Source organism: Halostella litorea (assembly GCF_004785955.1).
GTDB lineage: Archaea > Halobacteriota > Halobacteria > Halobacteriales > Natronoarchaeaceae > Halostella > Halostella litorea.
Genome location: NZ_SJER01000001.1, coordinates 1 through 876,968, shown reverse-complemented (window position 1 = coordinate 876,968; position 876,968 = coordinate 1). Strand labels below are relative to the sequence as shown.

Annotated in this window: 901 protein-coding genes, 14 tRNA genes and 10 pseudogenes (1 of these 925 running past the window's edge); 478 read left to right on the top strand and 447 right to left on the bottom strand. The window is 68.1% G+C overall.

The window, feature by feature from the left end; genetic code table 11:
• From EYW40_RS10030 to EYW40_RS10015, 4 genes are all read right to left on the bottom strand, one after another.
• Positions 1 to 258, bottom strand: the 5' portion of a protein-coding gene (locus EYW40_RS10030; protein WP_202614493.1) for a site-2 protease family protein. 846 nt of this gene lie to the left of the window's left edge; 258 of the gene's 1,104 nt are visible here — the first part of the coding sequence; it begins with the start codon at positions 256 to 258; its stop codon lies off the left edge, out of view.
• 92 nt (positions 259 to 350) lie between these two features.
• Positions 351 to 605: a DUF7123 family protein gene (locus EYW40_RS10025; protein ID WP_135821467.1), complete on the bottom strand. Its 255-nt coding sequence runs from the start codon at positions 603 to 605 to the stop codon at positions 351 to 353.
• A 237-nt stretch (positions 606 to 842) separates the two neighbouring features.
• The gene (locus tag EYW40_RS10020; RefSeq protein ID WP_135821466.1) at positions 843 to 1,670 is read right to left on the bottom strand and encodes a molybdopterin synthase; all 828 of its coding nucleotides are present in this window, start codon (positions 1,668 to 1,670) and stop codon (positions 843 to 845) included.
• A gap of 40 nt (positions 1,671 to 1,710) precedes the next feature.
• On the bottom strand, positions 1,711 to 3,114 hold the full coding sequence (locus EYW40_RS10015; protein ID WP_135821465.1) for a hypothetical protein: 1,404 nt from the start codon (positions 3,112 to 3,114) through the stop codon (positions 1,711 to 1,713).
• Between the two features lie 164 nt (positions 3,115 to 3,278).
• Between EYW40_RS10015 and pyrH the strand changes: the two genes are divergently transcribed.
• The 3 genes from pyrH (at position 3,279) to EYW40_RS10000 (ending at position 7,511) form a co-directional block, all read left to right on the top strand.
• Complete coding sequence (pyrH, locus tag EYW40_RS10010; protein WP_135821464.1) at positions 3,279 to 3,998, top strand: UMP kinase; 720 nt, start codon at positions 3,279 to 3,281, stop codon at positions 3,996 to 3,998.
• Positions 3,995 to 5,641, top strand: a complete 1,647-nt coding sequence (lysS, locus tag EYW40_RS10005) for a lysine--tRNA ligase (protein WP_135821463.1) — start codon at positions 3,995 to 3,997, stop codon at positions 5,639 to 5,641. Before pyrH ends, lysS begins: the two co-directional genes overlap by 4 nt.
• 88 nt (positions 5,642 to 5,729) lie before the next feature.
• On the top strand, positions 5,730 to 7,511 hold the full coding sequence (locus tag EYW40_RS10000; protein ID WP_135821462.1) for a site-2 protease family protein: 1,782 nt from the start codon (positions 5,730 to 5,732) through the stop codon (positions 7,509 to 7,511).
• Between the two features lie 42 nt (positions 7,512 to 7,553).
• Here the strand turns inward: EYW40_RS10000 and EYW40_RS09995 are convergent, their stop codons facing one another.
• Positions 7,554 to 8,072, bottom strand: coding sequence for a PadR family transcriptional regulator (locus EYW40_RS09995; protein ID WP_135821461.1), 519 nt, complete (start codon positions 8,070 to 8,072; stop codon positions 7,554 to 7,556).
• A gap of 63 nt (positions 8,073 to 8,135) precedes the next feature.
• Positions 8,136 to 8,456 carry a hypothetical protein gene (locus tag EYW40_RS09990; protein WP_135821460.1) on the bottom strand — a complete coding sequence of 107 codons (321 nt, stop codon included), beginning with the start codon at positions 8,454 to 8,456 and terminating at the stop codon, positions 8,136 to 8,138.
• Between the two features lie 118 nt (positions 8,457 to 8,574).
• Between EYW40_RS09990 and EYW40_RS09985 the strand changes: the two genes are divergently transcribed.
• Positions 8,575 to 10,326 carry a heme-binding protein gene (locus EYW40_RS09985; protein ID WP_135821459.1) on the top strand — a complete coding sequence of 584 codons (1,752 nt, stop codon included), beginning with the start codon at positions 8,575 to 8,577 and terminating at the stop codon, positions 10,324 to 10,326.
• A 56-nt stretch (positions 10,327 to 10,382) separates the two neighbouring features.
• Here EYW40_RS09985 and EYW40_RS09980 read toward each other — a convergent pair whose 3' ends face one another.
• The 6 genes from EYW40_RS09980 to EYW40_RS09955 all read right to left on the bottom strand — a co-directional run bounded on the left by EYW40_RS09980 (position 10,383) and on the right by EYW40_RS09955 (position 15,665).
• Positions 10,383 to 11,285, bottom strand: coding sequence for an ABC transporter ATP-binding protein (locus tag EYW40_RS09980; protein WP_135821458.1), 903 nt, complete (start codon positions 11,283 to 11,285; stop codon positions 10,383 to 10,385).
• A complete protein-coding gene (locus tag EYW40_RS09975) occupies positions 11,282 to 12,178 on the bottom strand; it encodes an ABC transporter permease (RefSeq protein WP_161973192.1) in 897 nt (298 codons plus the stop codon). The genes EYW40_RS09980 and EYW40_RS09975 overlap by 4 nt, the downstream gene beginning before the upstream one ends.
• Positions 12,179 to 12,444: 266 nt before the next feature.
• Positions 12,445 to 13,506, bottom strand: coding sequence for a PAS domain-containing sensor histidine kinase (locus EYW40_RS09970; protein WP_161973191.1), 1,062 nt, complete (start codon positions 13,504 to 13,506; stop codon positions 12,445 to 12,447).
• Positions 13,507 to 13,548: 42 nt separating this feature from the next.
• Positions 13,549 to 14,064 (bottom strand): HVO_2922 family protein, encoded by a 516-nt coding sequence (locus EYW40_RS09965; protein ID WP_237560588.1) that lies wholly within the window; start codon positions 14,062 to 14,064, stop codon positions 13,549 to 13,551.
• Positions 14,065 to 14,206: 142 nt separating this feature from the next.
• Positions 14,207 to 15,265, bottom strand: a complete 1,059-nt coding sequence (locus tag EYW40_RS09960) for an aldo/keto reductase (RefSeq protein WP_135821454.1) — start codon at positions 15,263 to 15,265, stop codon at positions 14,207 to 14,209.
• Positions 15,266 to 15,335: 70 nt separating this feature from the next.
• Complete coding sequence (locus tag EYW40_RS09955) at positions 15,336 to 15,665, bottom strand: winged helix-turn-helix domain-containing protein (protein WP_135821453.1); 330 nt, start codon at positions 15,663 to 15,665, stop codon at positions 15,336 to 15,338.
• Between the two features lie 132 nt (positions 15,666 to 15,797).
• Between EYW40_RS09955 and EYW40_RS09950 the strand changes: the two genes are divergently transcribed.
• Positions 15,798 to 16,697: an acyltransferase gene (locus EYW40_RS09950; RefSeq protein WP_135821452.1), complete on the top strand. Its 900-nt coding sequence runs from the start codon at positions 15,798 to 15,800 to the stop codon at positions 16,695 to 16,697.
• Between the two features lie 13 nt (positions 16,698 to 16,710).
• Here EYW40_RS09950 and EYW40_RS09945 read toward each other — a convergent pair whose 3' ends face one another.
• On the bottom strand, positions 16,711 to 18,030 hold the full coding sequence (locus tag EYW40_RS09945) for an aryl-sulfate sulfotransferase (RefSeq protein WP_135821451.1): 1,320 nt from the start codon (positions 18,028 to 18,030) through the stop codon (positions 16,711 to 16,713).
• Positions 18,031 to 18,113: 83 nt separating this feature from the next.
• Here EYW40_RS09945 and EYW40_RS09940 point away from each other — a divergent pair, with 83 nt between their 5' ends.
• Together EYW40_RS09940 and EYW40_RS09935 are read left to right on the top strand one after the other, a co-directional pair.
• Positions 18,114 to 18,434, top strand: a complete 321-nt coding sequence (locus tag EYW40_RS09940) for a DUF7577 domain-containing protein (RefSeq protein WP_135821450.1) — start codon at positions 18,114 to 18,116, stop codon at positions 18,432 to 18,434.
• A 64-nt stretch (positions 18,435 to 18,498) separates the two neighbouring features.
• Positions 18,499 to 19,215 (top strand): Nmad3 family putative nucleotide modification protein, encoded by a 717-nt coding sequence (locus EYW40_RS09935; RefSeq protein WP_135821449.1) that lies wholly within the window; start codon positions 18,499 to 18,501, stop codon positions 19,213 to 19,215.
• Positions 19,216 to 19,285: 70 nt separating this feature from the next.
• Here the strand turns inward: EYW40_RS09935 and EYW40_RS09930 are convergent, their stop codons facing one another.
• Positions 19,286 to 20,215 (bottom strand): ROK family protein, encoded by a 930-nt coding sequence (locus EYW40_RS09930; protein WP_135821448.1) that lies wholly within the window; start codon positions 20,213 to 20,215, stop codon positions 19,286 to 19,288.
• A 166-nt stretch (positions 20,216 to 20,381) separates the two neighbouring features.
• On the opposite strand from EYW40_RS09930, the gene EYW40_RS09925 reads away from it, so the two are divergent.
• On the top strand, positions 20,382 to 22,172 hold the full coding sequence (locus tag EYW40_RS09925; RefSeq protein WP_135821447.1) for a PAS domain S-box protein: 1,791 nt from the start codon (positions 20,382 to 20,384) through the stop codon (positions 22,170 to 22,172).
• 232 nt (positions 22,173 to 22,404) lie between these two features.
• On the opposite strand, the gene EYW40_RS09920 is transcribed toward EYW40_RS09925, so the two are convergent.
• Positions 22,405 to 22,475, bottom strand: a tRNA-Gly gene (locus EYW40_RS09920).
• A 194-nt stretch (positions 22,476 to 22,669) separates the two neighbouring features.
• Between EYW40_RS09920 and EYW40_RS09915 the strand changes: the two genes are divergently transcribed.
• Complete coding sequence (locus tag EYW40_RS09915; RefSeq protein WP_135821446.1) at positions 22,670 to 23,467, top strand: NAD+ synthase; 798 nt, start codon at positions 22,670 to 22,672, stop codon at positions 23,465 to 23,467.
• Between the two features lie 36 nt (positions 23,468 to 23,503).
• On the opposite strand, the gene EYW40_RS09910 is transcribed toward EYW40_RS09915, so the two are convergent.
• Positions 23,504 to 24,103 (bottom strand): YbdD/YjiX family protein, encoded by a 600-nt coding sequence (locus EYW40_RS09910; RefSeq protein WP_135821445.1) that lies wholly within the window; start codon positions 24,101 to 24,103, stop codon positions 23,504 to 23,506.
• A 25-nt stretch (positions 24,104 to 24,128) separates the two neighbouring features.
• Positions 24,129 to 24,815 (bottom strand): enoyl-CoA hydratase/isomerase family protein, encoded by a 687-nt coding sequence (locus EYW40_RS09905; protein ID WP_135821444.1) that lies wholly within the window; start codon positions 24,813 to 24,815, stop codon positions 24,129 to 24,131.
• A gap of 60 nt (positions 24,816 to 24,875) precedes the next feature.
• Here EYW40_RS09905 and EYW40_RS09900 point away from each other — a divergent pair, with 60 nt between their 5' ends.
• Together EYW40_RS09900 and EYW40_RS09895 are read left to right on the top strand one after the other, a co-directional pair.
• Complete coding sequence (locus EYW40_RS09900) at positions 24,876 to 25,547, top strand: DUF7114 family protein (RefSeq protein ID WP_135821443.1); 672 nt, start codon at positions 24,876 to 24,878, stop codon at positions 25,545 to 25,547.
• A 61-nt stretch (positions 25,548 to 25,608) separates the two neighbouring features.
• Positions 25,609 to 25,680 (top strand) — tRNA-Thr (locus EYW40_RS09895).
• Between the two features lie 393 nt (positions 25,681 to 26,073).
• Here EYW40_RS09895 and EYW40_RS09890 read toward each other — a convergent pair.
• Positions 26,074 to 26,847: an NAD(P)-binding domain-containing protein gene (locus EYW40_RS09890; RefSeq protein ID WP_135821442.1), complete on the bottom strand. Its 774-nt coding sequence runs from the start codon at positions 26,845 to 26,847 to the stop codon at positions 26,074 to 26,076.
• Positions 26,848 to 27,062: 215 nt separating this feature from the next.
• Here EYW40_RS09890 and EYW40_RS09885 point away from each other — a divergent pair, with 215 nt between their 5' ends.
• Together EYW40_RS09885 and EYW40_RS09875 are read left to right on the top strand one after the other, a co-directional pair.
• Complete coding sequence (locus tag EYW40_RS09885) at positions 27,063 to 27,422, top strand: winged helix-turn-helix transcriptional regulator (RefSeq protein ID WP_135821441.1); 360 nt, start codon at positions 27,063 to 27,065, stop codon at positions 27,420 to 27,422.
• Between the two features lie 694 nt (positions 27,423 to 28,116).
• A complete protein-coding gene (locus tag EYW40_RS09875; protein WP_135821440.1) occupies positions 28,117 to 28,872 on the top strand; it encodes a DUF4145 domain-containing protein in 756 nt (251 codons plus the stop codon).
• A 158-nt stretch (positions 28,873 to 29,030) separates the two neighbouring features.
• Here EYW40_RS09875 and EYW40_RS09870 read toward each other — a convergent pair whose 3' ends face one another.
• From EYW40_RS09870 to EYW40_RS09840, 7 genes are all read right to left on the bottom strand, one after another.
• A complete protein-coding gene (locus EYW40_RS09870) occupies positions 29,031 to 30,038 on the bottom strand; it encodes a DUF7972 family membrane protein (RefSeq protein WP_135821439.1) in 1,008 nt (335 codons plus the stop codon).
• 320 nt (positions 30,039 to 30,358) lie between these two features.
• Complete coding sequence (locus EYW40_RS09865; RefSeq protein WP_135821438.1) at positions 30,359 to 30,646, bottom strand: 4a-hydroxytetrahydrobiopterin dehydratase; 288 nt, start codon at positions 30,644 to 30,646, stop codon at positions 30,359 to 30,361.
• Positions 30,647 to 30,694: 48 nt separating this feature from the next.
• A complete protein-coding gene (gene hemA / locus EYW40_RS09860; protein ID WP_135821437.1) occupies positions 30,695 to 32,059 on the bottom strand; it encodes a glutamyl-tRNA reductase in 1,365 nt (454 codons plus the stop codon).
• Entirely contained in the window at positions 32,059 to 32,715 is a 657-nt protein-coding gene (locus EYW40_RS09855) for a precorrin-2 dehydrogenase/sirohydrochlorin ferrochelatase family protein (RefSeq protein ID WP_135821436.1), read from the bottom strand. The genes hemA and EYW40_RS09855 overlap by 1 nt, the downstream gene beginning before the upstream one ends.
• A gap of 12 nt (positions 32,716 to 32,727) precedes the next feature.
• The gene (gene ahbB, locus EYW40_RS09850; protein ID WP_135821435.1) at positions 32,728 to 33,792 is read right to left on the bottom strand and encodes a siroheme decarboxylase subunit beta; all 1,065 of its coding nucleotides are present in this window, start codon (positions 33,790 to 33,792) and stop codon (positions 32,728 to 32,730) included.
• An 83-nt stretch (positions 33,793 to 33,875) separates the two neighbouring features.
• On the bottom strand, positions 33,876 to 34,274 hold the full coding sequence (locus EYW40_RS09845) for a DUF5778 family protein (protein ID WP_135821434.1): 399 nt from the start codon (positions 34,272 to 34,274) through the stop codon (positions 33,876 to 33,878).
• Between the two features lie 182 nt (positions 34,275 to 34,456).
• Complete coding sequence (locus tag EYW40_RS09840) at positions 34,457 to 34,651, bottom strand: cold-shock protein (protein WP_121817324.1); 195 nt, start codon at positions 34,649 to 34,651, stop codon at positions 34,457 to 34,459.
• A 134-nt stretch (positions 34,652 to 34,785) separates the two neighbouring features.
• On the opposite strand from EYW40_RS09840, the gene uppS reads away from it, so the two are divergent.
• Complete coding sequence (uppS, locus tag EYW40_RS09835) at positions 34,786 to 35,733, top strand: polyprenyl diphosphate synthase (protein WP_135821433.1); 948 nt, start codon at positions 34,786 to 34,788, stop codon at positions 35,731 to 35,733.
• A gap of 31 nt (positions 35,734 to 35,764) precedes the next feature.
• Here the strand turns inward: uppS and EYW40_RS09830 are convergent, their stop codons facing one another.
• The gene (locus EYW40_RS09830; protein WP_135821432.1) at positions 35,765 to 36,373 is read right to left on the bottom strand and encodes an undecaprenyl diphosphate synthase family protein; all 609 of its coding nucleotides are present in this window, start codon (positions 36,371 to 36,373) and stop codon (positions 35,765 to 35,767) included.
• Positions 36,374 to 36,475: 102 nt separating this feature from the next.
• On the opposite strand from EYW40_RS09830, the gene EYW40_RS09825 reads away from it, so the two are divergent.
• Together EYW40_RS09825 and EYW40_RS09820 are read left to right on the top strand one after the other, a co-directional pair.
• Positions 36,476 to 37,816 (top strand): DUF92 domain-containing protein, encoded by a 1,341-nt coding sequence (locus EYW40_RS09825; protein ID WP_135821431.1) that lies wholly within the window; start codon positions 36,476 to 36,478, stop codon positions 37,814 to 37,816.
• Positions 37,813 to 38,259: a GNAT family N-acetyltransferase gene (locus EYW40_RS09820; RefSeq protein ID WP_135821430.1), complete on the top strand. Its 447-nt coding sequence runs from the start codon at positions 37,813 to 37,815 to the stop codon at positions 38,257 to 38,259. The genes EYW40_RS09825 and EYW40_RS09820 overlap by 4 nt, the downstream gene beginning before the upstream one ends.
• Before the next feature lie 96 nt (positions 38,260 to 38,355).
• Here EYW40_RS09820 and dnaG read toward each other — a convergent pair whose 3' ends face one another.
• From dnaG to thiC, 3 genes are all read right to left on the bottom strand, one after another.
• The gene (dnaG, locus tag EYW40_RS09815; RefSeq protein ID WP_135821429.1) at positions 38,356 to 39,723 is read right to left on the bottom strand and encodes a DNA primase DnaG; all 1,368 of its coding nucleotides are present in this window, start codon (positions 39,721 to 39,723) and stop codon (positions 38,356 to 38,358) included.
• Positions 39,724 to 39,827: 104 nt separating this feature from the next.
• On the bottom strand, positions 39,828 to 40,547 hold the full coding sequence (locus tag EYW40_RS09810; RefSeq protein WP_135821428.1) for a sugar phosphate isomerase/epimerase family protein: 720 nt from the start codon (positions 40,545 to 40,547) through the stop codon (positions 39,828 to 39,830).
• Between the two features lie 47 nt (positions 40,548 to 40,594).
• Entirely contained in the window at positions 40,595 to 42,025 is a 1,431-nt protein-coding gene (gene thiC, locus EYW40_RS09805) for a phosphomethylpyrimidine synthase ThiC (protein WP_135821427.1), read from the bottom strand.
• A gap of 155 nt (positions 42,026 to 42,180) precedes the next feature.
• Between thiC and EYW40_RS09800 the strand changes: the two genes are divergently transcribed.
• Positions 42,181 to 42,393 carry a DUF3311 domain-containing protein gene (locus EYW40_RS09800; protein WP_135821426.1) on the top strand — a complete coding sequence of 71 codons (213 nt, stop codon included), beginning with the start codon at positions 42,181 to 42,183 and terminating at the stop codon, positions 42,391 to 42,393.
• The gene (locus EYW40_RS09795; protein ID WP_135821425.1) at positions 42,390 to 43,862 is read left to right on the top strand and encodes a sodium:solute symporter family protein; all 1,473 of its coding nucleotides are present in this window, start codon (positions 42,390 to 42,392) and stop codon (positions 43,860 to 43,862) included. The genes EYW40_RS09800 and EYW40_RS09795 overlap by 4 nt, the downstream gene beginning before the upstream one ends.
• Positions 43,863 to 43,922: 60 nt before the next feature.
• On the opposite strand, the gene EYW40_RS09790 is transcribed toward EYW40_RS09795, so the two are convergent.
• Entirely contained in the window at positions 43,923 to 44,174 is a 252-nt protein-coding gene (locus EYW40_RS09790) for a DUF7127 family protein (protein ID WP_135821424.1), read from the bottom strand.
• 114 nt (positions 44,175 to 44,288) lie between these two features.
• On the opposite strand from EYW40_RS09790, the gene EYW40_RS09785 reads away from it, so the two are divergent.
• Positions 44,289 to 45,194 carry an HFX_2341 family transcriptional regulator gene (locus EYW40_RS09785; RefSeq protein WP_135821423.1) on the top strand — a complete coding sequence of 302 codons (906 nt, stop codon included), beginning with the start codon at positions 44,289 to 44,291 and terminating at the stop codon, positions 45,192 to 45,194.
• A gap of 27 nt (positions 45,195 to 45,221) precedes the next feature.
• Here EYW40_RS09785 and EYW40_RS09780 read toward each other — a convergent pair whose 3' ends face one another.
• Positions 45,222 to 47,825, bottom strand: a complete 2,604-nt coding sequence (locus EYW40_RS09780; protein ID WP_135821422.1) for an efflux RND transporter permease subunit — start codon at positions 47,823 to 47,825, stop codon at positions 45,222 to 45,224.
• A 72-nt stretch (positions 47,826 to 47,897) separates the two neighbouring features.
• Here EYW40_RS09780 and EYW40_RS09775 point away from each other — a divergent pair, with 72 nt between their 5' ends.
• Both EYW40_RS09775 and EYW40_RS09770 read left to right on the top strand, forming a co-directional pair.
• Entirely contained in the window at positions 47,898 to 48,536 is a 639-nt protein-coding gene (locus EYW40_RS09775) for a DUF8102 family protein (RefSeq protein WP_135821421.1), read from the top strand.
• A gap of 199 nt (positions 48,537 to 48,735) precedes the next feature.
• Positions 48,736 to 51,378, top strand: a complete 2,643-nt coding sequence (locus EYW40_RS09770) for a valine--tRNA ligase (RefSeq protein WP_135821420.1) — start codon at positions 48,736 to 48,738, stop codon at positions 51,376 to 51,378.
• Positions 51,379 to 51,392: 14 nt separating this feature from the next.
• On the opposite strand, the gene EYW40_RS09765 is transcribed toward EYW40_RS09770, so the two are convergent.
• Positions 51,393 to 52,112, bottom strand: a complete 720-nt coding sequence (locus EYW40_RS09765; RefSeq protein ID WP_135821419.1) for a DUF1405 domain-containing protein — start codon at positions 52,110 to 52,112, stop codon at positions 51,393 to 51,395.
• Between the two features lie 104 nt (positions 52,113 to 52,216).
• On the opposite strand from EYW40_RS09765, the gene pdxS reads away from it, so the two are divergent.
• Positions 52,217 to 53,125 (top strand): pyridoxal 5'-phosphate synthase lyase subunit PdxS, encoded by a 909-nt coding sequence (gene pdxS / locus EYW40_RS09760; RefSeq protein ID WP_135821418.1) that lies wholly within the window; start codon positions 52,217 to 52,219, stop codon positions 53,123 to 53,125.
• Here pdxS and EYW40_RS09755 read toward each other — a convergent pair.
• On the bottom strand, positions 53,122 to 53,469 hold the full coding sequence (locus EYW40_RS09755; RefSeq protein WP_135821417.1) for a hypothetical protein: 348 nt from the start codon (positions 53,467 to 53,469) through the stop codon (positions 53,122 to 53,124). The two genes, pdxS and EYW40_RS09755, sit on opposite strands and share 4 nt — an antisense overlap.
• A complete protein-coding gene (locus EYW40_RS09750; RefSeq protein ID WP_135821416.1) occupies positions 53,459 to 54,343 on the bottom strand; it encodes a homoserine kinase in 885 nt (294 codons plus the stop codon). Before EYW40_RS09750 ends, EYW40_RS09755 begins: the two co-directional genes overlap by 11 nt.
• 89 nt (positions 54,344 to 54,432) lie before the next feature.
• On the opposite strand from EYW40_RS09750, the gene EYW40_RS09745 reads away from it, so the two are divergent.
• Both EYW40_RS09745 and EYW40_RS09740 read left to right on the top strand, forming a co-directional pair.
• Positions 54,433 to 55,770 (top strand): NAD(P)/FAD-dependent oxidoreductase, encoded by a 1,338-nt coding sequence (locus EYW40_RS09745; protein WP_135821415.1) that lies wholly within the window; start codon positions 54,433 to 54,435, stop codon positions 55,768 to 55,770.
• Positions 55,771 to 55,842: 72 nt separating this feature from the next.
• Positions 55,843 to 57,663, top strand: a complete 1,821-nt coding sequence (locus tag EYW40_RS09740; RefSeq protein WP_135821414.1) for a formate/nitrite transporter family protein — start codon at positions 55,843 to 55,845, stop codon at positions 57,661 to 57,663.
• Positions 57,664 to 57,676: 13 nt separating this feature from the next.
• Here the strand turns inward: EYW40_RS09740 and EYW40_RS09735 are convergent, their stop codons facing one another.
• Entirely contained in the window at positions 57,677 to 58,255 is a 579-nt protein-coding gene (locus EYW40_RS09735; protein WP_135821413.1) for a DUF6149 family protein, read from the bottom strand.
• A 116-nt stretch (positions 58,256 to 58,371) separates the two neighbouring features.
• Between EYW40_RS09735 and EYW40_RS09730 the strand changes: the two genes are divergently transcribed.
• The 13 genes from EYW40_RS09730 (at position 58,372) to EYW40_RS09670 (ending at position 72,731) form a co-directional block, all read left to right on the top strand.
• The gene (locus tag EYW40_RS09730; protein WP_135821412.1) at positions 58,372 to 59,616 is read left to right on the top strand and encodes an NAD(P)/FAD-dependent oxidoreductase; all 1,245 of its coding nucleotides are present in this window, start codon (positions 58,372 to 58,374) and stop codon (positions 59,614 to 59,616) included.
• A 111-nt stretch (positions 59,617 to 59,727) separates the two neighbouring features.
• Positions 59,728 to 59,970: a DUF7979 domain-containing protein gene (locus EYW40_RS09725; RefSeq protein ID WP_135821411.1), complete on the top strand. Its 243-nt coding sequence runs from the start codon at positions 59,728 to 59,730 to the stop codon at positions 59,968 to 59,970.
• A 146-nt stretch (positions 59,971 to 60,116) separates the two neighbouring features.
• Positions 60,117 to 60,533, top strand: a complete 417-nt coding sequence (locus tag EYW40_RS09720; protein WP_135821410.1) for a DUF7124 domain-containing protein — start codon at positions 60,117 to 60,119, stop codon at positions 60,531 to 60,533.
• A gap of 1 nt (position 60,534) precedes the next feature.
• Complete coding sequence (locus tag EYW40_RS09715) at positions 60,535 to 61,311, top strand: DUF7847 domain-containing protein (protein WP_135821409.1); 777 nt, start codon at positions 60,535 to 60,537, stop codon at positions 61,309 to 61,311.
• A 47-nt stretch (positions 61,312 to 61,358) separates the two neighbouring features.
• Positions 61,359 to 61,625, top strand: a complete 267-nt coding sequence (locus tag EYW40_RS09710; RefSeq protein ID WP_135821408.1) for a hypothetical protein — start codon at positions 61,359 to 61,361, stop codon at positions 61,623 to 61,625.
• 43 nt (positions 61,626 to 61,668) lie between these two features.
• Positions 61,669 to 62,202, top strand: coding sequence for a DUF5815 family protein (locus EYW40_RS09705; RefSeq protein ID WP_135821407.1), 534 nt, complete (start codon positions 61,669 to 61,671; stop codon positions 62,200 to 62,202).
• Positions 62,203 to 62,291: 89 nt separating this feature from the next.
• Positions 62,292 to 62,516, top strand: a complete 225-nt coding sequence (locus EYW40_RS09700; protein WP_135821406.1) for a hypothetical protein — start codon at positions 62,292 to 62,294, stop codon at positions 62,514 to 62,516.
• 119 nt (positions 62,517 to 62,635) lie between these two features.
• The gene (locus EYW40_RS09695; RefSeq protein ID WP_135821405.1) at positions 62,636 to 64,225 is read left to right on the top strand and encodes a BGTF surface domain-containing protein; all 1,590 of its coding nucleotides are present in this window, start codon (positions 62,636 to 62,638) and stop codon (positions 64,223 to 64,225) included.
• Positions 64,226 to 64,286: 61 nt separating this feature from the next.
• Positions 64,287 to 66,023 carry a DUF7978 family protein gene (locus EYW40_RS09690; protein ID WP_135821404.1) on the top strand — a complete coding sequence of 579 codons (1,737 nt, stop codon included), beginning with the start codon at positions 64,287 to 64,289 and terminating at the stop codon, positions 66,021 to 66,023.
• 157 nt (positions 66,024 to 66,180) lie between these two features.
• The gene (gene carB, locus EYW40_RS09685; protein ID WP_135821403.1) at positions 66,181 to 69,426 is read left to right on the top strand and encodes a carbamoyl-phosphate synthase large subunit; all 3,246 of its coding nucleotides are present in this window, start codon (positions 66,181 to 66,183) and stop codon (positions 69,424 to 69,426) included.
• Positions 69,427 to 69,512: 86 nt separating this feature from the next.
• Entirely contained in the window at positions 69,513 to 70,637 is a 1,125-nt protein-coding gene (locus EYW40_RS09680) for a FecCD family ABC transporter permease (RefSeq protein ID WP_135821402.1), read from the top strand.
• Positions 70,637 to 71,509 carry an ABC transporter ATP-binding protein gene (locus tag EYW40_RS09675; protein WP_135821401.1) on the top strand — a complete coding sequence of 291 codons (873 nt, stop codon included), beginning with the start codon at positions 70,637 to 70,639 and terminating at the stop codon, positions 71,507 to 71,509. Before EYW40_RS09680 ends, EYW40_RS09675 begins: the two co-directional genes overlap by 1 nt.
• 52 nt (positions 71,510 to 71,561) lie before the next feature.
• Complete coding sequence (locus EYW40_RS09670) at positions 71,562 to 72,731, top strand: ABC transporter substrate-binding protein (RefSeq protein WP_135821400.1); 1,170 nt, start codon at positions 71,562 to 71,564, stop codon at positions 72,729 to 72,731.
• 1 nt (position 72,732) lies between these two features.
• Here EYW40_RS09670 and EYW40_RS19610 read toward each other — a convergent pair whose 3' ends face one another.
• Both EYW40_RS19610 and carA read right to left on the bottom strand, forming a co-directional pair.
• Positions 72,733 to 72,876 (bottom strand): hypothetical protein, encoded by a 144-nt coding sequence (locus tag EYW40_RS19610; protein ID WP_161973190.1) that lies wholly within the window; start codon positions 72,874 to 72,876, stop codon positions 72,733 to 72,735.
• A gap of 341 nt (positions 72,877 to 73,217) precedes the next feature.
• The gene (carA, locus tag EYW40_RS09665) at positions 73,218 to 74,300 is read right to left on the bottom strand and encodes a glutamine-hydrolyzing carbamoyl-phosphate synthase small subunit (RefSeq protein ID WP_135821399.1); all 1,083 of its coding nucleotides are present in this window, start codon (positions 74,298 to 74,300) and stop codon (positions 73,218 to 73,220) included.
• A 105-nt stretch (positions 74,301 to 74,405) separates the two neighbouring features.
• On the opposite strand from carA, the gene EYW40_RS09660 reads away from it, so the two are divergent.
• Entirely contained in the window at positions 74,406 to 74,819 is a 414-nt protein-coding gene (locus tag EYW40_RS09660; protein WP_135821398.1) for an Lrp/AsnC family transcriptional regulator, read from the top strand.
• On the opposite strand, the gene EYW40_RS09655 is transcribed toward EYW40_RS09660, so the two are convergent.
• Complete coding sequence (locus tag EYW40_RS09655; RefSeq protein WP_135821397.1) at positions 74,816 to 75,526, bottom strand: CehA/McbA family metallohydrolase; 711 nt, start codon at positions 75,524 to 75,526, stop codon at positions 74,816 to 74,818. The two genes, EYW40_RS09660 and EYW40_RS09655, sit on opposite strands and share 4 nt — an antisense overlap.
• Positions 75,527 to 75,627: 101 nt before the next feature.
• Here EYW40_RS09655 and EYW40_RS09650 point away from each other — a divergent pair, with 101 nt between their 5' ends.
• From EYW40_RS09650 to EYW40_RS09635, 4 genes are all read left to right on the top strand, one after another.
• Positions 75,628 to 76,551, top strand: a complete 924-nt coding sequence (locus EYW40_RS09650) for a diacylglycerol/lipid kinase family protein (protein WP_237560587.1) — start codon at positions 75,628 to 75,630, stop codon at positions 76,549 to 76,551.
• A 39-nt stretch (positions 76,552 to 76,590) separates the two neighbouring features.
• Positions 76,591 to 77,160, top strand: coding sequence for an NUDIX hydrolase (locus EYW40_RS09645; RefSeq protein ID WP_135821395.1), 570 nt, complete (start codon positions 76,591 to 76,593; stop codon positions 77,158 to 77,160).
• Between the two features lie 161 nt (positions 77,161 to 77,321).
• Positions 77,322 to 77,642, top strand: a complete 321-nt coding sequence (locus EYW40_RS09640; protein ID WP_135821394.1) for a DUF7853 family protein — start codon at positions 77,322 to 77,324, stop codon at positions 77,640 to 77,642.
• Between the two features lie 344 nt (positions 77,643 to 77,986).
• Positions 77,987 to 80,368: a DUF7282 domain-containing protein gene (locus EYW40_RS09635; RefSeq protein WP_135821393.1), complete on the top strand. Its 2,382-nt coding sequence runs from the start codon at positions 77,987 to 77,989 to the stop codon at positions 80,366 to 80,368.
• Between the two features lie 12 nt (positions 80,369 to 80,380).
• Here the strand turns inward: EYW40_RS09635 and EYW40_RS09630 are convergent, their stop codons facing one another.
• Together EYW40_RS09630 and EYW40_RS09625 are read right to left on the bottom strand one after the other, a co-directional pair.
• Entirely contained in the window at positions 80,381 to 80,641 is a 261-nt protein-coding gene (locus EYW40_RS09630; RefSeq protein ID WP_135821392.1) for a DUF7977 family protein, read from the bottom strand.
• The gene (locus tag EYW40_RS09625) at positions 80,631 to 81,671 is read right to left on the bottom strand and encodes a zinc-binding dehydrogenase (protein WP_135821391.1); all 1,041 of its coding nucleotides are present in this window, start codon (positions 81,669 to 81,671) and stop codon (positions 80,631 to 80,633) included. The genes EYW40_RS09630 and EYW40_RS09625 overlap by 11 nt, the downstream gene beginning before the upstream one ends.
• 264 nt (positions 81,672 to 81,935) lie before the next feature.
• Between EYW40_RS09625 and EYW40_RS20190 the strand changes: the two genes are divergently transcribed.
• The gene (locus tag EYW40_RS20190) at positions 81,936 to 82,580 is read left to right on the top strand and encodes a MogA/MoaB family molybdenum cofactor biosynthesis protein (RefSeq protein ID WP_135822052.1); all 645 of its coding nucleotides are present in this window, start codon (positions 81,936 to 81,938) and stop codon (positions 82,578 to 82,580) included.
• Between the two features lie 34 nt (positions 82,581 to 82,614).
• Here the strand turns inward: EYW40_RS20190 and EYW40_RS09615 are convergent, their stop codons facing one another.
• The gene (locus tag EYW40_RS09615) at positions 82,615 to 82,932 is read right to left on the bottom strand and encodes a cupin domain-containing protein (protein ID WP_135821390.1); all 318 of its coding nucleotides are present in this window, start codon (positions 82,930 to 82,932) and stop codon (positions 82,615 to 82,617) included.
• 339 nt (positions 82,933 to 83,271) lie between these two features.
• Between EYW40_RS09615 and EYW40_RS09610 the strand changes: the two genes are divergently transcribed.
• Both EYW40_RS09610 and EYW40_RS09605 read left to right on the top strand, forming a co-directional pair.
• On the top strand, positions 83,272 to 84,228 hold the full coding sequence (locus tag EYW40_RS09610; protein WP_135821389.1) for a WD40/YVTN/BNR-like repeat-containing protein: 957 nt from the start codon (positions 83,272 to 83,274) through the stop codon (positions 84,226 to 84,228).
• 220 nt (positions 84,229 to 84,448) lie between these two features.
• Entirely contained in the window at positions 84,449 to 84,721 is a 273-nt protein-coding gene (locus tag EYW40_RS09605) for a HalOD1 output domain-containing protein (protein WP_135821388.1), read from the top strand.
• Between the two features lie 3 nt (positions 84,722 to 84,724).
• Here the strand turns inward: EYW40_RS09605 and EYW40_RS09600 are convergent, their stop codons facing one another.
• From EYW40_RS09600 to EYW40_RS09580, 5 genes are all read right to left on the bottom strand, one after another.
• Positions 84,725 to 85,051: a DUF7126 family protein gene (locus EYW40_RS09600; protein ID WP_135821387.1), complete on the bottom strand. Its 327-nt coding sequence runs from the start codon at positions 85,049 to 85,051 to the stop codon at positions 84,725 to 84,727.
• Between the two features lie 46 nt (positions 85,052 to 85,097).
• Positions 85,098 to 85,841: a GIDE domain-containing protein gene (locus EYW40_RS09595; RefSeq protein ID WP_135821386.1), complete on the bottom strand. Its 744-nt coding sequence runs from the start codon at positions 85,839 to 85,841 to the stop codon at positions 85,098 to 85,100.
• Positions 85,842 to 85,961: 120 nt separating this feature from the next.
• Complete coding sequence (gene guaA / locus EYW40_RS09590; RefSeq protein ID WP_135821385.1) at positions 85,962 to 86,879, bottom strand: glutamine-hydrolyzing GMP synthase; 918 nt, start codon at positions 86,877 to 86,879, stop codon at positions 85,962 to 85,964.
• A complete protein-coding gene (locus tag EYW40_RS09585; RefSeq protein ID WP_135821384.1) occupies positions 86,879 to 88,564 on the bottom strand; it encodes a CTP synthase in 1,686 nt (561 codons plus the stop codon). Before EYW40_RS09585 ends, guaA begins: the two co-directional genes overlap by 1 nt.
• Positions 88,565 to 88,650: 86 nt before the next feature.
• Entirely contained in the window at positions 88,651 to 89,247 is a 597-nt protein-coding gene (locus tag EYW40_RS09580; protein WP_135821383.1) for a CocE/NonD family hydrolase, read from the bottom strand.
• Positions 89,248 to 89,301: 54 nt separating this feature from the next.
• On the opposite strand from EYW40_RS09580, the gene EYW40_RS09575 reads away from it, so the two are divergent.
• Positions 89,302 to 90,159 (top strand): PspA/IM30 family protein, encoded by an 858-nt coding sequence (locus EYW40_RS09575; RefSeq protein WP_135821382.1) that lies wholly within the window; start codon positions 89,302 to 89,304, stop codon positions 90,157 to 90,159.
• Between the two features lie 9 nt (positions 90,160 to 90,168).
• On the opposite strand, the gene EYW40_RS09570 is transcribed toward EYW40_RS09575, so the two are convergent.
• A complete protein-coding gene (locus EYW40_RS09570; RefSeq protein WP_135821381.1) occupies positions 90,169 to 91,197 on the bottom strand; it encodes a DUF7972 family membrane protein in 1,029 nt (342 codons plus the stop codon).
• 76 nt (positions 91,198 to 91,273) lie between these two features.
• Here EYW40_RS09570 and EYW40_RS09565 point away from each other — a divergent pair, with 76 nt between their 5' ends.
• The 4 genes from EYW40_RS09565 to EYW40_RS09550 are packed head-to-tail and all read left to right on the top strand — an operon-like array spanning position 91,274 to position 94,162.
• Positions 91,274 to 91,459, top strand: coding sequence for a hypothetical protein (locus tag EYW40_RS09565; protein WP_135821380.1), 186 nt, complete (start codon positions 91,274 to 91,276; stop codon positions 91,457 to 91,459).
• 56 nt (positions 91,460 to 91,515) lie between these two features.
• Positions 91,516 to 93,099 (top strand): threonyl-tRNA synthetase editing domain-containing protein, encoded by a 1,584-nt coding sequence (locus EYW40_RS09560; RefSeq protein ID WP_135821379.1) that lies wholly within the window; start codon positions 91,516 to 91,518, stop codon positions 93,097 to 93,099.
• A gap of 38 nt (positions 93,100 to 93,137) precedes the next feature.
• Positions 93,138 to 93,821, top strand: a complete 684-nt coding sequence (locus EYW40_RS09555; protein ID WP_135821378.1) for a helix-turn-helix domain-containing protein — start codon at positions 93,138 to 93,140, stop codon at positions 93,819 to 93,821.
• A 38-nt stretch (positions 93,822 to 93,859) separates the two neighbouring features.
• A complete protein-coding gene (locus EYW40_RS09550) occupies positions 93,860 to 94,162 on the top strand; it encodes a HalOD1 output domain-containing protein (RefSeq protein ID WP_161973189.1) in 303 nt (100 codons plus the stop codon).
• Here the strand turns inward: EYW40_RS09550 and EYW40_RS09545 are convergent, their stop codons facing one another.
• The 4 genes from EYW40_RS09545 to EYW40_RS09530 all read right to left on the bottom strand — a co-directional run bounded on the left by EYW40_RS09545 (position 94,163) and on the right by EYW40_RS09530 (position 97,612).
• Complete coding sequence (locus EYW40_RS09545; protein WP_135821377.1) at positions 94,163 to 95,203, bottom strand: dipeptide epimerase; 1,041 nt, start codon at positions 95,201 to 95,203, stop codon at positions 94,163 to 94,165.
• Complete coding sequence (locus EYW40_RS09540) at positions 95,200 to 96,213, bottom strand: N-acetyltransferase DgcN family protein (RefSeq protein WP_135821376.1); 1,014 nt, start codon at positions 96,211 to 96,213, stop codon at positions 95,200 to 95,202. Before EYW40_RS09540 ends, EYW40_RS09545 begins: the two co-directional genes overlap by 4 nt.
• Positions 96,214 to 96,268: 55 nt before the next feature.
• Positions 96,269 to 97,159, bottom strand: coding sequence for a Vms1/Ankzf1 family peptidyl-tRNA hydrolase (locus EYW40_RS09535; protein WP_135821375.1), 891 nt, complete (start codon positions 97,157 to 97,159; stop codon positions 96,269 to 96,271).
• 96 nt (positions 97,160 to 97,255) lie between these two features.
• Positions 97,256 to 97,612 carry a DUF5802 family protein gene (locus tag EYW40_RS09530; protein ID WP_135822050.1) on the bottom strand — a complete coding sequence of 119 codons (357 nt, stop codon included), beginning with the start codon at positions 97,610 to 97,612 and terminating at the stop codon, positions 97,256 to 97,258.
• A gap of 253 nt (positions 97,613 to 97,865) precedes the next feature.
• Here EYW40_RS09530 and EYW40_RS09525 point away from each other — a divergent pair, with 253 nt between their 5' ends.
• Both EYW40_RS09525 and EYW40_RS09520 read left to right on the top strand, forming a co-directional pair.
• Positions 97,866 to 98,747, top strand: coding sequence for a hypothetical protein (locus tag EYW40_RS09525; RefSeq protein ID WP_135821374.1), 882 nt, complete (start codon positions 97,866 to 97,868; stop codon positions 98,745 to 98,747).
• Positions 98,748 to 98,788: 41 nt separating this feature from the next.
• A complete protein-coding gene (locus EYW40_RS09520) occupies positions 98,789 to 99,460 on the top strand; it encodes a metalloregulator ArsR/SmtB family transcription factor (RefSeq protein ID WP_135821373.1) in 672 nt (223 codons plus the stop codon).
• Here the strand turns inward: EYW40_RS09520 and EYW40_RS09515 are convergent.
• Both EYW40_RS09515 and EYW40_RS09510 read right to left on the bottom strand, forming a co-directional pair.
• A complete protein-coding gene (locus EYW40_RS09515) occupies positions 99,457 to 99,936 on the bottom strand; it encodes an EscU/YscU/HrcU family type III secretion system export apparatus switch protein (RefSeq protein ID WP_135821372.1) in 480 nt (159 codons plus the stop codon). The two genes, EYW40_RS09520 and EYW40_RS09515, sit on opposite strands and share 4 nt — an antisense overlap.
• Positions 99,937 to 99,979: 43 nt before the next feature.
• Positions 99,980 to 100,501: a hypothetical protein gene (locus EYW40_RS09510; RefSeq protein ID WP_135821371.1), complete on the bottom strand. Its 522-nt coding sequence runs from the start codon at positions 100,499 to 100,501 to the stop codon at positions 99,980 to 99,982.
• 147 nt (positions 100,502 to 100,648) lie between these two features.
• Here EYW40_RS09510 and gatD point away from each other — a divergent pair, with 147 nt between their 5' ends.
• Both gatD and EYW40_RS09500 read left to right on the top strand, forming a co-directional pair.
• Positions 100,649 to 101,899: a Glu-tRNA(Gln) amidotransferase subunit GatD gene (gene gatD / locus EYW40_RS09505; protein ID WP_135821370.1), complete on the top strand. Its 1,251-nt coding sequence runs from the start codon at positions 100,649 to 100,651 to the stop codon at positions 101,897 to 101,899.
• Positions 101,890 to 102,810, top strand: a complete 921-nt coding sequence (locus EYW40_RS09500; RefSeq protein WP_135821369.1) for a GNAT family N-acetyltransferase — start codon at positions 101,890 to 101,892, stop codon at positions 102,808 to 102,810. Before gatD ends, EYW40_RS09500 begins: the two co-directional genes overlap by 10 nt.
• A 23-nt stretch (positions 102,811 to 102,833) precedes the next feature.
• Here the strand turns inward: EYW40_RS09500 and EYW40_RS09495 are convergent, their stop codons facing one another.
• The 3 genes from EYW40_RS09495 to EYW40_RS09485 are packed head-to-tail and all read right to left on the bottom strand — an operon-like array spanning position 102,834 to position 105,540.
• Entirely contained in the window at positions 102,834 to 103,109 is a 276-nt protein-coding gene (locus EYW40_RS09495; RefSeq protein ID WP_135821368.1) for a ubiquitin-like small modifier protein 1, read from the bottom strand.
• A 20-nt stretch (positions 103,110 to 103,129) separates the two neighbouring features.
• A complete protein-coding gene (locus tag EYW40_RS09490; protein ID WP_135821367.1) occupies positions 103,130 to 104,278 on the bottom strand; it encodes a DUF8167 domain-containing protein in 1,149 nt (382 codons plus the stop codon).
• Positions 104,275 to 105,540 carry a potassium channel family protein gene (locus EYW40_RS09485; protein WP_135821366.1) on the bottom strand — a complete coding sequence of 422 codons (1,266 nt, stop codon included), beginning with the start codon at positions 105,538 to 105,540 and terminating at the stop codon, positions 104,275 to 104,277. The genes EYW40_RS09490 and EYW40_RS09485 overlap by 4 nt, the downstream gene beginning before the upstream one ends.
• 117 nt (positions 105,541 to 105,657) lie before the next feature.
• On the opposite strand from EYW40_RS09485, the gene EYW40_RS09480 reads away from it, so the two are divergent.
• A complete protein-coding gene (locus EYW40_RS09480) occupies positions 105,658 to 106,812 on the top strand; it encodes an NAD-binding protein (RefSeq protein WP_135821365.1) in 1,155 nt (384 codons plus the stop codon).
• 7 nt (positions 106,813 to 106,819) lie between these two features.
• On the opposite strand, the gene EYW40_RS09475 is transcribed toward EYW40_RS09480, so the two are convergent.
• The 5 genes from EYW40_RS09475 to EYW40_RS09455 all read right to left on the bottom strand — a co-directional run bounded on the left by EYW40_RS09475 (position 106,820) and on the right by EYW40_RS09455 (position 111,351).
• Complete coding sequence (locus tag EYW40_RS09475) at positions 106,820 to 108,175, bottom strand: HPP family protein (protein WP_135821364.1); 1,356 nt, start codon at positions 108,173 to 108,175, stop codon at positions 106,820 to 106,822.
• A gap of 44 nt (positions 108,176 to 108,219) precedes the next feature.
• Entirely contained in the window at positions 108,220 to 109,218 is a 999-nt protein-coding gene (locus tag EYW40_RS09470; RefSeq protein ID WP_135821363.1) for an AI-2E family transporter, read from the bottom strand.
• A 98-nt stretch (positions 109,219 to 109,316) separates the two neighbouring features.
• Positions 109,317 to 110,042: a guanosine phosphorylase gene (locus tag EYW40_RS09465; RefSeq protein ID WP_135821362.1), complete on the bottom strand. Its 726-nt coding sequence runs from the start codon at positions 110,040 to 110,042 to the stop codon at positions 109,317 to 109,319.
• Between the two features lie 51 nt (positions 110,043 to 110,093).
• Positions 110,094 to 110,399, bottom strand: coding sequence for a HalOD1 output domain-containing protein (locus tag EYW40_RS09460; protein WP_135821361.1), 306 nt, complete (start codon positions 110,397 to 110,399; stop codon positions 110,094 to 110,096).
• A gap of 127 nt (positions 110,400 to 110,526) precedes the next feature.
• Positions 110,527 to 111,351 carry a DUF63 family protein gene (locus tag EYW40_RS09455; RefSeq protein WP_135821360.1) on the bottom strand — a complete coding sequence of 275 codons (825 nt, stop codon included), beginning with the start codon at positions 111,349 to 111,351 and terminating at the stop codon, positions 110,527 to 110,529.
• Positions 111,352 to 111,469: 118 nt separating this feature from the next.
• On the opposite strand from EYW40_RS09455, the gene deoC reads away from it, so the two are divergent.
• Complete coding sequence (gene deoC, locus EYW40_RS09450) at positions 111,470 to 112,105, top strand: deoxyribose-phosphate aldolase (RefSeq protein ID WP_135821359.1); 636 nt, start codon at positions 111,470 to 111,472, stop codon at positions 112,103 to 112,105.
• Positions 112,106 to 112,117: 12 nt separating this feature from the next.
• On the opposite strand, the gene EYW40_RS09445 is transcribed toward deoC, so the two are convergent.
• Entirely contained in the window at positions 112,118 to 114,082 is a 1,965-nt protein-coding gene (locus EYW40_RS09445) for a PGF-CTERM sorting domain-containing protein (protein ID WP_135821358.1), read from the bottom strand.
• Positions 114,083 to 114,268: 186 nt separating this feature from the next.
• On the opposite strand from EYW40_RS09445, the gene EYW40_RS09440 reads away from it, so the two are divergent.
• Positions 114,269 to 115,552 carry a tRNA (N(6)-L-threonylcarbamoyladenosine(37)-C(2))-methylthiotransferase gene (locus tag EYW40_RS09440; RefSeq protein ID WP_135821357.1) on the top strand — a complete coding sequence of 428 codons (1,284 nt, stop codon included), beginning with the start codon at positions 114,269 to 114,271 and terminating at the stop codon, positions 115,550 to 115,552.
• Positions 115,553 to 115,578: 26 nt separating this feature from the next.
• Here EYW40_RS09440 and EYW40_RS09435 read toward each other — a convergent pair whose 3' ends face one another.
• The 3 genes from EYW40_RS09435 to EYW40_RS09425 all read right to left on the bottom strand — a co-directional run bounded on the left by EYW40_RS09435 (position 115,579) and on the right by EYW40_RS09425 (position 118,076).
• The gene (locus EYW40_RS09435) at positions 115,579 to 116,466 is read right to left on the bottom strand and encodes a mechanosensitive ion channel family protein (RefSeq protein ID WP_135821356.1); all 888 of its coding nucleotides are present in this window, start codon (positions 116,464 to 116,466) and stop codon (positions 115,579 to 115,581) included.
• 76 nt (positions 116,467 to 116,542) lie between these two features.
• On the bottom strand, positions 116,543 to 117,469 hold the full coding sequence (locus EYW40_RS09430; protein WP_135821355.1) for a cation diffusion facilitator family transporter: 927 nt from the start codon (positions 117,467 to 117,469) through the stop codon (positions 116,543 to 116,545).
• 61 nt (positions 117,470 to 117,530) lie between these two features.
• On the bottom strand, positions 117,531 to 118,076 hold the full coding sequence (locus EYW40_RS09425; protein WP_135821354.1) for an HIT family protein: 546 nt from the start codon (positions 118,074 to 118,076) through the stop codon (positions 117,531 to 117,533).
• A gap of 299 nt (positions 118,077 to 118,375) precedes the next feature.
• On the opposite strand from EYW40_RS09425, the gene EYW40_RS09420 reads away from it, so the two are divergent.
• Positions 118,376 to 118,576: a DUF7835 family putative zinc beta-ribbon protein gene (locus EYW40_RS09420; RefSeq protein ID WP_135821353.1), complete on the top strand. Its 201-nt coding sequence runs from the start codon at positions 118,376 to 118,378 to the stop codon at positions 118,574 to 118,576.
• On the opposite strand, the gene map is transcribed toward EYW40_RS09420, so the two are convergent.
• Positions 118,573 to 119,469, bottom strand: coding sequence for a type II methionyl aminopeptidase (gene map / locus EYW40_RS09415; protein WP_135821352.1), 897 nt, complete (start codon positions 119,467 to 119,469; stop codon positions 118,573 to 118,575). The genes EYW40_RS09420 and map overlap by 4 nt on opposite strands.
• Positions 119,470 to 119,850: 381 nt before the next feature.
• Between map and EYW40_RS09410 the strand changes: the two genes are divergently transcribed.
• Positions 119,851 to 122,334, top strand: coding sequence for a midas domain-containing protein (locus tag EYW40_RS09410; protein WP_135821351.1), 2,484 nt, complete (start codon positions 119,851 to 119,853; stop codon positions 122,332 to 122,334).
• A gap of 12 nt (positions 122,335 to 122,346) precedes the next feature.
• Here the strand turns inward: EYW40_RS09410 and EYW40_RS09405 are convergent, their stop codons facing one another.
• Positions 122,347 to 123,228, bottom strand: a complete 882-nt coding sequence (locus tag EYW40_RS09405) for an isoaspartyl peptidase/L-asparaginase (RefSeq protein ID WP_135821350.1) — start codon at positions 123,226 to 123,228, stop codon at positions 122,347 to 122,349.
• A gap of 104 nt (positions 123,229 to 123,332) precedes the next feature.
• On the opposite strand from EYW40_RS09405, the gene EYW40_RS09400 reads away from it, so the two are divergent.
• The 3 genes from EYW40_RS09400 (at position 123,333) to EYW40_RS09390 (ending at position 125,991) form a co-directional block, all read left to right on the top strand.
• Positions 123,333 to 124,022 (top strand): hypothetical protein, encoded by a 690-nt coding sequence (locus EYW40_RS09400; protein ID WP_310732452.1) that lies wholly within the window; start codon positions 123,333 to 123,335, stop codon positions 124,020 to 124,022.
• A gap of 115 nt (positions 124,023 to 124,137) precedes the next feature.
• Complete coding sequence (gene icd / locus EYW40_RS09395; protein ID WP_135821349.1) at positions 124,138 to 125,415, top strand: NADP-dependent isocitrate dehydrogenase; 1,278 nt, start codon at positions 124,138 to 124,140, stop codon at positions 125,413 to 125,415.
• A 114-nt stretch (positions 125,416 to 125,529) separates the two neighbouring features.
• The gene (locus EYW40_RS09390) at positions 125,530 to 125,991 is read left to right on the top strand and encodes a GNAT family N-acetyltransferase (protein ID WP_135821348.1); all 462 of its coding nucleotides are present in this window, start codon (positions 125,530 to 125,532) and stop codon (positions 125,989 to 125,991) included.
• 55 nt (positions 125,992 to 126,046) lie between these two features.
• Here the strand turns inward: EYW40_RS09390 and EYW40_RS09385 are convergent, their stop codons facing one another.
• Positions 126,047 to 127,459 carry a PAS domain-containing protein gene (locus EYW40_RS09385; protein WP_135821347.1) on the bottom strand — a complete coding sequence of 471 codons (1,413 nt, stop codon included), beginning with the start codon at positions 127,457 to 127,459 and terminating at the stop codon, positions 126,047 to 126,049.
• 105 nt (positions 127,460 to 127,564) lie between these two features.
• The gene (locus EYW40_RS09380) at positions 127,565 to 127,903 is read right to left on the bottom strand and encodes a cupin domain-containing protein (RefSeq protein WP_135821346.1); all 339 of its coding nucleotides are present in this window, start codon (positions 127,901 to 127,903) and stop codon (positions 127,565 to 127,567) included.
• A 102-nt stretch (positions 127,904 to 128,005) separates the two neighbouring features.
• On the opposite strand from EYW40_RS09380, the gene EYW40_RS09375 reads away from it, so the two are divergent.
• Positions 128,006 to 128,530, top strand: a complete 525-nt coding sequence (locus EYW40_RS09375; RefSeq protein ID WP_135821345.1) for a DUF5817 domain-containing protein — start codon at positions 128,006 to 128,008, stop codon at positions 128,528 to 128,530.
• Position 128,531: 1 nt separating this feature from the next.
• Positions 128,532 to 128,888: a hypothetical protein gene (locus EYW40_RS09370; protein WP_135821344.1), complete on the top strand. Its 357-nt coding sequence runs from the start codon at positions 128,532 to 128,534 to the stop codon at positions 128,886 to 128,888.
• Positions 128,889 to 129,212: 324 nt separating this feature from the next.
• On the opposite strand, the gene hmgA is transcribed toward EYW40_RS09370, so the two are convergent.
• The gene (gene hmgA / locus EYW40_RS09365) at positions 129,213 to 130,427 is read right to left on the bottom strand and encodes a hydroxymethylglutaryl-CoA reductase (NADPH) (protein ID WP_135821343.1); all 1,215 of its coding nucleotides are present in this window, start codon (positions 130,425 to 130,427) and stop codon (positions 129,213 to 129,215) included.
• A gap of 54 nt (positions 130,428 to 130,481) precedes the next feature.
• Positions 130,482 to 131,012, bottom strand: a complete 531-nt coding sequence (locus tag EYW40_RS09360; protein ID WP_135821342.1) for a GbsR/MarR family transcriptional regulator — start codon at positions 131,010 to 131,012, stop codon at positions 130,482 to 130,484.
• A gap of 63 nt (positions 131,013 to 131,075) precedes the next feature.
• Between EYW40_RS09360 and EYW40_RS09355 the strand changes: the two genes are divergently transcribed.
• The 7 genes from EYW40_RS09355 (at position 131,076) to nadC (ending at position 138,650) form a co-directional block, all read left to right on the top strand.
• Positions 131,076 to 131,831 carry an ABC transporter ATP-binding protein gene (locus EYW40_RS09355; protein WP_135821341.1) on the top strand — a complete coding sequence of 252 codons (756 nt, stop codon included), beginning with the start codon at positions 131,076 to 131,078 and terminating at the stop codon, positions 131,829 to 131,831.
• The gene (locus tag EYW40_RS09345) at positions 131,824 to 132,600 is read left to right on the top strand and encodes an ABC transporter permease (RefSeq protein ID WP_161973188.1); all 777 of its coding nucleotides are present in this window, start codon (positions 131,824 to 131,826) and stop codon (positions 132,598 to 132,600) included. The genes EYW40_RS09355 and EYW40_RS09345 overlap by 8 nt, the downstream gene beginning before the upstream one ends.
• Positions 132,597 to 133,331, top strand: a complete 735-nt coding sequence (locus tag EYW40_RS09340; protein WP_135821338.1) for an ABC transporter permease — start codon at positions 132,597 to 132,599, stop codon at positions 133,329 to 133,331. The genes EYW40_RS09345 and EYW40_RS09340 overlap by 4 nt, the downstream gene beginning before the upstream one ends.
• 69 nt (positions 133,332 to 133,400) lie before the next feature.
• On the top strand, positions 133,401 to 134,951 hold the full coding sequence (locus tag EYW40_RS09335; protein ID WP_135821337.1) for an amidohydrolase: 1,551 nt from the start codon (positions 133,401 to 133,403) through the stop codon (positions 134,949 to 134,951).
• A gap of 248 nt (positions 134,952 to 135,199) precedes the next feature.
• Complete coding sequence (gene nadA, locus EYW40_RS09330) at positions 135,200 to 136,327, top strand: quinolinate synthase NadA (RefSeq protein ID WP_202614527.1); 1,128 nt, start codon at positions 135,200 to 135,202, stop codon at positions 136,325 to 136,327.
• Positions 136,324 to 137,829 (top strand): L-aspartate oxidase, encoded by a 1,506-nt coding sequence (locus tag EYW40_RS09325; RefSeq protein WP_135821335.1) that lies wholly within the window; start codon positions 136,324 to 136,326, stop codon positions 137,827 to 137,829. Before nadA ends, EYW40_RS09325 begins: the two co-directional genes overlap by 4 nt.
• Positions 137,830 to 137,831: 2 nt before the next feature.
• A complete protein-coding gene (gene nadC, locus EYW40_RS09320) occupies positions 137,832 to 138,650 on the top strand; it encodes a carboxylating nicotinate-nucleotide diphosphorylase (RefSeq protein ID WP_135821334.1) in 819 nt (272 codons plus the stop codon).
• 10 nt (positions 138,651 to 138,660) lie between these two features.
• Here nadC and gpmI read toward each other — a convergent pair whose 3' ends face one another.
• On the bottom strand, positions 138,661 to 140,220 hold the full coding sequence (gpmI, locus tag EYW40_RS09315) for a 2,3-bisphosphoglycerate-independent phosphoglycerate mutase (protein ID WP_135821333.1): 1,560 nt from the start codon (positions 140,218 to 140,220) through the stop codon (positions 138,661 to 138,663).
• Positions 140,221 to 140,449: 229 nt separating this feature from the next.
• On the opposite strand from gpmI, the gene EYW40_RS09310 reads away from it, so the two are divergent.
• The 5 genes from EYW40_RS09310 to EYW40_RS09290 all read left to right on the top strand — a co-directional run bounded on the left by EYW40_RS09310 (position 140,450) and on the right by EYW40_RS09290 (position 146,783).
• A complete protein-coding gene (locus EYW40_RS09310) occupies positions 140,450 to 141,529 on the top strand; it encodes a BMP family lipoprotein (RefSeq protein WP_135821332.1) in 1,080 nt (359 codons plus the stop codon).
• Between the two features lie 90 nt (positions 141,530 to 141,619).
• Positions 141,620 to 143,173 carry an ABC transporter ATP-binding protein gene (locus tag EYW40_RS09305; protein WP_135821331.1) on the top strand — a complete coding sequence of 518 codons (1,554 nt, stop codon included), beginning with the start codon at positions 141,620 to 141,622 and terminating at the stop codon, positions 143,171 to 143,173.
• Positions 143,170 to 144,402 carry an ABC transporter permease gene (locus tag EYW40_RS09300; protein ID WP_135821330.1) on the top strand — a complete coding sequence of 411 codons (1,233 nt, stop codon included), beginning with the start codon at positions 143,170 to 143,172 and terminating at the stop codon, positions 144,400 to 144,402. Before EYW40_RS09305 ends, EYW40_RS09300 begins: the two co-directional genes overlap by 4 nt.
• Positions 144,395 to 145,453 carry an ABC transporter permease gene (locus EYW40_RS09295; protein ID WP_135821329.1) on the top strand — a complete coding sequence of 353 codons (1,059 nt, stop codon included), beginning with the start codon at positions 144,395 to 144,397 and terminating at the stop codon, positions 145,451 to 145,453. Before EYW40_RS09300 ends, EYW40_RS09295 begins: the two co-directional genes overlap by 8 nt.
• Before the next feature lie 91 nt (positions 145,454 to 145,544).
• Positions 145,545 to 146,783 (top strand): DNA double-strand break repair nuclease NurA, encoded by a 1,239-nt coding sequence (locus EYW40_RS09290; RefSeq protein WP_135821328.1) that lies wholly within the window; start codon positions 145,545 to 145,547, stop codon positions 146,781 to 146,783.
• Between the two features lie 34 nt (positions 146,784 to 146,817).
• Here the strand turns inward: EYW40_RS09290 and EYW40_RS19975 are convergent, their stop codons facing one another.
• On the bottom strand, positions 146,818 to 150,264 hold the full coding sequence (locus EYW40_RS19975) for a PAS domain S-box protein (protein WP_202614490.1): 3,447 nt from the start codon (positions 150,262 to 150,264) through the stop codon (positions 146,818 to 146,820).
• A gap of 241 nt (positions 150,265 to 150,505) precedes the next feature.
• On the opposite strand from EYW40_RS19975, the gene EYW40_RS09270 reads away from it, so the two are divergent.
• Positions 150,506 to 150,835, top strand: a complete 330-nt coding sequence (locus EYW40_RS09270; RefSeq protein ID WP_135821327.1) for a DUF7344 domain-containing protein — start codon at positions 150,506 to 150,508, stop codon at positions 150,833 to 150,835.
• Between the two features lie 51 nt (positions 150,836 to 150,886).
• Here the strand turns inward: EYW40_RS09270 and EYW40_RS09265 are convergent, their stop codons facing one another.
• Entirely contained in the window at positions 150,887 to 151,231 is a 345-nt protein-coding gene (locus tag EYW40_RS09265) for a DUF7113 family protein (protein WP_135821326.1), read from the bottom strand.
• Between the two features lie 99 nt (positions 151,232 to 151,330).
• On the opposite strand from EYW40_RS09265, the gene EYW40_RS09260 reads away from it, so the two are divergent.
• Positions 151,331 to 153,193 (top strand): ATP-binding protein, encoded by a 1,863-nt coding sequence (locus EYW40_RS09260; protein WP_135821325.1) that lies wholly within the window; start codon positions 151,331 to 151,333, stop codon positions 153,191 to 153,193.
• Positions 153,194 to 153,297: 104 nt separating this feature from the next.
• On the top strand, positions 153,298 to 153,726 hold the full coding sequence (locus EYW40_RS09255) for a universal stress protein (protein ID WP_135821324.1): 429 nt from the start codon (positions 153,298 to 153,300) through the stop codon (positions 153,724 to 153,726).
• 18 nt (positions 153,727 to 153,744) lie between these two features.
• Here the strand turns inward: EYW40_RS09255 and EYW40_RS09250 are convergent, their stop codons facing one another.
• From EYW40_RS09250 to pepF, 3 genes are all read right to left on the bottom strand, one after another.
• On the bottom strand, positions 153,745 to 153,996 hold the full coding sequence (locus EYW40_RS09250; protein WP_135821323.1) for an amphi-Trp domain-containing protein: 252 nt from the start codon (positions 153,994 to 153,996) through the stop codon (positions 153,745 to 153,747).
• 151 nt (positions 153,997 to 154,147) lie between these two features.
• Positions 154,148 to 155,386, bottom strand: coding sequence for a proteasome-activating nucleotidase Pan2 (gene pan2, locus EYW40_RS09245; RefSeq protein WP_135821322.1), 1,239 nt, complete (start codon positions 155,384 to 155,386; stop codon positions 154,148 to 154,150).
• A gap of 121 nt (positions 155,387 to 155,507) precedes the next feature.
• A complete protein-coding gene (gene pepF / locus EYW40_RS09240; RefSeq protein ID WP_135821321.1) occupies positions 155,508 to 157,298 on the bottom strand; it encodes an oligoendopeptidase F in 1,791 nt (596 codons plus the stop codon).
• 107 nt (positions 157,299 to 157,405) lie between these two features.
• On the opposite strand from pepF, the gene EYW40_RS09235 reads away from it, so the two are divergent.
• On the top strand, positions 157,406 to 158,779 hold the full coding sequence (locus EYW40_RS09235) for an outer membrane protein assembly factor BamB family protein (RefSeq protein ID WP_135821320.1): 1,374 nt from the start codon (positions 157,406 to 157,408) through the stop codon (positions 158,777 to 158,779).
• On the opposite strand, the gene truA is transcribed toward EYW40_RS09235, so the two are convergent.
• From truA to EYW40_RS09195, 8 genes are all read right to left on the bottom strand, one after another.
• Positions 158,768 to 159,568 (bottom strand): tRNA pseudouridine(38-40) synthase TruA, encoded by an 801-nt coding sequence (truA, locus tag EYW40_RS09230; RefSeq protein WP_135821319.1) that lies wholly within the window; start codon positions 159,566 to 159,568, stop codon positions 158,768 to 158,770. The genes EYW40_RS09235 and truA overlap by 12 nt on opposite strands.
• Positions 159,568 to 159,993 carry an SHOCT domain-containing protein gene (locus tag EYW40_RS09225; RefSeq protein ID WP_135821318.1) on the bottom strand — a complete coding sequence of 142 codons (426 nt, stop codon included), beginning with the start codon at positions 159,991 to 159,993 and terminating at the stop codon, positions 159,568 to 159,570. Before EYW40_RS09225 ends, truA begins: the two co-directional genes overlap by 1 nt.
• A gap of 150 nt (positions 159,994 to 160,143) precedes the next feature.
• Positions 160,144 to 161,448 carry a histidine--tRNA ligase gene (hisS, locus tag EYW40_RS09220; protein ID WP_135821317.1) on the bottom strand — a complete coding sequence of 435 codons (1,305 nt, stop codon included), beginning with the start codon at positions 161,446 to 161,448 and terminating at the stop codon, positions 160,144 to 160,146.
• Between the two features lie 60 nt (positions 161,449 to 161,508).
• Positions 161,509 to 162,102, bottom strand: a complete 594-nt coding sequence (locus EYW40_RS09215) for a DUF7411 family protein (RefSeq protein WP_135821316.1) — start codon at positions 162,100 to 162,102, stop codon at positions 161,509 to 161,511.
• Position 162,103: 1 nt separating this feature from the next.
• Entirely contained in the window at positions 162,104 to 162,454 is a 351-nt protein-coding gene (locus EYW40_RS09210) for a DNA-binding protein (protein WP_135821315.1), read from the bottom strand.
• 77 nt (positions 162,455 to 162,531) lie between these two features.
• Positions 162,532 to 162,789 carry a DUF8006 family protein gene (locus EYW40_RS09205; protein WP_135821314.1) on the bottom strand — a complete coding sequence of 86 codons (258 nt, stop codon included), beginning with the start codon at positions 162,787 to 162,789 and terminating at the stop codon, positions 162,532 to 162,534.
• Between the two features lie 40 nt (positions 162,790 to 162,829).
• Entirely contained in the window at positions 162,830 to 163,033 is a 204-nt protein-coding gene (locus tag EYW40_RS09200; RefSeq protein WP_135821313.1) for a DUF7996 family protein, read from the bottom strand.
• A gap of 186 nt (positions 163,034 to 163,219) precedes the next feature.
• Positions 163,220 to 163,687 (bottom strand): pyridoxamine 5'-phosphate oxidase family protein, encoded by a 468-nt coding sequence (locus EYW40_RS09195; RefSeq protein ID WP_135821312.1) that lies wholly within the window; start codon positions 163,685 to 163,687, stop codon positions 163,220 to 163,222.
• Between the two features lie 206 nt (positions 163,688 to 163,893).
• On the opposite strand from EYW40_RS09195, the gene EYW40_RS09190 reads away from it, so the two are divergent.
• The 7 genes from EYW40_RS09190 (at position 163,894) to EYW40_RS20390 (ending at position 169,693) form a co-directional block, all read left to right on the top strand.
• On the top strand, positions 163,894 to 165,009 hold the full coding sequence (locus tag EYW40_RS09190) for a GNAT family N-acetyltransferase (protein ID WP_135821311.1): 1,116 nt from the start codon (positions 163,894 to 163,896) through the stop codon (positions 165,007 to 165,009).
• A 26-nt stretch (positions 165,010 to 165,035) separates the two neighbouring features.
• Complete coding sequence (locus EYW40_RS09185; RefSeq protein WP_135821310.1) at positions 165,036 to 166,247, top strand: ATP-binding protein; 1,212 nt, start codon at positions 165,036 to 165,038, stop codon at positions 166,245 to 166,247.
• A complete protein-coding gene (locus EYW40_RS09180) occupies positions 166,244 to 167,503 on the top strand; it encodes an antibiotic ABC transporter permease (protein WP_237560586.1) in 1,260 nt (419 codons plus the stop codon). The genes EYW40_RS09185 and EYW40_RS09180 overlap by 4 nt, the downstream gene beginning before the upstream one ends.
• Before the next feature lie 70 nt (positions 167,504 to 167,573).
• Positions 167,574 to 167,891, top strand: coding sequence for a DUF8000 family membrane protein (locus tag EYW40_RS09175; RefSeq protein WP_135821309.1), 318 nt, complete (start codon positions 167,574 to 167,576; stop codon positions 167,889 to 167,891).
• 631 nt (positions 167,892 to 168,522) lie between these two features.
• Positions 168,523 to 168,915 carry a type IV pilin domain-containing protein gene (locus tag EYW40_RS09170; protein ID WP_135821308.1) on the top strand — a complete coding sequence of 131 codons (393 nt, stop codon included), beginning with the start codon at positions 168,523 to 168,525 and terminating at the stop codon, positions 168,913 to 168,915.
• Positions 168,912 to 169,304, top strand: a complete 393-nt coding sequence (locus tag EYW40_RS09165) for a type IV pilin domain-containing protein (RefSeq protein ID WP_135821307.1) — start codon at positions 168,912 to 168,914, stop codon at positions 169,302 to 169,304. The genes EYW40_RS09170 and EYW40_RS09165 overlap by 4 nt, the downstream gene beginning before the upstream one ends.
• A gap of 65 nt (positions 169,305 to 169,369) precedes the next feature.
• Entirely contained in the window at positions 169,370 to 169,693 is a 324-nt protein-coding gene (locus EYW40_RS20390) for a type IV pilin N-terminal domain-containing protein (protein ID WP_375137151.1), read from the top strand.
• A 25-nt stretch (positions 169,694 to 169,718) separates the two neighbouring features.
• Here EYW40_RS20390 and EYW40_RS19605 read toward each other — a convergent pair whose 3' ends face one another.
• The 5 genes from EYW40_RS19605 to EYW40_RS09140 all read right to left on the bottom strand — a co-directional run bounded on the left by EYW40_RS19605 (position 169,719) and on the right by EYW40_RS09140 (position 171,301).
• A complete protein-coding gene (locus tag EYW40_RS19605) occupies positions 169,719 to 169,880 on the bottom strand; it encodes a hypothetical protein (RefSeq protein WP_161973187.1) in 162 nt (53 codons plus the stop codon).
• 72 nt (positions 169,881 to 169,952) lie between these two features.
• Positions 169,953 to 170,210, bottom strand: a complete 258-nt coding sequence (locus tag EYW40_RS09155; RefSeq protein WP_135821305.1) for a DUF7386 family protein — start codon at positions 170,208 to 170,210, stop codon at positions 169,953 to 169,955.
• A gap of 67 nt (positions 170,211 to 170,277) precedes the next feature.
• Complete coding sequence (locus tag EYW40_RS09150; RefSeq protein ID WP_202614489.1) at positions 170,278 to 170,487, bottom strand: DUF7563 family protein; 210 nt, start codon at positions 170,485 to 170,487, stop codon at positions 170,278 to 170,280.
• A 171-nt stretch (positions 170,488 to 170,658) separates the two neighbouring features.
• Positions 170,659 to 170,732, bottom strand: a tRNA-Ile gene (locus tag EYW40_RS09145).
• A gap of 71 nt (positions 170,733 to 170,803) precedes the next feature.
• Positions 170,804 to 171,301, bottom strand: a complete 498-nt coding sequence (locus EYW40_RS09140) for an FxsA family protein (protein WP_135821303.1) — start codon at positions 171,299 to 171,301, stop codon at positions 170,804 to 170,806.
• A 99-nt stretch (positions 171,302 to 171,400) separates the two neighbouring features.
• Here EYW40_RS09140 and EYW40_RS09135 point away from each other — a divergent pair, with 99 nt between their 5' ends.
• Together EYW40_RS09135 and EYW40_RS09130 are read left to right on the top strand one after the other, a co-directional pair.
• Positions 171,401 to 173,068 carry a DUF255 domain-containing protein gene (locus EYW40_RS09135; RefSeq protein WP_135821302.1) on the top strand — a complete coding sequence of 556 codons (1,668 nt, stop codon included), beginning with the start codon at positions 171,401 to 171,403 and terminating at the stop codon, positions 173,066 to 173,068.
• Between the two features lie 82 nt (positions 173,069 to 173,150).
• The gene (locus EYW40_RS09130) at positions 173,151 to 173,954 is read left to right on the top strand and encodes a TrmB family transcriptional regulator (RefSeq protein WP_135821301.1); all 804 of its coding nucleotides are present in this window, start codon (positions 173,151 to 173,153) and stop codon (positions 173,952 to 173,954) included.
• A gap of 367 nt (positions 173,955 to 174,321) precedes the next feature.
• Here EYW40_RS09130 and mptA read toward each other — a convergent pair whose 3' ends face one another.
• Both mptA and EYW40_RS09120 read right to left on the bottom strand, forming a co-directional pair.
• Positions 174,322 to 175,263, bottom strand: coding sequence for a GTP cyclohydrolase MptA (gene mptA / locus EYW40_RS09125; protein ID WP_135821300.1), 942 nt, complete (start codon positions 175,261 to 175,263; stop codon positions 174,322 to 174,324).
• Positions 175,264 to 175,335: 72 nt separating this feature from the next.
• Positions 175,336 to 176,160 (bottom strand): NAD(+)/NADH kinase, encoded by an 825-nt coding sequence (locus tag EYW40_RS09120; RefSeq protein WP_135821299.1) that lies wholly within the window; start codon positions 176,158 to 176,160, stop codon positions 175,336 to 175,338.
• A 191-nt stretch (positions 176,161 to 176,351) separates the two neighbouring features.
• On the opposite strand from EYW40_RS09120, the gene EYW40_RS09115 reads away from it, so the two are divergent.
• From EYW40_RS09115 to EYW40_RS09105, 3 genes are all read left to right on the top strand, one after another.
• Entirely contained in the window at positions 176,352 to 177,530 is a 1,179-nt protein-coding gene (locus EYW40_RS09115; RefSeq protein WP_375137155.1) for a KaiC domain-containing protein, read from the top strand.
• 66 nt (positions 177,531 to 177,596) lie between these two features.
• Positions 177,597 to 178,073 carry a pyruvoyl-dependent arginine decarboxylase gene (locus tag EYW40_RS09110; RefSeq protein ID WP_135821297.1) on the top strand — a complete coding sequence of 159 codons (477 nt, stop codon included), beginning with the start codon at positions 177,597 to 177,599 and terminating at the stop codon, positions 178,071 to 178,073.
• A 61-nt stretch (positions 178,074 to 178,134) separates the two neighbouring features.
• Positions 178,135 to 178,530 carry a DUF5811 family protein gene (locus EYW40_RS09105; protein WP_135821296.1) on the top strand — a complete coding sequence of 132 codons (396 nt, stop codon included), beginning with the start codon at positions 178,135 to 178,137 and terminating at the stop codon, positions 178,528 to 178,530.
• Between the two features lie 210 nt (positions 178,531 to 178,740).
• Here the strand turns inward: EYW40_RS09105 and EYW40_RS09100 are convergent, their stop codons facing one another.
• Together EYW40_RS09100 and infB are read right to left on the bottom strand one after the other, a co-directional pair.
• Positions 178,741 to 179,415 carry an alpha/beta hydrolase gene (locus tag EYW40_RS09100; RefSeq protein ID WP_135821295.1) on the bottom strand — a complete coding sequence of 225 codons (675 nt, stop codon included), beginning with the start codon at positions 179,413 to 179,415 and terminating at the stop codon, positions 178,741 to 178,743.
• A 246-nt stretch (positions 179,416 to 179,661) separates the two neighbouring features.
• Positions 179,662 to 181,464, bottom strand: a complete 1,803-nt coding sequence (infB, locus tag EYW40_RS09095; protein WP_135821294.1) for a translation initiation factor IF-2 — start codon at positions 181,462 to 181,464, stop codon at positions 179,662 to 179,664.
• A 169-nt stretch (positions 181,465 to 181,633) separates the two neighbouring features.
• On the opposite strand from infB, the gene EYW40_RS19970 reads away from it, so the two are divergent.
• From EYW40_RS19970 to EYW40_RS09080, 3 genes are all read left to right on the top strand, one after another.
• Positions 181,634 to 181,816 carry a hypothetical protein gene (locus EYW40_RS19970; protein ID WP_135821293.1) on the top strand — a complete coding sequence of 61 codons (183 nt, stop codon included), beginning with the start codon at positions 181,634 to 181,636 and terminating at the stop codon, positions 181,814 to 181,816.
• Positions 181,817 to 181,877: 61 nt separating this feature from the next.
• Positions 181,878 to 182,123 (top strand): PRC-barrel domain-containing protein, encoded by a 246-nt coding sequence (locus EYW40_RS09085; RefSeq protein WP_135821292.1) that lies wholly within the window; start codon positions 181,878 to 181,880, stop codon positions 182,121 to 182,123.
• Positions 182,124 to 182,588, top strand: coding sequence for an NOB1 family endonuclease (locus EYW40_RS09080; protein ID WP_135821291.1), 465 nt, complete (start codon positions 182,124 to 182,126; stop codon positions 182,586 to 182,588).
• A 4-nt stretch (positions 182,589 to 182,592) separates the two neighbouring features.
• Here the strand turns inward: EYW40_RS09080 and EYW40_RS09075 are convergent, their stop codons facing one another.
• The 3 genes from EYW40_RS09075 to EYW40_RS09065 all read right to left on the bottom strand — a co-directional run bounded on the left by EYW40_RS09075 (position 182,593) and on the right by EYW40_RS09065 (position 185,378).
• Positions 182,593 to 182,739 (bottom strand): CopG family transcriptional regulator, encoded by a 147-nt coding sequence (locus tag EYW40_RS09075; protein WP_135821290.1) that lies wholly within the window; start codon positions 182,737 to 182,739, stop codon positions 182,593 to 182,595.
• A 109-nt stretch (positions 182,740 to 182,848) separates the two neighbouring features.
• Entirely contained in the window at positions 182,849 to 184,006 is a 1,158-nt protein-coding gene (locus tag EYW40_RS09070; protein WP_135821289.1) for a CPBP family intramembrane glutamic endopeptidase, read from the bottom strand.
• A gap of 79 nt (positions 184,007 to 184,085) precedes the next feature.
• A complete protein-coding gene (locus tag EYW40_RS09065; RefSeq protein WP_135821288.1) occupies positions 184,086 to 185,378 on the bottom strand; it encodes a glucose-6-phosphate isomerase in 1,293 nt (430 codons plus the stop codon).
• Between the two features lie 93 nt (positions 185,379 to 185,471).
• On the opposite strand from EYW40_RS09065, the gene EYW40_RS09060 reads away from it, so the two are divergent.
• Positions 185,472 to 186,017, top strand: a complete 546-nt coding sequence (locus tag EYW40_RS09060) for a DUF8056 family protein (RefSeq protein WP_135821287.1) — start codon at positions 185,472 to 185,474, stop codon at positions 186,015 to 186,017.
• Between the two features lie 31 nt (positions 186,018 to 186,048).
• Complete coding sequence (locus EYW40_RS09055) at positions 186,049 to 186,525, top strand: DUF5812 family protein (RefSeq protein WP_135821286.1); 477 nt, start codon at positions 186,049 to 186,051, stop codon at positions 186,523 to 186,525.
• A gap of 30 nt (positions 186,526 to 186,555) precedes the next feature.
• On the opposite strand, the gene EYW40_RS09050 is transcribed toward EYW40_RS09055, so the two are convergent.
• Complete coding sequence (locus tag EYW40_RS09050) at positions 186,556 to 186,870, bottom strand: DUF7968 family protein (protein WP_135821285.1); 315 nt, start codon at positions 186,868 to 186,870, stop codon at positions 186,556 to 186,558.
• A 119-nt stretch (positions 186,871 to 186,989) separates the two neighbouring features.
• Between EYW40_RS09050 and secF the strand changes: the two genes are divergently transcribed.
• Complete coding sequence (gene secF, locus EYW40_RS09045; protein WP_135821284.1) at positions 186,990 to 187,859, top strand: protein translocase subunit SecF; 870 nt, start codon at positions 186,990 to 186,992, stop codon at positions 187,857 to 187,859.
• Positions 187,856 to 189,415 carry a preprotein translocase subunit SecD gene (locus EYW40_RS09040; RefSeq protein ID WP_135821283.1) on the top strand — a complete coding sequence of 520 codons (1,560 nt, stop codon included), beginning with the start codon at positions 187,856 to 187,858 and terminating at the stop codon, positions 189,413 to 189,415. The genes secF and EYW40_RS09040 overlap by 4 nt, the downstream gene beginning before the upstream one ends.
• Here EYW40_RS09040 and rnhB read toward each other — a convergent pair.
• On the bottom strand, positions 189,412 to 190,059 hold the full coding sequence (gene rnhB / locus EYW40_RS09035) for a ribonuclease HII (RefSeq protein ID WP_135821282.1): 648 nt from the start codon (positions 190,057 to 190,059) through the stop codon (positions 189,412 to 189,414). The two genes, EYW40_RS09040 and rnhB, sit on opposite strands and share 4 nt — an antisense overlap.
• 373 nt (positions 190,060 to 190,432) lie before the next feature.
• Between rnhB and EYW40_RS09030 the strand changes: the two genes are divergently transcribed.
• Positions 190,433 to 191,251: a hypothetical protein gene (locus EYW40_RS09030; RefSeq protein ID WP_135821281.1), complete on the top strand. Its 819-nt coding sequence runs from the start codon at positions 190,433 to 190,435 to the stop codon at positions 191,249 to 191,251.
• A gap of 52 nt (positions 191,252 to 191,303) precedes the next feature.
• On the opposite strand, the gene EYW40_RS09025 is transcribed toward EYW40_RS09030, so the two are convergent.
• Both EYW40_RS09025 and EYW40_RS09020 read right to left on the bottom strand, forming a co-directional pair.
• Positions 191,304 to 192,617 carry a tRNA pseudouridine(54/55) synthase Pus10 gene (locus EYW40_RS09025; protein WP_135821280.1) on the bottom strand — a complete coding sequence of 438 codons (1,314 nt, stop codon included), beginning with the start codon at positions 192,615 to 192,617 and terminating at the stop codon, positions 191,304 to 191,306.
• 55 nt (positions 192,618 to 192,672) lie between these two features.
• Positions 192,673 to 193,002 (bottom strand): DUF8000 family membrane protein, encoded by a 330-nt coding sequence (locus EYW40_RS09020; RefSeq protein WP_135821279.1) that lies wholly within the window; start codon positions 193,000 to 193,002, stop codon positions 192,673 to 192,675.
• Positions 193,003 to 193,093: 91 nt separating this feature from the next.
• Between EYW40_RS09020 and trmY the strand changes: the two genes are divergently transcribed.
• Positions 193,094 to 193,690 carry a tRNA (pseudouridine(54)-N(1))-methyltransferase TrmY gene (gene trmY, locus EYW40_RS09015; protein ID WP_135821278.1) on the top strand — a complete coding sequence of 199 codons (597 nt, stop codon included), beginning with the start codon at positions 193,094 to 193,096 and terminating at the stop codon, positions 193,688 to 193,690.
• Positions 193,691 to 193,778: 88 nt separating this feature from the next.
• Positions 193,779 to 193,851: transfer RNA gene (locus tag EYW40_RS09010), tRNA-Pro, on the top strand.
• A 323-nt stretch (positions 193,852 to 194,174) separates the two neighbouring features.
• On the opposite strand, the gene EYW40_RS09005 is transcribed toward EYW40_RS09010, so the two are convergent.
• The 3 genes from EYW40_RS09005 to EYW40_RS08995 form a co-directional block, all read right to left on the bottom strand.
• Positions 194,175 to 194,831, bottom strand: coding sequence for a hypothetical protein (locus tag EYW40_RS09005; RefSeq protein WP_135821277.1), 657 nt, complete (start codon positions 194,829 to 194,831; stop codon positions 194,175 to 194,177).
• Positions 194,828 to 195,139 (bottom strand): hypothetical protein, encoded by a 312-nt coding sequence (locus EYW40_RS09000; RefSeq protein ID WP_135821276.1) that lies wholly within the window; start codon positions 195,137 to 195,139, stop codon positions 194,828 to 194,830. Before EYW40_RS09000 ends, EYW40_RS09005 begins: the two co-directional genes overlap by 4 nt.
• A 366-nt stretch (positions 195,140 to 195,505) precedes the next feature.
• A complete protein-coding gene (locus tag EYW40_RS08995) occupies positions 195,506 to 196,291 on the bottom strand; it encodes a helix-turn-helix transcriptional regulator (RefSeq protein WP_135821275.1) in 786 nt (261 codons plus the stop codon).
• Positions 196,292 to 196,537: 246 nt separating this feature from the next.
• Here EYW40_RS08995 and EYW40_RS08990 point away from each other — a divergent pair, with 246 nt between their 5' ends.
• Complete coding sequence (locus tag EYW40_RS08990; RefSeq protein WP_161973186.1) at positions 196,538 to 198,226, top strand: PKD domain-containing protein; 1,689 nt, start codon at positions 196,538 to 196,540, stop codon at positions 198,224 to 198,226.
• A gap of 356 nt (positions 198,227 to 198,582) precedes the next feature.
• On the opposite strand, the gene EYW40_RS08985 is transcribed toward EYW40_RS08990, so the two are convergent.
• From EYW40_RS08985 to EYW40_RS08965, 5 genes are all read right to left on the bottom strand, one after another.
• Positions 198,583 to 198,906 carry a sensor histidine kinase gene (locus EYW40_RS08985; protein ID WP_375137150.1) on the bottom strand — a complete coding sequence of 108 codons (324 nt, stop codon included), beginning with the start codon at positions 198,904 to 198,906 and terminating at the stop codon, positions 198,583 to 198,585.
• 500 nt (positions 198,907 to 199,406) lie between these two features.
• Positions 199,407 to 200,228, bottom strand: coding sequence for an IS5 family transposase (locus EYW40_RS08980; RefSeq protein ID WP_135820873.1), 822 nt, complete (start codon positions 200,226 to 200,228; stop codon positions 199,407 to 199,409).
• A 41-nt stretch (positions 200,229 to 200,269) separates the two neighbouring features.
• Positions 200,270 to 202,513, bottom strand: a complete 2,244-nt coding sequence (locus tag EYW40_RS08975) for a PAS domain S-box protein (protein ID WP_135821272.1) — start codon at positions 202,511 to 202,513, stop codon at positions 200,270 to 200,272.
• 353 nt (positions 202,514 to 202,866) lie between these two features.
• Positions 202,867 to 203,130, bottom strand: a complete 264-nt coding sequence (locus EYW40_RS08970) for a DUF7386 family protein (RefSeq protein ID WP_135821271.1) — start codon at positions 203,128 to 203,130, stop codon at positions 202,867 to 202,869.
• Between the two features lie 389 nt (positions 203,131 to 203,519).
• Positions 203,520 to 204,206, bottom strand: a complete 687-nt coding sequence (locus EYW40_RS08965; protein ID WP_135821270.1) for a hypothetical protein — start codon at positions 204,204 to 204,206, stop codon at positions 203,520 to 203,522.
• 188 nt (positions 204,207 to 204,394) lie between these two features.
• On the opposite strand from EYW40_RS08965, the gene EYW40_RS08960 reads away from it, so the two are divergent.
• A complete protein-coding gene (locus EYW40_RS08960; RefSeq protein WP_135821269.1) occupies positions 204,395 to 204,982 on the top strand; it encodes a DUF8102 family protein in 588 nt (195 codons plus the stop codon).
• Positions 204,983 to 205,103: 121 nt separating this feature from the next.
• On the opposite strand, the gene EYW40_RS08955 is transcribed toward EYW40_RS08960, so the two are convergent.
• The 9 genes from EYW40_RS08955 to EYW40_RS08910 all read right to left on the bottom strand — a co-directional run bounded on the left by EYW40_RS08955 (position 205,104) and on the right by EYW40_RS08910 (position 222,364).
• Entirely contained in the window at positions 205,104 to 208,070 is a 2,967-nt protein-coding gene (locus EYW40_RS08955) for a DEAD/DEAH box helicase (protein WP_135821268.1), read from the bottom strand.
• Positions 208,063 to 212,190, bottom strand: a complete 4,128-nt coding sequence (locus tag EYW40_RS08950; protein ID WP_135821267.1) for an Eco57I restriction-modification methylase domain-containing protein — start codon at positions 212,188 to 212,190, stop codon at positions 208,063 to 208,065. The genes EYW40_RS08955 and EYW40_RS08950 overlap by 8 nt, the downstream gene beginning before the upstream one ends.
• Before the next feature lie 3 nt (positions 212,191 to 212,193).
• Entirely contained in the window at positions 212,194 to 212,385 is a 192-nt protein-coding gene (locus tag EYW40_RS08945) for a hypothetical protein (RefSeq protein ID WP_135821266.1), read from the bottom strand.
• A 1,352-nt stretch (positions 212,386 to 213,737) separates the two neighbouring features.
• On the bottom strand, positions 213,738 to 214,457 hold the full coding sequence (locus EYW40_RS08935) for a recombinase family protein (RefSeq protein WP_135821264.1): 720 nt from the start codon (positions 214,455 to 214,457) through the stop codon (positions 213,738 to 213,740).
• Positions 214,458 to 214,953: 496 nt separating this feature from the next.
• Positions 214,954 to 216,396, bottom strand: coding sequence for an SIR2 family NAD-dependent protein deacylase (locus EYW40_RS08930; RefSeq protein ID WP_121820580.1), 1,443 nt, complete (start codon positions 216,394 to 216,396; stop codon positions 214,954 to 214,956).
• 381 nt (positions 216,397 to 216,777) lie between these two features.
• Entirely contained in the window at positions 216,778 to 217,191 is a 414-nt protein-coding gene (locus EYW40_RS08925; protein WP_135821263.1) for a hypothetical protein, read from the bottom strand.
• Between the two features lie 234 nt (positions 217,192 to 217,425).
• Positions 217,426 to 218,778, bottom strand: coding sequence for a hypothetical protein (locus EYW40_RS19965; RefSeq protein WP_135821262.1), 1,353 nt, complete (start codon positions 218,776 to 218,778; stop codon positions 217,426 to 217,428).
• A complete protein-coding gene (locus tag EYW40_RS08915) occupies positions 218,778 to 221,201 on the bottom strand; it encodes a UvrD-helicase domain-containing protein (protein WP_135821261.1) in 2,424 nt (807 codons plus the stop codon). Before EYW40_RS08915 ends, EYW40_RS19965 begins: the two co-directional genes overlap by 1 nt.
• Positions 221,201 to 222,364, bottom strand: coding sequence for a hypothetical protein (locus tag EYW40_RS08910; RefSeq protein ID WP_135821260.1), 1,164 nt, complete (start codon positions 222,362 to 222,364; stop codon positions 221,201 to 221,203). The genes EYW40_RS08915 and EYW40_RS08910 overlap by 1 nt, the downstream gene beginning before the upstream one ends.
• A 361-nt stretch (positions 222,365 to 222,725) precedes the next feature.
• Here EYW40_RS08910 and EYW40_RS08905 point away from each other — a divergent pair, with 361 nt between their 5' ends.
• The gene (locus tag EYW40_RS08905; protein WP_135821259.1) at positions 222,726 to 223,007 is read left to right on the top strand and encodes a hypothetical protein; all 282 of its coding nucleotides are present in this window, start codon (positions 222,726 to 222,728) and stop codon (positions 223,005 to 223,007) included.
• Between the two features lie 1,143 nt (positions 223,008 to 224,150).
• Complete coding sequence (locus EYW40_RS08900) at positions 224,151 to 224,906, top strand: hypothetical protein (RefSeq protein ID WP_135821258.1); 756 nt, start codon at positions 224,151 to 224,153, stop codon at positions 224,904 to 224,906.
• A 29-nt stretch (positions 224,907 to 224,935) separates the two neighbouring features.
• Here the strand turns inward: EYW40_RS08900 and EYW40_RS08895 are convergent, their stop codons facing one another.
• Both EYW40_RS08895 and tatA read right to left on the bottom strand, forming a co-directional pair.
• On the bottom strand, positions 224,936 to 225,964 hold the full coding sequence (locus EYW40_RS08895; RefSeq protein ID WP_135821257.1) for a tyrosine-type recombinase/integrase: 1,029 nt from the start codon (positions 225,962 to 225,964) through the stop codon (positions 224,936 to 224,938).
• Between the two features lie 378 nt (positions 225,965 to 226,342).
• A complete protein-coding gene (gene tatA / locus EYW40_RS08890) occupies positions 226,343 to 226,567 on the bottom strand; it encodes a twin-arginine translocase TatA/TatE family subunit (protein ID WP_135821256.1) in 225 nt (74 codons plus the stop codon).
• 140 nt (positions 226,568 to 226,707) lie between these two features.
• Here tatA and EYW40_RS08885 point away from each other — a divergent pair, with 140 nt between their 5' ends.
• A complete protein-coding gene (locus tag EYW40_RS08885; protein WP_135821255.1) occupies positions 226,708 to 227,103 on the top strand; it encodes a PD-(D/E)XK family putative nuclease in 396 nt (131 codons plus the stop codon).
• Positions 227,104 to 227,229: 126 nt separating this feature from the next.
• On the opposite strand, the gene EYW40_RS08880 is transcribed toward EYW40_RS08885, so the two are convergent.
• From EYW40_RS08880 to EYW40_RS08850, 7 genes are all read right to left on the bottom strand, one after another.
• Positions 227,230 to 228,564: a hypothetical protein gene (locus EYW40_RS08880; RefSeq protein ID WP_202614488.1), complete on the bottom strand. Its 1,335-nt coding sequence runs from the start codon at positions 228,562 to 228,564 to the stop codon at positions 227,230 to 227,232.
• Positions 228,561 to 229,361, bottom strand: coding sequence for a hypothetical protein (locus tag EYW40_RS08875; RefSeq protein ID WP_135821254.1), 801 nt, complete (start codon positions 229,359 to 229,361; stop codon positions 228,561 to 228,563). Before EYW40_RS08875 ends, EYW40_RS08880 begins: the two co-directional genes overlap by 4 nt.
• A gap of 1 nt (position 229,362) precedes the next feature.
• Entirely contained in the window at positions 229,363 to 229,971 is a 609-nt protein-coding gene (locus EYW40_RS08870) for a DUF8063 family protein (protein ID WP_135821253.1), read from the bottom strand.
• A 56-nt stretch (positions 229,972 to 230,027) separates the two neighbouring features.
• Positions 230,028 to 230,297, bottom strand: a complete 270-nt coding sequence (locus EYW40_RS08865; protein ID WP_135821252.1) for a hypothetical protein — start codon at positions 230,295 to 230,297, stop codon at positions 230,028 to 230,030.
• 6 nt (positions 230,298 to 230,303) lie between these two features.
• Positions 230,304 to 232,595, bottom strand: a complete 2,292-nt coding sequence (locus tag EYW40_RS08860; RefSeq protein ID WP_135821251.1) for an Env/VP5 family phage fusion protein — start codon at positions 232,593 to 232,595, stop codon at positions 230,304 to 230,306.
• 29 nt (positions 232,596 to 232,624) lie between these two features.
• Positions 232,625 to 232,843, bottom strand: coding sequence for a hypothetical protein (locus tag EYW40_RS08855; protein ID WP_135821250.1), 219 nt, complete (start codon positions 232,841 to 232,843; stop codon positions 232,625 to 232,627).
• Positions 232,844 to 232,980: 137 nt separating this feature from the next.
• On the bottom strand, positions 232,981 to 234,477 hold the full coding sequence (locus tag EYW40_RS08850) for a carboxypeptidase-like regulatory domain-containing protein (RefSeq protein ID WP_135821249.1): 1,497 nt from the start codon (positions 234,475 to 234,477) through the stop codon (positions 232,981 to 232,983).
• A 103-nt stretch (positions 234,478 to 234,580) separates the two neighbouring features.
• Here EYW40_RS08850 and EYW40_RS19960 point away from each other — a divergent pair, with 103 nt between their 5' ends.
• The gene (locus EYW40_RS19960) at positions 234,581 to 234,904 is read left to right on the top strand and encodes a hypothetical protein (protein ID WP_135821248.1); all 324 of its coding nucleotides are present in this window, start codon (positions 234,581 to 234,583) and stop codon (positions 234,902 to 234,904) included.
• Positions 234,905 to 235,142: 238 nt separating this feature from the next.
• On the opposite strand, the gene EYW40_RS08840 is transcribed toward EYW40_RS19960, so the two are convergent.
• The 5 genes from EYW40_RS08840 to EYW40_RS08825 form a co-directional block, all read right to left on the bottom strand.
• Positions 235,143 to 235,745 carry a hypothetical protein gene (locus tag EYW40_RS08840; RefSeq protein ID WP_135821247.1) on the bottom strand — a complete coding sequence of 201 codons (603 nt, stop codon included), beginning with the start codon at positions 235,743 to 235,745 and terminating at the stop codon, positions 235,143 to 235,145.
• The gene (locus tag EYW40_RS19600) at positions 235,742 to 235,891 is read right to left on the bottom strand and encodes a hypothetical protein (protein WP_161973185.1); all 150 of its coding nucleotides are present in this window, start codon (positions 235,889 to 235,891) and stop codon (positions 235,742 to 235,744) included. The genes EYW40_RS08840 and EYW40_RS19600 overlap by 4 nt, the downstream gene beginning before the upstream one ends.
• Positions 235,888 to 236,082 carry a hypothetical protein gene (locus tag EYW40_RS08835; RefSeq protein ID WP_135821246.1) on the bottom strand — a complete coding sequence of 65 codons (195 nt, stop codon included), beginning with the start codon at positions 236,080 to 236,082 and terminating at the stop codon, positions 235,888 to 235,890. The genes EYW40_RS19600 and EYW40_RS08835 overlap by 4 nt, the downstream gene beginning before the upstream one ends.
• 133 nt (positions 236,083 to 236,215) lie before the next feature.
• Positions 236,216 to 236,545: a hypothetical protein gene (locus EYW40_RS08830; protein WP_135821245.1), complete on the bottom strand. Its 330-nt coding sequence runs from the start codon at positions 236,543 to 236,545 to the stop codon at positions 236,216 to 236,218.
• Positions 236,542 to 237,498, bottom strand: coding sequence for a hypothetical protein (locus EYW40_RS08825; protein WP_135821244.1), 957 nt, complete (start codon positions 237,496 to 237,498; stop codon positions 236,542 to 236,544). The genes EYW40_RS08830 and EYW40_RS08825 overlap by 4 nt, the downstream gene beginning before the upstream one ends.
• Before the next feature lie 150 nt (positions 237,499 to 237,648).
• On the opposite strand from EYW40_RS08825, the gene EYW40_RS08820 reads away from it, so the two are divergent.
• The 5 genes from EYW40_RS08820 to EYW40_RS20310 are packed head-to-tail and all read left to right on the top strand — an operon-like array spanning position 237,649 to position 238,974.
• Entirely contained in the window at positions 237,649 to 237,954 is a 306-nt protein-coding gene (locus tag EYW40_RS08820; RefSeq protein ID WP_135821243.1) for a helix-turn-helix domain-containing protein, read from the top strand.
• Positions 237,951 to 238,232: a hypothetical protein gene (locus EYW40_RS08815; protein WP_135821242.1), complete on the top strand. Its 282-nt coding sequence runs from the start codon at positions 237,951 to 237,953 to the stop codon at positions 238,230 to 238,232. Before EYW40_RS08820 ends, EYW40_RS08815 begins: the two co-directional genes overlap by 4 nt.
• Positions 238,233 to 238,247: 15 nt before the next feature.
• Entirely contained in the window at positions 238,248 to 238,391 is a 144-nt protein-coding gene (locus EYW40_RS19595; RefSeq protein ID WP_161973184.1) for a hypothetical protein, read from the top strand.
• Positions 238,388 to 238,852: a hypothetical protein gene (locus tag EYW40_RS08810; protein ID WP_135821241.1), complete on the top strand. Its 465-nt coding sequence runs from the start codon at positions 238,388 to 238,390 to the stop codon at positions 238,850 to 238,852. The genes EYW40_RS19595 and EYW40_RS08810 overlap by 4 nt, the downstream gene beginning before the upstream one ends.
• A complete protein-coding gene (locus EYW40_RS20310) occupies positions 238,849 to 238,974 on the top strand; it encodes a hypothetical protein (protein ID WP_259370028.1) in 126 nt (41 codons plus the stop codon). Before EYW40_RS08810 ends, EYW40_RS20310 begins: the two co-directional genes overlap by 4 nt.
• Positions 238,975 to 239,024: 50 nt before the next feature.
• Here the strand turns inward: EYW40_RS20310 and EYW40_RS08805 are convergent, their stop codons facing one another.
• From EYW40_RS08805 to EYW40_RS08795, 3 genes are all read right to left on the bottom strand, one after another.
• A complete protein-coding gene (locus tag EYW40_RS08805) occupies positions 239,025 to 239,234 on the bottom strand; it encodes a hypothetical protein (protein WP_135821240.1) in 210 nt (69 codons plus the stop codon).
• Positions 239,231 to 239,455 carry a hypothetical protein gene (locus tag EYW40_RS08800; RefSeq protein ID WP_135821239.1) on the bottom strand — a complete coding sequence of 75 codons (225 nt, stop codon included), beginning with the start codon at positions 239,453 to 239,455 and terminating at the stop codon, positions 239,231 to 239,233. Before EYW40_RS08800 ends, EYW40_RS08805 begins: the two co-directional genes overlap by 4 nt.
• A gap of 105 nt (positions 239,456 to 239,560) precedes the next feature.
• On the bottom strand, positions 239,561 to 239,842 hold the full coding sequence (locus EYW40_RS08795) for a hypothetical protein (RefSeq protein ID WP_135821238.1): 282 nt from the start codon (positions 239,840 to 239,842) through the stop codon (positions 239,561 to 239,563).
• Positions 239,843 to 240,820: 978 nt separating this feature from the next.
• Here EYW40_RS08795 and EYW40_RS08790 point away from each other — a divergent pair.
• Complete coding sequence (locus EYW40_RS08790; RefSeq protein ID WP_135821237.1) at positions 240,821 to 241,729, top strand: hypothetical protein; 909 nt, start codon at positions 240,821 to 240,823, stop codon at positions 241,727 to 241,729.
• Positions 241,730 to 242,055: 326 nt separating this feature from the next.
• Here EYW40_RS08790 and EYW40_RS08785 read toward each other — a convergent pair whose 3' ends face one another.
• Positions 242,056 to 242,613: a restriction endonuclease gene (locus EYW40_RS08785; protein ID WP_135821236.1), complete on the bottom strand. Its 558-nt coding sequence runs from the start codon at positions 242,611 to 242,613 to the stop codon at positions 242,056 to 242,058.
• 676 nt (positions 242,614 to 243,289) lie between these two features.
• Between EYW40_RS08785 and EYW40_RS08780 the strand changes: the two genes are divergently transcribed.
• On the top strand, positions 243,290 to 243,478 hold the full coding sequence (locus EYW40_RS08780) for a hypothetical protein (protein WP_135821235.1): 189 nt from the start codon (positions 243,290 to 243,292) through the stop codon (positions 243,476 to 243,478).
• A complete protein-coding gene (locus EYW40_RS08775; RefSeq protein ID WP_135821234.1) occupies positions 243,475 to 243,660 on the top strand; it encodes a hypothetical protein in 186 nt (61 codons plus the stop codon). The genes EYW40_RS08780 and EYW40_RS08775 overlap by 4 nt, the downstream gene beginning before the upstream one ends.
• A 4-nt stretch (positions 243,661 to 243,664) precedes the next feature.
• Here the strand turns inward: EYW40_RS08775 and EYW40_RS19955 are convergent, their stop codons facing one another.
• The 3 genes from EYW40_RS19955 to EYW40_RS08760 all read right to left on the bottom strand — a co-directional run bounded on the left by EYW40_RS19955 (position 243,665) and on the right by EYW40_RS08760 (position 245,616).
• The gene (locus tag EYW40_RS19955) at positions 243,665 to 243,988 is read right to left on the bottom strand and encodes a hypothetical protein (RefSeq protein WP_135821233.1); all 324 of its coding nucleotides are present in this window, start codon (positions 243,986 to 243,988) and stop codon (positions 243,665 to 243,667) included.
• A 49-nt stretch (positions 243,989 to 244,037) separates the two neighbouring features.
• Positions 244,038 to 244,670 carry a site-specific integrase gene (locus EYW40_RS08765; RefSeq protein ID WP_135821232.1) on the bottom strand — a complete coding sequence of 211 codons (633 nt, stop codon included), beginning with the start codon at positions 244,668 to 244,670 and terminating at the stop codon, positions 244,038 to 244,040.
• A gap of 166 nt (positions 244,671 to 244,836) precedes the next feature.
• Positions 244,837 to 245,616 carry a hypothetical protein gene (locus EYW40_RS08760; protein ID WP_135821231.1) on the bottom strand — a complete coding sequence of 260 codons (780 nt, stop codon included), beginning with the start codon at positions 245,614 to 245,616 and terminating at the stop codon, positions 244,837 to 244,839.
• 144 nt (positions 245,617 to 245,760) lie between these two features.
• Between EYW40_RS08760 and EYW40_RS08755 the strand changes: the two genes are divergently transcribed.
• From EYW40_RS08755 to EYW40_RS08740, 4 genes are all read left to right on the top strand, one after another.
• Entirely contained in the window at positions 245,761 to 245,991 is a 231-nt protein-coding gene (locus EYW40_RS08755) for a hypothetical protein (protein ID WP_135821230.1), read from the top strand.
• The gene (locus tag EYW40_RS08750) at positions 245,992 to 246,885 is read left to right on the top strand and encodes a ParB/RepB/Spo0J family partition protein (RefSeq protein WP_135821229.1); all 894 of its coding nucleotides are present in this window, start codon (positions 245,992 to 245,994) and stop codon (positions 246,883 to 246,885) included.
• A 65-nt stretch (positions 246,886 to 246,950) separates the two neighbouring features.
• Positions 246,951 to 247,835, top strand: coding sequence for a hypothetical protein (locus EYW40_RS08745; RefSeq protein ID WP_135821228.1), 885 nt, complete (start codon positions 246,951 to 246,953; stop codon positions 247,833 to 247,835).
• Between the two features lie 4 nt (positions 247,836 to 247,839).
• Entirely contained in the window at positions 247,840 to 248,694 is an 855-nt protein-coding gene (locus EYW40_RS08740; protein WP_135821227.1) for a ParB/RepB/Spo0J family partition protein, read from the top strand.
• Here EYW40_RS08740 and EYW40_RS08735 read toward each other — a convergent pair.
• The 4 genes from EYW40_RS08735 to EYW40_RS19950 form a co-directional block, all read right to left on the bottom strand.
• Positions 248,678 to 249,670: a DNA-methyltransferase gene (locus EYW40_RS08735; protein WP_135821226.1), complete on the bottom strand. Its 993-nt coding sequence runs from the start codon at positions 249,668 to 249,670 to the stop codon at positions 248,678 to 248,680. The genes EYW40_RS08740 and EYW40_RS08735 overlap by 17 nt on opposite strands.
• A gap of 82 nt (positions 249,671 to 249,752) precedes the next feature.
• Positions 249,753 to 250,781 (bottom strand): tyrosine-type recombinase/integrase, encoded by a 1,029-nt coding sequence (locus tag EYW40_RS08730; protein WP_135821225.1) that lies wholly within the window; start codon positions 250,779 to 250,781, stop codon positions 249,753 to 249,755.
• Between the two features lie 429 nt (positions 250,782 to 251,210).
• Positions 251,211 to 252,230 (bottom strand): DUF7961 domain-containing protein, encoded by a 1,020-nt coding sequence (locus tag EYW40_RS08725; RefSeq protein WP_135821224.1) that lies wholly within the window; start codon positions 252,228 to 252,230, stop codon positions 251,211 to 251,213.
• A 72-nt stretch (positions 252,231 to 252,302) separates the two neighbouring features.
• Complete coding sequence (locus EYW40_RS19950) at positions 252,303 to 253,337, bottom strand: sensor histidine kinase (protein WP_202614487.1); 1,035 nt, start codon at positions 253,335 to 253,337, stop codon at positions 252,303 to 252,305.
• A gap of 224 nt (positions 253,338 to 253,561) precedes the next feature.
• Here EYW40_RS19950 and EYW40_RS08715 point away from each other — a divergent pair, with 224 nt between their 5' ends.
• The gene (locus EYW40_RS08715) at positions 253,562 to 254,095 is read left to right on the top strand and encodes a P-loop nucleotide/nucleoside kinase family protein (protein ID WP_135821223.1); all 534 of its coding nucleotides are present in this window, start codon (positions 253,562 to 253,564) and stop codon (positions 254,093 to 254,095) included.
• 64 nt (positions 254,096 to 254,159) lie between these two features.
• Here the strand turns inward: EYW40_RS08715 and EYW40_RS20305 are convergent, their stop codons facing one another.
• The gene (locus EYW40_RS20305; protein WP_259370027.1) at positions 254,160 to 254,288 is read right to left on the bottom strand and encodes a hypothetical protein; all 129 of its coding nucleotides are present in this window, start codon (positions 254,286 to 254,288) and stop codon (positions 254,160 to 254,162) included.
• Positions 254,289 to 254,379: 91 nt separating this feature from the next.
• Here EYW40_RS20305 and EYW40_RS08710 point away from each other — a divergent pair, with 91 nt between their 5' ends.
• The gene (locus tag EYW40_RS08710) at positions 254,380 to 254,940 is read left to right on the top strand and encodes an NUDIX domain-containing protein (RefSeq protein WP_135821222.1); all 561 of its coding nucleotides are present in this window, start codon (positions 254,380 to 254,382) and stop codon (positions 254,938 to 254,940) included.
• A gap of 29 nt (positions 254,941 to 254,969) precedes the next feature.
• On the opposite strand, the gene EYW40_RS08705 is transcribed toward EYW40_RS08710, so the two are convergent.
• Entirely contained in the window at positions 254,970 to 255,794 is an 825-nt protein-coding gene (locus EYW40_RS08705) for a hypothetical protein (protein WP_202614486.1), read from the bottom strand.
• Positions 255,795 to 255,874: 80 nt separating this feature from the next.
• Here EYW40_RS08705 and EYW40_RS08700 point away from each other — a divergent pair, with 80 nt between their 5' ends.
• Together EYW40_RS08700 and tgtA are read left to right on the top strand one after the other, a co-directional pair.
• A complete protein-coding gene (locus EYW40_RS08700; protein WP_135821221.1) occupies positions 255,875 to 256,519 on the top strand; it encodes a helix-turn-helix domain-containing protein in 645 nt (214 codons plus the stop codon).
• A 69-nt stretch (positions 256,520 to 256,588) separates the two neighbouring features.
• Positions 256,589 to 258,061 (top strand): tRNA guanosine(15) transglycosylase TgtA, encoded by a 1,473-nt coding sequence (gene tgtA, locus EYW40_RS08695; protein ID WP_135821220.1) that lies wholly within the window; start codon positions 256,589 to 256,591, stop codon positions 258,059 to 258,061.
• A gap of 45 nt (positions 258,062 to 258,106) precedes the next feature.
• Here the strand turns inward: tgtA and EYW40_RS08690 are convergent, their stop codons facing one another.
• Positions 258,107 to 259,990 (bottom strand): ABC transporter ATP-binding protein, encoded by a 1,884-nt coding sequence (locus EYW40_RS08690; RefSeq protein ID WP_135821219.1) that lies wholly within the window; start codon positions 259,988 to 259,990, stop codon positions 258,107 to 258,109.
• Positions 259,991 to 260,104: 114 nt separating this feature from the next.
• On the opposite strand from EYW40_RS08690, the gene arcS reads away from it, so the two are divergent.
• A complete protein-coding gene (gene arcS / locus EYW40_RS08685; protein ID WP_135821218.1) occupies positions 260,105 to 261,901 on the top strand; it encodes an archaeosine synthase subunit alpha in 1,797 nt (598 codons plus the stop codon).
• Here arcS and EYW40_RS08680 read toward each other — a convergent pair whose 3' ends face one another.
• A complete protein-coding gene (locus EYW40_RS08680; protein ID WP_135821217.1) occupies positions 261,902 to 262,387 on the bottom strand; it encodes a hypothetical protein in 486 nt (161 codons plus the stop codon).
• Positions 262,388 to 262,668: 281 nt separating this feature from the next.
• Between EYW40_RS08680 and EYW40_RS08675 the strand changes: the two genes are divergently transcribed.
• From EYW40_RS08675 to EYW40_RS08665, 4 genes and pseudogenes are all read left to right on the top strand, one after another.
• Entirely contained in the window at positions 262,669 to 263,055 is a 387-nt protein-coding gene (locus EYW40_RS08675) for a DUF7971 family protein (RefSeq protein ID WP_135821216.1), read from the top strand.
• A gap of 94 nt (positions 263,056 to 263,149) precedes the next feature.
• Positions 263,150 to 263,428: pseudogene (locus tag EYW40_RS19945) on the top strand (ubiquitin-like small modifier protein 1); the annotation flags it as partial.
• Positions 263,405 to 263,689, top strand: coding sequence for a MoaD-like domain-containing protein (locus EYW40_RS20385; protein ID WP_202614525.1), 285 nt, complete (start codon positions 263,405 to 263,407; stop codon positions 263,687 to 263,689). The pseudogene EYW40_RS19945 and the gene EYW40_RS20385, both read left to right, overlap by 24 nt.
• Complete coding sequence (locus EYW40_RS08665; RefSeq protein WP_135821214.1) at positions 263,686 to 264,069, top strand: DUF8048 family protein; 384 nt, start codon at positions 263,686 to 263,688, stop codon at positions 264,067 to 264,069. Before EYW40_RS20385 ends, EYW40_RS08665 begins: the two co-directional genes overlap by 4 nt.
• Positions 264,070 to 264,215: 146 nt before the next feature.
• On the opposite strand, the gene EYW40_RS08660 is transcribed toward EYW40_RS08665, so the two are convergent.
• Positions 264,216 to 266,147 (bottom strand): aldehyde ferredoxin oxidoreductase family protein, encoded by a 1,932-nt coding sequence (locus EYW40_RS08660; protein WP_135821213.1) that lies wholly within the window; start codon positions 266,145 to 266,147, stop codon positions 264,216 to 264,218.
• A gap of 129 nt (positions 266,148 to 266,276) precedes the next feature.
• Between EYW40_RS08660 and EYW40_RS08655 the strand changes: the two genes are divergently transcribed.
• Positions 266,277 to 266,702, top strand: a complete 426-nt coding sequence (locus EYW40_RS08655) for a VanZ family protein (protein WP_202614485.1) — start codon at positions 266,277 to 266,279, stop codon at positions 266,700 to 266,702.
• 29 nt (positions 266,703 to 266,731) lie between these two features.
• On the opposite strand, the gene EYW40_RS08650 is transcribed toward EYW40_RS08655, so the two are convergent.
• Positions 266,732 to 267,595, bottom strand: coding sequence for a class I SAM-dependent methyltransferase (locus EYW40_RS08650; protein ID WP_135821212.1), 864 nt, complete (start codon positions 267,593 to 267,595; stop codon positions 266,732 to 266,734).
• Between the two features lie 109 nt (positions 267,596 to 267,704).
• Here EYW40_RS08650 and EYW40_RS08645 point away from each other — a divergent pair, with 109 nt between their 5' ends.
• On the top strand, positions 267,705 to 268,775 hold the full coding sequence (locus EYW40_RS08645) for an archaeosine biosynthesis radical SAM protein RaSEA (RefSeq protein ID WP_135821211.1): 1,071 nt from the start codon (positions 267,705 to 267,707) through the stop codon (positions 268,773 to 268,775).
• Positions 268,776 to 268,800: 25 nt separating this feature from the next.
• On the opposite strand, the gene purQ is transcribed toward EYW40_RS08645, so the two are convergent.
• Positions 268,801 to 269,487, bottom strand: coding sequence for a phosphoribosylformylglycinamidine synthase I (purQ, locus tag EYW40_RS08640; RefSeq protein WP_135821210.1), 687 nt, complete (start codon positions 269,485 to 269,487; stop codon positions 268,801 to 268,803).
• 53 nt (positions 269,488 to 269,540) lie between these two features.
• Positions 269,541 to 269,792, bottom strand: coding sequence for a phosphoribosylformylglycinamidine synthase subunit PurS (gene purS / locus EYW40_RS08635; RefSeq protein ID WP_135821209.1), 252 nt, complete (start codon positions 269,790 to 269,792; stop codon positions 269,541 to 269,543).
• A 159-nt stretch (positions 269,793 to 269,951) separates the two neighbouring features.
• Here purS and EYW40_RS08630 point away from each other — a divergent pair, with 159 nt between their 5' ends.
• Positions 269,952 to 270,932, top strand: coding sequence for a formyltetrahydrofolate deformylase (locus tag EYW40_RS08630; protein ID WP_135822044.1), 981 nt, complete (start codon positions 269,952 to 269,954; stop codon positions 270,930 to 270,932).
• 142 nt (positions 270,933 to 271,074) lie between these two features.
• Here EYW40_RS08630 and EYW40_RS08625 read toward each other — a convergent pair whose 3' ends face one another.
• Both EYW40_RS08625 and EYW40_RS08620 read right to left on the bottom strand, forming a co-directional pair.
• Positions 271,075 to 271,257, bottom strand: coding sequence for a DUF7576 family protein (locus tag EYW40_RS08625; RefSeq protein WP_135821208.1), 183 nt, complete (start codon positions 271,255 to 271,257; stop codon positions 271,075 to 271,077).
• Positions 271,258 to 271,333: 76 nt separating this feature from the next.
• Positions 271,334 to 272,359, bottom strand: a complete 1,026-nt coding sequence (locus EYW40_RS08620; protein WP_135821207.1) for a phosphoribosylaminoimidazolesuccinocarboxamide synthase — start codon at positions 272,357 to 272,359, stop codon at positions 271,334 to 271,336.
• Between the two features lie 195 nt (positions 272,360 to 272,554).
• On the opposite strand from EYW40_RS08620, the gene EYW40_RS08615 reads away from it, so the two are divergent.
• The 3 genes from EYW40_RS08615 (at position 272,555) to EYW40_RS08605 (ending at position 276,284) form a co-directional block, all read left to right on the top strand.
• Positions 272,555 to 274,096 (top strand): zinc ribbon domain-containing protein, encoded by a 1,542-nt coding sequence (locus EYW40_RS08615; RefSeq protein ID WP_161973183.1) that lies wholly within the window; start codon positions 272,555 to 272,557, stop codon positions 274,094 to 274,096.
• A gap of 54 nt (positions 274,097 to 274,150) precedes the next feature.
• Positions 274,151 to 275,527 (top strand): 7,8-didemethyl-8-hydroxy-5-deazariboflavin synthase subunit CofH, encoded by a 1,377-nt coding sequence (cofH, locus tag EYW40_RS08610; protein ID WP_135821205.1) that lies wholly within the window; start codon positions 274,151 to 274,153, stop codon positions 275,525 to 275,527.
• Positions 275,528 to 275,597: 70 nt separating this feature from the next.
• Positions 275,598 to 276,284, top strand: a complete 687-nt coding sequence (locus EYW40_RS08605) for a helix-turn-helix domain-containing protein (RefSeq protein WP_135821204.1) — start codon at positions 275,598 to 275,600, stop codon at positions 276,282 to 276,284.
• Positions 276,285 to 276,311: 27 nt separating this feature from the next.
• Here the strand turns inward: EYW40_RS08605 and EYW40_RS08600 are convergent, their stop codons facing one another.
• The 6 genes from EYW40_RS08600 to EYW40_RS08575 all read right to left on the bottom strand — a co-directional run bounded on the left by EYW40_RS08600 (position 276,312) and on the right by EYW40_RS08575 (position 282,350).
• Positions 276,312 to 277,361, bottom strand: a complete 1,050-nt coding sequence (locus tag EYW40_RS08600; RefSeq protein WP_135821203.1) for a complex I subunit 1/NuoH family protein — start codon at positions 277,359 to 277,361, stop codon at positions 276,312 to 276,314.
• Between the two features lie 71 nt (positions 277,362 to 277,432).
• Positions 277,433 to 278,578 (bottom strand): 7,8-didemethyl-8-hydroxy-5-deazariboflavin synthase subunit CofG, encoded by a 1,146-nt coding sequence (gene cofG / locus EYW40_RS08595; protein ID WP_135821202.1) that lies wholly within the window; start codon positions 278,576 to 278,578, stop codon positions 277,433 to 277,435.
• A 76-nt stretch (positions 278,579 to 278,654) separates the two neighbouring features.
• The gene (gene cofC / locus EYW40_RS08590) at positions 278,655 to 279,263 is read right to left on the bottom strand and encodes a 2-phospho-L-lactate guanylyltransferase (protein ID WP_135821201.1); all 609 of its coding nucleotides are present in this window, start codon (positions 279,261 to 279,263) and stop codon (positions 278,655 to 278,657) included.
• A gap of 37 nt (positions 279,264 to 279,300) precedes the next feature.
• Positions 279,301 to 280,122: a DUF4398 domain-containing protein gene (locus EYW40_RS08585; protein ID WP_135821200.1), complete on the bottom strand. Its 822-nt coding sequence runs from the start codon at positions 280,120 to 280,122 to the stop codon at positions 279,301 to 279,303.
• Positions 280,091 to 281,266 carry a tubulin/FtsZ family protein gene (locus EYW40_RS08580; RefSeq protein ID WP_135821199.1) on the bottom strand — a complete coding sequence of 392 codons (1,176 nt, stop codon included), beginning with the start codon at positions 281,264 to 281,266 and terminating at the stop codon, positions 280,091 to 280,093. The genes EYW40_RS08585 and EYW40_RS08580 overlap by 32 nt, the downstream gene beginning before the upstream one ends.
• Before the next feature lie 196 nt (positions 281,267 to 281,462).
• A complete protein-coding gene (locus tag EYW40_RS08575) occupies positions 281,463 to 282,350 on the bottom strand; it encodes a complex I NDUFA9 subunit family protein (protein ID WP_135821198.1) in 888 nt (295 codons plus the stop codon).
• 122 nt (positions 282,351 to 282,472) lie between these two features.
• Here EYW40_RS08575 and tmk point away from each other — a divergent pair, with 122 nt between their 5' ends.
• A complete protein-coding gene (tmk, locus tag EYW40_RS08570) occupies positions 282,473 to 283,060 on the top strand; it encodes a dTMP kinase (RefSeq protein WP_135821197.1) in 588 nt (195 codons plus the stop codon).
• A 13-nt stretch (positions 283,061 to 283,073) separates the two neighbouring features.
• On the opposite strand, the gene EYW40_RS08565 is transcribed toward tmk, so the two are convergent.
• The gene (locus tag EYW40_RS08565) at positions 283,074 to 283,397 is read right to left on the bottom strand and encodes a DUF7991 family protein (RefSeq protein WP_135821196.1); all 324 of its coding nucleotides are present in this window, start codon (positions 283,395 to 283,397) and stop codon (positions 283,074 to 283,076) included.
• A gap of 71 nt (positions 283,398 to 283,468) precedes the next feature.
• On the opposite strand from EYW40_RS08565, the gene pdhA reads away from it, so the two are divergent.
• Positions 283,469 to 284,497 carry a pyruvate dehydrogenase (acetyl-transferring) E1 component subunit alpha gene (gene pdhA, locus EYW40_RS08560; RefSeq protein ID WP_135821195.1) on the top strand — a complete coding sequence of 343 codons (1,029 nt, stop codon included), beginning with the start codon at positions 283,469 to 283,471 and terminating at the stop codon, positions 284,495 to 284,497.
• 12 nt (positions 284,498 to 284,509) lie between these two features.
• Here the strand turns inward: pdhA and EYW40_RS08555 are convergent, their stop codons facing one another.
• Complete coding sequence (locus EYW40_RS08555) at positions 284,510 to 284,740, bottom strand: Lrp/AsnC family transcriptional regulator (RefSeq protein ID WP_135821194.1); 231 nt, start codon at positions 284,738 to 284,740, stop codon at positions 284,510 to 284,512.
• A 92-nt stretch (positions 284,741 to 284,832) separates the two neighbouring features.
• On the opposite strand from EYW40_RS08555, the gene EYW40_RS08550 reads away from it, so the two are divergent.
• Together EYW40_RS08550 and EYW40_RS08545 are read left to right on the top strand one after the other, a co-directional pair.
• The gene (locus EYW40_RS08550) at positions 284,833 to 285,516 is read left to right on the top strand and encodes a potassium channel family protein (protein WP_135821193.1); all 684 of its coding nucleotides are present in this window, start codon (positions 284,833 to 284,835) and stop codon (positions 285,514 to 285,516) included.
• Between the two features lies 1 nt (position 285,517).
• Positions 285,518 to 285,748: an Lrp/AsnC family transcriptional regulator gene (locus tag EYW40_RS08545; RefSeq protein ID WP_135821192.1), complete on the top strand. Its 231-nt coding sequence runs from the start codon at positions 285,518 to 285,520 to the stop codon at positions 285,746 to 285,748.
• Positions 285,749 to 285,810: 62 nt separating this feature from the next.
• Here the strand turns inward: EYW40_RS08545 and EYW40_RS08540 are convergent, their stop codons facing one another.
• From EYW40_RS08540 to EYW40_RS08500, 9 genes are all read right to left on the bottom strand, one after another.
• Positions 285,811 to 286,338: a DUF5813 family protein gene (locus tag EYW40_RS08540; protein WP_135821191.1), complete on the bottom strand. Its 528-nt coding sequence runs from the start codon at positions 286,336 to 286,338 to the stop codon at positions 285,811 to 285,813.
• A gap of 38 nt (positions 286,339 to 286,376) precedes the next feature.
• Entirely contained in the window at positions 286,377 to 286,787 is a 411-nt protein-coding gene (locus EYW40_RS08535; protein WP_135821190.1) for a hypothetical protein, read from the bottom strand.
• 218 nt (positions 286,788 to 287,005) lie between these two features.
• Positions 287,006 to 287,090 (bottom strand) — tRNA-Leu (locus EYW40_RS08530).
• Positions 287,091 to 287,137: 47 nt separating this feature from the next.
• Entirely contained in the window at positions 287,138 to 287,473 is a 336-nt protein-coding gene (locus EYW40_RS08525; protein ID WP_135821189.1) for a ferredoxin, read from the bottom strand.
• Positions 287,474 to 287,506: 33 nt separating this feature from the next.
• Positions 287,507 to 287,812 carry a metal transporter gene (locus EYW40_RS08520; RefSeq protein WP_135821188.1) on the bottom strand — a complete coding sequence of 102 codons (306 nt, stop codon included), beginning with the start codon at positions 287,810 to 287,812 and terminating at the stop codon, positions 287,507 to 287,509.
• Positions 287,809 to 288,447, bottom strand: a complete 639-nt coding sequence (locus tag EYW40_RS08515; protein WP_135821187.1) for an energy-coupling factor ABC transporter permease — start codon at positions 288,445 to 288,447, stop codon at positions 287,809 to 287,811. Before EYW40_RS08515 ends, EYW40_RS08520 begins: the two co-directional genes overlap by 4 nt.
• A 94-nt stretch (positions 288,448 to 288,541) precedes the next feature.
• Positions 288,542 to 289,675 (bottom strand): outer membrane protein assembly factor BamB family protein, encoded by a 1,134-nt coding sequence (locus tag EYW40_RS08510; protein ID WP_135821186.1) that lies wholly within the window; start codon positions 289,673 to 289,675, stop codon positions 288,542 to 288,544.
• Entirely contained in the window at positions 289,672 to 290,700 is a 1,029-nt protein-coding gene (locus EYW40_RS08505; RefSeq protein WP_237560585.1) for a M48 family metalloprotease, read from the bottom strand. Before EYW40_RS08505 ends, EYW40_RS08510 begins: the two co-directional genes overlap by 4 nt.
• A gap of 271 nt (positions 290,701 to 290,971) precedes the next feature.
• Entirely contained in the window at positions 290,972 to 291,805 is an 834-nt protein-coding gene (locus tag EYW40_RS08500) for a hypothetical protein (protein WP_135821184.1), read from the bottom strand.
• Positions 291,806 to 292,112: 307 nt separating this feature from the next.
• Between EYW40_RS08500 and EYW40_RS08495 the strand changes: the two genes are divergently transcribed.
• Complete coding sequence (locus EYW40_RS08495; RefSeq protein WP_135821183.1) at positions 292,113 to 292,919, top strand: helix-turn-helix transcriptional regulator; 807 nt, start codon at positions 292,113 to 292,115, stop codon at positions 292,917 to 292,919.
• A gap of 39 nt (positions 292,920 to 292,958) precedes the next feature.
• On the opposite strand, the gene EYW40_RS08490 is transcribed toward EYW40_RS08495, so the two are convergent.
• The 3 genes from EYW40_RS08490 to EYW40_RS08480 form a co-directional block, all read right to left on the bottom strand.
• Complete coding sequence (locus EYW40_RS08490; protein WP_135821182.1) at positions 292,959 to 293,501, bottom strand: peptidylprolyl isomerase; 543 nt, start codon at positions 293,499 to 293,501, stop codon at positions 292,959 to 292,961.
• 67 nt (positions 293,502 to 293,568) lie between these two features.
• Positions 293,569 to 294,999 (bottom strand): outer membrane protein assembly factor BamB family protein, encoded by a 1,431-nt coding sequence (locus EYW40_RS08485; RefSeq protein ID WP_135821181.1) that lies wholly within the window; start codon positions 294,997 to 294,999, stop codon positions 293,569 to 293,571.
• A 77-nt stretch (positions 295,000 to 295,076) separates the two neighbouring features.
• Entirely contained in the window at positions 295,077 to 295,583 is a 507-nt protein-coding gene (locus tag EYW40_RS08480) for a hypothetical protein (RefSeq protein WP_135821180.1), read from the bottom strand.
• A gap of 83 nt (positions 295,584 to 295,666) precedes the next feature.
• Here EYW40_RS08480 and EYW40_RS08475 point away from each other — a divergent pair, with 83 nt between their 5' ends.
• Entirely contained in the window at positions 295,667 to 296,644 is a 978-nt protein-coding gene (locus EYW40_RS08475; protein ID WP_135821179.1) for a succinylglutamate desuccinylase/aspartoacylase family protein, read from the top strand.
• Positions 296,645 to 296,657: 13 nt separating this feature from the next.
• Here the strand turns inward: EYW40_RS08475 and EYW40_RS08470 are convergent, their stop codons facing one another.
• Both EYW40_RS08470 and EYW40_RS08465 read right to left on the bottom strand, forming a co-directional pair.
• Entirely contained in the window at positions 296,658 to 297,743 is a 1,086-nt protein-coding gene (locus EYW40_RS08470; RefSeq protein ID WP_135821178.1) for an anthranilate phosphoribosyltransferase, read from the bottom strand.
• 84 nt (positions 297,744 to 297,827) lie between these two features.
• Complete coding sequence (locus tag EYW40_RS08465; RefSeq protein ID WP_135821177.1) at positions 297,828 to 298,709, bottom strand: SDR family NAD(P)-dependent oxidoreductase; 882 nt, start codon at positions 298,707 to 298,709, stop codon at positions 297,828 to 297,830.
• A gap of 92 nt (positions 298,710 to 298,801) precedes the next feature.
• Between EYW40_RS08465 and ahbB (EYW40_RS08460) the strand changes: the two genes are divergently transcribed.
• Positions 298,802 to 299,833, top strand: a complete 1,032-nt coding sequence (ahbB, locus tag EYW40_RS08460; protein WP_135821176.1) for a siroheme decarboxylase subunit beta — start codon at positions 298,802 to 298,804, stop codon at positions 299,831 to 299,833.
• Here ahbB (EYW40_RS08460) and EYW40_RS08455 read toward each other — a convergent pair.
• A complete protein-coding gene (locus EYW40_RS08455) occupies positions 299,830 to 300,969 on the bottom strand; it encodes a thiolase family protein (RefSeq protein WP_135821175.1) in 1,140 nt (379 codons plus the stop codon). The genes ahbB (EYW40_RS08460) and EYW40_RS08455 overlap by 4 nt on opposite strands.
• A gap of 150 nt (positions 300,970 to 301,119) precedes the next feature.
• Between EYW40_RS08455 and EYW40_RS08450 the strand changes: the two genes are divergently transcribed.
• The 5 genes from EYW40_RS08450 (at position 301,120) to EYW40_RS08430 (ending at position 306,236) form a co-directional block, all read left to right on the top strand.
• Positions 301,120 to 302,931: a flippase activity-associated protein Agl23 gene (locus tag EYW40_RS08450; RefSeq protein WP_135821174.1), complete on the top strand. Its 1,812-nt coding sequence runs from the start codon at positions 301,120 to 301,122 to the stop codon at positions 302,929 to 302,931.
• Between the two features lie 83 nt (positions 302,932 to 303,014).
• Complete coding sequence (locus EYW40_RS08445; protein WP_135821173.1) at positions 303,015 to 304,361, top strand: ATP-binding protein; 1,347 nt, start codon at positions 303,015 to 303,017, stop codon at positions 304,359 to 304,361.
• Entirely contained in the window at positions 304,361 to 305,185 is an 825-nt protein-coding gene (locus EYW40_RS08440; protein ID WP_135821172.1) for an MBL fold metallo-hydrolase, read from the top strand. Before EYW40_RS08445 ends, EYW40_RS08440 begins: the two co-directional genes overlap by 1 nt.
• Positions 305,182 to 305,370 carry a hypothetical protein gene (locus tag EYW40_RS08435; RefSeq protein WP_135821171.1) on the top strand — a complete coding sequence of 63 codons (189 nt, stop codon included), beginning with the start codon at positions 305,182 to 305,184 and terminating at the stop codon, positions 305,368 to 305,370. Before EYW40_RS08440 ends, EYW40_RS08435 begins: the two co-directional genes overlap by 4 nt.
• 74 nt (positions 305,371 to 305,444) lie before the next feature.
• A complete protein-coding gene (locus EYW40_RS08430; RefSeq protein ID WP_135821170.1) occupies positions 305,445 to 306,236 on the top strand; it encodes a DUF7537 family lipoprotein in 792 nt (263 codons plus the stop codon).
• A gap of 51 nt (positions 306,237 to 306,287) precedes the next feature.
• On the opposite strand, the gene EYW40_RS08425 is transcribed toward EYW40_RS08430, so the two are convergent.
• The 3 genes from EYW40_RS08425 to EYW40_RS08415 all read right to left on the bottom strand — a co-directional run bounded on the left by EYW40_RS08425 (position 306,288) and on the right by EYW40_RS08415 (position 308,691).
• On the bottom strand, positions 306,288 to 307,250 hold the full coding sequence (locus EYW40_RS08425; RefSeq protein WP_135821169.1) for a DUF5787 family protein: 963 nt from the start codon (positions 307,248 to 307,250) through the stop codon (positions 306,288 to 306,290).
• A gap of 68 nt (positions 307,251 to 307,318) precedes the next feature.
• Entirely contained in the window at positions 307,319 to 307,597 is a 279-nt protein-coding gene (locus EYW40_RS19590) for a hypothetical protein (protein WP_161973182.1), read from the bottom strand.
• A gap of 134 nt (positions 307,598 to 307,731) precedes the next feature.
• Positions 307,732 to 308,691, bottom strand: coding sequence for a winged helix-turn-helix domain-containing protein (locus EYW40_RS08415; RefSeq protein ID WP_135821168.1), 960 nt, complete (start codon positions 308,689 to 308,691; stop codon positions 307,732 to 307,734).
• Positions 308,692 to 308,922: 231 nt separating this feature from the next.
• Here EYW40_RS08415 and EYW40_RS08410 point away from each other — a divergent pair, with 231 nt between their 5' ends.
• The 12 genes from EYW40_RS08410 to hpt all read left to right on the top strand — a co-directional run bounded on the left by EYW40_RS08410 (position 308,923) and on the right by hpt (position 316,174).
• Positions 308,923 to 310,161: a translation initiation factor IF-2 subunit gamma gene (locus EYW40_RS08410; RefSeq protein ID WP_135821167.1), complete on the top strand. Its 1,239-nt coding sequence runs from the start codon at positions 308,923 to 308,925 to the stop codon at positions 310,159 to 310,161.
• A complete protein-coding gene (locus tag EYW40_RS08405; protein ID WP_135821166.1) occupies positions 310,162 to 310,545 on the top strand; it encodes a PIN domain-containing protein in 384 nt (127 codons plus the stop codon).
• Between the two features lie 2 nt (positions 310,546 to 310,547).
• Positions 310,548 to 311,117, top strand: coding sequence for a DNA-directed RNA polymerase (locus EYW40_RS08400; RefSeq protein WP_135821165.1), 570 nt, complete (start codon positions 310,548 to 310,550; stop codon positions 311,115 to 311,117).
• A gap of 2 nt (positions 311,118 to 311,119) precedes the next feature.
• Positions 311,120 to 311,317, top strand: a complete 198-nt coding sequence (spt4, locus tag EYW40_RS08395; RefSeq protein WP_135821164.1) for a transcription elongation factor subunit Spt4 — start codon at positions 311,120 to 311,122, stop codon at positions 311,315 to 311,317.
• 1 nt (position 311,318) lies between these two features.
• A complete protein-coding gene (locus tag EYW40_RS08390) occupies positions 311,319 to 311,867 on the top strand; it encodes a GTP-dependent dephospho-CoA kinase family protein (protein ID WP_135821163.1) in 549 nt (182 codons plus the stop codon).
• 97 nt (positions 311,868 to 311,964) lie between these two features.
• The gene (locus EYW40_RS19585) at positions 311,965 to 312,126 is read left to right on the top strand and encodes a hypothetical protein (RefSeq protein WP_161973181.1); all 162 of its coding nucleotides are present in this window, start codon (positions 311,965 to 311,967) and stop codon (positions 312,124 to 312,126) included.
• Between the two features lie 168 nt (positions 312,127 to 312,294).
• Positions 312,295 to 312,609: a 30S ribosomal protein S24e gene (locus tag EYW40_RS08385; protein ID WP_135821162.1), complete on the top strand. Its 315-nt coding sequence runs from the start codon at positions 312,295 to 312,297 to the stop codon at positions 312,607 to 312,609.
• Between the two features lies 1 nt (position 312,610).
• Positions 312,611 to 312,745: a 30S ribosomal protein S27ae gene (locus tag EYW40_RS08380; protein WP_135821161.1), complete on the top strand. Its 135-nt coding sequence runs from the start codon at positions 312,611 to 312,613 to the stop codon at positions 312,743 to 312,745.
• A gap of 59 nt (positions 312,746 to 312,804) precedes the next feature.
• The gene (locus EYW40_RS08375) at positions 312,805 to 314,388 is read left to right on the top strand and encodes a bifunctional N(6)-L-threonylcarbamoyladenine synthase/serine/threonine protein kinase (RefSeq protein ID WP_135821160.1); all 1,584 of its coding nucleotides are present in this window, start codon (positions 312,805 to 312,807) and stop codon (positions 314,386 to 314,388) included.
• 71 nt (positions 314,389 to 314,459) lie between these two features.
• Positions 314,460 to 314,729 carry a DUF5808 domain-containing protein gene (locus tag EYW40_RS08370; RefSeq protein ID WP_135821159.1) on the top strand — a complete coding sequence of 90 codons (270 nt, stop codon included), beginning with the start codon at positions 314,460 to 314,462 and terminating at the stop codon, positions 314,727 to 314,729.
• A gap of 261 nt (positions 314,730 to 314,990) precedes the next feature.
• Positions 314,991 to 315,524, top strand: a complete 534-nt coding sequence (locus EYW40_RS08365) for an XTP/dITP diphosphatase (RefSeq protein ID WP_135821158.1) — start codon at positions 314,991 to 314,993, stop codon at positions 315,522 to 315,524.
• Positions 315,525 to 315,577: 53 nt separating this feature from the next.
• Entirely contained in the window at positions 315,578 to 316,174 is a 597-nt protein-coding gene (gene hpt, locus EYW40_RS08360; RefSeq protein WP_135821157.1) for a hypoxanthine/guanine phosphoribosyltransferase, read from the top strand.
• On the opposite strand, the gene EYW40_RS08355 is transcribed toward hpt, so the two are convergent.
• The 5 genes from EYW40_RS08355 to EYW40_RS08335 form a co-directional block, all read right to left on the bottom strand.
• Positions 316,171 to 316,641 (bottom strand): DUF7384 family protein, encoded by a 471-nt coding sequence (locus EYW40_RS08355; RefSeq protein ID WP_135821156.1) that lies wholly within the window; start codon positions 316,639 to 316,641, stop codon positions 316,171 to 316,173. The genes hpt and EYW40_RS08355 overlap by 4 nt on opposite strands.
• Positions 316,642 to 316,772: 131 nt before the next feature.
• Positions 316,773 to 317,855, bottom strand: a complete 1,083-nt coding sequence (locus EYW40_RS08350) for a putative sulfate/molybdate transporter (RefSeq protein WP_135821155.1) — start codon at positions 317,853 to 317,855, stop codon at positions 316,773 to 316,775.
• Positions 317,856 to 317,953: 98 nt separating this feature from the next.
• Complete coding sequence (locus EYW40_RS08345) at positions 317,954 to 318,811, bottom strand: dihydrodipicolinate synthase family protein (RefSeq protein ID WP_135821154.1); 858 nt, start codon at positions 318,809 to 318,811, stop codon at positions 317,954 to 317,956.
• A 221-nt stretch (positions 318,812 to 319,032) separates the two neighbouring features.
• A complete protein-coding gene (locus EYW40_RS08340) occupies positions 319,033 to 319,692 on the bottom strand; it encodes a potassium channel family protein (protein ID WP_135821153.1) in 660 nt (219 codons plus the stop codon).
• Between the two features lie 40 nt (positions 319,693 to 319,732).
• Positions 319,733 to 320,275: a thermonuclease family protein gene (locus tag EYW40_RS08335; RefSeq protein WP_135821152.1), complete on the bottom strand. Its 543-nt coding sequence runs from the start codon at positions 320,273 to 320,275 to the stop codon at positions 319,733 to 319,735.
• A gap of 195 nt (positions 320,276 to 320,470) precedes the next feature.
• On the opposite strand from EYW40_RS08335, the gene EYW40_RS08330 reads away from it, so the two are divergent.
• Entirely contained in the window at positions 320,471 to 320,881 is a 411-nt protein-coding gene (locus EYW40_RS08330) for a hypothetical protein (protein WP_135821151.1), read from the top strand.
• Positions 320,882 to 320,928: 47 nt separating this feature from the next.
• On the opposite strand, the gene EYW40_RS08325 is transcribed toward EYW40_RS08330, so the two are convergent.
• On the bottom strand, positions 320,929 to 322,380 hold the full coding sequence (locus EYW40_RS08325; protein ID WP_135821150.1) for an Hvo_1808 family surface protein: 1,452 nt from the start codon (positions 322,378 to 322,380) through the stop codon (positions 320,929 to 320,931).
• A gap of 56 nt (positions 322,381 to 322,436) precedes the next feature.
• Positions 322,437 to 323,234 (bottom strand): helix-turn-helix transcriptional regulator, encoded by a 798-nt coding sequence (locus tag EYW40_RS08320; RefSeq protein WP_135821149.1) that lies wholly within the window; start codon positions 323,232 to 323,234, stop codon positions 322,437 to 322,439.
• Between the two features lie 124 nt (positions 323,235 to 323,358).
• On the opposite strand from EYW40_RS08320, the gene EYW40_RS08315 reads away from it, so the two are divergent.
• The gene (locus EYW40_RS08315) at positions 323,359 to 323,982 is read left to right on the top strand and encodes an HAD family hydrolase (protein WP_135821148.1); all 624 of its coding nucleotides are present in this window, start codon (positions 323,359 to 323,361) and stop codon (positions 323,980 to 323,982) included.
• Here the strand turns inward: EYW40_RS08315 and EYW40_RS08310 are convergent.
• Positions 323,952 to 325,877: a molybdopterin biosynthesis protein gene (locus EYW40_RS08310; RefSeq protein WP_135821147.1), complete on the bottom strand. Its 1,926-nt coding sequence runs from the start codon at positions 325,875 to 325,877 to the stop codon at positions 323,952 to 323,954. The genes EYW40_RS08315 and EYW40_RS08310 overlap by 31 nt on opposite strands.
• 197 nt (positions 325,878 to 326,074) lie before the next feature.
• Positions 326,075 to 326,449 carry a 30S ribosomal protein S8e gene (locus EYW40_RS08305; protein WP_135821146.1) on the bottom strand — a complete coding sequence of 125 codons (375 nt, stop codon included), beginning with the start codon at positions 326,447 to 326,449 and terminating at the stop codon, positions 326,075 to 326,077.
• Positions 326,450 to 326,542: 93 nt separating this feature from the next.
• On the opposite strand from EYW40_RS08305, the gene EYW40_RS08300 reads away from it, so the two are divergent.
• Both EYW40_RS08300 and EYW40_RS08295 read left to right on the top strand, forming a co-directional pair.
• Positions 326,543 to 326,992, top strand: coding sequence for a DUF2240 family protein (locus EYW40_RS08300; RefSeq protein ID WP_135821145.1), 450 nt, complete (start codon positions 326,543 to 326,545; stop codon positions 326,990 to 326,992).
• Between the two features lie 104 nt (positions 326,993 to 327,096).
• The gene (locus EYW40_RS08295) at positions 327,097 to 327,540 is read left to right on the top strand and encodes a DUF7993 family protein (RefSeq protein ID WP_135821144.1); all 444 of its coding nucleotides are present in this window, start codon (positions 327,097 to 327,099) and stop codon (positions 327,538 to 327,540) included.
• Here EYW40_RS08295 and EYW40_RS08290 read toward each other — a convergent pair.
• Complete coding sequence (locus tag EYW40_RS08290) at positions 327,537 to 328,196, bottom strand: HAD family hydrolase (RefSeq protein ID WP_135821143.1); 660 nt, start codon at positions 328,194 to 328,196, stop codon at positions 327,537 to 327,539. The genes EYW40_RS08295 and EYW40_RS08290 overlap by 4 nt on opposite strands.
• A gap of 113 nt (positions 328,197 to 328,309) precedes the next feature.
• On the opposite strand from EYW40_RS08290, the gene pyrF reads away from it, so the two are divergent.
• From pyrF to EYW40_RS08275, 3 genes are all read left to right on the top strand, one after another.
• Positions 328,310 to 329,140, top strand: a complete 831-nt coding sequence (pyrF, locus tag EYW40_RS08285; protein WP_135821142.1) for an orotidine-5'-phosphate decarboxylase — start codon at positions 328,310 to 328,312, stop codon at positions 329,138 to 329,140.
• A gap of 93 nt (positions 329,141 to 329,233) precedes the next feature.
• A complete protein-coding gene (locus EYW40_RS08280) occupies positions 329,234 to 329,581 on the top strand; it encodes a hypothetical protein (protein ID WP_135821141.1) in 348 nt (115 codons plus the stop codon).
• Positions 329,582 to 329,629: 48 nt separating this feature from the next.
• A complete protein-coding gene (locus tag EYW40_RS08275; protein WP_135821140.1) occupies positions 329,630 to 330,799 on the top strand; it encodes an alpha-hydroxy-acid oxidizing protein in 1,170 nt (389 codons plus the stop codon).
• On the opposite strand, the gene EYW40_RS19935 is transcribed toward EYW40_RS08275, so the two are convergent.
• The gene (locus EYW40_RS19935; RefSeq protein ID WP_202614484.1) at positions 330,796 to 330,954 is read right to left on the bottom strand and encodes a hypothetical protein; all 159 of its coding nucleotides are present in this window, start codon (positions 330,952 to 330,954) and stop codon (positions 330,796 to 330,798) included. The two genes, EYW40_RS08275 and EYW40_RS19935, sit on opposite strands and share 4 nt — an antisense overlap.
• 119 nt (positions 330,955 to 331,073) lie before the next feature.
• On the opposite strand from EYW40_RS19935, the gene EYW40_RS08270 reads away from it, so the two are divergent.
• Together EYW40_RS08270 and EYW40_RS08265 are read left to right on the top strand one after the other, a co-directional pair.
• On the top strand, positions 331,074 to 331,652 hold the full coding sequence (locus EYW40_RS08270; protein WP_237560584.1) for a J domain-containing protein: 579 nt from the start codon (positions 331,074 to 331,076) through the stop codon (positions 331,650 to 331,652).
• 60 nt (positions 331,653 to 331,712) lie between these two features.
• The gene (locus EYW40_RS08265) at positions 331,713 to 333,314 is read left to right on the top strand and encodes a GTPBP1 family GTP-binding protein (RefSeq protein WP_135821139.1); all 1,602 of its coding nucleotides are present in this window, start codon (positions 331,713 to 331,715) and stop codon (positions 333,312 to 333,314) included.
• 27 nt (positions 333,315 to 333,341) lie between these two features.
• On the opposite strand, the gene EYW40_RS08260 is transcribed toward EYW40_RS08265, so the two are convergent.
• Complete coding sequence (locus EYW40_RS08260) at positions 333,342 to 333,995, bottom strand: helix-turn-helix domain-containing protein (RefSeq protein WP_135821138.1); 654 nt, start codon at positions 333,993 to 333,995, stop codon at positions 333,342 to 333,344.
• An 85-nt stretch (positions 333,996 to 334,080) separates the two neighbouring features.
• Here EYW40_RS08260 and EYW40_RS08255 point away from each other — a divergent pair, with 85 nt between their 5' ends.
• The 3 genes from EYW40_RS08255 to EYW40_RS08245 are packed head-to-tail and all read left to right on the top strand — an operon-like array spanning position 334,081 to position 336,476.
• On the top strand, positions 334,081 to 335,064 hold the full coding sequence (locus EYW40_RS08255) for an NAD-dependent epimerase/dehydratase family protein (protein WP_135821137.1): 984 nt from the start codon (positions 334,081 to 334,083) through the stop codon (positions 335,062 to 335,064).
• Positions 335,052 to 335,483 carry a hypothetical protein gene (locus EYW40_RS08250; protein ID WP_135821136.1) on the top strand — a complete coding sequence of 144 codons (432 nt, stop codon included), beginning with the start codon at positions 335,052 to 335,054 and terminating at the stop codon, positions 335,481 to 335,483. The genes EYW40_RS08255 and EYW40_RS08250 overlap by 13 nt, the downstream gene beginning before the upstream one ends.
• A 48-nt stretch (positions 335,484 to 335,531) precedes the next feature.
• Positions 335,532 to 336,476: a M48 family metalloprotease gene (locus EYW40_RS08245; RefSeq protein ID WP_202614483.1), complete on the top strand. Its 945-nt coding sequence runs from the start codon at positions 335,532 to 335,534 to the stop codon at positions 336,474 to 336,476.
• Between the two features lie 10 nt (positions 336,477 to 336,486).
• On the opposite strand, the gene EYW40_RS08240 is transcribed toward EYW40_RS08245, so the two are convergent.
• The 3 genes from EYW40_RS08240 to mch are packed head-to-tail and all read right to left on the bottom strand — an operon-like array spanning position 336,487 to position 338,615.
• Positions 336,487 to 337,158 carry an HAD family hydrolase gene (locus tag EYW40_RS08240; protein WP_135821135.1) on the bottom strand — a complete coding sequence of 224 codons (672 nt, stop codon included), beginning with the start codon at positions 337,156 to 337,158 and terminating at the stop codon, positions 336,487 to 336,489.
• 31 nt (positions 337,159 to 337,189) lie between these two features.
• A complete protein-coding gene (locus EYW40_RS08235) occupies positions 337,190 to 337,672 on the bottom strand; it encodes a double winged helix-containing putative transcriptional regulator (RefSeq protein WP_202614482.1) in 483 nt (160 codons plus the stop codon).
• A gap of 10 nt (positions 337,673 to 337,682) precedes the next feature.
• A complete protein-coding gene (gene mch / locus EYW40_RS08230; RefSeq protein ID WP_135821134.1) occupies positions 337,683 to 338,615 on the bottom strand; it encodes a methenyltetrahydromethanopterin cyclohydrolase in 933 nt (310 codons plus the stop codon).
• Positions 338,616 to 338,712: 97 nt separating this feature from the next.
• On the opposite strand from mch, the gene EYW40_RS08225 reads away from it, so the two are divergent.
• Positions 338,713 to 339,708 (top strand): arsenic resistance protein, encoded by a 996-nt coding sequence (locus EYW40_RS08225; RefSeq protein WP_135821133.1) that lies wholly within the window; start codon positions 338,713 to 338,715, stop codon positions 339,706 to 339,708.
• Positions 339,709 to 339,719: 11 nt separating this feature from the next.
• Here the strand turns inward: EYW40_RS08225 and EYW40_RS08220 are convergent, their stop codons facing one another.
• A complete protein-coding gene (locus tag EYW40_RS08220; protein WP_135821132.1) occupies positions 339,720 to 340,028 on the bottom strand; it encodes a thiamine-binding protein in 309 nt (102 codons plus the stop codon).
• A 140-nt stretch (positions 340,029 to 340,168) separates the two neighbouring features.
• Between EYW40_RS08220 and EYW40_RS08215 the strand changes: the two genes are divergently transcribed.
• Positions 340,169 to 341,572 (top strand): PAS domain-containing sensor histidine kinase, encoded by a 1,404-nt coding sequence (locus tag EYW40_RS08215; RefSeq protein ID WP_135821131.1) that lies wholly within the window; start codon positions 340,169 to 340,171, stop codon positions 341,570 to 341,572.
• Between the two features lie 517 nt (positions 341,573 to 342,089).
• Here EYW40_RS08215 and EYW40_RS08210 read toward each other — a convergent pair.
• The 4 genes from EYW40_RS08210 to EYW40_RS08195 all read right to left on the bottom strand — a co-directional run bounded on the left by EYW40_RS08210 (position 342,090) and on the right by EYW40_RS08195 (position 343,943).
• Positions 342,090 to 342,160, bottom strand: a tRNA-Gly gene (locus tag EYW40_RS08210).
• A 55-nt stretch (positions 342,161 to 342,215) separates the two neighbouring features.
• On the bottom strand, positions 342,216 to 342,605 hold the full coding sequence (locus EYW40_RS08205; protein WP_135821130.1) for a DUF7994 family protein: 390 nt from the start codon (positions 342,603 to 342,605) through the stop codon (positions 342,216 to 342,218).
• Positions 342,606 to 342,770: 165 nt separating this feature from the next.
• Positions 342,771 to 343,481 (bottom strand): class I SAM-dependent methyltransferase, encoded by a 711-nt coding sequence (locus EYW40_RS08200; protein WP_135821129.1) that lies wholly within the window; start codon positions 343,479 to 343,481, stop codon positions 342,771 to 342,773.
• A gap of 391 nt (positions 343,482 to 343,872) precedes the next feature.
• A tRNA-Gly gene (locus tag EYW40_RS08195) sits at positions 343,873 to 343,943 on the bottom strand.
• Positions 343,944 to 344,165: 222 nt separating this feature from the next.
• On the opposite strand from EYW40_RS08195, the gene EYW40_RS08190 reads away from it, so the two are divergent.
• Genes EYW40_RS08190 through secY form a run of 25 tightly spaced genes read left to right on the top strand, consistent with a single transcriptional unit; the run spans position 344,166 to position 358,455 of the window.
• A complete protein-coding gene (locus EYW40_RS08190; protein ID WP_135821128.1) occupies positions 344,166 to 345,074 on the top strand; it encodes a putative RNA uridine N3 methyltransferase in 909 nt (302 codons plus the stop codon).
• Between the two features lie 7 nt (positions 345,075 to 345,081).
• Entirely contained in the window at positions 345,082 to 346,098 is a 1,017-nt protein-coding gene (locus EYW40_RS08185) for a 50S ribosomal protein L3 (RefSeq protein ID WP_135821127.1), read from the top strand.
• Between the two features lie 3 nt (positions 346,099 to 346,101).
• A complete protein-coding gene (gene rpl4p / locus EYW40_RS08180; protein ID WP_135821126.1) occupies positions 346,102 to 346,854 on the top strand; it encodes a 50S ribosomal protein L4 in 753 nt (250 codons plus the stop codon).
• The gene (locus tag EYW40_RS08175) at positions 346,851 to 347,108 is read left to right on the top strand and encodes a 50S ribosomal protein L23 (protein WP_135821125.1); all 258 of its coding nucleotides are present in this window, start codon (positions 346,851 to 346,853) and stop codon (positions 347,106 to 347,108) included. Before rpl4p ends, EYW40_RS08175 begins: the two co-directional genes overlap by 4 nt.
• A 2-nt stretch (positions 347,109 to 347,110) precedes the next feature.
• Positions 347,111 to 347,833, top strand: a complete 723-nt coding sequence (locus EYW40_RS08170) for a 50S ribosomal protein L2 (protein WP_135821124.1) — start codon at positions 347,111 to 347,113, stop codon at positions 347,831 to 347,833.
• Positions 347,833 to 348,258 (top strand): 30S ribosomal protein S19, encoded by a 426-nt coding sequence (locus EYW40_RS08165; protein WP_135821123.1) that lies wholly within the window; start codon positions 347,833 to 347,835, stop codon positions 348,256 to 348,258. The genes EYW40_RS08170 and EYW40_RS08165 overlap by 1 nt, the downstream gene beginning before the upstream one ends.
• 7 nt (positions 348,259 to 348,265) lie before the next feature.
• A complete protein-coding gene (locus EYW40_RS08160) occupies positions 348,266 to 348,730 on the top strand; it encodes a 50S ribosomal protein L22 (RefSeq protein WP_135821122.1) in 465 nt (154 codons plus the stop codon).
• Positions 348,730 to 349,659, top strand: coding sequence for a 30S ribosomal protein S3 (locus EYW40_RS08155; RefSeq protein ID WP_135821121.1), 930 nt, complete (start codon positions 348,730 to 348,732; stop codon positions 349,657 to 349,659). The genes EYW40_RS08160 and EYW40_RS08155 overlap by 1 nt, the downstream gene beginning before the upstream one ends.
• On the top strand, positions 349,659 to 349,865 hold the full coding sequence (gene rpmC / locus EYW40_RS08150) for a 50S ribosomal protein L29 (protein ID WP_135821120.1): 207 nt from the start codon (positions 349,659 to 349,661) through the stop codon (positions 349,863 to 349,865). The genes EYW40_RS08155 and rpmC overlap by 1 nt, the downstream gene beginning before the upstream one ends.
• Before the next feature lie 3 nt (positions 349,866 to 349,868).
• A complete protein-coding gene (locus tag EYW40_RS08145; RefSeq protein WP_135821119.1) occupies positions 349,869 to 350,294 on the top strand; it encodes a ribonuclease P protein component 1 in 426 nt (141 codons plus the stop codon).
• Complete coding sequence (locus tag EYW40_RS08140) at positions 350,285 to 350,620, top strand: 30S ribosomal protein S17 (RefSeq protein WP_121822474.1); 336 nt, start codon at positions 350,285 to 350,287, stop codon at positions 350,618 to 350,620. Before EYW40_RS08145 ends, EYW40_RS08140 begins: the two co-directional genes overlap by 10 nt.
• The gene (locus EYW40_RS08135) at positions 350,620 to 351,018 is read left to right on the top strand and encodes a 50S ribosomal protein L14 (RefSeq protein WP_135821118.1); all 399 of its coding nucleotides are present in this window, start codon (positions 350,620 to 350,622) and stop codon (positions 351,016 to 351,018) included. The genes EYW40_RS08140 and EYW40_RS08135 overlap by 1 nt, the downstream gene beginning before the upstream one ends.
• Positions 351,015 to 351,371: a 50S ribosomal protein L24 gene (gene rplX, locus EYW40_RS08130; protein ID WP_135821117.1), complete on the top strand. Its 357-nt coding sequence runs from the start codon at positions 351,015 to 351,017 to the stop codon at positions 351,369 to 351,371. Before EYW40_RS08135 ends, rplX begins: the two co-directional genes overlap by 4 nt.
• On the top strand, positions 351,368 to 352,072 hold the full coding sequence (locus EYW40_RS08125; RefSeq protein WP_135821116.1) for a 30S ribosomal protein S4e: 705 nt from the start codon (positions 351,368 to 351,370) through the stop codon (positions 352,070 to 352,072). Before rplX ends, EYW40_RS08125 begins: the two co-directional genes overlap by 4 nt.
• Positions 352,069 to 352,596: a 50S ribosomal protein L5 gene (locus EYW40_RS08120; protein WP_135821115.1), complete on the top strand. Its 528-nt coding sequence runs from the start codon at positions 352,069 to 352,071 to the stop codon at positions 352,594 to 352,596. Before EYW40_RS08125 ends, EYW40_RS08120 begins: the two co-directional genes overlap by 4 nt.
• Positions 352,593 to 352,775 carry a 30S ribosomal protein S14 gene (locus EYW40_RS08115; RefSeq protein WP_135821114.1) on the top strand — a complete coding sequence of 61 codons (183 nt, stop codon included), beginning with the start codon at positions 352,593 to 352,595 and terminating at the stop codon, positions 352,773 to 352,775. The genes EYW40_RS08120 and EYW40_RS08115 overlap by 4 nt, the downstream gene beginning before the upstream one ends.
• A 2-nt stretch (positions 352,776 to 352,777) precedes the next feature.
• The gene (locus tag EYW40_RS08110; protein ID WP_135821113.1) at positions 352,778 to 353,170 is read left to right on the top strand and encodes a 30S ribosomal protein S8; all 393 of its coding nucleotides are present in this window, start codon (positions 352,778 to 352,780) and stop codon (positions 353,168 to 353,170) included.
• Between the two features lie 2 nt (positions 353,171 to 353,172).
• Positions 353,173 to 353,709 (top strand): 50S ribosomal protein L6, encoded by a 537-nt coding sequence (locus tag EYW40_RS08105; RefSeq protein ID WP_135821112.1) that lies wholly within the window; start codon positions 353,173 to 353,175, stop codon positions 353,707 to 353,709.
• Positions 353,710 to 354,417: a 50S ribosomal protein L32e gene (locus EYW40_RS08100; protein ID WP_135821111.1), complete on the top strand. Its 708-nt coding sequence runs from the start codon at positions 353,710 to 353,712 to the stop codon at positions 354,415 to 354,417. It abuts the gene before it with no gap.
• On the top strand, positions 354,410 to 354,859 hold the full coding sequence (locus tag EYW40_RS08095; RefSeq protein ID WP_135821110.1) for a 50S ribosomal protein L19e: 450 nt from the start codon (positions 354,410 to 354,412) through the stop codon (positions 354,857 to 354,859). The genes EYW40_RS08100 and EYW40_RS08095 overlap by 8 nt, the downstream gene beginning before the upstream one ends.
• Entirely contained in the window at positions 354,859 to 355,410 is a 552-nt protein-coding gene (locus tag EYW40_RS08090; RefSeq protein ID WP_135821109.1) for a 50S ribosomal protein L18, read from the top strand. The genes EYW40_RS08095 and EYW40_RS08090 overlap by 1 nt, the downstream gene beginning before the upstream one ends.
• Positions 355,407 to 356,057 carry a 30S ribosomal protein S5 gene (locus tag EYW40_RS08085; protein ID WP_135821108.1) on the top strand — a complete coding sequence of 217 codons (651 nt, stop codon included), beginning with the start codon at positions 355,407 to 355,409 and terminating at the stop codon, positions 356,055 to 356,057. The genes EYW40_RS08090 and EYW40_RS08085 overlap by 4 nt, the downstream gene beginning before the upstream one ends.
• The gene (gene rpmD / locus EYW40_RS08080; protein WP_135822040.1) at positions 356,057 to 356,521 is read left to right on the top strand and encodes a 50S ribosomal protein L30; all 465 of its coding nucleotides are present in this window, start codon (positions 356,057 to 356,059) and stop codon (positions 356,519 to 356,521) included. Before EYW40_RS08085 ends, rpmD begins: the two co-directional genes overlap by 1 nt.
• A gap of 2 nt (positions 356,522 to 356,523) precedes the next feature.
• Positions 356,524 to 357,012 carry an uL15m family ribosomal protein gene (locus EYW40_RS08075; RefSeq protein WP_135821107.1) on the top strand — a complete coding sequence of 163 codons (489 nt, stop codon included), beginning with the start codon at positions 356,524 to 356,526 and terminating at the stop codon, positions 357,010 to 357,012.
• 3 nt (positions 357,013 to 357,015) lie between these two features.
• Entirely contained in the window at positions 357,016 to 358,455 is a 1,440-nt protein-coding gene (gene secY, locus EYW40_RS08070) for a preprotein translocase subunit SecY (protein WP_135821106.1), read from the top strand.
• Positions 358,456 to 358,653: 198 nt separating this feature from the next.
• On the opposite strand, the gene EYW40_RS08065 is transcribed toward secY, so the two are convergent.
• From EYW40_RS08065 to EYW40_RS08050, 4 genes are all read right to left on the bottom strand, one after another.
• Entirely contained in the window at positions 358,654 to 360,003 is a 1,350-nt protein-coding gene (locus EYW40_RS08065) for an MFS transporter (protein WP_135821105.1), read from the bottom strand.
• Between the two features lie 137 nt (positions 360,004 to 360,140).
• Positions 360,141 to 360,335, bottom strand: a complete 195-nt coding sequence (locus EYW40_RS08060; protein ID WP_202614481.1) for a DUF1328 domain-containing protein — start codon at positions 360,333 to 360,335, stop codon at positions 360,141 to 360,143.
• Between the two features lie 102 nt (positions 360,336 to 360,437).
• Positions 360,438 to 362,678, bottom strand: coding sequence for an amino acid permease (locus EYW40_RS08055; RefSeq protein WP_135821104.1), 2,241 nt, complete (start codon positions 362,676 to 362,678; stop codon positions 360,438 to 360,440).
• A gap of 148 nt (positions 362,679 to 362,826) precedes the next feature.
• Positions 362,827 to 363,210 carry a DUF7975 family protein gene (locus EYW40_RS08050; protein WP_135821103.1) on the bottom strand — a complete coding sequence of 128 codons (384 nt, stop codon included), beginning with the start codon at positions 363,208 to 363,210 and terminating at the stop codon, positions 362,827 to 362,829.
• Between the two features lie 115 nt (positions 363,211 to 363,325).
• Between EYW40_RS08050 and EYW40_RS08045 the strand changes: the two genes are divergently transcribed.
• The 4 genes from EYW40_RS08045 (at position 363,326) to EYW40_RS08030 (ending at position 366,501) form a co-directional block, all read left to right on the top strand.
• Positions 363,326 to 363,973, top strand: coding sequence for an adenylate kinase (locus tag EYW40_RS08045; protein WP_135821102.1), 648 nt, complete (start codon positions 363,326 to 363,328; stop codon positions 363,971 to 363,973).
• A gap of 104 nt (positions 363,974 to 364,077) precedes the next feature.
• Positions 364,078 to 364,980: a DUF106 domain-containing protein gene (locus EYW40_RS08040; RefSeq protein ID WP_135821101.1), complete on the top strand. Its 903-nt coding sequence runs from the start codon at positions 364,078 to 364,080 to the stop codon at positions 364,978 to 364,980.
• A gap of 43 nt (positions 364,981 to 365,023) precedes the next feature.
• Positions 365,024 to 365,602: a (d)CMP kinase gene (gene cmk, locus EYW40_RS08035; RefSeq protein WP_135821100.1), complete on the top strand. Its 579-nt coding sequence runs from the start codon at positions 365,024 to 365,026 to the stop codon at positions 365,600 to 365,602.
• Positions 365,602 to 366,501, top strand: coding sequence for an RNA-guided pseudouridylation complex pseudouridine synthase subunit Cbf5 (locus tag EYW40_RS08030; protein WP_135821099.1), 900 nt, complete (start codon positions 365,602 to 365,604; stop codon positions 366,499 to 366,501). The genes cmk and EYW40_RS08030 overlap by 1 nt, the downstream gene beginning before the upstream one ends.
• Before the next feature lie 62 nt (positions 366,502 to 366,563).
• On the opposite strand, the gene EYW40_RS08025 is transcribed toward EYW40_RS08030, so the two are convergent.
• Positions 366,564 to 366,977, bottom strand: coding sequence for a MaoC family dehydratase (locus EYW40_RS08025; RefSeq protein ID WP_135821098.1), 414 nt, complete (start codon positions 366,975 to 366,977; stop codon positions 366,564 to 366,566).
• A gap of 88 nt (positions 366,978 to 367,065) precedes the next feature.
• Between EYW40_RS08025 and EYW40_RS08020 the strand changes: the two genes are divergently transcribed.
• The 25 genes from EYW40_RS08020 to EYW40_RS07915 all read left to right on the top strand — a co-directional run bounded on the left by EYW40_RS08020 (position 367,066) and on the right by EYW40_RS07915 (position 386,494).
• Positions 367,066 to 367,866, top strand: coding sequence for an alpha/beta fold hydrolase (locus tag EYW40_RS08020; protein WP_135821097.1), 801 nt, complete (start codon positions 367,066 to 367,068; stop codon positions 367,864 to 367,866).
• Complete coding sequence (locus tag EYW40_RS08015) at positions 367,866 to 369,491, top strand: AMP-binding protein (RefSeq protein WP_135821096.1); 1,626 nt, start codon at positions 367,866 to 367,868, stop codon at positions 369,489 to 369,491. Before EYW40_RS08020 ends, EYW40_RS08015 begins: the two co-directional genes overlap by 1 nt.
• Positions 369,492 to 369,515: 24 nt before the next feature.
• Complete coding sequence (locus EYW40_RS08010; protein ID WP_135821095.1) at positions 369,516 to 370,217, top strand: helix-turn-helix domain-containing protein; 702 nt, start codon at positions 369,516 to 369,518, stop codon at positions 370,215 to 370,217.
• 61 nt (positions 370,218 to 370,278) lie between these two features.
• On the top strand, positions 370,279 to 371,466 hold the full coding sequence (locus tag EYW40_RS08005) for a thiolase domain-containing protein (RefSeq protein WP_135821094.1): 1,188 nt from the start codon (positions 370,279 to 370,281) through the stop codon (positions 371,464 to 371,466).
• Positions 371,463 to 371,837, top strand: coding sequence for a Zn-ribbon domain-containing OB-fold protein (locus EYW40_RS08000; protein WP_135821093.1), 375 nt, complete (start codon positions 371,463 to 371,465; stop codon positions 371,835 to 371,837). Before EYW40_RS08005 ends, EYW40_RS08000 begins: the two co-directional genes overlap by 4 nt.
• Positions 371,838 to 371,929: 92 nt before the next feature.
• Complete coding sequence (locus tag EYW40_RS07995; protein ID WP_135821092.1) at positions 371,930 to 372,775, top strand: SDR family oxidoreductase; 846 nt, start codon at positions 371,930 to 371,932, stop codon at positions 372,773 to 372,775.
• 112 nt (positions 372,776 to 372,887) lie between these two features.
• The gene (locus tag EYW40_RS07990; RefSeq protein ID WP_135821091.1) at positions 372,888 to 374,234 is read left to right on the top strand and encodes an ABC transporter substrate-binding protein; all 1,347 of its coding nucleotides are present in this window, start codon (positions 372,888 to 372,890) and stop codon (positions 374,232 to 374,234) included.
• Positions 374,234 to 375,046, top strand: coding sequence for an ABC transporter ATP-binding protein (locus EYW40_RS07985; RefSeq protein WP_135821090.1), 813 nt, complete (start codon positions 374,234 to 374,236; stop codon positions 375,044 to 375,046). The genes EYW40_RS07990 and EYW40_RS07985 overlap by 1 nt, the downstream gene beginning before the upstream one ends.
• The gene (locus EYW40_RS07980) at positions 375,043 to 375,750 is read left to right on the top strand and encodes an ABC transporter ATP-binding protein (protein WP_135821089.1); all 708 of its coding nucleotides are present in this window, start codon (positions 375,043 to 375,045) and stop codon (positions 375,748 to 375,750) included. Before EYW40_RS07985 ends, EYW40_RS07980 begins: the two co-directional genes overlap by 4 nt.
• The gene (locus EYW40_RS07975; protein ID WP_135821088.1) at positions 375,747 to 376,751 is read left to right on the top strand and encodes a branched-chain amino acid ABC transporter permease; all 1,005 of its coding nucleotides are present in this window, start codon (positions 375,747 to 375,749) and stop codon (positions 376,749 to 376,751) included. The genes EYW40_RS07980 and EYW40_RS07975 overlap by 4 nt, the downstream gene beginning before the upstream one ends.
• A gap of 208 nt (positions 376,752 to 376,959) precedes the next feature.
• Positions 376,960 to 378,162, top strand: coding sequence for a branched-chain amino acid ABC transporter permease (locus tag EYW40_RS07970; RefSeq protein ID WP_375137148.1), 1,203 nt, complete (start codon positions 376,960 to 376,962; stop codon positions 378,160 to 378,162).
• Positions 378,159 to 379,178, top strand: coding sequence for a 3-oxoacyl-ACP synthase (locus EYW40_RS07965; protein ID WP_135821086.1), 1,020 nt, complete (start codon positions 378,159 to 378,161; stop codon positions 379,176 to 379,178). The genes EYW40_RS07970 and EYW40_RS07965 overlap by 4 nt, the downstream gene beginning before the upstream one ends.
• Before the next feature lie 41 nt (positions 379,179 to 379,219).
• Positions 379,220 to 379,290, top strand: a tRNA-Pro gene (locus EYW40_RS07960).
• Between the two features lie 79 nt (positions 379,291 to 379,369).
• Positions 379,370 to 379,558: a hypothetical protein gene (locus EYW40_RS07955; protein WP_135821085.1), complete on the top strand. Its 189-nt coding sequence runs from the start codon at positions 379,370 to 379,372 to the stop codon at positions 379,556 to 379,558.
• Positions 379,555 to 379,947: a hypothetical protein gene (locus EYW40_RS07950; RefSeq protein WP_135821084.1), complete on the top strand. Its 393-nt coding sequence runs from the start codon at positions 379,555 to 379,557 to the stop codon at positions 379,945 to 379,947. The genes EYW40_RS07955 and EYW40_RS07950 overlap by 4 nt, the downstream gene beginning before the upstream one ends.
• 44 nt (positions 379,948 to 379,991) lie before the next feature.
• Positions 379,992 to 380,165: a hypothetical protein gene (locus EYW40_RS19930; protein WP_202614480.1), complete on the top strand. Its 174-nt coding sequence runs from the start codon at positions 379,992 to 379,994 to the stop codon at positions 380,163 to 380,165.
• A 198-nt stretch (positions 380,166 to 380,363) separates the two neighbouring features.
• On the top strand, positions 380,364 to 380,873 hold the full coding sequence (locus tag EYW40_RS07945) for a hypothetical protein (protein ID WP_135821083.1): 510 nt from the start codon (positions 380,364 to 380,366) through the stop codon (positions 380,871 to 380,873).
• 1 nt (position 380,874) lies between these two features.
• Positions 380,875 to 381,036: a DUF7563 family protein gene (locus EYW40_RS20505; RefSeq protein ID WP_449271849.1), complete on the top strand. Its 162-nt coding sequence runs from the start codon at positions 380,875 to 380,877 to the stop codon at positions 381,034 to 381,036.
• A gap of 48 nt (positions 381,037 to 381,084) precedes the next feature.
• A complete protein-coding gene (locus EYW40_RS07940) occupies positions 381,085 to 381,516 on the top strand; it encodes a DUF8023 family protein (RefSeq protein ID WP_135821082.1) in 432 nt (143 codons plus the stop codon).
• 24 nt (positions 381,517 to 381,540) lie between these two features.
• Positions 381,541 to 381,663 (top strand): hypothetical protein, encoded by a 123-nt coding sequence (locus tag EYW40_RS20300; RefSeq protein WP_259370026.1) that lies wholly within the window; start codon positions 381,541 to 381,543, stop codon positions 381,661 to 381,663.
• Complete coding sequence (locus EYW40_RS07935) at positions 381,664 to 383,427, top strand: Env/VP5 family phage fusion protein (protein ID WP_135821081.1); 1,764 nt, start codon at positions 381,664 to 381,666, stop codon at positions 383,425 to 383,427.
• Between the two features lie 80 nt (positions 383,428 to 383,507).
• Positions 383,508 to 383,990 carry a DUF8063 family protein gene (locus tag EYW40_RS07930; RefSeq protein ID WP_135821080.1) on the top strand — a complete coding sequence of 161 codons (483 nt, stop codon included), beginning with the start codon at positions 383,508 to 383,510 and terminating at the stop codon, positions 383,988 to 383,990.
• Complete coding sequence (locus EYW40_RS07925; RefSeq protein ID WP_135821079.1) at positions 383,987 to 384,787, top strand: hypothetical protein; 801 nt, start codon at positions 383,987 to 383,989, stop codon at positions 384,785 to 384,787. The genes EYW40_RS07930 and EYW40_RS07925 overlap by 4 nt, the downstream gene beginning before the upstream one ends.
• Entirely contained in the window at positions 384,784 to 385,953 is a 1,170-nt protein-coding gene (locus EYW40_RS07920) for a P-loop NTPase family protein (RefSeq protein WP_135821078.1), read from the top strand. Before EYW40_RS07925 ends, EYW40_RS07920 begins: the two co-directional genes overlap by 4 nt.
• A gap of 154 nt (positions 385,954 to 386,107) precedes the next feature.
• Positions 386,108 to 386,494, top strand: a complete 387-nt coding sequence (locus EYW40_RS07915) for a PD-(D/E)XK family putative nuclease (RefSeq protein WP_135821077.1) — start codon at positions 386,108 to 386,110, stop codon at positions 386,492 to 386,494.
• Positions 386,495 to 386,522: 28 nt separating this feature from the next.
• Here the strand turns inward: EYW40_RS07915 and EYW40_RS07910 are convergent, their stop codons facing one another.
• The 4 genes from EYW40_RS07910 to EYW40_RS07900 all read right to left on the bottom strand — a co-directional run bounded on the left by EYW40_RS07910 (position 386,523) and on the right by EYW40_RS07900 (position 388,291).
• The gene (locus tag EYW40_RS07910; RefSeq protein ID WP_135821076.1) at positions 386,523 to 387,224 is read right to left on the bottom strand and encodes a hypothetical protein; all 702 of its coding nucleotides are present in this window, start codon (positions 387,222 to 387,224) and stop codon (positions 386,523 to 386,525) included.
• 111 nt (positions 387,225 to 387,335) lie between these two features.
• Entirely contained in the window at positions 387,336 to 387,725 is a 390-nt protein-coding gene (locus EYW40_RS07905; RefSeq protein ID WP_135821075.1) for a PIN domain-containing protein, read from the bottom strand.
• On the bottom strand, positions 387,722 to 387,874 hold the full coding sequence (locus EYW40_RS19925) for a hypothetical protein (protein ID WP_202614479.1): 153 nt from the start codon (positions 387,872 to 387,874) through the stop codon (positions 387,722 to 387,724). Before EYW40_RS19925 ends, EYW40_RS07905 begins: the two co-directional genes overlap by 4 nt.
• A gap of 96 nt (positions 387,875 to 387,970) precedes the next feature.
• A complete protein-coding gene (locus EYW40_RS07900) occupies positions 387,971 to 388,291 on the bottom strand; it encodes a hypothetical protein (protein ID WP_135821074.1) in 321 nt (106 codons plus the stop codon).
• A 228-nt stretch (positions 388,292 to 388,519) separates the two neighbouring features.
• On the opposite strand from EYW40_RS07900, the gene EYW40_RS07895 reads away from it, so the two are divergent.
• Complete coding sequence (locus EYW40_RS07895) at positions 388,520 to 389,125, top strand: tyrosine-type recombinase/integrase (protein ID WP_135821073.1); 606 nt, start codon at positions 388,520 to 388,522, stop codon at positions 389,123 to 389,125.
• A 103-nt stretch (positions 389,126 to 389,228) separates the two neighbouring features.
• Entirely contained in the window at positions 389,229 to 389,510 is a 282-nt protein-coding gene (locus EYW40_RS07890) for a HalOD1 output domain-containing protein (protein ID WP_135821072.1), read from the top strand.
• Between the two features lie 131 nt (positions 389,511 to 389,641).
• Here EYW40_RS07890 and EYW40_RS07885 read toward each other — a convergent pair whose 3' ends face one another.
• Both EYW40_RS07885 and EYW40_RS07875 read right to left on the bottom strand, forming a co-directional pair.
• Positions 389,642 to 389,974: a DUF7344 domain-containing protein gene (locus EYW40_RS07885; protein ID WP_135821071.1), complete on the bottom strand. Its 333-nt coding sequence runs from the start codon at positions 389,972 to 389,974 to the stop codon at positions 389,642 to 389,644.
• Positions 389,975 to 390,502: 528 nt separating this feature from the next.
• Positions 390,503 to 390,814, bottom strand: coding sequence for a helix-turn-helix domain-containing protein (locus EYW40_RS07875; RefSeq protein ID WP_135821070.1), 312 nt, complete (start codon positions 390,812 to 390,814; stop codon positions 390,503 to 390,505).
• Between the two features lie 298 nt (positions 390,815 to 391,112).
• On the opposite strand from EYW40_RS07875, the gene EYW40_RS19580 reads away from it, so the two are divergent.
• Genes EYW40_RS19580 through EYW40_RS07860 form a run of 5 tightly spaced genes read left to right on the top strand, consistent with a single transcriptional unit; the run spans position 391,113 to position 395,068 of the window.
• Positions 391,113 to 391,991: a hypothetical protein gene (locus tag EYW40_RS19580; protein WP_161973180.1), complete on the top strand. Its 879-nt coding sequence runs from the start codon at positions 391,113 to 391,115 to the stop codon at positions 391,989 to 391,991.
• The gene (locus EYW40_RS19575) at positions 391,988 to 392,236 is read left to right on the top strand and encodes a hypothetical protein (RefSeq protein WP_161973179.1); all 249 of its coding nucleotides are present in this window, start codon (positions 391,988 to 391,990) and stop codon (positions 392,234 to 392,236) included. Before EYW40_RS19580 ends, EYW40_RS19575 begins: the two co-directional genes overlap by 4 nt.
• Positions 392,233 to 393,138 (top strand): beta clamp domain-containing protein, encoded by a 906-nt coding sequence (locus tag EYW40_RS07870; RefSeq protein WP_161973178.1) that lies wholly within the window; start codon positions 392,233 to 392,235, stop codon positions 393,136 to 393,138. The genes EYW40_RS19575 and EYW40_RS07870 overlap by 4 nt, the downstream gene beginning before the upstream one ends.
• The gene (locus EYW40_RS07865; RefSeq protein WP_237560582.1) at positions 393,135 to 393,974 is read left to right on the top strand and encodes a DNA adenine methylase; all 840 of its coding nucleotides are present in this window, start codon (positions 393,135 to 393,137) and stop codon (positions 393,972 to 393,974) included. The genes EYW40_RS07870 and EYW40_RS07865 overlap by 4 nt, the downstream gene beginning before the upstream one ends.
• Positions 393,956 to 395,068, top strand: a complete 1,113-nt coding sequence (locus EYW40_RS07860) for a tyrosine-type recombinase/integrase (RefSeq protein ID WP_237560581.1) — start codon at positions 393,956 to 393,958, stop codon at positions 395,066 to 395,068. The genes EYW40_RS07865 and EYW40_RS07860 overlap by 19 nt, the downstream gene beginning before the upstream one ends.
• 264 nt (positions 395,069 to 395,332) lie before the next feature.
• On the opposite strand, the gene EYW40_RS19570 is transcribed toward EYW40_RS07860, so the two are convergent.
• The 4 genes from EYW40_RS19570 to EYW40_RS07850 all read right to left on the bottom strand — a co-directional run bounded on the left by EYW40_RS19570 (position 395,333) and on the right by EYW40_RS07850 (position 397,002).
• On the bottom strand, positions 395,333 to 395,485 hold the full coding sequence (locus tag EYW40_RS19570) for a hypothetical protein (protein ID WP_161973177.1): 153 nt from the start codon (positions 395,483 to 395,485) through the stop codon (positions 395,333 to 395,335).
• Between the two features lie 163 nt (positions 395,486 to 395,648).
• Entirely contained in the window at positions 395,649 to 395,972 is a 324-nt protein-coding gene (locus EYW40_RS07855) for a hypothetical protein (RefSeq protein ID WP_135821068.1), read from the bottom strand.
• A 155-nt stretch (positions 395,973 to 396,127) separates the two neighbouring features.
• The gene (locus EYW40_RS20295) at positions 396,128 to 396,259 is read right to left on the bottom strand and encodes a hypothetical protein (RefSeq protein ID WP_259370025.1); all 132 of its coding nucleotides are present in this window, start codon (positions 396,257 to 396,259) and stop codon (positions 396,128 to 396,130) included.
• Between the two features lie 98 nt (positions 396,260 to 396,357).
• Entirely contained in the window at positions 396,358 to 397,002 is a 645-nt protein-coding gene (locus tag EYW40_RS07850; RefSeq protein WP_135822035.1) for a bifunctional 4-hydroxy-2-oxoglutarate aldolase/2-dehydro-3-deoxy-phosphogluconate aldolase, read from the bottom strand.
• A 146-nt stretch (positions 397,003 to 397,148) separates the two neighbouring features.
• Between EYW40_RS07850 and EYW40_RS07845 the strand changes: the two genes are divergently transcribed.
• A complete protein-coding gene (locus EYW40_RS07845) occupies positions 397,149 to 398,066 on the top strand; it encodes a metallophosphoesterase family protein (protein ID WP_135821067.1) in 918 nt (305 codons plus the stop codon).
• A 7-nt stretch (positions 398,067 to 398,073) separates the two neighbouring features.
• On the opposite strand, the gene ilvD is transcribed toward EYW40_RS07845, so the two are convergent.
• Positions 398,074 to 399,828: a dihydroxy-acid dehydratase gene (gene ilvD / locus EYW40_RS07840; protein WP_135821066.1), complete on the bottom strand. Its 1,755-nt coding sequence runs from the start codon at positions 399,826 to 399,828 to the stop codon at positions 398,074 to 398,076.
• Between the two features lie 156 nt (positions 399,829 to 399,984).
• On the opposite strand from ilvD, the gene EYW40_RS07835 reads away from it, so the two are divergent.
• The 8 genes from EYW40_RS07835 to EYW40_RS07800 all read left to right on the top strand — a co-directional run bounded on the left by EYW40_RS07835 (position 399,985) and on the right by EYW40_RS07800 (position 408,113).
• Positions 399,985 to 400,989 (top strand): beta-ribofuranosylaminobenzene 5'-phosphate synthase family protein, encoded by a 1,005-nt coding sequence (locus EYW40_RS07835; protein ID WP_135821065.1) that lies wholly within the window; start codon positions 399,985 to 399,987, stop codon positions 400,987 to 400,989.
• Between the two features lie 43 nt (positions 400,990 to 401,032).
• Positions 401,033 to 401,869 carry an RAD55 family ATPase gene (locus EYW40_RS07830; protein WP_135821064.1) on the top strand — a complete coding sequence of 279 codons (837 nt, stop codon included), beginning with the start codon at positions 401,033 to 401,035 and terminating at the stop codon, positions 401,867 to 401,869.
• A gap of 79 nt (positions 401,870 to 401,948) precedes the next feature.
• On the top strand, positions 401,949 to 402,854 hold the full coding sequence (locus EYW40_RS07825) for a hypothetical protein (protein ID WP_135821063.1): 906 nt from the start codon (positions 401,949 to 401,951) through the stop codon (positions 402,852 to 402,854).
• Positions 402,851 to 403,459, top strand: coding sequence for a DUF8135 domain-containing protein (locus EYW40_RS07820; protein ID WP_135821062.1), 609 nt, complete (start codon positions 402,851 to 402,853; stop codon positions 403,457 to 403,459). Before EYW40_RS07825 ends, EYW40_RS07820 begins: the two co-directional genes overlap by 4 nt.
• Positions 403,460 to 403,497: 38 nt before the next feature.
• Entirely contained in the window at positions 403,498 to 403,821 is a 324-nt protein-coding gene (locus EYW40_RS07815) for a transcription factor S (RefSeq protein ID WP_135821061.1), read from the top strand.
• Between the two features lie 91 nt (positions 403,822 to 403,912).
• Positions 403,913 to 406,603 carry a phosphoenolpyruvate carboxylase gene (ppc, locus tag EYW40_RS07810; protein ID WP_135821060.1) on the top strand — a complete coding sequence of 897 codons (2,691 nt, stop codon included), beginning with the start codon at positions 403,913 to 403,915 and terminating at the stop codon, positions 406,601 to 406,603.
• A 99-nt stretch (positions 406,604 to 406,702) separates the two neighbouring features.
• Entirely contained in the window at positions 406,703 to 407,542 is an 840-nt protein-coding gene (locus tag EYW40_RS07805; RefSeq protein WP_135821059.1) for a hypothetical protein, read from the top strand.
• Between the two features lie 52 nt (positions 407,543 to 407,594).
• Positions 407,595 to 408,113: a hypothetical protein gene (locus tag EYW40_RS07800; RefSeq protein ID WP_135821058.1), complete on the top strand. Its 519-nt coding sequence runs from the start codon at positions 407,595 to 407,597 to the stop codon at positions 408,111 to 408,113.
• A gap of 34 nt (positions 408,114 to 408,147) precedes the next feature.
• On the opposite strand, the gene EYW40_RS07795 is transcribed toward EYW40_RS07800, so the two are convergent.
• Together EYW40_RS07795 and EYW40_RS07790 are read right to left on the bottom strand one after the other, a co-directional pair.
• On the bottom strand, positions 408,148 to 409,023 hold the full coding sequence (locus EYW40_RS07795) for a ZIP family metal transporter (protein ID WP_135821057.1): 876 nt from the start codon (positions 409,021 to 409,023) through the stop codon (positions 408,148 to 408,150).
• A gap of 39 nt (positions 409,024 to 409,062) precedes the next feature.
• Positions 409,063 to 409,758, bottom strand: coding sequence for an SDR family NAD(P)-dependent oxidoreductase (locus tag EYW40_RS07790; RefSeq protein ID WP_135821056.1), 696 nt, complete (start codon positions 409,756 to 409,758; stop codon positions 409,063 to 409,065).
• Positions 409,759 to 409,838: 80 nt separating this feature from the next.
• Between EYW40_RS07790 and EYW40_RS07785 the strand changes: the two genes are divergently transcribed.
• Genes EYW40_RS07785 through cruF form a run of 3 tightly spaced genes read left to right on the top strand, consistent with a single transcriptional unit; the run spans position 409,839 to position 413,060 of the window.
• Entirely contained in the window at positions 409,839 to 411,392 is a 1,554-nt protein-coding gene (locus EYW40_RS07785) for a phytoene desaturase family protein (RefSeq protein WP_135821055.1), read from the top strand.
• On the top strand, positions 411,389 to 412,228 hold the full coding sequence (locus EYW40_RS07780) for a prenyltransferase (RefSeq protein ID WP_135821054.1): 840 nt from the start codon (positions 411,389 to 411,391) through the stop codon (positions 412,226 to 412,228). The genes EYW40_RS07785 and EYW40_RS07780 overlap by 4 nt, the downstream gene beginning before the upstream one ends.
• Positions 412,221 to 413,060 (top strand): bisanhydrobacterioruberin hydratase, encoded by an 840-nt coding sequence (cruF, locus tag EYW40_RS07775; protein ID WP_135821053.1) that lies wholly within the window; start codon positions 412,221 to 412,223, stop codon positions 413,058 to 413,060. The genes EYW40_RS07780 and cruF overlap by 8 nt, the downstream gene beginning before the upstream one ends.
• Positions 413,061 to 413,091: 31 nt before the next feature.
• On the opposite strand, the gene EYW40_RS07770 is transcribed toward cruF, so the two are convergent.
• Positions 413,092 to 414,045 carry a phytoene/squalene synthase family protein gene (locus tag EYW40_RS07770; RefSeq protein WP_135821052.1) on the bottom strand — a complete coding sequence of 318 codons (954 nt, stop codon included), beginning with the start codon at positions 414,043 to 414,045 and terminating at the stop codon, positions 413,092 to 413,094.
• A 292-nt stretch (positions 414,046 to 414,337) separates the two neighbouring features.
• Here EYW40_RS07770 and EYW40_RS07765 point away from each other — a divergent pair, with 292 nt between their 5' ends.
• Together EYW40_RS07765 and EYW40_RS07760 are read left to right on the top strand one after the other, a co-directional pair.
• Positions 414,338 to 414,757: a universal stress protein gene (locus EYW40_RS07765; protein WP_135821051.1), complete on the top strand. Its 420-nt coding sequence runs from the start codon at positions 414,338 to 414,340 to the stop codon at positions 414,755 to 414,757.
• A 68-nt stretch (positions 414,758 to 414,825) separates the two neighbouring features.
• Entirely contained in the window at positions 414,826 to 415,200 is a 375-nt protein-coding gene (locus EYW40_RS07760) for a universal stress protein (protein WP_135821050.1), read from the top strand.
• On the opposite strand, the gene EYW40_RS07755 is transcribed toward EYW40_RS07760, so the two are convergent.
• Complete coding sequence (locus tag EYW40_RS07755) at positions 415,197 to 416,117, bottom strand: hypothetical protein (RefSeq protein WP_135821049.1); 921 nt, start codon at positions 416,115 to 416,117, stop codon at positions 415,197 to 415,199. The genes EYW40_RS07760 and EYW40_RS07755 overlap by 4 nt on opposite strands.
• Before the next feature lie 117 nt (positions 416,118 to 416,234).
• A complete protein-coding gene (locus EYW40_RS07750) occupies positions 416,235 to 417,524 on the bottom strand; it encodes an ornithine cyclodeaminase family domain (protein ID WP_135821048.1) in 1,290 nt (429 codons plus the stop codon).
• A 123-nt stretch (positions 417,525 to 417,647) separates the two neighbouring features.
• Between EYW40_RS07750 and EYW40_RS07745 the strand changes: the two genes are divergently transcribed.
• Positions 417,648 to 418,928, top strand: coding sequence for a carboxypeptidase-like regulatory domain-containing protein (locus EYW40_RS07745; protein ID WP_135821047.1), 1,281 nt, complete (start codon positions 417,648 to 417,650; stop codon positions 418,926 to 418,928).
• Between the two features lie 9 nt (positions 418,929 to 418,937).
• Here EYW40_RS07745 and EYW40_RS07740 read toward each other — a convergent pair whose 3' ends face one another.
• Positions 418,938 to 419,375, bottom strand: a complete 438-nt coding sequence (locus EYW40_RS07740) for a universal stress protein (RefSeq protein WP_135821046.1) — start codon at positions 419,373 to 419,375, stop codon at positions 418,938 to 418,940.
• Positions 419,376 to 419,503: 128 nt separating this feature from the next.
• On the opposite strand from EYW40_RS07740, the gene EYW40_RS07735 reads away from it, so the two are divergent.
• From EYW40_RS07735 to EYW40_RS07725, 3 genes are all read left to right on the top strand, one after another.
• Positions 419,504 to 419,950, top strand: a complete 447-nt coding sequence (locus EYW40_RS07735) for a hypothetical protein (protein ID WP_135821045.1) — start codon at positions 419,504 to 419,506, stop codon at positions 419,948 to 419,950.
• Between the two features lie 88 nt (positions 419,951 to 420,038).
• A complete protein-coding gene (locus EYW40_RS07730) occupies positions 420,039 to 420,773 on the top strand; it encodes a hypothetical protein (protein WP_135821044.1) in 735 nt (244 codons plus the stop codon).
• A gap of 109 nt (positions 420,774 to 420,882) precedes the next feature.
• Positions 420,883 to 422,076, top strand: a complete 1,194-nt coding sequence (locus tag EYW40_RS07725) for a redox-regulated ATPase YchF (protein ID WP_135821043.1) — start codon at positions 420,883 to 420,885, stop codon at positions 422,074 to 422,076.
• A gap of 1 nt (position 422,077) precedes the next feature.
• Here EYW40_RS07725 and EYW40_RS07720 read toward each other — a convergent pair whose 3' ends face one another.
• From EYW40_RS07720 to EYW40_RS07690, 7 genes are all read right to left on the bottom strand, one after another.
• Positions 422,078 to 422,206: a phosphohydrolase gene (locus EYW40_RS07720; RefSeq protein ID WP_135821042.1), complete on the bottom strand. Its 129-nt coding sequence runs from the start codon at positions 422,204 to 422,206 to the stop codon at positions 422,078 to 422,080.
• A 90-nt stretch (positions 422,207 to 422,296) separates the two neighbouring features.
• Positions 422,297 to 424,273, bottom strand: a complete 1,977-nt coding sequence (locus tag EYW40_RS07715) for a hypothetical protein (RefSeq protein WP_135821041.1) — start codon at positions 424,271 to 424,273, stop codon at positions 422,297 to 422,299.
• Positions 424,260 to 425,066: an alpha/beta fold hydrolase gene (locus EYW40_RS07710; RefSeq protein ID WP_135821040.1), complete on the bottom strand. Its 807-nt coding sequence runs from the start codon at positions 425,064 to 425,066 to the stop codon at positions 424,260 to 424,262. Before EYW40_RS07710 ends, EYW40_RS07715 begins: the two co-directional genes overlap by 14 nt.
• A gap of 26 nt (positions 425,067 to 425,092) precedes the next feature.
• Complete coding sequence (locus EYW40_RS07705) at positions 425,093 to 426,415, bottom strand: twin-arginine translocation signal domain-containing protein (RefSeq protein ID WP_135821039.1); 1,323 nt, start codon at positions 426,413 to 426,415, stop codon at positions 425,093 to 425,095.
• Entirely contained in the window at positions 426,412 to 426,981 is a 570-nt protein-coding gene (locus EYW40_RS07700; protein WP_135821038.1) for a hypothetical protein, read from the bottom strand. The genes EYW40_RS07705 and EYW40_RS07700 overlap by 4 nt, the downstream gene beginning before the upstream one ends.
• A gap of 125 nt (positions 426,982 to 427,106) precedes the next feature.
• On the bottom strand, positions 427,107 to 429,032 hold the full coding sequence (locus tag EYW40_RS07695; RefSeq protein ID WP_202614478.1) for an ABC transporter ATP-binding protein: 1,926 nt from the start codon (positions 429,030 to 429,032) through the stop codon (positions 427,107 to 427,109).
• A 191-nt stretch (positions 429,033 to 429,223) separates the two neighbouring features.
• The gene (locus tag EYW40_RS07690) at positions 429,224 to 429,847 is read right to left on the bottom strand and encodes a VOC family protein (RefSeq protein ID WP_135821037.1); all 624 of its coding nucleotides are present in this window, start codon (positions 429,845 to 429,847) and stop codon (positions 429,224 to 429,226) included.
• Between the two features lie 157 nt (positions 429,848 to 430,004).
• Here EYW40_RS07690 and EYW40_RS07685 point away from each other — a divergent pair, with 157 nt between their 5' ends.
• On the top strand, positions 430,005 to 430,289 hold the full coding sequence (locus tag EYW40_RS07685) for a translation initiation factor eIF-1A (RefSeq protein WP_121822402.1): 285 nt from the start codon (positions 430,005 to 430,007) through the stop codon (positions 430,287 to 430,289).
• Between the two features lie 558 nt (positions 430,290 to 430,847).
• Here EYW40_RS07685 and EYW40_RS07680 read toward each other — a convergent pair.
• A pseudogene (locus EYW40_RS07680) lies at positions 430,848 to 431,807 on the bottom strand (twin-arginine translocation signal domain-containing protein); the annotation flags it as partial.
• 219 nt (positions 431,808 to 432,026) lie between these two features.
• On the opposite strand from EYW40_RS07680, the gene EYW40_RS07675 reads away from it, so the two are divergent.
• Both EYW40_RS07675 and EYW40_RS07670 read left to right on the top strand, forming a co-directional pair.
• Positions 432,027 to 433,022 (top strand): nucleoside hydrolase, encoded by a 996-nt coding sequence (locus EYW40_RS07675; protein ID WP_135821035.1) that lies wholly within the window; start codon positions 432,027 to 432,029, stop codon positions 433,020 to 433,022.
• 92 nt (positions 433,023 to 433,114) lie between these two features.
• Positions 433,115 to 434,365 (top strand): zinc metalloprotease, encoded by a 1,251-nt coding sequence (locus EYW40_RS07670; RefSeq protein ID WP_135821034.1) that lies wholly within the window; start codon positions 433,115 to 433,117, stop codon positions 434,363 to 434,365.
• 52 nt (positions 434,366 to 434,417) lie between these two features.
• Here the strand turns inward: EYW40_RS07670 and EYW40_RS07665 are convergent, their stop codons facing one another.
• Positions 434,418 to 435,461, bottom strand: coding sequence for a DUF7972 family membrane protein (locus EYW40_RS07665; protein WP_202614477.1), 1,044 nt, complete (start codon positions 435,459 to 435,461; stop codon positions 434,418 to 434,420).
• Positions 435,462 to 435,721: 260 nt separating this feature from the next.
• Between EYW40_RS07665 and EYW40_RS07660 the strand changes: the two genes are divergently transcribed.
• Complete coding sequence (locus EYW40_RS07660; protein ID WP_135821033.1) at positions 435,722 to 436,450, top strand: GIY-YIG domain-containing protein; 729 nt, start codon at positions 435,722 to 435,724, stop codon at positions 436,448 to 436,450.
• Between the two features lie 480 nt (positions 436,451 to 436,930).
• Positions 436,931 to 438,616: a glycoside hydrolase 5 family protein gene (locus tag EYW40_RS07655; protein ID WP_161973176.1), complete on the top strand. Its 1,686-nt coding sequence runs from the start codon at positions 436,931 to 436,933 to the stop codon at positions 438,614 to 438,616.
• 631 nt (positions 438,617 to 439,247) lie between these two features.
• Here EYW40_RS07655 and EYW40_RS07650 read toward each other — a convergent pair.
• Positions 439,248 to 439,433 carry a hypothetical protein gene (locus EYW40_RS07650; protein ID WP_135821031.1) on the bottom strand — a complete coding sequence of 62 codons (186 nt, stop codon included), beginning with the start codon at positions 439,431 to 439,433 and terminating at the stop codon, positions 439,248 to 439,250.
• Positions 439,434 to 439,632: 199 nt separating this feature from the next.
• Here EYW40_RS07650 and EYW40_RS07645 point away from each other — a divergent pair, with 199 nt between their 5' ends.
• Positions 439,633 to 440,304: a glycosyltransferase family 2 protein gene (locus EYW40_RS07645; RefSeq protein WP_135821030.1), complete on the top strand. Its 672-nt coding sequence runs from the start codon at positions 439,633 to 439,635 to the stop codon at positions 440,302 to 440,304.
• Here EYW40_RS07645 and EYW40_RS07640 read toward each other — a convergent pair.
• Both EYW40_RS07640 and EYW40_RS07635 read right to left on the bottom strand, forming a co-directional pair.
• Entirely contained in the window at positions 440,298 to 440,684 is a 387-nt protein-coding gene (locus EYW40_RS07640) for a DUF4112 domain-containing protein (RefSeq protein WP_135821029.1), read from the bottom strand. The two genes, EYW40_RS07645 and EYW40_RS07640, sit on opposite strands and share 7 nt — an antisense overlap.
• 95 nt (positions 440,685 to 440,779) lie before the next feature.
• Positions 440,780 to 441,790 carry a deoxyhypusine synthase gene (locus tag EYW40_RS07635; protein ID WP_135821028.1) on the bottom strand — a complete coding sequence of 337 codons (1,011 nt, stop codon included), beginning with the start codon at positions 441,788 to 441,790 and terminating at the stop codon, positions 440,780 to 440,782.
• Positions 441,791 to 441,934: 144 nt separating this feature from the next.
• On the opposite strand from EYW40_RS07635, the gene EYW40_RS07630 reads away from it, so the two are divergent.
• A complete protein-coding gene (locus tag EYW40_RS07630; RefSeq protein ID WP_135821027.1) occupies positions 441,935 to 443,509 on the top strand; it encodes a bacterio-opsin activator domain-containing protein in 1,575 nt (524 codons plus the stop codon).
• Positions 443,448 to 443,846, top strand: coding sequence for a HalOD1 output domain-containing protein (locus EYW40_RS20445; RefSeq protein WP_161973210.1), 399 nt, complete (start codon positions 443,448 to 443,450; stop codon positions 443,844 to 443,846). The genes EYW40_RS07630 and EYW40_RS20445 overlap by 62 nt, the downstream gene beginning before the upstream one ends.
• Before the next feature lie 68 nt (positions 443,847 to 443,914).
• On the opposite strand, the gene EYW40_RS07620 is transcribed toward EYW40_RS20445, so the two are convergent.
• From EYW40_RS07620 to EYW40_RS07610, 4 genes are read right to left on the bottom strand one after another with little or no spacing between them, the layout of a single operon-like run.
• The gene (locus tag EYW40_RS07620) at positions 443,915 to 444,682 is read right to left on the bottom strand and encodes a Nif3-like dinuclear metal center hexameric protein (protein ID WP_135821025.1); all 768 of its coding nucleotides are present in this window, start codon (positions 444,680 to 444,682) and stop codon (positions 443,915 to 443,917) included.
• Between the two features lie 57 nt (positions 444,683 to 444,739).
• The gene (locus tag EYW40_RS19560; RefSeq protein WP_161973175.1) at positions 444,740 to 445,642 is read right to left on the bottom strand and encodes a hypothetical protein; all 903 of its coding nucleotides are present in this window, start codon (positions 445,640 to 445,642) and stop codon (positions 444,740 to 444,742) included.
• A 38-nt stretch (positions 445,643 to 445,680) separates the two neighbouring features.
• Positions 445,681 to 446,478 carry an agmatinase gene (speB, locus tag EYW40_RS07615; protein WP_135821024.1) on the bottom strand — a complete coding sequence of 266 codons (798 nt, stop codon included), beginning with the start codon at positions 446,476 to 446,478 and terminating at the stop codon, positions 445,681 to 445,683.
• Positions 446,478 to 446,855, bottom strand: a complete 378-nt coding sequence (locus tag EYW40_RS07610; protein ID WP_135821023.1) for a translation initiation factor IF-5A — start codon at positions 446,853 to 446,855, stop codon at positions 446,478 to 446,480. Before EYW40_RS07610 ends, speB begins: the two co-directional genes overlap by 1 nt.
• A 399-nt stretch (positions 446,856 to 447,254) precedes the next feature.
• Here EYW40_RS07610 and EYW40_RS07605 point away from each other — a divergent pair, with 399 nt between their 5' ends.
• Positions 447,255 to 447,746, top strand: a complete 492-nt coding sequence (locus EYW40_RS07605; protein ID WP_375137154.1) for a hypothetical protein — start codon at positions 447,255 to 447,257, stop codon at positions 447,744 to 447,746.
• Positions 447,747 to 447,806: 60 nt separating this feature from the next.
• On the opposite strand, the gene EYW40_RS07600 is transcribed toward EYW40_RS07605, so the two are convergent.
• The 5 genes from EYW40_RS07600 to EYW40_RS07580 form a co-directional block, all read right to left on the bottom strand.
• The gene (locus tag EYW40_RS07600; RefSeq protein WP_135821021.1) at positions 447,807 to 449,318 is read right to left on the bottom strand and encodes an aldehyde dehydrogenase family protein; all 1,512 of its coding nucleotides are present in this window, start codon (positions 449,316 to 449,318) and stop codon (positions 447,807 to 447,809) included.
• A gap of 114 nt (positions 449,319 to 449,432) precedes the next feature.
• A complete protein-coding gene (locus EYW40_RS07595; RefSeq protein WP_135821020.1) occupies positions 449,433 to 450,503 on the bottom strand; it encodes an aminotransferase class I/II-fold pyridoxal phosphate-dependent enzyme in 1,071 nt (356 codons plus the stop codon).
• Between the two features lie 58 nt (positions 450,504 to 450,561).
• Positions 450,562 to 452,244, bottom strand: a complete 1,683-nt coding sequence (locus EYW40_RS07590) for an ABC1 kinase family protein (RefSeq protein WP_135821019.1) — start codon at positions 452,242 to 452,244, stop codon at positions 450,562 to 450,564.
• A gap of 6 nt (positions 452,245 to 452,250) precedes the next feature.
• Positions 452,251 to 452,610, bottom strand: coding sequence for an Hsp20/alpha crystallin family protein (locus EYW40_RS07585; RefSeq protein ID WP_135821018.1), 360 nt, complete (start codon positions 452,608 to 452,610; stop codon positions 452,251 to 452,253).
• A gap of 42 nt (positions 452,611 to 452,652) precedes the next feature.
• Complete coding sequence (locus EYW40_RS07580) at positions 452,653 to 453,420, bottom strand: E3 ubiquitin ligase (protein ID WP_135821017.1); 768 nt, start codon at positions 453,418 to 453,420, stop codon at positions 452,653 to 452,655.
• Positions 453,421 to 453,572: 152 nt separating this feature from the next.
• Between EYW40_RS07580 and EYW40_RS07575 the strand changes: the two genes are divergently transcribed.
• Both EYW40_RS07575 and EYW40_RS07570 read left to right on the top strand, forming a co-directional pair.
• The gene (locus tag EYW40_RS07575) at positions 453,573 to 455,177 is read left to right on the top strand and encodes an FG-GAP repeat protein (RefSeq protein ID WP_135821016.1); all 1,605 of its coding nucleotides are present in this window, start codon (positions 453,573 to 453,575) and stop codon (positions 455,175 to 455,177) included.
• A gap of 39 nt (positions 455,178 to 455,216) precedes the next feature.
• The gene (locus EYW40_RS07570) at positions 455,217 to 456,428 is read left to right on the top strand and encodes a molybdopterin molybdotransferase MoeA (protein WP_135821015.1); all 1,212 of its coding nucleotides are present in this window, start codon (positions 455,217 to 455,219) and stop codon (positions 456,426 to 456,428) included.
• A gap of 43 nt (positions 456,429 to 456,471) precedes the next feature.
• Here EYW40_RS07570 and EYW40_RS07565 read toward each other — a convergent pair whose 3' ends face one another.
• A complete protein-coding gene (locus EYW40_RS07565; RefSeq protein WP_135821014.1) occupies positions 456,472 to 457,467 on the bottom strand; it encodes a phosphate signaling complex PhoU family protein in 996 nt (331 codons plus the stop codon).
• Between the two features lie 295 nt (positions 457,468 to 457,762).
• Between EYW40_RS07565 and EYW40_RS07560 the strand changes: the two genes are divergently transcribed.
• The 5 genes from EYW40_RS07560 to phoU are packed head-to-tail and all read left to right on the top strand — an operon-like array spanning position 457,763 to position 462,138.
• Positions 457,763 to 458,737: a PstS family phosphate ABC transporter substrate-binding protein gene (locus EYW40_RS07560; RefSeq protein ID WP_135821013.1), complete on the top strand. Its 975-nt coding sequence runs from the start codon at positions 457,763 to 457,765 to the stop codon at positions 458,735 to 458,737.
• Between the two features lie 43 nt (positions 458,738 to 458,780).
• The gene (gene pstC / locus EYW40_RS07555; RefSeq protein ID WP_135821012.1) at positions 458,781 to 459,716 is read left to right on the top strand and encodes a phosphate ABC transporter permease subunit PstC; all 936 of its coding nucleotides are present in this window, start codon (positions 458,781 to 458,783) and stop codon (positions 459,714 to 459,716) included.
• Positions 459,716 to 460,591, top strand: a complete 876-nt coding sequence (gene pstA, locus EYW40_RS07550; protein WP_135821011.1) for a phosphate ABC transporter permease PstA — start codon at positions 459,716 to 459,718, stop codon at positions 460,589 to 460,591. Before pstC ends, pstA begins: the two co-directional genes overlap by 1 nt.
• The gene (gene pstB / locus EYW40_RS07545; RefSeq protein ID WP_135821010.1) at positions 460,588 to 461,454 is read left to right on the top strand and encodes a phosphate ABC transporter ATP-binding protein PstB; all 867 of its coding nucleotides are present in this window, start codon (positions 460,588 to 460,590) and stop codon (positions 461,452 to 461,454) included. Before pstA ends, pstB begins: the two co-directional genes overlap by 4 nt.
• 6 nt (positions 461,455 to 461,460) lie before the next feature.
• Positions 461,461 to 462,138 (top strand): phosphate signaling complex protein PhoU, encoded by a 678-nt coding sequence (gene phoU, locus EYW40_RS07540; protein WP_135821009.1) that lies wholly within the window; start codon positions 461,461 to 461,463, stop codon positions 462,136 to 462,138.
• Here the strand turns inward: phoU and EYW40_RS07535 are convergent.
• A complete protein-coding gene (locus EYW40_RS07535) occupies positions 462,132 to 462,716 on the bottom strand; it encodes a transcriptional regulator (protein WP_135821008.1) in 585 nt (194 codons plus the stop codon). The two genes, phoU and EYW40_RS07535, sit on opposite strands and share 7 nt — an antisense overlap.
• Positions 462,717 to 462,808: 92 nt before the next feature.
• On the opposite strand from EYW40_RS07535, the gene EYW40_RS07530 reads away from it, so the two are divergent.
• Positions 462,809 to 463,162: a DUF7344 domain-containing protein gene (locus EYW40_RS07530; RefSeq protein WP_135821007.1), complete on the top strand. Its 354-nt coding sequence runs from the start codon at positions 462,809 to 462,811 to the stop codon at positions 463,160 to 463,162.
• On the opposite strand, the gene EYW40_RS07525 is transcribed toward EYW40_RS07530, so the two are convergent.
• Positions 463,159 to 463,785, bottom strand: coding sequence for an RNA 2'-phosphotransferase (locus EYW40_RS07525; RefSeq protein WP_135821006.1), 627 nt, complete (start codon positions 463,783 to 463,785; stop codon positions 463,159 to 463,161). The genes EYW40_RS07530 and EYW40_RS07525 overlap by 4 nt on opposite strands.
• 94 nt (positions 463,786 to 463,879) lie before the next feature.
• Here EYW40_RS07525 and EYW40_RS07520 point away from each other — a divergent pair, with 94 nt between their 5' ends.
• The 3 genes from EYW40_RS07520 to EYW40_RS07510 all read left to right on the top strand — a co-directional run bounded on the left by EYW40_RS07520 (position 463,880) and on the right by EYW40_RS07510 (position 465,156).
• Positions 463,880 to 464,089, top strand: a complete 210-nt coding sequence (locus EYW40_RS07520) for a DUF7340 domain-containing protein (protein WP_135821005.1) — start codon at positions 463,880 to 463,882, stop codon at positions 464,087 to 464,089.
• A gap of 39 nt (positions 464,090 to 464,128) precedes the next feature.
• Positions 464,129 to 464,614: a dual specificity protein phosphatase family protein gene (locus tag EYW40_RS07515; RefSeq protein WP_135821004.1), complete on the top strand. Its 486-nt coding sequence runs from the start codon at positions 464,129 to 464,131 to the stop codon at positions 464,612 to 464,614.
• 77 nt (positions 464,615 to 464,691) lie between these two features.
• On the top strand, positions 464,692 to 465,156 hold the full coding sequence (locus EYW40_RS07510) for a hypothetical protein (RefSeq protein ID WP_135821003.1): 465 nt from the start codon (positions 464,692 to 464,694) through the stop codon (positions 465,154 to 465,156).
• A gap of 38 nt (positions 465,157 to 465,194) precedes the next feature.
• Here EYW40_RS07510 and EYW40_RS07505 read toward each other — a convergent pair.
• Positions 465,195 to 465,345 (bottom strand) — tRNA-Met (locus tag EYW40_RS07505).
• Positions 465,346 to 465,449: 104 nt separating this feature from the next.
• Here EYW40_RS07505 and EYW40_RS07500 point away from each other — a divergent pair.
• Complete coding sequence (locus tag EYW40_RS07500; protein WP_135821002.1) at positions 465,450 to 466,469, top strand: DUF7115 domain-containing protein; 1,020 nt, start codon at positions 465,450 to 465,452, stop codon at positions 466,467 to 466,469.
• Positions 466,470 to 466,499: 30 nt separating this feature from the next.
• Here the strand turns inward: EYW40_RS07500 and EYW40_RS07495 are convergent, their stop codons facing one another.
• Positions 466,500 to 466,853 (bottom strand): DUF5830 family protein, encoded by a 354-nt coding sequence (locus EYW40_RS07495; RefSeq protein WP_135821001.1) that lies wholly within the window; start codon positions 466,851 to 466,853, stop codon positions 466,500 to 466,502.
• A 113-nt stretch (positions 466,854 to 466,966) separates the two neighbouring features.
• On the opposite strand from EYW40_RS07495, the gene EYW40_RS07490 reads away from it, so the two are divergent.
• Complete coding sequence (locus EYW40_RS07490; RefSeq protein ID WP_135821000.1) at positions 466,967 to 467,623, top strand: TVP38/TMEM64 family protein; 657 nt, start codon at positions 466,967 to 466,969, stop codon at positions 467,621 to 467,623.
• A 9-nt stretch (positions 467,624 to 467,632) separates the two neighbouring features.
• Here EYW40_RS07490 and EYW40_RS20290 read toward each other — a convergent pair whose 3' ends face one another.
• Positions 467,633 to 467,767, bottom strand: a complete 135-nt coding sequence (locus EYW40_RS20290; RefSeq protein WP_259370024.1) for an HVO_2523 family zinc finger protein — start codon at positions 467,765 to 467,767, stop codon at positions 467,633 to 467,635.
• Positions 467,768 to 467,859: 92 nt separating this feature from the next.
• A complete protein-coding gene (locus EYW40_RS07485) occupies positions 467,860 to 471,003 on the bottom strand; it encodes an adenosylcobalamin-dependent ribonucleoside-diphosphate reductase (RefSeq protein ID WP_135820999.1) in 3,144 nt (1,047 codons plus the stop codon).
• A 418-nt stretch (positions 471,004 to 471,421) separates the two neighbouring features.
• Between EYW40_RS07485 and EYW40_RS07480 the strand changes: the two genes are divergently transcribed.
• Entirely contained in the window at positions 471,422 to 471,619 is a 198-nt protein-coding gene (locus EYW40_RS07480; RefSeq protein WP_135820998.1) for a DUF8029 family protein, read from the top strand.
• Positions 471,620 to 471,671: 52 nt separating this feature from the next.
• Here EYW40_RS07480 and trpG read toward each other — a convergent pair whose 3' ends face one another.
• From trpG to trpD, 4 genes are read right to left on the bottom strand one after another with little or no spacing between them, the layout of a single operon-like run.
• Positions 471,672 to 472,304, bottom strand: coding sequence for an anthranilate synthase component II (trpG, locus tag EYW40_RS07475; RefSeq protein ID WP_135820997.1), 633 nt, complete (start codon positions 472,302 to 472,304; stop codon positions 471,672 to 471,674).
• On the bottom strand, positions 472,301 to 473,938 hold the full coding sequence (gene trpE, locus EYW40_RS07470) for an anthranilate synthase component I (RefSeq protein ID WP_135820996.1): 1,638 nt from the start codon (positions 473,936 to 473,938) through the stop codon (positions 472,301 to 472,303). Before trpE ends, trpG begins: the two co-directional genes overlap by 4 nt.
• Complete coding sequence (locus EYW40_RS07465; RefSeq protein ID WP_135820995.1) at positions 473,935 to 474,591, bottom strand: phosphoribosylanthranilate isomerase; 657 nt, start codon at positions 474,589 to 474,591, stop codon at positions 473,935 to 473,937. Before EYW40_RS07465 ends, trpE begins: the two co-directional genes overlap by 4 nt.
• Complete coding sequence (gene trpD / locus EYW40_RS07460) at positions 474,588 to 475,592, bottom strand: anthranilate phosphoribosyltransferase (protein WP_135820994.1); 1,005 nt, start codon at positions 475,590 to 475,592, stop codon at positions 474,588 to 474,590. The genes EYW40_RS07465 and trpD overlap by 4 nt, the downstream gene beginning before the upstream one ends.
• Positions 475,593 to 475,754: 162 nt before the next feature.
• Between trpD and EYW40_RS07455 the strand changes: the two genes are divergently transcribed.
• Both EYW40_RS07455 and EYW40_RS07450 read left to right on the top strand, forming a co-directional pair.
• Positions 475,755 to 475,829, top strand: a tRNA-Val gene (locus EYW40_RS07455).
• A gap of 397 nt (positions 475,830 to 476,226) precedes the next feature.
• Complete coding sequence (locus EYW40_RS07450; protein WP_237560579.1) at positions 476,227 to 476,463, top strand: hypothetical protein; 237 nt, start codon at positions 476,227 to 476,229, stop codon at positions 476,461 to 476,463.
• A gap of 51 nt (positions 476,464 to 476,514) precedes the next feature.
• On the opposite strand, the gene EYW40_RS07445 is transcribed toward EYW40_RS07450, so the two are convergent.
• The 5 genes from EYW40_RS07445 to EYW40_RS07425 are packed head-to-tail and all read right to left on the bottom strand — an operon-like array spanning position 476,515 to position 479,832.
• A complete protein-coding gene (locus EYW40_RS07445) occupies positions 476,515 to 477,180 on the bottom strand; it encodes a DUF7546 family protein (protein WP_135820992.1) in 666 nt (221 codons plus the stop codon).
• A gap of 2 nt (positions 477,181 to 477,182) precedes the next feature.
• On the bottom strand, positions 477,183 to 477,374 hold the full coding sequence (locus EYW40_RS07440; RefSeq protein WP_135820991.1) for a CbaC protein: 192 nt from the start codon (positions 477,372 to 477,374) through the stop codon (positions 477,183 to 477,185).
• A complete protein-coding gene (locus EYW40_RS07435) occupies positions 477,371 to 479,083 on the bottom strand; it encodes a b(o/a)3-type cytochrome-c oxidase subunit 1 (protein ID WP_135820990.1) in 1,713 nt (570 codons plus the stop codon). The genes EYW40_RS07440 and EYW40_RS07435 overlap by 4 nt, the downstream gene beginning before the upstream one ends.
• Before the next feature lies 1 nt (position 479,084).
• Positions 479,085 to 479,600, bottom strand: a complete 516-nt coding sequence (locus tag EYW40_RS07430) for a cytochrome c oxidase subunit II (protein WP_135820989.1) — start codon at positions 479,598 to 479,600, stop codon at positions 479,085 to 479,087.
• Position 479,601: 1 nt separating this feature from the next.
• Positions 479,602 to 479,832 carry a hypothetical protein gene (locus EYW40_RS07425; RefSeq protein ID WP_202614474.1) on the bottom strand — a complete coding sequence of 77 codons (231 nt, stop codon included), beginning with the start codon at positions 479,830 to 479,832 and terminating at the stop codon, positions 479,602 to 479,604.
• Between the two features lie 170 nt (positions 479,833 to 480,002).
• Between EYW40_RS07425 and EYW40_RS07420 the strand changes: the two genes are divergently transcribed.
• The 5 genes from EYW40_RS07420 (at position 480,003) to EYW40_RS07400 (ending at position 486,998) form a co-directional block, all read left to right on the top strand.
• Positions 480,003 to 480,170, top strand: a complete 168-nt coding sequence (locus EYW40_RS07420; RefSeq protein WP_237560578.1) for a DUF8131 family protein — start codon at positions 480,003 to 480,005, stop codon at positions 480,168 to 480,170.
• A 32-nt stretch (positions 480,171 to 480,202) separates the two neighbouring features.
• Positions 480,203 to 480,988, top strand: coding sequence for a sulfite exporter TauE/SafE family protein (locus tag EYW40_RS07415; RefSeq protein WP_237560577.1), 786 nt, complete (start codon positions 480,203 to 480,205; stop codon positions 480,986 to 480,988).
• Positions 480,985 to 483,354: a heavy metal translocating P-type ATPase gene (locus EYW40_RS07410; RefSeq protein ID WP_135820986.1), complete on the top strand. Its 2,370-nt coding sequence runs from the start codon at positions 480,985 to 480,987 to the stop codon at positions 483,352 to 483,354. The genes EYW40_RS07415 and EYW40_RS07410 overlap by 4 nt, the downstream gene beginning before the upstream one ends.
• A 122-nt stretch (positions 483,355 to 483,476) precedes the next feature.
• Complete coding sequence (locus EYW40_RS07405) at positions 483,477 to 484,043, top strand: NAD(P)/FAD-dependent oxidoreductase (RefSeq protein WP_202614472.1); 567 nt, start codon at positions 483,477 to 483,479, stop codon at positions 484,041 to 484,043.
• Positions 484,044 to 484,145: 102 nt separating this feature from the next.
• The gene (locus EYW40_RS07400) at positions 484,146 to 486,998 is read left to right on the top strand and encodes a bacterio-opsin activator domain-containing protein (protein WP_135820984.1); all 2,853 of its coding nucleotides are present in this window, start codon (positions 484,146 to 484,148) and stop codon (positions 486,996 to 486,998) included.
• A gap of 25 nt (positions 486,999 to 487,023) precedes the next feature.
• Here the strand turns inward: EYW40_RS07400 and EYW40_RS07395 are convergent, their stop codons facing one another.
• A complete protein-coding gene (locus tag EYW40_RS07395) occupies positions 487,024 to 487,335 on the bottom strand; it encodes a lycopene cyclase domain-containing protein (protein ID WP_135820983.1) in 312 nt (103 codons plus the stop codon).
• A gap of 97 nt (positions 487,336 to 487,432) precedes the next feature.
• Here EYW40_RS07395 and EYW40_RS07390 point away from each other — a divergent pair, with 97 nt between their 5' ends.
• Complete coding sequence (locus tag EYW40_RS07390) at positions 487,433 to 488,593, top strand: CBS domain-containing protein (protein WP_135822031.1); 1,161 nt, start codon at positions 487,433 to 487,435, stop codon at positions 488,591 to 488,593.
• 63 nt (positions 488,594 to 488,656) lie between these two features.
• Here the strand turns inward: EYW40_RS07390 and radB are convergent, their stop codons facing one another.
• Positions 488,657 to 489,358, bottom strand: a complete 702-nt coding sequence (gene radB, locus EYW40_RS07385; RefSeq protein WP_135820982.1) for a DNA repair and recombination protein RadB — start codon at positions 489,356 to 489,358, stop codon at positions 488,657 to 488,659.
• Positions 489,359 to 489,486: 128 nt separating this feature from the next.
• Between radB and EYW40_RS07380 the strand changes: the two genes are divergently transcribed.
• Together EYW40_RS07380 and EYW40_RS07375 are read left to right on the top strand one after the other, a co-directional pair.
• Complete coding sequence (locus EYW40_RS07380) at positions 489,487 to 490,227, top strand: hypothetical protein (RefSeq protein WP_135820981.1); 741 nt, start codon at positions 489,487 to 489,489, stop codon at positions 490,225 to 490,227.
• Between the two features lie 193 nt (positions 490,228 to 490,420).
• Complete coding sequence (locus tag EYW40_RS07375) at positions 490,421 to 491,242, top strand: manganese catalase family protein (RefSeq protein WP_135820980.1); 822 nt, start codon at positions 490,421 to 490,423, stop codon at positions 491,240 to 491,242.
• Here the strand turns inward: EYW40_RS07375 and larC are convergent, their stop codons facing one another.
• Positions 491,243 to 492,649 carry a nickel pincer cofactor biosynthesis protein LarC gene (gene larC, locus EYW40_RS07370; protein WP_135820979.1) on the bottom strand — a complete coding sequence of 469 codons (1,407 nt, stop codon included), beginning with the start codon at positions 492,647 to 492,649 and terminating at the stop codon, positions 491,243 to 491,245. It abuts the gene before it with no gap.
• A 189-nt stretch (positions 492,650 to 492,838) separates the two neighbouring features.
• Here larC and EYW40_RS07365 point away from each other — a divergent pair, with 189 nt between their 5' ends.
• The 3 genes from EYW40_RS07365 (at position 492,839) to EYW40_RS07355 (ending at position 497,151) form a co-directional block, all read left to right on the top strand.
• Positions 492,839 to 495,064 carry a CDC48 family AAA ATPase gene (locus EYW40_RS07365; protein ID WP_135820978.1) on the top strand — a complete coding sequence of 742 codons (2,226 nt, stop codon included), beginning with the start codon at positions 492,839 to 492,841 and terminating at the stop codon, positions 495,062 to 495,064.
• Positions 495,065 to 495,144: 80 nt separating this feature from the next.
• Positions 495,145 to 496,749 carry a CARDB domain-containing protein gene (locus tag EYW40_RS07360; RefSeq protein WP_135820977.1) on the top strand — a complete coding sequence of 535 codons (1,605 nt, stop codon included), beginning with the start codon at positions 495,145 to 495,147 and terminating at the stop codon, positions 496,747 to 496,749.
• Between the two features lie 135 nt (positions 496,750 to 496,884).
• Positions 496,885 to 497,151 (top strand): DUF8028 family protein, encoded by a 267-nt coding sequence (locus tag EYW40_RS07355; protein WP_135820976.1) that lies wholly within the window; start codon positions 496,885 to 496,887, stop codon positions 497,149 to 497,151.
• 35 nt (positions 497,152 to 497,186) lie between these two features.
• Here EYW40_RS07355 and EYW40_RS07350 read toward each other — a convergent pair whose 3' ends face one another.
• Positions 497,187 to 498,113 carry a DMT family transporter gene (locus tag EYW40_RS07350; protein WP_135820975.1) on the bottom strand — a complete coding sequence of 309 codons (927 nt, stop codon included), beginning with the start codon at positions 498,111 to 498,113 and terminating at the stop codon, positions 497,187 to 497,189.
• A gap of 158 nt (positions 498,114 to 498,271) precedes the next feature.
• Between EYW40_RS07350 and EYW40_RS07345 the strand changes: the two genes are divergently transcribed.
• A complete protein-coding gene (locus EYW40_RS07345; protein ID WP_135820974.1) occupies positions 498,272 to 498,916 on the top strand; it encodes a ribonuclease H family protein in 645 nt (214 codons plus the stop codon).
• A gap of 85 nt (positions 498,917 to 499,001) precedes the next feature.
• The gene (locus EYW40_RS07340) at positions 499,002 to 499,217 is read left to right on the top strand and encodes a hypothetical protein (protein ID WP_135820973.1); all 216 of its coding nucleotides are present in this window, start codon (positions 499,002 to 499,004) and stop codon (positions 499,215 to 499,217) included.
• A gap of 21 nt (positions 499,218 to 499,238) precedes the next feature.
• Here EYW40_RS07340 and EYW40_RS07335 read toward each other — a convergent pair whose 3' ends face one another.
• The 3 genes from EYW40_RS07335 to EYW40_RS07325 form a co-directional block, all read right to left on the bottom strand.
• The gene (locus tag EYW40_RS07335; RefSeq protein ID WP_135820972.1) at positions 499,239 to 499,754 is read right to left on the bottom strand and encodes a GNAT family N-acetyltransferase; all 516 of its coding nucleotides are present in this window, start codon (positions 499,752 to 499,754) and stop codon (positions 499,239 to 499,241) included.
• Positions 499,755 to 499,854: 100 nt separating this feature from the next.
• A complete protein-coding gene (locus tag EYW40_RS07330) occupies positions 499,855 to 502,113 on the bottom strand; it encodes an NADP-dependent malic enzyme (protein WP_135820971.1) in 2,259 nt (752 codons plus the stop codon).
• A gap of 66 nt (positions 502,114 to 502,179) precedes the next feature.
• Positions 502,180 to 503,256 (bottom strand): M24 family metallopeptidase, encoded by a 1,077-nt coding sequence (locus tag EYW40_RS07325; RefSeq protein ID WP_135820970.1) that lies wholly within the window; start codon positions 503,254 to 503,256, stop codon positions 502,180 to 502,182.
• A 129-nt stretch (positions 503,257 to 503,385) separates the two neighbouring features.
• On the opposite strand from EYW40_RS07325, the gene EYW40_RS07320 reads away from it, so the two are divergent.
• A complete protein-coding gene (locus EYW40_RS07320; protein WP_135820969.1) occupies positions 503,386 to 504,465 on the top strand; it encodes a COX15/CtaA family protein in 1,080 nt (359 codons plus the stop codon).
• A gap of 218 nt (positions 504,466 to 504,683) precedes the next feature.
• Here EYW40_RS07320 and EYW40_RS07315 read toward each other — a convergent pair whose 3' ends face one another.
• From EYW40_RS07315 to EYW40_RS07305, 3 genes are read right to left on the bottom strand one after another with little or no spacing between them, the layout of a single operon-like run.
• Complete coding sequence (locus tag EYW40_RS07315) at positions 504,684 to 506,135, bottom strand: replication factor C large subunit (protein ID WP_135820968.1); 1,452 nt, start codon at positions 506,133 to 506,135, stop codon at positions 504,684 to 504,686.
• Positions 506,136 to 506,178: 43 nt separating this feature from the next.
• A complete protein-coding gene (locus tag EYW40_RS07310) occupies positions 506,179 to 506,553 on the bottom strand; it encodes a PIN domain-containing protein (protein ID WP_135820967.1) in 375 nt (124 codons plus the stop codon).
• The gene (locus tag EYW40_RS07305) at positions 506,554 to 506,784 is read right to left on the bottom strand and encodes an AbrB/MazE/SpoVT family DNA-binding domain-containing protein (RefSeq protein ID WP_135820966.1); all 231 of its coding nucleotides are present in this window, start codon (positions 506,782 to 506,784) and stop codon (positions 506,554 to 506,556) included. It lies immediately after the preceding gene.
• 144 nt (positions 506,785 to 506,928) lie between these two features.
• On the opposite strand from EYW40_RS07305, the gene EYW40_RS07300 reads away from it, so the two are divergent.
• On the top strand, positions 506,929 to 507,675 hold the full coding sequence (locus EYW40_RS07300; protein ID WP_135820965.1) for a competence/damage-inducible protein A: 747 nt from the start codon (positions 506,929 to 506,931) through the stop codon (positions 507,673 to 507,675).
• Positions 507,676 to 507,898: 223 nt separating this feature from the next.
• On the top strand, positions 507,899 to 508,543 hold the full coding sequence (locus EYW40_RS07295; protein ID WP_135820964.1) for a GNAT family N-acetyltransferase: 645 nt from the start codon (positions 507,899 to 507,901) through the stop codon (positions 508,541 to 508,543).
• Positions 508,544 to 508,553: 10 nt separating this feature from the next.
• Here EYW40_RS07295 and EYW40_RS07290 read toward each other — a convergent pair whose 3' ends face one another.
• Together EYW40_RS07290 and EYW40_RS07285 are read right to left on the bottom strand one after the other, a co-directional pair.
• Positions 508,554 to 509,042, bottom strand: coding sequence for a GNAT family N-acetyltransferase (locus tag EYW40_RS07290; protein WP_135820963.1), 489 nt, complete (start codon positions 509,040 to 509,042; stop codon positions 508,554 to 508,556).
• Positions 509,043 to 509,119: 77 nt separating this feature from the next.
• Positions 509,120 to 509,764 (bottom strand): metal-dependent hydrolase, encoded by a 645-nt coding sequence (locus EYW40_RS07285; RefSeq protein ID WP_135820962.1) that lies wholly within the window; start codon positions 509,762 to 509,764, stop codon positions 509,120 to 509,122.
• 104 nt (positions 509,765 to 509,868) lie between these two features.
• On the opposite strand from EYW40_RS07285, the gene EYW40_RS07280 reads away from it, so the two are divergent.
• Positions 509,869 to 510,582, top strand: coding sequence for a helix-turn-helix domain-containing protein (locus EYW40_RS07280; protein WP_135820961.1), 714 nt, complete (start codon positions 509,869 to 509,871; stop codon positions 510,580 to 510,582).
• A gap of 70 nt (positions 510,583 to 510,652) precedes the next feature.
• Here the strand turns inward: EYW40_RS07280 and EYW40_RS19920 are convergent, their stop codons facing one another.
• The 9 genes from EYW40_RS19920 to EYW40_RS07235 all read right to left on the bottom strand — a co-directional run bounded on the left by EYW40_RS19920 (position 510,653) and on the right by EYW40_RS07235 (position 522,779).
• Positions 510,653 to 510,859, bottom strand: coding sequence for a hypothetical protein (locus EYW40_RS19920; protein ID WP_135820960.1), 207 nt, complete (start codon positions 510,857 to 510,859; stop codon positions 510,653 to 510,655).
• Positions 510,860 to 510,978: 119 nt separating this feature from the next.
• Complete coding sequence (locus EYW40_RS07270; protein ID WP_135820959.1) at positions 510,979 to 511,185, bottom strand: helix-turn-helix transcriptional regulator; 207 nt, start codon at positions 511,183 to 511,185, stop codon at positions 510,979 to 510,981.
• Between the two features lies 1 nt (position 511,186).
• The gene (locus tag EYW40_RS07265; RefSeq protein WP_135820958.1) at positions 511,187 to 511,576 is read right to left on the bottom strand and encodes a hypothetical protein; all 390 of its coding nucleotides are present in this window, start codon (positions 511,574 to 511,576) and stop codon (positions 511,187 to 511,189) included.
• A gap of 291 nt (positions 511,577 to 511,867) precedes the next feature.
• Positions 511,868 to 514,912 carry an outer membrane protein assembly factor BamB family protein gene (locus EYW40_RS07260; protein ID WP_135820957.1) on the bottom strand — a complete coding sequence of 1,015 codons (3,045 nt, stop codon included), beginning with the start codon at positions 514,910 to 514,912 and terminating at the stop codon, positions 511,868 to 511,870.
• Between the two features lie 215 nt (positions 514,913 to 515,127).
• Entirely contained in the window at positions 515,128 to 516,465 is a 1,338-nt protein-coding gene (gene hmgB / locus EYW40_RS07255; RefSeq protein WP_135820956.1) for a hydroxymethylglutaryl-CoA synthase, read from the bottom strand.
• 62 nt (positions 516,466 to 516,527) lie between these two features.
• Positions 516,528 to 520,550 (bottom strand): PKD domain-containing protein, encoded by a 4,023-nt coding sequence (locus EYW40_RS07250; protein WP_135820955.1) that lies wholly within the window; start codon positions 520,548 to 520,550, stop codon positions 516,528 to 516,530.
• A gap of 141 nt (positions 520,551 to 520,691) precedes the next feature.
• Entirely contained in the window at positions 520,692 to 521,273 is a 582-nt protein-coding gene (locus tag EYW40_RS07245; RefSeq protein ID WP_135820954.1) for a DUF2150 family protein, read from the bottom strand.
• 124 nt (positions 521,274 to 521,397) lie between these two features.
• The gene (locus tag EYW40_RS07240; protein WP_135820953.1) at positions 521,398 to 522,249 is read right to left on the bottom strand and encodes a TatD family hydrolase; all 852 of its coding nucleotides are present in this window, start codon (positions 522,247 to 522,249) and stop codon (positions 521,398 to 521,400) included.
• Positions 522,250 to 522,329: 80 nt separating this feature from the next.
• Positions 522,330 to 522,779: an NYN domain-containing protein gene (locus EYW40_RS07235; RefSeq protein ID WP_135820952.1), complete on the bottom strand. Its 450-nt coding sequence runs from the start codon at positions 522,777 to 522,779 to the stop codon at positions 522,330 to 522,332.
• Positions 522,780 to 523,047: 268 nt separating this feature from the next.
• Between EYW40_RS07235 and EYW40_RS07230 the strand changes: the two genes are divergently transcribed.
• The 3 genes from EYW40_RS07230 (at position 523,048) to gcvH (ending at position 526,355) form a co-directional block, all read left to right on the top strand.
• Positions 523,048 to 524,652 carry a S8 family serine peptidase gene (locus tag EYW40_RS07230; RefSeq protein ID WP_135820951.1) on the top strand — a complete coding sequence of 535 codons (1,605 nt, stop codon included), beginning with the start codon at positions 523,048 to 523,050 and terminating at the stop codon, positions 524,650 to 524,652.
• Positions 524,653 to 524,838: 186 nt separating this feature from the next.
• Positions 524,839 to 525,975, top strand: a complete 1,137-nt coding sequence (gcvT, locus tag EYW40_RS07225; RefSeq protein ID WP_135820950.1) for a glycine cleavage system aminomethyltransferase GcvT — start codon at positions 524,839 to 524,841, stop codon at positions 525,973 to 525,975.
• Entirely contained in the window at positions 525,972 to 526,355 is a 384-nt protein-coding gene (gene gcvH / locus EYW40_RS07220; RefSeq protein WP_135820949.1) for a glycine cleavage system protein GcvH, read from the top strand. Before gcvT ends, gcvH begins: the two co-directional genes overlap by 4 nt.
• A 21-nt stretch (positions 526,356 to 526,376) precedes the next feature.
• Here gcvH and EYW40_RS07215 read toward each other — a convergent pair whose 3' ends face one another.
• The gene (locus EYW40_RS07215; RefSeq protein WP_135820948.1) at positions 526,377 to 527,195 is read right to left on the bottom strand and encodes a TrmB family transcriptional regulator; all 819 of its coding nucleotides are present in this window, start codon (positions 527,193 to 527,195) and stop codon (positions 526,377 to 526,379) included.
• 460 nt (positions 527,196 to 527,655) lie between these two features.
• Between EYW40_RS07215 and EYW40_RS07210 the strand changes: the two genes are divergently transcribed.
• Positions 527,656 to 527,952, top strand: a complete 297-nt coding sequence (locus EYW40_RS07210) for a HalOD1 output domain-containing protein (RefSeq protein WP_135820947.1) — start codon at positions 527,656 to 527,658, stop codon at positions 527,950 to 527,952.
• A 21-nt stretch (positions 527,953 to 527,973) separates the two neighbouring features.
• Here the strand turns inward: EYW40_RS07210 and EYW40_RS07205 are convergent, their stop codons facing one another.
• A complete protein-coding gene (locus EYW40_RS07205; RefSeq protein ID WP_135820946.1) occupies positions 527,974 to 528,300 on the bottom strand; it encodes a DUF7344 domain-containing protein in 327 nt (108 codons plus the stop codon).
• 232 nt (positions 528,301 to 528,532) lie between these two features.
• On the opposite strand from EYW40_RS07205, the gene gcvPA reads away from it, so the two are divergent.
• Genes gcvPA through EYW40_RS07190 form a run of 3 tightly spaced genes read left to right on the top strand, consistent with a single transcriptional unit; the run spans position 528,533 to position 531,574 of the window.
• Positions 528,533 to 529,870, top strand: coding sequence for an aminomethyl-transferring glycine dehydrogenase subunit GcvPA (gcvPA, locus tag EYW40_RS07200; protein WP_135820945.1), 1,338 nt, complete (start codon positions 528,533 to 528,535; stop codon positions 529,868 to 529,870).
• Positions 529,867 to 531,291: an aminomethyl-transferring glycine dehydrogenase subunit GcvPB gene (gcvPB, locus tag EYW40_RS07195; RefSeq protein ID WP_135820944.1), complete on the top strand. Its 1,425-nt coding sequence runs from the start codon at positions 529,867 to 529,869 to the stop codon at positions 531,289 to 531,291. The genes gcvPA and gcvPB overlap by 4 nt, the downstream gene beginning before the upstream one ends.
• 37 nt (positions 531,292 to 531,328) lie before the next feature.
• The gene (locus EYW40_RS07190) at positions 531,329 to 531,574 is read left to right on the top strand and encodes a DUF8075 family protein (protein ID WP_135820943.1); all 246 of its coding nucleotides are present in this window, start codon (positions 531,329 to 531,331) and stop codon (positions 531,572 to 531,574) included.
• 714 nt (positions 531,575 to 532,288) lie between these two features.
• Here the strand turns inward: EYW40_RS07190 and EYW40_RS19915 are convergent.
• Positions 532,289 to 532,465 (bottom strand): DUF7838 family putative zinc beta-ribbon protein, encoded by a 177-nt coding sequence (locus tag EYW40_RS19915; protein ID WP_202614471.1) that lies wholly within the window; start codon positions 532,463 to 532,465, stop codon positions 532,289 to 532,291.
• Positions 532,466 to 532,595: 130 nt separating this feature from the next.
• Between EYW40_RS19915 and EYW40_RS07185 the strand changes: the two genes are divergently transcribed.
• Together EYW40_RS07185 and EYW40_RS07180 are read left to right on the top strand one after the other, a co-directional pair.
• Entirely contained in the window at positions 532,596 to 532,994 is a 399-nt protein-coding gene (locus EYW40_RS07185) for a hypothetical protein (RefSeq protein WP_135820942.1), read from the top strand.
• A gap of 81 nt (positions 532,995 to 533,075) precedes the next feature.
• Positions 533,076 to 533,609, top strand: coding sequence for a cob(I)yrinic acid a,c-diamide adenosyltransferase (locus tag EYW40_RS07180; RefSeq protein WP_135820941.1), 534 nt, complete (start codon positions 533,076 to 533,078; stop codon positions 533,607 to 533,609).
• Between the two features lie 10 nt (positions 533,610 to 533,619).
• On the opposite strand, the gene EYW40_RS07175 is transcribed toward EYW40_RS07180, so the two are convergent.
• Positions 533,620 to 535,344 (bottom strand): adenine deaminase C-terminal domain-containing protein, encoded by a 1,725-nt coding sequence (locus tag EYW40_RS07175; protein WP_135820940.1) that lies wholly within the window; start codon positions 535,342 to 535,344, stop codon positions 533,620 to 533,622.
• Entirely contained in the window at positions 535,341 to 536,288 is a 948-nt protein-coding gene (locus EYW40_RS07170) for an MBL fold metallo-hydrolase (protein WP_135820939.1), read from the bottom strand. The genes EYW40_RS07175 and EYW40_RS07170 overlap by 4 nt, the downstream gene beginning before the upstream one ends.
• 343 nt (positions 536,289 to 536,631) lie before the next feature.
• Between EYW40_RS07170 and EYW40_RS07165 the strand changes: the two genes are divergently transcribed.
• Positions 536,632 to 536,886, top strand: a complete 255-nt coding sequence (locus EYW40_RS07165; protein ID WP_135820938.1) for a DUF7553 family protein — start codon at positions 536,632 to 536,634, stop codon at positions 536,884 to 536,886.
• Between the two features lie 42 nt (positions 536,887 to 536,928).
• Positions 536,929 to 537,003, top strand: a tRNA-Val gene (locus EYW40_RS07160).
• A gap of 35 nt (positions 537,004 to 537,038) precedes the next feature.
• Here EYW40_RS07160 and EYW40_RS07155 read toward each other — a convergent pair.
• Positions 537,039 to 537,788 (bottom strand): DUF8102 family protein, encoded by a 750-nt coding sequence (locus EYW40_RS07155; protein ID WP_135820937.1) that lies wholly within the window; start codon positions 537,786 to 537,788, stop codon positions 537,039 to 537,041.
• A 228-nt stretch (positions 537,789 to 538,016) separates the two neighbouring features.
• Between EYW40_RS07155 and EYW40_RS20380 the strand changes: the two are divergent.
• The 3 genes and pseudogenes from EYW40_RS20380 to EYW40_RS07145 form a co-directional block, all read left to right on the top strand.
• A pseudogene (locus EYW40_RS20380) lies at positions 538,017 to 538,445 on the top strand (ABC transporter ATP-binding protein); the annotation flags it as partial.
• Between the two features lie 176 nt (positions 538,446 to 538,621).
• Positions 538,622 to 538,960: an ATP-binding protein DrrA1-3 family domain-containing protein gene (locus tag EYW40_RS20375; RefSeq protein WP_310732455.1), complete on the top strand. Its 339-nt coding sequence runs from the start codon at positions 538,622 to 538,624 to the stop codon at positions 538,958 to 538,960.
• Between the two features lie 2 nt (positions 538,961 to 538,962).
• Positions 538,963 to 539,811, top strand: coding sequence for an ABC transporter permease subunit (locus tag EYW40_RS07145; RefSeq protein ID WP_135820936.1), 849 nt, complete (start codon positions 538,963 to 538,965; stop codon positions 539,809 to 539,811).
• A 10-nt stretch (positions 539,812 to 539,821) separates the two neighbouring features.
• Here the strand turns inward: EYW40_RS07145 and EYW40_RS07140 are convergent, their stop codons facing one another.
• Together EYW40_RS07140 and EYW40_RS07135 are read right to left on the bottom strand one after the other, a co-directional pair.
• The gene (locus EYW40_RS07140) at positions 539,822 to 540,127 is read right to left on the bottom strand and encodes a DUF7521 family protein (RefSeq protein ID WP_135820935.1); all 306 of its coding nucleotides are present in this window, start codon (positions 540,125 to 540,127) and stop codon (positions 539,822 to 539,824) included.
• Positions 540,120 to 540,467, bottom strand: a complete 348-nt coding sequence (locus EYW40_RS07135) for a winged helix-turn-helix domain-containing protein (RefSeq protein ID WP_237560576.1) — start codon at positions 540,465 to 540,467, stop codon at positions 540,120 to 540,122. The genes EYW40_RS07140 and EYW40_RS07135 overlap by 8 nt, the downstream gene beginning before the upstream one ends.
• A 99-nt stretch (positions 540,468 to 540,566) precedes the next feature.
• On the opposite strand from EYW40_RS07135, the gene EYW40_RS07130 reads away from it, so the two are divergent.
• The 3 genes from EYW40_RS07130 to EYW40_RS07120 all read left to right on the top strand — a co-directional run bounded on the left by EYW40_RS07130 (position 540,567) and on the right by EYW40_RS07120 (position 542,735).
• A complete protein-coding gene (locus EYW40_RS07130) occupies positions 540,567 to 540,887 on the top strand; it encodes a DUF3784 domain-containing protein (RefSeq protein ID WP_135820934.1) in 321 nt (106 codons plus the stop codon).
• The gene (locus EYW40_RS07125; protein WP_135820933.1) at positions 540,884 to 542,395 is read left to right on the top strand and encodes an alpha/beta hydrolase; all 1,512 of its coding nucleotides are present in this window, start codon (positions 540,884 to 540,886) and stop codon (positions 542,393 to 542,395) included. Before EYW40_RS07130 ends, EYW40_RS07125 begins: the two co-directional genes overlap by 4 nt.
• 139 nt (positions 542,396 to 542,534) lie before the next feature.
• Entirely contained in the window at positions 542,535 to 542,735 is a 201-nt protein-coding gene (locus EYW40_RS07120) for a DUF8149 family protein (protein WP_135820932.1), read from the top strand.
• Positions 542,736 to 542,778: 43 nt separating this feature from the next.
• On the opposite strand, the gene EYW40_RS07115 is transcribed toward EYW40_RS07120, so the two are convergent.
• A complete protein-coding gene (locus tag EYW40_RS07115) occupies positions 542,779 to 544,464 on the bottom strand; it encodes a thiamine pyrophosphate-binding protein (protein ID WP_135820931.1) in 1,686 nt (561 codons plus the stop codon).
• A gap of 57 nt (positions 544,465 to 544,521) precedes the next feature.
• Complete coding sequence (locus EYW40_RS07110) at positions 544,522 to 544,995, bottom strand: metal-dependent hydrolase (RefSeq protein ID WP_202614470.1); 474 nt, start codon at positions 544,993 to 544,995, stop codon at positions 544,522 to 544,524.
• A 91-nt stretch (positions 544,996 to 545,086) separates the two neighbouring features.
• Here EYW40_RS07110 and EYW40_RS07105 point away from each other — a divergent pair, with 91 nt between their 5' ends.
• The 8 genes from EYW40_RS07105 (at position 545,087) to EYW40_RS07075 (ending at position 552,833) form a co-directional block, all read left to right on the top strand.
• The gene (locus tag EYW40_RS07105) at positions 545,087 to 546,589 is read left to right on the top strand and encodes a ribonuclease H-like domain-containing protein (protein WP_135820930.1); all 1,503 of its coding nucleotides are present in this window, start codon (positions 545,087 to 545,089) and stop codon (positions 546,587 to 546,589) included.
• Positions 546,590 to 549,001 carry a DEAD/DEAH box helicase gene (locus EYW40_RS07100; protein WP_135820929.1) on the top strand — a complete coding sequence of 804 codons (2,412 nt, stop codon included), beginning with the start codon at positions 546,590 to 546,592 and terminating at the stop codon, positions 548,999 to 549,001. It begins immediately after the preceding gene.
• Positions 549,002 to 549,082: 81 nt separating this feature from the next.
• A complete protein-coding gene (locus tag EYW40_RS07095; RefSeq protein WP_135820928.1) occupies positions 549,083 to 549,283 on the top strand; it encodes a hypothetical protein in 201 nt (66 codons plus the stop codon).
• Between the two features lie 55 nt (positions 549,284 to 549,338).
• Positions 549,339 to 549,773, top strand: coding sequence for an Ig-like domain-containing protein (locus tag EYW40_RS07090; protein WP_135820927.1), 435 nt, complete (start codon positions 549,339 to 549,341; stop codon positions 549,771 to 549,773).
• Positions 549,774 to 549,847: 74 nt separating this feature from the next.
• The gene (locus EYW40_RS19555; protein WP_161973174.1) at positions 549,848 to 550,012 is read left to right on the top strand and encodes a hypothetical protein; all 165 of its coding nucleotides are present in this window, start codon (positions 549,848 to 549,850) and stop codon (positions 550,010 to 550,012) included.
• Positions 550,013 to 550,113: 101 nt separating this feature from the next.
• Complete coding sequence (folP, locus tag EYW40_RS07085) at positions 550,114 to 551,253, top strand: dihydropteroate synthase (RefSeq protein WP_135820926.1); 1,140 nt, start codon at positions 550,114 to 550,116, stop codon at positions 551,251 to 551,253.
• A 134-nt stretch (positions 551,254 to 551,387) separates the two neighbouring features.
• Positions 551,388 to 552,074 (top strand): 6-hydroxymethylpterin diphosphokinase MptE-like protein, encoded by a 687-nt coding sequence (locus EYW40_RS07080; RefSeq protein WP_135820925.1) that lies wholly within the window; start codon positions 551,388 to 551,390, stop codon positions 552,072 to 552,074.
• Positions 552,075 to 552,143: 69 nt separating this feature from the next.
• A complete protein-coding gene (locus EYW40_RS07075) occupies positions 552,144 to 552,833 on the top strand; it encodes a hypothetical protein (RefSeq protein WP_135820924.1) in 690 nt (229 codons plus the stop codon).
• Positions 552,834 to 552,865: 32 nt separating this feature from the next.
• On the opposite strand, the gene EYW40_RS07070 is transcribed toward EYW40_RS07075, so the two are convergent.
• Positions 552,866 to 553,840, bottom strand: coding sequence for a quinone oxidoreductase family protein (locus EYW40_RS07070; RefSeq protein ID WP_135820923.1), 975 nt, complete (start codon positions 553,838 to 553,840; stop codon positions 552,866 to 552,868).
• A gap of 82 nt (positions 553,841 to 553,922) precedes the next feature.
• Positions 553,923 to 554,645: a TraB/GumN family protein gene (locus tag EYW40_RS07065; protein WP_135820922.1), complete on the bottom strand. Its 723-nt coding sequence runs from the start codon at positions 554,643 to 554,645 to the stop codon at positions 553,923 to 553,925.
• A gap of 255 nt (positions 554,646 to 554,900) precedes the next feature.
• Here EYW40_RS07065 and EYW40_RS07060 point away from each other — a divergent pair, with 255 nt between their 5' ends.
• The gene (locus EYW40_RS07060) at positions 554,901 to 555,143 is read left to right on the top strand and encodes a PRC-barrel domain containing protein (RefSeq protein WP_135820921.1); all 243 of its coding nucleotides are present in this window, start codon (positions 554,901 to 554,903) and stop codon (positions 555,141 to 555,143) included.
• Positions 555,144 to 555,160: 17 nt separating this feature from the next.
• Here EYW40_RS07060 and EYW40_RS07055 read toward each other — a convergent pair whose 3' ends face one another.
• Both EYW40_RS07055 and EYW40_RS07050 read right to left on the bottom strand, forming a co-directional pair.
• Positions 555,161 to 556,165, bottom strand: a complete 1,005-nt coding sequence (locus EYW40_RS07055; protein WP_135820920.1) for a TIGR04024 family LLM class F420-dependent oxidoreductase — start codon at positions 556,163 to 556,165, stop codon at positions 555,161 to 555,163.
• Positions 556,162 to 556,938, bottom strand: coding sequence for an SDR family NAD(P)-dependent oxidoreductase (locus tag EYW40_RS07050; RefSeq protein WP_135820919.1), 777 nt, complete (start codon positions 556,936 to 556,938; stop codon positions 556,162 to 556,164). The genes EYW40_RS07055 and EYW40_RS07050 overlap by 4 nt, the downstream gene beginning before the upstream one ends.
• 125 nt (positions 556,939 to 557,063) lie before the next feature.
• On the opposite strand from EYW40_RS07050, the gene EYW40_RS07045 reads away from it, so the two are divergent.
• The 7 genes from EYW40_RS07045 to EYW40_RS07015 all read left to right on the top strand — a co-directional run bounded on the left by EYW40_RS07045 (position 557,064) and on the right by EYW40_RS07015 (position 562,868).
• Positions 557,064 to 558,125 carry a phosphotransferase family protein gene (locus tag EYW40_RS07045; protein ID WP_135820918.1) on the top strand — a complete coding sequence of 354 codons (1,062 nt, stop codon included), beginning with the start codon at positions 557,064 to 557,066 and terminating at the stop codon, positions 558,123 to 558,125.
• Between the two features lie 73 nt (positions 558,126 to 558,198).
• On the top strand, positions 558,199 to 559,614 hold the full coding sequence (locus EYW40_RS07040; protein WP_135820917.1) for a cryptochrome/photolyase family protein: 1,416 nt from the start codon (positions 558,199 to 558,201) through the stop codon (positions 559,612 to 559,614).
• Positions 559,615 to 559,688: 74 nt separating this feature from the next.
• The gene (locus tag EYW40_RS07035) at positions 559,689 to 560,339 is read left to right on the top strand and encodes a hypothetical protein (RefSeq protein ID WP_135820916.1); all 651 of its coding nucleotides are present in this window, start codon (positions 559,689 to 559,691) and stop codon (positions 560,337 to 560,339) included.
• Positions 560,340 to 560,461: 122 nt separating this feature from the next.
• Positions 560,462 to 561,064, top strand: coding sequence for a superoxide dismutase (gene sod, locus EYW40_RS07030; protein ID WP_135820915.1), 603 nt, complete (start codon positions 560,462 to 560,464; stop codon positions 561,062 to 561,064).
• A 309-nt stretch (positions 561,065 to 561,373) separates the two neighbouring features.
• Positions 561,374 to 561,637, top strand: a complete 264-nt coding sequence (locus tag EYW40_RS07025) for a DUF5827 family protein (protein ID WP_135820914.1) — start codon at positions 561,374 to 561,376, stop codon at positions 561,635 to 561,637.
• On the top strand, positions 561,634 to 562,452 hold the full coding sequence (locus EYW40_RS07020) for an ATPase (protein ID WP_135820913.1): 819 nt from the start codon (positions 561,634 to 561,636) through the stop codon (positions 562,450 to 562,452). Before EYW40_RS07025 ends, EYW40_RS07020 begins: the two co-directional genes overlap by 4 nt.
• A 116-nt stretch (positions 562,453 to 562,568) precedes the next feature.
• Positions 562,569 to 562,868, top strand: coding sequence for a DdfA family disk-determining factor (locus tag EYW40_RS07015; protein ID WP_135820912.1), 300 nt, complete (start codon positions 562,569 to 562,571; stop codon positions 562,866 to 562,868).
• A gap of 46 nt (positions 562,869 to 562,914) precedes the next feature.
• Here EYW40_RS07015 and EYW40_RS07010 read toward each other — a convergent pair whose 3' ends face one another.
• Positions 562,915 to 563,496, bottom strand: coding sequence for an MBL fold metallo-hydrolase (locus EYW40_RS07010; protein WP_135820911.1), 582 nt, complete (start codon positions 563,494 to 563,496; stop codon positions 562,915 to 562,917).
• 135 nt (positions 563,497 to 563,631) lie between these two features.
• Between EYW40_RS07010 and thyX the strand changes: the two genes are divergently transcribed.
• The 3 genes from thyX to EYW40_RS06995 all read left to right on the top strand — a co-directional run bounded on the left by thyX (position 563,632) and on the right by EYW40_RS06995 (position 567,182).
• Positions 563,632 to 564,375, top strand: coding sequence for an FAD-dependent thymidylate synthase (thyX, locus tag EYW40_RS07005; protein WP_135820910.1), 744 nt, complete (start codon positions 563,632 to 563,634; stop codon positions 564,373 to 564,375).
• A 102-nt stretch (positions 564,376 to 564,477) separates the two neighbouring features.
• Positions 564,478 to 565,731, top strand: a complete 1,254-nt coding sequence (locus tag EYW40_RS07000; RefSeq protein ID WP_135820909.1) for a helix-turn-helix transcriptional regulator — start codon at positions 564,478 to 564,480, stop codon at positions 565,729 to 565,731.
• A 338-nt stretch (positions 565,732 to 566,069) separates the two neighbouring features.
• Positions 566,070 to 567,182, top strand: a complete 1,113-nt coding sequence (locus EYW40_RS06995) for a tyrosine-type recombinase/integrase (RefSeq protein ID WP_135820908.1) — start codon at positions 566,070 to 566,072, stop codon at positions 567,180 to 567,182.
• A gap of 37 nt (positions 567,183 to 567,219) precedes the next feature.
• Here EYW40_RS06995 and EYW40_RS06990 read toward each other — a convergent pair whose 3' ends face one another.
• Together EYW40_RS06990 and EYW40_RS06985 are read right to left on the bottom strand one after the other, a co-directional pair.
• Positions 567,220 to 567,621: a hypothetical protein gene (locus tag EYW40_RS06990; RefSeq protein WP_135820907.1), complete on the bottom strand. Its 402-nt coding sequence runs from the start codon at positions 567,619 to 567,621 to the stop codon at positions 567,220 to 567,222.
• 347 nt (positions 567,622 to 567,968) lie between these two features.
• Positions 567,969 to 568,199, bottom strand: coding sequence for an ABC transporter substrate-binding protein (locus EYW40_RS06985; protein WP_135820906.1), 231 nt, complete (start codon positions 568,197 to 568,199; stop codon positions 567,969 to 567,971).
• A gap of 423 nt (positions 568,200 to 568,622) precedes the next feature.
• On the opposite strand from EYW40_RS06985, the gene EYW40_RS06980 reads away from it, so the two are divergent.
• The 3 genes from EYW40_RS06980 to trxA all read left to right on the top strand — a co-directional run bounded on the left by EYW40_RS06980 (position 568,623) and on the right by trxA (position 569,755).
• Positions 568,623 to 568,697 (top strand) — tRNA-Glu (locus EYW40_RS06980).
• Positions 568,698 to 568,877: 180 nt separating this feature from the next.
• Positions 568,878 to 569,282, top strand: coding sequence for a helix-turn-helix domain-containing protein (locus tag EYW40_RS06975; protein ID WP_135820905.1), 405 nt, complete (start codon positions 568,878 to 568,880; stop codon positions 569,280 to 569,282).
• Positions 569,283 to 569,398: 116 nt separating this feature from the next.
• Positions 569,399 to 569,755 carry a thioredoxin gene (trxA, locus tag EYW40_RS06970; protein WP_135820904.1) on the top strand — a complete coding sequence of 119 codons (357 nt, stop codon included), beginning with the start codon at positions 569,399 to 569,401 and terminating at the stop codon, positions 569,753 to 569,755.
• 59 nt (positions 569,756 to 569,814) lie between these two features.
• On the opposite strand, the gene EYW40_RS06965 is transcribed toward trxA, so the two are convergent.
• Positions 569,815 to 570,477, bottom strand: coding sequence for an alpha/beta hydrolase (locus tag EYW40_RS06965; RefSeq protein WP_135820903.1), 663 nt, complete (start codon positions 570,475 to 570,477; stop codon positions 569,815 to 569,817).
• Entirely contained in the window at positions 570,477 to 571,421 is a 945-nt protein-coding gene (locus EYW40_RS06960) for a VOC family protein (RefSeq protein ID WP_135820902.1), read from the bottom strand. The genes EYW40_RS06965 and EYW40_RS06960 overlap by 1 nt, the downstream gene beginning before the upstream one ends.
• 151 nt (positions 571,422 to 571,572) lie before the next feature.
• On the opposite strand from EYW40_RS06960, the gene EYW40_RS06955 reads away from it, so the two are divergent.
• Entirely contained in the window at positions 571,573 to 573,228 is a 1,656-nt protein-coding gene (locus EYW40_RS06955) for a glycoside hydrolase 5 family protein (RefSeq protein ID WP_135820901.1), read from the top strand.
• A 73-nt stretch (positions 573,229 to 573,301) separates the two neighbouring features.
• On the opposite strand, the gene EYW40_RS06950 is transcribed toward EYW40_RS06955, so the two are convergent.
• Positions 573,302 to 574,144 carry a class 1 fructose-bisphosphatase gene (locus EYW40_RS06950; protein ID WP_135820900.1) on the bottom strand — a complete coding sequence of 281 codons (843 nt, stop codon included), beginning with the start codon at positions 574,142 to 574,144 and terminating at the stop codon, positions 573,302 to 573,304.
• 231 nt (positions 574,145 to 574,375) lie between these two features.
• Positions 574,376 to 574,825: a universal stress protein gene (locus EYW40_RS06945; protein ID WP_135820899.1), complete on the bottom strand. Its 450-nt coding sequence runs from the start codon at positions 574,823 to 574,825 to the stop codon at positions 574,376 to 574,378.
• 166 nt (positions 574,826 to 574,991) lie between these two features.
• Here EYW40_RS06945 and EYW40_RS06940 point away from each other — a divergent pair, with 166 nt between their 5' ends.
• Positions 574,992 to 575,327: a putative quinol monooxygenase gene (locus EYW40_RS06940; RefSeq protein ID WP_135820898.1), complete on the top strand. Its 336-nt coding sequence runs from the start codon at positions 574,992 to 574,994 to the stop codon at positions 575,325 to 575,327.
• 69 nt (positions 575,328 to 575,396) lie between these two features.
• On the opposite strand, the gene EYW40_RS06935 is transcribed toward EYW40_RS06940, so the two are convergent.
• On the bottom strand, positions 575,397 to 576,041 hold the full coding sequence (locus EYW40_RS06935; protein WP_237560575.1) for a GNAT family N-acetyltransferase: 645 nt from the start codon (positions 576,039 to 576,041) through the stop codon (positions 575,397 to 575,399).
• A gap of 185 nt (positions 576,042 to 576,226) precedes the next feature.
• Between EYW40_RS06935 and EYW40_RS06930 the strand changes: the two genes are divergently transcribed.
• Together EYW40_RS06930 and EYW40_RS06925 are read left to right on the top strand one after the other, a co-directional pair.
• Positions 576,227 to 576,460: an ion channel gene (locus EYW40_RS06930; protein WP_202614469.1), complete on the top strand. Its 234-nt coding sequence runs from the start codon at positions 576,227 to 576,229 to the stop codon at positions 576,458 to 576,460.
• 291 nt (positions 576,461 to 576,751) lie between these two features.
• On the top strand, positions 576,752 to 577,297 hold the full coding sequence (locus tag EYW40_RS06925) for an NUDIX domain-containing protein (RefSeq protein ID WP_135820896.1): 546 nt from the start codon (positions 576,752 to 576,754) through the stop codon (positions 577,295 to 577,297).
• On the opposite strand, the gene EYW40_RS06920 is transcribed toward EYW40_RS06925, so the two are convergent.
• Positions 577,278 to 578,237 (bottom strand): winged helix-turn-helix domain-containing protein, encoded by a 960-nt coding sequence (locus EYW40_RS06920; RefSeq protein WP_135820895.1) that lies wholly within the window; start codon positions 578,235 to 578,237, stop codon positions 577,278 to 577,280. The genes EYW40_RS06925 and EYW40_RS06920 overlap by 20 nt on opposite strands.
• Before the next feature lie 181 nt (positions 578,238 to 578,418).
• Between EYW40_RS06920 and EYW40_RS06915 the strand changes: the two genes are divergently transcribed.
• Positions 578,419 to 579,186: a class I SAM-dependent methyltransferase gene (locus EYW40_RS06915; protein ID WP_135820894.1), complete on the top strand. Its 768-nt coding sequence runs from the start codon at positions 578,419 to 578,421 to the stop codon at positions 579,184 to 579,186.
• A gap of 92 nt (positions 579,187 to 579,278) precedes the next feature.
• Entirely contained in the window at positions 579,279 to 580,556 is a 1,278-nt protein-coding gene (locus EYW40_RS06910; RefSeq protein WP_135820893.1) for an MFS transporter, read from the top strand.
• A 120-nt stretch (positions 580,557 to 580,676) separates the two neighbouring features.
• Here EYW40_RS06910 and EYW40_RS06905 read toward each other — a convergent pair whose 3' ends face one another.
• Positions 580,677 to 581,120, bottom strand: a complete 444-nt coding sequence (locus tag EYW40_RS06905; RefSeq protein WP_135820892.1) for an NUDIX hydrolase — start codon at positions 581,118 to 581,120, stop codon at positions 580,677 to 580,679.
• A gap of 321 nt (positions 581,121 to 581,441) precedes the next feature.
• Complete coding sequence (locus EYW40_RS19550; RefSeq protein WP_161973173.1) at positions 581,442 to 581,606, bottom strand: hypothetical protein; 165 nt, start codon at positions 581,604 to 581,606, stop codon at positions 581,442 to 581,444.
• 24 nt (positions 581,607 to 581,630) lie between these two features.
• Here EYW40_RS19550 and EYW40_RS06900 point away from each other — a divergent pair, with 24 nt between their 5' ends.
• The 6 genes from EYW40_RS06900 (at position 581,631) to EYW40_RS20440 (ending at position 587,378) form a co-directional block, all read left to right on the top strand.
• A complete protein-coding gene (locus tag EYW40_RS06900; protein ID WP_135820891.1) occupies positions 581,631 to 581,936 on the top strand; it encodes a putative quinol monooxygenase in 306 nt (101 codons plus the stop codon).
• Between the two features lie 2 nt (positions 581,937 to 581,938).
• The gene (locus EYW40_RS19545) at positions 581,939 to 582,094 is read left to right on the top strand and encodes a hypothetical protein (protein WP_161973172.1); all 156 of its coding nucleotides are present in this window, start codon (positions 581,939 to 581,941) and stop codon (positions 582,092 to 582,094) included.
• 2 nt (positions 582,095 to 582,096) lie between these two features.
• A complete protein-coding gene (locus tag EYW40_RS06895) occupies positions 582,097 to 583,737 on the top strand; it encodes a SufS family cysteine desulfurase (protein WP_135820890.1) in 1,641 nt (546 codons plus the stop codon).
• A 1,078-nt stretch (positions 583,738 to 584,815) separates the two neighbouring features.
• Positions 584,816 to 586,204 (top strand): phage NrS-1 polymerase family protein, encoded by a 1,389-nt coding sequence (locus EYW40_RS06890; protein ID WP_135820889.1) that lies wholly within the window; start codon positions 584,816 to 584,818, stop codon positions 586,202 to 586,204.
• Between the two features lie 172 nt (positions 586,205 to 586,376).
• The gene (locus EYW40_RS06885) at positions 586,377 to 586,919 is read left to right on the top strand and encodes a DUF7342 family protein (protein ID WP_135820888.1); all 543 of its coding nucleotides are present in this window, start codon (positions 586,377 to 586,379) and stop codon (positions 586,917 to 586,919) included.
• A gap of 3 nt (positions 586,920 to 586,922) precedes the next feature.
• On the top strand, positions 586,923 to 587,378 hold the full coding sequence (locus EYW40_RS20440) for a hypothetical protein (RefSeq protein ID WP_135820887.1): 456 nt from the start codon (positions 586,923 to 586,925) through the stop codon (positions 587,376 to 587,378).
• A gap of 163 nt (positions 587,379 to 587,541) precedes the next feature.
• Here the strand turns inward: EYW40_RS20440 and EYW40_RS06875 are convergent, their stop codons facing one another.
• A complete protein-coding gene (locus EYW40_RS06875; RefSeq protein WP_202614468.1) occupies positions 587,542 to 591,429 on the bottom strand; it encodes an ATP-binding protein in 3,888 nt (1,295 codons plus the stop codon).
• Positions 591,430 to 591,615: 186 nt separating this feature from the next.
• Here EYW40_RS06875 and EYW40_RS06870 point away from each other — a divergent pair, with 186 nt between their 5' ends.
• Complete coding sequence (locus EYW40_RS06870; RefSeq protein ID WP_135820886.1) at positions 591,616 to 591,900, top strand: AbrB/MazE/SpoVT family DNA-binding domain-containing protein; 285 nt, start codon at positions 591,616 to 591,618, stop codon at positions 591,898 to 591,900.
• On the top strand, positions 591,893 to 592,360 hold the full coding sequence (locus EYW40_RS06865) for a type II toxin-antitoxin system VapC family toxin (RefSeq protein WP_135820885.1): 468 nt from the start codon (positions 591,893 to 591,895) through the stop codon (positions 592,358 to 592,360). Before EYW40_RS06870 ends, EYW40_RS06865 begins: the two co-directional genes overlap by 8 nt.
• A 730-nt stretch (positions 592,361 to 593,090) precedes the next feature.
• On the opposite strand, the gene EYW40_RS19540 is transcribed toward EYW40_RS06865, so the two are convergent.
• On the bottom strand, positions 593,091 to 593,579 hold the full coding sequence (locus tag EYW40_RS19540) for a hypothetical protein (RefSeq protein ID WP_161973171.1): 489 nt from the start codon (positions 593,577 to 593,579) through the stop codon (positions 593,091 to 593,093).
• Between the two features lie 588 nt (positions 593,580 to 594,167).
• On the opposite strand from EYW40_RS19540, the gene EYW40_RS06855 reads away from it, so the two are divergent.
• A complete protein-coding gene (locus EYW40_RS06855) occupies positions 594,168 to 595,628 on the top strand; it encodes a glycosyltransferase family 39 protein (RefSeq protein WP_161973170.1) in 1,461 nt (486 codons plus the stop codon).
• A 109-nt stretch (positions 595,629 to 595,737) separates the two neighbouring features.
• On the opposite strand, the gene EYW40_RS06850 is transcribed toward EYW40_RS06855, so the two are convergent.
• The 3 genes and pseudogenes from EYW40_RS06850 to EYW40_RS06840 all read right to left on the bottom strand — a co-directional run bounded on the left by EYW40_RS06850 (position 595,738) and on the right by EYW40_RS06840 (position 599,059).
• Positions 595,738 to 596,598, bottom strand: a complete 861-nt coding sequence (locus EYW40_RS06850) for an FkbM family methyltransferase (protein ID WP_135820882.1) — start codon at positions 596,596 to 596,598, stop codon at positions 595,738 to 595,740.
• Between the two features lie 139 nt (positions 596,599 to 596,737).
• A complete protein-coding gene (locus tag EYW40_RS06845; protein WP_135820881.1) occupies positions 596,738 to 597,880 on the bottom strand; it encodes a hypothetical protein in 1,143 nt (380 codons plus the stop codon).
• Positions 597,881 to 598,021: 141 nt separating this feature from the next.
• A pseudogene (locus EYW40_RS06840) lies at positions 598,022 to 599,059 on the bottom strand (PAS domain-containing sensor histidine kinase).
• Positions 599,060 to 599,709: 650 nt separating this feature from the next.
• Here EYW40_RS06840 and EYW40_RS06830 point away from each other — a divergent pair.
• Positions 599,710 to 600,336 (top strand): SprT-like domain-containing protein, encoded by a 627-nt coding sequence (locus EYW40_RS06830; RefSeq protein ID WP_135820879.1) that lies wholly within the window; start codon positions 599,710 to 599,712, stop codon positions 600,334 to 600,336.
• Positions 600,337 to 600,371: 35 nt separating this feature from the next.
• Here the strand turns inward: EYW40_RS06830 and EYW40_RS06825 are convergent, their stop codons facing one another.
• Entirely contained in the window at positions 600,372 to 600,773 is a 402-nt protein-coding gene (locus EYW40_RS06825) for a hypothetical protein (protein ID WP_135820878.1), read from the bottom strand.
• Positions 600,774 to 600,778: 5 nt separating this feature from the next.
• Positions 600,779 to 600,952: a DUF7837 family putative zinc-binding protein gene (locus EYW40_RS19910; protein ID WP_202614538.1), complete on the bottom strand. Its 174-nt coding sequence runs from the start codon at positions 600,950 to 600,952 to the stop codon at positions 600,779 to 600,781.
• A 171-nt stretch (positions 600,953 to 601,123) separates the two neighbouring features.
• Here EYW40_RS19910 and EYW40_RS06820 point away from each other — a divergent pair, with 171 nt between their 5' ends.
• Positions 601,124 to 601,678: a type II toxin-antitoxin system death-on-curing family toxin gene (locus EYW40_RS06820; protein ID WP_135820877.1), complete on the top strand. Its 555-nt coding sequence runs from the start codon at positions 601,124 to 601,126 to the stop codon at positions 601,676 to 601,678.
• 2 nt (positions 601,679 to 601,680) lie between these two features.
• The gene (locus EYW40_RS19905; protein ID WP_202614466.1) at positions 601,681 to 601,818 is read left to right on the top strand and encodes a hypothetical protein; all 138 of its coding nucleotides are present in this window, start codon (positions 601,681 to 601,683) and stop codon (positions 601,816 to 601,818) included.
• Positions 601,819 to 601,926: 108 nt separating this feature from the next.
• On the opposite strand, the gene EYW40_RS20435 is transcribed toward EYW40_RS19905, so the two are convergent.
• Both EYW40_RS20435 and EYW40_RS06810 read right to left on the bottom strand, forming a co-directional pair.
• Positions 601,927 to 602,376, bottom strand: coding sequence for a toxin-antitoxin system TumE family protein (locus EYW40_RS20435; RefSeq protein WP_135820876.1), 450 nt, complete (start codon positions 602,374 to 602,376; stop codon positions 601,927 to 601,929).
• A complete protein-coding gene (locus tag EYW40_RS06810; protein WP_135820875.1) occupies positions 602,377 to 602,904 on the bottom strand; it encodes a DUF7342 family protein in 528 nt (175 codons plus the stop codon).
• Between the two features lie 77 nt (positions 602,905 to 602,981).
• Between EYW40_RS06810 and EYW40_RS20430 the strand changes: the two are divergent.
• The 3 genes and pseudogenes from EYW40_RS20430 to EYW40_RS06795 all read left to right on the top strand — a co-directional run.
• Positions 602,982 to 603,164, top strand: a pseudogene (locus EYW40_RS20430) (ArsR family transcriptional regulator); the annotation flags it as partial.
• An 83-nt stretch (positions 603,165 to 603,247) separates the two neighbouring features.
• A complete protein-coding gene (locus EYW40_RS06800) occupies positions 603,248 to 603,523 on the top strand; it encodes a hypothetical protein (RefSeq protein ID WP_135820874.1) in 276 nt (91 codons plus the stop codon).
• Positions 603,520 to 603,961: pseudogene (locus EYW40_RS06795) on the top strand (type II toxin-antitoxin system VapC family toxin). Before EYW40_RS06800 ends, EYW40_RS06795 begins: the two are co-directional and overlap by 4 nt.
• 1,021 nt (positions 603,962 to 604,982) lie before the next feature.
• Here the strand turns inward: EYW40_RS06795 and EYW40_RS06790 are convergent.
• Positions 604,983 to 605,804 (bottom strand): IS5 family transposase, encoded by an 822-nt coding sequence (locus EYW40_RS06790; RefSeq protein ID WP_135820873.1) that lies wholly within the window; start codon positions 605,802 to 605,804, stop codon positions 604,983 to 604,985.
• Positions 605,805 to 605,867: 63 nt separating this feature from the next.
• On the opposite strand from EYW40_RS06790, the gene EYW40_RS06785 reads away from it, so the two are divergent.
• Both EYW40_RS06785 and EYW40_RS06780 read left to right on the top strand, forming a co-directional pair.
• Entirely contained in the window at positions 605,868 to 606,737 is an 870-nt protein-coding gene (locus tag EYW40_RS06785; RefSeq protein WP_202614464.1) for a DNA-binding protein, read from the top strand.
• 195 nt (positions 606,738 to 606,932) lie between these two features.
• Positions 606,933 to 607,199: a hypothetical protein gene (locus EYW40_RS06780; RefSeq protein WP_135820872.1), complete on the top strand. Its 267-nt coding sequence runs from the start codon at positions 606,933 to 606,935 to the stop codon at positions 607,197 to 607,199.
• 7 nt (positions 607,200 to 607,206) lie between these two features.
• Here EYW40_RS06780 and EYW40_RS06775 read toward each other — a convergent pair whose 3' ends face one another.
• Positions 607,207 to 607,644, bottom strand: coding sequence for a toxin-antitoxin system TumE family protein (locus EYW40_RS06775; RefSeq protein ID WP_135820871.1), 438 nt, complete (start codon positions 607,642 to 607,644; stop codon positions 607,207 to 607,209).
• 7 nt (positions 607,645 to 607,651) lie between these two features.
• Positions 607,652 to 608,185 carry a DUF7342 family protein gene (locus tag EYW40_RS06770; protein WP_135820870.1) on the bottom strand — a complete coding sequence of 178 codons (534 nt, stop codon included), beginning with the start codon at positions 608,183 to 608,185 and terminating at the stop codon, positions 607,652 to 607,654.
• A 365-nt stretch (positions 608,186 to 608,550) separates the two neighbouring features.
• On the opposite strand from EYW40_RS06770, the gene EYW40_RS06765 reads away from it, so the two are divergent.
• Together EYW40_RS06765 and EYW40_RS06760 are read left to right on the top strand one after the other, a co-directional pair.
• Positions 608,551 to 609,000, top strand: a complete 450-nt coding sequence (locus EYW40_RS06765) for an SWIM zinc finger family protein (protein WP_135820869.1) — start codon at positions 608,551 to 608,553, stop codon at positions 608,998 to 609,000.
• A 198-nt stretch (positions 609,001 to 609,198) separates the two neighbouring features.
• Complete coding sequence (locus EYW40_RS06760; RefSeq protein ID WP_135820868.1) at positions 609,199 to 610,149, top strand: transcription initiation factor IIB; 951 nt, start codon at positions 609,199 to 609,201, stop codon at positions 610,147 to 610,149.
• Positions 610,150 to 610,407: 258 nt separating this feature from the next.
• Here the strand turns inward: EYW40_RS06760 and EYW40_RS06755 are convergent, their stop codons facing one another.
• From EYW40_RS06755 to EYW40_RS06725, 7 genes are all read right to left on the bottom strand, one after another.
• Positions 610,408 to 611,187 (bottom strand): sulfite exporter TauE/SafE family protein, encoded by a 780-nt coding sequence (locus EYW40_RS06755; protein ID WP_135820867.1) that lies wholly within the window; start codon positions 611,185 to 611,187, stop codon positions 610,408 to 610,410.
• 70 nt (positions 611,188 to 611,257) lie between these two features.
• Positions 611,258 to 612,550, bottom strand: a complete 1,293-nt coding sequence (locus EYW40_RS06750) for a hypothetical protein (RefSeq protein ID WP_135820866.1) — start codon at positions 612,548 to 612,550, stop codon at positions 611,258 to 611,260.
• 106 nt (positions 612,551 to 612,656) lie between these two features.
• The gene (locus EYW40_RS06745) at positions 612,657 to 613,445 is read right to left on the bottom strand and encodes a sulfite exporter TauE/SafE family protein (RefSeq protein WP_135820865.1); all 789 of its coding nucleotides are present in this window, start codon (positions 613,443 to 613,445) and stop codon (positions 612,657 to 612,659) included.
• Between the two features lie 78 nt (positions 613,446 to 613,523).
• Positions 613,524 to 614,909 (bottom strand): TIGR00366 family protein, encoded by a 1,386-nt coding sequence (locus EYW40_RS06740; RefSeq protein WP_135820864.1) that lies wholly within the window; start codon positions 614,907 to 614,909, stop codon positions 613,524 to 613,526.
• Positions 614,910 to 614,922: 13 nt separating this feature from the next.
• A complete protein-coding gene (locus EYW40_RS06735) occupies positions 614,923 to 616,335 on the bottom strand; it encodes a short-chain fatty acid transporter (RefSeq protein WP_135820863.1) in 1,413 nt (470 codons plus the stop codon).
• 237 nt (positions 616,336 to 616,572) lie between these two features.
• Entirely contained in the window at positions 616,573 to 617,355 is a 783-nt protein-coding gene (locus EYW40_RS06730; protein ID WP_135820862.1) for an IclR family transcriptional regulator, read from the bottom strand.
• An 871-nt stretch (positions 617,356 to 618,226) separates the two neighbouring features.
• Positions 618,227 to 618,493, bottom strand: coding sequence for a hypothetical protein (locus EYW40_RS06725; RefSeq protein ID WP_135820861.1), 267 nt, complete (start codon positions 618,491 to 618,493; stop codon positions 618,227 to 618,229).
• A 305-nt stretch (positions 618,494 to 618,798) separates the two neighbouring features.
• Between EYW40_RS06725 and EYW40_RS06720 the strand changes: the two genes are divergently transcribed.
• The 6 genes from EYW40_RS06720 to EYW40_RS06695 all read left to right on the top strand — a co-directional run bounded on the left by EYW40_RS06720 (position 618,799) and on the right by EYW40_RS06695 (position 627,140).
• Positions 618,799 to 619,128 (top strand): hypothetical protein, encoded by a 330-nt coding sequence (locus EYW40_RS06720; protein ID WP_237560572.1) that lies wholly within the window; start codon positions 618,799 to 618,801, stop codon positions 619,126 to 619,128.
• Between the two features lie 59 nt (positions 619,129 to 619,187).
• Positions 619,188 to 620,897 carry a DUF8186 domain-containing protein gene (locus EYW40_RS06715; protein WP_135820859.1) on the top strand — a complete coding sequence of 570 codons (1,710 nt, stop codon included), beginning with the start codon at positions 619,188 to 619,190 and terminating at the stop codon, positions 620,895 to 620,897.
• The gene (locus EYW40_RS06710; protein ID WP_135820858.1) at positions 620,898 to 622,229 is read left to right on the top strand and encodes a TrbL/VirB6 family protein; all 1,332 of its coding nucleotides are present in this window, start codon (positions 620,898 to 620,900) and stop codon (positions 622,227 to 622,229) included.
• Complete coding sequence (locus tag EYW40_RS06705) at positions 622,226 to 623,272, top strand: TraC-like domain-containing protein (protein WP_135820857.1); 1,047 nt, start codon at positions 622,226 to 622,228, stop codon at positions 623,270 to 623,272. Before EYW40_RS06710 ends, EYW40_RS06705 begins: the two co-directional genes overlap by 4 nt.
• Entirely contained in the window at positions 623,269 to 625,260 is a 1,992-nt protein-coding gene (locus EYW40_RS06700; protein WP_237560571.1) for a VirB4 family type IV secretion system protein, read from the top strand. Before EYW40_RS06705 ends, EYW40_RS06700 begins: the two co-directional genes overlap by 4 nt.
• Before the next feature lie 1,106 nt (positions 625,261 to 626,366).
• The gene (locus EYW40_RS06695) at positions 626,367 to 627,140 is read left to right on the top strand and encodes a polysaccharide deacetylase family protein (protein ID WP_202614463.1); all 774 of its coding nucleotides are present in this window, start codon (positions 626,367 to 626,369) and stop codon (positions 627,138 to 627,140) included.
• 152 nt (positions 627,141 to 627,292) lie between these two features.
• Here the strand turns inward: EYW40_RS06695 and EYW40_RS06690 are convergent, their stop codons facing one another.
• Positions 627,293 to 628,450, bottom strand: coding sequence for a glycosyltransferase family 4 protein (locus EYW40_RS06690; RefSeq protein WP_202614462.1), 1,158 nt, complete (start codon positions 628,448 to 628,450; stop codon positions 627,293 to 627,295).
• Positions 628,451 to 628,477: 27 nt separating this feature from the next.
• The gene (locus EYW40_RS06685) at positions 628,478 to 629,914 is read right to left on the bottom strand and encodes a sulfatase family protein (RefSeq protein WP_135820856.1); all 1,437 of its coding nucleotides are present in this window, start codon (positions 629,912 to 629,914) and stop codon (positions 628,478 to 628,480) included.
• Positions 629,915 to 630,113: 199 nt separating this feature from the next.
• On the opposite strand from EYW40_RS06685, the pseudogene EYW40_RS06680 reads away from it, so the two are divergent.
• Positions 630,114 to 630,845 (top strand): annotated as a pseudogene (locus EYW40_RS06680) (IS6 family transposase).
• A 295-nt stretch (positions 630,846 to 631,140) separates the two neighbouring features.
• Here the strand turns inward: EYW40_RS06680 and EYW40_RS06675 are convergent.
• Both EYW40_RS06675 and EYW40_RS06670 read right to left on the bottom strand, forming a co-directional pair.
• Positions 631,141 to 631,281 (bottom strand): annotated as a pseudogene (locus EYW40_RS06675) (IS5/IS1182 family transposase); the annotation flags it as partial.
• Positions 631,282 to 631,339: 58 nt separating this feature from the next.
• The gene (locus EYW40_RS06670; protein ID WP_161973169.1) at positions 631,340 to 632,509 is read right to left on the bottom strand and encodes a glycosyltransferase family 4 protein; all 1,170 of its coding nucleotides are present in this window, start codon (positions 632,507 to 632,509) and stop codon (positions 631,340 to 631,342) included.
• Positions 632,510 to 632,619: 110 nt separating this feature from the next.
• On the opposite strand from EYW40_RS06670, the pseudogene EYW40_RS20170 reads away from it, so the two are divergent.
• The 3 genes and pseudogenes from EYW40_RS20170 to EYW40_RS06660 form a co-directional block, all read left to right on the top strand.
• Positions 632,620 to 632,904, top strand: a pseudogene (locus tag EYW40_RS20170) (IS6 family transposase); the annotation flags it as partial.
• A 567-nt stretch (positions 632,905 to 633,471) separates the two neighbouring features.
• Complete coding sequence (locus EYW40_RS06665; protein ID WP_135820854.1) at positions 633,472 to 634,866, top strand: hypothetical protein; 1,395 nt, start codon at positions 633,472 to 633,474, stop codon at positions 634,864 to 634,866.
• Between the two features lie 4 nt (positions 634,867 to 634,870).
• Complete coding sequence (locus EYW40_RS06660; protein WP_135820853.1) at positions 634,871 to 636,028, top strand: glycosyltransferase; 1,158 nt, start codon at positions 634,871 to 634,873, stop codon at positions 636,026 to 636,028.
• A 152-nt stretch (positions 636,029 to 636,180) separates the two neighbouring features.
• Here the strand turns inward: EYW40_RS06660 and EYW40_RS06655 are convergent, their stop codons facing one another.
• Positions 636,181 to 637,665 (bottom strand): oligosaccharide flippase family protein, encoded by a 1,485-nt coding sequence (locus EYW40_RS06655; RefSeq protein WP_135820852.1) that lies wholly within the window; start codon positions 637,663 to 637,665, stop codon positions 636,181 to 636,183.
• 321 nt (positions 637,666 to 637,986) lie between these two features.
• Between EYW40_RS06655 and wecB the strand changes: the two genes are divergently transcribed.
• Both wecB and EYW40_RS06645 read left to right on the top strand, forming a co-directional pair.
• Positions 637,987 to 639,084, top strand: coding sequence for a non-hydrolyzing UDP-N-acetylglucosamine 2-epimerase (wecB, locus tag EYW40_RS06650; protein ID WP_135820851.1), 1,098 nt, complete (start codon positions 637,987 to 637,989; stop codon positions 639,082 to 639,084).
• Between the two features lie 338 nt (positions 639,085 to 639,422).
• Entirely contained in the window at positions 639,423 to 640,259 is an 837-nt protein-coding gene (locus tag EYW40_RS06645) for a glycosyltransferase (RefSeq protein ID WP_135820850.1), read from the top strand.
• Between the two features lie 257 nt (positions 640,260 to 640,516).
• On the opposite strand, the gene EYW40_RS06640 is transcribed toward EYW40_RS06645, so the two are convergent.
• From EYW40_RS06640 to EYW40_RS06630, 3 genes are all read right to left on the bottom strand, one after another.
• Complete coding sequence (locus EYW40_RS06640) at positions 640,517 to 641,923, bottom strand: sugar transferase (protein WP_135820849.1); 1,407 nt, start codon at positions 641,921 to 641,923, stop codon at positions 640,517 to 640,519.
• A gap of 253 nt (positions 641,924 to 642,176) precedes the next feature.
• Positions 642,177 to 643,325, bottom strand: a complete 1,149-nt coding sequence (locus EYW40_RS06635) for an MBL fold metallo-hydrolase (RefSeq protein ID WP_135820848.1) — start codon at positions 643,323 to 643,325, stop codon at positions 642,177 to 642,179.
• Between the two features lie 69 nt (positions 643,326 to 643,394).
• Positions 643,395 to 645,446, bottom strand: coding sequence for a copper-translocating P-type ATPase (locus tag EYW40_RS06630; protein ID WP_135822023.1), 2,052 nt, complete (start codon positions 645,444 to 645,446; stop codon positions 643,395 to 643,397).
• Between the two features lie 467 nt (positions 645,447 to 645,913).
• Here EYW40_RS06630 and EYW40_RS06625 point away from each other — a divergent pair, with 467 nt between their 5' ends.
• Both EYW40_RS06625 and EYW40_RS06620 read left to right on the top strand, forming a co-directional pair.
• A complete protein-coding gene (locus EYW40_RS06625) occupies positions 645,914 to 646,270 on the top strand; it encodes an SHOCT domain-containing protein (RefSeq protein WP_135820847.1) in 357 nt (118 codons plus the stop codon).
• A gap of 29 nt (positions 646,271 to 646,299) precedes the next feature.
• Positions 646,300 to 646,938, top strand: coding sequence for a hypothetical protein (locus EYW40_RS06620; RefSeq protein WP_237560570.1), 639 nt, complete (start codon positions 646,300 to 646,302; stop codon positions 646,936 to 646,938).
• Positions 646,939 to 646,981: 43 nt separating this feature from the next.
• Here EYW40_RS06620 and EYW40_RS06615 read toward each other — a convergent pair whose 3' ends face one another.
• From EYW40_RS06615 to EYW40_RS06585, 7 genes are all read right to left on the bottom strand, one after another.
• Positions 646,982 to 647,539 (bottom strand): metal-dependent hydrolase, encoded by a 558-nt coding sequence (locus tag EYW40_RS06615; RefSeq protein WP_135820846.1) that lies wholly within the window; start codon positions 647,537 to 647,539, stop codon positions 646,982 to 646,984.
• Positions 647,540 to 647,648: 109 nt separating this feature from the next.
• A complete protein-coding gene (locus tag EYW40_RS06610; protein WP_259370023.1) occupies positions 647,649 to 648,221 on the bottom strand; it encodes a redoxin domain-containing protein in 573 nt (190 codons plus the stop codon).
• Positions 648,222 to 648,366: 145 nt separating this feature from the next.
• Entirely contained in the window at positions 648,367 to 648,945 is a 579-nt protein-coding gene (locus EYW40_RS06605) for a TorD/DmsD family molecular chaperone (protein WP_135820844.1), read from the bottom strand.
• Positions 648,938 to 650,254 carry an NrfD/PsrC family molybdoenzyme membrane anchor subunit gene (nrfD, locus tag EYW40_RS06600; protein ID WP_135820843.1) on the bottom strand — a complete coding sequence of 439 codons (1,317 nt, stop codon included), beginning with the start codon at positions 650,252 to 650,254 and terminating at the stop codon, positions 648,938 to 648,940. The genes EYW40_RS06605 and nrfD overlap by 8 nt, the downstream gene beginning before the upstream one ends.
• Positions 650,254 to 651,033 (bottom strand): sulfate reduction electron transfer complex DsrMKJOP subunit DsrO, encoded by a 780-nt coding sequence (gene dsrO, locus EYW40_RS06595; protein ID WP_135820842.1) that lies wholly within the window; start codon positions 651,031 to 651,033, stop codon positions 650,254 to 650,256. The genes nrfD and dsrO overlap by 1 nt, the downstream gene beginning before the upstream one ends.
• 2 nt (positions 651,034 to 651,035) lie before the next feature.
• The gene (locus EYW40_RS06590; protein WP_135820841.1) at positions 651,036 to 653,528 is read right to left on the bottom strand and encodes a molybdopterin-containing oxidoreductase family protein; all 2,493 of its coding nucleotides are present in this window, start codon (positions 653,526 to 653,528) and stop codon (positions 651,036 to 651,038) included.
• Positions 653,521 to 653,757: a 4Fe-4S ferredoxin N-terminal domain-containing protein gene (locus EYW40_RS06585; RefSeq protein ID WP_135820840.1), complete on the bottom strand. Its 237-nt coding sequence runs from the start codon at positions 653,755 to 653,757 to the stop codon at positions 653,521 to 653,523. The genes EYW40_RS06590 and EYW40_RS06585 overlap by 8 nt, the downstream gene beginning before the upstream one ends.
• Positions 653,758 to 654,026: 269 nt before the next feature.
• On the opposite strand from EYW40_RS06585, the gene EYW40_RS06580 reads away from it, so the two are divergent.
• A complete protein-coding gene (locus tag EYW40_RS06580) occupies positions 654,027 to 654,632 on the top strand; it encodes a nitroreductase family protein (RefSeq protein WP_135820839.1) in 606 nt (201 codons plus the stop codon).
• Between the two features lie 14 nt (positions 654,633 to 654,646).
• On the opposite strand, the gene EYW40_RS06575 is transcribed toward EYW40_RS06580, so the two are convergent.
• From EYW40_RS06575 to EYW40_RS06565, 3 genes are all read right to left on the bottom strand, one after another.
• Positions 654,647 to 655,702, bottom strand: coding sequence for a sensor histidine kinase (locus EYW40_RS06575; protein ID WP_135820838.1), 1,056 nt, complete (start codon positions 655,700 to 655,702; stop codon positions 654,647 to 654,649).
• Between the two features lie 9 nt (positions 655,703 to 655,711).
• Positions 655,712 to 656,380, bottom strand: coding sequence for a histidine kinase N-terminal 7TM domain-containing protein (locus EYW40_RS06570; protein ID WP_135820837.1), 669 nt, complete (start codon positions 656,378 to 656,380; stop codon positions 655,712 to 655,714).
• Positions 656,381 to 656,481: 101 nt separating this feature from the next.
• Positions 656,482 to 657,003, bottom strand: coding sequence for a DUF8173 domain-containing protein (locus EYW40_RS06565; RefSeq protein ID WP_135820836.1), 522 nt, complete (start codon positions 657,001 to 657,003; stop codon positions 656,482 to 656,484).
• Between the two features lie 154 nt (positions 657,004 to 657,157).
• Between EYW40_RS06565 and EYW40_RS06560 the strand changes: the two genes are divergently transcribed.
• On the top strand, positions 657,158 to 658,042 hold the full coding sequence (locus EYW40_RS06560; RefSeq protein ID WP_135820835.1) for a DUF4097 family beta strand repeat-containing protein: 885 nt from the start codon (positions 657,158 to 657,160) through the stop codon (positions 658,040 to 658,042).
• A gap of 4 nt (positions 658,043 to 658,046) precedes the next feature.
• Here the strand turns inward: EYW40_RS06560 and EYW40_RS06555 are convergent, their stop codons facing one another.
• The 4 genes from EYW40_RS06555 to EYW40_RS06540 form a co-directional block, all read right to left on the bottom strand.
• A complete protein-coding gene (locus EYW40_RS06555) occupies positions 658,047 to 658,523 on the bottom strand; it encodes a cupin domain-containing protein (RefSeq protein ID WP_135820834.1) in 477 nt (158 codons plus the stop codon).
• A 78-nt stretch (positions 658,524 to 658,601) separates the two neighbouring features.
• Positions 658,602 to 659,234 (bottom strand): zinc ribbon domain-containing protein, encoded by a 633-nt coding sequence (locus tag EYW40_RS19535; protein ID WP_161973168.1) that lies wholly within the window; start codon positions 659,232 to 659,234, stop codon positions 658,602 to 658,604.
• Between the two features lie 86 nt (positions 659,235 to 659,320).
• A complete protein-coding gene (locus EYW40_RS06545) occupies positions 659,321 to 660,016 on the bottom strand; it encodes a zinc ribbon domain-containing protein (protein ID WP_135820832.1) in 696 nt (231 codons plus the stop codon).
• A gap of 111 nt (positions 660,017 to 660,127) precedes the next feature.
• A complete protein-coding gene (locus EYW40_RS06540; protein WP_135820831.1) occupies positions 660,128 to 661,966 on the bottom strand; it encodes an acetyl-CoA carboxylase biotin carboxylase subunit in 1,839 nt (612 codons plus the stop codon).
• Between the two features lie 200 nt (positions 661,967 to 662,166).
• On the opposite strand from EYW40_RS06540, the gene EYW40_RS06535 reads away from it, so the two are divergent.
• The 3 genes from EYW40_RS06535 to EYW40_RS06525 all read left to right on the top strand — a co-directional run bounded on the left by EYW40_RS06535 (position 662,167) and on the right by EYW40_RS06525 (position 665,343).
• The gene (locus tag EYW40_RS06535; RefSeq protein ID WP_135820830.1) at positions 662,167 to 662,646 is read left to right on the top strand and encodes a VOC family protein; all 480 of its coding nucleotides are present in this window, start codon (positions 662,167 to 662,169) and stop codon (positions 662,644 to 662,646) included.
• Positions 662,647 to 662,843: 197 nt separating this feature from the next.
• Positions 662,844 to 664,454, top strand: coding sequence for a long-chain-fatty-acid--CoA ligase (locus EYW40_RS06530; RefSeq protein WP_135820829.1), 1,611 nt, complete (start codon positions 662,844 to 662,846; stop codon positions 664,452 to 664,454).
• Between the two features lies 1 nt (position 664,455).
• Positions 664,456 to 665,343 (top strand): haloalkane dehalogenase, encoded by an 888-nt coding sequence (locus EYW40_RS06525; protein ID WP_135820828.1) that lies wholly within the window; start codon positions 664,456 to 664,458, stop codon positions 665,341 to 665,343.
• A 31-nt stretch (positions 665,344 to 665,374) separates the two neighbouring features.
• On the opposite strand, the gene EYW40_RS06520 is transcribed toward EYW40_RS06525, so the two are convergent.
• Genes EYW40_RS06520 through EYW40_RS06510 form a run of 3 tightly spaced genes read right to left on the bottom strand, consistent with a single transcriptional unit; the run spans position 665,375 to position 669,038 of the window.
• Positions 665,375 to 665,896 carry a Zn-ribbon domain-containing OB-fold protein gene (locus EYW40_RS06520; RefSeq protein WP_135820827.1) on the bottom strand — a complete coding sequence of 174 codons (522 nt, stop codon included), beginning with the start codon at positions 665,894 to 665,896 and terminating at the stop codon, positions 665,375 to 665,377.
• Entirely contained in the window at positions 665,893 to 667,089 is a 1,197-nt protein-coding gene (locus EYW40_RS06515) for a thiolase C-terminal domain-containing protein (protein ID WP_135820826.1), read from the bottom strand. The genes EYW40_RS06520 and EYW40_RS06515 overlap by 4 nt, the downstream gene beginning before the upstream one ends.
• 2 nt (positions 667,090 to 667,091) lie before the next feature.
• On the bottom strand, positions 667,092 to 669,038 hold the full coding sequence (locus EYW40_RS06510; protein ID WP_135820825.1) for a 3-hydroxyacyl-CoA dehydrogenase/enoyl-CoA hydratase family protein: 1,947 nt from the start codon (positions 669,036 to 669,038) through the stop codon (positions 667,092 to 667,094).
• Positions 669,039 to 669,369: 331 nt separating this feature from the next.
• Between EYW40_RS06510 and EYW40_RS06505 the strand changes: the two genes are divergently transcribed.
• The 5 genes from EYW40_RS06505 to EYW40_RS06485 are packed head-to-tail and all read left to right on the top strand — an operon-like array spanning position 669,370 to position 674,321.
• Positions 669,370 to 670,617 (top strand): ABC transporter substrate-binding protein, encoded by a 1,248-nt coding sequence (locus EYW40_RS06505; RefSeq protein WP_135820824.1) that lies wholly within the window; start codon positions 669,370 to 669,372, stop codon positions 670,615 to 670,617.
• A complete protein-coding gene (locus EYW40_RS06500; protein ID WP_202614460.1) occupies positions 670,605 to 671,645 on the top strand; it encodes a branched-chain amino acid ABC transporter permease in 1,041 nt (346 codons plus the stop codon). The genes EYW40_RS06505 and EYW40_RS06500 overlap by 13 nt, the downstream gene beginning before the upstream one ends.
• Positions 671,642 to 672,769 carry a branched-chain amino acid ABC transporter permease gene (locus EYW40_RS06495; protein ID WP_135820823.1) on the top strand — a complete coding sequence of 376 codons (1,128 nt, stop codon included), beginning with the start codon at positions 671,642 to 671,644 and terminating at the stop codon, positions 672,767 to 672,769. The genes EYW40_RS06500 and EYW40_RS06495 overlap by 4 nt, the downstream gene beginning before the upstream one ends.
• 41 nt (positions 672,770 to 672,810) lie before the next feature.
• A complete protein-coding gene (locus EYW40_RS06490) occupies positions 672,811 to 673,617 on the top strand; it encodes an ABC transporter ATP-binding protein (protein WP_135820822.1) in 807 nt (268 codons plus the stop codon).
• Positions 673,614 to 674,321 (top strand): ABC transporter ATP-binding protein, encoded by a 708-nt coding sequence (locus EYW40_RS06485; protein ID WP_135820821.1) that lies wholly within the window; start codon positions 673,614 to 673,616, stop codon positions 674,319 to 674,321. Before EYW40_RS06490 ends, EYW40_RS06485 begins: the two co-directional genes overlap by 4 nt.
• 173 nt (positions 674,322 to 674,494) lie before the next feature.
• Here EYW40_RS06485 and EYW40_RS06480 read toward each other — a convergent pair whose 3' ends face one another.
• A complete protein-coding gene (locus EYW40_RS06480; protein ID WP_135820820.1) occupies positions 674,495 to 675,016 on the bottom strand; it encodes a winged helix-turn-helix domain-containing protein in 522 nt (173 codons plus the stop codon).
• 270 nt (positions 675,017 to 675,286) lie between these two features.
• Positions 675,287 to 675,946: a helix-turn-helix domain-containing protein gene (locus EYW40_RS06475; protein WP_135820819.1), complete on the bottom strand. Its 660-nt coding sequence runs from the start codon at positions 675,944 to 675,946 to the stop codon at positions 675,287 to 675,289.
• Positions 675,947 to 676,051: 105 nt separating this feature from the next.
• Here EYW40_RS06475 and EYW40_RS06470 point away from each other — a divergent pair, with 105 nt between their 5' ends.
• Positions 676,052 to 677,455 (top strand): cytochrome P450, encoded by a 1,404-nt coding sequence (locus EYW40_RS06470; RefSeq protein WP_135820818.1) that lies wholly within the window; start codon positions 676,052 to 676,054, stop codon positions 677,453 to 677,455.
• Positions 677,456 to 677,591: 136 nt separating this feature from the next.
• Here EYW40_RS06470 and EYW40_RS06465 read toward each other — a convergent pair whose 3' ends face one another.
• Positions 677,592 to 677,798: a cold-shock protein gene (locus tag EYW40_RS06465; protein WP_135820817.1), complete on the bottom strand. Its 207-nt coding sequence runs from the start codon at positions 677,796 to 677,798 to the stop codon at positions 677,592 to 677,594.
• A gap of 172 nt (positions 677,799 to 677,970) precedes the next feature.
• Here EYW40_RS06465 and EYW40_RS06460 point away from each other — a divergent pair, with 172 nt between their 5' ends.
• Positions 677,971 to 678,240 (top strand): DUF7571 family protein, encoded by a 270-nt coding sequence (locus EYW40_RS06460; protein ID WP_135820816.1) that lies wholly within the window; start codon positions 677,971 to 677,973, stop codon positions 678,238 to 678,240.
• A 178-nt stretch (positions 678,241 to 678,418) separates the two neighbouring features.
• Here EYW40_RS06460 and EYW40_RS06455 read toward each other — a convergent pair whose 3' ends face one another.
• The 7 genes from EYW40_RS06455 to EYW40_RS06425 all read right to left on the bottom strand — a co-directional run bounded on the left by EYW40_RS06455 (position 678,419) and on the right by EYW40_RS06425 (position 685,366).
• Entirely contained in the window at positions 678,419 to 678,739 is a 321-nt protein-coding gene (locus tag EYW40_RS06455; protein ID WP_135820815.1) for a DUF8022 family protein, read from the bottom strand.
• Positions 678,720 to 680,264, bottom strand: a complete 1,545-nt coding sequence (locus tag EYW40_RS06450; RefSeq protein WP_135820814.1) for an acyl-CoA carboxylase subunit beta — start codon at positions 680,262 to 680,264, stop codon at positions 678,720 to 678,722. The genes EYW40_RS06455 and EYW40_RS06450 overlap by 20 nt, the downstream gene beginning before the upstream one ends.
• A 99-nt stretch (positions 680,265 to 680,363) precedes the next feature.
• A complete protein-coding gene (locus EYW40_RS06445; protein WP_135820813.1) occupies positions 680,364 to 681,764 on the bottom strand; it encodes a sodium-dependent transporter in 1,401 nt (466 codons plus the stop codon).
• A gap of 105 nt (positions 681,765 to 681,869) precedes the next feature.
• Entirely contained in the window at positions 681,870 to 682,094 is a 225-nt protein-coding gene (locus EYW40_RS06440) for a DUF7130 family rubredoxin-like protein (protein WP_135820812.1), read from the bottom strand.
• Between the two features lie 100 nt (positions 682,095 to 682,194).
• Complete coding sequence (locus EYW40_RS06435; protein WP_135820811.1) at positions 682,195 to 683,538, bottom strand: sodium-dependent transporter; 1,344 nt, start codon at positions 683,536 to 683,538, stop codon at positions 682,195 to 682,197.
• Positions 683,539 to 683,652: 114 nt separating this feature from the next.
• Positions 683,653 to 684,363, bottom strand: coding sequence for an SDR family oxidoreductase (locus tag EYW40_RS06430; protein WP_135820810.1), 711 nt, complete (start codon positions 684,361 to 684,363; stop codon positions 683,653 to 683,655).
• Positions 684,364 to 684,409: 46 nt separating this feature from the next.
• A complete protein-coding gene (locus tag EYW40_RS06425) occupies positions 684,410 to 685,366 on the bottom strand; it encodes an NADPH:quinone reductase (protein ID WP_135820809.1) in 957 nt (318 codons plus the stop codon).
• Positions 685,367 to 685,476: 110 nt separating this feature from the next.
• Here EYW40_RS06425 and EYW40_RS06420 point away from each other — a divergent pair, with 110 nt between their 5' ends.
• Positions 685,477 to 686,130: an SdpI family protein gene (locus EYW40_RS06420; RefSeq protein WP_135820808.1), complete on the top strand. Its 654-nt coding sequence runs from the start codon at positions 685,477 to 685,479 to the stop codon at positions 686,128 to 686,130.
• A 36-nt stretch (positions 686,131 to 686,166) separates the two neighbouring features.
• Entirely contained in the window at positions 686,167 to 686,844 is a 678-nt protein-coding gene (locus EYW40_RS06415; RefSeq protein WP_135820807.1) for a glycerophosphodiester phosphodiesterase, read from the top strand.
• A gap of 21 nt (positions 686,845 to 686,865) precedes the next feature.
• On the opposite strand, the gene EYW40_RS06410 is transcribed toward EYW40_RS06415, so the two are convergent.
• The 8 genes from EYW40_RS06410 to EYW40_RS06375 form a co-directional block, all read right to left on the bottom strand.
• Entirely contained in the window at positions 686,866 to 688,365 is a 1,500-nt protein-coding gene (locus tag EYW40_RS06410) for an HVO_2922 family protein (RefSeq protein WP_135820806.1), read from the bottom strand.
• Positions 688,366 to 688,455: 90 nt separating this feature from the next.
• Positions 688,456 to 688,845 (bottom strand): secondary thiamine-phosphate synthase enzyme YjbQ, encoded by a 390-nt coding sequence (locus EYW40_RS06405; protein WP_135820805.1) that lies wholly within the window; start codon positions 688,843 to 688,845, stop codon positions 688,456 to 688,458.
• Positions 688,846 to 688,872: 27 nt separating this feature from the next.
• A complete protein-coding gene (locus EYW40_RS06400) occupies positions 688,873 to 689,511 on the bottom strand; it encodes a hypothetical protein (protein ID WP_135820804.1) in 639 nt (212 codons plus the stop codon).
• A complete protein-coding gene (locus tag EYW40_RS06395) occupies positions 689,508 to 690,146 on the bottom strand; it encodes a twin-arginine translocation signal domain-containing protein (protein ID WP_135820803.1) in 639 nt (212 codons plus the stop codon). The genes EYW40_RS06400 and EYW40_RS06395 overlap by 4 nt, the downstream gene beginning before the upstream one ends.
• Positions 690,147 to 690,327: 181 nt before the next feature.
• The gene (locus EYW40_RS06390) at positions 690,328 to 692,325 is read right to left on the bottom strand and encodes a SpoVR family protein (protein ID WP_135820802.1); all 1,998 of its coding nucleotides are present in this window, start codon (positions 692,323 to 692,325) and stop codon (positions 690,328 to 690,330) included.
• A 31-nt stretch (positions 692,326 to 692,356) separates the two neighbouring features.
• The gene (locus EYW40_RS06385) at positions 692,357 to 693,664 is read right to left on the bottom strand and encodes a YeaH/YhbH family protein (protein WP_135820801.1); all 1,308 of its coding nucleotides are present in this window, start codon (positions 693,662 to 693,664) and stop codon (positions 692,357 to 692,359) included.
• Positions 693,655 to 695,934, bottom strand: coding sequence for a PrkA family serine protein kinase (locus tag EYW40_RS06380; protein WP_135820800.1), 2,280 nt, complete (start codon positions 695,932 to 695,934; stop codon positions 693,655 to 693,657). Before EYW40_RS06380 ends, EYW40_RS06385 begins: the two co-directional genes overlap by 10 nt.
• The gene (locus EYW40_RS06375) at positions 695,934 to 698,006 is read right to left on the bottom strand and encodes a PrkA family serine protein kinase (RefSeq protein WP_135820799.1); all 2,073 of its coding nucleotides are present in this window, start codon (positions 698,004 to 698,006) and stop codon (positions 695,934 to 695,936) included. The genes EYW40_RS06380 and EYW40_RS06375 overlap by 1 nt, the downstream gene beginning before the upstream one ends.
• A 587-nt stretch (positions 698,007 to 698,593) precedes the next feature.
• Here EYW40_RS06375 and EYW40_RS06370 point away from each other — a divergent pair.
• Genes EYW40_RS06370 through EYW40_RS06360 form a run of 3 tightly spaced genes read left to right on the top strand, consistent with a single transcriptional unit; the run spans position 698,594 to position 700,418 of the window.
• A complete protein-coding gene (locus tag EYW40_RS06370) occupies positions 698,594 to 698,983 on the top strand; it encodes a DUF5820 family protein (RefSeq protein ID WP_135820798.1) in 390 nt (129 codons plus the stop codon).
• A 25-nt stretch (positions 698,984 to 699,008) separates the two neighbouring features.
• Entirely contained in the window at positions 699,009 to 699,455 is a 447-nt protein-coding gene (locus EYW40_RS06365) for a UPF0179 family protein (protein ID WP_135820797.1), read from the top strand.
• Between the two features lie 60 nt (positions 699,456 to 699,515).
• Positions 699,516 to 700,418 carry a hypothetical protein gene (locus EYW40_RS06360; RefSeq protein ID WP_135820796.1) on the top strand — a complete coding sequence of 301 codons (903 nt, stop codon included), beginning with the start codon at positions 699,516 to 699,518 and terminating at the stop codon, positions 700,416 to 700,418.
• A gap of 67 nt (positions 700,419 to 700,485) precedes the next feature.
• Here EYW40_RS06360 and EYW40_RS06355 read toward each other — a convergent pair whose 3' ends face one another.
• Positions 700,486 to 701,286 (bottom strand): M14 family metallopeptidase, encoded by an 801-nt coding sequence (locus EYW40_RS06355; protein WP_135820795.1) that lies wholly within the window; start codon positions 701,284 to 701,286, stop codon positions 700,486 to 700,488.
• Between the two features lie 171 nt (positions 701,287 to 701,457).
• Between EYW40_RS06355 and EYW40_RS06350 the strand changes: the two genes are divergently transcribed.
• Positions 701,458 to 702,057 carry a DUF5789 family protein gene (locus tag EYW40_RS06350; protein ID WP_135820794.1) on the top strand — a complete coding sequence of 200 codons (600 nt, stop codon included), beginning with the start codon at positions 701,458 to 701,460 and terminating at the stop codon, positions 702,055 to 702,057.
• 16 nt (positions 702,058 to 702,073) lie between these two features.
• Here the strand turns inward: EYW40_RS06350 and EYW40_RS06345 are convergent, their stop codons facing one another.
• Complete coding sequence (locus EYW40_RS06345) at positions 702,074 to 702,553, bottom strand: DUF309 domain-containing protein (protein ID WP_135820793.1); 480 nt, start codon at positions 702,551 to 702,553, stop codon at positions 702,074 to 702,076.
• A gap of 110 nt (positions 702,554 to 702,663) precedes the next feature.
• On the opposite strand from EYW40_RS06345, the gene EYW40_RS06340 reads away from it, so the two are divergent.
• Entirely contained in the window at positions 702,664 to 703,365 is a 702-nt protein-coding gene (locus EYW40_RS06340; RefSeq protein ID WP_135820792.1) for an HAD family hydrolase, read from the top strand.
• A gap of 3 nt (positions 703,366 to 703,368) precedes the next feature.
• Here EYW40_RS06340 and EYW40_RS06335 read toward each other — a convergent pair whose 3' ends face one another.
• Positions 703,369 to 703,716, bottom strand: a complete 348-nt coding sequence (locus EYW40_RS06335) for a four-helix bundle copper-binding protein (RefSeq protein ID WP_135820791.1) — start codon at positions 703,714 to 703,716, stop codon at positions 703,369 to 703,371.
• A 187-nt stretch (positions 703,717 to 703,903) separates the two neighbouring features.
• Positions 703,904 to 707,635, bottom strand: coding sequence for an Eco57I restriction-modification methylase domain-containing protein (locus EYW40_RS06330; RefSeq protein ID WP_135820790.1), 3,732 nt, complete (start codon positions 707,633 to 707,635; stop codon positions 703,904 to 703,906).
• 102 nt (positions 707,636 to 707,737) lie between these two features.
• Between EYW40_RS06330 and EYW40_RS06325 the strand changes: the two genes are divergently transcribed.
• A tRNA-Leu gene (locus tag EYW40_RS06325) sits at positions 707,738 to 707,821 on the top strand.
• A 100-nt stretch (positions 707,822 to 707,921) separates the two neighbouring features.
• Here the strand turns inward: EYW40_RS06325 and EYW40_RS06320 are convergent.
• Positions 707,922 to 710,288 carry an ABC transporter substrate-binding protein gene (locus tag EYW40_RS06320; RefSeq protein ID WP_135820789.1) on the bottom strand — a complete coding sequence of 789 codons (2,367 nt, stop codon included), beginning with the start codon at positions 710,286 to 710,288 and terminating at the stop codon, positions 707,922 to 707,924.
• A gap of 48 nt (positions 710,289 to 710,336) precedes the next feature.
• Positions 710,337 to 711,092 (bottom strand): ribonuclease H-like domain-containing protein, encoded by a 756-nt coding sequence (locus EYW40_RS06315; RefSeq protein WP_135820788.1) that lies wholly within the window; start codon positions 711,090 to 711,092, stop codon positions 710,337 to 710,339.
• A gap of 133 nt (positions 711,093 to 711,225) precedes the next feature.
• On the opposite strand from EYW40_RS06315, the gene EYW40_RS06310 reads away from it, so the two are divergent.
• The 3 genes from EYW40_RS06310 to EYW40_RS06300 all read left to right on the top strand — a co-directional run bounded on the left by EYW40_RS06310 (position 711,226) and on the right by EYW40_RS06300 (position 713,397).
• Positions 711,226 to 711,606, top strand: a complete 381-nt coding sequence (locus EYW40_RS06310; protein WP_135820787.1) for a DUF7522 family protein — start codon at positions 711,226 to 711,228, stop codon at positions 711,604 to 711,606.
• Between the two features lie 117 nt (positions 711,607 to 711,723).
• On the top strand, positions 711,724 to 712,176 hold the full coding sequence (locus EYW40_RS06305; RefSeq protein WP_135820786.1) for an Lrp/AsnC family transcriptional regulator: 453 nt from the start codon (positions 711,724 to 711,726) through the stop codon (positions 712,174 to 712,176).
• Between the two features lie 57 nt (positions 712,177 to 712,233).
• The gene (locus EYW40_RS06300; protein WP_135820785.1) at positions 712,234 to 713,397 is read left to right on the top strand and encodes a DUF63 family protein; all 1,164 of its coding nucleotides are present in this window, start codon (positions 712,234 to 712,236) and stop codon (positions 713,395 to 713,397) included.
• Here EYW40_RS06300 and EYW40_RS19900 read toward each other — a convergent pair.
• The 5 genes from EYW40_RS19900 to EYW40_RS06275 form a co-directional block, all read right to left on the bottom strand.
• Complete coding sequence (locus EYW40_RS19900; RefSeq protein ID WP_135820784.1) at positions 713,323 to 713,559, bottom strand: hypothetical protein; 237 nt, start codon at positions 713,557 to 713,559, stop codon at positions 713,323 to 713,325. The genes EYW40_RS06300 and EYW40_RS19900 overlap by 75 nt on opposite strands.
• Positions 713,560 to 713,686: 127 nt before the next feature.
• The gene (locus EYW40_RS06290; RefSeq protein WP_135820783.1) at positions 713,687 to 715,402 is read right to left on the bottom strand and encodes a YcaO-like family protein; all 1,716 of its coding nucleotides are present in this window, start codon (positions 715,400 to 715,402) and stop codon (positions 713,687 to 713,689) included.
• 51 nt (positions 715,403 to 715,453) lie between these two features.
• Positions 715,454 to 716,821 (bottom strand): hemolysin family protein, encoded by a 1,368-nt coding sequence (locus EYW40_RS06285; RefSeq protein ID WP_135820782.1) that lies wholly within the window; start codon positions 716,819 to 716,821, stop codon positions 715,454 to 715,456.
• Positions 716,822 to 716,984: 163 nt separating this feature from the next.
• Positions 716,985 to 717,803 (bottom strand): transcriptional regulator TbsP, encoded by an 819-nt coding sequence (gene tbsP, locus EYW40_RS06280; RefSeq protein ID WP_135820781.1) that lies wholly within the window; start codon positions 717,801 to 717,803, stop codon positions 716,985 to 716,987.
• A gap of 165 nt (positions 717,804 to 717,968) precedes the next feature.
• Positions 717,969 to 720,020: a hypothetical protein gene (locus EYW40_RS06275; RefSeq protein WP_135820780.1), complete on the bottom strand. Its 2,052-nt coding sequence runs from the start codon at positions 720,018 to 720,020 to the stop codon at positions 717,969 to 717,971.
• A gap of 127 nt (positions 720,021 to 720,147) precedes the next feature.
• Here EYW40_RS06275 and glyA point away from each other — a divergent pair, with 127 nt between their 5' ends.
• Both glyA and EYW40_RS06265 read left to right on the top strand, forming a co-directional pair.
• On the top strand, positions 720,148 to 721,395 hold the full coding sequence (glyA, locus tag EYW40_RS06270; RefSeq protein ID WP_135820779.1) for a serine hydroxymethyltransferase: 1,248 nt from the start codon (positions 720,148 to 720,150) through the stop codon (positions 721,393 to 721,395).
• A 135-nt stretch (positions 721,396 to 721,530) separates the two neighbouring features.
• Positions 721,531 to 722,424, top strand: coding sequence for a bifunctional methylenetetrahydrofolate dehydrogenase/methenyltetrahydrofolate cyclohydrolase (locus EYW40_RS06265; protein ID WP_135820778.1), 894 nt, complete (start codon positions 721,531 to 721,533; stop codon positions 722,422 to 722,424).
• A 13-nt stretch (positions 722,425 to 722,437) separates the two neighbouring features.
• Here the strand turns inward: EYW40_RS06265 and EYW40_RS06260 are convergent, their stop codons facing one another.
• Positions 722,438 to 723,148 carry a DUF7117 family protein gene (locus EYW40_RS06260; protein ID WP_135820777.1) on the bottom strand — a complete coding sequence of 237 codons (711 nt, stop codon included), beginning with the start codon at positions 723,146 to 723,148 and terminating at the stop codon, positions 722,438 to 722,440.
• A 238-nt stretch (positions 723,149 to 723,386) separates the two neighbouring features.
• Between EYW40_RS06260 and EYW40_RS06255 the strand changes: the two genes are divergently transcribed.
• Together EYW40_RS06255 and EYW40_RS19895 are read left to right on the top strand one after the other, a co-directional pair.
• A complete protein-coding gene (locus EYW40_RS06255) occupies positions 723,387 to 723,731 on the top strand; it encodes a DUF7528 family protein (protein WP_135820776.1) in 345 nt (114 codons plus the stop codon).
• A gap of 37 nt (positions 723,732 to 723,768) precedes the next feature.
• On the top strand, positions 723,769 to 723,915 hold the full coding sequence (locus EYW40_RS19895) for a hypothetical protein (RefSeq protein ID WP_202614459.1): 147 nt from the start codon (positions 723,769 to 723,771) through the stop codon (positions 723,913 to 723,915).
• Positions 723,916 to 724,096: 181 nt separating this feature from the next.
• On the opposite strand, the gene EYW40_RS06250 is transcribed toward EYW40_RS19895, so the two are convergent.
• On the bottom strand, positions 724,097 to 724,375 hold the full coding sequence (locus tag EYW40_RS06250) for an amphi-Trp domain-containing protein (protein WP_135820775.1): 279 nt from the start codon (positions 724,373 to 724,375) through the stop codon (positions 724,097 to 724,099).
• 206 nt (positions 724,376 to 724,581) lie between these two features.
• Here EYW40_RS06250 and EYW40_RS06245 point away from each other — a divergent pair, with 206 nt between their 5' ends.
• From EYW40_RS06245 to EYW40_RS06235, 3 genes are all read left to right on the top strand, one after another.
• Positions 724,582 to 724,857, top strand: a complete 276-nt coding sequence (locus EYW40_RS06245; RefSeq protein ID WP_135820774.1) for a PadR family transcriptional regulator — start codon at positions 724,582 to 724,584, stop codon at positions 724,855 to 724,857.
• 149 nt (positions 724,858 to 725,006) lie between these two features.
• A complete protein-coding gene (locus tag EYW40_RS06240) occupies positions 725,007 to 726,281 on the top strand; it encodes an MgtC/SapB family protein (RefSeq protein ID WP_135820773.1) in 1,275 nt (424 codons plus the stop codon).
• A gap of 54 nt (positions 726,282 to 726,335) precedes the next feature.
• Positions 726,336 to 727,712, top strand: coding sequence for an aminotransferase class III-fold pyridoxal phosphate-dependent enzyme (locus EYW40_RS06235; RefSeq protein ID WP_135820772.1), 1,377 nt, complete (start codon positions 726,336 to 726,338; stop codon positions 727,710 to 727,712).
• 40 nt (positions 727,713 to 727,752) lie between these two features.
• On the opposite strand, the gene EYW40_RS06230 is transcribed toward EYW40_RS06235, so the two are convergent.
• Together EYW40_RS06230 and EYW40_RS06225 are read right to left on the bottom strand one after the other, a co-directional pair.
• A complete protein-coding gene (locus EYW40_RS06230) occupies positions 727,753 to 728,088 on the bottom strand; it encodes a hypothetical protein (protein ID WP_135820771.1) in 336 nt (111 codons plus the stop codon).
• Between the two features lie 36 nt (positions 728,089 to 728,124).
• Positions 728,125 to 728,451: a ribbon-helix-helix protein gene (locus EYW40_RS06225; protein ID WP_135820770.1), complete on the bottom strand. Its 327-nt coding sequence runs from the start codon at positions 728,449 to 728,451 to the stop codon at positions 728,125 to 728,127.
• Between the two features lie 152 nt (positions 728,452 to 728,603).
• Here EYW40_RS06225 and EYW40_RS06220 point away from each other — a divergent pair, with 152 nt between their 5' ends.
• The 8 genes from EYW40_RS06220 (at position 728,604) to EYW40_RS06185 (ending at position 736,906) form a co-directional block, all read left to right on the top strand.
• Positions 728,604 to 730,943: a hybrid sensor histidine kinase/response regulator gene (locus EYW40_RS06220; RefSeq protein ID WP_135820769.1), complete on the top strand. Its 2,340-nt coding sequence runs from the start codon at positions 728,604 to 728,606 to the stop codon at positions 730,941 to 730,943.
• 71 nt (positions 730,944 to 731,014) lie between these two features.
• Positions 731,015 to 731,935 carry an HhH-GPD family protein gene (locus tag EYW40_RS06215; protein ID WP_135820768.1) on the top strand — a complete coding sequence of 307 codons (921 nt, stop codon included), beginning with the start codon at positions 731,015 to 731,017 and terminating at the stop codon, positions 731,933 to 731,935.
• Between the two features lie 71 nt (positions 731,936 to 732,006).
• Positions 732,007 to 732,714 (top strand): TIGR00266 family protein, encoded by a 708-nt coding sequence (locus tag EYW40_RS06210; RefSeq protein ID WP_135820767.1) that lies wholly within the window; start codon positions 732,007 to 732,009, stop codon positions 732,712 to 732,714.
• A gap of 51 nt (positions 732,715 to 732,765) precedes the next feature.
• Entirely contained in the window at positions 732,766 to 733,350 is a 585-nt protein-coding gene (locus EYW40_RS06205) for an NADPH-dependent FMN reductase (RefSeq protein ID WP_135820766.1), read from the top strand.
• Between the two features lie 125 nt (positions 733,351 to 733,475).
• Positions 733,476 to 734,078 (top strand): YIP1 family protein, encoded by a 603-nt coding sequence (locus EYW40_RS06200; protein WP_135820765.1) that lies wholly within the window; start codon positions 733,476 to 733,478, stop codon positions 734,076 to 734,078.
• Positions 734,079 to 734,148: 70 nt separating this feature from the next.
• Positions 734,149 to 734,772, top strand: coding sequence for a TetR/AcrR family transcriptional regulator (locus tag EYW40_RS06195; RefSeq protein ID WP_135820764.1), 624 nt, complete (start codon positions 734,149 to 734,151; stop codon positions 734,770 to 734,772).
• A complete protein-coding gene (locus EYW40_RS06190; protein WP_135820763.1) occupies positions 734,765 to 736,243 on the top strand; it encodes an MATE family efflux transporter in 1,479 nt (492 codons plus the stop codon). Before EYW40_RS06195 ends, EYW40_RS06190 begins: the two co-directional genes overlap by 8 nt.
• 102 nt (positions 736,244 to 736,345) lie before the next feature.
• The gene (locus tag EYW40_RS06185) at positions 736,346 to 736,906 is read left to right on the top strand and encodes a class I SAM-dependent methyltransferase (protein WP_135820762.1); all 561 of its coding nucleotides are present in this window, start codon (positions 736,346 to 736,348) and stop codon (positions 736,904 to 736,906) included.
• Positions 736,907 to 736,927: 21 nt separating this feature from the next.
• Here EYW40_RS06185 and EYW40_RS06180 read toward each other — a convergent pair whose 3' ends face one another.
• From EYW40_RS06180 to EYW40_RS20165, 4 genes are all read right to left on the bottom strand, one after another.
• The gene (locus tag EYW40_RS06180) at positions 736,928 to 738,040 is read right to left on the bottom strand and encodes an aminotransferase class V-fold PLP-dependent enzyme (protein ID WP_135820761.1); all 1,113 of its coding nucleotides are present in this window, start codon (positions 738,038 to 738,040) and stop codon (positions 736,928 to 736,930) included.
• A gap of 131 nt (positions 738,041 to 738,171) precedes the next feature.
• On the bottom strand, positions 738,172 to 738,855 hold the full coding sequence (locus tag EYW40_RS06175) for a hypothetical protein (protein WP_135820760.1): 684 nt from the start codon (positions 738,853 to 738,855) through the stop codon (positions 738,172 to 738,174).
• Positions 738,848 to 739,126 carry a sulfurtransferase TusA family protein gene (locus tag EYW40_RS06170; RefSeq protein ID WP_135820759.1) on the bottom strand — a complete coding sequence of 93 codons (279 nt, stop codon included), beginning with the start codon at positions 739,124 to 739,126 and terminating at the stop codon, positions 738,848 to 738,850. Before EYW40_RS06170 ends, EYW40_RS06175 begins: the two co-directional genes overlap by 8 nt.
• Entirely contained in the window at positions 739,123 to 740,073 is a 951-nt protein-coding gene (locus EYW40_RS20165) for a hypothetical protein (RefSeq protein WP_135820758.1), read from the bottom strand. Before EYW40_RS20165 ends, EYW40_RS06170 begins: the two co-directional genes overlap by 4 nt.
• Positions 740,074 to 740,230: 157 nt before the next feature.
• Between EYW40_RS20165 and EYW40_RS06160 the strand changes: the two genes are divergently transcribed.
• The 5 genes from EYW40_RS06160 (at position 740,231) to EYW40_RS06140 (ending at position 745,337) form a co-directional block, all read left to right on the top strand.
• Entirely contained in the window at positions 740,231 to 741,091 is an 861-nt protein-coding gene (locus EYW40_RS06160) for a hypothetical protein (protein WP_135820757.1), read from the top strand.
• A 78-nt stretch (positions 741,092 to 741,169) separates the two neighbouring features.
• Positions 741,170 to 742,930, top strand: a complete 1,761-nt coding sequence (locus EYW40_RS06155; RefSeq protein WP_237560568.1) for a cbb3-type cytochrome c oxidase subunit I — start codon at positions 741,170 to 741,172, stop codon at positions 742,928 to 742,930.
• Positions 742,931 to 742,982: 52 nt separating this feature from the next.
• Positions 742,983 to 743,534 (top strand): DUF8114 family protein, encoded by a 552-nt coding sequence (locus EYW40_RS06150; protein WP_135820756.1) that lies wholly within the window; start codon positions 742,983 to 742,985, stop codon positions 743,532 to 743,534.
• Entirely contained in the window at positions 743,531 to 744,256 is a 726-nt protein-coding gene (locus tag EYW40_RS06145) for an RNA methyltransferase (RefSeq protein WP_135820755.1), read from the top strand. Before EYW40_RS06150 ends, EYW40_RS06145 begins: the two co-directional genes overlap by 4 nt.
• Before the next feature lie 55 nt (positions 744,257 to 744,311).
• Positions 744,312 to 745,337 (top strand): hypothetical protein, encoded by a 1,026-nt coding sequence (locus EYW40_RS06140; protein WP_135820754.1) that lies wholly within the window; start codon positions 744,312 to 744,314, stop codon positions 745,335 to 745,337.
• On the opposite strand, the gene gatE is transcribed toward EYW40_RS06140, so the two are convergent.
• From gatE to EYW40_RS06125, 3 genes are read right to left on the bottom strand one after another with little or no spacing between them, the layout of a single operon-like run.
• Complete coding sequence (gene gatE, locus EYW40_RS06135; protein ID WP_135820753.1) at positions 745,338 to 747,206, bottom strand: Glu-tRNA(Gln) amidotransferase subunit GatE; 1,869 nt, start codon at positions 747,204 to 747,206, stop codon at positions 745,338 to 745,340. It abuts the gene before it with no gap.
• Between the two features lie 36 nt (positions 747,207 to 747,242).
• Positions 747,243 to 748,946, bottom strand: coding sequence for a PH domain-containing protein (locus EYW40_RS06130; RefSeq protein WP_135820752.1), 1,704 nt, complete (start codon positions 748,944 to 748,946; stop codon positions 747,243 to 747,245).
• Between the two features lie 12 nt (positions 748,947 to 748,958).
• On the bottom strand, positions 748,959 to 749,450 hold the full coding sequence (locus EYW40_RS06125) for a PH domain-containing protein (protein WP_135820751.1): 492 nt from the start codon (positions 749,448 to 749,450) through the stop codon (positions 748,959 to 748,961).
• A gap of 104 nt (positions 749,451 to 749,554) precedes the next feature.
• On the opposite strand from EYW40_RS06125, the gene EYW40_RS06120 reads away from it, so the two are divergent.
• A complete protein-coding gene (locus EYW40_RS06120) occupies positions 749,555 to 750,319 on the top strand; it encodes a GNAT family N-acetyltransferase (protein ID WP_135820750.1) in 765 nt (254 codons plus the stop codon).
• Here the strand turns inward: EYW40_RS06120 and EYW40_RS06115 are convergent.
• Together EYW40_RS06115 and EYW40_RS06110 are read right to left on the bottom strand one after the other, a co-directional pair.
• The gene (locus EYW40_RS06115) at positions 750,314 to 750,544 is read right to left on the bottom strand and encodes an HVO_2901 family zinc finger protein (RefSeq protein WP_135820749.1); all 231 of its coding nucleotides are present in this window, start codon (positions 750,542 to 750,544) and stop codon (positions 750,314 to 750,316) included. The genes EYW40_RS06120 and EYW40_RS06115 overlap by 6 nt on opposite strands.
• Positions 750,545 to 750,660: 116 nt before the next feature.
• A complete protein-coding gene (locus EYW40_RS06110) occupies positions 750,661 to 752,070 on the bottom strand; it encodes a class II fumarate hydratase (RefSeq protein ID WP_135820748.1) in 1,410 nt (469 codons plus the stop codon).
• Positions 752,071 to 752,325: 255 nt separating this feature from the next.
• Between EYW40_RS06110 and EYW40_RS06105 the strand changes: the two genes are divergently transcribed.
• From EYW40_RS06105 to EYW40_RS06090, 4 genes are read left to right on the top strand one after another with little or no spacing between them, the layout of a single operon-like run.
• Entirely contained in the window at positions 752,326 to 753,639 is a 1,314-nt protein-coding gene (locus tag EYW40_RS06105) for an ABC transporter substrate-binding protein (RefSeq protein WP_135820747.1), read from the top strand.
• 18 nt (positions 753,640 to 753,657) lie between these two features.
• Positions 753,658 to 754,641, top strand: a complete 984-nt coding sequence (locus tag EYW40_RS06100; protein ID WP_135820746.1) for a carbohydrate ABC transporter permease — start codon at positions 753,658 to 753,660, stop codon at positions 754,639 to 754,641.
• Positions 754,638 to 755,558, top strand: coding sequence for a carbohydrate ABC transporter permease (locus tag EYW40_RS06095; protein WP_135820745.1), 921 nt, complete (start codon positions 754,638 to 754,640; stop codon positions 755,556 to 755,558). Before EYW40_RS06100 ends, EYW40_RS06095 begins: the two co-directional genes overlap by 4 nt.
• A 32-nt stretch (positions 755,559 to 755,590) precedes the next feature.
• Positions 755,591 to 756,736, top strand: coding sequence for an ABC transporter ATP-binding protein (locus EYW40_RS06090; protein ID WP_135820744.1), 1,146 nt, complete (start codon positions 755,591 to 755,593; stop codon positions 756,734 to 756,736).
• Here the strand turns inward: EYW40_RS06090 and fen are convergent.
• From fen to EYW40_RS06070, 4 genes are all read right to left on the bottom strand, one after another.
• Positions 756,733 to 757,713, bottom strand: coding sequence for a flap endonuclease-1 (gene fen / locus EYW40_RS06085; RefSeq protein WP_135820743.1), 981 nt, complete (start codon positions 757,711 to 757,713; stop codon positions 756,733 to 756,735). The genes EYW40_RS06090 and fen overlap by 4 nt on opposite strands.
• Positions 757,714 to 757,823: 110 nt before the next feature.
• Complete coding sequence (locus EYW40_RS06080) at positions 757,824 to 758,582, bottom strand: VOC family protein (RefSeq protein ID WP_135820742.1); 759 nt, start codon at positions 758,580 to 758,582, stop codon at positions 757,824 to 757,826.
• Positions 758,583 to 758,673: 91 nt separating this feature from the next.
• Positions 758,674 to 759,111: a TIGR04206 family protein gene (locus EYW40_RS06075; RefSeq protein ID WP_135820741.1), complete on the bottom strand. Its 438-nt coding sequence runs from the start codon at positions 759,109 to 759,111 to the stop codon at positions 758,674 to 758,676.
• The gene (locus tag EYW40_RS06070) at positions 759,108 to 760,217 is read right to left on the bottom strand and encodes an OBG GTPase family GTP-binding protein (RefSeq protein WP_135820740.1); all 1,110 of its coding nucleotides are present in this window, start codon (positions 760,215 to 760,217) and stop codon (positions 759,108 to 759,110) included. The genes EYW40_RS06075 and EYW40_RS06070 overlap by 4 nt, the downstream gene beginning before the upstream one ends.
• Before the next feature lie 148 nt (positions 760,218 to 760,365).
• Here EYW40_RS06070 and EYW40_RS06065 point away from each other — a divergent pair, with 148 nt between their 5' ends.
• A complete protein-coding gene (locus tag EYW40_RS06065) occupies positions 760,366 to 760,575 on the top strand; it encodes a VNG_1110C family protein (RefSeq protein ID WP_135820739.1) in 210 nt (69 codons plus the stop codon).
• A gap of 24 nt (positions 760,576 to 760,599) precedes the next feature.
• Here the strand turns inward: EYW40_RS06065 and EYW40_RS06060 are convergent, their stop codons facing one another.
• From EYW40_RS06060 to glpK, 4 genes are all read right to left on the bottom strand, one after another.
• Positions 760,600 to 760,860 (bottom strand): hypothetical protein, encoded by a 261-nt coding sequence (locus tag EYW40_RS06060; protein WP_135820738.1) that lies wholly within the window; start codon positions 760,858 to 760,860, stop codon positions 760,600 to 760,602.
• 59 nt (positions 760,861 to 760,919) lie between these two features.
• Positions 760,920 to 761,594, bottom strand: a complete 675-nt coding sequence (locus tag EYW40_RS06055; protein WP_135820737.1) for a phosphoglycolate phosphatase — start codon at positions 761,592 to 761,594, stop codon at positions 760,920 to 760,922.
• An 85-nt stretch (positions 761,595 to 761,679) separates the two neighbouring features.
• Positions 761,680 to 762,738 (bottom strand): DUF7973 family transport facilitator, encoded by a 1,059-nt coding sequence (locus EYW40_RS06050; protein WP_135822020.1) that lies wholly within the window; start codon positions 762,736 to 762,738, stop codon positions 761,680 to 761,682.
• Between the two features lie 14 nt (positions 762,739 to 762,752).
• Entirely contained in the window at positions 762,753 to 764,294 is a 1,542-nt protein-coding gene (gene glpK / locus EYW40_RS06045; RefSeq protein WP_135820736.1) for a glycerol kinase GlpK, read from the bottom strand.
• A gap of 243 nt (positions 764,295 to 764,537) precedes the next feature.
• Between glpK and glpA the strand changes: the two genes are divergently transcribed.
• The 5 genes from glpA to EYW40_RS06020 all read left to right on the top strand — a co-directional run bounded on the left by glpA (position 764,538) and on the right by EYW40_RS06020 (position 770,822).
• Positions 764,538 to 766,268, top strand: a complete 1,731-nt coding sequence (glpA, locus tag EYW40_RS06040; protein ID WP_135820735.1) for an anaerobic glycerol-3-phosphate dehydrogenase subunit GlpA — start codon at positions 764,538 to 764,540, stop codon at positions 766,266 to 766,268.
• Positions 766,258 to 767,571 (top strand): glycerol-3-phosphate dehydrogenase subunit GlpB, encoded by a 1,314-nt coding sequence (glpB, locus tag EYW40_RS06035; RefSeq protein ID WP_135820734.1) that lies wholly within the window; start codon positions 766,258 to 766,260, stop codon positions 767,569 to 767,571. Before glpA ends, glpB begins: the two co-directional genes overlap by 11 nt.
• Positions 767,568 to 768,905, top strand: a complete 1,338-nt coding sequence (locus EYW40_RS06030) for an anaerobic glycerol-3-phosphate dehydrogenase subunit C (RefSeq protein WP_135820733.1) — start codon at positions 767,568 to 767,570, stop codon at positions 768,903 to 768,905. The genes glpB and EYW40_RS06030 overlap by 4 nt, the downstream gene beginning before the upstream one ends.
• A gap of 9 nt (positions 768,906 to 768,914) precedes the next feature.
• Positions 768,915 to 770,063: a Cdc6/Cdc18 family protein gene (locus EYW40_RS06025; RefSeq protein WP_135820732.1), complete on the top strand. Its 1,149-nt coding sequence runs from the start codon at positions 768,915 to 768,917 to the stop codon at positions 770,061 to 770,063.
• A gap of 69 nt (positions 770,064 to 770,132) precedes the next feature.
• Positions 770,133 to 770,822 (top strand): hypothetical protein, encoded by a 690-nt coding sequence (locus EYW40_RS06020; protein ID WP_135820731.1) that lies wholly within the window; start codon positions 770,133 to 770,135, stop codon positions 770,820 to 770,822.
• Positions 770,823 to 770,938: 116 nt separating this feature from the next.
• On the opposite strand, the gene EYW40_RS06015 is transcribed toward EYW40_RS06020, so the two are convergent.
• The 3 genes from EYW40_RS06015 to EYW40_RS06005 form a co-directional block, all read right to left on the bottom strand.
• Positions 770,939 to 771,682 (bottom strand): zinc ribbon domain-containing protein, encoded by a 744-nt coding sequence (locus EYW40_RS06015; protein WP_135820730.1) that lies wholly within the window; start codon positions 771,680 to 771,682, stop codon positions 770,939 to 770,941.
• A 179-nt stretch (positions 771,683 to 771,861) separates the two neighbouring features.
• Positions 771,862 to 772,803: a DUF368 domain-containing protein gene (locus EYW40_RS06010; RefSeq protein ID WP_135820729.1), complete on the bottom strand. Its 942-nt coding sequence runs from the start codon at positions 772,801 to 772,803 to the stop codon at positions 771,862 to 771,864.
• A 5-nt stretch (positions 772,804 to 772,808) separates the two neighbouring features.
• Positions 772,809 to 775,760 carry an oligosaccharyl transferase, archaeosortase A system-associated gene (locus tag EYW40_RS06005; protein ID WP_135820728.1) on the bottom strand — a complete coding sequence of 984 codons (2,952 nt, stop codon included), beginning with the start codon at positions 775,758 to 775,760 and terminating at the stop codon, positions 772,809 to 772,811.
• Between the two features lie 135 nt (positions 775,761 to 775,895).
• On the opposite strand from EYW40_RS06005, the gene aglG reads away from it, so the two are divergent.
• Together aglG and EYW40_RS05995 are read left to right on the top strand one after the other, a co-directional pair.
• Complete coding sequence (gene aglG / locus EYW40_RS06000) at positions 775,896 to 776,813, top strand: glucosyl-dolichyl phosphate glucuronosyltransferase (protein WP_135820727.1); 918 nt, start codon at positions 775,896 to 775,898, stop codon at positions 776,811 to 776,813.
• Positions 776,807 to 778,012: a glycosyltransferase family 4 protein gene (locus EYW40_RS05995; RefSeq protein WP_135820726.1), complete on the top strand. Its 1,206-nt coding sequence runs from the start codon at positions 776,807 to 776,809 to the stop codon at positions 778,010 to 778,012. Before aglG ends, EYW40_RS05995 begins: the two co-directional genes overlap by 7 nt.
• A 25-nt stretch (positions 778,013 to 778,037) precedes the next feature.
• Here the strand turns inward: EYW40_RS05995 and EYW40_RS05990 are convergent, their stop codons facing one another.
• The 5 genes from EYW40_RS05990 to EYW40_RS05970 are packed head-to-tail and all read right to left on the bottom strand — an operon-like array spanning position 778,038 to position 784,322.
• A complete protein-coding gene (locus tag EYW40_RS05990) occupies positions 778,038 to 779,453 on the bottom strand; it encodes a lipopolysaccharide biosynthesis protein (protein WP_135820725.1) in 1,416 nt (471 codons plus the stop codon).
• Positions 779,453 to 780,841: a sulfatase gene (locus EYW40_RS05985; RefSeq protein ID WP_135820724.1), complete on the bottom strand. Its 1,389-nt coding sequence runs from the start codon at positions 780,839 to 780,841 to the stop codon at positions 779,453 to 779,455. The genes EYW40_RS05990 and EYW40_RS05985 overlap by 1 nt, the downstream gene beginning before the upstream one ends.
• A gap of 58 nt (positions 780,842 to 780,899) precedes the next feature.
• On the bottom strand, positions 780,900 to 782,441 hold the full coding sequence (locus EYW40_RS05980; RefSeq protein WP_135820723.1) for an alkaline phosphatase family protein: 1,542 nt from the start codon (positions 782,439 to 782,441) through the stop codon (positions 780,900 to 780,902).
• A 41-nt stretch (positions 782,442 to 782,482) separates the two neighbouring features.
• Positions 782,483 to 783,508 carry a lysylphosphatidylglycerol synthase transmembrane domain-containing protein gene (locus EYW40_RS05975; protein WP_161973167.1) on the bottom strand — a complete coding sequence of 342 codons (1,026 nt, stop codon included), beginning with the start codon at positions 783,506 to 783,508 and terminating at the stop codon, positions 782,483 to 782,485.
• A complete protein-coding gene (locus tag EYW40_RS05970) occupies positions 783,501 to 784,322 on the bottom strand; it encodes a polysaccharide deacetylase family protein (protein ID WP_135820721.1) in 822 nt (273 codons plus the stop codon). The genes EYW40_RS05975 and EYW40_RS05970 overlap by 8 nt, the downstream gene beginning before the upstream one ends.
• A gap of 89 nt (positions 784,323 to 784,411) precedes the next feature.
• On the opposite strand from EYW40_RS05970, the gene EYW40_RS05965 reads away from it, so the two are divergent.
• Together EYW40_RS05965 and EYW40_RS05960 are read left to right on the top strand one after the other, a co-directional pair.
• Positions 784,412 to 785,482: a DUF2304 family protein gene (locus EYW40_RS05965; protein ID WP_135820720.1), complete on the top strand. Its 1,071-nt coding sequence runs from the start codon at positions 784,412 to 784,414 to the stop codon at positions 785,480 to 785,482.
• A 48-nt stretch (positions 785,483 to 785,530) separates the two neighbouring features.
• Positions 785,531 to 786,640, top strand: coding sequence for a sulfatase-like hydrolase/transferase (locus EYW40_RS05960; protein WP_135820719.1), 1,110 nt, complete (start codon positions 785,531 to 785,533; stop codon positions 786,638 to 786,640).
• Positions 786,641 to 786,688: 48 nt separating this feature from the next.
• Here the strand turns inward: EYW40_RS05960 and EYW40_RS05955 are convergent, their stop codons facing one another.
• Both EYW40_RS05955 and EYW40_RS05950 read right to left on the bottom strand, forming a co-directional pair.
• Entirely contained in the window at positions 786,689 to 788,452 is a 1,764-nt protein-coding gene (locus tag EYW40_RS05955; protein WP_161973166.1) for an ArnT family glycosyltransferase, read from the bottom strand.
• 22 nt (positions 788,453 to 788,474) lie between these two features.
• Positions 788,475 to 789,890, bottom strand: a complete 1,416-nt coding sequence (locus EYW40_RS05950; RefSeq protein ID WP_135820717.1) for an oligosaccharide flippase family protein — start codon at positions 789,888 to 789,890, stop codon at positions 788,475 to 788,477.
• Positions 789,891 to 790,233: 343 nt separating this feature from the next.
• Between EYW40_RS05950 and aglF the strand changes: the two genes are divergently transcribed.
• The 3 genes from aglF to aglM are packed head-to-tail and all read left to right on the top strand — an operon-like array spanning position 790,234 to position 793,297.
• Complete coding sequence (gene aglF / locus EYW40_RS05945; protein ID WP_135820716.1) at positions 790,234 to 790,986, top strand: UTP--glucose-1-phosphate uridylyltransferase AglF; 753 nt, start codon at positions 790,234 to 790,236, stop codon at positions 790,984 to 790,986.
• A gap of 47 nt (positions 790,987 to 791,033) precedes the next feature.
• On the top strand, positions 791,034 to 792,017 hold the full coding sequence (locus EYW40_RS05940) for a GDP-mannose 4,6-dehydratase (RefSeq protein WP_135820715.1): 984 nt from the start codon (positions 791,034 to 791,036) through the stop codon (positions 792,015 to 792,017).
• Positions 792,014 to 793,297, top strand: a complete 1,284-nt coding sequence (aglM, locus tag EYW40_RS05935) for a UDP-glucose 6-dehydrogenase AglM (protein WP_135822019.1) — start codon at positions 792,014 to 792,016, stop codon at positions 793,295 to 793,297. The genes EYW40_RS05940 and aglM overlap by 4 nt, the downstream gene beginning before the upstream one ends.
• A 37-nt stretch (positions 793,298 to 793,334) precedes the next feature.
• Here aglM and glmS read toward each other — a convergent pair whose 3' ends face one another.
• The 7 genes from glmS to EYW40_RS05900 form a co-directional block, all read right to left on the bottom strand.
• The gene (gene glmS, locus EYW40_RS05930; RefSeq protein WP_135820714.1) at positions 793,335 to 795,131 is read right to left on the bottom strand and encodes a glutamine--fructose-6-phosphate transaminase (isomerizing); all 1,797 of its coding nucleotides are present in this window, start codon (positions 795,129 to 795,131) and stop codon (positions 793,335 to 793,337) included.
• A 1-nt stretch (position 795,132) separates the two neighbouring features.
• Positions 795,133 to 796,305: a sugar phosphate nucleotidyltransferase gene (locus EYW40_RS05925; RefSeq protein ID WP_135820713.1), complete on the bottom strand. Its 1,173-nt coding sequence runs from the start codon at positions 796,303 to 796,305 to the stop codon at positions 795,133 to 795,135.
• A complete protein-coding gene (glmU, locus tag EYW40_RS05920) occupies positions 796,302 to 797,534 on the bottom strand; it encodes a bifunctional sugar-1-phosphate nucleotidylyltransferase/acetyltransferase (RefSeq protein WP_135820712.1) in 1,233 nt (410 codons plus the stop codon). Before glmU ends, EYW40_RS05925 begins: the two co-directional genes overlap by 4 nt.
• On the bottom strand, positions 797,531 to 798,487 hold the full coding sequence (locus tag EYW40_RS05915) for an NAD-dependent epimerase/dehydratase family protein (RefSeq protein WP_237560566.1): 957 nt from the start codon (positions 798,485 to 798,487) through the stop codon (positions 797,531 to 797,533). The genes glmU and EYW40_RS05915 overlap by 4 nt, the downstream gene beginning before the upstream one ends.
• A complete protein-coding gene (locus EYW40_RS05910) occupies positions 798,484 to 799,410 on the bottom strand; it encodes an NAD-dependent epimerase/dehydratase family protein (RefSeq protein ID WP_135820711.1) in 927 nt (308 codons plus the stop codon). Before EYW40_RS05910 ends, EYW40_RS05915 begins: the two co-directional genes overlap by 4 nt.
• Positions 799,406 to 800,545, bottom strand: a complete 1,140-nt coding sequence (locus tag EYW40_RS05905; protein WP_135820710.1) for an NAD-dependent epimerase/dehydratase family protein — start codon at positions 800,543 to 800,545, stop codon at positions 799,406 to 799,408. Before EYW40_RS05905 ends, EYW40_RS05910 begins: the two co-directional genes overlap by 5 nt.
• 128 nt (positions 800,546 to 800,673) lie before the next feature.
• Positions 800,674 to 801,522, bottom strand: coding sequence for a TrmB family transcriptional regulator (locus EYW40_RS05900; protein WP_135820709.1), 849 nt, complete (start codon positions 801,520 to 801,522; stop codon positions 800,674 to 800,676).
• A 132-nt stretch (positions 801,523 to 801,654) separates the two neighbouring features.
• Between EYW40_RS05900 and EYW40_RS20285 the strand changes: the two genes are divergently transcribed.
• The gene (locus EYW40_RS20285) at positions 801,655 to 801,789 is read left to right on the top strand and encodes a hypothetical protein (protein ID WP_259370022.1); all 135 of its coding nucleotides are present in this window, start codon (positions 801,655 to 801,657) and stop codon (positions 801,787 to 801,789) included.
• A gap of 107 nt (positions 801,790 to 801,896) precedes the next feature.
• Positions 801,897 to 802,928 carry an S-layer glycoprotein N-glycosyltransferase AglJ gene (gene aglJ, locus EYW40_RS05895; protein WP_135820708.1) on the top strand — a complete coding sequence of 344 codons (1,032 nt, stop codon included), beginning with the start codon at positions 801,897 to 801,899 and terminating at the stop codon, positions 802,926 to 802,928.
• 6 nt (positions 802,929 to 802,934) lie between these two features.
• Here aglJ and EYW40_RS05890 read toward each other — a convergent pair whose 3' ends face one another.
• A complete protein-coding gene (locus EYW40_RS05890) occupies positions 802,935 to 803,258 on the bottom strand; it encodes a hypothetical protein (protein ID WP_135820707.1) in 324 nt (107 codons plus the stop codon).
• Between the two features lie 93 nt (positions 803,259 to 803,351).
• On the opposite strand from EYW40_RS05890, the gene EYW40_RS05885 reads away from it, so the two are divergent.
• Complete coding sequence (locus EYW40_RS05885) at positions 803,352 to 803,561, top strand: ribbon-helix-helix domain-containing protein (protein WP_135820706.1); 210 nt, start codon at positions 803,352 to 803,354, stop codon at positions 803,559 to 803,561.
• A 30-nt stretch (positions 803,562 to 803,591) separates the two neighbouring features.
• Here EYW40_RS05885 and EYW40_RS05880 read toward each other — a convergent pair whose 3' ends face one another.
• Positions 803,592 to 804,005: a JAB/MPN domain protein-containing protein gene (locus EYW40_RS05880; protein ID WP_135820705.1), complete on the bottom strand. Its 414-nt coding sequence runs from the start codon at positions 804,003 to 804,005 to the stop codon at positions 803,592 to 803,594.
• A 342-nt stretch (positions 804,006 to 804,347) separates the two neighbouring features.
• Between EYW40_RS05880 and EYW40_RS05875 the strand changes: the two genes are divergently transcribed.
• The 5 genes from EYW40_RS05875 (at position 804,348) to EYW40_RS19885 (ending at position 809,458) form a co-directional block, all read left to right on the top strand.
• The gene (locus EYW40_RS05875) at positions 804,348 to 805,166 is read left to right on the top strand and encodes an undecaprenyl-diphosphate phosphatase (protein WP_135820704.1); all 819 of its coding nucleotides are present in this window, start codon (positions 804,348 to 804,350) and stop codon (positions 805,164 to 805,166) included.
• A 54-nt stretch (positions 805,167 to 805,220) separates the two neighbouring features.
• On the top strand, positions 805,221 to 805,760 hold the full coding sequence (locus EYW40_RS05870; protein ID WP_135820703.1) for an OB-like fold-containing membrane protein: 540 nt from the start codon (positions 805,221 to 805,223) through the stop codon (positions 805,758 to 805,760).
• Positions 805,753 to 806,244: a hypothetical protein gene (locus EYW40_RS05865; protein WP_135820702.1), complete on the top strand. Its 492-nt coding sequence runs from the start codon at positions 805,753 to 805,755 to the stop codon at positions 806,242 to 806,244. Before EYW40_RS05870 ends, EYW40_RS05865 begins: the two co-directional genes overlap by 8 nt.
• 93 nt (positions 806,245 to 806,337) lie before the next feature.
• On the top strand, positions 806,338 to 808,779 hold the full coding sequence (locus EYW40_RS05860) for an STT3 domain-containing protein (protein ID WP_135820701.1): 2,442 nt from the start codon (positions 806,338 to 806,340) through the stop codon (positions 808,777 to 808,779).
• 253 nt (positions 808,780 to 809,032) lie between these two features.
• Positions 809,033 to 809,458 (top strand): hypothetical protein, encoded by a 426-nt coding sequence (locus tag EYW40_RS19885; protein WP_135820700.1) that lies wholly within the window; start codon positions 809,033 to 809,035, stop codon positions 809,456 to 809,458.
• 9 nt (positions 809,459 to 809,467) lie between these two features.
• Here the strand turns inward: EYW40_RS19885 and EYW40_RS05850 are convergent, their stop codons facing one another.
• Positions 809,468 to 810,151, bottom strand: a complete 684-nt coding sequence (locus EYW40_RS05850) for a hypothetical protein (protein WP_135820699.1) — start codon at positions 810,149 to 810,151, stop codon at positions 809,468 to 809,470.
• Between the two features lie 104 nt (positions 810,152 to 810,255).
• Between EYW40_RS05850 and EYW40_RS05845 the strand changes: the two genes are divergently transcribed.
• Together EYW40_RS05845 and EYW40_RS05840 are read left to right on the top strand one after the other, a co-directional pair.
• The gene (locus EYW40_RS05845) at positions 810,256 to 810,936 is read left to right on the top strand and encodes a VOC family protein (RefSeq protein WP_135820698.1); all 681 of its coding nucleotides are present in this window, start codon (positions 810,256 to 810,258) and stop codon (positions 810,934 to 810,936) included.
• A gap of 126 nt (positions 810,937 to 811,062) precedes the next feature.
• Positions 811,063 to 811,920, top strand: coding sequence for an MBL fold metallo-hydrolase (locus tag EYW40_RS05840; protein WP_135820697.1), 858 nt, complete (start codon positions 811,063 to 811,065; stop codon positions 811,918 to 811,920).
• 280 nt (positions 811,921 to 812,200) lie between these two features.
• On the opposite strand, the gene EYW40_RS05835 is transcribed toward EYW40_RS05840, so the two are convergent.
• The 3 genes from EYW40_RS05835 to EYW40_RS05825 all read right to left on the bottom strand — a co-directional run bounded on the left by EYW40_RS05835 (position 812,201) and on the right by EYW40_RS05825 (position 815,157).
• Positions 812,201 to 813,433 (bottom strand): Cdc6/Cdc18 family protein, encoded by a 1,233-nt coding sequence (locus EYW40_RS05835; RefSeq protein WP_135820696.1) that lies wholly within the window; start codon positions 813,431 to 813,433, stop codon positions 812,201 to 812,203.
• Between the two features lie 859 nt (positions 813,434 to 814,292).
• A complete protein-coding gene (locus EYW40_RS05830) occupies positions 814,293 to 814,592 on the bottom strand; it encodes a DUF5779 family protein (RefSeq protein WP_135820695.1) in 300 nt (99 codons plus the stop codon).
• A gap of 109 nt (positions 814,593 to 814,701) precedes the next feature.
• Positions 814,702 to 815,157 (bottom strand): ferritin-like domain-containing protein, encoded by a 456-nt coding sequence (locus tag EYW40_RS05825; RefSeq protein WP_135820694.1) that lies wholly within the window; start codon positions 815,155 to 815,157, stop codon positions 814,702 to 814,704.
• A gap of 353 nt (positions 815,158 to 815,510) precedes the next feature.
• Here EYW40_RS05825 and EYW40_RS05820 point away from each other — a divergent pair, with 353 nt between their 5' ends.
• The 7 genes from EYW40_RS05820 (at position 815,511) to leuD (ending at position 823,054) form a co-directional block, all read left to right on the top strand.
• Positions 815,511 to 816,803 carry a LeuA family protein gene (locus tag EYW40_RS05820; RefSeq protein ID WP_135820693.1) on the top strand — a complete coding sequence of 431 codons (1,293 nt, stop codon included), beginning with the start codon at positions 815,511 to 815,513 and terminating at the stop codon, positions 816,801 to 816,803.
• A 505-nt stretch (positions 816,804 to 817,308) separates the two neighbouring features.
• On the top strand, positions 817,309 to 819,099 hold the full coding sequence (gene ilvB / locus EYW40_RS05815) for a biosynthetic-type acetolactate synthase large subunit (protein WP_135820692.1): 1,791 nt from the start codon (positions 817,309 to 817,311) through the stop codon (positions 819,097 to 819,099).
• A gap of 13 nt (positions 819,100 to 819,112) precedes the next feature.
• Entirely contained in the window at positions 819,113 to 819,703 is a 591-nt protein-coding gene (gene ilvN, locus EYW40_RS05810; protein ID WP_135820691.1) for an acetolactate synthase small subunit, read from the top strand.
• Positions 819,704 to 819,731: 28 nt separating this feature from the next.
• Complete coding sequence (ilvC, locus tag EYW40_RS05805) at positions 819,732 to 820,787, top strand: ketol-acid reductoisomerase (protein ID WP_135820690.1); 1,056 nt, start codon at positions 819,732 to 819,734, stop codon at positions 820,785 to 820,787.
• Positions 820,780 to 821,016 (top strand): DUF7989 family protein, encoded by a 237-nt coding sequence (locus tag EYW40_RS05800; protein ID WP_135820689.1) that lies wholly within the window; start codon positions 820,780 to 820,782, stop codon positions 821,014 to 821,016. Before ilvC ends, EYW40_RS05800 begins: the two co-directional genes overlap by 8 nt.
• Positions 821,013 to 822,431, top strand: coding sequence for a 3-isopropylmalate dehydratase large subunit (leuC, locus tag EYW40_RS05795; protein WP_135820688.1), 1,419 nt, complete (start codon positions 821,013 to 821,015; stop codon positions 822,429 to 822,431). The genes EYW40_RS05800 and leuC overlap by 4 nt, the downstream gene beginning before the upstream one ends.
• Positions 822,428 to 823,054, top strand: coding sequence for a 3-isopropylmalate dehydratase small subunit (leuD, locus tag EYW40_RS05790; protein WP_135820687.1), 627 nt, complete (start codon positions 822,428 to 822,430; stop codon positions 823,052 to 823,054). The genes leuC and leuD overlap by 4 nt, the downstream gene beginning before the upstream one ends.
• A gap of 125 nt (positions 823,055 to 823,179) precedes the next feature.
• Here leuD and EYW40_RS05785 read toward each other — a convergent pair whose 3' ends face one another.
• Together EYW40_RS05785 and EYW40_RS05780 are read right to left on the bottom strand one after the other, a co-directional pair.
• Positions 823,180 to 824,418 carry an acyl-CoA thioester hydrolase/BAAT C-terminal domain-containing protein gene (locus tag EYW40_RS05785; protein ID WP_135820686.1) on the bottom strand — a complete coding sequence of 413 codons (1,239 nt, stop codon included), beginning with the start codon at positions 824,416 to 824,418 and terminating at the stop codon, positions 823,180 to 823,182.
• Between the two features lie 60 nt (positions 824,419 to 824,478).
• A complete protein-coding gene (locus EYW40_RS05780) occupies positions 824,479 to 825,042 on the bottom strand; it encodes an NUDIX domain-containing protein (protein WP_135820685.1) in 564 nt (187 codons plus the stop codon).
• A gap of 351 nt (positions 825,043 to 825,393) precedes the next feature.
• Between EYW40_RS05780 and EYW40_RS05775 the strand changes: the two genes are divergently transcribed.
• The 3 genes and pseudogenes from EYW40_RS05775 to EYW40_RS19880 all read left to right on the top strand — a co-directional run bounded on the left by EYW40_RS05775 (position 825,394) and on the right by EYW40_RS19880 (position 826,882).
• On the top strand, positions 825,394 to 826,374 hold the full coding sequence (locus tag EYW40_RS05775) for an isocitrate/isopropylmalate family dehydrogenase (RefSeq protein ID WP_135820684.1): 981 nt from the start codon (positions 825,394 to 825,396) through the stop codon (positions 826,372 to 826,374).
• 79 nt (positions 826,375 to 826,453) lie between these two features.
• Positions 826,454 to 826,648, top strand: a pseudogene (locus tag EYW40_RS05770) (Sec-independent protein translocase subunit TatA/TatB); the annotation flags it as partial.
• 87 nt (positions 826,649 to 826,735) lie between these two features.
• A complete protein-coding gene (locus tag EYW40_RS19880) occupies positions 826,736 to 826,882 on the top strand; it encodes a DUF7557 family protein (RefSeq protein ID WP_202614458.1) in 147 nt (48 codons plus the stop codon).
• 45 nt (positions 826,883 to 826,927) lie between these two features.
• On the opposite strand, the gene EYW40_RS05765 is transcribed toward EYW40_RS19880, so the two are convergent.
• The 3 genes from EYW40_RS05765 to EYW40_RS05755 all read right to left on the bottom strand — a co-directional run bounded on the left by EYW40_RS05765 (position 826,928) and on the right by EYW40_RS05755 (position 828,685).
• On the bottom strand, positions 826,928 to 827,386 hold the full coding sequence (locus EYW40_RS05765; protein ID WP_135820682.1) for a DUF5799 family protein: 459 nt from the start codon (positions 827,384 to 827,386) through the stop codon (positions 826,928 to 826,930).
• 54 nt (positions 827,387 to 827,440) lie between these two features.
• On the bottom strand, positions 827,441 to 827,824 hold the full coding sequence (locus EYW40_RS05760) for an OsmC family protein (protein WP_135820681.1): 384 nt from the start codon (positions 827,822 to 827,824) through the stop codon (positions 827,441 to 827,443).
• Between the two features lie 129 nt (positions 827,825 to 827,953).
• On the bottom strand, positions 827,954 to 828,685 hold the full coding sequence (locus EYW40_RS05755) for a metal-dependent hydrolase (protein WP_135820680.1): 732 nt from the start codon (positions 828,683 to 828,685) through the stop codon (positions 827,954 to 827,956).
• Positions 828,686 to 828,769: 84 nt separating this feature from the next.
• Here EYW40_RS05755 and EYW40_RS05750 point away from each other — a divergent pair, with 84 nt between their 5' ends.
• Positions 828,770 to 829,033, top strand: a complete 264-nt coding sequence (locus EYW40_RS05750) for a hypothetical protein (protein ID WP_135820679.1) — start codon at positions 828,770 to 828,772, stop codon at positions 829,031 to 829,033.
• A 114-nt stretch (positions 829,034 to 829,147) separates the two neighbouring features.
• Positions 829,148 to 831,244, top strand: coding sequence for a DHH family phosphoesterase (locus tag EYW40_RS05745; RefSeq protein ID WP_135820678.1), 2,097 nt, complete (start codon positions 829,148 to 829,150; stop codon positions 831,242 to 831,244).
• A gap of 5 nt (positions 831,245 to 831,249) precedes the next feature.
• On the opposite strand, the gene EYW40_RS05740 is transcribed toward EYW40_RS05745, so the two are convergent.
• Positions 831,250 to 832,965: a histidine kinase N-terminal 7TM domain-containing protein gene (locus tag EYW40_RS05740; RefSeq protein ID WP_161973165.1), complete on the bottom strand. Its 1,716-nt coding sequence runs from the start codon at positions 832,963 to 832,965 to the stop codon at positions 831,250 to 831,252.
• A 148-nt stretch (positions 832,966 to 833,113) separates the two neighbouring features.
• Here EYW40_RS05740 and EYW40_RS05735 point away from each other — a divergent pair, with 148 nt between their 5' ends.
• Positions 833,114 to 834,766 (top strand): tRNA uridine(34) 5-carboxymethylaminomethyl modification radical SAM/GNAT enzyme Elp3, encoded by a 1,653-nt coding sequence (locus EYW40_RS05735; protein WP_135820676.1) that lies wholly within the window; start codon positions 833,114 to 833,116, stop codon positions 834,764 to 834,766.
• A 49-nt stretch (positions 834,767 to 834,815) separates the two neighbouring features.
• Here the strand turns inward: EYW40_RS05735 and EYW40_RS05730 are convergent, their stop codons facing one another.
• Positions 834,816 to 835,130 (bottom strand): HalOD1 output domain-containing protein, encoded by a 315-nt coding sequence (locus EYW40_RS05730; protein WP_135820675.1) that lies wholly within the window; start codon positions 835,128 to 835,130, stop codon positions 834,816 to 834,818.
• A gap of 235 nt (positions 835,131 to 835,365) precedes the next feature.
• Between EYW40_RS05730 and rqcH the strand changes: the two genes are divergently transcribed.
• The 3 genes from rqcH (at position 835,366) to EYW40_RS05715 (ending at position 839,415) form a co-directional block, all read left to right on the top strand.
• Positions 835,366 to 837,465: a ribosome rescue protein RqcH gene (rqcH, locus tag EYW40_RS05725; protein ID WP_135820674.1), complete on the top strand. Its 2,100-nt coding sequence runs from the start codon at positions 835,366 to 835,368 to the stop codon at positions 837,463 to 837,465.
• 19 nt (positions 837,466 to 837,484) lie between these two features.
• Positions 837,485 to 838,210 (top strand): DUF4013 domain-containing protein, encoded by a 726-nt coding sequence (locus EYW40_RS05720; protein ID WP_135820673.1) that lies wholly within the window; start codon positions 837,485 to 837,487, stop codon positions 838,208 to 838,210.
• Between the two features lie 119 nt (positions 838,211 to 838,329).
• Complete coding sequence (locus EYW40_RS05715) at positions 838,330 to 839,415, top strand: mRNA surveillance protein pelota (protein ID WP_135820672.1); 1,086 nt, start codon at positions 838,330 to 838,332, stop codon at positions 839,413 to 839,415.
• A 21-nt stretch (positions 839,416 to 839,436) separates the two neighbouring features.
• On the opposite strand, the gene EYW40_RS05710 is transcribed toward EYW40_RS05715, so the two are convergent.
• The 3 genes from EYW40_RS05710 to EYW40_RS05700 all read right to left on the bottom strand — a co-directional run bounded on the left by EYW40_RS05710 (position 839,437) and on the right by EYW40_RS05700 (position 844,781).
• Positions 839,437 to 840,204 (bottom strand): TrmB family transcriptional regulator, encoded by a 768-nt coding sequence (locus tag EYW40_RS05710; RefSeq protein WP_135820671.1) that lies wholly within the window; start codon positions 840,202 to 840,204, stop codon positions 839,437 to 839,439.
• Positions 840,205 to 843,921 (bottom strand): efflux RND transporter permease subunit, encoded by a 3,717-nt coding sequence (locus tag EYW40_RS05705; protein WP_135820670.1) that lies wholly within the window; start codon positions 843,919 to 843,921, stop codon positions 840,205 to 840,207.
• Positions 843,922 to 844,040: 119 nt separating this feature from the next.
• Positions 844,041 to 844,781: an MBL fold metallo-hydrolase gene (locus tag EYW40_RS05700; RefSeq protein WP_135820669.1), complete on the bottom strand. Its 741-nt coding sequence runs from the start codon at positions 844,779 to 844,781 to the stop codon at positions 844,041 to 844,043.
• A 102-nt stretch (positions 844,782 to 844,883) separates the two neighbouring features.
• On the opposite strand from EYW40_RS05700, the gene EYW40_RS05695 reads away from it, so the two are divergent.
• Both EYW40_RS05695 and EYW40_RS05690 read left to right on the top strand, forming a co-directional pair.
• Entirely contained in the window at positions 844,884 to 847,685 is a 2,802-nt protein-coding gene (locus EYW40_RS05695) for an ATP-dependent helicase (RefSeq protein WP_135820668.1), read from the top strand.
• Positions 847,686 to 847,805: 120 nt separating this feature from the next.
• Positions 847,806 to 848,435 carry a beta-class carbonic anhydrase gene (locus tag EYW40_RS05690; protein WP_135820667.1) on the top strand — a complete coding sequence of 210 codons (630 nt, stop codon included), beginning with the start codon at positions 847,806 to 847,808 and terminating at the stop codon, positions 848,433 to 848,435.
• 18 nt (positions 848,436 to 848,453) lie between these two features.
• Here the strand turns inward: EYW40_RS05690 and EYW40_RS05685 are convergent, their stop codons facing one another.
• A complete protein-coding gene (locus EYW40_RS05685; RefSeq protein WP_135820666.1) occupies positions 848,454 to 849,677 on the bottom strand; it encodes a lactate racemase domain-containing protein in 1,224 nt (407 codons plus the stop codon).
• 81 nt (positions 849,678 to 849,758) lie between these two features.
• Between EYW40_RS05685 and EYW40_RS05680 the strand changes: the two genes are divergently transcribed.
• Positions 849,759 to 850,478, top strand: a complete 720-nt coding sequence (locus tag EYW40_RS05680; protein ID WP_135820665.1) for a YqjF family protein — start codon at positions 849,759 to 849,761, stop codon at positions 850,476 to 850,478.
• A gap of 47 nt (positions 850,479 to 850,525) precedes the next feature.
• On the opposite strand, the gene EYW40_RS05675 is transcribed toward EYW40_RS05680, so the two are convergent.
• A complete protein-coding gene (locus EYW40_RS05675) occupies positions 850,526 to 853,174 on the bottom strand; it encodes an AAA domain-containing protein (RefSeq protein WP_135820664.1) in 2,649 nt (882 codons plus the stop codon).
• Between the two features lie 116 nt (positions 853,175 to 853,290).
• Between EYW40_RS05675 and EYW40_RS05670 the strand changes: the two genes are divergently transcribed.
• From EYW40_RS05670 to EYW40_RS05660, 3 genes are read left to right on the top strand one after another with little or no spacing between them, the layout of a single operon-like run.
• A complete protein-coding gene (locus tag EYW40_RS05670) occupies positions 853,291 to 853,842 on the top strand; it encodes a hypothetical protein (RefSeq protein WP_135820663.1) in 552 nt (183 codons plus the stop codon).
• 31 nt (positions 853,843 to 853,873) lie between these two features.
• Positions 853,874 to 854,266 carry a nuclear transport factor 2 family protein gene (locus tag EYW40_RS05665; RefSeq protein ID WP_135820662.1) on the top strand — a complete coding sequence of 131 codons (393 nt, stop codon included), beginning with the start codon at positions 853,874 to 853,876 and terminating at the stop codon, positions 854,264 to 854,266.
• A 1-nt stretch (position 854,267) separates the two neighbouring features.
• On the top strand, positions 854,268 to 854,471 hold the full coding sequence (locus EYW40_RS05660) for a hypothetical protein (protein ID WP_135822017.1): 204 nt from the start codon (positions 854,268 to 854,270) through the stop codon (positions 854,469 to 854,471).
• 36 nt (positions 854,472 to 854,507) lie between these two features.
• Here EYW40_RS05660 and EYW40_RS05655 read toward each other — a convergent pair whose 3' ends face one another.
• The 4 genes from EYW40_RS05655 to EYW40_RS05640 form a co-directional block, all read right to left on the bottom strand.
• Positions 854,508 to 855,527, bottom strand: coding sequence for a threonine ammonia-lyase (locus tag EYW40_RS05655; protein ID WP_135820661.1), 1,020 nt, complete (start codon positions 855,525 to 855,527; stop codon positions 854,508 to 854,510).
• 31 nt (positions 855,528 to 855,558) lie between these two features.
• Positions 855,559 to 856,182, bottom strand: coding sequence for a class I SAM-dependent methyltransferase (locus EYW40_RS05650; RefSeq protein ID WP_135820660.1), 624 nt, complete (start codon positions 856,180 to 856,182; stop codon positions 855,559 to 855,561).
• 88 nt (positions 856,183 to 856,270) lie between these two features.
• Positions 856,271 to 857,227 carry a zinc-dependent metalloprotease gene (locus EYW40_RS05645; RefSeq protein WP_135820659.1) on the bottom strand — a complete coding sequence of 319 codons (957 nt, stop codon included), beginning with the start codon at positions 857,225 to 857,227 and terminating at the stop codon, positions 856,271 to 856,273.
• 70 nt (positions 857,228 to 857,297) lie between these two features.
• Positions 857,298 to 857,570 (bottom strand): hypothetical protein, encoded by a 273-nt coding sequence (locus tag EYW40_RS05640; protein ID WP_135820658.1) that lies wholly within the window; start codon positions 857,568 to 857,570, stop codon positions 857,298 to 857,300.
• Positions 857,571 to 857,667: 97 nt separating this feature from the next.
• On the opposite strand from EYW40_RS05640, the gene EYW40_RS05635 reads away from it, so the two are divergent.
• From EYW40_RS05635 to purF, 4 genes are all read left to right on the top strand, one after another.
• On the top strand, positions 857,668 to 858,717 hold the full coding sequence (locus EYW40_RS05635; protein WP_135820657.1) for a M20/M25/M40 family metallo-hydrolase: 1,050 nt from the start codon (positions 857,668 to 857,670) through the stop codon (positions 858,715 to 858,717).
• Between the two features lie 57 nt (positions 858,718 to 858,774).
• A complete protein-coding gene (locus EYW40_RS05630) occupies positions 858,775 to 858,960 on the top strand; it encodes an LSM domain-containing protein (protein WP_135820656.1) in 186 nt (61 codons plus the stop codon).
• Complete coding sequence (locus EYW40_RS05625) at positions 858,957 to 859,130, top strand: 50S ribosomal protein L37e (protein ID WP_135820655.1); 174 nt, start codon at positions 858,957 to 858,959, stop codon at positions 859,128 to 859,130. Before EYW40_RS05630 ends, EYW40_RS05625 begins: the two co-directional genes overlap by 4 nt.
• A gap of 272 nt (positions 859,131 to 859,402) precedes the next feature.
• Positions 859,403 to 860,842, top strand: coding sequence for an amidophosphoribosyltransferase (purF, locus tag EYW40_RS05620; protein WP_135822016.1), 1,440 nt, complete (start codon positions 859,403 to 859,405; stop codon positions 860,840 to 860,842).
• Positions 860,843 to 860,857: 15 nt separating this feature from the next.
• Here purF and EYW40_RS05615 read toward each other — a convergent pair whose 3' ends face one another.
• Entirely contained in the window at positions 860,858 to 861,418 is a 561-nt protein-coding gene (locus EYW40_RS05615) for a DUF420 domain-containing protein (RefSeq protein ID WP_135820654.1), read from the bottom strand.
• A 171-nt stretch (positions 861,419 to 861,589) separates the two neighbouring features.
• Between EYW40_RS05615 and EYW40_RS19875 the strand changes: the two genes are divergently transcribed.
• Complete coding sequence (locus EYW40_RS19875) at positions 861,590 to 861,727, top strand: DUF7503 family protein (RefSeq protein WP_202614457.1); 138 nt, start codon at positions 861,590 to 861,592, stop codon at positions 861,725 to 861,727.
• On the opposite strand, the gene EYW40_RS05610 is transcribed toward EYW40_RS19875, so the two are convergent.
• Complete coding sequence (locus EYW40_RS05610; RefSeq protein ID WP_135820653.1) at positions 861,728 to 863,839, bottom strand: hypothetical protein; 2,112 nt, start codon at positions 863,837 to 863,839, stop codon at positions 861,728 to 861,730. It abuts the gene before it with no gap.
• A 223-nt stretch (positions 863,840 to 864,062) separates the two neighbouring features.
• A tRNA-Leu gene (locus tag EYW40_RS05605) sits at positions 864,063 to 864,147 on the bottom strand.
• A 144-nt stretch (positions 864,148 to 864,291) separates the two neighbouring features.
• Between EYW40_RS05605 and EYW40_RS05600 the strand changes: the two genes are divergently transcribed.
• From EYW40_RS05600 to EYW40_RS05585, 4 genes are all read left to right on the top strand, one after another.
• Positions 864,292 to 864,801: a helix-turn-helix domain-containing protein gene (locus EYW40_RS05600; RefSeq protein WP_135820652.1), complete on the top strand. Its 510-nt coding sequence runs from the start codon at positions 864,292 to 864,294 to the stop codon at positions 864,799 to 864,801.
• Between the two features lie 68 nt (positions 864,802 to 864,869).
• Positions 864,870 to 866,069 carry an alanyl-tRNA editing protein gene (locus EYW40_RS05595; RefSeq protein ID WP_135820651.1) on the top strand — a complete coding sequence of 400 codons (1,200 nt, stop codon included), beginning with the start codon at positions 864,870 to 864,872 and terminating at the stop codon, positions 866,067 to 866,069.
• A gap of 259 nt (positions 866,070 to 866,328) precedes the next feature.
• Entirely contained in the window at positions 866,329 to 867,138 is an 810-nt protein-coding gene (locus tag EYW40_RS05590; RefSeq protein WP_135820650.1) for a helix-turn-helix transcriptional regulator, read from the top strand.
• 36 nt (positions 867,139 to 867,174) lie between these two features.
• Entirely contained in the window at positions 867,175 to 868,302 is a 1,128-nt protein-coding gene (locus EYW40_RS05585) for an acyl-CoA dehydrogenase family protein (protein ID WP_135820649.1), read from the top strand.
• Here EYW40_RS05585 and cysE read toward each other — a convergent pair.
• Positions 868,299 to 868,841: a serine O-acetyltransferase gene (gene cysE / locus EYW40_RS05580; RefSeq protein WP_135820648.1), complete on the bottom strand. Its 543-nt coding sequence runs from the start codon at positions 868,839 to 868,841 to the stop codon at positions 868,299 to 868,301. The two genes, EYW40_RS05585 and cysE, sit on opposite strands and share 4 nt — an antisense overlap.
• A gap of 218 nt (positions 868,842 to 869,059) precedes the next feature.
• On the opposite strand from cysE, the gene EYW40_RS05575 reads away from it, so the two are divergent.
• A complete protein-coding gene (locus EYW40_RS05575) occupies positions 869,060 to 869,614 on the top strand; it encodes an HAD family hydrolase (protein WP_135820647.1) in 555 nt (184 codons plus the stop codon).
• On the opposite strand, the gene EYW40_RS05570 is transcribed toward EYW40_RS05575, so the two are convergent.
• Together EYW40_RS05570 and EYW40_RS05565 are read right to left on the bottom strand one after the other, a co-directional pair.
• Positions 869,607 to 869,852 (bottom strand): DUF5822 domain-containing protein, encoded by a 246-nt coding sequence (locus EYW40_RS05570; RefSeq protein WP_135820646.1) that lies wholly within the window; start codon positions 869,850 to 869,852, stop codon positions 869,607 to 869,609. The two genes, EYW40_RS05575 and EYW40_RS05570, sit on opposite strands and share 8 nt — an antisense overlap.
• Before the next feature lie 56 nt (positions 869,853 to 869,908).
• A complete protein-coding gene (locus EYW40_RS05565; protein WP_135820645.1) occupies positions 869,909 to 870,139 on the bottom strand; it encodes a DUF6199 family natural product biosynthesis protein in 231 nt (76 codons plus the stop codon).
• Between the two features lie 143 nt (positions 870,140 to 870,282).
• Between EYW40_RS05565 and panB the strand changes: the two genes are divergently transcribed.
• Complete coding sequence (gene panB / locus EYW40_RS05560; protein WP_135820644.1) at positions 870,283 to 871,092, top strand: 3-methyl-2-oxobutanoate hydroxymethyltransferase; 810 nt, start codon at positions 870,283 to 870,285, stop codon at positions 871,090 to 871,092.
• 12 nt (positions 871,093 to 871,104) lie between these two features.
• Here the strand turns inward: panB and EYW40_RS05555 are convergent, their stop codons facing one another.
• On the bottom strand, positions 871,105 to 871,881 hold the full coding sequence (locus tag EYW40_RS05555) for an alpha/beta fold hydrolase (protein WP_135820643.1): 777 nt from the start codon (positions 871,879 to 871,881) through the stop codon (positions 871,105 to 871,107).
• A gap of 157 nt (positions 871,882 to 872,038) precedes the next feature.
• Here EYW40_RS05555 and EYW40_RS05550 point away from each other — a divergent pair, with 157 nt between their 5' ends.
• Both EYW40_RS05550 and EYW40_RS05545 read left to right on the top strand, forming a co-directional pair.
• On the top strand, positions 872,039 to 872,293 hold the full coding sequence (locus EYW40_RS05550; protein ID WP_135820642.1) for an Hsp20/alpha crystallin family protein: 255 nt from the start codon (positions 872,039 to 872,041) through the stop codon (positions 872,291 to 872,293).
• A complete protein-coding gene (locus EYW40_RS05545; RefSeq protein ID WP_135820641.1) occupies positions 872,290 to 874,557 on the top strand; it encodes a CDC48 family AAA ATPase in 2,268 nt (755 codons plus the stop codon). The genes EYW40_RS05550 and EYW40_RS05545 overlap by 4 nt, the downstream gene beginning before the upstream one ends.
• Positions 874,558 to 874,576: 19 nt before the next feature.
• Here EYW40_RS05545 and EYW40_RS05540 read toward each other — a convergent pair whose 3' ends face one another.
• The 3 genes from EYW40_RS05540 to EYW40_RS19870 form a co-directional block, all read right to left on the bottom strand.
• The gene (locus EYW40_RS05540) at positions 874,577 to 876,061 is read right to left on the bottom strand and encodes a hypothetical protein (RefSeq protein ID WP_135820640.1); all 1,485 of its coding nucleotides are present in this window, start codon (positions 876,059 to 876,061) and stop codon (positions 874,577 to 874,579) included.
• A 55-nt stretch (positions 876,062 to 876,116) separates the two neighbouring features.
• On the bottom strand, positions 876,117 to 876,575 hold the full coding sequence (bcp, locus tag EYW40_RS05535; protein ID WP_135820639.1) for a thioredoxin-dependent thiol peroxidase: 459 nt from the start codon (positions 876,573 to 876,575) through the stop codon (positions 876,117 to 876,119).
• A gap of 39 nt (positions 876,576 to 876,614) precedes the next feature.
• Positions 876,615 to 876,968 (bottom strand): DNA replication complex subunit Gins51 (locus EYW40_RS19870; protein WP_449271848.1); only part of this gene is annotated, 354 nt, incomplete at its 5' end.

Genomic DNA, 876,968 nt, shown 5'->3' with positions numbered 1-876,968 from the left:
CGTCCACGGGATCCCGTCGATGCCGACGTCGACCGGCTCCGCGACGAGCACGTACTCGCCGGTCCGCCGGGCCAACTGTACCTCGTACCCGCGCTCGCGGAACCGCGGCCACACCCGCTGCATCAACTCGTCGGCCGGCACCGTTGGGTCGCCGAAGTAGACCAGCCGGTCGCCGTCGGTGCGAACCTCGTAGACCCGGAAGAAGGCGTCGAACGCATCGACGGGGGGACCGGCGTCCGGGTCGTCGATCTCCGCCATTGGCATGCGTACGGTTCCAAGGGTGATAAACCCAATGACGGCGGGGGTTTCGGGCGGTTACGCGGACGTTCGTGTCGGCGGTGCGTCGCGGCTCAGGCGGGCTCGACGCGCCAGGTCGTCGCGCTCGTGTACGACCACTTCTCGACCTCGAGGTCGGTCGCGGACTCGCTCAGCTTCACCATCAGCGCGCCGATCTCCTTGGGCGAGAGGTCGACCTCGTCCGCGATGAACTTGCTCTTGAAGTACAGTTCCCCGTCCTTTGCCTTCCGGCTGAGGAACTGCTTGAGACGCTGTTCCTTGCTCTCGGTCGAGGGCTCCTCACTGGAGGGCTGTGTGGTAGCGCTCATGTGTTGTCGCCTCGCTCACCCCTTGTACCGGGGATATGTTATAAAGGAAGGATGCTTAGGCCTGTTTCGGACGCTTTTAGCCCAATACACGGGTTTTGCGGGATTTCATCCGCGAACCGGACTTTTCACGACGTCCTTAGAACGACGCAGACGTTTTAAAACCGATTCTGGTGTATTATTTCCACCAACGGGAGACTGTGGTTCTCACTCCGGTGAGCGGCGGTTCGCCGGCCCGGATCACCGCTGGTGCACCCAGAACTCGTCCTCCACAGTCACTTCCTTCTTGAATATCGGCACGTCCTCCTTGAGGCGATCGATGCCGTCCTCGACCGTCTCGAACGCCTCCGCGCGGTGGCCGGCCAGCACGACGACGAAGACGATGTCCTCGCCGTACTCGATCACGCCGGTCCGGTGGTACATGAGCACCTCGTGGACGCCGTCGCGGGCCTCCAACTCCGACCGCAGCGCCCGCAGGCGCTCCTCTACGACGCCCTCGTACTTCTCGAACTCCAAGGCCTTCGTGGGTTCGTCGTCGTCGTGTTCCTTCGCCCGCACGCGGCCGGTGAACGTCGCTATCGCGCCGGCCTTCTTGGCGTCGGGCGACCGCTTCGCCGCGGCGACGAGCGAACGGAGCGACTCGTACGGCTCGACGTCCTCCACGGCCGAGATGACGGCGTCCGTGTCCACGTCGGCGGCCGTCTCCCCGACGGCAAGCGTTTCCCCGCCGTTGTCCCGGCCGCCGAGTACCACCTGGGGCAGGGCGGCGCTGCTGAACCCCTCGACGACCGCGTAGTCGTGCTCCGCGGCCAGTTCGTCGAGGGTCCCGGCGAGCCCCCGGGCGTCGCCGGTCGCGAACCAGATGCCATCGTCGGTGAGCCCGTGGGTTTCGGCCGCGCCGGCCGCGCGGTGGCGCGCGGTGTCCGTCCCCTCGGTGTCCACGTCCGGTTCGTGGGTCAGATGCTTGACCGTCGCGACCGGTCCGCGCTCCGACAGCCGGGCCACCAGCCGCTCGACCAGCGTGGTCTTGCCCGTGTCGGAGGGTCCGACGACCCCGACTACCTTCATATCGCTCCCTCGGTCGCCCTCCCGCTTGTACCCTTCGGCGTCACCGGCGCGCGGCCGCGGCCAGCGCCAGTAACGCCGCGACGGCGGCGAGGATACCGAACCCGCCGAGGCCGCCACCGTCGGACGCGTCGCTGGCCGTCGTCTCCGCCCGTTCGACCCGGACCGTCGCCCGCTCCCCGTTCACGACCGCCCGGTACGTTCCCGGGGCGACGATCCGTCTGACGAACTCGACCGTCCGGTTCCCGCCAGCCTCGACGGTCACGTTCCGCACGGCGACCGACTCGCCGAACAGCCGGAGCGTGACCGCGACCGACTCCGCGCTCGACCGCTCGTTGACGACCGCCGCGCGGACCGCGACCGCCTCGCCCGACTCGACCGTCGTGCGGTTGACCGACACGTCCGTCACCCCGACGGTCGGGTCCGTCGCGGCGTCCCCCTCGGTCGCCCCGTCGCCGCCCGCGTCGTCGGCCGTCTCGGACGGGGCTCCGTCGCCGTCCGCCGCGTCGGCGCTCCCGTTCGTCTCGTTCGACTGGCTCCCGACCGCGGCGTCGTCCCCCTCCCGGCCCACACCGAGGTCCGTTTCCTCCGACTCCTCCGCCGAACTTCCGCCGTTCGAGTCTCCGTCGTTCAACTCCGACTGGCCCCCCGCGTCCCGGTCGGGACCGCCGCCGGACGTCGCCCCGTCGTCCGCACCGGTTGCCGCGTCGTTCCCGTCGCCGGCCGACGTCCCGGCGTCCCGCTCGTCGTCGCTCCCGGGAGCGCTGTCCCCTCCGTCGCTGCCGCCGGGGTCGCTGTCGACGCTGTCGGTACCGCCGCCGTCCACATCGCGGTTCGGGTCGTCCGCATCGTCGCCGTCGCCGGAACCGCCGCTTTCCCCGTCATCGGACCCGCTGTCGCGTCCCCCCTCGGATCGACCGTCGCCCTCGTTCGGCGGGACCGCGTTCCCCGGACCGCGGTCCGTTTCGTCGGCGTCCCGCGGTCCGTCGTCCGGCGGGCCGGGGTCGTCCAGCCCGGCGTCCGCGGGCGGTCCCGCGTCCTCGGGCGGTCCGGCGCTGTCGGGAGCGCCGCTGTCCGCCGGCGGCCCGGCGTCGTCCGGCGGTCCACGCTGTCCGTCGTCCGGGTCGTCCTCGTCGTCTTCACCGTCCAGGTCGTCATCATCGTCGACGTCAGGGTCGTCGTCGGGGTCGTCTCGATCATCGTCATCTTCCCGGTCATCATCGTCGGCGTCACGGTCGTCAGCATCCTCCCTGTCGTCGCTGTCGTCGTCTTCGGGGTCGTCGTCCTCGTCGTCTTCGTCGTCCCGGTCGGCGTCTCTGCCCCCTTCATCATCATCGTCGTCCTCCTGAGCGAACGCGCCGCTTCCGACGCCGTCGGCGGCGACCGCCGGGACTGCGGCCGCACCGACCAGGAGCACACACAGCAGCAACGCGGCGTTCCGTCCCATCGAGCTACCGGCACTCACGACCCGGCGGGGGATTGTAATGACCGGCCCACGACGGGAAACCCGCGCTTTACTCCCTCACGGCGGCGACAGGAGCGCCCCGGGGCAGCGTTCTTGCCCCGGAGTTGGCAACCCTTAAGAGCGCGACCGGGCTACTCGGCGGTAGCATGAAAGTGGTCGTTTCTATCGGCGGAAGCGTGCTCGCGCCCGACCTCGGGGCCGAGCGGGTCAGCGAGCACGCCGCCGTCATCGAGTCGCTGGCCGACGACGGGTGTTCGGTCGGCGCGGTGGTCGGCGGTGGCGGTGTCGCCCGGGAGTACATCGGGACGGCGCGGGACCTGGGCGCAAACGAGATACAGCTAGACCAGATCGGCATCGACGTGACGCGGCTGAACGCGCGCCTGCTCATCGCGGCGCTGGGCGAGGACGCCGTGCCGGCCCCGGCCGAGGACTACGAGGAGGCCGGCGAGGCGATGCGCCGCGGCGACGTCTGCGTGATGGGCGGCGTGACGCCGGCCCAGACGACCGACGCCGTCAGCGCGGCGCTCGCCGAGTACGTCAACGCCGACCTGCTCGTGTACGCGACGAGCGTCCCCGGCGTGTTCAGCGCCGACCCGAACGAGACCGACGACGCGAAGCGGTTCGACCAACTGTCGGCCGGCGAACTCGTCGACGTGATCGCCGACCTCGACATGAACGCGGGCAGTTCCGCGCCGGTCGACCTGCTCGCCGCGAAGATCATCGAGCGCTCGGGCGTCCGGACGGTCGTCCTCGACGGCACCGACCCGTCCCGGATCGCCGACGCGGTCCGCTACGGCGACCACGACGGGACCGACGTGGTCCCGAAGGGCGCGGGCGACGAGCCGACGTACTGGGCGGACGGATGAGCGACGCGCGCGACCCGTACACGCTGCAGGACGCGGAAGGCCGACACGCGTTCTGGGCCGACGCGGTGGCCGACGAGATAGAAGAGCGGGAGCCCGACGAGCCGATCGTCGTCAAGGGCGGCATCTCGCCCTCGGGCGTGCCCCACTTGGGCAACGTCAACGAGATCATGCGGGGCTACGTCGTCGCCGAGGCGCTCCGCGAGCGCGGCCACGAGGTCCGGCAGGTGTTCACCGCCGACGACCGCGACCCGCTCCGGAAACTTCCCCGGACGCTGGCCGACCTCGACGGGAACCTCGTCGACCTTGGGGAGGTCGACGCCGGCGCGCTCGGCCGCAACCTCGGGAAGCCGTACACCGACATCCCGGACCCGTTCGGCTGCTGTGACTCCTACGGCGACCACTTCTCGTCGCTGATCGCCGAGAGCGCGGACCTGCTCGACGTCCCGCTCGACGTCGTGTCGAACACCGAGATGTACGAGTCCGGCGAGTTCGAGGACGCCACCCGCACCGTCCTCGACCGCGCGGACCGCGCCCGCGAGGTGCTCGGAAAGTACCAGGACAAGGTCGACGGGGAGTACGTCCCGTTCAACCCGATCTGTGCCGACTGCGGGAAGATCACCGAGACGGTGACCGCGGTCGACGTCGAGGCGGGCACCGTCGACTACGTCTGCACCGACATGGAGGCCGGCGACCGGACGATCGAGGGCTGCAGTCACGAGGGCACCGCCACGTTCCGCGAGGGGAAGCTCCCCTGGCGGTTCGAGTGGCCCGCCCAGTGGCGGATCCTCGGCGTCGACTTCGAGCCGTTCGGCAAGGACCACGCGGAGGGCTCCTGGCCCAGCGGCGAGGAGATCGCCCGTGAGGTGTTCGAGTTCGAGCCGCCCGTACCGATGACCTACGAGTGGTTCACCCTGAACGGCGAGCCGTTCTCCTCCTCCGAGGGCAACGTGGTCCTCGTCTCGGACGTGCTGGAGCTGCTCGAACCCGAGGTGCTCCGGTACTTCTTCACCAAGGACCCGACGACCGCCCGCGACTTCGACGTCGAGCGGCTGGACCAGCTGGTCGACGAGTTCGACGCCGTCGAGGCGGCGTACTTCGGCGAGGGCGACGCCGACGAGGACGAGCGCGCGTTCGCCGAGCGCGCCTACCCCATCGCCGTCGATGAGGTCCGCGAGGATCGGATCCGCCTGCCGTACACGTTCGCGGCGGTGCTCGGCATGACCGACGACCCCGACCTGCGTGAGGAGATCGCCCGCCGCGAGGGGCACATCCCGGACAACGCGTCCGAGGCTGCCGTCGAGGACGCGCTGGCCCGCGTCGAGCGCGCCCGCAACTGGGCGCGCCGCACGGACAACGCGTTCAACTACGAACTCAAGCGCCGCGAGATGCCGGACGTCAAGATAGACGACGCGACCGCCGCCGCGCTCGACGACCTCGCGGACTTCGTCGAGCGCGAGGACGACCCCGAGGCGATCCAGGGCGAGATCTACGAGACGGCCAAGCGCCACGACATCCCGGTCGGCGACTTCTTCTCGGTCGGCTACCGGCTGTTCTTCGACGAGGACCAGGGGCCCAAGCTCGGACCGTTCCTGGCGAAACTGGACCGGACGTTCGTGCTGGAGCGGCTCCGCCGCGAGCGGTGACCGCCCCGAATCACGGGGGAACCGCCCCGCCCGCCGGCGACTCGCGGAAACCAAACCCATTTGACTCGGCCGCCCCTGCGCTGTGGTAATGAGTACGCTGACGTGGGTGCTCGCCGGCATCGTCGCCTACTGGCTCGCGGTGTTGCTGGCCCGCCGCCGCGGCCTGCTCCCCGACTACGTCGGCACGCAGGGGCCCATCATGACCCTCCACACGAAGCGCGGTCGCGACTTCCTCAACTGGGCGGCCGGTCCCAAGCGGTTCTGGCGCGCCTGGTCGAACTTCGGGGTCGGCATCGCCCTCGTGTTGATGGTCGGCTCGTTCCTGTTCCTGCTGTTCGGCGCGCTGACGGCGCTCCAGCAAACGGAGACGACCGCGGCCAACCAGCCCCGGAACGTGCTGGTCATCCCGGGCGTCAACGACTTCCTGCCACTGGCCGTCGCCCCGGAGATCATCACCGGGCTGGCGGTCGGCCTGATCGTCCACGAGGGCGGGCACGGCCTGCTCTGTCGCGTCGAGGACATCGAGATAGACTCGATGGGACTGGCACTCCTGGCGGTGATCCCGGTCGGCGCGTTCGTCGACCCGGACGAGGAGAGCCAGCGCGAGGTCGACCGCGGCGGCCGGACGCGGATGTTCGCCGCCGGCGTCACCAACAACTTCGCGGTGACGATCCTCGCGTTCGCGCTCCTCTTTGGCCCCGTGATCGGCTCCATCGGCGTCGCCTCCGGCGCGGCCGTGGGCGGGAGCCTTCAGGGGTCGCCGGCGAAGGCGGCCGGCATCGACTACGGCGACCGCATCACGGCCGTCGAGGGCCAGCCGATCGAGTCCAACGGCGACCTCTCGGCGGTCCTCGACAACGAGAGCGCCCGCGAGGTGTCCGTCGAGGTCAACGGCGATGAGACCCGGACGGTCAACCGCTCGGTGCTCGTCACCGGCGTCGTCCCCGACGGGCCGGTCGACGTCGACCGCGGCGCGACGATACTGGCGGTGAACGGCACCGAGGTACACACGGAGCGGGCGTTCGACGAGGCCGTCGCCGAGCGCGAGGTGGTCCGCGCGACCGTCGAGGAGAACGGCACCGTCCGGAACGTCACGTTCCCGGTCGGCGCGTACGTCCACGTCGCGGACACGGGGCCGCTCCCCGAGACCGAGGCCAGCCCCGGCGACGAACTCGTCGTCGTCCGGATGAACGGCGAGCGGGTCACCTCCCTGTCGGACCTGAGCGACCTGCTCGACGACACCGCGCCCGGCGACGAGGCCCGGATCGTCGCCTACCGCGGCGGCGAGCGCGTGACGTACGAGTTCACGCTCGGCGAGCACCCCCGCGACGACGTCGGCTTCGTCGGCATCACGCGCCAGGCCACCGGGACGACCGGCCTCACGGTCAGCGACTTCGGCATCCGGGAGTACCCGGCCGGGCAGTACCTCGGGCTGCTCGGCGGCGAGGGCGACACGCCCGACCTGCTCGGCCCGGTCGGCTCCTTCTTCGGCAAGATCGTCGTCACGCTGTTCCTGCCGCTTGGGTCGCTTGCCGGCTTCGCGTTCCCCTTCGCGGGCTTTACCTCGCCGGTGACGAACTTCTACGTCGTGGAGGGGCCGCTCGCCTTCCTCGGCGGCGGCGTGTTCGGCCTCGCGAACGTGCTGTTCTGGACCGGCTGGATCAACGTCCAACTGGGCTTTTTCAACTGCATCCCGGCGTTCCCGCTCGACGGCGGCCGGATCCTCCGGACCAGCACGGAGGCCATCGTCTCCCGGCTCCCCTTCGACTCGACGCACGAACTCACCCGGACGGTGACGACGACGGTGGGGATGACGATGTTCGTCGCCTTCCTGCTGCTGGTGTTCGGGCCGCAGCTCATGTCGGGGTAGGCGGGTCGGTCGGCGACCCGGCGCGGCCCCCTCGCCGCGCGCTCACTCCTCGGTGAGCCCGTGGCGCTCGTCGAACTCCTCCGGCGTCTCCTCGATGCGGTCGAAGTCGTCGAAGTAGTGCTCGTGGTGGCGGATCATCTGCTCGACGATCCACGCGCTGAACTCCTCGTCGAACTGCCAGGCGTTCTCGACGTTCGGCACCTCGAACCGCTCGTCGGTGGCGAAGCCGACGTACACGTGGTAGAACCCGAGGATCACGTCGGCGAACTCCTTTGCCTTCTCGGCGCTCTCGGCGCGTTTCTCGACCAGTTCGTCGCGGCCGTCGTCGGTGAGTTCGAAGTACTTCCGGTCGGGTTCGTCCTCGCGTTCGATGCGCTCGGCCCACCCCTTCTCCTCGAACTTGTAGAGGATGGGGTAGACGGAGCCGTACGACGGCTCCCAGTGGCCGCCGCTGATCTCCTCTATCTCCTTCAGTATCTCGTACCCGTACCGTGGCTTCTCGGCCAGCAGTTCGAGCACGACGTACGAGATCAGGCCTTTCGGCGGACCGCTCTTCCGCATTGGCGTGGACTTTCCGGGGTGTCGGTGAAAGGGTTTCGGTCGCCCACGCCGCGCGTCGGGCGATCAGCCGTCGTCCGGCGGCGTTCGCCGGGACTCGTCGTCAGTCCCGTCGCCGCCCCCGCCCTCGTCGTCGGCCAACTGCAGCGCCCGCCGGACGACGTACAGGAGGACGACGCCGCTGCCGACCGCGAGGACGAACTGCGTCGCCAGGACGAACAGGCCGGCGACGGCCGTCGGAGCGGCGAGCGCTGCGAGCGCGAACGGCACCAGTGCGACGCCGCCGACGAGGGTGACGAGTTTGGCGATCGGGACCGCCTCGTACATCACGCGGTCCAGGTCGAGGTCGCCGGTTTCGGGGTCGATGAACGGCGGTGTGGAGGGCATCGGCCGACGGTTCCGTTCGCTGGCACATCAGCTTTGTCACCTGCCGCGATCGCCTACCGCCGCGACGGGCCGACGCGCGAACGGTAAGGTCCTTACTGCAGGCGTCACAACTCCCGCTATGGCACAACGGGACCCGCCGCCGACCGAAGAGGGCTGGTACGTGTTCCACGACCTCCGCACGATCGACTGGGACGCCTGGCGCGAGGCGACCGCCAGGGAGCGGGAACGCGCCGTCGAGGAGGGCGTCGACTACCTGGAGTCGGTCACGGGCGTCGACGACGACGAGGGCGACTCCGCCGTCTTCAGCGTCGTCGGCCACAAGGCCGACCTCATGGTCGTCCACCTGCGGCCGACGCTAGACGACATGAACGCCCTCGAACGGCGCTTCGAGGGGACCGCGTTCGCCGAGTTCACCGAGCGCGCGACCTCGTATGTCTCCGTGACGGAGGCGTCGGGCTACACCGAGCGGGCCCGGGACTACTTCGACGGCGAGGTCGACGAGGACTCCAGCCTCGCACAGTACATCCAAGCCCGGCTCCACCCCGACCTCCCCGACGGGGGCTACGTCTGCTTCTACCCGATGAGCAAGCGCCGCGACCCCGAGTACAACTGGTACGACCTCCCGTTCGACGAGCGCGCCGAACACATGGACCGCCACGGCGACATCGGCCGGAGCTACGGCGGCAAGGTGTCCCAGATCATCTCCGGCAGCGTCGGCCTCGACGACTGGGAGTGGGGCATCACGCTGTTCGGCGACGACCTCACCGACGTGAAGGACCTGCTGTACGAGATGCGATTCGACCCCTCGTCGTCGAAGTTCGCCGAGTTCGGTCAGTTCTACGTCGGCCGGCAGTTCCCGCCGGCTGACCTGGAGGCCCTGCTCGCCGGCGAGCCGGTGCCGACCGACGAGGACGCGGGGGGCGACGACGCCGCGGGCGACTCGGCCGTCGCCGCCGAACTCGACGCGCTCGGCGTGGACGTCGACGCGCCCGCGGGGGCACACGGCCTCGTCCTCCGCTCGGACGCCGACGCCGAGGCCGTCCGCGAGGAGGTCGACGGCCTCCGTGGCAACTTCGAGCACTACGACACCCACGTGCTGACCGAGGTCCGCGAGGACGACGACGGCACGGCCATCGTCTCCGTCTGGGAGACCGGGAGCGCCGCCGACACCGCCCGGGGCTTCCTCGAGGAGCTTCCGGGCGTGACCGGGGCGACGGCCGGGCCCCTCGGTGAGGGGGCCGACGACGGCGACGGCGACGAGGCGACCACGGCGGAGGAGGAAGCCGCGGGGATCCGCGACGAACTCGCGGACCACGACATCTACGCCGGCAAGCCCCACGGCGAGGACGTGTACGCGCTGACGCTGTACTCCGAGGCCGACCCCGAGGAGCTACAGGCCGAGGTCGACGACCTCTCTGACGGGTTCGACCGCTACGACACCCACGTCAAGACGGCCGTCTACGAGGCCGAGGGCACGAACGCGGCCGTCGCCTCCATCTGGGAGACCGAGAGCGCCGCCGACACCGCGAGCGACTTCCTCGCTGACCTGCCCGGCATCGTCCGGCAGGCCGGTGACGACGGCGACGACGCGTTCGGCACGATGGGGATGTTCTACACCGTCAAGCCGGAGCACCGCGAGGAGTTCGTCGAGAAGTTCGGGACGGTCGGCGACGTGCTCGCCGAGATGGACGGCCACCGCGAGACCCACCTCTACGCCAACCGCGAGGACGAGAACGACATGTTCATCGCCTCGCGCTGGGACTCGAAGGAGGACGCGATGGAGTTCTTCCGCAGCGACGCGTTCGGCGACACCGTCGACTGGGGCCGCGACGTGCTCGCCGACCGGCCGCGCCACGTATTCCTGGCGTAGCGGCGCTGCCGGGGGCGCAAACGGACGCTGCACTCTCGTTCAACGCTCCGGCCGGTTCACCGTCGATCGGGTTCGGTATCCACGGTGTAGTACGCGAACACGTCGTCAAGCGTGGGATCGACCGACCGAACCCGGTCCGTACCGAGCATCTTCTGGACTTGCGTCCGGACATCTCCCCGCGTCCGGACGACGACCGTATCCTCGCGCCGTCCGACACCGGTCACTGCGTCGAGAGTAGCCACTCGTTCCGCCTCGGCGGCGGAAACGGTCGTTTCCACCGTCAGCACCGTCTCGACCGGCGCCGCCGACACGAGTTCGTTTGGGGTTCCGGTCGCTCGTAGGGTCCCGTCGACCAGCACGCCGATGCGGTCGCTACCCTCCTCGATCAGTCGCAGGCCGTGACTGGACAGCAGGACGCCCGTTCCGGCGTTTGCCTCCTCGCGGATGATCGACTGGAACCGCCGCCGACCGTTGGGGTCGATACCTGCGAACGGTTCGTCAAGGAGCAGCAGTTCCGGCTCCCCGACCAACGCCATCGCGAGCGCAACCCGTTGGGTCATCCCACGGGAGAAGTCGTCCACGTACTGGCTTCCGTTGCCGTCGAGACCAACCCGTTCGAGCAGTCGGGCCGGGTCGTCGTCGGCTCCCTTCGCGTCGATCGCGTACTCGACGTGCTGGCGGGCGGTTAGCCCGTCGAGTGCATCCAACCCTTGTGGTAGGATCCCGATGTCGTGATGTACGTCGTCGACCTCGTTCTGCGGGTCCATCCCGAGAACGCGAACGGTCCCGTCGCCCGGTCGGGTGTAGCTTGCCAGTACGTCGATGAGTGTCGTCTTTCCGGCACCGTTCGGTCCCACGAGCGCGAACACTTCCCCCGGCTGAACGGAGAGCGAGATGTCACGGAGCGCAGTAACGGAGTCGAACTGCTTGCTGAGACCGGTGATCCGAACGACCGTCATAGGTCCACCTGCTGAAACCGCCGGGTTGCGATACCGAGCGATACGAGAAGCCCTCCGACCAGAACCACGATGCCGACGGCTTGTGAGAGGTAGAGCGGTACGCTGTCGAACGTCGGACCGGCAACGTACACGTCAGCATACACTGCGTCGATCGAGGGATGGAGCTTCCGGACGACGATATCGTACTGCCCCGGTGCGTTGCCAATATCGTAGATCCAGTTCGTCACGAGATAGTACGCGCTCCGCGGGTCGAGTCGCCGGAAGAGGAACAACAGTCCGTTCGCCGGAGGGTCGAGCGGACTTGCCGCAATCCCAGTGAGCAGGGTGTACACTCGGGAAACGAGCGGTCGCCAGAACAGGGTCACGACGAGCACGAGGAGCATCGCCAGCGTCGCACGGAGCGACGACGAGACGACCGCGGAGATGGCGACGCCGATCCCGACACAGAGACACACGTAGAGCCAGGAGACGAGAGCGAAGCCGACCAGCCGGAGCGGCGACGGGAGCCCGTACGTGACGCTGCCGGCTACCGTGACGACTCCAATACAGACACCGACGACGGCGAGGAACGGAACCGTGAGACCGGCAACTTTACCGAGCAAAATGTCCCGTCTCGTGTGTGGCATCGCCGCCGTGAGCCTGATCGCCCCGGTCGTCCGTTCGTCGATAACGGCCCTGTGGCCGAGTATCAACCCCCCGATCAGGACGCTGTTTCCAATAGCTCCCTGCAAAGCCAGGACGGCCGCATCCGGACCAACAACCGCTGGAATCGGTTCGCGTATTCCCCGAAATCCGGAACTCGCCCAGAAAAACAGGAGGACAGCGATCCCCCACACTCCGAGGGTTCGGACACGAACGTACGCTTCGCGGCGAGCGAGTGGAACCCACGTCATGTGCACCCGGTTCGGCATCTGCTATACAGGCATGGCTGATTTGGGAATGATGTCTCCTGCTTGCTGTTATGACTGAGTATTCGGTGTCGTCGAGTGGATAGGTACGACACTGACCCAACCGTAAGCGGGGAGTTGATCATCATGTTCATCACTGTCTCCAAAAGCGAAATGTTTTTCCATAATAAGATTGAAAAAATATAAAATACTGTGTGATTAATATCCGTCGTCCTTATCTATAATACTGGAGTCACCATCCGAGAAGGTGTTCAGTCGGCGGCGAGTGGGAGCGCCACGGTGAACACGCTCCCCTCGGGTTGGTCGTCCGCCACCCATATCTCGCCGTCGTACCCCTCCACCAGCGTCCGGGCGAGGTACAGTCCGAGCCCCGTCCCCGGGCTCTCCAGTCCCTTCTCGCCGCGACCGAAGATGACGTCCTTCCGGGCGTCGGGGACCGACGGGCCGTTGTCCGCGACGCGCACGACGACGTCCTCGTCGACCTCGACGCGCACCTCGATCTCCGGCATGTCCGCGTCGTTGTGGATCACGGCGTTCTGGAGGAGGTTGTGAAACACCGATTCGAGCATGTCGTCGGCGTTGACGCGGGCCTCCTGCCCGATCCCGTAGATGGTGATCGCTACCCCGTCGTGTCTGGTTCGGACCGTCTCGACGGCCGACCGGACCACGTTGGGCACCGACACCGGACGGTGTTCGGGGCCGTCCTCCAGCATCGTCTTCGTGAGGTCCCTGGCGGTCGTCGTCAGTCCGATCGCCTCCTGCACCGAGAGGCGGATGTCGTCGAGGTGTTCCTCCCCGCCGTCGTCGACGTGGTCCTCCAGCAGTTCGGTCCGGCCGCGGACGATCTGCATCTCGTTGCGGAGGTCGTGGCGGACGACCTGGTTCAGCATCTCCAGTTTCTCCCGCTTTCGCTCCTGTTCCTGTCGCCGCCGCCGTTGCTCGGTGATGTCGCGGACGAACCCGCCGACGTTGACGACCTCGCCGTCCTCGCGGATCGGCTCGCCGTACGCCCACACCCACCGCCCGTAGTCCTCGCCCGGGTTGACCCGGTACTGCAGTTCCGAGGATGTCCCGTCGCTCAACTCCGCCATCGACTCCCGGACGCGGTCGCGGTCCTCGGGGTGGATGCCGGCGAGGAAGTCGGTCGGGTCCTCGTACACCGCCTCCCTCGACTGCCCCCAGATGTCCTCGTACGCGGCGCTGACGTACTGCGCCTCGGTCCAGTCGGCCGAGGCGAGAAAGATGCAGTCGGGGCTATTCTGTCCGAGGCGTTCGAGCAGGTGTTTCGCCTCGACGGGGTCCAGTTCTTCCATGTTCGCCATTACCACGGTTGGAATAAATATCCGGCGACGCCCTCACTCCGGGACCAGTTCCACCTCGCCGCCGGCGGCGTTCGCCTTCACGCTCCGGAGGCCGCGCTCGGCGCTTTGCTTCGAGGAGTAGCCCTGCCCGCCGTCCGCGATGACGTTCCCGTTGTCGTGGCGGAGCCGCCACCGCCAGTCGCCGGCTCTGTCGCGGTACAGTTCGAACCGCGCCTTCGACTCGGCGACGGTGGGTTGCTCGTCCGAGAGCGGGTCCTCCGGGAACGGTGTCCCGTCCCCCTCGGCCGCCTCCGTCGTCCTCGTGGCGCTCCCGGCCAGGTCGACGCGCTCGACTGCGCGGTCGACCGCCGGCGGCGATTCGCTCTCGTCTCCGACGGCCTCGTCGACTGCGGTGGCAACGGCGTCGGCGTCGACCCGCAACACGCCCTCGACGCCCGGGGCCGAGAGGTCCGCCGTCGCGGTACCGTTCCCCTCCGACGCCAGTTCGAACTCGCTCCCGTCGACCGTGACCTCCAGCGTCGCCGTGACCGTGACGGTGTCGTCACCCATGCGTCCTACGACATCGGCAGCGGGGTTAACCGTTCGGCCACCGCGAAGTGAAAGTGAAGATCCGGGCGTCAGCCATGCCGGCATCTAGCGGTTTCGATCGGAAACGGAGGGGTTCGGTTCGGCGTGCCGGTGGGGGTTCCGCTCAGTCCCCGGCGCTCACCTTCTCCACGTCGGCTTCCGCGATGTCCTCGCCGTCGACCGACGACCGGAGGGCGTCCATCCCGTCGTCGCGGTCGATCCCGAAGTTGTCCTCGTGGAGGTCGGCGACGCGGGCCATCTCCTCGTCGCTCATCGCCGGCGTGTCGGGCGCGGCCGCCCACTCGTCGATGTCGTCGGTCGTGCGGAACGTCGGCGTCACGCTTGCGACTTCGTCGTGGCCGAGCAGCCACTGGATGGCGGCCTGGCCCATCGTGCGCTCGCCTTTCCGTTCGAGGAACCGCAGCGCGTCGACTTTCTCCCAGCCCGTCTCGTACCACTCGTCGGGGCGGTAGGCGCGGTGGTCGCCCTCCTCCAGTTCGGTCTCGGGCGTGACCTGCTCGTTCAGCAGGCCCGAGGAGTGGGGGACGCGGGCGAGCAGGCTCGTGTCGGCGTCCAGTTCGCGGATCGTGTCGAGGAAGTGCTGGCCCGGGGCCTGTTCGAGGACGTTGAACACGACCTGCACGGCGTCGAACTCCTCCTCGATCGCGCGGTCGCCCTCGGCGAGCCAGCCGATGGAGGGGCCGAGCGCCCAGCCGACGGCGTCGACGACGTCCTCCTCGCGGAGTTCGTCCAGGGTCTCCAGCACGTCGCGGTCGACCTCGTCGACATTCGCGTTGTGGAGCATCAGCAGGTCGAGACGTTCCATCCCGAGGCGGTCGAGGCTGCGGTCGACGGCGGTGCGGATCCACTCGCCGTCCATCCGCTTCGGCAGTTCGCCGTGGCCGGCCTGCGGGTTGTTGTAGAAGTCGTAGCCGACCTTCGTGCCGAGGGTCACCTCGTCGCGGCGGTCGCGGAGCGCCCGGCCGATCAGCTCCTCGCTGTCGCCGTGGCCGTACACGTCGCCGGTGTCGAAGAACGTGACGCCGGCGTCGAGCGCGTGGTGGACCATCTCTATCGCCTGCTCCTCGCTCCGGTCGCCCCACCAGTCGGAGCCGACGACCCACGCGCCGAACCCGACCTCGCTGACCTCGACGTCCGTATCGCCCAGCGTGCGGTAGTTCATGCACGCCCCTTCGGAGCGCGGCCACTTAGCGGGTGCGGATCCGTCGCCGGACCGCGGCACCCGCCGGACGCTACACCCGGTCGAACAGTTCGTCGTGGAGCCGCCGCAGGGCGGCGACCGCGTCGTCGCCCTCGTCGAGGCGGTACGTCGGCCCGCCGTCGATTTCGTCGGTCTCGACGACCAGCCCCTGGCTCCGCAGGCTGGCGACGTGGTCCTCGACGGCCGACTCCTCGACGCCGGTGATGCGGGCTATCTCGTTCGGCGAGAAGTCCGTCGGGGGCTCCGTCTCCGCCGAAAGCAAGGCGACGACGACCCGGGTCCGCGGGTGGTCGCCGAAGGCCGTCACCAGCGGGTCGTACTCCGCGAACCCCTCCGGTCCGTCCGCGTCGTCGGTTCCCATGGTCGGCCGACGACGCCGGCGACCATAAGCGGCGGGCGTCGGTTCGCCACGGGGCGGGCCGTCCCCGCGCCCTCTGGTGCCGACCGCACACATCCGAACCCATTTCAACGCGGCGCGCCAATCGAGGTGTCAATGACGAAGCGACACGTCTCCCTTCCGGCGGAGGCGGACGAGGGGGTCACGGCGTTCATCGAGGAGGTCGACGAGCGGCTGTCCGGCGACGAGGACACCTGCGCCGTCGTACAGGACGTGCTGGTCGACCTCTACGGGGACCGCGAGGCGTACGACCGCTGGCAGGCCGGAAAGCCCGTCTCCAACGCCGAGCGCGTGCGCCTCCAGGGGTACGACCCCTGCAACGCGACGCTGGAGTCGGAGTACTACGCCGAGAAGGACGAGGACCGCTTCGAGCGCTCGAAGCACCTCCAGTGGCTCTGGCGGCAGTTCGACGCGACGCCGATGGCCGACAACGTCGAGTTCGCGCTGCGGTTCCGCCGGATGCTCGCCGACCACCTGTTCGACGACTGCGGGGAGAACTGCCGCTTCTTCAAGGGGATCACGTTCACCTACGGCCACAACATCTCCGTCGGCGACAACGTCGTCGTCCACGACGACGTCCACCTCGACGACCGCGGGAAGCTCACGATAGGCGACCGCGTCTCGATAAGCGACGGCGTCCACGTGTACAGCCACGACCACGACGTGGTCGACCAGACCGAGGTGCACAACTACCACACCGTCATCGAGGACGACGCCCGGGTCACCTACGACGCGATGGTCCGGGCGGGCAACCGGATCGGCCGGAACGCCGTCGTCGGCGCGCGCGGCGTCGTCCAATCCGACGTGCCCGCCCACCACATCGCGGTCGGGATGCCGGCGAAAAGCATCAAGGTAAAGCCCGGCTGGGAGGACGTCGCGGCCCCGGTCGAGGGGGCAAACGAGAACCGCCAGGCGGAGCGCCGCATCGAGTACGACCTCGACGACGGGATCGACGCCTTCGACGAGTTCGACCGGGACCTGTCGCCGCCGAACTGAGGGAGCAGCCGACTCAGCGGGCGTAGCGCCGCCAGCCGACCCGGACGCCCAGCACCGCGAAGTCGACGACGATGGCGAGCGACGCGAGCGCGCCCGCCGACAGCGTCACCAGGTGCGGCCAGCCGATCCAGTTCGGGAGGACGAACCGCGCCCAGGCCTCGACCTGCGCCGCCGTCTCCAGCAGCGTCGACCGGCTCTCGGTTCGGTTCTGCAGCCGCGTCCCGGGCACCGTCTCGCCGCCCTCCTCCGGCACGGAGAGCCGGTCCGCCGAGTACGGCATCGCCACCCCGCCGTACTCCCAGACCACGTCCCCCTCGCGGTCGACCTCTATCACCCGGTTGTTGAACGTGTCGACGATCAGCGTGTTGCCGTTCGGGAGGCGGTCGGCGTCGCGGGGCCACAGCAGCAGGTCGCTCCCGCCGTACTCCCACACCTTCGTGCCGTTGTCCACGTCGTACTCGACGACGCGGTCGTTCTCGCTGTCGGCGACGAGCATCGTTCCCCACTCCTCCAGCCGGCGGGGGTTGTGCTGCTCGTGCATCGTCCCGTGGTCGCCCGGGCGGCCGACCACGTCGACGATTTCGTTCGTTTCGGGGTCGACCTCGATGACGGCGTCGAAGTTGCGGATCGAGAGCTGGAAATTGCCGTTCTCCAGCCGGTCGATGTCGTTCATGTGGGTCCAGTCCGACTCGGGGCCCCCCTTCGCCGGGCCGCCGTACTCCTCGCGGAACGCCGAGCCCTCGCCCAGGTGTTCGGACGCGTTCCACTGCCACGTGATCGTCCCGTTTTCCGCGACGGCGAACGCGCGGTTCTCGCCCATGTCGATGACCGCCGTCTCGCCGTTCTCCAGGCGGTCGACGTCGTGGACCTCGTGGTGGCTGACGAACTCGTCGTACCAGGTGTAGCGCCAGACGACCTCCTTCTCGTCGGTGGTCAGGCTGTCGCCGTCGATCTCCAGCACGCGGTTGTGGACGCACTCGTCGGAGCGCACGCGGAGCGCGTCGGCGGGACACTCCGACGGGGGGAGCTTCGTGGCGACCGCGACGAGCAGGTTGCCGTTGTCCAGCATCTCGGAGTCGAACACCCGCGAGTTCGGCGGGTCGTACACCCACACGCGCTCGCCGTCGGGCGTCACCTCCATGGCCTTCCCGTCGTAGTCGCTCCCGTAGCTCTGGACGCTGATCAGCGTGTTGCCCGGGTACTGCTCGTCGGGGGTCGTCACCGTCGCCTCGCCGGGGCCGCTCCGGTCGGCGAGGGCGACCTGCAGACCGAACAGCGCGGTCAGCGCCAGCACGACCGCGGAGAGGGCCAGCACGCGCGTCCGTCGGTCCATACCCGCGAGTGTCCCGGGGTCGGCCTAACTCTGACGGTCCGCCAGCGGGAACACACAAGTATCCACGTCACGTAGTACCACACGTGAACGTTCCAGGGTGGGCGCTTGCGTACGCGGGGGTGTCCGTGCTCGTCTACCTGGTCCTCTACTACTACCTGCGGGGGGACGACGACGAGTCGGCCCGCGGCCCGCTCTCCGAGGAGAACGGCGGCGACTACTCGGCGGGAGCGCCGGTCGGGCCCGAGGGCGGCGACCCCGGACGGGACCGGCCCGACCCGCACCGAATGGCGCGAGGGGGCGACGGCGACGGCCGGCGCTGTCCGCACTGCGGGGCCCGCAACGACCCCGACCCGACGTACACGTACTGCCACCGCTGCGTCGAGCGCCTCGGCATGGCCCAGTGACGGACCGCCGGTCCGGCCACCGGCCGACGCGCCGCTTTTGTCGGCCCCCTCCGTACTTGGGCGTATGCCAAGCGCAGTCGCGATAAACGTCGGCGCGAACACGACGCTCCCCGGCTTCCGGGGACCGGTGTTCCCCGACGGCTCCTTCGAGTACATCCCCATCCCGGAGCGCGAACCCGCCGGCGAGCAGTTGCCGACGTACGCCGACCTGGACCTGACGACCGACGTGCCCGCCGACGTGCGCGACGCCGCGGTCCACCTTGACCCGGAGTTCGCCGAGTACCCCGAGTGCGAGGCCTACACCTACGGCGACGACCACGCCGTCAAGGCCGGGCCGCTCTCCGAACTCGCGGCCGGCGACTACGCGCTGTTCTACGCGACGCTGTCGACCGCCGGCGACCCCGCCGACTGGGCCGCGCCGGAGTGGGGCGCGTACCTGATCGGCGTGTTCCGCCTCGACCGCGACCCCGTGACCGACTACGCCGCGCTCGCCCCCGCCGACCGCGGCCGGTTCGCGAACAACGCCCACGTCAAGCGCGAGACGGTCGACGCCGCGGTCCTCCTCTCGGGCGACCCCGACGGCTCGCGGCTGCTCGACCGCGCGGTGCCGCTGTCGAGCCGGACGGCCGGCGCGGACCCGAACCGGATCGTCACCGACCTCTCCGCCGACTCGGGGAAGGGGCCGTGGTGGCGGCGGCCGCTCCGGTTCGACGAGCCGGTGACCGCCGAACTGCTCGACGTGGTCGAGTCGGGGACGGTCGACCGCTGTTTCGCGGACTGACGGGCCTGACCGTGCCGCCGGCTCGCCGTCGACGCGGAAGCCGCTGACCCGCCGACCAGCCGCAGCGGCGTCACTCCTCGCTCGCCCGGTTTTCCTCCCGGACCGCCTCGCGCGCCGCTTCCGCCGCGCCGCGGAGTTCGAGGTTCGCGTCCGGCGACGCCGTCTCGACCCGCGGCGCGCCGGTGACGCAGTAGTCGTCGAGCGCGACCGGGTCGGCCAGCCGCGGGTCGTCGTCGTACGCGAGTAGCTCCGACTGGTTCGCCGCGACGCCGCCACCTGCCACGACGACGTCGAGGGCAAACAGGTCCGTGACGGTGCCGATCCCCGCGGCGTTGATCCGCTTGAGCCGGGCGTAGTAGTCGCGGGCGACCGGGTCGCCGTCGTCGACGGCCGCGAAGAACGCCTCGGCGTCCCCGTCGCCCGTCAGGATCGTCTCGCGGTCCTCCCCGTCGAGCCACTCCGCGATGCGCTCGGGGATCCGGTCGCCGGCGGCGTACCCCTCCCATGGGTTCCGGACGCCGTCGTGGACGACGTCCCCGTCCCAGCCGAGGTTGACGAACCCGCCCTCCGCGCCGCGGATCAGCCGGCCGCGGTGGAGGACGCCCAGCCCGATCCCGGTGCTTATCGTGAGGTACGCGGCGTTCTCGTCGGCGCCCACGTCGCCCCGGGCGAGCAGTCCGAGCGCGCTCGCGTCGCCGTCGTTCTCCGCCGCGAGCGGGGCGTCCAGCCGCTCCGCTATCGGCCGCAGGTCCCAGCCGTCGCCGTCCCAGTTCGACGCCGCGTCGACCGTCGTCCGGTCGTCGCCGAGGATGCCCGCGACCGCGACCCCGACGGCGTCGACGGGGCCGTCGAACTCGGCCGCGAGCAGGTCGGCGAGCGCCGCCGGCGACCCCACGTCGGCCGTGGGGGAGCGCCACGGCTCGCCGCGGAGCCCCGACTCGTCCGCGTACGCCCCTCTGACCCACGTGCCGCCGACGTCGACCGCAGCCACTCGGACCATGTGCCACGACGGGGACCGCGGCAAGTAAAGTCTCCGCGAGCGATGCGGTCGCAGCGAGCCGTGCGGATACGGTGGCTCGTGGTCCCCCCTCGGCGGCCCGCCCGATCCGGGTTTCGTGTCCGTCTCCGGCACCTGATATTATACCCGATGAACGTCTTTGGGGGGTATGGGAAGTCCGATTCGGGTCCTCCACGTTGACGACGACCCCGCGTTCGTTGACTTGGTCGCCACGTTTCTCGAACGGGAGAGCGACCTGACGGTGGTCTCGGAGACGAGCGCGGCGGACGGGCTCGAAACGTTCGAACGGGCGGACGTCGAATGCGTCGTGAGCGACTACGACATGCCGCGGACTGACGGTCTGGAGTTCCTGCAGGGGGTCCGCGAGCGGGACCCGGACGTGCCGTTCGTTCTGTTCACCGGCAAGGGGAGCGAGGAGATAGCGAGCGAGGCGATATCGGCGGGTGTCACCGATTACATGCAGAAGGGAGGCGGGACGGACCAGTACACCGTGCTCGCGAACCGGGTCCGGAACGCCGCGCGCCAGTACCGGTCGCAGAGACAGGCCGAGCAGATGCAACAGCGGCTGGAGGAGGTGGCAGAGAGCACCACGGACTGTATCTGGATGTTCACCAGCGACTGGGACGACCTCCTGTTCGTCTCCGGCTACGAGGACGTGTGGGGTCGTCCATCCGAGGCGATACGGGAGAACCCGGAGGACTTCCTGCGGGGCGTCCACCCCGACGACCGCGAGTTCGTCAGGGGGATAATGGAGGACCTGTCGGACGGGGAGTCCATCGACGCCGTCTACAGGATAACGCGGGGCGACGACGAGACCGGCTGGGTTTGGGTGAAGGGGGAGCCGGTGCTGGACGACGACGGGAGCGTCGTCCGCGTCGTCGGCTTCACCCGGGACGTCACCGAGCGCAAGCGTCGCGAGCGAACGCTCCAGGAGGAGCGGGAGTTCATCGAGCAGGCGATAAACGCGCTCGACGACGTGTTCTACGTCGTCGGCACGGACGGCACGCTCCGGCGCTGGAACGACAGCCTGGAGGCGACAACGGGCTACGACGGGTCGGAGATAGCCGAGATGGACGTCGTCGAGTTCTTCGCCGAGGACCACCGGGCCCGGATCTCCGACGCGGTCCGGGAGTCGTTCGACGGCGGCGAGGTCACCGTCGAGGCGGAGTTCGAGACCGCACGGGGCAGGCGGATCCCCCACGAGTTTACCGGTGCCCGGCTGACCGACCCCGAGGGCGAACTGATCGGGCTCGTGGGCGTGGGCCGGGACATCTCCGAGCGGAAGGAGCGGGAACGGGAACTGAAGCGACAGAACGAGCGGTTCGACGAGCTCGCCGGCGTCATCTCGCACGACCTGGAGACGCCGATCCAGACGGTCCGGGGACGCTTGGAACTGGCCGCTGAGACGGGCGACCCCGCCCAGATCGACGAGGCGCTGGACGCGCTGCAGCGCGTGGACGAACTCAGGGAGGACATCGTCGACATGGTGCGCTCGCGGGAGGTCGTCGGGGAGACCGAAACCGTCGAGGTGGCGGAGACCGCGCGGTCGGCCTGGCGAGCGGTCACCGTCCGGTCCGACGCGTCGCTGGAGGTCGAAGATACGGTGCGGCTGGACGCCGACCCCGACGCACTACGCCGCCTGCTACAGAACCTGCTGTCGAACTCCGTCGAACACGCCTCCGGGGCCGTGTCGATCAGAATCGGGGCGCTCGACCACGGGTTCTACCTGGCGGATTCCGGTTCGGGCATCCCCGAGGAACACCGCGAAGACGTGTTCACTCCGGGGTTCACCACGAAAGCCGGCGGGAGCGGGATGGGCATGGCGAGCGTTCGGCAGATCCTCGACGCCCACGGGTGGCGGATCGAGGTCACGGACAGCGAGGCGCTGGGCGGGGTCAGGTTCGAGGTGCTGGCACAGGACGGCAACGAGACGAACTAGTCGCCGCTTGCTCGCTTCGGGCGGCGATTTCACTGCTCACGTCCGTTCGCAGTAGAAATGCGCCGGCCGGGATTCCCGCGAGCGCAGCGAGCGGGAAGTCGGGCGGCAAAGGACCGCAGGGAGTGCGCCGGCCGGGAATTGAACCCGACTGCGAACGTTTCGCTACCGCTCACGTTCGCGTGGTTCAATACCCGCAGACGCATTCGCTCCTCGCGTCCGCTCGTCGCAGAAATGCGCCGGCCGGGAATTGAACCCGGGCTATGAGCTTGGGAAGCTCATGTCCTACCACTAGACCACCGGCGCTCGCTTCGATCGCCCCGGGGCTCGCAAACCCGACGGGTTCGCGCACCACCGGCGCTTGCCCCCAACTTCCCCGTCGGCACACTTGAACGTAGCGCTTCGATCCGCACGCCGCGGCCGCCGCGGCGGCGTGAACGCACGTCCACTTCTGCGGCGTGACAGGTGGCTATTAGGACCGCCGGCCCCTATGGGTATCCATGATCGATCTCCGATTCTCGGAGTCGGAACTGGAGGCCCGGCGGGAGAACATCACGTCGTTCATCGCCGACACCGTCGACGCGGCGGGCGCTGACGGCGCGGTGCTGGGGCTGTCCGGCGGCGTCGACAGCTCGCTGGTCGCACATCTGACCGTCGAGGCGCTTGGCACCGACGCGCTGTACGGGCTCGTCATGCCGGGGACGGTGAGCAGCGAGGACAACATGAGCGACGCCGAGCGCGTCGCCGAGAAGCTCGGCATCGAGTACGGCGTGGTCGAGATCGAACCCATCGTCGACAGCCTCCTCGAGGCGTACCCCGACGCGGCCGGCGACGAGGTCGCGGTCGGGAACAGCCGGGCGCGTACCCGGGCCGTGCTGAACTACCTCGTCGCGAACCACGAGAACCGGATCGTGCTGGGGACGGGGAACCGAAGCGAGGCGATGGCCGGGTACTACACGAAGTACGGCGACGGGGCCGTCGACTGCCACCCGATCGGCAACCTCTACAAGGCGCAGGTGCGCCAGCTCGCCACCGCGGTCGGCGTCCCGGAGGGGATCGTGACGAAGCCGCCGACGGCCGGCCTGTGGAAGGACCAGACCGACGAGGGCGAGATGGGCGTGGGCTACGACACGCTCGACGCGATCCTGGCGCTGCATATCGAGGGGCCGCTGTCGGCCGACGCGACCCAGCGGGAGCTGGACGTCGAGGCCGAAACGGTCGAACGCGTCGAGGAACTGCACCGGGCGAGCGCGCACAAGCGGTCGATGCCGCCCGCGCCGGACGAACCGGAGGTGTAGGGACCACGCCGGAGCCGGCGGCACCGGACGGCTCCGTCACTCCGTCGTGACGATCACTCGGACCTGGTCGCCCTGCTCCAGGACGTACTGCTTGGGGTCGACCGACTCGCCGTTTACCGTCACCGTGACGTTCGTCCCCTCGTCACCGTCCTCGTAGGTCGTCCCGTCGAACGTCACCGAACTCCCGGTCACCTCGATACCGAGCGTCGCGAGGCCGTACTCCAGGGTCACGTCCTCGCCGTGGACGTGCCAGCGATCGCCGTTGCCCCTCTCGTAGTGGAAGAAGTCGTCCTGCAGCTGGTACTGGTCCCGGCTGAAGTCGAGCGTCTGCCCGTCGATGGTGACGTTCATCGTCCCGTGGTAGTGGACGCTGCCCTGGGAGTGGGGCGTGATCTGGGCGTCGGCGCTCGGGCCGCCGCCGGCGAGCAGGACGTACGCGAGCGCGGCGGCGACCAGCACGCCGACGGCGGCCACGCCGACCACCGCCAGCGTCGGGATCCCTCCGTCCCCGCCGTCGAGTTCGTCGACCCGCCGCCGCTCGATGCGGGTCAGGTCGTCGGGGTGTTCGTCCCGGAGGTGCCGGAGGTAGGCGTCCTCCTCCTCGAACGACGCCCCGCAGTGGTCGCACTCGTCCATGGTTCCCGTCAGGGACAAGGCGTACCTAACCCTTGCGACTCCGGCGGTCGGCGGCGAGGTCGGCGAACGCCGCGGCCTCCCGCTCCTCGCGGGTCTCGGGGTCGGCGTCGTCCCGCAACCGCTCCTTGACGACCGACAGCGCCGCGGGGTCGTTGTCGGCGATCTGCTCGGCGACCGCCCGCGGGTCCTCGACCACGCGGGAGACGAGGCCCATCCGGCGCGCCTCCGCGGCGTCGACGACCCGACCGGAGAGCGCGAGATCCATCGCCTCGCCCTCGCCGACGACGCGGGGGAGGCGGACGGTCCCGCCCCACGCGCCGAACAGGCCGAACTCGACGCCCGGCTCGGCGAACGTCGCGGCCGGCGTCGCCACGCGGAGATCGCAGGCCAGCGCCAGTTCCAGCCCGCCGCCGCGGGCCGCCCCGTCGACCCCCGCGACGACGACGCTGTCGCTCTCGGCGATCGCGGTCGCTGTCCGCTGGCCGCGGCGGGCCAGATCCGCCGCGGCGTCGCCGTCCAGCCCGTCGACCACGTCCAGGTCCGCGCCGGCACAGAACGCCTCGCCGGCTCCGCGGAGGGAAACGACGGACGTCTCGGCGTCGGCGACCGCCGCTCGCAGCGCGTCCAGCCCGGCCGGCGTGAGGGCGTTTCGCCGCTCCGGGCGGGCGAGCGTGACGGTGGTGATCCGCCCGTCGGCAGCCGCTTCGATCATGGGCCAGCGTGGGGGCTCGTTTCCAAAGGTCTTTGCCCCTGCCACCGCTAGCTTCGCCCGATGGAAGAGGCCGCCACGTGCCGGCGCGCGGCCCGCGAGGCGGTCCGGGACATCGAGCCCGACCGCCTCCGGACCGTCATCGACGACCTGCTCGCCGACGCCTCGATGGCTCCCGGCGCGCTCGCCCTGTTGAGCGCCCGCGGCGCCGACGAGGGCGTCGAACTCGACAGCGTCGCCGACCGCGCCGCCGGCGTCCAGCTGATCTACGACGGTCTCAGGCTCACCCGGTCGCTCTCCCACGGCGAACCGTGGGCCGACCGCGAGGACCACACCGACCCGAACCTCGACGTGCTCGCCGCGGACGTACTGGTCGCCCGCGGCTTCTACCTGCTCGCCCGGACCGAGGCCGCCGAGAAGGCCGTCGAGACCGTACAGGCGTTCGGCCGGGACCAGACCGCCCGCCGGGCACCCGGAGCCGACACCGTTGCACTCGACGGCTCGCTCGAACGCAACGTCCTCGAACTGGCGGTCACCGCCGGCGCGACGGCCGTCGGCGTCGTCCCCTCGGCCGCCGCGCTGGAGACCGCGTCGTCGCTGTTCGAGGGCCGCGAACCGCCGCTCCCGCCCGCCGAGGACGCGCTCCCCGGCTCCCCGGGCGACCTCGGCATCGGCGCGACCGCGACCGAACGCGGCGGCTCCGACGGCGTCCCGCAGTCGGCCTCGGATCGGTGACGGCGGCGGGACGAATCGAAACGCCTAAAGACAAACCCGGACAAGGAAGGGACGCGAACGCGCCTGGGTAGCTTAGCGGTAAAGCGCGTCCTTGGTAAGGACGAGAGCCCGGGTTCAAATCCCGGCCTAGGCTCTTTCTGCCGTACACTCCTTGTACGCACACTTTACGGAATTATTCGTCCCGAACACAACACGGTCAAAATAGCCTCGTCTCACTAAATAGAGGCTGTCTCGCTGTCCTGCGATTCGTTTAACTGTCAGGACACACAAACAAACTCGCAGACTGCGGCGGGTTAGACCCAAAATTGACCGGGGGCGCATCCCTCAGGGACACACCTGATTTCGCTAATTCGCACTCACAGAGGAATGAGTGAAGCGTAGTCAGGAATGTGATAGAACATCCCTCGATGCGGTGATCAACTGCTAACTACAGGAGAAGATGTTCCCGGAGCCGCTATTCATCTTTCTGATGGTTGTCAGAAATGGGGGAGTGATCAGTAACTATCGGGAGCTGTAACTGGTACTCTCACTCAAGGTATTGACTAATGAGTTGCTCCGACCCCTGTTGAAGCTGTTCCGAAAGCGATTCCTCACTCATATCCAGTTCATCGGCCAGCTCTTGAACCGTGATTTCTTGCGAGGGGTCGTAATAGCCGTGTTCATACGCAGCCACGGTCGTTTGGAGTGCTGCTAACCGTGTCCGAGCCTCGCTCGCCGTCATCGGTTCGGTATAGATGGGCGACCCCGGCTCTATGTGGCGGCCCCCCTCAGTAAGTGGGCCTGCGTCCACGGGAGCGAAGCCAATATCTTTGATGAGGCCTGCCACGACCTCCTTCGCTTCCTCATCATCTCCCGCGAGAAAGATCGCAAGCCGGTCATCTAAATCGGCATCTGGCCGTTGTCCGTCCCGGAGCGTCTCCCAATACGTCTCATTGAATGCCTTGACGACGCGGGAGTCTTCGAGATGGTTTGCGATGGTATCCGTATGTGTCTCCGCTAAGTCCATCATTCCATCCCGTGCCGGGTAGTAGTTTGCCGCACTGATCACGATTTTGCCGCTAAGGGCGTCCGCAGGGAGGGATTCATACGCACTGAAGGGAATTGCCTCCATGGCGATGTCTCCAAAGTCGGCGGCCTCGGAGACTGTGCCTGCTTGCGCGTTCGGGCCAAGTTCGTCAACAAGGTCGGTGAGTGTTTCTGGCCCCCGAGAATTACTGATTATGACTTCATTCCCTGCGTCAACGAAGTGCTGAGCGACTGTTCCTCCAATATTGCCTGCGCCGATAATTCCAATTTTCATCGAAGGTTTCTCGTTCGAGTCCTACGAGCGGCGGTGTGAAAAGCGACCAAGTTAGAAATGTGGTTGCTACTACCGAGGGTGGAAGTGAGGGGCTGAATCACCAGCTCGCTCTCTTGAATTAGACCTTGAGATACGTGGCTGGCTTCACCTGAGAGTCCACGGTTGTGGATGCTCGTTTCCGGAACAACCATTACTACGAATTCCGTAGTGATTGTATGAGCAAGTCTGGTGTAAATCAGGAGCCAACACGGAGTACAGCGGTTGATGAGAGTACGCTCTTTTCACTTCTCGGACGGGCACATACCTTAGCAATCCTCAACGAGTTCGTCACCAAAGACGGGCAGTCAATTCGTTTCGGCGAACTTCAAGACACGCTCGAACTGTCGCCGAATACACTCTCCCGACGACTTGACGAACTTGTCGAAGCTGAGTTCCTTGAACGGACACAGCACGACGAGATTCCCCCACGAGTGGAATACGAGGAAACGGAGATGGTAGACGATCTCGCCCCCGTTTTTCAGGAATTAGAGACATGGATGGAACGGCATGGTTCAGATCAACTGGAGTGTTTCTGAGAATCAATAGTTCCCACAGCCGTTAGCTGAAACCTGTTCGGAAGTCAATAATGATGGAGTCGCACACCTACTTATCGGATGTTTCAGTCGAAAAGGCATCAAACTAATAGAATTTCAGTAGAGCCACTCGCCTCGATGAAAGGAGCTATTCAGCTGAACCACTCGACCCCACACAATTCTGATGTGACGAGTAGGGCAACGCTCACCCGAACACGTTTGTCGATTTCTTGCGTCCACAGACGGCATACGGGGCCGAATACCCAATTCTTTTATAAGTAGAGTTGCTAATAGAGAGATGAGAAGCACGCAAAGTGGGAATTCGCGGCAAAGGTAGCCGCTTTCAGGGCCGAAGGCCACCTCGGTAAAGCAAGTCCTTGGTAAGGACGAGAGCCCGGGTTCAAATCCCGGCCTAGGCTTACGCCTGCGGTACAGACTGTAATTCGCAGATAGCGTCTTTCTTATCTAGTATTCCCCCGATCAGCAACGAGAGTCTTATCCCTCTCACAGAGTATTTTGCCGGTGATAGTTGATTGAACATTCACCCTTCCGCTCGGTTGATGCACTCTCAGTGACTGCGCTTCCCAAAGTTCTCCGTTATCTGGACCGGTTAGTATGGATGGCTAGTGAGAAGTTTGAACCAAGCCGCTAAAATTGACATGGATGTTTTTTAATATCCATCTCATCTGGCAGGATAATGAGTGGAGACGCGGGGAAGGTAGACCGACTAAGTGAGGAGACTAATGAGTTAGTGTCGGAGATTGAGGAAATAAATAGCATTCTGTACGACCTTGCTCAGAATTCGACTTCGCGCGGCAAAATCAAAACGGACCGTGTAGACTGGGGGACAGTTGACCGAGTAGATAAGCAATATGAGGTTTGGTACAATCGGGCCTTCACGCTTGTCTCAGAGTATCTTCCTGAGAGGAAAACCGACTTCAAAAGCGCGTATTCAGATATGGATGAACTCATCCATTTTGATGGGATGGAATACACAAAGGCGGACAAATACTGCGGGATTCTACGCCGAATTATTTCTCGCCAAAAGAATCTTCTGCTCTCTATTCCACCGAAGTTGGAAACGACACGGCTGAAAGTACGAAGGGGAATTTCGGATGAAATCCTTTTAGAAGAACTGTATCAGGCCAAAGAACTGTGGGACGACGACAATATCAGAGCTGCTGGCGTAGTTACAGGCGTGGCATTAGAACGCCATCTTCTGACTCTCTGTGAGTTGACCGAGCAGGACCTTGATTATAGCCACTCCGACGGGATACGCTCTCTTGCTGAAACACTATATAATGCCAGTCAAATCACGGATACTAAGAAAAGTCAATTAGAATATCTTGCTGACATTCGTAATGATTGCGCCCATGCAAATGAGAAAGAACCAGATAGGCGGGAAGTTGAACGACTAATCAAACAGTCAGAGGATATCATTCAGGAGAGTTGACTTTCTCTGTGGTCGTACGAAAATGGACAGCAATCCTTCTCATGCAAACGCTTGCAACTCTGTGATTGATTCCTAATTTAGACTTTCCTCAAGATGTACTCCTGCCGTCGTCCCGCCTTTTGCGCGTTGGTACCCAACCCGTTTTCCTGCCGGACCGTTCAGGACTGGATGATGAACGGCCCGGCGCCGGCGGTTCGTCGGGCCACCGTCGCCACCCGGAGCATGTACGCGGTCAGCACGAGGAACGGGGCCAGCGCGATCGTCATCGAGAGGCTCACGAACGTCAACAGCGGCGGCAGGCCAAAGACCCAGACGTCCGGCAGGAGGCCGGCGTTGATCGCGAGGATCGTCGACGCCGTCACCACGATCGCCGGCAGCGAGACGACCAACAGCGTCCGCGAAAGCTCCGAGATCTCCAGCGTGTAGTACAGCGTTTTGAAGTACTCCCGACCGGTGGCGAACAGCTCCAGCGCTTCGATCAGGTTGTCGAAATGCTCCTTCCGACTCTCGGGGATGTCGTCTTCGTACTTCGAAGTGATCTCGCGGGACTGGTTTACCATCGGGCCGTAGTCCGTCTCCAGCCCGCGCCACAGGACGCCGAACCTGCCGTTGCCGCCATCGCTGATCGATCTTTCGAGGTGGTCGGTGGTCTCGATGATCCGATCGATGTACTTCTGAACGTCCTCGTCGCTGTCCTCGGTGTCGGCCGCTAGCTCGTTTGCCTCCTGTCGGATGGTTTCGGCCATCGCGTTGAGGAAGCTGTTCGGATCCGTCGGACTCACCTCGGTCCCCGTGGTCCGACCGACCCTGTCCCGGAACTGCATCATGCCCTCGACGCGGTCCTCCTGCGTGTCGATGTGGGTGATATCGTAGGAGAGAACGATCGAATTGATCGAGACGACGATAGACACCAGGAGGATGATCCCGCTCAGGAAGCTGTTGAGTACCGTCTGGACGGCCTGGGTTTCGGTGAGAATCAGGCTCATTTTGAAGGTCCACAGCGACCCGATACCGATGATCGAGACGAGCGTCATCGTGAGGAGCGCCCCGGTGACGGCGTAGCGGTTTCCTTCGAGCAGCAGCCATCGGGTCAGGTCGATCCCGCCATCACTGGTTGGGATGGGGAACCAGCTCCGCCAGCTCTCGATGTAATCCGGGACGGTCATGCTGTTCGGCGGCGAGGCACGTTTTGAACGCTTCCGGATCGGCCGAATTCGAACATACGATGACTATGACGGTGAGAAACTTGAACAATGAGTGTGTCCGTTCTTATATCTCGGTTTACGGACCTCTCGACGGGGTTAGAACTGGACGGGGAGTGTAAGAACGCCACAGGGGAACTGGTTATACCGTCAACGCCCTTCGGAAGGACGAGCGCCCGGGGTCGAATCCGGCCTCTGCTTCCTTCGCTTCGCCGAACCGGCCCGTACACCGCTCCGACCGCGATGTTTCGCCGTTTCCCGACGGACGCGGGGACTTTCCGACCTCACCCCTCGTGACCGGACTCGGACTCGACCAGCTCCGCCATGTGGACGTCCTGGTCGGTGATCCCACCTTCCTCGTGACTGGTGAAGCGGACCTCGACCTCCTCGTAGCCGATGCGGATCTCGGGGTGGTGGAACTCGGCCTCGGCTATCTCGCCGACGAGCTGGGCGAAGTTGACGCCCCGGAGGTAGTCGTCGAACTCGTAGGTGCGAACGATCTCGTCGTCCTCGCGGTGCCACTCGTCGGGGATCTGTGCCTCGACCTCGTCGTCGGAAAGCAGGTCCGCCATGCCCGGAGTAACCGAACCCAGCGTCAAAACGGTTGTCCCCTCGGCCGCTCAGTCGTCGTCGAGGGTGCCGATCGGGGGGTCAACGGTCCGCTCCTCGGGGAACTCGTCCGGCAGTTCGCCGGCCATCGCGTCGGCGACCGCCGCCGGCGGGCCGTCCATCTCGCCCCCGAACTCGGGGTCGAACAGCTGGAGGGCGGTGTGGATCGTCGTCCAGTCGTCCTCGGCGGCGGCCTCCCGGAGGCTCCGCGTCGGCGCGGCGAGCAACTGGCCGACGAGCGCGTCGGCCAGCGACTCGACTATCTCCCGCTGTTCGGCCGAGAGGTCGCCCTCGCCGGCGGCCTCCAGCCGGGACACCGCCGTCGACACCTCGCGGGACTTCACCCGCTCGGCGCTCTCGTACATGGCGGCGATGACCTCGTCCGCGCGCTTGCGCTTGTACTGGTCGAGCAGGCGGTCGAACTCCTCGTCTATCATCGCCTCGACGCGGTCGGCGGCCGCCCGGCGCTGCTGTCGCGTCTCGTCGGTCACCGTCTCCAGCGCGTCGAGGTCGTACACCGCGACGTCGTCGACGTCGCCGGCCGCCGGCGCGACGTCGCGGGGCTGTGCGAGGTCGACGACGACCGTCTCGCCGGCGTCGTCTAGGTCGGCCGCGTCGAGCACCCGGTCCTCGCCGGCGGTCGCCGTGACGACCACGTCGGCGCGGGCCGCCGCCGCGGAGACGGCGGGCAGCGCGATGGCCCGCGCGTCGGCGTCGACCTCCTTGGCGACGTGTTCGGCGTGGGGAACGGTGCGGTTGGCGACGATGATCTCCGGCGCGCCGTGGGCCGCCAGCGAGCGGGCCGAGAGCGTCCCCATCTCGCCCGCACCGACGACGAGCACCGTCGCGGTCGACAGGTCCGTCTCCCCGTCTGCGAGGCGGGCCGCGGCGGTGCCAAGCGACACCGCGCCCTCGTTTATCCCCGTCTCCGTGCGGACGCGCTCGCCGACGTGGATCGCCTTCGTCACGGCGTCCTCCAGCATCGGGCCGATGCCGCCCGCGCCGCGGGCCTCCTCGTAGGCGGTGCGGATCTGGCCCAGGATCTGGTCCTCGCCGAGCACGAGCGATTCGAGGCCGGCGGCGACCCGGAGGAGGTGTCGCAGGCTGTCCTCGTGGTCCAAGTCGACGACGGCGTCGTCGGGGACGCCGGCGAGGAACTCGTCGAGGACGGCCCGCCCGGTCGCCGGGTCGTCCGTGACGACGTACGCCTCGACGCGGTTGCACGTCTGGAGGGCGAACGCCTCCGAGACGCCGTCCCGGCGCACCAGGTCGGCGACGACCGTCGGCTGGTCCCGGCCGCTCGCCTCCGCGAGCGTGTCGACGTCCGCGTGCTCGTGCGAGACGCTCGAACCCGCGATAACGCCGTCGCTAGGCATCACGATGTATCACCCGTTGGGTCCGTTTCGTCGTTGATCACGTCCCGAGCCACTTGGCGAGCGTTGGTGTCCCCCCTACGTAAACCCTTCCAAACGGCCGACGAATCAACGACGGCCCGGACCGCGTCGCGGCGCTCGGCCGGGGGGACGCCCGCCGCCCGTAGCTCCTCGCGGAACTCGGCGGTCAGGTCGGCCATCTCGCCGGCACCGTCGACCTCCCGCTCGATCCGCTCGCGGAGGTGCTTGCTCAGCGCCGGCGCGGTCCCGCCCGTCGCGACGGCGGCGACGACGGGGTCGTCCCGGACCGTCGCGGGCACGACGACGCTCCCGACGTCGCGGCCGCCGTGGCGGTCGGTCCGGTTGACCAGCGCGCCGGCGTCCCGGGCGGCCTCGGCGGCCGCCGCGTTGACGGCCTCGTCGTCGGTCGCGGCGACGACCAGCGCCGGGTCGACCCGGTCGACCCACGCCCGGACGTCGTCGGGAGCGGGGGCCGCCCGGACCCGCTCCGCGCCGGCGAAGTCGCGGGCCACGAACTCGGGGCTCACGACGACGACGCTGGCCTCGCGGGCGAACCGGCGGGCCTTCCGCGCGCCGACGGGGCCGCCGCCGAACACGAGCACGGTCGCGCCGGAGAAGTCGTGGAGTAGCGGTATCATGTGGTATCGGGGTTACTCGCTCGTGTTCGCGGTCGCGCGCTCCTCGATGCGGATGCCCGTCTTCTTGAGAATGCGCGTCGAGAACAGCGTGTCCCAGTCGTCCTCGCCCACGTCCCAGAACTCGGCCATCCGGTCCCGGACCTGCTCGATCCGGCGCTCGCTCTCCGCCTCGCTGCGGCCGTGGGTCATCGCGAAGAAGTTGTACGGCCAGACGCCCTCGTGGCGCGGCCGCCGGTAGCAGTGCGTGACGAACGGGAGTGCGGCGATCTCGGGGCCGACCTCGTCGACGACGTCGTCGGGCACGTCCCACACCGTCATCCCGTTCTCGGTGTAGCCGAGCGCGTAGTGGGTCGGGATGACGCCGACCCGCCGGATCTTCCCCTCCGCGTCGAACCGCTTGATCGTCTCCAGCACCCAGTCGACGTCCGCGCCCAGCGTCTCGGCGACGTCGCGGTACGGCGTCGCGCTGACGGGGAGGCCGTCCTGTACCTCGACCACGAGGTCGCGCTCGGCGGGCGTCAGCGTCTCCGCGTCGGTCGGCGTCACGTCCGGCCCCAGGTCGGAGAGGTCGACGTCGCCCTCGGGGATCGGCCCGTCGACGTGGAACTTCGCCTCGACGCGGAACTCCCGCCGCTTGGGGAGGTTGTACGTCTCCTGGCCCGTCTCGGCCTCGATCTCGGCCAGCACCTCGTCGACGCGGCCCTCGTCGGCGACCGAGACGACGAACCACATGTTGAGGTGGGGGTGTTCGCGCTCGTAGTTGTGGGCCACCTCGCGGTGGGCGTTGACCGTCTCCGCGACCGCCTCGTACCGGTCCTCGGGCGCGTGCATCGCCACCAGCGTCGCCGCCCCGCCGATCTCCTGGGCGTTGATCAGCGGGCCGAACCGCGTCAGTATGCCGCGCTCGTCGAGGTCCCGGACCCGCGCCAGCAGTTCGTCGGCGTCCAGGTCGACGCCCCGCTCCCGCAGCGCCGCGGCCGCCGGCTCGAACGGGTCCCAGACGACGGGGAAGCCGCCCTGAAAGGCGTTGACGACGGCGCGGTCCCGCTCGTCCAGGTCGAGGTCCGTCTCGCTCATGGTCGGAACTGGGAACCGGGCGCGTATAAGCGATGCGAGGCAGCCCCGGCCGGGCGACGGCTCCGCCCCGGTTTACGGCCGGGTCAGTCCCCGCGGACGCCCGTCACGTCGAACCCCTCCTCGCGGACGTCGTCGAGGATCGCCTCGTGGTCGGCGCTCGCCTCGTAGTAAAACACCACGTCGTACGTCCCCTCGCGCAGGAGCTGCTGGCACTCCCAGACGAACTCGTCGCCGTCCAGCGTGCGCCCCTGGTGCTGGTTCGACGCGAACTCGGGGTCGTCGGAGCCGGAGTAGACGTACGTGTCCGCGTCGGTCGCGTGCTCGGCGATGATCTCCCCGACGTCGATCGTTGCCTGCGTCATCGCGATGTCGTCCTGTGACTCGATGCCGGTGTGGACGACCGCGCCGTTGAGTTCGATCTCGCCGGGTTCGAGCAGCTGTTTCGTCCGCCGGTACAGGTCGTCGTCCAGAGCTTCGGCCATTGTCCGAACCGACGGCTCGGGGTCCCTTATGTTACTTGCTTCGTCGCCGCTGTCGCGTCGCTCGCGGCGTCGAAAGAATGAAGAAACGATGCACGGGCGGACTGCGAGAGGGTCACCCCCCGTAGATGCGCGTCACCGCACCGCCTGACAGCGCCCGGATTCGTGTGGGCTTCGTAGCCGGTTTACAGACGCTCGAGGTTCGTCGCGCGCGGGCCCTTGTCGGCCTGCTCGATGTCGAACTCGACCTCCTGCCCCTCCTCGAGGTCAGGACCGCCGACGTCCTCCATGTGGAAGAACACGTCCTCCTCGGAGTCGTCGCTGTCAATGAAACCGTAACCGCCCGTGTCGTTGAAGAAGTCAACCGTACCTTTCGCCATTGCAACTCTCCAGAATCGCCGCGTGCATATAAGCCATGCGACTCGGCCCGACGAGCGCTCGCCCCGCCGGCGCCACCGCGGGGAGAGGTGACACACAAGACACATGGTGACCGACATAGTGGTCGTATTTGAGCATGCTGTCCCGCCTCCGCGAGCGCGTCGACGCCGCCTACGAGCGGCTGCTGGAGCGCGAGATATCCGGGACGCCGTCCCACGTCGCCGTCATCCAGGACGGCAACCGCCGGTACGCCGAAAAGCGGGGCGGCGACGCCCACGACGGCCACCGCGCCGGCGCGCAGACGACCGAACAGATCCTCGACTGGTGCGGGGAGCTCGGCATCGACGAGCTCACGCTGTACACCTTCTCGACCGAGAACTTCAACCGCCCCGCCGAGGAGCGGGAGGCGCTGTTCGACCTGCTGGTGGAGAAGCTGTACGACTTCGCCGACGCCGACCGCATCCACGACGAGGGCGTCTGTATCCGCGCGCTCGGCGACGTCGACCGGCTGCCGGAGCGCGTGCGGGAGGCGGTCGCGTACGCGGAGGACCGGACCCGCGGCTACGACGGCTTCGTCCTGAACATCGCGCTGGCCTACGGCGGCCGCGCCGAACTGCTGTCGGCCGCCCGGAGCGTCGCCGCGGACGTCGACGCCGGCGAACTCGACCCCGACGACGTCGACGTGGAGACCGTCGAGGAGCGCCTGTACGACCGCCCGGTCCGCGACGTGGACCTCATCATCCGCCCCGGCGGCGACGAGCGCACCAGCAACTTCCTCCCGTGGCACGCGAACGGCAACGAGGCCGCGGTGTACTTCTGTGCCCCCTACTGGCCGGAGTTCTCCCGCGTCGACTTCCTCCGGGGGATCCGGACGTACGAACACCGCGAGCGCTCGTGGCGGCGCACGCGTGCGCGCCGCGGCCTCGCGCTCCTGCGGGCGCTGGGCGGCGTCGAACTCGACGAGGCCCGCAGCGTCGTCCGCCGATTCCGCGACTCCCTGCCGAGCGGCGAGCGCTCGACCGCCGACGAGATAGCCGCCGACGAACTCGCCGTCGAGGACGACGAGGTCAGGGCGGCCGACTGACGCCTCGGGGTACCGTCCCAGTCGTCGCCCTCTATCGCCCGAACCGCCTGTTCCGCTCGCCGAACTCCCGGAGCGCCCGCAGGTAGTCGCGCTTCCGGAAGTCCCGCCAGTTCACGTCGGTGAAGTACAGTTCCGAGTAGACGGACTGCCAGATCATGAAATCGGAGAGGCGTTCGGCCCCGGTCTTGATCACGAGGTCGGGTTCCTCGGGGAAGACGAGGCGGTCCTCGATGTCCGCGGCCTCGATCTCCGACGGGGAGAGGTCGCCCGCGTCGACCTCCTCGGCCAGCCCGCGCACGGCGTGCGTGAACTCGTGTTTCCCGCCGAGGCCGATGCTCACCTGTATCGGCGCGTCGGCCGGCTCGTCGTCGGCCGGGCCGCGGACGTCGACGGGACGGGGGGCGTCGATGTCGTCGAACTGCCGCTTCAGCGTCGGGACGGCGGCCTCGTCGAGGACGCTGACGGGCACGGTGACGCGCTCGGCCCCGTACTCGAACGCCCAGGCGAAGGCGTCCTCCAGCGTGTCGTAGGCGCCCTGCTCCAGCAGGTCGCGCTCGGTGATGACGACGGCGACGTGGTCGGGCCGCTCGTAGTCGGCCGTCCGGAGGCGAGCGGCGAGATACCGGTCGTACAGTCCCACGCCACGACGTTGCCGGCCGGCCGCCTAAAGCTCACGGGTCGACGCCGTCGCCCGTTGCCTTCGGGAAGGTTAAGTGACCAACCTACAAACGGACGCGGTAGCGTGACATCGACAGTCCGGCGAGCGGGCGGGTTCGCGGCCGTGGGCAGCCTCGCGCTGGCCGCGCCCCTGCTCGGGACGGCGGCCGCGCTCCCGTTCGCGGCCGTCGCGGCCGTCGCCGCCGTCGTCGACGACGGCCCGCTGTTCGAACTGTTCGCACGGCCGGGCGACCGCGAGGACGGGCGGCTCAACGGCCTGCTCGGCTTCTCGCTCGCCGCGACCGGCCTCGGGATCCTCTCGGCGGTCACCGCGATCCCGGCGCTCGCGTTCGTCGGGGCGGTGCTCTGCCTGAGCTACGGCAACCTCGGGGCGCGGGTCGTCCACCGCCGCTGGCCCGACCCCTTCGCCGACGCGGTCGGCTTCGTCGTCGCCGGCACCGCCGGCGCGGCCGGCGGGGTCGTCGCGGCGGCGGCGCTCGGCGGGACCCCGTCGCCGACGCCGCCTACCGTCGCCTTCCTCGCCGCCAGCGCCGCGCTGCTCGGCGGCCTGCTCCGGGCGGTCTTCTTCGAGCGCGACGACCCGCTCGTCCTCCTGTCGGTCGGCCTGCTGCTGTGGTTCCTTCAGACGCTGACCGACCCCGTGACGGCGACGGAGGTCGGCGTCGCCATCGCCGTGACGGTCGCGGTCGGCTACGCGTCGTACGCCCTCGACACCGCGTCGGTGTCGGGGATGCTCTCGGGCGTCTTTCTCGGCCTGCTGACGGTCGTGCTCGGCGGCATCGGCTGGTTCGCCGTCATCATCGCCTTCTTCGGGGTCGGCGGCCTCTCGACGAAGTTCCGGTACGAGGAGAAGGAACAGCGGGGCGTCGCCGAGGAGAACGAGGGCGCACGCGGGAGCGCAAACGTGTTCAGCAACGCCACCGTGGCGCTGGCGGCCGTCCTCGGCTACGCCGCCGCGCCGGTCGAGTTCACCGTCGCCGGCGGGCTCCGGGTCGAGGGGCTCGTTTTCCTGTACGCGTTCGCCGGCTCCGTCTCGACCGCGATGAGCGACACCCTCTCCAGCGAGATCGGCGGCGTGTTCGACCGCCCGCGGCTGATCACGACGCTCGAGACGGTCGAACCCGGCACCGACGGCGGCGTCACCTGGCAGGGCGAGGTGGCCGGCTTCGCCGGCGCGTCGCTGATCGCGCTCATCGCCGTCGCCCTGTTCGACGCGGTCGGCACCGCCGGCGGCGGCGTCGTCCTGCTCGCCGGCGTCGCGGGGATGACCGTCGACAGCCTGCTGGGCGCGACGATCGAGGGCGGCCGGCTCGGCAACCAGGGGGTCAACTTCTTGGCGACGCTCTCGGGCGCCGTCGTCGGCGCGGGGATGGCCGTCGTCGCCGGCGTTCCGGGGATCGCGTGATCCGCCCGGTGTCCCCCGACGACCTGCCCGCGCTCCTCGCGCTCCAGTCCCTCCTGCCCGAGTCCTCGCCGCCGCTGTTGACGACGGTCATCGACGGCCCCGGCGTCGTCCTCGTCTCGGTCCCGGCCGACCCCGCGGCGGCCGCGAACGCGACCGCGACCCCGGTCGGGTACGTCCTCGCGACGACGGGGTCGGACCCGGCCCACGTCGCGGAACTGGTCGTCGCGCCGGCGTATCGCCGACAGGGGCGGGGGCGGCGGCTCCTCGCCGCCGCGCTCGCGCGGCTGCGGGACGCGGGGTGCGACGTCGCCGAGATCGCCGTCGAGCCGGACAACGATGCGGCGCGCGACCTGTACGCCGAGTTCGGCTTCGAGCAACGCGAACGGGTCGAGGACCACTACGACGGCGGCGGGGCGGCGCTCCTGCTCCGGCGGTCGCTGTGAGCGTCGGGGTCGCAGTAATAGCCGTTGCGCGTCGCCGTCACAGTACGTAGCCGCGCGCATTGCCGCCGGCGGTGCCCGGGAGGGCAGGCCGCGCGGTTACAGCGCGACGTCGGCGGCCGCGTGGACGCGGACGCCGGTGGGGCGTTTCGTGAACTCGCCCAGTTCGCGGCCGACGACGGTGTCGACGCCGCGGTCGGCCGCCACGTCCGCGACCTTCTGCGTGACGACGCCGTCGACGACGACGGCGTCGGGCACCCGCTCGGCCCCGTCGATGGCGTCCCGGGCCTCGTCGGCCGGCGCTTCGGCGAGAACTGCGGCGTCGCCGTCCAGCAGGCGAACGACGCCCAGTCCTCCGTCGATCACGGCTGCGATGTGGTCCCGGAGCGTTTCCGGGCCGGCGTCCTCGTCGCCCGCCGACTCGGCGGCTTCCGTCGGGGCCGTTGCCTCGGCGGGCTCCGTGGCCGCGCTTTCCGGCTCCGCCGTGGCGCTCTCGTCCGCCGCGCCGCGTCGGAGCGGCTCGGCGGCGTCCGCGGCGTCCGACCCGACGCCATCCGGCGAGTCGGGGGTCGCGGGCGACGGGGCGCTCCCCGGCCCCTCGTCGGCCGGCGGGGAGGGCGACCGGCTGCCGTCGGTGGCGACGGCCTCGCCGGGGTCGGCCCGGTTCGCGACCGAGCCGTACGGCGTCTTCTCGCGGAGGGCGGCGAAGACCTCCTCCCGGGAGAGGTCCTCGACGCACTTCCCCTCGGGGGCGAAGGCGACGTAGTCGACGTCGCCGACCTGCGCCAGTTCGCGCAGGATGAGGTGGCCGCCGCGGTCCCCGTCGAGGAAGGCGGTGACCGTCCGGTCGGCCGTGAGTTCGCCGACGGCCTCGGGAACGTCCGTCCCCTCGACCGCGACGGCGTTTTTGATGCCGTAGCGCAGCAGCGTCAGCACGTCCGCCCGCCCCTCGACGACGACGACGGCGTCGCTCTCGGCGACGTTGGGGCCGGCGGGCTGGCCCTCGTACTCCGTGATGTCGGCGACGCGGATGCTCCCCCTGACCTCGTCGAGTATCTCCTCGCTGGTCATCACCCCGTCGTCGAACGACTCGCGGAGCAGCTCCTGGGCGCGCTCGACGACCCAGCGGCGCTTGGCCGCGCGCACGTCCTCGATGTCGGTGACTTCGAGTTCGGCCTTGCACGGTCCGATGCGGGAGAGGGTCTCCAGGGCGGCCGCGAGCGTCGCCGTCTCGACCTTGTCGAGGCTCGTCGCGATGGTGGCCGTCCCGGTCGACCGGCCGTTCTCGCTACGTATCTCTACCTCGATGCGGCCGACCTTCGAGGACTGCTGGAGCCCGCGGAGGTCGAGCTCGTCGCCGAGGAGGCCTTCGGTCTGCCCGTAGATGGCGCCGACGACGTCACTCCGCTCTACCACCCCGTCGGCGGAGACGTCTGCGTGGATGAGATATTTGGCTGTATCGTCCATTGGTGATCTGCCCGGATGTCGGGCTGGATTGGGATGCCATGAGTATCCATGGACCGCGTATAATTCGCGGTCGACGCTTCAAATAGTTGTCGTCGTTTCCGGCGCTAACGAAAGTCAGCGAGCGTCCCCGCGCCGCGTGACAGCGCCGACAGCGGGTCCGCGGGGTCGTCGTGTTCGTACACCAGCCACTCGACGCCGGCGTCCCGGGCCGCGGCCACGCAGCCGTCGACGTCGAGGTCGCCCTCGCCGAGCGCGACCGGCGTCCCCGTCGCCGCGTCCACGTCCTTCAGGTGGACCAGCGGGACGGTGCCGAGCCGGGAGAGCAGGGCGGCGGGGTCCTGGCCCGCGGCGAGCGCCCAGCCCAGGTCCAGTTCGACGGCCACGGTGTCGCCGAGCTTCTCGACCAGCAGGTCGAACGCGGTCCCGTCGCCGAGGTCGGTGAACTCGTGGTCGTGGTTGTGGTAGGCGAGCCGCAGGCCGCGGTCGGCGAGCGCGTCCCCGGCGGCGGTGAGCCGGCTGGCGGTCGCCTCGACCGCCCGCTCGGACTCGAAGTCGGACTCGTCGAGGTAGGGTACGACGACCGTGTTACAGCCCGCGGCGTCGCAGGTGGCGGCGACCGACTGGACGTCGGCCTCCAGCGCCTCGATATCGACGTGGGCGGCGGCGGCCGACAGCCCGGCGTCGGCGAGCGCCCCCTGAACGTCGCCGCCGGGCGCGTCCGCGAACTCGACGCCGTCGAGGGCCGTGTCGCCGACGCGGTCGAGGAGGGCCGGGGTCGACTCGTCGACGTGACGGAGCGTGTGCAGCTGAATGGCCGTCTGCATAGCAACGGCGTCGGACGCGGGCGGCAAATAACCACGGCCCGACCGCGTCAGTCGTCGGTTTCCGGTGCGTGACGCTCGTCGCCGTCCGTCGCCGCGGGCGGGTCGTCGACGTCGTGGAACCCGACCGGCGGCAGGTTCGCCTCGGCCGCCGGCGAGTCCGCGAGGTCGGTGTCGTCCGCGATCGACGCCATCTCGCCGTCGGCGTCCCTGGCGTCCTGGTCGATCCGCATCGAGCAGAACTCGACGCCGCACATCGAGCAAAAGCGCGCCTCCTTGTAGTTGTCGCCGGGGAGGGTCTGGTCGTGGTACTCGCGGGCGCGCTCGGGGTCCAGCGAGAGTTCGAACTGCTCGGACCAGTCGAACTCGTAGCGGGCCTCCGAGAGCGCGTCGTCCCAGTCGCGGGCCCCCTCGCGGCCGTTCGCCACGTCGGCGGCGTGGGCGGCGATGCGGTAGGCGGCCAGCCCGTCGCGCACGTCCTCGCGCTTGGGGAGGCCGAGGTGCTCCTTGGGCGTGACGTAACACAGCATTGCCGCGCCGGCCCGGGCGGCCTCCGTCGCGCCGATGGCGCTGGTGATGTGGTCGTAGCCCGGCGCGATGTCGGTCACGAGCGGGCCGAGCACGTAGAACGGCGCGCCGTCGCAGACCTCCTGCTGGCGGCGGACGTTGTCGGCCACCTCGTCCATCGGGACGTGGCCCGGCCCCTCGACCATCACCTGCACGCCGCGGTCCTGGGCGGTCCGGGTGAGTTCGCCGAGCGTCTCCAGTTCGGCGAACTGGGCCTCGTCGCTCGCGTCGGCGAGACAGCCCGGCCGCAGGCCGTCGCCGAGGCTGAACGTCACGTCGTGCTCGGCGAATATCTCGCAGATCGCCTCGAACTCCGTGTAGAGGGGGTTCTGCTCGCCGTTCTCCTCCATCCACTGGGCGAGCAGCGACCCGCCCCGCGAGACGATCCCGGTCTTCCGGCCGTCGGTCAGCGGGAGGTGTTCCATGAGCACCCCTGCGTGGACCGTCATGTAGTCGACGCCCTGCTCGGCCTGCTTCTCGATGACGTCCAGCAGGAGGTCGGGCGTCAGGTCCGCGACGTCGTCGACCGCCGTGACCGCCTCGTAGATCGGGACGGTGCCGACGGGCACCGGCGAGCGCGCGAGGTTCGCCTCGCGGATCCGGTCGAGGTCACCGCCCGTGCTCAGGTCCATCACGGTGTCCGCGCCGTGGTGGACGGCCGCGTGGAGCTTCTCCAGTTCGCCCTCGACGTCGCTCGTCGTCTCGCTGTTGCCGATGTTGGCGTTGACCTTCGTCGCGAACTCGCGCCCGATGATCATCGGGTCGAGCCGGTCGTGGTGCTCGTTGTTGGGGATCACCGCCTGCCCCTCGGCGACCTGTTCGCGGACGAACTCGGGGTCGACGTTCTCGCGTTCGGCGACTCGCTCCATGGCGTCGGTGACGACCCCGTCCCGCGCTCGACGTAGCTGCGTCATAATAACCCAGTTGTACCACTAGGTAATAAAATTCGGGGATGGTCCGCTGGGAGTCAACTGTACGCTCCAACCGCCACGTTTGAAGAAAAATCCTGTTCGGAACGACCATGCGAAAGACAACGTTTATTGGTGGCGGGGTATGAACGACGATAGACATGGTATCGAGGGCCGAGCGGTACGGCTGGGCGGGGGTGTTTCTCACCCTCGTCGCGCTCGCGATCCCCTGGTTCCTGTGGGGAAACAGCACCGTCGTCGCCGGGCTCCCGGTGTGGGTCTGGTGGCACGTCGGCTGGCTCGTGCTGTCCTCGCTGGCGTTCGCGCTGTTCGCCGACCGCGCGTGGGGCGTCTGGGTGGGTGATCCGGCGTGAGCACGGCGCTCCAGCTCGGCATCGTCGCCGGCTACCTGCTGATCGCGCTCGGCGTCGGCCTGTTCGCCTACCGGCTCACCGACCGGACGGCCGAGGACTACTACCTCGCCAGCCGCACGCTCGGCACCGTCGTATTGCTGTTCACGACGTTCGCGACGCTGCTGTCGGCGTTCACGTTCTTCGCCGGGCCGAACATCGCGTACGGCAACGGCCCCGAGTGGATCCTCGTGATGGGGCTGATGGACGGCGTGCTGTTCGGGATCCTCTGGTACGTGATCGGCTACAAGCAGTGGCTCGTCGGGCGCGCCCGCGGCTACGTCACGCTCGGCGAGATGCTGGGCGACCGCTTCGGGTCGCGGACGCTGCGCGGCCTCGTCGCCGGCGTCAGCCTGTTCTGGCTGTTCCCGTACGTGATGCTCCAGCAGGTCGGCGCGGGCACCGCGCTGGCGGCGTTGACCGACGGCGCGGTGTCGTACGCCGCGGGTGCCGGCATCATCACCGCGTTCATGATCGCCTACGTCGTCCTCGCGGGGATGCGCGGCATCGCTTGGACGGACACGCTTCAGGGCGTGTTCATGCTGACGGTCGTGTGGGCGGCGACGCTGTGGGTGCTGTCGGCGGTCGGCGGGGTGGGCGAGGCGACCGGCGCGCTCGCCGCGAACGAGCCCGGTTTCCTCTCGCTCGGCGGGGGGCTCTACTCGCCCGAGTGGATGATATCGCAGGCGGTCACCATCGCGTTCGGGGTGACGATGTTCCCGCAGGTGAACCAGCGCTTCTTCGTGGCGCGCTCGGAGGCCGTGCTCAAGCGCTCGTTCGCGCTGTGGCCCGTGCTCGTCATCCTGCTGTTCGTCCCCGCGTTCATGCTCGGCGCGTGGGCGGCCGGCCTCGGCGTCGCCATGCCGGAGAGCGGCAATATCCTGCCGGCGCTCCTGACCGAGTACACGCCCGGCTGGTTCGCCGCGCTGGTGGTCGCCGGCGCGATGGCCGCGATGATGAGTTCCTCGGACTCGATGCTGCTATCGGGGTCCTCCTATTTCACCCGCGACCTCTACCGCCCGTTCGCCGGCGGCGACGTCGACGAGCGCAGGGAGGACCTGATCGCCCGCGTCGGCGTCGTCGCCTTCGCGGTCGCGGCCTTCCTCGTCAGCCTGACGCGGCCGGCCACGCTGTTTGCCATCGGCGACGCCGCGTTCAGCGGCTTCGCCCAACTGGCGCTGCCGGTCGCCGTCGCGCTGTACTGGCGGCGGACGACCCGGACGGGGATCGCCGCCGGGATTCTCGGGAGCCAGGGGTTCTACGCGCTCCACCTGTTCTGGATCGGCACCAGCCCCGCCGCCTACGGCGGCTGGACCGCCGGCGTCGTCGGCATGGTCGTCGGCCTCGTCCTGACGGTGGGCGTCTCTGCGGTCACGGCCGCCGCGCCCGACGAGGACGAGAGCGTCTACTTCGGCAGCGCGGGCGCGGACTGACCGCGGTCGCCCCGCGCCGAGGGCCATTTGCGTGCCTTCCCCCCGACCCCGAACCGGGGCCTACCGCTCGGCCCTGATCGTGAGGACGCCGCCGTTGGTCGTGACCTCGTCGGCGTCCGGCGGCACGTCGAACTCGTACTGCGCGTCGTCCACCACGACGATTGCCGTCCCCCCGACGACGTCGACCGACGGCTCCCCGGCGGCCGGACCGAAGTCGACGGCGACGACGCTCTCCCCGTCGTACTCCCGTTCGGCGATCGTCACCGCTTCCCGTTCCCCGGCGACGCTTTCGAGTTCTGACGGCGTTTTCATGTCCCGGCCTTGCCGCTCCACAGGGGTAAGGGGCGGGCCTAATCACCGGGGTAGCCGGGCCGCGACCGGTTCCGAGTCTGACCGTTTTTATACCTCACGGGCGACTGTCCGGGTATGCAGACCCACATCGTCCCGGTCGGCTTCGACTACGACCGGCTGATCGCGCCGCTGGTGCGCGACCAGTTGGACGTCGACCACGTCATCCTGCTGGAGGGGGCGGTCGGGAGCGAGGCGAACGTCGAGTACTCCCGGAACCTCTCCGAGAAGCTCGAGAAGGACTTCCGCAACCTGCTGGGCGCGTCGACCGAGCGGTTCGTCATCGAGGACGTGTACGACTACGACGCCGCGTTCACGCAGGCGTACGACCTGATCAACGCCGAACTGGACGACGGCAACGAGGTGTGGGTCAACGTCAGCGCGATGCCCCGCACCGTCAGCTTCGCGTTCGCGACGGCGGCCCACTCGATCATGGTCGAGCGGGAGGGCGACCGCGACCAGATCCACACCTACTACACGGTCCCCGAGAAGTACCTCGAAACCGAACTGGCCGAGGAGCTCCGGAAGCAGATCGACCTGCTCTCGGACGCCGGCGGGGGCGGGATGGACGACGAGCGCGTCGCCGAGCGCCTGGAGAGCGCCCGGGAACTGCTCGCGGAGTTCGACGAGCGCGGCACGACGATCGGCGCGAAGGAGATAGACGGCGACCACATCGTCGAACTGCCGGTCGCCTCGTTCTCGAACGTGAAGCCGTTCGAGGAGCTGATCCTCTACAAGCTCGGCGAGCACGGCGAGTTCGAGTCCGTCTCCGAACTGGCGGAGGCGCTGGCCGCCGAGTTGAACGAGGAGTACACCGACAGCTTCCGCTCGAAGGTGATCTACAACGTCGACCGCCTCGGCCCCGGCGGGAAGGGGTACATCGAGCAGGAGGCCGGCGGGAAGTCCTACCGGACGCGGCTCTCCCGCATCGGGGAGCTGTGGGTGAACTCCCACTCCGACGGCGGGGACGGGTTGGGCGAGTAACCGGCCGGAACGGCGGCCGTCGGCCGGTCAGGCGAACCGCGCCAGCGCCCGCTCCCGGAGGATGAGCAGGCAGGGCAGCACCGTCAGGCAGGCGATGAACGCGTAGACGATGGACAGCCCGGTCACGATGCCGAAGCGCTGGAGCGGCGGCGCGAGCGCGAGCGAGAGGACGCCGAAGCCGGCGGCGGTCGTCGCGGCGCTGCCCAGCAGCGCGCCGCCGGTGCCGGTCACCGCCGCCGACAGCGCGTCGGCGAACTCGTCGCGTCGCTTCCGCTCCTCGACGACGCGTTCGCCGAGGTGGATGCTGTAGTCGACGCCCAGCCCGATGGCGAGACTGGTGATCACCGCCGTTTCGCTGTTGAACGCGATGCCGAACGCCCGCATCGTCCCGAGCAGCCACGCCAGCGCGACCAGCACGGGGACGAGCGTGACGACGCCCAGGCCGGGCGCGCCGTGTCGCCGCCAGTACAGCGCCGTCAGGAACGCGAGGACGACGAGAAGCGTTACGGCGAACGCCTCCACCAGCGTCTCCAGCAGCGCGTCCTGCAGGACCGCGGTGGTCACCGGGCCGCCGGTCGCGACCGCCGTCACCGGCGCGTCCGACGCGACCGCGGCCGCGAACGCCCGTACGTCCCCGGCGACGGTCTGGGCGGCGGCGTCGCCCTGCACCCCGACGACGAGGCGCGCGGAGGCGTACTCGCCGCCGTCTGTCCGGGCGAGGTGCTCGGCGGCCCGGTCGGGCGCGGCGTCGTAGAGGAGGTCGTACACCGCGGCCACGTCCCGGTCGGGCAGGCCGTCGCCGTCGGCGTCCCGCTCGCCGACGGCTGCCGCGACGGTGTCGTTCTCGGCGGCCACCTCGCGGAGCAGCGTGTGGGGTCCCTCGACCGCGGCCGTCCCGTCCGAGCGGACGACGACCGCCCCGCCCCGCTCGGGGTCGTTCGTCGCGGCGTCCAGCGAACGCAGGGTTGCGGGGTCGGTCACGTTCCCGCGTAACAGCACCTGCGCCTCCGACCCCTGGCCGCGCTGGCGGAAGTTGTCGCCGAGGTAGGCGGCGTGCTCGCGCACGTCGTAGTCGCCGGGCGCGAGCGGGCCGGGCAGGGAGTCGGCCCACGCCGGCGCGTCCTCCGGCAGGAAGTCTGCCCGGTTGAACTCCGTGTCGATGCCGGTCGCGCCGTACGCCCCGGCCGAGGCCAGCAGGAGCGAGAGGACGACGACCCCGACCGGCGCGCGCCGCGCGAGCGCCACGGCTCCCGAGAGCCCGCGGTTGATCGGCCCGGCTTCGAGGCCGACCGCGGGTTTGCGGCGCTCGAAGCCTAGGCGGTCGAACGCGTTCTCCACGCCCAGTTTGACCGCGGGCACCAGCGCGCCGAACACGACGAACGTGGCGAGGATGCCGCCGGCCGACAGCACGGCGAAGTCCCGGATCGCGGCCAGCGGGCTGACGTAGTTCGAGAGGAAGCCGATGCCCGTCGAGAACGTCGCCGCGCCGAGCGCGAAGACGACGCCGGCGACGCCGAGCCGCGTCGCCTGGGCGGGGGACCGGCGGCCGACCGCGTCGTCGTCGGCCCGGAGCGTCCCCTCGCGGGCCTCGCGGTAGCGCATCACGACGTGCAGCGAGTAGTCGATGGACAGCCCGATCAGCAGGAACGGGACGGCGATCAGCAACTGGCTCGACGGGACGCCGAGCCACCCTTGGATCCCCGCGAGCCACGCCAGAACCGTGGCGATGCCGAACACGCCGACGAGCACGTCCGCGACGTCGCGGTAGGCGACGCCCAGCACCAGCAGGACGAGCACGAGCGCGACGGGCGTGATGATCGCGAAGCTGTCGCCGACCGCCCGCGACGACGCGTCGTCGGTGATCCCCTGCCCGAACGCGAAGGCGTCGTCGAACCGCTCCTCGACGAGCGACTCGATCGCCAACTGGGCGTCGTAGGCGGCCGTCGGGTCCGCGTCCGGGCCGCTGTCGTCGGCCTGGAACACGAACGTGATCCGCGCGTCGGCGGTCGTCGCGCCGGGCCGGTACGACGACGGCAGGAACTGGTACGGGTCGCCGCCGGGCGTCTCCGCGTCGGGGTCAAGCACCCGGCCGACGAGGGCCTCGACCTCGCTCGCGTTACGCGATTCGAGGGCGGCGACCTGCTCGTCCAGCGTCGGGGCGGTCGGTCGCTGCTGGCCGGCGGCGGACGCGTTCCCGCTACTCCCGCCGGGCGGGCCGCCGGTCGCGTTCCCGCCGGCACTCCGGTCCTCGTAGTACGCGGCCGTCGCGATCACGTTTTCCAGGCCGACGGTCCCCTGCTCCTCGCGGAGCGTCGGGCCGACGGTGTCGTTCGCCCGCAGGTCCCGCTGGAGGCGGAGGCTCGAAAGCAGGGAATCCCGCGAGAGGACGTTCCCGTCGCGCACGACCACCTGCGTCACGACGGCGTCGTCGCTCGGGTAGTCGGCCTCGATCTCCTCCAACGCCGCCCGCTCCGGCGTGTCGGTCTCGAACTGGCCGATGCCGCCGTCCGCCGTCTCGCCGACGACCGCCCCGGCGGCGACGACGGCGGTCAGGAGGAGTACCGCGACGGCGACGAGGCGGTAGCGGTCGGCGAGGAAGGCGGCGTACCGGTCGGCGAGTCCGTCGGTCATCGTCCGTCGCTGCGGCCCGTGCATTCATATAGGTTCGGCAGGAACGAGCTACTGTATAATCCGATATCGATTATGAACACCGACACGGACCGGGACCGCGGGGTCCTGACGACGGCCGACCGCGAGTACCTCCTCGGGGAGCGGGAGCTGAGCCACGCGCAGTCCGAGCGCAACGCGGAGGCGCGCATCCGGCGGCGGATCGAGAACGGGATCCTCGATTTCGACCTGCTCACGCATTATCTCGACGGGTCTGACCGGCGGCAGGTGTTCGACGGCGCGACGGACGACGAGGCGCTGATCGACGGGCTGACGGCGATGCTCTCCTTCGCGTACATCGGCCTCAAGGAGCAGGGCGTCGACTTCGAGCGCGTCCTCGAACCGGCCGTCCGCGGGGCCGAGACGGCGTACGCCGTCGACCAACTCGCCGCCAACGTCGACGTGACGGTGACGTTCGAAGTCGAGACGGAGGTCGAGTCCTCGCTGGACGGCGTCGAGGCGCGGCTCGACGAGGGCACGCCGGTCGCGCCGCGGGAGCTGTTCTCGCTGGTGATGGAGCGGGAGACCGACCTCGCCGGCTACGACCGGATCACGCTCCGCGTCGAGGACGGCGCGGCCGACGAGAACGACCACGTCGACCGGCTGGCGGACTACCTCGACGCCGACGTGCGGTTCCCGACGGATTCGCTGGCCGTGCTCTCCTGGTCGGAATGACGTAAGCGTTAAATCCGAACGGGGAGCACAGTTACGACGATGAGCCGGAACGGCGCAGTCGGCCGGCGGTTCGCCGCCGCTGCGGGAGTACGTGTAGGGGCGTCCTAGCCCCACCTACCCACTTCTTCGTCCGGCGACGCAGCGCCCACAGCGCCACTGCGAGGAACCGACCGGTACAGACGACAGCGACACCCCACACATGAGCGCAGACACCGAACCCCGAGACCGCCTCGACGGCGACTACGACGCCGAGGCGACCGAATCGAAGTGGCAGGAGCACTGGGTCGAAAACGACACGTACGCCTACGAGGGCGACGCGGAGACGGACCCCAACACCGTCTACTCCATCGACACCCCCCCACCGACCGTGTCCGGGAGCCTCCACATGGGCCACATGTACGGCCAGGCTCTCCAGGACTTCGCCGCCCGGTTCCACCGGATGCACGACGGCGACGCGATGTTCCCGTTCGGCTACGACGACAACGGGATCGCCTCCGAACGGCTCACCGAGCAGGAACTGGGCATCCGCCATGGCGAGTACTCCCGCCGGGAGTTCCAGGAGAAGTGCCGCGAGGTGTGCCGCGAGTACGAGGCCGAGTTCACCGAGAAGATGCAGGGCCTCGGGATCTCGATCGACTGGAACCGGACGTACAAGACGATCAGCCCGGAGGTCCAGCGGACCTCCCAGCTGTCCTTCCTCGACCTCTACGAGCAGGGCCGCGAGTACCGCAAGCAGGCCCCCGCGATCTGGTGTCCCGACTGCGAGACGGCCATCTCGCAGGTCGAACAGGAGGACGCCGAGCGCCACACCCACTTCAACGACGTGCGGTTCGACCTGACGGAGCCGACCGAGAGCGGCCGGGACTCGTTCGTCATCGGGACGACCCGCCCCGAACTGCTTCCGGCCTGCGTCGCCGTCTTCGTCCACCCGGACGACGACGAGAACCGGGAGCTGATCGGGCGGGAGGCCGAGGTGCCGCTGTTCGGCCACAGCGTCCCGATCATCGAGGACGACCGCGTCGACCTGGAGACGGGGACGGGCGTCGTCATGTGCTGTACGTTCGGCGACCAGAACGACATCGAGTGGTACCAGGCTCACGACCTCCCCCTGCGCGTCGCCATCGACGAGTCCGCGACGATGACCGACCTCGCCGGCGACTACGAGGGCATGAGCACCCACGAGGCCCGCGAGGCCATCGCCGAGGACCTCGACGAGGCTGGCCACCTCGTCGACCGCGAGGAGCACACCCACACCGTGCAGGTCCACGAGCGCTGCGAGACCGACGTCGAGTTCCGCGTCTCCGAGCAGTGGTACGTCGAGATACTCGACCACAAGGAGGAGTACCTGGAGGCCGGCCGCGAGATGGACTGGTACCCCGAGAAGATGTTCACGCGGTACGAACACTGGATCGAGGGGCTGGAGTGGGACTGGCTCATCTCGCGCCAGCGCGACTCCGGCATCCCGTTCCCGGTGTGGTACTGCGAGGACTGCGGCGAGGAGGTCGTCGCGGACCGTGAGGCCCTGCCCGTCGACCCGCTCGCGGACGACCCGCCGGTCGACGCCTGCCCCGAGTGTGGACACGATTCGTTCGAGCCGGAGGACGACGTGTTCGACACGTGGGCGACCTCCAGCCTGACGCCGCTGATCAACGCCGGCTGGGACCCCGAGACGCTCGGCGACGGTGACCTCGCCGCCGGCGACCTCGACCATCCCGAACTGTACCCGTTCGACCTGCGCCCGCAGGCCCACGACATCATCAGCTTCTGGCTGTTCCACACGGTCGTCAAGTGCTACGAGCACACCGGCGAGGTGCCGTTCGACACCGTCATGATCCACGGCCACGTGCTGGACGAGAACCGCGAGAAGATGTCCAAGTCCAAGGGCAACATCGTCGCGCCGAAGGACGTCGTCGCCGAGTACCCCGTCGACGCCATCCGCTACTGGGCGGCCTCGACGGCGGTCGGCGACGACTTCCCCTTCCTCGACAAGGACATCGTCGCCGGCGAGAAGCTGCTCCGGAAGCTCTGGAACGCCTCGAAGCTCGTCGACCAGCTCACCCCCGAGACCGTCGACGAGCCGGCCGAGTTAGACCCCATCGACGAGTGGATCCTCGCGGAACTCGACGCGGTCGTCGAGGACCTGACCGACCACTTCGAGGCGTACGAGTTCGCGAAGGCCCGCGACCGCCTGCGGACGTTCTTCTGGAACACGTTCTGCGACGACTACCTCGAAATCGCGAAGAACCGCGACACCGACTCGACGGCGTACGCGCTCCGGACGGCCCACCGGACGTTCTGCAAGCTGTTCGCCCCGCTGCTTCCCCACGTCACCGAGGAGCTGTGGCGGGCGATGCACGGCGACGACAGCGTCCACACGACCGACTGGCCCGAACCGCGCGGCTACGAGGCCGACCTCGCCGCCGGCGAGACGGCGATGGAGGTCGTCTCCGCGCTCCGCAAGTACAAGACGGAACACCAGCTCGCGCTCAACGCCGACGTCGACGCGGTCGAGGTGTACGGCGACCTGGGCGGCATGGCCGACGCCGTCGCCGAGGTGATGCACGTCGGGAAACTGGAGACGTTCGACGCCGAGCCCGACACCACCACTGAGATCACCAGCATCGACCTGGACTACTCCACCGTCGGCCCGCAGTACGGCGAGAAGGTCGGCGACATCGACGCCGCCATCGAGGCCGGCGAGTTCGAGGTCGCCGACGACGGCCTGCGCGTCGCCGGCGAGACGCTCGGCCCCGACCTGTTCGAGGTCGAGCGCGAGCGCACCTACTCCGGCGAGGGCGAGATGATCGAGACGGAGTCTGCGGTCGTCGTCGTGCGGAACTGAGCGGCGGGCCGTTTTCAGGGCCCTTGTTCGAGTTCGAGCTTCTTCACCCGCGTCGCGAGCGCCAGGAACGTCGCCAGCAGCGTCAGCACGACTGCGCCGGCGGCAGCGTACTCGTGGGCGGGCGAAGTGTGGACGACGGCGCTGCCGGTCAGGTCCTCGGCGGGGACGAACGTGTGGTGGGGCGTCCCGACGATGGGGACGAAGTAGTCGACCACGTCGTTGAACCCGTACCACAGCAGGGCGACGGCGACGCCACCGACCCGGAAGTCCGCGATGCGGTAGAGGACGAATCCCTGGACGACCATCGCCAGGTGGCTCCAGAACAGGAAGTTGTACATCGCGGGGTGGAGGTAGGAGAAGTCGGACTTGAACACGAGCAGGACGTACGGCGTCCAGAGCCCGAGCTTGAGACAGCCGAAGAAGGCGAGCGCGGTGAGCCACTCGCGCTGGCGGCCGAGCTTCCACGAGGCGACGGCGGCGGCGATAAACAGCGTCGCCACGGGGCTGTCGGGGACGAACGGCCACATCGCGGTCGGCTCGGTCGCCAGTTGACCGGTTATCAGCGACCCCGAGAGCATGAGCGGGTCGAAACCGTAGTACCAGAAGCCGAAGGCGGTGCCGAGCAGGTTGATGGCGACCACGATCCACGCGAGTCGGAGGCCAAGGTCCTCCAGCTTCCGCGGGACGGGCGCGACGTACCGCGGCAGCGACGGCCGCGCCGGGAGCGTTGACATCGACGGTGACCACGGAGGGCGGGCGCAAAACCGTAGCGGTTTCGGCACGAACGAGGGGGGCCGGAAAGGACAGCGGTAAGTGCGACCGGTCCGAACGGTTTGCCATGGCCGAAGAGACCGATCTGGAGGAGCTCAAACGCGGGACGGAACTGGTCAAGCGGGGCTTCGCCCGCATGCAGAAAGGCGGCGTCATCATGGACGTCGTCAACCGCGAACAGGCCCGGATCGCCGAGGACGCCGGCGCGGTGGCGGTGATGGCTCTGGAGGCCGTCCCGGCCGACATCCGCAAGCGCGGCGGCGTCGCCCGCATGCCCGACCCCGTCGACGTCGAAGCGATCATCGACGAGGTGTCGATCCCCGTCATGGGCAAGTCCCGGATCGGCCACACGAAGGAGGCCCAGATCCTGGAGTCGATCGGCGTCGACATGATAGACGAGAGCGAGGTGCTGACGCCCGCCGACGACCGCTACCACATCGACAAGCGCGAGTTCACCTCGCCGTTCGTCTGCGGCGCGCGCAACCTCGGCGAGGCGCTGCGCCGCATCGACGAGGGCGCGGCGATGATCCGCACCAAGGGCGAGGCCGGCACCGGCGACGTCAACCAGGCCGTCCACCACCAGCGCAACATCAAGGGCTCGATCCGCAAGCTCGAGGGGATGAGCTACCAGGAGCGCGAGAAGTGGGCCCGCGAGCACGAAGCGCCCGCCGACCTCGTCCACGAGACGGCCGACCAGGGCCGACTGCCGGTCGTCAACTTCGCCGCCGGCGGCATCGCGACGCCTGCGGACGCCGCCCTGATGATGCACCACGGCTGCGACGGCATCTTCGTCGGCAGCGGCATCTTCGGCGCGGAGGACCCCGAGGCGATGGGCGAGGCCATCGTGCAGGCGACGAACAACTGGGACGACCCCGCCGAACTCGCCGAGATCAGCAAGGACATCGGCAGCGGCATGCGCGGCGACGCCAACGCCGACCTCCCCGAGGAGGAGAAGCTCCAGGACCGCGGCGTCTAGGCCGCCGACCGCCGCTTTTCCACGGTCGCCGCGACCAGCAGCGTCAGGTAGCCACAGACCCCGCCGAGCAGCGCCCACAGCGCCCAAGCGGGGGCGAACGGGCCGACGGCGACGGCCGCCGCGCCGCCGACGAGCGTCGCGCCCCAGCGCACTCGCGGGCGCTCCCAGAGCCGCCGCACCCGCTCGCGGTGCCGGAGCAGAAGGGCCTCCAGCAGCGCCGCGCCGACGGCTCCGGCGGCGACGGCTACGGGAGCAAGCGCGGCGTCACGGCGCGCGAGGAGGACGGCGAGAACGGCACCGACGGCCAGCGCAGAGAGCGCGTCGGCCGCCCGGTCACGGGTCACGGAACAGTTCCGCGCCGTCGGCGATCCGGGTCCGGTAGGCGCGGCTGTCGATGCCGGCGTCGTCGAACGCCTCGACCATCGCGGCGGCGACGCGGCGGCGGCCGTCGTCGTGGCAGGCGGCGATGACGCCCGGCCCGGCCCCGCTGACGGTGACGCCGGTCGCGCCGGCGTCGAGCGCGGCGTCGCGGACGGCGTCGTAGCCTTCGATGAGCGCGGCGCGGGCGGGGGTGACGATGTCGTCCTCCATCCCCACGCCGACGAGGGCGGGGTCGTCGCGGGCCATGCCGATCGTGAGCGTGGCGGCGCGGCCGACGGTGTCGACCACGTCCTCCACGTCGGCGGATTCGGGGACGACGCGGCGGGCGTCGCGGGTCGAGACGACGATGTCGGGGAGACAGACGACGAGGGGCACGTCGGCGTCGATCTGCGCGACGCCGTCGCCGCGGGCGACGGTGAAGCCGCCGAGCAGGGCGGGCGCGACGTTGTCCTCGTGGGCCTCGCCGGACACCAGCGCCTCGCCCTCTGCGGCGACGGGCACGAGTTCCTCCCGGGTGAGGCCGCGGTCGTACAGTTCGTTCAGGGCCAGCGCCGCGCCCGCGGCGCTGGCGGCCGAGGAGCCGAGTCCCGACGCGGGCCGGACGCCCTTGTCGATGCGGATCCGGGCGGGGGCGTCGAGCGCCTCCGCGACGGCCCCGGCGGTGTTTTTCTCCGGGTCCTCCGGGATGAACTCGCTGCCGGCCCCCGTGACCTCGATGGTCGTCTCCGACGCGCGCTCGACGCGGATCACGTCCGCGGGGCGGTCTAGCGCGGCCCCGAACACGTCGAAGCCGCTCCCGAGGTTCGCGCTGGTCGCGGGAGCGCGGACGGTGAGCATGCCAGTCAGTTACCTGACCCCACGCAAAAAGGTAGCGAACCCGCGGCTCCATGGAAAGACCCATCCCGGGCACGGCCGAACCCCCCGCCATGATCGGCATCGTTGGCGGCGGGATCGCCGGGCTCGCGGCGGCTCACCGCCTGCAGGAGCGCGGCCGCGAGGTGCAGGTGTTCGAGGCGAGCGACGCGCTGGGCGGCCTCGCGGCGACGTACGAGACGGCCGGTGACCCGATAGAGCGCTACTACCACCACCTCTCGAAGTCCGAGGAGACCATCGTCGAGGTGATCGAGGAACTCGGCCTCGGCGACCGCCTGGAGTGGCGCTACTCCACGACGGCGAACTACGTCGACGGCGTCGTCCACCCGCTGGACAAGCCCTGGGAGATACTCGCCTTTCCCCACCTCTCGCTGTACGACACGTTCCGGCTCGGCCTCCTGACGATGGACGTCGACGTGCGGGGCGGCGTCCCGAAGTTCGACACGTACGAGCGCCTAGAGGACTTCGAGGACGTGCCCATCCGGGAGTTCGTCGTCGAGCACACGACCGAGGGCGTGTACGAGAACTTCTTCGAGCCGCTTTTGGACGCGAAGTTCGGCGACCGCAAGGACGACGTCAGCGCCGCCTGGCTGCTCGGCCGGATCAAGTTCCGCGGCGAGCGGGACCTGCTCCGCGGCGAAATCCTGGGCTACCTCGACGGCGGCTTCGGCGTCCTGCTGGACGCCATGGTCGACGACGTCGGTCGGGAGAACATCACGACGGGCGCGCGGGTCACCGACCTCGGGATGGCGGACGGAACCGTCGAGACGCTGACCGCCGAGACGGCCGACGGCGTCGAGACTCACGACGTCGACGGCGTCGTCGTCGCGGCGATGCCGAACGTGCTGGAGTCGCTCTCGGGCTACGAGTGCGACATCGATTTCCAGGCGACGGTCTGCTCGGTGATATCGATGGAGGAGCCGCTGCTCGACACGTACTGGCTCAACGTCGCCGACGACGCGCCCTTTGGCGCGCTCATCGAGCACACGAACTTCGTCGAACCCGAGCGGTACGGCGGCGAACACCTGCTGTACGTCGCCCGCTACGTGCAGGACCCCTCGGAGGAGATCTGGGGGCTGGACGACGACGCCGTCGAGGAGCGGTGGTTCGAGGGGATCGAGTCGCTGTTCCCCGAGTTCGACCGCGACGCGGTCAACTGGGTCCGCACGTCGCGTAACCCCCGCACTGCGCCGGTGTACGAGCGGGGCTACCTCGACATGGTGATCCCGTACGACCTCGGCGACGAGGTGGCCGACGGGCTGTACTACGCGGGGATGGCGAGCCGCGCTCAGTACCCCGAGCGCAGCCTCAACGGCGGCATCGTCGCCGGGTTCGAGGCGGCCGACCGCGCCGCCGAGCGCCCGCGGACCGAGACGCCCGCGCGGCGCTGACGGCTCCGAAACCCGGCCGGCCACGATACGGGTCACCCAAACGTTTAGTTCCGCCGTACGAGGGTTCGGGGTATGGACGATCCCGAACGCGAACTCGACCCCCCGGAGGGCGAGGAGGCGGTACGCGAGGCGGTCGAACGGTCCCGGAGCGGCGCGCCGGCGGTCGGACGCGTCGTCCGCGACCGCTTCTCGTCGGACGAGGTGTTCCAGCGGATCGTCGCGGCCGCCGACGAGGAGATCACGGCGGGGAACCGCGAACTGTTCTTCGGCGGGCTGGCCGCGGGCTTTGCGATCACGATCACGTTCCTGCTGTACGTCTCCCTGTACGCCTCCACGGGCGGTGACCCGGTCCTCAGCGCCATGCTGTACCCGCTCGGGTTCGTCTACATCATCATCGGCGGCTACCAGCTGTACACCGAGCAGACGCTCCCGCCGGTCGCGCTGACGCTGGAGCGGCTGGCGAGCGTCCCGGCGCTGTTGCGCAACTGGGGGGTCGTGCTCGCCGGGAACTTCACCGGCGGCGCGCTCGGCGCGGCGGCGCTCGCGTTCGGCGGCGTGCTGTCGCCGGAGGCGGCCACCGCGGCGGCGAGCATCGCCCAGAAGGGGATCGACACGGGCTGGTGGCCCCTGTTCTCGAAGGCCGCCTTCGCCGGGCTGATCGTCGCCGGCGTCGTCTGGGTGGAGTACGCCGCCCGCGACACCATCTCCCGGCTCGTCGTCGTCTACATCGCGTTCCTCTCGATCCCGATCGGCGGCCTCTTTCACTCGGTCGTCTCGTTCACCGAGATGATCTACCTGGTGTATCTCGGCGACCTGTCGCCGGTGGTCGGCATGACCGAGTTCGTCCTCCCGGTGTTGCTCGGCAACACCCTGGGCGGGGTCGTGCTCGTCACCGCCGTCAACTACTTCCAGACGACCGAGGAGCGCCTCGAATCGGCCCGCTTCGAGGGCGCGGACCGCCAGCTCTCCGTCGGCGAGTGGCTGTTCGGGGACCTGGTCGGGCGCTCCTACGTCCCGCTCGTCGACACCGCCGAACGGATCGCCGACGACGAGAACGGCCCGTACCGCGTCGTCGTGCCCATCTCGAACCCGCGGACGGAGACGCGGCTCGTCGAGTTCGCCTGCCGGCTCGCCAGCGACCGCGAGGACGCGGTCGTCGACGTCGTCCACGTCGTCCAAAAGCCCGCGCGGACGTACGGCGTCGGCCAGACCCAGCGGATCGTCGACGAGTCCGAGTCGCTGCTCGCGGACGTCGGGGGGACGGTCGGCGACTACGACGTCGACTGGCGGACGTCGACGGTCATCACTCACCGCTCGTTCGAGGAGGTGTTCGGCATCGCCGACCGCAAGCGCGCCGACCTGGTCGTGATGGGCTGGGGCGAGGACGGGCTGTGGGACGCCGCGCGGGCCGACCGGCCGATCGGCGAGCTGACGAACCAGCTCCCCTGTGACTTCCTCGTGCTCAAGGACCGCGATCTGGACCCGTCGCGGGTGCTCTTGCCCGTCGTGGACGGCCCGAACGCCGACCTGAACGGGGAGGTCGCCCGCGCGCTGCGCGCCCGAACCGGGGCCGAGGTGTCGCTGCTCCACGTCGTCGACGGTCCGGACGAGCGCGACGCCGGCGAGCGGTTCCTCGCGGACTGGGCGGCCGAGCACGGCCTCGACGACGCGCCGCGGACGGTGTACGAGGGCGGCGACGTCGAGGCGGTCATCGAGCGCGAGGCTGTCGACCACACGCTGTTGCTGGTCGGGGCGACCGAGCGCGGCCTGCTGTCGCGGCTCGTGCGGGGGTCGCTCCACTACGACATCGTCGGAAACGTCGACTGCTCCGTGCTGCTGGCCGAGCGGCCGACCGCGCGGAGCTTCCGGGAGCGGCTGTTCGGCCGCCGGTAGCCGACAGCCGGCGCTACTCGTCGACGCCGGGGGCCTTGCTCACGTCCACGTCGCCCGGCTCGTCGCGGCCGCCGACGACGAGGTTCCCCTCGCCGTCCTCGACGTACACGTCGTCGGCGAACCCGCCCTCCGCGTGGGGGTGTTCGGGGTCGTCAAGCTTCTCCGGCGTCGACGGCGCGTCGGGGATCCCCGCGGCCGGGAAGAAGTCGCCGAGCGGGTCGTCGATGGTGATCCCGTGGCGGTCGAAGAAGTCGGCGTGGCGGTCGTAGTGGTCGGTCAGTTCGTCGCTCGGGAACTCCATCATCTCCGTCCAGCCGTGGTTGTAGAAGTCGAAGTTGGCCTGCACGTGGGTGATCTCGCGGGCCTTGGCCTCGGTGAAGCCGGCGTCCAGCGCGGCGACGTACGTGTCGAACGTGGCGTCGAAGAAGGCGTCGAGGTGCTCGCGGCGCTCCTCGCGGCGGTCCTCGTCGGCCCGGTCGAGGAAGACGGACGTGTGGAGGTCGACCAGCTTGCTCCGCACGACGCCGCCGACGACCGGCGTCGTGAGCGACTTCTTGGCGGCCCAGTGGCGGACGTTCTGCCGGATCTTCATACGGGTCGCTTGGGCCGGGAGCCTATTGAACCCCGTGACGACGCCAGCCCGCCCCGGCGGGGGCGGAACGAGCGAGATAGCAATCCACTTCAACCCCCGTTCCGAAGTAGGCGAGCATGGACCAGTCGTACGTCATCATCGGTGACGGCATCGCGGGCAGTTCCGCGGCCGAGACGATCCGGGAGGAGGCCCCGGAGGCGTCGATCACCGTCATCACCGATGAAGGAGAAGCCCTGTACAACCGCATTCTCATCAAGGAGTTCGCCAAGGGGAAGCTCCCGGAAGCCCCCATCTCCATCCACGAGGAGGACTGGTACGCCGAGCGCGACATCGACCTCGAACTGAACACGCACGTCACGGAGATCGCCCCAGACGCCCACGAGGTCCACACCCACGACGGCGACGTTCACGAGTACGACAAACTGCTCGTCGCGACGGGCGGCACGCCGACGCAGCTGCCGGTCGAGAACAGCGACGCCGACGGGATCCACCACTTCTGGACGTTCCAGGACGCCCGGCGGATCGCCGAGCACGCCGAGGAGGCCGAGACGGGCGCGGTCGTCGGGGCCGGCCTGCTGGGCATCGACCTCGCGGCGATCTGCGGCGCACAGGACATCGACGCCAACTACTTCATGCGCGGCAACCGCTGGTGGCGCTACGCCCTCTCGGAGGAGGGCGCGGAGATCATCCACGAGGGGCTGCGCGAGGTGGGCGTGACGCCCGTCTTCGAGAGCGGCGTCGACCGCTTCGTCACGGACGACGACGGCCACGTCACCGCGACCGTGACGCCGGACGGCGAGGAGCACGACAGCGACTTCGTCGGCGTCGCCATCGGGCTGGACTTCAACACCGAGGTCCTGCGCGGCACCGGCGTCGAACTGGACGACGGCGTCGTCGTCGACGAGTACATGCAGACCGACGTCGACGACATCTACGCGGCGGGCGACCTGACACGCTTCTACGACACGATCCTCAACGAGCACGGCCAGAACGGCTCGTGGGGCAGCGCGAAAGAGCAGGGCCAGGTCGCCGCCAAGAACATGGTCGCCGACGACGAGGCCGAGGCGTTCCGCTGGGTCTCCTCGTACTCCATCACGCACTTCGACTTCCCGTTCCTCTCCTTCGGCCACCCGACGATCGGCGACGACCACGTCGAGCGCAAGTACAGCGACACCGAGTGGCGGCGGCTGGCGCTGAAAGACGGCAAGATCGTCGGCGGCGTCCTCATCGGCGACCTGGCCCCCCAGAGCGCGTTCAAGAAGCTCGTCCGCGAGGAGCGCGACGTGAGCGGCCAGACCGACGTGTTGCTGGAGAAGGAAGTCGACCTCGACAAGCTCGACGCGCCCGCACAGGAGCAGTAAGCGCACCGCCGGAGCCGACTTTTTCCCGCGACCGACCCCCGTCGCGTCCCAGCGAGACTCGCCGACATGGGAACGTTTATCACTAGCCGTGACATTCGTTGGCACGCAACGATGGCTGGTTCCTCGACCTCCGACGCCTACACGCGACACCTCAGAGTACGACACACGGACTCCGTGCCGGCGGACGCCCGGGTCCGCCACGTCGACGAACTGTCCGACGACGCCCAGCAGCGGCTGTTCTCGGTCGTCGGCGGCGACGCGACCGGCGCGCGCCTCGACGGGGCGACCGCCGGGGAGTTCGACGACGGCGACGTGGTCGTGTTCACCGGCTACTACGAGGTCGACCTGGCCTGAGACGGAGCGCCCGACCCGTTTTCCCGCGTATCCACGTCCCGGAGCGGTCGCGCCGGCCGTGACCGACAGCGGTCCGCACGGCAGGCCGTCGCCGCCGCGCCCCGGAGACCGAAGGCGTTTTGCACGCGCCACGCCGACGGACACCCATGGATGGCGGCGGAGACGGCGAGATGACCCTCGCGTTCGAACTCGCGGCACTGCAGGAGCTGGCGGACCCGTCGGCCGTGTTCGACGGGGCGCGCCGGTGGAGCAAGTACGTCGGCGTCGTCTCGGAGAAGCCGACCTACGTCGTCACGAACTTCACGCGCAAGGAGCGCATCAGACAGGACTTCTTCTCCGGGCCGCGCGGGAAAGCCGAGAGCTTGGAGAGCGTGCGCGACCAGTTCGACACCGACCGACACGTGTTCGTCGGCACGAGCGACGCGGACCGCGACCTGGCCGACGAGGTCGGCTGGGAGTACCTCCCGGTCGAGGAGGCCGCCGAGGCCGCCGAGTGGGAGCTGGCCGACGAGGCCGAGGAGACGGCGGACGACGACGGGCACGAGCGCGACGACTGGCCGTAGGATGAACGTCCTCGAGACGCTCCGGGACGGCTACGCCCGCGCAGGCTCCCCCACGGGCGTCGCGCTGACCGGCCTCGCCTTCCTCTTCCAGCTCGCGAGCACGGTGGGCCTCCAGAGCCAGCCGGCCGAGGCCACCGCCGCGCTCCGGGAGCAGTTCCCCGAACTCGCGCCGCCGGCCGACGGGCCGCTCGCGCTCCCCCTGTCGGCGGGCGGGGCGTCGGCGCTGTCGCTGCTGGCGACGCTCGGGACGGTCGCCGTGTTCGTCGTCGGCTTCCGGCTGCTGTCGACCGACGGGGTGCCCGCCCCCGGCACGGTGACGCGGAACCTCGGGCGCGCGATACTGCACGGGCTGGCCGGCTACCTCCTCCTGCTCGTCCTGCTCGCGGTCGGGACCGCGCTGTTCGTCCTCCCCGGGCTGTTCGCCCTGGTCAGCTTCGCCTTCTTCGTCGGCTTCGTCGCGCTGGAGGACGAGGGCGTCGTGAGCGCGTACCGCCACAGCTGGGAGCTCGCCGGCGGCCGCCGGCTCCGGATCGGTCTGCTGTTTCTCGGCCTCGCGCTCGCGGCCCTGCTGTTTACCGCCGTCGCCGGGATGGCGCTGTCCCCGCTGCTCGGCGTCTCCGAACTGGGCTGGTGGCTCGGCAACGTCGCGGCCAGCGCCGTCGTCCTCGTCTACGCGGTGGCGGTGCTGTCGGCGGGGTTCGAGCGGCTCCGCGACGACGCGGCGACGGCCGAGGCCGACGACGAGTTCGCCGACATCGACGACGAACTGCTCCCCTGACGCGGGCCGCCCCCAAGGTTTTGGTGGACGCGACCGTTTCGCAGACCATGACGGACGAACACACGTCGGTCGACGTGGAGGTCGAGGTCGAAGTGGACGGCGACGAACTGGAGATCGAGGCCGGCGAGGCGACGACGGCCGAGGCGGAACTGGAGACCGACGCCGTCGAGATCGAGGTCGAGGTGGAGGTCGAACGCGAGGGCGACGAGGAGGAGGACGAGGAAGAAGAGGAAGAGGAGGAAGAGGAAGAGGAGGAAGAGGAAGCGGCTGAAGACGCGGACGAGGACCCCGAGACGGCGGGGTCCGACGCCTGACCGAGTCGGGGCGCTTTTAGGCCTGACCGCCCAACCCGCGGGCATGGCAGAACCGCGCGTGCCGGGCGAGGCCGGCGGCGACGTCGAGCTTCCCTGCGGCGAGAGCGTCCGGCTCGCCGACCTCGACATGGGGCTGCGGGAGTTCGACTGCGCCTGTGGCGACAGCCACGCCGTCGTGATGGACGTCCACCCGCCGTCGCGGTTCTTTCCGGAGTTCCTCGTGGAGATCCTCCGGGAGACCGTCGAGACCGCCGACGACCTCGGGGAGTTCGGCACGGCCCACCTGATGGGGATCGTCATGGAGGAGTTCCCCGAGTCGGTCGTCAGCGAGGACCTCTCGGAGAACGGGTCGGTCGGCTACTCGCTGCTGTGGGTGACCGACTTCGACTCCCGGCGGCTCCACGAGATAGCGGTCGAACTCGTCGTCGAACTGATGGAACACGCCGTCAGCCACGCCGAGAACGACGACGCGATGACCGCCTTCGAGGAGCAGATGCTCGACTTCGACGTGTCGGAGTTCGTCGACCAGTACCGCGAGCGCCGGGACTTCGCCGACGAACACGACACGGCGGTCTGAGCGGGCCGGCGGCCCCGGCACCGGGCGCGTGGCGGCGTCCGCCGCGCGTCCGACGATCTTTTATTATGAACCCCGTCGAACCCCGGCGTATGCGCTCTCGGGGGGAGACGGAGCGACTCAGGGCGGTGCTCGACGAACTGGACCCGGCGGAGCCGCTGACCGCCGGCGAGATACGCGACCTGCTTGCGGCCCGCGGCGTGGACGTGGACAGCGCCCACCGCGTCGCCACGGACCTCGGCCGGTTGGCCGACCGCGGCGACGTCGACGTGATCCGCGACCGGCCGTACCGGTACCGACTCGACGACCGGCGGTAGGCACCCGTCGACCCGTCCCCGCTCCGACGGGGGGGCCGGAAGACGGGTCGCGCGGGATGTTCCGGCGACGTTTCGGCGGTCAGATAGTTTTAAGCGTCCGACGACGGATCCACGGAGACGTGACAAGGTCTTCACACACGGTCGTCGGGGTCGCGGTGCTGCTCGCGCTCGCGGCGGTCGCGGGCCCGGGCGTCTCCCTCGCGGACGGCGCGGCACCGGACGCGTCGTTCGGGAACAAAGTCGTCACGGAACAGCGCGGTGACGTCGCCGTCGTCACCGTCTTCCTGCAGGACACGAACGCGGCGACGCTGACAGTCGGGTCCCAGGAGGTCTACTACGAGACGCAGGTCCGGGTCCGGGACGGCGACGGCGACGGCCGGGTCCGGGTGCGCATCAACCTCCACCACGCGAACGGGTGGACCGGCGCGTCGGCGAACGAGGTGTACAGCGCCGCCGACGGGAGCGACTCTGTCGACGCCACGCGGCGCACCGAGTCGCTCGACTCGCCGCTGGACGCTGGGGACTACGGGATGGAACTGTCAATCGACGGTAGCCCGACGGACGTCGGCACCCTGCGGCTCGAAGGCCGCTCGACCGGCCCGTCGGACACGTTCGTCGCGCCGTCGGACGTCGACCCGAGCGACAGACAGGCGGTGCTCAGCAGCGCGACCCAGCGGGAGGAGGTCGCGCGGGAGGACCTCGTCGTCGTCGGGGTCCAGGCGAGCGGCGTGTTCGGCTACGTCGACAGCGCCGACGACCTCGCGGACGGGACGCAGGGGGTCTCCCTCGAGATCGTCCAGGCCAACCCGCCGGCGAACCAGGGGGCAAAGCGGATCCCCATCTCCGAGGGGACCGTCCACGCGTTCCCCGAGAACGACCTGCTCCTGTTCGCCGTCGACACCTCCGCGTCGGACGTCGCGCCGGACGAGGAGTACGAGTCCCGCTTCGTCGTGACCGACGACAACCCGTACACGGACAGCACCCAGACGTCGAGCACGACCTTTACCGTCCGCGAGCGGACCGCCTGGTTCCCGGACTCGCCGATACGGGTCGAGCCGGAACGGGGCCAGACGATCCGGGGTGCCTCGACGGTCGCGCCGGGCACGGAACTCACCCTGCGGCTGGAGAGCCAGGACGACCTCGACCCGTTCATCAAGGACCCGACGGTGACCGTCGGCAGCGACGGCCAGTTCTCGACCGCGGTCGACTTCAGCAGCCACGACTCGGGCACCGAGTTCACCGCCGTCGTCCTGGAGAACGACGAGGAGGTGAGCGGGACGGTCGACGGCGTCATCGAGGGCGGCGACGTGTCGACGACGACCACTGCACCACGGACGCCGACGCCCGCCACGACGACGCGGGTCCAGACGCCGACCACGACGGCGCGGCCGACCACGACGACCGCGGCCCCGCGGACCACCACCAGAGTCACGGAGACGCCGACGAGCGTGTCGGAGACGACGCGCCCGACGGACATGCCGGGGACGACGGTGTCGCCGGAGTCGTCGACGCGGTGGCCGACGGCGACCGTCGCGGACACCCAGTTCACGGCGGTCAACACGACGACGACCACCGGGTCGCCGGCGGACGGCGGGTTCAACGGGACCGGCAACGTCTCGTTCGCCTCGGGCGGTCAACCCGGCTTCACCGGCCTGCTGGCCGGCGCGGCGCTGTTGCTCGTCCTCGCGCTGAGCCGCCGGCGGGAGTGACCCGAAACCCGCGCGTCCGCGGGTGCTAACCTTTATAGTGCGAGTATGTCGATCAGTTGGCATGGAATACTGTCCGGAGTGTGGAACGGAGGCGCGAACCGACGTGACGTACTGCCCGGGCTGCGGGACGGATCTCACTGAGTACCGGCAGTGGTCGCCGTCGGCCGACGCCGCCCCCGACGACGGCGGGACGGCGGACGACGGGCCGGCCACGGACCGCAGCACGGGCGACGAGGGCGACACCGACCCCGCGGGGGAGCCGTCGCCGGCCGAGGGGGAGCCGGCGGCGTCGGGCGGGGAGGCGTCCGCGTCCGAACCGGCGTCGGCCGGGCCCGAGACCGGGGTGGACGACCGGGGAGCGGCGCGGCAGGGGGTACGCGACGACGCGCCCGCGGGGGAGCCCGTCGACGGCGGGGACGGCGATACCGCTCCGCCCCGCGGCGGGAGCGACGCTCCGCCCGGTGACGCCACGGGCACCGCTCCGCCCCGCGACACAACGAGCAACGCCCCGCCGCGCGACGCCGACCAGCCCGACGCGCCCGCCGAACGGGGCCACGAAGCCGGAGGCGGCGGTCCGCGCGAGGGGTCGACCGAGGGCGGTTCGGCCGGCGGTCGCGCGGCCGGTGCGGACCAGCCACAGGGCGGCACGCGGCGGAACCCGAACCGGCCCGCGGCGGACCGCGGGCGCGACCCGGAACCACAGGGCGGCCGCGATCCGGAACCACAGGGCGGCCGCGACCGCCGCGGGCAACCCCGGGACCGACAGTCCGGCCGGGAGCGGCAGCCCGGGGCCGGCCAGCCGGGCGGCCGGGGCGGACGGCCCGAACAGGGGGCGAACGCCGGGTCGAACGCGCGGCGCGACCAGCCCGCCCCCCAGGGCGGCCGGCAGGGTGGGCGCGGCGGCCAGCAGGCCCCGAACGCCGCGGGCGGGCAGCCGACCGGCGGCGGTCGCCGTGACGGGCCGCCGGCCGGCCGGCAGGCGGCCGAGCCAGCCGGCGGCGTCGCCGGCGGGCAGGGCGGCGCGAATCAGTGGCAGGGCGAGACGGCGGGCGGGGCAGCCCCCCAGCAGGGGGCGCCCGTCGACACCGGCCCGTCGCTCGCCGACCAGGTCAAGGCGCTGCCGTTCGGCCGGAGCGCGGCGGTCGGCGCGGGGCTGTACGTCCTCACCTACGCCGTCACCTATCTCGCCTTCCTCGCCGACGTGCTCGTGATAAACGGGTCGAAACACGACCTGTCGATGTCGAACCTGATGCCGCTCTCCCCGGTCGAGAACGCCTCGGCCAGCATGTGGCAGTTCGCCGGCTGGCTGCTCTACGAGGGGCAGATGGTGACCATCGAGCGCACGCGCGTCGTCGAGACCCCGGAGGGCCAGCAGTCGACGACGGAGGCGATATCGCTGTTCGACCCGGCGTACTGGACGCGGTTCGGGTTCGGCGAACAGATCGTCACGCCGCTGCTGTACACGGCGGTCCCCGTCGTCGTGTTGGTGGTCGGCGGCGCGCTGTTCGTCCGCTTCCAGAGCGGCCGGGGCGACCCGGACGCCCCCGGCGGCGCGCTGCTGGGCGCGAGCCTCGTCGTCGGCTACACCGCCCTGGCCGCCGTCGGGGCGGTGCTCGTCTCGGCGACCGGCGGCGACTTCGAGTCCGCCGCGACGGTCGAACTCACCACCAGCCCGGTGCTGCCGGAAGCGGTCGCCCTGTCGGCCGGCTTCGCCGTCGTCGCGGCGGCGGTCGGCGGGGCTGTCGCGAGTTCGCTCGGCGGCGACGGCGGCCAGCAAGCGGCCGAAGCGCGGCCGTAGCCGCTCCCGGGTCCTTTTCCGGCGTTCTTTCAGTTCGGCAGATACGTCTCGGGGGGTCTTCGCAATCGTTGCGGCGTTCGAAATTCGAAATCCAGTTTCGCTCCTCGTAATTCATCGTGGGGCTTATTACGATGTGCGAACTTCGGACGGGTAACGCATGAGCCACGGGGAACCCGAAGACAGGACGATACTTCTCATCGGAAGCGGGCCGATCCAGATCGGACAGGCCGCGGAGTTCGACTACTCCGGCGCGCAGGCGTGTCGCGCCCTGCAGGAGGAGGGCGCGCGAGTCGTCCTCGTGAACTCGAACCCGGCGACGATCATGACCGACCCGGAGATGGCCGACGAGGTGTACATCGAGCCGATCACGACGGAGGCCATCGCCGAGATCATCCGGAAGGAACAGCCCGACGGCGTCATCGCCGGGCTGGGCGGTCAGACCGGGCTGAACGTCACCGCCGAACTCGCGGAGGAGGGCGTCCTCGACGAGCACGACGTCGAGATCATGGGGACGCCGCTCGACACCATCTACGCCACCGAGGACCGCGAACTGTTCCGCCAGCGGATGCACGACCTGGGCGAGCCGGTCCCCCAGTCGACGACGATAGCGCTCGACGACGGCGAGGCGGTCACCGACCTCGCGGAGGAGGCCCTGCGGGACCGCGTCGACGAGGCGGTCGAGTCGGTCGGCGGCCTCCCGGTCATCGCCCGCACGACGTACACGCTGGGCGGGTCGGGCTCCGGCGTCGTCGACGACATCGAGGAGCTGTACGAGCGCGTCCGGAAGGGGCTGCGCCTCTCGCGGAACAGCGAGGTGCTCATCACCGAGTCCATCGAGGGCTGGGTCGAACTGGAGTACGAGGTGATGCGGGACGCCGACGACTCCTGTATCATCATCTGCAACATGGAGAACATCGACCCGATGGGCATCCACACGGGGGAGTCCACGGTCGTCACGCCCTCGCAGGTCATCCCGGACGAGGGCCACCAGGACATGCGCGACGTCGCGCTGAAGGTCATCCGCGACCTGGAGATCCACGGCGGCTGTAACATCCAGTTCGCGTGGCGCGACGACGGCACCCCCGGCGGCGAGTACCGCGTCGTCGAGGTCAACCCCCGCGTCTCCCGCTCGTCGGCGCTGGCCTCGAAGGCGACGGGCTACCCGATCGCCCGCGTGACCGCGAAGGTCGCCCTGGGCAAGCGCCTCCACGAGATCGACAACGAGATCACCGGCGAGACGACCGCCGCCTTCGAGCCCGCCATCGACTACATCGTCACGAAGGTGCCCCGGTGGCCCATCGACAAGTTCGACGACGTCGACTTCGAACTGACGACGGCGATGAAATCGACCGGCGAGGCGATGGCGATCGGCCGCACCTTCGAGGAGAGCCTGCTCAAGGCGCTTCGCTCCTCCGAGTACTCGCCGGACGTCGACTGGGACGCGGTCGACGACGACACCCTGGAGGAACACTACCTCGAACGGCCGTCGCCCGACCGCCCGTACGCCATCTTCGAGGCGTTCGAGCGCGGGTACGACGTCGACGAGGTCGTCGACCTGACGGGGATCTACGAGTGGTACGTCGAGCGCTTCGCGAACGTCGCCGACGCGGCCGTCGCGGCCCAGGACGGCGAGTTCGGCGAGGCCGCCGAACTCGGCTTCACGAACGGGCAGGTCGCCGCGGGCATCGACTCCAGCGAGGCCTCGGAGCTGCCGCGGGCCGACGGCGGCGAGATAGACGCCGTCGAGTCCGCCGCGCCCGACCGCTCGTTCAAGCAGGTCGACACCTGTGCGGGCGAGTTCGAGGCGTCTACCCCGTACTACTACTCTGCCCGCGAGCCCGCCGCCAGCGGCGTCGCGACGGGGTACGACGAACTGCAGGTCGACACGGACGCCGAGAGCGTCGTCGTGGTCGGCGGCGGCCCGATCCGCATCGGGCAGGGCGTCGAGTTCGACTACTGCTCGGTCCACGCGGTCCGCGCGCTGCGCGAGCAGGGGATCGACGCCCACGTCGTCAACAACAACCCCGAGACCGTCTCCACGGACTACGACACCTCCGACGGCCTGTTCTTCGAGCCGATCACCGCCGAGGAGGTCGCCGACGTCGTCGAGGCGACCGGGGCCGACGGCGTGATGGTCCAGTTCGGCGGGCAGACGTCCGTCAACGTCGGCGAGCCGCTGGCCGACGAGCTGGCGCGCCGCGGCCTCGACTGCGAGATCATGGGCACCGGCGTCGAGGCGATGGACCTCGCCGAGGACCGCGACCGGTTCAACGAGCTGATGGACGACCTCGGCATCGCCCAGCCGGATGGCGGCTCCGCCACCAGCAAGGAGGGCGCGCTGGAGCTCGCCCACGACATCGGCTACCCCGTGCTCGTGCGCCCGTCGTACGTGCTCGGCGGCCGCGCGATGGACGTCGTCTACGACGACGAGGAACTGGAGGAGTACATCGAGGAGGCCGTCCGGGTCAGCCCGGACAAGCCGATCCTCGTCGACGACTTCCTCGCCGGCGCGATCGAACTCGACGTCGACGCCGTGGCCGACGGCGAGGACGTGGTCATCGGCGGCGTGATGGAACACATCGAGAGCGCGGGCGTCCACTCCGGCGACTCCGCCTGCATGATCCCGCCGCGCTCGCTCGACGACGACACGATGACCCGCGTCCGCGACGTGACCGAGGAAATCGCGACCGCGCTCGACACCGTCGGGCTGCTCAACGTCCAGCTCGCCGTGACGGGCGTCCACGAGCCCGATGAGGACGTCGAGGTGTACGTGCTGGAGGCGAACCCGCGCTCCTCCCGCACCGTCCCGTTCGTCTCGAAGGCGACCGGCGTCCCGATCGCCAAGCTCGCCGCGAAGGTGATGGCCGGCGCGTCGCTCTCGGACCTGGGCGTCCAGGAGCAGGTGCCCGAGCGGACGAGCGTGAAGGAGGTCGTCCTGCCGTTCGACCGCCTGCCGGGCAGCGACCCGCGCCTCGGCCCCGAGATGAAGTCGACGGGCGAGGTGATGGGCACGGCGTCGACGTTCGGCAAGGCCTACGACAAGGCCCAGGACTCCACCGGCAAGCCGATCCCCCGGGAGGGGACCGCCGTTGTCGACCTCTCGGCCGACGAGTTCCCCGACCCCGACACGGAGGCGGGCGAGGCGCTCGTCGAGGGGTACACCGAGCACTTCGACCTCTCGGAGGCGGTCGACCTCGTCTCGGCCGCGCAGGCCGGCGAGATAGACCTCATCGTCTCCCGCAAGCGCGAACTGCTGGAGGTGGCCGTCGAGGAGGAGATCACGTACTTCTCGACGGAGGCCAGCGCCCGCGCGGCCCTGGAGGCGCTCGACGCGGCCGACGAACCGCTCGACGTCGCGCCCGTCGACGAGCGCCCGAAGGCGGCCCGCAACTGGGGCGAGTGACGTAGCCCGCCGCAGGCTTCCGTTCTCCCCGGCCCTGCCGCCGGATCGTAACTACTATCCCGGTGATTAGGCTAACCTAAAACAACATGGGTAGCTCGGAGGCCGTTGCGGCGCGTTCCTCGACTGAGAGCCGGCAGGGGTGGTACAGCCGGACGCTCGTCCTGTTCTGTCTCACTTGTCTCGCCCTCACCGTCGCCGGCGGGCTGGCGCAGGTGAGCTTCGGGACGTACTCGATGACGATCGGCCAGGCGTGGCGCACGGTGTTCGACCCCGGCGTCGTGTTCAACCTCGACGCGTGGAACGCGTTCCTCTTCGGGGCCGAGGCCCCCGAGATGTCGACGCGGAGCGTCGTCGTCTGGAACCTCCGGCTCCCCCGGGTGTTCGTCGGCATGATCGCCGGCGCGGCGCTCGCCGTCTCGGGCGCCATCTTCCAGGCGGTCACGCGCAACGAACTGGCGAGCCCGTTCGTGCTCGGCGTGAGCTCCGGGGCCGGCTTCGCGGTGTTGCTGACGCTGGTCGTGTTCAGCGGGCTCGCGCCGTACCTGCCGTTCCTCGCGGCCGGCGGCGGGGCGCTCGCGTTCTTGGTCGTGTACGCCATCGCGTGGCAGGGCGGGACCAGCCCCGTGCGGCTCGTCCTCGCGGGCGTGATCGTCAACATGGTGTTCCAGTCGCTCCAGCGCGCGATGTTTTTCTTCGCCGACGACCTGGGCGTCGTCCAGACGGCGATCGCCTGGACGACGGGGTCGCTCACCGGCACGGGCTGGGAGGAGGTGCGGATCGCCATCCTGCCGGCCCTCATCGCCATCGTCGTGGCGCTCGCCGGCGCCCGACAGCTCAACGTCCTGCTGCTCGGCGAGCGGACGGCCCAGTCGCTGGGCATGCGCGTCGAGCGCGTCCGGTTCCTGCTCTCGGCCGTCGCCATCCTCGCGGCCAGCGCCGCCATCGCCGTGGCCGGCATCGTCGGCTTCTTCGGCCTCGTCGTGCCACACATCGTGCGGAACGTCGTCGGGAGCGACTACCGCCGGCTGATGGTCGGCTGCCTGTTCGCCGGGCCGGCGCTGATGGTCGTCGCCGACGTGGGCGCGCGGCTGTTCTTCCCGGTCGTGATGAACACGCCGAGGCAGGTGCCGGTGGGCGTCGTCACCGGCCTGGTCGGCGGGCCGTACTTCCTGTACCTGATGCGGAAACAACAGTCGATGGGTGAACTCTGATGCCAACCACGAACGTGGACGCGCGGGCGGACGAACCGGACCACGAGCCGATCACCGACGGCGACGGCGCGGTCGTCGACAGCGCCCTCGTCGGCGACGGGCTCGAACTGAGTTACCCGACGAGCGACGGCACCGTCGTCGACTGCGCCCGCCTCGACATCCCGGAGGGGGCCGTCACCGCGCTCGTGGGGCCGAACGGCAGCGGCAAGAGCACGCTCCTGAAGGCGCTCTCGGACCACCTCACACCGGACGCCGGGACGGTGCGGATCCGCGGCCGGGATCTGGACTCCTTCGGGAAGAAGGAACTCGCCCGGGAAATGGGCGTGCTCTCCCAGGAGAACGACCCGGTCGACGGGATCACCGTCGAGGACCTGGCGTACCACGGGCGCTACCCGCACCGGGGCTTTTTCGACGACGTCTCGGAAGCCGACCGCGAGGCGGTCGAACGCGCGCTGGATCTGGCCGGCGTCGACCACCTCCGGGACGCCGAACTGGGGCAGCTGAGCGGCGGGCAAAAGCAGCTGGCCTGGATCGCGATGGTGCTCGCCCAGGAGACGGACGTCCTGTTGCTCGACGAGCCGACGACCTTCCTCGACCTGTACCACCAGTTCCGCGTGCTGGAGACCGTACGCCAGCTCAACGAGCGCCAGGACGTCACCGTCGCCGTCGTGCTCCACGACATCGCCCAGGCCGCCCGGTTCGCGGACTACCTGGTGGCGATGCGCGACGGCGAACTGTACGACTGGGGCCCCCCGGAGGAGGTCGTGACCGAACAACTGCTCGCGGACGTGTTCGGCGTCGAGGCGACCGTCGAGCACGAGCCGGAACTGCAGGTCCTCCCCCACCACGCGCTGCCCGACGAGAGCGAGTGAATCCGGTCGGGGTTCCGGAACGCTTATGATGTTTTAGGCCGGCCTAAAAAATATGCCAGACGGACGGCGCACGACGAGACGGAACGTCCTCAGAACGACCGCCGCGGCCGCCGGCGTGGGTGCGGTCGCCGGCTGTACGTCCTACGGCGGCTCGGACGAGGAGACGGACGACGGCGGCGACGGCAACGCTTCGAACGACGGGGACTCGGACGACGGATCGAGCGGACCGTACTCCGTGACGATGGAGCCGGTCGGCACCGTCGAGTTCGACGGCGTCCCCGAGACATGGGTCGCCAACAACGGGAGCTGGGCCGACATGGGCGTCGCGCTCGGGCGCGAGCCGCCGGAGGCGGTCTGGCTGCCGAGCCGGTACCACACCCAGTACTACGACGAGATCCCCGGTGTCAGCCCCGACAAGAGCGGCATGGTTCGGCTGTCCGACGACGGCGTCGACCCCGAGAAGTTCTACGAGATCGACGCCGACGTCCACGTCATCGACCCGAACTTCCTGACCGGCCGGTGGTCGGACAGCTGGAGCATGGACGACGTCGAGGAGGTCGAGCGGGTCACGGGCGGCCCCTTCTTCGGCAACAGCATCTTCTCGACGGGCTACGCGTGGCACGAGGACTACCCGTACCTCTCGCTGTACGAGGCGTTCGGGAAGCTCGCGGAGGTGTTCCAGCGGACCGACCGGTACGAGGCGTTCGTCGACCTCCACGACGAGTTCCAGTCGACCCTCGACGACGTCGTCCCGCCCGAGGGCGAGCGCCCGGCGGTCGCGATCATGTGGGCGGCCGGCAACGACCCCGACGAGTTCTCGCCGTACCTCATCGGCGAGGGGACGAGCTTCAAGCAGTGGCGCGACCTGCAGGTCCGCGACGCGTTCGCCGAGACCGACGTGCGGGACTTCCACGAGACCCGGGGCAGAGTCGACTACGAGACGCTGCTCGACATCGACCCCGAGATCATCATGTTCCGCGGCCACGAGGCCCAGACCCGCGAGGAGTTCCGGAACACCCTCGTCGCCAACATGGAGAGCAACGACACCGCAAAGCAACTGACCGCCGTCCAGAACGGCGACGTCTACCGCGGCGGCCCGCTCTACCAGGGGCCGATCACGAACCTCGTCGTCACCGAGCGCGCCGCCCAGCAGGTGTACGGCGTCGAGGAGGAACTGTTCGACCGCGAGCGGGTCGCCGACATCGTCGCCGGCGACGTGTAGCTCAGTACGCCTCGGACTCCTCGACCGGACCCCAGATCACGAACTCGTCGCACTCCGGACACTGGAGCGGCGGCATCTCGTGGACGCTCCCGGCCAACTGTCTGTTGTCGACGACGATGCCGCAGTTCCCGCACTGTTTCGCCATGGGATCGCCAGGTAGCCCGGCGGCTTAGTCCGAGCTTATCGTTGCGCGTCGTTCGGACAGTTTCGGACCGTTCCAGCCGCTTTACGGCCGAAACAGTCGTCGTCGGGCACCGGATCCCGCCCCCGCGCTGGCGACTGCTGGCCGGACGCGTTGCTGGGAGTGTGTCAGAAGGGCGGCGTCGTCGGCCGATCCCAGCCGACGACCGCAGTCTCCCGATGAAACGCTCACCGTCGGACCGAGAGTCCGACGAGCCCACGCTCGCGTCGCTCGCGTGGACGACCGATCAGTCGTCGACCAATCTCAGCCGACGACCGCAGTCTCGCGATGGAACGCTCGACCGATCAGTCGTCGGCTGGAGCCGCCGTCGTCCGGCTCTCCGTCAGCCCCAGCACGTCGTCGAAGAAGTCCAGCGAGTCGTTCGGTCCGGGGTTGGCCTCGGGGTGGTACTGGCGGGTGATGACGCCGAGTTCGTCGCTGTCGAGGCCCTCCGGCGTGTCGTCGTTGACGTTGATCTGCGTCACGTCGAGGACGTCGCCGGGGTCGCCGACCGTGTACCCGTGGTTCTGCGTGGTCATCACCACGCGGTTCGTCTTCAGGTCGCGGACGGGCTGGTTGACGCCGCGGTGGCCGAAGTCCATCTTCTCCGTCGTGCCGCCGAGCGCGCGGGCGACGACCTGCTGGCCGAGGCAGATGCCGGCGATGGGCACCTCGCCGACGAGGGTGTCGACGAGTTCCTCGGCGGCCTCGAAGTTCGCCGGGTCGCCGGGGCCGTTCGAGATGAAGAGGAGATCCGGGTCGACGGCTGCGACGTCGGACTCGGTCGCGTCGTACGGTAGGACGTGGACGTCCGCGCCGCGGGCGACTAGCGAGTCGACGATGGAGCCCTTCGCGCCGCAGTCGACCAAGGCGACGTCGGCGTCGGCGTACGTGCCGTCGGGGTCGCCCTCGTGGACGGTGGGCTCGGCGACGCTGACCTGCGCGCCGATGTCCTCGTGTTCGCTCATGGCCTTGCAGGCCTCCAGTTCGGCCAGCGCGTCCTCCTCGGTCACGTCGTCGCCGACGGCGATGCCGCACTTCATCGCGCCGCCCTCGCGGATGTCGGTCACGAGGTCGCGCGTGTCGATGTGGTCGACCGCGGGGACGCCCTCATCGGCGAGCCACTCGGCGACGTCGTCGGTGAGTTCGCGGGCGACGACGGCTCGGGGGTGGACGCGGTCGGACTCGAAGCGGTCCTCCCGCACGCCGTAGTTCCCGATCAGGGGGTAGGAGAAGGTGAGCACCTGCTCCTCGTAGGAGGGGTCGGTCAGGCTCTCCTCGTACCCGGTGTACGCTGTCGTAAAGACCAGTTCGCCGCGGCTCGTTCCGGGAGCACGGCCACGCGCCGCGACCACGTGCCCGCCCTCGAGCGCTACGTAGGCGTCCATCGTTACGAACTACGTATAGCTCGGCGGTCTATAAACCTTGCTTTCGAAGCGAAGTTACGAATTTCGAAATCGTCAAGTTCCCCCCGCTGGTAGCGTCGCATCTCGATGGACGACCTCGACCAGCAGATCCTGAACATCCTCCGACGGGACGCGCGAACGGCGTACACCGAGATCGCCGACCGGGTCGGAACCTCGGAGGGGACCGTGCGGAACCGCGTCGAACGAATGACCGAGGAGGGGATAATCGAGCGGTTCACCGTCACGACCCGGACGGGCAACGTGAAGGCGATGATAGAGGTGAGCGTCGCGGTCGACGTCGACACCACCGCCGTCTCCGACCGGATGGCCGAGTGGGAGGAGGTCGACTTCGTCTGGCAGGTCAGCGGCGAGGAGGACGTGGTGCTCGTCGTCGACGCCTCGGACACGCAGGGCGTGAACGAACTGATCACGCAGGCCCGCGAACTGGAGGACGTCCAGAGCACGAAGACGCGGCTGATCCTCGACGAGAAACTGGGTTAGCGCTCGCCCTCGCCGGGCGGCGTGCCGACGCCGGGGGTCGCCCAGTCCGGCCGGTCCAGATACCCCTTCCACTCGTGGATCCGCCGGTAGGCAGGCCGGAGCAGCCCGTTTGGGAAGCCGCTGCTCACGTGCGCCTCGACGCGGCCGTCGCGGATCGCCGCGACCACGCTCTCCGGGGTGAGTTCGTCGGCGTCGACGGTGGTGAACGCCCGCCCGACCTCGAAGGGGTAGTGGGCGTCGCTCCCGCCGGTCATCGGCAGGTCGTGGCCCCGCGCGAGGTGTTCGACCCACGGCCGGGTGCGGGGGTGCTTGCCGTTTATCTCGATGGCGTCGAACGGCGCGTCGACGTCCCGGACCGTGCTGTTGCGGTAGGGGTGTGCGATGACCGCGGCGCAGTCGCGCTCGTGGGCCAGCGCGACCGTCTCCTCCGGCGTCAGCGTCCCCGGAGCGGTGTTCCGGGGCGGGTCGGGGCCGACGACGAGCACGTGGCCCCGCGTCGTCGTCACCTCAATGCCGGGCACCACCACGAAGTCGTCGGGCGTCTCGAACGTGCGGTAGTAGTCGTGGTTCGTCGTGGCGAGGCCGTGCAGGCCGCGCCGCCTCGCCGCCCAGACGAGCAGCCGGAACCCCGCCGGGTCGTACGCCTCGCCGAGGCGCGGCCGGCCGTGGAAAAAGCGGGTGTGGGCGTGGAGGTCGATGGCGAACACGCTCGGCGTACCACGGCGACGGCCTTATGCGTCGCCCTCCGGGGCGGCGTCCACCCGGCCAGTTTTGCCCCTCGCCCGCGTCGTTCGACCGGGGGATACCAGTGAGCAACACGACGACCGGGGACGACGAGCGTCGCGTCCTCGTCCTGAACCCGGAGAGCGGCAGCGGGGACCACGCGCCGGAGGTCCACGGCCGGGCGAACGACCACGGGTTCGAGGTGCGCGAGACGGCCGCGGCCGGCGACGCCGTCGAGTTCGCCCGGGAGGCGGCCGTGTCGGGCGCGGACCTGGTCGCCGCGGCGGGCGGCGACGGGACGCTGAACGAGGTCGTTCGGGGGATCGACCGGGCCGAAGCGCTCGACGACGTGACGTTTGGCGTCGTCCCGTCCGGGACGGGCAACAACTTCGCGGGCAACGTCGGGATCCGCGGGATCCGCCACGCCTTCGAGGTGATCGAGTCCGGCGAGCGGCGGACGATAGACCTCGGCTACGCGAACGGCCAGGCGTTTCTCAACTCCTGTGTCGGCGGGCTGACGGCGGACGCGAGCGCCAACACCAGTTCCGAGCTGAAAGAGCGCCTCGGGATCGTCGCCTACGTCGTCAACACGCTGCGGACCGCCGCGGCGTTCGAGGGCATGCCGCTGCACGTCGAGACGAGCGACGAAATCGCCGAGACGTGGCGGGGCGACGCGCTGATCGTGTTGATCGGCAACTGCCGCCGCGCCCCGGAGGGCGACGCCCGGACGCAGGCCAACGTCGAGGACGGCCTGCTGGAGGTGACGATCGTCGAGGAGGCGCCGACCGGCGACCTCGCCCGGGACGCCCTCGTCCATCGCCTCTTCGGGGCCGATTCGACGGGGACGGTCAAGCTTCGCACCCCATCGCTTTCCGTCACCACCCGCGGCGACGAGATCAACTACAGCCTCGACGGCGAGATGATCGCGGCGACCGACCTCCGGGTCGACACGGCGCGCCGGGCGCTCCGACTCCCCGTGGGCGAGGCCTACGAACCCGACCCGGACTGATCCGAAGAGGGTATGGGAGCCCCGGCCGATCCCTGTGCTATGAGTGCCGACGACGGGTCCGCCGAGGGCCTGACGCACGAGAACGCGGGGCAGGACGTGATCGCCGTCGACGCCGACGACAACGCCGAGGGACTCGTCAACCGGCTGGAGGCACACACCGGCGACGGGATCCGCCACCGTGCCTTCACCGCGCTCGTCTTCGACGAGGACGGTAACATCCTGCTCGCCCAGCGCAGCCCGGACAAGCGACTCTGGGACACCCACTGGGACGGCACCGTCGCCTCCCACCCCGTCGAGGGACAGACCCAGAAGGAGGCGACCCGCCAGCGCCTGGAGGAGGAACTCGGCGTCACCCCCGACCAGTACGACGACCTGCACCTGACGGACAAGTTCGAGTACAAGCGCTACTACGAGAACGCCGGCGTCGAGCACGAGGTGTGTGCCGTCCTCCAGTTGACGCTGACCGACACGACGCTCGACCCGGACGCCGAGGAGGTCGCCGGCCTGATGTGGGTCCCCTACGAGCGCCTCCACCGGAACCCGCAGTGGTACCGCCAGCTCCGCCTCTGTCCCTGGTTCGAGATCGCCATGCGCCGCGACGTGGAATAGTCTGGAAGAACGTTCGGGTTTGAACGCTCCTCTCGGTCGTGTGGTCGGTTGAAAGCCGGTAAACTGCGTCGAATTCTCCAAAAAACACCCGAAACTACCCGAAACATTCAGTTCTATGGCAAGGATTGATACGTAGCGAGCACGTAGCCGTATCCGAGCCAATGACCGAGACGACGGCGGACGCCTGTGCCGGAACGCTCGACCTCACCCGGTCGGAACAGTGGGTCCTCCACCACGCGATGCTGCGGGAACTCGAAGCGGCGGCCGACGACGGCGAGACGGAGCCGTGGTGGGCGATCGCCGTCCTCGAACAGGTCGAGTCCCAGGGCACCCTGTCGCTGACGTGCTTCGAGGCGTGGCGGGTCAAGCGGTCGCTCCGGACGTACGCGGACGACGCGCCCGCCCGCGACGTCGACGCGGCCGAGGACGTCGCCGGCCGGCTGTCGGCGGCCTACGAGTCCCCGCCGCTGGCGGCGCCGTGACCGTGTGACCCCCGGAGCGGCGTTCACCCGCACTTACGCCGACACCGCCGGTTCGCTGACGGGTCCGCCGGGAGACAGGCAGCCACGGCGACAGGCGGGCGCGCCGACGGGTATCGCGCCTGAGAACAGAAACCCGACCGTAGCCCCGTAACGGCGAATTTCCGCCGCTGGACGCCCACGAGCGTCGATCCGGCACGCTCGAACGCCCCGTCTCCCTCCGCCGCGGCCGGCAGGTACCGATCCGGTCAAGCCGTTGTCAGGGTTACCGCCGCGTTTCCGCCGCGAGCGGCGCTCTGAACGTTCTGGGGCGTTTATCCCCGGCGTCGTGGTGCGAAACGGCGTCGATGAGAGTAACAACAGGTGCATTCAGCACGGTGTTCGTCGCGGTTCTGATGGTGCTGTCCGGCGGGGTAGCCGCCGTGGCAGCGTCGGACGTGACGACACAGGAAGCGACGACGGACGTATCGATCGACGACCAGACGACTACGGGTAACTCCGCCACCGCCCAGCTCACCGCCCCCGAGGGCGGGTACGTGGTCCTCCACGAGGGATCGCTCGACGGGCCGGTGATCGGCGTCTCCGAGTACGCCGAGTCCGACGAACCCCGGAGCGTCGACGTACGGCTCCGGGAGCCCGTCGACGGCTCCACCGACGTCGTCGCGGTCGTCCACGAGGACTCCAACGACAACCAGGAGTTCGACTCCGCCGAGGACCGTCGGTACCGGACCGACGACGGCGAGTTCGTCACCGACAACGCGACGCTGACCGCGCAGGGTGACGGGGGGCCGAACGAGAACGCCGCCGGGACCGGACAGGACGCGGCGACGGACAACGACACGGCGACGGACAACGACACGACGTTCGGCGACGGTGACGACGTGATGGGGAACGCGACCGACGACAACGTCACGGCCGGCGACCTGTCCGTCGGCGAGACGGGGAACGCCACCGTCGTGTTCATGATGGTCCAGAACCTGACGGTGGAGAACGTCGAGAACCTCACCGTCGAGAACGTCGTCGTCGTGACCGACGCGGACAACCTGACCAACCGGACCGGCGGGATGGACGACGGGCCCGAGGACAACGGGACCGACGACGAGAACGTCTCCGACGACGAGGGCGACGCCGCCCCCACGGCCAACGTCACCTTCGAGAACCAGACGAGCAACGGCACGTCGGTGACCGTCGAATCGGTCAACACCAGCGAGGGCGGCTTCGTCGCGATTCACGACGCCTCGTTGCTCGACGGCAACGTAGTCGGTAGCGTGGTCGGCGTCTCGGAGTACGTCGAACCCGGCGAGCAGGAGAACCTGACGGTCGACCTGTTCGACGTCCCGGGCGCTGACTTCGGTCAGGACGAACTGAGCGGGAACCAGACGTTGATCGCGATGCCGCATCTGGACACGAACGGCAACGAGACGTACGACTTCGTCGCCACGAACGCGTCGGAAGACGGCCCGTACGTGAACGAAACGGGCAGTCCGGTTGTCGACGATGCCTCCGTGACCGTCGAAGCTGAGGCGGACGACGGGAACGAGACCGAGGCGGACGACGGGAATGAGACCGAGGCGGAGCCGAACGCGACGGTGAGCTTCGAGAACCAGACGAGCAACGGCACGTCGGTGACCGTCGACTCGGTCAACACCAGCGAGGGTGGCTTCGTCGCGATTCACGACGCCTCGTTGCTTGACGGCAACGTGATCGGCAGCGTGATCGGCGTCTCGGAGTACGTCGAACCCGGCGAGGAGGAGAACCTGACGGTCGAACTGTTCGACGTGCCGGGAGCCGACTTCGGACAGGACGAACTGTCGGAAAACGGGACGCTGATCGCGATGCCGCACTTGGACACGAACGACAACGAGACGTACGACTTCGTCGCTACGAACGGGACCGCGGACGGCCCGTACGTGAACGACACGGGTAGTCCGGTCGTCGACGACGCCTCCGTGACCGTCGAATCCGAAGGGATGGTCGACGGGAACGAGACCGAGGCGGAGCCGAACGCGACGGTGAACTTCGAGAACCAGAGCACCGACGGCGCGACGGTGACCGTCGAATCGGTGAACACCAGCGACGGCGGCTTCGTCGCCATCCACGACGCCTCGTTGCTCGACGGCAACGTGATCGGCAGCGTGGTCGGCGTCTCGGAGTACGTCGAACCCGGCGAGGAGGAGACCGACCTCGAAATCGACCTGTTCGAGGTCCCGGGCGCTAACTTCACGGAAGACGAACTCGACGAGAACGGGACGCTGATCGCGATGCCGCATCTGGACACGAACGGCAACGAGACGTACGACTTCGTCGCCACGAACGCGTCGGAAGACGGCCCGTACGTGAACGACACGGGGAGCCCGGTCGTCGACGACGCCTTCGTGACCATCGAAGCTGCGGACGAGCCCGGTGACGACGACGCCGCGCCGGACGACGATGGCGTCGTCGACGGGAACGCGACCGATGACAACGCCACTGACGAGAACGTCACCGACGACGAACCCGTCACCGGTGACGACAACCTCACTGACGATGATAACGTAACCGACGGCGAGAACGTCACTGACGACGGGGACGTCGTCGACGGCGACAACGTGACCGACGACGGCGGCGTGACGGACGACAACGTCACCGACGACGGGAACGGGACGGACGACGGGAACGGAACGGACGGTCCGGCGGTGACCCTGATCGACGTCGCGTTCGACCGGGTCGCGGCTGGCCTGTTCGCGTAGCTCACGCCGGTCTCATTTTTCGCTGCCGCGGACCGCGGCCCAGACGGCCGTCGCCCCGAGCAGGAACGCCGGGATGAGGGGGAGTATCAGGAACGCGACCCGGAACGGGAGCGCGGGCGGCCGCCAGAGGACGAGCGCGGGCACCACCAGAAAGCAGAGGACGATGACCCCGACCAGCGTCCAGCCTCGCCAGTCGAACTCGCGGTCCACGGCGTCCTCGCTCGTCGCGGTGCCGTCCGGGTCGTGGACGTAGCCGCCCTCGTCAGAGCTCACTGTCGGGAATTACGACTACCTTCCCAAAGCCCTCACGGTTCTCCAGCATCTCGTGGGCGCGAGCCGTTTCGCTCATCGGCAGGACCGCCCGCGTCCGCGGCTCGAACGTGCCGTCCCAGACGAGTTCCAGCACGTCGTCGACCTGTCCGGGCGTCGCCATCGTCGACCCGATCACCTGGAGCTGGTTCCAGAAGATGCGATTGATATCGGTCTCGGGGCTCGGGCCGGTCGTCGCCCCGCAGGTGAGCAGGCGGCCGCCCTTCGCGAGGCTCGCGAGCGAGTCGGTCCACGTCGCCGCGCCGACGTGGTCGACGACGACGTCGACGCCGCGTTTGCCGGTCAGTTCCCGGACGCGCTCGGCGAAGTTCTCGGCCTCGTAGTCGATGACGTGGTCCGCGCCGCAGTCGCGGGCGTGTTCGAGCTTCTCGTCGCTGCTACCCGTCGCGTACACGGTCGCGCCGGCGTGGTCGGCGATCTGGACCGCCGCGTGACCGACGCCGCCGCTCGCGCCCAGCACGAGCACGTCCTCGCCGGCGGTCACGTCGCCGCGGTCCATCAGCATCCGCCAGGCGGTCTGGAACACCAGCGGCGCGGCCGCCGCCGTCTCCCAGTCGACGCCCTCGGGGACGGGGACGAGGTTCTTCGCGGGGACCGCCGCGTACTCGCTGTGGACGCCGCGGGTGTGCTCGCCGATGACGCCGAAGCGGACGCACATCGACGGGTCGCCGTCGCGGCAGTACTCGCACTCCCCGCAGTACGACCCGGCCGCGAGCGCGACGCGGTCGCCGGGCTCGAACCGCGAGACGCGGTCGCCCACCGCCTCCACGACGCCCGCACCGTCGCTGCCCGGCACGTGGGGCATCTCCAGGTCGATGTGGGGCAGCCCGCGGCGCGTCCACACGTCGAGGTGGTTGAGCGCGCCGGCCTTCACGTCGACCAGCACCTCGTCGGCCGCCGGGTCGGGGTCCGGGAACTCGCCGTACTCGATGACGTCGGTGTCGCCGTGGTCCGTGAACTTGACGGCCTGCATGCCCGGAACGTCGGCGAGCGCGGGCAAAAAGACGACGAAAGACCACGATAGTTCCGGGGGAGACTTTTGTGGCCGCCGCCGGAACGGACGGATATGGTCGACTTCCAGTCACGCGACACGCGGCGGGGGCTAGACGAGGAGGACGAGGGGGACGGCGAGGGGGAGAGCGAGGACCCCGATTCGGCGGCCGAGCCGGAAGACTCCGGCGAGGAGGCGGCCCCGGACGAGCGGGCGGCGTCGGACGCCTCGGCGGACGACCCCGCCGTGACGGAGGCCGACGCCGACGACGGCGCGGCGGCGGAGCGCGACGGTCCGGCCGACAACGGCCACGACCACGGCGGTTCACACGGCTCCGGGGGCGACGCCCACGACGACCACACACACGTGGCTGGCGAGGACCACGCCCACGACGACCACCACCACCACGACGTCGACTCGCTCGGGGTGGCGGTGGTCACGGTCTCCTCGTCGCGGACGCTGTCGGACGACCCCGCGGGCGACACGATCACCGCGACGATGGAGGCCGCGGACGACGAGGTGGTCACCCGCGAACTGATCCCCGACGACTACGACCGCATCGAGGGGACGCTCGACAACCTCGTCGGCCGCGAGGACGTGGACGTGGTGGTGACGACCGGCGGCACCGGCGTCACGCCGGACGACGTGACGATAGAGGCCGCGAAGCGCCTGTTCGACAAGGAACTGCCGGGCTTCGGCGAACTGTTCCGCCTGCTCTCCTACGACGAGATCGGGACGAAGGTGGTCGCCACGCGGGCGACCGCCGGCATCGTCGACGGCGTCCCGGTGTTCTGTCTCCCCGGGAGCGAGAACGCCGCGCTGCTCGGCGCGGAGGCGATCATCTCGGAGCAGGCGGGCCACATCGCCGGCCTGGCGAAGCGTGACGAGTAGCCGGCGCTGTCCGCACCCGTCCGCTGCGCGTCGGTCACCCCGGCATCGGACAGAGGCTGGCGGTCAGCACCGCGACGTCGTCGCCGTCGTTGCGCGCGCCGTGGGCGACCCCACGTTCGTGGAGGACGACCCCCGGCGCGGCGACCTCCTCCTCGTCGCCGTCCTGCAGTACGGTCACGGTCCCCTCGACGACGTGGAAGACGTTGGTCGAGTCGGCGTGTTCGTGCGGGTCCAGTTTCGCCCCGGGGCCCAGGGCGAACGCCTTCACGAGCACGTCGTCGGCGACGACGACCTCCCCGTCGACGACTTCGCCGGGGGAAGGGTCGAGGTCCGGATAGCGGTCGAGCGACATGGCACGGGGTACGGCGTCGTCAGGAATAGTGGTGTCGGCCCGCGGGCGGGGAGCGCTGGCCCGGCGTGCGGCGTTCGATCCGGGGGTCCGGGATCGGTCTCTCCCAACCGCGACGACGTCGCCCGTCGTTCGCCGACACTCACATAAATTATCTTATTAGAATTGAATCGGACGATAACCCCGATTTCACCGGGTATAAAATTTCTCTCGCGGCTTTCAACTCGGGGAGACTACCTAACATAACGGAGGTTATGTCTTTTGAACTCGGGTAAAACGGGTTAATTCCGGCTAACTACGTCTTGGCTTTAATATATCCCCGTCCCATGCTCCGAGTGCGTCATGTTCGACTCCAACCCGACCCGACGAACGATGTTGAAGGCGATCGGTGGAACAGCCGCGGTTGCGGCCGTGCCCGCAAGCGTGCAGGCGAGCGCGGACGGCTGGACCGTCGTCGAGACGCCGACCGGATCCGCGCTGCACGGCGTCGAAGTGACTACGAACGGCTACTACGCCGTCGGCGAGGGGGGGATCGTCCTCCGCCGCGCCCCCGAGGGCTGGGAGAAGGTCCTCGACGGCGGCCCCACAGGCAACGGTAACAGCCTCTTTGGCTCCGACACGACGGACTACGGCTCCGCGCTGTGGTTCGTGGGCGCGAGCGGCGCGATCGGCGAGTACAACGTCAACACCGGCAACCTGCAGGACCACTCCGCGCCCAACGACAACACGAACAACTACAACGACGTCGCGGTCACCGGCGAGGGTGGCGCGGCGAACGTGTACGTCGCCGGCGACTCCGGGAAGATCTACTACAGCTTCGAGAACGGCAAGAGCCAGACCTGGGAGTACGTCACGCCCGGCAGCGGCTCGGCGATCCAGGCGATCGACTTCCACGACGTGCGCTCCGGGCACGCCGTCGACACGAACGGGCGCGTGTTCGAGACGACCGACGGCGTGACGTGGGAGCCGATCGGCCTGCAGGACGCCAACGTCAACTTCTACGGCGTCGACAGCGACGGGACCGACGACGTGTGGGTCTCCGGCGGCGGCGGCATGGTGTTCCACTACGACGGCGCGCAGTGGACCCCGACCGACACGGGCGACGCCGGCCTGAAGGACGTCGAGGTCGCGGCCGACGACGCGAGCGGCCTCACCGTCGGCGGCGGCGGCAAGGTGTACGAGTACGACGGCGAGAAGTGGGCGGCCGTCGACGCGCCGACCGGGTCGAACCTGAACGCCGTCCTCGAGAGCCGGACCGACATCGCCGTCGGTGCGGGCGGCACCGTCCTCGAACGGTGACGTAGCGGTCCCGACGACTGCAGGTCCCGACTCCGTCGTCCCCGGCTCCCGGCATCGTCCGCCGGACTCGGAGGCACCCCACGCCGGGAGCCGACCATGTTTTCATCCCGTTTTCGACGCGTCCGTTCCGAACCGCGTAGCCGCGTCCCTCGGCGGGCTGACCGGTCGCACGACGGGGAGGTCCGAACAACTATTTTCCGTCCCGTTCCGAACCCGGTAGATGGTAGACCACCAGGAGAGTGCGATCGTCCGGGAGGAGCTAGAAACGGACCGCGAGAACCCAGCGGTGGAGATAGCCGAGATAATCGCGGACATGGAGGACAAGGACCACGGGGATCTGACGACCATCTACAGCTGTATCGACCACATGATCGACCACATCTTCTCGGAGCCGCCCGCCCCCGAAGCGCAGTTGAAAGTCGAGTTCAGCTACGAGGGGTACCGCATCACCGTCGAACAGGACGGCCACGCGGAGTTCGTCAAGACGACGTAGCGGTCAGGCCGCCCCGGCCAGTTCCTCTGCGATGGCGTCGGGCCCGAGCAGGTCGGGGTCCACCGCGAAGTCGACCTGCCCGCTTGCGAACTCGGGCAGGGAGTCGCGCGAGTAGACGACGACCCGGAGGTCGTCGGTGAGGTCCCTGGCGATGGGGACGGCGGTCGCCTGTCCGACGTCCGTGAGGACGAACAGGTCGGCGTCGACGATCCCGGCCTCCTCCAGCGCGGGGCGGGTCGCGACGCCGTCGATCCGGGTCACGGCGACGCCCTCTGCTTCGAGTGCGGGGACGATGTCGTCCGCGTCGGAGCCGGCGAAGACAGCGTTCATGGACGACCGGACGTGCCCGGGGGATTTGTGTCTTCCCCGTTCGGCGTCAGGCCACCCAGAGGTACGCCAGCGGCACCAGCCCCACGAGCGCCAGCACCGCGCCGACGACGTAGCCGGCGACGCCGTAGGACTCCGACTCGGCTATCTCCTCCGGGGACGCGTCCGCGACGACGAACTCGCCTTCGTCGCCGGGGCCGAGCGCGACGCCGTTTTCCGTCTTCACGGGGGTACCCATCGCGGTGACGCGCTCGCCCACTTCGATGACGCCCTGCCGGTAGGCGCGGTGTTCGTCCGGGGCGGCGTCGACCGCGTCCGTCTCCGCCAGCCACCGCCGGACCGACTCGGGCGGGCGCTCCCCCGGTTCGGACTCGAACAGTTCCCGGTCGATCTTCACGCCCTCGCCGCCGTCGGGGAACGCCACCTCGACGCTACCGGTGCCGTCGTCGACCGCGAACGGGACGACGTCGAAGTCGCCGTACACCACGTCCCAGTCCGTCCCCGCCTTCTCGCCCACCTGACGGGCCGAGCGCTCCTCCACGCTCGTGAGGACGGCCACGCCGCTCGCGTCGAGCATCGCGGCCGGCAGCGTGTCGTCGCCGAGCGCCCGGGCGGTCCCTTGGACCTGCCTGTAGCCGTCCCCCGGCCGAAGCTCCTCGACGGCGGCCGGTTCGGCTCCGGCCACCGTCGCCGCGCTGCTCCGTCCGGCGTGTGTCTTGTACACCATCGCGACGCCGATGGCGAGGAACATGGCCGGAACGAGCGAGATGGCGAGTCGTCCGACGAGCGCCACGGTCAGCCCGCCCCCGTCGTATCAGCCGCGTTTACGTATCGGTCCACGGTCATGTGTGCGACTATCATGGAAACCCCGCCGGAAATAGCTTGTCGCCGTTCGAGCGGCGCTGGGACGGCGCTACTCGTACTCGATGGTCGCGGGCGGCTTGTGGGTCACGTCGTAGACGACGCGCGCGACGTTCTCGTGGGAGCCGGTGATCCGCGACTGGATGCGCTGGAGCGTCTCCCAGTCAATCTCCTGTGCGCGGGCGGTCATCCCGTCGCGGGACTCGACCGAGCGCACCGAGACGACCCAGCCGTGGACGCGGTTGTCGCCCTTGACGCCCGTCGCCTTGCCGATGACGGCCGCAAGCGCCTGCCAGGGTTCGTACTCCTCCAGTTCCTCCTCGACGACGTGGTTGGCCTCGCGGGCGACCGTCAGTTTCTCCTCGGTCACCTCGCCGATGATCCGCACGGCGAGGCCCGGGCCGGGGAACGGCATGCGCTCGGAGACGACCTCCTCCAGGTCCAGCGCGCGGGCGACCTCGCGGACCTCGTCCTTGTACAGGTCCCGCATCGGCTCGACGATCCCCTCGAAGTCGACGACTTCGGGGAGGCCGCCGACGTTGTGGTGGGACTTGATCGTCCCCTCGCTCTCGATGCGGTCGGGGTAGATCGTCCCCTGGACGAGGTAGTCGGCGTCGACCTCGCGGGCGACCGTCTCGAACTCCCGGATGAACTGCTCGCCGATGACGTGGCGCTTCTCCTCGGGGTCCGTGACGCCCGCCAACTCGTCGAGAAAGCGGTCCCGGGCGTCGACGACCCGCAGGGAGTCCATGTAGTCGAACGTCTCGCGGATCCCGTCGGTCTCGCCTTTCCGCATCAGGCCGGTGTCGACGTAGACGGGGGTGAGCCGGTCGCCAAGCGCCTCGTAGGCCAGCGCGGCGGCCGTCGAGGAGTCGACCCCGCCCGACAGCGCGATGACGGCGTTCTCGTCGCCGACCGCCTCGCCGATCTCGGCGACCTTCTCGTCGATGAACTCCTCGGCGTCGACCATCAGGCCTCCACCCCCTTCACCTCGGCCGCGTCGTCCGCGCCGTCGATCCCGGCGAGTTCCATCGCCGTCTCGACGAGGCCGACGAACGGCGGCGACGCGCGGTCCGGCCGCGAGCGGAACTCGGGGTGGAACTGCGTCCCGAGGAAGTACGGGTGGCCGTCGAGTTCGAGGATCTCCATCCGGTTGCCGGCCCGCCCCGAGAACACGAGGTCGGTCTCGGCGAAGTCCTCGAAGTAGTTCGGATTCACCTCGTAGCGGTGGCGGTGGCGCTCCGTACAGGAGGAGCCGCCGTACACCTCCTCGGCGAGCGTGCCGGGGGTGATGTCGGTCTGGTGTGCGCCCAGTCGCATCGTCCCGCCCATGTCCGACACCTCGTACTGCTCGGGCAGGATGTCGATGACGGGGTTCGACGTCCCGTCGTCCATCTCGGCGCTGTGGGCGTCCTCGTAGCCGAGTACGTTCCGGGCCATCTCGACGACGGCCATCTGGAAGCCCAGACAGAGCCCGAGGAAGGGGACGTCGTTCTCGCGGGCGTAGCGGATGGCGCTGATCTTCCCCTCCGTCCCGCGGGAGCCGAAGCCGCCGGGGACGACGATCCCGTCGGCGGCTTCGAGGCGCTCGCGGTGTTTCCCGCCGTCCGCCACGTCGACCATCTCGTCCGCGTCGACCCACTGGACGTTCACGTTGACGCCTTTCGCCAGCCCGGCGTGTTTCAGCGCCTCGTTGACCGACATGTACGCGTCCTCCAGGTCGTACTTCCCGACCAGCGCGATGTCGACCTCGTCCTCGCGCTCCCGGGTGACGAGCTCGCGCCACTCGTTGTCCCGCTCGGCCTCCGGGATCGCGCGGTCGGCGAGGCCCAGTTCCTGCATCACGTACTCGTCGAGGCCCTCCTCCTCGACCATCAGCGGGACGTGGTAGATGTCCTCGACGTCCGGGTTCGAGAAGACGGCGTCGGTCGGCACGTCACAGAACAGGGCGATCTTCTCCTTCGTGTGCGGTTCGAGTTTGTCGTCGGCGCGGCCGACCAGGATGTCGGGCTGGAGCCCGATGGAGCGAAGCTCCTTCACGCTGTGCTGGGTCGGCTTGGTCTTCTGCTCGCCGTTTTTCGAGTACGGGACGAGCGTGACGTGGGTAAAGAGGATGTCGTCGTCCTCCTCCTCGTGGGCGAACTGGCGGAGCGCCTCCAGGTACGGCATCCCCTCGATGTCGCCGACGGTGCCGCCGACCTCGATGAGACAGACGTCGGTGCCCTCGGCGGCCTCGCGGATCCGGCGCTTGATGTCGTTGGTGATGTGCGGGATGATCTGGACGGTCTTACCCAGGTAGTCGCCGGCCCGCTCCTTCTCGATGACGTGCTGGTAGGTCTTGCCGGTCGTGATGTTGTGGTCGAACGTCATGTCCTCGTCGAGGAACCGCTCGTAGTTCCCCAGGTCGAGGTCGACCTCCCCGCCGTCCTTGAGGACGTACACCTCCCCGTGCTGGTACGGGTTCATCGTCCCGGCGTCGACGTTGAGGTACGGGTCTATCTTCACCGCGGTCACGTCGAACCCGGCGTTCTTGAGCAACCGGCCGGTGCTCGCGGCGGTGATCCCCTTGCCGAGCCCGGACATCACGCCCCCCGTGACGAAGATGAACTTGTTCCCCAGTGTGGGGTCGTATTCGGATTCAGGATCGGTCGGCATACCGATCGTCCGCAACCCCGATTCAAAACGATTTCGGAGCGCGCCACGCCCGGGACGCGGTCGCAAGCCGGCGCGAGGAAACCGCCCTACAGCTCCGGCGCGAGAAAGTCCGCGACGAGGGTTGCGATCCGGCCGTGTTTCCCGACGAAGAAGTGGTCGGCCGACAGTTCGACCACGTCGCCGCCGCGCTCGCGGGCGGCCGCGACGACCGGCCCCGGGTCGGCCGTGTCGTCGCGCGTCCCGTAGACGACCTGCGCGGGGCAGTCGAGGGCCGCCATCGCGGCCGCGGCGTCGAGGTCGTCGGCCAGCCGCGACGCGGGCGCGAGCGTCGAGACGGCGCGCACCTCGCGGTCGACCGACGCCGCCGCCAGCAGCGCCATCGCGCCGCCGAAGCTGTAGCCGAACAGCGCGACGCGCTCGTAGCGGTCGGCGGCCCAGCGGACCGCGTTGCGCGCGTCCTCGCGCTCGCCGTACCCCTCGTCCCAGTCGCCGTAGTCGAACCGGAGGCAAGCGACGCCCCGCTCGGCGAGTTCGTCGCTCACCGCGGTCAGGCGGGGGTCGCCGCGGTGCCCCCGGTGCTGGGGGTGGGGCGGGCAGGCGACGACGCAGGCTGTCGCCTCGCCGCCGTCCGGCTCGTCGAGCGTCGCGCGCACGTCCCGGCCGCCGGGCACGAGGGCGTCCATATCGGCCAGTTGACGGGGTTGGGATTTTAAGGTCGCGGTCCCGTAACAGGGGGTATGGGAATACTCTCGCGGGCCTCCTACGTCATCCGGTCGAAGGTAAACGCGGTGCTCAACCGCGCCGAGGACCCGACGGAGACGCTCGACTACTCCTACGAGCAGCTACGTGACGAGCTACAGGACGTGAAACGCGGGATCGCCGACCTGACGACCCAGAAGAAGCGCCTGGAGATGCAAAAGCGCCGGCTGGAGGAGAACGTCGACAAGCACAACGAGCAGGCCCGCGAGGCCGTCCGGCAGGACCGCGACGACCTCGCGCGCCGGGCCCTGGAGAAGAAGAAGGCGAAGATGACCCAGATCGAGGAGCTGGAGAACCAGATCGCCGACCTCCAGCGGACCCAGGACAACCTCGTCGAGAAGAAGGAGACGCTCCAGCAACGCATCGAGGAGTTCCGCACCAAGAAGGAGACGATGAAGGCGCGCTACGAGGCCGCCGAGGCCAGCGCCCGCGTCTCCGAGGCGATGACCGGCGCGGGCGACGAGATGGAGGACGTGGGCCGGGCCATCGAGCGCGCGGAGGACCGGACCCAGGAGATGGAGGCCCGCTCGGCCGCGATGGACGAGCTACAGGACGAGGGGGTGTTCGAGGACGCCCTCTCGGACAAGGACCAGCTCGACCGCGAACTGGAGGAGGTACGGACGACCGGCGAGGTCGACGCCGAACTCGACACGCTGAAAGCCGAGATGGACGCCGAGGAGGCCGCCGGCGACGCCGACGCGAGCGACGCCGAGGGGGCGAGCGAAACCGAAGAGGACGTCGAGTTCGAGACCGAGGGCGGCGGCGAGGTCGACGTGGACGTCGACGAGTCGGAGGTCGAGGCGGAACTGGAGGACATCAAAAGCGAGGAGGGGTAGCCGCCCCGGCTAATCGACGTCAGTCGTCTCCGACCGGTCGGTTTCCCGCAGGATGAACGAGCCGATGGCGAGGGTCCGCTTTGCGGTCGTGGCGATCCGGAGCACGAACGACACGAGGACCAGGAACGGAAACAGGGCGACGGTCGTCGCGCCGGAGACGACCAGGACGATGTTGTCGACCCCGAGCGTCGCGCCGGGGAACGACGTCGCGTCGAGGTACAGCAGCGACGAGAGCGTCACGGCCAGCGCCGGGACGGCCGCGTAGATGATCGCCCGCGAGAGGTTCACGAGTTCCCACTGGAAGTACAGCGTCTTCACGTGCTCCCTCGCCGGGCCGAACAGCGTCAGCACGTCCAGCAGGTCCTCGGCGGCCTCGCCGGTCGCCCGGTCGAACTCGTCGCCATGCGTCCGCCGGATCCGGTTCAGGTCGTAGATCTTCCACGAGTAGTTGTAGTCCAGCGCGGCGTCTATCACGTCGAACGTGCCGAACTCCGCGCCCTCCAGACGGTCGGACACCGCGTCGGCGTTCTCGACGAGGTCGTCGACGTACCGCGCGACCCGGCCGTGGGCCTCCCCGGACCCTGCCGATACCTGCCGTTCGAACGCCTCCGCCCGGCTTTTCGTTGCCTCGACCAGCGCCTGCAGGAACGACGCGGGCTCCGGCGGCGGCGCGGCCCCGATGACGTCCCCCACGTCGCCGCGGAAGTCCATCGCGCCCTGCATTCGGTTCCGCTGGTCGCCCAGCGGGCCGAGTTCCTGGGACAGCACCACCTGGTTGATCGTGACGACCAGCGTCACGCCCGTGATGATCGAGGTGGTCAGCGCCTGGAACGCGGTGTCGGCCGGGTCGGTCTGTCGCATGCTCGCCCTGAGCGGCGACGCGTCGAGGGTCCCCAGCACGACGAGGACGACGAACACCGCCGCCGCGAGCGCCCCGACGATCACCCAGCGGTTGAGATGCATCAGCGCCCGGAGCCTGATCGCGCTCTCCCCCGCTCGCTCGCTCATCCTGTTCGCGGGCGAGGACTCGTCGGCCATGGCCGGCGTACGACGGCCCGCCTGAAATGGCTACGCCGCCCGGACCGCTAAGTCGGTCGGCGTGGGGCACACCGCCATGCCGGACGCTCGCCACGAGTACGCCACCGAGGTGGTGTCGCTCTACCCGAACTCGCTGGACGCCGACCGGTTCGACCGCCTGCTGAACGACCGCGCGGCCGACGGCTGGGCGCTGGACCGGACGTTCGTCGTCGACTCGTCGACGGTGGTGTTCGTCTTCCGCAGGCCGCCCGCGGAGGCGTAGCGGCGCGGTCCGCCCGCCGTCGGCACCCTTTTGCCCGCCGGACGGGTTGCTCGACTATGCGACTGCTGTACGCCCACGCGGACCGCGCGGCGTTCGAGTCGACGCGCGAGGCGGGCGACGGGGCGGCCCGCGACGACGCGGGCGACGAACTGGCCGACTGCGTCGCGGCGTTCGTCGCCGTCGAACCCGGCGACGCCGCGGCCCCGGACGCCGTCGCGGCCGACGCGGCCGACGAACTCCGGTCCGCCGTGGACCGCCTCGGCGTCGACCGGATCGCCGTCAGCCCGTGTCCGGCCCTGGTCGACGACCCGGCCGACGACGGGGCCGCCGCGACGCTGCTTGACGCCCTCGTCGCCCCGCTCTCGGACTACGAGGTCCTGCGGGCCCCCGTCGGGGGCGTCGCCGGCGAGGTGGCCTGGCGCGGCCACCCGCTCGCGGTCGGCAGCCTGCGGACCGGGCCGGGCGACGGCTCCCCCCGCCCCCCGAGCGACCGGACCGTCGTCACGCCGGCGGGCGAGCGGCGACCGATCGACGCGGCCGCCGACGCGACCCGGGCCGTCGCGGCCGCAGACCGTCCCGGGTCGGCCGCGGCCCCGCCGGGCGAGGACCGCCTGCGCGACTTGGGGTTCGTCGCCGGCGGGGAAGGTGAGGCGGACGCCGACCGGACGTGGCTCCCGCGGGGCGCGTTCGTCGCCGACACGCTGGCCGACTACGCAGACGACCTGCTGGCCGAGGCTGGCGCGGTGCCCGTGGCGACAAGCGGGAATGACGGACGGGGCGCGGCCGGCCGCGCCGCGGCGTCGGCGGGCGACCTCGACGGTTCGGACCTCCCCCTCCGCGTCCGCGAGCGTCGAGGGGCGTCCCCGGCCGCGACGCCGGAGATGACTGTCGTGGCTGCCGACGCGGCGGGCGCGCGGACGGCGTTCGAGCGCGCGGCGACGCTGGCCCGGGACGCTGTCGCCGAGATGGGGGTCGACGCCGTCCCGGTGGTCCGCCACGTAGAGGGGGCGGACGCGGTCCCGCCCGAGGCCGTCGCCGCCGCACTCGGCACGCCGGTGCTCGCGGAGACGCTCCCGCTCCGCCCCGGCCGCTGGTCGGTCGCGCTCGACTTCGTCGTCACCGTCGACGGGCGGGCCGTACGGACCGCCGGCGTCAGGTACGACCCGCCGCGGGCGGCGTCGGCGGACGACGCCGGCGCGCCGTCGCGGCCGGCCGTCCGGTGTTCGCCCGTCGGCCCGCTCGACGCCGCGGTCCGCGCGCTGGCCGCCGGCGACGGCCCCCCGACGTGGCTCGCGCCGACGCAGGTGCGACTCGTCCCCGTCGACCCCGGCCGCGTCGACCGCTGTGAAGCGGCCGTGTCGGCGCTCGCGGAGGCTGGCGTGCGGGCGGACGTCGACGACCGCGAGGCGACCGTCGGCGAGCGCCTCGCGCTGGCCGAGCGCGAGGCGGTCCCGTACTACGCCGTCGTCGGCGACCGGGAAGCCGACGGCGACGCGCTCCCCGTGACCGAGCGGGCCACCGGCCGCGAGACGGCGATGACCGTCGCGGCGCTGGCAGCGGCCGTCGGCGAGGCGACGGCGGGACACCCCTCGCGGCGGCGGCCGCTGCCGGCGCGACTGGGCGACCGGCCGCTGCCGTAGCGACCGCCGTATTTGTCGGTCGCAGCCGTAGGGGACGCATGACAGTCATCGCTGATCTGCGAGTGCCCCCAGCGGAGTTCGTGCTCGCGCACTCGCTGCACTCCGTCGACGATGCGCAGGTCGAGGTGGAGCGCGTCGCGGCGACCGGCGAGGACCACGTGACGCCGTACTTCTGGGTGACCGCGGACGACCTGGACGCGTTCGACGAGGCGCTCCGGGAGGACGGCACGGCGCGGGACCCGCACCTGTTGGAGGACAACGAGCGCGAGCGCCTCTACCGGGTGGACTGGCACGCGCCGGAACACGGGGTGGTCTACGCCATCGCGGAGTCGCTGGCGACCCTGCTGAACGCGTCGGCGGACGAGGAGTGGCACGTCCGGTTGCTGTTTCCCGACGGCGAGGCCCTCTCGACGTTCCACGAGTACGCACAGCGCTGTGGCCTCGCGTTCGACGCCGACCGCCTCTACCGCCCGGGCGACCCCGCGGAGTTCGAACAGTACGGCGTCACCGCCGACCAGCGCGAGGCGCTGCTCGCCGCCCTCCGGGCGGGCTACTTCGCCGTCCCGCGTGAGTCGAACCTCGCGGCCGTGGCGGCGGAACTGGGCATCTCCGACACCGCGCTGTCGACCCGGCTCCGCCGCGGGTACGCGAACCTCGTCCGCGCGACGATCGCCCAGGGGGAGGGGCAGGGGGACTTAAACAGCGTGAATACTCACGGGTAGGCCATACCAACGCGGCGGCCGTACCGACGCCGGGTGGCATGACCGTGAAACGACAGGCGACGAACCGAGGGCGAGGGGAGGATGACCCGGACGAACCGGCAAGCACGGAGCGAGCGCGGATAGGCGACCCGGAGAGCTACGAGACGGCGAGCGCGGCGGTCGTCGCGGCGCTCGCCGAGGCACGGAACGTCGACCCGACGGACCTGCCGCCGCTGTTCGACTGGGTCGACCCGGACGCGCTGGACAGCGTCGTGCGGGCCGCGACGGTACGGTTCCGGTACGCCGAACTGCTGGTGACCGCGTCGGCGGACGCGGTCGTGGTCCGGGACCCCGCCGACTGATCACCGCTCGACCGCGCCGGTCCCCGGGCGGGCGAGGGCGGCGAGGTCGATCACGCCGTCGGGCAGCGACACGCCGTCGAACGGGTCCCGGTCGAGCAGCAGCGAGCCGTCAAGATCCGCGTAGTCGAGCAGCGGCGCGAGGTGGGCGGCCGCCGCGATGGAGGCGTTGCTCTCGACCATGCAGCCGAGCATCACCTCCAGCCCGTGGACGCGTGCGGCGTGGATCATCCGCCGCGCCTCGGCGAGGCCGCCGCATTTCATCAGCTTGATCGTGACGATGTCGGTCCGGTCGGCGACCCGCGGCACGTCGTCGGGCGTCACGCAGGACTCGTCGGCGGCGACCGGCAGCGCCGACCGCTCGTGGACGAACCGCAAGCCCTCCGGGTTCTCGGCCGGCACCGGCTGTTCGATAAACTCCACGCCGTAGTCGGCGAGGGTCTCGGACATCCGCACGGCCTCGCGGGGCGTCCACGCCTCGTTGGCGTCGACGCGGATCCGCGCGTCGGGGGCCGCCGAGCGTACCGCGTCGACGACCGCCTCGTCGCGGTCGGTGCCGAGTTTCACCTTCAGCACCCCGTGGCCGGCGTCGACAGCGTCGGCCGCCTTCTCGCGCATCCGGTCGGGGTCGTCCAGCCCGACGGTGAAGGAGGTGCGGACGGTCCGCTCCGGGTCCAGCCCCCAGTACCGGTACAGCGGCAGGTCCGCGCGCTTGGCGACGAGGTCGTGGAGGGCGACGCTGACGGCACAGCGCGCGGCGGGGTTGTCCCGCACGACCTCCCGCATGCGGCGTTCGATCCGGCGGAGCTGGTGGGGGTCCCCGACCTCCTCGACGACCGCGAGCAGGTCCGGGAGGACCGCCTCGACGGTGTCGGCGGTCTCGCCGTAGTGCCTGGCGGGGGCCGCGCCGCCGACGCCGACGCGGCCGTCGCCGTCCTCGACCCGGACGACCACGTTCTCCGAGACGGTCTGCGTGCCGCGGGCGATGGTAAAGGGCGTCTCCAGCGGCAGTTCAAGCCGCTCGAACGAGGTCGAGAGCGTCACAGCACCGCCTCCAGCACGAGGTCGGGGTCGAACCGGACGAGGTCCGCGACCGGCAGGTCGAGCGCGTCGCCGTACTCACGGACGGCCTCGCGGGCGTCGTCGTCGCCGTCGACGTCCATCGTGTTCAGCGCGCCGGCGACGACGGCCGACCCGTGGACCGGCGCGGCCAGCGACTCGTAGCGCTCGACGTACGACGGCAGCGGCGGGAGCGTGAACTCCTCGTAGCCGTGGATGACGTCGCGGCCGGCGCGGTGACACAGCACCATCGCGTCCGGCATCGCGCCGTGGAGGATGCCGCAGGTCACCGCGGAGTACGCCGGGTGGACGATGCTCGCCTGCCCCTCGACGAACAGGTAGTCGTGCTCGTCGCCCCTCTCGACTATCATCTCCTCGACCGCACCGGCGGTGAAGTCGCTCACCACGCGGTCGACCGGGTTCCCCCACCCCTCGATCATGATCCCGGTCTGGCCCGTCGGGATCACGGCGGCGTCGTGGCCGCGCTCGCGGGCCGCCGCGGCCAGTTCCATCGTCGCGGTCATCTTCCCGACCGAGCAGTCCGTGCCGACGGTGAGGATCACCTCGGCGTCCACCTCGCGGGCGACGCCCTCGGCGACGGACAGGTCGTCGCGTGGCCGCCGCACGTCCCAGATATCACAGCCGTGCTCGGCGGCGAGGGAGGCGAACTCGTCGTCCTCGGCGAGGAAGTCGTGGAGCCCCGAGATCACGTCACAGCCACGTTCCAGGGCGGCGCGGACGTCCGGCCGCCAGGACTCGACGAACTCGCCGCCGATCGGCGCGATCCCGATCAGCAGCGCGTCGACCGCGCCGACGTCGTCCATCGACGCGACGATGGGCGCGTCCGGCACGTCGGCGACGTGGTCGGCGACGCGTTCGCCCGCCCGGTCGCGGTCGAGGACGGCGGCGACGTCGTCGTCGCCGTACCGCATGACGCCGAGCGCCGTCTTGGCGCGCTCGGGGAACTTCCCGTGGGCGAGGATCGCGATAGCCATGCCCGGATCAAGGACAGGGGCCGTCATAAGCGCGGCGCGCTCGGCAATTTGGGCGCTACAGCCGGTACAGCGTCGTCGTCCAGAAGTCGTAGAACGCCTCGTCCAGCGCGTCCTCGGGGTCGCCGGTCGCATCCACGGCGGCGGTCGCCGCCGCCTCGGCGTCGACGTCGTCCAGCACGGTGTGCTCGCCCACGAGTATCAGCCGGTCGGCGTCGCGGTCGGCGAGCGCCGCCTCGCAGCGCTCGACGTGCTCGGCGACCTGCTCGTCCCGCCGGCGCTCGAAGCGGGCCTGCGAGAAGCCGCCCTTCGAGTGGCTCCCCTTCACGTCGCTCTCGAACGCCGTCGTCGCGGTGCGCTCGCGGCCGTCGTACTCGCCCAGCGCGAACAGATCCGAGCGGACGAGCGCGAACGCGAACTCGCCGGTCGGCAGGAACCACTCCCGCTCGACCCGGAAGCCGTCGTCCCACGCCGCGAAGGCGGCCGGCGCGACCGGCGGCGCGAGCGCGGCGCTCACGAGGCCGGCGTCGTCGGTCACCGCGAGGCAGGGGCTGGCCCGGTCGACCAGCGCGGCGCGGTCGCCGAACGCCTCGCGGACGGCCGCCGGTACCTCGTCGCCGACCATCGCCGTCATCGCGCCCTCCTCGCCGGCGTCGACGCTGTCGAGGCGGTCGAGCACGGCGGCGAGGCGGTCGCCACGAAGCTCCTCGACGCCGCGGAACTCGGCGGCCGCCGCGTCGCCGTCGCCGGCCCGCTCGACGCGGTCCTCCAGTTCGGCGATCCGGTCCTCCAGCCGGTTCACCCGCTGTTCGGCGTCCTGCCGGGCGCTGACCGCGTCGGCGCGGCGCTCGGATTCGGCCTCCAGCCGTCGCTCAAGGTGGCGCTTTTCCTCCTCTAGCTCGTCGATGCGGTCCTTCAGCGCCGCCCGACCCAGCAGCTCGTCGAGCATCAGCAGGGACGGGGCGGCGCGGTCACTTCTAAGTTCCGACGAGTGGCGGCGGTGCCGGGCGCGGCCGGACCGCGGCGCGGCCCGCTTTCCCCGGCCTCAGGTGTTGTCCGGTCGGCCGTCGCCCCCCGAGAGCCGCAACAGCTGGGAGGCGCGGTCGGCTTTCGCCAGCAGCACCTCGCGGAGCGCCGGCGGGTCGCGGACGCCGTCGCCGAGGAGCGTTTCGGGGACGGCGAGCGTGTCCGACGGGACGCCCTCCTCCGCGTGGACCGGGAAGTGTCGGTTCCCGAGTTTCATTACGAGCGGTGTGTCGAGGCGCTCGATCCCCTCGCCGCTCGCGTACAACTGCTCGTTGACGCGCTCGTGTTGCGCTCGCTGCATGACTGCGCGCTCCCCGTCGAACGGCTCGACGTAGAGCCGCCCGAAGTAGTAGCCGCTGGAGAACTCCTCGAACATGCTGTGCAATAACATGACATGCTCCCGGCGACAATAAGCCTTCGCCCTAGGGCTTTTGTCGACCGCAATCCGTCCGGGTCGGTCCGAGCGGACCGCCGATCCACCACAGTCGGGCCAGCTCCCGGCGATCCGAATCGAAGGGGAGAGCGGGCGCTTTGAACGCAGCGAACGGTTTTCAGCCAGTTTACCGACCGCGTTGAACGGAGCGAACGAAGGTCCGGCTTTTTACCTTCGGCCCGACAGGGATCGCGTAATGACCGACAGCCGAACGCCGGCGGTCGCCCTCCTCTCCCTGGTCGCGGTCCTCGTCGCGCTCCCGGTCGCCGGCGCGGCGGCCGCGGACGGCGGTGCGACGGCCGCCGGGGACGCCGGTGTGCAAGCGAACAACAGCAGTTCGATGGGCGCGGAGATATCGGCGTTCATGCAGTCGAGCGCCTCGGAGGCCGACGGATCGGTCGAGGACGGGATGTTCGAGGCGCGGTACGACAACGGGAGCGACCGGGCCGCGCTCGTGCGAAACCGAACGGACCGGCTCCGGAGCGAACTCGACCGGCTCCGCGCGGAGAAGCGGGCGCTGCGGGCCGAGAAGGGCAATATGAGCCGGCTGGAGTATCAGGCGCGGATGAGCCGCCTCGTCGGCGAGGTCCGGTCGCTGGAGCGCTCGGCGAACCGGACCGAGCCGCTGGCCGAGTCCGCCGGCGTGAACCGGAGCGCGCTCGCCGAGATACGGGCGAACGCCTCGGCGATGTCCGGCCAGGAGGTCTCCGCGCTCGCACGGACGCTGGCCGTCGTCCCGGACCACGTCGAGCGCGGCCCGCCGGGGAACCGGACCGCCGGGCCGCCCGACGACCGCGGCGGAGCGGGGAACGGGCCGGGAGCTGACGGGAACGGGACTCGGGGACCGCCCGACGACCGCGGGTCCGACGGCGAGGGTGCTGGCGGGCCGCCGGACGACCGCGGGGCGGGCCGGGACGACGGCACGGGGCAGAACGGAACCGCCGACGGCGGGGACGACGTCGACGGCGGCGACGACGGGGATGGCAGCGACGGCGGGAACGGATCCGGCGGGAACGGCGGCGAGCGCGGGAACGGCAACGGCGGCGGTCCCGCGGCGGCCTCCGAGCCCCTGAGGTAAGCAGTCACCCTTTTTACCGCTCGCCGCGAAGCTTCTATCGAATGGATTCTGCCGCGCTGCTGGACCTGCTCGGCAACGAGAACCGCAGGCGCATCCTGCGGCTGCTCGCCCGCAAGCCCTGCTACGTCACCGAGATAAGCGAATACCTCGGCGTCAGCCCGAAGGCGGTCATCGAGCACCTCCGGAAGCTCGAGGAGGCGGGGTTGGTCGAGAGCCACACCGACGACCAGCGGCGCAAGTACTTCCACATCGCGCGGAACCTCCGGCTCGAAGTGAACGTCTCGCCGTACGGCTTCGGGACGAAAAGCGCCTATCCGGCGAGCCGGAGCCTCGACATCACGACCTGGCGCTACCTCTCGCTCGACGTCGACCCCGCCGACGACCCCGACCCGGCCGAGGCCGACGCGGACCCCGAGGAACTGGCGGCGTCGCTGGCCCGGCTGGAGGAACTGGAAAACGAGCTCTCGATGGCTCAGCGGTGGGTACAGGGCCGGATGACCGACCTGCTCGACAGCATCGCCGAGGCGACCGACGAGGAGGTAAACAGCCGGCTCTCGGCGGACGTGCTCCGGGCGCTCGCCGAGCGGCCCCACACGGTCGGCGAACTCGCCGAGGCGGTCGACGCGTCGCCGGAACTGGTCGAGCGGACGCTGGCGGCGATGGCCGACGGCGACTTCGTCCGGCGGACGGGCGACGGCTGGACGCTCGCCTAGAGGTCCCGCGTCAGCCCGTCCCGCAGGTCGCGGCCGAAGTAGACGCCGAGTACGCCGGCCAGCCCGCCGACGACGGCGCTGACGGCGACCAGCGGGACGCCGACGCCGGCGAGCGTCAGGAGGGCGTTCCGGAGCAGCGACGCGCCGCCGCCGACCGCGACGCCGGCCAGCCCGACCTCCGCGTACCGCCGCTCGGAACTCGCCAGCCCGACGGCGAAGGCGACGGCGAACATGCCCAGCGCCCGTCCGAAGAAGGGGATCGTCGCGCCGCCGCCGACCAGCCCGACCGCGAGCAGGACGGCCGACACGAGGAAGGTGCCCGGGTCGAACCAGCGCTCCAGCCCCGAGGCGTCGCCCTCGGGTTCGGTTTCGGCGCTCGACCCGGAGCGGAGGCTCCCGCTGTCGAAGGCGTCGTCGAGCGACTCGTCGACCGTCTCGTCGCTCGACCGGGTGAGCTGGTCCGTGCGCTCGCTCATGGCCGCAGGTAGGGCGGCGACCGGCAAGGTCTTTTCCCCGGGATCAGACCGGGATCAGTACGTACAGCGCGGGGACGAGGAGGGCGACCGCCAGCCCGTACACCGCGGCCGAGACGGTCCACTGGAGCCGGATGCTCCCCGCGCGCTCGGCGTAGTCGGCGAGGCGGCCGGGACCGACCCGCGGCAGGACGACAGCGCCGAACAGGATAGTCACGAAGGCGGCCGCGCCCACCCCGGCGGCGAGCCGCGAGACCGACACCCAGCCGAAGACGAGCAGTTCGACGCCGCGGAGCCCCGCGGTGGCGACGAGGGCGAGTTCGATCCCGATGGCGACGAGGATGCCCGCGAGGTAGTGGACCGTGTGGCCGGCGACGGGGACGACGCTCTCGGGCACGTCCGGCCAGACCGCCGCGAGCGCTATCTCCTTGGGGACCTCGCCCTCCGGGAGCGCGCTCATCGGGAAGTTCGCCACCGCGGCGGCCCCGAACCCCGCCAGCACGGCGACGGCGAGCCTCACCGGCACCGGCCTGAGTTCGGCTCCGGCGGCGTGTGCGACGACGCTCATGCCCGAGCGGAGCGGCGCTCGACGCATAAAGTCACCGAGACGCCAAGCGGCCAGCACGGCGCGTCCCCAGGCGCGCCACCGCCGACCCGGACTGGGCCGCCCGCGAACGCAACGCTTGAAGTGTCCCGGGCCGAACCCACGGCCAAGATGAACGCAGGCGACCGCGTCCGCGTCGAACGCGCGGACCAGACCCACGAGGGCGTGTTGCTCCCCTCCACGACGGCCGACCACCTCGTCGTGAAGTTAGACGGGGGGTACAACGTCGGGATCGAGCGCGAGGACGCCGACGTCGAGGTCGTAGAGTCCGACGCCCACGAGATCGAGGAGGGCGACGACGGCGACGCCTCGGCCGTGGAGTTCGACGAGGACCTCCCGACGGTGTCGCTGATAAGCACCGGCGGCACCATCGCCTCGACCGTCGACTACCGCACGGGCGCGGTGACCGCCCAGTTCGACGCCGAGGACGTGCTTCGGGCCGTTCCGGACCTGGCGGGGCTGGCGAACTACCGCGGCCGGGTCGTCGCCAACATCCTCTCGGAGAACATGACGCCGGACGTGTGGCGCGACCTCGCCGAGGCCGTCCGCGAGGAGATAGAGGCCGGCGCGGACGGCGTCGTCGTGATGCACGGCACGGACACGATGCAGTACAGCGCGTCGGCGCTCTCGTTCATGCTCGACACGCCGGTCCCGGTCGTGTTCACGGGGAGCCAGCGCTCGGCCGACCGGCCGTCCTCGGACAACGTGATGAACGCCGTCTGCGCGGTCGAGGCCGCCAAGAGCGACGCCGCCGAGGTGATGGTCTGCATGCACGCCTCCGAGAGCGACGACGTCTGCGCGCTCCACCGCGGCACCCGGGTGCGGAAGAACCACACCTCCCGCCGGGACGCCTTCGAGACGGTCGGCGCGAAGCCCCTCGGCGAGGTCGACTACGAGGTCGGCGAGACCCCCGACGTCTCCTTCCGCCGCGACTACGCCGAGCGCGGCGCGACGGAGCTCTCGATCGCCCCCGACCTGAACCCCGACGTGGAACTGCTGAAGTTCGCGCCCGGGATGGACCCGGCGTTCCTCGACGTGGCCGAGGGGGCCGACGGCCTCGTGATCGAGGGCACCGGGCTCGGCCACGTCCACACCGACCTCATCCCGCGGATCGAGGCGCTGGTCGACGACGGGACGACCGTCGTCATGACCAGCCAGTGCATCGAGGGGCGGGTCTGTGACCGCGTGTACGACACCGGCCGCGACCTGCTGGACGCCGGCGTCGTCGAGGCCGGCGACACGCTCCCCGGCACCGCCGTGGTGAAGCTGATGTGGGCGCTGGAGAACGCCGCCGACCCCGAGACGGCGATGGCCGAACCGGTCGCCGGCGAACTCACCGAGCGGTCGGTGCCATGGGAGTGAGCGGGGTCGAACTGCGCCCGGCGACGGCCGACGACTACGACGACGTGGTCGCGTTCACCGAGGGGACGTGGGCCGACCGCGGCCGGAGCGACTACATCCCGCGGATCTACCACGACTGGATCGAGGGGCCGGACGGCGGCGAACGCCGGCGCACGCTCGTCGGCGTCGTCGACGGCGACGTCGTCGGGATCGCCCAGGCGGTCATGCTCTCCGAGCACGAGGCGTGGTGTCAGGGGATGCGCGTCGACCCCGACTACCGCGGCGAGCGGGTCGGCGAGGCGGTCACCTACGGCCTGTTCGACTGGGCGCGCGAGCGGGGCGCGGCCGTCGCCCGCAACATGGTGTTCTCGTGGAACGTCGCCGGCCTCGGCCACTCCCGCGCGATGGGGTTCGCGCCGGCGACGGAGTTCCGGTGGGCACACCCCGAACCGGACGCGGACGCCGAGCCGGCGGCGACCGTCACGGGCGACCCGGACGCCGCGTGGTCGTACTGGGCGGACAGCGACGCCCGGGACCACCTGCGGGGGCTGGCGCTCTCCATGGACGAGACGTGGGCGACGCGGGAGCTGACCCGCGGCCTGCTCCGCCGTGCGGCCGACGAGACGGCGACGTTCGCGGTGCAGGACGGCGGCACGCGCGGGATGGCCTACCGCGTGCGCGACTACGAGCGCGAGAACGAGGACGGCGAACTCGAACACCGCGCCGAGTACGGCGTCGGCGCGTGGGACGACCTCGACGCCTGCCGCGACGTGCTGGCCGCGGTCCGGCGGGACGCCGGCGAACTGGGCGCCGACCACGTCCGCGTGCTGGTGCCCGAGACGGCCCGGCACGTCAGCGACGTGGCGGCGACCCGGACGCGGGTCTCCGACGAGCCGGACTTCGTGATGGCGGCCGACCTCACCGACCGCTGACCCGCGACCGTCCTTCCGCCGGGCTACCCGCCGCTGACCGGCGGGAACAGCGCGAGTTCGTCGCCCGCCTCCAGGCGCTCCTCCAGCCCGTCGCCCTCCACGAGCACGTTCGTCCCGTTGCGGAGGACGTTGATGTGGTCCCGGAGCTCGCCGTCGTCGGTCAGCACGCGCTCGGCCAGCGCCGGGCGGTCGGCGAGCAGCGCGTCCAGCGCCTCGCCCACGGTGTCTGCGCCCTCGTCGACGGGGATCTCCTTCGTCCCGGCGTGCTCGGCGAGGTCCGCGAACAGTTTCCACTGCATGGGTGACGCTCGCCCTCGCGTCAGGAAGTAACTTCCGCCTCGGGGGGCTCGACCGCCGCCTCGAACCGGCGCAGGTCGGCGGGGCGGGCGACCACGAACACCGTCTCGCCCGCCGCGAGGGTGCGGCTCCGGGGGGGCAGCGCCTCGACGCGCCCGTCGGCGCTCGTCACCGCGGCGACCGTCACCGCGAGCGCGCCGACGGGCTGGCCGACGATCGGGCTGCCCTCGGCGACCGTCGCGCCGGCCATCGTCTCCGGGGCGGCCCGCAGCAGCGACGCGAACTCGCGGTCCGCCGACGGCTCCGCGGGCAGCGTCACGAGGCGGTAGGTCGCGTCGGGGTCGACGGCGCGGGCGCTGGCCTCGTCCAGCGCCAGCGTGGCGACGTCCCCGACGGCGGCGCGCAGTTCGCCGGTCGCCACCCGCTTGGGCTCTCCGCCGTCCCGCCACACCTCGACGATGTCGCCGGGCGAGGCCGAAAAGGCGGGGTCCGCGCGGACCGCGACGGCCGCGGAGCCGGGGGCCAACGTCGGCCCGAGCCCCGCCGCGCGGCTGCCCAGCGCGAGGTAGTCGACGGTGCCGTCGGCCTCGACCCCGAGGTCGATGTGGCCGACCCCGTAGTCGTCCCGGAGCCGCGCCCGGATCCGGTCCTCAAGCTCCGCGACGGTGAGCCGGCGCGGGAAGAGGAGGACGGTGCCGGCGACCTCCGCCTTCGTCGTGTCGGGCACCGGGTCGTAGCCGTCGATGTCCTGGACCTCCTCGGGGAGTTCGACCCGGACGACCCGGCCGGCGGCCCGCACCAGCTGGCTCACCTCGCGGTCCACGTCGCGCGCGCCGGTGACCGAAAGCGCGTCCGCCGCCAGGCGGTCGCCCCCGCGTCGGCCGAGGTCCGACGCGATCCCGCCGACCACGAACGCGACGACCGTGAACGCGGCCACCTCCGGGTCGAGCAGGTCCGACCGGCCAACGATCGCCTCCCGCAGCGCGGCGTCGGTGTTGAGCCACGCGCCGATCACGGTGATCCCGATCAGTATCGCCAGGCCGTCCGGCACCCCCTCGCGGCCGTACCAGCGGTAGCCGAAGGCGACGAGCCCGGCCAGCGCGCCGGCGAGGACTGCGAACAGCAGGATCTGCGCGCCGGCGGCCGCGACCGCCCCGAGGGCGACGTTCATCGGGCCGCCCCCTCGAAGCGGTCGAGCGCGTCGGCCGCCCCCGCGACGAACAGTTCGTCGCCGGCCGAAAGCGTCGCGGTCCCCTCGGGCGAGAACGCCCAGCCGTCGGTCCCGTCCGGCGCCCGGCCGTCGCCGGCCCGGTCGACCGCCAGCACGGCGACGGCGTCGGCCTCGCGGCCGTTCGCCTCGCCGACCGTCAGGCCGTCGAGGTCGCTCCCGGCCGCGACGGTGAGCCGGCGGATGCGCTTGCCCGCCCGCCGCAGCAGCGAGACGAGTTCGTACTCGCGGCGGACGCCCCGCGAGAGGACGACCACGCGGCCGCGGTCGACCCGCAGCAGCGCCGACGCCCGCGCCTTCGGGACGGCGAGCGTGACCCGCCCTTCGCCGCCAGTCGTCGTCGGGGCGGCCGGCTCGACGTCCGCGTCCGCGGCCGCCTCGTCGGTCCCGCCGTCGGTCGCGACGTCCCCGTTGCCGCCCGCGGGCGGGGCTTTCGGGGCCGACCCCGGGTCCGACTTCGCGCTGAGGACCGTCCCCTCGACCCGCGCCCCGTCGGTCAGGACGCGCACCCGGTCGCCGCGGGCGATCCCCGTCGGGACGAGCGCGGCGACGGAGACGGCGCGGTGGCCCGCCGGCACCCGCCGCGAGAGCCCGCCGCTCGCTGGCGCGGCGCTTATCGTCGCCCGGCCGCGGGAGTCTATCGACGCCGTCGCGTCGGCCAGGTCGTGCTCCGAGCGGAGCCGCTCGGCCAGCCGGCGTTCGATCTCCTCGACCGGCAGGTCGGCCGGGAAGCGCCACGACCCCTGCCGGATCGCCGCCCGCACGTCCTCCGGGAGCGGCGGGTACCCCTCGACTTCACCGACCGGTCCGGCGGCCGTGACCGTCACCTGGCCGATGCCGCCGACGAACTCCACCACGTCCATCGAGAGCGTGGTGCGGCCGAGCGAGCCCAGCGAGAACCGCTTGGGCAGCGTCGCGCCGAGTTTGTCGCCCTGGCTGTGGGCGTACAGCGACAGCATCATCACGACTGTGACGGCGACGATCAGCCGCGGCGACTGCTGGATCGACGGGTCGATGAGGCCAAGCAGGCCGCCGTTGACGCCGGCGACAGCGACCCCGAGGACGACGACCCCGAGCCCCGGCAGCGTGACGCCGGTGAAGTACTTGAACACGAACCCGAGAACGCCGGAGATGAGCGCCGGGAAGATGCCGGTGAGCAGGCCGAGGTAGATGCCGAGAAGAACTTCGACGGGCAGCGATGCCATGGGCCGTGATCGAATGCGAGCGATAAACCAGTTGCCCTCGACGACACGCTCGGCCGGTACGCGGGCCACACCCGACACCGACGGCCTTTTTTCGGGACGCCGCGAGGATTGACCCGCATGGACGTCAGCCGGGACCGTATCGGCGTGCGGACGACGGTGTGGCTAGTGATGGCCGTCGCGGTGCTGTCGGTCGTCACCGGGATCGCCAACATCACCGACACGACGGTGGTGTTCGGCCCGTTCGCCGACCGGATCCCGCCGGAGATACAGCGCCTCGCCGGCTTCACCGGCGCGCTGACCGGCTTCCTGATGCTCGCGAGCGCGCTGGGCCTGCGCCGCGGGCTCCGGGCCGCCTGGTACACCACGGTGGTCCTGCTGCCGGTGACCGCGGGGCAGGGGCTCGCCCAGTCGAGCGAACTGTCGTTCCCGCTGGTCGTCCTCTCGGCGCTCGCGCTCCCGGTCGTCCTCCTCAACCACCGCCGGTTCGACCGCGAGGTGTCGCTGTCGACGCCACAACTCGCCTCCGGCCTGGCCCTGTCGGGCGTGCTGGTGTACGGCACCGTCGGGTCGTACGCGCTCCGCGAGGAGTTCGACGGCGTCTCCACCGCGCTCGACGCGTTCTACTACACCATCGTCACCGCCAGCACCGTCGGCTACGGCGACGTGACGGCGACCTCCCAGCAGGCGAAGCTGTTCTCCATCTCCGTCGTCGTGCTGGGCACCGCGAGCTTCGCCATCGCGCTGGGCGCGCTGCTCGGCCCCGCGATCGAAGCACGACTCACCAAGGCACTCGGAAAGATGACAGAATCAGAGCTCGAACTCCTCGAAAACCACGTGCTCGTCCTCGGGTACGGCGACCTGACCGAACCGCTGCTGAGCGAACTCGCGTCCAGCGACGTCGAGTTCGTCGTCGTCGCGCCGAAGTCCGAACGGGTCGACGGCCTGCGCGAGCGGGGTTTTCTCGTGATCGCCGGCGACCCGAGCGACGACGAGACGCTCCAGCGGGCACAGCTCGAAGACGCCCGCGCCATCGTCGCGGCGACGAACAACGACGCCGAGGACGCGCTCAGCGTCCTCTCCGCCCGGGAACTGCGCCCCGACGGCCGCATCGTCGCGGCCGCCACCGACCGCGAGAACGTCGAGAAGCTCCGCCGGGCGGGCGCGGACGTGGTCATCAGCCCCGCCTCCATCGGCGGCCACCTGCTGATGCAGTCCGCGCTCGGCGAGGACGACAGCGAGGCGATAGCCAACCGGCTGCTGGAGGACGGCTGAGCGGCGTTCAGGCCACGTGGACGACGGCGACGGCCGCGTCGACCTCGTCGATCCGCTCGAACGTCGGCGGCGAGACGAACCGCGAGGCGGCGCTCCGGTCCGTGCTCGCGCCGATCATCGTCAGGTCGAACTGCTTTGCGGTCCGCGCGATGAACGACTCCACGGAGTCGTTGACGACCCGCGTCTCGAACGACGCGTCGAACGTCTCCACCACGTCCGCCAGCCGCTCCTCGGCGGCCCGCCGCTCGCGCTCGTCGTCGATACAGGTCGCGACCGTGACCAGCCCCGCCGGCCCCGCCAGCCGGCAGGCGAAATCGACCTTCGCGTGGGCCCGCTCGCCGGCCGACCGGACGGGGACGAGCACCCGCCGCCAGCGGCGCTCGTCGCCCCGGAGGCGGGCGGCGACCACGTCCACGTCGCCGCGGAACAGCGTCCGCACGAACGACGAGAGGTGGCCGTGGCGCTGCTCGTACGGCGCGACGACCAGGTCGCAGTTCTCCTCGCGGGCGGCCTGTAGCGTCGCGGACGCGGGCGAGTCCGTCGAGACGACGGCGACCTGACAGGGGACGCCGACCCGCGTTCGGACGGTCCCGGCGCGGGATTCGAGGTCGTCGGCCACCGCGTCCGGGTCGGCGCCCTCCTCGGCCAGCCCAAGCAACACCACCTTCCCGGCCTCGTGGGCGGCCGCCAGCCGCGCGGCGAGGCGGGCCGTCGCGTCGCCGGCGTCGCCGCGGACCGGGACGAGCACGTGGTCGTCGCCCTTCGTCGAGCGGTAGAGGTACCGCGCCCGGTTCTCGTAGAACTCGCGCCGCCAGACGACGAAGGCGAGCGCGACGATGGACGACGACGCGGCGACGCTCACCACGTACGCGGCCGGCGAGGCGTCGATGAGCAACACGAGCAGGCCGCAGGCGTACGCCGACGGCTCCTCGACGCGCAACAGCCACGTCGCCAGACCGGTGAGGAACACGGCGAGGGCGGCCCCGACCGCGCTCACCTGAAACCGCCCGCCGGGTTCGGCGAACGCGAGGCCCACGAGTTCGAGCGCGACCCAGCCGCTCGCCGCGCCGGTCGTCAGCCCCAGCACGAACCGCCGGGGCGAGGAGTACTCGCCCTCCGGGTCGGTAAACAGCGTGTACGTCCCGGCCGCCAGCGGCGGGAAGAGGAGGTACGACAGCCCCGGGACGGCGTTCGACAGCGCGGTGACCAGCGCGATGAGCAGCGGCACCGCGACCAGCGCGGAGGCGCGGACGAGGTTCTCCGTGTGCTCGATCCAGCGGCGGAACGACCGGACCTCGCGGCGCTCGACCCGCCGGAGCCGACGGACGAGCGCGCGCCAGCGCGTCCGAACGGCGTCGCGCATGGTCCGACCTGTCGACGCCGGGAGTTAAGGATTTGGCCGACGGCTTACAGCCGCCCGTACTCCGCGGCGAACACGTCGACGGCCGCCTTCAACAGCGCGAGCACGACCGGCCCGAAGAAGATGCCCATCGTCCCGAACACGTAGAGTCCGCCGACGATGCCGAGCAGGATGACGCTCGGGTTCACGTCCGCGCGGCGGTCGACGACGACCGGCCGGAGGTAGTCGTCCGTGATCCCGACGACCACGGTGCCGTAGACGGCGAGCGCGGCCGCCGGGACGGTCTCGCCGTTCGCGAACAGGTACAGCGCGGCCGGCCCCCAGACGAGGAACGCGCCGACGACCGGCAACAGCGCCAGCACCATCATCACGACGGTCCAGAACAGGGCGTTGGGGATTCCGGTCAGGAACAGCCCGACGCCGGCCATCCCGCCCTGGACGGCGGCGACGAACACGTGGCCGGCGAGCACCGCCCACATGATCGAGTCGGTCGCCGCGAACAGGTCGTCGACCACCCGCGGCGGGAGCGGCGTCACCTCGCGGAGCCACGCGACGAACGCCGCGCCGTCCTTCAGGAAGTAGTACAGCAGGAACAGCGTGACGCCGAGGCCGACGACGACGTGGGTCACCAGGTCGAACACGGAGAGCGCGTTCTCCAGCACGGCCGACCCGACCTCCGTCGGGACGGCCCCGACAGCCGACGCCAGGTCCACCCGCACGCCGACGGCGTCGGCGAGCACGTCCTCCGCGAACGCGACGGTCAGGTCGCCCTCGCGGACCGCCTCGTACAGCATCCGCGCCTGGTCGAGCACCGACCGCAACACCAGCGCGGCCGGCACCAGTATCAGGACGAGCGTCAGTGTCACGAGCGCGGCGGCGCTCGGCCCGTCGCCGACCCGCGGAGCCAGCCGCCGGTGGAGCGGGTAAAGGACGTACACCAGCAACGCCGCCAGCAGGACGAACTGGAGGAAGGGGAAAACGAGCAGCGCCGCCAGGACGCCGAGGGCGGCGACGAGGGCGAGCAGGAAGCCGCGGCTGGCGTTCACGGGATCGCTGGCAACGCCGACCGGGAAAAGCGAGGGGCTACGGTTCGGGGGTCGGACCCGCGGCGGGACGGCCGGCGCGTCTCACGCCCACGCCCGGCTTACAGTTCGGTCGTCGCGTCCAGCGTGATCTGGATGGCGCGCTCGACGTTGTTCTTCGCCTTCTCGGGGAGTTCGTCGTCCTCGGTCGCGCCCTTCTGGGTCCCCTCGACGAGGTTGCCGTCGACGGTACAGATCGCGCCGGCGCGCATCCCCTTGCGCCGGGCGAGGGTAAACAGCGCGGCGGCCTCCATCTCGACGGCCAGCACGCCGGCCGCCTCCCAGTTTTCGATGTACTCGTCGGTCTCGGCGTAGAACGCGTCGTCGGTGGCGACGGGGCCGACGTGGACGTCCTCGTCGTTCTCCTCGGCGCTGTCGACCAGCGACGTCAGGACGTCGTAGTCCGGCACCGCCGGGAGTGTGACGCTCTCGTAGCGCTTCGTGGTCCCCTCGTCCTTCGCCGCGCCGGTGGCGACGACCATGTCGCCGATCTCGATGCCCGACTGGAGCGCGCCCGTCGTGCCGACGCGGATCAGCGTCTCGACGCCGACCGCGTGGAGTTCCTCGGCGGCGATGGTGGCCGAGGGGCTGCCGATCCCGGTCGAACAGATCGTCAGTTCCCGGCCGTCGTACTCCGCGTTGACGACCTTGTACTCCCGGTTCTCGGCGACGACCGTGTGGTCGTCACAGAGGCCGGCGATCCGGTCGACCCGACCGGGGTCGCCCGGCACGAGCGCGATGTCCGTCAGGTCTCCCTCCTCGACGAGCAGGTGCGGCTGTTTGGCCATGTGCCAGCGTTCACGGGTCGGCGAGAAAAAGCGTGCGCTTCGCGCGGGGGTTCACTCGCGGACGACGACCTCGCCGTGCTCGCGCACCTCGACGGTGTACTCCTCGATCCGCAGGCGGACGTTCGTGAGGCCGCAGGCGGACCCCCAGTCGTCGAACAGCGCGTCGAGTGCGTCCGGGTCGACGTGGTCGTACAGCCGCGTCGACGTGGCCGTCGGCGGTTCGTTCCGCGCGGCGGCGAGCGCCCGGGCCACCGCGACGCTCGGGCGTTCGCCGTCGTCCGCGCGGTGGCGGTGAACGGGACCGCCACGCGTGAAGGCTGTGCTGTCGCATACCGCGTCGGATAGTTCCCCACTCATTGTTTCCCCCCTCTCGGGTACCTCGCTTCGGGATGATACGTCCCCAAATAAAAAGTTTCGTCAGACAATTATAATTTATCCGATACTGTTTGTCCGACACTGCTCCGGGAAGTTACACGAACCGCGCTCAGCCCGACACGGCGAACAGCAGGAGGTTGTGGACCCCCGGGCCGAGGCCGACCGCGGCCACGAGCCCGAGCAGGACCCGGCCCTGCCGCGGCGAGTCGCGGACGTACTCCTCGAACAGCCAGACGATGAGCAGGGCGAGCGCCACCTTCACGAGCACGAACAGCCAGCCCACGCCGATCGTGTCGGCGACCGGGAGCCGGCCGGCGAGGTCGAGCACGGCCCGCGAGACGGGCGTCCGCTCGCCCGCCCCGAGCACGTCGACGCCGATGGCCGTCGAGACGCCGTCGAGCGAGTGGGCGAACACGACCAGCGCGCCGCTCTTGGCGGTGACGGCGGCCGCCTCGGTGACGGCGAAGCTGAGCAGGACCCAGGCGACCGCGGCGACGACGCCGGCCGCGACCGCGCCGACGACGGGCCAGAACGGGTCGAGCGTCCCGGCCTGCGCGCCCAGGTACAGCGAGAACATGGTGAAGGTGATCGCGACGCCGGTGCCGATCGTCCCCACCTGCCGCGCCGTCGAGGCGTTCCGGCGCATCGCGGTCAGCACCGTCGCGACGATCCAGACGAGGCCGGCGACGACGGCGGTCGTGGCGTACACCGCCCCCGTGCTGAACAGCGGTTCGAGCACCGCGGGGAACGCCCCCTGCTGGTAGAGGACGTGCAGGACCGCGCCGGTCGCCATCCACGGCGCGAACGCGACGACTGTCCAGTCGCTGACGGGCGGGTCGATCGCCCAGAGCAGCGCGACGGTCGCGGCGAGCCCGATCCCCAGCCCCACGAGGTACGGCAGCGGCGGCAGCGCGAACCCTTCCGGCAAGACCATACGAATTCGGCCTCCCGGCATCCCCGAAAATCTTCCGATAGGAGAGGTGAATCCAACCCGACAGGTGCCGCCGGGGTGCTGGCACGGGACTTATTAGCCGAGCGGGAAAGGGCCGGGTATGGACCGCCAGACGCTCGCGAAACGCATCGACCACACGGTACTGGGGCCGGAGACGACGCTCGCCGACGTCCGGCGCGTGCTCGACGAGGCCGACGAGTACGGGATGAACGCCTGCATCCCGCCCTGCTACGTCGGCGAGGCCGCCGAGTACGCCCCCGACGTGACCCTCGCAACGGTCGTCGGCTTCCCCCACGGCCAGCACGGCCCCGGGATCAAGGCGGCGGAGGCCGAGACCGTCTGGGACGCCGGGGCCGACGAGATTGACGTCGTGTTGAACGTCGGCCGACTGCGGGCCGGCGAGGACGACGCCGTCAGCGAGGAACTGGCGGCGGTCGTCGCCGCCGTTCCGGTCCCGGTGAAGGTGATCGTGGAGGCGACGCTGCTGGACGAGGCCGAACTCCGGCGCGCCTGCGAGGCGGCCGTCGAGGCCGACGCCGACTTCGTGAAGACGTCGACCGGCTTCGCCGACGGCGGCGCGCGCGTGGCGGACGTCGAGGTGATGAGCGAGTACCTCCCCGTCAAGGCCAGCGGCGGCGTCGGCGACTACGAGCGGGCGAAGGCGATGTTCGACGCCGGCGCCGAGCGGATCGGCGCGTCGAGCGGCGTCGCTATCGTCGAAAGCTTCGAAAAGTAGGGTGGGGCGTCGCTACGCGGCGCGCCGCCGGGCGATCAGCGCCACCGCGGCGAGCGCGACCAGCGCGACGACCGGACCGAAGCCGGGCAGCGACGAGGACGACTCGTCGTCGTCGTCGCCGCCGTCGTCGCCGTTCCCGCTGTCGTCGTTTTCGATGCCGAGGTAGTTGCGTGCCTCCTCGTTGTCGGGCTGGGGGAAGTCACGCTCGTCCGGGTCCCAGTCGTCGGGCATGTGGACCTCGGTGTCCTCCCCGACCATCGACAGTTCGCGCACGTCGGACTCGCTCGCGTCGGAGCCGACCGCGCCGGGCATCCGGACGTAGGTGACGGAGTCGCCGTCCTCCATCGTGGCGACGGCGCTCTCGATGGCGACGTCCTCGCCGTACGCCTCGCTCATCACGTCGCGGAACGCGGAGACGTTCTCGAAGCTCGCGCCGGCCTCGAACGTGACGGTGCCGTCGCCGACGCTCGCGTCCATCCGCGCCTTCTCGAACTCGGACTGCTGGAACGCGCGGAGGAACGAGCGGGCCTGCTCGTTCTCGGCGGCCGGGCTGTCCTCGGCGTTCTGGAGCGCGCTGTCGATGGCGTTGTCGAGCAGCCCCTCCTGGCTGAACGTGGCCGACCCGCTGGCGGTCAGTTCGCCGTTTTGGGTCTCCGCGTGCATCTCCATGGTGGTGTCGCCCTGCCACTCGACGCCGCGGTCCTCGAGTTCGCTCACGTACGCCTGCCAGTTCTCCGTGCTGGACTCGGCCTCGAACTGGACGGTGGCGGTCTGTGCGTCGGGCACGGACACCGTGCCGTCCCAGGTCACGGTCTGTTGCAGCTCGGCGGCCTGCTGGGCGTCCAGCCGACTGCGGGCCGCGTCGATGTCCATCTGGGACGTGTTCATCTCGGACGCTTCGAGGATGTCGAGCGTCGCGCGGGCGGCCTCGTCGTACTCGTCCAGCCGGACGTTCCAGTTCACCGTCGCGCCGTCGGACTGCACGTCGACGGACGCCGACAGTTCGCTCAGCTCGACCGACTGGATGCGGTCGGCGAGGTCCCTGGCCTCGCTCTCGGAGAGGTCGAGGTCGCGCGCCGAGGACAGCGACGTTGCGAGCTGCTCGGAGACGGCCTCGTCGACGCCGGTGAACTCGACGGTGTACTCGATGTCGAGGCGGTTCTCGGCGTCGTCGTACGAGTAGGAGTCGACGGTGACCTGCGCGTCGCCGTCGAGCTGCTGTGCGACGCCCTCGAACTGCGCTTCGAGGGACCTCGTCGCGTTCTCGCGGGTGTTCCAGCGGTCGGCGGTGTAGGACCCGACGACGTAGTCCTGGGCCGCGGAGAGCGTGTAGCCGTCGTCGGTCTCCTGGATGGAGAACTCCTGGGACATCTGCGAGCTACTCGGGAGCGACTGGCCGTCGGTCGGGGTCACCGTCACGGTGCCGTCCGTGTGGAACGAGGACGCGGTCGTGGTCATCGTCCCCTCGGTCGACACCTCGCCGTACGTCGACGCGCCGGTGCTCGAACTCGACTGGTCGACGAACGTGGCGTCCAGCGACATTGAGCCGGCGGATGTCTCCCGGGTCTGGGTCAGGGACGCGTCGAACGCCAGGTCCTCGATCGACTCGGGCTGGGTCATCGAGAACGCGCCGGAGGCGCTGACCGACTCGGGGTCGAGGATGAACGTCGCGTTCCCGGCGAAGTTCTCCTCGGGCGGCTCCTCGATCGTGTCGTTGAGGAACACGTAGAACAGCCCTTCGGAGAGGTCCGCGCCCAGGTGGCCGTTCGTCGACGAGTCCTCCGAACTGTTACGATACACGAGGACGGCATCGCCGTTCCCGTCGACGTACACCTCGTCGGCCGTATCGGTCGTCTCCTCTTCCTGTGCCGTGCTTGCGGCGCTGCCGTTCGGCCCCATCGCGACCGCCCCCACGGAACTCGTCACGAGGAGGGCTGCTAAGGCGACAGCGAACCAGACTGTTTTTCGCTTTCCCATATGTATACTATAACGTCGATACGCAATGATAACTCCACCGACTAGCTTCTCGCTCTGAAGACGTCGTCGGGGCGCGACGCCCAGGGATCGGTCCGGCGGGCAGCGGTGGGGGCTCGTCCGGCCGCGTCGGGGGTCTCCCCGATCCGTCGTGCTTTTGCCCGCCCGGGCGCAACGTGGGACAAGCGTATGGCCCGCTACCACATCGAGACGTACGGCTGCACGTCGAACCGCGGCGAGAGCCGCGAGATAGAGCGGAAGCTCCGGGACGCGGGCCACAAACCGGTCGACGGCGTCGAGGCGGCGGACGTCGCCATCATGAACACCTGCACCGTCGTCGAGAAGACCGAGCGGAACATGCTCCGCCGGGCCCGCGAACTGGCGGACGCGTCGGCCGACCTCATCGTCACCGGCTGCATGGCGCTGGCCCAGGGCGAGGAGTTCGAGCAGGCGGGTATCGACGCCCGGGTGCTCCACTGGGACGACGTGCCGACCGCGGTGCGCAACGGCGAGTGCCCGACGCCCGTCGGCGGTACGGAGCCGGTGCTGGACGGCGTCGTCGGCATCCTCCCCATCGCCCGGGGCTGCATGAGCGACTGCTCGTACTGCATCACCAAGCAGGCGACGGGGAAGATAGATTCGCCGCCCGTCGCGGAGAACGTCGAGAAGGCCCGCGCGCTGGTCCACGCGGGCGCGAAGGAGATCCGCGTCACCGGCCAGGACACCGGCGTGTACGGCTGGGACGACGGCGAGCGAAAGCTGCACGTCCTGCTGGACCGGATCTGCGACATCGAGGGCGACTTCCGCGTCCGGGTCGGCATGGCGAACCCGAAGGGGGTCCACGGCATCCGCGAGGAACTCGCCGCCGTCTTCGCCGACAACGAGAAGCTGTACAACTTCATCCACGCTCCGGTCCAGAGCGGCTCGAACGACGTGCTCGGCGACATGCGCCGCCAGCACCAGGTCTCGGAGTTCGTCGAGGTCGTCGAGACGTTCGACGACTATCTCGACCACTGGACGCTGTCGACCGACTTCGTCGTCGGCTTCCCGACCGAAACCGAGCGCGACCACGAGCGGAGCATGGCGCTGTTCCGCGAGACCCGCCCGGAGAAGGTCAACGTCACCCGCTTCTCCAAGCGCCCCGGCACGGACGCCGCCGACATGAAGGGGCTGGGCGGGCAGACGAAGAAGGACCGCTCGAAGGAGATGTCCGAACTCAAGCGCGACATCGTCGCCGAGGCGTACGACGAACTCGTCGGCACGACCCGCGAGGTGCTCGTCGCCGAGGAGGGGACCGGCGACTCGGTGAAGTGCCGGGACGCCGCGTACCGCCAGATCATCGTCCAGAACGCCTCCGACTACGAGTTCGAGGTCGGCGACTTCGTCGATGTCGAGGTGACGGGCCACAACACGGTGTACGCGCTCGCCGAGCCCGTGGCGGCGGCCCCGGAGGCCGGCGCGCCGGCGCGCTGAGCGCGCCACGTCCCTCCGGCCGGGGGTCACTCCCTGCCGCGCCCTTCGTCCGTATCCACCGAAACTGCACCGGACAGCTCCCGCCCCGCCGGCGGGCCGATCTGTGCCTCGTGGTCGTCGAGCCGGGCGACGATCCGCGTGGCCAGTTCCGAGCGGACGCGCACGAAGTCGGCGCGGGCGGGGTCGGCGATCCACGCCCGCACCGAAAGCACCGCGCCGTCGTCCGCGAACTCCGTCAGCCGGACGGAGGGCGCGGGCCGGTCGAGGGTCTCTGGGTGCGAGGCCGCCGTCTCCGTCAGCGCGTCCGATACCGCGTCTATGTCGTCCTCGTAGGCGACTTCGACGGGCACCCGTATCCGGAGCCGGTCGTTGAGCACCGGGTTCGTCACCGCAGTCGTCGTCAGTTCCGAGTTCGGCACCGTGACGGTCTCGTTGTCGAACGTCCGGACCCGCGTCGCGCGAAAGGAGATGTCGTGGATGACGCCCTCACGGTCCTTCCACCGGATCCAGTCGCCGATGTTGAACTTCGGGTCCGTGACGATGAACGCGCCGCTGACGAGGTTGCCGACCACGTCCCGCGCCGCGATGCCGAGCGCGACGGTGAGCGCCGCGACGATGACGGCCGACCCGCCGACCGTCCCGCCGAACCCCGCCGCCGACCAGGCCAGCGCGACGGCGACGGCCAGCACCCCGACGCGTGCGACCCGCCCTGCCGCCCCGGCGTAGGTCGGGTCGGCCCCCCGGGCATCGAGCGCCCCCTCAATGGCGGGGACGACGACGTAGCGGCCGACGGCGTAGGCGGCGAGGAACCACGCGACGAACTCCGCGATCCCCGCCAGCAACTCGCCGTACCGGGTCCAGAAGCGGTCGAGCAGCCTGACCTGCACCGGGACGGCGGGGGTCGCTCGGATCACGCGGACGCCGTACCACGCCGCGACAGTCAAACGCTTGGGGCGGGCCGCGGGGCACGGACCGGCCGGGCCCTGCCGCTCACTCGCCGCCGCGGATCTGCCGGAGCAGTTCGTCCGCGACCTCGTCCTCTTTCCACTCCCCTAGTTCCTTCGGGTCGACGTGGACGTACGCGTCGTCGACCTCCGGGAGTTCGCGGATCGACTGGATGATCGCCGTCTCGATGGCGTGGGCCTCGCGGAGCGTGCGGTCGCCCTCCACCTCGACGTGGAGGCTCACGTCTATCTCCGGGCCGACGTAGTGGGCGATCACGTCGTGGACGCCCTCGACGTCGGGATGGGAGAGCGCGCGGGCGACGATCTCGGCCCGGAGGTCCTCGGGCGGCGCGCCCCCGACGAGGTAGTTGACGTTGTCCCGGACGATCTCGACGCCGGTGTAGACGATGCCGACCGAGACGACGCCCGCCGCGAGGGGGTCGAGGACCGGGAAGCCCATCCCGGCCCCGGCGACGCCGACCAGCGCCGCCGCGGCGGTGAGGATGTCGTTGCGGTTGTCGACCGCGGCGGCCCGCACCGCCGGGGAACTGTTCTCCTCGCCGACCCGGAGACAGTACCGGTAGAGGCCGTACTTGACCGCCGCCGTCGCCACGAGGACGACCACCGCGGCCCACCCGTGAGTGACGGCCACCTCCCCGGCGAGGATGTCGGTGACGGCGCTGTAGAACACGACCCCGCCGACGGCGAAGATGGCCAGCGCGATGAAAAGCGAGACGAACGGCTCGATTCGCTCGTGGCCGTGGGGGTGTTCGAAGTCGGGCGGCTGGGTCGTCAGGTAGAGTCCGGCGAGCACGACGACGCTGTACGCGCAGTCGGCGAGGCTGTTGACCGCCTCGGAGCCGACCGCGAGGCTCCCCGTCCAGTACCAGACGCCGCCCTTGGCCAGGGCCAGCGCCAGGTTGGCGACCAGGACGACGATCCCGACCACCCGAAGCGCCGCGCCGCGGTTCATCGACTCGGGGTACGGGAGGCCCCCGTAAGGGCGTATCGACTACGGGTCGGCCGCCCCGCCGTCAGCCGGCGTCCTCGACCCGGACCGCGCCGGTCTCCGCCACCGTCGTGCCGTCCTGCGCGGCGAAGGCCTCGTGCAGGCGGTCGTACGTGTCCGCCAGCGCCTCGACTATCACCTTCGTGTCGCTCAGCACGGGCATGAAGTTGGTGTCGCCCTCCCAGCGCGGGACGACGTGGGTGTGGAGGTGGTCCTCGACCGACCCGCCCGCCCCGTCGCCGAGGTTCAGCCCGGCGTTGAAGCCGTCGGGGTCGAGCGCGTCGCGGAGCGCCGCGAACGTCCGCTGTTTCAGGCGGGCGTGGTCCAGCAGCACCTCGTCCGACAGGTCGCCGTACTCCCCCGTGTGCCGGTCCGGGATCACCATCGCGTGGCCCGGGTTGTACGGGTAGTTGTTGAGCAGGACGAACGCGTGGTCGCTCCGGGCGACGACCAGGTTCTCCACGTCGTCGTCGAACGCCGGCAGTTCGCAGAAGACGCAGTCGTCTATCTCCGGGTTCTTCCCCTCGCGTTCGACCCACTCGATCCGCCACGGTGCGAACACCTGGTCCATAGCGGGTCCGTGGGGTCGCCGGGACGTTATACTGTCGGACGGGTATTCGCGACGCCGGCTGTCGTCCCGGCCGGATTCGAGGGCCGAACCACCGGTCGGGCCGGTGTCAAGGGGCGCTATACGGTTACAGCCGCCCATTGTAGACCGCGAAAACGAGTCCGTAAGCCGTTCATAACCCCGTCAGTAACGTCTCCGGGTTCCGACCGGTACGGCCATCGTTCACCGCGGTCGACCCCCGTCAGAACGGTCAGAACGAAGAAGGGTTTTTATGTCTCCCTCGCTCCGTTTGACGAGTATCGATGGCAACGACTGACGACTCCCTCGACGGGATGACCGAACCCTGCAGCGCGTGTGGCACGGACACGCTCCACGAAGTGTCCGTCCAGATCCGGACCGAGAGCGTGAAGGACGAAAACGCGCAGTTCTCCCGTGAACCGTACCGCGTCGCGGAGTGTCAGCGCTGCGGCGAGCGCTCCAGCCAGCGGATGAACAACGCCTAACGCGTCGTGACCTCGCACCCGTCGGGGGTGACGATGATCGTGTGCTCTTTCTGACTCACCAACGCGCCGTCGTCCTCCTTCAGCACGGGGTAGCCGTGGACGATGTCCTGCGATTTCAGCCGCCGGAGCGCCATCTTCGCCCGCGAGGTGTCGAGCCACCGCGTCGCGAACGGGAGCGTCCGGAACTCCTCGGTGATCTGCTCTAGGGCCTGGCGGGCCTGGCGGTTGCGGATCGACCCCTCGCGCTCCAGGGCGAATATCTCCTCGTCGGCCCCCTCGTTTACCTTCCCCGAGCCGTCCGTGGCGAACGGTTCGACGGCGACCACGTCGCCGACTTCGAGGGTCGTTCCCTGCGAGACGGCGCGGTTCGGGATGTTCGGCGCGGTGTGCTGTTCCCAGTGGCCCAGCCCGTGACCGGTGAGGTTGACGACCGGGTTGAACCCGTACCCGTCGATCACGTCCTCGATCGCCGCGCCGATCTCGCCGGTTTCGACCCCGGGTTCGACGACGTCCAGCGCGGCGTTCAGCGCCTCCTCGCTGGCCTCGGCCAGTTCGTCGTGGCCCGAGAGGTCCACCGTGACCGCGGTGTCGGCGAGCCAGCCGTCGACGTGGACGCCGATGTCGAGGTTGACCATCTCCTCGCCGAACGTCTCCTCGTCGTCGATGCTCGGCGTGGCGTGGGCCGCCTCCTCGTCGATGCTGATGTTGACCGGGAAGGCGGGTTCGCCCCCGAGTTCCCGGATGCGCTCCTCGGCGTACTCCGCGACCGCCAGGTGGGACTCGCCGACCTCGACGCGGTCGGCGGCCTCCTCGCGGACCTGCGCGAGTATCTCGCCGGCCTCCCGGTGTTTCTCGTACTTCTCGGCGTCCAGGTCCACGTCGCTGTCTGCCATGTCCCCTCGTTGGCCCGAGCGCCAAAAAGAGGTTGCGTCTCGTGGGGCCCGCGCGTTCGAGCGCCCGGGCGGCCCGAGGCGGGTCCGTGAACGGGGTTTCACCGGATCGACCCGCCCGTTCCGGAAGCGCGACCGTGTGACACTCCGTGTCGTGATACTATATCTCACAGTATCTCGGCAGGACCACCCTCGGGCCGCGGATCGCCGTTCGGTCTCGCCGCAGTCACGCGGTTCGGTGGCGCACAAAGCGGCGTCTACCGCCGACGGCGCGCCGACGGTATACGCGGTCAAACCGGGTTAAGGCGCGTCAGAGAACGGGAACAGTACGGAACGGCTCCGCTCGTTTATGCAGGGTGTCATCCAATCCTCCGAAGCCACAGTATGAACAAGCAAGCGATTCTGGCCGTGTTTCTCACGGCTATGATGTTGCTCTCCGTCGCACCGGCGGGGGCAGCAGGTACAACAACGACGGAACCGGCAGACGGGGCGACGGCGACCGACGGCGTCCTGCTCCAGAACGTGACCGTCGAGGAGCTCGAACTCGGGAACGTGACGGTCGAGAACGCGACCATCGAGGAGCTGCACGTCGAGCGGCTTCAGACGAACGACCGCGCGTTCACGAACACGACGTTCGAGAACGTGACGTTCGAACAGCTCACGCTGGAGGACGTCACGCTCGAAGACGTCGCCGGCGAGGAGGAGACCCTCAGCGAGGTGTTCGGCGACGACATCGAGACGACGCCGGTCGCCACGAACGAGACGAACGGCACGGACGCGATGAACGAGACGGGCAACGACACCGTCGGCGACAACGAGACGACGATGAACGAGTCGGAGTCGATGAACGAGTCGGACGGTCTCAACGAGACGGACGGGGACAACGCCACGGCCGGCTGGAACCTCGCCCAGGAGGACAACGAGACGACCGACAACGAGACCGGGATGCAGGAGGGTAACGAGACGACCGACAACGAAACGACCGCCGACAACGAGACGGTCGGCGACAACGAAACGACCGACGGTCTCAACGAAACGGACAACGCGACCGACGGGATGAACGAGTCGGACGCGATGAACGAAACCGACGGGATGCAGGCGGCCGACGGCGGTCAGGGACTGGTCGTGCAGAACCTGACCATCGAACGGCTCACCGTCGAGACGCTCGTCGTCGAGGAGCTGACGATCCAGAACGACGAACTCGGCGTCTTCGGTCAGGCCGAGGACGGCGCGATGAACGAGTCGGACATGATGAACGAGTCGGATACGATGAACGAGTCGGACACGATGAATGAGTCCGACGGGATGAACGAGTCGGACGGTCTGAACGGGACCGACAACGCGACCGACGGGATGAACGAGACGGGCAACGACACCGTCGGCGACAACGAGTCGGACACGATGAACGAGTCCGACGGGATGAACGAGACGGACGAGGACAACGCCACGGCCGGCTGGAACCTCGCCCAGGAGGACAACGAGACGACCGACAACGAGACCGGGATGCAGGAGGGCAACGAGACGACCGACAACGAAACCGTCTCCGACGACAACGAGACGACCGACGGTCTCAACGAAACCGACAACGGGACCGACGGGATGAACGAGACGGACGGCATGAACGAAACCGACGCGATGAACGAGACCGACACCCAGGAGGACGCTCGGGTGATCGGCGAACTCGTCATCGAGGAGATGTCCGTCGAGCGGATGACGGTCGAGTCCATGACCGTCGAGTCGGTCTCCTCGCCCGACATCGACCTCGAAAGCGAGGGGATGAACGGGACCAACGCGACGAACGAGTCGGACGACGGGATGCTGGCCGACGACGGGATGGACGACAACGAGACGACGATGAACGAGACGGGCAACGACACCGTCGGCGACAACGAGACGACGATGAACGAGTCCGACGGTCTCAACGAGACGGACGAGGACAACGCCACGGCCGGCTGGAACCTCGCCCAGGAGGACAACGAGACGACGGACAACGAGACCGGGATGCAGGAGGGCAACGAAACGACCGACAACGAAACCGTCTCCGACGACAACGAGACGGTCGGCGACAACGAGACGACCGACGGTCTCAACGAAACCGACAACGCGACCGACGGGATGAACGAGACGGACGGCATGAACGAATCGGACGGCATGAACGAGACCGACGCGATGAACGAGACCGACACCCAGCAGGAGGTCGACGTCGAGCAGGTCACGGTCGGCAACGTGACCGTCGGCAACGCGACGGTATCGCAGGCGTCGGTGGGCGAGGTCGAACTGTCGTTCTCCGACGACTTCGACAGCCTGGTCATCACCGAGGCGAACCTGCCGTCGAACGCGATGATCGGGGACAGCTACAACGTCACGGTGACGGTGCTGAACCCGACTGACGAGCGGGTGTCGGAGTTCGTCCAGTACCGCATCGGCGGGAGCAACTACCAGTCGGAGCGCGCGGGCGTCCCGGCCGGTGAGACCGAGAACGTCACGTTCGAGACCGAGGAACTCCAGTTCCCCGAGGGCGAGTTCACGCAGTCGGTGAACACCAGCAAGCACTCGGTGTTCAACCAGATCGGCATCTCCGCCCCCGAGGACGAGGAACGGCCGCTCGACGCCGTCGGTGACGACCAGGGCGTCACGCCCGACGACAACGGGACGGCCGATAACGGGACGACCGCTGACAACGAAACGACCGCAGACAACGAGACGCTGGCCGGCAACGACACCGTCGGCGAGAACACGACGGCGGACAACGCGACCGCCGGCGACGGGAACGTCTCCGACGACGGCGCGGTCGACGAGGACGGCGCGACCGAGACCAACGCCACGGCCGGCAACGAGACGGAGGCCGACGGGGCGATAGTCGCGTAACGGTTTCTCGGGCTATTTTTTCGCGGTGGCGGTCTGCATCGCGTCGCTGTTGAACGCGGAGCCGACGCTCCCGTCGCGGCCGAGCACGATGACGCCGGCGTCCGAGCCGGTGATCTCGCCGAACGACTCGATCGCCGCGTCGGCGGCGGCCGCGGCGTCGTCGCCGCGTTCGAGCCGCCGGACCGCCCGCCGGGCGAGCGTCACGCGGGCGATGTCCTCGCCGGCACCCGTCGCGCTGGCGCCGCCGGCCGGGGCGCAGTAGAAGCCGCTCCCGACCTGCGGGACGTCACCGACGCGGCCGGCGAGCGCGAGCCAGCGGCCGCCGGTGGACGTCGCCGCGGCGAGGCGGTCCCCTTCGCGGGCGACCGCGCCGACCGTGTCGTGGTCGGTCCCGTCGCCGGTGCCGGCGTCGATCCCGCCGAAGCGCTCGCGGAGCCACGCGAGGTGGTCGGCCGGGCCGCCGTCCGGCGGCTCGACGTCGGCCCACCGCTCGCGGGTGCGCTCGGTCCAGAGGTCGCAGTCGGTCTCGACGCCGTAGTCCGCGGCGAGTTCGACCGCGCGGTCGCCGGCCACGAGGACGTGGGGCGTCTCCTCCAGCACCACCCTGGCGGCCGAGACGGCGTGTTCGACGCCCGGCAGCGACGCGACCGCGCCGACTTCACGCTCGTCGGTCATGAGGCCGGCGTCGGTCCGGATCGCGCCGTCGGACTGGACCGACCCGCCGACGCCCGCGTTGAACCGGGGGTTCGACTCCAGCGCCCGGACCGCGGCCGTCACCGCGTCCAGTGGCGCGTCGGCGTCGGCCCCGGTCGCCGCCGCGTCGTCGAGCACCGCCTGTCGCGCCTCGGGGTCGTCGGGCGACGCGCCCGCGCCGCCGTGGACGATGACCTGCATACGCCTCCCTGGTGCGGCCGGCCCCCTTAGTTCCCCCGTCACCGGGACGGAGGGCGGCGATCCCGGAACGCTCTTTCGGCCCCGCGCCGACGGGCCGCCTGCCCATGTACGCCCGCGAGTCCCCGACCGAACCGCAGGTGATAGACGAGTGGCCGGACGGCGTCGGCTGGGTCGCACACCCCGACGAGGGGGGCCGGCGGGCCAGCCACGCCGTCCGCGCCGACGACGGCGTCTGGCTGTTCGACCCCATCGACGCGCCCGGCGTCGACAACCTCGTGACGGAACTGGGCGACGTGGCGGGCGTCGCCGTGCTGTCGGGCTACCACGCCCGCGACGCCGACGCGTTCGCCCGCCGCTACGACGTGCCGGTCCACGTCCCGGCGTGGATCGACCGCGCGGCGGCGCGTGTCGACGCGCCGGTCGAGCGCGTCGACGGGAGCGTCGCGGGGTTCGACCTGCGGGCGGTCAGCCCGCTCGGCGCCTGGGACGAGGCGGTCGCGTACCGCGAGTCCGACGGGACGCTGTACGTGCCGGACGTGATCTCCGCCGCGCCCGATTTCACGGTCGGCGGGGAACGGATGGCCGTCAGCATCGTCGTTCGGCTCACGCCGCCGCGGGCGCCGTTCGCGGACGCCGACCCCGACCGGGTGCTGTTCGGGCACGGGAGCGGCGTGTTCGACGACGCCGCGGACGCGCTGGCCGCGTCGCTCGACGGCGCACGGCGGCGGTTCCCCCGGGCGCTGGTCTCGACTGCCCCCCGCGAACTCCGGGCGATGCTCGGGGCGCTCCGGTAGCACTGCGCACCGACGAAACACGTTCAGATGGCGTTATTTACCGTCTTACGACAGCTGCGGCCGACGCTCGAAATGGCAGGCCTTTTGTCCCAGTCACGTTTCCGTAGAAACGACCATGAGCTACGACGAGATCGAAGTTCCGGACTCGGGACAGAAGATCGAGGTCGTCGACGAAGAGAACGACGAGATCTCCGTCCCCGAGGACCCGATCATCCCGATCATCCACGGCGACGGCATCGGCAAGGACGTCGCCCCCGCCGCCCAGAAGGTGCTCGGCAAGGCCGCCGAGGCGACCGGCCGCAACGTCAGCTGGATGCGCGTCTACGCGGGGCAGAGCGCCCGCGACCGCTACGGCGAGGACGTGAACCTGCCCGACGAGACCGTCGAGGCGATCAAGGAACACCGCGTCGCGATCAAGGGCCCGCTGACGACCCCGGTCGGGGCCGGCTACCGCTCGCTGAACGTCGCGCTCCGACAGACGCTCGACCTCTTTGCCAACGTCCGACCGACCTACTACCTCGACGGCGTCCCCTCCCCGATGAAAGCGCCCGAGGAGATGGACATGGTCACGTTCCGGGAGAACACCGAGGACGTGTACGCCGGCATTGAGTGGGAGCAGGGCACCGAGGAAGTCGAGCAGGTCAAGGAGTTCGTCGAGGAGGAGATGGGCTTCGACGACGTGATGCACGACGGCCCCATCGGCATCGGCATCAAGCCGATCACCGAGAAGGGCAGCAAGCGCCTCGTCCGCCGCGCGATCGACTACGCCCTCGAACACGACCGCGACAAGGTGACGCTGGTCCACAAGGGCAACATCATGAAGTTCACCGAGGGGCAGTTCGGCTCCTGGGGCATGGAGGTCGCCGACGAGGAGTACCCCGACGACGAGGTGTTCGCCGCGCCCGACTCCCTCTGGGAGGAGGAGGACGAGGTCGACATCCCGGAGGACGCCGTCATGGTCGAGGAGCGCCTCGCCGACGCGATGCTCCAGTGGATGCAGCTGCGCACCGACGAGTTCGACGTGCTCGCCATGCCGAACCTCAACGGCGACTACCTCTCCGACGCCGCCGGCGCGCAGATCGGCGGCCTCGGCATCGCGCCGGGCGGCAACTTCGGCAAAGCCCGCATGCTCGCCGAACCGGTCCACGGCTCCGCGCCCAAGCGCGCCGGCCAGAACATGGCCAACCCGACCGCGATGATCCTCTCCGGCCGCCTGATGTTCGACTACCTCGGCTGGGGCGACGCGGCGGACCTCGTGCGCGACGCCGTCGAGGAGACCATCTCCTCGGGCAAGGTCACGTACGACCTCGAACGCCAGATCGAGGGCGGCGAGAAGCTCGGCACCACGGAGTACGCCGAGGCGATCATCGAGAACATCGAGAAGCTGTCCTGACGTAGCCGTCACACGCTCCGCCCCCGTTTTTTCTCGATTCGCGGCTCCCCGACCCGCGGGACTCGCCGACCGCGTCCGCAACGCTCTCTTGTCCCCGCTTCCAACGCCGACGCGATGGGCCACCACGCCGACCACGACGCGGGTCACGACGGCCTCGACGTGCGGGTCGTCCGGACCGACGCGGCGTACGAGGACGCGCTCGCGGTGCGTTTCGCGGTGTTCGTCGAGGAGCAGGGCGTGCCGGAGGACATGGAGGTCGACGAGCACGAGGACGACGCGGTTCACTTCGTCGCGTACCTCGACGGCGACCCCGTCGGCGCGGCGCGGCTCCGGGGGACGGGCGACGACGCCAAGGTCGAGCGCGTGGCCGTCCTCCCGGGCCACCGCGGCGCGGGCCACGGCGCGGAGATCATGCGCGAGGTCGAGGGCGTCGCGGCGGCCCGCGGGTTCGACCGCGTCGCCCTCCACGCCCAGACCCGCGCGGCCGGCTTCTACGACCGCCTCGGCTACGAGCGCGTCGGCGGGGAGTTCGAGGAGGCCGGCATCCCGCACGTCGAGATGGTCAAGCCGCTGTAGCGGTCGGCCGGCGCTCCGGCCGCGGCGACCCCGATTCGGCCCCGGTCGCGCCGGCTCAGGCGACGGTCCGGTCGGGCGCGAGGTCGAACGCGAACCGCGCGCCGCCGGCACGGCCGTCCCCGACCGTCACCACCCACCCGTGGGCTTCCGCGACGGCGTCGACGACAGCGAGCCCGATCCCGGTGCCGTCCTCGGTGACGCCCCACTCGAACACCGAGTCGCGGTCCTCGGGCGGGATCCCCGGCCCGTCGTCCTCGACGGCGAAGCCGGCGCGGGTCGACTCGACCCGGACGACCGGCCGCTCGCCGCCGTGGTCGGCGACGTTCCGGAACAGGTTCTCGAACAGCGACCGGACCCGGTCGGGGTCGCCCTCGACCGTCCCCAGGTCGGCGTCGATGACGGCGTCGCCGTCCGACGGGCCGGCGGTCGCCCAGGCGGCCTCGGCGACGGCGGCGAGGTCGACCGGCTCCGGGTCCTCGACGGCGGTCCCCTCCCGCGCCACGGCGAGGACCGACTCTATCAGCGCGTCCATCCGGTCGAGCGCGGCCCCGACCGCGTCGAGGGACTCCTCGTCGCCCGCCTCGCGGGCGAGATCGAGGTTGCCGACCGCGACGTTCAGCGGGTTCCGGAGGTCGTGGCTGACGACGTCGGCGAAGCGGTCGAGCCGGTCGTTCCGCCGGCGCAGGTCGCGCTCCAGTTCCTTTCGCTCCGTGATGTCCTTCTGGAACCCGAAGTAGTGGGTGACCTCGCCCTCGGCATCCCGGATGGGCGCGACGTCGAGGTGGTTCCAGAACGGCGTCCCGTCGCGCCGGTAGTTCAGCAGGTCGACCGCGACCCGCTCGCCGCGTTCGATCGCCTCCCGCAGTTCCCCGACGGTCGATTCGTCCGTCTCCGGCCCCTGGAGGAACCGGCAGTTCCGGCCGAGCACGTCCGCCGCCCTGTAGCCGGTCATCGTCTCGAACCCGCTGTTGGCGTACACCAGCGGCTGGTCGCCGTCCGCCTCGGCGATGGTGACGCCGACGGGCGACTGTTCGATCACCCGCCGTTTCAGTTCGTAGTCGCGTCGCTCCCGGGCGCGCTCGACCGCGCGGCGGACCCCGGCGCGGAGCACCCGCCGGTCGCCGTCGTCGGCCGTCGGCGAGAGGTGGTCCCCGTCCGCGTCGAGGACCCGCGCGACCGTCTCGGGGGGCGCGTCGTCGTAGAGGAGGAACGGCACGCCGGCGGCGGCCGCGTCGGCCGCCAGCGCGGCGGCGTCGACCGCGGGCGGGTCGTGGACGGAGACGAGGCAGTCGACGGCGGTCGGGTCGGCCGGCGGCACGTCGTGGACGGCGACGGCGAACCCCTCGCGCGAGAGCGCGTCGGGGACGCCGTCGTCGGCCGGGGCGACGTAGGCGACGGCGACGTCGTCGGGGGACCGTCCCCCGTCCCTCAACTCCGGTGCGGACCGCTGGCGCGGGGAACGAGTCATACATCCTAGACGTGGCCGACGGACCTAACCCTGTCGCCCGTGTGATCGTGCCGGCGGCCGCCCCGCTCGGCGGCCCGGAAACGGGCCAAGCGGGCGGTTTCGGCCTCAGTCCCGCCAGTCGGGGTTCTCCCGGGGCGGGCTGAAGATGTCGACGCCGCGGACCGTTTCGTCGCCGCGGTTCTCGGCGGCGTGGGTCTCGCCGCCGGGGATCGCGTAGGAGTCGTCGGGGCCGACGACGACCTCCTCGTCGTCCACGACGAACGTGAGTTCCCCCTGCACGACGAAGCCGGTCTGCTCGTGGGGGTGGCTGTGGGCCGGCACGGTCGCGCCGGGTTCGATCTCGAAGTGCTGGACGTTCATCTCGTCGCCGCCGGCGAGCACCACCAGGTCGACGCCGTCGACGGCCTCGGTCGGGTCGCGGTCCGCGAGGGAGACGCGTTCCATGCCCCCTCCTTTGCGGGACCGGGACCTAAGCGTTGGCCCCGCGGCACCGCGCCCGTCGCCGAAGCCGGAGCGTTCAACTGGCGGCGACGCCAACGCCTCCCCATGTACGCCGTCGTCGGGTGTAGCGACTGCAGCGCCCTCTGGATCGTCGAGGGCCGGCCGGACACCTCGCAGTGCCCGCGGTGTGGCACGCGCCGGCAGTACGACAAGCGCCGCAAGTTCGTCACCACCGAGGACGAGGACCACGCCCGCGAGGTGCGGGCCTCGATGCTGGCGAACCGCCGGGGCGAGGGCGAGGCGTTCGCGGAACTGGACTCCTTCACGGAACTCGAACGGCAGGCCGCCGACGCCGGGATGGACGACGACGAGTATCTGAACCGTGCGGGGGTCGACGCCGACGAAGTCGCCGCGGCGGGCGAGCGCGCCGAATCGGGACGGGGCGGGAGCAAGTCCCGCAAGGAGACGGTGCTCGCCGCCCTCCGGGAACTCGACCGCCCGACGGAGGACGAGGTCGTCGCGTACGCCGCCGAGCGGGGCGTCCCCGACGGCTACGTCCGGGACGCGCTCGACAAACTCGCCCGCCGGGGCGAGGTGAGCGAACACCGCGGCGAGTACCGCCTGCTGTAGCGTGGCGGCGAGTCGCCCCGACCCGGCCGGTGTCGCCGTCGGGACGGTCGTCGGCCTCGCCGGCCTGCTGTTCCTCGCGGACCCGTACGTCGGCGCGGTCCGCGTCGGCGGCGTGACGGTGCGGCCGTTCGTCCTCTCGGCCGGCGTGCTCGGCGTCGGCTTCGCGCTCGGCGCGGCGCTGTTCGGCCGACAGGGCCGCCGGACGGCGGCGCGGATCCACGCCGTCGGGGCGGTCGCGTGGCTGGCGCTGTTCGCGGGGGCGAGCGTCGGCAGCCCGACGCTCGTCGTCGCCGGCGTCGTACTCGTCGCCGCCGGCGCGCTGACGCTGGGGGCGGAGGCGGCCCGCCGCGGGTCATAGCGCCCCGAGCGTTTCGAGGATACCCAGCAGCATGGCGATCACGGTCAACAGCAACTTACAGACGCGCAACCACCGGCGCGTGCGGCTCACCGGTCGCTGGTCGTCGGGGGTGCGTTCGAACATGGGTGGATGGGGCGCCCGCGGGTGCTCGCCCGACGGACGCGTTCGGACCTACGGCCGTCCGGGGATTAATCGCCAGCCTTGGACGCGCGGTGAAAGTGAAACCGGGTCCGAACCCCGATGAAGTCCCCGATATAGCGGGGGAAACGGTCACTGCGGCCGGATCTACGCCGTCCGGCCCATCCTACCGACGGTGAAAGTGGTCTACCGCCCGAGGTCCTCGTGGGCCGAGGAGAGGTGCCGCGAGGCGAGCGCCGCCAGCAGGGAGAGTTCGCCCGCCAGCGCGCCGGCGGCGATGACCTCGGCGAGCGCGTCGGCGTTCGAGCCGGCCGGGTCGCCGCCGCCGCCGAGGCCGAGCACGTCGAGGCCCTCCGCCTGGGTCGGCAGTTTCGTCCCGCCGCCGACGGTGCCGACTTCGAGGCTGGCGAGGCTGACGCTGGCGTAGAGGCCGTCCTCGCGGGCCTCCGCCGTCGTGATGGCGTTTGCCCCCTCGACGACCTGCGCGGCGTCCTGCCCGGTGGCGAGGAAGACGGCGGCGACGGTGTTCGCGGCGTGGGCGTTGAATCCGAGGCTCCCCGCCTTCGCGCTCCCGACGAGGTTCTTCCGGGTGTTTGCCTCCTCGATGGCCTCGGGCGTGGTGTGCAGGCGCTCCTCGACGGTGTCGCGGGGGATCAGTACGTCGGCGGTCACGGTCCGCCCGCGCCCCTCGACGGCGTTTATCGCCGCGGGCTTCTTGTCCGAGCAGAGGTTGCCCGACAGCGCGACCAGGGACGCCGGCGTCTCCGCCTCCACGACCTCCGCCGCCTCGCGGGTGGCGATGGTGGCCATGTTCATCCCCATCGCGTCCTTCGTGTCGTACACGAACCGGAGGTAGACGGAGTCGCCGACGACGTACGGGTCGACCTCCAGCAGTTCGCCGTGGCTCGTCGTCGACTCGGCGGCCTCGCGGAGGGCGTCGGCGTTGTCGCCGACCCACTCCACCACTTCGCTCGCCTCGGCGACGCCGTCCACGCTGAACACCGGCGCGCGGGTCATCCCGGACTTCGTGACGCGGGCCGTCGCGCCGCCGGCCCCGCGGATCACCGAGAGGCCGCGGTTGACGCTGGCGACGAGCGCCCCCTCCGTCGTCGCCATCGGGAGGTAGTAGTCGCCGTCGGCCGCGCCGCCGTCGACCGGGACCGGCCCGGCGACGCCCATCGGCACCTGCGTGCCGCCGACCAGGTTCTCGACCGCCGACTCCGACGCCTGCGCGGCGTCGAAGGCGTAGTCGGCGACGGCGTCGAACTCCGCCCCCGTCTCGCGTGCGACGACCGCGCGGCGGGCGGCGGCGGCCGTCTCGGGGTCCGCGTGGTCGTCGAGTTCGTGCAGGCGCAGGTCTCCCGCTCGGACGCGCTCGGCGAGCGTCTCGGGGTCGTCCATGCCCGGCCTTGGTCGCGGGGGCGGCCTAACGTTTTCTACTCGGGGCGGCGGGGGTCAGTCGCGGCGCAGTCGGCCCACGAGGTCGGTGAGCCGGTCGAACGAACTGCCCGTCAGCGCGTCGATCATCGTCTCGCTGCGGTCGTACATCCGCCGCAGCCGCCGGACCTTCTCCAGGTCGCGGGCGGCCCGCTCCGTGTCGGCGGCCTCCAGTTCGGCCTCGGCCTCCGACAGCGCGCGGCTCATGACCGTCACCTCGCGCAGCACCTCGTTGCGGAGGAACTCCTGGAACACGCGCCAGAAGTCGGTCTCGGCCTCGAAGTACGCGCGCTTGCCCTCCCCGGGCATCGAGCGCCGGTGAACGAGGTGGTAGCGCTCCAGCGCGCTCATCGCGGTGCTCACGGTCGATTTCGCGTAGTCGCTCTCCTCGACGAGGTCGTCGAGCGAGCGCGGCTCCTCGGCGAAAAAGAGGAGGCCGTAGAGCCGGCCGTAGCTCCGCTTGAACCCGTACACCTCCGCGCTGCGCTCCATGGCCGCGATCACCCGCTCCCGCGCGGCCTCGACGCCGCCGTCGTCGGTGTCGCTCATCGGCGGGAGTTCGCACCGTAACGGCTAATACGTTTCGTTCGAAATATTCGGTAAACACCGAATATGTCGAACCAGACCACGGCCGCCGGCGAGGAGCCGGCGCTGCGTGCGACCGGACTGACGAAGACGTACGGCTCGGCCCTCCCGTTCGTCGGCCGTACCGTCGAGGTGCTCGACGGGGCGGACGTCTCGCTGTACCCCGGCGAAGTCGTCGGCATCGTGGGGGCGAACGGCTCCGGGAAGTCGACGCTGATGAAGATACTCGTCGGCGCGCTGGAGCCCGACGACGGCGCAGTCTCCCGGGACACGGTGGTCGGCTGGTGCCCGCAGGAGACGCTGCTGTACGACCGGCTCAGCGTCCGGGAGACGTTCGAGCTGTTCGGCGAGGCCTACGACCTCGCCGACGACCGGGTCGCAACGCGCCGCGACGAACTCGCGGCACAGCTCGGCTTCGAGGAGTTCCTCGACTACCGGGTCGACCACCTCTCGGGGGGCAACCGCCAGAAGGTGAACCTCGGGGTGGCGCTGCTGCACGACCCGGACGTCCTCCTGCTCGACGAGCCCTACACCGGCTTCGACTGGGAGACGTACCTCGCGTTCTGGGACCTCACGGAGGAGCTGCGCGAGCGTGGGACGGCGGTGGCCATCATCTCGCATCTCATCAGCGAGCGCGAGCGCTTCGACCGCATCCTCGAACTGAAAGACGGCGTCCTCACCGAGCAGGACGAGGCCCCCCAGCAGGCCCGTTCGGCCGCCCACGGGGACGACGCGACCGCAGCGGCGGACCTGGACGGGACGCCGGACGCGGGGGGTGAGTGACGTGGGCCGGATCGCGACCGGAACGCGGTCGCGGCTGGCGGAGCTCGTCCGGCAGCCGACGACGCTGGCGATGCTGGTCCTCCTCCCGCCGGTCGTCATCGAGATGTACGGCGTCGCGATGGAGTCGTTCCCGCAGGTGCTGGGCGCGTCGGCCGACCCGGCGACCGTCGGCCGCGTGACCGGGACGCTGTTCGCCGTCGCGTTCCTCGCGGGGCTGGTCGGCCTGTTCCAGGTCATCAGCGCCGCCAGCGGCGACGAGCGCCTCGCGGTGGCCGGCTTTCCCCGGTCGGCGCTGCTGGCCTCCCGGCTCGTCACCATGGTCGTCGTCGCCGCCGTCGCGGCGGTCGTCGCCTTCGCCGCCTTCGCCGTCCGGGTCGAGGTGGCCGCGCCCGCCCTCGCGTTCGGCGTGCTCGGGCTGGCGGGGCTGGTGTACGGCCTGCTCGGCGTCGTCGTCGGGAGCCTGCTCCCCCGCGAGCTCGAGGGCTCCATCGTCCTGGTGTTCCTCGCCGACGTCGACAACGCGCTCTCCTCGGGGCTGTTTCCGGTCGACGCGTCGGCGTCGCTGCCGGTCGTCGGCGAGCTGTCGGCGACCGACTTCGTGCCGCTGTACCACCCCCACGAGCTGTTCACGGCGGCGGTGCTCGACGGCGAACTCGCGGACGGCCACCTCGCCCCGGCGCTGGGGTGGGTCGCCGTTCTGCTTGCCGCGGCCTTTCTCGCGTACGTGCGCTCGACCGGCGACGGCGCGTTCGGGGGGTGGGGCGCGTGACCCGCGTCGGCACGGCGCTCCGGCTCGGCGCCCGCGAGTTCCGGCGGACGCCGGTGCTTGTCGCCCTGCTCGTGGTCGCGCCGGCGTACGTCATCGGTCTGTTCACGCTCGTCGCGCCCGACGGCCGGGCGGTGCTCCACCTCGTCGGCGGCGACACCGTCCGGACGACGCTCCCGGAGGCGTTCCCGGCGTTCACGACGCCGATGACCGCCGCGCTGCTCGCGGGCGTCGCCGGGCTGTTCCTGATGCACTCGGCGGCCGACGCCGACGGCCGGCTGGTCGTCGCCGGCTACCGCCCCCGGCAGGTCGTCCTCTCGCGGCTCGGCCTGCTGGTCGTCGTATCAGCCGTCGCGAGCGCCGTCTCCGTCGGGGTGATGCTGACGGCGTTCGAGCCGGAATCGCTCGGGTGGTTCCTCCTCGGCACCGCCCTGACCGCCCTGCTGTACGGGATGGTCGGCGTGCTCGCCGGCGTCCTGCTCGACGAGCTCCCCGGCGTCTACCTCATCCTCTTCGGGTCGATGATCGACCTGTTCGTCTTCCAGAACCCGCTGGCGACGAGCCGGCCCGATCTGGCGACCGCCCTGCCGGGCCACTTCCCGCTGGCGCTGGCGATGAACGCGGGCTTCGGCGGCGGCGTCGACCTCGGACAGCTCGCCGGGGGCCTCGCCTACCTCGCCGCCCTGACCGCGGCCTCGACGCTGGCGTTCTACCGGCAGATGCGGGTCGCGTAGCGGCCGTCCGCGCTCGTCGGCCCGCCCGCTTCCCAAACCGTTTTGCCGCTCCCCCACCCCGTCCGGGACATGACTGAGGCTGCCGACCTGATCCTGACGAACGCGGAGGTACACACGCTCGCCGGGCCGGCCGACTCGGTGGACGACGGGGACGACCAGGTCCACGAGGCCGTCGCCGTCCGCGACGGCGCGGTCGTCCGCGTCGGCGACGCCTACGAGGTCGACTTCCTGGCGGGGGTCGACACGACCGTCCGGGACCTCGGCGGCGCGGTCGTCCTCCCCGGCTTCGTCGACGCCCACACCCACATGGAGCAGGTGGGCCAGTTCCGGCTCCACGCCGACCTCGGCGCGGCGACCGACCGGGACGACGCCGTCGAGCGCCTCGCCGCGGGCGCACGCGACGACCGCGAGTGGGTGCTCGGCTTCGGCTACGATGAGAGCGAGTGGCCCGGCGGCGACTACCTCACCCGCGAGGACTTAGACGCCGTCAGCGAGGCCCGGCCGGTCGCGGCGATCCGGGTCGACATGCACACCGCGTCGCTGAACTCCGTCGCGCTGGAGCGGCTGGATTTCCCGGACGACGACGTCGAGACGGAGGGCGGCGAGCCGACGGGCGTCGTCGTCGAGGACGCCGTGGAGGCGGTCCGGGAGGACTTCGCGCCCGACCCCGCCGAGACGCGGGAGCTGATCGCCGCCGCGCGGGACCGCGCCCACGAACTCGGCGTCACCGCCGTCCACGACATGGTGCGGGACTCCCACGCGCCGCGGGCGTACCGCGAACTCGACCGCGCGGGCGACCTGGGGCTCCGCGTCCGGATCAACTACTGGAGCGACCACCTCGACGCGGTCCGCGAGGTCGGCCTCCGGACGAACCACGGGAGCGACATGGTCCGCGTCGGCGGGATCAAGTCCTTCACCGACGGGAGCCTCGGCGGGCGCACCGCGAAGCTGTTCGAGCCGTACGCCGACGGCGACGGCACCGGCACGTGGGTCGTCGACCCCGACGAGGTCCGGGCGGTGGTCGAGGCGGTCGACGACGCCGGCCTCCAGACGACGCTCCACGCCATCGGCGACGAGGCGATAGAGACGGCGCTGTCGGCGTACGAGTCGACCGACGACCCCGGCGCGGCCCGCCACCGGATCGAGCACGTCGAACTCGCCACCGACGACCAGCTAGCGCGGATGGCCGACGCCGGCGTCGTCGCCTCCGTCCAGCCGAACTTCCACCGCTGGGCCGAGGCGGGCGGCCTGTACGACCGCCGCCTCGGCGACGAGCGCCGGCAGCGCACGAACCGCCTCGCCCGGGTCGTCGAGGCCGGCGTCCCCCTCGCGTTCGGGAGCGACGTGATGCCGTTCGGCCCGCTGGAGGGCGTCCACAGCGCCGTCAACGCGCCGACCGACGCCCAGTCGCTCCCGGTCACCGCGGCGCTCCGGGCGTACACGAGCGGCGCGGCCTACGCCGGGTTCGACGAGGACCGCCTCGGCACGGTCGAATCGGGCACCGCCGCGGACTTCACCGTCCTCGACCGCTCGCCGTGGGAACAGCCGGACGCCATCCGCGACATCGACGTGGTGGCGACGGTCGTCGCCGGCGACCTGGCGTACGACGACCTGTCGTAGGACCGCAACGCGCGCCGTTCGATCCGCTTTTTCGTCCGTTCCGAACCTTGGTTTGTCCTGACTGGCGTTTTCCTTGCCTTCGACTGGCGAGACCGGTTTATCGAACCGGTTCGGTATTCTCTTTCGAACTCGTTCAAAGGTCTGTAGCTGGAACAGCGTATCTTTGAGCACTCCAAATTGCTCTATGAAGAAAAAATCTTTTCACAACCGGTGTCTGAACCTCCACTAGGGACACAACCGTGCCACGAATGGAAACGGCCGACATCGAGACGGACCTCAGCCTGTTCAAGTACGACAACCTGGAGCAGTTACCGCCCGACTACCGCGACCTGGACGCGGACGAGCGGGCGGCGCGCATCGAGGCGGCCCGGGCGGAACTCGGCGACCACGTGGTCGTGCTGGGCCACAACTACCAGCGCCGGGAGATAGTCGAGCACGCCGACTTCGTCGGGGACTCCTACGGCCTGTCGGTCGAGGCCGCCGAGACGGACGCCGACTACGTGGTGTTCGGCGGCGTCACGTTCATGGCCGAGAGCGCGGACGTGATCACCGACGACGACCAGACCGTGATCCTCCCGTCGATGGAGGCGTCCTGCCCGATGGCCGGTATGGCCGAGGCGCTGCAGGTCGACGCCGCGTGGTCGGAGATCACCGCCGCCGCGCCGGACCGCGACATCGTCCCGGTCACGTACATGAACTCCTACGCCGACCTGAAGGCGTTTTGCGCCGAACAGGGCGGCGCGGTCTGTACCTCCTCGAACGCGGCCGACGTGTTCGAGTGGGCGCTGTCGAAGGGCGACGCCGTCCTCTTCCTGCCGGACAAGCACCTCGGGGAGAACACCGCCCACGAACTCGGCCTCGAAGGGGGCGTCGCGGAGTGGGACCCGTGGGACCCAGACGGCGCGGACGCCGCGACGGTCGCCGAGTCCGACGTCGTCCTGTGGGACGGCTACTGCCAGGTCCACGAGCGGTTCCGGCCCGAGCACGTCGAGGCGGTCCGCGAGGAGCACCCGGGCGCGAACGTCATCGTCCACCCCGAGTGCCGCCGGGAGGTCGTCGAGGCGGCCGACGTCGCCGGGAGCACGGCGACGATCCGCGAGACGGTGGCCGAGGCCGACCCCGGCGAGACGTGGGCGATCGGCACCGAGATCCACCTGACGAACCACCTCCAGCGGTGGCACCCCGAGGTGGACGTCGTCCCGCTCTGTGGCGAGGCGTGCATGGACTGCAACGCGATGCGCCAGATAGACCCCAACTACCTGACGTGGGTGCTGGAGGAACTGGTCGCCGGGCGGGAGCGAAACGTCGTTGCCGTGCCGGACGCGGAGGCCGAACTGGCCCGACTGGCCGTCGAACGCATGCTGGAGATAGCATGACGGGCGCGACCACCGCCGACGTGCTCGTCGTCGGCAGCGGCATCGCTGGCTGTAGCGCCGCGCTCGCCGCGGCCCGCGAGGGGGCGGATGTGCTGGTCGTCACCAAGGCGTCCCGCCCCGAGGACGCAAACACCGACTGGGCGCAGGGCGGCGTCGCCACCACGCGGGGCGACCCGGCGTCGTTCAAGCGCGACGTGCTGGCGGCAAGCGACTGGACCGCCGACCCCGACGCCGTCGACACCCTCGTCGAGGACGCCCCCGCGGCGGTCCACGACGTGCTCGTGGAGACGCTGGGCGTGCCGTTCGACGAGGGCGGCGCGGGCTACGACTTCGCCCGCGAGGCGGGCCACTCCCGCGAGCGGATCCTCCACGTCGACGCCAGCACGGGGCGACACCTCCTCCGGCCGTTCCTCGACTACCTCGACGGCCACGGCCGCGTGACGGTCCGGGACGACACCGCCGCGCTCGACCTGATCGCGAGCGAGGGTCGGGTCCACGGCGCGCTACTCGACACGCGTCCGACCGGGGACCCCGTCTTCGCCGGCGCGACGGTGCTCGCCACCGGCGGGATCGGCGCGTGCTACCGCCGGTCGACGAACCCGCAGGCCGCCACCGGCGACGGGGTCGCGATGGCGGCGCTCGCCGGGGCCGACGTGGCCGACATGGAGTACGTGCAGTTCCACCCGACGGCGTACGCGGGCGACGGGGACGGGAGCGACACGTTCCTGCTCTCGGAGGCCGTCCGGGGCGAGGGCGCGCTGCTGCGCAACGGCGCCGACGAGCGGTTCATGCCGGCGTACCACGAGGACGCCGAACTCGCCCCGCGGGACGTGGTCGCCCGCGCCGTCGCCGCCGAGCGCGACGCCACCGGCGGGGTGCGGCTGGACGTGGAACCGCTCGACTTCGCCGCCGACTTCCCGGACCTGGCCGCGAAGTGCGAGGAGCGCGGCGTCGACCCCGCGGCCGGCGTCCCGGTCGCGCCCGCCCAGCACTTCCTCTGTGGCGGCGTCGCGGTCGACGACCGCGGGCGGACGAGCCTCGACCGCCTCTTCGCCGTCGGGGAGTGTGCCCGCACCGGCGTCCACGGCGCGAACCGCCTCGCGAGCACCAGCCTGCTGGAGGGGCTGGTGTGGGGTCGCCGCGCCGGCCGGGCGGCCGCCGGCAACGACGTCGTCGAGTGCGACGTGCCGGCCCTGCGGGACAGCGACCCGGACCTGCCCGAGCGGTTCGCGGCGGAGAAGTTCACCCGGCTGCGCCGCGTGATGGCCGAGCGGGCCGGCATCCGCCGGACGCCCGACGGGCTCGAACGCGCCCGGGCCGTCCTCCGGCGGCTCAAGGGCGAGGTCGACGCCTACGCCCGCACCCGGACCTCGCGGGAGCTGTACGAACTGCGCAACGCCGCGGTGACGGGGCTGCTCGTCGTCCGCGCCGCCGCCGGGAACGACGAGTCCGTCGGCTGCCACTGGGTCGAGCGGCCGGACGCGGCGGCCGCGGGGGACTGACGATGCCCGTCACCGACCGGCAGGTCGAGCGGTGGCTCCGCGAGGACCTGGGCCACCACGACGTGACCAACGACGTGCCCGGCGAGACGACCGGCCGCCTCGTCGCGAAGGAGGCCGGCGTCGCCGCGGGGGTGGAGGCCGCCGCCGCGACCTTCGACTACCTCGGCGTCGACGCCGAACCGCGCGTCGACGCCGGCGACCGCGTCGACGCCGGCGACGTCGTCCTGACCGCCGCGGGTGAGGCGCGGGCGGTCCTCCGGGCGGAGCGCGTCGCGGTCAACCTCGCGGGCCACGCCTCCGGGGTGGCGACGAGGACCCGCGAGGCGGTCGACGCGGCGCGCGAGGCGGCCGACGACGTCGCCGTGGCGGGCACCCGGAAGACGACGCCGGGGCTCCGCGGCGTCGAGAAGCGCGCCGTGGCGGCGGGCGGCGGCGACACCCACCGCCTCGACCTGTCGCACATGGTCATGGTCAAGGAGAACCACGTCGCCGAACTGGGGCTGGAGGCGGCCGTCGAGCGGTTCCGCGAGCGGGCGTCATTCGCCACGAAGGTCGAGGCCGAGGTCGAGGACCCGGCCGACGCGCCCCGGGCCGCCGCGGCGGGCGCGGACGTCGTCCTGCTGGACAACATGTCGCCGTCGGTGACGGCCGAGGCGGTCGACCTGCTCCGCGACGCCGAGGCCGACGCGCTCGCCGAGGCGTCCGGCGGGATCACGGTCGACGACGTGCCCGCGTACGCCCGGACGGGCGTCGACGTCATCTCCATGGGCGCGCTGACCCACTCCGCGCCGTCGCTCGACTACTCGTTCCGGACGGGGTAGCCCGCGGCGGTCACTCCAGCAGGCTCTCGCCGGTCATCGCCGCCGGCTGCTTGACCCCCATCAGCGACAGCACCGTCGGTGCGATGTCGGCGAGCGTGCCGCCCGACCGGACGCGGCGGCCCGCGCCCGTGCCGTCCGGCGAGACGTAGACGAACGGCACGTCGTTGTACGTGTGGGCGGTGTAGGGGTCGTCCTCGGTCCCCATGTCGTCGGCGTTGCCGTGGTCGGCGGTGATCAGGACGTGCGAGCCGCGGTCGGTGAGGTGGTCGACGAGCCGGCCGAGCTGTTCGTCGACGGTTTCGACCGCGACGACGGCGGCGTCGTAGTTGCCGGTGTGGCCGACCATGTCGGGGTTGGCGTAGTTCAACACGAGCACGTCCGGGTCGTCGCTGTCGACGATCCGGACGGCGCTGTCGGTCACGCCCGCGGCGCTCATCTCCGGCTGCATGTCGTAGGTGGCGACCGGCGGCGACTCGACGATCTCTCTGAGTTCGCCCTCGAACTCCACCTCGCGGCCGCCGTTAAGAAAGTAGGTGACGTGGGGGTACTTCTCGGACTCGGCGATCCGCAACTGGGTGTAGCCACGGTCGGCCAGCGTCTCGCCGAGCGTGTCCGCGGGGCGGTGGGGCGGGAAGGCGACGGGCAGGTCGAACGTCTCGTCGTACTGGGTCATCGTCACCACCTCGACGTCGGGCGGCGACGTCTCGAACTCCCAGACGGGGTCGATGTCGGCCAGCATCCGGGTGAGCTGGCGGGCGCGGTCCGCGCGGTAGTTGAAGAAGACGACCGCGTCGCCGTCCTGCAGCGGTGGCTCGTCCCGCACGACCGTCGGCTCGACGAACTCGTCGGTGTCGCCGCGGTCGTACGACTCCTCGACGGCGGCGACCGACGACGCCGAGGCGTGTTCGGCCCGGCGGTTGACGATGGCGTCGTACGCCCGCCGCGTCCGCTCCCAGTTCTGATCGCGGTCCATCGCGTAGTACCGGCCCGAGACGGTCGCCACGTCGCCGGTGCCGTGCTCGTCGAGCACCGACTCCAGTTCGCGGAGGTAGCCGGCCCCGGCGGTCGGGTCCGTGTCGCGGCCGTCCATGAAGGCGTGCGTGACGGCTTCGACCCCCCGCTCGGCGGCCATCTCGACGAGCGCGAACAGGTGCTCGTAGTCGGAGTGGACCCCGCCGTCGCTGACCAGGCCCATGAAGTGGACCCGGCCGCCGTGTTCCTTCGCGTACGTCGACGCCGACTGGAGCGCGTCGTTCGTGTGGAACGAGCCGTCGGCGATGGCGTCGCTGATCCGCGTGTACTCCTGTTTGACGACCCGGCCGGCCCCGATGTTCAGGTGACCGACCTCGCTGTTGCCCATCTGTCCCTCGGGGAGGCCGACGCGCCGGCCCGACACCTCCAGCGTGCCCCACGCGCCGGCGTCGGCGAGGCGGTCGAAGTTGGGCGTGTCCGCCCCCGTCACGGCGTCGCGTCCGCCCGGCTCCCGCCCGTCGTCCGACGCGTCGGCGTCGCTGCGCGGGTTCCCTTCGCTCAGCCCCCAGCCGTCGAGGATGATCACGGCCGCGTCCATACGTCGGTGATCGCCGCGGTGGGGTAACTACCCTTCGCTTCCGGGAACCGCCGCCGGCGCGAGGGCGCGTGCCGGGGGAACTGCGAGTTGGGCGGCCGGGGGTGAACGCGAGTCTGGATCCCGCGGTGTGTGGCCCGTGTCGATCCCGGCACGGAGTTGGCAACCGTGTGGCGATCACCCCTCGGTCTGTGACCGGTGATTTTAAGAGACATACGTTACAGGGTAGGGTATGCCACTCGATAGACGCCAGTTCGTCGGGAGCGTCGGCACCGCAGGTGCCCTCGCTTTCGCGGGCTGTCTCGGCGGCGGCGACGACAACAGCGGCAGCGACACGGCAGCGAACGTCGGCATGGTGTACGCCACCGGCGGCCTCGGCGACGGGTCGTTCAACGACCAGGCCCAGTCGGGCATCCAGCGCGCCGAGGAGGACCTCGGCATCTCCTACAACGAGTCCCAGCCCGAGGAAGTCGCGGAGTTCGGCAACCTCCAGCAGCAGTACGCCCAGTCGACGAGCCCGGACTACGACCTCGTCTCCTGTATCGGCTTCCTGCAGGCCGACGCGCTGAGCGAGACGGCCCCGGAGTACTCCGACCAGGACTTCATGATCGTCGACTCCGTGCCGACGAACGAGGACGGCGAGCAGTTCGGCAACGTCGGCTCGTACGTGTTCTCGGAACACGAGGGATCGTTCCTCATCGGCATGATGGCCGGTCGGCTCACCAGCCAGTCGTTCGAGGCCGGTTCGAACTCGACGTCGACCGACTCGACGAACGTCGGCTTCGTCGGCGGCGTCGAATCCGACCTCATCAAGAAGTTCGAGGCCGGCTATACGGCGGGCGTGAAACACGCAAACGAGGACGTCGACGTCCAGACGTCCTACGTCGGCGGCTTCAGCGACCCCTCCGGCGGCAAGGAGGCGGCGCTGTCGATGTACAACTCCGGGGCGGACCTCATCTTCCACGCGGCGGGCCAGTCGGGCACCGGCGTGTTCCAGGCCGCCCAGGAGCAGGGCCGCTTTGCCTTCGGCGTCGACCGCGACCAGTCGGTGACCCTGCCGGACTACAGCGGCGTCATCCTCGCCAGCATGGTCAAGCGCGTCGACACCGCGGTGTACACCGCCGTCGAACAGGTCGTCAACGACGAGTTCGAGGGCGGTGCGACGACCGCGCTCGGCCTCTCCGACAACGGCGTCGAGGCCGTGTACGGCCAGGACCTCGGGAGCCAGATCCCCCAGGAGATCAAAGACGAGGTCTCGACCGCACGCGACGACATCATCAACGGCGACATCGACGTCCCGCAGTCGCCGTAACCGACCGGTCACCCGTCCGACCGGTCGACGCGCGGTAACAGTCATCAAATATCCTTACTCTTAAGATACCCCCGCCGAAAGCGACGGGTTATGACATTGGCCGTCCACCTCGACGGGATCACGAAACGGTTCCCGGGGGTCGTCGCCAACGACGACGTGACGTTGCGCGTCGAAGAAGGCACGGTCCACGCCCTTCTCGGCGAGAACGGGGCCGGGAAGACGACGCTGATGAACGTGTTGTACGGCCTGTACCAGCCCGAGGCCGGCGACGTGATCGTCGACGGAACGAAGCGGGAGTTCGACTCCCCGCGTGACGCCATCGACGCCGGGGTCGGGATGATCCACCAGCACTTCATGCTGGTCGACCCGATGACCGTCGCCGAGAACATCACGCTCGGCAACGAGCCGACGAAGTGGTTCGGGCGGACCGTCGACCGGGAGCGCGCACGCGAGGAGGTGGTCGAACTCTCCGAGCGCTTCGGCTTCGACGTCGACCCCGACGACCGGATCGACGACGTCTCCGTCGGCGTCCAGCAGCGGGTCGAGATCCTCAAGGCGCTGTACCGCGGGGCGGACGTGCTCATCCTCGACGAGCCGACGGCGGTGCTCACCCCCCAGGAGGTCGAGGAGCTGTTCTCGGTGTTCGAGGAGCTCACCGCCCAGGGCAAGACGATCATCTTCATCACGCACAAGCTCGGCGAGGCGATGACCGCGGCCGACGACGTCACCGTCCTCCGCGACGGGGAGAACGTCGGCACCGTCCCGGCCGACTCGGTCGACCGCAACGACCTGGCCGAGATGATGGTCGGCCGCGAGGTGCTGATGGACGTCGACCGGCCGCCCGCCGACCCGGGCGACCCCGTGCTGGACTGTAACGGCGTCTCGGTCGTCGACGACCGCGGCGTCAGGGTCGTCGACGACGTGTCGCTGCGCGTCCGCGAGGGCGAGGTGTTCGGCATCGCCGGCGTCGACGGGAACGGCCAGACCGAACTCGTCGAGGCGATCACCGGGCTCCGGAACCCCGACGAGGGCCGGATCGAGGCGTTCGGCGAGGAGATCACGACGACGTCGCGCCGCCAGCGCATCGAAAGCGGGATGGCGTACGTCCCGGAGGACCGCCAGGAGCGCGGCCTGGTGATGGACTTCGACCTCGTGAGCAACGGCCTGCTCGGCAGCCAGCACTCCGAGCCCTACGCCAGCCGCGGGCGCATCGACTGGGACCACGCCCGCGACCACGCCGAGGGGATAGTCGAGGAGTACGACGTCCGGCCGCCCGACGCCGACGCGGAGGCCGAGTCGCTGTCGGGCGGGAACCAGCAGAAGTTCGTGGTCGGCCGCGAGTTCGCGCGGGACCCCCGGCTCGTCGTCGCGTCGCATCCCACCCGCGGCGTCGACATCGGGTCGACGGAGTTCATCCACGACCGGATCAACGAGCTCCGGAGCGAGGGGAAGGGCGTGCTGCTGGTCTCCTCGAAGCTGGACGAGGTCCAGTCGCTGTCCGACCGCCTCGCCGTGATGTACGAGGGTGAAGTGATGGCGGTCGTCGACCCGGAGCGCGTGACCGAGGAACAGCTCGGCCTGCTCATGGCCGGCGAGCACCCCGAGTTCGAGGAGGGCGTCGCGTCCGCGGAGGTGACCGGATGAACGGCGACCGCCTTCCGGACCGCGTCCGCACCGCGCTCATCGACCTGTCGCGGACATCGGCCGGCGAGCGGCTGTTGATCGCGCTCGCGTCGCTGGCGCTGGCGATGCTGGTCGGGATGGTGATCATGTTCGTCTCCGGCTTCATCGCGACCTGTCGCAGCCCCGTGCTGACCGTCGGCGGGCAGACGCTGTGTTACGACCCGTTCCTCGTGTACGACCGCCTGTTCCTCGGCGCGCTCGGCGACCCGCTCGCGGGCGGGTGGTCGCCGCTGAACCCGCAGTTCGCCGTCACGCTCCGGGAGACGACGGTGCTCATCTTCACCGGCCTCTCGGTTGCGCTGGCGTTCCGCGCCGGGCTGTTCAACATCGGGACGCAGGGGCAACTCGTCGTCGGCGCGCTGGCGTCGGCGCTGGTCGTGCTGTGGGCCGCCCCCGCGCTGCCCGGCGTCGCCGGGACCGCCGTGCTCATTCCGCTCGGCCTGCTTTCCGGCGCGCTCGGCGGCGGGCTGTACGGGGCCATCCCGGGCGTCCTGAAGGCGTACGCGGACGCCAACGAGGTGATCACCACCATCATGCTCAACTTCGTCGCGGCGCTGGTGGCCCAGTACCTCGTCACCGCCCACTTCGGGGACCCGGAGAGCCAGGCGATCCAGACGCGGACGCTGCCGGACAACGCCCGGTTCCCCTCCCTGCTGTTCGACCCGCGGACGGACTTCGCCCTGCTCGCGTTGCTGATCGCCCTCGTGTTCGTCGGCGGCGTCTACTACCTGCTCGAACACACGTCGTTCGGATACGACCTCCGCACCGCCGGCCTCCAGGCCAAGGCGGCGGAGTACGGCGGGGTGAACTCGGCCCGTACGATCGTCGCCTCGATGACCCTCTCGGGGGCGCTGGGCGGCATCGGCGGCGCGATGTACGTCATGATGATCCTCGGCAAGTTCCAGACCGGCGTGCCCGACTACGGCTTCGACGGGATCACGGTGTCGATCCTCGCGGGCAACAACCCGCTCGGCGCGGCGGCCGCCGCGCTCCTGTTCGGCGTGTTGAAGTCCGGATCGACGGTCGTCTCCTTCGCGACGGACGTGCCGCCGCAACTGGTCGGCGTGCTCCGGGGGCTCATCATCCTGTTCGTGGCGATGCCGGAGTTCTTCCGGCTGATCGGCAAGCGCCTCGCCCGGGCGGAGGACCGTGAACCCGCCGCGGCCGCCGGGGGTGGTGACGATGACTGACGGCGGCCTCGGCGTCCGCGACCTCTCCGGGCGGATGCTCGTCGCCGTCGCCGCGGTGCTTGCCTTCGTCGCGCTCGGCGTGGCGGCGCTCGTCGCGCCGGGGTCGTTCGCGGCGACGCTGTTCGACATCGTCGCCTCGCGGTCCGCGCTCGCGTCGACGCTGCGCCTGTCGGTGCCGATCGTGTTCGCGGCGCTTGGCGGCATCTACGCCGAGAAGTCCGGCGTCATCAACATCGGGCTGGAGGGCCTGCTCATCATCTCCGCGTTCAGCGCCGTCTACGCGGCGGACGTGACGGGGTCGCTCTGGGTCGGCTTCGTCATGGGCGTGCTCGCCTCGACGGCGCTTGCGGGGCTGTTCGCCGTCGTCTGTATCGAGTACCGCGCCGACCAGATCATCGCGGGGCTGGCCGTCTGGCTCATCGCCCTCGGCCTCGCCCCCTTCGCCTCGCAGGTCGTCTACGGCGGTCCCAACACGACCGGCGTCGACTCCTTCAGCACGATCAGCGTGCCGGTCCTCGCGGACCTGCCGTTCATCGGGGCGCTGTTCTCGGCCGCGCCGTCGGTGTACCTGATGTTCCTCGCGGTCGCGGTCTGCTGGTACTCGCTCAACCGGACGACGTTCGGCCGGCGGGTCCGCGCGGCCGGCGAGAACCCCAAGGCGCTCGACACCGCGGGCGTGAACGTCTCCTGGGTGCGGTACCGCGCCGTGTTGCTCTCCGGCGTGCTCTCGGGGATGGGCGGCGCGTCGCTGGCGTTCAACATCGGCCGGTTTACCGGCAACGGCCCGACGATGGTCAACGGCGACGGGTTCATCGCCATCGTCGCCTACCTCTTTGGCAACTACAACCCCATCGGCGCGATGCTGTCGACGATGCTGTTCGCCGGCCTCGACGCCGTCCAGATCCGGCTCCAGACCGTGCAGGCGGTGTCGGTGCCGGACTCGCTGGTCCAGACCATCCCGTTCGTGACGGTGATCCTCGTGCTGGCGCTGGTCGGGAAGACCCAGATCCCGGAGGCCGCCGGCGACCACTACGAGTCCGGCGAGGACTGAGCCGGCACACGCGTTTCACACACCCGAACGGACGGCCCGCCGACCGGGCGCTCCGCTGCCTTTTTCGTCGCGGCCCCGAATCCAGACACGAATGACGCTCGACCCGGTGCACTTCGAGGGGATCGCCCGGCTCGCCCGGCGGATCGGGCGGGACGTCGACGACGGCGACCACGGGGAACTGGCCGAGCAGGTCTGGACCGACTTCCTCGACCCGCTGGTCGACGACGGCCGCGAACTGCTCGTCCCGCTCGGCGAGCGGCGGCGGCGGGCGATAGACGTCGAGGCGGCGGCGCTCCGGGAGCGGCCGTTCCCGTCGACCCACGGGCTGGACTCCGGGACGATCAACCCGACCACGTTCAAGAACGGGCTGGTGCTCGACGTCGCGCAGGCGGCGATGAGCAGTTGCCCCTCGGACCTGGACCTGCACCGGTCGCGGAGCCTCGTCTCGACGGTCCACACGAGCGACGACACCGTCAAACTGCCCGAGGAGTGGGTCGAGTACGACGAGGGGTACGGCCGCCGGCGGGTGCTCCAGGCCCCGCGGGTGAGCCGCTTCACCGAGGGCGTCGTCCACGCGCTGGCGCTGTACCTCGCCGAGAGCGAGCACGCGCTCGAACACGCCGACCGCGTCGACGACCTGCTGATACTCGACGGGCCGCTGTACCCCAAGGAGCTTTTGAACTGGCAGGACCGCGACGCGGAGCTGCGGGAACTGGCCCACGACGCCAAGCCCAACGCGATAGTCGAGAACTACGTCCGCCTCGTCGAGCGGTTCATCGCCGACGGCACGCCCTTGGTCGGCTTCGTCAAGAACCCCTCCTCGAAGCTGATCACCCGGACGGTCGACCGGAAGGGTGCGCCCGCGCCGTGGGTCGACGACACGGCGCTTTTCACCCGCCTGCTGGAGCGCCGGGAGGACGGGGAGCGCCGCACCGACCAACTTACGTTCACCAACTGGTTCGTCTCGCGGGGCGGCTCGGACCGGACGCTCGCCGCCGACGGCGACGCGCTCGGCGTCGAGCGCGAACTCGATCCGGCGGCCTACGAGGTCACCTTCTTCGTCGTCTACGACCCGCGCGAGGACGTGCTGTACAAGGTCGAGGCGCCCTACGCCGTCACCTCGGACCCCGAGACCCGGGAGCGGCTGGAGCGCCACCTGCTCGCCGAGGTCGCCGCCGAGCGCGGCCCGCCGGCGGCCGTCCACAAGGCCGACGCGCTCGCCCGGATCAGCCGCGAGGAGAAGCGGTCGCTCCGCCGCGCGTTCGAGCGCTCGATGGACACCGAGAAACAGCGGACGTACGACGACGTGCGGTGGGACGCCGACCAGTAAGCGGCCCGCGCGGCCGACGGCGGTCCCCCGCTCGTCAGGACAGCGCGGCCCCCAGGACCTCCTTTTCGGCCTTCCGGAGGTGCTGGTGGAAGGTCGCGGGGCTGACCCCCAGCGACTCGGCGACGTCCTCGCCGGAGCTGTCCCGCGGCCACTCGAAGAAGCCCGAGTGGTAAGCGGCTTCGAGCGCGGTCCGCTGGCGCTCGGTCAGTTCGTCCAGCCCGGCCTCGCGGCTTTCGGTCGGGTCGTCCTCCCGGGTTCGCTGTCGCCGCTTCACCATCTCCGCGTCCGGGTAGACCTCCTGGACGGCGTCGATCACCTGCCGGGCGTCCGCGCTCGGCGCGAGGTGGAGCCGCATGTGGTAGTCGCCGTCGTCGATGACGGCCTCGTCGATGGAGCCGCCCATCGACGCGAGGGTGGCGAGCACCGGCGGGTTCGCCAGCCGCGCCTCGAACCCGACCGTCTCGTCGTCCGCCTCCGCGTCGTCCACCGTCACGTCGGCCCAGTGCGGGGCCGCCTCGAGCATGGCGTTCAGGTCCTCGACCGCGTCCGGGGTCACGCTCCCGTACACCAGGAACTCGCCGTCCCCGACCGGAACCGCGCTGTCGAGGCGGATGCGGCCGTCGCCCTCCTGTGTGGCGCCGACCGCCTCGAAGACGTCCGGGATGCGGAACTCCAGTTCGAGCAGTTCGTCGCCCATCAGCGCCCGCTTCCGGTCGGTTGCGGCTATCGCGTGGCCGACGACCTCGCCGAGCTGGCCGATGACCGTCCGCTCGGGCTCGGCGAACGCGTCGGGCCGCTCGGCGTACACGTTCAACACGCCGTAGACGGTGTCCTCGTACACGATCGGGATCGCCGCCGAGGACCGGAACCCGTACTTCTCGGCGGTCTCCCGCCACGGCTCGTACTGCGGGTCGGTCTGGACGTCGCTCGTCGTCTGGACCTCCCCCGTCCGGAGCGCCCGCGCGGTGGGGCCGACCGACCGGTCGTCGTCCGGGTCGAGCGAGATGTCGACCTCGTCGACGTACCCGTCGACGCCGACCTCGACCCGGGGCACGACGGACTGTTTGGCGACGTTCGTCTCGCCGACCCACGCGAAAAGGTACGAGTCCGTCTCGACGAGTCGGTCGCAGACGGTCTCCTCGATCGCCTCGCGCGTGGACTGCTCGATGGCCGCGTCGGTGATCTCGCGGACGACCTCGTTCAGCCCGTTCAGCGCGGCGAGTTGCTCGCGCTGGCGGTGCAGCACCTGCTCGTCCCGGTGCCGGCCGATCGCGGTGGCGAGCACGTTCGCGACGGACTGCACGAAGGTGACATCGTGGTCCGAGAACCCCCGGGCTTCGGTGTCGTGGACGCCGAGGATCCCCCACGGGTCGTCCCGCGGCCCGACGACGACGCTGACGCCGCTTCGCACGCCGTGGTCGGTGAGCAGGTCCGGGCCGCCGAACCGCGACTCGGCTTCGAGGTCGGTCACGACGACCGGCTCGGCCGACGACAGCGTGTACGCCGCCTGCGAGTCGTCGTCGACGGCCGAGGTGGTCGCCTCGCCCACGAGGGCCTCGTCCCAGCCGACGCCCTGCCGGAGGAGGAGGGCATCGGCGTCGGCGTCCAGGTCGAGCACCTTGCAGTACGCGGCGTCCAGCGTCTCCGCGACCGCCTCGCTGGCGGCCGCCATCAGCGCGTCGACGTCCGACTCCTCGAGCGCGCGCTGCCCGAGTTCGGCGACGACCTCCTGCTGGCGGACGCGCTGCCGGAGTTCGCGCTCCCGCTCGATGCGGTCGGAGACGTCGCGGACCACGCCGCACCTACCGTAGCTCCCGTCCGTGGGGAACGGCCTGAACCGGGCCTCGACGGGCACCGTGTCGCCGTCCCTGTTGTGGAGGTCGAACTCGATGACGGCGACGTCCCGGTTCCCCGACACCACCTCCGCCGCGCGGTCGGCGGCCTCGGGCGCGATGTCGTCGTCGTACACCGCCGTCGCGTGGCGGCCGAGCAACTGCTCGCGCTCCCAGCCCGTCATCTCGCAGAACGCGTCGTTGACCATGACGAACTCGGCGTCGTCGTCGACCGCGTAGATGCCGTCGTCGACCGTCTCGACGATCGTCTCGTAGCGCTCCAGTTCGCGCTCGCGCTTCTTGCGGTCGGTCACGTCCCGGAAGTACACCGACAGCCCGGTGTCGGACGGGTAGACGGTGGTCTCGAACCACGCGTCCCGCGGCCCGTAGTACGCCTCGAACGACCGCTGTTCCTGGCTCTCCATCGCGCGTACGGCCTCCTGCTCGAACCGCGTCCCGGCGACCGTCGGGAGCGCGTCGAACACCTCGTGTCCGGCAAGCTCTCCGGGGCTCCGGTCGAGCAGCTCCGCCGCCCGGTCGCTGACGTACGTGACCCGGTACTCCGTGTCCAGCCCGACGAAGGCGTCGTCGATCCGGTCGAACACGTCGTCGAGTTCGCGCTCCAGTTCGTCGCGCTGGCGGCGGACCTGACGCTCCTGCCGCCGGCGCTCGGTCATGTCCCGGGTCACCTTCGCGAACCCCTCCAGCTCCCCGTCGTCGTCGCGGATCGCGGTGATCGTGACGTTCGCCCAGAAGCGGGAGCCGTCCGCCCTGACCCGCCAGCCCTCGTCCTCGACCGACCCGTCCCGCGTCGCCGCCTCGAGGTTGCGCTCGGGGACGCCCGCCGACCGGTCCGGCTCCGTGTAGAACACCGAGAAGTGCTCGCCGATGATCTCGTCGGCGTCGTACCCCTTGATCTGCTCGGCCCCGGCGTTCCAGCTCCGGATCCGCCCCTCCGGGTCCAGCATGAAGATGGCGTACTCCTCGACGGCGTCCACCAGCGACTCGAACTGCTTTCGCTCCTGCTGGCGCGCCTGCTGGGTGAGCGTCCGCTCGGTGACGTCGTAGTACACCTCGATCCGGCCGCCGGCGTACGCGCCCTCGGTGATCGGCTTGCTGCGGTGTTCGAGCCAGCGCGCCTCCCGGTCCTCGCCGGCGGTCACGCGGCACTCGAACCGCTCGGCGTCCGCGCCCTCGTCGTACGTCGAGAGCACCCTCCCGGCGAACGCCGCCGAGTCGTCGACGACCGGCGCGATCCGCTCCTCGATCAGGGTTCGCTTGTCCCGCCCGGCCAGCCGCTCGCCCTCGAGCCCGAAGTACCGCTTGACCGCGTCGTTGCTCCAGACGACGTCGAACGCCGCGTCGAGCACGAACACGCCGACGGCGGCGTCGTCCAGCACGTCCTCCACGATCGAGTCGGCCGCTGCCGGCACGCCGGCGTCCGACGGCCGCCACCAGACGCGGGCGCTCGCCCCCACCTTCTTCGTGTCCAGTTCCCCGTGGTCGACGAGCCGTTCCAGCCGCTCGTACGTGCTCCGCCGCCCGAGGTCGAGCGCGTCGGCGACCTCGCTCGTCGTCCGCGGCGTCCCCTCCCCGTCGAAGAGCGCGAGCGTCTCCCGGAGGCAGTCGGTCAACGCGTCCGTGTCCATATCCCTCTAACAGCGCCTTACGCTTATCAACGCTCCGCCGGTGGAGGCGGAGTAGCGGCCGTCTAACGGAGTAATCCGGACGAACTGGCAGGTATCCCGGGTAACCCCGGAAGCAGCCGGTAAGTATCCCACAGCCTCGCGACGCGGGCCGAACCTAATCAGTTCTAGCGAGCCCTTACGGGGGGCAAGGGCTTCGTCTCAGGTAGCCGCCGGCAGCGGCCGGCGAACCAACACACTCACCATGTCACAGAGCACCCACGCGGCCGAGGAGACGGGACCGGAGACGCTGACCGAGGACGAACGCCACCGGCTGCTTTCGGCGCCTCAGCGCCGGTTCGCGCTCGACGCGCTCGCGGATCGGACGGTTCCGCTCGGGGTAGAGGAGTTGGCGGCGGCCGTCGCCGCCCCGCCCGACTCGGGCACGGCCGACGGCCGAACAGTTCGACGCACGGCGACCGCGCTCCACCACAACCACCTGCCGGCGATGGACGACGCCGGCGTGATCGACTACGACGCGGAGGCAAACGCAATCGAGTCGTGTAACGTGTGTCCGGCGGCGCTGCTCGACTGAGACGACGGCGGCCGACGCTCCGCCGGACCGGAGGCGGACCGTCAGCCCCGGCTACACTTCCGCGCCCGGCTCTTCCTTCCGAACCTCGACCTCCACGTCCGTACCGGCGACGCCGAGGCGGGCGAACTGCGTCCGGACGTGGTCCTTCGCGGCTTCGAGGGCCTGCTCGCGGGTGTCGAACCCGCGGGGCATCGGCGACTCGAAGGCGATCCGAAGTTCGCGGCCGTCTACCTCCTGTGTCGTCCCGCCGCTCTCGACCTCGTAGAACTCGTCGCAGACCCAGACGTACGGCGCGTCCTCGTCGGGCGCGCCCTTGAACGAGGGGGCGCGCTCCCCCCGTTCGTACAGGGTGCCGGTCAGCTCGGTTCCACCGGCGCGGCCGCGGACCAGTAGCATAGCCCGGCGGTACGGCGGCGAGACGAATAAGGCCACGGGTCGGGGTGACCGCCCCGGCGTGTGGGAAAGGTTTTATCGGAACGCTCGCATGTCGGGAACATGGCCGATCTGGGCGACTACACCGAGTACGACGCCGCGGACGACGGCGAGGGGGCCGACGACGCCGCGGCCGACGGGGCCGGGGCCGACCGGGCCGACGACGCGGACGGGGACGCGGCGGCGTTCGAACCCGTCGACGCGACGGTCGTCGGCGAGGACCGGGGGATCGGCACCGTCGCCGTCTCCGAGGGGCTCTGCATCGGCGAGGACGAGGACGACACCACCCTCCGGGCGTACGTCACCGCTGCGAACCGGCCGAACGTCCGCATCGGGAAGTACCTGCTCGTGCCCTACCCCGACGAGGGCGGGCGCGGGAGCGCCGGCCGCGGGGAGAAACTGTTCTGCCGGATCACCGCGCTGGAGTACGTCCAGGAGTACCGAAGCGACGACGCCACCGAGATCCACGCCCGGCGGGCGATGCGCAGCGACGGCATCGACGAGGCCGACTTCAAGTTCCTCGCCTCGCTGGAGCCGGTGGCGATCCTCTACGAGGAGGGCGCGGGGGACGACGCGGAACTCAAGCGTCGGATGACCGACCGCGTCCCGAAGCCCGAGACGCCGGTCCGGGAGGCCGACGACGCCTCGGAGATCAAGACGGGGCTGAAGATGCCCGACGACGGCGTGTTCCTGGGCCACCTCTCCGTCGGCGGCGAGAAGGTCCGCACCGCGGCCGAGCCGCCGACGATAGACTACCGGCTGAAGGACGACTACGAGGACGGCGACCCGCTCGTCTTCCGGCACACACTGGTCGCGGGCGGGACGGGGTCGGGCAAGACCCACGCCTCGAAGAACGCCCTCCGGCAGTTCCTCGCCGAGGACCGCACCTACGACATGGACGACGGGCGGCAGGCCCGCGCCGCAGTCGTGCAGTTCGACCCGCAGGACGAGTACGCCCAGATGCACGACGACAACCCCGCGATGACCGACGACGACCGCCGCCGCTTCGAGCGGGAGGGGGTCGCCCACGGCGGCCACGACGACACGAAGGCGCTGGTGCCGGTCGTCGACGGGACGAGCTACGGCGCGGACCACCACCGCGCCGAGCAGGTGGAGTTCACGATACCGTTCTCGATGGTCCGGTCGAACCGCTGGCTCATCGCCGGCGGCCGGCTCAACGACAACCAGTTCAACGCCCTGGACGTGCTCGTCGACCGCTTCTTCCGGCAGTACGGCGACGGCGGTACGTACGAGGGGTTCCTCTCCTACCTCGACGACCCGGCGCTGCGCGAGGAACTCCACGAGAGCGGGCGCGTCCACGAGGCGACGTTCGACGCGGTGACGCGGCGGGTCCGCGGGTTCGGGAACGTGTTCGACTGCGACGCCCCGCCGATCACGGAACTCGTGTCCGAACTCGTCCGGCCCGGCGGCCTGAGCGTCGTCCCGACGTACCACATCAACGACACCCGGGCGACGGAGGTGGTCGTGCTGGCGGTATCGAGTCTGCTCATCGACCAGAAACTGTCGAACGCGCCGACGTACGACCGCATCAAGGAGACGCCCCTCGTGGTGGGGATGGACGAGGCCCACAACTTCCTCACGGACGCCGACAGCGTGCAGGCCCGGAAGGTGATCGGCAAGTTCACCGAGGCGGCGAAGCAGGGCCGCAAGGAGCGCCTCGGCCTCTTTCTCATCACGCAGGACCCCCAGGACGTGGCCGACCCCGTGTTCAAGCAGATCAACACGACGGTCGTGCTCAACCTCGGCGACGAGGACGCCATCTCCTCGGTGAACATCCCGTCGAACCTTGAGGGGAAGGTGCCGTACATGGAGAAGGGGCAGATGGTCGTCTACTCGCCGGACAACTCCGAGCCGGTCGAACTGATCGGGCTGTCGACGTGCGTGACGAAACACGGCCGCGAGTAGCGCCGCGCGGGCCATCCGTCCCCGCTGGCTCCCCTGCTCGCCGTGCCGGGGCGGGACGTGGTCGGTGTCGGGGATTTTAACCGCGCGCGGTGATATCGTCGGCCATGGGAAAGCGGATTCTCGTGGCGTACGATGGCTCGCCCCAGGCCGAGGACGCGCTCGACTACGCGCTGGAGGAACATGCGGACGACGAACTCGTCGTACTGTACGCCATCGACCCCGGCGAGGCCGGGTACGGGGGGCGCGCGACGACGCCGAGCTACCCCGAGGAGTGGTACGAGGAGGCCCGCGCGAACGCCGCCGAGATACTCGAATCAGCCGTCGACCGCGCCGAGGCGGCCGGCGTCGACGTCGAGAGCGCCATTGAGGTGGGCGGCCCCGCCAACGCCATCGTCGAGTACGCCGAGAACGAGGGGATCGACCACATCGTCACGGGGAGCCACGGGCGCTCCGGCGTGACGCGCATTCTGGTCGGCAGCGTCGCCGAGGCCGTGATCCGACGCTCGCCGGTGCCGGTGACCGTCGTCCGCTGAGCCGGCCGCCGGCGGCCGCTACGTCCCCTCCCGTTTCGGCTTCCAGCTCAGTTCGAGCGAGACCGTCTCCTTGCTCCCGCGCAGCAGCGACGAGCGCTCGACCACCTCGACGTCGCAGGTGATCGCCTCCGAGGGGTGGAGCCGGACCCGGCGGTTGTCGACCGGGACCGTGATGTCGCCCTCCCCGTCGATCTCGTCGCCCAGTCGCTTCAGGTAGTTGCCGAGTTCCTCGCGGTTCATCGACAGCGTGGCGTCCGTCCGCTGTGCCATGGCCGGCGTAGGACGACCCCCGGGAAAAGAATGCGGCGGTTACCGGGCCGGGGCGGTCGCGCTCCGGCCGGCGGGGGCCGGGACGGAGGAAGGGGGATCGTTCACGTGGGGGTGCTCGCTCGCGGTCGCGGACCCCGACTGAACGGGGCCGTCAGTACGCGTAGTCGGGGTAGCCGCCGCTCGTCACGGTGTCGCCCGCGCCGTCGTCGTCCTCGATCTTGTCGAGGGCCTCCTCGAAGTCGGTCATCCGGACCTCGGTGCGGCCGTCGCGGATGGCAAACATGCCGGCCTCGGTGGTGAGCGACTCGATCTCCGCGCCGCTGTACCCCTCGGTGCGGTCGGCCAGCGCGTCGAAGTCGACGCTATCGGCCGTGTTCATGTCGCGGGTGTGGATCCGCAGGATCTGGACGCGCCCCTCGTGGTCGGGCTCGGGCACCTCGATGAGGCGGTCGAAGCGGCCGGGCCGGAGGATCGCGCGGTCGAGCATGTCGAAGCGGTTCGTCGCCGCGATGATGCGGATGTTCCCGCGGTCGTCGAAGCCGTCCATCTCCGAGAGCAACTGCATCATCGTGCGCTGGACCTCGGCGTCGCCGGAGGTCTTCGACTCCGTGCGCTTTGCCGCGATGGCGTCTATCTCGTCGACGAAGATGATCGCGGGCTGGCGCTCGGCCGCCAGTTCGAACAGGTCGCGGACGAGCCGCGACCCCTCGCCGATGAACTTCCGGACGAGTTCGGAGCCGGCCATCTTGATGAACGTCGCGTCGGTCTCGTTGGCGACGGCCTTCGCCAGCATCGTCTTCCCCGTCCCGGGCGGGCCGTGCAGGAGGACGCCGCTTGGCGGCTCGATGCCGGCCTCGGCGAACTTCCCGGGATTGATGAGCGGCTCCTCGACGGCCTCGCGGACCTCGCGGACCTGCTCGTCGATGCCGCCGATGTCCTCGTAGCGGACCGTGGGGCTGTCGTCTATCTCCATCGCCTGGGCGCGGGCGTCGGTCTCGTTGTCGAGGATCGTCTGGACGCTGAAGGAGTCGTTGACGGCCACGCGGTCGCCCGCCTCCAGTCGCTCCCCCATCCGCGAGGAGACCTCGGTCAGCACCTCCTGGTTGTTGCCGTGTTGCTTGACGACGACCTCGCCGTCGGACACCTCCTCGACGGTGGCGACGTACAGCGAGGAGGTCTTCAGCGTCTCGTTTTCGCGTTCGAGCCGGTCGACCTCGCCTTTGAGCTCCGCCCGGCGGTCGTCGGCGGCGTCCAGCTGTTCGGTGAGTTCGTCGTGGACCTCGACGATCTCGGCGAAATGTTCGCGGAGCGCTTCCAGACGCTCCTCGTCGGACATCTCGGGGTCGAGCTCGAGCCGCGGCCTGTCCGGGAGCGAGGGGCTGCGTGACATCGGTTATACACGGTTAAGAAACGCTGCGTAAATGTGCCTTTGGGTCGCGGGCGATACGGGCCGACCCCCGGGATCGCCGCCGCCTATCGCGGGCTGTCGGCCACGACGGCGGCTCAGCGCCTCAGATCAGCTCCGCCATCTCGTCGAGATGCTCGTCGTACTCGTCGAGCGCGCGCTGGACCGGCTCGGGCGAGCTCATGTCGACGCCGGCGTGCCGGAGCAGTTCGAGCGGGTACTCCCGGGAGCCGCGCTTGAGGAACTCGATGTAGCGCTCGGCCGCGGGCTCGCCCTCCTCGAGGATGCCCTGCGCGAGCGCGACGGCGGCGCTGATGCCGGTGCTGTACTGGAACACGTAGTACGCCCGGTAGAAGTGCGGGATGCGCATCCACTCGCGGGCGATCCGGTCGTCGACGACGGCCGGCTCGTAGAACTCCGACTTCAGGTCGCCGTACAGCTCGTCGAGCCGGTCTGCGGTGATCGCCTCGTCGTTTTCCTCCAGCTGGTGGACGCGGTGCTCGAAGTCCGCGAACATCGTCTGGCGGTACAGCGTCGAGCGGAACCGTTCGAGGTACTCGTTCAGGACGTGCCGGCGGAACTCGGGGTCCTCGACGGTGTCCAGCAGGTGGTGGGTGAGCAGCGCCTCGTTGACGGTGCTTGCCACCTCGGCCACGAATATCTCGTAGTCGCTGTACACGTAGGGCTGCTCCTCGCTGGTGTACTGGGAGTGCAGCGAGTGGCCCAGCTCGTGGGCCAGCGTGTACATCGAGGAGATGTCGTCCTGGTAGTTCATCAGGATAAACGGCTGGGTGTCATACGTGCCGCCGGAGTACGCGCCGGCCTGCTTGCCGCGGTTTTCGTACACGTCGACCCAGCGCGATTCGAGCCCCTCCGCGACGCGGGACTGGTAGTCGTCGCCGAGCGCGGCGACGGCCTCGACGACGTGCTCCTTGGCTTCCTCGTAGGTGACCTCGGGGCTCTCGCTCTCGGTCATGGGCATGTACAGGTCCCACATCCGGAGCTCGTCGACGCCGAGCGCCTCGCGTTTCAGGTCGGCGTGGCGGTGGAGCGTGTCGAGGTTGTCCCGGGCCGTGTCGACGAGGTTGTCGTACACGTCCTCGGGGATGTTGGGGCCGTCGAGCGCCGCCTCGCGGGCGGTGTCGTAGTCCCGCGCCTGCGCCTCCTTTACGTCTGCCTTCACGCTGTTCTTGTAGGCCGTGCCGACGGCGTTGCGCACGGTCGCCCACTCGTCGTAGAACTGTTCGTACACCTCGCGGCGGAACTCGCGGTCCTGGCGCTTCTGGAGGGTGGTGAAGTTGCTCAGGCTGATCTCGACGGCGTCCCCGTCGGGGTCCTCGACCGTCGGGAACTCCATGTCGGCGTTGGTGAGCATGTTGTACACCTCGCCCGTGCCGTGGGTCACCTCGCCCAGTTCGGCCAGCAGCTCCTCGACCTCGGCCGAGCGGGTGTGCGCTTTCATCCGCAGGGCGTCGTCGATGTAGTGGTCGTACGTCTCCAGCCCCTCGGTCGCCTCGACCATCTCCGTCAGTTCCTCGCGGGTGCGGTCCTGTATCTCCGGCTCGATGAAGCTCGCCGCGCTGGCGGCGTCGGCGTGGAGCGACTGGGCGCGGGCGGTCAGCGCCTGGTACTCCTGGTCGCGGGTGTCCTCATCCCGCCGCATCCGGGCGTAGGCGGCGACCTTCGACACGTCGCGCATGATCGAGTCGCGCAGTTCCAGCACCGACAGCAGCGTCTCCCCGTCCTCGGTGACGCGGCCCTCGTACGCGGATAGCTCCGCCACGCGTTCGGCGACGTCCTCGTAGGCGGCTTCCCACTCGTCGTCGTCCGCGTAGACGCTCTCCAGGTCCCACTTGTACTCGGGCTCTATCTCCGAGCGTTCGGGTACCGAACTCATGGCCCTCCCTTGGTTCAGCCCGGTGGTAAGGCTTGTCTTTCACGGTTCTTGCCACGGCCGGTGCCGGGACCGGAAGGGCGAAGTTGCCCGATTGAAACGTGTCGGGTATGACACGGGACGGGAGCGACGGTAAGCGCCCGGAACGCACGCGCCGCCGGTTCGTCGGGGCCGCGGGGGCGGCGCTCGCGGTCGGCCTCGCGGGATGCGGCGGCTCCGGGTTCGGCAACGACGGGACGGACGGGGCGACCCCGGCGACCGACGCGGACGCCGACGGGTCGGAGACGGCCGCACCTACCACGACCGACGACGGCGGCGCGGCGGCCGGGGGCTGGCCCGCGTTCCGTGCGGACGAGCGAAACACCGGGACCGCGTCCGCCGCGGGGCCGGACGCGATGCCGACGGCTCGCTGGACCGTCGCCGGCGGCAACGGGCTCTCGTCGCCGGTGGCCGCAGGCGGGCGGGTGCTCGTCGGGGCGGACGACGGGGTTCGCGCGTTCACCGCGGAGGGGGACCCGGCGTGGACGGCCCCGACCGACGCGGCCGTGACCGCGACGCCGGCCGTCGCCGGAGACCTTGCGTACGCCGCGGACGCCGACGGGACACTGTACGCCGTCGACGCCGGCGACGGCAGCGTGCAGTGGCGCACGGCTATCGGCGCCGACTCGTACGGCTACGGCGCGACCGCCCAGCAGGTCGCCCCCGAAGTCTCGTCGTCGCCGACGGTCGTCGACGGGACCGTGTACGTCGGGAGCGACGACGGCGCGGTGTGTGTGTTCGACGCCGAGACGGGCGACCCCGAGTGGCGGACCCCCGCGAGGGGCACCGGCTATCCGCCGCGGGGGCAGGCCGCCGCGTCGGTCGTCGCGACGCCAGCGGTCGCCGACGGGACCGTGTACGCGGCCGCCGGGCGGACGGTCGTCGCCCTCGACGCCGGCACGGGCGACCCCGACTGGCGGGTCGACGCGCCCGCGGGGGTGACCGCCTCCCCCGCGGTCCACGACGGGGTCGTCCACGTCGCCGGCCTCGACGGGTCGGTCCTGGCGCTGGCGGCCGGAAACGGGGAGGTGGCGTGGTCGGCCCGCCGCGGCGGGGCGGCGTATCCGGCGGCGCGCTCCGCACAGGAGCAACCGGTCGTCGACTCCTCGCCGGCCGTCGCCGACGGAACGGCGGTCGTCCTCCGCGGGGAGGACGGAACGTACGCGTTCGACGGCGCGGGCGACCCGCTGTGGGCCGCCCCGGACGCCGGCGGCGCGTTCGGGACACGGCAGGAGCGCGGGGCCGCGGTCCGCTCGTCGCCCGCCGTCGGGCCGGAGCGGGCGTACCTGGGCACCGACCGCGGCGTCGTCGCCCTCGCCCTCGCGGACGGGACCCGGGCGTTCGCGTTCGGGACCGACGCGCCGGTCGTCGCCTCCCCGGCGCTCGTCGACGGGGGGCTGTACGCCGTCGACCGCGACGGGACGCTGTACGCGTTAGCGGCCTAAGCGGTCGGCCACCTCGCCCGCCACCCGCGCCCGCGTCCGCCAGTCGGCGCGGCGCTCGGCGAAGACCGCCCGGGCGCTGGCCGCGGCGTCCGGGTCGACCGCGAAGTCGAGGGCGGGGTAGTCGACGCCGGTCAGCACCAGCGGAAAGGCGGGGGCGGGGGCGATCCCCTCGTGGCCGGGCAGCGGCTCCGGGGCGAGCGCGCGCTCGACTTTCCCCACGTCGGCCGCCCCGACGGCGACCGCGCGGACGAGCGAGACGAGCCGCCGGACCAGTTGCCGGGCGAACCCGCCCGCGCGGAACGTCAGGACGAGGTACTCGCCGTCGACCGACAGCGACGCCGACAGGTCCCGGACCGTGCCCGTCCCGTCGGGCGTCAGGTTGTGGAAGTCGTGCTCGCCGGCGAGGCCGTCGAGCGCCGCCCGCGCCCGCTCGGGGTCCGCTTCGGGTGCGTGGAGGTGGTAGACGTACTCGCGAGCCGTGGCGTCGTGGGTGGCGTGGAACCCGTCGGGCGCGTCGGCGCGCGCCCACGCCCGGACGTCGGCGGGGAGTTCGCCGTTGAACGCCGCGGGCGAGAGCCAGTCGGGAGCCTCGAACGCGACCGTCTGGGCGACCGCCGAGACGCCGGCGTCCGTGCGCCCCGCGGCGGCGTAGCCGGGCGGCGCGTCGCCCGCGAACACGCCCAGGTCGCGGAGCGCGTCGAGGATGGCGTCCTCGACGGTCGGCACGTCCGGTTGGCGCTGGAACCCGTGGAACGGGCGGCCGTCGTAGGCGACCCGGTAGGCGTCCATCAGCGGCGGTCCCGCTCGGCGTCGGCGCGGTCGGCCATCCCTTCGGCCCCCCGACCGCGGACGTACTCGCGGGCCTCGCCGACGCTCTCGGTTTCGAGCAGCGCCTCCAGCCGGCGCTCGTACTCCAGTTCGTCTATCTCGCCGCGGGCGTAGCGCTCGCGGAGCGTTTCGAGGGCCGCGGACTCGTCGACGTCGGCCGACTCGCCGGACCGTGCCGCGCCCGCCCCGGCCCGTTCCCCGTCGTCCTCGTCGAACAGGTGGCCGCCGAGTATCGCCGACAGCGGCACGAGGACGGCGAACCCGACCGCGAACACGGTACCCGTGTGCGGATAGTCGACCGCGGCGGCGACCAGACCCGCCCCCAGGACCAGCATCGACATCGTCGCGGGGTTGATCACGGCTTGGGCGACGCTCCGATCGCTCATGCTCCCGCCTTCCGCCGCGGTCGCCAAATAAGTACGCGGTGGGCGGCGGGGCAGCGACGGCGCTCGAACGCGATACGGGCGTCGTGACCGGAAACGTCGCCGAGTTCCGCCGGGTCGACGGCCTTCGCGTGACGCCGTACTAGCGTCGCCCTACGCGACGTCGTCGTACGTCGGCGCGTCGGCGTCGCCGGGGAACTCGTCGACGGGCACCTGCGTCTGGTCGCCGCTCTCCATGTCCTTGATGGTCAACTCGTCGTTTTCGAGGTCCTGCTCGCCGACGATGACGACCGTCTCGGCGTTGATGGAGTCCGCGTAGTCCAGTTGCGCACCGAAGCTCCGGCCGGCCACGTCCGTCTCGACGACGTGGCCGCGCTCGCGCAGGTCGGCGGCGACGCGGGCGGCGACGGGCCGGGTGTCGCCCACCTGGAGCACGTAGTAGTCGGTCGACAGCTCCTCGTCGGGCCAGACGCCGGCGCGCTGGCACAGAAGCGACAGCGTGGCGTGGCCGGGCGCGACGCCGACGGCCGGCGTGGGCTGGCCGCCGAAGCTCTCGATGAGGTCGTCGTAGCGGCCGCCGCCGAAGATGGAGCGCGACACCTCGCCGGTCGAGTCGAAGCACTCGAAGACGACGCCGGTGTAGTAGTCCAGCCCGCGGGCGGTCTCCAGCGAGACGGTGCAGTGTTCGCGCGCGCCGAAGTCCTCGGCGGCGTCGAGCACGTCCTGGAGGTTCGTCACCGCGGCCTCGACGCGGTCGGTTTCGGCGAATGCGACGAGTTCGTCCAGGTCGTCGCCGCCGACCCGGAGCAGGTCGTCGAACCGCTCGGCCTGGTCGTAGGACAGGCCCGCGTCCGTCAGCAGGCCGTGGTACTCGGCGGTCTCTATCTTGTCGCTCTTGTCGACGGCCCGGATCGCGGCGGTCGTGTCCACGTCGGCGTCGAACGCTTCGAGCAGGCCGCCGAGGATGTCGCGGTGGGAGACGCGGAACTCGAAGTGGTCGCCGGTGAGGCCCAGCCCGGTCAGCGCGTCGGCCGCCCACGCCAGTATCTCCGCGTCGGCGGTGGGGTCCTCGGAGCCGAAGATGTCGACGTTGGTCTGGTAGAACTCGCGGAACCGCCCCTGCTGGGGCTCCTCGTAGCGCCAGAACGGCCGGGTCGAGAACCACTTGATCGGCTTCGACAGCTCCTGTTGCTTGGCGACGACCATCCGGGCGACGGTCGGCGTCAGTTCGGGCGTCATCGCCACCTCGCGGCCGCCCTGGTCCTCGAAGGAGTACAGTTCGTCGACGATCCCCTCGCCGCTCTTGTCGACGTACATCCGGGTCGATTCCAGCGCCGGCGTTCCAACCTCGCGGAACCCGTACCGGCGGGCGGCGTCCTCCAGCGTGTCGATGGTCGCCCGCCGCGCGCCCATCTCGCCGGGGTAGAAGTCCCTGAACCCCTTGAGTCGCTCGTACATGTCCCGTCGTTGCGCCGGGGCGCGCTTGAAACCTGCTATCCCCGGACGGTCGCGGCCGGCCTACTCCCGGACGCCCGTCACCCGGGTCTGCTCGTGGTCGGGGAACACCTCGGCGACCGCCTCGGGGCCGTGGCGGTCGGCAAGCAGCGCCCGGAGTTCGCCCTCGTAGTCGGCCCGGTGGATCTCGTCGCTCGGCCCGACGTCGAGTTCGAGCGTGGCGTCGACGAGGCGGTCGACTGCGCCGCGGCCGAAGCCCGACAGCGGCGCGATGTAGTCGACGCCGTGGCGGTCCTCCAGGCTCTGGGCCTCGGCCCGGGAGACGGTGGGAACGCGGTCGTCGCGGCGCGAGCCGTCGGCGACGGCGTCGACCTCCCGCTCGGCGACGCGTTCGAGCGCGTGGTCGTGGACGCGCTGGATGCCGTTGCGGGGGTAGCCGTCCTCGCGCATCCGCTCGACGGCGTCGCGGGCCACCCCGCGGTCGAGGTCGACCCGCTCGAACGGGAAGCCGACCGTCTCGGCGGTGTCGCGGGCGTGTTCCCACTCGTCGGTGACGCCGAAGGTGCCCGTCACGAGGGTCACGTCGTAGAACTCGTCCAGGAGGAGCGCGGCGAGCGTGGAGTCCTTCCCGCCGCTGTAGAGCAGCGCGAGCTCCATCTCACCGACGCTTGATGTTGTAGCTCTGGGAGTCGGGCTTGAGTTCGCGGAGGAGATCTTTCATCTTCTCCTCGTCTATCTTCCCCTGGATGCGGCCGCTCTGGGCGAGCGCGACGACCTGGCGCTCGACCTGTTCGCCGAAGTCGGGCTTGCTCATCTTCACGGAGTTCAGGCGCTTGCGGGCGCCGTCGGTGAGGTGCTGGCGGAGCACCGCCTTCTTCTGGGCGTCGGCCTGCTCCTGCCGGCGCTGCTGGGCCTCGGCGTCGCCGCCCTCCGCCTGTCGCTCCTTGAGCTGTTCCATCTTCTTCTGTCGGAGCTCGTCGAGCTCGTCCTCGTCGGGGCTGTTGCTCATCGTACCACGGGGTTAGATAGCTGGCGGCAAAATCATTACGGACCGAGAGTTCGGGGGGCGGGAGGCCGAAAGAACCGCTATCGGCGCGTGGTCGCGTACAGGACCGGGCCGACGATGAGCAACACGATACCGAGATAGCGGTAGGTGATGGGTGCCTGGCTGGCGGGGGTGACCATGAACAGGACACCGAACGCCGTCGCGTTCAGCGACAGCACCTTCCCTGACTTCAGCGGCAGCGAGCCGAGGATCGACAGCGCGAACAGGAGCAACAGGGCGTGCCCGACGTGGTAGTTGAGCAGGAAATCGTCGAGCGCCTGCAGCGGTATCTCGGTCATCCGTATCGAAAGGTTGCCGCCGAATCGGCCTTTAAACTTGTTATTCCGACCCGATCGGCCCGGTGATGTCGAGCGGTCTGAGCCACACGTACCAGACGACGGCGACCATCGTGCCGAAGCCGAGGAACCAGACGATCGAGCCGAGGTTCGGATAGCCGGCCGACGAGAGGAAGTACTTCGCCAGTCCCGGGATCATCACGCCGCTCGCGAGGACGATGCCGAACGCCACCTTCTCGGAGACCACTACCGGTCACCCCCACCGTCAGCCGTCGCGTCGATCATGCTACACCGTCGGGGCTGGAGAAGCGTGAATCCCTCGATCACAGAGGGGGTGGACGCACGATGGAGCGTGTGACACTGTGCGTCCGGGGATCGGTACGGGCCCGACGACCATAAATCCGCATCGTCGGGATCTGACGGGTCGGCGTCGCTACCCCGGCTCGTCGGGCGGAGCGGCGTCCGCCATCCGGTCGGAGAAGTCCCAGCTGTAGACCCGGTTCGGGTCGACCCGGACGGTCGCCTCGTCGCGCCCGTCGTCGAGCAGCCGCCGGGCGAGCGACGACTCCGTGCCGCCGAGATACCGCTCCAGCAGTTCCCGCAGGAGTTCCTTGTCGTCGTCGCCGGCGACGGTCGCCGCCCCCTCGCCGCGGACGCCGCGGTACGGCGGGTCGTTCGTCGACACCTCGAAGGCGACGCGGTCGTCGCGGCGGAGGTAGTCGACCACGTCCGCGTCGCTCGCGGTCGCACACCACAGCGCGCCCCCGCGGTAGCGAAACCACAGCGACAGCATCCACAGCGAGCCGTCCGGGCGCTCGCACGCCAGCCGGACGGGAACGGTCGTCTCCCGGAGAAAGGACTCGGCTTCCTCGCGCGACCACCGGCCGGTGAACGTCGTCATACGATCCCTACCGGGGCAACGTACATCTAACCCCGGGTGCGGCGACGGGGCGGTCGCCCCCGGCCGCCGGCGGCCGGGCGGCCGCGGTGTCCGTCGGACTGGGGCGGACCCGCCGCTCGCAACCCGAGACTACTCCCGGCGTCGCCCGGCGGCCGGTCGGCTAACGGCGGCATAACAAAACCCGTGCCCCCGCTACGGCGATAGCAATGAGCCAGACGGTTTCGCGCGAGTCCGGCGACGAGTACGCCGTCCGCTGGTACGAGGCGGGGGACCGGGACGGGATACTGTCGCTGTACGAGCGGGAGTGGGGCCGGCGGCCGAGCGGGGACTGGTTCGACTGGAAGTACCTCCGGGACCCGTACCTCTCGCACGTGCCGGTGACCGTCGCCGTCCGCGAGTCCGGGCCGTGGGGCGCGGACGAGGTGGTCGGCGTGCAGGCGTACGTCCCGTTCCGGCTCCGGCGGGGCGGGGACGCGACGCTCGCGCTCCAGCCGGCGGACGCCGTCGTGGACTCCGACCACCGCCGGAACGGCCTGTACACCCGGATGACGGAGGCCGCGATAGCGCGCTACGAGACGGGGCGGCCGTCGTTTTTCTTCAACTACCCGAACCCGGGGGCGTTCCGCGCGCAGCAGGACCTGGGCTGGGTCGGCGTCGACCGGGTCGCGACCCACTACCGGCTGCAGGACCCCGCGGCGGTCGCCGACGGGGCCGAACGGGTCCCGGCGCGGCTCGCGGCGGCTGCGGGGCCGGTCCTCCGCGGCTGTCTGTCCCTCTGTGAACGGACAGGGCCCGCCGCCGACCTGGAGGTCGACGAGCACGACGGCGTCCCCGCGGGCGTCCTCGCCGACCTGTACGCCGCCGGGGCGGACGGCTTCCACGCCGAGCGGGACGAGACGTTCCTCGACTGGTGGTACGCGAACCCCGCGTTCGACCACACGACGTACGTGGCGCGGGACGGGGACGGCCCGGCGGCCGCGTTCGTCACCCGGACGAGGGACGGCGACCGGGTCAGGTTATTCGACGCGCTCCCGCTGTCGGGCGGCCGGCGCGGGGCGTTCGGCCGCCTGCTCGCGGCGTGGTGCGAGGACGACGCGGACGCGGCCGTGCTCGCCGTTGCCGAGTCGACGCTCCCGCCGGGGCTGCTCGCGCGGTACGGGTTCGTGCCGGACGACGCGCCGGTCGTCGCCCGGTTCTGTACGGGGCTGCGGCTCGCGGCCCGCCCGCTCGGCGGCGACGGGGGCAGCCCGTCGCAGCAGCGGGCGGCGCTCGCGGACCCGGGGAACTGGGCGCTCACCTTCGCGGAACAGGACCGGTTCTGACCATGCCCGACAGACCGCCCCGCGCTATGGTGCTGGACGGCGACTTCGACAACGCGATCCAGGTCGCGACGGAGCTGTCGGTCGACCTGGACGCCACCGTCGTCGGCGTCGGCACGTCGCCGGAGAGCAGGCTGTTGCGCTCGACGTACTGCGACGTCGGCGAACCAGTCGACACGACCGGCGACGGCTACGCGGCCGAACTCCTGCGGGTCGTCGACCGCCACCGCCCGGACGTGGTGGTACCCGTCGGCTACCGCTCGGTCGAGGCGATGGACGGGATACGCGGCCGGCTCCCCGACGGGGTCGAGTGCTGCCTGCCGCCGTCGGACGCGGTGCGGGCCGCCGTCGACAAGCGGCGGACGCTGTCGCTGGCGGCCGACCTCGGCATCGACACCCCGGCGGACTTCTCGGCCCTCGCCGACGCCGACCGCGCGGCCGACGCCGCCGAGGACCTCCCCTTCCCCCTCTTTCTCAAGGCGAGACACGAGTCCGGGGAGAACGTCACCGCCGTCGTCGACGGCCCCCAGGAGTTCCGGGCGACGTACGACCGCCTCGCGGAGGCGGGCGACGACGACGTGCTCGTCCAGGAGTACGTCGGCGGGTCGAACACGTACGCCTGCGGCGCGCTGTTTCTCGACGGCGAGGTGCGCACCCTGTTCGAACACGAGGAACGGCGGTCGATACCGAGACAGGGCGGCAGCGGGACGCGTGTCCGGGTGTACCGCGACCCCGAACTGGAGGCGGCGGCGGTCCGGATCCTCCGGGCGCTCGACTGGCACGGGCTCGCGCTGGTGGAGTTCAAGCGCCGCGCCGACGGCTCGTACGTGCTGATGGAGGTCAACCCGAAGCTGTGGGCGTCGTACGCCCTCGCCAGCCAGGCCGGCTACCGCTTCGTCTCGACGATGGTCGCGGAGACGCTCGACCTGCCCTGGACGCCGCCGACGCCCGACCAGCGCCGCGAGATGGTGTTTCCCCTCCGCGAGCTGAACTTCGCGGCCGGCGACCCCGACGAGTCGCTCCCGCGGGCGGCGCTGTCGATGCTGTGGCCGCCGGCCCGCCCCGACTTCAACCTCCACGACTACCGGGCGTGGTTCACGCCGCCCGCGGACGACGAGGCGGGCGACTGCGGGGCGGGCAACGACGGTCGGCCGGACGGCGAGGTGCCGGAGCCAGTACCGGAAACCGACGGGCGGGTCGCGCCCCTGATCGCCCGCCTGGACCCGCGGAGGGGACGATGAGCGAGACGGTCGACGCCGTCCGAACCGACGACTCGCCCGCCGTCGAGCGGATGAGCCGGACCCTTCGCGAGACGCTTTCGTACTCCCGGGCCCGCAACTACGTCGGCTGGGACTACTGCGACGGACTGAGCAGCCGCCTGCTGCGCGCGCTCCCCGTCGAGAACAAGTGGGTCAACCTCGCCTTCCAGGAGACGATAAAGCGCGCCCCCGTCAACGTCCGCCCGCTGTTCCTCGTCGAGCGCCGCCGCAACTTCATGGGCGCGGGGCTGTTCGCGGCGGCCAACCTCGCAACCGGCCGACTCGCCGCCCGGGACGTCCCCGGGACCGACCCGTCGGTCGACTACGCCGGCGAGGCGCGCCACCTGGTCGACTGGCTGCTCGACAACCGCTCGACCGGCTACCGCGGCTTCTGCGGCGGCCACAAACACCGGATCCAGACGCTGGACACGCTCAGCCACCCCGCGGACCCCTCGGTCGTCGCGACGGCCCCGCCGGTCCGCGCGCTGCTGGCCGCGTCGACGCTCGACCCGGAGTACGCGGCCCCGGCGCGCACCGCCGCCGACTTCGTCGTCGACGACCTGCACTATCGCGAGGTCGACGGCGGCGCGGTGATCGACTACCACACGAACGACTCCGACGAGTACTACACCATCAACGCCGGGGCGATCGGAGCGCGCCTGCTGGTCGACCTGTACGAACACACGGGCGACGCGGAACTGCTGGACCGCGCGACGGCCATCCTCGACCACGTCGCCGCCCTGCAGACCGACCGCGGCGGCTGGCACTACCGCGACCCGGCCGACGCCTCGCACCTCTCGATGGACAACTTCCACAACGGGTTCGTCGTCGAGTCGTTCCTCCGGTACGCGGACGTCGCCGGCGACCGGTACGCCGACACGGTCGACGACGCCCTCGCGTTCTCCCGGACGATGTTCGAGGACTCCGGCGCGCCCCGGTGGGACGAGTCGTCGGCGTACCCCCGTGATATCCACGCCTGCGCGCAAGGGATCCTCACCTTCACCTACGCCGGCGACCAGGAACTCGCCCGCCGGATATTCGACTGGACGCGCGCGGAACTGTACGCCGGCGACGGCCGCTTCCGCTTCCGGAAGGGCCGGGTCGTCTCGAAGCGGTACACGCTCATGCGCTGGTGTCAGGCGTGGATGGCCTACGCGATGGCCGAACACCTCCGGGTGACGGCCGGGATCGACCTGCCGGGCCTCCCGACGGCTGCCCCCCGAGGTCTCACGCGCTGACACCGACCGGACCCGACGGTCACGCCGGCGGAAAACCTATTCCTCGGGGATCCGAACCTCGGGACGAACGATGGACCGATCCGTCGACCTGTCGGGCGACGCGCTCCGCCGCCTCCTCTATGCGCTCCAGTTGGCGGCGCTGCTGTCGGCCCTGCTGTTCGCGGCGGCCACCCTCGACGGCCCCGCCAGCCTCGCGCTGCCCGTCCTGCTGGCGGCGCTCGTCGCTGTGACGGCGTACGGCCTGTGGCGACGGTCCGGCGACGAGGCGGCGCATCTCGGCACGGCCGAGGACATCACCTACGACCCGTTCGCGGACCCCGGCCAGGTGGCCAAGGAGCGGTGGGAGCGGGCGGTCCGCCGGCTCCCCGACGGGGACGAGGAGGACTGACTCGCTCCGACGGTTCCCGATCGGATCTGTCGACGGAATCGAGTGGTCCCGAGTTTCCCGATTCGTTCAGAGGAACTGGTATGCGAATCGCTGCAGTAAGCCACGTTGGGAGTCGGGTTTGCCACCGTCGTCGATCCAGGCCCGCAGTCTGCTACGGGGGAGCCCGAGTCGGTTCGCGACACGCGATGATCCCGCTCGGCCTCCGTTCCCACCGCGTAACTCGGCGCTGGCCTTTGTGGCGCGATAATACTGCTGCACAAGGTCCCAACCGTCGGTATCGTCTTTGGTCCCGGGTTCGTAGGTTCTGCAGAACTCCTCCGGCGATACCAGCGTCGTCATTATTCCACCGTATCCATTCCCGGTAGATATAGGAATTTATAGTACCGGTGTAGAACGCCTCAGTCGGTCGTTCAATGGCCGCTTGAGAATGGGATAGCGGGGGTTGTATCGTAGCAAACGATATGTTCGGTAGACAAGTATAAGTGTAACCGATGTGTCGGTCTAGCTGACATCGACCAATCACAGAACGGCGACGGCGCGGGGCAGGCTTGAACGCTCCCCTCGCGCGTCATGGTATCAATTGGGATGCCAACACTTAGTCGTTCTGTATTGGCGATGCAAAATACCAACTATGAACGTAAAGACGTTATTCAGCACAGAGGACGATCGTGCCGTGAGCCCGGTTATAGGTGTCATATTGATGGTGGCTATAACCGTTATCCTGGCGGCCGTTATCGGTGCCTTCGTCCTCGATCTCGGCCAGGGACAGGAAGGCAACGTGAACGCGGCAGTGTCCTACGACAATAGCACTGGAGTCGCTACATTGACCGATATGGGCAACGCCGATGGTGTGAAGTTCGAAGGTGCATCCAGTACCGGTGGTCCGCTTGAGTCCGTCGGTGCAACTAGTAACGATCTGAGAGGGAACAACCAGGTACAGGTCGTTGCTTACCAAGGCGACTCAAGCAGCCCAGATAACTCAAACGTCGTGCAAACGCTCAAGACAGGATCTACGAGTCCATGATCGGCGATAAGTCCCTGTTCAAGGACGACGGCGCAGTCTCGCCAGTAATAGGCGTGATTTTGATGGTCGCAATTACTGTGATCCTGGCGGCCGTCATCGGCGCGTTCGTCCTCGATCTGGGCCAGGGCCAAGAAGGCAACGTCAACGCTGCTGTCCAAAATGACGGTGGGACAGTAACCCTGACTGATAGTGGGAACGCAGATGGAGTCTACTTCGTCTCAGGTGGATCCAAGATTACTGGCGCGACCGGTGATCCCGTGAAGCTTGATAGTGTCGGAGCCAGTGTCGATATGAGTGGGAATGGGACCGTTCAGGTGGTTGCCTATCAGGGGACGGCGGATAGCCCATCCAATAGCAACCAGGTCCAGACAATCGATACTGGAACATGATCGGTAGCAATCGAACCAGTGGAGACGATGAACGTGCAGTCTCGCCAGTGATAGGCGTGATTTTGATGGTCGCAATCACTGTGATCCTAGCGGCCGTCATCGGCGCGTTCGTCCTTGACTTGGGTCAGGGCCAAGATGGTAACGTCAACGCTGGGGTGTCTGTGGACAAGAACTCCGGCTCTGGGACGATCACTGTGACAGTCACCGACATGGGCAACGCTGACAAAGTCACGTTCACTGGTGACACTGGCGGAACTAACCCAGAACTCTCTAGTGTTGGGTCGACACACGAGTTTACCGTCAGCGGCGATGGTTCAATCAGTGTTGTTGCCGAGCAGAACAGCGGCAATAGCAACGTAATTCAGACAATCAAGTACGAAGGCTACTAAAGCCGACTTGATTACCGACTATATTTTATCGCGTCTCCTGCCACTTCAGCACGTCCACTAGCACCAGCGACAGCGACACCTGCTGGCGGTGCGTCGTCGCGAATTCGGCCTTGACCAGCGCCATCCCTTTGCCGTCGCGACGGTCGATGCCGGCCAGCGAGTCGAGTGCACAGTGAACGCCGAACACACCGTCGACATTCTGGCGACGACGGTCATTGGCCGTGACCTTATCGAAAAGCTTCGCAAGTGTAAAGTATAGTTACCGCCAGCGACTCTCAACTCGTGTCCGATACCACAACCCCACTACATCGGTGTTGAACTGCTGAATCACGTCCGGGCGCACCTCGCCGCGCGCGGCCTGGATGTTCTCCTCGCTTTGCACCAGGTGCGTCATTGCCGCGTCGAGCACGTCGCTCATCGGCGGGTCGTCGTCGGGACCGCCCGCCACAATCTCGCTCGCCTCCTCCAGGAGCCGCTCGCGCTCGTCCGTGATCTTGAGGCTGGTGCGCCGGGCCATCGCTCACCTGAAGGTATGCACGGGGGGTTCGTTCGCGTCGTTCGCGGGTGACTGAACGGGCGGTGCTTTATGAACGCCGGCCGGGTGCCTGTTCGGGGTCGGGCGTCTCGACGTCGAGGCCGGCGGCGCTCCCTTCGGTCAGCCGCCGCCAGGAGTCACAGTCCGGGCAGCGGTGGGCGCGGTCGTCACCGTCGCCGTACACGCGGCGGAACCCGTCCGACACGTGGGCATCGCAGTGGGCGCACGTCGACCGTCCCGTGACGGTGGCGGCGTTCACGCGGACCACCTCGCGGCTACCGGTATCGTCGGACGGCGCGGGTGGCCCTCAGAAGTCCTCCCCAGTTCCTCAGAATCGGGGTGCTCGGGATTTCGCGCATCCCTCGAAAAGTGGCGGAAGAGGGGATGATAGACCCACTTCTGTTCGGTCAGTAAGCGGGGAAATATTAGATGGGCCAACGCGGATTTGAACCGCGAACCTCCCGGTTATCAGCCGAGCGCTCAACCTGATTGAGCTATTGGCCCCGAACGCAGTCAACGGTTGTCGGTTGGAACCTTTAAGCGTTTCCTTCTCGCACCACGCCGCCGTCGGCCAGTTATCGGTCGTCGTCCCCGAAGCCGGCGTCGTAGGCGTCGTCGTCGAGGTCGTACACGTCCTCGTCGGCGTCGTCAGCGTCGGGGAACCCGAACGTATACACGTTGCCGGTGGCGAAGCCGCCGGTCTTCTCGTCGACGTACGGCGTGACGACCCAGCGTTTGAGCGCGGCGCGGATGACGATACGCGTCGGCGGCAGGGCGAGCAGGAGGCCGACGGCGTCGGTGACGAGGCCCGGGGTGAGCAGGAACGCGCCGGCGGCGATGAGCAGGCCGCCGTCGAGGAGGGCGTCCGTGGGTGGTTCGCCCGCCGCAAGCGAGCGTTGGATCTTCGCCATCGTCCGGCGGCCCTCGGCGCGGACGAGGAGCATGCCGACCAGGGCGGTGAGCACGACGAGAAGCACCGTCTCGACCGCGCCGAGCAGTTCGAGGGCGACGTAGATGAGAAACAGCGCGTCGAGCAGCGGGATGAGCAGCAGCGCCAGCAGCCACCAGATCATACCGGTACTTCCCGGTCAGGCCTCAAAACCCTTTATGTAGTCGGGGCAGTTCGGAGCCGGTGCGAAGCCCTTACGCCGCCGGCCACCCTCCCGTCGGCCATGGACGACAGCGCGGCGGCGACGCGGGTCGAGTGGCGCGAGTGGGGGCCGGCGGCGTTCGAGACGGCCAACCGCGCCGGCAAGCCGGTGTTGCTCTCGCTCGCGGCGACGTGGTGTACGCACTGCCACGAGATGGACGAGACGACGTACTCCGAACCCCGCATCGCGGCCAACGTCAACGACGGGTTCGTGCCGGTGCGGGTCGACGTCGACCGCCACCCGCGGGTGGGCGAGCGGTACAACATGGGCGGGTTTCCGTCGACCGTCTTCCTCACTCCGGAGGGGGAGGTGCTGACGGGCGCGGGCTACCTCGGCCCGGACGGGATGCGGCAGGTGATAGACAGCGTGCGGAAGATGTGGGACTCGAAGGGGGCGAGCGCCGGCAGCGTCCCACGCGCCGTCCAGGGCAACGAGACGCCCGCGGGCGAACTCACCGACGACGTGGAGGGGCGGATGGTCGGCCGGCTCCGCGCGGCCTACGACGAGGCGGCCGGCGGCTGGGGGACCGACGCGAAGTTCCCGATGCCCCGCACCGTCGAGTTCGCGCTGAAGCGGGAGCGCGAGCAGGCGCTGCGGTCGCTTTCGGCCGTGAGCGCGAACCTGCTCGACGACTACGCCGGCGGCTTCTTCCGGTACGCGACCGAGGCCGACTGGAGCGGGATCCAGTACGAGAAGGTGCTCGACACGAACGCCGCCCTGCTTCGGGCGTTCGCCAACGCCTACCTCTACACCGGCGACGACACGTACCGTCAGCCGGCCGAGCGGACGCTGGAGTACCTGACGACGACGCTGTGGACGGGCGAGGCGTTCGCCGGGAGCCAGGCCGCCGGGGAGAGCGCGGGGTACTACACGCTCGACCCGAGCGACCGCGGGGACGCGGACGCGCCGCCGGTCGACGACACCGTCTTCGCCGACTGGAACGCGGTCGCCGTCGACGCGCTGCTCACGTTCCACGCCTACACCGACGACGAGCGCGCCCGGCAGTACGCCGAGCGCGCGCTGGACCACCTCCGCGCGGATCTGGTCGAGGACGGCCGCGTCGTCCACTACCGCGACGGCGACGAGACGGGCGAGCGCGGCCTGCTCGCGGACCACGCCCGGGTCGTCAGGGCGCTCTCGACGGCCCGGCAGGTGCTCGGCGCGGACGTCATCGACGAGGCGGAGACGCTCGCGGCGTACGCCCTCGACGACCTCCGGTCGGCGGGGTCGTTCACCGACGGGCCGGCGACCGGGCCGGCACTGCTGGACCGCCCGCTGCGGCCGCTCGACGCCAACGTCGAGTTCGCGGACGCCCTGCTGGACCTCCACGCGCTGACCGGGAAGGAGCGCTACTGGACGGCCGCCCGGGAGGCCGTCGAGGCCTTCGCCGGCGCGAGCGACCGGTTCGGCCCGCAGGTCGCCCACTACGCCGCCGTCGCGTCGCGCGTCCGCCGCGGCGGCCTCGCCGTCGCCGTCGCGGCCGACGCCGGCTCGGACCTCCACCGCGCGGCGCTACGGATGGCCGACCACGAGAAGGTCGTCGTCCCGGAGGCGACCGGCGACGCCTACGAGCGCGGCAACGCCTACGTCGTCGACGGCCCCGTGGACGGCGCGGCCCCCGACGCCGTCTCGGAGCCGGCGGCGACGCCGGACGAACTCGCCGCGCTCGTCGCGGACCGCGTGCAGTAGCCGCCCCGCGGCCGCTTCCTCGTGTAACGAGAACGACAAACCTTCGGTGTGTTTATGGTGTTGTAGCTAGAGAACGGAACGTATGGCGAGTTTGAGGGACCTGGGGCTGTCGGAGTACGAAGCGCGGGCGTACCGGGCGCTGTTGAACACGGGCCCGACAACCGCCAAAGAGTTGTCCCGGGCCAGCGACGTGCCGATGGGCCGCATCTACGACGTGTTGAACAGCATCGAGCAGTACAACCTCGTCCGGAGCCAGACGGCTAGCCGGCCGAAGAAGTACGTCGCCGTCGAGCCCTCGACCGCGCTCGACCGCCTGCTCGAGGACAAGAAACGCGAGTTAGACGAGAAGGCCGAGCAGTACGAGAGCATCGTCGACGACCTGAGCGACGAACTCGACGCCGCCGACCCCGTCGAGGAGCAGTTCTGGACCGCCGCCGTCGGCCCGGAGGAGACGACCGATCTCCTGCTCGAACGCCTCTCGGCGGCCGACCGCCGGGTCGTGATGGTCGCCTCCCACCGCTCCCCGCAGTTCGACATCAGCGACGTCGGCGTCCTGATCACCGACCAGCTGGAGGAGGCGCTGGCCCGCGGCGTCGAGGTCGACCTGCTGATGACGCCCGGGCTCGTCGACTCGCTCCCGCCGGCGGTCGGCAAGCGCTACCGCCGGTCGCTGTCGGACCACCCCGACTTCCACGTCCGCACCAGCGACGACATCTCCGGCACGTTCAACCTCATCGACGACATCGAGGTGTGCATCCAGGTCCCCAACCCGCTCGACGCCGACGAGGCGTTCGCGATGATTGACCTCAAGGACCCCGAGTTCGCCGCCGACGTCCACGAGACGTTCCAGCCGCGGTGGGACGGGGCCGAACCACTCTCGTTCTAGAAAGCCCTCGGCGCTCCTTGGCAGTCGCGCCTCGCCCTTTCAATGTCCACCGGAGGACGCTCCGCGTCCTCCGAGCCTTCGCTCACTTCGTTCGCGAAGACGCCGACGGTTGTCAGCGCACGCTTCGAGTGCCTGCCCTCCCCCGAACGCTCGCCCGCGGCGCGGAGGCGCGCCGCGCGCTCGCGCTGGCCGCGTGGTAATGTCGAACACCGGCAGGGACGGTGGTTTCCTGACCGATTCGGTAACCGATGCGGTTACCGATATGGTAACCAAAACGGTCGAAACCAAAACAGTCGTGACCGTATCAGTTGCCGGGGTGCGTGGTACCGACGGCTGGACGGGGAGCGAACGCGAGAGAAAGGACGGCTTACGCGGACTCGAAGTCCTCGGCCAGTTCGCGGCGGATCGTGCCGACCTCGACCTGGCGCTCGGCGTGGGCGTTGTGCTGGTGGATCGACTCGTCGTTGGACTGTTTCATCGTCACGACGGCCTCGTCGGGCAGGTCCGGAAACTCCCGGACGACGCCCTGGGCCATCGAGCGCACGCAGTCCTCGACGAACTTCGCGTTGGCGTGGGCCTGGTAGGTCATGTGGTCCTCGTCGGGGCGCTTCGCGAGGTTGTAGATGCGCGCGCTCATCGAGTCGCGGGCCACCTCGATCAGCTCCATCAGGTCGACCTCCGGCGCGCCCTCGCTCTGGACGGTCAGCGTGGCGTGGCCGCGCTGGGCGTGGCCGGCCTGGGGGACCTCGGCGAGGAACTCGCGGACGTCGTCCTCGGCGACGTCGAGTTCGCGGAGCTTCTCGCGGGCGCGTCCGCTCATCATCTGCTGGGAGCAGGGACACACCGTCATCCCGGTGACGCGGGCACCGATCTCCTCGTGGGTGCCGTCCTCGGTGGCCGTCGCGCTCGCGATGATGTCGACGGTGCCCTGCGTGGGCTTGCCGCTCTCGGGCGTCTCGTCGCGGACGACGTACTCGGCCTCCATCGACACCTCGGCCTTCGAGGTGTAGTCGTGCTTGTCCAGCAGGCGCTCGGCGGCGTCGCCGCAGACGTCCTCGACGCGGTACGTCTCCTCGCTCACCGCGTCCTCCAGTATCTCGTCGACGACCTCCATGTTGCGGGACATGTCCGCTCCCTTCCGCCAGCTCGGCAGGTCGACGAACACCTCGAACTCCGCGTTCAGCACGATGGGGCGCTTGCCGTTCCGTGCGATCTTCACGAGCTTCTCGACGCCGGTGACGCCGACCTGACTCAGCCCGACGGTCACGTCGGGGCTGGATGCCTGCACGTCCGGCAGTTGCTCACTCATCGGACACTGTTAGGGAAAGAACCCGATTAGGCCTTTCGAAACCGGGAGTCCTGGCGAGCGCCGGACCGACGGTCAGTCCAGCTTGTCGAGCGCCTGGAAGAAGTCCACGGGCGGCCCGGCGATCCGGACCGGCGTCTCCGCGGTGGTCACCCGGACGGTCGCGGGCGGGGACAGCTCCCGCTGAGTCCGCCCGTCGCTGATGGCGTAGCCGACCTCGGCGTCGTCGATCCGGACCGTCACCTCGCTCCCGTCGCCGGTGACAAGCGGCGGCATCCCGTCCGCGGCGCACATCTCCGTGACGACCAGGGCGTCGACGCCCGGCCGGACGAGCGGCCCGCCCTCGCTCAGGTTGTACGCCGTGCTCCCTGTACCGGTCGCCACCAGCACGCCGTCGGCGTGGCCGTCGGCGTACGTCGCCCCGTCGACCTCGACCGTCACCGACGCGCCGTTGTCCGGCCCGCGCTGCCGTCCCTGAACGACGACCTCGTTGATGGCCGGTTCGAGCGACCAGCCCTCGCCGGCCGCCCGGAGCCGCGGCACCTCGCGGTACCTGACCTCGCCGGTCTCCCGCAGGCGGTCGACCTCCTCGCGGACGGCCTCGACCGCGTCCGACGGCGGGACGGCGTTGAGAAAGCCCACCTCGCCGAGGTTGACGCCCATGATCGGCGTCGCCCCCGCGCCCCGGGCCGCAAAGAGGAACGTGCCGTCGCCGCCGATGCTCACCACGAGGTCGCAGTCCGCCATCCGGTCGACCGGTACCCCGTCGATAGAGAGCGCCTCCGCTGTCGCGGCGTCGACGGAACAGCCGACGCCGTCGGCGGCGAGCGTCTCGCGGAGGTCGGCGACGAGTGCGGCCGCGCGGTCGTTGCCGCGCTGCCCGACGAGCCCGACGTGCATGCCTCGCCGTTGCCGTCGCTGTGTGAAAAACTCCCCGTTGGGCAGCAAGCGTTATTTATCCCGGGCGGCCAATCGATCCGTATCACGGTGGCGTACAAACGCGCCGGGGGCGACGCTGTCACGGCTCCCCGCGTCAGGGTCGCGCGGTCGGCCGCCCACGCGGACACCCGCCGGTGTCCCGCTCCGGGGGGGTGGTCGGTGTGAGCGACGGCCTCGAGGACGACTGGTTCGAAAGCGCGGTCGAGAACGACGCGTCCGACGACGGCGACGGCGCTGCGCCCGACGGCGACGCCGAGGGCGAGGGCGGTGCCGACGCGCCCGCGGAGCAACACGGCGGGGCCGCACCCGAGGCCGCCGCGGACGAGGCCAACGCGGACGCCGGCGACGACCCGGACGACCCGGACGACCCGGAGGACGGGGGCTCGCTGTTCGAGGACGACTTCGCCGACGCGCTGGCCGGCGCGGGCCCGGACGCCATCCCGGACGACGACGCCGAAGGGTTCGGCGAGGCGCTCGACGTCGACGACGGGTTCGACGAGGCCGACGGCGACCCGCTCGGCGCGGAGTTCGACGTCGGCGGCGGCGGGGAGTTCGGCATGGAGGGGTTCGACGCCGAGTTCGGCACCGGCGGCGGCTTCGACGAGGGGTTCGAGGAGGAGGAGTTCGAGTCCGAACTGCCGCGGATCGAACTCGGCATCAAGGGGCTGGACGAGATGATACAGGGCGGCATCCCCGAGCGCTCGCTGATGGTCACCATCGGGAGCGCGGGCACCGGGAAGACGACGTTCGGCCTGCAGTTCCTCAACCACGCGCTGTCCCAGGGAGAGAAGGCGATCTACATCACGCTGGAGGAGAGCCGCAGCCGCGTCGTCAACAGCGCCACGGAGAAGGGGTGGGCGTTCGACGAGTACGTCGACGAGGGACGGCTCGCGGTCGTCGACATCGATCCCATCGAGATGGCAAACAGCCTCGCCTCCATCCGGAGCGAACTGCCGCGGCTCATCGATGAGTTCGGCGCGTCGCGGCTCGTGCTCGACTCCGTCTCGCTGCTGGAGATGATGTACGACGACCGCGCCACGCGCCGCAACGAGATATACGACTTCACCAAGAGCCTCAAACGGGCCGGCGTGACGACGATGCTGACCAGCGAGGCCAGCCAGGACAGCGCCTACGCCTCCCGCCACGGGATCGTCGAGTACCTCACCGACGCCGTGTTCATCCTCCAGTACGTCCGCCCCTCGGACTTCCGCGAGACGCGCCTGGCCGTCGAGATCCAGAAGATCCGCGACGCCAACCACTCCCGCGAGACCAAGCCCTACGAGATCACCAACGAGGGGATCAGCGTCTACCGGCAGGCGAACATCTTCTGACCGGTTGCGTTCGTCGGGCGGACTCCGAACCGCAACGCCTTACGCCGGCGGGCCTCATCCCCGGGTATGAACGCGATCCGCGTCGTCCGGGGCACGGCGACGGGACCCACGGAGATGGCGGCGTACGACGCCGCGCTCGCCGAGGCGCACGTCCACAACTACAACCTCGTCCCCGTCTCGTCGGTGATCCCCGCCGACGCCGAGGTGGAGGCGGTCGGCACCGCGCCGGATCTGGGCCCGGCGGGCCAGCGCCTGACGGTCGTGGAGGCGCGCGCGACCGTCGCGGGGCCGGGCCGCGCCAGCGCGGGACTCGCCTGGGCGACCTCCGAGGAGGGGCCGGGGCTGTTCTACGAGGCCGCCGGGGAGACGGGCGCGGAGGACGTCCGCGACCGGGTGGTCGAAGGGCTCTCCACGGGGCAGGAGCTCCGCGACTGGACGTTCGGCGAGGTCCGCCACGAGGTCGCCACCGCGCCGGCCGAGCCGGGGATGTACACCGCCGCGGTCGTGCTCGCGGTCTACGGCGAGTCGTCGTCGATTTTCTGAACGTTGTCCCGGCCGAACGCTTTTTATCCGGGGCCACCCTATCCGCGGTAGCGAGATTCTCATGAACGGAAACACGCCGTACGCCGGAAATCCGGGGATCACACAGGCCGGCAAGCGCGCGTCAGCCGACCTCCCGGAACTCTCGGCCGACCAGAAGCGGGCGCTCCGTCAGGACGTCTCCCGCATCGCCGCCCGCACTCGCGAGTTTCTCCCCAGCGAGTACGTCGTCGACTCGGAGATCTCCCACGGCTCCGCCGGTCCGCAGGCGACCGTCGCCGTCCGCCCTCCCGTCGGTCACCCCGTCAGCGCCGGCTTCACCCCGGACCGCGACGACCTCGACGGCGAGGACCTGATCGCCGCGGAGGACCGCGACGAGGTCGCCCGCGGCCTCGCCGCCAGCGCCGCCCTGCAGGTCAAGCAGGCGATGCAGGAAGGCGTCACGCCGACCGCTCGATAGCGCCTCCGCCGTCACGCCGAACAGCACGAAAAACAGTCCTATCCCCGCGAGTACGCCGGCCGCGCTCAGCCCGATCCAGTACTGGCGCGTCCTCGCGGCCGCGGGGTCTTTCTCCCACTTCGACGGCGACACCCAGTTTCACGACCGCTCTACCGCGTCCAGTTCCATGTACGCCGCTCCGGCGACCAAGAACGAGGAGGACGGGCCGGTTTAGCGGTCGACGGCGAGGGCGTCGAACGTTTCCGCGACGATCGCCCTCCGGTTCTCGTTGAACGAGTGGTTCTCGCCGGGTAGCACCGTCACGTTGCCGTCCCCGACGGCCCCGGCGATGCGCTCGCACTCCTCGGGGGACACGCCGCGGTCCTCGTCGCCGACGAGCAGCCGGACCGGGACGTCGATCGCTTCGAGGTCGGCGGTGCCGACCGCGATCGGCAGGTCCTCCGTGTCCCCGATCCGCTCGTCGTCGGCGTGGTCGACGCTCCCCTCGACGAGTTCGACTGCGGGAGCCCAGAGCACGAGCCGATCGACGGCGTCGGGGACGTGCGTGAGCGCGATCCCGCCGCCGAAGCTCTTGGCGATCAGGTGGATCTCGGAGCAGCCCTCGTCGCGAAGCCGCGCCACCGCGGCGTTGACCTCGGCGCGGAGGTCGCCGAACGCCTTCGCCTCCAGTTCGTCCGTGTCCTCCCAGCTCTCGTACCGGAAGACGTGCCTGCCGGTCCCGGCCAGTTCGTACGCGACGATGTCGAAGATGTTCCCGAACGGGCCGTGTCCCGCGCCGGGGATCATCACGACGCCGACGTCGGACTCGGCGTCGCCCTCCGGACGGTTCAGTCGGCCCTCGTACGTCTCCTCGCCGAACTCCAGTTCGGACAGTTCGATTCCCACCCGTGCGAGTACCTAACGGTCTGTGATAAGTGGTTCGGGGGTGTGTGGATCGGTGGCGGACGGGATGTGCGACTGTGGGAAGCCCGACTGTGTCGCCGCGGAAAGCTGAGAAGCGTACGGCGGCGAAGCCGCCGTTTCACCGCCGGAGCGAGGCGTAGCCTCACGAAGGCGGCCTTTTTGATCGACATTTTTGCCGGGAGCGGTTCGCTCGCTCCGCGAGCGAACCCGACCGGCAAAAAGGTCGCTCTACTTCCCCCAGAACGGGTCGCGCTTGCGCTGCTTGTCGAGGTACTGCTGGAGCGCCTCGAACTCGTCGGCCGGGATGTCGTCGGACAGTTCCTGTTCGAGGATCTTGGCGTGTTTCTCGGGGAGTTCGGTCCACAGTTCGTCGCCCTCCTCGATGCCACGGCCGACGGTGGGCCCGTCGATGGCGACGGAGACGCGGTCGCCGCGGCGGGCCTCCTCGACGTCGTCGCCCTGCTCCTGGATGCCTTTTATCTGCCCGACGCGCTCGGGTTCGCTGCCCTCGAACAGGACGACGCGGGAGTTGTTCTTCACCGTGCCGGCGAGCACCTCGACGCCGACGACGGCGGGGTCGTTCTGCCGGAACGTGTGGTCCGGGAGGATGCGGAAGCGGGCGGGGCGGGTGATGTTCTCCAGCACCGTCTCCTGCTGGGCCTGTTCGACCTCCTCGACGTACTCCTCGTACTCCTCGATCAGCTGGTAGATCACGTCGCTGGTGAAGAGGTGGACGTCGTCGCGGTCGACCTGGTCCTCGGCGTCCTCCAGCACGTCGACGTTGAACCCGAGGATGGTGCGGTGCTTGTCCTCCTCGGCGGTGTCGGCGACGGAGACGTCCCGCGGGGCGACGTCGCCGACCTCGGCGCGGACGATGGGAACCTCGGCCTCCGCGAGGGCGTTGGCCATCGCTTCGAGGCTGCCGAGCGTGTCGGCCTTGATGACGACGCCGTCCTCCTCGGTGGAGACGGCGATGTCGCTGAGTTCGGCCCGCACCTCCTCGATGACCTCCTCGACCGGCCGGTCGCGGACGACGCGGACGGGCGCGCCGGCCATCGCCTCGTCGAGTTCCGGCGCGGCGATCTTCACGCCGGCCGCCGCGGAGATGGAGTCGACGTTCTCGAACCGGCTCTCGGTGCGGATCTCGGCGAGCGGGCGGGGCTTCAGCAGGGCGCGGACCTCCGTGACGATGGGGTCGTTCTCGCCGCCGACGACGATGGTGTCGTCCTCGGAGACGGTGCCGTCGTACAGCACCACGTCGATCGTCGTGCCGAAGCCCTTCTCGTCTTTGACTTCGAGCACGGTGCCGACGCCGGGCCCCTCGACGTCTATCTCCATGGCCTCCTTCATGTAGCGCTGGGACAGGCCCATCATCACCGTCAGCAGGTCCGGAACGCCCTCGCCGGTCATGGCCGAGACGGGGACGACGCCGACGTTGTTCTGGAAGTTCTGGACCCGCCAGTACATGTCCGCGGAGAAGCCCTCGTCGGAGAGGTTGCCGATGATCTCGTAGAGGCTCTCGTCGAGGTCCGACCGGACGCGGTCGCGCTGGCCCTCGTAGCTCTCCCGGATCGGCGCGTCCTCGGTGGGGTTCCACCCGGGCACCGTGTCGACCTTGTTCGCGGCGACGATGAAGGGCGTCTCGGAGCGCTTGAGGATGTCGAGCGCCTCCAGCGTCTGGGGCTGGAACCCGTCGTTCACGTCGACGACGAGGATGGCGATGTCGGCCAGCGCGCCGCCGCGGGAGCGAAGCGTCGTGAAGGAGTGGTGGCCCGGCGTGTCGATAAAGAGCAGGCCGGGCAGGTCGAAGTCGTCCGGGTCGACGAGTTCCCCGGCGATCTCCGAGATCACGTCGAGCGGGACGGCCGTCGCGCCGATGTGCTGGGTGATCGCCCCGGACTCGCCCTCGATGACGGCGGAGCCGCGGATCTTGTCGAGGAGGCTCGTCTTGCCGTGGTCGACGTGGCCCAGGACGGCGACGATGGGGGTGCGAAGGGATTCAGACGGGTCGCGTGTTTCGGTATCAGACATGGCTAACCACCCGAGAAGGTTCTTGTGTAGGCGTACTCTGCGCGGCATTTAAGGGTATCGTCACGCGTCCGATACCCGCGCCACGGGGTCGCCGGCGACGGACGGGGGCGTCCGCGCCACAGCCGACCGCCCCGTCAGGGTTATGGTCGGCCGTGCGAACGATCCCCATATGATCCGAGCCGCCCTCGCGCGCCTGTGGCACCGCATCCGGGAGGCCGTCGCGGTCGCGGACCCCGACGAGCGGATCGAGGGGTCCGGCGAGGTGTACCTCGACCCGGCGTACAACGGCCGGTACGAGGGCGAACGGGAGTTACAGCGGCTCTCGAACGCCGAGGAGGACCCGGAGGAATAGGCTCCGTCGGTCGCTCGGGGTCCCCGTGGCGTTTATATCTCATTAGTGGGAAGGGAGGGGTATGCCGGACATACTCGCCGAGAACCTCTCGGGGAAGGCCGTCATGGGTTCCGACGGCACGGAACTGGGAATGCTGTACAACATCACGATGGACCTCCGAACGGGGGAACTCGACGACATCCTCGTCGACCCGTCCGACGAAACCCCGGCCCGGAACATCGACTTCGATACCGACGGCGGCGGCCGCTACCGCGTCCCCGTCTCGCGCGTGCAGGCGGTGAAAGACTACATCGTCGTCCAGCGGTAAATGTACGTTCTCGATTCCTCAGCCTTCATCGACGAGTACCACACCGACGAGCAGACGGCGACGATACCCATGGTCCGCGAGGAACTGGAGGACGAGAGCGCCTACCGGTTCGACGCCATGGAGGGCTCGGGGATGCATATCCACATCCCCGGCGAACAGACCGTCGAGAAGGTCCGCCGGGCCGCGGGGGAGATCGGTGACCTGGAGGAACTCTCGGATACGGACGTGCGCCTCATCGCGGCCACGTTCGAACTCGACGGGACGCTCGTCACCGACGACTACGCCATGCAGAACGTCGCCGACCGGCTGAACGTCGGCGTGGACGTGATCGCCAAGGAGGGGATCACCGAACAGCGCGACTGGAACTTCCAGTGTCAGGGCTGTGGCCGCGAGTTCGACGACAACAGGGACCGCTGTCCGATCTGTGGCAGTTCGCTCTCCCGGAAGAACCCGTCGAATGCGTAGCCGCCTACCGCCTGTCGCCCTCGGTCTGTTCGAGGCCGCGCTGGATCAGCTGTCGCAGCACCTCCTCCTCGGTGAGGTCGTACTCGCGGGCGAGCCGCCGCACCCGCTCGGTGACGTCGTCCTCACAGACGATTGAGTACTGCCTGACCATGGCTCCGATTCGACTGGGGTAAAAATAAAATTCAGTCAGACGACCGTCATACGGGCCGCCGGACGCCGTCGCCGGGGACCGCGACGACCGCCCGTGGACACACTCCGTCTCAGACGAGGGCGGGGACCCCGCCCGTGAGTTCGACGTAGAGGGACGCGAACTGGACGGCGTTCAACACGCCGTGGACGAACGCGGGCACCAGGATGTTGTCGGTCCGGGCGTACACCGCGCCGAGCACTATCGAGAGCGTAAACAGGGTGGCGAGGCTCCCGACCGTCGCGCCGAACGCCCCGCCGCCGTACGCCGGGATGTGGACCAGCGCGAACACGACGCTGGCGACGACGACCGCGACTGGCCGGGTGAACGCGTCGTACAGCGACTTCTGGACGATGTTGCGGAATATCAGCTCCTCGCAGGGGCCGATGACCAAAAGCGTGATCGGGATCAACACCAGCAGTATCTCGGGGTTGCCCCCGGCGGCCTGCTCGACCGTGGAGTGGCTCGACGAGGGGACGCCCAGAGCCTGGTACGCGACCGTCACCGCGATGAGACCCCCGAAGATGATGAAGACGCCGGCGACCGCCCACCCGACGTCCCGCAGCGACGGCACGCGGACGTCGAAGAAGTCGGTCGTCGCGCCCGTCGTGTTCACGAACACGTACGCCGTCACGGCGGTGCCGATGAGCAGGCCGCCCGCGCTGACGAACTGCTCCCTGACGGGCGTGATCTCCGGCCACACGGTCAGCAGGAGCAACAGCGCGACGACCAGCGCCCCGACGTTGAGCATGAGGTAGCCGAACAGCCCGAGGCCGGTGCTGACGGCCGTCGACCGGGTCATCGACGCGAGGCGGGCGTCGGGGATCGCCCGCCAGTCGGCGACGGCCGCGAGGACGCCCCCGAGGCCGCCGACGAGCGTCCCGATCCCGCCGACCGCCAGCGGGGTGAGGCCGAACGCGATCGGCTCGCCGGACCCGCCGACGGCGAGCGCGTAGCCGCCGACGGCCGCCGCCGCGAGGCTGCCGGCCGCGGCCGCCGGCGCGGCAGTACGGCTGCTCAGCACGTCCCGCCGTCGCGCGAAGAAGGCCGCGGCGGCGACGCCCGCGACCACCACGCCGCCGACGGCCACCGTCACGTCGTCGAGCACGCCGTCGGACAGCAGAAGCACCGCCGCCAGGAGTGCGACGGCGGCGAGGAACGCCCCCGCGTCCGGCGCGAGCGACCGGTCGCCGGCCCCGGCGTACTCCCCCGCGACTGCCGTGTCGTTCATGCCCCCGCCTTCGGTCGCCGGAAGTAAAGGCTCTCCCCTTGCGGCGGGCGCTTGGGCATCCCCGGACGGCCCCGCCGGCTCACTCGACGACGAGCCGTTCCTTCTCCGCGACGGCGTCGGCCTCCTCGAACTCGCCGCCGCCGAGCAGGCCGCGGGCGGCGCGCTTGCCCCACTCGACGGCCGGCTGGACGAACGTGTCGATCCCGTACAGCTCGCCGGCCAGCACGCAGGCGGCCTCCATGCCGTACAGCAGTTCGCCGAGGCCGCGCTCGTCGACGCGGTCTATCTCCACCCGCACCGACGGGCGGCCGGCGGCGGCGAGGCTCGCCTCCGTCGCCTCGAACTCCGCGTCGAGCAGTTCGCCCAGCGACGAGCCGCCGAGGTAGGCCAGCCCCTCCAGGTCCGTCTCGGGGATCGGGACGTCGGGCCGCTCGCGCGGGCGCACCATCGTCACGAGCTTGTCCCGCGGCCCGGCGCGGTAGAGCTGGAGCTGGGAGTGCTGGTCGGTCGCGCCGAGCGCGCGGGCGGGCGTCTGCCCGAGGCCGTCCTTGCCGAGGCTCTCGGCCCACAGCTGGGCGAACCACTCGGCGTACGTCTCCAGGGACTCGGCGTAGGGCAGCATCGCGTTGACCGACGCGCCGCGGCAGTCCAGCGCGTACGCGGTCGCGCCGTAGGCGTAGGCGGGCGACTCGAACAGCGACCCGGCGAGGCGGTCGGCCTCGTCGGCGGCCCCCGCGAGGACCGCGTCGAGGTCGTGGCCACACAGCGCCGCGCAGGCCAGCCCGACCGTCGAGAACGCCGAGAACCGGCCGGGGACGCCGTCGGGCACGTCGAGCGCCGGCAGGTCGTGTTTCTCCGAGAGGCGGCGCAGCGGCCCCGACTCGCCGGTCGTGACGAACGTGTGCTCCGTCCAGTCGACGCCGGCCGCGTCCATCGCCTCGCGGACGACGAGGAAGTTCGACAGCGTCTCGGCGGTCGTCCCCGACCGGGAGACGGCGTTGACGACGACGGTCGACAGGTCGAGCGAGTCGAGCAGCCCGCGGACGTGGGCCGGGTCGACGTTGTCGAGGAAGTACGCGTCGACGTCGGAGTCGAGCGCGTCGGCGAGCGTCGCCGCGCCGAGCGCGCTCCCGCCGATGCCGACCGTGAGGACGGCGTCCGGGTCGTCGAACCGGTCGACCGCCGCGCGGATCGCGTCCGGGTCGGTCGTCTCGGGCAGGTTCAGCGCGGCGTAGCCGTGCTCGGCGTCGGCCCGGCCCGCCTCGATCCGCTCGTGGGCCGCGGCGACGTCGTCGTCGAGCCGTTCGAGCGCGTCGCGCGAGACGCCGGGCGAGGCCACCGACGCGAGCGCGTTGCCGATGTCGACGTGCATGGTGCAACGCCCGTCGCGGCGGGTTAAGTCAGTACCGCGTTCGGGCGGCGCGGGACCGCGGCGCTTATTCCGTCCTCGGCCGAATCCCCGACAATGGCCGACTCCGACGACGGGCGCGCGTACCGCGGGCTGCCCGGCGCGTTCCCCTACGCCTTCCGGTCGAGCGAGTCGCTGCTGTTCCGGAGCTACGTCGGCGCGAGCGCGCTGGTCGGACTGCTCGTGAGCTTCCTGCTCGGCTCGGCGCTTGTCGTGCTCGTGGCCAACACGCTCGGCACGGCGGGCGGGTCGCTCACCCTCTCGCGCTCCTTCTACGTCCTCGTCGGGATCCTCGTCGTCGTCCCGCTGGTCGCGCCGGTGTTGCTCGTCGCGCGCCGCCACCGCCGCGGCGGGAGCACCGCGCGCTACGACCGCGCGCTCGCGGCGGCCGGCTTCCTGTTCGTGCTGTCGCTGTACCTCGGGCTGGTCGCCTCGATGCCCGAGACGTTCGTCCTCGACGGCGAGACCGTCACTCGCCCGGAGCCGAGCGGCCTCGCGGCCCCCGTCGTCTCCCTGCTGTATGCGATCCCCCCTGTCGCGTCGCCGGTCGTCCCGGCGGCGGCGGCCGCGCTGATGGGGCTGGTCCACCGTCGCTATCGGTGAGCGGAAAAGGGTCGAGGCCGTTCGTCCGCCCATGAGCGAGAAGACGGGGACGTTCGTCGTCACGCACGCCGACGAGGAGTCCGCGGTCCTGCGGGACGTCGCGGACAGCCAGGTGCACACGCTGTCGTCGAACCCCGGCGTCGAGGCCGACGACGTGCTGACCGCGACGATAGCGCCGGACCCGCCCCTGGAGGTGTCGTGGCAGGTCGTCGAGGTCGAAGGGCGCCGGCAGGTCGAACTCGTCGACAGCGACCTCTCGCCGACGACGCAGGCGATGGAACTGGCCGCCGAGCAGGAGCCGGGCGACCTGACCCGCGAGGAGCGGGCCGGGACCGGCGAGATCCACGTCCTGTCGGTGCCCGAGGGGACGGACGTGGCCGACGCCGCGGCCGATGTACTGGAGGACGAGGCGACGCTCGCGCGGGCCGCGCGCCTCGACGCCGTCCGCGTGGAGGTCCGCACCGACGACGAGGAGGGCGTGGTGAACGTCCGGTACCTGCCGGACTAACCCGCTCCCGCCGGGGCGGCGGCCGCCCGGCTACGCCGTCGGGCCGCCGGCGCTCTGGACGCGCCACCCGCCCTCGACGTCGCAGGCCTCGCGGACCGCGAACTCGAACGCGGTGTCGTCGCCGACCCGTTCGGGGCCGTCGACGGACTCGACCCGGAGCGGTACGTCGAGCGCGTCGCCACAGCAGCCCACGCCGACGAACTCCTCCCACACGTCGCCCGCGGCGGCCGCGTCGCGGGTGCGCCGGAGGAACGCCCGGAACGACGGTTTCTCGACCTGGAAGCGCCCCCAGTCGCTCAGGTCGGCCGGGTACGAGACGACCACGGTGTTTGCGGTGTCGGGCATGCCGGGGCGTACGCGCCGCGGACACAAATTCTACACGCAATGTTAACGTCCAACAGGCGGTCTCGCGGCGGTTCCGGATATAAGAAGGCTTATTCGGGGCGGAGGCACAAGTCGCGGCCATGGTAGAGTTCGAAGTACCGGAGATCGATTACACCCGGTACACCAACCGCCAGCTCGCGGCCGTGCCCCTGGCCGTCCTCGCGGTCGCGCTGGCGGTGCTTCTCGGGTGGTATCTGTTCACCGGGGCCCCCGTCGACCCCGGCATCGCCTTCACCGGCGGGGAGGAGCTGACGATCCAGACGGACCAGTCGCCCGACGACATCCGCGCCGCGTTCGACCAGGAGCCGAACTCGGTGCGCGAGGTGCAGGGCGAACCGAACACGTACATCGTGGAGTTCAAGGCGACCGAGGGCGGGTCGACGGGTGATTACGTCGCCCAGGCGGAGTCGGCCGGGTTCGACATCCGGTCGAGTTCGTCGACCAGCCCGAGCTTCGGGGCCGAGACACAGACCGAGGCGTTCTACGGCCTGATAATCGCGTTCGCCGGCATGAGCCTGCTCGCCTTCGCCCTCTTCCGGACGTTCGTGCCGAGCATCGCCATCGTCATCTCCGCGTTCAGCGACATCGTGATCCCGCTGGCGCTGATGAACCTCTTCGGGATCGACCTCACGCTCGGCACCGTCGCCGCCCTCCTGATGCTGATCGGTTACAGCGTCGACTCCGACATCCTGCTCAACAACCACATCCTGCGGCGGTCGGGCGAGTTCTACGACAGCACCCACCGCGCGATGCGGACCGGCGTCACGATGACGCTGACGTCCATCTCCGCGATGGCGGTGATGGCGGTCACCGCGACGCTGTTCGGCATCGACCTGCTCGCGGACATCGGTCTCGTGCTCGTGTTCGGGCTCACGGCCGACCTGATGAACACCTACATGTTGAACCTCAGTCTGCTTCGCTGGTACAAGTTCGAGGGGGTGGGCCGATGAGCGCGCTCCGCGAGAACTGGCGGATCGTGATGCTGGTCGTCCTGCTCGCGCTCAGTGCGGTCGCGCTGTTCGTCCCCGGCGGCGTCGTCGGCGGCGGCAGCGGCGGCAACCAGTCCGTCGGCAGCGACGGCCTGACGAACCTCCAGTACGGCATCGAACTGGACGGCGGCGCGCGGATCCGGGCGCCGCCGGTCGGCATGACCGCCGAGGACGCGGAGTTCGAGACCGAGAGCGCCGTCGAGCGACAGGTCGCCAACGAACTCGGCGTCCGCGGCATCGACGTCCGGGCCGACCGTGCGGACGGCACCGTCGAGGTGTTCAACGCGAGCGTCTCCGAAGAGGAGTTCGCGGCCGCGCTGGAGGCCTCCGGCGTCTCCTACGGCGAGATACGCGACGGCGTCACCGAGGAGACGAGACAGGGGATCGTCGACGTCGTCAACAGCAAGATATCCGAGTCCGGCCTCGCCGGCGGGACGGTCACGCAGGTGACCACGGCGTCGGGCGAACACTACATCGTGGTGGAAGCGCCGAACCGCGACCGTCAGGAACTGCGGAACCTCCTGAGCGAACGCGGCGACGTGCGGATCGACGCCCGGTACCCGGTGCAGGTCAACGGCTCGACCGAGTACCGCACCGAGACGGTGCTCCAGCAGGAGGACCTCCAGTCCGTCGGGCAGGCACAGGCCAACGACCGGAACGACGGCTACCACGTCTCCGTGACGCTCCGGGAGGGCGCGGCCGAGCAGTTCTCGAACACGCTGAACGAGGCCGGGTTCACCGAGGCGGAGGGGATCAGCAACTGCCAGCCCGACGCCGGGCCGAACGGCACCGACAACGGCTACTGCCTCCAGACCGTCGTCGACGGCGAAGTCGTGTACAGCGCCGGCGTCCGGCGGAACCTCGCCACCAGCATCCGGAACGGCGACTTCAACCGCGACCCGACGTTCCGGATGACGACGACCAGCCAGCAGGACGCCCAGGACCTCCAGATCAACCTGCGCGCCGGCCGCCTGCCCGCGCCGCTGGACTTCGACGAGGCCCAGGAGTCCTACGTCGAGCCGTCGCTGGCCGACCAGTTCAAGACCAACTCCCTGATCACCGGGATCATCGCCGTCATCGCGGTCAGCCTCACCGTCTACTTCCGGTACGGCAACGTCCGCGTCGCGGCCCCGATGGTCGTCACCGCGCTGTCCGAGGTGGTCATCCTCCTTGGCTTCTCGGCGGCGGTCCAGTACCCGCTGGATCTGTCGGTGATCGCCGGGTTCATCGCCGTCATCGGGACGGGGGTGGACGACCTGATCATCATCGCCGACGAGGTGATGTCGGAGGGCGACGTCGACTCCAGCCGCGTCTTCCAGAACCGCTTCAGGCGGGCGTTCTGGGTGATCGGCGCGGCCGCCGCGACGACCATCGTCGCGATGAGCCCGCTCGCCGTGCTCAGCCTCGGCGACCTGCAGGGCTTCGCCATCATCACCATCCTCGGCGTCATCGTCGGCGTGGTCGTCACCCGGCCGGCGTACGGCGACATCCTCCGTAGCCTGCTGACGGACCGCTAGAAGTCGTCCAGCCCGGCCTGCTCGGCCGCCGCGAGCGCGTCCTCGCAGGTCGCCCACGTCTCCCGCGCGAACGGCGGGAGGTCGCCCTTTTCCGCGACGTAGTCCGCGAGGAACGACCGCGTCGTCGGGTCGCTCGGGTAGCCGCTTCCCACCGCGCCGTACTCGTCCGCGTAGCGCGCCATCTCCGCGTCGCGTTCGACCTTGGCGACGACGCTGGCCGCGCCGACGACCGCGTGGCGCTCGTCCGCGCCGTGTTCGGCCGACAGGTCGACCGCGGCGTCCAGCGCGTCGCCCACGCGCCGCGCGAACCGCGCCTCGCTGGTGTCGCAGGCGTCGACCACGCCGCGCATGCCCCCCTCGACGACGGCGGAAAGCGCCTCGGCCTGCGCGGCGACGGTGAGCGCGTTCATGTCGGTGTCGGGCGCGTCGATGCGGGCCGGCGGGACCGACGCGACGCCGACCCGGACCCGGTCGTCGTCACGCAGTCGCGCGGCGAGTTCCTCGCGGCGCTCCGGGGCGATCCGCTTCGAGTCGTCGACGCCGTCGGGCAGCGCCGCCGGGTCGTCGACGGCCACCGCCGCCGCGAACAGCGACCCGAGCGCCGGGCCGCGGCCAGCCTCGTCCGCGCCGAACACGCCGGTCATGCGCCCCTCTCGGCGGAGCGGCGGAAAACCGTTTGCGGTTGCCGGCGGCTCGGGAGCGGCGGCGGGCGGAAAGAACGGGCGGGTTGACTCAGTCGTCGTCGGCGGGCGGGACGGCCGGGTCCGGATCGGCGAGGTCCTCCCCCTCGTCGACCTCCTCGTCGGGTTCGTACGCGAGTTCGCGCTCGTGGTTGGCTAGTTCATGGCACATCGGGCATCGCCCCGTGGTATGGTACGGCGTGACGGGGAAAAGCGTTGGGCCGGCCGGACCGGTCCCGTTCGGCCCGGTCGGCCCCGACCAGACTGGTTACCGGTTCGGGGGGCGAAATTAGCAACCGAAAGACAGGTTTTTGTTACCGTCCTGTAATTTCCCGCCGTGGAACGACGGAAATTCCTTGCCGGCAGCGGAGCAGCGATATCGGCCATCGTCGCCGGGTGTAGCGGGGACGACGGGTCGTCGGCGCTGAACGACGGCGAGACGGACGCCCCCGGTGGCAGCACAGCGACGGACAGCGGCGGGGAAACGGAGGTGATCGCCGAAACCACCGAAACCGCCGCCGAGGCCGAAACCGCCGACGAGACGACCACGACGGCGCGCGGGGAGCCGTCCACGCTGGACCGGCTCTCGCGGTCGTGGGACGCCCACATCGACGACCCGGTCGTCCTCACGGGCGAGGGCGACGGCGAGCGGACCTTCTCGCTGGGGGGCGGGTTCAACGCCATCGACTACGCGTTCAACGGCGACCAGCTGTTGGCCCAACTCAAGGACGAAGGCGGGAGCACCATCCGGGTGATCAACGAGTTCAACGGGCTCGGTGGCACCGACGGCGTGCCGGTCGAGAGCGGGGAGTACACGTTCGAGGTCGAATGCGACGGCGAGTGGAAACTGGAGCTCGGCTCGCCCGACACCGGTTCCGACGCGCGCCAGCTCCCGCCGGCGTCGGTCGAAGGGGTCAGAAACGACGTCGTCGGTCCGGTCGAACTCAGCGGTGGGGAGACGGTCGCCGTGACCCACAACGGTAGCTCCGACTTCATCGTCGACAGCGTCCTCGAATCGGGGACGGGGCCATCCGGGAGGGAGGCCGTCGCGGACGAACTGTCGGGCCCGTACGAGGACGAAACGACGCTGGGCGACCCGGGCGTTCGGTGGTTCACGGTCTACGCCGACGCCTCGTGGGAGCTGGTGATCGAGTGAACCGGTAGCCGGCTCACGGCCCGTTTTTGCTACGCGGTCACCCCGTTTCGGGCTACTCCCGGAGGTACTCGGGGTCGTCGAACGGCTCGTCCTCGCCCCGGACGTCGACCACGTCCAGCGCGGTCACCTCCGCGTCGACGCCGAGCAGGCCGGCGAGGCTCGGCTCCGTGCGCCCGCCGTCGCCGCTGACCAGTTCCTTCACGTAGAGGCCGCCCTCGCCGTGGAGTTCCAGCGTCGCGCGCGTGGCGGTTCCGTCCGCGGCGTCGTCGAGGCTCCCCTCGATGTCGTACACCTCGCGGGTCCGCGTCACGCTCGCGCGGCGGTGGTCGACGCGCTCCGGCGTGTACTGCTCGACGGTCGTCCCGTCGAGTTCCGCCAGCGCCTCGGCCAGCGCCGCCGCCGCGACGGGTTCGTCGAACGCCACGTCCATCCGGTAGGTCTTGCTCGCGTCGAGTTCCTTCACGCGCTCGACCATCTCGTGGGTCGCTAGCGCGAGGTCCGTCACCTCGACCTTGCCGTCGGCGGCCTCGTTGATCCGCGCCTCCAGTTCGGCCGCGTCCGGGCTCCGGCGGCCCGGCTCCTTCACCTCGGCGACGAACGGGCGGCCCGCCTCCAGCATCCGGGCGTCGACGTCCTCGCGGCCCGCGCCGTGGAACACGGCGTCCGCGCCGTCCATCGCCTCGCGGACGTGGGGCGCGACGAGTTCCTCGACGCTCTCGTCGTACAGGTAGCCGCTGCCGTCGCAGTAGTCGCAGGGTTCCTCCCCGTCGTCGCCGAGCTGTTTCCCGCTGCCGCCACATTCGCGGCAGGGCCACTCGGTCTGGGGGATGTCACGTTTCAGCTTCCGGTAGCGCCCGTAGACGAACGCGGGGTTGACCTGCACCTCCACGTCGCCCTCGCGTTCGAGGTTCAGAAGCGCCAGCACGTCCGGGCGCTCGAAGTCCACGTCGGTGCCGGTCAGCCGGCCGACGCGCTTGCCGACCTCGCGGTTGAACTCGGACTTGAACGTCTCGCCCGCGTCCTCGGGCAGCCCCGCCTCCTCGCGGAGCAGGCGCTCGTTTTCCTCGACCAGCGGCGGGACGCGCGTCCCGACCTGGTACGTCCCGAACTCGACGCCGTCGACGGCCTCGGCGACCCGCTCCGCCCAGTCGTCGAACTCCGCGACGAACCCCTCGCACACCCAGCAGTCGGCCGGATCCGGGGACTCGTACGGCTCGTCGTCCGCCAGCGCGGCGGCGACCCGCAGCGCCTTGCCGCGCTCGGCGTTCGTCAGCCCGAAGCTCCGGTCCGCGAACGGCCGCCCGAGACAGGCGTCGCAGACGGGACCCCCGGCCGCGACGCGGCGCGCGTCCTCAAGGACAGTCATGGGCGTGTGGTCGCGCCCCGGCGGTACGTACTCTTCGGTCGCGCGGCGTCAGAACTCACTCGTCCTCGTCGTCCCCGTCGCTCCCGGGCAGGCGCTCCACCGCCTTCCGCCACCGCTCCTTGGCCGCCTGTCCGGGGTACGACCCCGGGTCGTACGCGATGTCGTAGCCCGTATCGAGACGCGCCACGTCGCCGGCGTTCCGGCTCCGCCACATGGCGGCGACGAGCGCGGCCAGCGCCAGCGCGAACAGGCCGGCCAGCGCCAGACTGGCGGCGTCGTTCAGCGGCCACAGCACCGGGGCCACGAACACGACCAGCGTGACCAGCGACGCCGCCTCGAAGAGGCGGACCAGCGCGGAGCCGGATAGCTCGAACGTCCGCGACATCCGTGTCGGGCGCGTCGGCCGCGGGACGCATAGGCTTTTCCGCCCGGTCGAACTCGACAGATGGAAGCCCGACCCCCACGACACACCGGCCATGCGCCAGTTCATCGTGCTCGGCCACGACGCGCCGACGACGGCCGACTTCCCGCTCGACGACATCGCCGGCGGCGCGGGCCGCCTCGACGTGCTCTGTCGCTGCGTCAACAGCGCCTTCTTCCTCTCCCACGACATCCGGGAGTCGGTCCGCGTCCACCTCGTGCTGGCCGACGAGTTCACCGTCACCTTCGACGGGGCCGACCTCCGGCGGCTCAACCCCGACGAGCGCTCCACCGCGGCGCTGGTCCGCGGCGCGCTGGACGAGCGCGAGGAAGCGATCGGCCACATGCCGGTCGAGACCAGCCCCGGCGTCTCGCTCACCCGCCGCGGGTTCGAGCCGGTACTGGAGGACGTGGCGAGCGAGAGCACGGTCGTCCAGCTCCACGAGGACGGCGACCCCGTCGTCGACGTCGCGCCGCCCGCCGACCCCGCGTTCGTCCTCTCGGACCACCACGACTTCGAACCCGCGGAGGCGGACCTGCTCGCCGACGCCGCCGACCACCGCGTCCGCCTCGGCCCCGAGCGCCTCCACGCCGACCACGCGATCACCGTCGCGCACAACTACCTCGACACCGGCGGCTTCGCCGAGTACTGACGGTCCGAGCCGCCATCCGGCCGCGGGAACCGCCGGCCGTCGTCCGTTTCGCAACCGTTAAAAACGACCCCGCCATTGCTTCATGTGCGGGCCGGTGGGGTAGCTTGGTATCCTTCGGCCTTCGGGTGGCCGTAACCGCGATTCGAATTCGCGCCGGCCCACTTCCGCCCGTGTTTTCTGAAAGTCGAGGATAATCCCCGTATAGCTTGGGGTTCGGGGTCTCGATCGCCGGTTTGGCAGGTGAGAGTCGAACATGACTCATGTTGCGGGTCGCGCTTGCTGGTGGTTTTGCGAGAGTCGGCGCGGTGAAAGTGGAGGTTCAACCGTGGGTGGAGGAATTGACTAGAAAGGATGTGTTGTGCTTGGGGTGCCTGCAGCGCAAGCACTTTGGCGGGTCGGCCGATCGCCTGATCTGGCTTCACCGGCCAGCTGCGCGCTAGAATCCTGTGAGCATCGCCTGCTCACCGTCACTACCGCCGTCCTCCTAGTTACTGCCCTGATCGTTGTTCTCATCCAGGTCACCACGAACAACACGCGCGGCCTCTTCCAAGGATTCCACTTCCATTATTCCCGCCCGAACCCGGCCATCAACCTCTTCCTCGTAGTGCGTGCGTTGCTGCCCGCACATCCTGCGTTTTACCCGTCGCTCAACTTTCTGATCGAGGTCGTCACGAAGTTCGTCCGCGGGCGCGAGGTTGTCGCCGATCTTCACGAACGGTGTTTGCCCGCGATGCGCAGTGCCGTCGTCTTCAACGAGGAGCATGTCCTGCCCGCTGCGGAGCGCCTTGTAGTCGCCGTGCACGTCCACGCCCGTGATGTCGTCTGGCAACACGGGGTCCTGGTCGTCCATCCAGTGCCCGACTCGTTCCAGTCGGTCGATCGTCTGGTGGACATCGTCATCAATATCGAGTCCTGCGAGCGCGTCGCGGATCGCCGCGTGTGCTTCGCCGCGATCGTCGTCCGCACTGACGCACTCGGTCGCCATGAGCGCCTCGTTAGGAGTGTACTTGTATTGGGCTGTGACGGTCGCTCGTGCTGGGTTGGCTGCGACCTTGACATCTCCGTCGCCGTCTACACAGTTGATGGTGATTTTGATATACTGGTTTGCGTCATGTTTTATCGAGTCGATGCTCCTGGTCATTGTTCGATGGTGATATCGGCAGTGAATCTGAATGTCGTCTGCCACTCGCGCGCCTCGATGTCCACACTGCCGTCCTCGGCTGCGGGCGTTAGCAGTGCATCGTGTGTGTCCTCGTACGCAACTGCAGTGATGGTGTCTTCGGCACTAATGTCGCGGAGCACTGCGTGTGGGTCTACAGTGACGGGTATGACGTGGTCACGTGGGACTGCACGGCCGTAATGCCCGTCGTCGCTGTCGTCTTCGTCGTCATTGATCGCGTCGCCGAATTCTATTCGCGTGAAGTGGTCGATATCGAGAGGTGGGTCCATAGTTAGCGGTAGCCGCCGGTAATGTAAAAAGCTCAGTATTGGGGTTATAGGGCCCCTAAACCGTTCAAACGGCAGTATGGTTGTGCTGCCAGTTCACCATCCATACTGTCAATCGGTGCGTGTCGTATTGGGGTCCGAATTCTCTTCCCTACCGTTGACAAACTCGCGTTTGTCGTCGCCTTGAACCCACCCTTCGTAATATTGGGTGGTGAGATATCCGCGTGCTGCGTCGTGTTACCCATCATGTGACGCGACATTAGAAGAACGGCTACCCCAGTGGGGTGGCCATACTGAGGTGGAGGACCTGTACCTACACCGGCATTTTGTTCTCTTTTTCTGATGGTGAGAGAATGAATGCTGTTGCCATCAGATAGAACGTTTTAGTTCCGATGCTGATTCTCGGTACTCAGAGTACTGGGTCTTCGCCCACGTGATAGCAGAATCAGTGTCGTTGACAATTGTACCATTTACTCCACCGTTTTCGTACAGTGTGATTCCTGCGTATTCGCGTGTCCCTTGTTCGGTCAGCCAGAGCGCGTAGGGAAACGGTTCATCAGCGACATATATCTGGACCGTGTTGAATCCTAGAAGAGAGTCAAATTCGTTCTCATAGTTCTGTTCTATAGCTTCGACAAGATTGTTTTCAAGAATTAGCTCCAATTCGAAGTCTCCTTCTTGTAGACGTTCAATAAAGTTGGTAAAATATTCGCGTTGGACAACAGAGGCAGTTCCAATCATTCTGTTTGCCTCCTCCAATAATTCCGTACCGGGCTGATGAGCAACATCTGGAGTGCGGACTGACGAATAGATATCCGCATCGGCGAGGAATGCTTTATCCAGCGAATCTGAAGGCAAGGTGTTTAATAATGTGGTGTTGGTTTGAACTTGCTCAGTTTCCATTCGATAATCTCGGTGGAATTGAAGAGCTGCCTGTCCTGCCGCTGTCAGTCGGAACTGCTGTCCTGCTGGTTGGGCTGCTTCAACACACTTGACATCAAGAAGCTCTTTGATCGCTCGGTTGATCGTTGAGCGAGAAGACTCAAGATCATCTACAAGTTCTGGTTTCGTTTTTCGGCTCTCAGAAAGCGCTTCGACGATCCGGTACCGCTTTGAAAGGACATCACGCAGCTGCTCCCCCTCAGCACCAATCATATCGAAACAGACCGAGTTATCGCTTTTACGTCTGGTTATTCTCCACCAGTACCTGAGAGAACACCCAGACTGTGGGCACTTGCTCAGTGGATGCACTTACACTGTAAATATCACAATTATCGTTCGAAATGGACAGGTTTTGGATCCTAAGTTACTGCTGGAACGAGAGTGAGTGCTGATATGAGCACGTTTTGGAATCGGCGTGGACTATTACGCACCACTGGAACCGGAATAGCAGGGCTGGCAATGCTTGGGACTGCTGGTACGTCTGCTGGACAAGAAGCCTCGAAAGCGTCCATAACGTTCAACGACCAAACATCAAACGGCATTTCGGTCATAGTCGAAAAAATCGAAACTGATGTTGAGGTCCGGTTGGTTCTCAGAGACCAAGACTCGAATGTGATCGGCGGTCCGATTACATTTGATGCGGGAACGGTCGTTGAGGACTACGAAGTCAAGCTAACGCCCCAAATTACAGAAACGAAAACACTCTCAGCGAACCTCTATGAGTCGGGCGGATCTAATGTTGCGCGGAAAACAGCAGAGATCACTGTTAGTGATCCTGCAGAGATGGTCTCTGGAATGGGGCCCACGTTTGTCGAAGCAAACCCCGATGCTGGGTTCAATTACCCGTACTACCTCTACGCACCGTCTAGACCCACCGACAGCGATCCTGGGTCGATACTTGTTCAACCCAACAACAGCGGGCAAGCAACCGATGATTTCGAAGTTCAGAGACAGTCTGCTCAAAACCGAATTGAAGGAGGGATCTCACGAACGGTCAGTGAACGGCTAACTGTACCATTACTTATTCCTGTGTTCCCCCGACCGCAAACAGATCCGGTGGACTGGCGACACTACGTCCATGCGTTAGATCGTCAGACGATGCAAATTTCGGATGGCCCTCTCAAACGGGTTGATCTTCAACTCTTACGGATGGTGGATCATGCACAGGAGATGCTGTCCGATCAGTCCTACACCGTTGACGATCAAATTCTACTGAACGGGTTTTCTGCTGCAGGAAACTTTGTTGATCGCTTTGCTGTTCTTCATCCAGATCGTGTTCGGTCTGTCACTGCTGGCGGATTGAATGGGATGGCGATGCTTCCGCTTGAGGAAGCGAAGGGTCACACGTTGAATTTCCATATCGGAATCGCAGACGTTGAGGAACTCACCGGGGAGCCAGTGGACTTAGATGCGCTCAATGAAGTCAATCAGTTCCTCTTTATGGGCGGTGAAGATTCGAACGACACGATCCCGTACGATGATGCGTGGAGTGAGGAGATGCGGGAAATCGCTCTTGATGTTTATGGAGAGAAGATGGTTACGGAGCGATTCCCGTATTGTCAGTCTGCATACGAGCAAGCAGGCGTTGATGCACAGTTCAAAGTATACGAAGGAGTAGCCCATAGTCCTCGCTCAGCATTAGAGGATATCATTGAGTTCCATCAGCGGAGTCTTGATAGAGAAGATGTGAGTGACTTCAACCAAGATCTTGGCTTTGAGCCAAAAATCAACTATACAGCTGAGCAACCTGAGGTGGGAGAATCGATTGAGTTTGATGCGAGTTCTACAGAAATCAGTCTTGGACAAATCCTCGCGTACACATGGGAGTTCCCCAATGGCGAAACTGCGGCGGGTAAAACAGTAACACACCGATTTGAAAAACCAGGTCAATATGGCATCAATCTCAGTGTAATCGATAATAATGGACGGACAGTTACGACAGAAGCAACCGTTAGTATAGGAGGGGACTCTAAGCAAACGGTGTCTGGCACCAACGATTCGAGCGAATCTACTTCAGAAGCCACGACAGAAACGGACCAACAAACCTCTGCTGGTCCACGATTTACGTTACCTGGTGTCGGGCTGGGTGTCGTTGTAACAAGTGCTGCTGGAGGCCTCTACTCGCTCAAAAACCGGTTACAAGACTGATCCAGCTCACGTAGGATTTCCAAACCAATTTAGAAAAATACGGCTCTGTTGAAACCCTCTTTGTTAGACACCTCCCCTGGAGCAACAGATAATATGCCACCGAATTCATCACCGTCAAAACGGCCGCATAATGGTGATTAGAGGATGTTGAAGTACTGAAGGCCGGCAATCAGTAGGATGGCGACGATCAAAATGAGTTTCATGACCCAGGGTGGAACGTTTTTCCGAATTCTGAATGCCCAGTCCATACACACGATTGAAGTATTCAGTTATTAAAAGCCCTGTAGAAATTCTGGCTGATGTAGTTATCGGGCACCCACAGACACGTGTCTTGGCCAACCTTGGCTGTCTTCCCATTACTCATCTTCTGCAATATCCGAGATCTCAATCCGTAATCCGCCATCTTTGCTCGTAGTGAGGCTAATCTCCCAGCCGTGGGCTTCGGCGATCTGCTTGACGATACTCAGGCCGAACCCAGTCCCCTCCGATGCGGTTGAGTACCCGGTTTCGAACGCCCGCTCTCGGTCCTCAGGCGGAATCCCCGGACCGTCGTCGGCAACATAGAACCCGCCGGAATGGTCGCCAATCGTCACCGTAACGTCCTCCCCGCCATGCTCAATAGCGTTCCGAATAAGGTTCTCAGGCTCTGTTGAAATCCTCTTCTTTAGAGAATTGTTCACGTGAATCTACTGAACACTACACGTGCATAATAACCGGAAAAAACCAGTTGGCGAGTGTATGTAACACAGATGGTTTTTTTAGCCGCAGTAACCACAGTTCGGGATATGCGTCGTGCCCTCCGGTACGCTGTGTCACTACTTGTTGGACTGTTAGTTACGGCATCCGTCGCAGAATTCGCTGCGACAGATCACTTGCTTACAATCTCACTATTACCGCTCTATGTGGCTGTGAGTTCAATGATGATAGCACATCGCCGAACGTTTATTTCTCTCTCTCGTGAGGCCGCCCCGGCAAGGAAGCGTGGAGCTATTGTTGGCGGTGTTAGTGCGTTCACCGGCGGATTCCTCCTACAGAGCTCGATCCCGGCAGGTGCCGCTGGGTTTGGGTTGATGTTTCTAGGCATGGCGACTACCGTTGCTGACTTCGACGACTTATAAGAAGTTGTGTAGGTTGATTCGGTCGCTGTACCGAACGATCTGTGGGTCGCCTGTACTGGTCGTTAGATTGCTTTGTCAAGATTGTGGACGATACACGCAAGAGCGAGTTCACGGAACTGCTTCCACCAGCGTCGTGACCGGACGAATGCGCCGTACTTCCGCTTGAGTGTTGAGTTGACTGTCTCTGATTGACTCCGTTGACCGTAGAGATCGGCGTCTAAGCGTGCATTCCATGCCTTGTGAAGCGATGTGAACTCACGATGCTTGATTAGTGGACGAATCCCGTGTTGACGGGCAAGCCGTCTAATTTTCTGGTCGTCGTAACCTTTGTCCCCGAGCAGGATGTCGATAGTCTCGGGATTGCGTTTGATCAACGACGGAGCGATCTGGCTATCGTGTTTTCGTGTCGTCGTCACATGTAAATCGAGGACAGCGTTCACTTTGGAATCGACCAGCAGTGTTACTTTGAGTTGCTGAATCGTGAGTTTGGCTCGTTTCGTGTAGTGCTTCGAGGCGTGACTGCGGTCAAACCCTGAGGCGTCGACCCCCGTAACACCGTTAGTCGGAAGCAGTGAAACAGAGAGATTGAGCAGCACTCGCCAGACAGCCATATCGAGTCTATCGAACGCTTTGCATAGCGTAGATGGCGCAGGGAGTTCACTGAGATTGATCGCGTTCCGAATACGGGGCATCTCGATGAGTTCGTCGAGGAGTGTGCGATACGTTGTGTTCTTCCGAACTTTGAGACAGAGGAGAACGATGTGCTGATGGAGCGTATAGCGTTGTTTCGAGAACTTCGAGGAGTACCGAGCTACGGCACGTTGGGCTAACTGAAATGCTTCCTCGACAAATCGGAGCAACCGAGACTTTGGGAGGGGCTGCATCTACTCAAACTACCGACTGAACCTGTAACTCACTAAGGAATTCAACAGAGCCGGTTCTCAAGAAGCTGCTTCAGGCGACTCCGATCCGCACGGAGTTGCAGGTCGGTTTCGACCTGCAGGGTCGCGTCACCCGTCGCAACCGTCTGCCAACACCGCTCTGCAAGCGCTGCGAGATCAACAACCTTCATGTCACTCACTTGATCCCCCTCGCGTGCGAGGGTGAGCAGGTCAGCGATCAACCGCTGCATCCGCTCGTGGGCCTGCGCAACTGTGTCCAGGAAGTCACTGTCGCACTCTTCTTGCGCGAGTTCGAGGTTCCCCTGCGCCACGTTCAGTGGATTCCGGAGGTCGTGGCTCACAATTGAGGCGAACTGCTCCAGTTGTTGTTCGCGCTGCTTTCGGTCGGAGATGTCGCGGCCGATACTCAACACCGCTGTCTGGCCCTGATACGTAATCAGGCTCGAACTGATTTCCACCGGGATTTCCTCTCCTGTCTTCGTCTCGTGGACCGTCTCGAACACCTGGACTTCGTCTTCGGGCATCTCCGCAATCAGCCGGCTGATCTCCTCATCCGGGGTCGCCGCGTCGAAGTCATGCGGTGTCATCGACTGCAACTCCTCCCGAGAGTAGCCTAACCTCTTGACAGCGGCATCGTTTACGGCGAGAATCGACCCATCGGGATCCACCACCCATCCGGTGTCGTTCATCCCGTTGAACAACTCCTCGTACTCCTGGCGAGCCTGCGATAGCTTCCGCTCACGCTCCTTGTGGTCCGTAATATCCTGGACTGCCCCACGAACCGTCACAACCTCCCCGTCCTCCAGCACGGGTTCACCTTGAATGCGGAACCACCGAATCTCCCCGTCCGCACGCTCGAACCGAGCTTCCACATCGAACGACTCACCCGCGGCAACTGCATCTTCGATTGCAGACGCCACACGAGCCCGATCCTCCTCAAGATACACATCCAGTGCTTCCTCAAGCGCCGGTGCCTCCCCGTATTCGACTCCAAGCATCTCGAAGAGGTGGTCCGTCCAAAATACCTCGTCTGTCCCCGTATCAATCTCCCAGCCGCCCACGTCAGCAATACGTTCCGTCCGATCCAGCAAGTCGTGAACGAACTTCAGTTCCGCTTCCCGCTCTTTCCGTTCCGAAAGATCCCGACCGACCCCGACGAGTCCGAGAAACTCCCCCGCAGGATCAGTCAGTCGTTTTCCCGTGAGTTCATACGGAATTCGCTCACCAGACGCTGTCAGCACATCAGCTTCAACCGTAGCATCCCCCTCATCGATGGCCCTTGTGATCGCGTCATTGATCTTGGCGTGTTCATCTTCGGGAAACAGTTTGTGTGCGTTCTGGCCGTCCAGTTCGACATCGGAGTAGCCGGTGATTTCACCAACCCGTTCGTTCCACCGCGTGAGCGAGCCATCAGCATCGACCACGTAGAACACGTCGTCCAGCGTATCAAGCGCCTGCTCAGTGAACGCACGCTCCTTGGCGAGCTTCTGCTGACGTTCGACACGATCTGTGACGTCCTGAAACTTCGAGAACATCGTCACGACATCCCCGAGCTCGTCTCTGACGACACGGTGATGCCACTCACAGACAATCCGCTCGCCGTCCTTCGTGACCGTTTCTTGTTCAACGTCGTAGGCCGCCGGGTCGGTAAGCAAGTCAGAGAACACCTCGGCAACATCGTCATGCTCGGACTCCGGAATAAGCCGAGTCCACGAATCGCCGACGAGTTCATCTTCGTCGTAGCCAAGGATCTCCGCTGCTGTTTCGTTGATGCGGGCGATGTCAAACTCCTCTGTCCATTCAATGGCTCCAAGCGGTGACTGATCGAAAAATAGCGAGAGTCGTTCCTGACTGGCTTCGATTTCCTGTTTAGACCGGTACTGTGCGACTGCGTTTGTGATACGGTGGGCGAGTAGCGTGTACTGGCCAGTGCCGCCTTCCTTCTGGAGGTAGTCGGTGACGCCGGCAGAGATCGCATCACTGGCGATCTCTTCGCTGCCCTTCCCCGTGAAGAGGATGAACGGGAGGTCAGGATGCTTGTTACGAACGGTGTTGAGAAACTCAATGCCGTTCCTCTCGGGCATATCGTAATCGGAGACGATACAGTCGAACTGGGTCGCTTCAAGACGTGTCAGGCCGTCGGCCACGCTTGTCGCCGTCGTGATCTCAAGCTGGTTGTCTTCCCGTTCAAGGAACTCCGCAACCATCTCCGCGAAGCTGGGTTCATCATCAACGTGAAGGACACGAATCGGGGTTTGTGTAGACATAGGAATTGGAACTTGGAGCGGAAGTCAGCCGAGAATTGTTTATCGATTTGACGCGAGTTGTGGATAAAAGAGCACCGGTAAAGATGATTGTGGCGGTGGTCCCCCCTGAACGTCGTGTTGGCTGCGTAATGAGCTGGTTAGAACAATAATCATCTTAATGCGCAGCCCTACCTAACGCTGATCCAGCGGGCAAGGTATCGCAACAATAGGATTTCAACAGAGCACTAAGACGTGATCTGCGAGCGGTTAGACGTGGGGACGGATGGCAGCAAGTGAGAAGCGGGAATAGGGGCACCCCGACCACGCAGAATGGGAGCCCAAGAACCCCCAGCAGTACGAAAAGGAACGCATTGTCACCGCCACTTTGATTCGATACTGGTCCGGTAGTACAACTGGAGTACAGACGTGTTAGAGCAGTCCTTCACCGTCTGTGGCGGGTAGCGGTCACGGACATTCTGAAGATTCTCCTCGCTCTCAATGAGGTGCGTCAGCGCTGCGTCGATGACGTCACTCCGCGGCGGGTCATCGTCTGGTCCATCGGAGACAATCTCGCTCGCCTTGTCGAAGAGGATCTTCCGTTCGTCGGTCAGCTTCAGACTAGTTCGGTCGGTTGCCATGGTTCTTTAAGTGCGAAAGTATGTACGCGGGGTGCTAGTGCGTCGTTCTAAGGTAAACGAGAGTCCATCCAGTATAAAAGGAGCACTGGTCCCAGGCGTGAACGACGCGGACATAGGTCGGGAAGCAGGCGAATCTATGCACCCGTCACTCCGCCGACGCGCCACGAGGTGCATACATCCGGACGACCGTATACATCTGAGCACAACCCCGTGGGTTGGCCTCGAAGATCCGGCTCCCGATGTCTGAGTTGCCATTTGTTTCGCATACAGGCTGTTGCTTTTGGATCGCCGTATAAAGTTGGAAAGTTGCCCACTGGGTGTCCAGGCCTTGTGGCTGTATCCAGAAATCGGGAGTGTATTATATTATCATTCTCTGCCGTTCTGCCAAGTTATTTCAGGAGCTGTCCGAGGACGTCTGCCTGCCAGTAGGCGATAGCCGGATGTACGCTCTTTTCGCCAGTCTCTGGATTTATCGCCGTTATTCCGACATCTGCGCAGTGAATGCCTGCGAGGTTGTCTCCGAGGACAGGCGAACCACTGTACCCCCTGTAGCTGGAAGTGCTATCATCGATACCGGTAACGATTCCTAATGCAATCTGATCGGTGGAAGGTGATCCCTCCTGGTGAGTGGGGAAGTCGTCTTGAAGCGTGAGAATGTACGGCTCAGTGATCGTCTGTGCGTAGGTCTCCCTGTCGTACGGGTCGGGGTCCGGGAAGGATGGTCCGGGGTAGCCGATGATATCAAGGAGTTCAGGCGAGTTCTCGGGGGTAATGTCATCAAGCGTCCAGACGACATACCCGTAGTCTTCGGGCGAGAAGGTAATGGGGACGCCGATCACGTCAATGCCGGCATCAAGAAGAATGCCTGATTGTTCGGTGAGATCGACCCGTTTCACCGTGAAGGTGGGATCATCTCGCAGGTAGATATCAATCGTTGGGAGGTAGTCCTCGGTTCGGTAAGAAAGCGAGAGTTGGCCCGTGGCGAGGGTTGACGCGTCTGTGGGCAGGAGGTTGTGGCGAGCGGTAATGAGGTAGGTTTGATCCTCGGCGTTGAAGAAGAAGCCGCTTGCGCGCATGTATTCGCCACAGATGATCGGACAGCTGACGTGAGGGTCTATTTTTGCCAATTTCATAGTTCAGTTCGTATCCATGTACCACTCAATCCGGTAGCCTGTTAGTAAAATCGGGAACACTGTCATCGGAATCAGATGACGAATTATGCCATATACTTATATTGGATCAGGATTGTATACTGAATCGGATTATGACGGGACTGGATCGAAACCGTGGAGTTCTGACGAAAGATGACAGACAATACCTGCTCGGGCGAAAGAACCTAAATCGAGATAGTGAACGAAACGCGCGGCTCCGGATTCGGAACCGAGCTCGGAATGCACTCTACGACTTCGAATACCTCGCAACAGAACTAGCAAGCAAAGACAGAACCCAACTAGCTGTGGACGACGGGATTGCCGACGACGAGATATTCACCGCCGCAGAAGATGCGATCGCTTTCCTGTTCTCCCTCTGCCAGCACGCACCCAATTCAGAGTCATATTCGCCCGACGATCGGTTCCGTGACATCCTCAAGAACGGGGTCGAGAAAGGACTTACAGAGGGCCAAACTGTTCTTGACTTTAACCTCGACCTACAGTACGGCCTCCCACGCGAAGCACAAGCCCGAATTCAACGAAAGCTCCAGCAGGGAGAGAGCCTAACATTCGTCGAACTCCGGGAGGCCCTCAACAACGACTACCTCAACGACACCTACCTCTTCCGTCCGCTTGACGCAGCAGATGGACTCCCAAAGGATGTCGAAGGAAAAGATCTGCTCTCACACGATGATTACTGACAGTACAGAGAGAACGCGGTTCTCATATCCAGATACGGTGTAGAGAGGAGGTCTTCAAACGCTTCCAGATCCACCTCTTCATGGAGGTTGCCTGAACCGACGACATTTGCAATTGTGGCGATCATCGGTTCTGGGATAATGATTCGAGTATCAGTGCTGCTGTCACCAGTTCGGGTTCTTCAGGTGTTACGTGCTTCTCCTCCTCTAACCGAGCTAATTCTTCGTCACGTTCACGCCGAAGGGATTCCAATTGGCGTTTCGCGTTTCCGATCGGTGCCGACATATCCTTTCCTCGTTCATCCTGCTGTTCGTACGTCTCTAAGCGCTCTTCCCACTCGCTGATCTCCTCTTCGAAGTGACGTTCAGCATGCTGGCGTTTAATTTCCATCTCGCGTTCCCGTTCTTCTCTCGCTTCCTCAGCAAACGACTCAACCTGCTCCCACGCCTCCATCTCGGCAATCTCGTGTAAGTCCGATACCTGTAACGCCAGCTGATCCAGCGTTTCATCGGTGGAGACCTCTTCTGGAGGGAGGGTATCAGCGATCTCGGGCTTCGTCGTCGAAACATCCCCACCTGAAGTCACATACAATGGGACCAGCTTCTCGGTTACCGCTTCACCGGCACCAGACACGTACCCAAGACGGTAGTTGAAGAGAACACCGGGTCCTGGCTCACCATCTTCTGCGACTTTGACAGCGACCTGTCCCTGGATACGGGTCGAGTCAAGGCAGAATTCGATGAGTGATTGAACGAGCGGGTGGTCAAGAGCGATGAAATCGACATCGTCCTGTTCCATCGCCACCTCGCGGGTAAACGTTGCTCGGTCATACTGACTACTGACCTGATCACCAGAGAGTACATCTGGCACGTCAAGTTGGAAGACGTCACCGCCTGAGCGAGCAGGACCGGGACGGACACCGCGGATGTTACCGCTGAACTCGTTGAAGAACTCTCGGACCAGTATCTCGATGTCGTCTTCGCTGACGTCGCCGTGTTGACTGCGTTCGATGACCTCCAAGATCTCTTCGTCTTCATCAGAGAGATCGAATCGATCGCGGATCAGGAACTCGTTCTCAACCGTTTGAAGTGCCTCCTTTCGCTCCTCGATCGTCTTCTCGATATCCCCTACAATTTCGTCGGTCGGCCGGTTCTCCGCGATGGCGGCCATAATGGTGTCATCGAGATCAACATCTTCCAGAACACGGCCGAGGACGTCGGAACGCATTCCAAGGTCAGATTCAATCTGGTTCGTCTTCTCAACCAGCAGATTCAGAATTTCGCTCTCCCGGGTGTTCTTGAAGAACAGGTTCCGTATCTCTACGGTTCGTTCCTGCCCGTAGCGGTGAAGACGACCCATTCGTTGGTCGATGCGGATCGGGTTCCACGGGAGGTCATAGTTGACCATAATGTGGGCGAACTGGAGGTTGAGGCCCTCTTGTGCCGCGTCGGTGGCGAGCATCAGGTTGGCTTCATTCTCGAATTTCTCCATTTCCTCCCGCCGTCGATCTTGGTCTAAGTCTCCGTAGACTTGGGCGATATCGTGATCGTCGAACACCCTGTCTCGGAGGTATTCGAGCGTGTCCGTGTACTCGGTGAAGATGAGTATCTTCTCCTCAGGGTCGTTGGACAGGATCCGACCGACAAACTGCTTGAGCATCTGGGCCTTCGAATCGGTCTCAATGCTCTTGGCCTGCTGCCAGAGTTGCTTCACCCGGTCTAGCTCTTCCTGTATCTGTGATTGGTTCAGCGTGACTGTGACCGTTTCCAGCGCCTCTTCGACGCGCTCACGCTCGGTGTCGGTCAGTGTCTCGGGTTCGGTGCTATACCGAGGGATCAGCTCCTGGACGTCGTCGGGAAGATCTTCGGCAACAGCGTCGTTCTGGATGGCACGCATTCGGTTCTCCAGAGACTTCTGAATCGCGTAGATGCTGGAGACCAGCCGCTTCTGATAAATGACCATCGTGAACCCCGCGGCTTGGTTCTCCTCCTGTTGAGCGAGGTTGTAGTACTCGCGGATGTACTCAGTGACGTCGTCGTAGAGCTTCCGCTCAGCCCGGGACATATCCACACCGAGCGCTTCGATGTTCTTCTCGGGGAACATTCGCGTCCCGTCGGTGTCGTGCATGTCGTCCTTCAGCCGGCGAATCATCAGATCATCCAGTGCGTCGGGATTGATCTGTGACTCGTGGCTGAAGCGATATGGATCGAGCAAACTCACGAGGAAGTAGAACTGGTCGGACTTCCCTTTGTGAGGCGTCCCGGTCATCAACAGGAGCGCGTCGGAGTTTTCGGCGACAGCTTCACCGACAGTGTAACGCTGGGTACGTTCGATGGAGTCGTCGCTTCCCCGGCGAGCAGTCAGGTGGTGGGCCTCGTCAAAGACGGCGACATCCCAAGATTCGTTAAGGTTATCGAGCGCATCACGAACTGAGACCCGGTCCGACTCAGGATCGTCGTTCGTTTGCTTAGCGAAATCGATCGAGGTGATGATGAGGTCCTCTTGCTCCCAGACGTTCTGGTTTGGGTGGGACTGCCGGTGGTTTTCTACAGTCTCGCGGTCGTAAATGACGAAGTTGCGGTCGAACTTCTCGCGCATCTCTTCTTGCCACTGCACCGTGAGTGGCGCTGGTGCGACGATAAGCACCCGCTGGGCGCGCCCGCGCGCGATGAGTTCCTCAATAACGATGCCGGCTTCGATTGTCTTCCCGAGGCCGACTTCGTCGCCGATGAGGTAGCGGTGGTCGTACGAGTTCAGGATTTCATAGGCGGCCTGAACCTGGTACGGTTCGATCTCGATACGGTTGTTCGTCAGCGACAGGAACCGGTCGTATCGGTACGCGAGATCGAGGCGGGTCGCACGCTCCCGGAGGTCGTGGTGGATGGGCGAATCGATCTGTCGGGCTGCGAGCCGGTCAACGATCGAGTCGATCCGCTCAATGTGGGGCAGGCCACTCGGGAGTTTCCGAAGTTCCCCCTCCGTGGTGTAGACGTGGAGGAGTTGGCCTCCGTTCGGGCGCTCTTCAATCTTCGTGATTTCGCCCTGCCCACCGGCGAACTTGACGTGGTCACCGACCTCGAAATCAGTCATCAGTCACGGCACTTGGTACAGATTCTATTTCAGCCGAACTCAACCCATATAGATCATATACATATTCGTTTATACTTGCCTTTTTGTCATCAATCTCCGCATTGAGCTCATCAGCAACCTTTCGCTTGCTCAGATATCGGTCAAAGTCTTCTTCACAGCCATCCAGTTCTGGAAGAGTGAGTGCCTCCAGTCTGTCTATCAATGTGTTCGTTTTGGTTGCTGTTTCCCTGAAGCTAGCGAATCCACCGGCTTCTTCCACAGCATAGGGGACAAATTCAGAGATTAGCTCACTCATCTTCTCATTTAGACCGACAAACTCCAAGGCGGGCATGAGATCTGTTTCAGTATAGCCCCACTGGTCTGTTTCATGCTCATCCTGTTCTTCCGGTTTGTATCGGGCAGACGCTTCAACTACTAACTTCCCAGATTTCTCTTTAACAGAAACGGTTCCTACACGGAGATTATTCATCTCCTCACTAGTAGAGTTCAGGATGGAATCTGAAATATCGCTAGGCGGTTGATAAGCGGTTAGATTCCCGAGAGCAGACCCTTCAGAGTAGGGTTCCAGATAGTCCAGCAGATTTAGATTAAGTGCGTTTTTCTGCCCCTTTCGTTCAATTATCTCTGTTGCCAAATCCCCGATTTCTGGTGGACAATCCTGTGGCACATAAAGCTCATTCAGGAACCCAGTCTTATACGCTCTGAATCCACCTCTCTTTGGCGGAGCAATGCCTCGATAGATGAATTCAAGCAGGTCAGAATTCAGGATCCCCAACAGTCCAGTAAGACTGTAGTTGTCAGTTGTCCTGATACTTTTTACCTTCGTGTTGAAGAAGTAATTGATATCCCCTGTATCGGCAGTGAAGTTGTTACCATCGGAAATTTCAGGGAGCAGAATCTTCGGGTTCTGGTAGATCTCTTCGTTCCGTTCGCACCACAGTTCATACCACTCTTTACCGGAGTCCAGTACATACTGCCGGCTTCGCAGTTTATCTTCATTGGATTTAAAGTAATCCCATATATTTGGGTAATCCTTACGAAGCCGTTTCTCCGAGATCACTTCATTATTTGAGTACGGATAGATGACTTTTAGATCCGTTGTCGGAGGCACGTACTCATCAACATCTCTCCCTTTCAGAACCGGTTCTAGAAGATCTTCTTCAAGGTCATTATCTTCTACTATGTCAGAGTCTACGAAGAACACCTCATCTTTCCCAGAGTGGATCCCCTCAGAAATTGATTTAGTTACTGTATCTAGAGTGACGAAATCGTCGGGAATGGAGTCTAGTACTGTAGCAACAGGAGCAGGGATTACGTCCCACGGATCACTGCCCAGCTCAGAATTCACCAATTCATAGAAGGACATTAAGTTCTGATCAAGTATTTTATGCCCATCCCCTTCCGGGGTGTAGACCCGGAATCTGTCTTCGCCATCATGGCAGTTTAGAGTGAATATACAGACATAGTTGGTTGCATCTCCGAATACTTGGAAGTCAGAGAGGTCTACAATTTCACTGACAGAGGAATGCTCGCTAACATTTTTCCTCATACCCTCACCATATGGGCGACGTAAGAACATCATTGGTTGAATATATGACAGTCTCCCCCTACAAATCGAAATCCCCATCTCTGTAAATAAACAATAGATGTCCCACCGACCAGTTGTGGATTCAAATTTTGAGTTGAAATACTCCTTTTGGTGATCTGGAATCCGTTTGGACCGTATGTACGGTGGGTTCCCAATCACCGCGTCAAATCCAGGATTATCTGTACCCGCACCATCATCGTTATAGAAAACTTCTGGGTACTCTAGCTTCCAGTGGAAGTAATCATCACTAGCGGCCCATTGTTGAGCATCCTGGAACCACTGCATTTGTTCAATTTCCTCCCACTCGTCATCGTCCTCCAACGCTACGGCCATCCGTTCATACGCATCTGAAGGGAGATTATCCAGTCCGAAGTCCTCGGCAGTATGGATGTTCGCCATCGCTTCAAGCCGCTGCCGGAGCTTGTTCCGCTCGAACTCATCGTACTTGGACTCCATCTCCTTGACGTCTGCGAGGTCCTGGTTCTCGATGGCGATGAAATCCTCGTAAATTCGCATCAGCTGCTCAATCGTCCCCTTCCGAGCAATACCGAAGTCTGCAAGTGAGGCGTTCTGATCATCACCGCCGCTCTCTGACTCCAATTCCTCGATTTCCTCGATGTCACTTCCAACAAGGGAGTTCCCTGTTTTCAGGTGGTGATCGAGGAACGCGAGTGGCTGCTCAGCGGCAAGCGTCCGAAGCCAGAGCGACACTTTCGCCAACTCAACAGCGAGCGGGTTCAGGTCTACACCGTAGATGCATCGTTGGGCGACCTGCCGGCGTGCCCAGTTGATGTCGTGTTCTTGGTTGACCGTCTCGATACCCTGCTGTGCGGCTTGCCTTTCTTGGGCGTCAATGATCTCACGGGCGAGATAGTCAATCGCGCTCGTGAGGAAGTGACCACTCCCCATCGCCGGGTCGAGGATCTTCAGATCGAATACGCGATCGGCGAACTCCGCAGCGAAACCACGGTCCTCACCACGAGCACTCCGACCGGCGAGGTCCATCCGGATATCGTCAACCAGCGGTTCAAGTGTGTTTTCGACGATGTACTCAACGACGTACTCGGGGGTGTAGTACGAACCAGTGGCCTTTCGCTCACCACTGCCTGTCGTCAGGTGTACCTCACCTTCCTGTACGACGACGTCGTCGCCATCGCCGGCGCTCACGTATTCGCCATCGTCCAGTGCCAGCGGTTCATCGGCGACGTTGAGCTGGTACTCCAGCAGACCTTCGTAAATGCTCCCGAGATGGCGAACATCGAGTGAGGAGTAATCGACGAAGATCTTTCCACCGCCGTTGCTGTTCTTGCTCCGGGTGAGGAGTTCCACGACCTTCGCCAGGTAGGCGTCGCCGACGTCGTGATTGGCGAGGAACCGTGCTTCCTTACTGTCGTCGTCGTCCGGATCCGTCCGGAACAGCCCACCGTTGTACGCCGGAATGTAGAGGTCTTCCTCAGGGATACCGCGTGACTTGCTGCCCTTGTCGATGAGGGTGAACAGTTCGTCCAGACGGGCCTGAAGGTTGTCTTGCCAGTCACGGTATTTCGGGTCGCCACTATCGAGTTCTTCGGCGACCTCCTGTTTGAGAGAGTTGAGACTGTAGGACTGCTCGTAGATCTCGTTGCTCGTGTCCAGCAGTTCACGGCCCTCCGCTTCGGCATACAGGACGAAGATGAGCCGGTAGAGGTAAATGAGCGAACTGTCGTGGATCAGCTCAAGATCGTCTTCATCAAGATCGTTCTCGGGGTACTGGAGGTATCCCTCAGAGAGGATCTTGATCGCCTCGTAGATGTTGTCCTGCAGGTCCTCTCCCAACTCTTGGGCGAAGACATTCGATTCGCCGTAGACGTCGTCAAGGAAACAGTCACCGCTGGTGTCTTCGAGGAATGCCTCGTGACGGAAGAAGAGGTAGAAGTACTTGAAGTCCTCAAGGTCGCCCTTTTCCAGGATTGTTGCCAGATCGACCTCGTAGTAGGAGTCAAGGCGGTGACTGGTCGGGCCGTAGTACAGCCGCCATTTCTTCCCGTCAGTTAGAACAGCCCACTGTGCGGAATCGACTTCCTGAAGGTAGACGTGGATCTGGTAACTGGGGTTCTCGAAGTCACGCTCGTGTTCACCGCTTCCTCGCGTGTCGAGGGGACGACCCCATCGTTTCGCGTCCGCAACGGCGACGGAGTTCTCGTAGAAGTCACCGCCCTCATCACGGCGTTCGAAGGCGTCCCGTGCAGCTTCATCAGTCTCGAAGAACCCGTAATCCGGCCGACGCTGAGTTCGGTCAGTACTCTCCTCAACCTCGAACGGGATCCCCAGCTTCCGGAACATTGGCCGGATGAACTTCTCTTCGAGCTGGGACTCATTCCGCTTCGGTGCGGTGTCCTTCTCACGCTCCCAAAGGTCCATAACGTCATCATAGGCCTCCTGGAGTTCTTCGTCATTGACTTCGTCCCATTCTTCGGTCTCGGGGAGGTGCTCATCCAGGTAGTAGTTCGAGAACAGGTCACGGTTCGTACGGTAGGTGAGTGCTGTTTGCATTCGTTAGGCGGGGGTAACGATCAGGAATTCGTCGGAATCTTTGCTATCGATGATGGCGTGCGCGATCTTTTTGGCATCAGCGACATCCACGTCAACTTCATCGCCGATTTCGATGCCAAGTTCTTCCAATTCAGACCCGGAGACGTTGACTCGGCCTGAATTTCCAGTGTTACGACCGATCTGCTTCCGGGTCATTAGTGATACCAAGGATTGTTCAGCGCAACAATATAGTCTTTACTTAGACTGTCTCGCATCACAGGTTACGTCTCAGATGGATGCTTGGTGGATAGTCCGGTCACTTCATACGTGGTGACCCGACAGCCACGTTGGTCTGCTAAGAGCGATGAACTGATACGGATGGTCGGTTCAAAAACCGACAATGGAAGATATTCCGCAACCGTCGAATGATCCGTACTCAGTCGGCGATCACATCCAGATTTATCTTGCCTCTGACGATCCCGATAATCAGTATCATGGTGTCGTCTGTGAGATCGTCGAAATCGATGAGGATAATCTCGGGAAGGAAACCGGTCGAAATACAGACGCATACTCCTATACACTGTGTAACGCAGAAACAGGCGAAGAACTACCCCTCTCGTTTCGTCATCACGATTTAGTACCGGTTGAAAGTAGACAGTAGGTCCTACGGAAGAGCGTAGACACGGTTACAAAAGAGATGCACCGCTGAACCAGTGACGAGTAACTCGCCGCACGCCACTACAGCCGAGTGGGTCACGGCCCCACCACGGACCGGGACCCGTTCACTCTCTCTTTCCGGGAACGCCGCCCCTACGGGCGGCAGTTTGTCGACGCGCTCCTACTGTCTTCAAAGGTTGTATATTCAGTTGCTTGGCGAGTCGATAGGCGCAGCGCACACTACATACCACGACGGCCAGTCTCGGATTTGTGAGACTGACGTATCTCGGCACACCAAGCTGGAATGCTTTCTCCGTCGTACTCACCAAGGTAGCTGCGGTACAGTGTCTATTACGGACAGACTCGATTGTTCTTTTGCGCTCGTAAATACCGAGACAGGTAGGTTCGACCGGGCGGATCGACGTACGTACTCAGGTACGTACGCGATCACGTACATCATCACGTACGCGCGTCCTTACGTACGTGCGTGTGTCAGCCACGGATATCGGACTGACGGGCGGACGGGCACGTCATCGACCATATTAGAGAGAGATGGGGCCAGAGTAAGCTTGTTGACGGACCGGTCTTGTGTTATGTTGTCTACGATCATGGCCCTTCGTCTCCACGTAGAAGTGGATCCAGGCCTGAGTCGTCGTTATCGGGATCTGAGTCGCTAGCCTGTCCGAACACCCCGATTGCCCCACCCGTTGACCGTACGAATTCCAGGATTCTGTCCGCGGCGCTACGAGTATTCGGATCTACCCGGGATACCGGCGATAAACGCTGTTGGTATACCTATGGGTAGGTTGATGACACGGATAAGAGAGGTAACACGGCTTGCGGGGAGACGATCCGGTCAGTCTTCGTCAGCGTTGTCTTCTTCGTCGCTCGCGTCATCGTCAGTCGTCGTCCTATTCGAGCGGTTCTAACAGTTTCTCCCCGGCTTCGACCTTCGCCCGTTCAATCGTCCACAAGTCGTTGTCGAACTCAATCTCGTAGTTCTTCTCCGCGCGCTTCAGGATCGACTGGATCGAGGACTGCGGGATTCCGAAGTACTCTGCTGTCGTCGTCTTCGGACGGCCTTTCTTGAGCTCGCGGATGAAGTTCTGCACCTTCGCGTACTCAGCTGGATCCTGGTACAGGAACCCGTCTTCATCAACGTCGTACCCTGCAGGCGGTCGTCCAACGCGCTTTCCATCCCTACGCGCTTTGTCAATGCCCTGCTGCACGCGATCAGCAATCATCCGTCGTTCCGCGTCTGCGAACACGATCATGAGGTTGAGTAGAAGGTCTCCCATCCAGTCGTCATTATCGACTGTGCTGATGGGTTGTTCTGTGCAGTGCAGGTCGATGTCCTTCTCGCGGAGTTCCTCAACGAAACTGGCGAGCTCACTGAACGATCGTCCGAGTCGATCGATTTCTGTGGTGACGACGACGTCGTACTGGTCGATGGTCTCCCGGAGATGGTTGTACTGCTCGCGGGACATGCTCGCACCGGACTCGATGTCCACGTGCCACGCGACTTCACTGGTGTTGTAGTGTTGGAGGATCGATTCGCGCTGCCGGTCGTCGTCCTGGTCGTCTGTGCTGACACGGACATAACCGGCGACATTCTGGGGTGATTCCTGCATACCTACCTTAGTCGGTGTTCCCTTATCAAAGAAGTAGGATTCCTTGACGGTGCGGGAAACATTAGTTTCTCGTAACTCTCACCGTCGTAGTAGGAGTTCGGGACTAAAGGATGGGGAGGTGGGTTCGGACGGTCGGATCGGCGTACGTGCGTACGCACCTGAGTACGTACGCGACCACGTACATCGCTACGGACACAGCGACGTACGTTCGTACTCCCGTCCTCACGTACGGGTATACGTCCATCTGCTCAAACCGACTGACGGGCGGGCGAGCAGATCATCTATTATGAATTGTACGGACACCCGGGATATCGGCGTGCTGCGTCGTGTCGCCCACCATGTTCCGCGACATTAGAGAAACGGCTACCCCAATGGGTTGTCCATTAGAACAGGTTAGTATCGAACACCGGAGTTTCGATGACAATTGGTGACGGAGATGAATACGGATAGGTACTCCTGCCCGTCATTTGCTTCGTACATGTGACTACTGATGTATTTAGTCGTCTAACATATCCTCCGGAATCTGGCTCTCCGGGATGTTCAGGGCATACTCCTCATCATCGCGCACCTTCTTAAGAAGGGGAACAACTTCTTCTGAGTACCGGCGTGGATCGACCTTACCCTGGCCGATGAACGCGATGTGGTATCTGTTGTTGAATTCACGGATGTTTATACCCGTCTCCTCTTCGATGTCTCTGATAAGTTCGTTGACTGCGTAGGTGTTCGTGCTCTCAAACCCAAGCCGAACTGCCACATCACTTGGGCGTAGGTCATGGTCAAATTGAATTGCCGACTCCGAGTCAGGGGCGATCCCGAGCACGGTTGCTAATTCACTCTCGTCTTCAGCGAGATCTTCGACTTTTCTAACGTCAACCACCTCGCGGTTGGGAGCCTTCTTGCTCACCACCTCAAATGTGCTGGCAAGAATTCTGCGGAGAGCGCCGATGGGGATATTCAGCCCACTATGCTGCGTGAATGCTTCAAAGACCCACGAGAAGTCTTTGGCGACAATTCTGTTTACTGTAATATTGTCTCCCTCCCCGATCTGAATCTGTTTTTGACGTGGGAGGTTGTCCCGGTCTTCAATGTCGTCATCAAATTCGAGGAAGTAGATGTCGTTAGCAATGTCCTCGTTGTCCGATAACATCTGATTCACCCATGAGAACACTCGTTGTATGTTTGAGTCGCCCGCCCCGTATCCAACGATGAGTAACGGGTGTTCAACAAAGTATGTGAGCATTTTCGAACTAAGATATCGTCGCCGAGAATTGAAGTCCTCGTAGTCCTCGGATGTCAGTATAAGACTCTCAGGTTCGGTGATACTACCATGAATCTTGAGAATTTCACCGATAGTCTGGTGCTGACGCCGTAGAACCTGCTCGCCGACAACTACGTCGTAATCTGGCTCATCTTCGTCATAGTCTTCATTGAAAATACGCTCTAAGAACGGGTCATAATTCGTGGTGATGATCGCGTGCGGTTGAATCTCTTTTAGAAGTTCGATCTCTTCTCGTGCCTCATCGGCGGTGAGGTCACCATTGACGACGTCATCAGTCAAATCGTCTGACGAGGCTGGCGTCAGATCATCAAAATATTCCGAAATTCGATTTTTGATGTAGATGTCTTCTGGATGCTGGGGGTCAAGAGAATCATCTGGAAAAGTGGGGGTCCCTCTGTTCCAAGCCCACACAGCATATTGTTCAGCGAGAAACTGACCCATCTCTTGTGGACTTCGAGTTTGGCGGTAGTATCCGTAATCGTGGCCGAGTGTAGGAAGATCATCGGCCATTGATTCTAGTAGTTCATCCCATCCCGGACCACTGAAGTAGCGAATAGAGAGACCAGAACCAACGAGTAGTGCGGGTTGGAAGTCTTCACTTTCTAGTGTCTTCCCAATGTCCTGTATGATCTCTTCACGATATTCTTCAAGATCTGGCATATTCATCACCTTTCCTCCCGCAAGGAAAAGTGTTGACAGTTTAGTGAGCGAATGACTAGTCCCGACTTCCTACCCGGGTATGGTATGAATTGAGTAGGTGAGGTGGCTTGGGTTCCCGGTTCAGTCGTGGATTTCCGCGATGATGTGGTTCCGTTACTGGAGTATCTATAGTACAGCTCGTCTTGGCGGAGGAGGTTCGACCTGTCCTGCTCGGGAAAGTATCAATCAGAAACCGTTAACAAGAACGACGGTGCCGCGGTCAGGAATCGTGTTACGGGCGAGCAAGAAAGTATGAAAACGCTGTAATCCCACGCACCAAACCCCCATAACACCTTTTGTGAACCCTTAAAACACAGCGCGGTCAGGAACCGTGTTACCCTCTCAGTACACGTCGCCCGCCGGAACGCGCACTGCATTCTCGCGGAACCATGGCGTCGTCATATCCCACGACCCGAGGTCGTAGTCCTCGAACGTGGACAGGCGCGACTGCCCCGGGTACCGAGCGGCTTCCGACCGACCGTCGTCGTCACCGTGAATGCCCTTCCGAGCATTGACAACCGTCCAATCCGGCTCATGCTGTGACCGCACCACTTGCCGATCGACTGTCTCGCCCGCGAGCGTCGCCTGACGCGCCCGCCCGCGTCGCGTGGGCGTTTGGTCGCGCAAGTACCGCGTCGTCCCTGCGGACCCGACAGTATCCTCCAAGAGGAGCTGCTGTCCCGTCGATTCCACGCCAACGTGCTCATTGTCACCCGCCTTCTCAATCACGTAGCACCAGAGGTCCATCGATGTCATCCACTTCGACCCGCCCGGACTCCGCTTGATGAGCCCCTTATGTCGCAGGTAACACTTCATCTCCTGCGACAGTTGCGATTCTTCCCACCGCCAGGTGACTACTGGCGGGGCGAGGTGCTGGATGATCTCTCCCCAGTGAGCCACAAGATTGCCTTCCGTTCTCTTCTTGAAGTCTCTCGCGCGGTTCGACTGCCACGTCACCGTCGTCGTTGAGTTTTGAGTTGACAATCTTAGTCACCCCGTGTATTCCATCTCCTCGAACAGCCCGATCGCCAGCGCGTAGTTCGCTTTCGACAACTGTCCGTCTTCTTTGTAGTCAACACCCTGTACCCCCAAAACGCCCTTGAGAGCCATCGTTGGCGGTTTTTCGTCTTCAAGCGCAGTCGCGTGCTTGTCCCGCGCAGCGAGACACACCCGAAGCGCATCGACAGGGTCCTGCATGACATCGCTCGCGTTCCCGCACGACCTGATGCCCTCAATGACTGCAATCAACTGCAGCGCACCGCCACCGTCCTCGTGAGCCCAGCACTTCCACCCGTCATTAGTGTCCACGCCGAAGTTCGTAGACTTCGCGTCTGGGGTGCTGGTGCCACCGTGAACCGGGTGTGGGCCCTCCCCGTTCACCGCGTGAGCGCGGAACGGACCGGTCTGCGCGATCGGCTCAGGGTTCAGGGAGTAGTACGCTGACTTCGACTTGGACGAGTCGATATCACTACCCTCAGCCCGGTCATCGAACGCTGCCTGTGCCTGTTCAGCTGGCGTCAAAGTATCGTCGTCATCCAGGTGCTCGTCAACGATGTCGTCGATCGTTGCCTGCCGTTCAGGGACGTCGTGCCGCGGCGTGGCGTCGATGTGCATCCACGTCGTCCCCATCACGCGTCCGTTCGCGGGAGCACCGTACACCTCAACGTGCCCGACTTCACCGCTCGGGAGTGACTGGGTCAGATCTTCCTGAACCTTCTTCCCGTCAACGAACCCGGGGAGTTCCGCCCGTACGAACACGTGAACGCCGGTCATGCTGGTGCTGACTTCAGTGTAGGCGTCCAGTTCTTGGATGAGGTCCCACGCTTCCCGCGTCATCAGCGCGGTCCCATCGTCTTGAGGTTCGATGACGTCATCGAGGTCCACCAGCATGAGCGGATCTTCGTCAGGCTGGAAGTCCAAGTGCGGAACGATCGCCATCGGGTACAGCGGCCGGGGATCCTCACGGTGCTCGTTCCCGTCATCGTCTTCAACAGTCCCCCACCGCCAACTGTCATTGATGTGCCCGTTGACAGTTCCATCGAGGGCGTCAATCACGTCGTCGAACGTCCCGCCTGCCCGTGAATCCCAACTGACGTTCTCACGTCCCCACTGCGCTGCACCAGCGTACCCGGGGTTGGTGTACGGGGCGCGCGGCTGCTTCTCTTCCAAGTCCCACGCGAACCAGTTCCGGGCGTCTTGCCCGATTTCAACCAGGTCTGCGGGGATGACACGCTCCGCGTCGTGGACTGATTCCGGAACGTCCAGCGTGACGTACTCTTCACCGACGTCGGTGACTTTCACCGGGCTTTCAGCGTCGTCTAACCGCTGGATTGCTACTCGCATCAACAATCACCCCATGTGAGGCCGACGAATCCACCGTCTTTCTCTGCGACCGTGCCTGCGTTAATGAGCGCATCCAGTACCGCCTCAACGTTCTCACGTCGGAATCCGCGGGACTCGCACGCATCGATGACCTCAGTCATCGTCGATATCCCACCATTGTAGATTTCGCTACACACTTCACGCGTTAACTCTCGCGTGTACTCCATGCGTTCCTGGTACGCTTCGATCCTGTCCTGAATCATGTCCAGGTCTGCGCGGGTCCGCTTAGCGACACGACCCGTCGCTGCGTCGGTGTCAACCCCACCGTCAGTACATGCCTGCCTGACAGCGTTATCCACCCGTTCACGTTCCCCCAGAACACTTGACGTTCCTGTGGTCGGGGCGGGGTCGGGACCGGTGTTCTCCATAGCATCCGGGGCGGGTTCCTCTTCGACGGCGGGAGTATCGATGACAGGCAACTCGTCACCGTCATCTTCGGCGGATTCCGCGTTCGCTGCAGCGCGTTCAGCGGCCTGCTCCGACTTCCTGACGATCTCCCCGTCCAGATACGGCGTCATCCAACGGAACCCGCCACGCATGATGTGCAACCGCTCGCTCGCACGTGTGAGCGCGACGTACCAGGTCCGAGCTTCATTCTCTGACTTACGCTTCAACCGGTCGATTTCACTCGCAATCGTGCTCGTGATGCCGTCGTACACGACAACGTCGCTTGCCTCCGAGCCCTTCGATGCGTGAATCGTGAGGACACGCACCCGCTTCACCGCGTCCTCTGCAACCGTCTCGTCACGCTCAGACACTGCAGCCTGCAACGCATCGATTTCACCGTCATCGAGTTCACCGGATTTCGTTAACTCACTAACAGACGCCGTTCCTGAGGTGTAACGCCCCCAGAACGCGTCTTTGACAACTTCACCGAGGTCGTCAGCAGTGACTGTCTGTTCACCGTCACGGAGACCACTAATGAACGTCTCCCGTTCGTCGTTCGTGACCGACAGCACACGACCGTTCGTGTGCTCTAACAGCGTCGCGGCTTCGTCGCCGGTGAGACGGAGTTGCGACGCGTCCGTGTCGTACGTCTGCAGCCCGTACTGACCGTCATCTGACGCGTAGGTTGCCGGGACACCGCGGAGTTTCACTAACGCGTTTAGCAGGTCCACGCGGCGCTGTGTCCACCCGCCCAGATCGCTGTCATGCGTCGAATGGATGATGCCGGCTTTCTCCAGTGCGGCACTGATACCCGACACTTGCGTGCGACTGCGTGCAAGGAGCATCATCGACCGGTCGTCATGCCCGTCGATGTGGTCCTGGACGAGCGCGCCGGGGCTTGCCGGGGTATCCGCGCCCGGGACGCGCCAACCGTCACTGTCCCCCTTCTCGAACCATGGGGACTTGTACTCATGCAGTTCACCGCGAGAGTCACGCGTCACCGGCGGTTCGTCGAACTCCTTCGACAGCATCAACGTCGCAGCCTGCCAGTGCGACCGCGGGACACGCCAGGTCTTCGTCAACAGGACCTCCGGAATGTGATCGAGTCGGTCACTGAAGAACCGCGGGTCCGCGCCCGTATACTCGTTCACGACTTGCAACGGGTCGCCGGCAACGATTGCGGTGTCTGCAGCTGCAACCCAACGCTCACACACCTGCGCCATGAGCGGTGTCACGTCGTGGTACTCGTCCACGACAACCGCCTTCGTCGGCGGTAGCGGACCGTTCACGGCTGCTTCTAACAGTTCGCCGAACTCCGTCAGACCGGCTTCCTGCTTGAACGCCTCCCACCGCTCATAGATCTGGGGGACGTCGACGCCCGGCCATTCTTCCTTGAGGTCGGTGTACTTCGGCACTTCGTACAGATCGCTCTTGTCCGCCGGGTCAAGCAGGTTATCACGAGCGTATTCGATGACTTTGAACAACAGCTCACCGCGCGACGTGCTCCACGGCGCTGAACTGTACTTGATGTCCAGTACTTCACTGCAGAAGTACCATTTCTCGTATCCCGTCACGGCTGGACCGAGCCCGGAATCCGTGTTCTCATCGTGACGACCGCTGAGAAGCCCTGTAACGCGGTTCGCCGCGGCGTGTGCGGTCGTCCACATTTCTAACTCATCTTCTTCATCGAGGATTCCCCATGACTTGAGACGCGCTTCGATTTCACCGGCAAGTGAACGACGGTACGTCATGATCGTGATATCACGGGGGTCGATGTTGTGTTCCTCTATAAGCACAGCAACGCGGAGGCACATCTGCGTCGTCTTACCCGTGCCGGGCGGCCCGTTCAGGCGGATTGTCGCGTCTGCAGGGTGCGTCTCCCCGCCTTTGATTTTCGCGTCCTTCAGGTCCGCCGGGAGGCCCTTGCGGACGGATTCAGGCGGGCGGGCGTCTTCGTAGTCGGTGACTTCGTCGTAGTCAGTAGGTGCTCGTGGCATTACTCGTCACCTCCGTCTTCGGGCGTGTATGACCGGATTTTCCCGGGTTCATGGTCGTCGCTGTCTTCGTCACTTCCAGGCAGTGAACCGCCCGAGTCACCGTTTACAACCTCGTCGGTGTCGCCGGTCTCGTCCGGTTCACTGGCGTTGTCACCATCCTCCTCGTTACCGTGGTTATCCATGCGGTCCATCGTGGACCCTGACGCCTCCTGCTGGTAGGCATCCTCGCCAACTTCGAATGCCTCACCGGACAGATACCAGAACGTCTGCCAATTCCCGTGAACGGTCGTTGACTTCGATACCTTGTCACCAGCTGTTGACGTGCCTGTAAGTTCACGCGCGGAGATTTCAGCCTGCAGCGCCCGGTCGGTGATTTCGTGGGTCGATGTGATGGACGCAATCGCCTCCCTCGGCACGACAACCTCAGAGTTCGCCGGGGGTTCATCGTCCACGTACACACCGCCGTTCTCAACAGCATCCTTGCGGTCTCCGTACGCGACAGTGTTACTCACGTAGTTCTTCAACGCCTGCATCGCTGCCGTCCGTGCACCCGTCTCTTCTTCAACGACTTCACCAATGCTCTCGATAACATCGCCGATGAAGTTGTCCCACTCAACTTCTTCACTCTCCGCTCGGTCAGGGTATTCGCCTTCCTGAGCGGCTGTGTAGGCCTTCCACAGAACCCGTCCTTCGAAGAGTGTCGATTGGGTGACCGTGAGACGCGTCCCGTTCGCATCGTTGAATTTCAGGACGTATTCGGTCTCTTCGGTGGATGACTTGTCTGTCGTGACCTTCTTCGTCACACCGACAAGCGTCTCCTCAATGAGGTCTGAGAAGATGACCACTTCACCGTCATCGATCTTCTTCTCAGTTTCGAGGTCATCAATCTCATCTAACCAGATTTGGCGGACGTTCTTCCGCGACACGCCGCTTTTCGTGTCACTTAGCTGGTTGAGGTACGCTTTCGCCATCGAGTGCAGACCCGTGGCTTCGTCGCCGGCTTCGACTTCGATCGCTGCGAAGGTCTGAGCTGCATCCATGCAGACTTGCATCGCGTCGCCAGCGTTGTCTGCGTCCTTCACAGTTTCCTCGTACTGCGAGAACTGCGCGCCCAGCTTCGCAGTGGGTGTGTCCTCTGATGGGCCCGAGATGTCGTCGGGCATGTCTCCTCCCGCTGCCATCAGGCCCCACCACCGTTGATACCGTCGTTTACTCCGTGCTGTTCGTCGCTGCGTCCGTCCGTTGTAGGACGATTTTTAAGTTTTCGTGTCGTACGTTGCATTGGTACTCGCGGACCGCATGGATTGGTTGATTGGCGGAAACGATCCGTCTCGCAGACGCACATCCATCGGGGTCAGGTGAACCCGCGGTACCAGGGCGGGAGGGTGGTTCCCTCCCCGCCTGTCCTTTCATACGAACGCTGGTTAGGCGCTCGTCCAGGCCCGCGTTTTCACTGCTTATCCCCTGTTAAGGACCTAGTACTTATAAGTATTTGGGGAGCAAACATACAAATAAGGAATGACCATGACCGCTCAACACCCATCGCTGCTCGATACCGATCAAGAAATCCTCGAACTCCTCAACGAGGAAAGCAGACAAACACCGAGCATGCTCCTCAAATCCGTAGCCTCCACGGACTCGAAACAGTACGTCCAAAACAGACTCAAACACCTCCGCGACAACGATCTAGTACAAAGAGCTGACCGGGGGATCTACGAACTCACCACGCTCGGTGAACGCGCGGCTGATAACCTCGATATGTATCGAGAGGATCGAGGGGGGTTCTGGCGCTTGCTGCAGGGTTGAGGACTGCATCGATTGGTGGCCCAGGATTACAACCAACTGGCGCACCTAAAGGCTCGCAGCATGCCGACGTCTCCCGACCGTTAACAACACTCTATTCTCCGTGGTGAAGTTCTGATATTCACTGGCCGTGGGGTCTCACCTTTCGCGCGTATAGTGTAGTGGGTGCTGTCGCCAGAGCACCCTCCCCAAATTATCAGAATACTAACCCCCAATTCACACCAATTACACTACAACAATTGGTACTCAAATTTCTTACAATTTGGGCGCGCTCTCCCAGCGACAGCACCCCCAATATAGTAGGGGAAGAAGTTGGAGGTATCGATGGGAAGGGCGCGGCGGCTGCCGCGCTCGTTGTGGACGGAAGAACGTCAGCGTCTGAATCGGTGGTCACGGTGCTCCTGCTGACGCGTGCGCGCGTGGCGGGGTGTGCTGGCTCGATGAGGGGCGTGACACGTGTCCTGACTGCAGCGTGTTGCGCAGCGTGTGAGCGCCTATGTGGGGACGCGTGGGACCGGAGAGAGTGTGTGACCTGCGTGTCGTGGCAGCGGTGGTGCGCTAACGCTCTGTCGTCACGCGCTTCTCGTTATAGGTTTTCTCCCCTTCAGCTGGTGAGCACTGGCGATATGTGAGCGTTGACAGGTTCGTGTCGATCGTGTCTGCGCTGACGTCGTCTGCACCCCAGGCGGGTGTGCGTGACACTGTTCGTGACCGCGGGTATGTTCTCGAAGCCCAGTGGCGCGTGAGCGTCGCTCACTCCGTGCGCCCATAACACTTCGCCCTGACCCATCTCAGATATCTAACACAGGAGGTAAATCCTCTCCTATACACCAAACACCATCTTCGGACGTAAGAACCCTGTCAGAAAGCCCCTGAGAGGTGTCATTATACCCGTTATCCCGACAAAAAAGCTTTTTCAAGCAATTCTAAGCCCCGGCACGAAAAACACCCTCTCAGAACACTCAGTTAACTGAGATGGAGGGGGTGAATCGGGGGTTCAGAAACCCACCAATTGATACAGTAAATGAAGTTTGCCATGAGAGGGGTGAAAATCACTCTATTGAAAATCGCACCCTGTCAAGAAGAAATATACCACGTCAAGAACCCCTGTCATTTATACTTCTATGGGTGTTATAACCAAACACAATGGCCCCGGACAAAGATTACAAAACAATCACCACGATCATCTACGTGACCGGAGATTCCCCCACAGAACGCAAAGACGATCTGCGCGCGTGTCTCTCTCACGCCACTAACCATACTGGTGAAACATGGCTCACTGAGCCCTCCCTCACGAAAAACACAGATAACGCAGCGCAAGCAATCGAGAACGAAACACCAGGGAACTCAGTGACAATCGAAGAGGTAGACTGGCACGCCCCCATTAACCAGCTCCTCATCTGCCACGACAAAACCACGACGAAAAACGGACTGAACGGTATGATGCAGGGCGCAACGAAAAGCAATCAACCATACTCCCTCATCGTCGTCCACCCCGATGAACTCATTAACCGCGCACATGGAGCCGACCGCATTCAACAGCTCGTGGACAGCGCGGTGGACGTACACCTGGCTGAGGCAGGTATGATAATCACGTCCGATACTGCTATCGAGGGTGCGACGAAACGTGCGCTCACCACGCTCAGTGATGCCATACATCCCTCGCATGACCACGATAGTGACGCCACGTACGCATGGAGTGGCGGCCGTCCGCCGTTGGGGTTCGATGTGAAGGATGGGAGGTTGGTAGAGACTGATGAGTACGATCGTATCTGTACTGTGCTCCAGCAGGTTCGTGATTCAGAAACCAGTAAGCGTCGTGCTGCAAAGCGCCTCGGGTGTTCGCGTGGGACGATCATTAACGCGCTGGGGGATCGTCCGTCGATGTACGGGCTGGCGTGAGGGGGTCTGGGGTGCCTGCCCGCATGCGGTCACAGCCAGTTGATCCGTTCCCTGCGTTGTCGCATTTTGGATTTCGAATCCCTGTGATCGTATCTTTCCTCAATGATGTCTGTACCGACGTTCATCCGGTCGCTGACGACGTCTGCAGGGACATCTGACGCGAGATAATCAGTGATCGCCCCGTGACGGATCGAGTGCGGAGCAGTGCTGGACGGGCACTTACTCGCGGTCATATTGTTCATCGCCTCGCACTCGTCTGGGTCCCGATCGTGCGGGCAGTCACCGCCGTTAAACGTACACGGGCGGGTGACTCGGTACACGTTGAGTCGGATCGTGTTCTTCGTGATTCTCCCGAATTCCGTCGTCAGCAGCGGGTCTCTGCGGTGGTCGTCCTGCACGTCGTGACGGTGATGCTCGATGTGGTCATCGATAATCCTGCAGGTACGCGTGCTGACAGCGACCGCGCGCTCCCCTTTTCGCTTGTTCTTCAGTGGGGTGTCGGTGTCCGGGTTGTGTCGGAGTTCGATGTATTCGTCTCGCGGGTGGTAGTGTTGCAGGTCGATTGCTCGTGCTGCGCCCATCCGCATCCCGGTCTCCCAGAGGATCCGGAAGATGACGTGTTGTAGGCTCGCGTACTGGTATTTATCGAGGTGCTGCAGGATTTGCTCGGCCTTCTGCCGGGGGACTGTGTCGGTGCCTCTCGCGCCCGGATCTGCGAGGGATGGGGAGTTGACCGTTTCATCGAGGCCGTCGATGCATCCGTTGATGCTGACGCAGAACCGCAAGAAGACACGGAGCGTGTCTAGGTTCGATTTGAGTGTTACGTCACTCACCGTCTGTTTCCGGTGGATTTTGAAGCGTTGAACATCGCGGCCGGTGACGTCGTTCAAGTTGTCAATACCTTCTTGGTCGCACCATTCCACGAAGCGTTGTAGCCTGTATCCGTGGCTCTGGAGCGTTGCGTCTGAGAGTTCGCGTTCTCGATCTTGTTTGTACAGTTCAACTGCGTCGCGCGGTGTGAGGGGTTCAAGCCCGTCGTCGGGAGAGTTTCGTGCCATTGTTCTGGGGCACGGGCGGGTTGGCGGGCCAAGCGCGTGCGCTGCCGTCGGCCTTTGTTGGTGGAAGCGGAGCGCAGGGGGCGGAGCCTGCGGAGCCCCCGAGCACCGAACCGCGAAACCGACCGGAGCGTTGGCCGTAACCGCGTTCTCGTGAGCGAAGCGAACGAGAGTTTGCGAGACGAACGCAGTGAGTCTCGCTCGATTCGAATTCGCGCCGGCCCACTATAGCCCGCAGCCACTTGGGGTTCGACCCAGACCGCAAGAAGGGTCTGGGTTCCGGACAATCTCAGTGGCTTTCTGCGGCGCGATTCCACTCCAAGTGACAACTACATCCTCGCTCTCTGGCGGTTTTCTGGATCTGATGTCGCGCGACGAGAATTAGTCTGCGGTCTCCGCGCCGTCGTCTTCGCTACCGTCGTCCCCACCGTCATTCGCCAGTTCGTCTTCGAGTTCCTCGCGACCGCGCTTGAATTCGCCGAGCGACCGACCGGCGGCGTTGGCGAGCTTCGGAATCTTGTTCGCACCGAACAGGAGGACGGCGATGAGCAGTACGACGACGACTTCTATCCCAGATGGGATTGCGAGTTGTGCTGGTGTGATCACGTCCAGCTGCGGATCCGCCGTTCGCTCGGATAAGCCGCGGGCGAGAGCGGGTGGGTCGCGCGTCGCGTCCCGGAGGGACGCTTGATGAACCCGCTGGCGCGTGGGGGCTATCCCGCCTCGGTGTCGACGTCCGGGTGCAAGTGCAAAAGAAGGACGCGAACAGGATGGGTCGGCTGGCCGAGCAGGCGGCGGCCCGGAAGTACCACCTCCGGTTGGAGAGAGACAGTTGGCACGACGCCCGCTGGAAGACAAACGGTAGTCCAGTCGATGTGAAAGCGGCAAAATACAAGAAGGGAAGTCGCTACGGACGGTTTATGCTCTGGCGCGGTCAGCACAGACAGCTCCGCGAGCGACAAGGCGGCTACGTGCTGGCGGTCGTTGGCGAGAACAACGATAGTCTCAGGGTACTCAAAATGGCTAAAGTCGGTTGTAGAGAGCTTGAGCGTCAAGTAGACCCGAATTGGTACAGTATGAGTAACAAGAAGGACAGTCACGGTACCAAGATCCCGTGGCCGAGGCTCGTCAACTATCGCTGAACCGGAGGCGGTGGGGTGGGGGTGGCTCTTACGCGAATGCGCACGCGCGCATAAACCAGATTCCGCTGCCGTGTGGCGATTTTTATGCGCGCGGCCGCGCATAAACTTCGGGTGGGGGGTCGGGGGTTAGTAGCGGGTGCCTGTCCCGACCACGTCGCTCGCGGAAACGGTGGTATCGTCCTCCTCGGTGTCGTCTCCGTCCGATTTTGCATTCTCGTCGGAACCTGAGGACGCAGGGGGTGGGGTTTGACCCCCTTCTTTCCCTTCTCCATCCTTCGATTCGGGGGGTTTACGACCGGGGGTGGGGGTGTCCCCCTCTTCATCTACTCGTTGGTAGGCCGGTTGCTCGGCGTCGGGGTCGTACTGATCGTCGTGGTGGTGGCAGTAGCCGTGTTCGCCGAGAGAGGCGGTGGTCGTGATTCCGCACCGCTCGCCACCGTCCTTGACGCCGCGGCACCGTTCGTATTCTTCGGCACCGCCGACGCTCTCGTTGACGGTGACACCAATCTCGACACCCCACTCGAGGTCGTCCACGTCCTTGCTCAGGTCTACCAGATCATCTCCCTCGTAGTCCCACTCCCACGTCGCCGGTTCGTCGGGGTCGGCTTTCCAACGTCCGGTGGTGTCGGGGAGGCCGTCGAATTCGAATTTCTCGTCGACGTACTCTCGTCGTTCGCTCACCGCACCGTAGATCGTCCCGGACTTCTTGCCGTCCTTGTGGATGACTTCAGCGAACCGGCGGACTTCCGGCGAGATGTCCCGCCCACCTTCGGCGTGGCCGATGATCGTCAGCCCCATATCCCACTTCGCCGCGAACCGAATCAGTTGGCGCATTTGCTCCTTCACTTCACGGTCGTCTAGATCCCCGGAAGCGTGTGAGGCGGCCTCGTCGAAAACGAACTGGCTGGGCTCGTCGCGGTGTTCCTTGGCAAACTCCACGAGCGACGACATACTGCTGATGGAGATCGTGGACGGGCACGTGCGGATGTTCGAGGCCACATACCCCCCAGTTTCGCGTTGCCACAACTTCCCATCAATCTTCAGCGTCGTCGCTGTCTTTCCCGAATTCATATGCCCGGTCACCAACGTCACCGGAGCGTCCCGCGTCACCCAGTCGCTCAGCCAATCCAACGCGTCCATCGTCGACAGGTCGACCGACTGGTCGGGCATACCCGTCAGATAGTCGACGATGTGCATTTGGCCGCGCTGCACGGCACGGTGTGCGGTCTCGGTGCCGTGTCGGCGCAGAATCTTCCGAGCGGGGTCAGTCTCCCAGAATGACGCCGGCATATCGTCGGTGATTGGATAGTAGCTCTCAACCATCCACGACACCCACGCTCGCATTTCCGGGTCGCGAATCAGTCCAGAGTGGACGTGGGCGTCGGGGTCGACGTCGACGTTCCCGCGGACGTATTCGCGGAGATAACCAGCGGGCTCGAATCCACCGTCGTCACCCATCATTTCATCTCACCCCCGTTCTGGGGTTCGTGTTCATCCACGAGCGCGGGGCCGCTTTCCCTCTGTTCTGGGTCTTCGAGTTCGTTCAGCTGTTCTTCCGGATCCGGTAGGCGGCCGAGTTCTTCCTGTCCAGCGTCCTTCTGCAGTTGGCTGGCGATGTCCATACCGGGCGGCAGTTCCACTCCTTGGAGGACGGCCATCAAGGAGTTGAACGTGTCCTGCGCGCGCTCCTTGACCTCCATATCGTATGAGGCGTGCAGATCCGAGTAGGCGCGGGCCATAGGAGATAGGGTCTCCTGCACCTGTTCGAGGCGGCCGCGGAATTGCCTGATCTCGTAGTTTGTCGCGTTGCCCATCCACGATGTTCGCGCGGTGTTCGCTTCAGGATCGTATGACGTCACCTCGTACGCTTCCCGGGCCTTCTGCACGTCGATTTGCTGTAGGTGGCCCTTCCCAACTTCCTGCCCAGTCTCGTCGATCGCGATGAGTTCGTCGTACGTCTCCTGCGACACGTCGTGGACAGCGAGATCGCCATTTGCGGGGTCTAGCTCGCTGAAGACCACACGGTTGGGGTCGTAAATCAGCCCGACGATGATCGCGCTGACCAGCACCGCGTACGGTAGCGTCACGAATGCGACGCCGATGAACACCCACGCTGACAGGGGGATTTCGCTGACGCTGAGCCCGAGTTGCCACCAGCCCAGACTGATGACGAATCCGAGTCCGAAGACGACGGTGGCGAACTTGAACTTCCGCTTCCAGATGAAGCTGAGAAGCGCGACGAGTCCACGTCCGAACATCTCAGACCACCCGCCGGTAGTCCCGGCGCATAGCATACCAAGTCAGGATCCCTGTGACGACTGCGACACCACCGACGACGAGCGAGGCGGCGAGTGCGGCCGCCTGAACCTCATCCCAGCCGGCGCTAGATCCGGCGAGGAACCGGTTGCCCTTCTCCTCGACGATCGCAATCATCGTGTCCCCACTCTGCACGGTCACGGCGCGCGTCCCGCTGTCGGCGACAGTGAACTCGAGCGTGCGCTCGGTGTCCCCGGGGACGGTGTACGTCTGGTACGGAATCTCGGAGACGGAGCCCTCGCTGACGCTGCTGAGGGCGCCGGCGTCCGTCACGGCCACCGTAGTGTACTCGTCGGCGCTGACGGTGATCTCGACCGTCCTACCGTTCCACGTCACGTTGGTAATCCGGGCGTCCTCGCCGAGCTGGTGGACGATGGTTTGGCCGTTCTCGGTGGTCGTTGTGGTCGTGGTGTTGTTCGGTGCGGTCTGCTGTGCCGCGACGGGGGTCGTCAGGGCCGCGACGGCGGGGCCGGCGGCGGTGAAGGATACGACTGAAATCAGCAGTAGGTACATCGCTGGTGACTTCTTCACGTCACCGCGGACGTCCGCCATTCAGTCGGAAAAACGGCCCGCGAGACCGGGTGGGTTCATCAGATCTGGAGGGTGTCTCAGAGGCTGAACTTGTCGCCGAGGACTTCTCGAAGCGCGGCTTCGAGGACATCGACGAACAACGCCCAGATGATCGCAAGCGGGTCGTACCCCAGCATACTCAGCCCTTTGAACGCGACCGCGGCGAACACGGCCATCAGCAACGACACCTGCACGACTCGGATGACCAGTACCAGCGTGTTGGTGATCCCGACCGCCCGCAGCAGCGTGTACGCGAGGGTGGCGGGGCCGCCCGCGAGTGCTTTGATGATGGTTGTGATGGACACCATAGCGTATCACCTGCGGTTGTCGTCCTCGCCGAGGAGCTGGGCGACGATGGATAGGATGACGACCACCCCGGATCCGCCCGCGAGCAGCTCCCACGGAATGTTTCCATCGAAGCTGGGGACGTTGACCCCACCTCCGCCGCCGGGATTGACGCTGCCGTCTCCATCGGGTGTGGTGTCCTCAGTATCTCGCTCGGCTTCGAGGATGGCGTCCCATCGCTCTTGGATGTCCTCGCTGCTGTCGAGAGTCATAAGCGTCCCATCCGAGACGGTGATGTACTCTAGCGCGTTGCCGTCGGCGTCCTTCACGGACTCGATTCGGACGCTGTCACCGCTCGGCACCTCGTGCATACCGTTCGAGTCCGCGATATAGACCGTGGACGTGGACGGGACAGTGTACTCGTTGCCGACCATCAGCCGCGTCTCGATCAGAATGGTCACGTCCGTCGCACTGACCGTCGTACTAGATCCGGCCCCGGTAGTGACCTCCACGGAGACTGTCACGGTGTCGGCGTGCTTGACGCCGTGGCGAGACAGGGCGTCTTCCCACTCGCGGCGGGTGGGGGTGATGGACGACGTGGACGACTTTGCAGCAACCGGTGTCGCCGAATCCCCCGTTCCGAGCTGGACTCCGATGGAGTCGACCGATTCGCTGCTGTGAGAGGCGGAGAACGTCTTGCCCGCCTCGGGGTAGGAGTCGAGGTGGAGGGTCGAACCGCTACCGACCGGGACGTTAATCGTCCAGTCTGTACCACCCAGCGTCTCGGCTGAGAGACTGCCGAGCTTCGGCGGGTTCCGCGAGTCCCAGAGGATGTTCGCCTTGTCGTACGTGATGTTGTCAGCGTCGACGTCTACGTGGGTGTACGTTCCCGTCCGATCGAGATCGGTGCTGTACCCACCCATCCACGCCGCCGCGATCGGGTAGCCAGTACTCCCGGTCTGGAGCCAATCGCCCGCCTGCAACTGCATAAACGCGTAGGGAGAGAGTACCTCTTCGACGTTCTCGATTTCGCCGGTAGCGAGAGCGTCGAAGATGTCCTCCACGTGTTGCTGCATATCCGCCGTCAGCGTCTCGGCGCGGCTGATGACGTGGGCCGCAATCCAGTCCCACCAACCGTTCGCATAGCCTCCATCGGGCATAATCGAGTCGATGTGGCCGTCGTTTGAGCTGGCGAACGGGTAGACGCGACCGTTGTTCTGGTCGTACTTCTCAACGTAAAGACCAACCGGATCAACGTCATCGTCCGCGTGCCAGCCGGTGCAGAGGCGTTGGAGTGTCGAGCTGTTCGTCTCCGCGTCGACGAGTTCGTCGTAGTTCGTGACCTTCTTCGTGAGGTCGTCGCTGTCCCCGCCTGCGTTGTCTGCAAAAAGGGGGTGGATGTACACTACACCAGTTTCGGTGGAATCGTTCAGCGACCCGTCGTTACAGGCGAGTGCCTGCGTCGTGATCGTGTCACCGTTGACGAGTTCTACCTCGATGTCCCGAGTCCCGATGATCCGGTGGTGATAGCTGTCATTCTGGTTTTCTTTGTACCTGATCGTCGGATCGTAGTCGGCGTTATCGGCGAATCCAGTGACCTGCTGGGCGTGGAGGTTCGCCAGCCGGACGATCGCGCTCTCGATGATCCGGTAGAAGTTCTCCTCGAAGACTGCAATCTGATTGTAGATTTCGTCCTGCGCCTGAGCCGCCACGAGAGACTCAGCCTTGCCGGCGTTGATAGCCTTCACAGCCGCCACCTCCCCCGAAATCAAGGCGTTGTTGTTCAGCATTCGGAAGTTGTTGTAGCACTGCTTCGTGAGCGCGACGAGGTTATCGTGGATGGTGTGAGCGTGGGCGTTGACGTCTAGTTCGAGCTGGTCATCCTGCGCGTCGTCGGCGTCCGGGGTGATCTGCCCCCACGCCCACGTCGCCATATTGGTGACGGCGTAACTGGCCGCGTTGGCGACTTCGGCGGAGTACAGGACTCCGCCGACCGGTGCGGTCAGGATCATAGGTGCGGCTGCCGCCGTCTTCGCGGGGTTCTGGAGCGCATAGTCCACCACGACCTCACCGCCGTCGATGGAATTCGGCGCCTTGTGCTTGTCCGAGTCCGCGGTGTCGGTAGTAGTGGTCGTCGTGTTGGTCGTGGTGGTCGTGGCCGCGCTGGCGGTTCCGCCGGCTGCGGCGGCTCCTGCGGCTGCGCCGCCGATTTTGATGAACTGCCGGCGGCTGACTCGTTCGTTGAGCGGGTTGTGCTTCGACTGCGTCGTCTCGCTGGCGTCATTTTCGTCGGTCTGTTCGTGTTCGGTTGGGTCTGTCATTCTTCGAAGAATCGAAAGGCTGCGGTTGGTTAACGACCGGAGAACTCGACCATCCCCGTCATCGCGACGATGTAAAGGACGCTCGCGAGCAGGAGGATGAGGTTAAACGCCATCGCGACCTCGCCTGTGGGGTCGACGAGTGTCGCCGTGAGGCCGCTCTCCGTGATGATCTTGAGTGCCGAGTCGACGCCAACGTAACCGCTCGTACTCCCTGCAACGATTTTGCCAAGGTCTAGCTTGTCTGCCATTACTGCACTCGAGGCTGCAGCCACCCCTTCCGATAAGTGTCACGCGAGCAAGGGGGGTTCACGGCTCAGCGGAGGGTTAGGGACGTAGATGGGTCTCGGCGACCGGAAGAATGAGGAAAGGTTGGTCGTGAGGCGATTCAGTCCTCGATGACCGCTGCGGCTGCGCCGAACACCGCGAAGCCGGCGAGTGCAATGACGATGACGGCAAGCGGGATGGATCCGCCGCCGTCACCGGGCACGAAGCCACCACCACCACCGAGGCTACCAGACTCATACACGACACCCGCGTCGGTCGCGTCCTGCCCGTGGGTGCTGACGCGGTACTGCGTGTACTGCTCGCCATTCGCGCCGTCAAGGCTGATTTTGACGATGTGCGGCGTGTCGTCGGGAGTAACGATCGTCTGCTCGACCTGCTCCCACTCTGAGCTGCTGTTGTTGTAGGCCTCAATCGTCACCGTCGTCTCGGTCGCGTCGGCGAGCTGGGCGTACGCGGTCTCCGGCGCCTTCTCGGCGTCGCGGTCGACCGTCTCAACGTCGGGTGCGTGGGACTGGTACGGGTCGATGATGTCTGGCTGACCGTCGTCGTCAGCGTCCTCTGCGTCAGTCACCGTGTCGTACAGGATCCCGATGTCCACCGTGTCCGCACCGTGCGATTGCGCGTACATCTCCGAGACGTCACCTGCGCTGTGGTTGATGTCCATCGTCACCACACCGTCGTTGGGGGTGACCTCGACGGTTTTCTTGCGGAATTCGCCGTCAGAACCGTCGCCGTACGTCTCTTGGATTGCGACCGTCACGTTCTGCGCCTCGTCGACGTCGTAGCTGAAGTACACCTGCTCGGGGGTGCGGTCGACCTCGACACCAATCCCATCGTAGGACTGGACTGGGTGGTTGGGGTACACGTCGTTCGCACCGTACCACCAGTCGCCGTCGTAATTCGTCGCGATCGTCAGGTCGACGGTCGTAGTCCCGTTGGTGGTGGTGTACTTGGGAACCTCGTCGGTGGTCGAGTAATCCCCGACGTTCTTGTTGTACTCGACCCTGATGTCGGCGCCGTCAGGCACCCCGCTGATGGAGTAGGAACCGTCCGCGCTGGTGGTCGCGGTCGCACCATACCGGTAGATCGTCTCGCCGTCGCGACCATCGACGAAGACTGCGACCGGGATACCCTCCACGCCATCGACAGTCTCGTCCGCGCCAGTGACGTTACCGCTGACCGTCACCGTCGCCGAGTCGGCGTATAGCGACATATCGACAGTCTTCGTTGCACCGTCAGCGACCGAGTGCGAGGCGAACGTGGCCTTCTGCGCGTATCCGTCCGCCTTGACGCGGACACGATACGACGTGCCCGAGTCCACGCTGACGCTGTAGTTACCGTTGCTGTCAGTCGTGGTCGTCTTGACCACTTCGACGTTGCTCGGGGCGGTTGGGTTGCCGTTGTATGTCTGATTATCGACGACAATCTCGACCGTGGCACCGGAGATCGCGTTTCCGGACTGGTCAGTCACCTGACCATCAATCGTCCCCGTGCCGGTGGCGGCGCTCGCCGTGCCGGCGAGGAGACCGGTGGCGGCGAGCGGCGACATAACCAGCATAATGACTGCGATTACTGCTGTCAGTTGATTGTACTGCACGCTCGAGGCTGCTGCCGCCCCCACGGGTAAGTATCACGCGACCAAGGGGTCTCGGCTGCCACGCCGGCGTTCAAGTGTCAACAACGCCATCGAAGCTGTTGCAATGTCCGAGACCGCGACTACCGCCGACGCCGACGGCGGACTGGACGCTCCGGATTGTGTCGACTGGGAAACTGGGGAACTGCTCGACGTTTGGATCGGCTGTGGCTGCGACGTCGAGGAATTCGCACGCCGCGTCAAGGTCGCACACGACTCGTGCGGTTCGCAGACGATCACCTACACGGGGGTTGACCCCGATGGCGAACACCGAGAATGTCCGGCCTGTATGCAAGAGGTCGACATCGACCCCGTCGAGGGCGAGGTCACACACGTCGACGAAAACCCGGAGTCCGGCAGCCCTTCCGCGGGGCCGTCCGCAGACACCTGAACGAAACCCATCAAGGGCTGGTTCGCTATCTGTACCTCGCGGGCTGTTCGTGCCCGCGCGGCTGGGGCTCCGTGGTGACGGCGGAAAAGTTGCTTCCGTGAACGGGTGGGTTCGCGGGTTCAAGAGAATTCAGGGGTTCAGCCCGTGAGGCCGGCGATGACAAGGATGACCACCGGAACGGTAAGTAGTGCGACGAAAACCATCGCCGCGAACAAGAATTGTAGCGCGAACGGCATTCTTAGCAGTCGAAACCCGTGTCTTCGACCCACTCCGCGAGCGTGTCGATGGGCCGCAGCTCGTCGGCGTCCAGCACGTAGTTCTCGCAGTCCCACTGTTCGACGCGGCCGTCCTCCATCAGATCCTCCCGAGTTGCCCAGCCGTGAACCGCGACCCACTCGCTATCCCATACCTGAGCGAGGACGTACACGTCCGCCTTGCCGGACTCGACCTTCTCGGAGCGGACGGGCAGGCTGGACGGTTCCCCAGTCGGCGTCCACCAGTGCCCCTTGCAGTCGATTCTACGGTGGTCAAGGCCTCGTCGGACGCTGATGTCGCTGCCGTCGTCGCCCTTCTCGCTGATGTCGACGTCAACGGCTTCGATGGCGCCGTCGTCGGCGCCGAGCGACTTCGCCGCCGCGAGTTCCGCTGCAACGCCGGTCGAGTGGGTCTGGACTGCGTCGTCGTTCTTGCCATTCAGGATTTCTCTCGTTCGTCCGTCTTCGTAGGAGACAGCCCGCGAGAGCGCCAGCACGTCCACGAACTCCCAGTCGTCATCGTCCATCTGAACTAGTTCGTAGTCGTGGCTCCAGTGGGGGACGGAGGGGGCGTTCTCTGCGCTCATTCGGAACCACGGGCCTCCACCCAAGTCTTGCGGACGTAGTGGTCGTCGTCGATGTGGTAGTACGCGTCGAAGAGATTGTGCGCCGTGCCGGTGACTGTCCCGACATCCTCGATCTCGTCGCCGATGGTGTACTTCCAGTCCGTCATCGTCCTTGGGTCGCCGTCTTGAGGGCGCATTCGTCGCAGAGGGTCACCGTCTCGGTGTGCCGGCCGATTTCGATTTCGTACATCACGTCGGCGAGGGGGACGCCGGCGATCGCGTCGCCGCAGATCTTGCATTCGATGGGGGATTCGTTCGTGTTCTGTTCCGTGTCGTAGGAAGTCGTGTTCTCGTGCATTGTCGGGTTGGTCGTCGGCCGGTTCCACAGTCGCCATCGGGGCCACGGTCATCGTCAGGCACTCGGGGGCCAATCCAAGCGCGACGCGCCCCGCGAGAAGGGCCGCGTTTCGACCGTCAGTGGTGGTAGGGCGTCAGGGATTCTCATCAGCCCAACCGGCTGACCCGTCGCTGTAGTAGCGCATTACCTCCTGTGCGTGATACCGGACTTCCTGTGCGACGCCGAAGCCGACCTCCGACTCGGAGGGGATGTCTCCGTACTCCCAGCAGTTGTCCTCAGAATACGCGCCGGCCTCAAACCGATCGCCATCTACCTCGACGACGAACTCAAGCCGGATTCGCACGGAGTCACCCTCATCCGCTACCTCGCGGACGTCGTGGATGTGGTGGTGGCTGGCGAAGGGGGCGTCGTAGACCTTGTCTTCCCCACCACCGAACTCGGCGAGACTCGACTGTCCGCTCATTGCCGATCACTGGCCTCGTCGGCCCCGTCTGGGGAGCGAATCTCTGCACCGAGTCCACCCGTCTCCGCCGCCTGCTCGCGGCAGTCACCGCACAGGTAGGGGCTGTTGTGGTCGCTGTCGTACCCGTCGCCGCAGTTGATACACTCGCTGTTGCCGGTCTCGTCGGCGGTCTCGAACGCGACGTCGTGACTGGCTTCCGTGGTCGTGGTGTCGCCAACCACTTCCACGTCCTCGAGGTCGCTGGGTTCAATCTCGCCTGCGTACACCGCCGCGCTGATGGTGTCGTCAACCTTCAAGAACAGCTCGTCGGTGTACGCGTCGCGGTCTTGGAGGGCCTGCTTCGCGGCGGCGGACATCTTGTCGTAGTTCTGCGTCGAACGGGTCTGCCGGTAGCTGTGCGCGTCGTACGCGGCACGAAGGGCGGCTGCGAGGTCTTCGGATTCGACTTCGGGGGATCCGTTCTCGTCGTCGCGGGGTTGGTCGTCGGTGTCGTCTCCGTCGCCGTACGTGACCGGGATCTCGGCCTCGGTGTCGTCCTCGGCGACCTCAACTTCGACCGTCTCCGTCTCCACGCCGTAGCCGGTCGTGTCGCCGTCCCACTCGTCGGTCTCGTGGTCGGGTTCCGCGAGCGGTTCGAGATCGTCCTCCAGCTCGTCGAGACGGCGCTCGGCTGCCAGACGCACGGCGTAGCAGTTGGCCTCGTCTGCCGCGATGTACAGCGCGCCGACGATGGCTTCGTCGTCGATGGCGTAGAGGTCGATGTTGCGGTAGGCCTCACGCACGTCCCCATCGTCCGCTACAGGGGCGAGGATCGTCGTGTGGGTCGGGATGTGCTGCTTGATGGCGTCCTTGGTGTCGGCGTCGGAGGCGGCGATGTTCCGGAGCGTTTCGGCGTCGAGGTCTTCGGCGGGGGCGGCGTGTTCGTCGTCGGTGTTGGAGTCCTGATGACTCACTAACAGGTTGTAGGGGGTAGGGGCTAAAAAGACTTGTTCTCGAACCGGTACATCGACAAGTACGAAATAGTCGTACTGCCATCATACAGGACGTACACCCACGCACGCAACAGGACTAAGTACCGGTCTAACGTATCAATTATTGTAGAAGTGGCCACTCAGAAGACCAGAGACGAAGTCATCGCCGCACTCGAAGAAGGGCGTGTCACCCCGCGCCACCTGCTGGACGTGACCAGTATCGACGCCAAACAGACTGCCCAGTACCACCTGCGGGAACTCCGGGCCGACGGTCGGGTAGAGCGCGTTTCTCGCGGGCTGTACGAACTGACCGACGACAGCACCGAGTCCAACGGTGGTGGCGAAGTGCTGGAGGCACTCGTCGCGGCGCTGGAGGACGACGCGGATCTAGACGCGGACGAGTTCGAATTCGGCGACGCCGCCGGTGGTTCCTCGTGACTCGTCAGAAGGCCCTCGTACCCTCGGCGTTCGTGGGTGCAGTCGAGGACTACGCCCACGGGGAGATCGACGAAACCTACGTTCGGAAGTGGTACGAGGCCCAAATCTCGGGCGTCCGCCACCATACCCGCGACCCACTTCCCGCGGAAGAGTTCGTCGCCGCGATCATCGCCAACGCCGGCGTCGACGTGACCGACCCCGACCGCGACCGGATCCGCGAGGTCTACGCCGAGCAGATCGACACCGCCGAGGAACTGGCGGGTGATCCTCGTGTCTGAGGGCGGTGGTATGCGATGACGGACGGATATGGTGACTGTGACCTCTGCGACGCTCCGGTCGGACTCATCGTCGAGCGAATGCTGGACGTGGGCGATGGTGTCATCCCCGTCGCAGTCTGCTACGAGTGTCGCCGGCGCGTCCGGGGTGGTGGACAGTGAAACTCGCCACCCTCGCCGCGATCATAATGCTCCTCGCCAGCCACGGTGCAGTCCCCACAGTCGACGTTGCCGATGAGGACTCGCCGGTCGAAGTCACCGCGAGTGAGGATCCGATGGTCGGCGACTCCGGTGGTGTTCTCTTCACGCTCGAAGCCAACACCAGCGGGAAGGCCGACAAGGTGACGGTCGGACGTGTCGGTGAGCGCGGTGTCTCGACCACCAAGTGGGTGCAGGCGGATGACGGCGAAACGGCGTACTGGTTCGTCTACTACGGCAACATCAGCACCGGGGACGTCTACGTGTCGCACGTGGCGGTCGTTGACGGCGGGTCGGATACCGTGGAGATCGTCAACATCCCCGACGTGCGCGTCCATCCGTCCGATGGGTGTAGCAGCAACTGCGAGCGGCTGAAACTGGTCGCGGATATAGTTCGCGCCCTCGCGGACGGTGGTTGGCGATGACGGACGTGCTGACAATCGCCGTCGGCGTGTTCGTCGGCGTCTTGTGCGCCGCGCCCGTCGCCAGCCTGCTGGTCGCGGCCATGTGGGTCGTGATCGACGAGGCGGTGTTTGGACGCGACTGACTCAAACACCCCTTCGGTTCCGATGAAAAACCGCAGTACTGAGAGACTCTCTACCTCGCGGAAGCGCGGCCGACAATTTCGCCGTAGAACTCGGACTCGAGGTCGTGATCTCGCCAGTCCTCGGGCCAGTACGACGCGTCGAGGATGTCCTGCTCGGCCGCGTCCTGCAGACGCCACAGGTCTCGCGGGCGCTCGGCGCGCCATCGCTCAACGACTGCCTCGTGCGCGGCCTCGAGGTCGTCCGGCGTGGGGCGGGTCATTCGCTACCACCCGCGGTGCGGACGTTGTAGCCCTCGTACTCGACGACTGCGATGACCTCGGGGGGCGTCCCGACATCCGGCACCCAGACGTTCTCGTCGCGGTCGCGGCGGAACGTGTAGTCGCCGGCGTCCGTCTCGGCACGGATACCCGCGGGTGTGCGCGTCACGTCGCTGACTGTCAGTCGCTCGCTGCTGTGCTTCTCAGATGGGGCTCCTTCCATCTATCAACAGTTTGCAGGGTGGGGGACATAAGGACACTGCCTCGGGTGCAGATTTCGCGCCCCTCAAGGCTTGTGACGTGTGTTTGGGGGTAAACGCCGGGTAGTTCATTGGAGGGTCACGTCCAGCACATCTTCGGTCGGTTCCTGCCCCAGTTCGTCGACGCGCTGGAAGTCCGCCAGCACACCGCGGTACGCGTCGTCGTCGAGTCGCAGCGACACCTCCTTGAACGCCTCGTGGTCGTGGATCGTCAGGTAGGGGTAGCCCGCGGACGCCACTCCCTTGACGGTGCAGCGGTACGACTGTGCGTTGTCCTCGTCGCCGGCGACGAGCGTTAGAGCGTCGCCCTCCTCGAGTTCCTCGACAGTCTCGCGCACACGACCGGTCATACCCCACGGTTGCCGCCGCCTCAGCCGTAAATCACGGTGGTTCAACGCGCACGTGTAACCCGCGTCGTTGGCTGCGTCCACGCTCGACGGGCTGCTGGACGCGCACGGGGGTTCGTGGGTTGGCTGGGAGTCGTTGGGCGGCTGGCAGCTGCTCGTCGTTCTCGGCGGCCTCTCCGTCTTACTCAACTCAAGGTTGTTTTTTCTGTACGTCCACAAACGTGGAGGGGTAGATAGATTGTCAGAACGGTCGTTAGAGCGGTTCTAATCGCAATTCTTCATATCCTACCCAACTCAAGACTATTTTTTCTGTGTCACCTCGAAGGTGGGGAGGTCGGAATAACACGAGGAGAGACGTTAGAGCGTTGTACACGGCGGATTAGACAGGATTACTCAACTCAAATAGAATTTTTCTGTGCCGTCTCGAAAGAGGAGGTCGCTCTCGGATGGGAGAGACAGGGGCGGTCGGTGGGTAGTTGGTGGATCTCGACACCCCATTCCCTGATCCTCCACTCTAAAGGTAAGCTAAATTAACCCCACAGTTGGGTAACCTTTTTATTCCTTGTACACTTACTATTTCTTAAGGGACTACACAAGCGTAGAGATAGACGGAGTCTATCTCGGAGCGGGCGACGACGGTCGCCCTGTCCGACCCTACGTTCTCTTCTCCCCTCAACGACTCTTACTCTCCCTTCTCTTTCGAGACGGTACAGAAAAAATAGTCTTGAGTTGAGTAAGTAGGAGAGAACAACGTGTAGAAACGTTCTACCGTTTGATCCCGTTCTTTCTCTCGTCCCACCCCTTCGGAACCATACAGAAAAAATATCCTTAAGTTGAGTAAGTTGTTGGGAACCACGAGTACAGCCGTTCTACCGGACGTTCTCACATCTCTCCTACCCCACCTCGTTTGTGGACGTGCAGAAAAAATACTCTTGAGTTGAGTAACCTTTATATCTCCCCCCCGACAAGTAGGAAATGCGAATGGCAAAACGCCTGAACGCGGACATCGACGACGACCTCGAAGCCCTCCTCGACGCCTGCGTCGCTGATAGCGATTATGAAGCAGAAACCAAGTACATCCGCAACCTCATCCGCGAGGACGCCGAAGAACGCGGCCTGACCGCCGCGGACGCCCCCGACGCCGACGACTCCGACGAGCAGTCCATCGTCGAGACGTACGACCCCGACGCCGAAGGCGTCGAACTGACGAAAGACGAGCTGAAGCGGCTGAGCGGCGACGTGGACGAGATCAACCCTGATCACGTCCCACGCGACACGATCCCAAACGGCCACGCAGAGGCACTCGTGACGGCGATGACACGGTACAAGCACGACCGCGTCCACCGCGACGACGTGGTGCAGATCTGCAAGTCGGTGGGGCTGACGAGCAACCACTACCTCCGCGATCGGAAAAACGACCTGAACGTCCCCGGTCTCGTCGTCGATCGACTCGGTGGCGGTACCAGCGCGAAAAAGGCGGGTAGTGGACGCGGACTGGTGGATAGCGTCGACGACGAGAAGGTCGTCGGGGCCGCACTGGCGACTGCGATGGATCCGCCGGAGACCGAGGCGGACTGCAAACCCATCTGGGATTCGTGGAAGGACGTTCGCGACGACGTGGTCGAGACGCGGGGGGATAGTGGTGGGCCAGTCGTCCGTGCCGTGGGTGATATTATCGACACCGCCCTGTTCGAGATGATGGATTGGTTGCCGTCCGAACAGATGGCTGACGTACATCTGGCTGGTGAGACGTCCGCTGAGGAACGTCGCGATGAGTGGCCGGGCACCCCCCGCCAACTGGTCGATTGGTACTGCGAGTCCAAGGATAAAGACGACGTGCCCGAGCCCGCACGGCAGAATCTTGCCGATTCGGTTGAGGGTTGGCTGTAGACCCCGACCGACCGCGCCTTTTATCCCTCTTAGTAATATAATATCTATAGGATGAGCGTCAAGCATACTACGGTTATCTGTCGGGAGTGCTGTGAGCGGGTGCGTGGCGATGGGGGCAGGCTGTGGTGTACGTGTCGAGAGACGCGGCGAGGGCCGGAATCGGTGAGCGACTGGGAGCGAATGGTCAGCGGCGAGTAACCGGCAGCGCCCCACGCCGGCGTTTTTCAGTTACCCCTCCCTACTCAGCAGGTGCGCCCGGTGGGAGGGGCGCGGAATGGTTGGTCGGGCGTCTTGGAGGGGCGCCCACCGCTTGTCTCTCTCCTTTGCTACCGTGAGTAGCTCGGGCCGAGGTGTGCGTACCGCTGTCCCTCGCGAAGCAGCTGGTCTGCGTGACTATCTGCGAGACGGCAGTCCCACTCCGAGTTGCCTCTCTGTTCGATCGTTTCGCCGTCCAACCAGTCCTTCAGCGGTCTCGGCGGTCGTGGTTCCTCGTCGCATTCGCCGACGATCTCGATGGGGGTGAGGATCCGCACGCGCCAGTGTCGGGCAATTCGTTCCGCGCTGTCGGTCAGTTCCGCAGTCGTGGCCAGCACAGGTTGTGCGCCAACCGTGTGCCCCATCGTAATCAGGCGCCACAGCACTCGTGGCGTCACCGGCGTCGTTCCCCAGTCCTTACACTGGATCACCCGCTTCGAGCCGGGTGCGTTGGGATTGGCGGCGACGACGTCGACTTCGTGGCCCCACACCACCGCGCCTCGTGCTGCGTCCCAGCCCCAGTCACGGTACGCGTCTCGGACTTCGACTTCCCACCAGTTCCCGGCTCCGGGGCCTCTCCCATCGGTTTCGTCTCGGTTCGGTAGTTCCGGGTCTGTCTTTGACGACATACTGTCACAATCGTCGAGATGGAGTATCAACCCCCGCCGTCCGTGGTGAAAGTGAAAGTGGAAATTTCGCCGCTCTCAGCCCCTCTATGAGCCACAATCGTGATTAGGTTACTCGCGCGAGGAACTGCGTCACTTATCGGTCTTTTTCAGGGGTTCTTGGCGGCCGGTTCTCGGTGGGAGAAATGTCGTGTTAGTGGGGACTCCACCTTGCCTACGAAGAGACCCTACGAAATCGCCTTTACACGAACGTTACGAAAGCCTATGTCCGCCTCCGTGGGTGGGGCTAGCCCCCCTACGGGGGGCTACCTGTGGGGTCTGGCCGGTAATGGTGGTTCTCAGCGAGCGACTGGGAAGTTTCAGCATAGTGGGGAGAGGAGTGGTCTCCGTCTCCCCCGCGAACCCCTCTTCTCCCCAAGTGAGATTGTCCCCGAGTTCTCGTCGAAGTACTGCCCCCGAGGTTCCTCGGCGACAGGGGTGGCCCCCATGATCCTCGAAGCGAATGCTGCCCCCTCGAACATCGACGAAGAGACAGCCCCTCGGTATCCACCGACGAGACTGCTCCCCCTGTGTGGGGGTCAGGAGTGTGAGGCTCGACCATAGTGCCTCCGCCGAGGAGGGCTGCTGTGCAGGTGCTGCTGCGCCGGCGTTTATCCGATACTGGCGACGTCGCTGAGGTATGGCTATTGAGACTGTCCGCGACGAGCATATCGCCGACGAGTGCGCCCACCTCGAGCTGGCGGCTGGCGACGTGCAGGTGTTTCTGACTTGGGTGGTGGATACCGTGTCGGTGGTTGTCGTCGACGGCGACTGGCAGGGATCGGTGACGATTGACGATGGGCGGCGAGTCCGAGGTGATCCCGTGTGAGCGACGAGGTCATCCGGCGACACGAACGCGAGCAGCTGGCCGTCGAACTGGAGCAGTCCGCGCGGTGTATCGCGATTCAGGCCGACGCGTGCGACTTGGACGAGCGGCAAGAGGAGCTGGTCGGGGGTGTCGTCGTCGATCTCCTCGCGGCGGCGGAGTTCGTGGAGCCAGACGGCGACTGAGAATTCAGCCCTCGTGCCAGTACGCGTGTTCTGCGTCCCAGATGTAGCCACCGAACTCCCCAGTATCTGCTTTCACCCGGCGGGTGAACTCGTCAAGCGTCCCGAGGTGGGCTAGGGTATCGTAGTCGATCTCGTCGGGGGTCGCGCGGACGAAAACCAGCCCATCCGAGTAGCTTTGCGTTGTCCGGTAGACGTGGACGGGTTCGATTGTCCTCGACAGAGACGGCTGGCTGGCGTCGACAATGGTCTCGTCGCATTTGGGGCAGGATTCGATGTCGTCGTCGAACCACGTGCCGCATTCGGGGCATTCGTATCCCAGTTCTTCCATCACTCGAGACCGCGGTGCGCCGGCAGAAAAGAGGCAGCCGACGGTGGGGTCAGTCCCAGCCGGCGGCCACCATTTCGTCGCGGATCTGCTGCTCGGTCGGCTGTGCAAGGTAGGGCGCGAGGGCGTCGGGTGACGACCAGCCGCCGACTGCCATCACGGTGTGGATGTTGGCGTTCTCGCGCACGAGGAGACTCTGCGCGAAGAACCGGCGGAGGTCGTGGCTACTGAGCCGTTCCCAGTCGGGATTGCCGGTCTCCTCGGCCATCTCGTCGCCGAGGTCGCGGACAATCTGTCGGACGCGGCTCTTCTCGACTCCGAGAAGCCGTTCATCGTCGTCGCGTTCCAGTTCGAAGCGGATCTCGAGGAGGTCGCGTTCGACGTCGGTCGGAATCCACGCGTCCCGCGCTTTGCCGCCACCTCCGGTCGTGTCCTTGCCGGCGGATTCGGGGACGCGGAGGCGGTAGTACCCCTCGTCGTCCTTGCGGACGTGTTCGTAGCGCATTTCGGCAATCTCCTGCGCGCGGAGGCCGACCTTCCCACCGAGCAGAACGGTGGCGTGGTGTTTCGGGCTGGACTTGTCGGGTTCGTCGAGAGGCCTGTTGGCGGCGTACTCGCGGAGCTGTTCGTACTCGTCGGGAGTGAGCCACACCTTGTGGCCGTTCCCTGTGGATTCGATCTGCATTCTGTGTGTAACGGAAGTTCGAGTTTCCGTCACTTATGCGCCGGCCCAGAGGGAGTGTAGCAGCTGGTGGGGTCACGAGATTCGGCGTTTCAGTCTCTCTCGCCGGGGTGGTGGTTCTGAATGCTGCCGATAATTGGGACAAGTCGGCAGCCGGACTCTGTGAAACCTACAGGAACCGCTGTTCGAGGAGGTCAGCCATCTCGCTCACGAACGTCCGGTAGTGGACACGTTCGCCGGGCTGGGGAGCGGGCTCTCGAGTGACTAGATCGGTGTCGCCGATGTCGTCAATGAGGTTGGTGTGGTCAACGACGACGAGCCCCGCGCCGTCAAGATTCGCACTCATTTCACCTTCGGAGCGGTCGATTGAGTCGAAGAGGTCAACGATTTCGCCGACGATCCGGTCGATGTTCGGGTGATCGGTGATGTCATCGGCGTCACGGGTCGGACTGTCGAACCGGTCGGCGATGTTGAGGAGCAGAATCCCGCATGTGATTGCTTGCTCGTGGTGTGAGTGCATTATGTCTGCGAAGCTGTTGATGTCTCGCTGACGGTTCCGGCGGGCCTTCTGGTGTTCGGTGATTATGCTCTTCGCGTCGCACGCCAGCCACACTTCACTCGGCGGGCCGACGGCCATCCCACCTTCGAGCGGCGCCTGTACGTCCCCGGCCGGCGGCCCCATCACGAGGTCGACGTTCCACCCGAGCCCCCGCGGGTCGCCCACGTCGTAGTCTTCGGCATACACGAGGTCGCCTTCACGTGCAGCTTCTGCGATGACGTCCGATTCGTGGATGAGATCGTCCACGAAGTAACGGGACTGTGCGCCGCCGTGACTGTCCGACCGAGGGTGGTAGGGGACGTTTTTCGGGTACTTCCACTCACGTTCCTGATTGAGCCACTTTACAATCCGCCTATCACCAAATTGGTGGTCATCCTGTTGTCTCGACATACCGCGAGCGTCTCGCGGGTAAATATTAGTTCCACTGGTCTCAGCAATACTGACCGCGTCTATTCTATTTCGGTGCCTCAGCCCCGCCGAAAATCGAAGAGTATCAACAAGGTTGATTAGGGCCACCCACGCATACCAGTTTAAATGACTCTTGAAGTAGAGGATGGGTCGTTCTTCATGGTACAGCTCCCCAACGGAAAAACGCTTCATCAAACCGAGGACGAGGCGATTGAGTACCTCCGAGATCGAGCAGAAGACGTCGATCCGGAGACGGACGATGTGAATGTCGTCCGTGTCTCCGTTGAGAACGAGGATTGGACAATCGCCGAGATGTCGTGGCAGAACATCGCTCTTCGCCTCATGGGGGGAGAATAGATGGACGTCAAAGAGGTCGACCCTAACGAACTGGAGATCGATCCGGTGAACGAGCGGCGAGAGAACGTGGGCCCACAGCAGGACGACGAATCGCTCGTGGACAGCATTCGGGAGCAGGGAGTGATTCAGCCTCCGATTACGCGAGAAGACAACGGCACATACAAGGTCGTAATCGGACAGCGTCGAACCTTAGCCGCCCAGACAGCCGGTGTTGAGCGCATTCCGATCGTCGTCGTCGACTACGATGATCAGGAAGCGATAGCGGCCAGTGTCACTGAGAACGTGGACGCGTTCAAGAAATCCGTCTCTCGCACCGACCGTGCTGCTGCAGTCCAACGGCTGATGGACATGAACGACTGGACGATCCGGGAGGTAGCAGACTATCTCGGAGTCGGTACTGGGACGGTCGATGACTGGCTCGAACGGACTCGCGACGAGTGGGAAGGAACAAGTGTCCACGTCGATAGTGCTGGCGACGACGGAACGTCTGAGACTCAGACCGAGGTCGAGTCGCCAGATGAGGGAGCGAACGAGATTAACGCTGAGTTCGATGAAGTCGACGATAAGTCGGTATCAGCGATTCGCCGTGTAACCGGTGGCGGCGAAGAAGGTGAGCAGATGGTGAAGAAGGTCGCCGAGAAGGATCTGAGTCAGTCGCAGGTTCTCGAAGCCACGAAGCGTGCCCGCCGTGGCGAGGAACTCGACGAAGTCGTCGAAGAGATGGCTCAGAAGCGACAAGAGCGTAAGGGTGAGATTCGGGTGAATGTGAGCGTCACGTTCACTGGCGACTACGGTGAGGGGCTCCGAGAGGCAGCCCGAGAGATGGGTACCTCTGAGGAGAACGTTGTTCGTGGAGCCATCGAACGGTATCTCGAAGACGAAGGCTACCTGTAACGCCGTATTCCATTTTCACTTTCTGCTCAACCATTAAGTGGCTTCTAGTCACACCTCTCAGTGAGATGAGTTCTACTAACATCGACATCGAGCCCATCGTTCGTGATGGGTACATCGAAGAACAGGGTCAACAGGCCAGCGTCAAGTACGTCCCGTACTCAGCTGCCTACTGTTTGCGCGCCGTCATGGAGATGGTGTCTCCCGAGAATATTCAGTTCGTCCGAGCTAAGCGACAACCTCGGCGTGATGTGGGTGACATAGATCTCGTGGCGAACTCACCGGTGTCGGACTTCGTGGAGGGGGTAAATACAGAGGGAAAGCGAGTAGATGTCCACTTCGACCGAGGAGACTACCTCAACGTGTTCCCGTGGAACGACGTGGAGGACATCCTTGACGAGAACGAGACGGCTTACGACCTCCCCGTCAGCAAGCTCGTGTTGCGGTTCGAGGATGAGGAGGGTGACTTCACCGACCTCTGGCGATCGAAGATCGACGACGCCATCGAGGATCCAAACTTCCCGTTGGACTGGATCGAGCCGCCGTTCTTCGTGGAGATGGAGTCGGCCGACCCGGGTGACTCGGACATCGCGGATCACGTCAAGGAGGTTCACGACGACCGTTACTTCCATCCGCGCTCGAATACCGTCAACGGCGAGCAAGGGTTGGGCCTTCGACCTCGGACGCTCGACGTTACAAGCGTTCAGTCCTTCGCAAACTGGACGAGTTCGACGGACGCCGAGCTACAAGCGTGGTCGGAGCGGCAGGTCGAGGAGTGGACGCCGGAGAAGGTCGAGAACCGGCTGATGAACTTCTTCAACCGGGACGTGCGGTACGCGGGAATGCTCTACGACGCGGCGATGACCAACCGGTTGGTGGACAAGATCTCTGACGAGCATATGGCCCCGAAGACGTTCAACTGGGTCGAAGACGAAGAGTGGATCCAGCAGTGAACTGATGAAGGAGATCGACTACCTCAAGCTCGATCCGGACGAGCTGGAGATCGACCCGGTAAACGAGCGGAAGTCGAACGTCCAGCCGCAGAAGGGCGAGAACTCCCTCGTCGATAGCGTCCGGAAGAAGGGTGTGATCCAGCCCATCGTCGTCCGCGAACGAGACGGTAACTACTACGTGGTCGCCGGTCAACGCCGGACTCTCGCCGCACAGATAGCTGGAATCGACGATATTCCGGCTCGGGTTATGGAGATGAACGACGCCGAGGCTCGAGTTGTCTCCATCACCGAGAACGCGGAGCCATTCAACAAGTCAGTCCCCCTCGACGATCGTGCGAAGGCGATCCGGAGTCTTCACGACGAAGAAGGGTGGAGTCAGGCCAAAATAGCGGAGAAACTCGACGTGAGCCAGCCGACGATTAGCAGGTGGATGGAACCCGTACACCCTGAGTGGGCTGGAACGCCGATTGACCCCGACGAGGACGGGGAGGTCAACGCAGGGGACATTCCTATCGGGAGCCTAAAACATATCAGGGAGAATACCGATTCCAAGGCGAAGCGAGAAGATCTGGTCAAGTTCGTCAAGGAGAAGAACATCAAGGAGTCGCTAGTGAAGCGGGCCGCTCGACGGGGCAGCGACGAGGACGATTTTGAGGAGAGACTGGAGGACATCTCCGAAGAGTTGCAAGATGGGGAGGAGACCGTGAAGACCAGCGTCAGATTCGCTGGCGACGAGGCGGAGCAGATCAAGCACGTGATGAAGGAGTACGGGAAGCCTCGGGACGAGGTGATCGAGGAACTGACTCGGAAGGGGTTGCAGAAGATCGGTCTACTCGACCAGCCTACCGCTCAACAGTGACTGATAGGTTCTGGTAGTTCGTCAACGTCCCGCGCTCTGCCTGAATACGTTCTTCGGCGATGTCGACGTACTCCGGCTCGAGTTCGATCGAGACTGAGTTCCTGCCGCACCGACTCGCGGCGACCGCTGTGGAACCCGTTCCTGCGAAGGGGTCGAGGACGGTGTCACCCACGAACGAGAACATCCTGATGAGGCGGTCGGCGAGATCCGACGGGTAGGGGGCGGGGTGGTCTTTCTGTCGTTCGCCCTTGATGTCGTCCCAGATCTGCCGGAACATCTTCTGGTGTTCGTCGGCCTCGATGGTCGACAGGATTCGCTGTTCGATGGAAGGACTGCGGTACCCGCCGTTGACCTTCCTAAACAGAAGGATGTACTCGATGTCGTTCTTCACGACCGCCCCGGGTTCGTAGGGCTTACCGAGGAATCGAGCATTCCCGCCGGCCTCCAGCGACGCGTTCCCGATTTTGTACCAGATGATCGGCGCGAGGTTGTCGAAGCCGAGATCGGTGGCGTGTTCTTGGATGGTGGCGTGGAGCGGGACGACGCGGTGGCGACCGTGTTCGGATCTCGAGCGGAGGACGTCGCCGACGACAACGCACAGGCGGCCGCCGGGGCGGAGGACGCGTTCGCACTCGCTCCAGACGTCGTCGAGAAGCTCGATGAACCGTTCGTAGTCGTCGATGTCCCCGAGCTGGCCGTCCTCCGGGGTCTCGTAGTCCTTGAGGTTGAAGTAGGGCGGAGAGGTGACAGCGAGGTCGACGGACTCGTCGTCGAGTTCCTTCAGCACGTTCCGCGAGTCACCTTGGTGGAGGTCGTGGTGGGATGGGAGGGACTTGACGGCCTGTTCGACTTCACCCATACGGCCTTGGTCACGGGCGAGAGAAGGAATTTCGCTCTTCAGTGCGTTGTCTTCCATCTCCAGCAAGTCCCGACACGAGTCCGGGACGTACTCGCGGAGATTGGGGGATTCAGACATTATCTTGTCTGATGGCGGTAGTCAAGTTTAAAAGTGTGCATAGGGCTGCACTCTGTCGACAGCCCGAACCTTTCTACACCGTTCAGATGTCGGGGAGGTGGTTTCTGCGCTGCTCCATCTTTTCGCGCGGCGTCCGCGCGTCGTAGTGCTTCGAGAGCGTGTCTCTCCCGACGTTCATCCGATCACTCACCACCCTCGGGGGCGTGTCTTGCTGTAGGTGGTGGGTGATCGCGCCCCGTCGGACTGCGTGCGGGGCGACGGAATCCGGACACTTGCTCGCCGACATTCGGGTCTGACCGTCGACGGCCTCGCAGCGGTCGGGGTCGCGGCCGTGCGGACACCCCATCCCGGCTTCGCACGGCCGGGTCATCTGGTACATCCAAGCTCGCACCGAGTTGTCGCTGGCCCGTCCGAATTTCGTCGTCAGCAGCGGGTCTCGTCCGTACTTGTCGCCGGCGTCGACGCGGTTCTCGTCGATGTAGTCCCGCAGCACGTTCGTTGTCGTTGTGTCCAACGCGACCTCCCGCTCGCCCCGGACGTTGTTCTTCAGCGGCGTGTCGGTGTCTGGACGGTGATTCAACTCGATGAACTGCTGTTCGAGGTGGACGTCAGGGAGGTCAATCCCGCGCAACGCACCCATCCGCATTCCAGTCGCCCACAAGACGCGAATCTCGACGTGCTTGTGGCTGGCGTAGTCGTACTTGCTTCGGTGCGTGAGGATCTTCTTGGCGTGTTCGGAGTCGAGGGTGTCCGTCCCGCGGGCGTCCTCATCGGATAGAGACGGACTGTTTACCGACTCCGGTAATTCGTCGTGGACGCCATCTATACTCGCACAGAACCGCAGGAACACGCGCAGCGTGTCCATCTGCGATTTCAAGGTCGCCGGTGCGAGTCCCTCCTGTTTCCGTGCGAGTTTGAACGTCTGCACGTCTCTTCCGCTCAGTTCGTTCAGGTTCTCGATTTCCTCGCCACGACACCAGTCGACGAACTGGTCGAGTCGGTAGCCGTGACTCTGAAGCGTAGCAGCTGAGACCTCGCCGCGGCGATCCTCGAGGTACATCTTTCGGCCCTGTTCGGGGTTCAGGTCTTCGAGATTCTCGGGTTCCGTCATTCTTGCCTCGTGGCTGGGGCGCAGTGGGCGGCCACGAGGGCTTGGGTAGCCGATCCCCAACGGGGAGTTGGTGGCCATATCTGGTGGAAGCCCGCCCGGCGCGGAGCGCCCGGCAGGAACCGCGAAACCGCGCTTGCGCAAAGCGCGTGGTGCAATTCGCGCCGGCCCACTACCTTTCCCGCACTCAACGAACGCCGAGCGACAGCGAGGCGTGCCGAGTGCGGGAAGTCGTGTCGCCAAGCGAATTCGAGCAGACGAGACGCGCGCAGCGAAGCGAGCACGTCTCGGCGAGTTCGAACTTCGCGCCGGGCCCACTTCTCCCGCATTTCCCAACGACCAGCGACCGTGGTGTCTTCCGGACGTTGCGAGCCGTTCCAGACGGGGCTTATGAGCTAGTCCCGAGCAGAAATTCCGGTAGGCAACTGGGGTTCAGAACCGTTGCATATCCGCGAACGCCAGTTCGGTACAGGCATACTCGTAGGTGGATAGCCCCTCGCTTTCGCAGTGCTCCCGGAGGTTTGCGGGAGCGACGTCGTCGCCCCGGGGACCTCCGTAGACGACGCTGACGGTCCCGTCGTCGTCGTCGACGTCCACGACGACCGCGAGGTCCGGGTCGTCGTGGGAGGGTTTGACCACGTAGTCCCCGACGACGTAGGGATTTTCCGCGAACTTCAGGTTCTCGTGTTTGTACGTGTAGAGGCTGACGTCCTGGTCGTCACAGTAGGAGGACAGCAGCGCGGCCGAGATATCCCGCCAGTCGCCCGGCCCCTCGTCGAGGGAACTCGGGAACGCGACCCTCACGGCCTCGCCGTCGAGTTCCTGGCCGTAGAGTTCCACCTGTGTCTCTGGCGGCAGCACCTCGACCACGACGCCGACGGATGCATCGGAATCCTCCCGTTTCCGGACCCGGTCGCCCGGCGCGAACGGGTTCTCGGGCGTCTGGTTCATGTTCGCCGTGTTCGGCCCGAGGTCCTGCAGGTCGTTCATCGGACGGGTCGCGAGGTGTTCCAGTTTCGCGGGCGAATCGCCGGAGAACCGCTCCTCCGTGGCCACCTTCGATTCCAGCGTGTCGACGTGCTCCCAGCCCAGCAGGATCAGACTGTCCTCGTTGTCGCGGTGCCAGACCATTACGATGATGTCGTCCTCCGAGTCGGACTCGACGAGTCGCTTCGGGAGAAACGCCGACACGTCCCGCGACGTCTTCACGTCGACCTCGTAGCCGAAGATCTCGAAGTCGTGCCCGGCGAAGCTCTCGGGGTTACAGCGCCGTATCGCGCCTTCGTTTTTCCACTCCCACATCTCCGTGGGGAGATACTCCCGACAGAACTGCTCGAACGCGATCTCACCGAGGTTCCCGATCCGCTTTACGTCGACCTCGTCGGCTCCCTGTTTCACTGCCTGGTGATGCGCACGTCGCTGGTCTATCTCGTCGGGGGTGAACTGGTACACGGGTCGAGGGTCGTCCGACAACGTCATGAAGGCTCTGACATGTCGGGTCGAACTACCCGAGGGACGGCCACGTCACACGAACTCGACGCTAGTGACCTCGATCCGCGCGCCGCCGTCGGCGCTCTCCGCGATGTGGACGTCCCACCCGTGTCCCTCGGCGACCTGGGCGACGATCGAGAGGCCGAGCCCGGTCCCGGTCTCCGACCCGGAAACCCCCTCGTCGAACGCGTTCTCGCGGATCCGGTCGGGGATGCCGGGACCGTCGTCGGCGACGTAGAAGCCGTCCGCGAGGTCGCCGACGGTGACGGTCAAGCCGCCCCGGCGTGCATGCGAGTCGCCCGGGGAGCCGTGTTCGACGGCGTTTCGAAACAGGTTCTCGAACAGCTGTCGAAGCCGGCTCCGGTCGGCCCGGACCGTTCGGGTCGTGTCGACGCTGAGCGTCGCGTCGTTCGTCTCGACGGCGTCCCAGCACTGCACGCAGAGGGTTTCGAGGGCGACCGGCTCCAGTTCGCCGACCGGGTCGCCCTCCCGAGCGAGGAGCAGCAGGTCGTCGATCAAGGCGTCCATCCGGTCCAGCGACTCCGACGCGGCCACGACGTGGTCGTCGTCGTCGCGTTCCTCCGCCGCGAGGGCGAGATAGCCGGTGGCCACGTTGAGGGGGTTCCGCAGGTCGTGGCTGACGACGCTCGCGAACCGGTCCATCTGCTCGTTCTTGCTTTCGAGTTCGGCGTTCGTGCGCTGCAGGCGGACGGAGTAGACGCCGACGGTCGCGCCGAACCCCGCCCCGAGGCTCAGCGACGCGACGACCGCGAGGACGAACGACGTCTCGAAGTAGCGGGTGACCTGGCCGAACCAGAACCCGACGAGGACGAAGACGAGGATACCGTACCCGCTCCAGGTAAACACCGTGCGTCGAACGTCAGCCGTCGACGGCTCGCCGTGGATCCGGCCGTACGCGACCAGCCCGACCCCGATCACGCCCGGGAGGCTCAACTGCGCCGCGGCGACTCGGAGCGGCACGCCGGCCACGGCCCCGGCGAGGGTCGTCCCCAGGAGGATACCGACCCCGAGCAGAACGAGCGGGTCCCTGTCCGTCTCGGATCCCATTACAGGTTGCGTGTCGCTGGATCGACAAACGTCTACTGGCTGTGGCCGTCGGGGACGGTCCGGCGTTGATCACGACGAGAATCGGGCGACAAGCCCAGATAATCCACAAACGTGGATCAGTCCCGCACCACTTTCGCTCCGATTCCCACAATGATATGTACCACCTCCCTGAATTACCGTTCGAATGACGCACCGACGCGTGACAGGCGTGGTGGGTGGTGTCGATGGCTGACTCGGGCGCGGCCGTCGAGCGGAGCGAGGCGGGGGTTCCGGAACTCGTCGTCGTCTGCGGGCCGCCGGGCGTGGGCAAGACGACCGTGTCGGAGGGTATCGTCGACCGCATCGACGGCGAGTTGCTCCGGACCGACGTGGTCCGCAACGACGTGGCCCCGGACCCGGAGTACACGCCAGAGGAGCGCGAGCGCGTGTACGACGAACTGTTCGCCCGCGGCCGCGAGCGGATCCGGCGGGGCGAGAGCGTCGTGTTCGACGGCACGTTCCAGCACAGCGAGCTCCGCCAGCGGGCGCGGGCGCTGGCGGCGGAACTGGGCGCGGAGTTTCGCTCGGTGAAAGTCGAGTGCGCGGAGCCGGTGGTCCGCGAGCGGATCCGTGCGCGCGAGGGCGGCGAGAGCGACGCCGACGTCGAGGTCCACGAGCTGATCCGCGAGGGGTTCGACCCCCTCGACGGCGACCACGTCACCGTCGACAACTCCGAGTCGCGCGCCCACACCGAACGCCAGATCGACCGCCACTTCTGAGCGCGCCGGCCGGTTCCAGGGCGGCCACGCCGGCCGACCGGGCCGGCCGAGTCGACGCGCCCGATCAGCGCGGCCCGTCGGCCTTGTGCTCGGTCCGCTTGGAGTGGCAGGTGGCACAGCGGTACTGGAACAGCCGGGCGGACTCGTCCTGCAGGCGCATCAGCGCGCCGCAGTTCGCACACCTCGGGAGCATGGGTGAACCTACGATAGAATAACATAATTGTTTTTCGTGTTTTCGGCCGTCCGCCGGCGGCCTTTTGCGGGGGCTGGCCCTACTGGCGGGCATGACCGACGACCTGGCCTGGGAGACGCTGGACAGCCGCGTGGCCTACGAGTGCCCGGGGTTCGACGTCGTGCGGGAGGACGCGCGGCTGCCGGACGGCACCGTCACCGACTTCGACTACCTCTCGGAGGGCGAGAGCGTGGTCGTGCTCCCCTTCACCCCGGACGGCGACGTGGTGGTGGTCGAGGAGTGGCGGCAGGCGGTCAAGCGGGTCAACCGCGCGCTGCCGGCGGGCGGGCTCGAACCCGTCGACGACGACCGCGACGACGCCGCGCGCCGCGAACTGGCCGAGGAGACGGGGTACGAGGCCGGGACCGTCGAGCGGCTGACGAGCGTCGAACCGGCGAACGGCTTCGCCGACGCGGTCTTTCACTACTACGTCGCCCGCGGCTGTACGCCCACCGGCGAGCAGTCGCTGGACGACGACGAGACGATCCGGGTCGACACCGCGGCGTTCGACGACCTCCGCGAGGCGGTTCGCACGGGCGAACTGCGGGACGGGCGGAGCGCGCTCGGCGTGCTGTACTACGCGCTGTTCGGGGCGGACGGCGCGGGCGACTGACCGTCCCGCGGCCGCCCCGCGAACCGCGCTCACCCGACCAGCGGCACGAGCGCGTGGCCGAGCGCCGCGAGGAACGCGGCGGCGACCGCGGCGACGACGCGCTTCGGCCGCCGGAGGAGGCCGGCCTCGGACGCCGCCCCGGCCAGGTAGCCGGTGAGCGGCAGCAGTTGCAGGGCGTGGAGTCCGACGAAGTGAGCCAGCCGGAAGTCGCCGCCGAGCGACCACCCGAGGACGGGCACCGTCGGTCCTGGCGCGGTCGCGCGCCCGCCGATCGCCAGCATCGCCCCGCCCTCCAGCGACCCGACGACGAACAGCGCGCCCCCGAGCAGGATCCCCAGTTGGAACGCGGGATGCACCCCGAAGTCGCGGCCCCGCGACCGGACGAGCAGGAGCGCGACCAGTCCGACGACCCCGAGGATGGTGACGCCCATCACGGCACCGACCGCGGTGTCGAGCGCCGTCGCGTCGTTGAAGTGCGACCCGACGCCGCGGGCGGCCTGTCCACCGATGAGCAGGATCTCCAGCACGAGTCCCGCGGCGATGCCGTGCGAGGCCCGCCGGACCCTCGACGCCGCGACCGGCAGGTGCTTGGAGAGCCAGCCGAGCGTGGCGGTGACGAGCGCGATCGCCCCGGCGAACTTGGCCGGCTTGAGCCACACCGGGTCGCCGGCGACGGTTCGCGGGTCGAGCGGGACGCCGGCGGCGAACGCGGCGAACAGCGCGGCGTTGAGCGCGGCGACCGCGAACAGGGGCGGGTTCCGACGGCGCAGTTCGGCGACCAGTGCGCGCGGACTGCTCCACCGGTCGGACCGTACCGCCTCCACGAGCGTCCGCAGGCGAGCGTGTCGTGCCATGGATCGAAACACCGAGGGACGAGGGGAACGCATTTCCCCAACATGATGGGATCGCCGTCCGACCCGGGAGGGGTCGCCGGATGATCAGGGCGGAGTTCCGGATCGAACTCCCGGAGACGACGTGGGTGTCGGAGGTGTCGCGGGCGTACCCGGACGCGACGTTCCGGCTTCTGACCGGACTCAGAACCGGCGATACGGCGGTCGAACTGGGCGAGGTCGCCGCCGACTCCCCGGCCGCGGTCGGCGACGCGATCCGCGACCACCCGTCGATAGCGGACTATCAGCGGTTGGACGCCGCCGAGGGGACCGTGCTGGCGCGGTACGAGACGTCCGACGTCGCGCTCTACGAGTTCGCCGCCGGGCCGGCGCTCGCGCCCGAGTACCCCGTCGTCGTCCGCGACGGGTGGTTCGAGTTCGACCTCACCGGCACCCGGACGGAGTTCGAGCGCCTCCGCGACGGGCTGGAGGCGTCCGACCTCGGGTACGAACTGCTCTCCATCGTCGGCGACGCCGACTCCGACGGCCTGCTCACCGACCGCCAGCGCGAGGTACTGGGGACGGCGCTCCGAATGGGGTACTTCGAGGTGCCGCGTGCGTGTACGCTGGCGGACGTCGCGGCGGCCCTCGACGTGGACAAGTCGACCGCGAGCGGCGTGTTGCGGCGCGGGGAGGCGCGCGTCCTCAAGCGGTTCCTGACGGGTCCCGGCCGGGAGCCGCCACGCTGACGCCGGGCCGCGCTCGGCGGGTCGGTCGGAACGGAATCCTTACCCCGGCGCCGCGGATACGACCGGGCAATGCGCGACAACTTCGAACTCCGCGACGCCGACGTCGCGGGCCGCATCGGGGAGCTTTCCGTCCCCCGGGCGGGGGTGACCGTCGAGACGCCGGCGCTGCTGCCGGTGATAAACCCCAACCTGGAGACGATCGCCCCCGCGCGGCTCGCCGACGAGTTCGGCGCGGAGATGCTGATCACCAACTCCTACATCATCCACGGGAACGAGGAGCTTCGGGAGCGGGCCCTGGCGGAGGGGCTCCACGCCATGCTCGACTTCGACGGCGCGATCATGACCGACTCCGGGTCGTTCCAGCTCTCCGTCTACGGCGAGATAGACGTGACGACCGAGGAGATCCTGACGTTCCAGCGGGACATCGGCTCGGACGTGGGGACGCCGGTCGACATCCCGACGCCGCCGGACGCCGCCCGCGAGACCGCCGAGAGCGACCTCGCGACGACCGAGGAGCGCATCGCGGAGGCCGAGACGGTCGACACCGGCGAGATGCTCGTCTCCGCGCCGATACAGGGGTCGACCTACACCGACCTCCGCGAGGCGGCCGCCCGGACCGCCGACGCCTCGTCGCTCGACGTGTTCCCGGTCGGCGCGGTCGTACCGATGATGAACGACTACCGCTACGCCGACATGGTCAACGTGGTCGCGGCGTCGAAACGGGGCCTCTCGCCGGACGCCCCCGTCCACCTGTTCGGCGCGGGCCACCCCATGATGTTCGCGCTCGCGACGGCGCTGGGCTGTGACCTGTTCGACTCCGCGGCCTACGCCATCTACGCCCGCGACGACCGCTACCTCACCGTGCGGAACACCCAGCACCTCGGGGACCTGGAGTACTTCCCCTGTTCCTGTCCGGTGTGTGCCGCCCACACGCCCGACGAGATCCGCGCGCTGGGCCGCGACGAGCGCGAGGAGAAGCTCGCCGCCCACAACCTCCACGTCTCCTTCGCGGAGATCCGCCGGATCAAGCAGGCGATCCGCGCTGGAAACCTACTCGAACTCGTCGAGGTCCGCGCCCGCGGCCACCCGGCGATGCTCGACGGCTACCGCGCGCTGCTGGACCACGCCGAACAGTTGGAGGCGGCGGACCCCGTATCGAAGGGCACTTTCTTCCACGTCTCCGCCGAGAGCGCGCGCCGCCCCGAGGTGCTACGCCACCGCGAGCGCCTCGACCGGCTCGACGCGCCTGCCGAACTGCTGCTCACGGAGGGGGCCGACGTGGAGGGGTACGACGCGACCTGGAGCCTCGCCCCGCCGTTCGGCCCCGTGCCGCCGGCGCTGTCACAGACGTACCCGCTGACGGCGGAGACGCCCGACCGGCTCGACGACGCCGCCCGCGCCGCCGCGGCCGACGCCGTGGCCCGCCTCGCCGAGCACAACCCCGGCTCCGACGTCACGGTCGCCCACTACGGCTGGCCGGACCACGTCCTGCGACGGCTGCCCGAGGGTGTCGAGCGGATCGACCTCGCTACGCGGCGCTGAGGCCGCCGCGGCCGCGCTGGCCCGGCCGCTTCCGCCGGTCGCGCGCTACGTCTCGGCGCGCATCCGCTCGTGGGCGCGTTCGAGGAAGGCGTCGGGCAGCTCCTCCACGTCGCCGACCTGCACCCGCCAGAGGTTCGCGTAGAGGCCGTCCGCGGCCAGCAGCTCCTCGTGGCCGCCCCGCTCGACTATCTCCCCGTCGTCGAACACGAGGATCGTGTCGGCGTCCCGCACCGTCGAGAGGCGGTGTGCGATGGCGAACGTCGTGCGGTCGGCCGTGAGGTCGTCCAGCCGCTCCTGGATGACGGCCTCCGTCTCGTTGTCGACGTGGCTCGTCGCCTCGTCGAGGACGAGTATCTCCGGGTCCTTGAGCAGCGCCCGGGCCAGGGCGATCCGCTGGCGCTGGCCGCCGGAGAGCTTCACGCCGCGCTCGCCGACCTCCGTGTCGTAGCCGTCGTCGAGTTCCGTGACGAACTCGTGTGCCCCGGCGCTTTTCGCGGCCGCCACCACGGCCTCGTGGTCGGCGTCCGCGCCGTAGGCGACGTTCTCCGCGACGGTGCCGGTAAAGAGGTACGGCTCCTGGGAGACGTAGCCGACGCGCTCGCGAAGGCTCCGCAGCGTCACGTCCCGCACGTCCTGCCCGTCGACGCGGACCGCGCCGTCGTCGACGTCGTACAGGCGCGGCAGCAGCTTCATCGTCGTCGACTTGCCCGCGCCCGTCGGGCCGACGAGGCCGACGAACGACCCCGGCTCGGCCTCGAAGGAGACGTCCGAGAGCGCGTCGTCCTCGGCGTCCTCGTAGCTGAACGTCACATCGTCGTACGTGACACGGCCCTCCCGGACGGTCAGTTCGTCGGCGTCCGGGTCGTCCTGCACGGCCGCCTCGCCCTCCAGCAGCGTCATCACGCGGGCCGCCGCGGCGCGGGCGTTCTGGTAGCCGTCGAGCACGCCGGCGAACTGGTACATCGGGAACTGGAAGCGGTTGCTGTACAGCAGGAACGTGACGAGCGTCCCGACGGACAGCTCCCACGTGAAAAACAGGGGCGGGCCGAACAGCACCCAGTACCCCCCGACGAGGAAGGTCAGCGCGTAGCCCACGGAGGTCAGCCCCGAGATGGAGCCGATGAGGCCGACGCGTTCGAGGAACGCCGACCACGCGATGTCGCGGTAGCTCGCGGAGGAGTCCTGCACGCGGTCGACCTCCTCGTCCTCGGTGCCGTAGGACTTGATCGTCTGGATCCCGCCGACGTTGTTCTCCAGGCGGCCGTTCAGTTTGCCGACGCGGGACCGCTTCTCTTCGTACTTCGGGGAGACGCGGCGCTCGAACAGCCGCGTCACGCCGAACAGCACGGGGAGGATGACCAGCGCGACGGCGGCCAGTTGCGCGTGGATCCACAGCATGAACAGCGCGATGCCGCCGGTCATCACGACCACGCGGATCCCCATCGAAACGATCTGGGTGAAGAAGTTCTCCAGCTTGTTCACGTCGTTGTTCAGCACGCTCATCACCTCGCCCGTCTGCACGTCGTCGTAGAACGCCAGGTCACGCTCCTGGGCGGCCTCGTAGGCGTCGACCCGCACCTCGTGCTGGAGGTGCTGGGCGAAGTGACCCCAGAGGTAGTCCGCGGTCGTGCCGAACACGAGCGACCCGAAGGACATCGCGACGATGAACCCGAGCGTGAACCAGAACTGGCCGGTCCGGCCGGCCGGGATCCACGCGTCCGGGAGGAACGCGATCTCGTAGGGCTGCGCGCCGGTAAACAGCGCGTCGATGGCGACGCCGAGGACGTACGGCAGCACCTGCCCGACCGCGACCGTCAGCACCGTCAGCAGGACGCCGGCCGCGACGTGGCCGCGGTAGCCGTCGCCGTATCGCCCCACCAGGGCGAGGAGGGCGCGACGGCCGTCCCTGTCGGTTTCGAGTTGGTCCATACGTCGAAACACACCGGTCGTCCAAAAAGCGTTGCCTGGGTGTGGGTGTAGTTGGCACCCCACGCCCCGGCCCGGATCGACGCGCTCATTCCCGCGGCCCCACAGAATGGGGGTATGACCGACTACTTCGAGGTCCACGAGCGCGACGGACCCGCCCGGGTGGCCGAGCTCCGGCTCGACGACCCGGTGACGACGCCGGCGCTCGTGGACGAGGCCGACCGCGCGGGCGACGCTTCCGGCGGCGACCGCGTCAACCGTATCCTCGCCGACGCGGGCAGCCTCTGGACCGCCGACCGCGACCTCCCGGAGGGCGACGGAGCGGCGCTTACCGTGCTGCCACACCGCGCGTTCCCGTCGGGGACCGCCGACGAGGTCCAGGAGTCGTTCGCCGTCGACCACCCCGAGGTCGACTACCCCAACGCCGCCGTCGTCTCGCCGGACACAGCCGACGACTTCGGCGCGGACGCCTACGTCGTCTCGGGCGCGCAGGGCTTCGTCGGCCACGGCGAGGCGTTCCGCGACGCGGTCGTCGACGTCCGCGAGGCGGTCCCCGCGGACGCGGCGCTGTACCTCCCGGGCGTGGCGACGCCGGGCAACGTCGCGACGCTCGCGTACGCCGGCGTCGACCTCGTCGACCCGCACCGCGCCGTCGTGAAGGGGACGCAGGGCAAGTACCTCACGACGGACGGCGAGGCGTTCCTGGCGGACCTGACCGAACTCCCCTGTGCCTGTCCGGCCTGCCGGACGCCCGTCGACGAGTTCGACCGCGACGACTGCGCCGAGCACAACGTCAACGCGCTGGCGGCCGAACTCGCCAGGGTTCGCGAGCGGATCCGCGCGGGGCGGCTCCGCGACTACGTCGAGGGGCAGGCCCGCCACGAGCAGTGGCTCACCGCTGCGTTCCGCGAGTTCGACGGGCAGTGGGAGTACGTCGAGGAGCGCACGCCCGTGTTCCGAAACTCGGAGATCGCCGCCACGACCGAGGACACGCTCCGGCGCGTGGAGATCCAGCGCTTCGCCGACCGCGTCACCTCGCGGTACCGCAACCGGTTCGACAACCCGCTGGTGCTCGTCCCCTGCTCGGCGCGCAAGCCCTACAGCGAGTCCCAGAGCCACGGCCAGTTCCACGACGCCGTCCAGTTCCGCGCCCACACCGTCTCGATGACATCGCCGATCGGCGTCGTCCCGCAGGAACTGGAACTCACCTACCCGGCCCAGCACTACGACGCCGCGGTGACGGGCCGCTGGTCGGCCGACGAGACGGAGTTCGTCGCCTCGGTGCTCCGCCGGTACCTGCAGCGCAACGAGTACCCGCGGGTGATCGCCCACGTCCCCGACGAGGGGTACCGCGAGGTGTGCGAGCGCGTGGAGGCGGACCTCGATGTCGACTTCGAGTACACCGTCGAGGACCACCCGACGACGACCGAGTCGCTCGGCAACCTCTCGGCGACGCTCGCGGGCGAACTGAAGTTCTCGAAGCGGGAGCGCGAGCACAACACCGTCCGCGCCATCGCCGACTACCAGTTCGGCCCGGGCGCCGGCGACGCCGTCTTCGGGGACATCTCGACGCAGAGCCGCTACCCGAAGCTCCGGGTGCACGACGGCGGCGGCGAGCAACTGGCCGCGATGGTGCCCCAGTACGGCCTGCTGGCGTTCACGCTGGCCGGCGCGCGCCGCTGGGTCGACAGCGACGCGCCGACCAAGCGCGTGTCGATAGACGGGTTCGTCCCGCACGGGAGCGTCCTCGCGCCGGGCGTCGTCGAGGCCGACGACGACGTCCGCGTCGGCGACGAGGTGGTGATCGAGGGGCCGAAGGCGTTCGCCGTCGGCCGCGCCCGGATGTCCGGCCCGGAGATGTGCGAGAGCACTCGGGGCGTCGCCTGCTCGGTCCGACACGTCGACGAGAAGTAGCTACTCCACGAGGCGGCCGATCGACCCGGAGTCGTGTCTGCAGACGCCGTCGACCGCCGTCGAGAGGCAGATACGGCCGTTCCAGTCGCATTCCGCCATCGCGGCGTTGACCCGCTCCATCGCGTCGAACAGGCAGCGGAGGGCCTCGTCCCGCGTCGACACGCCGCCGACGCGGAAGTCGTGTTCGGCCTCCCCGGTGCGCTGGCGACCGGACAGGTGCCACGCGCCGTTCTCGCGCGTCGCCGACAGCCGTAGCTCGCCGCCCTCGCGGACGAAGGTGATCTCGTCGTCCCCGTTCCGTCGCCGGGTCCACCCGGACGGGAGGTCCGGCGCGTCGGGGACTGCCGCCGGCTCGTCCGGGGCGCTGGGCCGGTCGCGGCGCGTCATCGCGCGCCGCAGCCGGTCGGTCTCGGCGTCCGAGTCCGGTACGCGCTTCCGATCCCGCTCGCGCTGACGGCCTATCGTCGCGTCTTCTGTGGGTTTCACGTCACCAGTTCGTACTCCCATTTGGGGCATAAACCTCCGATACCGTTCCGTACCGTTCCGTTCGCCGGCGACCGCCGCCCCCGGAGTACAGACCGGATTACACGTAGGCACGCTGACGCTACTCCGCGGCCCCCGGGGGGAGATAAGCCGGGCTTACGCGGCGACGGACGCCGAAAGCCCGGCCTAGCCGCCGAAACGGTCCCGTCACGGGTGGCGGTCCGGCGTCCGCACGGCCCCGCGGCGACGGCGGGGTTTTTGGTCGCCGGGACCGACCGTGGCGTATGGACGAACTGACGCTCTCGGTGCCGAAACCCATCCTCGAATCGCTGCCCGCCGACGGCGAGTCGGCCGGTCAGGACATGCGACGCGCCGTCGAGGGCTGGGAGGACCGGATCAACCGGGCGCTCGCGGCCGCCGAGGACGACCGCGAGGCGGCGACCTACGTCGCCGACGCCGTCGAGCGCTTCGAGACCCGCGCGGAGCGGTTCGACGAGTTCGTGCCGGAACTGCGCGCCTGGGGCCAATCCCCCATTTACGCCATCGCCTGGCGCAACCTCTACGCCGACCTGATAGAACAGGTGTACGAACACGACGACGTGGCGGCCGAACTGGACCGCGAGCGCAACGCCCGCCTCGTGGAGGACGGCATCCGGCTCGGCGACACCTGACCCGGCCGCCAGCGCCGCCCGCCCCGGTCGCCACGCGCGACCCGCGGCCGCCGCGGCGGAGGTTTAAGCCGCGGCCGCCCTACTGTGCTACCACATGGAGATCGAGTTGCGGACCTTCGCCACCTTCCGGGACGCGGTCGGCCGGAAGGAGGTCGACCTGACCTACGACGACGGGCCGACGACGGTCGGGACGGTGCTCGCCGACCTCGAAGCGACGTACGACGGCCTGGACGGCCAGCTGCTCGCAGACGGCGAGATCCGGCCGCAGTTGAGCATCCTCAAGAACGGCCGGGAGGTGATCCACCTGGAGGGGACCGAGACGGCGCTGGAGGACGGCGACGCGCTTTCGATCTTCCCGCCCGTCGCCGGCGGGGGAACCGACCGCCGCACCCGGTCGTTCCGCGGCATCTCCGAGCGCCTCGCGGTCCGATATCTGGAGAACCTCGGCGGCGAGCGGGTCGACGACGGCGCCGTCGAGGGCGACGGCTGGCGCGCCACGCTGTCGGCCGAGAAGGTCGCGATCGGGCCGTCGCTGTCGCTGACCGAGGTGACCGTCGAGTTCGAGGGCGACGACGGGACGCTCGACTCGCTGGTCGAACGGTTCGCGCAGAAGGCGATGCGCGCCGGGGGATGAGCGGGAGCGACGCGTCGGGCGACCCGCTCGACGGCGAGGTGTTGCTGATGGCGGGCGCGAAAGCCAGCGTCGCGCCCGAGCGGCTGCCGGCGCTGGTCGACCGGGTGCAGGCCGACCTCGGCCCGCGCATCGACGAGTACCGCCGGCGGTACGAGTGCGTCCACGAGGACGACGACCGCGCGGCGTTCCTCGCCGACGCCGACCACTGGGAGCGGGTGGGCGAGGAACTCGACCTCCACCGCCGCGAGCGCGACGCACTCGCCCGGGCACACGCCGAACAGGTCCGGCGGATCGGCCGGAAGACCGACCGCGAGGCCGCGATGGACTCGGCGCTGGAGATACGGTCGGCGGTCGTGGTCGGCACGTCGTCCGAGGAATGAAAAACCGGCCCGCGTCGTTCTTCCCGCTCAGTCGTCGACTATCCAAGCGAGACTGCGGTATCTCGGGGTCTATCGACCCACTCGATACCCCTCAGTCGTCGCTCTTCCCGTCCGAGACCGCAGTCTCGGGCAGGCCCCTCGACCGATCAGTCGTCGGACGGGGCCGCCGCCCCGCCGCTGCTCACGCCGGTGCCGGGGCCGAGTTCGATGCCGAGTTCGTCCAGTTTCTCGTCGGGCACGACGCCGTCCTCCCAGTCGCGGACCTCGTAGTACTCCGCCTTCATCTCGTCGAGTTCGCAGTACTGGCCCTCGCTTGCACCCTGGCCGCGGATGCCGTCCTCGAGGAACCGGTCCGGGAGCGTGTCGTCCTCGCCGTCGAAGCCGTTGAGGTTGTTGTAGTACCGTTCGAGGTTGTAGATCCGCTCGCCGGCCTCCAGTAGCTCGTCCTCGCTGTAGTCGAGGCCGGTCATCCCGTTGTACTGGAGCACGTACTCCTCGACGCCCTCCGCGAACGCGTTGAACTTGCAGATGTCGAAGGAGTCGGAGATGGCGTGCATGTCCTGGAACGTGGCACAGAGTTCGCCTTTGCCTTTCCAGTCGTACGGGTCGACCTTCTCCGGGATGCCCAGGATCTCGGCGGCGGGCGTGTAGCCGCGCAGGTGGCACGCGCCGCGGTTAGAGGTGGCGTAGCCGATCCCCATCCCCTTCATGGCGCGCGGGTCGTAGGCGGCGATCGCCTGCCCCTTCACGTCGAGGCGGCAGTCGTGGGCACCGATCTCCTCGGCCATGCGGCGCTGGCCCTTCGAGAGCAGGTCCGCGAGGTCGTCCTCGCGGTGGGCGACGCGCTCTATCATGTCGATCATGGTCTCGGAGTCGCCCCAGTCGATCCCGTCGCCGAGGTCGTCGAGGTAGCCCTTCTCGGTGGCCTCCATCGCCATCGCCATGATGTTGCCCATCTCGATGGTGTCGACGCCGAGGTCGTTACACCGGTCGAGCATCACCGCGATCTTGTCGCGCTCGTCGGTCATGGAGTTCGGGCCGAGCGCCCAGGCGGACTCGTACTCGTAGGACTCCATCCGGACGTTCATCTCCTCGCCCTTGTGGTGGACGTCGACCTCGACCTCCTTCTTGCAGGCGACCGGACAGGAGTGGCAGGTCGGCTCGTCGACGAGGATGTTCTCGCGGACGTTCTCGCCGGAGACCTTCTCCGAGTCGATGTTCGGCACGTCCGGGTCCTCCTCGGCCTCCGAGGAGGTGGAGGTGTAGCGGCCGTTCCGGGTCGGCAGGCCGTCCATCTCCTCGGTGATGTTCATCAGCACGTTCGTGCCGAACTGCGAGAGGCCGCCCTCGTTGGGCGCGGTGACGTCGGACTCCTGGATGGCCCGCATCGCCTGCTTGTGGCCCTCCTGGAACGTCTCCGGGTCGGCCGGCTTCGGCATCTTCGTGCTGGATTTCACGACGACGGCCTTGAGGTTCTTCGACCCCATCACCGCGCCGGTGCCGCCGCGGCCGCTCGCGCGGTCGTCCTCGTTGATGATGCAGCCGAATCGGACGCCGTTCTCGCCGCCCTGGCCGATCGCCATCGCGGAGAGGTTCTTGCCGTACTGGCCCTCTACCTCCCCTTCGATGTCGTCGAGCGTGTCGTGGACGCCCTGGCCCCACAGGTCCGAGGCGTCGCGGAGTTCGACCTCGCCGTCCTCGACGTAGGCGTACACGGGGTCGTCGGCCTGCCCCTCGAACAGCAGGCCGTCGAAGCCGGCCCACTTCAGTCGCGCGCCCGACCAGCCGCCGTGGTGGGAGTCCGTGACGGTGCCCGTCAGCGGCGACTTCGTACAGACGGCGATGCGCCCGCTCATCGTCGTCTGGGTCCCCGTCAGCGGCCCGTTCATGAACGCCAGCAGGTTGTCGGGGCCGAGCGGGTCCACGTCCGGACCCTGCTCGAAGACGTACTTCACCCCGAGCCCGCGCGCGCCGATGTACTTCTTCGCGTCCTCGGTGTCGATGCCCTCGTAACGTACGTCTCTCCCCGACAGGTCGACCCGAGCGACCCTGTCGTGGAAGCCTCCGATATCGGTCATTGTAAGGTACGATTGTTACATACGGGCCGCAACCCGTTAGCCGTTAGCATACCGACGTAACCGAATACGGTTACGCGGGGGTCGCCGCCGACCGGTGGGATTACGGGCCGTCGATCCGAGGCACCGGACATGGCGGAGACGGAACTGGGAACGGAGATAGACCGGTCGACGGTCCGCCGCCTGCCGCCGCGGCGGTACCGGGTCGCCGCCGCGCTCGCCGTCGCGGCGGTCCTGACCGTCGGATCCCTCGTGCCGACGGGCGGCAGCCTGTCGATTTCGGGGCCGCTGGGCCTCCTCGGGGCCGACAAGTGGCTCCACGGGATCGCTTACGCGGGGCTGGCCGGGACGACGGCGTTCGCGCTGGTCGAGGACGTGCGGGTCGACGTCCGGCTGGCCGCGCGGACCGGGGCCGGGGCGGTCGCCTACGGCGTCGGCATGGAACTACTTCAGGCGGCGCTGCCCTACCGGACGTTCTCGCTGGCGGACGCCGCGGCGAACTGCGTCGGCGCGGCCGTCGGCGTCGCGCTCGCGCTGCTGGTCCTCCGCGCGCTGTAGGCCGGCGGCCCGCGAGCGGCGGCGACCGGCTACGCCCGACAGACCGCCAGCATGTGCGGCGACACGTCCGCGAGCGTCCCGTCGGTCCGCAACAGGTCGTTCAGCGCCCGAACCGTGTCGCGGGCGTCGTCGTCGAGTTCCTCGAAGTGTGACCGGCGGAGCGCTGCGACGCCCTCCAGCGCCGCGACGCGCTCGACCGCCAGCCCGGCCCCGTCGAGCAACTCCTCGAACTCGTCGCGCCGGAAGAAGTGGCAGTCGAAGATGACCGGCTCCATCCCGTTTCGCTCGGCGAGGTCGGCGGTGTAGTCGCGCTCCCGGACGAGGTCGGGCATCAGCGCGAGGTCGTCGACCTCCGGCTCGACCCGGCCGGCGTACTGGACGGTGATCATCACCGCGCCGAGCAGCCCCATCACGGAGGCGAAGACCGGGCCGTCCGGGACCGTCACCCGGCGGAGTTCGCTCGCGCCCTCCCGCCGCTCGTCGGCGTCGAGGACGTGCGACAGCGGCCCGCCCAGACACAGCGTCGCGTCGAAGGCGTCGTCGGCCGCCTCCAGGTCCCGCACGTCGCCGTCGCGGACGGTGACGCGGTCGGAAACGCCGCGCTCCGCCAGTTTCTCGCGGGCGATGTCGCGCTGCGCGCCGCTCGGCTCGACCAGCGTCACGTCGTACCCGTGCTCGGCGAGCCAGACGCTGTACCGGCCCGCCGCGCCGCCGACGTCCGCGACCCGGGGCGGGTCGTCCGGGTCGTCGACCGGCGGGAGGTGTGTCTCCAGTTGCTCGACGGTCCCCTCCCACTCCAGCCGGTGGAAGAAATCCCGGTCGAGGCGCTCCCACTCCCGCTCCCCGTAGTCGTCGTAGTACGTCTCGGGGTCGGTCCTGTCGGGGTCGACCATACGCGAAGGGGAGGCGCTCCCGACAAAGTATCTACGATTTCACAGGAGCCGCCCCCGGCGGCCCCGCGAGACGAAGTCGCTTTACCACTCGGACGGCTACCGACCGGCAATGAGCAAGCCGAGCCCCGACGTGTACGAGCAGGGGAAGGGGATGGACGCCCACAACAAGGTGATGCGCGGGATCCGCGCCGAGAAGGAGGCGTCCTACGACCCGCACGAGCCCACGCGGGTGTGGATAGACGAGGACAACACGCCCGACGGCGTCTACCAGAGCCTCACGATCATCCTGAACACCGGCGGCTGCCGCTGGGCGCGGGCCGGGGGCTGTACGATGTGTGGCTACGTCGCCGAGTCCGTCGACGGCGGGAGCGTCACCCACGACGCGCTGATGGACCAGATAGACGCCTGTCTCGATCACGAGGCCGAGAACGCGGACGCGGAGAGCGGCCTCATCAAGATCTACACCAGCGGCTCGTTCCTCGACGAGCGCGAGGTCGCCGCCGAGAGCCGGCAGGCGATCGCCGAGACGTTCGCGGATCGGGACCGCATCGTCGTCGAGAGCCTGCCCGACTTCGTCGACCGCGGGAAACTGACCGACTTCACCGACGTCGGCCTGGAGACGGACGTGGCGGTCGGCCTCGAAACCGGCACCGACCGCGTGCGCCACGACTGCGTGAACAAGTACTTCGACTTCGACGAGTTCGTCGCCGCCAGCGAGGAGGCCGACGCAGCGGGCGCGGGCATCAAGGCGTACCTGCTGATGAAGCCGCCGTTCCTGAGCGAGCGCGAGGCCGTCGAGGACATGAAGCGGTCCGTCCGGAAATGCGCCGAGTACGCCCACACCGTCTCGATGAACCCCTGTAACGTCCAGCGCTACACCATGGTCGACGAACTGTACTTCCGGGACGGCTACCGGCCGCCGTGGCTCTGGAGCGTCGCCGAGGTGCTCGAATCGACCGCCGACGCCGACGCCATCGTCGTCTCGGACCCCGTCGGCCACGGCAGCGACCGTGGGCCCCACAACTGCGGGGAGTGCGACGACCGGGTCCAGCGCGCCATCAAGGACTTCGACCTGCGGCAGGACCCGTCGGTGTTCGAGCAGGTGTCGTGTGACTGCGAGCGGACCTGGGAGGAAGTGCTGGCCCGCGAGACGAGTTACGCGATGCCGCTCACGCGCTGAAGGCGGGGAACCGCCGCGCCAGCGCTCAGGCCTGCGAGCGCTCGAACCCGCGGAGGATCCCCTGCCCGTCGGTGCCGCCCACGTCCGGGAGCGTCGCCCGCTCGGGGTGGGGCATCAACACGGCGACCGAGTCGCGTTCGCCGAGCACTCCGGCGACGGCGTGTTTCGAGCCGTTGGGGTTCGCCGCATCCGTCACCTCGCCGTCGGCGTCGCAGTACCGGAAGAGGATCCGGTCCTCCATCTCCAGTTCCGTCAGGCGCACGTCGTTGGCCTCGTAGCGGCCCTCGCCGTGGGCGATGGGCACCTCGATCACCTCGCCCTGCTCGTAGGCGGCGGTCCAGGGCGTGTCGGCGTTCTCGACCCGGAGGTGGACGTGTTCGCACTGGAACCGCGCGCTCCGGTTCGTGGTGAACGCCCCCTCGGTGAGGCCGGACTCGCAGCCGATCTGCGCGCCGTTGCAGACCCCGAGCACGGGGACGCCGTCGGCGGCGGCCTCGCGGACCTCGTCGACGATCGGCGACCGGGCGGCCATCGCGCCGGCCCGGAGGTAGTCGCCGTAGGAGAACCCGCCGGGGAGGACGACGCCCGTCGTCCCGTCGGGGAGGCCGTCCTCGTGCCAGACGATCTGGGCGTCGATCCCGAGGTGGGCGAGCGCGCGCTCGGCGTCGCGGTCGCAGTTCGACCCGCCGAACCGGACGACGGCGACGGTCACAGGGACCACCCCGTGTGGGAGTCGAGCGTCGGCGTCGTGGTGGCGACCGTCATCTATCGCTCGTCGACCGCCACGTCGTAGTCGTGGATGGTCGGGTTCGCCAGCAGGCGTTCTGCCATCTCGTCGGCGCGCTCGGCGGCCGCGTCGGCCGACTCGGCGTCGACGTCGATCTCGAACCGGTCGGCCGACCGGAGGTCCTCCAGTTCGAACCCGAGGCGCTCCAGGGCCTGCTGGGTCGTCTCGGCCTCGGGGTCGAGCACGCCGCGCTTGAGCCGCACGGTGACGGTCGCGGTGTAGGCGGTCATCACCGGAGGCTGCGCGTTCGTGTTCAAAAACTCTTGTGACTCGCAGCCGCTATGCACGTCCGTGTACACGCAGGTGTGGCGCGGAAACGAAGGCTTTTGGCCGCGCACGGCCGAGACGTGGCCGATGACTCCGAGCGACAGCGAGCGGAGGTGGCGACGATGACGACCGACCTGACCGAGATCACGGTGATCGGAGACGACGACACCGGACTGATCGCGCAGGTCACCTCCCTCCTGTTCGAGCGCGGAATCAACATCGAGGACCTGGACCAGGCCGTCCGGGAGGGCCTGTTCCGCATGACGATGTCGGTCGACACGACCGACATGGTGTGTACCGAGTCGACGCTCCGGCGGGACCTCCACGACCTGGGCGACGACCTGGGCGTCGACGTGCAGGTGCGGTTCCCGACCGAGCGCGAGACCCAGCGGATCGCCGTCCTCGTCACGAAGGAGTCCCACTGCCTGGAGGCGCTGTTCGAGGCGTGGGCCAACGACGAACTCGGCGCGGAGATCGGCGTCGTCATCGGCAACCACGACGACCTCGAACCGCTGGCCGAGCAGTACGGCGTCCCGTTCCACGACGTCGGCGACGACGGCGGCCAGCCCGACGAGGACGAACTGCTCGACCTCCTCGCGGAGTACGACGCCGACCTGGTCGTGCTGGCGCGGTACATGCGCATCCTCAGCCCGAACGTCGTGTTCCGCTACGAGGACCGCATCATCAACATCCACCCGAGCCTGCTCCCGGCGTTCCCCGGCGCGAAGGCCTACCGGCAGGCCAAGGAGGAGGGCGTCCGTATCGCAGGCGTCACCGCCCACTACGTGACGACGGACCTGGACCAGGGGCCGATCATCACCCAGCGCGCGTTCGACGTGCCCGACGACGCGACCGTCGACGAGCTTCGCCGGCGCGGCCAGCCGCTCGAAGCCGAGGCGCTGCTGGAGGCCGTCAAGCTTCACCTCAACGACGCCGTGGCCGCCCACCGCGGCCGCACGAGCCTCCGCGACGGCGCGGACTCGGGCGACTATCAACTCGGCCTCTCGCAGGCCGCCGCCGACGCCAACCCCGACCGGCCGCTCGACGGCATCGGGCAGGCGGTGGCGGAGGGGGAGTCGGCGGAGGAATCCGCCGACGACTGATCGGGCGAGGGTTTCATGCCGAGCCTGCGGTCGTCGGCGGAGTAGCCGACGACTGAACGGCGACGCGTTGCACTCCACGGCTTCGACTTCCGGTCAAAGTACGTAGCTCCCGGAGTGGCGAAGCGGTTAACGTGCCGCGTCGCTACTCGCGCCACTCGGCCAGGCAGGCGTCGCTACAGAAGTGTCGGTGTTTGGCTGTCCCGTCCTCGACGGACGTGTGGACGCGGTGGTTGGGGGTTCCGACGATCGGGTCGCCGCAGTTCTCGCAGTTCGGCGCGTCAGCCTCGCTGACGTCCTCGCCGAGGTCCGACGTTGGGTCGACCATTTGCACGAACTGAGGAAAGCGCGCCACTTCAATGGCACCTTTCGCGCAGAAACCCGAACGCCGTCGCTCGCGGGAGTCAGAGCCGGCGAACCGCGCCGATCGCCGAATCGAGCGGCGGCGCGTCGAACAGTTCGCGGCCGACGTAGGCGTTCGCGCCGGCGGCGTAGAGGTCGCGGGCGACGTCGACCACGTCGTCGTCGAGTGGTTCGGGGCGGACGTCACACAGCGACCGCCAGTCGGCCACGTCGCGGCGCTCGGCCTCCTCCTTCGCGGCCTTGACGGCCTCGACCCACTCCGGCTGGGTACGTTTGTGGTACTGGCGGATGACCTCCTTCGATATCTGGGTGCCCTCGTAGCTGAAGCGGTTCTCGTCGAACGTGCCGACCACGTCCCCGACTCGGATCTCGCCGTCGAAGTACAGACACTCGATCTTCCCGTCCTCGTGGGTCAGCCCCGCCTCGTCCGCGCGCTCGGTGACGACGCGGTTGACCTCGCGGGCGACCGCTTCGAGGTCGTCGACAGACGCCGCGCCGGCGATGCGGTCGGCCTCGGCGCGGTCGAGGTAGCGGTCGCCCTCCTCGTACTTCGTGGAGAACTCGACTATCGCGTCGTCCAGGTCGACCGCTTCGTCGGGCCACTCGTCGAAGTTGAGGCCGTGGTCCGCCGGGTCCGTCCGCCGGCGCAGGCTGGAGCCGACGGGGACGCGGTTGCGGAACACTATCTCCAGCGGGACGAGGTAGTTCTCCCCCGCGGCGTCGTGGTACGCGTCGTAGTCGTAATCCCGGCCCTCGTGGGGCAGGTCCGGCACCTGCGTCAGGTCGATCGCCATCTCGCGGGGCGGGACGGTCGCCTCCGCGAGCGCCACGGGGTCGCCGCCGCCGGCGGGGACGACGCCGCGGTAGTGCGTCGGGACGCCGGCGTCCTCCAGCAGTTCGAAGTTGTACGCCCCCATCGAGCAGAGGCTCGCGCCCTTGTCGGGGATCTCGTCTGGCATCTTCCCCCAGTCGAACACGGAGTAGTCGTCCGTGAACAGGAACGACCCCCGGCCCAGTTCGTCCTCGGTCGCCGCCGCCTCGATGCGGAACTCCTTGACGCTGGTCACGCGTCGACCACCTGCTCCATGGTTGGTGTCGCCGCGCACAGTAGAAAAGGGTTAGCAGTTTCGCCCGTCCGGCCGCTTGGAACATGGAAATCTGCCCGACGAGACTGTCAAAATTTAAGTCATGTAGCTCAGTTGTCGTCCGTAAATGACGGTCGAAGACGGCCCCGCCGTCGGTCGAAACCCGGGTGGGAAAGAATGGTAGCACTGCTCGACCTCGTCGGGACGCTCCTGTCGCTGGTGACGACGCCGCTGTTGCTGGCGGCGACGTTCGCGGTGCCGTTCGGCGGCTACTGGCTCCACCAGCGGTATCCGACGGTCGTGGCGCTCGTCGCCGGCGGGGTCGCCGGCGTCGCGGTCGGCTACCCGCTCGGGTCGCCGGTCCTGGTCGGCGGCCTCGGCGCGGCGGGCGCGACGGCCGGCGTCGCCGTTCGGTACGTCCGGCCGCGGGGTGTCGACTTCCTCGCCGCGCTCGCCGCCGGACTGGCGCTCGGTCGCATCGCCGGGGAGAGCCTCGTCGCGTTCGGCGTGATGGCGGCGCTCGCCGCGGGGTTCGCCGCCGCCGTCGCGCGGTACCGGCGGGCGACGCTCGTCGCCGCCACAGCCGTCGTCGGGAGCACCCTCCCGGTGTACGCCCTCGCGCTCCTCGTCGCCGACGGGTCGTCGCTTTTCCCGCCGTACTACGCGGCCGCCTCCGTGTTCTCGCTGGGGCTGATGGGGCTGTTCGCCCAGCCGCTGCTGGTCGAGCGGAGCGATACGATCCCGCCGCTGCTCCCCCGGCGGGTCCGGTCGCTGTTCGGGTTCGCCGAGGCGGCGGCGGTCGACGACGCGGTCTGTCCGGACTGCGACCGCGAGGTCGACCCGAGCGACGACGCCTGCCCGCACTGCGGGGCGTCGCTCGTCGGGGTGACCGGCCCGGCGACGCCCGCGCAGGCGCCCGGCGCGGAGCCGACGGCGGCCACCTCGGAGGAGGGTGACGCCGCCCGGCGGGCGACCGTTCCGGACGACGCCGTGGCCGTCGACATCGCCTGCCAGCACTGCGGCGAGCGGCCGATCGAGGAACTGGCGAAGGGGTACCGCGTCACCGGCTTCCTGCTCGCCTACCGGATCACGACGGTCCGGCTCCTCGGCTGTCACGCCTGCAACCGCCGGCGGCTGTGGGGGATCGCGGGCAAGAACCTCCTCACCGGCTGGTGGAGCATCTCCGCCATCGTGTTGACGCCGTTCGCGACGCTGTACGCGCTCGGCCGCTCGCTGTACAACCGCGGCCCGACGAGCGCGCTCGCGGAGGCGCTGAACGACGCCGGGATCGACTACGACTTCCTGCCGGACGCGGACGCGTTCGACCCCTCGGGGCAGGGGACCGGGGAGCTACACATGCGCGCGCTGATCCGGATCGGCTGTGCGACGATGCTGACGGACGGCGAGGCGACGACCGCCGAGGCGACGGCGATCCGGGACGCGACGGCGGAGCTGTACCCGGACTGCCCGACCGACGAGATAGAGGACCGCATCCGCGAGAGCGCCGACTCCGTCACCAACGCCGTCCGGGTCGCGCGGGGACTGGGCGACCTGCTCACCCCCGCCGGCAAGGAGCAGGCGCTCCGGTTCGCGGCCGTCGTCGCGGCGGCCGACGACGAGGTCGACGCCGAGGAGGTGGAACTGCTGGAGCGCGTCGCCGACGCCATGGAGATGAGCGACGCCGACGTGGAGCGCGCGCTCACCGGCGAGGCCGTCTGACGCCGCCCCGCCGGGACCCCCACCCTTTTCACGGCCCGGCGTAAGAGAGTGGACATGACCGACGCGGCCACGACCGGACCGGGGAGCGGCGAGGCGATCCGGTTCGAGCACCGCCCCGAGACCGACCAGTCGTTCGAGAACGCGCTGGCGAAGGCCCGCGACGGCGAGCGGCTGACCGTCGCCGACGGCGTCGAACTCATGACGACGGGGACCGACGCCGACGGCATCGACCACGAGCGCAAGGAGCGGGTGCTGGAACTCGCCGACCGCCGCCGGGCCGAGGAGGTCGGCGACGAGGTGACGTTCGTCGCCAACCTCAACAACAACGTGACGACGGCGTGCAACACGGGCTGTCTGTTCTGCAACTTCAAGAACACCGCCGAGAACTTCGAGGCCGACAGCGACGAGGCCCACGCCGGCTTCACGAAGACGCCAGCCGAGTCCCGCGAAATCGTCCGGGACGCCGTCGAGATGGGGATCTACGAGGTCACCTCCGTCTCCGGCCTCCACCCCGGGTTCGCCCTCGACGACGAACACCTGGAGATCCTCGAAGCCAGCGACCGCGGTGACCTGAACTACAAGCCGCCCGAGCGCTACGAGACCGACCCCGGGACCTACTGCGAGCAGATGGACGCGATGAGTGTCGACGGCGTCCACCTCCACTCGATGACGCCCGAGGAGGCCTACCATGCCCGCCGGGGCACCGACTGGTCCTACGAGGAGGTGTACGGCCGCCTCAAGGACGCCGGCCTCGACAGCGTTCCCGGCACCGCCGCGGAGATACTCGTCGACGAGGTCCGCGACGTCATCTGCCCCGGCAAGATCGGCACCGACGAGTGGCTCGAAGCGATGGAGGCCGCCGCCGACGTCGGCCTCGACACCACGTCGACGATCATGTACGGCCACGTCGAAAACGAGATGCACCGCGTCCGGCATCTCGACCGGATCCGCGACCTGCAGGACCGCACGGACGCGATCACCGAGTTCGTCCCGCTCTCGTTCGTCCACGAGAACACGCCGCTGTACGAGTACGGCATGGTCGACTCGGGGGCGAGCGACGCCGAGGACGAACTGATGGTCGCCGTCTCGCGGCTGTTCCTCGACAACGTCGACCACGTCCAGTCGTCGTGGGTGAAACACGGCGACGCGCAGGGGCTGAAGCTGCTCAACTGCGGCGCGGACGACTTCATGGGCACCATCCTCTCCGAGGAGATCACCAAGCGCGCCGGCGGCGACTACGGCGAGTACCGCTCGTTCGACGAGTACGTCGACATGATAACCGCCATCGGCCGTACGCCCGTCGAGCGCTCCACCGACTACCGGCAGCGCCGGGTCCTAAACGTCGACGACCGCCCGCACGGCCCCGAACTCGGCCCGAAGGCCGACGGGACGCCGATGCTCCGGCGCGAGACGCGCGTCGCCGACGACTGACTGCCGCGGCCGGACCCACCCCGTCCCGATCCCCATAGCTATTTGACAGGGCGGGTGGATCCCTACGCGCATGCGGTACGTGACGGTCCGGGTCACGCCGACCGAGGGGACGGGCTTTCACCCGATCGGGGAGGCGCTCTCCGAGGAGCCGTCGGTGACGCGGGGCGCGATCCACCGAACCGAACTGCTCTCCGACGGGACGGGCGTGATGCTCGCCGAGGCGCGCGGCGACCTGAAGCGGTACGAGGCGATCCTCGACGCCTCGCCCCGCGTCATCGACTACGCCGTCACGGGCGCGGACGGCTGGTGGTACTCGTACACGCACTACCGGCCGACCGACCTCACCCGCCGGATGATGGAACACCAGCGCGACTCGGAACTGATCCTGGAGATGCCCATCGACGTCGCGGAGGACGGCTCCTACGACATGACGCTGGTGGGCGACGAGGGCGCGTTCGCCGACGCCGTGATGACCGACAGCGACCAGCTGTCGGTGACGGTGCTGGAGACGGGCGACCGCCCGCCGCAGGTCGACGAGCTGTTCGGGACGCTCACCGCGCGCCAGCAGGAGGTGCTGGAGGCGGCCGTCCGGCTGGGCTACTACGAGAACCCGCGGGAGGCGACCCACGAGGCGATCGCCGAGCGCGTCGACGCCTCGCCCAGCACCGTCGGCGAGCACCTGCGCAAGATCGAGTCCCGCGTCTTCTCGCGGTTCGTCCGGTCCGGCGCGAGCGACGACCCGCGGCCGACGCCGTAGGGGCGTCGTCCGGTCCCGGCCGCCGGACTACACGATGAACGGCAGGACGAGCGCCGTCAGCACGAGGTTGACGAACGACAGCACCAGCAGCCCCTTCCAGCCGACGCTGATGAGCTGGTCGATTCGGAGGCGGGGCATCGCCGACCGCGCCCACTGCGTGAACAGGAACACCGCCCACATCTTGATCAGGAACCAGACGATCCCCGGCAGCACCGGGCCGGCCGGGCCGCCGAGAAACAGCGTGGCGATCAGCCCGCCGCCGAGGAAGATGTGCAGGAACTCGCCGAGGTACAGCAACACGAAGTACACCGACGAGTACTCCGTCTGGAAGCCGGCGACGATCTCCGTCGGCGCTTCCGGCGTGTCGAACGGGTTCCGGCCGACCTCCGCCAAGTTCGCCACCACGAACAGCGCGAACGCGAACGGGTTGACGAAGGCGTACCACGACGGCAGGCCGACGCCGGCGACCGAGACGAGCGTCCCCTGCTGGGCGGCGACGATCTCGCTCGTCCGCATCGTGCCCGCGAGCAGGACGACGGAGGCGGCCGTGACGACCAGCGGGATCTCGTAGGCGATGTTCTGGGCGACGGCGCGCAGCGCGCCGATGAGCGAGAACTTGTTGTTCGAGGCGTAGCCGGCCATCGTCATTCCCAGCGTCGCCAGCGACGCCGCGGCGAAGGCGAAGACGACGCCGGTCGCGGGGTCGGCGACCTGTATCCCGCTGCCCATGGGGATGACGGCGAAGCCGAAGAGGGCCGAGAACGTCACGAGGAGCGGAGCGACGTCGTACGCGGGGCGGTCGACGCCCTCCGGGACGATGAGTTCCTTCGACAACAGCCGAACGACGTCGGCGACGATGATCAACACCCCGAACGGACCCATCCGGTCGGGGCCTTTCTTCCCCCAGATGTCGGCCAGCACCTTCCGCTTGGCCCACGGCCCCGCGACGGCGGCGTTGGTCAGCAGTATCAGCGAGACCACCGCCGCGCCGAGCAGGCCGGCGACGGCCCCGCCGACCGGTCCCGTCCCGAGGCTCAGTTCCCGGGCGAACGTCTCCGGGAGCGTCGTGGCTGTCATCGGCCGTTCGTTCGCGCCGGGGAGGCGTAGCCGATCTGCCGTCGATGCGGGGTGGATTTAAGTACCGCCCCTCAGTCCGCCGCGAGCGACTCGCCGCGCAGCACCGCGCGGTACCGCTCGCCCGCCCCGTCGCCGGCGGTCAGCGCCGCCCGGACCCGGTCGCTCAGCCAGTCGCCGGGCGCGGGGTCGCCGTCGAACCCCGCCGGGCGCAGGTCCCCCGGCAGGTACCGCTCGTACACCGGCAGGCGCTCGCGGAGCGGGACGCCCGCGCCGTCGGCGATGTCCCGCAGTTCGCGCAGCGCGGGCCACGCGTAGTCCGGGTTGATGTGGTCGTCGGTCACCGGCGAGACGCCGCCAAGGTCGTCGATGCCGCAGTCGACCACCTCGCGGGCCGGCGCGAGGTTCGGCGGCACCTGCACGGACACCGAGTCGGGCAGGCAGTACCGCGCCATCGCCACCGCGCGCCGGAGGTCGTCGACCGAGGGCGTCGGCCCGCGCCACCGCTCGTTCTCGGCGACCGGCTGGACGATCACCTCCTGGACGTGGCCGTACCGCCCGTGCATCTCGCGGATCGCGAGCAGGCTCTCCGCGCGGTCGGCCCAGTCGTCGCCGATGCCGATCAGGATGCCCGTCGTGAACGGGACGCCGAGTTCGCCCGCGTTGCGGATGGTGTTGAGCCGCTGGCCCGGGTTCTTCGCCCGCGGGCCGGCGTGGGCCCCCACGTCGGCGGTCGTCTCCAGCATCACCCCCATGCTGGCGTTCAGGTCCGCGACGCGGGCCATCTCCTCGCGGGTCTGGTCGCCCGGGTTGGCGTGGGGGAGCAGGCCCTCCTCCAGCGCGATCCCACAGACGCGCCGGAGGTAGTCGTGGATCGAGTCGTGGCCCCACTCGTCCAGTTGCGCGTGGACCGCCTCGTAGCGGTCGTCCGGGTCGTCGCCGAACGTAAACAGCGCCTCCGTACAGCCCGCGTCCGCGCCGGTCCGGCACACGTCACGGACCTCCTCGGGGGACATCAGCGTCGCCTCGCCCGGCGGGTCGAAGTAGGTGCAGTACGTGCAGGTGTAGCGGCAGGCGGTCGTCAGCGGCACGAAGACGTTCCGCGCGAAGGAGAGTTCGCCCGCCGGCGACACGTCGTCGGGGGTCACGTCGAGCAGTTCCTCGACCGCGCCGTCGGCTATCGTGAGGTCGATGCCGTACTCGTCTGCCCCCGGGATCATCGTTCCCCCGTCTCTCTCCCAGCCCCAAAAGGGTACCAGTCCCGGCAGTCGGTCGCTGGCCGCGGTCGCGTCGCCGTCACCGGCGCACGCCGACGCGGCCGCCGTCGGCGACCACCTCGAAGCCGGCGTCGACGAGCCAGTCCCGCGCCGCGCCCGCGCCGTGGAGCAACACCTCCGCGAGGTCCGCGCGCTCGTCCACGTCGGTCGCCAGCCGGAACGAGTCGACGGCGGCGACGCTCGCGCCGACCGTGCGGGCCCGCTCGCGGTGGTCGCGGACGGAGACGCCGTGGTAGTCGACCCGGAACCCGCTGTGGCGGACGGCCAGCGCGTTCGTCCCGCCGCCGAGGCCCGGCGCGATAGCCACGTCGGCCTCGGCGGCGTACAGCCGTTCGACGGCGTCGCCGGTGGCCAGCGCCAGGTCGGCCATGACGACCGCGACGGGGCCCGCGGCGTCGTCGAGGGCGGCGTTGACCGCCGGCGAGAGCGCCCGCTCGTCGACGGTCACCGGCGCGTCGACGTCGAGCGTCCCCGTCGAAAGCACCGTCGGCTCGCCGCCCGCCGCGCGGACCGCCGCCAGCACGTCGTCGAGCATCGCGCGGGCGAACGCCCGGCGTTCCTCGGGCGCGAGGACGTCGCTCAGGCGGGTCTTCGGCTGCTCGTCGGCGTACGGGACGACGGTGCGCATCGCTGTGAGTTCGGTGTGCGGAGGGAAAAAGGGGGCGTCAGCCCAGCTTGTCGTAGTCGTCGCCCTGCTGGCGGTACCAGTACACCGCGCCGCCGATCAGCACGAGCGCGACCAGCCCGATGCCGCCGTAGAGGAGCATCGTGTTGCGCTGCTCCGTCTGTTCGGTCGACTCCTGGGCGTTGGTCGCCTTGCTCTCGGCCTCCTCGGCGAGGTTCGTCGCGAGGTCGAACTCGCCGGACTCGTAGGCCTGCCGGGCGTTCCGGAAGGAGCTCTCGGCCTCGGTGACGTCCGCGCCGCTCTCGTCGGCGTCGTCGATCGCCTGACGGGCGCTGTCGAGCGCCTCGCGGGCATCGCTGCTCGCGGTCGTGTAGTGGTTCGTCTCCCAGCTATCGATCTCGGTCGTGCCGCCGCCATCGCGGACCTCCGTGAACTCCGTCAGGCGGAACGACTGCTGGGGGTCGTACGTGTAGTTCTCGACCTCGGGGACGGTGCCGGTGAGCGTCACTTCGAGTTCGGCCACGTCGTCGTCGGCGACCACGTCGTACTCGAAGGAGCTACCCCCGTAGCTCTGGGTCTGTCCCACCTGGTCGCCCGCGTTGTCGTATGCGGTGACGGTCCAGGTAGCGTTGGTCAGGTTGGTCTCGCCGCGGAGCGTCCACTGTCGGGGCGTGTCGTCCGCGTAGAGGTCGGTGAACGTGTAGGTAGTCGATACCTCCTCGCCGACTTCCGCGTCGCCGGGCGCGCCGTCGGCCTCGACGGTCGCCACGGCCGCGGCTGGCGGGACCGCGGCGAGGGCGACCAGGGCGACGACGAGCAGTGTCGCGAGCTTAGAACAGCGGTTCGAGTTCATCTTCGTCATCTTCGACCAAGCTCTCTAAGTTATCTTCGCTTTCCTCGCGTATCTCCTCGATGTTGTCCTGGGCCTCGATGGCGACCTGCTGGAGCTCCTTGATCCGGGGCACGTCGTTGACGCCGGACAGCAGGATGACGCTGGCGACGAAGTTCGAGGCGGGGACGGGGTAGTCGCCGCCGCGGACCTCCATCGAGCCGGTCTGCTCTTCGAGCCACTTCCGCCCGCGCTCTATCCCTTTCCGGTTGAGATGCTGGGGCGGGCCGCTCATCACGAGGAGCGCGCGCTCGGTACCCTCGATCTCACAGGGCAGCGTCAGCCGACCCAGCGCGGCCTTGCGGACGAGGCTGGTGATGCGGTTCGTGGTGTGTGCGGTGTCGATCCCGTCGTCCTCGCCGCCGGTAAAGCGGGAGAGGAGCCCGCCGTCGTCCTGGGTCTCGACCTCCTCGCGGGCGTAGCCGACCGTGGAGACCCCGCCGCCCGAGAGGGTGTTGATGATCTCGCTGGAGTCGACGACGCTCTCGGCGACCTCGTCGCCCTCGCCGACCTCGCCGGCGCCAAAGAGGATGCCGAAGCGCTTGACGATCTCGTCGTTTATCTCCTCGTAGCCGCCCTCGACGGACTCGCCCGCCTTCCGCCAGGCGTCGTTGTCGAAGACGAGGAGGTTGTCGACCTCCCGGACGAACGTCTGGAACGAGCGGGCGGCGTTCAGCGTGTAGATGCCCCCCTCGTCGCTGCCCGGCAGCACGCCGAGCCCGTAGACGGGCTCGGTGTAGATGCGCTTCAGGTGCTTTGCCAGCACCGGCGCGCCGCCGCTGCCGGTCCCCCCACCCATCCCGGCGATGATGAGGAACGCGTCGACTTCGTGAACCGGAATGTTGTCTATCGCGCCCTGTACCTCGTCGATGTCCTCCTCGGCCACTTCGGCACCGAGCTCGTTGTCGGCGCCGACGCCGTGGCCCTTGACTCGCGACTGCCCGATGAGTACGCGCTGATCCTCCGGGATCCGCTCCAGTCCCATCAGATCCGCCTTCGCGGTGTTTACCGCGACGGCCGAGCGGACGATCCCACTGCCCGAACGCTCGTCGTACTCCAGGAACTTGTCGACGATTTTCCCACCAGCCTGTCCGAATCCGATCATCGCCAGTTTCATGCTTTGTACACGGGGCTCCGTTGGACTGAAAACAGAGCGATGACGAATATAAGCTTTGTGATGGTGCAAACCTCTCCGACCGCGGTAGAAATCAACTAAACCGCCCGACGGGAGCGGGAAATAAGGTGGTATTACCGGCCGAATCGCCGCGGTAACGTCAGCATTCTAGACAACTTTAAGGTTCCGTATAACGCGATTACATGTCGACCCCGAGGTACGCCGACAGCGTCGTCAACTCGTCCTCGGACCGCCCGAACGCGTCGACGTCGTTCGACGCCGTGGTGTTGTCGAACTTGAGCGACCGGTACTGGTCCGCGCCCATGGGGAACCCGGGGATCGCCCCAGCGACCTTCAGGCCGACGCCGGCCAGCGCCATCGGCACCGGGACGACCGTCACGGAGTGCCCGGCGGCGCGGCGCGCGCGCTTTGCGACCTGCGCGAGCGTCAGCACCTCCGGCCCGCCTATCTCGTAGGTCTCGCCGACGTGGTCGTCGTCCTCGACGCAGTCGGCCAGCATCGGCACGAGGTCGCCGACCCAGATCGGCTGGAAGCGCGTCTTCCCGCCGCCGGGCAGCGGGGCGAGCACGGGTGGGGTGAGCTTCTTCGTGAAGGAGACGAACTCGCCGCCCTCCCCGAACACGACCGAGGGGCGGACGATCGTCCACTCCAGGTCCGACTCCCGGACGACGGACTCGGCCTGCCCCTTCGTGCGGATGTACGCCGTCGGCCCGTCGGCGTCCGCGCCGAGCGCGCTCATCTGGACGATCCGGCCGACACCGTGTTCCTCGGCGGCCCGGACGACGTTCTCGGTCCCGCCGAGGTGGACGCTCTCGTGGGTCGCGCCGCCCTTGGGCTTGAACAGCGGCGACAGCGCGACGAGGTTGACGACGGCGTCCTGTCCCTCGAACGCCGCCTCGATGGAGTCGTACGCCGTCACGTCGCCCGTCGCCCGGTCGATGTCGGCGGGCAGGTCGCCGTCCTCGGGGTTCCGGGCGAGCGCGGTGACGTCGTGGCCGCGGTCGGCGAGTTCGCCGCACAGTCGCTCCCCGATGAACCCCGTTCCGCCGGTGACCAGAACTCTCATACTTCGAAGTAGTTCCGAATCGGCCTAAAGCTACCGGGGCGGCGGGACGGCCGGTCGCGGGCCGTGGCGGGGTCGACGCCCGAACCCGGACGACTGATATGCGAGCGGCCGGAACCCCCGCTATGCTCGTGACCCTGGAGGGGTTGGACGGGAGCGGCAAGACCACGGTGGCGGAGGCGCTCCGGGACGCCTACCCCGACGCGACGTTCACCCGCGAACCGACCGACAGCTGGTACGGCGAGGCGGTCGACCGGTCGCTCGCGGACGACGACGCCGACCCCCTCGCGGAACTGTTCCTCTACACGGCCGACCACGCCGCCCACCTGGCCGACGTCGTCCGGCCGGCGCTGGCCCGGGGGGACCTCGTCATCTCCGACCGCTACTCGGACTCGCGGTATGCCTACCAGGGGGCGTCGCTGGAGGGCGAGGTAAAGCGGCCGATGGAGTACGTCCGGGGGATCCACCAGCCCTTCACCGTCGACCCCGACCTGACCATCTACCTCGACCTCGACCCCCACACCGCCGCCGAGCGCAGCGCCGGCGCGAACAAGTTCGAGCGGGCGGAGTACCTCGCCGGCGTGCAGGACAACTACGAGACGCTGATCGAACGCGACCCCGGGCGGTTCGTCCGGGTGGACGCGACGCGCTCGCCGGAACACGTCGTGGCGGCCGCCGAGGACGCCGTCGAGACGGCGCTAGAGCGGCGATAACTCCCGGCCGCGGTCAGTTCTCGGCGGTGTCGGGCAGTTCGATCTCCTCCGGGGCGGGCAGCCAGAACATGTCGATGGCGTAGCCGAGCACCAGCGGTAGGAGGATGACGACGAACACCGCGGTGTTCCGGTCGCCGAGGTTCCCGCCGATCCCCAGCACGCCCGAGAGGACGAGCGTCGAGACGACGAGCAACAGCGGCGTCAGAAGCAACGCGAAGGCGGCCGACCCCCACTGCGTTTTCAACTGGACGCGGAAGTACCGCGTCGCCACCGCGGCGATGAGCGTGTGGACGCCGACGAGGACGACGAACCCGACGGCGGCGGAGACCGAAACCATACCGGGGTTTCGGGCCGGACGGACTTTGGCGTATCGGAACGGCTTTGGGGAGCGGGGCCGAGTCGCCGCGCATGCACCGAGTCATCGGCGAGCGGGAGTTCGACGAGACGTCGCTCTCGGCGGACGGCGCGCGGGCGATCTACCGCGACATGGTACGGGCGCGGCGGTTCGACGAGCGGGCGCTCGCGCTCCAACGCCGCGGCTGGATGAGCGGCTACCCGCCGTTCGAGGGCCAGGAGGGGTCGCAGGTCGCGGCCGCCCACGCGATGGCCGACGACGACTGGCTCCTCCCGACCTACCGGTCCAACGCGATGCAGATCGCCCGCGGCGTCCCGATGAGCGACATCCTCCTCTTCCGGCGGGGCCACGCCGAGTTCCGCTCGGACCACGACGTCCCGACGTTCCCGCAGGCGGTGCCCATCGCCACGCAGATCCCCCACGCGGCGGGCGTCGGGATGGCCGCGAACTACCGCGACGCCGACCACGGCGTCCTCTGTTACTTCGGCGACGGCGCGACCAGCGAGGGCGACTTCCACGAGGGGCTGAACTTCGCCGGCGTGTTCGATACGCCGACGGTCTTCTTCTGCGAGAACAACGGCTGGGCGATCAGCCTGCCCCGGGAGCGCCAGACCGCCAGCGACACCATCGCGGAGAAGGCCGAGGCGTACGGTTTCGAGGGGCTGCAGGTCGACGGGAACGACCCGCTGGCCGTCTACGAGGCCGTCGGCGCGGCGCTGGACCGGGCGCGGGACGGCGAACCGGTACTCGTCGAGAGCCTCACGTACCGGCAGGGCGCACACACCACCAGCGACGACCCCGGCCGGTACCGCGACGACGAACCGGACCTGCCGGACTGGCGGACCCGGGACCCGGTCGAGCGCTTCGAGGAGTACCTCCGCGACGCCGGCATCGTCGACGACGCGTTCGTCGAGACGGTCCGGGAAGACGCCGACGACGAACTCGACCGCGCCGTCGAGACGGCCGAGGAGGCCGACGACGCGGACCCCGCGGACGTGTTCGACCACGTGTACGCCGACCCGCCCGCGGCGCTGCGCGCCCAGAAGGAGTCGGTGCTGTCGGCGGCCGACCGCGAGGAGTAGTCGCGCCGCCCGTCAGCCCATCGAGATGTACGTCTTCGTGTCGGCGACGCCGTCGAGCCCCTGGATGCTCGACGAGGCGGTGTGGAGCACGTCGTACACCTCGTCGACGTCGACCTCGGTGATGAGGTCGTAGTCGCCGGCGACGATGTGGGCCTCGTCGACCTGTCCGAGCCCCCGGACGGCGTCGAGCAGGTCCTCGGACTTCCCGGCGGCAGTCTTCACCATGATGAACGCGTGAACCATGTGGGGTGTGGTACTCCTTGGCACGTCAAAAACCTTTGGTCGGCGGCGGGGTCAGGGTAAACTTATTCAGGGGCCCCCGCGTAAAGCAACCCATGCGGTTCGTTATCATTGGAGCAGGGAGAGTCGGTTTGCGAACGGCGCGCGTACTGCGCGAGGAGGGCCACGAGGTGACGCTCGTCGAGCGCGACGCCGGGAAGGCCGACCGCGCCCGCGAGCAGGGATACGAGGTGGTCGAGGGCGACGGCTCCCGCGAGGACGTGCTGCACGAGGCGGACCTCTCGTCGGCGGACGCGGTCGGCGCGCTCACCGGCGACCTCAACGTCAACTTCGCGGCCTGCATGATCGGCAAACACCACGGCTGCCGGACCGTGCTCCGCATCGACGAGGACTACCGCGAGGAGATCTACCGCAAGTACGCCGAGGAGGTCGACGAGATCGTCTACCCCGAGCGCCTCGGCGCGATCGGCGCGAAGAACGCGCTGCTGGGCGGCGACATCCGGGCCATCGCCGACATCGCCCAGAACCTCCAGGTCGTCGAGCTCACCGTGACCGAGGCCGCACCGACCCGCGGCTACACGATCAGCGAGCTCCAGTTGCCGGCCGACGCGACGGTGCTGGCGTTCGGCAAGCGGAACGAACCGCTCCAGATCCCCAGCCCGGACGAGTCCCTGGAGACGGGCGACCGGCTGGTCGTCCTCGCGGACTTCGACGTGCTCTCGGACGTCCGCCAGATCCTCGTCGGCGAGGGCGGCCGCGCTGCCGCCGGAGGTGCGTAAGATGGTGACCGCGTACGTCATGATCAAAGCGAACACGGGCGAGGCGGACCGGCTCCGCGACGACGTCGAGGCGATCGACGGCGTCGAATCGGCCTACATCGTCGCCGGCGACGTCGACATCATCGCGAAGGTGGTCGTCGACTCCCCGGCGGAGGTAAAGGGGATCGCCGCGACGGAGATCCAGTCCACCGACGGCGTCGAGGACACACAGACGTACATCGCGATGGATTAGCCCGCGCCTGGTTTTCCCGGCGGAGTAACTCACGCCGGTCTTTCGCGCCCCGCGTTCGGTAGCTACAGCGGCGTCCCGTCGCGGTCGCCGCCCTCGGCGGCCCGCTCGCCGCGCTTTCGCGCCCGGCCGCGCAACTGCGCCACCGGCTCCCCGTAGTCGTAGCCGGGGACGATCCCCTGAACGTACGTCCCCTCGACGAAGTCGACCAGCGCCTTGACGTCGTCGGCCCCCTGCGTGGCGTTCCACGCCGTGACCGCCAGTTCGACCAGCACCGCGTCCCCGTCGCGCTCGACGGCCACCGGCTCCGTGTCGGGCGACTGCACCACGTCGTAGGCGTCCTCCAGCCGGAGGGCGAGCGTCTCGTACCAGCCGTTCTCGACGGCCTCGCCGACGCCCTCGCCCTCGACGGCGGCGTCGAGCGTCGGCAGGCGCTCCGCGACGCGGAACGTGCCGGCGCGGCCCTCCCCGGCCGACTCGACGGTGACGGTGACGTCGAACGGCGTCGTCGTGCAGGCGAAGCCGTCGTCTCGCTCCTCGAACGCGCCGTGGGACGCGAGCGCGTCCCGCGCGGCGGAAACGTCGTCGGTCATCGGCCACGGGTACGCGTTCGGGCCGGAAGGCCGTTGCGCTACGCGGTGCCGCGGTCCGACCCGTCAGCGGGGCCCCCGTCCGGGGTCACGACGCCGTCGACGACCCGCCGGAGCAGCACCGCCCCGAGGACGACGAGAAGCGCCGCCCCGAGCGCGAGCGGGAGCGGACTGCGCCCGACCAGCCACTCCCCAACCCGTGACCCGATGAGGACCGACGCCGGCGCCATCCCGCCGAGCACGACCGCGAGGAGGCCGACAAGCAGTTCGACGAGATACCTGTCCGAGTCGACGTACCGGTACAGCCCGGCCGCCAGCGGCACGGTGCCGAGCGCCAGCGCGAGCACCTCCCCGGTGTACGGTTGCACGTACAGCGACCAGTACAGCGCCAGCGCGGTCCCGACGACGATAGCCCGGTCGTACTCCGACGGAACGGCCGATCGTGGGGTCATACGACACCTCGTCCGGGCGGTCACATCAACCGACCGGAGGGTGAAACCGCGGTTTGAGTCACGGTCCATGGCTGCCGCTCACGGAGTTGTTCGCGGTAGCGATGCGAGGGAAGGGATTCGAACCACGCCCGAGAACCCGCGCCTGCGGCGCGGAACCTCGGTCTGCTTCGAATCCTACGCACGACTACAGGCTCCTCACGTCCGTTCGTCGCCAGAAGTGCGAGGGAAGGGATTCGAACCCTCGGACCCCTACGGGAGCGGGTCTTAAGCCCGCCGCCTTTGGCCTAGCTCAGCCACCCTCGCGCAGTCGATACCTGCCCGCGGTCAGGGAAGTTGTTTACGGTCGCCGGCTACCAGTCGACGGAGAGCGTGCCGTCGCCGTAGGGGTCGGGCGCGACTTCGTCGTCCGTGCGCCGGTCGACCACGTGGATGCAGCCGTCGCCTTTCTTCGCCGGGCAGGCCTCGGCGGCCCGGACGTTCTCGTCGAGTTCGTCCTCGCCGATGAAGTACGAGCGCGGCTTTGCCATCCCGCTTTTGAGGTCCATCTCCCAGTTGTCCGAGACCTCCGCGCACTTGCCCGCGCCGAAACACTTGTTGGCCTCGAAGACGACCTTGTACGGCTTCTCCTCGACCGGCGGCGCGTCGCGCTCGCCGATGTCGCTGGGGTCGACGACGGAATCGCTCATTGCGAGACGGTTCGAAGCGTACCGCCTTTCGGCTTACGGTTCGCCGCTCCGTCGGGCCGCTCGGAGCCCGCGGGCGAGAGCGAGCGCGGCGACGAGCGTGACGGCGGTGCCGATCAGGCCCGCGGCGGCGGTCCCGGCGAGCGCGCCGACGCCCGGCACGGCGTAGCCCGGGAACAGTCCGCCGACCAGCGGGTCCGCGGCGACGCCGGCCCGCGCCGCTGCGTTCTCCATCGGTTCGGCGTAGCCGACGGCCTCGGCCGCCCAGGCGAACGCGGGCGAGAGCGCGACCAGCGCCACCAGTCCGGCGAGCGGTCGGCGGTCGACGGCTGCGGTCGTCACGCGCGGGCCACCTCGGGCGTCTCGGCGTCGTCCGAATCGTCCGGGAGCGCCACGGAAAGCAGGCGCGCGCCGGCGAGCGTCAGCAGCCCCTCGCCGACGCCGAGCGCGGCGTGGCCGCCCGCGACGACGGCGACGGTGGCGAGCAGGTCGAAGCCGGGCGAGAGGCCGAGCTGGAGGCCGGCCGAGAGCGCGGCGGCGGTCACGCCGACCCAGCCGGCGGCGACGAGCGCGACCGTCTCCGAGCGGCCCGCGAGGGCGCGGTAGACGGCGTAGCCGACGTACACCTCGACGACGGCCATGTTCCAGACGTTCGCGCCGAGCGCGAGGACGCCGCCGTCGCCGAAGGCAAGCGCCTGCACGGCGACGACCACGCCGACCGCGAGTGCGCCGAGGTGCGGGCCGAGCGCGACGCCGGCCAGCGCGCCGCCGACGAAGTGGGCGCTCGTGCCGCCCGGGATCGGCCAGTCGAGCAACTGTGCGGCGAAGATACCGGCGGCGACCACGGCGAACAGGTCGACGCGGCGGTCGGTCAGGTCCGCGCGGCCGCGCGACGCGGCGGCGGTCAGCGCGACGCCGGCCAGCGCGAGGAACGCGCCGGCCATCCACGGGTGCAGATATCCGTCGGGCGTGTGCATACGTCCGGATTCGTTCGGCGGGATGTATGGCTGCTGGAAGCGACGGGCGTTGCGCGGAACGGGCCGCCCGCCCCCCGCGACCCGGACGGCGACGTCACAGGAGCGTCCACCGGTCGCCGGGGCGCTTCCGGACTCCGTACAGCCGGTCGCCGTCGACGACGACCATCCGGTCGCCGAGGACGGTGAAGTGCGTCATGTCACAGCCCTCCCCCTCGGCGTCCGGCGTCGGGACGCTCCACCACTCCTCGCCCGCGGCGGTCAGCGCCTGGAACCGACAGCCCGACACCGCGCCGTACACGCCCTCGCCGTCGGCGGCGGGCGGACGGAGCAGCGGCATCTCGTGCCGCCAGCGACGCTCGCCGTTCGCCGCGTCGACGGCGACGACCGCCGCGCCGGCGACGGCGTACAGCCGGTCGCCCGCGACGAGCAAGTGATCGGCGGCGCGCACGTCGGCCGTCCAGCGGTCCGCCCCGTCCGGGTCGACCGCCCGGAGGCCGTCGTCGACTGCCGCCACGACGCCGCCGTCGCCGAGCGCCGCGAGGTCCGTCGGGGAGTCCGGGAGCGTCACCTCGACCCGTCCGCCGCCGTCGACCGCCGCGCCGTACACCGTCGCCTCGTCCCGGGCGGTCGCCCACACGTGGCCGCCGCCGACGGCGACGCTGCCGACGTCGGTTCCGGCGACCGGTATCGGGTCCGCGGCTCCCGTCGCCTCGCCGGCGGCGTCGAGGCAGGTGGGGCCGGCCTCGCCGAAGGCGACGACGGCCTCCTCGCCCGCGACGACGCGCGACACCCGCCCGACCCGGTCGTTCGTCCAGCGGACCGCCCCCGCGTCGTCTCCCTCCCTACGGAGCGCGGTCACCCCGCCGTCACGGAGGGGGACGTACACCCCCTTGGGGCCGACCGTCGGGCCGCCGGCGAACTGGCGCGCCGCGGAGCCGCGCCAGCGAACGTCGCCCGCGGCGTCGTACGCCGTCACTTCCGCCTCCGACACCTCGACCCACTCCTCGCGTTCGGGGTCGAAGTCCCGTCCCTCCCGGTTTTCGACCCGAACGAGCAGGTCGCCGTCGTCGACCCAGGCCGTCGCGCCGCCCCCCGGGAACCCGCCGGTCGACAGCGAGCGTTCCCAGGCGAGTTCCCCGCCGCCGGGCCGGTAGCCACAGCCGGCGAGCGCGCCGACGAGTCCGCTCCCGGCGGCGGCGAGCAGGCGGCGTCTGGTCGACCCGGTCATTCCGCGTCCCCCGCGAGCGTCCGGAGCCGGTCGATCCGCTCCGCGGTCGGCGGGTGCGTGTCGGGGAACACGTCGGTGCTGACGAGTTCGTGCGAGTCGAACGACCGGCTCTCCAGCGGCGCGAGGTACAGCGCCTCCGCGCCGCCGTCGTAGCGCCGGAGGTCGCGGTCCGGCACCTCCGGCATCGTGTCGTCTATCTTCCCGAGCGCGCTGGCCAGCGCGGCGGGGGAGCCGGTGATCTCGGCCGCGCCGCGGTCGGCGGCGAACTCGCGGTACCGGGAGAGCACCCGGTGGACGAGGACGCTCGCGACCCAGAACAGCGCCGAGATGCTCAGCGTGACGACGCCGCTGACGACGACGACGGCGACGACCACCGCGAGCCCGCGGCCGTCGTTGCTCCCCGAGTGGCCGTTGCCGAGCGCCCGGGCCAGCCCTGCGAGAACGGTGTAGGCCGCCATGGCGAGGTAGTACGTCACCGCCGGGAGGACCCAGGCGACCGTCATCAGGCTGGAGTCCCGGTTCTTGAGGTGGGCGAGCTCGTGAGCGACCACGGCGTCGCGCTCGTCCCCGTCCAGCAGTTCGAGCAGCCCGGTCGAGACGACGACGGTGCCCCGACCCGGCGTTCCGACGGCGAAGGCGTTGGGCAGGTCGGTGTCGACCACGCGGACCGCCGGGGTCGGCAGGTCCGCCTGCTGTGCGAGCCGGGTCACCGCCGCGTGCAGTTCAGGGTACGCCGACTCGCTCGCCGAGCGCGCGCCGACGGAGCCGAGGATCATCCCCGGCCCGTAGCGGTACTGGAACGCCAGCCCGCCGAGGACCACGACGGCGAGCAGGAGGGGGTCGACGTAGAACCGGCCGTACCACGCGCGGCCGGTGACCCACTCGAGCATGGCGATGCCGACCGTGTTCAGCACGTACAGGAACGCGTGAACGAGCGCGAACGGCAGGAGGACGACGAGCAGGACCGTCAGGGCGATCCTGAGTCGCAACTCGCGCTCCGGGGAAAGCGGGGTTCGGAGGGCCATTGCAGTCGTCCGGGTTTGGCCCATCCCGTATAAAACTGTCACGGCATCCGACGTGTCGGAGAACGGTAACGTCCGTCCGGGCCCGGTTCGGAACCGATCCACCGACCCCGGGCGGTTCCGACGCCGTTCAGAACAGGCTCAGGAGGTCGAGCACCTTGTCGACGTACTTGTCGTACTTCCCCTCGGCGTCGCCGTCCGCCGAACCGTCGTCGTCGGAGTCGGTCATGGAGGGGATTCGAATCCAGAGCCCATCAACGTACGGCTCCGGCGCTCAGAGCAGCCCCGCCACGCCGGCGGTGTGAAGGCCGAGAGCGAGCAGGGCGAGGCCGATCACGACGCCGGTCGTGAACTGCACCGCGTTCCGGCGGACGACGTCCGACTCGGACCCCCGGCTGACGCTGAACCCCTCGTCGGTGCCCCCGTCGCCGACCGTCGCGGCGACGCCGCTGCCCCACTCCTCGGGGACGCTCTCGACGGTCGCGCCGGCGACGTGGACGGCGTCGCCGGGCTCCAGCCGCGCCTCCCGGTACTGGACGTGGTCGGCCGGCCGGTCCCACGTTTCGGGGTCGGCGTCGAACTCGACCCCGTCGTCGGACAGCGCCGCGAGCCGGTCGCGGACGTCGTCGGACAGCCGTTCGCCGCTCTCGACGGTCAGTTCCGTCTCGCCCATGTGGCCGGTGATATCCAGGTCCGCGCCCGTCGGGTCGACCCGCACGCGGGCCCCGCCGTCCCGCACGACGAACGGCCGCCGGAACCCGTCGGTCTCGGCCAGTTGCCACGCGGCCTCGGTGTTCGACATGCGCTTCGGTTCCTTGGACTCCAGCACCTCCGCGCCCTCGACGTCCGTGCGGTGGCGGGTCCGCGTCCGCAGCCACGCCGTATAGCAGACCGCGGGCTCGCCGGAGAACGGCGCGTCGACCCCCTCGTCGTCGGCCGGGAGTTCGACCCGGCCGTCGAACTCGACCGGGCCGTCCTGCTGCCCGATTCGCCTGACGGGGGTGGCCTCGTTCCGGTACAGCGAGGCGGCCGTGAGTCCCCGGCGGACCCCCGCGACCGCGAGCAGGGCGCCGAGGGCCGACATCGCCCCGCCGATCAGCACGGACATTCGTCGGTCACCCCCGTCGGTCGCCCCGGCCGGGTCGCTCGCCCCGCGTGTTCGCCGATGCGCGCGTCGCCGAACTCCGCGTTCGCGCCGCAGCGGCCGTGTCGAGGCTCGGTCATGTCCGGGCAGTTGCGGCTTTCGGTTATCATGTTATCGCTCGGGAACTGTGCACGCCGTGCACGGCCACACCGGCGACTTCGGGGCGTCCCCGGCGGGAGATTGCCGTCGGTTCCCCGGGAAACTGCCGTCGGGCGGCCGGCCGCGACCGCAACAAGAAATAAGCGGTCCGCGACGAACACCCCGGACACCGATGGGACCGGACGACGACCCGTCGCCGCTCGACCGCGTGGCGTACCTGGCCCGGGCCGAGTCCCGCGTCCGGATCCTGGAGGCGCTCCTGGAGTCGGGGTCGGCGACGCAGCGCGACCTCAGGGCCCGGCTGGACGCTTCCCGGACGACGGTCGCCCGCTCCCTCCGGTCGCTGGAGGAGACCGGCTGGGTCGAACGCGACGCCCGGACGTACCGGCTCACGCCGGCGGGGCGGCTCGTCGCCGACTCGTTTCTCGACCTGGTCGACACCGTGGAGCTGACCGAGGGGCTGTCGGCGTTCCTGGAGTGGTTCCCCCGGTCGGAGCTTCCCTTCGAACTGGACCGGCTGGCCGACGCGGAGATCACGACGTCCGACGCCGGCGACCCGTACGCGCCGGCCAGAAAGCAGTCGGAGATCCTCCGCACCGCCGACCGGATGCGGCTGTTCCTGCCCTCCATCGACATGGAGGGGACGAAGCTCATCACCGAACGGGTCACGGAGGGGGGCCTCGAAGCCGAGACGGTCATCGCGCCGGGGCTCGAAGCGACCGTCGAGTCAGACGACTTCGGCCCGTTGCTGCGCGAGAAGGTGGCGACGGGGCGGTCGGACGTCTACGTCGCCGAGTCCGACCTGGGGTTCTACCTCGGGCTGGCCGACGACGGCACCGTCCAGATCGGCGTGGAGGACGGCGACGGGCTCCCCCGGGCGCTGGTCGAGACAGCGGACGCGCGGGTGAGGGAGTGGGCCGAGGAGACGTACGAGCGATACCGGGCGGACGCCCGGCCGAAGCCGGCCGAGGAGTTCTGACCGGCCGGTTTTCGGGGACCGGGGCCGCTTGCGGCGCCGTTAGTTCTCGACCGTGACGGATTCGAGGAGGACCTCCTCCTCGGGCTGGTCGCGTGCGTTCGTGTTGACCGACCCGATCGCCTCGACCACGTCCATGCCGTCGGTGACCTTGCCGAAGACGGCGTGTTTGTCGTCGAGGTGGGGCTGGGCGTCCAGCGTGATGAAGAACTGCGAGCCGTTCGTGTCCGGGCCGGAGTTGGCCATCGAGAGGACGCCCGCGCCGTCGTGGCGCAGGTCGTCGTGGAACTCGTCGGCGAACTCGTAGCCGGGGCCGCCGCGGCCGGTGCCGGTCGGGTCGCCGCCCTGGATCATGAAGTCCTCGATGACGCGGTGGAACGGGACGTCGTTGTACAGCGCGTCGCCCCGGACCTCGCCGCTCTCGGGGTCGTTCCACGTGACTGTGTCCGGCGCGGGCTCGGCGTCCGCGGCGGGGTCGTGCTCCGCGAGGTTGACGAAGTTCTCGACGGTGCGCGGCGCTTTCTCGTCGTACAGTTCGACCTCGATGTCGCCCTCGCTGGTGTGGAGAGTTGCCTGGATCGTCATGTGGTAGTCGAAGCGAGGACGCGGCAAAAGGCTCCCGGTGTGGGCGCGGCGGCGGTCGGTTGCCGGCTCAGCCGTAGACCTCGATCCGCTCGCTGCGGGCGACGTAGAGGCGACCGCCGGCGACCGACAGCGTGGCCGTCTCGTAGTCGCCGCTGGCGAGGCTGCTGGCCTCGCCGTCGCCGGACACGTGGGCCACCCCGTCGGGGAGCGCGACGTAGACCCCGTCCGGGCAGGCGACGATGCCGCCGGGCACGCTGGCCCGGTTTCGGTCGGTGACGGGCGTCCGCCAGCGCGTGCTCCCGTCGTCCGGGGACAACGCCGCCACGTCGCCCGTCGTGGTGTAGGCGTACACCGTCTCGGGACCGACCGCGAGCGCGGCGACCCGCCCGTGGAGGTACCAGTAGTCGTCGTTGTTCGCTTCCCCGGACTGTCGCTCCCCGCGCTCGGTCTCCAGTACACGGGTCCAGTTCTCCGTGCCCGTCTCGGCGTCCACCGCGAACAGTCGCGGCCGACGAGGGTCCGGAACCTCCGGACCGTCCGGTACGTCGAAGAAGTCTATGCCGACCCCGAAGTACGCCGTCCCGTCGGCGTAGACCGCCGGCGTCCACTGGTTGGCGACGATGGCACGTTCCCGCCAGTCGAACGACCAGTCGGGCCCCTCGCCGCCGAGCGGCCGCCGCTGGAACGTCTCGCCCCACTGGGCGAACTGGCTGTCGTCGGCGACCGTCGGCGTCCTCCCGACCCGGATCGCGTCGCCGCTGAACTCGCCGACCGACGGCGCGAGCCGCCGGTAGGACGTCGTGCCGACGGCGGCGAGGACGGTGCCGTCCGACAGCGCGAGCGGCGACTTTTCCAGGGCGGCCCGCTTGTCCTCGTCTTCGGGTGTCGGCGGGGCGGTCCACGCCGCCTCGCCGTCGTCGACGCCGACGTACTCCCATCGATCGCCGGCGTAGCCGCTCACGCGAAAGATCGCGCGGCCGTCGACGACCACGGGCATCGAGTGCTCGGACCCGACCTCCGCCTCGCCCCAGTCGTACTCGTAGACCCAGCGCCGGTCCCCCGTAGCCGCGTCCAGCCCGTACAGGTAGGATCGGCTCGTCCCCTCGCCGTACGCGACGCTCGTCGCGACGTACGCGGTGTCGTCCTCGACTGCGACCTGCCAGTTCCCGCTCGGATTGACGAACTCCTCGCCGTTCGGCGTCGTCCACGTCCACTCGACGGCGGCGTCGCCGCCGGGGCCGGATCCCGGGGTGTACGCCGCCTGTCCCGGCCCGCCACGGTACATCCGCCAGTCGGCGGTTTCCGTCTCCGATCCGCCCGTGTTTCCGCTGCCGGTCGTCCCGTTCCCGTCCGACCCGGTCGTGGTTCGCAGCCCGCCGCCCCCGTCGTCACCGTCGCCGCCGGAGTTACAGCCTGCGAGCGCGGCGATCCCCGCGCCCGTGACGGCGAGCACTCGTCGCCGGCGGACGGATCGGTCGGGCGCGTCACGTCCTGTCATGGGTTCCCGTTTGTGACTCGATATGATAAGCGCTCCGTCAGTTCACGGTGCCGGAGCGACACCGTCATCCGACGCCCTCAGAACGTCGCGGTGAGCACGTACCAGTCGCCGTCGTCCTTGACGACGCTGGTCGTCGTCGGGTTCGCCACGTTGCCCGTCCCCTCCCACTCCAGCGTGAGGTGATAGCCCATCGGGAAGTCCGCGGCGGCGAGCGCCGACCCGTTCATCTTCTCGCTGTCGACGACCGCGACCGACGAGACCCGCCAGCCGGCGCTCCCGTAGAACGACCGCGCCTCCTCGGCCCACTGCCGGAGGTCCGCGTCGTCCATGCTGTTCGCGCTCAACTGCGTCTCGCCGTCCTCGACCCGCAGGAGACAGCGGTCCCGGCAGGCGGCCTCGTACCGGCCGTTGCCAAGCGCCCGGAGGTACGCCTTCGCCGTCTCCTCGGCGGCGGCGGGCGGTTCGTCCGGGAAGTCGTTGCCCTGGCCGGGGATCAGCCGTATCGCCCGGTCCAGACACCCCGACAGCCCGGCGACGGCGGCGGCGGTCGCGGCGGCCCCGAACCCGCGGCGCGTCGGCGGCATACGTGGCGTGTTGTAGCATGGCATGATAAGTTCGTCGGCCGCCCGCCCCGACAAGTGAAGGCGTATCGCGCCGTAGCGGGCGTATGGTCGCCCCGGCAGCCCACTCGGCGGAGCGTGTCACCCTGGCCCGGCTCCCGTCGGGGGTCGAGGTCGCGACGACGGTCCACACCTACGCGAGCCCGGCGAACGGGCCGACGGTGTACGTGCAGGCGGCCCAGCACGGCCGCGAGGTCAACGGCGCGGCGGTGCTCCGGCGGCTCCACGACCGGCTCGTCGACGCCGACATCGCCGGCCGGGTCGTCGCCGTGCCGGTGGCGAACCCGCTCACCTTCGACCGCGTCTCGTACACGACGCCGGAGCGACTCGACAGCGTCCACTCGAACATGAACCGGGTGTGGCCCGGCGACGCGGACGGGACGCTCCACGAGCGCATGGCCGCGCGCCTCTGGACGTACGCGAGCGAGGCCGACGCCGCCCTCGACCTCCACACCGGGAGCCCCGACATGCTGACCCACGTCGTCTACCGGGACGGCGACGCGGACGCCCGCGCCCTCGCCCGGGCGTTCGGCACCGACCTCCTGCTGGCGGAGGCCGCCGGCGAGGACGCCGACGCGGAGTGGCACCGCCGGAACTTCGCCGGGAAGTTCCGCGTCGCCGCCGCCCGCGAGGGGATCCCCGCGATCACCCCGGAACTCGCCCACAACAAACAGATCGTCGAGGAGGCCGTCGAGACGGGCGTCGACGGCGTTCTGAACGTCCTCCGTCACCTCGGCGTGCTGCCGGGCGACGGCCCCGCGGCCGGGACGCCGACCGTCGCGCGCAACCACCTCGGCCGGGTCGACGCCGCCGACTCGGGGCTGTTCCGGCCCCACCCGGACCGGACGCTGGGCGAGCGCGTGACCGAGGGCACGCCGCTCGGCACGCTGTACGACCCCACGTCCTACGAGGTGATACAGGAGGCGACGGCGACCCACGACGGGGTGCTCTATGCGATCACCCGCGAGGCGACCGTCGTCGCCGGCGGGCGGCTGGCGAACGTGGCGATCCCGCGGGCGGAGTGAATCGGCCGCCGGGTTAGAAGTTCCGCAGGTCGTCCAGCACGGCGGCCGCGCTCCCGTCGTCAACCGCAGCGCGGGCCTGCTCCAGCCCCTCCTCCAGCGAGTCGGCGTCGCCGCGGGCGTAGATCCGGAACGCGGCGTTGAGCGCGACGGCATCGGCGAAGCCGTCCGACCGCTCACCGGCGACGACTTCCTCGGTGATCGCCGCCGAGTCGGCGGCCACGTCGTCGACTTCGAGGTCCGCCTCCTCGAACGCCATGCCGTACTCGGGCGTCTCGATCTCGTAGTCGTCGAAGCCGTCGCCGTCCGACCCGCCGTCGTCGCCGTTCCACTCGGCGACCTTCGTGTATCCGGGCCGGATGTCGTCGTACCCCTCCATCCCCTGGAACATGATGACGCGCTCGGGGCTCTCGGTCTCCATCTCGGCGAACGTGTCGACCACCTTCGTGGCGAACGCGAGGTGGTAGAAGCTGCCGAGGTGGACGTCGGCGTTCGCGGGGTTGGCGAGCGTCTCGATCGTGTTGACGAACACGCGGACGCCCATCCGGTCGCGGCGGTCGTACAGGTCGTGGACGCCGGGGTTGAACACCGGCTGGTAGTAGAAGCCGAAGCCGGTGTCGTCGACCATGTCGGCGCTCTCGCCGAGGCCGAGTTCGGTGCAGACGCCCAGTTCGTCGAGGACGTGCTTGTACGCGTCCTGCTTCTGGGTCGGCACGCGGTCGCCGGAGTGGGCGACGACCGGCGTGCCCGCGCCGGCGGCGACGATGCCCGCGGCGACGCCGAGGATGGCCGTGTCGCCCTTGCCGTCGTAGTTCGCGCCGCAGTCGACGGGGTCGGCGTCGGGCTCGGCCCGCTCGACGCTCTCCTCGACCATCACGTCGGTGTAGGCCGCAAGCTCCTCGGGCGTGTTGCGCTTCCAGCGGTTCGCCAGCCAGAACGCGCCGAGCGTGGTCGGGTCGGGCTCGTCGCCGAGGATGCGCTGGAACGCCTCCCGGGCCTGCTCGCGGGTCATGTCCTCGGCGGACTTGTACCCGGATCCGACGACTTCGGTCATCAGGCGCTGCAGGGGCCACTCGCCGTACTTCGCGGTTGCCTCGGCCATGCGATCGGCTTGTGCCGCTCGCCGCAAAAACGTCCCGCTTTCCTCGGGTGCGTGGCCGCTCGCGCGTGACCCGACCGCAGGCACTCAGGCCCCCGCGTCCGGCCAGTCCGGGTCCACGCCGACCAGGTCCGCGCTCTCGGCCCAGAGCGCGGCCCGCAGGCGTTCGTCGCGGACCGCGTCGGCCGGCTCCGCCGGCTCCGTGCCGTCGAAGTACCGCCCCGTGACGCCGGCCAGGTCGTCGGCCGCGGAAAGCGCCGCCAGCGCGTGGCCGCCGTCCGCGACCCGCCGGCCGACCGGCAGCGCCGAGAACAGCTTCATCGCCGCACGGACGTACAGCGCGCTGTCGCGGTAGAGGCCGCTGCCCGGGACGAAGCCGGGATGCAGCGCCGTCGCCGTCACCCCGGTCCCGCGGAGCCGGTCGGCCAGTTCGTAGGCGAACAGCAGGTTCATCAGTTTCGTCCGGGCGTAGGCGTCCAGCCCCTCGTACGCGCCCAGCAGGTCGAGGTCGGCCGGGTCGAGGGCGGCCCGCTCGTGGACCGCCGAAGCCGTGACGACGACCCGGGATGGGGCGCTGTCGAGCAACAGCGGCGCGAGTTCGCGCGTCAGCAGGTACGGCGCGAGGTGGTTCACCGCCACCGCCGCGGGGACCCCGTCGGCCGTCACGCTGTGGTCGCCGGGGGCCACCGCCGCGTTGTTCACCAGCGCGTCGAGGCGGTCGACGCGCTCCCGCACGGCCGCCGCGAGGTCGCGGACCGCCGACTGCGAGGCGAGGTCGTACCGCAGGAAGTCCGCGTCGCCGCCCGCCGCCCGCACCCGCTCGGCGGCCGCCGCGCCGCGGTCGGCGTCCCGGCCGACGAGAAAAACCGTCGCGCCCGCCTCGCCCAGTTCGAGCGCCGCCGCGCGGCCGATGCCGCTCGTCCCGCCGGTCAAAAGCACCGTCCGTCCCGAGCAGTCGCCCAGGTCCATGTGCCCCTGCAGGGACCGACGACACAAACCGTTCGGGGCGGCGACCGCTCGGACCCGAAAGAAGTAGGTTCGTACGGTCCCCAGTTCCGCCAATGAGCCTCCAGTCGGGCGACTGGCGCGAGCGGATCGACGACCGCGACGCCGCGCTGATAGACGGGTTCCAGAGCGACTTTCCGGTCGAACCCCACCCCTTCCGCGCGGTCGCCGACGCGATCGGCACCGACGAGGCCGACGCGCTCGCCCGCGTCGAACGCCTCGCCGACGAGGGCATCTTCCGGCGGTTCGGCCCCGTGCTGAACCCCCCGGTGATCGGCAGTTCGACGCTGGCGGCCGTCAGCGCCCCCGACGACCGCTTCGACGAGGTGGCCGACGTGATCAACGGCTACCGGCAGGTGAACCACAACTACCGGCGCGAACACGAGTGGAACATGTGGTTCGTCGTCACCGCGGGGTCGCTGGAGCGCCGCGACGCCATCCTCGCCGAAATCGAGGAGCGAACCGGCTGCGAGGTGCTGAACCTCCCGATGCTGACGGACTACTACATCGACCTGGAGTTCCCCGTCGTCAACGGCGACCGGTTCGCCCGGGAGAGCCTGGCAGAGACTGCGGTCGACGCTACCCGGATCAGCGAGAACGCGACCGGCGACCTCTCGGCGTTCGAGACGGACCTCCTGCTGGAGATTCAGGACGGCTTCCCGCTGACGGCGACGCCGTACGGCGACGTGGCGGCCGCGCTCGACGCCGACGTCGAGGACGTGCTCGCCGCCGTCGAACGGCTGCGCGACGACGGCTGCATCAAGCGGATCGGCTGCGTCGTCAACCACGTCGTCACCGGCTTCGACAGCAACTGCATGGTAGTCTGGGACGTGCCCGACGGCGAACTCGACGACCGCGGCGTCGCGGTCGGCCGCCTCCCGTACGTGACGCTTTGCTACCACCGGCCGCGCCGCGAGGACCAGGGGTGGCCCTACAGCGTGTTCACGATGATCCACGGTCGGGACGCCGACGCCGTCGACGAGAAGATAGACGAACTCGCGGCCGAACACCTGCCCTACGACCACGAGCGGCTGTACTCGACCGAGACGCTGAAACAGACCGGGGCCCGCTACGAGGACCTCGTTTAGCGCTCGAACTCGATCGCCGCGCCCTGGCCGAAGCCGACACACAGCGTCGCCAGCCCGCGGTCGCCGTCGCGCTTCTCCAGTTCGTGCAGCAGCGTCACGGGGAGCCGCGCGCCGCTGGCCCCGAGCGGGTGGCCGATGGCTATCGCGCCGCCGTTGACGTTGAACTTGTCGTCCGGGATGCCGAGCTGGTTCTGACTGTACACCGTCTGGCTGGCGAACGCCTCGTTGAGTTCGACGAGGTCGTAGTCGTCGATGTCGCGGCCCGTCCGCTCCAGCAGGCCCTCGGTGGCGGGCACCGGGCCGACGCCCATGATCGTGGGGTCGACGCCGGCCACGTTGTTCGAGCCGATGCGGGCCATGACTTCGAGGCCGTGCTCCTCGGCGAACGCCTCGCTGGTGACCAGCGTGGCGGCCGCGCCGTCGCTGATCTGGGAGGCGTTGCCCGGCGTGACGCTCCCGTCGCTTTTGAACACGGTCGGCAGTTCGGCGAGCTTCTCTGCGGTGGTGCCGGGGCGCAGGCCCTCGTCCTCGTCGACCGTGCCGTTCTCCGTCTCGATGGGGATTATCTCGTCGTCGAACCGGCCCTCCTCGGTCGCCGCGCAGGCGCGCTGCTGGCTCCGGGCGGCGTACTCGTCCTGCGTCTCGCGGGAGACGTCGAACCGGTCGGCGACTTCCTCCGCGGTCATCCCCATCTGGAGTTCGCCGACGTTGTACTCCTCGGCCATCCGCGGGTGGATGTAGCCGTGGCTCTCGCCCATCTCGACGCGGGACATCGACTCGACGCCGCCGGCGATGACGGCGTCGCGCTGGCCGGCCCGGACCGCGTCGGACGCGGAGATGATCGCCTGCATCGACGACGCGCACCAGCGGTTGATCGTCGTCGCCGGCACGCTCTCGCCGAGGTCCGACAGGAGCGCGATGACGCGGGCGAGGTTGTTGTCCTGTTCCTCGCGCTGCTGGGCACAGCCCCACATCAGGTCGTCTATCTCCTCGCCCGAGAGGCCGGTGTCGGCCAGTATCTCGTTGATGAGCGGGATCGACAGGTCCTCGCTCCGGACGCCGGCGAAGACGCCGTCTTCCTTGCCTTGCGGGGTGCGGTACGCCCGCACGACGACGGGCGTTGTGTCGCTTGCCATGGCCGGATCGAGGACCTTCACGAACTTAAATTGCGTTAGAACTCCGCGGGGGAGAGCGATCCGTTTCCGCGGCGGTCGGGGATCGGTCGACGCCCGGCCGGCCGAGCGTAACCCACAAACACTTTGACCGACAGGGGTCAGGGGACGACTATGACCGGTCGGCCCTCGCTCCCGGACGCCCTCTCCGGCCGCCGCGGGACGGCGGCGGCGGTCCTCGCCGTCTCCCTGTTCGGCCTCGTCGCCCGCCTCTACGACCTCGGCGCGCGGGTCGCCCACCAGGACGAGTCCCGCGTCGCCTACTGGACGCTGAAGTACGCCGAGACCGGCGTCCACGAGTACCGCCCCATCGTCCACGGCCCGTTCCTCCCGCTCGTCGAGAGCAAGATATTCGCCGTCATGGGGCCCAACGACTTCGCGATGCGGCTGTCGGTCGCGCTGGTCGGCACGCTCCTGCCGCTGTCGGCGTGGCTGTTCCGCGACCGCCTGCGCGACAGCGAGGTGGTCGCGCTCGCCGCCCTGTTCGCGTTCAACCCCATCCTGCTGTACTACTCGCGGTTCATGCGCGTCGACGTGCCGCTCGCGGCGTTCACGTTCGTCGCGCTGGGGCTGTTCGTGCGGTGGTACGACACGCGCAAGCGCCGCTACCTGTTCGCCGCGACGGCGTCGTACGCGGTGTCGTTCGCCACGAAGGAAAACGCCCTGGTGTACGGGCTGTGTTTCCTCGGCGCGGCCGTCCTGTTGCTCGACCATCGCCTGTTCCTCGCCCGGGTACGGGACCGGGACCCGCTCGGGGAACTCCGTCGGTTGGCCCGCGGCGCGCTCACCTTCGACCCCGTCGCGGCGCTGTCGCGGGACGACCGCGGCGAACTCCTGCGCGGCCTGCCGGACGCGGTCCGCGCCCGGAAGACCGGCATCCTGCTGTCGGCCGCCGTCGTGCTGGAGTTCCTCGCCATCGTCGTGTTCTTCTACGCGCCGCGGAAGGGCGGCTACCGGATCGACAGCGGCACCGAGGGGATCGGGCTGTACTGGTCGCTCGAGGAACTCGCCGCCGGCCGCCCGGGGATGTTCGTCGCCGTCGTCGAGGAGGCGCTGCTCGGGTCGTGGACGAAGTTCATGGACCTCTGGGGGGCCGGCGAGGACCACGAGTTCCTCTACTACTGGAACGACTACGTCGACACGATGGAGGCGGGCGCGGCCGTCCTCGTCGCGCTCGCCGTCGTCGGCTTCCTCGCCGACCGCTACTCGTCGGAGGGGCCACGCGATCTGGTCGCGCTCGGCGGCTACATCGGCGCGGTCAGCGCCTTCGGCTACCCCATCATCACCGACATCCCCGCGCCGTGGGCGACCGTCCACGCGGTCGTGCCGCTTGCGTTCCCCGCCGCGGTCGGCCTCGCGCTGATCGGCCGCTGGGGCCGCGACGCGTACGTCGACGGGGACGGGATCGGCGTCGCGGCCGCCGTCATCCTCCTGTTGCTCATCGTCGCGCAGGTCGGCGGCGCGGCGATGGACACCACCTACCGGAACCCCGCCGACCCCGACAACGAACTCGTCCAGTACGCCCAGTCGTCGTCGGACCTGAAGCCGACCCTCGAGGACATCAACCGGATCGCCCGCGAGAACGAGGGCGTCGACGTCATGTTCTACGGCGGCGAGTTCTACTCGCCCAACGACTCGGTGAGCCAGCAGCCGCCGGCCCACCCCGGGAACTGGTTCCACCGCCTGCCGCTGGCGTGGTACTTCGAGGCCGAGCAACACCGGCTTCGGGGGTCGGACGCCGAGTTCGTCGTCAACAGCACGAGGTCGAGCGACTTCGTCGACGACCCGCCGCCGGTGATCATCTCCACGCGGACCGACGCCGGGGCGTACGAGGCCGACCTCGAGGGGTACCGCGCCCACCAGCACGAGCGCTACCTCCACTCCAGCACCATCGTGATCTTCATCGACGAGGACTACCTGGAGTAGTCCCGGCCGCCGGCGGCGCGTCGCCCCGGCCTCGGCCGTCCCTTCGACGGCCTTAAGATTCCCCCGCTCGAAACCTTCCGGGAATGAACGACGGGGCGATCGACGTCGTCGAGTTCCTCCTGACGGCCAGGGTGTACGACGACGAACGCGACCTAGACGAGAACGACCTGCCGCCGCGCTATCGGTCCGTGTTCTGGACCGGCGGCGACGGCGACGACCCGGGCGGGATCCAGCGGCCGCTCTCGGTGACCAACAGCACCGCCCGCGCCGCGACGGGCGTCGACCGGCCGTGGGACGCCGTCTCGGACCTGATGTTCACGGAGCGCGAGGAGTTCTCCGGCACCATCTCGCTCACCCAGCCCGAGATGGCGACGGAGTGGTTCCTCGAACGCGCCGACGACGAGCGACTGGCGGGGAACCCGACGCTCGCCTACCGGTTCGAGGACGAGACGGGCGTCGACTACGAGGCCGCCCGCGAGGCGAACCGGCCGATACAGGCCGACCGCGTGTGGATAGACAGCCTGCTCGAGGAGTACTTCGACGACGAGGACGAGCAGGAGATGCTCGAACTCGTCGACATCCGCGCACCCGAGGAGATCGAGATGACGCTCGACGACCTGGTGTTGACCGACGACCAGGAGGCCGAGATAAACAAGATCGTCAAGGCGATCGAACACCGCGAGTACCTCGCGCAGATCGGCCTGCGGGAGATCGGAAAGCTGCTGTTCGTCGGCCCGCCGGGCACCGGGAAGACGTCGACGGCCCGGGCGCTGGCCCAGGACCTCGACCTGCCGTTCGTCGAGGTGAAGCTGTCGATGATCACCAGCCAGTACCTCGGCGAGACGGCGAAGAACGTCGAGAAGGTGTTCGAGGTGGCAAAGCGGCTCTCCCCCTGTATCCTCTTCATGGACGAGTTCGACTTCGTCGCCAAGACGCGGGCCTCCGACGAGCACGCGGCGATAAAGCGGGCGGTCAACACGCTGCTCAAGAGCATCGACGACATCTCGCTGATCCAGGACGACGTGTTGCTCATCGGCGCGACGAACCACCCCGACCAGCTCGACGCGGCGGCGTGGCGGCGCTTCGACGAGATCGTCAACTTCCCCAAGCCCGACCGCGGGATGCGCGCGGACATCCTCCGGGTGATCACCCGGGCGATGGACATCGAGGAGTTCGACCCCGACGGGATCGCCGAACTGACCGAGGGGCTGACCGGCAGCGACCTGCGGATGGTGCTGCGCGAGGCGGTGCTCGACGCCCTGACCGAGGAGCGGACGACGCTCACGCAGGCGGACCTAGAGGCGGCCGTCGAGGACTTCGAGGAGCGCGACACGCTGAAGAACATGGACATGATCGAGGGCGACCACGACGCCCTCGTCGCCGGCGGCGACATCGGCGGCTCGGACCACGACCACGCCCACGACCACTGATGCGGGTCACGCTGCTCGGCACCGGCGACACGACGGGGACGCCCACGCCCGGGTGCGACTGCGACACCTGCGCCCGGGCGCGTGAGCTGGGGGTTGAGCGCACCCGGTTTTCCGTCCACGTCCGCAACGACCGCACCGGCGAGTCGCTGCTGATAGACGCCAGCCCCGACTTCCGGGACCAGTTTCTCACCCACGGCGTCGACCTGCCCGACGAGATACTCGTCACACACATCCACTTCGACCACCTCGACGGGCTGGGCAACGCCTACCGCCTGCTCGACGGCGCGCCGGTGTACGCCGCCGACGAGACGGACCCGGAGACGGGCGAGAGCGTCGCCGGGACGGTCGCCCGGAAGTACGACTACCTGGACGCCGTCGAGCCGTCGCCGCGGCCGCCCCTGGAGCCGTTCCGGGCCTGCGGCTTCGACGTGACGCTGGTGCCGGTCGACCACCCGCCGCTGTCGTGTTACGGCGTCGTCGTCGAGGACCCCGAGACGGGCGCGAAGCTGTCGCTGTCGGGCGACACGAGCTATGCGGTCCCGGAGGCCTCGCGCGAGCGCCTCGCGGACCCCGACCTCCTGCTCGCCGACGGCATCGTCCCCGCCGACCTCGCCGAGCAGCACCCAATCGGCGGCCGGCACGAGGACCCCGACGGCGTCCCGCGGACGTTCGGCACGAAGCACATGACCCGGGAGGGGGCGCTGGCGCTCGCCGCGGACTTAGACGCCGACCGGACGCGGATCGTCCACGCCGCGCACTTCTACCCGGCCGACGAGGCGTTCGCGGAGCCGCTGGCGGTCGACGGCGAGGTGTACGACCCGTGACCGGGGTCCGGGAGGGGTCGCGGCTCGTCGGCCTGGTCGCCGTCGTCGCCGCCGGCTACGTCCTCGGGTCGACGCTCGCCGGCGGCGGCGTCGACTGGCTCGGCCTCGGGGTCGTCGCGACCGGCGCGGCCGCCGTGTTGGCGCTGCTGTGGTACTTCCGCGGTGAGTTCGCCGCCGAGGAGTAGGCCCGTGACGTTTCGTTCCGAAACCGCGCCGGTGAAACCGACAGTATAAAAACCAGAGCGTCGCCATCGGGAGTATGGAACGCTTGGAACTGCCGTCGGCGCGAGGGACGGTCGCGACGCTGCTGGTCGCGATGCTGGTCCTGACCGCTGGCTGCTCCGCCGGGGGACTCCTCGGGGGCGGCGACGGCAACGGCAACGGCGATAGCGGTAGCATCGAACCCTACACCGACTCGGGCGACGAACTCACCGGCGAGATGGTGAACGAGAGCCACACGAGCGCCATCCAGTCGGCGGGGTCGTACACGCTCGAATCCAACGTCTCGCTGACCGGGGCGGACTCCTCGCTCGTGCAGAACGCCCACGGGCAGGTCGACCTGGAGAACGACCGGCAGTACGCCGTGCAGTTCGCGAGCCTGTTCGGGAACCGGACGACTTACCGCTACACGGCCGACAACACGACCTACCAGCGGATCGTCCCCGAGGACGGCGAGACCCAGTACCAGACGAGCGAGGGCGGCCAGATCGCCAACCCGTCGATCAACACCGACAACGTCGACGCGTTCGAGTGGGAACAGCAGGGCACCGAGACCCACGAGGGCGTCGGCGTCACCCGGTACGAGGCGACCGGCGTCGCCAACTACACCGCGCTGCCGACCTCCCCCGCCGAGGAGAACGTCAGCGACGTCTCCGCGACGCTGCTCGTGAGCGAGGACGGCGTCATGCACGAGTACCGCGTCGACTACACCCAGGAAGGCTCCGGGTCGACACAGGAGATCTCGCTGCGCTACGCGGTGACCGACGTCGGCTCGACGACCGTCGAGGAGCCGGGCTGGCTCGACGAGGCACGGAACAGCAGCGGCAACTGAGACGTGAGCCGACTGACCGCCTGCCGAACGGCGGTCGGACGCCGATCCTTTTCAGCGGTCGTCCGTAGCGAACCGGCCGAGCCCCGCCTGTCGCCGCGCCAGCCCGTCCGGGTCAGCGACCCACGGCGACCGCTCGGCGCGCTCGGCCGTCGGGTCGACTGCCGCCTCGGCCGGCTCGTAGCCCGGACAGCGCGGCCCGCACTCGTTTTTCGGGTCGACGACGCGGCCGTGCCAGTCGCAGTGTGGCACGCCGCCGGACTCGACCGCCGCCCGAGCGCACGCCGGGAACTCGTCGGGCCGCCACCCCTTCCCGTAGGCGCGCTCGGCCAGCCGGCGGCGGTACCGCGCCTTCTCCGCGGCGGTCGCCGGCCGGACCTCGGCGCGGCCGGGGTGGCGTTCCAGCAGTTCGATCCCCCCGTCTTCGGCGGGGAGCGGCGACGGCTCCCGCACCACCTTGACCCCGTCGCCGGGGTCGAACCGCCAGACGCCGACCGGTTCCGGGATGCGGTTCAGGTGCGCCCGGGTGACGTGGCTCGCCGTCGCGAGGACGACCTCGTCGACCAGCGCGAGGCTCACGTCCTTGCGGAGCTGGGTCCGGAGGTCGCCCGGCGTGCCGAGGTCGGGCTTGTTCTCGACCGCGCGGATCCGCCCGAACCAGTCCGGGTAGCGGGCGACCTGCCGGACGTAGTCGCGGCCGCCGCGGCGCTCGCGCTCGAAGAAGCCGAGGTCGACCGCGCGCTCGACGGCCTCCCGCGCCCGCTCCGGGTGGCAGTCGAAGGCGTCCTTCCAGTAGCGAAAGCGGCCCGGCCCCACGTCGCTCTCGACGGCGGGCGCCGGGAGCCGATCGGGCGTGATCCGCGCGCGGTCGGCGAACTCGGGGCCGGGCGTGACGGTCACCACGTCGAGCACGCGGTTCGCGGGCGCGGCGACGCCGCCGCCCAGTTGGCGGGCGACGAGCGTCTCGTCGTCCTCCAGGCGGGCACACAGCGCCAGTTCGAACCCGAACTCCCGCACGGGACGACGGAGGGGTGCGGACGAAAAAAGCCTCGCGGTCGGTTCGAGAGCCGGTGCACGTCGCCGCCCTACCGCGTCAGCGCGGCGACGACGGCGCGGACGACGACGAACGGCGCGGCGAACGCGCCGGCGACGAGCGCCGCCCAGGCGACGACGACGGCGAGCGCGGCCGCGCTCCCGAAGGTGGTCAGGTACGTCGCCACCCCGACGGCGGCCAGCGCGGCCCCGAACAGCGCGACGAGTGCGCGGTCGACGAGGCGCACGGTATCCGCGAGGCTGGCGGACGGCGTGGGGACGCGAACGGAACTGGACGGGCCGTCTCCGGCGGCGGTGTTGTTGGCAGGCATCGGTCTACATGTGATCGATGGGGCTACGGCCCCTAAAGTATAATCTGAAGAACATTTCTGTACGGCAGGTTACTGAAATCGATTTCACCCGGCCCGGACCGCCGCGGCGGCGGGGTGTGGCGCGTGTCGGCGGGTCAGGGGCTGGTCGTCGCGGTGCCGGCGGGCGACCGTTCGACCTCCCGGACGACGAGGTCCTCGTCGACGGTCAGCGTCAGCCGCTCGCCCTCGCACTCGCCCGCGGGCGTCCCCTCCGGGCCGTCTATCGGCACGTCGAGGCGGAGCCGCCAGGGGTCGTCGGAGAGCACCGTCGTGTACTCGTCGGCCGTACACCAGTCGAGCGTCCAGAAGGGGACCTGGTTCAGGTCGACGCCGTGGTCGCGGTAGAAGGAGACGATCTCCGCGTGGTCGAGCAGTACCTGCCCGACGGAGGTCGTCAACTGGTGCCGGCAACGCTGGCACTCGTGGCGGACGGCGACGTCGAGGTCGTACCCCGCGGGGTCGCGCTCGACAGTCGTCTCGACGGTGCCGCTGCACTCCGGGCAGACGCCGTCAGCCATCAGGCAGTGGAGGTGACGCACGCGCTGGTTGAACGCCGCCATCACCTCCCCGGTCGTCCGGCCGTCGAGGCCGCCCGGCGGGAAGGGGTAGTTCGCGTGGGTCCGGGCACACTCCACGCAGTCGACGACGACGCGCTCGTCCTCGTAGCGGGCGGCGAGGGGGCCGCCGCAGTCGCTGCAGTCGCCCTCGACCTCGAAGGGGGCTATCTCGGGCTGTTCGGTCAGCGACCCGGCCTGCACCGCGTGGATCACGGCCCAGCCCGCGTGGCGGAACGTGTACCCCTCGTCGGTCCGGCGGACGAACTGCCCGCGGAGCTTGTCGAGGTGGTAGTTGAACTGCGCGCTGTCGCGCATCCCGACGGCCTTGCGGAGGTCCGAGAAGCTCACCGGCCGCTCGTCGGCGCGCCAGAGCGCCTCCAGTATCGAGAGGCGCGTCTCGTTGCCGACGACGGCGAAAGCCTCCGCCGGCGTCATGCAGTCGTCGCAGTCGAGGATGCTCGAATCGCCGGGGTCGCCCGGCTCGCCGGCTTCGCTCATGCCCGTCGGATCGGCACCCACCCCCTAAAGCGTTCGCTCGACTGCTTTTTTGTATCGATAGTTACACGTCGGCGAGGACGCGCCCGGCGGGGACGCCGCCGCGGGGGTGGACCCGGAAAGGATGGATCACCGTGGGACGTGGTGACGCCCGCCGGGTCGGTCCCGCACCAGAACAGTAGGTTTATCAGTCGTTCGTGGCGAAACTCTACCAAGATTACTTCAGGAGGTCACATGCCAGGAACACACCAACAACCGGAGGTGAACATCGGACTCGTCGGTCACGTCGACCACGGAAAGACGACGCTGGTACAGGCGTTGTCCGGCGAGTGGACCGACCAGCACAGCGAGGAGATGAAACGCGGCATCTCCATCCGCCTGGGCTACGCCGACGCGACGTTCCGCCGCTGTCCCGAGGCGGAGCCGCCGGAGGCGTACACGGTCGATGAGACGTGCCCCGAGCACGACGTCGAGACGGAGGTCCTCCGCACCGTCTCCTTCGTCGACGCCCCGGGCCACGAGACGCTGATGGCGACGATGCTGTCCGGTGCGGCGATCATGGACGGCGCGGTGCTCGTCGTGAGCGCGACCGACCCCGTCCCGCAGCCACAGACCGCCGAGCACCTGAGCGCGCTCGACATCATCGGCATCGACAACATCGTCGTCGCCCAGAACAAGGTCGACCTCGTCGACCGCGACCGTGCCAGGGAGAACTACCAGGAGATCCAGGAGTTCGTCGAGGGCACCGTCGCCGAGGACGCGCCGATCGTCCCGATCAGCGCCCAGCAGGAGGTCAACATCGACCTGCTCATCGACGCCGTCGAACGGGAGATCCCGACGCCCGACCGCGACCCCGAGGAGGACGCCCGGATGCACGTCGCCCGGAGCTTCGACATCAACCGCCCCGGCACCGAGTGGGGCGACCTCACCGGCGGCGTGCTCGGCGGGAGCCTCGTGCAGGGCCGCCTCCGGAAGGACGAGGAGATCGAGGTCCGGCCCGGCCGCGAGGTCGAGGAGGGCGGCCAGTCCGAGTACCGGCCCATCACGACGACCGTCCGCTCGCTGCAGGCCGGCGGGGAGACCGTCGACGAGGTGTTCCCCGGCGGGCTGCTCGGCGTCGGCACCGGCCTCGACCCGAGCCTCACCAAGGGCGACGCGCTGGCCGGCCAGTTGGCCGGCCCGCCCGGTTCGCTGCCGCCGACCTGGGACTCCTTCACGATGGACGTCGACCTGCTCGACCGCGTGGTCGGCGACATGGACGGCGGCGAGGTCGACGACATCTCGACCGGCGAGCCGCTGATGATGACCATCGGCACCGCGACGACCGTCGGCTCCGTCACGAGCGCCCGCGGCGACGAGTGCGAAGTCCGGCTCAAGCGGCCGGTGTGTGCTCCCGAGGGCGCGAAGATAGCCATCAACCGCCGGATCGGGGCGCGCTGGCGGCTCATCGGCGTGGGGACGCTCACGGGGTAGATGACGACCGTCGCCATCGACACGAACGCGCTCATGATGCCCGTCGAACTCGACGTGCGGCTGTTCGACGAACTCGACCGGGTGCTCGGCGGCTACGAGGCCGTCGCGCCCCAGGCCGTCGCCGAGGAGCTCCGGAAGCTGTCGGACACCGGCGGCGAGGAGGGCATCGCGGCGAGCGTGGGCCACGACCTGGCGACGGACCGCTGTCTCCTCGTCGACACCGAAGCATCGTACGCCGACGACGCGGTCGTCGAACTCGCCCGCGAGGGCACCGCCGACTACGTCGTCACGAACGACCGGCCCCTCCGGGACCGCGTCCTCGACGCGGGCGTGCCAGTAATTGGTTTAAGGGGCAAGAACAAACTCGCAGTCACTCAACCATAATCATGTACAAACGGGTCAGGCTCAAGGACACCGTCGAAGTGCCGCCACAGGAGCTCGCGGACGTAACGCCACAGCTAGTCAAGCGCCTCCTCCAGGACAAACTGGAGGGCCGGATGGACGAGGACGTCGGCAGCGTCGTCAGCGTCGTCAACGTCCACGACATCGGCGAGGGGAGCGTGCTTCCGAACCGCCCCGGCGTCTACTACGAGGCCGAGTTCGACGCCGTCACGTACGACCCCCAGATGCAGGAGGTCGTCGACGGCAACGTCGTCGAGGTCGTGGAGTTCGGCGCGTTCGTCGGGATCGGCCCCGTCGACGGGCTGCTCCACGTCTCGCAGATCTCCGACGAGTTCCTCGCGTACGACAGCGAGAACCAGACGCTCGCGTCGAACGAGTCCAACCGCACGCTGACGGTCGAGGACGCCGTTCGCGCCCGCATCGTCACCAAGAGCATCGACGAGCGCAACCCCCGGGACAGCAAGATCGGGCTGACCGCGAAGCAGGTCGGCCTCGGCAAGCACGGCTGGCTCGAGGAGGACCGCCAGCAGCGCCAGGCGACGACGGGTGAGTGACGATGGCCGAAGACCGCCTCGTCTGCCGCGAGTGCCACCGCGTCGTCGAGCCCAACGAGGAGACCTGCCCGTCCTGTGGCTCCAGCAGCCTCACGGAGGACTGGGCCGGTTACGTGTACATCGCCCACCCCGAGGAGAGCCGGATCGCCGAGGAGATGGAGGTCGCGGAGCCGGGCGCGTACGCCCTGAAGGTTCGCTAGCGTGGCGTCCGACGACCCCGACCCGCTCCTGACGCTCCCGCCCGACCTCCGCGGCGCGTTCAAGGAGCCGTTCGGCCCCGTCGAGACCGACCCGGAGCGCGTCCTCGCGGACGTGACCGGGCCGCTGGTCGCCGTCGGCGACATCGTCACGTACCACTTCGAGCGCGTCGGCCGCACCCCGGACGTCGCCGTGGTCGACGGCCGCACCAAACGCGAGGCCGTCGACGGGGAGGTCAGCGAGACGATCCGCGAGGACCACACCGTCGAGGTCGAGAACCCCGCCGCCTCGCTGACCGCCGACCTGCTGGTCGCCTTGCGCGACGCCGTCGCCGACGACCGCCCGACGACCGTCGTCGTCGACGGCGAGGAGGACCTCGCGACGCTGCCCGCGGTCGTCGCCGCCCCGGACGGGGCAAGCGTCGTGTACGGCCAGCCCGACGCCGGGATGGTCCACGTCCGCGTTGACGCCGGGACGCGGGCGGAGTTCGCCGACCTGCTTCGCCGGATGGACGGCGACGCCGAGCGGGCGCTTGCGCTGTTGGAAGCGTAGGTCGGATTCAAGTAGAGCGGATACCGGCGTCCTGAACGGTTTGAACGGAATGAACGGGAGCCCCGGTTTTTGGTGGCGTATCGATTACCGGTGTGATATGAACGCCGAGAGTTGGTGGGAAGTGGAGGCCAGGGACGCCGTCGAAGCCTTCCAGCAGCACGGAGCCGTCCCTGCCGAAGTGACCGATCGGGTCGAGCGTCATCTCGCGAACGACAACCCGGGTACCGCGCTCCAGATAATTCTGAAACACCGGAAGTAGCATCCAGAGGAGTGAGCGCGGCTTCCCGGTACGACCGGGGGGAGCGCCCGGTCCTTTTGATCGCACTTTTCGCCGCGAGCGGTCGCCGACGGCGACCCGAGCAGGAAAAAGGTCGTTCGAAATCCTTTTACCCGTTTCGCGGAGAAGTAGAAGGTAACTGATCACGCCATGGATGTCGACATCATCGACGAGGACGAGAACCCGATGTTGCACCGGACCGACGTCACGTTCGAACTGACCCACGACGAGGCCACGCCCTCCCGGCTCTCCGTCCGCGACAGCCTCGCGGCGAAGCTGAACAAGGACGCCGAGGAGGTCGTCGTCCGCAAGCTCGACACGAAGTTCGGGATGCGCAAGACCGTCGGTGAGGCGAAGGTGTACGAGACCGCCGACCACGCCCGCGACGTCGAGCAGGACTACATGCTCGAGCGCAACAAGATCGTCGCCGACGAGGACGGCGCCGAGGAGGCGGAGGAGGCCTAAGATGGCCCGACACGACCTCTACGAGGACGACGGCACGACCGAGCGCGAGATGTGCCCCCGCTGTGGCGACACGTTCCTCGCCGACCACGGCGACCGCCTGCACTGCGGTCGCTGTGACTACACCGAGTGGGAGTAAGGCAATGGGCCGCGCTCCCGCGCGGCACATCGCGACCAGCCGTCTTCACACACTGACCCGTGAGTAGCGACACCCGCGTGCTCGGCATCGAGGGCACCGCCTGGGCGGCCAGCGCGGCGGTCCACGACGCCGGGACCGGAACGACCGTCATCGAGACCGACGCCTACCAGCCCGAGAGCGGCGGCATCGACCCGAGCGAGGCCGCCGAGCACATGGCGAAGTCGATCCCCGAAGTCGTCGAGGCGGCGCTTTCCCACGCCGACGGCCCGATCGACGCCGTCGCTTTCTCCCGCGGGCCGGGGCTCGGCCCGTGCCTGCGGACCGTCGGCACCGCCGCCCGCGCCCTGGCGCAGTCCCTCGACGTGCCGCTGGTCGGCGTCAACCACATGGTCGCGCACCTGGAGATCGGCCGGCATCAGTCGGGGTTCGACTCGCCGGTCTGTCTGAACGCCAGCGGCGCGAACGCCCACGTTCTGGGCTTTCACAACGGCCGCTACCGCGTGCTCGGGGAGACGATGGACACCGGCGTCGGCAACGCCATCGACAAGTTCACCCGTCACCTCGACTGGTCCCACCCCGGCGGCCCGAAGGTCGAGAGGCGCGCGAAGGGCGGCGACTACGTCGACCTGCCGTACGTCGTGAAGGGGATGGACTTCTCCTTCTCGGGGATCATGAGCGCGGCGAAGCAAGCGGTCGACGACGACGTGCCCGTCGCGGACGTCTGCTTCTCGCTGCAGGAGAACGTCTTCGCGATGCTGACGGAGGTCGCCGAGCGCGCCCTGTCGCTGACCGGCAGCGACGAACTGGTGCTCGGCGGCGGCGTCGGGCAGAACGACCGCCTGCGGGCGATGCTGGCGGAGATGTGCGAGGCCCGCGGCGCGGACTTCTACGCGCCCGAACCGCGGTTCCTGCGGGACAACGCCGGGATGATCGCGGTGCTCGGCGCGACGATGTACGACGCCGGCGACACCGTCGCCGTCGAGGAGTCGCAGGTGCTGCCCGACTTCCGGCCGGACCAGGTGCCGGTCACCTGGCGCGCGGGCGAGAGCGTCCGCCGCCGGCCGCCCGAGGGCCGCGAGCGCCAGGGTGCGGAGGCCCTCGTCGAGGTGGGGCCGGGGCGGACGACCAAGCGCCGCGTCCCGAAGCCGTACCGCCACGCCACCCTCGACGACCGCCTCCGGCGCGACCGCACGGTGCTGGAGGCCCGCCTCACCAGCGCGGCGCGGCGGCAGGGCGTCCCGACGCCGGTCGTCCACGACGTGGACCTCCGGGACGGAACGCTCGTGTTCGAGACGGTCGGCGACGCGGACCTGGGCGCGGCGCTCTCGGAGCGGCGGGTCCGCGACGTGGGTCGCCACCTCGCCGCGGTCCACGCGGCGGGGTTCGTCCACGGCGACCCGACGACCCGGAACGTCCGCGTCGCGGACGACCGTACCTACCTCATCGACTTCGGCCTGGGCTACTACACCGACGACGCGGAGGACTACGCGATGGACCTGCACGTGTTCGAGGGGAGCCTCGACGGCACCGCCGACGACCCCGAACCGCTGCGCGAGGCGTTCGAGGCGGCGTACGCCGCCCGCGGCGACGACGCCGTCCTCGACCGACTGCGGGCGATCGAGGGCCGCGGCCGGTACCAGTAGCGCGGCGGTTCGGGTTCCTGTCGGGGCAGTCGACGGTAACGTTCATGTTCGTGACCGTCGTAACGTCTCGTATGGCCGACAAACCGAAGTCAGGCGAACTGCTCGGCGTGCCGTACAACTTCGAGCGACCAAGCGTCCGCCGGCTGCTGTCCTCCTACTGGCAGCCCGGCGACGGGATGCTGGTCGAGAAGCCCTTCGGCATCGGTTACACGCTCAACCTCGCCAACTGGCGGTCGTGGATCGTGCTCGGTATCGCGGGCGTCCTCCTGTGGAACGAGCAGGGCGGCGACGCCGACGACGCCGAGGACGACGACGAGCCGGTCGAAGTGGTCGTGGACTAAGACGACCTTTTTTCTCGTCGGGTGCGCCGCCGGCGCACCGCTCCTCGAAAAAATGTCGATCAAAAAAGGCCGCGAGCGCCCACGGCGCTCGCGGATGCTATCGTCCCGACAGCCTGCCCTTCCCCGAACGCTCGCCCGCGGCGCGTCGGTGCGCCACGCGCTCGCGCCGGCCCAGTGGTCCGGTTCGAGTAGCTTGGTTTTCCCGCCGGGCGACCGCCGCGGACCGACGGCTATTTTCCCGCGCGGTCCGGCCACTCCGACATGATCCGTTTCGTGACGGGCAACGAGGGGAAGGTCCGCGAGGCCCGCGAGTACCTCGACGAGCCGGTCGAGCAGGTGCCGTACGACTACACGGAGATCCAGGGCGAACTGGAGGAGATAGCGCTGTACGGCGCGCGCGAGACGTTCGCGGAGACCGACGGCGACGAGCCGGTGCTGGTCGACGACACCGGGCTGTTCGTCGAGGCGCTCGACGGCTTCCCGGGCGCGTACTCCTCGTTCGTCGAGGACACGCTCGGGATCGAGCGCATCCCGGATCTGGTCGCCGACGAGGGGAACCGCCGCGCAGCGTTCCGGACCGTCATGGTCTACTACGACGGCGAGACCGCGGAGACGTTCGAGGGGAACGTCCGGGGCCGGATCGTCGAGCCCCGCGGCGAGGGCGGCTTCGGCTACGACCCCGTCTTCGAACACGACGGCGAGACGTTCGCGGAGATGGACACGGCGGCGAAAAACGCCATCTCCCACCGCGGGCGGGCCCTGGAGCGGTTCGCCGACTGGCTGGCCGAGCGGTAGGTCGGGCGTCCGCCGATCCAGTAGGTTTTTCCGCCGGCTTGCGTACTTTCGGCATGGATAAACTCCGGCGATCCCTCCACGAGGCCCCTATCATCGAGAAGGAGGGCGGTTACGAGTACCTCGTCCACCCCATCAGCAACTGCGTTCCGATGCTGGAGCCCGGCCTGCTCCGGGAAGTCGTCAACGGGATCATCCGGAAGGCGGACCTGGCGGACGTGGACAAGATCGTCACGCCGGCGGCGATGGGCATCCACATCAGCACCGCGGTGTCGCTGACGACCGACATCCCGCTGGTCGTCATCCGGAAGCGCGAGTACGGGCTGGACGGCGAGGTGTCGCTGTTTCAGGAGACGGGTTACTCGGAGAGCGAGATGTACATCAACGACGTCGACGAGGGCGACCGCGTCCTCGTGCTCGACGACATGCTCTCGACCGGCGGCACGCTGCGGGCGATCACGGAGGCGCTCGACGGCATCGGCGCGGAACTGGTCGACGTCGTGGTCGTCATGAAGAAGGTCGGCGGGGGGAACGCCTTGGAGGGGACCCCCTACGAGCCGAAGACGCTGATCAACGTCCGCGTCGAGGACGGCGAGGTGATCGTCGTCGACGAGGACGGCGACGGCGAGGAGCGCGTCGCGCCGGCGACCTAGGCGCGCGGGTCCCGGTCCGGCCCGGGATACTCGCCCTCTTGGGTCGCCTCGTAGAGGCTCTCGGCGTCGAACACGGCGGCGAAGGCGTCGGGCGGCCGCACCGATAGGCCCTGATACGGCTGGAGCGACAGCCCCGTCTCCGCGGCCCGGAGGTCGTCGTCGTACGTGAGCAGGTGTGCGGCCCCGGCGCGGTAGGCGCTGGCCAGCCCCGGATGGTCTTCCGGCGGGTGGTTGACCGGTTCGCGCTCCCGCTCGATCCGCGCGCGCCAGTCCGCGGCCAGCGCGTCGTCCGCGAGGGCGGCTATCGTCGCCTCGGCGTCGTCAAGCAGGGCGTCGCTCGCGACGAGCGTCAGCCAGGAGTGGCGGCGCACGTGGTCCAGCGCCGCGCGGGCGTCGCCGCCGACGAGCAGGTCCGCGGCCAGCACGTCCGCGTCCGCGACGACGACCGTCGGGTCGGGGTCAGTCATCGCGGCGCTCCCGGAGCGTCGCCCGGATCGCCGCGACGTCCGCGTCCGATTCCGCCGCGCGGTCGAACAGGTCGCCCCACGTCTCGGTCATGGTCGCCACGAGGGGGCGGGCGGACAAAAACGGGTCGAAGCTACCGCAGGTAGCGGAACGCCAGCGCGCCGGCGACGAACGCGACGCCGACGTTTATCAGCAGGCCGGCGACCCCCACCGCGGCCGTCAGGAGGTAGTCGTCGGTCGCCGCGGCGGCCCGCCCGAGCTGCCAGGCGACGACGACCAGCAGGACGCCGAGCAGCGCCGTCGGGTACGCCATCACCAGCCCGCCGCCCGCGACCAGCGCGACGGCGACGTACAGCACGCCGAGGACGACGTTCGCGCCGCCGGTGCGCGCGCCGAACGCGTACTTGCCGGCGAGGCCGCCGCTCCCGTGACACATCGGGATCCCGCCGAGGGGCACCGCCGACAGCGTCATCGCGCCCATGCTCGTCGAGAGGTCGTCGGGCGACACGTCGCGGTCGAACAGGTCCGCACAGAGGACGGCGGTGGCGACCGCCGCGTTGCCGACGGTCATCGCCAACTGGGCGGCCGCGCCTTCGAGCGCCGCGGGCGAGAGCGTCGGCGTCCCGCTCGCGAAGGCGGCGAGTTCCGGGACGGCCGGCGACGGGACGCCCGCCTCGGCGACGGCGATGGCGGCCCCGACGGCGAGGACGGCCAGCGCGCTCGCCCGCCCGCGCCGCGCGACGACGGCGACGAGCGCGACGCCCGCGCCCACCCCAGCGAGCGCGAGGTTCGCCGCGCCGAGCGACAGCCCGGTCTCCAGCAACAACAGCGCCACCGCGAGCTGGATCCCCCGCACGACGGGCCGGCCGACCGCGCTCTCGATGCGGTCGAGCGCGCCGACCGCGCCGAGCGCGAGCAGGGCGACGCCAGCGACCAGCCCCGCGGCCGCGAGTTCCCCCGCGGTCAGCGCGCCGGCGATGGCCAGCCCCGCCAGCGCCTTCATCGGCTCGACGGAGAGCGGCAGGCCGTAGACCAGCCCCCAGACGACCTGGAAGGCGCCGAACAGCAGGAGGACGTGGGGCAGCGACACCGCCGTCGTCGCCCCTAACGCGACGACGATGGGGAGCACCGTAACCGAATCCCCTAGCGCGCCGGTCACCTCGCCGGCGGTGAACGCGAGCCGGTCGCGGACGGCGTGGTCCGTGGAAGTGGCCACACGCGTCGTAGCGGTCGCAGGGGCATCACCGTTACGAGAAACCGATACCGAGTACAGTTCGAACGGGACCGAACCCGGAAACAGTTACGCCGCCGCGCCTACGTCCGCTCCGCGACCAGCGCCGCGATCTCCTCGCGCGCCTCGTCGTCGAGCGGCCGGAACGGGCGGCGCGCGCGGCCGGCCGGCTGGCCGCGCGCCCGCGCCCCCGCCTTGAAGCCGGGCGCGCCGTGGACGACCAGCGCCTGTTCGAGGTCGATCAGGTCCCGGTTGATCCGCCGCGCCTCCGCCTCGTCGCCGTCCCGGTAGCGGCGGTACACCTCGGATGCGCGCTCCGGGGTGACGTTCGATATCGCCACGATGCCGCCCGTCGCGCCGGCGTCGAGGCCGAGCGCGTACACGCTCCCGCTGCCGACGAACACGTCGAAGTCCTCGGGGACGCCGGCTATCGTCCGCTGGAGGCGCGTGAGGTCGCCGCTGGAGTCCTTGATCCCGGCGACGTTGTCGTGGTCGGCGACGGCCGCGACCGTCTCGGGTTCGAGCGCGACGTCCGTGTACGGCGGCACGCTGTACAGGTACACCGGGACGGGGCTGTCGTCGGCGAGGTCGCGGTAGAACTCCGCGAGGGCCTCCTGCCCGTAGTCGTAGTAGTGGGGCGTCACGGCGAGGACGGCGTCCGCGCCGGCCGCGGCGGCGCGCTCGGCTGCCTGCACCGACGCCCGCAGGCCCTCGGTCCCCGTGCCGGCGACGACCGGGCAGTCGACCGCGTCGGCGACGGTCGCGACCACGCGCTCGCGCTCGTCGGGGGTGAGAAGCGGCGCTTCGCTCGTCGAGCCACAGGGCACGAGGAAGTCGACGCCGGCGTCGGTCAGCCAGGTCGCGAGTTCCCGGAGCGCGTCGTGGTCGACGTCGCCCTCGTCGTCGAACGGTGTCAACAGTGGTGCGCCAGTGCCGTGCATGGTGCGGTCGACGGGTTCCTCGGCCAAAGAACTACGCAACGGCGAACCCCCGGCGGCCGTCCGACGCCCGCAGGATGGCCGCCGCGGGGGTCGAGTCGTGCGCCCGTCTGACGGGTTTTTAAGTCACCGGCGACCCGACCCCAGGTCGGGCGCGCGACCGGACCCGATTAGCTCCCATCCTCCCGACGCGCGCCTCGGCACACCACTTTCCCCCTCCTCTGTTACGCCGCCGGCAGCACCGACTGGCGGACCGTCTCGACGGCGTCGCTCGCGACGATGACGGCGATCCGGTCGTCGGCCTCGATCCGGGTCCCCGGCAGCGGTATCGTCAGCGGCTCGTCGGTCCGGCCGTGGGCGTAGATCCGTGCCGTCGTCGGCAGGTCGACGCTGCTGATGCGCTCCCCGACCAGCGGCGACCCCTCGCGGATGGTAAACACCGTGAGCTGGAGCTTCTCGGTGAGGTCGGAGACGACGTTGAAGTCGCCGCCCAGCAGGGCGGTCTTCGCGCCGGCGGCCCCGAGGCGCTCGGGGTAGATGATCTCGTCGACGTCGTCGGCGTACTTCTCGTATATCTCCTCGCGGTAGTCCTCGTCGATGCGGAGCACGGTCCGGCAGCCGTGGTGTTTGCCGACCATGCAGGCCGCGAAGTTGACGTTGAGGTCGCCGGTCATCCCGCCGACGGCGTCGACCGTGTCCAGGTCCGCCTCGTCGAGCACGCTCTCCTCGCCGCCGTCGCCCTCGACCGTCTCGAACCCGTCGCTCCGGGCCCGCTTTGCCTTCTCCGCGTCCCGTTCGACGACGATGACCTCGTGGCCTTCCTCGCGGAGGATACGGGCCGTCCGGGTGCCGACGCGGCCGTACCCAACGATGACGAACTTCATGGACGACCGTACGCAACCGGGGGTGAAAATAGTGCCCCCGTCAGGCGTCGGTACACGCCCACAGTCCGGTCCCGTTCCCGCGGGCCGACCGCTCGGCCGACGCGTAGGCGTCGCGGTCGGCGAACGTCGTGTCGTAGAGCCGGGCGTACCCCCGTTCGACCAGCGCCCGGTTGAACCGGCCGTCCTCGTAGTCGACGTAGGCGAGCAACCGGCCGTAGCCGCCGCGGCGGTCGGCCTCGGGGTCGACGACGAGCGTCACCTCCTCGCCGACCAGTTCGGCCCGCGCGAACTCAGACGACCGGTGCCCCCAGTCGCGCAGGCACTCCCGCCCCGCGGCGGTGTCGGGGACGCCCTCGAACTCGGAGGGGTCGTTCTCGGTGTGGACCTCCGGCGTGTCGACGCCGAGCAGCCGAACCGTCTCGCGGGTCCCGTTGGGATACGCCACCTCGACGGTGTCGCCGTCGGTCACCTCGACGACCGTCACCTCGATTCGTTCGGTCGTCCGGGCCCCGTCGTCCGTCACCGCACCCAGACAGCCGGAAAGTGCGAGGACGAACAGGCAGGCCAGCAGGGCGCGTCGCATGCCGGATGCCTGCGCGCCGGCGCACAAGTCCGTTCCGGTGGCCGCCGGATCCGGCCCGCCCGCCGCGCCCGGCGCTAACCGACCGTGCGTCCGGATTAAATCGGGTTAATTCGGCCAAAGACGCCTTCAAACCGCCGATATCCGGGTTCACGCTCGCCCCGGTTGAAGTGGGTGTGGTCCCCAGCGTCGGATGCAATGCGCCTGACCAAGATCGCCGCGATCGGGCTTGCGGCCCTGCTGCTGGCAACCGGTGCCGCGGCCGCCATGCCCGGGAACGCGCCCGACCACGCACAGCCCGCGAACGAGACGACGAACGAGTCCGCTCAGGCGGGGCCGCCCGCCGACGTCCCGGCCGACGACGCCGACCGCGGCCCGCCGGTCGACATGCCGGAACAGGTCCCTGACCACGTGAGCGCGATCCACGAGGAGATCAACGCGTTCCTCGACGGCACCGTCGACGACCTCGGCGACGCCGTCAGCGACCTGACGCCGGCCGACGGCGACGGGAGCGCGGACGACGCGTCCGCAGACGAGACGGCTGACGCCGACAGCGCCGAGAACGCCGACGAGTCCGCCGGCGACGCGGACGCCGACGCGGAGCAGTAAGCGATTTCCCCGTTCCGACCGACCCGGTTCCCCCGTTTCTTCGTGACTCAGTCCCCCGTCATCCCAGCGCCGGCGGCGGGGTACAGCTCCACGACCCCGCGTTTCGACGGCGCGTTGACGACGGTGACGGTGTCGCCGTCGCGCTCGACGTAGTAGCTGCCGGCGAACGCGCCGTCGTCGACGACCCAGCGCCCGCCCCGCCGCTCCGCGCCGTGGTGGGTCAGCAGGCGCTCGTACCCCTCGACGAACGTGCTGGCGTTGGCCGCGTCGCGCCACCGGATCCGCCACACGTACCCCGTCTCGCCGCCGTTCTCGTAGGCGTACAGGCGGTCCATCCCCCAGCCGTTCGAGTAGTTGATGTCGTAGTCGAGCCGCGGGCCGTCGCTCCCCGGCCGGACGAACGCCGAGCGGTCTATCACGGCCCCCTCCCGGTCGTCGTACAGCGTGTACGCGAACATCGTCGCGAGGCTGCGCTCGCCCAGCGTCGCCGCCTGGGAGCCGTCGCTCCGTCTGACGCGCTCCCAGTCCGCCGTGCTCCGGTCGGGGAGCGCGAGCGAAAGCGGTTCGCCGGCGCTCTCCCCGTGGATGACCGCGGCCGTGCTCGCCGGCGGGTCGGCGTACAGGTCGGTGACGCCCGCCCAGCCGGCCCGTTCGCGGACGGACTCGACGAAGGCCTGCCCCTCGGCGTACGGGAAATAGGAGTGGATGTACAGCCCCATGTGGACGTCCGCGGCCGACGCGTTCGTTCCTCCGCCGTCCGACCGCGGCCGGAGGCAGTCCCACTCGGCCTCGCAGCGGGCGGCGTACCGCTCGTCGACGAGGTTCGCGTCGCCCTCGACCAGCGACAGCAGGGCCGCCACCCGGTCGTCGGACGCGTCCCGCGGGACCCGGAGTTCGACCGCGTTGCCGTAGCGGAACTGGTAGGCGTGGTACAGTTCCTGTGCGAGCGTTATCTCGTCGACGGTCGGCCGCTCGGCGTCGGAGACGATCACGACGCGGTCCCGCCGGGCGTCGTAGTAGCCCAGCACCGCCGCCCCCGTGTTCTCCTCGGCGACGGCCGCGGCGTCAGCGTCGTCCCCGACGAGAAACAGCGCCCGGTTGCGCACGTTCTCGTACGTCCGGTCGCCCGCGGCGGTCGTCCCGGTCCCGGACCCGTTCCGGTACGCCGCGCGGCTGACGACGGAGACGTTCACGCCCTCGTCGAACTCGACCCCACGGACGCGCTCGACCCGCGCCATCGACCGCGCGACGACGGCGTCGAGTTCCGCGTCGGTGAGGCCGTCGCCGTCGTCTATCGACAGGCTGTCGTTGTACCAGTACCCGTTCTCCCAGCCCCGCACGTCCTCGCGGTCGGGCGTCGTCGCGTCGTCCGGGCCGGCGTCGGTCGGGGTCGGTTCACCGTCCGTCGCCGTGGTGCTGCTCGGTCCGGGGGCGGCCGGGGCCGCACACCCCGCGAGGACCAGTATCGCGACCAGCGCGAGCGGACGGAGGGACGGCATTCGTCCGCCCTAGCGGCTCCGGGATCAAAAATGGTCGGAACGCCGAGCGGTCCACCTCAGTCTGGCGAGGCGAACTCGTCGGCCGTCACCGGCGTCGCGGCCGCCCGGACGTCGCGGAGTTTCCCCTCCGCCCACTCGACGACGCGGGCGCTGTCGGCCTCCGCCAGCGCCCGCGGCTCGCCGTCCTCGTCGACGCCGACCTGAACGTGCTCGCCGTCGAACACCCCGAGGAAGTAGGGGACGGGCTCGTCGGTGACGGCCACGTCGTAGCGGTCGTGGGCGAGCAGTTCGCGGGCCTTCGGGCGGTACGGCTCGGTCCGCATCGTCTCCAGGGCCGTCCGCGAGAGGACCACGTCGACGGTCGCGCCGTCCTCGACGACCCGCTCGTACGTGGTCTCGTGGGCGTGCAGGCCGACCAGCGGGAGCATCCCGTCGAACCGGTCGCACTCCGCTATCGCCTCGACGTGGCGGTTGATCATCGCGTACGGGTCGCCCTCGCGGGGCGTCCGCAGTTCCACGTCGGTCAGCCACCGCGGGTCCAGGTCGAGTTCGCCCTCCGGCACCCACTTGAGAAACGGCTCCAGCCGCGCGACCGCGGCGGCCGTCGACTCGAACCGGCGGTACTCGCGGACGAGGAGCCGGCCGGTCGCCGTGGGGAGATAGCGGCCGCCGTCGCGGTCGACCAGCCCCGCCGTCTCCAGTTCGCGGAGGGCGCGGTCGACCGTCGACCGCGACACGTCGAGGTCGGCCTCCAGCGCCCGCTTGTCCTTCGGCTCCTCGCGGAGCGAGTCGAGTACGTCCCCCCGCCCGTCGAGGACCGCGAGGATGTCGGCGTCGCCGGTGCTCGGTGCCATGCGTTTCCGTGCGGGTTCACCCACCCGAAGGCCAAAAGGCCGTCGCCCCGCCACGGGACCCCGGCCGCGCGGGCCGGTACGGGGAGAATACTTATTCTGCTCCGCGGCCTAGTGGGCGCTCCCGATGGTCCCGAAGTACGACTACTGGCTGTTCGACCTCGACGGCACGCTCGTCGACGTCGAGTCCGCCTACCGCCGCGAGGTGCTGTCCGAGGTCGAGGACCGCCTCGGGCTCGCGCTCACGCCCGACGAGCGCTACCTCGTCTGGCACGGCTCGGACGACCACCGGGCCGAACTCCTGCCCGACGACCTCCCGATCCGGTCGTTCTGGGAGACGTTCGACGCGGTGGACGACCCGGTGGCCCGCGCGGAGGCGACGTACCTCTACGACGACGCCGCGCTGGTCGGGGACATCGCCGCGCCGGCCGGCATCGTCACCCACTGCCCGGAGCCGGTCGCGGAGGTCGTCTTCGACCACCTCGACATCCGCGACTGGTTCGAGACGACCGTCTGCTGCTCCGAGGAGGTCGGCTGGAAGCCCGACCCCGCGCCCGTCGAGCGGGCGATGCGGGGGATGGAAGTCGCCCACGAGGGCCACCGCGGCGTGCTGGCCGGCGACGCCGCCTGCGACGTGGGCGCGGCGTGGAACGCCGGCCTCGACGGCATCCACGTCGAGCGCCACGACCCGGACCTCCAGGGCCAGTGCGTGCTCGGCGACTACCGCGTCTCCTCGTTCGCGGAGCTGTAACCGGGGAACTCCGCCGTCAGATCCGCGACGCCGTCCAGCGCCGCGGCGAGTTCCCGCACGCCGTCCTTCTCCGAGCGCTCGGGGTTGCCGTGGACCCGGACGGTCTGCTCGCCGAGCGGGACGAACCCGAGGCCGAGCCGCTCGGCGGTCGCGCGGAGCCCGACCCCGGCGTCCGCCTGGCCCGCGGCGACCTTCCGGGCGGGGCTTTCGACCGCGCGGACCGTCAGGTCGAACCCGTCGATCGACTCGACGACCTCGCGCCGGTCGACGCCGCGCTCGTCTGCCAGCGCGGCGACGGCGTTGCCGATGCTCGTCCGGAGCCCCGAGTCCGTCGTCCGGTTGACGAGCCGCAGGTCGCGGTCGGCGAGGGCCGCGACGCCGTCGACCCCCTCGGGGTTGCCCGCGGGCACGACCAGCCCCCACTCGCGGGTCCACGCCCCAAGCGGGTCGGCCTCGACGTCGCGCTCGACCGGCCCCGCCGTCACCGCGACGTCCGGCGTACCGTCCCGGAGCCGGCGCAGTCCCTGCCGGCTCCCGACCGAGAGGTACCGCGGGTCCCGCAGGTCGTCCAGCAGGCGCGACAGCAGGGGGTCGTCCTCGCCGACGCCGAGCAGCGACGGCGGGCGAACGTCCGGCGAGAACAGATCCACCGTCACCGTCTCGCCCGCGGCGAGGTAGTCCGTGTCCGGGTCGACCGCGACCACGCCGTCGGCCTCGACGAGGCTCGTCGTCGCGCCGCTGCCCTTGTCGACCGGGTAGACGAGCGTCCCGCCGTCGCCGTCGGTCACCAGCCCGACCGGCATGTACCGGAGGCGGCCCTCGCCGTACCGCTCGCGGCGGGCCATCCGCCCCTCGACCGTCGCCGTCTTCGGCTCGGGCAGCCCGGCCGCCGCGCGGACCGCGGGCGCGACGAACGTCCGGAAGATGGTGAGCGCGGAGACGGGGTAGCCCGGCAGGCCGACGTACGCCGACTCCCCCATGCGGCCCACCAGCATCGGCTTGCCCGGCTTGACCGCGACGCCGTGGAGCAACAGCTCGCCGCGCTCCTCGATCACGTCGTAGATCACGTCGACCGCGCTCGCGCTCGTCGACCCCGAGGAGAGCACGAGGTCGCACTCCTCGGCGGCGGTCGTCAGGACCCGCTCCATCTCGCTCCGCTCGTCGCCGGCGTGGGGGTACGTGACCGCCTCGCCGCCCGCCTCCTCGACGGCGCTGGCGACGGCGTAGGAGTTGACGTCGTATATCTGGCCGCGCTCGCTGCGGAGTTCCTCGCCCGGGCGCACCAGCTCGTCGCCCGTCGAGACGATGCCGACCCGCGGCCGCCCGCGGACCGGCACCTCGTCGACGCCGAGCGCCGACAGCAGCCCGACCTCCCGGGGCGTCAGCCGGGTGCCCGGCCCGAGCGCGCGCTCGCCCGCCGCCACGTCCGCCCCGGCGAGCATCACGCCGTCGCCGGGCGCGACGGCGGTGCGGACGAGCACCTGCTCGTCGGCTTCCCCGCTCGCCGGGCCGCCCTCGACGTCCGTCCGCTCGACCATCACCATCGCGTCCGCGCCGGGCGGCATCACCGCGCCGGTGGATATCTCGACGGCCTCGCCCTCGCCGACCGTCACGTCGGGCTCCTCGCCGGCGTGGACCGCGCCCACCAGGTCGAGGCGGGCCGGGTCGGCCTCGTCCGCGCCGAACGTGTCGCGGGCGCGGAGCGCGTAGCCGTCCAGCGAGGCGCGGTCGAACCCCGGCACGTCGACGCCGGCGTCGACCCGCTCGGCCAGCACCCGGCCCCGGGCGTCCTCCAGCGGGACCGTCTCCGGCCCCGGCGTCAGGTCGAGCGACGCTATCGCCTCGCGGGCGCGTTCGGGCGGCGCGAGGTCGCGGAACTCCTTGCGGTCGGTCACTGGTCGTCCGGTCGACGGCACTCGGCTGGCGGGCGTTCCGTCCCGTACATGGGCCGACGTACGGCCATCCCGTGCTTAACTCCTCGGTCCTGCGGTCGGACGGCGCTCCCGTCGTGCGCATTCCCGCGAAGGGGGGCGCGGACGCGTCGCTGGTCGGTCGGACTGCGAGCCGCGGGACGGCGGCGACGGAGAAGGCGTTACTCGTCGACGAGGACGGCGTTGACCTGCCCGGTCTGGCCGGGGCGGGAGGTGACGCGGGCGCGCCCCTCGCTGGTCTCGATAATGGCGCCCTTCGTGACGATGTTCCGGCGGACGTAGTTCGGGTTGCTCGGGTTCTCGACGACGTCCTCGATGGTCGCCTCGACGGTGTCGCCGGCGTCGGCGACCTGCGCGACGTTGGTCGAGAGCGCGCGGGTCTTGGTCGTGTTGCCGCGGGCGTCGGTCGTCTTCAGGTTCGGCTCGCCCACCTGGGTCTCGGTCGGGCCGCGCCCGAGCTGGTGTTTCTTGCGGTCGGCGTTCGGTCGGAGTCGGCCGCCCGTCCGCTTGCGCGTCGAGCGTCGCTGGTCGGTCATACCCGTATCGAATCCCAGGAGCTACTTGAATGATACGACTTGCCCGCCGCCGAACCGGTAGGTTTACCCGGGGGCTGACAGGTACTGATCCCGATGAGTCTCCGGACTGCCGTCGCCGCGCCGTTCCGCCAGCGCGGGGCCGAGCGCCTCGGCGAGAACGAGTTCGTCGTCGCGCTGTCGCTCGACCGCGACTGGTTCTCGCCGGACCAGGCCAAGCGGCTGATCGACGTCGCGACCGGCCAGGGCCTGCTCGCCCGCGAGGACGGCGACCTGGTGCCGTCGTTCGACCCCGACGAGGTGGCCGTGCCCGACGGGTTCGTCCCCGACGAGTCGATACTCCGGGAGCGCTCGACGTTCGAGCAGGTGCTGGACCGGGTCGTCGCCGACGGCGTCGAGAAGCAGGAGGCGGTCGCCGACATCAACCGCCTCCAGAGCGACCTCGGGATCACCGTCGAGGCCGCCGCGGTGGTGTACGCCCGCCGGCGCGGCCTCGACGTGGACGAGCCGGCGCGGGCGGCGATCGAACAGCTGGGCGACGAGTAGCGGCGGGCGGAGCTTGGCGTCGTGCCGGCCGCCGGCCCGAACGACCGCCCCGCTCGGCGACCCGAACTCCCACAACTGATTAGCCGCGGCCCCCGAAAACGGGTATGGTCGAAGACAGCGTCGCCGACGGCCGCCGGATCGCCGAACTGCTCGCCTCGGAGGTCGACGGCCGCGTCGACGGCGCGCTCGACGCGCTGGCGGTGGTCGACGCGGACCGCTCGGCCGAGGGGACGCCCGACGGCGAGCGGGCCTACGACGTGGAGCGGGCCGTCGAGGGGTCGTGGGACGACGCCCGCACCCGGCACGCGCCCGACGAGTCGCGGGGGGAACTGCTCGCCCGGGTGTACCTCCACGAGGACCGGGTGCGGATCGAGTTCGCGGACGGGCAGGAGGCGGCCGCGGCGACGGCCAGCGAACTGGGCCTGCGAACCCGGCCGAAGGCGACGGAGCCGCCCAGGACGCTCGTGTTCGTCGAGAGCGGCGCGGCGGTAAAGCGGGCCGTCGACGCGGTCGAGGCGGCGACCGAGGCCGCCGAGGCCGGCGACTAGAGCGCGGCCAGTATCCCCGGTAGCTCCGCGGCCAGTTCCGCCCGGTCGACGTGGGCGTCCGCCCGCGGGTCCGGGTCGGGACCGTCCGGCCAGACGACCTGCACGACGGCGAGGCCGGCCTCGCTCGCGCCCCGGACGTCCGCCTCGACCTCGTCGCCCACGTACGCCGCCTCGGCCGGCGCGACGCCGAGGCGGTCGAGCGCCGCGTCGAACGCCCGGACGTCGGGTTTCCCCGCCGCGAGGTCGCCGGTGACGACGACGGCGTCGAACAGCCCCTCCCAGCCGAGCGTCGCCAGCTTGTCCCGCTGGGCGCGGACGGGGCCGTTCGTCAGCAGGCCGACACGGTAGCGCTCGCGGAGGTCGCGCACCAGGTCGGCCGCGCCCGGGACCGGCTCCAGCGCCGCGGCGATGGTCCGCCGGTACTCGGCGGCGAGTTCGGCCGGGTCGGCGGACGTGTCGGCCCCGTCGAGCAGCTCCGCGAAGATCGGCTCGCGCGTCTCCCCGGTGAGGTTGCGGCGGTGGGCGTCGAGGTACGCCGCCCGGGAGAGCGGCGGCGCGTCGGCCGCGGCCGCGGCCTCCCGCAGCAGCGTCTCGCGGTCCCGGTCGGGCACGGCCAGCGTGTAGTCGAGGTCGAACACGACCGCGCGGAGCGTCATCGACCGGTAGTAGGGCGGCCGATGGTTTTAGTGTACGCACCGGACGGCCGGCGGGGCGACCGTCCCCGAACCGCAAGAGGTAGCCTGAAGTGGACCGCCGGCGGACGGGGCGTATGCGCTTTTTCGAGCGGCTGGCCGACCGCATCGACGCCGCCGACAGCGTCGTCAGCGTCGGCCTCGACCCGGACCCCGACCGCATCCCCGAGCACCTGCGGGACCGCGACCTGCCGCGCTGGGCGTTCAACCGCCGGATCATCGACGCGACCCACGAGCACGCCGCCGCGTTCAAGCCCAACGCCGCGTTCTACGAGGACCCCGACGGCTGGCGCGCGCTGGCCGAGACCATCGCTTACGCGCACGGCAAGGACGTGCCCGTCCTGCTCGACGCCAAACGCGCCGACATCGGCAACACGGCCCGGCAGTACGCGAAACTGCTCGACCCGGACGACGGCGGCCCCACCGCCGACGCCATCACGGCCAACCCCTACCTCGGCCGCGACTCGCTGGAGCCGTTCCTCTCGAAGGCCGACCGCGGCGTGTTCGTCCTCTGTCGCACCTCCAACCCCGGCGGCGCGGACCTACAGGACCTCGAACTGGCCTCCGGCGAGGCCGTCTACGAGCGCGTCGCCGCGCTGGCCGACCTCTGGAACGAGCGCGGCAACGTCGGCCTCGTCGTCGGCGCGACCACGCCAGACGAACTCGAGGCGGTCCGCGAGCAGGTGCCCGACCTCCCCTTCCTCGTCCCCGGCGTCGGCGCGCAGGGCGGCGACGCCGAGGCGGCGGTGGAGTACGGGCTGGCGGACGGTGTCGGCCTCGTCAACTCTTCGCGGGGGATCATCTTCGCCGGCGAGAAGGGCGGGGCGGGCGACGCCGGCGAGGACTTCGACCGCGCCGCCGGGCAGGCCGCCAAGCGCCTGAAGGAGCGGCTCAACGAGTATCGGTAACCGAGGGAAGCGCGGGGCCTCCACTCCGCGGCCATGGCACGTACAACCAGAGGCTGGGATACACTTTTCTCCGAGCGCTGAAACGACGACGATATGGCCGTCGGACTGCTGTTCGGTGCGTTCTGGACCGGTCTGGGGATCCTCATGTGGTGGTGGCCCGCCGCGGTCTTCGTCGCGTTCAGCAACGAGGAGGTGACGCCGGGCGCGAGGGGATTCGCCGTTGGCGCTGTTTTCCTCGGGACGGTGTTCCTCTCCTTCGAGACGACGAGGGCGGGCGTGGGGGTCAGCGTCCCGGCTACCGTCGCCATCGTCGGCGGGTTGCTGGCGGTGAAACCGGTTCGGGTACCCGGAACGGACGAGCGAGGACCCGTCACGCCGAAACGAGTGGGGGCGACGTTGCTCGTCGGCGGGGCGGTGATCACCGCCCTCTCGGCCGTGTAGCACGCCCAACGCTCAACCTTTTGCCACCAGCTACCGAACCGCACGGCCATGGCCGAGGACTACGGCTACAACCGGCAGGTCGAGGTGTACACGACGCGGAAGGCGACGGGTGAGACGCCCGACTACCCCGTCGCATACGAGGAACTGAAAGCCGCCGCCGAGGCCGAACTGTCGGACGAGGCGTACGCCTACGTCGCCGGCGGGGCGGGCGGCGAGGAGACCAAGCGGTCCAACCGCCGCGCCATCGAGCGGTGGCGGATCCGGCCGCGGATGCTCCAGGACGTGACCGACCGGACGCTGTCGACGGAGGTCCTCGGCACGGAGTTTCCGGTCCCCGCGATGCTCGCGCCGGTCGGCGTCCAGTCGATCATCCACGACGAGGGGGAACTGGCGACCGCGCGGGCCGCCGCCGAGACGGGGGTCCCCTTCGCCCACAGCACCGCGGCGTCGTCCACGATGGAGGCGGTCGCCGACGAACTGGGCGGAACGCCGGGCTGGTTCCAGCTGTACTGGAGTTCGGACGACGACCTGACCGCGAGCCTGCTGGAGCGCGCGGAGGCGGCCGGCTACGAGGCCGTCGTCGTCACGCTCGACACGCCGCTGCTGGGCTGGCGCGAGCGCGACATCGACCTGGGGTACCTGCCGTTCATGGAGGGCGAGGGCGTGGCGAACTACTTCGAGGACCCCGTCTTCCGCGAGTCGCTGTCGGGGCCGCCCGAGGAGAACGTCGACGCGGCCGTGGCGCAGTTCCTCGACGTGTTCTCGGACGCGAGCCACACGTGGGAGGACCTGGCGGACCTCGCCGGCATGACCGACCTCCCGGTCGTCGTGAAGGGCGTGCTCCACCCGGAGGACGCCGCGCTCGCGCTCGACCACGGCGCGGACGGCGTCGTCGTCTCGAACCACGGCGGCCGGCAGGTCGACGGCGCGGTCGCGGCGGCGGAGGCGCTCCCCGACGTCAGGGAGCGGGTCGGCCCGGACGTGCCCGTGCTGTTCGACAGCGGGATCCGCCGCGGCGCGGACGCCGTGCGGGCGCTCGCGCTCGGGGCCGACGCCGTCCTGCTCGGCCGGCCGTACGTGTACGGGCTGGCGCTCGGCGGGCAGGCGGGCGTCGCGGCGGTGGTCGACAACTTCCTCGCGGACCTCGACCTGACGGTGGCGCTGTCGGGCGTGACCGACGTGGCCGACCTCGACCGCTCGGCGCTCGCGGAGCGCTAGAACGTCCGGCCGCCCGACGACGCCTCGGCCGCGCAGTCGGCGCAGTAGCCAAGCGACTCGTCGTAGTGCTGGGCGCACACCATCGTCCCGCACTGGTCGCAGCGCGCCTGTGCCTCCCGCGTCTGACAGATGCTGCAGAGCCCGCTGACGCTCATGGGCGGGGCTAGCACGGGGCCGGGTTTGTAGCTTGGCCCGCGGGTGCGGCGGCGGGCGGTCGGGCGACGCGTGCCGGCGGGCGGGACGCTTACCTGCCTCCGGTCCCTACCCGTCGCCCGTGTCGAGGGAGACGCTCCTCGTCGGACTCGCGGCCGTGTTCGCCGGGTTAACGGCGGTGCTTGGCATCCTCACGCTGGTGCGGATGAACCCGTTCATCCTGATCCTCGCCGCGCCGTTCGCCGTCGTCGCCTACCTGCTGTGGTACCAGGGGACCGGACGCCTCGCCGAGCGGGCGCAGCGCCGCGCCGACCGCGGCGAGTTCCGCGACCGGCGGGAGAGCGGGTTCGGGGCCGGCGCGCGGCGCGCGGCCCGCGAGAGCCGCGGCCGCCGGGAGGCCCGCCAGCGGTACGAGGCGCGGTCCCGTGGCGGGGCGCGGTTCGGCGGCCGGCGGACGGCGAGCGACGGTGCGGGCCGCCCGGGACCGGGGGCCTCGACCGGCATGCGCGCCGACAAAGCGGCCCGGGTCCTCGGCGTCGACCCGGACGCCGGCGACGACGCCGTCAGACGGGCCTACCGGGAGAAGGTCAAGGACGTCCACCCGGACGCGCCCGACGGCGACGAGGAGCGGTTCAAGCGCGTCCAGCGCGCCTACGACCGGCTTCGGGACGGCCCTGACGCGGAGCGCGCCGAACGGTAACGCGTCACTTACTACCACCCGACGCGAAGGCTTTTGGTCACGCTCCCCAAACCCGCGGGTATGAGCCCTGACCGGGCCGTGCTGGAGCGGGCCCTGGAACGCGGCGAGCGGGAAGGCGGCAGCGTGGAGTTCAAGGAGCAACTCACGAAGGACCTCCACCTCTCCGAGGGGCGACTGGAGAGCCTGGTGGCACAGCTCCGCCACCGCGTCCTCTCGGGCGACGGCGAGGCGACGTACGTCGTCGGCGTCACCGACGACGGCGGCCTCGCGGGGATCGCCCCCGACGACTTCTCCGAATCGATGGACGTGCTCTCGCTTCTGGCCGAGGAGGCCGGCTCGCACATCGAAGACGTGCAGACGTGGGGCGTCGGCGATGGGATCGTCGGCGTCGCCACGGTCCGCGAGGGGGCGATGCTGGACACCGACGACGAGCACATCGTCGTCGGGACGGCCGGCCACGTCGACCACGGCAAGAGCACGCTCGTCGGCAGCCTCGTCACCGGCCAGCCCGACGACGGCCAGGGCGGGACGCGGGGCTACCTCGACGTCCAGCCCCACGAGGTCGAGCGCGGCCTGTCGGCCGACCTCTCCTACGGCGTCTACGGCTTCGACGGCGACGGCCCGGTCAGGATGGACAACCCGCACCGCAAGTCCGACCGCGCGCGGGTCGTCGAGGAGTCCGACAGCCTCGTCTCCTTCGTCGACACCGTCGGCCACGAGCCGTGGCTCCGCACGACGATCCGCGGGCTGGTCGGGCAGAAACTCGACTACGGCCTGCTCACGGTGGCGGCCGACGACGGCCCGACGAAGACGACCCGCGAACACCTCGGCGTCCTGCTGGCGACGGAACTGCCGACGATGGTCGCGATCACCAAGGCCGACGCGGTCGACGACGACCGCCTCGCCGAGGTCGAGCGCGAGGTCGAACGCCTGCTACGGGACGTCGACAAGACGCCGCTTCTGGTCGAGCGACACGGCGTCGACGCCGCGGTCGAGGAGATCGGCGACACCGTCGTCCCCGTGGTGACCACGAGCGCGGTCACGATGGAGGGGTTAGACACCCTCGACGAACTGTTCGAGCGCCTCCCCAAGACCGCGGGCGACGACGGCGAGTTCCGGATGTACGTCGACCGCACGTACAAGGTCACCGGCGTCGGCGCGGTCGCCTCCGGCACCGTCATGGCCGGCGAGGTGGAGGCCGGCGACGAACTGCTGCTCGGCCCGATGCCCGACGGCTCGTTCCACGAGGTGGAGGTCCGCTCCATCGAGATGCACTACCACCGCGTCGACAAGGCCAAGGCCGGCCGCATCGTCGGCATCGCGCTGAAGGGGATCCGCGAGGCCGACGTCGAGCGCGGGATGGTCCTGCTCCCGCGGGAGGCCGACCCCGAGCCGGTCCGCGAGTTCGAGGCCGAGGTGATGGTGCTGAACCACCCCACCCGCATCGGCGACGGCTACGAGCCGGTCGTCCACCTGGAGACGGTCAGCGAGGCCGCCGCGTTCTACCCCGAGGGCGGCCAGCTCCTCCCCGGCGACAAGGGCCGGACCCGCGTCCGGTTCAAGTTCCGCCCCTACCTCGTCGAGGAGGGCCAGCGGTTCGTGTTCCGCGAGGGGCGCTCGAAGGGCGTCGGCACGGTGACGGCCGTGAACCCGGACGGCTGATCCGCCCGGCCTCCGCGGCCGACGACGTCACCCGCCCAGTAGCGAGCGGAGCGCCGCGGCCTCGCCCTTTCGGATGTGTTCCGCGGCCGTGCTCGGCGCACAGCCCATGGCCTCGGCGACGTCCGCCTGCGTCGCGCGCCGCGGCACGTCGTAGTACCCCAATGCGAGCGCCGCCTCCAGCGCCTCCCGCTGCCGCTCGGACAGCGCGGCGGTCGGGTCGAGCGCGGACAGTCCGCGCACGGCGTCGACCTCGACCCCGACCGGCTCCGGGAGTTCGTCGACCGCAGCCCGTATCTCGGCGGCCGGCCCGACGGCGGCGAACGACACGGCCCCGTCCGGCCCGTACTCGACGGGCGGGACCACCACGACGCTCCGCCCGGCGACGGTCGACAGCAGCCGGCGGAGCGGTTCGTTCGTCGCGTCCCTGACGTAGGCGTGGAAGACGCCGGGGCCGGCCGGTTCGACCTCGTGGTCGATCACCTCCGGGACGGACTCGGCGGCCTCGGCGAAGGCGTCGGCGTCCCCCTCGACCCGGTGGAGGATGCCGAGTTCGTCGCCCGCGAAGTTCCAGTGGATCGCCGTCGCGCGCTCCACGAACGGGGCGTTTGCCAGCACGTCGTACATCGGGTGGACCGCCGCCTCGCGGCCGTCCGCGTCGAGCGTCAGTCGGACGTGCTTCATACGCGCGGCCACCACGGGGCTGCACTTAAACCCCCCGAGCGGATCCGGCAGCAGTTGCTCGGCGGCCTCGCCCGTACGCTCTCCCATGAGAGTGTTCGTCGCCGGCGCGACCGGCGTACTCGGGCGCAGGCTGGTGGCGCAGTTCGCGGAACGCGGCCACGACGTCGTCGGCCTCGCCCGGGACGACGCGGGCGAGCGGTTAGTGTCGGAACGCGGCGGGACCCCCCGCCGCGGCGACGTGCTGGACCCGGCGTCGCTGGAGGGGGCGGTCGACGCGCCGGAGGTCCTCGTCCACGCCGCGACGGCGATACCGACCGGCCGGAAGCCGGGCGCCGCGGAGTGGGAGCGAAACGACCGGGTCCGACGGGAGGGGCTGTCCAACCTCCTCGCGGCGGCGGACGACGGCGCGCTGGAGCGCGTGCTGTTCCCGAGCGTCGTCTGGGTGGCCCGCCGGCCCGACGGCTCGCCGTTCGACGAGGACGCGCCGCGGCACCCGACCCGGGCGACGGCGTCGGCGGCGGACGTGGAGGAGCGGCTGGCGGCGGCCGCGGCCGACCGCGGCTTCGAGCGGACCGTGCTCCGCTGTGGCTACCTCTACGCGCCGGACGCCGCCCACACCCGGCAGTTCGGCGAGAACCTCCTCGCCCGGCGGATGCCGGTCGTCGGCCGCGGGGTGCTCGGCCGGCGGGACGCCGCGCTCTCGCTCGTCCACGCGGACGACGCGGCGGCCGCGTTCGCCGACGCGGTCGACGCCGGCGCGAGCGGCCTGTACCACGTCGTCGACGACGAACCCGTGACGCTCGCCGCGATGCTCCGCGAGTTCGCCGACCTGCTCGACGCGCCCGAACCGCGGCGGGTCCCCGCGTGGCTCGCCCGCTACGTCGTCGGCGCGGACGCCGCGCGCCTGCTCTCGTCGCCCATGCCGACGGCGAGCGACCGGTTCCGCGAGGCGACCGGCTGGGAGCCGGCGTACCCGACGTACCGCGACGGCCTCCGGCAGGTCGTCGAGACGTGGCGGACGGAGGGCGTGATCCGCGAGGCCGACCGGGGGTTCGCGTGGACCGCGTGAGGTGGCTCGCCGCGGCGGTCACGGTCGCCGTCGGAACCGGGCTGGTCCACGGTGGCGTTCACGCCGCCGTGCCCGTCCCGGTGGCCGGGTGGCAGGCGGCGTCCGTCGCGGCGACGCTGTTCGTCGCGCCGCTCGCGGGCGTCGGTCTCGCCGCAGTCGGACGGGTCCGCACCGGGGCGGCGCTCGTCGCGGCGGCGATGACTGGCGGCCTCGCCTTCGAGGCGGTCGCGCACTTCGTCGTCCGGAACCCGGACCACGTCGTCGCCGGCGCGGACGGACACGTCGGGTTCGCCGCGACGGCGGCCCTGTCGGTCGCCGGCGACGCGGTCGCCGGAGCGCTCGCCGCGCTGGTCCTGTGGCGCGAACGGGAGTCGGCCGGCACCCTCGCCCTCCCGCAGTCGCCCGGCCGACCGGACTGACCGCAGGGGGGCGGTTCGCTTTTCCCCAAGCCCGACCAACCATCGGACATGCGACGGTTCGGCGTCCGGCTGCTGATGGCGCTCGTCGGTGTCTGCCTCCTCGGGCTCTACCTCGCCGTGGGCGTCGCGCTGGTCGAACTGCTCGCCGTGCTGTTCCCCGGCCGGCCCGACCTGACGGTGCTGGTCGGCGGCATGGTGGGCTCGGCGCTGTTTTTCGGCTACCTGAGCTACCGCGTCGGCACGCGGCGGCTGGTGACCGGCCTCGGCGCGGTCGAACTTCCGAGGGAGCGGGCACCGTGGCTCTACCGGCGGCTCGACGGCCTCCGGGCGGAGATGGCGGTCGGCGACCCGCGGGTGTTCGTGGCGTCGCTCCCGTCGCCGAACGCGCTGGCCGTCGGCGCGGGCGAAGGCGTGGTGATCCTCGACCGCGACCTGTTCCGGATCCTCGACGGCGACGAACTGGAGGGGATCCTCGCCCACGAACTGGCCCACCTGGAGACCCGCGACGCCCTGGTCCAGACGCTCGGCTCCAGCCTCGTCGAGACGCTCTCGGGCGTGCTCTTCCTCCTGCTGTTCCCGGTCGGGCTGTTCCTGGCCGGGCTGCGCCGCGTCGGCACGTGGATCGCGGGCCGCCGGCCGGAGCCGTTCGACCGCCACCTCGTGCGGGTCCACTACCGCGTCTCGCAGTTCGTCGTCGTCCTCCTGCTCGCGCTGACGCTGGCGCTCCGGGCGCACTCGCGGCGACGCGAGTTCCGGGCCGACGACCGCGCCGTCGAGGTGACCGGCGACCCGCTCGCGCTGGCCCGGGCGCTCTCCCGCATCCGGGACGCCGCCCGGCCGCGGCAGGGGCCGCTCTCGTCGCTGTACATCTACGGCCAGGAGGAGGAGGACGCGCTGACGCGCCTGCTCGCGACCCACCCGCCGATGGACGACCGGATCGAGCGGCTGGTCGAGCGGACCGAGCGGTCGATGGCGCGGATCCCCGTGCGGTGAGCCGGCGGGGCTACCCCAGCCACGGCGGCGTCGTCAGGTCCCGCAGCGACTCCAGCCGGTAGTGGGGTTCCGGGTCGGGGTCGCTGCCGTCCGAGAGCCACGCCGAGCGCACGCCGGCGGCGTGTGCGCCCGGCACGTCCGTCGTCAGCGAGTTGCCGACGTGGACCGCCCGCTTGGGCGTCGCGTCCAGCAGGTCCAGCGCGTGGTGGTACGGCTCCGCCGCCGGCTTCCGCGGGGCGTCGTAGCCCGCGTGGACGACGGCGTCGAACGCGTCGCGGAACGGCAACTGGGCCAGCTTCTCGGACTGCATCCCCGGCGCGCCGTTCGTCAGGACGGCGAGGCGGTGGTCGGCGGCGAGGCGGTCGACGGCCTCGGCCGCGCCCGGCAGCGGGCGGACGTTGCCGTGGTCGCGCTCTGCGGCGTAGGCGTCCGCGACCGCGCGGCCGAGGTCCGGGTCGCGCCCGCGGTCCGCGGCGATGGCGGCGAAGCACTCGCGGCGGAGTTCGACCATGTCGTCGGTCTTCGGGAGGAACTCGTCGTAGCGGTCGTAGTACTCGCCGACCGCGAAGAAGGGGTCGACGCCGACGTCGTCGAACGCCAGCGACAGCAGTTCCGCGCCGCTCCGGCGGTACTCACAGAGGGTGTCGTCGAGGTCGAACAGCACCGCGTCGACGGCGGTCATCGGTCGCCGGTTCGGAGCCGAGCGTGAAAAGTCAGGCGGCCGCGTAGCCCTCGCCCGTCCGCTCGGCCAGGCCGAGCAGGACGCCCCACGCGAGCAGGCGCTCGACGCGCTCGCGCCAGTCGGCCTCCCACGTCCCCGGGTTGCGGTGGCGCTCCCACTGCGGGACGGCGGGGCGAACCGCCTCGAACGCCTCGGCGGCGTCGACCGGGCCGTCGCCGAGCGCCGACAGCACCTCGCGCGCGCCGAACACCCGCTCGCGGAACGCGTCCGCCAGGTCAGTCGGGTCTGCGTCCCGGCGCGTCCGCGCGTAGCCGTCGTCGGTTTCCTCGACCAGTTCGAGCGCGCGGAGGAAGGTGAGCCACGTCCGGGCGTCCGGCCGCGTCGCCACGTCCGTCCGGCGCTGGAGGCGCGCACAGCAGTCGTCCTCGGACCCCGGCACCAGCGGCACGGCACGGCGGTAGTCGGCCAGCGCGTCGAGGGACGCCGGCGGGGCGGGCACTTGCTTGAACCTCACGGCCGGCCCCTCACAGGTCGAAGCTCTCGGCGAGCAACTCCTCGTTTCGTTCGCCGACGACGTGGGTATCGCCGCCGACCACGTCTATCGTCACCTGCGCCGGCGCGAACACGCTCTCGGGCACGTCGTAGAACTGCCAGTCGTGGTCCTCGTACACGTCCTCGAACGGTGTTCCGTACTCGTCGGTCGCCGTCGAGGCGACCTCCTCGAAGCGGTCGAACGGCTCCTCGACGACGAGGTGGACCTGCCCGCCGTACGCCAGCGCGTCGTTCGTCCGGCCGATGGCGGCCTCCTCCGAGTCCGCGACGGGCGCGAGCGGCGCGCTCCCGCTCGCGGTGACCACGTCCATCGGGTCGTAGCCGAGTTCAGTCAGGCGGAAGACGGCGAGTTCGGCCGCGCGGGCGGCCATCGTGACGCTCCCGGCGACGCTCGCGGTCGAGAAGACGGGGAGGAACACGCCGTTGTCGTCGACCTCGGCGAGTTCTGCGACGTGCGCGGCGACGGCCTCGTCCGGGAAGTCGTCGGTCTCGACGGCGAGCACGGCGAACTCGAAGGCGTCGTGGTAGCCGATCTGGCGGTACTCGTCCTCCTCGGCGACGAGCGCGCGGGCCGGCCCGCTGCCCAGCCCCTCGAAGCCGTCGACGCTGACCTCCCAGCCGGCCTTCTGCGCGCCGAGCAGGGCGACGCCGGGGTGGTCGGTCGACAGTTCGACGTGGGGCAGCGGCGCGCCGGCCACCTCGTCCATCCGGGTCTGGACGGTCGCCAGCCCCGCCGTCTGGATCTCCGCGAGCAGGAGGCCGGCCTCGATGCCGCCCTCGACGTCGACGCCGAAGTCGAGCACCGTCGCCTCGTTGTCCAGTTCGTACGCCCCGATGCCGAGTTCCTCGGCGAAGTCGATGGCCTCGTCGACGAGTTCGATGGCCATCCGGTTGAGACTCTCCATGGTCGCCGGAACGGCCGCACCGCACAAGGGCTTTGTCAGTCGGCCGTCCCGGCCGGAAGCGACGCTCGTTTCCGGCCGCGCCCCGTCGTGCCGAGGGATGGGTCGCAAGGACTGGATCAGGCGGAACCAGGTCGCCCTGTACGCCGTCGCGGTGTTTTCCGCGGTCGGGGTCGCGCTCGGGCGGCCGACGGCGGGGACGGCCGCCGAGCGGTTCATCGAGCCCGTGCTGGTCGTCCTGCTGTACGTGACCTTCCTCGAAGTCCCGTTCGTCCGCATCCGGCGGGCGTTCGCCAACGGCCGGTTCATGGCGGCGGCGCTCGCGATGAACTTCCTCGTGGTCCCCGCCGTCGTCTGGGCGCTGACCCGCGCGCTCCCGCCGAACCCGGCCGTGCTCGTCGGCGCGCTCATGGTGTTGCTGACGCCGTGTATCGACTACGTGATCACGTTCACGGAACTGGCCGACGGCGACGCCGAGCAGGTCACCGCGGCGACGCCGGCGCTGATGCTCGTCCAGTTGCTCCTGCTCCCGGCGTACCTCCGGCTGTTCGTGGGGCCGCGGGCGGCAGGCATCGTCGATGCCGGGCCGTTCCTCGAGGCGTTCCTGACGATCATCGCGCTGCCGCTGGCGCTCGCGTGGGCGACGGAGGCGGCCGCGGAGCGTTCCGCGTCGGGCGAGCGCTGGCAGGCGGCGATGGGGTGGCTCCCGGTGCCGATGCTCGCCGTCACGCTGTTCGTCGTCGTCGCCTCGCAGCTCCCCCGGGTGCGCGCGTCGATCGACCAGATCGCGGCTGTCGTCCCGGTGTACGCCGCCTTCCTCCTCGTGATGCCACTGCTCGCTCGGATGGCGGCGGGCCTGCTCGGGATGGGCGCGGGCGAGAGCCGGGCGCTGGTGTTCACGTCGGTCACGCGGAACTCGCTTGTCGTGTTGCCGCTCGCGCTCGCGCTCCCGGCGGGCTACGAACTGGCCCCCACGGTCGTCGTGACCCAGACGCTCGTCGAACTCTCCGGGATGGTCGTCCTCACGCGGGCGGTGCCGGCGTGGCTCGTCCCGGCCGCGCCCACGCCGCTTTTCGAGGCGCTGCGGAGTAACTGAGCCGCGCCGGCCTACTCCCCGCGTGCCTCGCGGCCGAGTTCGTCCTCCACGGCCGCGACCTTGTCCGCGGCGCTCGACGTCGCGGTCCGCTTGTCGTCTATCTTCAGGAACGTCGACACGCGGTCGCCGTCGACGGCCTCGTGGGCCGCCCGCGCGGCGGCGAACACCTCGATCGCCTCTTCGGCCTCGATGACGGTGCCCATCGGGTTCGTCTCGTAGGTCACGTCGAACTCCTCCAGCGCGTCGACGGCTTTCGCCACCTCGCCCGCCATGCTCCCCTCGATCACCGGCGCGACGGACAGCAGTGCAACGGTCGTCATGGTTCCCCCGACGGGCGGGCCGGGCAAAGGCTTTCGTCCCGGGCGCGGAGCCGGCACCCTTCGGGGCGGCCACGCGCGGTTCCGGTTCGCCGGTCGACGGTTCCAACCGATTTAACATTCCCTTCCGTTCATTAACAGTAATGACCTCCGAGCAGGGTGCCGCCGGTCCGGCAAACGCGTCCATGCGGGCGTTTCAGGAGGCCGTCGAAAACACCGGCCACGCCGTTTACTGGACGGACACGACCGGGCGGATCGAGTACGTCAACCCGGCGTTCGAGGAGCAGACGGGCTACACCGCCGAGGAGGCCGTCGGAAACGAACCCCGAATCCTCCAGTCCGGCGTCCACGGGGACCGGTTCTACGAGCGCCTCTGGGACACCATCCTCGGCGGCGACGTCTGGGAGGGCGAGATAGTCAACGAGCGCAAGAGCGGGGAGCGGTACGTCGCCAGGCAAACGATCTCGCCCGTGACGGGACCGACCGGCGACATCGACCGGTTCGTCGCCGTCAACGAGGACATCACCGCCCTCCGGGACTACCAGGAGCGACTCGAGGACCAGCGAAACCGCCTCGCCACCCTCCTCGACGCCGTCCCCATCCCCCTCGTCCTCACCGAGGCCGACGGGGACGAACGCGTCGTGAAACGGACGAACCGGGCGTTCCGCGAGACGTTCGGCTTCGCCGAGCACGAGATCGGCGGCTCCCCGCTGGCGGAGTTCGTCGACGACGACGAGTCGGCCCACGAGGTCGGGTCGCGCGTCCGACAGGGCGACCCCGTCCGGCGGGAGGTGACGCGGCGGACCGCGGACGGCGAGTCCCGGACGTTCCTGCTCACCGCGACGCCGCTCGACGACGACGGAACCGAAGCCATCGCGACGTACATCGACATCACCGACCGAAAGCGGGCCGAAGACGAACTCAGGCGTCGGACGGAGGAACTCGAGGACTTCGCCGACGTCGTCACCCACGACCTCCGCAACCCGCTGAACGTCGCCGCCGGCCACCTCGACCTCCTCGCCGAGGAGTGTGACAACCCCCACGTCGACACGATCCGGTGTGCCCACACCCGGATGGAGGAGCTTATCGAGAACATCCTGATGCTCGCGAAACAGGGGAAGGCGATCGACGGGACCGAGCCGGTCCCGGTCCGCGACTGCGTCTCCCGGTGCTGGAGGACCATCGAGACCGCGGACGCGACGATAGACGTCGAGACTGCGAAGACGGTCCCGGCCGACGCGAACCGGCTCCAGCAACTGTTCGGGAACCTCTTCCGGAACGCCATCGAACACGGCGGCGAGTCGGTCAGCGTCACCGTCGGCGACCTGGCCGACGGGTTCTACGTCGCCGACGACGGGCCCGGGATCCCCGAGGCGGAGCGCTCGGACGTGTTCGAGTCGGGGTACACGAGCACGGAGAGCGGGACGGGGTTCGGACTCTCCATCGTCGGGGAGATAGTCGAGGCACACGGCTGGTCCGTCGCCGTGACGGAGAGCGACGCCGGCGGCGCGCGGTTCGAGGTCACCGACGTCCCGTCGCCCCCGTGACGGCCGACGCCGTCGACGGCGTTCGCGCAATGAAACGTGCTGATTCGTGATGACGGCGGAACTACGGTGGCGGGGATTTGAACTCATTCACTTCGCTCGCTGGCGCTCGCTCGTTCGCTGCTCAAATCCCCGCGGGCGATTTCCTCACTCACGGTGGCGAGCGACACGTACAGCGGTCGCTGGCTAAGTAGCGTTCGGCAAAAATGCGCTGGCGGGGATTTGAACCACACCCGGACGGTCGCCTCGCACCGCTCGGCGCTGCGTCCGGTCTACTTCAAACCCCACGTCGCACACACCGGAACCGGTCGTACGCGACGCGATGAAACGCGTCGCTGAGGACGCGGACTCCGGAGAAGTGCGCTGGCGGGGATTTGAACCGGGCGAGACGGTCCGGGTCGCTCGCTGCGTTCGCTTCCCGGGCGTGCGACTCGCTGGCTCAAATCCCTAGACGATTTCCTCGCTCACGGTGGCGAGCGACACGCACAGCGGTCGCTCGCCGTGTAGTTCGCGAGAGAAGTGCGCTGGCGGGGATTTGAACCCCGGTTGTGACCATGGCAAGGTCACGTGATACCACTACACTACCAGCGCCCTGTACCCGAAACCACGATACGGGGATATATAAATGTAGCCAACTCGGACGCGGTCACTCGAACGTCGACAGGTCGAGGTGGACGCCCCCGCGTGCGTAATCGATCCCAGTAAACACCAGCACCAGGCTCCCGGCGGAGATGAGGACGCCGAAAAACAGCGACCCTGAGTCGCCCTCCAGCGCCGACGTGACCCCGGTCGAAAGCATGCCGAGACCAAGCAGGATGTCGCCGGCTCCGGCGAACCAGTACCACGGCACGACGCCGTCCGGGATCGGGAGCCACTCGTGGACGCCGGCGACGAGGAAGGCCGCGCCGGCGAGGGCGTACCCGACGAGCGAGGCGATGGACCAGTCGAACGTGGACGGGATCCCGATGGCGTACAGGAGGCCGAGCTGCACGACGAGGAAGGCGGAACCGAGGACCGCGAACCAGTAGCGGCGCATACGGTGCGATCCCCGGAGTCCGACAATGAAACTACTGGTCGCTACGGCGACCTACGGCCGATCAGCCCCGCGGTACGCTCCGGCAGGCTCCCGGTCCGCCGCCGAGCTCGAGGGACTCGGCCGCGGGCGACGGGGGCGTGGAGGGGTGGCTGGTCGGGTCTTATCTCATCCCCGCGCACGGACGCAGAGGATCTGCGGTCGCTCGGAGACGCGCCAGTCGTCCGCCGCGTGGTTCTCGTACGCCGCGGGCGGACGCGGCTCTTCGACCGACTCCACGCTGAGCCCCGCCTCGGTAACCGCGTTCAGTATCGCGCCGACGGGGCGCTGGTAGGAGGTCACGTCGACGCCGTCCCAGCCGAGCGTCACCGCGGTGGTGCCGTAGTACTCCGTGACGGCGTCGTAGTCGAGGTAGTACTGCATCGGATGGACGACCGAGAAGACGAGCGCGCCGTCGGGCGTCAGGACGCGGCGGAACGACTCGAACGTCGGCCGGAGCTCCCTGACGTGGTCCAACACGAGATGGCCGAGAACGACGTCGAAGGCGTCGTCCCTGAACGGCAGCGGTTCAGTCAGGTCCGCCCGTTCGAACGACGCCCGGTCGCCGAACCGCTCCCGCGCGGTCTCGACGGCCGACCCGCTCGCATCGACGCCGACCACGCTCGCGCCGGCGTCGAGCAGTTCCCCGACGTGGTCGCCCACGCCGCAGCCGGCGTCGAGGACGCGCTTGCCGTTCAGTTCCGGGAGCAAGGCCCGCGTCGCCGGCCACGAGTAGTACTCCTGCAGCGGGTTGTCGCCCCAGGGGCTCTCCCAGCCGTCGCGGCTCTCGGCCTGCTCCGCAAGCGCGTCGTACTCCGGAGGTTCCTCCGGGTCGGTCATGGACACCTGCCCCGTCAGTCGCGGCCGTGATATACTTTCATCAGGCTGCCGGCCGCCGGTGACGAATAGAGCAACCGTTGACTGAGTAGCGTTCGGCAGAAGTGCGCTGGCGGGGATTTGAACTCGCCGGGACTCGCTTCGCTCGTCCCGTCTGCTCAAATCCCCGCGGGCGATTTCCTCACTCACGGTGGCGAGCGACACGTACAGCGGTCGCTGGCTAAGTAGCGTTCGGCAAAAATGCGCTGGCGGGGATTTGAACCACGCCCGGACGGTCGCCTCGCACCGCTCGGCGCTGCGTCCGGTCTACTTCAAATCCCACGTCGCACACACCGGAACCGGGTCGTACGCGACGCAATGAAACGCGTCGCTGGGGACGTAGGTTCCGGAGAAGTGCGCTGGCGGGGATTTGAACCCCGGTTGTGACCATGGCAAGGTCACGTGATACCACTACACTACCAGCGCCCGTTGCAGTCTCACCTAACCGCCGGGTGTCGTATAAGCGTTCCGAACTAGGTCATCCGCGACCCGGCGAACCACGGTACGGGGACACATACGAGATCCGTCCTGAAACCCCGTTGAAACGCGTGTGAAGGCCACACAGGGCCGAAAACGATCCGGCATTCTTTTACGACCCCGACGGATACATCGGCACAGTCTAGTGGTGAGGCGTCGAAGCGTCACGGCATGACCGTCAGCGTACTCGTGCCGTCGTCTCTCGTCCGGGAAGCCGAAGACAAACGCGAGGCAACTCGCAAGGTCGGCTACGTCGCCCGCGCGGCGACGGTGTTCCGGGCGGACCGCCTGACCGTCTTCCCCGACCGGGAAGGCGAGCGCAGGTGGGGCGGCGGGTTCGTGGAAACCGTACTGCGGTACGCCGCGACGCCCCCTTACCTCCGAAAGGAGGCGTGGGGCAAGCGGGACGAACTGGAGTACGCGGGCGTACTGCCGCCGCTCCGCGCCGCGTCACAGACCGGCTCCGGATCGAACGATCCGGGGTCGTTAAGACAGGGAATCGTGACCGAGGTCGGACCTGAAGGGCGCGTACGGGTCAATTGCGGACTGCAACACCCGATCTCGCTCGTCGTCCCTCCGGAAACGGAGGTCGCCGAGGGGGAGCGCGTTACCGTCAGGATCTCTTCGCGAGAGCCGGTCCGTGCGAGGATCGTCGACCAGCCCCTCCCGGGGCTGGCCGTCGAGAGCGCGGACCTGTCGGCAGCGCTCGGCCGTGAGGACGCCGGCGTCCGGATCGCAACGTCGCGGCACGGTGAACCGCTCACCGTGTCGGGGCTCGGACCGCTGGCCGGTCGCGTCGAGGACGACGGGATGACCGTCGCCTTCGGCGCGCCCGAGAGAGGGCTGCCGGAGATGATAGCGGACGTGACCGTTGACGCGGTCAGGGCCGCTCGGACTCCCGACGAGGGAGCCGTTGAGACCGAACCGGCGGGCGGGGCGGAGGCCCCGTCCGCGGTCGAACCAGGCGCACCCGGCCGGTTCGACCTCTGGCTCAACGCGATCCCGAACCAGGGCAGCGAGGTCGTGCGAACGGAGGAAGCGATGTTCGCCGCGCTCGGCTGCCTCACACTCACGGAGTGAAACACAAATGCCACAACCAAGCAGACCACGCAAAGGCTCGCTGGGGTTCGGCCCCCGGAAGCGCGCGGAGAGCGAAGTCCCGCGCTTCAACTCGTGGCCGGACGACGACGGACAGCCAGCGCTCCAGGGCTTCGCCGGGTACAAGGCCGGCATGACCCACGTGGTGATGATCAACGACGAGTCGGACTCCCCCCGCGAAGGGATGGAGGAGACCGTCCCCGTCACCATCGTGGAGACGCCACCGATGCGCGCGGTGGCCCTGCGAGCGTACGAAGACACCGCTTACGGCAAGAAGCCGCTCACGGAGGTCTGGACCGACGAGTTCCACGAGGAACTCGACCGCGTCCTCGACGTCCCCCAGGAGCACGACGCCGACGCGGCCGAGGAGGAACTGCACGAGGCGCTCGACGCCGGCGACGTCGCCGACGTCCGGGTCATCACCCACACCGTTCCCGACGCGGTGCCGAGCGTCCCGAAGAAAAAGCCCGACGTGATGGAGACCCGCGTGGGCGGCGGCTCGCTTGGCGACCGCGTCGAGTTCGCGCTCGACCTCGTCGCCGACGGCGGCGCACACGAGATGAACGACGTGTTCCGCGCCGGCGAGTACGCCGACGTCAGCGGCGTCACGAAGGGGAAGGGCACCCAGGGCCCCGTCAAGCGCTGGGGCGTCCAGAAGCGGAAGGGCAAGCACGCCCGCCAGGGCTGGCGGCGCCGGATCGGCAACCTCGGTCCGTGGAACCCCTCCCGCGTGCGCTCGACGGTCCCCCAGCAGGGGCAGACCGGTTACCACCAGCGCACGGAACTGAACAAGCGCCTCATCGACATCGGTGAGGGCGACGACGCGTCCGTCGACGGCGGCTTCGTCAACTACGGCGAGGTCGACGGCCCGTACGCGCTCGTCAAGGGATCGGTCCCCGGCCCGGAGCAGCGCCTCGTGCGCTTCCGCCCGGCCGTCCGACCGAACGACCAGCCGCGCCTCGACCCCGAGGTGCGCTACGTCTCCACCGCATCGAACCAGGGATAACCAATGCAAGCAACAATTCGCGACCTGGACGGCGAGGACGACGGCACGCTCGACCTCCCCGAGGTCTTCGAGTCGGCCTACCGGCCGGACCTCATCAAGCGCGCCGTGCTCGCCGCCCAGGCAAACCGGAAGCAGGACTACGGCGCGGACGAGTACGCCGGCATGCGAACGCCGGCCGAATCCCAGGGCAGCGGCCGCGGCATGGCCCACGTCCCGCGGGAGAACGGACAGGGCCGCCGCGTGCCCCAGACCGTGGGCGGCCGCCCGGCCCACCCGCCGAAGTCCGAGAAGGACCGCTCGCTGAACATCAACGACAAGGAACGGAAGCAGGCCGTCCGCAGCGCCATCGCGGCGACGACGGACGCCGACCTCGTCGCGGAGCGCGGCCACGAGTTCGACGGCGACGTCGAACTCCCGCTGGTCGTGAGCGACGCGTTCGAGGACCTCGTCAAGACCCAGGCCGTCGTCGACGTCCTGGAGTCGCTGGGCGTCCACGACGACGTCGAGCGCGCCGACGAGGGCCGCTCCGTTCGCGCCGGCCGCGGGACGACCCGCGGGCGAAAATACCAGACGCCGAGGTCGATCCTCTTCGTCACGTCCAGCGAGGCCGGCCCGTCGAAGGCCGCGCGCAACCTCGCGGGCGCGGACGTCGCGACGGCCGCCGAGGTCAACGCGGAGGACCTCGCGCCCGGCGCGGAGGGCGGTCGGCTGACCGTGTTCACCGAGAGCGCCGTCGAGGAGGTGGCCGACCGATGACGGGCGACGTCATCGTCCACCCGCTGGTCACCGAGAAGGCGATGAACGAGATGGACTTCGGGAACAAGCTCCAGTTCATCGTCGACCTGGACGCCGCGAAGCCGGAGATCGCCGAGGCGGTCCAGGAGCAGTTCGACATCGAAGTGGAGAAGGTCAACACGCAAGTCACGATGAACGGGCGAAAGAAGGCGACCGTCCGACTCGGCGAGGACGACGACGCCCAGGAAGTCGCCTCGCGCATCGGGGTGTTCTAACCATGGGACGCAGGATTCAAGGACAGCGACGCGGTCGCGGCGGCCCGACGTTCCGGGCCCCCTCGCACCGCTACAAGGCGGATCTGACGCACAAGACGGCCGAGGACAGCGACGTCATCTCCGGCACGGTCGTCGACATCGAGCACGACCCGGCCCGGAGCGCCCCGGTCGCAGCCGTCGAGTTCGAGGACGGCGACCGCCGCCTGATCCTCGTCGCCGAGGGCATCGGCGTCGGCGAGGAGATCCAGGTCGGCGTCTCGGCCGAGATCAAGCCGGGCAACACGCTCCCGCTCGCGGAGATCCCCGAGGGGGTCCCCGTCAGCAACGTCGAGAGCCAGCCCGGCGACGGCGGCAAGTTCGCCCGCGCCAGCGGGACGAGCGCCGACCTCATCACGCACGACCGCGACGCCGCGGTCGTCCAGTTGCCCAGCGGCCAGTCCAAGCGCCTGGACCCCGAGTGTCGGGCGACCATCGGCGTCGTGGCCGGCGGCGGCCGCACCGAGAAGCCCCACGTGAAGGCCGGCAACAAGTACCACAAGATGAAAGCCCGCGGCACGAAGTGGCCGAACGTTCGTGGCGTCGCCATGAACGCCGTCGACCACCCGTTCGGCGGCGGCGGCCGCCAGCACCCGGGCAAGCCGAAGAGCATCTCGCGCAACGCTCCGCCGGGACGCAAGGTGGGCGACATCTCGTCCCGACGCACGGGCCGTGGAGGTGACAACTGATGAGCGATTCCGAGTACAGAACCGGCCGCGAGGGTGAGTTCACCTACCGCGGTCACACGTTAGACGAACTGCAGGACATGAGCCTGGAGGACGTCGCGGAACTGCTCCCCGCCCGACAGCGGCGAAGTATCGAGCGCGGCCTCTCCGTCGAGAAGGAGAAGCTGCTCGCCGAGGCCCGCGAGGCCGGCGAGGAGGAGACCGCAAACGACCCGATCCGAACGCACCTGCGCGACATGCCGATCGTACCGGAGTTCGTCGGCAAGACGTTCGCCGTGTACAACGGCCAGGAGTTCGAGCGCGTGCAGGTCGAGCCGGAGATGATCGGCCACTACCTCGGCGAGTTCCAGCTGACACGGACCTCCGTCGAGCACGGCCAGGCCGGCATCGGGGCGACGCGCTCCTCGAAGTTCGTCCCGCTGAAGTGATACAACCATGGGAATCAACTACAGCGTCGACGCCGACCCGGACGAGACGGCGAAAGCCATGCTCCGGGAGCGTCACATGAGCCACAAGCACAGCAAGGCCATCGCCCGCGAGATCAAGGGCAAGACCGCCACGGAGGCCGAGGAGTACCTCCAGGCGGTCGTCGACGGCGAGCGGTCGGTGCCGTTCAAGTCCCACAACAGCGGCGTGGGCCACCGCTCCGACATCGACGGCTGGGACGCCGGCCGCTTCCCCGAGAAGGCCAGCGAGGCCTTCCTCGACCTGATCGAGAACGCCGTCAACAACGCCGACCACCAGGGGTTCGACGGCGAGGAGATGGTCATCGAGCACGTCGCCGCCCACAAGGTCGGCGAGTCCCAGGGCCGCAAGCCCCGGGCGATGGGCCGGGCCTCCGCGTGGAACACGCCGGAGGTCGACGTCGAACTGATCCTGAAAGAGGAGGCTGAAGACTAATGGCAGACGAACACCAGTTCATCGAAGACGGCCTGCAGCGGTCACAGATCGACGAGTTCTTCGAGGAGGAACTCGGCCGTGCCGGCTACGGCGGCATGGACGTCGCCAAGACGCCGATGGGCACCCAGATCGTCCTCAAGGCCGAGAAGCCCGGGATGGTCATCGGCAAGGGCGGCGAGAACATCCGGAAGATCACCACGGCCTTAGAGGAGCGGTTCAACCTCGAGGACCCCCAGATCGACGTCCAGGAGGTCGACGAGCCGGACCTGAACGCCCGGATCGTCGCCGACCGCCTGGCGAACGCACTGGAGCGTGGCTGGTACTTCCGGAAGGCCGGCCACACCACCCTGGAGCGCATCATGGACGCCGGCGCGCTGGGCGCCGAGATCGTCCTCTCCGGGAAGGTCACCGGCGCGCGCTCGCGCGTCGAGAAGTTCAACGACGGCTACATCAAGCACAACGGCGAGCCCGCCGAGACGATCGTCGACCACGGGCAGGGCGTCGCCGTGATGAAGCTCGGCACCATCGGCGTGGACGTGAAGATCATCCCGCCGGAGGCCGAGCTCCCCGACGACTTCCGCATCGAGGAGGACGCCGACATCTCGGGGCTCATCCCCGAGGACGTCGACGCCGACGAGGGCGTCGAGGCGCTGCTCGACGAGCCGGAGGAAGGCGAGGCCGACGTCGAGGAAGCCGACGCCGACGACGCCGCCGAGGAGACCGTCGACGAGGAAGTCGTCGAGGAGGCCGCGGAGGCGGCCGAGTTCGACGAGGACGAGGACGTCGAGGTCCCCGGCGGCGACGAGGAGGACATCGCCGAGGAGCTCGAGGAACTCGACGAGGAAGTCGAGTCCGAGGCCGAGGAGCTGGTCGACGAGATGGACGAGGAAGCCGAGTCCGCGGACGACGACGAAGGGGGTGACGCCTGATGGCGATCCTCTACGCCGAGGAGATCCGCGAGATGACGCCGGCCGAGCGCGAGGCCGAACTCGAGGAGCTCGAGACCGAACTGCTCAACGCGAAGGCGGTGCAGGCGGCCGGCGGTGCCCCCGAGGACCCCGGCCGGATCAGCGAGCTGCGGAAGACGATCGCCCGGATCAAGACGATCCAGGCCGAAGAAGGCGACCACGAGTAACCGATGGCACTGACACCCGAGACGCTCCCACGACACGAACTCAACGGCCTCCGCGTGGAGGTCGTCGACGCCCCGAACCCCGACCTGGTCGGGATAGCGGGCCGTGTCGTCATCGAGACGATGCAGACGCTGCACGTCGAGTGTCGCCCGTCCGAGACGGACGGCGAGGAGCCTCGGGTGTGCCAGGTGCCAAAGCGGGACACGACGTTCGAGTTCGCGCTCGACGTCGGAGCCGACGCTACAGATGAAGCCGCCGCTCCCGAGAGGGACGCGGGGACCGCGTCCAAACTGGGCTCGGAAACTGCCGGGGAAAGCCCCGGTCAGTCTGGGTCCGGCGAGGGCGTGGCCTACGTTACGGTGGATGGGACACGTTTGCTCTCACGACCCGCACAGCGAAGCGAGAACACAGGAGATTCACTATGGCGTTAGGACTGAACGTACCGGAACCGGAGGACGCCTGCTCCGACGAGAACTGTCCGTTCCACGGGTCGCTTTCCGTGCGCGGGCAGACGCTCGAAGGGGAGGTAGCCTCCACCGACATGGACAAGACCGTTGTCGTCGAGCGAGAGTACGACGTCACCGTGCCGAAATACGACCGTTTCATGAAGCGACGGTCGCGCGTTCCCGCCCACGCACCCGAGTGCGTGGAGCTGGACGTCGGCGACACGGTCCGTATCGCAGAGACACGACCACTATCGAAGACGAAGAGCCACGTCGTCGTCGAGCGGGTTCCCGACGAGGGAGGTGACGACTGATGGAAGCGCTGAAGGCTGACGTGACCCAGGGCCTGGAGAAAGGTTCCCTGCTGGTCTGTGCCGACAACACGGGCGCACGCCAGGTGAAGGTCACTTCCGTCGCCGGCTACTCGGGGACGAAGAACCGACACCCGAAGGCCGGCGTCGGCGACAAGATCACCGTTTCGGTCACCAAGGGGACGCCCGAGATGCGTCGCCAGGTGCTCGAAGCGGTGGTCGTGCGCCAGCGCAAGTCGATCCGTCGCCCCGACGGCACCCGCGTGAAGTTCGAGGACAACGCGGCCGTCATCATCGACGAGAACGAGGAGCCCCGCGGCACCGAGATCAAGGGGCCCGTCGCACGCGAGGTGGCGGAGCGCTTCGGAAGCATCGCGAGCACCGCGACGATGATAGTATGACACGACAACCACGCAAACAGCGAACCGAGACCGCGGAGGCGTCGCTCCACGAGCGACACAAGCAGGTCCACGCGACGCTGTCCGACCAGCTCCGCGAGGAGTACGACACCCGCCGCGTTCGCGTGAACGAGGGCGACACGGTCGAGGTCATGCGCGGGGACTTCGCCGGCGAAGAGGCCGAAGTCGTCGCGGTCGACCTCAAGGACGGCGTCGTCCACGTCGAGGACGTCACGGTCGAGACCGCCGACGGCGAGGAAGTGCCGCGGCCGCTCGACGCGAGCAACCTCCGCGTGACGGAGCTCGACTTAGAAGACGAGCGCCGCGAGGCGCGACTGGAAGGTGATAGCGAATGACGAAACACCAGAAGCGACTGTCAGTACCCAAGTCCTGGCCGGTCGAACGCAAGACGGAGACGTTCACGACCGCCGCCGGCGCGGGTCCCCACGGCGAGGACGGCGTACCGCTCGTCATCCTCCTGCGGGACGTGCTCGGCTACGTCGACTCGAAGAAGGAGGCGCGCTACGCCCTCAACCAGGATACGGTCCTGGTCAACGGCGACGCCGTCTCGGACGAGAGCATCCCGATCGGGATGTTCGACATCCTCGCATTCACCGAGCGCGAGGAGTACTACCGCGTGTTCCCCGACGAGGGCGGTCGGCTCTCGCTGACCCCCATCGACGCGGACGCCGCGGGCTCCAAGCTCGGCAAGATCGAGGACAAGCGTCAGGTGCCCGGCGGGGACACCCAGCTGAACCTCCACGACGGTCGGAACCTGACCGTCGAGGACGGCAGCGAGTACAGCGGCGGCGACTCCATCGTCGTCGACAACGACACCGGCGAGGTCGTCGCCCACTTCCCGTACGAGGAGGGCGCGCTCGTCACCGCCGTCCGCGGCCAGCACGCCGGCGAGATCGGCGAGGTCGAGACGGTTCAGGTCACGCCGGGCAGCGGCTCGAACAACGTCTCCGTCGAGACCGACGACGGCTCCTTCGAGACGGTCGAGGAGTACGTCGTCGTCATCGACGAGAACTTCACCGGGGGTGACGACGAATGAGCGAAGCCGACGAGGCCGAGTTCCACGAGATGCGTCGTCCCACCGTCGAGAAGGTCGTCGTCCACATGGGCGTCGGCGAGGGCGGCCGCGAGCTCGCCCAGGCCGAGGAGATCCTAGAGGAGGTCGCCGGTCAGGAGAGCGTTCGCACGCAGGCCAAGGCGACGAACCAGGAGTTCGAGATCCGGCAGGGTGACCCGATCGGCGCGAAGGTCACCCTCCGCGGCGACGACGCCCACGAGTTCCTGGAGACGGCCCTGGAGTTCGCCGACGTCTCGGCGTCGCAGTTCGACGACACCGGCAACTTCAGCTTCGGCGTCGAGGAACACACGGAGTTCCCGAGCCAGGAGTACGACCCGAGCGTCGGGATCTACGGGCTGGACGTCACCGTCAACCTGGTGCGTCCGGGCTACCGCGTCTCCAAGCGCGACAAGGCCACCCGCTCGATCCCGTCGAACCACCGCCTCGACGCCGACGACGCCGTCGCGTTCGTCGAGTCGGAGTTCAGCGTGGAGGTTGACCAATGAGTGAAAGCGAAAACGACGCCCAGGCGACGGGCGAGCACGCGAGCAAGCGCACCGACCAGCTGGAGGAGTGCCAGCGCTGCGGGCGCAAGCAGGGCCTCGTCGGCAAGTACGACATCTGGCTCTGCCGACAGTGCTTCCGCGAAGTCGCTCGAAGCATGGGCTTCAAGAAGTACCGATAACAATGGCAGGCAACGACCCATTCAGCACCGCGCTCTCCGGCATCGACAACGCCGAGAGCGTGGGGCATCTGACACACACGGTAGAGCCCGCCTCGAACGAGATCGGCAGCGTGCTCGAGGTCCTGTACGACCGCGGGTACATCGACGGCTTCGAGTTCGTCGACGACGGAAAGGCCGGTCGGTTCGAGGTCGAACTGAAAGGCGCCATCAACGACTGTGGCCCCGTCAAGCCCCGCTACTCCGCGGGTGCCGACGAGTTCGAGAAGTGGGAGAAGCGGTTCCTCCCCGCCCGCGACTACGGGACGCTCATCGTCACGACGAGCCACGGCGTCATGAGCCACTACGAGGCCCGCGAGGCGGGCGTCGGTGGCCAGGTCATCGCATACGTCTACTAACAATGCCGCGAACAGAACTACAGATCCCGGACGAGGTAAGCGCCGAGGTCGACCACCTCGACCTCACCGTCGAAGGGCCCGAGGGCAGCGTCACGCGACGCCTCTGGTACCCCGACGTGTCCGTCTCCGTCGACGGCGACGTCGTCGTCATCGAGAGCGACGAGGACGACGCCAAGACCATGTCGACGCTTGGCACCTTCGAGAGCCACGTCACCAACATGTTCCACGGCGTCACCGAGGGCTGGGAGTATCAGATGGAAGTCTTCTACTCCCACTTCCCGATGCAGGTCGAAGTCGAGGGCGACGAGGTCGTCATCGAGAACTTCCTCGGCGAGAAGGCACCGCGCCGGACGCCCGTGCACGGCGACACCGAGGTCGACGTGGACGACGAGGAACTGACGCTGCGCGGCCCCGACAAGGAGGCCGTCGGCCAGACCGCCGCGGACATCGAACAGACCACGCGCGTCACGGACAAGGACAACCGCGTCTTCCAGGACGGCGTGTACATCACGGAGAAGCCGAAAGGAGGTGCCCAGTAAATGGCAGACGAACCCGAAGAACTCGAGGACATCAGCGGCGTCGGCGCGAGCAAGGCCGACGCCCTCCGCGACGCCGGCTTCGAGACGGTCGAGGACGTCAAGGGGGCGACCCAGGACGAACTCGCCCAGGCCGAGGGCGTGGGCAACGCGCTCGCGGCCCGCATCAAGGCCGACGTCGGCGACCTCGAAGTCACCGAGGAGACCGAGGCGGAGATCGAGGACGAGACCGAGGAGGAAGAGGAGGCCGACGAGGACGTGGAGACGGAGCTCCAGGCCCGCGGCCTCACCGAGAAGACGCCCGACCTCTCCGAGGCCGAGGAGCGTCTCCTCACGGAGCGCCGGCAGGTCGGCAAGCCGCAGTTCAACCGCCAGGACCACCACAAGAAAAAGCGCGTGTCGACCTCGTGGCGACGCCCCCGCGGCCAGCTGTCCAAGCAGCGCAAGGGCATCAAGGGCAAGGGCGACACCGTGCAGGCCGGCTTCCGGACGCCGACCGCGGTGCGCGGCAAGCACCCGAGCGGCTTCGACGAGGTCCGCGTCCACAACGTCGACGACCTCGAGGGCGTCGACGGCGACCGCGAAGCGGTTCGCATCGCCTCCAAGGTCGGCGCTCGCAAGCGCGAGCGCATCGAGGAGGAGGCCGAGGACGCGGGGATCCGCGTGCTCAACCCGACGTACGTCGAGGTGGAGGTGACCGACGATGAGTGACCTGTCCGCACAGAAGCGACTCGCCGCCGACGTGCTGGACGTCGGGAAGAACCGCGTCTGGTTCGACCCCGAGTCCCAGGGTGAGATCGCGGAGGCGATCACCCGTGAGGACATCCGCGAACTCGTCGACCAGGGGACCATCCGCGCCGAGGAGAAGTCCGGCAACTCGCGTGGCCGCGCCCGCGAGCGCCAGCAGAAGCGCTCCTACGGCCACCAGACCGGCCCCGGCTCCCGCCGCGGGAAGGCCGGCGCTCGGCAGGACCCCAAGGAGGACTGGCAGGAACGGATCCGTGCACAGCGCGCCAAGCTGAAGGAACTCCGCGCCGAGGGCGAGATCACGTCCTCGCAGTACCGGGACCTGTACAACAAGTCCCGCGGCGGCGAGTTCCGCAGCGTCCAGCGCCTGTTGAACTACATCGACGAACACTACGGTGACAACTAATGGCGACAGGACCACGATACAAGGTGCCGATGCGGCGCCGCCGCGAGGTCCGGACCGATTACCATCAGAGGTTGCGCCTGCTGAAATCCGGGAAACCCCGGCTTGTCGCTCGCAAGAGCAACAAGCACACTACGGCGCAGCTGGTTACTCCGGGCCCCGACGGTGACGAAACGATAGCGAGCGCACACTCCAGCGACCTGGCGGACCACGGCTGGGAGGCCCCCACCGGGAACCTCCCCGCCGCGTATCTGACAGGCTTCCTCGCGGGGAAGCGCGCGATAGACGCCGACGTCGAGGAGGCGGTCCTCGACATCGGCCTGAACACGGCGACGCCCGGCAACAAGGTATTCGCCATTCAGGAAGGTGCGATAGACGCTGGCCTCGAGATCCCGCACAACGAGGACGTGCTGGCCGAGTGGCCGCGGAACCGCGGCGAGCACATCGCCGAGTACGCGGAGCAGCTCGACGAGCCGCTCTACAGCGGTGACTTCGACGCCACGGAACTGCCCGAGCACTTCGACGAAGTGCGCGAAACTCTCCAAGAGCTATGAGCAGCAACGACTACAACGACGGCGGCTGGGAACCCGTCACCCGGCTCGGCAAGAAAGTACAGGAGGGCGAGATCGACACGATGGAGGACGCCCTCAACTCCGGCCTCCCGCTGAAGGAGCCGGAAGTCACGGACCAGCTCCTGCCGGGGCTGGAGGACGAGGTGCTGGACATCAACATGGTCCAGCGGATGACCGACTCCGGCCGGCGGGTGAAGTTCCGCTGTGTCGTCGCCATCGGCAACCGCGACGGCTTCGTCGGCTACGCCGAGGGGCGCGACGACCAGGTCGGGGCGGCGATCCAGAAGGCCATCGGCATCGCGAAGCTGAACATCATCAACGTCTCGCGGGGCTGTGGGTCCTGGGAGTGTGGCTGTGGCCGTCCCCACACGGTCGCGCTGCGCTCCAGCGGCAAGGCCGGCAGCGTCGAGGTCGAGCTCCAGCCCGCGCCGCGCGGCCTGGGGCTGGCCGGCGGTGAGACGGTCCGCAAGGTGCTGGAACTGGCCGGCATCGAGGACGCCTGGACCCGGAGCTCCGGGAACACGCGCACCACGGTCAACTTCGCGAAGGCGACGTTCAACGCGCTTCGCAACACGGCCGAGGCCCGCGTCCCCCAGCACGCCTTCGAGCAGCGCGAGGTGATCGAATGATGAAGGCGGTCGTGCAGGTCCGCGGCGAGGTCGACATGAGCGACGACATCCACGACACGCTGAAGATGCTCAACATCCACGCGGTCAACCACTGCGCGCTGGTGCCCGAGGAGCCGACCTACGAGGGGATGGTGACGAAGGTCAACGACTACGTCGCCCACGGCCAGCCCAGCCAGGAGACCGTCGAGACGCTCCTGCGTCGGCGCGCGGAGCCCGCGGAGGGCGACGCCGACGTCGACGACGAGTGGGTGGCCGACAACACCGACTACGACGACGTCGCGGCGCTGGCCGCGGCGCTGGTCGACGAGGAGACGACGCTCCGCGACGAGGGGCTCGCGCCGGTGCTGCGGCTCCACGCCCCGCGGAAGGGCCACGAGGGAATCAAGCAGCCGACCGCGGCGGGCGGTCAGCTCGGCAAACACACTACCGAGGAGATAGACGACCTCCTCACAGCGATGCGATAACAATGAGCAAGAAACGACGACAGCGCGGTTCGCGCACGCACGGCGGCGGTAGCCACAAGAACCGCCGCGGCGCCGGCCACCGGGGCGGGCGCGGGCGTGCCGGCCGCGCCAAACACGAGTTCCACAACTACGAACCGCTCGGCAAACACGGGTTCACCCGTCCCGAGTCGGCCCAGGACGAGGTACTGACCGTCGACGTCCAGAAGCTCGACGAGGACGCCGTCGTGTACGCGACGGAGGGCCTCGCCGAGGAGACCGGCGACGGCTACGAGCTCGACGCCCGCGAGGTCGTCGAGGACGGCTACGAGGCCGACGCGGTGAAGGTGCTGGGCAACGGACAGGTGCGCAACCAGCTGACGGTCGTCGCGGACGCCTTTTCGGCGAGCGCCCGCGAGCTCATCGAGGAGGCCGGCGGCGACGCCGTGCTAAGCGATCGCGCCGAGGAAGCCGAATCAGAAGACGTATCCCAGGGCGACCAAGACGAGGAATAACACATGGGATGGAAGGAGGCTGCCGAACCGGTCCTGACGCGCATGCCCTCGGTCGAGCGACCGGAGGGGCACGTGCCCTTCAAGCGGAAGCTCGGCTGGACGGCCGGCGTGCTGGTGCTGTATTTCTTCCTCACGAACGTACAGCTCTACGGGCTGGCCACGGGCGGCAGCGGTGACATCTACCAGCAGTTCCGGTCGATCCTGGCCGGCTCGCAGGGGTCGGTCCTGCAGGTCGGTATCGGGCCGATCGTCACCGCGAGCATCGTCCTGCAACTGCTCGGCGGTGCGAACCTGCTGGGGCTAGACACCGACGACCCGCGGGACCAGGTCCTCTACCAGGGCCTCCAGAAGCTGCTGGTGGTCGTGATGACGCTCCTGACCGCCGCGCCGATGGTGTTTGCCGGCAGCTTCCTGCCAGCGGGGTCGATCTCGCTCGGCGGTACGACGCTCGGCCCCGGGGCGACCCAGTGGGTCATCTTCGGACAGATCATCGTGGGCGGGATCCTCATCCTGTTCATGGACGAGATCATCTCGAAGTGGGGCGTCGGCAGCGGTATCGGCCTGTTCATCATCGCCGGCGTGAGCCAGCGGCTGATGGGCGGTATCATCGGCGGCAACGGGCTGATAATCCAGTGGTACCGCATCGCCGTCGGCGAGGTCGGCATCGGGCCGATCGCCGGCCAGGGGATGTACGCGCTGTTCCTCGGCCCCGGCGACCTGCTCGCGCTCATCACGACGCTGCTCATCTTCGGCATCGTCGTGTACGCCGAGAGCGTCCGGGTCGAGATCCCGCTCAGCCACGCCCGCGTGAAGGGCGCCCGGGGCCGGTTCCCCGTGAAGCTCATCTACGCGAGCGTCCTGCCGATGATCCTCGTCCGCGCCCTGCAGGCGAACCTGCAGTTCCTCGGGCGGATCCTCGCGTCGACGATCAGCATGCCGAACTGGCTCGGCGTGTACGCCGACGGTCGCCCGGTCAGCGGGTTCTTCTACTACGTCGCCCCGATCCAGTCCCGCAGCGACTGGATGTGGTGGACCGGCGCGGTGTCCCAGGAGACGTGGCAGGTGCTGATACGCATCGGCGTCGACCTGGGCTTCATGATCATCGGCGGCGCGATATTCGCCATCTTCTGGGTCGAGACGACGGACATGGGCCCGGAGGCGACGGCAAAGCAGATCCAGAACTCCGGGATGCAGATCCCCGGGTTCCGACAGAACGTCGGCGTCATCGAGAAGGTGATGGAGCGGTACATCCCGCAGGTCACCATCATCGGCGGCGCGCTGGTCGGCCTGCTGGCCGTGATGGCGAACATGCTGGGCACCATCGGCGGCGTCTCCGGCACCGGGCTGCTGCTGACGGTCTCCATCACGTACAAGCTGTACGAGGAGATCGCCGAGGAGCAGCTCATGGAGATGCATCCGATGATGCGCCAGATGTTCGGCTAATCGCCCGCCGGCGACTCGCTTCGGCAGTTACCTTTCCGTTTTCGCCGCACGTTCGAGTTCCCACTTCCGACCGCGTAGCGACGGGTATCTGACATCCGGCCCGAGGTCGAGGCCGGCACGCCGGTACCGACCCCGTCGCACGCGGGGTGGGCGTTCCCGGTAGCATCCTGACAGCCACGGACGACCGCCGGCCTGCCGTCAGGCGTACGCCTCGAACTCCTCGCCGAACGCGAGGAAGTAGCCGGTACCGACGGCGCCGATGGCGGCGGCGAGGGTGAAAGCCACCTCGGGGCTGACGAAGTCCCAGAGGTAGCCCCCGAGCGCGGCGCTGGGGATGACGACGGCGTTCCGGAGCAGGTAGTACGTCCCGGTCACGCGGCCGCCCGCGCCCCGGTCGGCGGGGCCGACGATGAGCGCCTTGTGCGATGGCAGCCCCGCGAAGCGCAGCCCCGAGAACGCGAACACGACGACCATGACGCCGGCAGGCGAGAGGTACGGCGTGGCGACGGCCGGCGCGTAGATCAGGACGACCGGGAAGACGGCGTAGACGGCGAACCCGAGCGCGACGACGGGTTTGAGGCCGACCCGCTCGGCGGCTTTCGCGGCGGGGATCATCGACAGGAGCGCCACGAGCATCTCGACGCCGAGCAGGTAGCCAAAGAAGGCCTGCGGGGAGAGGTCGACGGCGTACGAGAACCCCCCGACCGCGAGCGTCGCGTCGAGGCCGATCCCGTAGAAGCGCGTGACGACGAGGATGAAGAAGGTGTACACCATGCCGTTGGCAAAGCGGACGAGCGTGTCGCCGACGAGCAGCGGTCGGAGCGGGTCCGGCATGTCCCGCAGGTCCTGCCTGATCCGGTCGATGCCCTCGAACGAGTCGCCGATCGCGTCGGAGCCGGCGTCGTAGAGGACGTGCTGGACGGCCGTCCCGAGGACGCCGAAGACGACCGCGACGGCGAGGACGTACTGGAAGCTCACCGTGAAGTCCGGGTGCAGGTCGATCAGCACCGCGGCGGCGACCGGGCCGATCAGGAACGCGGTCCGGCGGAACGTCTCGGTGCTCGCAAAGCCCGCGGCCAGCCGCGACGGGTCGGTCGCCTGCTTGACGACGGCGAACGTCGCCCCCAGCCCGAAGGACTTCCAGGCCTGGGCCAGCAGCAGGCCGACGAAGATCCAGACCCACGGCTCGACCGCGACCCCGGCGACCGAGACGACCCCGATCTGCGGGGCGACCAGCCAGAACGCGAAGCCGACGGTGGAGACGAGACCGAACAGCGTCAGCGCGTACCGCGACCCGATCCGGTCGGAGACGGCCCCGCCCGGGTACGGGTACACCGCGGAGATGACGTTCCCGACGGTGCCGAAGAGGCCGACGACGAACCCGGACGCGCCGAGCGCAACCATGTAGTCCGGCAGGAAGCGGTTCGTCATCTGGAACCCGAGGCTGAACGCGAACATCGCCAGCGAGAGGACGAGCACGTCGCGTTCCAGCGAGAGGAACCGTCGGAACGGGGCGAAGGCGCTGACCGAGTCGTCTTCGGTAGCCATCGGTCGCCCCTTCTTCCGCAGGGGGTGAAAGGTTTTCCACGCCTGCGGCGGCCCCGTGGCTGTCGTCGCCCGCAGGGAGCTATCGGCTACGCGCGACCCCTATCCCCCGAAACGGCCGTCGTGGCGGCCGTCACGCGTCACAGCAACAGCGTGACGATAGCCAGGATGATGAACACGACGATGAAGATCCGCGCGATCTCCATGCTGATCCCGGCGACGCCGCGTGCGCCGACGACGGCCGCGATGATTGCGAGGACGAAAAACACGATCGCCCACTGCAGAAAGTCACCAGTGAGCTGCAGCGGGGCGACGAACGCGTCGATCATCGCCATCCACCCTCCGAACCGCGGGCGCTTGTGAGCATGCAGACTGGCTACCAGCGTGACGGCCTTTGTTATAGCCGCCTTAGCTCGGGAAACCCCGGATTAGGCCTCTCAGCCGAACAACCGTTCCCGGAGCGACCGCTCCCGCGAGGTCTCGGTCAGCAGGACCGAGCAGTCGACGTCCTCGACGACGTCCAGCACCAGCGACCCCCGGAGGAGCCGGGAGAGCAGGCCACGTTCGGTCGCGCCGATGAGCAACATCGTGTGGTCCGCGGCCGCCTCCCCGATGGCCGTCTCCACGTCCGCCTCGCTGACGAGCAGGTTCGCGTCGGCGAGGCCGTGGTCGTCGGCCCACCCCTCCAGGAAGCGCTCGGCCTCCTCGGGCGTCTCGTCCTCGCCGACCGCGTGGAGCAGCGACACCTCGGCCCCGAACTCCGACCGGAGCAGGGCGGCGAGTTCGGCCGAGAGGTCCGAACTCGGCCCGCCGGCCGTCGGGACGAGGATCCGCGAGGCGTCGAAGCCGCGGTCCTTCAGCACGACGAAGTCACAGGGGATGTCGTGGGTGAGTTCGTCGAGTCGGGACTCGGCGCGGCCGTCGTGGGAGTGTGGCCCCCAGCCCATCACGACCAGATCGACGTCGTACGTCGTCGCGGCGTCGAACACCTCCTCGAACGAGCGGTGTGAGAGGACGGTGTGGGTCTCGACCGGGACGCCGAACGTCTCGGCGTTCTCGCGTGCGCTCTCGACGATGTCGCGGTCCGCGGCGAACTCGTCCAGGCGGTCCTCCGCGTACGACAGCGAGGTCTGGTCGGGCACCTGAACGATGTGGACCGCGTGGACCTCGCCGCCGCGTTGCTTCGCGACGGCGCTGGCGAGCGTGATCAGTTCCTGCTGGTGTTCCGGGTTCGCGAGCGGCACCATCACGCGGTACGTGCCCCCGTCGGGCTGGACGGTCGTCGCGGCCGACACCGCGCTGTCCGGCAGTTCGTCGGAGCGTTCGAGGATGTACTCGGAGAGGATCCCCTGCTTTTCCGTCCGGGACCGGGCGTACAACAGGTACCAGAGCACCGCCGCCGCGGCGATGCCGAAGGAGAGGACCAGGGCGTCGCCCGCGACGAACACCAGCAGGGCAAAGGAGAACACGACGCCGAGGATCGGCAAGAGCGGGAACAGCGGCACCGTGAAGTCGGGCGTGTACTCCTCGGGCGCGACGTAGCGCATCACCAGCAGCGCGGCGTTCAACAGCCCGTAGATGATGAGGTGGAGCCCGGAGGCGGCCCCCGACAGCAGCGTCAGGTCGCCGACGACGATGAAAAGCAGGATGAGCCCGCCGGTGATGCCGATGGCGCGGTACGGCGTGCCAAATCGGGGGTGGATCTCGTTGAGTGCGGGCGTGACGATGCTGTCCCGGCCCATCGCGAAGTTGATCCGGGAGGAGGCGAGGATGGAGGCGTTCGCGCTGGAGGCCGTCGCCAGCAGGCCGCCGAACAGCAGGGCACCGCCCATCAGCGCCCCCTGGATGTACTGGCCGACCTCGACGACGGCGATGGGGTTCTCCTGGTTGCTGGTGATCACGTCCGCGATGAACCCCTGGGGCACCGCGGCGCTCATTACGACAAGCACCAGCGCGTACACCACGGTCACGATGACGACGCTGCCGATGACCGCCCGGGGGAGGTTCCGCCCGGGGTCTTTGATCTCCTCGGCGACGCTCGTGATCTGGACGAACCCCAGATACGAGACGAAGATGAGGCCGGTCGTCTCGAGCGTCGTCACGACGTCGGTCGCCGGCGGGAGGTTCCCGGGTTCGGCACGCAGCGTCCCCAGGAAGGTGAACACGGCCAGGATGGCGACGAGGATGACGACGATGATGTTCTGGAGCCGCCCCGTCTCCTTCGCGCCGACGTAGTTGATGAGGACGAAGAAGGCGGCCCCGACGAGCGCGATCAGTTTGACGACGGATATCGACGCCGGCCCGACGCCGACGTTCCCGCCGAGCCCGAGGATACGGGCGATGTATCGCCCGAACCCGACCATGTAGAACGCGCTGGCGAAGGCGAGGCCGAGCCAGTTGGCCCACCCGGCGACGGAGCCAAAGAGCGGCCCGAGCGCGTGGTTGACGTAGTAGTACGCGCCGCCGGACCTGGGCATCGCCGTCCCGAGTTCGCTGGCCGAGAGGGCGGTGAACATCGCGATGACGCCGCCGAGGACGAACGCGACGGAGGCGAGCGAGCCGGCCTTGAGGATCGCCTCGCCGGGCAACACGAAGATGCCCGCCCCGATCATCGTGCCGACGCCGATCGTCAGCGCGGCGAGGGGACCGAGGTCCTTGGCTAGTTCCTCGTCGCTCATCCGCCGCCACCTCCGCCAGGTGGTGCTTGCGGACGCGAAACGGGGGAGAAACGCGGCGCTGATTGGAACTCGGCCATGAGTACTGTTCCGCTATTGAGAGGGGCCGTTAATAAACATCAACATATCGGCGAGGGCGGACGCCGTCGGGTCAGACCTCGACGACCCAGGCGCGGTACTCGTCGGTGAGGTCGAACGCCTCGGCGAACGCCCGGTCGACGAACTGCGCGACGCGGTTGGCGTCCCCGCGGCCGACGACCCGGACGTTGGTCCCCTCGGCCTCCTCGGGGCGGGTCAGGTCGTCTATCGTGAACGCCGGGAACTCCGTGAGCAGGTCCTTCAGCCGGTCGAGTTCCGCGTCCGTACAGTCCATGTTGATCGTGTCCTCGCTGACCTGGACCCACGGCGCGAGTTCGTCGGGGTCGGCGTCGGCCTCGACCGTGAGAAACGGGCTGGCCCGCTCGCGGTGGGCGGTTATCGCGTCGACGAACAGTTTCCGGCGGTCCCCGGGCGTGGCGGCGTCGAATCGGGTCATGCGCGGGGCTACGCGGGCGGGGGAGGAAAAACGTCCGGCACGCGCGGGCGCCGCCGACGGTCGCGCCCGCGGGCGAATGTTCAAGCCTTTAACCCGGGAGGGTGAACCTCCGGGTATGAGCACGCCGAACGTTCTCATCCTGGGTGCGCCCGGGGCAGGGAAGGGGACACAGAGCAGCCGGATCGTCGACGAGTTCGGGGTCGAACACGTGACGACCGGCGACGCGCTCCGCTCGAACAAGGGGATGGACATCAGCCACCTCGACACGGAGTACGACACGCCCGGCGCGTACATGGACGCCGGCGAACTGGTGCCCGACGAGGTCGTCAACGAGATCGTCAAGACGGCGCTGGCCGAGGCCGACGGCTACGTGCTCGACGGCTACCCGCGCAACGCCTCGCAGGCCGAGTACCTCGACGAGATCACCGACCTCGACGTCGTGCTGTACCTCGACGTGTCGAAGGACGTGCTCGTCGACCGCCTCACCGGGCGGCGCGTCTGCTCGGACTGTGGCGCGAACTACCACGTCGACTTCGAACCGCCCGAGGAGGCGGGCGTCTGCGACGACTGCGGCGGCGAACTGATCCAGCGCGAGGACGACACCGAGGAGACGGTCCGCGAGCGCATCCGCGTGTACGAGGACAACACCGAGCCGATCATCGAGCGCTACGACGAGTCGGGCGAACTCGTCCGGATCGACGGCGAAGGGTCGCCCGACGAGGTGTGGGAAGCGGTCCGCGACGCCGTCGAGTCCGCGGCGTAGGCGGTTCGCGGCGGTCCGCGGCCGTCAGCGACGGGTGCCGGGCCCGTCGCGACGGCGGGACGAAGGTAAAAGGTTGATTACAGCCGGTGTCTTAGGCCCCGACAATGGCACGGACAGCGGAGAAAGTGGAGTCCCTCATCGAGGAGGACGTCACCATGGCCGACGCGCTCGCGGCGGTGCGCCGCGAGACGAAGGCCAACGGCGGCGAAGTCGAGTGGGGGGACGTCCGCGACGACCTCACGAGCGGACAGTGGGGCCGGCTCATCGAGAAGGGGGTCCTCGTCAGCGGCGACGAGGGATTCGAACTCGCCGACCCCGAGGCCGTCGAGGAGGCCCTCGAGGACGACGGGACGGTCAGCACGGGCGCGACCTCGACCGGCGAGGGGGACGACGAGGAGGCGAGCTGGTCCCAGTACGACAAGCTAGCCGGGGTCAGCGCGCTGGCCCTGATGGTCGGCTACTACTACGACCCCGTGAAGAACGCGGTCGGCGGGACGATAGACGCCGTCCTCGCGCCGCTGTCGGCGACGATGCCGTTCTACGCCGTCATCCTCTCGGTCGCGATGATCACGGGGCTGTACTCGACGCTGCTCCAGTCCAACCTGATGGACATGGACAAGATGGCCGAGTACCAGGAGCGGATGAAGGCGATCCAGGAGAAACAAAAGCGCGCGAAGGAGCGCGGCGACGACGAGGCCTTAGAGAAGGTCCGCGAGGAGCAGATGGAGGCGATGGGGGACCAGATGGGGATGTTCAAGGAGCAGTTCCGGCCGATGGTGTGGATCTTCCTGCTCACCATCCCCTTCTTCCTGTGGATGTACTGGAAGATCGGCGACCCGCAGTTCGGCTCGACGACGGTCGTCATGCCGATGCACGGCGAGGTCTCCTGGTCGGAGGGGATCGTCGGCCCGATGCAGGCGTGGATCGTCTGGTACTTCCTCTGCTCGATGGGCTTCACCCAGCTCATCCGGAAGTCGCTGAACCTCCAGACGACCCCGACGAACTGAGCCGAGTCACAATCCATTTTATCCCCTACCACCGAGGTAGGGTATGTTACTGACCGTCTCCGGCCCTCCCGGGAGCGGAAAGAGTACGAACGCGGCGCGGCTCGCCGAAACGTTCGGCCTCGAACACGTCTCGGGCGGCGACATCTTCCGGTCGCTCGCCGCCGAGCGCGGCCTCTCGCTGGCGGAGTTCAACGAACTGGCGGAGGAGGACGACGGGATCGACCGCGACCTTGACCGCCGGCTGCGGGAGATCGCCGTCGAGCGCGACGACGTGGTGCTCGAATCCCGCCTCGCCGGCTGGCTGGCGGGCGACGAGGCCGACCTCCGGTTCTGGCTCGACGCGCCGCTTGCGGTCCGCGCCGAGCGCATCGCCGACCGCGAGGACAAGGCCGTCGCCGACGCCCGCTCCGAGACGGAGGTCCGCGAGGAGAGCGAGGCCCAGCGCTACCGGGAGTACTACGGCATCGACATCGCGGACCTGTCGATCTACGACATCTCGCTGAACACCGCCCGGTGGGGCGAGGAGCCGGCGTTCGACATCCTCGCCGACGCCGTCGAGGCGTACGACCCGGCCGGCGACGAGGGCGCGTACCCGGTCACCGGCGTCAGCTACGACTTCTGATGGCGCTCCGCCCCGCCCCCGAGGAGCGCTCGCCGGCCGAACTGCTCGAATTCGGCGTCGTCAACCTCGACAAGCCCGCCGGGCCGTCGGCCCACCAGGTGAGCGCCTGGGTCCGGGACATGGTCGCGGACCGCGTCGGCGAGGACGCCGTCGACAGGGCCGCCCACGCGGGGACGCTCGACCCGAAGGTGACGGGCTGCCTGCCGACGATGCTCGGCGACGCGACCCGGCTCGCGCAGGTGTTCCTCGAAGGCTCGAAGGAGTACGTCTCCGTGCTGGAGTGTCACGACGCGGTGCCCGACGACGTGGCCGCGGTCGCAAGCGAGTTCGAGGGGCCGATCTACCAGAAGCCCCCGCGCAAGAGCGCCGTCGTCCGGAACCTGCGCGTCCGCGAGGTGTACGAACTGGACGTGTTGGAGGCGGGCGACCGCCAGGCGCTCCTGCGGATCGAGTGCGAAAGCGGGACGTACGTCCGAAAGCTCTGTCACGACCTCGGGCTGGCGCTCGGGACGGGCGCGCACATGGGCCACCTCCGCCGGACGGCGACCGACCCGTTCGACGACCGCGACCTCGTCACGCTCCACGACCTGGAGGACGCGCTGTCGTTCTGGACCGAGGACGGCGACGCGGGGCCGCTCCGCGAGGTCGTCGACCCGGCCGAGCGCGCGCTCGACCACCTGCCGGCCGTGACGGTCGCGCCGAGCGCGGCCGAGCAGATCGCGGAGGGCGCGCCGGTGTACGCGCCGGGCGTGATAGATGCCGACGAGGCCGCCCGCGAGGACGGGGCGCTGGTCGCCTGCTACGTGCCGAACGGGACGGCCGTCTGTCTCGGGCGGACGGCGGGCGACCTCGACGCCGACGAGGGGACGGCCGTGGCGCTAGAGCGCGTGCTGGTGTAGGTCGCGCTGACCGCGGTGGGTCTGGCGCGGGTGCAGGCGTCGGTTCGGCGCGGCCGCGACCGTCAGTCGGACCCCTGCGGTTCGGACCCGTGCGGGAGCGACAGCACCGTCGCGGTGCCGGTGACGACCGGCCCGTCGTCGGTCTCGGCGGTCGTCTCGACCGTCAGGCGGTCGTCGTCGCGGTCCGCGACGGTCGCGGTCGCCTCGACGGTCTGGCCCGGTCGGACCGGGTTCTCGAACGAGAGGTCCTGCGAGACGTAGACGATGTCGCCGGGCAGGTCGGCGAGCGCGCTTGAGATCGCCCCCGCCGACAGCATGCCGTGGGCGATCTGGCCGTCGAAGATCGACTCGCTGGCGTAGCCCGGGTCCAGGTGGAGCGGGTTCTCGTCGCCGGTGACCGAGGCGAAGGCGTCGATCCGGTCCTCCGTCACGGCGAGCGTCGCGGTCGCGGTGTCGCCGGGTGTGGCAACTGGCATCGGTACGAGATAGGGCCAGGGCGGCCCTCAAACGCGTGGTTGATATGCGAACTACCGCTTTGAATAGGCGTCCGGACCACGGACACGTATGCCGATCGCTACCAACGACGGGGTCGACCTGTACTACGAGGTCGACGGCTCGTCCGACGCCGACACGGTCGTGCTGGTGGAGGGACTCGGATACGGCCGCTGGATGTGGCGGTGGCAGCGCGAGGCGCTGGCCGAGCGCTTCGAGACGGTCGTCTGGGACAACCGCGGCACCGGTGACTCCGACGCGCCGGAGGGGCCGTACACCATCGGCGAAATGGCGGGCGACCTCGAAGCCGTGCTCGCCGACCACGGCGCGGAGTCTGCCCACGTCGTCGGCGCGAGCATGGGCGGGATGATCGCCCAGCAGTACGCGATCGACTACGACCGGGTCGACCGGCTCGCCCTCCTGTGTTCCTCGCCCGGCGGCGACGACGCGGTCGAGGCGTCGCCGGAGGTGCAGGCCCGCATGGTCGCCGAACCGGAGGGTGCCGACGAGCGCGAGACGATCCGCCACCGCATGGCCCCCGCAATGACCGACGTCCTCCGGGACGACGACGACCTGCTCTCGCGGATCGTCGACTGGCGGCTCCAGGGGGACGCGACCGAGGCCGGCCGGAACGCGCAACTGGCCGCCGTCGGCGCGTTCGACGCTTCCGACCGGTTGGGGGGGATCGACGTCCCCACGCTGGTCGCCCACGGCACCGCGGACCGCGTCCTGCCGTTCGGGAACGCCGAACTCCTCGCGGAGGGGATCCCCGACGCCCGGCTTGATCCGTTCGAGGGCGGCCCGCACCTCTTTTTCATCGAGCAGGCCGACGCCGTCAACGAGACGCTGCTCGACTTCCTGGGGGGCGACTGATGGTCCACGACCACGGCGAGCGCCCCTACGGGTGGGTCGGCGCGTGGAGCGAGCGCCGGGCGGCGCTGTCGCCCGACGCGGTCGGCCTCGAGGACGCGACGACGGGCGAGTCGTACACGTACGCCGACCTCGACGCGCGGGCCAACCGGACGGCCCGCCTGCTTGCCGACCACGGCGTCGGCAAGGGTGACCGCGTCGCCGTCGTCTCGCGCAACCGCGTGGAACTCGTCGACCTCTTCTTCGCGGGCGGGAAGACCGGGGCGGTCCTCGCGCCGCTGTCCCACCGCCTCGCGCCGCCGGAACTGGGCGAACTGCTCGACACCGTCGACCCGTCACTGCTGGTCGTCGAAGCGCCCTTCGCCGACGCCGTCGCCGAGGCGGTCGGCGGCGACGCGCCGTGTCCGGCGGTGGTCCTTCCGGCCGACCCCGCCGGGGAACGCGCCGCTTTCGCCGACGCGCCGACCTACCGCGACGCCCTGCCCGCCGACGACGCGCCGTTCGACGGCCCCGAACTGGCGCTGTCGGACCCCTGCCTGTTCCTCCACACGGGCGGGTCGACCGGGACGCCAAAGGAGACGGTGATCACCCACGGTTCGGTGCGCTGGAACTCGTTCAACACGATCACGGCGTGGGGGCTGCGGGCCGACGACGTGACGCCGATGGTGTTCCCGATGTTCCACACCGGCGGGTGGAACGTGCTGACGCTCCCGCTGTTCCACATGGGCGGGACGGTCGTGATCAGCCGCGAGGTCGACCCCGGCCGCGTGCTGCGGACCATCGAGCGCGAGGGCGCGACGGCGTTCGTCGCGGTGCCCGCAGTCCTCCGGTCGATGGCGGCCCACGGCGACTGGGGCGACACGGACCTCTCGACGCTGCGGTTCGTCAAGAGCGGCGGCGGCCCCTGCCGCGAGGCGACGATCCGGGCGTGGCGCGAGCGGGGCGTCGACCTCTCGCAGGGGTACGGCCTCACCGAGTGCGGCCCGAACAACTTCGCGATGCCCGAGGGCTGGCCCGCCGACAAGACCGACACCATCGGCAGGCCGGTCCCCCACACCGACGTCCGGATCGTCGACGAGGGCGGCGACCCCGTCGACGACGGCGAGATCGGCGAACTCGAACTCGCCGGCCCGCACGCGGCCGACCGCTACTGGCGCGACGAGTCGGAGACGCGGGCGGCGTTCGGCGCCGTCTACGACCCGCCTGTGGACCGCTGGGTGTCGACGGGCGACCTGGCCAGCGTCGACGGCGACGGCTACTACCGCATCGAGGGGCGCAAGAAGAACATGTTCACCAGCGGCGGCGAGAACGTCTACCCCCCGGAGGTCGAGGACGCCGTCGCGGACCACCCCGCCGTCGAGGAGGTGGTCGTGATCGGCGTCCCCGACGACACGTGGGGGACGGTCGGCAAGGCGGTGATCCAGCCGGCGGCGTCGGACGTGGCGGCCGGCGACGGGGAACCGCTGACGGTCGACGAACTGCGCGAGTTCCTCGACGGCCGGCTCGCGGGGTTCAAACAGCCGCGCCGGGTCGCGTTCGTCGACGAACTGCCGACCAGCGGCCCGTCGAAGATAGACCGCTCGGCGGTCCAGCGGGAGCACGGCGGGTCAGACACGAAAGATAATTGAGGACCCGTCGCAAAGGGGCGCGGTATGATCGACGTCGCGATGGACATGGAACAGTACGACTGTCCGTTCATCGACACGACCGACGACCACGACGTATCCTTCACCGCGGTCCACTGGGAGTTCGACGAGGTGTCGAAACGGCTGGAGACGCGCCTCGCCGTCGAGGGGGACGAGCGCGACGAACTGGAGCAGGGGCTGACGGCGCTCCAGGACCACGACAACATGCGGGAGTGCTCGCTGTTCTCCAAGCGCGGCGAGCAGGCGGTGATCCGGACCGTCATCGACCAGACGAACGCGATGAAGGTGATCCGGGAGAACGGCGGCTACATCACCGGCCCGTTCCACATCGAGGACGGGAGCGAGACGTGGGAGGTCGGCTTCGACGAGGAGCGGGTCGCCGACGACACCCTCGCCGAACTGGAGCGGAACAACGAGTTCACCGTCGAGTCCCGCGACGCCCTGGACACCGAGGAGCTGTTCGACCTGCTGGAGAACGCCGAACCGGCGATGACGATGCTCGACGGCTGCCGGAGCCTCTCGGCCGTCGAGCGCGAGACGCTGTCGGCGGCGGCGGGCGCGGGGTACTACCAGGAGCCCCGCGAGGCGACGCTGAAGGACCTCGCGGCCGAGTTCGACGTCTCCGACACCGCCGTCTCGAAGAACCTCCGGCGCGGCGAGCGGAAGGTCGTCCGGAGCGTCGTCGCCGCGCTCTCTGACCTGGAGTGAACGCCCGGGCGTTCGGATATCAACCTCGCACCTTTTCGGCCTCCGGTTCCTCCTTGCGACCATGCACGACGCACACGTCGTCGGCGTCGGGATGACGCCGTTCGGCGTCCACGACGCGACGCTCCCCGACCTGTTCGCCGAGGCGGCGCTCCCGGCGCTCGACGACGCGGGCGCGGCGCCCGACGACGTCGAGGCGCTGTACTTCGGCAACGCGATGGGCGGCCAGATAGAGGGCGACAGCCACCTCGCGCCGACGGTCGCCTCCCACGTCGGCCTCGCGGGGGTCCCCTGCCAGCGGTTCGAGGACGCCTGCGCGACCTCCTCGAACGCGTTCAAGAACGCCGTCCAGGCGGTCGAGGCGGGCCAGCACGACGTGGTGCTGGTCGGCGGCGTCGAGCGCTGCTCGCCCGAGACCGGCAAGGGGACCGGCGCGATGACCCGCATCTTCGCCAGCGCCGCCCACGGCGCGTACGAGCGCCCGACCGGCCTCACGTTCCCTGGCGTGTTCGCGCTCCTGACGAAGCGACACATGCACGAGCACGGCACCACGCCCGAACAGCTCGCCGAGGTGGCCGTGAAGAACCACTACCACGGCAGCCTCAACGACCGCGCGCACTTCGGCAAGGAGACGACGACCGAGGAGGTGCTCGACGGGCCGGTCGTCGCCGACCCGTTCCGCCTGCACGACTGCTGTCCGTTCTCCGACGGCGCGGCGGCGGTCGTCGTCGCAAGCGAGGACGCGGCCGCCGACCTGTCCGGCGACCCCGTCCGCGTCGCGGGCGTCGGCCACGCGACCGACGTGGTGCCGCTGGCCGACAAGGCCCACCCGTCGACGACGCAGGCGGCCCGCGACGCCGCCCGCGAGGCGTACGAGGCGGCCGGGATCGCGGCCGACGACGTCGACTTCGCGGAGGTCCACGACTGCTTCACCGGCGCGGAGGTGCTGGCGACGGAGGCGCTCGGCCTCGTCACGGACGGCGAGGGCGGGGCCGCCGCGGCCGCCGGCCGCACCGCGCTCGGCGGCGAGATTCCGGTCAACCCGAGCGGCGGGCTGAAGGCGAAGGGCCACCCCATCGGCGCGACCGGCGCGGCCCAGATCGTCGAGCTGACCGAGCAGCTCCGCGGCGAGGCGGACGAGCGCTCGGTCGAGGGGGCCGACGTGGGGCTGGCGCACAACCTCGGCGGCGACGCCGCGACGACGGTGGTCAGCGTTCTCGAAGCCGCCGACGCCGGGGAGGTGGCGCGATGAGCGTCGACGACTACGCCGAGGACGACCGCCTGACGACCGGCGGGTGGCGCGACGCGCTCGACGACGGCCTGCTGCTCGGCCAGGAGTGCCGGGACTGCGGCCACGTCACCGGAGCGCCGAAGGCCGCCTGCGCGCGCTGTGGCTCCCGGGCGCTCGATACGGTCCGGCTGCCCGAAGAGGGGACGGTGTACTCAGTCACCCGGATCGAGGTGGCCCCGGAGGGGTTCGACGCGCCCTACCACGTGGCGATGGTGGCGCTCGACGACGGCCGGGTCACCGCCCGCCTCGACGGCGAGGCCGACATCGGCGAGACGGTGACGTTTACGGGTGCGGCGTCGACGCCCGAGGGGCCGGCGCCGCGGTTCGGCTGAGCGTCGGCTCCCTTCGTCCCGGGCCGACTGACCTGTCGACGGTTCGTATATCAACTCGCCCCTTGTTTGTGATAGGGTTCGTACCGAGTGACATGGCAGAGGCCCCCACGCCGCCGACGATAGAGCGGAGCGACGTGCACACGGTCGACGACGAGCGCTTCTCCCGGGAGAACGTCTGTCTCGTCACGGGCGCGGCGTCGGGCATCGGCCGCGCCGTCGCGCTGGTCGCCGCGGTGAACGGCCTCACGGTCGTCGCCACCGACGTCGACGGGGACGGGCTTGACGGAACGGCCGCGCGGGCGGCGGAACTGGACGCCGAGGGGACCGTCGAGACGGTCACGGCTGACCTGCGGATCGACGGCGAGATGGACGACCTCGTCGAGACGGCCGCCGGGCGAGGGAAACTCCGCTTTCTGGCGAACGTCGCCGGCCTCCAGCACGTCGACCCCATCGACGAGTTCCCGATGGAGCGGTACGACGCCATCCAGGACGTGATGGTGCGCGCGCCGACGTACCTCGCCAAGCGCTGCATGCCCCACCTGCGGGAGGCGGGGGGCTGTGTCGGCAACATGGCGTCGGTCCACGGCCACTACGTCACGAGCGACAAGGTGGCGTACAACGTCGCGAAGTTCGGGATCCGGGGGCTCACCCAGTCCATCGCGGCGGAGGGCGACGGCGACGTGCGCTCGTTTTCGGTCAGCACGGGCTACGTGAAGACGCCGCTCGTGACGGGCCAGATCCCCGACACGGCCGCCCAGCGCGGGATCAGCGAGCGGGAGGTCGTCGAGGACGTGATGCTCGGCCAGTCCCGCTCCACGGAGATGATGGACCCGGTCGACGTCGGCAACCTCTTTCTGGTCGGCTTCTCGCACCTCGGGGCCCACCTCAACGGGGGCGACCTGCTGTTCGACGGCGGGATGACGCTCACGTACGAGTGAGCGGCCGTGCGGTTCACCCCCGGTAGATCCCGTGCCGTCGCCGACTCCCGCCCCCGAGGTTGGTATATCAACACGGGTGACTTTGCGGGACCCGAGCGATCTATGGTGTACAATGACACAGGTCAACAGGCGATCGGTGCTGAAAAGCGCAGGGGCCCTGGGGCTGGCCGGCGCGGCCGGCTGTCTCTCCGACGACGCGGCGAACGGCGGCGGCGGGACGCTCCGCGTAGGGGTCATGCAGCCGCTGTCCGGGCCGCTCCAGTACTACGGCCAGCAGAGCGTCTGGGGGTTCCTCTCGGGGCTCGCGTACAAGCACGGCCAGGACCCGCTCGACGTCAGTTCGGCGGGCCAGGAGACGGTCGAGGGCGAGGACTACGACTACGAACTGTACATCGAGGACACGGAGGCGTCGGCCGACCAGACCCAGTCGGTCGCCACCGACCTCGTCCAGGAGCAGGAGGTCGACGTGCTCGTGGGCACCTCCTCGTCGGCGTCCGCGCGCCGCGTCATCGACAACATCATCCCGAACACGGACGTCCCGTTCGTCGCCGGGCCGGCGGCCGCCGCCGACATCACGTCCAGCAGCGACTACTGTAATCCGCAGGTGTTCCGCGCCAACGAGAACACCGCGATGGACGCCCGGAGCGGCGGGCGGTACGTCGCCAACGAGACGGACGTCGAGCGCGTGTTCATCATGGCCGCCGACTACAGCTTCGGCCGGGCCGTGGCGAACAACTACCGCACCGTCCTCGAGAGCGAGGGCGTCGAGGTCGTCGGCGAGCGCTTCGTCGCGCAGGGCTACTCCGAGTTCGAGGGCCTGTACGACAACGCCGCCGAGGCCAACGCCGACGCGGTCATCGGCGGGTTCACCGTCCAGACGCTCCCCGCTTTCCTCGGCACCGGCCTCTCCGGCGACTACGACTTCCGGCTGTTCGGCGGGTTCGCCACGCGGATCACGAACGCCGCGCTCGGCGGCGTCGCCCAGCGCGTGTTCGGCGAGGACTTCACCGCCCAGGACCTCCGGGACGCGAAGCTGGGTCCGTTCACCACGCGCTACCACTGGAACCAGTACGACAACGAGATCAACAGCTCGTTCGTCGACTCGTACACGAGCACGTACGGCGTCGTGCCGGACCTGTTCACCTCGGGGACGTTCACCGCGGCGTCGTCGCTGGTCCAGGCCGTCGAGGAGAGCGGGTCGACGGAGGCCGGCGACGTGGTCGACGCGCTCACCGGGATGACCGTCGAGGACACGCCGAAAGGCGAGGGCGGCTACACCTACCAGGAGTACAACAACCAGGCCCGGTCCGCCATGACCATCGCGAACCCGGTGCCGACCAGCGACGAGTGGGCCGACAGCTGGGACTCCCCCGTGATGCCGAGCGAGCCCGTCGCCACCGTCGACGCGGAGGACGCGACCATCCCGGCGGACGCCGACGGCATGAACTGCGACCTGTAATGCTCCGAACGAGCGGACTGACCAAGCGGTTCGGCGGCCTCACCGCGGTCGACGGCGTCGACTTCGAGCTCGGGTCCGACGAGCTCTGCTCGCTCATCGGCCCCAACGGCGCGGGGAAGACGACGTTTTTCAACCTGCTGACGGGGACGCTCGACCCGACCGGGGGAAGCGTCGAGTACCGCGAGGCCGAGGGGGACTGGGTCGACGTGACCGACGACGACCCACACGAGATGGCGCTGCGCGGCCTCCACCGGTCGTACCAGATCACGAACGTGTTCCCGACGGCGACGGCGCTGGAGAACGTCCGCGTCGCCGCGCAGGCCGACGGCGGCCGGGACGCCTGGAAGCTCTGGCGCAACGTCGGCGCGTTCGAGGGGTACGAGCGCGAGGCCCGGGGGATACTGGAGCGCGTCGGCCTCGGCGACGAGGCCGACACCGCCGCCGAGACGCTCTCCCACGGGCAGAAGCGCCACCTGGAGGTCGCCGTCGCGCTCGCCGGCGACCCGGACGTGCTCCTGCTCGACGAGCCGACGGCTGGCGTCTCCAGCGACGCCATCGACCGGCTGGTCGAACTCATCCGGAACGTCGCCGCCGACCACGCCGTGTTGCTCGTCGAGCACAACATGGACGTCGTGATGGACGTCAGCGACCGCGTCGCCGTCCTCCACCAGGGCGAACTGATCGCCGACGGCGAGCCTTCGGCGGTCCGGGAGGACCCCGCCGTGCGGAAGGCGTACCTCGGCGGCTACGAGGGCGGCGACGACGCGGACGCCGGCGACGGCGGGCGGACCGCCGGGGGTGAGGCGGCGTGAGCGACGCCCCCGCCCTCGAACTCGACGGCGTCCACAGCTACTACGGCGAGAGCCACGTCCTCCGGGGGGTCGACCTGGCGGTCGAGACCGGCGAGAACGTCGCGCTGGTCGGCCGCAACGGCGTCGGCAAGACGACGACGCTCCGGTCGGTGCTTGGCCTGACGCCGCCCCGCGAGGGGACCGTCCGGATCGACGGCGAGGACGTCACCGGCGTCGAGACCCACGACATCGCCCGGCTCGGCGTCGGCTGGGTGCCCGAGGAGCGCCGGATGTTCGGCCACCTCACCGTCGAGGAGAACCTCCGGGTGGCGACGCCGCCCGACGCCGACTCGGCGGCCCGCATCGAGGAGGCGTTCGACGCCTTCCCGGCCCTGGGGGACCACCGCGGGCGCGAGGCCGGCGACCTCAGCGGCGGCCAGCAGCAGATGGTCGCCATCGCCCGCGCGCTGGTGGGCGACAACGACCTGCTGCTCGTCGACGAGCCCTCGGAGGGCCTGGCCCCGCTCATCGTCGAGGAGGTGGTCGACGCGCTCGAATCGCTCGCCGACGACGTGACGCTGCTGCTCGTCGAGCAGAACTTCCCGCTGGCGATGGACCTCACCGACCGGTTCTACCTGCTCGACCACGGCGAGGTCGTCGAGTCCGGCGACTCGGACGCGGTGTCCCGGGACGACGAGATGATACGGAGGTACCTCTCGGCATGACCGGGGTCGCCATCGTCGACGTGCTCGTCGACCTGCTCGACCCGACGACGCTGGCCGGAATCTTCCTCGGCGCGTTCTCGAAGTCGGCGCTGTACGTCATGATCGCAAGCGGCCTCTCGCTCATCTTCGGGCTGATGGGCGTGCTGAACTTCGCCCACGGCTCGCTGACGATGTTCGGCGCGTACCTCGGCGGCGCGATCATGGTGGCGCTGGTGTCGGGCGGCGCCGGCGGCCCGACCCGGCTGGCGCTTTTCTTCGTCGCCATCGCGGCGACGTTCGCGGTGCTGACGATACTGGGCGGGGCGGTCGAGATGACGCTCATCCGGCCACTGTACGACCGCGCGCCGCTGTTCCAGATCCTGCTGACGTTCGGGATCGTGCTGGTGCTGGACGAACTGGTCCGCATCGCGGTCGAACTGAACGGCCTCCAGCCACGGACCGACTGGCAGGCGGCCTTCGGCACCGCGCCGGACTTCCTCGCGGAGTGGTACACCGTCGCCGGCGTCACCACGCGGGGCCTGTACCTGTTCGAGGGGCTGCTCGGCGTGGCGGCCGTCGCGGCCATCTGGGCGTTCCTCACCCGGACGCGGTACGGGCTGTACATCCGCGCCGGCAGTGAGGACCCCGAGATGACCCGCGCGCTCGGCGTCGACGTGCGGCGGGCGTTCACCGTCGTGTTCGGCGTCGGCGCGGGGCTTGCCGGCGTCGCCGGCGTCGTGCTGATGTGGGACCCGCGCTTCGGCGCGAGCGTCCCGCTCGGCGTCGAGACGCTGCTGGTCGCGTTCGTCGTCGTGATCATCGGCGGCCTCGGCTCGTTCCGGGGCACGGTGGCCGCGGCCGGCATCGTCGGACTGACCGACGCCGTCGCCACCTGGCTGTTCGTCAACGACCACGTCGCGTTCGCCGGCCTCCCCGAGATGGTGTCGTTCCTCGTGCTCGTCGGCGTGCTGATCGTCAGGCCGCAAGGCCTGTTCGGCGTCGCGGAGGTGGGCGGCCATTAGCGACCCCACCGACCCGGCCGGCGGCACGGGGCCGTCGGCCACCGACGACGGGGAAGCGGGGACCGCCTCGGCGGCCGCCGACGGCGGTGGTACGGAGACGGCCGACGCCGCGGCCGCCGACGCGACCGCCGAGTCGGCGGCGTCCGGCTTCACCGTCGGCGGCGCGTCCGTCCGCCGGCTGGTCGCCGACCACGCGGTCCACATCGCGGTGGTGGCGTTCCTCGCGGTCTACCCGGTGCTGTACGCGACGCTGGTCCGGACGCCGCTCGGCAGCGAGTTCGACGTGCTCCTGCCGGGGGCCGACGTGATGGTCACGGTGCTGTACGTCGGCCTGTTCGCGATGAGCTTCGACTTCATCAGCGGCTACACCGGCTACCTCTCCTTCGGCCACTCGCTGTTCTACGGCACCGGCGCGTACCTGGTCGTCCTCGCGGCGACCGAGAAGCTGCCGCTGCTGGGGGCGGAGACGCCGTTCATGGTGTTGCTGTTCGCCGCCGGCCTGCTCGCCGTCGTCATCGCGCTGGCGGTCGGCGCGGTGTCGTTCCGGCTCTCGGGCGTCTACTTCGCCATGATCACGCTCGGCTTCGCCGAGGTGGCCCACGTGTTCATCCGGAACTGGGACCGCGTGAGCGGCAACCCCCGCGACGGCGCGAGCGTCGGCGCGGGCGTCGACGCCTTCGCCGTCGGCGTGCCCGGCGTCGACGCGCTCCAGATCGAACTCGGCCGGCTGGTCCGGGACAGCCTCGGCACGGTCCCCGGCCTCGGCGTCGAACTGAGCGCCGCGGCCGGCTCCTACTACGGCGTGGGGCTGGTCGTGCTCCTCTCGTATCTCTGCATGCAGCGGATCGTCCACTCGCCGTTCGGCCGCGTGATGATCGCGGTCCGGGAGAACGAGGAGCGCGCGCGGGCGGTCGGCTACGACGTGTTCCGGTTCAAGCTCGCCGCCTTCGCGATCAGCGGCTTCTTCGCGGGGGTCGCCGGCGCGCTGTTTGCCGGCTACCGCCGCTCGGTCGCGCCGGTGAACACGTTCGACCTCTTTGTCACCGCCGACGCGCTGCTGGCCTCCATCGTCGGCGGCCTCGGCACGCTCGCCGGGCCGCTGTACGGCTACCTGTTCAACGCGTCCGTGGAGGGTATCTTGACCACCGAGAGCGACGGGATCGCCCGCTACCTCCGGGACGTGCTCGGCGAGGGCACGCTCGCGGCGGAGGTCGGCGGCGTCAGCGTCGCCGAACTGATCAACGTGTTCGTCGACGGCCGGGCCGACCTCTACCTCGGGGTCGTGTTCATCCTGTTCGTCCTCTACGTGCCCCGCGGCATCCTCGGCACGCTCCGGGACCGCCTCGGCGGCCACGTCGCGGACCGCCTGCCCGACCGCGTCCGCTCGCGCGTCCGGGGGTGGCGGCGATGACCGTCTCGCTCACCGGCTACGGCCGCTACGTCCCCGACGAGCGGATCACCGGCGCGGAGATCGCCGAGCGCAGCGGCGTCCCGGAGGAGGTGGTCGTCGAGAAGATGGGCATCCGCGAGAAGCGGGTCTGTCCGCCCGAGGCGGACCACCCGACGGACATGTGCGTCGCCGCCGCCGAGGACGCGCTCGCCGACGCCGGCCGCGACGCGGCGGACCTGGACCTGGTGCTGTACCACGGCAGCGAGTTCAAGGACTTCGTCGTCTGGAGCGCCGCCGCCGACGTCGCCGAGCGCCTCGGCGCGGCGTCGGCCTACGCCACCGAGAGCTACACGCTGTGTGCCGGCGCGCCGGTCGCGCTCCGGCAGGTCCGCGCCCAGATCGCCGCCGGCGACGTCGACTCGGCGCTGCTGGTCGCGGCCAGCCGCGAGGAGGACCTGGTCGACTACGGCAACGGTGACTCCTCGTTCATGTTCAACTTCGGCAGCGGCGCGTCGGCGATGGTCGTCGAGCGCGACGCCGGCGACCGCTCGCGGGCGGCGGTGCTCGGCAGCGGCGCGGTCACCGACGGCTCCTTCTCCCGCGACGTGGTGATGCCCGCCGGCGGGACGCGCAACCCGCCCAGCGAGGACACCGTCGCCGCCGGCGAGCACGCGCTCAACGTGCCCGACCCCGACGGGATGAAGGAACGGCTCGCGCCCGTCTCCCTACCCAACTTCCTCGACGTGACCGACGAGGCGCTGGAGCGCTCCGGCCTCGCCCGCGCCGACGTCGACTTCGTCGCGCTCACTCACGTCAAGCGGTCGTTCCACGACTACTACTTCGAGGAGATGGGGCTCGACCCGGAGACCGACGGCTACTACCTCGACGACTACGGCCACGTCCAGAGCGTCGACCAGGTGCTCGCGCTCGACGAGGGCCTGTCCCGCGGTCGGGTCGAACCCGGCGACGTCGTCTGCTTCGTCGCGGCCGGGACGGGGTACACCTGGGCCGCGACCGCCCTCCGGTGGCGGGGTTGAAACGAAGCGCTTAATTGTGCGACGGTCCTCGCTTCACTCGCGGGACCGTGGGGTAGTGGTATCCTCTGCGCATGGGGTGCGTTGGACCCGTGTTCGAATCACGGCGGTCCCACTCGAAATTTAATCACTTTCGCACAACGGCACCGAGGTACACCTGAACCCTCTGGTTTCTCGGTTTGGGGGTGGTCGCTGTGACCCTCCGGTGTCAGTGCGGTGGGCCAGTCCGGGTTACAGACGGGAGCGATCCGGACCGGGACGGCCGCCACTGGGAGGAGTACGAGTGCGAGATCTGCAGCCGCGTCGGGACCTACGAGTTCGGCGGCGGTGAGTCCGACCAGCTCCGTGGGTGCCTCACGAAGACGAGCGAGGTGCCGCTATGAGCAAGGCCGTCGACCAGGCGGCCGCGAAGTTGGAGCGCAAGCTCGGCGAGCCCGACCAGCTGACGTTCCCCGAGGACTGGACCCTGTCGGCATCCTGGCGGCGCGCCCAGGAGGAGGCCGACGCTGGCGGGCCAGTCTCGGCCGCTGAGCGGGTCGTGCTTCTTGACGAGGGAGAACCCCACCGTGTGCTGTTCACCATCTACGACGGCACGCTACGCGCCGAGTGCGACTGTGACGGCTACCACTACCGCGGCTGGTGCGCTCACGTCGCTTCGTGCTGGTGGCGGTGGGTCCGCTCGGACCTCGCAGTGACCGACCTCGACACCGGACGGACGCACCTCTCGCCGCCGTGGTGGCTCTCCGTTGGGGGTGAGAACGGTGGCAGATAGTTCGATGATCGGTACTTATCACCAGAGTTGCCCATCGGTCAGGTATGAAACGGTCCCGGCTCAAGACCTTCATCGGACTGGCGATGGTCGCTCTTGGGCTCATTCAAGCAGGAGCCTTCGCCGCTCAGTCCGAGTGGATTCCAACTGCCCTGGGACTCCTCTACTCCGGCATCGGTGTCGCGTATCTCTGGGCCGAAGTGTACACCGTCGACCGATAACTACGGCCGCCGCCTCGCCCGCGGGCACGCCCGGGAGCGCGCACGAACCCCTACCGCAACCCCCTGGGGGGTATGGTACCCACGTTGCGATCATGGGGGCAGTCCGTTCTCCGTCCCGTGGTTTCACAGTGGTACCACCGCGGTACCAGAATGGTACCACTCCTGTAAGCAAAGCTAAGGGAAACGGAGGGGGTCGCCGTGAGTAAGCAGATCCACGAGGAGGGCGACCGTCGCAAGCAGGTGAAGTTCCGCGTCGACGAGTCGAAGTGCGACGCGCTCGACGAGGTGGCCGACGAACTCGACACGTCCCGCGCTCAGCTGCTTCGAGGTGCCGTCGACGACATCCTCGACGAACACGGCGATGTAACCCGCGACGTGGGCGGCGAGTACTGGCCCGAGCGCGAGGACCTGTCCGAACTGTACCGAGCCTGCCTCCGCCACGCCAACCAGAAGCTCATCCTGAACCTGCGGGTCAAGGGTGGCATGGTCGCCGAGGACACACGGTACAGCAAGAACGACCTCGTCGGGGCGCTCCGCCCGCTCGAAAAACGCGGGTACGTCCGCATCCAGTGCAGCGGTGTCTTCGGACGGAATCTCAACTCCGAGGTGGCTGTACGGGTCAAGCCGAAGTGCGCCGACCCGAAGCAGTGGAAGTACCGGAAGGTCGAGGACGAGAACGGCCAGCGACAGGCTACGGAGGCCGATTAGCGTGCCTACCTGTCGCTCCTGCGGCGAGGAAGTCAGCTCGAAGTACGCCCGCGTCTGTGGCGTCGACGGCGTCGTGAGAGACTGCCCGTGGTGTAACTCCCAAACCCGGGACGGTCAGCCGCCCAGCGGAACGCTCTACCATATCCGCGCTGAGGGCGTCTGAAGCGCCCGCTGATTTTATATCCCCCCTTAACGGACAGCGTCGGCCGGTATGGCACTCAACATACCCCAACAGTACGTGCCTTCCGGCCTGCGCCGGGAGGACGGTATCGACCTGACAGACAGCGTTCTCGCGCCGCTGTTCGTGCTCGCGTCGTTCAGCGTGGGCGCGGTCGGGACGCTCCAGTTCTCCGACCCGCTGAACCTCGCGCTCTCGGACGCCCTGTACGCCGCCCACGGCACGGAAGTGACATACGCGTTCATCGTCTCGATGGGGGTGCTCATCATTGGGTGGCTCACCAACGAGAACACGCCCGAGGACTACACCGACGTCGAAACCGTCGTGATGCTCCTGGCGGTCCTGCTGAACGTCCTGACCGCGCTCGTTCCCGCGGTCAGCGTTGCCGTCGCAGGCATGTGGTACATCGGGTGGTTCAGTGTGTTCCTCAACGGCGCGGCCTTCTACCTGATCGCCTACAAGTAACCGCGGAAACAGAGGTGAGAAACTATGTTCAACCGATTTTCGACGTTCGTAGAACAGCACGAGGAAACACTGCTGGCGGCCTACTCGGGGGCGGCGATCGCGTTGGCGTTCGTCGCCGGGCTGCTGGCGAACCTGGGGGCGATCTGAATGCGGCCCACCGCCCACCGCGCGGCGTCGTTCCTGCTGGCCGCGCTCCTGCTCGCCTCCGCGGTGGCGGGTCCGGCGGCCGCGGCGACCGCGACCGCGCCGACCGCGGACACCAGGGGCGCGGCGACGGCCTCGACGCCGACCGCGGACCTCGCGGCACAGGCCGATGACGGCGAGTGTGAGTTGTGGGAGTCCGTGCTCGGTCAATGCACGGGGCCGCTGGAGTTCGTCAAGATTGGCGAGGATCAGACTGCCGAAGCGGTCAAGACTGATCTTCACGTCACCATGTCGGGGGAGTGGGAGAACCAGCAGGCATTTCTCACGACCACAAACAACTACCTCGAAGACACCCGTTCGATTGCCTCAATCGACGGCAAATCCGCAATCGCGGACTCTTGGGAACGCGGGAATAGCACCTCACAGGCGACTCAGAACGTCCGTGAAGCTATTCGCGACTACTACGCGATGCAGCAAATTCAACTGCTGAATAAATATCAGCAGCAGATGGCACAGATACATTACGCAAAAAATGTTTCTGCAAATAATCCCGATATAGATAATTCCTTCGTGAGTGTCGGTATAGTTAATATTACTGACGAATATGGGAATTCTGCTAGCCGGGATCCTGAGTATGAGATAACTAACAGGAATCATGATGTTCCCATGACCGAGGTTGATGTAACTCTCGTTAATGGGACAAGTGAATCTATTCAGGTGCCACAAATTGCCGTCAACCTCAATGAAGTCGGTGCTGATAATGATTGGGAGATGGAATATTGGCCCGTTGAACCGTTCCAGCGGTGGAAACTCACACCGCAGGGTAACCGCGGAGGGTCGATGTCCTCTCATGCAGTTGTCCCGCCGAATGACGGCGTTTCTATCTCTCAAGGGTTCCATCTCAACACGACTGGCACCTACGTCGTGCAGAACGTCGGGGACGTGTCACAGGGCGGCCTCCCGTCTAAACGTGTTGTCGACCTCGTTGAGTGGCGGCGGACGTGGAACGACATAGAACAGCAGTCTCAGACGATGACGGCGAACTATGACCCGACTCTGACCGAGAATCTGTATGCAGCGCTGGATTCTGGGAAGATCGACCCGGAGGACGTGCGGGGAGCGGAGGGACAGGTTCGATGGCTGTCGGGGAACTCGTCGGTCGGCGATCGTCGCTGGCAGCAGGCGACTCTCTCGGTCCTCGACCTCGCCAACCAGAACCGGTCGCAGGCGAGCCAGATCGTCGTCAGCTACACGGGCTACACGGACCTGAGTTTCAGCAACTCGACGGACGGAACGCGCGAGCCTGTTTACGGTGACCGTGTGGAAAACCAGACCTACACAGGAATGCTGTTTGCTAACCCCCCGAGCGGCGGATTCTCTGCCGGTGAGACGTACGACGTGAGCAATCTGGAGGGAACCCCGACGATGTACGACAACTCGACCGGCGAGACAATCCCGCTGGTAAAGGGGAACGTCACGATAGAGGCGCTGTACGCCGCGAACGGGAGCGAGGTAGATAATGCCGACTGGGACGATCCGCAGTACGATACGTACAACTCCACGAAATACGTCGAATACATCAATAAGAGCGTAACTCACAGGAAACACATCACGAACAACTACAATAGTGAACCGTCGGGTGCGAGCGCGGGAATCGGCCTGCCTGACTTCGGACTCGGCGACGTCGGACCGGGTGACCTCTTCGCTGGTGTCGGGATCATGGTCGTCGCCGGTGGTGTGGTCGTCTTAGTCGTCCTGCGAGGCTAACCATGAAACGCATTTTTTCCACGCTGCTGCTGGTAACAGCGGTAGCTCTGATGGGCATGGGCGGATGGGCCGCGGCTCCAGTGGCCGCGCAGGAGAACACGACGAACGCGACGACCACCGTACCGCCGACGTCGAGCGGGGAACTGTCCCTGTCGGACGCGACGACTATCACGGACTGGCGGTTCGAGAACGGGACCGTCCACGTCACGATGGAGCTGGAGATCTCCCGCACTGTGACGATCACCGACGGCATGGCGGGGGCCAACACGACCGGCGCGACCCGGCCGCCGAAGCAGTCGTGGGACCTGTCGCGCGGGACCCACAACCTGACGATGCCGGTCGAACAGGTCCGCGGTGGATCGTCCGTCACCGTGGCGAGCGCGGGCGGCTCCTACCGGCTGAGCAACGCGATGGAGCCGCCGGAAGACGACGACGCCAACCCCTTCGAAACGTTCGGCGGCGAGTCCGGGCTCTTCACCGGCGTCCTCATGACGACGGGACTCGCCGGCATCGGTGCCTGGTGGGTCGTCCGCTCCGAGGAGAACGGGGTGATAGAGGCGTGAGCGACACGAGTAGTACCTTCGGCGGCTGGGCTGACCGGCTCACCTACATCGCCGCCGAGGGGCAACTCCTCGTCGCCGGCATCGCCGTCTCCCTGGGTGCGTTGCTCCTCTGGATACGCCCGACGATCCCCGGCGTCCCGCCGGTAGCACGCGGGATCTTCGCGGCAATGCTTCTTCTGGGTCCGCCGCTGCTGGGGCTGTTCGTGACCGGTGCGCGGCGGCTCCGGAACCGCCACATGGTCGAAGTGTACCACATCAACGGCGTCGACGACACCCGCCGCAAACTGTACGTCGCCCCCGAGGTGTGGAGCGAGAAAACCGTCGAGGGGCCGTCACCGTACGTCTGCAACGACGGCGACGCCTACGAAGTCCGCGAGTTTACCCACCACGACGATGCGGACCAGCTCGTCGTACGCGGGTGCTACTTCAGCCAACTCGCCGACTCGAAACTCGTCACCACGAAGGCCATGCTGGAGGACATCCACGGCGATCTGGTCGACGCGTTCCTCGAATACAACCGGCTCCGCGGGCGGATCTCCAAGATGGGGCTGGAGATACAGCGCGACGTTGTCAACGAAGAGGCGGAGGCCGACGAGCGCGGACTGATGCACCCGCGGACGGCAGTGAAGGACCACTTCGAGGAAGCCAAGCAGGACGCCGAGGAGCGCGACGTCGACGAGATCAAAGACGTCACCGAGTACGTCGAGGAGTACACCGAAGCCCACGGTCCCAGAACGCCCGTGGCGGCGGACGACTCGACGAACCAGGCGGCGACGGATGGAGGGACCGACCGATGAGCGACGAACAGGACAACTACACGGTCGGCGGCTTTCGGGAGTACCAGGACGGCAACCGCGAACGCGACCCCAAGGAGGTACTCCCACATTCCGGGTTCGTCAGAGACGAGAAGGTCGACCGGCAGTTAGCGATGCGGGCGGTCCACCACGACACGGAGAAGTGGGACGGGAAGGCGGCGGCGGACTACCTCCAGGTGCAGAAGAACCGCGACATCCTCCGGGCCGAAGGGAGCGACACCGCGCGGAACGCACTGGAGAACGGTGACACGGTGACGCTGAAGCACTACATCGGCGACCCGTCCCAGCAGGCCGACATGGCCGGCATCAAAACGGTGACGCGGCTGCAGGAGATCGTCGCCGGTCCCGCCCCGGTCATCGTCGTCTTGGGCGAGATGGGCGCGGGGAAGTCGGACTTCGCGGGACTCCTCGGACAGCTCCGACAGCGGTGGGTTGACGGCAATCTCCTCGTCGGGTCGAACATCCGAACGTTGGACCGGAACGACGACTGGGTTCGGGAGGATGGAAGCGTCGACGACGGCTGGATACCGAACTACCCACTGCTGACCGAGTGGGTCGCACAGGACGGCGACCCCGTCGAGAACCCCCAGCAGCCGAAGCTATTCATCGGTGACGAGTTCAGCAGCGCCGCGAGCGGCTCCGGCGAGCAGGGGCACAAGGTGCGGAAGCTGATGGGGCCACTGGTGTTCAAGATCCGGAAGTACGGCGGCGCACTCATCTACATCGGCCACGACGAGAGTTCGATTCACCCGCTGCTGTGGCGCGTCGGCACGATCATCAAGAAGCAGTCGAAGAAGAAGGCCGTCGTCGCGGACCGTATCTCGGGCGGAAAGCTCGTCGACGTGGACCCGCGGCCGCTCGAAGGCATCCCGCCGACCGACTGGAACATGGCGACCGAGGAAGCGTCCGATTGGTCGTGGGACGCGCCGAAAGGCGACGAGAAGGACGGCGAGGCGGTTGCTGAGGAGGACGTGAAACGCGTCGCGATGTGGACGATGAAGGCGTGTCGGGATCGGGGAATGTCGCCGTACGAAATCGAGGATTTCGTGCCGTACACGCGTACTACCGTCAAGAACTGGCTCGACGACTACGAGAGCGGCGGCGAGAAACGCGAGTGGGTTTCGACGGTGGAGCAGGTGATCGCATGAGGGTGTGGGGTTCGAAAGTACGAAAGCGAAAGCAACCCCCCTTTAGCCCATACGTCGCCCGACACCCTGGCGGGCGTCGGACGACCGCGATGGGCGCGCCGTCGGCGCGGCGGCGGAGGCGTATATATATCGGCGCGCGAAGCGCGTGGTCCGCGTGAGTCGGAACCGGTCGCACCGCGCGAACCGGTACGGGACGCTCGCGGAGCGGCATCTCGCGGAGGAGTACCGGCTTGAACTCGACCGGTGCAGTTGGCACGACGCCCGCGATAGCGATGGGCGGCCGTGGGAGCTGAAGGCTGCGATGATCGAACACTCGAACGGCCAGCCCGGCACGTTCAAGCTGTACAAGCAGTATCACGGCCGGCACCGCAACCACAACGGGATGTACGCGTTCGCGGCGTACAAGCCGTGGGGGCGCGGGATTCAGGTTCTCAAGTCCAAGGCCGTTCACTCCTCCAAGCTCCCGATGCTCCGGTGGCACGGTGGCGGCGACCATCGGGATACGAAGCAAGCGAAAGTTGCGATTGATACGGTATTTTAGTCGGTAAGGAATGCCGGCAATATGGTTTCTACCGCCATTTTTCGTGCATAGTCACACCTAACGGACCGATCTCGTCTCTTGTAATGTTACTGTCAATTCTGTTCCATCGAATCATCCCAAATCCGTTCGCGTCTCTGAATTTCAGGAGGTGGAATTTTATCGTTTTAGACTCGTCACTGGGATGATCATATTCTGCGAAACTCCATTGGCTATCCACAGCGATATCGAGCTGTATTGTTTCGTCGGCTTCTATACCTCCCGTTATTCTCCGAATGTTGATGTAGTTATAGAACTCCTGCGCATCTTCTACATTCTCAGCTAATACCGCACTACAGTGCAGAACCTCCGTCTCATTGTCTCCCCGAGCAAAGGCCCGGTTTGACTGTCGCTCAGCACCTGCAAAGACGGGCGGCTCTTTGGACTCCCACCCATCCCCCGGCAGTTCGGACATATTAAGAACCAATTCTTCAAGGGCTTTTTCGATAGGTACTGAATCATCCCCCTCCGTAGCGAACCGCGACTCTGTTGCAGTTGTAGTCTCTGTCTCCTGTGTTGCTGTGGTCTGGTTTTCAGTAGTTTGGTCAGCTTCAGCCGACGTGTTCTCAGGTTCCGTAGTTTCATCACCAGCACTATCTCGACCTCCGCTTGAACAGCCGGCCAAGGCTACGACCGTTCCAGAACCAACGATTGCCACAACCCGTCTCCGGGAAACCAGTGAGTGATCAGCCACGGTGACAGAGAATACTTGGAGCAGAAACCAAAAAATTTTGATTTAGTTACATGAGATGGGGCCGGACAGGGTTTCATCTATTTTTGTTTCCTATAGAAGCACTTAGAGTCCCTACACTACGTCTTTCGGGTGTTCCGCACCGTGTTCGACGAGTTCGGCGTCGAACGAAACGAGAGTAGCGTCGACGGCGTCGGCCGCGGCGAGAACCAGCGCGTCCATCGGGTAGAGTAGCGTCTCGGACTGGAGCCGGTTGGCTTCCATCATGTCGGAGGCGTCGGGGAACGTGACCGTGGCACGGGATGTGATCCGGTTCTCGATCTGCTCGATCCGGTCGCGCTCGAACTGCTTTTTCTTCGTGAGGACGCTGCGGAGTTCCATCAGATTCAGCACGGAGACGTACGTCTCGTCAGCTTCGTTGAGGAGCTTCACCGCGGCGTCGGACCGCTCCGTGTCACGGGTGACGGCGGCGACGAGAACGTTCGTATCCAGGAGGAGTCTCATAGCCGCTCGCGGACGTCACGGACTTCCTCGACGGCGTCGACTTCGACGTCTACTGCCAGCTCGTCGAGCGCGTCACCGAGCGGGAGGCTCGGATCGTCCTCGGGGTCCTCGGCCATGAACTCGGTGAAGTCGTCCGTGGTGAGGCTCATACCGGCTGGTTGGATTGCTGTGTGGAAAAGCCTGCTGGTGGTATGACCAAGATTGAATGGTAAGTGGAGAGGGCAAATATCTCGCGTCCTCCCCGGTTAATCGTCGAAAGACCGTTCCAGTTCGTACCCGTAACAGCTTCCGTTATACAGCAGAGTCGGCCGACCTTCAGTCTCGCTTTCTAGTTGTGCATCGTCTAGTGTGTTGTATATTTCGAGGGTCGCCGAGGAATACTCCGCATCCTCGCTGTAATATCCGGTATCAACGATTTCGTTAAGTTTCTGGCTGACAGCAGTTGAGGGGTTACGTTCGTCAAAGTTCACGTCTACCGACCCGTTCTCACACTGCCTGTCGAAGATCGTGATGCTCAGTTCCCCATCGTTTGTGGTGTCCCAGAATATGCAACCCGAGAGACTCACGGCAGAAAGAGCACAACTGCCAAGTACAGATCTCCGGCGCATGGTGATACCGTAACGATGTATTCGTAAGTGCTTTTTTCTGTACCTATCGATTGCGTGTTTGTGTAGAAACGTGCAACTGCGGCGGCCCACAGCCCACGAACCGCCGCGATTCCGCCGTTCTGAGTGAACCGGTCGACTGGTCCGGTGGAACGAAGTGCACGTAACTCAAGAAAAGTGCGAAGCGCCATGCGTACTGAACGCAACAGAGACGGGAGCTGGAACGTGTGGATGAGTCGGGAGGAGTACCGGGAGCTGCCGCGGGCGGCCGACACCTTCGAGCACGAGATCGCGGTGCGGTTGATGGGCGACTGTGGGCTCCGGGTCGCGGAGGTGCTCGACGTGCGGCCCGAGCACATCGACCGGATGAGCGACGGGCGGCATTACGAGCTGGAGGTCGTCGGCGGGAAGGACACGACCGGCGAGTACGACGGCGGCAAGCACCGCGAGACGTGGCTCCCGGTCGAGTTCGAGGCGGTCATCAATCGCTACGTCCAGGAGCGTGGGCTCGCCGACGGCGAGCCGCTGATCGACCGCTCGAAGCGGACCGTGCAGTACTGGGTGGAAGAGGCGGCGGGTGATGCAGCGGCGGCGACCGGCGACGACGATTACCGGCGGCTGTCGACGCACGACCTACGGCGGTGCTGGGCGAACCACCTGCTCGTCGAGGAGAACGTGAGTCCCCGGATCGTGATGGCGCTCGGTGGGTGGTCGTCGTATGATGCGATAGAGCCGTATCTGGCCGCTCCAACGGAGGAGAATATTATCGAGAGTATGGGCGAGATAGGCCTGTAGTCTGCGGAATTCAAGGAACAAGGAATCTTCTGGAGTTTAGTATACACCCGCGTACTGATACACGGAAGGGGTATTAGTGCCCACATTGGAATTCTACCCTGTAATGTCGAACAGCGATGAAACGCGCGAGCGGTACGAACCAGACCAGAACCGAGAGTTGAGTACCGCTGTACTGGGGGCTATTGAAGACCAGACTGGAAAAGATCTAACGAACTCAGAATTTCAACTCTACGATGATATCAATCCGGACGCGCTCAATAACCTCTTTCGGGAGGATGCAAGTGCCAACACCACTGTTCAGTTTGATACTGATAGCGTGACTGTCACACTGTGGGGTGATGGGGCGGTAGAGATACAGGTTTCCTCACAAGATGAGGACGGATAGCAGATCAAGGAACCAACCGGAGATTTACCGAAAGCAGGAATTCGGTGCACTTCTGGTTCAGTCCATCACTGCAGTCTACCACGGCATCCGTGCCCGGAGAGAACATCATTCAGAGAATGGGGACGGCTGAGCTACAGGAACACGGAACGCACCTCTCGTAGCCAACGATCAGCGTTCTCATGGCCGTTATAGTGGATCTGGTAGTCTTGCCGGTCGTAATCGATCCAACCTCTTTCAGCAAGCTCGGGTAGATGGACGTGGATTAGATTCAACTTCAGTTGTTCATGGCCCTCCGAAGGGACTTGGCGTTCCACGTAGACGACCAACTCATCCAGCGATGCCGTCCTGGATTGCGTGTGGTTCTCGAAGTAATCGATCACCTGACGCCGGAGGTGATTACTCAACGTGTCCAGAAGTTTATCTATAGCCGGCGCTTTTTCTGGATAACAAGATTGTGAAGGCATGGCATGCAGTATTCCACCCCAACCGTCTTAAGCTGTTTGTGGTCCAACTAGATTAGTGATAGTACCTCTACCATTCAGGGGTGAGACGTACCCCTCGGTTCCTAAGATTACCAAGTGACCAGTTCACAGTTGATGTAGAAAACCAGAAGAGTCGAGTGCCGACTCGGTCCAGAAGTGGGCTCGACTCGGGAGGTGCCACCCTCCGGCCCCGCTGTCCATCCTGGGGGGTCAAAAGCTTACCCGACTACACAGCCCAGAACGCCGGACGTGGGAGATCGCCGGCGTCGAGTTCCCCTTTGAGATATAGTTGGCCGTCCGTGGTGATTTCATAGAGATGATCCCCAGCGTAGATGGGAGCGATTAGACCAGCTCGCGTGAGAAGCCGACAACGTTCCCGAATCCGACGACGGGAAGCATTGAACTTCATTATCTCCTCCATGTGCTGGGGAGTAGAGAGCGCATCCTCGTCTAAGTGTTCGAGAATCCGCTCGTCAAGCGTACACATCCACTGGGCAGGTTTACGCTCTGTCACGGCTCAGTACTCTCAGATGTGGAGGGGGCATCTAGAGAGCTACCGCCATTGAGGTACACCTCGTTCTCAGCATCATATTCTTCGTCGAGATACGCTTTACCGCGGTCCGTGATAGTGTAGACACCGTTCCCGAGTGGTTTGAGCAGTCCGTGGTCAGCAAGCTTCCCACAACGCCGCGAGACGGACGATTGAGATATTCTGATACCGTCCCGCTCGGCGAGATCGCCCACCCTCCCGGCATCTTCGTTCCTGATTATCTCTAAGATCCGGTCATCCCAGATTGTCATCCATGTCCCGGACTGTCTCATTGTTATGCGTAACAAGATATGTGGACCTAATACCTCGCAATATACCGCTGGTTCTAATCCTACCCTAATTCGACTAGTCGATGCATTTATGCAATACCGTTCTAATTGTGGGAATGGAACCGCCGATTCGGTCCAGATGTCGCTCGCCGGTTTCGTCGTGCCGGGCGATGCTGCCACATCGCCCGGCTGTGGCGCGGTTCCAAGGTAGAAACCGATGTCGCCGATTCAATCCGCGGGCTCGAAGGCCCGCACGACCCGAGAAGAGTCGTCTGCAAATAAATCCGACGCCGCGCGGACGGTGCTCATCAACCCCGAGTCCGACCGCGACGCGTTCCACCGCGGGCTCGGCTGTGCCAGCAAGGCCAGTGGCCCCACCCGCTCCGTCACCCTATCGTGGGCGCGAGAGCAGGGCCTCGAAGCCTGCGGCAACTGCGCGCCCGATCTCGCCCGCGAAGTCGTCACCGACGGCGGCCGCGTCGTCGAGTCTCCCGCCGACGGCGTCGACGACCTCGCCTTCGAGTACGTCCACGACCCCCACGACCCCGAGGCGTTCCTCGTCCGCTGCACCACCTGCGGCGAGATCGACGAGTGCTCCGACCGCGGCGACGCCCACAGCAAGGCCGACACCCACGGCCTGAACTGCTCCGCTACCGGCGTCACGCCCGTCTCCTCGAAGCGCGTCGCCACCGACGGCGGCCGCGACCTCTATGCGTGCGAGACGCCCGGCTGCGACGGCGAGAAGGAAGTCGTCACCCCCGACGGCTACGTCTGCCAATCCTGCGCGGACGCGCTCGCCGAGCAGTACGAGAGCGACGAGCACGACCCCCGGCTTCTCACCGATGGCGGTCAATCCGGGAACGCGTACTCAGAAAACGCCGATCCGCTCGATCTCCGGAACTACCAGAATCCGGCTGTCGTCACGTCGAAGTCTCCGGAGGAAAGCTTCGAGAAAACCAGTGTGGTTCACGCGAACGAACGCGATTCGGGCACGCTCCGAATCATAGAGTTCGACGGAACCACCCGGTTGCTCCCGGCATGGCGCTGGTGTGATGTTCGATTCTTGGAGACCGAGAGGGTCAACGACGGCCGCCGCCGCGTCACGCCCGACGAGTGGTACCTTCTTCCCTTCCAGGTGGAGCATCGAGCCGACCGCATCCCCGAAGAGGTGGAAGCATGAGCGACGCCGACGCGTCCCGCGAGACGAAGACCTTCCACCGCGCGGTATGCCCTTCCTGCGGCTCGGAGAACGGGCTGAACCGCCCGAGTACGCTACCCATCCGGGCAAACGTCGACCGGAAGCTCCACAACGAAAAGCACCACAGCGGCGCGCCCGTCGCCGAAGTCGAGTCCTTCGATGCCGAGGCGGTCGGGGCCGTCCCCGCCACTACGCCGCCCCTGCCGGGCGCGGAGGTGGACGCATGAGCCGCGCCGTCGAATCCGACGACCGGACCGACGACCTCACGGCCGACGCCGACGAGGAGCCCGCCGTCAGCATCCTCACCAACGGCGATCCCATCCGATCGCTGGCCGAGCTGCTCGACCCCGTCGCCGACGAGTTCCGCGTTCGGTTCGACGAGGACGGCATCCACACGAAGGCCATCGACCCGGCCAACGTCGCGCTCGTCGACCTGACCGCCCACGCCCAGGGCTTCGAACGGTTCGACGTCCACGAACCCACGACGTTCGGCCTCTCGCTGCCTGCCTTCGAGAACGCCGTGACGTGGGCGCGGAAGCGCGGCGGCGACGGTGACCCCGTCGCAATCGATGTGTTCGACGACCCCGCACGGATGCGCGTCCGGGTGACCCGACCGGACCAGGAGATCACCCGCGTCACGGAGTGGTTCGGCGTCGACACCGACATGCTCCGGGAGGATCCCCACATCCCGGAGGAGCTCACGCTCCCCTGTCGCGCGGACCCGAGCGTGAAAGCGTTCAACCAGGGTATCAAGGCCGTCGACAGCAATCACGACCACGCGTTCGTCACCCGCGACGACTCGACGTTCGTGCTGGGGAGTCAGGCGGACGGCAACACGACGCCGTCCGACGACGAGGACGGGCGGACCGACCCCGAGGATGCGGTGCTGTTCGCCAACTGCGCGTGGGCCGAGAGTGACGACGTGGAGCCGTTCTCGACGTTGTTCAGTCTCGACTACCTGACGGACATCGCGGCCGGCATCAAGCGCGGGAAGGCCGACCGGCTCCTCGTCAAGTGGGGCGACGAGTTCCCCGCGAAGTTCGAGATCGAACACGACGAATGGGGTTTCGAGGCGACGTACATGCTCGCGCCCCGAATCAAGAAGGATAACCAGGAGGGATCCGCGTGACCCTGAGCGCATTCCCCTACATCGGCGGCAAGACCCGGCTCGCCAGCTGGGTCATCGACCACCTGCCGCCGCACACCGCGTACGTCGAACCCTTCGGCGGCTCCGGCGCGGTCCTGCTGAACAAGCCCCGGAGTACGGTCGAGGTGTTCAACGACAAGGACGACGACGTAGTGACGTTCTTCCGCGTCGCACGCCAGCGCCCCGAGGAGCTGGCCGAGTGGTGCCGGATGACGCCGTTCTCCGAACAGCTTCACAATAGATGGGCCGACGCGTTCTTCGCCGGCGAGCGCCCCGACGACGAGCTCGAGCACGCCGGGCGGTGGCTGTTCCTCCGGTACAGCCAGTACGCCGCGAAAGTGTCCTCGAAAAGCGGGTTCAAGCGTGAGAGTCCGAACGACGAGAAGGGCAGCCGGAACGCGCGAAACTGGGGCAACGTCCCCGACCGTATCGACGACGTGGCCGAACGCTTCCGGGGCGTCTCCGTGGTCAATGAGGACTACCAGACCGTCATCGAACGGTACGACTCCCCCGAAACGGTGTACTACCTCGACCCACCGTACTTCGGGAAAGAAGACTTCTACCAAGAATCGGCGGAACACTCCTCCCTCGAGCAGACACTCGATGACATCGACGGCTACGCGATCGTCAGCTACTCGGAGATCCCGCCTGGGCTGTACGAGGACTGGCACACCGTCGAGAAAACGACCCACCACTCCGCTGCGGGGAACGGCAAGGAGGCCGACGAGCGGCTCCTGATGAACTTCGACCCGGAGACGGTCGAGCCGTGGGTACCAGCACAGCAGACGGCGGCGAGTGAATGGGGGTCGGAAGCGTGACCGACGACCTGGAGCCGATCGGGCCGCGGGAGGCGGTCGAGATGTGGCTCGACCACCAGCGGTCGACGCGAGCGGAGACGACGATAGAGACCTACGAGTACCGACTGGCTCCGTTCGTGGACTGGTGCGAAGAGGAGGGGATAGACGACCTCTCCGAGCTGTCGAGCCGGGACGTGTTCGAGTACGAGTCCACCCGACGCGGGGAGGACCTGGCCGTGTCGACCCTGAACAACCAGATCGGGACGCTGAAGCTGTTCCTCGGGTTTTGCGTCCGGATCGAGGCGGTCAGCGAGGACCTGCCGCAGAAGATCGAGGTGCCGACCTCGGAGGAGTTCCGGGCGATGGTCAGCCAGGAGAAGCTGAAGGCGACCCGTGCGAAGGAACTCCGCGAGAACCTGCACCGGTACGCCCGCGCGACTCGCCGACAGGCGATGTTCGAACTGCTGTGGCATACAGGATGCCGGGTGGGCGGCCTCCGGTCGCTCGACCTGTGCGACCTGTACTTCGAGGAGGCCGACCTCGAACGGTTGCGCCACCGGAACGACATCGACGAGGAGGTGCTGGAAGAAGCCGATCCGCCGTTCGTGTTCTTCCAGCACCGGCCCGACGCCGGCGTCGGAACGCGGCTGAAGAACGGTATCGAAGGCGAGCGTGCGGTCGGTGTGACTCAGACGGTCGCGGACCGCGTACAGGAGTACATCGACGTGAACCGGACCCGGCGTAGCGGTGAGGACGGCCGACGCCCGCTATTCACGACCGAACACGGGGACACGGCGCGCGTGTCCACGTCGAGCGTCCGGCGGGAGATCTACATCATGACCCAACCGTGCCGGTTCGGCGACTGTCCGCACGACCGGGATCCCCAGGAGTGCGAGGCGACCGATCACGGCTTTGAGTCCCGGTGTCCGTCGGGCCGGTCGCCGCACCCGATCCGCTCCGGGGTCATCACGTACCTGCGTGACCAGGGGTGGCCGCCGGAGGCGGTCGGCGAACGGGTCGACGCCACGCCGGAGACCATCCGGCTGCACTACGACCTGCCGGACAAGATCCGGCGGATGCAGTCCCGACGAACGTACATCGAGGAGACGTACTAACCATGTTCAGAGCTAGCATTCACCACGGTCTGCGCAACGTCCGAAGTACTGCGCACGGCGGTCCCACTCGAAATTATCCAACTTTCCATTCTCGACAGTCTCAACTAACTGAGCCTGCCGAGAACCCAGTTCGCAGGGCTCGGACGAACGACAGCCCGAGGGATATGGTAGGTGGGGGTCGGACTGTCGTTCGTTCCGGTGTGCCGATTCCCCCTACTTGTAAACTGGGCAAAAGGAAACTTCGGTGGGCTTCTCGCTCCGCATCTACTTCACGGGGATCGAATTGACGGGATAGAAGACGAACCGCTCGTTCTCCCAGTCGACCTCCGCCGCGATCACGTCGGACTGAAACAGGTTAAAGAGCAGGAACGGGCTGTCGAGGGAGAGTTCCGAACTCCGGTCGTCGTCTTCGCTCATTAGCAACCGAAGTAGCAGATGTCAGTATATACGCTCGTCGGGAGCCACGTTCTCTACTCTCAGGCGAACACATACCGTGCCTGGCAGACACCCGCATTCGCCGCCGTCACCCCGCGTCTCACGGCCGGTCCGCGACGAACGCGTACGTCCCGTCGTGGTCGCCCTATTCGACCTGCTGCCAGGAGTCGGACGTTTCGAGCGCCCGGACGGCCGGCCGGAGCTCCGACCGGATCGCACCGTAAAACCGCTCCCGACCGACCGGCGTCCGGGCGCGGACGATAGCCGTTTCGCTCGTGACCTCGAAAAGCGACAGTCGCCACCGGCTGTTCAGGTGGTCCCATCTGCCGAGGACCGTCGCGTCCTCGCCCCGAACGGAGCGTGTGCCCAGCTCCCAGCTCAAGCGGGTCGGATTGGACAGGGCGAACGGCACGACGTCGGGGAGCGTGATGCCCCCGTCGCTCTCGTTCCGGCTGGTATTGACTGCCATAGTACGAGGACTAGTATCGTTCAGCAAAAATGTGTCCATTTTCGTGACGAACGGACCCGGGACGGCGAACTCGGTGTCGCCGACGCGGACCCGGAAAGCCCCCATGGCGATGGGTCCGGAGCGGGGCGACAGCGGGGACGGCAGGGGGCACCCGCTCAGAACGTCACTTCCCAGGAGTGTTCACAGTCGCCACATTCGAACAGGATCTTCACGCCGGCGTCAGTGTGCTCCCGGTGGACCCGCGACCCGATCCCCTCGGCGCAGTCCGGACAAGGAAACTCGTTCACGTCGGGTCGTAATTGTCGGCCGGCCGGTATCCGTGAAACGCCTAATATTTTTGATCGGCCGAGGAAACGGGGCGAGTCGGGCGTGTGGCCCGGATCCCCTACCGCGCGTCCTCGACTGCGTCGACCATCGCCGCGGCGTTCTCGGTGATCGCCTCGAAGTCGTCCCGCTCGACAGCGTCGTGGTCGACGAGCGAACTGCCCGCGCCGACACACTCCGCGCCGGCCTCGATGAACTCGCCGGCGTTGTCCGGGCCGACGCCGCCGGTCGGCATGATCGGCACCTGCCCGAGCGGCCCCTTGATGCTGGAGAGGTAGCCCGGGCCCAGATCCGAGGCGGGGAACAGTTTCACCATGTCCGCGCCGGCCTGGTACGCCTCGATGGCCTCGGTCGGGGTGGCGACGCCGGGCGCGACGGGGACGCCGTAGCGGTTGCACGTCTCGACCACGTCCTCGTGGAACGAGGGCGAGACGACGAACTCCGCGCCCGCGAGGATGGCCGCCCGGGCCGTCTCGGCGTCGAGGACGGTGCCCGCGCCGACGACGACCTCGGTGTCGTCGAGCGCGTCGACGACGTCCTCGATGAGGCCCATCACGCCGGGCGTGTCGGCGGTGAGTTCCAGCGCCGTGACGCCGCCCTCGCGGAGCGCGTGTGCGATGTCGACGACCGCGTCCGCGTCCGCGCCGCGCATGACCGCGACGACGCCGCTGTCCTGCATCTGCCGGAGCGTCTCCTGCTTTTCCATGTCCGCCGATCCCGTCCCCGCGCTCTTGTAACTACTCCTCTCCGCCGGCGCGACCGGGACGATCCGGGCCGCCGCCGGCTCCGAACCTTCCCCGTCGAACATGAACAACGTTTTTCGCTCCGACGGCGAAGTTCCACGCCACGAACATGTCCCGGTGCATCCTCGTCATGGGCGACAACCACGGCGACGTCGGATCGCTGGAGCGCGTCCTCGACGACGTCGAGGACGAACCGATCGATCTCGCCGTCCACGTCGGCGACTTCACGCGGGCGTGGCGACATGACCGGGAGCTAGGCGTCGAGCAGCTCCGGGTGGTCGAGCCGCTGCTGGACCGGATCGACGACGCGGTCGACCACGGGCTGCTGTGGGTGTGGGGCAACCAGGATCACTTCGGCGACATCGACTACGGGATCGACGCCGGGACGGAGATACCGGCCGACGGCTACGTCACCGTCGACGGCCAGCGGTTCACCAACGCGCCCGAACACGTCGAGGACGACGTGGTCCTCGTCACCCACATGGAGAAGTGGTCGCTGGTGGACCACTTCGACGGGCGGGCGCACTTCTGTGGCAACACCCACCTCGGCCGGCTGACGGACCGTCGGCTCAACTCCGCGTTCCTGCAGGCGTCGGCCCCGGACGCCGACGAACCGACGTACGGCGGGTACTTCGTCGTCGAACTCGGCGACGAGGGCCCCCGCGACGTCGAACTCCGCCCGCTCGGCGACCTCGAACGCCGGACCTGCGAGCGCCACGGCGACCGCGGCGTCCAGTTCCTGCCGGCGGACTGGGAGTGCATGTACTGCCGCGACGAGCGGATCCTGTACCGGGAACTGGCCGGGTCGGCGTTTTATGGGTGTGCGGACGGCGACGACGGCGCGGCCGTGACCGAGGCGGATCTGGTCGAGCACGCCGTCTCGCTCCGGGACGACCCAGAGCCGGGGTTCCGCCGCGACTTCGAGCGATACGTCGCCGACATCGGGGACGACAGGTACGCGCCGCTGGCCCGCGAGGACGGGGAGGGGGATCGGCTCGTCGTGGCCGACGAGGGCTACTCGTACTGACGGCGACCTACTCCCGCTTGACGCCGGGGTTCGTCACCGCGCCGTTAGCCGCGGAGTCGAACGCCGCGCCGTACTTGGCCAGCACGCCGGTTTCGTAGTTGGGTTCGTGTTCGTACCCCTCGAGGCGGGACTCGATCTCCTCGTCGGAGAGGTCCACGGAGAGTTCGAGTTCGTCGACGTCGATGGTGATCGTGTCGCCGTCCTCCAGCGCCGCGATGGGGCCGCCGACGGCGGCCTCGGGCGCGACGTGGCCGATGGAGAACCCGCGGGTCGCCCCCGAGAAGCGGCCGTCGGTGAGCAACGCGACGTCCTCGGCGTGGCCCTGGCCGGCGACGGCGGAGGTGACGCCGAGCATCTCGCGCATCCCCGGGCCGCCGCGGGGTCCCTCGTTGCGGATGGCGATGGCGTCGCCCGTCTCGACGTGGCCCTCCTGAACGTACTTCATGGCGTTTTCCTCCTCCTCGAACACCCGGACCGGCCCCTCGTGGCGGAGGTGGTCCTCGCCGGTGATCTTGATGACCGCGCCCTCCGGCGCGAGGTTGCCCGTCAGGATGCGGATGGCCCCGCGCTCGTGGATTGGGTCGTCGACGGTGTGCAGGAAGTCGGCGTCGATGTCGTCGACGGCGGGCGGGTCACGCTTCTCGATGGCCTCGCCGAGCGTGTCGCCGGTGACCGTCAGCGCGTCGCCGTGGAGCAGGTCGGCCTCGTACAGTTCCCGGAGGACGACCGGCACGCCGCCGACGTCGTGGAGGTCCTTCATCACCCGCTCGCCGCCGGGCTGGAGGTCGGCGATCTTGGGGGTGCGCTCGCTGATGCGGTTGAAGTCCTCGATGTCGAGGTCGACCCCCGCCTCGGCGGCCATCGCCAGCAGGTGGAGGACGGCGTTGGTGGAGCCGCCGATGGCGACCTGCAGCGCGATGGCGTTCTCGAAGGACTCCTTCGAGAGGAAGTCGGAGGGCTTGCGCCGCTCCTGGACGACCTGCACGGCGAGTTCGCCGGCGCGCTCGGCCTCCTCGTAGCGGGACTCGGCCTCGGCGGGCGGCGACGCCGCGCCCAGCGGCGAGAAGCCAAGCGCCTCCGCGATGGAGGACATGGTGTTTGCGGTGAACATGCCGCCACACGAGCCCGCGCCGGGGCAGGCGTTGCGCTCCAGGTCGTCGAGTTCGTCCTCGGACATCTCGCCCTCGGCGACCGCGCCGACGCCCTCGAACACGTTCTGGATCGTCACCTCGCGGCCGTCGTGCTCGCCGGGCATGATCGAGCCGCCGTAGAGGAACACGGAGGGCAGGTCCGTCCGGATCGAGGCCATCATCATCCCGGGCATGTTCTTGTCGCACCCGCCGATGGTGACCAGCCCGTCCATGCGCTCGCCGAACGCGACCAGTTCCACGCTGTCGGCGATGACCTCCCGGGAGATCAGCGACGCCTTCATCCCCTCGGTGCCCATCGAGATGGCGTCGGAGATGGTGATCGTGCCGAACTCGATGGGCATCCCCTCCGCGTCGTCGACGCCGTCGTAGGCCGCCTCGGCGAGGTCGTCGAGGTGGACGTTACACGGCGTGATGTCGGCGGCGGGGTTGGCGACGCCGATCATCGGCGACGACAGGTCCGCGTCGTCGTACCCCATCGCGCGGAACATGGCGCGGTGGGGCGCGTGCTCCGGTCCCTCGGTCACTTCGCTGCTTCGCAGGTTCGGGTCCTTCTCCCCGCCGGCGGGCGACTCCTCGTCGGCCTCGCCGCGCGGCGCTTGCTCCTGGCTCATACTCGGGCATTGCGGCGCGGCGGCTTAAGCCGTCTGCTCGGCCACAAGCGTTGCCCCCGCCCGAACGTGTGCGCCGGAAGGCTCGCCACGGGGCCGGCCCGGGACAGCGTTGCCAGTGCCGAAACCCAAAACCCCCCGTTCCGCGTAACGCCGACAATGGCGACTGTCGAGACGGCGGCGCGGCTCCACTTCGGCTTCGGCAACCTCTCGCTGGCCCACGAGCGGCTGTACGGCAGCTTCGGGGTCGCGCTGACCGAGCCGCGGCTCCGCGTCGCGGCGACGCCCGCCGACGGGGTGACGGCCGACGACGCCGCCGCCCGCGAGTACGCGGAGCGCGCCGCGGCGGTGCTCGGCGTCCCCGGTGCGGCCGTCTCCGTCGAGGAGCGCCTGCCGCGCCACGTCGGCCTCGGGAGCGGGACGCAGCTCGCGCTGGCCGTCTACGCGGCCGTCGCGCGGGCAAACGGCGTCGAGCCGGACGTCCGCGAGGCCGCGCCGGCACTGGGCCGGGCCGGCCGGAGCGGCGTCGGCGTCGCCGGCTTCGAGCGCGGCGGGTTCGTCGTCGACGCCGGCCACCCGACCGCGCGGTTCACCACGGACCGCCCGGCGGACGGCGAGTGGCGGGTCCCCGCGGTCGTCGCGCGCCACGAGCTCCCCGAGGACTGGCGGTTCGTCCTCGCGCTCCCGGACGCCGACCCCGGCCGGAGCGGCGACGAGGAGGAGGCGAGCATGCGCGCGGTGGTCGAGCGCGCCGACCCCGCGGTCGCGGACGAGGTCAGCGGCGTCGTCTCGCGCCGGCTGCTCCCGGCGGCCGCGGAGGGGCGGCTGGCCGCGTTCGGCGACGCCGTCGCGGAGATCGGCCGGCTCAACGGCGCGTGGTACGCCGACGCGCAGGGCGGCGTCTACCGGCCGCCGGTCGGCACCGTCGTCGAGGAGCTGTCGGCCTGTCCCGCGGTGGCCGGCGCGGGGCAGTCCTCGTGGGGGCCGACGGTGTACGGGCTCACCGACGCGGCCGGCGTCGACGCGGCCCGGGAGGCCGCACGCGACGCGCTCGCCGCGGCGGGCGTCGACGGCGACGTGCTCGCGGCGCGGGTCCGGAACGACGGCGCGACGGTGCGCGGGTCGGCGAACCGCCGCGACCCGGACGCCGCGGGACGCGGGTGAGCGGCCCGTAAAGCGTAAGCGAGTCCGCCCGAACGGTTGGGGCATGGACCGCATCCCCTTCGGCATCTCGCGGCTCGACTCGATGATAAACGGGGGCGCGCCGCCGGGGAGCGTCGTCCTCCTGGCCGGCGACATCGGCGCGGGGGCGCGGGAGTTCCTCTACACCAGCGCCGCGATGAACGCGCTCGTCGACGCCGACCCGGAGCTGTTCGACCTCTACTACGGCTCGCTCGACGACAACTCGGTCGTGCCGGAGTCGATCCACTACCTCTCTTTCACCAGCAACCAGCCCGCGATCGTCGACGAGATGGGGTTCACGATGGACGAGGACATCGTCGACGCCGTCGCGGAGCCGATCCGCTTTGCGGACCTCTCGCCCGAGTACTTCCAGCTCTCGCCGGTGCCGACGGAGTGGTACGCCCACCGGACGCAGGACATCACGTCGCTCGGGGAGCGCCACGACCGCCGGGACGTGCTCGACGCGATGGGCGACTACCTGAACGAGAACGCCGCCGGCAACCTCGTGCTCGTCGACTCCGTCACCGACCTCATCAGCGCGGCCAGCGAGAACATGGACTGGTCGGACATCACGATGCTGATGAAGGGCCTGAAGAAGGCGTCCCAGGAGTGGGGCGGCCTCATCCTGCTCCACGTCAACGTCGAGGCGCTGACCGACACCCAGCTCGGTCGGCTCAACGACGCCGCCGACGGGACGATCCGGTTCCGGTGGGAGAGCGGCGGCAGCGAGCGCGACCGCGCGATGATCGTCCAGTCGTTCCGCGGCGTCCTCTCCCGGCTGGAGGAGGAAAACATCGTCCAGTTCGAGACGGAGATCGACGACGACGGGTTCAACATCACCAACGTCCGCAAGATCCGGTGATGGAGCCGACCGGGAACGGAGCGGCCGCGGCCGCGCTCCGCAACAATCCTTATGAACGCTCCATCCGAAAACAGGACGAATGGCAAGCGAGGAGACGGGGGAGCTGTCGGTCACCGTTCCCCGCGACGTAAACGAGTGGCTCGAACGACGGGCTGCGGACGAGGACACCGACAAGGGGACGGTGCTCCGCCGCCTCCTCGAGGCCGCTCACGCCGTCGAGCAGCTCGACGACGGCTCGCCGGAGGCGGTCGCACGGCAGCTCATCGCGCCGGACGACGAGGTGCCCCCCGTCGTCGAGAGGCGCATCGACGACCTCGACGACCGGTTCACGGGGCTCATCGAGGACGTCCGCGAGCGGGTCATCCAGGTCAAGCGTGAAGCCGACGGGAAGGCCCCCGCGGACCACGACCACCCGTCGCTCGACGAGCGGGTCGACGCCGCGGACGCCGCGACCGACCGGCTGGACGAGGCGGTCGACGACCTCGACGAGCGGGTCGACGGCCTCGACCGCCGGCTCGACGCCGGCTTCGAGAACTACGAGGACGTCCTGGAGTACCTGACCGACGCCACCGACGACCTGCAGGACCGGACCGACCTGCTCGCCCGGGCGGTCGTCGACGTGCGCGAGGAGGTCCGCCGGCTCGCGGGGGAGTCGGGCCGCCGGGCGGAGGCCGAGGCGCTCCAGCTCGCCGCCAACCGCTCGGGCGTCCGCGTCGCCGACTGCGAGGACTGCGGGGCGGAGGTCGACGTCGCCCTGCTGTCGGCGCCGCGGTGTCCCCACTGTGCGAGCACGTTCAACGACGTCCGGCCCAAGCAGGGCTTCCTGGGGTCACCGACGCTCCTGACCGGCGAGCCGCCGGCGCTGGAGAGCGGCAGCGAGTCCGACCTCGACGGCTCGCTCGACGACCTCGTGGCCGACGAGGACGGACCCAGCCCGCCCGACGGGTCCGGACGGCTCGGCGTCGACGGGGGCGAGGAGCCGTGAGCGGCGACGACGAGCGGGACGACCCGCTGGCCGACATCGTCGACGACCTGACGGACGCCGCGGACGAGGACGGCGTCGGCTGGGCGGGGCCGGACGAGGACCTGCCGGACGCCGCCGAGGCGACCGACGACGCGTCGCACGACGACGGGGGCGACGCCGTCGACGACTTCGGCGGTGTCGACGGTCCGGAGGCTGACGGGCTGGCAACCGACGCCCCGGACGCCGACGACGCCCCGCTCGGCGACCTGGCGGCCCGCGTCGCCGAGCGCCGGGAGGAGCGGGACGCGGCCGCCGAGGCCGACCTGTTCACCGAGCAGTCCGCCGCGGACGTCGACCGCGACCGCCTCTGGGAGCAGATCACCGGGGACGACGCCGCGGACGCGCCGCCGGAGGACCGCGTCGAGGAGCGCGACGAGCGTGTGGTCTCGAAGCGGTCGTACTGCCAGGGCTGCGAGCACTTCTCCGAGCCGCCGGACGTGCGCTGCGGCCACGACGGCACCGAGATCTTGGAGGTCGTCGACCTGGATCACTTCCGGGTCGTCGACTGTCCCGTGGTCCGCGAGGACGAACTCCTCGGGAAGGTCGGCGACGGCCGCGACGGGTAAGCGGGCCGCTTTTCGTCCCGGAGCGAGTAGCCGGGGGCATGCAGTTCTGCGACGACTGCGGCTCCATGATGAAATCGCGAGACGGGGAGATGGTCTGTACGAGCTGCGGCGCGAGCGTCGAGCGCGACGAGGACCGCGCCGCCCAGTTCGTCAGCACGGAGGCCCAGTCCGAGGACGACGTGATAGAGACCGAGGAGGGCGCGAACTTCGAGGGGAAGCCGACCGCCGACGACGTCCACTGCGACGAGTGCGGCCACACGAAGGCGTGGTACACGATCAAACAGACCGGCTCGGCCGACGAGCCGCCGACGCGCTTCTTCAAGTGCCAGGAGTGTGGCAACCGCTGGCGGGACTACAACTGATCGATCGGTTTCTATCACGAATTTCGGTCCACAAGCGTAGTTTTCGCCCCTATTCGGAGAGTTTTACCCCGTGGGTGAACATGGGTGGGATATGCGATTACACAACAGGGAGGTACGCCAGGACGTCCGGGAGCTCGGGGCGCTCCTGGGGGACGTGCTGGCCGACCAGGCGTCCCAGTCGGCGTTCGAGACGGTCGAGACGCTCCGGACGTCGGCCATCGACTACCGGGCCGGCGAGATCGATTCGCGGATGCCCCTCCAGAACGAGCTCGACGGGCTGACGCCGGAGCTTGAGAGCGTCGTCGCCCGTGCGTTCACCACCTACTTCGAACTGATCAATCTCGCGGAGGAGCGCGAGCGGGTCCGGGCCATCCGCACGGGCTCCCACGAGGGCGACCTGGAGGACAGCCTGGAGGCCGCCGCCGCGGAGCTGTCCGAGGCCGACCCCGAGACGGTCGAGCAGGTGCTCGACGACGTGCTCATCGAGCCGACGTTCACCGCCCACCCGACCGAGGCCCGGCGGAAGACGGTGAAATCGAAGCTCCGACAGGTCGCGACCCACCTCGAAACGCTGGACGAGCGCCTGCTCACCGACAAGGAGCGGGGCCAGGTCGAGCGCGACATCGACGCCGAGGTGACGAGCCTCTGGCAGACGCCGCAGGTCCGCAAGCGCCGCCCGAACCCCGAGGACGAGGCGCGCAACGTCCAGTGGTACCTGGAGAACACGCTGTTCGACGTCGTCGGCGAGGTGTACGACGAACTCGAGGACGCCCTGGACGAGGAGATGGCCGAATCGATCGACGTGCCGAAGCTGTTCGAGTTCCGGTCGTGGGCCGGGAGCGACCGCGACGGCAACCCGTACGTGACGCGTGAGGTGACCGAGAACACGCTGGAGCGCCAGCGCGCGGTCGTCCTCGACCGCTACCGCACGCAACTGAAGGAGCTGTCGGGCGTCCTCAGCCAGGACGGGAGCCGGATCGACGTGGGCGAGCGCTTCGAGAAGTCGCTGGCCGCCGACCGCGAGCGCCTGCCCGGCATCGCCGACGAGGCCGAGGAGCGCTACCCCGGCGAGCCGTACAGACAGAAGCTGAAGCTGATGCGCGAGCGGCTCAACAGGGTCGGCGACGTGCGCCCCGGCGGCTACGAGGAGGTGGGCGAACTGCAGGACGACCTCGCGGTGCTGGCCGAGAGCCTGCGCGACAACGGGGCCGACAGCGTCGCCGAGGCCCACGTCGACCCGCTCGCCCGCCGCGTCGACACGTTCGGGTTCAGCCTGGCGAGCCTCGACCTGCGCGACCACCAGGAGAACCACACGGAGGCCGTCGCCGAGGCGCTGGCCCGGGAGGGGATCGACTACGAGTCGATGGGCGAGGACGAGCGGATGGAGGTGCTGACCGAGAGCGTCCTGCAGGACGAACCGGTCGTCGACGTGAGCGACCAGGCCGACCTCTCCGACACCGCGGCGCGCGTGCTGGAGCGGTTCGAGGCCCTCGCGGAGTGGCACCGCGAGTACGGCATCCAGGCGATCGACACGTACGCCATCTCGATGACCGAGGAGCCGAGCCACGTCATGGAGGTGCTGTTCCTCGCCGACCAGGCCGACGTGGTCGAACTGCCGGGCCACTGCGGGATCGACGTCGTCCCGCTGCTGGAGACCGAGAGCGCGCTGTCGGGTGCGCGCCGGATCATGGGCACGCTGTTCGAGAACGAGGCGTACGCGGAGGCGCTCGACGCCCGGGGGAACACCCAGGAGATCATGCTGGGCTACTCCGACTCGAACAAGGAGAACGGCTTCCTCGCGGCCAACTGGTCGCTGTACAAGAACCAGCGCCACCTCGCGGAGATCTGCGACGACTTCGACGTGACGATGCGGCTGTTCCACGGCCGTGGCGGCTCCATCTCTCGTGGCGGCGGGCCGATGAACGACGCCCTGCTGGCCCTGCCGAACGAGACGATCACCGGGCAGGTGAAGTTCACCGAGCAGGGCGAGGCGATAGCCGAGAAGTACGCGAACCCGCGGGTCGCCGAGCGCAACATCGAGCAGATGATAAACGCCCAGTTGCGGGCGCGCTACCGGGCGATGAACAACCCCGAGGAGGACGTGCGCGACGAGTGGGTCGAGGCGATGGACACGATGGCCGACGCCGCCCGCGAGGAGTACCGCGGGCTGCTGGAGACCGACGGCTTCGTCTCGTACTTCGAGCAGGCGACGCCGATCACCGTCATCGAGGACCTCAACCTCGGCTCCCGGCCCGCCTCCCGCTCGGGCGAGCGCAACGTCGAGGACCTGCGGGCGATCCCGTGGGTGTTCTCGTGGACCCAGTCGCGCTGTATCCTGCCGGGCTGGTACGCGCTGGCGACCGGGATCCGGGCGTACCTCGACGACGGCGGCGACCTCGACACGCTGGGTGAGATGTACGACGAGTGGCCGTTCTTCCGGACGACGCTCGACAACGCCGCGATGGCGCTCGGCCGCACGGACATGGAGATCGCCGCCGAGTACGCCGACCTCGCGACGCCGGAACTGCGCGAGCAGTTCTTCCCCCGCGTGACCGAGGAGTACGAGGACGCCGTCGACCTGATCACCGACATCGCCGACCGCGAGGACACCATCGCCCGCGACTGGCTCCGCGAGAGCCTCCGCCGGCGGAACCCCTACGTCGACCCGCTGAACCTGCTCCAGACCCACCTGCTCCGGCAGACCCACCGAACGGACGACGAGGAGCGGACGCTCCGCCTGACGGTGAAGGGGATCGCGGCCGGGATGAAAAACACCGGGTAGCGCGGCCCCTCGCGGACCGGCGGTCGACCCCCCACCGTGGCTCAAACGCCCGTTTGTCCCTTCTGAAAGCACTTATACCGGACCGGCGATCCGGCGGATATGCAACGACGACGCTTGCTCGGCGCACTCACCGTTGGGATCGGCGCGTTCGGGGGCTGTCTCTCCCGGCTCGACGGCGGCGATGCGGCCGACGACACGAACGACGACACCGACACGACCACCGACGGCGACGACGGGTCCGACGACGGCGTCCGGGTGACGGACGCGACGGTCACGCCCGCCGTCGTCGCGGCGAACTCGCCGGACTCCATCGGGACGTACGGCGACCGGGACGAACAGTACGTCCTCGCGACCGTGGAGGCCGACGACCTGCAGGCCCCGCCGCCGGACGAGTTCGCGCTCGCGGCTGGCGGGTCGGAGTACCCCGCGACCACCGAAGTCGGCTACACCAGCCGACTCTGGGAGCGCGACAGCCCGTACGGCGAAGACGCCGGCTTCGAGGGGTGGCTCGCGTTCCGCCTCCCCAAGCCGCTCGACGCGGACGCCCCGGCCGTCGCCTGGGAGGGGAGCGAGCACGCGCTCGGCGACGACGCCGTCGCGGAACTCGCTCGCCCGCCGACCGACTGGGAGATCACCGAGTTCGCCACCCCCGACGCCGTCGCGCTCGGCGAGGAGGCGACCGTCTCGCTCACCGTCGAAAACGTCGGCGACGCCGACGGCACGTTCGTCGGCGCGCTCAACCGGGTCGGCCCGTGGATCGCCTACGCGCCCGAGACGGCGGTGACGCTCGACGTCGCCGCCGGCGAGACGGCGTCGTGGGAGTTCGGCCACACGGTCGACGAACGACACGGCAGCGACGCCGCGGAGCGCGCGATGCGCTTTCACCTCCAGTGGCGCGGCGACCAGTTGACGCGGGAAGTGACGGTGGAGATGGAGTAGCCGGGACTGCCGGTCCGCGCCGCTTATCCGCCGTGGCCCCCAACGAACCGCCGTGACGACGGAAGCGGGCGGCGAGCGCCGCGTCGAGGTGTACCCCGGCAAGGAGGCCGTGGTCGACTTCGACCCCGCCCTGACCTTCGAGTGCGTGGACGACTGCACCTGGTGCTGTCAGCACGGCGTGTTGCTGTACGAGCAGGACTTCCTCGAACTCGCCGACCGCGAGAGCGTCAACCGGGCGACGACGCAGTTCCGGGGACAGGACTTCGTCCGCCGCGAGGAGAAAGACCGCGAGGAGCACGTCGCCGACGACGGCGCGGCCTGTTACTTCCTGCGCGAGGACGGCCTCTGTGCGCTCCACGACGAGCACGACTGGAAGCCCGCGCGCTGTTCGGTGTTCCCGCTGGCCGTCAGCGTCGAGGACGGCGACATCCACGTCGACGTGCGCGACTCCGCCCACGAGCACTGCGAGGGGCTGGACGTGAGCGAGCGCCGGGTTATCGAGGAACTGGACGCGTTCCTCCCGGAACTGCTGTGGGAACTCGACGACCCCTCGTCCGACCGGGAGATCTGAGCAACGGGTCGCGGCGGGGACGGCGGCGACCGGTTCAGCTGACGACCAGCCACGCCGCGAACACGACGAGCGCCCCGAACGCCGTGCTCCCGACCGCGTGCAGGCGGAGCCGGTCGAGCAGGTGGTGGGCGTCGTCGCCCACCTGCGCCACCTCGTACACCTCGCCGCCGAGTTCGCACTCCGGGAGGAAGTCCATCGCGACGTGGAGGAACACGCCGGCCGCGAAGCCAAACACCGCGGCGTTCAGCGTCTGGTTCGCCGGCAACTGGACGAGCGCCGCGGGGATGGCCGTCAGCCCGACCCCGGCGGCCGGCAGCAGCAGGACGGAGACGGGCCGGCCGTCCGAGGCGAGCCGACGGGCCGCGGCGTAGCCCGCCGGCCCCTTGTGCGAGACGATGGCGAGCCCGAGCAGCGGCCCCAGTTCCGGCATGTTGCCGTAGATGATCCCGATGATGGCACCCGCCGACAGCGCGTGGGCGGTCAGCTCCAGCGCCGTGTGGTCGAAGCCGAAGTCGACGTGCGTGAAGCGGTGGCCGACGGTGTGTGCGCCAAAGCCCGTCAGCAGCCCCGCGGCGACGCCGAAGCCGCCGACCTTCGGGTGGAGGCCGAACGCCTGCGGGAGCAGGAAGACGGCCGCGCTGGTCACCATCGCGCCGCTGGCGAGGCCGTAGCCCCACACCAGCGTCAGCGCGCGCTCGTCGCCGGCGCTGCGCGCGCCGAGCGGCGCGGCCCCGGCCATCGCGGCGAACGCCACCCACGAGATGACGACGACCTTGTCGGTGCCGGTCGCGCGGCCGGCAAACAGCACGGCGAACCCGGTCAGCCCGACGAGCAGCGCCACCGCGACGGCCCCGACGCCGGAGGTCCCCCGGAAAATATTAACAATATTTCCCCGTTCGTTAATACCCATTTGGTATGGACAAGCGTTCGGATGGTAATAAGCTCCCGGTTATCGCGTCGCCGAGCGCCACTCGCGGAGGCCGAGGACGCTTCCGTCCAGTTCCGCCGCCGGCGCGTCGGTCGCCGCCCACCGGAAGATGGGGGCGACGTCGGCCGGGTCGCGGCCCCCCGACCCGGACAGGTCGGTGGCGACCAGCCCCGGATCGACGCAGCCGACCGCGTGGGGGGTGTCGGCGGCGAACCCGCGGGCGACGGCCTCGGCGGCCGCCTTCGAGACGGCGTAGGACCCCGTCCCGGGCTCGGCGTCGCGCGCGACCGACCCGGTCGGCACCAGCACCCGCGCGCCGTCGTTCAGGTGCGGCAGCGCCTCGCTGACCGACGCGAACACGCCGCGGGCGTTCGTCCGCAGGTGGTCGTCGAACGCCGCGTACGACTCGCCCGACAGCGGCGTCTCGCCCGGATCGCCGTGGTAGACGCCCGCGTTGGCGACGACGTGGTCGATGCCGTCGTCGCGGAAGCGCGCGGCGGTCTCCATCAGCCGCTCGACGTCGAACTCGTCGCGCACGTCGGCGCGGATGCCCGTCGCGGTCCCGCCGTCGGCCTCGATGGCGTCGACGGCGTCGGCCACCCTATCCGCGTCGCGGGCACAGAGCACCACGCTCGCCCCGGCGTCCGCGAACTCGCGTGCGACCGCCCGTCCGATCCCCTCGGTGCCGCCGGTCACGACGGCCGTCTCGCCGTTCATACCACGCCTTGGGCCGAGATGCGGGTAAAACCACGGGGGGAGAGGGGAGCGCTTTTTATCACTCCGCCGTAGCTTGATGTATGCAACCGCTCGCGGGCGAGTCGGTCGTGGTCATCGGCAGCGGCTTCGGCGGCCTCTCGACGGCGTGTTACCTCGCCGACGCGGGGGCCGACGTGACCGTCGTGGAGAAAAACGACCAGCTTGGCGGGCGCGCCAGCAGGCTGGAGGTCGACGGCTTCCGGTTCGACATGGGGCCGTCGTGGTACCTGATGCCCGACGTGTTCGAGCGGTTCTTCGGCCACTTCGACCGCTCGCCCGGCGAGTACTACGGGCTGGAGCGACTCGACCCGCACTACCGGATCTTCTTCAAGGAGAACGAGGGGCCACGCCCCGCGGCCCCCGAGGGGGGCGACCTCCCCGACGGACTGCACGCCCGGTCGGACGGCGACGTGGTCGACGTGCCGGCCGACAAGGAGCAGTCCAAGCGCATCTTCGAGGCGTACGAGGAGGGCGCGGGCGACGCGCTGGAGGCGTATCTGGAGGAGGCGGCGTACACCTACGACGTGGGGATGGAACACTTCGTCTACGAGGACCGGAGCCGGTTCCGCGACTTCCTCGACCCGGACATCGCCCGCCACGCCGACGGCCTCTCCCTGCTCGGGACGATGCAGGAACACGTCGAGGACTACTTCGACCACCCGAAGCTCCAGCAGGTGATGCAGTACACGCTCGTGTTCCTCGGCGGGTCGCCGACGAACACCCCCGCGCTGTACAACCTGATGAGCCACGTCGACTTCAACCTCGGCGTCTGGTACCCGGAGAACGGGCTGGGCGGCGTCGTCGACGGCATCGCCGAACTCGGCGGGGAACTGGGCGTCGAGTTCCGCACCGGCGAGCCCGCCACCGAGATCAAGGGCAAGCGCGGCGGCTTCCTCGTCGAGACCGAGGGCGGCAAACACCTCGCGGACCTGGTCGTCAGCGACGCCGACTACGCCCACACCGAGCAGGACCTGCTCCCGCCGGAGAAGCGCGGCTTCTCGGCCGACTACTGGGACTCCCGGACGTACGCGCCCTCCGCCTTCCTCATGTACCTCGGCGTCGAGGGCGAGGTGCCCGAACTGGCCCACCACACGCTCGTCCTGCCGGCGAACTGGCAGCAGCACTTCGACCGCATCTTCGAGGACCCGGGCTGGCCCGACGACCCCGCTTACTACCTCTGTGTGCCCTCCAAGACCGACGACACTGTCGCGCCGGAGGGCCACAGCAACCTGTTCGCCCTCGTCCCGATCGCCCCCGGGCTGGACGACGGCCCCGAGGTTCGCGAGGAGTACCGGGACCTCGTCCTCCGGGACATCGCGGCCCACGCCGACACCGACCTCCGGGACCGGATCGTCGTCGAGGAGATATTCTCGGTCTCGGACTTCGCGGACCGCTACAACAGCGTCCAGGGGACCGCGCTGGGGATGGCCCACACGCTCTCCCAGACGGCCGCGTTCCGGCCGCCCCACCGCTCGAAGGAGGTCGACGGCCTCTACTTCACCGGCTCGTACACGACGCCGGGCATCGGCGTGCCGATGTGTCTCATCAGCGGCGACGTGACCGCGGAGAAGGTGGTCGAGGACGCGCGAGCATGAGCGCCGGCCGCGCGGCGTACCTGCTGAAGCTGTCGCGCCCGCGGTTCTGGCTCTACCTCGCCGGCCCCGTCCTCGTCGGCGTCGCCTTCGGCGCGCGGGCGGTCGGGGACCTCGGTTCGCCGGCGGCGGTCGCGCTGTTCGCGTACTTCCTCGTCCCGGCGAACGTCTACCTCTACGGGATAAACGACGTGTTCGACGCGGACGTCGACGCCGAGAACCCGAAGAAGGAGGACCGGGAGGTGCGCTACGGCGGCCAGCGGTTCGTCGTCGCCGCGGTCGCCGTCTCCGCGGCACTGCTGGCGGTCCCGGCCGCGCTCGTGCCCGCGCTCGCGCTGCCGTGGCTCGCCGGTTACTTCCTGCTGGCGACGGAGTACAGCGCGCCGCCGCTCCGGTTCAAGACGACACCGTTCCTCGACTCGCTGTCGAACGGGCTGTACGTGCTGCCGGGGGCGGCCGCCTACGCCGCCGTCGCGGGCGAGCACCCGCCCGCGCTGGCCGTCGCCGGCGGGTGGCTCTGGTCGATGGCGATGCACACGTTCTCGGCGATCCCGGACATCGAACCGGACCGACGCGCGGGCATCCGCACGACCGCGACGGCGCTCGGCGAGCGCCGGACGTACGCGTACTGCGCCGCCATCTGGGCGCTCGCGGCAGCCGCGTTCGTCCCGCTCGACCCGCGTGCCGGCGCGCTGCTCGCCGTCTACCCCGTTCTGGTCGCCGGCGTCGCGGTCTCCGACGTCGCCGTCGACCGGGCGTACTGGTACTACCCGGCGATAAACACCGTCGTCGGCGCGGCCCTGACGATGGGGGCGCTGTGGGGGACCGTCCATGGATAGGGCCGCGGTCGAGCGCCGACTGGACGACCTCGTCCGGGAGAACCGCTTCACCATCGCGGTCGTGTTCCCGGCCGTCGGAGCCGTCCTCCTGCTCGCAAGCGCCGAGGGGCTGGTGCCGGAGCCGCTGGCCTTCCAGCCGACGCTCGTGCTCTTCGGCACGCTCGTGATGCGGTTGCCCCTGATCGCGGGCGTCTCGCCGCTCGTCGACCGCCGGGCGGCCGCGGCCGTGCTCGCGCTGACGGCGTACGCCTACGGGATCGAGTTCGTCGGCGTCAACACGGGGTGGCCCTACGGCGGCTTCGAGTACGGGATCGACCTCGGCCCGATGCTCGCCGGCGAGGTGCCGGTCGGCCTCCCCGTGTTCTTCCTGCCGCTGGTGCTGAACAGCTACCTGCTCGTTTTGCTGTCGCTCGGCGACGCCGCGCGCCGGCGCGCCGTCCGCCTGCTGGCGACGCTGGCGACGGTGCTCGCGGTCGACCTCGTGCTCGACCCCGGCGCGGTCGCGCTCGGCTTCTGGGCGTACGACGCCGGCGGCGCGTACTACGGCGTGCCGCTCTCGAACTACGCGGGCTGGGTGCTGTCCGGCGCGGTCGCGGTGGCGTGTTTCGACGTCGCGTTCGACCACGCGGCGCTCGTCGTGCGCCTGCGCGACTGCTCGTTCATGCTCGACGACCTGGTGAGCTTCGTGTTGCTGTGGGGGCTGATAAACGCCTTCTACGCGAACGCCGTCCCCGTGCTGGTTGCGGCCGGCTTCCTCCTCGCGCTGCTCCGGACCGACGAGTTCGACGCGGCCGTTCTCCGCCGGCCGGTCGAGCGCCTGGGCGGGCGGTGAGGCCCGCGGGTCGCGGCCGGCGGTCGCCCCGTCAGCGCACCGGCACCGGCTCCGGCGGCTCCGCCTCGTAGCGGGTCCGGCCGGACTCCGGGAGCGCGCTGACGCGGCGGAACACGGCCACCGGGTCGCGGTTCCACTGCCAGTGCCAGCGCGTCCGGGCCGCCAGCCACAGTTTCCGCGCGGTGCCGAGTTCCGGCTCCGCGGAGAGCACGTCGTACCCCTGTTTGCGGATCTCTCGGTGGTGGTCGGCGTACAGCACCGCCGACAGCAACACCGCGAACTGGCAGTCCTCGGGCAGGTACTCGATGCCGGCGACGCCCTGCCGGTAGAGGCGCTCGGTGCGGCCGATCTCCTCGCGCATCGCGTCGGCGAACCCCTCGGAGAACTCCAGGTCCTCGACCTGCCGCTCGGGGACGCCGTGGCGCTCCAGGGTCTCCAGCGGGAGGTAGATCCGGTCGCGGTCGACGACGTCCTCCCGGACGTCCCTGAGGAAGTTCGTCATCTGGAACGCCTCGCCGAGCGCGACGGCGTGGGGCAGGGCGGCCTCCTCGTCCTCCGTGCCCATGATCGCCGTCATCATCGCGCCGACGGCGGCGGCCGAACCGCGCATGTACGCCCGGAGGTCGTCGTACGTCTCGTAGCGGTCCGTGTCGATGTCCGACTTCATCGCGTCGACGAACGCGTGGATCTCGCCGTCGGGCACGTCGTACTCCTCGCCGACCTCCTGAAACGCCGCCAGCACGTCGGAGTCGGTCTCGACGCGGCCGAGCGCCTCGTCGCGCAGTTCCTCGAGGCGGGCGGCCTGCTGGTCGGGGGGCGTCCCGTTCGCGTCGTCGACGACCTCGTCGGCGATCCGGAAGAACGCGTAGAGCACGTACGTCGGGTGGCGGACCCGTTCGGGGAGGACGCGCGTCGCGAGGTGGAACGTCTTCCCCGTCCGTCGCTGGATCGCCTTGCTCTTCTCGATGTGGCTGTCCTCAGGCATGGACGAGGGGGAAACCGTCGGCGTCTCGTCGGGCGGAGCGCGTTCGGCCGAACATGATCTACCCTCAGTAAGGATTGAAGTAGTATAATAATTCGTGTCGCCCGAGGGGGTCCGGAACCGCCGCCCCGCGGCGGCGGTCCCGCCCGGTTTCGGCACGGCCGGCTCCGACCGCCTTGGGGCCGGCCGATCGGCACCGACCCCCCAGCGTCCGGCCGAGCGGCCCGAACGCCGAAGCCCCGCACGCTGCCGCGTGCCGACCCGAACTTATGCGACTGGTCGCCGTAGAACGGGTATGCTCTCCCGCGTCCTCGTTCCGATGGACGGCTCCGAGATGGCGGAGCGCGCGCTGGAGTACGCGCTCGACAACCACCCCGACACCGACGTGACCGTCCTCGTCGTCGTCGGCGAGCCGACGGCGATGATGGGCGAGGCGATGAGCCTCGCGTTCGAGGCGGACCTGGAAGCGGCCGCCCGGGAGCGCGCCGATGCGGTGATCGGGCGCGCCGAGGCGATCGCGGCCGACCGCGGCGTGGAGATAGACACCGCGGTCGACATCGGCCGGCCCGCGCGGGCCATCGTCGCCCACGCGGCGGACCACGACGCGGTCGTGCTGGGGAGCCACGGCGGCGACCTCTCGGGCCGCCTGTTCGTCGGCAACGTCGCCGAGACGGTGTTCCGGCGCTCGCCGGTGCCGGTGACGACCGTGCGGTGACGCCCGCGCGTCGACGCCGCCACGCCGTTCGCCGGCAGCCCTTTGTGCGTTCGCCGGCCACCGCCGGTATGCGATATCTCGTCGCGACGGACTCCGTCCACACCAGCGCGGCGGCGTGTGACTACCTCGCGGACCGGCTCGCCGACGGCGACGCCGTCGTCGGCGTCGCGGTCGCGGAGACCCCGGACGAGGAGCGCGACCGCCGGGAGGCGCTGAACGTGCTCCGCGTGCGGCTCCCGGGCGCCGACGTCGAGACGGAACTCCGCCACGGCGACGCCGCCGACGAACTCCGGGACGCGGTCGCCGACCACGCGGCGGACGAACTCGTCGTCGGCCCGCGCCGGGGCGACCCGGACGCCGACCCGGCGCTCGGCGGCACCGCCCGCGCGTTGCTCGCCGAGCCGCCGGTCCCAGTCGTCGCGGTGCCGCTCGACGGCGGCTAGCGCTCGCGCCGGTCCTCGCGTTCCTCGCCCTCGCGCCGCCGACTGCCGTGCCCGCGGCGGCTCCCGAACCGCCGGTCGCGCTCCCGGGTCGTGCGCCGTTCCCGGTCGCCCGTCTCGGCCTCGTCCGACTGAGAGCCGCTGCGCTTGCTCCCCTCCGAGGGGTTACGCCTCGCGACGCGGCTCCGTCGCCGGGTGCCGTGCTGCCGGTTCGACTGCTGGCCCGCGCGGTCGCTCGACTGGGGGTCGCCGCGCTGCGTGCCCCGCCCCGTGGCCCGCTCGTGCCGGTCGGTGCCCCGGTCCGTCGCGGAGGGGTTCGTGGCGGACCCGTCCCCGCCGCGTTCGTCGCGCGACTCGCGGCGAGCGCCGCCGTACTCGGACTCGTCGCGCTCGGAGTAGGCGGGCGTCCCCCGTTCCAGGTTCCGCCGCGTCACGTCGCTCTCGTCGGCTCCGTACTCCTCGCTGCCCGAGCCGTACCCCTGGCTGCGCGCCGGTTCGCGCTCGCTCTCGCCCCACATCGGCCCGACGTCGCCGAAGCCGGCGCGGGCCGTGCGGCCCTCCTCGTCGCGCCCGGCGTGTTCGCGGGTCGTCTCGCGGTCGTTTGCCGCGTCGCTGCTGCCGGTCCAGCGGCCGCCGCTGGTGCCGCGGTCCGTCCGGTCCTCGCCGAGTTCGCGCGACCGGCGGCCGTAGCGCCGCCCGCCGCCTGCCCGTTCACCGCCGGGTCGGTCGTCCGTCTCGCGGCGGTCCTGGCTCATGTCGCCCTCGCTCCAGCCCTCGCGGGACCGGTCGCCGGACGAGTGGCGGGCCTGGCCGCCCCGGCGGAGGTCGCCGACGCCCTCCTGCCGGTCGCCGGCCGCCCCCTCGAACTGGTCGTTCGGCCCGTACGTGCGCCGCTCGCGGAACGCCTGTCTGTCCTGCATAGCTCCCACCCGAGTCGAACGTCGCCGCCGAGCGCCTTGAGCGTGGGGCAACGCCTCCGCCGGGTTACCGGTCGGGGAAGTTACCGTCGGGCGCGGCAAGCGGGCGTTCGTCCGGCGCTACTCGTCGAGCAGGTTGTCGGCGAGCATCGGGACGAACGTGCCGATGTCCGACACCATGCCGATGGCCTGAGCGCTCCCGCGGTCGAGCAACTGGGTGACGGTGGAGGGGTTGATGTCGACGCAGACGACCCGCGTGGTGGAGGGCAGGCAGTTGCCGACGGCGACGGAGTGCAACAGGGTGGCGAGCATCAGCACCATGTCGGCCTCCCGTGCCTGCTCGCGGATGGCGTTCTGTGCCTCGACGGCGTCGGTGATCGTGTCCGGTAGCGGCCCGTCGTCGCGGATCGACCCGGCGAGGACGTACGGCACGTCGTTCTCGACGCACTCGTACATGATCCCCTCGGTGACGACGCCGTCCTCGACGGCGGCCTCGATGCCGCCCGCGCGGATGATCTCGCTGATGGTGTAGATGTGGTGCTTGTGGCCCTTCCGGGGGTGTTCCATCGTCTCCATGTCCATCCCGAGCGAGGTGCCGTACAGGCCGCGTTCGAGGTCGTGGACGGCGAAGCCGTTGCCCGCCGAGATGCCGTCGACGTACCCCTCGCTGACGAGGCGGGCCAGGTCGTCGGCCGCGCCGGAGTGGATGAGCGCCGGGCCACACACCGCCAGCACGTCGCCGCCGTCCTCCTTCGTCTGCTCGACGGCGTCGGCCACCTTGGCGATGAGCGACTCGGACGGGCGCTCGCTGGAGACGCCGCCCTGCATGAAGCCGAACGCGCCGCCCTCGTCGCCGCGGGGGCGCTCGGGCGGTTCGACCCGGATGCCGGCCTCGCCGGTGACGATCATGTCGCCCTCCTCGACGGCGTTCAGCACCTTGGTGTAGGCCCGGGGGCCGCCGTCCGCGCCGTCTCGCGGCTCCGTGTCGTCGCCGCTCGACCCGTCAGGGGTGCGTTGCACCCCTCGCTCGACGACCACGGCACAGTCCATCTCGATGTCGTCGACGGGGAGCCACTCGCCGTCGACCCGCACGAACGTCGGGTGGTTCGTCGTCGAGTAGAACCCGGTCGGAACCACCTGGTCGGCGGGGGCCGGCTCCAGCGTGGCGTCGGAGGGGTCGAGCAGCGTCGCGCCGTTCTGGTGGAGTTCGTGGAGGATCGCCTGCAGTTCGTGGTCCGTGTCAGCCGAGACGGCCAGCCGGGCGTACGACTCGGCGTGCTTGTGGCGGCCGATGTCGAACTGCTCGACCTCGAACGAGCCGCCCATGTCCATGATGAGGCCGAAACACCGGCCCATCATCCCCGAGTCGATGATATGGCCCTCTAGCTCCACGGTCCGGGTCGCGGTCATGGGGAACGAATGGCGGGACGGCGACAAGAGCGTTGTGGAGGGGGCGACGATTCGCCGCCGGGTGTATGATAAACTACACTACGAAGGGCGAATTTTAAGTGAGGCGTACCCATCACCGCGAGTATGCATCGAACAGCGGGACTCGTCGCCGCGCTTCTCGTCACGAGCATGCTCGGCGCCGCGGCCCCGGCGGCGGCGGGTACGGAGGGTGGAACGGAGACGGCCGACCTGGTGACGCTCGAACTGACCGTCGTCGACGACGACGGGAACCCGGTCGGGAGGGCCGACGTGAACGTGACGTACGACGGGGGGTACAACGAGACGCGGACCTACTCGAACGGGGAGGCGCTCGTCGACGTCCCCCGCGGCGTCACGCCGGAGGTACACGTGTCACACGGTGATTACGTGCGAAACTTCCCGGCCCGGATCGGCGAGGTGACCGACTCCGCGACCGAGAACGTGACCGTCTACCCCCGGTCGACCGCCGTCGTCGAGGTGAGCGACGGGAGCGGCGCGGTCGAGAACGCGCGGGTCGTCCTGAAGAAGGAGGGTGACCTCCGGACCGTCGAGCGCGGCCGGACGAACGCAGACGGCGTCTTCGAGAGCGACGACGTCGAAGCCGGCACGTACACCGCGACGGTGGTCAAGGAAGGGTACCTGGAGTCGACCAGCGAGTTCTACGTGGAGGGCACCGTGACCGAGTCCGTTAGCATCGAGGGCGCGCGGGCGAACGTCGACGTCACCGTCCTCGACGCCTACTTCGAGAACGCCACGCCCGTCGGCGGCGCGTCCGTCTCGATAGCCAACGACGGCGAGACGGTCGCCACCGTGACGACGAGCGACCGGAACGGCGAGGCGGCGACCCGCCTCGGCGTGAACACGGAGTACGACGTGACCGTCGAACACCCTGACTACGACACCGTCGAGGGCGAACTCGACGTGGGCGAACAGGAGTCGCTGGCGGTGACGTACAACGTCACCCGGACGCCGACGCTGTCGGTCAACGCGTCCGAGACGAGCGTCGCGGTCGGCGGGACGGTCCGGGTCGTCGTCACCGACGAGTACGGCGAGGTCGTCGGCGACGCCGCCGTCTACCGCGACGACACGGAGGTCGGCACGACCGACGCCAACGGCGTCCTGAGCGTCCCGATAACGGAGGCCGGCGAGTTCGAGGTCACGGCCGAGAGCGGGGGCGTCAGCTCCGAGGCCGTCACGGTCGAGGGCGTCGACGAGGGCGGCGAAGAGACGACCACGACGACCACGACGGCCGACACGACCACTGACACGCCCACGACCACCGAGGGCGACGGGAGCTCGGACGGCGGCGGGCTGCCCGGCTTCACGGCCGGCGCGGCGATAGTCGCGCTCGGCAGCGCGCTGGTCGCGCTTCGCCGGCGGCGGTAGCTGGCGGCGCTACGCGTCGTCCAGCGGGACGACGAGGACCGGCCGCTCGCAGCTGTCGACCACTTTCTCCGTGACGCTGCCCATGTTGACGATGCGGTCCCGGCCGGACCGGCCGTGGGTCCCGATGGTTATCAGGTCGATCTCCTGTTCGTCGGCGTAGTCGAGCAGTTCGCGGTGGGGGATCCCTTCCCGGACCGCCGTCACCACGTCCAGCCCGGAGCCGTCGAGCCGGTCGACGACGGTATCGACGGCCGCCTCGCCGTCCGCCTCCAGCCCGGCCAGCACCTCGTCCTGTTCGTCCTTGCCGGCCGCGAGGTACACCCGGCGGTCGACGACGTGGACGACGTGCAGGGTCGCGCCGTGGTTCGCCGCTATCTCCCGGGCGTGGGAGAGCGCCGTCACCGTCCCCTCGCTCCCGTCGGTCGGCATCAGCAGGTCGTCGTACATGGTCGACCGTTCGCAACCCACGCACTTCAATCGGGGCGCCGCGTCGGGGTCGACGCGTCGTCCCGCCGGACCTGCCGGCGAAACGAGGGATTAATATGGGGCGATCGCGGTGGTAAGCACAGCTTTCGATGGTTCCGGACCTCCCCGCCGCGGTACTCGACCTCGTCGCCGCGACCGTCGCGCTCTGCCTCGCCGTCGGCGTCGGCACGGTCGCCCACGAGGGCTGCCACGCCGCGGTGCTGTCGCTCGGCGGCGTCCCCTACGACGTGGAGTGGCTCCCGGCGCGGGACGGCGCGACGCTCCTCCGGGCCGGCGCGCTCGGCACGTGGGCCGCGGTGACGCCGCGCCGGCTCCCGGACGACACCTCGCCGTGGCTCCTGCGGGTCGCCGCGCTCTCGCCGCTGGCGCTCGCGGCGCCGGTCGCGCTGGTCGCCGCGGGCGCGCTGCCGGACCCGACCGCCGCCGGGGAGCCGGCCCTCGTCGCCGCGACGCTCGGCTGGTTCGCCTGCGCGCTCCCGAGCCCGCGGGACTTCTCGCTGGTGTGGTACGCCGAGCGGGCGATCGCGGCCGCGTAAGCCGACCATACCGCCTTTTCGGGCGATCCGACGAGCCGCCGGCGGGTCGCCGTTTAACTTGGTCGCCGTGGTAGGGCGGGCGACGACGATGCGACTCACGAGCCTTCTCAGCGCACGAACGGCGGAGGACCGACGCGAGACCGAGGAGACGACCGACTCCGACGGGGGGGTCCGCGGACGACTCGTCGAGGAAGCGAGGTCCGGACGCCTCGCCGTCGCCACCGGACTGCTCTGGATCGTCCGCGGCCTCCGCTCCGCGGAGGGGCGCGGCCGGCGGGTCGCGTTCGGGGTAATCGCCCTCGCCGTCGGCCTGTTCCAGCGGCGGTCGCGGAGTGAGGGGGGGACGCTCCCGGCCGGCGACCTCACGGAGACGGTCCGGGACGTGGCTCCCGGGACGGAAGGGGACGACGGGGCGTCGGGGATGACCGACGTCGAACTGGACGGGCCGGACGAGCACCCCGAGGACATGCAGTCGGACATGGCGGCGAGCGACGAGATGACGGAGGACGACGAACTGACCGAGGAGGACGACGACCCCGAAGCGGACGCCGACGAGGTGACGACCGAGGAGACGCCCGCGGGCGACGAACACGAGACGGACGTGGGGACCGCGGGCGAGGGCGAGACAGGCATCGACCTCGGGTCCGACTCGGACGCGGAAGACGAACCGGAGGGCGAGGACGACGAGGGCATGGCCGTCGAGACGGACGGCGACGAGGGGAGCATGGCGGACGGGACGGACGGCGACGAGGACGACGACACGCCGCCGGAGGTCGCGGAGTCCTTCGAGGACAACGAGGACGACGAAGACGACGGGGCGTAGCGCGTGTGCGGGTGGGGCGACCCGCCTGCTGGGCGCGTGTGAGTGCGACGCAGTGACGAGGCGGGGTTGTTTGGTAACCCTTTCGTTGCGCGCCCGCCCAGCGGACGTAATGACCTACAAGATCGGCCTCGTCGGCAAGCCCTCGGTCGGGAAGTCGACGTTTTTCAACGCGGCGACGATGAACGACGTACCGGAGGGGGCGTACCCCTTCACGACCATCGACCCCAGCGTCGGCGAGGCGTACGTCCGCGTGGACTGCGCCGCGCCGGAGTTCGGCGAGACCTGCACCCCGGAGACGGGCTACTGCGAGGACGGCACCCGGTTCGTCCCGGTGAAACTCGTCGACGTGGCGGGGCTCATCCCCGGCGCACACCAGGGCGAGGGCCTCGGAAACCAGTTCCTCACGGACCTCAACGAGGCGGACGTGCTCGTCCACGTCGTCGACTTCTCAGGCGAGACCGACCTGGAGGGCGAACCCACCGAGGGCCACGACCCCCGGGCGGACATCGACTTCCTGGAGAACGAACTCGACATGTGGTACCTCGACGTGCTGGAGAAAGGCATCGAGCGCCACCGTTCGGGCTACGACGGCGAGGAGTCGAAGGTCGAAGTCGACCTCGCCGAACAGATGAGCGCGTTCCGCACCAACAAAGACGAGATCAAGCAGGTCGTCCTCTCGCTGGACCTGCCGCTCGACCCGGACGGGTGGGACGCCGACGACCGCGAGGCGCTGGCCCGCGAGATCCGCAAGCGGACGAAGCCGATGGTGATCGCGGCGAACAAGATGGACACGCCCGCGGCGCAGGCGAACTACGAGGACATCACGAACGACCCCGAGTACGAGCACCTCACCGTCGTCCCGGCCAGCGCCCACGCTGAGAAGGCGCTGAAGGCCGCCGACGAGGGCGGCGCTGTCGACTACCGCGCCGGCGACGGCGACTTCGAGGTCACGGGCGACGTCGACGCGGAACAGGAAACGGGCCTCGACGCCATCGGCGAGTTCCTCGATTCGTTCGGCGGCACGGGCGTCCAGCGGACGCTGGAGACCGCGCTGTTCGACGAACTGGGCGCGGTCGCCGTCTTCCCCGGTTCGGCCAACGGCATCGTCACCGACGACGGGAAGGTGCTGCGCGACTGCTTCGTCCTCCCGGCGGGCGCGACGGCGGAGGACTTCGCCTACCACCTGCACTCCGACATCGGCGACGGCTTCCTCCACGCCGTCGACTGCCGGACGGAGCGACAGATCGCCGCGGACGCGACGCTCTCGAACCGCGACGTCGTAGAAATCGTGTCGACGAACTGAGTTACTCGGCGGGGTTGTTGCCGCGCTCGAACAGGTACACCATCTCCCACAGCGCATCGTCGAGCTCGTTGTCCTGGGCCGCCTCCTCCAGTTTGTTGTACAGGCTGTCGGACACCGTGATTTCGGGCATCACCGTAGGATCGCACTTCCGTCCTCAAAAGCGTACTGTGATTCGTAATCGAGTTAATTTTCGCCGTCCGGCGGTTCCGGGAGCCGCGGGTCAGCGCGCGTCGTGACCCAGCGCGAACGTCGCCGCGGCGTCGGGGTCGGCGGCGACGAGTTCGGCGGTGCGCTCGGGCGGCGTGAACGCGCCGGGGCCGCCGTACGGCATCGCGTACAGCGCCGCGACGCCGGCGTCCCCGTCGACCTCGGCCCGGGCGAGCGCGCCCCCGCCGAGCAGCGACCGCGGCAGGCCGTAGCAGACCGCGGCCTCGTCTCCCCGTCCGACCGCCGGGGCCGCCGCGAGCGCGTCCCGGCCGCCGACCCGCACCGCCGCCAGCGACTCCGGGGCCGCACAGTCGACCCAGAGGTCGAAACGGGTCAGAGGATCGAACCCGGACTCCGCCTCGGCGTCGCGGAGCGCCGCCCGGACGCCGTCGTGGGCCGTCGCGAGGAGCGCGTCGGGCGGGAGCGCCGGCGCGTCGCGGGGGACGGGAACGCGGACGACCGTCTCCCTCCCGGCCGACAGCCGGCGGTCGACCGCCCGCCGGCCGAGACAGCACGGCGTCTCCGCCCCCGCTTCGGCCAGCGCCGCCGCGCGGCGCTCCGTGACGAACGCGTCGGGCGCGAAGGGGTGCACCGAGACGCTCCGGAGCGTCGCGTCGCCGCGGGACGCGACCCGGAGGTCGAGCCGCCGGCCGAGGAACCGTTCGCGGTCGAGCCCCCGGAAGACGGTGACGTGCGGGCCGTCCCCCGGGCCGCGCCCGTCCGGGTAGTCACCGTCGACGTAGCCCGCCGCGTCGCCGACGAACGCCCAGTCGCCCCCCGCCGTCCGGAGCGAGACGCGGTGCTCGTGGAAGCCCACGCCCTCCCCGTGGACCCAGAGGTCGAACTTCGCGTCGGCGTCGTAGCCCGCCCGCGTCGGGTGGGTCGCCGCCCAGGCGTACGCGTAGCGGTCCCGGGCGACCGTGAAGGTACAGACCGCGTCCCGGCCGGCGAACGCGGCGGGGTCGCCGCGGTTCGGGAGGAACGGGTCAAAGCCCACCTTCGTCGGGACGTACCGGTTCCGGGAGTACCAGCCGACGCCGTCGACCCCCGCGTCCGCCGCCGTCCGGAGGTCCCCCCGCATCGCCACCCTGCTCGGCGTGTGGTGCGGGTTGATCGTGTGGGCCTGGGCCATGAAGAACACCGGCGCGTCGACGGCCGCCCGCGCGTTGGTGACGAGGCTCCGGACGGCGGCGTCGGCCGGGGCCGCCCCGGCGTCCTTCTCGTACCAGCCCCGGTAGAAGTCCGTGAACGCGAAATCGGGCGGGGCGTCGCGCTCCCGGCACCCGGCCACCAGTTCCGGGAACACGCCCGGCCGCTTCGAGCCGACGACGTAGGGGAAGTGGGGGAAGATACCCACGTCGATCCCGGACGAGACGGCCTTTACCGCGCTCCGCTGGGCCGCGAACACCGCCGGGCCGTGCGACCGCAGGTTCTCGACGGACGCGTCGGTCCACTTCCCGTCCTCGCTCCACCGGCCCGAGACGGGGGCCTCCTGCCAGAGGACGACCCGCCCGTCGCCGAACCGGTCGTGGTACAGCGCCACGACGTCGCGCAGCCCGTCGAGGTGGCGCTCCCGGGCGGCCCCGTCCTCGGCCACCGACGCGGCCGGGACCTGCAGGATGCCGACGTCCAGCCACAGGTCGACCCCGAACTCGGCCGCGGCGTCGAAGTGCGGGCGGAGGCCGTCGAGCAGGTCCGGCGCGGTCAGGTCCGCAACGACGAGCACCGCGGCGAGGTCGTTGCGGGCCGCGAACGCCAGGGCGTTGTCGCGGACGCCGGCGTCGGCGAGCATCGCGCCGCTCAGCCAGAGGAAGTCGTCGCGCCCGTCCGCGTCGGTCCGCGGCTCTCCCGCGTTTCCCCGCTCGGCCGCCGCCGACCGCCGGCTCCGCGGTTCCGCCAGACGGCCCCCGCCGATCGCGCCGGCGAGCGTCCCCCCGGACGCCCGCAGCCACCCGCGGCGCGAGAGTCGACCCCCGTCACCGCCCGCCACGGCCGACCTCCGCGGGGGCCGCCTCCCGGTAGAACCGCTCGACGGCCTCGGTGTACGCCGCCGCCCGGTGGAGGTTGCAGGTGTGGCCGGCGTCGTCGAGCACCTCGACGCGGGCGTCGGTGGTGGCCGCCGCGTGGGCGGCCTCGCCCCGCCGCGAGAGCGCGTCGCCCTCGCCGTTCAACACGAGCGCCGGGCCGGGGTAGCGGCCGAACTCGGCGCGGAAGTCGCGGCCCGCCAGGTCACGGCCCGCCTCGCCGAACGGCCGCAGGTAGAAGCCGGCGTCGGCGATGGCCCGCCGGTGGTCGTCCCGGAGGTCGAACCGCTTCAGCGCGCGCTTCCAGAGCGCGCCGTAGGCCCGGCGGACCAGCCCGCTCCGGCTGGCGAGCCGCGTGACCGCCCCGGCGACCCGCGTGAGGACGCCGAGCAGCCCAGTCGGGTTTGCGCTGCTGCCGGAGATGACCAGCGCCTCGACTTTCTCCGGGCTGCGCGCGGCGTACGACGTGGCGAGGTAGCCGCCCAGCGAGAGGCCGACGACGACGGCCCGACCGCCGGCGGCCTCGTCGATGACGCGGTCGAGGAGGTCAAGCGCCCGCTCGAAGCGGAACGGCTCGTCCGCGCGCTCGCCGTGGCCCGGCAGGTCGAACGCCACGGCGCGAATTCCGTCCATCGCCGCCGCCTGTGGGAGCCACTGGCTCCGCGTCAGCGTCGCGCCGTGGACGAACACCACGGGCGTCCCGTCCGAGTCGCCCCGGACCGTGACGCCGCGGACGTCCGTCGGGTCTGCGTCGTTCATCGGGGCGGTCTACCACGACCCCCGGTTTAGTCGTGGGGGTCGCGCGGCCGTTCCCCGCGGAGCAGCCCCTCGATCCGGGCAACCGCGCCGGGGACGGCCTCGGCCCGCGCGGTCGCGTAGCCGTAGTAGGCGACGGCCCAGGAGACGCTGCCGACGTCGTCCTGTACCTCCCCGTACCGGACGAGACACTGGTCGCCGCCGCGGAGTTCGAACGCCGCCGCCGAGAGCACGCGCCGCGTGAGGTGGTCGCCGGCGCGCGCCCGCTCGACCGCCTCGACGGCGTCGAGTTTCGCCGTCCGGACCGCGGCGCCCCCCTCGGGGGTGTCGTACGCTCCGTCGTCGACCGCCTCGCGGACGCGCTCGAACGCGCGCAGTTCGCGGTCGGCCCGGCAGCCGTCGAGGGCGGCGCTGGCCGGGCGCTCGGCGGGGTCCCCGAGCGACTCGACCGCGTACCGCGCCCCGCTGTACGCCTCCGAGACGAGGTCTTCGGCGGGGGTGTCGGCGATGTCGCGGCCGAACTCGCCGTCCGGGTCCTCGGCGTACCCGTCCGGGATGTCGTCGAAGCGGGACCGGGCGTCCGCGGCGAGCGCGCGGGCGACGTCGGCGAAGCGGCCGTCCCACGCCCGTGGGGCCGTCTGGGCCGCCGCGAAGCGGTCGCGGACGTGCGCCCCGTCGGCGGCGAACGACCGCGCCCACTCGACGCGCTGGGCCGCCTCGCCGACCGCGAGCGCGCCGCTCTCGTTCGTCTCGGTCGCGCGGTCGAGCATCTCCCCGGCCCGGCGGGCGTAGTGCTCGACGGTGGCGTCCGTGAGCAGGGTCGCCACCGGGTCGTCGCCCTCGTGGGCCAGTCGCCCCCGGAGGTCGTCGAGGGTGGAGCGGACCGCTTCGCGGCCCGCCAGCGCGTCCTCGCGGGTGCGTCCGTCCCGGGCGGCCGCGTACGTCGCCTCGGCGTTCGCCGCGCGGCAACGCGCCGTCCGGAGGGTCCCGAGCGCCGCCGTCGGCGTCGCCGCGTCCGCGGCGCTGTCGAGGGCCGACCGCGCGCCCTCCCGCTCCCCGGCGACGTGGTCCCGGACCACCTCGTTGGGCACGTCGTCGGCGGTGAGCGGGTCGGGGACCGCGTCGAGCAGCGTCTCCGCGTGGTCACGCGCCGACGCGCGGTACTCGGCGGCCGGCGGGACCGGTAGCGCCTCCGGGAGGTCCGGCGACGGGAGCGCCGCCACCGCCCGGAGCGCGTCGGCGTCGAACGACGGGGCCTCGGCCTCGCGGCTCCAGAGGTCGGCACACCCGGCGAGCGCGGCCGTCGTGGCGGTCCCCGCGGTCGCGAGGAACCGGCGGCGGGTGCTCGTCATCGCTCCTCACCCCCCGCGGCGGGGCAGTTCCCGCCGTACCCGAGCGAGTAGCCCTCCGGGGCGTCCTCGAAGGCAAAGGGCAGGCGGACGAACGTCGCCTGTACGTCGGACGCGTCCTTCTCGCAGGCGATCCCGGCGTCCCTGAGGACCTCGCAGAACTCCACGGAGAAGCGGTTCCCCGAGCGCGACGCCGACATGACCTCGCGGTGATAACACTCGCCGACCCGGCTCTGCTCGACGAACACCGACGCGTCGTCGAACCGCGTGTCCTCGACGAACGCGCGGGCGTCGTCGGCCCGCTCGTGGTCGGCGACGAACCGAATCCGGTCCTCGCTGGCGGACCGGAGCAGCGCGGAGACGGATCTGCGGCCGTCGGTGTCCTCGTCGCGGTTGTCGGCGACGATGGGTCCGTCCGAGCGCAGTGCGACCGTCTCGTAGTCGCCGACCGCCCCGCCGGACGGCTGGGTGGTCGGCTGGGCGGAGCGGTCGATGTCGTTACAGCCGGCGGTGGCCGCGAGTAGCCCGGCACAGCACTGGAGGGCGCGGCGGCGGGTGATGCAGGGCATACGGGTGGAAATAACCGGATAACGGACAAGTATTTTCCGTCGGGTCGCCGTTCCGCGACCCCCGTCGGCTCCCCCGGAGCGCGGCCGTCCCGGCGGGACCGACGGGCGTGCGAGCAGCGCCGCGGTCAGTCCTCGCCGGCGTCGACCGCGCCCCCCGCGACGCGCTCGCTGGCCCGCTCGACGAACTCCGCCGGGAGGTCGCCGAGCTCGCCGGCCTGCACCCGCCAGAGGTTGGCGTAGAGGCCGTCCGCGTCGATGAGTTCGTCGTGGGTGCCCCGCTCGACTATCTCGCCGTCCTCGACGACGAGGATCGTGTCGGCGTCCCGCACCGTCGAGAGCCGGTGGGCGATGACGAACGTCGTCCGGTCGGCCGCGAGGTCGTCGATGGAGCGCTGGATCAGCAGTTCCGTCTCCGTGTCGACCGCGGACGTGGCCTCGTCGAAGATCAGGATCGACGGGCGCTGGAGGATGGTGCGCGCGATGGCGACGCGCTGGCGCTGGCCGCCCGACAGCTTCACGCCGCGCTCGCCGATGTCGGTGTCGTACCCCTCCGACATGTTGGTGATGAACTCGTGGGCCTCCGCGCGCTTCGCGGCCTCGACGACGGCCTCGTCGCTCGCCTCGAACTCGCCGTAGCGGATGTTCTCGCGCACCGTACCGTCGAACAGGAAGTTCTCCTGTCCGACGTAGCCCATCGCGTCCCGGAGGCTCTCGACGGTCACGTCGCGGACGTCGTGGCCGTCGACCCGCACCGCGCCCTCGTCGACGTCGTACAGCCGGAGCAGGAGCTTCACGACCGTCGTCTTGCCCGCGCCGGTCGGCCCGACCAGCCCCACCGTCTCGCCGGGTTCGACCGCGAAGTCGACGTCCCGCAGGACGGGCGACTCGTCGTAGCCGAAGGTCACGTCGTCGTACTCGACGCGGCCGTCCACGTCGTCGAGTTCGACGGCGTCGGGGGATTCATCGACGCCGGTCGGCAGGTCCATCAGCCCGAGGATGCGCTTGGTCGAGGCGCGGGCGTCCTCGTAGCGGTCCACGATGTTGCCCATCTGGGCGAGGGGCTCGACGAGTCGCTGGGTGAGCAACAGGAAGATGACGAGGTCGCCGGCACTCAGCCCGCCGGTAAAGGGCCCCGGCGGCCCCCGCAGGAGCCAGACGCCGCCGACGACGAACGTCGCGACGAATGCGACGGCCGTCAGCGCCTGCAGCCCGGGGCGATATATGAAGTTCAGCCGCAGGGCGAGCCAGTCCAGCCGGAAGTAGCGGTAGGAGTGCTCGCGGACGCGCTCGTCCTCGTAGTCCTCCGTGTTGCTCGCCTTGATCACCTCGATGCCGTTCAGGTTGTTCTCCAAGCGGCTGTTCAGGTCGCCGACGGAGCTCCGGACGTCGGCGTAGCGGTCCTCGGCCAGCCGCATGAACCAGTAGGTGAACAGCCCGGCGACCGGGATGACAAACAGCGTCACGACCGCGAGCTGGCGGTTGATCCAGACGAGCACGACGGCCGTCCCGAGCAGGAGCACGCCCAGTTGAATGGCCTGGCTCATCATGTCGTCCAGGAACTGCTCCAGCCGGTTCGTGTCGTTCGAGAGGATCGACATGAGTTCGCCCGTCTGCACCTCGTTGAAGAAGCTCATGTCGAGGCGCTGCATCCGCTGGTAGGTCGCCGTCCGCACCTCGTGTTTCACGCGGTGGGAGAAGAGGTTGAGCGTCGACTGCCGGACGAAGTTGAGCAGCGCCGCCCCGACCATCGCCACGGTCATCGCGGCGACGGAGAACTCGAACTGCGCCCACGCCGTGTCGGGCAGCCACCCCGCCGGGACGAGCGGCAGTTCGAACGGCTCGTCGTCCCGGAACACCGCGTCCAGCGCGGTGCCGAGGACGACCGGCGGGACCAGCGAGAGAAAGCGCGCCAGCACGCTCGCCAGCAGGCCGACGGCGAACCAACGGCGGCTCCCGCGGCCGTAGCGCCGGAACAGCTGCCAGATCGGGTTGTCCACCCGCTCCCGGTACTCCTCTATCGCGTCGGCGTCTATCGTCCGGTCCGTGCTCACGGTGCCGGCGAAGCGGTTTCCGGCCCACCGGGAAAAACTGTCGGTATCCAGCAGGGTCCGCCGGGACGCGCCGCCGCAGCGACGTCCGGGCGGGTCAACGCGTGTCGCCGACCATACTGTCGGCTGTAACTTCAGAAGGGATCCGGCACTTCGGGGTGCCGAGATCGTTCACGGGCTTACAGCCGACAGTATCACTCCACGCCCGCGCCCGTCGGCGCGTCGGGCAGTTCGACCGGCTCGCTGTCGATGCCAAGTTCCTCCAGCGCCGCCTCCAGGTGCTCGGCCTCGGCGAAGTCCGACCCGTCCTCGACGCGGATCCGCTGGGCCGTCGCCAGCACCTCGCCGCGGCGGTCGTCGGGCACGTCGTACTTGTCGGTCGCCAGTTCGATGACCAGCCCGTTGTGGTCGCGCGTGTACAGCGAGTGGAAGATGCCGCGGTCGAACTCGTTGTAGCCGTGGCCGGCCTCGTCCAGCGCCTGCTTCACGTCGGCGAAGCGCTCGGGGTCGATGCTGAAGGAGAGGTGGTGGACCGACCCCGCCCGGTGGCGGTGGGGCTGGGGGTTCGACTGCCGGTCGTCCGTGACGAAGAAGGTGATGATGCGGCCGTCGCCGGTGTCGAAAAACAGGTGCGTCGAGTCCGGGTCGTCGAGGTTCGGCTGCCGGAGCACCAGCGGCATGCCCAGCAGGTCGCGGTAGAACTCGACGGTGTCCTCCTCGTTGCTGCCGATAAGCGTCATGTGGTCGGTGCCGGTGACGTGGATCGGGCTGTCCGGCTTCGCTGCGGTGACCGGGATCTCCTCGGAATCGTCGCTCATACCCCTCGTAGGGCCACGGGACACATATACTGTCGGTCGCGGCGCGCCGTCGCCGGCACCGCCGCGCGTGGCCCCGATACGGGGAGGGGAACGTGATGTGGGGATCGTTAACACGACTCTCCAAGACCTTAAACGTGGCCGCCGCCTATAACCGGTAGTGAGTGAAGAATCAGGGCGTCGGAACCTCCGAATGCCAGACGACGACGAACTGTTCGCCGTGGTGACCGAACACAACGGCGGCAACCACGTACGGGTCCGCTGTGAGGACGGCAAGAGCCGCATGGGCCGGATCCCCGGTCGCATGAAGTACCGGACCTGGATCGAAGAGGACGACGTCGTGCTCGTCGAACCGTGGGACTGGCAGGACGAGAAGGCAAACATCGAGTGGCGCTACACGGGTCAGGACGCCGACCAGCTTCGGCGCGAAGGCCACATCGATTAAAGAACCCGTTTTTCCGCCCGCTACGGCCGACAGCCGCGGGTGTAGCGGCCGCGCGGCCGGGGCGTCACCGCCCCGCGTGCCGCCCGGTCAGGAGTTGACGTTCGTCACCGCGAAGTGGAACGTCCCGGTCGTCCCGTCGCCGTACACGAGCGTGGCGCTGAGGTAGCTCGAGGACGGTTTCTCGGCGGCGGGTTCGACGGTCAGTCCGACGTTGCCGCCGTCGTACAGCCCGAAATCGGCCGTCCCGGTGGTCCCCGGGTCGAAGGTCGCCGGCTCGTCCAGCGCACGGGGCGCGCCGTCGACCGGGAAGCCGTCGGCGCTGTCGGCGGTCCCGACCGCGTCGCCCTCCAGGACGACCTCCGCCCCGGAGCGCTCGATCCGTTCGACCTGGACGTCAGTATCCAGCGCGAACTCCTCGACGGTCACCGACTCCTCGCCGACGTTCTCCAGCGTGAACGTGAGGCTCTTTGACTCGCTGGTCCCCGTGGACGACCGCCGCAGGCCGTCGCCGCCGTCGCCACCGCCGGAGCCTGGGTCGGAGCCGGCGTCGGGGTTCGTCTCGAGGATCGCCCCGGACGCGCCGACGGCGATGTCGTTGTCGGCCCCGCGGACGACCGACTTGAGGCCCTGCCCCGTCGGCGTCTCCTCGCGCGCCCACGAGCCGTCGCCGCGCTCGAAGACGGCACCGGAATTGCCGACCGCGTAGCCCGCGCCATCCCCGACCTCGACGTCGCGGAGGCCCGGTTCGCCGACCGACGTCCGGAACCACTTGGGGGTCCCCTCGGCGTCGGGCCGGTAGCGGTAGACGACGCCGCTGCCGGCGGCGACCCACACGTCCTCCTTGCCGTCCGAGTCGATGCCGTACAGCGACACGTCGGCGTCGGCGATGCCCGTGCGGTTCCACGTCGTGCCGTCCTCGGTGTAGAACACCTTCGCGTTCCCGTTGATAAGGTGGCCCGCGCGCTCGCCGTGGAAGTCGATGGCCCGGATGCCGGCCCCCTGGCCGACCGCCACGTAGTTCCACGTTCCGCTCGCGCCGTTCTCGAAGCTGTAGTAGACGCTGCCGGAGTCGCCGGCGACGTACACGTTCGCGTCGTCGGCCGGCCCGGTGACCGCCACGTCGCGGAAGTTGTTCGTCACGTCGTTGGGGGCCGACCGGTCGACCAGCGTCCCCGTCTCCACGTCGTACTCGCCGATCCCGCCGCTCGACCCGACGAACCAGAGCCGCTTCCCGTCGTCGGTCACGTCCGCGCCGTAGAGGCTCCGGCCGTTGCTGGCGGGGCCGTCCCCGATGACCTTCGTCCACCCGCGGTCGGTCCGCTCGACCACGACGCCGCTGCTGCCGACCGCGAACTCGTTTCGCGCGGTCGTCTCGACGTCGTGCAGTGTGACGTCGACCGGGCTCTTCACCGACTGCCACGGCGACGACTCCGCCGACGCCGTGCCGACGCCGAACGCGGTCGCCGCGACGGTTGCGCCGCTCAGCTTCAGTACCTGTCGTCGAGTCGTATGGTTCATGTTGCGCGCTACGCTTCACGCTGACTCCCCTTATACTATTTTATAGAAGTACTAATTTTAGTAGTACAATGTTTTGAACCCACACCGTGCGCCCGGACGCCGCCGAGCGCGGTCGACGGCGGTCGGACGCGGGGACGCGTGCTCGACGAATCGGACGGCGGCGCGGCGATTCCCCACGGTTTCACGGCTTTTTTGAACGGGCGTTCGCAAACGGGTGGCATGAGTTCACGTTCAACCCGCCGACTGCTGCTCGATACGGACACCGCCGGCGACGACACGCAGGCGATCCTCCTCGCGGCGCTCTCGGACCGCGTCGAACTGGAGGGCGTGACGATCTGCGCCGGGAACGTCCCGTTCGAGTACGAGGTCGAGAACGCGAAGTACACGCTCGACCTGGCCGGCGTCGCCGACGACGTGCCGGTCTACGAGGGCGCGGAGTCGCCGCTGCTGAAGGAGCACGAGTACGCCGAGTACGTCCACGGCGAGGGCGGCCTCGGCGGCGACCTCTTCCCGGACACCGGCATCGAGTCCGCGGAGGAACACGCCGTCGACGCCATCGTCCGCACCGCCAGGGAGCACCCGGGCGAGGTGACGCTGGCCTGCATCGCGCCGCTGACGAACGTCGCGCTCGCGCTCCAGCGCGAACCCGACCTCCCGGAACTGCTCGACGAGGTGTGGGTCATGGGCGGCGCGGTCAACGACCTCGGCAACATCACGCCCGCCGCGGAGTACAACTTCTGGGTCGACCCCGACGCCGCCCGGATGGTGCTGGAGGCGTTCGACGTGACGCTGGTCGACTGGGGGATCGCGCTCCGGGACTCGCTGTTCGACGCCGACACCTTCGAGGAGATAGCGGCGATAGACACCGAACTGTCGGACTTTTTCGTCACCATCACCAGCGCCGTCCGGGAGTTCAACGCCCAGGCGGACCGAGACTCGCTCGAAGCCGACGTGACGACCCAGCCCGACTCGATCACGCTGGCGTCGCTCATCGAACCCGACCTCGTCGAGGCGGCCGAGCGCTACTACGTCGAGGTCGACGACCGCGAGGGGATGACCCGCGGGTATAGCATGGTCGACGAACTCGGCGTCACCGACGGCGAACCGCGCACCCGCGTCGTCGAATCCGTCGACGGCGACCGGTTCGAGCGGATGATGCTCGACATGTTCCGCCACGGCGACCCGCACTACTCCGACCGCGCCGGGGAGTCGTGACGCCGTTCCCGGCCGGGGTTTAGCCGGGCGACGGCGTCCGGCCCCGGGTCACGCCCCAGGCATTAGTGTGCGGACGATGGACGGTACCCCGGATGAGTGGACCCCGGCCCCGCCGGCGCGAGACGCCCGAACTGGTCGCGGCCGAGCGCGAGGGTGCCCTCGATCTGCGGGTCGACGTCGGGGTGCTGGTCGCTCACGGTCCCGGGACCGACCCCGAGGGGCTCCGCGCCTTCGCCGCGCGGGCGGCCGAGGACGCGGTCGACGAACTGGCGTCGGCGACCGACGTCTCCTGGCGGTTCTACCTCGGCGACGCCGCGCAACTCGCCGACCACGACCGGCGCAGGCCCTCGGAGTTCCTCGACCGCGCGGCCGACCGGATGGTTCAGGGGCCGTACGACACGGTCGTCGTCGTGACCGACGTCCCCCTCGTGTCGAGCAGGGAGCGCTTCGTCCCGGGGCTCGCGTCCCCGCTCGCGCGCGTCGCCGTGGTGTCGACCCGCCAGCTCCGCACCGGTTCGCGGGACCGCCCCGAGCGCCCGCTCGACGACGAGGCCGTCCGATGGAACGCGGCGACGTTGCTGGTCCACCTCGTCGGCCACGTGCTCGGCGCTCGACACCGCGATGCGGACGGCGGCGTCATGGAGCCGTTCCGGTTCGACCCCGACCGGCGGGCCGTCCCGCCCGTCGACGCCGACGTCGAGACACGCCTGCACCGGATCGCCGGGGAGATACCCGCGGCCGAAGCCCGTCCCCGGGGGCCGGCGTCCCGGCTCGCGTTCCACGGGCGAAGCGCCGTCCGGAACGCCGGTCGAGTCGCGCGTGCGCTCGTCGAGAGCCGGGCTCCCCTGTTGCCGCTCTCCCTCCCGAAACTGTCGACCGCGGCGGTGACGCCGACGCTGGTCATCGTGTTCAGCGCCGAGTCCTGGGACGTCGGCTTCCACATGGGCAACGCGACCGCCGCGCTGTTCGCGGCCGCGAGCGTCCTCGTCGCCGCCCTCTACCTCCTCTTCGCGCAGAACCTCACCTTCCCCCGGAAGCGCCACCGGGTGGTCACCGAACACACCGCGCTCGTCAACGTCACCGTCTTTCTCGTCCTCCTGTTGGCGATGCTCGGCCTGTTCGCGCTCGTGTGGGCGATCATCCTCGTCATCGAACTGGTCGTCTTCCCGCCGAACCTGATGTCCGACTGGCCGAGCCTCGAGGACCCTACGGTGGGGGTCGTCGACCTCGTCCGGACGGGCGCGTTCATCAGTACCATCGGCGTCCTCTCGGGCGCGCTGGCGGGCGGGCTGGAGAGCAAGACCATCGTCAGCCACCTCACGCTGTTTCTCGACCGGCCGTAGCCGGTGCGGCCCGGGGGTGCGTTGCGACGGGCGACGGCTCCCCGGTTCGCCCCTAGAGTGAGAACACGGTCGATTCGAGGGAGTGTTTCGAGACGGTGAGGATGCGAAGCATGTACGAACTGAGGAGGACGTACGGCGAGAGCGCGATGACGAACGCGAGGCTGACGTAGAGGAGCCGCGATTCGATCCCCGGAAGCGTCGCCCCCGGGAAGAGTCCGGCATCCATCGCGAGCAGGACGTACGACGTGAAGACGATGACCGGGAGCGAGAGGACGAGGAGGGAACTCGACAGGTTCCGGAGCTCCCGCTTGAAGTACAGCGTCGTGAAGTACTCCCGACCGGACGCGAGGATCGTGAGTACCTGGAGCAGCGTCTCGAGTGACTCCCGGTCCGATTCGGTGAACTCGGCCCCGTGAGCGGCTTTCAGGCGGCGGGTCACGTTGATGTGACGGGCGTAGGGGTAATCGAGCGTGCTCAAAAGGAGGCTGGAAACGCGGGGGTCGGTTCTCCGAATGCGGTCCTCGATCAGCGACAGCCGTGCGTTGATCTCGTCGACGAAGGCGAGCAGGTCCGCCCTCACTTGCTCGTCGTCGGTGGAGCCATCGGCTGCCCGGAGCGTATCCGCTTCGGAGTGGATCGCCGCGATAACGTATTCGAGGAACGGCTGTAGCCCGGCCGGGCTGATGCCGTCCTCCACGAGTTCCTCCAGTTCGACCTGTAGTTCGATGGAGTCCTCGATGCGTGCCAGTTTGACCTGGAGAGGAGCGAACTCCTGAGCCAGGGCCGCGGTATTGATCGAGAGCACGACCGAGACGAAGAGGATGATCCCCCCGAGTAACGTGTTGAACAGCGTCTGAACCGCCCGTGTCTCGGTGACGAGTCGTTCCATCTCGAACTCCCAGACGGTCCCGACGGCCAGCAACGCCGACAGGATGACGACCTCCGTAACGAGTGCGAGCACCCGTCGATCCCCGGTCAGGAGAACCCACCGAACCAGCCGGGAGGCCGGGTCGTCGGGGTCGCCTCCGGGAGGGACCGTGTCCGTCTCCGTCTCCGCCTCCTCGCTGTCGGCGACCCGGTCCCCGCTTGAGAACATCGACCCGATGTTCGGCTATACGGGTGCGGTAATCATTATTTGGTCGCAAATGGGAGTAGTATCCGGGTAACGTGGGAGTAACGGAGGCAGTTCTCCGCCGGTCGCCACCTCTCCTCACGACTGTCCGGATGGAAAGCTGGCCTCGGTAGTCACGGCTCACGATCTATCCATGATGCAGTATGTCCATCCGTCGTTCTCTCCGAAGTCGTCGTACCGAGTGGTGAAACTCTTTGTGCGTGAATGAGAGGAATACCGTAATAATGGCTCGTCAGGACGACCTCGACTGCTTCTACTCACTGCTCGACGACCTTGAGCAACGAGTCGACGGTACACGGAAGCTCAAGAACTGCACCGGATACATGGACTGGCCCGACCGCGGCGTCTACTTCTTCCTCGAACCGGGCGAAACACGCGACTCGCCTGACCAATTGCGCGTAACTCGCGTCGGAACACACGCGGTTTCTGAAGGAAGCAGCACGTCGCTCTGGGATAGGCTGAAACAACACTACGGAACGGGCAGCGGGAGTTCCAACCATCCCCACGGGGGCGCTCACCGCGGCTCCGTGTATCGCAAGCGCGTCGGCGAGGCGATGATCGAGAAGCACGACCTGCACGACGACTACCCCGACTGGGACAAACGCTGGTCGAGCATCGACCGTGAGCGGTCGGAGGTCCGTGACGAGGAATACGTCCTCGAACGACGGGTGAGCACGTACATCCGTGAACAGCCGTTCCTCTGGGTGAACCTAAACGACGAACCGAGCGCCGACAGTGACCGAGTGTATCTCGAACGGAACGCTATCGCCCTTCTCAGTAATTTCGACAAGAAGTCTATCGACCCACGGAGAGATCAATGGCTCGGTCGGTACAGCCAAAGCCAAGAGATTCGGGAATCCGGCCTCTGGAACGTGAATCACGTCGGCGAACGATACGATAGTTCGTTTCTGACCCTCCTTGAGAAATCCGTCAACGATACAGCTCCGCCGTAGTGCTGAACCCCCTCAGAAAGTGGCAGACGCAATTCTCCGACGTTCGTCCACTCCCTCTCGCAACTGTATGGATGGAAGGTCGGCCTCGCCACTCACGACTCTCAATCTATCCAGAGTGATTGTGATTAACTGGTCTGTCGAATCCGCTTAATCCGTGATCGACCCAGGATATTCCCATAACATTCACGGCAGTCATATTGGACATGACGGAGAGTATTATTCTACAGTCTCACGCAATCTGTCTGGAAAATGCCAGCTTGTGTGCTTGTTTGATATTACCAAGATGTGGATTATTCCCTGAGTTCCCGCCTTGTTCGGCTGAAAGCTTCTGTTGTAACTCGTCAGTGCGAATTAGAAAGCTGCGAACGTGAACAAGTCCATTTCGAACACTCGGGGAACGAGAACGCGCTCATTGAGAACAAACCAGGAACCTGCTTGTTTGGCATTATGTATATATGCGTGCCGACATTTGGGGCTGCCATGGCAGACAAGGCTCCTGAACCGGAGGCAGAAAATAGCGAACGGGTTTTCGATAGAGAATTGCGCCGAAGGGCCTACCTCGGGAGCATCGTTACTACCAGTGCCATGTTAGCCGGGTGTTCAGCGTTTAGTGATGATAGTGATGCACCGACGGATACTCCGGGCCCCACGGCGGGAACTACGACGCCGGAGTCGACAGCGACCGGCACAACCGAACCAACTTCGACTGAGACGGCCGAGCCATCCTCAACCGAAACGACAACACAAGCACCGGACCCCGTCATTTCCGAACTTCGCGTCAAGACAGACACCGTTCGCCAGACACGGCCAGCAACGATCGGTGTCGAGGTCGCAAACGAGGGAACAGCGGCCGTGACCGTCCGCGTCAAGCTCACAGTCGCCGGCAGCGATGCCGGGCTCCAGGAGGTAGACCTCTCCGCCGGTAACTCCCGCGAGATATCGATGGATCTCATGGTCCCACAGGTCGGCGATCACGAACTCTCTGCGACGGTCTCAGTCGGCTACGAAGAGTACGACCGGGCAACAACCGTACTCAGTGTCGAGCGATACCCGACGTCTTTCGTAGGGACCGACGGCACCGACTTCACGGTTGATGGATCGAGCTTCCGATACAGGGGAGTGAACCTTAACAACCTCTCGGTCAAGCGTTGGGGTACCGAGCACGTGGACGCGCTTCTGGATTACGTCGCCGAACACGATGTGTCCGTCGTCCGAACGTGGTTCTTTCCGCCGGGATGGACCGGGACGCAGGTCCACCTGGGCCCCGACGAGTTCGACGACAGCTGGTTCGACCACTTCGACTACATAGTCTTGGCGGCCAAGCGGCGCGGCATCCGACTAGTGTTGCCACTGTTGATGAACTGGTACGGACCAGACCTCGCCCCCAGCCCTGCAGCGTATGCCGACTGGTCGTCGACGGCCGACAGCCACAACGAATTTTTCGACGACGAGCAGGCCAACGCCTATTACCACAACTACATCGAGCGGTTCCTGACACGTGAGAACCAACTTACGGGGCTCTCGTACCACGAGGATCCCACTATCATGGCCTGGGAGGTAGGAAACGAGGTGGAGTATCTCGACGACCGTAGAGGCGAGTCCCTCGCCGACTGGTACGATAGTGCTGCCCGTCACATCCGATCGCTGGACGACCACCACCTCATCGGTACGGGAATGCACGGGGCAACCGGCGACGTTTACGAGTCGTGGAATCGCCGCAATGCGTACGTTGAGACCCACCAGTCGGACGCCATAGACGTCTGCTCGTTCCATGAGTACCCGGTTGCACGCCACGGCGATAGCACAACCGTCCGTTCCGCAGAAGAGTTTGGCGAGTACGTTCGTTCGCACGTCCGGAAGGCCCACGAGGAGGTAGGCAAGCCGGCGTACTTGGGGGAGTTCGGTGTGGTCGTCGATCCGGAAGACGATCTGCCGCTTTCCCAGCGAAACGAGCTGTTCAAGACGGCGAACCGGGTCGGTCGTGAAGCGGGACTGGGCGGCATCCAGTACTGGTATCCCGAGCTGTCGTCATGGGACGGCGATGAGCGAACCCGTACGGAGAACCCACTGGGAATCTTCGCGGAGGACACGTCCACCTGGGAGGTCATAGAGAACGGTATCGGATCAGGAGAGTCGGCTACTGCAAAGACAGCGAATACGCGATGAGCGCCACCCAGATGGCAGGTAGATCTTCCTGAGTAATTGGCCGTGTCGCAGGACCGAAACCCGTACGAGACTATAAAGGCTAAGAACGAGGAGGGTTCCGGTTACTCTATTTTGCGGATGGGGAATTACCACGGGACAGGAGAGTCTGAGAAGTACGAAATAACCCGTCGAGATGCACTATTAAACCATATAATCATCAAGGAGATAATAAACGGTGGTCTTTGAATGAGAACTTGATGATGCTGACCTCGGATTTTCTCTCAGATGTGTATATCTTGATGAAAATAATACCTTGTCTAATTACGTTGTCAACGATACGAACCCCCCGCAAAGCAAGGGAGAATATTGCTTGTTTTCCAGACAACGCTTGTGACTGGTAAGTGGGTAGAGGACACCACTCAAGAATCACAAGTGCTATGTGATGCCTTGAAGTATTCTCTATCCGACCTCACCGAACAACTGTGTTCCCGCAGAGTGGAGCAGGCGTTATTCTCTGACGTTTATTCACTTCTCGCCGTGAATGTGTGGATAGAAATCTGGCCTCGGCACTCATAGGGCTCGTCGTCGCCGGGTGCCAGCCGGCTCGGCCCGGTCGCCTCGTCATCGGCCGGGCGGACGTAGCGCCCGTGCCCTATTGACCGTTCCGTCCGCGGTCGGGGTCGGGCATCGCCCCGTTCTCGCCGTCGACGGCGTTGGGGAGGCGGGCGGTGCCGTGGGGGTCGAACGCCATCGGCGCGGCGTCGCTGGCGGACCGGTCGGTCGTCGGCGTCGGTTTCGGCTCGGTGCTCGCGGCGGGTCGCTGCGTGGTCTCTGACATGTGGGGTCGTTGGCTCGGGCGGTCGCGGCGCTGGACGGCGGTCGGAGAATCAGACGGACCCCGGTACGAGCGAATGCATCGGACGGGCGATCCGACGGGCCGGACTATAATAATTGTTCGTGTTGATACAACCGTTGCCGTGTGCGGCCGGCCACGGCCGACACAAGAACTAACACCGACAGCGGTGGACTGCCGGACGATGGCCGACGGAGGCGACCCCGCCGTGAGCTTCGTCGTCCCGGCCAAGGGGGAGGCGGCCTACCTGCCGGCGGCGCTCGACGGCATCGCGGCACAGGACACCGACCGCGAGTACGAGACGGTCGTCGTGGTGGGCGGCCCCCGCGACGGCACCGCCGAGGTGGCCGCCGAGCGCGGCGCGCGGGTGTACCGCCAGTCGACCAGCGGCATCGGCAACGCGCGCCACCTGGGGGCGTGCCACGCGCGGGGCGACTGGCTCGCGTTCGTCGACGCCGATACCGTCCCCCGGCCGGGCTACGTCGAGTCGATGCTCGACTTCGTCGCGGGCGAGGGGCTGGCCGCCGCCTCCTCGCGCTGTCGGATAACCGGGCCGCTGCGGGCGAAGCCGATGGAGTGGACGATAAACCACCTGTTTCCGCGGCTGTCGCGGCCGGTCCTGCCCGGTTTCAACTGCTTCGTGGACGCGGCGACGTACCGCGAGGCGGGCGGGTTCCCGGCCGTCCCCAACGAGGACACGGCGTTCAGCCGGCGGCTCGGGCGGCTGGCCGAGACGGGTTACTGCCCGGCCGTGCTGGTCGAGACCTCCGGCCGGCGGATCGCGGACTCGGGGCTGACGGGGACGCTGTACCACTACCTCCGGCTCGACTGGGGGCGGCTGACCGCCGACTACTGACCGGTGTCGAGGTGGCGCTCGACGAGGCGGACGTTCCGCCGGTTCGCCTTCCACGCCGCATCGAAGACGGTCCCGAGGACCGGGATCGACCCGATCACGGCGTCGAGCACGACGTTTCCAAGCATCCGCGCGACGAGCGTCGCCGGTGCGCCGAGGTTGACCGCCTCGAGGACGACGTACAGCGACACCAGCGACATCACGGAGTCGCCGGCGACCGGCAGGATCCCGACGATGGGGTCCAGCCCGACCTTGAACTCCGTGCCGGGGACCCGAACGGCGTCGTCGAGCAGCGTGCTGACGAGGTCCATCCGGTTCAGCGCGGCCCGCTCGTCGCCCACGACCGTCTCGACCGCCTCCGCTTCGAGCGTCTCCTGTGCCATTACCCGCCGTAGGCCACCGAACGGGATAGGTTTCCGGATGCCTCAACCGACGGGTTTCGACGGCGACAGGTCCGGGCGGCGACCGCCGCGACCGGCTACTCGCCGACGCGCTCGCGGGCGGCCGCGACGACCAGCGGGAGCGTGATCGTCGCGTCGGCGTACACGCTGGCGTTGCGGCCGGCCTTCTCGATTTTCCCCCACGAGCGGGCCTCGTCCAGCGTCGCGCCGGAGAGCCCGCCGGTGTTGGGCGGGTCCATCGTCAGCTGGACCGCGAAGTCGTACGCCGAAGGGGCGACCAGCATCGTCTGGAGCACGAAGTTCTTCGGGACGCCGCCGCCGACGACCATCGCGCCGGCGCGGTCGGCGTCGAACGCGAGGTCCGTCAGCGGCGTCATGTCCCCGAGCGCGTCCAGCGAGAAGTCACTCGTCTGGGAGTACATCCACGCCTGCAGGCCGAGCACGGAGTCCTGTATCGCGGGGCAGTAGATCGGCACGTCGTGCTCGGAGGCGGCCGCAGCGATGCCCGCGCCCTCGTCGATCCCCTCCGCCTCGTTGACGGCGGCGTTCGCGCGGCCGAGTTCGGCGGTGAGTTCCCGGATACTCACCGTCCCCTCGCACTCTGGGAACACCCGCGAGCGGAGGTGGTCCTCGAACAGCGCGAAGTGCTCCTGGGGGAGGTAGACGTTGTAGATGCGGTCGACCTCCTCGTCGCGGAGCTGCTCGTCGTGGTCGCGCATCGACTTGCCCGGCTGCTCGTCGCGGCCGTGGTGGTGTTTCCCGCCGATGGCCTCGATGGCGTCGTGGGTGAGGTTCGCGCCGGTCGTCACCAGCGCGTCGATGTGCCCGTCCCGGATCAGGTCCGCGACGATCCGGCGCATCCCCGCGGGCACCATCGCCCCGGCCAGCCCGAAGAAGTTGGTGACGTCGTCCGACCCGATCATCTCGGCGTACACGTCGACTGCCTCGTGGAGCGCCGTCGCGCCGATGCCGGCGTTCCCGTACTCCGCGACGAGGTCGTCCACGGTCATCCCGGCCCGCGCCTCGGCGTGGGCGACCGGGTCGTGGGCGAACTCCTCGCGCTCCGGGTCCTCGTGGTCCTCGGTCATGCGATGGGATGGACGGCCCAGCGCTTTCAACGCCGCGATCGCCGGCGCGCGGGCACGCCGGGCGGCGTGCCGGTCGATCCTTTCACTCCCGCTCGCCTGAGATATTGCAGGAAACATTTGCCGGTGGTCTCCCAAGGCCCGGTAATGATCGGGAAGCGAGCGCGGGCGCTCGGCGGCGCGGGACTGGCGCTCGTCGGGGCGACCGTGATGGCGCTCAGCCTGTACGACGTCTACGAGGACTTCCTCGTCCAGAACGACCCGCTCTCGCTGACGGTCCTTGAGAACGCGGTCCCGTTCGGCTTGTCCGTCGCCGTGGTCGCGGTCGGGGTCGCCGTGACGACCGGGCGGTGGGACCGGAGCGGGGACGGCACCGCGGTGGCGAAGTGGGGGCTGGCCGGCACCGCCGGCATCGCCGTCGTCGCGGCGTGGACGTACGGGTTCCAGCAACTGCAGGGGACGATTAAGCCGGGCTTTCTCGCCGGCTACATGCTGATCTGGGGGGCCGGGGCGGGGATCGTGATCGGCGTGTACGACGCCGTCCAGTCGGAGCGAAAGCGGGACCTCTCCGCACAGCGGGCGACGCTCGCCCACCACGACAGGGCCCACATCGCGTTCCGGGACCTGACGATGGACCTCGTGGCCGCCGACTCCCGCGAGGAGATCGAGACGACGACGTGCGAGGCGGCCGTCTCGGGGCTGCCGTTCCGGGTCGCCTGGATCGGCGGCCAGCACCCCGGCGACGGCAGCGTCGACCCGCGCTGTCGCGTGTCGGTCGACGCGGGCCTCGACCGGGGCGACGAGCCGGGAGTCGAGGCCGCCGCGGCCGCGATCGAGACCGGCGAACCGCAGACCGCACGCGCCGACGGGCGCGACGTCGTCGCCGTGCCGGTGGCGTACGCCGGCACGTCGTACGGGGCGCTGACGGTCGCGACCCGGCGCAGCCACGAGGTCCGGCCGGTCGAGCGGTCGACGCTCGCCGAGATGGGCGAGATCGCGGGCTACGCGATCCACGCGACCAAGACCCGACGCGCGATGGCGGACGACGACGCAACCGAGGTCGAGTTCGAGGTTTCCGCGCCGGACTGTGCCCTCGCCGAGGCGGCCACGGCGGTCGCGGGGCGGGTCACACAGCGGGGGACGGTCGCGGCCGACGGGGCCATCCTCGGCGTGTTCGCGGTCGAGGACGGCGACCCCGGGACGCTCGTCGCCGCCGCGGAGGGGTGCGACGCGGTCGACCGGGCCGAGACGATCCGCGAGGACGGCGACCCGCTCGTCGAACTCCGGTTCGCCGACGAGTCGTTCTACGAGATCAGCGCCGGCTACGGCGGCGTCGTCCGCGAGGCGGTCGCCACCGGGGACGGCTCGTGGTTCCGCGTCGAACTCCCCCGGGACACGGAGGTGCGGAGCTTCGTCGAGGCGGTCCGGGCGGAGTACCCGACGGCGGAACTCGTCGCGCGCCGCGACGTCACCCGAGCGGACCGGGGCGAGCGTACCCGGGACCCGGCCGACGACCTGCTGACGGAGCGACAGGCGACCGCGCTGAAGATGGCCCTGCTCTCGGGCTACTACGAGTCGCCGCGCGAGCGGACCGGCGAGGAGATAGCGGCGGCGCTCGGCGTCTCCGGGCCGACGTTCCACAAGCACCTGCGGGTCGGCCATCGGAAGCTCGCCTCGACGTATCTGGACGTCCGGTGGAGAGCGTCTGACTCCGCCGTTTAGTTATTTAGCCCGCCGACCTTTACCCGGGCGGGCCGTACCTCGGGGCAATGAGCGACGCCACGAACGACGCGAGCAGCCACACGGTCGACGAGTTCCACCCGCGCGTGACGACCCGAGCACCGAGGTCATCCTCGCCATCGCGGACGCCGCCGGGGTCGAGCCGACGCAGCTGGACCCCCTCGCCACGGCCGTCGACCCGGACGGGCTGGACGCGCTGTTCGAGGACGGGAAAGCCCCGGACGAAGTGATGTTTCGATACCAGGGGTACGTGGTTCACGTGTACGAGGACGGGACGATACAGGTCCGTCCGCACGGCGGCGTGCCGGCCACGGACTGACTGAGGACAGCCCGCAGCGGACTGACCCGGACTGTCAGCCGCGGAGTCTCGGGGTGCTCCGCGGCAGATCAGAGCCCGGTCGGGTGGTCGACGTACGTCGTCTCCACGCCCCACTCCTCCGCGACCCCCTGAAGCGACCGGACGCCGAACGTCTCCGTCGCGTAGTGCCCGGCGAGAAACACCGTCACGCCCGCCTCGCGGGCCATGTGGTAGGCCTTCTGTTTGCCCTCGCCGGTGATCAGCGCGTCGACGCCCTTCCGGTCGGCCTCGTCGATCCAGTCCGCGCCGCTGCCGGTGACGACCGCCACGTCCTCGATCCGGTCCGGGCCGAAGTTGAGCACCTGCACGTCCCGCCCGCCGGTGTCGAGCGCGTCGGCCAGTTGCCCCCGGAGGTCGTCCGCGGCGAACGGCTCGGCCGCGCGGCCGCGCAGGCCGACGTACTCCGGGCCGACCTCGCCGAACCGCTCGCGGTCGGCCAGGTCGAGGAGGTCGGCCACGCCGGCGGCATTGCCCCACTCCTCGTGGCCGTCGAGCGGCAGGTGGGCCGAGTACAGCGCGAGGTCGCACTCGACCAGCGGCGCTATCCGGTCGTACGTGCGGCCGGTGACGCGGTCGAACCCGCCCCACGAGACGCCGTGGTGGGCCACCAGCACGTCCGCGCCGGCGTCGGCCGCGGCGTCTATCGTCTCGATCGCGGCGTCGACCGCGAAGGCGGCGTGATCGACGGTTCCCTCCTCGGGGCCGACCTGGAGGCCGTTCGCGGCGGCGTCCACGTCGGCGTAGTCGTCGACGCGCAGTTCCTCGTCGAATCGTTCGACGAACGTCGAGAGGTCCATGCGCCGCGGTTCTTCCGCCGACGCCGTAGGCGTTGCGCTCCGCCCGGCGTCGTCCGGTCAGTCGGCTTTCTTCAGGTACGGCCCCTCCTCCGCCAGCACGCCGCGGTTGACCGCCGTCTGGATGACGGCGTCGAAGTCCTCGGGCGGGATGTCGTAGGCGTTCATCGCCACCGTCGCTATCTCGTCGCGCTCGACGGGGAACTCGCGGTTCTGGAGCAAGCGGACGACCCGGTTGTACGTCGCCTGCGACGGCGCGTCGCTCGCGCCGGCCGGCGACGCCCTGCCGTCGTCACTCGACTTGCCGCCGTCGCTGCTCCCGCCGGTGCTCCAGCCGTCCGTCCCGCTGCCGGTGTCGTCCTCCCCGGTCCCGTCGCCGGTCCCGCCGGCATCGCCGTCGTCGCGGCGGGACTCGTCCGTCCCGGGCCGGTCCGGCTGTTCGACGGTGATCCCGCTGGGGTCCTCGGCAGTGTCCGCCGTCGACCCGGTCGCCAGCGCGTCGTCCGCGGCGGGCGTGTCGGCGTCGGCCGACCGGTCGCCGATCGCCGAGTCGTCGGGGTCGGCCGGCGCTGCGCCGCCGGCGTCGGCCGCTGTAGCGCCCCCAAGCGGGTCGTCCCCGGAGCGGTCCGTAGCCGCCTCGCCGGCGGACTGTGCGGCGTCCACGCCGGCGTCCGAGGCCTCGGTCCCGGCGTCCTCCCCGGCGTCGTCATCCTCGCTCTCCCCGCTCCCGCCGGACGCTGGCGTGACGCCGGCAGCGCCCGCGTCGTCGAGCGTGCGCTGTTGCCGGTCGGCCGCGGCGGCGACGCGGTCGAGCACGGTCGACAGTTTGCGGTGACACGACGGGCAGAGGACGACGGTCACCTGTTCGTCCGGCGCGGGGGAGAGCGCGTCGGGGACCACGGGGTACTCGGATAGCGGCTCCTCGATGGCCGTGCCGCAGAAGTAACACGACGAGAGGGTCATGGTCCGGGCTATCGCCGGCGCGGCGTAAATATCTCCCCCTACCGGGCGTGCTCGCGGACGAACTCGCGGAGCAGTTTGGCCGCGAGCGCCGCCGCCTGGCCGTCGTCGCGGTCGTTCACCTCGACTACGTCGAACCCGTCGGCGTGGGGGGCGACCGCGCGGACGGCCTCGCGCATCTCGCGGGGCGTCAGGCCGAACGGCTCCATCGTCCCGGTGCCGGGGGCGTAGCCCGGGTCGGCGGCGTCGATATCGACGCTCAGGTACACCGACTCGTCGTCGAAGTCGGGCGACCAGTCGCCGACCGCCTCGGGCGGCACGACGGTCACGTCGTCGCGGGCGGCGCGCTCCCACTCGGCCTCGCTGCCGGTGCGCGCGCCGAGTATCACGGCCTCGTCGGCCACCTCCAGCGCGTGGCGGGTGGCCGTGGCGTGGCTCAGTTCGTTGCCGTCGTACGCCTCGCGCAGGTCGAGGTGGGCGTCGAGGACGACGACGGCGTCCGGGTCGACCGCCCGCACGCCCGCCACCGAGACGGTGTGCTCGCCGCCTATCGTCAGCGGGACGGCGTCGTCCCACACGGCGTCCGTCAGCACGCCATCGAGGTATTCGAGGTACTCGGCGGCGTCGTCCCACGCGCGGACGTCGCCGTGGTCGTGGACGGAGAGTTCCGAAAAGCGGGTGTCGGTTCGACGGTCGAAGTCGTCGTACGGTTCGGCGAAGCGCCGCACGCGGTCCGGACCGAACCGCGCGCCGGGCTGGAACGTCGTGGAGACGTCGAGCGGGGCACCGACGACCACGTACGACGCCTCGTCGCGGTCGGCGGCGGCCCCGGGGAACATTAGACGATCTTCCGCTGTTCGTCCATCTCCAGGTACTCGATGTCGTCGTCCGGCGAGAGGTCGGCGTCCTCCGGCGTGGAGATGGTGATCGTCTCGTAGGTTTCCAGGTCCATCACCTGCGCGACGGTCGCGGACTCGACGCTGACGACCTGGCCCTGCTTTCGCTCGACGATCGGGACCCACACCTTCGCGTCGACGGGCTGGGAGAGCGAGCGCTTCTTCCCGTCGAAGACGCCCTCGGCCTCGATCCGGGCCTTGGCGCTGCCGTGCTTGCCCGGCTTGGCCGTGCTGTAGGAGTTGATCTTGCACGCCGCGTCCTCGATCATCACGTAGTTGCCTTCCTGAAGGTCGCGAACTTCCTTCTGCTCTTTCGCCATAGGGCGGCTTAAACAACGTAACAGTATAAACGATTTGGAACCGAGTAGCGGGGGTATACGTGCCTGATGCGTCGCTTTTCCGGCAATACCGTTCCCGACGCGATCCATCCCCCGTCCGGGCCGCAGCCGCGGCGGCCAGCCGGTCGCCACCGCCGGCCGACGCCCCGAACTACTCCCAAATGTTTGGGGAAGCCAAAAACCATTTTTGTTACATGCGTGTCGGTACTACGTACAATGGTATTCGGACGTTCGTTATCCGGCGTGAGTGATACGATCAAACGGTTCGTCGGGGCCGGCACCGACGAGGACGACGGCGAGGTCGACGAGTTGCCGACGGTCATCGACCGGACGGGGTTCGAGGGGAACCTGGACGGGTCGGAGGTCATCGGCCGCAGCCCGATGTCGTACATCGCGGCCAGCGAGTCGATCACCGACTTCATGGGGAAACAGACCAAGACGAAGATGGCCAACTACGGCATCGACGAACTCGACCCCGACGAGTGGTATCCGCTGAAGGTGCCCCTCGCGATGCTGTACGACATGCGGGACGACTACGGGGAGAGCAGCATGCGGAACATGGGGAGACACATCCCCGAACACGTCGAGTTCCCGCCCGACATCGAGGGCGTCGAGGACGCGTTGCACTCGGTCGACCAGGCGTACCAGCACAACCACCGCGGCATCGACATCGGGTCCTACGAGTTCGAGCGAACGGGCTCCAACGAGGGGCTGATGGTGTGTGAAAACCCCTACCCCTGCGAGTTCGACCAGGGGCTGCTCCGGGGGGTCGCCGAGCAGTTCACGGATAGCTTCGTCGACGTCGAGGAGGTCGGCGACGAGTGCCGGCGGGAGGGCGGCGGACACTGTACCTACCGCGTCGTCTGGACCTGATCCGGCCGGCTGGGCGCCCGCGCCGACCGACGTCCCTGCCCGGTCGTCGCCCGTAACCGATCAGTACGGGTACTCCCGGGGCTCGCGCTGGACGGAGATCCACTTGAGTTCCGTCAGCGTCTCCAGGATCTGCTCGTCGTTGTACCGTCCGATCCCCGAGGCGCCGACGCCGCCGAACGGGACGTGGGGCTCGTCGTTCAGCGGCTGGTCGTTGATGTGGACCATGCCGGTCTCCAGGTCGTCGGCCACGTCCCGGGCGCGGGCCACGTCTGAGGAGTGGACCGAGCCGGAGAGGCCGTACTCGGTGTCGTTTGCGATCTCGACGGCCTCCGCGTCGCTCCCGAACGAGATGACCGGCGCGACCGGGCCGAAGTGTTCGTTGCAGGCCGTCGGCATGTCGTTCGTGACGCCGGAGAGCACGGTCGGCTCGACGAACAGGCCGTCGTGGTCGCCGCCCGCCTCGACCGTCGCGCCCTGCTCGACCGACTCCTCGATGAAGCCGACGATCTTGTCGCGCTGGGACTCGTTGATGACCGGGCCGACGATCGTCCCCTCCTCGAGCGGGTCACCGATCGGCAACTGCTGGGCGCGGTCGGCCAGCCCAGCGACGTAGTCGTCGTACAGCGACTCGTGGACGAGGTGGCGGTTGATCGAGATGCACTCCTGTCCCTGGTGGGTGAACGAGCCGAACGCGCCGGCGTCGATCGCCCGTTCGATGTCCGCGTCGGACAGCACGATGTGGGCGTTGTTCCCGCCGAGTTCGAGCGCCGGCTCGGTGTACTCGCCGATCGCCCGCTGGCCGACGCCGCGGCCGACCTCGGAGGACCCGGTGAAGGACATCACCGACGGGACGGGGTGTCCCGAGAAGTGGTCGCCGATCGTGTGGCCGTAGCCGGGGACGACGTTCAGCACGCCCTCGGGGAGGCCGGCCTCCTCGAACAGGGCGGCGAGGGCCAGCCCGCCCGTTATCGGCGTGTTCTCGTCGGGCTTCAGCACCACGCTGTTGCCGAGCGCGATGGCGGGCGCGACGACCCGGCTGGTGAGGTACAGCGGGAAGTTCCACGGCGTGATGACGCCGACGACGCCCGCCGGCTCCCGCACGACGATGTTCTCCTTGCCCGGGGTCACCGACTCCTGGTGCCGGCCGGTCCTGCGCATCGCCAGGCCGGCCCCGACCTCGGTCGTGCCCTGCGCGAGTTCGGTCTCGAAGCCGGCCTTCAGGCCGACGCCGCCGCACTCGACGGCGAACAGCGTCGCGAGGTCGCCGGCGTACTCGTCCATCAGGCCGACGACCCGGCCCACGATATCCGCCCGTTCCTGCGGCGGGCGGTCGGCCCACGCCTCCTGGGCCGCGTCAGCGACCTCGTAGGCCTCGTCGACGTCCGCCTCCGTCGCCGATGGGACGGTCGTCAGCGTCGTCCGCGTGGCGGGGTTCTCCACCTCGATGACGTCCCGGTCGCCGGCGGGTTCCCACTCGCCGTCGACGTACAGCGCGTTCCACCCGTTGTCCGGGGCGATGTCCAACTCGTCGATATCCGGCTCCTCGGCGGAGCTGGTATCAACCTTCACCATGTGATCTACGCCTTTCGTCAGCGTCGGTTGTTACGTTTTCGCTTCTCGACACGAAGTCCGGCGGACGGCGCGGGCGACGCCGTCGCGGCGGTGCTTTCGCCGCCGAGGAGTCGGCTACGCGCGGCGGTCGATACACCGGCCGACGCGGGCCAGCCCCTCCTCCAGTTCGTCGGCCGGCAGGCCGAAGCCGATCCGGAACCGGTCCGGGTGGCCGAACAGGTCCCCTGGCGCGAGCACGACGCTCTCCTCCTCGACGACGGCGGTACAGAACTCCCGGGCGTCCGCGAACCCGTCGGGCACCGTCACGAAGCCGTTGACGCCGACCGGCTCGTACCAGTCGAGGCCGTGCTCGTCGAGGAACGCCGCGACCCGCTCGCGGTTCCGGGCGGCGTGGTCGCGGTTCTCCCGGAGGATCGCCGCCTCGCGCTCGCCGAGCGCCTGCCGGGCGACGTGCTGGCCGAACTTGGAGGGCGAGATGGTGGTGTAGTCCTTCCAGTTCCACGCCGTCTCGACGAGTTCCTCGGGCAGCACGGCCCAGCCGAACCGCAGGCCGGCGAGGCCGTGGGACTTCGTCGCGCTCGCCGTGCTGATCCCCCGCGGCCCGAGACTGGCGGCCGGCGGGAGCGGGTCCTCCGCGAGCAGGCGGTACACCTCGTCGCAGAGCAGGTACGCGCCGGCGTCGGCCGCGATGTCGTACAGCGCGCGGACCGTCCCCTCGGGGTGGTACCGCCCGGTCGGGTTGTTCGGGTTGTTGACGACGACCAGTTTCGTCTCCGGGCGCACGGCGTCGGCCACCGCGTCCGGATCCAGTTCCCAGTCGGGCGGCGACAGCGGCACGCGCGTCACGTCACAGAGCGACTCGGGGACGCTGTACAGCGCCTGGTACGTCGGCGTGACGACGACGGCGTGGTCGCCCTCGTCCAGCAGGGAGAGGAAGGTGAGGAAGTTCGCCTCCTGCGCGCCGCAGGTGAAAAGCACCTCGTCGGCGTCGCGGCCGTAGCGGTCGGCCACGTCCGCCCGGAACGCGGGCTCGCCGTTCGTCGGGATGACGTAGCCCAGTTCCCCGGGGTCCGTGTCGAACCGGTCGGCGTCGAGGCTGCGGATCCCGCTCTCCGCGAGCATGATGTCGGCCCCGTGCTCGTGCTTCGCGAACCACCGCTCCAGCCCGAACTCGGCGATGTCCATGGCGGATCGTCGGGCGATACGGCCTTAGGAAGTGGGGATCCGCCCGCACCCCGCGGCGTCAGTCCCCGTCGCTGCCGCGCTGGCGCTGCTTGAGGTTCTGCCGGGTGAACTGCGGCGTCGCCCGCAGCCCCGACCGACTGCGGAACGACCGGTACAGCAGGAACGCCATCCCGACGGAGAACGCCGCCGCGACGGCCGTCGAGCGGACCGTCGCGAAGGAGTACAGCAGCGACGTCGAGAGGACGCCGGCGGTCAGGAGCAGCCCGTAGATGAGCCGCTTTGCCAGCCGGTCGAAGACGCCCTCGTCGTCCTCGAACCCCGCGCGGACGTGGAAGTTCTCGCGGTCGATCCGGTCCAGCGCCCGCTCGACCTTCGGCGGCGCGCGCACGGCCGACTGCACCGACTGCTGGACCTGGTCGCCCGCGTCCTCGAAGAACTGCCGGACGCCCTCCTCTCGGTACCCCTGTTCGGTGAGGTAGTCGGTGGCGATGGCGATGAAGTCGAACTCGGGGTCGAGCGTGACGCAGACCCCCTCGACGACCGTCGCGACGCGGAGCACCAGCGCGAGGTTCTTGGGCAGGCGGAACGGGAACTCGTAGATCGAGTCCTCGATCTGGCCGACGATCTGCTGGACGCGGTACTGCTCGATGTCCTCGCCGCGGACGTCCTGGATCGCAAGCTCCATCACCTCGCCCATCACCTGCCGGTCGGCCTCCGGGGACAGCGTCCCGATCTCGATGAGGGCGTCGAGGATCCCGTCGATGTCCTGGTTGGCGACGGCGACGTAGAAGTCGACGATCTTGTCCTGGATGAACTCGTCGACCCGGCCGCTCATCCCGAAGTCGTAGAAGATGATCCGCCCGTCGTCGGTCACCGCGAGGTTGCCCGGGTGCGGGTCGGCGTGGAACACCCCGTCCTCGATTATCATCTGGAGGTACGCCCGCTGGAGGTTCTCCGCGATCTCGGTCCGGTTTATGTCCCGCGCGGCGAGTTCGTCGAGGTCGTTTATCTTCGTCCCGGGGACGTACTCCATCGTCAGCACGCGCGGCCCGGAGCGGCTCTCGACGACCGGCGGGATGACGATGGCCTCGTCGCCAGCGAAGTTCGCCCGGATCTCCCGGAGCATGTCGGCCTCGCGCTCGTAGTCCATCTCCTCGCGGATCGTCCTCGCGAACTCGTCGGCGAGGTTCTCCAGCGAGAACGACCGCGAGTCGTCGATGAACGTCAGCAGTATCGGGAGCGACCAGCGGATCACCCGCAGGTCGGCCTCGACGAGCGACTCGATGTCGGGCCGGCGGACCTTCACGGCGACGGCCTCGCCGTCGACCTTCGCGGTGTACACCTGGCCGAGGCTGGCACCGCTTATCGGCTCGGGGTCGAAGTCGTCGAAGACGTCGTCGACGGGGCCGAGTTCGGCCTCGATGACCTCGCGGGCGCGCTCCCAGTCGGCCGGCGGCACCTCGTCCTGGAGCTGTGCGAGCTCCTCGATGTACTCCGGCGGCAGGATGTCCGGCCGGGTCGAGAGCAACTGGCCGAGTTTGATGAACGTCGGCCCGAGCGTCAGAAGCGAGTCGAGCAGTCGGTTGGCGCGGCGGCGACGCGTCTCCGCGTCGACCCGGCGGCCGCCGCCGAACAGCAGGAACCGCCGGCGGTCCCGCGCGTACGCGACGAGCAACGGGAGGAACTGGCGCGCGACGACGAAGAACCGCCAGTACGCCCGGAGGTTGACCAGGGTCACCACCCCGCGCTACGCCTCGGTGACCTCGATCGTCGCCTCGGTGGCCCCGGTGCCGCGCTTGGGCAGGCGGAGCTCCAGCACGCCGCGGTCGACCGTCGCCTCCGCCCCGTCGTCGGTGGCGTCCGGCGGGAGCGGCAGGTCCGCGTCGAGAAACAGGGACCGCTCCTCGGTGTGGTAGCGGTAGTCGGCGGGGACGTCCTTCTCGCGCCGCGCCTCGATACGCAGCCTCGCGCCCTCGACGGCCACGTCGACGGTGTCCGCTGTGACCCCGGGCAGGTCGACGACGAGCAGGTACGCGTCGTCGCTCTCCAGGAGGTCAGCGAACACGGCGTCGGGCAGGTCTCGCAGGGCATCACGCAGCGCTGACATGGGTTTGCGTAAGGATTCAGGGGCGAAAAAGCCCGCGGTCGGTCAGAACGACGGGACCAGCACCAACAGGAGCAGGAACACGACCGCAGCGCCGGCGAGCCGGTACAGCGCCGGCACGGCGAGACCCCGCACCGCCGCACGCTCGTCGCCGTCCGTGATGCGAAACAGCGGCGCGAGGCCGTCCCTGATGGCGACGTTGACCGCGCCCCCGGCGTCCGACCAGCGGCGGTACTCGCTCCCGCCGTACACGTGGACGGCGTCGCCGGGGTCGACGCGGCGCTCGACGTACTTCCGGTCGTTGCCAGCCTTCAGTTCGATCACGCGCAGGTCCCAGGTCTTCTCCTCGGAGTCGACGTCCGGCGTGTCCTCGATCCAGCGGGCGATCCGCTCGGGCGGGCGGTCGCCGCCGCCGACGCGGGTCACGTGCTCGTCGAGCGCCAGTTTCGCGCCGGCCGGCTCGACCAGCAGGCGGCCCGTCCCGTCGGAGACGGCGAAGGGCACGGACCCGCCGCCCGCCTTGATCGTGTTCCAGCTGCTCGTCTTGCCAGAGGACTGGAGCTCCAGCACCTCGTACTCGCAGACGAGACACTCCTCGCCGGAGAAGGGGGCGACCAGCGACCGCTCGTGGCGCTCGGCGACGCCCTCGACCTCGACGACGCCGGACTCGTCGGCGGCCGCTCCGACGGGGATCGGCTCGTTCGACCGGACGCGGTACGCGCGCAGGCCGTGGCGGCCGGCGTCGGCGAGGAGGGCGACGCCGACCAGCGCGACGGCGGCGAACAGGGCGGTGGCGAGGGTGACTGCGGGCACGCGTCCGGGTTGAAAGCCCCGGGGCGTAAGCGTTCCGTCGGCCGTCGGCCCCGGTTCCGCGGTCCGGCCCGCGGTCGGACGGCCGAGTAAGCGGCGCTTACCCCGCGCTTGCCGGCCGATAACAAAGCATCGACGCTGACACATCCGTGACGATGCACGCACGAACGGTGGCGGCGGCCCTCGGGACGCTCGCGGTGCTCGCCGTCGCGGCCGCGGGGGCGGGCGCGGCGGTTCCGTCGGCGACCGCGGACGGACTGCAGGAGTCGAACGGGAGCGAGAACGACAGCGACGCCCCCCTGTCGCCCCACGCGACGGTGCGCGGGGGGCCGGCCGTCGGCGAGTCGGTCGCGGGCGGCGACGCCGACGGCGACGGGACCGGCGACGTGGCGGTCGGCCAGCCGTTCGCCGACGGCGCGGGTGGGAACGCCGGGGCGGCGTACCTCTTTTTCGGCCCCATCGACGGCGGCGAACGCGACGCGGCCGACGCCGACGTGACCGTTGAGGGGACCGGCGGCGGCGAGTGGACGGGCTACGACGTCGCGCTCGCGGACCTGAACGGCGACGGCGTCGACGACCTGGTCGTGACCGCGCCGCTCCGGGACACGGGCTACGTCTACGTCTTCTACGGCGGACCGTCGCTGTCCGGGACGCTCACGCCGGCCGACGCCGACGCGGTGCTCGCCGGCGAGGGCGACGAGCAGTTCGGCCTCTCCGTCGCGGCGGTCCCGAACGGCTCGGGCGACGGCGCGGGCCTGCTCGTCGGCGCGCCGCGGAGCGACGCCGGCGCGACGGACGCCGGCGCGGCGTACTACTTCGAGGACCTCCCCGCGGAGGGCACGTCCGGCGACGCGGCCCTCGCGCTCGTCGGAACCGCCGAGAGCGGGCGGGCCGGCTGGGACGTGGCCGGCGGGGACGTCGACGGCGACGGGACGCCGGAGCTGTTCGCCGGGGCCCGGGACGCCGGCGGGTCGGGTGCCGGCGCGGTGTACGGCGTCGCCGCCGACCAAACCGGGACCGTCTCGGCGGCCGACGCCGCCGTGACGATCCGCGGCGCGGAGTCGGGCGACAGGGCCGGATCGACCGTCGCGCTCGCCGACCGGAACGGCTCGGCCGGGCTGGTCGTCGGCGCGCCGACCGCGAGCCCGAACGGGAGCGACTCCGGCGCGGTGTACGTCGTCCCGCCGGCGGACGCGGACCTCTCGGCCGTCGACCCCGCGTTCGTCGGCGCGCCGGGCGAGCGCGCCGGCTGGGACGCGACGGCGGGCGACCTGACCTGCGACGGGCGGGCCGACCTGCTCGTCGGCGCGCCGTACGCCGCGGGGACCGCCGGGGCGACGTACCTCGTCCCCGCGGACGGCGACGCCTCGCGGGTGCTGACCGGCGAGAGCGAGGGCGACCTGTCGGGCTACCGCGTCGGCCTCGTCGCGAACGCGACGGGCGAGGGAACGCGGGACGCGCTCGTCGGCGCGCCCCACGAGAACACGACGGGCGTCAACGGCTCCGCGACGCTTCTGGCGGGCGAGTGCGCGGTCGAGACCGAGCCGGCGTCGCCGAACGGGACCACGACCACCGGCACGACGACCGCCGACGGCACCGACGGGACGACCGATGCCGACGGCACGGACCCCGACGATGGCACGGACGCCACCGACGGCGGGGGCGACGACCGCTCGCTCGTCCCCGGCGGGCCGGTCGCGGCGGCCGCGGGCGTCGCCGTGGCCGTCGTCGCGCTGGCACTGTGGCGCTACCGCCCGTAGCCCGCTACTTTTTCACGCGGCCGCCACGAAGGCGTCGACATGAGCGACCCCACGGACGCCGGGTTCAAGGACCGGACCCGGCTGGACGAGGCGCGCGCGACGCTCCGGGAGGCCGTCTCGGGGACGGACCGGACCGAGCGCGTCCCGCTTACGGCGGCCGACGGCCGGGTCGTCGCCGAGCGGGTGACCGCCGAGCGGCCGGTGCCCCACTACCGCCGGGCGGCGATGGACGGCTACGCGGTGCGGGCGGCCGACACCTTCGGCGCGAGCGACCGCTCCCCGGCGGTGCTCCGCCCCGCCGACGCGGTCGGCCCGGACCGGGCGACGCGGGTCCACACGGGGAGCGAACTCCCCGAGGGGGCCGACGCCGTCGTCATGGTGGAGCACGTCGAGGCGGTCGGCGGCGACCTGGAGGTGTTCGACGCCGTCGCCGAGGGGGAGAACGTCGCCCCCGTCGGCGAGGACGTGAGCGCGGGCCGGACGCTGTACGAACCGGGCCACCGCCTCCGGCCATCGGACCTGGGCATGCTGAAGTCCGTCGGCGTCGACGAGGTGGCGGTCTACGACCGCCCGTCGGTCGGCGTGATCCCGACGGGCGAGGAACTCGTCCAGCGCGACCCCGACCCCGGCGAGGTGATAGAGACGAACGGGCTGACCGTCTCGCGCTACGTCGAGCGCTGGGGCGGCCGGGCCGAGTACCGCGACGTCGTCACCGACGACCGGGCGGCGCTGCGGGCGGCGGTCCAGCGCGACCTGACGAAGGACGTCGTCGTGACGACCGGCGGCTCCTCCGTCGGCGAGCGCGACCTCATCCCCGAGGTGGTCGCCGACCTCGGCGAGGTGCTTGTCCACGGCGTCGCGCTGAAGCCGGGCCACCCCGTCGCGTTCGGCGTCGTCGAGGACACGCCCGTGCTGATGCTGCCGGGCTACCCCGTCGCCTGCATCGTCAACGCCGTGCAGTTCCTCCGCCCCGCGCTGAAGCGCGCCGGCCGGCTTCCCCTGCATGACCACCCGACCGTCGAGGCGCGGCTGGACCGGAAGATACCGAGCGAGCCGGGCACCCGGACGTTCGCCCGCGTGTCGCTGGAGGAGCGCGACGGCGAGCGCGTCGCCGTCCCGACCCGCGCGAGCGGCTCCGGCGTCCTGTCGAGCGTCGCGCTGGCCGACGGCTGGGTCGAGATAGCGGACGGCCGCGAGGGCGTCGCCGCGGGCGAGACGGTCGCGGTACAGGACTGGGAGTGGTCGGCGTAAGCGGCCCCTGGCTGCCCGAGGCCGGCGGACCGCACGCGGCGAGTCAGGGCCGCGGCGCGGCCTTCTGGAGCGCCGTCTCGGCGATGTTGCCGCCGTAGTCGGCGCTCCGCGACAGCGAGTCGGCGACCAGCCCGAGCAGCTGGGCCTCCGCGGGGTCCAAGTCCCGCAGCAGTTCCCGCAGGTCGCGGGTGTGGTCGTCTATCGTCAGGATCGACTCGCGGGCGTCGTTCGCCAGCGTCGTCGACCCCTCGTTTTCGGTCGTCAGCAGGGCGTCCATTGCCTTGTCGATCACGGCCGCCGAGTCCTCGTGGGCCGCCGCCAGCGCCTCGGCGACGTCCTCGGGCACCGTGTCGAGCTGGAGCGCGAGGTGGGCCATCTTCGCGGCGTGGTCGGCGATCCGCTCCAGCTGGCGCGCACAGGAGTGGTAGTCGAAACACGTCTCCCGGGGCAGCCCCAGTTCCTTGGCGGCCCGCGGGGAGCGCAGCGTCGCACGGAAGATCCGGGAGACGACGAACCAGAGGCGGTCGACGTCGTCGTCGCGCTCTATCACGTCCCGCGCGAGGTCGTCGTCGTTCTCGACCAGGGCGGTGACGGCGTCGTCGAGCATCGACCGCGAGATGAGCCGCATCCGCGTCACCGCGTTCTCGATCGACAGCTCCGAGGAGTCGAGCAGGTCCTGCAGGACGACCCGCTCGCTGGTCTCCTCCAGCACCTCGACGCCGACCAGCCCCTGGACGGCCTCGCGGATCGCCCGCCGCTGGTCGGTCGTGATCCGGCTCGCCTCCAGCGCGATGATGTCGAACCCGCTGACGTACATCGTCATCACCGCACGCGTCAGCTTCTCGCCCGCCAGGTCGGAGACGTCGAGCGCCCCCTCGGTCCGCTCGTCCTCGCTCCGAGGGGTCAACAGCAGCGAGTCCTCCTCCGGGTAGAACTCGACTTCGCTGCCGGCGCTGACCCCGTTCTCGGTCGCCCAGGACTTCGGAAGCGAGACGGTGTACGTCGATCCGCCCGTCACCTGCACCTTGCGGGTCTCCATATCCGGAACCACGTACACGATACTATAAAACTATCCCCATCTATATACCACAGTTCTATCCGGTAGGGAACGGAGCCGTACTGACCCGCGGTTCCCGTCCGCTACCGACCGTCGACGGCGTCGATCCGGCCGCTCTCCTGCCTTCCGAAACTCCGACGAAACCGGCAGTGAGCGGTGCGAATCGCGGGTCGAGCCGGCGCGCTCGGCTACACAATTTCCTGTTCGGATCGGTGTCATACGTATATCTATATAGATAACATAGCAGGGTACTTACCGCTCATATCCCCACTTTCGGATGATGTCGGAAGACACGCCACGCCGACCGCCACGGGTCTCTAGGCGGCGGATCTTGGCCGCGGCGGGTGCGGCGGGCGCGGCCGGCTTGACAGGGTGTGCCCGGGTCATGGGCGGGGAGGACAGGCAGGTGAACATCGCGGGCAGCAGCACGGTGTTTCCGATCGCGGAGGCGGTCGCCTCCGACTACACGCAGCAAAACCCCACGGTGAACGTCGCGATCAGCAAGACCGGCAGCGGCGGCGGCTTCTCCAACTTCTTCTGTCCGGGGATGACGGACCTCAACAACGCGAGTCGCCCCATCGCCGAGGAGGAGCAGGCCCAGTGTGCCGACAACGGCGTCGAGCCGATCGAGTTCGTCGTCGGGACCGACGCGCTCACCGTCGTCGTCAACCCGGAGGCCGACTGGGTCGACTGCGTGACCGTCGACGAACTCCGCCAGATCTGGATGGCCGACGGGGCCCAGCAGTGGAGCGACGTCCGGGACGACTGGCCGGACGAGCCGTTCGACCTGTTCGGGGCCGCGACTGTCAGCGGCACGTTCGACTACTTCAAGGAGACGGTCATCGGCGAGGAGGGGACCCACCGGAACGACTACTCGGCGACCGAGAAGGACCGCACCATCGTCCGCGGCGTCCAGGGGTCGAAGTACGCGATGGGCTACTTCGGGTTCGCCTACTACAGCGAGAACCCGAACTCGATCAAGGCCCTCGCCATCGACAACGGCGACGGCTGCGTCGAACCGTCGCTGCAAAACGCCAAGGAGGGCCGCTACCAGCCCCTCTCCCGGCCGCTTTTCACCTACGTCGCCAAGGAGTCGCTGACCGACCCCGCCGTGCGCGACTTCGTCCGGTTCTACCTGGAGAAGGCGGCGACCGACCTCGTCTCGGAGGTCGGCTACGTGCCCATCACCGAGGACCAACTCCAGGAGAACCTGGACAAACTCGACGCCGCCATCGCGGAGGTGGACGGATGACCACGGCTCCGCGCCGACGCGCATCCGCGACGGGGGTGTCCCGATGAGCGGCGCGAACGCGCCCGACCTCTCCCGCGACGGGGGCCGGAGCAGGCGGGAGGCCGTGATACGGGTCGTCTTCTTCACCTGTGCCGTCCTCTCCGTGCTGACGACCGTCGGCATCCTGCTGACGCTGCTCGGGGACTCGGTAACGTTCTTCTCGGAGGTGTCCCCCGTCGAGTTCCTGACCGGGACGACCTGGAGCCCGGCCAACGACCCGATCCAGTTCGGCGTGTTGCCGCTGGTGACGGGGACGCTCGTGATCACGTTCGGCGCGGCCGTCGTGGCGCTGCCGATCGGCCTGCTGACGGCGATCTACCTCAGCGAGTACGCCAGCGAGCGCGCCCGGAAGGTGCTGAAGCCCGCGCTGGAGGTGCTTGCGGGCGTGCCCACGGTCGTCTACGGCTACTTCGCGCTGGTGTACATCACGCCGGCGCTGGGCGTCCTCTTTCCCTCCATCGACACGTTCAACGCGCTCTCGGCCTCCATCATCGTCGGCATCATGATCATCCCGATGGTCTCCTCGATAAGCGAGGACGCGATGAGCGCGGTGCCGGACTCGCTCCGGAACGCGAGCTACGGGCTGGGAGCCACGAAGTTCACCGTCTCGACGAGCGTCGTCGTGCCGGCCTCCATCTCGGGCATCGCCTCGTCGTACATCCTCGCGCTCTCGCGGGCCATCGGCGAGACGATGGCGGTCACGATCGCGGCGGGCAACACCCCCCGGCTGGTCGACCTGACCGACCCGGCGGGCGTGTTCCTCAACTCCATCCAGACGATGACCGCGGCGATGGTCCAGCTCGGCGCGAGCGACGTGACCGGCCAGTCGCTGTCGTACAAGAGCCTCTTCGCGGTCGGGCTCACGCTGTTTGTCATCACCTTCGCCATGAACCTCGTCAGTGAGTGGATCGCATCGCGGTACAGGGAGGAGTACAGATAATGACGACCGACGACTCCACCGCCTTCGGGCGGATCAGCCGGACGAAAGACGTCGCCTTCGAGTATCTGACGCTCGGCGCGACGCTGCTTGGCATCGTCGCGCTGGCCGTGTTGCTCGCCTACGTGGCGGTCGACGCCGTCGGCTGGCTCGACTGGCAGTTCCTCACCAGCCCGCCCCACCCGGTGCCGGAGCAGGCCGGCATCTTCCCGGCGCTCGTCGGCTCCATCTTCCTGATGTTGCTCATCGCGCTGGTCACGTTCCCGCTGGGCGTCGGGGCGGCCGTCTACCTGGAGGAGTACGCGCCGGACAACCGCGCGACCGCCTTCATCCAGCTCAACATCGCGAACCTGGCGGGCGTCCCCTCGGTCGTGTACGGCCTCCTCGGGCTCGGACTGTTCGTCCAGTTCGTCAGCCTGGGGTACGGGACGCTGCTCGTCGCCGGCTTCACCATCTCCCTGCTCATCCTGCCGATCGTCATCATCTCCGCGCAGGAGGCGATCCAGGCCGTGCCTGACTCGATGCGGCAGGCGTCCTACGGCATGGGCGCGACGAAGTGGCAGACGATAAAGAACGTCGTCTTGCCCGAGTCGCTGCCCGGCATCCTCACCGGCACCATCCTGGCGCTCGGCCGGGCGATCGGCGAAACCGCGCCGCTCATCATGATCGGCGCGCCGACGACCGTGTTCGGCGTCCCGAACGGCCCGTTCGCCAAGATCAGTGCGATGCCGATGCAGATCTACACGTGGGCGTCGTACCCCGACGAGGCGTTCCAGTACGGGGTCGTCGCCGCCGGCGTGGTGACGCTACTGGTGGTACTGCTCTCGATCAACTCCGTTGCGATCCTCGTGCGCAACCGCTATCAGACCCGACAATGACACAGCAAGACGTGACGACATCCGAATCCGGCACAGACGACGGTTCGACCGCCCGCCCGACCCCCGGCTCCGACGGGGTGACGGAGAGCGCCGCCGACGCGACTGCGTCCACCAGGGACGTCATCGAGACGCGCGACCTCGCCGTCTACTACGGCGACGAGCAGGCGCTCCAGGACATCGACATCGGGATCCCGGCACAGCGCGTGACGGCGATCATCGGGCCGTCGGGCTGCGGGAAGTCGACGTTCCTGCGGTGTATCAACCGGATGAACGACCTGGTCGATTCGGCCCGCGTCGAGGGCGAACTCCGGTTCGAGGGGAAGAACGTGTACGACGACGACGTCGACCCCGTCGCGCTCCGCCGGCGCATCGGCATGGTGTTCCAGGCCCCGAACCCGTTCCCGAAGAGCATCTACGACAACGTCGCCTACGGCCTCCGGATCCAGGACGACACCGAGGACCTCGACGAACGGGTCGAGCAGGCGCTCAAGCGGGCGGCGCTGTGGGACGAGGTGAAAGACCGGCTGGACGAGAGCGCGCTCGACCTGTCGGGCGGCCAGCAGCAGCGCCTCTGTATCGCCCGGGCCATCGCGCCCGACCCCGACGTGTTGCTGATGGACGAGCCCGCGAGCGCGCTGGACCCCGTCGCCACCTCCCAGATCGAGGACCTCATCGAGGAACTCGCCGAGGAGTACACCGTCGTCATCGTCACCCACAACATGCAACAGGCCGCGCGCATCTCCGACAAGACGGCCGTGTTCCTCACCGGCGGCGAACTCGTCGAGTTCGGCGACACGAACCGGATCTTCGAGAACCCCGAACACCAGCGCGTCGAAGATTACATCACCGGGAAGTTCGGATAACGCAGTATGGCCAGACAGAACTACCAGGAGAAACTCGAGGAACTGGAGGAGGACGTCCTCTACATGAGCGAGGTCGTCCTCGAACGGCTACGGCTGTCGCTGGACGCCTTGGAGCGGAAAGACGAGGAGATGGCCTGGGAGGTCATCGACGGCGACGACGAGATAAACCGGATGTACCTCGACCTGGAGCAGGACTGCATCGACCTGTTCGCGCTCCAGCAACCGGTCGCCGGCGACCTGCGTTTCATCGCCGCGACGTTCAAGATCATCACCGACCTCGAACGCGTCGCCGACCTGGCGACCAACATCGGCGAGTACACGCTCGACGCCAACCAGGACGTGTTCCCCGAGGTCGACGTTCAGGAGATCGGCACGATCACGCTGGACATGATCGAGGAGTCGATGGACGCCTACGCCCGTGAGGACACCGACCTGTGCCGCGAGATCGCCGCGGCCGACGACGACCTCGACGGGCTCTGCGAGCGGGCCAGCGAGACCGTCGTCCGGGACCTCATCGAGCGTGAACTGGACGCGACCGACGACGAGGACGTCGAGCGCCTGTTGCAGGACGTCTCGCGGCTGCTGCTTACGATCCGCGACCTCGAACGCGTCGGCGACCACGCCGTCAACATCTGCGCCCGGACGCTGTACATGGTCGAGAACGACGACGAACTGATCTACTGAGTCGGCCCCGACTCCGCCCCCTCCCCGGCCTCCCCCGGGACCGCGGCGCGCTCGAACCGCCACGTCGTCTCCGAGCGCCAGGTGGGCGCGTCGACGCCCGGGAGCGTCCGCAGGCGCGGCCGGACCATCCCCCACCACGCGTCGGGGTCGTCGTACCCCGCGGAGTGGGACGGAAACACCTCCTCGACGAACGTCGGCTCCTCGACGGGAGCCTCGTCCGCGAGGAAGTCGTAGGCGGCCCGGACGGCGGTGCGTCGCCAGTCCCGCATCATGTCGCTGGTCCCCGGCACGTCCAGGTCGGCGACGGCGTCGCCGGGCGACCGCCCGCCGGCGTCGTCGTCCGCGCCGAACGCCGTCACGGGCCGGAACCACACCGTCACGCCGGCGACGGCCTTCCGGCGGACCAGCCCGTCGTCACGTAGCCGGGCCAGTTCGGCCCGGGCCGTCTGCTCGGAGACGCCCGCCGCGTCGGCTATCTCGGCGGCGGTCAGCGGCCGGGCCCCCTCGAACGCCGCCAGCAGGCGGTCGGCGGACACGCCCTCCACGTACCCCCACTGCCGCTCGTCCTCGCCGCTCATGGGCCGCGCTACACGCGGCCGCGGTTTGGGTCTTCCGGCGGCCTAAAGAATTTGGCACCCCTCTTTTTTTCATGCCCGTCGTTCGGACGGACATGGTGGAGCAAACGCAGCCGTTCACCCGCACGCACTCTATCGACACGAGCACCGACGTCCCGCTGGACGACGTGTTCGAGGCGCTCGCGGACGAGCGCAGGCGGCTGATACTCAGACGGCTCCGGGAGGGGGACCCGCCGGTCTCGACCGGCCGGCTCGCCCGCGAGCTGGCGGACGACGGGGAGGCGGCGGGGAGCAAGCGGGAACTGGAGACCGGGCTCCACCACCGCGACCTGCCGAAGCTCGACGACGCCGGCGTCGTCACGTACGACCCCGAGTCGAAGCTGGTCGTCGACTGCCGGGTCGAGGCGACCGAGCCGTACCTCGACACGGCCGAGCGGATGGAGCGCTAACGCCGGGACAGATACCGCGGCGGGACGCGGTCGGTCGTGTACGTGTCCCGGCCCCGCTTGGTGATCCGTCGACCCTCGGCGGCCATCGCGTCGGCGTCGACGACCAGCACGACCGGGTCGGCGGCGTGGCGCTCGCCGACCGCCCGCGCCGCCTCGACCGACCCGGAGAGGTGGACGGCCTGCCGGCCCATCGGCCGCAGGCCCTCCGCGGTGATGCGGTCGACGTTCCCCGGCGCGGTGCCGTGATACAGCCGGGCCGGGACCGGCGCGTCGGTCGGCTCCAGCGACACGTCGACGGAGTGGCCGTACGCCGCGCGGACCCGGCCGCCGTCGCGCTCGAAGCGCCCCTTCGGGTCCGTCGCCACGACGCCGGCCAGTGCCGTCGCGTCGGCCCACTCGTACTTCTCCGTCACCGCAGCGACGAGGGCGTCATAGCCGGTCCAGCCCGCCCCGTTGAGCGACAGCCCCGCATCGTCGGGGAAGTGCCGGAGCGCGCCGCTGACGAACTTCGACAGCCGGCGGCGGCGGTCCGCCGAAAGTACCCTGTCGCCGGACGCCCCGCAGTCGGGACACGCCGCCGCCGCGAAGACGCCGTGGTCGGGACAGCGCCGAACGTCGTGCACGCCGGGCCGTTGGCCGCCGGCGGCGAAAAGCCCGGTGGCCTCGTCTCCGGAACCCGACACGGGCAGTTAACACGGTCGGCGTGGTACGCCGGGCATGCGACTCGGACGGCCCACCCGGACGGACGGCGCGGACGCCGCCTGCCCGTCCTGCGGCAGCCGGAACGTGACCCGCCGCGGCGAGGCCCGCGAGACGTTCGACAACGGGCAGACGGTCGTCAAGCGCGAGCACTACACCTGCGACGACTGCGACGCGAGCTGGTGGGCCGACGTGTGGCCCGACGAGCGCGTGTACGTCGCCGGGTAGCCGCGAAACTTTAGTGCCGTGGCGCGAATCCGGACCGACGTGACCCGGAACGGCACCCCGGACGACGGCGAACCGCCGGACCCCCTCATCCGCCCGAAGGGCTTCGTCGCCGACGAGGCCGTGGTCAGACGGATCGGCGACCGCGACTGCTACCTCGGCAACGCGCTCGCGGCCGACCCCGACGCCCACGGGCGCTCGTTCGACTTCGTCCTCTCGGCGACGGCGGAGGAACTGCCGCTGACCACCCACCACCGCCCGCTGGTCGACGGGCGGGGCAACGAGTGGGCGGCGTTCGCGGCGGCCGTCGACACCGCCCGGACGCTGTACCGCCGCGACGGGTCGGTGCTGGTCAACTGCAAGGCCGGGGTCTCCCGGAGCGCCACGCTCCTCGCGGCGACCATCGCGGCCGAGGAGGACCGGCGGTTCCGCGAGGCGCTGGCCATCGTTCAGGACGCTCGCCCGTTCGCGATGCCGAACCCGGCGCTTCACGAGCTAGCGGTGGTGTATCTGGCGGCGCGGTCGTAGTTCGGGGGAGGTCGCTGACCCGCAACGTCCGGCCCGGCCGTCCACAGCTTCTTTTCACTCCCCGAACGGCATATCGTATGGACCGCAGATCGGTCATCGTCGGCGTCGGAGCCGTCGCTTCGACGGCGGGCTGTCTCGCCACCCTCACGCCGTCCGGCCCCGACACCGCGACCGCCGTCGACGGCGTCGCCAACTACGAGTTCTCCGTCGTCGAGGAGAACCCGGACGGGGAGAAAGACGGCAAACCGACCGTCTCGTGTTCGGCCGCGGACGGCGGCGTTCGGGTTTCCGGCCGGATGTGGAGCGGAAACACGTGTACCGAGGTTGGGGTCGACTCGATGTCGCTGGAGGACGGTCGGTTCGAAGTCGTCGTCGGGACGTTCGAGGGCGACGGCCCGTGTACGCAGGGGATGGGGTCAGTGGCCTACGAGGCGACGTTCGAGTTCCGGGACGGAGCACCGACGGCCGTGACAGCCGTCGAATCGATTCCGGAGGACTGGGGGCCGACGCGGCGACGGACAGTCGACTGCGGAACGGCGTAGCGACGCCACTCACACGAGGTTCGTGGCAGGTGGGAAAATGCCCGGGGAGGGCTCCGAACCCTCGATCTCCGCATGTCCCAGGTTCGAGGCTCGGCGGGCCTCAGGGACACGGAGAGCTTCCAAGGCGGTACCGCACCGAATCTCAGAACCCTATGAGTGCGGCGCTATGTCCAGCTAAGCCACCCGGGCTCACTCCCTCGTTGTCCGCTGGTAGCCTTTAAACTTCTCATATCCGGCGACGGGTTCGGGGCGTGGCCCTCGGTTTTAAGATACATCCTGCGAACAGTATCTCCATGGACGTTCCCGGTATCGTGGAGTCTACCCTCGGCGACGAGAGCGTCGCCGCCCGGGTGTCGATCGGCGGCGAGGACGAGCTGTTCGTCACGCCGACGCGGACGCTTATCTACCGAGCCGACGGGCTCCTGAGCGACGAGACGGTCAACGAGTACCCGCACGACGCCGAGCGGCTAAGCCTCTCCGAGGGCCGCCGCAAGACGAAGATCCAGCTGGAGTACCCCATCGACGGCGAGCGGGAGTTCACGCTTCCGTCGGCGGAGGCCGACCAGGCGCTCCACCCCGTGCTGGCGGGCGTGTTGAACGCCAGCGGCGTCACGGAGCCGGGCGAGTCGGTCAACCAGACGTTCCGGTTCAGCGAACTGACGCTCGTGATCACCAGCGACCGCCTCGTCAAGCACGTCGGCGAAGTCGTCTGGGACGAGGACTACGAGGAGTACCGCTTCGAGGACGTGACCGGCCTCGACTTCGAGGAGGGCAGCGTCGCCACCCAGATCGTACTGGAGGTAAACGGCCGGCCACAGCGGATCAAGGCCCCCAACGACAGCATCGACGAGGTGCGCCAGCGGCTCGTCGAGGCGCTGTGTACGTACTACGACGTCGCCAGCGAGGCGGCGCTGGCCGAGGCGCTCGCCTCCGACGACGAACCCGAGGAGGCGGCGGCGAGCGACGAGATGGACTTCGGCGAGGGCGTCGACCCGCTCGACGCCGACCCGCCGACGGTCGACGAGTCCGGTCGGGAGCCGGCGGCCGACGACGCCGCCGAGGACGCGGGAAGTTCACGGGTCGGGACCGTCGCGGCGGGCGACGCCGAGGCGGACAACGGCGACGACGAGTTCGACGAGGCCGGCTTCCAGCCCGCGGAGTCGACGGCCGACGGCGACGCCGAGGCGGACGACGGCGACCTGGCGGCCGAAGTCGCGGACCTCCGTGAGACCGTGGAGGCGCAAAACGAGCTGTTGGAACAGCAGCAGGCAACCATCGAACAGCTGATCGAGGAACTCAGCCGCGGGCGGTGACGGCGGGCGTACCGCACCCCGACGGGTCGGTCACTCCCGGCCCGTCACCTTCCGGATGCAGGAGCTCCCGAACGGGCCGACCTCGCCCGACTCGAACCGGATGAAGTGGCCCGTCGACAGCCCCGCGCCGCAGCGCTCGCAGGTGAACTCGCCCTCCTTCTGCACGACCTGCCGCTCGTACCGGACGAACGCGCCGCCGGTGGGGCGGATGATCCCGTCCTCGCGCTCAACGACGCCGCGCTTCTCGGCCTCGTCCAAAATCGTCCGCGTGAGCGTCGGGTTCGTGGTGATCGTCTCGATCCGGTCGACGGCCTCGGCGACCGACAGTTCCTCGTGTTCGAGGTTGCGCAGGAGTTCGACGCCGAGTTCGACCGTCTCGTCCATCGGTCGTCCGTCGCCCCGCGACCCCCTTAACGGTTGCTCGACGCCGGGCGGCCCGCCGCTCCCGACCCGGCCGACCACAAAGGGTTCGTAGGAGGCCCGCAAAGCGGGAAGCGATGCCGTCGCTCGACCGCCGCACCGTCGCCGGGGCAGCCGTCCTCGGGGCGGTCGTCGCCGCGAGCCTGCTCTCCTCGCCGGCGGCGGCCGTCGACGCGGCCGAGCGGACCGCCGCGGACCCGCTGCTGTTCGGCGTCGCCGTCCTCGGCCTCTATCTCGTCCGACCCTTCCTCGCGTGGCCGACGACGCTCGTCGCCATCGTCGTCGGCTACGGCTACGGCGTCGCGGTCGGCGTCCCCGTGGCGCTCGCCGGCGCGGTGCTCACCTCGTTGCCGCCGTTTCTCGGCGTGCGCTGGTTCGCCGGGGCGGGCGGGTTCTGGAGCCGCCTCGGCGACGCCGGCGACCGCTTCCTCGGGTCGACCGGCCACGTCCGCGGCGTCACCGCCGCGCGCCTGCTGCCGATCCCGGCCGACGCCGTCACCTGCACCGCTGCGGCCAGCGGCGTCCCGCTGCCGGCCTTCGCCCTCGGCACCGTGTTCGGCGAACTCCCGTGGACCGTCGCCGCCGTCGTGCTGGGACACTCCGCGGAGTCGGTCGCCGCCCGCGGCCTCGGCGACGTCTCCCTCCCGCTGATCGTCGCCTGCATCGCGGCTGCGGCGCTGCTGCTCGCCGGGCCGGCGTACCAGTATCTCGGGGCGCGGACCGCGGCCTCCTGAGACGGCCCGCTACTGCCAGAACGTGTCGCTGCAGTCCATCACGACGCCGTGTTGCGGGCAGACGTACTTGCAGTGCCGGCGGTACATGGGTGTCTCACACCGCGGGCAGGGCCGGCCGCCGTCGCCACCCCGGTCGTCCTCCATGGAGGGACGTTCCGTTCCCACCGTGCTAAGTGCTTCGAGAAGTCGGGATACGCGCCGAAACGGAGGACGGGGCGCGAAGAAAGCCGGCTACCTCAACACTCCGACCAGCCGCAGGACTCGCAGGTCTTGCAGCCCTCGGAGTAGTAGAGGCTCATCGAGCCACAGTCCGGACACTCGGGGCTCTCGCCGGCGTCGATGAGGTCCTGCTGGTCGGACTGGCCCGCGTCGGCCGCCGGTCCGTCAGCGTCGACCGCCGCGCCGGCGTCCGCGCCGGATTCGACCTGTGCGCCGCCGTCGGGTTCGGGTTCGACGGCCGCCTCCTCGTCGTCGATCTCGGTGAGGTTCTTCTGCTGCGGGTACGTCTTCTCGATCTCGCCGTCGAGGTAGCGCCGCAGGCCGGTGCCGATGGCGTCCGGGATGGACTGGATCTGCTCGCCCTTGTCCCAGGCGACCTTCGGCGAGCGGATGCCCTGCAGGTCGTTTGCGATCTCGTGGGGGTCGACGCCCGAGCGCAGGGCGAAGCTGATGATCTTCGCCAGCGCCTCCGTGAAGGAGGCGGTGAAGCCGCCGGAGTTGCCGATGTTGGCGAACAGCTCGAACGGCTCGCCGTTCTCGTCCTCGTTGATGTTGACGTACAGCTTGCCGTAGCCGGTGTCGATGCGCTGGGTGACGCCGTGGAGCACGTCCGGGCGCGGGCGCTCCTTCGCGTAGGCGTCGCCGGTGCCGTCGGCGCTGCCGAGGATCTCGTCGACCTCCTCGTCCAGCGCCGCGCGGACGTCCTCGTTGCCCAGGAACGCGTCGACGCCGCCGAACACGTCGTTGATCTGCTCGACGAGCGCCTCGGCGGCCTCGCTCTCGTCGGCGAACTCCTTGTTCTCGGCGCGGGTCGTCAGCACCTGCTTCGAGCGGGTGCCGTCGCGGTAGACGGTGACGCCCTTCCCGCCGTTCTCGTAGATGTAGCGGTACACCTCGTCCATCTCGCCGGGCGTGGCGTCGTTCGGGAAGTTGCAGGTCTTCGAGATGGCCGAGTCGACGCCCTCCTGGCAGGCACACTGCACGGCGGCGTGGTCCTTGCCCGAGAGGTCGCTCGTGACGACGAACAGCTCGCCGATGGGGTCCGGCACGGTCTCAAGTCCCTCGACGCCGTCGAACTCGTTTGCGGCCATCTGCTCCTGGGCCTCCTGTTTGACCGCGTCGACGTCTAGATCATTGTCCTCCAGCGTGCGGAGGAAGTAGTCGTCGAACTCGACGAGCATCTCGTCGCCCTGCACGTCGTCGGAGACGTTCTTGTAGTAGGCGACGTTGTAGATCGGTTCGCAGCCGCCGGTCGTGTTGCCCACCATCGAGGTGGTGCCGGTCGGCGCGATGGTCGTCGTGTTGTGGTTGCGGATGGGGTAGCCGTCCGCCCAGTCGTCGGCGTCCTCGCCGGTCTGCTTCTCGAACCACTCGCGGTACTCGGTGGGGTTCGCGTACTTCGACTTGTCCCACTCCTCGAAGCTCCCGCGCTCCGTGGCCAGTTCGTGGGAGGCGCGCTTCGAGCCGTGGTTGATGTGGCGCATCACCTGGCGGGCGACCTCGTTGCCCTCCTCGCTGCCGTACTCGATGCCCAGCTGGATGTACAGCTGGGCCAGCCCCATGACGCCGAGGCCGATCTTGCGCATCTCCCGGACCTTCTCCTCGATGTCCTTGACCGGGAAGTCCGACATCGTGACGACGTTCTCCAGGAACCGGGTCCCCTTCTCGATGCGGCGGTCCAGTTCCGCGACGTCGAGGGCCTCGTCGAGGAAGTCGTCGACGGCCGCCTCCAGGCTGTCGTACTCGTCGGCGTGTTCCTCGGACCAGACCCGCCAGTCCGGCGCGTCGAAGTCCGCGAGCGTCGAGAGGTTGATGTGGCCGAGGTTACAGGCCTCGTACTCCTCCAGGGGCTGCTCGCCGCAGGGGTTCGTCGCGAGGATGCGGTGGTCGGGATGTTCCTCCACGTCGAAGGAGTGCTCCTTGTTCACCCGTTCGAGGTAGATGACGCCGGGCTCGCCGTTCTCGTGTGCGCCCGCGACGATGTCGTCCCAGACGACCTCCGCGGGGACCGACAGCTCCTCGCCGACCTCGACGTACTCGCCGAGGTCGAACATCTCGTACAGTTCCTTGGTCTCCTCGGTGGCGACGTGGGGCTCGCCGGTGCGGGGGTTCGTGAACGTGAACTCCTCGCCGTTCTCCAGGGCCTCCATGAAGTCGTCGGTGACGCCGACGGAGATATTGAAGTTCGAGAGGTGGCCCTCGGCGGCGTTGCGGAGGTGCTTCGGCACCTTGCCGTCGTCGGTGATGAGCTCGCGGGCCTCCTCTAGGGCGTCCTTGAAGGAGTTGTGCGTGTAGTCGTCGGGGTCGTTCAGGCGCAGCGAGTGGGCCAGCGAGACGTCCTTGTTCTTCGCGTGGATGAACTGGATGACGTCCGGGTGGGAGATCCGCATGACGCCCATCTGCGCGCCGCGGCGCGCGCCGCCCTGGGCGATCGTCTCGCACATCTGGTCGTAGGTGCGCATGAAGGTGATCGGGCCCGACGCGATGCCGCCGGTCGAGCCGACCGCGTCGCCGTAGGGGCGGAGCCGCCAGAACGCATAGCCCATGCCGCCGCCGGACTGGAACACCTGCGCGGCCTCCTTGGCCGTCTGGTGGATGTCGTCGATGTCGTCCTCCGGCGAGTCGACGAAGCAGGCCGACAGCTGCTGGAGTTCGTCGCCCGCGTTCATCAGGGTCGGCGAGTTCGGCATGAAGTCGAGGTTCTCCATCATCCCGCGGAACTCGTCGGCGACCGACTCGACGTGCTCGCGGACGCCGTCGGGGAGCTCGGGGACGACCGTCTCGTAGGCGAACTTGTTGACGTTGTACACCGAGAGGGTCGCCTCGGCGTCGTCGTCGGCGCTGACCCCCTTGCCGAACACTTCCTCGGCGAGTTCGTCGCGGCGCGGGTGGTCGGGCTTCAGCTGGTCGGGCGTGACCGTGACCTCCTCGTCGCGCTTCTCGGCCTCGTAGACGGCCTCGGCGAGCGCGATGTTGCGGGCGACGCGGTCGAACAGGTCCTCCTGTTCCTCGATGAGGTCGCCGTTCGCGTCCTTCCGGAGGTAGCGCGCGGGCAGGATGTTGTGGTACGCGTTGCCCGTCAGGCGCTCCTCCAGCGTGTCGCCCTCGGTGCGCTTGATCGGGAGGGTGATCTCGTCGGCGGAGAGCTCCGCGTCGCTCATGCTGCCCACCTCCGACTCGCGATTACACCGCATCTGAACGTCGTTGTCGGGATCATTCGTGACGAGGGATACATACTGGAGCCTGGTAATTAAAGCTACCTTTGTTTTATTCAACCATGCTTTCAAAAACAGATGCCACTACTCGGTTCGTGTCGGCGGCGCGGACCTCCCCCGGTTCGACGGTTCTGGCTTCCGGACCTTACTGTGAGCGGCCGCGTTATAATTCTGTGCAAATGGGAAAGTGAAGCGCGCGGACGCTCGCGCCATCCCGTGACTGGCGGTTCCCTCCCTGGTGGGAGTGGTCCCGGCTCCGACCGCGGTGTCGACCGGATCATACCTCCGGGTACGTCACGGAGCCTGTTAGCTGTCCGGCAAACCCGACAGCAAACTTATGGTGAGCGAGTGAGGGGTGTGACGTATGTACAACGCCTTGCCGCTGGTCCCGCTCCAGCTCGGCGGCCTGCTCGACTCCCAGCTCGGCCAGTTGCTCGCCGCCATCGTCGCCCTGATCGTCATCGTGCTGGTCGGGCGGATCGTGTTGAGCATCGCCTGGAAACTGTTGATGGTCGCTGGCGTCGTCGTCGCGGCGCTGTACGGTGCCAGCCTGGTGATGTAATCGGCCGGGCGTCGCGGTTTCCCGAAGGCCCGGGTCGCCGCCCGCCGCCGGCTCACACGCCCGCGAGGAAGTTCTCGATGACGTCGTGCCCTGCCGCCGTGAGCACGCTCTCCGGGTGGAACTGCACCGCCTCGATCGGATGTTCGCGGTGGCGGATCCCCATGACGAGTTCGGTGCCGCCGTCGGCCGACGCGTCGCCCGACGCCGCCCCGTCGCCTTCCCCCGCCCCGTGGTCGGTCGTCGCCGTCACCGCGAAGCAGTCCGGCACCTCGGTCGCGACCAGCGAGTGGTAGCGCCCGCCGCGGAAGCCCTGGTCGAGGCCGGCGAAGACGCCCTCGCCGTCGTGGTGGACGGGGTAGGCCTTGCCGTGGATGGGGTCGGGCGCGCGCCCGACCGAACCGCCGTAGGCGTAGACGGCGGCTTCGAGGCCGAGACAGACGCCGAGCGTCGGCACGTCGGGGCTGACCTCCAGCAACACGTCGTTCGTCACGCCCACGTCGCGGTCGTTCTCGGGGTGGCCCGGACCGGGGCTGATCACGACGGCGTCCGGGTCGACCGCCCGCACGTCCTCCAGCGTGGCGGTGTTGCGCAGCACCTCGGTGTCGGCGTGCTCGCTGACGTACTCCACGAGGTTGTACGTAAAGGAGTCGAAGTTGTCGACGAACAGCACCGTCGGGTCGCTCACGCGTCGCCACCTCCCGGCGTCGCCTCGGGCGGGGCGTCCGCGGCGCGCCCCCCGCGTTCGATCGCCTCCAGCGCGTCCAGCACGCCGCCCATCTTCTTCTCGGTCTCCTCGTACTCCGCGCCGGGGTCGCTGTCGGCGACGATGCCCGCGCCGGCCTGCACCGTGACGCGGTCGGCGGCCCCGTCGCCGGCCGGCAGGGGCGCGTCGCGCTCGACCGTCGCCGTCCGGATGACGATGGCGAAGTCGGCGTCGCCGGTCCACGAGTAGTAGCCGACCCCCCCGCCGTACGGGCCGCGTGGCTCCGGTTCGAGGTCGTCGATGATCTCCATCGCGCGGATCTTCGGCGCGCCCGAGAGGGTGCCCGCCGGGAACGAGGCCCGCGTCGCGTCGAAGCAGTCGGCGTCGTCGGCGAGCGTCCCCGTCACCGTGCTCTCGATGTGCTGGACGTGGCTGTATTTCAGCACGTTCATGAACTCGTCGACGCGGACGCTGCCGGACTCGCTCACCCGGCGCACGTCGTTGCGCGCCAGGTCGACCAGCATCGTGTGCTCGGCGCGTTCCTTCCCGTCGGCGAGCATCTCGCCGGCGAGGCGGCGGTCCTCGACGGGGCTCGCGCCGCGCTCGCAGGTGCCCGCGATGGGGTTCGCCATCACCTCGTCGCCGCGCACCGAGACGAGCGTCTCGGGGCTGGCCCCGACGACGTGCAGGTCGTCGTAGCCCAACAGATACATGTACGGCGACGGGTTCACCTCGCGGAGCGCCTCGTACAGGCCCAGCGGGTCCACGTCGCCGTACAGCTCCCGCGTCCGGGAGACGACGCCCTGGTAGATGTCGCCGTCGAGGACGTGTTCCTTGGCCGTCCGCACGCTCTCCTCGTAGGCATCGCGCGCGCCGGCCGTCTCGGCCTCCCGCCGGAACCCACCCGGGTCCGGGTCGGCGGCGGCCCCGAGCAGCGACTCGACGCGTTCGACCTCCGCGAGCAGGTCGTCGTACGCCGCGCCGGCGTCGTCGTTGGGCCGGAGGACCGGCGTGCAGACCAGTTCAAGCGTCCCGGCGACCTCGTCGAACACCAGCGTCTTCGTGTTCAGCACGAACTGCGCGTCCGGGTAGCGCGACTCGGGCCGCTCGACGTCCACCTCGTCCAGCCAGAGGTCGTAGACGGCGTCGTACGCGAGGAAGCCGACCAGCCCCCCTTCGAGATGCTGGCGGTCCGAGTCGGGAAAGCCACGCAGTTCGGCGTCCGGCAGGGCCGCCCGGAGCGTGTCCACGGTGTCGCCGCCGTTGGGCGCGATCAGGTCGCCGTAGCGGTCGGCGGCGAGCACGTCGACGGCCGTCCCCTCGGGGTCGACCGTCACCGCGGCGACGGGGTCGTAGCCGACGAACGAGTACCGCGCGTGGCGGTCCGTTTCCGCGCTCGTCGGGCGAAAGGCCCCGTCGGGGTCGCTGGAGGCGGTCTTCTCGGCGCTCTCCAGCAGGAACGAGTAGTCCGCCCGCTCGGCGTCGGTCGTCCGGCCGGTCAGCGCGGCGTAGGCCGACAGGGGCGACGCGTCGGCGTCGAGTTCCGCGGCAGCCCGGACGACGACCGGCCCGTCCGCGTCCGCGAGGCCGACGAACTCGGCGCGGTCGACGTTCACGGCTCGACACCCCGCTCGGCCGTCGCGCCGGTCGCCCGCGCGACGAACGCGCGGACCGCGTCGTGGTCCTTCCGGCCCGGTTCGGCCTCGACGCCGCTGGCGACGTCCACCGCGAACGGCTCGACCGTCCGGGCGGCGTCGGCGACGTTGTCCGGCGTAAGTCCCCCCGCGAGGACGAGCGGCGCGTCGAGGTCCCGGGTCGCCGCGCGGGTGCGTTCCCAGTCATGGGTTTCGCCGGTGCCGCCCCCGCCCGCGTCGTCCACGGAGTCGACGAGCAGCGCGTCCGCGACGCCGTCGTAGTCGGCGGCGCGCTCGGGCTTTGCGGCGTCGACGGACTTGATCACGGCGGCGTCGACCGCGTCGGCCAGGTCCGCGACCGCGTCGGGGGCGAGGTCGCCGTGGGCCTGCACCGCGTCCGGCCCGACGCGCCCGGCGAGGTCGGCGGCCGCGGCGGCGCTGTCGGGCATCGTCACCAGCACGCTCGTCACGAACGGCGGGACGGCGGCGACGAGGTCGGCGGCGCGCTCGGGCGACACCTCACGGGGCGTGTCGACCGGCACGTCACAGACCACGCCGACGGCGTCCGCGCCCGCCTCGACGGCCGCCCGGAGGTCCGCCTCCCGCGTGATGCCACAGACCTTCGCCCGCGTCATTTCGCCACGACCGAGCGCAGGTCCGCGAGCTTCTCGGCGGCCGCGCCGGAGTCGATCGCCTCGCGGGCGGCCTCGACGCCGGCGTCGAGGGTCTCGGCCTCGCCGGCGACGTAGATCGCCGCGCCCGCGTTCGCGAGGATGATGTCCCGCTTCGCGCCGGTCACGTCGCCCTCGACGATGCCGCGCATGTCCTTTGCGTTCTCGGCGGGCGTGCCGCCGGCCACCGCCTCGATGTCGTGGCGCTCCAGCCCGAGGTCGGCCGGCGAGAGCGTGTACTCCTCGGTCTCGTCGCCCCGAACCTCCGCGACGGTCGTCTCGTCGTGGACCGCGATCTCGTCCATGCCCGAGCCGTGGACGACCAGCGCGCGCTCGACGTCCATCCGGGCGAGCGCCCGGGCGAGCACGGGGACGAGTTCGGGGTCGTACACGCCCACGACCTGCGCGTCCGCGCCGGCGGGGTTCGTCAGCGGGCCGAGCACGTTGAACACCGTCCGCATCCCGAGTTCCTTGCGCGGGCCGATGACGGCCTTCATCGCCGGGTGGAACACGGGGGCGAGCATGAAGCCGATGCCGTCGGCCTCGATGGCTTCCTCGACGGCCGGCGGCTCGGCCTCGACGTTCACGCCGACCTCCTCGAGCACGTCGGCGCTGCCAGACGAGGACGACACGGAGTAGTTGCCGTGCTTGGCGACCGGCACGCCCGCCCCGCTGGCGACGATGGCGCTGGTCGTCGAGACGTTGATCGTGTCGTAGTCGTCGCCGCCCGTCCCACAGGTGTCGACCAGCGGCGTTCGGTCGGGCGTTATCGTCCGGGCGGCCTCGCGCATCCCCTCGGCGAAGCCGGCGATCTCCGTCTCCGTCTCGCCTTTCGCCCGGAGCGCCGTCAGCAGCGCCCCGATCTGTGCCTCCGTGGCGTCCTCGAAGACGGCCGACGCCGCCTCGCGCGCCTGTTCCTGTGTCAGGTCCTCCCCGTCCGCGACGCGTTCGATGTGGTCTTGCATGAGTAGGCACCAATGAACTACTTCGTCTTGCAATGTACAAATCAGTACATCGTATTAAGCCTGTCGTCCGGCGTGGCTGTGGCCGATCCGCATACGGCGGCCGACTTCGAAACCTTCAATTACGTCCCCCGGATACGTGTGAGTGCAGGCAAGCGCCAGACCGGGTTTGTGGTCTAGTCTGGTTATGACACCTCCTTGACATGGAGGAGGCCGGCAGTTCAAATCTGCCCAAACCCACTTTCCTTCCGACGCCGCTTCTCAGCGCCGCCCGTGTCTTCCGTCCCGACCGAATTACCCATACCGACGGTAGCACCTCCACGTGCCCCGATCCACGGCGTGCCGTTCCCGACCTAATATTTTTGGCACCAATCATATATTCGACCGATGAGACGATCACCCACCCGGATAGGAGCGCCGGGTCACGACGACCGGCGGCCACGGATCCGCCGCCGGGTCACAGGGGACCACGCCGCGAGGGGAACGGCCTCCCGTTTCGGGACGCCCAGCGGGAGGGTGCGGTTCGACGCCGACGCCGGTTCGAGTGGACGTTCGTTCACCCTGCGAGCCGCGTGTTTTCAGTATTCGGGAATCGGAAGCCGATTGATATGGTCCGCGGTGGGACCGCTACGTGGGTATGACGTTACGCAACTCGATCGACCCACTCCGGATCGCACTCGGCGTGTTCATCGTTCTCGGAATCGTCATGACGGGCGTCGGCGGCTACGCGGTGCTGTCGACGACCGGGTCCGTGGCCGGCTTGGAGTTCTCGGCCAGCGCCGCGTCCGCGGCGGTCACCGGCCTCGCGTTGGTCGTGGTCGCCGTCGCCCTCTCGCGGGAGTTCTCCCACCGTCGACCGGGGCAGGACCGCTGAGGCGTCGTTCGTCGGGCCGAAACTGCTCCTGGCCGCGCGGTTCGACCAGTTCTATCGACGCAGTCCCGCCCACAGCGCCGCGACGGTGAGCAGGAACACCGCCGTCGAGACGTCGTACGACTGGACGAAAAGCGCCGAGGCGGCCGCCACGGAACCGCCGACGGTCCCCGCGAGGAGCGTCCCCAGCACCGAGCCGGTACAGCTCACGCAGGTGACGAATCCGAGCAGGCCCGACGCCGCCGACCGGCTCGCGTCCGCCAGCATCGCGTACACGAGCGCCGCGAGCCCGGCGTAGCCGACGGCCTTGAACGGGACGAGCGTGAGCGAGACCCACCCGCCCGTCACGAGGAGTATCGGTCCCCAGCCGGGCGGCGCGGCGTGGACCACCGCGTCGCCGACCCCCGCCCCGGAGCCGGGCGCGACGAGCCCGCCGGCCCAGGCGAGCAGGAGGAAGTAGCCCGCTGCGACGACGGCTGCCGCCCCGGTCCGGCGGTCCGAAACGCCGGGGCGGCGCGTCCGTGCGACCGCCAGCACCGCCACGTTCATCCAGACGAAGGGGTACGCCAGGTAGCGCGCCGAGAGCACCCGCGCGTCCGTCGCCGCGAAGTAGGCGGCGACGACCAGCGCCTCGGCCGCGGTGAGGACGACGAGCGCCCGGGCCGTACGGGCGCGGGACCCGAGCGACGGGTCGTCCGCGGGCCCGAGCGTCGCCGGCATCCTCAGTTGCCCGCGGCCGACGCGTTCGTCCGGTCGTACGCGACGAGGATGGCGACCAGGGCCAGCAGCTCCAGGCCGGCGACGGCGGCCAGCGGGAGTTCGACCGCGAAGAAGCCAAACAGCGTCCGCAGCTCCAAGACGATCGGCAGGCTGACCGCCGCGAGGACGAGGACGCCGCCGCGCGTGAGCCTCATGCGACCACCCCCGCGACCCGATAGACGGCGTCGACGAACACCGGGAACGCCCCGCTCTCGCCGAACAGCCCGCCGTCGGTGACGATGCTCGCCAGGGGGAGCGAGTAGGCGAGGACCACCAGGACGACGGCGATGGCCGTCCAGAGGCGCAGGTTGTCGAGGACGACCGGGCTCCCGTCCGCGCCGGACAGCGGGGCGGGGAGGCTGTCGTCGACGGGCATCTCGATCGGGTCCTCGATGGCCGACAGCAGGACGTTGAACAGGAACAGCACCACCGAGACGAACAGCAGCGTGGCGCCGACGGCCATCTGGATCCGCAGCTCGCTGACGGAGCCGACGGTCGCCGAGAAGTCGAAGCTCTGGTACTGCGGCTCGGCGGTCCGGCGCGGGATGCCGAGCAGCCCGGCCCGGTGCATCGCGTTCGACATGAACACCATGCCGACGAACCAGAGCACGACCTGGAACAGGGCGATCGGACGGCTGTACAGCCGCCGGCCGGTTAGCTGGGGGACGAGCCAGTAGGAGCCGGCCATCATCGTCAGCGCGACCGCCGTCCCGACGGTCAGGTGGAAGTGTCCCGGCACCCACAGCGTGTTGTGGACGAGGTAGTTGATGTTCATGCCGGCGTTGATCATGCCGGAGAACCCGCCTGCGGCGAACATGATCCCGGCCAGCGCCATGCCGGTAAACGCCGGGTCGCGCCACGGGAGCGCCCCGAGCCAGGAGAGATACCCCTCACCGCCGCGCTGGCGCGCCCCGTGTTCCATGCTCGCGACGACGGTGAACGCCGTCAGCAGGCTCGGCAGGAGCAGGAACATCGTGTTCGTCATGGCGATGAACTTGAACCCCTCGGCGATGCCCGGGTCGAGGTACTGGTGGTGGATCCCGACCGGGGTCGACAGCAGGAGGAAGAGCACGAACACGACCCGGGCGAGCGGGTCGCTGAACAGCCTGCCGCCGGCGAGTTTCGGGAGGACGGTGTACCACATCATGTAGGCGGGCATCAGCCAGAAGTACACCACCGGGTGGCCGAAGTACCAGAACAACGTCCTCGTGAGAAGTGGGTTGACGGTGTCGATGAACCCGAGCGACCACGGGATGAGGAAGACGACCACGGAGACGGCGACGCCGAGGGTCGACAGGTACCACATCAGCGTGGTCGTCAGCACCATGAACGCCTGCAGCGGGATCCGCTCGTCTGGGTTGTCGGCCCGCCACTCGCGGTACGCGAGGAACCAGTCCACGCCCGCGATCCACGTGCCGATGATGAACATCGCGAGGCCGACGTAGAACAGCGGATGGGCCTGCAGCGGCGCGTAGAAGGTGTACAGGACGTCGGCGCTCATGTCGAGGCTCGGGAACAGCCCCGCGACGATGGCGACCGCCGCGAACACCGCGCCGGTCGTCGTGAGGCCGAACCACGCCCACGTGAGTTTGATGTTCGGGAGGGGCCGCTCGAGGCTGCGCGTTATCGCCCACGTGAACAGGCCGAGCAGGAAGAAGATGGTGAACACGAGCGCGAGGAGCACCCCGTGGCCGGTGAGCACCGTGTAGTAGTCGGTCGAGTCGATGACCCGCAGGTAGCCCGTGCGGTGCAGCGCCTGCACGAGGCCGAACAGCGCGCCGACGCCGAGCGCGGCGAACGCCACCGCGAACGTCGCCTTGACCACGCCGGCCTCGTCCGGGTATCGGTCGACGTACGTCGCCATCTCAGGCGCTCACCCCCGTTGCGTTGAACTGGCTCCGCGGGACGACCCGCACCGTCCCCTCCATGCCGTGGTGGCCGCTGCCGCAGTACTCGTGACAGAGGAGCCCGTACTCCTGTGGCCCCCCGACTTCGACCGTGATCGTCGCCACCTCGCCGGGGATCGCCATCGTGTTGGCGTTCGTCCCGACCACCTCGAAGCCGTGGATCACGTCCGCCGAGGTGACGTGGAAGGTGACGGTGCTGTTCGCCGGCACCTCGATCGGTTGCTGGGTGCCCGGCTGGAACATGTACTGTCGCGCGACCACGTACACGTCGTACCCGCCGTCCTCCGACTCGTACACCCCGGGGTCGCTGAACTTCGGATGCTCGTCGAGCGCGTCCGGGTCGACGGTCCCGTTCTCGTCGTCGACCATCGCGACTCCCGCGCCGACGGCCCCGTAGGCGACGGTGGCGATGAACCCGACGATGAGGAGCAAGGCCCCGGCGAGCCAGAGCTTCTCGTACTCGTGGATCTCCATGTTATCCCACCACCGTGAGTTCGTTGCCGAGGAACTCGACGAAGTACATGAACACCCACATCCCGACCAGGATGAGGAAGTACACCAGAATGACCGTCAGCGTTCCCACCGGGTCGAACTCGTCGTGTGACAGTTCGCGTTCGGCGTCGGCCGGCGCGGATCCGACCACGTACCCCTTCGGACGCTCCGGGTCACGTCCGGACGACGAGTCGGTCTCCGTTTCTATCGCCATAAATCTTGGTACGAATAAGGGGTATATATTGGACAGCCGAATTCCCAGATACTGAGAACGGCGAAAACGCCGTAGTACCCCCCGCTCGAACCGGATGTATGGTCTCTACCGGAACCGACACAGTACTTAAAAAGGCGATGGCGAATCGGTCGCCACGGGCGGTAAGCGTTGTGGCGCTGCTCGCACTGCTCCCGGCGATGGCGTTCGCGGCGTCCGTGAGCGCGTACGCCGGCGCGATCACGGCGGTCAACGTCGTGCTCATCTTCGGAAGCATCTACCTCCTCGTGTCCCCGACGGAGACGGAACACGGCGGGGAGGACGTCGACCACGCGGCCTGAGCGGGATGTCCGTCCCGCTTCACGGAGGGGTGATGGCGGCCCCGGCGGGCGACGTCGACGTGCTCGTGTTCCTGGGGGTCGGCGTGCTCGGCGGCGCGCACTGTCTCGGGATGTGCGGCCCGCTCGTGAGCGTCTACGCCGACCGCCTCCGCGCACGCGAGGGGACGGCCGAGTCGCGTCTCACCGTCCGACAGGTGCGCCAGCACCTCCTGTTCAACCTCGGCCGGACGGCGGGCTACGCCGCCGTCGGGGCCGTCGTCGCCGCCGTCGGGGCAGTCGCGGTGGGCGCGGCGAGCGATCTGCTCGCGGTCGGGCGGGGCGTCCAGGGCGCCACCGCGGTCCTCACGGGCGGGTTCGTCGCCGTCAGCGGCCTCACGTACGTCGGCGGGACGGCGACCCACCCGTCGCTCGGGCCGCTCGACGACCACTTCGGGCGCGTGAGCGGGCTGCTCACCCGCCGGGTCGACGCGTTCGTCGGGGACGCTCGGATCGCCGGGTTGGGCGTCGTCCACGCCCTGCTCCCGTGTCCGATAACGTACCCCGCGTACGCATACGCGTTCGCGACCGGGGAGCCCGCCCGCGCCGCCGCGTTGCTCTCGCTCGTCGGCCTCGGGACGCTCCCGACCCTGCTGGTGTACGGGACCGTCTTCGGGTCGCTGTCGGCGAGCAAGCGCGCGAACCAGGCGCTCGGGGTCCTCTTTCTGGTCCTCGGCTACGTACTGCTCGCGCACGGCCTCGACGCGTTCGGGGTGTCGCTCCCCCGGCCGAGGCTGCCGCTCCCGTCGCCGGAGTACCCGCTGACCGCACTGTCGCAATGAGCCGAACTGTCACCACGGCCGACGACCGCAGCGCCGACGAGTGTACACTCTGTGGCCTCCCGACGCCGGACCCCCCGGTCACCGACGCGGACGTCGAGGGCGGCTACTGCTGTCGCGGGTGTCTCGAAGTCGCCCGGACGCTCGACGACGTAGCGGCGGCCGACGCCGAGGCGGTCCGGGAGGACCGCGGGGCCGACGGCGACGACGCCCCGGCCGACGCCAAGCACTCGTTCCGCTCCGTCGACGGGATGCACTGTGCCACCTGCGAGGCGTTCATCGAGTCGGTCGCGGCCGACGTCGACGGGGTGTACGGCGCGGAGGCGAGCTACGCGACCGACATGCTGCGGGTGACCCACGACGGCGACGGGGGCAGCCTCGACGCGCTCGACGCGACGCTGTCGCGGTACGGCTACGACGTCGCCGGCCCCGCCGACGGCGACGCCGACGACCGGTCGGACGCGGCGCTGGCCCGGTTTCTCATCGGCGGCGGCGTGTTCGGGATGATGGCCATGCTGTGGTACGCCCTCTTCCTGTACCCGACGTATCTGGGCTACGAGCCGCTGGTCGACCTCGGGGGCTTCGACGGCCTCTACCTGTTCGGCAACGTCTGGCTCATGAGCTCCATCGTGCTGTTCTACACGGGCTACCCCATCCTGCGCGGCGCGGTCGTCAGCCTGCGCGCGGGCCGGCCGAACATGGACCTGCTGGTGTCGGTCGCGGCCGCGAGTTCGTACCTGTACAGCACGGTCGCGGTCCTCGCCGGCCGGACCCACGTGTACTTCGACGTGACCGTCGCCATCGTGCTCGTGGTCACGCTCGGCAACTACTACGAGGACCGGATCAAGCGGCGGGCCGCCAGCGGCCTCTCGGCGCTGACGGACGCCCGCGTCGAGGCGGCGACCCGCGTGACGGCCGACGGCGACCACGAGACGGTGCCCGTCGGGTCGCTCGCCCCCGGCGACCGCGTGCTCGTCAGGCCGGGCGAGCGCGTCCCGGTCGACGGCGAGGTGGTCGAGGGGAGCGCCGCCGTCGACGAGTCGCTCATCACCGGCGAGGCCGTGCCCGAGACACGCCGGCCGGGCGACCGGGTGCTCGGCGGGACGGTCGTCACGGACGACGCACTCGTCGTCGCGGTCGGCGACGACGCGACGAGCACGCTCGACCGCCTCGTGGACCGCCTCTGGACGATCCAGAGCTCGCGGTCCGGCGTCCAGCGCCTCGCCGACAGGCTTGCGACCCTGTTCGTGCCGACGGTGCTCGCGCTCGCGGCGGTCGCCGCGGCCTATCCGCTCCTCGTCGGCGCGCCCGCCACCGACGCGCTGCTGGCCGGGCTCACGGTCCTCATCGTCTCCTGTCCCTGCGCGCTGGGGCTGGCGACGCCGCTCGCGGTCGCCGCCGGCGTCCGGGACGCGTCGGACCGCGGGGTCGTCGTCGCCTCCGACGAGGTGTTCGAGACCGCCCCCGACGCGGACGTGGTCGCCTTCGACAAGACCGGCACGCTCACCGACGGCCGGATGGCCGTCCGCGACGTCGTCGCCGACGACCCGCCGTCGGTGCTCGCGCACGCCGGCGCGCTCGAACGGTTCTCGTCGCACCCCATCGCGTCGGCGATAGCGTCGGCGGCCGACGAACCGCCCGAGGCGTCGGCCGTCGAGACCCACGACCGGGGCGTGACCGGCGTCGTGGACGGCGAGACGGTCGTCGTCGGCCACCCGCTCCTGGCCGACGAACGCGGGCTGGACTCCACGCCGGCGACGGACGACGCGGTGGCGGCCGCCCGCGACGAGGGGGACGTGCCGGTCGTCGTCGGCTGGGACGGCCGCGTCCGCGGCGTGGTCGTCGTCGGGGACGCCCCCCGCGACGGCTGGGAATCGGTCGTCGCCGACCTCGCGGCCGACCGGGAGGTGGTCGTGCTGACCGGCGACCACGAGCGGGCCGCCTCCCGGTACCGCTCGGACCCGAACGTCGACGAGGTGTTCGCGGGCGTGCCGCCCCAGGCCAAACGGGAGACGGTCGAGCGCCTGCGCTCCCGCGGGACGGTCGCGATGGTCGGCGACGGGAGCAACGACGCCCCGGCGCTCGCGGCGGCCGACGTCGGCATCGCGCTCGGCACGGGCACCGACGTCGCCTGCGACGCCGCCGACGCCGTGCTCGTCCGGGACGACCTCGGGGCGGTCGCGGACGTGTTCGCGGTCGCCCGCGGGACGAACCGCCGGATCCGGCGGAACCTCGGCTGGGCGTTCCTCTACAACGCGGTCGCGATACCGCTCGCGGCGTTCGGGCTGTTGAACCCGCTGTTCGCGGCCGTCGCGATGGGGACGAGCAGCCTGCTCGTCGTCGCGAACTCCTCGCGGCCGGTGGCGTGACCGGTGTCGTCGGCCGTCCGGGAGCCCGGGCCGTCCCGTGGATGACGGCTCCCCGGCACGTTCGCTCGCCCGGCCTGCCGGTTGTACTAGGCCTTTTACTCCCCGGAACATAGTCGATAGCGATGACGGACGTAATCGTCGTCGGCGGCGGTCCCGCCGGCCTGAGCGCGGCACTGTTCACGAGCAAGAACGGCCTGGAGACGACGGTGTTCGACACCGACAAGACGTGGATGCACAAGGCCCACCTGTACAACTACCTCGGCATCCGGAGCATGGACGGCGACGTGTTCATGGACCGCGCCCGCGAGCAGGCGACGACGGACCACGGCGTCGACCTGCAGGAGGGCGTCGAGGTGACGGCGGTCGAGCAGGCCGGCGACGGGTTCGTCGTGACGGCCGACGGCGAGGACCACGAGGCCGACTACCTCGTGCTCGCGACCGGCGCGAACCGCGACCTCGCGGAGGAACTGGGCTGTGCGTTCACCGACGAGGACGTCGTCGACGTGGACGTGACCATGGAGACGAGCGTCGACGACGCCTACGCCACGGGCGCGATGGTCCGCGCCGAGGAGTGGCAGGCGGTCATCTCCGCGGGCGACGGCGCGGCCGCCGCGCTGAACGTCCTCACCAAGGAGAAAGGCGAGCACTTCCACGACTTCGACACGCCCGAGGTCCCCGCCGACCGGTAACGACGGCCGCGTGGGGCGTGTAGCCTCATCCGGCGACGAACGCGTCGCTCGCCGGTACCTGTCCGGAATCGTTCACTGAGGTTCTTACCGCCCCGGGGCCAAGTGCCGGCGATCACGGACGTGAACCGATCGACGACGAGCGACTCGGCGACGCTTCTCTACGTGGGGGCCGATCCGGGGGGGACCGAGACGGCGGCCGCGCGGGTCGAGTCGGAACTCGCCGGCCTCCGCGCGGAGCCGAGCGTCGGCGTCGACGCGGCGGTCACACGCGTTGAGGGCGGCGGCGTCGACTGCGTGGTGAGCGAGCCGGACCTGCCCGACGGCACCGCCACCGAACTGCTCGACCGGCTCCGCGAGGTGTCGGCGGTCCCGTTCGTCCTGTTCGCGGAGCGCCCCGGGGCGTCGACGCTCCGGGTGCTGTACGACTACCCGGCGACGGACTACGTCGCCCGGGACGGCGACGGCCAGTTCGTCGCGCTCGCCGCCAGCGTCCGGGGGTTCCGGGCGGTCTCGTCGGGGGAACGCGCGGCGTCGGAGGCGGGGGACGGGGCCGACCCCGTCTCGCCGACGGCCCGGGCGGTGCTTGGCCGCGTCACCGACGCGTTCTTCGCGCTCGACGGGGACTGGCGGTTCACGTACGTCAACGACCGCGCAGAGACTGTGCTGGGGCGGTCCGCGGGGGAGCTCATCGACAGGTCGATCTGGGAGGCGTTCCCGGACGCCGTCGGGACGACGTTCGAGGAGAAGTACCGCGAGGCGGCGGCCGAACAGCGGACCGTCAGCTTCACCGAGTACTTCCCGCCGCTGTCGGCCTGGTTCGAGGTCCACGCCTACCCCTCGCCGACGGGCCTGTCGGTGTACTTCCGCGACGTGACCGAGCGCGAGCGATTGAAGGCGGAGCTCCGCGAGGAGCGCGCGCTCAAGCGGCGGATCGTCGAGACGAGCCCGGTCGGCATCACGGTGCTGGACTCGGGGGGACGGTTCCAGTTCGCCAACGAGTACGCCGAGGAACTGCTCGGGCGGTCCCGCGATACGATCCGCGAACTCCGGTACAACGCCGAGGAGTGGGACATCGTCGGCCCCGACGGCGAGCCGCTGCCGGACGACCGGCTCCCGTTCCGGCGCGCGGTCGACGCCGAGGAGCAGTTCGTCGACCAGGTGATCGGCGTCGCCCGCCCCGACGGCGACCGCGTCTGGCTGTCGGTCAACGGGACGCAGTTGTACGATCCGGAGGACGAACTCGACCGCGTCGTGTTGACGCTCGAAGACGTCACGGAGCGCAGGCGGCGCGAGGCGGGGCTCAGGTCGCTCAACGGGATCGCGCGGGAGCTGATGGACGCCGAGAGCGCGGTCGAGATGGCCGAGGTCGCGACCGACCGGGCCGGGGAGGTGCTCGGCCTCCCGGAGACCGCGGTCGCGCTGTACGACGGCCGCGGTCACCTCGATCCGGTCACCGGGGGGATCGCGGGCGTCGACGACGGCGGGTCGGTCGACGGCTCCGGGACCGCCTGGTCGGCGTTCGTCGAGAGCGAGCAGCTGCGGTACCGCGACGGCGACGACAGCCCGTTCACCGACGGCGTGGCCGTGCCGCTCGGCCGGCACGGGGTGTTCGTCGCCGGGACGAGGAACGGGGGAGCCGTCGACCGCTCGACGACGGAGACGGCGTCGCTGCTGGCGGCGACCCTCCGCGCGGCGCTCGACCGGGCCGAGCGGGACCGGGAACTCCGGGAGCAGGAGGCCGAGCTCGCCGACCGCAACGCCGCGCTCGAACGCACGAACCGCATCAACGAGGTGATCCGGAACGTCCAGCGCGCCCTTGTGGGCGCGACGACCCGGGCCGAGATCGAGACGGCCGTCTGCTCGGAACTCGCCGCCGCGTCCCCCTACTCGCTGGCCTGGGTCGGCGACAGCGACCCCGCCTCGAACCGCGTCGAGCCGCGGGAGCGCGCCGGGTCCGACGACGGGTATCTCGACGCCGTCCCCCTGCCGCTGGACGGGCCGGTGGCGGAACTGCCGCCGTCCGCCCGGGCGCTCCGGCGCGGCGAGCTACAGGTCGAGACGAACCTGATGAGCGACCCGCCGTTCGAGAGCTGGCGACAGGCCGCGCTGACCCGCGGGTTCAGCGCCATCGTCGGCATCCCGCTCCGGTACGACGAGTCGACGTACGGCGTCCTGACCGTCGCCACCGACCGCCCCGGCGTGTTCGACGGGACCGAACGGGAGGTGCTCGCGGAGCTGGGCGACACCGTCGCCCACGCGATAAACGCCGTCGAGGCGAAGAACGCGCTGGTCAGCGACGCGGCCGTCGAACTGGAGTTCCGGATCAACGACCCGGACCTGACCCTCTCGCGGGCGCTGGAGGAGGAGGACGGGCGCTTCGAGTTCCAGGGCGTCGTCCCGAACGACGACCACGGGCGGCTCTTCTTCACCGTCGCCGGCACCCCGCCCGAGCGCGTCGGGGAGTTCGCCCGGGAGGCCCTGGAGATCACCAACCTCTCGCTGGTCGCCGAGCGCGGGGACGGCGCGCTGTACGAGGCGGACCTGACCGGGGACAGCATCACCCGGACGGTGCTCGACCACGGCGGGGTCCCCCGGGCGATGACGGCGTCGGACGGCGACATCCGCCTCGTCGTGGACCTCGGGACGGACGCCGACGTGCGCGAGTTCGCCGAGGCGTTCCGGTCGCGGTACGAGACCGCCGAACTCGTCCGCCGGCGCGAGCGCGACCGGTCGGTCCGCACGGGCGCGAGCTTCCGTGCGGAACTCGACGGGCGGCTCACCGACCGGCAGGCCGAGGTGCTCCGGAGCGCGTACCTGAGCGGCTTCTTCTCGACGCCGCGGGACCGGACCGGGAGCGAGATCGCCGACTCGCTCGGCGTCTCCCAGCCCACGTTCAACAACCACCTCCGGGCCGCACAGCGCAAGCTGCTCACGCTGCTGTTCGACGAGGAGTAACCGACGCGGTTCCGGGCGTCGGCGCTTACTCCCCCTCCGGCGGGCCGTTGACCGTCTCGTGGAACCCGACGACCAGCGCCGGGACGACCACCATGAAGAGGTGCTCCTCCACCGGGATCCCGAGGAGGTCGACGCCGGTCCGGAGCTCGATCGAGAACACCCCGACGCGGAGCGTGTACCAGTCCCAGACGTACGCGATCGGGTACAGCGCCGCGACCGTCCGGGCGGCGCGCCGGAGGGCGTCCGCCCGGACCAGCAGCGCCAGCGCGACGCTCCCGAAGGCGACCTCCGTGACGAGGTACGTGTACGGGCCGAAGACGCCGATGTCCGGTAGCACGTCACGACGTTCGTGCGCCCGGCCCTAAGTGGTGCGGGCCGCTAGCGGTGTGTGAACTTTCAAGGCCGTCGGGTGTGAAGTTCCACGTGTGAGCACGATGGATATTGCTGATATTGCCACCCGGGAGTACGTCGAGGTCGATGCCGGAACGCGCCTCGGGAAGGTACGGTCGGTGTTCGAGGAGGAGAACCCGAAAGGGATCATCGTCACCAAAAACGGGGCGTACGAGGGCGTCGTCGGCGAGCGCCAGCTTCTGCAGTCCCACGTGGAGGACGACACGAAGGTGGCCGCGCTGGTCAAGCCCAGCCGGAACGCGCCCGCGCCGAAGGTCGAGCGGACGGAGGACATCCGCGAGACCGCCCGCGTGCTCGTCGAGGGCGGCACGAAGGTCGCCCCGGTGTTCGAGGGCGGCGACCTCTGGGGGATCATCACCGAGGACGCGATCCTAGAGGCCGTCCTGGAGAACCTCGAAGCGCTCGACGTCGGACAGATCTATAGCGAGAACGTGTTCACGGTCACCGAGGACGACGGCCTCGGCAAGGCGATCAACCTGATGCGGGAAAACGGGATCTCGCGGCTCCCCGTCGTCGACGACGACGGCATGCTCTCCGGCGTCGTGACGACCCACGACATCGTCGACTTCGTCACCCGCAACGAGCAGCGGATCACCGGCAAGGGCGACCGGGCCGGCGACACGGACCGGATGCTCGACCTCCCGGTCTACGACGTGATGTCCAGCCCCGTCGCGACGACGACGGTCGACGAGAGCGTCCGCGACGCCGTCGCGCGGATGCTCGACAACGACTACTCCGGGCTCGTCGTCACGCCGGAGGACGACGACCGGGTCGTCGGCGGCGTCCTCACCAAGACCGACGTGCTCCGCGCGCTGACCTACACCGAGGAGGAGCACATGGACGTCCAGATCACCAACATCAACCTCCTCGACACCATCTCGCGGCAGGACATCCGCGAGAGCATCGAGCAGGTCGCGGACAAGTACAGCGAGATGCAGGTCCGCCACGCCCACGTGCGCCTCCACGAGCACAAGGAGAAGCTCCGGGGCACCCCGCTCATCCTCTGTCAGATCCGGCTGCGGACCAACCGCGGCCAGATGGCCGGCACGGGCGAGGGGTACGGCGCACAGCAGGCGTTCCACGTCGCCCTCGACAAACTGGAGCGCAACGTCCTCGAACAGAAGGGGATGCAAAGCGACGAGGAGTACCGCGGCCAGCTCCTCCGGAAGCTCGGCGAGCTGTAAGCCGGGCGACGGCTCCCACAGGGCGGTTTTTCTTCGCGGGCGGCTTCCCGCGGGTCGGTGTGACTACGGCTCCTCGGCGGCGACCAGCCCCGCGTCCTCGATCCGGAACTGGACGGACTCGCCGGCCGCCTTCGCGCGGTGCTTCTCGAGGGTCGCCCGCCGGTTCCCGCCGCGGAAGCGGTCGACCCGGAGGACGGTCCCGGTCCAGTGTTCCAGCGTGTGCCCGCCCAGCGGCCGCGTCCGGTCGCTGTCGGGGTCCGTGAACACCTGGTTCGTGACGACCACGGCGAGGTCGTGTCGCCGGGCCAGCGACAGCAGGTGGGTCACCTGCCGGGCGACGTCCCGGAGCGCCTCGCCGTCGTCGCCGTCGCCGGTGCGCTCCAGCCGGTAGAAGCCGGTGGCGCTGTCGAGCACGATCAGGTCCGCCTCGTCGGCGAACTCGCCGGCGTCGCGGACCGCCTCGGCCTGCTCGTCGAAGTCGTAGGCCGTCTCGACGACGATCCGCGAGGTGAGGTCCTCGACGTCCCGGTCGCCGGCCCGGGCCGCGGCGAGCTGTTCGAAGCGGTCGAGCGACAGCCCCTCGGTGTCGACGTACACCGCGAGGCCGTCGCGGGCCGCCACCTCCACCGCCGCCGAGAGCGCGAGGTTCGTCTTGCCCGCCGCCGGCTGGCCGTACACCTGGGTGACGGTTCCCCGCTCGAAGCCGCCGTCCAGCAGGTCGTCGACGGGGCCGCAGCCGGTCGGGACGGGCGTCTCGTCGTTCACGCCGCGAGGTAGGCGCGTTCCGGGCAAAAAGCCCCCGGTCCGGGTGCGAACGCCGGCCCGGCTTCGTGGGCCGGCCCCCTCCGCGGCCCGCGGAAGCGCTTAACTGCCGCGGGACCGAACCGCCGGGAGTGATAGTCGTCGCGACGGGGGACTTCGAGCTGTACCACGGGGTGGTCAACGAGCTCCGCGACCGCGGGGTGACGTTCACGACCGTCGAACCGGACGACCCGCTCCCCGAGGGGACCGACGTGCTCGTCACCGGCGAGGACGACGCCGTCTCGCCGGCGGAACTCCCGGGCGACGTGACCGTCGTCACCGCCAGCCCGGACGGGGCCCGCCGCGCCGTCGAGTCGGCGCTGGCCGCCCTCCGCGGCGAGGGCGGGCGGACCGTCGTCGGCGTCGACCCGGGCACGCGGCCGGGCATCGCCGTCCTCGCGGGCGAGACGGTCGTCGCGGCGTTCCACGTGCCGCTGTCGGACGCGGTCGACACCGTCCGCGAGGAGGTGGCCGACGCGCCCGACCCGGTCGTCCGGGTCGGCGACGGTGCGCGCCTGCAGGGGGCCACGATCGTCAACGAACTCGACGACGTGCGCGTCGAACTCGTCGACGAAACGGGGACGACGCCGTATCTCGGCACCGGGGCCCGGGGCATGGGCGACGTGCTCGCCGCCGTGAACATCGCGCGCATCGAGGGCGACGCGGTCGACCAGCGCGAGATAGAGCCGACCGAGGGCGAACTGAAGGTGATCAAGGACCGCTCCCGCGAGCGGTCCGAGCGGAACCGCGCCATCGACGAGGACCTGGCCCGGCGGGTCGCCAGCGGCGACCTGACCATCGACGAGGCGCTGGACGAGCACCGCGACGGCTGACGGCGGCAGGGCGCGCCGGGCGCAACGTCCGCGACCGACCCCGGTTTTCCGATGCTTTCCGCGGCCCGGGCCGACCGGTTATGACTTGGTTGCCACGACGGTCGGAGTACCTCCGTGAACCTCCGACGTGGCGTCCAACTGCTCCTCACGGGGTTTATGCCGGTGCTCGTGGCCAGCACGGCCGGAGGGAACGATGTTCTTCCAGAACGGCGAACTCCAGTACGAGGTCGAGGTCGAGGAACCGGACCCGCAGTTCGCGAAGCTGCTCCAGCAGGCCATCGGCGGGGTCGAGGGGGAGATGCGCGTCGCGCTGCAGTACATGTTCCAGGCGATGGCGGTGCCCGAGGAACAGAGCGAGTACCGCCACATGCTGATGGAGACGGCGGCCGAGGAACTCGGCCACATCGAGATGCTGGCGACGGCGGTGACGAAGAACCTCCGCGGCGCGCCCCGCGAGGTCCGCGAGGAGGCGCGGCAGGACGCCGCCGTCGACGCCGCGATGACGGGACAGAGCCCCCGGCAGGTGCTCTCGGCGGGGATGTCGGCGATGCCGGTCGACAGCAACGGCGTCCCGTTCGACGCGGGCTGCATCGTCGCGTCGGGCAACCTCGCGGCGGACATGTACGCGAACGTGATGGCCGAGTCGACGGGTCGCCTGCTCGCGACCCGGCTGTACGAGCGCACCGACGACGAGGGGATGAAGGACATGCTGGCGTACCTCATCGCCCGCGACACGATGCACCAGAACCAGTGGCTCGAAGTGCTCGACACGTTCGACGACCACCTGCCGGTGCCCGCGAGCTTCCCGCAGGAGAAGGAAAACGACGAGTTCAACTACTCGTTCATGTCGACCTCGCGGGATCCACACGAGGACCCCGGGACGCCGTGGACCTCCGGCGAGTCGTCCGACGGGAAAGGGGAGTTTTCCTTCCTGAGCGAGCAGCCCGGCGGCGGCGAGCCGGGGGTCGGCATGGCCGACGAGTCCGTGAACAACCACCCGACCGACGACGGGTAACTACCGGTCGACGGCCCGCTCGGCCCGCTCTAGCACCTCGCGGACGGGGAGTCCCGTCTCGCGGGCCACGGCCAGCGCGTCGTCGTACTCGGCGCTCCTGTCGTACACCGTGCCGGCGTCGTCGCTGGCGACTTTCACGCGGACGTCGTACTCGTCGCCGTCGACCGTGACGGCGGCCGTCTCAAACGCCCGCTCGGCGATCCACCGGTGGCTCGCCCCGGCTTCGCGGACGCCGAGCGTGCCCGTCTCCTCGGCGAGGCGGCGCGCGACCGCTCGCGCGTCCTCGGGCTTTGCGATAACCTTCACGAGGTGGCCCGGTCGGGACTTCTTCATCGTCGTCGGCAGTATCGTCACGTCCCGCGCGCCGGCGTCGGCGAGCGTCTCCTGCAGGCTCCCCAGCACCTCCGGGGCCACGTCGTCGACGTTCGTCTCCAGGACCGCCACGTCGTCCCGGACGAGCGACCCGCGGTCGGCGGCGTCGGCCGTCGAGTCCCCCGTCGACTCCTCGCCGACGACCGCCCGGAGGACGTTCGGGTGGTCCGGGAACTCGTAGCCGCCCGCGCCGTAGCCCGCCGCCGTCACGTCGAGCGACGGCAGTTCGTCGACGCCCTCGGCGAACCGCGCGAGCACCGCCGCGCCCGTCGGCGTGAGCAGTTCGGCCTCGACGGGGCCGCCCCGCAGCGCCCAGTCGGCCCGCTCGGCTATCTCGACCACCGCCGGGGCCGGGACCGGGTAGACGCCGTGGCTCATCTCCACCTCGCCGCCGCCCGCCCGGACCGGCCCGGTCACGACGCGGTCGACGCCGAGGTCGTCCAGCAGGAGCGCCGCGCCGACCACGTCCGCGATGGCGTCGTCGGCCCCGACCTCGTGGAAGTGCGTCCCCGAGAGGTCCGTCCCGTGGACCGCCGCCTCCGCCTCCCCGAGGATCCGGAAGGCGGCTCTGGCGTCGGCTTCGACGCCCTCGGGGAGGTCCATCCCCTCGACGATCCCGACGACCTCCTCGTAGGTGCGGAGCGGGCCGGCCCCCTCCGCGCGGTCGTGGGAGTGTTCCCCGTGACCGTGGTCGTGGTCGTGCTGGTGTTCGCCGTGGTCGTGGCCATGGTCGTGCTGGTGACCGTCGTGGTCGTCCCCGCCGTGGTCGTGCGAGTGGTCGCCGTCCGGGTGGTGGTGATCGTCTTCATCGTGGCTGTGCGAATGGCTCGCGTCATCGTCGCCGTCGCCGGTCGTCAGTACGCGGACGTCGGTCGCCGCGATGCCGTTTTTCGTCCGTTCGCTCACCTCGTAGCGCACGGGGAGCGCGGCCTCGACGGGGGCGAGGGCGTCGGGGTCGGCCCCGGCGGCGACCAGCGCCCCCAGGATCATGTCCCCGCTCGCTCCCATCCGGCCGTCGAACGCGAGTGTCATCATGGCGTACCGTCGGCGGCCGCGGGCGTTGAACCTTCGGGTCCGGGAGCGACACGCCTATGTGTCCGTCCCCGCAATATCGGATGCTAACAAGTGCCACGACACGCCACTCGTCGGGGGATCACCCCCCGTAACAAAAGACATATCGGGACCGGCGTCCGAACAAGTAACATCCCCAGCTAGTGTGAAATCATGAATGAAGTCCAACTAGAGGTCGCAAAGGCGTACCCGAACGACTCGGGGCGCGGCATCGCACGCCTCGACCCGGACACGCTCCTCCACCTGAAGCTGAGTCCGGGCGACATCATCGAGATAGAGGGGGCCGACACGACCGCGGCGAAGGTGTGGCGCGCGGACCGGCAGGACTGGAACACCGACACGGTTCGCATCGACGGGTTCACGCGACAGAACGCCGACGTGGGCATCGGCGAGCGCGTGACGATCCGGAAGGCGGAGGCGACGAAGGCCGACTCGCTGGTGCTCGCGCCGCCCGAGGAGGCCAGCGTCCAGTTCGGCAGCGACGCGGCCGGCATGGTGAAACGGCAGATACTCAAACGGCCGGTCGTCGAGCGCGACATCGTCCCCGTGATGTCCTCGACGAACCACCCGTTCATGCGCTCGCCGGGGCAGGCGATCCCGCTCATCGCCGTCGAGACCGAACCCGAGGGCGTCGTCCTCATCACCGAGGACACCGACGTGGAGCTCCGCGAGGAGCCGATCTCCGGCTTCGAGAAGACCGGCGGGGGGATCACCTACGAGGACATCGGCGGCCTCCAGTCGGAGATCCAGCGGGTCCGGGAGATGGTGGAGCTCCCGATGAAGCACCCGCAGATCTTCAAGAAGTTGGGGATCGAGCCGCCCCAGGGGGTGCTGTTGCACGGGCCGCCCGGCACCGGGAAGACCCTCCTCGCCAAGGCCGTCGCCAACGAAACCTCCGCGAGTTTCTTCTCCATCGCGGGACCGGAGATCATCTCGAAGTACTACGGCGAGTCCGAACAGCAACTACGGGAGATATTCGAGGACGCCACCGAGGAGTCGCCCTCCATCATCTTCATCGACGAACTCGACTCCATCGCGCCCAAGCGCGAGGACGTCACCGGCGAGGTCGAGCGCCGCGTCGTCGCCCAACTCCTGACGATGATGGACGGCCTCGAATCGCGCGGGCAGGTCATCGTCATCGCCGCGACGAACCGCGTCGACAGCGTCGACCCCGCCCTCCGTCGCCCCGGCCGGTTCGACCGCGAGATCGAGATCGGCGTCCCCGACGAGGTGGGCCGCGAGGAGATCCTCCAGATCCACACCCGCGGGATGCCGCTGTCCGACGACGTGAACCTCTCGCATCTGGCCGACGAGACCCACGGCTTCGTCGGCGCCGACATCGAGAGCCTCACGAAGGAGGCCGCGATGAAGGCGCTGCGGCGCTACCTCCCCGAGATCGACCTAGACGAGGAGGACATCCCGCCGAGCCTCATCGACCGGATGATCGTCAAGCGCCAGGACTTCCGCGGCGCGCTGAACGAGGTCGAGCCCTCGGCGATGCGGGAGGTGCTCGTCGAACTCCCGAAGATATCCTGGGACGACGTCGGCGGCCTCGAAACCGCCAAGGAGCAGGTCCAGGAGAGCGTCGAGTGGCCGCTCAGCCAGCCCGAGAAGTTCGAGCGGCTGGGCATCGACCCGCCCAGCGGCGTCCTGTTGTACGGCCCGCCCGGCACCGGGAAGACGCTGATGGCCAAGGCCGTCGCCAACGAGACCAACGCCAACTTCATCAGCGTGCGCGGCCCGCAGTTGCTCTCGAAGTGGGTCGGCGAGTCCGAGAAGGCGATCCGGCAGACGTTCCGGAAGGCCCGGCAAGTCTCCCCGACCGTCATCTTCTTCGACGAGCTCGACAGCCTCGCGCCCAGCCGCGGCGGCGAGATGGGGAGCAACGTCAGCGAGCGCGTCGTCAACCAGCTCCTGACCGAACTCGACGGGCTGGAGGACATGGAGGACGTGATGGTCATCGGCGCGACCAACCGGCCGGACATGATCGACCCGGCGCTGATCCGCTCCGGGCGGTTCGACCGGATGGTGATGATCGGCCAGCCCGACGTCGACGGGCGCGAGCAGATCCTCCAGATCCACACGGGCGACACGCCGCTGTCGGCCGACGTGTCGCTCCGCGAGATAGCGGAGATCACCGACGGCTACGTCGGCAGCGACCTGGAGAGCATCGCCCGCGAGGCCGCCATCGAGGCGCTCCGCGAGGACGACGACGCGACCGCCGTCGACATGCGCCACTTCCGGCAGGCGATCGACAACGTCCGCCCCACGATCACGGACGACATCCTCGACTACTACGACCGGATGGAAGAGGAGTTCCGCGGCGGCGCGGCGGACCCGAGCCGCGACCGCACCGGCGGCCGGATCGGCTTCCAGTAACCGCCCCGGGCGGCTCCGGTGCCCCGTCGGCGGCGACGGCAACCGTTTTATTCTCCTGATACGTAGCCGCCGTATCACGCGTGCCGGGACCATCGCCACCCGACCCCGCGGACGAAGACGTCGACGCGGGCGAGGACCCGTACAGCGCCCTCCGTGACCCGACGGTCCTCGTGTTGCTCGTCATCGTCGTCGGGGCGGTCCTCGCGATGGTCGTCGGCCTCGGCGGGCCGGCGGTCGTCGGCGGCAACGACTCGGGCCCCGTCTTCCCGATCCCCGAGTGGTTCGACGACGACGGCGGCGGCGGCGACGGCGCGTCGACCGTCGACCTCCGGATCGACGCCAACCGGAGCGCGGTCCGGCCCGGCGACGCCGTCGGCTTCACGGTCGCCAGAGCGGACGGGGGCACCGTCGACGGCGCGACCGTGAGCGTCGCCGGCGAGACGTATCCGGTCACCGACGGGGCGGTCGCGGTGCGGTTCGACGCCGCCGGCGAGTACACCGCCACGGCGTCGGCGACCGGCGGCGACAACGTCACGTTCGCGGACGCGGAGACGACCGTCGCCGTCGAGCGGTACGTGACGAACCTCTCGCTGTCGGCGAACGCGACCGACGCGACCGCCGGGGACGCCGTCCGCTTCACCGTCACCGACGGGTCCGACCCGATCGACGCGACGCTTCGCGTCGACGGGACCCGGTACGAGACCGAGGGCGGGTCGGCGGTCGTCACCTTCCCGGAGGCGGGCGAGTTCACGGCGACCGTCCGGAAGGATCGGACGCCGACCCGCCGGTACGAGCGCGACGCGGTCGACGTCGACGTCCGCCGCCGGACCGCCGGCCTCGCGGTCGCCCTGAACGACTCCGACCCCGTCGCCCACGAGCCGTTCCGGGTCCGGGTGACGCGAAACGACACCGGGGAGCCGGCCCCGGCGACTGTCGGGGTCGGCGGCGAGCCGTACGACGCCGGATCGAACGGGCTCGTCAACGTCACCGTCGACCGGATCGGCGACCTCGACCTGACGGCGACGGCCCCCGACACGCCGGCGGTCACGTTCAGGCCCGTCAACCGGACCGTGACCGTCGACCGCCGGCCGGTTTCGCTGTCGCTCGCGGCCAACCGGAGCGGGGTCGACAAGGGCGAGGCGATCGAGTTCGCCCTGAGGCGTTCGGACACCGGAGCGGCCGTCAACGGGACGCTGGCCGTCGACGGGGCCGCCGTGCCGACGGACGCGAACGGCACCGCGGTCGTGCCGTTCGACGACCCGGGACAGTTCCTCGTGGAGGGTCACCGGCCGGACACGGCCACCGAGACGTTCAACCGTGGGAGCGTCCTCGTCACCGTCCGCGGGTCGAACTACTCGCTGTCGGCGTTCGACGCGCCCGACGAAGTGACCGCCGGCGAGCGGGTGACGGTCACGCTGAACGTGACGAACGACGGCAACGAACCCGGCGGCGAGTGGCTGGCGTACCGCTTCGACGGCCAGCAACTCGACCGGGAGTACGTCGCCCTCGACCCCAGCGAGTCCGAGACCGTCGCGTTCGAGGCGACCGTGCCCGAGGACGTCGAACCGGGCGAGTACCGCCACGCCGTCGTCGCCGAGGACGGCACGGTCGACCGGCCGGTCGTCGTGACGGCGGCGAACGAAACGGCGTCGATCGCACCGTTACCGGCACAGATCGCGTTGTAAATATTTTCGTCCGGTCTCGACCGGTCGTGAAACGTCGAAGGGGTCCGATAATTCCGGTAAAACGGGGCGAAATATGGCGAACGCTCTCCCGGTTATATGGGGTCCACTCGCGTAGGCTGGAGTAGCCCACCCACCATGTCACGCCCCTCCCCCTTCCACAACGAACGCCCCTCCGCCGAGACCGGCGACGAGCGGAACGGTCGGGCCGGCCGCCTCGCGAACGCCGGCCTCGCCACCCCGGTCCGGATGGTCAGTTTCTGGGCCGCCGTCGCGCTCCCCTTCCTCCACGTGCCGCTGCTCGCGACCGGCCTGACGACTCCCTCGGAGACGACGACGTTCCTCGCCCTGCTCGGACTGAACCTCGTCGCGCTGCTGCTCGGCCACTCCTACAACGCCGAGTAGTTCGTCGGCCCCGCACTCCCCGACGGCCGCACCGCTCAGCGCTCGGCGACCGACCGCCGCAGCCAGCCGAACTCCTCGACCAGCGTCCGGCGCTTTATCAGCAGGAAGCCGGCGAAGATGACGAGGAAGCCGACCACCGTCGCCACGCCGATCACCTCCTCCAGGAACAGCCACCCCGAGAGGGCGGCGAACACGGGCGCGACGTAGGAGACGAGGTTGATCTCTATCGGGCCGAGCCGCTCCAGCAGGTCGAAGTACACCAGGAACCCGGCGGCGCTCGCGACGACCGAGAGGTACAGCAGGGCGGCGACCGACTCGGCCGTCCAGACGACCGCGCCCAGCGACTCGTTGGGGAGCAGGGCGCTGACGACGTGCATCAGGAGCGCGCCGAACACCATCGACCACGCCTCCATCGTCTCGATGGGGAGTTCCGCGTCGATGCGCCGCGTCAGGACGCTCCCCAGCGCGAAGGCCGTCGCGGCGAGGAAGACGAGCCCCTTCGCCACCGCGTCCTCGGCCAGCAGGTTCGAGGGGTCGGGCTGGACGAGGATGCCGACGCCGAGCAGGCCGAGCAGGAGGCCGACGACGCCGGCCACCGTCAGCCGCTCGCTGGGGAGCAGCAGGCGGGCGAAGCCGGTCGTCAGCACGGGCGACAGCGAGACGACGACGGCCGCCGCCGCGCTGGTCGTGTTCAGTTCGCCGACGAACAGGAACGCGTGGTACGCGGCGATCATCAGCGTCGCCCCGACGGCGACCAGCGCCCACTGCCCGCGGCCGCGCGGCACGGGGTCGTCGACGACGTAGGCCGCGTAGGCAAGCATCAACACGCCCGCGATGTCGTAGCGGACGGCGGCGAACAGGACGGGCGGGAAGTACGCCAGCCCGGCCTTGATCGCCATGAACGCCGACCCCCAGACGGCCGCGAGCGCGAGGAACAGCGCGAAGTTCCGGTAACGGGTCACAGTCGCCGTTTCCGCGGCACCGGGCTGAATGTTTCGGTTCGCAACACGGTTGCCAGGCCCCGCACGACGCCCGCCGCCGGGTCGGGTCCCGGTCGGATCCGTGACAAACGTTGACGTTCGCCCATTGAATTTAAGTTCACGAACGGCGGACAACGCGTATGGCCGTTTATGGCCGACCCGCGTTACGGGACCTCTTCGACGAGTCGCCGACGCCCCACATCGCACATCCCCCCGAGACCCATCACCGCGACTTCTACGTCGCCACGGACGGCTCCTTCCGAGCCGCGGGGTCGGGCGGGCTGGGCGTCGTCATCGAGACTCGCGACGGGACGAAAGTGACGCGGCTCTCCGTGCCGGACGGCGTGCCGGACAACAACGTGGCCGAGTACCGCGCGCTCCACCTCGGGCTGGACGTGCTGGCGGCCCGCGCCCCGCCGGACGCCCGCGTCGGCGTCCTCCTCGACCACGACCAGCTCGCCGAGAACGTCAACGCCGCGGTGCTCGCGGCCGGCCACCCCGACCACGAGCCGCCGCGACCCTACTCGGTGCCGGCGGCGAGCGCAAACCACTGGCGCGGCATCCGCGCCCGACTCGCCCGGTTCGACGAGGTCCGGGCCGCGCGCCTCCGCAGCCGCGAGAACCCGGCTCACCCGCTCGCCAACTCGCCCGACAGCTACGCCCACGTCAACCGCGAGGCCCCGCGCTGTGTCCTCCCGGAGACGCCCGACCCCGAGCCGGCGGGCGACGGCCAGTTCCCGCCGCCGTCGCGGGCCGACCGCCACGCGAACGAAGCCTCGGACTAGCGGCGGCCCCGCACCCGGCCCGACGCCGCGGTCCACGGCCCGCGGCCGCACGAACTAAGCCGTTCGGGTCCGCGTGGGCGGACGGATGGACCCGTTCGACCTCCTCGAACTGACCGCGACGCTCTCCGACCGGCCCCGGATCTTCCTCCGGCTGACCGGGCTGGCGGTCGCGACGGTCGGCTACGCGCTCCGCCTGGAGACGGCGGTACACGGCGCGGTCACGACGGCGCTCATCGCCTCGGGGCTCCTCGTGCTCGTGTTGCCGCAGGCGGTGGTCGTTCCGGCCCGCCGCCTCGGGTAGCCGACGACCCGGACCCGTCGCCTACTCCAGCCACTCGGGCGCGAGCAGGCTGTACTGGTAGGAGTCGACCCACTCGCCGTCGAGGCGGCAGGTGTCGCGGAGCCGCCCCTCGCGCTCGAAGCCGAGCGATTCGAGGGCGGCGGTCGACGCCTCGTTCGTGACGAGGACGCGGGCGCCGACCCTGTGGAAGCCACACTCCCCGAAGGCGTAGTCGAGAAACAGCGAAGTCGCCTCCGTGACGTACCCCTCGCCCCGGTGCTCCGGGGCGACCCAGTACATCAGGCTCCCGAAGCCGCTGTCCTCCTGTACGTACGCGAACGCGACGACGCCGACCGGATCGCCGTCGACGCAGGCGAGGAAGTGGTACTCCCTGTCCTCGAACATCTCCGCGACGTCGTCGCGCGTGCGGATGGTCGTGTCGGTCAGCGGCACCCGCGTGCTCGGGTCGTTCCGGCCGCGCTGGACGAACTCGTAGTCCTCCTCCTCGACCGGGTGGAGGGAGACCGTGTCGCCGGTCGCGAACGCTGGTCCTGGCATACGCCGATCCACTCACAGCCCCGACATAGGTGTTCCCTGAAACGCGTTCCTGTAGGATAGGTTATGGGCGGGAGCGGTGCGACCGGCGACGGAGGGCGGGTTACTCCTCCTGCTGTGCGTCGACGACCGCGACGCCCGCCAGGTTGACGATGTCCTTGACCTCGTCGCCGCGCTGGAGGACGTGGACCGGCTCGTCCATGCCGACGAGCATCGGGCCGATGGCCTCCGCGCCGCCGAGGCGCTGGAGCAGTTTGTAGCCGATGTTGCCCGCTTCGAGGTTCGGGAACACCAGCACGTTCGCCGGGTCGTCGAGGTCCGAGAACTCGTAGGTGCCCTCGAGGATGTCCTCGACGACGGCGGTGTCGGCCTGCATCTCGCCGTCGACCGGGAAGTCAACCGAGGAGTCCTCGCGGAGCCGTCGGGCGGCCGCCCGGGGCTTTCGCGTCCCCTCGTTGTCGACGCTGCCGAAGTTGGAGTACGACAGCATCGCCGCGCGCGGCTCGACGTTGAACCGCCGGGCCAGCTCCGCGGTGTGTTTCGTCACCTCGGCCAGCACGTCCTCGTCGGGGTTCTGGTTGACGGTGGCGTCGGCGCAGAACACGACGCGGTTCTTGAACGTCAGCATGTAGACGCCGGCGGCGTAGTCGGCGTCCTCGGCGGTGCCGATCACCTGCAGCGGCGGCCGCAGGGCCGACGGGTAGTGGTGGGTCAGCCCCGTCAGCAGCGCGTCGGCGTCGCCCTGCTCGACCATCACGCTGCCGAAGTAGTTGGTGTCGCCCCGGACCAGTTCGCCCGCCTCCGTCTCCGTGATCCCCTTGCGCTGGCGGATCTCGTAGAGCCGGTCGGCGTACCCCTCGTAGTCGCCGTCGCTCGGGTCGGCGACTTCCGGGTCGAAGTCGAGGCCGAGGCGGCGCGTCGTCGTCCGGATGCTGTCCTCGTTGCCCAGCAGGACCGGCTCCGCGATCCCCTGGTCCTGGATCTGGTAGGCCGCGCGGATCATCTTCTCGTCGTCGCCGTCGGCCAGCGCGACGCGCTTGGGGTCGGACTTGGCCTTGTTGATGACGACCCGCATCATCTCGCGGGACTTGCCGAGGCGGGCCTCCAGCGTCTCGACGTAGGACTCGGTGTCCAGCTCCGAGCGGGCCGCGCCGGAGTCCATCGCGGCCTGCGCGACGGCGGGCGCGACCTCGAAGAGGACGCGGGGGTCCAGCGGCTTGGGGATGATGTAGTCGGGGCCGAACTGGAGGGGCTGGTCGCCGTAGGCTTTGACGACGGCGTCGGGGACGTCCTGGCGGGCGAGTTCCGCCAGCGCCTCCGCCGCGGCGACCTTCATGGCCTCGTTAATCTCGGTGGCGCGGACGTCCAGCGCCCCGCGGAAGATGAACGGGAACCCGAGGACGTTGTTGACCTGGTTGGGGTAGTCCGACCGCCCCGTCGCCATGATGACGTGGTCGTCCCGGGCCGATTTCGCGTCCTCGTAGGTGATCTCGGGGTCCGGGTTGGCCATCGCGAAGATGATCGGGTCGTCGCCCATCGAGCGGACCATCTCCTGGTCGACGATGCCGCCGATCGAGAGGCCGACGAACACGTCGGCCCCTTCCATCGCGTCGGAGAGGTCGCCCTCCGGCACGTCGCGGGCGAACTCCTGTTTGTACTCGTTGACGTCGCCGTCGCGGGCGCGGTCCTCGGTGATGATCCCCGAGGAGTCACACATCGTGATGTTCTCCTTGCGCGCGCCCAGCGAGACGTAGAAGCGGGCGGTCGCGATGGCGCTCGCGCCGGCCCCCGAGAAGACGATGTCGAGGTCGGATAGGTCCTTGCCGGCGATGTCGGCGGCGTTGAGCAGCGCCGCGCCCGAGATGATCGCCGTGCCGTGCTGGTCGTCGTGGAACACGGGGATCGACAGCTCCTCGCGGAGCCGCTCCTCGATGGTGAAGCAGTCCGGGGCGGCGATGTCCTCCAGGTTGATCCCCCCGAACGTCGGCTCCATGCTGACGACGGTGTCGACGAACGCCTCGGGGTCGTCCTCGTCCAGTTCGACGTCGAACACGTCGATGTCGGCGAAGCGCTTGAACAGCACCCCCTTCCCCTCCATCACCGGCTTCGACGCCTGCGCGCCGATGTCGCCCAGCCCCAGCACCGCCGAGCCGTTCGACACGACCCCGACGAGGTTCCCCTTCGCCGTGTAGCTGTACGCGTCCTCGGCGTCGTCGTTGATCGCCCGGCACGGCGCGGCGACGCCGGGCGAGTACGCCAGGCTCAGGTCGCGCTGTGTGTTCGTCGGCTTCGTCGTCGATATCTCTATCTTCCCGGGCGGCTCCTCCCGGTGATACTCCAGTGAGTCCTCGTCGAGTCCCATGGATGGAGAACGACACCAGCGGCCGATATAAATTTTGTCGAAGAAACAGTTCGACGGTCGTCGAACTCAGGGCGTGCGGAGGGCGTGGCGTTCCACCGTCGCGTCGCGGTCGACCGCCTCGACCTCCTCGGTCGGCCACCGGCCGGTCCGGGTGAGCGTCTCGAACCCGTCCTCGGTGACCAGCACCGTGTCCTCGCTTTTCGCGCCCTGCACGGTCGGGTTCCAAGCGTAGCCCATCGGCGTCGTGACGGGGGCGTCGCTGTCGGGCGTGGCGATCCACTCGCGGCCGTCGAAGCCCGCCGCGCCGCCCTGGTGGTGCCTGCGCCATTCGCCCTCGTAGCCGACGGCGGCGTACGCGTCCTGCACCGCCTCGAACACGGTGCCGGCATCGTCGCCGTTCGCCGCCGCCTCCCGCGTCGCCGCCAGCGCCGTCGCCTCGACGGTCATCGCTGCGTCGTGGCGGTCCGCCAGCCACTCCGGCGGGTCGAACGCGACCGTCCGGGTGAGGCTGGCGTGGAGCCCGTCGCGCTCCGCGGTGACCGACAGCAGCGCGTAGTCGCCGAGCGGCTCCCCCTTCGGCGTGTAGTGGCGGTACCGCTGGGCGCGCTCCGCGCCGCCGACGAGGACCACCGGGGCCTCGATGCCCCGGGCCGACAGCGCGACGCGCAGGGCGGAGGCGACCTCGTGTTCGGTGTCGTCCGGCTGGAGCTCGTCGCACACCGCCTCCACCGCGGCGGCCGCCGTCTGCCCGAGTTCGCGGTAGTTCTCCACGTCGTCGTCGGTCAGCGGCTGCCGGAGCGCGGACGCGTCGACCGCCTCGAACCCGGGCACGTCGAAGTCCGCGGCGGCCGGCTCGTCGGCGTGGGCCTTCACGCCGGCCGCCAGCGAGTCGGCGTACCAGTCGGTCTCGACCACGTCGACCCCGTCGTCGAGTTCCTCCGCGGCGAGCCGCGGCGCTTCGATGTTGTCCGTGACGACCGTCACGCCGTCGCCGTCGTAGCCCGCCGCCGCGACACCCACGTCGCCCTCCCGGTCGACGACGTTCGAGCCGCCGGTGAGCCACGCGAACCCGTTCGGCCGCGCGAACCAGACTGATTCGAGGTCGTTCGCTGTCAGGTACTCGTCGAGTCGCGCCCCTCTCATACCCGGAACCTGCGTGCACCCGCTCTTGAACCCACCGCAACGCCGCGGCTCCCGCTCGCCCCGTCAGCCCCCGTTCGACGATCGAACCGGGCGACCTAAGTGCGCGAGCACCCGAGTTTCGGGGAACGGATGTCCCTCGCAACCTCCGGTGCAGACGGCGACGCCACCGCCGGGTCGGGCGGCGACGACCGCTTCCGGGGCCTCGCCGTCGCGACGGCGATCACCACGTTCCTGCTGATCCTGATCGGCATCTACACCGCGTCCGCCGGCTTCGGCCTCACCTGCGAGACGCGCTGGCCGCTCTGTGACGGCGCGGTGTTCGGGCTGTTCCCGGCGAACTGGGGCAGCTTCGTCGAGTGGTTCCACCGCCTCGTGGCGATGACCGCCGGCTTCATGATCCTCGGGCTGGCCGCGTCGGCCTGGCGCGGCGGCCGCCCGCGCCGGGTGCGATACGCGACGGCGCTTGCCACGCTCGTCCTCCCGAGCCAGATAATCCTCGGCGCGCTGACCGTGACGGAGTACGAACTGCTGATCCTCGCCGCGCACTTCACGACCGCCCTGCTCATCTTCCTCCCGCTCGTCGCCGTCGCCGCCTGGGCCGTCGACGGGGCGAGCGACGCGGCCGACCGCCTGGGCTGGTACGCCGGCGTCCCGCCGGTGCTCCTCGCGGCCGCCATCGCCGTCGCGGCCTGGACGCTCCCCGACGGCTCCGTCGCCGAGCGTGTCGGCCTCGTCGCCGGCACCGCGCTGCCGCTTGGCGTCGCCTCGCTCGCGTCGGGGCCGGCGGTGCGGGCGCTCGCCGCCCGGAGCCGCCCGTCCCGGGCGCGCACGGCGACCGGCGGCGCGCTCGTCCTCCTCGTCGCCGGTGTCGCGCTCACGCCCGGCCTCCTCGCCGCGACGCTGTCCGGCACCATCGCCTACTACGCCGCGTCGTTGGCCGCGCTCGCCGCGCTGCTGGCCGCCGGGCTCTGGGTCGCGGACGCGGACGCCGACGGCTCGCTCCGGACGGTCCGGCTCGGGGCGTTCGCCGCGGCCGGGCTCCTCGCGGTCCAGTTGGTCGTCAGCCGCGTCCTGTTCTCCGTGGACACGACGACGGTGCTCGCCGTGCTCAACGTCGTCGTGCTCGGCGTCGCCGTCGCCGTCTACCGGCTGAGCGCCCGGCTCGACGGCTCCGGGGCGTCGGCCGGGCGTGCCGCGGGCGGCGACTGACGCCGCCCCCACGTGGCCGTTTCACGGTCCTATCGCTCCCTTGGGTACAGAATCCGAACAGCGACTTCGGCGTCACGGGGCAGCGTGACTGCAACCGTGGCGAACAGGCGGCCTCGGCTGGCGCGAAGCGGTCGGCCGCGCTCCCGCGAACCGCTCCGCGGCGGGCGTCAGGTCTCGCCGCGGGCTGGCCGCCCGCTCCGATGTAAACCCTCGGACGGTCACATGAAGTCGTCGAGGCCGGACTGGCCGTCGTCCTCGGCGGCGTCGCCCGCGTCGTCGGGTTCGCCGGCGTCGTCCGTCGCGGTTCCGTCGTCGGAGTCGTCGGCCGCGGGCGGGTCGTCCGCCGCGGCGTCCCGGACCGCGCCCTCGAACGCGCCGCCCGCGTTGTCCTCGATCGCCTCGTCGCGCAGCGCCTGCGCGTCCTCGACGATCCCCTGAACCTTGTTCGTCGTCTCGCCGCTCCCGGTGACGAAGGAGACGTCGCTCTCGTCCAGATCGTAGGCGGCGGCCATCGCGACGGTGAGTTCGCGGTTCTTGCAGTGGTGAGTCATCGTCGCGAGGAAGGGAAGGACCTCGCGGCGGGCGGTGCCGATGCTCGTCCCGGAGCGTTCGGCTATCTCGCGGGCGATCCGGTCGCGCTGCTTGCGCGTCCCGCTCGTGCGCCCGAGCTTCGACCAGTAGCTCGGCGGGCCGTAGCGCGTCCACCCGCCCTTGCTCTCCTTTCGGGCGGCCGCGACGCCGGCGGTCATGTTGTCGCCCGCGTAGCGCCAGTAGGAGTAGTCCTGCGTCGCCCGCACGCGGCCGAGCCAGCGGTCGGCGTTGGCGAGGAAGCCGTAGGCGTCGGCGAGTTCGTCGCCATGGTAGTCCTTCGGCATGTTGTCCTCGATCCAGTTTATCATGTCGTCGGGCGTCTCGTCGACGTCGTATGAGGCGTACAGCGCCTCCTGGGCGTCGAGGTTCTTGATCACGTCGTCGAGGAAGTCGAAGATGCCCTCCGTCTCGTCGCGGGAGCCGGTGACGACGTCGTCCTCGGTGAGCCGCTCGGCCTCCTCGGCCAGCGCCTGCAGGTCGTTGACCGCCGAGCGCAGGTCGCCGCTGGTGCTGTCGGCGATGGCCTCCAGCGCGGCGTCCTCGAACTCCACGCCCTCCTGCCGGCAGATGTCCCGGAGGACCGGGACGATGGAGCGCGAGGAGACGTCGCGGAACTCGATCTCCCGGCACGCGCTCCGGAGGCTGTCGCTCATGTCGTAGAACTCGTTCGCGACGAGGACGACCGGCTGGTCGGCCTCCTTCACGACGTTCGTGACCGCGCGGGAGCCGCCGTAGTCGGCGTTGCCGTGGAAGTTGTCCGCCTCGTCGAGGATGAGCAGGCGGCGGCCGGACTCGCCGGCGGTGAGCGTGCCGGTCCGCGATGCCTCGCCGGCGATCCGCTCGACCACGTCGCCCGTGCGGCTGTCGCTGGCGTTGAGTTCCATCACCGGCCACCCCATGTCGTTGGCCAGCGCGTGGGCGGCGGACGTCTTGCCGACGCCGGGGCTACCGTGGACGATGGCGGCCTTCCGGTGGTCCTCCCACGTCTCGGCCCACTCCTTCAGCTCGTCGCGGGCTTTGTTGTTCCCGCGGACCTCCGACAGCGTCGTCGGGCGGTACTTCTCCGTCCAGTCAGCCATTACCGCGTAGTTGGGAGCTACCGCGTTTAGTGGTTGCGGAGCGTCAGTCCTCGACCCCGTCCGTCAGGTCCAGCCTCGGAGCGAACCCCTCGTACGCTCCGTCGCTGGAAACGACGGTGTCACCATCCGACTCCACTAGGTGGAGCGCGTCGAACGGGGTGAAGTCGTGGTCTTCGACGTAGGTCGCCGCCGCGACGACCGTGTCGACGTCGCCGCGAACCTCGACGAGTTCGGCGGCGTTCGTGACGACGCGTTCCGCGTCCCGGTCCTCGCGGTAGGCGACCAACAGGAGTTCGATGAGGGTGAACTGGGACGTCCAGAGCTCGTCCCGGTGGTCACGATAGACGCTTTCGGCCGCGTCGCCGAGCCAGTCCTCGTCCTTGACGAGCGCGAGGAGGAAGTCCGTCTCCGCGTACATTCAGCGTCCCGCCCCGTCCAACGCGGCGTCGCGTGCCTCCTCGCGGAGGTCGGACGCGGACTTCTCGACGTCGGCGAACTCGTCCCGGAGCGCGTCCAGCGGGTCCTCGGAGACGGGAACGAGCTTGATACCGTCGTGGAGGTCGACGATACGGTAGCGGTCACCGTACCGCTCCCGCAGTTCCTTCGGGAGGGTCAACCGGCCGCGGTCGTCCAGCGTCGCGTCGGACATACGTGCGCGTTCGGTGGGCAAACATAAGAACGTTCCCCGGGTCGCGTCACGTACCCATTCAAGCTTGAACGCGTACGGCTACGTGCCGGGGAGACGGGGTCGCCGCCCGCAAGACGTAGGCCCGTCGCCGCCCGATCCGGACGCATGGACGTCGCGATCATCACCGTGGGGGACGAGATACTCGCCGGCGACACGACGAACACCAACGCGGCGTGGCTCGCTGAGGAGATCGCGGACCGCGGCAGCCGCGTCCGCCGGATCCTCACCGTCCCGGACGACCGGTCGGTCATCGCCGCCCGCGTCCGCGAGTGGTCGGCCGCGTTCGACGCCGTCCTCGTCACCGGCGGGCTGGGCGGGACGCCGGACGACGTGACGATGGAGGCCGTCGCCGACGCGCTGGACCGCCCGCTGGTCGTCGACGGGGACGAGCGCGAGCGCCTCGTCGAGAAGGCCCGCGAGTTCCGCGAGGAGAACCCGGAACTGGCCGCGGAGTACGACCTCGACCTGGACTTCGACGCCGCGGCGTCGCTCCCCGAGGGGGCACGCCCGCTGGCGACGGACGCCGGCTGGGTGCCGGGCTGTGTCGCCGGGAACGTCTACGTGTTCCCCGGCTTCCCCGACGAGATGCGGGCGATGTTCGACCTCGCCGCCGAGGAGTTCGTCGGCGACGCCGTCTCCGAGACCGTCTGGACGCCGACGCCGGAGGGCGCGCTCGGTCCCGTGCTGGACGGCGTCGACGAGCGGTTCGACGTGGCCGTTGGCAGCTACCCGGGCAAGGGCGAGCGGCCGGGCCGGCTGAAAGTCACCGGCACCGACTCCGACGAAGTCGCCGCCGCGGTGGCGTGGATCGAGGGGGAACTGGACACCGTGGACGCGCCGCCCGGGGAGTAGCGCGCCGGGCGGCGTCCGAGCCGCCTACGTCCGGTTTCGTATCGCGGCGCGTGGTTGATCGGCCCCGGCTGGCCGACGCCGCCGTCACAGCACCCGTCCGGCCGACCCGTCCAGAACGTTTAACACACCGTGGGTGGAAGCCCGGACCCGATGGTCCCCGACACAGGAGCGGCCGGCCGCGCCCGCCACGGCCGTTCGAGCCGCACCAGCGTGGTGTTTCGCGATGGCTGAGGTCCCGGAACCTGGCGGGAGCGCGCCGTTCCCGGAGACGATCCGCACCGACCGCCTCCGGATCGAGCGGCTCTGTCACGACGCCGTCGACCTGCAGGAGTACTACCGGATCTGCTCGGCCGACGACGACATCGACGAGGTGACGGAGTTCCTCTCGTGGGAGCCCCACGACTCCATCCGCGAGACGAAGGCGTTCGTCGACATGGTAGAGCGCCAGTGGGAGAACGGCGAGAGCGCCGCCTACCTCCTCCGGCCCCGCGAGCCGGAGCCGGGGGCGGGCGACATCGCCGGGGGAACCGGCATGACGGTCGACTGGGAGCGCGGAACCGGGACCCTCGGCATCTGGCTCCGCAAGCGCTTCTGGGGGCGCGGGTACGCCGGCGAGCGAGCCGCCGCGTTCGTCGAACTCGCCTTCGAGCGCCTGGGGCTGGATCGGGTCGCCGTCGAGCACCGCGTCGGCAACGAGCGCTCGCGCCGCGCGGTCGAGAAGTACGTCGACCGCTTCGGCGGGAGCTACGACGGCCGCCAGCGCAACTGGGCGGTCAAGGCCGACGAGGTCCGCGAGCAACACCGCTACACGATAAGCCGGGAGCAGTACCGCCGGAGCCGGGACCGCCGGCGCGAGGTGACCGCGTGATGGCCGGCACTCAGAGGTCGCGGGCGACCATCTCGCCCCACTGCTCGAAGCCGTAGCGGTCGTAGAACGCCCCCGCGCGGTCGTTTTTCGGGTCCACGTCGAGTACGATCCGGTCGAGCGGCAGGTCCTGACCGCGGGCCGTCGCGATCACGGCCTCGATGAGGTCGTCGGCGACGCCGGTGCCCCGGTGTTCGGGGGCGACGTATATCTCGTTGAGGACCGCGGCGTCCCAGATCATCGACAGGCGTTCGGGGAGGACGAAGGCGTAGCCGACGACGCCGTCGCCGTCGTCCGCGACGACCACGCAGTCCGAGTCGTCAGCGACGCACCGGTCGACCCAGTCGAGGTACCGCTCCCGGTACGCGTCGGTGAGTTTGCCCTCGTACGCCGCTTCCTTTTCCTCGCCGCCGGTGTTCGCGCCGAGGCCGCGCTCGAAGGCGCGCTTGCACTCCCATAGCCCCACGGCGTCGCGCCCGGGGTCGTACGCTCGGAGCTCCATGTCGGCCCGTCCGCGCTCCGCCGTGTTCACTCCCGCGGTCCCGGCAGGCGCGGGCGGTCCGGTTCCTGTCCGCAGGCTCAATCCCGCGACCGCAGCAGGCGGCCGCCGACCGCGACGGCGCTCGCGAGGACGACGGCCAGCTGGTCGCCGTTGGCGACGACCGGGAAGATACGCTCGGGGGCCGGCTCGCCGCCCCCGCCCGCGTCGGACCCGGGGGTACCCGGCTCGGGGTCGACGCCGGTGTAGAACTGCGTCTCGCTCGTCGACCCCCGGGCGGACTCCTCGATGTCCACGAACGTCTGGACGACCCCGCGGTCGGTGGAGTAGAACAGTTCCCCGTCGAACGCGTAGAACTGGTCGTGGACCGGATAGAGGAGGTTCACGCCGTTGAACGTCGCGTCGGGGACGATCCCGGCGAGCGTCACGGCCGCGACCGCCGTCCAGGCCACGCTGACGCCGTACGACCCCCACCGGTCACGGAGCGCCGACCGCTCCCGGACGCGGGTGTCGTAGTAGATCCCCGCGGCGACGGCGCCCGGCAGCAACAGCGTGTGGAAGGCGGCGCGGTGCGCGCCGACGACGTACCATCCGAGGAACACGTCGAGGTCGATGAACACGACCGCGCCGACCGCGACCGCCAGCGCCCGGCCGTCGAACGCCGCCCCGAGGAGGGTACAGGCGACCAGCCCCGCAAGCGCGGCGTGAAACACTGTCGATGGCACGCCCGCCAGTAGCGCCCCGGGACGTATCAGTTTTCGCCGGGGTTCGTCGTCCGTCGAACGCCGGTTTCGGTACACCTATAAGCCGATCAGCCGACCCGGGTGGCATGGACCGGACGGACGACCCGCGCCGCGACCTCGCCGAGAAGGTCGCGGGCGAGATCACGCTCAGCGACGACCCCGGCGCGACGATCCGGAAGTGGCGCACAGACTTCGACGTCTCCCAGACGGACCTGGCCTCGGAACTCGGCGTCTCCTCGTCGGTGATAAGTGACTACGAGAGCGGCCGCCGGGAGAGCCCCGGCATCGGCGTCGTCGAGCGCGTCGTCGGTGGCCTGCTCGACATCGACGAGCGCCGCGGCGGTGACCGCATCCGGCAGTACGCCCGCGTCATCTCCGCCGGGTTCGAGAGCGACATCGTCCAGGACCTGCGGGAGTACTCCACGACCGTCCCCCTGGAGCGGTTCTACGACGCCGTCGACGCGACCGAACTCGTCCGCGGCGCGGGCGACCGCATCAGCGGCCACACCGTCATCGACTCCATCGAGGCGATCACCCGCCTCTCCAGCGAGGAGTTCTACCGGCTCTACGGCCAGAGCACGAACCGCGCGCTCGTCTTCACGGGGATCACCCGCGGCGAGTCGCCGCTCGTCGCCATGCGCGTCGTCAACCCGACGCCGAACGCCGTCGTCCTCCACGGCATCTCCGAGGAGGAACTGTGGGACCACGCGCCGGACCTCGCCGCCATCGACGACTTCGCGCTCGCCGTCACCGACGCCGATCTGGACGACATGCTGGACGCGATGCGCGAGTTGCCGTAGTCCGCCGCGGGCCCGTTCGTCCCCGGCCGTTCCCTCTCCTCGACTGCACGCGCCCGCGGTGGGTGGCCGTTTACCGGTCGGACGTCACGAACGTGTGGACCAGCGTGAGCACGGAACACACCGCGAGCAGCGGGTACGGGTCCCCGGTCCGTCCCGCGTGGTAGGCGGCGACCACCCCCGCCAGAACCCCCAGCAGCAACGCGCCGACCTCAGTCCATCCGTTGACGACGACCTTCGGAACTCCTTCGTCGACGGTGGACGGCGATCCCTCGGTCATCGTTCAAGTCCCTCCGTTCCCGGGCGGCATCTCGGCATCGCCCGCGCCTGTCCGTCGCCCGTCTTCGTGGTCGGTTCGACTCCGTGCGCGTTCGCCGCGTGGACCGTCGCTGGCATGGATCAGTCGGCCTCCTCCGGTTCGTACGTGAAGATGTCCTCGATGCTGCAGTCGAAGTAGCGCGCGAGTTTGAACGCCAGTTCGAGCGAGGGGTCGTACCGCCCCCGCTCGGTCGCGTTTATCGTCTGTCTCGCGACGTCGAGTTCCTTCGCCAGTTCCTCCTGGGTGACGTCGGCTTTCGCGCGCCAGACCTTCAGATCGTTTTTCATACTAGATGTGCCGGCGATTGTACTCCATCGCCCCGACGAACGCGACGAGCCCCACCGCCTGCACGCCCAGGAGGGCGTGCGGCGCGGACACCGTGCCGTCGTAGTGGTCGAGCGAGAGCATCAGCGACGACGACACGCCGAGCATCAACAGCCAGGCGACGGAGCACGCCCGCTGCGTGATCCGTTGCATGCGCTCGTCGCTCAGCATCCGACCCCATATCCTGTCGTCGAAGAACAGCCACATCGCGTACAGCGTCCCCCAACTGACGACGGAGCCGCCGACCGCGAGGCCGAACGCCCGCTCCGGGGACACCACGTCGGCGCCGACCGTCGCGACGCCGAGTCCGATCACGATAACGACGAGGGGAACGTCGCGCTTGAGTTCTACCATCGTGTATCAGACATGCTTGACACAGTGTAATAAATTCTTTCCAATTCGGAGTAGAGTAGTTCCATTACGTCGTGGAAAACTGTCACCGCGGCGGTCGTCGGGGGAACGCTACGCTTCGGCCGGTCGGTCGCCGGTTCGGCGTCGGCGTCCGCCGCGAGGCAGCCGCCCACCACACAGCAACCGGCGGCGAGGCTACACAGGAGGGTCCGTCTGCGCATACGCGGGGCTTCCGACGATTCGGTAAACCCTTTCTGGGATCACGGACGGCCGGGGGCGGGTCCGTGGAACGGGCTACCCGTCCTCGTCGTCCAGCCGGCGCTTCAGCAGGTATCCCAGGCTGCCGATCCCCGCGAGCGCCGACCCGACCCCCATGCCGGGCGTCCCGGAATCGACCGAGGACTCCTCGTCCTCCGCCCCGTCCGACCCGGCCGTCGAGGGATCGGACGACGAGTCGGGTGAGGCGGCGTCATCTGTGACCGTCGATCCCCCGCCGTCCGTGCCCCCGGTCCCGTCCGCGGTCGTCCCGCCCCCGGTCGTCCCGTCCGCCGGCGTGGTGTCGGCCGTCGTCTCCGTGGTCGTCCCCGCGGTCGTCGTCCCGGCCGGTCCGTCGGGCGCTTCCGTCGTGGCGGTCGCGGCCCGCTGGCTCCACGCCCCGTGGTGGCCCGTCGTGCCGAGTTCGACGCGCGAGTCGACGCTCGACCCGTCGACGCCGGCGTCGAGCGCGTAGAGGAAGCCGGCGGTGGAGCCGACGTAGACGACGCCGTCGACGACCGTCGGCGAGGACGCCACGCCGCCCCGCACCGCGAAGGTCCACGCCGCCTCGCCGGACCCGGCGTCGAGCGCGACCAGTCGCCCGCCGCCTAACCCGACGAAGACGGTGCCGCCGGCGACCGTCGGCGACGACTCGACGACCGTGGTCGGGTCGCCCTGGTGGCTCCACTGGCGGTCCCCGGTCGCCGCGTCGAGCGCGTACAGCGTGTTCGACTGGGTCTTGACGTACACCGTCCCGCCGGCCACGGTCGGCGTCGAGTTGACCGGGTCGGCCCCGCCGTCGACCGTCGCCTCGAACGTCCACTCCGGGGCCCCGGACACCGCGTCGACCGCGTGGACGACGCCGTCGTCGCCGCCGATGTACAGGGTGCCGTCGGCGACCGTCGGTGCCGAATCCGGGCTTCCCTCCACGCCGTAGCTCCACCGCCGCTCGCCCGACGCCACCTCGTAGGCGAGCAGCCCGTCGGTCCTGTCGACGCCGTACACCAGCCCGTCGGCGGCGGTGATGGCGACGCCGGTCCAGTCGACGTTCCGGCGCATCAACTCGTCGCCCGTCGCCGCGTCCAGCCAGTAGAGCGTGCTCCGGTCCTTCGTGAACAGCACGTCGCCGTACCGCGTCGGCGACATGCTGTCCCAGGCGTTCATGTCGAGGTCAGTCCGCCAGGACTCCCGCCCCTCGTCGGCGTCGACGGCGATGGCCGTCCCCGTGATGGGGAGGGTGAGGTAGACCGTCCCGTCGACGACGTTCGCGGCGCTCCCGCCGACGTAGGCGTCCCGGCGGTCGCGCCCGGTCGTCCGGGTGCCGCCCGACTCCGTGTCGAACGTCCACTCGGCCTCGCCGCTCGCCGCGTCGACCGCGTACAGGTTCGGCTCGCAGCCGGCGAGGTCTGGCTTGGTCCCGACGTACACCGTGCCGTCGACGACCGTCGGGGCCGCCCACACCCGGTCCAGGGTCTGGAACCGCCACCGCTTCCGCGGCCGGTCTATCGGTTCGGGGTAGTCGCCCGAACGGGTCCCCCACTGCGTCTCGAAGTCGAGTTCGGGCATGTTCCCCGGGGCGGCCGAGCCCTGCATCGCGCCGGTCGAGAGCCCGACCAGGTTCCGGCCGCTCCCGTCGCCGACCGCGGCGGCCTGGCCAGTCGCGTCGTGGTCCCAGTAGGAGTTCCGCGGCACCGCGTCCTCGTCATCGTCGTCGTTGGTCCCGACGATGCCGCCCCCGTCGCGTTCCTTCGCGGTCACCGGGCCCGCCGCGAACGACTCGGTCACCGCCCGGTAGTTGCTCCCGACGACCCCGCCGGCGATGATATCCGCCTCGACCGCCGCGGTCGCGTACGACGCCGCGACGGTGCCGTAGTTCTCGCCGGCGACGCCGCCGCCGGACACCGTCGGGTCGCCGTCCGGCGACTCGCCGACGACCCGGCCCGACGCGCCACACTGGCCGATCGTGCCGTCGTTCCGGCCGGCGACCCCGCCGAAGCCCGAGGTCCCGGCGACCGCCCCGCTCGACGACGCGCGGGTCGCCTCGGCGCCCGTGTTCAGTTGCCCCACCACGCCGCCCACCGACTCGTAGCCGGTCACGTCGTTTTCCGCCGTCGACTCCGTCACCTCGCCCCGGCAGTTGCCGACGAGGCCGCCGACGTGTTCGGCCCCATTGACCGCCCCGGAAGCGCGCGACCCCAGGACGACGCCGGACGCGTAGCCGACGAGGCCGCCGACGTTCTCCGCGGAGCCGGAGCCAGTGACCGCTCCCTCCGCGGCGCAGTACGACGCCTCCCCGCCGAGCACGCCGACCAGCCCGCCGAGGCCGGTGCTCGGACGGCCCTCGCCGGTGACCGGGCCGGTCGCGGTGGACCGGTGAACCCGACTGTTCGCCAGCCCGACCAGCCCGCCGACCGTGAACCCGCCGGTGACGCTCCCCGAGGCGGAACACTCCGAGACGTATCCGGCGTCCTTGCCGACGAGTCCGCCCAGCCGCCCGTCGCCGGTCACGGTACAGGACGACTCCGACCGCTCGACGCAGCCGCCGTTCTCACCCAGGAGCCCCCCGGTCAGCTCCCGGCCCTCGACGGTGCCGCTTGCGGACACGCCGGTGACGCTCCCCCGGTTTACGCCCGCGAGAGCCCCGACGCGCGCCGCCCCGCGGACGGTCGCGCCGTCGAGCGAGAGGTCGGCGACGTACCCGCCCGCCGCGGCCGCAGTTCCGCCGGACCCGCCGGTGCGGGAGCCGACGACGGAGAACAGCCCGACGCCCTGCGTTCCGCGCCCGTCTATCGTCAGCCCGGTGATCACGTGGCCGTCGCCCACGAGGCTGCCGACGAAGGGCTCGTCCGCGGAGCCCAGCGGCCGGAAGTCGACCCCCGACGCGTCGATGTCGGCGGCGAGCACGTAATCCCCGGCGAGGTCGTCCTCGATGGCCCGTAGCCCCTCGACGGAGCTTATCTCCTGGGCGTCCTCCTGCGCGGGCCGGTCGCCGCCCCCGACGGCGCTCGCGCTCCCCAGCAGCCCGGCGACCGTTCCCGCGCCGGCGGTCTTGAGGAGGGTCCGCCGTCCGACCCGGCCTGTCATGCGCACGGCCACACCCCCTCGGGGGGCGAAGCCGCGTCCGTCCGACCGGTCCACGTTCCGTCGACGACTCGGCCGGACGACGGTCCGACCGCGATACGAACAGCCATAGTATTGGAAACGTGAGAAGTAACGCCGGCAAAAAACCCCTCGCTACGTAGGTAGCGTCCCGAATGGGGATCCGGCAGCCGTACGGGAACGCCGTGCTCGCCCGTCGCTTACTCCACGTACTCGTACTGGCGCTCGCCCATCCGGCCCCAGCCGGTGAACGCGAACTCGCCGTCGGGCGTCGTGAGCGGGTCGAGGTCGGTGTCCTTGTCGTGGTTGTGCGCGTCGTGGATCGACTCGTACTCCGCGAAGGTGAGGTCGTGGCGGGCGTCTATCTGCTCGTCGACGTTCATCGCGCGGACCTCCTTCTCCCACCCCTCGACGACCGTCTCGGCGTGGATCTCGGCCTGCGCGCCGCTCCCGTAGGAGCCCACGAGCAGGCGCTGCCCGGCCAGGTCGACGTCGTTCTCGAGGGCGTGTCGGAGCGCGCTGGCGCGAGCGAGGTGGACGGAGCCGGTGTACCAGTTGCCGACCTCCCGCGAGATGGACAGCGTCGGCTCGATGGTGTCGCCGTACCAGTCGCGGTACACGTCGGTCCCCTTCAGCGCGTCCATGTACTCGCGGACGGCCTCCTCGTAGGCCTCCTCGTCGTCGAACGCCTCGCGGCGGGGCTGGCGGCCGATCTCCCCGGCGAGGTCGTCCTCGACGGGCGTGTCGCGGATCATGTGCCGGTAGCCCAGCAGGCCGGCCTTGCGGACCATGCCCGGGAACGGCGTGTGGAACGGGATGTACGCGTAGTCGTCGGGATGGGTCTCGCCGGCGACGCTCTCGAAGTCCTCCAGCGCCTCGCGCATGCGGGCGAGGTACACCTGCATCGAGCGCTTGCCGTCGACGCTCGGGAACTGCTGTTGGGGCTTGAGGAAGTCGGTCTCGTCGGCGCTGCCGTACCCCTGCTCCGTGCTGATCTCGACGACCGACGGGTCCTCGTCGATGAGCATGGCCACCGCGCCCGCGCCCTGCGTCGCCTCGCCGGGGTCGTCCCGGGCGTACAGCGCGGTGTCGGTCGCGATGACCAGCGCCGCCCGCCCGCGGTTTCGCCCCGCGCGGATCCAGTTGTACGCGTCGTCGACCGCCTGCGTGGCGGCGACGCAGGCGAACTTCCGCTCGCCCTTGTTCGCGTGGTGGAAGTCGCCGTCGTACACCTGCTCCAGACAGCCCGCGACGTACGTCGAAACCGGCTTCGAGTTGTCGAACGCGCTCTCGGTCGCCACGTCGATCCGGCCGACGTCCTCGGGTTCCAGCCCCTTGCGCTCCATCAGCCGGTGGGCCGCGTTGGCCCCCATCGTGACGATGTCCTCGTAGCTGTCCGGGAACGAACTCGCGTTCAGCCCCAGCCCCTTCGTGTACTTCTCCGGGTCCTCCTCCTTCGCCGGCGCGAAGGTGTTGGGCAAGTCGAGTTTGAGCCGCCCAGTCCGGATCTCGACGGCGTCGATGCCGACTGCGGTCATACCCTAGCGGTCGACCGGGCCGTATAAGTTATTGTCGACTGGGGTTTCGACGGGCGTCGATCTCAGTACGGGTCCGACGCGGTGAACGTGGTGGTTTCGACGCTTCCGTCCGCGTAGATGATCCGGATAGTGACGGTTTCGCCGACCATGTCGACGGTGTTCCCGCCGTCGTCGACGAACTCGAACATGGATATCGTCGCATCGGTCCCCGACGGAACGGTTGCGCTCTGGTTGAGCGGCGTCACCTGCCCGATGGCCAACCTGTTCTGGTTTTCCTCGTAACTGGGCGGCCCGGACATGTCGAGATAGCCCGCATCCTGGGAGTCGACGTTTATCTCGTACTGCCCGGCACCGGTCCCGGTCTGGTTTTCGAACACCGCGGTCGCAGTCGTGCTCGTCGATGCGACGACGACGGTGTCGATGATGGCCGTGGACCCGCCGTCGTTGGTCGCGGTGATTTTCGCGGCGTCCGTGCTCCCCTGCGTCTCCGCCAGGCCGTTCGAGAAGGTGAACTGACCCGCACTGCTGCCGCCGGTGCCGTCGGCGGTGTCGGTGACCTCCCGCTGTGTCGTCTGTCCGGCCAGGTCCGAGGCGGTGATGCGGATCGTGTACTCACAGGAGCGTGAAGAGCCACACTGGCTCCCGTCGGTCAGGGTGACTGTCTGGTTGGCCCCGGTAGCGGAGTCGACAGTCCCGTCGTTCACGTGAACGAGTTCAACAGTGACGCTGTCGAGGGTCGCGTCGGAGACGACGTTTGTGACCCCGTACTCGGTCTTGTACTTCCCGCTCCCACCGACGTTGCTGCTCTGATCGGTCACGGTGAACTCCCTGACGACCGGCGGTTGCGTGTCCTTGAGCACCTCGTTGCTCTGGGTCGTGTACCCGCTGGGGTTCTCGTTGCCGAGGTCGTCGACGATCCGCGCGGTCGCAGTGATGCCGCCGGCGGCGTTCGGGTTGGCGTCGTTCAGTCCGGAGACGTCGATCCCGGTGATGGTCGTCGTCACCGTTCCGCTCCCCGTCTGCGTCGGCACGCTCTCGACGACCGTGTTACCGTCGTTGTCGGCGAGTTCGACGTACACCGTCCCGCCGTCCGAGTCGGGGTTGCTCACGTCGACTTCGACGGTCACCGAACTCTGGTTGCTCGCGCTGATGGGGTCCGTGACGATGCGGACGCCGCCGGGGTCGTTCGGTTGCTTCGTGTCGACGACCACGCTGTTCGAGGTGTTCGCCGTCATCGCCTTCCCGCCCTCGTCCTCGGCGTCGGCGACCGCGATGGTCGAGACGACGTCCTCGTCGTCGTCCGCGAGCGTGAACTCGCTCCGCCACGTGGTGTCGTTCACCCACCCGCCGTTGGTCGCGAGCGAGGAGTTGTACGTCCCGCTGCTACCGAGTCCGCCCAGGCCGACGGACGGCGCGACCGCCGTGTTCATCGTCTCGTTGAAACGGACGGTTACGGTGTGCGTACTGCCCACGTCCGACTGACTCAGCGGCGCGTTCGCGACGGTGACCGACCTCACGCCCGGCGGCGCGTTCGTCCCGCCGAAGAACGTGCCTTCATCCTGGGTCTCCCAGTCGCTGGCCTGGTTCGTGTCGATGTAGTCCCCGTCGGCGTTCGTCCGCCGGACGGCCACCTCGCCGGCGCCCACTTCGACGTTCCAGCCGTTCGACGTCTGGACGCCGCTGCCACCGGGTTCCACGTACGCGAACTCGTCGGCGGTCGTCCCGCTACTGTCGACCAGTTCGATGGGATCGCCGCCGTTCGCCAGCCGCGTTTCGAGGGTGTACACCTTGCTCCGGTCGACGCCCCACGTACTCGCGAAGGTGTCGGGGTTCCGGGCGAAGTACACCGTCCCGTTGAGCGTCTCGGCGGGCAGTTGCGTGACCTGGCCGTCGTCGTCCCTGATCTCCCAGCCCGTCGTGTCCGTGGCGAGGCTGAAGTTCACCCGGACGAACTCTCCGCTGCTGTCGTCCAGTTCGGTCGGATCCGGCTCGACGGCGGTGACGAGGCCGCGTGCGCGGACCGTGACGTCCTGCTCGTACGTGTCGGATGCTCCGTTGCCGTCGGTCACCGTCAGCGTGACCGTGTACGTCCCCGGGGCACTGTAGGTGTGCGTCGGGGTCTCGCCGCTGCCGGTCGTCCCGTCGCCGAACTCCCAGTCGTAGCTCGTGATCGATCCGTCGGGGTCGCTGGAGCCCGACGCGTCGAACGAGACGCTTTCACCGACGGGCGGCGTCGACGGCGAGACGGTGAACGACGCCGTCGGTCGCTGGTTGTCGACCTGCACGGTTCGGGTGGCCGTATCGGTGCGCCCGCTGTCGTCGGTCACCGTCAGCGTGACCGTGTAGCTCCCGCTACTGCTGTACGTGTGCGTCTCGGTCTCGCCGCTGTCGGTCGTCCCGTCGCCGAAGTCCCAGTCGTAACTCACGATCGAGCCGTTGGAGGCGGTGGAGCCAGACGCGTCGAAGTCGACGGTCTGTCCGGTCTGGGGGTTCGAGTCCGAGACGGTGAACGACGCCGACACCGCCGAGGTCGTGACGTTTTCGACGTTGACGTCGATGCGGTCGCTGCTACCGCTGCTGAGAACGTACACGGCGACCGTCCCGTTGTCGTTCCCGGTCAGGTTCGTCCAGACCCGCCCGTTCGCGGTGTCGGTCGTCGATTTGGGGCTGACGTCCGCGACGCCGCTGTCGTTGACGCGGAAGTCGACGTCGACGTTGTCGATGTTGTCGTTTGCGCTCCCGTCCAACGCTATCGTGTCGCCATCGCTTGCCCCCACGTCCCAGGTACAGCTCTCGGCGTCGCAGTTCGTCAGAGCGGCTCCGCCGTTTGAGGAGTTGAGGGCGGGATTATTCCAGGTGATCGTGTACGCGCTGCTGCTCGATCCGTTCCCCGAATTCACCGTCTTGACCGTGTACGAAACGCGTTTGTCCGGATCCGGTGCGGCACTGATGTTGGCTTCGATGGTGTCGGTCGTCGCGCTGCTCGGAGCCTGATACGTGACGGTAGCCCGCCCCTGAGCTCCGCTCGTCGCCGTGACTTCCTGTGCAGTTCGCGACCCATTGTCGAGCGTGCCGCTGCCGCTCACGCTCAGGTTCACCGTCTCCCCGCTCACGGGGTTGTTGAATCGATCGCGGACTTCGACGGTGATCTCCTGTGAGCCGTCCGTCTGGACTGTTCCACCGCCCTCGACGTCCGTAAGGTACAGATCCTCGGTTTCCTCGGTCACGCCCGAGCCGACGCCGACCTTCGCCATCCGTAGGTTGTACGTCTTCGACCCGTCAAGCTGGATGGTGAGTTCGTTGAACTCGCCTGGACCGTTCTTCTGGTAACTGGTCCCGACGACGTTGCCGTCGGTCCGGGCCTCCGAGAGCGCCTCGTCCCAGGTGGCTTTGTTCAACTGGGTCGGGATGGTGATGTTGATCGGCTTCGACCCGTCCCGGCCGGTGACCGCGACCGCGTTCTGCGACGTGCTGACCGCCCGGACGGAGACCGACGCGCTCCCCGAGGCCGACGTCGAGAGGCTCCCGTTGAGCGCGACGAGCGTGATCTGTCGGCCGTCGACGATCCGCTGGTCCGAGAGGGTGACGTTCGCGCCGTCGAAGCGGTTGTACAGCAGCGACTGCTCGTACACCGTCGTGGGCGCGTTTCGATACTCGCTGTACTGCGGTTCGTACTCGATCGCGCCGGTGTCGAACGTCCGGGCGTCGCCGTTCCAGTAGTCGTTGGTCTCGCCGGCCGCCTTCGCGTTGTCGACGGTGATGTTCACGTCGTCGGTGCCGGTGCCGACCGTCCGCAGGCTTCCGCTGGGCGCGGGCGGGTTGACGAACAGCGTACGGGAGGGGAACCGCGTGCCGAGGTCGACGGTGACCGCCTTCCCGTTGCCGCCGCCGGGGACGGAGACGACGGCGTTCCGGAGCTCCTGGAGCTGGCCCTGGACCTCCTGGTTGTGGTTGTACTCGACCTCGGCGTTCTGGTCGGGGACGACGGTGGCCTGATAGAGGGCCATCGAGACGATGATCATGCCGAACAGCAGCGTCGCTCCGACCTGGATCGCCGCTGCTCGTTCGTCGCCCCCGAACTGCATGGAGGGTGGTAGTCCCGGCGGGAGTAAAACACTTGTTGCCCGAGACAGGTCGGACCGCTGGTGGGTCGGGCGGCGCAAACGCCGTCGCTGGCCGCCCGGAACGCCGGAGAAAGGACTACGCCCGCGTATCGGGTCCCGGGGTCAGTCGTCGTCCTCTTCGACGACTTCGGGGTCGCTCATGGCACTTTGCAGGCTGTCGAGGCCGTTGACCCACTCCGTGACGAGCCCGTAGTCGACCTCCTCCGCCAGCGAGATGTCGAGTTCCTGCCCGTCGATGATCAGCGTGCCGGCCTGGGCGACGTAGCCGAGCGCGGCGTCGACGTTCTCCTCGGCCTCGGCGTCGGCCGCGGCGCGGACGTACTCCTCGACGCTCGCCTCGTCGGCGGGGCCGTCGGCGATGAACTCCTCCGCGGCGTAGAACACGCAGACGAGGCTGGTCTGGACGCCGTCGATGAGCATCAGCTTCTCCTCGTCCTCGAACTCGACCTCGCTCAGGACGATGTCGCGGATGTCGGCGATCTCTTCCAGGGCCTCCTCCTGCTCCAGTTGACCCTCGTCGTAGGCGGAGACGACCTTCGCCACGGCGATGGCGGCGTCGTCCTGCAGGTTGAGCAGGAGGCGCGCGGAGTCCTCGTCCTCGGGATCGATCTCCTCGTCCCTGATGCGGTCGACCCAGTTGTTCCAGCGGTCCTCGGAGTAGAACTCCTGCGGGGGCTCGCTCATACTTGAGGGTACATTGGCCGCTTGAAATGCCTTTCTCTCTCAGCGGTGCGTCCGACGCGATCCGACACGTCAGGGACGCGGCGTGTTCCGGCGTGCGTGGCGTCAGCGCGTGTCACACGCCGCGTCACGCCCCGTCGAGCGTCCCGCGGAGGTCCAGCCCGTACACCCGTTCGGGCGTCGTCACGTGGGCGCGCTCGACGGCGTCGTCGTACCCCTCCGACAGCAGCCAGCGGACGCGCCGCGGGACGGTTTTCGGCCCGAGCACCGCACCCGGCCGGTCAGGGTCGTCGACGAAGTCGGTCTCCATGAGGAACGGCTTGCCGGACTCCGCGGCCGTCTCCAGCCGTTCCTTCTCGCTCATCACGCTCGGCGTCGGGCCGGCGAGGCGGCCCGCGGCGTAGTGCTTGACGACGCGCTCGCGGGGCAGGCCGGCGTCCTCGGCCCACTCGGCCACCTCGGTGAGGTCCTCGCTGGCCTCGGTGTGCAGTTGGACCGCGCAGTCGACCGCCGCGCCGCGCTCGAAGGCGGTCCGCATCACCGCGTTGGAGGCTTCCCACACCGCGTCGCTCACGTCGTAGTGCGGGCGGCCGGACTTCAGCGCGACCGCGGGGCCGTCGGCGACGTACTCCGACGCGACTTCGATGCCGGCGGCCATCAGGTCGCGCGCGTCCGCCGGGGCCATGCCGCGGTCGTCGACGAGCCGCGAGATCAGTCCGGGATGGACGCCCAGAACCGGCCACGCGGTGCCGTCGAGGACGGCGCTCGCGCGCTCGACGACGGCGATGGTTCGGTCGAAGACGGCGCGGAAGTCCTCGCCGACCTTCGGTTCGACGCCGAGGTGCCACGACGGCTTGTTGACGACGAGCAGGTGGGTGCCGTCGCTGCGCGCGAAGTCCTCCACGGCGTCGATCCCGCGCCCGCGGTCCGGGTCGAGGTGGAGGTGGTTGTCCAGTATCGGCGTGTCGAGGTCGCTCATCGATAGCGGGTGGGAGCGCCAGCGACGAAAAGCCCGGCGGTCGTTCGCGGCGCGACGTGGGGTCGAGGGCGGTCCGCCGCCTACCCGTCCAGCGTGACCGCCTCGTCGGCGGCGTTGGCCAGCGCGTCCGAGTTGCCGTACTCGCCGGGCGCGATGGCGAGGGTCCGGACGCCGTTGCGGCCCGCCGTCTCAACGACCGGCTTGAAGTCCGTGTCCCGGGAGGCGACCGCCAGCGCGTCGATCCCGCCGTCGACGACTGCGGCGGCCGCGTCGACCGCGAGTTTCACGTCCACGTCGCCGCTGGTGACGACGACCTCGTACCCCCGGGCCTCCGCGGCCTGTATCAGCCCCGGCGTGGCGTGCTCGTCGACGTACAGCCGCGTGATCGCCAGGTCGCCGAACTCGTTTGCGGCGTCCCGCACGTCGTCCAAGTCCACGTCGAACTCGTCGCGCAACACGTTCGGGCCGTCGACGAACAGGCCGACCCGGGTTCCGCCGTCCCCGAACACCCGTCGCACCAATCCGGTCATGCGACCGGGTTGACGGCTGACGACGATAGGCGTGGCGGTCGCGGGTCGCCGCCGGTGCGCCGTCGGCGGCACCGTGATCGCGGGACGACAGCAGCCCGGACCTGTCGGCGACGGGGAATACGAACAACGTTGACAACGTTTGTTTTCGCGTCAGACGCGGCGTCCTGACGCGGAAATTAGCCACAGAACTCTAATTTTTAGTCCAGATATAACTTCTTACACGATTCAGAAAAGCTTAAATTATTAGTGTCAATACCTGTCATTCGCCATGTCAGATGATGGCACTCACCGATGGTCACGACGTACGTTCATCAAGGCGACGGGAGCCGCCGGCGCGTTGGGCGCGCTGGGCGGGGTCACGGCGGCGACGCCGGGGCGGGAACCGGGGCCGAAGAAAGACGAGATACTCGTCGGCGTGTCGGCGAGCGCCGACGAGCTGGAGGGGACCGTTCGGAGCGCCGTCCCGGGGAACGCCCGGGTCGTCCACAAGAACGAGAAACTCCGGTACGTGGCGGTGGAGTTCCCGAGCAGGGCCGCCGACGTCGCCCGCGAGAACTTCGTCGAGGCGGTCACGAAAAAGGAGGAGGTCAAGTACGCCGAGCCGAACGCGACGGTGCAGGCGTTCTACACGCCGAACGACCCGCAGTTCGGCAGCCAGTACGCGCCCCAGCAGGTCAACGCGCCGGGCGCGTGGGACACCACCCTCGGCGACTCGTCCGTAACGATCGCCGTGGTCGACCAGGGGGTCCAGTACGACCACCCGAACCTGGAGGGGAACATGGACGGGAGCGTCTCGAACTACGGCCGGGACTTCCCCGACAGCGACGGCGACCCCTACCCCGTCAACGCCGACGAGAACCACGGCACCCACGTCGGCGGCATCGCGGCGGGCGGGACCGACAACGGCACGGGCCACGCCGGCATCAGCAACTGTTCGATACTCAGCGCCCGCGCGCTTGACGAGAGCGGGAGCGGGTCCCTGTCGGACATCGCGGACGCGATCACCTGGTCGGCCGACCAGGGCGTGGACGTGATCAACCTCTCGCTGGGCGGCGGCGGCTACACGGACACGATGAAAAACGCCGTCTCCTACGCCTACGACAACGGCACGCTGCCGGTCGCCGCGGCCGGCAACGACTACGGGAGCCCCGTCTCCTACCCGGCGGCCTACGACGAGTGTCTCGCCGTCTCGGCGCTGAACGAGAGCGAGTCGCTCGCGAACTACTCCAACAAGGGGAGCAACGTCGAACTCGCCGCGCCGGGGTCGAACGTGCTGTCGACGGTGCCGTTCGGCAACTACGAGGAGCTGTCCGGCACGTCGATGGCGTCGCCGGTCGTCGCCGGCGTCGCCGGGCTGGCGCTCTCGTCGTGGGACCTCACGGCGGCCGACCTGCGGAGCCACCTCAAGAGCACCGCCGTGGACGTCGGGCTCCCGGCCGAGGAGCAGGGGAGCGGCCGCGTCGACGCCGACAACGCCGTCAACACGCAACCCGGCGACGGCGGAGACGGCGGAGACGGCGGGGACGGTGGCGACGGCGGCGACGGCGGCGGCGATTCGACCACCTCCTCGATTTCGGACTCCCTGTCGAGCTACTGGGACTCGGACTGCTGGTCCTACGGCTGGGAGTTCTCCTCGACGAGTCAGGTCGTCGTCGAACTCGACGGGCCGAGCGACGCCGACTTCGACCTGTACGCCAACACCGGAAACTCGGACTGTCCGTCGACGACCGACTACGACTACCGCTCGTGGACCACCGACAGCCAGGAGTCGATCACCGTCGACAACCCCGACACGTCGACGGACCTGCACCTGCTCGTCGACGTCTACAGCGGCAGCGGCGACTACACGCTGACGATCACCGAGAAGAGCTAACGCGTCCGCCGACCGCCCCCGACCGGGCGGGCGAGCGGTCGAGGCACCCCGAACCCGACGCGCCGTCTCGCTTTTTTCCGACCGACGAGGGTCGCTATCGTTTCCCCGGTCGAGCGTCGATTCCGTCCGCCGGCCGGGGCGTCGCGGATACGAAAACATTACTTCCCGGCGGCCGACGGTCCGGGTATGCCCCGACGGAGGCCGCCGCTGTACGCGGTCCACGACGAGCGCGACGCGTCGTTCACCGACTTCGGCGGCTGGGAGATGCCGGTCGAGTTCGACTCCATCCGGACCGAACACGAGGCCGTCCGCGAGGAAGCGGGGGTCTTCGACGTCTCGCACATGGGCGAGGTCACCGTCACCGGCCCGGACGCGACGGCGCTGACCCAGCGCCTCGTCACCAACGACGTGGCGGCGCTCGACCCGGGCGACTCCCAGTACGCGGCGATCACCGACGAGGACGGCGCGATCCTCGACGACACCGTCGTCTACCGGCTCCCCGACGACGGGGGGCGGCTTCCGGCGGTGGGCGGCGACCCGTCCCCGGCCGACGCCGACGGCCCGACGTACCTGTTCGTGCCCAACGCCGGCCACGACGCGGAGGCCGTCGACCGCTGGACGTCCCACCGGGACGAGTGGGGGCTGGACGCGACGGTGACGAACCGGACCGAATCCTTCGGCATGTTCGCCGTCCAGGGCCCCGAGGCCGCCGGCCTCGTCGACGACGCCGCGGCCGACCCGGTCACCGACCTCTCGCGGTTCGAGGCGCGGTGGGTGACCGTCGCCGGCGTCGACTGCTGGGTCGCCCGGACCGGCTACACCGGCGAGGACGGCTTCGAACTGATCGTCCCGTGGGACGACGCCGAGACGGTCTGGGCGGCGCTGGACTGCCAGCCCTGCGGGCTCGGCGCGCGGGACACGCTCCGCATCGAGGCAGGCTTTCTCCTGTCGGGGCAGGACTTCGACCCCGCGGAGAACCCGCGGACGCCGTACGAGGCCGGCATCGGCTTCACCGTGAAGCTGGACACCGAGTTCGTCGGCCGCGACGCGCTCGCGGCCCAGCAGGAGGCCGGCGTCGACGAGCGGTTCGTCGGCCTCACGCTGACCGAACGGGGCGTCCCGCGGCACGGCTACGAGATCACCGACCCGGACGGCGAGGCCATCGGGACGGTCACCAGCGGGACGATGAGTCCCACGCTCGACGAACCGATCGGGCTCGGCTACGTCCCGGTCGAGTACGACGAGCCGGGCACCGAGATACGGGTGGTCGTCCGCGACCGCCCGAAGGAAGCGCGGATTAGCGACACACCCTTCATACAATGAGCTTCGACGCACCCGACGACCGCGGCTACATGGAATCGCACGAGTGGGCGCTGAACGACGACGGCACCGTCCGCGTCGGCATCTCCGACTTCGCGCAGGACGAACTCGGCGACGTGGTGTTCGTCGAGGTGCCCGACGTCGGCGACGACGTGACCAAGGGCGAGGAGTTCGGCGTCATCGAGAGCATCAAGGCCGTCTCGGACCTGTACGCGCCCGTCTCGGGCGAGGTGACGGCCGTCAACGAGGCGCTGTTCGACGCGCCCGAACTGGTCAACGACGACCCCTTCGGCGAGGGGTGGATGCTGGAGATAGCCGCCGCGGACGAGGGCGAACTCGACGACCTCATGTCGGCCGCGGAGTACCGCGAACAGGTGGAGTGACCGGCCGGGGACGCCCCGGGGTCAGTCGTCCGCGGACGGGTCCCGGTCCGTCAGGAGCCCCTGTGCCATCAGCCGCCGCGAGATCACGACGAGCCCGTTGCCGAACCCCGTCCCGAAGACGGCCTGCTCCTCGCCGGTCTCCGGAATGATCGTACTGACGAGGATCGTCGACCGGTCGACCAGCAGGAGGCGGCCGATCGCCGTCTCGTGGTCCCCGTCGCTCCCGTCGTCCTCGCTCTGGAGCCAGTCCAGCCCCGAGACGAACGTCTCGGCGTTCGGAACGGCGTCCTCGACCCGCTTTCGCAGGTCGTCGGTCACCGCGCCGACCAGCAGGTCGGTCCCCTCGCCGACGGCGTTCAGCGCGTCGACCAGGCCCTCCGTCAGGAGTCCCTGGCTGGCGACGACCAGCACTACCTCCGTCTCGGCCTCCTCGATGAGCTCGTGCGCCCGGTTCGCGACGGCCGTCTTCCCGGACATCGACCACACCTCCTGAACGGGGTCGTCGTCCCCGGCGTCGACCGGCTCGGCCGCGGCGAGCGCGTTCCGGAGGCGGTCCACGCGGCTCTCGTACTGGGTTCGGAGCGTCTCCGTCGCCTCGTCGAGCGGCACCGCCCGGAACCGCTGCGGGCTGGTGTGTTGTACCTCCACGAGTCCCTGCGCCTCCAGCACGCGTATCGCGTCGTAGATGCGCGTCCGGGGCACGTCGACGACCTCGCTCAACTGCTTTGCCGTGCTTGTCGACATGCGCGTCAGCCCCACGAAGCACTTCGCCTCGTACTCCTTGAGGCCGAACTGCTGAAGCACGTCTATCGCCTCCTCAACCGTGTTCTCCCTAACCATGTGTCCCAACCTTCGAACCGGGGTGACCCGGTAGTCCCCGGAGTTTCTCCCCCGAGGCAGATAGGCGTTGTTACTGTAAGCCGGCGTTCACGGCGACGGCACGGACGGCGGAGCAGTCGGGCGTGCCCGTAGCGACACGCCGGGGGACGTATGGTCGGTTACCCGTCACCCACTACGCGTCGGTCGTACCGTCTCCGAAGCCGGGGACGTCATCCCCGTCCGACACGCTGTACCACGGCCCAGTCAAGCCGTTTACTCAGTTGATCACAAAATCGTTATACGCAGGGAGCGCGAGCGACTAACTGGCACGCGGCCCGGAAATGTGTCCCAACCACTGATCCGCTGCGTGCCGACTCCGTCCGCATTTCGCGGCGGAGTTTCTCGAACGGTCTCCGTGTAACTCGAATAGGAACAACAGTGACACGAACACTATTGTCGCGGTGTCCCGTGTGTCCACTCGATGGCCGACGGAGGACCCGCTCCCGACGACAGCACGGTTCGTCGCCGCTACGAGTGGTCGACGACGTCGCCGACCGTCGCCGTCGCCGAGACGGTTGCGGACGCGGCCGGCAGGGACCCCACGGCGCTGCCGCCGCTGTTCGGTGACGTCGACGCGGCCGCACTCGACGCGTTTCTCCGGTCGGACGGGACGGCGGATCCGACGGTGTCGTTCACTTCGGGGGGCTACGAGATAACCGTCCGCGGGGGCGGACTGGTGCTCGTGCGGCCCGCCGACGGTCGAACGTCGACGGACTGACCCCACGCTGCGTCGCCACCGTCAGTCGTCGGCGGGAGCCAGTTCGAGCAAGGCCTCCAGCGACGCGGCGGTCCGTTCGTCCGGTTCGTACCGGGCAGTCCGGGCCTCGGCGTCGTACGTGACGATCCCCTGGGACGCCAGTTTCGGCAGGTGCACGTGGTGAAGCTGGATCACGACGGTTTCCTTGTCCCGGGGCCGCTCGCCGTCCGGCGGGGGTTTGTACACCTTCTCGGCGAGTTCGTCCAACGACACCGGCCTCGGATCCCTGGACTGCAGGTGTTCGACCACCCGCCGTCTGTCGCAGTCTTCGAGCAATCCCATCCGTATCAGCCGCTGGTCAACGTCCATCGTGTGCTAATAAGTGACGCACACGGTTCAGGAGTTGCGGTTTTAACACTATCCGAGGTATTGATTAACCGAGTCACAACCCGCCCGCCGGGGTGAACGGGGACCGCGCCAAACCGGGGCCATCATAAGGACCGGGTCGTTAGGTGTCCATACCCGTGCTTTCGACCATCGCCCGCGGTCCGTCGCGGGCCACGCGACTTTCTCTCCCCGGCAACGGGACTTCCAGCCAACCATGACCGGACACGACACAGCGGCAGGCAGCCCGTTCGCACCGCACACGCCAGAGGAAACCGCCGCGATGCTCGACGCCGTCGGCGTCGACGACGAGGCGGATCTGTTCGACATCCCCGACGCGGTCCGCTTCGACGGCGAGTTCGGCATCGAGCAGCGCAGCGAGCGCGCGGTCAGGCGCGAACTCCGCGGGACGCTCGGCGACAACGACGACCTGACGGAGTTCCTCGGCCGGGGGCACTACGACCACTACGTGCCCTCGCCCGTCGACCACCTCTCGCTCCGCTCGGAGTTTCTCACGTCCTACACCCAGTACCAGCCCGAGATCACGCAGGGTTTCCTGCAGGTGCTGTTCGAGTACCAGTCGATGCTCGTCGAGTTGACCGGCCTCGGGATCGCCAACTGCTCGATGTACGACGCCGCGACGGCGCTCGGCGAGGCCGCGACGCTGGCCGACCGCGTCCGCGCGACCAGCGGCCACCGCGTCCTCGTCCCCGAACTGCTCCGCGAGGAGCGCCGCGACGTGCTGGAGAACTACGTCGCTGGCACCGACCTCGTCGTCGAGGACGTGCCCGACGACGACGGCAACCTCGACGTGGACGCGCTGGCCGACCTCGCGGACGACGAGACGGTGATGGTGTACGCCGAGAACCCCTCGGTCCGCGGGACGATAGAGGAGCGACTCGCCGAGATAGGCGACCTCGCGGACGACCACGACGCGCTGTTCGTCCTCGGCACCGATCTCGTCGCGCTGGGCCTGCTCCAGCGGCCGGCCGACGTGGGCGCCGACGTCGTCGTCGGCGACGCCAGCCTCGGCCTCCCGACGAGTTACGGGATGGGGATGGGCCTCTTCGCCACCCGCGAGGAGTACGTCCGGCAGGTGCCGGGGCGCCTCGTCGGCGCGAGCGACGACGAGTCCGGCCGCCGGGCGTACACGCTCACGCTCCAGACCCGCGAGCAGCACATCCGCCGGGAGCGCGCGACGAGCAACATCTGCACGAACCAGGCGTGGGTCGCGCTCCGCACGGCGATCCACGTCGCCTCGCTCGGCCCCTCGGGGCTGGTCGACCTCGCCGAGACCTGCGTGACCGAGGCCCGCGACCTCGCGAGCGCGGTCGACGACGTCGACGGCGTGCAGGCCCCCGTCCACGACCGCCACCACTTCCGGGAGTTCGTCGCCCACACCGACCAGCCCGCGCCGGCGGTCGCCGACGATCTGGAGGCCGAGGGCTTCGCGGTCCACGCCCTCGGCGACCACGAACTGCAGTTCTGCGTCACGGACGCCAACGCCGGGTCGACCGATGAACTGGTCGCCGCCCTCGGGGAGGTGGCCCGATGACGACGTTCGACCAGGCTCGCTGGTCGGACGACGACGGCGACGGCTACGAGCCGCTCCTCTCGGAGAAGGACGCGACCGAAGTCGACACGGACGGGTCGCCGCTCCCCGACGACCTCACCCGCGACGCCGTCGAACTCCCCGAACTCTCCGAGCCCGAGATCGCCCGCCACTACACGCGGCTCTCGGAGATGAACTACGGCGTCGACAGCGGGCCGTACCCGCTCGGGTCGTGCACGATGAAGTACAACCCCAAGTTCACGGAGGACGTGGCGGCGCTGCCCGACGCCGCGGTCCACCCGGACCGCTCGGAGGGCTCCGTGCAGGGCTCGCTCGAACTCCTCTACGACCTGCAGGACTACCTCGCCCGCATCGGCGGGATGGACGCCGTCACGCTCCAGCCCCCGGCCGGCGCGGCCGGCGAGTTCACCGGCATCCTGGTCGCGAAGGCGTACCACGAGGCCAACGGCGAGGGGGACCGCAACGAGGTGATCGTCCCCGAGAGCGCCCACGGCACCAACTTCGCCAGCGCGGCGCTCGGCGGCTACGACGTCGTGGAACTCCCCGGCGGCGACGACGGGCGCGTCGACCTAGAGGCCCTCGAAGCCGCGCTCTCGGAGGACACCGCGGCGCTGATGCTCACCAACCCCAACACGCTCGGCCTCTTCGAGCGCGACATCGAGGAAATCGCCGATATGGTCCACGACGTGGGCGGCCTGCTGTACTACGACGGCGCCAATCTGAACGCGCTGCTCGGCCGCGCCCGCCCCGGCGACATGGGCTTCGACATCATGCACTACAACGTCCACAAGACGTTCGCCACGCCCCACGGCGGCGGCGGCCCCGGTGCCGGCCCGGTCGGCGTCGTCTCCGACCTCGAACCGTTCCTCCCGACCCCGCGGGTCCGCGAGGGCGAGGACGGGTACGAACTGTTCGAACCGGCGGAGACGATCGGCAAGGTCCACGGCTTCCAGGGCAACTGGCTCGTGCTGGTGAAGGCGTACGCCTACATCGCCCGGCTCGGCGACGCGGGCCTGCGCGACGCCAGCGCGAAGGCCGTCCTCAACGCCAACTACCTCGGCGAGCGGATCGACTACGACGTGCCGTACGGCCCGTACCACCACGAGTTCGTCGCCAGCGCCGGCGACCAGGACGCCGCCGACGTCGCAAAGCGCATGCTTGACTACGGCGTCCACCCGCCGACGACGAAGTGGCCGGAGATCGTCCCCGAGGCGCTGATGACCGAGCCGACGGAGATCGAGAACCGCGAGACGCTGGACCAGCTCGCGGCTGCGTTCGACGCCGTCGCGGACGAGGACGACGACGCGCTCGCGTCCGCCCCCGAGCGGACGGCGGCGCGGCGGATCGACCAGACCTCGGCGGCCCGCGACCTGCGCCTCTCCTGGCAGTCCCTGGAGGAGTAGGCCCGCCGTTTTGGGGCTCGCGGCCGTACCTCGGCCCGTGCCGGTGATCCACTTCGAGACCGCCGACTCGGCCGAGCGGACGCAGATCGGCGAGGGGATCGTGAAGTTCGCCGTGGCCGCCGGTCGGCTGGAGACCGGGCGGGACGGCGGGAAGTACTTCCTCCTGCACGACGACGGCTGTGCGGTCGACGGCGACCCCATCGAGGCGGGCGACTCGTTTTTCTTCGACACGGACGCGGGCGACGTGCTCTGTGAGCGCCATGGCAGCGAGCGTCGCGGATAGCGCTCGTATCCCTCGATTCGCGGCGACGACGGTACTGAGGGGCTACAAGCCAGATCCCCCGAATTTGATATAGCTGTATGTAATTTACCAGTTCCTGAACTGCCGCGCTTTCCGCCCCAAACAGGCCTGATATCGTCGAGATCCGTCAACGCGACCGAGGGACGTGTCTCGAACGATATCCCGGGGGTCACGGCGACGAAGAGGGTCACGGACGGATGTCCAGCCGTTTCGTTCAGCGACGTACTGAAACGCGGATGGCACCGGCGACCGCGCACAACCGCCGAAACCATGCTGGGTGAACGCGGACGCCGACGGGGAATCGTTCGGAGTCTCGTCATTGCCACAGCAGGTTCGCGACGCTTCCCGACGACCACCGGGGATCCGACTCCGTTCTCTGAATCAGTTCCCGATCCGTGACCGTCGGTCGCTGCTAGAATCCAGACAGCACCACTCGCTCGATTCCGTCGGTACGGTCCCGGGAGCGGAGCGACGGATCGTGATCCGGCCGGCGAGTCCCGCCTCAACTCGCTACTCATCTATGTATCGTCTCTCATTTGTGACATTTTCGTCACGCGGACGGAAAGCAACGATAAGTGATACGCGCACGCGAGGGAGCGCGACACGAGAGGCCGGGGCGACGCTGGCGCTTCCAGGACGAAACGGAAAGAACGGTGTTGCTGGTTCGGCGCTGGTCGGCCTCGAAGTCCGGTGAAGTTACGCCTCGACGTCCGCGTCGCTGGAGTCGATGCCGTCGATCAGGACGAACGCGTAGTCACACTCCGGGCAGCGCCACTTGACCTTCTCGCCGAGGTGGAGGTTCGTGCTCGCGGCGCGCCAGAACGTCCGGTCGTCCTCGCAGGACGGACAGTAGTGGTCGAGCTCCTGAGCCATGGCCGGCGGTACCGGCGGGACGGAGTTTAACATGTTGGTTTCGAGCGGTTCGACGGGAGCGTGTAAATCACATATCGATATACCGAATGTTCCCTGAGCGTATTTGGCGCTCGTCGTGGTAGTTCGATCCGTGATAGTGGACCTCTACCAGTACAAACACGAGGAAGTCCAGTTCGACGACAACCGGACGACGGGGGAGTCCCAGACGGAGGACTCCCTCGACAAGGGCGGCGAGGAGTACTTCGGCGCGGACGTCGAGGAGTTCGAGGGCGACACCTGGGAGACCGTGGAGTACGACGGCGACCCGATCCAGCGCCGCGAGATATCGGTGACGGGGGTCACCGCCGTCTCCGTCCCGGCGGACCCGACCGACGAGGGCGACGGGGACCTCCCCGGTTCGACGGTCCAGCTCCGGCTCGGCGGCGGCGTCGAACACGTCGAACACGCCGCGGTGATCGAGGCACAGGACCCGAACCCGCAGGGCGAGGAGCCGGCCGGGAAGGTCTCGGTGGACGACGAGGCGGAGTAATCCGGACACGGCGCTTGCGTCCCCGGACTCGCTGACGGGTTCGCGGTGGATACTAAGTGCGGGCCGACCGTGGGTGGACGCATGAAGATCTACACCGGCCGCGGCGACGAGGGGATGACGGACCTGCGGGACATGTCCCGCGTCTCGAAGACCAGCGCGCGGATCGAGGCCTACGGCACGGTCGACGAACTGAACGCGCTGGTCGGGACGGTGACGCCGACGGGCCACGACGACGTCGACGAGAAGCTGACCGGCGTCCAGAACCACCTCCACGTCGTGCAGGCCGACCTGGCGAACCCGGACCCCGACGAGGGCGACCCCGTGGTGGCCGAGGAACACGTCGACCGGGTCGAGTCGTGGATCGACGGGTACGACGACGAACTGGAGCCTCTGGAGTCCTTCATCCTCCCCGGCGGCAGCGAGAAGGGGGCGCGGCTCCACCACGCGCGGACGGTCTGTCGCCGCGCGGAGCGACGCGTCGTAGCGCTGGCGGGCGAGGAGGAGATAAACGACTTCGCCGTCGAGTACCTGAACCGCCTCTCGGACGGCCTCTTTACGTTCGCCCGCGTCGTCAACGAGCGCGAGGGGATCACCGGCGAGAGCCCGACGTACTGACGCGCGGGCGCTACTCGTCGGGCGTCAGCCCGACCACGTCGCGCTCGAACACGTCCGCGTAGCCCGACGTCGTCAGCTTCAGCGACGGCACGCCGAGGAAATCAAGGGTCTGGACCGCCAGCAGCGGCCGGGCGACGTCGGCCCCCAGCCCGCGGACCGCCTCGTCGACCGCGGCGAACCGCTCCGCGGTCTCGGCGACGGGCCGGTCCGACGCGACGCCGGCGACGCGGAGCGGGAGGTCGGCCAGGACTTCGCCGTCCCGGACGGCCGCCCAGCCGCCGCCCATCTCCGCGACGCGGCCGACCGCCCGCGCCATCGCGTCGTCGTCGACGCCGACGACGGCGACGGCGGGCGTCTCCCAGGAGAGGCTCGTCGCGGCGGCGCCCGACTCCAGCCCGAGGCCGGCGATGAAGCCGGTGAAAGCGGCGTCCTCGCCCGGTCGGCGGTCGAGCAGGGCGGCCTTCGCCACGTCGTCCGCGGGCGCCGCAGTCAGCGCGTCGCCGTCGACCACCGGACGGACGGTCGTCTCGGTCGTGATCAGCCCGTGGCGGTACGCGAGCGCGCGGACCGCGCCGTCCCGCGCGGCGCGTTCGGGCACGCGGAACGTCTCCGGCGTCGGGGAGAGGGCGACGGAGTCGTAGAACGCGTCCGGGTAGTCGTGGTCCCGCGGGCCGACCGTCGCGCTCCCGTCCCGGACGACGACGTCGCCGCCGGCGACGACCGCGTCGACGGCGACCGATTCGAGGTCGTCCAGCACGAGGATGTCGGCGACGTTGCCGGGCGCGACCGAGCCGCGGGCGTCGAGCCCGAAGTGTCGGGCGGGCGCGAGCGTCGCCATCCGGATGGCTTCTGCCGGGTCGACGCCGTGGTCGATCACCCGACGGACCGCACCGTCCATCGCCTCGCCGTCGGCCAGCGCGGCCGGCCAGACGCCGTCGGTCGACAGCGAGAAATCGGCGTCGTGACGCGCGACGGCGTCGGCGATGGCCTCGCTGTCGTCCCGGACGGAGCCGCTCCGGCCGACCGGGTGGATCCCGCGTTCGAGGCGGTCGGTCACCTCCTCGCCCGCGATGGCTTCGTGGTCGTTGTCGACGACCGTCGCGAAGGCGCTGAGCTTCTCGTCGGCGCAGCCGGCCCCGTGGCCGATGACGCGCTTCCCGCGCTCGTGGGCGCGGTCGTACAGTTCGTCGGCGGGCGATTCCCGGCCGACGACGTGGACCCAGTCGGACTCGCCGACGCCGACCACGCGATCGTCGTCGAGCAGGTCGAGCAGGGCGGCCCGGGTCGCCTCGTCCGCTGGCTCGCCGAACGTGTCGAAGAAGGCGTGGGGCGGCACCGTGGGTCGGACGGCGACCGGGAGGTCGGCCGCGGCGGCCAGCAGTTCGCGGACGCCGTCGGCACCGAACGCGCCGCCGATAGCCGAAGCCTCGGTCACCACCGCCGTCGTCCCGCCCTCCAGCAGGCTCGGGTACGCCGTCTCGACGGTCTGGAACACGTCGACGTGCGTATGCGCATCGACGAACCCCGGGACGACGGCCCGGCCCTCGGCGTCGACGACAACGGTGTCGTCGCCGACGACGGCGCTCGCGTCCTCGGGGAGGGCGGCGACCCGGTCGCCGACGACCGCCACGTCGCGCTCGCGGAACTCGCCCGTCTCGGTCAGCAGGACGCGGCCGTGTTGGACGACCAGGTCCGCGGTGCCCGCGCCGAGTGCGACCGCCTGATCCCGCCTCATGCGCGCTCGTACACCACCACGCCGCCGCGCTCGGAGCGGGTCACCTCGCCGCGGAGTTCGAGCACGTCGAGGTGGCCGACCGCCTCGCTCATGCCGGGGAACAGTTCGGTCAGCGGCAGGTCGCCGAACAGTTCCTCCATCACGTCCACGGCGGTCGTCTTCCCGTCGACCGCCGCGAGCACGTTCTCGGTGCGGTCCTCGTGTTCGGCCCGGATGTCGGCGATGCGCTCGGACGGCGAGTCGATGATCTCCCGGTGACCGGGGAGGACGCGGTCGTAGCCGACCTCTCGCAGGGAGTCCAGCGAGTCGTTGAACGCCGGGAGGACGCGCGGGCGCTCGTCGCCCCGCTCCAGCGGCGGCTGGAGCAGCGGGTTCGGCGTGATGTCGGGGAGCACCTGGTCGCCGACGACCGCCTCCCGGCCGTCGGCGCCGTCGTACTCGAAGACGAGTTCGCCCTGGGCGTGGCCCGCGGCGGCCCGGACGTCGACCGGCTCGTCGGCGACGGTGATCCGGTCGCCGTCGGCGAGGACCCGGTCCGTCTCGCAGGAGGGCGCGTACTCAAGATACACCTCGGGGAGTTCGAGCACGGACTCGGCGGTCGACCGGGCCATCCCGTGGCGCTCGAAGCAGTCGACGAAGAACTCCTGTTCGTACGCCAGCCGTCCGGCGAAGTCGCCGACGATGTCGGCCGACGCCTCGCTGGCGATGATCCGCGCGCCCGACTCCCGGAAGCGGTTCGCGAGGCCGAAGTGGTCGGGATGCGGGTGGGTGACAAGCACCCGCTCGACGTCGCCGGGCGCGAGGTCGCGCTTTTCCAGTTCCGCGAGGAGGGCCGACCACGCCTCCTCGCTGTCCGGGCCGGGGTCGACGAGCGTCCGGCCGGCGAGGTAGGCGTTGACCGGCCCCACCTGGAACGGCGTCGGGATGGAGAGCCGACTGAACATTATGCCCTCGCTACGTCCGGCCACGGCTAAAGAGGTTGTGCAACCGGGAACCGCAAAAGACGAGTTGATGGCACCGAACCGGCACGGCCGAACGCCGGGACCTGCGTCCGCCCGTGGATACCCACGGTCAGTACCCTTACAGAGACGGCGGGACGGCGGTGAGACGGCATGACCCGAATCGCTCCGCGTCGGCGGGCGCCCCGCGCGATTTTAGGTTGGCCTAAGAAATAGAAAAAGCCTTCGGTTTAGGCGCGCCTAAAAGATCGCGTGGGCGACGACACCTGTCGGACGCGAATTCTGTTCTCCCACAAAGGATATATTCTCTCCCCGACTACTATCGAGTATGAACAAGCACTTCGAGGACGCGCAGTACTACATCAAGCGAGCCGGCGAACAGGCCAAGAAGGGCGTCAGCGAGGAACTCGAACCGGTCGAGGAACGGTTCCGCGAGCTGACCGGCCGCGAGGATGAGCCGGAGCCGAGCCGCCTCGACAAGGTCCGCGAGGACCTGGAGGAGATAGAGAAGCGCGCCGAGGGCGAGGCCAAGGAGGCCGTCGCCGACGCCCGCGAGCGGCTCCGCCGCTACCGGGAGGACTGACTTCGGAACCCTTTTTACCGCGACGGCGGTACGCTCTCGTGCGGGTTGGTGGTCTAGCCCGGTTATGACGGCTCCTTCACACGGAGCAGGTCGGCGGTTCGACTCCGCCCCAACCCACTACGCGTTTTGCGACGAACGGACGGACAAACCGGTCAGTCGTTCGGCTCCGAGTGGGTAACGGCAGTCCGGACACCCTTCGGGACCCAGCGGACCCAGAGATCCCGGAGCGTCTCGTTGGGATGCTGGACGAGCCGTTTACAGAGCGGGAGGATATCGTGTCTGAGCGCGTTCGCCGTCATGATGGCCGTCCAGCCGGCCACCCCGAGGAACACCAATACGAAGACGGACACGACGGTGGCGTCGTTTCCCGACCAGAGCCGCGTGCCGAGGAGGCGGTCGGACGTCCAGAAGACCGCACTCAGGAGGAAGCCAAGCGCCCCGACCCCCATCAGCCGGTTGGCGTACGACGTCCAGCGGTTCCAGGCCAACCTTTCCGCCGTCTCCGTTTCGGCCCGGTCCCGGATCTCGGGTTCGGTTCGAAGGGTGAGATCGTCGAGCGAACGCAGGCCGGCCCGTGTCTCGGCACGATCCGCCGCCCGGCCCCGGGCGTTCTCGATCAGTTCGTCGCGGGGATACTCCTCGAGTTCGCGGATCCGCTCGATAGTTAGATACGCGTCGGAAAGCGCGTCCCGCAACTCCTCGTCGTCGGCCCCGTCGAAGGCGAGTTCGAGCTGGTCGTCCGGGAGGTCGACGAGCAGTCGGAAGTCGAGCGTGCCCGCGCGGAGTCGGTCGCGGATCCGCTGTTGGTCCCGTCGCTTTTTCGTCTCGTCCAACTCCTCGAAGTCGTTTCGGAGGCGTCGCCGTTGCGTCTTGGTGAGGAGTGACGCCGACTTCCGACTCATTTCCCCTGTATCGGTCTTTCACCCGGTTATACCCTCCGAAGTCGGGCGTTCATGGCGCGCCGTGATATCCGAATACACCGCCGTCAGCCCCCGTCCGGCCCGTCGTCGGGGGCCTGTTCGGAGCGCACCTAAGACGCCGAAAATACGGGTGTATGGGCCTCTACCGTTGATACAGGCGCGAAAACGGTCTCCGGCGTTTATGCCGTCCGTTCGGATAGGGGAAGTCGCATGTCGGCGATCGAAACGACGGATCTCACGAAGCGGTACGGCGACGTGGCCGCGGTGCAAGGACTGAACCTCACCGTCCACGAGGGCGAGGTGTTCGGCTTTCTCGGCCCGAACGGCGCCGGGAAGTCGACGACGATCGATATGTTACTCGGGTTCCTGCGTCCGACGAGCGGGCACGCCACGGTCTTGGGCCACGACGTAGTCGACGGATCGAGCACCCTGCGGAGTCGGGTCGGCCTCCTCCCGGAGGGGTTCTCGCCGTACGAGAACCTCTCGGGTCGCCGGCACGTGCGGTCGGCGATACGGACGAAGGGGGCCGACGACGATCCCGACGACCTCGTCGCTCGTGTCGGATTGGACTCCGCCGACGCGGAGCGCCCGGCGAGCGACTACTCGAAGGGGATGCGACAGCGGCTGGCGCTGGCCGTCGCGCTCGTCGGCGACCCGGACCTGCTCGTGCTTGACGAGCCGACGAGCGGACTGGATCCGGGGGGATCAAACGCGTTCGCGGGATCATCCGCGAGGAAGCGTCCCGCGGGACCACCGTCTTCGTCTGTTCGCACCACCTCGAACAGGTCGAGAAGATCTGTGGCCGCGTCGGCATCATGCGTGACGGGTCGCTCGCGATGGCCGGCGAGGTCGACTCGCTGCGTGCGAAAGCGGGGTCGACCGTCGAGGCGACCGTCGAACCGCCCGTGGACGCGGACCGCATCCGCGACATCGACGGCGTGTCCGACGTGGCGGTAAACGGTGCGACGCTCCGGTTGTCATGTACGCCGGACGCGGAGAAGGTCAACGTCTTGAACCGACTGGACACGTTCACGACGGTTCGCGAGTTCGAATCGGCGGGGTCGTCGCTCGAATCGCTCTTCGGGGCGATCACCGGTGACGACGCCGTTCCGAACGGCGACGACCGGTCCGTCGACGGCGCGGAGGGTGAGTGAGCATGGGCGTCTGTACCGTCGCCCGGGACGACTTCAGAAACGGCCTGCAGTCGTACTTCGTCCTCGGCGTCGTTCTCGTGTTCGTCGGGGTGACCGCGCTCGTGTTCACCGCCGAGATAGCCATCTACGACCATCCGGCGCGCGCCCTCTGGGACGTTCAGCAGGCGGTCATCCTCGTCGAACCCGTCCTCGTGGCCGCACTGTGCTATCGGGCGGTCGTGGGTGACCGAACGAGCGGCCGGGTCAGGTTCAGCCTGGGGCTCCCGAACACCCGCGCCGAGTACTTCGTCGGGAAAGTTCTGGCGCGGGCTGGGATCGTGACCCTCGCGACGGTGGCCAGCCTCGCTGCGGGCTACCTCGTCGCCCTGTTCGCGTTCGCGAAGCCCCCGAGTATCGTCGACTTCGCCCTGTTCGCGGGGACGACGACCGCGTTCCTGCTCTCGCTCACGTCCCTCTTCATGGCCATCTCCGCCGTCGTGGACAGCCGGCCGGCGGCGATGGTCGGTGCCTTCGCGGCGTATTTCCTGCTCGTTCCCTTCGTCCTCGGCATCACGCCGTTCATGAGCCTCGGAACGCTGCTGAACGCGTTGAGCGACCTCACCGGTGCGTCGATCGGCCCGTCCACGCAACAGCTCGTCAAGAGCGCGACCCCGTATCCGGCGTACGGCGGTATCACGAACCGGGTCTTCCTCGACATCGCGGACCAGTACGACCATCTCCCGACCCCGACGGAGAGCCAGCGGACGAAGCTTCACGCGCAAGTGTGGTTCCAGCTGCTGGTTCTCGTCGGCTGGTCGCTCGGGTCGATCGTCGTCGGCTACGTCGGGTTCAAACGGAAAGACCTCACCTGACCGGGTACGGTCATCTGACCTCCGACGACCGGGCCGGTGCCACGAACCCGTACAGGATCGACAGCATCCCGGCCATCTCGCCGGCCTGCGTGATGATCCCCACGACGGCGGTGGGGATCGGGACGACCTGTGCGAGCAGGTAAATCCCGCCCGGGACGCCGAACGTCAGGACGAATCCGGCGGCGATAAACGCCATCGGGCGGCTGTCGTTTCTGGTGGCCCCGGTGTACGCGACGTAGGCGATGACGAGTCCGAGCGCGACGACGACGTAGTCGATCAGGAGAAACAGGAGCTGAAGGGGGGTGAGTTCAGTCATAGAGTCCCTCCACGAAGTCGGTAAAGCGGTCGGCGGCGCGCTGGCGCGTCGTCACGGTGACTTCGAGGCCGTCGTCCGTGAGGTCGACGACCACCTTATCCAGTGTCGCCGCGTACACGGTTCGCTGCTGGCCGTCGGCGTCGAGTTCCGTCCGCTTTTCCAGCAGGCCCTGGTCGGTGAGGTCGTCCAGCCGACGGTACACCGTCGCGCGGGACGCCGAGCACGTGTCCGTGAGTTCCGCCGCCGTCATGGGTTGGTCGTGTGTCCGTGTCAGGATCGTCTGCGTGCAGTCGTCTTCGAGGAGCCGCGCGACGGTGTCCAGTCGGTTCGACTGCGCCACGATACCGGTTCGTGCCGAGGGGAATATAAAATCGGGGCACGTCTCAGCGCGTGAGACGTCCCGGGGAGCTTTATCGACACACCGGGCGAACCGTCGCGCATGCAGGTCCCCGAATCGATCGCGGTCGAATGGCTCGCTTCCGGGGCGCTCGTCGTCGCGTTCGGCGTGCTCGTCCGGTTCCGGAACTGGACGTTCCTCGTGGCGGGGTACGACGAAAGCACGGCAGTCCCGGAGGACGTGGTCGCAAACGTCGTGGGCAACATGCTGTTGCGCGTCGGGATCGCCGTCGCGGCGTTCGGCGCCGTCGCGTCGTACGTCGACCCGCCGACCTACCTCGCGACGGTCGTGGGGGTCCTGGTCGCGGTCGAGGCGGCCCGGACGATCTACCGCCTGAACACCTACGCGCCGGCCGACGGATGACCCGGACCGCGCTCCGCAGGCGGACGCTCCTCCGGGCCGCCGGTGCCGGCGGACTCGCCGCCCTCGCGGGCTGTAGCGGGTCGGGCGACGAGGACCCGACCGACGGGTCGGAACCGACGACGACGCTGCTGACGACGGCCGACGGCACGTCGGCGATGCCGACGACGCGACCCGGTACCGAAACGCAGTCGCCCGCCGGGACGACGACCGGCGGAGCGACCGTCGCCGAGATGGACGCCACGGCCCGGGACTTCGTCGCCGACCTCGCCAGCGGCGACTACGAGGCGGCGCGGAACGCCTTCTCGCCGGACGCCCGCGAACAGGTGACCGCCGCGCAGCTCGAGGAGGTGTGGACCTCACTCGTCGGGTCGGCCGGCCGCTTCGTCAGGCTCGCCGAGACGGAGCACGCGACCGTCCAGGGCCGGGACGCGATCCGGGCGACGGTGCAGTTCCGGAACGCCAGGCAGGTCCTGGTCGTCGTGTTCGACGACGGGGGAGCCGTGGCCGGCTTCCGGCTCGCCGGGTCGCCGGACCCGGGCGAGTCGTGGTCGCCGCCGCCGTACGCGGACCGCGACGCGTTCGCCGAGACCGACCTGAGTCTGTCGGCGAACAACTCGTGTACGCTCCCCGGGACACTCACGATGCCGGCCGGCGAAGGGGCGGTGCCGGGCGTCGTGCTCGTCCACGGGTCGGGGCCGACCGACCGCGACGGCACCTTCGGCCCGAACAAGCCGCTGAAGGACCTCGCCTGGGGGCTGGCGAGTCGGGGCGTGGCCGTCCTCAGGTACGACAAGCGGACGGCGGCCTGCCGGGTCGACCCGACGGCCGTGACGATCGACGACGAGGTGACCGACGACGCGCTCGCGGCGCTGGACCGCCTCGGCCGGGCCGAGCGGGTCAGTCCCTCCGACACCTTCGTCGTCGGCCACAGCCTCGGCGCGATGCTCGCGCCGCGGATCGCGGCCCGGGCGGAGCGACTCGCCGGGGCCGTCATGCTCGCGCCGCCGGCGCGCTCGCTGCTCGACATGCAGATCCAGCAACACGAGTACCTGGCGAACCTGGACGGCACCGTCACCGAGCCGGAGCGCGAACGGCTCCGCGCGGTGCGGGAGGCCGTCGAGCGGTTCCGCGCGGGCGACGTCGCGGCGGACGAACTCGTCCTCAACGCGCCGGCCCGGTACTGGGAGGGTCTGGCGTCGTACGACCAGGTCGAGACGGCGGCCTCACTCTCCCGGCCGCTGTTTATCGCGCAGGGCGGGCGCGACTACCAGGTCACCGTCGAGGACGACTACCGGCGGTGGCGGGACGCGCTGACGCGGGAGAACGTCGCGTTCGAGCGCTACCCCGACCTCAATCACCTGTTCATGCCGGGCGAGGGGCCGCCGTCCCCGAGCGAGTACTACCGGCCGAACCACGTCGCGGAGTCGGTCGTGGCCGACGTGGCGTCGTGGGTCCACGGGGTCGCGGGGACGGCGGCCGGGTCCGGGGGCGACACGTCGGCCGAGTAGCCGGGGCGCTCCTGGCGACGCGAACGCGGTGTACGCTCTGACCGCCACCCGACTCCGGTAGCGAACGCCGTCCCGTCCCGGCCGACCGTCGCGTCCCTCGGAAGACATTTATCCCGCCGCGTGCACTCACCGGCAGCCAATGTCCGACGACCAACCCGAAGTGCCCGTCGTCTGCACCGAGTGCGACACCCGGACGCAGATACCGTTAGACGACGTCGCCGACGCGGTCGACCGACACAACGACCAGATACACGACGGCGAGGCGGTCGCGGAGGTCGACCCCGCCATCAGGGAACACCTGGCCGACCGGGTCGCGGCGGACATCGGCCTGCTGGACTGACCGGCCGCGCCGTCGACCGCCGCCGGTGGAGCCCGCGTCGCCGTCAGTCGCGGACGAGCACGTCGACCACCGACGGCCCGTCCGTCGCCACCGCGTCCGCGATGGCGGGTTCGACCTCCTCCGTTCGCTCGACCTGCGTCGCGGTCGCGCCGTGGCTCTCCGCGTTCTTCACGAGGTCGACGGCCGGGTCGAAGTCGACGCCGACCAGCGACTCGGCGGCGTCGTCGCCGAGCAGGTCGGCGGCGTTGTCCTTCAGGATGCGGTAGTTGCGGTTGTCCGATACGACCACGGTGAGGTCGAGGTCGTGGCGCGCCGCGGAGTAGACGGCCTGTGGGTAGTAGAGGTAGGAGCCGTCCCCGACGAAGCCGACCACGTCCCGCGGGTCGTCGCGATCGCGCTCGGCGACCGCCGCGCCCACCGCCGCCGAGAGGCCGTAGCCCAGCCCGCCGCCCTTGTTCGAGATCAGTCCGGCTTCCTCCAGGGGCCAGCGCGCCAGCAGCGGGTACTTCGCGGTGACGCCCTCGTCGACGAGGTAGGCGTCGGGCGCGGCCGCGAGCAGTTCGTCGACGAGTTCCGCCTTCGACGGCCGCGGGTCGTCCGGCCCCTCGGCCCGGCCCATCGACGCGACCGTGTCGGCCAGCGACTCCCGAACCGCCCGCGCCCCCTCCACGCGCTCCCGGCGGACGGCGTCGTCGAGGCGGTCCCGCACGGCGTCGGCCAGGGCCGACAGGACGAGTCCGGGGTCGCCGAGGACGGCGGCGTCGGCGGGCTGGTTCTTCCCGACCTGCCAGGCGTCGTCGCTCACGTGCAGGCAGGTCGTCCCCGGGTCGACCAGCGCGCGCTCGTGGCGGGTCAGCGTCGTGTTGGTCGAACAGCCCGCGAACACCAGCGTGTCGGTCTCCATGAGCGTCGACGCCAGCCCCTCGTCCGGCGGGATGAACGTGGCCCACTGCTCGTGCTCGGTCGGGAAGTCCACCTCAGAGGCGAGTATCTCGCCGAACACCCGGAGCCCGGCGGCCTCCGCGAGTTCGACCGCCGCGTCGACGCCGCCCTCGGAGCGGGCGACGCCGTCGCCGACGACCATCGCGGGGGAGTCGGCCGCGGCCAGCAGGTCGGCGGCGCGCTCGACCTGCCCGGGATCCCCGCGGCCCGCGTTCGGGATCGGCCCCAGCGGCTCCGGGTCGGCGTCGGTCTCGGCGGTCGTCACGTCGAGCGGGAGCGCGAGGAACACGGGGCCGGTCGGCGGCGTGAGCGCGACGCGGAACGCCCGCCGGAGCATCGTCGGGAGCGCCGAGACGTCCAGCACCTCCGCGCTCCACTTCGTGAAGTTCTCCGCGAGGTCGACCAGGTCGCCCGAGAGGATCGGCTCCTCGTGGCGGAAGTCGGTGCTGTGGTTGCCGGCGGTGACGACGACGGGCGCGCCCGCGACCCGCGCGGCGTAGAGGTTGCCGAGGCCGTGGGCGAGGCCCGGCGCGATGTGGAGGTTCGCGACGCCGACCGGCGTCACGTCCGGGTCGTCGTGGGCGTGGTAGCGGCGCGTGCTCGCGTACCCAGACGCCATCCCGACCGCAACGTCCTCGTGGAGGCCGAGCACGTACTCCAGGTCGCTCTCCCCGAGCGCCGATACGAGCGGGAGCTCCGTCGTCCCGGGGTTGCCGAAGACGCGCTCGACGCCGTACCGCTCCAGGCTCTCGACGAACAGCTCCGCGCCGGTGCGTGTCGTTCCCATGCGACACGGGTCGCGGGCGATCACCAAAGGCGCTGGCCTGCCGGCAGCGTGGGACGGTCAGGAACGGACCGGCCGCGGGGACCAGCCGTCGCCCCGCCACAGCAGGCCGAGCGAGCAGGCCCACAGCACCGCCGTCGCGGGCGCGGCGTGGCCGCCGAGGACGACGCCGAGGTACTCCGCCGAGAGCGGGTACAGCAGGGGCACGCCCATCGGCGTCGTCGCGTCGATGGCGAGGTGGGCGGCGTACGCGCCGCCGAACCCGAGTCCCTGCCGGCGGCCGGCGACGGCCGTCACGAGCGCGGTCACGGCGGCGAGCGCGAGCAGCGTGTGGGTGAGCCCGCGGTGAACGAGCGGGAACCCCCACGCCGCCGGCAGCAGGAAGTCGGCGTCGGCGAGCACGCCGCCGACGAGGCCCGCCAGGGGCGCGTCGGCCAGCCGCTCGCCGAGCGCGTAGCCGACGAGCGCGTGGGTGGCGACGGCGACGGCGAGAAACGCCGCGTGCCCGCCGGGGAGGGAGTGAAACAGCGTCACATCCGGACGTATTCGTAAACTTACAAAGTGGTTTCGCCGGGCGGCGCCGACGGGCGTTTTTTACCCGTCCGCCCCCACCCTTCGTTCGCGAATGTCGACCCCGCCCCGCCTGACCGTCCTGTCCAGCGCACTCGTCGAGCGCCTCGACGCGCCGCGGCTCCGCGACGCGCTCGACTACGCCGACCCGGACGCCCTCTGTCTGCCCGTGCCGGGCGCGCTCGTCCGGCTCCGGGCGACGGCCCCCGGCCTCCTCGACGAGTACGGCCCGCCGCTGGTGCTCGGCGGCGGAACCGGCGGCGGCACAGGTACGCCCGGCGACGGTCCCGGCAACGCAGACACCGCCCCCGACCACCGCCGGCTCCGCGGCGTCGACGTCGTCGCGGCGTCGTCGGACGGGGACCTCGGCGGCGTCCGGGCGCTCGAACGCGAGGGCCGCCTCGACCCGGCCACGGAGACGTACGTTCTCACCGACCGCCTCGACGTGTCGGTCGATCTCACGGAACTCGACGCGTCGCTGGGCGGGCGCGCGGCGTACCGCGATGCCCTCGCGCCGGCGGACCTGGCCGGCTCGTACACCCACGTCTCGACGGCCGCGCCGGTCGGCTACTACCGCGAGTGGGACGGCCTCGCCGTTGCCGGCGCGGACCCCGACGGCGACGACGCGCCGGGCGGCGAGCGCGGCGGGAGCGAAGTCCCCACGCTCACCCTCCACCCGGACGGGACGGTCTGCTCGTCGGGGATCGGGACGGACCGGCTCGGCCTGCGGGCGCTCCCCGGCGTCGGCGAGGTGCGGGCCGGCCGCCTGCGGGAGGCGGGCTACCGGACGCCCGGCGACGTGGCCGCCGCGTCGGTCGCCGACCTCCGCGAGGTGGCGGGGATCGGCCGCGACGCCGCGGCGACGGTCGGCGACGGCGCGCGGGCGCTGGCGGAGGGCGAAGTCGTCCGGGACGGCGACGGGTCCCTCCCGGACGGGGAACCGGTGTTCATCGACATCGAGACGGACGGGCTGACGCCGACGGTCGTCTGGCTGGTCGGCGTGCTCGACCGGGCGGGCGAGGAGCGGTACCTCTCCTTCCTGAACCGCGACCCCGACGACCCCGGGCGGGCGGTTGAGGCGTTCGTCTCGTGGTACGCCGCCAACGCCGCGGGCCGGCCAGTCGTCGCGTACAACGGCCTCTCCTTCGACTTCCCCGCAGTCGCCGAGCAAATCGAGCGCCACTGCCCGGCCCTGCTGGACGACTGGGAGGCGGCGTACACGTTCGACCCGTACCACTGGGCGGTCCGGGACGACAACGCCGTCCTGCCGGGCCGGACGAACAAACTCGGCGACGTGGCCGCCGCGCTCGGGCGGGACGGGGACGGCGGCGGCCTCACCGGGGCGGCGGTCGGCCGCGCCTACCGGCGGTGGATGCGCGAACGCACGCCCGCGGCGGAGCCCGACTGGGAGCGCCACGAGCGCTACTGCGAGGACGACGTGCGGGCGCTGGCGTTCGTGTACGACGCGCTCGCGGAGGCCGGCGGCGCGGACGGCGCGGCGGACGGCGACGGGTCGACCGGAACGAACACCACACAGGGCACCCTGGGGGAGTTCTGAATGGCCGACGACGCTTCCGGGTGGAGCGAGCGGGCGGACGTGCTCTCGCCGGACCACCTGCGCGAGCGGTTCCCGGGCTACGAGGACCAGATCGAACACGTCGCGACCCAGCCCGGCGCCGAGGCAGAGTACGTCGACGCCGCGTCCGTGCTGGGCGCGGACCTGGCCGACGCGCTCGGCCACGACCTCTACACACACCAGGCCGCGGCCATCGAGCGCCTGCTGGACGGCGAGAACGTCGCCGTCGCCACGTCGACGGCGTCCGGGAAGACGTACGTGTACGCGCTGTACTTCGCGCTGCTGAAGCGCCGCGACCCGGACGCCCGCGCGCTGTTTTGCTACCCGACGAAGGCGCTGTCCCGCGACCAGGAGCGCGCGCTGAACGACCTGTACGACGACCTGGGGATGGACGTGACCGTGGCGGTGTACGACGGCGACACCCCGCGGGACCGCCGCCGGGCGATCCGGGAGGGCGCGGACGTGGTCGTCTCGAACTTCGCGGGGATCAACGTCTACCTCGCCCACCACCGCAAGTGGCGCGACGCGTTCGCGAACTGCCGCCTGCTGGCGGTCGACGAGTCCCACAGCTACACCGGCGTCCACGGGATGCACGTCGCGTGGACGCTCCGCCGCCTGCGCCGCGTCCTCGACTACTACGGCAGCGACCCGCGGATCGTCTGCACGACGGCGACCATCGGCAACCCCGTCGAGCACGCCGAGGCGCTGACCGGCGCGCCCTTCGTCGCCGTCGACGACGACGGCAGCCCCCACGGCCGCCGGCGGATCGTCCTCTGGGACCCGCCGTTCGACGACGACGTGGCCGAGGAGTTCGACATCGACGAGTTCCTCGGCGCGAAGCGAAGCGCCAACGACGAGGCCGCGAGCGTGCTCGCCCACCTCGGCCTCAACGGCGTCCAGACGCTCACGTTCGCCCGCTCGCGGCAGGGCGTCGAACTCGCCGCGAAGGCCGCCGAGCGCGCCGCCGGCGAGCACCCATCGGGCAACTACCTCTCGGTCGAACCGTACCATGCGGGCCACGGGAAGGAGAGCCGCCGCGGCACGGAACACCGGCTCAAGTCGGGCGACCTCGACGGCGTCGTCTCGACGAACGCGCTGGAACTGGGCATCGACGTGGGCTCGGTCGACGCCGCCGTGACGGCCGGCTACCCCGGCACGCGCCAGTCGTTCTGGCAGCAGGTCGGCCGCGCCGGCCGCGGGACGGCCGACGCGCTCGGCGTGCTGGTCGCACGCGCCGACGCCATCGACCAGTACGTGCTGGAGAACCCCGACTACCTGCTGGGCGACGCCATGGAGGACGCAGTCGTCGACCTCGACAACGACGTCGTGTACGCCCGGCACCTGCTGTGTGCCGCCCAGGAACTGCCGCTGGACCGCGACGACGCCCGCTGGTTCGGCGGCGCGGACCGCCTGGAGCGGGCCGTCGGGATGTGGCGGGCCGCCGGCCGGTTCGTCGGCCACCTCGACCACGGCGTCCAGTACGACGGCGCGCCGCGGCCCCAGGCCGACATCTCGATGTACGCCGCTTCGGGCGAGCAGTTCGACGTGCGCTGCGAGAACGGCGAGATAGAGATGGAGCCGATCGACCGCCAGCGCGCGTACCGTGACTTCCACCCCGGCGCGCTCGCGCTCCACGACGGGGCGGAGTACGAGGTGACCGACCTCGTCGAGGACGTCCCGCAGCCGTACGTCTCGGTCCGGGAGGTCCGGACGAACGAGTACACCCGGACGCAGTCCGAGAAGAGCGTCTCGGACGTCGAGCGCGAGCGCGTCCGCGACCTGGGCGGCGGCTACCGCCTCTGTTTCGGCACCGGCACCGTCTCGGTCCACTACAGCCACTACGAGCGGGTCGACGTCTCGACGGGCAAGCCGAAGGGACCGCCGGAGGCGACGGGCCTGCCGCCGGTCGACCTGCGGACGCAGCTCATGTGGGTCGAGACGCCCCGGGACCTGTTCGAGCGCGTCGTCGCGGCGATTCCGGACGACAAGCTCGCGGAGCCGTCCGGTGCGGCGTCGCTCGGCACGAAGGAGTGGACGTTCCTCGGCGGCCTCCACGGGGCCGAGCACGCGATGATCAAGCTCGCGCCGCTGGAACTGCGGATGGACAAGGGCGACATGGGCGGCCTGAGCGTCAACCGCCACCCCGAGACGGGCGTCCCGACGTGGTTCATCCACGACACCGTCGAGGGCGGCATCGGCTTCGCGAAGGGGATCTACGAGCACGCCGACGCCGTGCTGGCCCGCACCCGAGAGCGCGTCGCCGACTGCGACTGCGGCGGCGTCAACGGCTGTCCCGCCTGTCTGATGGACGTCCAGTGTGGCAACGGCAACGAGCCGCTCCACGCGCCCGCGACCGTCGAGGTGCTCGACGCGGTGCTGGAGCGGCTGGACTGACCCCGGCGGTGCTCGCGCGGGCCGCACCGCACGAACACGTTCGGCGAAACCCGCCAGTGCCGCGCTCCCCTCGACACTGCCGTGTCACGACCGACCGACTCCGCGCGGCCGCCGGCGGCGCTAGTCCGGGCCGCGGCCGCCCGGCCCGGCTACGCGCTCGGGGTCGCCGGCCTCGCAGTCGGAGCCGCTGTCGCCGGCGTCGAGGGGGCCTGCTTCGGCGCGCTCCTCGGGTTCTTCGCCGGGAAGTCGCTGTTGAGCACGCTGTGGGCGGTGGGCCGCTGAGCGGCCCGCCGGGTTCGGACAAAGGATATACCGGCCGGCCCGGAACGTGTTTCACATGTCCTGGTCCCCCCAATCGACGCGACGGCGGCTCCTCTCCGCGCTGACAGTCACCGGTTCGATCGCTCTCTCCGGCTGTTCGGCAGTAACGGGGCTGTTCGGCGAGTCGGACGCGAAGAGCGGCCCCCACGGCGCGACGGACGTCGTCGCGGTGAACGTCGGCAGCGAGCGGAAACGCGTGTCGATGACCATCACGGACGCCGGGGACGGGTCCCGCCACACGGCCCGGACGCTCCAACTCGACCCCGCCGAGAGAGCCGACCCGGTGAACGACGGCAAGCTTCCGACGAACGGGGAGTACACGGTCGAGGCGGACGTCGAGGACGGGCCGCGGGAAACGTTCGAGTGGGACGACCCGGAACTGGCCCGCGCGCCGCTCTGGGTGCTCGTCGACGACAGCGAGAATGTCCGGTTCCTGTTGCAGGCGGGGTAGGCCGGTCCGCGACCGGTTCGGCGCTCGCCGGCCGTCGCGAAACAATCATTTGAACGCCGTCGATACCACCGTCCATGGGCCCCGAGCTCTGGATCGTACTCATGCTGTTCGTCGTGGTCACGGTCCCCGTGTTCGTCGGTGCGGTCGCCCTGGTCAACCGGCGGACGGGTCGAAGCAGGGACGACGAGATAGAGGAGCTGAAAGAGCGGGTGGACGAGCTCGAATCGAAGCTGGACTGACGCTCCCCGCGGGCGCTCGGTCCCGGGAGCCACGGGGGGACGGCCCGATGCCCGCCGCTCGGAACGTGTCCCTTTTGGTTCCGTGGTCCCCCGGAACTGGTATGCAGAACGTCGACGCCGCCGGGCTGGGGATCGGCGACGACCACCCGCCCCGGATCATGGGCGTGCTGAACGTCAGCGAGGAGTCGCCGTACGACCCCTCGGTGTACGACGACCCGGGGGAGGCGGCTGCCTACGTCGACGAGGAGCTGATCGGCGAGGGCGCGGACATCGTCGACGTCGGGCTGGAGTCGGCCAACAAGCGCTTCGAGGTGCTGTCGGCCGAGGAGGAACTGGACCGGCTCGACACGGCCGTCGAGGCGATGGAGAGCACGAGCGGCGACGCCGTCTTCTCCATCGAGACGCGCTACGCCGAGGTGGCCGACGCGGCGCTGTCGCGCGGGTTCGACATGGTCAACGACATCTGTGGCTTCGCCGACCCGGAGATGCCCGCGGTCTGTGCGGACCACGACGTCGCGGTCGCCAAGATGGCGAGCCCGCCGGACCTCGAACGCCCGGGCGCGGTCGAGGAGGTCGACGACATCTACGACGCGCTGACGCGCAACGGCCTCACCGACAAGACCATCGTCGACCCCGCGTTCGGCGGGTGGAGCGAGGCCAAGACCCTCGAACACGACCGCGAGACGCTCCGCCGCCTGCGGGAGTTCCGCGGGCTGGACCGCCCGATCCTCGTCTCGATCAACCGCAAGAACTTCCTCCGGGAGGTCGCCGGGCGCTCGACCGAGGAAGCGCTCCCCGTCAGCCTCGCAGCCACGTCGATAGCCGTCGAGCGCGGCGCACACGTCGTCCGGACCCACGACGTGGCCGAGACGCGCGACGCGGCGCTCGTCGGCGCGGAGTTCGCCCGGGACCGGCTCCGGGGCGGCGACGACGTGACCGTCGAGGAACTCGACGTGACGGCGGTCGGCGAGGCGCGGCGACACGTCGAACGGCTCGGCGGCGACGCGGACGCCGCCGCGGACTGCGTGACCCGGGTGTTCGAACTCGACGGGCTGGCAGAACCCACGGCGACGGCGCTGGCGTCGGCGGCGGCCGAGCGGGGCGCGACGGTCGTCCGGGGGCGCGGGAGCGCGCTCCTGGCCGGCACGCCGACCGAAATCGCCGGCGTCGCGGCCGCTGTCGCCGAACGTGAGCCCACGTTCCGGCCGACCGAGCGACTCCTTCGCGAGGCCCTCACCTAAGAGAAAACTTATACCGGATGGCTGTGAAGGCCCGCGTGGTAGCCGGAAGGGCATCCGGGTAGGGGTACTTGGAACGCCACTCCGGCTCACGAAATCAAGCGGTTCTCACCGACCTACGTACACCAGCAACAGCTATGGACTTCGACGAGTGGCTCCCCGTCTACGAGGCGATCCTCGCCGACTTCGGCTTCGCACGGGCGGCCGACGAACGCGCGCGCGACGAACTGGCCGAACTGGCGACGCCGTTCGACGCCGGCCGACTGCCGCGGTTCGAGGGCGCGACGGTCGCCGTCGCCGGCGCGGGACCGTCCCTGTCGGACGAACTCGCGGTCGCCCGCGACGCGGACGTGGTCGTCGCCGCCTCGACGGCCGCGGACACCCTCGCCGAGCGCGGCGTCGGCGTCGACCTGATGACCACGGACCTGGACAAGAACGTCGACACCGCCGTCGCCCTCTCGGAGCGGGGCGTCCCCGTCGCGGTCCACGCCCACGGCGACAACGTGCCCGCCGTGCGGTCGGCCGTCCCCGAGTTCGACCCCGACTACCTGTTGCCGACGACGCAGGCCGCGCCCGCCGGCCCGGTCCGGAACTTCGGCGGGTTCACGGACGGCGACCGCGGCGCGTTCCTCGCGGACCACTTCGGGGCCGCCGACCTCCGGTTCCCCGGCTGGGACTTCGACGACCCCGCCGTGGACGACCTGAAGGCCCGCAAACTCGACTGGGCCGAACGGCTCCTGTACTGGCTGGAGCGCCGCCGCGGCGAGCGCTTCGCGGTGCTCGACGGGCGGCGGGACGGCCTCGTCCACGCGCCGGACGCGTAGGCGGACGGGGCCGCCGCGGGCGTCGCTCCGCGGGATTTATGTGCGTTCCCTGACCACTCAGTCGGACGTATGCCCTCCACAGCCGCCGAACCCTCCGAACCCCGCGAAGGCGGGACGATGAACTCGCCGGACAGGACGCTCGACTGGGTCCTCTCCGTCCTGCTCGTGTTGCAGGGCCTGTTGCTCGTCGTCGTCGGGGTCGCCGTCCGCCGCTTTGCCTCCCCGGAGCGTAGCCGCGAGATCGTCGCCGAGATGGAGGTCAAATCGACGGTGATCCCCGAGGTCGACCTCGTCGAGACGGTCACCCAACTGCTGACGTGGACCGGCGTCGGCACGGCCGCCGCCGGCGCGCTGTTGCTCGCGCTCGGCGCGGCGTTCCCCTTCTACCGGGGTCGTCTCCGGCGGCGGACGGGCGAGGCCGCGCCGCCGGTCGACGACCCGACTGCCTTCGTCGCCGGCGCGGCGGCGTCCGGCCTCACCGGGTCGGTCCCGCTCGGCCCGGCGGTCGTCGGCGGGGCGCTCGGCTACTACTGCGGCGCGGACCGCTCGGACGGCCTCAGGCTCGGCCTCATCGGGGGCCTCGGCGTCGCGGCGCCAACCGTCGTGCTCGTCGCCTTCCCGACCGCGGCGACCGCGACCGGGCCGGCGGCCCCCGTCGCGGCGGTACTGGCCGTCGCGGCGTTCGTGGCCGCCCTCTACGCGGTCTTGGTGAGCGCGCTCGGCGGGGTCCTGGGCGTCGTGATCGCCGAGTGGGACTGAGAACGGACGCTGTGACGCGGCCCCGGTGGCCGCTACTCCGGCGTCAGGACGACCTTCCCCGTCGACCCGCGGTTCTCGATGAACTCGTGGGCCTCGGCGGCGTCGGCAAGCGGGAACGTCTCGCCGACGATCACCTCCAGTTCGCCCGCCTGCAGCCCCTGCTGAAGGTCGGGGACGGCCTTGAGCACGCGGTTCGGGTCGGTCGCCATCGCGCGTCCGAGGTGGTAGCCGATGACGGACTTGTTGCCGAAGAGGAGCGTCCCGGTGTCGACCTCGCCGGGGCGGCCGCTGGCCGCGCCGTAGGCGACGATGCGCCCGAACTGCGGGATGGCGTCGAGGCTGTCGCCGAACGTGTCGCCGCCGACGCCGTCCAGCACGAGGTCGACGCCCTCGCCGTCGGTGAGTTCGTCGACGCGCTCGACGAAGTCCTCCTCGACGTAGTTGATCGGGTGGTCGCAGCCGAGTTCCGCCGCCAGGTCGAGTTTCTCCCGGCTGCTCGCGGTGCCGAACACCTCCGCGCCGGCCCGCGAGGCGAGCTGGACCGCGGCGGTGCCGACGCCACCCGCGGCGGCATGGATCAGCACGCGCTCGCCTTCTTCGAGGCCGCCCCACTCGAACAGGCAGCCGTGGGCGGTGAGGAACTGCACGGGAAAGCCCGCGGCCTCCGCGAACGACATGCCCTCGGGGATCGGGAACACCGACGCCGGGTCGGTCGTGACGTAGTCGGCGTACGCCCCGCCGTTCGTCATGGCGACGACGCGGTCGCCCTCGTCCAGCCCGACGCCCTCGCCGACGGCGTCGACGGTTCCGGCGGCCTCCATCCCCGGGACGTACGGCGGCTCCGGGCCGCCCTGGTAGTGGCCGCGGCGCTGCATCACGTCGGCGAAGTTGATCCCCGCGGCCTCGACGGCGATCCGGACCTCGCCCGCGCCGGGCTCGGGCGTCTCCCGATCGACGACGGCCAGCGCGTCGCTCGTGCCGAACTCCTGAACCTCGATGGCCTGCATGGGTACGGCGTACGGCCGAACGCCGGAAAAAGGTGCGTGAACGGCCGAAAACACCGGTTCCGTTTCACGCGCTTCCGCGGGGTCAGGAGAGCTCCGCGGCGACGCCCTCCAGGTGGTCGATGCCGACCACCGCGAGCGCGTCGCCCTCCCGCCGCAGGTCGGAAAGCTTCGCGGCCATGCACGCCTCGCGGGTGGCGTCCCGCAGGTGGACCGGTTCGGGCGGTTCGAACGCCCGCGTGAGCGAGAGGCTCCGGGTCGCCTGGCGCCGCTCGTCGGCCGCCTGCGCGTCGGGCGCGTCCCGGCGCGTGCAGTCGTGTTCTATCGGCTCGTCCAGTTCGACGGTCCGCCCGGTCAGGCGGGCGAGGGCCGCGCCGGCCCGGCAGGTCAGCGCGTGGCGGGTGACGCCGGCGACGCCGCGGAGGACGCGGGCCACCGTGCCGGGCGCGGGCCGCTCGTCGCGGATCCGCGCCGCGAGGCGGCGGAGGAAGGCGACGCTCGGCGCGTCGATGCCGACGACGTCGCAGTCCGCGGCGTCGACCGCCGCGCTCATCTCGCCGCCGTACTCCGGAGGGTCGTCCGCCTCGGCGTCCGTGGCGTACGCCTCGAACAGCGGGAGCGCGAGCGGCGACAGTTCGAGCGCGACGGTGTCGGGGTCGCGCTCGGCGATCAGCGACCGGACGCGGTGGACGCTGGCGGGGTGGTCGTGGACGACGCCGACGAGCGTCACGTCGTCGTCGGGGCCGTCGCCGGGGAGGGTCCGCACGTACTCGTCGTGGAGGCGGGGGTCGTCGCGGGGCGGAACCATTCGCTATCTCCCCCTACGCGTGGAGACGCATAACGGTTGCTTTCCGGCGGGGTAATCGAGGTTTCGACAGGTCAGTCGGAGCGACCGCCCCCGCCCCGGGATCGGCGGGGGGAAGAAGGAGGCGATTACCGGCAGTTCGCGGGCGGAAAGCCCGGATTACCGGAGCGCCCGCGGCGCGAAACGCCGGCCTGCCGACCGCAACTGCCGGAACGATAGCCCTCGCTTATTGGGTCGCCCGTCCCGGATACAGTCGCTATGCGCAGCAACATCACGGACGACGACGAGGGCAAGCCCGTAGTCAACGCCGACGGCGACACGGTCGGAATGGTGAAAGACGTCAGCACGGGGACAGCACACGTCGACCCGGACCCGGGGATGACGGACAAGATCAAATCGAAACTCGGCTGGGGCGACATGGACGAGGACACGTACCCGCTGCAGGAGGCGAACGTCGACGCGGTCACGGACGACGAGATCCGACTGAAGCGGGACCTGTAAGCCGGACCGACCCGCAGCTACTTCTCCGGCGCGAGCGCCTCCAGCGTCTCGCGCGCTTCGTCGACAGTCGCGCCGCGCGGGAAGCCGACCGCGATGGCGTCGACGCCGTCTATCGACTCGAACTTCGCCAGCCGTTCGCGGGCCTCCTCGGGCGTGCCGACCGCCGCGAGGTCGTCGATCAGTTCCTCGTCGAGCAGTTCGTTGGCGCGCTCGCGGTCGCCGCTGGCCCACGCGGCCGCCACCTCGTTGGCGACCTCCTCGTGGCCCTGCCGGGCGAGCGAGTCGCGGTAGTACGTGCCCATCCCGCCGACGTAGAACGCGCAGTGCTGGAGGCCCAGTTGCCGGGCGCGCTCGCCGTCCGCCAGCGCGCAGGCGGTCAGCGACAGCGTGACGCGGACGTCGTCGGGGTCGCGGCCGCCGAGTTCGGCCCCGCGGCGCAGGTCCTCTAACCGCTCGCGGATGCCGTCGGGGGTAAACACCGTCGCGTGCCACCCGTCTGCGAAGCGGCCACAGAGTTCGACGGCCTTCGGCCCCATCCCGGCGGCGTCGATCGGCGGCGCGGGGTCGGGCGGGTCCGACCGGAGGCGGAAGCCCGCGAGGTTGAAGATGTCGCCGTCGTAGTTCAGTTCCTCGCCGGCGAGCACCTTCCGCATGATATCGACGTACTCGCGGGTGCGCCGGAGCGGGCGCTCGAAGTCGACGCCGTGCCACCCCTCGATGACGGCGGGGCCGCTCGGGCCGATGCCGAGGCGGAGGCGGCCGTCCGACACCTCCTGCAGCGTCGCCGCGGTCTGGCCCATCAGGGCCGGCGAGCGGGAGTAGACGTTGAGGATGCTCGGCCCGATGCCGATTTCGTCGGTGCCGTGGGCGATGCTGGTCAGCGCGGTGACGGCGTCCCGGCCCCACGTCTCCGGGAGCCACGCGCGCTCGTAGCCGAGGTCCTCGGCCCGACTGGAGAGGTCGACGAGCGTGTCGACGCTGGGCTGTGCGGCGACGGGCAGGTGGACGGTTCGGTCGGTCATACGTCGGGGTTCTCCATGATGTCCGGCAGGCCGGCCGGGGTGATCGTCTGCCCGACCACGTAGGACGCGGCGGGGCTGGCGAGGAACTGCGCGACGTCGGCTATCTCCTCGCTGGTGCCGATGCGGCGCTCGACCTCCTCGCGGTCGATGTCGTCGGCGCTGACGCCCATCTGGCTCTCGACGCCGGGCGTGGCGACGAAGCCGGGCGAGATGCAGTTGACGCGGACGCCGTCGCCCGCCCACTCGTGGGCCAGCGTCGTCGTGAGGTTGATCACGCCGGCCTTCGCCGCGGCGTAGTGGCTCATGTACGGCGCGCCCTGCTCGCCGGCGACGCTGGCGAGGTTGACGACGCTGCCGCCGCCGTCCTTCAGGTGCTCGCCCGCGACCTGCGTGCAGTGGTAGGTGCCCGTCAGGTTGATGTCGACGATGGTCCCCCAGCCGTTCGGGGAGATGTCGTCGAAGTTCGCCATGAAGCTCGCGCCGGCGTTGTTCACCAGCACGTCCAGCCCGCCGAACTCCTCGACGGTTGCTTCGACCAGCGCCTCGACGGCGTCGCGGTCGGTCACGTCGCACTCGACGGCCAGCGCGTCGCCCGGCCGGTCGCTGTCCTCGATCCCGTCGGCGACCGGCTCGACGTTGTCGATGTCGCGCGAGCAGACGACGACGTCGACGCCGTCGGCGGCGAAGCGCTCGGCGATCCGCTTGCCGATGCCGCTGGACGCGCCCGTCACCACCGCCGTCTCGCCGTCGACGTGGAACTGTTCGACCGTCACGCCTGCCCCTCCGTGCGTGCCATTGTCACGATTTTATACACAGTCAACGCCCATAAAGTTGTACGGTCCCCTGAAACGGACATCGCGCCGGAAGTTTATTCGGCACCCCAGCCGTGTGGTGCCACATGGCGGACGACTACTACGAGCGGCTCGTCGACGAGGACGCGCTCCGGGCCTACCTCGAATCGGAGCTCGGCCCGGCCGACGGGTTCGACGTCCAGCGCCACCGCGAGGGCCACTCCAACGAGACGCTGTTTCTCCGCTGGGGCGACCGCGACCTGGTCGTCCGGCGGCCGCCGCCGGGCGAGACGGCCGACAAGGCCCACGACGTGCTCCGCGAGTACCGCGTCGTCGACGCGCTGCAGGGCGGCCCGGTGCCGGTGCCCACCACCGTGCTCGCCTGCGAGGACGAGGGCGTGATCGGCGACGAGTTCTACCTGATGGAGCGGGTCGCGGGCGACGTGATCCGCGAGGCGGAGCCCGAGCGCTTCGCGGCGCCCGACCGGCGGCGACGCCTCGGCGAGGAACTGGTCGACGGCCTCGCGGCGATCCACGGCGTCGACTACGAGGCGGTCGGCCTCGGCGAGTTCGGCCACCCGGAGGGCTTTGCCGAGCGGCAGGTGCGGCGCTGGTCCGAACAGCTCACCTGGGCGTTCTCGAAGACGGCCGACGAGCGCGAGGTGCCCGTGCTGTACGACGTGATGGAGTGGCTCACGGACAACGCGCCGGAGGACCACCCGCACACGCTGGTCCACGGCGACTACAAGCTCGACAACGTGATGTTCGCCCCCGGCGACGAGCCGGAACTCGTCGGCGTGTTCGACTGGGAGATGAGCACGCTCGGCGACCCGCTGACGGATCTGGGCTGGATGCTGTCGGTGTGGCGCGACCCGAAAGACCCCGAGCCGCCGGCGTCGAACATGGTGACCCGCGTGATGGAGGCGGATGGCTACCCCACCCGGCGGGACCTCGTGGAGCGCTACGAGGCGGCGACCGGCATCGAGTACGAGAACGACCGCTTCTACCGCGCGCTGGCGGTGTACAAGCTCGCGGCGCTGGGCGAGATGTTCTTCGCGCGCTATCTCGAGGGCGACGCCGACGACCCGCTGTACCCGAAGATGCGGGAGACGGTGCCCGGGCTGGGCGAGCGCGCCATGCGGATCGTCGAGGGCGACGAGCCGCTCTGAGCGTCCCCGTATCGAAACCGAGGGCCGGCGACGCTCCCGCCGGGCTTTTGCCGATACCGTCCTCAGGAGTGGTATGCGACTCCACTGGCACCGGCGGGACCTGCGCGTCGCCGACAACCGCGCGCTGTCGGAAGCGGCCGACGACGGCCCCGTCGTCCCGGTCTTCGTCTTCGACCCGGACGTGCTGGCCCACGGCTCGCCGCCGCGGGTCGCGTTCATGCTGGATGCCCTCGCCGCGCTCCGCGAATCGTACCGCGAGCGCGGGGGCGACCTGGTCGTCCGACGCGGCGACCCGCGCGAGGTCCTGCCCGACCTGGCGGCCGCCTGCGGCGCTGACGGCGTCACGTGGGCGAAGGACTACTCCGGGCTGGCCCGGGAGCGCGACGCCGCGGTCCGCCGGGCGCTGGACGACGCGGACGTGGCCCGCGAGAGTCATCACGACGCCGTCCACCACCCGCCCGGATCGATCACCACCAACGACGGTGACCCGTACTCGGTGTTCACCTACTTCGGCCGCAAGTGGCTGGACCGGGAGAAGGAGCCGCCGTACGACCCGCCGGCCGCCGCGGATCTGGCCGCCCCCGACGCCGTTGCCCCCGGGGACCTCCCGACGCTTTCCGACCTGGGGTTCGACGAGCCCGAAGCCGACGTGCCGCCGGCGGGCACCGAGCGCGCCCGGGACCTGCTCGACGCGTTCCTCGACGGGCCGATCTACGAGTACGAGCAACGCCGCGACTACCCCGCCGATGGGGCGACGTCGCGGCTGTCGGCCCACCTCAAGTGGGGAACGATAGGGGTCCGGGAGGTGTCGGCGGCGGTCGAGGATGCGATGGCCGCGGCGGAGTCGAAACCGGAGGCCGCGGCGGAGTCCGTCGAGGAGTTCCGGTCGCAACTCGCCTGGCGGGAGTTCTACGCGCACGTCCTCTTCTACAACCCGGAGGTGGTGCAGGAGAACTACAAGGAGTACGAGCGTGACATCGAGTGGCGCGACGACCCCGAGGCGCTGCGGGCGTGGAAGGACGGCGAAACGGGCTACCCGCTGGTCGACGCCGGGATGCGCCAGCTCCGCGCGGAGGGGTGGATGCACAACCGCGTGCGGATGGTCGTCGCCGCGTTCCTCACGAAGGACCTGCTGATCGACTGGCGCGAGGGGTACGACTGGTTCCGCGAGAAGCTCGTCGACCACGACACGGCAAACGACAACGGCGGCTGGCAGTGGGCGGCCTCGACCGGCACGGACGCCCAGCCGTACTTCCGGATCTTCAATCCGACGAGCCAGTGCGAGCGCTACGACCCGGACGGCGAGTACGTCCGGGAGTACGTCCCCGAACTGGCGAACGCGACGGCCGAGCAGATCCACGAGTGGCCCGACCTGTCGCTGACCGAGCGCGAGCGGACCGCGCCCGGCTACCCCGCGCCGATCGTCGACCACGGCGAGCGCCGGGAGGCCGCCATCGAGATGTTCGAGCGGGCGCGCGGCGACGACTGACCGCCCCCGGACACCTCACGCAGTCGGACAAAGTAGTTAGGTTGCCCGGTGTGGGAGGGCGGACGGGTGACACAATGCGCGACGAGAGCGGCAGCGAACGGCGGTCCGGGGTCGGGCGACGGGCGTTTCTCGCTGGAGCAGCCGGGGTCGTCGGGGGCGTCGGGGCCGTGGCGGGCGGGGCGGTCCCAGCCGCGGCCCAGGAGGCCCCCGCGACCCGGGAACTGGTACTGGAGGAGCAGGGCGAACCGTGGGCGGGGAACTACGAGGGACAGATCGTGATCGCGACCTACCGCCCCGACCGCGAGGGCAACCCCGCCGCGGTCGACAACTGCGAGGTGGACTGGTCGCCGACGGAGACGGAACTGTACAACGGCATCCTCGTCGACCGGCTCCGGCAGGAGCCACAGAAGCGGACGGTCGACCTGTACGCCGACGCCACCGAGGCGCGGATAGAGCGCGGGACGCCGTTACTGATCTCCCGGAAGTTCGACTGTGAGGGGGAGTACATCCACCTCACGGGCGAACAGATCCCGGAGGACGGGCTGGTCCGGAACGCGTCGGGACCGACGGTAGAGGGCACGCCGTCGGACGGCACCGAGACCGAAACCGAGGGCGGCGACACCGACACCGGGACCGGGCTGCCGGGGTTCGGCGCGCTCGTCGGGGCCGCGGGCGTCGCCGGCGGCCTGGCGGCCCGCGCGCTGAGCGGGGCCGACGAGCGGTAGAACCCGACGGCGGCCGAAGCGATCGTTTCACCTGCGTTACTTTAATTTCGTTTCGGAGACGGTGGCCGGTTCATGCAGGTTTAACTTGGCCCGCGAACAACAGATCAGTGGAGGAATTTACTATGGCAGACCACGAACTCCCGCCGCTCCCGTACGACTACGACGCGCTCGAACCGGCCATCAGCGAACAGGTGCTCACGTGGCATCACGACACCCACCACCAGGGGTACGTCAACGGCCTCAACTCGGCCGAGGAGACGCTGGCCGAGAACCGCGAGTCCGGCGACTACGGCTCCACGGCCGGCGCGCTCGGCAACGTAACCCACAACGGCAGCGGTCACTATCTCCACACGCTGTTCTGGGAGAACATGGCCCCCAACGGCGGGGGCGAACCCGAGGGCGACCTCCTCGACCGCATCGAGGAGGACTTCGGCTCCTACGAGGGCTGGAAGGGCGAGTTCGAGGCCGCCGCCGGCGCCGCGGGCGGCTGGGCGCTGCTGGTGTACGACCCCGTCGCCAAGCAGCTCCGCAACATCGCGGTCGACAAGCACGACCAGGGCGCGCTCTGGGGCGCACACCCCATCCTCGCGCTGGACGTCTGGGAACACTCCTACTACTACGACTACGGCCCGGACCGCGGCAGCTTCATCGACGGCTTCTTCGACGTGGTCGACTGGGATGCCGTCGCCGAGAACTACCACGACGTGGCCGAGCTGTTCGAGTGACTCCCGTCGCCTGACGACGAGCCGTTCACCATCGACGTTTTTTCGCCGCCGCGACGCCGACAGCGCCGCCGCCATCGCCTCGCGAGCGGTCCGGAGCGCTCCGTAGCTCTAAATATATTATTACCGACATCTTTTTCGGTCGGCACGTCCCACCCGTAACTGCGGACGCGGCGCGCTACCGTCGCCGCCCGCGCCCGACCCCGCAAGGCCCGTCGGATCGTCACCATCTGTCACCCGGGGGTGACCCGCCCCCACACCCTGCCTTTCGACACCGTGCGATTTACCCCCGCCTCCCGCGTAGCGGGTCGCATGCCCGTCCCGAAATCGGAGTTCGACGAACTCCACCCCTGTGACTTCTACACGGCGGAGGAACTGCTCGACGAGGACCGGATGTACACCGTCTACGAGATCGCACGCATGCTGCAGGAACTGGACCCCGACGCCGAGATAGACGTGGAGACCGAGGAGGTGCTGCTCGACTGGGCGATCCCGTGGATCGTGAACAACGCGGACGACCTCGTCGTCGCGGAGCCCCGCGACGAGGAGGAGCCGGGCTACTACGGCCTCGCATGAGGCACTTGGTCGTCGGGAGCGACCGCGTCGACGCCGGCAAGACGACGTTCTCGACCGGGCTGCTCGAACGCGTCGGCGGCGTCGGGTTCAAGCCCCGCGCCGGCAACGACTACTGGTTCGACCACGACGACGTCCGGCGGGCGGTCGCGGACGGCCGCCTCTACGGGAAGGACGCCCAGCGCCTCGCGGCGGCCAGCGCCGCCGACGTCGCGCCCGAGGCGATAAACCCCGTCCACCGCCTCTGGCGGCCCGCCCCGGGCGGCGGCACGGGGATCGTCGGCCGCGGCGACCGACAGTTCGTCGCGGACCGCCTGCGGATACCGGGGGGCGACGACGCGTTCGTGGTCGGCGGCGCGGCCGACGTCCCCGCGGGCGTCCGCGAGGCGCTCCCGCTGGACGGCGCGACGGTCGTCGACTCGGCGGCGGCGCTGGACGAGGTGACCCGCGAGCGGTACCTGCCGGCGCTGTCCCGCCTCGCCGAGCGCGTCCGGAACCGCGACCGCGCCGTGGTCGAGTCCTACGGCGACGTGGCGCGCCCGCTCCGGGACGTGACGTTCGACGCCGTCGTCGCGGTCGAACCGGGGCGCGCCCGGGTGTTCGACGGCGAGCGCTACGCCCGGGCCTGCGAGGTGGTCGGCGGCAGCGCCCGCGGCGGCCGGCTGGAGGAGTCGGTCGGCGACGTGACCGACGTGGTCGACCCGACTGCCACGGTCGCGCTGCCGGCGCTTTCCGACAGCGAGCGGACCGACCCGGCGGCGGTCGCGGACGCCTACGAGGTGGCGCTCGACGCGGCCGTCGCCGCGGCGCTCGACTGAGTTCGGGCCAACCGCCGGCGTCGGCGGCGCACGCCCGATATTACCCGTAACCGTACACGAAATAAACGAAGAACGGTTTCGTGTTTTTAAGTTTACCGCGGCCTGTCCCCGGTGTAATGGCACCCCGACAGGACGGAACCGAATCCGGAACCGACGCCCCGGGCGTCCACACCGTCCGGGTCGACCTGGACGCGGGCGGGTCGCCGAGCGACGCGGTCGTGACGGCCGTCGCCAGCGTGCGCGGCGAGGACCCGACCGCGCTCGACCCGCTCCACGAATCGATCGACGGCGACGCGCTCGACACCCTCTTCGCCGACGTATCGGACGACGCCGGCGGCTACGTCGAGTTCACGTACGCCGGATACGACGTGATCGTCAAGGGGGACGGTCGGGTCGTCGTCGCCGAGACCGAGTAACCGCGTCCGTCGGCGCGAACCGTCGCGACGAACGGCTCCGCAGCCGTTACGGCGTGTGTCGGGCCGCCTCCGACGCCAGTTCGACGTGGGAGTAGGCGTTGCGCGAGACGCTCGGCCCGTGGCCGACGTGGAGTTCCCCAAGGTCCCCGCTCACCCTGCTCTCGACGCGCTCGATGCTCTCTATCAGCGTCCCGCGGTCGCCCTCCTCCAAGTCCGTCCGGCCGAAGCTACCGTTCGGGAAGATCAGGTCGCCGGCGAAGAGGACGCCGGCGCCGGCCGAGTAAAAGCAGAGGTGGTCGTCCTTGTGGCCCGGCGTGTGGAGGGCGACGTACTCGTCGTCGCCGAGCGTCACTGTCCCCTCGTCGGCGATGGCGTGGTCCACCCCGTCCGCCTCGGGGTCGAACCCCCACACGTCGACGCCGAACGCCTCGACGACGTCCGGGAGGTTGCCGACGTGGTCGGGGTGGGTGTGGGTCAACACGAGGGCGTCGACGTCGTCGACGCGCTCCTCGACGCGCGAGACCACGTCGAAGTTCGCCCCCGCGTCGACCAGCACGGTCCGCTCGCCGTCGACGAGGAACGCGTTGCTGGTAAACGCCTGGACGCCCGCCGCGAGGTTGTGTATCATGGCCGGCGGTAGTCGCCCCCGTCGCTTGTGTCTTGCCGTCCGCGACGGCGTCGAGAACCGCCCGACTGCGTCGGGGCAGGGCGACGAAGGAAACCTTTTGTCGGCCGAGCGTGACTGGCAACGCAGTGACCCAGCATGGAAGTCGAACTGCTTGAGGCGACCGAGGACCCCGAGCGGCTCCTCTGTACGGCGGCGCGAAACGATTACATGGGGGAGTTCGTCGGCGACCTGTCGTTCGAGGAGGTCATGGCGACCACCGACGGCGACACGATGGAGGAGAAAAAGCGGACGCTCATCGGCCACCTGCTCGACCACGGCCACTTCGGCCCGTTCGAGCATCCGCAGGCGACGTTCGCGGTGAAGGGGATCAGCCGCTCCTGCATGGCCCAGATCACCCGTCACCGGCACGTGAGCTTCGACGTGCAGTCGATGCGCTACGTCTCGTTCGACGAAGTCGACCCCGCCGCGGTCGAGGACGGCGAGATGGTCGTCACGCCGCCCTCGGCGACTGACCCCGACTGGGTCGGCCGCAACCAGCAGGCCGGGCAGGTCGACGAGGGGACGGTCGAGCGCCGCGAGGAACTGTTCCGCGAGTCGGTCCGGCGCTCCGTCGAGGACTACCAGGAACTGCTCGAACTGGGCATGCCGCCGGAGGACGCCCGCTTCGTCCTCCCCATCGGGACGGAGGTGAACATGGTGATGTCGATGAACGCGCGGATGCTGATGCACGTCGCCGACATGCGCGCGGCCGCGGACGCCCAGTGGGAGATCCGCGAGATGACCGAGGAAGTGCTGGACCTGGCCGCCGACTGGTGTCCGATCACCTTCGAGCACTACGAGGAGCACATGAAGGGTCGGAAGAACCGTCTCGCGCCCTGACACGGACGCGTCGATCCCGGACCGACGGGAGCGGGCGCGTCGCGCCGGCGAGCGGTCGCCGGTCGCAAGGCATTTGACATCGCCCCGAATTTGCTTACACGAATGAACCGGGCGCACGGCGTCGGCGTCGCTCTCCTGGTCTGTCTCGCCGGCGTCCACGGGGTCGCCGCCGTCGGCGCGGCCGGGGTCGACGCCCCGGACCCAACCGCCGAACCGGGGGCGCTCGCCCCCGACCCGATGGGGGTCGACGCGCAGGGGTTCGATTACACCGAGTTCCGGGTCCAAGTAGCCAAGAACGGCTCGGCCCGGTGGACGTTTCACTACGAGCGCCGCCTGACGAACGAGTCCGAGCGCCGCGAGTTCCGGGCGTTCGCGTCCGAGTTCGAGGCAAACGAGACGGAACTGTACGCCGGCTTCCGCGAGCGCGCCCGAGCGCTCGCCGCGGCGGGCGAGAACGCGACCGACAGGACGATGCGCGCGAAGGCGTTCTCCCGGCGCGCGGAGGTCGACGAGGAACTCGGGACCGACACCAGCACCGGCGTCGTCGAAATGTCGTTCACGTGGACCGGATTTGCCGCGACCGACGGCGACCGCGTCGTCGTCGGCGACGTGTTCGATGGCGGCCTGTACGTCGGACCGGACCAGGCGCTCGTCCTCGTCGCCGGCGAGGGCCTCGCCTTCGCCGCCGTTTCCCCGGACGGCGAGCAGTCCGCCGGCACCCTCGCCGACAGCGACACCGTGACCTGGCGGGGCGAGCGGCGTTTCACCGACAACCGACCGCGCGCGGTGCTCGAACCGCCTGCGCTCGCGACGGAGACGACCACGGACGACGGGTCGACCTCGCCCGGCGACGGGACGGACGGCACGGGGACGACAGACGCCGGAGACCCCTCGGACGCGGGCGACGAGTCGTCGACCGACGGGCTGTTGCCGATGGTCGGCGTGGTGGTCCTGCTCGTCGCCGGCGTCGTCGCGGCCGTCGCGCTGGGCCGGGGGGACGCGCTGTTCGACCGCGGCGGGACGGACGTCGACGACGGTGACGGCGACGGCGGGACGCCCGGGGCCGCCGGCGACGCCGACGGAGGGACCGACGCGGCGGCCGAACCGGCGGTCGACGAGGCCGAGATGCTCTCCGACGAGGACCGCGTCGTCGCGCTGCTGGAGGAGAACGGCGGCCGGATGAAGCAGGTCAACATCGTCGAGGAGACCGAGTGGTCGAAGTCGAAGGTGAGCATGCTGCTCTCGGAGATGGACGAGGAGGGCACGATAAGCAAGCTCCGCGTCGGCCGCGAGAACATCATCAGCCTCGAGGGCAACGAACCGGCGGCGGCCGGTTCGCCGTTCGACGAGGAGTGATAGCGTTTGCGCTCACTGGTTGTCGGGGCTTGTACCGTATCGGCGAGCGTCGGCGCTTGGCGAGCGCGAACACTATGATACGGTGAACCGCCACACGGCGGCGACGAAGCGCAACCGTTAAATTACCAGCCCGGTTTAGCATAGGATGCGCTCTGGTGGTGTAGTCCGGCCAATCATCTTGCCCTCTCACGGCAAGCGTGATTAAACGGAAAAAAGGACTTCACCCATTTTCATCGGCCTCAGCACCCAAAACGGTAGTATGCGTCTTCGCGCAACACGAAACAAAACCCACTATCTGCGACAAGAAAGTGGGTTGTTAACAAATAGAGGCCGACTCAATGAAAAACGAAATCGATTTGTCACAATTCCCAGTCATCACGCAGAACTCAGAGGATCAACTGCCAGAAAAGCAGTTAATGGACTATCGAACTGAACGAGAACAGTTCATCACATGGCTCCTCAAAGAGGGCAAGGACCCCGGCAAGTGGGAAGGATACTCCGAAAATACCGTCACTAATACTGCCTACCGAACTGACCAATTTTATCGATGGGTGTGGTCACAAGAAGACCGATATTTCACTGCCATCGACAACGACCATGCAAACCAATATCTCAAACATCTTCATCGAGGGGACGAAGCTGGCAGCAGCAAAGCTACCGTGCAAACTGCCCTCAAACGTCTCTACAAATGGCGACAGCTCACTTACAATGGTCCTGAACTCGATTTTGAACGGAATTTTAAGGACAATTCCGGCAACCGCCTAAAGGACATCCTCCGTCCCGAAGAAGTACGGAAACTTCGTGCGGCTGCCCGCGACTATGCCACAGTTCCTCGATACAGCGACCTCAGTCCAGACCAACGAGATCGGTGGAAAGGCCACCTCGCTCAACGGTTCGACAAGCCCAAGCACGAAGTCAAACCCGATGACTGGAAAAAAGCTAATGGCTGGAAAATCACTTCACTCGTTTATGCGAGTACCGATGCGGGCCTTCGACCCATTGAGGTGGAACGCGCCAAGACCTACTGGGTTGATACGAAAAATAGTGTCCTCCGAATCCCCGCCGATGAGTCCAGTAAAAACACAGAGAACTGGACCGTGGGACTCAACGAAAAGACTTCAGCCGCTCTCGAACGCTGGCTTGATGAACGTGAACTCTATCCGAAGTACACCGATAGCGACCTGCTCTGGTTGACCCGAGAGGACAATCCTTACAGTTCGTCTTCCCTCCGCTATCTCATCCAAAAACTCATCGAGGAAGCAAGCATTGATCCTGCCGGTCGGACAATGAGCTGGTACACTCTTCGCCATAGTGTTGCCACCGCAATGACTAAGAAACGTGATCTAAAGGCAACAAAAGAACAATTGCGTCATAAAAATATTGAAACTACTGCTCGCTATGATAACGTTAGCCCGGAAGATCGTAGTAAAACTCTAAATCAACTCTGGTGAAGACGAAAATCCGGTCTATGTGAAGGACAAAATCACCTCATTCATACAACTCTCGACTCCAAATGGATGCTTCTTCAATTATTGATTCAGCTACTTCTGATGGGTCTGAGAGATATGGTGCTATGACTTCCTCGATTGTGTCTTTCTGCATATTTGCTAATTCTTTCAGATTCGGATCACCCAGATTGGATTCAATTTCATCCTGATTATCGTGTATGGTATCTAACTCAGAAGTTGTAATTGATTTGGAAGCAAAAAATGCAATGTCCCCTTCTTCTATCATTTTTGTGAGATTAACGCCTTTTGATGCCAATAGCTTTGAAAAGTCATTCTCATTAAATATCTCTTCTAAATCAAGCTCTTCGTCAATTGTGCTAAAGAACGATACTCTATCTTCTTTGGAATGGTCGGTTCTTGAATAGACGTTACGGAGATCCACAACGCCAGCAAAGCAAATCGTTGAGCGAGCTTTAGGGTTCTCTTCATAGAAGTCTGTCTTAATCCATTCCCTGATGTCTTCCCGTGTATTTCGATTCTTTTTCAGTACATCGGGTACGTCAGCAGGAGGAATAATATAGGTAAAACCAGTGAGACGGTGTAGAGTATATTTCTCCTCTAATTTATCTCTTATAAACTTCTTTGTATTTCCATCACTATCCTTTTGGGATGCAAAGCAAATTAGGACTGCATGTAGAGGTTTCCAATATCTTTCTATCAGTCGCTCCCTTGCTAAGCTATCTTGCTTCAGTGATCGAGTGATTCGCTCATAGTCGGTTAACCGATCTTCTACTTCTTGGATCTTCTTGTCCTTTTTTCAATTGCTTTCTTCTTCTCCTCTCTAAGGCGGTCCATTTTCTCAAGAACTTGGGAGTTGTCAGCTTGGTCATCGCGACCAATTGTGTCGGCTTTGACGCGATCAACTCCTCCTTCTGCCAATATTGACCCCACTCGATTTGCAAATCCATACCCAACCGCACCTATACCAGCGAAAGCAAGATACTGAACATACTCAATCATTAGAATCTATCCTGATAAGATGATGGCATTCTATTAATAATTTTCTGCTGACCATACCGTCAGGAGATATTCTATCTGCGGTACCGATAGTGAGTTATGATTCATTGATGTCGGATATTGTTTAACCCAAAGGTGTAGTGACCAGCTCAGTTCATGTTTCAATTAGCCTGTTGGAATACATTGAGTCGGCAAAACCACTATATCAGATTAAAAGGGGGATTTATAATTCTTATTATATATTCCCTCAGTCTTGATAGCTTGGAACAAGGAAGTTCGCAAGAAGTAATGGGGGATAGTCTGTCCAGTGAACCGGCTATGTTTTTGAGACAATTTCGTGCCATTTATATACGAACGGTGCGTTCAATCGAGTGCGGAAGACGAAGACGCCCGATGATGGGTGTCTGAGGCCAACAGATGCGAAATGCTCTGGTGGTGTAGTCCGGCCAATCATCTTGCCCTCTCACGGCAAGGACCAGGGTTCAAATCCCTGCCGGAGCACTTTTCAGCGAACTACCCGACGAGCGACGCGTCGAGTATCTCGACGAGTGAATCCGGTCGCACGACGAGGAGCGACACGTCGACGGCGGGGTTCGTCGCGTCGGGAGCGCCTCCGTAGAGGATTGTATGTTCTCTACACAAGTCTTATAACCGCCTGGGGCCTACGCTCTCGTGATACTGATGCCGGATTCGATGAGCGAACAACTCCAGCGGGACATGGAGTGCGAGGGGCTTCTCGAGTGTTTCCACGGGCTCAAACAGCTCGACAGGGACGTGTTTCAGACGCTGGTCGGTACCGAGGACCCCCTGACCGTCGACGAGATCGCGGACGCCGTCGACCGGGAGCGGTCGACCGCATACCGCGCCGTTCAGCGGCTGCTGCAGGCCGGCTTCATCCAGAAGGAGCAGGTCAACTACGAGCAGGGCGGCTACTACCACGTCTACCGGCCGACGGACCCGTCGCAGATCGCCGGGAACATGCAGCGGCTGCTCAACGACTGGTACGCCAAGATGGGCCAGCTCATCCAGGAGTTCGAGACGAAGTACGAGGACGCGGACGCGTCCACCCCCTCGGTCGAAGGGTAGCCCCTCCCGTTTTCGCTCCCGATAGCGTCGCTTTCGCTCCGTCCACGCGTGGCGGCCCGTGGTATTGTACTTTCTTCCCAAAACTGTTAACTACTACTGGACCGTACTAACAGGTGATGACAGTCGATTCCGCGGAGACGAACGCCGCAACGCCCCCTGAACCCGTCCACGTCGACGGCCGTTCGGATCTCGATACGATCGTCGAGGCCAACGACATCGTGCTCGTCGACTTCTACGCCGACTGGTGCGGGCCGTGTCGGATGCTCGAACCGGTCGTCGAGACGCTGGCCGCCGACACCGAGGCCGCGGTCGCGAAGGTCGACGTGGACGCGAACCAGCGACTCGCCGACGCCCACGGCGTCCGCGGCGTCCCCACGCTGGCCCTGTTCGCCGACGGCGAGCAGGTCGAGGAGGTCGTCGGGGTGCAAAGCGAGGACCGGCTCCGGTCCCTGATCGACCGCCACGCCGAGTAGGGGGTCCCGCCGAGGGGACGCGGGCCTTCACAGGTCGGCCACCCGGCTAGTCCGCCCGATCAGTCCAGCCGATCGATGAGCGCGTTTATCCGCCCGACCTCGTCGTCGTTGATCGCGTGGCCCAGGTCGTCGTAGAGCCTGTACTCCGCGTCGCCGCCGAGGCGCTCGAAGGCGGCCGCTGACTCGCGGACGCGCTCGGCGGCGACGTACGGGTCCTCGGAACTGCACCCCAGGAAGACGGGCGTCCCGTCGAGCGAGCCGGCGTAGTCGGCCCCCGGCTCCGGGCCGAGCAGGCTCCCGGACAGCACCACGAGGCCGCCGTATCGCTCGGGGTTTCGCGCGACGTACTCGGCGGCGAGACAGCCGCCCTGCGAGAATCCGAGGAGCACCGTCCGCTCCGCGGGCACGCCGGCGTCGGCGGCGGTTTCCATCGCGCGGTCGATGCGGGCGAGCGCCGAGGTGATCCACGGCTCGTTGTCGTCGAGCGGCGCGTACCCCGAGCGGGGGTACCAGGAGCTGTGTGCCGCCTGCGGGGCGAGGTACATCGCGCCGTGGTGGAGGAACTCGTCGATGAGCGTGAGGACGTTCCCGGCCGTCGACCCGCGGCCGTGGAGCATGACGACCGCCGTCTCCGCGGCCTGCGGCGGTGCGCCCGCCGTCTCGATCGGTTGGCCCCGGTGCGGGTCCTCGTTCGGGCCGGCCGAGTCGGCGTTCCCGTCCATCACTCCGGCTCCGATCCGGTGGCGGGGTCGAGCGGGGGCAGTTGCCCCTCGATCATCTCCCGGTCCTCCTCGAGCCACGGCGGCAGGAACAGCGACTCCGCGGGTTCGTCGGTCCCGGCGTCGGCGGCGAGTCCCGGCGTCTCCGTGGCGAGTTCGAACAGGATCCCGCCCGGCTCGCGGACGTACAGCGAGTGGAAGAAGTGGCGGTCTTTCACCCGCGACACGTCGTACTCGCGGTCCCGGAACAGGTCGTGCCACTCGTAGAGCTGGTCCTTCTCTGGGACGCGGACGGCGACGTGGTGGATGGTCCCGGCCCCCTCGCGGCCGAACTCGGCGTCCCGGTCGAGCAGGTCGACGACCGTCGCGCGGTCGCCCGCCGCCCGATACCTGACCCGGTCGCCCGCCTGGCCGACGAGGTCGAACCCGAGCGTCTCCAGCACGCTCGCGGTGACGTAGACGCTCGTCGAGAGCAACGTGACGCCGTGGATCCCGCGGATGGCGTGCTCGGCCGGGACCGGTCCGTCCGCCCACGGCTCGACGTCGGACTCGCCGGTGACGAGTTCGATCCGCGTGCCGTCGGGGTCGGACGCCCGGAGGACCGTCTCGCCGAGCCGCTCGAACGGGCCGTCGACGGCGACGCCGCGGTCCGCGAGTCGGTCCCGCCAGTAGGACACCGAGCCCCGCGGGATCGTCACCGCGGCGGCGGTGATCTGGGGCTTGCCGGGCCGGCCGTCCTCCTCGCCTGGGTACGGGAAGAACGTCAGGACGGTCCCCGGCGATCCCGTCTCGTCGCCGTAGAAGAGGTGCCGCGTGAACTTGTCGTTGAAGTTCACCGTCCGCTTGACTGGGCGGAGGCCGAGCACCTCCCCGTAGAAGTCGATGTTCGCCCGCGCGCTGCGGACGATCCCCGTGACGTGGTGGATCCCGGAAGTGTCCCTGAGCATGTACGGGTGTTGGACGCCGGCGGTGATGCCTCTGTCCCTCGGGCGAGGATCCGTCGAAGACGCCCGTGCGAGGCCGCACCGTCGGCGGCGTGCACGCCGTGCACATCGCCCGCCCGATAACATAATCTACCTGTCTTCCCGTCCAGTGTACATGACCGACGAAGGCGTCTCCCGACGGTGGCTGCTCGCGGCGGTCGGGGGAACCGGCTCGCTCGCGGGCTGTTCCGGCGTCCTCGACGACGCCGCGGGGACGAGCGCGACGTCGCCGGCGGAGGGTGAATCGACGTCGTCCCCCACGCGGGACCGGACAGCGACAGCGACGCCGCAGGCGTCCGTCGAGATAACGGCCCTCGAAGCCGACCCCGCCCCGGCCCGACAGACCGACACGGTCACGGTCAAACTCACCGCGCACAACCCCGGACCGGACGCGTTCGACGGGCAGTTGACCCTCGGGACTGCGGAGGGCGTCGTCGCGACCAAGGACGTCTCCATCCCGGCCGAGGGGACCGAAACGCTCGCGGCCGAGCGGGAGGTGCTGCGCGTCGGCGAGCGGCGGTTCGAGGGCGCGGTCAGCGCGGACGGCTCCGAACTCGCCCGGGCGCGGACGAGCGTCCGGGTCGAGCAGTCCCCGGCGTCGTTCGTCGGCGTCGACGGGACGTCGTTCGCGCTCGACGACGGGACGTTCTACCTCTCGGGGGTGAACCCGAGCGGGGAGTTCACGTTCGGGTTCGGCCACCCGCATCACGACCGCATGCGGCCCTACATGTTCGAGGGGCTCGACCGCGTTGGCGCGACCGTCGCCCGCGCCTTCGGCTGGAACGTGCCCGTCCAGTACGGCGGGCCGTTCCCCGGCGAGGACAACGCGGAGTTCTTCAGCCGGTTCGACGAGGTGATCGTCCGGGCGAAGCGCCGCAACGTCCGGCTGGCGGTCCCCATCGTCAGCGGCGCGCCGAGCTACCGCACCGACCCCGAGGAGAACCTCGCGGCCAACGTCCCCGGGTTCGTCCATCGGTCGGACACCGCCGAGGGGATAAACGACTTCTACCACGACGAGGGGTGCATCGAGCTGTACAAGCAGTGGGTCGAGGAGCTGTTGACCCACGAGAACCGGTTCACCGGGGTCGAGTACCGCGACGACCCCACGATCATGCTGTGGGAACTCGGCAACGAGGTCGAGTACCTCAACGCGTGGGAGCGCGACAGCCAGACGATCCGGCCGTGGATCGAGGAGGTGGGGCCGTACGTGAAGGAACTGGCCGGCGACCAGCTGCTGACGACGGGCACCCACGGCTGGCCCGACGGCCGGAACGACTTCGTCGAGGACCACCGCCCGGACTGCATCGACGCGTGCTCGCTCCACTGGTGGGTCGGCGAGGCCCACTACGACCTCCCGGCCGACGAGGCCGCCGCGCTGCTCGACGAGAAGATAGCGGCGGCCCACGACACCCTGGGGAAGCCGCTGTGGTTCAGCGAGTACAACTGGGGGTACCCCGGCGGCGACTCCGAGGGGATCGAGGCGTCGTTCCTCGAGGAGCGCAACCGCAAGCTCCGGCAGTTGCACGACCGGCTCGACGAGGCCGACGTCGCGGCCGCCGCGCTCCACGAACTGTCGTCGAAACACGTCCTGGAGAACATGGCGGGCCGAACGCGGGAACAGGAAAGCACGGAGGTGTACGCGGACGCAGACACCGGCACCGTCGACGAACTCCGCCGATACGCACGGATCACGCGGGAGAAGTCCACCGCCTCGACCGTCCCGGACCTCCCGCCCGACGAGTTTCGGGTGGACCGGGAGACGTGGCAGTGACGGGGCCCGCGGGGTCACCCTGAACCGGTTCGTGGCGGATACGACGCCACAGAATTGTACTACAAGAACAAGACTACTGCTCGGCCGGTATCGCTTCCGCGACGCGGTCGACCAGTTCCGGCGACCCGAGGACGGTCGGGGTACGCTGATGCAGGTTCGTCGGCTCAACGTCGAGGATCGACCCCGTCCCGTCGGAGGACGCGCCGCCCGCTCGCTCGACGATGTACGCCACCGGGTTCGACTCGTACTGCAGGCGGAGGTCGCCCTCCGGCGCCGACGACCGGGCAGGATACACCAGAACGCCCCCGTGGGTTAGCAACTGGGCGGCGTCGGCGACCATCGCACCGCTGTACCGGACCTTCCGCGTCCGTCCGACCTCGTCGAGGACCGCCTGGAGGTCGTCGGACGTCTCCGCCCGGGTGCTGGCGTAGCCGTAGATATCGCCCCGGTCGGGCATCGCCACCGGATCGCGGTCGACGACCCTGCCGTCGGAGACGACGTGACGCGTCACGCCGTCGTCCGTCGCGACCGTCACCGTCGTGTACGACCCGAACAGGACGATCGCCCCCGCGACGAGGTCGCGGCCCCGCGCGGGAAGCGGCGCGTCGTACACGCCGATCGCCGCACCGGTGACGGAGTTCGAGAGCAGGTTCGACGACCCGTCCAGCGGGTCGATGGTGAGTCCGTATCCGTCCCCGACGTCGACGACGTCCGACCGCTCCTCGCTGGCGTACTCGCCGACGAACCCCGCGTCGACGAACTCCTCGTAGAACAGGCCGTCCGCCCAGTCGTCCGCCGCGACCTGCGTGTCGCCGGACGGGTTTTCGGCGTCGATCTTCCGTCGGTACTCGTGGAGCCGTTCCCTGATGGGTTCCGTGGCTCGGGCGATCGAACCGATAAGCGGGTCGGTATCCATGTCGGTGGTCGTCGGGTCGTTCAACCCGACCACGTATCCCCGTTTCGCTCAGGGTAACGAACGCCGTTCCGGCCCCTGGCGGAGGTGCAGGGCGGCCCCGGCGCGCTTTCCTCGTCGAAGCGGCTGTGGCTGTCCTTCGACTCACCGGGGGACTCCCGGGCGGCGTCGACCAAGCGTTCGCCGCCGTCGCGCCGTTGTGGCCGACGGCGGTCGCTACTGCCCGGCCGGTCGCTACTCGCCGACCTCGGTTTTCACGACGGTGGCTGGCCGGGTGGTCAACCGGAGGACGCGGTCGGTGACGCTCCCCAGCAGGGCGCGGTACTCGTCCGGCCGCCGCTTGGTCCCGAGCACGAGCAGGTCCAGGTCGTGGTCGTCCGCGTATCCCACGATGGTCTCCGCTGGCTGGCCGTGTCGTATCGACGTCTCGACGTCGACGCCGGCCTCCGCTGCGCGGCGGCGGAGTTCCGACAGCGTCTCCTCCGCGCGTTCCTCGAGGCCGTGCTCGGGGCTTTCGGCTTCGTCGACGTACTCGTCGCCGCTGTAGGCGGTCACGACGTCCTCGTCGACGACGTAGAGTACGTGGAGGACGGCGTCGTGAGCGGCGGCGAGGTCGAGCGCGTGTGACTCGGCCCGTTCGGACGCGACCGTACCGTCCGTCGAGAGCAGGATTCGGTCGTACATCAATTTAAATATTCAAACGCACAGACATTGAATGTTACCCTGTGCATGGCGGCGCGGGTCCCGTTTTCAGGGACGACCGACCCGCTATGCGAGCGGACCCATGATTCGTGTTAGAGTTTTCCACACCACCGGGGATTTCATACGACACGGCTCGGTCGTACGAGTGATGATAGTCGTCCATTCGAGCATCCCGATCGACCCGGACCGCTTCGACGAGGCGAAGGAGTTCATCGCGACCCTCGCGGAGCGGTCGCGGGCGGAGGACGGGACGGTCCGGTATCGGGCGATGGTCGACATCGAGGCGTCCGCTACCGTGCGGTTCTTCGAACAGTACGAGGACGAAGCGGCCTGGACGGCACACACCGAGTCCGAGCATTACGAGGAGTTCATGGATCGGCTTCCGGACCTGGTCGACGGCCCGATGGAGACGGTCAACGTCGTGAACGGGGAGGCCCACGTTCACCGCTTTACCGCGGACGACCTCGACGGGGATTCGGCCTGACGGGCCGTCGCGATACCTGGCGGACGCGTCCTTCGCCTTCGGTCCGTGCCGGAGACGGGGCGGAGCCACCTACCAGTCGACTGCGAAATCCAGCGTTTCCGTCCCCCGCGTCGCGGACTCGTACTCGCTGCGGACGATACTGAACCGGTGCTGGTCGGTCACCTCGCCGTTCGGGCGCGGTGAGTGGTGCCGCAACAGCCCTTCGTGGCGGCCGCCGTACCGCTCGACGTATTTCTCGATCATGCGCCGCGAGGGGTCATTGTCGGCGGCGCAGGTCGTGTAGTAGGCGTCGAGGTCGTACCGCTCGAACGTCAGTTCGATAAACGCCGACGCCCGTTCGACCCCGTACTCCCGCCCCCAGTACTGTTTCGCCAGCACGATACCCGACCCCGCCCGCCGCGACTCCCAGTCGGGGCTGTAGGCGGTGGTGCCGACGATGTCGCCGCCCTCGTCCTTCGAGCGCAGGAGGTAGCGCGCGGCGTCCCAGTCGTCCCACTGCCGTTCGGCCTCGTCGACGAACTCCTCGACCTGGTCCACCCGCTGGAACCGGAACCACGGCATGTGTTCGGTCGCGTCGCCCTGCCAGTCGTCCCGGGAGACGAACTCGTAGAGTTCGAACGGGTCGACGGTCCCGTGGCGCAGGCGTTCGAAGACGAGGCGGCTCGTTTCGATCCGGTCGGGAAAGAGGTTCCGCGTCATCGGTGTTCCGTTCATCCATCGAATCCGTGGGATACAAGCCCTGTCGGTACCGATCAGATGAACCGGAAGGCTCAAAGGTATTTTACGTGTAGTAATGACCGAGTTTCTGAACAGCGTTGTCGGAAACGCGTTTCGGTGCCGCCCGTTCCCGCAGCGCTACGCCCGCCGATATCGGTAACCGGCTCCTGTGTTGGTCACTCGTGAGCGCTCGCGGCGGGCGCGACGGGGTCGGTCGCGCGCGGGACGTCCTGGCCGATGCGAGCGCCGTCTCCGCGCTCGTGTTCAGCATCCAGAGCTTCGTCACGTTGATCTTCGGCGATATCCCCGGCGGGACGACGCTGCTGACGCGGCTGCTCAGTTCCGCACAGGGGTTCCTTGGGGCGTTCTTCATCGCGCTGTTCGTGTTCACGCTCACGCGCCGGATCCATCGCTGAGCGGTCCCTCGTACGGGGTTCGAAGGAGAGTTGGGTTGTCCCTTCGAGTCGTGCTCCCAGCCGAGCAAGACCCGATGAGTCATCAAACGGCGCGAGCGTCACGAACGGGGGCAACGGGCCAGGGTACAGAAATATACTTCTGCGCGGACTTATTGTGCCCTCGGCCGTTCCTGTGGGCATGTCGTACGACTCCGACGACTTCCGCATCGAGTTCTGCGGCGAAGTCGTCCGGCGCAACGGAACGTTCGTCTTCGAAGTCGACCACACCGCGACCCGAGGGTCCCGGACACGATGAGCGACCACACGCACGACTCGTCGGAGGTCATCGAGTCGGTGACCGACCCCGAAACGCTCGCCGAGCGAAGCGACGTCGCCGTCGAGGAGGAAACCGACTCGCTTCCCCCATCAGGCCTCGACCACTGGCGAGGAAAAGCCGGTCTCGTCGGAGTCGGCGTCACGAGCGAATCCGGGGAGTTGCTGCTCTGGGACGGCGTTCACGGCTGGACGCTCCCGTACGTCGAAGTCGCGGAGGGGGAGGACTTCGCGGCCCGGGCGCGGGAGGCCGTCGAGACGCTGACCGGCGTGACCCCGACCATCGTCGGGGTCGAGCGGGCGACACGGGTGACGTACCAGCAAGCGGACGGCGACGACTCGGCGACCGTACACCAGTTCGTCTTCCGTGCAAGCCCCGTCGATGCGGAGACGGCGAGTGAGATGGCCGAAGGCGAGGACGCAGCCGTCAAGTGGGTGACCGAACTGGACGAGGCGGCGATTCGGGCGGAGGACCCGGACGACATCGAGGCGGAAGCGGCGGACATCAGGCTGTTTCTCGACTAGTCGTCACCGGGAGTTCGTCGCCGAGCGTCTTCGTGAACGTGTCATCACCGAGCGTGTGCGTGATCGTGACGCGGGTCGCGTCGGGCCCGTCAATCTCGACGTCGTAGTTGTGGAGCGCCCCGTAGAGTTCCATCGTGGAGTCCGGCGCGACCGGGTTGATGCCGTGTGCGAGGAGATGCGAGAGGAAATCGGCATCCGAAAACAGCGCCATCACGGGACCGCCACCCGTCGCGAAGTTACACACGCGACACCGCGCCGAGAACAGCACCTCCCGGCGGTGCCCACACGTCGAACAGATCCCGTCGTCCGCGTGGTGGTCCGGACACGCCCGGAGTTCGCGGGACACCGTCGCCGAACACCGGGGACAGACGCCCTGGCTCGCTGCTACGTACTCGCTTTGGCCGAGCGTCGTCGCGGCCAGGAGCACCTCTTCGGGATCGCGATCCCGAACGCCGGCGGGCGGGAGCGGAAGTGCACCGAGCCAGCCGAAATCCGCCGGCAGATCGAGCGTACTCGATTCGAGCGACTCCCCTAGTCGCCCGTCACACTCCGTGCAGTGAATGTCGACCTGTTCCTGCTGGTAGCTGATGGCCACGGTCCCGCCGCAGAAGTGGCACTCCTGGTCGATCTCCGTCGGCTCGACGACGGGCGCGTCAGTGACCGTCCCGGAGAGAATGGCTTCGACCACCCGCTGGCCGGTCTGGCTGAGGACGTACTCGCTCTCGACCTGCCGAACGAAGTGTCCCCGGAGTTCGTCGAGGTGGTAATTGAACTGGCCCGAGTCCCGCATCCCGACCCGGTCTTTCAACTCCGAGAACGGGAGGGGACGATCGGCGTCGCCCAGCACTCGAAGCGTTTCGATCCGGGTTTCGTTGCCCAGCGCGGCGAACGCGTCGTCCGGTGACATCCCCGCCGGATCAGTCGGCCGATCTGACGACATGCAGTACTACAAACGATCCCATCGGGTGTTAGAAACGTTTCGCCGGTTCGGTCCCCCTTCCTAGACCCGAAGCGTGGCAGAACTCCCGGCCCCTCCACGACGCCGGAAGCGTCACTCCGGCGTGTGACAGTGTCTCGAACTGGGGGAACGTTCATACTCCACCCCGGAGCAACGTGGGCCAATGCCGGACCACAGGCGCGAAAACCGACGGCTGTGGGACGAGTGGAGCGACGCGTTCCAGTCCACCTGGAACGCCGACACGGCAGACGGGGACCTCCCGCCCGCGCCGTCGCCGTTCGCGCCGGACGCTCCGGGCGGCCACCAGCCGGAGATCCTCGACTCCGTCGAGGGGAAGGATTACGTCGAACTCGGCTGCGGCGGCGGACAGGGAAGCGTCGGAACCGCGGGGTTGGGGGCTGACACCGTCGTCGGCGTCGATTTCTCGGGCGAACAACTGCGACACGCGAGGCGGTTGCGGGACTTCTACGGCGTCGACGCGCGGTTCGTCCAGGGCGACGTGACGAACGTCCCACTCGCCGACGACGGGTTCGACGTCGCGTCGTCCGAGGCGGCGTTCCAGATGGTCGACCGCCTCGACGAGGCAGTCGGCGAGGCACGGCGCGTACTCCGGGACGAGGGGGTCTTCGTTCTGAGCGTGCCCCACCCCCTCTACGAGGCCCTCGATGCGGAGTCGGGGCGTATAGACGGGAGCTACATGGATTCGGGCCCCCGGGAGATATCGATTGACGACTACGACTCGGTGCTGACGGTGTTCGACCGAACCGTGGCCGACCTTCACAACGCGCTCGTCGACGCCGGGTTCGAGGTCCGGCGGCTGATCGAACACCAGCGACACGAGGTCGTCGAGAACGACCCGGCCGACAGTTCACTCCCCGAGATACTGTGGGACGTCCCCCAGAGCGTTCGGTTCTGGGCGGTCGCACGCTAGTGGGCGCGAGTCTCCAACACGTCATCCGGCGGTAACGACCCCCGAATCCCTCGGTAGATATATCTGACAGCACGGCTATGGTCCCCGTTAGCATGTTCCGTCGCGTCTGGGACGACCCGACCACGCGCCGGTGGGTCGGCTGGGCGGCCCTCGCCGGCGCGTTCGTCCTCGTCAACTTCCACCGCGTCTCGACGGGCGTCCTCGCGGACACCCTCAGCCGGGTGTTCGACACGACGGGCGCGGAGCTCGGCTTGCTCCACTCGGCGTTTTTCTACATCTACGCCCCGATGCAGTTGTTCGCGGGCATCCTCACCGACCGGTGGGGAACGCGCCGGGTCGCGACGCTCGGTTCGGCCGTGATGGGCCTCGGCGTCGTCTGGTTCTCGTTCAGCGGCACCTACCTTGCCGGCTTTCTCGCCCGCGTGCTCATCGGGCTCGGCGGCGGCGTCATCTACATCGCGACGCTGCGGTACTGTGCCAACTGGTTCCGGGCCGACGAGTTCGCGACCGTGACGGGGCTGACGCTCTCGGCGTCGGCGGTCGGCGGGCTCCTCGCGGCGACGCCGCTCGCCGTCCTCGTCGCGGCCGTCGGCTGGCGCGACGGCCTGCTCGGCGTCGGCCTGGCCGGGTTCGCCCTCACCGCGGCGGTGTTCGTCCTCGTCCGGGACACGCCGGCCGACGCCGGGCTGGCGGCCGTCGAGGGCACGCCCGAATCCACCGAACAGAGCTTCTCGGAGGTGCTCGACGGCGTCAGGGCGGTGTTCGACAGGCGCGACACCTGGATCATGGGTACGATGCTGTTTTTCGCCGCGGGGATGAACTTCACCGTCATGGGGCTGTGGGGCGTGCCCTACGTCGTGCAAGCCTACGACGTCTCCGTCCGGACCGCGTCGCTGTACACGCTCGCCGGCAACGCCGGCCTCGTGTTCGGGTCGCCTATCCTCGGGTGGCTCTCGGACCGACTGAAAGAGCGGACCGGGATCATCCTCGTCTCCGCCGTGGTGTACTTCCTCGCGTACGCGAGCATCGTCGTTCTCGGGACGCCGCCGCTGTGGTACGTCGGGCTGGTCTTCTTCGGCGTGATGTTCCTGCTCGGCGGGTTCACGCTCTCCTACACCGTCATCAAGGAGCGCCATACGGCGGCGCGGTCGGGCACCGCGACGGGCACGATAAACGGGCTGAGCTTCCTCGGCGCGGCCGTCTTGCCGGGCGTCATGGGCTGGGCCCTCGACGTCTTCTGGACGGGCGAGACGGTGGCGGGCAGTCGGGTGTACACGCTGCTCGGCTATCGCGTCGCGTTCGGCATCGCCGCCGTGAGCGGACTCGTCGCGCTCGGCTGTGCGGCGTGGCTCCACCATCGCGCGGGGTAGCCGGACACCACACCTCGGGGGACGGCTCTTATCCGGGGGCTGCCAACGAGGTGATGAGAGATCAGCCTGCTGGTCGTTCAATTTTCGGCGGCGTCGGTTCCGGGCCGGTAACCGCAGGCGTCACTGAACCGCCTTCACGGGCGAGGGCAGCATCCCGACGTAGTCGTCGAGATCCAGCGCGAACCCGCGGTCTGCCGGCAGGTCGACCCAGCTGTATTCGAACCGCTTGCCCGCCTCGTCGCCGTCGCCGGTGACGACGTGCGTCCAGGTGTCAAGGGTGTCTTTGACGGTCGCGTGGTAGAAGTGCCGAACGTAGTACTTCGACTGCCGACGGGCCCAGATGTCCCGGGCGACACAGTCGACCGAGGTCGGGAGGTCCAGCCCGCTTTCCTCCTTGACCTCCCGGAGGAGCGCCTCTTGCAGTGTCTCGCCGGGCTCGACCGTTCCCTTCGGAACCTGCAGTCCCGCGTGGTCGGGGCCTTCGAACACGAGGAGTTCGCTCCCGCCGCCGCGAGTAACGTATGCACACACTTTGGGGACGTACCGCACGCGCTCCGAACCCATAGTGTATTGACATTAGTTGCGAGAGTAAAAACGTTCTGGATACGAGGAGATTATTCGAAATTCGTCCAGAAGAATATATTTATAGCATGTATTCAGCGATATCTTCGCAGCCACAGTTCGGACACGTGGTATCATCCTCCTCGGTACGCAATGTGGTCCCACACCGACGACACTCCCGGATGGTTCGGGAATCGTCCCCGAACACGAGCGAGAAAACGGCGGAAAGATCGACCATTGGGGACCTACGCCCGGCTAACACCGTTCAAATAAATAACTATTGTGGCGGGAGCGTGGTCCGCTCGCGGACGATGAAAATTCGGCTTACTTCGTGATCATCGCCGGTACGTCCGTCAGCACCGCTCTGAGCGTCGCAAGTCCGGGCGTGCCGTCACGGACCCAGACAACTAGGGCAACGGCCGACAGCGCGATCTGAAACAGGAAAAACGGCCCCCGCTTGAAGTGACCGAACCGTTGGTTATTTTTCATGCCTGCAGAAACAGGTCGTCCGGAATGATAGTCGTTCACGCGGCCTTCCCGATCGATCCGGATCACTGGGACGAAGCGATGGATCTCGTGGAGACGCTCGTCGCGGAGTCCAACGAGGAACCGGGAACGATCGACTACCGGGCGACCACGGACGTGGTCGACGAGAACACGATCCGCTTCGTCGAGCGGTACGAGGACGGGGACGCCTTCGAGTCCCACATCGGGACTGACCACTTCCAGGCGTTCGAGGACCGGCTGCCCGACCTGCTGGCCGGCGAGCCCGAAGTCATGCGGTTCGAAGTGAGCGACGCGACCGAACTGGAGGTGTAACCGTGGCCACGATCGACCGTCCGGGAACCCGCCGCGAGGAGCGAGGGGGTCCGGTCGTCGCCGGGAACGAACGATTCGGGAAGGCGGCCCGCTGGGAGCTTGCTCAGACCGTCCCCGTACTAGCCATCATGATGGTCGGAATCCGGCGGCGGATCTGACGATGACCTGCGACCCGCTGGCGCTCAAGGAGGACTTCCCGGCGCTGGACCGGACGGTCGAGGGATCGCCGCTCGTCTACCTCGACAACGCCGCGACCACCCAGACCCCCGAGCAGGTGTACGACGTCTTCGAGGAGTTCTACGGCGGCTACAACGCCAACGTCCATCGCGGCATCCACGCCCTCAGCCACGAAGCTTCGGTCGCCTACGAGGAGGCCCACGACCGAGTCGCCGATTTCCTCGGAGCGAACGGCGGCCGCGAGGAGCTGGTGTTTACGAAAAATGCCACCGAGAGCGTGAACCTCGTTGCGCATGGGCTCGGCCTAACCGAACTCGGTCCGGGCGACGCGATCGTGACGACCGAGATGGAACACCACGCCACGCTCGTCACTTGGCAACAGGTCGCCGAACGGACGGGAGCCGACATCCGGTTCGTCCGGGTAGATGACGACGGACGGCTCGACATGGATCACGCCGCAGAGTTAGTCGGTGACGACACCGCCGTCGTCGCGGTCACCCACGTCTCGAACGTGCTCGGGACGGTCAACCCCGTCGGCGAACTCGCGGACCTCGCCCACGAGCACGACGCTCGTATCCTCGTCGACGGCGCGCAGTCGGCCCCGACACGACCCGTCGACGTCGAGGCACTGGACCTCGATTTCTTCGCCTTCTCCGGGCACAAGATGGCAGGTCCTACCGGGATCGGCGGGCTCTACGGGAAGCGCCACCTCCTTGAGGAGATGGAGCCGTTCCTGTACGGCGGTGGGATGATCGACCGTGTCTCACTCGACGAGGCTACCTGGAACGGGCTACCCTGGAAGTTCGAGGCCGGGACGCCGCCGATAGCCGAGGGGATCGCGCTCGCTGCGGCGGTCGACTACCTAGAAGACATCGGCATGGACGCCGTTCGTGAGCACGAAAACGAACTGGCCCAGTACGCCCTGGAGCGCCTGGCGACTAGGGACCACGTGGAAACGTACGGTCCGCCGGCGGGGCGGGAACGAACGGGGCTCGTCTCGTTCAACGTCGACGGGGTCCACGGTCACGACCTCTCGTCGTTGCTGAACGCCCGGGGGATCGCCGTCCGCGCGGGCGACCACTGTACGCAGCCGCTCCACGACGCGATGGACGTGCCCGGTTCCGTCCGGGCCTCGTTTTACGTCTACAACACGAAAGCCGAGGTCGACGCGCTGGTCGCCGCGGTCGACGGAGCGCAGGAGGAACTGCCGGCCCACCTCGCTTCGGACCGCTACCACGGGAAGATCGCCGAACACCACGCCGAGGGGAGCGGCGACGCGACGGTTGACGACCCGACGATCCGGATCTCGCGCCGGGAACTGACCTGCGGCGACGAGGCGTCGTTCGCCGTATCGGTCTCCCCGGAGGGAGTCGTCGAGGGGATCGCCGTCGACGCCGAAAGCTGTGCGGTCAGCCGGGCCGTCTCGGACATCCTGCGCTCGCACTTCCGCGGACGGTCCGTCGAGGAGATCGCCGCCGGCGAACCGGTGATCCCGGAGCTCCTTGCCGGGCAGTTCCCGGACCTCCGACGCGACTGCGTCCTCGGGCCCGAGGAGGCGCTCCGGGCCGGGGTCGCGGACTACCTCGACCGACAGGACCGCGTCGGAGCCTCCGACGACGCGTAGCCGACGACCGACCCCGACGGCCGGTCCCGGTGAGCACCGACGACTCCTCCTGCGGCGTTCGGTGGTCGAGAAAATTGAACTGGTCGCCACCGTTGAGGTGTTACTACATCTCCTCGGTTCATCACCTTGTGGTTCCAGGCGGAGAGTACGTTAGCACCGCAACAGCCTCGACGGATGGATCAGTAACGGAGTGTTCGAAGGATAGTAGAGAGTAGGCAATCGCCGTGACGGGCCGTACACGAAGTCGGCGTATCCGCAATTGGTAGTGGTCTCACCCCGTGTACTCGGCTATGTTCGGCGATGCAGATCAACATCCGTGTTCCAGCAGAGCATGCAACGAGTATCCGGGCATATCGGACAATATGCGGCCTCTCGCAGTCTCTTAGAGCAATGACGACAGAACGCTACGACGGCCCACCAAGCACACACCTCGCTCGTCTCCGCATGCAATCCGCACATACCCGTACAATCGCACTGAAACCCCCGAAAACATCGCTTGAACGAATTCGGCACCGACAGACCCCCGAACACCATACGCGACCCAAAAAACCCCCGAGAACAGCCATAGCGGCCGAATGGGAAACTGCCGGGGCTCGCACAAACTGACACAACTGAGAGATATACCTGTCAATACGGGCATCCCAAATTCGTACAACCGGATACCGTCACTCGGTTTCCGATCCGAATTAATTCCTGTCCGATCGCAGTACTACCGGAGAAGCCCCACTGAAAACGGCCGTCTCCGGGCCTCGGACTGCGGGGAAACCCACACCGTATCATTCCCTCGGAGTGGCCGGGTCCCCATGACCGTCCACACATCATACAATCGTCCACGAAACGGCTTCTCTCCGGAGCATACGGGAGATGTACACCACCGGAGCGAGAGCGAGAACACCTACCCGGCCCGTACAACCCCTCTCTCGCCCAGTAGTGGCGTGTAGAAACACCCAAGAACCACCACGTGAATCGGACCGTATCGACCCGATGTACACCCCCACGAACGTGCATACACCAATCAGGTGTGTGGACTCACTGAGAACGGATCGCACGCACCTGAGTGGCGAATGAGACCCCAACGATGACAGCCTCCCAAACACCCCCATCGACGGCGACCGTTCCCGAGGTGTTGCGTACGAGAGATCAGTGGCTCTGCTGGCGTGAGCAGACGCGTGACGGGAAATCGACCAAGGTCCCCATCGACGCCGCGACGGGCCAGTACGCCTCTGCCACAGACCCGGACACCTGGGGACGCTACCAGGATGCACAGGCGACACTGGAACCGGCGACTGCAGTCCGCAACGAGACGGCAGACGGCCTGGGATTCGTGTTCACCGCCGAGGATCCGTTCGTCGGCGTCGACCTCGATAGCTGTCGTGACCCCGAGACCGGACACCCCGACACGTGGGCCAAGTCCGTGATTTCGACGCTTGCCTCCTACACCGAAGTGAGCCCATCCGGAACCGGGTATCACGTGCTCGTTCGCGGCCGGCTTCCGGGAGAGCGCAATCGAAGCGGCGATATCGAACTGTACGAGGACGCCCGGTATTTCACCGTCACTGGCGACCACGTCGCCGGCACTCCGGAGACGGTCGAACTGCGGACGACGGAACTGGAAACCGTGTACGCAGAGTACCTCGCGCCCGACCGATCCGATACCGTCGAATCGACGGCTCCCGGGACAGACACTAGAGAATCGAACCCGCGAACCAACGCCGACACGGGATCGGGGACAGAAACGGAAACGACCACAGGAACACAATCACCGACAGCAGCGTCGCTCTCCGATACGGCCTTGCTCGACCGAGCACGAGCTGCGGCCAACGGTGAAAAGTTCGCCAGACTGTGGCAGGGGAACACCAGCGGCTACGACAGCCACTCCGAGGCCGACATGGCGCTCTGTTCCATGCTCGCGTTCTGGACCGGCGGCGACACCGACCGCGTGAACCGACTGTTCGCACGCTCCGGTCTGCATCGCGAGAAATGGGACGAAGTCCACTTCAGCGACGGGTCCACGTACGGCGAGAAGACGGCCGAACGTGCAACCGCCGGCACCAGCGAGTTCTACGAGCCCACCGGTTCCCGCACGGATACGGAGCCGACCCCAAGAACGGATGCTAATCCTCGTCGGTCTCACTCCCAGTCACGGTCGACCCCCGACTCGACAGTCCGCCGTGAATCACCGGGAACAGATACCGATGGGTCGTCGGACGATCCCGACGGTACCGTCAGTGACCAACAAACCCGTCGGGAGGCCACACTCCACGAACTCCGAGAACGAAACGCAACACACCTAGAGACGATAGCGGAATTAACAGCCCGTATCAAAGACCTCGAACGGCGGAACGAACGACTCGTGAGAGCACGACAGGCTGCAGACGACCGCTGTGCCGAACGCGAAGCAGCCCAACAGAGCGGTCGAAGCAAATCGCGAGTCTGGACACTTTTCCAACGGATAATCAGCAGGTGACCGGTATGGGTAAAGTGGTATCGATTCATCCCTGCCTGTCCACGGTTCGGTGGATACTACTAACGCCGAGTTCCAGCGACCCGCGTGATCGTATCGATATGAGTTGCGCAGTAGGTTCGATATATAGCTAACCGGCCAAACCTATATTAAGATAAGCTGCGAATCGTGATACATGACTGCAGACGAAGCAAATCCCGAGTGGGGAGGTTTGGATCAGGAAACTACCGGGGAAGACCGGGTGCGGATGGTCGCCCGACAGCTCTCGGAGCCACAAACGGCAAATTGGATCGCCACGGAAGCCGATTGGTCACACGAGCCGACCAAGCGTGTCCTCGAGCGGCTTGTAGCCGACGGTATCCTTCGTCGTGATGAGAGTGCCACTCACACCACCTACTACCCTGATTACCGCCGGCAGGCGATGCAGGAGGCAATGCGTCTTCGGGATAGCGGGCACTCCGTCGAGGAACTCACGGACCGTCTCGCCGAAATGAAGGCACAGATCCGCGACTGGGAGGACGAATTCGACGTCGAATCGCCGAATCAGCTTCGCGGGACGCTCGCCGATCAGCGCCTCGATGGCGACGAAGAAGATCACCGCCGGGCGATCGCACGCGAGTGGGAGCATTTGCAGCGGCGCGTCCGAATCGTCGGATTCGCCATTCGCGAATGGGACTTCCTGGCCCCAACCACGGAGTTCGCCGAGGCCAGTAACTGACGGATGTCAGTCCCCCATCCCGGTAGTGACCCAAACGCAAACCTGTACTCCCAATTAAAGCAGGACGTCCTCGATCGTATCCCACAGATCGCTGCAGTGGAATACATCCCGGACGAAATCGAGGCCAAGCGACTCCAAGCAAGTTTTGAACCAGCACGACTGACCCCACCGACGGGGCCCCAACCGCCGGAGCTATCCGTCACGTGGTATCGACAGAATCCGCACGATTGGTTTCGCGTCGACTATACTGACCCGAATACGGGGTTTCATGCTGGATGGCATCAAGACGAGGACCACCCAAACCTCGGTCGAGCTCATTTTCAGTACAGGGCCGCCAACGAAGCAGACCGCTGGGAGCGTAGGTTCGAACACGAGACACCCTCGCTGATCCTCTGGGAAATCGTCGAGGAACTCCTCGAAACCGTACGCCCGACATACCAATCCCTGGACTCCCAGTGACGTCCTCCGCGCCGTTTACGGCAGGATTTTCTCCTCGTAGAAAGATAACTGGGTCAATTGTCGGGGAGACACGGTTCATTCTGTACCTCGCTCCAGAACAGAGACTAGTTGCAAAAGAAAGCCGGTCCAACCCAGGAGAATAGAGAAAATCCGGATCTGAACACTACGACAACAGTGAGTCCCGGACGTACTGCACCGTGTGTATCTCGGTCAGTCCGGGCGTGTCGATGGTAAAGCGCTGTGGCGGGCTGTTTCTGGAGTAGGTCTTCTCGACGCGGGCCGGGCCGTCGAGTGGATCGTTCAGCGCCTCGAGCACGTCGTGGGCGGCGTCGCGGTTCTTCACGACCCAGATGGCCGCCTCGGGAGCCAGCCCGGCCATCTTATCGTAATCGTCGGGAACCGCCCGGGCCCGGTCGTTGTTCATGCGTTCTGCTTCGAGCGTGACGACCACGTTGCCGTTCTCGTCGATGCCCGCGGCGTCCAGGCGATGCTCGCCGACCTCGTAGTACGAGACGGCCTCGGCGACCTCTGTGTCCTCGTCGTCGACGAACGCCTGCTCGATGTACCGCTTCCCGACTTCGACCATCAGGACGTGCAAGCTCGACTCGCTCAGGTCCCCCTTGCCGTCGCCGTAGGCGATCCCCTCGCGGTGGCTGATACCGATCGCATCCCGACCTTCGGGCGTAACCGTGTACAGCCGGTGGGGGAAGTTGCCGTCCTGTGAGAGCAATCCACCCTCGATGAGTTCCTGGATGGACTCGTCGTCGATACCGACGTACTCCTGGAGCCGGACCATGCTGTCGGTGACGAGGTCGTACTCCACGTCAGGGTCGTAGTGGCCGTGTTGGGCAGCATAGACCGCCTGCAGGAAATACGGCTTGCGACCAGTGAGGTCGCGTTCGATACGTTCGTCTGGCGTGAGCTTCAGGTTCGACGTGAGGACGGGGATGTCCTCGCGGTCGACATCTTCCAGCGAGTGACAGCACTCGATTGCCCTGGTGAGACCATCGAGCGTCGCATCGTACCGGCGGTCACAGGCTCCACAGCAGATCGCGTGTGCGTTCCGATCGTAGTCGATACAACTGGGGAACCGTTTCGTATACGGCAGCAGTGAGTTACTCGGACCACCGGCTGTCGGCTCGCTCTCGGCCGCACTTTGCCCGCTGGGGGCCGTCGAGGTATCGGATGGCGGATCACCGGACGGGGCGGTTGCGTGCTTGGAGGCCGTCGACAGTGTCGTCTCCGCAACGTCGATGCCACACGCCAGTTTCGTCCGGCTCTCGACCACGGTGAGTGCTGCCTGGAACGCCCGTTCCTCGGCCGACGAAAGTGAGTCATCTCCTCCGGGGTGCCCGGGAGGAAGCGGCGCGGACTCGACGAGAAACGGCCGGGGCTCGGGCTCGCCGAAGGCTGCGGGCAAGCGGACGAGCCACTGGCCCCGTCTGATCGCTCGCAACCGTGTGCCCATCGCTTTGGCGTCGATATCCGCGGTGGCTACACGTTCTGCCAGATCGCGGTCGACGGCGACGTTCCCCGTGACGATAGTCGAGACGTTGTTCAGCAGCTCGGCGTAGGCCTTCGGGTCCCGGTCTCGGAGTTGGCCGGGAAACTGCATCGCAAGCGTCACCGAGAGCCCGAAGCTTCGGGACTGTGCGAGCAAGTCGGCCATCAGTCCCGTCGTGGCGACGCCCGCGGCCTCCTCGACCACGAGGTTGACGAGCGGGCGGTCCACGTCGGTGGCGTCTCCACCCTCGCTCGTGTCCGTGTCATCGCCACCGAGCCCGTGGGTGTCGAATCGGCGGTCTTCTTCCGCCGCGCGGCGTTTGAGCGCGGTAAAGAGCTGTGAGAGCATGACGAGGGTGATCGCCCGCTGGCTCTCCGTGCGGAGGCCACCCGTGTCGAAGACGATGACCACGTCCTCGTCCAGCAGTGCCCGGAGGTCGAAGTGAGGATCGTCGCCCGCAGGGACGTGATTGAACAGGCGGGCCAGTCGGTCGTCGACGGGGACCTTTTCGATGCGGTTCGAGACGCCTTTCATCACCGCGTCGTAGGACCGCTGGTCGCCCGTAGTGACACCGGCCAGCATCGCATCCAGGTTCGGGTCGCTCACCGTTGGCGGATCCCGCGTGGCCCGCATCCGGTCCGTGGCAGCAAGCAGGTCGTCGTACGTGTACGCATCCGACCCGTGGACCGGGTCGAACAGCGCCTTCACGAGATAGCGGATGATGTCCGGCGAGCGGACCGCCCGCTCGAACTGTTCAGTGCCCATGAGCGCTTTGAGCACCTCGATGTGGTGGTCGACGACGTCTGCGACCGCCGTAGTTCGGCTGATGCCTGCGTCCAGTTGTTCCCGAATGTCGAAAAAGGAGATCGCCGGCAGGAGCCTCGAACAGTCGAAATAGTACACGTCGTCGAGCGAGCCATAGCGGCGCTTGTGGGCCCGCATGTACGTCTCGGGCATGCCGTCGCCTTTCCGGTCGATGAGGATCGTCGCGCCGTCGGAAGCGGCGTGATTGTCTAGGATCGCGTTCAGCAGAGCGATGCTCTTTCCGGACCCCGTCTTGCCGAGCCACGCGAGGTGGAGCGACTGGAGTCCGGGCGGCAGGGCAATGGAGGTCGGATCGCCCGTCCCGTCCTGTGTGAGCGGGCGACCAAGCGTCAGCCCCTCGGTGTGGTACCGTTCGAGTTCACTCGCCGGCGGACGGGGGAGTGCCGTCCGTTCGGACGGCGGCGACGCAAGCGCCCGGGCGGCGTCAGTGGGCAACCGACTGCCGTCGACGAGCGTGAAGTTCCCCACCTCCTGCGGATCGGCGACGATTCCCGGCGTCTCCGAGCGGACGCCGGGCAATCGAGAGCGAAGCGTGCGTGATGGCGGTTGAACCGTCCGGTCGCGGATAGCCCGGGCGACGGTGAGTGCGTCCGCGCCGGTCCGCAGTCGCCCCCGGATCGGATAGCAGGTGCGGCCAACGGGCGTAAAGGCCGTCTCGAGGCCGCCGAGATCCGGCATTGGACGGTCGTCTGGTAAGTCGTCCGGCGAGTCGGCCGACGAGCGGGCGACGACGCGGGCGTTGACCACGAAACAGTGGCGAGTCTCTCTCGCCGCCAGCTCGTCGAGTCGGACGCGGTCGCTGTCCGGGAGAATGGATCGTTCAGCAGCCGGATCCGGCGGGCCGGTAATGGCGTTTCGCAGTTGGTCGCCGGTGGTGTCTGCGGCCGCTTCGAGCGCTTGCATTCTGGCTTCGGCGTCGCTCGTCCAATCGCGCTTCGGTCGGAGGAGTGTCTGATACACCATCGACCCGGACTGTGTCGCCATCGCCTCCAGGACGCCTGCGAGCGGCGGCCGGTCGGTGTCGTCCGATAGAAACGCCTCGAAGGGCGTCAGCTGGGTTTGCCAGTCAGCGGGACGTTCCGGTCGTGCACGGAACTCGACCGCCGCTATAGGCGGCTCTGTGGGTTGTAGTTGCTCCTCGGACGTGGGATGGCTCTGAGGTACTGGCTGCTCGTCAGGGGTGTCGGCCGGTTCGCTGGTCGCGGGAGTGGCAAGCCCGAGCAGGTGTGGCAGTGCCGTTGCGATGCGGTCGTCCCGTCGCAGTTCGTACGTGTTCGGAAAGAGCCCGCGGAGAATCCGCTGCAGTGGGTCGAGTGCCGACGGATCGGAGATCCCGAAGTAGTACCGCGTCGGGCGGTCGTCGTCGTCGGTCGTGACGAGTAAGCATTCGAGCGTGAGTGAATCGTCGGCTCCAAAGAGTCGGGAAAACAGCCCACCGTCGTCATCGCTCGTCGTGAGACGGTGGAGTCGCTCGAAGTGTGTCTTCGCCGTTTCGACCGACAGCGGCGTCTCGGTCGGCGTGACTCGGATGTACTGGGGCGATTCGGATTCGGAATGGCTCGTGTCTGTCCTGTCATCTCTAGTCGGTTGTGAAACGACTGATTCGTCGAAACGGGAAGGCTGATCGGCGGTATCTTCGTCCGAATCCGGACCGGCGGGAGGTCGCTCAGGTGACCGGAGCGGATCCGGCGTGTCGTCAGTAGGTGGATTTGGCTTCGGCATTGGTCAGGGAAACGTCACGGCGGACGTCGGAGTACGCCTCCCTTCGCTGAAGATTGCATAAACGTCCCGATTAGTGGGCCGTGTCGTTAACCTAGACGACCCCGTGGGTGGAATTCTTCTCCACATCGATCCGTGGAATTCGGACGCTACCCAAACGGTTATCTTGTTCCCACTTGAAGTGGGAACATGGCGAAAGTGGATTCAAAAGGGCGAATCGTCCTCCCACAGGAGGTACGAGAGCGTCTCGGGATTACGCCCGGCACGGAAGTAGCCATTCACGAAGAAGACGGGAAAGCAGTCGTCGAACCCGAAGACGATCCGGACGAAATCCTCGAACGGATGGAACAACTCGTCGAGGAAACGGCTTCGGAGCGTGGAGAGACGACTCCACTTACTGAAGGGGCCGATCCCATTGCCCGGAGTCACCGAGAGGCTATTCGTCGCGGCACGGAGAACGACGGCGATGAGTGACGTCCGTGGCCCGTACCTTTTCGATGTCGGGGTCATTGCACTTGCACACACAACAGCCCCGGGCCGTGATGCTGCGCTCTCGTACGTCCGAGACGCCATCACTGGTGACATCGATGCGGTAGTCCCGTATCCTGCGCTGTTCGGTGCACACACCGTTTTGACGACGTACTACGGGCACTCAAACGCGGATGCGTCCCGACTACTACAGAATTTCATGGATGCAAAGCGAATCCACTGGTATGATGAGATGCCCGAAGAGATAGTTTCTGACGGGTTATCTGCGGCCAGTGACGCAAATATTGGCGGGTGGGACGGTTACTATGCCCAAGTAGCGATCGACGAAGGGGTGAATACGGTCCTGACGATAGATCACGACTTCGAGCGGTTTGATGCGTTCGATACCGAGGTTATTCTCTCTCCGGCCGAATTCGATCGGTTGAATCGGTTTCTTGAGAACTGATCCCCCACAGAGTCCGATTACGTAAGGGGGAGAAAGCCCCCGCCGTCTCGACTGTCGGGACTCGCTGCGGTCCTCGTCGCTCGCCGGTGCTCGCTCCTGTGGTCCTTGTGTCGTCCGGGAACGTCGAGACGGCGGCCCCTTTCAGTCCCACCCGTTGGGTTAGTGGGGTACTCAGAGACGCGACCAATAGAGACGCTTGTTGTGCTGTTGTTTACTGCTTCTTGTACAGGCCGTGTGGTGCTTACATATGGGGTACACTACAAGGACAATTTACTGGTCGGTGTGTCGTTTCTTTATGAGCAAAGACGAACGTGGAGACAGCGAACGATATACTGAGACCGTCACGCTCGATGACGTTCTCGGTGTCTTTGCGGATGTAAAGGGCCAGTAGTCACATCTAGTGATGTGCTGGGGCGTTCTACGCCCGAGCGGGCGAAGATGACACACATCATGGATCTGCTATCCGGCTTTTTGACAGCATCCGCTCTGGTGATGTTGCTTATCGCCCACTTTTCACCACACAGTCCATCCTTTCTAAACTGCTACCCCCACACTGTACAAACTCGTCCGCAGGGATGCTATTCGAGCTCTGAACGCGATCCGGTATTCGGAGAGTATCAATGTCATTCCAGTAGGTCAAGCTACCTTTGGGACAGCGGCTAGACATTCATTTTAACATATTTAAGAACCTATGTAGTTTGATACTAAATAACATAAGTAAATCGCGATTTTAGCCACCCAACTCTTTTTGTTTCGAGAGGATCCCCTGAATCACATGCATCGGCGAACCCTGCTCGGGGTCTGCGTCGGCACCCTTTCGAGTGGGTGTCTCGGTCTCATGGGGCCGCCAAAAAAGACGATCCCCTGGCTCCGCCTCAAAAACGAGCGTGATGAATCCACTTCCCTCGATGTAACCATCGAGAGAAACGACGAGGAAGTCTTCGCCGATGTTTACCAACTCGGAACTACTCCCGATCAGGAAACAGTCCGAATAGACGACCCTGTGGAAACTCCGGGACGGTATTCGGTATACATCGATGCCGCGCATCTTCACCCGTCGGAGTTTTCCCAACACGATCTCTCCGAACCCTGTATCGGTATCGAGTACACACTTCACGAAGATGGAACGACCGGCTTCGGTTTTGAACCGATTCAGGAGTGTTAGCTCCCACCCGATAGTTACCGTATCCTCAAAGGAAAGAACCAGTTTGTAAATCACTCGTGTCTTCTCCTCATGCAGTACTATCTTTCGGAGAATGCAGAACCGGTGACAATTCCCGGGACTCCAGACGCTGAACCACCTGTTTAGTGAGCGGGCTTATATCACTGATTAGATCTTGAATTTGGTCTTTACTATATACCAATACCAACCGTGGCACTTTTGTGTCGTTTCTAAATCATCTATGTATGGTTCATCACTACCTGGGAGCTATCGAATCATACTCTGCGAAGTTTGGATTATATTTAATCTACGCCATCCCAATTATAGCATTTTATTCAGTTTATCACTATTCAGAAACATTGTTACTGCTGATCGCTTACGCCCTCGCCATTTCTTTTCTTCTATTTGTGAGCTTTGTTTCCTTTATTGCCCAAACTAAAATTTCGCCAACTATAGAGTAGGTTAATATTCGCGTTTTAAGTCGTCTTTATTGCCAATCCCGTAAACCATATTCAGTTTGTCTTAGTTATCCCATTGAGAATTTTGCAGACGTCACCAGCAATCCTTAATAATGAGACTTTATAAACACATACTATGAAACTAAGACGGTTTCAGACAAGACGGTGGAGGATTATTCTTCTCATATTGTTCGTTGCTGCAATCATTTTGCGCCTTATAGACATAACTGATGCACTATGGTTGGATGAAGCGTTTACACTACACTTCCTCCGCGAATACTCCTATATTGGATTGGTTCTGGAGCTGCCAGTCGATGACGTGCATCCCCCACTCTACTACGTCCTTCTCAAGCCGATCGTCACTGTATTTGGTACCTCAGAACTTGCCCTTCGTTCTCTCTCAATTGTTGCGAGTGCTGCCACAGTCCCTGTGATAGCCGAAATTGGCCGAAAAATCCATTCACGTCAAAGTGGCCTTATCGCAGCTATCGTTGTGGTGGTTGCCCCGTACCAGGTTCTATTCGCACAAGAAGCGCGGATGTATGCACTACTTATACTATTAACAGCGGTATCGTATCTTACGCTTCTGGGTAGTATTTCACAGCCCTCTTGGAGGCGGATAGTCGTTTACACCGTGTCAACATTTCTTTTGGCGATGACCCACGCTTTTGCGCTGTTTGTAGTCGTTGCTCAAAACGTGACTATTGCAACGATACTGGTTTCTCGATGGATTTCTGATTCAGAGCGACATGGGGTGGCTGATATTTTCAGCTATCTCCAAGAAGAGTCGCTTGTGGTGAGGTGGGCTGTTAGCCAGGTTGCTCTATTGACTCTTATCTCACCCTGGATTTATATCCTCGCCACCAAATCAAGCAATCAAGAGGGGGCAAGGACCTTTCTTCCAGGCGTGAAAGAACTGTTCGCTCCACTAATCCAATATTTTGGTCCGCTTCCATTTTCTGCGCTCAATTATGCGCTTGCAGTAGGCATCGCACTATTAATCCTCGTCGCGATCTTGGTACTTTTCCCAAGGCTCCGTGGTGCGGCTGTCTCACCGTCCAAAGTTGGCTCTGAAGAAAAGAGCCTACTGCAAGGGGCGGTATTAGTTCCGTGGGCAGCCATGCCGATCATTCTGCCGTTCATGATTTCCTATCTTGCTATACCGATTTATACCGTCCGATATACTGCACCGGCATCTCTTGGAATTTATTTGCTTGTTGCCATCGGCGTAACTCAAATCAATCGCGACTATGCTCGAATTGCTCTCGTCTGTGTTTTAATCGTGACTGCATTGATCCCACTTTCAGGAATCTATATGAATGAGGAACGGGGAGAGTGGCGGCAAGCAACCAATCACATCGAATCAAATACAGACGCAACAGATAGATTGATCTACCTGACAAATTCATACACTGAACCCAACTTTAGATATTACTATAGTGGCGATCTGACGGTTAAAACACAGGCCTCCCCAGAAGCTCAAAATAGACTTCCACCATCGGTAAAACAATCAAACTCAGTGTGGGCTGTGTTTTCGTACACTCATGGTAGAAATGATGAAATCATGAATAATTTCAACGACACACATTTGCTTGTTGGATGTGAAGAATATCAACGGGTTGTTGTCTGTAAGTATAATTCGGCGTAGATTTGTTACTGAAAGCCCCGATCTCGCATCTTAGCGTCCACTTTTGCTGGCCAAACCTTGTTGCGAGAGATGGTTCAAGCAGTTTTGATACAATGCACACAAAACGCCATCAAGAATTGGGTTGAAGAACGATGTCTGTGTGGTTGTAGTTGCCATCAAGTTCGTCAAACAAATTATACAACTCTTTTTTGGTGATTTTATTTAAACCATCATCCGTCAATTGTTGGAAAGAATAACCAATATCTGAAAGGTATTCGATCGTATCTTCGGGGTCAGATTCCCACAAAGTCGGATTTAACTCCATTAGTATCTTTGGCTGATGACTCTCTAAACAATCCTCCGCTCCTGAAATAATTCTAGGTTCGGCCCCTTCTGCATCTATTTTCATAAAATCAACCACAGTATCAGTGAAGTAAGTGTCAATTGTGGTGGTTTGCACCGTGCCCAATTCTTCATCGTTTTCGTGTACGGGTGATAGAATACTCGAGTGTCCTCGTTGATTTTCATTTCCAAATATAGCCGTCTCACCCCCACTGTCCGATACTGCAGCATGTTCGATAGTGACATTACTGTGGCCATTTGTAGAGAGATTCTTGTTCAGGATATCAACACTCTCGGCCACTGGTTCAAACGCATATACGTGCCCTTGATTTCCTACCAAACTGGCAAACACGACAGTAAAATAGCCGATATTCGCCCCAATGTCTACTATAGTCATGCCAGGTTCAATATTCGACTTGTAAAACTCCAGCTCCCCTCGGTTTACAATTTCACCTCTGGAGATTGCCTTCGCAGTATACGAGCAGTCATTGGGATCGATATAAAGTTGATTTCCGTACACCTGGCCGGCAGGTGCGTTAGATGATACACTCGCCCGGTGAAGAATATCTGAAAGCTGGTCTGAAAATGGAACGTATTGGCCTATCCCCCGGCCGCCAACTGCCTGGAATATTCGCTGTGAAAGGTTCATAGTATCAGTTCACAATGGATACACTTCTATCTGTGGTTAGGTTCATCGGCTACTCTCTGACGGCAGGCCCAGCCCCTTTAGCTGGCGAAGTGTTGAACCGTTATTTTGCGAATTTAATTTCGGATTGGGGCTGAGGCGCTCACACTTTCCGGCCGTCCGTACCGCCGTCGTATCCTGTGAAGGTGGATTTTTTGTAAACACCATCGCCCTCACAGAAGACCGGGGCGGATAAGACGCCTCCTGTGAGATTATCTAATTGCGCGGCTGTGCCGCCCCAAGTCCACGGATTGCCGCTATCATTGAATATAGCGCAACGAGAATTATTGATAGTGATATTGGCGTCTATTTTTGCCGGTCGAACTTCAGTCCCAACCGCGGGGTCTAAGCTAAAGACCTCATCAATGCTATAACTCGCGCCCTTATCGTTCACTCTTCCAGGGCCAATGTCCCATTGACCACTTCCACGGAATACTTTACTTGATGAATTTTTCCCAACTGGCTCGTAGTTCCACATTGACACGCTAACCTGTGTTCCAGTATCTGCCCTGACCAATTCTGCAAGAGTCCCGCCGACGTTTATAACATCAATGTTTTCCGGACCGAACCCCCCTGTGCCGTCATTACGAAGGAACCGGGAGTCGCTCCCCGATCCATCATCGACAGGCTTCCCAGAAAGAAAATGCCATGTCTCGGGGGCACCCCCGTCACGAGACACGATGACTCCCGGTGCGCCTCCAGCGTCCACGTTGGTGAATCGAAGGTGGGTAAATTCGTTGTCGTAATTCGCCGCGCCTTGACGCTCCAGCCACGCGGCCCCGTCCCAGTTTCTAACGGTTTGCCCGTCCCAGATACATTCCGCAAAGCCGTCGACTTGTTCAACGGCATATCCGCCCTGCCCGGAGTTGGGGCCCTGGCCCTTGATCGTGAGGCTCCCCTCGATGTCAAACTTGTACGTCAGCTCTCCGCTGCTGTCAACAGCGGCAGCGCTCAGGTCTGATATCAGTCCGCCTTGGTCGCCCGTGATTTCGACGGTGCATCTGTTCCCGACGACCGTGACGCGCGGTCGGGCGAATATCGGGCCGGTGTCGATGATGTGACCATGGTAAGGCAGCACAATTGTCGCGTCACCGATATCCTCAGCAATCGCCAGCGCATCTTCGACAGGTGAATCTGTGTCATTCGGGTCTACATAATCATCAATATCAGCACCACGGCCCGGCCCGAATATCGCGATTTTGCCATCCGCTCCGAACTGTGCTTTAGAGGAGCCGATACGTTGCACATCTCTATATACCACTCTTCCAGAACCGGCTGTCGGGGAATGCAGAGTCGGTGGTAATTTCGGGACACCTATCGCTGCATCTCTTGTGTAATGAGATGTCGGATTTATCTGTATCTAAGAAAAAGCGTAGGGGGAAAGAGACTAATCTGGACGGGGAAGTTCAACGTGAAATACGGATCCTGTCGGGGTATTTTTACTAACCTCGATATCTCCAGCATACTGTTCAAGGAGTTCTTTGACTAGATAGAGCCCATACCGGTTCCTGAACTGCCTATCCCCTTCTGTCCTTCTTCAAACAGCGACTCTCTCAGTTCACGGGGGGATCCCCGGCCCATTATCCGCGATGTGAATCGTGACGCTCTCACCCTGTGTCTCTACACGAACTTCGATAACAGGTTCACTTTTGTCGTTGTGTTGGACCGCATTATTCAACAAATTACGGAAGACAGAGGACAACATCTCATTTGCCATCACTTCGACATCCGGGATCTCGCTGGTAACGTTGAACTCCGCCTGTGGAAAGAACTCGCGTCGAAGCTCAATTTCCTGTGTAAGAATCGGATGGAGCGAAACCGGTTTGATTTCCATCTGCTCAGTGCTTCCAATCGTCTCAGCGTAATCCCGTGCAATCTCGGTGAGTTCCACGACGTGGTCTGAAGCTGACATCATCTTCTCCAGTAGGTCCTCTCCCTCGCTATCAACGTGTGCTTCGAGAATCTCTCCCCATCCCAGGACGACGCTCATATCATTACGGATATCGTGGCGGAGAACTCGATTGAGAGCTTCAAATTCTTGCTCACGGCGCTTTTGTTCGGTGATATCTGTACAGATGCCGATTATTCTCTGTAGCGTGCCGTCGTCGTCTCGTAGTGGGATCTGCCGAGTGTGGACCCAACGTATCGTCCCATCCGGATGTACAGCCCGACTCTCATACGATTCCTCAGAAACCTGTTCGGGACCGGCTTCCATTTGCGACAGCACAGTTTCAACGTCTTCCGGGTGGATGCGTTCAACTAACTTGGACGGATCATTCTGTATGGTCTCAGCAGAGATCCCCCAAATTCCCTCCGCACCAGAACTGATATACTCAAACTCATCTGGCTCAGAATAGATCCAAATCGCTATCCCGTCAAGATAGTCAACCAGCGATTGAAAATCTGCCTCAGTTACCCCACTCATGGATTTACCGAACCAATACAGAACACTATGAAAAATTCCCGGCCAATACGTCGAAGCGGGCAATACATTCAGGGACTACGATGCGTCCTATTTCGTAGCTCCACTGTATCTAACGATAGATAGGACTCAACACCGTTATAGTGTGTGAACTCTTTTATGACGCCTTCAATATATACCGGCTTCGCGTGGGAAAACACTTGCGGAGCCTGTGCAACAGCACATCGCGCTCTGAACACAAACGTCTCAACGCCCCACAGGAGTTTATCGCGTCTCACGGGGTGGAGACGCAAATTCAATGGCCAACAAACTACCGACTGAGTCGAATCCGAACCGGCTCACCCCGGCACAGCGACTCTCGACGGATCCACGGTTGCTTCGCGCCGGGATCGAGACCATCGACGACATGGAGACGCTTCGGGCGTGCGTTGCCCACGAGAACAGCCACGAAGCTCGACTGGCGGTCCTTGAACGACTCAAACGGCGAGCGGATGTGCTTCGACGGCAACGAGCGCGATCCCGATGAGGCGGGGGAGACGCAGTCTTGGTACGTTTCCTCGTGAACGCCGAGAGCTCGTTCCGGCAGTATCCCACACCAACCGGTGGCTCTAATGCCGGGCGAGCAGACGACACTGGCGGACGAACGATTTCGGATGGACTCCACAGACGAGTCGGTTGAGACGAAAGCGACGACCCGATCGGCCAGCGAAGGCGCGTCGGCCAGGACAGCATCCGCCCCGACGACGCGGGCGGAGTTCCTCGAACGTGCCCGGTCGTACGCCGAATCGGTCGCCATCGACGTCGACACCGACTCGGTCGAGTGGGAACTTTCGGAGCGTGCCAAGCGACGGGCGGGGGTGTGTCTGTTCGACCGTCAGTCGGAGTCGGTGACGATCCGACTCACCTGGGCAGCCTACGAGGAGTACGGATGGAAGGAGTTCACCGAGGTGATCCGCCACGAACTCGTCCACGCCTGGGAGTTCCAGCACTTTGGCGAGTCGACGCACGGCGAACGATTCCAAGCGAAAGCAGCTGAACTCGATGTGCCGAGGCACTGCCGGTCGTTCAGCGACGCGCGGCTGGTACTTCGCTGTACTGACCCGGCGTGTTCGTGGCGCGCCGACCGGCATCGAGCCTCAGAGAGCGTGACCGACCCCGAACAGCGTCGCTGCGGTGCCTGTCGGGGACGCTACGTCGTCGAACACGTCGATACGGGCATACGCTGGCGGACGAACGAGGGGTACGAAGACGCCCGGGAACGGATCGGCGACGACTGGTAGTGGCGTGAACGGGAAACTCGCTGCGTGCCAACTCGTCATAGCCCGACGATGAACTCCGTGTCCTCGATTGGCGTGGCACCCGCTTCGATCGCTTCCGTTACGGTGAGTTCGTCCGGGAGCAAGAAGAAGAGATTCCCACGTCGCTCCCAAGTCGCGACTGACTCTCGAAGAATGTCCGCGTGTTTCGTGTATTTCTCCTTTACTACGCAGTATGGTTCGAGGTCTTCAACGAGTACCGGATCGTAGTAGGCGTCTTCGAGTCGGGAGGTGATATCGTCGATCTCGTCTGCGGGTACGGCGAAGCGATACTGGTCGGGGTCGTAGTACGGATTGAGGTCCTGAAAGAGTTCATCTTGGTCGAAGTACTCCGAGAAGATGTACTCGAAGCCGACGTGAAACAGGTTGATCCGCTCTCGATCGATATCGAAAGTAGGCACGACTGTTACTCCGGTTGTGGCCGGACTACGTCCTGACACTGCGGACATTCGGCGTAGTGTTTCTGCCCGGCAGCCGTCTCGTACTCCACGAGGACGTGCCGGCGGGAGAGCATCGTTTCGCAGTGCGGACAGTCACCGAGGGAGTCCGTGTTCGCGTTTGCGTTTTCGTCTGAGGTCATCGGATCTCGCTTGGCTGAGGGCATTCTCGTGCGTTTCAGTTCCGTGTATGACGGGATCTCAGATATAGCTCCGGATACCGAGGTGGAAGTAGTCCAAACGGAGCGTGGTACGAAGCAAGTCGGCCACAAAAAGCAGTGGTTAGATAAACGTTGTCACAGAGGAGATCGATAATGACCGAGGAGCCGAAGTCACTCAGCTATCTGTCGGCTGCTGATATCCGTGAGATTCACCGATTAATCGTAGAGTCGAACACGGATACAGCGGCTGGTATCTCCTCACCAGACGATATCGAATACACCGTTGAACACATTCAAGAGGGGCATTTCGGTCACGTTCCCGAGTCGCTCCATGAGAACGCATTGCAGCTGCTTCGGCTCATAGTGGCAAATCATCCATTCGTGGATGAGAATAAGCGAACGGCGCTCATGTCGACCCGGATTTTCTACGCCCTCAATGGCCACCGGTTCGACTACGATCGAAGGGTCAAAGAGATTCTGAAGGCGTTCGCGACGGACGAGGCCAGTGTCAATGAGGACGATGTGATCGAATATCTGCAAGCGCACACAGAGCCGCTCGCACCGGAATATGAAGCGACGATCAACCTTTGGCTATCCCGTATCGACGGCACAACCCAGTTGTCGGGGACGGAAGAGCACGAAGCAACTGATGAGAGCTCATCCAACGAACCGAACGGTTATGAACAGGACCCTCATAGTGGAAGCTAAGCATGGCCACTGGAAGCGATCAACCAGAGATCCCTGATGAGATGTCCCCCGAAGAGGCGCGGCGGTATCTCATCCGTTTTCTTGGCCGACAGGATCTCGACGAACACGAGGATATCTACGACGAACTTGCGACCGAGTAGCGGATTCCCGGAGGATCCAGCGGACCTGTTCCCGAGGAGAGTGTCCTCCCCTCGATGATACCGTGCGATACACGCTGCTGTCGGTCACAAAATCCGGTATGAGACCCTCTACTCAGCGGACCACAGTGTCTCTATGCGTTGCTCTATTGCCGTGCAGACGGTAGAGTATACTTCGAGTGGATGAAGCGAAAGCAGTTCGAGATCGGTGGTTTCGGTGGTTGACGGTGGCTCATGAAAGTGTAACCGGGTGTTGTGCGTGTTCGGGTGACGGTCCCAGCGACACTCCCAGCGTTCCCCGCTCTCGTGTTCCTCGACGTAGTGGACCGAGAAATCACCGGTTGTGAACCATCGAATGTCGAGTCGGGCTGCAGTCACCGAGTCCGGGTATCGGCCAGCCTCAAGCAATCCACGAAGCAATCGGGGTTCATAGGAATCCGGGTCAAACGCAGTTTCGGCGACGAGTGAATCCGACACAAGATGGCGCTCCAGCAGGAGTAGCGTCTGTCGATCCGGTGGGCCTGTCGATCGGGGCGCTTTATCTTCCGGCGGCGGATTCATTTAAGCCGGAATCAGATGCCCGTCGTTTTGGGAAAGTTGGCGAGCAAGTTCGTACAGCCTGATGTCCCGAATCACTCCCTGCCACTCGCTCACTGCGGTCATCCGCTCGTGGATGGTTTCGTGATCACCGTGGTCAAAGACGTTGACGGCTGTTGGATCATCCGTCTCGAACTGCGCTTCGTATTCCGTCCGCTGCGCTTCAAGCGCCTCAACTCGGTCGATGATCTCCTCGACAGAGAGTTCGGACGCGATCCGGGTGGCATCCTGCCATTCGAGATATCCTTCGTTTCGCTCGTATGTCGCCGGGCGGCTGTCTCTATTGGCTCGAGTGATGCCCATCTCCGCTAAGCGTTCAAGGTGCTTTTTCGCGGCGTTCGGAGAACAGTCCGCAAGCTCAGCGATCTCGGTGTATGCAGTTGGAGACGTAATCCCGAGGACGACATCGTAGACACGACCAAACGTGTCTGTTCGGGTCTGCCACCGTCGCTGGGTATCGTCGGACTCCGGGGCCGGATCGAACTCAGTCATACCTATCTGTAGGAACCTATCCTCAATATATCTTCGTATCTTTCAAATATATGTGCACACGCTGGATTAGGCTATACAACGAGCTCGTTGCTGTCGGTCTTATTGAGAAGCGCCGATGTCCCGAGCGAGGACAGGACGGACTGTATGCGTACTACTGAGCAACCGTGTTCGGAGAGGTAACGCTCACTGAAGGCATGGATGAGTTGATCCGAGGAGAGCAGGAATTCGAAGCGATATACGACAGTACCACGGAGAACTAATCACAGCGTTCGTCCACAGGTGGAGGGACTAGTGTCAGGAACTAGTATAAAATGTGACTTGGTAGACCTTACTACCGTGTGATATGGTGACCTTCGTGAAGATAGACGAAGAAACGAAATCCCGCCTTGAACGATTACAGGCGGAGATCCGGGTGAAGACGGGGACAAAGGTTACGCAGCAAGAATTACTCGAACGACTCGTCAACGAAGCAGTCGCCTCAAAAACGGACTTGATCGAGTCGTTTCGCGAGGAACGCGTGCCGATATCAGGAACAACCAAAGCGGCATTTCACGAGGGGACAGTCGAGTCAGGAAAAGAAACCGACGAATCGGATATCGACGATATACTCTACGAATGAGTGTCTTCATCGATACAGGGGTGTTATGTACACCACGATGTAGACGCGACCCGACATGACGAAGCATACGGGTTTTTCGAGCGGCTACTTGATGGGGAATTCGGTCAGCCCTACACGAACGACTACTCCTTCGACGAAGTCATCACGCTCACCCGGAAACGAACTGGTAGCTTTGAAGCGGCACGCACAGTTGGTGATCGAATTCTCGGCAAGAGGGACTTCCCGGACGTGTTTCGGTTGGAATTCGTCGAGCCCGACATCTTCGACGCTGCACTCGATGTATTCGAAACGTACGCAGATCAGTCACTGAGCTTTACCGATGCCGTTTCCGTTGCTCACTGTCAGTTGCGTTCCATCGACCGAATCGTGAGCTTCGACGACGATTTCGACGGCATTTTCGAACGCCTCGATCCAGAACTGGTAGTCAGATCTGAGTAGGCACAGTACCGCCGTAGTGGTTTCCTGCTTCTGACTATTCTAGCTCGCCCCGCGCGCCTCCTTTCGCCCGCCGCCCGCTCACGGCGACGAGTCGCCGTTCGCAGCCGAGGCACGACCGCAGTGCCTCGGAACGCTCGCGACCGACCAGTCCGGGCTTTCGCGGCCTCGGGGGCTCGGCCACGGTCCGGGCGTGTGGTTTCGACGCCAGCACCAAGCGCGCTTTCGGTCCGGCCGTTCTCGCTGCGCTCGAACCGACGGGACCGACAACCGGCTTGTGTGCTGGTCGCTCGCGGCGGGCCTGACGGCGGCGCGGTGCTGGATGGTTCCATCTCGGGAGCGCGCCACTCGCGCCCGAGGGCGCTCGTGAAGGCGCGAGCGGCGCGCAAGCGGTGACGGTGTCGATGAGTCTGTCGGTGTGTGTAGAAAACCGCGATTAGTGTCGCGGTCGTCGGCGCGGTGAGCGCCTTCGGAATCGGAGAGATTGGCTCTGTTGAAATCCTCTTCTTTAGAGAATTGTTCACGTGAATCTACTGAACACTACACGTGCATAATAACCGGAAAAAACCAGTTGGCGAGTGTATGTAACACAGATGGTTTTTTTAGCCGCAGTAACCACAGTTCGGGATATGCGTCGTGCCCTCCGGTACGCTGTGTCACTACTTGTTGGACTGTTAGTTACGGCATCCGTCGCAGAATTCGCTGCGACAGATCACTTGCTTACAATCTCACTATTACCGCTCTATGTGGCTGTGAGTTCAATGATGATAGCACATCGCCGAACGTTTATTTCTCTCTCTCGTGAGGCCGCCCCGGCAAGGAAGCGTGGAGCTATTGTTGGCGGTGTTAGTGCGTTCACCGGCGGATTCCTCCTACAGAGCTCGATCCCGGCAGGTGCCGCTGGGTTTGGGTTGATGTTTCTAGGCATGGCGACTACCGTTGCTGACTTCGACGACTTATAAGAAGTTGTGTAGGTTGATTCGGTCGCTGTACCGAACGATCTGTGGGTCGCCTGTACTGGTCGTTAGATTGCTTTGTCAAGATTGTGGACGATACACGCAAGAGCGAGTTCACGGAACTGCTTCCACCAGCGTCGTGACCGGACGAATGCGCCGTACTTCCGCTTGAGTGTTGAGTTGACTGTCTCTGATTGACTCCGTTGACCGTAGAGATCGGCGTCTAAGCGTGCATTCCATGCCTTGTGAAGCGATGTGAACTCACGATGCTTGATTAGTGGACGAATCCCGTGTTGACGGGCAAGCCGTCTAATTTTCTGGTCGTCGTAACCTTTGTCCCCGAGCAGGATGTCGATAGTCTCGGGATTGCGTTTGATCAACGACGGAGCGATCTGGCTATCGTGTTTTCGTGTCGTCGTCACATGTAAATCGAGGACAGCGTTCACTTTGGAATCGACCAGCAGTGTTACTTTGAGTTGCTGAATCGTGAGTTTGGCTCGTTTCGTGTAGTGCTTCGAGGCGTGACTGCGGTCAAACCCTGAGGCGTCGACCCCCGTAACACCGTTAGTCGGAAGCAGTGAAACAGAGAGATTGAGCAGCACTCGCCAGACAGCCATATCGAGTCTATCGAACGCTTTGCATAGCGTAGATGGCGCAGGGAGTTCACTGAGATTGATCGCGTTCCGAATACGGGGCATCTCGATGAGTTCGTCGAGGAGTGTGCGATACGTTGTGTTCTTCCGAACTTTGAGACAGAGGAGAACGATGTGCTGATGGAGCGTATAGCGTTGTTTCGAGAACTTCGAGGAGTACCGAGCTACGGCACGTTGGGCTAACTGAAATGCTTCCTCGACAAATCGGAGCAACCGAGACTTTGGGAGGGGCTGCATCTACTCAAACTACCGACTGAACCTGTAACTCACTAAGGAATTCAACAGAGCCGAGAGATTCCAATGTCAAGTACGAACCTACGCGGTAATGAACCTGCGGGTCGGGCACAGACGAGTGAACACGAAGCGGGCGCGGAGGGAGTCGAGCAAAGCGAGGGCCGACTGGACCTGCGAGCGAGCGTCGCACAGGAGATTCAGGCAAAGATCGACTACGCGGACGAGCGGGCGGTCGAGGGGCGATTGTTCGGGCAAACGTTGGAAGCCCAGGAGCGACTGGAAGCGCGGGCGTGGGAAGTCGAACGGACGAGGACTCGGGGCGACAGGGAACAGGAATCAGACAGAGAGAAACGGACCCGACGGGCGGTGGCGGCGGATAGCGACGAGTGGCGGGCGGCGTTCGAGAAACGAGCGGGGAGCGTCGACCCGTGGTTGGACCCGGAGCGGGCGGACCCACAAACGGAGTTGTCGCGTGAAGAACTGGGAGCGGTGAACGAGCAGGCGATGCGGTTGGACGAGAAGCTGGCAGGATGGTCGCGGGCGGCGATCAGTCGGCGGCTGGCAGAGCGTGTTGCGGACGGCACGGAGATCACGAGCGCAGTCGTGGGCGTGTACGAGGAGTTGGAGCAGGCACCGGGACAGGTAGTTCCGATCGCAGCCGTACAGGACGTCTCGCGGCGAGAAGTGGATATTCGGGGAACTGTGACCCAACTGTGGAATCCAAGTAACCCCGCAATCCAGCAGGTCGGACTCATTGAAGACGAGAGCGGCCGGATCAAGTTCACGGTCTGGCGAAAGAGCAGGCAGGGGATGGTGCGGGAAGGCGAAGACGTGACGTTCAGAGGGGTCGCCAAGAACTGGTACCAGGGGCGAGTGTCGGTCGCACTGACGGGGTGGTCGCGGATCGTCTCACACGGAGTAAGGGGCCAACGGTAGCCAGCCTCGTCTCTTTTTTGCTGTTAGAGGATGGGAGAGTGGGTATGAACCATCCAAATCGTAGGAGCCATACAAACCGCATGCAAGCTTACGGTTTGATATGTTCTCGACCTCGTCGCCTCGCGTGCCGGTGGACAAGGGTTGTGGACTGAGTTCCGACCAAACGACAATGATGCCTGCTCACGAAGGATTCCTGTGGGCGAAGGCCTCAATCCGGAGACTCGGACAGCGGTGATCAAGCACGTCCTCAGAGAACTCTATCCGAAGCGCGAAGAGGGAACGATACTTGAGACAGTGACGCTCCCCAACGGCGTACTGGTCGGCGTGAAAGTCGCGCCGAAGGGGTACATTTCAACCGCGAAATACGCGCTCGTGACCGTCGAGGACGGCAAGGTCATCAATGCGAAACGCTGCTCGGGGAAGACGCTTCGTCGAGAACTCACAGAGCAGGCAGAAGAATGATCGCTCCCTACTCACTTTTCCAGAGTGCTGCGATCCGGTCTTCGATCTCCTCGAGAACTAGCTCAACGACGTCACGATGGTCGTCCGGCCACGATACATCTTCGCCTGGTGTCGGGGCAGTAGGAGGTGGATGAAAGTGGTCCCGTGTATTGTGGGGGTTCGGGTGTCGATCCCACCGGCATTCCCAGTCGTGGCCAGTGTGTTCCTCTCGATAGTGGAATTTGAAGTCGTCATTCGTGTACCAACGGACGGTCAACTGTACTTCGTCGACGGTCTCCGGGTAGTACGACGGGGCAAAGATGACCTGAAGCTCCAGATGTCCGCTCGCGTCCGTGACGGTCGCTCGGGAGATCTGCCTCGTCGCTTGGAGCCGCGTCTGGAGGAACTCGAGGATGGGACGGTCGATGGGAGCAGGACTCCCACCATCACCTGACGGTGGTACCATCGGGAGACTACCCGGAGGCCTGTTCGCGCTTGCCACCTGTGCGCTGCTGGCGAGCGCGTTCGTAGCGCTCACGCTCCTCACGAGCGGTCGCCCAATCGGCGAGGTCGCTGTACACGTCGTCGATGGTTCGTTCGTCGCTGGCCTCCGCGGCGGCGACGGCATCGACAGCGGCCGGTGACGCGGCATCGTACGTGTCTTCGTACTCGGCGATGCGCGTCGTCATCTCACGAACGAGTTCTTGGAGTTCCTCGACGGAGTGGTCGCCTGCGAGCTGGTTGATGCGTCGCCACTCGAAATACGCATCATTCCGTTCGTAGGTGGCCGGATGACTATCGTGCCGGGTGACGATCCCCAAATCGTCGAACCAGCCAAGGTACTTCCGGGCGGTCTTCGGGTCGCAGTCGGCGGCATCAGCAATGGCACTCGCAGTCGTCGGCTCACGGGTCTGCAGGATAGTGCCGTAGATGCGTTGTTCGACGTCGTCGCTGGCGAACGCATCTTCGAAAGGGGGCGGCCCATCCTCGGGGTCTGTCTTGGACATACCTGAGTTTGCAGGGCTAAAGATATAATTCTTACTTCGAGGAATAGTTTCCTGACAGATGCACCTGCTGGGCTGTTCGCAAGCAGGTTAACCAACAACAGCGTAACTTTGCACCCGCCGTTGGTTAATTCTCGTCTCTGGATGCTGTCGATTCTCCCCTTCTCGATGATGTAGACGTAGACAACACTTCTGCCAGTGCGGACTAGAAGATTGTTTGTTGCCCCTCCGAAGAGAGCAAGGACCGTTAGAAACCTCTCGTGGGAACGCATGGTGCAATAGCTATCAGATCTGTCTCGCTGTACTCCACCCGCCGGTCGTTTATCGTCCCCTGAGGGGTGCGGGCGATTCCTCGCCTGCACCGACCAATGACAGCACCACTAGCGAGATTGGACGTGACGAAGCGAGTGATCAAACGCGCCCAGTACGAGGCCTTCGAGTTCTCGATCGAAGCCGAAGGCGTTCGCGTACGAAACGGGAGCCACGCCGACCCGGAAAACCACGAGTACCTCGTGACAGTCGAAGACGGGCTTCCAAGTGACTGTGAGTGCCCTGCCAACGCCGCGTACGACGGCGCGTGCAAACACCGCGTCGCGGTGGCGATCCGAAACCCCGTCCTCGACGCCGCAATAGACAGGCAGGTCGCTGCGGACGGTGGTGTCCCGACGAAAGAGCCGAGCGCGACACCCGAATCCACTGAAACGGACAGGATGGCGGAGGGACCAACCGACTGTGAGTGTTCCGAACTCAGTACCGACTTTCCGTGTTGGGAATGCGTTAGAACGGGATATCGTTCCCTTTCGAACGACGAGCAGTGAGAACGCGGTGTAGAACTCACGGACACGCCCCACCTCCAACACGGAGAAAGCGCGTAGGGTAGGAGGGTTTTCAGGTGCTACGTTTGCCGTCGTTTGGGCGAGGAACGGACTCACCCGAATCGGATGACGCTCCCCGCAGTAGTTTATCGCCCCCTGAGGGGTGCGGGGCGGGCGAATTCGTCCGTCTCGATACGAACTATGTCGCTCAGAGACACCTACGACAGTGGCTTCGACGAAGACCTGCCCCTAGAGACAACTTCATCCGAAAATCCCGGGACGGCGTGTCCGGACTGTGACGGGACGCTTCGCACGGCGGACGGCGAGACGGCTTGTACCGAATGCGGGCTCATCACAGACGAGTACCGACTCGACCACGCTGCGACGCCGCGGGACCGCAACGACACAGAGACCCGTGAACAGACTGGCGCGCCGTTGACGCCCGCACGACACGACCGCGGACTCGTCACGTCCATCGGTTACCGACGGGACGGAAACGGGAACAAACTGAGCCAGCGGAAACGCCGGACGCTCAACCGATTGCGGATCCAACAGCGTCGGGGACAGTTCGACGGGACAGCGGACCGAAACCTCGCACACGCCTGCGGAGAGATAGCCAGGTTGACCAGTAGCCTCGACCTCTCGTTTGCCTGTCGTGAGGAGGCGAGCCGGGTGTTCCGAGAGGCTCAGTCCGAATCACTGCTTGTCGGACGGTCGGTCGAGTCGATGGCGGCCGCAAGCGTGTACGCGGCGTGTCGGTGCCGAGAGACGCTCCTTACCGTCGGAGAACTCGCGGCGGTGTCCTCGTGTGAGGAACGAGACATCTGGCGGGCATACGGCGTTCTCAACACCGAACTCGGCTTAGACGTCCCCGTTCGGCGGCCGCAGGCGTTCGTCGCGAGCTGTGCGTCGGCGTGCAGGGAGTTGGTTCCGGCGCGTGTTCGCCGTCGTGCGCTCGAATTGGCGACGCGTTCGGAGAAGCACGGGTTGGCGAACGGACGCAATCCCGCGGGCGTTGCAGCGGGTTGTCTGTACTACGCGGGTGTCGAACAGGATGTCTCGCTCACCCAGGCGGCGTTAGCCGAAGCGGGCAACGTGAGTGAGAATACGCTTCGGAAGCGGTCTGCCGAACTCGATGGGATACTTGGGTAAGGAATTTTCAATTCACACGTCATTCCACTCGTAACACTACTATTACCTCCTTATAGTATTGTGCTATAATCACATCTCTAAGGACTACTAGCCCGCCTCTATTTACTCTTTGAATGGGGGTTAGTATTACTAATAAGGCTATTCTGGTGGGGGTTCTACTGGACTCGATGAACCTCTCAGGTTCACTTACCGGACGTATAGTAGTTCATAATTATCTATATTCTATAAGTGGATTAACTGATTTCCAGATAGAAAAGACTAGAGCGCCAAATACGGACCTACCGCGAACAGGACGACTCCGAGGGCAACCTTCAACCGGTTCGGATCGATCAGGTGGGCGACCTTCCACCCGGCGACGACGCCCACGAGAAGCGGCGTCCCGACCAGGATAGCGAGCGGGAGCGACACGTTCCCCTGCGCCAGATAGCCCGTGGTCGCGAACACGGCGATGAAGATCGACTGGAACTGCGCGACGGCGACCGCAAGCAGCATCGGTACGCCGACGAGCACGAGCGCCGGCACGGCGATCACCGGCCCGCCGACGCCGAGGAGCCCACTCGCGACCCCGAGAGCGAACCCCAGAACTCCGAGGACGAGGCGGCCCTGCGGTTCTGTCGCATCGAGTTCATACAGCGGGCTGAGCTGCCGGCGTTCGCGATACACGATGGTGATGCCTGTCGCCATCGCCAGTACCCCGAGGAGAACGCCGAACACCGATCGCGGGACGAAGGAGTTCACGTACGCGCCGATCAGCGCCCCGACGACGCTGGCGAGGCTGAGGATGATCGCCATGACGCGCCCCTCGCCGGTCCGCATCTCGCCGGAGTGGACGTACGCTGCGCTCCCGACAAGCCCCGTGGCGATAAACGTCGAGTGTGCCGTCCCCGCGACCATGTTCGAGGAAAGCGGCGTTAGCGAGTACAACGCGATCGTCACGAAGATCCCGCCCGGCCCGATCGTGGTGATGCCGATGCCCGAGAACAGGGCGATGACGACCAGCAGGACCTGGAGCGGCGGGTCGAACGGGAAGGTCAACATCGGCCCTCAGGTCGTATCCCGTTCCGTGTCGTATCGAGCAGCCGCCGTCGAGTCACGAGCTGTGTGGGACTCATGCGTGCTGTTCGGGGGCCTCGTCTGCGAACACCTCGTCGACGAGGACGTCGGCCATCCGCTCGTTCGTCTCGGGGCTGTAGTGGCCGCCCTCGCCGCGATCGACGTACAGGGACTCGACGTCGCCGCCTCCGCCGAGATGGTTCGCCATATCGATCGTGACGAGATCCGAGTACTGCTCGTCGATCCGGTCGAGGAGGTCGCCGTAGATCGCCCCGTGTTCCTCCTCATACGTCGCGTAGCGCAACTGCTGGACCATCACGAACACGGGCGTGAAGTCCTGCTCCTCGGCGTAGGAAACGAACTCGCCGAGGATGGCGGTGAACAGGTCCTCGTGCTCGTCGAACAGATCCTCGTGGTATCTGACCCGGGGCTGTTCCAGCCGCACGTTGGCCTGTGCGATCCGCTCGCCGCAGTCGATGCCGGGGACGTCGATCTCGAACTTCTCCTCGACCTCCTTGAGCGCCGAGTACAGCGAGTAGCGGACGTGGTCCGAGTTCCGCAGGAAGTCGTCCGTGTACGGGAACGACGCCAGGTGCGGCTTGAACCAGTGTTCGTAGTGGTAGTCGTTGCTCCGGAGGAAGTCGGCGTACCCCCGCAGGTGTCGGAGGTCTTCCTTCTCGGATATCGGGTTCTCGATGAGCTTCAGTTCGCCGTCCTCGAGGGTGTAGCGCGGCTTGACCGCGAGGACGTTGCCGAACTCCTGATAGTGCTTCCAGACGCTCAGGATGCGTGCGATAGAGGAGGCGGTGACGATCATGCAGACGTAGTCCGAAGGGTCGTCCGGATACACCCGCTTCAGTCGGAGCAGGGCCTGGTCGAGCCCGTAGTTCCCGCCGCCGTAGTTGCCGACGTGCGTATCGAGGTTCTTCGCGAGGTAGTTCTGGAACGTCTCGTCGTCGTCGACCTCGCGACAGAAACAGTAGGAGTCGCCGAACGTCGACACCGTCAGGTCGGCGTCCGGGTCCCGGTCCCGCGCCGGACAGACGCGGCTACCGTACTCGTCCGTGGAGTACGTGACCACCGTCCTGACCTCCTCGCCGGGGAGGTGTTCGCCGGTGTCTTTCTGCTTCGTCGTGTTCGGCTGAGGTGCCCAGCCGAGTTCCGGGTCGAAGCTGCTGAACTTCTCCAGTAGTTCCTTGTCGATCTCGGGGAACTCCTCCATCACGACCGTCGGGATGCTGTTTAACCCCCTCCCGTACCGATCGAGCGAGAGGTACGAGACGAGTTCCACGAGCGCCACACCTGCGACGACTGTGATACGTCTAGCTGCGGATCGGAGCCTGCGCATCAGCGGTATTTGATATCCGAATGTGTATATAATTTTGGGGCGTGTTCACACCCCTGACGCGGGGTGCGCTTCGAGTCGTCGCAGTTCAACCGCCCCCACGACCCGACTATCCCGGCGGAAACACGACGAGATACAGACCGACGCCGATCAGGACGACGCCGAGCGCGGCTTTCAGCCGGTCCGGGTCGACGCGGTGGGCGACGACCCACCCGCCGAGCGCGCCGACCACGAGCGGAACGCCGACGAGGAGCGCGTAACGGCCCGAGACGGCGTCCTGTGTGAGGTACTCCGCGGTCGCGAACCCCGAGATAAAGACGGCCTGCACCTGCGCGACGGCGACCGCGAGCAGCATCGGCACGCCGAACAGCACCAGCGCCGGCACGGCGAAGACGGGGCCGCCGACGCCGACGAGGCCGGCCGTCACGCCGAGCGAGAACCCGAGCGTCCCGAACGCGACTCTGCCGCGCCACTCGCCAGGGTCGAGGGCGACGACCGAGTCCAGTTCGGTCCGTCGGCGGTAGAGCAAGGCGACCCCGGTGACCCCGGCGACCACGCCGAGGACGATGCCGAACAGCCGCCTGGAGACGTAGGTGTTCATCCGGGCACCGGCGACCGCGCCGAGGATGCTCGTTCCGCTCAGGATCCCCGCCAGCAGAGGACCGTCCGTACTGGCTAACTCCCCCGACCGAGCGTACGCGGCCGCGCCGAGCACGCCCACGGCGATGAACGTGACATGTGCCGTCCCCGCGACCTCGGCGGACGAGAGCGGCGTCAGCAGGTACAGCGCGACCGTGACGAAGATCCCGCCCGGCCCGATCGTCGTACAGCCGACTCCCGAAACCAATGCGATCGCGACCAACACCAGCGCCAGTTCGAGCGGGACGCCGATGACCATGGCACTACGTCGCACGCTCCCGATAAGAAGGTTCCCCCGTCCGCACGCGATGGGGCGCGAAACTCCGACCAAAAGGAGTTAGAACGCGATCAGCAACGCGATCACGACGAGGGAGACGTAGGCGGTCACGGCGGCCGCGTACCTGACGTACTCACGCCAGTCGAACCCGTACACCGTCGTGATGATCCCGACGAACAGGAAGCCGAGCCAGAGGTTCGAGACGCCAGCCCCATACATCACGGAGACGAGCGACGGGACCAGGTCGGCCCCGGCCGCGACGAGCGCGGGCCCCTGGATGACCCAGACCGACCCGGGACTGGGGACGAACGTGCCGAGGACGAGCGCCGCGAGGTAGGAGACGGCCTGCGTGAACCCGGTCGCGGCGAACGCGTCGCCGATGCCCGCGTACAGCCCCGCCGCCGACAGCAGCGCGAACACGACGGCGTACAGCAGGAACGGGATCGCGACGTGGTTCGCCCACCGCGTCGCATCGGTGACCTTCTCCGCGAAGGCCATCGGCCGCCCGTGGACGAGGATCCCGACCATCATCAGCCCGAACAGGAGCCACAGCAGCGTCAACCGCCCGCCCTCGAGGAAGTACCCGCCGAACGAGATCGCACCCAGCAGGAACGTGACGACGGCGATCGCCCGGGACTGTTCGAGCCTGTCGGCGAACACCCAGTCCTCGCGGGGCGGCGGCGAGTAGTAATCGAGCGCCTCCGCGATGCTCCCCCGGCCAACGTCGGCGAAGGCCGAAACCGGCGTGCGGTCGGCCTCGGCGCTCGGCGCGAGAACCGCCAGCAGCGCGGGCAGGGTGAGCACGAAGACGACGACGGAGATGGCGGTCGCCGGATGCGTCAGGAACGGCACCATGTTGACGACGACGTCCCCGACCTCCGGATCGACGAGGAAGTTCGTCGTCCCGGAGCTATCGGCCATCATGAGCGCGCCGGGACTCGAAAGGCCGACGTTCGTGACGACGAGCGAGAGCAGCGCCGCGGTCAGCACCGCCGGGTAGTGGACGCGGGTCCCGGCCGCCTCCGCGCGCTGACAGAGCCGTCGCCCGATCCAGAACGCGCCGATGAGCCCGAGCGCCCAGTTGATCCACCCGAACACCAGCGCGACGACGCCGGTGGCGTAGATAACCGCCCCCTGACTCCCCGTCGGGAGGACGCCGACGAGCCAGTCGAAGGCCCGCCCCATCCGTTCGGACTCGACGATAGTCGCCGAGAGGACCCACAGGAGGATGAGCGGCATCTGGACCGTAAACAGCGCGAAGAACCCAGTCGAGAACAGTTCGAACTGTTCGACGACGCCGAGGTAAGGCGTCGTCGCGAGCAGCGCCAGGACCGCGAGCAGCGCCGCAAGCGTCAGCGATTCCGGGAAGAACTGCCCGAGGAACGGAACGAAGTCCTCCTCGGCGTCTCCCTGACCGGCGTCCGTGGTGTCGGTTTCGGTTGCCATAGCATCTCACCTCCTAGAGTACCCCCAGTCCCATGAGCAGCGCACCGACGCCCATCACTGCGCCGCTGAACAGGAACAGCACACCGACGTAGCCCATGATGTCCCGTATCGACAGCCCCGCGATGCCGAGGGCGGGGAGCGCCCAGAAGGGCTGGATCATGTTCGTCCACTGGTCGCCCATCGCGAACGCGATCATCGTCTTGTCGAGGGCGACGCCGGGGATGCCCTGCGCGGCGTCGATCATCACCTGGCCCGTGACGACCCACTGGCCGCCGCCGGAGGGGACGAAGAAGTTGACGGTGCCCGCCGAGAGGAACGCCGCGAGGTACCACGTGGTCTCCGTGGAGTACTGGGCGGCCGTCTGCGCGATGAGCGTCGCGAGCCCCGACCACGCCATGATCCCCATGATCCCGCCGTAGAACTGGAACTGGATGAGGATCTGGCTCGCACCCCGTATCGCGTCCCGGAACACGTCGATGTAACTCCGGAGGGTCCCGTGGAAAATGAACCCGAGCCCGAACATCACGGAGATGAAGATGTTCAGGTTGAACACGTCCATGAAGTCGTTCGTCGCGAACATGTAGCCCAGATACGCCCAGATGAGCAACCCGAGGCCGACGCCGACCGCCTTGGTGTCCAACAGGAGCCGCTTGTAGCCGGCATCCCGGAGACGGTGGGGGCTCGCCGCCTCGCCGCCCCCGTCCGTGACCGGTTGCTGGACCTTCTGGAGCTGGTCCTCGGGAACGGTGATCACGTTCTCCTTCTTGTCCGGGGCCATCAACGGCATGACGACGACCGTCACCAGCACGACGCCGGCGACGATGATCAGGTTCGCGGGGTTGAAGATCGTCTGTGACACCGGAATGACGCCGATCTCGCCCGCGAGGAAGTGATCGGGCGTCGCGACCAGCAGCAGCGACGCGCCGGAGAGCCCCTGGTGCCACGGCAACAGTCCGGCATAGCCCGTCGCGACCAGCAGCGGGTAGTGGACGTCGATCCCCTTCTGTTCCATCGCGATCCCGATCTCGCGGGCGAAGATCGCCCCCGCGACGAGCACGACGCCCCAGTGGAACAGCCCGAACAGCTGTCCGACGACCGCGGTCGCGAATATCGCCTGCCGCTGCGTGCTCGGGATGTCCGCGATTCTCCCCAGTACGCGTTTGATCGGCGGTGAGTCGGCGAAGGCCCACCCCGTGAGCAGGGCCAGCGAGGCCTGCATCGAGAAGGCGAGGACGTACCAGAACCCCTCGCCCCAGTGCGTGACGACGCCTACTGGCCCCTTGTCGGTGAGGAGGACCGCGAGGATCATCGTCAGGAACGTGAGCATCAGCGCGAAGATGAACGCGTCGGGCAGGAACCGCTGGACGAGCGCACTTGCACCGTCGCCGAGCCTCGTGAAGAGCCCCCTGTTCGTACTTGTACTCATCTACTGACACCTCTCCCTGACCGCGTTGCGATTGGCATCCCAGTCATATGGGAACACTACACGAGGAAGGGCTTCAAGAAGGGATATAAAGATTATGTAAAATACAAAAACCATTATTCATGAACTATTTCCGACCGGCTCGTACTTCCGGGCTCGGTCGAGTGGAAACGGGAGACAAGCGGTCCGGGGTTCATCGTCCCACGCTGCTGAACGCACTCGCAATATTTGCGGGGCAGATCACGAACTCTGCTGGGCGTGGGTGACGTTGACCTCGATCTCGTTCGAACTCCCGAGCAGGAGGTCGATGATCTCGTTTTTCATCCGTTCGCCTTTCATCCGGTGTGTTGGTCCCGAGACGCTCAGAACGCCCAGTAGCTTGCCGTTCGGATACCGTATCGGCGCGGCGAGCGCCCAGAGTCCAAGCATCGACTCCTCGTCGTTCTGGGCGTATCCCCGTTCGCGGACCCGTTCGAGTTCCGCGTGGAGTTGCTCCCGGTCGGTGATCGTGTTCTCCGTGTACGCCTCCAGCGTGTTCTCTTCGAGGAACGCTTCGAGTTCCGACTCGGGGAGGTGAGCGAGGATCGCTTTCCCGGCCGCCACCGCGTGGAGGTCGGTCCGACGCGTCCCAGCGTTCGTGCCGTTCTCCACGGCGTTCGCGCCGGTCTTCGTGTGGACGTGGATCGCGTGGCGACGCTCCTCGACGACGAAGTGTGCTCGTTCGTCGGTCTTCTCCGCGATCTCCTCGACCTTCGGCTCTATTTTCTCGTAGATGTCCCGCTTGTACTTCACGAAGCTTCCGAGTTCCAGAAACCGGAGCCCGAGGTGATACTCGCCGTTCTCTTTTACCACCAGCGCTTGCTCGCGTAGCGTCTTGAGCTGGTTGAACACGGTGCTTTTCGGCAGGTCCATGCTCTCGGCTAACTCCGTCACGCCCGCCCCCTCCTGGTCGCGAAGTTCCTCGATCACCCTGAACGCGGTATCAACGGATTGTATCGTCGGGTGGTCGTCGGTTTTCGCCATGCTCCGTGATCACTGTCATCACACATAAATTCACTCCTCGGGGACGGACATTTCCACGAAACGAATTGGGGCGAAGGAGTCGATGAGCGGCACTCAGGCCGTGTGAAGGGACAGTAAGAGAACCGCGATGGCCAGTGCGGTCACGATGTAATTGTTACTGGCGCTTGTTCGGGGGTGAGAACGCCTCTACGAGGTGATCAGCCGATGTGGGTATGAACTGAATAGAGTACTCTCCGTCCCACGATACGGGACGACAGTTTCAGTGGGGATATGCCGGGGGACGGATTCGATTACAAATATAGTGGTGTAAACCGTGGCAGCTTGGATTACAGCGCTAATGGTGTAATCGTTACAGATAGCAGCTACTCATTGCCGGATCGGCTGTGTTTGTCTGTTTCGTATGATCTGGGTGTTGCCGAGCCTGTTCTAGTGACATTTCGACTTGTTTCTATTCGAGATGAGGATCGAAACCCATTGATCGCAACACTGGCCATAATATTGTTATTTTAGTGAACAACCAATATAATAAGATAAATAGTCTGTTGCTATCTATTCCACTTCCATATACCCAAGTGTCCTAACTATCAATTAGTTATATCCGCTATTTTGGCCATGAAAGGGTATTTTTCAACCTTATAGTAGAACTTTTAATTATATAGTATCGAATTTATAGATGTTATTGCGACACCAAGCCATGATATATTCTATACTATATTATATTCTAAGGTAGTATTGTTCTAAATATGGTTATCTAAGATGTTCTGTTCGGGTGTCTACGCATGATTTAGCAAGAAGAGCTCACAACGGATACGGTCCGAACAGCAAGTCATGCCCAAGCGTGATAGCTGAGAGTCCTCCGGGCTGAACGACGTTACTCTGGCGGATTAATCGGCCCTCCTGATTCAAGTTCCTCAGAAACGATGTCTCGGCCATCGATTGTGAGTCTGTAGGCCGGATCCTCCTCGTGACGTTCCGTGAGTCCCTGTTCGACGTACACCCGGCACCGCTGTGCGATCCACTGCCTGCTGAACTCGGTGTTCAGTTCGAGGTTCTTGGGAGTGTGCCATCCCTCGTATGCGGCCAACTCGGACAGGATGTACGGGTCGGCCGGGACCGCCCACTCAACCTCGCGGTACATTGTTGGTAACTATCTCTAGCTATCACCCACATAAATCAGCAGGGCAGAGACTTGCGGTATCGGATGGTCTACAATACGAACAGAATCTAAAGCATTCGTTCGAATGGTAATACTTATGTTCAGATACTCCAGTCTCACACCTACGACGTCGCTCGCCGGTATGTCTGCGGTCGATGGGGATTCGGCTCTGGACCTGCCGTGAGTGATATCTCAAACACGAAATGCCAGCCCGAAATTCCACCGCTGACGATCCGGATCGCCCACCAATCACGTCTCACCTGTGTTCTCGACGAGTTCGCCGGCTCATGCTCGGAGCGATCGCCTTCAGTCTCGTCGCCGTCGAACCGGTCCTTGCCCAATCCGCCGGGACCGCGTTCTGTGACACCGACATGGCAGAGACCATCAAGAACCTGTTTACGCTCATCCAGTTCGGCGGCCCGCTGCTCGGCGGCGTCATTGCACTCGGCGCAACGGTCGTTACGCCGATGATCAGGCGGGCGGACCAGAAACTCGAACTGAAGGAGGCCCGCAATCAGGCCGTCGTCTGGGGGATCATCGTCGCCCCGCTCGGGACGGCGATCGTCCAGTTCCTGCTCAACAACGTCGTCGCGGGTGGCACGAGTTGCGGGTTATAAGCCCGTGGGCACTGCTGGTCGGCGCTGTCTTTGCGGTCTCGCTAGTCGGCAGCTCGACTGTGTATGCCGCGAGTACGGCCCAGTCGTTCGACCCGCCGAACGAAACCGACCACGGCCTGAACGACTCGACGTTTCGGACGCTCTGGTCGGGCGACGAGGACGACCCCGACCCGGAGGAACTCGCAAACAGAAGCGACGCCGAACTGGCCGAGCTCGCAGCGCTCACCGACATTCCGTTCAACGCCCCACCCCGTGCGGTCGAACAGTGGAACAGCGGCGACCACCGGGAGTTCCCCGAGACGAACCGGACGGTATCTGTCCATCCCCCGAACACCACGCTCTCGGACGGCCGATTCGTGAAAGACGCCTACGTGGCGGTCTTTGCGGTCCAGCCCTCGACGCGGGCGAAACTGTCACGGACGGATCAGCCCCACTACGTCGCACCGAACGGGAGCGTGCTTGCGACGGCCGACTATCGCGTCGCCGTCCCACGCGATACGGCATCGACGGAACGACAAAGCGAATGGTCGCTTACGTTCCACCGGATCGCAGAGACGCGACTGCTCGTCGACGGCGCTGTCGAGACGACAGCAGGGGCAACACACACGCCGACACTGACCTACGCCAACCTCGATGCGTATTCGGGGACTGACCACACGCTCTCGGTCGAGACGGACGTCGAAGTGCGGCTTCGCCATCGCGTGTCCGTCTGTGTCGCCGGGAACGACACGGCGACGGAGACGAACGGCTCCATAGAGAACGCGAGTGCGGATCCCAAGGAGGGCTGTGATGAATGGGACACCACCGTCACGTATCAGACCGAGACCCACACCGTCGAGACGGCGGTCGACGTCACTGTGTACGCGCTTCGAGTCTCTGGGTTCACCGGGCGCTACCCGAACGGCGACCTCGGGCTCGTCGCGTACAAGAACCAGCCGTGGGCGGGCTACTCGCTACCAGGCGGTCAGGTGCAGGGTGTCTGGCGGTTTTACTCGGCCCGCGACCCCCGCTGGGACGCACTCGTCTATCGGAACGATGACGACACCAAGACGGTACGATCGCCGCTCCACCCCCTGCACGTCGTTGCGTATCCGAGCGAAACGGGACCGTCCAGTTCCGCCCGCCGAAACGTCACGCTGCTCGAAACCTACGGCGAGGAGATCGCGCCCCCCGAGCTCCCCGAGGACGTTGCACTCGACGTCGTCACTGATCCCTACACCGGGAGTTACGGGATCGCGACCCGGACGAAGATCGATGACCCGGACCGGCGGAACCTGATCGATTCGTCGGTGACGGCGGCAGGGCTCGTCCGGGGCGTCTCGACGAACGTGACGGCCGATACCTTCGCGGAAATTCCCATCGCGGAGAGCAACCTCACCGTGACGCTCACCAACGTGACCGAGGAGACCGTCACCGCACGGGTCACGCTCAGGGACGCAGAAACGGGCGAGCCGATCGACACGACGCGGCGATACGGCGCGGTCGTCCTTGCGGGCCAGACTGTCCAGACGAACGAGTCCGGGATCGCCGTTCTGACGATCCCGAGCCCTGGCGGCGGGGTGACGGCACGATACGAGCCCGGGCGCTGGTGGCAGAACCCGCCCAGTTACGTCGCCGATTCGGATACGGCCTACGTTCGCGGGACGGTCATCGACGTGCTCGAAACGCTGTACGGGATGGCCATCCCGGTACTGACCGTACTGGTCGCCGTGTACATTCTGGACCGCGTGACCGGGTGGGGGATCTGGCCGCCGTGGCGAGGTGTCTGAATGGGGGCGCTCACCGATGCGATCGTCGACGCGCTCACGGAGTTCGTCTCGCTGCTGTTCAGTCCCATCACGTCGCTCATCGAGACGTACGTCGACGACCTGGTTCGGACGGTCGTCGGGACGCCCCACCCCAACGCCGTCTTCGCCGCGCCGACGAACGGCGTGTGGCCGGGGATGTACGAATACTACTGGGAAGCGATCGTCCCGCTCTCGCTCATGCTGTGGGCGCTCTCCATCGGGATCGTCATCCTGCTTGAGACGACGAGTCACCTCTTCGGCGGCTATCACCGAGCGAAGTTGAAGCGACGCGCGTTCTCCGGGCTGCTCGGCGTGCTCGCGTGGTGGTGGCTGGCCGCCATTTCGCTGCGATTCGTGAGCGCGCTCACGGGGTTTCTCGTCCCCGACCTCTCCGAAGTCTCGCTGTTTCAAACGCTGTCGTTCAGTGCACTCGGCGTCCTCGGACTCGCGATCACCCTGACCGTGGACCTGACGCTGTTTCTCCTGCTCGCGCTCATCTACTACGTGCGCCAGGTCGTCCTCTACATGTTCGTCCTGTTGATGCCGGTCCTGATCGTCCTCTGGATCCCGGGCGTCGGGCCCTTCGCTCTCGTCTCGCGGTTCATGCGCCGCCTGGCCGGCTTCTACGTTCCGTTCCTGTTCATGACCCTCCCCGTGGCGATCCTGTTCAGACTCGGTGCGATCCTCGGCGGGGGGCTGGACCTCACGATGGGCGGCCTCGGCGCGTGGCTCTCGGCGCTCGTGATCCCCATCGTCGCCGTCGCCGCACCGGTCGTCCTGTTCTGGCAGGCCGGCGCGCTGTTTTTCGCCGCCGATAGGGCGTCCCGTCGAACCTCGTCACACCGCGCCCGAGCGCGTATCGACCGAACACGGACGGGCGGACAGACAGCGGTCCAGGGCGGCCGGAACTTCAGGCGAGGGGCACAGGGTGACCCCGCGGTTGACCGCAGCGGACAGACGTCGCTCGGATCGAGTGGTTCCCGCGCCCACGCGATGGGCTCGCGCGTCCACGCGACGCGGGCCGGCCTCAAAGACGTGTTCAGCCGACCGGGAGCCGACCAGGGAGATACCACACAGGGCAATACGGGCGGAACCGCTTCGAGTCGGTCGAACGACGGGCCATCTGCGCTACCGGGGCGGACTGACGGCGTCGACCCGATGCGGGAGCGCGGTGACGGCCCGTCGTCCGGGCAAGGACCAACCACCCCGGATCCGACTGACGCAGAGACAACTGACCGGATGGACGACCCGTCGAGCGGCCAGTCGACGTTCGATAGACCACCTGCGGATGCGACGCGGCGCGAGGACCCATGAGTCACACCGACCCCACGAAACGAATCCCGAAATCGCTCGGTACAGGCACGAAACTGTTCGGCAGATACACGCTGACGGACCTGGCGGTCGGGATGGCCCCCGGCGTCGTCGTCATCCTCGTCACGCAGGTCCTGTTGCCACCGTCGCTGTCGGTCGGTGGCTACCCGGTCCAGACGTTCGCGCTCCCGCTCGCACTCTGTGCGATGGCGGTCGGCGGGCTTTTCGTCTCGCTGACGCCGGCCTACACGACCAGTCTCGACTGGATCGGGACCGTCCTCGGATTTCACCGGAGCGACCGGGAGATCGCACACGACGCCGCGAAGGGCTACACCGCGATCGAGCGCGTCCATTCCGACCAGCAAGCGCTCGAACGAACGGACGGGGCGCTCGTGGGACTCATCCAGGTCAGCGGGCCGACGATGGCGCTCGCGACCGACGAACAGTGGCGCGAACAGGCAGAAGCGTTTCAGGACCTGTTAAACACCGTCGTCGAGTTCCCCATCCAGATCTACTCGACGACCCAACCGTTCCCCGTTTCGGAGTACCTCTCACACTACGAAGCGCGGTTGAGTGACGACGACGTCGCGGACAATTCGCAGTTGCAAGCCCTCATCGAGCACTACGTCGCGTGGTACCGTCGGGACCTCGAAGATCGGCGCATGACGATCCGGGACCACTACGTCGTCGTCCCCGTGATCCCCGCCGAGGTGCAGTTCGAACGCGAGAGCGTGAGTCAGAAGCTGACTGCGGTGCCCGTCCTCGGGCTGTTCGTCCAGGCGTGGTTCGCCCCCGCGAAGGCCGCCCAGCACGAAGCGATGTCGAGCGCGCTCTCGGAACGCTGTCGGCGGCTCGAAGGCGGCATCCGCGAGATGGACGGCTGTAGTGCGACTCGTGTGGCGACTGCTGACGCCGTGAAATTGCTCGGCGAGTACTGGTCCGGCGAGCGTCCCGAGTACGGCGACATGGAACGGGTGCTTCGAACGCGCCCGGTGGTGAGTCGGCGCGACCGTGAGACGACCGCAACCGCGGGGGCAACACAATGAGGCTTCGAGATAGACTGCCGTTTCTCGGCTCCAGGACGGAGGACGTTGCAGAAGACGGACCAAACAGGGAGACGAGACAGCCGGAACCGATGGATTCGGACGGCGACGAACAGGACCGCCACGCCACGACGGCGGGCACAGCGACAGTCGCCTACGAGGCGGGAGCGACGTCACTCGATGGGATCCCGGATATCCACCAGTCGGTCGTTGCGCCGGCGTGTATCGAACACCGCTCGGGGGCCGTCCGGACCGGCGATACGTGGACGAAGTCGTTCTGGGTCAGCGAGTTCCCTGACTCGCCGGCAGACGGACTCTTTGAGGGGCTGTACGCGACGGCGGAGACGCGGACCACGGACATCTCGCTGCATCTTGCACCGCGGGATACGAACGCTACCCTGGATTCGCTGGAGAACCAGATCGAGGACCTTGAGGCCGACGAGGAGTACCTCGCTGAGAAACGGCGAGCGGGCGCTCGCGGTGTGCAAAAGGATCTGGCGGACTACCGCGAACTCTACGACGTCCTGCGGAACACCCAGATGAAGGCCTTCGACGCGTCGATGTATCTCACCGTTCGCGGCGATAGCGAAGAGGACGTCAACGCGACTGCTGTGGCAAACACCGCACGACGCTCGCCGGCGAACCTCACGCCGGTCCTACCACGGTGGAACCAACTTGCGACGCTGTCGTCTGGCGCTCCCGTTGCTGTGGACCGGCTCGCGGAGTCGATGGAGACGACGGTTCCCGTGCTCGGCGGCGCGGTCGGTGCGATGTTTCCCTTCGTCGCCGGGACGTTTGCGGAGCCGGGTATCGAGTATGGCACCTACGCGCTGAACGAGAGCCCCGTAATTCTCGATCGGTTCAACCGCGAGACGGGATACTGTACAATGGTTATCGGGCAACTCGGCGCGGGCAAATCATTCTCGACGAAACTCCAGCTCGTCAGGCGGGCGATGTACGACCCGGACACCCATATCATCATGCTCGACCCGCTGGAGGGCTTTGCGGGCGTGAACGAGGCCCTCGGCGGCGAACGCGTCACGGTCGGCGGGAAGCGCGGGTTCAACCCGCTTGAACTGCAGCCGACGCCCGAGTCGGTGCTGGCGAGCGTCCCCGACCTCGACCCGTGGGCAGAACAGATCACGTGGGTCCTCACGTTCTTCGAGACGTTTTTCGCCCACGTCGCGAACAATCCCCTTGCGGAGCGAAAGCAAACGCTCAGGCGGGCCGTCCAGGTCGCCTACGAGCGCCAGGGGATCACGAGAGAGCCGGAGACGCATTCGAACGAGTCGCCGACCGTCCGCACCGTGATTTCGGTGTTGGAGGATCTACTTTCGGAGCCCGGACAGTTCGGGTACGCTACCGAGGGAGAACAGGAGAGTGTGCGCACCGATTCCCAGTCGCTGCTCAAAGACCTCCGCCCGTCGTTCCGAGAGGGTGGGGACCTGGCGAACCTGGCCGCGCCGACGGAGCTGGATTTGGACTCGAAGGTGCTCTATCTCGATTTGAACCAGGAAGAGGGCGTTCGTGGCCGGACCGAGACGAGTCTGATGATGCAGGTGATCTTCAACGCTGTATACGAGCGTGCGAAACAGGCCGACGAGAAGGTAGTTTTCGTCGTCGACGAGGCCCACTACCTGATGGGCGATTCGACATCATTGGAGTTCTTGGAGATGGCCGTCCGGCACAGCAGACACTACGACCTGTCGTTGCACTTTATCACGCAGACTGGCGGTGAGTTCTCCCTGACGCCCGAAGCCCAGACGATCGCGAATCTCTGTTCGATGACGGTGATTCATCGTGTGCAGGAGGAAACAGAGAAACTCGCGGAGTGGTTCGGGTTGAGCGAGCGTGAAGTAGAGTGGGTACGGAGCGCGAAGGCTGGCAACGAAGAAGACGGATTCTCGGAGGCGTTGTTGGGGGTTGACGGAGAAGGGTGGTTTCCGTTGCGGGTGCGGGCGAGTGAGTACGAGGCTGAGATGGTCGATTGAGGACAGAGATGAGAAATATATAGGAAGCGGAGCCTCGTCTCCAGGGCGGTGTCTAAGCGATAGGCTCGGTCGAATAGCCTCCGACATCCTGCCCGGCCAGGGTCCCCGTTGACAGCGGCATGGATGAGCATCCTGCGCCACGTCAGATTATTCTCATCCTTCACGAATGTGATGCTGAACCTTTCACACGTGCCTACAGCAAAATGTGAATGCTGCTCTGTCGGGGACCCCACCATGTCCGCATAATTCATAGAGAAATTGAGGGGGGAGGGGAGTGTTGTGAAGAGTCTCTTGTGCCATGGGAATTCGGTAGTATATTAACAGACGGAATGGGGTAGTCGTTCTTCACTCCCAGAATGAAGACGCTCCGAACACCATGATTTTATAAATAGTGTACATAGACTCTTGGTCACCTGAGGAAGTTCCAGAGCGTGAAACGGAACTAGATGATCTCCACAATGTCCTTGCGCCCACGGCGAGAGGGGCTTTCCCGCACAACACATTCGTCTACGGGAAGAAAATAAAGGAAAACCGTCGGTGCCACATACAGATCAGAGGACTTGCGTGCGTTCGCCGACAGCAAGTATATCGACCTCTATAACGTTCGGTATTCGTGCACCAAGGACAATACGAGCTATCAGGTCACCTCAAACTTAGTTGCAGAACTGTTGGGCGAGAAGCACGAGGGTGCGATAAGAAGACGGTCTTCGACCTTCTCTACGTGTAACGGCGCCAATGAGGGCAACACGAGCATCCGCGGAGGCAGGGGAGGCCAAGGCTTCCTCTATGCCATTGTCGAATAGTTCCATAATCCATTCTGCGAACACTTCTGGCGTTCGACTGTCATGACTAACTGAGCTCATGAATCGTCGCTGGCTGCACTGTCATCCGGAGAATCTGCTTTCTGAGCGTCGGTCCACTCATTGCGGTAAAGCCAAGCCTGAGTTGACTGTCTCTGGGGGTTGGAGATGTATCGGTGGACGCTTACTTGATGGCGTAACCATCATTAGTTACAGCCAATCCAATGGCCGATAGAAGCGTTCTACACCGAAGGGGCTATATCGATACCACATTGAACTATAGGCCCGCCGTGAATGCGTAAATCCATGATGTCCCTCAGCCAAACTATTTGGCGATCCATCGGTCATCTCTACCATGAATCCAGACGATATATCGATTTCTCACCGGTTGACCGGGTCATCCTCCTATACCATTCGATAGGTGAGAAACCGTGGAGTGAAACATCAGTCAAGGAATTTGAAAAGCAAATCCAATTCCTGAAAAACCACTACGAGATCGTCGACCTTGATGAGCTGTTCGATACTAAGCGGGGGGTAGTGCTGACATTTGACGACGGCTACAGAGACTTCTACGACACTGTTGTCCCTCTCCTTGAAGAGTACAACGTACCGGCGACGGTATTCATGAACGGAGCGTTTATCGATGATCGTTCAGAGATATTGTATTCACGGCTGGGAGTCCCCGAGGGAGAGAAAGGCGTAATCATGAGTACAGACCAGGTCAGAGAGTTAGCAGAACACGACCTCGTTACCATCGGAAATCACACGTATTCACACCCCAACCTGAACGACCTCTCCAAAACGGAGATCAAGGAAGAAATCGTCAGGGGCAAACACGTATTGGAAGAGGAATTCGATCTAACGATTGAACGATTCGCGTATCCTTACGGGAGATATAACGAGGAGTCACACGCGGTCGTTGAAGCGACACATCGATGCGGCCTTATAGCGGATCGGTCGACCAACATCTCTTCGGATCCTGTTCTCTTGCCGCGAGTAGGTGCTCCAGCCACTGTAACACAATTAGACTGGCAACTCTCTCGGTTTGCCGATAAATTCAAGAGAAGCCTAGGTCTGTGAAGCATCCGATATAGGGCCCTCTCGCGTATCGATATCGGATCTCGCAGAGAACCCATGAAATCAGACTGGGAGTACTGAGTTACTAACCCCTTTCGGGCGAAAAGCCTAGAAATTCCCTACCGGCCGCTGGGTTCTCGCCGCAATCCATCCGTTCACTCTGCGCTGTTCTCGTAATATTCGAAAAGCTGGTCTGCAACGACCTCTTTACCGAATTTAGAGACTGCCCGCTCTCGACCATTCTTCCCCAGTCTACTTCGTAGTTGAGAGGATTCGAGCAACTCTACGAGAGCTGACACGATCTGATCGACTGATCGTTCCTGAATCACCTTGGATGTCTCTTCCGCCTCCACGACGTAAGGGAGGCCGCCGACGTCGGTAACGACCGTCGGTAAGCCACAGGCCATCGCTTCGATGACAGCTACTCCGAACTGTTCTTGGTTGTTCACCATCGTCACGCTCGGAAGGATAGATATGTCGGAAATATTGTATACCTTGGGCATTTCCGAGTAGGGAATACGTTCTTGCCAGATGATGTCATCCGAATTTCGTATCATCTCGGTCCGATCTTCGGACAGTTTGTCTTCACCGAGAAGGATAAGGCGAGCGTCAAAGTTCGTTCGGATATGTTCGAAGGCATCCAACAGATACGGAACTCCTTTCTGTTCATTGAGACCGTGGACGAACAGTATATTCAACGAATCCTCGATATCATTTGGTAGACTCAGGTCGGAAATATCGGGATCAGAGGTTGGTTTAAATTTCGAAGTATCGACGGCATTTGGGATCACCGATATCTTCTTATGATCCACCCCCTCGTGGATCAGCGCCCGTTTCGCCATTGGAGTCGTCGTATTCACTGCATCAACGGAGTCGTTTACGAACTTCTTTGTCCACCACTGCAGGGGATTTCGCTGGTACAGTGGATATGGAATATTTTCCCCAGCTGACATGAAGAGATGCGTATCCGATCTCCGCGCAACGATAGCGGCCTGTAACGAGAACACATGGTAATTCTCCAGAATGTGGATGACGTCGTACTCACTCAGTTTCCGGATTCCAGTCAAGATATTAGACGGGAGACGGAGTTTCGTCAAAGCTTTCGCAAAGAAGTACTTATGGCCGAATAAACTTGCTTTACCGTCGATCCAGTGTAACTTTTCGACGGGGACAGAGAGGGTTGATGTATCGAACTTCGATGGCTTGCTCTCGAAGGCAGTGACGTCAACCTCACTGTTGTTGTGTAGATGTTCCCATGGTTTGATACTATCAGGAGATAGGTACGGCCCTGCGATGAGTGCAACCTCTTTCATGACTGTATTATTCGTTCGATATCCCGCTCATGTGTTGTCTCTCTCGGCATATCCCAAGGCTTCTAGCCGTTCCTGAATACTGTCGAGTTCATCCTCGTCAATTTCGGCCGACTTCGAGGATTCGGCCTCGACTGTGTTTATTTGCCGTTCTAACTCGCGGTCTAGCTGTTTCCGAAGATAACGGACGGTGGAAGGGTTCTGATCAGCTACGTTTCTCCGTTCATTCGGATCTTCATCCAGATCATAGAGTTCGAATTCGCCGTCTTCCTGGTACCAGTATTCCGACTTCAGATCTTCTCTCTTTCTCGTTTGGATTAATTTCCAGTCTTCCGTACGAATCATGGCCATCGTCTGTTCGATCGTCTCCGCGAAGGCGAACTCGTGGACTGCAGGGAGGACGTTACCCCGTAAGTTATCAGGCATTTCGAGCCCTAGAGAGTCCAAAACGGTCGGAACGATGTCGATATGCTGGACGATACCGCTCACCCGTTCCGCGGGTTTTTCCGGATGATGGACGACGAGTGGAACGTGGATCGAAGTGTCGTAGAGTCCAGAGTTATCTGAGAAGATACCGTGTTCTCCGAAATTGTGACCGTGGTCAGCAGTAAGCACGATCATGGTATCTTCCATCAACTCCTTTCTTTCAAGATAGTCGATCAATCTACCGATCTGTTGATCGACCCATCGGACGGTTCCGTCGTATGCCTCCTTCGCATCCCCCATTGTTTCGTGCTCTCCCCGTGCATACATCTGATACTCGGCGGAAAGTGGTCCTTTCGCGTCTGGACCGAAATATTTCGAAAGGTTATCGCCATCTTCGTGATCGAACATTGCTTTGTGTTCTTCGGGTGGAATGTAGGGGGGATGGACGTCCCAGTAGTGAGTCATCAGGAAAAATGGTTCCTGTACCGAGTCCAACCGTCGAATAGCGATGTCGGTCAGCTCCTCACAGTCAACTCTGAGATCTCTCCGACCGAACCGATTGTAGTACTGAGAGAGGAGAGGTCGTAGTATAGGCTCTGGGAGTTCCTTGACCTTGCTCATCAGTTTCTGCCGTAACATCTCTCCGATCGCCTCCTCATCACCCTCTGCACCCGTGTCATCGACACCGTACGTATCGTATCCCCAACTATGCCAACGACCCATCCAATCGACACCAATCGTCTCGTATCCACTCTCAGCCAGGATTTCGGGGAGGAAATCGGTGTTTCGCTCGTTTATGCGGCTCAGATTATCTTTGGTGTACGCGGTACCGTGATGAGTGACGCCGTGCTCTCGCGGCGCCTTCCCGGAAAAAATACTTGACATACACGCATCCGTATAGTTCGACATTGAGAAGCAGTTCTCAAATACAAGCGATCGTTCGGCGAGAGAGTCGATATTCGGAGTGATCTCCTCGGATCGTCCCATATATCCGACGTCAGAAGCTCTCAGCGCATCAATAACGATGACAACTACATTCATGGCGTAGATTTTGGTTCGTCCTGCCGTATCAACTTGTCGAATCGCTCTTATGAAGCACATCGTTGATTTTCAGATCGTACCGTGGGATACATGTCTATCCCTCCGACGGTTGGTCTTCCGAAACTCAACTGTGGTATATGCCAGAGGGATATACACAATATATAATAATACTGTTACTATCTAATTGAGTTAGTTTGGGATGAAGCTCTCAGATTTGTTCACCGATAGCTATGAACCGATTTTAGAAGAATTTTGAGAAAATGAGCGGACGGCGAACGCCTAAATGGGTGTTCGCCGTCCGCCTCCACGGAACTGGTTTTTCGATTAGGGAACGACAACAATTATCACTAAATTAGGCGTTCATCGCTCGCATGGCACTTTTAGAACTGTGCATGTAGGATGTATTACAGGGTCTGTGGCTGTTTCCGGTGCAACCCAGGTGGGGCGCGATTGACAAGACTGCTGTTAAGATTAACGACGAGTGGACTTGGTTGTATGCTGCAATATATATCGAGACAAATTCAACCCTTTACGCCGCGTTATTTGGGTCGCATGGTATCGATCCAGCGACTGCGTTCCTCGCTGGACTTCGCGAGAAACATGATCTCTCCGAGGCTGAGTTTCTCTCCGATCAGTTCGGGTATCAGACTGACCTTGCTTGGTTAGGGTTAAGCAGTCGGGTCAATCACACCGATCGAAACCTCATCGAAAAATGGTTTTACACCCTCAAAATGCGAGTTGACTGCTTCTATAACTCGTGGGTAGGCAGTCGGTTGAGCGTCAGTGAGTATCCTGAACAGCTCATGCATTATACGACCGTCAGAGACTGCATCAAGCTCTCGACGGCAAGACGTCGGTCAAGGAGGTGCTGAACCAGACAGTGCCATCATACTATTCGTCTTTAGCTAAGACTTACACCTCGGTTGCGTAGCGGTAGCGAGCGTCTCTTGTATGATCGGCTTTGCTGGTGAATTTTCTGTGTGTCTTTGATCAGCTGTTTCAACAGCAGCAGTGGGGACTAGCCTCGATAAGCTGCCGCTGGTCACGTGTTCTCCTCTTAGGTAAAGACAGATGATAATCATACTTACTCGCTAAGATGAATACCGGGGCCGAAGCTGCCCTGCTCGGTGAACTAAACCTCGCTATCATCGAAATCATCATATCGGTCGATGACGCTAGTTGAATTGCTTGTTCTTTGTTGGAACTTGTATGGAACGTGACGAAATGTCGAATCCGAAGTAGTACCGGACGAGTCCATGCTGGAGTTCTTGTGCAACCGAACATGTGCCGTAGATGTCCTTGTAGTAGCAGTGCAGAAACCCGCAAAAGAAGACTGATGGTTGGTAAACTCGTGTTCCCCTCTTAGTATTCGACGACCCCATCAAATGTGTGATGACCCGCGCCCGAGTATCCGATTAAAAACAATTAATTCCGGCCATGTTTCTTCGATACTGTGCGGAAGAACTCCCGCATCTGCCGTTTCCATCGCTCTAGCGTGAAGTAGTCGACTACCCGTCGCCTCGCATTATTTCCTAGACGATCTCGCAAAGCTGGATCTTCAACTAGCTTCTCAACCGCAGTGGCGAGAGCCTCCGCCGTGGGTTTGACCTTGAACCCGCCGTCCACTTTGTCGTGATAGATGATTTCCTTGAGTCCGCCGACGTCAGTGACCACAACCGGCCGACCGCACGCCATCGCCTCAAGACACGATAATGAGGTCCCCTCTGAGTGGTATGACGGAATCGCGACGATGTCAGCAGCGGCGTAATAGCGAGGCATCTCCTCATGGGGAACGTGTCCAAGAAACTCTACCATATCGGCTAGGTCGTTTCGTTCGATCTGGTTACGAATCACTGATGCATCAGTAATATTTTCAGCGCCTAAGAACCAGAGAGACACATCATACCCCTTTGACTGTAGTTCGGATAGTGCGTCAACGATCAAGTGTGCTCCTCTCGCAAGTCGGAGCGTTCGCGGGAAGAGTACCACCGTACCCTCCGTCGCTGAGTCAGTAAGGCTATTGACCGGATCTACGTCCGGTGAGAACACTGTCGTATCGACCCCGTTCGGTACTGGAAAGACATCGTTCCGTGCAGTCGGATGCTCGGATTGGACGTAGGTTAGGAACGCGTTGTCGGTGCACCGAACGAGCGTCTTCTCCGTGAGGAGTTGACCGAGAAAATACCGCTTCACTCTAGTTGTGAGGTCTCTAGAAGATGGTGCGTCCCATGTGATTCCCTGTTGATTTAGTGCGTCTACCGACCTTAAGTTCGGGATCGCGTACTCCGGCGAGTGAACGTAGACGATTTCGTCTTTGGGGACGACCCGCTGCCACTGAAGGTTGAATGTCAGGAGTTCCATGATTCCAGATCCAGCGGTCGACAGATACTCAATCTCGATTCCGTCGTATTCGTTGTTCGGGTTCCCGGTATCCTGCTGGTAGACAGTTACCTCATGACCTTCATCAAGCAGGATCTGACCCATCCGATATAGGTTCACTTCGGCTCCCCCGATCATATCACTCGCTTCGACACCACTGTAGTGCGATGGGTTTCCCAGGAATGTGTCCGTGACGAGAGCGAACTGTTCGGTCATAATGGATGATCCTACCGTGCTGGTACCTAAGTATTTACAGTTTCGGTACTTCCCCACCTGCATATTTAGTTAAAGATGAAGAGAGAGGCGAGGCGGTTTTCCGAGTGTCTATAGCAGGAATCTCTCGCAACAGTAGTCATAGCGACTGGATAGACCTAGATTTTGTGGACTGAGAGTGGACACTAGAGCCGCTAATGGCCCTTGGTATTCGCCTCCAATTGGCTGGATTTTCACTCTTGAATACCATCAAAGACTTTGTGAAAATTGGTATCAAACGATCACGAAAATCCATCCACGACTGGAAACAGAAGGCCGATCTACAACCAGCTAGCGATGCGAGTCCGGATCACTTTGCACTCAACGAAAAGTTATCCGGAATTAACTATCAACAGTATTCGCCTTTAGTTAACAGAACGCAGAATACCAGTACAATTTCCAGTATACCAGCGTCATAGAGGGCTGATTTCAATAATATTCTAACCAGAATTAAAATGAAGCAATCCTCGTAGCATATTTGCAAAGAGGTGTGTGGGAAATAGAAAAGACGTGTGAGCTGGTTATCCGCAACAGAAAGCGATCTAGCTCGTAGAGATGCCTGTGCATCTGGTGCGCGGACTTCTTAGATTTTATCCGATATTAAAAGTGAGTAGATCTATATCACCGCTGAGGTTAGTGGATAGAAAACTCGTCTCTGCCGTCTAATCCCGTCGCTGAGTTGCGGTTGTGCCCTTAACTAAAGTCGAATGTATTGTTCATTTTCAGAGCGCGGCGTCAAGAGCAGAATTGAGTGTTTCTGTAGAGTTCATGCCAAAGTTCGAAGGCTCTGGCTACAGTGTTTCAACCGCAACTCTCGTCGTCAATAATCTTCTTCCCAAGTGCGTTATATTCTCACGGGCTTCGTATTCTAGGTTCTCAGATACCGCCAGAGATATAGCCGGACACTGTCGACAAACAAACTGTAAATGAGTACGATTGAAGAGGGAACGACATATAGTCAGGAGTACTTCGTAGAAACGCTACTCCTCAGTGCAGTTGTTCTGGCTGTCCCGTTCTATGGCTGGGCGTTGTTCAGAATCGGGCCGTTCCCAGTAGGCCGCCCGGACCTGCTGGCAATCGGAGTCCTCACTATCTACGTTACCGTATGCGTGCTATTCCGTCATCAACTCCGACTGGACGTCCCTAGTCTGCTACTACTCGGATGGGTAGCCGAAATCATCGGAATCGGCTTTTGGGTTTTCTTGACCGGCAAACACATACTCGACTTCACAACAGTGTTCGTACAATTGGTGTTGTTAGTCGGTACCTATGTAGCCGTGGTAAATGTCACACTCTCGGAGAATGGTGTAATAGCGCTTCTTCGTCTCTGGACACTCTCGGCCATCTCCATGGCACTGTTCGGGTTCTACCAGGGCGTCGCACGAGTCTTTTCGCTACCGTTCGCGTATCTCCGATTCAATATCCCCGAACCCGGTACTGTACAGCGTGCCGGCTACGACCCGTTGTTCCCTGAAGTATTCAGGGTCGCTAGTGTGTTCGCAGAGCCGTCCTGGTACGGTGCCCACTTGCTTCCGCCGACAGTACTTTGTCTGGTACTCGTGGCCCAGGGGAGCCGGAAGACACTATTTCATTCGCGGTGGTCGTTAGTGGGAGCGACCGCAATACTAGTCGCCGGTATTGTACAGTCAGCCTCTACGACTTCCTACATAGCCCTCGTGGGGGCTATATTCGCGTATGTTGTACCGGTATCCATCTACCGTGGTCCGTTCCAACTCCGTCACGTGCTGGGTGCCACCACTGCTGGAGCACTCGTCGTAGCCAACGTCCCAAGTCTACGACTCGTCGCTTTGGAACTCGTCGAGTTGTCTCGGGAGACCGTCGTCTGGCTCCAAACAGGGAACGAGGCCGTTCTCTCGTTTGCCTCCGCAACCTATCGATTTACCAATAACTACCAGACCCTGCAGTACTGGGCCTCTCTAGACCCAGTTCATATGCTCTTCGGGCAAGGGTTAAATCACCTTGCGAACACGTCGGCAGTGCAAGGTACCTCCAGCAGTAATTCATACCTCCAACTATTGGTCGATACTGGTGCTGTCGGCGTTGGGCTGTTCATCTTGTTCATATCATATCTGTTCTGTAAGCTCGTCGTCACCCCTCTAGAACACTCTTCACGAGCCCAAGTCGCGGACCTCGGCGTCGCTCTGGCTGGCAGTGTACTCGCGGGAGCCATGATCTTGTTCCAGACGGGTTACATCCGTCCGGCGAGGTGGGTCGCGTTCCTGTTGGCGGGACTGTTCCTCGTAACAGTGAATCGATCCCAGTTTGACGATACCGATAGAAAACGGAGCAAAGAGCAGTAGACCGATGACCAGAGACAGAGTTGCAGTAATCGACCCGTCGAATTTCACACCACCGTACGACCACCACCTCTGTGAAGGGCTCGCGGATAACGGCTGGAAAGTCAAGCTGTTCACCTCGGGAAAGACAAACTGGACACCCAGAGACTACGAACGCGTTCAAGCGTTCTACCCGCTCACAGAGGGCCGTGTTGGCGACGCTCTCCCTGAAAAAATTCGGGTGCTCGGGAAAGGAACGGAACACATCATCGGTATGTTGGAACTGGTGAAACGTCTCAATCGGTGGGACCCCGACATCGTCCACTTCCAGTGGCTCCCGCTCCCGTTCGTCGACGTCCCACTGGTGCGTCTCATAGGACACATTGCTCCGACAGTACTCACTGTCCACGACAGTACTCCATTTCAGGGGTCCGCCACATCCCGCCTGCAGCGGTTTATGACCGAAAAGGGCCCCCAAGTTGTCGACGAAGTCATCGTCCACACAGAGGAAACCAAAGCCAAACTCGTCGAGGCTAGCGTCCCCGAAAAGGATATCTCTGTCATACCACATGGTGTGATCCGGTATCCCATAACAGCCCATCTGCCGACAAATAATTCCGAGAAGACCACCGTGTTGTTCTTTGGGAATGTGAAACCCTACAAGGGCGTTGACGTGCTAATTGACGCCGTCGCTCGTCTCCCGCCGGAGGTTAGACAGAAGTCGCGTATCGTTATTGCTGGGCGTCCACATGGATCTGCTGACAAACTTAAGCAAAGAGCCCGCAAACAAGGCGTCACTGAATCGATTACTTGGGAACTCGGGTTTATTGAGCACGAATGTGTTGGCGCATACTTCAAAGAGAGTGATATTGTTGTTTTCCCATATAGACATATCGACCAAAGCGGCGCGCTAATGACGGCTCTCCCGTTTGGGAAGCCCGTGATCGCCACAGAAGTAGGTGGCTTCGCAGATGTACTTACCGACGGTGTGCACGGTCGGCTAGTACCACCCGACAACGCCGACGCACTCAGTAATGCCCTAGCTGACGTTCTCACGGATAAAGATCGGCGGGCTGAAATGGGAGATGCCGTTGCAGAGCTTGCCGATAACACATACTCGTGGGAGAGGATCGCTGAGATGACTACGGAGCTATATGGAGAAGCGCTACGCAATCAGCGAGAGTAAGGTGATCAGACAAATTCATATTCGAAGACGGGGCGGCTCAGACTGTGCCGTGGTTTTACCCACTTGGTGAAGGCTACTATTGATGTTAACTGTTTAGCTTGATTAATGAGTCGCCAGCAGAGACAGGCCGTAGAAACTTGTTCGAATATTTACTACTTTGGGGCGAAATGATCTATTAGATTTTTGTCTACTTGTTCTAACCCAAACACATATAATGAGATCAGATATATGCTCAACCCAAGTGGGATTCCTACATATGACAACGGTGTCGTTAGGAAGGACCGGATCGAGAACATGACAAGAAACGCTACACTAAGAGCAGGAAGGAATTTCAGAAATGAACTGTCATAGGGAAATATTCTCTCTAGCATATATATTTCGACGACACGAATAATGTTCAAAGAGGCAAATATAAGCGCGGTTGCTACTGCGGCACCGATTGGACCATATTCAATCAATAATAAATAGTTGAGAGCTATATTGGATATACCCATACTCACCTGATTGGCTAACAGGACATACCGATGATCCGTCATGGCCAAGAGGTGATCCGCCGGACCGGCGGCCGAATTCACCAACTGGCCGACGGCTAAAACGACTAAAATTTTGGCCCCTGCGGTGTAGTCAGATCCAAAAATGGTGAGTAACTCTGTGCGATAGATAACAAGTCCTACAAATCCTGCGGAAGTCAGCATAACGGACCACCTTGTCACAGTACTGTAGAGTTCTTCGAGTTGGTTTATGTCTGACTTTTCGTATAATCTTGAGGCAACTGGTGGGAATAACTGACTGAATGCGGCCAAAGGGAGTAATAACGTCCCGGAGAGAAGGAGTGAAACATTATATACCCCTACTGCTGTCGAGACAGACAGATAGCTTAGCATAAAAATGTCAATTCTCTTAAATAAAAGCGACGATGAATGCGAAAGTGACATCAAAAAAGAGTATTCGAAATAGTCGCTCACGATGGACCATGAGTCACTTAATGAGGGAACGCGATTAGTGTATACTACAAATAGAACCGCACTCAGCCCGAGGGTTGCAATGCTGGCGCCGACAAGTCCTTGCACGACACGCTTGAGTGACGGATCAAACAGGGCGATGCCGCCGACAATGATAAACAGAACTCCAGGTCGAATGATCTTTTCGATGAGAATCTTCAACCGAATCAGTTCCAGTGCCCGAAATGCACCACCTAAAGTCTTGACTGCGGAGAGAAGCGGAATCGTGGCAGCTACTACTCGGACAATTCCAGCCGTCAGTTCGCCGGTGAAAGTCAGGGCTGACAGCACCGGTGCCAATATGTATAGGGTGACGCCGATAAGGACACTTCCACCAATAGAGAACACGAGTGATAGGCCCAGTACACTGTCCTGTTTGGACGGTTCATCAGTGTACTTCGGAAGGTACCTGTTAAGAGCCGTATTGGAACCTCCTGGAAATAGTCCGGCTGACAGCGCAATCAGCTTTCTGATAAACGCATAAACGCCGTATGAGGCGGTTGAGAGGGAATTAGTCAACAAAATCTGCGTCAAGAAGCCAGCTATATACTCAAACATCCAACCGAGCAAGAACCAGTAGCTACCGGATGAGATCGACTCCAGTTCAGACGTAATCGTCTCTTGATCCTTGGACATCGTGTTCTCTCATCCCGGCCACTGTAGTCCGAACCTATACCGGCTCGGTAATGACTTCGTAGCCCGGGCGGCTTCTGTCTTGATGGAATGGCTGCCATATGAAAAAACAGGCGACTTTCGACAGAGACTTACCTAAAAAGTGCTAGCACTTCTTTGACTACTGGCTGTGTCCGAATTAACCCGTCTATTCAGTGTTTATCGAGCCGATGTCTCACCGAAACGGGCCCACCAGTCCGCGTGAACAACCACAGGGGTGACGTCAAGCTCCGGTAAGAACGAGAGATTTATCAACGTAGTTTAACTACCAATTAATAACTGAGTATGACTGATCGACAGACAATTGCGCTGGTCCTCGGTACCCGACCCGAAATAATTAAGATCGCTCCGGTCCTCCGCGAATTAGAGTCCCGGGACCACCCATATACCCTGATACACACCGGCCAACACTACTCGGGTAATCTGAGCTCGGTGTTCTTTGACCAGTTAAATCTCAACCCTCCAGACTACAACCTTGGGGTTGGCTCTGGCAGCCACGGCGAACAGACTGGTGCAATGATCCGGGAAGTGGAGGCGGCCCTCCATGAGATTGACCCAGCTTGGGTGCTGGTGCAGGGTGACACGAACTCCGTTCTCGCCGGTGCCATCGTGACAAGCAAGATGGACGCGAAACTTGGTCATATTGAAGCTGGTCTCCGGAGCTACGATAGGACAATGCCGGAAGAAATAAACAGGATTTTGACAGACCACGCGAGTGACCACCTCTTCGCTCCGACGGAATCAGCGGAAGCAAACCTCGCTACTGAGGGAATAACTGACCGCGTAACCGTTACTGGCAACACCGTAGTTGATGCGGTGGATCAACACAGTAACCTCGCAGCGTCCCAGAGTTCCGTTCTCGACAGATTCGACCTTTCTCCGGGGGAATATCTCGTCCTGACTGCCCATCGATCCGAGAACGTCGACGAAAAAGAACGGTTCCAATCTATTGTCAAGGGAGTCTCAAGAGCAGCTGACAATATAGGATTCCCAGTAATTTATCCCATCCACCCGCGTGCCGAGGAGCGCTTATCTGAATTCGACCTCTCGATTCCGGAGAACATTCGGCTTGCGGAACCGCTCGATTATCTCGATTTTCTCCACCTTCAACAACATGCGGCCACGATGGTGACTGACTCCGGTGGCGTACAGGAAGAAAGTTGTATCCTTGAAACACCATGTGTCACTGTCAGAACCAGCACGGAACGTCCGGAGACTGTCACGGTAGGGGCCAACGAACTCGTCGGAGTGGATCCGACAGAAATTGTCGCCGCAGTCAATGCTGCGGTCGAAACCGACGGAGACTGGAAAAATCCGTTCGGAGACGGGACCGCTGCCGAACAGATCTTGGACATCGTCTGTGGAACACTCCCTTGTCAGTAACGTTCCATCAACTGATATGATCTAAGTGATTAACATTTGGTAAGATCACATACACCATTGTTGTTTTATGGATTGCTTGAATAGTCCGTCGAAGAATGATCAGTAGTGGACCGGATCTGCGTACTTCACCAACCGAAGAGGGAATGGTGTCTCTAACCTCACCTCGTCTACCTCATCTACTGATTCTCATACCGGTTGCTGCCTACACTTATCACCCGATCTATAGGATTCAAGGTTCGCGGGACCTTGAGCCCTCATTTTCAGTTCAAGAGCGAGGTGAAGCCGCTGAATTCGGCAAGAAAATCTTTACCAGAGAGGACAGATAACGACTTTTTGATATGGAAAATATCTCTGTTGTGGTCTGCGTCTATAGTGGGGATGATGCAGATGAATTCGAGACATCGCTCAACAGCATAGTCTCCCAAACGCGTCCTCCGGATGAACTCTTAATTGTTGAAGATGGTCCACTCACGTCCGCCCTCAACGAGACATTGGAGCGCATCCAATCGACAGTCGAGGTACCAGTCTGTCGGGTAAGACACGCTGAGAATCGTGGACATGGCGCGGCGCGGCGGACTGGCATTGATAATGCGAGCCATGAACTTGTCGCAATTCATGACGCCGATGATATAGCCGTTCCTAAGCGACTGGAATGGTCGCTAGACAAACTGAAGGCGACGGACGCTGACCTCGTGGGCGGCTATATCGAAGAATTTGATACTGATCCTGACGAACCTTATGCTGTTCGTGAGGTGCCATGTGAGCCAGAGGAAATCCACAAGATGGCAAAACTTCGCAGTCCGGTTAACCAGACAACCGTCTTAGCGAATCGAGAGGCGATTCTTGAGGCGGGGAACTACCGTCCAGTTGGCCAGATGGAAGATTACGAACTATGGGCTCGAATGTTAGTTAATGATTGCAAATTCGTGAATATCCCGCGCATATTGGCGAAGGTTCGAGCTGGTGACGATTTGTATCATCGCCGTGGTGGTTTAGACCATGTTCACGAAGAGTGGCGTCTTCAACGCCATTTCGCCACAATCGGATTTGTATCATCACCACGAGCAGGCATGAACTTCATCATACGATCTATACCGAAGTTACTACCAAACAAGCTGCGAGAGGGGATCTACACAACGCTTTTCCGTCAACCGTTTAGCGAAGAGAGACCATGACGATCGCAAACTCTCTACACGCCCAGTTAGATATACAGAATCAAAACGCTTGGAAAGAATGAGTGTGCCCTCACGTATCCATTGTTTTGCGGCTCAACTCCAACGCTAGGTCTCTCACTCCATGTATTCGCGGCCCTTTTATATTGTTCGATGTGATTCACTTCCATCAGGGGTATGGAACCAGAAAAGTCACTTACCGAATCACAGAATGACTCGCCGGCAGGAGTCGTGATCTATGACAGCCATCTTCGACCCAGTTAGTCGTTTTTAACTAGCCCAGAGACATCAAGAAACACCTTCCATATCTGTCGAATGACTAATTTCATATCGAACCAGAATGACTGTTGTTTCACGTACTGTAGATCCAAACGAAGCTTCTCTTGTGGGTCCGTGCTTTTCGCATCGTTTACTTGTGCTAATCCAGTCAATCCGGGCTTCACAAACCAGCGTTGCCGCCACGACTGTGCCTGTGACTCAAGCAGTGATTCCTCTTCGGTCCACACTGCTCGTGGTCCGACAACACTCATGTCTCCGATGAGAATTGACCACAACTGTGGGACCTCGTCGAGATGGGTCCAACGCAATATCCGACCGAAATCAGTAATTCGGTCATTCTCATCATCATCAATGGGCTCTACTGATTCCCCCTCCGGAATCATCGTCCGAAACTTGTACACCGAAAATGTCTCTCCTAACACTGCAGTCCGTTCCTGCTCGTACAAAACAGGCCCAGGACTGTCCAGCTTAATCGCCACAGCGACCACGGCCATCACCGGTGCCCACAAGAGCAACCCAAACCCGGCAAAACAAACGTCAAATATGCGCTTCAGTATGTAATCCTGCCAGTCCCACGGCTCCACCTGTACGTCCACTAGCGGTCCAGCCGCACCTTCAGGGGTCAACACAGAATCCGCGTAGTCCCGATGAACTTTCGCCGAGACACCTCGCTCGTAACAGGCGTCTAACGCACCGAAGAACTCCCCTCTATCAGCCTGCTCGAACGCCAACACGACGGTATCAACGTCGTGGTCGTCGAGTACGTCCTCGACACGGGACAGGCCGCCCAGATGATCCAGATCCTCTAGCCCTTCGATCGCCCCGCCATCTGCAATAATCTGCCGCGGGTTCTCCACAGGCAACGCGGCGGTTGGACAGAGATACCCGAGCAGGTCCCCGTCAATGGCCTCCCGGACGCTTCGCATCTGTTCGACGTCGTCGCCGACCAGTATCGTCCGGTCGAGTTCCCCCGCGACTGGACGGCGAATTACCACGAACCAGGCGGGCAACACGACGATCGAGATCCCAGTAAACATCACCAGCGTCGCCCGAGGCAAGCGGTGGGACCACTCGAAGAATCCGACGGTCGCAAGCGCCAGCCCGCTCACGAGCACCCGCTTCTGGGTGAGAAACACCACGTCGAGGATCCGCCGCGGGCGGGGCTTGTACATCGGAACGAGCGATCCGACGGTGAACACCACGCTCAGCAGAAGCACCCGCCAGAAGTACTGGCCCTCCATCACGTTCGGCTCCAGATTGTTGAACTGCGGGACGTACGTCGTAAACAGGTACTGCGGGACTGCGTGGTTCGCCACGAGCACGGCTACCGCGGTCAACACGGCGACCCCGCCCACCGAGAGTACGCGGTAGCGCCAGCCCGTGGTCATCTACCCATGACACGTTGTTTTAGAAATATAAGCACTTCGTTACTCGCGCTGCGAGTCGAACGACACGCCGTCTCCCCCCGATATGTACCTTGTGGCCGAACGATACACAGGAGGAAATGAATGAGTAACGATAGGAACGTCACGAACTATTGTTCCCCCACCCACTAGTTCTAGCGCCGGACCCGAATCAGGCTATAGCGAGAACAAAGAACTCCGATCGACCGTTCACAAAGCACGGTCGACCACGAGACGATCAAGCGGCGCAGTTGTTCGGTCCGAGTTCGAGTTCGGTCGCCTCCCCTTCGCTATCGGGCGATGCCCGACCAGTATTTATCGCGATGATCTGCTCGTAGTTCGGCGGTTTCTCGGGCACGTCGTCGGTAAGCCTGTCGACGAACGCCTTCTTCTCCAGACCCAGCAAGTCGAGTGACTCTCGAAGATTTCCCAACGAGGCCGCAATAGGCTCGCCCGGAGTACCGTGCTTGAACTGGCCGCCCGCCGACACCGAGACGTGGCCGGGGAGGACCGTGGTGTCGTCCGACGACTCAAGCAGTCTCTCGTGTAGCGTCCCATAGAGCAACTCCGCACCGCGGGCCGCATCCGCCTCGCCAAACTGCAATTCCGTCCGACCGACCGACTCGACGAACAGCGTGTCCCCCGTCAGCAGGAGCTCGTCGGCCACCCGGTAGTTCATCATCTCCCCGGTGTGGCCCGGCGCGTGGATCGCCCGGATCTCCACGTCGCCGACCGTGAGGACGTCCCCGTCGGCGACCGGTTCGTAGTCGTACTCGACGTCGCGGTCGGTGGCTGCGTCCCCGAGGTAGTACGGGGCATCCACGGTGGCCGCCAGCGACGGGCCGCCGGAGATGTGGTCGGCGTGGACGTGCGTATCGAAGACGGCGTCGATCGTCAGGCCGGCCGATTCGGCGGCGACGGCGAAGGTGTCGGTCTGTCTGGTCGCGTCGAACACGGCAGCCTCGCCCGTCCCCTTCGACCCGACGACGTACCCCAGACAGCCCTTTCCGCGGCGCTGTATCTGGCGGACGACGAGGTCGTCGGTCGACGTCTCGATCGGCACCGCGTCGTACACCCTGCTCCACTCCTCCATGCCGCCCTTGACGACCGTCACGTCGTCGATACCGCGCTCTTCGAGTTCGAACGCAAACGATGTCGACGTGAGTCCCTTGCCGCAGATGGTCGTGACGGGGCCGTCGCCGGCGACATCTCGTATTCGGTCGAACGCCTCGTCGTCGATTCCCTCCCGCGGGTCGTAGGGGACGTTTTCGGCACCGGCGATGTGCCACCCGTCGAAGCTGTCCGACGGCCGCGTGTCCACGAGCGTAAGCGGTTCCCCGGCGTCGAGCCGCTCGGCCAGCTCCGAGGCAGTCATCTGGTCGACCATTGGTCTACTAACACCGGAATACGACGCAGGGGCGCAAAGGCGTTTTTCGGGAAACGGTGAAAGGATCCCTCAGTCGGCGGCCTGTGGCTCGCGTGGAGCGGTCACGCCCGGGAGGTCAGGCACGCTAAGGTCGACACGCCGGAGAAGCTGCGCGTTGATCGCGACGATCACCGTCGACAGCGACATCAGGAGCGCGCCGACCGCCGGCGAGAGGAGGACGCCGACCGGGGCCAGGACGCCCGCCGCCAGCGGGATGGCGAACACGTTGTACCCGGCCGCCCAGACGATGTTCTCCTGCATCTTCCGGTAGCTCGCCTTGCTCAGCGTGACGAGGCGGACGACGTCGAGCGGGTTGTTCTGGACGAGGACCACGTCCGCCGACTGGACGGCCACGTCCGTCCCGCTGCCGATGGCGACCCCCACGTCGGCGCGGGTCAGCGCGGGCGCGTCGTTCACGCCGTCGCCGACCATCGCGACGAGTTTGCCTTGGGTCTGGAGCTCCCGGATCTTCTCGTCTTTGTCCTCGGGCAGCACCTCGGCGAACACCGTGTCGATGCCCAGTTCCTCTGCGACGGCGGTGGCCACGTCCCGCGAGTCGCCGGTCAGCATCGCCACCTCGATGCCGAGGTCCTGGAGGGCCTCGACGACCCGGTAGCTCTCCTCGCGGATCACGTCGGCCATCGCGAAGGCGGCGATCGGGTCGCTGACCCGGCTTGCAGCGTCGCCGCTCGCTCCGGAGCCCTCGCGGACCAGATACACGACCGTCTGCCCGTTCTCGCCGGCGTCGTCGGCGAAGGACCGGAGCGGAGTCGGGACGTCGCTGTCGAGGCTGGCGAGCAGGTTCGGCCCGCCGACGTACACGTCGTCGCCGTCGACGGTCGCCCGGACGCCGCGACCCTTGATCGCCTCGAAACCGTCTGCGTCGGGCGGGGCTAGTCCGCGGTCCGCGGCGGCCTCCCGGAGCGCGCGGGCGATCATGTGCTCGGAGTCGCCCTCGACCGCCGCGGCGAGAGCGAGCGCGTCGTCCGCATCGACGCCGTCGACGGTCTCCATCCCCACGAGACCGTGTTCGCCCTCGGTGAGCGTCCCGGTTTTGTCGAAGACGATGGTATCGAGGTCGCGCGCCCGTTCCATCGCGATGCGGTCCCGGACGAGCATTCCGTTGCGCGCCGCGAGCGACGTGTTGATCGCGACGACGAGCGGGACGGCGAGTCCGAGGGCGTGCGGGCAGGCGATGACGAGCACCGTGACGACGCGCTCGACGACGGCCGCGTCGAACGAGGTGGCGACGGTCCAGGCGACCGCCGTCACCGCCGCGGACCCGACGGCGGCGTAGAACAGCCAGCCCGCGGCCCGGTCGGCGAGCACCTGCGTCCGGGACTTGCTCTCGCGGGCCTGCTCGACGAGGCGCATGATCCCCGCGAGCGTCGTCTCCTCGCCAGTCGCGTCGACCCGGACCCGGAGGCTGCCGTCGCCGTTGACTGTCCCGCCTATCACCTCGTCGCCCGGCTCCTTCGAGACAGGGGCCGACTCGCCGGTGATCATCGACTCGTTGACATCCGAGTCGCCCTCCTCGACGACGCCGTCGGCGGGGACGCTCGCACCCGGCCGCACGAGCACAAGGTCACCCGCCGCGAGGTCGCTGACGGGGACCCGCTCCGTGTCACCGACCTCCGTGACGCGCTCGGCCGTGTCGGGCATGAGCTTCGCCAATTCGTCGAGCGCGCTGGACGCGCGTCGCACGGAGCGCATCTCGGTCCAGTGTCCGAGCAGCATGACGTCGATGAGCGTCACGAGCTCCCAGAAGAACGCTGACTGCGTCGGGCGGACGACGCTCGCCAGGCTGTAGACGAACGCGACCGTGATGGCCATCGAGATGAGCGTCATCATCCCGGGCGAGCGGTCCCGCAGTTCGGGGCCCGCCATCCGCAGGAACGGCACCCCGCCGTACGCGAAGACGACGACGGCGAAGACCGGGTTGATCCACTCGCTCCCCGGGAACCCCGGGACGGAAAAGCCAAGCCACGCCTGCAGGGCCTCGCTGTAGAGCAAAACGGGGATCGATAGCAGCGTCGAAACGGCGAAGCGCCGGCGGAACATCGCCTCGTGGCCGGCGTGCATCCCGTCGTCGTGGTCGTCGCCGTGCGTTCCGCCGCCGTGGCCGCCACCGCGGGACTCGTGGCCCGCGTGGCGTTCGTGGTCGGCGGCCGCTCCCTCGGCCTCGTCTTCGAGGAGCGCTTGCTCCCGCGGGGTGGCTCCCTCGGCGTTCTCGCGTTCGGCGTGGTCGGCGGAATCGTCCCGCTCCCCGGGCATCGTCTCCCGTTCACCCCGAACGCCCTTCAAACCGCGTGAGAACCGCAGGGTGAAATCGGGCCGATCGTGGCGTTTCGTCCACGTCGCTGGGTGGGACCTGCCGGTGACGGACAGCGGGCAGCAGTGGCCGTCGAAACGAGCCCTGGTTTGCGTACCGAAGTGGCCGCGACCGGAACCGCACGCATCCAAGGAACGGATGGTCGAATCCGACGGTGTCGAAAGAACAACTGCATTGAGTCCCGGTCCCGTAGTACACAGTGACGGCAGAAGGAACCATGACAACCAACACGAACTCGCTCGTCACAGCCGGGTTGATCGTCGTCGGGGCGCTCCTCGTCCTCCCGCTTGCCGGCATGGGCGGGATGATGGGGACGGGGGCGGGGCCGATGATGGGTGGCTGGGGGTCCGGAATGGGCGGCGCGGCCCCGGGCTGGATGCTGCTGTTCGGCGTCCTGATGCAGTTGCTGTTCCTGGGCGCGCTCGTCGGCGCTGGCTACCTCGTCTACCGCGCGCTGACGGGGGCCGACGGTGACGACCCGGCGGTCGAGGAACTGCGCCTCGCGTACGCCCGCGGCGACCTCACCGACGAGGAGTACGACCAGCGACGCGACGCGCTCGAACGGGATAGCTGACCGAACCGATGACCGAAACCGGCGACCCTGTGCACGACTCCGGATGGACCCCGCACTCCCCCGCCGGGTTCCCCGCCTGGCTGACCGCGTACGTGCGATGGGCGCTCTACGGGCTCGCCCTCGGGACGGCCCTCTGTCTCCTCGCGCTGTTCACGAACCCCGTCCCCGACCCGTCCTTCCCCTGGGCCACGCTCCCGGCGTCGCTGCGCCTGCCCGTGACACAGCCCCGGATCGAACACTGGCCCGCGACGTACACGGTCGGCATCTGGCTGTGGGTCGCCGGGTTTCCCGCGCTGTTTCTCGCCGGGTACCGGCGCTACGGGGCCGACGCCCGGTTCGGGTCGACGCTGTGGCTCGCCGGCCTCCCGGCCCTCGCGATGCTCGGGTGGACGACGTACTGCCGGTTCTTCTGGCCGAAGCTCCACCCGCCGACCTGGAACGCGCCATCCTACACGTTCGCCTGCTGGCTGTACTGCTCCTCGTACGACCCGCTCTGGAGCAACCTCGCGTACGCGATCGCCGGGTTCGGCGTCGCCGCGACCGCGGTCGCTGTGCGCCGGCGGACCGCGGGCGGGTACGCGCTCCTCGGGTTCGGCGCGTTGGCGCTCCCGCTCGGGCTCCCGGCGCTGTACGAGGGGTATCGGCGGACGGCGGCGACGGACGGCTGATCGACCTGCGTCGGTGATCGAGTCTCCCCGGTGGTCCCATGCCTCACTCCGTGATCGCGGTTCGAAGTCCGCCCAGCGTCGCCCTGAGCGCGTCGACGCCGGGCGTGCCGTCGCGGACCCAGACGGCGAGCGCGACCGCCGAGAGGCCGATCTCGAACAGGAACAGGGGCGTCGGCTCGATGCCGAGGAAGTGCGCGGCGAAGCTCGGGTCGGTGTCGTACTCCACGGCGGGCAGGAGCGGCCACGCGAGAAACGCGAGGTCGGCGTACCGGCCCGCCGCGAGCGTCGGCAGCGCGTCGGTGGCGAGGTGGACGCCGTACCCGACGCCGAAGGCGACCCCGAGAACCGGACGGTCGCGACGGCGAGCGAGCGCCACGGCGACCGCGACGACCGCCGCCGCGACGAACATCGAGTGGGCGAGCGACCGGCCGTTCGGGAGCACACCGAGCGACCAGGCCAGCGGCTTGTCGACGAGGTCAGGGAACTGCGTCCCGACGGCGAGCAGGACCGCCTCGGCACCCGTCGGCGGCCGGAACCGGCGCTCGCGTACGAGGGCTGTCCACAGCAGGTAGCCGGCAGCGAGGTGTCCCCAGGGCCACATCGGGGACGGGTACGACGGGAAAGCGGAAACCCACTTCGGTCATTGCCGTCGGTGCTACCGTGGCGGCACGACGACCGACAGGGCTGGAAAGCGATCGATCCTCCCTCCGCTACGAACTGAACTGGTCGGGGCCCTCGCCGTACTCGACGGTCAGTTCGACGTTCCGGGGGCCGAACTGATCGCGTTCGGCCGCTATCGCGTCGAGTGACTGTTTGACGGGGAAGAAATCCGGCTTCTCGAACGCGTCCTCCGTCGCCCACGCGTAGCGGATCGTCCGATCGGAGTCGACGACGAAGACGGCACGCTGGGGGATGCGCTCGTGGGACTCCCACTCCTCGTAGCAGACGTCGTACGACTCGGCCACGCGCCCGGCGCAGTCGCTGAGCAGCGGAAAGTTGAAATCGTACTTCTCGGCGAACGTCCGGTGGGCGTAGACGCTGTCCCCGGAGATGGCCCACACGTCTATCTCCGGCGTCAGCTGGAACCACTCGGCGTCGCGGATCGCACACAGTTCGTTCGTACAGACCGGGCTGAAATCGAAGGGGAAGAACACGAGCAACGCGACCCTGTCCCGCGCGAGGGTCTCGTCCAGGCTGAAGTCGGCCATCTCGCCGTCGATACACCCCGGGAGGGAAAACCTCGGTGCGGACGACCCTTCCTCTAACACGTGATGACATAGCATACAGAGAGGGAATACTCTTGTGGTTGAAAATACAGCCGAACAAATTAGTCCGAGGAAGGATGACGAAAACCCGGCGGAGACTCGACGTCGCGGAGCCGACACCGGACGGCGACCTACCGGACGCGGGCCGGCGGCCCGGGCGGCGTCACGCCGTGTCGCCGTCGGAGCCGGCCGCCCCGTACAGCGTCCGTTCCGTGCGGTCGAGCAGCCGCTCGTAGAACGGGCTCGGGTCGTTTGCCCGCACGCGGGCCGCGAACTCGTCGACCCACTGCCGGAGGTGCTCGTCGAGGAACTGGTCGAGCCGGTGGTCGGGTTCGGTCTCCGCCAGGGTGGCGGCGAACTCCAGTTCCGTCGCGATGTGGTCGGGGGGCGCGGACCACTCCTCCCGGGTCCGGAGGTCGTACTCGTCGTACCAGCGGGCGACGGCCTGCGTCGACGGCCCGTACACGGGGCCGAGCGCGTCCGCCTCGTCCTCCTCGGCGTCCCGGTAGACGCTCTCGTAGGGCGGACACTGCGCCGGGCCGGGGCCGAGGAACAGCCGCGTGTACTCCACGCGGAGCGACTGCTCGTCGACCCCGTCGGCGGACTCGCCGAACGCGCCCGCGTCGACGGCCTCGACGAGTTCGGCGGTCGGCTCCTGCCAGCAGACGGCCAGCGCCGCAAGCCGCTCGGCCGGCGGGAGTTCCCGGGCGTCGCGGGCCGTCGCGGTCGTCCCCTCAGTCATGCTCGTCGACACCCCCGTCGGTCGCGTACGTCGTCCCCGTCGACGGCTCCTGCAGGGGGAGGTAGCGGAGCCCGACGGTCACGATCAGGGCCCCCAGCGCGACGATCCCGAGGGAGATGGCGACCTCGACCAGCGTCGGCGTGTAGCTCCCCGACGTCGCCCAGATGTCGGTCGTCACGCCGGCATACTCGCCGCCCACGGGGATGCCCGGGCTGGCGTCGATGTTCACGCTGTGATAGCCGGTGAACACCAGCCTGACGCCCTCGAACAGCGTCCCGAACACCGCGAGGGCGCTCGCCGCGAAGATGACCGGGATCCGCTTCCGGAGCGACGGGACCGCAAGCAGCGCGAGCGGGACGGCCCCGCCGAGGCCCGTCCACAGCCAGAAGTACACCGACTCGCCGACGAGGAACTCGCTCGTGATCCCCCAGAACCCGAAGTGGTTCGCCCAGGCGTGCGGGAGGCGTTCGGCCGCCAGCAGGTAGACGACGTGGAACGCGAGGAACACGCCCAGTATCTTCCCGAGGCTCGTCAGTTCACCGCGGTCGGCCTCGAACTCGGTGTAGCGGTCGACGAGGACGGCGACCACGAGCAGGAGACCGAGCCCGGAGACCAGCGCCTTCGCGATGAACACCGGCGCGACCAGCGGGCTGAACCAGTCTCCCCGGCCGACCTGCGTCGCGAAGATCCACCCGGTGACCGAGTGGAGCGCGACCGCCGCCGGCAGCGCGACGGCGGCCGTCCAGAACAGCAGCCGGCGGTCACGCTCCCGGCCCGCCTCGGTGTCCTCGACGCCCAGCGCGAACCGCGACCCGCGTGCGGCCAGGTCGCGGCGCGTCAGCAGCCAGAGGTACCAGAGGTTCAACGCGCCGTACAGCATGACGATGCCGAAGTCCCAGACCATCGGCGACCGGAAGTCCGGCGAGGTGAAAAACTGATAGAGCCGCTCCGGGCGACCGATGTCGGGGAGGATGAGCAGCCCCGCGACGACGATGCACGCGAAGCTCACCAGCACGCCGAGGCGCGCGAACCCCTCGTAGCGGTCCGAGTGGAAGAACTTCGGCGCGCTCGAGATGATGAGTCCGCCCGCCGACAGCCCGACGAACATGACGAACAGCATGATGTACAGCCCCCACGAGAACACGTTGCGCATCCCCGTGACCACCAGCCCCTCGCGTATCTGGTAGGCCCACGCGACCAGCCCCACGACGAGGAGGAGGCCGAGGACGCCGATCCAGGCCTTCCACCGCGTGCCGAACGAGGGGACGACCGGCTTCCGGCGTTCGGTCTCGGCCGCCGACTCGCTCATCAGTCGTCACCTCCGCCGGCCTCCGCCGGGACGTGTGGCACCGGCTCGTCGCCGGCGGCGTCGTCGGCCGACACCGACTCCGCCGACGGGTCATCGTCGAGTTCCGATTCCAGGTCGTCGCTCGTCCACGTCCGGCCGGGCGTCATCTCCCCCTGGACGTAGTAGGTGTTCGGGTCCGTCCCCTTCTCCTCGAGCAGCTGTTCGGTGTTGTAGTTGGCGACGTACTCGGAGACGGTGCTGCTGTCGTCGTCGAGGTCGCCGAAGATGCGGGCGTCGGCCGGACAGTTCACGACGCAGGCGGGGTCGAGGCCCTCGTCGACGCGGTGGCTGCAGAACGTGCACTTCTCGACGACGCCCTGCGGGCGCTCCGCGACGTCGCCCGTCCCGTCGTCCGGGCGGTGTTCGGGCTCGTCCCAGTTGAACACGCGGGCGTTGTACGGGCAGGCGGCCATGCAGTACCGGCAGCCGATGCACTTGTCGTAGTCTATCTCGACGATGCCGTCGTCGCGGGTGTACGTCGCGTTGACCGGACAGACCTTCACGCACGGCGCGTTCTCGCAGTGCTGGCACGCCGTCGGCTGGTACTGCATGTCGAGGTTGCCGGTCTCCCCGTCCTCGGGGTAGGAGCCCTCGGGCGTGTCTATGTGGTCGCCGCCCTCCGTCAGCACGCGGTTCCAGAACTGCCCCATCGGGACGTTGTTCTCCTGCTTGCAGGTCACCGCGCAGGTCTGACAGCCGATACACCGCTCCTGGTCGATGACGAGTCCGTAGTTGGTCACGGTTAATCACCTCCGGCAGCGCCGGCGTCCGCCCCGCGCGGGTTGTCCGACGTGTACTTGCTCGTGTCGACGTCGTCGGGCGCGGGTTCGACCTCGACGCGCGTGTCGTAGAACGCGAAGTTCCCCGTCGCCTCGCAGACGTCCATGTGGGTCAGGTTGTTGTGGTGGCCCTGCACGTAGTCGCGCACCCACCAGCCCTGGTCCGTGTTGACCATCTCGGGCCTGATCCCGTCGTTGTACTTCGCCTTCACGACCATCTCCCCGCGGTCGTTGTACACGCGGACGTAGTCCCCGTCGTCGATGCCGCGGCGCTTGGCGGTCTTGGGATTGATGTCGAGCTGGGGCTGGTCGTTTATCTCGCGCAGCCAGGGCTGGTACTCGTACTGGGAGTGGATCCGCCACTTCGAGTGTTTCTGCGTGAACGTGAGCGGGTACTCCTCCGCCTTCTCCCAGTCGTCGTCCGTCCGGCTCTCTATCGGCACCGGCACCTCGAAGGAAACCTCCTCGTCGAGGTCGTCGCCGTCCTCGACCGGCGCGTCCTCTTTGTATATCTCGAGCCGCCCCGACGGCGTGTTGAACTCGCCCTGGTAGAGCACGGGGTCGTCGTCGATGTGGACCGTCCCCTGCTCGACCAGCGTGTCGTAGTCGATGCGGTCGTCGTGGCCGATTATCTCCTCGATCGCCTCGCTCTTGTCGGCGACGAACTCGTCCCCGTAGCCGAGGCGTTCGGCCAGCCCGACGATGATGTCCCAGTCGTCGCGCGCCTCCCAGAGCGGCTCGTGTGCGGGCTCGCGATAGCTGACGTGGGGGTGGTTGGACCCGCCGACGACGTCCTCCCGCGTGAACCAGTGCGACGCCGGGAGGACGATGTCGGCGTGCTGGACGGTCGGCGTGTGGTGCATGTCCGCCACGGCGATGAGGTCCAGGTTCTCGGCGGCGTCGAGCCAGCGCTGCCGGTTCGGCAGCTGGTTGGCGAGGAAGTTCGACGCCTGCGCGTACATCATCTTGATCGGGTACGGGTCCCCGCTCTCCATCGCCGTGATGATGTCCGACTGGTACAGCGACGACGTTCCGACCGCGTCATCGCCGGTCGCGAAGAAGTCACCCGAACTGTAGCCGCTGCCGCTCGGGTGCGAGGCGTGGATCGTCCCGTGGCGGCCGTAGTCGCCCGTCAGGCTCAACAGCGTGGCGTACGCCTGGCCGAAGGCGTGGCCGTACTTGTAGCGGTCGACGCCGTAGCCCGAGGCGATCCCGCCGGGGCCGCGGGTGGCGAGCCACCGCGCCGCCGTCCGGACGTCCTCGGCCTGGACGCCGGCCAGATCCGAGACCTCCTCCGCCGGGTGGTTCGAGGCCTCACGCCGGAGCTCCGTCAGGCCGGTCGTCGTGGTCTCGCCCGCGACCGTGTACTCGCCGAACAGCTCGTACTCGCCGTAGGTTTCCGGTTCGAGCGGGACCGGCTCCCCAGTCTGGGCGTCCATCGCGACCGGCGTGCTGTCGTCGCCGTCCGCGAACACGTCGCCCGTCTTCAGCAGATTACCGTCCTCGCGGACGAGGGCTGGGGCGAGCGTCCGCTCCCGCAGGAACTCCGCGTCGTATAGCTCCTCGGAGAGCACGGTGTCTATCATCGCCATCGCGACGTAGGGGTCCTTCCCGGGCCGAACCGGCAGCCAGAGGTCGGCCTTCGACGCCGTCCCGGTGTAGACGGGGTCGACGACGACGAGCTTCGCGCCGCTCTCGATGGCGTCCAGGAGGATCGACGCGTCCTGCTGTAAGTTGCTCGCGAAGATGTCCGACCCCCAGACGATGACGGTGTTGGCGTGCTGCCAGTCCTCGCCGAAGTTCGTCTCGGCGTTGAAGTAGCCGGCCCCCGTCACCCGCCTGAAGCCGAGGCCGGTGTTGATGTCGATGGACCACGACATCTGCGTGCCGCCGAACAGGTCCGACAGCTTCGCCTGCATCGAGCCGCTGAGCCCCGAGTCGCCGGAGCCGGTCTCGAAGTAGACGCTGCGGGGCTCGTACTCCTCGCGGACCCGCTCCATCTGGTTGGCGATGTGGTCGAGCGCCTCACCCCAGCCGATGCGTTCGAACTGCGCGCCCTCGCCGCGCGCGCCGGGCTGGGGGTCGTCCGGCGACCAGCTGGCCCGCTTCATCGGGTACTTCAGCCGGGTCGAGTTGTACACCCGCTGGGTGTGGGAGAGGCCGAGGACGCAGCCGCGCTTGTAGCGTTCGTCCTCGGGGACCTGCGGCTGGACCTTCTTGACCTGCCCGTCGCGGACGAACGCCCGCAGCGGACACTTCCCCCGACAGTTGGGCGAACACGCGGTCTTGACGACGCGGTCCTCGCCGAGGAAGCTCGTGATCTGGTTGGCCTCGGCGTCGCCGCCGGCGCTTTCGAGCGTCGAGAACACGCTCGCACCGGTGCCGAAGCCGAGGGCGGCGACCGCCCCCGACTTGAGGACGTCCCGTCTGAGTCCGGTTAGCTTGTCGTCAGTCATCGTTCTCGGGGTCCGTCGGGCGGTCGTCCCGCCCGAACTCCGCTTTCACCTCCTCGTGATACCGTTCGTGGAACTCCGCCTCGGACAGTTCGCCGTTCGCGACGCGGATCGCGTCGTCGGCCATCCGCTTTCCGAGGTCGGCGTCGTAGTCGACGTCGGCGAGCATCGCGTCCGCCGTCTCGTCCCACGCCGGGATCCGCTCGTGGGGACCGTCTGGATTCTCAGCCATACACGGGAGACAACTCAGGGCACGTCGAAGGAGGTGCGTCTGTATAATAGCGGGCTTTTTGTGTCCTCTTTCGGACGTGTGGGATATCGGCCGGATCGCTTCGTGAGTATGTCCCGATACGCGAGTATATTTTAAAAACGAGACCGTAAAATCATGATTCGTTTCGACGCATTCTGTGGCGGAACGGACCGGTACGCGCCCTCGCCGGCCGTCGGACGGGACTGCCGAGGACGAAGCGCGTATACTTCGGCCGCGGCTACTCCCCCGTAATGGAACGGACCGAGACGCGGTCGCTCCGCGAGGCGGTCGCGGCGACCCGCGAGCCCGAACACGAGATAGACCCGCTGTTCGTCAACCGGTGGTCGGCGTACGCGATGACGGGGGAGCCGCTGCCCGAGTCGGAGTACCTTCCGCTGTTCGAGGCGGCGCGCTGGGCCCCGTCGTCGCGAAACAGCCAGCCGTGGCGGTTCGCGTACGCCGCGCGCGGCGACGAGGCCTGGGAGACGTTCCGGGGGTTCGTGAACGACTCCAACCGGCGGTGGGCGGACGACGCCGCCGTGCTCGCCGTGCTGTTTTCGACGACGACCGGCGACGACGGGCGCTCGCTGTCCTCGCACTCGTTCGACGCCGGGGCGGCGTGGGAGAACCTCGCGCTGGAAGGCACCCGGCGCGGCCTCGTCGTCCACCCGATGGGCGGGTTCGACCACGAGGCCGCGAGCGACGCGCTCGACGCGCCCGATGACTACGTCGCGGAGGTGATGGTCGCCATCGGCGAGCGCGCGTCCCCCGACACGCTGCCCGACGACCTCCGGGACCACGAGGAGCCAAACGGCCGGAAGCCGCTCGACGCCGTCGTCACGAGGGGCGGCTTCTGACCGACCGGCGGGAGCTACGACACCGCCCCAGCGTCGGTTTCCCCATCGTCCGGTGCCGCAAGCGGGAACGAAAGCTTCGCCCGCGTTCCGCCGAGCGGCGAGTCGGCGTCGATCGTAAACGTCCCGTCGCACTTCCGGGCGATCAGGTCGACCAGCCACAGCCCCACACCGGAGCCGTGTTGCAGGTCGGACTCCTCGTTGGCCTCCAGCGTCGCCACCTCGTGGGGGTCGATCCCCGGCCCGTCGTCGGCTACCACGAGCGTGCCCGTCGCCCCGTCCCGTCGAACGGTCACGCTGACGCGGACGTCGCCCGGGTGGTGCCGGACCGCGTTGTCCAGCAGTTCCCGGACGGCCTTCCCGACGGCCGGGTGACAGTCGACGTGGACGTCGTCGGGCAGGTCGGTCTCGATACTGAGGTCCGGATAGTCGGTCCGGACGGCCCGCACCTGCTCGGCCGCCACCGCCCCGAGGTCCGTGCGCACGGCCGTCGGCTCGGCGTCGATCACGCGCCGGAAGCTGATGGCCTTCTCCGCGTGGGCGAGTAACTGGTTCGTCGAGACGAGGATGCGCCCCGTCGGCTCGGCGAACGTCCCCGACTCGTCCAGTTCCGCTATCGCCCTCGCCTCCCCGTTCAACACGGTGAGTTCGTTCCGGATGTTGTGGCGGAAGACGCGCGAGAAGACCTGCTTGAGTAGGTCGAGTTCGCGTTCGCGCTCCCGCAGGCGGGTCACCTCCCGGAGGACGATGAGCGAGCCGGTGGCGGAGCCGCCCTGCTCGATCGGCCGGAGGTGAAAGGAGAAGTGTCTGGTCCGGCCGTCGGCGTCGAGGCTGACCTCCTCGGTCCGCTCCATGTTCGGCTCGTACAGCGAGATGATCTCGGGGTGGTCGCGGGCGAACTCGGAGAGGTGGGTCCCGACGGGTCGCCGGTCGACGCCGAAGAGGCGCTGTGCGGCCGGGTTGCTGTCCACGACCGTGCCGTCGGCGTCGACGGACACGACGGGGTCGGCCATCGTCTCGACCGTCGTCCGGCGGCTGACCGGCACCATGCCGAACAGCCGGTAGCGAAACACGGCCGCCCCCTAGAGGCCCGTGGCGACGATGAACGTGACCGGCGTCAGGTCGACGTACAGGGGGATCCAGTCGATCGTTCTGAACAGATGCGTCTGGAGCGCACCCGGGACGCCGACGGCCCAGCCGGCGAGCAACAACAGCAGTTGGCGGCGGTGGTCGCCGTGGGCCGAGCGCAGGTCGCTCAGGAGCACGCCCACGGGGAGCGTGACCAGCGCGACGGCGAACACGACGTGTGCGAGATACCCCGGACCGAGGACGAGGTCGCTGATTCCGGTGGGGTTCGCGGGCGACTCGGCGGCGAGGACGAGGTGGTGGGCGGGGTTCGTCGCCGTCAGCAGTATCGTGGCGACGGGGACGGCGAGGAGGGCGGCGACGCGGCTCGGGCGCAGGTGGACCCGGCCGCGCCGGGTGTACTCCCAGACGAGCAGCGGCCAGCCCAGGATGACCAGCGACTGGAAGAGAAACCGCAGGGCGGTGTTGAGATGGACCGGCAGTATCAGGTCCGGCCACGTTATCGTCGCGAGCATGACCGACCAGCCGGCCTCGCCGACGAGACAGAGCAGGAACCCGCGTGCGCCCGGTTTCTCACGGTTCCTGAACGCGTACGCCGCAAGCCCGGCTATCGGGACCGCACAGACGACCATCAGGAGCGCCATCGACTTCGCTGGGCCGCTCACCTGTCGGGAGAGACACGAAACGCGAATAAACCTATGGGTGCCCGGACAGGTCCGTAGCGGCGGCGACTCGGCCGTGTGGCGACGGTCCCCCCGCGGTCACGTCAGCCGAGCTGGGACTGAAGCACCGTGCCGAAGCCGGCGGCACCGACGACGAACGCGATGATGCCGCCGACCCCGGTGGCCGCGAGGCCGCCGTTTATGACGGCGCCGAGGAGGAGCGGCTTCAGCCAGCCGTCGTCCCGGCCGACCAGCCGCTCCCCGATGGTGAGGAACGCGACGGCGGAGCCGACGGCCCACGCGAGCCACGCGACCAGCGCGAGCGGGACGGCGGCCACGATGCCGATGAGGGAGAACACGAGCAAGACGATCAGGAGCACCAGGCCGACCAGACAGGCGAGCCCGTACACGAGCGCGTCCACCGGCTCGTCGGCCAGCGATTCCATCATGCGCTCCGTGTACTCCGGGACGACAGCGATCATGATCGCCCCCACGGCGAGCGTCGTCAGGAACGCGCCGACCGCGCCCCCGCCGAGGCCGGTGCCAAGGTCGATGTCGACGTGGAACCCCGAGTCGGGCTGGACCTGAAGCACCCGGAACAGGACGGGCCGAAGCGGTTCGAGCATGGGTCGGGATATGTCGGTGGTACGTATAAGTATGTGCGAGCGGTCGAACGCCTGACGAGCCGGGGAGCGGTTCTACTATAAATGTCTTTTCCAGCGTTGCCGCGCGAACGACACCCGGTCCGGTTTTAATGGACGTCCACACGGATCGGGACGTATGAGCGATACGCTGACGAGACGAACCCTGCTCGCGGGCGGCGTGACCGCCGCGCTGGGCGGGCTGGCCGGCTGTATCTCGACCTCCCGCGAAGCGGAGGAGACCGTCACGGAGACGATGGCCGTCGACGACGCGAACGCCCTGGTCGTCGAGGGTGCCGTCGGCGACGTCTCCGTCTCGGGGGAGGCCCGCGACGACGTCCGCGTCGAGGGGACGAAACGCGCCGCCGGCGAGGACGGGCTGGACCGCGTCGACGTCCGCGTCGAACGGAGTGGCGGGCGGATAACGGTCACCGTCGACCGGGAGACGGAGAACGGCCTGCTCCGGTTGTCGCCGTCCCCGATCGCGGTGCTCGACATCGCGGTGCCGGAGGCGTTTCAGGTGGCGGACGTCAGCGCAGACACGGCTGACGTCGGGGTCGACGGCGTGGCCGGCCCGACCGAACTGAAAACGGACACGGGCGACATCCGGGCGACCGCCGTCGACGGCGACCTCACGACGCGGAGCGACACGGGCGACCAGCGGGTCAACGTCGTCTCGGGCCGCCTGCACGCGACCGTCGACACCGGGGACGTCGGGGCGACCGGCGTGAACGGCCTCGGCGACATCGAGGCCGACACCGGCGACGTGGAGGTGACGGCGGCCACCGTCGGCGGGAACGCGTCCGTCGAGGCCGACACCGGCGACGTCTCGCTCGCCTTCACCGAGGCCATCAACGCCGCGGTGACCGTCACGTCCGACACCGGCGACATCGTCGTCGAGAACCTGGGCGAGGTCGACCGCGTCGAAACGGAGAATAGCTTCGAGGCGACGGTCGGCGAGGGGACGCACTCGCTGACCGTCCGGACGGACACCGGCGACGTGACGCTCACGGGCGGGTCGTAGCGCGTCAGCCCTGCACCGCGCCGCACTCGGTGCAGGTGAGTTCGAACGTGCCCTCGACCAGGTCGACGTCGTGGGTCCGCTCGGCCTCGCAGTCCGGGCAGTACACTCTGGACTGCAGTTCGTCCCAGTCGTGGGTCGCGCCGGGTGCGCCCAGCGCCCAGCCGACGACGCGCTCGTCGCCGTCGTTGTACCCCTTCTGGAACTGCCCGGGCGGGAACCGGATCAGCTCCCCCGCCTCAACGGTGACCGCCTCGCGGTCGAGGCCGACCTCGAACGTCGCGGTCCCGGACTCGACGTAGAACACCTCCTCCTGGTCGCCGTGGGCGTGAAGCCCGCCGGAGAAGGACTCGCCGGCGTCCAGTTCGAAGTAGTTCATCGCGAAGTGCTCGGTCCCGAGCGCCCCCGACACCGGCTTGCGGACGCTGTGGACCCCGAGCGGGTTGACCTGGTTGTCGACCTCGTCGATGGCGACTTTCTCCATGCGGGGACCGTCGGGGGAGAGCGCCAAAACCGTTCGTAAATCGTGAACGTTCCGCGCGCCGTTTCCGCCGGCCAGCAGCTACAGTTCCGTCCCGCAGGAGCCACAGAACTTCGCGTCGGGAGCGGTCTCGGACCCGCAACTCGGGCAGTAGTTCACCTGTACGTCCGGGTCGGACGTGTCGGAGGCGCCCCCGCTCGTCCCGCCGACGGGACCGATCTGCTCGTCGGCGAACTGCTGGAAGTCGCCGTAGTGGATCCACCCCATGAACGACTTCGAGGGGTTGTAGAACGTGCGGCCGTGGGTGGGGTCGACGGCGACCGGGAACTCGTAGGCCGACAGGTGGTTGTTCCGGTAGGAGCCGACCCAGTCGAGGAGGGCGTCGTCGAAGCGCTCGCCGACGACGACGGGGTAGACGACCAGCGCGGTGCCGATGATCCGCGGGAACAGCGACTTGTTCGCGAGGCCGTACTCGAAGGCGGCCTTGCTGAACGCCTCGGCGCGGTCCGGGGTCGCCGAGTCGAACCGCGCCACGACGACGAAGGTGTCGACGTAGCCGAGCTTCTTTATCGAGACCTTCCGCCGGTGAAACACCGTCGCGTCGTAGTTCTCCGGTGAGTCGTCGCGCTCGGAGAACCCCTTCGACCGGAGCCGTTCGCCCACGGCGGTGAGGTACTCCCGATACGCCGACGCGTCCGTGCCGGTCGCCTGCATGGGGGAGACGTTCGGACGCGACCGCAAATTCGTTGTGGTCCGCTGAGAGGTTCGCCGGGGCCGAGGCGGGCGCGAAGTCGGCCCGGCTACCGCCTGCCGATGCGCTTGTCGAACAGCCACTGCCAGACCATCGTCGGGATCGCGTACAGCAGCATCAGCGTCCCGGCGGTCAGGATGACGGCACCGCCGAGCTGGAGGTTGCCGTTGGCCGGCTGGAGCGCGCCGTGTGGTGCCATCCCGAATATGCCCGCGATGAGCAGGAGCTTCGACTTCTTGATCCGCCAGGAGCCGAACACGCCGAGGTTCGCGTACTCGTCGGCCAGGGAGAGCAACACCAGACCGCCCCAGAACACGACCCAGCCCCGCCACTGTGCCGGAACGTCCATGGGTGCGTAACTCGCACAGTCGTAACCGTACCGCCCCATCTCGGCGCATTTCATGTACCAGGTCGGGACGAACGCCGCGACCACAAACAGCCCCCCGGCCAGGCCCATGAACAGGAGCGCCACGAAGCTTATCTGCTCGCCCTGTTCGACGAGCGACTCCCGGACGTCCTCGGAGTACGCCTCCTCGGAGCGCTGGGCGTCACGGCCCGCGCCCCCGGACCCGCGGGACGGCGTCCCCGAGTGGCTCCCGCCGCCGGTCGTCGCACCACCGCCTCCGGACGCGCCGCCGGTCGACGCCCGCGCCTCGTCGACGTTCAGGCCGCAGTTCGGGCAGAACGCCGCCGAGTCCGGGAGGTTCTCGCCACACTCGATGCAGAACTGCATGTCCTCGGCCATTCGTTTTCGTGTCAGAACGAATGTGGAAAAACGTTGTCTTTCCGTGGTCCCGGCCGGCGAGGACGGTGCGGCCACGTGCGGTCCAGTAACCGCGGCGCGCGAGCGGTCGCGTCAGTCGAGCACCACCAGCACGTCGCCCATGTCGACGCTGTCGCCCTCGTCGATGGCGACCTGCGTGACCGTCCCGCCGCGCTCGGCGACGATGTCGTTCTCCATCTTCATCGCCTCCAGCACGCAGATCACGTCGCCGGCGGCGACCTCGTCGCCCTCCGCGACGTTGACGTCGAGGATGGTGCCCTGCATCTCCGCGGTCACCCGCTCGCCCTCGCCGGTGATCTCCGTGCCGCCGTCGTCGCTCCCGCTGCCGCCGGCGGCGTCGGGGCGCTCCGCGGTCGCGGAACCGCCGCCGCCGGAATCGACGGCGACCGGGGCCGCGCCGCGTTCCTCCAGGTTCACCTCGAAGCGCTTGCCGTTGACCTCGACGGTGAACTCGCGCTCGACGACCTCCTCGTCGTCGTCCGCGCTCCCGGCGTCCTCGGTGCCCCACTGCTCCTGGGCTTCCGCGATGCGGTCGCGGTCCAGTTCCTCGTCCAGGTACTTCGTGGTGTGCGTGCCGTTCGTGAACCGCTCGTCGGTGAGCATCAGGCGGTGGAACGGGACGATAGTGACGATGCCCTCGATGTCGTACTCGCGCAGCGCCCGGAGGCTCCGGGAGATGCACTCCTCGCGGTCCGACCCGTGGACGATGAGCTTCGCGACCATCGAGTCGTAGTCGGTCACGAGTTCGTCGCCCTGCCGGAGCGCGTCGTCGAGGCGGACGCCGATGCCGCCCGGCGGGTCGTACGTCGCGAGTTCGCCGCCCTGGGCCGGCGCGAACTCGTTGGCGGCGTTCTCGGCGTTGATCCGGAACTCGATGGCGTGGCCGTCGAACGTCACGTCGTCCTGCGCGAAGTCGAGTTCCTGGCCGGCCGCGACGCGGAGTTGCTCTTTCACGATGTCGATCCCGGTGATCTCCTCCGTGACGGTGTGTTCGACCTGAATTCGGGTGTTCACTTCGAGGAAGTAGAAGTTCGCGTCCGGGCCGAGCGGCTCGTCGGGGTCGCGGTCCTCCTCCTCGACGAGGAACTCGACGGTGCCGGCGTTGGTGTAGCCCGCCTCGCTGACGCCGCGGCGGGCCGCCTCGCCGATCTTCTCGCGGAGTTCGTCCGACAGCGCGGGGCTTGGCCCCTCCTCGATCACCTTCTGGTGGCGGCGCTGGAGCGAACAGTCGCGCTCGCCGAGGTGGCGGACGTTGCCGTGCTCGTCCGCGAGGATCTGCACCTCGATGTGCCGGGGGTTCTCCAGGTAGCGTTCGAGGTAGACCGAGTCGTTGTCGAAGTACGCCTCCCCCTCGCGCTTCGCGCTCTCCAGCTGGTCGGCGGCCTCGTCGGCGCTCTCGACGACCTTCATCCCGCGGCCGCCGCCGCCGCCCTCCGCCTTGATGGCGACGGGGTAGCCGTGCTCCTCGCCGAAGTCCTCGACCTCGGACACGTCGTCGACGGGATCGGTCGTCCCGGGGACGATCGGCACGTCGGCGGCGGCCATCGCCTTTCGGGCCTTCGTCTTCTCGCCCATCCGCTCCATCGCGTCGCTCGACGGGCCGACCCAGGTGATCTCGCTGTCCTCGACCCGGGCCGCGAACTCGGCGTTCTCGGCGAGGAAGCCGTACCCGGGGTGGATGGCGTCGGCGTCGGCCTTCCGGGCGGCCTCCATGATCGCCTCCTGGTCCAGGTAGGACTCGCTGGCTTTCGCCGGGCCGACGTTGTACGCCTCGTCGGCGTAGCGGACGTGCCCGCCGTTCCTGTCGGCCTCGCTGTAGACGGCGACGGTGCCGATGTTCAGTTCCTCACAGGCCCGCATCACGCGGACGGCGATCTCCCCGCGGTTCGCCACGAGAACCTTCCTGAACATTCTTACAAGTATCGACACGGACGGGCCACCATATAAAAACTGCGAGGCGGGGATGCCCGCCGTCGATGCGGCAATGTGCCCGCCGTCCCGGTCGTTCGCTCCCCGGCGTGTGCCCGCTGCGAGTTCGGCGTCTCCCGGCCTTCGGGACGGGCGTTTCGACGGGACCATTTTAGTAGATGGTTGTGAATTATGATGTACGAATGGCCGCGGAAGACCTGAACATCCGGGTAGACCACGTCGGCATCGCCGTCGAATCGGTCGAAGACGCCGAACCGCTGTTGACCACCTTCGGCTGCGAGAAACTCATCGACGACACCGTCGAGGACCGATTTCGCTACGCCTACTATCGACTCGGGGACGCCTCCCGAATCGAACTGATCGAACCGATCGCCGAGGAATCGTTTCTCACGGACTTCCTGGACCGTCACGGACGGGGCCTGCACCACGTGACGCTGGAAGTGGCGGATATCGATGCGGTGATCGACACGCTCGGCGCTGCGGACGTAGATGTCGTCGACAGGCGGTCCTACGAGGGCTGGACCGAAGCGTTCGTCTCCCCTCGCAACGACACCGGCGTCCTCTTTCAGTTGATGGAGTACCACGAACCCTTCGCGACGGAGCAGGGAATCGACCCGGGGACGTTGTACGTCGGTGGAGACAGACTCAGCGCTGACGAGTGACCCCGGTCGGACGGGGCTCGATCCACCTCGACATTAACTTAGTTTCTTCATTTGCCTATTCAGAATTACAATGGAAATCTATACCGAAGTTTTAAATGAGTATGTAAACAACACTCGGGATAGGATGTGGGAAGGCAACTCGTGGCAACGTGGTTTCGGACGCCTCCCCACGACAGGCTGATAACGGGTGAGCATCCATGCGCAAACCACTACTCACGACGGACTATTTGGACCGGGCGGTCGACCTGTTCGGTGACGATATCGGAGTCGTCGCCGACGACGGGACGGAGTACACGTACGGGGAGTTGGGTGAGCGTATCGACAGGCTCTCCGACGCGCTGGCCGACTGGGGAGTCGAGAAGGGGGACCGCGTCGCCCTGCTCTCGCCGAACTCCCACTACTTCATCGAGACGCTCTACGCGACGATGCAGATGGGCGCTCTGTTCGTTCCGCTGAACTTCCGCCTCCAGCCCGAGGAGTACGATTACCTCATCGACGACTGCGACCCCGACGTCGTCATCGCCGACTACGGCTTCGCGGAGAAACTCGCACATCTGCAGGGAGAGGAAGACGTTGAGGAGTGGGTCGTCTACGACGCGGAACGGTACGCCGAGCAGGGGGGAGACGTCTCGGAGTGGCACGACTACGAAGCCGCTCTGGACGGGGCCGACCCCGACGCGTTCGAACGCCCGGACATCAGCGAGGACGACGACGCCACCATACTCTACACGAGCGGGACGACCGGCGACCCCAAGGGGGTAGTTCACACGCACCGTATCCAGCACTACCACGCGCTCGTTCACGCCCACCACGTGGAGTTCGAGGACGACGACAACCTGCTGTGGACCTCCCCCATGTTCCACATCAACGGGTGGGGGCACATCTACGGTCTCACCGGCATCGGGGGAACGCACGTCATCCTCCGCGAGTTCGACCCGGCGGAGGTGTTCGAACGGGTCAACGAGTACGACATCTCGTTCCTCGGGGGCGCGCCGACGGTGCTCAACCTCCTGCTGGAGTACTACGAGGACGCGGACGTTCCCTCGACCGGGGACATGCCGGTCCGCGTCGAAACCGCGGCGAGTCCGCCGCCGAAGCAGACGATCCGGCGTACCGAGGACGAACTCGACTGGCGGATCATCCACGCCTACGGGGCGACGGAGACGGGACCGCTGATCACGACGAGCAACTCGCGGCGCAAGATCGACCGGGGCGACAAGTACGACATCATCAACAAGCCCGGCTTCGCGACGCTGAACACCGAGATCCGGGTCGTCGACGAGGACGGCGAGGACGTCCCGTACGACGACGAGACGAAGGGGGAGGTGATCACGCGCGGCAATCAGGTGCTGGACCGCTACTGGAACAAGCCCGACGCGACCGAGCGGGCGTTCCACGACCGCGTCGACGGGTGGTTCCACACCGGCGACATCGCGACGTGGGACGAGAACCGCATGATAACCATCGTCGACCGGAAGAAGGACATCATCATCTCGGGCGGCGAGAACATCTCCAGCATCGAGGTACAGGACACCATCTACGACCACCCCGACGTGCAAGTGGCGGCGGTCATCGGCGTCCCTCACGAGAAGTGGGGTGAAACGCCGAAGGCGCTCGTGGTCAAACGTGAGGGGTCGGACCTCGACGAGGAGAAACTCATCGAGTTCTGCCGCGAGCGGCTGGCACATTACAAGTGCCCGACCCGCGTCGAGTTCCGGGAGAGCCTCCCCCAGACGTCCACCGGCAAGATCCAGAAGTACGAGCTCCGCGAGGAGCACTGGGACGAGGAGGAGCGGAAAGTCAAGTGAGATGCCGCTCGTCTCGACGCCGGAGGACCGCTTTACGAAGGTTCCGGACTACGACTATCCCGTCGAACGCGTCGCGGTCGGCGACCCGGAAATGGCCTACGTCGACGCGCCCGGTAACGGGCCGGAGACGTTTCTCTGTCTGCACGGTGAACCGACGTGGGGTTACCTCTATCGGGGGCTAATCGACCGCCTCACCGATCGGGGGCGGGTCGTCGTCCCGGACGCTATCGGCTTCGGACGCTCGGACAAGTACACGGAGCGCGAGGAGTACGACTTCCGCCTCCACTACGACGCGCTGACCACCTTCATCGAGCGACTGAACCTCTCGAACATCACGTTGGTCTGTCAGGACTGGGGCGGGGCGCTCGGCCTGACCGCCGCGGCAAACCATCCCAAACGGTTCGCTCGGCTCGTACCGATGAACACCGATCTCCCGACAGGTGACCAGGAGATGCCCGCGGAGTGGCATCGCTTCCACGACTTCGTTGAGTCGGCGTCGGAGCTAGAGATCGGTCGACTCGTCCGGAACGGAACCGCGCGCAAACTGTCGGACGCCGAGGTCGCGGCGTACGACGCCCCATACGGGAGCGAAGCCGAGAAGGCCGGCGCCTACGAGTGGCCGAAGATGGTCCCTCGTCGGGGTGGCGGTGACGGGGGCTCCCTGACTGCGGCCGCCAGAGAGCGACTCGGGTCCTGGGAGAAGCCGGCCTTCGTGCTGTTCTCGGACGGCGATCCGATCACCCGTAATGCCCGGGACGACCTGCGAGCGCTGTTCCCGACGGCGACCGAACAACCGGACCGCTGGATATCGAACGCCGGCCACTACCTTCAGGAGGACGCTCCGGAGGAGATAGCCGAGTGCATCGTCCGCTTCGTCGACCGGACGTGACTGCAGCCCGATCCCCACGGAATCGGGCCACTTACACCGGTACGAACCGGTAGAAGACCCGGTCTTGCTCCCGCGGCCCGTCGATGTCGACGATCTTCAGCCGAACCGGGCTTCCGATCTCGAGGTCCTCGTGGGAGGCGTCGTCGATGCGGGCGGAGAGCTTCACCGGCCCGAGATCGACGACGCCCACGACGAACGGCGTGTCCTCGTTCATGCCGATCGCGGCGGTCCCCCGAACCTCGGTAAAGGAGTGCATCTCGCCCTCGTGGGGGAGGTCCGTGTACGCGAGGTCGTCGCTCAGACACTCGGGACAGACGATCCGCGGCGGGAAGTGAAGCGAGTCACAGTCCCGGCACCGAGTGGTCCTGAACTCGCCGTCCCGGAGTTCGTCGTAAAACCGGTGGATCCGCGTGTGTTCGGGGTCCTGTAGCTCGTAGAAGTCGAGCAGCCGCGGGAGCTCGACCTCGTCGGGGACCGAGACCGTTTCTCTCGGCGGTTCCTCGCCGCCGTCGGGCAGTGCAGCCGGGTCGGTGGTCGCGTTGTCGTCGCTCATTGTGGATCCCTCCCGAGCGTCATGACGCTGTGAACCGACCCGCTCCCGCTGAGGTTGTGGATCAGCCCCGTGTCGGGGTCGCCGGCTACGGCGCGGCTGCTCGGCACGTCGCCAGCGAACTGGCGGTATACCTCCAGGGCCTGCGAAACGCCGGTCGCACCGAGCGGATGCCCGCAGCCGAGCAGTCCGCCGCGGGGATTGACCGCGACGTCGCCGTCGAGTTCGCTTCGGCCCTCCTCGATGAACTCGCCGCCTTCACCCTCCTCGCAGAAGCCGAGCTGTTCGTACTCGATGATCTCGCTGATCGAGAAGCAGTCGTGGACCTCCGCGACGTCGATCTCCTCGAGCGGGTCCTCGATTCCGGCCTGATCGTAGGCCTCCCGTGAGGCCTCCCCGGCCTGCGGCCAGGTCGTGATCGAGGGGAGGTTGTTTATCGAATTGCTCGACATGCACGACTGACCGCTGCCGGTGATGTAGGCGGCCGTGTCGACACCCAGCTCCGCCGCCTTCTCGTCGCTGACGACGAGAACGCCCGTCGCACCGTCGGTTATGCCGCTGCAGTCAAGCAGGTTCAGCGGCGGCGCGATGGGGTACGAATCCAGAACGTCGTCGACGCTCACGTTCCGGGAGTAGTGAGCGAAGTCGGTCTCCGCTGCGTGGTTCTTGTTCTTCGCACTCACCATGGCGAGTTGTTCGCGCGTGGTGCCGTGCTCGTGCATGTGTCGCTGGGCGAACTGGGCGAAGTGTGAGGGGCCGTTGAGGCCGTTGACGCCGTCGAACTCCCGGTCGAGCACGTTCGTCATGTTCGACTGCATCTCGGGCATGTACTCCTTCCCGATGTTCATCTTCTCCACGCCCAACACGAGCGCCACGTCCAGTTGGCCCGCGGCGATCGCCAGCCACGCGTACCGCAGCGCCGCTTGCCCGCTGGCGCACGCAAGCTCCGTCCGGGCGATCATCTTGTTGGCGTCGATGCCGAGCAGTTCCGCGGCGAGGGGAGCGACGTGGCTCTGGAAGGCGAACCGTTCGGGTTGCACGGCCCCGACGAACAACCCCTCGACGTCGTCGGGTTCGAGGCCATCGACGTCGTCGAACGTCGCCTTCCCGGCCTCCTGGGCCAGATCCTTCCACGTGGCGTCGCGTTCGCCCCAATCGGTCGTCCCACCGCCGACGATAGCAGCGTTTCCTGACATCGTTAGCTCTCGAAGTCGGGCTCGCGGTCCTCGCGGAACGCCACGACGCCCTCGATCATGTCGTCAGTCGTAGTGAGCAGTCCGAACCCCTGGCTCTCCATCTTCAACCCGCTCTTCAGGCTCGCGTCCTGTCCCTCGTTGATGACCTGTTTCGCCACCTTGAGCGCGGTCTTGGGACCGGAGCTGAGGTCGTCGACGAACTCCTCGACGGTGTCGTCGAACTCCCCCTCGGGCACCGCGCGGTTGATGATGCCCCAGTCGGCCGCCTGCTCCGCGGGGAAGTGGTTGCCCCGGAAGATCAACTCCTTCGCCCGGGGTTCGCCCACGAGACGGGTGAGCCGCTGCGTGGACCCGCCGCCGGGGATCAGGCCGAGGTCGATCTCCGGGTTCCCGAACGTCGAGTTCTCGGTCGCGATGCGGATGTCGCAGGCGAGCATCAGTTCGAAGGCACCCCCGAGACAGAACCCGTCGATCGCGGCGATCGTCGGGCGGTCGAAGTCGTACACCCGCTCGATGGACTCCTCGACGTCCATGATCTCGGTCGGCTCCTTCGACATGAAGCCCGTCACGTCGACGCCGGCGGAGAACGCGCGGTCGCCCGCGCCGGAGAAGACGACACAGGAGACCTCCTCGGGGTTCGCATCGGCCAGCGCACGGTCGATCTCGGCGAACATCTCGTCGGAGAGGGCGTTGAGCCGTTCCGTCCGGTCGAACTCGATAGAGAGGACGCCCTCGTCGTCGAGTTCGAGGTTGAGGAACTGATAGGGCCACTCCCCGGTGTAGTCGTAGAAGCCCTCCCCGGCTTCCTCACCGGTCCTGCCCGACTCGACTAGCTCGACCAGGTACTCGGCGGGCTCGTAGCGGGCGTTTCCGGTCGCCTCGTGGAGGGCCTCCAGCTTCGAGAGGACGGCGTCGAGCCCGATCTTATCGCCGACGCGACAGGTACCGAGCGGGAATCGACCGCCGAGGCGAACGCCGACGTCGATATCCTCGGCCGTCGCGACGTCGTTGCCGATCAGTCGGGCCGCCTCGTTGATCATCCGCGCCTCGATGCGGAGGGTGTCGAAGCCCGCTCGGTCGCCGGGTTCGTAGGTGGGGCCCTCCCCGTCCTCGTATTCGTAGAACCCGCTCCCGGTTTTCCGCCCGAGGGTTTCGTGCTCGAACTTCCCCTCGATCGACGGGGGCACGTCGTACCCCGAGGCGTCGAGGAACTCGTAGGCGATGTCGATCCCGCTGTAGTCGTTGAGTTCGAACGGCCCCATCGGATAGCCCCGGTCGTACACCATCGCGGAGTCGGCCGCCTCGACGGTGCACTCGCCCTCGTCGAGCATCCACGCCGCTTCGCTCATGAACGGAACGAGGACGTTGTTGACGACGAACCCGTGGACGTCTTTCTTCACGTCGATGGGGGTCTTGCCGACGGATTCGACGTAGTCGTGCATCGCCTCCACGGTCTCAGAACTGGTCCGTTCCCCCTGAACGACCTCGACGAGATCCATCCGTAGCGGCGGGTTGAAGTAGTGCGTCCCGACGACCTGCTCGGGCCGATCGGTCGACGCCGCCATATCGGTGATCGAGAGGCCGGAGGTGTTGCTCGCGAGTATCGCATGATCCGGGGCGTACTCGTCCACCTCCGCGAACGTCTCCTTCTTCAGGTCGAGCCGCTCCGGGATCGCTTCGACGACCAGGTCGGCATCCCCGACGGCGGCCTGCAGGTCGGTGTAGCCGTCGACCCGGCCGAAGACCTCGTCGGCGGATTCCTCGATTCGACGTTTCTCCTCCAACTTGTCGAGACTCCACTCGATGTTGTCGAGTCCGTCATCGACGTACTCCTCCTCGACGTCCCGAAGTGCGACGTCGTACCCGGCGATCGCAGCGACTTCCGCGATCCCGTGACCCATGCTACCTGCGCCGAGAACCGCGACGCGCTGGATATCGGTGTTCTCCATCTACCTATATCTTGTTAACGGATCTAATCAATCTTCCGGATGTTGGTAATCTGGAAGGCAGTAATACAAATGATTGGAAAATAGTGTAGCGGTGCGTTGGCATCCTCTTCCGACGGGAAACGCGGAGGAAGAGAAAGTGGTCGCAGTTGCGGCCAAGAACCGGAACCCGATTGGATCCCGGACGGAAGGGGACTCACTCATCGCCCTTACGAGTATAATTTAACTATTCTTGTGTGAAGTGGGGTTCTATCTTACCAGTTGTTCTAATTAGTCTGGATATTCTAACCATCGAAAGACCTATCATAGGAGGACCTGAAAGAGAGAGTACAACATGAAAGATCATAATAGGAGGTCGTTCCTGAAGCGGGCGGGAGCGGCGTCAGCGGTTTCGATCGGAGGACTCGCCGGCTGTACCGGCGGCGGTGACGACGGGGACGGCGTCGGTGACGAGATCGTTATCGCGTGTCCCACGGCCCTCAGCGGGGCTTTCGCACCGTACGGGGAGGCGGAGCGTGACGGCGGCCGGCTGGCGGCACAACACCTCGAAGAGGAGTTCGACGTCTCGATAGAGGTCGTCACCGGCGACAGCGCCGCGAATCCGGACGAGGCGGTCAGTCAGATCGAAGGAATGGTCGTCGACGACGGCGCGCACATGGCGTTCGGCGGCGTCAGTTCCGCCGTCGGGATGGCCATGGGCAGTTGGGCCACCGAGAATCAGGTTCCGATCTGCGTTCACGGCGGCTCGGACGACATCACCGGGTCCCAGTGTGCGGAGTACATGTTCAGCACGTACATGTCGAACACGATGCAGCTCGGGCCCGTCGCCCCCGCGATGGCGGACCTCGAGGACGATTGGTACATCCTCTACTCGGATTACACCTGGGGGCAAACGGCGTTCGACGCGTACTCGCAGGCGCTCGAATCCGAGGGCGCGAACGTCGTCGGGAGCCAAGCCGTCCCGTTCCCCACACAGGAGTACAACCCGTATCTCAACAGCGCCGAAGAGTCCGATGCGGGCGGTATCGCGCTGCTGGTCGCCGGTCTGGACCAGCGGGCGTCGACCAGCCAGATCCTCAGCCGCGAGATGCAGGACGATTACTCGTTCATGATGCATCAGACGGAGGACGTCAGCCTCTGGGGTATCGACCCCCGGGCGACTGCCCTGCTCGACATTAACAGTCAGGGATGGAGCGCCGGCCTGGACGTCTCGGAGGACTGGCTGGAAGAGATCGCCGAGCTATCGGACCATGACCCGTTCGTTCGGCACTACATGGGCTACGTCTCGGTCGACCAGATGGTCCGTGCGTCGATGCGGGCCGAGTCGCTCGAGGGGGAGGCGATCAAGGACGAACTCAGCGGTCACGAGGTCGACAACGACGCGATTTACGACCTCCAGCCCACCGAGGAGACGATCTACTGGCGAGAGGGCGACCATCAGCTCGTCCAGCCCACCCACATGACGTCCGGGCGCGCCGTCAGCGAGCATCAGAACGACCCGTACAACGTCTGGTTCGACGTCGAACGAACGATGGAGGGCGAAGAGGCGTCTCCCGAACCCAGTGGCGCATGCGAGCTATAACGGAGGCACCCATGGCCGTGATCAGGGAACTGAACCTCGGGTCATGGTCGATGCCAGCAAAGGCGTTAGCGGTCATCGTCGTCGTGCTCCTGTCGGCCACGCTCGCGGTCTCCCCCGACCTGTTCATACAGAACCTGATCGGAGGTGTCGCGTACGGGATGGTCCTGGCTATCATCGCGCTCGGACTGGCGCTCATTCTCGGCCTCCTCGGGGTAGTCAACTTCGCCCACGGCGGGCTGTTCATGCTAGGTGCCTACGGCGCGTACGAGGTCGTCGCGCTTCAGGGGTTCTCCTTCTGGATGGCTCTCCTCGTCGTTCCGGTCGCCGTCGGGGCGCTCGGCGTCACGATGGAAGTCACTATTCTTCGGCGTCTCTACGGCGGGACCCCGATAATCGGGCTGCTTGCGACGTTCGGCGTCTTCGTGATGATCGAGGAAGCGACGCGAGCCAAATGGGGCGGGACGCCGCTCACCTTCGAGATCCCAGCCAGCCTCCAGGGATCCGTCCCGATCGGGGTCGGACAGATCGCGACGATCCGCCTGGCGACCGTTTTCGTCGCCACGCTTGTGATCGTCGGGACCTATCTCCTCATGTACCGGACGGACTTCGGCCTCACCATCCGGGCCGGCCTCCAGGACCGGGAGATGGCCGAATTCATCGGGATCGACATCCCGACGAGGTTCACCGTCGTCTTCTTTCTCGGCTCCGCGATCGCCGGGCTGGCTGGCGTCCTCCGGGGGGCTGAGACTGGAATGGACCTCTCTATGGGCTTCGAGTTCGTCCTGCTCGCGTTCGTCATCGTCATCGTCGGCGGCGTGGGCAGTATCTTCGGCAGCGTCGTGAGCGGGCTGCTGATCGGTATCAGCGTGTTCGTCGCGCCGGTCGCCGTCCGCTCGCTGGCCACCGTCACCGGGGTCGACGCGCTCGACGTCGCCGGGATCGGTGGCGTCGTCCCGTACATCGTGATGCTCGTCGTGCTGTTGATCAGACCGCGCGGGCTCTTCGGGGAGGAGGGGTTACTGGAATGAGCTACTTGTCCCGCTTCGAACGGATGAACGGCATCGTGAACGCCGAATGGATCCGGACGCTCCGCGCTCCGGTCGGTATCGTACTGGTCGCCCTGTTGACCAGGCCGGTTCTGGGCAACGAGTTCGTACTCGGCAGCCCGCACATCGCGACCACGATCCTCATCTGGATGCTGTTCGCCGCGTCCTTCAACCTCCTGTTCGGCTACGTGGGCCTGCTCTCGTTCGGCCACGCGATGTTTCTCGGGACCGGCGTGTACGTGACCGCCATCGGCCTCTCCGAGTTCGGGCTCCCGTTCTCGCTCATGACGCTGCTGGCCGTGGTCGTATCGAGCGCGCTCGCGTACGTGATCGGTCGGATAATCGTCCGGTACGGCGAGATATACTTCGCGATGCTGACGCTGGCGTTCGCGATGGGCGTTCACTTCGTCGTGAACGCCAACCCCTATGACTTGACCGGCGGGTCCGACGGGATCCGGTCGGGGACGACGCCGGAGTGGATCTCCAGTTTCCGCGGCCGGCGGTTGATCGACGTGGGGTGGGTCGACGGCCTGTTTGCCTCCGTCGGCCTCGAACCGAGCTACTACTGGTTCGTCGCGCTCGTGTTCGCAGCGACGATGTTGCTGTTGTGGCAGATCGTCCGATCGCCGTTCGGACGGACGCTCGTCGCCATCCGGGACAACGAGGAACTGGCGAGGGCGATGGGGATCTCGGTCGACCGCTACAAGGTCTGGACGTTAACCATGTCCGCCGGGTTCTCGGCGGTTGCCGGCGCGCTGCTGATGATCAACAACTACGGCGCGTCCCTGCGGAACTTCGGCCCGCAAACCAGCGCCGAAGTCCTCCTGATGACGATCTTCGGCGGCGTCCATTTCTTCTTCGGGCCGGTGGTGGGTGCCTTCAGCTGGTTCGGGATTCGGGAGTACTTGCAGACGTTCGAGGTCCTCTCGCTCCCGCTGGTCGGAGCGTTCGAAGCGGGGACCGTCCTCAGCTACTGGCGGTTCTTCTTCGGATTCGCCTTCGTGCTCGTCATCGTGCTGGCACCCAGCCGTGGGCTCTGGGGGTTGGTCCGCGGCTACGCGGCCGACGCGATCGCCGCCGTTCGCAGGAGGTTCGCCGATGAATAGCCCCCGCACGGACGCGACACCAACCGAGTTTCCATCCAACGATGACTGATACAGAAACTACTGCGACGACGACGGAGATCGACCCGTCACAGGCGGTCCTCGGAGCCGAAGGGCTCACACGCAGGTTCGGCGGGCTCATCGCCGTTGACCACGTCGACCTGGCCGTCCGGGAGAACGAGCTACGCTCGGTTATCGGCCCGAACGGCGCCGGCAAAACGACGCTGTTCAACGTTCTCACCAACGCCCTCGCCCCGTCGGAGGGGGACGTGTACTACCAGGGCACCAACATCACCGACGTGCCGCAGTACGAACGGCCGCACCTGGGGCTGGTCCGGTCGTTTCAGTCGAACCAGCTGTTCGAATCCAAATCGACGCTCGAGAACGTCCGGATAGTCGCACAGACGAACGAACGGGGGTCGTTCTCCTTCGACCTGTTCCGCGACGGTCGAAGCGTCGCCGAGGAGAAGGCCTACGACATCCTCGACCGTGTGGGTCTCGGATCGAAGGCGGACGAGCAGGCGGTGAACCTCTCGCACGGGAATCAGCGACGGCTCAGCATCGCGATGGCGCTGGCCACGGAGCCGTCGGTGTTACTGCTGGACGAGCCCACGAGCGGAATGGGTCCCACGGAGACGGAGGAGACCGCGGCGATGATCGAATCGATCCAATCCGAGTTCGGACTCACGTTACTGCTGATCGAACACGACATGAGCATCGTGCTCTCGATGAGCGACCGGATAACCGTCCTCGACCGCGGTCGGATACTGGCGACGGGGACGCCGGACGAGATCCAGAACAGCGACGAGGTCCAGAAGGCCTACCTCGGCGGCATGCGGGAGGAACTATGACCCTGCTGGCAGTCGACGGCCTCGAAGCCGGGTACGAAACGGGGCAGGTGTTGTTCGGCATCGATATCGAGGTCGACGAGGGCGAGGTTGTCTCCCTGCTGGGGCGGAACGGTGCCGGCAAAACGACCGCCATCCGAGCGGTCGTGGGCGCCGACGAGCCCCACGTGAGCGGCGGAACGATCGACTTTCGGGACCAAAACCTCCTCGAACGGGAGAGCTTCCAGATCGCGGATCTGGGGCTCGCCTACGTCCCCGAGGGCCGGCGGGTTTTCCCCCGTTTGACAGTCAGTGAGAACATCCACGTCGCGGCGACCGCTGTCGACGACCCCCTGCCGGAATCCGAGGTGTTCGATTTCTTCCCGGAACTCGACGAGGTCCGCGACCGGAACGGGAGCAAACTGAGCGGGGGGCAACAGCAGATGGTTGCGATCGCACGCGCACTCGTCGCGAACCCGGATCTGATGCTACTCGACGAGCCCTGCGAGGGACTCGCGCCGATGATCGTCAGGCAGGTCGAAGACGCCATCCAGCGCATCAACGACGAGCGCGACGTCACCGTCCTCATGGTCGAACAGAACGTCGCCGCGGCGATGGCCATCGCCGACCGACATTACATCATCGAGGAGGGGCATCTCGTGGACGAGGTGACGACCGAACGCCTCAGGGACGACGAGGAACTGCGTCGGAAGTACCTCGGCGTGTAGGATCCCGACCGGTGAGACGGATCCCCACTTCCGGTAGTTCGTGGGACTCGGCGACCCAAACGGGACGGGTAGCCAGTGATCGTATTTGTGCTCGCCTTGGCCTACACTCAAACTACGATCGGTGGGGAACGGCTGTATGCGGTCCGGTTCCGGGAACGTCGCGTTTCGCGGACCTAGTCATCGTCGGGCGTCCCCATGTGGTCGAACAGGCCCGGGGAGGTGCCGAATTTCAGCACGTTGGACATCGTCGAACTGCGGATGTTGTTGATGACTTTCCCGTGGTTCTTGTAGAACTCGTGTATCCACCGGGACTCCGTCTCCTGGTCCGGGAACATCATCACGGTCTTCCACTGGTACTCGCCGTCGGCCAGGAAGTAGAATATCGTGTACTGGCTGTCGCGGATGTACTCCATCGTTTCGCGCCAGTGTTCCGCGAAGTACTCGGGGTTGAACTTGAACTCCAGTAGCGCGAACGTGAAATACGACTCGTGGGGGAGGATCGCCTCCTGAAAGACGCCCTCCTCCCGCATATTGCGGATCGATTTGCTCACCGTGACGTGGCTCACGTCGATGTCGTGTTCCGTTTTCAATACGTCGGTGAGTTCCCGCGCCGACAGCTGTGGGTCGCGAGCCAACTCCTTGAGGATAATCACGTCCCGCTCTTTGAACTCCCAGTCCGGGGTCCTTTCGCTCATCCGTTATCCGACGTTGAATTCCACGTGCAGAGAGTTTTTCGATCCGGTAAGCCCGCACGATATTTATTTACCAATGGGTTTGGGGAGACACACTGGGCTTTTCAACGCAAGTCCTCCTCGGTCGGCATGAGTCGCGATCCGTCCCGGGCCTGCGCCGGTGTAGAGCATGTCCTCGGCTTGGGCGTGCCCTCGGCCGGCAGTCGGAACACCCGGGTGTGTACGGGAGTTTCCGCACCGCATCCGCCCGGTCACCGCGACCGGTCGCCTCGCTCACCGCCCCGCGACCCGCGTCATCACCGCCGCCTCCGCCTTCCGGAGGTGGTTCGAGGCGGTGCTCTCCGCACAGCCGAGTTCGGCCGCCACGTCGGCCAGCGACGCCGACCGCGGCACCTCGTAGTAGCCAAGATCCGCGGCGACCCGGACCGCCTCGGACTGGCGGTCGGTCAGCGCGCCCGCGAGCGTCGGCTCCCGCCGGTCGAACTCGCCGATGCCGTTGACCCGCACGTCGATCCCGGGCGGTAGCCCGTCGAGCATCGCCCGGACGTCCTCGCTCGCGCCGACGACGACCATCCGCATCGCCGCCTCGTCGTCGTACACGATGGGCGGGACGACAACGAGGTCGAGGGCGGCGAACGCCGAGCGCCAGTCCCGGTCGGCCTCGCGGGTCTCCTGGCAGACGTAGACGTGGAACGAATCCGGGTCGACCGCCGTGCAGTCGTACCAGCGCACGGAGTCGACGCCGTCCATGGCCGCCTCGTAGCGCTCGCGGTCGCCCTCGACGTAGAACAGCGCGTACTCGACGTCCCGCTCGGGGAGGACGTTCCAGGCGCGGAGTTCCTCGCGCTCGACCGCCTCGCCCTCGCGGATGAACGCCTGCATCGGGTGCAACATCCCGTCGGGCTGGCGCAGCCGGACGTCGACGTAGTTCACGCCACTCCCTGCGGGTGCGTCCGACTAAACGGTGGCGACACGACGTATAAACTCGCTAGCTGCGCCGACAGAACTGGCTTGGCCCGGTCCGCCCTGGTCACGGGTATGGGCACGTCACGCCACACCGGCGGGTCGGACGCGGCGGACGAGGGCGACGCGGAAAGCGACGGCGACGCCGGCGGCGGGTTCCCGCCCGGCCCGTCCGGGCTGCCGCTGCTCGGGAACACCCACCAGTTCAGCCGGGACCCCCACGGCTTCTACGAGACGCTGGCCGGGTACGGCGACGTGGTCGGCTACAGCGTCGCCGGCCAGGACATGGTGACGGTGCTCCACCCCGACCACGTCGAGCGGGTCCTCGTCACCGACGCCGACAGCTACGGGAAGTGGCAGCTACAGAACTTCGGAACGTCGTTCGCCCCGAACGGCCTGCTGTTCGCCGAGGGCGAGCAGTGGCGCACGCAGCGCACGCTCGCCCAGCCGGCGTTCCAGCTCGACCGGGTCCGGGCGTACGGCGACCGGATGACGGCGTTCGCCCACGAGATGGCCGCCGAGTGGGGCGACGGCGACCGCGTCGTCGCGAACGAGCGGTTCTCCGACCTGACGCTGCGGATCCTCGCCGACTCGCTGTTCGACGTGGACGTCGACGCCGACGGCCGGGGCGAGGCGATCACCCGCGCGGCCGACGAACTGAACCGCCGCGCGGACTCGTCGAGCGCCACGGCGTTCGTCCCGGAGTGGGTGCCGACGCCCGCGAACCGCCGGTTCAAGCGCGCCCAGGCCGACTTCGCCGACGCCGTCGACGAGCTGATCGCCGCCCGCCGCGCCGATCCGGAGGGCCACGACGACCTGCTGGCGATGCTGATGGCCGCCGGCGAGGACGGCGAGGGCATGAGCGACGAGGAACTGCGCGACACGACGCTCACCTTCCTCTTCGCCGGCCACGAGACCACCTCGCTCGCGCTCACCTACACCGCCTACCTGCTCGCCGAGCACCCCGACGTCCGTGAGCGGCTGGAAGCCGAACTGGACGACGCGCTCGGCGGCGGTCCCCCTGACGTGCTCGACCTCCCCGCGCTCGACTACCTCGATTCGGTCTGCCGGGAGTCGCTCCGGCTCTACCCGCCGGCGTACGTGATCTTCCGGGAGACCCGCGAGCCGGTCGAACTCGGCGGCTACCGGATCCCCGCCGACACGAAGATGACCCTCCCGCAGTTCAAGATCCACCGCGACGGGCGGTGGTACGATGACCCCGACGCGTTCCGCCCCGACCGCTGGACCGACGAGTTCGAGGCCGACCTCCCCGACTACGCCTACTTCCCCTTCGGCGGCGGCCCGCGCCACTGCATCGGGATGCGCTTCGCCCGGATGGAGCTGAAGCTGGTGCTCGCGACGCTGCTCCAGCGCGTGCGCTTCGACTACGTCGGCGACGAACCGCCCCAGCCGACGATGGCCGCGTCGTACCAGCCGGAGGGCGACGTGACGTTCCGCGTCGAGCGGCGGGAAGGGTAGCCGGTCCTGCGGTTCCTCTATTGAGGATAGGTTCCGACCCTCGATTTCGGGGGGCGGATCGAACGCCGTCGCTTCCCGGATAGCCGTTCGAAAAATTTCGGGTGTCGGTCGTCGCCGTGGGCGACGAGCGTTCGTGTTACTGCCGGACGACGTTCGCCGCGCGCGGGCCCTTCTCCGAGGACTCGATGTCGAACTCGACCTCGGTCCCTTCCGTCAGGTCCTCGCCGCCGACGTCCTCCATGTGGAAGAACACGTCCTCGTCATCGTCGAGGTCGCCGTCGTCAGTCGAAATGAAACCGTAGCCGCCAGTGTCGTTGAAGAAATCAACTTTGCCGTGTGCCATTGTAAACAAACGTTGGCGGCAGTGACGGATAACCCTTCCGAGGGTCCCGGTACCACGCCTCCTCCGGTAGCCTCGCGGCGCGGATCGCACGGACCGGGCGTTCGTCTGGACGGTCGGGCCGGCGTCGGAGGCAGGTATTTACCGTGCGGTCACCAGGGTAGCATGCATCGTCATGAAACCGTGCCAGAACTGTCGGACGGTCATCGACGAGTATCTCCTCGACAAACAGCTGGAACCCCTGCGCGAACTCACGGCCGACGACTTCGGCGTCTGTGCGGACTGCGCGACCGTCGTCGCGGATGCGTGCGTGAAATGTGGCGGCGCGGTGTACGTTCCCCGAAACGGCTCCGTCACCCCGGACTACTGTCCGGCGTGTCGGTCCGACCTCCTGGACCGCACCGGCCACGACCCCGGCTGGACGCGGGGCCAGGCGTCCACCTGACCGGCAGTCGATCTCGGACGCCGTTTTCGTGAGTGGTTCAGCGAGGAACGTCCGTGGTGGGACCGGCGTACTGGCTTCGCATAGTGACGTTTCGACCCGCTCACAGGGGTTTCGACCGTGTTGCAGAATACAGAACCCGCGCTATACTGGAAGGACGCGGGAGAACCTGCCCCGACGGTCAGAGCCGGTCGGCCCGCCCGGCCGCCGTCCAGCCGTCGGTGGGTGCGCCCTCGGGCACGCGGACCGTCCGGCCCTGCGTCGCCTCGACGCGGCCGGCGAAGGTCCAGCGCTCGCCGTCCCACCTCTCCTCGGTCGCGGCGGCGGCCTCGGCCGCGGCGACCTCGCGGTCCCGCAGGTGCGCGCCGACCGCCGCGGCGATGGCCGCGGCCTCCTGGGGCGACGCGTCGTCGGGCACGTCGAGGGTCACGTCGCCGGGCAGCAGGTCCGGCACCTCGCCGTCGGCGTCCGCCGCCCTCGCCTCAGAGCGGGATGTTTCCATGTTTCTTGTCGGGCCCGTCCTCGCGCTTCGAGCGCAGCATCTCCAGGTCCTGGATGAGCCGCGGCCGCGTCTCGGTCGGTTCGATCACGTCGTCGAGGAAGCCCCGATCGGCGGCGGTGTAGGGGTTGGCGAACTCCTCGCGGTACTCGTCGATGAGCTCCTGGCGGAGCGCCTCGGTGTCGTCGGCCGCCTCCAGTTCGTCGTCGTACAGCAGGTTCACCGCGCCCTGTGGCCCCATGACGGCGATCTCGGCGGTCGGCCAGGCGTAGTTGACGTCAGCGCCGAGGTGCTTCGAGGACATGACGCAGTACGCGCCGCCGTAGGCCTTCCGCGTGATGACGGTGAGCAGCGGCACGGTGGCCTCGCTGAACGCGTACAGCAGCTTCGCGCCGTGGCGGATGATCCCGCGGTGCTCCTGGTCCGTGCCGGGCATGTAGCCGGGCACGTCGACGAACGTCACGATGGGGACGTTGAAGGAGTCGCAGGTACGCACGAACCGCGAGGCCTTCATCGAGGCGTCGACGGTGAGCGTCCCCGCGTTGACCCGCGGCTGGTTGGCGACGACCCCGACCGAGCGGCCGTCGAGGCGGGCGAAGCCGACGACGACGTTCTTGGCGAAGTTGGCGTTCACCTCGAAGAACGACCCCTCGTCGACGACCGAGCCGATCACGTCGGTCATGTCGTAGGGCTTCTGCGGGCTGTCGGGGACGATGTCGGTCAGCGCGTCGTCGCGGCGCTCGGGGTCGTCCCACGGCTCGACGCGCGGGGGGTCCTCGACGTTGTTCTGCGGGAGGTAGGAGAGCAGCCGTCGGATGCGGTCAAGCGCCGCCTCGTCGTCCTCGCAGGCGAACTGCGCGATGCCGGTCTTCGAGGAGTGGGTCATCGCGCCGCCCAGTTCCTCGTGGGTCACCTCCTCGCCGGTGACCGTCTCGGTGACGCCGGGGCCGGTGATGTACATGTGGCTCGTGTCCTTCACCATGAAGATGAAGTCGGTGATCGAGGGGGAGTACACCGCGCCGCCGGCGCAGGGACCCATGATGCCGGATATCTGGGGGATGACGCCGCTTGCCTGCTGGTTGCGGTGGAAGATGTCGGCGAAGCCGCCGAGGCTGGCGACGCCCTCCTGGATGCGCGCGCCGGCGGAGTCGTTGAGGCCGACCAGCGGCGCGCCCACCTCCATGGCCATGTCCATGACCTTGCATATCTTCTCGGCGAACACCTCGCCCAGCGACCCGCCGAACACGGTGAAGTCGTGGGCGAACACGAACGTCTTCCGGCCGTTGACCTCGCCGTAGCCGGTGACGACCCCGTCGGTGAGCACCTGCTTTTCCTCCATCCCGAAGTTGTGCGAGCGGTGGGTGCGGAACTGGTCGAACTCGTTGAACGTTCCGTCGTCGAGGAAGTACTCGATCCGCTCGCGGGCGGTCATCTTCCCCTTCTCGTGCTGGGACTCGATCCGGGCCTCTCCGCCCCCCTGCTCGGCCTCCTCGCGGAGGTCCCGGAGCTCGTCGATGCGGTCGTCCATCGTCACGGTCTGACCCTCCCGTGTCTCATCGTTGACCGATCGCACTACCAGGGAAGGGAAAAGGTTTCCGTACGACGGAGTCGCGTCGCCGCCCCCGGACTACACCACCGACCCGGCCCGCCGGAGCGCGGCGAACGCGGCGAGGGCGGCCGCCGCGGTCAGCCCGACGACCGCGCCGGTGCCCAGCGAGACGCCCGCGATCCCGAGCACGCCCGTAATGACCGTGAAGATGAGAAACACGGGGAGCGCGACGCCGACGACGAACAGCCACGGCGTCGCGAGCGCGTCGCCGAGCGAGCCGGCGCCCTCGCGGAACTCCTCGACGGCGTCCCGGCCGAGCACCCAGCCCGCGAACAGCAGGAAGGCAAGCAGGCCGGCCGCCAGCAGCAGGTCCACGAGCGTCGAGGCGACGAAGTCGAACACCGCCGGCCGGAGCGCGTTGACCGCGCCGAGGACGAGAAACAGCGCTGAGAGGCCGGCCGTCGCGTCGCGCCGGGCGACGCCGTGTTCGTCCGCGAGGTAGGCGACGGGGAGTTCGAGCATGCTGATCGAACTCGACAGCGCCGCGAGCGTCATCACGGCGAAGAAGACGACGGCGACGACCCGGCCGCCGGGCAGCGTGGCGAAGGCGCTGGCGAGGCTGACGAAGAGCGCGCCGGGGCCGCTTCCGCCGACCGGCAGGTCGCCCGCGAACAGGAGCGGGAACACGACCAGCCCCGCGACGACGCCGACGAGCGTGTTGAGCACCGCGATGGTCGCGCCGTCGGCCGGGAGCGACCGGTCCTCACCGAGGTAGGAGGCGTAGGTGATCATCGTCCCGGCCCCGACCGAGAGGGTAAACAGCGCCTGCCCGAGCGCCGCGCCGAGCACCGACGCGAAGTTCGCCCGGAGGTAACCCAGATCGAAGGCGAGGAAGTACTCGAACCCGCCGGCGGCGCCGGGCAGCGTCGCGGCCCACGCGGCGAGGCCGACCAGCAGGGCGGCGATGGCGGGCATCATCACCTTCGTCGCCAGTTCGATCCCCTTGCGGACGCCCGCGAGGACGATGCCGGCCGTCAGCAGCAGGAAGACGGCGTGGTACCCGACGGCGGCGGGGCCGAAGGAGACGCTCTCGAAGTACGGCCCCGGCGCGTCGAAGTACGCGCCGCTGGCGCTGGCGACGAGGTAGCGCAGTATCCACCCGCCCACGACGCTGTAGAACGACAGCAACAGCACCGTCGTGACGACGGGGAGCAGGCCGACGACGCCCCACCGGTCGGAGTCCGACAGGGACGCCAGCGCGCCGACGGGGTTGCGCCGCGAGCGGCGGCCGATCACGAACTCGGCGAGCAGGCCGGGGACGCCGACGGCGAGCACCAGCGCGAGATACACCAGCAGGAACGCGCTCCCGCCGTTCTCCGCCGTCATCCATGGGAACCGCCAGACGTTCCCCAGCCCGACGGCGCTGCCCACCGCCGCGAGGATGAACCCCGTCCGCGTCGTCCACGATTCGCGTGTCACTGGGAACCACTCACCCGGGGTGACAAAAGAGCGTTGCGAATTTCGAGGTGTCGGGCGACAAACTACACGATCGTCGGGGATCAGTGCGAACGTCCCCGGCCGGCCTCAGTCCTCCTGCCGGTAGTGCAGCGACTCCCGCGACGCGGCGCAGGCGGGACAGCGCTCCGGCAGCGTCCCGCCGAGTTCGCCCATCTCCCCGCAGTCCCCGCACTGCCACATCGCGTGGTCCCGAGCGCCCAGCTCCCCTACCTCGCCGATCGGTATCTCCGTCTCGTCCTTGTTTCCCTCGACCCGGTTCCCCGTCCCCGGTCGCTCGTGTTCCAGGCTCATCGCGCTAGCCACTACGCACCACGCCATGTTAAACCATGCCACTATCGGGTGTAGTCGAACTGCACAGGTGACAGATACCCGAAAGAGCCGCTGGCCGGCGTCAGACCAGCGGGATCGCGGGCGCGGAATAGATCGACGTGACGCCGAGGTACAGCGTGGCGAACACGCCCAGCAGGACGAACGTGCGAACCGACCAGAGCCACGCCATCGCGAACGTCTCGCCGCCGCCGGTACCGCGCTTTATCTCGTCGACGGCCTCGGGACCGTACACCCACCCGACGAAGACGACGCCGAGCAGCACCGACACCGGCAACAGCACCTGATAGGCGAGCGTGTCGAACCAGGTGAGCCACGCGGTGTCCAGCGCCGAGAGCGTGCCGACGGCGAACAGGCCGCCCGCGAAGGCGAACGCCACCTTCTCGCGGGCGTAGCCGTAGTTGTCGACGAAGTACGCCGTCACGACTTCGAGCAGGCTGATCGCCGAGGACAGCGCGGCGATGAGGACGACGAGGAAGAACACGACGCCGAGCGCGCGGCCGGCCACCCCGAGGTCGGTAAACGCCTGCGCGACGGAGACGAACAGCGCGCCCGGGCCGCCGGCCGCCGCGGTCTCGGGCACGTCGCCGAACTGGACGAACAGCAGCGGCACGACGACCAGGCCCGCGAGCAGGCCCACCGCCGTGTTCAGCACCACGATGAGGCCGCCGTCGGCGGGCAGGCTGTCGTCCTCGCTCAGGTAGGAGGCGTACGTGATCATCGCGCCCATCCCAAGCGAGAGCGAGAAGAACGCCTGGCTGACGGCGAACGGCACGACCTCGCCGAGGTTGTTCGAAAGGTAGCCGAAGTCCGGCGAGAGGTAGAAGCCGTACGCCGGCCCCGCCCCGTCGAGCGTGAACGCGTAGACCGCGAGGCCGACGAGGATGACGACGATGGAGGGGACCATCAGCTTCGTCGCCCGCTCGATCCCCTCCTCGATGCCGAACGCGACGATGACGGCGGTCAGCCCCATGAACAGCGCGTGGAAGGCGACCGCGTCCCACCCGGCCGACACCGCGTTGAAGTAGGTGCCCGCGCCGTCGAAGTACGCGCCCGTCGCGCTGCCGACGATGTAGCGGATCACCCACCCGCCGACGACGCTGTAGTACGAGAGGATCCACATCCCGATGAACAGCCCCAGCGCGCCGACCACCGTCCACGCCGGCCGCCCGAGCCGTTTGAACGCCTCGACCGCGTTGATCTCCGCCCGTCGCCCCACGACGAACTCCCCGAGGATCGCGGGAAGCCCGATCAGCAGGGCCGCAAGCAGGTAGACGAAGACGAACGCCGCGCCCCCGTTCGTCGCCGTCTTGAAGGGGAACTGCCAGATGTTCCCCAGCCCGACTGCGCTCCCGACCGCCGCGAGGATGAACCCCAGACGGGTCCCCCACGCTTCGCGTTCAGCCATGTGTGCCGTGTTCTCAACGAAGGAACGGAAAACGACTTGCCATTCGCGGGCGGTTTGCCCGACGTTGGTTCGTCACACGGCCGTGTGGTATCCTCACAGTCGCCCGCGTGCCATTCAGGCTTCGCCGTACACGGGCACAGCCGCCCCGCTCGTGACGCTCGCGCCGTCGCTACAGAGGAACGCGACCACGTCCGCGATGTCCGCCGGGTCGACCCACGTCTCGTGGTCGGCGTCGGGCATCATCTCGCGGTTCATCGGCGTGTCGATGACGCTCGGCATGATGGCGTTGGCCCGCAGGTCGCCCTCGTTCTCCGCGGCGAGCGTCTCGGTGAGGATCCGGATGCCGGCCTTCGAGATGCGGTACGGGCCGTCGCCCTCGCCGCCCTCCAGCGAGGAACGGGCGCTGACCGAGACGATGGCGCCGCCGGCGTCCCGCAGGTGCGGGACGAAGTGCTTCGAGGCGAGAAACGCCGACTGCAGGTTCACGGCCATGAGGAACTCGAACTCCGCGAGGTCGGTCTCCTCGATTGGCGTGCCGCCGCGCCACGTCCCGGCGACGTTGGCCAGCGCGTCGACGCGGCCGTGGTCGTCGACGACGGCGTCGACCACGCTCCCGACGGCGGCCTCGTCGGTGAGGTCGGCCTCGTAGAAGTGGGTGTCGTCGTCCGGGTCGAGCTGTGCGTCCTCGTCGTCGGGCGCGACCACGTCCAGGGCACACACCGTCGCGCCGGCGTCGCGGAACCGGTCGACGACCGCGCTGCCGAGCGCGCCGCTCGCGCCGGTGACGACCGCCACGCGACCGTCGAAGTCGAAGCTGACGGACATGGGGGTACGCACGGCCGCGACGGGGATAAAGCCGGGCGCCGACGGCTCAGGGCTCGACGACGAGCTTGCCGAACACGCTGTCCTCCAGCACGGCGCGCTGTGCCTCGGCGACGTCGTCGAGCCCGTACACGCCGTCGACCTCCGCGGTGAGCTGGCCCCCGCGGAGCAACACCGCGAGGCGGTCGAGCACCGCCGAGATGTCCGGGGTGTTGAACATGCTCATCAGGTGGACCCGGAGCTCCTTCGAGCGTGCGGCGGGCGTGTTCGAGAAGCCGCTCTCCGTGCTGTTGCCGCCGATGCCCGCGATCCGGGCGCCGTGGGCGGCCACGTCGGCGTCGAACTGGAGGTAGTCGTCGAGGCGGTGGTCGAGGATCACGTCCGGCGCGCCGGCGTCGGTCACGGCCGCCGCCAGGTCGTCGCGGTCGTAGTCGATCACCGCGCCGGCCCCGAGCGACCGGAGCCGGTCGTGGTACTGCGGCGCGGCCGTGGTCGTGACCTGCGCGCCCGCCGCGGCGGCTATCTGGACGGCGGCGTGGCCGACGCCCCCGCTGCCGCCGTGGACGAGACAGCGCTCGGCCGGCTCCAGTTCCGCGTGGTCGATCAGGGCGCGCCACGCCGTGACGCCGGCGACCCCGACGCCGGCCCCCTCGCGGGCGCTCGCCCCCGGCGGGAGGTGTGCCACGCGGTCGGTCGGCGCCACGGCGTACTCCGCGCAGGACCCCTGACGGTCGTTGCCCAGCCCGGTGCCGAACACCCGGTCGCCGGGGGCGAACCCGTCGACGCCCTCGCCGACCGCCGCCACCTCGCCGGCGAAGTCGGTCCCGGGGATCATCGGTAGCTCGGCCGGTTCGTACGACCCCTCGCGGAAGTACGTGTCCACGGGGTTGACCGCGGCGGCCTCGACCGCGACGAGGACCTCCCCGCGCCCCGGCTCGGGCCGCGGCACGTCCTCGACCCGTAGCACGTCGCGCCCGCCGTGTTCGTGGTAGCGAACTGCTCGCATGCGTCCCACCACGGAGGCGGCGGGCAAAAGGATGTCGCGAACCCGACCGGAACGGTTCGGCCGCCGCGCCGCGGGAAGAGGCTTTGTACCGGCGGGCCGATCCGTCGCGCATGCAGGTCAGCAAGCGCACGCTCGCCAGCCTCGCGCTGGTCGCGGCGATGGTCGCCGCGAGCGCCCTCCTCTACGACCGGCTCCCGGAACAGCTGGCGACCCACTGGAACGCCGACAACGCCGTGGACGACACGCTCCCCCGGGCGCTGGGGCTCGCGCTGTTCCCGGCGCTGGGCCTCGGCCTCGCCGGGCTGTTCGCGCTGGTCCCGCGGATCGACCCGCTGGGCGAGAATATCGCCGAGTTCCGGACCGCCTACGACGTCATGGCAGTCACGAGCGTCGCCCTGTTGGCCTACGTGCAGGCGCTGGTGCTCTGGTGGAACCTCGGCAACGAGTTCGCCGTCTCCGCGGCAGTCGCCCCCGCGGTGGCGGCGGTGTACGTCGTCAGCGGCTACGCCGTCGAGCGCGCCGAGCGCAACTGGTTCGTCGGCTTCCGCACGCCGTGGACGCTCTCCGACGAGCGCGTCTGGGAGCGGACCCACCGCCGCGGCGGCCGGCTGCTGAAGGTCGCGGGCATCGTCGCGGCCGCCGGCGTCCTCTTCCCGGAGTACGCCATCGCCCTGCTCGTCGCGCCGATCCTGCTGGTCGCCGCCTACACGACCGTCTACTCCTACGTCGAGTACCGACGGCTCGACCGGGCGAACGCCGGGTGAGCAACGTTTTTGCCGGACCGCTCCGTGGCCTCTCCCGTGGACCTGATCGCCCACCGCGGCTTCGCCGCTGAGGCCCCCGAAAACACGGTCGCCGCCGTCGAGCGGGCGGGCGCGCTGGCCGACGCCGTCGAGGTCGACGTGCGCCGCTGTGGCTCCGGCGAACTCGTCGTCGTCCACGACGCGACCGTCGATCGCGTGACCGACACAAGCGGGCGGATCGACGAGTTCCCGCTGGCCGAACTCCGGGCGCTGGACGTGCTCGGCTCCGGCGAGGGGATCCCCTCGCTGTCGGCCGTCCTCGACGCCGTGCCCGCCGGGACGACGGTGAACCTCGAACTCAAGGAGGCGGGGCTGGCGGCGGACGCGCTCGCCGCCGCCGACGACGCGGGCGTCGACGTCCTCGTCTCGGCGTTCGAACCGGCCGCCCTCCGGGACGTCCGCGACGTCGCCCCCGACGTGCCGACGGCCTACCTCTGTACGCACCGGGACGACGCGCCCGTCGCGACCGCCCGGCGGCTGGGGTGTGACGCCCTCCACCCGTCGGTCCCGCTCTGTCTCACGACCCGGACCGTCGGCCGCGCCCGGGACGCGGGGCTCGCGGTGAACGCCTGGACGGTGAACCGCGCGGTCGTCGTGCGTATGCTCTCGGTCCCCGGGGTCGACGGCGTCATCGCGGACGCGTCCGACGTGTGTGCGCCGAGAGCGGGAACGTAAACGGAAAAAGCGGCCGGTCGCTTACTCCTCGACCACGTCGGCGTGGGGCGCGGTCCGCTGGACCGCCGCGATCCCCTTCTTCGCGTTCTGCTTCGAGGAGTAGCCCTCGCCGCCGTCGGCGACGATGTTGCCGTTGCGGTGGCGGAGCCGCCAGCGGTACTCGCCGGCCCTGTCGACGAACACCTCGAAGCCGAGCGGGTCGAACTCCAGCGTGTCGGCGTCGGGCGCGTAGCCCCGGACGCGCTCGAAGCCGGCTTCCGCGCCGGACTCCGACGCGTAGCCCTGACTGCTGTCGGCCACTATCTCGCCGTTTCCGGCTTTCAGCCGCCAGCGGTACTTGCCGGCCGCGTCCTCGTACACCTCGGGGTCGTCGTCGACGCGCTCGCGGACGCGGTCGACGGCGTCGACGGCGTTGCTCCGGGAGGCGTACCCCTCGCCGCCGTCGGCGAGGATGCGCCCGTTGCGGTGGCGGAGCCGCCAGCGCCACTCGCCGCCGTTGTCGCGGTACACCTCGAACGCCGTCGGGTCGTGCTCCAGCGTGTCGGCGTCGGCGACGCGCTCGGTGAGTCGCTCGACGGCGTCGTCCAGCGCCGACCGCGAGGAGTAGCCCTCGCCGCCGTCGGCGATGATGTTGCCGTTGTCGTGGCGGAGCCGCCAGCGCCAGCTGCCGCCGCGGTCCTCGTACACCTCGACGGTCGCGCCGTCGTCCGGTTCGGCCTCGGGCTCCGGCAGCGCCGCCGCGATCTCGTCGCCGCTGGCGGCGTCGTCCTCGGCGGCGTCGGGTTCGGTGTGGTCGACGCCCTTCGGCGGCTTCTCCCGCTTCTCGATCGCCGCACCGAGGGCGTTCCGGCGGACGCTCTCGATGCCTTTCTTCGCGTTGCGCACGTCGGGGTAGCCCTCGCCGCCGTCGGCGACGATGTTGCCGTTGTCGTGGCGGAGCCGCCAGCGCCACTCGTCCTTGCGGTCGGGGTACAGTTCGAACGTCGCCTTGCTCTCGGGGTCGTCGTCCGCCGCGGCCGCATCGCCGTCGCCGGCCGCGGTTCCCGTCGCGGGCACGTCGGCCGTCTCGTCCGACACCGCCGGGAAGAGGAACGCGGCGATGACCTCGATGCCGATCCCGGCGGCGTACGCCGAGAGGACGGCGGTGCTGTAGTCGGCCCCGTCGACGTTCCAGTTGCTCGGGTACACGAGCAGGAAGGCGACGACCGAGAGGAGGCTCACCGCGAGCCCCAGATACGCCACTCGCGTCGCTCGCTCGTGGAGCGGCAACACGACGATGAAGCCGTACATCAACACCGGGAGGGCGAGCGCGCCGATCGAGAAGGCGAACGTGCGGTAGAGCCAGAACGCGTCCGTGCCGCGTTCCGCTGTGGTGCTCACCAGGAACAGGGCAAAGCCAACGAGGCCGAGTACGGCCCCGACGACGAACGCCCAGTAGCCGTACGCCTCGTCGGACGTGTTCGGCGTGGCCACGTTGTCGCTGTACCAGTCGACCAGCGCGCTGTCAGTTGAATTACTCATAGTCGCGATTCAAACGGAGATGACCTAAGTGTTTGGGAGCGTCTGACAATTTCATCCCCGCGGACAGGTGGAACCGGTTCCCCGGCGGCCTCAGTCCGCGACGGCGACGGCCACCTCGCGGCTCCGCGGGCCGTCACACTCCACCAGCAGGACCGACTGCCACGTCCCGAGTTCCAGGTCGCCGTCCGCGACCGGGACGGAGACGCTCGGCCCGAGCAGGGTCGCCCGGAGGTGCGAGTCGGCGTTGCCGTCCAGCGCGTCGTGGGCGTGGCCCTCGTCGGGCACCAGATCCGCGAGAAAATCCTCCACGTCATCCCGGAGTCGGGATTCGTTTTCCTGCACCACGAGCGCGGCGGTCGTGTGCCGGACGAACGCGGTACAGACGCCGTCGGCGTCGTCGGGCACGGCCGCGGCGACGCGGTCGGTCACGTCGACGGTCGTCAGGCGCTCGTCGGTGTCGACTGTAAAGCGTCCTGCCATACCCGAACCGTTGTCCGCCGACCGTTATCAGTCCTCAGCCGCACGAGCCGCGTCGACCCAGCAGAGCGCGACGAGCGCGACCGCCAAGCCGACCGCGGCACCGAACGGTTCCGTGCGGGCGGCTATCGCCGCGGTTCCAGTCGCGTACAGGCGTGCGAGCGCGACGGCCGCGACGACCGTCGTGGCCGTCGCACAGAACAGGGCACCGTCGAGCGCCCCGTGGCTCCCCGGCGAGAGGGAGCCGTACTCGCGGTACGCGGTGACGTACAGCGCCACCGCCGCCGCGAGCGCCCCGAAGACGAGCCCGAGCACCAGATCCGGGGTGAGGTAGAGCCGCCCGGTCATCGCGTACACCACGGCCTCGGGCGCGACGGCCGTGAGGAACGCGAGCGCGGGGCCGCCGTTGAACAGGGCGTAAGCGAGCGGGACGACGAACGTCGACAGCACGACGACGACGATGAGCGCCCAGTACAGCGTGTCGAAGGCGGGCGTCAGCGTCAGCAGGCGGACGCCGCCGACGGTCGCCCGCGCGGCGGCGGCGCTCATCGCCACGAACGCGGACAGACAGACGAGGTAGGCGACGCCGACCAGCGTCCGGCGCGGGCTGACCCCGAGCAGGGCGGTGTCGAGCGGGACCGACGGGACGCGTTGGCGGTCCCACCTCACGGCCGGATCACCGTCGCGTGGCCGTCGTGGTCGGGGCCCTTCTCGTTGGCGAAGCGGACCGTCCCGTCGACGGTCCAGCCGGCGTCGTCGAACAGGCGCTCGATCCGGCGCTGGGCCCGCTCGTAGGACGCGATGCCGTGGTTCGGCGTCGCCGGCGTGTCCTCGTGGACCTGCATCGACACCGCGCCCTCCAGCTCCCAGCAGCGGACGTGGTTCCGCCCCGTCCGCCCGTAGAAGCTCTCGGCCGCGGTCGCCTGCTGGAGGACGTACGTCTCCCGCTCGCGATGCCATGCGTACCGCGCGTACTCGATCGGGGTCCGCTGCCAGCCGGCGGCGTCGAGGACCGACATCACCTCGGGCAGCCCGCGGTCCGACGACGAAAGCGGGAACACGACGTTGATCGGGCTGGTCGCCGCGTAGCCGTCGCCGGTCGCTTTGTACTGCCACATCGCGTACGGCGCGTCGTCCTCCACCCTCACCGACGGGGGACGGTCGTCCGGATCCGCCGACGGCGACCGGTCGCGGGGCATGAGTTCGGTGTCGGCCTCCGGCGTGGTCGGCAACGCCGCGACGCCGAGCGCGCTCCCCGCGCCGGCCGCCGCGACCCTGCGTAGGAACCCGCGGCGGTCGGTCACGTCGACCCACCTCCGACGGGGGAAACCGCTCGGGGGGACCCGTTCGAGCGATAGCCGCTGTTCATCGTTCGACCGGAGTGATTTCCATCACTTAACTGTGGCTATGAAAACACGAGTCTGAGGCGGGATAACGCCCGTCGGAGCCAGACGAGCGCGGGTTTCGCCGTGACGGACCGCCCCGTTACGCCAGCCACTCGTCGGGCTTCGTGTCGTAGTCCACGTCGCTGGCGGCGATCTTCTCGACCTCCTCCCACGGCAGGTCCTCGACGGTGTGTTCCTCGCCGTCGTAGCGGAGCAGTTTCCCGCGCTCCTCCGGTTCGGGCTCCTTGTTGCGGCGCTTGGCGACCTCAACGTCGTGCTCGTCGACCTCCTTCACGATGGTCATGAGATTCACCGGGCGGCCCCATAGCTCGAAGACCCGTTCGAGCGTGCGTTTGGCCTGCTGGACGTCCAGCATCACGCCGTTGTAGTGGTGGCCGAGCAGCAACTCGTTGCGGTTGTTGTAGTTGCCGTCGTACACCGCCACCGTCGGCTTCCCGAAGTTGGTGAACTGGAGCAGGAGCTTCTTCTTCACGTCCTCGTACTCGGTGCTGGCGACGCGGTTGCCGCCGGTCGCCTGCGAGAACTCGTAGGTGAAGTACTCGTTCTCGTCGACGAACTCCTGGCTGAGGAACTCGTCTAGGAACGTCACGTCGTTGTGGCTCTCGCGGATCTCCCGCATCCGGTCCCAGCCCCGCGAGAAGTCCACGTCGGCGAGCGCCTCGTCGACGCTGTCGTAGACGGCGTCGTCGAACAGGTAGCGGCCGATCCGTTCGAGGTCGCTCTGGCCGATCCGGGCGAGGAAGCCGCGGTTCCCCCGCTTTATCAGCGAGTAGTGCCGCCGGGCCAGCCCCTCGTAGGTGAGCACCTTCCAGGGGTGGCGGTCGACGTCTATCTCGCCGGCGCGGGCGCGTTCGAGCGCCTCGCGGTCGACGTACTCGTCGGGGAGGTCGGCCACCGCGTCGAGCGAGTCCGGCGTGATCGCGTCGAGCGCGGCGGGCGGCTCCAGCGCCGACAGGACGCGCTCGAAGTCGACGGTGTCCGCGAAGTTGCGCCACGTGACGCCGTCGACGCGCAGGAGCTTCTCGACGACCTCGCGGCGGTTCGTCGTGTTCTCGACGTACTCCCACAGCTCCTTGCCGAGCTTGTAGGGGTTGAGCCCGGGCGAGCCGAGCACGCGGGCCTGGTGGTCGGCGTAGCTGAGGAACTCGTCGGGGCCGGCGAACGCCTCCTCGCCCATCATCATCGACTCCCAGTAGGCGGCCCACCCCTCGTTCATCACCTTGCTCATCTTCTGGGCGGCGAAGTAGTACGCCTCGGCCCGGAGCATGTCCAGCACGTCGCGCTGCCACGGCTCCATCTCGGTGGCCTTCCCGGCGTCCTCGTCGTACTGCTTGCCGTGTCGCCGGAGGAACGCGAGCACGTCCTTCTCCGGCTCGTCCGGGAACGAGACGGACTCGGCGTCCTCGTCCTGCCGTTCGAGCCACTCCTCGCTGAACACCTCCTCGCGGACCTCGTCGGAGAGGTCGAGTTCGGAGAGCTGGTCGCTCAGGTCCCCCTCCGGGTCCACGGTCGACTCGGGCGTCGACAGCACCTCCGGGTCGAACACCTGGTGCTGGTCGATGTTGTCCTCCAGCGACAGCAGGTTGTCGATCCAGCGCTCGACCTCGGAGCGGTCGACCTCCGGGTCGCTCATGTACTCGCCTATCTTCCGGCCGTGGCGCTCCAGCATCGCCGCGGCGTCCAGGTCGTCGGCGAACATGCCGAACCACTCGTTGTTGGCGAAGAAGTCGGCGTGGGCCTCGACGTGGGTGATGACGGCCTTCTGGTCGGCCAGCGAGTTCGACTCCTGCAGGAATGCATGCGACGGGTTGTCGTTGTTGACGATTTCGAACGCCTTCCCGCCGCCGTAGCGGTCCTGCTTGCGCTGCTTGTCGTACTTCATCCCCCAGCGCCAGTGCGGGTAGCGCCGCTGGAACCCGTCGTAGGCGATGAGCTGGTTCATCTCGTCGTAGTCGACGATCCAGTAGTTCACCGGGTACGGCTCCAGCCCCAGCCGCTCGGCCAGTTCGTTGGCATCGTCGACCGGGTCCTGCAGGTCGGCGGCGATCCGGCGCGCCTCGTAGCGGTCGAAGCTCATCGTGCCTCCGTGGTCGGGGGCGGTGCGGTGGTCATGATTCGTCCTCCGTGCTGAGTATCTCGTAGATCGCGTCGGTCACGTCCTCGGGGCCGGTGACGTACGTCACGGCCACGTCGTCGGCGTCGCCGAAGTGGCGCTCAACCTCCTCGGCGTGGGTGGCGTTGATGGCGTTCCCGCTGGGCTGGGTCTCCACGTAGGCGTGGAGGTTCGCCGGGATCGACTCCATCAGCGGGATGACGCCCTCCTCGGTGTCGTTCGAGGAGTTCTCGCTGTCGCCGGCCGCGAACACGTAGCGGTTCCAGTCGCTCCAGGGGTACTCCGCGAGCAGTTCCTCGGCCAGTTCGTAGGCCGACGATATCTTCGTGCCGCCGCCGCTGCGGATGCCGAAGAAGTCGTCACGCTCGACCTCCCAGGCCTCCGCGTCGTGGGCGATGTAGACGAACTCGGCGTTGTCGTACTTCCCCTGCAGGTACCAGTCAAGCGGCGTGAACGTGCGCTCGACCAGTTCGCGCTTCTTCTCGCGCATCGAGCCGCTCACGTCGCGGATGTTCACGACGACGACGTTCTTCTCCTTCTCCTCGATTATCTGGGGGTGGCGGTAGCGCTCGTCCTCCCGGCGGAACGGGACGTGGCCGATCCCCTCCCGTCGGATCTGGTCCTGGACCGTCTCCCGTTCGACCTCGGCCTCGACGGCCTCGATGCTGTCCCACTTCGTCCGCTCGGCCTCCGGGACGTCCGCGTAGGCGTCGTCGAGCCACGCCCGCGAGACGGGGATCGACTCGCCGCGCGCCCACTCGAACGCCGCCGCGGGGCCGACGCCGTCGACCTTCAGCACCTCCCGGACGAACTCCTCGTCGAAGTCCATCGCCAGCTTCCGCTTTAGCCCCTTCTTGAACATCCGCTCGAAGTCGAGCGTGCTGTCGGGGCCGGTCTTCGTGAGCTCCTTGTAGGGGCCTTCCTTCTCCTCGACGACGCTCTTGCCCTTGGGTTCGAGGTCCAGGCCGAGTTCCTCATCTAGCTCCTGGGCGAACTCCTCGGGGTCCATCTGGTAGTACTCGTGGTCCCCGCCCTCCTCGCCGGGGTCGCCGTCCTCGTCGCCGTCGCCGGGCTGGGGCTGTGGCTGGCCGACGGGGTCGCCCACGTCGGCGTCGCCCTGGCCGACCCCGCCCTGGTCCAGCTGGTCGTACTCGAACTCCGGCAGGTCGACGATCTTTATCGGGATCCGCACCTCGTCGGAGCGGCTGCCGCCCAGGTCGCCGTACTGGATGAACTCCGAGAGGTCCTCCCGGCGTTGCTCGCCCACCTCGTAGAACCGTTCCAAGTCGTCTTTCAGTCCCATTTGTAACTCACCTGCCCCATGACGTGTCGGCTGGTCAGCTCCGCCGACGCCTCGCTGTAGTCGAACATCTCGACCATGTTGTCGATCGTCTCGGCCTTGATCTCGGCCGTCTCCGTCCCGCTGGGCGGGTCGTCCCACTGCCGCGGGTCGAAGTCCTCGAACAGCCGCGCGACGTCGTCCCAGTCGTGCGATTCGAGCACGCTCCGGATCACCGGGATCCCCGTGAGGTCGACGTCGGACGCCGAGAAGTCGTCGCCGCGGTGCTCCCAGGCGTGGCGGTTCAGGGCGGTTATCACCTTCTCGGTGCGGAACTGCCGCACCGCGGGCGAGGGCTCGTTCCCGTCGTAGCTCTCGGGCGAGAACCGCCCGAGATGCTCGGTCTCGAACACCTTCATCTTCAGCGGGTCGGGGTCGACCCGCTCGCCGCGCTCGTTCTCCAGTTGCTCGTCGGTCGCCCAGGCGTAGACGTGTTCGACGTAGTCGGCGACGGTGTCCTCGTCGACCCGCCGGTCGCGCATCATCGCGTCGAGCACGTCGGCCTCCTGCCGCCCGAACACGTGGTTTTTCACCGGGACGACGCGGTTCTCGAACTCGGTCCGCTCGCCCGGCGAGAACACCGGGGCCTCGGTCAGCCCCTCGGCCATCGCGTTCAGCACGTCGCGGGGCATGATCACGTCCTCGACCGGCAGGTCGGCGTGGTGGCGGTCCTGGGCGACGTGCAGCAGGTCCGCGATGCGGTCGCGTGTGTACGTCACCGGGATGCCGTGCTCGCCGTCGTCCGCGCCGTCGTCGAACTCGAAGTCCTCCTTCTCCAGGCGCTCGTCGCCGTCGCGGAGGTAGCCCCGGTCGAACAGAAGCGCCTTGTCGACCAGGTCGAGGCCGGCCGGCAGGTCGGCGTCGTCCAGCCGGGTGACGACGCTGTACAGCGCCGCCGCCTCGACGGCGTGGGGCGCGAGTTCGCGCTCCCGGAGCCGCCCCTCCGAGTCCTTGATCGCGACGGTGATCGGCTCGGCTATCTTCTCCTCGACGGCCTCCTCGTCGGCGTCCCACACTGCCGTCTCGTTGGTGAGTTCGCGCCGGACGAGTTCGGTCTCCAGGCTGCGGTTCGTGAGGTAGGTGAACTCGTGTTTGTCGAGGCGGCGCTTCAGCGCCTTCAGGGGGTCCATCCCGTTTTTCTCGGCGTGCTGGTTCAGCTTCGCCTCCAGGTCGGGGTTCGAGATGATCACCAGCTGCGTGTCGATGTCCATCCCGATCCCCTTGTCGAGCTTGACGGTCCGCTCGTCGGGCACGTTCAGCAGCTTCTGGAGCAGGTCGGCGTGCTGGGCGGCGTCCTCGACGACGGTGAGCAGGCCGTTGCCCTGCGACAGCACGCCGTCGTAGGAGAACGCCTGCGGGTTCTTCCGCCCGCGGGAGTCCAGTTCCTGCAGCATGCCGCGCATCCAGGCCCCCACGAGCCGCTCCTTGGGCTGGCCCTCGTCCTCGGAGTGGAGGACGCCGATCCCCTGTCCCACGTCGACGACGTAGTTCTTCACGCGGAGGTGGGCCGGGTCGGTCACCGCGGAGAACAGGTCCTCGACGCCCCGGCGGCGGTACTCCTCCTCCAGGTAGTCGTACGCCTCCCGCGAGAAGGGGTCGAGTCGCTCCTCGACGCGGACGTCGAGGTGGTCGTCGTTGGCCTCGTTGAGCCGCGCGAGCAGGTCCTCGCGGACCTCGTCGGGGAACGCCGACAGCGGATGGGCCTGCACCGGGCTCTCGTACCACTGGTCCTCGTCGGCCGGCGCGTCGCCGCCGTAGGAGAGCCCGCGGGTGTCGGCCGCCGTCGCCACGTTCCACTCGACGGTGTAGCGCCGCCCCTCCGGCGTCTTCGAGTACTCCCGCAGGCCGTTGATGAGACAGCGCTTCAGTTCGGACTTGCCGGTCGCGGTCGGCCCGTCGAACCAGATTATCTTCTCGTCTTTCGCCCGCCCCGCCGCGATGGAGCGGAGGTCGTCGACGAACGCGTTCAGCACCTCGGTGTTGCCGAGCACGGCGTGTTCGCCGTCGTTGTGCGGGTCGTCGAAGAAGCGGTAGCGCTCCGTCTCCTCGCCCTCCTCGACGACGGTCCGCGTACCGGCCGCCTCGATCGCCTCCAGCAGGTACTTGGAGGCGTGGGAGGCGATCCGCGGCGTCTCGAACACCTCGTCGACGTACTCGGCGAGGCTCTTCGGCTCCTCGTAGGCCCCTTCGAGGGCGCGGTCGGCCTCGCTGACGAACTCGTCGCCGCGGCTCATCAGTCCTCCATCTCGGCTTTGGCCACCTCGGCGCCGGCGAACTCCAGCACCTCGCGAGCGCCCGCCTCGGAGTAGCCCTGCTCGATCAGGGCGTCGATCCACTCGTTGCGCTCGTCGTCGTCGAACTCGTTGCTGGACACCAGCGCCGAGAAGTTGATGTTGTGTTTCTTGTCCTCCCAGAGCTTCCGCTCCAGCGCGCGGCGCAGGCGCTCGTTGTCGGTCGGGTCGAACGCCTCGCCCTCGCGGGCGCGCCGGGAGACCCAGTTCGACACCTCCTGCCGGAAGTCGTCCTTGCGGTCCTCGGGCACGTCGAGTTTCTCCTCGACCGACCGCAGGAACGTCTCGTCGGGCTCCTGCTCGCGGCCGGTGAGTTCGTCCTCGACGGTCTGGTCGTCGATGTACGCCATCACGTGGTCCATGTACTTCTCGCCCTGTCGCTGGATCTCGTCGACGTCGTAGGCCAGCGCGTGGCGCACGTCCTCGATGGCCCGCTCCTTGTACTCCTCGCGGACGGTTTCGAGGTAGCGGTAGTACGTCCCGAAGTTCTCCTCGGGGATCGAGCCGTGGTGTTCGAGGTTCTCCTCGAAGAAGTTGAACACCGTCAGCGGCGAGAGGAACCCGCGGCTCCGGTGTTTGGAGTCCATGATCGCCTCGGCTATCTCGTCGCCGATGAACCGGGGGGAGATGCCCTCCATCCCCTCGCCGATCTCGGCTTTCTCCTCGGCCTCCTCGCGGAGCTTCTTCACGTCGACCTCGTCGCCCTCGTCGACCTCGCCGTTGTACGCCTTGGCCTTCTGGAGCAGGTCGACAGTCTCGGTGTCGGGCTCCTCGATGCGGGTGAGGACGCCGAACAGGCCCGCCATCTCGAGGGTGTGTGGCTCGACGTTGATGTCGGGCACGTCGGCGTTGGCGAGCATCTTCCGGTAGATGTCGGCCTCCTGCTCGTAGGAGAGGACGTAGGGGAAGTCGATCCGCTTGGTGCGGTCGTTGAACGCCTCCATCTTCTCGTCGCCCTTCTTGTCCTTGTACTCCGGCATGTTCGTCCGGCCGACGATCACCTGGTCGATGTCGATCCGCGGGTTGTTCTTCGGCTTGATCGTCTGTTCCTGCGTGGCGTGCAGGAAGTCATAGAGGAACTCCCGCTGGAGCTTCAGCAGCTCCTCGCCGGAGAAGATGCCGCGGTTCGCGTTGCAGAACGCGCCGGAGTAGTCGAACGCCCGCGGGTCCGACTCGCCGTAGACGGCGATCTTCGAGTAGTTGACGTCGCCCGTCAGCTCCGTCTCGTCCTGGTTTTTCTTGTCCTTTGGCTCGAACGTCTCCAGCCCCTGTCGCTTGTTCTCGTCGGCGACCAGCCGGATCACCTCGACGTGGTTTTCCAGCACCTGCTTGAGGTCGTCGTCGTAGTACGACAGCAGCCGGTCCATGTAGAACTCGGACTCGGGGTCAAGCGCCTGCTCGTTGCGGATCGAGTACGGTGCGTCGAGGCGCTCGTTGAGGTCGTCGATGATCGACCCGCGCTGTTCCGGCGGGATCAACACCAGCGGGTCCTGGTTCATTGGCGACCGGACGACGTCGTCGGCCGGGTCCTGGTCCCCGATCACGTCACAGAGGTTCGTCCAGCGGAACGTGTACAGCCGCCCCTCGTCGCGGGCGGTGTAGTCCTCGTAGTACGCCCGGATCTGCTGGTCGAACGCCGACTTCCCGGAGCCGACCGGTCCGAGCAGGAGCTTGATCCGGCGTTCCGGGCCGAGCCCGCGGGCCGACGACTTCACCTTGTTGACGAACTCGTGGATCGCCTGGTGGATGACGCGGCCGTAGAACGTGTTCTCGCCGTCGTTGATCGGGTCCTCGGAGACGAGCTTGTACTCGACGACGCCGGCCTCCTCGTCGTACTCGGTGCCGTAGTAGTCGAACATGTCCGCGACGCGCTGGTGTGCGTTGCGGGCGATCTTCGGGGACTCGTACACCTCCTCGAGGTACCAGTCGAACGACTTCGCCGCGCGCAGGTCCTCCGGGACCGAGTCCTGGTACTCCTGGCTCAACTCCTCGAGACTGTCGATATCTCCTGTCATTGTATCACGGTCGGTTGGGTGCCCACCCGTTCGGGCGGCCGCGCGGTCCGGGCCGCCACGGCGGCTATCAGCGGGGGGAGAGCGCGGGTCCGACCCCGCGCGGTCGGTGGGTGCCTGCCGTCGCGACCGACTGCCTCCGCAGCGGCCACTCCCGTCGTGGGTCGACGCGGCGGGGCGACCGTAGTTCTGCGCTTGCGTGACATGTGTGGTCGTTTACCATGGCCGCACGCGAGACGGCTGCTTCGACGGCTGGGGTGCGACTGAGAACGTCGTCGACGACGGAACCGGTCGGGGGCGCGCGGGTGGTTCGGTGGCAGGCTTCCACCGATAGTATTTAATCTATGAGTTCCTGAGCAACTTAAGCGTAACCCCAAAAGATATTTGTCGGGATCAATCCCCTCATGAACATTCCGGAATATCCGGGGGATCCCCGCCACCGGCCCCGTCACGTCGGCCCCAACATCGGGCGCGTTTATATACGTCGGGGTGACTCCGGCACCGAGCGGCGGCCGCGCGGTTCGGGCGCTCGCTGTCCCGGTCGCCCCGGAACCCCACACCCCTTAGGTGGCGGCCCCGTACCGCGCCGCATGAGCGATTTCGACGCCCCCGACGGCTGGGTCGTCTGGAACGAGGGGTCCGAGGGTCGGCTGGTGCTGGCCTACCGGCCGGACGTGTTCGACGCCGACGGGTTCCCCGCGGAGTGTCTCCCGACGCTGTACCTGACGCGGGGACGGCGGGGGACTCGCCCGCCGGGGGAGTCCTCGCCGGCCGGCGCGGACTGGCACGTCACGCTGTATCTCGAACCGGACGTGGACGACGGCGGGGAGCGCTACGGCTCCCGCGAGGCCGCGCTGGCGGGTGCGCGGGAGCGCGCCGCGGCGTTCGCCGCCGGCGAGGTCGACTACCGGGCGCTGTATCAGGTCCCGCGCGAGGCCTACTTCGATCGGCTGGACGAACTGACGGGACGGGAAGCTTAACCCTCGCGGCCGACTACGGGCCGCCATGTCCCAGGTCACGCTCGTCGGCACGCGCCTCGCGGCCGTCGACGAGGAGTTCGTCTACCACGGCGAGGCCGCGGGCTGTGACGGCTGTCCCTACCGCGACCAGTGTCTCAACCTCTCGGAGGGGGTCCGGTACCGCGTCGTCTCCGTCCGCGAGAACGCCCAGTCGCTGGACTGTGCCGTCCACGACGGCGACGTGCGCGCCGTCGAGGTCGAACCCGCGCCGGTCCGGGCGAACGTCCCCGCGAAGAACGCCTACACCGGCGGCAAGGCGAGCCTCGCCGGCCCCTGCCCCCACGTCGAGTGCCCGAGCCACGAGTTCTGCGTCGCCGACGGCGCCGACGCCGGGGAGGAGCGGCGGATCGCCGAGGTCGTCGGCGACCCGCCCCACGACGCCTGCGCGCTCGACCGCGACCTGACGCTGGTCGAGTTCGCGCCCGAGGAGTGACCGGCCGGGCAACGCGGTGAATGCCCGCGGGTTAAGTCGGCCCGCCCTCTACCGGCGTGCATGGACGATTCCGAGACGCCGGTTCCCGCCGCGGCGGACGGCCCGGACTTCGCCGGCGACCCGCCCGCGCCGCTCTCCGTGCTCGCCGACGCCGTCGAGCCGCTCCGCGCGACGCTCCAGCAGGTGACCGGCGCGTTCGGGCTGCCCGAGCCCGCGATGCTCGTCGAGGACGTGCTGGCGACGCCGCCCGACGAGCGGTTCGCACGGTGTGCGCGCCGCTACGCCGAGCAGTTCGGCGACGGCGCGCTCCTGTCCGACCCCGAGCGGCTGGCCGCGCTGGCCGACGACCTGCCCATCGCGGACCCCGTCGGCCGCGCTGTCCGGGTCGTCGTCCGGATCACGGGCCAGTTGGAGGGCGAACTGCTCGCCGCGGCGTCCGAAGTGCCGGCCGACGCGGAGCCGTACCTCGTGCTGGCGGTCGCGGCCCGCCGCCTCCGGGAACTGGCGCTGGACGTCGGCGAGACGTTCGACGCCGGCGGCGGGGCGGAGGGCGACCTCGCACACCTGCTGTCGGCGACGCTCGCGCTGACCGCGCGGCTGCTCGAACTCGCCCCCGGCGACGTGCCGACCGCCGACGGGGCCGCGGAGGGGGAAGCAGACGACGAGTCACAGCCCGACGGCCGGTCCCAGCACGACACGGAAACGGCCGACCTCGATCCCGAGGACTGGCTCGACACGGTCGCTCGCGACGTGGTGCGGGCGGGCTACCACCGCGAGTCGGCGATGGGTGCCACCCCGTCGACGGTTCCGGCGGCCAAGTCCGACGCCGAGGTCCGTCGCATCGTCCGCCTCCGCGGGGCCGCCGCGGCCGCGGACGTGCTCGACCTCGACCCCGCCGGTGCCGCGGCGCTGGTCGACGAGCCAGCGGCGGCCGTCGAGACGCTGCTCGACCGGCGCGGCTGACGCTCCCGGACGTTTCTGATCGGTCGGTGGCCCGACGCGGGCCGTCGAAGGTGGACGGCCCCCGGATTCACTCGCCGGCGGAGGGGTCGCCGCCGACGCTCCCGACCCGCTCGGCCGCGTAGCCGAACACGCTGGAGTAGCCGTGAGCCGACAGCAAGACGGGGTAGAAGTCGGTCTCGGCGGTGACGGACTCGCCGTCGACGGCGGCGAAGGGCGTCCCCGCGGGCACCCGCTCGAAGTTCTCCGCGTACACCTCGTACTTCGAGGCCGGGCGCTTGTCGATCGCCCGCACCAGCTTGTACACCGGGACCTCCCGGCGGACGGTCTCGCCCGGGAGCACGCCCGTCGCGGTCAGGAACTCCCGCGTGACCCGGAGCGCGTTCTCCTCGGCCTGCGCCGACCCCTGCAGGCCGGCCTCTATCTCGACGGCGTCCGTCGCGACGAAGATCCGCCCCTCGATGTACTCGCTGGTCTCGACGAGCGCCGTCACCGATAGCTGCGGGGGGATCTCCCGCGCGAGGTCGTCGATCCCGTCGACGACCGCGAACGGCTCCGCGTAGGACTGCGTCGAGTGGATCGCCAGCGTCAGACAGCCCTCGATCTCCTCGCTCAGGGCCGCCGCCAGCCGGCGCTCGTGCTCGTCGGAATCGGGGTCGCCCGGGAACGCGCGGTTCAGGTCGGTGTCGACGTAGCGCTCGCCGCGCTCGATGGCCTCCTCGTTGGCGACGACGAACTTCACCGGCTCGTCGACGGTGAGCGGCTCGTCCAGCAGCCGCTCGACCGCCCGGACGCCGCAGGGCTCGTCGCCGTGAACTCCGGCGACGACCGCCACCTCCGGCGTCCCCTCGCCGCGCTGTTCGACACGCATCGTGTCGTAGCACGAACTCCTCTGTAAAGTGGCTTGAGATCCGTTGCCGACGGCCCCGACCGACGCGGACCGGCCGTCGCCGAATCCCGGTCCGGCCGCCCCCGACGCTCCGACACGTCTCCCATCGTCCCGCTGCATAGGGTTATCCCGCTCGGCGTCGTAGATTTCACAATGGCAGACGACAAGTCCGGCCGAGATAAGCAAGCACGGGACGCCGAGCGCCGACAGCGGAAGCGGGACCTCGCCATCGAACTGGAGCGGTCGGACGAGACCGAACCGCCGGTCGACGAGCGGGAACTCGGCGACCTCGAAGCGGAACTCGACTCCCTGACGTTCCCGGCGACCGGCCGCGACGTCGTCGCGGCCGTCGGCGACCGCACCATCGAGTCGGCGGACGGGACCGTGACCGTCGAGGACGTCGTTCCGGCGACCGACGCGGAGGCGTTCGAGTCGCCAGAGGCGGTTCGGACCCGGGTCCAGCGCCCGACGGTCGCCGCGGCGATGAAACGCGTCGTCGAGGCCGTCGACCGCCTCCCGAACGCGTCGCTCGGCCGGTCACAGCGCGAGGCCTACGAGAAGACGTTCCGGGCGCTCAAGGCGGTCGACGCCGACGATGACGACGAAGGCGTCCGGGCGATCGCGGACTGGCTCGTCGACCGGGTCGACGAAAAGGGGAAGGTCCCGGACTCGCGGCGCGTCCGCCGCCGGGCGGCGGAGTTCTGCCGGGAGCACGGGTACGAGGTCCGAAACGACGAGTGGCTCGGGGTCTGAGCGGTCCCCGGCCCGGCTACTCCAGCGCCGCCGCGTACGCGAAGTCCTCGTCGTGCGCCGACGGCCGGTCGCCGTCGAGCGGTATCCGCCAGCCGTGGAGCGCCTCGGGGTCGTTCAGAGCGTTCGTGAGCGTCGTCCGCACCTCGGGCAGGTCGACGCCGTAGAAGTCGCGGGGCACGCCGTGGAAGTACTGGAGCGCGGTGTCGAACAGCGAACGCATCCCGTCGTCGTCCTCGAAGTCGAAGTGCTTGTACGCGCCGGCGGCGACCTGCACCATCCCGTGGAGGAACTTGCTCTCGGTCGTCCCGCGGCCGTAGTTGTACCACTCGTCCTCGAAGCAGTCGTGGGATTCGTGGAACTCGCCGGCGTTGTACAGGCGCACGCCGTGGACCGTCGCCCGCCGGAGCGTGGCGTGCTCCCACTGGCCGTCGTCGCGCCACCCCGTCGGGTCCCCGGCCGGCGGGCCGACGCTGGGGTCCCGCGTGTGGTCGTCCATGCCCGAACCGTCGCCCCGGACGCGGGTAACTCCTCCGGCGAGGCCGCGGGCGGCCTCCACCCCGGATCGACGCACCGAAGTGGGCGACCCCCGGATCGGTGACAACACCGATGTCGTACGACGCGATCCTGCTGGACCACGACGGCGTGATCACGACGCCGCCCGGCCGCGACCTGCTCCACGACGCCGCCCGCGAGACGTTCGCCCACGCCGGCGTCGAGTCGCCCCCCGACCGCCACGTCGAGGGGCTGGCCCTCGGCGTCACGGCGGACTGGCTCGACGGCCTCTGTGCCGAGTACGGCCTCGACCGCGACGAGTTCTGGCGGCTCCGCGACGAGACCGCGTCGGCCGCCCAGCGCGAGGCGATACTGGCCGGCGAGAAGACGCTGTACGACGACGTGTCCGCCATCGACGCGCTGGACCACGACCTCGGGATCGTCAGCGTGAACCAGCACGCGACGATCGAGTTCGTGCTGGATCACTTCGACCTCGCGGACCGCTTCGGGACGTACTACGGCCGCCAGCCGACGGTCGCGGACCTCGACCGGAAGAAGCCGGACCCCCACTACGTCGAGCGCGCGCTCGCCGACCTGGACGCCGGCCGCGCGCTGTTCGTCGGCGACAGCGAGAGCGACGTGACCGCCGCCGCCAACGCCGGCATCGACTCGGCGTACCTCCACCGCCCCCACCGCGACGGGTCGCTCTCGGTCGACCCGACCCACGAGGTCGAGTCGCTCGCCGGCCTCCACGACCTGCCGGGCGTCGAGACCGTCGAATACGCGGCCGACGGCGACGGGACGACCGCCGGGTGACCGTTACGCGCCCGCCATCTCCCGGCAGGTCTGGGCGCACTCCCGGAGCGTCTCGGCACAGACCTGACAGTGCTCGGCGTCGTGTCGCTCGCACTCGTCGGCACACGCCTCGCAGGCGTCGGCGCAGGTCTCGGCTAGCTCGTCGCTGTACGCCGAGTTCCGGGCCATGAACCGCGCGTGCATGGTCGTCAGGTCCGCGACGTCGCGGCAGAGCCGCAGGCACTCGGCCATCTCCTCGCCCTCGCCGGCGCACTCGTCGGCGCACCACTCGCAGGCCTGCGCGGCCTCGAAGCAGTTGTCGATGCACTCCGCCATCTTTCCGTCCAGGTGGCTGATCTCGGTCAGGGACATCGCGTCGGCCGCTACGCCGCGTCGCCACTTCGTTATCGACAGCCAAGGCCTATCGACGCCGCGGCGGGGGCCGAGTAACGACCGCCAACCCCTGTTCGAAACGTGACGCTGTCGGCGTAATCCCTGGTTTCCCGCCCGGGTGGGTGCCGATGACTGCAGAACGGCGACGCGGCCCGGCCGCGGCGGATCAGAACACGTCGAGGTACCGCTCGACGACGGCCCGGTCCTCCTCGGAGAGGTCGAACGCGTCGTACACCAGCCGGTCTATCTCGGCTTCGAGGGCGTCGACGCTCGTCTCCTTGACCGCTCGCCGGTCGGCCGCAAGCGCGTCGAGCAGCCGTTCCACGTCGTCCCGGGTCTCGGGGATCGGGATCGTCCGCGTCTCGCCCTCGCTCACGTCCCGGCCGTCGACGGCGGCGCGGACGTACCGCGCCCGGAGCCGACGCTCGTCGCGGTCCCCGCGGTCCAGCAGCGGCGCGGTGATCTCGTCGGTGCGGCCGGCCGTGACGGCGAACCGTCCGTCGTCCGTCTCCTCGACCGCCGCGTCCACGGGGGTCCGGCGCGTCCGCCACTCGTAGTCGACGTACCCGAGTTCCCCGTCGAAGTCGTCGAGGTACGCCCCGGGGAACGACGCGACCTTCTTCCGAAGCCGGTCGTGCTCGACGGCCTCCCGCGCGAGGTCGGCGACGCCGGAGCCGGGTTCCGGCAGCGGGATCGCGTCGACGTACTGCGTCTTGTACCGGTACCTGAACGGCCGCCCGCGGAGCGGGGGGCTGGTCTGTTTGACGACGAACTCCGCGGCCGAACTGTTGAGCAGCCCCAGTAGCTCCATCTCGGAGTACGCCGCGTCGTCGTCGAACGTGGCCACGTACGACGTGTTCTTGAAGCAGCGGAACCCCTCGGCGTGTGCGAAGTTGTTCTCCGTGCTCATGTCGGGCGTGGGGATCCGGAAATCGCCCTCGTACACCGACTTCGGGCGCACCCCGTCGTACTCGTAGATCCCCTTCGACCCCGTGTCGACGCAGTACCGGTCCGCGAGGTAGTCCGCCATCGAGTCGAGGTAGGCTTTCGTGTTCGGGTAGTTCGACAGGTCGACCAGTTCGCCCCGCTCGTCGTAGGGGTAGACCGCGTACTCGCCGTCCCACTCGACCGCCCACCGCCGGACGTGCTTGCCGCGGACGATCGGCAGGAGGAGGTCCCGCTCAAGGTCGTGTTCGGCTATCTCCGATTCGTCGACGACGAAGGCATCGTCGCCGCCCGACGAGACGCCCTGCCTGATGCCCAGACAGACGTCCCCCACGGCGGTGGCGGCGTTCCGGTCGAGTTTCTCGGCGACCGACCTGACCGACGCCGGCGTGAACCGCCAGCTGTCGGCGCCGAGCCGGTCGGTCGGGAACGTCGACAGCTCCAGTTCCTCGGTGACCGTCTCCGCCGCCCCGAGGCGGTCCCGGACGTCCTGCAGAACGCCGTCGCTCCCCCTGTGCACTTTCGCGTACGGCGTCTCGGTGCGGCTCCCGTCCCGGTCGACGGTGAGGATGCAGGCGAAGTTGGTCGCGTCGTCGAACACGTCCACGTCGCCGAACTCCACGTACGACGCGAGGGAGTACTCCTCGGCGATGATCCGCCGGATCTCCTTGCCGTAGTTCGACCGCGTGAACTTGTTCGGCGTGATGAACCCCAGCCGACCGTCCGCCGAGAGCATCCCGAGCCCGCGTTCGAGAAAGAGCACGTAGAGGTCGTACCTGCCGTAGGCCGAGCGGTAGAGGCGCTCGTACGTCTCCTGTCGGGCGTCGGGGATGCCCTTGATGTTCACGTACGGGGGGTTCCCGACGACGTAGTCGTACTCCATGTAGTTCTTGACGACGAGCGCGAGCACGGTGTCCTCGAACATCTTGAACAGGCGGCCGTCCCCGTGTTCGTCGCGGAGATACCGAACCGTCCCGAGCACGTCGTCGACGTACGGCTCGAAGAAGTCCGCCACGCCGTCGTACTCGCGGGTCGTGTAGCGGTGGATGCCCTCCTCGAGGCCGCCCTCGTACTCCCAGCGGCCCTCGCGCATGTGGAACTTCACGACGTCGAGCACGCCCTGCAGGGCGGCGTAGTACTCCCCGAAGTTCCGGACGCCCGCCGACGTCCTGACCGTGTCGTACCGCGGCATCCGAACCCGCTGGACGAGGAACCCGTCCTCCCGGTCGGCGTCGGCCACCTCGCCGTCGTCGACCTCGATGGGGAGGGGCACGGGGATTTTCACGTCCCGGCCGTCCTCCGTGACCGCGTCGAGCGTCATCTGCGTCTGGTCCCCGTCGCCGACCTCCACGCCCGTCAACTCGCGCTCGTTGCGGAGGGTGTCGGTTCGGAAGATCGGCAGCCGGCGGATGGTGAACGACTCGTCGTCCCGCTTCGCCTCGCGGTACTCGGGGAGGACGGCGACCAGAAACCGGATCTGGGCCATCAACACCGCGAACGGGTGGACGTCGAGGCCGACGATGTGGGGGTGCGTGCACAGTTCGGTGAGGCGGTCGGCCCAGTCCGGGTCGTCGTCGTACCGGCGCACGTCGTCGAGGTAGCGGTCGACCGCCTCGACGAGGAACGTCCCGGAGCCACAGGAGGGGTCGACGAGGCGCCCCCCGGAGACGCCCACGTCGTAGTCCACGCTGTCCATGATGTACTCGGCGACCGCCTGCGGGGTGTAGAACTCCCCGAGGGCCTTCCGCGTCTCCGGGTCGAAGTACCGCTGGTAGAGGTTGCCGAGCGGGTCGCCCTCGATCCGGGAAAAGTCGAACTTCAGCACGGCGAAGGCGACGTGTGCGATGGCGCGGCTGAACCGCTCCCGGGTCGCCGTGCTCACGCGGGTCACGTCGCTCCCGCCCTCGGCCACGTCGCGGAACCGCGAGTAGTGGTTCGCGTGCTGGCTGGCGGTCTGCTCGCCGTAGCCGTCCGTCCACCAGACGAAGATGTCGTCCTCGAACGGGCTCTCGACGAGCTGGTTTCGCATGTCCTCGATCATCCCGTTGGCCGCGATGGGGTAGGCGTCGAGGTCGATGCGTCCGTCGAACCCGCCGAGTTCGTCGACGTACCGCCGGAGCCCCTTGCTGTGCGGGAAGAAGTCGTGGTCGTCGGTCGCCTTCGCCAGGAGGAGGCGGGCCAGCAGGGCGTGCCCGGACTCCAGACAGAACATGAAGTCCCGGAGCGAGCCCTCACCGTCGACGAACGGCTCCCACGACTCCGGGACGTCCTCGGGGACGCTGGCGTAACTGGCCTCCCAGAAGTCGTAGGCCCCCGTGACGAACTTCGCGTCCCGCTCGTCCCTGAGCTCAGCGAGCAGGTCCATCATCGCCGTCACGAGGTCGGCGAAGGGGCTGTTCTCCTCCAGGCGGAACGTCTCGAAGAAGTGTTCCCGGCCGAGCTGGCCGTCGAGCGCCACCTCGTCGAGGCGGTCGAGGAACTCGTCGACGCTGTCCGGGTCCGTGACGTCCCACTCCGGTTTCCGAAGCGCCGCTTCGAGGTCGGCGGCGTCGCCCTCGGTCGCGTCTTCCAGCGCGACGGTGAGGAGATGCGTCCGCCCGTCCCGGCGGTACAGGCGGAGTTCGTCGCCGTTCGTGAGGACGCCGTAGTCGGCCTTGAGTTCGTCCACGTAGTGAAACAGCTGGTCGTCGTGCGGGTCGAGGTCCCGCCCGGTCGTTTTGAACTCGTAGACGGCGGTGGCGGACTCGTTCGCGTCGAGCGTGACGTAGTCGGGGCGTCGGTCGTCCGGGAGCGTCCACTCGCTGCGGAGGTCGTGGCCGGCACCGTCGTAGCCGAGGCGGCCGTAGAAGTCCTCGTTGAGGAACGCGTTCGCCACGTCCGTTTCGCTCATGTCCGCGTGGAGGCGCGACGCGATCCCGTGGAGGGCGTCACGAAACCCGGCCGTATCCGACATGCTTCCCCCGAGACGGCCGCCCGGTAAAAAGCATTGTGTCGACCCGCATCGAGCCCAAACCGGAGCCTTAAACCACTACGAGGGCGTTCGACCCGACTGCGTGCGAGGGTAGCCAAGCCAGGAAACGGCGGCGGACTCAAGATCCGCTCCCGTAGGGGTCCATGCGTTCAAATCGCATCCCTCGCACTGCCGGCCCACGCGGGCCCTCGCTAGTGCGGAAGACCGTCCCTTCGGGGCGATCTTCCCTCGCAAAGTTCTCACGGCGCTGTCCCGAACAGCGACGGCGTTACTCCTCGTCGTCCTCGCCTGCGAGCCACCGGATCGCGCCGCCGGCCGCGAGTGCTGTCAGCGCACTGCCGACCCCGAAGCCGGGCATCTCCTGCGAGTCGCCGGCGAACTCGGCGGACCCGTTGCCGGACTCGTTCCCGTCGGTGTCGCCTGATCCGCCGTCGGACGCCGGTCCGTCGGTCGTGGCAGTGGGCTCGACTGCGGTCGCGGTGCCGTCGCTCCCGTCGCCGCCGCCCCCGCTGGCCGTCCCCTGTTCCTCCACGACGCGGATGACCCCTTCCTCGCCGAGCGACTCGTGGGGCGCGCAGTGGTACTCGTACACGCCGGGCACCTCGAACGTGTGTTCGTAGACGTACCCCTCGTCTTCGAGGGGTTCCTGACCCGTCCAGTTCGCCCCGTCCGGCTGGCTCTCGACCACGAGATTGTGGGAGCCGCCGCCCGCCCACTCGAACCTGACGGTCGTCCCGGGCTCGATTACGACCTCCTCGGGCGACATCTGGTAGTCGTCGGTGAACTCCACCGTCACTCCCGCCCTGCCGCCACCGCCGGCCTGGCCGTCTCCCCCGTCATCGGTACCGCCGCCGGTATCGTCGCCCCCGCCGCCACCGCCCCCACCTCCACCGCCGCCCCCGGGCTCGGTGACGGTGTTGTACTTCTGTCGCCCGACGGAGCCGTGCATCGGCACGTCGAGCGTGCCGTCCCACATCGTCTCGATCGCCGGGTGGAAGACGGGCAGCAGGACCACGTCCTCCCAGTTCATCCGCTCCATCACGACGAACGCTTCGGGGTTCGGCTCGGGCTCCCGCTGGATGTACTCCCAGGCCTGTGCGGCCTCCTCGGCGGCGTCCGTCCCGGACCAGTCGGCGAACGATATCGCCGAACCGGCGGACGTGTCCGTGTTTTCGGGCGCGAGGTTCTGGAGGAAATCGGGCGCGGCCGGGTAGTTGGCTCCCCACCCGAGCGCGTACGCTTCGAGGTCGCCGTTGCGCCCCCGCTCCGTGAGCGTAGTGAACCCCATCTGCTCCAGCGTGACGTCGACGTGGGCGGACTGAAGCTGGTCGCGGACGATCTGTCCGACGTCGCGCCAGACGTCCGACGGGTATATGGCGAACTCCAGTTCGTAGGGGTCGTTTTCGCTGTACCCCGCGTCCTCCATGACCGCCCGCGCGCGGTCGATCCGCGTCTCGTTGATGCCGTACGGGTACTCCTTGGCGTGCTCGCGGTAACCGGCCGCGTTGTCCCGGAAGAGGTTCGGCGGGCTGAGGTGAGCGGCGGGGCGGGCGGGGCCGTCGAACAGGTCCCGTGCCACCGCCGTCTGGTTGAGGACGTGCGCGAACGCCTTCCTGCCCGCTGGACGCGTGCTCTCCTGGTTGAACCCGACGTAGTAGGTGAGCAGGTCGGGCACCGAGAAGTACTCGGCCGTCCGGCCGTTCTCCAGCGGGCCGTACGTCCCGATGTGCCGGCCGCGGTCGTCGGTGCGGTCGACGGACACCTTCCCGGAATCGAACTGTGACCGGGGCACGTCGACCTCGTGTGCGCGCTCGTTTAGCACCGAGTACGTGTACCTCGCGTCGTCGTCGCGGATGATCCGCCAGTTGACCGCCTCGACGGACGGAACCCTCCCGTGGTACTCGTCCCATCGGCGCACCTGGATTTCGCTCCCCGAGTTCCAGCGTTCGAACGCGAACGGCCCGCAGCCGACGGGGTACTGTGCGAACTCCTCCTGGGTCATCTTCCCGCCGTACCCCTCGACGTCGCCGACGAGTCCCTCGGGAACGATCGAGAACCACGGCATCGCGAGCAGTTCCCGGACGGAGTGGAAGGGGGACTCGAGTTGCATCGTCACGACCTCCGACGACTCCGCGGAGACGGCCAGCGACCCCGGCACGTAGTCGCCGCCGTCGGTGCGGTGGGCGACGCCCATGTCGTCGAGCAGCAAACTCCGATAGCCCGACGCGCTCGACTGGGCGACCCGCTCGAAGGTGTACACGACGTCGCCGGCGGTGAGGGCCTGCCCGTCGTGGAACCGGACCCCCTGCTCCAGTTCGATCCGGACGGTCCGGCCGTCGTTGCTCGTCTCGACGCTGCGGGCGAGCAGCGGTTCCGGCCCGGTCTCGCCGTCGGAGAACTCCGTCAGCGTGTCGAACACCTGCGTGACGACCTCCAGCGCGGTCCGGCGGCTGGCGGCGACGGGGTCGAGACTCCGGAGACGCTCGCCGACCAGGCGCAGAACGTCGGTTCCGGGTGGGGCGGAGGCGGTTCGGGCGTCGGCGACGCCGCGGCCGGCCAGCCCCGCGGCGGCCGCGGTACCGGCCGTCGCCTGCAGTAATCGGCGACGCGACAGCGTCGGGTCCGTCGGATCCATACGCCCCCGATCAGGCGGGGGGACAATAACGGTTGGTGACGTGACGAGTCAGGCGTCGGCCGCGCGCTCGGCCTCGAACACGTCGTCGTGGAGCCGTTCGGTGACGGCGTCCATCAGGCGGGCGAGGTTCGCCGCGTCCTCGCGGTTGTACGAGACGAGCGTGTCGAGCGCGCCGTCGTCGCCGGCCTCGTACTCGCGCCAGAGGCGGACGGCGTCCTCGCCGGAGATGTCGGGCCGGTCCCGTTCGAGCCCGATGTCCCGCTCGATCGCCTTCAGCCCGCCCGTGAGGCCGGTCTGCCGACAGGGGTACATGAGGTCGACGTGGGGCGTCTCGACGGAGACGTCGAACGACGTTTCGAGGAACGGCACGTCGAACCGCTTGCCGTTGAACGTCGCCACGAGCGAGGCGCCGGCGAACTGCCGTTCGATCGCGTCGGCGGTGAGGTTCTCGCCGCGGACGAGCGTCGTGGTCTCGCCGTCGCGGTGGAAGCTCACCGTCGTCACGCGGTCGCGCTCGGGGGAGAGGCCGGTCGTCTCGATGTCGAAGTAACAGACGTCGGACCGGAAGTTCTCGTACAGCCGCCAGTGGCTCCCCTGCGGGAACCGCTCGGCGAAGAAGCCGGCGTCGCCGTCGTCGAGGCGCTCCCAGGCCGTCGCGATGAACTCCTCGACGCGCTCGCCGGTCGTCGGGCCGAGGTGGGACGGTTCGAACGCCTCCCAGCGCGTGACGCCGTCGCGCCAGAGGCGGCGCTCGGTTTCCTCGCCGACGCCGCGGACCGGGATGAAACTGTTCTCGATGCGCACGTCCCCTATCGGGGCACCGCGCCGACAAAACCCTTTCTACGCCGACCTGTCCGGCCGCCCGTCGGCGGCCGGCCCGTCGCGGATTCCCGGGCGAACAGTACCGTTATGGTGATCGGTTCTGTGCCCACCGACTATGGAAAACGATCTGCTGGCGGACGAAGCGGCCGACAGGGTCGTCTCGCTGTGTCGCACGGCGATCGGCGACAGCCTCCGGTCGATCACATACTTCACGCGCGACGACTTCGAGCAGCTGTACCTGCGCGACGACCTGGAGCAGGACGCCGACCTGATGGGCTTTATCGGCAACGAGTGGCAGGACTTCAAGACCACGCAGTCGGCCTACGAGGGGACCGAACTTGGGGACTACGAGTTCACGATCCGCGCGTTCGAGAACGGCTACCTTGTCCGCGTGACGACCGACACCGAGGGCGTGTTCGCGACGGCCGACAGCATGACGATTGCGACGTACGAGGACGTCGCGGCCGCGCTCTCGGCCATCCTGGAGGAGCGCTGAGGCGGCCGGTCGCCGACCGACGGGGATCGGAGCGGGGCGGTGGGAGCGAGGCGGGCCGTGGCGAGAGGGCGGCCCGACCGGGGATAGATTGACGGCGGCGGTGTCCGAACGCCGCGTATGGAGCTGGACGACACGGACCGCGAGATACTCCGCATCCTCCAGGCGGACGCCCGGACGCCGTTCAGCGAGGTCGCCCGGGAGATCGAGATGTCGAGCGCGACCGTCCACGACCGCGTCTCCCGGATGGAGGAGGCCGGGGTCATCGAGGGGTACCACGCCGAGGTGGACCCGCGGGCCGTCGGCCTCGGCATCTCCGCCGTCGTCGGCCTGCGCGTCGAGCAGGGCCGCGAGCAGGACACGCTGGAGCGCCTCCAGGAGGTCGAGGGCGTCCAGGAGATCCACCTGACGACCGGCGAGTGGGACGTGATGGCGCGGGTGTACGCCGAGGACGCCGACGCGCTCCGGGAGCTGATGTTCGAGCGCGTCGCCCGGATGGACGGCTTCGCGCGCTCCCAGACGATGGTGATCCTCGGCACGCACCACGAGAGCCAGGAGCTCCCGTTGGAGTAGGCGCGCCGGGCACACGAGACCGGAAGCGTGAAACCCTCCGGGTCGCAGATTGCCGCTATGGACGACGTCCTCGACAGGGTTTCCCCCGAGCGCGCGTGGGCCGCCGTCGTCGCGGCCATCGTCGCCGTCTTCGGGGTCGGCTCGGTCGTCTTCCCCCGAACCGTCTACGCGGAGTTCGTCTGGCACTACTTCTGGGGCCCCGTGTACGCCGACTCCGAGGGGGCGAGTTGCGTCGCCTGGGCGAACGGCGACCGCCGCCTGCTCGGGGCCGAGGAGTGCCGGGCGCTCGCCAACGACCCCGAGCGGCTGGCCGAACTCGGCCCGGTCGCCGAACCCGGCTACACGGTCGTCTCGGAGATCGGTTACGTGGTCATCCTGCTGATCGCGCTGATCGGCGTCATCTTCCTGCTCAAGCGGCTCGACATCCAGCGGTACCGCGCCGGCTTCTACGCGCTGTTCCCGTTCATGCTGTTCGGCGGGGCGCTCCGGGTCGTCGAGGACGCCAACGTCGCGGCGATCCGCGCCGGCGTCGAACAGCCGATCAGCTACCCGCTGAACACGCTGCTGATCAGCCCGCTCATCTACTTCACGATGTTTTTCTTCGCGCTGGCGGCCGTCGTCACGGCCGTCTGGCTCGACCGCAACGGGTACGTCTCGGGCTACGAGTACCCGCTCGCGGGCATCGGGACGGCGGCGCTGGTCGCCTGCGTCGGCTACCTCGGCATGCTCGCGGCGACCAAGGAGTACGTGTACTTCTACCCGCTGCTCCCGACGGTCGTACTGGTGGGCGCGACGCTGTCGGCGGGGCTGACGTGGGTGCTCGTCCAGCGGTACGCCCCCGAGGTCAACCGCGGGACGGGGCTCATCGGGCTGGTGATAATCTGGGGCCACGCCATCGACGGCGTGGCCAACGTCGTCGGGCTGGACTGGGCGGGCGAACTCGGCGTGCACTACGGCGACCTCGGGCCGAAACACCCGGTCAACGCGGGGATCGTCGACATCACCGGCGCGGTGCTGCCGGCGAGCATCACGCAGTACACGGGCACCGCGTGGCCGTTCCTGCTGGTGAAACTCGTCGCCGCGGTGTTCGTCGTCTGGATCTTCGACGAGCGGATCTTCGAGGAGAACCCGCGCTACACGATCATGCTACTGATCACGGTGCTCGCGGTCGGCCTCGGCCCCGGGACCAGGGACATGCTCCGGGCCACGTTCGGTATCTAGGGCGGCGAGCGCCGGTTCCGGGAAGTACCGGCCCCCGCAGTTCGCACACACCGCGATGTCGACCGCGCCCGTCACGTCCGCCCGCACCGCGTCCGCGCCCACCTCTCGTTTCTCCAGTCGGCCGCCACAGGTCGCACAGCCGAGGTCGAACTCCGTCGTCATTCCCGTCCTCCCGAGGGGTCGCGTACGTTCATGCGATATAATGACACACCGCTAGCCGCTACGTGCGGCCCCGACATAAAGTTACGTATGAGGGGGTCGAACGGCCCGAAACGGTCACAGGCGGCGTTCAGGGGTACGGGTGGTGACGCCGGTCGGGGCGCGGTTCGAACCCGAGGTCCGTCGGCACGGATTCGGCGCGCTCCCCGAACGCGGGGTCGCCCGTGAACAGCGGCTGCGCGCCGGGGACGACGACGCGGACGGCCTCCAAGTCGATCCCGGCGGCGTCGCGGGTCGTCAGCCGCGCGGCGTACGGCGTCAGCCCGGCGTCGCGGACCCGGTCGACCAGCGCGTCGAGTTCCGCCTCGCCGTCCGGCACCGGGTCCGGGCCGACGCTGGCGCTCGGCACCGTCCCCTCGGCGTCGACGAACGACTCGGCCGCGGGCGGGAAGTCGGCGTACTCGGCGATGGCGCTCGGGTCCTCCGCGGCCTCCTCGGGGCCCATCGAGCGCAGTTCCGTCCAGTTCTGGACGGCCTCGGCCAGCGCCGCCGTCGCCGCGCGGTCGGGGTCGAGGTCGGCGTCGGACCCGACCGCGAAGCGCGGCCACTCGCCGTCGCGGTGGACGGCGACGCTGACGACCGGCACGTCCACGTCCTGTGTCACCAGGAGCGGCGTCACGGAGAGCCTCTCCGAGCGCGTCCGGCGGGCGAGGCTCTCGAACCGCTCGTCGTCGACGGCCAGCCCGAGCGGGTCGAAGGTGGAGTACCACGCGAGCATCGTCGCGTCGCGCTCGACCACCTCGTACAGCCCGGAGAGCAGCGCGCCGACGCCGGAGGTGCCGAGGCCGAGCCCTGTCGTGATCGACTGGAGGTGGCGCTGCTCGGGCGGCGGGAAGTGGACCGCCTCGGCCGGCAGGGAGACGGCGTCGCCCGTCGCGAGGTCCTCGCCGGGCACCCACGGGATCGGCTCGTCGACCGGGTCGTCCGTCCCCCGAACCAGTTCCGTCGGCGGGACGGCGGCGTCGAGTTCGTCGGGGCGGGCGACCCGGAACTCGGACTCGCGGTAGACGCCCGCGCAGTAGCGCTCTATCGCCTCGCCGAGCGCCTTCATGAACGCCCGGTCCCAGTCGGCGTCGACGCCGGCGGCCTTCGCGGCGGCCGAGGCGTCGCTGAACCCCTCTGTCTCGGCGTTGGTCGCGAGGTAGTACGGCGCGGGGAACGACTCTATCTCGCCGACGGCGTTGACGACGCCGACCCGTTCGTCCAGCGCCCGCTCGGCGCGGGCGAGCGCGGCGTCCACGTCGACCGCCTCGTGGTCGCGGGCGAGCGACCGGTCGCGCTCGCCGCCGCAGTCACACCCCGGCACCGGGAGGAACTCCCGGCGGGCGTGGGGCACCTCGACGACGCCGCCGAGGATCGTCGACTCGCCGCCCGACAGCAGCGAGACGGCCTCGCGGCCCGCTATCGCGCCCGCCAGCCTGACCGCGGCCCTGTCGGCGGCGGCGTCCTCAGCGACGGCGGCCTCGTCGGCGTTCGCGGCGACGCGCTGCCGGAGGCAGTCGAAACAGCCGGTCGAGGGTGCGAACCCGGCGACTGCGGCGTCCACGGGATCGAGCGGGACGCCCCCGAGGCCGCCGACCTCGACGGCGAGCCACGGCGTTTCGCCCTCGCGGGCCGCGCGGTTCGCCGCCGCGAAGGCGTCGTCGCCCGCGACGGCCGAGACGACCGCGAAGTCCGCGTCGGCGACCGCCGACGGCGGCCCGCTCGTCCCCTCGGCGCCCGCGTCGGCGAGCGCGGCCCGGGCCGCCTCGACCGCCGGTCCGTCCCCGACGTACGTGACGTTCATGGCGGGACACTCGCGGGGCGCGTGCAAAAGCGCGGCGGGTTCGGCGCGGCGTCAGTCCTCGGGGTCGGTCGCGGCCCCGTCGCCGCCGGCCGCGGTCTCCTCCCCGTTCGACCCCGCCGGCCGGACGTCCAGCGACTCGATGCGGCTCCCGTCGACGGTTTCGACGCGGAACCGGTGGCCGTCCAGGTCGACCTCGTCGCCGGCCTCGGGCGCGCGGCCGATGCGGCTCAACACCAGCCCGCCGACCGTCTCGAACGCGTCGCTCTCGAAGTCGGTGTCCAGCCGGTCGTTGACCTCCGCGATGGCGACGCCGCCGTCGACGCGGTACGCCCCGTCGCCGCGCGCCTCGATGCCGGGCTCGTCGCTCTCCCGGTCGTACTCGTCCCGGATGTCGCCGACGAGCTGTTCCAGCACGTCCTCGACGGTGACGATCCCCTCGAACGCCCCCCACTCGTCTATCACGGCCGCCATGGGCGTCTCCGCCTCCCGGAGCGCGACGAGCAGGTCGTCGGTCTGCCGGGTCTCCGGCACGACCAGCACGTCGTGGGCGAGCTCCCGGGCCGTGACCGAGTCGTCCATCGACTCGACGGCACGCAGCACGTCCTTCACGTGGACGAACCCGACCACCTCGTCGTCCTCGGCCTCGTCCAGCACGAGATACCGGGTGTACGTCTCCTCGGTGGCGACCCGGCGGAGGTCGGACAGCGCCATCGACGCCGGCACCGTCGCCACCTCGTGGCGGGGGACCATCACCTCGCGAGCGATCGTGTCGTCCATCTCGAAGACGGACTCGATCATCTTCACCTCCTCGCTGTCGACGCCGCCGGCCTCGCCCGACCGGGCGACGATCCGCAGAATCTCCTCCTCGGTGTGGGACTCGTCGTGTTCGGTGGCCGGCGAGACGCCGACCAGCCCGGTGAAGAAGTTCGCCGTGCCGTTGAACACGATGATCCCGGGGACGAACAGGTAGTAACAGAGCTTCATCGGCGCGGCGACGAGCAGGGCGATCCGCTCGGCTTCCTGGATCGCCAGCGTCTTCGGCGCGAGCTCGCCGAACACGACGTGGAGGAAGGTGATGACGCCGAAGCCGACCGCGACCGAGACGACGTGGATCGCGCTCTCGGGCAGTAGCGGCGCGAGCACCGGGTCGAGCAGGGCCGCCACCGCGGGCTCGCCGATCCATCCCAGCCCCAGCGACGCGAGCGTGATCCCGAGCTGGCTCACCGCGAGGTAGTCGTCGAGGTTGTCTATCGCGTTCTGGACGGTCGCCGCGCCGGTCTTCCCCTCCGCGACCATCGACTCGACCCGCGCCGGCCGGATCCGGACGAAGGCGAACTCGGCGGCGACGAAAAAGCCGTTCAGGAAGACGAGAAACAACGCGAACAGGAGGCGCGCGCCCGACAGCACCACGTCGACCATGCTGTCACCGCCCCGCGCGACGGGGCGTGACGGCGCGGGGGCCCCTCCCTGACGCTCCGGTTTCCTCGCAATTCGGCCGCAAACACGCACCGCGGAACGCGTGAACGGGGGTCATACACGGCCCTACCGGGCGGGTTCGGAAAACGCTACCGAAGGAGACGGATCAGGCCAGAAGGCTGGTGGCGGCGCTGGCGAGTTCGTCGCTCTCGGCGTCGCGGAGCCGGTCGTCGCCGAGCTTCAGGCGCAGGCGGGGGCGGCCGACGTCGATCGGCACCTTCTCGGTGTCGATGAGGCCCATGTCCTCGAGCTTGGTCTTGGTGCGGGAGAACGTCGCCTTCGAGGCGATCCCCACGTCCTCGCCCCACTTGCTGATGTCGTACAGCAGCGCCTCGTTCTTGGCGGCGACCAGCAGGCTGATCGTCACCTCGTCGAGGCCGTCGCCGTCGCCCCGGGCAGTCTCCAGAGAGTCGAGGATCGTCGTGAAGTCGGCCTCGGCGTCGGCGCTTATCTCGTCGGCGAGCGTCTCGCGGACGCGTGTGATCGGCGGCGTCCGGAGGTGGAACTCGTCGGCCTCGTCCCACTGCGTGTCGTAGGTGTCGTACGCGGCGTCGACGAAGCCGTCGTCGTCGGCGGTGAGGCCGCCGACCTGGCTGCCGGCGTCGACGAGCGCGACGACGCTGTCCTCGGTCACGAGCAGGGAGTTCTGCCCGCCGTCGGCGGTCGTCCGCAGCGTGAGGACGTCCGCGTCGATGAGGTCCGCCGCGTTGCTGGCGACGATGAAGTCGTCCATCACGTCCTTGAGCGTGCGCTCCTCGGCGAGCAGTCGGACGGACGGGAGGTCGCCGTCGAAGTCGGTCGCGACGCGGACGAGCGACTCGATCGCGCCGGCGGAAGGGTTGACGGCGATCACTTCGCCGTCGGCGTTCGACAGTACGCGGGACAGGATATCGTCAAGCTTACTGTCCAGTAAATTCGAGGTCATGCCTATACGCCAGAAAGAGGACCTGACTACTTAATTTTACTGGCCGGTTCGGGAGCAAATCTTGCTTCTTTCGCCCGCTACCTCCGGTACGGCGGGGGGCAACACCTCACACGGTCGGCGGACGACACCGGATGGTGGCCGCAGGGTGCAAGCGTCGCCCACGCCTCACAGCGAGCGGGCGAGCGACCCGGACCAGTACACGTCGCCGTCGTGGACGACCGGGAGTTCGGCGTCGCGGAGGAACGCCCGGGTCGCGTCGCGGTCCAGCACGAACTCGGACTCGTTGCCACAGAGGTACGCGTACTCGCCGTCGCCGACCTGCGGCCGGTAGAACGCCCCGAGGTTCCCCGGCGAGAACTGGTCGTAGCTCAGCAGGAACCCGCCGTCGACCCGCTGGAGCCGGACCGTCGCGGGCGGGCGTTCCCGGCCGCCCGTCAGGACGTGCGTGCCGTCGCCGACCACCGCGTAGTCCTTCCCCATCAGGATCCGCCGCCGGGAGAGCCGCAGCGCCCGCTCGATGCAGAAGCCGTGGACGAGCAGGCGCGCGAACGTCGACCCGACCGTCGCGGCGTGGTCGTCAAGCACCTCGGAGAACGTCACCGCGCCCGCGACGGCCCCCTTCTCGACGAGGGTCATGCCCTCGTGGTAGGAGCCACAGGCGTTGAGGAAGAACGTCTCGACGTTGCAGTCGTCGAGCGCGCCCGCGGCGAGGTGGCCATCCGGACAGCACAGCCCCTCGCGCTCGCAGTGGCCGATGTAGTGGACGAAGTCCAGCCGCGACTCGAACACGTCGGCGAGTTCGGCCCGCGGCAGCCGCCGGCGGACGGTCAGGTCGAGCGGGATGTCCTCGGCCCGCTCGCGGTATATCCGCTCGACCTCGTCGTGTTCGTCCGCCATCTCGCCGTCGTTGAGCACGACGGTCACCGACGTGGGGCCGTCGTCGCCGTCGCGGTAGTCGAGGCGGTTCTCGTGGGCCGCCAGCGTCGACTTGAACACGTCGATGGGGACGCCGTCGGACAGCCAGCCGTGGATCCGGCCCGTGCGCAGTTCCGGCTTGACGACGTCGACCGACGCGACCTGCCCGGAGCCGGGGGACGGCTGGCGGTAGAAGTCGTCGAGCGAGCGCTCGACCAGTTCCGTCCCCTCCAGTTCGGAGGTCCGGGGCCGGTAGATCAGGCTCATGTCGTCGAGCAGGTACGGGAGGCAGGCGACCCGCTCGGCGCGGGGCTCGACGTACGTCGCGAGGTGCCAGTCCGGGAGCCGCCGCTCTATCGCGCCGTATGGCACCTCGACGTACCTCGCCAGCCGCTCGGCGGGCGGCAGGGCGGCGATTTCGTCGGCGTCGAGGTCGAGCGCATCGAGCAGGTTCCGCTCGGCCAGGACGCTCGCCCGCGGGCCGACGTCGCGGACCAGACAGTCGAGGAAGAACGCCTTCCGGAGCAGCCGGGGGGCCGACCGCTCCAGTTCCGGCAGCGGGTCCAGTTCCACCTCGACGTCGGCCGCGGGCGCGCGGACGACGGGCGCGCTCCGGGGCTCCGTGACGACGTTCGCCCCGAGGTAGTACGCCAGCGGCGCGAGCACGAAGAGGTCGGGAAACGACGCCGGCGCGGCGACCTCGATCCCCGTCTCCGGCGTCGCCGCGGCGACGGCGTCGGGCACGTGCTCGCTTCGCACCGTCTCTGCCGTTTCGACCAGCGGCGGGTGGTCGCGCAGCGCCGGGTACGACCGCTCCGGCCCCGTGGTGCCGTGGGCCGCCGACAGGTGCGTCAGCGCAGTCGCGAGCCCTGACGGCGTCGGCGGCACCCGGAGCGTCTCGGGGTCGCCGCCGTCGGGGGCGCGGAACCCGATCCCACACCGCCGGCGTTCGGGAAAGGAGACGACGGTCCCGCCGTCGTCGGTCCGGACGGCGGCGGCCCCCTCGAACCGGATCACCACCTCGATGTCGCCCGTCGCCTCGACGACGTACTCGTCGGGCGGGAGCTCCCGGCGGCCCAGCGCCGGCGGCGGGTCGCGCCGCTCGCCGGTCGCGAGCGAGGTGACGGCGACGTCGGCCGAGGGGAGCCCGAGTTCGGCGGCGGAGCCGGCGAGCGCGGCGTCCGTCCGCCGGGGGAGGGCGGCGTCCGCCGCGAGGAGTTCGAACTCCGGGGCCGTCACGGCGAGGTCGGCGTCGTCGCCGACCGCCCGTACCCCGGACTCGGTCGACTCCCACTCGATCATGCGGCCGAGAACACGGCTCACGGACAGGTTATTCTTTCGGAACCAACGGCCGTGATACGAGCCGGGCGGAAAACATCGCCGTGGTCGGAAAGGTACACTTATGCCCGGCCCCAACCGGCGATCGAACATGAACTACGACACCGTCCGCGAGGCCGACCCGGCGGTCGCCGACGCCCTCGCCGACGAGGTAGACCGGCAGCGCGACACGCTGTCGATGATCGCGAGCGAGAACCACGTCAGCGAGGCCGTCATGGAGGCCCAGGGCAGCGCCCTCACCAACAAGTACGCCGAGGGCTACCCCGGGTCGCGCTACTACGCCGGCTGCGAGAACGCCGACGAGGTCGAGGAGCTCGCCGTCTCGCGGGCGAAGGAGCTGTGGGGGGCCGAGCACGTCAACGTCCAGCCCCACAGCGGCACGCAGGCGAACATGGGCGTCTACCTGGCGATGCTGGAGCCGGGCGACAAGATACTCTCGCTGGACCTGACCCACGGCGGCCACCTCAGCCACGGCCACCAGGCGAACTTCACCGGCCAGCTGTTCGAGGTCGAGCAGTACGAAGTCGACGAGGGGACCGGCTACGTCGACTACGAGGGCCTCCGCGAGCACGCCGAGGCGTTCGAGCCGGACATCGTCGTCTCGGGCTACTCCGCGTACCCGCGTGAGGTCGAGTGGGAGCGCGTGCAGGCCGCGGCCGACGCCGTCGACGCCTACCACCTCGCGGACATCGCCCACATCACCGGCCTCGTTGCGGCGGGCGTCCACGAGTCGCCGGTCGGCGTCGCGGACTTCGTCACGGGCAGCACGCACAAGACGATCCGCGCCGGCCGCGGCGGCATCATCATGTGTGGCGAGGAACACGCCGACGCGATAGACAGCGCCGTCTTCCCCGGCTCGCAGGGCGGCCCGCTGATGCACAACGTCGCCGGCAAGGCGGTCGGGTTCAAGGAGGCGCTCGAACCCGAGTTCGAGACGTACGCCGAGCGGGTCGTCGAGAACGCCGAGGCCCTCGGCGAGACCCTGCAGGACCGGGGCTTCTCGCTGGTCTCCGGCGGTACCGACACCCACCTCGTGCTCGCGGACCTCCGGGAGTCCCACCCCGAGGTCACCGGCAGCGACGCCGAGGAGGCCTTAGAGGAGGTCGGCATCGTCCTGAACGCGAACACGGTGCCCGGCGAGACGCGCTCGCCGTTCGTCGCCAGCGGCATCCGCGCCGGCACGCCCGCCCTGACGACCCGCGGGTTCGGCCCCGAGGAGATGGCGCAGGTCGGCGCGTGCATCGCGGACGTGGTCGACAACGTCGACGACGCGGACGTGAAGGCGGAGGTCGCCGAGCGCGTACAGGACCTCTGCGACGAGCACCCGCTGTACGAGTAGCGCCACACGACCGGCCGAACGGCCCCGCGGCCCGGCGCCGTCACGATCCATTTCTGTGCATATATCCCGGGCCGGCAGGCTGAAGATACGCACGAACCCGAGGGTTGAAGGCCGACCGGCCCGCCCGTCTACTCAATGACGAACGTCATCGACGGCAACGCGGTCGCCGACGGGATCCGCGACGACCTCTCGGACTCCATCGACGCGCTCGAAGCGGCGGGCGTGACGCCCGGCCTCGCCACGGTGTTGATGGGCGGCGACGCCGGCTCGGAGACGTACATCTCGATGAAACAGAAGGCCTGCGACTCCGTCGGTATCGACGGGACGCACGTCGAGATCGACCCGGAGAAGCCGCCCGAGGCGCTGTACGACACCATCGACGAACTGAACGCCGACCCCTCCGTGCACGGGATCCTCGTCCAGATGCCGCTGCCCGACCACGTCCCGAAGCGGGAGGTGCTCCGGCGGATCGACCCGGCGAAGGACGTGGACGGGTTCCACCCGGAGAACGTCGGCCGGCTGGTCGCGGGCGACGCCCGGTTCAAGCCCTGCACGCCCCACGGCATCCAGAAGCTGCTCGAAGCGGCGGACGTCGACCCAGAGGGGAAAGACGCCGTCGTCGTCGGGCGCTCGGAGATAGTCGGCAAGCCGATGGCGAACCTGCTGATCCAGAAGGCCGAGGGCGGCAACGCGACGGTGACGGTGTGTCACTCCCGCACCGACGACCTCGCGGCCAAGACCCGCGAGGCGGACATCGTCGTCGCGGCCGCGGGCGTCCCGGAGATGATAGACGGCTCGATGCTGTCGGAGGGCGTCACCGTCGTCGACGTGGGGATCAACCGCGTCGACGCGGACACCGACAAGGGGTACGAACTGGTCGGCGACGTCGAGTTCGAGAGCGCGAAGGGGAAGGCCGACGCCATCACGCCGGTCCCCGGCGGCGTCGGGCCGATGACCATCGCGATGCTCCTGTACAACACGGTGAAGGCGGCGAGCCTGCAGGAATGCGTCGACGTGGAACTACCCTGAACGAGGGCGGCGGCTACTCCAGCCGGTCCAGCCGGTCGGTCGCCGTCGCCAGCGCGTTCTCGTCGCCGTTCCGGCAGTACGCCCCGACGTCCCGCGCGACCGCGACCAGCGCGTCCCCGGTCCGGGGCTCCACGTCCCCGCCGAGCGCCCGGACGCGCCTGACGTGGTCGCCCAGGCGCTCCAGGGCGTCCTCGGCGGCGGGGTCGAGGTCGTCGGCCCACTGCCGGAGGTCGCGGCCGTACTCGCGGACGGCGTTGGCGGCGGCGAGCCCCCGGGTCTCCCGGATCGATTCGGGCACGTCCGCCGGGTCGGGGCGCTCGCCCGCGTCCGCGCCGCGGAGCAGTTCGAGGAAATACAGTTCTTCGGCCTCCGAGGGCTGGAACGCCCGCCCGAAGGCGTCCGCCGCGTGCATGAGTTCGGCCGCCGCGAGGTAGCCGTCGTCGAGGTCGCGGAGGTCGCCGCCGTGGACGAAGCCGCGCTTGCGGACGTACTCCCGACACGCCTCCTTCGCGGCGTCCGCGACGCGGTGGAGCGGTTCGACGTCGACCAGGTCCCGCGCCTCGGTCAGGTCCAGTTCGACCGGGCTGGTGGTGTGCAGGCGGCGCTGTTCGTCGACGCCGACGCTGTGCATGCTCCCGCAGTCGGGGCAGGTGACGCTGCCCGTGTCGTAGTACGACCAGCGGTTGCCACAGTCCCGACACTCGCGCTCGCCGCGGATCTCCATGGCCGCCGGTTCGGCGCGCCGGGGCAAAACTCCGGCGGCTCGCGCCACGGGGCGGTCTGCGTGACCGCCGCGCTTATTGGGAGTCCGGCGGTACTGCCGGGCGCAATGTCGTTCCAGGCCACGGAGTCCGACGACGCCGAGGATAGAGGAAGTCGCCACGCGGCGGCTGGTCGAGAAATTCTCCCGCGAACGTAACCGCGAGTCCGGCCCGCGCGACGCGCCGCCCGACCAGCGGTGCGTGGCGGCGCGCGCCGACGGCGACGCGTTCGCCGAGCGCCGCGAGTTCGTCCGCACAGCCGGGGTGCACCGCGAGGACGGCGCGTACGTCGTCGAGCGCCGCGGCGCGGAGTCGTCCGGCCACCGGAAGGTGTTCGACGGCTTCGCGGAGTGTCGGCGGCTGTACGAGCGGCTCCCCGCGGAGTTCGCGGCCGACGACGTCTCTCATGCGGGCGTCACCGGCGCGCGCCGGCACATGCTGGTGTGGCACTTCGCGGAGCACGACGCGTTCGACTGCGACCTCGCCGCGCGCCAGCCGCTCACCGCGCACAAGCGCACCGCCGACGGGGGTGGGACCGAGGGGTAGCCCGGGATTCATACGCCGCCCGGCCCTACCCACGTCCATGCGCTCCGAAGAGGAGGTCCGCGAGCAGTACGAGTTCCTGATGGAGGAACTGGACGACGAGGAGATGAACCACGAGGGCGTCCGGCAGATGTTCAGCTATTACCGCCGGGCGCTCGGCTGGGTGTTGGAGGAGGAGCACATGTGAGCGCCGGGTGAAAAGTAGTTCCCTCCCGACACGTCTCTGCCCGGGTCGTTACATTTAAGGTATCGGCGCGACTTCGTTCAGGTGACGCTTCGCTTGGAGGGCCGAAGCGTCAGCGGGGACCAATTCAGGGCGGCAAGCGAACCACGCGCGCTTTTCACTCGCGTGGTTCGCTTTCCATTTCCTATTCGACGCGTAACTCGCCGCCAGCCGCGGCGTCGTCGTTCTCGGACCACTCGACTTCCAGCTCGAAGCTCGTCTCGTCGGGGCCGTCGCCGGTCTCGCGCTCGACTTTGATCTCGAACGTCGGCGACGCCGGCGGGTCGACCGTGACCGACTCCTCGCCGGCGGCGAACGTCACCGGCTCGCCGTCGTCCAGTTTGTCCGCGACGCTGCGCAGCACAGACGCTATCGCCGCCCTGTCCTGCGTCGACTCCGACTCGAAGAGCACTTCCTCGGGCATACCGTTCGGTACGTGCTGTGTCGGCATAAGGGTACGTCAGCGCCGGTCGGCTGGCCGGACCGACGACAGTTGGCCGATACACTCAGATTTATTAGGGAAGTTGGGGCCGGCGAAACATCCGCGATCGCCGTTCCACGGCCTGATAGCCGTCACTGAGTCGATATCTTTATTTTATTCCTACAATAACCGTTTCACGTACTTTACCAATGCACGACCTGACAGGATTTCAACGGGACCTGCTGTACGTCATCGCCGGCAAGGACGAACCCCACGGGCTCGCGATCAAGGAGGAACTGGAATCGTACTACGAGAAGGAGATCCACCACGGGCGGCTCTACCCGAACCTCGACACGCTCGTCGACAAGGGCCTCGTCGAGAAGGGACAGCGCGACCGGCGGACGAACTTCTACACGCTGACCCGGCGCGGCAAACGCGAGATAGAGGCGCGCGACGATTGGGAGTCACAGTACGTCTCCGCCTGACCCCGGCGCTCTGCCGTTCTCGGCGATGACCGTCCGCCCGACGGTCGCCGCTTCCCGCCGCCCCGCCCGCCGGCCGCTCCCTCCCACGCAGGTGAGCGGGTGGCTGCCGCCCGCCAAGAATTAACTTCCCCAGGGATGAACGGGCGGAGGTGGACGCAGTAGTCGGTCAGCTAACGGCGGCGCCGCTGGAGAGCACGGTCGTCCGGATAGCGCTCGCCGGCGCGCTCGGCCTGTTTCTGGGCCTGGAACGCGAGTGGTCGCACAAGGACGCCGGCATCCGCACCTTCTCGCTCATCAGTCTGCTCGGCGCGGTGTTTACCGTCCTCGAACGGCCCGAACTGCTCGTCGTCGGCGGCGTGCTCGTCATCGTCCAGGGGGTCGTCCTCGCGACGCAGGGGCTGTTGACCGACCCCGAGGACGGCGGGCTCTCGCTGACCACCTCCGTCTCGATGCTCGTGACCTACGGCGTCGGCGTGCTCGTCGGACGAGGGTTCATTTTGGAGGGCGTCACCGTCGCCGTCCTCTCGTCGCTCCTGCTCGTGTTGAAGCGGGAGCTCCACGACCTGGCCGACAGCCTCTCGCGCGAGGAGATCCAGTCGGCCACGGAGTTCGCCATCCTCGCGTTCGTCGTCTACCCGCTGTTGCCGGCCGGGTCCGTGACGGTCGGCTACGAGCCGGTCACCGTCTCCGTCGAGCCGCGGGTCGTGTGGCTGATGGTCGTCACCGTCGCGGCCATCGGCATCGTGAACTACATCGTCGTCCAGACGTACGGCGGCCGCGGCATCGCCGTGACCGGCTTCTTCGGCGGGCTGGCGTCGTCGACGGCCGTCGTGGGGACGATGCTGGACCACGCGCGCCAGCGCCCGGACGTCTCCTCCTACGCCGTCGCGGCCATCCTGCTTGCCGACGCCGCCATGGCGGTGCGGAACCTCGCTATCGCCGTCGCGTTCACGTTCCCGGACGTGCTGATGGGGGCGGTGCTCCCGCTCGGCGCGGTCATCGTCGGCAGTTTCGCCATCGCCGCCTACACCGCGGACTGGTCCGAGACGGTGGAGGTCGACCTGGCGAGCCCGTTCTCGCTGGCGAACGCGCTGGCGTTCGGCGGCATCTTCGCGCTGGTCATCGTCGCGGGGGCCGTCGGCCAGCAGCAGTTCGGCTCCGCCGGGTTCTACATCGCCACGTTCCTCTCGGGGCTGGTGTCCAGCGCCGGCGGGACCACCTCCGCGGTCGTGCTCTACCGCGGCGGCACCATCGACGGCGCGACGGCGGTCGTCGGCATCCTGCTGGCGTCGGCCTCGTCCATCGGCGTCAAGGCGATGCTGACCGTGATGGGGCCGAACCGCCGGTTCGCCTACCGCGTCGCGTTCTGGAGCGGCGTGTTGCTGGCCGGGGCCGGCGCGGCGACGGTCGCCGCGGGCGTGTAAGTATTGCGGCTACCATAACGAATTATTTAACCTATCGCTCCCGGACGTTGAGGTATGGATAGGCACACCGCCGAACCGGAGGTAACGGAGATGCCGGGCGAGCGCGCCCGCGAGTGGGCCGACTACCACCACGAGGCCGCCGCCACCACCACCTACGTCTACGACTTCGTCTGGGACATCACCGAGGACGCCGAGGGGCCGTTCTGCACCGACGTCGACGGCAACGTCCTGCTCGATTTCACGAGCCACGTCGCCGCCGCGCCGCTCGGCTACAACAACCCCAAGATCGAGAAGAAACTGGCGGCGTTCGACGTCGTCGACCCGCTGAAGATCGCTGGCCAGGACTTCTACGCCAGCGGCGGGTGGCCGCCCGAGGACCCCGAATTCCCCGGCCCGACGCAGCTGATGCACCGCCTCACTGACCTGACCGACCACTACGATATGGACACGGTGTTCCTGTCGAACTCCGGCGCGGAGGCGGTCGAGAACGGCATCAAGGTGTGCTACGACCACGCCGACGGCGCGAAGTACGCGATCACGTTCGACGGCGCGTTCCACGGCCGCACGCTCGGCGCGCTGTCGCTGAATCGCTCGAAGGAGGTGTACCGCCGGAAGTTCCCCGAGATGGCCGGCGTCCACGACGTGCCCTTCTGCGACGACGCCGACTGCGCGCCGGGGACCTGCGACTGCGGCTTCTTCCCCGGCGACGCCGACGACCCCTCGGTGCTGCGCCGGAAGCTGGACCCCGAGCGCGGGCACATCAACCCCGACGAGGTCGCGTACCTGATCATGGAGCCGATCCAGGGCGAGGGCGGCTACCGCTTCCCCAGCGACGCGTTCATGCAGGAGGTGCAGGCGGTGTGTGCCGAGCACGACATCCCGATCATCGCCGACGAGATTCAGGCGGGCGTCGGCCGCACCGGCGAGGTGTGGGGGTCCGACCACTACGCCATCGAGCCCGACGTGATCACCAGCGCGAAGGGCCTCCGCGTCGGCGCGACGATAGCGAACGAGGAGATGTTCCCGGACGAGCGCGGTCGCCTCTCCTCGACGTGGGGCGCGGGCGACGTGATCGCCGCCCTGCAGGGCGTGCTGACGCTGGACGCCATCGAGGAGTACGACCTGATGGACAACGCCGTCGAGCGGGGCGACCAGCTCAAGACGCGGCTCCGCGAGGCCGACGGGTCGGTCGTCACCGACGTCCGCGGGAAGGGGCTGCTCGTCGCCATCGACCTCGACACGAAGGAGCGCCGCGACGACCTGCAGGAGGCGGCGCTGAAGCGCGGCCTGCTCACGCTGGGCTGTGGCTACCGGACGCTCCGCCTGCTCCCGCCGCTGGACGTGACCGAACGGGAGATAGACCTCGGCGCGGACGTGTTGCTCGACGCGATTTCGGACGTCGCGCCGACCCCCCGCGCCGGCAGCGAGTGAACAGGCCGACGCTGCGGCTGCGGGACAGAGAGGGCGGCCGTCAGTCCCGGGCCGCCTCGCGGACGAGGATCAGGTTCGCCACCATCCCACCGGTCGTCAGCGTCACGAGCCCCGTCCCCAGTACGAGCAGGGCGAAGGCGACGGCCACGACGGCGTCCCCGAGGTAGCTCTGTGCGATCACCCCGGCGATCCCAAGCGCGACGGCCGGCGCGCCGACGGCGACGCCGGCGCGGAACGCGAGGTCGACGCGCCGGTCGAGGCGGCTGACGCCGTCGTCGTCGCGGCCCAGCCGGCGGTACGCGAGGACGGCACCGACGAGCACCGCGACGACGAGGAGGGCGAACACCGCGAACCCGCGGTACAGCGCACTGACCATACCCGTTTTCCGGACGGCGGACTGAAACCGCTTGCGTTAGAACTGGTAGCGGCGCTCGTCGTTCTGCTGGGGCTGGGGGAAGCTCCCGCCGGTCATTTCCTCGTAGGTCATCCCCGAGAGGTACTCGTCGTAGGTGACGTCGTACGTGCTCCGCAGGTGGAAATCGAGCTTCCCGCTCTCGACGGTCGACTGGAACAGCAGGTGGACGGCCCGCCGGACCAGGTCCTCGGGCTCCTCGGGGTCGAGCGCCGCGACGAGCATCGTCAGTTCCCGCTTCGTCTCCTCGTCCAGCGTCACGTCGAGGTCGCCGTCGATGTCCGCGTACGCGGCTTCCACGTCGGCTTCGAGGTCGTCGAGGCTCATGGCGGACGGAACGGGCGTCCGCGCCAAGCCGCTTTCGACTCCCGGCGGCGCGCCGTCGCCGACGTGTCTCCCGTCCGAACTCTCTCCAAACTTATATCTCCCGGGGAGCTATTACTCGGATAGAACGTCCGCGACGGCGGACACCACCACTCATGAGTTCGGGAGACGCGCGTGACGAGGGGGTGCCGGCCGAACCCATCCGGGTCCTCCACGTCGACGACGACGCGGCGTTCGCGGAGCTCGTGGCGACCCACCTCGACCGCGAGCTCCCGGCGGTCGAGGTGCTCGGCGAGCGGTGCGCGGACGACGGGCTGGCCCGCCTGCGGGACGAGGACGTCGACTGCGTCGTGAGCGACTACGACATGCCGGGGGCCGACGGGATCGAGTTCCTCGCCGCGGTCCGGGAGGAGTACCCCGACCTGCCGTTCGTGCTGTTCACCGGGCAGGGGTCCGAGTCCGTCGCCAGCGAGGCCATCTCGGCCGGCGTCATGGACTACCTGGAGAAGGGCACCGGCAGCGACCAGTACGCGGTGCTGGCAAACCGCGTCCGGAACGCCGTCGAACACTACCGGTCCGAGCGCGCGCTCGAACGGAGCCGACGCCGCCTCTCGCTGTTCATCGAGCAGTCGCCGCTCGGCGTCATCGAGTGGAACGGCGACTACGAGGTCGTCCGGGCCAACGACACCGCCCAGGGGATCCTCGGCTACGACGACGACGGGCTCGCCGGCCGCCCTGTCGAGGCAATCGTGCCCGAACACGAACGCGAGGAGATCCGGGCGGTGCTCGACCGGCTCCACGAGGGTCGGACGGACTACCGGAACGTCAACGAGAACGTCACCAAGGACGGGGAACTGATCATCTGCGAGTGGCACAACCGCGTCGTCACGGACGACGCGGGCGAGGTGGTGACGATGTTCTCGCAGTTCCAGGAGGTGACCGAGCGCGAGCGACACAAGCGGCAACTGGAGACGCTGATCAAGAACCTCCCCGGGATGGTGTACCGCGCCCGGAACGAGGCCGGCTGGCCCATGGAGTTCGTCAGCGGGGAGTGCGAGGACCTGACCGGCTACCCCGCCGCGGACCTGGAGAGCGGCGAGGTGGCGTACGGCGACGTCGTCCACCCCGACGACCGCGAGCGCGTCTGGGACACGGTGCAGGAGGCGGTCGCCAGCGACGAGCCGTTCGAGCTCACGTACCGCATCCGCACCCGCGGCGGCCGCCGGAAGTGGGTGTGGGAGCGCGGCCGCGCCGTCCGCTCGCGGGGCGGCGAGGTGCTCGCCGTGGAGGGGTTCATCAGCGACGTCACCGCACAGCAGGAGCGCCGCCGGACCGTCGAGGCGCTCCACGAGGCGACGCGCCGGTCGATAGCCGCGGACTCCCGCGAGGCGGTCGCCGACATCATGACCGACGCCGCCGTCGACCTGCTCGACTGCCCCCACACCGGGGTCCACCTGTACGACGAGGACCGGGACGAACTGGTGCCCGCCGCCTGGACGGTGGTCGTCGACGAGACAGTCGGCGACCCGCCCGCCCTGGGGCCGGGCAGCCTCGCCTGGGAGGCGTTCGAGGCCGGCGAGACGAGGCAGTACAACGACCTCCGGGCCGTCGACGGCGTCGCGAACCGCGATACGAACCTCCGGAGCGAGCTCATCGTCCCGCTCGGGTCGCAGGGCGTCATGCTCGTCAGTTCGACCGACCGGGAGGCGTTCGACCGGGACGACCGCAAGCTGATCGAGTTGCTGGCCGCGAACACGACCGCCGCGCTGGAGAAGGCCAGCCGCGAGCGGATGCTCCGCCGGCGCGAGCGCGCGCTCAAGCGGGAGAACGAGCGGCTCGACCGGTTCACCGGCGTCGTCTCCCACGACCTGCGGAACCCGCTGAACGTCGCGAAGGGCCGGCTCGACGACGTGCGGGCGGAGCGGTCGATCGACGGGCTGGACGAGGTCGCCGCGGCGCTCTCCCGGATGGAGGACCTCATCGAGGACATGCTGACGCTCGCCCGGGAGGGCCGGACGGTCAGCGACGTCGAGCACGTCGCGCTCGGCGAGGTGGCCGAGGCCGCCTGGCGGAACGTCGCGACCGACGCCGCCGCGCTCGCGGTCGAGACGGACCGCACGGTCCCCGCCGACAGGAGCCGCCTGACCCAACTGTTCGAGAACCTGTTCCGGAACGCCGTCGAGCATAGCTCTACGGACGCCGACGACGAAGCGGCGGACGGCCGCGAGGGCGCGGCCGACGGCGGTAGCGACGTCGAGATCACCGTCGGGGACCTGCCGGGCGGGTTCTACGTCGAGGACGACGGGCCAGGCATCCACGAGAGCGAGCGGGCGGACGTGTTCGACGCCGGCTACTCGACGAGCGGGGACGCGACGGGGTTCGGGCTGAGCATCGTCAGGGACATCGCGGCGGCACACGGCTGGGACGTCGCGGTGACCGAGGGGACGGCCGGCGGGGCGCGCTTCGAGTTCACCGACACCGAGGAGGGGGAGTGAGGGGGCCGCCCCGACGCGGGCGGCCCGCCGGATCGGCAGGCGTATGTCGGTCCCGTCGCTAGCCGACGGCGATGAGCGAGGCCGACGCGCCGGCGCTGCCCGACGACGTCGACGCCGTCCGGGCGGCGCTGGTCGAGTGGTACGAGGACGACCACCGCGAGTTCCCCTGGCGGCGCACCGAGGACCCCTACGAGATACTCGTCTCCGAGGTGATGAGCCAGCAGACCCAGCTGAGCCGCGTCGTCGAGGCGTGGGAGGCGTTCCTCGACCGCTGGCCGACCGCCGCCGACCTGGCCGCCGCCGACCGCGCCGACGTCGTCGGCTTCTGGACCGACCGCTCGCTCGGCTACAACAACCGCGCGAAGTACCTCCACGAGGCCGCCCGACAGATAATCGAGGAGCGCGAAGGCGAGTGGCCCCGCGACCCGGACGGCCTCTCGGAGCTGATGGGCGTCGGCCCCTACACCGCAAACGCCGTCGCGAGCTTCGCGTTCGACAACGGCGACGCCGTGGTCGACACGAACGTCAAGCGCGTGCTGTACCGCGCGTTCGACGTGCCGGACGACGACGACGCGTTCGAGCGCGTCGCCGGGGCGCTCATGCCCCCGGGCGAGTCCCGCGTCTGGAACAATGCGGTCATGGAACTGGGCGGCGTCGCCTGCGAGAAGACGCCGGCCTGCGACGAGGCGGGCTGCCCGTGGCGCGAGTGGTGTCATGCCTACGGCACCGGCGACTTCACCGCGCCCGACGTCCCGACGCAGCCGGAGTTCGAGGGCAGCCGACGGCAGATGCGCGGCAAGGTCGTCTCGCTGCTGGGCGAGTACGACGAACTGACGCTGGACGAACTCGGCCCCCGCGTGCGCGTCGACTACAACCCGGACGGCGACGGCGAGGCCACCCGCGAGTGGCTCCGCGGCATCGTCACGGACCTCGAAGCCGACGGCCTCGTGGAGTTCGACGCCGACCGCGGGGTCGCCCGGCTCGCGCGCTGACGCCGCGACGGGGCGGACGGATCGCGCGCCGGCCGAAGGTTCAAGTACGGGAACGCGGCCACGCTCCGGCGATGCGATACGACATCGAGAAGCGGCCAAGCTACGCGGTGCTCGACGTGACGCTCGCAGAGGGGGAGGCCATCGAGACGGAGCCCGGCGCGATGATGACGCGCTCCGCCGGGGTCGAACCCGAGACGAACGTCGGCGGCGACGGCGGCCTGACCGGCGCGGTCAAGCGGGCTGTCAGCGACGAGCGGGGGCTGGTCGACAACGCCTTCATCGCGGGGGCGGACGGCGCGTCGGTGACGCTCGTCCCGGAGCATCCCGGCGACGTGACCGGGATCGACGTGGGGGAGCGGGGGCCGGTCCGGTCGCAGTCCGGCTCCCTGCTGGCGTGGGAGCCCGGCGTCGAGCGCTCGACCGAACTCAACGACCGCTCGAACCTGTTCTCGTCCGGCGAACTGACGGTGCTCGGCCTCGCCGGCCGCGGGATGGCTTTCGTCTCCTCGTACGGGTCGATGTACGAGGCCGACGTGACGCCTGACGACCCCCTCGTGGTCGACGAGGACCACCTCGTCGCGTGGACCGCCGGGCTGGACCTGAACCGCCGGAAGGACGGCAGTCTCAAGTCGACGGTGCTGGGCGGCGAGGGCTTCGTCACGGAGTTCCGCGGCTCCGGGCACGTGTGGCTCCAGACCCGCAACCCGGTGACGTTCGGTCCGGTGCGGGCCGAACACGAGGACGACGATGACGGCCCCGGACTCGGCGACTTCGTCTGAGGCCCCGGGGTCGCCGGTGGCTCTTAGTTCGCCCCGGTCGCAGAGCGACGCATGGACGACCGACCACACGTCGTCGCGATAGCCGGTAGCCTCCGCGAGGAGAGCAGGTCGCGACGCGCGCTCGAACACGCCCTCGACGCGGCCGAGGCCGCGGGCGGGACGACGGAACTGCTGGACCTGCGGGCGTTCGACCTGCCGATGGTCGACCCGGACGAGGACGACCCGGCGGACGCGGTGGCGCTGAAGGAGGCGGTGCGGGCGGCCGACGCCATCCTCCTCGGGACGCCGGTGTACCACGGGTCGTACTCCTCGCCGCTGAAGACGGCGCTCGACTACTGCGGGTTCGACGAGTTCGCGGACAAGACGGTCGGCCTGCTCGCGGTGGCCGGCGGGAGTTTCCCGATCACGGCGCTGGACCACCTGCGGTCGGTCTGTCGCTCGCTGGACGCGTGGGTGATCCCGCATCAGGCCGCCGTGACGCGGTCGGGCAGTGCGTTCGCGGACGGCGAGTTCGTCGACGAGGGGCTGGCGGAGCGCGTGGCGACCCTCGGCCGGCGGGCGGTCCAGTACGCGAACATCGAACCGGACCCCGCCACCTTCGAGGGGGAGGAGAACGTCGGCGCGGTCGACAGGTAGCCCCTCGCCGCGGGAGTCCGGCCGGGTCGTGGGAGTCGGCGACGAAGGGAACGGCTTTACTTCCGCGCGCGAACGCTCCCACACATGGAGGCGTTCGACGCCGCGCCGCAGCGCGGGTGGGTCCCATGACCCAGTGGATCGAGAACCCGACGGGCGGGCGGGCCCGCGGCCCGGCGGCGCTCGTGCGGGCGTGGTTCGAAGTGCTGACGCGCCCGACCCGCTTTTTCCGCTCGGCGGTCGCGCCCGGCGACCAGGCCCCGGGGCTCGTGTTCGCGGTCGCGGTCGTGCTCCTCGAGGAGTTCGTCCGCTTCGCACTGGTCGCGGACGCTTACCCCGTCCTCGCCGACCAGCGCCTGCTGTCCGGCGTGCTGTGGCTCGGGGTCGCGGTCCTGCTCGTCGCGCCGGCCGCGTTGCACCTGACGGCGGCGCTCCAGACGGTCATCCTCGTCCCGCTCGTCGACGACCGCGCGGGGGTCAGCGAGACGGTCCAGACGATCGCCTACAGCGCCGCCCCCTGCGTCGTCGCGGGGGTGCCGGTGCCGGAGGTAAGCGTCCTCTGTGGCGCGTACGGCGCGGTCCTGCTGGCGCTGGGGACGGCCACCGTCCACGGGACGACCGGCAAGCGGGCGGCCCTCGTCAGTGCCGTGCCCGCGGCGGTCGTGTTCGGCTACGGCTTCCGGGCGTTCGCCGCCGCCGAGACGCTGCTGCGCCAGTGGTACATCATCTGACCGGCCGTCGCGGCCGCACGCGTCGGTCCGGATGCCAACCGTTAAACGCTGACTGAACGTTCAGTCAACAATGACGGCGGCCGACCTCTTCGACGACGACCCCCCCGACACCCGCGCGGCCATCATGCGGGCGACCTACGAGGCCCTGCGCGAACACGGCTACGCGGGGCTGACGGTCCAGCGCATCGCCGACGAGTTCCCCAAGAGCAAGTCGCTCCTCTACCACCACTACGACGGGAAGGACGACCTGCTCCGGGACCTCTTGGGCTACGTGCTCGACCACCACCGCGAGACGGTCCCGGCCGGCGACGAGGAGTCGGCCCCCGAGACGCGGCTCCGCGACCTGATCGACTACGTCCTCACCGCGGACCCCGACCCCGAGCGCGCGGCGTTCCGCGCGGCGATGGTGGAACTCCGTGGACAGGCCGCCCACGACCGGGAGTACCGCGACCACTTCACCGAGAGCGACCGCTTCTTCCAGGACCGGATCGCGGCGGTCGTCGGGGCCGGCGTCGACAGCGGGGCGTTCCGCGACGTGGACCCGGACCGGGTGGCCGCGCACGTCCAGACGACGTTCGAGGGCGCGCTCGTCCGGAGCGCCACCGCGGACTCGGCGGCCGCTATCGACGCCGTCCGCGCGGACCTCCACCGCTACGTCGACGGCTGTCTGCTCGCGGAGGGTGCGCATGAGTAGCCCGGGCGAGGACCGGGCGGTCGATGTGGTCGACGGCGACCTGCTCAAGCCGCTCATCGTCCTCTCGCTGCCCATCGTCCTCACGAATTTGCTGCAGGTCGGCTACAACCTCGCGGACACGTTCTGGGTCGGCCGCCTCGGCCAGGCGGCGGTCAGCGCCATCTCCTACTCGTGGGCCATCGTCTTCCTCGTCATCGCGCTCGCCGCCGGCTTCACCGTCGCGGGCACGGTGCTGGTCGCCCAGAACAAGGGGGCCGGCAACGTCGACCGCATCAGCGCGGTCGCGGGCCAGACCACCTCGTTCGTGATCCTCGTCTCCGCGGCCCTCTCGGTCGTCGGCTACCTGATCGCGCCGTTCCTCCTCCAGCTCGTCGGCGCGACGCCGGGCACCCAGGAGTACGCGCTGTCGCTGGCGTACACCCGGACGATGTTCCTCGGCCTGCCGTTCGTGTTCGCGTTCTTCATCTTCCAGGCGCTGCTCCAGGGGTGGGGCGACACCCGGACGCCGCTGTACCTGATGGCGTTCGGCGTGTTCCTGAACGTCGTCGCGGACCCCTTTTTCATCCTCGGGTTCCAGGACAACGTGCTGTTCGCGTGGCTCGGCTGGGAGTCCCTGGAGTCGTCGCTGTACGCGGCGACTGGCTTCACCGGGTTCGGCGTCCGCGGCGCGGCGCTGGCGACGATCATCACCCGCGGCATCGGAGCGGCCATCGGCGTCGCCCTGCTGCTCTCCGGGCGGGTCGGGATCACCCTCTCGCCGTCGGACTTCGTCCCGCGGGCGGAGACGGTCCGGAAGATCCTCCGCATCGGCGCGCCGGCCAGCGTCGAGCGGAGCATGATCGCGGTCAGCACGAGCGTCGTCACGGCGCTGGTCGCGGTCGCCGGGGCCGACGCCGTCGCCGCCTACGGGATCGGCACCCGCGTCACGTCGATGGTCGTCCTGCCGGCGCTCGGGTTGGCCCGCGGCGTCGAGACGGTCGTCGGGCAGAATCTCGGGGCGAACCAGCCCGAGCGCGCCGAGCGAGGCGTGTACGCCGCCGCGGTGATCATCGTCGTCAGCCTGCTCGCGCTCTCGGCCGGGGTGTACGTCGCCGCGCCGACGATCATCGGCACGTTCATCACCGGCGACAGCGCCGCGGCGGTGGTCGACATCGGCACGGACTACCTCCGGATCGTCGGCGCCTCGTTCGTGTTCCTCGGCGTGTTCTACGTCGTGCAGGGCGGCTTCCGCGGGAGCGGGAGCACCCGCCTCGCGATGGTGTTCGCCTTCCTCGGGTTCATCGTCCTCCGTGCCTCCATCGCCTACGCGCTGGTCGGTCCCCTCGACATGGGCGCGACCGGCGTCTGGTACGGCGTCGCCGCCGCGAACGCGCTGATGGCCGCCGCGGCCGGCCTCTACTTCCTCCGTGGCACCTGGGCCGACGACGTCGTCGACCCGACCGGCCCGGGGCCCGTTCCGGGCGACGACTGACGCGGGCGGTTGCGCCCCCGCGTTCGGCGGCCGCGCTCGCGGTGTGAGCGCTGCCCGGCCCCGCCACACCACTCTTGGCGCGCCCCGCCGTAGCGTCCCGACATGGGCTTTCACACGTACGACCCGGATCGGGCCGACCGGCTGGAGGACGCCGCGTCGCGCTACCGCTACTGCTCGGCGGAGGAACTGCTCGGCGCGCTCGCCGACGCGGGCGAGGTGGTGGACGTCGGCAGCGGCACGGGGTTTTACACCGACAGCGTGGCCGCACACGCCGACCGCGTCCACGCGGTCGACGTGCAGGCCGCGATGCACGACCGCTACCGCGAGAAGGGCGTCCCGGACAACGTGGACCTGGTCACCGCCGAGGCGGCCGACCTGCCGCTGCCCGACGGCGCGGCCGACGCCGTCGTCTCCACGATGACGTACCACGAGTTCCACGGCGAGGCGGCGCTGGCGGAACTCCGGCGCGTGCTCCGGCCCGGCGGCCGCCTCGTCGCCGTCGACTGGTCCGCCGACGGCCCGGGCGAGTCGGGACCGCCCGTCGACGAGCGCTACGGCCCCGCCGACGTGCGGGCGCACCTGACCGAGGCGGGGTTCGACCCCGACCGCATCGACGAGCGTCCGGAGACGTGGCTGGCCGTGGCGACCGTCCCCGACGCGTAGCGCCGGCGGGGCGGGCGCGGGCTACGCCTCGAACGCGTCGAGGAAGGCGTCCACGTCGTCGGCGGTGTTGAACGCGTGCAGGGACACCCGCAGCGACGCGGGGTCGGGGATCGACCGCACCACGATGCCCTCGTCGCGCAACCGCTCGACGGTCCCCGCGGGGTCGTCGTCGGAGAGCGTCACGAGGCCGGACTCGAACTCGCGGGGCGACAGCAGGCGCTCGTCGTCGATCCCGGATTTCAGCCGCTCGGTGAGGCCCTCGATGCGGTCCCGGACAGCGTCGGGGCCGACCGACGCCATCACGTCGATTGCCTCCCGCAGCCCCGCGTACGGCGCGGGCGAGACGGTACCGACCTCGAACCGGCGCGCGCCGGGGTGGAACTCGTACCCCTCGTCGGCGTTCGGCTCCACGACGCCGCGGTAGCCGACGGCGGCGGGGTCGAGCGCCGCCGCAGCTCCGTCGCGGACGTAGAGGAAGCCGGCGCCCCACGGGCCGAGCAGCCACTTGTGGCCGGCGGCGGCGACAAAGTCCGCGCCCCACTCCCCGTAGTCGACGGGGACGTGGCCCGGCACCTGCACGGCGTCGACGAGGGTGCGAGCGCCGTTGTCGCGGGCGATATCCACGGCCTCGGCGACCGGGAGGCGGGTACCGTAGTTCCACGACAGCGCGCTGAAGGCGAACAGTTTCGCGTCGCGGGTCGCCTCCTTGACCGCGTCAAGCGGCAGGCGGCCGCCCTCGCAGGCCACGGTCCGGACCTCGACCCCGTGAGTCTCTGCGAGGTGTCGCCAGGGGAGGATCCCCGCGGGGTGCTCCAGGTCGGTCCGCACCACGACGTCGCCCGGCTCCCAGTCCATCGCCGCGGCCACCCGGCTGATGCCGTCGGCCGTGCTGTTCGTGAGCGCTATCTCCTCGGGGGCCGCGCCGACGAAGCCGGCGACGGCCTCGCGGGTCTCCTCGTACGCGCCGAAGGCGTACTCGTAGGGGTCGCTGTCGGCGTGGGAGCGCTCGTGTTCGTCGACCGCACCTTTCGTCGCCTCGGTGACGGACCGCGGGCTCGGCCCGGACGCGCCGGTGTTGAGGTAGACGGCGTCGTCCGTCGCGGGGATCGCCGCGCGGAGGTCTTCGGGAGTCATCGCCGGGAGGTTCGGCCCCCCCGCGTATAGAACCGGGGGACGGGCGCTGTCATAGTGCTACGCTCACTGTGTACCGGTGATCGCCGATACCGGTGCGGCCGCTCGCCGGTACCCGGCGAGCGCAAACAGTCTCAGACGCGCTCGACCGAGAAGGGCGTCTCCGGGCCCGCGGGGGCTCGCAGGACCGACTGGACGCGGTCGTGCCACGTCTGGTAGAACCGCTCACGCTCCTCGGCGGAGGCCTCGCCGCCGACGATCCGCGGGATCATCTCCATCGGCTGCCCGCCGCCCTCGTCGGGGTCGACGCCGGTCGCGGCCGGGTCGAAGGCGACCCGCACCGCCTCGTCGGTGTCGGTTCGGGCGAACTCGAAGGCGCGCCCGTCGCCGGGCACGTCGCCGAACGAGAGCAGGTCCTGCCGGCCACCCACGCCGGCGAGTCCCTTGAACCCTGTCTCGTCGGCCGCTCCGGTTATCTGGCGGATCGCCGCGGCCATGGGGCCGAGCCCGTGGTCATCGGGCGAGCCGCCGACGGTGACTGCGACCTGGCTCCTGACCGGCAGTTCGTCGGGGTAGAGCTCCGCGAGGGCGAGTTGCGTCGCGCGGTACGCCCCGGCGACCGCCGGACAGGCGTGCCCGGCGGACTTCGCCACCTCGGGGAACCGGACGACGAGCGGTTCGCCCTCCGGCACCATCCCCAGCAGCTCCGCCAGCGGGTCGCGGACCTCGATGGGGTCGGCGTCCGCGAGGCGCTGCCAGGGGGTCGGGTCGGAGTCGAGCACTGTGCTACTGGTCGGGTCGGGTGCGGTGTCACTCATGGATGCGAAGGTAGGTCGCGTACTCCTTGCGGACGATGCCGGTGCGCTCGCGCTCGATGCCGAGCAGTTCGTGGGCGGTCTGCTCGGCGAGTTTGGGGTACTCCTGCTCGGCGCGGCGGTCGGTGCTCAGCACCTCAAGTACCGCGCCGTCCGGGAGGTCCTCCAGCGCGCGCTGGACGCGGGCGATGCCGTTGGCGCAGCCGCGGCCGCGGTTGTCGACCGTGCGGTCGGGGTCCCGCGCCGCCGCGGGCAGGTCGGTCTCGGCTGTCATCCGTCCCCCTCCCCGGCGGGGCCGTCGGCGATGTCGCAGACGCCCTCGATCGGCGAGCAGGCCCGCCACATCGGGCAGAGCTTGAACACGACGAACAGCGTCCCGACCGCGCCGACCTTCGCCAGCACGGCGAGGCCGACGGGCGAGCCGAGGTACGTCCCCAGCGACGCGCCGAGCGCGTCGACGGCCTGGTACAGCCCGGTGAGCAGTATCGTCGGGAAGACGAACCGGACCACCCACCGGAACCGCTCCAGTTGCTGGCCCGCCGCGCCGACGACGGCCGTCGTCGGGTTCGCCTGCCCGGTCGGCACCGCGATGAAGATGTTCCACACCGCGCCGCCGATCCACGCCGCGAACGCGAGCAGGTGGAGCGACCGGACGGCGACGGCCGCGGGCGGGCCGGCGGTCAGCGCCACCTCCGCCGTCGCCGTGGCCCCGACGGCCGCGAGCGCCGCGGCGAGGGCGGCGAGCCCCAGCGGACTGCGGAACGACGCCGCGGCGGGTCGCTCCCGCGCCGCGTCGGCGACGACGAGGGCGGCGGTCGCCGCGAGCGCGACGCCGAGGCCGGCGAGGACGGGGTCCGCCAGCCGCTCCGCGTAGGCCGGGAGCGAGACGGCGCTCCCGGCGGCAAGCACCGCCGCCGCGCCGACGGCGATCCGGTCGAACCGGCCGTACATCCGCTCGCAGTACTCGCCCGCGTCGGCCTCGACGTCGCGGGGGCGGACGAACCCGTGCTTCCAGAGCAACCCGCCGGCGAGCACGCCCAGCGCGACGAACTGCGCCCACTTGGCGACGACCAGCAGCGGCCGCCACCGCCCGGAGAGGCGGACGGACACGCCCACGCCCACCAGCGAGGCGACGAGGATGATCGTCAGCGCTACCTTCGGGAGGAGATACCGGTCGAAGAGGTCGTCGGCGACCGCGCCGACGGTCTGCGTGCGGGCCATGGGGCACTCCCCTGGTTTTAGGCAGGCCAAAACCTAAGCCGTGGCCGCGAACGTGTTCGCGCCGGCGACGGACCCCCCGGTCGGTCGGGCCGCCGGGCGGGACGGGCCGAACACCTTCGCCCCGACCGCTTCCCCGCCCGGTCCCGTACCGTCGCGCATGGCAGACGGCGCGGCGTCCGTGTCGTGGCAGCGCGTCCCCCCGTCGGCGCTCGCGGAGCCGCTAGTCGTCGAGACGCCGCTGGTCGAGGTCAAACTGGAGCATCCGGGCCTGTTGGCCGCGCGCCTCGGCGAGGGCTTTTTCCCCGACGCGGTGCCGTACGTCGCGGACGGCGAGCCCCGGACGGTGTACTGGCGCGGCGCGCTCCCGGCGGCCGGCCCCCCGCCGTCGGCGTGGGACGGGGTGTGTGCGACGACCCACGGACTCCGGGCGCTGGCCGGCGGGACCGACGGCCTCCCGCCGCTCGCCGGCGACGCCGACGGCGGGACCGAACTCGTCGTCGACGGCACCGTCGGCGGCGACTCGACGGCGGCGGTCGTCCGCGACTACGACCCGCCGGCGGTCGGCGTGGCGAGCGTCGGTCCCGACGCAGTCGGCGTGACGACGCCGGCGGGGCGGGTCACCGTCCCGGCGGGCGACCGGAAGCGCGTCGAACTTTCCGACCGCACGGTCGCGACGGCCGACGGCGACCGCCGCGAGGTGACCCCCCGACTTACGGTCAGGTTCCCCGGCCGTCGGACGCTGTACCACCCGGACCGGGGCGCGGGGTACGCGCTGTTCCCCTCGTTCGGTCTGGACCTCGACGCGGTGTCGAACCCGGTCGAGGTGCCGACGACCGCGGGCGAACTGGACGACGGGGCGCTCGCCGCGGCGCTCGGCGTCGACCTCGACGCCCGCCCCTACCCGGAGCGTGTGCTGTGGCAGGCGTTCGCCCACGCGGCGTTCGACCCCCACCGCGACGGCGAGGCGCGGATCGCGGCGGTCGACGCCCGCCTCGTCGCCGTCGGGAACCCGCCGTAAGCGATCCGGGGCAGATTAACCCCGACCGAACATGTACCGGAGAAGGGGTATGTCGGTCTCTTCCGAACCCCTCCGCACATGGTTTCGAGCGCGACGCAGCTCTCTATGACGGCGGCGATGGGTCTGTTGCTCCTCGTCGTCGCCCGGTGGGTCGGCACGTTGGAGGACTGGCGGTCGTACACGCCCAGCGGCGTCGGCCGCGGCGGGACGGCGACCGAGCGCGAGACCGTCGAGAAGCCGGGCGGCATCGTCCGGTGGCTCACGACGGTCGACCACAAGGACATCGGGCTGCTGTACGGCCTCTTCGCCGTCATCTCGTTCGCGTGGGGCGGGATCGCGGTCCTGCTGATGCGGACCGAACTGACGACGGCGTCGACCGCGTTCCTCTCGACGGGGACGTACAACGCCCTGCTGACGAGCCACGGGATCACGATGCTGTTCCTGTTCGGGACGCCGATACTGGCGGCGTTCTCGAACTACCTTATCCCCCTGCTCATCGGCGCGGACGACATGGCGTTCCCCCGGATCAACGCCATCGCGTTCTGGCTGCTCCCGCCCGGCGCGTTGCTCATCTGGGGCGGCATCCTGCTGGAACCGTTCGGCGCGATCGAGGGCGCACAGACCGCCTGGACGATCTACCCGCCGCTGTCGGTCCAACAGACCAACCCCGGCGTCGACCTGCTGATACTGGGCTTGCACCTGACGGGGGTCTCGGCGACGATGGGGGCGATCAACTTCGTCGCCACCATCTTCACCGAGCGCGGCGAGGAGGTCGGCTGGTCGAACCTCGACATCTTCTCGTGGACGATCCTCGTCCAGTCGGCCCAGATCATCTTCGCGTTCCCGCTGCTGGGCAGCGCGCTGGTTATGCTGCTGCTCGACCGGAACTTCGGGACGACGTTTTTCGCCGTGGAGGGCGGCGGCCCGATCCTCTGGCAGCACCTGTTCTGGTTCTTCGGCCACCCCGAGGTGTACATCCTCGTCCTCCCGCCGATGGGCCTGATAAGCTACATCCTCCCGCGGTTCGCGGGGCGGAAGCTGTTCGGGTTCAAGTTCGTCGTCTACTCGACGCTTGCGCTCGGCGTCCTCTCGTTCGGCGTCTGGGCGCATCACATGTTCACGACGGGCATCGACCCGCGCCTCCGCGCTAGCTTCATGGCCGTTTCCATCGCCATCGCCATCCCGAGCGCGGTCAAGACGTTCAACTGGATGGCGACGATGTGGAACGGCGCGCTCCGCCTGACAGCGCCGATGCTGTTTTGCATCGGGTTCATCGCCAACTTCATCATCGGCGGCGTCACCGGCGTGTTCGAGGCGGCGATCCCCGTCGACATGGTGCTCCACGACACGTACCACGTCGTCGCGCACTTCCACTACGTCATCATGGGCGCCATCGCCTTCGCCGTGTTCGCGGGGATCTACTACTGGTTCCCGCTGGTGACGGGACGGTGGTACCAGCGCACGCTCGCGAAGTGGCACTTCTGGCTCTCGATGGTCGGCACCCACCTCACCTTCTTCCCGATGGTGTTGCTCGGCTACGGCGGGATGCCCCGGCGCTACGCGACCTACGAGCTGACGGTCGGCCCGCAGGCGTACTTCGTCGGCCTCCACCAGCTGGTGACCCTGGGGGCGTTCGTGCTCGCCGCCGGGCAGCTGATCTTCGTCTGGAACCTCATCGTGTCGTGGCTGGAGGGCAAGCGCGTCGAGGACGGCGACCCCTGGGACCTGGCGGAGCGCGGCCTCAAGACCCGCGAGTGGGACTGGTTCGAGCAGCAGCGGACTGCCCCCGACGGCGGCTCCCCGGCCGCGCCGGAGGGCAGCGAGCGCCACGCCGACTGACGCGCTCGCCCGTTCCAATCGGCTTTTACGCGCTCGACGGCTATCTCCGCGCATGTCGAAGGTCAGCATCGGGCTTCGCGGGTGGCGCTTCGAGGAGTCCGAGATACTCACCGAGGACGGCGACTGGCGGCCGTTCGACGAGATGCCCGAGGAGTCCCGGGACCGCCTGATCCGGCTCCGGTCGCTCGTCACCAAGCCCTGCGACGCCTGCTACCTGATCCACGGCGAGGAGGCGAAAGAGCGGTGCCGCGAGGCCGAGATCGTGTACGGCGAGCCGTACGCCGAGGTCGTCCTGTGTAGCGAGCACGAGGCCGACTTCCTCTACTGGTTCCGCGAGGCGGGCGGCGACGCGTACGCCGGCGAGGACGAACTGCAGGGCGCGTTCCACGACTGGTTCGCGGACGGCAACCGCGCGCCGGACGGCTACATCGGCGTCGAGCACGTCGACACCGACCCCGCGGACCTGCCCGAACCGCCGGAGGACGCGAAACCGGAGGAGGAGCGCCGCCGGATCGACCTCCGCGAGGGGATGGACCCCGAGGAGGAGGGCCTTGACGACGCCGACGTGGACGACCTGGACCTCTCGACCGACTACCCCACATGAGCGCGCCGACGGTCGTCGTCGTCGAGCCACAGACCCCGGGCAACGTCGGGACCATCGCCCGGGCGATGAAGAACTTCGGGTTCTCGGACCTGAAGCTCGTCGACCCGCCGGAACTCGACCGCGACGGCGAGGCGTACGGCTTCGCCGGGCAGGCCCGCGAGGACGTGTTGCCCAACGCCGACGTCGTGACGTTCGACGAGGTGGTCGAGAACTACCACACGGTCGGCATGACGGCGATCACCAACGAGGACTGCCGGAAGCACACCCGCTTCCCGTACGTCACGCCGGCCGAACTCGCCGACGACCTGGCGACCGTCGACGCCGATACCGCGCTCCTGTTCGGCCGCGAGGACAACGGCCTCCGGAACGACGAACTGGAGCGCGTCGACCGGATCGGCGCGATCCCGGCCAGCGCCGACTACTCGTCGCTGAACCTCGGGCAGGCGGCGACCGTGACGCTGTACGAACTGCGCGACCTGACGCTCGACGAGACCCAGTTGCCCGACCGGGAGCGCGAACGGGCGGCCCAGCCGGCGGTGGAGCGCCTCCACGACGAGTTCTCGGGGTTCCTCGACGCCCTGGGCCACCCCGCGGAGAAACAGCCCAAGACCGAGCGGATGCTCCGCCGCGTCGTCGGCCGGACCCACCCCACCGAACGCGAGACGTCGCGGCTGACGGGGCTGTTCCGGAAGGCGGCCGACCGCCTCGACCGCGACGAGTAGCCGCGAAAGTGACACTCGGCAGAAAACATTAGTGCCGTACCCACGAGGGAGGGGTATGGCTCGGTCGGACCGGCGGACGGTGCTGGAAGCGGCGGGGGCGGCGGGCATCGCCCTCGTCAGCGGCTGTAGCGGGGTGCTCGGCGGCGACGGCGACGACGGGGGATCGGAGGATCGCGCCCCGGACTTCCGCCGGTGGTTCCCGACGGCCGCGGCGATGGGCTCTGCGGGCGGCCCCTACCTGTACGCCGTGTTCGACGTGGCGACGCTGACCGCCCTCGACGGGGGCGGCGAGGGGACGCGGACGGAGACGGAGCGGGAGACGGCGACGGCGGCCGCGGCGGGCGACCCGCTCGTCGCCAACCCGGTCGACGTCTACGCCGTCGCGACGCTCCTGACCGAGGACTACCCCGAAATGGGCCTCTCGCCGGTGCTCGACGGACTATCCGCGGAGTCGGGGGCGGTCGACCGCTGGGTGCTGGTCGACGGGCACAGCGTCTTCGAGGGGTCGTTCGACGAGGACGAACTCCGCGGCGCGGTTGAGTCGGCCGGCTACGACGACCCGACCGATGTGGGCGAGTTCTCGCTCTACGGGCATCCCGACGAGCCCTACGCCGTCGCGGTCCACGACGACGCCGTCGTCGCTGTCTCGGCGGACGACGGGGACCCCACGGCCGTCGCGGCGGCCATCGCACGGGCCGGGGACGGCGACGACCCGCGGCAACACGAGGCCGACGACACGTTCGACGCGGTCACCCGCGGCACGATGGGCGGCGACGTCGTCTACGGCGTGGTCCCCGGGACGGAGACGTTCGAGCCTGACTCGTGGGAGTCGAGCAACTACGAGTTCGACCTGTCGCCGTTCGTCGGCGCGGTCGGGGTCTCGCAGTCGCTGACGGTAAACGTCGACTCGGGGAGCGGGACCGCGCGGGCCCACGTGGTGTACGGGAGCGAGGACGACGTGGACGTCGACCGGCTGGAGGGCCTGCTTGGCACGGCGGCCGCGGAGTTCGACCTCCGGCAAAACGGCGCCGAGGTGACGCTCGAAGCGACCTACGGGAGCGACGACGTCGGCGCGTGGTAGCTACGCCCGCTGCTGGATCTCCTCGCGGAGCACCTGGCTGACGAGGTCGCCGTCCGCCTTGCCCCGCAGCGCGCCCATCGCCTCGCCCATGAGGCCGGAGAACGCACCCATCCCCTCCTGTTCGACCTGGTCGGCGTTGCGTTCGACGACCTCGACGACGGCCTCGCGCACCTCGCTCTCGTCGACGCCGCCCAGGTTCTCCGCCTCGACGGCCTCGGCGGCGGTCATCCCGGGGTCCTCCGCGAGCGCGGTCAGGAGGTCCTCGATCCCCTCGCTTGGCACCTCGCCCTCGTCGACGAGCGTGACGGCGTCGCGGAGGTGGTCGTCGGTCAGCGCGTCGACCGGCACGTCGTCCCGGCGGAGCGCGGTGAGCGTCGACTCCAGTGTCCCCGCGGCGAGCGTCGGGTCGACGCCGGCCCGAACCAGGTCCTCGAACAGCGGCATCCGGCGGCCGTAGGCGACCTGCTCGGCGAGGCCGGCGTCCAGCCCGTGCTCGTCCTGGTAGCGCTCGACCTTCTCGGTGAGCAGTTCGGGCGTCTCGACGTCCGCGACGTCCGGTTCGACGGGCGGCACGTCCGTCTCGGGGTACATCCGCGCCGCGCCGGGGAGCGGGCGGAGGTACGACGAGGTGCCGTCCTCGTTCGCGCCGCGGGTCTCCTCCGGCACCTCCTCGATGGCGACGGCGGCGCGCTCGGCGGCGGCCTCGACCGCCGCGGCGGCCGTCCCCTCGTCGTCGGCGACGATGGCGACCGCGTCGTCCTCGCCGGCGCCGACCGCCTCGCGCAGGGCCGCGACCTCCTCGTCGGTGACGCCGTAGGCGGGGAGTTCGTCGGTGTGGAAGATGCCGCCCGCGCCGTGGCGCTTGGCGTGGTCGGAAAGCTCCGTGCCGAGGCGGCGGTCGGGCTGGATCTCCCGGCCGACGAGGCCGTCGAACCCGTACAGCGGGACGGCCTTCACCGCGCCGCCGTCGTCTATCGCCCCGCGGATCACGCCGCTGTCCGTGTCGGCGAAGGCGTCGGTCACGTCGGTCGGGTCGCCGACCGCCGCGCCGCGGGCCTGCAGTTCCTCGGCGACGTCGAGCAGTTCGACCTGCCGCCGGACCTCGTTGCGGATGAGGTCGTCGATGTCGTCGAGGCTCTGGACGCCCTTCATCTCGACGCGCGCGCCGTCGGCGATGGAGACGTTCACGTCCTGGCGGATCGTGCCGAGGCCGCGCTTGACCGCGCCGGTCGACCGCAGCAGCATGCCGATGCGCTCGGCGGCGGCGCGGGCCTGCTCGGGCGTGCTGATGTCGGGCTTCGTGCCGATCTCCACGAGGGGGATGCCGAGGCGGTCCAGCGAGTAGCGGACGCCGTCGTCGGTCTCGGCGACGCGCTGGGCGCTCTCCTCCTCCAGCATCAGGTCCTCGATCCGGACGGTGCCGGCGTCGGTCTCGATGGCCCCGTCGCTTGCGACCTTCGTCGTCCGCTGGAAGCCGGAGGTGTTCGACCCGTCGACGACGATCTTCCGCATGACGTGGGCCTGGTCGACGGGGTTCATGTCGAGTAGCTGTGCGATCTCCAGGGCGACCTCCATCGCCTCCGCGTCGAGGCGGTGGGGCGGCTCGTCGTCCGCCTCGACGAGGCAGGTAGTGTCGTAGGCGAGGTACTCGAACTCGCGGTCGACCTGGCTCTCCTCCAAGGCCGCCTCGTCTATCTCGCCCAGTTCGCTCTTCGTCGGGTGGAGGTAGCGTGTGAAGGTCCGCGTGGCCTCGTCGGGCTCGCGCAGCTCGGTCGGGCACTCGCAGAACAGCTTCGTCGCCGTGTCCAGTTGCTGGTGGATCTCCAGCCCGGCGACCAGCCCGAGCGCCTCGTAGTCGTACTCCGTCATTGGTGACGTGTGGGAGCGCGCGCGGTAAAAAACCGTTCAGTTCGCGTCCGGGTCGCGCTCCCGGTCCTCGCCGTCGGGGTCGGCGGGACGGTCGTCCCGCAACGTGTCTTCTGCGTCGCCGTCGTCCCGGGATACCGCTCCGTTGCCGGACACTTCGTCGGCCTTGCCGCCGTCAGCCGGCTCCCCCGCGCCGTCGCCGTTCGGGACCGCGTCGGCGGCCTGGTCGGCCGCCGGTCGCTCGCGGCGCTCGCGCAGGCTCGTCTGGAGCCGGTCGCGGAGCAGTCCCCGGATGCGGGCGGCGTCGTCGGCGTCGACGTCTATCGCCGTCGCATCGCGCTGCCGGATGCTGAACGAGCCTGCCGTGTCGGCGGTGAGGTTCGCCAGCCCCCACCGTCGCTGGAAGGGGTTCCGGCTCCGGACGACCGTCTGGAGGCGGTAGTAGGGGACGACCTTGGTCGTCCGCGTCCAGAAGCCGGCCCGCGTGACGACGTGGTCGTCCTGCAGGTCGTACCCGCGGTGTTTCCACGTGAGCTGGGCGGCGACCGGGACGGCGACGAGCAACGCGAGGGCGGCGTACCACGCGTCCGGCGCGCCGAAGGCGCGGTTCACGCCGTACAGGACGGCGGTCAGCACGCCGACGCCGATGGAGTAGCGCCCCAGGTAGCGCCGGCGGGCGCGGCTCGGCGGCCGCTCGAACGCCGGGTCGTCGAACGCCTCGACCGACGACGCGAGCTCCAGCACGTGATCCCGGCGGGCCAGCGGCACGGCGGACTCGGAGCCGGCGGCCTGCCCGGCCGCGTACCCCGCCGTCTCGACGACGAGCGTCGCGTACCCCGCGGTCCGCGTGACGGGGTTGTCGGTCATCGTCACCGTCTGGACCTTCTCGATGGGGATCGACCCGCTGTAGCGCTGGAGCAGGCCGCGCTCGTACTGCAGTTCGTCGCCGACGCGGGTGAGCTCGAAGTCGTAGTACCGGGCGAACGTCAGCGCCGCGCTGATCACCCACGCGCCGACCACGAGCGCGACGAGCCGCGAGACGACGAGCAGCGCCGACGGCTGCGGGGTCGACGGCGTGAAGAAGGCGAGGATCGTCGACAGGTCGACCAGTTCGACGTACGGGAAAAAGAGGACCGAGAGGACGAGCGCCCCGGGGCTGACCGAGGCGAGGCTGAGAAGCAGGAGTTCGGGCGTCTGAATCGCGAACAACTGTTCGGTCTCCTCGTCGGGGTCGTAGCCGCACGCCGCGGCGGCCGTCGGAGCGGGGCCGTCGTCCGCGGACGCCGCCGCCTCGGCCCCCGGGTCCCGGCTTTTCGCGCGGCGGAGTTCGCTCTGGAGGCGCTTCGCCTCGTCGTAGCCGACGTACTGGAGGGACGCCTCCGTCTCGCCGCCGCCGGCCGTCTCGATGGTGAGGACGGCCACGTCGAGCGCGCGCTGGACGATGTTCTGGCTGATGTCGACGTTCTGGATCCGGTGGAGCGGTATCTCCCGCTCCCGGCGGGCGACGACGCCGGAGTCGATGTCGAACGTGTCGTCGGTCAGTTCGTACTCGAACCGGCGGTAGTACGCCACCTCGTAGGCGACGCCGACGACGAAGCCGAACACGGCGAGGGGAATCGTGAGGGACAGCCCCTCCAGCCCGAACGGTCCCGCGGCGACGACGCCGAGGAAGAACAGGCCGGACGCGCCGGTAAAGCCGCGCGAGACGCCGCGGTACGGCAGCGATATCGGGTGGAGCTTCATTGGACGTGGGGGTTACACCGCATCCTGCTGTTCGCTCTCCCGCGCCAGTTCCCGGAGTTCGGACTGGAGCGCCTGTGCGCGTTCGGGCGTCAGGCCGGGGATCGTCACGTCGGCCCCGCGCGATCCGGCGGTGTACACGACGACGCTCGCCAGCCCCGTCGCGCGCTCTACCGGGCCGCGCTGGGTGTCGACGTGCTGGACGCGGACGAACGGGACGACGGTGTCGACGCGGGTCAGGACGCCGCGTTCGAGGTACAGCGCGTCCTCCTGCAGGTCGAACCGCCAGATGCGGTAGTGGACGAGCGCGTGGGCGAGGCCGAGGACGAACACGAGGACGCCGAGCGCGACCGGCAGGGCGAGGCCGAGGTCAGCGACGACGCCGAGGTCGACGCCGACGGCGGGGGCGCCGCGGACGCCGATGCCCGTCAGGACGGTCAACACGGCCGCGGCGACGGCGGCACCGAGGCCCCAGACGACGCGGATCCGCGGGTGGAGGCTCTCCATGACACGGTGTGGCGGCCGACGGCTGATTAAACCGCCCGGTTTCCGCGCGCCGAACCGACCCGGCCGGCCCCGCGTTTATTCGGCCGGACGGTGTAGTCGACGGTATGGACGTACACGAACCGGACACCGTCGACGGCGAGGCGATCAGGGACGTTGCCGGGCGGTCGCTCCGCGCGTCGTACGGCCTCAGCCCGGAGACCATCGAGGCCCTGGTGCACGAACAGCAGGGGGACGACCGCCTCGACGACCTGGCCGCCGACGAGCGCGGCGTCGTGGTCGTCGCGACGGGCGAGACCGGGGTCACCGGCTTCGCGCAGGGCGAGGTCGACGACGAGGGCCGCGGGAACGTCCGGTGGCACCACGTCGCGCCGGAGGCCCGCGGGCAGGGGGTCGGGACGGAACTGTTCGAGCGCATCGAGGCGGCCCTCGAGGAGCGCGGCGCGGAGTCCGTCCGCGCGCACGTGCTCGCGGACAACATGGAGGGCGCGCAGTTCTTCGAGCGGTTCGGCTACGCGGAGGCCGACACGACGGAGGTGGAGATAGCCGGCGAGGAACACTCGGTCAACCTGTTCGTGCCGGAGGAGGGAGTCGAGGCCGAGAGCGGCGACGACCGAACCGACCCGGGCGAGGTGCCAGACACCGTCGAGGCCGACGGCGAGACGCTGTACGTCGACCACGACGAGGAGCTTCCGGGCGACAAGGGGCCGTTCTTCGAACTGTACTCCGACGAGGCCCGCGAGTCGCTGTACGCCTACTGGTGCTCCCACTCGGAGAGCGTGGTCGCGGCGGGCGACGACCTCGGCCGGCTGGAATGTCCGGACTGCGGGAACGTCCACCGCGCCGACGAGTGGGACGACAGCTACCTATAGCGTCACTTTCGCGTCCGATACCGCGACGAGGTCCTCCCCGCGTCCCTCGCCGTCGCACTCCTCGCTCGGACATCGGTAGTGCCAGCCGTCGCGTGTGGCCGCGCCCTCGCGGAAGCGCTCGCCGCAGACGCGACAGACCATGTCGGCGTCGGCGCAGGTGTCGCGATGCAGGTCGAGGGCGAGTTCGGTCGGGAAGCTCCGATTGCAGTTACGACAGGTGTGCATATCGGGGAGTATCACGGCATCACCCAAAACTACACGTGTTCGTTTACGGCACTGAGAGCGGGTAACACGGCCCACGAACGGGGGATCGGCGGCGCGGGGCGAGCGGTCGGTCCGGGTTACTCGTCGCCGCCGAGGATGCCGCGGTGGGTCATCTTCTCGGGGTCGAGCACCTCGTCGACCTCGTCCTCGTCGAGGTAGCCCTTCTCGACGACGACCTCGCGGACGGTCTTGCCCTCCTTCAGCGCGGTCTTGGCGACCTCGCTGGCCTTGTCGTAGCCGATGGCGGGGTTGAGCGCGGTCGCCAGCGCCATGCTCTGCTGGACCTGCTCCTCGCAGTGCTCCTCGTTTGCCTCCAGTTTGCGGACGAACTTCTCGGCGAACGCCTCGCTGGCGTTGGCGAGCAGCGACGCCGACTGGAGGTAGTTGTACGCGATGACGGGCTTGTACAGGTTGAGGTCGATCTGGCCCTCGGCAGCGCCGGCGGAGACGGCGGCGTCGTTGCCGACCACCTGCTTGTGGACCTGGTTGACCGCCTCGGCGACGACGGGGTTGATCTTGCCGGGCATGATCGACGACCCGGGCTGGTTCTCGGGCTGTTCGATCTCGCCCAGCCCGTTGCGCGGGCCGGACGCGAGCAGGCGGAGGTCGTTGGCGACCTTGTTGAGCGACCCGGCGACCGTCCGGAGCGCGCCGTGGGCCTCGCTCATCGCGTCGTGGGCGGCCTGGGCCTCGAAGTGGTCGTCGGCCTCGCGGAACTGGACGCCGGTCTCCTTGGTGACGTACTCGGCGACGAGGCCGGGGAAGTCCTCGTGGGTGTTCAGCCCCGTGCCGACGGCGGTGCCGCCGAGCGCGAGTTCGGCGAGGTGTTCGCGGGTGTTGTCAACGCGCGCGAGGCCCTTCTCGACCTGCGTGCGGTAGCCGCCGAACTCCTGCCCGAGGCGGACGGGCGTGGCGTCCTGGAGGTGCGTGCGGCCGGTCTTGACCACGTCGTCGAACTCGTCTTCCTTGGCTTCGAGCGCCTCGCGGAGCGTGTCGAGCGCGGGGATGAGGTCCTTCTCGACGGCCTCCAGCGAGGCGACGTGCATCGCGGTCGGGATCACGTCGTTGCTGGACTGCCCGAAGTTGACGTGGTCGTTCGGGTGGATCTCGCGGGTGCCGACCTCGCCGCCGTAGATCTCGGTCGCGCGGTTGGCGATCACCTCGTTGGCGTTCATGTTCGTCGAGGTGCCCGACCCGGTCTGGAACACGTCGACGGGGAACTGGTCGTCGTGCTCGCCGGCGATGACCTCGTCGGCGGCAACGACGATGGCCTCGCCTTTCTCCTCGGGGATCAGTTCCAGGTCGAGGTTGGCCTGTGCGGCGGCCTTCTTCACCACGCCGAGCGCGCGGACGAACCGCCGGCCGAACGTCAGCCCGCTGATCGGGAAGTTCTCGACCGCGCGCTGGGTCTGTGCGCCCCAGTACGCGTCCGCCGGCACGCGCATCTCGCCGAGGCTGTCCCGCTCCGTGCGGTAATCGTCGGACATACCCGACCGTCGGACCGGTACGGGGTAAAAGCCACCGGAACGCCGCCGAGCCGACCCGTTCGGCCCCGTCCCGGACGGCGAAGGCTTATCCTCGGCGCCCCGAAAGTACATACTCCACGAAACCGCCGGCGAACAGGTCCGTGGAGAAATATAATTCGAGTTATATAAAAAGTTCACTCGTTCACGAATTAATTTGGGAAAAGCTTAAGTTACTTCCCTATTATCTTTCGTGTGAGTCTCAACAGAGGCAGGAACATGACAGACGAAACCAATACTGACGACCTTACACGTCGTACGATACTCAAGACCACCGGCGCGGCCGGTGCTATCGGGATGACGGGTGCCGCGGGATGCCTGAGCGCGATCACCGGGGGCGACGGCGGATCGGGGACGCTGAACGTCCTGCACGGCTGGACCGGCGGCGACGGGAAGGCGGCCGGCGAGGCCCTGTTCGAGGGCTTCCGCGAGGAACACGGCGACGTCGACACGAACATCGAGCCGATCGGCGGCGGCGGCAACGAGAACCTCGACACCGTCGTCAGCAACCGGCTGAGCAGCAACGACCCGCCGTCCTCCTTCGCCGGGTGGCCCGGCCGCAACCTGGAGCAGTACGACGGCGTGCTCGGCGACATCGAGGAGGACGTCTGGGACGATGCCAACCTGAAGGACGCCCACGTCGACGAGGCCGCCGAACTGTGTAACGTCAACGGGAGCTACTCCGCGGTGCCGATCGGCTCCCACCGGCTGAACTGCCTCTTCTACAACGTCAGCGTCGTCGAGGAGGCGGGCGTCGACCCCACCGAGATCTCCAGCGTCGACGGCCTGCTCGACGCGCTCGGCCAGGTCCAGGACAACACGGACGCCGTCCCGATGGCACAGGCGATGGTCGCCCCCTGGACGACGCTGCAGCTGTTCGCCGTCGTCCTGCTCGGCCAGGAGGGGTACGACTCCTACATGAACTTCGTCGAGGGCGGCGACGCGGAGAACGCCGTCAACAGCGCGCTCCAGACGACGGCGGAGATCCTCGAGAACTACATCAACGACGACGCCTCCTCGATCGGGCTGACGGAGTCCAACAGCAAGATCATGAACGGCGAGGCGGCGTTCATCCACCAGGGTAACTGGGCCGCCGGCGCGTACCGGAACAACGACATGACCTACGAGGAGGACTGGGGCTACGTCCCGTTCCCGGGCACCGACGGCCTCTACACGTTCCACATCGACTCGTTCATCTACCCGGTCGACAACAGCGGCGAGAACCCCTCGCCCGAGGCGACCAAGACGTTCATGAAGTACGTCGGCGGCGAGCAGGCCCAGATCGACTTCAACAGCCGCAAGGGGTCGATCCCGACCCGGACCGACGTGTCGAAGGACGAGTTCGGCCCGTACCTCCAGCAGACGATGGAGGAGTTCCAGAACGCCGAGGAGCTCCCGCCGACCATCGCCCACGGCCTCGCCGTGAGCCCGTCCCAGCTCGAGAGCCTGAAGGAGGTCATCACCTCGGAGTTCACCGGCCCGTACAACGTCGACGCGGCCACCGAGGGCCTCATGGGCGTCGTCCAGGAGTAACACCGCCCCCATCTTCCAATGCGCCATTTATTGACCGCCGCAAAACGGTTACTCGTCGGCAAAGACAACGACGAGGAGGTCCGCGCGGACGGCGGGACGGTCGAGGAGTCCTCGGGGTTGCGCGACAGGCTCGACAGCGACCTCATCGAGTCCAGCCCCTTCTGGCTCCCGCCGTTCCTGCTGATGGGCTTTTTCGTGTACGGCGCGATCGCCTGGAACGCCCTCATCTCGCTGACCGACCACAGCGGGTTCGGGCCGATCGACTACTCGTCGCTCGACTTCGAGATGTACACTCGGGCGTTCAACGACTCCCAGTTCATCGTCGCCGCCCGGAACACGGTCGTGCTCATCGTCTCGTTCATCGTCGTCTGTCTGGTCATCGGGCTCGTGCTGGCGATCCTGCTCGACCGGCAGATCCGGTTCAAAAACGGGTTCCGGACGATCTACCTGCTCCCGATGAGCCTGTCGTTCGTCGTCACGGCCCAGTTCTGGCTGTGGCTCTACAACGTCGAGGACGGGATCGTAAACGGCATTCTCGGCGTGGTCGGCCTCGGCCCGTACAGCTGGATCGGTGACCCGCAACTGGTGCTCGGCGCGGTCGTGTTCGCGCTGGTGTGGCAGTTCAGCGGCTACACGATGGTCGTCTACCTCGCCACGCTCCAGTCGATCCCCGACGAGCACTACGAAGCGGCCCGGGTCGACGGCGCGAGCACGATCAAGATGTACTGGCGGGTCATCATCCCGCAGCTTCGCAACGCGATGGTGAGCGCCACCGTCGTGTTGATGGTGTTCGCGCTCAAGGCGTTCGACTTCCTGTACGCGCTCGTGGGCGGCTACCGGCCGCCGAAGGGGGCCGACATCCTCCCGACCCTGATGGTCAGGACCGCGTACAGCAGAAACGAGTTCGCGTACGGTTCGGCGATCGCGATCCTGCTGTTCCTGCTCGCGCTGAGCATCGTCGCACCGTACCTCTACCACCAGCACAAGCACGGGAACCTATGAGCGGGGAAACATCCACGACGACGGACGAGTCGACCGGAACGGGCAGCGGGATCAGCGGCAAGCGGGTCGGCCTCTACTCGGTGCTCGTCCTGCTGGTCGGCTTCTTCCTCGTCCCCATCGAAACGGGGCTGGTGACGTCGCTCAAGACCTCGGGCGCGGTCACGGGGACCGCGCCGTACGCGCCGCCGCTCGGCGACGGCTTCACCCTCGCCAAGTGGCAGACGGCGTTCGACCAGCTCGCGAGCGGGCTGTTCAACAGCGTCGTGATGGCCGTGCCGGCGACCGTCTTCTCCGCGCTGCTGGGGAGCATGGCCGCCTACGGCCTCACCCAGATCAGCTGGAAGGGGCAGATCCCCATCCTGGCGCTGTTCGTGGCCGGGATCTTCATCCCGTACCAGGCGGTGCTCGTACCGCTGACCCAGTTCTGGTCGATCTACTTCCCGGTCGACGACCTGTTCTGGTTCGTCTGGCAGAGTCCGGTGGTCCCCGCGGACTACGCGGACCTGCTCAAACTGGTCATCACGCACATCGCCTACGGCATCCCGATCTGTACGATCCTGTTCCGGTCGTTCTACAAGTCGATGTCCGTCGAGATGATCGAGGCCGCACGGCTGGACGGCGCGAGCATCCGCCGGATCTACCGGCGGATCGTGTTCCCGCTGTCGACGCCGATGTTCGCGGTCGTGCTCATCTACCAGTTCACCCAGATCTGGAACGAACTGCTGTTCGCGCTGATCCTGATCTCCAGCGGGAGCAGCGAGGCCGCGCCGGTGACGCTCATCCTGGCGGGTCTGGGCGAGGCACAGCAGGGAACCGACTTCGGCCTGCGGATGGCCGGGGCGCTCCTGACGGCGCTCCCGACCCTCGTCGTCTACGTGATGTTCGGCGAGGAGTTCGCGGAGGGAGCGGCGACATGACTATCACCACTCACCCACACACGACCTAACATATGGCAGAACTCACACTCGACCACGTGACGAAAGTGTTCGTCGACGACGACGGGAGCGACATCGTCGCCGTCGACGACGTGTCCGCCGACATCGACGACGGTGACTTCCTCGTGCTCGTCGGCCCGTCGGGCTGCGGGAAGTCGACGACCCTGCGGATGGTCGCCGGACTCGAATCGATCACCGACGGCGAGATACGCCTCGGCGGCTCCCTGCTGAACGACAAGAAGCCGTCCGAGCGCGACATCGCGATGGTGTTCCAGTCGTACGCCCTGTACCCGCACATGACCGTGCGGACGAACATGGCGTTCGGCCTCCAGGAGTCGACGGACATGCCCGACGACGAGATCGACGCCCGCGTCGAGGAGGCCGCGGAGATGATGGGCATCGACGACCTGCTGGACCGGAAGCCCCGAGACCTCTCGGGCGGCCAGCAACAGCGCGTCGCGCTGGGCCGCGCCATCGTCCGGGACCCCGAAGTGTTCCTCATGGACGAGCCGCTCAGCAACCTGGACGCGAAGCTCCGCTCGCAGATGCGGACGGAGCTCCAGCGCATCCAGGAGGACCTGGGGACGACGACGATCTACGTCACCCACGACCAGACCGAGGCGATGACGATGGGCGACCAGATCGCCGTCCTCGACGACGGGAAGCTCCAGCAGGTCGGCACGCCCCTGGAGTGTTACCACGAGCCGAACAACCGCTTCGTCGCCGGCTTCATCGGCGAGCCGTCGATGAACTTCTTCGAGGTGGAGAACGCCGACGGCACGCTCGTCGGGGAGGGCTTCGAGTACCCGCTGTCCCGCGAGACGGCCGCGGCCGTCGAGGGGAAGAAAGACCTCACGCTCGGGGTCCGCCCGGAGGACATCGAGGTGACGACCGACGGCTCCGGCGAGCACGACTTCGCGACGACCGTCGACGTCGTCGAGCCGATGGGCGACGAGAACAACGTGTACCTCACGTTCGACGGGAGCGACAGCGGCCGGACCTTCGTCGTCACCGTCGACGGGATGCGCCGCGTCGAGGCCGGCCAGTCCGTCGTCGCGCACGTCCCCGAGGACGCGGTCCACATCTTCGACGGCCGCACCGGCGAGGCGCTGTGGAACCGCCGGCTCGACGCCGTCGAGACGCTCGAACCGCAGGTCTAGGTCCAGCGGTCGAGTCCCGTCTGACTCGTCGACTCCTCGATCCGCTCGAAGCCGCGTTCGACCTCGCTTTCGCTGACGCCCCACTCGTCGACCACGTACTCGCGAGCGGCCGCGACGTCAGGCGACAGCGTCGTCTCGAACTCGTACTCGTCGGTGACCGAGGGGTTCAGGAACAGCGTCCGCACCACGTCGGCGTTCTCGACGTAGGCGTCGCGGGCCTCCAGTACGCCCCAGAGGTCGCCGTGTTCCTTCACCGCCGAGACGGCGGTCTTCGGGCCGATGCCCTTGACGCCCTCGTTGAAGTCCGTGCCACAGAGGATCCCGGCGTCGACGAGCTGTTCCCAGGTGAAGTCGTGTTCGGCGAGCGTCGCCTCGAAGTCCATCAGTTCGGGGTCGCCCTTGCTCGTCAGCTGGCGGAGCGTCTCGGGCGCGCCGAACAGCAGGGCGTCGTAGTCCTCCGTCCCGGCGTAGTCGACGTCGCCCCGCCGGGCCATGTGGGCGGCCTGCGCCTCGCCCTCCGCCGGGGCCTCGACCTGGGGCACGTCGAGCAGGTCGAGCAGCTCCCGCGTCGTCCGGTGGATGACGTCGGTGAGCCGCTGTGTCTGGGAGTCCAGCCGGGCCGCCTCGACGGCGTCGCCGCGCTCGCGGGCCTCGGCCAGTTGCTCCTCGCGCTGCTCGCGGGCCTCGCGGCGCTCCGCTATCTCGTCGGCCTTCAGCTCCGAGGGGCCGCCGTCCCAGACGAACACCGGCGTCACGTCGCCCTCGAAGAACTTCGGCAGGCCCTGGACGACGCCGATCAGGTTCGCCACCTCGGTGCCGTCGGCGGTCGTGTACGCGCCGTCCTCGGTCCACCGCACCGTCGTCGTCAGGTAGCGGTACAGCCAGTTGTGCGCGTCCACGCCGACGACGCTCCCCGCGAGGTCGTCGAACGGCACCGTCTCGATGACGGCCAGGTCGCGCAGGTCAGCGTTTCCCATCGCCCCCACGTAGGGGAGCGACGGCTTGAAAGGTTGGCATCCGGGGCGCGAGGAGAGCGGGTCGGTCGGGGGTTGTTGTCGGTCGATGCGGGAGCGACGTGGGCGGGGTTTCAGTCCGCCGTGACTATCTCGACTTCGCGGCCGTCCGGGTCCTTGGTGAAGGCGTAGCGCATGTCGCAGGACTCGGGGTCGCGGTAGTCCTCGGCGTCCCGCCGCATCGCGGTGTCCCAGAAGCCCTGGAGGTCGTCGACCTCGACGGCGACGTGGCCCCACGCGTCGCCCACGTCGTAGGAGCGGCCGTCGTAGTTGTACGTGAGTTCGACCGACATCGCCTCGTCGGCGGCGTCGGCGGGCTTCATGAAGTACAGCGCGAAGGAGTCGTGCTCGCTCCGGCGGAACATCTCGTAGTCGAGCACGCGGGTGTACCAGCCGATCGCCTCCTCGGCGTTCTCGACGCGGATCATCGTGTGGTCGAGGCTCCAGCGCGCCCCGTGGTCGCGCTCGACGATCTCTATCTCGTGGCCGTCGGGGTCTTTCACGAACGCGTACTCGCCGCCACAGGAGTCGGGGTCGCGGTAGTCCTCGACGCCGGCGTCCATCAGTTCCTCGTAGGCGTCGTACACGTCCTCCGTGCGGACGGCGATGTGGCCCCAGGCGTCGCCCATGTCGTAGGAGCGGCCGTCGTGGTTGTACGTGAGTTCGAGCAGCGCGCCCTCGTCGTGGGCGTCCTCGGGGCCGAGGAACACGTTGGTGAACGTGTCGGCCTCCCAGCGGCCCTTCTCCTCGTAGTCGAGATGTGTCCGGTACCAGTCCAGCGATGCATCCAGGTCCTCGACGCGCATCATCGTGTGGTCGAGCGGTGCGCTCATACCCCTACGTACCGTCGCTCGCTCGAAAAGGGTACCGGAAGGGGCGGGCGGTTCCGGCGATCGCTCGGTGCGAGCGGGTCCCACGCGGCGGCTACCCGGGCACTGCGATCCGCCGGAGGTCGCCGGCGTGGAACCACCAGGCGACGACGAACAGCGCCACGGGGCCGACCGGCAGCGTGGTGACCCCGGCGTGGTCCGTCCCGAGCGAGAAGCGGAGGTGAGCGACGGCAGCGACCACCAACAGCGCCGCGGTGACGCGGCGGTCCTCGCGGCCGGCCGCGGTTCCGAGCGCGGCGCTCGTGAGCGCGAGGGCGTAGACGGCCGTGCCGACGCCCCACGCCGTCAGGTGGGGCGGGAGCGCCGCGGCGTTGGTGTGGACGAGGAAGTAGTCGGTCACGAGCACCACCCCGCCGGGGTCGGGCGAGTACAGCCCCCACGGGAAGACGAATCCGCTGCCGCCGGGGTAGAGCGTCACGGTCCAGGGGAAAAGCGCCAGCGCGAGGACGGCCGCCGTGCGGCGGCGCGTCACTTGCGGGTGATCAGCCGGAGGACGTCCTCGTCGGCGAGTTCGTGGTCGGTGCCGACCTGCTGTTCGTCGTGTTTCGCGCTGGGCCCGGAGACGCGGGCGAAGCGAAAGCGGTCCTCGAACTCGCCGCCGAGCTTGTGGCAGGCGTCCTCGACCGTCGCCCCCTCGAAGAGGACGAGCGGCTCCTCGTAGTCGACGCCGCGGCCGGGCTTGTCCATGTAGATCCGCATCAGGCCGAGTTCCTCCCAGATGCGCTCGGCGAGGGCGTCGAGGCCCTTCTCCTCCTCGGCGCTGATGAACACGGCGTCGTCCGGGTCTATGTCGTGGGCGCGGAGGTTGTCATTGACGGTTTCGAGGTAGTCGGGGTCGATGAGGTCGGCCTTGTTGACGGTGACGACGGAGGGGATGTACTCGCGGTTGTCCATCACGCCGTCGATGAGCCGGTCGATATCGAGGTTCTCGCCGATCGCCACGTCGGCGTTGATGTAGTCGTGTTCCCGGAGGACGCCCTTGATCGCGTCCTCGGAGATGTCGAGGTCGACGCTGGCGTTTATCTTCAGGCCGCCCTTGCCCTTCTTGGTGATCGACACGCGGGGAGGCTCCTGATCGAGCCGGATCTTGTTCGCGTACAGTTCCTCGCGGAGCCGTTCGTACTGGTCGATCTCGAAAGCGGAGAGGACGAACACGGCCAGGTCGGCGGCCCGGACGACCGAGAGCACTTCCTGGCCGCCGCCGCGGCCGCTCGCGGCCCCCTCGATGAGCCCCGGGACGTCGAGCATCTGGATGTTCGCGCCGTTGTACTGGAGCATGCCGGGGTTGACGTCCAGCGTCGTGAACTCGTAGGAGCCGACCTCGCTGTCGGCGTTGGTCATGGCGTTCAGAAGCGTCGACTTGCCGACGCTGGGGAACCCGACGAGCGCGACCGTCGCGTCGCCGTGTTTCTCGACGTGGTAGCCGGTGCCGCCGCCGGCGGAACTCTGATTTTCGAGCTTCTCCTTTTTCTCGGCGAGCTTGGACTTCAGGCGTCCGATGTGGGCCTCGGTGGATTTGTTGTACGGAGTGGTGGCTATCTCCTCCTCTAGCTCCTGTATCTCCTCTTCGAGCCCCATCGTACGCCAGTCGGCCGCCGACGCCGAAAAAGGCTTCCTTCCGGGGCGATGCCGGCACGGCCCGGGTTCGGGGCGGACGCCGGCCGCTGCGGGAACCGGGACACTTCGACACGTTAATATCACGGCCACCGTTCGGAACGGATAGAGTATGCCGGACCCGTCCAGGCTCCGAGACAGCACCCAGATCGTCCTCCCCACCGACGACCTGGACGGGTCGGCCGGCCTGAAGGACGGGCTTCAGGAGGAGTTCGTGGTGAGCATCTACGAGGAGGAGGGCTACTACCGCATCATCGGCAGCCCCGTGGAGATAAAGGGAGCCAGCAAGTACCTCTCGCGACACGGCATCAGCCTGCCGTAGTCGGCGGCGGTCCCCGGTCAGCCGTCACAGCAGGAACTGTCCCAGTAGCCCGACGACTCCGACCACCGCCCCCGCCGCGGCGATCAACGGCGTCGGCCGGGATTCGAGCACCGACGCGCCGAGGAGCGCGCCGACCCCGACAACCACGAGTAGCCCCCCGCCCGCGTACTGCAGGACCGCGGACGGGGAGAACAGTTCCGGCCCGCTCACGAGAAACAGCGGGATGGCGGCGATCACGGCCCCGAACACGACGTAGCCGACCGCAGTTACGCTCCGGGTTCCCATGGGGGAGCCGTGAAGGAACGCGCCAATAAGTGTTTCTGGATTGAGAGCTGTGGCGGCGTTCAGTCCCCGCCGACCGCGGCGAGCGCTTCGAGGAACCCCTCCCCGTGTGCGCCCTCGGTGATGACGTCCGCGGCGGCGGTCGCCGCCGCGTCGGCGTTGGCGACGGCGTAGCTCCGGCCGACGCACTCGAACGTCGACACGTCGTTCTCGCTGTCGCCGACGGCGACGAAGTCGGCCGGTTCGTGGGGCAGGGACTCACAGAGCGCCGCCAGCCCCGCGCCCTTGCTCACATCCGGCGACTTGACGTGGTAGGCGTAGCCCGTGTCGACGACCGTCAGCCCGTGGTCGGCGGCGAGTTCCTCCAGCGGTTCGAGCGGCGCGGTCCGGCGCACGGCGATCTCCGTCTCCCGCCAGCGGTTGATCAGGTCGGCGTCGCCCCAGCCGAGGTCGTGGCCGAGCGCGACGAACTCCTCGGCGACGGCCCGGGCGGCCTCGCGCTCGCCGACGACCGACACGTCGTCGCGGGTGCAGACGACGCCGCCGTTCTCCGCGATCACCAGCTCCTCGATGCCGACGAACTGACAGAGCGCGACGGGGTAGGGAAACGACTTCCCGGTTGCGACGACCACGTCGGCCGGCCAGTCGCGGATCGCGTCGAACGTCCGCGGGTCGAGGCCGCCGTCGGGGCGGGTCAGCGTGCCGTCGATGTCGACCGCGAGCGGGGGAGCGTCCATACCACCCGGTCGCGTCGGGAGCTACTTAACCGGCCGCAAACGCCGCCGCTGGGGACGGGTGCGTTCCAAAAAATTCGGGACCGCCTCAGAGGCCGAGGTAGCCCGAGTTCGGCAGCAGGTCCGCCAGGTAGAGGACGCCGATCGCCAGCGAGTAGATGAAGATGGACATCGCGGGCGGGTCGACGTGGGTCCCGGAGTGGGCGTAGAAGAGCCGCTGGGTGATCTCCCCCAGCAGCGCGCCGACGACGCCGCCGGCGATGGCGGCGAGCATCACGACGAGTTCGCTGCCGGTCCCGCCCGCGGCGACGACGGCGAACGTCGACCCCCCGAGCGTGATGTGGTGGGTGACCGGGAAGTTCTCGACGCCGAGGTTGAGAAACAGCAGGCTGGCCGCGGAGATGCCGTACGCCATGAAGATGCTGCCGGTCATGATCCACGTCCAGCCGCCAAGCGCGCCGCCGACGAGGCCGATGGCCGTGACGCCGGACCACTTGTACTGCTGTGGGAGCCACGGTTCGACCGCGAGTCGGCCGCTACCGTCGCCGCGTTCCTCCTCGCGCTCGAACGGCCCCATGTCGAAGTAGCCGCTCCCGCCGGCACTCCCGACGACCGGGTAGCCGAAGGCCGGCCGCGCGAGGAACGCCGTGGCGAACACCGCGAAGGCGATGGTGTCGAACGGGAGCGCCAGGTTGTTGCCGATCCGCACTATCAACATCCCGAGCACGCCGAACACAGCGCCGACGGCGAGGATGTCCGGCTTCGTGCCGAACGCGTAGAGGATGTTCTTCCCGAAGTGGAAGTCCCAGCCGGCCGGCTCCATCTCGGGATACTTCATGCCCGCGTACGCGGTGGCCGCCACGCCGCCGGCGAAGGCGACGTGCGGGCCGGTGACCGGCCCGAACCCGATCGTTCCGGTGACGCCGGCCGCGAGGTCCGTGCCGCCGAGGCTGTTGAACTCCGACCCGGTCCCGCTGAGCACGGCTAGACCCTCGCCGAGCAGGACAACGAAGCCGGTGAACACGAACGACGGCAGCGCGCCGATCGCCGCGCCGAACGCGCCGCCCGCCGCAGCCGCGAGCACCAGCACGATGAAATGCTCCGCTTCGATACCGACGACCGGGACCTGCAGGACCGCCGCCGACAGCTCAGCGACCATCCTCACTCACCACCGTCCTGCGCCCAGCCTTTCGCGCGCTCGACGGCGTCGCCCCAGCGGCCGTACATCTCGTCGGCCTTCGAGCGGTCCATGTCGGGTTCGAACTCGCGGTCGACCTGCCAGTTGTCGCGGAGTTCGTCGACGGACTCCCAGTAGTCGACCGCCAGCCCGGCGGCGTACGCCGAGCCGAGCGCGGTCGTCTCGTCGACCTCCGGCCGCGCGATGTCGGTGTCGATGATGTCGGCCTGGAGCTGACAGAGGTAGTTGTTCTTGACCGCGCCGCCGTCGACCCGCAGCGTCGCCATGTCGATGCCGGAGTCGGCCTCCATGGCCTCGGCCACGTCGCGGGTCTGGTAGGCGATCGATTCGAGCGTCGCGCGGACGATGTGCTCGCGGCGGGTGCCACGCGTCATCCCGAGGATGGTGCCGCGGGCGCGCTGGTCCCAGTGGGGCGCGCCGAGGCCCGTGAACGCAGGCACGACGTACACCCCGTCGGTGGAGTCGACGCTCCGCGCGAGTTCGGCCGTCTCGGCGGCGTTCTCGATGAGGTCGACGTCCTCCAGCCACTCGATGGCCGCGCCGGTGACGAAGATCGACCCCTCAAGGGCGTACTGGACCGGTTCGCCCGAGCGCTGGAAGCCGATCGTCGTCAGCAGCCCGTGGTCGCTCGCGACGGCGTCGTTGCCGGTGTTCATCAGGAAGAAGGAGCCGGTGCCGTACGTGTTCTTCGCGTCGCCCTCGTCGAAGCAGGTCTGGCCGAACAGCGCGGCCTGCTGGTCGCCGAGCGCGCCGGCGACCGGTATCTCGGCTTCGAGGAACCCGTCGGGGTCGGTGTGGCCGTAGAGGTCCTCGTCGCTGGAGGGGCGGACCTCCGGCAGCATCTCGCGGGGTACGTCGAACTCATCGAGCAGTTCGTCGTCCCACTCCAGGTCGCGGATGTTGTACAGCATCGTCCGAGACGCGTTTGTCACCTCGGTGATGTGGTTGCCCGTGAGGTTGTAGATGAGCCAGGTGTCTATCGTCCCGAACAGGATGTCCCCGTCGGCGGCCCGTTCATGGATGTCGGCGGGCCGTGCGCGCTGGGTCTTGATCGGGTCGGCGTTCTCCAGCAGCCACTCGGCCTTCGTCGCCGAGAAGTACGCGTCGGCCTCCAGCCCGGTCTTCTCGCGGATCTCCTCGACCTTGCCGGCCTCCTCCAGTTCCTCGACGCGGTCGGTCGTCCGTCGGTCCTGCCAGACGATGGCGTTGTGGATCGGTCGACCGGTGTCGGCGTCCCACAGGAGCGTCGTCTCGCGCTGGTTCGTGATCCCGAGCGCCTCCAGCTGGTCGGCCTCGACGCCCGCGTCCTCGAGCGCGCGGGTCACGACCGTCTTCGTGTTCTCCCAGATCTCCATCGGGTCGTGTTCCACCCAACCCGGCTCCGGGTAGATCTGTTCGTGTTTCTCGTACGCGTTCGCGACCACCTGACCGCTGTGGTCGAACACCATGAAGCGCGTGCCAGTCGTCCCCTGGTCGACCGCGCCCACATATGTTTCGTTTGACATTTTTCTTTCACCAGTGGTAGCGCCGGCTCGTGCCGGACTGACGGCACCGTGATATCTTTATCGTTGGTACCGCTCTATCAGTAAACAGTACGCACTTTCATTATAAAACTTTCCCTGAGTCCGGGATAGACGGGACTATTCGGGAGATATTCGCAAAACTACCGGACAGATTCGGATCGTTTACTGTCCAATCGCATGTGGCGGTAAAGTAAAGTGGGAGCGACCCCACGTCCCAGGAAACGGATGACTCACACCACCGAGGTTCTCGTGATCGGCGGGGGGTCGACGGGGACAGGGATCGCCCGTGACCTCGCGATGCGGGGGGTCGACGTGACCCTCGTCGAGCAGGGGAACCTCACGCACGGGACGACGGGGCGGATGCACGGCCTGCTCCACAGCGGCGGGCGGTACGCCGTGTCCGACCAGGCCAGCGCGACGGAGTGCATCGAGGAGAACCGCGTCCTCCGGGACATCGCGAGCCACTGCGTCGAGGAGACCGGCGGCCTGTTCGTCCAGCGCCCCGAGGACTCCGACGAGTACTTCCGGGAGAAGTTGGAGGGGTGTCGGGAGTGTGGCATCCCGGCCGAGGAACTCACCGCCGCGGAGGCCCGCGAGGTCGAACCGTACCTCGCCGGCGACGTGAAACGTGCGATCAAGGTGCCCGACGGGGCGATCGACCCGTTCCGCCTCTGTGTCGCCAACGCGGTCAGCGCCGAGAACCACGGCGCACGCATCGAGACCCACGCCGAGGTGGTCGACCTGCTCGGCGACGAGGACGACGTGACCGGGGTGAAGGTCCGCCACGAGAGCGGCCCCGGCAAGCGCGAGCACGCGACCCCGGGCACGACCGAGGAGATGCACGCCGACTACGTCGTCAACGCGACGGGCGCGTGGGCGGGACAGATCGGCGACATGGCCGGCGTCGACGTGGAGGTCCGACCGTCCAAGGGCGTGATGGTCGTGATGAACTGCCGGCAGGTCGACACCGTCGTCAACCGCTGCCGGCCGAAGGGCGACGCCGACATCGTCGTCCCCCACGAGACGACCGCTATCCTCGGCACGACCGACGAGGAGGTCGAGGACCCCGCGGAGTACCCCGAGGAGGGGTGGGAGGTCGACCTGATGATCGACACGCTCTCCGAACTCGTCCCCATCCTGGAGGAGGCCCGGACGGTGCGGTCGTTCTGGGGCGTCCGCCCGCTGTACGAGCCGCCGGACGTCGGCAGCGAGGACCCGACCGACATCACGCGGGACTACTTCCTGCTGGACCACGAGGAGCGAGACGACCTGCGCGGCCTCACCTCCATCGTCGGCGGGAAGTTCACCACCTACCGGATGATGGCCGAGGAGATAAGCGACCACGTCTGCGAGCAACTGGGCGTCCGCGGGGAGTGTCGCACCGCCGACGAGCCCCTGCCGGGCAGCGAGCACCCGGGGAACCTGGACGCCGCGATGGACCGCTTCGGCCTGCGCTCGCCGGTCGCCCGCCGGAGCACCCAACGGCTCGGCTCCCGCACGGAGGAGGTGCTGGCCTCCGCGGACCCGAACCCCGTGGTCTGTGACTGCGAGGCCGTCACCCGCGCCGAGGTGCAGGACGCCATCGCGTCGGCCGGCACGGACCTCAACGCCGTCCGCATCCGGACGCGCGCGTCGATGGGCAACTGCCAGGGCGGCTTCTGCTGTCACCGGATGGCCGCGGAGCTCCACCCCGAGTACGACGAGCCGACCGCCCGGGAGGCGCTGGACGAACTGTTCCAGGAGCGCTGGAAGGGCGAGGTCCACGCGCTGTGGGGCGAACAGCTCTCGCAGGCCGCGCTCAACTACGCGCTCCACGCCACGACGATGAACCGCGACCGCGACCCCGCGAGGACGGGCGGCGTCGACTACGCCGCCTTCGACGATGGCCCGGGCGCGCCGGACGCCGCCGGCGAGGGTCGCGGCGTCGCCACCGACGGGGGCGACCATGGCGATTAGGGACGACGTGCTGGTGGTCGGCGGCGGCCTCGCGGGCGTCGCCGCCGCGCTCGCCGCCAGCGAGCACGCGGACGTGCGCCTGATCTCCCACAAGCAGAGCACGCTCCGGCACGCCAGCGGCCTCGTCGACGTGCTCGGCTACCCGCCCGAGGGCGGCGAGGACGCCGACCCGATCGCGGAGCCGTTCGACGCGCTGGCCGACCTGCCGGAGGGCCACCCCTACGAGCGCGTCGGCGCGGACGCCGTCCGCGAGGGGCTGGCGCTGTTCGACGACGCCGTGGGCGACACGTACGTCGGCAGTCACACCGACCGGAACGCGCTCGTGCCGACCCACGGCGGCACGGTCAAGCCGACGGCGCGCTACCCGAAGTCGGCCGCCGCCGGCCTCGCGAGCGACGGCCGGGACGCGCTGCTGGTCGGGTTCGCCGCGCTGACCGACTTCGACGCGCCGCTCGCGGCCGACCACCTCGCGGCCGCCGGCGTCCCGTTCGAGGCCCGCGGGGCCACGGTCCGGTTCCCCGGCGAGTTCCGCGACGACGCGAAGGTGACGCGGTACGCCCACGCGCTGGACCGGAACGAGGACCTGAACGGGGTGCCCGCCCGCACGGCGCTCGCCGAGGCGGTCAAGCCCCACCTCGACGGCGAGGAGCGCGTCGGCTTCCCGGCGGTACTGGGCGACGACGACCCGTGTGGCGTCCGCGCGTCGCTCGCGGAGAAACTCGACGCGGACGTGTTCGAGGTGCCGATGGGGCCGCCGAGCCTCCCCGGCCTCCGGCTGGAGGACCGACTCTACGCCGCGCTGGCCGAGGCCGGCGTCCACGCGGAGACCGGCAACCCCGCGGTGGAGGTGGAGGCCGAGGACGGCCGGATCCGCGCGGTGGTCGTCGACCGAACCGGCCGGCCGGTGCCGTACCACGCCGACCAGTTCGTGCTGGCGACGGGCGGCCTCGTCGGCAAGGGCATCGACTCCGACCGCGAGGCGGTCCGGGAGCCGATTTTCGACTGCCACGTGCCACACCCGTCGGACCGCTACGACTGGTTCGACGCGGACGCGTTCGGCGACCACCCCTTCGCCCGCTTCGGGGTCGACGTCGACAGCGACCTGCGCCCGCGGGCGGCCGACGGGACGGCGGAGTACGGGAACCTGCGGGCCGCTGGGGGCGTCCTCGGCGGCTACGACTTCGCGGCCGAGAAGTCCGGCGGCGGCGTCTCCCTCGCGACCGGCTACGCCGCCGGGACGGCGGCAGGGAGGGCAGCGGGCGGCGAGACGAGCGACGCGGCGATCCCCGGTGATACCACATGAGCGACGCAGAATCCCCCGACGACGACTTCGAACCGGTACAGGTGTTCGGCGACGAGACGGAGATGGACCTTCGCCCCGGCTCCGACGACTGCTACAAGTGCTCGACCTGCGACACGAACTGCCCCGTCGCCGAGGTCGAGGACGAGTTCCCCGGGCCGAAGTTCCAGGGCCCCGAGCAGTGGCGGCTGAAGCGCAAGGGGGACCACGACATCGACGACTCCGTGATGAAGTGTTCGAACTGCATGCGCTGTGACGGCGCGTGCCCGTCGAACGTCCCGCTGAGCCAGATGCACAACACGGCCCGCGGGGAGTACGTCGACGAGCAGATGGACAAACTCTCCGTCGAGTACCTGCGCAACCGCATGCTCTCGAACTACCGCCTGCTCGCGAGCCTCGGGAGCAAGGTCCCCCGCCTCGCGAACTTCGTGATGGGGCTGGGCGTCACCTCGTGGCTCGGCGAGAAGGTGATGGGCATCCCCAGCGAGCGGGAGATGCCGGAGTTCGCGACCCAGACGTTCCGGGAGTGGTGGAGCGAGCGAGGTGGCAACGCCACCTCGAAGGAGCGAGCGCGGGAGGCGCGAGCAGAGCGAGGTGGCTCGCAGGTCTCGAACCCCGACAAACGCGTCGCCTACTTCCACGGCTGCTACGCCAACTACAACACGCCCGAGGTGGGCAAGGCGATGGTGCGCGTGTTCGAGTCGTTCGGCTACGAGGTCATGGTCCCGCCCCAGCGCTGTTCGGGCACGCCGATGTTCGCGAACGGAATGCTGGACGACGCCCGGCGCGCCGCCGAGACGAACGTCGAGGAGTTCGTCGCGGCCATCGGCGACGGCGCGGACGTGGTCGCCTCCTGTACCTCCTGTTCGATGTCGCTCCGCCAGGAGTACCCGGAACTGTTCGACCTCCACGGCATCGAGGACCTCTCGAACAACACGTACGAGGCCCTCGAGTACCTCCGGATCCACGAGGACCTGGAGGGCGAACTGGCGGACACCGAGGTCGACTTCCCCGACGTGGCCTACCACGCGCCGTGTCACGCCCGCAACCAGGGGCTGGAGGGCCAGGCCGTCGAGGTGACCGAGTCCATCGACGGCGTCGAGGCCCACGACGTGGGCGACTCCTGTTCGGGCATCAGCGGCACGTACGGCTGGAAGGAGGAGCACTACGACACGTCTATGAAGATCGGGGAGGAGATGTTCGAGCACATGGAGGCCGCCGACGCCGACACCGGGATGACCGAGTGCCCCACCTGCGCGATGCAGATGGAACACGGCACCGGCTACGAGATCAAGCACCCGCTCGAACTGCTGGAGACGGCGCTGGTCGAGGAGTGACACGGACAGATGGACATCACCGACCGTATCGCTCGGCGACAGACCCGGACGCGTGAGGGTGGCCTGATCCTCGACCGCGGGCCGCTGAACCCCGCGGTCCACCTGTCCGAACCCGTCGGTCGCGGCCCGGTGCTCGAACGCCTCCTCGACGTGTTGGACCCCGTGTTCCGCGACCGCCTCCCGGACGACGTCGCGGTGTACGGCCCGAAGGGAACCGGCAAGTCGGCGGTCGTCAGCGCCCTGCTGGCGGCGCTGAACGACCAGATCGGCCGCCGCCGCCAGCCGATCGGCACCACCACGCGTGCCGGCAGCGCCGAGGGGTCGGTCGGCTTCGTCCGCGTCGACGCCTATCGGGCCACCAGCGAGTTCCGCTTCTACCACACCCTCCTCAACGCCGTCGCGGACGACCCCGTCCCCGAGCGGGGCGTCGGGACGGAGACGCTCCGGGACCGCCTCCGCGACCACTTCGACACGCCGAAGCGCCGGGCGGTCGTCGCTGTCGACCACGTCAGCGACGCGGAGGACGTCACCGTCGCGGACGTCCGGCGGTGGCTCACCCCGGTCGAGGACTCCGTCTCGCTGGCGCTCGTCGGCCGGTCGGTCCCGCCGAGTTGGGAGGACGAGACGATCCACGTCCCGGCCTACCGGCAGCACGCGCTCGTCGACGTGCTCACCGCCCGCGCGTCGCAGGCCCTGGAGAACGGCGTCCTCCGCCACGGCCAGGCCCGGCGGATCGCGGAGTGGGCCGGTGGGGACGCCCACGACGCGCTCGCGGCCGCGTTCGGCGCGGCCGACGCCGCGGACCGGGCCGACGCCGACCGGATCCGGGCGAGCGACGTCGACGCCGGGATGGACGCGGTCCCGGACGACTGCGTCCACGTCGGCCGCGTGCTCGCGCTGCCCGAGAACCGCCAGCGCGTGCTCGCGACGCTGCTCGACCTCGACGGCCCGGCGACCGTCGACGAGGCGGCGACGGCGATAGCGGACCGCTCGGACCTGACCGCCAGCACGGTCAAGCGGTTCCTGTACGAACTCGCCGAGGCGGACGTCCTCGAACGCGTCGCGGCGAGCGACGCCGACGGGACCGGCCGCCGGCCGAGCCGGGTGGAGACGCGCTTCCCGACGCTCGTGTTCCGGCGGCTCTACGACGGCGGGTAGCCCGCCGGCCGGTTCCCAAACCCTTTAATACCTGTTGGAACACCGACATACGGGGCGATCCCACTCCGTATGGCACGCACGAACGGCGTTCGCGGGCTTCTGCTGGGGTTGGTGCTCGCCGCGCTCGTAGTCGTCGGGCTGTACACCGTCCTGCTCGGTGCCATGATCGACGCCGGCCCCATCGACAACGAGCCGTCCGCCGAGGACGCCGACGAAGCCGACGCCGACTGGACCGGCCTGGAGCTTTTCGGGGGCGTGCTCACACTCGTGGGGCTCGCCCACGTCGTCGTCATTCCGGTCTCGATGAACGCCGACACGAAGTACGTGGGGCGGGAGGCGGACTGGCAGCCACGGAGGGACGTCTGGGTCCCGCTGTCGCTCGTCCCGGGCGTGCAACTGGCCGTCGCCGCCGCGTATCTGGCGCGCCGGACGTACCGGCTCACCCTCAGACCGCGGCTGATCGGGCGTCGGGCGACTTCCGGCGGCGAGCCGGCCGAAACGGACGCGACGGGTTCCTCGGCCGAGGGGCAGGCCCCGGAGTCGGCGGCACCCACCTCCGTGCTCGGACGGGCCGTCCACGCACTCGAGTTCGGGTTCGACGCCCTCCTCTCGGTCGGGCTCTCGTATTTCCTCAGCATCGGCCCTATCTACGCTCTCGGTCAGGTGCTTGGAGGCACCGCGAAGGCAGTTCTTTTCCCCGTGATGCTGGTGCTGTGGTTCGTGCTCTGCCGGCGCATCTGGGCCTGGCGGCGACGGTGACGGGTCGGCCCCTTACTTGTCCGGTGTCCCGGACGCCGCCGATACCCGACATCCGGGGATAAGATCCCCCGATTCCCCGCCGTGTTCGACCGGAACTCGGCTTCCTGTCCCCGACCTCACTCGACTTGCAGCCGACGGGTGTGGTTGCAGTCGTTGCACTGGACCTCGATGCGGCCGTACTGTTCGGACCCGATTATGTTGACCCCCTCACCGTGGTGCACGTCCGCGACCTGCCCCTCTCGAACCAGCCACCCGTGACCACAGACCGGGCAGTTCATGTCGACGACCGTCCGCCGCGCCCGCTCCCGACGCCGCTTTCGCTTTCGCTCCTTCTTCCGTTGCTCCTTTTTCTCCTGTCTGTAGTTGTAGGACTCGTGTTGCTTCTGTGCGGCGCTGAACTCGCCGACGAACTGCTGCCGTATCTTATCGGCGTTTACCTTCATCCGCTGTCGGTACCACAGGCCACCGATCCCCCCCATCACAGCCGCCGGGATCCAGAGGGCCCAGGTGAGTATCCCCGGTAACCCGCTGAACAGGAGCCAGGCCCCGACCGGAATACCGACCCCGAACACGATGGCTCTGGTTTTGAACTTCCCGGTGCGGCCGCGCCGGTCCTCCGCGGCGTCGTTGCCACAGTTGGGACACGCCGTCCGGGTCGCGTCGATGATCGCGTCACATTCCGGACAACCCGCCTTCCGCGGCAGGTTACACGACGGACACTGTCTCGCCGGGGCGCTGCCGTCGCCGCCCGCCTGCGAGTAGTCAGTCCCACAGTCCGGGCAAGTCGGCCGCTTCTTGCCGCAGTACGAGCAGAACCACTCGTCGTTTTGGATCGTGGTCGAACACCGATCGCATTTCATCGTTACAACATGTAGATATGTCGTGCAAAAACGTTGTGATGTCCGGTCTCACGGACCAGGGGCTGCGGTATCGAGGTAGCCCAGATGAGCCGCGAACTGTCTCCGGGATCCGTGTGGTCGAACGGCGCGTTCGTCCCGCCCTTGGGCGGTCGGGGACTGCTAACCGACCGCCTGCCGTCTCACGCGTACTCCAGGTCGTCCGTGAGTACGTCCACCGCGACCACCAGCGTGCCGCCCGCGACGGCGGCGACGACGACGGTCACGGCGTCGGCGGTCACCGCCGCCAGCACGCGCTCCGCGGGGAGGCGGAGGCCGCCGACCATCAGGCTCACGAGGAAGGTCAGCGTCGCCGCGCGGTAGTTCGCGAGCGCCCAGTCGATCACCCGGGCGAGCGTGAGCAGGCCGGCGAGCGCCCCGAGGACGAACACGAGCACCGGCGGCGTGGCGGCGGCGACGGCCGACACCGACCCGTCGCCCGCGAGCCCGCCGAGCGCCCCGGTGAACTCCGTGAGCGCACCGAGCATGTACTCGTACTGCCCGAGCAGGATGAGCAGGAACGCCCCGGAGACGCCCGGCAGGATCATCGCACAGACCGCGACCGCGCCCGCAAGCAGGATCACGGGGAGGGCGTGGGACACCCCGGCGGAGGCCTCGCCGGAGACCGCGGCGGCGAGCACGACGCCGACGACGGCGACGCCGAGGCGGCGCGGGGTCGTCACGTCGACCTGCTCGTACAGCACCAGCGCCGACGCGCCGATGAGGCCGAAGAAGAAGGCGTACGCCGGTCCCGGATGCTGGTGGACGGTAGTCTCAAGCGCGTGGGCGAGGGTGACGACGGCCGTCAGCATCCCCGCGCCGAGCGTGAGCAGGAACGGCAGGTCCATCCGGACGAGCTGGTCCCACACCGCCGCCCGCGCGTCCGGGTCGTGGGGCCGGACGAGGTCACGGAGGGTCGCGGGGTCTATCGCCGTCAGCGCGGCGATGAGCCGCTCGTAGATCCCCGTGATCAGCGCGATGGTCCCGCCGGAGACGCCGGGCACCGTGTCGGCGCTGCCCATGAAAAACCCCTTCAGGTACACCGACGCCCACTCCCGGACGGTTCCGGCGGTCCCCGCGCTCATCGTGGTCAGGGGGTCGCGACCGACGCCTGCCGCGCGTCGACCGCCGCCGTCGTTGTCGTGCCGTCGGAACCGCTTCCGTCGGAGGTGTTCCCGTCGGTGGTATTGCCGTCCGTGGTGTTGCCGCCCGACGTGTCGCCGTCGGTGGCGTTCCCGGTGGACGTGTTGCCGTCAGTGGCGTTCCCGTCGGTGGCGTTGCCGCCAAGCGACTCCATCTCGACGGTGATGGTGTCGCCCTCGTGGATCGCCGACTCGGGGACGTCGGCCTGCCCCATCTGTGCCGGCTGATCGATGTTCCGGAACAGCGTCTGCCCGGTCACGAGTTGGACGTCCTGGTCCTCCAGGCTGCCCGTGAACACGGTGTAGTTGGTCGCCGCGCGGACGCTGGAGTTGGTGTAGCCGTCCTCGGGGCCGAGCGTCTCGTTGGTCGGGTACGGCACCGTCATCTCGAAGTTCCCGTTCGCGTCGGTCTCGACGGTCTGGTAGTAGCTGAACTGGCGCTGGTCAGCCGTCCCGTTGAGCGTGACGTACGCGGTCACGGACGTCGCGTTCGTCGTGTTGACGCTCCCTTCGAGGGTCGCGCCCTCGACGCGCTCGTACGTCTTCACGGTCGACTCCTGGCGCACGTCGTAGGGCACCAGCCCGGAGGTCGGGTTCTGGAGGCTGTTGTACACCTGCGACGTCAGCCGCCGGTTGATGAACCCGGTCGACTCGACGCCGCTCTGGGTCTGCCGGGCGAGCGAGAGTATCGTCGTGTCGGACTCCGTCTCGTGGACGAGCCGGTAGTGCGAGAGCTGCTGGCCGTCGTGGTAGTACAGCCGGGACAGCATCGTGTTCTCGAACCGCTCGTTCATGCCCTGGAGGTTGGCCGTCCGGTTCTGGCCGATGGTGTACTCCTGGACGCCGACGTAGTCAGCGTAATTCGGACCTGCCCACCGCGTGATCGGCGAGAACTTGTTGCTCGCCATCTGGTCGTCGATCATCACGTAGCGGGTGTCCTCGCTCGCCTCCTGCTGGCTCTGCTGGTCGACTATCGTCCGGAGCTCCTCGTTCGAGAGGTTGCTGATGTGCTCGTCGCGGTCGTCAAGCGACGGGAGCGCCTCCAGGATCAGTTCGGCGCGGGTCTCGTTCGTCGTCTGGAAGAACGCCGAGGCGGGACGCGGCCCCTGCTGGAACGGGTTGGCGTTCGGGATGCGCTCGCCCTCGACGGTGATCCAGTGGCCGTAGTCCCACCACGACATCACGCCGTACGCGCCCTCGGGGTAGTCGAAGTCCTCGGTTTGCTCGTAGGTCCCGTAGAACTCCATCGGCTCGCCGTCCGGGTTGCCGTAGGTGCCCGGGGCGGGCGTGTTGTTCTGCAGCCAGTTGCCGCTCTCGGCCCAGTAGGTGGAGTCCGCGGGGCCGGTCTGGGTTGCGGCGCTGGTCGCCGTCGAGGCGGCGAACGGTGACGCGAGCGGCACGGTCACCAGCAGGAGGACGGCGACGAGCGTGATCACCTGGTACCCCTCGATGTCGCCGAGGCGGTCGACGGTCGTCGGCACGTTCAGCATCCGGATTATCTGCCCGAACACCCACGCGTTCAACACGAACACGGGGATCGCGAGGTAGTAGAAGAAGCGGCGCTGGGTCAGCGCCATCAGCGTGAAGAAGACCGTCAGGACGACGAGCAGGAGTTCGTCGGGCCGGTAGTCATCGCCGACAAAGGCGAGGTGCGAGAGGAGCCAGAACAGCCCGAGCGCGGCGGTGAGGTAGGTCAGCCCGAACTGGCCGGTCATGTACTGGCCGACGCTGTCCAGCGGCACCGCCTGGACCTCGGCGACCGTCCGCGACGTGTCGCTCTGCCCGAACGCCATCACGCGCTCGACGTTGTTGAGTATCAGGTTGAACGCGTCGGGCACGATGACCGCGAGCAGGACCGTCCCGACGAGGATCCCGCCGGCGATGGCGCCGGGGTAGCCGAGCCGCGACAGGTCCCGGTCGTCCCACTCCCGCGCCAGCCACGCCATGAACGCACAGCCGGCCCCGACGGCGAACACGAGGAAGTACTGCGTGAGCGAGATGGTCGTCGTCGAGAAGCCCAGCGACCCCGTCTTGGGGACGAGCATGACGAGCGTCGTTGCCATCGAGACCACGCCGACGAACGCCGTGTGGTCCGGGCTCCGGCCGCGGACGTAGTCGACCGACAACGAGAGCGCGAAGAACGCGCCAAGGATGCCGACGAACATCACGCCGGGCGGCCAGGTCCACATGTACAGCGCGATGGCGACGCCCGCGAGGACGCTCGCGACTATCGGGCGGCGGAGCGTCTCCCAGTCGCGGTCGACGACGAGTTCGTACACCGGCTTCTCGCGCTGGGCGACCCGGAGGGCGCGGGCGACCATCAGGAGGGCGATGGAGAGGAAGAAGGCCTCGGCGATGTGGTGGTCGCCGAAGCCGACCGTCGCGCGGGTGAGGATCGTCCCGGGGATCAGGGCGTACACAAGCACGCCGAACACACCGGAGAGGCGGCCGGCGTAGTGCTTCCCGAGGTAGTAGACGGGGATCGCCGTCAGCGTGCCGAAGACGGCGGGCGCGTACAGCAGGACCGTCCGGACGGTCTGGTCCGACGGGTTGCCGAGGCCGACGACGAGCGCCGCCGTGGCGACGATCTGGTCGAACAGGGACCCGAACTGGCCGCCGGACGCGTTGCCGAACGGGAAGTGCGTCCACGGGTCGAAGCCCATCGTAAACGGCCAGTTATTGACGGTGTACTGGATCTCCCGGAGGTGGTAGTACGCGTCGTTACCCCTGAACAGGATCTGGTCGCCGCTGACGAACCGGTCGCGGGCCTGGATCCGTGTCCAGAACATGAACGCGACCAGCACCGAGAGCACCGGTACGTGGTACCAGTCCTCCCAGATATCGAGAGGGGACCGCTCGCTCGCGGCCTCCTCATCGACGGTTTCTGTCTCGCTACTCATTGGGTGAAGCAACTTCGAAAACGCCTATAGGCCTTGTGATACGGAGCGGTGCACCGGCGGGCGGACGGCGACGCGGTCCCGGCGGCGTCTCGGCGATGAAAAACGACAAGCGTCGGGGGGTCGAACGTGGGGGCGATGAAGGTCTCGGTCGTGTTGTGCACGTACTCGATGGACGCCTACGACGACTTCCGGGAGGCGGCCGACAGCGTCCTCGCCCAGACGCACGACGACGTGGAACTGGTCGTGGTGGTCGACGGGACCGAACCGGTGTACGAGCGCGTCCGCGGCGAGTACGGCGACCGCGACGGCATCGTCGTCCACTGCAACGACGAGAACGTCGGGCTGTTGCGGAGCCGCAACCGCGGCGCGGAGCTGGCGAGCGGGGACGTCGTCGCGTTCATCGACGACGACGCCGTCGCCGACGAGGCGTGGGTCGCCCGCCTCGTCGACGCCTATGAGAGCCACGACGCGGTCGCCGCCGGCGGGAAGATGGTTCCGGCGTGGGTCGCAGGCAAGCCCGCCTACCTGCCAAGCGAGTTCTACTGGCTCGTCGGCGTCACCCACCGCGGGTTCGCCGACGGCCCCGGCGAGGTCCGCAACACGTTCGGCTCGAACATCTCCTTTCGCCGCGACGCCTTCCTCGACCTGGACGGCTTCGACCCGGACATCGGTGGCCGGAAGGGGGACAAGAACCTGCAGGGCGGCGAGACGGAGCTCTGTGCCCGGCTCGGGCGGGAGTACGGTCAGGGCGTCTACTACGTGCCCGACGCCGAGGTGGCCCACAAGGTGTTCGAGTACCGCACGGACCCGATGTGGCTGCTGAACCGGGCGTTCTGGCAGGGCTACTCGAAGCGGGCGATGGAGACGCTGGTGCCCGACTCCGGCGACGAGGAGAGCGCGTTTCTCGGAAAGTTGCTGTTCCGGTTTTTCCCGAACCGGGTGAAGCGGGCGGTGACCGGACCCTCGGCGACGCAGGCGCTGCAGGCGGTCGCGCTGCTCGTGTTCACCGGCGTCGTCGGGCTGGGGTACGTGTACGGGGCGTGGAAATGGTGACGGACACCGACGGCGGCGGGGACGATGCCGACGCGGAGCAGGGCGACGACACCCGACCCGACGGCGACCACCCGGGCGTCTGCGTCGTCACCCACCCGCTCTCGGCGGCCGGCGAGAACGCGACGCGGACGCTGCTGGAGGTGCTCTCGGCGGTCACCGCCGTCTCGCTCGTCACCGCCGACCTGCCGGCCGACTCGGCGATCCGCGACCGGCACGAACTGATAGAGGTCTCGCGGAAGGGGGCCGGCTCCGGCATCGTCGTCGCCGCGGTCCGCTTCGCCCTGAACCAGTTGCGGATGTGCAAGGCGATCGCCGACCGCGACGAGGAGGTGGTGCTTTTCTTCGGCGCGACGTCGTACCTGCTCCCGGTCGTGGCCGCGACGCTGCTCGGGCGGACCGTCGTCCTCGAACCGCGCGGCGACGTGCCGCTGACGCTGCGCCTGAACTGGGAGGAGCGCGTCCCGTCGCCGGTCGCACGGGCGCTCGCGGGCGCGGTGTGGTCCCTCGAACGGATCAACTACCGGCTGGCCGACGGGATCGTCACCTACACGCCCGGGATGGCGGCGGAACTGGGCCTCGATGGGTACGGGGAGAAGCTCCACCCCAACGGCGCGCGGTACGTCGACACCGACGAGTTCGACGTCGACGTGCCCTACGAGGACCGCGGCCGGACGGTCGGCTTCCTCGGCCGCATCGACGAGGAGAAGGGCGTCCGGACGCTGGCCGCCGTGGCGAAGCGGCTCCCCGACGACGTGACGTTCCGGTTCGTCGGGGACGGCGACCTCTCCGACTGGCTGGCCCGCGAACTGGCGGACGAGGTCGCGGACGGGAGCGTCGAACTGGCCGGCTGGGTCGACCACGACGACGTGCCCGCGGCGCTGAACGACCTCCGCCTGCTCGTGATGCCGTCACGGCCGACCGAGGGCCTGCCGACGACGATCCTCGAAGCGATGGCCTGCGGGACGCCGGCGTACGCGACGCCGGTGTCGGGGGTCCCCGACGTCGTCCGCGCCGGCGAGACCGGGTACCGGATGACGGAGTCGACGCCCGAAGCGATCGCGACGCGGATCACCCGGATACTCGACGACGAGAACCCGGCGGCGGCGAGCGGGAACGCCCGCGAACTCGTCGAGGCGGAGTACTCGTTCGACGCCGCGGTTCGGCGGTACGACGGGATCCTGCGCGCGCTCGCCCGGTAGAACGGTCCACGCTGCGGCGGCCGATCTACGCCCCGATCCGCGCCGGCAGCAGGCCGACCGCTTTCTCCCGAACGCGCGTCGACAGCGCGACGAGGAGGCCGGCGTACACGGCGGCCCCGACGGCGACGAGCAGGACCGTCGCGTAGTGGGACCCCGGCAGGACCTGCACGAGGCCGTACACCGCGGCGGCCATCGCGGCGCTCGCGCCGACCTCGTGGGCGATCTCCCGGACCGGGACGTTCGGGCGGCCGATGAGCGACGTCAGCGCGGCGTAGCCCAGCGCGAGCATCAGCGCGGCCGAGAGCGCCGTGGCGACGGCGGCCCCGTACCAGCCGAACCGGTAGACGAGGGCGACGTTGAGGACGACGTTCGCGGCGACGAACGCGGCGTTGATCCGGAAGGCGACGTCCGGCCGGTCGATGGCGTTGACGGCGTTCAGGAACTGCGTGCCGTAGGCAGCGAGCGTGCGGGCCGCGATGAGCACGAGCAGGACCGTCGCCCCGCGGGTGAACTCCGGTCGGTATATCTTGAGGATCCGCGGGCCGATCACCGCCGCGCCGAACAGCCCCGGGATGGCGAACACGCCGGTGAACACCAGCCCCTCGTTCAGGTAGTGGTGGACCCGGTCGTAGTTCTCCTCGACGCCGAGTTCGCTCAACTCGGGGAACAGCGTCTGCTGGACCGAGTTGCTCACGAGCGCCAGCGTCGACGCCAGCGTCCACGTCACCTCGTAGATCCCGATGAGCGCCGACGGGACGAAGAGGGCGAGGACGATGGTGTCCATCCAGCCGAACGCGCGGGTCTTGAGCGTGCCGAGCCACGAGTACCGCGCGTATTCGAGCAGGCTGCGGACGTGTTCGCGGGACGGCGGCGACGGCCGCACCTCGAACAGCAGGAGGCCGAGGACGGCGGCCGCGCCGAGCGACGCCGCGTGCCCGACGAGCAGCCCGGTCAGTTTGTACCCCAGCAGGATGAACCCCACCTGAAGCCCCGTCCGGGCGACCCGTTCGACCGCCCGCAGTCCGCCCGTGTGGGCCACCCGCTTCTGCCCGTTGAGGGCCCCGATCACCGTCAGCAGCGCCACGTTGCCGACGACGAGCGCGGCGACGAGCCCGCTCACCGGCGCGCCGACGTAGGCGTCGACCTGCTCCGCGAACGCGACGACGAGCACCGCGAGCGCGGCGGCGATGACGCCGTTGATGAGGAGGCCGGACCCGATGAAGGCTCCGCGGTCGACGCCCTCGCTGACGCGCTTGTTGATCGCGTTGCCGACCGCGTTCGCGGGGACGTTGAGCCAGAACAGCAGCGCCACCGCGACGGCGTAGGTGCCGAGCGTGCCCGCCCCGAGGAAGCGCGCGATGGCGAACGTGGCGAGAAATCCCGCCAGGGAGACGCCGACCTGCGTCGCGAAGTGGATGAGGGTGGTTCTGCCGAGACGCATTATTCCACGTAGCCGAGGTCCCGGAGCTGCTTACGCATTGCGTCCGACATGTCGTCTCCCTCGCCGGTCGCTATCGGCTGGCCCTCCGCCGCGAGCCACTCGGAGAGTTCCCCGTCGAGTTCGGCGACCACGTCCGGGTACTCGTCGGCGACGTCCGTCGTCTCGTCCGGGAGGGCGAACAGCCGCGAGTCGTCGTCGCTCCGGTCGTAGCGGAACTCCGACGTGCGGAGGCTGGTGACCATCCCCGCGTGGAAGCGGTCGGCGTCGAACTCCGGGTCGTGGTCCAGATACTGCTCGAAGCTCGTTCCGGGACGCTGTGATATCGCGTGGTCCCTGACCGACTCGCGCATGTCGAGCCCCTGCAGGCCGGCCGTGGACGCGCCCGCGATATCGACGAGCGTCCTCACCAGGTCGGGATGCTGGACCAGCGCGTCCGACGGGTAGTCCACGTCGAGTCCGGACACGACCAGCGGGACGTGCGTCACCGCGTCGTTGAGCGCGACCCGGTGGGCGAGCAGCCCGCGTTCGCCGAACAGTTCGCCGTGGTCCGCGGTGACGACGACGACGGTGTCGCCCAGATCCAGCGACCGGACGTGGTCGACCAGCCGCCCGACCATCTCGTCGGTGTAGGCGATCTCCGCGTCGTACATCGCCACCAGCGCCCGCTCCTCCTCCGCCGAGAGGTCGTACCCCCGGGCGATGATCCCGTCGGTGTCCTCGTGGACCCGCATCGCTATCTCCGCCGCTTCACTCGCGGAAACGCCGATTCCGTCCGTGTACCGGTCGAGGTAGGGGCGCGGCGGGTAGTACGGCCTGTGCGGTTCGTTGTAGTGAACGTACGCGAAGAACGGCTGCTCGTCCGCGAGATCCGCCAGCCAGCGTTTCCCCAGTTCGTTGACGAGGTACGGCGTCGCGTGCTTCGCGGTGTCGGCCGTCAGCCCGGCCGAGTGCCGGCGGACGTTGACGAGGTACTTGGCGAGCGTCTTCGGAGAGAGCGCGTCGAGCAGCGTCGACGAGGCGAGCCACTCGAACCGGTCGAACCCCCTGTCGAGTCCCGTCCCGGAGCTGACGTAGGAGTTGCGGCTGATCCCCGCGGTCGCGTAGCCCGCATTGCGGAACCGTTCTGCGACGGTGGCGAGTTCCCGGGGAACCGCCTCGTTCGACATCTTGTGACCGTGTCGGGACGGGTACACGCCCGTGAGGATCGAGGCGGCCGACGACGCGGTGGCGTTCCCGACGGCGAAGCAGTTCGAGAAGTAGGTCCCGCCGTCCTCCTCCGCGATAGCCCGGATGTTGGGGGTCGTGTCCCGGCGGTACCCGCCCATCGTCGTGTGGTCGGCACGGACGCTGTCGAGGGTGATCCAGAGGACGTTGGGGGGCGTCGACATGCTAGTGTTGCCAACGATACCGTATATGGGCCTTTCCCCGGATGCGGGGATCGTGAAGCTACTCCATGTAGCCGAGCTGTTTCAGGCGATCAGCGACGTCGTCGCTAGCGGACCCATTGGCCGTGTCGATCCGGATCGGGTCACGCGACCCAGTGGGACCGTCGGCCAACGATGGAATGATACTCCCATCCATATCCGTCGGCACGTCGAGGCCATACGCCGTCAGAACGGTCGGTGCGATGTCGGTAATGGATATCGGGTCGATCTCGCCACGCGCCTCGAAGTCCGGACCTGACGCGACGAATATCCCGTCCCGCGTGTTTTCAGCGGCCCAGCGGTCGGGCTTTGTCTGAACGACGCCGCGTCCCATGCCGTCGTTCACGTGGATCCCCGGCCGCTGGTCGACGACTACCTCCGGTCCATCACCGACGTATGGTCCGTCATACACCTCGTCACCCCGGTATACATCCGTGAAGATGGGGTCGCCATTCTCGTCGGAAACCTCCCGAAGGTCTTCGATGAGACGCTCCGAAACCTCGTCGGCGTCGAAATCCGGGTTGAGGTATACTGGACCCTGCGCGCTCGCTACCGCCCGTGTCTCAGATAGGACGACCTGTTCCAGTTTACGCTCGCGTTTCGCACCCGCCGACTGCGGGACGAGTTCCTGTACGCTTTCCGGGACCGTGTTGGCCAGGAAGTTGACCAAGCCCGCTCGCTTTGCTAACCTGAGAGCGTTCTCTCTGGTGAGCCCGATCTTCCGAAAGTAGTATTCGGCGGAGCGTGTCCGACGCTGGTATCCGTTTTCCGCGAGCCACTCGTTGATGTAGAACTCAGTCGTCGTCGCCGCCGACCCGTGGTCGGACATCAGGACTAGGTTAGTTCCTTCGAGTTCGGAGAGCTCCCCGACCCACTCGTCGACGAGCTTCCACGCCCGCTTCGTGGGCTCCTCATCCCAGAAGAAGTGGTGGAGGACGTTCAGGTAGAACAGCGTGACGTGGACGAAGTCCAGTTCGTCCTCGACGTACAGATCGTAGGCGACCTGTAGTCGCTTGTCGAGGAGTTCGAGGATGGCGTCGACCTCCTCACCGCGTTCCTCGTTCGAGGAGAGCAACGGCTCCGGGTGTACCTGATAGTCGTACTCGGTCTCGAGCCGCTCGACGAACGAACTCGGGGACGCGTATCCCGAGTCGATGGAGCGGTACTCACCGCTCACGGCGTCGGGACCGCCGGCGACCACGATGCCGTCGAGTTCCCGCGGCGGATACATCGTCGGCATGTTGACCACACCGGCGCTGTAGCCCGCGTCGTTCAGATAGTCCCACAGCTCGGCCGTTTTGAAGTTCTGGCCGTTCATTACGTCGATACGGCCTCTTTCAAGATCGATCCGCTCGAACCAGTACACGCCGAACTTACCGGGGTTTTTCCCTGCAGAATAGCACTTCCAGTTCGGGAACGTAACCGGGGGGAGACAGCTCCGACTCGTCGCCCACGTCCCCTCGTTTCGGAGTTGGCTTAAATTCGGGAGGTCGCCAGCTTCGATCCACGGTTCCACGAGGCGCCAACTGGCCCCGTCGAGGCCGAGGACAAAGGTCCGAGTCATACCCGTATCACGGGGTATCGCCGCAATATACCTTCTGTTTGTTACGTCCAGTCGGAAACCAACTCCCGGAGGTCAAGTCGGGAGACGGGAACCCAACCCACGAGCGCGGGGAGATAGACGCCCAGAAGTCGGTCTACGACGATCACCGATGCGGCTACCTGTTCGGGGATACCAAGCGAAATGAGGACCAAGGACGCAGACGCCTCGGCGACGCCGATCCCGCCCGGCGTCAGTGGCATCACCGTCACGCTGTATCCGACTACGAGCGCCAACGGCAGCAGCCATGCGGCAACCGACGATACGTCGGCCGCCGCCAACAACAACCAGACGCGAAGGCCCGGAAATACCATAAGCGTACAGGTCCAGGCGGCGGCGTAAACGGCCAGCGAACGCCGGGCGCGGCAGAGTTCCCGGAACGTCGTAGCCGATTCGCCGGCGAACGAGGGGAGTTTCGCCGCCAGGACCGACATTTTCTCACCTGCATACGGAATGCGTTCCAGCAGTGCGGCTCCGCGTCCCCCGATCCCAGTGACCCGCTGTGCGTTGCGCCCGGTGAGGAGGATTACTGCTGCGACGGTGACGTAAACGGCGGTGGACAGGCCGACCAGAAGTAATACCCCGTAGGAGAACTCGGTCGCAAAGAACAACAGCCCGATTCCGGCGACCGCACCGTAGAGTAGCGCGTAGAGCCCGGTGTTCAGTCCCGCGAGGGCGACTGATTCCGTCCAGTCGTGGTCGGTGTAGTGATGGAGGACCGCGGGGGCCATCGAATGCCCTGACACGCGGGAGGGGATGACGTGATTGACGAACTTGATCACCAGATCGATCCGAGCGGCAACACCGAAGGTGGACTCGTAGCGGATGTTCAACAGGGAGTGCCACATCGAGAACCTGGAGACGAACTCAAGCAATGTGATGAGAAACAGTGCGGCGACCGTACCCCGGGAAAGACTCACCAGGAGCCGGAAGCTTCGGGTCCAGTCAGTCTGCTGAAGGAGCCACGCGAGTGCGGCTACGGCGAGTCCGTACTGCAGGGCCCGAACCGTGTAGGAGCGGAGGTCACTCATCGTGAACCACCGAGTTCGCCGATACGAAGTCGAAGGGGGCTGCAAGGATCCGTCGTACCGCTCGCCGCATCCACCTCCCCGTCCGCCAGTACACCCGCGAGGGGACGCCATTGACCGAGGGGAGGTCAACGAGTTCCCAGGGGTGAATATACAGTACTGGGGCGATCCCCCGTCGGGCCAGCAGTTTCATACCGAGAAGCGTGTACCGTACGCCGAAGAACCGTAGCCAAGTTCCGGTCAACGGTAGTCGAAGCCCCGGCATGACACTCACCGGAAGTTCTCGGAGATGATCGGGGGAGTTTGCGGAGATGGCCCTTGCGGAGCAGGGTCGCTCGGCGTCGTACTCGCCTCCGTACCAACCTGGGATGGAGCGGCAGGCGATCACGCTGGAATCGTACTCGTAACCGGTGTCGTCCAGTAGTTGGAAGTGGTCGTCGGTGATATCGAACGACGGCGCCCGGAACCCGTTTACGTCCGCCCCGGTGACGCACCTTAACACGCGACGCGATCTCTCGAGTTCAGTTCGTCGCTCCTTGGGTGAGAGTTCGGATAGGTGTCGATGGCTGTGAGTGTGCGAGCAGATCTCGTGGCCGGCGTCCACGACTCGCCGTATGAGCGATGGATTCCCCTCGGCGACATCGGATACTACAAAGAACGTCCCGGTCGCTTCCGCCTCACCGAACGCAGCCAACAGATCGTCCACTCCATCCGTGCCGATATCTGTCCGGCGTGAGGTCCCCCTGGCGTTCCTATACGCCGGAATATGGGAGAAGAACTCCAGGTCGATAGAGAGTACGGCAGCCTGGTCGGTCATCCTCAGAGCAGTGTTCCCTCATTCACTTGGTGTCTTCGTTCATCGGTCGTAGAAACAAACAAGTAGGTCGAATATCTGATACCCACTGAATGCTGGTCCCCGACGCCTACCTGCAACTCACTGCGGGGCTGGAAAACGCCGCCCTCCAGTGGGTACTGATCGCCGTCGCCGCCGCAGTGTTCTTCTGGGGTTTCGACCGATACCGGAAGACGTTCTCGAAGACCGAATTCCTCATCGCAATACTGCTCTCGCTCGGGATAGTGACGGTTGGTCTCCTACCGGACCTCTACGGTAGTATCGGCGCGTTCCTGAACATCGAGAGTCGCTCGCTGGTCGTCTCCCTGATCGCGAACACCGCGTTCGTGTTTCTCATTCTGTATCTCGCGACCCTCATTCGGAAAAACCAGGTCTCGATCAACGACCTCACTCGTAACCTCGCTGCGGAGCAAGCGGCCGACGTGACTATTACGCCGGATGCGGAGACGCTGTTCATCGTGATTCCTGCGTACAACGAGTCCGCGAGCGTACAGGGTGTGATCGATGAACTCCCCGATGAAGTACGGGGGCTCGAGACGTACCCAGTAGTTGTCTCCGACGGGTCAACCGATGGCACGGCTGACGTAGTCAGCGATTCCTCTGCGATCGTAGTCGAGCACCCGATCAATCAGGGACAGGGGAGTGCGCTTCGGACCGGCTTCCAAATAGCGAGCAAACACGGGGCGGACGTTGTCGTCACGATGGACGCCGATGGCCAACATCCGGCGGACCAGCTCGGGAGGCTCGTCGGTCCGATAGTAGATAACGAGGCGGATTACGTGCTCGGATCGCGGTACATCGGGGCCGACAATTCGAACAACGGCCTCACCAGACAGAGTGGTATACGGGCATTTACGGCATTGATAAACTTGACCACGAGGGCGGACATCACTGACTGTACTAACGGGTTTCGAGCGATCCGCGGCGCCGATCTCGACAAACTCACCCTCACCGAGGAACGGTTCAGCGCGCCGGAACTGATCATTGAGGCTCGCAAGAAGGGCCTGCGGATCACGGAGATACCGGTGACGATCAAACAGCGGGAGAGCGGTGAGACCAAGAAGCCGAAGTTCGGATACGCCGTCGGGCTCGCACGAACCATCTTCGTAACCTGGATCCGGTAAACGGCGGGATCCAAACTTATAATTACGCAGTCTGATAACCGCGGGTCGATGGAGGATATCGTTCTCGTAACCGCCGATTCCGTCCGGAGTGATTACGAGGATACGTTCGAGTTCCTCTCGTCGTGGGACACGCAGCTGGGGGTCACGGCGAGTCACTACACTCGGCCGAGTCTCGCTGCGCTACACTCGGCGCAGTACAGGGCCGCGGTAGAAGCCAACGTCGCGTCGCCGACCCTCGCGGAGACACTTTCGGACAGCGGATACACCTGTATTGGTCTCTCTCCAACCCCAAACACCGACGCATCGTTCGGATTCGACGCTGGATTTGATGAGTACGAAACGTTCATCGAACTGGGTAACCAGGGTAGCAAACTCCGACAGTATCTTGCAGGGTTCGACCCGCTGCGGTGGATCTACTACAAACTGTATCCGCCACAGGCAAAGAGCGAGAACCGCCCCCGGGATCGGGAGATGATCGAATCGGCCATAGAGCGATTTAACGCCGCCTCGTCGCCTCGGTTTCTGTGGGTCCACCTGATGGAAACACACCGACCGTACGGACCGGACGGCGTCGGCATCTCACAGGAGCTAGACCAGAAGGCGTTTTTCTCGCCGGACAAACTGTCTTCGGACGAGAAAGGGCGGATCGAATCGGCGTACAGGGACGCCATCCGGCGGGCCGACGAGAACGTTCGATATCTTCTCGAACGGCTCGATTCGGATCCGGTAACCGTCTTTACCTCGGACCATGGGGAGGGGTTTGGCGATGCCGGGTTCTACTATCATCAGGCACACAAACGGCGAGTCGACGACTTCCTGATTCAGGTCCCAGTGAAGTTCGACGGGATCCAAATGGAGGACGGCCCACTGAGCCTTATTGACCTACCGCCGACGATCCTCGGGGCGGTCGGCTTAGACGCGCCGCGGGAGTGGCAGGGCAACGACCGCACCGAGACGACGACGGATCAAGTTCTGACCGTTGCCCCGTGGAACGACAAGGCAACGGTCGCATGGCAGGACTTCGACACGAAGATCGTCGCGCGCGACGCGGACGTATCGTACGAGAGCGGTCAGCAAGGGGGCGAAGCAGCGAGCGCCGAGGTCCCGGCAGAACTCGAAGATCAGCTTCGGGATCTGGGATATGTCGATTCCGGGTGATGTCGCCATCGTCGGGGACTAACTGCCGGCCACTCGGGTGACTGGTCGTCATTCTTCGGACCGTTCCAACAGGAGAACGTATGACTCCCGTTGTGGGACGTCCGGATCGATCGCCGCCCTGAGAATCCGCTCTTCGAGAGATTCCTTCTCCACGGATCGGTCGCCGAACTCACGGGCGACCGTGTAGTCGTAGCCGTCACCGTCCACCAGTGTCTTGATGTACTCGGCGCGACGGGGATACTGATACGATCTTGCGCTGAGTGGGGAGAGATAGGCCAGATCGCTGCTTGTCAGTTGGATGTACTCGGGACCCCGCTGTGGCGTCGATACCATCCATTCGGTGTACGCCGTCTCGTTCAATACAAGTGAACTGGAGTACGTCGCGTTCTCCTCGCGGTACTCATAGTGTGTTACCGGCCGTCCATGGACGGCAGCCACGTCTGCGATGGAGTTCTCATACACCAGCACCGACTCGTTCTCGCCGAATTCGGTGGCCATCCATCCCGTCGCGTCATCACGGCGATCCATCGCATACTTCGCGTCGCCGGCGACCGCAAACATCGCGGTGGAGAGTAACAGTAGTGCGACGACCACGCGACCCGTAGCGCCGTGCTCGTTTCGTAGACGAGCAAGTCGTGGAGCCAATAGGAGAAGCAGGAGCGGAATCGTCGGTAGTAAGTGGTGCATCCGGACGAACTGCCATTGCGAGAAGACGACAACGTATGTCGAAAGGGCGACGAGCAACAGCAGTTCATGATCGGGGATCGAGCGCGACCGACCGAACCGGAACACGGTGGCCGCAACACCACATAGGCAGGCGACGAACAGCGGCACTCCGAGGGATTTGACGTACTGTAGCGTCATCCAGTACGATATCGGCGGCGTTGACTGGAGCGCCGTCGTCTTCCGGGTGGTGGTGTGCGTGAGCCGGGTCAGAAGGGCCTCCGGACCGCCGACGAGGGCACTCGGGATTCCAACGTACACCGCCCCGAGACCGACGACGAAACAAAGCGCGTAAAGCCGTGGCTCTAACGCCGTGCGGAATCCGTCGGTGCTACGCAGCGTCCGAACGATGATGGCGACGCCCAGAACCACTGCTGCTACCCCGCCAGTGAGTTTGAAGGCGATAGCAAGCCCCCCGAAGAAGCTCCCGAGAAGGAGGGTAGAACCGCGTCCCGTCTCCACATATCGAATTATCAACAGCAGTGCCAACAGGAAGCAAAACAGCATGGGAACGTCTTCGGCTAACTCGTGGGCGGCAGCGATGAACCCGAGCGAGAGCGTCAGTAGGATCGCCGCGTACCGGCCGGTCTGGCGAGTTCTCGTGCGAGCGCCGATCCGATACACGAGGTACACGCACCCGACGGCGAGGACCACGTTAATCCCCCGTCCGAAGAGGATGCTCAGCGTCCAGAACCAGTCGGGGGCGGCGTGCCAGAGCTCCCAGCGCGAACTGAGCCCGCCGAGCGAAACGAACTCGCCGATCCGGCCCGAGGCGAGGACGAGGAGGAACACCGGGACGAGGACGATACCGTAGAGGTAAAACGTCGCACCGAGTGCTCTCCCGTCAGTTACCCCGGTTCGGAACGAGTCGAAACTCGGATCAGTCGCTACGTATCCGGCCGTTTTCATCGGCTGAATCAGGCGGGAATATTCGTCAGGGCCGGCGAAGTTGGGTACCCGATACCAGATACCGAATGCTGAGAGTACGAGCGACCCTAGGAGAATCCCCCGGAGAAACGGATCCGCACGGAGATCAGCTTCAACCCGCTGACGGACTCGACGCAGATAGCCAAGCGCTTCGAGATCCATACTGGACATTATTAGATGGGGTTCATAAGTTTTCAACTGCGGGTACGACGGTCCGGAACTTGGTTCGAACGTACGGGGAAAGCGCGTACAGCAACCCGGCATAGATAGCGGCTCCGAACCCGACCAAGCCGAGGGTGAAGTGATGTCCGGCCGGGGAGTAATAATTTAGAGGCGCGATTACGGCCGCCATCACGGTGGCGGCGAGCACTTGTTTCCCGATCTCGCCGACCGGGACCTTGGGAGCGCCGATGAGCGAATCCAGCGAATAGTACGCCGTGAGAAGCAAGAGCACGGCGGAAACGGTCGTGGCAACCGCTGCGCCGTACCACCCGAACTGCCACACGAGCACGACGTTCAGTCCCATATTGGAGACGACGAACAGGAGGTTGATCCGGAAGGCAACGTCCGGCCGGTCGATCGCATTGATGACGCTCATGAATTGGCGGCCGTACGCAGCTGCCATGCGAGCGATGATGAGGACGATCAGGATCGTCTCTCCACGGGTGAACTCCGGTCGATACATCGAAAGGATCGACGAGCCGAGGATCGCGGCACCGAACAGTCCGGGGATGCCAAAGACCCCGGTAAATATAACGCCTTCCCGGAGGAAGCTCCGAATTCGATCGTACTCCTCTTCGACACCCAGTTCGCTCACTTCCGGAAAAAGCGTTCTTTGAATGGAAATACTAACAAGCGCAAATACCGAGGCAAGGGTCCACGCGACCTCGTAGATGCCGATAAGCGAATCGACGACGAAAAACGAGAGGACTATCGTATCCATCCAAGCGAAGGACCTGGTTTTCAACGCACCCAGCCATGAATACCGAGCATACCGGAGAAGGCTCCGGAACTGTTCGACCGACGGGACGGCCGGACGAACCCGAAAGAACACAATACCGGACAAAGCGGCGATGCCGAGAGATAACGCGTGTCCGAGCACTAGGCCACCGACTTTCCAGCCGAGTAAGATGAGCCCCACCTGCGTAGCGGTCCGGATCACCCGTTCAATAGCCTGAACGCCGCCGGAATGAGCTACTCTCTTTTGACCCTTTAATGCGGATAGGATCCATTCGAAACCGGCGTTGCTGGCGTACAGGAACACGAACAGCAAGGCCAACGACGCGCCGAGATACTCGTTCAACAGATCATCAAACAGTAGCAGGGGCACGCCGACGAGTAGAACACCGGCGACAGTCAACAGGAACCCGGCCGTTAGGAACTCCCCTCGCCGTTTTCCTTCGCTAACGCGCTTGTTCACCGCCTCCCCGATAGCAGTAACGGGCAGACTGAGCCAGAACACGAGCGCGACGACTACGGTGTACGCCCCCAGCGAGGAGGACCCGAGTAGCCGTGCAATGACGAACGTCGCAACGAAACCCGAGACGGTGATCGCGATCTGCGTTGAAAAGTGAAGTATTGTCGATCGCTCGAGATTCATAGGTCGTCACAACACCGCGGATAGAGTCTGGGTAGTCTCTTCTAACGGACAGTGTTTAACCCCTTTCATCGATCGGGAGACACTTGTTCTAAGATTGAAAATTAAATAGATAGGAATGAAATGATTACGAAACAGAAACGAAAAGAAGAAAAGTTTAAAATGTATTATAAACACCGGCATCATGAATTCAGAATAAGACAATCAGACAACAATATATTCACGAAGATCACGTCTACTATATCCAACCTCTTTTTGATTTAAATATCTAATATGTGTATTACGTATATGTGGCATAAGCACGATGGAGGTACGCTTTTATGCGTCTCCGCTCAGGAATTAGGGTATGCAAGCCGTCATCCTCGCCGCGGGCAAGGGCACCCGCCTCCGCCCGCTCACGGACGAGAAGCCGAAAGTGATGGTCGAAGTCGACGGGAAGCCGCTCATCGAGGACGTGTTCGACAACCTCATCGATATCGGGGTCGACGAGTTCGTCGTCGTCGTCGGCTACAAGAAACAGAAGATCATGGAGCGGTACGACGACGAGTACCGCGGCGTGCCGATCACGTACGCCCACCAGCGCGAGCAGCTCGGCCTCGCACACGCCCTCCTGCAGGCCGAACCCCACATCGACGACGACTTCGTGTTGATGCTCGGGGACAACGTGTTCCGGGCGAACCTCGGCGACGTGGTGAACCGCATGCAGGAGGACCGTGCGGACGCCGCCTTCCTCGTCGAGGAGGTGCCGATCGAGGAGGCGTCCCGATACGGGGTCTGTGACACCAACGGCTACGGGGAGATCGTCGAACTGGTCGAGAAGCCCGACGACCCGCCGTCGAACCTGGTAATGACCGGCTTCTACTCGTTCACGCCGGCGATCTTCCACGCCTGTCACCTCGTCCAGCCGAGCGACCGCGGGGAGTACGAACTGCCCGACGCCGTCGACCTGCTCATTCAGTCGGGGCGCACCATCGACGCCATCCGGATGGACGGGTGGCGCGTCGACGTGGGCTACCCCGAGGACCGCGACCGGGTCGAGAAGCGACTGAATGAGGGCGAGGACGCGGAGGCGGCGGCCGCGGAAGCCGGCGATAGCTGACCGCGAAGACCGGAAACCACAAACCCGTCGTCGCCGATAGGTCGGGTATGAACGTCCTCGTGACGGGCGGCGCGGGTTTCATCGGCTCGCACGTCGCCGAGCGACTGCTGTCCGACGGGCACCGGGTGACGGTGCTCGACAACATGGACCCGTACTACGACCTGGGGATCAAGGAGCACAACCTCGACCGGTGCCGGGAGGCGGGCGGCGACCGCTTCGAGTTCGTCGAGGGGTCGATCACCGACGAGGAACTGGTCCGGGACGTGGTCGCGGGCGACGACATCGAGTTCGTCTACCACGAGGCGGCGAAGGCGGGCGTCCGCACGAGCGTCGAGAACCCGACGGCGTACAACGAGAACAACGTCGGCGGGCTGTTGAACGTGCTGGAGGCCGCCGCCGACCACGGCGTCGAGCGCGTGGTGAACGCCTCGTCGTCGTCGGTGTACGGCAAGGACGACTACCTGCCCTACGACGAGGAGCACCCGAACTACCCGCAGAGCCCCTACGCGATCACCAAGCTCAGTTCGGAACACTACTGTCGCGTCTGGGACAACCTCCGGGACGTCTCGACGGTGAGCCTGCGTCACTTCACGGTGTACGGCCCCCGAATGCGCCCGAACATGGCGATCACGAACTTCACCTCGCGGTGCCTCAACGGGAAGCCGCCGGTGATCTACGGCGACGGACAGCAGACCCGGGATTTCACCTACATCTCCGACATCGTCGACGCCAACGTGGCGCTGCTGGAGACCGACGCGGCCGACGGCGAGGCGCTGAACGTCGGCTCGTCGGGCAACATCACGGTTCAGGAACTGGCCGAGCACATCATCGCCGAGACGGGGGCTGACGTCGGCATCGAGTACACCGACGCGAACGAGGCCGACGCCCGGCACACCCACGCAGACGTCTCGAAGGCCCGCGACCTGCTCGACTACGAGCCGAGCGTGAGCATCCGCGACGGGGTTTCACGGTTCGTCGACTGGTATCGGGAGAACCGCGAGTGGTACGAACCGATGGTGATCCGGTCGTGAACGTCTCCATCGTCGGGAGCGGCTACGTCGGCACCACCGTCGCGGCCTGCCTCGCGGACCTCGGCCACGAGGTCGTGAACGTCGACATCGACGAGGCGGTCGTCGAGGCGATAAACGCCGGCGACGCGCCGATCCACGAGGCGGGGCTGGCCGAGCGGATCGAGCGCAACGCCGGCGAGGGTCTGCGCGCGACGACGGACTACGACGCCGTGGTCGAGACCGACCTCACGCTGCTCTGTCTCCCGACCCCCTCGCGCGCGGACGGCAGCATCGACCTGGCGGTGATGGAGGCCGGCGCGGAGGCGCTCGGCGAGGCGCTGGCCGCGAAGGACGGCCGCCACGCCGTCGTCACCAAGAGCACGGTCGTGCCGGGGACGACCGACGGGGTGATCGGGCCGGCCGTCGCCGAGGCGTCCGGGAAGACCGTCGGGGAGGACCTCGGCCTCGGGATGAACCCCGAGTTCCTGCGGATGAGCACCGCCGTCTCGGACTTCCTCGAACCGGACAAGGTCGTGTTCGGCACGGAGCAGCCGTGGGTCCGGGACCTGCTCGCGGAGCTCTACGCGCCGGTCACCGACGGCGTCCCCGTCGTGAACACGGGGCTGCGCGAGGCCGAGATGATCAAGTACGCCAACAACGCGATGCTGGCGTCGAAGGTGTCGCTGGTGAACGAACTCGGCAACGTCTGCAAGGAACTCGGCGTCGACGCCTACGACGTGTTCGACGCGGTCGGGCTGGACGACCGCATCTCCGACCAGTTCCTCCGCTCCGGGCTCGGCTGGGGCGGCTCCTGCTTCCCGAAGGACGTGGACGCGGTCCGGGCGGTCGCCCGGGAGCAGGGGTACGAGCCCGAACTGCTGGACGCCGTCGTCGCGGTCAACGACCTCCAGCCGCGCCGGATGGTCGACCTGCTCGCGGACCACGTCGACCCGGAGGGCGCTCGCGTGGCCGTCCTCGGCGTCGCGTTCAAGCCCGGCACCGACGACGTGCGGGGCTCCCGCGGGATGGACCTCGTCGGCCACCTCCGGGACCGCGGCGCGGACGTGGTCGCCTACGACCCCGTCGCCACGGAGAACGCCCGCGAGAAGTACCCCGACGTGACCTATGCCGACTCCGCCGCGGCGGCGCTCGACGGCGCAGACGCAGCGATGGTCGCGACCGAGTGGCCGGAGTTCGACGACCTGGACTTCTCGGGGATGGCCCGGAAGGTGCTGATCGACGGCCGTCGGATCGACGTGGACGAGAACGAGCTAGAGGTGTACGAAGGCCTGACCTGGTGAGCGGAACGCGGTAGCGGCGGCCGGCGGCGGGCGCGTCTCACTCCACCGTGACGCTTTTCGCCAGGTTCCGCGGCTTGTCGATTGAGCGCCCCTTCAGCTTCGCGACGTGGTAGGCGAACAGTTGCAGGTAGACGTTCGCCAGCAGCGGCTCCAGCCGACCGAGTTCGGGCACCTCGAAGGAGGCGTCGAGGAACTTCTCGGCGTCGCCCAGCGACGTGACGCCGACCACCGGCGCGCCGCGGGACTCGACCTCCTTGACGTTGTTGAGCGTGGCCCGTGGGTTCGCGCCCTCGGTGAGCACCGCGAGCACGGGCGTGTCGGGCGTCACCAGCGCGAGCGTGCCGTGTTTCAGCTCGCCGGCGGCGAAGCCCTCCGCGTGGGCGTAGGATATCTCCTTCAGCTTCAGCGCGCCCTCCAGGGCCACGGGACAGCCCAGCTTCCGGCCGACGAAGAAGAAGCCGTCGCCGTCGACGAACTCCTCGGCGACCTCGCGGATGTCGCTCTCCACGTCGAGGATCTGCTGGATCGCGCCGGGAAGCCCCCGGGCGTTCTCCAGCAGGTCGCCCGCCTCGCTGGCCGAGAGCGTGCCGCGCTCGCGCCCGAGGTACGCCGACAGCAGGGACAGCGTCGTCACCTGTGCGGCGAACGTCTTGGTCGCGGCGACGCCGATCTCCGGGCCGGCGCGGATGTACAGCGCGTCGTCGGCCTCGCGGGCGGCGGTGCTGCCGACGGTGTTGGTCACGGCGAGCGTCCGCGCGCCGGCGCGGGCGGCCTCGCGCATGGCCGACAGCGTGTCCGCGGTTTCGCCGCTCTGGGTGACCGCGAGGACGAGCGTGCGCCACGGGTCGCGCCCGCCGGTGAAGTCGTACTCGCTGGCGACGTGGACCGTGACGCGGACGTCCGCCAGCGACTCGATCAGTTGCTGGGCGTACAGCCCGGCGTGGTAGGAGGTGCCACAGGCGACGATCTGGACCTCCTCGACGGACTGGAGGTACTGCTCGGGCAGGTCGACGTCGAGGTCGACGTCGCCGTTGACCGCGTCTACCCGCCCCGACAGCGTCTGCCGGAGCGACCGGGGCTGCTCGTGGATCTCCTTGAGCATGTAGTGGTCGTAGCCGCCCTTCTCGGCGGCCTCGGCCTCCCAGTCGACGGTGCGGACGGGACGCTCGACGACCCCGCCGTCGGCGTACACCGTCACGCCGTCGGCGTCGACCGCGACCACGTCGCCGTCCTCGACGTAGGAGACGTCGCGGGTGTGTTCGAGGAAGGCGGTCACGTCGCTGGCGAGGAAGTTGCCGTCCTCGCCGTGGCCGACGACGAGCGGGCTGTCCATCCGGGCGGCGACCATCCCGTCGTGGCCGACCGCGGTGACCGCGAAGGCGTAACTTCCCTCCAGCCGGTCGAGGACGGCCTGCACCGCGCCGACCAAGTCCTCGCCGTCGTACACCTCCTCGATGAGGTGCGGGATGACCTCTGTGTCGGTCTCGCTGGTGAACCGGTGGCCGTCCAGTTCCGCCTTCAGCGCATCGTAGTTCTCGATGATCCCGTTGTGGACGACAGCGATCTCCCCCTCGCAGTCGGTGTGGGGGTGGGCGTTCGCGTCGGTCGGCTCCCCATGGGTCGACCAGCGCGTGTGGCCGATCCCGCAGGTCGCGTCCGTCGATTCGGGGAGGTCGAGGTCGTCGATCTCGCCCTCCTGTTTGTACACCTCGATCCCGCCGTCGTTCAGCGCGACGCCCGCGGAGTCGTAGCCGCGGTACTCCAGGTTCTTCAGCCCGGTCGCGACGACCGAGAGGGGCGACTGCGGGCCGACGTAGCCGACGATCCCGCACATGTTATCCCCTCCGCACCTCCGTGTCCGGCGGAACGCACCCGGACACCGTCACGCCGTCGCCGATCCGGGTCCCGTCGCCGATCACCGTCCCCTCGTCGAAGACGACGCCGGCCCCGGCGCTGGCGTTGTCGCCGATCACCGCGCCGAGGTCGACGTCCTCGTACACCGTCCCGTCGACGATCACGTCGGCCGGCCCGCCGGGCACCGTCGAGTTCGGCCCGACGGTGGCGTTCTCCGCGACGACGCAGTCCCGGAGCACCGCGCCGTCGCCGATCGTCGCGTCGTCGAAGGCGACGACGTTCGAGAGCACAGCGTTCGCGCCGACGGTGACGTTGTCGCCCAGCGCCGTCCCGCGGCGGACCGTCGCGTTGGCCCCGATCCGCGTGTTCGAACCGGTCCGCACGTCGTCGGCGACGTGTGCACCGGGTTCGGTCGTCCCGCGCTGGACCGGTTCGTCTGTCGCGTCGAGGACGCGCGCGGTGACATCGGTCACGTCCCACAGGTAGGAGACGTCGACCCAGAGCCCGCGGTAGCGGACGCCCCGGACGGCCCCGTCGCGGTCGTCGACGAGTGCCTCGATCGCCGACGTGAGCGCCAGTTCGCCGGCCGGGCCGGCGTCGATATCCCGGATCGCGTCGAACACCGCCTCGTCGAACGCGTACACGCCGGCGTTGACGATGTCCGACGGCGCGGCCGCGGCGCGGGGCTTCTCCGTTACCCCGACGACGCGCTCGCCGTCCAGCGTGACGACGCCGTACTCGCTCGGCTCGTCGGCCCGCGTGAGTCCCATCACCGTGTCGCCGGTCTCGGCGCGCGTCTCGACGAGTTGCTCGACCAGGTCGGCCGTGATGATGCGGTCGCCGTTGAGCACGAGGAACTCGTCCTCGACGCGGTCCTCGGCCTGCAGGACGGCGTGGCCGGTGCCGAGCTGTTTCTCCTGGACGGCGTACTCGATGTCGACGCCCCAGCGGTGGCCGTCGCCGAAGTACGTCTGGATGCGCTCGCGCTTGTAGCCGACGACGAGGACAATCTCGTCGATCCCGGCGTCGGACACCGCATCGATGACGTACTCCAGCAGCGGCTGGTTCGCGATCGGTACCATCGGTTTGGGCCGGCGGTTGGTCAGCGGTTCGAGCCGCTGGCCTTCGCCGGCCGCGAGGATGACTGCTTTCATATCGAATCACCGCGGTCCTCCATGACCGCCTCGCCCGGCCGCGTCATCGCGCCCGCCCCGAGCTTCGTCCCGGCGTTGAGGCTCGTGTTGATCCCCGTCTTCGCGCCGTCGCCGAGCACTACGCCGAGCTTCCGGCGGCCGGTGTCGACGCGCTCGCCCTTCACGGTCAGTTTCACGTTCTCATCGTCGTGCCGGAGGTTCGCGACGGTCGTCCCCGCGCCGAGGTTGGCGTCGCGGCCGACGACGGAGTCGCCGACGTACGACAGGTGCCCGGCGGACGCGCCCGCCATCAGTATCGAGTTCTTCACCTCGACGGCGTTGCCGACGCGGACGTCCGGCCCGATCACCGTCGCCCCGCGGACGTAGGCGTTCGGGCCGACGTCCGCGCCCGACTGGATCATCGCCGGCCCCTCGACGTACGCCCCGTTCCGGACGCGCGCGCCCTCCTCGACGACGACGGGGCCCTTGAGGGTCGCGCGGTCCTCGACCTCGCCGTCGATCCGTCCCTCCAGGTCCGCGAGCGCGGCCTCGGTCGCGTCGAGCAGTTCCCACGGGCGGCCAACGTCGAGCCAGCGGCCGTCGTGTTCGACGACGGCGACCTCGTGGCCGTCGTCCAGTAGCATGCCCAGCGACTCGGTGATTTCGTACTCGCCGCGCTGGCTGAGCGTCGTCCGGTCGATGTACTCGAAGATCGCCGGGTCGAAGGCGTACAGCCCGAGGTTGGCGAGGTTCGACGGCGGATCGGCGGGCTTCTCGACGATGCTGGTCGCGCGGCGGAAGCCGCCCTCCCCGTCGCCGGCGTTCCCGTCGGCCAGCCCGACGACGCCGTACGACGTGGGGTCGTCGACGCGCATGGTTGCGATCGTCGTGGTGCCGGTTTCCGCGAGCCGGTCGACCAGTTCGGGGTCGAACACCACGTCGCCGTTCAGCGCGAGGAACCGCTCGTCGACGTGCGGTTCGGCCCGCTCGATGGCGTGGGCGGTGCCGAGCTGTTCGTCCTGCTCGACGTAGTCGACGGGCAGGCCGCGGAACTCGTCGCCGACGCCCTCGCGGATCGCCTCGGCGTGGTAGCCGACGACCAGCACGTAGCCGTCGACGGCGTCCGCGCAGGCGTCCATCACGTGTTCGAGCATCGGCTTCCCGGCGACCGGGAGCATCGGCTTCGGCCGGTTGGCGGTCAGCGGCCGCATCCGCGTGCCCTCGCCCGCGGCGACGACGACCGCCTTCATCGCACCATCTCCCGGACCGCGCGGTCCACGTCGTACTCCGCCTCGAAGCCGATCTCCGCTCTGGCCTCCGAGGTGTCGACGGTGAAGTCGCCGACCTCGGTCTCGCTCTCGCGGGGGTTCTCGACCATCTCTATCGGTACCTCGTACCCGCGCTCATCCGCGACGATCGACTGGACGGCCTCGGCGATGTCGAGGATGCTCCGGTCGTCGCCGCTGGCAAGCGTGAACGTCGTCGCGCCGGGGTCGCTCCCGACGAGTTCGTCCAGCGAGAGCGCGTAGGCGCGGGCCACGTCCTTGACGTGGATGAAGTCCCGCGCCTGCGTCCCTGGCTCGTGGACGGTCAGGGGCTCCCCGTCCAGCGCCTTGTCGACGAAGATGTTTATCACCGTGTTCTTTCCTATCTCTCGTCCGTCAAGTTCGTGGTGGCCGTACAGGTTCGACTTCACGTACACGTGGGCGGGGAACTCCCCGTCGGCTAGCTGGTGGACGTCGTCCTCGGAAAGCGCCTTGCTCCGGCCGTAGAAGTTCAGCGGGTTCCGCGGGTGGTCCGCGGTGATTGGGAACTCGACGGGGTCGCCGAGCACCGCCATGCTGCAGGGGAACACCAGCGGCGTCCCCCGCTCGCGGCAGAACCAGGCGACGTTCTCCGTGCCGCCGACGTTCACGTCGAACGCGTGTTCCGGATTCTCCTGACAGTCCGGGACGCCGCTCACCGCGCCGAGGTGCATCACGGCGTCGACGCCGTCGAACGCCTCGCGGACGGCGTCGCGGTCGCGCACGTCGACCTCCTCGACGCGGCGGCCGTCTATCTCCCGTACGTCCCCGACCGAGAAGTCGTCGACCGGCACCACGTCGTGGCCCTCGGCAAGGAGGACCTTCGCGACGCGGGAGCCGATGTAGCCGGCGGCCCCGGTCACGCCTACGGTGTGCGTTTCCGTCATGTCCGTTGTCATGTACGTCCTCTCATCGCGGAGTCTGAAAGGCGTTCGCCCGCGGCGAATCTGTCGGTCAGGTCGCGGACGCCCTCCCGGAGCGAGAACTCGGGCTCGAAGCCGCGGTCGGCCATCCGCTCGAACGTGACGCTGTAGGAGGGGCCGGGGTCCTCGTCCTCGAGGTAGTCCGTCTCGACGGGCTTGCCGACGACCTCGGCGACCGTCGCGGCGACGTCCTCGATGCGGTAGTTGTCCTCGCCGACGTTGTACCGGCCCTCCGGCCAGTCCAGCGCCGCGGCGAACGCGCGGGCCGTGTCCCGCACGTGGAGGAACGGCCGCCAGTTCCGGCCGTCGCCGTAGACGGTCAGCGGCTCGTCCATCACCGCGCGGAACGCGAAGGAATTGACGACGAGGTTGAACCGGACGCCAGGGCTCCAGCCGTAGTTGGTCGCCAGCCGGAGCGCGACCGCCTCCACGTCGGCGTCGACGCAGGCCTCCTCGGCGGCGAGCTTCGATTCGGCGTAGGGGTTGCCGGGGTCCGTCGGCGAGTCCTCGCTCAGGTCGGTCTCGTAGGTCTCGCCGTACACGTTACAGGAGCTGGCGAGCACGACCCGGTCGACGCCCTCGTCCTCGGCCGCCGACAGTACCGTCTCAGTGCCGCTGAGGTTCACGTCGAACGTCTTCTCGGGGATGTCGTGGGTCTTGGCCGCGCCCGTGATCGCTGCGAGGTGGACCACGGCGTCGACGTTTTCCATCGCCTCCCGGACGACGGCCTCGTCGCGCACGTCGCCGCGGACGAAGTCCACGGGCGGGGCGTCGACGAGGTTGCGGGGCGACGACAGCGAGAAGTCGTCGAGCACGCGGACGTCGTGGCTCGCGTCGGAAAGCACTGGCAGGAGGGCGCTGCCGACGTAGCCCGCGCCCCCGGTGACGAGGACGTTAATCGAGCAACACCTCCGGCAGGAAGCGGTCCTCGCGGGCGGTGATGCGGTCGCGGTGGCGGGTCAGCGTCGTCAGTACGTCGCGGACGCCCGCCTCCAGGGACTGCGGTTCGCCGACCAGGTCCGCGAACTCCTCGTTTTCCATCTCCATCTTGTGCTCCTCGTCCTCCTCGCGGGGGTTCTCGACGTGGGTGATCTCGACGTCGAGGTCGAACTCCTCGCCGACCGCCTGTATCGTCTCGGCGAGTTCGACGATGGCGACCGGGCGGGTCACTTGGTTGTACACCTCGACGCCGTCGCCGGCGTGGCCGTCCTCGACCAGCGTCGCGATGCTCTCGACGGTGTCGCGGAGGCCGACCATCGGCTTGCGCTGCTCGCCCTTGCCGTAGACGGTGAGCGGGTAGCCCGCGACCGCCTGCGCGCAGAAGCGGTTGACGACCGTGCCGAAGTAGTAGTCGAAGTCGAACCGCGTCGGGAGTTCCAGTTCCTCCGTCTCCGCGGTCTCGGTGCCGTACACGATGGCGGTCCGGAGGTCGCTGACCGGCTGGCCCCACTGCGTGTTCGCCAGTCGCGCGTTCGCGTTGTCGAAGGACTTGGTGACGTGGTACCAGGAACCGCCCATCGCCGGGAACGGCACGTCGTCGCGCTCGCCCTGGTTCTCCATCGTCGCGCCGCCCTCGGGGATCGGGAACTCGGGCGCGCCGTAGACGCCCGTCGTCGTCGTCTCGATGAAGTGTGTGTCCTCCAGCCCGGCGTCTTTCAGCCCGTGGAGCAGGTTGACGTTCATCGAGAGGTTGTTGCGCTGGGTGTACAGCGCGCGCTCGCCGTTTATCTGCGAGTACGGCGCGCTGGGCTGGGCCGCCGCGTGGACGACGGTGTGGGGCTCGTGGACGTCGAGCAGCCGCTGTACCTCGTCGCGGTCGGCGAGGTCGGCGTACACGAAGCTCAGGTTCGGTTCCACCGCGAACCGCATCTCGGGGTCGTCGACCGGGACGGCGGAGACGCTGCCCGCGTCCTCCACCCAGTCGCGCCGCGCGAGGTTGTCCACGCCGACGACCCGCTCGTCGAGTCGCCGCGCCAGTCGCAGAGCGGTCGGCCAGCCGACGTAGCCGTCGGCACCGGTGACGAGAACCGTCATAGTTACTCAGAATGTGAGTAACTGGTGGCATAAGCCTTTTGTTCGGAACGGGAGGGGTCGGCTGACGACGGCGCTGTGGCTACGGGCGGTATCGAGCAGCGGCGCGGGCGGACCCCCCCAGCGACGGCTCAGTCCGGGTACTCCGCGAGGCTCTCGTGTTCCCACACGAGGTCGAAGTACCGCTGCATCCCCGCGACGAACGACCCGTTTTCGGTGATGGCGGCCTGGCGCTTGTGGTTCGGCACGTCGCGCTCCTCGACGAGGAAGATCGCCTTCCCCGAGTCGTAGGTCGCGCTCGGGTCGGCGAACGTGCCGCGCCACGGCAACCGCTCCTCGGAAAAGCGAATCCCGACCTCGGGGTACTCGGCGGCGATCCTGTCGACGATCTCCGCCTGTCGCTCCCGCTTCTCGTCGGGCAGGTGGCGGGGGTGGAGAAAGAGCACGTCCACGTCGACGCGGTCGACGGCGTCGGCGAAGGCCGGCTCGACGGCGTCGAAGTAGGCGAAGCTGTTCGTGATGACGTTGACCCGCTCGTCGGCGTCCGCGTAGAGCTTGCGGGTCTCGGACTCGCTGGGGTCGCCGACGTCGACGACGTAGAACAGCTCCGCGGTCGGGGACACGTCGTCGTCGGCCCGCTCGTAGCGCGGGCGGAACTCCGCGAGGAACTCCTCGCGCAGGTCCTCGACCTCCCGGCGGCGGCGCTCGTACTCCTGCCGGCGGTTCTCCTTGACGCGGTCGAGGATCGTCGCGGGCGACTTCGGCTCGTACTCCTTAGGGCGGCCCGGGTACACCTTGATGTACCCCAGGTCCGCCAGCGTGTCCAGCACGCCGTAGATCCGCGCCTTGGGGATGCCCGTCGCCTCGGCGATGTCCGGCGCGGTGGAGCGCCCGGCCGCCAGCAGGTGCGACAGCGCCGTCGCCTCGTACTCCTTCAGGTCGAGCCGTTCGAGGAGGTCCGTCGGATCGCGCGCGCTCATTGCCGGCCGCTTTCTCGCGCGGCACCGTAAATCGGGCGTTGCGCCCTGCGCGGGGCGGGCCGCCGGAGCCGCCGTCGCTCCCAAAAGCTTATCACGACCCACGCCTTTCGGTTACTCACTAACTGAGTAACTATGGTCGACGGGATATCGGAGGACGAGGGCGAGGCGTGTGGGGTCGACGACCACCTGGACGGCGTCGACGACGGGTGTGGCTGCACCGAGATCTGGGAGCACCTGAGCGAGCGCCGCGAGGCCGCGGGCGACTGAGCGGCGTCCGAGCACGACGGCTACCCGGCGGGACGGCCTGACACGGCTGGGCCGTCCGTCACGCCTGAAAGCAAACCTTTTGCGCCTCCCCCGTGGAGTCACCGACAATGGCGGACTACGGGGACGTCTGCGTCCTGATCCCGACGCTGAACGAGGCCGCGACCATCGGGGAGGTGATAGACGGGTTCCACGAACAGGGGCTGGACAACGTCCTCGTCGTCGACGGCGACTCGTCGGACGACACCCGCGAGATAGCCGAGGCTCGCGGCGCTCGCGTGGTCGTCCAGTCCGGCTCCGGGAAGGGCCAGGCCGTCCAGGAGGGACTGGAGTACGTCGACAGCGAGTACGTGCTGATGCTCGACGGCGACGGCACGTACCGCCCGGAGGACGCCCCCGCGATGCTCGACCCCCTGTTCGCCGGCGAGGCCGAACACGTCATCGGCGACCGCTTCGCCGACATGGAGGCCGGCGCGATGACGCGGCTCAACCAGTTCGGCAACGGGATCATCGACCGCGCGTTCCACTTCATCCACGGGCAGTCCAACTACGACATCCTCAGCGGCTACCGGGCGTTCACCCGCGAGTCGGTCGAACTGTTCCGACTCAACTCCGAGGGCTTCGGGATCGAGACGGAACTGGCCGTCGAGTGCGTGAAACACGGCGTCGAGATGACGGAGGTCCCGATCAGCTACCTCGCGCGGCCGGAGGACTCGGAGACGAACCTCCACCCGGTGTGGGACGGCGGGACGATCATCCTGACGCTGTACCGGCTGGCGAAGACGAACAACCCCCTGTTCTACTTCGGGAGCGTCGGGGCGGCCGGCGTCGCCGCCGGCGGCGCGCTCGCGGCGTACGTCGGCGTCGAGTGGATCACCCGCGGGATCAGCCACGAAGTCATCGCCGTCGTCGCCGCGTTCGCCCTGCTGTTCGGGGTCCAGTTGATCATCTTCGGCGTCCTCTCGGACATGATCGTGACGCTCCACCGCGACCAGATGCACCGCCTCCAGCGACTGGAGTCGGACCGCAAGACCGGTCGGAAAACCGCCGGACGCGCGGTCGACCCGGCCGAACCGGCCGACGCGGAGCGCGACCCTGAGGTCGCGGCCGCGGAGCGGGAGGCCGAACCGCCGGACCGCTGAGGCGGGCTAGAAGGGCAGGATCGCGCGTACCTGGTCGAGCAGGCCCACTGGCGAGGCGCGGCGCTCCTCGAACACCGGGTGGAGTTCGTCGAGCAGGTCGACCTCCGAGTCGAACTCGCGCCGGCCCGTCTCGTCGATGGCGTCGGCGAGCGGGATCGAACGCCCCTTCGCGTCGTACGGCACCTCGGAGTCGAGCGCCGCGACGAGGTCCTCGCGGGTCGCCGGGAACGTCACGTCGGCCTCGTCGAGTCGCGCGTCGACGGCGGCGATCCCGAACTCGATCGCCTCCGGTTCGTCGCTGCTGTCGTTCGCTGGCGGCCGCACTCCCATATCCGCGGATACGAACGCCGCGGCAAAAAACCAGTGCCGACGCGTCGGCCGGCGGTCGCAAAGCCTTTCGGTCGCCCGCGCCCCACCTCCCGTATGACCGAGTACACGACCGTCTCCATCCCGAAGGACCTGGCCGACCGGGTCGACGAGACGATCGAGGGCACGAGCTTCCAGAGCACGAGCGACCTGGTCCGCTTTCTCCTGCGGAGCATCGTCATCCAGCACCAGCAGCAGGGCGAGCTGACCGAGGCGGAGTTCGACGAGATAACGTCCCAGCTGCGGGATCTGGGCTACCTGGAGTGACCTCGGCGTCCGCCCGACCCGGGCGGCGCGCTACGAGATAGACTCCTGTGGCGGCTCGGCGTCGACAACCGTCAGGTCCCGCCGGCGGCCGCGCCGGTCGAACGCCGCGAGGTTCGCCTCCTCCCACGGCGGCACCGCGACGAACACCGCCTCGTGGAGGTCGTCCGTCCGGGACACCGCCAGTTCGCCCTGCGGGTGGGAGACGAACCGCCCCTGGGTCTGCCGGGACGGCGTCGAGAGGTCGACGCCGAACACGGCGTCGACCGCCCCGCCGCTGCCGGGCAGGTAGAAGTCCGTGAACACGGGGACGTCGGCCGGCAGGCTCTCCGCGCCGCTGAGCTCGCCGGCCGGCGTGACGGCCAGGTTCGCCGTGACCTCCCCCGGTTCGGCCTCGCGGGCGAGTTCGAGCAGAACCGTCACGAGGCCGCGCGTAACGTAGACCACGGCTCACATACGACCCGGGCCGGGAAAGACCCATCGCCGGACGTAGGTATGGATATTCCGCGAGTGACGGGCGAAACGGGCGCTTACCGGAATCCCGGCGACGGGTCGACCGCGTTTGGCGGCCCATAACAAGGGAGGAGGGGAGCGACCGGTTGTCTCATGCTGATCCTCGTTGCCGTCGCGTTCGCGTGGCTGCTCGCGCTCGGTGCCCTCTGGGCGCTGATCTACGCGGCGGCGGAGCGCGGCCGGGCCGAGGGGGCCTGAGCGGACCGGCCGAACCTGGTGCGGCCCCGCGGCGCGCGATCCGAAGCCGTTATGTCCGGGCGGTGACCGGAGTTGCGCATGGACCGCGCCACGCTCGTCGCGCTCATCGCCGGGATCCTGCAGGGGGTCTTCGAGTGGCTGCCGATATCGAGCGAGGGCAATGTCGCCGTCTTCCTCGCCGCAGTCGGGTCGTCGCCGTCCGCCGCCGTCCAGTTCTCGCTGTTCCTCCACGTCGGGACGGCGCTGTCGGCGACGGTGTACTACCGCGACGAGTTCCGCGACGCCGTCGCCGCCGCGCCGCGCTGGCGGCCGGGGACGGCCTTCGGCGACGACACGGCCGACCTCTCCTTCATCGTGCTGGCGACGCTCGCCTCCGGCGTGGTCGGGATAGCCGCGTACCTCGCGCTCGACAACCTGGTGGGCGAACTCACCGGCGGGGCGTTCGTCGCGCTCATCGGCCTCCTGCTGGTCGTCACGGGCGCGTTCCAGAAACTCGCCGGCGACCGCGCGCTCGGCACGCGGGGGTCGCCCGACGCGTTCGACGCCGTGCTCGTCGGCGCGCTCCAGGGGCTCGCGCTCCTGCCGGGCGTCTCGCGGTCGGGGACCACCGCCGGCGCGTTGCTCCTGCGGGGCCACGACGGTCCGGCGTCGTTCCGCCTCTCGTTCCTGCTCAGCGTCCCCGCAGCCTTCGGCGCGGGCGCGCTGACGGTACTCGACGAGGGTGGCATCCCGAGCGTCGACGTCGGCCCGGCGCTGGTCGCGCTGGCCGCCGCCGCCGTCGTCGGCTACCTCACCATCGACGCGCTGATGCGGGTCGTCGAGCGGGTCGACTTCTGGGCCGTCTGCGTCGGGCTCGGCTCCCTCGCCGTCGCCGGCGGGGTCGCACTGTGGATCTGACTCGGCCGTAACGGAACCGAAGCGTTCATTCAGGCCGCGTCGGCAATCGGGGGTATGTCACACCGGCGTCGCGCGGCCGTCGCAGTGCTGCTGTTGGCCGCGATCTTCGGGCTCTGCGTCCACTACGACGCGACCGAGGAGCGACGCTGGGACTCGCCGACGAGCGACGAACTCGCGGCGGAGTACGACGCCCACGTCGGCGAGCGGACGCTCGTGTTCGGCACCGTCGAGCGCGTCGACAGCGACGCCCGCACCGCGACGGTCAGCGTCGAACACGACGGCGGCGAGTTCGCGATGACGCTCCGCGGGTTCGACCGCGACGTCGAACCGGGCGGCACCGTCCAGGCGTACGGAACGCTGGAAGCGGGGCGGACGATGACCGTCTCGGAGTCGGTGGTCGTCAACCCCGACGGCGGGGCGGCGCTGTACAAGTACGCCGTCTCCGCCGTCGGCGCGCTCGGGATCCTCGCGCTGTTCTTCCGGCGCTGGCGGGTGGACCCGGCGACGCTGTCGTTCGTCCCGCGGGACGGTTCGGCGGGCGGCGACGCGGGCGACGGAACCGCCGTCCGGGGAGGTGGAACCGACGATGCCTGACCTGCTCTCACACGTCCTGTTCGCGTACGCCCTGCTGACCGTCGCAAGCTGGCGGGTCGACCGCCTGACGGACGAGTGGGTCGCGGTCGGCGTCGCCGGGGCGGCGATCCCCGACCTGATCAAGGTCGAGATACTCGTCGACTCCGCCGCGGTGAGCCGGGCGCTCGGCGTCCCCTTCGACGTGGGGGCGGTCGGCACGCTCGCCGGCGTCCTGCTGGTCGGCGGCCTCATCGCGCTCGCGTTCGGCCGGCGGTGGCGGCCGGCGTACGCGGCGCTGGTCGCCGGCGGCGGGTCGGCGCTGGTCCTCGACGGGCTGCGGGCGTACGCCGACGGCCGCGCGGGGTTCTGGCTCTACCCGGTGCCGTGGCGGCCGCCGACGCCGAGCCTCTACGTGTCGTCGGACCCGCGGGTGCTTGCGGTTGCGGTCGCCGTGGCGGCCGGTGTCGCCCTGGCGGACCGGCGGGTCGGCGGCGCGGAGGCGTGAGCCGGCGCAGCGAGGGGAGCGGCCGCAACGGCGACCGGATCCTGTCCCGGCGGAGTAGTTGGTTTTATGCGGGTGTGACCTCTCGCGGGGAACATGACCGACGCGCGGGAGGAGGTCGTCGCCCTCCTCGCGGACCGCCCCGAGCTCGAACCCGCCCTCCGGGAGATACGCGACGTCGACGGCGCCCGCGAGACGTGGACGTTCGACGACGTGTCCGTCGACTCGGGGGCGTTCGGCGAGATCGTCGCGAGCGGCGTCGTCGAGAGCGCCGGCGACGAGTACCGGCTGGCCGACCCCGTCGCCGTCGACCGCGCGCTCGACGGCGCGACGGCGGACGGACCGGGCGGGGAATCGAGCGGGGGGAGCGCCGGCGTCGACGCGAGCGCCGCCCTCGACCGGTTCCGTGAGCGCCTCCCGCGGGTCCGTCGCGACGCGGCCGCGGCGCTGGCCGCCGCGCTCGCGCTCGTCGCGCTCTTTCGCCTCGTCGCCTCCCCGAGCGTGTTCCGGAACGGCGATATCGTCCTGCTGGCGAACGACCCGTACTTCTACCGCCACTGGCTGCTCCAGCTCGCAGCCGACGACGCCGGCCTGTTCGCCGTGCCCGACCGGCTGCTCGACGGCGAGCCGCTGCTCGCGGCCGTCCTGTGGTCCGTCGCCCGAACGGTCGGCGGCGACGCCCGCACCGTCGACCTCACGCTCGCGTGGTACCCCGTCGCCGCGGCGCTCGTGACCGGGCTGGCCGTCTACGGGACCGCGCGGCGGCTGACCGACGACGCCCGCGTCGGCGTCGCTGCGGTCGGCCTGCTCGCGGTCACGCCGGTCCACGCCTACCGCTCGGCGGTCGGCTTCGGCGACCACCACGCCTTCGACTACATGCTCGTCGCCGTGGCGCTGTACGCGCTCGTCGCGCTGGCCGCCGTGGACCGTGACCGGCCACCACGGGACCTGGCCGCGGCGGCCGCCCCGTGGACCGGCCTGCTCGCCCTCGGCGTCGCCGCGCAGGTGCTCGCCTGGAACGCCGGCCCGCTGCTCATCCTCCCGGTGGGGCTGTACGTCCTCCTGCGCGCGGCCGTGGACCTCCGCGCGGGGCGGTCGCCGCTGCGGGGCCTCGGGCCGGAACTGGTTGCGGTGGCCCTCGCCGCGGGCGCGGTGTGGGGCGCGCACGGCGCGTGGGGGTGGCACGCGAAGTACGTCGCGCTCACCCCGGCTTTCCTCTTGTTCGGGAGCCTCGCGGTCGCGGTCGTCGCCGAGGCGGGCCACCGCGCCGACCTCTCGTGGCTGGCGACCGGCGGCGGCCTCGTCGCGGCCGCGGCGGCCGTGTTCGGCGTCGTGTGGCGGTCGTTCCCGGATTTCCGGGCGGAGTTCCGCCAGGAGGTCGAACGGCTCGCGCTGAAACCGGGGCAAGGCGACATCGTCGAGACCGGGTCGCTGTTCGACCCCGACCTCGGCGGGCCGCTCGCGCCGATCTTCTACTTCGGGCTGGCGCTGTTCCTCGCGCTCCCGTACGCGGCGTGGGGCGGGTGGGCCGCCGTCGCCCGCGACCGGACCGAGTGGCTCGCGGCGACTGCGTACGTCGTGGTGTTGCTGGTCCTGGGCGTTCTGCAGGTCCGCTTCGCCGGCGCGCTCGCGGTGCCCGTCGCGGTGGTCGGCGGCCTCGGCTTCGTCCACCTGGCGAGCGTCGTCGACCTCGCGCGGCGACCGACGCCGTTCGGCGGCGGTGACGAAGCAGGAGGCGACGGATCGGGGCCGTCGCTCGGGGCGGGCGGGACGCGTTCCCTCCGCGGCGACGGCGCGGGCCGGACGTTCGATACGGCCGCACTCGATGGGCGGACCGCGGGGCTGCTGGTCGCGCTGACGGTCCTCGTCGCGGGCCTGGGCGCGGGGCTGACTCCGCCGCTCACCGACGACCTGACGATAGAGGAGGAATCCTACCGGGCGGCGGCGTGGCTCGGCGACGATGCGGACGCCCAAGGGCTGGCCGCCGACGAGCGGTACGTGTTCAGCCGCTGGGACCGAAACCGCCTGTACAACGCCTTCGCGAGCGGGCAGTCCGACTCCTACGGCTACGCCCGGGCGAACTACCAGGGCTTCCTCGTCAGCACGGACCCCGGGGCGTGGTACGACCGCCTCAGCGGCCGGGCGGCGTACGTCGTCACCGGAGACAGGTCGGGGAGCGACGGGTTGACCGCCGGCACGGTGTACGCCACCCTCCAGGAGCGCAAGGGGAACGGTACCGCCCACTACCGCGCCGTCTACGCGACCGACGGCGGCGAGCGGACGGTGTTCCGCCTCGTCCCCGGCGCGACGGTGACCGGCGAGGCGGCGTCGAACGGCACCGTGACGCTCTCCCGCGAGGTCGACATCGGCGGGGAGACGTTCACGTACGCGCGGTCCGCGGCCGTCGGGAACGGCACGTTCTCCGTCACCGTCGCCTACCCGGGCGAGTACGCGGTCGGCAACCGGACCGTGACGGTCCCCGAGAGCGCCGTGGCCAACGGGACATCAGTCGCAGTGAACGGGACGGTAGAGACGTGACCTACTCGTGCCGCTTGAACGGAGAGATGGCTCGCGGACGGGGGCGGCAGGGGCACTCCCGGCCCGCGTCCGGGGAGCGTCAGCCTGCAATCCGGCGTGACGGGAAGAATTTGAGTGATCCCAGTGAGAAGAGCACGCAAATGCAACCTATCGCCGAGGATGTGATTCTGTTCGACCGGGCGAACGTCGTCGACGGGACGGTCGTCTCGTTCGAGGGCACTGCGTCGTCGGCCGACGGCGCGGGGGGATCCTGATGTCCGGCGAGACGAACTCCCGCGGGCTGTTCGACCGCCTCAGAGCCGGCTACCACGGGTCGGCGATCCGATCGGCCGCCGCCGCGCTCTCCCGCGGCGGCCGGGCCGTGACTCGAACCGCGGGGCGGTGGATCCGTGGCTCCTGGCTGTTCCAGTGGCTCACCGCCGAGCCGGACCCGGAAGTGATAGTCATCGACCTCCGCGAGACGTACACCGTCGGGCCGTTCGTCCGGATCCTCGACCGGATCGTGCCCGTCGTCGGGGCGGTGGTGCGCGGTTCGATCACTTGGCGGGTCGCCTCGGGTGTCGGCCGGTCGGTCGAGCGTCGGGCCGCGTCGTCACCGGTCCTGCGTCGTATCGGCGCAGCGCTCGCGCCGCCCGAACCACCGGATCGGCGGGCAGAACTGGACGAGAAAGAGGAGTAAGCGGAGCGGTCACACCGGCAGCAGGCCCCTGGCCGCCTGCAGGTAGACCTTCGGGGCGTTCCGCCGCGAGTTCCGGAGCGCCGCAGCCAGCGTCGGTGCGGCGTCGGACGAGACCCCCTCGCCGTGGCCCACGAGGACGCGTTCGACGGCGAGCCCGCCCAGCGCCTTGCGCGGGGGGAACGCCCGGAGCATGGGGTGGACGCCGAGGCCCTCGCCGTCGGCGACGAAGTAGTCGACCGTCCCGACCGCCTCCGGGACGACGAGCGTGCCCGACTCGGCGTCGTACAGCGCGACCTCCGACCAGAGCGGGTTGTCGACGACGGGGATCGTCCGGTACCCCGTCGACCCGAGTTCGTCGCCGAACGTCGTCGTCGGCGCGTCGAGGTCGGCCGCCACGTCGCGCAGTTCCCGCGGGAGCGCGACCGACACGTCGTGGCGACGCGCGACCGCCGCCGCGTCCCGCTTGTGGCGGTCCAACAGCACGACGACGCCGGCGACCTCGCCGAGGGGGGCGACGAGTTCGTCCAGCCCCTCGCAGTCGACGGGGTCGACCAGCCACACCCCCTCGTCGGTCGCCAGCGCGTGGCTCGCCCGCTGCATCGTCTCCTCGGGGTGAGCGATCCAGCCGAGCCCGCCCTCCCAGCGGTCGATCTCTCGTGGCTCCGTCGGGCGACCGTCTGCTTTCATCGGCATACGCATTGAGTGGGACCGGACGAACATAAGCGGTCGACCCGTCGGACTGGCCGGCGGTGCCGCCGAGCGTACGAAACTAAGTTCCTGCCGAACGATCGTGACGTATGCTGGACGCCCTCCGGTGGCTCGCGCTCGAAGTCAAATCCCTCGACCGCGCCCGCGGGTTCTACGCCGGGACGCTCGACCTCCCGGTCGAGCGGGCCGACGAACGCGAAGTCGCGCTCGGGGCGGGCGACGTCAGCCTGGTCCTTCGTCGCCCGCAGTTGCCGCCCCGCGGCGGCCTCCACACCCACTTCGCGTTCGCCGTCCCCGCCGGCGAGTACGACCGCTGGTACGACCGGCTTGCGCGGAGCTACGACCTCACGGAGCGGGAGTTCGGGTCGGCGAAGTCGCTGTACCTCTACGACCCCGACGGGAACTGCGTCGAACTCGGCCAGCGCGACGTCGGCGGCGAGGGGATCGGCGGGATCTTCGAGGTCGTGCTGGAGGTGTCGGACCTGGAGCGGGCGACCGGGTTCTACACGTCGCTCGGCTTCGAGGTGGTCGACCGCGGCGACGACCGCCGCCGGGTCCGGCTCGGCGGCCCCGTCGACCTGGAGCTGTGGGAGCCACAGCTGGGGATCGCCGACGCGCGCGGCGGAGTCCACGTCGACCTCGGGTTCGAGACCGACGGCAACCCCGGGCTCGCGGTCGACGCGGTGCTCAACCGCGCCTCGAAGGTGACGATGGTCGACGGCGACGTCCGGATCACGGACCCCGACGGCCACCATCTCACGTTCTGCTGAGGGCGGCGCGTGGCCCCGGTGGGTCGCCGACCGTGGCCCGTGACCCGCAGACCGTGGCCACGAACGGGGTCGGTCGTCGCCGCGCGGGCGCACCCTTTTGCCGGCGTCCGTGGTACGCCGACGTACATGCGCGTCACGCTTCTCGGGACGGGGACCGCGGTTCCGAACGGCGACCGGCACCAGAGCGGGGCTCTGGTCGACTCCGCCGACCGCTCGCGGCGGCTGCTCGTCGACTGCGGCAGCGGGGTCGTACACCGCCTCGCCGAGGCCGGCGTCGGCCCCGCTGCCGTCGACGCCGTCGCGCTGACCCACACCCACCTTGACCACGTCGCCGACCTCCCGTCGCTCGTGAAGGCGCGGGTCCTCGCGGGCGAACCGGACCTGACCGTCCACGGCCCGCGGGGGACCGTCGAGGCGCTCGACCACCTGCTCGCGGTCGACGACCTGCACGAGCGCGCGAACGTCACCGTCTGCGAGGTGGCCCCCGGGACCTTCGAGGCCGCGGGGTTCTCGGTGACCGCCCGCGAGGCGGACCACTCGACGCCGACGCTCGGGTATCGCGTTGAGGACGCGGCGGCGCCGAACGGCGGCACGGACGCCGGGACCGCCGCCGCCGACGGAGGCGAGTACGCCGACGCGGTGACGTTCAGCGGCGACACGGCGGCGTCGGCGGCGATCGCCGACCTCGCGGACGGGTCGGCCGTCCTCGTCCACGACTGCGCGCCCCCGGACGGCGGTGACGCCCGCACACATTCGGACGACGGTGCGGAGTCCAACGGGGCGGACGGCGCGGACCACGCGACGCCCTCCGAACTGGCCGGGGTGCTCGCCGGCCGCGATATCGAGACCGTCTACCTGACGCATCTCGGCCCCGAAACGCGCGGGAAGGAGGGGGCCATGACGGCGACGATAGAAGGCCGGTTCCCCGGCGAGGTGCGGATCGCGAACGACCTGACGACGCTGGAGGTCGGAGACGAGGTGTGAGAACGGCGACGAATGGTGAGTGTGGTGAAGAGGAGTGAGAGCGGCGACGAATGGTGAGTGTGGTGAAGAGGAGTGAGAGCGGCGACGAATGGTGAGTGTGGTGAAGAGGAGTGAGAGCGGCGACGAATGGTGAGTGTGGTGAGGAAGAGTGAGAGCGGTGAGGAAGAGTGAGGACGTGGACGAAGGGGGTGGGTGGTGACGAAGAGTGAGGGCGACCAATGGCGATAAGTCGCCAGCGGGGCGGAAGTCGAGAGCCGGAGCGGTGACCGAGCGACCGGAGCTACCGGTCCTCGTTCCAGGCGGACATCCGGCCGTCCTCCAGCAGTATCTCGCGGACGATGTCGGGGTCCTCGATGAGGCGGTTCTTCAGCGTGACGCCGCCGGCCAGCCCCTGGTTCAGCTTCTCGACGTCGACGATGCCGAGGAACGCCTGCTCCTTGAGGATGTCCCGGAAGCGCCGCTCGGAGAGGGTGTCCATGTCGATGGCGTCGCAGATGACGCGGTACTGCTTGAACACCTCGCGGGTGGGGAACGCCTCGGTGTCGTTGTTCAGGGAGAGTTCGGCGAGCGCGAGCAGGGCGGTCTTGGCCTGCGTCGGCGCGCCGTCGATGAGTTCGCGGAAGCGGTCCTTCTCCGCGAGCTGCTGGGCGTCGCGGACGTGTTCCTCCGTGACGGTGTCCGAGCCGTTCTTGTAGGCGATCTTGCCCGCGTGTCGGAGGATGTCGATCGCCTTGCGCGCGTCGCCGTGCTCCTGGGCGGCGAAGGCGGCACAGAGCGGGATCACGTCGTCCGTCAGGACGTTCTCCTGGAACGCGTCGGCGCGGTTGCGCATGATCTCGCGGAGCTGCGTGGCGTCGTAGGGCTGAAAGAATAGTTCCTTGTGCTGGAGGCTGGACTTGACGCGCTCGTTTAAGTTCTCGGCGTACTGGATCTTGTTGGAGATGGCGATGACGCCGATGTGGCAGTCGACCTTGTTCGCCTCCTCGGCGCGGGAGAGCTTCATCAGGAGGTCGTCGTCGGCCATCAGGTCGACCTCGTCCAAGATGACCATCATCACGTCGTACCGCCGGTCAAGGATCTCCCAGAGGCGCTTGTAGTACTTCGACGTGCTGAGACCGGTCTGTGGCACGGCGATGTCCGTCGCGGCCTCGTCGTTGAGCGTCTTGGCAAGCGACGAGACCGCCTGTGTCTCCGTGTTGTCCTCCGAGCAGTCGAGGTAGGCGGTGCCGACGGCGACGTCGTCCTCCGCGAGGTCGCGCGCGCGGCCCATGACGTACTTCGACACGAGCGACTTCCCGGTCCCCGTCTTCCCGTAGACGATGACGTTGTCCGGCGAATACCCCTCGATCGCTCCGCGGAGCTGCTCGGCGAGGTCGCGGATCTCGTCGTCCCGACCGACGATGCGGTCGGGTTCGGGGACGTGTCCGATGCTGAGGAGTTGCTTGTTGGCGAAGATCTGGTCCTCCTGCTCGAACACCTCCTTCGCGATATCTGCTGACTCTCGACTTCCCATCGTACCGCACGTTCGAGGGGTCGGACATAAGTGGCGTGGTTTCGTCCACCCCGCGTTTCCGATGCTTCGGCGGCGGAACCGGCTCCCTGCCGGCGCGAGGAACGATATCGGGGCGGCCGGCGAAACCGGGTTCGTCCTCCGCGCCTGCTGGCACCCACCCCGGGTTTCCAATGCTACCGGGACGGGTCGGCCGGGGTGCGGGAACGGTTTTCACCCACCCTACGTTTCCGATGCTTTTCCGGAGGGATACGTAGCTCTACGTATCCGTTCCGTCTCGGTTGATCCTCCGTACCACCCACCCCAAGTTTCCGATGCTTTCCCGGGGCTGTACACCGCGGAGGAACGCCCTTTGCGCCAATGGAAGACGTCCGGTCTACGACCGCCAGTCGATCTTCGACTGCCGATCGGATCGGACGCTGACTGCTGATCGGATCGATCCTTGGACGCTGATCGGACGCTGATCGATCTGATCCCTCTAGTGTATGTATAGTTACAGTTCTATCTTTACAATTAGCTTAGTGAACTTTTGGCGCTACACTTCGTAAAAAGTTTTCTAAATAATATACCCATTATTCGGATCGAGGATAGCACAGGAAACGGGACTCCACAGTTCGGCCCCGTCCCGCTGGTCGCTCACACGGCCACCTCCCCTCCCACGATAGCATTGGAAACGTGGGGTGTGTGTCCTTCGACTCCCGTCACCGACGGCGGCCCGAAACGGCTGTCCGACCCGGTATAGCAGTGGAGTGTGCTGGAGGAGCGACGGGATGTACTGGGCAGCAACAGGAGAGACACCGGAACGGAGAGTGACTGGAAACTGGAACGGGGAACGACTGAGGAGTGGTGCCTCGGGAGGACGCTATCCCAGTCGGTCGGTGTCGATACGGACGCCAGCGGGCGCGACCAGCAGGAACCCGCGGAAGTGGACGAGTTCGCCGCCGTCGTCCTTCACGTCGCGTGCGAACCCCGCGGCGAGTTCGTTCACGTCGCCCTCGACGTTCAACACGAGGACCGACCCGGACTCGACCGCCTCGATCCACTCCTCGTCCGGCGTCGTCCCGTCGAGCACCCCGAGTTCGACCCGCGCGGTCCCCTCCCCGTCTTCCTCGTCCTCGATGTGGTCCTCGACCGCCCTGAGGTCGAGGCTGAAGTCGCTCATACGCTCCCGGTGAACCCCATCCGAGAAAAACCCTCGGCTCCCGAGGGGCTCCGGACGGACTCCGGCGCCCCCCGGAGCCGACGGCGGACAGCGACCGATGCCCTGCCAGTCAGTCGCTTCGGTACTCCTTGCGGAAGCCGCGGAACTCGGTGCGGTGGGCCTCCTCGTCGGCGAGGATGGTCACCGCGTAGTCCTCGGTCACGGGGTCGTCGGCGTCCTCGGCGGCGTCGATGAGCGACCGGTACGTCTCGATGGCGTCCTCCTCGGCCTCGAGCACGCCCTCGATGACCGAGAGCACGTCCGTCGAATCCTCGGGGGGCTGGAGGCTCTCCTGTCGCGCCTGGAAGTCCATCGACGCCGGCGGCCGCTCGTCGAGCTGTTTGAGGCGCTCGCCGAGCATCCGGGCGTGGTCCAGTTCCTCCTGGATGTCGGTCTCCAGGCTCTCCTTGACCTCCTCGGCGCTGACCCCGTCCAGCACGATGGAGTTCGTGAGGTAGTTCATCACGGTCTCTATCTCGTCTCCGTACGCCTTCCGCAGTAGCCGGGTCACTTCCTCGTTCGTCATACGCGTTGGCGTTCCACGGCCAGCGGCTTATGCTCCGGCCATGCGGCGTACGCGACGGCGTTGAGTCCGACGCTCACCAGCAACACGATCTGCTCGGGGACTCCCCTCCCGAACGGATTCGCCGTACCGACTCCGCGACTGATCACTCCGACCCCAAGGGAGCGCGCGCGAGTTCACAAACGGATTATTTTCTCACTTCAGGTGGGGAATATTCAATATCACGGTTTCTCCCCAGCCGTTCTGAAACACTATCATGGAGTAGTGTAATAGGACATATGTAGACAGTAAGGCCGACTACGTCTTGCGATTCTCTCTCAGCCGCCGCTCACGAACGTCTGTCATCCTGCTATCAGATGCTGTCACAGGGACAGTTTTATATACCGGAGCACCCCCCAGTACAGATACCATGCCTGAGCGCAACACGCAGTCCATGGGTTCGTCCTCCGGTACAAGCCGGGGGGATCGAGTTCTTCCAGGGCACGTTAGATTCCACTAGCGAGATAGACGGCGCACGAGTTTTCGACACGACGCTCCGCGACGGGGAGCAGTCGCCGCGCACGTCGTTCTCCTACGAGGACAAACGCGAGATAGCCGCGGCTCTCGACCGGATGGGAACCCACGTCATAGAGGCCGGGTTCCCCGTCAACTCCGACGCCGAGTTCGAGGCCGTGCGCGACATCGCTAAAAGCACAGATACGACGGTCTGCGGGCTGGCCCGCGTCGTCGACAAGGACATCGAGGCGGCCTTAGACGCCGGCGTCGAGATGGTGCACGTGTTCGCGTCCACCAGCGACGTCCAGATAGAGGACTCGATGCACGCGACACGCGAGCAGGTGGTCGAGCGGTCCGTCGACGCCGTCTCCCGCCTGCAGGACGCCGGGGTCGAGGTGATGTTCTCCCCGATGGACGCGACCCGGACGAGCGAGTCGTTCCTGATCGAGGTCATCGAGGCCGTCACCGAGGCCGGCACGGACTGGATCAACATCCCGGACACCTGCGGCGTGGCGACGCCGCGGCGGTTCCACGACCTAATCGAGATGGTCTGTGAGCACACGACCGCCCGCGTGGACGTCCACACCCACGACGACTTCGGGATGGCGACGGCCAACGCCGTCTCCGGCATCGAGGCCGGCGCGGACCAGGCGCAGGTCAGCGTCAACTCCATCGGCGAGCGCGCCGGGAACGCGGCCTACGAGGAGTTCGTGATGGCCATCGAGAGCGTCTACCAGGTCGACACCGGCATCGACACGACCGGGATCACGGCGCTGTCGCGGCTGGTCGAGGAGAAGTCGGGCGTCGACGTGCCGGGCAACAAGCCCGTCGTCGGCGACAACGCCTTCGCCCACGAGAGCGGCATCCACGCCGCCGGCGTCATCGAGAACTCCGACACGTTCGAGCCGGGGGTCATGACCCCGGAGATGGTCGGCGCGCAGCGCGAACTGGTACTGGGCAAGCACACCGGCAACCACTCGGTACGGGAGCGCCTGCAGGACGCGGGCTTCGACCCGACCGACGACCAGGTACGCGCCGTGACGCGCCGCGTCAAGGACTACGGCGCGGAGAAACAGCGCGTCACGATGAGCGACCTGAAGGAGTTCGCCCGCGAGGAGGGCGTCGAGCGCGAACAGGAGGAGGTCCGCGCCTGATGACGTCCGCCCGGTTCGCCTCCCCCTGTCAGCGACAGGTGGACCACCGCGCCGCCCAGCGGCGGCCACGCGAACCGGGCTCGCGAACGGGAACGGTCGGCCGCCCCGGCGTCGACGCCGGGACCGCCGTCACGGCCCGCGGTGACGCGCGCAATCGTTGCACCGCGCACAAGAGTTATAATCCGGGCGGGCAACGATCCGATACCGATGAGACGGCCACTCACCACCGGTCGCGTGCGGTCCGCGAGCGGTCCGGCCGTCCTGCCCGCTCTTCTCGGCATCATTGTAGGGGCTCGCTAGCCCCTGCAACACCACCTCACCGACCGTTCTCCGCACCGACCAGCAGCCACCCGGCACGCGCCACGACCATGTTCACCGAACGCACACCGACGACACGACCGACACCGTCCGCCGACCCGACGCCGGCAGCAGCGCCGACGTCGCCGCGACAGCATCGCCCGCCGACCCACGGCCGAACCGCCGCCACAGCTAACGGGGTGAACCGATGAGCGAGCAGGTCCCCCCGACCACGCAGACCGAGGCCGAGGCGGCCGCGAGCGACGAGGCGGCCGAGGACACCCCCGAGGGCGTCACGACCGGCGCGTCGTCGGTCGTCCGCGCCCTCGAAAACACCGGTGCCGAGTACCTGTTCGGCGTCCAGGGCGGGGCGATCATGCCCGTCTACGACGCGCTGTACCACTCGGACCTGAACCACGTCACGATGGCCCACGAACAGGGCGCGGCCCACGCGGCCGACGCCTTCGGCATCGTCTCGGGCGACCCCGGGGTCTGCCTGGCCACGTCCGGGCCGGGGGCGACGAACCTCGTCACCGGCATCGCCGACGCGTCGATGGACTCGGACCCGATGATCGCGCTGACGGGGCAGGTTCCGACGGACTTCGTCGGCAACGACGCGTTCCAGGAGACGGACACCACGGGCGTCACCGACCCGATCACGAAGACGAACTACTTCGCGGGCGACGAGGACACCGTCGGCGACGTGGTCGGCGAGGCCTTCGCCGTCGCCAGCGAGGGGCGGCAGGGGCCGACGCTCGTCGACCTGCCGAAGGACGTGACGCAGGCCGAGACCGACGTCGAACCGGGCGAGGCCGAGACGCCGGACACGTACAACCCGCCCGAGGAGGCCGACGACGACGCCGTCGAGGCCGCCGCGGACGCCATCGCGGCCGCGGAGAAACCGGTCATCCTGGCCGGCGGCGGCGTGATCAAGGGCGAGGCGACCGACGAACTGCGCGCGTTCGCCCGCGAGTACGAGATTCCGGTCATCACGACGATGCCCGGCATCGGCGCGTTCCCCGAGGACGACGACCTCTCGCTGGAGGTCGCTGGGATGCACGGCACCGGCTACGCCAACATGGCGATCACCCACTGCGACGTGCTGGTGGGGATCGGCACGCGCTTCGACGACCGCCTCACCGGCGGCGTCGACTCCTTCGCGCCGGAGGCCGACGTCGTCCACGTCGACATCGACCCGGCGGAGATCAGCAAGAACGTCCACGCGGACTACCCGCTGATCGGCGACGCTGGCCGCGTCATCGACCAGTTGGACGACGAACTGGACCGCCGTCCGGACCCCTCGGACCGCTACGCCGAGTGGCGCGAGCAGGTCGGGGCCTGGAAGGACGAGTACCCGATGGACTACGCGACGCCCGACGACGAGCCGCTGAAGCCGCAGTTCGTCGTCGAGGTGCTGGACGAGGCGACCGACGACGACACCGTCGTCACCACCGGCGTCGGCCAGCACCAGATGTGGGCGTTCCAGTTCTGGACGTACACCGAACCCCGGACGTGGGTTTCCTCCCACGGCCTGGGGACGATGGGGTACGGCCTGCCCGCCGCCATCGGCGCGCGGCTGGCTGCGGACGACGACCAGTCGGTCGTCTGCTTCGAGGGCGACGGCTCGTTCCTGATGACGATCCAGGAGCTGTCGGTCGCGGTCCGCGAGAACATGGACATCACCGTCGCCGTCCTCAACAACGAGTACGTCGGCATGGTCCGGCAGTGGCAGGACGGCTTCTTCGAGGGCCGGCGGATGGCCTCGGAGTACTCGTGGTGTCCCGACTTCGCCAAACTGGCGGAGGCGTTCGGCGCGCGCGGGTTCACCGTCGCCGACTACGACGGCGTCGAGGACGCGGTCGCGGCGGCCGTCGAGTACGACGGGCCGAGCGTGATCGACTTCCACATCGACCCCGAGGAGAACGTCTTCCCGATGGTCCCAAGCGGCGGGAAAAACGGGAAGTTCGCACTGAAAGCCGACCACCTGGACCAGCTCTAATGGAGGGACACACATGACAGGAGGACTCCCCGGCGCTGCACCGGACGAGCGACCACACCCCGACGGCCGCCGCAACTCCCAGGGCGTGCGGATCGACCCGGAGGTCGAGGCCGAGCCCGAGCCGCGGCGCGCGGTGCTGTCGGCGACGGTCAAACACGAGCCCGGCGTGCTGGCCGCCGTCTCGGGGCTGTTCTCCCGGCGGCAGTTCAACATCGAGAGCCTCACCGTCGGGCCGACGGAGGACGAGAACCGCGCCCGGATCACCCTCGTCATCGAGGAGCCGGACCCGGGCGTCGAACAGGCCAAGAAGCAACTGGAGAAGCTCATCCCGGTCATCTCGGTGACCGAACTGGAGCCGACGGCGTCCCAGCGGGAGCTGGCGCTGATCAAGGTCGACGGCGAAGCGCCCGACCAGGTCCAGTCCGTCGCAGAGATGTACGGCGGTGAGGCCGTCGACGCCAGCCAGGAGACGGTCACCGTCGAGATCACGGGCAGCAGACAGAAGATAAACGCCGCAGTCGACACCTTCCGGCGGTTCGACATCCGGGAGGTCGTCCGCACCGGCACCGCCGCCCTCGAGCGCGGCGCGGAACAGACGCAGTGACGATTCGCGACCCAACAACGGAGACACAATGACAGACGACGACGCATTCACCACGACGGTACACTACGAGGACGACGCGGACAGCGCGCACATCGAGGACAAGACGGTCGCCGTGCTCGGCTACGGCAGCCAGGGGCACGCCCACTCGCTCAACCTCCACGAGAGCGGCGTGGACGTGGTCGTCGGCCTCCGCGAGGGGTCGGCCTCCCGCGCCGCCGCCGAGGAGGAGGGCCTGACGGTGACGACGCCGGCGGAGGCCGCCGCCGCGGCCGACGTCGTGTCGGTGCTGGTGCCCGACACGGTCCAGCCCGACGTGTACGAGCACGCCGTCGAGCCGAACCTGGAGCCGGGCGACACCCTGCAGTTCGCCCACGGCTTCAACATCCACTACAACCAGATCCAGCCCCCGGAGGACGTGGACGTGACGATGGTCGCCCCGAAGAGCCCGGGCCACCTCGTCCGCCGCAACTACGAGAAAGAGGAGGGCACGCCCGCGCTGCTGGCGGTGTACCAGGACGCCACCGGCGAGGCGACCGACGAGGCGCTGGCCTACGCTCAGGGGATCGGCTGTGCCCGCGCCGGCGTGCTGGAGACGACGTTCCGCGAGGAGGTCGAGTCCGACCTGTTCGGCGAGCAGGCCGTCCTCTGTGGCGGCGTCACCTCGCTGGTCAAGCACGGCTACGAGACGCTCGTCGACAACGGCTACAGCCCGGAGGCGGCGTACTTCGAGTGCCTGAACGAGCTGAAGCTCATCGTCGACCTGATGTACGAGGGCGGGCTCGGCGGGATGTGGGACTCCGTCTCCGACACCGCCGAGTACGGCGGCCTCGTGCAGGGCGACGAGATCGTCGACGACACCGTCCGGGAGAATATGGAGGAGACGCTGGAGAAGGTCCAGAACGGCGAGTTCGCCCGGGAGTGGATCGCGGAGAACCAGGCCGGCCGCCCGAGCTACACCCAGCTCCGGGAGGCCGAGAAGAACCACGAGATAGAGGAGGTCGGCGAGCGCCTGCGCGACCTGTTCGCGTGGGCCGACGAGCAGGAGGCCGACACGGAGAAAGAACAGGTGACGGCCGATGACTGACATGCAAGACATCGACCACACGCACCCGCACGACGACCGGAGCACGGGGCGGATCTTCCAGCGCGGCCCGACCGTCGTCGCCGACGGCGGGCAGCGAACCGCGGAGGAGTCCGACGAAGGGCCGACGAGCGAGATGCGCGACGTGAGCCACGACGCCCCCGAGGGCGACGGGGCCAACCGCGTCTTCGAGCGCGGCGGCGAACACGACGGGGACGTAGCCGACAGATGAGTCAGGGCACGCTGTACGACAAGGTCTGGGACGAGCACAAGGTGACCGAACTGCCGACCGGACAGGACCAGCTGTTCGTCGGCCTCCACCTCATCCACGAGGTGACGAGCCCTCAGGCGTTCGGCATGCTCCGCGAGCGCGACCTCGAGGTCGCGTACCCGGACCTGACCCACGCGACGGTCGACCACATCGTCCCCACGGCCGACCAGTCCCGCCCCTACGGCGACGACTCCGCCGAGGAGATGATGGCCGAACTGGAGGAGAACGTCCGCGAGGCGGGCATCGAATTCTCCGACCCGACGACCGGCAACCAGGGCATCGTCCACGTCATCGGCCCGGAGCAGGGGCTCACTCAGCCCGGCACGACCATCGTCTGTGGCGACAGCCACACCTCGACCCACGGTGCGTTCGGCGCGCTGGCCTTTGGCATCGGCACGTCGCAGATCCGCGACGTGCTCGCGACGGGCACCGTCGCGATGGAGAAACAGAAGGTCCGGAAGATCGAGGTGACGGGCGAACTGCCGGCCGGCGTCGAGGCAAAGGACGTCATCCTGGAGATCATCCGCCGGCTGGGCACCGAGGGCGGCGTCGGCTACGTGTACGAGTACGCCGGCGAGGCCATCGAGAGCCTCGACATGGAGGGGCGGATGTCCATCTGCAACATGTCCATCGAGGGCGGCGCACGCGCGGGCTACGTCAACCCCGACGAGACCACCTACGAGTGGCTCGAGGGGCGCGACGAGGTCCCCGAGGGCGACGCGTTCGAGGAGCGCAAGGAGTACTGGGAGTCGATCCGCTCCGACGACGACGCCGAGTACGACGACGTCGTCACCATCGACGGCTCGGAACTCGAACCCGTCGTCACCTGGGGCACCACCCCCGGGCAGGGCGTCGGCGTGACCGAACCCATCCCCGAGCCCGAGGACCTGCCCGAGGAGAAGCAGGACACCGCCCGGCGCGCACAGGAGCACATGCGCGTCGAACCGGGCGACACGATGGAGGGCTACGACATCGACGTCGCCTTCCTGGGCTCCTGTACGAACGCCCGGCTGCCCGACCTGCGCCGCGCGGCGCGCATCGTCGAGGGCCGCGAGGTCCACGACGACGTCCGCGCGATGGTCGTCCCCGGCAGCCAGCGCGTACAGAAGGCCGCCGAGGAGGAGGGCCTGAAGGAGACGTTCGAGGAGGCCGGCTTCGAGTGGCGCAACGCCGGCTGTTCGATGTGTCTCGGCATGAACGAGGACCAGCTGGAGGGCGACGAGGCCTGTGCGTCCTCGTCGAACCGCAACTTCGTCGGCCGGCAGGGGAGCAAGGACGGCCGCACCGTCCTGATGAACCCGCGGATGGTCGTCGCGGCGGCGGTCAACGGCGAAGTCACCGACGTCCGCGAACTCAAGGAGGTGACCTCGGCATGAGCGAGGAAGTCGAGATCCCCGAGGTCACCCGCATCGCGGGCTCAGGCGTGCCGATCCGCGGCAACGACATCGACACCGACCAGATCATCCCGGCGCGGTTCATGAAGGTCGTCACGTTCGACGGCCTGGGGCAGTTCGCCTTCTTCGACCTGCGGTTCGACGACGACGACCGGCCCAAGGACCACCCGTTCAACGAGGACCGGTTCAAGGACTCCTCGGTGATGGTCGTCAACGCGAACTTCGGCTGTGGCTCCTCCCGCGAGCACGCCCCGCAGGCGCTGATGCGCTGGGGCATCGACGCCATCATCGGTGAGTCGTTCGCGGAGATCTTCGCGGGCAACTGCCTCGCGCTCGGCATCCCCACCGTCACGGCAGACAGCGAGACGATCGAGGCGCTGCAGGACTGGGTCGACGAGCACCCCGACGGCGAGATAGAGGTCGACGTGGCGGCCGAGACGGTCACCTACGGCGACACCACGGTCGACGTCACCGTCGACGACGCCCAGCGCAAGGCGCTGGTCGACGGCGTCTGGGACACCACCGCGCTGATGAAGTCGAACGCGGAAGCGGTCCGCGAGACTGCCGAGAGCCTGCCGTACGTCGAGGACGGCAAGCGGGTCTGATAGCGTTCGCTCTCGCCGCGAGAGCAAACGCTTGAGCGGTTACCTTTCCTCGCCCGTTATCGTCTCGACCGTCCACCCGTCGTCGGACCTCACCGTCCCCTGCCCGGGTGCGATGACGGTCTTCCTCATCGGTCCTTCCACCCCTCCGTAGCGTCGAGGCCACGTTCGAGATACTCCAGCACGGCCGGCCACGAGTCCGCGGCCGCGCGTGCGGTCCCGCTCGGCGTGCCCCCGCCCATGTCGAACTCCGCCGTCGGGACGTAGGGCACCGAGATGAGGTGGCCCGCCCCCTCGTAGCTCCGGTGCTCGTACTCGTACCCGTGGTCGGCCGCGTCAAGTCGGTCCATCGCTATCCGGGACAGGCGACCCGCGGGCCAAAGCTGGTCGTCGTCGCCGGTGATGAGAAGCACCGGGCCGTCGGTGCGCTCGACCGCGATGGTCGCCTCGTCGACCGGTTCGTCGGCCAGGCCCGCTTCGACCGTCTCCCGCGGGATGTCCTTGCCTTCGAGGTGCGGGACGGCCTCGCCGTCGTGGACCCAGCCCGGTTCGCCGCTCGGGGAGTCCCACGCGACGCCGCTGCCGGCGTAGGCGACGACAGCGCCGATCCAGTCGAAGCGAGCGCCGAGCAGCAGGGCGAGTTCGCCGCCGCGGGAACCGCCGACCGCTCCCAGTTGGCCGTCCCGGACGGACGGTTGCGCCCGGAGCCAGCTTGCCGCCTCGTCGAAGTACGACAGGGGGACGCTGCGGTGCTCGTCGGGGATCGGCTCGGCCTCGCCGAAGTACTGGACCGCGAGGACCGCGAAGCCGTGGGAGGCGAGCAACTGCACGGTTCGGACCGGCGTCTGGCCGCCGGAACCGTGGAGGGAGAGCACGCCGGGGTGCGGGCCGTCGCCGGCCGGTTCGTACAGCGTCCCGACGAGGCCATCGCGGTCGACGGGCCGCTTCGTGATGCCCTCGTCGTACAGTTCCCGGACGATCGTTCGCTCGGCCCGTTCGCCGCCGCTCGTCGCTCGCAGGTCGACCGCGACTTCGGGGTCGGCGGTCAGTTCGGGCATCAACACGTCGGCGTCGGCGGTCATGGACCACAGCCAGCCCATCGGGGCGACGCCCTCGTAGCTCCCGTCGTCGGGCGCGGTTTCGGTCAGGTCGACGACGCCGTCGCCGTCGGCGGTAAACGACGCTCGGGAGCGCCACTCGACGCCGTCGTCGTCGGTCAGGGCCGCCTCGAACTCCACCGTCGCGCCGGCGTCGGCTCCCGTTATCCGGACTGATATCGGTTCGTCGTTCCGGCTCCTGTCCGGTGCCCGGATTGCGATCTGTTCGTCCGCGGTCGATGCTGTCGGATCCGTCTCTGTCTCTTGCATTTGTCTCGTGTGTCAGCGGTGGTCGGGTCGCTCGTCGGGCGATGCGGTTCGGCCGGCGGGTCAGTCGACGAACAGCCGGACGTCGTCGACGTGGAGGCCCCCGTTCGGCTCGACGGGAACGCTGTCGAACCACCCGGCCTCCCACTCGTCCGCCTGCTCGGCCGGGACGGTCGGTTGCGGGCGGTTCGGTCGACCGGCTTCCGGCGACGCCTCGACGACGAGGTGATGCGTCGTCGCCTGCGGTTCGTCCGCGCCGTCGACGACGTGTTCGACGCGGCGCACGAGCCGCGGCCCGTCGATTCGGACGGCGAGTCCCGTCAGTTCCTCGGCGGCGCGACGGCCCGCCGCCAGCCAGTCCTCGTCGGACTGGACCTTCCCGTTCGGGAGGAGCGCGGCGGACCGCTCCCGGTTGACGTGGAGCAGGACCGCTCCGTCCTCGTCGGTGAGGCCGACGACGGTCCGGCCGGCGACGTCGGCTTCACAGTAGTTCCCGTCGTCGTGGACCGCCGTGTGCTCGCGGTAGTCGACGGTCGGGCTGTCAGCCAACTCCGTCGGGTCCGATAGTTCGGTGGGGAGGGCGCTGTCGTCAGTCGGGGCGTCGGGCGGCGGTGAGTTACGTGTCATGGTGGGGAGTCGTGGGCTGGCTCGCGCTCGATACTCCGGTCGGCCGGCGCTTCGGGCACGTGTCGACCGCCGCTGTCGCGCTCCGCGAACTGCACACCTGCGGCTGAGTGTGGAGCGAAACCGGTCCGTTCGGCGGCCGAGCGACGGGATCTCCGACGCCGGAGAAGTCTCTACGCGGAACCCATACAAGAAAGCGGCGATTTCTTTTCGGCGTACTCCTACATGTAATAATTCGATGCCCGGGGATAAATAGTTTTCGGTGGTTGGGGGTTCGCGACGGCCGGGCACGGCGCGAGGGGACACCTGCCGTAACCGAATCCCTTTCCAACCACCGACGCGTCTGGGCGAGCAATGACCCATCGGATAGCCGTCATCCCCGGCGACGGGATCGGACGCGAAGTGACGCCCGCCGCGGTCGAGGTGCTGGAGGCCCTGGAACTGGACTTCGAGTTCGTCGAGGGCGACGCCGGCGACGCCGTGAAGGAGGAGACCGGCGAGGCGCTCCCGGCGGAGACCCGCGACCTGGCCGCGAACGCCGACGCGACGCTGTTCGGCGCGGCCGGCGAGACGGCCGCCGACGTGATCCTCCCGCTCCGGGAGGTCGTCGGCTCCTTCGCCAACGTCCGCCCGGCGCGGTCCTACCCCGGCCTCGACGCGGTCCAGCCCGACACCGACCTCGTGTTCATCCGGGAGAACACGGAGGGCGTCTACTCCGGCATCGAGTCCGAGATCGCCGACGGCGTGACGACGCTCACCCGCGTGGTCACCGAGGACGCCTCCCGCGACATCGCGGAGTTCGGCTTCGACTACGCCGCCGAGAACGGGTACGACGACGTGACGGTCGCCCACAAGGCAAACGTGATGCGGACGACGGACGGCCAGTTCCTCGAGGCCGCCGAGGCGGTCGGCGACGCCCGCGACGCCGACTACGACACCGCGCTGATGGACGCGCTGGCGATGCACCTCGTGATGCGCCCCGAGGAGTACGGCGTCGTCATCTGCCCGAACCTCGCCGGCGACATGCTTTCGGACCTCGCGGCGGGCCTCGTCGGCGGTCTGGGCCTGCTCCCCTCGGCCAACGTCGGCCGGGACAACGCGCTGTTCGAGCCTGTCCACGGCTCCGCGCCGGACATCGCGGGCGAGGGGGTCGCCAACCCGACCGCGATGATCCTCTCGGCGGCGATGCTGCTCGACCACCTGGGCTACGGCGACGAGGCCGACCGCGTGCGCGACGCCGTCGAGAGCGTGCTCGACGCCGGCCCCCGGACGCCGGACCTGGGCGGCGACGCCACCACCGAGGAGGTCACCGCGGCCGTCGTCGACGCGCTGTAGGTCGCCGTCGCACCGACCGCCTCCCCGTCAGGCGGAAAATACTACTTTCGACGGGCCGTACGTCCGCGTGGGTGCAACCATGTCAGGAGTTGCGACACCGCTGTTCGCCGCGCCCGGCGGCGTCGAACTCGTGGCGATCCTGTTGCTCGTCGGGCTGCTGTTCGGCGCACAGAAGATCCCGAAGCTCGCCCGCTCGTCGGGCCAGGCTATCGGTGAGTTCCGCAAGGGGCGCGAGAAGACCCGCCAGGAACTGGAGGAACTGCGCGAGGAGGACTGAACGCGGGGCGAACCGCCGTCCGGCGGTCGGTCCGCGTCGAACCGACGGCTCAAATTTAAGCCCCTCGATAGCCATGCCCCACGTATGCCTCAGGTCCAACTGGACGAGGAGACGATCGAACGCCTCGACAGCCTCCGGATCGACGACGAGTCGTACGACGAACTCGTCAACGAACTCATCAACATCTACCAGGCGGAGGAACTGACGATGTTCCGCTCCGGCGACGGGTGAGCGGCGCGGAGCCGGGGGACCCGGACCGCCGATACCGGGGGCGGGCTATCGCTGGGCGGCGATCCGGACCTCCTCCCACTTGCCCTTCTGTTCCAGATGCGACTGTAGCTCGTCGGCGTACGCCTGCGCGAGCGCCGCGGCCGCCCGCTCGCGCTCGTCGCTGTCGCCCCCGCCGTCGCCGCCGAGGCCGAGCGCGTCCTTGATCCCGTCGAGGAGGCCGCCGCCGGACGAGCCGCCGCCACCGCCGCCGGCGGCACCGCCCATCTGCCCCATCTGGGCCCGGGACTCGTCGATGGCCGGGAGCACCTGGTCTATCTTGCTGGTGTCGGCGACGATGCGGGCCGCCTCCGGGTCCCCGGCGTCGGCTATCTCCAGTTCGACGGCCGTCATGATCATCCCCCACTCCTGGTTCGAGAACTGCGAGTTCCGCACCTGCGTCGAGAACTCCTGGTCGACCGTCATCCTGTCGCCCACGATGCGGTCGGTCCACTCGCTGTCTGACATGCCCACGGATTGGGGGAGCGACGACAAATGCGTTCCCCTCCCCCGTGCGGTCGCCTACTGGAACGTCACGTCGGCTTCGAGGCTCTCCTTGACCGCGTCGCCGACCTTACAGAGTTCGTGGGCGCGCTCGATGACCGCCTCGGCCGTGTCGTCGTCCACGTCGGCTTCCGTGGACACCTCGAAGCTGATGGCCGCCAGCTTGTCGTCGTCGTTGAGGTCGCCCGTCGCGTCGATCTCGATGCGGCCGAGGTCGCCGGCGTCGCGCTGCTGTGCGCCGACGCGGAGCGCGGGCACGTAGCAGGAGGCGTACGCGGCGAGCAGCGCCTCCAGCGTGTCGGGCGCTTCCTCGCCCTCCGCGTCGATCGTCGTCTCGAAGTCGCGGATGTTGTTCGTCGTGCTGAACCCCTCCTCGGAGACGCTGTGGACTTCCTTCGTCATTGCGTCCGGAGCATCGACGGCCGGCGGCGTAAGCGTTGCTGCTCCGGAACGTTCGGCCACGGTCGCGCCGGCGGCGAAAAAGCGTCTGTCCGGCCGCGAGGGCCCCGACCTCGGGCGGCGACCGCGCCCTCAGTACCCTTCGCTCAGCTCGAACGTCTCGTCGCCGTCGAGCACGTGGACCTCGGCGTCGCTCCCCGTGCCCTTGACCTCGTTGACGAAGTCCTCCGTCTCGATCTCGATCGGCGGGAACGTGTCGTAGTGCATCGGGAACGCGTGGTCGACGTCGAGCCAGTCGACAGCGATGGCGGCCTGCATCGGCCCCATCGTGAAGTGGTCGCCCGCCGGGACGGCGGCGGCGTCGGGTTCGAGATACGGGCCGATCACGTCGCGCATCTCGGTCATCAGCCCGGTGTCGCCCGCGTGGTAGAACGTCGTCGACTCCTCGTCGGCGACCTGCGTCGGCTTCGTGTCGCTGACGATGAACCCGGCCGGCATCCCGCCGGACGTGCCGTAGCTCGTGTCCATGCCGTTGGTGTGGTCGGCCCGGTGCATTGTGACGTAGGCGTCGCCCAGTTCGACGGTACCCCCGAGGTTCATCCCCATACCGCCGACGGCGTCGAAGTCGCCGTACTCGTCTCGGCAGTACTCGACGACCTCGGGCGAGGCGACCAGCGTCGTGCCCTCGTAGCGGTCGACGTCGCCGATGTGGTCGGCGTGGCCGTGCGTCAGGAGCACGTAGTCCGGATGGATCTCCTCCGGGTCGGTGTCCGTCTTCGGGTTGTCGAAGAACGGGTCGATGAGGAGTGTCGTGTCTCCGACGTCGACGCGCCATGTCGAGTGACCGTGCCAGGTAAGCTCCATGTTACGGGCGGAAGTACGCGCGACTGACACTTAAACCCGGGCGGCGGGCGTAGCGTTTTGCCGGTGCCGGCCGAACCGGCTGACGTGCTGACCCTACAACTCGATGACTTCATGATCGAACTGAAGGACGGCGCGATACGGAACGTCGGCCCGTCGAACAAGTCCGCGGACGCGAAGCTGTTCGACGTCGAGCGGGCCGCGGCCCGCGAGTTCGGCGACAAGCGCGTGAAACTCGTCTTCGAGGACGCGGAGGGCAACGAGGTGCAGGTGGCGCTGTTCCCCGAGGACGTGCAGTCAATCGTCGACGACGTGGCGGCGCTGGAGGCGGACAGCCCCGTGTTCGAGTGACGGGGGTCCGGGCTCGTCCGGTCGGTGCGTCCCGTGATCACACGGCTCCGGCGGCCGGTCGCCGCGGGAACGATTCGACAACCGTTTTAGTCCGGGGATAGTTATAACCAGCAAATGGCTACCTGTATCATCTGCGGTACGCCCGCTGACGGGCGGATCTGCAGCAGCCACGAAGAAGACGTAGTTTTCGAATTCAAGGGCAACCACCCGAACCAACTCACCCCGGGCCGCTACTACCGCGGCACCGTCGACGGCTTCGCCGAGTTCGGCGTGTTCGTCGACATCGGCGACAGCGTCACCGGCCTGCTCCACAAGAGCGAACTCGACCGGCGACTCGACACGCTCGACTGGGACTCCGGCGACACAGTCTACGTGCAGGTGACGGACGTGCGCGACAACGGCAACGTCGACCTGGGCTGGTCGATCCGGCAGGCCGAGGACGAGTTCCGCGGCTCCCTCGTCGACGACCCGAACGCCGACGCCCCGGAGGCGAGCGCGTCGGGAAATGAAGACGCGGCCGCGGAGCCCGCAGGGGGCGGCGCGGCCGCAGCGAGCGCAAGCACCGTGACGACGACCGACGCAGTCGAGGAGGAGGCCGACGTCGAACCGACGACTGACGCCGAGGAAGGGGCCGACGCCGAGTCGGCGACCGACGCCGCGGCCGAACCCGCGGAGGAGGCCGACCCCTCGCGCGTGCCCATCGAGTCGCTCTCGGACCGCGTCGGCGACGACGTCCGCATCGAGGGCGAGGTGACGGGGGTCCGCCAGACCAGCGGGCCGACCGTCTTCGAACTCCGCGACGAGACCGGCACCGTCGAGTGTGCCGCCTTCAAGGAGGCCGGCGTCCGTGCCTACCCCGACGTCGACATCGACGACGTCGTCCGCCTCGACGGCGAGGTCGAACTGCGCCACGACGAGCTACAGGTCGAGACCGAGTCCCTCGCCGTCCTCGACGGCGAGAACGCCGCGGCGGTCGAGGGTCGTCTCGAGGCCGCGATGACCGACCGGGCGCGCCCGGACGCGGTCGACCTGCTGGCCGACGACGACCCCGCCGGGGTCGTCTCCGACGCCGTCGTCGACGCCGCCGAGGCGATCCGCCGTGCGGTGCTGTCGGCCCGCCCCGTCGTCGTCCGCCACAGCGCGACCGCCGACGGCTACGCCGCCGGCGCCGCCATCGAGCGCGCGGTCCTGCCGCTGGTCCGCGAGGAGCACACGCAGGCCGACGCCGAGTACCACTACTTCGAGCGCCGCCCGCTCGACGGCGCGGTGTACGACATGGACGCCGCGACCGACGACGTGACCCAGATGCTCGACGCCCGCGAGCGCCACGGCGAGCAGCTGCCGCTGGTCGTGCTCGTCGACGCCGGCAGCACGCTGGAGTCGGCGGACGGCTACCGCCTGCTCGACGTGTACGGCGCGCGCCGCGTCGTCGTCGACGCCAGCCACCCCGACGAGGCCATCGTCGACGACGTCGACACCGTCGTCAACCCCGGCCTCGCCGGCGAGGGCGACGGCCTCACGACCACCGCGCTGGCCGCGAACGTCGCGGCCCACGTTCGCGGGGACGTCCGCGACGACCTGCGCCACCTGCCGGCCGTGAGCTACTGGAACGACGTCCCGGCGGCCTACGACGCCCTCGCCGACGCGGCCGGCTACGACGCGACGGCTGTCCGCGAGCGCCGCGAGGCGATCGCCCTGGAGGCGTACTACCAGTCCTACGACGACAAGCGCGAACTGGTCGCCGACCTGCTGTTCGGCGACGCCGACGCGCCGGGCGACGCCGACAGCCTCGCCGCCCACGTCAGCGAGCAGTTCCGCGAGAAGCTCGACACGGAGGTCGAGACCGCACAGCGCAACATCGACGAGCGCGAGGCGGGCGGCGTCGACTTCGCCGTCCTCGACACGGACGCGTTCACCCACCGCTTCGACTTCCCGCCGACGACGCTGCTGCTCGACGAACTGTTCCGCCGCCGCCGCGAGTCGGCCGACGGGACGTTCGTCACGCTCGGCGTCGGCGACGACGAGATACACCTCCGCAGCACGGAGGCCGTCGACGTGCGCGCGGTCGGCGAGGCCGCGAGCGAGCGCGCCGACGAGGCCGGCATCACGGTCGTCGGCGGCCGCGACGGCCACCTGGAGTTCCTGACCGGCGAGCGCGACGCCGTGCTCGACGGCGTCGTCGCCGCCGTCGCCGCGGAACTGGACGCGTAAGCCGCCTACTCTTCGTTCTCCGTTTCGGCGTCGTTCCGGGCCGCCTCCCCGCCAGCGGCCGCCGCGGCGTCGGGGATCCGGACCCTGACCTCGCCGTCGGTCCCGTCGTCGAACGCTATGTCGCCGCCGAGGGCGTCGACGCTCCACCGGGCGATCCACAGGCCGATCCCCTGCCCGTGCTGGAGCGGCCGCTCGCCGTCGGCGCGGAGGGTGGCGACCTCCTGTGCCGGCAGGCCGCCCCCGTCGGCGGTGACGGAGAGCGTCACCCCGTCCCCGGTCGACTCCGCGTCGATCCGCACCGCCGTCCCGTCGCCCCGCTCCAGCAGCTCCGACGCGAGGTTCTCGACGACCAGTTCCAGCAGCGTCGGGTCGGTGTGGAGTTCGGCCTCCGTCGCCGCGACCGTGACGCGGCCGACGCCGAACGCGTCGTCGAGGTCACCCGCGACGCGCTCCAGCAAGGCGTCGACCTCGACCCGGACGTCCGCCGGTTCGCCCTCGACGGCCTGCTCGAACTCGCGGGCGCGCTCGCCGATCCGGACCAGTTCGTCGCTCCGCTCGGCGATGATCTCCGCCCCGTCGCCGAGGCGCTCCTCGTCCGTCTCGGCCTCGATCATCGAGGCGTACCCGGCTATCGTCGTCATCTCGTTGCGGAGGTTGTGCCGGAGCACGCGGTTGAGCACTTCGAGGCGCTGCTCGCGCCGCCGCTCGTCCGTGATGTCCTGGAAGACGAGCGTGCGGCCGACGTCGGTCCTCGTCGGGTCCGTCAGCGACGACGCCGAGACGGCGAACTCGCGGCGGCGGCCGCGGTCGACCGCGGTGACGTGATCGTCGGTCGCGGGGTCGAACCCGTCGCCGACGACCGCCGACACCGGCTCCTCCAGATACGCCCGGCTCCCGACGTCGAACAGGTCCCGGGCCGCGCCGTTGGCGTCGACGACGCGGTCCCGGGGGTCGAGGACGACGACGGGGTTGCCGAGTCCCTCCATGGAGTCCTCGGCCGCCGCGCGGCGGGTCGCCGGGTTCGTCTCGAACATGTTGGTGCCGACGAACGCGTAGGCGTCGAGCAGGAGGTGCGGCAGGAAGCCGAAGGGGGTCAGGTTCAGCGGCCGCCACGGGCCGACGTCGAACGTCCAGGCGACGACGGCCGCCGCGATCGGAACGGCGCTCAGGGCGACCGCGACGGCCTCGCCACGGTACAGCGGGCCGTAGCTGAGGACCGTCTCGACCAGCAGAAGCACGCCGACGGCGGCGAAGGCGAGGCCGTAGACGACGATGGCGTACGCGGCGGGGCCGAACGAGTAGTCCACGGCCGCGACGCCGAGCACCGGCACGACTCGGAAGTCGGCCCACACCAGCCTGTGTGCGCCGTTCGTCGCGACGAGCGCGGTGCTCGCGACGGGGACCGCGGCCAGCAGCGCGAACCACCGGGAGCGGACGATCCCGCCGCGGCCGGTGTAGTCGAGGGAGAACGTGAAAAACAGGAACCCGAGCCAGCCCACACAGCCCCAGATAACCGTCTCCAGCGCCAGCCGAACCCCGGGGTCGAACGTCAGCAGGGCGACGGTGTGGGTAAACGCCCACAGCGCCTGGACGCACAGCGCCGCGAGGAACCAGCTCACCCCCGGCTTCCCCCGGTGTCGGACGATGTACGCGATGAGGGCGGCCGTGCCCGCACCGGCGACGAACGATCCGGCCGCCGGCCAGGGGACGGACGTCACCACGGCGCACACCCCCGACTCCGTTTGGTCATCTGCTAGGACGTTAGTCGTGGGTGTATAGTATGTTCCGGCCGAGGGGGTGGGAGCCCCGCGCCGGGGCACGCACCGCCGAGCGACACGCTTAACCCCGAGACGGCGCGAACTGGTTCCAATGAGTACCGAGACGGACGCCACGGAGTCCGAGGCGTTCGAGCGGGTCTGCGAGGAACTGGTCGACCGCATCCTCGCGGGCGACCTGGAGCGCGACGACGTCGAGTCGGCGAAACTGGAGGTGTGCTCGGAGCACTCGTCGCCGAAGGTCCCCAAGAACTCCGAGATACTGGACTACGCCCCACAGGAGCGCCGCGAGGAGCTGGAGGCGGTGCTCCGGCGCAAGCCGGTCCGGACCGCGTCGGGCGTCTCGCCCGTCGCCATCATGACCAGCCCGCACAACTGCCCGCACGGCAAGTGCCTCTACTGTCCGGGCGGCCCGTCCTCGGAGTTCTCCAGTTCCCAGAGCTACACGGGCCACGAGCCCGCCGCCGCCCGCGGCGTCCAGAACGACTACGACCCGTACGGGCAGGTGCGGCTCCGCCTCGAACAGCTCCGGGAGATCGGCCACCCCGTCGACAAGGTCGAACTCATCCTGATGGGCGGGACGATGACCGCCCGCTCGCACGACTACCAGGAGTGGTTCGTCAAGCGCGCGCTGCAGGCGCTGAACGAGTTCGACGTCGACAAGCAGCCCGAGCCCGCGGAGGGCGAGAGCTTCGCGCAGGACCCCGAGGAGTACGACTTCGAGTACGTCGAGGACGTGATCGCCCGCAACGAGACGGCCGACGTGCGCAACATCGGGACGACGTTCGAGACCAAACCCGACTGGTGCGACCAGGAGCAGATAAACCGGATGCTCCGCCTCGGCGGGACGAAGGTGGAAGTCGGCGTCCAGACGACGTTCGAGCGGATCAACCGCGAGATGCACCGCGGCCACGGCGCGCAGGCCTCCATCGACGCCAACCGCCGCCTGCGCGACGCCGCGTTCAAGGTCGGCTTCCACATGATGCCGGGCCAGCCGGGCATGACCAAGGAGATGTGCTTGGAGGACTTCCGCCGCCTGTTCGAGGACGAGAAGTGGCGGCCGGACTACCTGAAGATCTACCCGACGCTCGTCGTCCGTGGCACCCGCACGTACGACATGTGGCACGACGACGAGTACGACCCGCTCGGCAACGAGGAGGCCGCCGAACTCGTCGCCGAGATCAAGTCGATGATCCCCAAGTACACCCGCCTCCAGCGCGTCCAGCGGGACATCCCCGCGGACTTCATCGACGCGGGCGTCTGGAAGTCGAACCTCCGCCAACTGGCCCGACAGCGGATGGCCGAGCACGGCTGGACCTGCGACTGCATCCGCTGTCGCGAGGTGGGGATGAACGACGAGGTGCCCGAAACCGTCGAACTCGACGTCATGGAGTACGAGGCCGCGGGCGGCACGGAGCTGTTCATCAGCTACGAGGACCCGGACAACGACCTGCTGGTCGGCTTCTGCCGCCTCCGGTTCCCGGGCGACCCGCGGCGCGACGAACTGCGCGACGCCGCGCTGGTCCGCGAACTCCACGTGTACGGCCCGATGGTCGAAGTGGGGGACGAGTCACACGACTGGCAGCACAAGGGGTACGGGCGGAAGCTCCTCCGGAAGGCCGAGGACCTGGCTGCCGACGTGGGCTACGGGAAGCTGAGCGTTATCAGCGGCATCGGCGCGCGGGAGTACTACCGGGAGAAGCTGGGGTACTACCAGGACGGGCCGTACGTGAGCAAGCGGCTGTAACACCGGGCGCGAGCGACCTGCCGGGGCGCTGGACGGTCGCCGGCCGAGGTTACAGGTCGGTCTCCTCCGGGGGCTTGACGACGACGCGGCCGTCCGCGTGGACCGTCACGTCACAGCCGTTGAGCCGGAACGACAGCGTCGGCCCCGACCGGTCGCCGCCGTTGTGCCTGTCGTCGAAGATAGCGTTGAGCGCGTCCGGGTCGACCGTCTCGTTCAGCGGTTCGACCGCCGTCGGCTCGACGTTGCGGACGGCAGCGACGGCTGAGACGACCGTCGCGGCCAGCGAGTCGTCGGCGTCCCAGTCGTGGACGACGCTGTACGGACGGGGGTCGGCCGTCGTGTCCGTCTGATTCGTGTCGCTCATTCTGTGGTCACACCGAAGCGCGGAGCATCCGCTCTCGGGAGACTCCGATATGCCTCGGACTTGGGCTCGAACACGGATAATATTTGTGACCGGTACCGAGGACGGGAAAAAACGTCGGACGCCGGCAGCGGACCGCCACACGGCGCGTCGGTCGGCGGGGATCCGGGCGAGTGCCGGGCGTACGGTCCCGTTCCGGAGCGACACGTCTTTGCCCGGGCAACCAGACCGTTCGGGTATGGACGCAAAGCGGGAACTGACGAGCGTCGACCTCGCGGCGCTCGTCGGCGAACTCGGCGGGTTCGAGGGAGCGAAGGTCGACAAGGCCTACCTCTACGGCGACGACTTCCTGCGGCTCAAGCTGCGTGACTTCGACCGCGGCCGGGTCGAGCTGATCGTGGAGGTCGGCGACGTGAAACGCGCCTACGTCGCCGACCCGGACCATGTCCCGGACGCGCCGGGGCGGCCGCCGAACTTCGCGATGATGCTCCGCAACCGGCTCTCGGGGGCCGACTTCGCCGGCGTCGAACAGTTCGAGTTCGACCGCATCCTCCAGTTCCACTTCGAGCGCGACGACGAGGACACGACGATAGTCGCCGAGCTGTTCGGGCCGGGCAACGTCGGGGTGCTGGACCCGAACGACGAGGTGATCGACTCGCTGGACACCGTGCGGCTGAAGTCCCGCACCGTCGCGCCGGGGTCGCAGTACGAGTTCCCGGACTCTCGGGTGAACCCGCTGGAGGTGGACTACGAGGGGTTCGTCGCGCTGATGGAGGAGTCCGACACGGACCTCGTGCGGACGTTGGCGACCCAGCACAACTTCGGCGGCCTCTATGCCGAGGAGATCTGTACGCGGGCCGGCGTCGAGAAGGCGACCGACATCGCCGACGCGACCGACGAGCAGTACGAGGCGCTGTTCGCGGCCGTCGAGCGCCTCCGCGAGGACCTCTCGAACGCCGACCTCGACCCGCGGATCTACGTCGAGGACGACCGGTACGTCGACGTGACGCCGTTCCCGCTGTCCGAGTACGAGGATCTGGAGTCCGAGACGTTCGACACGTTCAACGCCGCCCTGGACCAGTACTTCCACGAACTCGACCGGTCGGACGACGACGACAGCCCCGAGGTCGACGACTCGCCGGACTTCGAGGCCGAGATAGAGAAGCACAAGCGGATCATCGAACAACAGGAGGGCGCCATCGAGGGATTCGAACAGCGGGCCGAGGCGGAGCGCGAGCGGGCCGAACTGCTGTACGAGCGCTACGGGCTGGTCGACGACGTGCTCTCGACGGTACGGGAGGCCCGCGAGCGCGAGACGCCGTGGTCCGAAATCGCCGAGCGCTTCGAGGAGGGCGCGGACCGCGGCATCGAGGCCGCCGAGGCGGTCGTCGGTGTCAACGGCGACGAGGGCACGGTGACGCTCCGCCTCGACGACACCGAGGTCGAACTCGACGCGAGCGAGGGCGTCGAGCACAACGCCGACCGCCTCTACACCGAGGCAAAGCGCATCGAGGAGAAAAAGGAGGGCGCGCTGGCGGCCATCGAGGACACCCGCGAGGACCTCGAAGCGGTCCGCGAGCGCAAGCGACAGTGGGAGGAAGGCGACGCGGACGAGGACGAAGAGGACGACGAGGAACCGGAGGACGTCGACTGGCTCTCCCGGCAGTCGATCCCGGTCCGGCGCTCCGAGCAGTGGTTCGAGCGGTTCCGCTGGTTCCACACGAGCGACGGCTTCCTCGTCATCGGCGGGCGCGACGCCGACCAGAACGAGGAACTGGTGAAGAAGTACCTCGAACCTGGCGACCTGTTCTTCCACGCGCAGGCCCACGGCGGCCCCGTCACGGTGATCAAGGCGACGGGGCCAAGCGAGTCGGGGACGGACGTCGACATCCCCGAGCGAAGCCGCGAGCAGGCCGCGCAGTTCGCCGTCTCGTACTCGTCGGTGTGGAAGGACGGCCGGTTCGCCGGCGACGCCTACATGGTGACGCCCGACCAGGTGAGCAAGACGCCCGAGAGCGGCGAGTTCCTGGAGAAAGGCGGCTTCGCCATCCGCGGCGACCGCACCTACTACCGCGACGTGCCGGTCGGCGTCGCCGTCGGCATCACCTGCGAGCCGTCGACGCGGGTCGTCGGCGGGCCGATAGACGCCGTCCGCGAGCAGGCCGAGACGTGGGTCGAGGTCGAACCCGGGCAGTACGCCCAGGCCGACGTCGGGAAGAAACTGTACCGCGAGTTCCGCGAGCGGTTCGCGGACACCTCCTTCGTCCGCAAAGTCGCCAGCCCCGACCGGATCCAGCATTTCCTGCCGCCGGGGGGCTCCCGGATCGCGGACGACTGATGCCGGGGGTGTGTGGCCCATGATGGCCGGCGACGCGTTGAAGTACCCGTTCCGCGGCGACCGGACGGCCGACACCTTCGCCGTCGGCGGGATCCTCGGGCTCGTCACGCTCCTCCTGCTCCGGGTGGCGTCCGGGCTGGTCCCGACGTGGCCGGCGCTGGTCGCCGCGGCGCTCGCTGCCGTCCCGGCGACCGCGCTGCTTGGCTACCTGTTGCGGGCCGGCCGCGAGACGGTGCGGGGCGCGGACCGGCCGCCCGGCTTCGCCGACCCGCGGCGACTCCTCGCGCTCGGCCTGCGGGCGTGGGTGGTCGCCGCGGCGTATCTGGGCGTCCCGCTGGCCGTGTTGCTGGTGACGATCCGGGGCCTGACCGACGCGGAACTCGGCGCGGACCCCGGCACGGCCGCCTCGACGGCGGTGCTGGTCGGCGCGACGGCGACGCTGCTGCTCGCGCTGACCGTGAGCTACGTGTTCCCGGCCGCCGTGCTCCGCGCGGCCGACGGGGGGAGCCTCAGGGCCGCGCTCGACCCGCGCTCGGTCACCGCGGTGCTGTCCAGCGGCGCGTACTTCGCGGCGTTCGTCGCCGCGTTCGTCGCGGCCGTGCTCGCGTGGGGGCTGACCGTCGGGGCGGTGTGGAGCTACGACCTGGGCGGCGTCGTCGCCGTCTTCGCCGCGTTCTACCTCCACCTCGTCGCGGTCCGGTACGTCGGCCTGGCGTACGGTCGGGCCGTCGGCGAGGCGACGTGACACCGGCTGTCGCACGTCGGTTCCGGCTGCGCCGACCCGGGGACGGCGACCACCGGTACCCGGTGCGACTATCGGTGTGAATGGCAGGGCACTTATCCCGGTAGGCCGCAGGCCGAGGTATGAAGATACAGAGCCGGGAGCGCGCCGAGGAGGGCCGCGAGCGGATCACCCTCGTCCCGGAGAGCCTGGACGACCTCTGGCACCTCCAGTACGTCCTCGAACCCGGCGACCGCGTCTCGGGGGACACGACGCGGCGCATCCAGCGCGACGACGACAAGATGCGCGACACCGGCGGCGAGCGCGAGCACATGTTCGTCGCCATCGACGTGGAGACCGTCGAGTTCGCGAAGTTCGCCAACCGCCTGCGGGTCGGCGGCGAGATAGTCGACGCCTCCCGCGAGGACCAACTCGGCTTTCACCACACGCTCAACGTCGAGGAGCGCGACGAGATAACCGTCGAGAAGCGGTTCAAGCCCGACCAGCTAGACCGTCTGGAGGAGGCCGCCGAGGCGACCGACGCCCCGGACGTCGCCATCGCCACGGTCGAGGAGGGCGAGGCCCACGTCCACACCGTCGCCCAGTACGGCACCGACGAGTACGGCTCCTTCACCGGCACGACCGGGAAAGGCGAGTACGCCCGCTCCCGCGACGAACTGTTCGGCGAGGTGACGGCCGCGCTCGAACGGCTCGACGTGGACGCGATCATCCTCGCGGGGCCGGGCTTCACGAAGCAGGACCTGCTCGATTTCGTCGAGGAGGAAGCGCCCGAGTTGGCCGAGCGGATCACCACGGTCGACACGAGCGCCGTCGGCGACCGCGGCGTCCACGAGGTGCTCAAGCGCGGCGCGGTCGCGGACGTCCAGGAGGAGACCCGCATCGCCGAGGAGGCCGAACTCATCGACGAACTCACCCGCCGCATCGGCGAGGGGGCCAAGGCCGCCTACGGCCCGGAGCAGGTCGCCAAGGCCGCGGACTTCGGCGCGGTCGAGACGCTGCTCGTCCTCGACGAGCGACTCCGCAAGGAGCGGGGCGCGACCGGCGAGGACGAGGAGGGAAGCGAGTGGGACGTCGACGTCGACGGGATAGTCACGAACGTCGAGCAACAGGGCGGCGACGTGACCGTCTTCTCCTCCGACTTCGCGCCGGGCGACCAACTTGCGAACCTCGGGGGCATCGCGGCGCTGCTGCGCTACCGGCTGGAGTGACCGGCCGCGCGGCCGGCGTCGTCAGTCGTCGAACGGGCCGATGCTCGACTGCATGATCTGGACGAGCACCGACGCGAAGTTCGTGTCGCGGCTCCAGAACGCCGTCTCCCGGTTGATCTCGGGGATCGACTCCTCGCCGAGCACGGAGATGAGCACGGCGTCGTCGTCGGCGTGGACCACGCGCCCGGCGCTGGAGTCGGTCCGGAAGGCGGGCGGCGGCGCGGTCGCGACGACCCCGTCGTCGTCGGCGAAGCGGTCGCGGACCGCCTCGTTGTCGCTGACGACCGCCACCCGCAGGCCGTCGTCGGCCGCCTGCCGTAGCGCGTCGGCGATCCTCGGGGGGAGCAGGTCGACGTGTGGCGCGCCGAACAGGACGTGGTCGTCGGCGTCGGCCACCAGTTCCACGATCCGGTCGGTGACCCGGTCCTGCCCGCGGACCGTCCAGATGTCCTCCTGCTCCTCGTCGCCGTCGCTGTGCTGTTCCCGAACGTCCTCGACGTACTCGAACGCCCGGTCCTGCTCGCGCTCGAACCGGTCACGGAGCGTCGAGCGCGCCGCCTCGATGCTGACCGGCCGGTACCGGATCGGGTTCGACTGCTGGACCTCGACGAGGCCGCGGTCCTCTAAGTTCTCCGCGGCGCTGTACACCTGCGACCGGGGCACGTCGGCGATCCGGTCCACGTCGCGGGCGGTGCCGTCGCCGAGCTTCTGGAGCGCGATGAACACCTTGGCCTCGTAGCCGGTCAGGCCGAGGCGTTCGAGCGACTCGACGGCGGCGCTCTCGTCCATTCAGTCCTCACCACCGTCGGGCCGCGAGGGCGGCGTCGTCCGCTCCGTGCCGGCGAGCCACCGCTCGTAGATCCGTTCCAGTTCGGCCTCCGTCAGGTCGCCCGCAGCGACGAGTTCGGCGGCGCGCTCGACGTCGGCCGTGGTCGGTGCCGACCGCTCGCGGACCCGGGCGAGGAACTCGGAGACGACCGACAGTTCGTCCGGTCCGCCGGTCGGGTGCGTGCCGTCGGCCGTGCGGACCTCGCCGTCGAAGGCGAGCGCCTCCCCGGCGGTGGCGTCGGCCGGCGCGTCGGCCGTGTACGCGAGGTGGAGGTCCGTCGGGCCGTCCAGTTCCCAGGCGGCGTACACCGTCCGGCCCACCTGGGAGACGGTGGCCGGATCCGGGTCGAGCGTCGTGATCTCGCCACCGACGCCCGGCGCGTCCTCGACGAGCACGACGCGACCCGAGACGCCGTCGACGTCGACCGAGACGCTGAACTCGTCGCCGGGCGCGGCCTCGTCCGGGTACACGGTCCGGGTCGCGGGCGAGGCGGCCTCGTCGGCCGCCGCCTGCGCGTCGGAGCCGGCGTCCGCGGGCGGCCCGCCCGCCGTGAGCGGGTCGACCCCGTCGTCGGCCGTCCCCTCGGGGTCGTCGTCCGTCGGGGAGCCGGCGAGCGGGTCCGTCCCGCCGCCGTCGCCTCCGTCCGCCCCGTCGTCGGCAGCGCCGCCGTCGTCGGGGTCGTCGTCCTCGTCTACCGGCGCGTCGCCGGGGGCGGGGATGTCGTCCGGCGAGAGGTACTTCGTCCAGACGACCAGCAGGCTCGGGAGGACGACCACCGACGCGAGGAACGCGTAGACGATGGTCAGCCCCGTGATGATACCGAACTGCTGGAGCGCGGGGAAGATGGCGAGCGCGAGCACGCCGAACCCGCCGACGGTCGTCGCCGCGCTGCCCAGCAGCGCGCCGCCGGTGCCCGTAACGCTCGTCTCCATCGCCTCCCAGACGTCGCCCCGGCGTTCGAGTTCGAGGTTGTACCGCTCGCTCAGGTGGATGCTGTAGGCGACGCCCAGCCCGACCGTCAGGCTGGTGATCATCCCCGTCAGCACGTTGAACGGCATCCCGATCACGTACATCGTCCCGAGGATCCACGACACCGACAGCGCGACCGGAAGCAGCGTGATGATACCCAGCGTCGCGCTCCCCTCGGTGACGCGGTAGGCGACCATCAGGAACGCGAACACCGCGACGAGCGTGATCAGCAGGCTCTCGATGACGGTGTTGAGCAGTTCGCCCTGGATGATCTCGTTGACGACTGGGGTCCCGGTCGCCGTCGCCGTCCAGACGCCGCTCTCGCCGTCGTCGTCGACGACGCCGGCGGCGGCCTGCAGGCGGTCGGTCGTCTCCGACGTCGAGAGGCCGCCGCGGACGGACACCTCGATCTGGACGGCGCGGTACTCGCCGCCATCGCGGTAGACGACCGTCGTCGCCTGCTCGGGCGCGACCTCGTACAGCGTGTCGTACACCCGGGCCAGGTCCCGGTCGGGCAGGCCGTCGCCGTCGGTGTCGGTCTCGTTGACGACTGCGGCCATCGTCCCGTTCCGCTCGGCCACGTCCCGGATCACCGAGTTGGGGCTGGTCACCGACGGGTTCCCGCCGGAGTCGACGAACGCGACGTCACGGTCGGCGACCGCCTGCTCGGCGCGGTCGACGCGCGTCAGCGTGTCCGGATGCGTGACGTTGCCCTCTATCAGTATCTGCGCGGTCTGGTCCTGGCGCTGGAAGTTGTCGTTGATGTACTCCAGGTTCTGCTTGACCGTGTACTCGCCCGGCCGGAACGGCTCGGGCAGGTCGTACATGTAGTCCGGCGGGTCGTCGGCGATGAAGTCCTCGTTCGAGAAGCTGGTGTCGACCTGGGTCGCGCCGTACGCACCCGCGACGCTGACGGTCAACACGAGCACGATGACGACAAGCGGCGCGGCCTTCGCCGCCTTCGCGCCGACGGAGAGCGCGGCGCTAAACCCGCCGCCGCCGGTCCCGAACGCGCGCTTCTTGCGGTCTATCCCCCTGTTTTCGAGCGCGCCGTCTATCTCGACTTTCAGCGCCGGCACGAACGCCCCGAACACGAGCAGGGCGACCGCGATGCCGAAGGAGCTGACGATCCCGAAGTCCTGGATCGGCGACAGCGGGCTGGTGAGGTTCGACAGGAAGCCGATCACCGTCGTCGCCGTCACCCAGACAAGGGCGATGCCGACGCCCACCAGCGCGGTCCGCATCGAGCCGCGGACGTTCTCGTCCTCGGCCGTCCCGCGCTCCTGGCGCTGTTCGCGGTGCCGCATGAAGATGTGGATCGCGTAGTCGATGGAGAGCCCGATCAGCAACACGGGCACCGCGATCATGATCTGGTTGAACGTGATGTCGGCCCAGCCCATGAAGCCGAACGTCCAGATGAGCACCGTGAAGATGCCGACGAAGCCGAGGACGATGTCGACGATGTCGCGGTAGGCGATCAGCAGCGTCACCAGCACGAAAAGCAGCGCCAGCGGCCCGACGATGGCGAGGCTGTCGTCCATCGACTGCTGGGTCTCCTCGCTGATGATGCCGAAGCCGAAGGTGATGTACCGCTCGCCGTCCTCGCTTGCGGCCTCGGCCTCGTCGCCGATCATCACCTGCGTCTCGGAGATGCTCGACGACACCTCGCCGGCGTTCTGGAGGCCGTCGCTCGTCTTCTGGTACAGCACCATCATGCGCGCGTCGGCGGTCGTGCTGCCCGGCTGGTAGTTCGCCGACATCAGCTGGACCGCGCCGCCGGAGCCGCCCTCGTCGCCCCCGCTCAGGATCGTCTCGACGAGCGAACTGACCTCGGACTCGTTCATCGCCTCGACCGCGACGATCTGCTCGTCGAGCGGCGGCAGGTCGCCGGCCTGGATCGCGGCGCGGCGCTGTTCCAGCCGCGCGGCCCGTTCGGCCAGTTCGTCGCCGCGGGCCTCGATCTCCGCCGAGCGCGCCTGCAGGTCCGCGTACTCCTCGCGCAGGACGCTCTCGTTGTCCGGGCCGGCGTACGTCGCCATCGCGTAGGCGGCGCGCTGCTGTTCTTCCTGGCCTTCGGCGGTCCGCAGCAGTTCGGCCGCCTGCGCGTACGTCTCGCCGTCCGCGTCGGTCAGGTTCACCGTCGAGTTCCGGCGAACCTGCTCGAACGCCTCCGCGGCGGTCTTGTTGGGTCCGGCGGCCTCCGGGAGCCGGTTCCGGAGGCGGTCGCTCGTGTCGTTTAGCGCCGCCTGTCGGCGCTCAAGCGCGGTGACGTTCTCCTGGAGGCTCCGGTTCGCCGCCCGGAGGTCCCTGCTGCTCGCCTGAAGCAGCCCGAACGAGGCGACGTAGTTCTCGACCCCGACGATCGCGTTCTCGTCGGCGAGGGACTCGTTTATCGTCGCGTTGTTCCGGAGCGACTGCTGGAAGCGCAGCGACCGCAGCAGCGACTCCCGCGACAGCACGTTGCCGTCCTCGTTGCGGACGATCACCTGTACGGTCGTCGTGTTCTCCCGGCCGGCCGTGAAGTTCTGTTCGACGTAGTCGAGTTTCTCCTCCTCGACCGACCCCGTGCTGAACTGGTCGGTGATCGACGACGACTGGGTGACGTCCACCATGCCCGCGCCGACGCCCGCCGTCAGCAGCAGCATGACGACGATGACGATCCGCGAGTGGCCGGTGACCGCCGACGCGAGCCGGTCCATCGCGCTCATGCCGATTCCCTCCGTTCTCGTCCCGTATCCGTCCGTCTCCGCTTCGCTCGATTCACTGTTGTTATCTCACTACTAACAGCGAGCAGCCTTAAGACTGTGGGATTCCGAACGCGGGGTCCTCAGTCGATCCGGACCGTCGTCAGGTCCGACGCGACGCGGACGTCGCCGTCGTAGGCCTCGCGGACGGAGGCGACCATCTCCTCCTCGCGCCCCTTCGTGTGGGGGTAGAAATGCGTGAGGTACACCCGGCCGACGTCGGCCCCCGACGACGCGAGCGTCTCGCCCAGTTGCGAGGGCGTCGGGTGGTTCGACACGTCCACGTCGTCGGGGAACGAGCAGTCGTGGGCGAGCACCGCCGCGCCGTCGGCGAAGTTGGCGAGGCCCTCGAACGCCTCCGTGTCCGCGCCGAAGACGAACTCGTCGCCGAAGCGGTAGGCCAGCGTCGGCATGGAGTGGCGCGTCTCGTACCCCTCGACGCCGAACCCAGCCACCTCGAAGGCGTGCGGGCCGACCTCGCGGACCTGCAGGTCGACCCGTCCCTCCAGGTAGTCGTGGACCGACAGCAGGTCGTCGACCAGCGACTTGGTGCCCGTCGGGCCGACCACTTCGAGGTGCTCCTCGCCCGCCAGCCAGCGCGCCTTCAGCAGCGAGAGCAGGTCCGAGACGTGGTCGAGGTGGTGGTGGGTGACCAGCACCGACGAGACGCCCTCGTACCCGACCTCGGTCCGGGCGAGGCGGTGGAGGACGCCGCTCCCGCAGTCGACCAGCAGCGTCCGCCCGTCGCTCTCCAGCAGGAGGCCGGTCTGGGCGCGCTCGCCGGTGGGCATCGCGCTCCCGGTCCCGAGAAAGGTGACGTTCATACGGCCCCTTGCGGGGAGGGGAGCGAAAAGCGTTGGGTCGCCGGCTTTCACTTCCGCTCCGGCGTCCAAACCCTCTTGCCGGCCGCGGCCAAGGATCCACCGATGGCCCCGACCGGTCCGCCCGACGGCACGGACCTCCCGTTCGACGTTGACGACGCATCGGCGTTGCCGTTCGACCCGGCGGCGGCGACGGTCAGCGACGGCGACGTGCTGGCCCGGCTGACCCCCGTCGTCCGGGAGTGGTGGGTCGAGGAGTTCGGCGAGTTCGTCCCCGAGAACGACGGCTTCTTCACGCCGCCACAGGAGGGCGCGATCCCCCTCGTCGACGAGGGGACGAACGCGCTCATCGCCGCCCCGACGGGCAGCGGGAAGACCCTCGCCTCCTTCACCGCGATCATCGACGAACTCTACCGGCGGGAGCGCGACGCGGCGGCCGCCGAGGGCGACGGCGGCCTCGACAACTCCGTCTACTGCCTCTACGTCTCGCCGCTGAAGTCGCTGGCAAACGACATCCACCGGAACCTGGAGGTGCCCCTGGAGGGGATCCGCGAGGTCGCCGAGCGCCGCGGCGAGGACGTCGGCGAGATCCGCCACGCGATCCGCCACGGCGACACGAGCGACGCCGACCGCCAGCGGATGCTGGAGGAGACTCCCCACATCCTCAACACGACGCCGGAGACGCTTGCGATCCTGCTCAACTCCCCGAAGTTCCGCGAGAAGCTCCGGACCGTCGAGTACGTGATCGTCGACGAGATCCACTCTATCGCCGCCGGGAAGCGCGGCACCCACCTCTCGGTCAGCCTGGAGCGCCTCGAAGCGCTCGCCGACGGCTCGCCCACCCGGATCGGCTGCTCGGCGACGATCGAGCCGCTGGACGACGTGGCCGAGTTCCTCGTCGGGCGGGCCGACCCGGGCGGCGACCCGCGGGACTACGAGATAGTCGACGCGCGGTTCGCCCGGGAGTTCGACGTGGAGTTGCACTGCCCGACCGACGACCTGATCAACACGCCCCGCGAGGTGGTGCAGGGGCGGTTCTACGACGAGCTACACGACCTGATCGGCGAGCACACGAACACGCTCGTGTTCACGAACACGCGGTCGGGGGCCGAGCGCGTCCTCCAGAACCTGCGGGAGCGGTACGACGCCTACGACGAGGACAACTCCGGCTGCCACCACGGCAGCCTCTCGAAGGAGGCCCGGCAGGGTGTCGAGGAGGACCTGAAGGCCGGCACGCTCGACGTGGTCACGTCCTCGACCAGCCTCGAACTCGGCATCGACATGCCCCACGTCGACCTCGTCGTGCAGGTCGGCTCGCCCAAGAGCGTCGCCGCCCTGCTCCAGCGCGTCGGGCGCGCGGGCCACCGCGTCGGCCAGACCGTCGCGGGCCGGGTGATCGCGCTCGACCGCGACGAACTCGTGGAGTGTGCGGTGATGCTGAAGAAGGCCGAGGAGGGGTTCGTCGACAGCGTCTCGATCCCCGAGAACGCACACGACGTGGCCGCACAGCACGTCTACGGGATGGCGATCGCGGAGATCCGCCCCGAGGCGGAGGTGCGCGGCGTCCTCCGCCGGGCGTACCCGTACAGGGACTACGGCGTCGACGACTGGGAGCGGCTGCTGCGCTACCTCACCGCCGACTACGACGGGCTGGAGGAGCAGAACGTGTACGCGAAGGTGTGGCGCGACGCCAACGACCCGCCGGGCGGCGAGTACCACTACGACGAGTTCGACGTCGGCGAGCCGCTGATGGGCAAGCGCGGGCGGCTGGCGCGGGTGATCTACATGACCAACATCGGCACGATCCCCGACTCCTTCACCTGCGACGTGTTCACCCGCGCCGACAACGAGTGGGTGGGCAACCTCGACGAGAACTACCTCGACACGCTGGAGCAGGGGGACGTGTTCGTGCTCGGCGGGCAGAACTTCGAGTTCCGCTACCGCCGCGGCTCGAAGGTGTACGTCGACCGGACGAGCGCCCGCCCGACGGTGCCCTCGTGGTTCTCCGAGCGCCTGCCGCTGTCCTACGACCTGGGCCGGGAGATACTGGCGTTCCAGGGCGAACTGGTCGACAGGCTCGAATCGGGCGGCCCGCCCGCCGTGCGCCGCTGGCTCCGGGATTTCCCGCTGGACGACGACAGCGTGCGGGCGGTCGCGCGCATGTTCGACCAGCAGGTGCGCTACGCCGGAGCCGAGAGCGTCAGCACCGACGGGCGGATCGCGGTCGAGGTCGAGAAGGACCGCGACGAGTACGAGCGCCGGTACTACGTCCACTCGGGCTACGGCCGGCGGTTCAACGACGGCCTCTCGCGCCTGCTGGCGTACCGCTGCGCGCAGGCGGCCAACGCCAACGTCTCCGTCGCCGTCGCCGACCACGGGTTCTCGCTGTCGATGCCGCTGAACCGGAAAGTCGACGTGGCGGGGATCCTGCGGGACCTCTCGCCCGACGAGGTGCGCCCGCTGTTGCGCGAGAGCGTCGACGGCACCGAACTGCTCCAGCGCTACTTCCGGATCAACGCGACGCGCTCGCTGATGATCTTGAAGCGGTACAAGGGGTACGAGAAGTCCGCGAAGGAACAGCAGGTGTCCAGCGAGATGCTGCTGGGCTTCGCGGAGGACCTGGAGGAGTTCGCCGTGATCGAGGAGACGTACCGCGAGATACTGGAGGACAAGCTGAACGTGGCGGCCATCGAGGCCGTCGTCGGCGCGGTCGGGGCGGGCGAGGTGGCGGTGACGAGCCGGACGGTCGACTCGCCGACGCCGCGGGCGTTCGGCCTCGCGACGCTGACGGCCAGCGACGTGGTGCTGGCCGAGGACGAGAGCGCCGCCTTGCGCGCGTTCCACGACCGCGTCGTCGAGGCCATCGGCGACGACGCCGGGGCGAGCGCGGTCGCGGGCGAGGAGTGAGCCCGGCGGCCCGGCCGACGGCGACCGCGGAAGCGGTAGGTTCCGCGGCTTTCGCGGAGCCCGGGCCAGCCTTTCCGGTGGGGGCCCGGTTTTGCCCGTCGCCGACGTACACGGTGACGCATGGCACACCACACACACGGCGACGACGGCCACGAGGACCACGAGGGACCGGTCCACGAGCGCGTGGACGCGGACGTCGACGCGCTCGACGACTGGGCGCGGCGGCGACGCAAGGGCATCCCGACGGACGAGAACCTGCTCGTCGTCGCGTGCATGGACGAGCGCATCCCCGTCGAGGACGTGCTGGGACTCGACCTCGGCGACGCCCAGATATACCGGAACGCGGGCGGGAAGGTCACCGACGACGTGATCCGCTCGGCCGCGCTGACGACGAACTTCTTCGACACCGACGAGATAATCGTCGTCAACCACACCGACTGCGGGATGATGAGCGCCTCGGACGAGGCGGTGACGGAGGGGCTTGAAGCGCAGGCCGGCGACATAGACGACGCCGACCTCGACCCCAGCCTGCCCGAACTGAACGTCGGCGACGCGAGCGTCGCGGACTGGGTGAAGATGACCGACGACATCGACGAGGCCTGCGCGGCGCAGGTCGAGTACCTCCGGGATTCCGACCTGATCCCCGACGACGTGACCGTCTCCGGCTACGTGTACGAGGTCGAGAGCGGTCACCTCCGGCGGCCCGGCGAGCGGATCGCCGAGCAGGTCAACCAGCGCGTCGAGGAGTAGGCCACGAACCCCCGCGAGCTAGGGTCGCACCAGCAGCGTGTTCAGCGCGTCCGGCACGACGAGCACGTCGCTCCCGTCCTCGACAGCGGCCTCGACGGAGTCGCGGGCGTGCATCAGGCACTCCTCGACGACGCCGGGAGACCGGCTGTTGGTCACGTACACGTCGTGGTCCCGCAGCACTCGGGCCACGACGAACGCCCGCTGCGCGCCGGGGCCGTACCCCTCGCGCATCTCGTCGTACAGTTCGGCGGCGCTCGACGCGCCCGAGAGGCGGTCGTGGAACCGGCGCTCGCCGTCCCCCCGTCCCGCGCCCTCCGGCAGTTCTGCCGGCACGACGATCCGGCCGCCGTCGCGGAGCGGGTTCTGGTCGCCGAGCGCGACGTACGTCGCGGCCCGCGTCGTCTGGTAGAGGTTCGCGTCCTTCGGCGCGCCGACGCCCGCGACGACGGCGTCGTAGTCGGCCGCGACGGGGACGGACAGCGCGTCGCGCGCCGACGCCGCGAGTTCGCGGACGACGGCGCGGTGGTCGCCCGCCGCGGCGTCCAGGATCCCGCTGGGTCCGTGCGTGACGTTCAGGGAGAAGTCGACGCCGGCCACGTCGCCCGCCCGGTCCAGCGTCTCGCGGAACGGGTTGCCGGCGACGCGGCCGAGGCGGACGCCGTCGCGGGCGAGCATGTCGGGGCCGTGCGTGTACCGGATGATCGGCTCGCCGCCCGCGCCGACGACGACGGTCTTCGCGCCGCCGGAGAAGCCGGCGTACTGGTGGGGTTCGACCATGCCCGTCGAGACGACGCGGTTGGCGTCGGCGACCGCCGGGTTGAGTTCGACCGGGCAGCCGTCGACGCGGCCGACCTCCACGGCGGCGTCGGGGTCGTGGTTCACCGCGAGGTCCGCGTGCTCGCCGAGCGCCGACCGGACCTCGGCGTCGTCCATGGGGCGGTGGAGGCCGAGGCCGATCACGACGGTCACGTCCGCACGGTCGACGCCGCCATCCTTGAGTTCCGCCAGCAGGACGTCCAGCAGCGCGTCGTCCGGCGTCGCGCGGGTCACGTCCGTCACGACGACCGCCACGTCGTCGCCGGGGGCGACGCGGTCGGCCAGCGGCGGTCCGTGGGGGTCGGCAACGGCGCGCTTCGCGGCCTCGCGGGGGTCGACTGCGTCGCCGCCCGGCGGGTCGGCGACCGTCACGTCGCAGTCCGGGAGCGAGACATCGACCGCGCCGTCCCCGAGCGGGAGTTCCATGCCGTCCCCTTGGCGGCGCGGGCTGAAAAGCCCCGACGGCCGCGCCGACAGGACGAAGGCCGCGGCGCGCCTGTCTCCGGTATGGCTTCGCTCGTCTCGATGCGGTGGCGGGACCTGCTGTTCGCCCACTACCCGGTCGCGCTCGACCGGCTCCGCCCGCGCCTGCCCGACGCCGTCTCGCTGGAGACGTTCGACGGGCAGGCGTGGCTCGGCGTCGTCGCGCTGACGATGACCGACGTCCGGCCGCGGTTCGCGCCGTTCGGGCGGACGTTCCCGCAGGTGAACCTCCGGACGTACGTGACGATAGAGGGCGACCCCGGCGTCTACTTCCTCAGCATGGACGCCGACGAGCGGCTGGCGGTCACCGCCGCCCGGCGGACGCTGGGCGTGCCGTACTACCTCTCGGACGCGTCGATCCGGCGGCGCGGCTCCGCGGTGACCGTCACGAGCGAGCGCGTGCAGGCCGGCGAACCCGACGCCCGACTCCGCGCGACGTACGAGCCGGACGGGCCGCTGGAACCGGTCGCGGACGGCTCGTTCGAGGACTTCGCCATCGACCGGTACCGGCTCTACCTGCCCGGCCGGGGTGGCATCTACACCGCACTGGTCGACCACGACCCGTGGCGGCTCCGGACCGCGACCGCCGAGATAGCCGAGAACACGCTGTTCTCCGCGGCCGGCGTGGGGCGGCCCTCCGCCGATCCGCGGCTCCACGTCGCGCCGGCGTACGACGCGACCCTGCGCGACCCCGGCCGCCGCTCAGCGGACGTCGACCCGATAAACGAACCGCGCCGGATCTGAGCCGCCGCGGGTGTCGTCCCGGCGGCCGTCCGGCCTCTGCCTCCCGCCTAGGCCCGCGCCCACTCGACCATCCCGGCGTAGACATCGTCGGTCGACAGCGCGTCGGCGTCCCCGACGAGCACGAGCGCGCGCTTGGCCCGGGTCAGCGCGACGTTGACCCGGCGGTAGTCCTCGAAGATCGGGCTGTCGAGGTCGCCGCTGGCGACGAACGAGACGACGATGACCTCCTTCGCCGAGCCCTGGAAGCGGTCGACGGTGTCGACGGTAACGTCGTCGCTCACCCGCCGGGATATCTCGGCGACCTGCGCGCGGAACGGCGCGATGACGCCCACGTCGACGGGGTCCAGTCCCGCGTCGACGAACGCGTCGACCGTCTCGGCGACGCGCTCGGCCTCCACGGCGTCCGTGTGGGCCGCGGCGTCGCCCGGCACGTCGATCATGCTGACCGAGTCCCGCAGGTGGGCCGGCAGCGCGGCCACGTCGACGCCCGGGAGGTCCGCGAGGCGCTGGCCGGCCACCTCGCCGGTCGCGGGGCGGAGTTCGCCGTCGTAGAACTCCCGGGAGGCGTACGCCTGGATGCGCTGGGCCATCCGGTACTGGCGGTCGAGCAACACGCCCGCCTCCGGGCTGGCGTCGATGAGGCGCTCGAACAGCGACTCGGTGAGGTCGTTTTCGGCCCGTACGACCGGCGGCAACTGTTCGTGGTCGCCCACGAGGACGAACCGGTCGGCGAGGTTGATCGCCGCCAGCGTCTCCGGCTCGGTGAGCTGGGCCGCCTCGTCGACGATGGCCACGTCGAACGACTGCTCGCGCATCACGCGGGAGCCACACGTCGCGGTCGTCGCGGCGACCAGCGGCGCGTCGCGCAGTTCCCGGACGCGCTCGCCGGGGTCGCCGCGCTGGTCGAGGCGGACGTCCCGCATGTCCTCGCGGACGCCGGACTCGGTTCCGACGCGGAGCACGTTTTCGGTCCCCTGCTCGCGCACCGCCTCCAGCGCGTTGTCGACGGCGCGGTTGGTAAAGGCCGACAGCAGGACGCGGTCGCCGCGCTCGACCAGCGCGCGGACGGTCCGGGCGATGGTGTAGGTTTTCCCCGTGCCGGGCGGCCCGTGGACCAGCGCGAAGTCCTCGGCGGCGACCGACTTCCGGACCGCCTCGTCCTGGGCCGCGTTGTTGTCGATGAACGTCTCGGTCACGTCCCGGAACTCGGGGTCGGCGCGGCCGAACAGGACGTCCTTCCGGCGCTCGTCGCCCTTCAGCAGGCCGTCGTGGAGCGCGGTGAGCATCCGGTCCGCGGAGAGCTCCGAGGGGTACACGTCCAGCCGCCGCAGTTCGACCGGCTCGTCGGCCGAGACGACGACGTCCTCGTCGAGGCGCTCGACCCGCGCGAGTTCGGCGTGGCCCGAGACGGGGTCGCCGTCGCTGGCCAGCACCACGTCCCCCTCGCGGATCTTCGAGACGGCCGTGTCCGTCCGCTCGGCGTGCAGTTCCCAGCGGCCGCCGTCGAGTTGCCGGCGGTCGGTCGGCTCCAGGCCGATCAGCGCGCGGTCGTCGTCGGCCCGCTCGGCGGCGCTTTGCTCCCACAGTTTCGCGTACTCGCGGTGGGTCTCGCGGCGCTCCTCCTCGATTGCGCGGTAGAACCGGTCGAAGTAGTCGCGCTCCTCCTCGGGGATCGCCCGGCCGATCTGGCCGGCCTTCGACTCCTGGTCGAGGCGGCCCGAGACCACCTGACAGGTGTCCTGCTCGAAGCAGTACTCACAGGTCGCGTCGGCCTCGTAGCCCGTCGGGACGCCCGCGTCGTGTTCCATCGCCGCGATCTCGTTGCGCGTCCGGACGACGAACTTCAGCAGGCCGTCGCCGACGGAGAACTCCTTGGCCGGCGAGAGGTCGCCGGTCGCCTCCGCGCGGTCCAGCGCGGAGTTTTTCGTGTACAGCAGCGTGCCCGTGTCGGCCGGGACGCCCCGCTCCTGCAGGACGAGCGCGTAGCAGGCCGCCTGTATCTTGTCGTGGAAGCGCGGCTCCCGTTTCGTGTTCTTCCCGGTCTTCAGTTCGACGGGCATCCCGCGGCGGATCGCGTCGGCCCGGCCCTTGATGCCGAACGTCTCGCTGATGAGCGTCTGCTCGCTGCGCCACTCGTCGCCGTCCGTGAGCACGCCCTGGTTCAGCCAGCCCTCGATGGCCGCCGCGTTCTGCCGGACTTCGTCCTCGACCTCCTCCCGCGTCCGGCCGAGGAGGCCGAGTTCCAGCCCCGCCTCCGCGACGCGGTCCGCGATCGATTCGTCCAGGTCCCGGCCCCGCAACAGGTCGCCGAACACCTCGTGAACGATGGTCCCCTTGACCACCGGGTACGCCAGCGGGATCCCCGAGAGCTTGTTCAGGTAGTACATCCGGGGGCACTGCACCCACGAGCGCACGTCGGTCACGTCGACGAGGAAGTCCGGTTCGAGCACGACGTAGGAGTCGCCGGTCGTGGCGTAGCCCCCGTCGTAGTCGTCCTCCTCGGCGTCGGTGACGAGCAGTTCCATTCCCGACTCGATCAGGTCGGCGGTCTCGGTCCACTTGCCCCAGAGCGTCACCGGCACGGGGTCCGCGCCCTCCGAGAGCCGGACCGGCACCTCCGCGAGGTCGCTCTCGCCGTACTGCGTCGAGACGGTCCGCACCTCGGCCGCGCCCGCTGCGGTTCCCCGAATATTCACTATCCCGTCACAGGTCGCCCGGCCCCAAAAGCGCTACTGGTCCGGGCGGCGGGCCCCGAGCGAACGTCTCGCCCCCACCGATACGTTCATTCCCGACGATCCCATACCGGTCGCACATGCGTGTCAGGGAGTGGGATGACATCGTCGAGGACGTCGTGGAACAGGACGTCGACCCACAGGGCTGGCGCGCCGTCGCCGGCGACCGGTCCGGCGGCGTCGGCGAGGACCTCTACATCGGCCACCCGTCGAGCGGCGTCTACCACCTGAAGACCTACGCGAAGAACCCGTTCGACGTGCGGGGCGTCGGGGCGCGCGTCGCCCGCAGCCTCGACGACGAGATCGGGGCGTACCTCCCGGCCGAGTCCGACACCGGCCGCTTCGCCGTCCAGTCGCCGCCCGACGACGAGGACGAGGCCGAGGACCGCGCGTCGCACTTAGAGGAGGTGCTCAGGGCCCACGCCGACGCGCCGACGACGCCGGGCGACCTGTTCGACGACGTGATGGAGGCCCTGGACAGCCCCGCCTTCGGGCCGATGGAGTACGACCAGTACGACCGGCCGGACGAACTCGACGACCTCTCGTCGACGTTCGAGGAGGCCGAGGAACTGCTCGACGCCGAACTGGACGACCTCGTCGAGGACGACGGCGTCGGGCGGGGTTTCCAGTGACTACAAACGGGCGGCTGCCCTGTACTCCCGTATGACCGCCGCCGACACGGTCCGCGAGTACTACGAGTCGCTGCGCCGCGGGGAGCCGCTGTACCCGTACTTCGTCGAGGACCCTCAGACGGCCAAGTTCGGGGTCTCGGAGTCGCTGATCGGTTACGACGACGTGGCCGAGGCGCTCCGCGAGCAGAGCCGCACGACGGAGGCGTGGACGGTCGACTCCCGGCGGCTCAGCGTCGCCGAGCGCGACGGCTACGCCTGGTTCAGCGACGAGGTCGACCTCGGATGGACCGACGCGTCGACGGGCCGGCGGCGGGCGTACCCGACGCGCTGGAGCGGCACGCTCGAACGGCACGACGACGAGTGGCTGTTCGCCACGCTCCACGTGAGCGCCCCCGACGAGTCCCTGGCGGCCGCCGGTGACTGAGATGGTCGGGCCGTCGATCCCGGAGGAGGAACAGGAGCGGAACATGACCCGCCTGAAGGCCGGCTTCGTCCTCCTCGTCGGCGTCTCCGCCGGGATGATCGCGGTCCAGGGCGGCGCGGGCCTGACGAGCGTGCTCGCCGTGGTTGCCGCGGGGCTCGTCCTCGGCGTCCTGCTGGTGTACTACCTCTCCACGATCGCTCCCTGACGGGAGGCTGTGGGGGTCCACGGCCCCGACCGCCCTTCAGTCGTCGAGCGCGGCCTGCAGCTTTTCCACGTCGAGGTTGCGACCGGACACCGGGAAGACGACCGTCTCGCCGCGGAGGTCGTCGCCGTACTGGCGCATCGCCGCGACGGCGGCGGCGCAGGCCCCCTCCATCACGACCGAGTCCTCGACGAGCAGGTCCCTGACGCCCGCCCGGAGCGCGTCCTCGCTCACGAGTCGGAAGTCGTCCAGCCGATCGCGGAGCAGGCGGACCGTCATCGCGAACGGGACGCTCGTGGCGATGCCCTCCGCGAACGTCCCCATGCGGTCGGACGGGCGGAGGTGGCCCTCCGCCCAGGCGCGGTGCATCGCGGGCGCGGCCTCGGACTGCGCGCCGACGACGGTCGCGTCGGTCAGTTCGCCGACGGTGAGACAGTAGCCCGCGGCGCTGGAGCCGCCGCCGACCGGGCAGAACAGGTAGTCCACGTCGGGCAGGTCCTCGACGACTTCGAGGCCGGCGGTTCCGACGCCCGCGACCAGGTCCGGTTCGTTCGCGGAGTGGACGTAGCGGTACCCCTCGTCGGCGGCCAGCGCCTCGGCGCGCTCGCGGGCGGCGTCGAAGTCGTCGCCGTAGTGGCGCACCTCCGCGCCCAGTCGCTCCATCGCGGTCACCTTCGAGGGGTTGGCGTCCTCGGGGACGACGACGGTGACGGGCACGTCGAAGGCCCGCCCGGCGTACGCGACGGACTGGCCGTGGTTGCCGGTGCTGGCGGCGATCAGCCCGGGGTCGCGGAACTCGTCGTCGAGGCCGGCCGCGAGCGTGACCCCGCCGCGGACCTTGAACGCGCCGGTCGGGAGCGTGTCCTCGCGCTTGAGGTAGACGTCCGCGTCGAACTCCGCGGAGAGCGGTTCGCTGCGGACCAGCGGCGTCCGGGGCAGGTGGTCGCGGACGACCCGTCGGGCGCGGTACACGTCCGCGGTCGTCGGCGGCGTCAGGTCGTGGTACGGGAAGACGGTCGTCGCGTCGGGCGACTCCACGGGGTCGTACTCGGGCGGCATGGCCGGCACTGTGCGGGCGGCCGGGAAAAGTTCACCGACCGCGCAGGTCGGCCAGGAAGAACGGCTTCTGTGCGTCCTCGTCGGCGAGCGTGTCGGCGACTGCCCACTGGTCGCGGAGCTCGAACCCGGCGGCGCGGAGCTGGTCGAGCGTCGCCTCGGCCCCCGCGATGTCCCACTCCATCGCCGCGCCGGAGTCGAGCCAGTCGGGGTTGCGGCCCCGCCAGCGCCCGTGGCCCTCGGAGACCAGCAGCCGACCGCCGGGGCGCAGCACGCGTGCGAACTCGTCGACGACGCGCCGGTGGTCGTCGAGCGGTACGTGGATCAGCGAGTGGACGGCGGTGACGGCGTCGAACGCGCCGTCACGGAACGGGAGCGCGGCCATGTCGCCCTGCACGAGCGGCGCGGCCGGCGCGGCCGCTGACGCCAGGTCGAGTTGCTTACCGGAGAAGTCGATGCCGACCGCGCGGTCGCCGGCGCGGGTCAGTACCGGCTCCCCGCCGCCACAGCCCGCGTCCAGCAGGCGCGCGTCCGGTGGGAGGTCCGCGAGCAGGTCCTCGACGAGCGAGGTGCCCAGCGTCTCGTCCTCCGAGCGCTGGGCGGCGTACGCCTCCGCGAGTTCGTCGTACCCCTCGCGGACGGCCCGTCTGTCGGTCATGTCCGAGCGTCCGGGGGACCGGTACAAGTGTCTTGTGCGGGTGCGTGCCGGCGTCCCACGGGAGTCGGTGCGGTAGTCAGTCCCGCGTTCAGGGATCGACGCGGCGGATCCAGTCCCGCGGGGCGTCTATCTCCGCGTCGCTCGGGAGGTTCTCGGGGCGGTCCCACACCGCGCCGGCGGCGGCGACGCCGCGCTCGTCGGCGACCGTCTCGAAGAACGCCTTCCCGCGCTCGTACTGGCGGCGCTTCAGGCCGAGGCCGAGCGCGCGCCGGACGAGGCGGGCCAGCGGCCCGCGGCCCTGTCGGCGCTCGTCGAGTTTCCGCCGGAGGTCGGCGTACTCGTCGTCGAACGCGTGGTCCATCAGGAGTTCGGCGTACCCCTCGACGACGGTCATCGCGGCGTCGAGTTCGCGGAACGCCTCGCGGTCTATCGAGCCGTCGGCCACCGCGCCGATGCCACGCTCCATGCGCTCCTCCAGGTGGTCCGAGAGCCACGGGGCCGCGCCGAACTCGGCGGCGTGGGTCACCTCGTGGAACGCGATCCAGCGGCGGAAGCGCGGGTACTCGGTGTTCAGGGCGTCGGCCGTGCGGACGATGTTCGGGCGGACGAAGTACAGCGCGTGGTCGCTCGGGTCGTCCGCGAGCAGGAGCGGGTCGTACTGGCCGAGCACGTTCCGCGCGAGGAAGCCGAGCATGAAGCTCATCGAGCCGGTGTTGACGACGCGGGCAGCGCCGGGGAACATGCCGCCCACCTCGTCCTCCAGCGGCTCCATCAGCCGGGCGAACGTCTCGACGTTCGCGTCGATCCAGTGGTGGCGGTGCTGGACCTCGACGGCGCGGGGCACGTCGAACTCAAGGTCGGCCACCTCCCGGACCCGGCGGCGGGCGTCGCGAACGTCGTCCGCGTAGCCGTCGCGCTCGCCCGGTGAGAGGTCCAGCGAGCCGGCGTCCGTCGACGCCTTCGCGGCCTCGGCGACGGCGTCCCAGTCTATCGGCCCGTCGCCGGACGCGCCGGTGACGGCCCGGACGCTGCGGTAGAGATTCATGGGTACGATTGCGCGCCGGGAAACAAAACCCTTCTCCCGGCGGTGGGGAAAACTCCGGTGGGGCGGCGGGCTACGCCGGCTCCTCGACGGTGTACTCCGGCTCCTCCTCCTCCTCGAGCCCGTCGTCGCCGCCGCGGAACTTCCGCGCAATGGCGGCCATGGCCACCAGCGCGACGAGGCCGACGAGCACCTTCGCGCCCGCGCCGTCGCTCCCGTCGTCCACGTCGACGGCGGTGCCGTCGTCGTCGTCGCCGAACGGTTCGTCCTCGTCGCCCGTGGCCCAGCTGGGCGCGAACTGCGGGTCGCCGTCCACGTGCAACTCGAACAGTGTTATATCGACCATGTTTCACCGTTCGTCGGGCAGGAACTTATACTGTGGGTCGGACCCCTCGGGTTCCGGAACGGTCAACGTTTCAGGCGTGCGTCCCGACGTCCCCGACATGGACGAAGACGAACGCGAGTTCCTGGACGACCTGCTCGCCGCGGCGACGCCGTCGGGATACGAAGCGCCCGGCCAGCGCGTGTGGCTCGACCGCGTCGAACCGGCCGCCGACGAGGTCCGCACGGACGACTACGGCAACGCGGTCGCCGTCAGCGAGGGGAGCGGCCCGGCGGTCGCCATCGCGGGCCACGCCGACCAGATCGGTCTGCTCGTCCGCGAGATAGACGACGACGGACACCTGCACGTCGGCCCCGTCGGGAGCGTCGACCGCACGGTCACCCGCGGCCAGGGGGTGACGGTCCACGCCGATGACGGCCCCGTCCCGGGCGTCGTCGGGCAGACCGCGATCCACGTGCGGGACGAGGTCGACGATGACGCGAGCGTGGCCGACCAGCACGTCGACGTCGGCGCCGCGGACGGCGAGGCGGCCCGCGAACTCGTCTCCGTCGGCGACCCCGTCACCGTCGACGGCGCGGTGCGGGACCTGCAGGGGTCGCGGGTGGCGGGGCCGGGGATGGACAACCGCGTCGGGATGTGGGTCGCCGCCGAGGCGTTCCGCCGCGCGGCCGACGCCGACGCCACCGTCTACGCGGTCAGCACCGTCCAGGAGGAGATCGGCCGCAAGGGCGCGGGGATGGTCGGGTTCGACCTCGACCCGGACGCCGTCGTCGCCGCGGACGTCACCCACGCGCTCGACTACCCCGCCGCGCCCGGCGAGAAGGGCAGCGACGTGGCGCTCGGCGAGGGGCCGGTCGTCACGCGCGGGAGCACGAACCACCCCGTGCTGTCGGACGCGCTCCGCTCGGTCGCCGCCGACGCCGGGGTCGACGCGCAGGTGCAGGCCGCGCCGACGCACACGTTGACCGACGCGGACACCTTCGCCACGTCGCGCAGCGGCGTTCCCGCGGTGTATCTCGGCCTGCCGAACCGCTACATGCACACGCCGGTCGAGGTGGTCGACACGGCCGACCTGACCGCGGCCGCGGATCTCTTCGCCGCGTTCGCCCGCTCGGCCGACCAATACGCCCCGTTCGCCGTGGATATCTGACACCTGCGGGGGTCCCCTTCCGGTACGTTTAAGCACGAGTCGACGGGCGTAGACGGTATGAGCGAACGTCCGCTCGACGTGCTCGAAGCGTCCGTCGGTCAGGATGTAACCGTGCGACTGAAAGACGGCGAGGAGTACGCGGGCCAGCTCGCGGGCTACGACCAGCACATGAACCTCGTGCTCGACGACGGCGAAGACACAACGATTATACGCGGCGACAACGTTGTCTCCATCATCCCATGACTGGCGCAGGTACCCCGAGCCAGGGCAAGAAAAACACCACGACCCACGTGAAGTGCCGTCGGTGTGGTGAGAAGTCGTATCACGTCAAGAAAAAGGAGTGCTCGTCGTGCGGGTTCGGCAAGTCCGCCAAGCGCCGCGACTACGAGTGGCAGTCGAAGGCCGACGAGTGAGATAGTTCCCTTCTCGAAACGCTTCGTGACCAGCGACCGCTCGGCCAGCCGCGGCCGAGTGTAGCTCGTCCCGTGCGAAGGAGTACCACGATCGATCAGCGCCGCCCGTCCTCGCACGCCGCCGATGCGGGCCGGCGGCCGTATCTATACACGGATGTGTGTATTGTTCGGGGTAAAAGTGGTCGAACGGACCACGATTGCGAGGTTTTATCTCCGGTGCCTCGCAATGGTCGCCCATGTCAGACGGCCGGGCCGAGCGGCCTTCGACCGGGATGACCGAGAAGTGCGGCGTCGTCGGCGTCTCGCTCGCCGACCGCGACGCCGCGCGCCCGTTGTACTACTCCCTGTACGCGCTCCAGCACCGCGGCCAGGAGTCGGCGGGCATCGTCACGCACGACGGGTTCCAGCAGCACAGCCACGTCGAGATGGGGCTGGTCGGCGACGCCTTCTCCGAGGACGACATCGCGGGGCTGAACGGCACGGCGGGGATCGGCCACGTCCGCTACCCGACCGCCGGGAGCGTCGACGCCTCCTGTGCCCAGCCCTTTTCGGTCTCGTTCAAGAGCGGCTCGCTCGGGCTGAGCCACAACGGCAACCTCGTCAACGCCGACGAGATCCGCGCGGAACTGGCCGGCCAGGGACACGCCTTCACCTCCGACGGCGACACCGAGGTGATCGCCCACGACCTCGCGCGCAACCTGCTGGAGGAGGACCTCGTGCGCGCCGTCAAGCGGACGATGGGCCGCATCCACGGTTCCTACTCGCTGGCGATCACCCACGACGACACGGTGCTCGGCGTGCGCGACCCGGAGGGCAACCGCCCGCTCTGTATCGGCGAACTGGAGGACGGCTACGTCCTCGCCAGTGAGAGCGCCGCGGTCGACACGCTCGACGGCGAACTCGTCCGTGACGTCCGCCCCGGCGAACTCGTCGTCCTCCACGAGGACGGGTCGGGGTTCGACACCTACCAACTCGTCGACCGGGAGAACACCGCCCACTGCTTTTTCGAACACGTCTACTTCGCCCGCCCGGACAGCGTCATCGACGGGAAGCGCGTCTACGAGGTGCGGCGGGACCTCGGCCGGAAGCTCTGGGCCGAGAGCGGCATCGACAGCGACGTGGTGATGCCCGTGCCCGACTCGGGGCGCGCCTTCGCCTCGGGCTACGCCGACGCCGCCAACGAGGACGCCGAGGCCGACGACGAGGCCGTCGAGTTCGCCGAGGGGCTGATGAAGAACCGCTACGTCGGCCGCACGTTCATCATGCCGACACAGGACGAGCGCGAGCGCGCGGTCCGGCTCAAGCTGAACCCGATCAAAAGCACCATCGAGGGCCGGACCGTCACCATCATCGACGACTCCATCGTGCGGGGGACCACCTCGACCCAGCTCGTCAAGCTGCTCAAGGACGTCGGCGCGGCGGAGGTCCACGTCCGCATCGGCGCGCCGCCGATCGTCGCGCCCTGTTACATGGGGATCGACATGGCCTCGCGCGACGAACTGATCGCGAGCGACAAGTCGACCGACGAGATCGCCGAGGAGATAGGGGCCGACAGCCTCGCGTACCTCTCGACGGGGGCCGTCGCCGACGTGCTGGAGACGTCGCGGGCGGACCTCTGTCTGGGCTGTGTCACCGGCGAGTACCCCTACGACATCGACGGCGAGGAAACCGACCGGGCCGTCGCCCGCCCGGCGAACCCGGCCGACGACTGACGCCGCGGCCGACCCTCAGTACACGACGTACAGCATCGCGTACACGACCTCCCCGAGCGCGAAGGAGACGAGCCACAGCGCCGCCGCGACGCGGCCGACGCGCGCGTGGACGGTCCGCCGGAGTTCCGGCACCGACCGGGTCCACGCGAGCAGGAGCGCGTAGTAGACGAAGGGGATCGTCACGACGGCCAGCAGGATGTGGATCGCGAGTATCGGGAGGTAGACGTAGGTGTAAACGCCCTCCGGGCCGGGGAACGACTGCGGCCCCTCCAGGGCGATGCGGTAGAGATAGAGGACGAGGAAGGCCGCGAAGAGGCCGAACGAGGCGACCATCAGCGCGCGGTGTCGGTCGACGTTCCCGCGCCGGATCGCGCGCACGCCGCCGAGGATCGTGCCGATCGCGAGCGCGCTGACGACGGCGTTGACGTGCGGGATCGCGTGGAGGACGCCGTCGGGGACGCGCGGCAGCGCCTCGCCCGGCACGAACCCGAGCGCGGTGCCGAACACCAGCGCGAGCGAAACCGCGGTGAGCAGGCCGGTCGCCGCCGGGACGTGTCGCCTGACGCGGTTCTGCATGGCCGGACGTAGGGAGCGATCCGTGAAAGACGTTCCTGTCCGCGGACGGCGTCGCCGTCGCGGGATCCGGACACGGCTACCCAATCAGTAAATACTAATTAACATGATGGGTTAATTTATAAGAAATCTTCAGATATTTTCATAAGAACATCGTCCGTTGGTCGAACTGCGATGTCAGACAACGACTCACTCACGACGTACCTCGCAGACCACCCGCGGATGATCGGCGCGCTGTTTACCCTCCTCCTGCTCGTGTCGCAGGCCGGATCGGCCGCCGCGAACGGCGCTCAGGCGGTCCCCGGGCCGTAACTACTCCTCGGAGCCGATCGCGACCGATCCGGGCGTATCGTTCCAGAAAATTTTGCCGTCGTACTGAACCGGGCTCCTGTGCGAGGAGAGGTAACTGTGGAGTTCGGACTCGGAGAGCCGGAGGTCGAGCATGTTTCCGGGGGTGAGGAAACACTGTTTCACCTTGTCGATCGTCGGCATGACGTACGTGCCGATCTGATACTCGCGTGTCGGGTACGCTCGTATCGAGAGGTCGTACGTGTCGCCCGGTCCCTCCTCGACCGTACACAGGAGCGGCGTCCCGCCCTCCGACTGCGCGATGTCGGCGCCGCCGTCCCCGACGACGATGTACTGGTCCCCCGTCGAGGTGTGGTCCCGGATGAGTTCGACCGCCGCCCGGAGCGGGAACCCGAGGTTGAGCAGGTGCGCCATCGCGCGGCCGATCTCGACGGCCTGTTCGTTCACCACGTCGCTGAGCGTCCCCACGCCCCCCGTCGCCCCGCGTTCCGTGAGCGCCAGCGCCTGATGCACCGACCGGCAGGCGTTCAGCAGGAACACGTCGACCCCGACGCTGTCGAGGGTCTCGATGTCGAGTTCGCCGTCCGGGCACTGCAGGCCGTCGGCGGTCGCGTGGCCGATGAAGTGGAGGAAGTCGTAGTCGCCCCCGAGCACGGTCGCGAGCCCGTCCATGTCGAGGTCGGTGAAAAACGACGTCTCGTAGGGCAGGCCCTCGCGGTTGCCGTACACGCTGTCGAGCGAGTCGTGTTCGGCGATCATCCGCTCGTCGTTGCAGACTGCGGCGATGGATATCTCGCTTGACCGCGTCCCGCGCCGCAGCCGGTTCTCGAACCCGTCGACGGTGGCCTTCGTCGCCCCCCGCGGGACGTGGTCGCCGAACCAGGCGTGCTCGATCGACTCGTCGGTCGTCTCGGGGTCGACGAGCGTCATCGACTCCTGGGACTCGCCGCCGGACCGCAACAGCGGCGTGGCCTGGGCGGCGTCGCCGTTGGCATCGGCGGTCGCGGCCCGCGTGTAGCTCGCCGACTGCACGCGCGGATGGGAGAGCTTCGTCCCCCGCGGCTCCCGGACGACGCCGAGGTCGTAGGCGACGAAGGGGAGCGACCGGATCCCGGACGGGTCCGACGGCACGTGGGCGGTCAGACACCACTCCGGGACGTACTCGGCGATGACCTCGTAGGGGATCTGCAGGTACGCGGCGACCTGCTCGGCCAGGGAGTTGTCGTACATCGACGCGACGTCGAAGGGAAGGAACGGCTCGACGCGGTTCCGCTCGTGGAGGTCTATCTCGTACAGCCCCTCTGTCCGAACGACGCAGTCGAGGAAAAACACCTGCTTCAGCGTCCGGGCGACCTCGTCCTCGAACCACCGCTCGCTCGCCAGTTCGCGCTCGAAGCCGCGGTCGGTCTCGATCCGCGGGACGTCCCCCGGCACCACCTCGGCCCCGAGGTAGAACGCCAGCGACGAGACGGCGTACACGTGGCGGTAGGTCGGCGGGACGACGATCCGAACCCCGGTGTCCGGCGGCTCCAGCCCGTCGGGGACCGAAAGCGCGTCGCCGCGCTCGAACAGCGGCGGGTGGCCCCGGAGCGTCGGATAGGACCGCTCGCAACTGGTCGTCTTCAGCGCCGACGGGAGGTGGCTCACGGCGGTCATCACGTCCCGCGGGTCGTCGGAGACGGTGATCGTCCCCGCGGGCCGCTCGTGGTAGGACCGCATCCCGAGAACGACTTCGGTCGGGCCTTCGAACCCCAGTTCGAGGTAGTTCGCGCCGGTCCGCACCTTCAGGGGGCCTTCGATCCGGCAGTACACTTTCATCGGCCCGTTGAGGTCGAGGACGTACTCCCCGCGGTCGAACCTCCGCCGCTCGTGGGACTGGACCCCCGCGATGAAGTCCCCGTCGCCGTCGCGGATGTTGAACCCGTCCAGCCGGTCGATGTAGAGCCCGCTCGTCTCGAACTGGCAGGCGTGGGTCACCGGCTCCCTGAACGCGTCCGGGTCCGCCGCCGCCGGCGACACCGGGTCGTCGGTCCGGAGCACGAACTTGCGCTGTTCGATCCGGTCCTCTATCCGGACTCCGGTCACGGCGTCAGCGGCGGCGTAGTTGATGGTCATTTCCGGGGTACCTGTAAGTGTACCTACGATAGATGCGCAATGGTAAAAACGTGTCCGGACGGTTCAGATCGCCGTCATGCCGCGCCGAGCCCCGCACTCGGCCGTGGATCGCCGTGTGCCGGCGGACCCAGTCGCGACTGTTCAGGTAGTTCCGTCAGAAGTTGTGCGTGGGTGATGTCCGCGAAGGGAGATCACCTGCATCAGCGCCCGTGTGGGCGTGCGATGCGTGGGACCGGATTTGAACCGGCGGACCCCTACGGGACAGCGCCCTCAACGCTGCGCCGTTGGCCTAGCTTGGCTACCCACGCTCGCGGTGTCTTGCTGCAGTCAGACCTATCCCGTGGACGAATTAAAGGGCTTTCGTTTCGGCCGCCCCCCGCCGGCCGGCCCGGCCGCGTCCCGAGCAAGAACCGATCGGGGCGTTCAAATCGCGTCGGCTCGTATCCGGGGGTATGGCTAAGTACTCGACGGGGGGATCGTCGGGGTCGGACGGCGGCGACGCCTGCGAGCTCTGCGGGGCCACGAGCGACTCGCTCCGCGAGGCGAACGTCGCCGGGGCGCGGCTCCAGGTGTGTGCCGACTGTGCCCCCCACGACGACAACGCCCACAAGGACCGGAAGTCCGGCGGCAACGACGGCGACACCGAGCGCAAGCGCCGCGCCGTCGAGAACGCCGCGAAGACGACCCGCAACTGGGACGGCGACACGGAACACTGGGAGGAGGGGGGAACCAACTACGACGACGACCAGCTCCCGTATCTGGTGTCGGACTACGGCGACGCGATGGAGGAGGCCCGGCAGGCCGAGGGGCTCCAGCGCGAGGAACTGGCCGAGGAACTCGACGCCGACGAGGCCGACCTGCTGGCGATAGAGCAGGGACGGGCGACGCAGGCGGGCATCGGCGGCAGCCTCGTCCGCGCGGTCGAGCAGCGCCTGGACGTGGAACTGGTCGAGTCGAGGTAGCCGGACGGCGCGGTCCGATCCGGGCCGGCCGATAGGGTTTTTGCCGGTCGCCCGTCTCCACTCAGTCGATGAGCAAGCTTGCCGCCGCCGAACCGTACACCACGCGGTTCGAGTCGGCCATCGCGGACGTTGACGGGCGCGAGGTGACGCTGGAGACGACGTACTTCTACCCCGAGAGCGGCGGTCAGCCGGCCGACCGCGGGCGGATCGACGGCATCGACGTGGTCGGCGTCCGGGAGACGGCCGACGCGGTCGTCCACACGCTCGCCGAGGAACCGGACTGGCGGGCGGGGCGGCGGGCGCTCTGCGAGGTGGACTGGGAGCACCGGATGTACTGCATGCGCGCCCACACCGCCAGCCACGCGCTGTACGGTGCCGGCCGACGGCTGCTCGACGACCTGGGCTACGGCGGGTTCGGCATCCGCGACGAGAAGGTGCGGATCGACTTCCGGACGTCGACGACGGTCACCGACGAGACGCTGGTTGAACTCGAACGCCTCGTCAACGAGGCCGTCTGGAACTCGCTGGACGTGACGTGGGAGGAGGTGCCGGCCGATGAGGCCCGTGACCGCGACGACGTGGCGTTCAACACCAAGACGGAGGAGGGGGTCCTCGGGGCGGACGGCGAGGTCCGGATCGTCACCATCGAGGACTGGGACGTCGCCGCCTGCGGCGGCACCCACGTCCGGAACACCCGCGAGATCGGTCCCGTGACAGTACTTGGCCGGTCGAACCCGGGCGAGGGGCTGACCCGCGTGGAGTTCGCCGTCGGGCCGGCGGGGATCGACCGCCGGTCGACGGAGAAGGCGGCGGCGCTGGAGGCCAGTACCGCGCTCGACGCGAGCGTCACGGACCTCCCGGACGCGGCCGACCGGACGCGCGACGCCGTCGCGGAACTGGAGGCCGAAGTCGAGGACTTGCGGGCCGACCTGCTCGACCGGCAGGTGGCCGCACTCCGGGAGGACGTGGTCGAGCGCGACGGGCGAACGTGGGCGGTCGGGACCGTCGCCCGCGCCGGGCCGAACGACGTTGACGACCGCGTGCAGGCCCTGGCGGGCGACGCGGCGGACGTGGTGGCGCTCATCGGCGAGGACCGGCCGCCGTTCGTCGTCGTCGGGGCGGCGGAGGCGGACGCCGCGGCGGTCGTCGACGACGTGACCGGGCGGTTCGGCGGCGGCGGCGGCGGGTCCGACCGCGTCGCACAGGCCGGCGGACTCGACGCTGATCCGGAACGGGTCGTCGAGTACTTGCGGTCCGACGGGGACTGAGGGCCGTCGAGTCAGCGTCGGGACGGGTGGGTCGGCGGTGGCGACACCGCCGACGCAGGAAGGCATGACCTGACTGCAACTCCCACCTTCGCGTCCTCTTAGCTAAATTTTCCCCTTCCAGCATGGATAAAACGTTCCGGAGGCCGTAGAACGTTCCGGCAAAGTTGGAGCCGGCAGCGTTGGGGTTGAACTAACCGCTTCCCGGCGGAAACGATCGCCAGCGCTATTACGGGCCGTGACGACTGGGTCGTCAACGAGTATGAGTGGCGGCATTGACAACCTGCAGTTCGTCGTCGGGTCGCGGGCGCGGCGGGAGGTGCTCGCGGCGCTCGCCGACTCGCCCGCGGGCCGGGGCGAGGTGCTCGACGGGACGGCGTCGAGCGAGTCGTCGGTGTACGACGCGATAAACCGGCTGGCGGAGCGGGGGCTCGTCCACCAGCGGGGGGACGACGCGTGGGCGACGACGGCCGCGGGACAGGTGATCGCGGACGCCATCGCGCGGTGTGAACGCACCGAGCGCACGCTCGCGGCCGACGCCGAGTACTGGCAGCGCCACGACGCCGCGGCTCTCCCCGACGCGTTCCGCGAGGAGTTCGCCGCGATCGACGGGTACGAAGTCGTCAGGTCGCCGGACACGGACCCGTACCGCGCGTCCCGCCGCGTCGCCGAGGGGATCGCCTCGGCCGACTGCGTCTCGGTGATCACGCCGGTGTATCACGACCGCTACGCGGAGGCGCTGAACGAGTCGTCGGGGGCGGACCGCCGCCTCGTCGTCACGCCGGACGTGCTCCGCGAGGTGGTCGAGGAGGAGCCGCCGGGTCCGGACGACGACGGCGACGTCGCCGTCCGGGTGTACGACACCGCCTTCGCCATGGTCGTCTCGGCGGAGTCGCTGTTGCTCTCCTTCCCGACGCTCGACGGCTCCTACGACCCGCACACGGAGGTGGTTGCGGAGACGGACGCGGCGATCGACTGGGGGGGTCGGCTGTTCGAACACGTCTGGGAGCGGGCCACCGACGTCGAGGCGTACGTCGCCGACCGCTACGGCGAGGACGCACTCGGCGGATAACGTTCACCTTTTTCCATCCAACACCGAAGGTGGGGTATGGAGCTATCCGAGGAGCAACGCGCCGTCCGCGACGTGGTCCGGGAGTTCGCCGAGGAGGAGATCCGTCCGGTCGCCCGCGAGGCGGACACCGAGGAGCGGTTCCCGGAGGACGTGTGGGACGGCCTCGCCGACCTGGACCTGACGGGGCTGACGGTGCCAGAGGCGTACGGCGGCTACGACGCCGACCGGCTCACCTACAGCGTCGTCAACGAGGAGGTCGCCTACGGGACGCTGTCGGTCGCCACCGCGCTGTCGGTCCACTGCCTCGCCACCTCCTGCATCGCGACGTTCGGGAGCGAGGACCAGAAGGAGCGCTGGCTCCCGGAGATGGTCGACGGGCGGCCCGTGGGCGCGTTCGCACTGTCCGAACCCGGCGCGGGGTCGAACCCCGCCGAGATGACGACCGAGGCGCGGAAGGAGGGGAACGAGTACGTCATCGACGGCACGAAGCAGTGGATCACCAACGGCGAGCGCGCCGGCGTCGTGGTCCTCTTCGCCAAGACCGACCGCGACGACCCCGGGAGCGTCACCCAGTTCGTCGTCCCGAAGGACGCCGACGGGCTGACCGTCGGCAAGAAGGAGGAGAAACTCGGCCTGCGGGCAAGCGACACCACGTCGCTGGAGTTCGACGGCGTCCGGATCCCCGCCGAGAACCGCCTCACGGAGGAGGGGAAGGGGCTATCGGCCGCGCTCTCCATCCTCACGGGCGGCCGGATCGGCATCGCCTCGCAGGCGGTCGGCCTCGCGCAGTCCGCGCTGGACGAGGCCGAGGCGTACGCCGGCGAGCGCGAGCAGTTCGGCAAGCCCATCGGCGACATCCAGACGATCCGGCACAAACTGGCCGACATGGCGACGCAGGTGCGGGCGAGCCGCCTGCTGACCCGCGACGCCGCCGCCCGCGAGGACCGCGGCGAATCCCCCCGGATGGCCGCGAGCATGGCGAAGTACTTCGCCAGCGAGGCCGCGATGGACGTGACCAACGAGGCGGTCCAGATCCACGGCGGCTACGGCTACGTCACCGAGGGCGACGTCGAGCGGCTCTACCGCGACGCGAAGATCACGACCATCTACGAGGGCACGAGCGAGATCCAGAAGACCGTGATCGCCCGCGAACTTCTCGATTAGCTGTCCGCCGTATCGTCGGCGTCACCGCTCCCGCCGACGGGTTCGGCCGGTACGCCGGTGACCGTCTGCCCGGGCTCCACGTCGTCGACGACCACCGCGCCGGCCCCGACCGCCGCGTCCTCGCCGACCGTGATGTCGCCGATCAGCGTCGCGTTCGCGCCGAGGACGACGCCGTCCTCCAGCGTCGGGTGGCGCTTGACGGGCCGGGCGTCGTTCCCCCCGAGCGTACAGCCGTGGTGCATGTGCACGTCGTCGCCGATCTCGGCCGTCTCGCCGACGACGACGCCCGCGCCGTGGTCGATGAAGAGGCGGCGGCCGACGTCGGCCCCGGGGTGGATCTCCACGCCCGTGAGGAAGCGGGAAAACTGCGAGAGGAGCCGCGCGGTCAGCCGGAAGCCGCGGGTCCAGAGCGCGTGGGAGACGCGGTGGAACCAGACCGCGTGCAGGCCCGGGTAGCAGAGCGCGACCTCCAGCGCGCTCTTGGCGGCCGGGTCCCGGTCGAGCGCGGCCCGCACGTCCTCGCGGACGCCGTCAAGCATGGTCACCCCGGCGGTCCACGCCGCTCGGTCGGGCCCGTCGCGTCGCGGCGGTCCGGCGTGCCCCCGACCGACAACAGCGCCGCTCGCGGCCGCTGGTGCGTCGGTCGACGACGGTGCCGCCGGAGCGGAGTTGCGACGCCATGGTGGACGTTCGTCCACTCGCGCTCAAAACGGGTTCGGTTCGGCCGCGCCGGCGGGCCACGGAGACCGACACGGCCATGACCCCGCGGGCCGTAGCCGCCGGCGTGCCACGCGAAGCGTACGACGGCGTCGTCTACGACCTGGACGGGACGCTCGTCGACCTGCCGGTCGACTGGGGCGCGGTCGCGGCCGACGTCGAGGCGGTGTACGAGCGCGCCGGCGTCGACCCGGACGGCCGGAGCCTCTGGGAACTGCTCGGGGCGGCCCGCGACGAGGGACTGTTCGAGCGCGTCAACGCCGCCATCGCCGAGCACGAGCGCGAGGGGGCGCGGGCGTCGCGGCGGCTCCCGGCGGCCGACGAACTCGCCGCGCTCGACCGCCCGGCGGCGGTCTGCTCGCTGAACTGCGAGGCGGCCTGTTCGGACGCGCTGGCGGCCCACGGCCTGACCGACCACGTCGAGCGCGTCGTCGGGCGGGACACCGTCGACACGTGGAAGCCCGCCCCGGAGTCCCTGCTGGCCGCGGTCGATTCGCTCGGCGTCGACCCGTCGCGGGCGGTGTTCGTGGGCGACTCGCCGCGGGACCGCGAGGCGGCCGAACGGGCGGGCGTCGCCTACGTCGACGTCAGTTAGGCCCCCCGATCTCCCGCCGCTCGCGCACGTAGAACCCGATGCCGGTCACCAGCCAGATCAGCGCGCCGACCCGAACCGCGAACTCGGCGCGGGCGCGCCACGTCGGCAGGGTGACGAAAAGCGACAGCGCGACGACCAGCGGGACGCCGACGGCCAGCGTCGTGAGGAAGGTGAGCTGCATGACCCGGGTGGTGTCGACGCCCTCGCCCGGGTCGGCCGTGTCGACGCGCTCTGGCACGGCCGGAACTTCGCCCGGTCGCATCTAATGCGTGACGGTTCGGGGCGACCGGCGGGTCACAGCGGCTGCGCGGCGATGAACAGGCCGACGCCGACCGCCGCCAGCCCCAGCAGGCGGACGGGGAGGGTGTACTTCCGGGGCGGTTCCCAGTCCTCGCCGTACTGGCCGCGGTCGTGCGGTCCGCGCCCGACCAGCTGGATCCGGACGAACGCGCCGGGGAAGGCGACCAGGAAGAGCCCGAGGCCGACCGAGAGGACGACGGCGAGTATCTCGCGGATGCCGTACATGTCGGGGCGGTCGCGCCGGCGCACCGAAAAGGTGTCCGTCCGATCCGGGGATCGCCGTCCCGCGGGTCGCCGCGCTCCCGACCGCCGAGCGGCACCGTTCCGAAAGACGATGACCTTTTGTGCCGAAGCGTCAACCTCCGTCTATGCCTACCGTTCCCGACGTTCGGGCGATGGCCGGGTCGGAGCCGATCACGATGCTGACGGCGTACGACGCGCCGACGGCGTCGCTCGTCGAGGCGGCCGGCGTCGACGTGATCCTCGTCGGCGACAGCGTCGGCAACGTCTCGCTCGGGTACGACTCGACGGTCCCCGTCACGATGGACGAGATGGCCAGCCGCACCGGGGCCGTGGTGCGGGGCACCGACGAGGCGCTCGTGGTCGCGGACATGCCGTTCCTCTCGGTCGGCGCGAGCCGCGAGAAGAGCGTCGAGAACGCCGGCCGGCTGATCAAGGAGGAGGGCGCGGACGCGGTGAAACTGGAGTGCGGGCCCCACACCGTCGAACTGACCGAGCATCTGGTGAACCTCGGCATCCCCGTGCAGGCCCACCTCGGGCTGACCCCCCAGCGCGTCAACCAGCTCGGCGGCCACACCCGGCAGGGGACGGACGACGAGGCGGCCGCGGAGATACTGGAACTGGCGGAGCGCCACGAGGCCGCCGGCGCGTTCTCGCTCGTGCTGGAACACGTCCCGTCGAACCTCGCGGCGGCCGTCACCGAGGCGCTCGACGTCCCGACCATCGGGATCGGGGCCGGCCCCGACACCGACGGCCAGGTGCTCGTGTTCAACGACGTCGTCGGCCTGAGCGACTGGTCGCCGCCCTTCGCCGAGCGGTTCGGCGACGTCCGGGGCGAGATGGAGGGGGCGCTGGACGACTACGTCGACGCGGTCGAGTCCGGCGACTATCCCGGGGACGACGGCGGCCACGAGGCCGAGTACGACGAGTTCTACTGAGCGGCCGGCGAGCTACCCGTCCAGCCCGTCGAGGAAGTTCTCCAGGGCGGCGTTGAACGCCTTGGGCCGTTCCAGCATCGCCAGGTGCGCGGCGTCCTCCACGACCGCCAGCGCCGCGTCGGGGATCTCGTCGGTGAGGAACTCGTGGAACCACGGCGGCGTGAGGCGGTCGTTCTCGCCGACGACGGCGAGGGTAGGCACGTCGATGTCGCTCACCCGGTCCCGCTCGTCGAACGCGTGGCAGGTGCGGAAGTCGCGCTCGGTGACCGCCCGCCCGCAGTCGCGCATCGCCGCCGCCGACAGTTCGACGAGCGCGTCGTCGGGGTCGTCGAACAGGCGGCCGGGGCCGTGGAGGAACTCCACCGCGCGCTCGAAGTCGGTCGCCAGCCAGTCGAGCAGGTCCTCGTTGACGGCGAGGCGCGCGCCGGTACCGGCGAGCACCACTGCGTCCGGGTCGACGCCGCGGTTGAGCACGGCGTGCATCACGACCCCGCCGCCCAGGGAGTTGCCGACGAGGACGCCCGCGTCCGTCTCCTCGGCGACGGCGATCACGTCGTCCGCGTACGCGGAGAGCGCGCCGTACCCCGCCTCGGCGTCGACGTCGTCGGACTCGCCGTGCCCGCTCAGGTCCAGGGCGGCGACCGGCCGGTCGTCGGCCAGCCGGAACTGGGACTTCCACACGCCGCTTTCCCCGCCGCTCCCGTGGACACACAGGAGCGGCGTGCCGTCGCCGCCCCTGTCCGAGCGGCGGTAGGCGGTCGCCCGCCCCCGGTGGGTGACTGTCTCCATACCGGTCGTTCGACCGGGGCGACCATAAAGTTCAATTCGAATCCGCGACTACGTCCGTGTGAACCGCAATTCAGTCGAACCTCCGTATCCCCGCCGTATCGGGGGGAATTCGAAGAAAGGTTTATATAGTAGTATGACTAACTTTGAGTTAGTTACAATGAACGTATCCCAACTGGCCGACGGCGACGAACGGGTCGTCCGCGAGTACCGCTACGACGACGGCGTCGTGATCGCGGCCGACCTCGGCCCGGCGGCGTCGGACGCCGACGTCGACGTGCTGGCCGACACCGCGATCGTCGTGACCGGTAGCGACGAGACGGCCGAACAGATCGAGATCGACCTGCCCGGCGAGGACGCGCAAGTGTTTATGAAAAACGGCGTTCTCACTATCGAACTGGAGGAGGAAGCATGAAGCTCACCGTAAAACCACTCAAGCAGAAGGACGCGGGTCGCGGGCTGGCGGCGATAGACCGCGCCACGATGGGGGAACTGGACCTGGAGAACGGCGACTACATCCTCATCGGCGAGGGCGAGGACCGCGCCGTCGCGCGTGTCTGGCCCGGCTACCCCGAGGACGAGGGCCGCGGCATCATCCGCATCGACGGCCGCCTCCGACAGGAGGCCAACGTCGGCATCGACGACAGCGTCGAGGTCGAAACGGCCGACGTGAACCCGGCGACCAGCGTCACGGTCGCCTTGCCCCAGAACCTCCGCATCCGCGGGAACATCGGCCCGCTCGTGCGCGACAAGCTCTCGGGCCAGGCCGTCACGGAGGGCCAGACCGTCCCCTTCCCGCTCTCCTTCGGCCCGATGTCGAGCAGCGGGCAGTCCGTCCCGCTGAAGATCGCTTCGACCGACCCGAGCGGCACGGTCGTCATCACCGACTCCACCGAGATCCAGATCAGCGAGAAGCCCGCAGAGCAGATCACCGGCGCGGCCGGCGAGGGCGCGAGCGGCGGCGACACCCCGAACGTCACGTACGAGGACATCGGCGGCCTGGACGACGAGCTCGAACAGGTCCGCGAGATGATCGAGTTGCCGATGCGCCACCCCGAGCTGTTCCAGCAACTCGGCATCGAGCCGCCGAAGGGCGTCCTCCTGCACGGTCCGCCCGGCACAGGGAAGACGCTGATGGCCAAGGCCGTCGCCAACGAGATCGACGCCCACTTCGACACCATCTCCGGCCCGGAGATCATGTCGAAGTACTACGGCGAGAGCGAGGAGCAGCTCCGCGAGGTGTTCGAGGAGGCCGAGGAGAACGCCCCCGCGATCGTGTTCATCGACGAGCTGGACTCCATCGCCCCCAAGCGCGAGGAGGCCGGCGGCGACGTCGAACGCCGCGTCGTGGCCCAGCTGCTCAGCCTGATGGACGGGCTGGACGAGCGCGGCGAGATCATCGTCATCGGCGCGACCAACCGCGTCGACGCCATCGACCCCGCGCTCCGGCGCGGCGGCCGCTTCGACCGCGAGATCGAGATCGGCGTCCCCGACAAGGAGGGCCGCAAGGAGATCCTGCAGGTCCACACCCGCGGGATGCCCCTCGCCGACGGGATCGACCTCGACCGCTACGCGGAGAACACCCACGGCTTCGTCGGCGCGGACCTGGAGAGCCTGACGAAGGAGGGCGCGATGAACGCGCTCCGGCGCATCCGCCCCGAACTCGACCTCGAATCCGAGGAGATCGACGCGGACGTGCTCGACAGGCTGCAGGTCACCGAGAAGGACCTCAAGGAGGCGCTGAAGGGGATCGACCCCTCCGCGCTCCGCGAGGTGTTCGTCGAGGTGCCGGACGTCACCTGGAACGACGTCGGCGGCCTCGAGGACACCAAGGAACGCCTCCGGGAGACCGTCCAGTGGCCGCTCGACTACCCCGAGGTGTTCGACCAGATGGACATGCAGGCCGCGAAGGGCGTGTTGATGTACGGCCCGCCCGGCACCGGGAAGACGCTGATGGCCAAGGCCGTCGCCAACGAGTCCCAGAGCAACTTCATCTCCATCAAGGGGCCGGAGCTGCTCAACAAGTTCGTCGGCGAGTCCGAGAAGGGCGTCCGCGAGGTGTTCAGCAAGGCCCGCGAGAACGCCCCGACCGTGGTGTTCTTCGACGAGATCGACTCCATCGCGGGCGAGCGCGGCCGCGGCACCGGCGGCGGCAGCGAGGTCAGCGAGCGCGTCGTCTCGCAGTTGCTGACCGAACTCGACGGGCTGGAGGAACTGGAGGACGTGGTCGTCATCGCGACCACGAACCGCCCGGACCTCATCGACAACGCCCTGCTGCGCCCGGGCCGCCTGGACCGGCACGTCCACGTGCCCGTCCCCGACGAGGAGGCGCGCCGCGCCATCCTCGACGTCCACACGCGGAACAAGCCCGTGGCCGACGACGTGGACCTGGAGTGGCTCGCCGCCGAGACGGAGGGCTACGTCGGCGCCGACATCGAGGCGCTCGTCCGCGAGGCCTCGATGGCGGCCAGCCGCGAGTTCATCAACTCCGTCGACCCCTCGGAGATCGGCGAGAGCGTCGGGAACGTCCGCGTCCGCCGCGAGCACTTCGAGTCGGCGCTGGACGAGGTCGTCCCCAGCGTCACCGAGGAGGTCCGCGAGCAGTACGAGGAGATAGAGGAGCAGTTCGACACCACCGACGTCGATGGCGAGGAGCCCGTCGGCAGGACGTTCCAGTAGGCCGACCCGTCACCGTTTTTTAGCGTCGTAGCCCGATAGCGGCGAGTCCCGAGAGCAGCGCGACGAGCGCCGCCGGGACGCCGAAGCCGGGGAGACCGCCGCCGGCGCTCTCCTCGGTCGTCGACGTGGCAGGGTCCCCGTCGGTCGTCCCGTTGCCGGGCGCGGTCGTTCCGCCGTCGGTCGTCGTGGTGGTCGTGGTCGTAGTCGTCGTAGTCGTGGTCGGCGTCCCGCCGTTCGACTCGACCGCGACCGTCGCGGTGGCGTTCGCGCCGTCGTATGCGCGGTCCACGTCGGGGTCGAACGCCCCGTCGCCGTCGGTATCGTGGTACGCGACGACCGTCAGGTCGGTCGATCCGTCCGGGACCTCGAAGTGGAGCCGTTCCTCGACTACCCCGCCTGCGAGGAACCCGGCGCTGTCGAGCACGGGGCCGTCGGGACCGCCCTCGTGGAGCACGAGGAAGCCGCCGCGGGAGAGGCTCCCGGTCGCGTCGACCGAGCCGTATTCGCCGTCCGGATCGGCGGTTTCGGCGGCGACGGAAGCGGTCGCGTTACGAACGCGGACGGGAACGTCCTCCGCCAGCACGCGCCCGTCCTCGCTCCGGACGGTGACGCTCAGGTTGGCCCTCGCCTCCACCGGCGTGAGGTCCAGGGTGGCCCCGAACCGGCGGTCGTCGGAGCGGTTCAGCGTCGTCTCGCCGCGGGCGACAAACAGGAGGGCACCGGTGTCGGCGTCCCTGAACTCCAGTTCGATCTCCTGTCCGGCCGCCAGCGTGGTCGTCCCAGCGAAGGTCTGTCCGGGTTCGGCGGCGCGGTAGAGCCGCCCCTCGGCGTTCATGTCAGCGAACGCGACCTCGGGGCGGTCGAAGCGGACGGTGTCGTTCGCCGCGTGGCCGTCGAGTTCGAGGCCGATGCGATACCCCTGTCGCGGGTACACCTCCCTGAAGACCGTCTCGCCGTCCCTGCCCGCGACCGTCGCTACAAGGTTCTCCGTGTCGGCGACCACGTAGAACGTGTCGCCGTGCGCGTGCAGGACGCGCGTGCCGTTCAGCAGTTCGAGGTCCATCGGGGCCCGCTCCGGGGTGACCGTATCGTCCAACTGCGGCCCCGTCAGGTTCGCCCGGTCGGACGCGACCAGCGCGCGGAAGCGCTCGGTGGTGGTTTCGCCGTCGGCGTTCGCCACCGCGTCCGCAAGCCCGGGCGCTCGCAGGCGGACGACCATCGTATCGCCCATCGCGACCGTCTTCGCGCCCCGAACCTGCTCGTCGCATTGGTACGCGCCCTGTATCTCGCTCGCGGACCAGTTCTCTCCGGCGACCGACGGCGGCGCGGCCATCACGGCCACCGTCGTGTTCGGCGGCGTCGCCGCGGCGCAGGACGCGCCGTCGTGGACTGCGTCCGACCCTGTGCGTACGTCCCCGCCGGCGGCGGCCGGCGCGACCAGTCCGACCGTCAGGAGCAGCGCCAGGGCTGCCGCGAACGGAACTGCGGATCGTCTCGTGGGCATGGGGGCAACGTGACGCGGTCCGGACAAAAACCCCGGGAAGCCTCAAACGACGACTTTAGCCATCTAGGTCCGACAGGATCTCCTCGGCGTGGCCGTCGGGGGAGACGCCCTCGTAGGCGAACGCGACGGTCCCGTCCTCGTCGATGACGTACGTGTTCCGGAACACGCCGTCGAACGTGTTGCCGAACATCTGCTTCTCGCCGTAGGAGTCGTACAGCGTCGCCACCTCGCCGTACTCGTCGGAGAGCAGCGTGTGGGGCAGGTCGTGGTCCTCCTCGAACGCCTTCAGATCGGCCACCTCGTCGTCGCTGACGCCGAGGACGGCCACGTCGCGGTCCTCGTAGGCGGCCCAGTTGTCGCGGAAGCCACAGGCCTCCGTCGTACAGCCCTCGGTGTTCGCCCGGGGGTAGAAGTACAGGACGACGCGCTGCCCGCGGAACTCCGAGAGGGAGACGGTGTCGCCGTTCTGGTCGGGCAGTTCGAACTCGGGGGCGGAGTCACCGACGTCGAGCATAGCCGCAGTCGGCGCTCGCGGGTCCAAAGGGTTCCGCTTTCAGTCGAGGCGCTCGGCGGCGTCCCGCTGGATCAGCGGGCCGGCGTTCTGCTCGGGGAGCGTCACCACGTCCTCGGCGGTCAGTTCGTACTCCCGCTCGTCGACGCCGAGGATCTCCCCCACGTCCTGCGTGATGCGGACGGTCGCGCGGTCGGTCCCCGGCGCACCCGACTCGTCCGCGTCCGCCGGGGACCCTCGGTCGTCACCGCCCGACGCGGCCGCGGCGTCGGGGTCGCCGTCGCCGGCCGTCGGCGGCGACTCGTCGCGCGCCCCGTCGTCGTTCTCCGCGGCGCGCCGGCGCTCCGCTTCGGCTATCGGGTCGGGGACGGCGTCCTCGGCCGCGTCGGGGGTCGG

What these genes read in the sequence shown, in the direction of transcription:
- EYW40_RS10025 (WP_135821467.1), bottom strand. Translation starts at nt 605, where the DNA reads ATGAGCGCTACCACACAGCCCTCCAGTGAGGAGCCCTCGACCGAGAGC.
- EYW40_RS09260 (WP_135821325.1), top strand. Translation starts at nt 151,331, where the DNA reads ATGGCCGATCTGGGCGACTACACCGAGTACGACGCCGCGGACGACGGC.
- EYW40_RS09515 (WP_135821372.1), bottom strand. Translation starts at nt 99,936, where the DNA reads ATGAGCGAGCGCACGGACCAGCTCACCCGGTCGAGCGACGAGACGGTC.
- EYW40_RS09735 (WP_135821413.1), bottom strand. Translation starts at nt 58,255, where the DNA reads ATGAAGATCCGGCAGAACGTCCGCCACTGGGCCGCCAAGAAGTCGCTC.
- EYW40_RS06665 (WP_135820854.1), top strand. Translation starts at nt 633,472, where the DNA reads ATGAGTACGATTGAAGAGGGAACGACATATAGTCAGGAGTACTTCGTA.
- EYW40_RS09605 (WP_135821388.1), top strand. Translation starts at nt 84,449, where the DNA reads ATGGTAGACCACCAGGAGAGTGCGATCGTCCGGGAGGAGCTAGAAACG.
- EYW40_RS08970 (WP_135821271.1), bottom strand. Translation starts at nt 203,130, where the DNA reads ATGGCAACCGACCGAACTAGTCTGAAGCTGACCGACGAACGGAAGATC.
- EYW40_RS07390 (WP_135822031.1), top strand. Translation starts at nt 487,433, where the DNA reads ATGGATATTGCTGATATTGCCACCCGGGAGTACGTCGAGGTCGATGCC.
- EYW40_RS05885 (WP_135820706.1), top strand. Translation starts at nt 803,352, where the DNA reads ATGACCGAGTACACGACCGTCTCCATCCCGAAGGACCTGGCCGACCGG.
- EYW40_RS05950 (WP_135820717.1), bottom strand. Translation starts at nt 789,890, where the DNA reads ATGAATCTCGAGCGATCGACAATACTTCACTTTTCAACGCAGATCGCG.
- EYW40_RS09840 (WP_121817324.1), bottom strand. Translation starts at nt 34,651, where the DNA reads ATGGCGAAAGGTACGGTTGACTTCTTCAACGACACGGGCGGTTACGGT.
- EYW40_RS09310 (WP_135821332.1), top strand. Translation starts at nt 140,450, where the DNA reads ATGCCACTCGATAGACGCCAGTTCGTCGGGAGCGTCGGCACCGCAGGT.
- EYW40_RS07025 (WP_135820914.1), top strand. Translation starts at nt 561,374, where the DNA reads ATGCCCGTCCCGAAATCGGAGTTCGACGAACTCCACCCCTGTGACTTC.
- EYW40_RS06935 (WP_237560575.1), bottom strand. Translation starts at nt 576,041, where the DNA reads ATGAACGGAACACCGATGACGCGGAACCTCTTTCCCGACCGGATCGAA.
- EYW40_RS07755 (WP_135821049.1), bottom strand. Translation starts at nt 416,117, where the DNA reads ATGCAGGACAGACAGGCGTTCCGCGAGCGGCGCACGTACGGGCCGAAC.
- EYW40_RS05705 (WP_135820670.1), bottom strand. Translation starts at nt 843,921, where the DNA reads ATGAGCGCGATGGACCGGCTCGCGTCGGCGGTCACCGGCCACTCGCGG.
- EYW40_RS09210 (WP_135821315.1), bottom strand. Translation starts at nt 162,454, where the DNA reads ATGAGCAACAGCCCCGACGAGGACGAGCTCGACGAGCTCCGACAGAAG.
- EYW40_RS09645 (WP_135821395.1), top strand. Translation starts at nt 76,591, where the DNA reads ATGAGTGCCGACGACGGGTCCGCCGAGGGCCTGACGCACGAGAACGCG.
- EYW40_RS07450 (WP_237560579.1), top strand. Translation starts at nt 476,227, where the DNA reads ATGACGTTACGCAACTCGATCGACCCACTCCGGATCGCACTCGGCGTG.
- EYW40_RS05925 (WP_135820713.1), bottom strand. Translation starts at nt 796,305, where the DNA reads ATGAAAGCAGTCATCCTCGCGGCCGGCGAAGGCCAGCGGCTCGAACCG.
- glpB (WP_135820734.1), top strand. Translation starts at nt 766,258, where the DNA reads ATGGCGATTAGGGACGACGTGCTGGTGGTCGGCGGCGGCCTCGCGGGC.
- EYW40_RS06735 (WP_135820863.1), bottom strand. Translation starts at nt 616,335, where the DNA reads ATGAGTACAAGTACGAACAGGGGGCTCTTCACGAGGCTCGGCGACGGT.
- mch (WP_135821134.1), bottom strand. Translation starts at nt 338,615, where the DNA reads ATGGAGAGTCTCAACCGGATGGCCATCGAACTCGTCGACGAGGCCATC.
- EYW40_RS06055 (WP_135820737.1), bottom strand. Translation starts at nt 761,594, where the DNA reads ATGGACGCTCCCCCGCTCGCGGTCGACATCGACGGCACGCTGACCCGC.
- rplX (WP_135821117.1), top strand. Translation starts at nt 351,015, where the DNA reads ATGACACGACAACCACGCAAACAGCGAACCGAGACCGCGGAGGCGTCG.
- EYW40_RS19555 (WP_161973174.1), top strand. Translation starts at nt 549,848, where the DNA reads ATGGGCCCCGAGCTCTGGATCGTACTCATGCTGTTCGTCGTGGTCACG.
- spt4 (WP_135821164.1), top strand. Translation starts at nt 311,120, where the DNA reads ATGGCCGAAGACCGCCTCGTCTGCCGCGAGTGCCACCGCGTCGTCGAG.
- cofC (WP_135821201.1), bottom strand. Translation starts at nt 279,263, where the DNA reads ATGCGCACCGTCGTCCCGTACGCCGACGAGCAGCCGAAGACCCGCCTG.
- panB (WP_135820644.1), top strand. Translation starts at nt 870,283, where the DNA reads ATGCCTACCGTTCCCGACGTTCGGGCGATGGCCGGGTCGGAGCCGATC.
- EYW40_RS07340 (WP_135820973.1), top strand. Translation starts at nt 499,002, where the DNA reads ATGGACCCGTTCGACCTCCTCGAACTGACCGCGACGCTCTCCGACCGG.
- hmgA (WP_135821343.1), bottom strand. Translation starts at nt 130,427, where the DNA reads ATGGACGACCCCGAGACGCTCGCCGAGCGCGTCCGAGCGGGAGACCTG.
- EYW40_RS08525 (WP_135821189.1), bottom strand. Translation starts at nt 287,473, where the DNA reads ATGAGCGATTCCGTCGTCGACCCCAGCGACATCGGCGAGCGCGACGCG.
- EYW40_RS07180 (WP_135820941.1), top strand. Translation starts at nt 533,076, where the DNA reads ATGAAGATCTACACCGGCCGCGGCGACGAGGGGATGACGGACCTGCGG.
- EYW40_RS07440 (WP_135820991.1), bottom strand. Translation starts at nt 477,374, where the DNA reads ATGAGGCTCACGCGCGGCGGCGTCCTCGTCCTCGCGGCGGTCAGCCTG.
- EYW40_RS06965 (WP_135820903.1), bottom strand. Translation starts at nt 570,477, where the DNA reads ATGGACGGGAACGCCGACTCGGCCGGCCCGAACGAGGACCCGCACCGG.
- EYW40_RS09675 (WP_135821401.1), top strand. Translation starts at nt 70,637, where the DNA reads ATGCCAACCACGAACGTGGACGCGCGGGCGGACGAACCGGACCACGAG.
- EYW40_RS07740 (WP_135821046.1), bottom strand. Translation starts at nt 419,375, where the DNA reads ATGTACGACGACCTGCTGATGCCGACCGACGGGAGCGAGGGGACGGTG.
- EYW40_RS09170 (WP_135821308.1), top strand. Translation starts at nt 168,523, where the DNA reads ATGAACGTAAAGACGTTATTCAGCACAGAGGACGATCGTGCCGTGAGC.
- EYW40_RS08370 (WP_135821159.1), top strand. Translation starts at nt 314,460, where the DNA reads ATGGCCGACAAACCGAAGTCAGGCGAACTGCTCGGCGTGCCGTACAAC.
- EYW40_RS06375 (WP_135820799.1), bottom strand. Translation starts at nt 698,006, where the DNA reads ATGACAGGAGATATCGACAGTCTCGAGGAGTTGAGCCAGGAGTACCAG.
- EYW40_RS09915 (WP_135821446.1), top strand. Translation starts at nt 22,670, where the DNA reads ATGATCGATCTCCGATTCTCGGAGTCGGAACTGGAGGCCCGGCGGGAG.
- EYW40_RS08335 (WP_135821152.1), bottom strand. Translation starts at nt 320,275, where the DNA reads ATGCGACGCGCCCTGCTGGCCTGCCTGTTCGTCCTCGCACTTTCCGGC.
- EYW40_RS09460 (WP_135821361.1), bottom strand. Translation starts at nt 110,399, where the DNA reads ATGAGTGGGGAACTATCCGACGCGGTATGCGACAGCACAGCCTTCACG.
- EYW40_RS06830 (WP_135820879.1), top strand. Translation starts at nt 599,710, where the DNA reads ATGGACTCCACAGACGAGTCGGTTGAGACGAAAGCGACGACCCGATCG.
- EYW40_RS08135 (WP_135821118.1), top strand. Translation starts at nt 350,620, where the DNA reads ATGGAAGCGCTGAAGGCTGACGTGACCCAGGGCCTGGAGAAAGGTTCC.
- EYW40_RS07010 (WP_135820911.1), bottom strand. Translation starts at nt 563,496, where the DNA reads ATGATACACAACCTCGCGGCGGGCGTCCAGGCGTTTACCAGCAACGCG.
- EYW40_RS19600 (WP_161973185.1), bottom strand. Translation starts at nt 235,891, where the DNA reads ATGACGGACTGGAAGTACACCATCGGCGACGAGATCGAGGATGTCGGG.
- EYW40_RS06950 (WP_135820900.1), bottom strand. Translation starts at nt 574,144, where the DNA reads ATGGATACCGACCCGCTTATCGGTTCGATCGCCCGAGCCACGGAACCC.
- lysS (WP_135821463.1), top strand. Translation starts at nt 3,995, where the DNA reads ATGAGCGACGCGCGCGACCCGTACACGCTGCAGGACGCGGAAGGCCGA.
- EYW40_RS10015 (WP_135821465.1), bottom strand. Translation starts at nt 3,114, where the DNA reads ATGGGACGGAACGCCGCGTTGCTGCTGTGTGTGCTCCTGGTCGGTGCG.
- EYW40_RS09495 (WP_135821368.1), bottom strand. Translation starts at nt 103,109, where the DNA reads ATGCAGTGGAAACTGTTCGCGGACCTCGCCGAGCACGCCGGGACGAAG.
- EYW40_RS08215 (WP_135821131.1), top strand. Translation starts at nt 340,169, where the DNA reads ATGACCTCCGAGCAGGGTGCCGCCGGTCCGGCAAACGCGTCCATGCGG.
- speB (WP_135821024.1), bottom strand. Translation starts at nt 446,478, where the DNA reads ATGTTCCCCGGGGCCGCCGCCGACCGCGACGAGGCGTCGTACGTGGTC.
- EYW40_RS05825 (WP_135820694.1), bottom strand. Translation starts at nt 815,157, where the DNA reads ATGACGAACGAGGAAGTGACCCGGCTACTGCGGAAGGCGTACGGAGAC.
- phoU (WP_135821009.1), top strand. Translation starts at nt 461,461, where the DNA reads ATGGCCAGACAGAACTACCAGGAGAAACTCGAGGAACTGGAGGAGGAC.
- EYW40_RS07790 (WP_135821056.1), bottom strand. Translation starts at nt 409,758, where the DNA reads ATGAACGGCGAGACGGCCGTCGTGACCGGCGGCACCGAGGGGATCGGA.
- EYW40_RS07765 (WP_135821051.1), top strand. Translation starts at nt 414,338, where the DNA reads ATGCTCTCCCGCGTCCTCGTTCCGATGGACGGCTCCGAGATGGCGGAG.
- EYW40_RS08005 (WP_135821094.1), top strand. Translation starts at nt 370,279, where the DNA reads ATGCACGACGCACACGTCGTCGGCGTCGGGATGACGCCGTTCGGCGTC.
- glyA (WP_135820779.1), top strand. Translation starts at nt 720,148, where the DNA reads ATGAACTACGACACCGTCCGCGAGGCCGACCCGGCGGTCGCCGACGCC.
- EYW40_RS08280 (WP_135821141.1), top strand. Translation starts at nt 329,234, where the DNA reads ATGGCCGTCGGACTGCTGTTCGGTGCGTTCTGGACCGGTCTGGGGATC.
- EYW40_RS09635 (WP_135821393.1), top strand. Translation starts at nt 77,987, where the DNA reads ATGAGAGTAACAACAGGTGCATTCAGCACGGTGTTCGTCGCGGTTCTG.
- EYW40_RS07465 (WP_135820995.1), bottom strand. Translation starts at nt 474,591, where the DNA reads ATGACGCGGGCGAAGGTCTGTGGCATCACGCGGGAGGCGGACCTCCGG.
- EYW40_RS08535 (WP_135821190.1), bottom strand. Translation starts at nt 286,787, where the DNA reads ATGACCCCACGATCGGCCGTTCCGTCGGAGTACGACCGGGCTATCGTC.
- EYW40_RS06465 (WP_135820817.1), bottom strand. Translation starts at nt 677,798, where the DNA reads ATGGCACACGGCAAAGTTGATTTCTTCAACGACACTGGCGGCTACGGT.
- EYW40_RS06690 (WP_202614462.1), bottom strand. Translation starts at nt 628,450, where the DNA reads ATGAAAGAGGTTGCACTCATCGCAGGGCCGTACCTATCTCCTGATAGT.
- EYW40_RS05995 (WP_135820726.1), top strand. Translation starts at nt 776,807, where the DNA reads ATGGTGACGGACACCGACGGCGGCGGGGACGATGCCGACGCGGAGCAG.
- EYW40_RS07670 (WP_135821034.1), top strand. Translation starts at nt 433,115, where the DNA reads ATGAGTGGACCCCGGCCCCGCCGGCGCGAGACGCCCGAACTGGTCGCG.
- EYW40_RS08875 (WP_135821254.1), bottom strand. Translation starts at nt 229,361, where the DNA reads ATGTTCGGACGTGGACTCGTCGCGCTTCTCAGCTTCATCTGGAAGCGG.
- EYW40_RS08660 (WP_135821213.1), bottom strand. Translation starts at nt 266,147, where the DNA reads ATGACCGATATCGGAGGCTTCCACGACAGGGTCGCTCGGGTCGACCTG.
- EYW40_RS05610 (WP_135820653.1), bottom strand. Translation starts at nt 863,839, where the DNA reads ATGACCATCAACTACGCCGCCGCTGACGCCGTGACCGGAGTCCGGATA.
- EYW40_RS06330 (WP_135820790.1), bottom strand. Translation starts at nt 707,635, where the DNA reads ATGTCGGATACGGCCGGGTTTCGTGACGCCCTCCACGGGATCGCGTCG.
- EYW40_RS09600 (WP_135821387.1), bottom strand. Translation starts at nt 85,051, where the DNA reads ATGAACGCTGTCTTCGCCGGCTCCGACGCGGACGACATCGTCCCCGCA.
- EYW40_RS07935 (WP_135821081.1), top strand. Translation starts at nt 381,664, where the DNA reads ATGCGGCCCACCGCCCACCGCGCGGCGTCGTTCCTGCTGGCCGCGCTC.
- EYW40_RS09250 (WP_135821323.1), bottom strand. Translation starts at nt 153,996, where the DNA reads ATGGCACAGCGGACGGACGCCACGCTGTCGATGAACCGCGAGGAACTC.
- EYW40_RS06915 (WP_135820894.1), top strand. Translation starts at nt 578,419, where the DNA reads ATGCCGGACCACAGGCGCGAAAACCGACGGCTGTGGGACGAGTGGAGC.
- EYW40_RS09785 (WP_135821423.1), top strand. Translation starts at nt 44,289, where the DNA reads ATGCAGACCCACATCGTCCCGGTCGGCTTCGACTACGACCGGCTGATC.
- EYW40_RS06820 (WP_135820877.1), top strand. Translation starts at nt 601,124, where the DNA reads ATGACCGAGGAGCCGAAGTCACTCAGCTATCTGTCGGCTGCTGATATC.
- EYW40_RS08645 (WP_135821211.1), top strand. Translation starts at nt 267,705, where the DNA reads ATGAGCAAGCCGAGCCCCGACGTGTACGAGCAGGGGAAGGGGATGGAC.
- EYW40_RS06985 (WP_135820906.1), bottom strand. Translation starts at nt 568,199, where the DNA reads ATGATTGAGTATGTTCAGTATCTTGCTTTCGCTGGTATAGGTGCGGTT.
- carB (WP_135821403.1), top strand. Translation starts at nt 66,181, where the DNA reads ATGAGCCACGGGGAACCCGAAGACAGGACGATACTTCTCATCGGAAGC.
- EYW40_RS05655 (WP_135820661.1), bottom strand. Translation starts at nt 855,527, where the DNA reads ATGCCGCCCGAGTACGACCCCGTGGAGTCGCCCGACGCGACGACCGTC.
- EYW40_RS09410 (WP_135821351.1), top strand. Translation starts at nt 119,851, where the DNA reads ATGAACAAGCAAGCGATTCTGGCCGTGTTTCTCACGGCTATGATGTTG.
- EYW40_RS06890 (WP_135820889.1), top strand. Translation starts at nt 584,816, where the DNA reads ATGACAGCCTCCCAAACACCCCCATCGACGGCGACCGTTCCCGAGGTG.
- EYW40_RS07660 (WP_135821033.1), top strand. Translation starts at nt 435,722, where the DNA reads ATGGCTCGTCAGGACGACCTCGACTGCTTCTACTCACTGCTCGACGAC.
- EYW40_RS07830 (WP_135821064.1), top strand. Translation starts at nt 401,033, where the DNA reads ATGGACCGCATCCCCTTCGGCATCTCGCGGCTCGACTCGATGATAAAC.
- EYW40_RS07805 (WP_135821059.1), top strand. Translation starts at nt 406,703, where the DNA reads ATGCAACGACGACGCTTGCTCGGCGCACTCACCGTTGGGATCGGCGCG.
- EYW40_RS08220 (WP_135821132.1), bottom strand. Translation starts at nt 340,028, where the DNA reads ATGACGACCGTTGCACTGCTGTCCGTCGCGCCGGTGATCGAGGGGAGC.
- EYW40_RS07430 (WP_135820989.1), bottom strand. Translation starts at nt 479,600, where the DNA reads ATGGAGATCCACGAGTACGAGAAGCTCTGGCTCGCCGGGGCCTTGCTC.
- EYW40_RS06745 (WP_135820865.1), bottom strand. Translation starts at nt 613,445, where the DNA reads ATGGTCATCGGCGTCCCGCTCGAACTGGCGCTGGTGTTGGTCGCGATC.
- EYW40_RS06100 (WP_135820746.1), top strand. Translation starts at nt 753,658, where the DNA reads ATGCGCCATTTATTGACCGCCGCAAAACGGTTACTCGTCGGCAAAGAC.
- EYW40_RS08995 (WP_135821275.1), bottom strand. Translation starts at nt 196,291, where the DNA reads ATGATTGGTGCTGAGGGGGAGCAGCTGCGTGATGTCCTTTCAAAGCGG.
- EYW40_RS05685 (WP_135820666.1), bottom strand. Translation starts at nt 849,677, where the DNA reads ATGGAACTCCCGCTCGGGGACGGCGCGGTCGATGTCTCGCTCCCGGAC.
- EYW40_RS06245 (WP_135820774.1), top strand. Translation starts at nt 724,582, where the DNA reads ATGCACGACCTGACAGGATTTCAACGGGACCTGCTGTACGTCATCGCC.
- EYW40_RS05875 (WP_135820704.1), top strand. Translation starts at nt 804,348, where the DNA reads ATGGACCGCGCCACGCTCGTCGCGCTCATCGCCGGGATCCTGCAGGGG.
- EYW40_RS07425 (WP_202614474.1), bottom strand. Translation starts at nt 479,832, where the DNA reads ATGGCGATAGAAACGGAGACCGACTCGTCGTCCGGACGTGACCCGGAG.
- EYW40_RS07290 (WP_135820963.1), bottom strand. Translation starts at nt 509,042, where the DNA reads ATGGAGCTCCGAGCGTACGACCCCGGGCGCGACGCCGTGGGGCTATGG.
- EYW40_RS07075 (WP_135820924.1), top strand. Translation starts at nt 552,144, where the DNA reads ATGCCCTCCACAGCCGCCGAACCCTCCGAACCCCGCGAAGGCGGGACG.
- EYW40_RS07355 (WP_135820976.1), top strand. Translation starts at nt 496,885, where the DNA reads ATGTCACGCCCCTCCCCCTTCCACAACGAACGCCCCTCCGCCGAGACC.
- EYW40_RS09085 (WP_135821292.1), top strand. Translation starts at nt 181,878, where the DNA reads ATGCCGGACATACTCGCCGAGAACCTCTCGGGGAAGGCCGTCATGGGT.
- EYW40_RS10020 (WP_135821466.1), bottom strand. Translation starts at nt 1,670, where the DNA reads ATGAAGGTAGTCGGGGTCGTCGGACCCTCCGACACGGGCAAGACCACG.
- EYW40_RS06705 (WP_135820857.1), top strand. Translation starts at nt 622,226, where the DNA reads ATGAGTCACACCGACCCCACGAAACGAATCCCGAAATCGCTCGGTACA.
- EYW40_RS06185 (WP_135820762.1), top strand. Translation starts at nt 736,346, where the DNA reads ATGGGCTTTCACACGTACGACCCGGATCGGGCCGACCGGCTGGAGGAC.
- EYW40_RS06275 (WP_135820780.1), bottom strand. Translation starts at nt 720,020, where the DNA reads ATGATCGAGTGGGAGTCGACCGAGTCCGGGGTACGGGCGGTCGGCGAC.
- EYW40_RS09960 (WP_135821454.1), bottom strand. Translation starts at nt 15,265, where the DNA reads ATGAACTACCGCACGCTGGGCGATACGGACGTCGAGGTCAGCGAGGTC.
- EYW40_RS08855 (WP_135821250.1), bottom strand. Translation starts at nt 232,843, where the DNA reads ATGGCAGACAAGCTAGACCTTGGCAAAATCGTTGCAGGGAGTACGAGC.
- EYW40_RS05545 (WP_135820641.1), top strand. Translation starts at nt 872,290, where the DNA reads ATGAAGCTCACCGTAAAACCACTCAAGCAGAAGGACGCGGGTCGCGGG.
- map (WP_135821352.1), bottom strand. Translation starts at nt 119,469, where the DNA reads ATGGCAGACAGCGACGTGGACCTGGACGCCGAGAAGTACGAGAAACAC.
- EYW40_RS08500 (WP_135821184.1), bottom strand. Translation starts at nt 291,805, where the DNA reads ATGTCCGTGCTGATCGGCGGGGCGATGTCGGCCCTCGGCGCCCTGCTC.
- EYW40_RS06945 (WP_135820899.1), bottom strand. Translation starts at nt 574,825, where the DNA reads ATGTACGACCGAATCCTGCTCTCGACGGACGGTACGGTCGCGTCCGAA.
- EYW40_RS07905 (WP_135821075.1), bottom strand. Translation starts at nt 387,725, where the DNA reads ATGAGACTCCTCCTGGATACGAACGTTCTCGTCGCCGCCGTCACCCGT.
- EYW40_RS06095 (WP_135820745.1), top strand. Translation starts at nt 754,638, where the DNA reads ATGAGCGGGGAAACATCCACGACGACGGACGAGTCGACCGGAACGGGC.
- EYW40_RS09130 (WP_135821301.1), top strand. Translation starts at nt 173,151, where the DNA reads ATGGCGAGTTTGAGGGACCTGGGGCTGTCGGAGTACGAAGCGCGGGCG.
- EYW40_RS07995 (WP_135821092.1), top strand. Translation starts at nt 371,930, where the DNA reads ATGGCAGAGGCCCCCACGCCGCCGACGATAGAGCGGAGCGACGTGCAC.
- EYW40_RS19955 (WP_135821233.1), bottom strand. Translation starts at nt 243,988, where the DNA reads ATGGAAGAACTGGGATACGAATGCCCCGAATGCGGCACGTGGTTCGAC.
- EYW40_RS08045 (WP_135821102.1), top strand. Translation starts at nt 363,326, where the DNA reads ATGAGCACGCCGAACGTTCTCATCCTGGGTGCGCCCGGGGCAGGGAAG.
- EYW40_RS09205 (WP_135821314.1), bottom strand. Translation starts at nt 162,789, where the DNA reads ATGACCGAGATACCGCTGCAGGCGCTCGACGATTTCCTGCTCAACTAC.
- gatD (WP_135821370.1), top strand. Translation starts at nt 100,649, where the DNA reads ATGAACGCAGGCGACCGCGTCCGCGTCGAACGCGCGGACCAGACCCAC.
- EYW40_RS09440 (WP_135821357.1), top strand. Translation starts at nt 114,269, where the DNA reads ATGGCCCGCTACCACATCGAGACGTACGGCTGCACGTCGAACCGCGGC.
- nadC (WP_135821334.1), top strand. Translation starts at nt 137,832, where the DNA reads ATGCCCGTCACCGACCGGCAGGTCGAGCGGTGGCTCCGCGAGGACCTG.
- EYW40_RS05680 (WP_135820665.1), top strand. Translation starts at nt 849,759, where the DNA reads ATGGCTTCGCTCGTCTCGATGCGGTGGCGGGACCTGCTGTTCGCCCAC.
- EYW40_RS06230 (WP_135820771.1), bottom strand. Translation starts at nt 728,088, where the DNA reads ATGGTCAGTGCGCTGTACCGCGGGTTCGCGGTGTTCGCCCTCCTCGTC.
- EYW40_RS07325 (WP_135820970.1), bottom strand. Translation starts at nt 503,256, where the DNA reads ATGAGAGGGGCGCGACTCGACGAGTACCTGACAGCGAACGACCTCGAA.
- EYW40_RS08900 (WP_135821258.1), top strand. Translation starts at nt 224,151, where the DNA reads ATGGCCCCGGACAAAGATTACAAAACAATCACCACGATCATCTACGTG.
- bcp (WP_135820639.1), bottom strand. Translation starts at nt 876,575, where the DNA reads ATGCTCGACGTCGGTGACTCCGCCCCCGAGTTCGAACTGCCCGACCAG.
- EYW40_RS07490 (WP_135821000.1), top strand. Translation starts at nt 466,967, where the DNA reads ATGCCGTCGCTCGACCGCCGCACCGTCGCCGGGGCAGCCGTCCTCGGG.
- truA (WP_135821319.1), bottom strand. Translation starts at nt 159,568, where the DNA reads ATGGACGCCTACCGGGTCGCCTACGACGGCCGCCCGTTCCACGGGTTC.
- EYW40_RS09870 (WP_135821439.1), bottom strand. Translation starts at nt 30,038, where the DNA reads ATGACCGTCCCGGATTACATCGAGAGCTGGCGGAGCTGGTTCCCCATC.
- EYW40_RS06770 (WP_135820870.1), bottom strand. Translation starts at nt 608,185, where the DNA reads ATGTCCAAGACAGACCCCGAGGATGGGCCGCCCCCTTTCGAAGATGCG.
- EYW40_RS08540 (WP_135821191.1), bottom strand. Translation starts at nt 286,338, where the DNA reads ATGACCGACGACGTTTCCGCCGCGCGGGACGCGCTCGCGTCCCACGGC.
- EYW40_RS07335 (WP_135820972.1), bottom strand. Translation starts at nt 499,754, where the DNA reads ATGCCAGGACCAGCGTTCGCGACCGGCGACACGGTCTCCCTCCACCCG.
- EYW40_RS08630 (WP_135822044.1), top strand. Translation starts at nt 269,952, where the DNA reads ATGACGACCGACCTGACCGAGATCACGGTGATCGGAGACGACGACACC.
- EYW40_RS08015 (WP_135821096.1), top strand. Translation starts at nt 367,866, where the DNA reads ATGGTCCACGACCACGGCGAGCGCCCCTACGGGTGGGTCGGCGCGTGG.
- EYW40_RS09565 (WP_135821380.1), top strand. Translation starts at nt 91,274, where the DNA reads ATGCCGGACGCTCGCCACGAGTACGCCACCGAGGTGGTGTCGCTCTAC.
- EYW40_RS09325 (WP_135821335.1), top strand. Translation starts at nt 136,324, where the DNA reads ATGACGGGCGCGACCACCGCCGACGTGCTCGTCGTCGGCAGCGGCATC.
- EYW40_RS06115 (WP_135820749.1), bottom strand. Translation starts at nt 750,544, where the DNA reads ATGCACACCTGTCGTAACTGCAATCGGAGCTTCCCGACCGAACTCGCC.
- EYW40_RS20300 (WP_259370026.1), top strand. Translation starts at nt 381,541, where the DNA reads ATGTTCAACCGATTTTCGACGTTCGTAGAACAGCACGAGGAAACACTG.
- EYW40_RS06405 (WP_135820805.1), bottom strand. Translation starts at nt 688,845, where the DNA reads ATGGCAGGACGCTTTACAGTCGACACCGACGAGCGCCTGACGACCGTC.
- EYW40_RS08450 (WP_135821174.1), top strand. Translation starts at nt 301,120, where the DNA reads ATGACCGGTCGGCCCTCGCTCCCGGACGCCCTCTCCGGCCGCCGCGGG.
- EYW40_RS06995 (WP_135820908.1), top strand. Translation starts at nt 566,070, where the DNA reads ATGAAAAACGAAATCGATTTGTCACAATTCCCAGTCATCACGCAGAAC.
- EYW40_RS08305 (WP_135821146.1), bottom strand. Translation starts at nt 326,449, where the DNA reads ATGACCGACCAGCGACGCTCGACGCGCAAGCGGACGGGCGGCCGACTC.
- EYW40_RS08690 (WP_135821219.1), bottom strand. Translation starts at nt 259,990, where the DNA reads ATGGACCAACTCGAAACCGACAGGGACGGCCGTCGCGCCCTCCTCGCC.
- EYW40_RS08040 (WP_135821101.1), top strand. Translation starts at nt 364,078, where the DNA reads ATGGCACGGACAGCGGAGAAAGTGGAGTCCCTCATCGAGGAGGACGTC.
- EYW40_RS06645 (WP_135820850.1), top strand. Translation starts at nt 639,423, where the DNA reads ATGGAAAATATCTCTGTTGTGGTCTGCGTCTATAGTGGGGATGATGCA.
- EYW40_RS07565 (WP_135821014.1), bottom strand. Translation starts at nt 457,467, where the DNA reads ATGGAGACCCGCAAGGTGCAGGTGACGGGCGGATCGACGTACACCGTC.
- EYW40_RS05980 (WP_135820723.1), bottom strand. Translation starts at nt 782,441, where the DNA reads ATGACTCGGACCTTTGTCCTCGGCCTCGACGGGGCCAGTTGGCGCCTC.
- EYW40_RS05965 (WP_135820720.1), top strand. Translation starts at nt 784,412, where the DNA reads ATGCTGGTCCCCGACGCCTACCTGCAACTCACTGCGGGGCTGGAAAAC.
- EYW40_RS07665 (WP_202614477.1), bottom strand. Translation starts at nt 435,461, where the DNA reads ATGTTCTCAAGCGGGGACCGGGTCGCCGACAGCGAGGAGGCGGAGACG.
- pdhA (WP_135821195.1), top strand. Translation starts at nt 283,469, where the DNA reads ATGCACCGAGTCATCGGCGAGCGGGAGTTCGACGAGACGTCGCTCTCG.
- EYW40_RS09570 (WP_135821381.1), bottom strand. Translation starts at nt 91,197, where the DNA reads ATGGCCGACGAGTCCTCGCCCGCGAACAGGATGAGCGAGCGAGCGGGG.
- ilvC (WP_135820690.1), top strand. Translation starts at nt 819,732, where the DNA reads ATGACAGACGACGACGCATTCACCACGACGGTACACTACGAGGACGAC.
- EYW40_RS09975 (WP_161973192.1), bottom strand. Translation starts at nt 12,178, where the DNA reads ATGACGTGGGTTCCACTCGCTCGCCGCGAAGCGTACGTTCGTGTCCGA.
- EYW40_RS09110 (WP_135821297.1), top strand. Translation starts at nt 177,597, where the DNA reads ATGAACGCGATCCGCGTCGTCCGGGGCACGGCGACGGGACCCACGGAG.
- EYW40_RS08965 (WP_135821270.1), bottom strand. Translation starts at nt 204,206, where the DNA reads ATGCGCGCAAGCGGCTTCTTCTTCAACGCCGAGGATCAAACCTACCTC.
- EYW40_RS05630 (WP_135820656.1), top strand. Translation starts at nt 858,775, where the DNA reads ATGAGCGAACGTCCGCTCGACGTGCTCGAAGCGTCCGTCGGTCAGGAT.
- arcS (WP_135821218.1), top strand. Translation starts at nt 260,105, where the DNA reads ATGACCGACTACTTCGAGGTCCACGAGCGCGACGGACCCGCCCGGGTG.
- EYW40_RS06340 (WP_135820792.1), top strand. Translation starts at nt 702,664, where the DNA reads ATGTCGTACGACGCGATCCTGCTGGACCACGACGGCGTGATCACGACG.
- EYW40_RS08755 (WP_135821230.1), top strand. Translation starts at nt 245,761, where the DNA reads ATGACTCTTGAAGTAGAGGATGGGTCGTTCTTCATGGTACAGCTCCCC.
- EYW40_RS08840 (WP_135821247.1), bottom strand. Translation starts at nt 235,745, where the DNA reads ATGAGCGCAGAGAACGCCCCCTCCGTCCCCCACTGGAGCCACGACTAC.
- EYW40_RS07245 (WP_135820954.1), bottom strand. Translation starts at nt 521,273, where the DNA reads ATGAGCGAGCCCCCGCAGGAGTTCTACTCCGAGGACCGCTGGAACAAC.
- EYW40_RS07205 (WP_135820946.1), bottom strand. Translation starts at nt 528,300, where the DNA reads ATGGACGTTGACCAGCGGCTGATACGGATGGGATTGCTCGAAGACTGC.
- EYW40_RS08315 (WP_135821148.1), top strand. Translation starts at nt 323,359, where the DNA reads ATGGTCCCGAAGTACGACTACTGGCTGTTCGACCTCGACGGCACGCTC.
- EYW40_RS09995 (WP_135821461.1), bottom strand. Translation starts at nt 8,072, where the DNA reads ATGCGGAAGAGCGGTCCGCCGAAAGGCCTGATCTCGTACGTCGTGCTC.
- cruF (WP_135821053.1), top strand. Translation starts at nt 412,221, where the DNA reads ATGGATAGGGCCGCGGTCGAGCGCCGACTGGACGACCTCGTCCGGGAG.
- EYW40_RS08785 (WP_135821236.1), bottom strand. Translation starts at nt 242,613, where the DNA reads ATGTCGTCAAAGACAGACCCGGAACTACCGAACCGAGACGAAACCGAT.
- EYW40_RS08095 (WP_135821110.1), top strand. Translation starts at nt 354,410, where the DNA reads ATGAGTGACCTGTCCGCACAGAAGCGACTCGCCGCCGACGTGCTGGAC.
- EYW40_RS07215 (WP_135820948.1), bottom strand. Translation starts at nt 527,195, where the DNA reads ATGGTTAGGGAGAACACGGTTGAGGAGGCGATAGACGTGCTTCAGCAG.
- EYW40_RS19970 (WP_135821293.1), top strand. Translation starts at nt 181,634, where the DNA reads ATGATCCGAGCCGCCCTCGCGCGCCTGTGGCACCGCATCCGGGAGGCC.
- EYW40_RS08020 (WP_135821097.1), top strand. Translation starts at nt 367,066, where the DNA reads ATGCCGATCGCTACCAACGACGGGGTCGACCTGTACTACGAGGTCGAC.
- EYW40_RS07100 (WP_135820929.1), top strand. Translation starts at nt 546,590, where the DNA reads ATGGCCGACGACGCTTCCGGGTGGAGCGAGCGGGCGGACGTGCTCTCG.
- EYW40_RS09580 (WP_135821383.1), bottom strand. Translation starts at nt 89,247, where the DNA reads ATGGACGCCCTCGTGCCCGGCGGCCGGGACGTGCGCGCGACGCTCGAC.
- EYW40_RS09295 (WP_135821329.1), top strand. Translation starts at nt 144,395, where the DNA reads ATGACTGACGGCGGCCTCGGCGTCCGCGACCTCTCCGGGCGGATGCTC.
- EYW40_RS08245 (WP_202614483.1), top strand. Translation starts at nt 335,532, where the DNA reads ATGCGACGGTTCGGCGTCCGGCTGCTGATGGCGCTCGTCGGTGTCTGC.
- EYW40_RS08705 (WP_202614486.1), bottom strand. Translation starts at nt 255,794, where the DNA reads ATGGCACGACACGCTCGCCTGCGGACGCTCGTGGAGGCGGTACGGTCC.
- guaA (WP_135821385.1), bottom strand. Translation starts at nt 86,879, where the DNA reads ATGGTCGACGCCGAGGAGTTCATCGACGAGAAGGTCGCCGAGATCGGC.
- EYW40_RS06130 (WP_135820752.1), bottom strand. Translation starts at nt 748,946, where the DNA reads ATGAAGCTCCACCCGATATCGCTGCCGTACCGCGGCGTCTCGCGCGGC.
- glpA (WP_135820735.1), top strand. Translation starts at nt 764,538, where the DNA reads ATGACTCACACCACCGAGGTTCTCGTGATCGGCGGGGGGTCGACGGGG.
- EYW40_RS06810 (WP_135820875.1), bottom strand. Translation starts at nt 602,904, where the DNA reads ATGACTGAGTTCGATCCGGCCCCGGAGTCCGACGATACCCAGCGACGG.
- EYW40_RS06510 (WP_135820825.1), bottom strand. Translation starts at nt 669,038, where the DNA reads ATGGAGAACACCGATATCCAGCGCGTCGCGGTTCTCGGCGCAGGTAGC.
- gcvH (WP_135820949.1), top strand. Translation starts at nt 525,972, where the DNA reads ATGAGCTTCGACGCACCCGACGACCGCGGCTACATGGAATCGCACGAG.
- rqcH (WP_135820674.1), top strand. Translation starts at nt 835,366, where the DNA reads ATGGACGCAAAGCGGGAACTGACGAGCGTCGACCTCGCGGCGCTCGTC.
- EYW40_RS07405 (WP_202614472.1), top strand. Translation starts at nt 483,477, where the DNA reads ATGACGGACGTAATCGTCGTCGGCGGCGGTCCCGCCGGCCTGAGCGCG.
- EYW40_RS05555 (WP_135820643.1), bottom strand. Translation starts at nt 871,881, where the DNA reads ATGGAGACAGTCACCCACCGGGGGCGGGCGACCGCCTACCGCCGCTCG.
- fen (WP_135820743.1), bottom strand. Translation starts at nt 757,713, where the DNA reads ATGGGAAACGCTGACCTGCGCGACCTGGCCGTCATCGAGACGGTGCCG.
- EYW40_RS06320 (WP_135820789.1), bottom strand. Translation starts at nt 710,288, where the DNA reads ATGGATCCGACGGACCCGACGCTGTCGCGTCGCCGATTACTGCAGGCG.
- EYW40_RS07090 (WP_135820927.1), top strand. Translation starts at nt 549,339, where the DNA reads ATGTCCTGGTCCCCCCAATCGACGCGACGGCGGCTCCTCTCCGCGCTG.
- EYW40_RS06025 (WP_135820732.1), top strand. Translation starts at nt 768,915, where the DNA reads ATGGACATCACCGACCGTATCGCTCGGCGACAGACCCGGACGCGTGAG.
- EYW40_RS09790 (WP_135821424.1), bottom strand. Translation starts at nt 44,174, where the DNA reads ATGAAAACGCCGTCAGAACTCGAAAGCGTCGCCGGGGAACGGGAAGCG.
- EYW40_RS05650 (WP_135820660.1), bottom strand. Translation starts at nt 856,182, where the DNA reads ATGACCGACAGACGGGCCGTCCGCGAGGGGTACGACGAACTCGCGGAG.
- EYW40_RS07985 (WP_135821090.1), top strand. Translation starts at nt 374,234, where the DNA reads ATGCTCCGAACGAGCGGACTGACCAAGCGGTTCGGCGGCCTCACCGCG.
- EYW40_RS07725 (WP_135821043.1), top strand. Translation starts at nt 420,883, where the DNA reads ATGACCTACAAGATCGGCCTCGTCGGCAAGCCCTCGGTCGGGAAGTCG.
- EYW40_RS08320 (WP_135821149.1), bottom strand. Translation starts at nt 323,234, where the DNA reads ATGGCACCGAGCACCGGCGACGCCGACATCCTCGCGGTCCTCGACGGG.
- mptA (WP_135821300.1), bottom strand. Translation starts at nt 175,263, where the DNA reads ATGAGTGAGCAACTGCCGGACGTGCAGGCATCCAGCCCCGACGTGACC.
- pan2 (WP_135821322.1), bottom strand. Translation starts at nt 155,386, where the DNA reads ATGTCACGCAGCCCCTCGCTCCCGGACAGGCCGCGGCTCGAGCTCGAC.
- EYW40_RS06305 (WP_135820786.1), top strand. Translation starts at nt 711,724, where the DNA reads ATGGAGCTGGACGACACGGACCGCGAGATACTCCGCATCCTCCAGGCG.
- EYW40_RS08555 (WP_135821194.1), bottom strand. Translation starts at nt 284,740, where the DNA reads ATGGTTCACGCGTTCATCATGGTGAAGACTGCCGCCGGGAAGTCCGAG.
- EYW40_RS08290 (WP_135821143.1), bottom strand. Translation starts at nt 328,196, where the DNA reads ATGACGCTCCGCGCGGTCGTGTTCGACCTCGACTACACGCTGGCCGTG.
- EYW40_RS09455 (WP_135821360.1), bottom strand. Translation starts at nt 111,351, where the DNA reads ATGGTCTTGCCGGAAGGGTTCGCGCTGCCGCCGCTGCCGTACCTCGTG.
- EYW40_RS06200 (WP_135820765.1), top strand. Translation starts at nt 733,476, where the DNA reads ATGACCCAGTGGATCGAGAACCCGACGGGCGGGCGGGCCCGCGGCCCG.
- EYW40_RS07510 (WP_135821003.1), top strand. Translation starts at nt 464,692, where the DNA reads ATGGACCGCAGATCGGTCATCGTCGGCGTCGGAGCCGTCGCTTCGACG.
- EYW40_RS19880 (WP_202614458.1), top strand. Translation starts at nt 826,736, where the DNA reads ATGCCTCAGGTCCAACTGGACGAGGAGACGATCGAACGCCTCGACAGC.
- EYW40_RS07035 (WP_135820916.1), top strand. Translation starts at nt 559,689, where the DNA reads ATGCGCGACGAGAGCGGCAGCGAACGGCGGTCCGGGGTCGGGCGACGG.
- EYW40_RS09005 (WP_135821277.1), bottom strand. Translation starts at nt 194,831, where the DNA reads ATGACCAGGAGCATCGACTCGATAAAACATGACGCAAACCAGTATATC.
- EYW40_RS19960 (WP_135821248.1), top strand. Translation starts at nt 234,581, where the DNA reads ATGTCCGAGACCGCGACTACCGCCGACGCCGACGGCGGACTGGACGCT.
- EYW40_RS08735 (WP_135821226.1), bottom strand. Translation starts at nt 249,670, where the DNA reads ATGTCTGAATCCCCCAATCTCCGCGAGTACGTCCCGGACTCGTGTCGG.
- EYW40_RS07655 (WP_161973176.1), top strand. Translation starts at nt 436,931, where the DNA reads ATGGCAGACAAGGCTCCTGAACCGGAGGCAGAAAATAGCGAACGGGTT.
- EYW40_RS06110 (WP_135820748.1), bottom strand. Translation starts at nt 752,070, where the DNA reads ATGTCCGACGATTACCGCACGGAGCGGGACAGCCTCGGCGAGATGCGC.
- EYW40_RS05760 (WP_135820681.1), bottom strand. Translation starts at nt 827,824, where the DNA reads ATGACGAAGGAAGTCCACAGCGTCTCCGAGGAGGGGTTCAGCACGACG.
- EYW40_RS06205 (WP_135820766.1), top strand. Translation starts at nt 732,766, where the DNA reads ATGGACGACCGACCACACGTCGTCGCGATAGCCGGTAGCCTCCGCGAG.
- EYW40_RS08190 (WP_135821128.1), top strand. Translation starts at nt 344,166, where the DNA reads ATGACCGTCAGCGTACTCGTGCCGTCGTCTCTCGTCCGGGAAGCCGAA.
- EYW40_RS08790 (WP_135821237.1), top strand. Translation starts at nt 240,821, where the DNA reads ATGGCAAAACGCCTGAACGCGGACATCGACGACGACCTCGAAGCCCTC.
- EYW40_RS05955 (WP_161973166.1), bottom strand. Translation starts at nt 788,452, where the DNA reads ATGGATCTCGAAGCGCTTGGCTATCTGCGTCGAGTCCGTCAGCGGGTT.
- leuC (WP_135820688.1), top strand. Translation starts at nt 821,013, where the DNA reads ATGAGTCAGGGCACGCTGTACGACAAGGTCTGGGACGAGCACAAGGTG.
- EYW40_RS09715 (WP_135821409.1), top strand. Translation starts at nt 60,535, where the DNA reads ATGAACGTCCTCGAGACGCTCCGGGACGGCTACGCCCGCGCAGGCTCC.
- pstA (WP_135821011.1), top strand. Translation starts at nt 459,716, where the DNA reads ATGACGACCGACGACTCCACCGCCTTCGGGCGGATCAGCCGGACGAAA.
- EYW40_RS06755 (WP_135820867.1), bottom strand. Translation starts at nt 611,187, where the DNA reads ATGTTGACCTTCCCGTTCGACCCGCCGCTCCAGGTCCTGCTGGTCGTC.
- EYW40_RS08200 (WP_135821129.1), bottom strand. Translation starts at nt 343,481, where the DNA reads ATGACCGACCCGGAGGAACCTCCGGAGTACGACGCGCTTGCGGAGCAG.
- EYW40_RS09135 (WP_135821302.1), top strand. Translation starts at nt 171,401, where the DNA reads ATGGACGACAGCGCGGCGGCGACGCGGGTCGAGTGGCGCGAGTGGGGG.
- EYW40_RS07155 (WP_135820937.1), bottom strand. Translation starts at nt 537,788, where the DNA reads ATGAGTCGGAAGTCGGCGTCACTCCTCACCAAGACGCAACGGCGACGC.
- EYW40_RS06410 (WP_135820806.1), bottom strand. Translation starts at nt 688,365, where the DNA reads ATGAGTAATTCAACTGACAGCGCGCTGGTCGACTGGTACAGCGACAAC.
- EYW40_RS09950 (WP_135821452.1), top strand. Translation starts at nt 15,798, where the DNA reads ATGACGAAGCGACACGTCTCCCTTCCGGCGGAGGCGGACGAGGGGGTC.
- EYW40_RS19535 (WP_161973168.1), bottom strand. Translation starts at nt 659,234, where the DNA reads ATGCAGGCGACCGGCACGGACGCGTCGGCGTATCGGGAGTACCTCACC.
- EYW40_RS09290 (WP_135821328.1), top strand. Translation starts at nt 145,545, where the DNA reads ATGACGCTCGACCCGGTGCACTTCGAGGGGATCGCCCGGCTCGCCCGG.
- EYW40_RS09520 (WP_135821373.1), top strand. Translation starts at nt 98,789, where the DNA reads ATGGATTCTGCCGCGCTGCTGGACCTGCTCGGCAACGAGAACCGCAGG.
- rpmC (WP_135821120.1), top strand. Translation starts at nt 349,659, where the DNA reads ATGGCGATCCTCTACGCCGAGGAGATCCGCGAGATGACGCCGGCCGAG.
- EYW40_RS08400 (WP_135821165.1), top strand. Translation starts at nt 310,548, where the DNA reads ATGTACAAACGGGTCAGGCTCAAGGACACCGTCGAAGTGCCGCCACAG.
- EYW40_RS09070 (WP_135821289.1), bottom strand. Translation starts at nt 184,006, where the DNA reads ATGAACGACACGGCAGTCGCGGGGGAGTACGCCGGGGCCGGCGACCGG.
- EYW40_RS07795 (WP_135821057.1), bottom strand. Translation starts at nt 409,023, where the DNA reads ATGGGTATTAACGAACGGGGAAATATTGTTAATATTTTCCGGGGGACC.
- pdxS (WP_135821418.1), top strand. Translation starts at nt 52,217, where the DNA reads ATGGCCGAAGAGACCGATCTGGAGGAGCTCAAACGCGGGACGGAACTG.
- EYW40_RS19965 (WP_135821262.1), bottom strand. Translation starts at nt 218,778, where the DNA reads ATGCGAGTAGCAATCCAGCGGTTAGACGACGCTGAAAGCCCGGTGAAA.
- EYW40_RS05660 (WP_135822017.1), top strand. Translation starts at nt 854,268, where the DNA reads ATGGTCGGGCCGTCGATCCCGGAGGAGGAACAGGAGCGGAACATGACC.
- EYW40_RS09800 (WP_135821426.1), top strand. Translation starts at nt 42,181, where the DNA reads ATGGTATCGAGGGCCGAGCGGTACGGCTGGGCGGGGGTGTTTCTCACC.
- EYW40_RS08365 (WP_135821158.1), top strand. Translation starts at nt 314,991, where the DNA reads ATGATCCGTTTCGTGACGGGCAACGAGGGGAAGGTCCGCGAGGCCCGC.
- EYW40_RS05905 (WP_135820710.1), bottom strand. Translation starts at nt 800,545, where the DNA reads ATGACGGTTCTCGTCACCGGTGCCGACGGCTACGTCGGCTGGCCGACC.
- EYW40_RS06485 (WP_135820821.1), top strand. Translation starts at nt 673,614, where the DNA reads ATGACCCTGCTGGCAGTCGACGGCCTCGAAGCCGGGTACGAAACGGGG.
- EYW40_RS06350 (WP_135820794.1), top strand. Translation starts at nt 701,458, where the DNA reads ATGGCAGACGACAAGTCCGGCCGAGATAAGCAAGCACGGGACGCCGAG.
- EYW40_RS05640 (WP_135820658.1), bottom strand. Translation starts at nt 857,570, where the DNA reads ATGGTCGATATAACACTGTTCGAGTTGCACGTGGACGGCGACCCGCAG.
- EYW40_RS19550 (WP_161973173.1), bottom strand. Translation starts at nt 581,606, where the DNA reads ATGAAAAATAACCAACGGTTCGGTCACTTCAAGCGGGGGCCGTTTTTC.
- larC (WP_135820979.1), bottom strand. Translation starts at nt 492,649, where the DNA reads ATGATGACACTCGCGTTCGACGGCCGGATGGGAGCGAGCGGGGACATG.
- EYW40_RS08930 (WP_121820580.1), bottom strand. Translation starts at nt 216,396, where the DNA reads ATGCCAGATCTTGAAGAATATCGTGAAGAGATCATACAGGACATTGGG.
- EYW40_RS09710 (WP_135821408.1), top strand. Translation starts at nt 61,359, where the DNA reads ATGACGGACGAACACACGTCGGTCGACGTGGAGGTCGAGGTCGAAGTG.
- EYW40_RS08105 (WP_135821112.1), top strand. Translation starts at nt 353,173, where the DNA reads ATGCCGCGAACAGAACTACAGATCCCGGACGAGGTAAGCGCCGAGGTC.
- infB (WP_135821294.1), bottom strand. Translation starts at nt 181,464, where the DNA reads ATGTCTGATACCGAAACACGCGACCCGTCTGAATCCCTTCGCACCCCC.
- EYW40_RS08475 (WP_135821179.1), top strand. Translation starts at nt 295,667, where the DNA reads ATGGTCGCCCCGGCAGCCCACTCGGCGGAGCGTGTCACCCTGGCCCGG.
- EYW40_RS07835 (WP_135821065.1), top strand. Translation starts at nt 399,985, where the DNA reads ATGGCGACTGTCGAGACGGCGGCGCGGCTCCACTTCGGCTTCGGCAAC.
- EYW40_RS06225 (WP_135820770.1), bottom strand. Translation starts at nt 728,451, where the DNA reads ATGAGCCTCGACGACCTCGAAGCCGACGTGGAAGCCGCGTACGCGGAC.
- EYW40_RS08565 (WP_135821196.1), bottom strand. Translation starts at nt 283,397, where the DNA reads ATGGTTTCGGTCTCCGCCGCCGTCGGGTTCGTCGTCCTCGTCGGCGTC.
- EYW40_RS08700 (WP_135821221.1), top strand. Translation starts at nt 255,875, where the DNA reads ATGATCAGGGCGGAGTTCCGGATCGAACTCCCGGAGACGACGTGGGTG.
- EYW40_RS07585 (WP_135821018.1), bottom strand. Translation starts at nt 452,610, where the DNA reads ATGTCAGCGCTGCGTGATGCCCTGCGAGACCTGCCCGACGCCGTGTTC.
- EYW40_RS09375 (WP_135821345.1), top strand. Translation starts at nt 128,006, where the DNA reads ATGTACGCCGTCGTCGGGTGTAGCGACTGCAGCGCCCTCTGGATCGTC.
- EYW40_RS07070 (WP_135820923.1), bottom strand. Translation starts at nt 553,840, where the DNA reads ATGCAGGCCATCGAGGTTCAGGAGTTCGGCACGAGCGACGCGCTGGCC.
- EYW40_RS07605 (WP_375137154.1), top strand. Translation starts at nt 447,255, where the DNA reads ATGTCGTACATCGCGGCCAGCGAGTCGATCACCGACTTCATGGGGAAA.
- EYW40_RS07705 (WP_135821039.1), bottom strand. Translation starts at nt 426,415, where the DNA reads ATGACGAGCACCCGCCGCCGGTTCCTCGCGACCGCGGGGACCGCCACG.
- EYW40_RS06535 (WP_135820830.1), top strand. Translation starts at nt 662,167, where the DNA reads ATGGCCGCGGAAGACCTGAACATCCGGGTAGACCACGTCGGCATCGCC.
- wecB (WP_135820851.1), top strand. Translation starts at nt 637,987, where the DNA reads ATGACTGATCGACAGACAATTGCGCTGGTCCTCGGTACCCGACCCGAA.
- EYW40_RS08145 (WP_135821119.1), top strand. Translation starts at nt 349,869, where the DNA reads ATGGCACTGACACCCGAGACGCTCCCACGACACGAACTCAACGGCCTC.
- EYW40_RS09550 (WP_161973189.1), top strand. Translation starts at nt 93,860, where the DNA reads ATGACCGTGAAACGACAGGCGACGAACCGAGGGCGAGGGGAGGATGAC.
- EYW40_RS19570 (WP_161973177.1), bottom strand. Translation starts at nt 395,485, where the DNA reads ATGAGCGAAGACGACGACCGGAGTTCGGAACTCTCCCTCGACAGCCCG.
- EYW40_RS06710 (WP_135820858.1), top strand. Translation starts at nt 620,898, where the DNA reads ATGGGGGCGCTCACCGATGCGATCGTCGACGCGCTCACGGAGTTCGTC.
- EYW40_RS19905 (WP_202614466.1), top strand. Translation starts at nt 601,681, where the DNA reads ATGGCCACTGGAAGCGATCAACCAGAGATCCCTGATGAGATGTCCCCC.
- EYW40_RS08155 (WP_135821121.1), top strand. Translation starts at nt 348,730, where the DNA reads ATGGCAGACGAACACCAGTTCATCGAAGACGGCCTGCAGCGGTCACAG.
- EYW40_RS06605 (WP_135820844.1), bottom strand. Translation starts at nt 648,945, where the DNA reads ATGACTGAGGGGACGACCGCGACGGCCCGCGACGCCCGGGAACTCCCG.
- icd (WP_135821349.1), top strand. Translation starts at nt 124,138, where the DNA reads ATGAGCTACGACGAGATCGAAGTTCCGGACTCGGGACAGAAGATCGAG.
- rpl4p (WP_135821126.1), top strand. Translation starts at nt 346,102, where the DNA reads ATGCAAGCAACAATTCGCGACCTGGACGGCGAGGACGACGGCACGCTC.
- EYW40_RS08865 (WP_135821252.1), bottom strand. Translation starts at nt 230,297, where the DNA reads ATGGTGTCCATCACAACCATCATCAAAGCACTCGCGGGCGGCCCCGCC.
- EYW40_RS07485 (WP_135820999.1), bottom strand. Translation starts at nt 471,003, where the DNA reads ATGAGCGACGCGGAGCTCTCCGCCGACGAGATCACCCTCCCGATCAAG.
- EYW40_RS08545 (WP_135821192.1), top strand. Translation starts at nt 285,518, where the DNA reads ATGGTGACCGCGTACGTCATGATCAAAGCGAACACGGGCGAGGCGGAC.
- glmS (WP_135820714.1), bottom strand. Translation starts at nt 795,131, where the DNA reads ATGTGCGGGATCGTCGGCTACGTCGGCCCGCAGTCGCCCCTCTCGGTC.
- nrfD (WP_135820843.1), bottom strand. Translation starts at nt 650,254, where the DNA reads ATGAGCGAGTCGGCGGCCGAGACCGAACGCCGGAAGCCGGTCGTCCCC.
- EYW40_RS19560 (WP_161973175.1), bottom strand. Translation starts at nt 445,642, where the DNA reads ATGACCCTCTCGTCGTGTTACTTCTGCGGCACGGCCATCGAGGAGCCG.
- EYW40_RS06525 (WP_135820828.1), top strand. Translation starts at nt 664,456, where the DNA reads ATGCCGCTCGTCTCGACGCCGGAGGACCGCTTTACGAAGGTTCCGGAC.
- EYW40_RS08860 (WP_135821251.1), bottom strand. Translation starts at nt 232,595, where the DNA reads ATGACAGACCCAACCGAACACGAACAGACCGACGAAAATGACGCCAGC.
- gcvPB (WP_135820944.1), top strand. Translation starts at nt 529,867, where the DNA reads ATGACGACGTTCGACCAGGCTCGCTGGTCGGACGACGACGGCGACGGC.
- EYW40_RS08585 (WP_135821200.1), bottom strand. Translation starts at nt 280,122, where the DNA reads ATGACGAAGATGAACTCGAACCGCTGTTCTAAGCTCGCGACACTGCTC.
- EYW40_RS08880 (WP_202614488.1), bottom strand. Translation starts at nt 228,564, where the DNA reads ATGATGGGTGACGACGGTGGATTCGAGCCCGCTGGTTATCTCCGCGAA.
- EYW40_RS06955 (WP_135820901.1), top strand. Translation starts at nt 571,573, where the DNA reads ATGACCGACGAAGGCGTCTCCCGACGGTGGCTGCTCGCGGCGGTCGGG.
- EYW40_RS06865 (WP_135820885.1), top strand. Translation starts at nt 591,893, where the DNA reads ATGAGTGACGTCCGTGGCCCGTACCTTTTCGATGTCGGGGTCATTGCA.
- purS (WP_135821209.1), bottom strand. Translation starts at nt 269,792, where the DNA reads ATGACCGCCTACACCGCGACCGTCACCGTGCGGCTCAAGCGCGGCGTG.
- EYW40_RS06390 (WP_135820802.1), bottom strand. Translation starts at nt 692,325, where the DNA reads ATGAGCTTCGACCGCTACGAGGCGCGCCGGATCGCCGCCGACCTGCAG.
- EYW40_RS09640 (WP_135821394.1), top strand. Translation starts at nt 77,322, where the DNA reads ATGACCGAGACGACGGCGGACGCCTGTGCCGGAACGCTCGACCTCACC.
- EYW40_RS08120 (WP_135821115.1), top strand. Translation starts at nt 352,069, where the DNA reads ATGAGCGAAGCCGACGAGGCCGAGTTCCACGAGATGCGTCGTCCCACC.
- EYW40_RS08665 (WP_135821214.1), top strand. Translation starts at nt 263,686, where the DNA reads ATGAGCGGGAGCGACGCGTCGGGCGACCCGCTCGACGGCGAGGTGTTG.
- EYW40_RS06335 (WP_135820791.1), bottom strand. Translation starts at nt 703,716, where the DNA reads ATGTCCCTGACCGAGATCAGCCACCTGGACGGAAAGATGGCGGAGTGC.
- EYW40_RS20390 (WP_375137151.1), top strand. Translation starts at nt 169,370, where the DNA reads ATGGTCGCAATCACTGTGATCCTAGCGGCCGTCATCGGCGCGTTCGTC.
- EYW40_RS06785 (WP_202614464.1), top strand. Translation starts at nt 605,868, where the DNA reads ATGTCAAGTACGAACCTACGCGGTAATGAACCTGCGGGTCGGGCACAG.
- EYW40_RS05850 (WP_135820699.1), bottom strand. Translation starts at nt 810,151, where the DNA reads ATGCCGATGAAAGCAGACGGTCGCCCGACGGAGCCACGAGAGATCGAC.
- rnhB (WP_135821282.1), bottom strand. Translation starts at nt 190,059, where the DNA reads ATGACCGGCGTGTTCGGCGCGGACGAGGCTGGCCGCGGCCCGGCGCTC.
- EYW40_RS06210 (WP_135820767.1), top strand. Translation starts at nt 732,007, where the DNA reads ATGCGATACGACATCGAGAAGCGGCCAAGCTACGCGGTGCTCGACGTG.
- EYW40_RS07700 (WP_135821038.1), bottom strand. Translation starts at nt 426,981, where the DNA reads ATGCCCTGCATCACCCGCCGCCGCGCCCTCCAGTGCTGTGCCGGGCTA.
- EYW40_RS06975 (WP_135820905.1), top strand. Translation starts at nt 568,878, where the DNA reads ATGCCGGATTCGATGAGCGAACAACTCCAGCGGGACATGGAGTGCGAG.
- EYW40_RS06900 (WP_135820891.1), top strand. Translation starts at nt 581,631, where the DNA reads ATGATAGTCGTTCACGCGGCCTTCCCGATCGATCCGGATCACTGGGAC.
- cmk (WP_135821100.1), top strand. Translation starts at nt 365,024, where the DNA reads ATGTTACTGACCGTCTCCGGCCCTCCCGGGAGCGGAAAGAGTACGAAC.
- EYW40_RS08175 (WP_135821125.1), top strand. Translation starts at nt 346,851, where the DNA reads ATGACGGGCGACGTCATCGTCCACCCGCTGGTCACCGAGAAGGCGATG.
- EYW40_RS20310 (WP_259370028.1), top strand. Translation starts at nt 238,849, where the DNA reads ATGACGGACGTGCTGACAATCGCCGTCGGCGTGTTCGTCGGCGTCTTG.
- EYW40_RS05890 (WP_135820707.1), bottom strand. Translation starts at nt 803,258, where the DNA reads ATGGGAGTGCGGCCGCCAGCGAACGACAGCAGCGACGAACCGGAGGCG.
- EYW40_RS09490 (WP_135821367.1), bottom strand. Translation starts at nt 104,278, where the DNA reads ATGAACGTCGCCCTCGGGGCGGTCGCGGCCGCCGGCGCGCAGATCCTG.
- EYW40_RS06515 (WP_135820826.1), bottom strand. Translation starts at nt 667,089, where the DNA reads ATGTCAGGAAACGCTGCTATCGTCGGCGGTGGGACGACCGATTGGGGC.
- EYW40_RS06155 (WP_237560568.1), top strand. Translation starts at nt 741,170, where the DNA reads ATGGTTTCGAGCGCGACGCAGCTCTCTATGACGGCGGCGATGGGTCTG.
- ilvD (WP_135821066.1), bottom strand. Translation starts at nt 399,828, where the DNA reads ATGAGCCAGGAGCAAGCGCCGCGCGGCGAGGCCGACGAGGAGTCGCCC.
- EYW40_RS09925 (WP_135821447.1), top strand. Translation starts at nt 20,382, where the DNA reads ATGGGAAGTCCGATTCGGGTCCTCCACGTTGACGACGACCCCGCGTTC.
- EYW40_RS07020 (WP_135820913.1), top strand. Translation starts at nt 561,634, where the DNA reads ATGAGGCACTTGGTCGTCGGGAGCGACCGCGTCGACGCCGGCAAGACG.
- EYW40_RS07175 (WP_135820940.1), bottom strand. Translation starts at nt 535,344, where the DNA reads ATGAGGCGGGATCAGGCGGTCGCACTCGGCGCGGGCACCGCGGACCTG.
- EYW40_RS06260 (WP_135820777.1), bottom strand. Translation starts at nt 723,148, where the DNA reads ATGGAGATCCGCGGCGAGCGCGAGTGTCGGGACTGTGGCAACCGCTGG.
- EYW40_RS19915 (WP_202614471.1), bottom strand. Translation starts at nt 532,465, where the DNA reads ATGGCTCAGGAGCTCGACCACTACTGTCCGTCCTGCGAGGACGACCGG.
- dnaG (WP_135821429.1), bottom strand. Translation starts at nt 39,723, where the DNA reads ATGGACGATACAGCCAAATATCTCATCCACGCAGACGTCTCCGCCGAC.
- trpD (WP_135820994.1), bottom strand. Translation starts at nt 475,592, where the DNA reads ATGCAAGACCACATCGAACGCGTCGCGGACGGGGAGGACCTGACACAG.
- EYW40_RS19950 (WP_202614487.1), bottom strand. Translation starts at nt 253,337, where the DNA reads ATGGGATCCGAGACGGACAGGGACCCGCTCGTTCTGCTCGGGGTCGGT.
- EYW40_RS08505 (WP_237560585.1), bottom strand. Translation starts at nt 290,700, where the DNA reads ATGGCCCTCCGAACCCCGCTTTCCCCGGAGCGCGAGTTGCGACTCAGG.
- EYW40_RS09335 (WP_135821337.1), top strand. Translation starts at nt 133,401, where the DNA reads ATGACTGAGGCTGCCGACCTGATCCTGACGAACGCGGAGGTACACACG.
- EYW40_RS07690 (WP_135821037.1), bottom strand. Translation starts at nt 429,847, where the DNA reads ATGAGCGACGATTCCGAGGAGATCCCGGTCACCGCAGCGAAGCCGGAC.
- EYW40_RS05940 (WP_135820715.1), top strand. Translation starts at nt 791,034, where the DNA reads ATGAACGTCCTCGTGACGGGCGGCGCGGGTTTCATCGGCTCGCACGTC.
- EYW40_RS09235 (WP_135821320.1), top strand. Translation starts at nt 157,406, where the DNA reads ATGACACGGGACGGGAGCGACGGTAAGCGCCCGGAACGCACGCGCCGC.
- EYW40_RS06850 (WP_135820882.1), bottom strand. Translation starts at nt 596,598, where the DNA reads ATGAACCTTTCACAGCGAATATTCCAGGCAGTTGGCGGCCGGGGGATA.
- EYW40_RS08090 (WP_135821109.1), top strand. Translation starts at nt 354,859, where the DNA reads ATGGCGACAGGACCACGATACAAGGTGCCGATGCGGCGCCGCCGCGAG.
- EYW40_RS09075 (WP_135821290.1), bottom strand. Translation starts at nt 182,739, where the DNA reads ATGGTCAGGCAGTACTCAATCGTCTGTGAGGACGACGTCACCGAGCGG.
- EYW40_RS20165 (WP_135820758.1), bottom strand. Translation starts at nt 740,073, where the DNA reads ATGGCCCGCACGCAGACCGTCGGCGCGGTCGCCGACGACCTCTTCGAC.
- EYW40_RS05585 (WP_135820649.1), top strand. Translation starts at nt 867,175, where the DNA reads ATGGAGCTATCCGAGGAGCAACGCGCCGTCCGCGACGTGGTCCGGGAG.
- EYW40_RS05565 (WP_135820645.1), bottom strand. Translation starts at nt 870,139, where the DNA reads ATGTACGGCATCCGCGAGATACTCGCCGTCGTCCTCTCGGTCGGCCTC.
- EYW40_RS07735 (WP_135821045.1), top strand. Translation starts at nt 419,504, where the DNA reads ATGGTTCCGGACCTCCCCGCCGCGGTACTCGACCTCGTCGCCGCGACC.
- EYW40_RS07890 (WP_135821072.1), top strand. Translation starts at nt 389,229, where the DNA reads ATGTCGAACAGCGATGAAACGCGCGAGCGGTACGAACCAGACCAGAAC.
- EYW40_RS06695 (WP_202614463.1), top strand. Translation starts at nt 626,367, where the DNA reads ATGATGTCCCTCAGCCAAACTATTTGGCGATCCATCGGTCATCTCTAC.
- EYW40_RS19575 (WP_161973179.1), top strand. Translation starts at nt 391,988, where the DNA reads ATGAGCGACGCCGACGCGTCCCGCGAGACGAAGACCTTCCACCGCGCG.
- EYW40_RS08830 (WP_135821245.1), bottom strand. Translation starts at nt 236,545, where the DNA reads ATGAGCGGACAGTCGAGTCTCGCCGAGTTCGGTGGTGGGGAAGACAAG.
- EYW40_RS07815 (WP_135821061.1), top strand. Translation starts at nt 403,498, where the DNA reads ATGCAGTTCTGCGACGACTGCGGCTCCATGATGAAATCGCGAGACGGG.
- EYW40_RS06285 (WP_135820782.1), bottom strand. Translation starts at nt 716,821, where the DNA reads ATGGTCGACGTGGTGCTGTCGGGCGCGCGCCTCCTGTTCGCGTTGTTT.
- EYW40_RS07310 (WP_135820967.1), bottom strand. Translation starts at nt 506,553, where the DNA reads ATGTACGCGGAGACGGACTTCCTCCTCGCGCTCGTCAAGGACGAGGAC.
- EYW40_RS06180 (WP_135820761.1), bottom strand. Translation starts at nt 738,040, where the DNA reads ATGACTCCCGAAGACCTCCGCGCGGCGATCCCCGCGACGGACGACGCC.
- EYW40_RS07280 (WP_135820961.1), top strand. Translation starts at nt 509,869, where the DNA reads ATGGACCGGACGGACGACCCGCGCCGCGACCTCGCCGAGAAGGTCGCG.
- EYW40_RS05600 (WP_135820652.1), top strand. Translation starts at nt 864,292, where the DNA reads ATGGCTAAGTACTCGACGGGGGGATCGTCGGGGTCGGACGGCGGCGAC.
- rpmD (WP_135822040.1), top strand. Translation starts at nt 356,057, where the DNA reads ATGAAGGCGGTCGTGCAGGTCCGCGGCGAGGTCGACATGAGCGACGAC.
- EYW40_RS08835 (WP_135821246.1), bottom strand. Translation starts at nt 236,082, where the DNA reads ATGCACGAGAACACGACTTCCTACGACACGGAACAGAACACGAACGAA.
- EYW40_RS08780 (WP_135821235.1), top strand. Translation starts at nt 243,290, where the DNA reads ATGGCTATTGAGACTGTCCGCGACGAGCATATCGCCGACGAGTGCGCC.
- EYW40_RS09965 (WP_237560588.1), bottom strand. Translation starts at nt 14,064, where the DNA reads ATGGGTGACGACACCGTCACGGTCACGGCGACGCTGGAGGTCACGGTC.
- EYW40_RS05645 (WP_135820659.1), bottom strand. Translation starts at nt 857,227, where the DNA reads ATGAATCTCTACCGCAGCGTCCGGGCCGTCACCGGCGCGTCCGGCGAC.
- EYW40_RS09705 (WP_135821407.1), top strand. Translation starts at nt 61,669, where the DNA reads ATGGCAGAACCGCGCGTGCCGGGCGAGGCCGGCGGCGACGTCGAGCTT.
- EYW40_RS06670 (WP_161973169.1), bottom strand. Translation starts at nt 632,509, where the DNA reads ATGACCGAACAGTTCGCTCTCGTCACGGACACATTCCTGGGAAACCCA.
- EYW40_RS07065 (WP_135820922.1), bottom strand. Translation starts at nt 554,645, where the DNA reads ATGGTTCCGCCCCGCGACGACCCCCGCCTCCACGACGAGTACGTGCGG.
- EYW40_RS09500 (WP_135821369.1), top strand. Translation starts at nt 101,890, where the DNA reads ATGGGAGTGAGCGGGGTCGAACTGCGCCCGGCGACGGCCGACGACTAC.
- EYW40_RS08960 (WP_135821269.1), top strand. Translation starts at nt 204,395, where the DNA reads ATGACGGGACTGGATCGAAACCGTGGAGTTCTGACGAAAGATGACAGA.
- EYW40_RS07535 (WP_135821008.1), bottom strand. Translation starts at nt 462,716, where the DNA reads ATGAGCGGCGAGGACGAGCGGCAGTGGGGGTACGTGGAGGGCGTGTCC.
- EYW40_RS05615 (WP_135820654.1), bottom strand. Translation starts at nt 861,418, where the DNA reads ATGCAGAACCGCGTCAGGCGACACGTCCCGGCGGCGACCGGCCTGCTC.
- EYW40_RS08730 (WP_135821225.1), bottom strand. Translation starts at nt 250,781, where the DNA reads ATGACGGAACCCGAGAATCTCGAAGACCTGAACCCCGAACAGGGCCGA.
- EYW40_RS07675 (WP_135821035.1), top strand. Translation starts at nt 432,027, where the DNA reads ATGAGTTCACGTTCAACCCGCCGACTGCTGCTCGATACGGACACCGCC.
- EYW40_RS09360 (WP_135821342.1), bottom strand. Translation starts at nt 131,012, where the DNA reads ATGAGCGACACCGACGACGGCGGCGTCGAGGCCGCGCGGGAGCGGGTG.
- EYW40_RS09845 (WP_135821434.1), bottom strand. Translation starts at nt 34,274, where the DNA reads ATGGCCGAAGCTCTGGACGACGACCTGTACCGGCGGACGAAACAGCTG.
- EYW40_RS06910 (WP_135820893.1), top strand. Translation starts at nt 579,279, where the DNA reads ATGTTCCGTCGCGTCTGGGACGACCCGACCACGCGCCGGTGGGTCGGC.
- EYW40_RS06800 (WP_135820874.1), top strand. Translation starts at nt 603,248, where the DNA reads ATGGTGACCTTCGTGAAGATAGACGAAGAAACGAAATCCCGCCTTGAA.
- EYW40_RS05765 (WP_135820682.1), bottom strand. Translation starts at nt 827,386, where the DNA reads ATGTCAGACAGCGAGTGGACCGACCGCATCGTGGGCGACAGGATGACG.
- EYW40_RS08265 (WP_135821139.1), top strand. Translation starts at nt 331,713, where the DNA reads ATGAGCCCTGACCGGGCCGTGCTGGAGCGGGCCCTGGAACGCGGCGAG.
- EYW40_RS05590 (WP_135820650.1), top strand. Translation starts at nt 866,329, where the DNA reads ATGAGTGGCGGCATTGACAACCTGCAGTTCGTCGTCGGGTCGCGGGCG.
- EYW40_RS08115 (WP_135821114.1), top strand. Translation starts at nt 352,593, where the DNA reads ATGAGTGAAAGCGAAAACGACGCCCAGGCGACGGGCGAGCACGCGAGC.
- EYW40_RS08225 (WP_135821133.1), top strand. Translation starts at nt 338,713, where the DNA reads ATGGGTCGCAAGGACTGGATCAGGCGGAACCAGGTCGCCCTGTACGCC.
- EYW40_RS07895 (WP_135821073.1), top strand. Translation starts at nt 388,520, where the DNA reads ATGCGTACTGAACGCAACAGAGACGGGAGCTGGAACGTGTGGATGAGT.
- EYW40_RS08550 (WP_135821193.1), top strand. Translation starts at nt 284,833, where the DNA reads ATGCGGTTCGTTATCATTGGAGCAGGGAGAGTCGGTTTGCGAACGGCG.
- EYW40_RS06500 (WP_202614460.1), top strand. Translation starts at nt 670,605, where the DNA reads ATGCGAGCTATAACGGAGGCACCCATGGCCGTGATCAGGGAACTGAAC.
- EYW40_RS08935 (WP_135821264.1), bottom strand. Translation starts at nt 214,457, where the DNA reads ATGCAGGAATCACCCCAGAATGTCGCCGGTTATGTCCGTGTCAGCACA.
- EYW40_RS09910 (WP_135821445.1), bottom strand. Translation starts at nt 24,103, where the DNA reads ATGGACGAGTGCGACCACTGCGGGGCGTCGTTCGAGGAGGAGGACGCC.
- EYW40_RS07750 (WP_135821048.1), bottom strand. Translation starts at nt 417,524, where the DNA reads ATGACCGCGACCCGGACCGTGGAGCTAGAGGGCCATATCATCGACTCG.
- EYW40_RS07210 (WP_135820947.1), top strand. Translation starts at nt 527,656, where the DNA reads ATGGCCGACGGAGGACCCGCTCCCGACGACAGCACGGTTCGTCGCCGC.
- EYW40_RS09175 (WP_135821309.1), top strand. Translation starts at nt 167,574, where the DNA reads ATGGACCGATCCGTCGACCTGTCGGGCGACGCGCTCCGCCGCCTCCTC.
- EYW40_RS09105 (WP_135821296.1), top strand. Translation starts at nt 178,135, where the DNA reads ATGAACGGAAACACGCCGTACGCCGGAAATCCGGGGATCACACAGGCC.
- EYW40_RS05835 (WP_135820696.1), bottom strand. Translation starts at nt 813,433, where the DNA reads ATGGGAAGTCGAGAGTCAGCAGATATCGCGAAGGAGGTGTTCGAGCAG.
- EYW40_RS07620 (WP_135821025.1), bottom strand. Translation starts at nt 444,682, where the DNA reads ATGGACCTCTCGACGTTCGTCGAACGATTCGACGAGGAACTGCGCGTC.
- EYW40_RS06765 (WP_135820869.1), top strand. Translation starts at nt 608,551, where the DNA reads ATGACAGCACCACTAGCGAGATTGGACGTGACGAAGCGAGTGATCAAA.
- EYW40_RS07885 (WP_135821071.1), bottom strand. Translation starts at nt 389,974, where the DNA reads ATGCCTTCACAATCTTGTTATCCAGAAAAAGCGCCGGCTATAGATAAA.
- EYW40_RS05780 (WP_135820685.1), bottom strand. Translation starts at nt 825,042, where the DNA reads ATGACACGTAACTCACCGCCGCCCGACGCCCCGACTGACGACAGCGCC.
- EYW40_RS08385 (WP_135821162.1), top strand. Translation starts at nt 312,295, where the DNA reads ATGGATGTCGACATCATCGACGAGGACGAGAACCCGATGTTGCACCGG.
- EYW40_RS08075 (WP_135821107.1), top strand. Translation starts at nt 356,524, where the DNA reads ATGAGCAAGAAACGACGACAGCGCGGTTCGCGCACGCACGGCGGCGGT.
- EYW40_RS07375 (WP_135820980.1), top strand. Translation starts at nt 490,421, where the DNA reads ATGTTCTTCCAGAACGGCGAACTCCAGTACGAGGTCGAGGTCGAGGAA.
- EYW40_RS06015 (WP_135820730.1), bottom strand. Translation starts at nt 771,682, where the DNA reads ATGAAATGCGATCGGTGTTCGACCACGATCCAAAACGACGAGTGGTTC.
- EYW40_RS07720 (WP_135821042.1), bottom strand. Translation starts at nt 422,206, where the DNA reads ATGCCCGAAATCACGGTGTCCGACAGCCTGTACAACAAACTGGAGGAG.
- EYW40_RS09080 (WP_135821291.1), top strand. Translation starts at nt 182,124, where the DNA reads ATGTACGTTCTCGATTCCTCAGCCTTCATCGACGAGTACCACACCGAC.
- EYW40_RS08470 (WP_135821178.1), bottom strand. Translation starts at nt 297,743, where the DNA reads ATGGCCGAGGCAACCGCGAAGTACGGCGAGTGGCCCCTGCAGCGCCTG.
- EYW40_RS09465 (WP_135821362.1), bottom strand. Translation starts at nt 110,042, where the DNA reads ATGGCCAAACAGCCGCACCTGCTCGTCGAGGAGGGAGACCTGACGGAC.
- EYW40_RS09525 (WP_135821374.1), top strand. Translation starts at nt 97,866, where the DNA reads ATGACCGACAGCCGAACGCCGGCGGTCGCCCTCCTCTCCCTGGTCGCG.
- EYW40_RS05845 (WP_135820698.1), top strand. Translation starts at nt 810,256, where the DNA reads ATGCTGGACGCCCTCCGGTGGCTCGCGCTCGAAGTCAAATCCCTCGAC.
- EYW40_RS08580 (WP_135821199.1), bottom strand. Translation starts at nt 281,266, where the DNA reads ATGAAACTGGCGATGATCGGATTCGGACAGGCTGGTGGGAAAATCGTC.
- EYW40_RS06370 (WP_135820798.1), top strand. Translation starts at nt 698,594, where the DNA reads ATGAGCGATTTCGACGCCCCCGACGGCTGGGTCGTCTGGAACGAGGGG.
- tmk (WP_135821197.1), top strand. Translation starts at nt 282,473, where the DNA reads ATGCTCGTGACCCTGGAGGGGTTGGACGGGAGCGGCAAGACCACGGTG.
- EYW40_RS06460 (WP_135820816.1), top strand. Translation starts at nt 677,971, where the DNA reads ATGAAACCGTGCCAGAACTGTCGGACGGTCATCGACGAGTATCTCCTC.
- EYW40_RS09265 (WP_135821326.1), bottom strand. Translation starts at nt 151,231, where the DNA reads ATGCTACTGGTCCGCGGCCGCGCCGGTGGAACCGAGCTGACCGGCACC.
- EYW40_RS09930 (WP_135821448.1), bottom strand. Translation starts at nt 20,215, where the DNA reads ATGGTCCGAGTGGCTGCGGTCGACGTCGGCGGCACGTGGGTCAGAGGG.
- EYW40_RS09810 (WP_135821428.1), bottom strand. Translation starts at nt 40,547, where the DNA reads ATGCAGACGGCCATTCAGCTGCACACGCTCCGTCACGTCGACGAGTCG.
- EYW40_RS08295 (WP_135821144.1), top strand. Translation starts at nt 327,097, where the DNA reads ATGGTCGAAGACAGCGTCGCCGACGGCCGCCGGATCGCCGAACTGCTC.
- EYW40_RS08440 (WP_135821172.1), top strand. Translation starts at nt 304,361, where the DNA reads ATGCGGGTCACGCTGCTCGGCACCGGCGACACGACGGGGACGCCCACG.
- EYW40_RS07435 (WP_135820990.1), bottom strand. Translation starts at nt 479,083, where the DNA reads ATGGCGACGTACGTCGACCGATACCCGGACGAGGCCGGCGTGGTCAAG.
- EYW40_RS07145 (WP_135820936.1), top strand. Translation starts at nt 538,963, where the DNA reads ATGGGCGTCTGTACCGTCGCCCGGGACGACTTCAGAAACGGCCTGCAG.
- EYW40_RS09475 (WP_135821364.1), bottom strand. Translation starts at nt 108,175, where the DNA reads ATGCGCGACGCCGTTCGGACGCGCTGGCGCGCGCTCGTCCGTCGGCTC.
- EYW40_RS08380 (WP_135821161.1), top strand. Translation starts at nt 312,611, where the DNA reads ATGGCCCGACACGACCTCTACGAGGACGACGGCACGACCGAGCGCGAG.
- EYW40_RS07920 (WP_135821078.1), top strand. Translation starts at nt 384,784, where the DNA reads ATGAGCGACGAACAGGACAACTACACGGTCGGCGGCTTTCGGGAGTAC.
- EYW40_RS06215 (WP_135820768.1), top strand. Translation starts at nt 731,015, where the DNA reads ATGAGCGAGGCCGACGCGCCGGCGCTGCCCGACGACGTCGACGCCGTC.
- EYW40_RS05735 (WP_135820676.1), top strand. Translation starts at nt 833,114, where the DNA reads ATGAGTACCGAGACGGACGCCACGGAGTCCGAGGCGTTCGAGCGGGTC.
- EYW40_RS09770 (WP_135821420.1), top strand. Translation starts at nt 48,736, where the DNA reads ATGAGCGCAGACACCGAACCCCGAGACCGCCTCGACGGCGACTACGAC.
- EYW40_RS06725 (WP_135820861.1), bottom strand. Translation starts at nt 618,493, where the DNA reads ATGTACCGCGAGGTTGAGTGGGCGGTCCCGGCCGACCCGTACATCCTG.
- EYW40_RS08165 (WP_135821123.1), top strand. Translation starts at nt 347,833, where the DNA reads ATGAGCGATTCCGAGTACAGAACCGGCCGCGAGGGTGAGTTCACCTAC.
- EYW40_RS08760 (WP_135821231.1), bottom strand. Translation starts at nt 245,616, where the DNA reads ATGTCGAGACAACAGGATGACCACCAATTTGGTGATAGGCGGATTGTA.
- EYW40_RS09430 (WP_135821355.1), bottom strand. Translation starts at nt 117,469, where the DNA reads ATGAACCGCGGCGCGGCGCTTCGGGTGGTCGGGATCGTCGTCCTGGTC.
- EYW40_RS06750 (WP_135820866.1), bottom strand. Translation starts at nt 612,550, where the DNA reads ATGCGCAGGCTCCGATCCGCAGCTAGACGTATCACAGTCGTCGCAGGT.
- EYW40_RS09225 (WP_135821318.1), bottom strand. Translation starts at nt 159,993, where the DNA reads ATGAGCGATCGGAGCGTCGCCCAAGCCGTGATCAACCCCGCGACGATG.
- EYW40_RS07260 (WP_135820957.1), bottom strand. Translation starts at nt 514,912, where the DNA reads ATGACAGGCCGGGTCGGACGGCGGACCCTCCTCAAGACCGCCGGCGCG.
- EYW40_RS06345 (WP_135820793.1), bottom strand. Translation starts at nt 702,553, where the DNA reads ATGGACGACCACACGCGGGACCCCAGCGTCGGCCCGCCGGCCGGGGAC.
- EYW40_RS07080 (WP_135820925.1), top strand. Translation starts at nt 551,388, where the DNA reads ATGGACTTCGACGAGTGGCTCCCCGTCTACGAGGCGATCCTCGCCGAC.
- EYW40_RS06700 (WP_237560571.1), top strand. Translation starts at nt 623,269, where the DNA reads ATGAGGCTTCGAGATAGACTGCCGTTTCTCGGCTCCAGGACGGAGGAC.
- tbsP (WP_135820781.1), bottom strand. Translation starts at nt 717,803, where the DNA reads ATGACCTCGAATTTACTGGACAGTAAGCTTGACGATATCCTGTCCCGC.
- EYW40_RS09020 (WP_135821279.1), bottom strand. Translation starts at nt 193,002, where the DNA reads ATGTCGCGGACGTTCGAGCTATCCGGCTCCGCGCTGGTCCGCCTCTTC.
- EYW40_RS07000 (WP_135820909.1), top strand. Translation starts at nt 564,478, where the DNA reads ATGAACCGGGCGCACGGCGTCGGCGTCGCTCTCCTGGTCTGTCTCGCC.
- EYW40_RS09120 (WP_135821299.1), bottom strand. Translation starts at nt 176,160, where the DNA reads ATGCACGTCGGGCTCGTCGGGCAGCGCGGCAACGACCGCGCGGCCGCA.
- EYW40_RS07265 (WP_135820958.1), bottom strand. Translation starts at nt 511,576, where the DNA reads ATGGTAGAACTCAAGCGCGACGTTCCCCTCGTCGTTATCGTGATCGGA.
- EYW40_RS06170 (WP_135820759.1), bottom strand. Translation starts at nt 739,126, where the DNA reads ATGACAGCCGAGACCGACCTGCCCGCGGCGGCGCGGGACCCCGACCGC.
- EYW40_RS07855 (WP_135821068.1), bottom strand. Translation starts at nt 395,972, where the DNA reads ATGGCAGTCAATACCAGCCGGAACGAGAGCGACGGGGGCATCACGCTC.
- EYW40_RS07730 (WP_135821044.1), top strand. Translation starts at nt 420,039, where the DNA reads ATGCGACTCACGAGCCTTCTCAGCGCACGAACGGCGGAGGACCGACGC.
- EYW40_RS07250 (WP_135820955.1), bottom strand. Translation starts at nt 520,550, where the DNA reads ATGCAGTTCGGGGGCGACGAACGAGCAGCGGCGATCCAGGTCGGAGCG.
- EYW40_RS06430 (WP_135820810.1), bottom strand. Translation starts at nt 684,363, where the DNA reads ATGTCCGTCAGCTTCGACTTCGACGGTCGCGTGGCGGTCGTCACCGGC.
- EYW40_RS08100 (WP_135821111.1), top strand. Translation starts at nt 353,710, where the DNA reads ATGGCAGACGAACCCGAAGAACTCGAGGACATCAGCGGCGTCGGCGCG.
- EYW40_RS07845 (WP_135821067.1), top strand. Translation starts at nt 397,149, where the DNA reads ATGTCCCGGTGCATCCTCGTCATGGGCGACAACCACGGCGACGTCGGA.
- EYW40_RS07575 (WP_135821016.1), top strand. Translation starts at nt 453,573, where the DNA reads ATGCACGCACGAACGGTGGCGGCGGCCCTCGGGACGCTCGCGGTGCTC.
- EYW40_RS05970 (WP_135820721.1), bottom strand. Translation starts at nt 784,322, where the DNA reads ATGACCGACCAGGCTGCCGTACTCTCTATCGACCTGGAGTTCTTCTCC.
- EYW40_RS07365 (WP_135820978.1), top strand. Translation starts at nt 492,839, where the DNA reads ATGAATGAAGTCCAACTAGAGGTCGCAAAGGCGTACCCGAACGACTCG.
- EYW40_RS09065 (WP_135821288.1), bottom strand. Translation starts at nt 185,378, where the DNA reads ATGCACGTCGACATCGGCAACGCGCTCGCGTCGGTGGCCTCGCCCGGC.
- EYW40_RS07105 (WP_135820930.1), top strand. Translation starts at nt 545,087, where the DNA reads ATGTCGACCCCGCCCCGCCTGACCGTCCTGTCCAGCGCACTCGTCGAG.
- EYW40_RS07040 (WP_135820917.1), top strand. Translation starts at nt 558,199, where the DNA reads ATGCGACTCCACTGGCACCGGCGGGACCTGCGCGTCGCCGACAACCGC.
- thiC (WP_135821427.1), bottom strand. Translation starts at nt 42,025, where the DNA reads ATGACGCAGCTACGTCGAGCGCGGGACGGGGTCGTCACCGACGCCATG.
- EYW40_RS09255 (WP_135821324.1), top strand. Translation starts at nt 153,298, where the DNA reads ATGGGAAAGCGGATTCTCGTGGCGTACGATGGCTCGCCCCAGGCCGAG.
- EYW40_RS20375 (WP_310732455.1), top strand. Translation starts at nt 538,622, where the DNA reads ATGCGTGACGGGTCGCTCGCGATGGCCGGCGAGGTCGACTCGCTGCGT.
- ahbB (WP_135821176.1), top strand. Translation starts at nt 298,802, where the DNA reads ATGAGCCTCCAGTCGGGCGACTGGCGCGAGCGGATCGACGACCGCGAC.
- EYW40_RS06615 (WP_135820846.1), bottom strand. Translation starts at nt 647,539, where the DNA reads ATGTGGCCCTGGGGACACCTCGCTGCCGGCTACCTGCTGTGGACAGCC.
- EYW40_RS07635 (WP_135821028.1), bottom strand. Translation starts at nt 441,790, where the DNA reads ATGACCGAGGACCACGAGGACCCGGAGCGCGAGGAGTTCGCCCACGAC.
- EYW40_RS09535 (WP_135821375.1), bottom strand. Translation starts at nt 97,159, where the DNA reads ATGCTCGACGAGCTGCTGGGTCGGGCGGCGCTGAAGGACCGCATCGAC.
- EYW40_RS09990 (WP_135821460.1), bottom strand. Translation starts at nt 8,456, where the DNA reads ATGCCCTCCACACCGCCGTTCATCGACCCCGAAACCGGCGACCTCGAC.
- EYW40_RS07305 (WP_135820966.1), bottom strand. Translation starts at nt 506,784, where the DNA reads ATGTCCGACGCGACGCTGGACGACCGCGGCCGGTTGACCCTCCCGAAG.
- EYW40_RS19895 (WP_202614459.1), top strand. Translation starts at nt 723,769, where the DNA reads ATGCGCTCCGAAGAGGAGGTCCGCGAGCAGTACGAGTTCCTGATGGAG.
- EYW40_RS08085 (WP_135821108.1), top strand. Translation starts at nt 355,407, where the DNA reads ATGAGCAGCAACGACTACAACGACGGCGGCTGGGAACCCGTCACCCGG.
- EYW40_RS08110 (WP_135821113.1), top strand. Translation starts at nt 352,778, where the DNA reads ATGGCAGGCAACGACCCATTCAGCACCGCGCTCTCCGGCATCGACAAC.
- EYW40_RS06070 (WP_135820740.1), bottom strand. Translation starts at nt 760,217, where the DNA reads ATGGGGCTCGAAGAGGAGATACAGGAGCTAGAGGAGGAGATAGCCACC.
- EYW40_RS09720 (WP_135821410.1), top strand. Translation starts at nt 60,117, where the DNA reads ATGGATGGCGGCGGAGACGGCGAGATGACCCTCGCGTTCGAACTCGCG.
- EYW40_RS08255 (WP_135821137.1), top strand. Translation starts at nt 334,081, where the DNA reads ATGAGAGTGTTCGTCGCCGGCGCGACCGGCGTACTCGGGCGCAGGCTG.
- EYW40_RS05730 (WP_135820675.1), bottom strand. Translation starts at nt 835,130, where the DNA reads ATGAGCGACACGAATCAGACGGACACGACGGCCGACCCCCGTCCGTAC.
- EYW40_RS07300 (WP_135820965.1), top strand. Translation starts at nt 506,929, where the DNA reads ATGGACGTCGCGATCATCACCGTGGGGGACGAGATACTCGCCGGCGAC.
- EYW40_RS19595 (WP_161973184.1), top strand. Translation starts at nt 238,248, where the DNA reads ATGACGGACGGATATGGTGACTGTGACCTCTGCGACGCTCCGGTCGGA.
- EYW40_RS08925 (WP_135821263.1), bottom strand. Translation starts at nt 217,191, where the DNA reads ATGACATCGATGGACCTCTGGTGCTACGTGATTGAGAAGGCGGGTGAC.
- EYW40_RS06920 (WP_135820895.1), bottom strand. Translation starts at nt 578,237, where the DNA reads ATGTCGTCAGATCGGCCGACTGATCCGGCGGGGATGTCACCGGACGAC.
- EYW40_RS07940 (WP_135821082.1), top strand. Translation starts at nt 381,085, where the DNA reads ATGGCACTCAACATACCCCAACAGTACGTGCCTTCCGGCCTGCGCCGG.
- EYW40_RS08065 (WP_135821105.1), bottom strand. Translation starts at nt 360,003, where the DNA reads ATGGCTACCGAAGACGACTCGGTCAGCGCCTTCGCCCCGTTCCGACGG.
- EYW40_RS06610 (WP_259370023.1), bottom strand. Translation starts at nt 648,221, where the DNA reads ATGCTATGTCATCACGTGTTAGAGGAAGGGTCGTCCGCACCGAGGTTT.
- EYW40_RS07230 (WP_135820951.1), top strand. Translation starts at nt 523,048, where the DNA reads ATGTCAGATGATGGCACTCACCGATGGTCACGACGTACGTTCATCAAG.
- EYW40_RS07045 (WP_135820918.1), top strand. Translation starts at nt 557,064, where the DNA reads ATGGCGGACGACTACTACGAGCGGCTCGTCGACGAGGACGCGCTCCGG.
- carA (WP_135821399.1), bottom strand. Translation starts at nt 74,300, where the DNA reads ATGGACGCCTACGTAGCGCTCGAGGGCGGGCACGTGGTCGCGGCGCGT.
- secY (WP_135821106.1), top strand. Translation starts at nt 357,016, where the DNA reads ATGGGATGGAAGGAGGCTGCCGAACCGGTCCTGACGCGCATGCCCTCG.
- EYW40_RS07500 (WP_135821002.1), top strand. Translation starts at nt 465,450, where the DNA reads ATGGACGTTCCCGGTATCGTGGAGTCTACCCTCGGCGACGAGAGCGTC.
- EYW40_RS06360 (WP_135820796.1), top strand. Translation starts at nt 699,516, where the DNA reads ATGGACGATTCCGAGACGCCGGTTCCCGCCGCGGCGGACGGCCCGGAC.
- EYW40_RS06655 (WP_135820852.1), bottom strand. Translation starts at nt 637,665, where the DNA reads ATGTCCAAGGATCAAGAGACGATTACGTCTGAACTGGAGTCGATCTCA.
- EYW40_RS08345 (WP_135821154.1), bottom strand. Translation starts at nt 318,811, where the DNA reads ATGCACGGCACTGGCGCACCACTGTTGACACCGTTCGACGACGAGGGC.
- EYW40_RS09040 (WP_135821283.1), top strand. Translation starts at nt 187,856, where the DNA reads ATGAGCGCGCTCCGCGAGAACTGGCGGATCGTGATGCTGGTCGTCCTG.
- EYW40_RS06625 (WP_135820847.1), top strand. Translation starts at nt 645,914, where the DNA reads ATGACAACCAACACGAACTCGCTCGTCACAGCCGGGTTGATCGTCGTC.
- EYW40_RS08490 (WP_135821182.1), bottom strand. Translation starts at nt 293,501, where the DNA reads ATGACGATCCAGGCAACTCTCCACACCAGCGAGGGCGACATCGAGGTC.
- EYW40_RS07770 (WP_135821052.1), bottom strand. Translation starts at nt 414,045, where the DNA reads ATGCCTGAGGACAGCCACATCGAGAAGAGCAAGGCGATCCAGCGACGG.
- EYW40_RS19975 (WP_202614490.1), bottom strand. Translation starts at nt 150,264, where the DNA reads ATGGACACGGACGCGTTGACCGACTGCCTCCGGGAGACGCTCGCGCTC.
- EYW40_RS06545 (WP_135820832.1), bottom strand. Translation starts at nt 660,016, where the DNA reads ATGGCCGAGGACATGCAGTTCTGCATCGAGTGTGGCGAGAACCTCCCG.
- gcvPA (WP_135820945.1), top strand. Translation starts at nt 528,533, where the DNA reads ATGACCGGACACGACACAGCGGCAGGCAGCCCGTTCGCACCGCACACG.
- EYW40_RS07875 (WP_135821070.1), bottom strand. Translation starts at nt 390,814, where the DNA reads ATGAGACAGTCCGGGACATGGATGACAATCTGGGATGACCGGATCTTA.
- EYW40_RS09300 (WP_135821330.1), top strand. Translation starts at nt 143,170, where the DNA reads ATGAACGGCGACCGCCTTCCGGACCGCGTCCGCACCGCGCTCATCGAC.
- hemA (WP_135821437.1), bottom strand. Translation starts at nt 32,059, where the DNA reads ATGCCTAGCGACGGCGTTATCGCGGGTTCGAGCGTCTCGCACGAGCAC.
- EYW40_RS07745 (WP_135821047.1), top strand. Translation starts at nt 417,648, where the DNA reads ATGCATCGAACAGCGGGACTCGTCGCCGCGCTTCTCGTCACGAGCATG.
- EYW40_RS06730 (WP_135820862.1), bottom strand. Translation starts at nt 617,355, where the DNA reads ATGGCGAAAACCGACGACCACCCGACGATACAATCCGTTGATACCGCG.
- EYW40_RS05695 (WP_135820668.1), top strand. Translation starts at nt 844,884, where the DNA reads ATGGCCCCGACCGGTCCGCCCGACGGCACGGACCTCCCGTTCGACGTT.
- EYW40_RS06630 (WP_135822023.1), bottom strand. Translation starts at nt 645,446, where the DNA reads ATGCACGCCGGCCACGAGGCGATGTTCCGCCGGCGCTTCGCCGTTTCG.
- EYW40_RS08615 (WP_161973183.1), top strand. Translation starts at nt 272,555, where the DNA reads ATGGTAGCACTGCTCGACCTCGTCGGGACGCTCCTGTCGCTGGTGACG.
- EYW40_RS05635 (WP_135820657.1), top strand. Translation starts at nt 857,668, where the DNA reads ATGGACGAAGACGAACGCGAGTTCCTGGACGACCTGCTCGCCGCGGCG.
- EYW40_RS09905 (WP_135821444.1), bottom strand. Translation starts at nt 24,815, where the DNA reads ATGATCGAAGCGGCTGCCGACGGGCGGATCACCACCGTCACGCTCGCC.
- EYW40_RS09485 (WP_135821366.1), bottom strand. Translation starts at nt 105,540, where the DNA reads ATGGCATCGCTGCCCGTCGAAGTTCTTCTCGGCATCTACCTCGGCCTG.
- EYW40_RS06875 (WP_202614468.1), bottom strand. Translation starts at nt 591,429, where the DNA reads ATGCCGAAGCCAAATCCACCTACTGACGACACGCCGGATCCGCTCCGG.
- EYW40_RS08795 (WP_135821238.1), bottom strand. Translation starts at nt 239,842, where the DNA reads ATGACCGGTCGTGTGCGCGAGACTGTCGAGGAACTCGAGGAGGGCGAC.
- EYW40_RS08895 (WP_135821257.1), bottom strand. Translation starts at nt 225,964, where the DNA reads ATGGCACGAAACTCTCCCGACGACGGGCTTGAACCCCTCACACCGCGC.
- EYW40_RS06565 (WP_135820836.1), bottom strand. Translation starts at nt 657,003, where the DNA reads ATGCTCGAACCGCTTCGGCCCGTCCTGTTCCGGGTGCTTCAGGTCCAG.
- EYW40_RS07520 (WP_135821005.1), top strand. Translation starts at nt 463,880, where the DNA reads ATGCGACTCGGACGGCCCACCCGGACGGACGGCGCGGACGCCGCCTGC.
- EYW40_RS09560 (WP_135821379.1), top strand. Translation starts at nt 91,516, where the DNA reads ATGCGACTGCTGTACGCCCACGCGGACCGCGCGGCGTTCGAGTCGACG.
- EYW40_RS06560 (WP_135820835.1), top strand. Translation starts at nt 657,158, where the DNA reads ATGAGCGATACGCTGACGAGACGAACCCTGCTCGCGGGCGGCGTGACC.
- EYW40_RS07140 (WP_135820935.1), bottom strand. Translation starts at nt 540,127, where the DNA reads ATGACTGAACTCACCCCCCTTCAGCTCCTGTTTCTCCTGATCGACTAC.
- EYW40_RS07125 (WP_135820933.1), top strand. Translation starts at nt 540,884, where the DNA reads ATGACCCGGACCGCGCTCCGCAGGCGGACGCTCCTCCGGGCCGCCGGT.
- EYW40_RS09575 (WP_135821382.1), top strand. Translation starts at nt 89,302, where the DNA reads ATGGGAATACTCTCGCGGGCCTCCTACGTCATCCGGTCGAAGGTAAAC.
- EYW40_RS07480 (WP_135820998.1), top strand. Translation starts at nt 471,422, where the DNA reads ATGTACAACGCCTTGCCGCTGGTCCCGCTCCAGCTCGGCGGCCTGCTC.
- gcvT (WP_135820950.1), top strand. Translation starts at nt 524,839, where the DNA reads ATGCCCCGACGGAGGCCGCCGCTGTACGCGGTCCACGACGAGCGCGAC.
- EYW40_RS08170 (WP_135821124.1), top strand. Translation starts at nt 347,111, where the DNA reads ATGGGACGCAGGATTCAAGGACAGCGACGCGGTCGCGGCGGCCCGACG.
- EYW40_RS06905 (WP_135820892.1), bottom strand. Translation starts at nt 581,120, where the DNA reads ATGGGTTCGGAGCGCGTGCGGTACGTCCCCAAAGTGTGTGCATACGTT.
- EYW40_RS06365 (WP_135820797.1), top strand. Translation starts at nt 699,009, where the DNA reads ATGTCCCAGGTCACGCTCGTCGGCACGCGCCTCGCGGCCGTCGACGAG.
- EYW40_RS07415 (WP_237560577.1), top strand. Translation starts at nt 480,203, where the DNA reads ATGGCGGCCCCGGCGGGCGACGTCGACGTGCTCGTGTTCCTGGGGGTC.
- EYW40_RS20440 (WP_135820887.1), top strand. Translation starts at nt 586,923, where the DNA reads ATGTCAGTCCCCCATCCCGGTAGTGACCCAAACGCAAACCTGTACTCC.
- EYW40_RS09775 (WP_135821421.1), top strand. Translation starts at nt 47,898, where the DNA reads ATGAACACCGACACGGACCGGGACCGCGGGGTCCTGACGACGGCCGAC.
- EYW40_RS05985 (WP_135820724.1), bottom strand. Translation starts at nt 780,841, where the DNA reads ATGTCGACGCCCCCCAACGTCCTCTGGATCACCCTCGACAGCGTCCGT.
- hmgB (WP_135820956.1), bottom strand. Translation starts at nt 516,465, where the DNA reads ATGACCGCAGTCGGCATCGACGCCGTCGAGATCCGGACTGGGCGGCTC.
- EYW40_RS07870 (WP_161973178.1), top strand. Translation starts at nt 392,233, where the DNA reads ATGAGCCGCGCCGTCGAATCCGACGACCGGACCGACGACCTCACGGCC.
- gatE (WP_135820753.1), bottom strand. Translation starts at nt 747,206, where the DNA reads ATGACGGAGTACGACTACGAGGCGCTCGGGCTGGTCGCCGGGCTGGAG.
- EYW40_RS08715 (WP_135821223.1), top strand. Translation starts at nt 253,562, where the DNA reads ATGGCTGACTCGGGCGCGGCCGTCGAGCGGAGCGAGGCGGGGGTTCCG.
- EYW40_RS09380 (WP_135821346.1), bottom strand. Translation starts at nt 127,903, where the DNA reads ATGGAACGCGTCTCCCTCGCGGACCGCGACCCGACCGAGGCCGTCGAC.
- EYW40_RS08140 (WP_121822474.1), top strand. Translation starts at nt 350,285, where the DNA reads ATGGCGTTAGGACTGAACGTACCGGAACCGGAGGACGCCTGCTCCGAC.
- EYW40_RS20435 (WP_135820876.1), bottom strand. Translation starts at nt 602,376, where the DNA reads ATGAATCCGCCGCCGGAAGATAAAGCGCCCCGATCGACAGGCCCACCG.
- EYW40_RS07570 (WP_135821015.1), top strand. Translation starts at nt 455,217, where the DNA reads ATGAGCGACCCCACGGACGCCGGGTTCAAGGACCGGACCCGGCTGGAC.
- pstB (WP_135821010.1), top strand. Translation starts at nt 460,588, where the DNA reads ATGACACAGCAAGACGTGACGACATCCGAATCCGGCACAGACGACGGT.
- pyrH (WP_135821464.1), top strand. Translation starts at nt 3,279, where the DNA reads ATGAAAGTGGTCGTTTCTATCGGCGGAAGCGTGCTCGCGCCCGACCTC.
- EYW40_RS08745 (WP_135821228.1), top strand. Translation starts at nt 246,951, where the DNA reads ATGAGTTCTACTAACATCGACATCGAGCCCATCGTTCGTGATGGGTAC.
- EYW40_RS08605 (WP_135821204.1), top strand. Translation starts at nt 275,598, where the DNA reads ATGCGGTACGTGACGGTCCGGGTCACGCCGACCGAGGGGACGGGCTTT.
- EYW40_RS06740 (WP_135820864.1), bottom strand. Translation starts at nt 614,909, where the DNA reads ATGGCAACCGAAACCGACACCACGGACGCCGGTCAGGGAGACGCCGAG.
- EYW40_RS08055 (WP_135821104.1), bottom strand. Translation starts at nt 362,678, where the DNA reads ATGAGCGACGAGGAACTAGCCAAGGACCTCGGTCCCCTCGCCGCGCTG.
- EYW40_RS06530 (WP_135820829.1), top strand. Translation starts at nt 662,844, where the DNA reads ATGCGCAAACCACTACTCACGACGGACTATTTGGACCGGGCGGTCGAC.
- EYW40_RS09700 (WP_135821406.1), top strand. Translation starts at nt 62,292, where the DNA reads ATGCGCTCTCGGGGGGAGACGGAGCGACTCAGGGCGGTGCTCGACGAA.
- EYW40_RS06195 (WP_135820764.1), top strand. Translation starts at nt 734,149, where the DNA reads ATGACGGCGGCCGACCTCTTCGACGACGACCCCCCCGACACCCGCGCG.
- EYW40_RS08025 (WP_135821098.1), bottom strand. Translation starts at nt 366,977, where the DNA reads ATGCCAGTTGCCACACCCGGCGACACCGCGACCGCGACGCTCGCCGTG.
- EYW40_RS06720 (WP_237560572.1), top strand. Translation starts at nt 618,799, where the DNA reads ATGCTCGGAGCGATCGCCTTCAGTCTCGTCGCCGTCGAACCGGTCCTT.
- EYW40_RS09305 (WP_135821331.1), top strand. Translation starts at nt 141,620, where the DNA reads ATGACATTGGCCGTCCACCTCGACGGGATCACGAAACGGTTCCCGGGG.
- EYW40_RS09750 (WP_135821416.1), bottom strand. Translation starts at nt 54,343, where the DNA reads ATGCTCACCGTCCGCGCTCCCGCGACCAGCGCGAACCTCGGGAGCGGC.
- EYW40_RS07710 (WP_135821040.1), bottom strand. Translation starts at nt 425,066, where the DNA reads ATGAACGACGCAGACCCGACGGACGTCCGCGGCGTCACGGTCCGGGGC.
- EYW40_RS06060 (WP_135820738.1), bottom strand. Translation starts at nt 760,860, where the DNA reads ATGGGAACCCGGAGCGTAACTGCGGTCGGCTACGTCGTGTTCGGGGCC.
- EYW40_RS05900 (WP_135820709.1), bottom strand. Translation starts at nt 801,522, where the DNA reads ATGAGCGCGCGCGATCCGACGGACCTCCTCGAACGGCTCGACCTGAAG.
- EYW40_RS05800 (WP_135820689.1), top strand. Translation starts at nt 820,780, where the DNA reads ATGACTGACATGCAAGACATCGACCACACGCACCCGCACGACGACCGG.
- EYW40_RS09765 (WP_135821419.1), bottom strand. Translation starts at nt 52,112, where the DNA reads ATGTCAACGCTCCCGGCGCGGCCGTCGCTGCCGCGGTACGTCGCGCCC.
- EYW40_RS09585 (WP_135821384.1), bottom strand. Translation starts at nt 88,564, where the DNA reads ATGCCGACCGATCCTGAATCCGAATACGACCCCACACTGGGGAACAAG.
- EYW40_RS08955 (WP_135821268.1), bottom strand. Translation starts at nt 208,070, where the DNA reads ATGACTGATTTCGAGGTCGGTGACCACGTCAAGTTCGCCGGTGGGCAG.
- EYW40_RS08060 (WP_202614481.1), bottom strand. Translation starts at nt 360,335, where the DNA reads ATGGCGATGATCGACGCGTTCGTCGCCCCGCTGCAGCTCACTGGTGAC.
- EYW40_RS05690 (WP_135820667.1), top strand. Translation starts at nt 847,806, where the DNA reads ATGGCACACCACACACACGGCGACGACGGCCACGAGGACCACGAGGGA.
- EYW40_RS09025 (WP_135821280.1), bottom strand. Translation starts at nt 192,617, where the DNA reads ATGACTGTCCTTGAGGACGCGCGCCGCGTCGCGGCCGGGGGTCCCGTC.
- EYW40_RS08185 (WP_135821127.1), top strand. Translation starts at nt 345,082, where the DNA reads ATGCCACAACCAAGCAGACCACGCAAAGGCTCGCTGGGGTTCGGCCCC.
- EYW40_RS06885 (WP_135820888.1), top strand. Translation starts at nt 586,377, where the DNA reads ATGACTGCAGACGAAGCAAATCCCGAGTGGGGAGGTTTGGATCAGGAA.
- folP (WP_135820926.1), top strand. Translation starts at nt 550,114, where the DNA reads ATGCAGAACGTCGACGCCGCCGGGCTGGGGATCGGCGACGACCACCCG.
- EYW40_RS06660 (WP_135820853.1), top strand. Translation starts at nt 634,871, where the DNA reads ATGACCAGAGACAGAGTTGCAGTAATCGACCCGTCGAATTTCACACCA.
- EYW40_RS07785 (WP_135821055.1), top strand. Translation starts at nt 409,839, where the DNA reads ATGCAACCGCTCGCGGGCGAGTCGGTCGTGGTCATCGGCAGCGGCTTC.
- EYW40_RS08000 (WP_135821093.1), top strand. Translation starts at nt 371,463, where the DNA reads ATGAGCGTCGACGACTACGCCGAGGACGACCGCCTGACGACCGGCGGG.
- EYW40_RS06145 (WP_135820755.1), top strand. Translation starts at nt 743,531, where the DNA reads ATGAGCGCGCCGACGGTCGTCGTCGTCGAGCCACAGACCCCGGGCAAC.
- tgtA (WP_135821220.1), top strand. Translation starts at nt 256,589, where the DNA reads ATGCGCGACAACTTCGAACTCCGCGACGCCGACGTCGCGGGCCGCATC.
- EYW40_RS08405 (WP_135821166.1), top strand. Translation starts at nt 310,162, where the DNA reads ATGACGACCGTCGCCATCGACACGAACGCGCTCATGATGCCCGTCGAA.
- EYW40_RS06190 (WP_135820763.1), top strand. Translation starts at nt 734,765, where the DNA reads ATGAGTAGCCCGGGCGAGGACCGGGCGGTCGATGTGGTCGACGGCGAC.
- EYW40_RS08205 (WP_135821130.1), bottom strand. Translation starts at nt 342,605, where the DNA reads ATGCGCCGCTACTGGTTCGCGGTCCTCGGTTCCGCCTTCCTCGTCGTG.
- EYW40_RS09890 (WP_135821442.1), bottom strand. Translation starts at nt 26,847, where the DNA reads ATGAAAATTGGAATTATCGGCGCAGGCAATATTGGAGGAACAGTCGCT.
- EYW40_RS07235 (WP_135820952.1), bottom strand. Translation starts at nt 522,779, where the DNA reads ATGACCGGATTGGTGCGACGGGTGTTCGGGGACGGCGGAACCCGGGTC.
- EYW40_RS09270 (WP_135821327.1), top strand. Translation starts at nt 150,506, where the DNA reads ATGTCACAGAGCACCCACGCGGCCGAGGAGACGGGACCGGAGACGCTG.
- EYW40_RS07990 (WP_135821091.1), top strand. Translation starts at nt 372,888, where the DNA reads ATGACACAGGTCAACAGGCGATCGGTGCTGAAAAGCGCAGGGGCCCTG.
- EYW40_RS08300 (WP_135821145.1), top strand. Translation starts at nt 326,543, where the DNA reads ATGAGTCTCCGGACTGCCGTCGCCGCGCCGTTCCGCCAGCGCGGGGCC.
- EYW40_RS09400 (WP_310732452.1), top strand. Translation starts at nt 123,333, where the DNA reads ATGTACGCCCGCGAGTCCCCGACCGAACCGCAGGTGATAGACGAGTGG.
- EYW40_RS07850 (WP_135822035.1), bottom strand. Translation starts at nt 397,002, where the DNA reads ATGGAAAAGCAGGAGACGCTCCGGCAGATGCAGGACAGCGGCGTCGTC.
- EYW40_RS07410 (WP_135820986.1), top strand. Translation starts at nt 480,985, where the DNA reads ATGAGCCGAACTGTCACCACGGCCGACGACCGCAGCGCCGACGAGTGT.
- EYW40_RS07630 (WP_135821027.1), top strand. Translation starts at nt 441,935, where the DNA reads ATGATCGGGAAGCGAGCGCGGGCGCTCGGCGGCGCGGGACTGGCGCTC.
- EYW40_RS08625 (WP_135821208.1), bottom strand. Translation starts at nt 271,257, where the DNA reads ATGGTCGACCCAACGTCGGACCTCGGCGAGGACGTCAGCGAGGCTGAC.
- EYW40_RS09900 (WP_135821443.1), top strand. Translation starts at nt 24,876, where the DNA reads ATGGAAGAGGCCGCCACGTGCCGGCGCGCGGCCCGCGAGGCGGTCCGG.
- ilvB (WP_135820692.1), top strand. Translation starts at nt 817,309, where the DNA reads ATGAGCGAGCAGGTCCCCCCGACCACGCAGACCGAGGCCGAGGCGGCC.
- EYW40_RS06310 (WP_135820787.1), top strand. Translation starts at nt 711,226, where the DNA reads ATGGAAAACGATCTGCTGGCGGACGAAGCGGCCGACAGGGTCGTCTCG.
- EYW40_RS05700 (WP_135820669.1), bottom strand. Translation starts at nt 844,781, where the DNA reads ATGAACGTCACCTTTCTCGGGACCGGGAGCGCGATGCCCACCGGCGAG.
- EYW40_RS05670 (WP_135820663.1), top strand. Translation starts at nt 853,291, where the DNA reads ATGCGTGTCAGGGAGTGGGATGACATCGTCGAGGACGTCGTGGAACAG.
- EYW40_RS08805 (WP_135821240.1), bottom strand. Translation starts at nt 239,234, where the DNA reads ATGACCCGCCCCACGCCGGACGACCTCGAGGCCGCGCACGAGGCAGTC.
- EYW40_RS07130 (WP_135820934.1), top strand. Translation starts at nt 540,567, where the DNA reads ATGCAGGTCCCCGAATCGATCGCGGTCGAATGGCTCGCTTCCGGGGCG.
- EYW40_RS05975 (WP_161973167.1), bottom strand. Translation starts at nt 783,508, where the DNA reads ATGAGTGACCTCCGCTCCTACACGGTTCGGGCCCTGCAGTACGGACTC.
- EYW40_RS09680 (WP_135821402.1), top strand. Translation starts at nt 69,513, where the DNA reads ATGGGTAGCTCGGAGGCCGTTGCGGCGCGTTCCTCGACTGAGAGCCGG.
- EYW40_RS06250 (WP_135820775.1), bottom strand. Translation starts at nt 724,375, where the DNA reads ATGCCCGAGGAAGTGCTCTTCGAGTCGGAGTCGACGCAGGACAGGGCG.
- EYW40_RS05865 (WP_135820702.1), top strand. Translation starts at nt 805,753, where the DNA reads ATGCCTGACCTGCTCTCACACGTCCTGTTCGCGTACGCCCTGCTGACC.
- EYW40_RS09140 (WP_135821303.1), bottom strand. Translation starts at nt 171,301, where the DNA reads ATGATCTGGTGGCTGCTGGCGCTGCTGCTCATCCCGCTGCTCGACGCG.
- EYW40_RS08515 (WP_135821187.1), bottom strand. Translation starts at nt 288,447, where the DNA reads ATGCACACGCCCGACGGATATCTGCACCCGTGGATGGCCGGCGCGTTC.
- EYW40_RS07055 (WP_135820920.1), bottom strand. Translation starts at nt 556,165, where the DNA reads ATGACCGACCGAACCGTCCACCTGCCCGTCGCCGCACAGCCCAGCGTC.
- EYW40_RS07825 (WP_135821063.1), top strand. Translation starts at nt 401,949, where the DNA reads ATGGCAAGCGAGGAGACGGGGGAGCTGTCGGTCACCGTTCCCCGCGAC.
- EYW40_RS09725 (WP_135821411.1), top strand. Translation starts at nt 59,728, where the DNA reads ATGGCTGGTTCCTCGACCTCCGACGCCTACACGCGACACCTCAGAGTA.
- EYW40_RS08160 (WP_135821122.1), top strand. Translation starts at nt 348,266, where the DNA reads ATGGGAATCAACTACAGCGTCGACGCCGACCCGGACGAGACGGCGAAA.
- EYW40_RS08325 (WP_135821150.1), bottom strand. Translation starts at nt 322,380, where the DNA reads ATGCCGTCCCTCCGTCCGCTCGCGCTGGTCGCGATACTGGTCCTCGCG.
- EYW40_RS09540 (WP_135821376.1), bottom strand. Translation starts at nt 96,213, where the DNA reads ATGGCTATCGCGATCCTCGCCCACGGGAAGTTCCCCGAGCGCGCCAAG.
- secF (WP_135821284.1), top strand. Translation starts at nt 186,990, where the DNA reads ATGGTAGAGTTCGAAGTACCGGAGATCGATTACACCCGGTACACCAAC.
- EYW40_RS08870 (WP_135821253.1), bottom strand. Translation starts at nt 229,971, where the DNA reads ATGGCGGACGTCCGCGGTGACGTGAAGAAGTCACCAGCGATGTACCTA.
- EYW40_RS07495 (WP_135821001.1), bottom strand. Translation starts at nt 466,853, where the DNA reads ATGGACGAGACGGTCGAACTCGGCGTCGAACTCCTGCGCAACCTCGAA.
- EYW40_RS07780 (WP_135821054.1), top strand. Translation starts at nt 411,389, where the DNA reads ATGAGCGCCGGCCGCGCGGCGTACCTGCTGAAGCTGTCGCGCCCGCGG.
- EYW40_RS06065 (WP_135820739.1), top strand. Translation starts at nt 760,366, where the DNA reads ATGCCGGACCCGTCCAGGCTCCGAGACAGCACCCAGATCGTCCTCCCC.
- EYW40_RS07445 (WP_135820992.1), bottom strand. Translation starts at nt 477,180, where the DNA reads ATGCCGGCGACGCTCGGGCCCGCGGACGACCCGTCGCTCGGGTCCCGC.
- EYW40_RS09660 (WP_135821398.1), top strand. Translation starts at nt 74,406, where the DNA reads ATGGACGACCTCGACCAGCAGATCCTGAACATCCTCCGACGGGACGCG.
- EYW40_RS09425 (WP_135821354.1), bottom strand. Translation starts at nt 118,076, where the DNA reads ATGGACCAGGTGTTCGCACCGTGGCGGATCGAGTGGGTCGAACGCGAG.
- EYW40_RS05785 (WP_135820686.1), bottom strand. Translation starts at nt 824,418, where the DNA reads ATGCAAGAGACAGAGACGGATCCGACAGCATCGACCGCGGACGAACAG.
- EYW40_RS07115 (WP_135820931.1), bottom strand. Translation starts at nt 544,464, where the DNA reads ATGGGAACGACACGCACCGGCGCGGAGCTGTTCGTCGAGAGCCTGGAG.
- EYW40_RS09530 (WP_135822050.1), bottom strand. Translation starts at nt 97,612, where the DNA reads ATGTTCGAGGAGTTCTCCAGCGGCTACTACTTCGGGCGGCTCTACGTC.
- cofG (WP_135821202.1), bottom strand. Translation starts at nt 278,578, where the DNA reads ATGATCCCGGGGGCAGACGAGTACGGCATCGACCTCACGATAGCCGAC.
- EYW40_RS06490 (WP_135820822.1), top strand. Translation starts at nt 672,811, where the DNA reads ATGACTGATACAGAAACTACTGCGACGACGACGGAGATCGACCCGTCA.
- EYW40_RS06300 (WP_135820785.1), top strand. Translation starts at nt 712,234, where the DNA reads ATGGACGACGTCCTCGACAGGGTTTCCCCCGAGCGCGCGTGGGCCGCC.
- EYW40_RS06440 (WP_135820812.1), bottom strand. Translation starts at nt 682,094, where the DNA reads ATGAGCCTGGAACACGAGCGACCGGGGACGGGGAACCGGGTCGAGGGA.
- EYW40_RS08410 (WP_135821167.1), top strand. Translation starts at nt 308,923, where the DNA reads ATGCCAGGAACACACCAACAACCGGAGGTGAACATCGGACTCGTCGGT.
- EYW40_RS06120 (WP_135820750.1), top strand. Translation starts at nt 749,555, where the DNA reads ATGGACGTACACGAACCGGACACCGTCGACGGCGAGGCGATCAGGGAC.
- EYW40_RS09625 (WP_135821391.1), bottom strand. Translation starts at nt 81,671, where the DNA reads ATGCAGGCCGTCAAGTTCACGGACCACGGCGACACCGACGTCATCGAG.
- EYW40_RS06520 (WP_135820827.1), bottom strand. Translation starts at nt 665,896, where the DNA reads ATGAGCGACGACAACGCGACCACCGACCCGGCTGCACTGCCCGACGGC.
- EYW40_RS06010 (WP_135820729.1), bottom strand. Translation starts at nt 772,803, where the DNA reads ATGAGCGCGGGGACCGCCGGAACCGTCCGGGAGTGGGCGTCGGTGTAC.
- EYW40_RS05990 (WP_135820725.1), bottom strand. Translation starts at nt 779,453, where the DNA reads ATGCGTCTCGGCAGAACCACCCTCATCCACTTCGCGACGCAGGTCGGC.
- EYW40_RS06435 (WP_135820811.1), bottom strand. Translation starts at nt 683,538, where the DNA reads ATGGCTGAACGCGAAGCGTGGGGGACCCGTCTGGGGTTCATCCTCGCG.
- EYW40_RS05960 (WP_135820719.1), top strand. Translation starts at nt 785,531, where the DNA reads ATGGAGGATATCGTTCTCGTAACCGCCGATTCCGTCCGGAGTGATTAC.
- EYW40_RS09740 (WP_135821414.1), top strand. Translation starts at nt 55,843, where the DNA reads ATGGACGATCCCGAACGCGAACTCGACCCCCCGGAGGGCGAGGAGGCG.
- EYW40_RS07965 (WP_135821086.1), top strand. Translation starts at nt 378,159, where the DNA reads ATGACCGTCTCGCTCACCGGCTACGGCCGCTACGTCCCCGACGAGCGG.
- EYW40_RS06425 (WP_135820809.1), bottom strand. Translation starts at nt 685,366, where the DNA reads ATGCGAGCAGTTCGCTACCACGAACACGGCGGGCGCGACGTGCTACGG.
- EYW40_RS09745 (WP_135821415.1), top strand. Translation starts at nt 54,433, where the DNA reads ATGATCGGCATCGTTGGCGGCGGGATCGCCGGGCTCGCGGCGGCTCAC.
- EYW40_RS06760 (WP_135820868.1), top strand. Translation starts at nt 609,199, where the DNA reads ATGTCGCTCAGAGACACCTACGACAGTGGCTTCGACGAAGACCTGCCC.
- EYW40_RS09980 (WP_135821458.1), bottom strand. Translation starts at nt 11,285, where the DNA reads ATGACGGTCGTTCGGATCACCGGTCTCAGCAAGCAGTTCGACTCCGTT.
- EYW40_RS06940 (WP_135820898.1), top strand. Translation starts at nt 574,992, where the DNA reads ATGATAGTCGTCCATTCGAGCATCCCGATCGACCCGGACCGCTTCGAC.
- EYW40_RS09610 (WP_135821389.1), top strand. Translation starts at nt 83,272, where the DNA reads ATGTTCGACTCCAACCCGACCCGACGAACGATGTTGAAGGCGATCGGT.
- EYW40_RS06775 (WP_135820871.1), bottom strand. Translation starts at nt 607,644, where the DNA reads ATGGTACCACCGTCAGGTGATGGTGGGAGTCCTGCTCCCATCGACCGT.
- EYW40_RS09555 (WP_135821378.1), top strand. Translation starts at nt 93,138, where the DNA reads ATGACAGTCATCGCTGATCTGCGAGTGCCCCCAGCGGAGTTCGTGCTC.
- EYW40_RS06105 (WP_135820747.1), top strand. Translation starts at nt 752,326, where the DNA reads ATGACAGACGAAACCAATACTGACGACCTTACACGTCGTACGATACTC.
- EYW40_RS08765 (WP_135821232.1), bottom strand. Translation starts at nt 244,670, where the DNA reads ATGCAGATCGAATCCACAGGGAACGGCCACAAGGTGTGGCTCACTCCC.
- EYW40_RS08485 (WP_135821181.1), bottom strand. Translation starts at nt 294,999, where the DNA reads ATGACAGGACGTGACGCGCCCGACCGATCCGTCCGCCGGCGACGAGTG.
- EYW40_RS08650 (WP_135821212.1), bottom strand. Translation starts at nt 267,595, where the DNA reads ATGGTCGACCCCGACAGGACCGACCCCGAGACGTACTACGACGACTAC.
- EYW40_RS05860 (WP_135820701.1), top strand. Translation starts at nt 806,338, where the DNA reads ATGACCGACGCGCGGGAGGAGGTCGTCGCCCTCCTCGCGGACCGCCCC.
- EYW40_RS08480 (WP_135821180.1), bottom strand. Translation starts at nt 295,583, where the DNA reads ATGCCGCCGACGCGCCGCGGGTTCGGGGCCGCCGCGACCGCCGCCGCC.
- EYW40_RS08455 (WP_135821175.1), bottom strand. Translation starts at nt 300,969, where the DNA reads ATGGCAAGCGACACAACGCCCGTCGTCGTGCGGGCGTACCGCACCCCG.
- EYW40_RS08980 (WP_135820873.1), bottom strand. Translation starts at nt 200,228, where the DNA reads ATGCAGCCCCTCCCAAAGTCTCGGTTGCTCCGATTTGTCGAGGAAGCA.
- EYW40_RS06420 (WP_135820808.1), top strand. Translation starts at nt 685,477, where the DNA reads ATGCAGGTCAGCAAGCGCACGCTCGCCAGCCTCGCGCTGGTCGCGGCG.
- deoC (WP_135821359.1), top strand. Translation starts at nt 111,470, where the DNA reads ATGGACCGCCAGACGCTCGCGAAACGCATCGACCACACGGTACTGGGG.
- EYW40_RS07015 (WP_135820912.1), top strand. Translation starts at nt 562,569, where the DNA reads ATGGCACCCCGACAGGACGGAACCGAATCCGGAACCGACGCCCCGGGC.
- EYW40_RS07320 (WP_135820969.1), top strand. Translation starts at nt 503,386, where the DNA reads ATGTCCCTCGCAACCTCCGGTGCAGACGGCGACGCCACCGCCGGGTCG.
- EYW40_RS08050 (WP_135821103.1), bottom strand. Translation starts at nt 363,210, where the DNA reads ATGACCCGATTCGACGCCGCCACGCCCGGGGACCGCCGGAAACTGTTC.
- EYW40_RS08905 (WP_135821259.1), top strand. Translation starts at nt 222,726, where the DNA reads ATGACCGCTCAACACCCATCGCTGCTCGATACCGATCAAGAAATCCTC.
- EYW40_RS06590 (WP_135820841.1), bottom strand. Translation starts at nt 653,528, where the DNA reads ATGACTGACGACAAGCTAACCGGACTCAGACGGGACGTCCTCAAGTCG.
- EYW40_RS09885 (WP_135821441.1), top strand. Translation starts at nt 27,063, where the DNA reads ATGAGCAAGTCTGGTGTAAATCAGGAGCCAACACGGAGTACAGCGGTT.
- EYW40_RS06505 (WP_135820824.1), top strand. Translation starts at nt 669,370, where the DNA reads ATGAAAGATCATAATAGGAGGTCGTTCCTGAAGCGGGCGGGAGCGGCG.
- aglJ (WP_135820708.1), top strand. Translation starts at nt 801,897, where the DNA reads ATGGCGGACTACGGGGACGTCTGCGTCCTGATCCCGACGCTGAACGAG.
- EYW40_RS20305 (WP_259370027.1), bottom strand. Translation starts at nt 254,288, where the DNA reads ATGCTCCCGAGGTGTGCGAACTGCGGCGCGCTGATGCGCCTGCAGGAC.
- EYW40_RS07950 (WP_135821084.1), top strand. Translation starts at nt 379,555, where the DNA reads ATGAGCAAGGCCGTCGACCAGGCGGCCGCGAAGTTGGAGCGCAAGCTC.
- EYW40_RS07120 (WP_135820932.1), top strand. Translation starts at nt 542,535, where the DNA reads ATGTCCGACGACCAACCCGAAGTGCCCGTCGTCTGCACCGAGTGCGAC.
- aglG (WP_135820727.1), top strand. Translation starts at nt 775,896, where the DNA reads ATGAAGGTCTCGGTCGTGTTGTGCACGTACTCGATGGACGCCTACGAC.
- EYW40_RS06895 (WP_135820890.1), top strand. Translation starts at nt 582,097, where the DNA reads ATGACCTGCGACCCGCTGGCGCTCAAGGAGGACTTCCCGGCGCTGGAC.
- EYW40_RS05715 (WP_135820672.1), top strand. Translation starts at nt 838,330, where the DNA reads ATGAAGATACAGAGCCGGGAGCGCGCCGAGGAGGGCCGCGAGCGGATC.
- EYW40_RS09055 (WP_135821286.1), top strand. Translation starts at nt 186,049, where the DNA reads ATGAGCGAGAAGACGGGGACGTTCGTCGTCACGCACGCCGACGAGGAG.
- EYW40_RS06450 (WP_135820814.1), bottom strand. Translation starts at nt 680,264, where the DNA reads ATGGACGACCGCATCGACGAGCTCCGGGACCTCCGCGAGGAGGCCGAG.
- EYW40_RS06580 (WP_135820839.1), top strand. Translation starts at nt 654,027, where the DNA reads ATGGAACGGACCGAGACGCGGTCGCTCCGCGAGGCGGTCGCGGCGACC.
- trmY (WP_135821278.1), top strand. Translation starts at nt 193,094, where the DNA reads ATGCGCCAGTTCATCGTGCTCGGCCACGACGCGCCGACGACGGCCGAC.
- EYW40_RS08275 (WP_135821140.1), top strand. Translation starts at nt 329,630, where the DNA reads ATGGCCGAGGACTACGGCTACAACCGGCAGGTCGAGGTGTACACGACG.
- EYW40_RS07295 (WP_135820964.1), top strand. Translation starts at nt 507,899, where the DNA reads ATGGCTGAGGTCCCGGAACCTGGCGGGAGCGCGCCGTTCCCGGAGACG.
- EYW40_RS19885 (WP_135820700.1), top strand. Translation starts at nt 809,033, where the DNA reads ATGTCCGGCGAGACGAACTCCCGCGGGCTGTTCGACCGCCTCAGAGCC.
- EYW40_RS07315 (WP_135820968.1), bottom strand. Translation starts at nt 506,135, where the DNA reads ATGGCTGACTGGACGGAGAAGTACCGCCCGACGACGCTGTCGGAGGTC.
- EYW40_RS08600 (WP_135821203.1), bottom strand. Translation starts at nt 277,361, where the DNA reads ATGACAGCCACGACGCTCCCGGAGACGTTCGCCCGGGAACTGAGCCTC.
- EYW40_RS08990 (WP_161973186.1), top strand. Translation starts at nt 196,538, where the DNA reads ATGCTTGGGACTGCTGGTACGTCTGCTGGACAAGAAGCCTCGAAAGCG.
- cofH (WP_135821205.1), top strand. Translation starts at nt 274,151, where the DNA reads ATGACCGACGCGGCCACGACCGGACCGGGGAGCGGCGAGGCGATCCGG.
- EYW40_RS09955 (WP_135821453.1), bottom strand. Translation starts at nt 15,665, where the DNA reads ATGGGAACCGACGACGCGGACGGACCGGAGGGGTTCGCGGAGTACGAC.
- EYW40_RS07560 (WP_135821013.1), top strand. Translation starts at nt 457,763, where the DNA reads ATGATGTCGGAAGACACGCCACGCCGACCGCCACGGGTCTCTAGGCGG.
- EYW40_RS05830 (WP_135820695.1), bottom strand. Translation starts at nt 814,592, where the DNA reads ATGAGCGACTTCAGCCTCGACCTCAGGGCGGTCGAGGACCACATCGAG.
- EYW40_RS05755 (WP_135820680.1), bottom strand. Translation starts at nt 828,685, where the DNA reads ATGGAGCTTACCTGGCACGGTCACTCGACATGGCGCGTCGACGTCGGA.
- EYW40_RS09155 (WP_135821305.1), bottom strand. Translation starts at nt 170,210, where the DNA reads ATGGCCCGGCGCACCAGCCTCAAGATCACGGACGAGCGCGAGCGGCTC.
- EYW40_RS05710 (WP_135820671.1), bottom strand. Translation starts at nt 840,204, where the DNA reads ATGGACGAGAGCGCCGCCGTCGAGTCGCTCGAACGCCTCGGCCTGACC.
- EYW40_RS06090 (WP_135820744.1), top strand. Translation starts at nt 755,591, where the DNA reads ATGGCAGAACTCACACTCGACCACGTGACGAAAGTGTTCGTCGACGAC.
- EYW40_RS05840 (WP_135820697.1), top strand. Translation starts at nt 811,063, where the DNA reads ATGCGCGTCACGCTTCTCGGGACGGGGACCGCGGTTCCGAACGGCGAC.
- EYW40_RS06125 (WP_135820751.1), bottom strand. Translation starts at nt 749,450, where the DNA reads ATGGAGAGCCTCCACCCGCGGATCCGCGTCGTCTGGGGCCTCGGTGCC.
- EYW40_RS09480 (WP_135821365.1), top strand. Translation starts at nt 105,658, where the DNA reads ATGGACGTCAGCCGGGACCGTATCGGCGTGCGGACGACGGTGTGGCTA.
- EYW40_RS06355 (WP_135820795.1), bottom strand. Translation starts at nt 701,286, where the DNA reads ATGCGTGTCGAACAGCGCGGCGAGGGGACGCCGGAGGTGGCGGTCGTC.
- glmU (WP_135820712.1), bottom strand. Translation starts at nt 797,534, where the DNA reads ATGAAGGCGGTCGTCGTCGCCGCGGGCGAGGGCACGCGGATGCGGCCG.
- EYW40_RS05595 (WP_135820651.1), top strand. Translation starts at nt 864,870, where the DNA reads ATGAGCAAGCTTGCCGCCGCCGAACCGTACACCACGCGGTTCGAGTCG.
- EYW40_RS09060 (WP_135821287.1), top strand. Translation starts at nt 185,472, where the DNA reads ATGGCCGACTCCGACGACGGGCGCGCGTACCGCGGGCTGCCCGGCGCG.
- EYW40_RS05625 (WP_135820655.1), top strand. Translation starts at nt 858,957, where the DNA reads ATGACTGGCGCAGGTACCCCGAGCCAGGGCAAGAAAAACACCACGACC.
- EYW40_RS06160 (WP_135820757.1), top strand. Translation starts at nt 740,231, where the DNA reads ATGGCAGACGGCGCGGCGTCCGTGTCGTGGCAGCGCGTCCCCCCGTCG.
- EYW40_RS19935 (WP_202614484.1), bottom strand. Translation starts at nt 330,954, where the DNA reads ATGAGCGTCAGCGGGCTCTGCAGCATCTGTCAGACGCGGGAGGCACAG.
- EYW40_RS19590 (WP_161973182.1), bottom strand. Translation starts at nt 307,597, where the DNA reads ATGCCTGCCAACAACACCGCCGCCGGAGACGGCCCGTCCAGTTCCGTT.
- EYW40_RS06480 (WP_135820820.1), bottom strand. Translation starts at nt 675,016, where the DNA reads ATGAGCGAAAGGACCCCGGACTGGGAGTTCAAAGAGCGGGACGTGATT.
- hisS (WP_135821317.1), bottom strand. Translation starts at nt 161,448, where the DNA reads ATGTACGAGCGACTCAAGGGGTTCAGGGACTTCTACCCCGGCGAGATG.
- EYW40_RS08655 (WP_202614485.1), top strand. Translation starts at nt 266,277, where the DNA reads ATGGCGGAGACGGAACTGGGAACGGAGATAGACCGGTCGACGGTCCGC.
- EYW40_RS09970 (WP_161973191.1), bottom strand. Translation starts at nt 13,506, where the DNA reads ATGGAAGAACTGGACCCCGTCGAGGCGAAACACCTGCTCGAACGCCTC.
- EYW40_RS09050 (WP_135821285.1), bottom strand. Translation starts at nt 186,870, where the DNA reads ATGCCCGACACCGCAAACACCGTGGTCGTCTCGTACCCGGCCGACCTG.
- EYW40_RS19875 (WP_202614457.1), top strand. Translation starts at nt 861,590, where the DNA reads ATGTCAGACAACGACTCACTCACGACGTACCTCGCAGACCACCCGCGG.
- EYW40_RS09510 (WP_135821371.1), bottom strand. Translation starts at nt 100,501, where the DNA reads ATGAGCGTCGTCGCACACGCCGCCGGAGCCGAACTCAGGCCGGTGCCG.
- EYW40_RS06585 (WP_135820840.1), bottom strand. Translation starts at nt 653,757, where the DNA reads ATGGCTGAGAATCCAGACGGTCCCCACGAGCGGATCCCGGCGTGGGAC.
- EYW40_RS09875 (WP_135821440.1), top strand. Translation starts at nt 28,117, where the DNA reads ATGAGTGGAGACGCGGGGAAGGTAGACCGACTAAGTGAGGAGACTAAT.
- EYW40_RS05720 (WP_135820673.1), top strand. Translation starts at nt 837,485, where the DNA reads ATGATGGCCGGCGACGCGTTGAAGTACCCGTTCCGCGGCGACCGGACG.
- EYW40_RS19920 (WP_135820960.1), bottom strand. Translation starts at nt 510,859, where the DNA reads ATGACCGAGGGATCGCCGTCCACCGTCGACGAAGGAGTTCCGAAGGTC.
- cysE (WP_135820648.1), bottom strand. Translation starts at nt 868,841, where the DNA reads ATGCTTGACGGCGTCCGCGAGGACGTGCGGGCCGCGCTCGACCGGGAC.
- EYW40_RS20285 (WP_259370022.1), top strand. Translation starts at nt 801,655, where the DNA reads ATGGTCGACGGGATATCGGAGGACGAGGGCGAGGCGTGTGGGGTCGAC.
- EYW40_RS06235 (WP_135820772.1), top strand. Translation starts at nt 726,336, where the DNA reads ATGGATAGGCACACCGCCGAACCGGAGGTAACGGAGATGCCGGGCGAG.
- EYW40_RS08430 (WP_135821170.1), top strand. Translation starts at nt 305,445, where the DNA reads ATGGAACGCTTGGAACTGCCGTCGGCGCGAGGGACGGTCGCGACGCTG.
- EYW40_RS08915 (WP_135821261.1), bottom strand. Translation starts at nt 221,201, where the DNA reads ATGCCACGAGCACCTACTGACTACGACGAAGTCACCGACTACGAAGAC.
- EYW40_RS07270 (WP_135820959.1), bottom strand. Translation starts at nt 511,185, where the DNA reads ATGAAAAACGATCTGAAGGTCTGGCGCGCGAAAGCCGACGTCACCCAG.
- EYW40_RS05745 (WP_135820678.1), top strand. Translation starts at nt 829,148, where the DNA reads ATGGCTACCTGTATCATCTGCGGTACGCCCGCTGACGGGCGGATCTGC.
- EYW40_RS09000 (WP_135821276.1), bottom strand. Translation starts at nt 195,139, where the DNA reads ATGGACCCACCTCTCGATATCGACCACTTCACGCGAATAGAATTCGGC.
- EYW40_RS06030 (WP_135820733.1), top strand. Translation starts at nt 767,568, where the DNA reads ATGAGCGACGCAGAATCCCCCGACGACGACTTCGAACCGGTACAGGTG.
- EYW40_RS09780 (WP_135821422.1), bottom strand. Translation starts at nt 47,825, where the DNA reads ATGACCGACGGACTCGCCGACCGGTACGCCGCCTTCCTCGCCGACCGC.
- EYW40_RS09670 (WP_135821400.1), top strand. Translation starts at nt 71,562, where the DNA reads ATGCCAGACGGACGGCGCACGACGAGACGGAACGTCCTCAGAACGACC.
- EYW40_RS07975 (WP_135821088.1), top strand. Translation starts at nt 375,747, where the DNA reads ATGACCGGGGTCGCCATCGTCGACGTGCTCGTCGACCTGCTCGACCCG.
- EYW40_RS20290 (WP_259370024.1), bottom strand. Translation starts at nt 467,767, where the DNA reads ATGGAGGACGACCGGGGTGGCGACGGCGGCCGGCCCTGCCCGCGGTGT.
- EYW40_RS08030 (WP_135821099.1), top strand. Translation starts at nt 365,602, where the DNA reads ATGGCGCTCCGCCCCGCCCCCGAGGAGCGCTCGCCGGCCGAACTGCTC.
- EYW40_RS05870 (WP_135820703.1), top strand. Translation starts at nt 805,221, where the DNA reads ATGTCACACCGGCGTCGCGCGGCCGTCGCAGTGCTGCTGTTGGCCGCG.
- EYW40_RS09615 (WP_135821390.1), bottom strand. Translation starts at nt 82,932, where the DNA reads ATGTCGCTCGACCGCTATCCGGACCTCGACCCTTCCCCCGGCGAAGTC.
- EYW40_RS06265 (WP_135820778.1), top strand. Translation starts at nt 721,531, where the DNA reads ATGACGAACGTCATCGACGGCAACGCGGTCGCCGACGGGATCCGCGAC.
- EYW40_RS09195 (WP_135821312.1), bottom strand. Translation starts at nt 163,687, where the DNA reads ATGACGACGTTCACCGGCCGGTGGTCGCGCGAGGAAGCCGAGTCCTTT.
- thyX (WP_135820910.1), top strand. Translation starts at nt 563,632, where the DNA reads ATGGAAGTCGAACTGCTTGAGGCGACCGAGGACCCCGAGCGGCTCCTC.
- EYW40_RS08750 (WP_135821229.1), top strand. Translation starts at nt 245,992, where the DNA reads ATGGACGTCAAAGAGGTCGACCCTAACGAACTGGAGATCGATCCGGTG.
- EYW40_RS08710 (WP_135821222.1), top strand. Translation starts at nt 254,380, where the DNA reads ATGACCGACGACCTGGCCTGGGAGACGCTGGACAGCCGCGTGGCCTAC.
- EYW40_RS19925 (WP_202614479.1), bottom strand. Translation starts at nt 387,874, where the DNA reads ATGAGCCTCACCACGGACGACTTCACCGAGTTCATGGCCGAGGACCCC.
- ahbB (WP_135821435.1), bottom strand. Translation starts at nt 33,792, where the DNA reads ATGAGCGAGACGGACCTCGACCTGGACGAGCGGGACCGCGCCGTCGTC.
- EYW40_RS08445 (WP_135821173.1), top strand. Translation starts at nt 303,015, where the DNA reads ATGAACGACGGGGCGATCGACGTCGTCGAGTTCCTCCTGACGGCCAGG.
- EYW40_RS06140 (WP_135820754.1), top strand. Translation starts at nt 744,312, where the DNA reads ATGGCTCGGTCGGACCGGCGGACGGTGCTGGAAGCGGCGGGGGCGGCG.
- purF (WP_135822016.1), top strand. Translation starts at nt 859,403, where the DNA reads ATGACCGAGAAGTGCGGCGTCGTCGGCGTCTCGCTCGCCGACCGCGAC.
- glpK (WP_135820736.1), bottom strand. Translation starts at nt 764,294, where the DNA reads ATGTCAAACGAAACATATGTGGGCGCGGTCGACCAGGGGACGACTGGC.
- EYW40_RS08340 (WP_135821153.1), bottom strand. Translation starts at nt 319,692, where the DNA reads ATGAAGTTCGTCATCGTTGGGTACGGCCGCGTCGGCACCCGGACGGCC.
- EYW40_RS08910 (WP_135821260.1), bottom strand. Translation starts at nt 222,364, where the DNA reads ATGCCCGACGACATCTCGGGCCCATCAGAGGACACACCCACTGCGAAG.
- EYW40_RS09405 (WP_135821350.1), bottom strand. Translation starts at nt 123,228, where the DNA reads ATGCAGGTCATCGTCCACGGCGGCGCGGGCGCGTCGCCCGACGACCCC.
- EYW40_RS09420 (WP_135821353.1), top strand. Translation starts at nt 118,376, where the DNA reads ATGGCAACGACTGACGACTCCCTCGACGGGATGACCGAACCCTGCAGC.
- EYW40_RS06080 (WP_135820742.1), bottom strand. Translation starts at nt 758,582, where the DNA reads ATGAGCGCACCGCTCGACCACACGATGATGCGCGTCGAGGACCTGGAT.
- trxA (WP_135820904.1), top strand. Translation starts at nt 569,399, where the DNA reads ATGACAGTCGATTCCGCGGAGACGAACGCCGCAACGCCCCCTGAACCC.
- EYW40_RS07330 (WP_135820971.1), bottom strand. Translation starts at nt 502,113, where the DNA reads ATGGGACTCGACGAGGACTCACTGGAGTATCACCGGGAGGAGCCGCCC.
- EYW40_RS06685 (WP_135820856.1), bottom strand. Translation starts at nt 629,914, where the DNA reads ATGAATGTAGTTGTCATCGTTATTGATGCGCTGAGAGCTTCTGACGTC.
- gpmI (WP_135821333.1), bottom strand. Translation starts at nt 140,220, where the DNA reads ATGGACGCGGCCGTGATCATCCTCGACGGCTGGGGGCTGAGCGAAGGG.
- hpt (WP_135821157.1), top strand. Translation starts at nt 315,578, where the DNA reads ATGGATAAACTCCGGCGATCCCTCCACGAGGCCCCTATCATCGAGAAG.
- EYW40_RS08125 (WP_135821116.1), top strand. Translation starts at nt 351,368, where the DNA reads ATGACGAAACACCAGAAGCGACTGTCAGTACCCAAGTCCTGGCCGGTC.
- EYW40_RS07600 (WP_135821021.1), bottom strand. Translation starts at nt 449,318, where the DNA reads ATGGTGAAGGTTGATACCAGCTCCGCCGAGGAGCCGGATATCGACGAG.
- EYW40_RS06790 (WP_135820873.1), bottom strand. Translation starts at nt 605,804, where the DNA reads ATGCAGCCCCTCCCAAAGTCTCGGTTGCTCCGATTTGTCGAGGAAGCA.
- EYW40_RS05665 (WP_135820662.1), top strand. Translation starts at nt 853,874, where the DNA reads ATGACCGCCGCCGACACGGTCCGCGAGTACTACGAGTCGCTGCGCCGC.
- aglF (WP_135820716.1), top strand. Translation starts at nt 790,234, where the DNA reads ATGCAAGCCGTCATCCTCGCCGCGGGCAAGGGCACCCGCCTCCGCCCG.
- sod (WP_135820915.1), top strand. Translation starts at nt 560,462, where the DNA reads ATGGCAGACCACGAACTCCCGCCGCTCCCGTACGACTACGACGCGCTC.
- EYW40_RS09985 (WP_135821459.1), top strand. Translation starts at nt 8,575, where the DNA reads ATGGCACAACGGGACCCGCCGCCGACCGAAGAGGGCTGGTACGTGTTC.
- EYW40_RS06635 (WP_135820848.1), bottom strand. Translation starts at nt 643,325, where the DNA reads ATGGTCGACCAGATGACTGCCTCGGAGCTGGCCGAGCGGCTCGACGCC.
- EYW40_RS07650 (WP_135821031.1), bottom strand. Translation starts at nt 439,433, where the DNA reads ATGTCAGAGACCACGCAGCGACCCGCCGCGAGCACCGAGCCGAAACCG.
- EYW40_RS09730 (WP_135821412.1), top strand. Translation starts at nt 58,372, where the DNA reads ATGGACCAGTCGTACGTCATCATCGGTGACGGCATCGCGGGCAGTTCC.
- EYW40_RS07645 (WP_135821030.1), top strand. Translation starts at nt 439,633, where the DNA reads ATGGCCGACGGAGGCGACCCCGCCGTGAGCTTCGTCGTCCCGGCCAAG.
- EYW40_RS08465 (WP_135821177.1), bottom strand. Translation starts at nt 298,709, where the DNA reads ATGGACCTGGGCGACTGCTCGGGACGGACGGTGCTTTTGACCGGCGGG.
- EYW40_RS06640 (WP_135820849.1), bottom strand. Translation starts at nt 641,923, where the DNA reads ATGACCACGGGCTGGCGCTACCGCGTACTCTCGGTGGGCGGGGTCGCC.
- EYW40_RS08800 (WP_135821239.1), bottom strand. Translation starts at nt 239,455, where the DNA reads ATGGAAGGAGCCCCATCTGAGAAGCACAGCAGCGAGCGACTGACAGTC.
- EYW40_RS06455 (WP_135820815.1), bottom strand. Translation starts at nt 678,739, where the DNA reads ATGGAAACATCCCGCTCTGAGGCGAGGGCGGCGGACGCCGACGGCGAG.
- EYW40_RS07595 (WP_135821020.1), bottom strand. Translation starts at nt 450,503, where the DNA reads ATGGACATCGCCGAGTTCGGGCTGGAGCGGTGGTTCGCGAAGCACGAG.
- uppS (WP_135821433.1), top strand. Translation starts at nt 34,786, where the DNA reads ATGCTGTCCCGCCTCCGCGAGCGCGTCGACGCCGCCTACGAGCGGCTG.
- EYW40_RS06925 (WP_135820896.1), top strand. Translation starts at nt 576,752, where the DNA reads ATGAGCGACCACACGCACGACTCGTCGGAGGTCATCGAGTCGGTGACC.
- EYW40_RS19585 (WP_161973181.1), top strand. Translation starts at nt 311,965, where the DNA reads ATGAACGCCGAGAGTTGGTGGGAAGTGGAGGCCAGGGACGCCGTCGAA.
- EYW40_RS07060 (WP_135820921.1), top strand. Translation starts at nt 554,901, where the DNA reads ATGCGCAGCAACATCACGGACGACGACGAGGGCAAGCCCGTAGTCAAC.
- EYW40_RS07530 (WP_135821007.1), top strand. Translation starts at nt 462,809, where the DNA reads ATGGTGGAGCAAACGCAGCCGTTCACCCGCACGCACTCTATCGACACG.
- EYW40_RS07860 (WP_237560581.1), top strand. Translation starts at nt 393,956, where the DNA reads ATGGGGGTCGGAAGCGTGACCGACGACCTGGAGCCGATCGGGCCGCGG.
- EYW40_RS06220 (WP_135820769.1), top strand. Translation starts at nt 728,604, where the DNA reads ATGAGTTCGGGAGACGCGCGTGACGAGGGGGTGCCGGCCGAACCCATC.
- EYW40_RS08240 (WP_135821135.1), bottom strand. Translation starts at nt 337,158, where the DNA reads ATGACCGCCGTCGACGCGGTGCTGTTCGACCTCGACGACACCCTCTGT.
- EYW40_RS06385 (WP_135820801.1), bottom strand. Translation starts at nt 693,664, where the DNA reads ATGGGACTGAAAGACGACTTGGAACGGTTCTACGAGGTGGGCGAGCAA.
- EYW40_RS07640 (WP_135821029.1), bottom strand. Translation starts at nt 440,684, where the DNA reads ATGGCACAGGAGACGCTCGAAGCGGAGGCGGTCGAGACGGTCGTGGGC.
- EYW40_RS19930 (WP_202614480.1), top strand. Translation starts at nt 379,992, where the DNA reads ATGAAACGGTCCCGGCTCAAGACCTTCATCGGACTGGCGATGGTCGCT.
- EYW40_RS09180 (WP_237560586.1), top strand. Translation starts at nt 166,244, where the DNA reads ATGAGCGAGACGGTCGACGCCGTCCGAACCGACGACTCGCCCGCCGTC.
- EYW40_RS09165 (WP_135821307.1), top strand. Translation starts at nt 168,912, where the DNA reads ATGATCGGCGATAAGTCCCTGTTCAAGGACGACGGCGCAGTCTCGCCA.
- EYW40_RS09945 (WP_135821451.1), bottom strand. Translation starts at nt 18,030, where the DNA reads ATGGACCGACGGACGCGCGTGCTGGCCCTCTCCGCGGTCGTGCTGGCG.
- EYW40_RS08510 (WP_135821186.1), bottom strand. Translation starts at nt 289,675, where the DNA reads ATGACCGGGTCGACCAGACGCCGCCTGCTCGCCGCCGCCGGGAGCGGA.
- EYW40_RS19610 (WP_161973190.1), bottom strand. Translation starts at nt 72,876, where the DNA reads ATGGCGAAACAGTGCGGGAACTGCGGCATCGTCGTCGACAACAGACAG.
- EYW40_RS05550 (WP_135820642.1), top strand. Translation starts at nt 872,039, where the DNA reads ATGAACGTATCCCAACTGGCCGACGGCGACGAACGGGTCGTCCGCGAG.
- EYW40_RS05915 (WP_237560566.1), bottom strand. Translation starts at nt 798,487, where the DNA reads ATGACAACGGACATGACGGAAACGCACACCGTAGGCGTGACCGGGGCC.
- EYW40_RS06870 (WP_135820886.1), top strand. Translation starts at nt 591,616, where the DNA reads ATGGCGAAAGTGGATTCAAAAGGGCGAATCGTCCTCCCACAGGAGGTA.
- EYW40_RS06175 (WP_135820760.1), bottom strand. Translation starts at nt 738,855, where the DNA reads ATGAGTGACACCGCACCCGACCCGACCAGTAGCACAGTGCTCGACTCC.
- EYW40_RS07170 (WP_135820939.1), bottom strand. Translation starts at nt 536,288, where the DNA reads ATGTTCAGTCGGCTCTCCATCCCGACGCCGTTCCAGGTGGGGCCGGTC.
- ilvN (WP_135820691.1), top strand. Translation starts at nt 819,113, where the DNA reads ATGACAGGAGGACTCCCCGGCGCTGCACCGGACGAGCGACCACACCCC.
- EYW40_RS08495 (WP_135821183.1), top strand. Translation starts at nt 292,113, where the DNA reads ATGGGACCGGACGACGACCCGTCGCCGCTCGACCGCGTGGCGTACCTG.
- EYW40_RS09185 (WP_135821310.1), top strand. Translation starts at nt 165,036, where the DNA reads ATGGTGCTGGACGGCGACTTCGACAACGCGATCCAGGTCGCGACGGAG.
- EYW40_RS07165 (WP_135820938.1), top strand. Translation starts at nt 536,632, where the DNA reads ATGAACAAGCACTTCGAGGACGCGCAGTACTACATCAAGCGAGCCGGC.
- pyrF (WP_135821142.1), top strand. Translation starts at nt 328,310, where the DNA reads ATGCGCTTTTTCGAGCGGCTGGCCGACCGCATCGACGCCGCCGACAGC.
- EYW40_RS09190 (WP_135821311.1), top strand. Translation starts at nt 163,894, where the DNA reads ATGAGCCAGACGGTTTCGCGCGAGTCCGGCGACGAGTACGCCGTCCGC.
- EYW40_RS07760 (WP_135821050.1), top strand. Translation starts at nt 414,826, where the DNA reads ATGCGATATCTCGTCGCGACGGACTCCGTCCACACCAGCGCGGCGGCG.
- pstC (WP_135821012.1), top strand. Translation starts at nt 458,781, where the DNA reads ATGAGCGGCGCGAACGCGCCCGACCTCTCCCGCGACGGGGGCCGGAGC.
- EYW40_RS09390 (WP_135821348.1), top strand. Translation starts at nt 125,530, where the DNA reads ATGGGCCACCACGCCGACCACGACGCGGGTCACGACGGCCTCGACGTG.
- EYW40_RS05820 (WP_135820693.1), top strand. Translation starts at nt 815,511, where the DNA reads ATGCTGTCACAGGGACAGTTTTATATACCGGAGCACCCCCCAGTACAG.
- EYW40_RS06540 (WP_135820831.1), bottom strand. Translation starts at nt 661,966, where the DNA reads ATGTTCAGGAAGGTTCTCGTGGCGAACCGCGGGGAGATCGCCGTCCGC.
- EYW40_RS09690 (WP_135821404.1), top strand. Translation starts at nt 64,287, where the DNA reads ATGGAATACTGTCCGGAGTGTGGAACGGAGGCGCGAACCGACGTGACG.
- EYW40_RS06290 (WP_135820783.1), bottom strand. Translation starts at nt 715,402, where the DNA reads ATGAACGTCACGTACGTCGGGGACGGACCGGCGGTCGAGGCGGCCCGG.
- EYW40_RS08945 (WP_135821266.1), bottom strand. Translation starts at nt 212,385, where the DNA reads ATGACCCGGAAGCAGATCGGTCGTAACACTGGAAATTCAGGCCGAGTC.
- EYW40_RS08010 (WP_135821095.1), top strand. Translation starts at nt 369,516, where the DNA reads ATGATCGACGTCGCGATGGACATGGAACAGTACGACTGTCCGTTCATC.
- EYW40_RS09445 (WP_135821358.1), bottom strand. Translation starts at nt 114,082, where the DNA reads ATGGGAAAGCGAAAAACAGTCTGGTTCGCTGTCGCCTTAGCAGCCCTC.
- EYW40_RS08415 (WP_135821168.1), bottom strand. Translation starts at nt 308,691, where the DNA reads ATGAGCGAAGCCGGCGAGCCGGGCGACCCCGGCGATTCGAGCATCCTC.
- EYW40_RS09935 (WP_135821449.1), top strand. Translation starts at nt 18,499, where the DNA reads ATGCCAAGCGCAGTCGCGATAAACGTCGGCGCGAACACGACGCTCCCC.
- ppc (WP_135821060.1), top strand. Translation starts at nt 403,913, where the DNA reads ATGCGATTACACAACAGGGAGGTACGCCAGGACGTCCGGGAGCTCGGG.
- EYW40_RS07345 (WP_135820974.1), top strand. Translation starts at nt 498,272, where the DNA reads ATGGCCGTTTATGGCCGACCCGCGTTACGGGACCTCTTCGACGAGTCG.
- EYW40_RS09385 (WP_135821347.1), bottom strand. Translation starts at nt 127,459, where the DNA reads ATGACTCGTTCCCCGCGCCAGCGGTCCGCACCGGAGTTGAGGGACGGG.
- EYW40_RS08975 (WP_135821272.1), bottom strand. Translation starts at nt 202,513, where the DNA reads ATGTCTACACAAACCCCGATTCGTGTCCTTCACGTTGATGATGAACCC.
- EYW40_RS08675 (WP_135821216.1), top strand. Translation starts at nt 262,669, where the DNA reads ATGGACGAACTGACGCTCTCGGTGCCGAAACCCATCCTCGAATCGCTG.
- EYW40_RS08740 (WP_135821227.1), top strand. Translation starts at nt 247,840, where the DNA reads ATGAAGGAGATCGACTACCTCAAGCTCGATCCGGACGAGCTGGAGATC.
- EYW40_RS06020 (WP_135820731.1), top strand. Translation starts at nt 770,133, where the DNA reads ATGGCACGCACGAACGGCGTTCGCGGGCTTCTGCTGGGGTTGGTGCTC.
- EYW40_RS05575 (WP_135820647.1), top strand. Translation starts at nt 869,060, where the DNA reads ATGACCCCGCGGGCCGTAGCCGCCGGCGTGCCACGCGAAGCGTACGAC.
- EYW40_RS07240 (WP_135820953.1), bottom strand. Translation starts at nt 522,249, where the DNA reads ATGAGCGACCTCGACACGCCGATACTGGACAACCACCTCCACCTCGAC.
- EYW40_RS06555 (WP_135820834.1), bottom strand. Translation starts at nt 658,523, where the DNA reads ATGGAGAAAGTCGCCATCGACGAGGTCGACAACCAGGTCAACCCGCTC.
- EYW40_RS08355 (WP_135821156.1), bottom strand. Translation starts at nt 316,641, where the DNA reads ATGACTGACCCCGACCCGACGGTCGTCGTCGCGGACGCGGACGTGCTG.
- EYW40_RS06380 (WP_135820800.1), bottom strand. Translation starts at nt 695,934, where the DNA reads ATGAGCCGCGGCGACGAGTTCGTCAGCGAGGCCGACCGCGCCCTCGAA.
- EYW40_RS06960 (WP_135820902.1), bottom strand. Translation starts at nt 571,421, where the DNA reads ATGCTCAGGGACACTTCCGGGATCCACCACGTCACGGGGATCGTCCGC.
- EYW40_RS09215 (WP_135821316.1), bottom strand. Translation starts at nt 162,102, where the DNA reads ATGGAGCTCGCGCTGCTCTACAGCGGCGGGAAGGACTCCACGCTCGCC.
- EYW40_RS08575 (WP_135821198.1), bottom strand. Translation starts at nt 282,350, where the DNA reads ATGAGAGTTCTGGTCACCGGCGGAACGGGGTTCATCGGGGAGCGACTG.
- EYW40_RS08950 (WP_135821267.1), bottom strand. Translation starts at nt 212,190, where the DNA reads ATGCAAACAGCACTCACCTACCGTACGAACCGTGACCTGTTCTCGAAC.
- leuD (WP_135820687.1), top strand. Translation starts at nt 822,428, where the DNA reads ATGAGCGAGGAAGTCGAGATCCCCGAGGTCACCCGCATCGCGGGCTCA.
- EYW40_RS05775 (WP_135820684.1), top strand. Translation starts at nt 825,394, where the DNA reads ATGACCCATCGGATAGCCGTCATCCCCGGCGACGGGATCGGACGCGAA.
- nadA (WP_202614527.1), top strand. Translation starts at nt 135,200, where the DNA reads ATGGAAACGGCCGACATCGAGACGGACCTCAGCCTGTTCAAGTACGAC.
- EYW40_RS09855 (WP_135821436.1), bottom strand. Translation starts at nt 32,715, where the DNA reads ATGATACCGCTACTCCACGACTTCTCCGGCGCGACCGTGCTCGTGTTC.
- EYW40_RS19910 (WP_202614538.1), bottom strand. Translation starts at nt 600,952, where the DNA reads ATGACCTCAGACGAAAACGCAAACGCGAACACGGACTCCCTCGGTGAC.
- EYW40_RS08330 (WP_135821151.1), top strand. Translation starts at nt 320,471, where the DNA reads ATGCGCCTGACCAAGATCGCCGCGATCGGGCTTGCGGCCCTGCTGCTG.
- EYW40_RS06470 (WP_135820818.1), top strand. Translation starts at nt 676,052, where the DNA reads ATGGGCACGTCACGCCACACCGGCGGGTCGGACGCGGCGGACGAGGGC.
- EYW40_RS06150 (WP_135820756.1), top strand. Translation starts at nt 742,983, where the DNA reads ATGTCGAAGGTCAGCATCGGGCTTCGCGGGTGGCGCTTCGAGGAGTCC.
- EYW40_RS05540 (WP_135820640.1), bottom strand. Translation starts at nt 876,061, where the DNA reads ATGCCCACGAGACGATCCGCAGTTCCGTTCGCGGCAGCCCTGGCGCTG.
- EYW40_RS06005 (WP_135820728.1), bottom strand. Translation starts at nt 775,760, where the DNA reads ATGAGTAGCGAGACAGAAACCGTCGATGAGGAGGCCGCGAGCGAGCGG.
- EYW40_RS10000 (WP_135821462.1), top strand. Translation starts at nt 5,730, where the DNA reads ATGAGTACGCTGACGTGGGTGCTCGCCGGCATCGTCGCCTACTGGCTC.
- pepF (WP_135821321.1), bottom strand. Translation starts at nt 157,298, where the DNA reads ATGAGTTCGGTACCCGAACGCTCGGAGATAGAGCCCGAGTACAAGTGG.
- EYW40_RS07610 (WP_135821023.1), bottom strand. Translation starts at nt 446,855, where the DNA reads ATGGCGAAAGAGCAGAAGGAAGTTCGCGACCTTCAGGAAGGCAACTAC.
- EYW40_RS09865 (WP_135821438.1), bottom strand. Translation starts at nt 30,646, where the DNA reads ATGGCGGACCTGCTTTCCGACGACGAGGTCGAGGCACAGATCCCCGAC.
- EYW40_RS06495 (WP_135820823.1), top strand. Translation starts at nt 671,642, where the DNA reads ATGAGCTACTTGTCCCGCTTCGAACGGATGAACGGCATCGTGAACGCC.
- EYW40_RS19900 (WP_135820784.1), bottom strand. Translation starts at nt 713,559, where the DNA reads ATGACGACGGAGTTCGACCTCGGCTGTGCGACCTGTGGCGGCCGACTG.
- EYW40_RS08260 (WP_135821138.1), bottom strand. Translation starts at nt 333,995, where the DNA reads ATGAAGCACGTCCGACTGACGCTCGACGCGGACGGCCGCGAGGCGGCG.
- EYW40_RS09355 (WP_135821341.1), top strand. Translation starts at nt 131,076, where the DNA reads ATGTCGAACCAGACCACGGCCGCCGGCGAGGAGCCGGCGCTGCGTGCG.